Source organism: Amycolatopsis endophytica (assembly GCF_013410405.1).
Lineage (GTDB): Bacteria > Actinomycetota > Actinomycetes > Mycobacteriales > Pseudonocardiaceae > Amycolatopsis_E > Amycolatopsis_E endophytica.
In genome coordinates, this window is record NZ_JACCFK010000002.1 from 1 (window position 1) to 915,900 (window position 915,900).

Annotated in this window: 863 protein-coding genes, 6 tRNA genes, 3 rRNA genes, 13 pseudogenes and 2 riboswitches (1 of these 887 only partly in view); of the genes and pseudogenes, 384 read left to right on the forward strand and 501 right to left on the reverse strand. The window is 71.2% G+C overall.

Translation table 11 applies throughout. The annotated features are described in order from the left end of the window. The first annotated feature begins 100 nt into the window (after positions 1-100). From HNR02_RS25500 to HNR02_RS25530, 7 genes and pseudogenes are all read left to right on the forward strand, one after another. The gene (locus tag HNR02_RS25500; RefSeq protein WP_376772940.1) at positions 101-538 is read left to right on the forward strand and encodes a pilin; all 438 of its coding nucleotides are present in this window, start codon (positions 101-103) and stop codon (positions 536-538) included. A gap of 524 nt (positions 539-1,062) precedes the next feature. Further along, positions 1,063-1,847 (forward strand): annotated as a pseudogene (locus HNR02_RS37010) (TrbL/VirB6 family protein). An 826-nt stretch (positions 1,848-2,673) separates the two neighbouring features. After that, the gene (locus tag HNR02_RS25510; protein WP_179771176.1) at positions 2,674-3,837 is read left to right on the forward strand and encodes a PrgI family protein; all 1,164 of its coding nucleotides are present in this window, start codon (positions 2,674-2,676) and stop codon (positions 3,835-3,837) included. After that, complete coding sequence (locus tag HNR02_RS25515; RefSeq protein ID WP_179775624.1) at positions 3,837-5,702, forward strand: VirB4 family type IV secretion system protein; 1,866 nt, start codon at positions 3,837-3,839, stop codon at positions 5,700-5,702. Before HNR02_RS25510 ends, HNR02_RS25515 begins: the two co-directional genes overlap by 1 nt. A 19-nt stretch (positions 5,703-5,721) precedes the next feature. Beyond that, the gene (locus tag HNR02_RS25520) at positions 5,722-8,259 is read left to right on the forward strand and encodes a DUF8128 domain-containing protein (protein WP_179777846.1); all 2,538 of its coding nucleotides are present in this window, start codon (positions 5,722-5,724) and stop codon (positions 8,257-8,259) included. A 32-nt stretch (positions 8,260-8,291) separates the two neighbouring features. Then, the gene (locus HNR02_RS25525) at positions 8,292-9,293 is read left to right on the forward strand and encodes a replication-relaxation family protein (protein ID WP_179777847.1); all 1,002 of its coding nucleotides are present in this window, start codon (positions 8,292-8,294) and stop codon (positions 9,291-9,293) included. Between the two features lie 8 nt (positions 9,294-9,301). Beyond that, on the forward strand, positions 9,302-10,291 hold the full coding sequence (locus tag HNR02_RS25530) for a VldE C-terminal domain-containing protein (protein WP_179776129.1): 990 nt from the start codon (positions 9,302-9,304) through the stop codon (positions 10,289-10,291). A gap of 85 nt (positions 10,292-10,376) precedes the next feature. Here the strand turns inward: HNR02_RS25530 and HNR02_RS25535 are convergent, their stop codons facing one another. The 4 genes from HNR02_RS25535 to HNR02_RS25550 form a co-directional block, all read right to left on the reverse strand. Next, a complete protein-coding gene (locus tag HNR02_RS25535) occupies positions 10,377-11,096 on the reverse strand; it encodes a MarR family transcriptional regulator (protein WP_179776130.1) in 720 nt (239 codons plus the stop codon). A 199-nt stretch (positions 11,097-11,295) separates the two neighbouring features. After that, on the reverse strand, positions 11,296-12,078 hold the full coding sequence (locus HNR02_RS25540; protein WP_179776131.1) for a hypothetical protein: 783 nt from the start codon (positions 12,076-12,078) through the stop codon (positions 11,296-11,298). Beyond that, complete coding sequence (locus HNR02_RS35715; RefSeq protein WP_246339270.1) at positions 12,075-12,632, reverse strand: hypothetical protein; 558 nt, start codon at positions 12,630-12,632, stop codon at positions 12,075-12,077. Before HNR02_RS35715 ends, HNR02_RS25540 begins: the two co-directional genes overlap by 4 nt. Positions 12,633-12,651: 19 nt before the next feature. Then, the gene (locus HNR02_RS25550; protein ID WP_312861163.1) at positions 12,652-14,271 is read right to left on the reverse strand and encodes a vWA domain-containing protein; all 1,620 of its coding nucleotides are present in this window, start codon (positions 14,269-14,271) and stop codon (positions 12,652-12,654) included. Positions 14,272-14,351: 80 nt separating this feature from the next. Here HNR02_RS25550 and HNR02_RS25555 point away from each other — a divergent pair, with 80 nt between their 5' ends. Both HNR02_RS25555 and HNR02_RS25560 read left to right on the forward strand, forming a co-directional pair. Further along, positions 14,352-14,582, forward strand: coding sequence for a hypothetical protein (locus HNR02_RS25555; RefSeq protein WP_179776132.1), 231 nt, complete (start codon positions 14,352-14,354; stop codon positions 14,580-14,582). Between the two features lie 192 nt (positions 14,583-14,774). Then, complete coding sequence (locus HNR02_RS25560) at positions 14,775-14,951, forward strand: hypothetical protein (protein WP_179776133.1); 177 nt, start codon at positions 14,775-14,777, stop codon at positions 14,949-14,951. Between the two features lie 374 nt (positions 14,952-15,325). Here HNR02_RS25560 and HNR02_RS25565 read toward each other — a convergent pair whose 3' ends face one another. Next, a complete protein-coding gene (locus tag HNR02_RS25565) occupies positions 15,326-16,153 on the reverse strand; it encodes an enoyl-CoA hydratase/isomerase family protein (RefSeq protein ID WP_179776134.1) in 828 nt (275 codons plus the stop codon). Between the two features lie 724 nt (positions 16,154-16,877). Between HNR02_RS25565 and HNR02_RS25570 the strand changes: the two genes are divergently transcribed. Further along, positions 16,878-17,345: an Rrf2 family transcriptional regulator gene (locus tag HNR02_RS25570; protein WP_246339272.1), complete on the forward strand. Its 468-nt coding sequence runs from the start codon at positions 16,878-16,880 to the stop codon at positions 17,343-17,345. A 150-nt stretch (positions 17,346-17,495) separates the two neighbouring features. Here HNR02_RS25570 and HNR02_RS25575 read toward each other — a convergent pair whose 3' ends face one another. Together HNR02_RS25575 and HNR02_RS25580 are read right to left on the reverse strand one after the other, a co-directional pair. Then, positions 17,496-18,233, reverse strand: a complete 738-nt coding sequence (locus tag HNR02_RS25575) for an SDR family NAD(P)-dependent oxidoreductase (RefSeq protein WP_179776136.1) — start codon at positions 18,231-18,233, stop codon at positions 17,496-17,498. Positions 18,234-18,433: 200 nt separating this feature from the next. Continuing rightward, positions 18,434-19,237, reverse strand: a complete 804-nt coding sequence (locus HNR02_RS25580; protein WP_179776137.1) for an IclR family transcriptional regulator — start codon at positions 19,235-19,237, stop codon at positions 18,434-18,436. 252 nt (positions 19,238-19,489) lie between these two features. Between HNR02_RS25580 and HNR02_RS25585 the strand changes: the two genes are divergently transcribed. From HNR02_RS25585 to HNR02_RS25640, 12 genes are all read left to right on the forward strand, one after another. After that, on the forward strand, positions 19,490-20,476 hold the full coding sequence (locus tag HNR02_RS25585) for a MaoC family dehydratase (RefSeq protein WP_179776138.1): 987 nt from the start codon (positions 19,490-19,492) through the stop codon (positions 20,474-20,476). An 8-nt stretch (positions 20,477-20,484) separates the two neighbouring features. Then, entirely contained in the window at positions 20,485-21,444 is a 960-nt protein-coding gene (locus tag HNR02_RS25590; RefSeq protein WP_179776139.1) for an HpcH/HpaI aldolase/citrate lyase family protein, read from the forward strand. 43 nt (positions 21,445-21,487) lie between these two features. Continuing rightward, the gene (locus HNR02_RS25595; protein WP_179776140.1) at positions 21,488-22,906 is read left to right on the forward strand and encodes an aldehyde dehydrogenase family protein; all 1,419 of its coding nucleotides are present in this window, start codon (positions 21,488-21,490) and stop codon (positions 22,904-22,906) included. Positions 22,907-22,931: 25 nt separating this feature from the next. Beyond that, on the forward strand, positions 22,932-24,083 hold the full coding sequence (locus HNR02_RS25600) for an acyl-CoA dehydrogenase family protein (protein WP_179776141.1): 1,152 nt from the start codon (positions 22,932-22,934) through the stop codon (positions 24,081-24,083). A 27-nt stretch (positions 24,084-24,110) separates the two neighbouring features. Then, entirely contained in the window at positions 24,111-24,509 is a 399-nt protein-coding gene (locus tag HNR02_RS25605; RefSeq protein WP_179776142.1) for a hypothetical protein, read from the forward strand. After that, the gene (locus HNR02_RS25610) at positions 24,506-25,390 is read left to right on the forward strand and encodes an alpha/beta fold hydrolase (RefSeq protein ID WP_179776143.1); all 885 of its coding nucleotides are present in this window, start codon (positions 24,506-24,508) and stop codon (positions 25,388-25,390) included. Before HNR02_RS25605 ends, HNR02_RS25610 begins: the two co-directional genes overlap by 4 nt. Then, complete coding sequence (locus tag HNR02_RS25615; RefSeq protein WP_179776144.1) at positions 25,387-26,592, forward strand: CaiB/BaiF CoA transferase family protein; 1,206 nt, start codon at positions 25,387-25,389, stop codon at positions 26,590-26,592. Before HNR02_RS25610 ends, HNR02_RS25615 begins: the two co-directional genes overlap by 4 nt. Then, on the forward strand, positions 26,589-27,371 hold the full coding sequence (locus HNR02_RS25620; protein ID WP_179776145.1) for an enoyl-CoA hydratase/isomerase family protein: 783 nt from the start codon (positions 26,589-26,591) through the stop codon (positions 27,369-27,371). Before HNR02_RS25615 ends, HNR02_RS25620 begins: the two co-directional genes overlap by 4 nt. 105 nt (positions 27,372-27,476) lie before the next feature. After that, a complete protein-coding gene (locus tag HNR02_RS25625; RefSeq protein WP_179776146.1) occupies positions 27,477-27,866 on the forward strand; it encodes a hypothetical protein in 390 nt (129 codons plus the stop codon). Next, positions 27,863-28,738, forward strand: coding sequence for an alpha/beta fold hydrolase (locus tag HNR02_RS25630; protein WP_179776147.1), 876 nt, complete (start codon positions 27,863-27,865; stop codon positions 28,736-28,738). Before HNR02_RS25625 ends, HNR02_RS25630 begins: the two co-directional genes overlap by 4 nt. A gap of 113 nt (positions 28,739-28,851) precedes the next feature. Further along, positions 28,852-29,298, forward strand: a complete 447-nt coding sequence (locus tag HNR02_RS25635) for a Zn-ribbon domain-containing OB-fold protein (RefSeq protein ID WP_179776148.1) — start codon at positions 28,852-28,854, stop codon at positions 29,296-29,298. After that, positions 29,295-30,440 carry a thiolase family protein gene (locus HNR02_RS25640; protein WP_179776149.1) on the forward strand — a complete coding sequence of 382 codons (1,146 nt, stop codon included), beginning with the start codon at positions 29,295-29,297 and terminating at the stop codon, positions 30,438-30,440. The genes HNR02_RS25635 and HNR02_RS25640 overlap by 4 nt, the downstream gene beginning before the upstream one ends. A gap of 315 nt (positions 30,441-30,755) precedes the next feature. Here the strand turns inward: HNR02_RS25640 and HNR02_RS25645 are convergent, their stop codons facing one another. The 7 genes from HNR02_RS25645 to HNR02_RS25675 form a co-directional block, all read right to left on the reverse strand. Beyond that, positions 30,756-31,667, reverse strand: coding sequence for a TIGR03619 family F420-dependent LLM class oxidoreductase (locus HNR02_RS25645; RefSeq protein WP_179776150.1), 912 nt, complete (start codon positions 31,665-31,667; stop codon positions 30,756-30,758). A gap of 524 nt (positions 31,668-32,191) precedes the next feature. Continuing rightward, the gene (locus HNR02_RS25650; RefSeq protein WP_179776151.1) at positions 32,192-33,955 is read right to left on the reverse strand and encodes an enoyl-CoA hydratase-related protein; all 1,764 of its coding nucleotides are present in this window, start codon (positions 33,953-33,955) and stop codon (positions 32,192-32,194) included. A gap of 62 nt (positions 33,956-34,017) precedes the next feature. After that, positions 34,018-35,448 carry an aldehyde dehydrogenase family protein gene (locus HNR02_RS25655; RefSeq protein ID WP_179776152.1) on the reverse strand — a complete coding sequence of 477 codons (1,431 nt, stop codon included), beginning with the start codon at positions 35,446-35,448 and terminating at the stop codon, positions 34,018-34,020. Beyond that, the gene (locus HNR02_RS25660; protein WP_179776153.1) at positions 35,445-36,302 is read right to left on the reverse strand and encodes an alpha/beta fold hydrolase; all 858 of its coding nucleotides are present in this window, start codon (positions 36,300-36,302) and stop codon (positions 35,445-35,447) included. Before HNR02_RS25660 ends, HNR02_RS25655 begins: the two co-directional genes overlap by 4 nt. Then, positions 36,299-36,673, reverse strand: a complete 375-nt coding sequence (locus HNR02_RS25665) for an SCP2 sterol-binding domain-containing protein (protein ID WP_179776154.1) — start codon at positions 36,671-36,673, stop codon at positions 36,299-36,301. The genes HNR02_RS25660 and HNR02_RS25665 overlap by 4 nt, the downstream gene beginning before the upstream one ends. Next, on the reverse strand, positions 36,670-38,772 hold the full coding sequence (locus HNR02_RS25670; RefSeq protein ID WP_179776155.1) for an acetate--CoA ligase family protein: 2,103 nt from the start codon (positions 38,770-38,772) through the stop codon (positions 36,670-36,672). Before HNR02_RS25670 ends, HNR02_RS25665 begins: the two co-directional genes overlap by 4 nt. Then, positions 38,769-39,953: an acyl-CoA dehydrogenase family protein gene (locus HNR02_RS25675; protein WP_179776156.1), complete on the reverse strand. Its 1,185-nt coding sequence runs from the start codon at positions 39,951-39,953 to the stop codon at positions 38,769-38,771. Before HNR02_RS25675 ends, HNR02_RS25670 begins: the two co-directional genes overlap by 4 nt. Before the next feature lie 62 nt (positions 39,954-40,015). Between HNR02_RS25675 and HNR02_RS25680 the strand changes: the two genes are divergently transcribed. The 5 genes from HNR02_RS25680 to HNR02_RS25700 all read left to right on the forward strand — a co-directional run bounded on the left by HNR02_RS25680 (position 40,016) and on the right by HNR02_RS25700 (position 45,242). Continuing rightward, complete coding sequence (locus HNR02_RS25680) at positions 40,016-41,323, forward strand: MFS transporter (protein WP_218914264.1); 1,308 nt, start codon at positions 40,016-40,018, stop codon at positions 41,321-41,323. After that, a complete protein-coding gene (locus tag HNR02_RS25685; protein ID WP_246339366.1) occupies positions 41,310-42,023 on the forward strand; it encodes a GntR family transcriptional regulator in 714 nt (237 codons plus the stop codon). Before HNR02_RS25680 ends, HNR02_RS25685 begins: the two co-directional genes overlap by 14 nt. Before the next feature lie 158 nt (positions 42,024-42,181). Next, positions 42,182-43,243: an aldo/keto reductase gene (locus HNR02_RS25690; RefSeq protein WP_179776159.1), complete on the forward strand. Its 1,062-nt coding sequence runs from the start codon at positions 42,182-42,184 to the stop codon at positions 43,241-43,243. Positions 43,244-43,281: 38 nt separating this feature from the next. Beyond that, the gene (locus HNR02_RS25695; RefSeq protein ID WP_179776160.1) at positions 43,282-44,112 is read left to right on the forward strand and encodes a helix-turn-helix transcriptional regulator; all 831 of its coding nucleotides are present in this window, start codon (positions 43,282-43,284) and stop codon (positions 44,110-44,112) included. Positions 44,113-44,138: 26 nt separating this feature from the next. Beyond that, positions 44,139-45,242: a DNA alkylation repair protein gene (locus HNR02_RS25700; protein WP_179776161.1), complete on the forward strand. Its 1,104-nt coding sequence runs from the start codon at positions 44,139-44,141 to the stop codon at positions 45,240-45,242. A gap of 5 nt (positions 45,243-45,247) precedes the next feature. Here the strand turns inward: HNR02_RS25700 and HNR02_RS25705 are convergent, their stop codons facing one another. Then, on the reverse strand, positions 45,248-45,817 hold the full coding sequence (locus HNR02_RS25705) for a TetR/AcrR family transcriptional regulator (RefSeq protein WP_218914265.1): 570 nt from the start codon (positions 45,815-45,817) through the stop codon (positions 45,248-45,250). Between the two features lie 141 nt (positions 45,818-45,958). Between HNR02_RS25705 and HNR02_RS25710 the strand changes: the two genes are divergently transcribed. Both HNR02_RS25710 and HNR02_RS25715 read left to right on the forward strand, forming a co-directional pair. Further along, positions 45,959-46,789 (forward strand): alpha/beta fold hydrolase, encoded by an 831-nt coding sequence (locus HNR02_RS25710; protein WP_179776163.1) that lies wholly within the window; start codon positions 45,959-45,961, stop codon positions 46,787-46,789. A gap of 23 nt (positions 46,790-46,812) precedes the next feature. Further along, the gene (locus tag HNR02_RS25715) at positions 46,813-47,241 is read left to right on the forward strand and encodes an organic hydroperoxide resistance protein (protein WP_179776164.1); all 429 of its coding nucleotides are present in this window, start codon (positions 46,813-46,815) and stop codon (positions 47,239-47,241) included. On the opposite strand, the gene HNR02_RS25720 is transcribed toward HNR02_RS25715, so the two are convergent. The 3 genes from HNR02_RS25720 to HNR02_RS25730 form a co-directional block, all read right to left on the reverse strand. Beyond that, entirely contained in the window at positions 47,238-48,224 is a 987-nt protein-coding gene (locus HNR02_RS25720; protein ID WP_179776165.1) for a helix-turn-helix transcriptional regulator, read from the reverse strand. The two genes, HNR02_RS25715 and HNR02_RS25720, sit on opposite strands and share 4 nt — an antisense overlap. A gap of 12 nt (positions 48,225-48,236) precedes the next feature. Next, positions 48,237-48,599, reverse strand: coding sequence for a nuclear transport factor 2 family protein (locus HNR02_RS25725; protein ID WP_179776166.1), 363 nt, complete (start codon positions 48,597-48,599; stop codon positions 48,237-48,239). Between the two features lie 126 nt (positions 48,600-48,725). Then, a complete protein-coding gene (locus HNR02_RS25730) occupies positions 48,726-49,703 on the reverse strand; it encodes a saccharopine dehydrogenase family protein (RefSeq protein ID WP_179776167.1) in 978 nt (325 codons plus the stop codon). Between the two features lie 177 nt (positions 49,704-49,880). On the opposite strand from HNR02_RS25730, the gene HNR02_RS25735 reads away from it, so the two are divergent. Beyond that, positions 49,881-50,240, forward strand: a complete 360-nt coding sequence (locus HNR02_RS25735; RefSeq protein ID WP_179776168.1) for a nucleoside triphosphate pyrophosphohydrolase family protein — start codon at positions 49,881-49,883, stop codon at positions 50,238-50,240. A gap of 624 nt (positions 50,241-50,864) precedes the next feature. Here HNR02_RS25735 and HNR02_RS25740 read toward each other — a convergent pair. Together HNR02_RS25740 and HNR02_RS25745 are read right to left on the reverse strand one after the other, a co-directional pair. After that, positions 50,865-51,515 carry a GyrI-like domain-containing protein gene (locus HNR02_RS25740; RefSeq protein ID WP_179776169.1) on the reverse strand — a complete coding sequence of 217 codons (651 nt, stop codon included), beginning with the start codon at positions 51,513-51,515 and terminating at the stop codon, positions 50,865-50,867. Positions 51,516-51,531: 16 nt separating this feature from the next. Then, positions 51,532-52,512 carry a helix-turn-helix transcriptional regulator gene (locus tag HNR02_RS25745; protein ID WP_179776170.1) on the reverse strand — a complete coding sequence of 327 codons (981 nt, stop codon included), beginning with the start codon at positions 52,510-52,512 and terminating at the stop codon, positions 51,532-51,534. Between the two features lie 113 nt (positions 52,513-52,625). On the opposite strand from HNR02_RS25745, the gene HNR02_RS25750 reads away from it, so the two are divergent. The 10 genes from HNR02_RS25750 to HNR02_RS35720 all read left to right on the forward strand — a co-directional run bounded on the left by HNR02_RS25750 (position 52,626) and on the right by HNR02_RS35720 (position 63,695). After that, positions 52,626-53,381: an SDR family NAD(P)-dependent oxidoreductase gene (locus HNR02_RS25750; RefSeq protein WP_179776171.1), complete on the forward strand. Its 756-nt coding sequence runs from the start codon at positions 52,626-52,628 to the stop codon at positions 53,379-53,381. Positions 53,382-53,899: 518 nt separating this feature from the next. Further along, positions 53,900-54,820, forward strand: coding sequence for a LysR family transcriptional regulator (locus HNR02_RS25755; protein WP_179776172.1), 921 nt, complete (start codon positions 53,900-53,902; stop codon positions 54,818-54,820). Between the two features lie 153 nt (positions 54,821-54,973). Then, positions 54,974-55,861, forward strand: coding sequence for a VOC family protein (locus HNR02_RS25760; protein ID WP_218914266.1), 888 nt, complete (start codon positions 54,974-54,976; stop codon positions 55,859-55,861). A gap of 19 nt (positions 55,862-55,880) precedes the next feature. After that, complete coding sequence (locus HNR02_RS25765) at positions 55,881-56,999, forward strand: FAD-dependent oxidoreductase (RefSeq protein WP_179776174.1); 1,119 nt, start codon at positions 55,881-55,883, stop codon at positions 56,997-56,999. Positions 57,000-57,013: 14 nt separating this feature from the next. Continuing rightward, the gene (locus HNR02_RS25770) at positions 57,014-57,985 is read left to right on the forward strand and encodes a cyclase family protein (RefSeq protein WP_179776175.1); all 972 of its coding nucleotides are present in this window, start codon (positions 57,014-57,016) and stop codon (positions 57,983-57,985) included. Between the two features lie 17 nt (positions 57,986-58,002). After that, complete coding sequence (locus HNR02_RS25775) at positions 58,003-59,163, forward strand: alpha/beta hydrolase family protein (RefSeq protein ID WP_179776176.1); 1,161 nt, start codon at positions 58,003-58,005, stop codon at positions 59,161-59,163. Next, on the forward strand, positions 59,160-59,357 hold the full coding sequence (locus HNR02_RS25780) for a ferredoxin (protein ID WP_179776177.1): 198 nt from the start codon (positions 59,160-59,162) through the stop codon (positions 59,355-59,357). Before HNR02_RS25775 ends, HNR02_RS25780 begins: the two co-directional genes overlap by 4 nt. Beyond that, entirely contained in the window at positions 59,347-60,507 is a 1,161-nt protein-coding gene (locus tag HNR02_RS25785; RefSeq protein ID WP_179776178.1) for an NAD(P)/FAD-dependent oxidoreductase, read from the forward strand. The genes HNR02_RS25780 and HNR02_RS25785 overlap by 11 nt, the downstream gene beginning before the upstream one ends. A gap of 22 nt (positions 60,508-60,529) precedes the next feature. Next, positions 60,530-61,714, forward strand: a complete 1,185-nt coding sequence (locus tag HNR02_RS25790; protein ID WP_179776179.1) for a cytochrome P450 — start codon at positions 60,530-60,532, stop codon at positions 61,712-61,714. A gap of 16 nt (positions 61,715-61,730) precedes the next feature. After that, positions 61,731-63,695 (forward strand): acetoacetate--CoA ligase, encoded by a 1,965-nt coding sequence (locus HNR02_RS35720; RefSeq protein ID WP_312861164.1) that lies wholly within the window; start codon positions 61,731-61,733, stop codon positions 63,693-63,695. A gap of 94 nt (positions 63,696-63,789) precedes the next feature. On the opposite strand, the pseudogene HNR02_RS36985 reads toward HNR02_RS35720, so the two are convergent. From HNR02_RS36985 to HNR02_RS25810, 3 genes and pseudogenes are all read right to left on the reverse strand, one after another. Beyond that, positions 63,790-64,498: pseudogene (locus tag HNR02_RS36985) on the reverse strand (acyl-CoA dehydrogenase family protein); the annotation flags it as partial. Further along, a complete protein-coding gene (locus tag HNR02_RS35730; protein WP_312861165.1) occupies positions 64,495-65,235 on the reverse strand; it encodes a CoA transferase in 741 nt (246 codons plus the stop codon). The pseudogene HNR02_RS36985 and the gene HNR02_RS35730, both read right to left, overlap by 4 nt. Positions 65,236-65,515: 280 nt before the next feature. Then, positions 65,516-66,310: an alpha/beta fold hydrolase gene (locus HNR02_RS25810; protein ID WP_179776182.1), complete on the reverse strand. Its 795-nt coding sequence runs from the start codon at positions 66,308-66,310 to the stop codon at positions 65,516-65,518. A 117-nt stretch (positions 66,311-66,427) separates the two neighbouring features. On the opposite strand from HNR02_RS25810, the gene HNR02_RS36590 reads away from it, so the two are divergent. Both HNR02_RS36590 and HNR02_RS25820 read left to right on the forward strand, forming a co-directional pair. Next, positions 66,428-71,401, forward strand: a complete 4,974-nt coding sequence (locus HNR02_RS36590; RefSeq protein ID WP_179776183.1) for an RHS repeat domain-containing protein — start codon at positions 66,428-66,430, stop codon at positions 71,399-71,401. Continuing rightward, entirely contained in the window at positions 71,398-71,715 is a 318-nt protein-coding gene (locus HNR02_RS25820; protein WP_218914267.1) for a hypothetical protein, read from the forward strand. Before HNR02_RS36590 ends, HNR02_RS25820 begins: the two co-directional genes overlap by 4 nt. Positions 71,716-71,980: 265 nt before the next feature. Here HNR02_RS25820 and HNR02_RS25825 read toward each other — a convergent pair whose 3' ends face one another. The 3 genes from HNR02_RS25825 to HNR02_RS25835 all read right to left on the reverse strand — a co-directional run bounded on the left by HNR02_RS25825 (position 71,981) and on the right by HNR02_RS25835 (position 73,653). Further along, positions 71,981-72,994 carry a tyrosine-type recombinase/integrase gene (locus HNR02_RS25825; protein ID WP_179776184.1) on the reverse strand — a complete coding sequence of 338 codons (1,014 nt, stop codon included), beginning with the start codon at positions 72,992-72,994 and terminating at the stop codon, positions 71,981-71,983. Next, the gene (locus tag HNR02_RS25830) at positions 72,991-73,317 is read right to left on the reverse strand and encodes an AbrB/MazE/SpoVT family DNA-binding domain-containing protein (RefSeq protein WP_179776185.1); all 327 of its coding nucleotides are present in this window, start codon (positions 73,315-73,317) and stop codon (positions 72,991-72,993) included. Before HNR02_RS25830 ends, HNR02_RS25825 begins: the two co-directional genes overlap by 4 nt. Before the next feature lie 252 nt (positions 73,318-73,569). Then, positions 73,570-73,653 (reverse strand) — tRNA-Leu (locus HNR02_RS25835). Positions 73,654-73,867: 214 nt separating this feature from the next. Here HNR02_RS25835 and HNR02_RS25840 point away from each other — a divergent pair. From HNR02_RS25840 to HNR02_RS25850, 3 genes are read left to right on the forward strand one after another with little or no spacing between them, the layout of a single operon-like run. Further along, entirely contained in the window at positions 73,868-74,743 is an 876-nt protein-coding gene (locus tag HNR02_RS25840; RefSeq protein ID WP_179777849.1) for a DMT family transporter, read from the forward strand. A gap of 29 nt (positions 74,744-74,772) precedes the next feature. Next, positions 74,773-75,231 carry a hypothetical protein gene (locus tag HNR02_RS25845; RefSeq protein WP_179776186.1) on the forward strand — a complete coding sequence of 153 codons (459 nt, stop codon included), beginning with the start codon at positions 74,773-74,775 and terminating at the stop codon, positions 75,229-75,231. Further along, positions 75,232-75,720, forward strand: coding sequence for an MSMEG_6728 family protein (locus HNR02_RS25850; protein ID WP_179776187.1), 489 nt, complete (start codon positions 75,232-75,234; stop codon positions 75,718-75,720). A gap of 2 nt (positions 75,721-75,722) precedes the next feature. Here HNR02_RS25850 and HNR02_RS25855 read toward each other — a convergent pair whose 3' ends face one another. Genes HNR02_RS25855 through crtI form a run of 7 tightly spaced genes read right to left on the reverse strand, consistent with a single transcriptional unit; the run spans position 75,723 to position 82,056 of the window. Beyond that, positions 75,723-76,715 (reverse strand): Rieske (2Fe-2S) protein, encoded by a 993-nt coding sequence (locus HNR02_RS25855; RefSeq protein WP_179777850.1) that lies wholly within the window; start codon positions 76,713-76,715, stop codon positions 75,723-75,725. 2 nt (positions 76,716-76,717) lie between these two features. Next, positions 76,718-78,199 (reverse strand): FAD-dependent oxidoreductase, encoded by a 1,482-nt coding sequence (locus tag HNR02_RS25860; protein WP_179776188.1) that lies wholly within the window; start codon positions 78,197-78,199, stop codon positions 76,718-76,720. Continuing rightward, positions 78,196-78,930, reverse strand: coding sequence for a class I SAM-dependent methyltransferase (locus tag HNR02_RS25865; protein ID WP_179776189.1), 735 nt, complete (start codon positions 78,928-78,930; stop codon positions 78,196-78,198). Before HNR02_RS25865 ends, HNR02_RS25860 begins: the two co-directional genes overlap by 4 nt. After that, on the reverse strand, positions 78,927-79,250 hold the full coding sequence (locus HNR02_RS25870) for a lycopene cyclase domain-containing protein (protein WP_179776190.1): 324 nt from the start codon (positions 79,248-79,250) through the stop codon (positions 78,927-78,929). The genes HNR02_RS25865 and HNR02_RS25870 overlap by 4 nt, the downstream gene beginning before the upstream one ends. Next, positions 79,247-79,582: a lycopene cyclase domain-containing protein gene (locus HNR02_RS25875; RefSeq protein ID WP_179776191.1), complete on the reverse strand. Its 336-nt coding sequence runs from the start codon at positions 79,580-79,582 to the stop codon at positions 79,247-79,249. Before HNR02_RS25875 ends, HNR02_RS25870 begins: the two co-directional genes overlap by 4 nt. Before the next feature lie 33 nt (positions 79,583-79,615). Then, positions 79,616-80,578, reverse strand: coding sequence for a phytoene/squalene synthase family protein (locus tag HNR02_RS25880; protein WP_179776192.1), 963 nt, complete (start codon positions 80,576-80,578; stop codon positions 79,616-79,618). Then, the gene (gene crtI / locus HNR02_RS25885; RefSeq protein ID WP_179776193.1) at positions 80,575-82,056 is read right to left on the reverse strand and encodes a phytoene desaturase family protein; all 1,482 of its coding nucleotides are present in this window, start codon (positions 82,054-82,056) and stop codon (positions 80,575-80,577) included. Before crtI ends, HNR02_RS25880 begins: the two co-directional genes overlap by 4 nt. 154 nt (positions 82,057-82,210) lie before the next feature. Here crtI and HNR02_RS25890 point away from each other — a divergent pair, with 154 nt between their 5' ends. Next, the gene (locus HNR02_RS25890) at positions 82,211-83,113 is read left to right on the forward strand and encodes an isocitrate lyase/PEP mutase family protein (protein WP_179776194.1); all 903 of its coding nucleotides are present in this window, start codon (positions 82,211-82,213) and stop codon (positions 83,111-83,113) included. Here the strand turns inward: HNR02_RS25890 and HNR02_RS25895 are convergent. Beyond that, positions 83,110-84,114, reverse strand: coding sequence for a glycoside hydrolase family 43 protein (locus HNR02_RS25895; protein ID WP_179776195.1), 1,005 nt, complete (start codon positions 84,112-84,114; stop codon positions 83,110-83,112). The two genes, HNR02_RS25890 and HNR02_RS25895, sit on opposite strands and share 4 nt — an antisense overlap. Before the next feature lie 78 nt (positions 84,115-84,192). Between HNR02_RS25895 and HNR02_RS25900 the strand changes: the two genes are divergently transcribed. Both HNR02_RS25900 and HNR02_RS25905 read left to right on the forward strand, forming a co-directional pair. Further along, entirely contained in the window at positions 84,193-85,119 is a 927-nt protein-coding gene (locus tag HNR02_RS25900) for an NAD(+)/NADH kinase (RefSeq protein WP_312861166.1), read from the forward strand. Between the two features lie 128 nt (positions 85,120-85,247). Then, positions 85,248-85,844, forward strand: coding sequence for an HdeD family acid-resistance protein (locus HNR02_RS25905; RefSeq protein WP_179776196.1), 597 nt, complete (start codon positions 85,248-85,250; stop codon positions 85,842-85,844). Between the two features lies 1 nt (position 85,845). Here HNR02_RS25905 and HNR02_RS25910 read toward each other — a convergent pair whose 3' ends face one another. Continuing rightward, on the reverse strand, positions 85,846-86,241 hold the full coding sequence (locus tag HNR02_RS25910) for a DUF5313 family protein (protein WP_179776197.1): 396 nt from the start codon (positions 86,239-86,241) through the stop codon (positions 85,846-85,848). Positions 86,242-86,310: 69 nt separating this feature from the next. Between HNR02_RS25910 and HNR02_RS25915 the strand changes: the two genes are divergently transcribed. Then, positions 86,311-86,763, forward strand: a complete 453-nt coding sequence (locus tag HNR02_RS25915; RefSeq protein ID WP_179776198.1) for a MarR family winged helix-turn-helix transcriptional regulator — start codon at positions 86,311-86,313, stop codon at positions 86,761-86,763. On the opposite strand, the gene HNR02_RS25920 is transcribed toward HNR02_RS25915, so the two are convergent. Together HNR02_RS25920 and HNR02_RS25925 are read right to left on the reverse strand one after the other, a co-directional pair. Further along, complete coding sequence (locus HNR02_RS25920; protein WP_179776199.1) at positions 86,735-87,673, reverse strand: NAD-dependent epimerase/dehydratase family protein; 939 nt, start codon at positions 87,671-87,673, stop codon at positions 86,735-86,737. The two genes, HNR02_RS25915 and HNR02_RS25920, sit on opposite strands and share 29 nt — an antisense overlap. Before the next feature lie 76 nt (positions 87,674-87,749). Then, entirely contained in the window at positions 87,750-88,367 is a 618-nt protein-coding gene (locus tag HNR02_RS25925; RefSeq protein WP_179777852.1) for a TetR/AcrR family transcriptional regulator, read from the reverse strand. A 134-nt stretch (positions 88,368-88,501) separates the two neighbouring features. Here HNR02_RS25925 and HNR02_RS25930 point away from each other — a divergent pair, with 134 nt between their 5' ends. From HNR02_RS25930 to HNR02_RS35740, 3 genes and pseudogenes are all read left to right on the forward strand, one after another. After that, a complete protein-coding gene (locus tag HNR02_RS25930) occupies positions 88,502-89,131 on the forward strand; it encodes an MSMEG_1061 family FMN-dependent PPOX-type flavoprotein (RefSeq protein ID WP_179776200.1) in 630 nt (209 codons plus the stop codon). Positions 89,132-89,144: 13 nt separating this feature from the next. Then, the gene (locus tag HNR02_RS25935) at positions 89,145-90,053 is read left to right on the forward strand and encodes a PDR/VanB family oxidoreductase (RefSeq protein WP_179776201.1); all 909 of its coding nucleotides are present in this window, start codon (positions 89,145-89,147) and stop codon (positions 90,051-90,053) included. Between the two features lie 143 nt (positions 90,054-90,196). Beyond that, positions 90,197-90,289 (forward strand): annotated as a pseudogene (locus HNR02_RS35740) (siderophore-interacting protein); the annotation flags it as partial. A 33-nt stretch (positions 90,290-90,322) separates the two neighbouring features. On the opposite strand, the gene HNR02_RS25940 reads toward HNR02_RS35740, so the two are convergent. Together HNR02_RS25940 and HNR02_RS25945 are read right to left on the reverse strand one after the other, a co-directional pair. Then, the gene (locus tag HNR02_RS25940; RefSeq protein ID WP_179777853.1) at positions 90,323-91,798 is read right to left on the reverse strand and encodes a DEAD/DEAH box helicase; all 1,476 of its coding nucleotides are present in this window, start codon (positions 91,796-91,798) and stop codon (positions 90,323-90,325) included. A gap of 271 nt (positions 91,799-92,069) precedes the next feature. Further along, a complete protein-coding gene (locus HNR02_RS25945) occupies positions 92,070-93,035 on the reverse strand; it encodes an alpha/beta hydrolase (RefSeq protein ID WP_179776202.1) in 966 nt (321 codons plus the stop codon). A 166-nt stretch (positions 93,036-93,201) separates the two neighbouring features. Between HNR02_RS25945 and HNR02_RS25950 the strand changes: the two genes are divergently transcribed. Together HNR02_RS25950 and HNR02_RS25955 are read left to right on the forward strand one after the other, a co-directional pair. Beyond that, positions 93,202-93,660: a MarR family winged helix-turn-helix transcriptional regulator gene (locus tag HNR02_RS25950; RefSeq protein WP_179776203.1), complete on the forward strand. Its 459-nt coding sequence runs from the start codon at positions 93,202-93,204 to the stop codon at positions 93,658-93,660. A gap of 89 nt (positions 93,661-93,749) precedes the next feature. Beyond that, a complete protein-coding gene (locus tag HNR02_RS25955; protein ID WP_179776204.1) occupies positions 93,750-95,420 on the forward strand; it encodes an amidohydrolase in 1,671 nt (556 codons plus the stop codon). A gap of 24 nt (positions 95,421-95,444) precedes the next feature. Here HNR02_RS25955 and HNR02_RS25960 read toward each other — a convergent pair whose 3' ends face one another. Then, positions 95,445-96,242 (reverse strand): alpha/beta fold hydrolase, encoded by a 798-nt coding sequence (locus tag HNR02_RS25960; RefSeq protein WP_179776205.1) that lies wholly within the window; start codon positions 96,240-96,242, stop codon positions 95,445-95,447. A gap of 108 nt (positions 96,243-96,350) precedes the next feature. Further along, a complete protein-coding gene (locus tag HNR02_RS25965; RefSeq protein ID WP_179776206.1) occupies positions 96,351-97,421 on the reverse strand; it encodes an AraC family transcriptional regulator in 1,071 nt (356 codons plus the stop codon). Between the two features lie 137 nt (positions 97,422-97,558). Between HNR02_RS25965 and HNR02_RS25970 the strand changes: the two genes are divergently transcribed. The 5 genes from HNR02_RS25970 (at position 97,559) to HNR02_RS25990 (ending at position 103,022) form a co-directional block, all read left to right on the forward strand. After that, positions 97,559-99,043, forward strand: coding sequence for a flavin-containing monooxygenase (locus HNR02_RS25970; protein WP_179776207.1), 1,485 nt, complete (start codon positions 97,559-97,561; stop codon positions 99,041-99,043). Beyond that, a complete protein-coding gene (locus tag HNR02_RS25975; protein ID WP_179776208.1) occupies positions 99,040-100,743 on the forward strand; it encodes a GMC oxidoreductase in 1,704 nt (567 codons plus the stop codon). The genes HNR02_RS25970 and HNR02_RS25975 overlap by 4 nt, the downstream gene beginning before the upstream one ends. 9 nt (positions 100,744-100,752) lie before the next feature. Further along, positions 100,753-101,370, forward strand: a complete 618-nt coding sequence (locus HNR02_RS25980) for an acetoacetate decarboxylase family protein (RefSeq protein ID WP_179776209.1) — start codon at positions 100,753-100,755, stop codon at positions 101,368-101,370. 350 nt (positions 101,371-101,720) lie between these two features. Next, positions 101,721-102,026, forward strand: a complete 306-nt coding sequence (locus tag HNR02_RS25985; protein WP_179777854.1) for a hypothetical protein — start codon at positions 101,721-101,723, stop codon at positions 102,024-102,026. A 672-nt stretch (positions 102,027-102,698) separates the two neighbouring features. Next, positions 102,699-103,022 (forward strand): hypothetical protein, encoded by a 324-nt coding sequence (locus tag HNR02_RS25990; protein ID WP_246339277.1) that lies wholly within the window; start codon positions 102,699-102,701, stop codon positions 103,020-103,022. 116 nt (positions 103,023-103,138) lie between these two features. On the opposite strand, the gene HNR02_RS25995 is transcribed toward HNR02_RS25990, so the two are convergent. Then, a complete protein-coding gene (locus HNR02_RS25995) occupies positions 103,139-105,904 on the reverse strand; it encodes a hypothetical protein (protein ID WP_179776210.1) in 2,766 nt (921 codons plus the stop codon). A 141-nt stretch (positions 105,905-106,045) separates the two neighbouring features. On the opposite strand from HNR02_RS25995, the gene HNR02_RS26000 reads away from it, so the two are divergent. Next, complete coding sequence (locus HNR02_RS26000; RefSeq protein ID WP_179776211.1) at positions 106,046-109,180, forward strand: ATP-binding protein; 3,135 nt, start codon at positions 106,046-106,048, stop codon at positions 109,178-109,180. A 3-nt stretch (positions 109,181-109,183) separates the two neighbouring features. Here the strand turns inward: HNR02_RS26000 and HNR02_RS26005 are convergent, their stop codons facing one another. Genes HNR02_RS26005 through HNR02_RS26015 form a run of 3 tightly spaced genes read right to left on the reverse strand, consistent with a single transcriptional unit; the run spans position 109,184 to position 111,584 of the window. Beyond that, entirely contained in the window at positions 109,184-110,032 is an 849-nt protein-coding gene (locus HNR02_RS26005) for an ABC transporter permease (protein WP_179776212.1), read from the reverse strand. Beyond that, the gene (locus HNR02_RS26010) at positions 110,029-111,006 is read right to left on the reverse strand and encodes an ATP-binding cassette domain-containing protein (RefSeq protein WP_179776213.1); all 978 of its coding nucleotides are present in this window, start codon (positions 111,004-111,006) and stop codon (positions 110,029-110,031) included. The genes HNR02_RS26005 and HNR02_RS26010 overlap by 4 nt, the downstream gene beginning before the upstream one ends. 17 nt (positions 111,007-111,023) lie before the next feature. Continuing rightward, positions 111,024-111,584 carry an NADPH-dependent FMN reductase gene (locus tag HNR02_RS26015; RefSeq protein ID WP_179776214.1) on the reverse strand — a complete coding sequence of 187 codons (561 nt, stop codon included), beginning with the start codon at positions 111,582-111,584 and terminating at the stop codon, positions 111,024-111,026. An 861-nt stretch (positions 111,585-112,445) separates the two neighbouring features. On the opposite strand from HNR02_RS26015, the gene HNR02_RS26020 reads away from it, so the two are divergent. After that, a complete protein-coding gene (locus HNR02_RS26020) occupies positions 112,446-113,093 on the forward strand; it encodes a response regulator (RefSeq protein WP_179776215.1) in 648 nt (215 codons plus the stop codon). Between the two features lie 21 nt (positions 113,094-113,114). On the opposite strand, the gene HNR02_RS26025 is transcribed toward HNR02_RS26020, so the two are convergent. The 5 genes from HNR02_RS26025 to HNR02_RS26045 all read right to left on the reverse strand — a co-directional run bounded on the left by HNR02_RS26025 (position 113,115) and on the right by HNR02_RS26045 (position 117,114). Then, positions 113,115-113,948, reverse strand: a complete 834-nt coding sequence (locus tag HNR02_RS26025; protein ID WP_179776216.1) for an aldo/keto reductase — start codon at positions 113,946-113,948, stop codon at positions 113,115-113,117. A 161-nt stretch (positions 113,949-114,109) separates the two neighbouring features. After that, the gene (locus tag HNR02_RS26030) at positions 114,110-115,060 is read right to left on the reverse strand and encodes an SPFH domain-containing protein (RefSeq protein ID WP_179776217.1); all 951 of its coding nucleotides are present in this window, start codon (positions 115,058-115,060) and stop codon (positions 114,110-114,112) included. Further along, positions 115,039-115,494 carry an NfeD family protein gene (locus HNR02_RS26035; RefSeq protein ID WP_179776218.1) on the reverse strand — a complete coding sequence of 152 codons (456 nt, stop codon included), beginning with the start codon at positions 115,492-115,494 and terminating at the stop codon, positions 115,039-115,041. Before HNR02_RS26035 ends, HNR02_RS26030 begins: the two co-directional genes overlap by 22 nt. A gap of 13 nt (positions 115,495-115,507) precedes the next feature. Further along, positions 115,508-116,158 carry a response regulator gene (locus HNR02_RS26040; protein ID WP_179776219.1) on the reverse strand — a complete coding sequence of 217 codons (651 nt, stop codon included), beginning with the start codon at positions 116,156-116,158 and terminating at the stop codon, positions 115,508-115,510. Continuing rightward, complete coding sequence (locus HNR02_RS26045) at positions 116,155-117,114, reverse strand: HAMP domain-containing sensor histidine kinase (protein ID WP_179776220.1); 960 nt, start codon at positions 117,112-117,114, stop codon at positions 116,155-116,157. The genes HNR02_RS26040 and HNR02_RS26045 overlap by 4 nt, the downstream gene beginning before the upstream one ends. Positions 117,115-117,331: 217 nt before the next feature. Between HNR02_RS26045 and HNR02_RS26050 the strand changes: the two genes are divergently transcribed. The 4 genes from HNR02_RS26050 (at position 117,332) to HNR02_RS26065 (ending at position 120,629) form a co-directional block, all read left to right on the forward strand. Next, positions 117,332-117,880, forward strand: coding sequence for a CBS domain-containing protein (locus HNR02_RS26050; protein WP_218914271.1), 549 nt, complete (start codon positions 117,332-117,334; stop codon positions 117,878-117,880). 141 nt (positions 117,881-118,021) lie between these two features. Continuing rightward, the gene (locus HNR02_RS26055; protein WP_179776221.1) at positions 118,022-119,308 is read left to right on the forward strand and encodes an ArsB/NhaD family transporter; all 1,287 of its coding nucleotides are present in this window, start codon (positions 118,022-118,024) and stop codon (positions 119,306-119,308) included. A 364-nt stretch (positions 119,309-119,672) separates the two neighbouring features. Next, on the forward strand, positions 119,673-120,158 hold the full coding sequence (locus HNR02_RS26060) for an NUDIX domain-containing protein (RefSeq protein WP_179776222.1): 486 nt from the start codon (positions 119,673-119,675) through the stop codon (positions 120,156-120,158). Positions 120,159-120,221: 63 nt separating this feature from the next. Further along, positions 120,222-120,629, forward strand: coding sequence for a VOC family protein (locus HNR02_RS26065; RefSeq protein ID WP_179776223.1), 408 nt, complete (start codon positions 120,222-120,224; stop codon positions 120,627-120,629). A gap of 22 nt (positions 120,630-120,651) precedes the next feature. On the opposite strand, the gene HNR02_RS26070 is transcribed toward HNR02_RS26065, so the two are convergent. Further along, on the reverse strand, positions 120,652-121,287 hold the full coding sequence (locus HNR02_RS26070) for an FMN-dependent NADH-azoreductase (RefSeq protein WP_179776224.1): 636 nt from the start codon (positions 121,285-121,287) through the stop codon (positions 120,652-120,654). 71 nt (positions 121,288-121,358) lie between these two features. Between HNR02_RS26070 and HNR02_RS26075 the strand changes: the two genes are divergently transcribed. After that, positions 121,359-121,808, forward strand: a complete 450-nt coding sequence (locus HNR02_RS26075) for a winged helix-turn-helix transcriptional regulator (RefSeq protein WP_179776225.1) — start codon at positions 121,359-121,361, stop codon at positions 121,806-121,808. Positions 121,809-121,923: 115 nt separating this feature from the next. On the opposite strand, the gene HNR02_RS26080 is transcribed toward HNR02_RS26075, so the two are convergent. After that, positions 121,924-122,634 carry a haloacid dehalogenase type II gene (locus HNR02_RS26080; RefSeq protein WP_179776226.1) on the reverse strand — a complete coding sequence of 237 codons (711 nt, stop codon included), beginning with the start codon at positions 122,632-122,634 and terminating at the stop codon, positions 121,924-121,926. Continuing rightward, on the reverse strand, positions 122,631-123,239 hold the full coding sequence (locus tag HNR02_RS26085) for a helix-turn-helix domain-containing protein (RefSeq protein WP_179776227.1): 609 nt from the start codon (positions 123,237-123,239) through the stop codon (positions 122,631-122,633). The genes HNR02_RS26080 and HNR02_RS26085 overlap by 4 nt, the downstream gene beginning before the upstream one ends. Positions 123,240-123,363: 124 nt before the next feature. Between HNR02_RS26085 and glmS the strand changes: the two genes are divergently transcribed. The 5 genes from glmS (at position 123,364) to HNR02_RS26110 (ending at position 128,950) form a co-directional block, all read left to right on the forward strand. Further along, entirely contained in the window at positions 123,364-125,172 is a 1,809-nt protein-coding gene (gene glmS / locus HNR02_RS26090; protein ID WP_179776228.1) for a glutamine--fructose-6-phosphate transaminase (isomerizing), read from the forward strand. A gap of 16 nt (positions 125,173-125,188) precedes the next feature. Then, positions 125,189-125,728 (forward strand): PadR family transcriptional regulator, encoded by a 540-nt coding sequence (locus HNR02_RS26095; protein ID WP_179777857.1) that lies wholly within the window; start codon positions 125,189-125,191, stop codon positions 125,726-125,728. A gap of 2 nt (positions 125,729-125,730) precedes the next feature. Beyond that, positions 125,731-126,348, forward strand: coding sequence for a GyrI-like domain-containing protein (locus HNR02_RS26100; RefSeq protein WP_179776229.1), 618 nt, complete (start codon positions 125,731-125,733; stop codon positions 126,346-126,348). A gap of 115 nt (positions 126,349-126,463) precedes the next feature. After that, positions 126,464-127,390 (forward strand): universal stress protein, encoded by a 927-nt coding sequence (locus HNR02_RS26105; RefSeq protein WP_179776230.1) that lies wholly within the window; start codon positions 126,464-126,466, stop codon positions 127,388-127,390. A gap of 36 nt (positions 127,391-127,426) precedes the next feature. Next, entirely contained in the window at positions 127,427-128,950 is a 1,524-nt protein-coding gene (locus HNR02_RS26110) for an aldehyde dehydrogenase family protein (RefSeq protein ID WP_179776231.1), read from the forward strand. Here HNR02_RS26110 and HNR02_RS35745 read toward each other — a convergent pair. Together HNR02_RS35745 and HNR02_RS26120 are read right to left on the reverse strand one after the other, a co-directional pair. Then, positions 128,914-129,201 carry a DUF2268 domain-containing putative Zn-dependent protease gene (locus HNR02_RS35745; RefSeq protein WP_312861167.1) on the reverse strand — a complete coding sequence of 96 codons (288 nt, stop codon included), beginning with the start codon at positions 129,199-129,201 and terminating at the stop codon, positions 128,914-128,916. The two genes, HNR02_RS26110 and HNR02_RS35745, sit on opposite strands and share 37 nt — an antisense overlap. A gap of 195 nt (positions 129,202-129,396) precedes the next feature. After that, positions 129,397-131,070: a DUF885 domain-containing protein gene (locus tag HNR02_RS26120; protein ID WP_179776232.1), complete on the reverse strand. Its 1,674-nt coding sequence runs from the start codon at positions 131,068-131,070 to the stop codon at positions 129,397-129,399. 59 nt (positions 131,071-131,129) lie between these two features. Between HNR02_RS26120 and HNR02_RS26125 the strand changes: the two genes are divergently transcribed. Further along, complete coding sequence (locus HNR02_RS26125) at positions 131,130-133,193, forward strand: NAD(+) synthase (RefSeq protein ID WP_179776233.1); 2,064 nt, start codon at positions 131,130-131,132, stop codon at positions 133,191-133,193. Between the two features lies 1 nt (position 133,194). Here HNR02_RS26125 and HNR02_RS26130 read toward each other — a convergent pair whose 3' ends face one another. Beyond that, positions 133,195-133,464, reverse strand: a complete 270-nt coding sequence (locus tag HNR02_RS26130) for a dsRBD fold-containing protein (protein WP_179776234.1) — start codon at positions 133,462-133,464, stop codon at positions 133,195-133,197. 70 nt (positions 133,465-133,534) lie between these two features. Continuing rightward, a complete protein-coding gene (locus tag HNR02_RS26135) occupies positions 133,535-134,257 on the reverse strand; it encodes a CPBP family intramembrane glutamic endopeptidase (protein WP_179776235.1) in 723 nt (240 codons plus the stop codon). 199 nt (positions 134,258-134,456) lie between these two features. Between HNR02_RS26135 and HNR02_RS26140 the strand changes: the two genes are divergently transcribed. Next, positions 134,457-135,038 carry an Rv1733c family protein gene (locus tag HNR02_RS26140; RefSeq protein ID WP_179776236.1) on the forward strand — a complete coding sequence of 194 codons (582 nt, stop codon included), beginning with the start codon at positions 134,457-134,459 and terminating at the stop codon, positions 135,036-135,038. Next, entirely contained in the window at positions 135,035-135,214 is a 180-nt protein-coding gene (locus HNR02_RS26145) for a hypothetical protein (protein ID WP_179776237.1), read from the forward strand. Before HNR02_RS26140 ends, HNR02_RS26145 begins: the two co-directional genes overlap by 4 nt. Positions 135,215-135,243: 29 nt before the next feature. On the opposite strand, the gene HNR02_RS26150 is transcribed toward HNR02_RS26145, so the two are convergent. Both HNR02_RS26150 and HNR02_RS26155 read right to left on the reverse strand, forming a co-directional pair. Then, complete coding sequence (locus HNR02_RS26150) at positions 135,244-135,897, reverse strand: response regulator (RefSeq protein WP_179776238.1); 654 nt, start codon at positions 135,895-135,897, stop codon at positions 135,244-135,246. A gap of 112 nt (positions 135,898-136,009) precedes the next feature. Then, entirely contained in the window at positions 136,010-137,734 is a 1,725-nt protein-coding gene (locus HNR02_RS26155; RefSeq protein ID WP_179776239.1) for a GAF domain-containing sensor histidine kinase, read from the reverse strand. A gap of 179 nt (positions 137,735-137,913) precedes the next feature. On the opposite strand from HNR02_RS26155, the gene HNR02_RS26160 reads away from it, so the two are divergent. From HNR02_RS26160 to nrfD, 5 genes are read left to right on the forward strand one after another with little or no spacing between them, the layout of a single operon-like run. Continuing rightward, on the forward strand, positions 137,914-138,831 hold the full coding sequence (locus tag HNR02_RS26160) for an Acg family FMN-binding oxidoreductase (RefSeq protein WP_179776240.1): 918 nt from the start codon (positions 137,914-137,916) through the stop codon (positions 138,829-138,831). A gap of 29 nt (positions 138,832-138,860) precedes the next feature. Continuing rightward, the gene (locus tag HNR02_RS26165; protein ID WP_179777858.1) at positions 138,861-139,289 is read left to right on the forward strand and encodes a DUF6098 family protein; all 429 of its coding nucleotides are present in this window, start codon (positions 138,861-138,863) and stop codon (positions 139,287-139,289) included. Between the two features lie 54 nt (positions 139,290-139,343). Next, on the forward strand, positions 139,344-142,601 hold the full coding sequence (fdh, locus tag HNR02_RS26175; RefSeq protein ID WP_246339278.1) for a formate dehydrogenase: 3,258 nt from the start codon (positions 139,344-139,346) through the stop codon (positions 142,599-142,601). Then, complete coding sequence (locus HNR02_RS26180; protein WP_218914272.1) at positions 142,601-143,503, forward strand: 4Fe-4S dicluster domain-containing protein; 903 nt, start codon at positions 142,601-142,603, stop codon at positions 143,501-143,503. The genes fdh and HNR02_RS26180 overlap by 1 nt, the downstream gene beginning before the upstream one ends. Then, positions 143,503-144,429 (forward strand): NrfD/PsrC family molybdoenzyme membrane anchor subunit, encoded by a 927-nt coding sequence (gene nrfD / locus HNR02_RS26185; protein WP_179776243.1) that lies wholly within the window; start codon positions 143,503-143,505, stop codon positions 144,427-144,429. Before HNR02_RS26180 ends, nrfD begins: the two co-directional genes overlap by 1 nt. On the opposite strand, the gene HNR02_RS26190 is transcribed toward nrfD, so the two are convergent. Further along, entirely contained in the window at positions 144,416-145,225 is an 810-nt protein-coding gene (locus HNR02_RS26190) for an MBL fold metallo-hydrolase (RefSeq protein WP_179776244.1), read from the reverse strand. The genes nrfD and HNR02_RS26190 overlap by 14 nt on opposite strands. A 74-nt stretch (positions 145,226-145,299) precedes the next feature. Beyond that, the gene (locus HNR02_RS26195) at positions 145,300-146,049 is read right to left on the reverse strand and encodes a class I SAM-dependent methyltransferase (RefSeq protein WP_179777860.1); all 750 of its coding nucleotides are present in this window, start codon (positions 146,047-146,049) and stop codon (positions 145,300-145,302) included. Between the two features lie 83 nt (positions 146,050-146,132). On the opposite strand from HNR02_RS26195, the gene HNR02_RS26200 reads away from it, so the two are divergent. Then, a complete protein-coding gene (locus tag HNR02_RS26200; RefSeq protein WP_179776245.1) occupies positions 146,133-146,729 on the forward strand; it encodes a TetR/AcrR family transcriptional regulator in 597 nt (198 codons plus the stop codon). A 173-nt stretch (positions 146,730-146,902) separates the two neighbouring features. Here HNR02_RS26200 and HNR02_RS26205 read toward each other — a convergent pair whose 3' ends face one another. Both HNR02_RS26205 and HNR02_RS26210 read right to left on the reverse strand, forming a co-directional pair. Continuing rightward, on the reverse strand, positions 146,903-147,859 hold the full coding sequence (locus HNR02_RS26205; RefSeq protein ID WP_312861290.1) for a globin domain-containing protein: 957 nt from the start codon (positions 147,857-147,859) through the stop codon (positions 146,903-146,905). Positions 147,860-148,152: 293 nt separating this feature from the next. Further along, positions 148,153-150,006 carry a glycoside hydrolase family 3 protein gene (locus HNR02_RS26210; protein ID WP_179776247.1) on the reverse strand — a complete coding sequence of 618 codons (1,854 nt, stop codon included), beginning with the start codon at positions 150,004-150,006 and terminating at the stop codon, positions 148,153-148,155. Between the two features lie 129 nt (positions 150,007-150,135). Here HNR02_RS26210 and HNR02_RS26215 point away from each other — a divergent pair, with 129 nt between their 5' ends. After that, complete coding sequence (locus HNR02_RS26215) at positions 150,136-150,651, forward strand: hypothetical protein (protein ID WP_179776248.1); 516 nt, start codon at positions 150,136-150,138, stop codon at positions 150,649-150,651. Between the two features lies 1 nt (position 150,652). Here HNR02_RS26215 and HNR02_RS26220 read toward each other — a convergent pair whose 3' ends face one another. Then, positions 150,653-152,209, reverse strand: coding sequence for an FAD-dependent oxidoreductase (locus HNR02_RS26220; protein WP_179776249.1), 1,557 nt, complete (start codon positions 152,207-152,209; stop codon positions 150,653-150,655). A gap of 100 nt (positions 152,210-152,309) precedes the next feature. On the opposite strand from HNR02_RS26220, the gene HNR02_RS26225 reads away from it, so the two are divergent. Continuing rightward, the gene (locus HNR02_RS26225; protein ID WP_179776250.1) at positions 152,310-152,930 is read left to right on the forward strand and encodes a TetR/AcrR family transcriptional regulator; all 621 of its coding nucleotides are present in this window, start codon (positions 152,310-152,312) and stop codon (positions 152,928-152,930) included. A 63-nt stretch (positions 152,931-152,993) separates the two neighbouring features. Here the strand turns inward: HNR02_RS26225 and HNR02_RS26230 are convergent, their stop codons facing one another. Together HNR02_RS26230 and HNR02_RS26235 are read right to left on the reverse strand one after the other, a co-directional pair. Then, positions 152,994-153,416, reverse strand: coding sequence for a nitroreductase family deazaflavin-dependent oxidoreductase (locus HNR02_RS26230; protein ID WP_179776251.1), 423 nt, complete (start codon positions 153,414-153,416; stop codon positions 152,994-152,996). Between the two features lie 30 nt (positions 153,417-153,446). Then, positions 153,447-154,541: a CaiB/BaiF CoA transferase family protein gene (locus HNR02_RS26235; RefSeq protein ID WP_179777861.1), complete on the reverse strand. Its 1,095-nt coding sequence runs from the start codon at positions 154,539-154,541 to the stop codon at positions 153,447-153,449. Between the two features lie 160 nt (positions 154,542-154,701). Between HNR02_RS26235 and HNR02_RS26240 the strand changes: the two genes are divergently transcribed. Continuing rightward, the gene (locus HNR02_RS26240; protein WP_179776252.1) at positions 154,702-155,379 is read left to right on the forward strand and encodes a hypothetical protein; all 678 of its coding nucleotides are present in this window, start codon (positions 154,702-154,704) and stop codon (positions 155,377-155,379) included. 43 nt (positions 155,380-155,422) lie between these two features. Here the strand turns inward: HNR02_RS26240 and HNR02_RS26245 are convergent, their stop codons facing one another. From HNR02_RS26245 to HNR02_RS26255, 3 genes are read right to left on the reverse strand one after another with little or no spacing between them, the layout of a single operon-like run. Further along, complete coding sequence (locus HNR02_RS26245; RefSeq protein ID WP_179776253.1) at positions 155,423-155,821, reverse strand: ChaB family protein; 399 nt, start codon at positions 155,819-155,821, stop codon at positions 155,423-155,425. A 58-nt stretch (positions 155,822-155,879) separates the two neighbouring features. After that, complete coding sequence (locus tag HNR02_RS26250) at positions 155,880-156,155, reverse strand: hypothetical protein (protein ID WP_179776254.1); 276 nt, start codon at positions 156,153-156,155, stop codon at positions 155,880-155,882. Between the two features lie 11 nt (positions 156,156-156,166). After that, positions 156,167-157,012, reverse strand: coding sequence for an SDR family oxidoreductase (locus tag HNR02_RS26255; RefSeq protein ID WP_179776255.1), 846 nt, complete (start codon positions 157,010-157,012; stop codon positions 156,167-156,169). A gap of 95 nt (positions 157,013-157,107) precedes the next feature. Here HNR02_RS26255 and HNR02_RS26260 point away from each other — a divergent pair, with 95 nt between their 5' ends. The 3 genes from HNR02_RS26260 to HNR02_RS26270 are packed head-to-tail and all read left to right on the forward strand — an operon-like array spanning position 157,108 to position 160,008. Further along, the gene (locus tag HNR02_RS26260; RefSeq protein ID WP_179776256.1) at positions 157,108-158,160 is read left to right on the forward strand and encodes an NAD-dependent epimerase/dehydratase family protein; all 1,053 of its coding nucleotides are present in this window, start codon (positions 157,108-157,110) and stop codon (positions 158,158-158,160) included. A 34-nt stretch (positions 158,161-158,194) separates the two neighbouring features. After that, a complete protein-coding gene (locus HNR02_RS26265) occupies positions 158,195-159,505 on the forward strand; it encodes a M20/M25/M40 family metallo-hydrolase (protein WP_179776257.1) in 1,311 nt (436 codons plus the stop codon). Then, the gene (locus HNR02_RS26270; RefSeq protein WP_179776258.1) at positions 159,502-160,008 is read left to right on the forward strand and encodes a helix-hairpin-helix domain-containing protein; all 507 of its coding nucleotides are present in this window, start codon (positions 159,502-159,504) and stop codon (positions 160,006-160,008) included. Before HNR02_RS26265 ends, HNR02_RS26270 begins: the two co-directional genes overlap by 4 nt. A 248-nt stretch (positions 160,009-160,256) precedes the next feature. Here the strand turns inward: HNR02_RS26270 and HNR02_RS26275 are convergent, their stop codons facing one another. The 3 genes from HNR02_RS26275 to HNR02_RS26285 all read right to left on the reverse strand — a co-directional run bounded on the left by HNR02_RS26275 (position 160,257) and on the right by HNR02_RS26285 (position 162,528). Beyond that, positions 160,257-160,478: a DUF5703 family protein gene (locus tag HNR02_RS26275; RefSeq protein WP_179776259.1), complete on the reverse strand. Its 222-nt coding sequence runs from the start codon at positions 160,476-160,478 to the stop codon at positions 160,257-160,259. Beyond that, a complete protein-coding gene (locus HNR02_RS26280; protein ID WP_179776260.1) occupies positions 160,475-161,485 on the reverse strand; it encodes a YncE family protein in 1,011 nt (336 codons plus the stop codon). The genes HNR02_RS26275 and HNR02_RS26280 overlap by 4 nt, the downstream gene beginning before the upstream one ends. Before the next feature lie 80 nt (positions 161,486-161,565). Further along, positions 161,566-162,528, reverse strand: coding sequence for an aldo/keto reductase (locus HNR02_RS26285; protein ID WP_179776261.1), 963 nt, complete (start codon positions 162,526-162,528; stop codon positions 161,566-161,568). A gap of 335 nt (positions 162,529-162,863) precedes the next feature. Between HNR02_RS26285 and HNR02_RS26290 the strand changes: the two genes are divergently transcribed. The 4 genes from HNR02_RS26290 to HNR02_RS26305 are packed head-to-tail and all read left to right on the forward strand — an operon-like array spanning position 162,864 to position 167,175. Then, positions 162,864-163,700 carry an undecaprenyl-diphosphate phosphatase gene (locus HNR02_RS26290; protein WP_179776262.1) on the forward strand — a complete coding sequence of 279 codons (837 nt, stop codon included), beginning with the start codon at positions 162,864-162,866 and terminating at the stop codon, positions 163,698-163,700. 9 nt (positions 163,701-163,709) lie between these two features. Beyond that, positions 163,710-164,426: a histidine phosphatase family protein gene (locus tag HNR02_RS26295; protein ID WP_179776263.1), complete on the forward strand. Its 717-nt coding sequence runs from the start codon at positions 163,710-163,712 to the stop codon at positions 164,424-164,426. Next, the gene (locus tag HNR02_RS26300; RefSeq protein WP_179776264.1) at positions 164,423-166,471 is read left to right on the forward strand and encodes a M3 family metallopeptidase; all 2,049 of its coding nucleotides are present in this window, start codon (positions 164,423-164,425) and stop codon (positions 166,469-166,471) included. Before HNR02_RS26295 ends, HNR02_RS26300 begins: the two co-directional genes overlap by 4 nt. After that, entirely contained in the window at positions 166,471-167,175 is a 705-nt protein-coding gene (locus HNR02_RS26305) for a class I SAM-dependent methyltransferase (protein ID WP_179776265.1), read from the forward strand. Before HNR02_RS26300 ends, HNR02_RS26305 begins: the two co-directional genes overlap by 1 nt. 7 nt (positions 167,176-167,182) lie before the next feature. Here HNR02_RS26305 and HNR02_RS26310 read toward each other — a convergent pair whose 3' ends face one another. The 8 genes from HNR02_RS26310 to HNR02_RS26345 form a co-directional block, all read right to left on the reverse strand. After that, positions 167,183-167,509, reverse strand: coding sequence for a YciI family protein (locus HNR02_RS26310; protein WP_179776266.1), 327 nt, complete (start codon positions 167,507-167,509; stop codon positions 167,183-167,185). 178 nt (positions 167,510-167,687) lie between these two features. After that, a complete protein-coding gene (locus HNR02_RS26315) occupies positions 167,688-168,677 on the reverse strand; it encodes a malate dehydrogenase (protein WP_179776267.1) in 990 nt (329 codons plus the stop codon). Continuing rightward, the gene (locus HNR02_RS26320) at positions 168,674-170,839 is read right to left on the reverse strand and encodes an FUSC family protein (RefSeq protein ID WP_179776268.1); all 2,166 of its coding nucleotides are present in this window, start codon (positions 170,837-170,839) and stop codon (positions 168,674-168,676) included. The genes HNR02_RS26315 and HNR02_RS26320 overlap by 4 nt, the downstream gene beginning before the upstream one ends. Further along, positions 170,836-173,922 (reverse strand): GH92 family glycosyl hydrolase, encoded by a 3,087-nt coding sequence (locus tag HNR02_RS26325; RefSeq protein WP_179776269.1) that lies wholly within the window; start codon positions 173,920-173,922, stop codon positions 170,836-170,838. The genes HNR02_RS26320 and HNR02_RS26325 overlap by 4 nt, the downstream gene beginning before the upstream one ends. A gap of 27 nt (positions 173,923-173,949) precedes the next feature. Then, on the reverse strand, positions 173,950-177,783 hold the full coding sequence (locus tag HNR02_RS26330) for a GH92 family glycosyl hydrolase (RefSeq protein ID WP_179776270.1): 3,834 nt from the start codon (positions 177,781-177,783) through the stop codon (positions 173,950-173,952). Between the two features lie 130 nt (positions 177,784-177,913). Next, positions 177,914-178,468 carry a DUF3558 family protein gene (locus tag HNR02_RS26335; protein ID WP_179776271.1) on the reverse strand — a complete coding sequence of 185 codons (555 nt, stop codon included), beginning with the start codon at positions 178,466-178,468 and terminating at the stop codon, positions 177,914-177,916. A 65-nt stretch (positions 178,469-178,533) separates the two neighbouring features. Beyond that, positions 178,534-179,823 carry a M20/M25/M40 family metallo-hydrolase gene (locus tag HNR02_RS26340; RefSeq protein ID WP_179776272.1) on the reverse strand — a complete coding sequence of 430 codons (1,290 nt, stop codon included), beginning with the start codon at positions 179,821-179,823 and terminating at the stop codon, positions 178,534-178,536. Further along, complete coding sequence (locus tag HNR02_RS26345; RefSeq protein ID WP_179776273.1) at positions 179,816-180,643, reverse strand: M55 family metallopeptidase; 828 nt, start codon at positions 180,641-180,643, stop codon at positions 179,816-179,818. Before HNR02_RS26345 ends, HNR02_RS26340 begins: the two co-directional genes overlap by 8 nt. A 117-nt stretch (positions 180,644-180,760) precedes the next feature. On the opposite strand from HNR02_RS26345, the gene HNR02_RS26350 reads away from it, so the two are divergent. The 5 genes from HNR02_RS26350 to mptB all read left to right on the forward strand — a co-directional run bounded on the left by HNR02_RS26350 (position 180,761) and on the right by mptB (position 187,743). Then, positions 180,761-182,563, forward strand: a complete 1,803-nt coding sequence (locus HNR02_RS26350) for an ABC transporter substrate-binding protein (protein ID WP_179777862.1) — start codon at positions 180,761-180,763, stop codon at positions 182,561-182,563. Between the two features lie 3 nt (positions 182,564-182,566). Continuing rightward, a complete protein-coding gene (locus tag HNR02_RS26355) occupies positions 182,567-183,583 on the forward strand; it encodes an ABC transporter permease (protein ID WP_179776274.1) in 1,017 nt (338 codons plus the stop codon). Beyond that, positions 183,580-184,488 carry an ABC transporter permease gene (locus tag HNR02_RS26360; protein ID WP_179776275.1) on the forward strand — a complete coding sequence of 303 codons (909 nt, stop codon included), beginning with the start codon at positions 183,580-183,582 and terminating at the stop codon, positions 184,486-184,488. The genes HNR02_RS26355 and HNR02_RS26360 overlap by 4 nt, the downstream gene beginning before the upstream one ends. Beyond that, positions 184,485-186,104: a nickel ABC transporter ATP-binding protein NikE gene (nikE, locus tag HNR02_RS26365; protein ID WP_179776276.1), complete on the forward strand. Its 1,620-nt coding sequence runs from the start codon at positions 184,485-184,487 to the stop codon at positions 186,102-186,104. Before HNR02_RS26360 ends, nikE begins: the two co-directional genes overlap by 4 nt. A gap of 85 nt (positions 186,105-186,189) precedes the next feature. After that, complete coding sequence (gene mptB / locus HNR02_RS26370) at positions 186,190-187,743, forward strand: polyprenol phosphomannose-dependent alpha 1,6 mannosyltransferase MptB (RefSeq protein ID WP_179776277.1); 1,554 nt, start codon at positions 186,190-186,192, stop codon at positions 187,741-187,743. 87 nt (positions 187,744-187,830) lie between these two features. Here mptB and HNR02_RS26375 read toward each other — a convergent pair whose 3' ends face one another. The 6 genes from HNR02_RS26375 to HNR02_RS26400 form a co-directional block, all read right to left on the reverse strand. Further along, positions 187,831-188,136 carry a winged helix-turn-helix domain-containing protein gene (locus HNR02_RS26375; protein ID WP_179776278.1) on the reverse strand — a complete coding sequence of 102 codons (306 nt, stop codon included), beginning with the start codon at positions 188,134-188,136 and terminating at the stop codon, positions 187,831-187,833. Beyond that, entirely contained in the window at positions 188,133-188,594 is a 462-nt protein-coding gene (locus tag HNR02_RS26380) for a hypothetical protein (protein ID WP_179776279.1), read from the reverse strand. Before HNR02_RS26380 ends, HNR02_RS26375 begins: the two co-directional genes overlap by 4 nt. A 120-nt stretch (positions 188,595-188,714) precedes the next feature. Further along, positions 188,715-189,080 carry a C2 domain-containing protein gene (locus HNR02_RS26385; RefSeq protein WP_179776280.1) on the reverse strand — a complete coding sequence of 122 codons (366 nt, stop codon included), beginning with the start codon at positions 189,078-189,080 and terminating at the stop codon, positions 188,715-188,717. Between the two features lie 49 nt (positions 189,081-189,129). Further along, positions 189,130-189,534 (reverse strand): TIGR03668 family PPOX class F420-dependent oxidoreductase, encoded by a 405-nt coding sequence (locus HNR02_RS26390; protein ID WP_179776281.1) that lies wholly within the window; start codon positions 189,532-189,534, stop codon positions 189,130-189,132. Continuing rightward, the gene (locus tag HNR02_RS26395; RefSeq protein WP_179776282.1) at positions 189,524-190,381 is read right to left on the reverse strand and encodes a S66 peptidase family protein; all 858 of its coding nucleotides are present in this window, start codon (positions 190,379-190,381) and stop codon (positions 189,524-189,526) included. The genes HNR02_RS26390 and HNR02_RS26395 overlap by 11 nt, the downstream gene beginning before the upstream one ends. After that, on the reverse strand, positions 190,378-192,315 hold the full coding sequence (locus tag HNR02_RS26400) for a S9 family peptidase (protein WP_179776283.1): 1,938 nt from the start codon (positions 192,313-192,315) through the stop codon (positions 190,378-190,380). Before HNR02_RS26400 ends, HNR02_RS26395 begins: the two co-directional genes overlap by 4 nt. Positions 192,316-192,391: 76 nt before the next feature. Here HNR02_RS26400 and HNR02_RS26405 point away from each other — a divergent pair, with 76 nt between their 5' ends. The 3 genes from HNR02_RS26405 (at position 192,392) to HNR02_RS26415 (ending at position 194,277) form a co-directional block, all read left to right on the forward strand. Then, on the forward strand, positions 192,392-192,970 hold the full coding sequence (locus HNR02_RS26405; RefSeq protein WP_179776284.1) for an Rv2134c family protein: 579 nt from the start codon (positions 192,392-192,394) through the stop codon (positions 192,968-192,970). A gap of 4 nt (positions 192,971-192,974) precedes the next feature. After that, a complete protein-coding gene (locus HNR02_RS26410) occupies positions 192,975-193,778 on the forward strand; it encodes an Rv2133c family protein (RefSeq protein ID WP_376772945.1) in 804 nt (267 codons plus the stop codon). Positions 193,779-193,845: 67 nt separating this feature from the next. After that, positions 193,846-194,277 (forward strand): Asp23/Gls24 family envelope stress response protein, encoded by a 432-nt coding sequence (locus tag HNR02_RS26415; protein ID WP_246339279.1) that lies wholly within the window; start codon positions 193,846-193,848, stop codon positions 194,275-194,277. 17 nt (positions 194,278-194,294) lie between these two features. Here HNR02_RS26415 and HNR02_RS26420 read toward each other — a convergent pair whose 3' ends face one another. After that, positions 194,295-194,666, reverse strand: a complete 372-nt coding sequence (locus tag HNR02_RS26420) for a winged helix-turn-helix transcriptional regulator (protein ID WP_179776286.1) — start codon at positions 194,664-194,666, stop codon at positions 194,295-194,297. A 200-nt stretch (positions 194,667-194,866) separates the two neighbouring features. Between HNR02_RS26420 and HNR02_RS26425 the strand changes: the two genes are divergently transcribed. From HNR02_RS26425 to HNR02_RS26445, 5 genes are all read left to right on the forward strand, one after another. After that, complete coding sequence (locus tag HNR02_RS26425; RefSeq protein ID WP_179776287.1) at positions 194,867-196,324, forward strand: MFS transporter; 1,458 nt, start codon at positions 194,867-194,869, stop codon at positions 196,322-196,324. Further along, positions 196,305-197,114: a DUF3097 domain-containing protein gene (locus HNR02_RS26430; protein ID WP_179776288.1), complete on the forward strand. Its 810-nt coding sequence runs from the start codon at positions 196,305-196,307 to the stop codon at positions 197,112-197,114. The genes HNR02_RS26425 and HNR02_RS26430 overlap by 20 nt, the downstream gene beginning before the upstream one ends. A 75-nt stretch (positions 197,115-197,189) precedes the next feature. Continuing rightward, positions 197,190-197,621, forward strand: a complete 432-nt coding sequence (locus tag HNR02_RS26435) for an NfeD family protein (protein ID WP_179776289.1) — start codon at positions 197,190-197,192, stop codon at positions 197,619-197,621. 29 nt (positions 197,622-197,650) lie between these two features. Further along, on the forward strand, positions 197,651-199,045 hold the full coding sequence (locus HNR02_RS26440; protein WP_179776290.1) for an SPFH domain-containing protein: 1,395 nt from the start codon (positions 197,651-197,653) through the stop codon (positions 199,043-199,045). 171 nt (positions 199,046-199,216) lie between these two features. Then, on the forward strand, positions 199,217-199,423 hold the full coding sequence (locus HNR02_RS26445) for a hypothetical protein (protein WP_179776291.1): 207 nt from the start codon (positions 199,217-199,219) through the stop codon (positions 199,421-199,423). On the opposite strand, the gene HNR02_RS26450 is transcribed toward HNR02_RS26445, so the two are convergent. Continuing rightward, a complete protein-coding gene (locus tag HNR02_RS26450) occupies positions 199,395-200,738 on the reverse strand; it encodes an MFS transporter (RefSeq protein ID WP_179776292.1) in 1,344 nt (447 codons plus the stop codon). The genes HNR02_RS26445 and HNR02_RS26450 overlap by 29 nt on opposite strands. Before the next feature lie 138 nt (positions 200,739-200,876). Here HNR02_RS26450 and HNR02_RS26455 point away from each other — a divergent pair, with 138 nt between their 5' ends. Then, a complete protein-coding gene (locus tag HNR02_RS26455; RefSeq protein WP_179776293.1) occupies positions 200,877-201,440 on the forward strand; it encodes a TetR/AcrR family transcriptional regulator in 564 nt (187 codons plus the stop codon). Positions 201,441-201,444: 4 nt separating this feature from the next. On the opposite strand, the gene HNR02_RS26460 is transcribed toward HNR02_RS26455, so the two are convergent. Further along, complete coding sequence (locus HNR02_RS26460) at positions 201,445-202,044, reverse strand: TetR/AcrR family transcriptional regulator (protein WP_179776294.1); 600 nt, start codon at positions 202,042-202,044, stop codon at positions 201,445-201,447. An 89-nt stretch (positions 202,045-202,133) separates the two neighbouring features. Between HNR02_RS26460 and HNR02_RS26465 the strand changes: the two genes are divergently transcribed. Continuing rightward, the gene (locus tag HNR02_RS26465) at positions 202,134-202,916 is read left to right on the forward strand and encodes an SDR family oxidoreductase (RefSeq protein ID WP_179776295.1); all 783 of its coding nucleotides are present in this window, start codon (positions 202,134-202,136) and stop codon (positions 202,914-202,916) included. A gap of 1 nt (position 202,917) precedes the next feature. On the opposite strand, the gene HNR02_RS26470 is transcribed toward HNR02_RS26465, so the two are convergent. From HNR02_RS26470 to HNR02_RS26495, 6 genes are all read right to left on the reverse strand, one after another. Continuing rightward, positions 202,918-203,688, reverse strand: coding sequence for an SGNH/GDSL hydrolase family protein (locus tag HNR02_RS26470; RefSeq protein ID WP_179776296.1), 771 nt, complete (start codon positions 203,686-203,688; stop codon positions 202,918-202,920). Positions 203,689-203,708: 20 nt separating this feature from the next. Then, positions 203,709-204,608, reverse strand: coding sequence for an RNA polymerase sigma-70 factor (locus HNR02_RS26475; protein WP_179776297.1), 900 nt, complete (start codon positions 204,606-204,608; stop codon positions 203,709-203,711). Then, positions 204,605-205,768, reverse strand: a complete 1,164-nt coding sequence (locus tag HNR02_RS26480; protein ID WP_179776298.1) for an NAD(P)/FAD-dependent oxidoreductase — start codon at positions 205,766-205,768, stop codon at positions 204,605-204,607. The genes HNR02_RS26475 and HNR02_RS26480 overlap by 4 nt, the downstream gene beginning before the upstream one ends. Positions 205,769-205,861: 93 nt before the next feature. Beyond that, positions 205,862-206,785, reverse strand: coding sequence for an NADP-dependent oxidoreductase (locus HNR02_RS26485; protein WP_179776299.1), 924 nt, complete (start codon positions 206,783-206,785; stop codon positions 205,862-205,864). 106 nt (positions 206,786-206,891) lie between these two features. Further along, positions 206,892-207,281: a MerR family transcriptional regulator gene (locus tag HNR02_RS26490; protein ID WP_179776300.1), complete on the reverse strand. Its 390-nt coding sequence runs from the start codon at positions 207,279-207,281 to the stop codon at positions 206,892-206,894. 21 nt (positions 207,282-207,302) lie between these two features. After that, complete coding sequence (locus HNR02_RS26495; protein ID WP_179776301.1) at positions 207,303-207,833, reverse strand: CGNR zinc finger domain-containing protein; 531 nt, start codon at positions 207,831-207,833, stop codon at positions 207,303-207,305. Positions 207,834-207,858: 25 nt separating this feature from the next. Here HNR02_RS26495 and HNR02_RS26500 point away from each other — a divergent pair, with 25 nt between their 5' ends. Both HNR02_RS26500 and HNR02_RS26505 read left to right on the forward strand, forming a co-directional pair. After that, a complete protein-coding gene (locus HNR02_RS26500) occupies positions 207,859-208,035 on the forward strand; it encodes a hypothetical protein (protein WP_179776302.1) in 177 nt (58 codons plus the stop codon). Further along, positions 208,035-208,883 (forward strand): patatin-like phospholipase family protein, encoded by an 849-nt coding sequence (locus HNR02_RS26505; protein ID WP_179776303.1) that lies wholly within the window; start codon positions 208,035-208,037, stop codon positions 208,881-208,883. Before HNR02_RS26500 ends, HNR02_RS26505 begins: the two co-directional genes overlap by 1 nt. Positions 208,884-208,895: 12 nt before the next feature. Here HNR02_RS26505 and HNR02_RS26510 read toward each other — a convergent pair whose 3' ends face one another. After that, positions 208,896-210,332: an amidase gene (locus HNR02_RS26510; RefSeq protein WP_179776304.1), complete on the reverse strand. Its 1,437-nt coding sequence runs from the start codon at positions 210,330-210,332 to the stop codon at positions 208,896-208,898. Here HNR02_RS26510 and HNR02_RS26515 point away from each other — a divergent pair. From HNR02_RS26515 to HNR02_RS26525, 3 genes are all read left to right on the forward strand, one after another. Beyond that, the gene (locus HNR02_RS26515) at positions 210,331-210,972 is read left to right on the forward strand and encodes an alpha/beta fold hydrolase (RefSeq protein ID WP_179776305.1); all 642 of its coding nucleotides are present in this window, start codon (positions 210,331-210,333) and stop codon (positions 210,970-210,972) included. The two genes, HNR02_RS26510 and HNR02_RS26515, sit on opposite strands and share 2 nt — an antisense overlap. A gap of 131 nt (positions 210,973-211,103) precedes the next feature. Then, complete coding sequence (locus HNR02_RS26520; protein ID WP_179777864.1) at positions 211,104-211,790, forward strand: HEAT repeat domain-containing protein; 687 nt, start codon at positions 211,104-211,106, stop codon at positions 211,788-211,790. After that, positions 211,784-212,776: a HEAT repeat domain-containing protein gene (locus tag HNR02_RS26525; protein ID WP_179776306.1), complete on the forward strand. Its 993-nt coding sequence runs from the start codon at positions 211,784-211,786 to the stop codon at positions 212,774-212,776. Before HNR02_RS26520 ends, HNR02_RS26525 begins: the two co-directional genes overlap by 7 nt. Before the next feature lie 4 nt (positions 212,777-212,780). On the opposite strand, the gene HNR02_RS26530 is transcribed toward HNR02_RS26525, so the two are convergent. Both HNR02_RS26530 and HNR02_RS26535 read right to left on the reverse strand, forming a co-directional pair. Further along, complete coding sequence (locus HNR02_RS26530) at positions 212,781-213,665, reverse strand: SMP-30/gluconolactonase/LRE family protein (protein WP_179776307.1); 885 nt, start codon at positions 213,663-213,665, stop codon at positions 212,781-212,783. 59 nt (positions 213,666-213,724) lie between these two features. Beyond that, positions 213,725-214,849 carry a tyrosine-type recombinase/integrase gene (locus HNR02_RS26535; RefSeq protein ID WP_179776308.1) on the reverse strand — a complete coding sequence of 375 codons (1,125 nt, stop codon included), beginning with the start codon at positions 214,847-214,849 and terminating at the stop codon, positions 213,725-213,727. A gap of 91 nt (positions 214,850-214,940) precedes the next feature. Between HNR02_RS26535 and HNR02_RS26540 the strand changes: the two genes are divergently transcribed. Then, positions 214,941-215,990: a coiled-coil domain-containing protein gene (locus HNR02_RS26540; RefSeq protein ID WP_179776309.1), complete on the forward strand. Its 1,050-nt coding sequence runs from the start codon at positions 214,941-214,943 to the stop codon at positions 215,988-215,990. A 42-nt stretch (positions 215,991-216,032) separates the two neighbouring features. Here HNR02_RS26540 and HNR02_RS26545 read toward each other — a convergent pair whose 3' ends face one another. After that, positions 216,033-216,938 (reverse strand): aldo/keto reductase, encoded by a 906-nt coding sequence (locus tag HNR02_RS26545; protein ID WP_179776310.1) that lies wholly within the window; start codon positions 216,936-216,938, stop codon positions 216,033-216,035. 84 nt (positions 216,939-217,022) lie between these two features. Here HNR02_RS26545 and HNR02_RS26550 point away from each other — a divergent pair, with 84 nt between their 5' ends. Further along, positions 217,023-217,634, forward strand: a complete 612-nt coding sequence (locus HNR02_RS26550) for a TetR/AcrR family transcriptional regulator (protein ID WP_179776311.1) — start codon at positions 217,023-217,025, stop codon at positions 217,632-217,634. Between the two features lie 35 nt (positions 217,635-217,669). Here HNR02_RS26550 and HNR02_RS26555 read toward each other — a convergent pair whose 3' ends face one another. Both HNR02_RS26555 and HNR02_RS26560 read right to left on the reverse strand, forming a co-directional pair. Further along, complete coding sequence (locus tag HNR02_RS26555; protein WP_179776312.1) at positions 217,670-218,680, reverse strand: glycosyltransferase; 1,011 nt, start codon at positions 218,678-218,680, stop codon at positions 217,670-217,672. 1 nt (position 218,681) lies between these two features. Next, the gene (locus tag HNR02_RS26560; RefSeq protein WP_179776313.1) at positions 218,682-219,872 is read right to left on the reverse strand and encodes a cytochrome P450 family protein; all 1,191 of its coding nucleotides are present in this window, start codon (positions 219,870-219,872) and stop codon (positions 218,682-218,684) included. Between the two features lie 89 nt (positions 219,873-219,961). Between HNR02_RS26560 and HNR02_RS26565 the strand changes: the two genes are divergently transcribed. The 3 genes from HNR02_RS26565 to HNR02_RS26575 all read left to right on the forward strand — a co-directional run bounded on the left by HNR02_RS26565 (position 219,962) and on the right by HNR02_RS26575 (position 222,727). Then, entirely contained in the window at positions 219,962-221,032 is a 1,071-nt protein-coding gene (locus HNR02_RS26565; RefSeq protein WP_179776314.1) for a TetR/AcrR family transcriptional regulator, read from the forward strand. Positions 221,033-221,275: 243 nt separating this feature from the next. Then, a complete protein-coding gene (locus tag HNR02_RS26570) occupies positions 221,276-221,809 on the forward strand; it encodes a DUF1062 domain-containing protein (RefSeq protein ID WP_312861171.1) in 534 nt (177 codons plus the stop codon). Positions 221,810-221,836: 27 nt separating this feature from the next. After that, a complete protein-coding gene (locus HNR02_RS26575; RefSeq protein ID WP_179776316.1) occupies positions 221,837-222,727 on the forward strand; it encodes an aminoglycoside phosphotransferase family protein in 891 nt (296 codons plus the stop codon). A gap of 136 nt (positions 222,728-222,863) precedes the next feature. Here HNR02_RS26575 and HNR02_RS26580 read toward each other — a convergent pair. Together HNR02_RS26580 and HNR02_RS26585 are read right to left on the reverse strand one after the other, a co-directional pair. After that, positions 222,864-223,805: pseudogene (locus tag HNR02_RS26580) on the reverse strand (IS5 family transposase). Between the two features lie 82 nt (positions 223,806-223,887). Then, the gene (locus tag HNR02_RS26585) at positions 223,888-225,390 is read right to left on the reverse strand and encodes a nitroreductase/quinone reductase family protein (protein WP_218914278.1); all 1,503 of its coding nucleotides are present in this window, start codon (positions 225,388-225,390) and stop codon (positions 223,888-223,890) included. Between the two features lie 10 nt (positions 225,391-225,400). Here HNR02_RS26585 and HNR02_RS26590 point away from each other — a divergent pair, with 10 nt between their 5' ends. The 3 genes and pseudogenes from HNR02_RS26590 to HNR02_RS26595 all read left to right on the forward strand — a co-directional run. Next, positions 225,401-226,111, forward strand: a complete 711-nt coding sequence (locus HNR02_RS26590; protein WP_312861173.1) for a TetR family transcriptional regulator — start codon at positions 225,401-225,403, stop codon at positions 226,109-226,111. A 118-nt stretch (positions 226,112-226,229) separates the two neighbouring features. Then, positions 226,230-226,352, forward strand: a complete 123-nt coding sequence (locus HNR02_RS36235) for a hypothetical protein (RefSeq protein WP_281377427.1) — start codon at positions 226,230-226,232, stop codon at positions 226,350-226,352. 398 nt (positions 226,353-226,750) lie between these two features. Next, positions 226,751-227,494 (forward strand): annotated as a pseudogene (locus HNR02_RS26595) (LysR family transcriptional regulator); the annotation flags it as partial. A 105-nt stretch (positions 227,495-227,599) separates the two neighbouring features. Here HNR02_RS26595 and HNR02_RS26600 read toward each other — a convergent pair. Further along, positions 227,600-228,721 carry an FAD-dependent oxidoreductase gene (locus HNR02_RS26600; protein WP_179776317.1) on the reverse strand — a complete coding sequence of 374 codons (1,122 nt, stop codon included), beginning with the start codon at positions 228,719-228,721 and terminating at the stop codon, positions 227,600-227,602. A 71-nt stretch (positions 228,722-228,792) separates the two neighbouring features. On the opposite strand from HNR02_RS26600, the gene HNR02_RS26605 reads away from it, so the two are divergent. Continuing rightward, positions 228,793-229,503 carry a TetR/AcrR family transcriptional regulator gene (locus HNR02_RS26605; RefSeq protein ID WP_179776318.1) on the forward strand — a complete coding sequence of 237 codons (711 nt, stop codon included), beginning with the start codon at positions 228,793-228,795 and terminating at the stop codon, positions 229,501-229,503. Here HNR02_RS26605 and HNR02_RS26610 read toward each other — a convergent pair. Next, positions 229,491-230,510, reverse strand: coding sequence for a glycoside hydrolase family 113 protein (locus HNR02_RS26610; protein WP_179776319.1), 1,020 nt, complete (start codon positions 230,508-230,510; stop codon positions 229,491-229,493). The genes HNR02_RS26605 and HNR02_RS26610 overlap by 13 nt on opposite strands. A gap of 72 nt (positions 230,511-230,582) precedes the next feature. On the opposite strand from HNR02_RS26610, the gene HNR02_RS26615 reads away from it, so the two are divergent. Further along, positions 230,583-231,194 (forward strand): TetR/AcrR family transcriptional regulator, encoded by a 612-nt coding sequence (locus HNR02_RS26615; RefSeq protein WP_179776320.1) that lies wholly within the window; start codon positions 230,583-230,585, stop codon positions 231,192-231,194. On the opposite strand, the gene HNR02_RS26620 is transcribed toward HNR02_RS26615, so the two are convergent. Beyond that, positions 231,161-231,793 (reverse strand): TetR/AcrR family transcriptional regulator, encoded by a 633-nt coding sequence (locus HNR02_RS26620; RefSeq protein ID WP_179776321.1) that lies wholly within the window; start codon positions 231,791-231,793, stop codon positions 231,161-231,163. The genes HNR02_RS26615 and HNR02_RS26620 overlap by 34 nt on opposite strands. Positions 231,794-231,851: 58 nt before the next feature. On the opposite strand from HNR02_RS26620, the gene HNR02_RS26625 reads away from it, so the two are divergent. From HNR02_RS26625 to HNR02_RS26635, 3 genes are all read left to right on the forward strand, one after another. Beyond that, complete coding sequence (locus HNR02_RS26625) at positions 231,852-232,793, forward strand: NAD(P)-dependent alcohol dehydrogenase (protein ID WP_179777867.1); 942 nt, start codon at positions 231,852-231,854, stop codon at positions 232,791-232,793. A gap of 67 nt (positions 232,794-232,860) precedes the next feature. Next, the gene (locus tag HNR02_RS26630; RefSeq protein ID WP_376772947.1) at positions 232,861-234,009 is read left to right on the forward strand and encodes a molybdopterin-dependent oxidoreductase; all 1,149 of its coding nucleotides are present in this window, start codon (positions 232,861-232,863) and stop codon (positions 234,007-234,009) included. Beyond that, on the forward strand, positions 234,006-234,500 hold the full coding sequence (locus HNR02_RS26635; protein ID WP_179776322.1) for a hypothetical protein: 495 nt from the start codon (positions 234,006-234,008) through the stop codon (positions 234,498-234,500). The genes HNR02_RS26630 and HNR02_RS26635 overlap by 4 nt, the downstream gene beginning before the upstream one ends. Here the strand turns inward: HNR02_RS26635 and HNR02_RS26640 are convergent. After that, a pseudogene (locus HNR02_RS26640) lies at positions 234,391-235,253 on the reverse strand (LysR family transcriptional regulator). The gene HNR02_RS26635 and the pseudogene HNR02_RS26640 overlap by 110 nt on opposite strands. On the opposite strand from HNR02_RS26640, the gene HNR02_RS26645 reads away from it, so the two are divergent. From HNR02_RS26645 to HNR02_RS26655, 3 genes are all read left to right on the forward strand, one after another. Further along, positions 235,254-235,613, forward strand: coding sequence for a YybH family protein (locus HNR02_RS26645; RefSeq protein WP_179776323.1), 360 nt, complete (start codon positions 235,254-235,256; stop codon positions 235,611-235,613). Positions 235,614-235,798: 185 nt separating this feature from the next. Continuing rightward, positions 235,799-236,056 carry a hypothetical protein gene (locus HNR02_RS26650; protein ID WP_179776324.1) on the forward strand — a complete coding sequence of 86 codons (258 nt, stop codon included), beginning with the start codon at positions 235,799-235,801 and terminating at the stop codon, positions 236,054-236,056. 121 nt (positions 236,057-236,177) lie between these two features. Then, positions 236,178-236,981: a putative protein N(5)-glutamine methyltransferase gene (locus HNR02_RS26655; RefSeq protein ID WP_179776325.1), complete on the forward strand. Its 804-nt coding sequence runs from the start codon at positions 236,178-236,180 to the stop codon at positions 236,979-236,981. On the opposite strand, the gene HNR02_RS26660 is transcribed toward HNR02_RS26655, so the two are convergent. Next, a complete protein-coding gene (locus HNR02_RS26660; protein ID WP_179776326.1) occupies positions 236,978-237,658 on the reverse strand; it encodes a FadR/GntR family transcriptional regulator in 681 nt (226 codons plus the stop codon). The genes HNR02_RS26655 and HNR02_RS26660 overlap by 4 nt on opposite strands. Before the next feature lie 51 nt (positions 237,659-237,709). Beyond that, a complete protein-coding gene (locus HNR02_RS26665) occupies positions 237,710-238,048 on the reverse strand; it encodes a hypothetical protein (protein WP_179776327.1) in 339 nt (112 codons plus the stop codon). A 125-nt stretch (positions 238,049-238,173) separates the two neighbouring features. Between HNR02_RS26665 and HNR02_RS26670 the strand changes: the two genes are divergently transcribed. Next, positions 238,174-239,238: an LLM class flavin-dependent oxidoreductase gene (locus tag HNR02_RS26670; protein WP_179776328.1), complete on the forward strand. Its 1,065-nt coding sequence runs from the start codon at positions 238,174-238,176 to the stop codon at positions 239,236-239,238. Here the strand turns inward: HNR02_RS26670 and HNR02_RS26675 are convergent. Together HNR02_RS26675 and HNR02_RS26680 are read right to left on the reverse strand one after the other, a co-directional pair. Continuing rightward, the gene (locus HNR02_RS26675; protein WP_179777869.1) at positions 239,225-240,361 is read right to left on the reverse strand and encodes an RNA polymerase sigma factor; all 1,137 of its coding nucleotides are present in this window, start codon (positions 240,359-240,361) and stop codon (positions 239,225-239,227) included. The two genes, HNR02_RS26670 and HNR02_RS26675, sit on opposite strands and share 14 nt — an antisense overlap. 8 nt (positions 240,362-240,369) lie before the next feature. Continuing rightward, entirely contained in the window at positions 240,370-240,777 is a 408-nt protein-coding gene (locus tag HNR02_RS26680; protein WP_179776329.1) for a YciI family protein, read from the reverse strand. Between the two features lie 308 nt (positions 240,778-241,085). Between HNR02_RS26680 and HNR02_RS26685 the strand changes: the two genes are divergently transcribed. From HNR02_RS26685 to HNR02_RS26705, 5 genes are all read left to right on the forward strand, one after another. After that, positions 241,086-241,511, forward strand: a complete 426-nt coding sequence (locus tag HNR02_RS26685) for a DUF5684 domain-containing protein (protein ID WP_179776330.1) — start codon at positions 241,086-241,088, stop codon at positions 241,509-241,511. A gap of 25 nt (positions 241,512-241,536) precedes the next feature. Continuing rightward, positions 241,537-242,427 carry a LysR family transcriptional regulator gene (locus HNR02_RS26690; protein WP_179776331.1) on the forward strand — a complete coding sequence of 297 codons (891 nt, stop codon included), beginning with the start codon at positions 241,537-241,539 and terminating at the stop codon, positions 242,425-242,427. Between the two features lie 101 nt (positions 242,428-242,528). Continuing rightward, on the forward strand, positions 242,529-243,845 hold the full coding sequence (locus HNR02_RS35755; protein ID WP_312861174.1) for an MFS transporter: 1,317 nt from the start codon (positions 242,529-242,531) through the stop codon (positions 243,843-243,845). After that, positions 243,842-244,858, forward strand: a complete 1,017-nt coding sequence (locus HNR02_RS26700) for an amidohydrolase family protein (RefSeq protein WP_179776333.1) — start codon at positions 243,842-243,844, stop codon at positions 244,856-244,858. The genes HNR02_RS35755 and HNR02_RS26700 overlap by 4 nt, the downstream gene beginning before the upstream one ends. Before the next feature lie 11 nt (positions 244,859-244,869). Then, entirely contained in the window at positions 244,870-245,538 is a 669-nt protein-coding gene (locus HNR02_RS26705; protein ID WP_179776334.1) for an RraA family protein, read from the forward strand. A 3-nt stretch (positions 245,539-245,541) separates the two neighbouring features. On the opposite strand, the gene HNR02_RS26710 is transcribed toward HNR02_RS26705, so the two are convergent. Further along, entirely contained in the window at positions 245,542-245,907 is a 366-nt protein-coding gene (locus HNR02_RS26710; protein WP_179777870.1) for a hypothetical protein, read from the reverse strand. A gap of 79 nt (positions 245,908-245,986) precedes the next feature. On the opposite strand from HNR02_RS26710, the gene HNR02_RS26715 reads away from it, so the two are divergent. Next, a complete protein-coding gene (locus tag HNR02_RS26715) occupies positions 245,987-246,769 on the forward strand; it encodes a glycerophosphodiester phosphodiesterase family protein (RefSeq protein WP_179776335.1) in 783 nt (260 codons plus the stop codon). Here HNR02_RS26715 and HNR02_RS26720 read toward each other — a convergent pair. Beyond that, positions 246,766-247,434 (reverse strand): transglycosylase family protein, encoded by a 669-nt coding sequence (locus HNR02_RS26720; protein WP_179776336.1) that lies wholly within the window; start codon positions 247,432-247,434, stop codon positions 246,766-246,768. The two genes, HNR02_RS26715 and HNR02_RS26720, sit on opposite strands and share 4 nt — an antisense overlap. Positions 247,435-247,627: 193 nt before the next feature. Between HNR02_RS26720 and HNR02_RS26725 the strand changes: the two genes are divergently transcribed. Both HNR02_RS26725 and HNR02_RS26730 read left to right on the forward strand, forming a co-directional pair. Then, a complete protein-coding gene (locus HNR02_RS26725) occupies positions 247,628-248,383 on the forward strand; it encodes a thymidine kinase (protein ID WP_179776337.1) in 756 nt (251 codons plus the stop codon). A 228-nt stretch (positions 248,384-248,611) separates the two neighbouring features. Then, positions 248,612-248,959: an RNA polymerase-binding protein RbpA gene (locus HNR02_RS26730; protein ID WP_179776338.1), complete on the forward strand. Its 348-nt coding sequence runs from the start codon at positions 248,612-248,614 to the stop codon at positions 248,957-248,959. Between the two features lie 328 nt (positions 248,960-249,287). On the opposite strand, the gene HNR02_RS26735 is transcribed toward HNR02_RS26730, so the two are convergent. From HNR02_RS26735 to HNR02_RS26750, 5 genes are read right to left on the reverse strand one after another with little or no spacing between them, the layout of a single operon-like run. Continuing rightward, the gene (locus HNR02_RS26735) at positions 249,288-249,911 is read right to left on the reverse strand and encodes an alpha/beta fold hydrolase (RefSeq protein WP_312861175.1); all 624 of its coding nucleotides are present in this window, start codon (positions 249,909-249,911) and stop codon (positions 249,288-249,290) included. Between the two features lie 44 nt (positions 249,912-249,955). Continuing rightward, positions 249,956-250,174, reverse strand: coding sequence for an epoxide hydrolase N-terminal domain-containing protein (locus tag HNR02_RS35760; RefSeq protein WP_246339282.1), 219 nt, complete (start codon positions 250,172-250,174; stop codon positions 249,956-249,958). Then, positions 250,171-250,938 (reverse strand): polyprenol monophosphomannose synthase, encoded by a 768-nt coding sequence (locus tag HNR02_RS26740; protein ID WP_179776339.1) that lies wholly within the window; start codon positions 250,936-250,938, stop codon positions 250,171-250,173. The genes HNR02_RS35760 and HNR02_RS26740 overlap by 4 nt, the downstream gene beginning before the upstream one ends. 24 nt (positions 250,939-250,962) lie before the next feature. Next, positions 250,963-252,564 carry an apolipoprotein N-acyltransferase gene (gene lnt / locus HNR02_RS26745; protein ID WP_179776340.1) on the reverse strand — a complete coding sequence of 534 codons (1,602 nt, stop codon included), beginning with the start codon at positions 252,562-252,564 and terminating at the stop codon, positions 250,963-250,965. A gap of 10 nt (positions 252,565-252,574) precedes the next feature. Next, entirely contained in the window at positions 252,575-254,185 is a 1,611-nt protein-coding gene (locus HNR02_RS26750) for an amidohydrolase (protein ID WP_179776341.1), read from the reverse strand. A gap of 97 nt (positions 254,186-254,282) precedes the next feature. On the opposite strand from HNR02_RS26750, the gene HNR02_RS26755 reads away from it, so the two are divergent. Continuing rightward, positions 254,283-255,656, forward strand: coding sequence for a KamA family radical SAM protein (locus tag HNR02_RS26755; protein WP_179776342.1), 1,374 nt, complete (start codon positions 254,283-254,285; stop codon positions 255,654-255,656). A gap of 3 nt (positions 255,657-255,659) precedes the next feature. Here HNR02_RS26755 and HNR02_RS26760 read toward each other — a convergent pair whose 3' ends face one another. Then, positions 255,660-256,433, reverse strand: coding sequence for a sulfite exporter TauE/SafE family protein (locus HNR02_RS26760; protein ID WP_179776343.1), 774 nt, complete (start codon positions 256,431-256,433; stop codon positions 255,660-255,662). A 77-nt stretch (positions 256,434-256,510) separates the two neighbouring features. Here HNR02_RS26760 and HNR02_RS26765 point away from each other — a divergent pair, with 77 nt between their 5' ends. Further along, the gene (locus HNR02_RS26765; RefSeq protein ID WP_179776344.1) at positions 256,511-257,290 is read left to right on the forward strand and encodes an AraC family transcriptional regulator; all 780 of its coding nucleotides are present in this window, start codon (positions 256,511-256,513) and stop codon (positions 257,288-257,290) included. Positions 257,291-257,317: 27 nt separating this feature from the next. Here the strand turns inward: HNR02_RS26765 and HNR02_RS26770 are convergent, their stop codons facing one another. The 4 genes from HNR02_RS26770 to HNR02_RS26785 are packed head-to-tail and all read right to left on the reverse strand — an operon-like array spanning position 257,318 to position 259,948. Beyond that, on the reverse strand, positions 257,318-257,689 hold the full coding sequence (locus HNR02_RS26770; protein ID WP_179776345.1) for a hypothetical protein: 372 nt from the start codon (positions 257,687-257,689) through the stop codon (positions 257,318-257,320). After that, positions 257,686-257,919 carry a biotin/lipoyl-containing protein gene (locus tag HNR02_RS26775; protein ID WP_179776346.1) on the reverse strand — a complete coding sequence of 78 codons (234 nt, stop codon included), beginning with the start codon at positions 257,917-257,919 and terminating at the stop codon, positions 257,686-257,688. Before HNR02_RS26775 ends, HNR02_RS26770 begins: the two co-directional genes overlap by 4 nt. Before the next feature lie 23 nt (positions 257,920-257,942). Next, positions 257,943-259,064, reverse strand: a complete 1,122-nt coding sequence (locus HNR02_RS26780; protein ID WP_179776347.1) for an MGDG synthase family glycosyltransferase — start codon at positions 259,062-259,064, stop codon at positions 257,943-257,945. Then, positions 259,061-259,948 (reverse strand): DMT family transporter, encoded by an 888-nt coding sequence (locus HNR02_RS26785; protein ID WP_312861176.1) that lies wholly within the window; start codon positions 259,946-259,948, stop codon positions 259,061-259,063. Before HNR02_RS26785 ends, HNR02_RS26780 begins: the two co-directional genes overlap by 4 nt. Before the next feature lie 108 nt (positions 259,949-260,056). Here HNR02_RS26785 and HNR02_RS26790 point away from each other — a divergent pair, with 108 nt between their 5' ends. Next, positions 260,057-261,133, forward strand: coding sequence for a GDSL-type esterase/lipase family protein (locus tag HNR02_RS26790; protein ID WP_179776348.1), 1,077 nt, complete (start codon positions 260,057-260,059; stop codon positions 261,131-261,133). A gap of 306 nt (positions 261,134-261,439) precedes the next feature. On the opposite strand, the gene HNR02_RS26795 is transcribed toward HNR02_RS26790, so the two are convergent. The 4 genes from HNR02_RS26795 to HNR02_RS26810 are packed head-to-tail and all read right to left on the reverse strand — an operon-like array spanning position 261,440 to position 263,565. Then, the gene (locus tag HNR02_RS26795; RefSeq protein ID WP_179776349.1) at positions 261,440-261,739 is read right to left on the reverse strand and encodes a hypothetical protein; all 300 of its coding nucleotides are present in this window, start codon (positions 261,737-261,739) and stop codon (positions 261,440-261,442) included. Beyond that, entirely contained in the window at positions 261,726-261,956 is a 231-nt protein-coding gene (locus tag HNR02_RS26800; protein ID WP_179776350.1) for a hypothetical protein, read from the reverse strand. Before HNR02_RS26800 ends, HNR02_RS26795 begins: the two co-directional genes overlap by 14 nt. Before the next feature lie 17 nt (positions 261,957-261,973). Further along, on the reverse strand, positions 261,974-262,426 hold the full coding sequence (locus HNR02_RS26805) for an Lrp/AsnC family transcriptional regulator (protein WP_179776351.1): 453 nt from the start codon (positions 262,424-262,426) through the stop codon (positions 261,974-261,976). Continuing rightward, positions 262,423-263,565, reverse strand: coding sequence for a M24 family metallopeptidase (locus tag HNR02_RS26810; protein WP_179776352.1), 1,143 nt, complete (start codon positions 263,563-263,565; stop codon positions 262,423-262,425). The genes HNR02_RS26805 and HNR02_RS26810 overlap by 4 nt, the downstream gene beginning before the upstream one ends. Before the next feature lie 53 nt (positions 263,566-263,618). Here HNR02_RS26810 and HNR02_RS26815 point away from each other — a divergent pair, with 53 nt between their 5' ends. Then, the gene (locus HNR02_RS26815) at positions 263,619-264,554 is read left to right on the forward strand and encodes a 5'-3' exonuclease (protein WP_179776353.1); all 936 of its coding nucleotides are present in this window, start codon (positions 263,619-263,621) and stop codon (positions 264,552-264,554) included. Between the two features lie 18 nt (positions 264,555-264,572). On the opposite strand, the gene HNR02_RS26820 is transcribed toward HNR02_RS26815, so the two are convergent. From HNR02_RS26820 to HNR02_RS26830, 3 genes are read right to left on the reverse strand one after another with little or no spacing between them, the layout of a single operon-like run. Beyond that, a complete protein-coding gene (locus HNR02_RS26820) occupies positions 264,573-265,214 on the reverse strand; it encodes a GOLPH3/VPS74 family protein (protein ID WP_179776354.1) in 642 nt (213 codons plus the stop codon). Then, positions 265,201-265,416, reverse strand: a complete 216-nt coding sequence (locus HNR02_RS26825; RefSeq protein WP_179776355.1) for a type II toxin-antitoxin system antitoxin — start codon at positions 265,414-265,416, stop codon at positions 265,201-265,203. The genes HNR02_RS26820 and HNR02_RS26825 overlap by 14 nt, the downstream gene beginning before the upstream one ends. Beyond that, a complete protein-coding gene (locus tag HNR02_RS26830) occupies positions 265,417-266,310 on the reverse strand; it encodes an SPFH domain-containing protein (RefSeq protein WP_179776356.1) in 894 nt (297 codons plus the stop codon). 152 nt (positions 266,311-266,462) lie between these two features. On the opposite strand from HNR02_RS26830, the gene HNR02_RS26835 reads away from it, so the two are divergent. Both HNR02_RS26835 and HNR02_RS26840 read left to right on the forward strand, forming a co-directional pair. Then, positions 266,463-267,305 carry an ABC transporter ATP-binding protein gene (locus HNR02_RS26835; protein WP_246339402.1) on the forward strand — a complete coding sequence of 281 codons (843 nt, stop codon included), beginning with the start codon at positions 266,463-266,465 and terminating at the stop codon, positions 267,303-267,305. Positions 267,306-267,316: 11 nt separating this feature from the next. Then, positions 267,317-268,513 (forward strand): ABC transporter permease, encoded by a 1,197-nt coding sequence (locus tag HNR02_RS26840; protein WP_179777872.1) that lies wholly within the window; start codon positions 267,317-267,319, stop codon positions 268,511-268,513. A 92-nt stretch (positions 268,514-268,605) separates the two neighbouring features. Here HNR02_RS26840 and HNR02_RS26845 read toward each other — a convergent pair whose 3' ends face one another. Both HNR02_RS26845 and HNR02_RS26850 read right to left on the reverse strand, forming a co-directional pair. Then, on the reverse strand, positions 268,606-269,043 hold the full coding sequence (locus HNR02_RS26845; RefSeq protein WP_312861177.1) for an ABC transporter permease: 438 nt from the start codon (positions 269,041-269,043) through the stop codon (positions 268,606-268,608). A 168-nt stretch (positions 269,044-269,211) separates the two neighbouring features. After that, a pseudogene (locus HNR02_RS26850) lies at positions 269,212-270,034 on the reverse strand (ATP-binding cassette domain-containing protein); the annotation flags it as partial. A 2-nt stretch (positions 270,035-270,036) separates the two neighbouring features. Between HNR02_RS26850 and HNR02_RS26855 the strand changes: the two are divergent. Both HNR02_RS26855 and HNR02_RS26860 read left to right on the forward strand, forming a co-directional pair. Continuing rightward, the gene (locus HNR02_RS26855; protein ID WP_179776358.1) at positions 270,037-270,687 is read left to right on the forward strand and encodes a TetR/AcrR family transcriptional regulator; all 651 of its coding nucleotides are present in this window, start codon (positions 270,037-270,039) and stop codon (positions 270,685-270,687) included. A gap of 92 nt (positions 270,688-270,779) precedes the next feature. Further along, on the forward strand, positions 270,780-271,958 hold the full coding sequence (locus tag HNR02_RS26860) for a macrolide family glycosyltransferase (protein ID WP_246339284.1): 1,179 nt from the start codon (positions 270,780-270,782) through the stop codon (positions 271,956-271,958). A 10-nt stretch (positions 271,959-271,968) separates the two neighbouring features. On the opposite strand, the gene HNR02_RS35765 is transcribed toward HNR02_RS26860, so the two are convergent. The 15 genes from HNR02_RS35765 to pafA form a co-directional block, all read right to left on the reverse strand. Next, entirely contained in the window at positions 271,969-272,106 is a 138-nt protein-coding gene (locus tag HNR02_RS35765; protein WP_246339286.1) for a sterol carrier protein domain-containing protein, read from the reverse strand. 17 nt (positions 272,107-272,123) lie between these two features. Further along, on the reverse strand, positions 272,124-272,813 hold the full coding sequence (locus HNR02_RS26865; protein WP_246339288.1) for a putative GNAT family N-acetyltransferase: 690 nt from the start codon (positions 272,811-272,813) through the stop codon (positions 272,124-272,126). Beyond that, on the reverse strand, positions 272,810-273,175 hold the full coding sequence (locus tag HNR02_RS26870) for a DUF4333 domain-containing protein (protein WP_312861178.1): 366 nt from the start codon (positions 273,173-273,175) through the stop codon (positions 272,810-272,812). Before HNR02_RS26870 ends, HNR02_RS26865 begins: the two co-directional genes overlap by 4 nt. Before the next feature lie 28 nt (positions 273,176-273,203). Continuing rightward, positions 273,204-274,403 (reverse strand): GNAT family N-acetyltransferase, encoded by a 1,200-nt coding sequence (locus HNR02_RS26875; protein WP_179776359.1) that lies wholly within the window; start codon positions 274,401-274,403, stop codon positions 273,204-273,206. Positions 274,404-274,444: 41 nt separating this feature from the next. After that, entirely contained in the window at positions 274,445-274,975 is a 531-nt protein-coding gene (locus HNR02_RS26880) for a DUF4333 domain-containing protein (protein WP_179776360.1), read from the reverse strand. Between the two features lie 64 nt (positions 274,976-275,039). Beyond that, positions 275,040-277,790, reverse strand: coding sequence for a DEAD/DEAH box helicase (locus tag HNR02_RS26885; RefSeq protein WP_179776361.1), 2,751 nt, complete (start codon positions 277,788-277,790; stop codon positions 275,040-275,042). Positions 277,791-277,836: 46 nt separating this feature from the next. Next, positions 277,837-278,715: a diacylglycerol/lipid kinase family protein gene (locus tag HNR02_RS26890; RefSeq protein WP_179776362.1), complete on the reverse strand. Its 879-nt coding sequence runs from the start codon at positions 278,713-278,715 to the stop codon at positions 277,837-277,839. Between the two features lie 8 nt (positions 278,716-278,723). Further along, positions 278,724-279,671 carry a twin-arginine translocase subunit TatC gene (tatC, locus tag HNR02_RS26895; RefSeq protein WP_179776363.1) on the reverse strand — a complete coding sequence of 316 codons (948 nt, stop codon included), beginning with the start codon at positions 279,669-279,671 and terminating at the stop codon, positions 278,724-278,726. 19 nt (positions 279,672-279,690) lie between these two features. After that, positions 279,691-279,999 (reverse strand): Sec-independent protein translocase subunit TatA, encoded by a 309-nt coding sequence (gene tatA, locus HNR02_RS26900; protein WP_179776364.1) that lies wholly within the window; start codon positions 279,997-279,999, stop codon positions 279,691-279,693. Further along, positions 279,999-280,244, reverse strand: a complete 246-nt coding sequence (locus HNR02_RS26905; protein ID WP_179776365.1) for a bacteriophage holin — start codon at positions 280,242-280,244, stop codon at positions 279,999-280,001. The genes tatA and HNR02_RS26905 overlap by 1 nt, the downstream gene beginning before the upstream one ends. A 9-nt stretch (positions 280,245-280,253) precedes the next feature. Next, positions 280,254-281,234, reverse strand: a complete 981-nt coding sequence (locus HNR02_RS26910) for a helix-turn-helix transcriptional regulator (protein ID WP_179776366.1) — start codon at positions 281,232-281,234, stop codon at positions 280,254-280,256. Beyond that, entirely contained in the window at positions 281,231-282,211 is a 981-nt protein-coding gene (locus tag HNR02_RS26915) for a helix-turn-helix transcriptional regulator (protein WP_179776367.1), read from the reverse strand. The genes HNR02_RS26910 and HNR02_RS26915 overlap by 4 nt, the downstream gene beginning before the upstream one ends. Positions 282,212-282,329: 118 nt before the next feature. Then, positions 282,330-283,013 carry a TetR/AcrR family transcriptional regulator gene (locus tag HNR02_RS26920; RefSeq protein ID WP_179776368.1) on the reverse strand — a complete coding sequence of 228 codons (684 nt, stop codon included), beginning with the start codon at positions 283,011-283,013 and terminating at the stop codon, positions 282,330-282,332. Between the two features lie 139 nt (positions 283,014-283,152). After that, positions 283,153-283,923 (reverse strand): DUF1684 domain-containing protein, encoded by a 771-nt coding sequence (locus tag HNR02_RS26925; RefSeq protein WP_179776369.1) that lies wholly within the window; start codon positions 283,921-283,923, stop codon positions 283,153-283,155. Beyond that, entirely contained in the window at positions 283,920-285,278 is a 1,359-nt protein-coding gene (gene pafA, locus HNR02_RS26930; RefSeq protein WP_179776370.1) for a Pup--protein ligase, read from the reverse strand. Before pafA ends, HNR02_RS26925 begins: the two co-directional genes overlap by 4 nt. Before the next feature lie 182 nt (positions 285,279-285,460). Between pafA and HNR02_RS26935 the strand changes: the two genes are divergently transcribed. Continuing rightward, positions 285,461-286,258, forward strand: coding sequence for a pentapeptide repeat-containing protein (locus HNR02_RS26935; protein WP_179776371.1), 798 nt, complete (start codon positions 285,461-285,463; stop codon positions 286,256-286,258). Between the two features lie 59 nt (positions 286,259-286,317). Here the strand turns inward: HNR02_RS26935 and prcA are convergent, their stop codons facing one another. The 4 genes from prcA to dop all read right to left on the reverse strand — a co-directional run bounded on the left by prcA (position 286,318) and on the right by dop (position 289,880). Further along, positions 286,318-287,076: a proteasome subunit alpha gene (gene prcA / locus HNR02_RS26940; RefSeq protein WP_179776372.1), complete on the reverse strand. Its 759-nt coding sequence runs from the start codon at positions 287,074-287,076 to the stop codon at positions 286,318-286,320. A 59-nt stretch (positions 287,077-287,135) separates the two neighbouring features. Further along, the gene (gene prcB, locus HNR02_RS26945) at positions 287,136-287,996 is read right to left on the reverse strand and encodes a proteasome subunit beta (protein WP_179776373.1); all 861 of its coding nucleotides are present in this window, start codon (positions 287,994-287,996) and stop codon (positions 287,136-287,138) included. Positions 287,997-288,112: 116 nt separating this feature from the next. Beyond that, positions 288,113-288,307 (reverse strand): ubiquitin-like protein Pup, encoded by a 195-nt coding sequence (locus tag HNR02_RS26950; RefSeq protein ID WP_017982463.1) that lies wholly within the window; start codon positions 288,305-288,307, stop codon positions 288,113-288,115. Between the two features lie 70 nt (positions 288,308-288,377). After that, positions 288,378-289,880, reverse strand: a complete 1,503-nt coding sequence (dop, locus tag HNR02_RS26955; RefSeq protein WP_179776374.1) for a depupylase/deamidase Dop — start codon at positions 289,878-289,880, stop codon at positions 288,378-288,380. Positions 289,881-289,968: 88 nt separating this feature from the next. Between dop and HNR02_RS26960 the strand changes: the two genes are divergently transcribed. Further along, positions 289,969-290,484: an NUDIX hydrolase gene (locus tag HNR02_RS26960; RefSeq protein WP_246339289.1), complete on the forward strand. Its 516-nt coding sequence runs from the start codon at positions 289,969-289,971 to the stop codon at positions 290,482-290,484. Between the two features lie 25 nt (positions 290,485-290,509). On the opposite strand, the gene HNR02_RS26965 is transcribed toward HNR02_RS26960, so the two are convergent. The 4 genes from HNR02_RS26965 to arc all read right to left on the reverse strand — a co-directional run bounded on the left by HNR02_RS26965 (position 290,510) and on the right by arc (position 294,669). Beyond that, entirely contained in the window at positions 290,510-291,112 is a 603-nt protein-coding gene (locus HNR02_RS26965) for a hypothetical protein (RefSeq protein WP_179776375.1), read from the reverse strand. A 66-nt stretch (positions 291,113-291,178) separates the two neighbouring features. Beyond that, positions 291,179-292,009, reverse strand: coding sequence for an aldo/keto reductase (locus tag HNR02_RS26970; protein WP_246339405.1), 831 nt, complete (start codon positions 292,007-292,009; stop codon positions 291,179-291,181). A gap of 167 nt (positions 292,010-292,176) precedes the next feature. Next, a complete protein-coding gene (locus HNR02_RS26975; protein WP_179776377.1) occupies positions 292,177-292,518 on the reverse strand; it encodes a hypothetical protein in 342 nt (113 codons plus the stop codon). Positions 292,519-292,860: 342 nt separating this feature from the next. Next, positions 292,861-294,669 (reverse strand): proteasome ATPase, encoded by a 1,809-nt coding sequence (gene arc / locus HNR02_RS26980; RefSeq protein WP_179776378.1) that lies wholly within the window; start codon positions 294,667-294,669, stop codon positions 292,861-292,863. Positions 294,670-295,085: 416 nt separating this feature from the next. Here arc and HNR02_RS26985 point away from each other — a divergent pair, with 416 nt between their 5' ends. Together HNR02_RS26985 and HNR02_RS26990 are read left to right on the forward strand one after the other, a co-directional pair. After that, the gene (locus HNR02_RS26985) at positions 295,086-295,871 is read left to right on the forward strand and encodes a hypothetical protein (protein ID WP_218914284.1); all 786 of its coding nucleotides are present in this window, start codon (positions 295,086-295,088) and stop codon (positions 295,869-295,871) included. Between the two features lie 31 nt (positions 295,872-295,902). Continuing rightward, positions 295,903-296,679 carry a hypothetical protein gene (locus HNR02_RS26990; protein ID WP_179776379.1) on the forward strand — a complete coding sequence of 259 codons (777 nt, stop codon included), beginning with the start codon at positions 295,903-295,905 and terminating at the stop codon, positions 296,677-296,679. Between the two features lie 12 nt (positions 296,680-296,691). Here the strand turns inward: HNR02_RS26990 and HNR02_RS26995 are convergent, their stop codons facing one another. Continuing rightward, a complete protein-coding gene (locus tag HNR02_RS26995) occupies positions 296,692-297,516 on the reverse strand; it encodes a tRNA (adenine-N1)-methyltransferase (RefSeq protein ID WP_179776380.1) in 825 nt (274 codons plus the stop codon). Positions 297,517-297,573: 57 nt separating this feature from the next. After that, complete coding sequence (locus tag HNR02_RS27000) at positions 297,574-298,731, reverse strand: M50 family metallopeptidase (protein WP_179776381.1); 1,158 nt, start codon at positions 298,729-298,731, stop codon at positions 297,574-297,576. 96 nt (positions 298,732-298,827) lie between these two features. Here HNR02_RS27000 and HNR02_RS27005 point away from each other — a divergent pair, with 96 nt between their 5' ends. From HNR02_RS27005 to HNR02_RS27020, 4 genes are all read left to right on the forward strand, one after another. Beyond that, complete coding sequence (locus HNR02_RS27005) at positions 298,828-299,694, forward strand: RecB family exonuclease (RefSeq protein ID WP_179776382.1); 867 nt, start codon at positions 298,828-298,830, stop codon at positions 299,692-299,694. 40 nt (positions 299,695-299,734) lie between these two features. Then, a complete protein-coding gene (locus HNR02_RS27010) occupies positions 299,735-300,511 on the forward strand; it encodes a thioesterase family protein (RefSeq protein ID WP_179777877.1) in 777 nt (258 codons plus the stop codon). A 77-nt stretch (positions 300,512-300,588) separates the two neighbouring features. Then, positions 300,589-301,518: a ParA family protein gene (locus tag HNR02_RS27015; RefSeq protein WP_179776383.1), complete on the forward strand. Its 930-nt coding sequence runs from the start codon at positions 300,589-300,591 to the stop codon at positions 301,516-301,518. Between the two features lie 78 nt (positions 301,519-301,596). Then, the gene (locus HNR02_RS27020; RefSeq protein ID WP_281377481.1) at positions 301,597-302,055 is read left to right on the forward strand and encodes a phosphotransferase family protein; all 459 of its coding nucleotides are present in this window, start codon (positions 301,597-301,599) and stop codon (positions 302,053-302,055) included. Positions 302,056-302,076: 21 nt separating this feature from the next. On the opposite strand, the gene HNR02_RS27025 is transcribed toward HNR02_RS27020, so the two are convergent. Then, complete coding sequence (locus tag HNR02_RS27025) at positions 302,077-303,273, reverse strand: RNA polymerase sigma factor (protein WP_179776385.1); 1,197 nt, start codon at positions 303,271-303,273, stop codon at positions 302,077-302,079. Next, on the reverse strand, positions 303,270-303,641 hold the full coding sequence (locus tag HNR02_RS27030; RefSeq protein WP_179776386.1) for a YciI family protein: 372 nt from the start codon (positions 303,639-303,641) through the stop codon (positions 303,270-303,272). Before HNR02_RS27030 ends, HNR02_RS27025 begins: the two co-directional genes overlap by 4 nt. Positions 303,642-303,727: 86 nt before the next feature. Here HNR02_RS27030 and HNR02_RS27035 point away from each other — a divergent pair, with 86 nt between their 5' ends. Continuing rightward, positions 303,728-304,162, forward strand: coding sequence for a YybH family protein (locus tag HNR02_RS27035; protein ID WP_179776387.1), 435 nt, complete (start codon positions 303,728-303,730; stop codon positions 304,160-304,162). Here HNR02_RS27035 and HNR02_RS27040 read toward each other — a convergent pair. The 5 genes and pseudogenes from HNR02_RS27040 to HNR02_RS27060 form a co-directional block, all read right to left on the reverse strand. Beyond that, complete coding sequence (locus HNR02_RS27040; protein ID WP_179776388.1) at positions 304,159-305,097, reverse strand: AEC family transporter; 939 nt, start codon at positions 305,095-305,097, stop codon at positions 304,159-304,161. The two genes, HNR02_RS27035 and HNR02_RS27040, sit on opposite strands and share 4 nt — an antisense overlap. Further along, on the reverse strand, positions 305,094-305,939 hold the full coding sequence (hisG, locus tag HNR02_RS27045) for an ATP phosphoribosyltransferase (RefSeq protein ID WP_179776389.1): 846 nt from the start codon (positions 305,937-305,939) through the stop codon (positions 305,094-305,096). The genes HNR02_RS27040 and hisG overlap by 4 nt, the downstream gene beginning before the upstream one ends. Positions 305,940-305,969: 30 nt before the next feature. Next, entirely contained in the window at positions 305,970-306,233 is a 264-nt protein-coding gene (locus tag HNR02_RS27050; RefSeq protein ID WP_179776390.1) for a phosphoribosyl-ATP diphosphatase, read from the reverse strand. 65 nt (positions 306,234-306,298) lie between these two features. Further along, on the reverse strand, positions 306,299-306,973 hold the full coding sequence (locus HNR02_RS27055) for an HAD family hydrolase (RefSeq protein ID WP_281377432.1): 675 nt from the start codon (positions 306,971-306,973) through the stop codon (positions 306,299-306,301). A 15-nt stretch (positions 306,974-306,988) separates the two neighbouring features. Further along, positions 306,989-307,876, reverse strand: a pseudogene (locus tag HNR02_RS27060) (vitamin B12 dependent-methionine synthase activation domain-containing protein); the annotation flags it as partial. A 125-nt stretch (positions 307,877-308,001) separates the two neighbouring features. Here HNR02_RS27060 and HNR02_RS27065 point away from each other — a divergent pair. After that, the gene (locus tag HNR02_RS27065; RefSeq protein WP_179776392.1) at positions 308,002-308,916 is read left to right on the forward strand and encodes a PAC2 family protein; all 915 of its coding nucleotides are present in this window, start codon (positions 308,002-308,004) and stop codon (positions 308,914-308,916) included. Beyond that, complete coding sequence (locus HNR02_RS27070; RefSeq protein WP_179776393.1) at positions 308,913-310,037, forward strand: MFS transporter; 1,125 nt, start codon at positions 308,913-308,915, stop codon at positions 310,035-310,037. The genes HNR02_RS27065 and HNR02_RS27070 overlap by 4 nt, the downstream gene beginning before the upstream one ends. Here HNR02_RS27070 and HNR02_RS27075 read toward each other — a convergent pair. Continuing rightward, positions 310,020-310,844, reverse strand: a complete 825-nt coding sequence (locus HNR02_RS27075; RefSeq protein WP_179776394.1) for a metallophosphoesterase family protein — start codon at positions 310,842-310,844, stop codon at positions 310,020-310,022. The two genes, HNR02_RS27070 and HNR02_RS27075, sit on opposite strands and share 18 nt — an antisense overlap. Before the next feature lie 355 nt (positions 310,845-311,199). Here HNR02_RS27075 and HNR02_RS27080 point away from each other — a divergent pair, with 355 nt between their 5' ends. Beyond that, positions 311,200-311,424 (forward strand): hypothetical protein, encoded by a 225-nt coding sequence (locus HNR02_RS27080; protein ID WP_179776395.1) that lies wholly within the window; start codon positions 311,200-311,202, stop codon positions 311,422-311,424. A gap of 231 nt (positions 311,425-311,655) precedes the next feature. On the opposite strand, the gene mshC is transcribed toward HNR02_RS27080, so the two are convergent. The 3 genes from mshC to HNR02_RS27095 form a co-directional block, all read right to left on the reverse strand. Beyond that, on the reverse strand, positions 311,656-312,894 hold the full coding sequence (gene mshC / locus HNR02_RS27085) for a cysteine--1-D-myo-inosityl 2-amino-2-deoxy-alpha-D-glucopyranoside ligase (protein WP_179776396.1): 1,239 nt from the start codon (positions 312,892-312,894) through the stop codon (positions 311,656-311,658). A 57-nt stretch (positions 312,895-312,951) separates the two neighbouring features. Continuing rightward, entirely contained in the window at positions 312,952-313,671 is a 720-nt protein-coding gene (locus HNR02_RS27090) for a GH25 family lysozyme (RefSeq protein ID WP_312861179.1), read from the reverse strand. A gap of 62 nt (positions 313,672-313,733) precedes the next feature. Further along, complete coding sequence (locus tag HNR02_RS27095; RefSeq protein WP_179776397.1) at positions 313,734-314,321, reverse strand: TetR/AcrR family transcriptional regulator; 588 nt, start codon at positions 314,319-314,321, stop codon at positions 313,734-313,736. A gap of 74 nt (positions 314,322-314,395) precedes the next feature. Between HNR02_RS27095 and HNR02_RS27100 the strand changes: the two genes are divergently transcribed. Beyond that, the gene (locus HNR02_RS27100) at positions 314,396-315,718 is read left to right on the forward strand and encodes a cytochrome P450 (protein WP_179776398.1); all 1,323 of its coding nucleotides are present in this window, start codon (positions 314,396-314,398) and stop codon (positions 315,716-315,718) included. On the opposite strand, the gene HNR02_RS27105 is transcribed toward HNR02_RS27100, so the two are convergent. Then, complete coding sequence (locus HNR02_RS27105; RefSeq protein ID WP_218914747.1) at positions 315,702-315,899, reverse strand: hypothetical protein; 198 nt, start codon at positions 315,897-315,899, stop codon at positions 315,702-315,704. The genes HNR02_RS27100 and HNR02_RS27105 overlap by 17 nt on opposite strands. A 70-nt stretch (positions 315,900-315,969) precedes the next feature. Between HNR02_RS27105 and HNR02_RS27110 the strand changes: the two genes are divergently transcribed. After that, positions 315,970-316,323 (forward strand): cupin domain-containing protein, encoded by a 354-nt coding sequence (locus HNR02_RS27110; protein ID WP_179776399.1) that lies wholly within the window; start codon positions 315,970-315,972, stop codon positions 316,321-316,323. 14 nt (positions 316,324-316,337) lie between these two features. Here HNR02_RS27110 and HNR02_RS27115 read toward each other — a convergent pair whose 3' ends face one another. Together HNR02_RS27115 and HNR02_RS27120 are read right to left on the reverse strand one after the other, a co-directional pair. Beyond that, entirely contained in the window at positions 316,338-318,293 is a 1,956-nt protein-coding gene (locus HNR02_RS27115) for a VWA domain-containing protein (protein ID WP_179776400.1), read from the reverse strand. Further along, a complete protein-coding gene (locus HNR02_RS27120; protein ID WP_179776401.1) occupies positions 318,290-319,687 on the reverse strand; it encodes an ATP-binding protein in 1,398 nt (465 codons plus the stop codon). Before HNR02_RS27120 ends, HNR02_RS27115 begins: the two co-directional genes overlap by 4 nt. A gap of 79 nt (positions 319,688-319,766) precedes the next feature. Between HNR02_RS27120 and HNR02_RS27125 the strand changes: the two genes are divergently transcribed. Then, positions 319,767-320,564: an Rv1486c family protein gene (locus HNR02_RS27125; RefSeq protein ID WP_179776402.1), complete on the forward strand. Its 798-nt coding sequence runs from the start codon at positions 319,767-319,769 to the stop codon at positions 320,562-320,564. A gap of 68 nt (positions 320,565-320,632) precedes the next feature. Continuing rightward, a complete protein-coding gene (locus tag HNR02_RS27130) occupies positions 320,633-321,553 on the forward strand; it encodes a hypothetical protein (RefSeq protein WP_179776403.1) in 921 nt (306 codons plus the stop codon). Positions 321,554-321,555: 2 nt separating this feature from the next. Here the strand turns inward: HNR02_RS27130 and HNR02_RS27135 are convergent, their stop codons facing one another. The 3 genes from HNR02_RS27135 to fabG all read right to left on the reverse strand — a co-directional run bounded on the left by HNR02_RS27135 (position 321,556) and on the right by fabG (position 324,311). Continuing rightward, entirely contained in the window at positions 321,556-322,593 is a 1,038-nt protein-coding gene (locus tag HNR02_RS27135; protein ID WP_179776404.1) for a ferrochelatase, read from the reverse strand. Between the two features lie 214 nt (positions 322,594-322,807). Then, entirely contained in the window at positions 322,808-323,575 is a 768-nt protein-coding gene (gene fabI / locus HNR02_RS27140; RefSeq protein ID WP_179776405.1) for an enoyl-ACP reductase FabI, read from the reverse strand. A 31-nt stretch (positions 323,576-323,606) separates the two neighbouring features. Then, positions 323,607-324,311, reverse strand: coding sequence for a beta-ketoacyl-ACP reductase (gene fabG, locus HNR02_RS27145; protein WP_179776406.1), 705 nt, complete (start codon positions 324,309-324,311; stop codon positions 323,607-323,609). Between the two features lie 218 nt (positions 324,312-324,529). On the opposite strand from fabG, the gene HNR02_RS27150 reads away from it, so the two are divergent. The 6 genes from HNR02_RS27150 (at position 324,530) to HNR02_RS27175 (ending at position 330,118) form a co-directional block, all read left to right on the forward strand. Beyond that, on the forward strand, positions 324,530-325,840 hold the full coding sequence (locus HNR02_RS27150) for an MFS transporter (RefSeq protein ID WP_179776407.1): 1,311 nt from the start codon (positions 324,530-324,532) through the stop codon (positions 325,838-325,840). A gap of 3 nt (positions 325,841-325,843) precedes the next feature. After that, positions 325,844-326,506, forward strand: coding sequence for a response regulator transcription factor (locus HNR02_RS27155; RefSeq protein WP_179776408.1), 663 nt, complete (start codon positions 325,844-325,846; stop codon positions 326,504-326,506). After that, the gene (locus HNR02_RS27160; protein WP_179776409.1) at positions 326,507-327,895 is read left to right on the forward strand and encodes a sensor histidine kinase; all 1,389 of its coding nucleotides are present in this window, start codon (positions 326,507-326,509) and stop codon (positions 327,893-327,895) included. A gap of 187 nt (positions 327,896-328,082) precedes the next feature. Continuing rightward, positions 328,083-329,027: a TAXI family TRAP transporter solute-binding subunit gene (locus tag HNR02_RS27165; RefSeq protein WP_179776410.1), complete on the forward strand. Its 945-nt coding sequence runs from the start codon at positions 328,083-328,085 to the stop codon at positions 329,025-329,027. Between the two features lie 21 nt (positions 329,028-329,048). Then, on the forward strand, positions 329,049-329,465 hold the full coding sequence (locus HNR02_RS27170; protein ID WP_179776411.1) for an acyl-CoA thioesterase: 417 nt from the start codon (positions 329,049-329,051) through the stop codon (positions 329,463-329,465). Beyond that, positions 329,462-330,118, forward strand: a complete 657-nt coding sequence (locus HNR02_RS27175; RefSeq protein WP_179776412.1) for a class I SAM-dependent DNA methyltransferase — start codon at positions 329,462-329,464, stop codon at positions 330,116-330,118. The genes HNR02_RS27170 and HNR02_RS27175 overlap by 4 nt, the downstream gene beginning before the upstream one ends. Here HNR02_RS27175 and HNR02_RS27180 read toward each other — a convergent pair. Beyond that, positions 330,106-331,701, reverse strand: a complete 1,596-nt coding sequence (locus tag HNR02_RS27180; protein WP_179776413.1) for an alkaline phosphatase D family protein — start codon at positions 331,699-331,701, stop codon at positions 330,106-330,108. The two genes, HNR02_RS27175 and HNR02_RS27180, sit on opposite strands and share 13 nt — an antisense overlap. 108 nt (positions 331,702-331,809) lie before the next feature. On the opposite strand from HNR02_RS27180, the gene HNR02_RS27185 reads away from it, so the two are divergent. Next, the gene (locus tag HNR02_RS27185) at positions 331,810-332,274 is read left to right on the forward strand and encodes a tRNA (cytidine(34)-2'-O)-methyltransferase (RefSeq protein WP_179776414.1); all 465 of its coding nucleotides are present in this window, start codon (positions 331,810-331,812) and stop codon (positions 332,272-332,274) included. A 59-nt stretch (positions 332,275-332,333) separates the two neighbouring features. Here HNR02_RS27185 and HNR02_RS27190 read toward each other — a convergent pair whose 3' ends face one another. The 4 genes from HNR02_RS27190 to mobA all read right to left on the reverse strand — a co-directional run bounded on the left by HNR02_RS27190 (position 332,334) and on the right by mobA (position 335,988). Beyond that, complete coding sequence (locus tag HNR02_RS27190; protein WP_179776415.1) at positions 332,334-333,314, reverse strand: VWA domain-containing protein; 981 nt, start codon at positions 333,312-333,314, stop codon at positions 332,334-332,336. Beyond that, positions 333,311-334,267, reverse strand: coding sequence for a DUF58 domain-containing protein (locus HNR02_RS27195; RefSeq protein WP_179776416.1), 957 nt, complete (start codon positions 334,265-334,267; stop codon positions 333,311-333,313). The genes HNR02_RS27190 and HNR02_RS27195 overlap by 4 nt, the downstream gene beginning before the upstream one ends. Then, positions 334,267-335,337 (reverse strand): AAA family ATPase, encoded by a 1,071-nt coding sequence (locus HNR02_RS27200; protein ID WP_179776417.1) that lies wholly within the window; start codon positions 335,335-335,337, stop codon positions 334,267-334,269. The genes HNR02_RS27195 and HNR02_RS27200 overlap by 1 nt, the downstream gene beginning before the upstream one ends. Before the next feature lie 108 nt (positions 335,338-335,445). After that, complete coding sequence (gene mobA, locus HNR02_RS27205; protein ID WP_179776418.1) at positions 335,446-335,988, reverse strand: molybdenum cofactor guanylyltransferase; 543 nt, start codon at positions 335,986-335,988, stop codon at positions 335,446-335,448. 381 nt (positions 335,989-336,369) lie between these two features. Between mobA and HNR02_RS27210 the strand changes: the two genes are divergently transcribed. From HNR02_RS27210 to HNR02_RS27230, 5 genes are all read left to right on the forward strand, one after another. After that, positions 336,370-336,678: a hypothetical protein gene (locus tag HNR02_RS27210; RefSeq protein ID WP_179776419.1), complete on the forward strand. Its 309-nt coding sequence runs from the start codon at positions 336,370-336,372 to the stop codon at positions 336,676-336,678. A gap of 147 nt (positions 336,679-336,825) precedes the next feature. Then, positions 336,826-338,112 carry a PucR family transcriptional regulator gene (locus HNR02_RS27215; RefSeq protein ID WP_179776420.1) on the forward strand — a complete coding sequence of 429 codons (1,287 nt, stop codon included), beginning with the start codon at positions 336,826-336,828 and terminating at the stop codon, positions 338,110-338,112. A 66-nt stretch (positions 338,113-338,178) separates the two neighbouring features. Further along, positions 338,179-338,721, forward strand: a complete 543-nt coding sequence (locus HNR02_RS27220; protein ID WP_179776421.1) for a cupin domain-containing protein — start codon at positions 338,179-338,181, stop codon at positions 338,719-338,721. 56 nt (positions 338,722-338,777) lie between these two features. Further along, entirely contained in the window at positions 338,778-340,001 is a 1,224-nt protein-coding gene (locus HNR02_RS27225; protein WP_179776422.1) for a metal-dependent hydrolase family protein, read from the forward strand. A gap of 148 nt (positions 340,002-340,149) precedes the next feature. Beyond that, complete coding sequence (locus HNR02_RS27230) at positions 340,150-341,577, forward strand: FAD-binding oxidoreductase (RefSeq protein ID WP_179776423.1); 1,428 nt, start codon at positions 340,150-340,152, stop codon at positions 341,575-341,577. Positions 341,578-341,632: 55 nt separating this feature from the next. Here the strand turns inward: HNR02_RS27230 and HNR02_RS36595 are convergent. After that, positions 341,633-342,442, reverse strand: a pseudogene (locus HNR02_RS36595) (EamA family transporter); the annotation flags it as partial. A 68-nt stretch (positions 342,443-342,510) separates the two neighbouring features. Between HNR02_RS36595 and HNR02_RS27240 the strand changes: the two are divergent. Further along, entirely contained in the window at positions 342,511-343,371 is an 861-nt protein-coding gene (locus HNR02_RS27240) for a LysR family transcriptional regulator (protein ID WP_179776424.1), read from the forward strand. Between the two features lie 104 nt (positions 343,372-343,475). Here HNR02_RS27240 and HNR02_RS27245 read toward each other — a convergent pair whose 3' ends face one another. Then, positions 343,476-344,843 (reverse strand): NlpC/P60 family protein, encoded by a 1,368-nt coding sequence (locus tag HNR02_RS27245; RefSeq protein WP_179776425.1) that lies wholly within the window; start codon positions 344,841-344,843, stop codon positions 343,476-343,478. 121 nt (positions 344,844-344,964) lie between these two features. Here HNR02_RS27245 and HNR02_RS27250 point away from each other — a divergent pair, with 121 nt between their 5' ends. The 3 genes from HNR02_RS27250 to HNR02_RS27260 all read left to right on the forward strand — a co-directional run bounded on the left by HNR02_RS27250 (position 344,965) and on the right by HNR02_RS27260 (position 349,854). Next, the gene (locus HNR02_RS27250) at positions 344,965-345,405 is read left to right on the forward strand and encodes a hypothetical protein (RefSeq protein ID WP_179776426.1); all 441 of its coding nucleotides are present in this window, start codon (positions 344,965-344,967) and stop codon (positions 345,403-345,405) included. A gap of 2 nt (positions 345,406-345,407) precedes the next feature. After that, positions 345,408-346,796, forward strand: coding sequence for a flagellar basal body protein FliL (locus tag HNR02_RS27255; protein WP_218914449.1), 1,389 nt, complete (start codon positions 345,408-345,410; stop codon positions 346,794-346,796). A gap of 244 nt (positions 346,797-347,040) precedes the next feature. Continuing rightward, the gene (locus HNR02_RS27260; protein ID WP_179776428.1) at positions 347,041-349,854 is read left to right on the forward strand and encodes an aconitate hydratase; all 2,814 of its coding nucleotides are present in this window, start codon (positions 347,041-347,043) and stop codon (positions 349,852-349,854) included. Between the two features lie 351 nt (positions 349,855-350,205). On the opposite strand, the gene HNR02_RS27265 is transcribed toward HNR02_RS27260, so the two are convergent. From HNR02_RS27265 to egtA, 9 genes are all read right to left on the reverse strand, one after another. After that, entirely contained in the window at positions 350,206-351,330 is a 1,125-nt protein-coding gene (locus HNR02_RS27265) for a phospholipase C (RefSeq protein ID WP_446680335.1), read from the reverse strand. Next, positions 351,330-351,830 (reverse strand): alkaline phosphatase family protein, encoded by a 501-nt coding sequence (locus tag HNR02_RS36990; RefSeq protein ID WP_446680336.1) that lies wholly within the window; start codon positions 351,828-351,830, stop codon positions 351,330-351,332. The genes HNR02_RS27265 and HNR02_RS36990 overlap by 1 nt, the downstream gene beginning before the upstream one ends. Positions 351,831-351,857: 27 nt before the next feature. Beyond that, positions 351,858-353,054, reverse strand: a complete 1,197-nt coding sequence (gene efeB / locus HNR02_RS27270) for an iron uptake transporter deferrochelatase/peroxidase subunit (RefSeq protein WP_179776429.1) — start codon at positions 353,052-353,054, stop codon at positions 351,858-351,860. Then, positions 353,051-354,208 carry an EfeM/EfeO family lipoprotein gene (locus HNR02_RS35775; RefSeq protein WP_312861181.1) on the reverse strand — a complete coding sequence of 386 codons (1,158 nt, stop codon included), beginning with the start codon at positions 354,206-354,208 and terminating at the stop codon, positions 353,051-353,053. Before HNR02_RS35775 ends, efeB begins: the two co-directional genes overlap by 4 nt. 176 nt (positions 354,209-354,384) lie before the next feature. Then, on the reverse strand, positions 354,385-354,855 hold the full coding sequence (locus HNR02_RS27280; RefSeq protein WP_179776430.1) for a nitroreductase family deazaflavin-dependent oxidoreductase: 471 nt from the start codon (positions 354,853-354,855) through the stop codon (positions 354,385-354,387). An 82-nt stretch (positions 354,856-354,937) separates the two neighbouring features. After that, positions 354,938-355,912 carry an L-histidine N(alpha)-methyltransferase gene (egtD, locus tag HNR02_RS27285; RefSeq protein WP_179776431.1) on the reverse strand — a complete coding sequence of 325 codons (975 nt, stop codon included), beginning with the start codon at positions 355,910-355,912 and terminating at the stop codon, positions 354,938-354,940. Further along, positions 355,909-356,670 carry an ergothioneine biosynthesis protein EgtC gene (gene egtC, locus HNR02_RS27290; protein WP_179776432.1) on the reverse strand — a complete coding sequence of 254 codons (762 nt, stop codon included), beginning with the start codon at positions 356,668-356,670 and terminating at the stop codon, positions 355,909-355,911. The genes egtD and egtC overlap by 4 nt, the downstream gene beginning before the upstream one ends. Positions 356,671-356,672: 2 nt before the next feature. Continuing rightward, positions 356,673-358,037 (reverse strand): ergothioneine biosynthesis protein EgtB, encoded by a 1,365-nt coding sequence (egtB, locus tag HNR02_RS27295; protein ID WP_179776433.1) that lies wholly within the window; start codon positions 358,035-358,037, stop codon positions 356,673-356,675. Then, positions 358,034-359,287 (reverse strand): ergothioneine biosynthesis glutamate--cysteine ligase EgtA, encoded by a 1,254-nt coding sequence (gene egtA, locus HNR02_RS27300; protein ID WP_179777881.1) that lies wholly within the window; start codon positions 359,285-359,287, stop codon positions 358,034-358,036. The genes egtB and egtA overlap by 4 nt, the downstream gene beginning before the upstream one ends. 168 nt (positions 359,288-359,455) lie before the next feature. Between egtA and HNR02_RS27305 the strand changes: the two genes are divergently transcribed. From HNR02_RS27305 to HNR02_RS27330, 6 genes are all read left to right on the forward strand, one after another. Continuing rightward, a complete protein-coding gene (locus HNR02_RS27305) occupies positions 359,456-360,049 on the forward strand; it encodes a TetR/AcrR family transcriptional regulator (RefSeq protein ID WP_179776434.1) in 594 nt (197 codons plus the stop codon). Between the two features lie 192 nt (positions 360,050-360,241). Further along, positions 360,242-361,579: a hemolysin family protein gene (locus HNR02_RS27310; RefSeq protein WP_179776435.1), complete on the forward strand. Its 1,338-nt coding sequence runs from the start codon at positions 360,242-360,244 to the stop codon at positions 361,577-361,579. After that, positions 361,576-362,619 (forward strand): hemolysin family protein, encoded by a 1,044-nt coding sequence (locus tag HNR02_RS27315; protein ID WP_179776436.1) that lies wholly within the window; start codon positions 361,576-361,578, stop codon positions 362,617-362,619. Before HNR02_RS27310 ends, HNR02_RS27315 begins: the two co-directional genes overlap by 4 nt. After that, positions 362,619-363,479 carry a 3-methyladenine DNA glycosylase gene (locus HNR02_RS27320; RefSeq protein WP_179776437.1) on the forward strand — a complete coding sequence of 287 codons (861 nt, stop codon included), beginning with the start codon at positions 362,619-362,621 and terminating at the stop codon, positions 363,477-363,479. The genes HNR02_RS27315 and HNR02_RS27320 overlap by 1 nt, the downstream gene beginning before the upstream one ends. A 260-nt stretch (positions 363,480-363,739) precedes the next feature. Continuing rightward, positions 363,740-364,774, forward strand: a complete 1,035-nt coding sequence (locus tag HNR02_RS36240) for a substrate-binding domain-containing protein (protein ID WP_312861182.1) — start codon at positions 363,740-363,742, stop codon at positions 364,772-364,774. Positions 364,775-364,837: 63 nt separating this feature from the next. Continuing rightward, positions 364,838-365,428 (forward strand): signal peptidase II, encoded by a 591-nt coding sequence (locus HNR02_RS27330; protein WP_179776439.1) that lies wholly within the window; start codon positions 364,838-364,840, stop codon positions 365,426-365,428. On the opposite strand, the gene HNR02_RS27335 is transcribed toward HNR02_RS27330, so the two are convergent. Further along, positions 365,374-366,144, reverse strand: coding sequence for a helix-turn-helix transcriptional regulator (locus tag HNR02_RS27335; protein ID WP_179777882.1), 771 nt, complete (start codon positions 366,142-366,144; stop codon positions 365,374-365,376). The two genes, HNR02_RS27330 and HNR02_RS27335, sit on opposite strands and share 55 nt — an antisense overlap. Positions 366,145-366,269: 125 nt before the next feature. Here HNR02_RS27335 and HNR02_RS27340 point away from each other — a divergent pair, with 125 nt between their 5' ends. Next, positions 366,270-366,632 (forward strand): nuclear transport factor 2 family protein, encoded by a 363-nt coding sequence (locus HNR02_RS27340; RefSeq protein ID WP_179776440.1) that lies wholly within the window; start codon positions 366,270-366,272, stop codon positions 366,630-366,632. Between the two features lie 154 nt (positions 366,633-366,786). Beyond that, a riboswitch (glycine riboswitch) is annotated at positions 366,787-366,887 on the reverse strand. A 42-nt stretch (positions 366,888-366,929) separates the two neighbouring features. On the opposite strand, the gene HNR02_RS27345 is transcribed toward HNR02_RS27340, so the two are convergent. The 7 genes from HNR02_RS27345 to HNR02_RS27375 all read right to left on the reverse strand — a co-directional run bounded on the left by HNR02_RS27345 (position 366,930) and on the right by HNR02_RS27375 (position 371,233). Beyond that, positions 366,930-367,496, reverse strand: a complete 567-nt coding sequence (locus HNR02_RS27345; RefSeq protein ID WP_179776441.1) for a MerR family transcriptional regulator — start codon at positions 367,494-367,496, stop codon at positions 366,930-366,932. 368 nt (positions 367,497-367,864) lie between these two features. Continuing rightward, positions 367,865-368,338: a bifunctional nuclease family protein gene (locus HNR02_RS27350; protein ID WP_179776442.1), complete on the reverse strand. Its 474-nt coding sequence runs from the start codon at positions 368,336-368,338 to the stop codon at positions 367,865-367,867. 264 nt (positions 368,339-368,602) lie between these two features. Further along, positions 368,603-369,355: a transcriptional regulator FtsR gene (ftsR, locus tag HNR02_RS27355; RefSeq protein WP_179776443.1), complete on the reverse strand. Its 753-nt coding sequence runs from the start codon at positions 369,353-369,355 to the stop codon at positions 368,603-368,605. After that, positions 369,352-369,816, reverse strand: a complete 465-nt coding sequence (gene garA / locus HNR02_RS27360) for a glycogen accumulation regulator GarA (RefSeq protein WP_179776444.1) — start codon at positions 369,814-369,816, stop codon at positions 369,352-369,354. Before garA ends, ftsR begins: the two co-directional genes overlap by 4 nt. Before the next feature lie 103 nt (positions 369,817-369,919). Next, positions 369,920-370,303, reverse strand: a complete 384-nt coding sequence (gene gcvH, locus HNR02_RS27365) for a glycine cleavage system protein GcvH (RefSeq protein WP_179776445.1) — start codon at positions 370,301-370,303, stop codon at positions 369,920-369,922. A gap of 57 nt (positions 370,304-370,360) precedes the next feature. Further along, a complete protein-coding gene (clsA, locus tag HNR02_RS27370) occupies positions 370,361-370,972 on the reverse strand; it encodes a cardiolipin synthase ClsA (protein ID WP_179776446.1) in 612 nt (203 codons plus the stop codon). A gap of 57 nt (positions 370,973-371,029) precedes the next feature. Then, the gene (locus HNR02_RS27375; protein ID WP_179776447.1) at positions 371,030-371,233 is read right to left on the reverse strand and encodes a hypothetical protein; all 204 of its coding nucleotides are present in this window, start codon (positions 371,231-371,233) and stop codon (positions 371,030-371,032) included. Between the two features lie 141 nt (positions 371,234-371,374). Here HNR02_RS27375 and HNR02_RS35150 point away from each other — a divergent pair, with 141 nt between their 5' ends. Further along, entirely contained in the window at positions 371,375-371,821 is a 447-nt protein-coding gene (locus HNR02_RS35150; protein WP_218914288.1) for a hypothetical protein, read from the forward strand. Between the two features lie 32 nt (positions 371,822-371,853). On the opposite strand, the gene HNR02_RS27385 is transcribed toward HNR02_RS35150, so the two are convergent. Next, a complete protein-coding gene (locus HNR02_RS27385) occupies positions 371,854-373,566 on the reverse strand; it encodes an AMP-binding protein (protein ID WP_179776448.1) in 1,713 nt (570 codons plus the stop codon). Positions 373,567-373,577: 11 nt separating this feature from the next. Further along, entirely contained in the window at positions 373,578-374,420 is an 843-nt protein-coding gene (locus tag HNR02_RS27390) for a crotonase/enoyl-CoA hydratase family protein (RefSeq protein WP_179776449.1), read from the reverse strand. Positions 374,421-374,500: 80 nt separating this feature from the next. Between HNR02_RS27390 and HNR02_RS27395 the strand changes: the two genes are divergently transcribed. Beyond that, on the forward strand, positions 374,501-375,325 hold the full coding sequence (locus HNR02_RS27395) for an alpha/beta fold hydrolase (protein WP_179776450.1): 825 nt from the start codon (positions 374,501-374,503) through the stop codon (positions 375,323-375,325). 119 nt (positions 375,326-375,444) lie between these two features. Here the strand turns inward: HNR02_RS27395 and cobA are convergent, their stop codons facing one another. The 6 genes from cobA to rpmB are packed head-to-tail and all read right to left on the reverse strand — an operon-like array spanning position 375,445 to position 378,101. Beyond that, complete coding sequence (cobA, locus tag HNR02_RS27400) at positions 375,445-376,674, reverse strand: uroporphyrinogen-III C-methyltransferase (RefSeq protein WP_179776451.1); 1,230 nt, start codon at positions 376,672-376,674, stop codon at positions 375,445-375,447. 36 nt (positions 376,675-376,710) lie between these two features. Next, positions 376,711-377,097, reverse strand: coding sequence for an ankyrin repeat domain-containing protein (locus tag HNR02_RS27405; RefSeq protein WP_179776452.1), 387 nt, complete (start codon positions 377,095-377,097; stop codon positions 376,711-376,713). Between the two features lie 53 nt (positions 377,098-377,150). After that, a complete protein-coding gene (gene rpsR, locus HNR02_RS27410) occupies positions 377,151-377,399 on the reverse strand; it encodes a 30S ribosomal protein S18 (protein WP_179776453.1) in 249 nt (82 codons plus the stop codon). Further along, positions 377,396-377,701 carry a 30S ribosomal protein S14 gene (gene rpsN / locus HNR02_RS27415; RefSeq protein WP_179776454.1) on the reverse strand — a complete coding sequence of 102 codons (306 nt, stop codon included), beginning with the start codon at positions 377,699-377,701 and terminating at the stop codon, positions 377,396-377,398. Before rpsN ends, rpsR begins: the two co-directional genes overlap by 4 nt. Further along, positions 377,701-377,865, reverse strand: a complete 165-nt coding sequence (gene rpmG, locus HNR02_RS27420; protein ID WP_017988077.1) for a 50S ribosomal protein L33 — start codon at positions 377,863-377,865, stop codon at positions 377,701-377,703. The genes rpsN and rpmG overlap by 1 nt, the downstream gene beginning before the upstream one ends. Continuing rightward, positions 377,865-378,101, reverse strand: coding sequence for a 50S ribosomal protein L28 (rpmB, locus tag HNR02_RS27425; protein ID WP_179776455.1), 237 nt, complete (start codon positions 378,099-378,101; stop codon positions 377,865-377,867). Before rpmB ends, rpmG begins: the two co-directional genes overlap by 1 nt. 50 nt (positions 378,102-378,151) lie before the next feature. Between rpmB and mrf the strand changes: the two genes are divergently transcribed. Genes mrf through HNR02_RS27445 form a run of 4 tightly spaced genes read left to right on the forward strand, consistent with a single transcriptional unit; the run spans position 378,152 to position 380,842 of the window. After that, positions 378,152-379,378 carry a ribosome hibernation factor-recruiting GTPase MRF gene (gene mrf / locus HNR02_RS27430; protein ID WP_179776456.1) on the forward strand — a complete coding sequence of 409 codons (1,227 nt, stop codon included), beginning with the start codon at positions 378,152-378,154 and terminating at the stop codon, positions 379,376-379,378. Beyond that, positions 379,375-379,623, forward strand: a complete 249-nt coding sequence (locus HNR02_RS27435) for a type B 50S ribosomal protein L31 (protein ID WP_179776457.1) — start codon at positions 379,375-379,377, stop codon at positions 379,621-379,623. The genes mrf and HNR02_RS27435 overlap by 4 nt, the downstream gene beginning before the upstream one ends. Then, positions 379,623-379,781: a 50S ribosomal protein L32 gene (rpmF, locus tag HNR02_RS27440; protein WP_179776458.1), complete on the forward strand. Its 159-nt coding sequence runs from the start codon at positions 379,623-379,625 to the stop codon at positions 379,779-379,781. The genes HNR02_RS27435 and rpmF overlap by 1 nt, the downstream gene beginning before the upstream one ends. Continuing rightward, positions 379,778-380,842 carry a GTP-binding protein gene (locus HNR02_RS27445; RefSeq protein ID WP_179776459.1) on the forward strand — a complete coding sequence of 355 codons (1,065 nt, stop codon included), beginning with the start codon at positions 379,778-379,780 and terminating at the stop codon, positions 380,840-380,842. Before rpmF ends, HNR02_RS27445 begins: the two co-directional genes overlap by 4 nt. A gap of 49 nt (positions 380,843-380,891) precedes the next feature. Here HNR02_RS27445 and HNR02_RS27450 read toward each other — a convergent pair whose 3' ends face one another. The 8 genes from HNR02_RS27450 to HNR02_RS27485 form a co-directional block, all read right to left on the reverse strand. Further along, the gene (locus HNR02_RS27450) at positions 380,892-381,923 is read right to left on the reverse strand and encodes an ABC transporter permease (protein ID WP_179776460.1); all 1,032 of its coding nucleotides are present in this window, start codon (positions 381,921-381,923) and stop codon (positions 380,892-380,894) included. Beyond that, the gene (locus HNR02_RS27455) at positions 381,904-383,421 is read right to left on the reverse strand and encodes a sugar ABC transporter ATP-binding protein (protein WP_179776461.1); all 1,518 of its coding nucleotides are present in this window, start codon (positions 383,419-383,421) and stop codon (positions 381,904-381,906) included. Before HNR02_RS27455 ends, HNR02_RS27450 begins: the two co-directional genes overlap by 20 nt. After that, on the reverse strand, positions 383,418-384,455 hold the full coding sequence (locus HNR02_RS27460; RefSeq protein ID WP_179776462.1) for an ABC transporter substrate-binding protein: 1,038 nt from the start codon (positions 384,453-384,455) through the stop codon (positions 383,418-383,420). The genes HNR02_RS27455 and HNR02_RS27460 overlap by 4 nt, the downstream gene beginning before the upstream one ends. A 77-nt stretch (positions 384,456-384,532) precedes the next feature. Continuing rightward, positions 384,533-385,954 carry a pyridoxal phosphate-dependent decarboxylase family protein gene (locus HNR02_RS27465; protein ID WP_179776463.1) on the reverse strand — a complete coding sequence of 474 codons (1,422 nt, stop codon included), beginning with the start codon at positions 385,952-385,954 and terminating at the stop codon, positions 384,533-384,535. After that, a complete protein-coding gene (locus tag HNR02_RS27470; RefSeq protein ID WP_179776464.1) occupies positions 385,951-387,252 on the reverse strand; it encodes an MFS transporter in 1,302 nt (433 codons plus the stop codon). The genes HNR02_RS27465 and HNR02_RS27470 overlap by 4 nt, the downstream gene beginning before the upstream one ends. Before the next feature lie 78 nt (positions 387,253-387,330). Continuing rightward, positions 387,331-389,337 carry a neutral/alkaline ceramidase gene (locus tag HNR02_RS27475; RefSeq protein WP_179776465.1) on the reverse strand — a complete coding sequence of 669 codons (2,007 nt, stop codon included), beginning with the start codon at positions 389,335-389,337 and terminating at the stop codon, positions 387,331-387,333. Between the two features lie 602 nt (positions 389,338-389,939). Then, a complete protein-coding gene (locus HNR02_RS27480; protein WP_179776466.1) occupies positions 389,940-390,965 on the reverse strand; it encodes an LLM class F420-dependent oxidoreductase in 1,026 nt (341 codons plus the stop codon). Further along, positions 390,962-391,885: an oxygenase MpaB family protein gene (locus tag HNR02_RS27485; RefSeq protein ID WP_179776467.1), complete on the reverse strand. Its 924-nt coding sequence runs from the start codon at positions 391,883-391,885 to the stop codon at positions 390,962-390,964. The genes HNR02_RS27480 and HNR02_RS27485 overlap by 4 nt, the downstream gene beginning before the upstream one ends. A 48-nt stretch (positions 391,886-391,933) precedes the next feature. Here HNR02_RS27485 and HNR02_RS27490 point away from each other — a divergent pair, with 48 nt between their 5' ends. Beyond that, positions 391,934-392,524: a TetR/AcrR family transcriptional regulator gene (locus HNR02_RS27490; protein WP_179776468.1), complete on the forward strand. Its 591-nt coding sequence runs from the start codon at positions 391,934-391,936 to the stop codon at positions 392,522-392,524. Here the strand turns inward: HNR02_RS27490 and dmpG (HNR02_RS27495) are convergent. Together dmpG (HNR02_RS27495) and HNR02_RS27500 are read right to left on the reverse strand one after the other, a co-directional pair. After that, on the reverse strand, positions 392,521-393,543 hold the full coding sequence (dmpG, locus tag HNR02_RS27495; RefSeq protein ID WP_179776469.1) for a 4-hydroxy-2-oxovalerate aldolase: 1,023 nt from the start codon (positions 393,541-393,543) through the stop codon (positions 392,521-392,523). The two genes, HNR02_RS27490 and dmpG (HNR02_RS27495), sit on opposite strands and share 4 nt — an antisense overlap. Then, entirely contained in the window at positions 393,540-394,451 is a 912-nt protein-coding gene (locus HNR02_RS27500; protein ID WP_179776470.1) for an acetaldehyde dehydrogenase (acetylating), read from the reverse strand. The genes dmpG (HNR02_RS27495) and HNR02_RS27500 overlap by 4 nt, the downstream gene beginning before the upstream one ends. 84 nt (positions 394,452-394,535) lie before the next feature. On the opposite strand from HNR02_RS27500, the gene HNR02_RS27505 reads away from it, so the two are divergent. Both HNR02_RS27505 and HNR02_RS27510 read left to right on the forward strand, forming a co-directional pair. Continuing rightward, positions 394,536-395,255, forward strand: a complete 720-nt coding sequence (locus tag HNR02_RS27505) for an IclR family transcriptional regulator (protein ID WP_179777884.1) — start codon at positions 394,536-394,538, stop codon at positions 395,253-395,255. Between the two features lie 124 nt (positions 395,256-395,379). After that, the gene (locus tag HNR02_RS27510) at positions 395,380-395,844 is read left to right on the forward strand and encodes a hypothetical protein (protein ID WP_312861183.1); all 465 of its coding nucleotides are present in this window, start codon (positions 395,380-395,382) and stop codon (positions 395,842-395,844) included. 71 nt (positions 395,845-395,915) lie between these two features. On the opposite strand, the gene folP is transcribed toward HNR02_RS27510, so the two are convergent. Beyond that, entirely contained in the window at positions 395,916-396,728 is an 813-nt protein-coding gene (gene folP / locus HNR02_RS27515) for a dihydropteroate synthase (protein ID WP_179777885.1), read from the reverse strand. Between the two features lie 146 nt (positions 396,729-396,874). On the opposite strand from folP, the gene HNR02_RS27520 reads away from it, so the two are divergent. Together HNR02_RS27520 and HNR02_RS27525 are read left to right on the forward strand one after the other, a co-directional pair. Further along, a complete protein-coding gene (locus HNR02_RS27520; RefSeq protein WP_179776472.1) occupies positions 396,875-397,510 on the forward strand; it encodes a TetR/AcrR family transcriptional regulator in 636 nt (211 codons plus the stop codon). A gap of 76 nt (positions 397,511-397,586) precedes the next feature. Continuing rightward, positions 397,587-398,057 (forward strand): DUF1877 family protein, encoded by a 471-nt coding sequence (locus HNR02_RS27525; RefSeq protein ID WP_312861184.1) that lies wholly within the window; start codon positions 397,587-397,589, stop codon positions 398,055-398,057. A 95-nt stretch (positions 398,058-398,152) separates the two neighbouring features. On the opposite strand, the gene rpsA is transcribed toward HNR02_RS27525, so the two are convergent. Continuing rightward, on the reverse strand, positions 398,153-399,658 hold the full coding sequence (gene rpsA / locus HNR02_RS27530) for a 30S ribosomal protein S1 (RefSeq protein ID WP_179776474.1): 1,506 nt from the start codon (positions 399,656-399,658) through the stop codon (positions 398,153-398,155). A gap of 282 nt (positions 399,659-399,940) precedes the next feature. Between rpsA and HNR02_RS27535 the strand changes: the two genes are divergently transcribed. The 8 genes from HNR02_RS27535 (at position 399,941) to HNR02_RS27570 (ending at position 407,143) form a co-directional block, all read left to right on the forward strand. Further along, positions 399,941-400,789 carry a class I SAM-dependent methyltransferase gene (locus tag HNR02_RS27535; RefSeq protein ID WP_179777886.1) on the forward strand — a complete coding sequence of 283 codons (849 nt, stop codon included), beginning with the start codon at positions 399,941-399,943 and terminating at the stop codon, positions 400,787-400,789. Next, positions 400,780-401,703: a GNAT family N-acetyltransferase gene (locus HNR02_RS27540; protein ID WP_179776475.1), complete on the forward strand. Its 924-nt coding sequence runs from the start codon at positions 400,780-400,782 to the stop codon at positions 401,701-401,703. Before HNR02_RS27535 ends, HNR02_RS27540 begins: the two co-directional genes overlap by 10 nt. Positions 401,704-401,777: 74 nt before the next feature. Further along, positions 401,778-402,422, forward strand: coding sequence for an ATP-binding cassette domain-containing protein (locus tag HNR02_RS27545; RefSeq protein ID WP_179776476.1), 645 nt, complete (start codon positions 401,778-401,780; stop codon positions 402,420-402,422). Continuing rightward, positions 402,419-404,299, forward strand: coding sequence for a YhgE/Pip domain-containing protein (locus tag HNR02_RS27550; RefSeq protein WP_179776477.1), 1,881 nt, complete (start codon positions 402,419-402,421; stop codon positions 404,297-404,299). Before HNR02_RS27545 ends, HNR02_RS27550 begins: the two co-directional genes overlap by 4 nt. Then, a complete protein-coding gene (locus tag HNR02_RS27555) occupies positions 404,296-404,880 on the forward strand; it encodes a TetR/AcrR family transcriptional regulator (RefSeq protein WP_179776478.1) in 585 nt (194 codons plus the stop codon). Before HNR02_RS27550 ends, HNR02_RS27555 begins: the two co-directional genes overlap by 4 nt. An 85-nt stretch (positions 404,881-404,965) precedes the next feature. After that, positions 404,966-405,586: a dihydrofolate reductase family protein gene (locus HNR02_RS27560; protein ID WP_179776479.1), complete on the forward strand. Its 621-nt coding sequence runs from the start codon at positions 404,966-404,968 to the stop codon at positions 405,584-405,586. A 13-nt stretch (positions 405,587-405,599) separates the two neighbouring features. After that, the gene (locus HNR02_RS27565; protein WP_179776480.1) at positions 405,600-405,935 is read left to right on the forward strand and encodes a YciI family protein; all 336 of its coding nucleotides are present in this window, start codon (positions 405,600-405,602) and stop codon (positions 405,933-405,935) included. After that, entirely contained in the window at positions 405,932-407,143 is a 1,212-nt protein-coding gene (locus HNR02_RS27570; RefSeq protein WP_179776481.1) for an RNA polymerase sigma factor, read from the forward strand. The genes HNR02_RS27565 and HNR02_RS27570 overlap by 4 nt, the downstream gene beginning before the upstream one ends. A gap of 199 nt (positions 407,144-407,342) precedes the next feature. On the opposite strand, the gene HNR02_RS27575 is transcribed toward HNR02_RS27570, so the two are convergent. The 4 genes from HNR02_RS27575 to polA form a co-directional block, all read right to left on the reverse strand. Further along, positions 407,343-407,951, reverse strand: a complete 609-nt coding sequence (locus tag HNR02_RS27575; protein ID WP_246339293.1) for a Rossmann-fold NAD(P)-binding domain-containing protein — start codon at positions 407,949-407,951, stop codon at positions 407,343-407,345. A gap of 87 nt (positions 407,952-408,038) precedes the next feature. Then, the gene (locus tag HNR02_RS27580) at positions 408,039-408,470 is read right to left on the reverse strand and encodes a VOC family protein (protein WP_179776482.1); all 432 of its coding nucleotides are present in this window, start codon (positions 408,468-408,470) and stop codon (positions 408,039-408,041) included. Positions 408,471-408,501: 31 nt separating this feature from the next. Next, the gene (locus HNR02_RS27585; RefSeq protein WP_179776483.1) at positions 408,502-408,942 is read right to left on the reverse strand and encodes a helix-turn-helix domain-containing protein; all 441 of its coding nucleotides are present in this window, start codon (positions 408,940-408,942) and stop codon (positions 408,502-408,504) included. Between the two features lie 4 nt (positions 408,943-408,946). Beyond that, complete coding sequence (polA, locus tag HNR02_RS27590; RefSeq protein WP_179776484.1) at positions 408,947-411,682, reverse strand: DNA polymerase I; 2,736 nt, start codon at positions 411,680-411,682, stop codon at positions 408,947-408,949. Between the two features lie 85 nt (positions 411,683-411,767). On the opposite strand from polA, the gene HNR02_RS27595 reads away from it, so the two are divergent. Next, positions 411,768-412,211 (forward strand): hotdog fold thioesterase, encoded by a 444-nt coding sequence (locus tag HNR02_RS27595; protein ID WP_179776485.1) that lies wholly within the window; start codon positions 411,768-411,770, stop codon positions 412,209-412,211. 261 nt (positions 412,212-412,472) lie between these two features. Here HNR02_RS27595 and HNR02_RS27600 read toward each other — a convergent pair whose 3' ends face one another. From HNR02_RS27600 to HNR02_RS27625, 6 genes are all read right to left on the reverse strand, one after another. After that, on the reverse strand, positions 412,473-413,186 hold the full coding sequence (locus HNR02_RS27600) for an ABC transporter ATP-binding protein (protein ID WP_179776486.1): 714 nt from the start codon (positions 413,184-413,186) through the stop codon (positions 412,473-412,475). Next, positions 413,173-414,090 (reverse strand): ABC transporter ATP-binding protein, encoded by a 918-nt coding sequence (locus HNR02_RS27605; RefSeq protein WP_179776487.1) that lies wholly within the window; start codon positions 414,088-414,090, stop codon positions 413,173-413,175. The genes HNR02_RS27600 and HNR02_RS27605 overlap by 14 nt, the downstream gene beginning before the upstream one ends. Beyond that, positions 414,087-415,199, reverse strand: a complete 1,113-nt coding sequence (locus tag HNR02_RS27610; RefSeq protein ID WP_179776488.1) for a branched-chain amino acid ABC transporter permease — start codon at positions 415,197-415,199, stop codon at positions 414,087-414,089. The genes HNR02_RS27605 and HNR02_RS27610 overlap by 4 nt, the downstream gene beginning before the upstream one ends. Continuing rightward, positions 415,196-416,191, reverse strand: coding sequence for a branched-chain amino acid ABC transporter permease (locus HNR02_RS27615; protein WP_179776489.1), 996 nt, complete (start codon positions 416,189-416,191; stop codon positions 415,196-415,198). The genes HNR02_RS27610 and HNR02_RS27615 overlap by 4 nt, the downstream gene beginning before the upstream one ends. Before the next feature lie 90 nt (positions 416,192-416,281). After that, entirely contained in the window at positions 416,282-417,484 is a 1,203-nt protein-coding gene (locus tag HNR02_RS27620) for a branched-chain amino acid ABC transporter substrate-binding protein (protein ID WP_179776490.1), read from the reverse strand. A gap of 283 nt (positions 417,485-417,767) precedes the next feature. Beyond that, positions 417,768-418,388 (reverse strand): ANTAR domain-containing response regulator, encoded by a 621-nt coding sequence (locus HNR02_RS27625; protein WP_179776491.1) that lies wholly within the window; start codon positions 418,386-418,388, stop codon positions 417,768-417,770. A gap of 231 nt (positions 418,389-418,619) precedes the next feature. Between HNR02_RS27625 and HNR02_RS27630 the strand changes: the two genes are divergently transcribed. Next, a tRNA-Leu gene (locus HNR02_RS27630) sits at positions 418,620-418,693 on the forward strand. 113 nt (positions 418,694-418,806) lie between these two features. Here the strand turns inward: HNR02_RS27630 and HNR02_RS27635 are convergent. Both HNR02_RS27635 and HNR02_RS27640 read right to left on the reverse strand, forming a co-directional pair. Beyond that, entirely contained in the window at positions 418,807-418,965 is a 159-nt protein-coding gene (locus HNR02_RS27635) for a hypothetical protein (protein WP_376772953.1), read from the reverse strand. 403 nt (positions 418,966-419,368) lie between these two features. Further along, positions 419,369-419,986, reverse strand: a complete 618-nt coding sequence (locus HNR02_RS27640; RefSeq protein WP_179776492.1) for a TetR/AcrR family transcriptional regulator — start codon at positions 419,984-419,986, stop codon at positions 419,369-419,371. A gap of 100 nt (positions 419,987-420,086) precedes the next feature. On the opposite strand from HNR02_RS27640, the gene HNR02_RS27645 reads away from it, so the two are divergent. From HNR02_RS27645 to HNR02_RS27665, 5 genes are all read left to right on the forward strand, one after another. Continuing rightward, on the forward strand, positions 420,087-421,295 hold the full coding sequence (locus HNR02_RS27645) for a CaiB/BaiF CoA transferase family protein (protein ID WP_312861186.1): 1,209 nt from the start codon (positions 420,087-420,089) through the stop codon (positions 421,293-421,295). A gap of 45 nt (positions 421,296-421,340) precedes the next feature. After that, positions 421,341-422,705, forward strand: a complete 1,365-nt coding sequence (locus tag HNR02_RS27650; RefSeq protein ID WP_179776494.1) for an SLC13 family permease — start codon at positions 421,341-421,343, stop codon at positions 422,703-422,705. A gap of 26 nt (positions 422,706-422,731) precedes the next feature. Next, entirely contained in the window at positions 422,732-423,883 is a 1,152-nt protein-coding gene (locus HNR02_RS27655) for an acyl-CoA dehydrogenase family protein (RefSeq protein ID WP_179777888.1), read from the forward strand. A 591-nt stretch (positions 423,884-424,474) separates the two neighbouring features. Further along, positions 424,475-424,690 (forward strand): SDR family NAD(P)-dependent oxidoreductase, encoded by a 216-nt coding sequence (locus tag HNR02_RS36885; RefSeq protein WP_179777889.1) that lies wholly within the window; start codon positions 424,475-424,477, stop codon positions 424,688-424,690. Positions 424,691-425,197: 507 nt separating this feature from the next. After that, on the forward strand, positions 425,198-426,247 hold the full coding sequence (locus HNR02_RS27665; RefSeq protein WP_179776495.1) for an LLM class flavin-dependent oxidoreductase: 1,050 nt from the start codon (positions 425,198-425,200) through the stop codon (positions 426,245-426,247). A 79-nt stretch (positions 426,248-426,326) separates the two neighbouring features. On the opposite strand, the gene HNR02_RS27670 is transcribed toward HNR02_RS27665, so the two are convergent. The 7 genes from HNR02_RS27670 to HNR02_RS27700 all read right to left on the reverse strand — a co-directional run bounded on the left by HNR02_RS27670 (position 426,327) and on the right by HNR02_RS27700 (position 432,925). After that, positions 426,327-427,328, reverse strand: a complete 1,002-nt coding sequence (locus tag HNR02_RS27670; protein WP_312861187.1) for an AraC family transcriptional regulator — start codon at positions 427,326-427,328, stop codon at positions 426,327-426,329. A 231-nt stretch (positions 427,329-427,559) separates the two neighbouring features. Then, on the reverse strand, positions 427,560-428,603 hold the full coding sequence (locus HNR02_RS27675; RefSeq protein WP_218914293.1) for a 3,4-dihydroxy-2-butanone-4-phosphate synthase: 1,044 nt from the start codon (positions 428,601-428,603) through the stop codon (positions 427,560-427,562). Positions 428,604-428,653: 50 nt separating this feature from the next. Further along, positions 428,654-429,151: a flavin reductase family protein gene (locus HNR02_RS27680; protein WP_179776498.1), complete on the reverse strand. Its 498-nt coding sequence runs from the start codon at positions 429,149-429,151 to the stop codon at positions 428,654-428,656. Positions 429,152-429,283: 132 nt separating this feature from the next. Beyond that, the gene (locus HNR02_RS27685) at positions 429,284-430,093 is read right to left on the reverse strand and encodes an alpha/beta fold hydrolase (RefSeq protein WP_179776499.1); all 810 of its coding nucleotides are present in this window, start codon (positions 430,091-430,093) and stop codon (positions 429,284-429,286) included. Between the two features lie 32 nt (positions 430,094-430,125). Then, positions 430,126-430,875: a dienelactone hydrolase family protein gene (locus tag HNR02_RS27690; protein WP_312861293.1), complete on the reverse strand. Its 750-nt coding sequence runs from the start codon at positions 430,873-430,875 to the stop codon at positions 430,126-430,128. Positions 430,876-430,883: 8 nt separating this feature from the next. Further along, positions 430,884-431,837, reverse strand: coding sequence for a 3-carboxyethylcatechol 2,3-dioxygenase (locus HNR02_RS27695; RefSeq protein ID WP_179776500.1), 954 nt, complete (start codon positions 431,835-431,837; stop codon positions 430,884-430,886). Continuing rightward, complete coding sequence (locus tag HNR02_RS27700) at positions 431,834-432,925, reverse strand: LLM class flavin-dependent oxidoreductase (RefSeq protein ID WP_179776501.1); 1,092 nt, start codon at positions 432,923-432,925, stop codon at positions 431,834-431,836. The genes HNR02_RS27695 and HNR02_RS27700 overlap by 4 nt, the downstream gene beginning before the upstream one ends. 802 nt (positions 432,926-433,727) lie before the next feature. Here HNR02_RS27700 and HNR02_RS27705 point away from each other — a divergent pair. Together HNR02_RS27705 and HNR02_RS27710 are read left to right on the forward strand one after the other, a co-directional pair. Continuing rightward, positions 433,728-434,147 (forward strand): MarR family winged helix-turn-helix transcriptional regulator, encoded by a 420-nt coding sequence (locus tag HNR02_RS27705; RefSeq protein ID WP_179776502.1) that lies wholly within the window; start codon positions 433,728-433,730, stop codon positions 434,145-434,147. Between the two features lie 328 nt (positions 434,148-434,475). Beyond that, positions 434,476-435,399 carry an SDR family NAD(P)-dependent oxidoreductase gene (locus tag HNR02_RS27710; protein ID WP_218914294.1) on the forward strand — a complete coding sequence of 308 codons (924 nt, stop codon included), beginning with the start codon at positions 434,476-434,478 and terminating at the stop codon, positions 435,397-435,399. Positions 435,400-435,565: 166 nt separating this feature from the next. Here HNR02_RS27710 and HNR02_RS27715 read toward each other — a convergent pair whose 3' ends face one another. Further along, positions 435,566-436,357 (reverse strand): IclR family transcriptional regulator, encoded by a 792-nt coding sequence (locus tag HNR02_RS27715; protein ID WP_179776504.1) that lies wholly within the window; start codon positions 436,355-436,357, stop codon positions 435,566-435,568. Between the two features lie 112 nt (positions 436,358-436,469). Here HNR02_RS27715 and HNR02_RS27720 point away from each other — a divergent pair, with 112 nt between their 5' ends. The 5 genes from HNR02_RS27720 to HNR02_RS27740 all read left to right on the forward strand — a co-directional run bounded on the left by HNR02_RS27720 (position 436,470) and on the right by HNR02_RS27740 (position 440,189). Further along, complete coding sequence (locus HNR02_RS27720) at positions 436,470-437,219, forward strand: 2-keto-4-pentenoate hydratase (RefSeq protein WP_218914470.1); 750 nt, start codon at positions 436,470-436,472, stop codon at positions 437,217-437,219. Then, complete coding sequence (locus tag HNR02_RS27725) at positions 437,219-438,124, forward strand: acetaldehyde dehydrogenase (acetylating) (RefSeq protein ID WP_179776506.1); 906 nt, start codon at positions 437,219-437,221, stop codon at positions 438,122-438,124. Before HNR02_RS27720 ends, HNR02_RS27725 begins: the two co-directional genes overlap by 1 nt. Next, positions 438,121-439,137, forward strand: coding sequence for a 4-hydroxy-2-oxovalerate aldolase (gene dmpG / locus HNR02_RS27730; RefSeq protein ID WP_179776507.1), 1,017 nt, complete (start codon positions 438,121-438,123; stop codon positions 439,135-439,137). The genes HNR02_RS27725 and dmpG (HNR02_RS27730) overlap by 4 nt, the downstream gene beginning before the upstream one ends. Continuing rightward, positions 439,134-439,916: a 2-keto-4-pentenoate hydratase gene (locus HNR02_RS27735; protein ID WP_179776508.1), complete on the forward strand. Its 783-nt coding sequence runs from the start codon at positions 439,134-439,136 to the stop codon at positions 439,914-439,916. The genes dmpG (HNR02_RS27730) and HNR02_RS27735 overlap by 4 nt, the downstream gene beginning before the upstream one ends. A gap of 93 nt (positions 439,917-440,009) precedes the next feature. Then, positions 440,010-440,189, forward strand: a complete 180-nt coding sequence (locus tag HNR02_RS27740; protein ID WP_179776509.1) for a hypothetical protein — start codon at positions 440,010-440,012, stop codon at positions 440,187-440,189. 360 nt (positions 440,190-440,549) lie between these two features. On the opposite strand, the gene HNR02_RS36600 is transcribed toward HNR02_RS27740, so the two are convergent. From HNR02_RS36600 to HNR02_RS27785, 9 genes are all read right to left on the reverse strand, one after another. After that, positions 440,550-441,662 (reverse strand): acyl-CoA dehydrogenase family protein, encoded by a 1,113-nt coding sequence (locus HNR02_RS36600; protein ID WP_179776510.1) that lies wholly within the window; start codon positions 441,660-441,662, stop codon positions 440,550-440,552. Between the two features lie 491 nt (positions 441,663-442,153). Beyond that, complete coding sequence (locus HNR02_RS27750; RefSeq protein WP_179776511.1) at positions 442,154-443,227, reverse strand: phosphotransferase family protein; 1,074 nt, start codon at positions 443,225-443,227, stop codon at positions 442,154-442,156. Next, a complete protein-coding gene (locus tag HNR02_RS27755; RefSeq protein ID WP_179776512.1) occupies positions 443,220-444,530 on the reverse strand; it encodes an acyl-CoA dehydrogenase family protein in 1,311 nt (436 codons plus the stop codon). The genes HNR02_RS27750 and HNR02_RS27755 overlap by 8 nt, the downstream gene beginning before the upstream one ends. A 14-nt stretch (positions 444,531-444,544) precedes the next feature. After that, positions 444,545-445,690 (reverse strand): thiolase family protein, encoded by a 1,146-nt coding sequence (locus tag HNR02_RS27760; RefSeq protein ID WP_179776513.1) that lies wholly within the window; start codon positions 445,688-445,690, stop codon positions 444,545-444,547. Beyond that, entirely contained in the window at positions 445,683-446,087 is a 405-nt protein-coding gene (locus HNR02_RS27765) for a Zn-ribbon domain-containing OB-fold protein (RefSeq protein ID WP_312861188.1), read from the reverse strand. Before HNR02_RS27765 ends, HNR02_RS27760 begins: the two co-directional genes overlap by 8 nt. A 17-nt stretch (positions 446,088-446,104) precedes the next feature. Then, complete coding sequence (locus tag HNR02_RS27770; protein ID WP_179776514.1) at positions 446,105-446,923, reverse strand: SDR family NAD(P)-dependent oxidoreductase; 819 nt, start codon at positions 446,921-446,923, stop codon at positions 446,105-446,107. Further along, positions 446,920-448,152: an acyl-CoA dehydrogenase family protein gene (locus tag HNR02_RS27775; protein ID WP_246339295.1), complete on the reverse strand. Its 1,233-nt coding sequence runs from the start codon at positions 448,150-448,152 to the stop codon at positions 446,920-446,922. The genes HNR02_RS27770 and HNR02_RS27775 overlap by 4 nt, the downstream gene beginning before the upstream one ends. After that, a complete protein-coding gene (locus HNR02_RS27780) occupies positions 448,142-448,306 on the reverse strand; it encodes an SDR family oxidoreductase (RefSeq protein WP_312861189.1) in 165 nt (54 codons plus the stop codon). The genes HNR02_RS27775 and HNR02_RS27780 overlap by 11 nt, the downstream gene beginning before the upstream one ends. Positions 448,307-449,428: 1,122 nt before the next feature. Then, entirely contained in the window at positions 449,429-450,013 is a 585-nt protein-coding gene (locus HNR02_RS27785) for a TetR/AcrR family transcriptional regulator (protein ID WP_179776516.1), read from the reverse strand. A 140-nt stretch (positions 450,014-450,153) separates the two neighbouring features. On the opposite strand from HNR02_RS27785, the gene HNR02_RS27790 reads away from it, so the two are divergent. The 6 genes from HNR02_RS27790 to HNR02_RS27815 are packed head-to-tail and all read left to right on the forward strand — an operon-like array spanning position 450,154 to position 457,006. Continuing rightward, entirely contained in the window at positions 450,154-451,356 is a 1,203-nt protein-coding gene (locus HNR02_RS27790; protein ID WP_179776517.1) for a thiolase family protein, read from the forward strand. Next, on the forward strand, positions 451,353-452,153 hold the full coding sequence (locus HNR02_RS27795; RefSeq protein WP_179776518.1) for an enoyl-CoA hydratase/isomerase family protein: 801 nt from the start codon (positions 451,353-451,355) through the stop codon (positions 452,151-452,153). The genes HNR02_RS27790 and HNR02_RS27795 overlap by 4 nt, the downstream gene beginning before the upstream one ends. Further along, entirely contained in the window at positions 452,150-452,938 is a 789-nt protein-coding gene (locus HNR02_RS27800; protein ID WP_179776519.1) for an SDR family NAD(P)-dependent oxidoreductase, read from the forward strand. The genes HNR02_RS27795 and HNR02_RS27800 overlap by 4 nt, the downstream gene beginning before the upstream one ends. A 9-nt stretch (positions 452,939-452,947) precedes the next feature. Continuing rightward, a complete protein-coding gene (locus HNR02_RS27805) occupies positions 452,948-453,919 on the forward strand; it encodes a TIGR03617 family F420-dependent LLM class oxidoreductase (RefSeq protein ID WP_179776520.1) in 972 nt (323 codons plus the stop codon). Positions 453,920-453,942: 23 nt separating this feature from the next. Continuing rightward, on the forward strand, positions 453,943-455,493 hold the full coding sequence (locus HNR02_RS27810; protein WP_179776521.1) for an AMP-binding protein: 1,551 nt from the start codon (positions 453,943-453,945) through the stop codon (positions 455,491-455,493). Positions 455,494-455,533: 40 nt separating this feature from the next. Further along, the gene (locus HNR02_RS27815; RefSeq protein WP_179776522.1) at positions 455,534-457,006 is read left to right on the forward strand and encodes an alpha/beta hydrolase; all 1,473 of its coding nucleotides are present in this window, start codon (positions 455,534-455,536) and stop codon (positions 457,004-457,006) included. Positions 457,007-457,191: 185 nt separating this feature from the next. On the opposite strand, the gene HNR02_RS27820 is transcribed toward HNR02_RS27815, so the two are convergent. After that, on the reverse strand, positions 457,192-457,848 hold the full coding sequence (locus HNR02_RS27820; RefSeq protein ID WP_179776523.1) for a TetR/AcrR family transcriptional regulator: 657 nt from the start codon (positions 457,846-457,848) through the stop codon (positions 457,192-457,194). 113 nt (positions 457,849-457,961) lie between these two features. On the opposite strand from HNR02_RS27820, the gene HNR02_RS27825 reads away from it, so the two are divergent. Next, positions 457,962-458,126 (forward strand): hypothetical protein, encoded by a 165-nt coding sequence (locus HNR02_RS27825; protein WP_179776524.1) that lies wholly within the window; start codon positions 457,962-457,964, stop codon positions 458,124-458,126. Here the strand turns inward: HNR02_RS27825 and HNR02_RS27830 are convergent. The 14 genes from HNR02_RS27830 to HNR02_RS27895 all read right to left on the reverse strand — a co-directional run bounded on the left by HNR02_RS27830 (position 458,113) and on the right by HNR02_RS27895 (position 471,310). Then, positions 458,113-458,862, reverse strand: a complete 750-nt coding sequence (locus HNR02_RS27830; protein WP_179776525.1) for an enoyl-CoA hydratase/isomerase family protein — start codon at positions 458,860-458,862, stop codon at positions 458,113-458,115. The genes HNR02_RS27825 and HNR02_RS27830 overlap by 14 nt on opposite strands. After that, positions 458,859-460,040 carry a thiolase family protein gene (locus tag HNR02_RS27835; protein ID WP_179776526.1) on the reverse strand — a complete coding sequence of 394 codons (1,182 nt, stop codon included), beginning with the start codon at positions 460,038-460,040 and terminating at the stop codon, positions 458,859-458,861. Before HNR02_RS27835 ends, HNR02_RS27830 begins: the two co-directional genes overlap by 4 nt. 138 nt (positions 460,041-460,178) lie before the next feature. Next, positions 460,179-461,162 carry a zinc-binding dehydrogenase gene (locus HNR02_RS27840; RefSeq protein WP_179776527.1) on the reverse strand — a complete coding sequence of 328 codons (984 nt, stop codon included), beginning with the start codon at positions 461,160-461,162 and terminating at the stop codon, positions 460,179-460,181. A gap of 31 nt (positions 461,163-461,193) precedes the next feature. After that, positions 461,194-462,258, reverse strand: coding sequence for an MBL fold metallo-hydrolase (locus HNR02_RS27845; protein ID WP_312861190.1), 1,065 nt, complete (start codon positions 462,256-462,258; stop codon positions 461,194-461,196). Positions 462,259-462,382: 124 nt separating this feature from the next. Next, the gene (locus HNR02_RS36605; RefSeq protein ID WP_218914296.1) at positions 462,383-464,323 is read right to left on the reverse strand and encodes an oxidoreductase; all 1,941 of its coding nucleotides are present in this window, start codon (positions 464,321-464,323) and stop codon (positions 462,383-462,385) included. A 72-nt stretch (positions 464,324-464,395) separates the two neighbouring features. Continuing rightward, a complete protein-coding gene (locus tag HNR02_RS27855; RefSeq protein ID WP_179776528.1) occupies positions 464,396-465,895 on the reverse strand; it encodes a class I adenylate-forming enzyme family protein in 1,500 nt (499 codons plus the stop codon). Between the two features lie 9 nt (positions 465,896-465,904). Then, positions 465,905-466,225 carry an EthD domain-containing protein gene (locus tag HNR02_RS27860; protein ID WP_179776529.1) on the reverse strand — a complete coding sequence of 107 codons (321 nt, stop codon included), beginning with the start codon at positions 466,223-466,225 and terminating at the stop codon, positions 465,905-465,907. A 20-nt stretch (positions 466,226-466,245) separates the two neighbouring features. Next, complete coding sequence (locus tag HNR02_RS27865) at positions 466,246-466,614, reverse strand: hypothetical protein (protein ID WP_179776530.1); 369 nt, start codon at positions 466,612-466,614, stop codon at positions 466,246-466,248. Continuing rightward, positions 466,611-466,979 (reverse strand): nuclear transport factor 2 family protein, encoded by a 369-nt coding sequence (locus HNR02_RS27870; protein WP_179776531.1) that lies wholly within the window; start codon positions 466,977-466,979, stop codon positions 466,611-466,613. Before HNR02_RS27870 ends, HNR02_RS27865 begins: the two co-directional genes overlap by 4 nt. A 40-nt stretch (positions 466,980-467,019) precedes the next feature. Then, positions 467,020-467,658, reverse strand: coding sequence for a TetR/AcrR family transcriptional regulator (locus HNR02_RS27875; RefSeq protein ID WP_179776532.1), 639 nt, complete (start codon positions 467,656-467,658; stop codon positions 467,020-467,022). Between the two features lie 49 nt (positions 467,659-467,707). After that, positions 467,708-469,024 carry an FAD-dependent oxidoreductase gene (locus tag HNR02_RS27880; RefSeq protein ID WP_312861191.1) on the reverse strand — a complete coding sequence of 439 codons (1,317 nt, stop codon included), beginning with the start codon at positions 469,022-469,024 and terminating at the stop codon, positions 467,708-467,710. A 19-nt stretch (positions 469,025-469,043) separates the two neighbouring features. Beyond that, complete coding sequence (locus HNR02_RS27885; RefSeq protein WP_312861192.1) at positions 469,044-469,817, reverse strand: SDR family NAD(P)-dependent oxidoreductase; 774 nt, start codon at positions 469,815-469,817, stop codon at positions 469,044-469,046. Then, positions 469,802-470,590, reverse strand: coding sequence for an enoyl-CoA hydratase/isomerase family protein (locus HNR02_RS27890; RefSeq protein ID WP_179776533.1), 789 nt, complete (start codon positions 470,588-470,590; stop codon positions 469,802-469,804). Before HNR02_RS27890 ends, HNR02_RS27885 begins: the two co-directional genes overlap by 16 nt. A gap of 42 nt (positions 470,591-470,632) precedes the next feature. Continuing rightward, entirely contained in the window at positions 470,633-471,310 is a 678-nt protein-coding gene (locus HNR02_RS27895; protein WP_179776534.1) for a nitroreductase family protein, read from the reverse strand. Positions 471,311-471,385: 75 nt separating this feature from the next. Here HNR02_RS27895 and HNR02_RS27900 point away from each other — a divergent pair, with 75 nt between their 5' ends. Both HNR02_RS27900 and HNR02_RS27905 read left to right on the forward strand, forming a co-directional pair. Beyond that, positions 471,386-472,135, forward strand: coding sequence for an SDR family NAD(P)-dependent oxidoreductase (locus HNR02_RS27900; RefSeq protein ID WP_218914297.1), 750 nt, complete (start codon positions 471,386-471,388; stop codon positions 472,133-472,135). Positions 472,136-472,183: 48 nt separating this feature from the next. Further along, positions 472,184-473,209, forward strand: a complete 1,026-nt coding sequence (locus tag HNR02_RS27905; RefSeq protein WP_179776536.1) for an NAD(P)-dependent alcohol dehydrogenase — start codon at positions 472,184-472,186, stop codon at positions 473,207-473,209. Between the two features lie 59 nt (positions 473,210-473,268). Here HNR02_RS27905 and HNR02_RS27910 read toward each other — a convergent pair whose 3' ends face one another. The 11 genes from HNR02_RS27910 to HNR02_RS27960 all read right to left on the reverse strand — a co-directional run bounded on the left by HNR02_RS27910 (position 473,269) and on the right by HNR02_RS27960 (position 485,701). Next, positions 473,269-473,991 carry an SDR family NAD(P)-dependent oxidoreductase gene (locus HNR02_RS27910; RefSeq protein WP_179776537.1) on the reverse strand — a complete coding sequence of 241 codons (723 nt, stop codon included), beginning with the start codon at positions 473,989-473,991 and terminating at the stop codon, positions 473,269-473,271. Then, a complete protein-coding gene (locus tag HNR02_RS27915) occupies positions 473,988-475,310 on the reverse strand; it encodes an MFS transporter (RefSeq protein ID WP_179776538.1) in 1,323 nt (440 codons plus the stop codon). The genes HNR02_RS27910 and HNR02_RS27915 overlap by 4 nt, the downstream gene beginning before the upstream one ends. A gap of 1,550 nt (positions 475,311-476,860) precedes the next feature. Continuing rightward, entirely contained in the window at positions 476,861-477,436 is a 576-nt protein-coding gene (locus HNR02_RS27920) for a hypothetical protein (protein WP_179776539.1), read from the reverse strand. 19 nt (positions 477,437-477,455) lie between these two features. Further along, positions 477,456-477,971: a hypothetical protein gene (locus HNR02_RS27925; RefSeq protein WP_179776540.1), complete on the reverse strand. Its 516-nt coding sequence runs from the start codon at positions 477,969-477,971 to the stop codon at positions 477,456-477,458. 12 nt (positions 477,972-477,983) lie between these two features. Further along, positions 477,984-478,823: a hypothetical protein gene (locus tag HNR02_RS27930; protein ID WP_179776541.1), complete on the reverse strand. Its 840-nt coding sequence runs from the start codon at positions 478,821-478,823 to the stop codon at positions 477,984-477,986. A gap of 526 nt (positions 478,824-479,349) precedes the next feature. Next, positions 479,350-480,735: a GH1 family beta-glucosidase gene (locus HNR02_RS27935; RefSeq protein WP_179776542.1), complete on the reverse strand. Its 1,386-nt coding sequence runs from the start codon at positions 480,733-480,735 to the stop codon at positions 479,350-479,352. Between the two features lie 14 nt (positions 480,736-480,749). After that, positions 480,750-481,697 (reverse strand): aldo/keto reductase, encoded by a 948-nt coding sequence (locus HNR02_RS27940; protein ID WP_179776543.1) that lies wholly within the window; start codon positions 481,695-481,697, stop codon positions 480,750-480,752. After that, positions 481,697-482,503, reverse strand: a complete 807-nt coding sequence (locus HNR02_RS36610) for a VOC family protein (protein WP_179776544.1) — start codon at positions 482,501-482,503, stop codon at positions 481,697-481,699. Before HNR02_RS36610 ends, HNR02_RS27940 begins: the two co-directional genes overlap by 1 nt. Positions 482,504-482,524: 21 nt before the next feature. After that, positions 482,525-483,397, reverse strand: a complete 873-nt coding sequence (locus tag HNR02_RS27950) for a carbohydrate ABC transporter permease (protein ID WP_179776545.1) — start codon at positions 483,395-483,397, stop codon at positions 482,525-482,527. 2 nt (positions 483,398-483,399) lie between these two features. Next, entirely contained in the window at positions 483,400-484,335 is a 936-nt protein-coding gene (locus HNR02_RS27955) for a carbohydrate ABC transporter permease (RefSeq protein ID WP_179776546.1), read from the reverse strand. Positions 484,336-484,366: 31 nt separating this feature from the next. Further along, positions 484,367-485,701 carry an ABC transporter substrate-binding protein gene (locus HNR02_RS27960; protein WP_179776547.1) on the reverse strand — a complete coding sequence of 445 codons (1,335 nt, stop codon included), beginning with the start codon at positions 485,699-485,701 and terminating at the stop codon, positions 484,367-484,369. A gap of 185 nt (positions 485,702-485,886) precedes the next feature. Here HNR02_RS27960 and HNR02_RS27965 point away from each other — a divergent pair, with 185 nt between their 5' ends. Genes HNR02_RS27965 through HNR02_RS27990 form a run of 6 tightly spaced genes read left to right on the forward strand, consistent with a single transcriptional unit; the run spans position 485,887 to position 492,190 of the window. Beyond that, positions 485,887-486,936 (forward strand): alcohol dehydrogenase catalytic domain-containing protein, encoded by a 1,050-nt coding sequence (locus HNR02_RS27965; protein WP_179776548.1) that lies wholly within the window; start codon positions 485,887-485,889, stop codon positions 486,934-486,936. A gap of 23 nt (positions 486,937-486,959) precedes the next feature. Then, a complete protein-coding gene (locus HNR02_RS27970; protein ID WP_179776549.1) occupies positions 486,960-488,681 on the forward strand; it encodes an IlvD/Edd family dehydratase in 1,722 nt (573 codons plus the stop codon). A gap of 9 nt (positions 488,682-488,690) precedes the next feature. Further along, positions 488,691-489,899: a mandelate racemase/muconate lactonizing enzyme family protein gene (locus HNR02_RS27975; protein WP_179776550.1), complete on the forward strand. Its 1,209-nt coding sequence runs from the start codon at positions 488,691-488,693 to the stop codon at positions 489,897-489,899. 29 nt (positions 489,900-489,928) lie between these two features. Beyond that, positions 489,929-490,663 carry an SDR family NAD(P)-dependent oxidoreductase gene (locus HNR02_RS27980; RefSeq protein ID WP_218914298.1) on the forward strand — a complete coding sequence of 245 codons (735 nt, stop codon included), beginning with the start codon at positions 489,929-489,931 and terminating at the stop codon, positions 490,661-490,663. 15 nt (positions 490,664-490,678) lie between these two features. Continuing rightward, positions 490,679-491,176, forward strand: coding sequence for a 2,4'-dihydroxyacetophenone dioxygenase family protein (locus tag HNR02_RS27985; RefSeq protein ID WP_179776552.1), 498 nt, complete (start codon positions 490,679-490,681; stop codon positions 491,174-491,176). A gap of 48 nt (positions 491,177-491,224) precedes the next feature. Beyond that, positions 491,225-492,190: a LysR family transcriptional regulator gene (locus tag HNR02_RS27990; RefSeq protein ID WP_179776553.1), complete on the forward strand. Its 966-nt coding sequence runs from the start codon at positions 491,225-491,227 to the stop codon at positions 492,188-492,190. 247 nt (positions 492,191-492,437) lie between these two features. Here the strand turns inward: HNR02_RS27990 and HNR02_RS27995 are convergent, their stop codons facing one another. The 3 genes and pseudogenes from HNR02_RS27995 to HNR02_RS36890 all read right to left on the reverse strand — a co-directional run. After that, positions 492,438-492,722: a hypothetical protein gene (locus tag HNR02_RS27995; RefSeq protein WP_179776554.1), complete on the reverse strand. Its 285-nt coding sequence runs from the start codon at positions 492,720-492,722 to the stop codon at positions 492,438-492,440. 146 nt (positions 492,723-492,868) lie between these two features. Next, a complete protein-coding gene (locus tag HNR02_RS28000) occupies positions 492,869-493,669 on the reverse strand; it encodes an NAD-dependent epimerase/dehydratase family protein (protein ID WP_218914299.1) in 801 nt (266 codons plus the stop codon). Between the two features lie 73 nt (positions 493,670-493,742). Further along, positions 493,743-494,126: pseudogene (locus HNR02_RS36890) on the reverse strand (NmrA family NAD(P)-binding protein); the annotation flags it as partial. Between HNR02_RS36890 and HNR02_RS28005 the strand changes: the two are divergent. After that, positions 494,066-494,419 (forward strand): MarR family winged helix-turn-helix transcriptional regulator, encoded by a 354-nt coding sequence (locus HNR02_RS28005; protein WP_218914300.1) that lies wholly within the window; start codon positions 494,066-494,068, stop codon positions 494,417-494,419. The pseudogene HNR02_RS36890 and the gene HNR02_RS28005 sit on opposite strands and share 61 nt — an antisense overlap. A 347-nt stretch (positions 494,420-494,766) precedes the next feature. On the opposite strand, the gene HNR02_RS28010 is transcribed toward HNR02_RS28005, so the two are convergent. Next, complete coding sequence (locus tag HNR02_RS28010) at positions 494,767-495,732, reverse strand: NADP-dependent oxidoreductase (RefSeq protein ID WP_179776555.1); 966 nt, start codon at positions 495,730-495,732, stop codon at positions 494,767-494,769. 93 nt (positions 495,733-495,825) lie between these two features. On the opposite strand from HNR02_RS28010, the gene HNR02_RS28015 reads away from it, so the two are divergent. The 3 genes from HNR02_RS28015 to HNR02_RS28025 all read left to right on the forward strand — a co-directional run bounded on the left by HNR02_RS28015 (position 495,826) and on the right by HNR02_RS28025 (position 498,647). After that, complete coding sequence (locus HNR02_RS28015) at positions 495,826-496,425, forward strand: TetR/AcrR family transcriptional regulator (RefSeq protein WP_179776556.1); 600 nt, start codon at positions 495,826-495,828, stop codon at positions 496,423-496,425. 348 nt (positions 496,426-496,773) lie between these two features. After that, complete coding sequence (locus tag HNR02_RS28020; RefSeq protein WP_312861193.1) at positions 496,774-497,628, forward strand: helix-turn-helix domain-containing protein; 855 nt, start codon at positions 496,774-496,776, stop codon at positions 497,626-497,628. Then, positions 497,625-498,647 (forward strand): zinc-dependent alcohol dehydrogenase family protein, encoded by a 1,023-nt coding sequence (locus HNR02_RS28025; protein WP_218914301.1) that lies wholly within the window; start codon positions 497,625-497,627, stop codon positions 498,645-498,647. The genes HNR02_RS28020 and HNR02_RS28025 overlap by 4 nt, the downstream gene beginning before the upstream one ends. A gap of 105 nt (positions 498,648-498,752) precedes the next feature. Here the strand turns inward: HNR02_RS28025 and HNR02_RS28030 are convergent, their stop codons facing one another. Beyond that, positions 498,753-499,709, reverse strand: coding sequence for a quinone oxidoreductase family protein (locus HNR02_RS28030; RefSeq protein ID WP_179776557.1), 957 nt, complete (start codon positions 499,707-499,709; stop codon positions 498,753-498,755). Positions 499,710-499,759: 50 nt separating this feature from the next. Between HNR02_RS28030 and HNR02_RS28035 the strand changes: the two genes are divergently transcribed. Next, positions 499,760-500,341: a TetR/AcrR family transcriptional regulator gene (locus HNR02_RS28035; RefSeq protein WP_179776558.1), complete on the forward strand. Its 582-nt coding sequence runs from the start codon at positions 499,760-499,762 to the stop codon at positions 500,339-500,341. Between the two features lie 302 nt (positions 500,342-500,643). On the opposite strand, the gene HNR02_RS28040 is transcribed toward HNR02_RS28035, so the two are convergent. After that, positions 500,644-501,213: a TetR/AcrR family transcriptional regulator gene (locus tag HNR02_RS28040; RefSeq protein WP_179776559.1), complete on the reverse strand. Its 570-nt coding sequence runs from the start codon at positions 501,211-501,213 to the stop codon at positions 500,644-500,646. 85 nt (positions 501,214-501,298) lie between these two features. On the opposite strand from HNR02_RS28040, the gene HNR02_RS28045 reads away from it, so the two are divergent. Further along, positions 501,299-502,048 (forward strand): SDR family oxidoreductase, encoded by a 750-nt coding sequence (locus HNR02_RS28045; RefSeq protein ID WP_179776560.1) that lies wholly within the window; start codon positions 501,299-501,301, stop codon positions 502,046-502,048. 65 nt (positions 502,049-502,113) lie between these two features. On the opposite strand, the gene HNR02_RS28050 is transcribed toward HNR02_RS28045, so the two are convergent. Then, the gene (locus HNR02_RS28050; RefSeq protein ID WP_179776561.1) at positions 502,114-502,917 is read right to left on the reverse strand and encodes an SDR family NAD(P)-dependent oxidoreductase; all 804 of its coding nucleotides are present in this window, start codon (positions 502,915-502,917) and stop codon (positions 502,114-502,116) included. Between the two features lie 86 nt (positions 502,918-503,003). Here HNR02_RS28050 and HNR02_RS28055 point away from each other — a divergent pair, with 86 nt between their 5' ends. Further along, the gene (locus HNR02_RS28055) at positions 503,004-503,183 is read left to right on the forward strand and encodes a hypothetical protein (protein WP_179776562.1); all 180 of its coding nucleotides are present in this window, start codon (positions 503,004-503,006) and stop codon (positions 503,181-503,183) included. Positions 503,184-503,264: 81 nt separating this feature from the next. Here HNR02_RS28055 and HNR02_RS28060 read toward each other — a convergent pair whose 3' ends face one another. From HNR02_RS28060 to HNR02_RS28080, 6 genes are all read right to left on the reverse strand, one after another. After that, complete coding sequence (locus HNR02_RS28060; RefSeq protein ID WP_179776563.1) at positions 503,265-504,608, reverse strand: MFS transporter; 1,344 nt, start codon at positions 504,606-504,608, stop codon at positions 503,265-503,267. A gap of 414 nt (positions 504,609-505,022) precedes the next feature. After that, a complete protein-coding gene (locus HNR02_RS36275) occupies positions 505,023-505,151 on the reverse strand; it encodes a hypothetical protein (protein ID WP_281377435.1) in 129 nt (42 codons plus the stop codon). Next, positions 505,148-505,633: a VOC family protein gene (locus tag HNR02_RS28065; RefSeq protein ID WP_179776564.1), complete on the reverse strand. Its 486-nt coding sequence runs from the start codon at positions 505,631-505,633 to the stop codon at positions 505,148-505,150. Before HNR02_RS28065 ends, HNR02_RS36275 begins: the two co-directional genes overlap by 4 nt. Before the next feature lie 156 nt (positions 505,634-505,789). Next, positions 505,790-506,566, reverse strand: a complete 777-nt coding sequence (locus tag HNR02_RS28070; protein ID WP_179776565.1) for a TetR/AcrR family transcriptional regulator — start codon at positions 506,564-506,566, stop codon at positions 505,790-505,792. Positions 506,567-506,831: 265 nt separating this feature from the next. Further along, positions 506,832-508,505 carry a (2,3-dihydroxybenzoyl)adenylate synthase gene (locus tag HNR02_RS28075; protein WP_179776566.1) on the reverse strand — a complete coding sequence of 558 codons (1,674 nt, stop codon included), beginning with the start codon at positions 508,503-508,505 and terminating at the stop codon, positions 506,832-506,834. 4 nt (positions 508,506-508,509) lie between these two features. Continuing rightward, the gene (locus HNR02_RS28080) at positions 508,510-508,689 is read right to left on the reverse strand and encodes a hypothetical protein (RefSeq protein ID WP_179776567.1); all 180 of its coding nucleotides are present in this window, start codon (positions 508,687-508,689) and stop codon (positions 508,510-508,512) included. 359 nt (positions 508,690-509,048) lie between these two features. On the opposite strand from HNR02_RS28080, the gene HNR02_RS28085 reads away from it, so the two are divergent. After that, positions 509,049-510,080, forward strand: a complete 1,032-nt coding sequence (locus HNR02_RS28085; RefSeq protein WP_179776568.1) for an aldo/keto reductase — start codon at positions 509,049-509,051, stop codon at positions 510,078-510,080. A gap of 34 nt (positions 510,081-510,114) precedes the next feature. Here the strand turns inward: HNR02_RS28085 and HNR02_RS28090 are convergent, their stop codons facing one another. Together HNR02_RS28090 and HNR02_RS28095 are read right to left on the reverse strand one after the other, a co-directional pair. Then, the gene (locus tag HNR02_RS28090) at positions 510,115-510,705 is read right to left on the reverse strand and encodes a TetR/AcrR family transcriptional regulator (protein ID WP_218914302.1); all 591 of its coding nucleotides are present in this window, start codon (positions 510,703-510,705) and stop codon (positions 510,115-510,117) included. Between the two features lie 304 nt (positions 510,706-511,009). Further along, positions 511,010-511,771, reverse strand: a complete 762-nt coding sequence (locus tag HNR02_RS28095) for an SDR family oxidoreductase (RefSeq protein WP_179776570.1) — start codon at positions 511,769-511,771, stop codon at positions 511,010-511,012. An 85-nt stretch (positions 511,772-511,856) separates the two neighbouring features. Here HNR02_RS28095 and HNR02_RS36285 point away from each other — a divergent pair, with 85 nt between their 5' ends. Continuing rightward, complete coding sequence (locus tag HNR02_RS36285; protein ID WP_179776571.1) at positions 511,857-512,273, forward strand: MerR family transcriptional regulator; 417 nt, start codon at positions 511,857-511,859, stop codon at positions 512,271-512,273. Here the strand turns inward: HNR02_RS36285 and HNR02_RS28105 are convergent. Further along, positions 512,253-512,612, reverse strand: coding sequence for an SCP2 sterol-binding domain-containing protein (locus HNR02_RS28105; protein ID WP_179776572.1), 360 nt, complete (start codon positions 512,610-512,612; stop codon positions 512,253-512,255). The genes HNR02_RS36285 and HNR02_RS28105 overlap by 21 nt on opposite strands. Continuing rightward, the gene (locus HNR02_RS28110) at positions 512,609-513,211 is read right to left on the reverse strand and encodes a carboxymuconolactone decarboxylase family protein (RefSeq protein WP_179776573.1); all 603 of its coding nucleotides are present in this window, start codon (positions 513,209-513,211) and stop codon (positions 512,609-512,611) included. The genes HNR02_RS28105 and HNR02_RS28110 overlap by 4 nt, the downstream gene beginning before the upstream one ends. A gap of 70 nt (positions 513,212-513,281) precedes the next feature. Here HNR02_RS28110 and HNR02_RS28115 point away from each other — a divergent pair, with 70 nt between their 5' ends. Next, positions 513,282-513,992 carry a TetR family transcriptional regulator gene (locus HNR02_RS28115; protein ID WP_179776574.1) on the forward strand — a complete coding sequence of 237 codons (711 nt, stop codon included), beginning with the start codon at positions 513,282-513,284 and terminating at the stop codon, positions 513,990-513,992. Positions 513,993-514,072: 80 nt separating this feature from the next. On the opposite strand, the gene HNR02_RS28120 is transcribed toward HNR02_RS28115, so the two are convergent. Next, positions 514,073-515,161, reverse strand: a complete 1,089-nt coding sequence (locus HNR02_RS28120; protein WP_312861194.1) for an AraC family transcriptional regulator — start codon at positions 515,159-515,161, stop codon at positions 514,073-514,075. Between the two features lie 140 nt (positions 515,162-515,301). Then, a complete protein-coding gene (locus HNR02_RS28125; protein ID WP_312861195.1) occupies positions 515,302-515,988 on the reverse strand; it encodes a TetR/AcrR family transcriptional regulator in 687 nt (228 codons plus the stop codon). A 125-nt stretch (positions 515,989-516,113) separates the two neighbouring features. Between HNR02_RS28125 and HNR02_RS28130 the strand changes: the two genes are divergently transcribed. The 4 genes from HNR02_RS28130 to HNR02_RS28145 are packed head-to-tail and all read left to right on the forward strand — an operon-like array spanning position 516,114 to position 521,572. Beyond that, a complete protein-coding gene (locus HNR02_RS28130) occupies positions 516,114-517,232 on the forward strand; it encodes a VOC family protein (protein WP_179776575.1) in 1,119 nt (372 codons plus the stop codon). After that, positions 517,229-518,164, forward strand: coding sequence for a fumarylacetoacetate hydrolase family protein (locus HNR02_RS28135; RefSeq protein ID WP_179776576.1), 936 nt, complete (start codon positions 517,229-517,231; stop codon positions 518,162-518,164). Before HNR02_RS28130 ends, HNR02_RS28135 begins: the two co-directional genes overlap by 4 nt. Then, positions 518,161-519,747, forward strand: coding sequence for a bifunctional 3-(3-hydroxy-phenyl)propionate/3-hydroxycinnamic acid hydroxylase MhpA (gene mhpA / locus HNR02_RS28140; RefSeq protein WP_179776577.1), 1,587 nt, complete (start codon positions 518,161-518,163; stop codon positions 519,745-519,747). Before HNR02_RS28135 ends, mhpA (HNR02_RS28140) begins: the two co-directional genes overlap by 4 nt. Continuing rightward, positions 519,677-521,572, forward strand: a complete 1,896-nt coding sequence (locus HNR02_RS28145) for an acyl-CoA synthetase (RefSeq protein ID WP_179776578.1) — start codon at positions 519,677-519,679, stop codon at positions 521,570-521,572. The genes mhpA (HNR02_RS28140) and HNR02_RS28145 overlap by 71 nt, the downstream gene beginning before the upstream one ends. Positions 521,573-521,638: 66 nt before the next feature. Here the strand turns inward: HNR02_RS28145 and HNR02_RS28150 are convergent, their stop codons facing one another. Then, positions 521,639-522,691 carry an MBL fold metallo-hydrolase gene (locus tag HNR02_RS28150; protein ID WP_179776579.1) on the reverse strand — a complete coding sequence of 351 codons (1,053 nt, stop codon included), beginning with the start codon at positions 522,689-522,691 and terminating at the stop codon, positions 521,639-521,641. Beyond that, positions 522,688-523,443, reverse strand: a complete 756-nt coding sequence (locus HNR02_RS28155) for a DUF3159 domain-containing protein (RefSeq protein ID WP_179776580.1) — start codon at positions 523,441-523,443, stop codon at positions 522,688-522,690. Before HNR02_RS28155 ends, HNR02_RS28150 begins: the two co-directional genes overlap by 4 nt. 23 nt (positions 523,444-523,466) lie before the next feature. Between HNR02_RS28155 and HNR02_RS28160 the strand changes: the two genes are divergently transcribed. Beyond that, positions 523,467-524,789 (forward strand): alkyl sulfatase dimerization domain-containing protein, encoded by a 1,323-nt coding sequence (locus HNR02_RS28160; RefSeq protein WP_179776581.1) that lies wholly within the window; start codon positions 523,467-523,469, stop codon positions 524,787-524,789. Here HNR02_RS28160 and HNR02_RS28165 read toward each other — a convergent pair. From HNR02_RS28165 to mhpA (HNR02_RS28185), 5 genes are all read right to left on the reverse strand, one after another. After that, positions 524,784-525,431, reverse strand: a complete 648-nt coding sequence (locus HNR02_RS28165; RefSeq protein ID WP_218914303.1) for a TetR/AcrR family transcriptional regulator — start codon at positions 525,429-525,431, stop codon at positions 524,784-524,786. The two genes, HNR02_RS28160 and HNR02_RS28165, sit on opposite strands and share 6 nt — an antisense overlap. Positions 525,432-525,695: 264 nt before the next feature. Next, the gene (locus HNR02_RS28170; protein WP_179776582.1) at positions 525,696-526,664 is read right to left on the reverse strand and encodes an alpha/beta hydrolase; all 969 of its coding nucleotides are present in this window, start codon (positions 526,662-526,664) and stop codon (positions 525,696-525,698) included. A gap of 58 nt (positions 526,665-526,722) precedes the next feature. Next, a complete protein-coding gene (locus HNR02_RS28175) occupies positions 526,723-527,646 on the reverse strand; it encodes a VOC family protein (RefSeq protein ID WP_179776583.1) in 924 nt (307 codons plus the stop codon). Beyond that, the gene (locus tag HNR02_RS28180; RefSeq protein ID WP_179776584.1) at positions 527,643-528,557 is read right to left on the reverse strand and encodes a fumarylacetoacetate hydrolase family protein; all 915 of its coding nucleotides are present in this window, start codon (positions 528,555-528,557) and stop codon (positions 527,643-527,645) included. The genes HNR02_RS28175 and HNR02_RS28180 overlap by 4 nt, the downstream gene beginning before the upstream one ends. A 31-nt stretch (positions 528,558-528,588) precedes the next feature. Then, positions 528,589-530,196, reverse strand: a complete 1,608-nt coding sequence (mhpA, locus tag HNR02_RS28185; RefSeq protein ID WP_179776585.1) for a bifunctional 3-(3-hydroxy-phenyl)propionate/3-hydroxycinnamic acid hydroxylase MhpA — start codon at positions 530,194-530,196, stop codon at positions 528,589-528,591. A 111-nt stretch (positions 530,197-530,307) separates the two neighbouring features. Between mhpA (HNR02_RS28185) and HNR02_RS28190 the strand changes: the two genes are divergently transcribed. From HNR02_RS28190 to HNR02_RS28210, 5 genes are all read left to right on the forward strand, one after another. Next, positions 530,308-531,024, forward strand: coding sequence for a GntR family transcriptional regulator (locus HNR02_RS28190; protein WP_179776586.1), 717 nt, complete (start codon positions 530,308-530,310; stop codon positions 531,022-531,024). Continuing rightward, positions 531,021-531,971, forward strand: a complete 951-nt coding sequence (locus HNR02_RS28195; RefSeq protein ID WP_179776587.1) for an amidohydrolase family protein — start codon at positions 531,021-531,023, stop codon at positions 531,969-531,971. Before HNR02_RS28190 ends, HNR02_RS28195 begins: the two co-directional genes overlap by 4 nt. 190 nt (positions 531,972-532,161) lie before the next feature. Further along, on the forward strand, positions 532,162-532,512 hold the full coding sequence (locus HNR02_RS28200; RefSeq protein WP_179776588.1) for a DoxX family protein: 351 nt from the start codon (positions 532,162-532,164) through the stop codon (positions 532,510-532,512). A 56-nt stretch (positions 532,513-532,568) separates the two neighbouring features. Continuing rightward, positions 532,569-532,970, forward strand: a complete 402-nt coding sequence (locus HNR02_RS28205) for a YciI family protein (protein ID WP_179776589.1) — start codon at positions 532,569-532,571, stop codon at positions 532,968-532,970. A 102-nt stretch (positions 532,971-533,072) separates the two neighbouring features. After that, positions 533,073-533,861 (forward strand): SDR family NAD(P)-dependent oxidoreductase, encoded by a 789-nt coding sequence (locus HNR02_RS28210; protein ID WP_179776590.1) that lies wholly within the window; start codon positions 533,073-533,075, stop codon positions 533,859-533,861. Between the two features lie 18 nt (positions 533,862-533,879). Here the strand turns inward: HNR02_RS28210 and HNR02_RS28215 are convergent, their stop codons facing one another. Then, positions 533,880-534,725: a helix-turn-helix domain-containing protein gene (locus tag HNR02_RS28215; protein WP_179776591.1), complete on the reverse strand. Its 846-nt coding sequence runs from the start codon at positions 534,723-534,725 to the stop codon at positions 533,880-533,882. Between the two features lie 148 nt (positions 534,726-534,873). Between HNR02_RS28215 and HNR02_RS28220 the strand changes: the two genes are divergently transcribed. Beyond that, positions 534,874-535,929: an SDR family oxidoreductase gene (locus HNR02_RS28220; RefSeq protein ID WP_179776592.1), complete on the forward strand. Its 1,056-nt coding sequence runs from the start codon at positions 534,874-534,876 to the stop codon at positions 535,927-535,929. Positions 535,930-535,971: 42 nt separating this feature from the next. On the opposite strand, the gene HNR02_RS28225 is transcribed toward HNR02_RS28220, so the two are convergent. From HNR02_RS28225 to HNR02_RS28255, 7 genes are all read right to left on the reverse strand, one after another. Further along, positions 535,972-536,559: a TetR/AcrR family transcriptional regulator gene (locus HNR02_RS28225; protein ID WP_179776593.1), complete on the reverse strand. Its 588-nt coding sequence runs from the start codon at positions 536,557-536,559 to the stop codon at positions 535,972-535,974. A gap of 10 nt (positions 536,560-536,569) precedes the next feature. Further along, entirely contained in the window at positions 536,570-537,484 is a 915-nt protein-coding gene (locus tag HNR02_RS28230) for an SDR family NAD(P)-dependent oxidoreductase (protein ID WP_312861196.1), read from the reverse strand. 105 nt (positions 537,485-537,589) lie between these two features. Beyond that, complete coding sequence (locus tag HNR02_RS28235) at positions 537,590-538,087, reverse strand: cupin domain-containing protein (RefSeq protein WP_179776595.1); 498 nt, start codon at positions 538,085-538,087, stop codon at positions 537,590-537,592. Between the two features lie 2 nt (positions 538,088-538,089). Then, a complete protein-coding gene (locus HNR02_RS28240; protein WP_179776596.1) occupies positions 538,090-538,509 on the reverse strand; it encodes a lipocalin-like domain-containing protein in 420 nt (139 codons plus the stop codon). 64 nt (positions 538,510-538,573) lie between these two features. Further along, positions 538,574-539,512: a VOC family protein gene (locus tag HNR02_RS28245; RefSeq protein ID WP_179776597.1), complete on the reverse strand. Its 939-nt coding sequence runs from the start codon at positions 539,510-539,512 to the stop codon at positions 538,574-538,576. A 1-nt stretch (position 539,513) separates the two neighbouring features. After that, positions 539,514-540,674 carry an alpha/beta hydrolase family protein gene (locus tag HNR02_RS28250; protein ID WP_179776598.1) on the reverse strand — a complete coding sequence of 387 codons (1,161 nt, stop codon included), beginning with the start codon at positions 540,672-540,674 and terminating at the stop codon, positions 539,514-539,516. Then, positions 540,671-541,795: an FAD-dependent oxidoreductase gene (locus tag HNR02_RS28255; RefSeq protein WP_179776599.1), complete on the reverse strand. Its 1,125-nt coding sequence runs from the start codon at positions 541,793-541,795 to the stop codon at positions 540,671-540,673. The genes HNR02_RS28250 and HNR02_RS28255 overlap by 4 nt, the downstream gene beginning before the upstream one ends. A 191-nt stretch (positions 541,796-541,986) precedes the next feature. Between HNR02_RS28255 and mhpA (HNR02_RS28260) the strand changes: the two genes are divergently transcribed. Both mhpA (HNR02_RS28260) and HNR02_RS28265 read left to right on the forward strand, forming a co-directional pair. Next, positions 541,987-543,588 carry a bifunctional 3-(3-hydroxy-phenyl)propionate/3-hydroxycinnamic acid hydroxylase MhpA gene (gene mhpA / locus HNR02_RS28260; RefSeq protein WP_179776600.1) on the forward strand — a complete coding sequence of 534 codons (1,602 nt, stop codon included), beginning with the start codon at positions 541,987-541,989 and terminating at the stop codon, positions 543,586-543,588. Continuing rightward, a complete protein-coding gene (locus HNR02_RS28265; protein ID WP_179776601.1) occupies positions 543,585-544,694 on the forward strand; it encodes an alpha/beta hydrolase family protein in 1,110 nt (369 codons plus the stop codon). Before mhpA (HNR02_RS28260) ends, HNR02_RS28265 begins: the two co-directional genes overlap by 4 nt. 114 nt (positions 544,695-544,808) lie before the next feature. Here the strand turns inward: HNR02_RS28265 and HNR02_RS28270 are convergent, their stop codons facing one another. Then, positions 544,809-545,375 carry a TetR/AcrR family transcriptional regulator gene (locus tag HNR02_RS28270; RefSeq protein WP_179776602.1) on the reverse strand — a complete coding sequence of 189 codons (567 nt, stop codon included), beginning with the start codon at positions 545,373-545,375 and terminating at the stop codon, positions 544,809-544,811. A gap of 189 nt (positions 545,376-545,564) precedes the next feature. Here HNR02_RS28270 and HNR02_RS28275 point away from each other — a divergent pair, with 189 nt between their 5' ends. Beyond that, the gene (locus tag HNR02_RS28275; protein WP_179776603.1) at positions 545,565-546,617 is read left to right on the forward strand and encodes a ketopantoate reductase family protein; all 1,053 of its coding nucleotides are present in this window, start codon (positions 545,565-545,567) and stop codon (positions 546,615-546,617) included. Between the two features lie 56 nt (positions 546,618-546,673). On the opposite strand, the gene HNR02_RS28280 is transcribed toward HNR02_RS28275, so the two are convergent. Both HNR02_RS28280 and HNR02_RS28285 read right to left on the reverse strand, forming a co-directional pair. Continuing rightward, the gene (locus tag HNR02_RS28280; protein ID WP_179776604.1) at positions 546,674-547,687 is read right to left on the reverse strand and encodes an alpha/beta fold hydrolase; all 1,014 of its coding nucleotides are present in this window, start codon (positions 547,685-547,687) and stop codon (positions 546,674-546,676) included. Positions 547,688-547,798: 111 nt separating this feature from the next. After that, entirely contained in the window at positions 547,799-548,452 is a 654-nt protein-coding gene (locus HNR02_RS28285) for a GntR family transcriptional regulator (protein WP_179776605.1), read from the reverse strand. A 219-nt stretch (positions 548,453-548,671) separates the two neighbouring features. Here HNR02_RS28285 and HNR02_RS28290 point away from each other — a divergent pair, with 219 nt between their 5' ends. The 6 genes from HNR02_RS28290 to HNR02_RS28315 are packed head-to-tail and all read left to right on the forward strand — an operon-like array spanning position 548,672 to position 555,650. Then, positions 548,672-549,976 carry an MFS transporter gene (locus tag HNR02_RS28290; RefSeq protein WP_312861197.1) on the forward strand — a complete coding sequence of 435 codons (1,305 nt, stop codon included), beginning with the start codon at positions 548,672-548,674 and terminating at the stop codon, positions 549,974-549,976. Then, the gene (locus HNR02_RS28295) at positions 549,973-550,827 is read left to right on the forward strand and encodes a fumarylacetoacetate hydrolase family protein (RefSeq protein WP_179776607.1); all 855 of its coding nucleotides are present in this window, start codon (positions 549,973-549,975) and stop codon (positions 550,825-550,827) included. The genes HNR02_RS28290 and HNR02_RS28295 overlap by 4 nt, the downstream gene beginning before the upstream one ends. Before the next feature lie 49 nt (positions 550,828-550,876). Beyond that, positions 550,877-552,436 carry a bifunctional 3-(3-hydroxy-phenyl)propionate/3-hydroxycinnamic acid hydroxylase gene (locus tag HNR02_RS28300; RefSeq protein WP_179776608.1) on the forward strand — a complete coding sequence of 520 codons (1,560 nt, stop codon included), beginning with the start codon at positions 550,877-550,879 and terminating at the stop codon, positions 552,434-552,436. A 1-nt stretch (position 552,437) separates the two neighbouring features. Beyond that, on the forward strand, positions 552,438-553,367 hold the full coding sequence (locus HNR02_RS28305; RefSeq protein WP_179776609.1) for a VOC family protein: 930 nt from the start codon (positions 552,438-552,440) through the stop codon (positions 553,365-553,367). Continuing rightward, positions 553,364-554,446: an NAD(P)H-quinone oxidoreductase gene (locus HNR02_RS28310; RefSeq protein ID WP_179776610.1), complete on the forward strand. Its 1,083-nt coding sequence runs from the start codon at positions 553,364-553,366 to the stop codon at positions 554,444-554,446. Before HNR02_RS28305 ends, HNR02_RS28310 begins: the two co-directional genes overlap by 4 nt. Next, complete coding sequence (locus HNR02_RS28315) at positions 554,439-555,650, forward strand: cytochrome P450 (RefSeq protein ID WP_179776611.1); 1,212 nt, start codon at positions 554,439-554,441, stop codon at positions 555,648-555,650. Before HNR02_RS28310 ends, HNR02_RS28315 begins: the two co-directional genes overlap by 8 nt. A 48-nt stretch (positions 555,651-555,698) precedes the next feature. On the opposite strand, the gene HNR02_RS28320 is transcribed toward HNR02_RS28315, so the two are convergent. Beyond that, entirely contained in the window at positions 555,699-556,364 is a 666-nt protein-coding gene (locus HNR02_RS28320; RefSeq protein WP_179776612.1) for a TetR/AcrR family transcriptional regulator, read from the reverse strand. Positions 556,365-556,486: 122 nt separating this feature from the next. Here HNR02_RS28320 and HNR02_RS28325 point away from each other — a divergent pair, with 122 nt between their 5' ends. Together HNR02_RS28325 and HNR02_RS28330 are read left to right on the forward strand one after the other, a co-directional pair. Beyond that, the gene (locus HNR02_RS28325; RefSeq protein WP_179776613.1) at positions 556,487-559,147 is read left to right on the forward strand and encodes an MMPL family transporter; all 2,661 of its coding nucleotides are present in this window, start codon (positions 556,487-556,489) and stop codon (positions 559,145-559,147) included. Positions 559,148-559,149: 2 nt separating this feature from the next. Then, entirely contained in the window at positions 559,150-561,189 is a 2,040-nt protein-coding gene (locus HNR02_RS28330; protein ID WP_179776614.1) for a YhgE/Pip family protein, read from the forward strand. A 38-nt stretch (positions 561,190-561,227) separates the two neighbouring features. On the opposite strand, the pseudogene HNR02_RS28335 reads toward HNR02_RS28330, so the two are convergent. The 4 genes and pseudogenes from HNR02_RS28335 to HNR02_RS28350 all read right to left on the reverse strand — a co-directional run. After that, positions 561,228-561,577, reverse strand: a pseudogene (locus HNR02_RS28335) (hypothetical protein); the annotation flags it as partial. Positions 561,578-561,887: 310 nt separating this feature from the next. Next, the gene (locus HNR02_RS28340; RefSeq protein WP_179776618.1) at positions 561,888-562,667 is read right to left on the reverse strand and encodes a citryl-CoA lyase; all 780 of its coding nucleotides are present in this window, start codon (positions 562,665-562,667) and stop codon (positions 561,888-561,890) included. Positions 562,668-562,689: 22 nt separating this feature from the next. After that, positions 562,690-564,312: an AMP-binding protein gene (locus HNR02_RS28345; protein ID WP_179776620.1), complete on the reverse strand. Its 1,623-nt coding sequence runs from the start codon at positions 564,310-564,312 to the stop codon at positions 562,690-562,692. Positions 564,313-564,350: 38 nt separating this feature from the next. Continuing rightward, positions 564,351-564,941 carry a TetR/AcrR family transcriptional regulator gene (locus HNR02_RS28350; RefSeq protein ID WP_179776621.1) on the reverse strand — a complete coding sequence of 197 codons (591 nt, stop codon included), beginning with the start codon at positions 564,939-564,941 and terminating at the stop codon, positions 564,351-564,353. Positions 564,942-565,108: 167 nt separating this feature from the next. Here HNR02_RS28350 and HNR02_RS35795 point away from each other — a divergent pair, with 167 nt between their 5' ends. The 6 genes from HNR02_RS35795 to HNR02_RS28375 are packed head-to-tail and all read left to right on the forward strand — an operon-like array spanning position 565,109 to position 572,375. After that, on the forward strand, positions 565,109-565,960 hold the full coding sequence (locus tag HNR02_RS35795; protein WP_246339298.1) for a MaoC family dehydratase: 852 nt from the start codon (positions 565,109-565,111) through the stop codon (positions 565,958-565,960). Beyond that, positions 565,957-566,796: an alpha/beta fold hydrolase gene (locus tag HNR02_RS35800; RefSeq protein WP_312861198.1), complete on the forward strand. Its 840-nt coding sequence runs from the start codon at positions 565,957-565,959 to the stop codon at positions 566,794-566,796. Before HNR02_RS35795 ends, HNR02_RS35800 begins: the two co-directional genes overlap by 4 nt. A 59-nt stretch (positions 566,797-566,855) precedes the next feature. Then, complete coding sequence (locus tag HNR02_RS28360; protein ID WP_179776623.1) at positions 566,856-568,232, forward strand: MFS transporter; 1,377 nt, start codon at positions 566,856-566,858, stop codon at positions 568,230-568,232. Beyond that, positions 568,229-569,713 carry an aldehyde dehydrogenase gene (locus tag HNR02_RS28365; protein ID WP_179776625.1) on the forward strand — a complete coding sequence of 495 codons (1,485 nt, stop codon included), beginning with the start codon at positions 568,229-568,231 and terminating at the stop codon, positions 569,711-569,713. The genes HNR02_RS28360 and HNR02_RS28365 overlap by 4 nt, the downstream gene beginning before the upstream one ends. 20 nt (positions 569,714-569,733) lie before the next feature. Beyond that, complete coding sequence (gene tcuA / locus HNR02_RS28370) at positions 569,734-571,245, forward strand: FAD-dependent tricarballylate dehydrogenase TcuA (RefSeq protein ID WP_179776626.1); 1,512 nt, start codon at positions 569,734-569,736, stop codon at positions 571,243-571,245. Further along, complete coding sequence (locus HNR02_RS28375; protein WP_179776628.1) at positions 571,242-572,375, forward strand: alcohol dehydrogenase catalytic domain-containing protein; 1,134 nt, start codon at positions 571,242-571,244, stop codon at positions 572,373-572,375. The genes tcuA (HNR02_RS28370) and HNR02_RS28375 overlap by 4 nt, the downstream gene beginning before the upstream one ends. Positions 572,376-572,409: 34 nt before the next feature. Here the strand turns inward: HNR02_RS28375 and HNR02_RS35805 are convergent. Continuing rightward, a pseudogene (locus tag HNR02_RS35805) lies at positions 572,410-573,933 on the reverse strand (dihydrodipicolinate synthase family protein). A gap of 44 nt (positions 573,934-573,977) precedes the next feature. Here HNR02_RS35805 and HNR02_RS28390 point away from each other — a divergent pair. Continuing rightward, complete coding sequence (locus HNR02_RS28390; RefSeq protein ID WP_312861199.1) at positions 573,978-574,427, forward strand: cupin domain-containing protein; 450 nt, start codon at positions 573,978-573,980, stop codon at positions 574,425-574,427. A 30-nt stretch (positions 574,428-574,457) separates the two neighbouring features. Here the strand turns inward: HNR02_RS28390 and HNR02_RS28395 are convergent, their stop codons facing one another. Beyond that, positions 574,458-575,036, reverse strand: coding sequence for a TetR/AcrR family transcriptional regulator (locus tag HNR02_RS28395; protein ID WP_179776632.1), 579 nt, complete (start codon positions 575,034-575,036; stop codon positions 574,458-574,460). An 85-nt stretch (positions 575,037-575,121) separates the two neighbouring features. Between HNR02_RS28395 and HNR02_RS28400 the strand changes: the two genes are divergently transcribed. Next, entirely contained in the window at positions 575,122-576,003 is an 882-nt protein-coding gene (locus tag HNR02_RS28400) for an SDR family oxidoreductase (protein ID WP_179776633.1), read from the forward strand. A 513-nt stretch (positions 576,004-576,516) separates the two neighbouring features. Here HNR02_RS28400 and HNR02_RS35810 read toward each other — a convergent pair. The 3 genes from HNR02_RS35810 to HNR02_RS28420 are packed head-to-tail and all read right to left on the reverse strand — an operon-like array spanning position 576,517 to position 579,569. Beyond that, on the reverse strand, positions 576,517-577,317 hold the full coding sequence (locus HNR02_RS35810) for a FadR/GntR family transcriptional regulator (protein ID WP_179776634.1): 801 nt from the start codon (positions 577,315-577,317) through the stop codon (positions 576,517-576,519). A 9-nt stretch (positions 577,318-577,326) separates the two neighbouring features. After that, entirely contained in the window at positions 577,327-578,277 is a 951-nt protein-coding gene (locus HNR02_RS28415) for an alpha/beta hydrolase (RefSeq protein WP_179776636.1), read from the reverse strand. After that, the gene (locus HNR02_RS28420) at positions 578,274-579,569 is read right to left on the reverse strand and encodes an MFS transporter (RefSeq protein ID WP_179776638.1); all 1,296 of its coding nucleotides are present in this window, start codon (positions 579,567-579,569) and stop codon (positions 578,274-578,276) included. The genes HNR02_RS28415 and HNR02_RS28420 overlap by 4 nt, the downstream gene beginning before the upstream one ends. A 229-nt stretch (positions 579,570-579,798) precedes the next feature. Between HNR02_RS28420 and HNR02_RS28425 the strand changes: the two genes are divergently transcribed. The 4 genes from HNR02_RS28425 (at position 579,799) to HNR02_RS28440 (ending at position 583,352) form a co-directional block, all read left to right on the forward strand. After that, positions 579,799-580,575 (forward strand): SDR family oxidoreductase, encoded by a 777-nt coding sequence (locus HNR02_RS28425; RefSeq protein WP_179776639.1) that lies wholly within the window; start codon positions 579,799-579,801, stop codon positions 580,573-580,575. Continuing rightward, positions 580,572-581,402, forward strand: a complete 831-nt coding sequence (locus HNR02_RS28430; protein ID WP_179776640.1) for a helix-turn-helix transcriptional regulator — start codon at positions 580,572-580,574, stop codon at positions 581,400-581,402. Before HNR02_RS28425 ends, HNR02_RS28430 begins: the two co-directional genes overlap by 4 nt. Positions 581,403-581,549: 147 nt before the next feature. Next, the gene (locus tag HNR02_RS28435) at positions 581,550-582,485 is read left to right on the forward strand and encodes an NmrA family NAD(P)-binding protein (protein WP_179776642.1); all 936 of its coding nucleotides are present in this window, start codon (positions 581,550-581,552) and stop codon (positions 582,483-582,485) included. 3 nt (positions 582,486-582,488) lie between these two features. Next, positions 582,489-583,352: a PaaX family transcriptional regulator gene (locus HNR02_RS28440; protein ID WP_179776644.1), complete on the forward strand. Its 864-nt coding sequence runs from the start codon at positions 582,489-582,491 to the stop codon at positions 583,350-583,352. Between the two features lie 13 nt (positions 583,353-583,365). On the opposite strand, the gene HNR02_RS28445 is transcribed toward HNR02_RS28440, so the two are convergent. Both HNR02_RS28445 and HNR02_RS28450 read right to left on the reverse strand, forming a co-directional pair. Next, positions 583,366-584,403: an SAM-dependent methyltransferase gene (locus HNR02_RS28445; protein WP_179776645.1), complete on the reverse strand. Its 1,038-nt coding sequence runs from the start codon at positions 584,401-584,403 to the stop codon at positions 583,366-583,368. 508 nt (positions 584,404-584,911) lie between these two features. After that, on the reverse strand, positions 584,912-585,799 hold the full coding sequence (locus tag HNR02_RS28450) for a LysR family transcriptional regulator (RefSeq protein WP_179776647.1): 888 nt from the start codon (positions 585,797-585,799) through the stop codon (positions 584,912-584,914). 135 nt (positions 585,800-585,934) lie between these two features. Here HNR02_RS28450 and HNR02_RS28455 point away from each other — a divergent pair, with 135 nt between their 5' ends. The 6 genes from HNR02_RS28455 to HNR02_RS28480 all read left to right on the forward strand — a co-directional run bounded on the left by HNR02_RS28455 (position 585,935) and on the right by HNR02_RS28480 (position 591,521). Beyond that, positions 585,935-587,404, forward strand: a complete 1,470-nt coding sequence (locus tag HNR02_RS28455) for an amidohydrolase family protein (protein ID WP_179776649.1) — start codon at positions 585,935-585,937, stop codon at positions 587,402-587,404. Next, positions 587,401-588,342 carry a fumarylacetoacetate hydrolase family protein gene (locus HNR02_RS28460; protein WP_179776650.1) on the forward strand — a complete coding sequence of 314 codons (942 nt, stop codon included), beginning with the start codon at positions 587,401-587,403 and terminating at the stop codon, positions 588,340-588,342. Before HNR02_RS28455 ends, HNR02_RS28460 begins: the two co-directional genes overlap by 4 nt. A 60-nt stretch (positions 588,343-588,402) precedes the next feature. Further along, the gene (locus HNR02_RS28465) at positions 588,403-589,176 is read left to right on the forward strand and encodes a cyclase family protein (protein WP_179776652.1); all 774 of its coding nucleotides are present in this window, start codon (positions 588,403-588,405) and stop codon (positions 589,174-589,176) included. 121 nt (positions 589,177-589,297) lie between these two features. Beyond that, positions 589,298-589,567, forward strand: coding sequence for a hypothetical protein (locus tag HNR02_RS28470; protein WP_179776654.1), 270 nt, complete (start codon positions 589,298-589,300; stop codon positions 589,565-589,567). 65 nt (positions 589,568-589,632) lie between these two features. Further along, a complete protein-coding gene (locus HNR02_RS28475) occupies positions 589,633-590,259 on the forward strand; it encodes a GntR family transcriptional regulator (RefSeq protein ID WP_179776655.1) in 627 nt (208 codons plus the stop codon). 20 nt (positions 590,260-590,279) lie between these two features. Further along, positions 590,280-591,521, forward strand: a complete 1,242-nt coding sequence (locus HNR02_RS28480; protein ID WP_179776656.1) for an alpha-hydroxy acid oxidase — start codon at positions 590,280-590,282, stop codon at positions 591,519-591,521. 107 nt (positions 591,522-591,628) lie between these two features. Here the strand turns inward: HNR02_RS28480 and HNR02_RS28485 are convergent, their stop codons facing one another. Continuing rightward, the gene (locus HNR02_RS28485) at positions 591,629-592,726 is read right to left on the reverse strand and encodes an amidohydrolase family protein (protein WP_179776659.1); all 1,098 of its coding nucleotides are present in this window, start codon (positions 592,724-592,726) and stop codon (positions 591,629-591,631) included. A gap of 75 nt (positions 592,727-592,801) precedes the next feature. Here HNR02_RS28485 and HNR02_RS28490 point away from each other — a divergent pair, with 75 nt between their 5' ends. Continuing rightward, positions 592,802-593,251: a MarR family winged helix-turn-helix transcriptional regulator gene (locus HNR02_RS28490; RefSeq protein WP_179776661.1), complete on the forward strand. Its 450-nt coding sequence runs from the start codon at positions 592,802-592,804 to the stop codon at positions 593,249-593,251. A gap of 118 nt (positions 593,252-593,369) precedes the next feature. Here the strand turns inward: HNR02_RS28490 and HNR02_RS28495 are convergent, their stop codons facing one another. The 12 genes from HNR02_RS28495 to HNR02_RS28550 all read right to left on the reverse strand — a co-directional run bounded on the left by HNR02_RS28495 (position 593,370) and on the right by HNR02_RS28550 (position 606,618). Further along, positions 593,370-594,740, reverse strand: a complete 1,371-nt coding sequence (locus HNR02_RS28495) for a xylulokinase (protein ID WP_179776663.1) — start codon at positions 594,738-594,740, stop codon at positions 593,370-593,372. Further along, positions 594,737-595,450, reverse strand: coding sequence for a GntR family transcriptional regulator (locus tag HNR02_RS28500; protein WP_218914304.1), 714 nt, complete (start codon positions 595,448-595,450; stop codon positions 594,737-594,739). The genes HNR02_RS28495 and HNR02_RS28500 overlap by 4 nt, the downstream gene beginning before the upstream one ends. Beyond that, positions 595,450-596,634 (reverse strand): CaiB/BaiF CoA transferase family protein, encoded by a 1,185-nt coding sequence (locus tag HNR02_RS28505; protein ID WP_312861200.1) that lies wholly within the window; start codon positions 596,632-596,634, stop codon positions 595,450-595,452. The genes HNR02_RS28500 and HNR02_RS28505 overlap by 1 nt, the downstream gene beginning before the upstream one ends. Before the next feature lie 11 nt (positions 596,635-596,645). Beyond that, entirely contained in the window at positions 596,646-598,343 is a 1,698-nt protein-coding gene (locus tag HNR02_RS28510; RefSeq protein WP_246339300.1) for a thiamine pyrophosphate-binding protein, read from the reverse strand. Continuing rightward, positions 598,340-599,335, reverse strand: coding sequence for a MaoC family dehydratase (locus tag HNR02_RS28515; RefSeq protein WP_179776666.1), 996 nt, complete (start codon positions 599,333-599,335; stop codon positions 598,340-598,342). Before HNR02_RS28515 ends, HNR02_RS28510 begins: the two co-directional genes overlap by 4 nt. A gap of 1 nt (position 599,336) precedes the next feature. Beyond that, positions 599,337-600,692, reverse strand: coding sequence for an MFS transporter (locus tag HNR02_RS28520; RefSeq protein WP_179776668.1), 1,356 nt, complete (start codon positions 600,690-600,692; stop codon positions 599,337-599,339). Positions 600,693-600,784: 92 nt separating this feature from the next. After that, positions 600,785-601,768, reverse strand: a complete 984-nt coding sequence (locus HNR02_RS28525; protein ID WP_179776670.1) for a MaoC family dehydratase — start codon at positions 601,766-601,768, stop codon at positions 600,785-600,787. Between the two features lie 16 nt (positions 601,769-601,784). Further along, on the reverse strand, positions 601,785-602,969 hold the full coding sequence (locus HNR02_RS28530; RefSeq protein WP_179776671.1) for a CaiB/BaiF CoA transferase family protein: 1,185 nt from the start codon (positions 602,967-602,969) through the stop codon (positions 601,785-601,787). After that, the gene (locus HNR02_RS28535) at positions 602,966-603,724 is read right to left on the reverse strand and encodes an ATP-binding cassette domain-containing protein (protein ID WP_179776672.1); all 759 of its coding nucleotides are present in this window, start codon (positions 603,722-603,724) and stop codon (positions 602,966-602,968) included. The genes HNR02_RS28530 and HNR02_RS28535 overlap by 4 nt, the downstream gene beginning before the upstream one ends. Further along, positions 603,721-604,725, reverse strand: coding sequence for an ABC transporter permease (locus tag HNR02_RS28540; protein WP_179776674.1), 1,005 nt, complete (start codon positions 604,723-604,725; stop codon positions 603,721-603,723). Before HNR02_RS28540 ends, HNR02_RS28535 begins: the two co-directional genes overlap by 4 nt. A gap of 23 nt (positions 604,726-604,748) precedes the next feature. After that, positions 604,749-605,723 carry a sugar ABC transporter substrate-binding protein gene (locus tag HNR02_RS28545; protein WP_179776676.1) on the reverse strand — a complete coding sequence of 325 codons (975 nt, stop codon included), beginning with the start codon at positions 605,721-605,723 and terminating at the stop codon, positions 604,749-604,751. A 319-nt stretch (positions 605,724-606,042) separates the two neighbouring features. Then, positions 606,043-606,618, reverse strand: coding sequence for a CGNR zinc finger domain-containing protein (locus tag HNR02_RS28550; protein WP_179776677.1), 576 nt, complete (start codon positions 606,616-606,618; stop codon positions 606,043-606,045). Between the two features lie 80 nt (positions 606,619-606,698). Between HNR02_RS28550 and HNR02_RS28555 the strand changes: the two genes are divergently transcribed. Next, on the forward strand, positions 606,699-607,859 hold the full coding sequence (locus HNR02_RS28555) for an epoxide hydrolase family protein (RefSeq protein WP_179776679.1): 1,161 nt from the start codon (positions 606,699-606,701) through the stop codon (positions 607,857-607,859). Positions 607,860-608,210: 351 nt separating this feature from the next. Here HNR02_RS28555 and HNR02_RS28560 read toward each other — a convergent pair whose 3' ends face one another. Further along, entirely contained in the window at positions 608,211-608,834 is a 624-nt protein-coding gene (locus tag HNR02_RS28560) for a TetR/AcrR family transcriptional regulator C-terminal domain-containing protein (protein ID WP_312861201.1), read from the reverse strand. 69 nt (positions 608,835-608,903) lie between these two features. Here HNR02_RS28560 and HNR02_RS28565 point away from each other — a divergent pair, with 69 nt between their 5' ends. Next, positions 608,904-609,848, forward strand: coding sequence for a quinone oxidoreductase family protein (locus HNR02_RS28565; protein ID WP_218914305.1), 945 nt, complete (start codon positions 608,904-608,906; stop codon positions 609,846-609,848). A 108-nt stretch (positions 609,849-609,956) separates the two neighbouring features. Here the strand turns inward: HNR02_RS28565 and HNR02_RS28570 are convergent, their stop codons facing one another. From HNR02_RS28570 to HNR02_RS28585, 4 genes are all read right to left on the reverse strand, one after another. After that, positions 609,957-612,260: an FtsX-like permease family protein gene (locus HNR02_RS28570; protein WP_179776682.1), complete on the reverse strand. Its 2,304-nt coding sequence runs from the start codon at positions 612,258-612,260 to the stop codon at positions 609,957-609,959. Further along, positions 612,257-612,946, reverse strand: coding sequence for an ABC transporter ATP-binding protein (locus tag HNR02_RS28575; protein ID WP_179776683.1), 690 nt, complete (start codon positions 612,944-612,946; stop codon positions 612,257-612,259). The genes HNR02_RS28570 and HNR02_RS28575 overlap by 4 nt, the downstream gene beginning before the upstream one ends. Continuing rightward, entirely contained in the window at positions 612,946-613,467 is a 522-nt protein-coding gene (locus tag HNR02_RS28580) for a PadR family transcriptional regulator (RefSeq protein WP_179776684.1), read from the reverse strand. The genes HNR02_RS28575 and HNR02_RS28580 overlap by 1 nt, the downstream gene beginning before the upstream one ends. A 137-nt stretch (positions 613,468-613,604) precedes the next feature. Beyond that, positions 613,605-614,438, reverse strand: coding sequence for a helix-turn-helix transcriptional regulator (locus HNR02_RS28585; RefSeq protein WP_179777906.1), 834 nt, complete (start codon positions 614,436-614,438; stop codon positions 613,605-613,607). Positions 614,439-614,552: 114 nt separating this feature from the next. Here HNR02_RS28585 and HNR02_RS28590 point away from each other — a divergent pair, with 114 nt between their 5' ends. The 5 genes from HNR02_RS28590 (at position 614,553) to HNR02_RS28610 (ending at position 620,009) form a co-directional block, all read left to right on the forward strand. Then, on the forward strand, positions 614,553-615,611 hold the full coding sequence (locus HNR02_RS28590; RefSeq protein ID WP_179776686.1) for an aldo/keto reductase: 1,059 nt from the start codon (positions 614,553-614,555) through the stop codon (positions 615,609-615,611). A gap of 112 nt (positions 615,612-615,723) precedes the next feature. Then, a complete protein-coding gene (locus tag HNR02_RS28595; protein WP_179776688.1) occupies positions 615,724-617,067 on the forward strand; it encodes a GntP family permease in 1,344 nt (447 codons plus the stop codon). 22 nt (positions 617,068-617,089) lie between these two features. After that, positions 617,090-618,265, forward strand: a complete 1,176-nt coding sequence (locus HNR02_RS28600; RefSeq protein WP_179776690.1) for a CaiB/BaiF CoA transferase family protein — start codon at positions 617,090-617,092, stop codon at positions 618,263-618,265. Beyond that, positions 618,262-619,071 (forward strand): HpcH/HpaI aldolase/citrate lyase family protein, encoded by an 810-nt coding sequence (locus HNR02_RS28605; protein ID WP_312861202.1) that lies wholly within the window; start codon positions 618,262-618,264, stop codon positions 619,069-619,071. Before HNR02_RS28600 ends, HNR02_RS28605 begins: the two co-directional genes overlap by 4 nt. Beyond that, complete coding sequence (locus HNR02_RS28610) at positions 619,068-620,009, forward strand: LysR substrate-binding domain-containing protein (RefSeq protein ID WP_218914306.1); 942 nt, start codon at positions 619,068-619,070, stop codon at positions 620,007-620,009. Before HNR02_RS28605 ends, HNR02_RS28610 begins: the two co-directional genes overlap by 4 nt. 34 nt (positions 620,010-620,043) lie before the next feature. Here HNR02_RS28610 and HNR02_RS28615 read toward each other — a convergent pair whose 3' ends face one another. The 4 genes from HNR02_RS28615 to HNR02_RS28630 are packed head-to-tail and all read right to left on the reverse strand — an operon-like array spanning position 620,044 to position 625,419. Beyond that, positions 620,044-621,192, reverse strand: coding sequence for a pyridoxal phosphate-dependent aminotransferase (locus HNR02_RS28615; RefSeq protein WP_179776691.1), 1,149 nt, complete (start codon positions 621,190-621,192; stop codon positions 620,044-620,046). Next, positions 621,189-622,484, reverse strand: a complete 1,296-nt coding sequence (locus HNR02_RS28620; protein WP_179776693.1) for an MFS transporter — start codon at positions 622,482-622,484, stop codon at positions 621,189-621,191. Before HNR02_RS28620 ends, HNR02_RS28615 begins: the two co-directional genes overlap by 4 nt. Positions 622,485-622,502: 18 nt before the next feature. Beyond that, entirely contained in the window at positions 622,503-623,879 is a 1,377-nt protein-coding gene (gene tcuA / locus HNR02_RS28625) for an FAD-dependent tricarballylate dehydrogenase TcuA (RefSeq protein ID WP_179776695.1), read from the reverse strand. Positions 623,880-623,901: 22 nt separating this feature from the next. Then, positions 623,902-625,419, reverse strand: a complete 1,518-nt coding sequence (locus HNR02_RS28630) for an aldehyde dehydrogenase (RefSeq protein WP_179776696.1) — start codon at positions 625,417-625,419, stop codon at positions 623,902-623,904. 146 nt (positions 625,420-625,565) lie between these two features. Here HNR02_RS28630 and HNR02_RS28635 point away from each other — a divergent pair, with 146 nt between their 5' ends. The 3 genes from HNR02_RS28635 to HNR02_RS28645 all read left to right on the forward strand — a co-directional run bounded on the left by HNR02_RS28635 (position 625,566) and on the right by HNR02_RS28645 (position 628,013). Continuing rightward, a complete protein-coding gene (locus tag HNR02_RS28635) occupies positions 625,566-626,210 on the forward strand; it encodes a GntR family transcriptional regulator (RefSeq protein WP_179776698.1) in 645 nt (214 codons plus the stop codon). A 70-nt stretch (positions 626,211-626,280) separates the two neighbouring features. Further along, positions 626,281-626,796, forward strand: coding sequence for a PadR family transcriptional regulator (locus HNR02_RS28640; protein WP_179776699.1), 516 nt, complete (start codon positions 626,281-626,283; stop codon positions 626,794-626,796). Further along, complete coding sequence (locus HNR02_RS28645; protein ID WP_179776700.1) at positions 626,793-628,013, forward strand: cytochrome P450; 1,221 nt, start codon at positions 626,793-626,795, stop codon at positions 628,011-628,013. Before HNR02_RS28640 ends, HNR02_RS28645 begins: the two co-directional genes overlap by 4 nt. A gap of 297 nt (positions 628,014-628,310) precedes the next feature. On the opposite strand, the gene HNR02_RS28650 is transcribed toward HNR02_RS28645, so the two are convergent. Then, entirely contained in the window at positions 628,311-629,471 is a 1,161-nt protein-coding gene (locus tag HNR02_RS28650; protein ID WP_312861203.1) for an MFS transporter, read from the reverse strand. Positions 629,472-629,473: 2 nt separating this feature from the next. Further along, entirely contained in the window at positions 629,474-630,142 is a 669-nt protein-coding gene (locus tag HNR02_RS28655; RefSeq protein WP_312861204.1) for a GntR family transcriptional regulator, read from the reverse strand. Positions 630,143-630,340: 198 nt separating this feature from the next. Between HNR02_RS28655 and HNR02_RS28660 the strand changes: the two genes are divergently transcribed. From HNR02_RS28660 to HNR02_RS28675, 4 genes are all read left to right on the forward strand, one after another. Next, positions 630,341-631,867 carry an Nramp family divalent metal transporter gene (locus HNR02_RS28660; RefSeq protein ID WP_179776702.1) on the forward strand — a complete coding sequence of 509 codons (1,527 nt, stop codon included), beginning with the start codon at positions 630,341-630,343 and terminating at the stop codon, positions 631,865-631,867. Between the two features lie 55 nt (positions 631,868-631,922). Next, positions 631,923-632,471 (forward strand): SRPBCC domain-containing protein, encoded by a 549-nt coding sequence (locus tag HNR02_RS28665; RefSeq protein WP_246339301.1) that lies wholly within the window; start codon positions 631,923-631,925, stop codon positions 632,469-632,471. A gap of 114 nt (positions 632,472-632,585) precedes the next feature. After that, a complete protein-coding gene (locus tag HNR02_RS28670) occupies positions 632,586-633,134 on the forward strand; it encodes a L,D-transpeptidase (RefSeq protein WP_179776703.1) in 549 nt (182 codons plus the stop codon). A gap of 66 nt (positions 633,135-633,200) precedes the next feature. After that, on the forward strand, positions 633,201-633,566 hold the full coding sequence (locus HNR02_RS28675; protein ID WP_246339303.1) for an STAS domain-containing protein: 366 nt from the start codon (positions 633,201-633,203) through the stop codon (positions 633,564-633,566). Between the two features lie 4 nt (positions 633,567-633,570). On the opposite strand, the gene HNR02_RS28680 is transcribed toward HNR02_RS28675, so the two are convergent. Next, positions 633,571-634,542, reverse strand: coding sequence for a magnesium transporter CorA family protein (locus tag HNR02_RS28680; RefSeq protein ID WP_179776706.1), 972 nt, complete (start codon positions 634,540-634,542; stop codon positions 633,571-633,573). 61 nt (positions 634,543-634,603) lie between these two features. On the opposite strand from HNR02_RS28680, the gene HNR02_RS28685 reads away from it, so the two are divergent. After that, positions 634,604-635,587: a Gfo/Idh/MocA family protein gene (locus HNR02_RS28685; protein WP_179776708.1), complete on the forward strand. Its 984-nt coding sequence runs from the start codon at positions 634,604-634,606 to the stop codon at positions 635,585-635,587. Positions 635,588-635,794: 207 nt separating this feature from the next. Here the strand turns inward: HNR02_RS28685 and HNR02_RS28690 are convergent, their stop codons facing one another. Genes HNR02_RS28690 through HNR02_RS28700 form a run of 3 tightly spaced genes read right to left on the reverse strand, consistent with a single transcriptional unit; the run spans position 635,795 to position 637,853 of the window. After that, a complete protein-coding gene (locus HNR02_RS28690) occupies positions 635,795-637,087 on the reverse strand; it encodes a WXG100 family type VII secretion target (RefSeq protein WP_179776710.1) in 1,293 nt (430 codons plus the stop codon). Continuing rightward, positions 637,084-637,407 carry a hypothetical protein gene (locus HNR02_RS28695; RefSeq protein ID WP_179776712.1) on the reverse strand — a complete coding sequence of 108 codons (324 nt, stop codon included), beginning with the start codon at positions 637,405-637,407 and terminating at the stop codon, positions 637,084-637,086. Before HNR02_RS28695 ends, HNR02_RS28690 begins: the two co-directional genes overlap by 4 nt. After that, positions 637,401-637,853, reverse strand: a complete 453-nt coding sequence (locus HNR02_RS28700; RefSeq protein ID WP_179776713.1) for a YbaB/EbfC family nucleoid-associated protein — start codon at positions 637,851-637,853, stop codon at positions 637,401-637,403. Before HNR02_RS28700 ends, HNR02_RS28695 begins: the two co-directional genes overlap by 7 nt. 86 nt (positions 637,854-637,939) lie before the next feature. On the opposite strand from HNR02_RS28700, the gene HNR02_RS28705 reads away from it, so the two are divergent. Both HNR02_RS28705 and HNR02_RS28710 read left to right on the forward strand, forming a co-directional pair. Further along, the gene (locus HNR02_RS28705; RefSeq protein ID WP_179776715.1) at positions 637,940-638,653 is read left to right on the forward strand and encodes a GNAT family N-acetyltransferase; all 714 of its coding nucleotides are present in this window, start codon (positions 637,940-637,942) and stop codon (positions 638,651-638,653) included. Positions 638,654-638,736: 83 nt separating this feature from the next. Beyond that, positions 638,737-639,153 carry an STAS domain-containing protein gene (locus HNR02_RS28710; RefSeq protein ID WP_179776716.1) on the forward strand — a complete coding sequence of 139 codons (417 nt, stop codon included), beginning with the start codon at positions 638,737-638,739 and terminating at the stop codon, positions 639,151-639,153. Here the strand turns inward: HNR02_RS28710 and HNR02_RS28715 are convergent. Together HNR02_RS28715 and HNR02_RS28720 are read right to left on the reverse strand one after the other, a co-directional pair. Then, a complete protein-coding gene (locus HNR02_RS28715) occupies positions 639,140-639,505 on the reverse strand; it encodes a hypothetical protein (RefSeq protein WP_179776718.1) in 366 nt (121 codons plus the stop codon). The genes HNR02_RS28710 and HNR02_RS28715 overlap by 14 nt on opposite strands. Positions 639,506-639,673: 168 nt before the next feature. Next, on the reverse strand, positions 639,674-641,686 hold the full coding sequence (locus HNR02_RS28720; RefSeq protein ID WP_179776720.1) for an acyltransferase family protein: 2,013 nt from the start codon (positions 641,684-641,686) through the stop codon (positions 639,674-639,676). Between the two features lie 79 nt (positions 641,687-641,765). On the opposite strand from HNR02_RS28720, the gene HNR02_RS28725 reads away from it, so the two are divergent. Together HNR02_RS28725 and HNR02_RS28730 are read left to right on the forward strand one after the other, a co-directional pair. Further along, entirely contained in the window at positions 641,766-642,344 is a 579-nt protein-coding gene (locus HNR02_RS28725) for an NUDIX hydrolase (RefSeq protein WP_179776722.1), read from the forward strand. Between the two features lie 57 nt (positions 642,345-642,401). After that, positions 642,402-643,373 (forward strand): TIGR03557 family F420-dependent LLM class oxidoreductase, encoded by a 972-nt coding sequence (locus tag HNR02_RS28730; protein WP_179776724.1) that lies wholly within the window; start codon positions 642,402-642,404, stop codon positions 643,371-643,373. A gap of 44 nt (positions 643,374-643,417) precedes the next feature. Here HNR02_RS28730 and HNR02_RS28735 read toward each other — a convergent pair whose 3' ends face one another. Beyond that, positions 643,418-643,582 carry a hypothetical protein gene (locus HNR02_RS28735; protein WP_179776726.1) on the reverse strand — a complete coding sequence of 55 codons (165 nt, stop codon included), beginning with the start codon at positions 643,580-643,582 and terminating at the stop codon, positions 643,418-643,420. A 161-nt stretch (positions 643,583-643,743) separates the two neighbouring features. Between HNR02_RS28735 and HNR02_RS28740 the strand changes: the two genes are divergently transcribed. After that, positions 643,744-644,739, forward strand: a complete 996-nt coding sequence (locus tag HNR02_RS28740; protein WP_179776728.1) for an SDR family oxidoreductase — start codon at positions 643,744-643,746, stop codon at positions 644,737-644,739. 106 nt (positions 644,740-644,845) lie between these two features. Here the strand turns inward: HNR02_RS28740 and HNR02_RS28745 are convergent, their stop codons facing one another. After that, complete coding sequence (locus HNR02_RS28745) at positions 644,846-646,138, reverse strand: phosphoribosyltransferase family protein (RefSeq protein WP_179776730.1); 1,293 nt, start codon at positions 646,136-646,138, stop codon at positions 644,846-644,848. A 176-nt stretch (positions 646,139-646,314) separates the two neighbouring features. On the opposite strand from HNR02_RS28745, the gene HNR02_RS36290 reads away from it, so the two are divergent. Beyond that, complete coding sequence (locus HNR02_RS36290; RefSeq protein ID WP_179776731.1) at positions 646,315-647,646, forward strand: carboxylesterase/lipase family protein; 1,332 nt, start codon at positions 646,315-646,317, stop codon at positions 647,644-647,646. A 24-nt stretch (positions 647,647-647,670) separates the two neighbouring features. Here the strand turns inward: HNR02_RS36290 and HNR02_RS28755 are convergent, their stop codons facing one another. Beyond that, entirely contained in the window at positions 647,671-648,579 is a 909-nt protein-coding gene (locus tag HNR02_RS28755; protein WP_179776733.1) for a proteasome assembly chaperone family protein, read from the reverse strand. A 214-nt stretch (positions 648,580-648,793) separates the two neighbouring features. On the opposite strand from HNR02_RS28755, the gene HNR02_RS28760 reads away from it, so the two are divergent. Genes HNR02_RS28760 through HNR02_RS28770 form a run of 3 tightly spaced genes read left to right on the forward strand, consistent with a single transcriptional unit; the run spans position 648,794 to position 652,437 of the window. Continuing rightward, a complete protein-coding gene (locus HNR02_RS28760) occupies positions 648,794-650,329 on the forward strand; it encodes a prenyltransferase/squalene oxidase repeat-containing protein (protein WP_179776735.1) in 1,536 nt (511 codons plus the stop codon). Continuing rightward, positions 650,330-651,553 (forward strand): cytochrome P450, encoded by a 1,224-nt coding sequence (locus HNR02_RS28765; protein WP_179776737.1) that lies wholly within the window; start codon positions 650,330-650,332, stop codon positions 651,551-651,553. After that, the gene (locus tag HNR02_RS28770; RefSeq protein WP_179776739.1) at positions 651,541-652,437 is read left to right on the forward strand and encodes a UbiA family prenyltransferase; all 897 of its coding nucleotides are present in this window, start codon (positions 651,541-651,543) and stop codon (positions 652,435-652,437) included. Before HNR02_RS28765 ends, HNR02_RS28770 begins: the two co-directional genes overlap by 13 nt. Here the strand turns inward: HNR02_RS28770 and mmuM are convergent. Then, positions 652,403-653,272: a homocysteine S-methyltransferase gene (mmuM, locus tag HNR02_RS28775; RefSeq protein WP_179776741.1), complete on the reverse strand. Its 870-nt coding sequence runs from the start codon at positions 653,270-653,272 to the stop codon at positions 652,403-652,405. The two genes, HNR02_RS28770 and mmuM, sit on opposite strands and share 35 nt — an antisense overlap. Then, positions 653,269-653,895: a TetR/AcrR family transcriptional regulator gene (locus tag HNR02_RS28780; protein WP_179776742.1), complete on the reverse strand. Its 627-nt coding sequence runs from the start codon at positions 653,893-653,895 to the stop codon at positions 653,269-653,271. Before HNR02_RS28780 ends, mmuM begins: the two co-directional genes overlap by 4 nt. Positions 653,896-654,195: 300 nt before the next feature. On the opposite strand from HNR02_RS28780, the gene HNR02_RS28785 reads away from it, so the two are divergent. From HNR02_RS28785 to HNR02_RS28825, 9 genes and pseudogenes are all read left to right on the forward strand, one after another. Continuing rightward, positions 654,196-655,287, forward strand: a complete 1,092-nt coding sequence (locus HNR02_RS28785; RefSeq protein WP_179776744.1) for a helix-turn-helix domain-containing protein — start codon at positions 654,196-654,198, stop codon at positions 655,285-655,287. An 8-nt stretch (positions 655,288-655,295) separates the two neighbouring features. Continuing rightward, positions 655,296-655,949, forward strand: a complete 654-nt coding sequence (locus HNR02_RS28790; RefSeq protein WP_179776746.1) for a YdcF family protein — start codon at positions 655,296-655,298, stop codon at positions 655,947-655,949. A 13-nt stretch (positions 655,950-655,962) separates the two neighbouring features. After that, positions 655,963-656,679: a WbqC family protein gene (locus tag HNR02_RS28795; RefSeq protein ID WP_179776748.1), complete on the forward strand. Its 717-nt coding sequence runs from the start codon at positions 655,963-655,965 to the stop codon at positions 656,677-656,679. A gap of 78 nt (positions 656,680-656,757) precedes the next feature. Then, the gene (locus tag HNR02_RS28800) at positions 656,758-658,863 is read left to right on the forward strand and encodes a transglycosylase domain-containing protein (protein ID WP_179776749.1); all 2,106 of its coding nucleotides are present in this window, start codon (positions 656,758-656,760) and stop codon (positions 658,861-658,863) included. A 381-nt stretch (positions 658,864-659,244) separates the two neighbouring features. Further along, a complete protein-coding gene (locus HNR02_RS28805) occupies positions 659,245-661,071 on the forward strand; it encodes a serine/threonine protein kinase (protein WP_179776751.1) in 1,827 nt (608 codons plus the stop codon). Further along, on the forward strand, positions 661,068-662,153 hold the full coding sequence (locus HNR02_RS28810; RefSeq protein WP_179776753.1) for a GlnX family signal transduction membrane protein: 1,086 nt from the start codon (positions 661,068-661,070) through the stop codon (positions 662,151-662,153). The genes HNR02_RS28805 and HNR02_RS28810 overlap by 4 nt, the downstream gene beginning before the upstream one ends. Further along, positions 662,150-663,409 carry an ABC transporter substrate-binding protein gene (locus HNR02_RS28815; protein ID WP_179776754.1) on the forward strand — a complete coding sequence of 420 codons (1,260 nt, stop codon included), beginning with the start codon at positions 662,150-662,152 and terminating at the stop codon, positions 663,407-663,409. The genes HNR02_RS28810 and HNR02_RS28815 overlap by 4 nt, the downstream gene beginning before the upstream one ends. 27 nt (positions 663,410-663,436) lie before the next feature. Further along, the gene (locus HNR02_RS28820; protein ID WP_179776756.1) at positions 663,437-664,123 is read left to right on the forward strand and encodes a YoaK family protein; all 687 of its coding nucleotides are present in this window, start codon (positions 663,437-663,439) and stop codon (positions 664,121-664,123) included. A 108-nt stretch (positions 664,124-664,231) separates the two neighbouring features. Beyond that, positions 664,232-665,172: pseudogene (locus HNR02_RS28825) on the forward strand (IS481 family transposase); the annotation flags it as partial. Between the two features lie 34 nt (positions 665,173-665,206). Here the strand turns inward: HNR02_RS28825 and HNR02_RS28830 are convergent. Both HNR02_RS28830 and HNR02_RS28835 read right to left on the reverse strand, forming a co-directional pair. Beyond that, a complete protein-coding gene (locus HNR02_RS28830) occupies positions 665,207-666,388 on the reverse strand; it encodes a phosphodiester glycosidase family protein (RefSeq protein WP_179776758.1) in 1,182 nt (393 codons plus the stop codon). 55 nt (positions 666,389-666,443) lie between these two features. Then, a complete protein-coding gene (locus HNR02_RS28835) occupies positions 666,444-666,848 on the reverse strand; it encodes an SsgA family sporulation/cell division regulator (protein WP_179776760.1) in 405 nt (134 codons plus the stop codon). Between the two features lie 132 nt (positions 666,849-666,980). Between HNR02_RS28835 and HNR02_RS28840 the strand changes: the two genes are divergently transcribed. Next, positions 666,981-668,645 carry a YibE/F family protein gene (locus HNR02_RS28840; RefSeq protein WP_312861205.1) on the forward strand — a complete coding sequence of 555 codons (1,665 nt, stop codon included), beginning with the start codon at positions 666,981-666,983 and terminating at the stop codon, positions 668,643-668,645. An 87-nt stretch (positions 668,646-668,732) separates the two neighbouring features. Continuing rightward, positions 668,733-669,032, forward strand: a complete 300-nt coding sequence (locus tag HNR02_RS28845; protein WP_179776762.1) for a hypothetical protein — start codon at positions 668,733-668,735, stop codon at positions 669,030-669,032. On the opposite strand, the gene HNR02_RS28850 is transcribed toward HNR02_RS28845, so the two are convergent. Both HNR02_RS28850 and HNR02_RS28855 read right to left on the reverse strand, forming a co-directional pair. After that, positions 668,989-669,657 carry a hypothetical protein gene (locus HNR02_RS28850; protein WP_179776764.1) on the reverse strand — a complete coding sequence of 223 codons (669 nt, stop codon included), beginning with the start codon at positions 669,655-669,657 and terminating at the stop codon, positions 668,989-668,991. The two genes, HNR02_RS28845 and HNR02_RS28850, sit on opposite strands and share 44 nt — an antisense overlap. Continuing rightward, positions 669,657-670,262: an MBL fold metallo-hydrolase gene (locus tag HNR02_RS28855; RefSeq protein WP_179776766.1), complete on the reverse strand. Its 606-nt coding sequence runs from the start codon at positions 670,260-670,262 to the stop codon at positions 669,657-669,659. The genes HNR02_RS28850 and HNR02_RS28855 overlap by 1 nt, the downstream gene beginning before the upstream one ends. A 123-nt stretch (positions 670,263-670,385) precedes the next feature. Between HNR02_RS28855 and HNR02_RS28860 the strand changes: the two genes are divergently transcribed. After that, positions 670,386-671,234: a peptidylprolyl isomerase gene (locus HNR02_RS28860; protein ID WP_179776768.1), complete on the forward strand. Its 849-nt coding sequence runs from the start codon at positions 670,386-670,388 to the stop codon at positions 671,232-671,234. Positions 671,235-671,282: 48 nt separating this feature from the next. Here HNR02_RS28860 and HNR02_RS28865 read toward each other — a convergent pair whose 3' ends face one another. The 13 genes from HNR02_RS28865 to pdxS form a co-directional block, all read right to left on the reverse strand. Continuing rightward, positions 671,283-672,056 (reverse strand): enoyl-CoA hydratase-related protein, encoded by a 774-nt coding sequence (locus HNR02_RS28865; RefSeq protein ID WP_179776770.1) that lies wholly within the window; start codon positions 672,054-672,056, stop codon positions 671,283-671,285. 110 nt (positions 672,057-672,166) lie between these two features. Next, positions 672,167-674,500, reverse strand: coding sequence for a RelA/SpoT family protein (locus HNR02_RS28870; protein ID WP_179776771.1), 2,334 nt, complete (start codon positions 674,498-674,500; stop codon positions 672,167-672,169). Positions 674,501-674,606: 106 nt separating this feature from the next. Then, positions 674,607-675,125 carry an adenine phosphoribosyltransferase gene (locus tag HNR02_RS28875; protein WP_179776773.1) on the reverse strand — a complete coding sequence of 173 codons (519 nt, stop codon included), beginning with the start codon at positions 675,123-675,125 and terminating at the stop codon, positions 674,607-674,609. Positions 675,126-675,128: 3 nt separating this feature from the next. Continuing rightward, positions 675,129-676,358 carry a protein translocase subunit SecF gene (gene secF, locus HNR02_RS28880; RefSeq protein WP_179776775.1) on the reverse strand — a complete coding sequence of 410 codons (1,230 nt, stop codon included), beginning with the start codon at positions 676,356-676,358 and terminating at the stop codon, positions 675,129-675,131. Between the two features lies 1 nt (position 676,359). Next, a complete protein-coding gene (gene secD, locus HNR02_RS28885; protein WP_179776777.1) occupies positions 676,360-677,934 on the reverse strand; it encodes a protein translocase subunit SecD in 1,575 nt (524 codons plus the stop codon). 142 nt (positions 677,935-678,076) lie between these two features. After that, positions 678,077-678,484: a preprotein translocase subunit YajC gene (gene yajC, locus HNR02_RS28890; protein WP_179776779.1), complete on the reverse strand. Its 408-nt coding sequence runs from the start codon at positions 678,482-678,484 to the stop codon at positions 678,077-678,079. Between the two features lie 98 nt (positions 678,485-678,582). Further along, the gene (gene ruvB, locus HNR02_RS28895) at positions 678,583-679,641 is read right to left on the reverse strand and encodes a Holliday junction branch migration DNA helicase RuvB (protein ID WP_376772964.1); all 1,059 of its coding nucleotides are present in this window, start codon (positions 679,639-679,641) and stop codon (positions 678,583-678,585) included. A 12-nt stretch (positions 679,642-679,653) separates the two neighbouring features. Further along, positions 679,654-680,247: a Holliday junction branch migration protein RuvA gene (gene ruvA / locus HNR02_RS28900; RefSeq protein ID WP_179776782.1), complete on the reverse strand. Its 594-nt coding sequence runs from the start codon at positions 680,245-680,247 to the stop codon at positions 679,654-679,656. After that, positions 680,244-680,876 (reverse strand): crossover junction endodeoxyribonuclease RuvC, encoded by a 633-nt coding sequence (ruvC, locus tag HNR02_RS28905; protein WP_179776784.1) that lies wholly within the window; start codon positions 680,874-680,876, stop codon positions 680,244-680,246. Before ruvC ends, ruvA begins: the two co-directional genes overlap by 4 nt. A gap of 110 nt (positions 680,877-680,986) precedes the next feature. Next, positions 680,987-681,529 (reverse strand): DUF4262 domain-containing protein, encoded by a 543-nt coding sequence (locus tag HNR02_RS28910; protein ID WP_179776786.1) that lies wholly within the window; start codon positions 681,527-681,529, stop codon positions 680,987-680,989. Between the two features lie 112 nt (positions 681,530-681,641). Next, complete coding sequence (locus HNR02_RS28915; RefSeq protein ID WP_179776788.1) at positions 681,642-682,394, reverse strand: YebC/PmpR family DNA-binding transcriptional regulator; 753 nt, start codon at positions 682,392-682,394, stop codon at positions 681,642-681,644. Continuing rightward, positions 682,391-683,038 (reverse strand): pyridoxal 5'-phosphate synthase glutaminase subunit PdxT, encoded by a 648-nt coding sequence (gene pdxT / locus HNR02_RS28920; protein ID WP_179776790.1) that lies wholly within the window; start codon positions 683,036-683,038, stop codon positions 682,391-682,393. Before pdxT ends, HNR02_RS28915 begins: the two co-directional genes overlap by 4 nt. A gap of 441 nt (positions 683,039-683,479) precedes the next feature. Next, complete coding sequence (pdxS, locus tag HNR02_RS28925; protein ID WP_179776792.1) at positions 683,480-684,388, reverse strand: pyridoxal 5'-phosphate synthase lyase subunit PdxS; 909 nt, start codon at positions 684,386-684,388, stop codon at positions 683,480-683,482. 203 nt (positions 684,389-684,591) lie between these two features. Between pdxS and HNR02_RS28930 the strand changes: the two genes are divergently transcribed. Continuing rightward, entirely contained in the window at positions 684,592-686,715 is a 2,124-nt protein-coding gene (locus HNR02_RS28930) for an elongation factor G-like protein EF-G2 (RefSeq protein ID WP_179776800.1), read from the forward strand. A gap of 85 nt (positions 686,716-686,800) precedes the next feature. On the opposite strand, the gene HNR02_RS28935 is transcribed toward HNR02_RS28930, so the two are convergent. From HNR02_RS28935 to HNR02_RS28960, 6 genes are all read right to left on the reverse strand, one after another. Then, positions 686,801-687,307, reverse strand: a complete 507-nt coding sequence (locus HNR02_RS28935) for an XdhC family protein (protein ID WP_179776802.1) — start codon at positions 687,305-687,307, stop codon at positions 686,801-686,803. Positions 687,308-687,380: 73 nt separating this feature from the next. Next, positions 687,381-687,875 carry an NUDIX hydrolase gene (locus HNR02_RS28940; protein ID WP_179776804.1) on the reverse strand — a complete coding sequence of 165 codons (495 nt, stop codon included), beginning with the start codon at positions 687,873-687,875 and terminating at the stop codon, positions 687,381-687,383. Continuing rightward, entirely contained in the window at positions 687,872-689,011 is a 1,140-nt protein-coding gene (locus tag HNR02_RS28945; protein WP_179776806.1) for a glycosyltransferase family 4 protein, read from the reverse strand. The genes HNR02_RS28940 and HNR02_RS28945 overlap by 4 nt, the downstream gene beginning before the upstream one ends. Beyond that, positions 689,008-689,925: a phosphatidylinositol mannoside acyltransferase gene (locus HNR02_RS28950; protein ID WP_179776808.1), complete on the reverse strand. Its 918-nt coding sequence runs from the start codon at positions 689,923-689,925 to the stop codon at positions 689,008-689,010. Before HNR02_RS28950 ends, HNR02_RS28945 begins: the two co-directional genes overlap by 4 nt. Continuing rightward, positions 689,925-690,533, reverse strand: coding sequence for a phosphatidylinositol phosphate synthase (pgsA, locus tag HNR02_RS28955; RefSeq protein ID WP_179776810.1), 609 nt, complete (start codon positions 690,531-690,533; stop codon positions 689,925-689,927). The genes HNR02_RS28950 and pgsA overlap by 1 nt, the downstream gene beginning before the upstream one ends. A 143-nt stretch (positions 690,534-690,676) precedes the next feature. Beyond that, positions 690,677-691,183 (reverse strand): MarR family winged helix-turn-helix transcriptional regulator, encoded by a 507-nt coding sequence (locus tag HNR02_RS28960; RefSeq protein WP_179776812.1) that lies wholly within the window; start codon positions 691,181-691,183, stop codon positions 690,677-690,679. Positions 691,184-691,278: 95 nt separating this feature from the next. Between HNR02_RS28960 and HNR02_RS28965 the strand changes: the two genes are divergently transcribed. After that, positions 691,279-691,827 (forward strand): YceI family protein, encoded by a 549-nt coding sequence (locus tag HNR02_RS28965; protein WP_179776814.1) that lies wholly within the window; start codon positions 691,279-691,281, stop codon positions 691,825-691,827. Between the two features lie 310 nt (positions 691,828-692,137). Here the strand turns inward: HNR02_RS28965 and HNR02_RS28970 are convergent, their stop codons facing one another. The 5 genes from HNR02_RS28970 to HNR02_RS28990 form a co-directional block, all read right to left on the reverse strand. Continuing rightward, positions 692,138-692,686 (reverse strand): HIT family protein, encoded by a 549-nt coding sequence (locus HNR02_RS28970; protein WP_179776816.1) that lies wholly within the window; start codon positions 692,684-692,686, stop codon positions 692,138-692,140. After that, positions 692,683-694,719 (reverse strand): threonine--tRNA ligase, encoded by a 2,037-nt coding sequence (thrS, locus tag HNR02_RS28975; protein ID WP_179776818.1) that lies wholly within the window; start codon positions 694,717-694,719, stop codon positions 692,683-692,685. Before thrS ends, HNR02_RS28970 begins: the two co-directional genes overlap by 4 nt. Positions 694,720-694,793: 74 nt before the next feature. Then, positions 694,794-695,408, reverse strand: coding sequence for a malonic semialdehyde reductase (locus tag HNR02_RS28980; protein WP_179776819.1), 615 nt, complete (start codon positions 695,406-695,408; stop codon positions 694,794-694,796). A gap of 113 nt (positions 695,409-695,521) precedes the next feature. Further along, complete coding sequence (locus tag HNR02_RS28985) at positions 695,522-696,328, reverse strand: glycoside hydrolase family 16 protein (protein ID WP_179776821.1); 807 nt, start codon at positions 696,326-696,328, stop codon at positions 695,522-695,524. Between the two features lie 32 nt (positions 696,329-696,360). After that, entirely contained in the window at positions 696,361-697,197 is an 837-nt protein-coding gene (locus HNR02_RS28990; RefSeq protein ID WP_179776823.1) for a glycosyltransferase family 2 protein, read from the reverse strand. Positions 697,198-697,252: 55 nt separating this feature from the next. On the opposite strand from HNR02_RS28990, the gene HNR02_RS28995 reads away from it, so the two are divergent. Continuing rightward, a complete protein-coding gene (locus HNR02_RS28995; protein WP_179776825.1) occupies positions 697,253-698,638 on the forward strand; it encodes a hypothetical protein in 1,386 nt (461 codons plus the stop codon). Positions 698,639-698,643: 5 nt separating this feature from the next. On the opposite strand, the gene HNR02_RS29000 is transcribed toward HNR02_RS28995, so the two are convergent. The 15 genes from HNR02_RS29000 to HNR02_RS29070 form a co-directional block, all read right to left on the reverse strand. Further along, complete coding sequence (locus tag HNR02_RS29000; RefSeq protein ID WP_179776827.1) at positions 698,644-698,874, reverse strand: hypothetical protein; 231 nt, start codon at positions 698,872-698,874, stop codon at positions 698,644-698,646. Then, on the reverse strand, positions 698,871-699,434 hold the full coding sequence (locus tag HNR02_RS29005; protein ID WP_179776829.1) for an acyltransferase: 564 nt from the start codon (positions 699,432-699,434) through the stop codon (positions 698,871-698,873). The genes HNR02_RS29000 and HNR02_RS29005 overlap by 4 nt, the downstream gene beginning before the upstream one ends. Continuing rightward, positions 699,431-701,437 carry a hypothetical protein gene (locus tag HNR02_RS29010; RefSeq protein ID WP_179776831.1) on the reverse strand — a complete coding sequence of 669 codons (2,007 nt, stop codon included), beginning with the start codon at positions 701,435-701,437 and terminating at the stop codon, positions 699,431-699,433. Before HNR02_RS29010 ends, HNR02_RS29005 begins: the two co-directional genes overlap by 4 nt. Beyond that, complete coding sequence (locus tag HNR02_RS29015; protein ID WP_179776833.1) at positions 701,434-702,675, reverse strand: lipopolysaccharide biosynthesis protein; 1,242 nt, start codon at positions 702,673-702,675, stop codon at positions 701,434-701,436. The genes HNR02_RS29010 and HNR02_RS29015 overlap by 4 nt, the downstream gene beginning before the upstream one ends. Beyond that, entirely contained in the window at positions 702,672-703,031 is a 360-nt protein-coding gene (locus HNR02_RS29020) for a hypothetical protein (protein ID WP_179776835.1), read from the reverse strand. The genes HNR02_RS29015 and HNR02_RS29020 overlap by 4 nt, the downstream gene beginning before the upstream one ends. Positions 703,032-703,059: 28 nt before the next feature. Further along, positions 703,060-705,216 (reverse strand): glycosyltransferase family 2 protein, encoded by a 2,157-nt coding sequence (locus HNR02_RS29025; RefSeq protein WP_179776837.1) that lies wholly within the window; start codon positions 705,214-705,216, stop codon positions 703,060-703,062. Then, positions 705,213-706,139 (reverse strand): glycosyltransferase family 2 protein, encoded by a 927-nt coding sequence (locus HNR02_RS29030; RefSeq protein ID WP_179776839.1) that lies wholly within the window; start codon positions 706,137-706,139, stop codon positions 705,213-705,215. Before HNR02_RS29030 ends, HNR02_RS29025 begins: the two co-directional genes overlap by 4 nt. A 65-nt stretch (positions 706,140-706,204) precedes the next feature. Beyond that, a complete protein-coding gene (locus HNR02_RS29035; RefSeq protein ID WP_179776841.1) occupies positions 706,205-707,230 on the reverse strand; it encodes an NAD-dependent epimerase/dehydratase family protein in 1,026 nt (341 codons plus the stop codon). After that, on the reverse strand, positions 707,230-708,033 hold the full coding sequence (locus HNR02_RS29040; protein WP_179776842.1) for a glycosyltransferase family protein: 804 nt from the start codon (positions 708,031-708,033) through the stop codon (positions 707,230-707,232). Before HNR02_RS29040 ends, HNR02_RS29035 begins: the two co-directional genes overlap by 1 nt. Then, the gene (locus tag HNR02_RS29045) at positions 708,033-709,307 is read right to left on the reverse strand and encodes a class I SAM-dependent methyltransferase (protein ID WP_179776843.1); all 1,275 of its coding nucleotides are present in this window, start codon (positions 709,305-709,307) and stop codon (positions 708,033-708,035) included. The genes HNR02_RS29040 and HNR02_RS29045 overlap by 1 nt, the downstream gene beginning before the upstream one ends. A gap of 215 nt (positions 709,308-709,522) precedes the next feature. Further along, a complete protein-coding gene (locus HNR02_RS36615) occupies positions 709,523-710,593 on the reverse strand; it encodes a class I SAM-dependent methyltransferase (protein ID WP_179776844.1) in 1,071 nt (356 codons plus the stop codon). After that, positions 710,590-711,255: a PIG-L deacetylase family protein gene (locus HNR02_RS29055; protein WP_179777912.1), complete on the reverse strand. Its 666-nt coding sequence runs from the start codon at positions 711,253-711,255 to the stop codon at positions 710,590-710,592. The genes HNR02_RS36615 and HNR02_RS29055 overlap by 4 nt, the downstream gene beginning before the upstream one ends. Positions 711,256-711,271: 16 nt before the next feature. Further along, on the reverse strand, positions 711,272-712,795 hold the full coding sequence (locus tag HNR02_RS29060; protein ID WP_179776845.1) for a sugar transferase: 1,524 nt from the start codon (positions 712,793-712,795) through the stop codon (positions 711,272-711,274). A gap of 1,401 nt (positions 712,796-714,196) precedes the next feature. After that, the gene (locus HNR02_RS29065) at positions 714,197-714,916 is read right to left on the reverse strand and encodes an IclR family transcriptional regulator (RefSeq protein WP_312861206.1); all 720 of its coding nucleotides are present in this window, start codon (positions 714,914-714,916) and stop codon (positions 714,197-714,199) included. Between the two features lie 330 nt (positions 714,917-715,246). Beyond that, positions 715,247-715,318, reverse strand: a tRNA-Val gene (locus HNR02_RS29070). 385 nt (positions 715,319-715,703) lie between these two features. Here HNR02_RS29070 and HNR02_RS29075 point away from each other — a divergent pair. The 5 genes from HNR02_RS29075 to HNR02_RS29095 all read left to right on the forward strand — a co-directional run bounded on the left by HNR02_RS29075 (position 715,704) and on the right by HNR02_RS29095 (position 717,254). Next, entirely contained in the window at positions 715,704-716,129 is a 426-nt protein-coding gene (locus tag HNR02_RS29075) for an SsgA family sporulation/cell division regulator (protein ID WP_017987927.1), read from the forward strand. 109 nt (positions 716,130-716,238) lie between these two features. Beyond that, positions 716,239-716,311 (forward strand) — tRNA-Gly (locus HNR02_RS29080). Between the two features lie 24 nt (positions 716,312-716,335). After that, positions 716,336-716,406 (forward strand) — tRNA-Cys (locus HNR02_RS29085). A 1-nt stretch (position 716,407) separates the two neighbouring features. Continuing rightward, positions 716,408-716,482, forward strand: a tRNA-Val gene (locus tag HNR02_RS29090). A 253-nt stretch (positions 716,483-716,735) separates the two neighbouring features. Further along, the gene (locus HNR02_RS29095) at positions 716,736-717,254 is read left to right on the forward strand and encodes a hypothetical protein (protein WP_179776847.1); all 519 of its coding nucleotides are present in this window, start codon (positions 716,736-716,738) and stop codon (positions 717,252-717,254) included. Between the two features lie 55 nt (positions 717,255-717,309). Here the strand turns inward: HNR02_RS29095 and HNR02_RS29100 are convergent, their stop codons facing one another. Together HNR02_RS29100 and HNR02_RS29105 are read right to left on the reverse strand one after the other, a co-directional pair. Next, positions 717,310-718,326 carry a FecCD family ABC transporter permease gene (locus HNR02_RS29100; RefSeq protein ID WP_179776848.1) on the reverse strand — a complete coding sequence of 339 codons (1,017 nt, stop codon included), beginning with the start codon at positions 718,324-718,326 and terminating at the stop codon, positions 717,310-717,312. Then, positions 718,323-719,357 (reverse strand): FecCD family ABC transporter permease, encoded by a 1,035-nt coding sequence (locus HNR02_RS29105; protein WP_179776849.1) that lies wholly within the window; start codon positions 719,355-719,357, stop codon positions 718,323-718,325. The genes HNR02_RS29100 and HNR02_RS29105 overlap by 4 nt, the downstream gene beginning before the upstream one ends. A gap of 69 nt (positions 719,358-719,426) precedes the next feature. On the opposite strand from HNR02_RS29105, the gene HNR02_RS29110 reads away from it, so the two are divergent. The 3 genes from HNR02_RS29110 to entS are packed head-to-tail and all read left to right on the forward strand — an operon-like array spanning position 719,427 to position 722,551. Then, positions 719,427-720,485, forward strand: coding sequence for an ABC transporter substrate-binding protein (locus HNR02_RS29110; protein WP_179776850.1), 1,059 nt, complete (start codon positions 719,427-719,429; stop codon positions 720,483-720,485). Further along, positions 720,485-721,309 carry a siderophore-interacting protein gene (locus HNR02_RS29115; protein WP_179776851.1) on the forward strand — a complete coding sequence of 275 codons (825 nt, stop codon included), beginning with the start codon at positions 720,485-720,487 and terminating at the stop codon, positions 721,307-721,309. The genes HNR02_RS29110 and HNR02_RS29115 overlap by 1 nt, the downstream gene beginning before the upstream one ends. Then, positions 721,310-722,551, forward strand: coding sequence for an enterobactin transporter EntS (gene entS, locus HNR02_RS29120; RefSeq protein ID WP_179776852.1), 1,242 nt, complete (start codon positions 721,310-721,312; stop codon positions 722,549-722,551). Positions 722,552-722,597: 46 nt separating this feature from the next. Here entS and HNR02_RS29125 read toward each other — a convergent pair whose 3' ends face one another. The 8 genes from HNR02_RS29125 to HNR02_RS29160 are packed head-to-tail and all read right to left on the reverse strand — an operon-like array spanning position 722,598 to position 744,171. After that, entirely contained in the window at positions 722,598-737,780 is a 15,183-nt protein-coding gene (locus HNR02_RS29125; RefSeq protein ID WP_179776853.1) for a non-ribosomal peptide synthetase, read from the reverse strand. A gap of 22 nt (positions 737,781-737,802) precedes the next feature. Continuing rightward, the gene (gene panD / locus HNR02_RS29130) at positions 737,803-738,219 is read right to left on the reverse strand and encodes an aspartate 1-decarboxylase (protein ID WP_179776854.1); all 417 of its coding nucleotides are present in this window, start codon (positions 738,217-738,219) and stop codon (positions 737,803-737,805) included. Positions 738,220-738,229: 10 nt separating this feature from the next. Continuing rightward, positions 738,230-739,750 (reverse strand): FAD-dependent oxidoreductase, encoded by a 1,521-nt coding sequence (locus HNR02_RS29135; protein WP_179776855.1) that lies wholly within the window; start codon positions 739,748-739,750, stop codon positions 738,230-738,232. An 18-nt stretch (positions 739,751-739,768) separates the two neighbouring features. Then, entirely contained in the window at positions 739,769-740,005 is a 237-nt protein-coding gene (locus tag HNR02_RS29140; RefSeq protein ID WP_179776856.1) for a phosphopantetheine-binding protein, read from the reverse strand. Then, entirely contained in the window at positions 739,984-740,658 is a 675-nt protein-coding gene (locus HNR02_RS29145; protein WP_179776857.1) for an isochorismatase family protein, read from the reverse strand. The genes HNR02_RS29140 and HNR02_RS29145 overlap by 22 nt, the downstream gene beginning before the upstream one ends. 5 nt (positions 740,659-740,663) lie before the next feature. After that, positions 740,664-742,277: a (2,3-dihydroxybenzoyl)adenylate synthase gene (locus tag HNR02_RS29150; protein ID WP_179776858.1), complete on the reverse strand. Its 1,614-nt coding sequence runs from the start codon at positions 742,275-742,277 to the stop codon at positions 740,664-740,666. Next, positions 742,274-743,389: an isochorismate synthase gene (locus HNR02_RS29155; RefSeq protein WP_179776859.1), complete on the reverse strand. Its 1,116-nt coding sequence runs from the start codon at positions 743,387-743,389 to the stop codon at positions 742,274-742,276. Before HNR02_RS29155 ends, HNR02_RS29150 begins: the two co-directional genes overlap by 4 nt. Then, the gene (locus HNR02_RS29160) at positions 743,386-744,171 is read right to left on the reverse strand and encodes a 2,3-dihydro-2,3-dihydroxybenzoate dehydrogenase (protein WP_312861207.1); all 786 of its coding nucleotides are present in this window, start codon (positions 744,169-744,171) and stop codon (positions 743,386-743,388) included. The genes HNR02_RS29155 and HNR02_RS29160 overlap by 4 nt, the downstream gene beginning before the upstream one ends. A gap of 178 nt (positions 744,172-744,349) precedes the next feature. On the opposite strand from HNR02_RS29160, the gene HNR02_RS29165 reads away from it, so the two are divergent. Next, on the forward strand, positions 744,350-745,564 hold the full coding sequence (locus HNR02_RS29165) for a cation:proton antiporter (protein ID WP_179776861.1): 1,215 nt from the start codon (positions 744,350-744,352) through the stop codon (positions 745,562-745,564). Here the strand turns inward: HNR02_RS29165 and HNR02_RS29170 are convergent. Next, positions 745,518-747,128: an SLC13 family permease gene (locus HNR02_RS29170; protein WP_179776862.1), complete on the reverse strand. Its 1,611-nt coding sequence runs from the start codon at positions 747,126-747,128 to the stop codon at positions 745,518-745,520. The genes HNR02_RS29165 and HNR02_RS29170 overlap by 47 nt on opposite strands. 86 nt (positions 747,129-747,214) lie before the next feature. Between HNR02_RS29170 and HNR02_RS29175 the strand changes: the two genes are divergently transcribed. Next, the gene (locus HNR02_RS29175) at positions 747,215-747,763 is read left to right on the forward strand and encodes a GNAT family N-acetyltransferase (RefSeq protein ID WP_179776863.1); all 549 of its coding nucleotides are present in this window, start codon (positions 747,215-747,217) and stop codon (positions 747,761-747,763) included. Here HNR02_RS29175 and HNR02_RS29180 read toward each other — a convergent pair. Then, complete coding sequence (locus HNR02_RS29180) at positions 747,755-748,357, reverse strand: TetR/AcrR family transcriptional regulator (protein ID WP_312861208.1); 603 nt, start codon at positions 748,355-748,357, stop codon at positions 747,755-747,757. The genes HNR02_RS29175 and HNR02_RS29180 overlap by 9 nt on opposite strands. Before the next feature lie 98 nt (positions 748,358-748,455). Here HNR02_RS29180 and HNR02_RS29185 point away from each other — a divergent pair, with 98 nt between their 5' ends. Further along, positions 748,456-749,757, forward strand: coding sequence for a cytochrome P450 (locus HNR02_RS29185; protein ID WP_312861209.1), 1,302 nt, complete (start codon positions 748,456-748,458; stop codon positions 749,755-749,757). A gap of 140 nt (positions 749,758-749,897) precedes the next feature. On the opposite strand, the gene HNR02_RS29190 is transcribed toward HNR02_RS29185, so the two are convergent. Next, entirely contained in the window at positions 749,898-750,515 is a 618-nt protein-coding gene (locus HNR02_RS29190) for a class I SAM-dependent methyltransferase (RefSeq protein ID WP_179776864.1), read from the reverse strand. On the opposite strand from HNR02_RS29190, the gene HNR02_RS29195 reads away from it, so the two are divergent. Further along, positions 750,441-751,163 (forward strand): carboxylesterase family protein, encoded by a 723-nt coding sequence (locus HNR02_RS29195; RefSeq protein WP_246339307.1) that lies wholly within the window; start codon positions 750,441-750,443, stop codon positions 751,161-751,163. The genes HNR02_RS29190 and HNR02_RS29195 overlap by 75 nt on opposite strands. Before the next feature lie 566 nt (positions 751,164-751,729). Here HNR02_RS29195 and HNR02_RS29200 read toward each other — a convergent pair. Further along, complete coding sequence (locus tag HNR02_RS29200; RefSeq protein ID WP_179776865.1) at positions 751,730-752,545, reverse strand: sigma-70 family RNA polymerase sigma factor; 816 nt, start codon at positions 752,543-752,545, stop codon at positions 751,730-751,732. 60 nt (positions 752,546-752,605) lie between these two features. Here HNR02_RS29200 and HNR02_RS29205 point away from each other — a divergent pair, with 60 nt between their 5' ends. Then, positions 752,606-753,271, forward strand: a complete 666-nt coding sequence (locus HNR02_RS29205) for a nitroreductase (RefSeq protein WP_179776866.1) — start codon at positions 752,606-752,608, stop codon at positions 753,269-753,271. A 1-nt stretch (position 753,272) separates the two neighbouring features. On the opposite strand, the gene HNR02_RS29210 is transcribed toward HNR02_RS29205, so the two are convergent. Together HNR02_RS29210 and HNR02_RS29215 are read right to left on the reverse strand one after the other, a co-directional pair. Beyond that, a complete protein-coding gene (locus tag HNR02_RS29210) occupies positions 753,273-753,647 on the reverse strand; it encodes a hypothetical protein (RefSeq protein ID WP_179776867.1) in 375 nt (124 codons plus the stop codon). 109 nt (positions 753,648-753,756) lie between these two features. Further along, positions 753,757-754,488: a Type 1 glutamine amidotransferase-like domain-containing protein gene (locus HNR02_RS29215; RefSeq protein WP_179776868.1), complete on the reverse strand. Its 732-nt coding sequence runs from the start codon at positions 754,486-754,488 to the stop codon at positions 753,757-753,759. Positions 754,489-754,639: 151 nt separating this feature from the next. Between HNR02_RS29215 and HNR02_RS29220 the strand changes: the two genes are divergently transcribed. Further along, positions 754,640-755,626 (forward strand): NAD(P)-dependent alcohol dehydrogenase, encoded by a 987-nt coding sequence (locus tag HNR02_RS29220; RefSeq protein ID WP_179776869.1) that lies wholly within the window; start codon positions 754,640-754,642, stop codon positions 755,624-755,626. Between the two features lie 209 nt (positions 755,627-755,835). Here HNR02_RS29220 and HNR02_RS29225 read toward each other — a convergent pair whose 3' ends face one another. Genes HNR02_RS29225 through manD form a run of 4 tightly spaced genes read right to left on the reverse strand, consistent with a single transcriptional unit; the run spans position 755,836 to position 760,881 of the window. Then, positions 755,836-756,876 (reverse strand): L-idonate 5-dehydrogenase, encoded by a 1,041-nt coding sequence (locus HNR02_RS29225; RefSeq protein ID WP_179776870.1) that lies wholly within the window; start codon positions 756,874-756,876, stop codon positions 755,836-755,838. After that, the gene (locus tag HNR02_RS29230) at positions 756,873-758,240 is read right to left on the reverse strand and encodes an MFS transporter (protein ID WP_179776871.1); all 1,368 of its coding nucleotides are present in this window, start codon (positions 758,238-758,240) and stop codon (positions 756,873-756,875) included. Before HNR02_RS29230 ends, HNR02_RS29225 begins: the two co-directional genes overlap by 4 nt. Before the next feature lie 38 nt (positions 758,241-758,278). Further along, entirely contained in the window at positions 758,279-759,676 is a 1,398-nt protein-coding gene (locus HNR02_RS29235) for a mannitol dehydrogenase family protein (protein ID WP_179776872.1), read from the reverse strand. Beyond that, on the reverse strand, positions 759,673-760,881 hold the full coding sequence (gene manD / locus HNR02_RS29240; protein ID WP_179776873.1) for a D-mannonate dehydratase ManD: 1,209 nt from the start codon (positions 760,879-760,881) through the stop codon (positions 759,673-759,675). The genes HNR02_RS29235 and manD overlap by 4 nt, the downstream gene beginning before the upstream one ends. A 94-nt stretch (positions 760,882-760,975) precedes the next feature. On the opposite strand from manD, the gene HNR02_RS29245 reads away from it, so the two are divergent. Beyond that, positions 760,976-761,674 carry a GntR family transcriptional regulator gene (locus tag HNR02_RS29245; protein WP_312861210.1) on the forward strand — a complete coding sequence of 233 codons (699 nt, stop codon included), beginning with the start codon at positions 760,976-760,978 and terminating at the stop codon, positions 761,672-761,674. A gap of 110 nt (positions 761,675-761,784) precedes the next feature. On the opposite strand, the gene HNR02_RS29250 is transcribed toward HNR02_RS29245, so the two are convergent. Further along, on the reverse strand, positions 761,785-762,927 hold the full coding sequence (locus HNR02_RS29250) for an ROK family transcriptional regulator (RefSeq protein ID WP_179777916.1): 1,143 nt from the start codon (positions 762,925-762,927) through the stop codon (positions 761,785-761,787). 103 nt (positions 762,928-763,030) lie between these two features. On the opposite strand from HNR02_RS29250, the gene HNR02_RS29255 reads away from it, so the two are divergent. The 6 genes from HNR02_RS29255 (at position 763,031) to HNR02_RS29280 (ending at position 769,905) form a co-directional block, all read left to right on the forward strand. Continuing rightward, the gene (locus tag HNR02_RS29255) at positions 763,031-764,137 is read left to right on the forward strand and encodes an ABC transporter ATP-binding protein (RefSeq protein ID WP_179776875.1); all 1,107 of its coding nucleotides are present in this window, start codon (positions 763,031-763,033) and stop codon (positions 764,135-764,137) included. Positions 764,138-764,246: 109 nt separating this feature from the next. Then, the gene (gene xylA / locus HNR02_RS29260) at positions 764,247-765,425 is read left to right on the forward strand and encodes a xylose isomerase (RefSeq protein ID WP_179776876.1); all 1,179 of its coding nucleotides are present in this window, start codon (positions 764,247-764,249) and stop codon (positions 765,423-765,425) included. A gap of 48 nt (positions 765,426-765,473) precedes the next feature. Further along, a complete protein-coding gene (locus HNR02_RS29265; RefSeq protein ID WP_179776877.1) occupies positions 765,474-766,670 on the forward strand; it encodes an ROK family protein in 1,197 nt (398 codons plus the stop codon). A gap of 202 nt (positions 766,671-766,872) precedes the next feature. Continuing rightward, a complete protein-coding gene (locus tag HNR02_RS29270) occupies positions 766,873-768,498 on the forward strand; it encodes a SpoIIE family protein phosphatase (protein WP_179776878.1) in 1,626 nt (541 codons plus the stop codon). 7 nt (positions 768,499-768,505) lie between these two features. Next, entirely contained in the window at positions 768,506-769,579 is a 1,074-nt protein-coding gene (locus HNR02_RS29275) for a cobalamin B12-binding domain-containing protein (RefSeq protein ID WP_179776879.1), read from the forward strand. Further along, positions 769,579-769,905: an STAS domain-containing protein gene (locus tag HNR02_RS29280; RefSeq protein ID WP_179776880.1), complete on the forward strand. Its 327-nt coding sequence runs from the start codon at positions 769,579-769,581 to the stop codon at positions 769,903-769,905. The genes HNR02_RS29275 and HNR02_RS29280 overlap by 1 nt, the downstream gene beginning before the upstream one ends. A gap of 11 nt (positions 769,906-769,916) precedes the next feature. Here the strand turns inward: HNR02_RS29280 and HNR02_RS29285 are convergent, their stop codons facing one another. The 4 genes from HNR02_RS29285 to metH form a co-directional block, all read right to left on the reverse strand. Beyond that, complete coding sequence (locus tag HNR02_RS29285) at positions 769,917-771,056, reverse strand: sigma-70 family RNA polymerase sigma factor (RefSeq protein WP_179776881.1); 1,140 nt, start codon at positions 771,054-771,056, stop codon at positions 769,917-769,919. Positions 771,057-771,093: 37 nt separating this feature from the next. Beyond that, entirely contained in the window at positions 771,094-772,272 is a 1,179-nt protein-coding gene (locus tag HNR02_RS29290; protein ID WP_179776882.1) for a 4-hydroxybenzoate 3-monooxygenase, read from the reverse strand. Positions 772,273-772,403: 131 nt separating this feature from the next. Continuing rightward, complete coding sequence (locus HNR02_RS29295; RefSeq protein WP_179776883.1) at positions 772,404-772,871, reverse strand: DUF6292 family protein; 468 nt, start codon at positions 772,869-772,871, stop codon at positions 772,404-772,406. 115 nt (positions 772,872-772,986) lie between these two features. After that, positions 772,987-776,598: a methionine synthase gene (gene metH / locus HNR02_RS29300; protein ID WP_179776884.1), complete on the reverse strand. Its 3,612-nt coding sequence runs from the start codon at positions 776,596-776,598 to the stop codon at positions 772,987-772,989. Between the two features lie 16 nt (positions 776,599-776,614). After that, positions 776,615-776,695: riboswitch (S-adenosyl-L-homocysteine riboswitch) on the reverse strand. Between the two features lie 685 nt (positions 776,696-777,380). Between metH and HNR02_RS29305 the strand changes: the two genes are divergently transcribed. Next, positions 777,381-777,605: a hypothetical protein gene (locus HNR02_RS29305; RefSeq protein ID WP_179776885.1), complete on the forward strand. Its 225-nt coding sequence runs from the start codon at positions 777,381-777,383 to the stop codon at positions 777,603-777,605. Positions 777,606-777,672: 67 nt separating this feature from the next. Here HNR02_RS29305 and HNR02_RS29310 read toward each other — a convergent pair whose 3' ends face one another. The 3 genes from HNR02_RS29310 to HNR02_RS36310 form a co-directional block, all read right to left on the reverse strand. Next, positions 777,673-778,317, reverse strand: a complete 645-nt coding sequence (locus HNR02_RS29310) for a TetR/AcrR family transcriptional regulator (RefSeq protein WP_179776886.1) — start codon at positions 778,315-778,317, stop codon at positions 777,673-777,675. 102 nt (positions 778,318-778,419) lie between these two features. Next, entirely contained in the window at positions 778,420-778,629 is a 210-nt protein-coding gene (locus HNR02_RS29315; protein WP_179776887.1) for a hypothetical protein, read from the reverse strand. A gap of 74 nt (positions 778,630-778,703) precedes the next feature. After that, positions 778,704-778,832, reverse strand: coding sequence for a hypothetical protein (locus tag HNR02_RS36310; protein WP_281377440.1), 129 nt, complete (start codon positions 778,830-778,832; stop codon positions 778,704-778,706). Between the two features lie 209 nt (positions 778,833-779,041). Here HNR02_RS36310 and HNR02_RS29320 point away from each other — a divergent pair, with 209 nt between their 5' ends. Then, positions 779,042-779,875, forward strand: coding sequence for an aminotransferase class I/II-fold pyridoxal phosphate-dependent enzyme (locus tag HNR02_RS29320; RefSeq protein ID WP_246339308.1), 834 nt, complete (start codon positions 779,042-779,044; stop codon positions 779,873-779,875). Here HNR02_RS29320 and HNR02_RS29325 read toward each other — a convergent pair. Both HNR02_RS29325 and HNR02_RS29330 read right to left on the reverse strand, forming a co-directional pair. Beyond that, positions 779,796-780,443: a response regulator transcription factor gene (locus HNR02_RS29325; protein ID WP_179776888.1), complete on the reverse strand. Its 648-nt coding sequence runs from the start codon at positions 780,441-780,443 to the stop codon at positions 779,796-779,798. The two genes, HNR02_RS29320 and HNR02_RS29325, sit on opposite strands and share 80 nt — an antisense overlap. After that, positions 780,440-781,564: a sensor histidine kinase gene (locus tag HNR02_RS29330; protein ID WP_179776889.1), complete on the reverse strand. Its 1,125-nt coding sequence runs from the start codon at positions 781,562-781,564 to the stop codon at positions 780,440-780,442. Before HNR02_RS29330 ends, HNR02_RS29325 begins: the two co-directional genes overlap by 4 nt. A 107-nt stretch (positions 781,565-781,671) precedes the next feature. Here HNR02_RS29330 and HNR02_RS29335 point away from each other — a divergent pair, with 107 nt between their 5' ends. Both HNR02_RS29335 and HNR02_RS29340 read left to right on the forward strand, forming a co-directional pair. Continuing rightward, positions 781,672-782,199, forward strand: coding sequence for a YceI family protein (locus tag HNR02_RS29335; protein ID WP_179776890.1), 528 nt, complete (start codon positions 781,672-781,674; stop codon positions 782,197-782,199). A gap of 73 nt (positions 782,200-782,272) precedes the next feature. Further along, complete coding sequence (locus HNR02_RS29340) at positions 782,273-782,632, forward strand: peptidase inhibitor family I36 protein (RefSeq protein ID WP_179776891.1); 360 nt, start codon at positions 782,273-782,275, stop codon at positions 782,630-782,632. Between the two features lie 47 nt (positions 782,633-782,679). On the opposite strand, the gene HNR02_RS29345 is transcribed toward HNR02_RS29340, so the two are convergent. Genes HNR02_RS29345 through HNR02_RS29355 form a run of 3 tightly spaced genes read right to left on the reverse strand, consistent with a single transcriptional unit; the run spans position 782,680 to position 785,463 of the window. Beyond that, positions 782,680-783,702 carry an ABC transporter permease gene (locus HNR02_RS29345; protein ID WP_179776892.1) on the reverse strand — a complete coding sequence of 341 codons (1,023 nt, stop codon included), beginning with the start codon at positions 783,700-783,702 and terminating at the stop codon, positions 782,680-782,682. Next, positions 783,699-784,346 (reverse strand): ABC transporter ATP-binding protein, encoded by a 648-nt coding sequence (locus HNR02_RS29350; RefSeq protein WP_179776893.1) that lies wholly within the window; start codon positions 784,344-784,346, stop codon positions 783,699-783,701. The genes HNR02_RS29345 and HNR02_RS29350 overlap by 4 nt, the downstream gene beginning before the upstream one ends. A gap of 16 nt (positions 784,347-784,362) precedes the next feature. Next, positions 784,363-785,463, reverse strand: coding sequence for a polyprenyl synthetase family protein (locus HNR02_RS29355; RefSeq protein ID WP_179776894.1), 1,101 nt, complete (start codon positions 785,461-785,463; stop codon positions 784,363-784,365). A gap of 340 nt (positions 785,464-785,803) precedes the next feature. On the opposite strand from HNR02_RS29355, the gene ispH reads away from it, so the two are divergent. Genes ispH through HNR02_RS29370 form a run of 3 tightly spaced genes read left to right on the forward strand, consistent with a single transcriptional unit; the run spans position 785,804 to position 788,447 of the window. Beyond that, positions 785,804-787,084 carry a 4-hydroxy-3-methylbut-2-enyl diphosphate reductase gene (gene ispH, locus HNR02_RS29360; RefSeq protein WP_179776895.1) on the forward strand — a complete coding sequence of 427 codons (1,281 nt, stop codon included), beginning with the start codon at positions 785,804-785,806 and terminating at the stop codon, positions 787,082-787,084. Then, positions 787,081-788,127: a terpene synthase family protein gene (locus tag HNR02_RS29365; protein WP_179776896.1), complete on the forward strand. Its 1,047-nt coding sequence runs from the start codon at positions 787,081-787,083 to the stop codon at positions 788,125-788,127. The genes ispH and HNR02_RS29365 overlap by 4 nt, the downstream gene beginning before the upstream one ends. 32 nt (positions 788,128-788,159) lie before the next feature. Then, positions 788,160-788,447, forward strand: coding sequence for a hypothetical protein (locus HNR02_RS29370; protein WP_179776897.1), 288 nt, complete (start codon positions 788,160-788,162; stop codon positions 788,445-788,447). Positions 788,448-788,534: 87 nt separating this feature from the next. Here HNR02_RS29370 and HNR02_RS29375 read toward each other — a convergent pair whose 3' ends face one another. The 6 genes from HNR02_RS29375 to HNR02_RS29400 form a co-directional block, all read right to left on the reverse strand. Beyond that, positions 788,535-789,302, reverse strand: a complete 768-nt coding sequence (locus HNR02_RS29375; protein ID WP_179776898.1) for an adenylate/guanylate cyclase domain-containing protein — start codon at positions 789,300-789,302, stop codon at positions 788,535-788,537. An 87-nt stretch (positions 789,303-789,389) separates the two neighbouring features. Next, the gene (locus tag HNR02_RS29380) at positions 789,390-789,980 is read right to left on the reverse strand and encodes an energy-coupling factor transporter transmembrane component T family protein (protein ID WP_179776899.1); all 591 of its coding nucleotides are present in this window, start codon (positions 789,978-789,980) and stop codon (positions 789,390-789,392) included. Continuing rightward, positions 789,977-790,651, reverse strand: a complete 675-nt coding sequence (locus HNR02_RS29385; RefSeq protein WP_179776900.1) for an energy-coupling factor ABC transporter ATP-binding protein — start codon at positions 790,649-790,651, stop codon at positions 789,977-789,979. The genes HNR02_RS29380 and HNR02_RS29385 overlap by 4 nt, the downstream gene beginning before the upstream one ends. Beyond that, positions 790,648-791,754: a thiolase family protein gene (locus tag HNR02_RS29390; RefSeq protein WP_179776901.1), complete on the reverse strand. Its 1,107-nt coding sequence runs from the start codon at positions 791,752-791,754 to the stop codon at positions 790,648-790,650. The genes HNR02_RS29385 and HNR02_RS29390 overlap by 4 nt, the downstream gene beginning before the upstream one ends. Continuing rightward, entirely contained in the window at positions 791,751-792,995 is a 1,245-nt protein-coding gene (locus HNR02_RS29395; protein ID WP_179776902.1) for an AMP-binding protein, read from the reverse strand. The genes HNR02_RS29390 and HNR02_RS29395 overlap by 4 nt, the downstream gene beginning before the upstream one ends. Further along, positions 792,995-793,570: a biotin transporter BioY gene (locus HNR02_RS29400; protein ID WP_179776903.1), complete on the reverse strand. Its 576-nt coding sequence runs from the start codon at positions 793,568-793,570 to the stop codon at positions 792,995-792,997. The genes HNR02_RS29395 and HNR02_RS29400 overlap by 1 nt, the downstream gene beginning before the upstream one ends. Before the next feature lie 114 nt (positions 793,571-793,684). Here HNR02_RS29400 and HNR02_RS29405 point away from each other — a divergent pair, with 114 nt between their 5' ends. Both HNR02_RS29405 and HNR02_RS29410 read left to right on the forward strand, forming a co-directional pair. Then, positions 793,685-794,320 carry a GntR family transcriptional regulator gene (locus HNR02_RS29405; RefSeq protein WP_179776904.1) on the forward strand — a complete coding sequence of 212 codons (636 nt, stop codon included), beginning with the start codon at positions 793,685-793,687 and terminating at the stop codon, positions 794,318-794,320. A gap of 48 nt (positions 794,321-794,368) precedes the next feature. After that, entirely contained in the window at positions 794,369-795,373 is a 1,005-nt protein-coding gene (locus HNR02_RS29410; RefSeq protein ID WP_179776905.1) for a 1-aminocyclopropane-1-carboxylate deaminase, read from the forward strand. Between the two features lie 132 nt (positions 795,374-795,505). Here HNR02_RS29410 and HNR02_RS29415 read toward each other — a convergent pair whose 3' ends face one another. The 13 genes from HNR02_RS29415 to HNR02_RS29475 all read right to left on the reverse strand — a co-directional run bounded on the left by HNR02_RS29415 (position 795,506) and on the right by HNR02_RS29475 (position 810,666). After that, on the reverse strand, positions 795,506-796,510 hold the full coding sequence (locus tag HNR02_RS29415; protein ID WP_179776906.1) for a sugar phosphate isomerase/epimerase family protein: 1,005 nt from the start codon (positions 796,508-796,510) through the stop codon (positions 795,506-795,508). Beyond that, complete coding sequence (locus HNR02_RS29420) at positions 796,507-797,901, reverse strand: alkaline phosphatase family protein (protein WP_179776907.1); 1,395 nt, start codon at positions 797,899-797,901, stop codon at positions 796,507-796,509. Before HNR02_RS29420 ends, HNR02_RS29415 begins: the two co-directional genes overlap by 4 nt. Beyond that, positions 797,898-798,983, reverse strand: coding sequence for a metabolite traffic protein EboE (gene eboE, locus HNR02_RS29425; protein WP_179776908.1), 1,086 nt, complete (start codon positions 798,981-798,983; stop codon positions 797,898-797,900). Before eboE ends, HNR02_RS29420 begins: the two co-directional genes overlap by 4 nt. Continuing rightward, positions 798,980-799,849 (reverse strand): TatD family hydrolase, encoded by an 870-nt coding sequence (locus HNR02_RS29430; protein ID WP_179776909.1) that lies wholly within the window; start codon positions 799,847-799,849, stop codon positions 798,980-798,982. The genes eboE and HNR02_RS29430 overlap by 4 nt, the downstream gene beginning before the upstream one ends. Next, positions 799,849-801,261, reverse strand: a complete 1,413-nt coding sequence (locus HNR02_RS29435; protein WP_179776910.1) for an EboA domain-containing protein — start codon at positions 801,259-801,261, stop codon at positions 799,849-799,851. The genes HNR02_RS29430 and HNR02_RS29435 overlap by 1 nt, the downstream gene beginning before the upstream one ends. Beyond that, a complete protein-coding gene (locus tag HNR02_RS29440; RefSeq protein ID WP_179777917.1) occupies positions 801,258-802,112 on the reverse strand; it encodes an SCO3242 family prenyltransferase in 855 nt (284 codons plus the stop codon). The genes HNR02_RS29435 and HNR02_RS29440 overlap by 4 nt, the downstream gene beginning before the upstream one ends. Then, complete coding sequence (locus HNR02_RS29445; RefSeq protein ID WP_179776911.1) at positions 802,109-803,260, reverse strand: inositol-3-phosphate synthase; 1,152 nt, start codon at positions 803,258-803,260, stop codon at positions 802,109-802,111. Before HNR02_RS29445 ends, HNR02_RS29440 begins: the two co-directional genes overlap by 4 nt. After that, positions 803,253-804,455, reverse strand: coding sequence for a Gfo/Idh/MocA family protein (locus HNR02_RS29450; RefSeq protein WP_246339309.1), 1,203 nt, complete (start codon positions 804,453-804,455; stop codon positions 803,253-803,255). The genes HNR02_RS29445 and HNR02_RS29450 overlap by 8 nt, the downstream gene beginning before the upstream one ends. Next, a complete protein-coding gene (locus tag HNR02_RS29455; protein ID WP_179776912.1) occupies positions 804,430-805,485 on the reverse strand; it encodes a substrate-binding domain-containing protein in 1,056 nt (351 codons plus the stop codon). Before HNR02_RS29455 ends, HNR02_RS29450 begins: the two co-directional genes overlap by 26 nt. 48 nt (positions 805,486-805,533) lie before the next feature. Then, a complete protein-coding gene (locus tag HNR02_RS29460) occupies positions 805,534-806,574 on the reverse strand; it encodes an ABC transporter permease (protein WP_179776913.1) in 1,041 nt (346 codons plus the stop codon). Further along, a complete protein-coding gene (locus HNR02_RS29465; RefSeq protein ID WP_179776914.1) occupies positions 806,571-808,079 on the reverse strand; it encodes a sugar ABC transporter ATP-binding protein in 1,509 nt (502 codons plus the stop codon). The genes HNR02_RS29460 and HNR02_RS29465 overlap by 4 nt, the downstream gene beginning before the upstream one ends. Further along, positions 808,079-809,296 carry an ROK family protein gene (locus tag HNR02_RS29470; RefSeq protein ID WP_179776915.1) on the reverse strand — a complete coding sequence of 406 codons (1,218 nt, stop codon included), beginning with the start codon at positions 809,294-809,296 and terminating at the stop codon, positions 808,079-808,081. The genes HNR02_RS29465 and HNR02_RS29470 overlap by 1 nt, the downstream gene beginning before the upstream one ends. Before the next feature lie 173 nt (positions 809,297-809,469). Then, positions 809,470-810,666 (reverse strand): ROK family transcriptional regulator, encoded by a 1,197-nt coding sequence (locus tag HNR02_RS29475; RefSeq protein WP_179776916.1) that lies wholly within the window; start codon positions 810,664-810,666, stop codon positions 809,470-809,472. A 181-nt stretch (positions 810,667-810,847) separates the two neighbouring features. On the opposite strand from HNR02_RS29475, the gene HNR02_RS29480 reads away from it, so the two are divergent. The 3 genes from HNR02_RS29480 (at position 810,848) to HNR02_RS29490 (ending at position 816,333) form a co-directional block, all read left to right on the forward strand. Beyond that, complete coding sequence (locus HNR02_RS29480; protein WP_179776917.1) at positions 810,848-811,807, forward strand: sugar phosphate isomerase/epimerase family protein; 960 nt, start codon at positions 810,848-810,850, stop codon at positions 811,805-811,807. Positions 811,808-811,850: 43 nt separating this feature from the next. After that, complete coding sequence (locus HNR02_RS29485; RefSeq protein ID WP_179776918.1) at positions 811,851-815,138, forward strand: PQQ-dependent sugar dehydrogenase; 3,288 nt, start codon at positions 811,851-811,853, stop codon at positions 815,136-815,138. A gap of 88 nt (positions 815,139-815,226) precedes the next feature. Next, on the forward strand, positions 815,227-816,333 hold the full coding sequence (locus HNR02_RS29490) for a CapA family protein (RefSeq protein WP_179776919.1): 1,107 nt from the start codon (positions 815,227-815,229) through the stop codon (positions 816,331-816,333). A gap of 419 nt (positions 816,334-816,752) precedes the next feature. Here HNR02_RS29490 and HNR02_RS29495 read toward each other — a convergent pair whose 3' ends face one another. After that, positions 816,753-817,832 (reverse strand): T6SS phospholipase effector Tle1-like catalytic domain-containing protein, encoded by a 1,080-nt coding sequence (locus HNR02_RS29495; RefSeq protein ID WP_179776920.1) that lies wholly within the window; start codon positions 817,830-817,832, stop codon positions 816,753-816,755. Between the two features lie 148 nt (positions 817,833-817,980). Between HNR02_RS29495 and HNR02_RS29500 the strand changes: the two genes are divergently transcribed. Beyond that, entirely contained in the window at positions 817,981-819,129 is a 1,149-nt protein-coding gene (locus tag HNR02_RS29500) for a PucR family transcriptional regulator (RefSeq protein WP_179776921.1), read from the forward strand. Positions 819,130-819,339: 210 nt separating this feature from the next. Continuing rightward, positions 819,340-820,596, forward strand: coding sequence for a PucR family transcriptional regulator (locus HNR02_RS29505; RefSeq protein ID WP_179776922.1), 1,257 nt, complete (start codon positions 819,340-819,342; stop codon positions 820,594-820,596). Between the two features lie 4 nt (positions 820,597-820,600). Here the strand turns inward: HNR02_RS29505 and HNR02_RS29510 are convergent, their stop codons facing one another. Further along, positions 820,601-822,100 (reverse strand): AMP-binding protein, encoded by a 1,500-nt coding sequence (locus HNR02_RS29510; RefSeq protein WP_179776923.1) that lies wholly within the window; start codon positions 822,098-822,100, stop codon positions 820,601-820,603. Positions 822,101-822,369: 269 nt separating this feature from the next. On the opposite strand from HNR02_RS29510, the gene HNR02_RS29515 reads away from it, so the two are divergent. The 3 genes from HNR02_RS29515 (at position 822,370) to HNR02_RS29525 (ending at position 824,219) form a co-directional block, all read left to right on the forward strand. Beyond that, on the forward strand, positions 822,370-823,008 hold the full coding sequence (locus HNR02_RS29515) for a DUF6801 domain-containing protein (RefSeq protein ID WP_179776924.1): 639 nt from the start codon (positions 822,370-822,372) through the stop codon (positions 823,006-823,008). A gap of 94 nt (positions 823,009-823,102) precedes the next feature. After that, entirely contained in the window at positions 823,103-823,402 is a 300-nt protein-coding gene (locus HNR02_RS29520) for a hypothetical protein (RefSeq protein WP_179776925.1), read from the forward strand. 28 nt (positions 823,403-823,430) lie between these two features. Beyond that, the gene (locus HNR02_RS29525) at positions 823,431-824,219 is read left to right on the forward strand and encodes an SDR family NAD(P)-dependent oxidoreductase (RefSeq protein ID WP_179776926.1); all 789 of its coding nucleotides are present in this window, start codon (positions 823,431-823,433) and stop codon (positions 824,217-824,219) included. Here the strand turns inward: HNR02_RS29525 and HNR02_RS29530 are convergent. After that, entirely contained in the window at positions 824,213-825,466 is a 1,254-nt protein-coding gene (locus HNR02_RS29530; RefSeq protein WP_179776927.1) for an alpha-amylase family protein, read from the reverse strand. The two genes, HNR02_RS29525 and HNR02_RS29530, sit on opposite strands and share 7 nt — an antisense overlap. Before the next feature lie 57 nt (positions 825,467-825,523). On the opposite strand from HNR02_RS29530, the gene malQ reads away from it, so the two are divergent. From malQ to glgB, 9 genes are all read left to right on the forward strand, one after another. Beyond that, a complete protein-coding gene (gene malQ, locus HNR02_RS29535) occupies positions 825,524-827,464 on the forward strand; it encodes a 4-alpha-glucanotransferase (protein WP_179776928.1) in 1,941 nt (646 codons plus the stop codon). Positions 827,465-827,524: 60 nt separating this feature from the next. Next, entirely contained in the window at positions 827,525-829,642 is a 2,118-nt protein-coding gene (gene glgX, locus HNR02_RS29540; protein WP_179776929.1) for a glycogen debranching protein GlgX, read from the forward strand. Next, the gene (treY, locus tag HNR02_RS29545; protein ID WP_179776930.1) at positions 829,639-831,909 is read left to right on the forward strand and encodes a malto-oligosyltrehalose synthase; all 2,271 of its coding nucleotides are present in this window, start codon (positions 829,639-829,641) and stop codon (positions 831,907-831,909) included. Before glgX (HNR02_RS29540) ends, treY begins: the two co-directional genes overlap by 4 nt. Further along, positions 831,906-833,615 (forward strand): malto-oligosyltrehalose trehalohydrolase, encoded by a 1,710-nt coding sequence (treZ, locus tag HNR02_RS29550; protein ID WP_179776931.1) that lies wholly within the window; start codon positions 831,906-831,908, stop codon positions 833,613-833,615. Before treY ends, treZ begins: the two co-directional genes overlap by 4 nt. A gap of 34 nt (positions 833,616-833,649) precedes the next feature. Next, positions 833,650-835,785: a glycogen debranching protein GlgX gene (gene glgX / locus HNR02_RS29555; protein WP_179776932.1), complete on the forward strand. Its 2,136-nt coding sequence runs from the start codon at positions 833,650-833,652 to the stop codon at positions 835,783-835,785. 347 nt (positions 835,786-836,132) lie between these two features. Continuing rightward, positions 836,133-838,118 (forward strand): maltotransferase domain-containing protein, encoded by a 1,986-nt coding sequence (locus tag HNR02_RS29560; RefSeq protein WP_179776933.1) that lies wholly within the window; start codon positions 836,133-836,135, stop codon positions 838,116-838,118. 97 nt (positions 838,119-838,215) lie between these two features. Further along, positions 838,216-840,027: a maltose alpha-D-glucosyltransferase gene (gene treS, locus HNR02_RS29565; protein ID WP_179776934.1), complete on the forward strand. Its 1,812-nt coding sequence runs from the start codon at positions 838,216-838,218 to the stop codon at positions 840,025-840,027. A gap of 1 nt (position 840,028) precedes the next feature. Beyond that, the gene (locus HNR02_RS29570) at positions 840,029-841,417 is read left to right on the forward strand and encodes a maltokinase N-terminal cap-like domain-containing protein (RefSeq protein WP_179776935.1); all 1,389 of its coding nucleotides are present in this window, start codon (positions 840,029-840,031) and stop codon (positions 841,415-841,417) included. Further along, positions 841,414-843,600, forward strand: coding sequence for a 1,4-alpha-glucan branching protein GlgB (gene glgB, locus HNR02_RS29575; protein ID WP_179776936.1), 2,187 nt, complete (start codon positions 841,414-841,416; stop codon positions 843,598-843,600). Before HNR02_RS29570 ends, glgB begins: the two co-directional genes overlap by 4 nt. 156 nt (positions 843,601-843,756) lie before the next feature. Here glgB and HNR02_RS29580 read toward each other — a convergent pair whose 3' ends face one another. Beyond that, a complete protein-coding gene (locus HNR02_RS29580) occupies positions 843,757-844,506 on the reverse strand; it encodes a TetR family transcriptional regulator (protein ID WP_179776937.1) in 750 nt (249 codons plus the stop codon). A 121-nt stretch (positions 844,507-844,627) separates the two neighbouring features. Here HNR02_RS29580 and HNR02_RS29585 point away from each other — a divergent pair, with 121 nt between their 5' ends. Then, positions 844,628-845,080: a hypothetical protein gene (locus HNR02_RS29585; RefSeq protein ID WP_179776938.1), complete on the forward strand. Its 453-nt coding sequence runs from the start codon at positions 844,628-844,630 to the stop codon at positions 845,078-845,080. Between the two features lie 38 nt (positions 845,081-845,118). Here the strand turns inward: HNR02_RS29585 and HNR02_RS29590 are convergent, their stop codons facing one another. Continuing rightward, positions 845,119-846,684 carry a PucR family transcriptional regulator gene (locus HNR02_RS29590; protein WP_179776939.1) on the reverse strand — a complete coding sequence of 522 codons (1,566 nt, stop codon included), beginning with the start codon at positions 846,682-846,684 and terminating at the stop codon, positions 845,119-845,121. A gap of 98 nt (positions 846,685-846,782) precedes the next feature. On the opposite strand from HNR02_RS29590, the gene pruA reads away from it, so the two are divergent. Together pruA and HNR02_RS29600 are read left to right on the forward strand one after the other, a co-directional pair. Beyond that, entirely contained in the window at positions 846,783-848,408 is a 1,626-nt protein-coding gene (gene pruA, locus HNR02_RS29595) for an L-glutamate gamma-semialdehyde dehydrogenase (RefSeq protein WP_179776940.1), read from the forward strand. Between the two features lie 10 nt (positions 848,409-848,418). Further along, positions 848,419-849,327 (forward strand): proline dehydrogenase family protein, encoded by a 909-nt coding sequence (locus tag HNR02_RS29600; RefSeq protein ID WP_179776941.1) that lies wholly within the window; start codon positions 848,419-848,421, stop codon positions 849,325-849,327. On the opposite strand, the gene HNR02_RS29605 is transcribed toward HNR02_RS29600, so the two are convergent. From HNR02_RS29605 to HNR02_RS29640, 8 genes are all read right to left on the reverse strand, one after another. Then, a complete protein-coding gene (locus HNR02_RS29605) occupies positions 849,317-850,288 on the reverse strand; it encodes a serine hydrolase domain-containing protein (protein ID WP_312861212.1) in 972 nt (323 codons plus the stop codon). The two genes, HNR02_RS29600 and HNR02_RS29605, sit on opposite strands and share 11 nt — an antisense overlap. Positions 850,289-850,330: 42 nt before the next feature. Next, entirely contained in the window at positions 850,331-851,488 is a 1,158-nt protein-coding gene (locus HNR02_RS29610; protein ID WP_179776943.1) for an LLM class flavin-dependent oxidoreductase, read from the reverse strand. 2 nt (positions 851,489-851,490) lie between these two features. Beyond that, the gene (locus tag HNR02_RS29615) at positions 851,491-852,501 is read right to left on the reverse strand and encodes an ABC transporter substrate-binding protein (RefSeq protein WP_179776944.1); all 1,011 of its coding nucleotides are present in this window, start codon (positions 852,499-852,501) and stop codon (positions 851,491-851,493) included. Continuing rightward, a complete protein-coding gene (locus tag HNR02_RS29620; RefSeq protein WP_179776945.1) occupies positions 852,488-853,198 on the reverse strand; it encodes an ABC transporter ATP-binding protein in 711 nt (236 codons plus the stop codon). Before HNR02_RS29620 ends, HNR02_RS29615 begins: the two co-directional genes overlap by 14 nt. Then, on the reverse strand, positions 853,183-854,007 hold the full coding sequence (locus HNR02_RS29625; RefSeq protein WP_179776946.1) for an ABC transporter permease: 825 nt from the start codon (positions 854,005-854,007) through the stop codon (positions 853,183-853,185). The genes HNR02_RS29620 and HNR02_RS29625 overlap by 16 nt, the downstream gene beginning before the upstream one ends. 174 nt (positions 854,008-854,181) lie before the next feature. Beyond that, a complete protein-coding gene (locus HNR02_RS29630) occupies positions 854,182-856,041 on the reverse strand; it encodes an FtsX-like permease family protein (RefSeq protein ID WP_179776947.1) in 1,860 nt (619 codons plus the stop codon). Position 856,042: 1 nt separating this feature from the next. Continuing rightward, on the reverse strand, positions 856,043-856,807 hold the full coding sequence (locus HNR02_RS29635; RefSeq protein WP_179776948.1) for an ABC transporter ATP-binding protein: 765 nt from the start codon (positions 856,805-856,807) through the stop codon (positions 856,043-856,045). Positions 856,808-856,878: 71 nt separating this feature from the next. Continuing rightward, a complete protein-coding gene (locus HNR02_RS29640) occupies positions 856,879-857,733 on the reverse strand; it encodes a universal stress protein (RefSeq protein WP_179776949.1) in 855 nt (284 codons plus the stop codon). A gap of 57 nt (positions 857,734-857,790) precedes the next feature. Between HNR02_RS29640 and HNR02_RS29645 the strand changes: the two genes are divergently transcribed. Continuing rightward, the gene (locus HNR02_RS29645) at positions 857,791-858,732 is read left to right on the forward strand and encodes a zinc-binding dehydrogenase (protein ID WP_179776950.1); all 942 of its coding nucleotides are present in this window, start codon (positions 857,791-857,793) and stop codon (positions 858,730-858,732) included. 254 nt (positions 858,733-858,986) lie between these two features. Continuing rightward, entirely contained in the window at positions 858,987-859,277 is a 291-nt protein-coding gene (locus tag HNR02_RS29650; RefSeq protein ID WP_312861213.1) for a DUF2332 family protein, read from the forward strand. Here HNR02_RS29650 and HNR02_RS29655 read toward each other — a convergent pair. Continuing rightward, the gene (locus HNR02_RS29655; protein ID WP_179776951.1) at positions 859,274-860,308 is read right to left on the reverse strand and encodes a DNA polymerase IV; all 1,035 of its coding nucleotides are present in this window, start codon (positions 860,306-860,308) and stop codon (positions 859,274-859,276) included. The two genes, HNR02_RS29650 and HNR02_RS29655, sit on opposite strands and share 4 nt — an antisense overlap. A 185-nt stretch (positions 860,309-860,493) precedes the next feature. Here HNR02_RS29655 and HNR02_RS29660 point away from each other — a divergent pair, with 185 nt between their 5' ends. Continuing rightward, positions 860,494-861,423: a cobalamin-binding protein gene (locus HNR02_RS29660; RefSeq protein ID WP_179776952.1), complete on the forward strand. Its 930-nt coding sequence runs from the start codon at positions 860,494-860,496 to the stop codon at positions 861,421-861,423. Here the strand turns inward: HNR02_RS29660 and HNR02_RS29665 are convergent. Further along, positions 861,378-861,881, reverse strand: coding sequence for an OsmC family protein (locus HNR02_RS29665; protein ID WP_179776953.1), 504 nt, complete (start codon positions 861,879-861,881; stop codon positions 861,378-861,380). The genes HNR02_RS29660 and HNR02_RS29665 overlap by 46 nt on opposite strands. A gap of 157 nt (positions 861,882-862,038) precedes the next feature. Between HNR02_RS29665 and lysA the strand changes: the two genes are divergently transcribed. Continuing rightward, on the forward strand, positions 862,039-863,358 hold the full coding sequence (gene lysA / locus HNR02_RS29670) for a diaminopimelate decarboxylase (RefSeq protein WP_179776954.1): 1,320 nt from the start codon (positions 862,039-862,041) through the stop codon (positions 863,356-863,358). Positions 863,359-863,462: 104 nt separating this feature from the next. After that, a complete protein-coding gene (locus tag HNR02_RS29675; RefSeq protein WP_179776955.1) occupies positions 863,463-863,825 on the forward strand; it encodes a hypothetical protein in 363 nt (120 codons plus the stop codon). Here the strand turns inward: HNR02_RS29675 and HNR02_RS29680 are convergent. Beyond that, positions 863,817-864,704 carry a LysR family transcriptional regulator gene (locus tag HNR02_RS29680; RefSeq protein ID WP_179776956.1) on the reverse strand — a complete coding sequence of 296 codons (888 nt, stop codon included), beginning with the start codon at positions 864,702-864,704 and terminating at the stop codon, positions 863,817-863,819. The two genes, HNR02_RS29675 and HNR02_RS29680, sit on opposite strands and share 9 nt — an antisense overlap. 86 nt (positions 864,705-864,790) lie before the next feature. Between HNR02_RS29680 and HNR02_RS29685 the strand changes: the two genes are divergently transcribed. The 5 genes from HNR02_RS29685 (at position 864,791) to HNR02_RS29705 (ending at position 871,805) form a co-directional block, all read left to right on the forward strand. After that, on the forward strand, positions 864,791-866,578 hold the full coding sequence (locus HNR02_RS29685) for a gamma-glutamyltransferase family protein (RefSeq protein WP_179776957.1): 1,788 nt from the start codon (positions 864,791-864,793) through the stop codon (positions 866,576-866,578). 176 nt (positions 866,579-866,754) lie between these two features. Beyond that, positions 866,755-868,395, forward strand: a complete 1,641-nt coding sequence (locus HNR02_RS29690) for an ABC transporter substrate-binding protein (protein WP_179776958.1) — start codon at positions 866,755-866,757, stop codon at positions 868,393-868,395. Between the two features lie 4 nt (positions 868,396-868,399). Beyond that, positions 868,400-869,356: an ABC transporter permease gene (locus HNR02_RS29695; RefSeq protein WP_179776959.1), complete on the forward strand. Its 957-nt coding sequence runs from the start codon at positions 868,400-868,402 to the stop codon at positions 869,354-869,356. Then, the gene (locus HNR02_RS29700) at positions 869,353-870,225 is read left to right on the forward strand and encodes an ABC transporter permease (RefSeq protein ID WP_179776960.1); all 873 of its coding nucleotides are present in this window, start codon (positions 869,353-869,355) and stop codon (positions 870,223-870,225) included. Before HNR02_RS29695 ends, HNR02_RS29700 begins: the two co-directional genes overlap by 4 nt. Continuing rightward, on the forward strand, positions 870,222-871,805 hold the full coding sequence (locus HNR02_RS29705) for an ABC transporter ATP-binding protein (protein ID WP_179776961.1): 1,584 nt from the start codon (positions 870,222-870,224) through the stop codon (positions 871,803-871,805). The genes HNR02_RS29700 and HNR02_RS29705 overlap by 4 nt, the downstream gene beginning before the upstream one ends. Before the next feature lie 545 nt (positions 871,806-872,350). Here the strand turns inward: HNR02_RS29705 and HNR02_RS29710 are convergent. The 9 genes from HNR02_RS29710 to cmk all read right to left on the reverse strand — a co-directional run bounded on the left by HNR02_RS29710 (position 872,351) and on the right by cmk (position 885,204). After that, positions 872,351-873,526: an ROK family transcriptional regulator gene (locus tag HNR02_RS29710; protein ID WP_179776962.1), complete on the reverse strand. Its 1,176-nt coding sequence runs from the start codon at positions 873,524-873,526 to the stop codon at positions 872,351-872,353. A gap of 45 nt (positions 873,527-873,571) precedes the next feature. Then, on the reverse strand, positions 873,572-875,002 hold the full coding sequence (locus tag HNR02_RS29715; RefSeq protein WP_179776963.1) for a sugar ABC transporter permease: 1,431 nt from the start codon (positions 875,000-875,002) through the stop codon (positions 873,572-873,574). Positions 875,003-875,016: 14 nt separating this feature from the next. Next, positions 875,017-875,790, reverse strand: a complete 774-nt coding sequence (locus HNR02_RS29720) for an ATP-binding cassette domain-containing protein (RefSeq protein ID WP_179776964.1) — start codon at positions 875,788-875,790, stop codon at positions 875,017-875,019. A gap of 92 nt (positions 875,791-875,882) precedes the next feature. Then, the gene (locus HNR02_RS29725) at positions 875,883-877,001 is read right to left on the reverse strand and encodes a sugar ABC transporter substrate-binding protein (protein WP_179776965.1); all 1,119 of its coding nucleotides are present in this window, start codon (positions 876,999-877,001) and stop codon (positions 875,883-875,885) included. 169 nt (positions 877,002-877,170) lie between these two features. Next, positions 877,171-878,421, reverse strand: coding sequence for a M1 family metallopeptidase (locus tag HNR02_RS29730; protein WP_179776966.1), 1,251 nt, complete (start codon positions 878,419-878,421; stop codon positions 877,171-877,173). Beyond that, positions 878,409-882,269: a Pls/PosA family non-ribosomal peptide synthetase gene (locus HNR02_RS29735; protein ID WP_179776967.1), complete on the reverse strand. Its 3,861-nt coding sequence runs from the start codon at positions 882,267-882,269 to the stop codon at positions 878,409-878,411. Before HNR02_RS29735 ends, HNR02_RS29730 begins: the two co-directional genes overlap by 13 nt. 138 nt (positions 882,270-882,407) lie before the next feature. Next, positions 882,408-883,832, reverse strand: a complete 1,425-nt coding sequence (gene der / locus HNR02_RS29740; RefSeq protein WP_179776968.1) for a ribosome biogenesis GTPase Der — start codon at positions 883,830-883,832, stop codon at positions 882,408-882,410. Then, positions 883,829-884,506, reverse strand: coding sequence for a lysophospholipid acyltransferase family protein (locus HNR02_RS29745; protein ID WP_179776969.1), 678 nt, complete (start codon positions 884,504-884,506; stop codon positions 883,829-883,831). The genes der and HNR02_RS29745 overlap by 4 nt, the downstream gene beginning before the upstream one ends. After that, positions 884,503-885,204: a (d)CMP kinase gene (gene cmk, locus HNR02_RS29750; protein WP_179777920.1), complete on the reverse strand. Its 702-nt coding sequence runs from the start codon at positions 885,202-885,204 to the stop codon at positions 884,503-884,505. The genes HNR02_RS29745 and cmk overlap by 4 nt, the downstream gene beginning before the upstream one ends. A gap of 114 nt (positions 885,205-885,318) precedes the next feature. Between cmk and HNR02_RS29755 the strand changes: the two genes are divergently transcribed. Further along, positions 885,319-885,801, forward strand: coding sequence for a cation:proton antiporter regulatory subunit (locus tag HNR02_RS29755; RefSeq protein WP_179776970.1), 483 nt, complete (start codon positions 885,319-885,321; stop codon positions 885,799-885,801). A 4-nt stretch (positions 885,802-885,805) separates the two neighbouring features. Continuing rightward, positions 885,806-887,005, forward strand: coding sequence for a cation:proton antiporter (locus tag HNR02_RS29760; protein WP_179776971.1), 1,200 nt, complete (start codon positions 885,806-885,808; stop codon positions 887,003-887,005). A gap of 244 nt (positions 887,006-887,249) precedes the next feature. On the opposite strand, the gene HNR02_RS29765 is transcribed toward HNR02_RS29760, so the two are convergent. The 11 genes from HNR02_RS29765 to pyrG form a co-directional block, all read right to left on the reverse strand. After that, positions 887,250-887,432 carry a VOC family protein gene (locus HNR02_RS29765; RefSeq protein WP_218914320.1) on the reverse strand — a complete coding sequence of 61 codons (183 nt, stop codon included), beginning with the start codon at positions 887,430-887,432 and terminating at the stop codon, positions 887,250-887,252. A gap of 488 nt (positions 887,433-887,920) precedes the next feature. Then, positions 887,921-888,277, reverse strand: coding sequence for an ArsC/Spx/MgsR family protein (locus HNR02_RS29770; protein WP_179776972.1), 357 nt, complete (start codon positions 888,275-888,277; stop codon positions 887,921-887,923). Then, on the reverse strand, positions 888,277-890,118 hold the full coding sequence (gene recQ, locus HNR02_RS29775) for a DNA helicase RecQ (RefSeq protein ID WP_179776973.1): 1,842 nt from the start codon (positions 890,116-890,118) through the stop codon (positions 888,277-888,279). Before recQ ends, HNR02_RS29770 begins: the two co-directional genes overlap by 1 nt. A gap of 59 nt (positions 890,119-890,177) precedes the next feature. After that, entirely contained in the window at positions 890,178-890,921 is a 744-nt protein-coding gene (locus HNR02_RS29780) for a pseudouridine synthase (RefSeq protein ID WP_179776974.1), read from the reverse strand. Beyond that, a complete protein-coding gene (gene scpB, locus HNR02_RS35815) occupies positions 890,911-891,633 on the reverse strand; it encodes an SMC-Scp complex subunit ScpB (RefSeq protein WP_179776975.1) in 723 nt (240 codons plus the stop codon). Before scpB ends, HNR02_RS29780 begins: the two co-directional genes overlap by 11 nt. Next, positions 891,630-892,490: a segregation and condensation protein A gene (locus HNR02_RS29790; RefSeq protein WP_179776976.1), complete on the reverse strand. Its 861-nt coding sequence runs from the start codon at positions 892,488-892,490 to the stop codon at positions 891,630-891,632. The genes scpB and HNR02_RS29790 overlap by 4 nt, the downstream gene beginning before the upstream one ends. Continuing rightward, a complete protein-coding gene (locus HNR02_RS29795) occupies positions 892,487-892,912 on the reverse strand; it encodes a cobyrinic acid ac-diamide synthase (protein WP_179776977.1) in 426 nt (141 codons plus the stop codon). The genes HNR02_RS29790 and HNR02_RS29795 overlap by 4 nt, the downstream gene beginning before the upstream one ends. Continuing rightward, entirely contained in the window at positions 892,909-893,883 is a 975-nt protein-coding gene (locus tag HNR02_RS29800) for a ParA family protein (protein WP_179776978.1), read from the reverse strand. Before HNR02_RS29800 ends, HNR02_RS29795 begins: the two co-directional genes overlap by 4 nt. Positions 893,884-893,969: 86 nt before the next feature. Continuing rightward, positions 893,970-894,872, reverse strand: a complete 903-nt coding sequence (gene xerD / locus HNR02_RS29805) for a site-specific tyrosine recombinase XerD (RefSeq protein ID WP_179777922.1) — start codon at positions 894,870-894,872, stop codon at positions 893,970-893,972. Positions 894,873-894,918: 46 nt separating this feature from the next. Then, complete coding sequence (locus tag HNR02_RS29810; protein WP_179776979.1) at positions 894,919-895,545, reverse strand: NUDIX domain-containing protein; 627 nt, start codon at positions 895,543-895,545, stop codon at positions 894,919-894,921. Beyond that, positions 895,542-897,242, reverse strand: coding sequence for a CTP synthase (gene pyrG, locus HNR02_RS29815; protein WP_179776980.1), 1,701 nt, complete (start codon positions 897,240-897,242; stop codon positions 895,542-895,544). Before pyrG ends, HNR02_RS29810 begins: the two co-directional genes overlap by 4 nt. 98 nt (positions 897,243-897,340) lie before the next feature. On the opposite strand from pyrG, the gene aroA reads away from it, so the two are divergent. Next, on the forward strand, positions 897,341-898,627 hold the full coding sequence (gene aroA / locus HNR02_RS29820) for a 3-phosphoshikimate 1-carboxyvinyltransferase (protein WP_179776981.1): 1,287 nt from the start codon (positions 897,341-897,343) through the stop codon (positions 898,625-898,627). Here aroA and HNR02_RS29825 read toward each other — a convergent pair. Further along, the gene (locus HNR02_RS29825) at positions 898,620-899,465 is read right to left on the reverse strand and encodes an LLM class flavin-dependent oxidoreductase (protein WP_179776982.1); all 846 of its coding nucleotides are present in this window, start codon (positions 899,463-899,465) and stop codon (positions 898,620-898,622) included. The genes aroA and HNR02_RS29825 overlap by 8 nt on opposite strands. A 130-nt stretch (positions 899,466-899,595) precedes the next feature. Between HNR02_RS29825 and HNR02_RS29830 the strand changes: the two genes are divergently transcribed. Next, positions 899,596-900,444, forward strand: coding sequence for an LLM class flavin-dependent oxidoreductase (locus tag HNR02_RS29830; RefSeq protein WP_179776983.1), 849 nt, complete (start codon positions 899,596-899,598; stop codon positions 900,442-900,444). A gap of 50 nt (positions 900,445-900,494) precedes the next feature. Here the strand turns inward: HNR02_RS29830 and HNR02_RS29835 are convergent, their stop codons facing one another. The 12 genes from HNR02_RS29835 to tyrS form a co-directional block, all read right to left on the reverse strand. Continuing rightward, a complete protein-coding gene (locus HNR02_RS29835) occupies positions 900,495-901,442 on the reverse strand; it encodes a copper transporter (protein WP_179776984.1) in 948 nt (315 codons plus the stop codon). After that, positions 901,439-902,623 carry a putative cytokinetic ring protein SteA gene (gene steA, locus HNR02_RS29840; protein ID WP_179776985.1) on the reverse strand — a complete coding sequence of 395 codons (1,185 nt, stop codon included), beginning with the start codon at positions 902,621-902,623 and terminating at the stop codon, positions 901,439-901,441. Before steA ends, HNR02_RS29835 begins: the two co-directional genes overlap by 4 nt. A gap of 106 nt (positions 902,624-902,729) precedes the next feature. Next, positions 902,730-904,550 carry a DNA repair protein RecN gene (gene recN, locus HNR02_RS29845; RefSeq protein ID WP_218914322.1) on the reverse strand — a complete coding sequence of 607 codons (1,821 nt, stop codon included), beginning with the start codon at positions 904,548-904,550 and terminating at the stop codon, positions 902,730-902,732. A 17-nt stretch (positions 904,551-904,567) separates the two neighbouring features. Then, positions 904,568-905,479 (reverse strand): NAD kinase, encoded by a 912-nt coding sequence (locus tag HNR02_RS29850; RefSeq protein ID WP_179776986.1) that lies wholly within the window; start codon positions 905,477-905,479, stop codon positions 904,568-904,570. Then, the gene (locus HNR02_RS29855) at positions 905,476-906,282 is read right to left on the reverse strand and encodes a TlyA family RNA methyltransferase (protein ID WP_179776987.1); all 807 of its coding nucleotides are present in this window, start codon (positions 906,280-906,282) and stop codon (positions 905,476-905,478) included. The genes HNR02_RS29850 and HNR02_RS29855 overlap by 4 nt, the downstream gene beginning before the upstream one ends. Before the next feature lie 4 nt (positions 906,283-906,286). Next, positions 906,287-906,502, reverse strand: a complete 216-nt coding sequence (locus HNR02_RS29860; protein ID WP_179776988.1) for a hypothetical protein — start codon at positions 906,500-906,502, stop codon at positions 906,287-906,289. Position 906,503: 1 nt separating this feature from the next. Then, positions 906,504-907,514 (reverse strand): HAD-IIA family hydrolase, encoded by a 1,011-nt coding sequence (locus HNR02_RS29865; protein WP_179776989.1) that lies wholly within the window; start codon positions 907,512-907,514, stop codon positions 906,504-906,506. Then, positions 907,507-909,831, reverse strand: a complete 2,325-nt coding sequence (locus HNR02_RS35820) for a hypothetical protein (RefSeq protein ID WP_246339311.1) — start codon at positions 909,829-909,831, stop codon at positions 907,507-907,509. The genes HNR02_RS29865 and HNR02_RS35820 overlap by 8 nt, the downstream gene beginning before the upstream one ends. 99 nt (positions 909,832-909,930) lie before the next feature. Further along, positions 909,931-910,047, reverse strand: a 5S ribosomal RNA gene (rrf, locus tag HNR02_RS29875). A gap of 67 nt (positions 910,048-910,114) precedes the next feature. Further along, positions 910,115-913,238: ribosomal RNA gene (locus HNR02_RS29880) — 23S ribosomal RNA — on the reverse strand. Positions 913,239-913,525: 287 nt separating this feature from the next. After that, positions 913,526-915,045 (reverse strand): 16S ribosomal RNA (locus tag HNR02_RS29885). Together the 16S, 23S and 5S rRNA genes form the textbook arrangement of a ribosomal RNA operon. A gap of 369 nt (positions 915,046-915,414) precedes the next feature. Continuing rightward, a protein-coding gene (gene tyrS, locus HNR02_RS29890) for a tyrosine--tRNA ligase (protein WP_179776990.1) crosses the window boundary here: on the reverse strand, positions 915,415-915,900 show its final stretch. Its footprint extends 789 nt past the window's final position; 486 of the gene's 1,275 nt are visible here — the last part of the coding sequence; its start codon lies off the right edge, out of view; it ends in the stop codon at positions 915,415-915,417.

Consider the following 915,900-nt stretch of genomic DNA (forward strand, 5'->3'; position numbering starts at 1 on the left):
ACCACTCTGCGCGCGCGGGCGGGCAAGAAACCCAGCGCGCACGTGTCCCCACGGGGCGCGTCTTCCGGAGTTCAGGGGTGCGGGACGAGACCAGCCTCCCGTGCGAACACCACCCCTTCGCCCGAGCAGCCGCAGCGGCGGCCGGGCTCGACTCCGGGAGAGCCGCGATGCGCCTGACCCGAACCCTCGCCTGCCGCGCACGCACCACTGGCGCCGCCGGGCGCTGCTGCTGGCCGAACTCGTCGTGCTCGCCCTGCTGACCTCTGGTGCGAGCGCCCGCGGGGACACCGTGGTGCTCGCGCTCGCGGGCAGCGTCGAGGAAGTCCTCAACAACATCCGCAACTGGCTGATGGGCATCCTCGCCGGGCTGGCGACGGTGTTCCTCACCATCGGCGGTGTCCGGCGCGTGTTCGGCGGCGGCGACCCGGGGGAGCAGGAGAAGGCGAAGGAGGCGTTCAAGGCCGCCGGCATCGGCTACGTTCTGGCCGCGCTCGCCCCGCTGGTCGTCGAGGTGCTCAAAGGCATCGTGGGGGCTTGACGCGATGCGCCCCTCGAACACGCCGGACGGTCGAGCACTCACCGCTCCGCCATCACGCCGGAAGGTGCGGTTACCCAAGCTGACTCGTGGCCGGGCGCTGGTGGGGCTGGCGGTGAGCCTCGTCGTTCTGTTCGGTGGCACGCTTGCCGTCGCTGCGCTCAACCCGGCTCGTCGATGGCGCCGCCGGCTGCCGCGCAACCACTGCCGCTTCCGACTGTCGAGCCATGTGAGCCCGGATTGCCGCTGTGCTCGCGGCCTGCGCCGACCACAGCACCGTCGCTGCCCGAGGTGCCCCTGCCACTGCCGACGGGGGCGCCGACCTCGGTCACCTGTTTCCCCGGTTCACTGCAGGACGGGTGCCTCCGTCGCCGACTTCGACCGCTCCGCCGTGCACGGGTGAGGGCTGCATCCCGCAGCCCGGCACCAGCACACCGCCCACGGCGCCCGGTGCCGAACAGCCCGTTCCGGACGAGGAGACCGGCGACGACTGCGGCCTCACGAACATCGGCGCCTGCATCACCGACGTGATCGACCGGTTTCTTCCGCGCATCGTCGAGAGCGCGCTCAACCCGCTGCTCGAACTGCTGTCCAAGACGCTGCTGACCACCCCGACGCCGGACTCGCTGCCGCGGGTGGGTGAGCTGTGGGACAACTCCTGGCAGATCCTGCTCGTCTCCTACGCCCTGCTGATTCTCATCGCGGGTGTCATCGTGATGGGCTACAGACCGTCCAGACCCGGCACTCGGCCAAGGAGATCGCGCCGCGCCTCGTGGTGGGGTTCCTGGCCGGTTGCGTTGAGCCTGTGGGTGGCCACCAAGGGCATCCAGATCGCCACGCCCTCGTCGCCGCCATCATGGGCGGCGGGCTCGACGCGAGTGCCGCCGGCGTGGCTCTGCGCGACCTCGTCATGGGCTCACTCAAAGGCGGCATGTGGATCATCTTCATCGGACTCGTCCTGGCCGGTTTGCTCGTCGCGCTGCTGGTGACCTACGTCGTGCGAGTCGCGTTGACGATCATCCTCATCGTCGCCGCGCCGCTGGCGCTGATGTTCCACGCCCTGCCGCAGACCGAGGGCATCGCCTACTGGTGGTGGAAAGCCTACGGCGGCTGCCTCGCGATCCAGCTCGGCCAGAGCCTGACCCTGATCACCGCGTTGAAGGTGTTCTTCACCCCCGGCGGATTCACCGTGTTCGGGCCGACCGCCTCCGGGCTCATCAACCTGCTCGTCGCTCTCGCGCTGATGTACTCCTGCTCAAAATCCCGTTCTGGATCCTGGGCTCGATCCGCGGTGGAGGCGGCCGCAGCCTGATCGGATCGCTCGTCCGGGGCTTCCTCGCCTACAAGACGTTCGGGCTTCTGGGCGGGGCGGCGGAAAGCCCCGGAGGCCCCGAGCTACCGGCGGTGGCAACAGCCTTGGCAGCTCGTCCACGCGCTCAGCGGAGCCGAGGACCACCGCGGGCGGGCAGTACGTGTTGCCGCTGCCGGCCTGCGCCGGACCCGGCCCAAGCCCACACCGAAGAACACTCCGGAGCCGAAACCACCACCGCGCAATCCCGGTCGTCAACTGGCGCTGCCGCTGGGCGATGACTGGCCCGAAAACAAGCCGGTGCTCGGCCGCGACGGCAGTACCGCCTGCCCTTCGACGTTCCGCGCGCAGCGCCACCTTCAGCGGCCACGGGAGCTGCGGGAACGAGCGGTCGACGGGCGCCTCGCGGGCGCACCGGGAAACAACTCGAGCTGCCGTTCGACCCCTACCAGGGCAACCGGCCGCTCCGGTCCGGCCAGTACCCACTGCCGCTGGACGGACTGCGCAAGGTGCCTCGGCCGGCGAGCCCGCCACCGCCTCCCGCTCGTCGCGGAACCGGCCGGCGCGTGATCCAGCCGCCGCTGCCCTTTGACCCCTACGAGGGCAACCGACCGACCCGGTCCGGTCAGTACCCGCTGCCCCTGGACGGCCTGAAACACGTGCCGCCCAAGCCCGCGCCGCCACCACCGCCCAAGCCACGTGCACCGAAGGCCGGACGGCAGTTGCGACTCCCGCTCGACCTGCCCAAGCCCGCCAAGACGCCGCCCCCGCGCGTGACCCCGCCACCGCCGACGAACGTGCGACGGCGCAAGCCAGGAGGTAGCACGTCATGACCGAACCCGTTCGCATTCCCGCCGACGTCGACATGCACGACCGCGTGCTCGGCCCGCTCACCGCGCGCCAGCTGGGCATCCTCGCCGCGGCCGGAGCGGCGCTGTACCTGGTGTGGCTCGTCACGCGCGCGTTCCTGCCGATCCCGCTCTTCGCCGCCTTCGCGGTTCCGGTCGGCGCGGCGTCGGTGATGCTCGCCCTGGGCAAGCGCGACGGTGTCCCGCTGGACAAGCTCCTGATCGCCGCGATCCGCCAGCGGATCGCTCCGCGACACCGCGTCGCCGCGCCGGAAGGCGTCCGTCCGGCGCCCGCGTGGCTCACCGCGAACGCGGACCAGGGAGCCGGCCGCCGCGGGCCAGCGTCCGAGGCTGAACCCGTCTCCCCGACCGCGCTGCGCCTGCCGGCTGAGGCAGTCACGGAGACCGGCGTGGTGGACCTGGGCCCGGACGGGTTGACGGTCGTCGCCGTCGCGAGCACGGTGAACTTCGCGCTCCGGACACCGGCCGAGCAGGAGGCACTGGTCGCCTCGTTCGGGCGCTACCTGCACTCACTGACCGCCCCGGTCCAGGTGCTGGTGCGCACCGAGCGTCTCGACCTCTCCGCTCAGATCGCCGAGCTGCGCGAGCGCGCGGGTGGCCTGCCGCACCCGGCGTTGGAAGCGGCCGCGGTCGAGCACGCCGACTACCTGGTCCAGCTCGGGCAGGAGTCCGATCTGCTGCGACGGCAGGTGCTGCTCGTGCTGCGGGAACCGCTCGCCGCAGCCGACCCTCCTGACGGACTCGGCGGCCCTGGGGCGCTGGCCGCTCTGCAGGGCCGCCGCAACCGGACGCCCGGCCAGGCCGACGCCGCCGCACGACGAGCGGCCGAGTCACGCCTGGTGCGCCGCCTCACCGAAGCCGTGGAGCTGCTGTCCCCAGCCGGGATCACGGTGACCCCGCTCGACGCGGGGCAGGCCACCGCGGTCCTGGCCTCGGCGTGCAACCCCGACAGCCTCTTGCCCCCATCAGCCGGGCTCGCCGGCGCGGATGAGGTCATCACTACCGCTTCGGACCCGGCGGATGACGACGCCGCCCGGTGGCGTGCGGATGCACGTGCAGAGGACGAGCCCGCGTGGGGCGAGGACGACTGGGACTACGAGGACGAGCGAGAGGAGCAGTTCTGATGCGCCATCGCAGCCACCACCGTCGGCCTGGCCAACCGGCCTCCCCGGCCGCAGCCGCATTCACGCCGGACGCCCTGTCGGTGGGGGCGCGGCACCTGGAGGTCGGCGGCGAATGGGTCGCCAGCTTCGCGGTCATCGGCTACCCGCGCGAGGTGCACCCCGGCTGGCTGGCTCCGCTGCTGACCTACCCCGGCCGCTTGGACGTCTCCGTGCACGTCGAGCCGATCGACCCTGCCACCGCCGCCGCCCGGTTGAAGAAGCAGCTCGCCAAGCTCGAGGCCGGCCGACGCCACACCGCCGAGCACGGCCGGCTGTTCGACCCCCACGTCGAGGCCGCCACCGAAGACGCCTACGACCTGTCCTCCCGCGTCGCCCGAGGCGAGGGCAAGCTGTTCCGCGTCGGGCTGTACCTGACCATCCACGCCACCACCCAACGCGCTCTCGCCGAGGAAGTCGCGGCACTGCGGTCACTGTGCGCCAGCCTGCTGCTGGACGCCAAGCACACCACCTACCGCAGCCTCCAGGGGTGGGTGTCGACCTTGCCGCTGAGCCTGGACCTGATCGGCATGCGCCGCACCTTCGACACCGCAGCGTTGTCGGCCGCGTTCCCGTTCACCAGCCCGGACCTGCCCGCGCCTGATCCGACCTCGGTCGCGGCACCGGCCGGGGTGCTCTACGGGTACAACATCGGCTCCCAGGGGCTGGTCCACTGGGACCGCTTCGGCGAGGGCATGCACAACCACAACTCGGTCATCCTTGGCCGCTCGGGCGCGGGGAAGTCATACCTGGTCAAGTTGGAGCTGCTGCGTTCGCTGTACCGCGGGATCGAGGTCGCCGTTGTCGATCCGGAGGACGAGTATGCCCGGCTCGCGGCCGCCGTCGGGGGAACCAACGTCCACCTCGGCGTGCCCGGAGTTCGGCTCAACCCGTTCGATTTGCCCATCCACACGCGGCCGGACGGACGACGCACCGCACCGAAGGACGCGCTCGTTCGGCGCAGCCTGTTCCTGCACACCGCGATCGAAGTTCTTCTCGGCGGTGAACCGTCGGCAGCCGAGCGGGCCGCGCTGGACCGCGCGATCGCCGCGACCTACCAGAGCGTGGGCATCACCACCGATCCCCGCACCTGGACCCGACCCTCACCCGAGCTGCGCACACTGCGAGAAAAGCTCGCTAGCTCCGGTGACGGTGCCGGCCGCGAGCTCGCCGCGCGGTTGCATCCGTTCGTCGAGGGCGCGTTCAAGCAGCTCTTCGACGGGCCCAGCACCGTTCAACCCGAGGGACAGCTCGTGGTGTTCAGCCTCCGCGACCTGCCCGACGAGCTGAAAGCGATCGGCACGCTGCTCACGCTCGACGTCATCTGGCGGCGAGTGTCGAACCCCGCGATCCGCCGGCCGCGGATGGTGGCGGTGGACGAGGCATGGCTTTTGCTGCAAGACAAGGCCGGTGCCGAGTTCTTGTTCCGTTCGGCGAAAGCCTTCCGCAAGTACTGGGCCGGTCTGACAGTGGCGACCCAGGACGTCGACGACGTCCTCGGCACCGACCTCGGCAAAGCCGTCGTGGCCAACGCGGCCACCCAGATCCTGCTCCGGCAGGCCCCGCAAGCCATCGACGAGATCGCCCGCACCTTCACCCTCTCCGCCGGAGAACGCCAGTTCCTGCTCGCAGCCGACCGCGGCCAGGGACTGCTGTCGACCGGAACCCAGCGCGTGGCCTTCCAGAGCATGGCGTCGCCGACCGAGCACTACCTGATCACCAGCGATCCGGCCGAACTCGCCGAGCAAGACGACGACCAGGCTGCCGCGTTCGTCGACCTCGGTCCTCAGCCCGTCGAGGGCGAGGAAATCAGCCTCGATGCCCCTTGATCACTGGGAGACGCGTCCTATGTGGATACGTTCCGCTTCCGCCGATTGGCTAGAGAACTACCTGCGTGACCCTGCTGGTGCGTTGGTCGCGTTGCTGAGCCGACTCCGCGATCTCGCCGTGGATGAAGGCCCGATCGCCGTGCCGGTGCTCGCCGTGCTTATCGCGACGCTCTTCGCCGGGCGAAGGTGGTGGGCGCGACGGTGCCACGAGCGACTCGTCGCCGACGCACGTCAAGTCACCGTGCTCGCCCCTCCCACCGTCGATCCAGCCGGCGGCGCCGCGCTGTGGTCCAACCTCGTGGGCCTTCTGCGGCCCGGCTGGCGACGGGCGCTCACCGGACAACCGCACGTGGCCTGCGAGTACGTGTTCTCCGAGGCAGGGGTTGCGATCCGGTTGTGGGTGCCCGGCGCCATCCCACCCGGCCTCGTCGAGCGCGCCCTCGAGGCCACGTGGCCCGGCGCCCACACCCAGGTGCGGCCTGCTGAGCCGCCACTGCCAGCTCCCCGCGACGGCGAGCGGCGGCTCGTAGTCGGCGGCGAGCTGCGGCTCGCGCGGTCGGAGGCACTGCCTATTCGCACGGCCTTCGAGGCCGACCCGATCCGCGCGCTGATCGGCGCGCCGGTCGGACTGGGTCGCAACGAGCACGCCTGCGTGCAGGTCCTGGCCCGCCCGGTCACCGGCCGCCGCGTCCAACGAGCCCGCCGCGCCGCCCGGCAGGTCCACACCGGCAGTTCGGTGCGGCTGGTCGGCCGCCTGCTGGACGCGGTCACCCCTGGGATGTCACGAACCCGCCGCACGACGCTGCACCGCACGAAGACCGGTGCTCTGCATAGCGACCCGCAAACCTCGCTCGAGTACGCGGCACAAAACCGGGCCATCGTCGCCAAGCAGCGCGGCAGCCAGTTCGAGACCGTCGTCCGCTACGCCGTCGCCACCATCCTCCCCTCAAGTGCCGACGCCGACGCTGTCAGCGCAGCCCGAGAGGTCGCCCGCGGGCGCGCACACGCCCTCGCCGCATCGTTCGCCTCCTACACCGAGCACAACCACTACACGCGACACCGCCTTCGCCGCCCCGAGCAGGTGATCGGCTCCCGGCTTCTGGCGCGGGGCGACCTGCTGTCGGTGCCTGAGCTGGCCGCGATAGCCCACCTCCCGACCGACGAGGCCATCCCGGGGCTGCAGCGCGCCGGGGCCCGCGCCATTGCGCCTCCACCTGGCATCGCCGTCCCAGGGCCCGAAGCCAAACCGCTCGGCGTCACCGACACCGGCCACGAACGGCCCGTCGCCCTGCGAGTCCCCGACGCCCGACACCATCTGCACGTGCTAGGCGCGACCGGCTCCGGCAAATCGACCTTGCTGGGCACGATCGTCCTGGCCGACGCCGAGGCCGGCCGCGGAACCGTCCTGATCGATCCCAAAGGCGATCTCGTCACCGACGTCCTGTCCCGGCTACCCCGCTCCGCGGCCGACCGGGTCGTGCTCTTCGACGCCGACAGCAAGGTCCGCCCACCATGCCTCAACCCGCTGGACGGCGGCGAAACCGACCTGATGGTGGACAACCTCGTCTCCGTGTTCCGCCGGGTCTACTCAGCGTTCTGGGGCCCGCGCACCGACGACGTGATGCGCGCGGCCTGCCTGACCCTCCGGTCCCAGGAAGGCGTCGCCACCCTCGCGGACCTGCCGAAACTGCTGGCCGACGAAGCCTTCCGCAGCCGCGTCACCGCCGGCATCACCGATCCGGTCCTACGTGGCTTCTGGTCCTGGTATGAGGAGCTCACCGACTCGGCCCGCTCGCAGGTCATCAGCCCGTTGATGAACAAGCTCCGCGCCTTCCTGCTGCGCCCCTTCGTCCGCGCCGCCATCGCGGGAGGACACTCCACAGTCGACCTCGACCAAGTGCTCGATGGTGGCATCTGTTTGGTGCGAATCCCGAAGGGCTCGTTGGGGGAGGAGACCACCCGGTTGGTCGGGTCGCTGGTCGTGGCGCGCACCTGGCAGGCGATCACCGGCCGCGCGCGCATCCCTCAGCGTCGTCGCAGGGACGCGAGCCTGGTGATCGACGAGTGCCACAACTTCCTCAACCTGCCCTATCCGATCGAGGACATGCTCGCCGAGGCCCGCGGGTTCCGAACCTCGATGACGCTGGCGCACCAGCACCTCGGCCAGCTTCCCCGCGAACTCCGCGAAGGTATCTCGACCAACGCACGCAGCAAGATCTTCTTCAACGCCTCGCCCGAAGACGCACGTGAGCTGGCCCGCCACACCGCGCCACGGCTATCTGACCACGACCTGGCCCACCTCGGCGCCTACCACGCCGCCGCCCGACTCGTCCTGAACGGCGAAGAGGCACAGCCGTTCACCCTTCGCACCCTGCCGCTCCCGCCACCGGTTCCCGGTCGCGCACGCGCAATCCGCGCCGCCGCTCGTCGCGCCACGCCCGTCACCAGGCTCGGCACCACGAGGCTGAGCGGTAGGTCGCCGGGCAGCGCGGCACCCGCCAACCGCACCGAGCGAGTCACCGGCGCACACAGCGCTGATCCCCGGCGGCGCAGCTGAACCCATCCAACTTGACCTCGTTGGAGGCGACCTTGATCACCAACCCGACTCCCCAGCGAGCGCTGCGTGGACACAGGCCCGCTCGCCCGAGCCCGCGCGTCGCGAATTCGGCCGAGCACCAGGCTGCGCTGGCGGTGCGGCTGACGCCGCGGGACAAATGGATCGCCCGGATGCTGTGGGAGCACCGGGTCCTGACCTCGCACCAGGTCACCGCCCTCGCGTTTCCCAGCTTCAGGTCAGGACGCCAGCGGCTGCGCGAGCTCTACCTGTGGGGCGTGGTGGACCGCTTCCAGCCGTTCGTCACCGTCGGGACAGCGCCGATGCATTACGTGCTCGCCCCGGCCGGCGCCACGGTGCTCGCCGCTGAGGACGGCCGGGACGTCAAGGAGATGGGCTACCGGCACGACCGCGCCTTCGCCGTCGCACACAGCCTGCGGCTCGCACACACCGTCGGGGTGAACGAGTGGTTCACCACCCTCGTCGCCCGCGCACGCCACGAGCCGGGCGCCTTGACGGCCTGGTGGTCCGAGACACGGTGCAGCCGTCACTTCGGCGACCTCGTCCGGCCCGACGCCTACGGCCGGTGGCAGCAGGGGGACCGGCAGATCGAGTGGTTCCTGGAGTACGACTTCGGCACCGAGCCCCTGGCCAAGCTTGCCGGGAAACTGTCCGGCTACGCCGCCCTGGCGGAAGCCACCGGCATCACCACCCCAGTGCTGGTGTGGCTGCCGACCTCGCGCCGGGAGGTCAACGCCCGCCGGGTACTCGCCCGAGCTCAGGCTCAGCTGACCGAGCCGCACACCGTGCCCGTCGCGACCGCGGCGGCCGCCCTGCTCGACCCCGACGCCGCACACCCGAGCCCCGCCGACGAGGTCTGGCTTCCCCTCGACCCCCGAGGGCCGTTGCGCCGACGGACACTCGCCGGCCTCGCCGACGCCTGGCCCGGCCTCCCGCCACCGGTCGCCGCGGACGACACCGCGCCCGGCCCGGTGCCGCCTCCGCCCTCGCCGATGCCGCCCCCGCCACAGCGGTAGGCGCGCAGGTGTCCGCTTCAGTCAAGACGGCGGCGGTCGCGGCGGCCGTGGTGCTGCTCATTCCGGTTCTGATCGGCGCGGCCGCCGCCGGTGTGGTCGCCTCCCTGTTCACCAGCGGTGGCGGTGCTGACTGTGCTCCCGCCGGTGCCAGCCCCGCGACCGGAGTCGCGGGATATGACCCCGAACAGCTTGCCAACGCCGCCACCATCGTCGCCGTCGGCAAGCAGATGCGAGTGCCCGAGTACGGGTGGGTGATCGCCATCGCCGCGGCCATGCAGGAGTCCCGGCTGCACAACCTCGACTATGGGGACCGGGACAGCCTCGGCCTCTTCCAGCAACGGCCCTCGCAAGGCTGGGGCACCCCGGCGCAGATCCTCAACCCCAGCTACGCCGCCACCCAGTTCTACGAGCACCTGCTCGCCGTGCCGAACTGGCAACAGATGAGCGTCACCGGCGCCGCGCAGGCCGTGCAACGCTCCGCCTACCCCAACGCCTATGCCCAGCACGAGCACGTCGCCCGTCAGGTCGTGGGCGCTCTCAACGGTGTCAACTGCGCGGCCACCGCGGCCCCTGGACAGCTGCGTACCAGCTGGCCCTCCGAGCGGGCCACCGAGCCCGACCCCACCAGCCGTGGCCGCATCACGCCTCGCACGCTCGCTCTCGTCCGGGCCCTGCAGGCGGGCGGGATGACAGGCGACGGCCTCGGCTGCTACGAGGCGCGCCCGGCGAATCCGAGCTCCGATCATCCGCAGGGCCGCGCGTGCGACATCCTGCTCGATCCCGGCGATCCGCAGGCGGTGAGCGAGGGGTGGCGGATCACCGAGTGGCTGATCGCGCAGCAGCCCGTGCTCGGCGTGCGGTACCTGATCTGGCAGGGCCAGTACTGGTCGACCGGCAACCCCACGTGGCAGCCCTACCGATCCGACGCGTACGGCTGCCCGGACCCGGCCAACGTCACCGGCTGCCACTACGACCACATCCACGTCTCGATGTACTGAACGGGCACAAGCGCAAGTCGCCCCGACGGCGTCGGGGCGACCGGGGGCGGCACCGAGCGGCGTGCCACCCCCCATCCTGTGCGCGCTAGTTCGCCGTCGCGGGTGTCGGCTCCTGCTCGGACGGGGCGAGCCGGAAACGCCTTGGCTTGTCCTTGGTCCGGATGGCGGTGCCGTCGAGGACCAGCTTGTCCAGCGCGTTGCTCACCGCCCCGGAGGACTTCCCTCCCAGCGCCTTGGCGATTGCTGTGGGGCCGAACTCGTCGTCGGGGTGGTCGCGCAGGTAGTCCTCGACCATGCCGCGTAGCGCCCCAGGTGCCAGCCGTTCGGCTTTCTGCCCGTCGTCGGAGGCCGGGCTGGTGTCCGGCGCGGCCTCGTCGCCCGACGTGTGGGTGTCGGGCGGTGCGGCCTCGTGGTCGTCCGCCTCGTGGCTGCTCTCCGGGGCCTCGCGGGCCGGCGGGTGCGGCTCGTTACCTGCCGGTTCGGTGGTCGCCGCCGAGTCTGCGCTGGCGCTGACCTCACCGAGGGGCGCTTCGGTGATCGCCCACGAGTCGGGGACGCGTCGGCCTCCCTCGGCGATCCCCGGGGTACGGGTCACGCTGCCGTCGGCGGCCCATCGGGCGAGGATCTTCTGTGCGGTCGACCGTCCGATCTTGGCCAGGGTGGCCAGCTCAGTCGCGGCGCTGTGCGGGTGCGCGTGCAGGGCGGCCCACAGCCTGTCTTCGCTGTCGGTGCGGCCCGCCGGTGCATCCGCCTGGGCAGCGCGGTCGGTCCCGCGGGGCGGGCGGTTGCGGTTCTTGCTGGACATGACTTCCCTCGATTCACTCGGATGTGATCAGTGCGGTGGGTCATGCCCCGGCCGGGGCTGGTGTGTAGCCCCCGGTGCTCGGCCGGTGTGATCGGGCTACACGTCTATGGACGCTTCCTTCATCCCATGAAGTCAAGCGTGATATGGAAATCCCCTGAAAGTCTGCTGTGGACGATCGGTCCGACTACGTGTTCGGCGGTCATCCTCGGTGGGGCGGGGGCGCATAGATGGGGCCGCCCAAAGCGGCGGTGACGCGGCAGCCGAGGGAATCCGGGCCGTGCGCGTCCCAAAAGCCGCGGCAGATGGCTTGTGTGCCGATGGGTGCGCCGGTTGCGGGCAGGGTGTCGTGGCAGACGATCCAGCTTCCCCTCGCCAGCGCCTCGTGGACCATCCGGTCGCGGTAACCGTCCTCCAGGTGCATCGGGTTGCCCGGGCGGAAGATGCACGTGCGGCATTTGCTGGAGAGCACGCGGGGTAAGCCGGTTCGGGAATCGCGGACGTCCCCGCATGAATCTTCGATGCCAACCCGTTCTGTCCTGAGGAGTAGGTACGTGCCGGTGATCGGGTGCACGGACTCGCCGGGCTGATCGCTCTGCCAGACCAGTGGGCAGGGAAGGTCCTGGTGCTGTGGCGAATGCGGCTGCTCGAGGTTGTAGAACTGGCGGGCCGTCCAGTCGATGTTGAGTTCCCGCTGATCGGGCAGCATGATGCGCACCCACCAGTGGTCACCGCCCGCGCTGTGACGGGCGGACTCGTCGCCATAGGTCAGGAACACCTCGCCGTCGACCTGGTGCTCCAGCAATGTTCTGGCGAATGCTCGCGACACGGACTCGGGATCCCAGCCGGCCTCGAACGTGAGTCGCAGCTCGCCCTGGGTTACGTGCGGGAAGTCCCGCCAAATCCCGATCGCGAGCAGGGACTCGAACTTCTCGATGGCTGCGCGGACACTGCGGGGCAACCGCTGCAGCTCTACGCGTGTCATTGTCCCGCCCCTGCAGATCCGGCGGTGGTGAGCACGTACACCGCCTCGCCTTCGGAGCCGAGGCAGATCTGCTGGTTGCCGGGGACCACGATGCGCCAGTCGCGCTGCCAGACGCGGTCGGCGCAGTAGTAGCTGCCGACCAGCAGTCCGTCGCGGGTGACGGTGCCGTACAGGGTCTGTTGTGCGTCGGCGGGGTCGGCGATGACGGCGGTGATGCTGCAGCCGTTCTCGGTGAAGGTGCGAACGACGATCTCGGTGTCGGGTGTCTGGGTCATGGCATTGATCTCCTCTCCTAGGGTGAGCCGGTAGCTGGGGCAGCCGTCGCCCTGGGGGCGGCCCGGGGTCAAGGTGGTGACGTGGCGGCCGGTGAAGCGTTCGACGGCGGTGGTCACGGCCCGGGGGTGGGTCATGTCGGCGGTGGCCGGGAAGGTGCATTCCGCCCAGTGGCCTGGTGCGGTGGCGATCGAGACCAGGTAGCGGTCGCCGACGAGCTCGCTGAGCGCGCACCACGTCGCGCGGTCCGGATCGGGGAACGGATCGGGTGCGGTGTCCATGGGGCACCTCCTTGCGGTGTCAGTGGGCGGCGCGCAGGGCGGCGGTGGCGGCGCGTCCGATCGCCTGGGCGGTGGTGGCGGGGTCGGTGAGCAGGTGCACGCGTGCCCCGTCGAGCGGTGTGTCGCTCTTGTTGGTGGTCAGCCACAGCACCGCGCACCCGGCGGCGCGTAGCCGGTCGAGCCGCTTCTGGCCTTCGGCCCGGGGCTGGTCCCGAAACTGGCCGTCGGACACGATGACCAGTAGCCGGGCTGCGCCGGGGCTGGACAGGCAGAGCGCGCCGTCGAGGGCGGCGATGGCGGTGGGGATGTCTTCCCAGTTGTCGTCGGACTTGAACTCGGTCACCACGGCCGGGGTTCGGCCTGGGTGGGTCAGGGGCCGCACGTGGTTGCCGAAGATCACGGTGGCGGTGTCGGCGGGCACGCGGGTGTGGCGGGCGGCGGTGGCGAGGATCCAGGCGGCGGAGGCGACGTGATCGCGAGCCCAGCGCATGGTTCCGGACACGTCGCAGGCGATGCCGAGACCGAGCGGTGGAGTGGGGGTCGCGGCACGGGTGATGCGGGTGAACGGCTCGGCGGTGGGCACGGCCCCGGCCGCGCGCTGAGCGTCGGCGGCCAGCGCGCCGCGCATCCGCAACCGCCCCGGCGGGACCACCGAGGTCGTCTTGACCGCGCTCCGCTCGCGCGCCCCCGCGCTGTCCAGGGCACGGGCGAGCACGCGGGCGGCAGTGCGCTCCTCCTGGGTCGGTGGCCGGGTCCCGGCCAGTGCGGTGCGGCCGTCCCTGGGTCCGCCGGGCCGGAACGTCTTCCGGGCAGCGCGGTCGGCCTCCTGCTGGGCCGCCTTCTCGCGCTCCTGCGCGGCGGCCGCACGTGCGGCCGGGTCCTCTGGCGGTTGCTGCCGGGCGACGTTGGCGGCCACGTTGTCCAGCACGGTGGCGATCGCCTCCGCCATCGGCGACTTCGTGCCCGGGGCGGGTGATCCGGTGCCGTTCGGCGTCCCCGAGGTGCCGGGCGGAGTGGGCTGGTTGGGATCGGTGGCGAGGATCCCGCACCATTGACGCCCAAGGTCGAGCATGGTCTCGCCGTCGTCATCGGCCGTGTGCAGCGCTGCCTGCCACACCGCCCGCAGCTTTCCCAGTGTGTCCGGGCCGAGTACGTTCTCGATCACCCGGGCGAGCGGGGCGACCTCGACCTCGGTCAGCACAGCGCCATCGGCCCGCGCGAGCAACAGTGCGGCGGAGCGGGCGGCGTCGGCGGAGGTCATCTGTGGGGCGGTGGCCGGGTCGGCGAACAGGTGCAGGTCATCGGCGACGAGCTCCTTCACGCACGCGCGCAGCCAGTGCCGGTCATCCGGGCGGCGGCGGATCTGCGCGGCTTCCATGCGTGCTTCCTCCAGCAGCATCGCGGCCTCGACCACCCCGGCCGGTGCGTCCTCGGGTGGGTCCCAGGCGGTGTGTTTGGCGTGGCCGCATTCGTGGGTGAGTGCGCCCCAGGTGGCGGCGTAGCGGGTGCGGTCGCCGATCCGGGCATGGTCCCAGGTCAGGTGCGGCGCGGCCGCAGCGCACCGTCCTCCGGCTCCAGGAGGGTTGGAGGTCGGCCGCGCGGTGCAGGGCGTCGGCGGGATCGAGCCCGGACTGCCCACCGGCCCGGCCCGGCGCGCTCGTCAGTCCTCGGTAACGCCCCGGGTGGCTGCGTATAGTGCGAACCGTGCGGCGAGTCGGGGTGACGGATGAGGAATTGCTGGTGGAGGTCGCCCTGACGCGGCTGGACCATCCGGATCTCGACCTGGAGGAGATCGCCGAACTCGTCGTCCGCAAGGCTGGGCCCGACGCCGTCCTGGAGTTCGCGTCGCGCAACCTGGCCGAGCGGAGGGAACTGCGCGCCCCGATGTTCGCGGCGGCTGTCGAACACGTCCTCCGGGTCGTCCTGACCCTCCGCGGTCCCTCCGACTGACGGGATGGCGGGCAGGCGGCGCAGGTGAGGCCGCGTGCATCCCAGTGCCGAGCCGGTCTCCACATCGGACGGGGCGCAGCCGGTCGGACTCGACCTGCTCGCCGTGCACGCGGTTCGACCGCCGCAACAGTTGGTGTTCCGGCGGGTGACGACAACGCCACTGTCGTCGCCGTCGCCGAAAAGGCGCCGGCGTTGATCAGTGATTTCTGGGCGGTGGTGCAGGCCGGGGTGGACTGCGTGGACTCCCTGGCCTCCTGTGCGATCCGCGACCTCGAGGATCTGTTTCCACCTGGCGACCACCACATGCGCGGCGTCGATGCCCTGATCCAGGATCGGCGCGCCAGAAACCACTGCCTTGCCGGGTGGTGACCGAGGGCGCAGGTGGCGGGGTGGTGCGGCAGCGGGTTCCCACGCCTGCACATCGAGGTCGAGACCCAGTCGAGGTCGCATCGGCTGTCTCCTTCACCTCAACGGCGAATACCTGATCCTGTCGTGCGATCTCGTCGAACGCGACGTTCCGCACCGCCGGCCCGGTCAAGCGCGGATGGCGAGTCGGGGGAACGGGCCGTCATAGCCGGTGAGGCACCGGTCGAACAGCGGGGGAGTGCGGTCGGCGAGGCGGACAGAGCCAGTTCGATGTAGGGACCGCGCGGTCCGGCCACCGGGGTGGTGCCCGGGTTGACGAGCGCGGCGCCGGCGAACCGCGGTGCGTTTGATCGCCTTCACCGCCCGCGATCCACTCGTCATCGGGACGGGGTGTGCCAGTGTGGAGGCCGTTTCTCGGTCAAGGCGGTGCGCCCCTCGATGTGGTCCGGGTGTGTAGCGGCGGAGCCCTGGTGCCGGGCCTCCATCGCCAGCGATGCCTCGAAGGACATCTCGGTGACCGCGCGGAACTGCCGTTTGGTGAGTGCGAAGGCGTGCGCTGGGCCGGCGGCAAGCTGAGCGGCCACCTCGGCGGTGCGGCCGGCCAAGGCGGCGGCCGGGACGACCTCGTTGAGCAGGCCGAGCGAGAAAGCCTCGTCGGCGGGTAGGGGGCGGCCGCTGGTGGCGAGGGCGAAGGCGCGGGCGTAGCCGAGCTCGCGCACCAGGTACCAGGACACCGCGGTGTCGGGGACCAGACCGACCTTGCCGAAGGCGCACGAGAACGAGGCGCTATCGGCGGCAAGGCGTACGTCGCAGGCCAGTGCCAGGCCCATGCCGGCGCCGACGGCGGGGCCGTTGACGGAGGCGACGACGGGTTGGGGCAACGCGGCGATCGTCTGCACGAGCGGGTTGTAGGTAGCGGCAATGGTTTCGTCGGCGTGTGCGAGATCCTCCGCGGCGTCCAGGTCCTGCCCCACGCAGAAGGCGCGGCCGCTGCCGGTCAGCACGACTGCCCGTACCGCGTCGTCGGCCGCCAGTTCGCGAAAGGCAACGATGAGGGCCCTACGGGTGGACAGGTCGAGGGCGTTGAGACGAGCCGGGCGGTCGAGGACGACCGTGGCGACCGCACCGTCGCGCCGGACGGCGACGGTCGATCGCGGGTGCTCGGCGGAGACGGGCGTGGCCGGCCGCTGGTCGGTAGGGCTCATGAAGTGCCGCCCAGCGGCGACCTGTGTGGCCCGGCGATGTTCTCCTGGGGCGGCGAAGTCCGGACTTCCGGCAGCAGGCGGCGGGAACGTCCGGGATTCCTTACTGGGTGGCTCATCCATGACCCTTCACGCGGGATTACGGCGCATCACGCCGATGTCTGAAGTGACCTTCCCCGACGGGTGCCGGAGTGTCAAGGACACCCACGAATGACGAATCGCTTGAGCCCCCAAGGGAATCCGGCTCTCTGGCGCAAGTGGACGGCGGGCCGCTGACAGAGTCAGTCGGTCGGTGGGAGGCGACCGAGTCGGTCCGGGCCCGGCGAGAAGGTCGATCGAGATCGGTCTCGCGGTCGCGGGCAACCACGGTCCGCGGAACATCGCCGCGCCCCACCTGGAGAGCTTGCGGGACGTCGCGAACGAGACCGCCCACCCGCGGGTCCGGAATGGGAACGCGTCGCTGATCGTATTGCGGGAGAACGGCCGGGAACCATACCCGCGTCGAGGGCGGGTGTGAGCTCGAGACGGTGCGCGACCGCGGCCTGGTGAAGGTGACGGCACCGACATTGGTCACGCGGACCGCGCTGCTCGCAGAGATCGCTCGGGGACTCCGGACTTCGCCGCCCCGCGAGGACATCGCCGAGCTCCAGGTTATGTAGGAGAAGTTGTTACGATGATTACGTGAGGGCGTCTGCCGCGGAGGGGACCGATGAGTGCGAACAGCAGGATGAGCGTGGCCGTCCACGTGCTGACCTGGTTGGCCTTCGACCGTCGCGGGACTGACAAGGAGATCGGTACGTCGCAGCGGATCGCGACGAGCGTCAACACTCATCCCGTGGTGATCCGCCGTGCCCTTGGCGAGTTGCGCGAGGCCGGTCTGGTCGCCGCCAGTCGGGGGCGCGGGGGTGGCTGGGTCCTGACACGGGAGCCGGCCTCGATCACGCTCCGAGATGTGTATCTGGCGGTCGGCGGCGAGCCGGTGTTCGCCTTGCACGCTGCCTCGCCGGATGCCGAGTGCTACGTCGGTTACGGCATCCAGGCGGTGCTGGAGCGTGCCTACCGGGATGCGGAGGAGGCGCTGCGGTGCTCCCTGGAGCGCACCACCATCGCGGACGTCCTGCGGGATACCCTGACCGAGTTTCCCGGCGAGGTGGGAACGGCCGGGCCCGCGGGGGCGCTCACCCGGCCTGGATGATTGCCGCGGCGCCTCTGTCCGGGTCGCTCTGGAGAGCCGGTTCCGGGTACTTCGGTCCCGGGCGAAAACCACCCTGCGGGCGCCGGAGGGGCACCAGCGGACGGTGATCGTGGCTGTCGCGTCGCCGGGCCTTGCGGCGGGCCGCGAACCTCAGATCGTCGCGCCGCCGTCGAGGACCAGATCGGAGCCCGTCATGTAGGCCGTGTCCGGCGTGGCGAGGAACAGCGCGGCGGCGGCGATCTCGGTCGCGTCGCCGATGCGGCCGAGCGGCGGCAGGGTGCCGAGGTGTTCGGCACCGTCGCCGAGCTGATTCGTGAGCCTGGCCAGGCCGGGGGTGGCGACTTGGCCCGGGTTCAGCGCGTTGACCCGGATCCGGCGGGGAGCCAGCTCCGCGGCCCAGGAACGGGCGAAGTTCCGGACGGCGGCCTTGGTGGCGGCGTAGAGGCTCATGCCGGGCGAGCCGGTGATCCCGGAGATCGAGGCGACCAGGATGATCGACGCGCCGTCCGTGAGCAGCGGGAGCGCCTTCTGGACGGTGAACACCAGTCCCTTCACGTTCGATCCGAACGTCGAGTCGAACAGCTCCTCGGTGATCTCCGGCAGCGCGGTCAACGTGCCGCTACCCGCGTTCGCAACCAGGACGTCGAGCGTGCCGCTGCGCTCGGAGATGGTGGTGAAGACCCGGTCCAGTGCCGCGAGGTCGGAGACGTCCCCGCACAGCCCGACCGTGCTCCCGCCGATGCTCGCGACCGCCTCGTCGACCGCCTCCGGGCGTCGCCCGGTGAGATAGACCTGTGCTCCTTCGGCGGCGAACCGCCTGGCCATCTCCAGGCCGATGCCGGCGGTTCCGCCGGTCACCAGAGCAACCTTGCCGTCGAGCTGTCCCACTGTGTGTCCTTCCGTGACACCGATGATCCCCAAAATGTACCTGCTCTTGATACATTACCCGCAAAATGTAGCAAAGTTTGTGACATAACTCGCGGCGTGGCTGCCGCTCCGTGTTCCCGGACTCGGTGTCGCTGTCGACTCCGTCGGAACTTCGTTGCGGGTCAAGGGTCATCGGCCCCGGTCACGAAGTCCGGCTGGACTCAGTGGGCCAGGGCGTCGGTGATCGCGCGGGCGGTCTCACTCACCCAGGCGCCCCATTCCGGTACCCGTGCGGGGTCGAACCGGATGTCGGGCATCGAGATGGCGACGGCGGCGATGGGATGGCCGGAGCTGTCGGCGACAGCGGCTCCCACCGCGCACACGTTGGCTCGGTTCTCCGAGATGTTCACGGCGTAGCCGCGTTCCCGGGCCTCCAGGACCTGATGCATCAGATGCTGGGGATCGACACTGGTGTTGGGCATGACCTTTTCGAGTGGTCGCGCCAGGATTTCCTCGGCCTTGGCGGGTGGAAGCATTGCCAGCACCGCCTTTCCGCCGCAGCTGGTGTGCAGGGCGGTGGTGGCGCCGATGGCGTTGAACGTTCGCACCGGGTGGATGGAATCGACCCGGTCGATCAGTACCAGTTGGACGTCGCGGTCGAGGACCGAGAAATGAATGGTTTCACCGGTGCGCGCGGCGAGTGCCACCAGGTGGGGCTTTGCCACCTCGCGCAGGGACTTGGACAGGGTGTCGCGCCGGGCGAGGGTCAGCAGGCGTGGACTGAGCTGCCACCGGGTCACGGCACCGTTCGACGTCTGCGCCCAACCTTCCTGCTCGAGGGTCCGGAGTAGGCGCTGCACGGTCGACTTGGGCAGTTCGAGTATGCGGGAGAGTTCGCCGACGCCGATCGGCCGGTCCTGTGCGGTTAAGGCCTCAAGGACCCGGAGGCCCCGGATGAGGGTCTGGGTTCCGGGCTGGCCGGTTGGCTGCGGCGCCGGCTCGGCGGCGGGGTCGGTCGTGGTCATCGACGTCCTGGTGCTGAGGGTGCGGTCACGTGTCTGGCGGAGGTCCACCGTGGATCTGCTGTGCCAACCGTATCACTCTTCGGCACGAATGTGCTCCGCAGGTCGTTGCTATCGCGAAGACCGTAGCCAGGGCGTGGTTCTGGAAATCGAAAAGCCCGCGTCGAAGGGTTGACAGGGGCCAGTTCTGCGCGAAAACTGCCAGTACTGCAAGGTGGCATGAGCGTGCCACTCAATGACACGGGAGCGTCGTCGATGACATCCTCGGATCCAGCGTCCTGGCCGCTGATACCGCGCAACAACTCCTTCGAGGACCACTTCGTCGGGCGGGTGTTCGAGCATCACTGGGGTCGCACGGTCCACGGCTCGGACAACATCGCGTTCACGACGCAGACGCTGGCGTTCAACCCGGTGTATTTCAACCGGGACGCCGCGGTCGCAGATGGACACGCGGACGAGGTGGTCAACCCGCTCCTGGTCTTCGCGGTCGTCTTCGGCCTGAGCGTGGAGGACCTCAGTGAGGCGGGCGGCCCGTTCCTCGGTGCCCGCGACATCCGCTATCTGAGGGACGTGCACCCCGCCGAGACGCTCTACGCCTCGAGCACCGTGATCGAGGCACGCGAGTCGGACTCCCGGCCCGACATGGGAATCGTCACGTGGCGGACCGTCGGCCGGGTTGCGGCGGGCGATCCGGTCATCGAGTTCCGGCGGACCAATCTCGTCCGCAAGCGGATCGACGGGCGTGACCTCGCGAAGGTGCCCGACGGATACGCGGAGGACTTCCGGGTGGGCGACCGCTTCCGGCACGCCCGCTCCCGTACCGTGACCGACCTCGACCTCAACGGGCTGACCCTGCTGGTGATGAACACCGCCGTCGGGCACTTCAGTGAGCAGGAGATGGCGGACACGCCCTTCGGTGAACGGATCAACTTCGGCGGCCTGACCCTCTCGCTCACCGTCGGGCTCGCGACCCAGGACACCACCGGACGGGCGGTCCGCGAGGTCGGCCTCGACGACGTCGCTTTCCCCGTCCCCGTCCGGCGTGGTGACACCATCAGCGCCGCCACCGAGGTTCTGGCCGTCGAACCGGCCGGTGCCGACGCCGACGTGACGTTCCGCCACCACGGCATCAACCAGCGCGGCGACATCGTCTGCCTGGCCACTCGCACGGTTCGGGTGCGCACGCGAGCGGCACACGCCGCGTCGCTCACACTCGCCCCCACCGCACCGACCGGAAGGTGAACGACCTCGTGACCACGACCCGCCCGATCCGTCCCCGTCGCTCGTGCCTCGCCGTTCCCGGCAGCAGCGAGAAGATGCTGAAGAAGGCCCAGGGGCTACCGGCCGACCAGGTGTTCCTCGACCTGGAGGACGCCGTCGCCCCCATCGCGAAGCCCGCCGCGCGTGCCTCCGTGGTGGAGGCGCTCAACCACGGGGACTGGTCCGGCAAGACGCGCGTGGTGCGCGTCAACGACGCCGACACCGAATGGGCGCACGAGGACGTCCTGCAGGTGGTCCGGGGTGCCGGCGCCAACCTGGACTGCATCATGCTGCCGAAGGTCGAACGGGTTGCGCACATCCACTGGCTGGATCTCCTGCTCACCCAGGTGGAGCGGGAGCTGGGCCTACCGGAGGGCAAGATCGGCATCGAGGCGCAGATCGAGGGGCCTGCGGGGCTCAGCGAGATCGAGGCCATCGCGACCGCTACCGCGAGGACCGAGACCCTGATCTTCGGGCCTGGGGACTTCATGGCCGCGATGAAGATGCCCGCGCTGACCATCGGTGCGCCGGGCGCGTCTGGGTACGACCCCTTCGACACCGTGCTGATGACGATCGCGATGACCGCGCGCAAACACGGCCTGCAGGCTATCGACGGGCCGTTTGCGCTGATCAAGGACCTGGACGGGTACCGGGCGTCCGCGGAGCGCGCCGCCGCGTACGGCTACGACGGCAAGTGGGTGCTGCACCCGGGGCAGATCGACGCGGCCAACGGCGTGTTCGCACCCAGCCAGGCTGACTATGACAAGGCCGAGCTGATCATCGAGGCGTACGCGCATCACACGTCGAAGGATGGTGGCGCTCTGGGGGCGGTGATGCTCGGCGACGAAATGATCGACGAGGCCAGCCGCAAGCTCGCGCTTGTCACCGCCGAGCGCGGCCGTCTGCTGGAGATGGAACGGACCACCAAGTTCACCCCCGAGTCCGCGTGACCGACGACAACCGTCTCACCGGCGTTCGACGAGGAGCGAGGCAATGACAGTGAGGTTCGACCACTGGATCGGTGGCCAGAGCACACCCGCCGGTGGTGACGGGCGCCTGAAGACCCGCAGTCCCGCGGACGGGAGCGAGGTCGCCGACATCGCGCTGGGCACGAAGGACGACGTGGGTAAGGCCGTCGCCGCCGCCTCGGCTGCCGCGACGGGCTGGCGGCGCCGCAAGCCCATCGAGCGGGGCCGGCTCCTCCTGCGGCTCGCCGCGGCCATTCACGAGCACGCCGACGAGCTGGCTGTGCTGGAGTCGGGGGAGACCGGCAAGTCCATCGCCCAGGCGACCGCGGAGATGATGGGCTCGGCCGCCTACTTCGAGTTCTACGGCGGCCTGGTGAATTCGCTGCAGGGCGACACCATCGACGTCGGTCCGGGCTTCCACACCTACACGCTGAACGAGCCGTTCGGTGTCGTCGGTGTGATCACCCCGTGGAACGGACCCTTGAACCAGGCCTCGCGCGGCGTGGCTCCCGCCTTGGCAGCAGGGAACGTCGTGGTGCTGAAGCCGTCGGAGTTCACCTCGGCCACCAGCCTGGTGCTCGGCCGGCTGGCCACCGAGGTGGGCTTCCCGGACGGTGTCCTGAACGTGGTGACCGGCGACGCCCAGGGCGCCGGCGTCGCACTGGTCGAGCACCCCGATGTCCGGAAGATCGCCTTCACCGGCTCGGTCCGGGCCGGGCGTGAGATCGGCCGGATCGCCGCCGACCGGATCATCCCGCTGACGCTGGAGCTGGGTGGGAAGTCCGCGAACATCGTCTTCGCCGATGCCGACCTCGATCGGGCGGTCCAGGGCTCGCTGACCGCGTTCACGGCGAACGCCGGGCAGATCTGTTCGTCCGGTACGCGTCTGCTGGTGCAAGGCTCGATCCACGACGAGTTCGTCGAACGGCTCGTGAGCGCCAGCCGCTCGGTGCGGGTTGGCGACACCCTCGGTCCGATGACCACGAAGGCGCAGTACGAAAAGGTTCTCGAGTACTTCGACATCGCCGTGACGGACGGGGCGCGGGCCAGGACGGGCGGGCGGGCGCTGCCCGAGGCCGAACGCGGGAAGGGTTACTACGTGCCCGCGACGATCTACACCGGCGTCGACAACTCGATGCGGATCGCGCGGGAAGAGGTGTTCGGACCGGTCCTGGCGGTGATCCGGTTCGACGAGGAGGACGAAGCCGTCTCCATCGCCAACGACAGCGACTACGGCCTCGCCGCCGGGCTCTGGACTCAGGACGTCTCCCGGGCGCTGCGCGTGGCCGAACAGCTCGAGGCGGGTCAGGTCTACGTGAACACGTGGTCGGCCGGGATCGAGGCGCCGTTCGGCGGTTACAAGCAGAGCGGTTACGGCCGGGAGAAGGGCGTCCAGGCGTTGCACCACTACACGCAGACCAAGAGCGTGACGGTGGCGCTGTGAACGCGGACGGAACGAGGAAGGTGCGATGAGCCTGTTGACCCCCGGCCAGGAAAAGATCCGGGACGAGGCCCGCGAATTCACGACTGCGGAACTCCTGCCCGTCGCCAACGAGCTGGACCCGCGACGCGCGGACGTCCCGTGGTCGATCGTCGACCGGATGGGCGAGCTCGGCTACTTCGGGATCATGATCGACCGCGAGTACGGCGGTCTGGGCCTTGGCATGACCGAGTACTGCCTGGTCACCGAAGAGCTCTCGCGAGGCTGGATGAGCGCGGCGAGCATCATCGCCCGGGGCAACGGCACCGGAGCCGGTGTGTCCGACGCGGCCCGGCGTGCGGACATCCTGTGCCGTCAGGCCACCGGCCAGTGGATCTCGGCCGCCGCCTTCAGTGAGCCGGAAGCCGGTTCGGACGTCGCCGCCGTCTCTACTCGCGCCGAGCGACGAGGAGACGTGTACGTGCTCAACGGGGAGAAACGCTGGTGCGGCTGGGCATTGGCGGCGGACGCGATCCTGGTCCTCGCGCGGACCGCTCCCGGCCGCCGGGAAGGCCTCGACTTCTTCCTGGTGGAGAAGGAGCGCGGCAAGTTCCCCGACGGGATCACCGGTACCCCGATCCCGAAGATCGGCTACCACGGCATCACGTCGTGGCAGCTGACGATCACCGACCTCGAGGTGCCAGCCGGGAACATCGTGTCCGGTCCGGACGGTTCGGCGGGGGACGGCTTCGGGCAGTTCGCAGCCTTGCTCGACTGGGGCCGTCTGCACACCGCGGCCCGCGCTGTCGGCGCCGCTCGCGGCGCCCTCGAGGACGCCACGGCTTACGCCAAGCAGCGCGCGCAGTTCGGCAGGCCCATCTCCTCGTTCCAGGGCATCAAGTTCCGGCTCGCGGACATGGCGACCCAGGTCGCCGCGGCCCGCGCGCTCTACCTGGACGCCGCCGCCCGTTACGACGCGGGCCTCGATTGCCGCCAGGAATGCTCGATGGCGAAGCTGTTCGCCAGCGAGATGGCCGAGAAGGTGACCAGCTCGGCCATGCAGGTGCTGGGCGGCAACGGCTACACCACCGAGCACGCCGTCGAACGGCACTGGCGCGACGCGCGCCTCACCCAGATCTTCGAGGGCACCTCGGAGATCCAGCGCACCATCATCGCCCAGCACTTGTTGCGCGAGAAATAGTCCAGCCCACACCGGAAAGGAACGCCAATGACCGCCGTTTCTCTCAACCTCTCGTCGCTGCAGGGCGAACTCAGCCGAGATCCGGAGTTCCTGCTGCACATCCGCCATTTCACGGCCCGGATCAAGGTCGTTATCGGCGAGCGGCAGTCCTTCATGATCTCAGTTGTGGACGGGAGCCTCGTCGGCATCGACCCCGTCGTGACGCCGTTCGACTCATACGACATCCAGCTCGCGGGATCCGACGAGCTGTGGGATCTGCTGCTCACCCCACAACCACCGGCGTTCTACCACGACTTCTACCCGGCGATGGTCCACCACGGCTTCCGCATCGAGGGTGACATGGAGATGATTATGGCCTTCTACCCGGCGATCCGCAGGCTCGGCGACATCTTCCGCGCCGTGGCGGGGTCGGAGGTGCCGGCATGAGCGGGCCCACGAGCGCGCCGGAGGCGCGGCACAGCCGGCTGGCCGATATCACCGGCCGCTACCTCTACCTCGATGTCCTGGGCGTCGAGTACCGGGTCTACTTCGAGGAGGCGGGCCATGGCGTTCCCGTGGTCCTCCAGCACACCGCGGGCTGCGACGGACGGCAGTGGCGGCATCTCCTCGAGGATCCCGACTTCACCTCCCGCTACCGCCTGATCGCCGTCGACCTCCCGTTCCACGGCCGTTCGCTGCCCCCCGTGTCGCAGCAGTGGTGGACCGAGGAGTACAAACTCCGCCTCGACTTCCTCCTCGCGTTCTACGCCGCGCTGGTCGAGGCGCTCGAGCTCGACCGGCCGGTGTACGCCGGTGTCTCGCTGGGCGGCCACCTCGCTCCCGACCTCGCGCTGCACCACCCGGGGCTCTTCCGGGCGGCGATCGGCTTCGGGGCCGCGATCGCCACGCACGGCGCGGACCGCTTCGCTGCCTGGTTCCACCACCCGCGGATCTCCAACGACTCCAAGCCCGCGATGATGTACACCGGGTGCGCCCCGCAGAGCCCCGAGGCCTACAAGCGCGAGACCGCCTACATCTACAGCCAGGGCGCGCCTCCGGTGCTCCGTGGCGATGTGCACTACTACTTCAGTGAGCACGACCTCACCGAGACGGCGAAGACGATCGACACGTCGCGGACGGCCCTGCACGTCGTCAGCACCGAGTACGACTGGCCGTCCCCGCCGGCCGGCAGCGCGGCGCTCGCCGCCGAGGTCGAGGGTGCCACGTACACCCACATCGACGGCGTCGGTCACTTCTCGATGTCGGAGAACCCCGAGGTGTTCAAGAAGCACTTCCTGCCGATCCTGGAACAGGCGGCCGCGCTGTGACCGGCGGTCCGCTCGACGGCGTCCGCGTCGTCGATCTCACCCACGCCCTGGCCGGCCCCTACACCTGCATGCTGCTCGCTGATCTCGGTGCCGACGTCCTCAAGGTCGAACCGCCCGCAGGAGACATGGCCCGGCGCTCCGGACCATTTCCGGCGGGCGACACGATGTGCGCGTTCGGCGGGTACTTCCAGAGTGTCAACCGGGGAAAACGCAGTATCGTCCTCGACCTGAAAACACGCGAAGGTGTCGTCGCGCTCCGGCAGTTGGTGGCAGAAGCGGATGTGCTGGTCGAGAACTTCACCCACGGGGTGATGGAGCGTCTGGGGCTGTCCTACGAAACGCTCGCAGCGGACAATCCCCGGCTGGTTTACGCCGCGGTGCGTGGCTTCGGTGACGTGAGGTCTGGAAAGAGCCCGTACCTGGAGTGGCCGGCGTTCGACGTCGTCGTGCAGGCGATGGCCGGGCTCATGGGCATCACCGGAACCGAGGACGGGGACCCGATCAAGGTCGGCCCGGGGATCGGCGACATCTACCCCGGCACCATGCTCGCCCTGGGCGTCACCTCGGCGCTCTACGAGGCCCGTGGCACGGGCCTGGGCCAGTTCGTCGACGTGGCGATGTACGACGCGATCCTCGCCCTGTGCGAACGCATCATCTATCAGCACACCTACACCGGCGCCGTGCCCAGACCCGAAGGCAACCGCCATCCGCTGCTCAGTCCGTTCGATATCCTGCCCGCCCAGGACGGCTGGGTCGCGATCGCCGCACCCGGTGACAACCGATGGCGCACCCTCTGCGACCTGATAGACAGGCCCGACCTCGGTGCCGACCCCGGGCTGGCCACCAACGTCCTTCGCGTCGCCCGGCGGGACGAGGTGTTCGAAGCCCTGGCCGGGTGGACGGCCGGCCGCACCAAGGACGAGATCCTCGGCGTGCTCGGAGGCCAGGTGCCAGTGGGTGCCGTGCGGGACGCCGCGGAGATCACGGCCGATCCGCACGTCGCCGCTCGCGACATGGTGATCCAGTTGGAACACCCCGGTGTCAGCGGCACCCTCGGAGTGGCCGGTCAGCCGTTGAAGTTCTCTCGGACCCCGGCGAGGCCGGACACGCGTGCACCCCTGCTCGACGAGCACGGAGCCGATGTCCGTGACGGACTCGCGCGCGGGCGGTCCGCATTCGCCAGGAGCGGGGTCGCGTCGTGAACGCCAACCGTTCGCCGGTGCCCCGGGAGGCCGGCACCACGTCCGACGACGAGCTCGTACTGGTGGAGGACCACGGCGACTGGGCGCTGATCACCCTCAACCGGCCACACAAACGCAACGCCATGAACAGGGCGGCGCAACGCCGCCTCCGCGAGGCGTTGCGCGAAGTCCACGAGAAGAAAGTCGTGGTCCTGACCGGAGTGGGAACGAGCTTCTGTTCCGGCATCGACCTCACCGAGGCGCCACCGGCGGCACAGCCGGGACGCCGGGCCAGCGCGAGCATCGGGAGCTGGGCGGAGTGCAACGAGGAGATCCGCAGGCATCCGGCCCTCTTCATCGCCGCGGTCAACGGGTTCGCACTGGGCGGAGGCTCGACGCTCGTGCACAACTGTGAACTGGCGATCGCCGCTGAGGCCGCCTCAATCGGTACACCCGAGATGGCGTTCGGTGCCTGGACGGCGTTGTCCGGTCCCTCGCTGATCAACAGAGTCCTGCCGAAGCATGCCGCCGAACTCATCTTCCTGGCGAAGCGGGTGGACGCCCGGACAGCCCTGCGCATGGGAATGGTCAACGAGGTGGTGGCCGACGACCAGCTCCTGCCAAGGGCGTTCGAGCTCGCCGAGCGCATCGCGACGTTCGACGCGACCACGCTGGACTGGGGAAAGCGCGCGTTCCGCGCGATGGTGAACGCCTCCTGGGAGGAGTCGATGGAACTGAGTCGCCGCACGGGTTCTGCCATCGCGGCGAGTCGCTCGCACGAGGCGAGTCCGCTCGATTGACGTGACACGCAGCAGGCGTGCCGCGGCCGCACCGACCCGGACACGGCAACTCCGTGACGGGATGCGCGGCGCATCACCACTGTGAGCCGAGGAATCAGAGGAATCATGGAGATCAACGAAGATCGCCTGCGGGAAGCGCTGAACGCCGACCCCGAGTTCCGACTCCAGGCGCGGTTCTGGAACACCCAGTTCCGCGTCGTGACAGATACCCAGAACCTGCTCGTGCGGCTCGTCGACGGAGAGGTGGTCACCGTCGACACGGCAGCCACCCCCTTCGACACCTGGGACTTCCAGCTCGCCGGGACCGACGAGCATTGGGGCGCGCTCCTGGCGCCGGTGCCGCCGCCCTTCTACCAGGACTATTACGCCGCGATGCTGTACCACGGTTTCCGGATCGAGGGGAACATGAAGATGATCATGGCCTACTACCCCGCCATCCGGCGGACGCGCGAGGTTCTCGCGCAGGTCGTGGCCGGGCAGGAGGTCGCGATATGAACCGCTTCGCCGGCGTGACGGGACGCTACGTCTACCTGACCGTGCAGGGTGTCGAGTACCGCGTCTACTTCGAGGAGGCGGGGTCCGGCACACCCGTGGTCCTGCAGCACACGGCCGGATGCGACAACCGGCAGTGGCGCCACCTCATGGAGGACACTGAGCTCGCCGGCCAGTTCCGGCTGATCGCGGCCGACCTGCCCTACCACGGCAAGTCGCTTCCCCCGGCCGGCGAGCAGTGGTGGACGACCGAGTACACCCTGACCGAGGAGTTTCTCCTCGCGTTCCACGTGGCGCTGGCCGACGCTCTTGAGCTGGAGCGGCCCATCTACATGGGTTGCTCGATGGGCGGGCACCTCGCGGCCGACATCGCGCTGAACCATCCCGGACGTTATCGCGCGGTGGTGGGCATCGAGGCCGCGCTGCACTCACACGGGATGGAGCGCATCCTTCCCTGGCTGTACCACCCGGAGATCGGCAACGACACCAAGCCCGCGATCATGTTCACCCTGTGCTCCCCGGAGAGTCCCGAAAGGTTCGTGCGCGAGACGGCCTGGGTCTACAGTCAGGGCGCCCCGCCGGTGTTCAAGGGCGACCTCGAGTACTACATGGTCGGCCACGACCTCACCGACACCGCGCGCAACATCGACACCTCCGCGATCGGCGTGTGGATCCTCAGCGCCGAGTACGACTGGTCGGCACCGCCGACGGCCGGTGCGCAGCTGGCGGCCGAGGTCGAGGGCTCACACTTCCTGCCGATGCCGGGCATGGGGCACTTTCCGATGTCGGAGAATCCGGAGCGGTTCAGGGAGATCATCCTGCCCATCCTGCGTGAGGCCGCGCTGCTGGGGCAGGAGGCCGTGGTCAGCGGATGACGGCGCCCTCCGCACCCGTCGCCATCCACCACGTCCGCGGACGTGGTGGATGGCGACGTCCATTGCTTGGCCGGCCGGGGGTTCCCGGTCACCAGGCCCGAGAGGAGCGAGCTTTGACGACCCGTACAGAAACCACCTCCGCGGGTACGGACCGCAGGATCGTCGGAGCCGGCGGTATCCGCCCGGACGGCACGCCGATCCTCACCATCTCCGTGTGCCCGCGCTGCACGCGACGGTGGTTCCCGCAACGCCAGATCTGCGCCGCCTGCGCTCACGACGAGCTTGATCACGTCGAGGCGGGGAGGGGTGGCATCGCGTACGCCTCGACCGTGGTCCGCATCGGCGCGCCCGGGTTCGCCACGCCCTACGTGCTGTCATACGTTGATGTCGACGGGGTCCGGGTGCTGACCCACACCGACCCCGCCGACCCGTCGAAGCCCGAGGCGCTGACCCCCGGCACGCGGGTGACCTTCACCGTGGGGCCCATCGGGACCACCGGCGAGGTCGAGCTGTGGTCCTACCGCGTCCGCGCCGCGGATGCGCCGGGGATCGACCGATGAGGCCGGTCTACGTGGTCGCCGCCGCGGTTGCCCCGTTCGGCAAGCAGCCCGACCGTTCCGCACCGGAACTCGGCGGCAGCGCCGCGGGAAACCTGTTGCGCGGCATCGGACTGTCGCCGGACTCCGTCGAGGCGGGCTTCGTCGGCTCCGTCTACGGCGGGTCTCTCCTCGCCCAGCGGGTGCTGCAGCGGGCCGGCATCTCAGGCCCGCCGGTGTTCACCGTCGAGAACGCGTGCGCCAGCAGCGGGGCCGCGGCCCACCTCGCCTGGCAGGCGATCGCAGCCGGTGTGTACGACTGCGTGCTGGTTGCCGGGGCCGAGAACCTGACCGCTTTCGGCAGTGGCGCCCTGCCACTGACCAGCGCCGACGTGGAGGTCGACCAGGGGCAGGTGATGCCCGCCGCCTATGCCATGCGAGCGCAGCGGTATCTGCACGAAACCGGTGCGACCGTTGCCGACCTCACCAACGTCACGGTCAAGAACCGCGGAAACGGGGCCCGCAACCCGCGCGCGCACTTCCAGAAGGAGGTCACGGCCGCGGATGCCGGCGCGTCCCGTCTGGTCGCTGATCCCTTGCGGCTGATGCACTGCTGTCCCAACACCGACGGCGCGGCCGCGGTGCTGCTCACCAGCGAGGGGTTCGCCCGCGACCTCGGGACGCCCCGCACCCTCATCCGGGCCAGCGTCATCCGGTCCGGGAGGTTTCACACCTCATTCCGGGACATGACCTGGCCGGAGATCACCGAGCGCTCCGCCAAGGCCGCCTACGACATGGCCGGGCTGGGCCCGGCGGACCTGGACGTCGTCGAGCTGCACGACGCGTTCGCCATCGCCGAGCTCCTGCACGCCGAGGCCCTCGGTCTCGCCGACCGCGGGACCGCCCACCGGGCGGTGGCGGGCGGGGAGTTCCACCGCGACGGCCGGGTCGCGGTCAGTCCCAGCGGTGGGCTGCTGTCCCGCGGCCACCCGGTCGGCGCCACCGGTGCCAGCCAGCTCGCCGAGGCGTACTGGCAGCTCACCGGTGCCGCGGGCGCCCTGCAGGTGCCCGGTGCGCAGGTCGCCCTCGCGCACACGACCGGCGGCGGCATCTACGGTGTCGACAACGGGGCTTGCTCCATCCACATCCTGACCGCGCAGGACTGACGAGCACGAGCGGGAGCTCATGGGTGCGAAGCCGACGAAATCCCCGTGGTACTCGGCGCTGTCGTTCGCCGCGCGTTCGAGGTTGGTTCCGTGGCTCCATCTCCTCGGTTCCAGTCGATGCTCGCCCCGGTGGCGCGACGCAGGTTCCGTGTGGTGCCGCGGCGGTGCTGAGGGCGACGACCGGGTCGAGCAGCCGGTAGGGGTGCGCGCCGGTGACGACCAGGCCGTCGACACCACGCTTCGACCGCTACCGCCAGCGCGCCCCCCGCCGCCCTGGTCGCGCGGACGGAACGGACTGGCGGGGGCAGCCTTCGATCAGGCCGGCCCGAACCGATCGGCGAGGCCCTCGGCCACCGCGCGCAGCGCGTGTTCGGGAAGGGCGGGCAACAGCACACGCGCTACGCCCAGCTTCTCGAATCGTTCGGACAGTTCCGACAGATCGTCGAAGGCGTTCTGGAAACCGTCGGCAGCCGGGTCGAGCGCGGCGGGCTCACCGGCGTAGGAAACCGTGATCTCGATGGCGTCCGGGTCCCCGCCGGCCGCCTGGCTTTCGGTGCGGAGGATTTCGAGAAGCGGCGCCAGCTCGGCGGGTGTCTTCGCGGCGGGGAAGAACCCGTCGCCGAGCCGGGCCGCGCGCCGGGCCGCGCGCGGGGTGTTGCCCGAGACCACCACGGGCACGGAGCCGCCGGTGGGGTGGGGGAGGCTGATCGCGTTGTCGAAATCGACATGTCCGTTGTGGACGGTTGCCCGGGTGTCGCGCCAGAGTGCGCGCAGCGCCTCGACGTAGTCGTCGAGCCGGCGGCCGCGATCGGACCAGGGCACGCCGACTGCCTGGTACTCCTCTTCGAGCCAGCCGATGCCAACGCCGAGCAGCACGCGCCCGGCGCTGAGCGCGTCCAGGGACGCGACTTGCTTGGCCAGCACCACCGGGTTGCGCAACGGCGGGATCGCCACACCCGTGGCCAGCTTGATCCGCACGGTGACCGCAGCGGCGAAGGTGAGCCAGACGAGTGGGTCGGCGACGTCGAACTCCTCCTGTCCGCCCATGACCTTGCCGGACTCGTCGTAGGGATAGCCGGTCTCGTATCCCGAGGGCAGGACGATGCGGTCCACGGCCCAGAGTGATTCGAGGCCGAGTTCCTCGGCCAGAACCGCGATGTGGCGGGCACCGGCGGCGCCGGCTCCGGTGAATAGGTTGACACCGAACAGTCCGAACTGCACAGTCACGCTCCGATCTCGATGAGGACCTTGCTGAACTGGCGGTTTGACTCGGCGCAGGTGGGCCGTCCATGGCGTCGGGGCCGTCGAGCCCCGGTCGGTCCTGGGGTGGGGCCGACGGCGCGAGGACGACGTGATCACCTCCGTCAGGCCGCCGCTGAGCACAAGGCCGCCGTAGGCGCGAAGTAGGCGACCCATGCCGCCGCGGCTGTCTGGGCGTCCAGTCCCGGGCAGGCGGGCACGATCTCCAGCGCGTACTCGCGACGGCGCAGCACCTCGGGGTCGCCGGGCTCATCGAGCGCGTCAAGGGGATTCCTTCAGTGTGCGACCGCACTGATCACGGCCGATCCTCGGCGAGTGCCGAACGTCTTGTCGCGGACCCCTTCGGGGTTTCGAACAGGATCGCTTAGCTGCCACTGCCGGCGTTCGCGCCGAGCACGTCGAGTCAGCCGGCTTGGCGTTGCGGCCACAGTGGACGGATCTGCGTCCCGCCACCGCCGTGGCCGTGTCCGGCGAACGCCGGTGCACGCGGATCAGGCGCCGTCCGCCCGCTCTTGAGGACGGCCGCGATCCGCGCCAAGGGATCCGGCTCCCGGCGCGTCGGAGGGGTCTGTGGGTTTCTCCGTGGCCACGGCGGCCCAGAACGCCGGGCCGCCGTGGTGGCGCGGAAAGCCGTAGCCGAGGGTCATCAGCAGATCCACATCGGATGCGCGAGTGGCGATGCCCGCGTCCACCAGACGGGTAGCTTCGTTCGCCATCGCGAGGACGGCGCGGCGGACGATCTCCTCGTCGGTGAATGGCCGGCGGGCTCCGCCGTCGACGACCACGCCGTTGCCCTCGAACGGTCCCGTCGCCATGCCGAACGCGCGCAGTGCACGGTTGATCTGGTCTCCGGGCGCGCCCTCGGCCAGCATGTTGTCGCACTGGGTGCGGTAGGCGCGCCACACCCGGCCGCCGAGGGAGCCGGCCCCCGCGGCGCTTACCACCGGCACCTTTCCCATCGCCCGGATCAGGTCGACCGCCCGCGCGATCGTGGCCGGGCTGGTTCGAGCGCCGCGGACGACCTCGACGACTCCGGTTGCGTGGACGGGCGGGACGAAGTGCATGCCGACGACCCGGCTCGGCTCGGGCACCTCGCCCGCCAGTTCGTCGAGGCCGAGGTCGCACGGGTGGGACGCGATGACCGTGTGGGTCGGCAGGAGCTCTCCTAGATCGTGGAGGACCCGCTTCTTCACGGCGCCCAGGTCGTCCACGATCGAGTCGATCACGAGCCCGCAGTGCGAAGCGTCACCGAGCTCGGTGGTCGTGGTGATCGAACCGGTTCGCTGCCCGGCTTCTGGTGCGGTGGTACCCCGGTCCCGCCCTTCGCGGGAGGTGTCGACCAGAACGACCGAATGGCCCGTGCGGAGGAGGGTCCGCGCGATGCCCACGCCCTGGGCTCCGGCCCCGATCACGGCGATCGGCTGTGTGTGCCCGGTGGATGTCCGGTGCCACCGGTGTTCGCGCGTCGCGGAGCGCTCGGCGAAGAAAAGGTGGCGCAGGGCGCGGGCTTCCCCGCTCGTGCGCAGCCTGTCGAACTCGGCTCGCTCGTGCGCGAGTGCGATGCGGGCCGGGACCGCTCCGGACATGAGCACCGCCCCCGTCGCCGCCACCACCTGCGGTCGTCCCTCACCTGCCGCCAGAGCGCGACGCACCGCTTCTTCTACCGAGCCAGGCGGATCGGCGACCACGGGGCGGTCGAGAAGGTTGCGTTTCACCGCGGTGCGCGCGAACGCCATCGCCGCGCCCAGGAGGTCCTCCTCCGCCAGCGCATCCACGATACCGGCCTCCCGAGCCTGCCCGGCGGCCAACCGCTCACCGGAACACACGAGGTGCAGCGCCCGGGCCATCCCGACGAGCCGGGGCAGGCGCTGGGTGCCGCCGGCGCCGGGCAACATGCCGAGACCGACCTCGGGCAGGCCGACGCTCGTCGAGCGCGCGGCCACCCGGGCATCGCAGGCGAGGGCAAGTTCGAAGCCGCCGCCGAGGACCGGGCCGGCCATCGCGGCCACCACCGGCTTGGCGCAGACCTCGATCGCCGCGGTGACCTCGGGCAGCTGGGGCCGGGGAAGCGGACCGTCGAACTCGCGGAGATCCGATCCGGTCACGAACGTGTTCCCGGTGCCGATGAGGACGACCGAGGTGACCGCGTCATCGCGCGCCGCGGCACGGACCGCGCTCAGCAGTCCGGCCCGCACCGCGGCCGTGCTGGCGTTGACAGGAGGGTTGTCGATGCGGACCACGGCCACGCCATCCATCACCTGATAGCTGATCGGTCCTGATACGTCCCGTGACTCTGTCTTCAGCGCAGACTCCCTTGTCATCCTTGGTTGACGAACTTGATCCGCTGGAACGCCCGCAGGCCCTCGATCCCGCCCTCGGAGCCGAGACCGCTTTCGCCGACACCGCCGAACGGCGTCTCGGGAAGAGACGCCTGCCATCGGTTGACCGATACCGAACCGGCGTTCAGCGCGTCGGTGAGGCGGTGCACCGCGGCCAGGTCGTTCGACCAGACGTAAGCCGCCAAGCCGAACGGCAACCGGTTCGCCGAGTCGATGGCGGCGCCGAGGTCGGTGAACGGGGTGGCAGCCGCCATCGGACCGAAAGGCTCGGTGTTCGCGATCGCGGCGTCGTCCCCGGCGCCGGCCAGCAGCGTCGGACGCCAGAAGAAGCCGGGCCGGTCGACCGTGGTTCCCCCTGCGGCGACCCGCAGGCCACGGCGCGTGGCGTCCTCGGTGAGCCGCGCCATCGCCTCGATCCGGCCGGCTGTCGCGACCGGTCCCATGTCGACCTGCTCGTCGAAGGGGTCGCCGACCCGCATCGCCTCCGCCCGCTCGGCGAATCGTGCCACGAACTCCTCGTAGATCGTGTGGTGCACGTAGAACCGGCTGGGTGACGTGCAGACCTGACCGGAGTTGCGCATGGTCGCGATCACCGCCGTGTCGGCCACACCGGCTGGATCGGCGTCGGCGAGGACGAACACCGGCGCGTACCCGCCCAGCTCCATGATCATCTGGGTCACCGTGGACGCTCCCTGCGCCAGAAGTTGCTTGCCGACCGCGGTCGACCCGGTGAACGTGGAGCCCTTGATGACAGGGGAGTTCAGCAGCCTCCGGCTGACCTCCGCCGGCTCGCCGAACACGACGTTGAGCACGCCCGGGGGCAGCCCCGCGTCCTCGAACGCGTGCACCAGGTGAAGCGCTGGTGAGGGTGTCTCCTCAGCGGGTTTGAGCACGATGGTGCATCCGGCGGCGAGCGCTCCGCTGATCTTGCGCGCCGGCGTGATCACCGGTGCGTTCCAGGGGGCGAATCCGGCGATCGGACCGAGCGGCTCCAGGCGGGTGCTCAGCACCGCACCGGGTTCGCGGCCCGGGATGACCCGCCCGTAGGTCCGCCGCCCCTCCTCGGCGGCCCACTCGATGTGCTCGGCCGCAGTGCGCACCTCCACCCGTGCCTCGCGCAGGGGTTTGCCCAGTTCCAGGCTGATCGCCGCGGTGATCTCCGCCGACCGTTCACGCACCAGCGCGGCAGCCGTGCGCAGGATCTCGCCACGGCGCAGTGGTGAGGTGTTCCGCCAGCGCAGGGAGGCGTCGTGGGCGGCGTCGAGGGCGGCATCGAGATCCCGCCCGGCCAGCAGAGGCAGGTCACCGACAGCCTGCCCGGTCGCGGGATTGGTCACCGCCACCGATGTTGTGCCGGTGCCGTGGGTCCATGTCCCGCCGATGTAGGACGCCAGGTCGGGGGTGCTCATCGCCCCGCCACCGCGATCTCGTCGAGCACGGGCCCGAGATGCGTCATGAACGCGGTGTGGTCCTCGCTCATCGGGAAGTGCCCGAGGCCCTCCATGATCACTACGGTCGCCCCGGGAACCGCCTTGGCGACGGCGAGAGTGTCCTCGGGCAGGCACGAGTAGTCGTACTCGCCGGTCAAGAGGTAGAGGGGGCAGCGTCCGGTGTCGATCGCGGCGAGCTGGCCGGGGCTGTCCGCCTCGTCCTTGTAGAAGTGCAAGTCGCCCTTGAAGACCCCAGGTCCTCCCTGTGCGTAGTGCCAGAGCGTTTCGGCGCGGTCCTGTGGGGAAGCGGCAGGACCGACGAGGCCGGACACGACCGCGGCGCACACCTCGCCACCGTGGACGTCGGGGCGGTGCAGGTAGTCGCGGTCGTAGTAGGGCGCGACGGCCGCTCCTGACTGCAGGCCGATCGCCGCTCGAAAACGATCAGGGTGCTCGCGCGCCAGCCTGAGCACGATGCGGCCGCCGATCGAACAGCCCATCACCACGGGCCGGTCGAGACCGAGCGCGTCACTCACCCCGAGCACCATCGCGGTGTAGTCGTCGGAGGTGAGCTCGTACTCGACGTCGCGCCAGTCGGCGGGCACCGATGACCGGCCGTGCCAGGGCATGTCGAAGGCGATCACCCGGAACCGTGACGTGACCTGCGGATCGTTGAGCAGGTGGCGGTACTGCCTGCTGTCGGATCCCGCGGTGTGCAGGCACAGCAACGGAACGGGCCCGTCGCCGGCTTCCTCGACGTGGATCCGGAAGCGGCCGCCGGGAAGGTCCATGTGGACGTAGCGTCCGACGATCGGCTCCACGAACGCGGTCATGCGGCACTCCTCACGGCCGGCCTCGGCTTTTCCAGCAGATCCTTGAAATAGCGCAGGTGGGACATGAACAGATGCACGTCTCCTTCGACCCGCAGGGTGCGCCGCCTCAGCAGGGCCATCAGGTCGTGATGACCAGGCCGTGGCCGGGCTTCCCAGAACGCCGTCCACTCCGCCGCCGAGGCGGCGAAGCGCAGGCGCGTGGCGGGCATGACCAACGGCCCGTAGCGGGCGCTCTCCACCCGTCCTCGCGAGATGTCGAGGAACCACTGTTCATCGCCGACATCGATCCGCACCGCCCCGCTCACCAGGCGCCCCCGCCGCACGAGCGCGGGGTCGGCATTCACGAGCTCTTGCAGTCTCGCGGGCGTCATTGCCCCTCCTTCGATCCTCCGGTGCGCACGCGGACCACCGCGTCCACCGCCGTCACTCCGTCACCGGCCCGGGCGACCAGGACCGGGTTCAGTTCCGCTTCCAGGACATCCTCGCTGCCGGCCAGAGCGGACAACCGCACCACCAGGTCCACGAGAGCGTCGAGATCACCCTCCGGCGCGCCGCGGAACCCACGCAGCGCCTGCAGTGAGGTCACTTCGTCGAGCATTTCACGGGCGGTCGCCGGATCGACCGGTGCCATGCGCACCGCGCGATCACGGTGCAGTTCGGCCAGTACACCCCCGGCCGCGACGAGAACGAGCGGCCCGACCTGAGGATCCACCCGGTACCCGACGAGAACTTCGCCCAGTGCCGGGACCATGCGCTGCACCAGGACCCGGTCGAGCTCCACGCCGGTCAGCGCGACCGCGTCGCGGATCCGGGCGGCCGCGGCTGCGACCTCGTCCGGCCCGCTGACACCGAGTACGACTCCGCCGGCGTCGGACTTGTGGGGTAGGTCCGCGGACAGCGCCTTGACCGCCACCGGGTACCGCAGCCCGTCGGGCACCGGTCCGCGCACCGGCATCACCACGTACGGGGCGACCGGGACATCCAGGTCGGCCAGCCTGCGGTAGGAATTCGCCTCGTCCAGCAGGTGCGCCGGCGCGTGGTCCGGGCGCCCGGTGCGGGTCTGCCGGGGTGCCGGGCGGGACAGCGCCGCGGCGACGACGTCGGCGCACGACTCGGGAGTGCGGAAGGCCGGCACGTCGGCCGCGGCCAGCATGGACAGGGCCTGCGGAGCGCTGGGCACGACGAACGCGGCCAGCGGGACGCCAGGGGCGGCGCGTTCGACCAGCGGCGCGACCGCGAGTTCGGGCTGCGACCGGGCGGAGCTGCCGACCACCGTGACGAGAAGGTCGAACTCCGGCGCGCTGCCGAGAACGTCAACCGCCGTGCCCATGATCTCCGGCCGGGTTCCGGCCAGAGTCAGGTCCACAATGGCACCCGGCTCGGCCTCGACCCCGGCCGCGGCGAGGCGGCGCCGGGTGTCGTCCGAGGGAGCTGCGACCTCAACGCCCCGGAGGCCGAGCTGGTCGACCACCATGGCCGCGCCGCCGCCGGTGGTGGTCAGCACACCGACTCGGCGCGCGGGGGCACCCCGCTCCCGGGGCCGCACCCTGCGCAGCAGGGGGAGTACCTCCAGCAGTCCGTCCAGTGTGGAGACGCGGGCGATGCCGCAGTCGGCGAGGAAGGCATCCGCGACATCGTCCTCGCCGGCCAGAGCGCCGGTGTGCGACTGCGCGAGCTCGGCGGCGACCGCGGACCGGCCCAGTTTGTAGGCGACAACGGGCTTCCCGCGATCCGCGGCGGCCCGGGCGAACTGCCGTAACCGGCCGGCGTGTCGCAGCGATTCCAGGAACAGCAGGTAACCGGTCACTTCGTCGTCGCCGACCGTCGACTCGCAGACTTCGCCCAGTGACAGGTCGGTTTCCCCACCGGTGGAGACCATGCGGGCGAAACCCAGACCGCGGTCGCGACCCCGGGACAACAGCGCACCCAGCAGGCTGCCCGACTGCGACGCCACCATGATCCCGCCACGCGGTACGTCCGGTTCGCTGAACGCCGCGTTGGCCGTGAGGGCGAGGCGGGCATGCGGGTTGACGACACCGAGACTGTTCGGCCCGAGTACCCGCACCCCGTAGGCCAGTGCCACCTCTCGGAGCGCTCGTTCGCGAGCGGCCCCGTCCACGCCGCTTTCGGCGAAGCCGCCGGTGAGCACGGTGACGACGCGGACACCGGCACGGCCGCACTGCTCCACCGTGTCGACGACGGCCGCTGTGGGAGTCATCAGGAACGCGTGCTCGGGAACCTCGGGCAGCTCGTCGAGCGCCCGGTACACCGGCTCGCCGTTGATCATCCCGCCACGCCGGTTGACGGGGTAGACGGAGCCGGGGAACTCATCCCGGCGCAGGTAGCCCAAGGGGCGAGAGGAGGCCTTGACCGGATCCGAGCTGGCGCCGACGAGCGCGACACTGCGCGGCGCGAACAACGCCTGCGCGAGGGGGTGATCGGTCAGCGGAGCTCGTTCCACCGCCGTCATCGGCCGGACCGCTGACTGAACCGGCGCCCCAGAACTTCCTCGGCGATCCGGTTTTTCAGGATCTCGAGCGAGCCGCCGGCGATCATCCAACCGCGGGTGCGCCGCAGGCAGTACTCGACCAGGCTCTCCTTGCTGTAGCCCATGGCACCCATGAGCTGTACGGCCTCGTTCGCGGCGCGGAAACCGGCCTCGTTGGCGGCGAGTTTGGCGACCGCCGTGTCGTAGGCGGTCGGCAGCCCGCCCCCGGCGGGCTGTGCCGCACGGGCCAGGAGCATCTGCGCCGAGTCGAGGGCGACGGCCACTTCCGCGACCTTCCACTGCAGTCCTTGGAACTCGGCCAGAGGGCGGCCGAACTGGACACGTCCCAAAATGTGTTCCCTGGCCGTGTCGAAAGCGAGCCGACCGAGGGCCAGCGACCTGGCCGCGTTGCCGAGACGCTCCACGTTGAAGCCGCTGATCTGCTTCTTGAACCCGCCCGCGCCGAGCAGGACGTTGTCCTTCGGGATGCGGCAGCCGTCGAAGTACAGCTGCGCCCACCGTTCGCCGCTCATGTACTCCGATGGCTCGCCGTGGCTCAGGCCGGGGGTGCCCCGTTCCACGAGAACGGAACCGATGCCACCTACGCCCGGTCCGAACCGGACGTAGACGAGGAAGAGGTCGGCGTCGACGCTGTGGGTGGACCAGATTTTCGTCCCGTCGAGGACGTAGTGGTCCCCGTCCTCCCGCGCGGTCGTCGTCAGGTCGGTGACCGCGGATCCGGCCTCGGGCTCGCTCATGCCGAGTGCGATCAGCGCGCGGCCGGCCAGTAGGCCGGGTAGCCAGCGGCGCTTCTGGTCCGCGGTGGCGTATTCGGCGAAGGTCCGGAGTGGACCGAAGTTGCCCGCCTGGACGATGTCCGCGCTCTTGGGGCAGACCGCGCCGACCTCCTGGATGGCGATGATCGCGTCGATGAGGGACCCACCCTGGCCCCCGTCGGTTTCCGGGAGAGCGAGGCCGAGCAGTCCCTGGCCGGCCAACAGCTCGGCCACGTCCCAGGGGAACGCCGGATCGTGCGCTCTGGTCAGCGCGCCGTCCGCCAGATGCTTCCTGGCGAAGGCCCGCACGGACTGCGCGAAGTCCTGTTGCGCTTCGTCGAGCTCGGTGAACACACCTACTCCTCGGGTGGGGCTCTTGTATGTCATGCCATGCACCTGTATACAGGTTTCAGCTCTCCGGTTCAACGGTTCAAAGGACAACGATGCCCGTGATCCCCGCCTCAAGCCGACGCGTCGCCGTCGCCTCCCTGATCGGGTCCACTGTGGAGTGGTACGACTTCTTCATCTACGGCACCGCCGCGGCCCTGGTCTTCGATCAGCTGTTCTTCCCCGATTTCTCCCCGGTCGTCGGCACCTTGCTGAGCTTCGCGACCTTCGCCGTGGGCTGGCTGGCACGCCCGCTGGGCGGCATCATCGCCGGGCACTTCGGTGACCGGATCGGCCGCAAGCAGATGCTCGTGGTTTCGCTGCTCCTGATGGGCCTGTCGACGACACTCGTCGGCGCGCTGCCGACTTTCGCCGACATCGGGGTCGCCGCCCCGATCGCTCTGGTCACCCTGCGAGTCCTGCAGGGGTTCGCGGTGGGGGGTGAGTACGGCGGCGGCGTCGTGATGGCTTTCGAGCACAGCCCCGCCGGGCGTCGCGGGTTGTGGGCCTGCTGGCCGCAAATGGGAGTGCCGCTCGGCCTGATCGCCGGGGTGGTGGTCTTCCTCGCGATCGGCGGTCTGCCGGACGAGCAGTTCCTGAGCTGGGGCTGGAGGATTCCGTTCCTGGTGAGCATCGTGCTGGTGGTGGTGGGACTGTTCATCCGCCTCGGTGTCACCGAGAGCAAGGTCTTCACGGAGGCGAAGGCGGCGGGTGAGGTGGCCCGGACGCCACTGGCCGAGACCGTCCGGCGGCATCCCCGCCAGGTCGTTCTGCTGATCCTGGCGCACATGGGCCCGAACACCTTCTTCTACACCTTCGCCACCTTCGTCCTGTCGTACGCGACGGCGACCCTCGGCTTCGACCGCACCACCGTCCTCCTGGCGGTCGCGATCGGTGCCGCTGTCGAGGTGGTGGCCATGCCCGTGTTCGCGGCCCTGTCCGACCGGGTCGGACGGCGGCCGATCTACATCGGCGGCTTGCTGGCTCTGGCTGTCACGGCCGTGCCGTTCTTCTGGCTGCTCGACCAGCGCTCCGGGCTCCTGCTCACCGTTGCGATGGCGGTGTCCTTCGGTATCGCGCACGGCGCGGTTTACGGCACCCAGCCGAGTTTCTTTTCGGAACTGTTCCCGGCGCGGGTCCGTTACACCGGGCTGTCCCTCGGTGTCCAGGTCGCCGGGGCGCTCTTCGGTGGGCCGCTGCCGATGATCGCCACCGCGTTGGTGTCGGCTCAGTCCGGCCGCCCGTGGGCGTTCGCCGGGTACATGATCGCAACAGCTCTGATCAGTGCAATCGCCGCACGCTTCGCCCCGGACGCGGTGACCGCCGAGCGGAGGGAAGAGCGTCCGCGTGCAGTCGATGCGCACGCCTGAGCGGCACCTCGGCGGCGCTACACTCGCCGCGGAGGTGACGATGACAGCGAGTGAGCAGGCCGACGAGTCGAGGCGGCCCCTGCACGACAGGATCTGTGAGGATCTCCTGTCCGGCCGGCTCACTGCCGATGACCGGCTTTCCGAGCACGCGCTCAGTGCTCGCTACGGGGTCAGCCGGACCCCGGTTCGCGAAGCCCTGGTGCGTCTGGAACAGGATGGGCTGATCGAGCGCAATGGCACCACAGCGCGGTTGCGGACGAGGACTCCCGAGGAGATCAACGACATCTACCGCGCGCGGACCTGGCTCGAGCAGGCGATCGCCGAGGATGCCGCCGAGCGTCGTGGTGAGCTGGACCTGTTGCGGATGGAGCAGTTGCTCGAGGCCGAGGGGCGGCTCGACGCGGCCGTGGTGGAGCCCGGTGATCTGATGCGAGCGAACCGGGCGTTTCACGACGCGCTCGCCGTGGCCGCGCACAACGTCGCACTCGCCGACCTTCAAGCGCGGCTGACGATGCAGGTCGCGAGACTGCCCGCGACGACGCTCAGCGTTCCGGGCCGGTGGCAGGTCGCGCACGAACAGCACCTGGCGATCCTCGAGCACGTTCGCGCCGGCAACCGCACCGAAGCCGGCCTGATCGCCAGACAGCACATGTCCGATGCCCGCGACATCCGGCTGGCGCTGTCATTGCGCGACGGCTGAGTGCCGGCCCCGCGCGGGACCGTCGCGCGCTCCGAAGCCGGTGCCGGTTCCTAGGAGTGGCGCACCCAGGAAGCCGTGTCCTTCCACGGAACCGTCCGCCACGGGAGTCTCGAGGTACCGGCACACCGGCCGGGAGACTCACAGGGAGACGACCGCTCATGCAGCTCGACTCGTACCGCACCCTCGGCCGTTCCGGCCTTCGTGTCAGCCCGCTCGCGCTGGGTGCCATGACCTTCGACGACGGCAGCTGGGGTTCGGCGCCGGAGGAGTCGTTCACGATCCTGGACCGCTACCTCGACGCGGGCGGTAACTTCGTGGACACCGCGAACCAGTACAACGGTGGCGCGTCCGAGGAAACGCTGGGCGCCTACTTCACCCGCAACGCCGGCAAGCGGGACCGGATCGTGCTGGCGACCAAGTTCGGCGGCACCCTGTTCCCCGACGACCCGAACGCCGGTGGCGCGGGTCGCAAGGCGATCATGTCCCAGCTCGAGGGGTCGCTGCGCAGGCTGGGCACGGATTACGTCGACGTGTACTGGATGCACCAGTGGGACCGGCACACCCCGGTGGAGGAAACGCTGTCCACCCTGGACGGTCTCGTGCGAGCGGGCAAGGTTCGCGCGATCGGGCTGTCCAACACGCCGGCCTGGTGGATCGCGCAGGCGGTGACGACGGCTTCGCTGCGCGGCTGGGAGAACGTCGCGGCCTTGCAGGTCGAATATTCGCTGCTGGCCCGCACCGTGGAGGGTGACCAGTTCGGCGCTGCCCGCGCGTTCGGCCTCGGAATCACCCCGTGGAGCCCGCTGGCCAGCGGCGTGCTGTCGGGCAAGTACTCGCGGGAGACCACCCGTGTGGCCGACTCCGGCCGCTCCGGCTACGCCGCGCCGATGCTGACGGAGAAGACCTTCACCCTGCTCGACGCGCTGGCGAGGATCGCGGCTGAACTCGGCACCACGGTCGCGGCGGTGGCGCTGGCGTGGGTGCGGCAGCAGCGGGAGGTGACCTCGGTCCTGGTCGGAGCCCGAACGCTGCGCCAGCTCGAGGACAACCTCGCCTCGATCGAGGTCACGTTGTCGGCCGGGCACCTCGCCGAACTCGGTGCGCTCACCACACCCCAGCTGGACTACCCGTACCCCTTCCTCGACGCGGTCGGGGTCGGCTACCAGCAGGGCAGCACGACCATCAACGGCCTGTCCTCGAAGGAGTTCCAGCGGGCATGAACCGCACCGTGCCGGTGCCCGTGGCTACCATCACGGGTATGCCCGCAGCCTCGGCCGGTCCCCTCGGCGAATTCCTCCGCGCGCACCGCGCCCGGCTTGATCCCGCCGACGCGGGGCTCGCCGCCGCGGGCGGGAGCCGCCGGGTGGCGGGGTTGCGGCGGGAAGAGGTGGCGGTCCTGGCCGGCGTCAGCGCCGACTACTACGCCCGCCTCGAACAGGGCCGCGAGCGCAACCCCTCGGCGCAGGTCCTGGCCTCCATCGGCCAGGCCCTGCGCCTGAGCGCCGACGGCAGGGAACACCTGTTCCGGCTCGCCGGCCTGAACCCGCGGCTGGGGCCGGACGGCGGACGTGACCAGGTCCATCCGTCGCTGCTGCAACTGCTCGACGCGTTCCCGGCCTCGGCCGCCTACGTCCTGGGCCCCTCCTTCGACGTCCTGGCGGCCAACACCCTGGCCTCGGCGCTGCTGGCCCCGTTCGGCGAGATGCGCAACATGGTGCGGATCCTGTTCACCCACCCCGCGGCCAGGACCGTGTTCGTCGACTGGACCGTCGTCGTGCGGGCCACGGTTCACGCCCTGCGCCTCAGCGCCGGCCGGTTTCCCGGCGATCCCGAGATCGGCGACCTCGTGGACGAACTGCTGCAGGTCTCGCCGGAGTTCTCGCAGCTGTGGCACGACCAGTCGGTGGGCGCGCTGGAGCGGGCGGTCAAGGTGTTCACCCACCCCGACGCGGGGCGCGTGGAGCTGACCTACCAGACCTTCGATGTCCATGACGCACCCGGCCAGCAGTTGCTCGTCGGTACCGCCGAGCCCGGCAGCCGCAGCGCGGAGGCGCTGACCTACCTGGCTTCTCTGCACCCGGCGACCTGATCGCCGGCCCTCGACGGAGGCCCCTCATGCCCTTTGCCGACGAACTGATCGGCGCCCACACCGTCCGTGCCCTCGTCACGGCCCTGCGGACCGTCTCGCCCCGGGCGCGACTGTCCGCGCTCCGGGCGGCCGAAACCGCTCTGGCGCCGCTCGCGCTGCGGGAACGCAGCGACCTGATGCGGGACGCGCTGCTCGACGACCTGCCGGGGGACTACGCCTCGTTCGCGGCGACCATGCGTGCCGCGGCCGTCCAGGCGCGGTCCTTCACCGGCTGGCTGATCTGGCCGGTCACCAGCGCCGTCGCGGCCAAGGCCATCGAGCAGGGCGGCACGGAAGCGTTCGATGACGCTCTCGCGCTGCTGGCCGAACTGACCCCCCGGCTGTCCTCGGAGTTCGCGTTGCGCGCCCTGCTCAACCACGACCTCGAACGGGCGCTGGGTACGATCCGCACCTGGACCGGTTCGGACAGCGAGGACGTGCGCCGCCTCGCGTCCGAGGGCACCCGTCCACTGCTGCCGTGGGCGGTCCGGGTGCCGGGCATCCTGGCCGCACCCAAGTCCACCCTGCCGATCCTCGACGCGCTCTACCTGGACGACAGCGAGTACGTGCGGCGGTCGGTCGCCAACCACCTCAACGACATCAGCCGCCGGGAACCGGACCTCGTCGTGGCGACCGCGACCGAGTGGATGGCGGCCTCCGACGACAACACACCGCGTCTCGTGCGGCACGGCCTGCGCACGCTCGTCAAGCAGGGGCACCCCGGTGCGCTGGCGTTGCAGGGTTTCGCCCCGGCACGCCTGGAGGTGGCCGGCCCGCTGCTCACCGCGGACACCGTGGTGATCGGGGAGACCCTGACCTTCACGGCGGTGGTGCGCAACCTCGAACCCGCGCCCGCACGCCTGGCGATCGACTACGTCGTGCACCACCGCAAGGCCAACGGCAGCCTGACCGGCAAGACCTTCAAGCTGACCACCCGGACGCTGGAGCCCGGCGAGACCTGCGAAATCCGCCGGGAGCACTCGTTCAAGGTGCTGACCACCCGGCGCTACCACCCGGGGCAGCACGCCCTGGAACTGCAGATCAACGGGGTGCGCTCCGGCCGGGCCGAGTTCGTCCTGCTGGCCGCCTGATCGCCTCAGCGCCGGGCCGCGTCGATCACCGCGCGCCCGGCGCCGATCAGCGTCTCGGCGCGCGGGGCCGACGAAGAGCCGAGGTAACCGCCGACCATCGCGCCGTCGCGCAGCATGAGGAGCCGGTCGACGACCTGGGGTGAATCCACGACCCCGAGTTCGGCGATCAGGTCGGTCAGAACTCCGGCGAACCAGTCACGGTGGGCGACGATGGCGCGCCGGACGGGATGGCCGGGGTCGGCGTACTCGGCGGCGGCGTTGATGAACGGGCAGCCGCGGAACCCGGACGCGCAGCTGGTGTCCGCGACCGCCTGCGCGATGGCGACGAGTGCCGCGCAGGCGTCATCCGCGTGCGTGGACCGCAGGTGCTCGACCACACCGCGCTCGACCGCCGACCGGCCGTCGAGGTAGGCGAGCACCAGGTCGTCCTTCGTGGGGAAGTGGCGGTAGAAGGTGACTTTGCTGACCTCGGCCGCCGCGATGATCCGGTCGGCGCTGACCGCGCGGATGCCCTCCGCGTAGAAGAACTCGTCGGCCGCGGCCAGAATCCGCTCCCGCACCGGTGAGGGGCGCACTGTCGCCTCCCGTGTCGCCGCCCGCGCCATCGCACTCCCTTTCTCGCCCGTTTCCGTCCCGAGGTTAGCGCCCGCCGCCAAGGAGGAGATCGTGCTACGTTGTAGACGTACTAGTTAGTCTACCTGTTGGAGGTGACACCGGTGAAGTTCGGACATCGACTCAGGCCGGTCGCGGCCACGGTCGCGCTCGGGGCGGCCGCCGTGCTCGCGCTCGGCGTCGTTCCGTCCTCGGCGACCGAGACCACGGAGGTCCAGGGACGCGACAGCGCCAAGCCCACGGTCGTGCTGGTGCACGGCGCCTTCGCCGACGCCGCCGGCTGGGACGGGGTGATCGGCGAGTTGCAGCGTGACGGCTATCCGGTGCTCGCCGTGGCGAACCCCTTGCGTGGTCTCGCCGCCGACTCGGCTTACCTGCGCAGCGTCCTCGACACCGTGCCGGGTCCGGTGGTCCTGGTCGGCCACTCCTACGGCGGCGCGGTCATCACCAACGCCGCGACCGGCTCGGCGAACGTCACAGCGCTCGTCTACACCGCCGCGTTCGCCCCGGACGCGGGCGAAAACCTCAACCAGTTCTCCGACCCCGCGCGGTACCCGGGAAGTGAGCTCACCCCGGACGCGCTGGTCATCCGCCCGTACCCCGGCGGGATCGACGCCACCATCGATCCGGCTCGGTTCCGCGACATCTTCGCCGCCGATCTGCCGCGGCCGGAGGTCGTGAAGATGGCCGCGCGGCAGCGCCCGGTGTCCGTGGCCGCGCTCGGGGAGCCCTCCGGTGCTCCGGCCTGGAAGACCATCCCCAGCTGGTATCTGGTGTCCACACAGGACAAGGCGATCTCGCCGGTGGCGCAGCGGTTCTTCGCCCAGCGCGCCGGGGCGCACACCGTGGAGATCAGGGCCTCCCACGTCGGATACATCTCGCACCCGGACATCACGTCCCGGCTGATCGAATCCGCCGCCCGTTCCGCCCGCTGAAACCGACCGTACAAGGAGAAAACATGTCCGACACCCTCTACACCGGAATCGCGACCTCGACCGGCGACGGCAGGGCGGGAGGACGGGCCCGGACCAACGACGGGCTTCTCGACCTCTCGCTGGCGATCCCCAAGGAGATGGGCGGCCCCGGCGGCGCGACCAACCCCGAGCAGTTGTTCGCGGCAGGCTGGGCCTCGTGCTTCCACTCCGCGCTGAAGGCGGTTGCCGCGCAGCGGAAGGTGCGCGTTGCCGACTCCGCCGTGGTCGCCGAAGTCCGGGTGCATCCGACACCGCAGGGCGGCTTCAGCCTCAGTGCCGCTCTGCACGTCGAGCTGTCCGGAGTGGACCAGAGCACGGCGGACCAGCTCGTCGAAGCGGCCCACGCGGTGTGTCCCTACTCCAACGCCACTCGCGGCAACATCCCGGTCACGGTCGACGCCACCGTCGCCTAGCGATCCGGCCGGGGCGGCGAATCCGCCGCCCCGGCCACGGTGTTGCTGTCCGCCAGCGCGAGGGCACGGCGCCGGACCTCTTCCCGGACGGAGCCGGGCGCGAGCACGGTCAGCGGGGTGCCCAACCGCACCAGGTAGATTGCCAGGGACTCCGTGTCCTGGCCGCCGACCTCCACGATCGTGGAGTCCGGTCCGTCCACCCGGTGCACGCCGGCGGTGGGTGGAACCAGGCGCATCGCGTCGGCCAGGGGCAGCGGCAGGCGCACCGTGGCGTAGAGGGGGTAATCGCTGGTGAGCATCTCGGCGACGAACCGCGCCGCGTCCGGCGGATCGTCGAAGCTCACCGCGCGACCGGTCGGGCGGGCCTCGACCACCCGGTCCGCGCGGAAGGTCCGCCACGTGTCCCTGGCGACGTCGCGGGCCACCAGGTACCACCGGTTGCCGGTGAACACCAGGCGGTACGGGTCGACCTCGCGCACGCTGTCGACGCCCCGCATGTTCCGGTAGGCGAGTTCGATCCGCTCGCAGCGGCGGCAGACCCGCGCCAGCCCGGCCAGCATGCCCGGGGAGAGGGGCTGACCGCAGACCCGCGTGGTGTGCTCGAAGACGTCGTCCATGGCGCCGAGCCGGGAGGCCACGCGCGCGGGCAGCAGCTGGCGCAGTTTCAGGAATGCGGACAGTGCGGCCTGGTCGTCCCCGATCACCCCGGTCTGCGCCGCCTCGCGCAAGGCCACGCTGACCGCGAGCGACTCCTCGTCGTCGAGCACCAGCGGTACCTGCTTGCCGCCGTCGGACAGCCGGTAGCCGCCCCAGCGGCCCGGGTCGGACGTCACGTCGTACCCGAGCTCCCGCAGCCGCGCGATGTCGCGGCGAACGGTTCGCTCCGTGATGCTCATCCGCCGCGCGAGCTCGCCAGCGGTCCAGCTGGGACGCGACGACAACAGCGACAGCAGGTGCAGCAGCCGCGAGGAAGTACTGATCACACCTGGTCGAACTCAGTCCGGCGCGGCGTTGTTCCACCTGCGGAACACGTCGCCCCGGCCGTCCGGGGCGAAGGTCAGGGTCCACAGGTTGCCGAACACGCCGAACTCCGGGTAGGTGCCGAGACCGCGAACCGCCGCGGTGCCTCCGGTGATCATCAGGACGTCCCAGGCGAACGTCCAGCCGTTGCACTGCCAGTCAGCGCGGTCCTGCCGGCCTTCGATGATGTCGTCCCGGCCGATCCAGTGTGTCTCGTACGGCCATTCGTGGTACTCGGCGCCGCTGGTGAACAACGCTGCGAGGTCGTTCCGGTCGCTCGTCGTCCAGGCGTGGACGCAGCGCTCGATCCAGCTGTCGACGTCTGCGCGGCTCGGCATCACGTCGTCTCCTTTCACCCCGCGCCGGAGTGGCGCGGTTCCACGGATCGATCCTCGTGGCCGCCGTCCGCGCCGGGAAGGCACGCGCTTCCCGGGAGTGCCACACCCAGGAAGCGCGCCTCCGGCTCAGAGGTCGACGATCCTGGTGTCGGCGATGCCGGCCGCCAGGCCCGCGCCGTAGACCGAGGCCGGGCTCTGGAAGCCGACGGCGAAGTGCCCGCCGAGGACCCGCCGGGCGATCTCCACGGAACTCAACTGGGTGAACGTGTAGCCGGTCGGCGTGTCGATCAACGACCGCGCCACCTGCCCGCCGCGCCCGGTCACCTCGGCCAGCGCCAGGTAGCGGCCCCGGGCGCGTTCCTCGGCGGTGGGGCCCGCGACGGAGTCGTCCACGTCCGGGAAGCCTCCATCCGTGCCGAGGAAGACCTCGATGTTCCCGATGCCCGTCGACCTGGCGCCGGTGATCAGGTCCCCCATCGGGGCGGGCACGCAGTTCTCCGGGCCGTTGCCGAAGTCGAACGCCCTGGTTTCGGCCGCATCGAGCTGCGTGAGTTCGCCGTTCCGGCGCACCAGGGCACCCAGTTCTTCGATTCCGGCCGAGCTCGCGAGTGAGCCACGGGAGAACCCGCCGGTCACGCGCAGCGCGACGGTGAGCTTCTCGGCACCGGGAACCCGGCGGGCGGTGTGCAGGGCGAGGCAGTCGCTGGGAACCACGTCCCAGCCGACACCCGACATCACCATGACGCTCGCGCGTGCCGCTGCGTCCCCTTTGGACTCGGCCAGGGCGAAGGTGGTGAACTCGGCGGTCGTGTCGAGGTAGTGCACGCCGGATTCGATGGACGCGTCCATCAGATGACGAGCGGTGTGCCGGAACGGACCGGCGACGTTGAGCAGGCAGTCGGCGTCCGTCAACGCATCGCGCGCGGCGGGAGCGTCGTCGACTTCGAACGCCCGGCCGTCGACGCCCAGGGCGCCCGCCAGCGCGCCCACCCGCCCTGGATCGCGGCCGCCCACGACGACATCGAGGCCGATTTCCACGGCTCGCGCCACGACGAGCCGGCCGGTGTACCCGGTCGCGCCGTAGATGAGGAGTCGTCCGCTCATGGTGGGTTTCCCTTCTTCCCGGATGTCGCCGCCACCGTAGGAGGGGACCAGGTCAGGTCCGGTCCGGGAACGGGCGCCTGCGTTGTGATCCGGCGGACATCCGATCGTGGGTTACCAGGACCGGAACCGACCGGGTTCGCGGCTAGCGTCGCGGGCGAACCCGAGAGGAGCTTCACCATGGCTGATCACGAAGTCCGCGACGACGCCGGGCTCGGCGAGGCGAACACCCGCGCGCTGCAGGTGCGCGGTCTGTACGAGCAGATCGAACAGCGTCTGCTGGGCAGGACGTGGACCCTGCCCGAGCTCGCCGTGGGGTTCACCAACGACGCCGCCTACGTCGGCCGCCTGGTGCTCGCGGCCGAGCGCACGTGGGACATCGACGGCGACGTGGACGCCGAGCTGCGGCACAAGCTGGCCGAGTGCCTGTGGTGGGTGTTCGTGCTCGCCGACCGCCTCGGCGTGGACATGCCGGAGGCCTACGAGGCCACCATGGAACGCATTCGGGGTGGCCTGGAACGAAGCATCCGCAACGCCTGATCTGAGAACCCGCTGGGCGGCACCACCGGACCGGGCGGACCTGTGAGCTGCTGGAGTGGATGGTCTCCGGTCGCCTGGGCGACCCGGTTGATCGTGGCGCCGGGTCCGGGCAGTTCGAGCCCGTGCCACCGGGCTCGCCGCACGAGGTGTGGATGCGCCCGGCACGGGCGGAAGACGGCGGGCGCGTACTTTTCCTGGTTGAGCCGGATGGCGTCGTTTCTGATCACGAGACCGAGGCTGCCCGCGAGCTCATCTGCCGTAGCGGGGGCGCCGTAGGTCAGCACCTCGGCCTTGGCGCATTGCCGTCCCCGTCCGGCCCGGTCACACGCGCGAGATGAGTCGTCAGTGCCGCGAAACTCGAGCAGGGCCGGATCGGGCCGGTTCCCGAGGAGTTGCTCAGCGCCGTCGCGAAATGCGTCGCGGTTCGACGATCTGGAACGGTGGCCCGGAGACCGGTGCACGGAGCACCAGGAAGTCCTCGGGGAGTACGACGGACAACTCCAGAGCAGCAAGGAAAACAGCCGGCGATCCGGCGCGCGCCGCGGACGTGATCACGCGGCACGGATGTCGCAGCCGCCGGAGCGCCTCAGCACTGCGACCGATGTTCCGCCCTGCCCCGGACCCTCAGCCGGCGGGTGCGACTGCCACCCAGTCACGCAGGATGGTGCGGAGTCCTTCCTGCGGGCTGCCCTCCGAGAACGGGTCGAGGTGGATCTCGTGGTGCGGTCCGCTGCGCTTGAGACCGTTGCGGTCCGCGAACTCACCCAGCCGGCGGAGCGTGTCGTACTCCTCGGCGAACGGTCCGTGGTGCGTGACCTGGACCACGGTGCCCCCTGCCGTGCTCCACAGTTCCGGTTCGGTTCCGGCGGTCCGCGCCGGCACATCCAGGTTCCGGCGCGCGGTGGCGAGGTCGTCGCTGGTTACGTCGTCGGGCACCTGGACCAGCACGCGGAAGTGCAGGTGTTCGAGGGGGGCGGCGGAGTAGAAGTCGGCGATGCCGACGTGCCCGTGGATCTCCTCGTCGTACCAGTACGCGATCTCCGTGCTGTCCTCGGGCATCCACGCGGCGTCCGGCCGGACCCGGCGGAGCTCCCGGGCCGCGCCTTCGGCGAGGGATTTGCGGGCGTAGAAAGCGCCGGTGCCGGGACGACCGTCGCCGCGCACGGAGAGGTACCGCGACGCCTCGATCCGTGCGATCTCCGGTTCGTCGGAGGCTGTGAAGTGATCGGTGGGCTGGTTCATGTCGTGCTTCCCTTCGTCATCGGTTGACGACATCGACGTTAGGCTGGGTTCAGGACAGATCCCGCCCGGAATCGTCGTGGAGCGTGAGCACGGTGCGCGCGTGCTCGACGACCGCGTGCCGGACTTCCTGCGGGCCGATGACCCGGAGTGGGACGCCGAGCCGGATGAGGTAGGCGGACAGCCAGGGCGCGCTGGGGCCGCCGATCCGGGAGATCGTCAGCCGCTCGCCCGCGGCGTGGTGCTCGGCGACGGTGGCCGGCACGATCGCTTGCACCTCCTCCAGCGGGAGCGGGAACTCGACTTCGGCGTGGACCTCGTAGGGCGTACTCGTGATGGCGGCGTCGACGAGCGCGGCCGCGTCGGCGACCCGCCGGTCCGGCGCGGCGCGGCCGGTGACGGCGATGTCGCGGGCACGATCCACGCGGAAGGTGCGCCAGTCGTTCCGGTCGCGGTCCCAGGCGACGAGGTACCAGCGGTGCGCGCTGCGAACCAGCCGCTGAGGCTCCACGTCGCGCAGGGTTTCGACATCGCGGCGGTCCAGGTAGGACAGCCGTACCCGGGCACCTTCGCGGCAGGCGTTGGCCAGGCCCAGCAGTACCTGCGGATCAGCGTGCCCCCAGCGCGCCGGCCCGCGCTGCCCGGCGTGCTCGACCGTAGCGTCCAATGCGCGCAGCCGGTCGCCGACCCGGCGGGGCAATGATTGCTGAAGCTTGATCAGCGCCGTCAGCGCCGGTTCTCCCGCACTGGCGGGACCCTCCCACGCCGCTTGCCGCAGCGCGATGGCGACCGCCAGCGCCTCCTCGTCATCGAGGCTCAGCGGTGGCATCCGCGAACCTGCGCCCAGCCGGTACCCGCCGAAGGGCCCCGGAGCGGATTCGATGCCGTAGCCGAGTTCGCGCAGTTTGGCGATGTCGCGGCGCACCGTGCGTTCGTGCACGTCCAGACGGTGGGCGAGCTCGTCGCTCGTCCACTCCGGACGGGTCGACAACACCGACAGCAGGCGCAGCAGTCGGGCGGAGGCGCTGATCACAGGAACCAGCCTACGGCCGATTCCGGGCCGGGCCTGTCCGGAACCGGCCCTAACGTCGTCCCCAGGATCACGGACACGGCGCCGCCGGTGCCGTAAGACGGGGAGGAACGATCATGGGACAACTGGACGGCAGGACGGCCGTGGTCACGGGCGGCAGCGCCGGAATCGGACTGGCAGCGGCCAAACGGTTCGCCGCCGAAGGCGCGCACGTGTACGTGACCGGGCGGCGCGCGCCGGCGCTGGCGTCCGCCGTCGGGGAGATCGGGCCGCGCGCCACCGCGTTCCAAGGTGACGTGTCGGAGATCGCCGACCTCGACCGGCTGGCCGCGACGATCTCGGCGACGGGGGAGCGGATCGACGTGTTGCTGGCCAACGCGGGCGGTGGCTCCTTCCGCACGCTGGAGAACGTCACCGAGGAGCACTTCGACGAGATCTTCCGGACGAACGTGCGCGGTCTGGTGTTCACCGTGCAGAAACTGCTGCCCCTGCTGGTGGACGGCGCTTCGGTGATCCTCACCGGTTCCACGGCGGCGTTCACCGGAACCCCTTCCTTCGGTGTGTACGGGGCGTCCAAGGGCGCGGTGCACGCCATCGCCCGCGTGTGGGCGAACGAACTCAGCGACCGCCGCATCCGGGTCAACACCCTGGTGCCCGGATACATCGAGACCCCGGGGATCCTCGCCGGCGCGGGTGAGGACCAAGCCGCGAAGGACGAGGCGCGCCGCCAGTTGAGCGCGGGTGTGCCGCTCGGGAGACTCGGCAGTGCCGATGAGGCCGCCGACGCAGCGCTGTTCCTGGCCGGCGACCAGAGCACCTTCATGACGGGTGCGGAACTCGTCGTGGACGGAGGGGAAAGCCGGCGCCGCTGACGAACCGCGATCACCGGCGCTCGGCTGGTGGACGTGATGGTGGTGGCCGGTACCAGCCCGCGGACTGGACATCGCAGGGCTGGGATCCGGGAGCCCCCGCGCGGGCGGTCCTGGTCAAGGCCCGGGCCGAAGGGCAGGCCACCGGCCGCCGCTACCCCGGCGACGCGACGATGGCCTGTCCGGCACCCATCCACCGAGGGCGGGTAGCCGCACGCGGCCCACCACGGCACGCTCCACACCGTGGAGCTTCTCGTGGGATCCACACACAGCGCAAGGTGGCTGACGGCTTCCGTGCCGGGTCAGCTCATGCACGCGGGAAAGTAACCCCGGTGGTCGCGTAACAAATGGCGTCTTGTGGGAGTAATGCGGTGGCTCCGGTTCGTCAGCTGTCGCCGTCTGGCAAACCGCCATTGCGTTGTGGTGATGACTGCCGGTGTCGCGCATCGGCCGCGTTGATGGTCACCGGCCCCTGGGGTTAGGGTGGCGCGACCGCAGGAGCTGGCCGGGACGGTGACATCGTGGATCGTGAGCAGCTGTATCGGCTCGACCTCAACCTGCTGCTGGCGTTCGACGCGTTGATGGCCGAGTGCAGTGTCACGAGGGCGGCCGAGCGGATGTCGGTCGGGCAGCCGGCGATGAGCGCGTCGTTGTCCCGGCTGCGGCGGTTCTTCGACGACCCGCTCCTGGTCCGGGAGGACAGGTCGCTCGTGCCGACCACCCGGGCGCTGCAGCTGATCGAGCCTCTCCGTGACGCGCTGGACTTGGTCGAGTCGACGATCCGGTCCGGTCGGCGGTTCGATCCTGGGGCCGATCACCGCCAGTTCACGCTGATGGCCAGCGACTACGTCTTGTTGATCCTGCTCGGACCGCTGCTGGCCGAGCTCGAGGTCGAGGCGCCGAACCTGCGCTTCACCGTCCGCCCGATCGCGGCGGATTTCGGCGAGCAGGTCAGCCGCTCGCAGCTGGATCTGCTGATCTTTCCCGACGAACTGGTGCCTGAGGACCTTCAGGCGAGCTCGGAGAAGCTGTTCACCGATCGGCTGGTGTGCGCTGTCGACCGCGACCATCCGGAGATCGGGGAACGGATCACCGAGGAGCAGTTCCGGACATTGCCCTACGTGTCCTTCGCCGGGACCTCGTTGCGCACGATCAGCGAACTGCGGTTCCGCGAGCTGGGCATCGATCGTCCGATCGAGATCGGCACGCAGAGTTTCGTGATCCAGCCGTTCATGCTCCGCGGCACCCGGCTCATGGCGCTGCTGCACGAGCGGCTCGGCCGGTACTTTGCCGAGCGGGCCGGGATCCGGTTGCTCGATCCGCCGTTCACGATCGGCACGATGACCGAGTCGATGTTCTGGTCGCCGCGCGCCGAGACGGACCCTGCCCACCGGTGGCTGCGCAACCGAGTCGCACGGGCGGCCGCCGCGTTGCAGCCCTGAGCCATCCATCGATGTCAATGATGATTCACATCGATATCCATCGCTATCAGTGCGGCGGTTGGCGCGGTTAGCGTGTGCGGAGGCTGACCGCACAACGAAGTGAGAACATCAATGGCTCAGGCAGCGAAGTCACCGCTGACCCACGTTCGCCACGTGGGTCTCGGTGTCCCGGATTTCCGGGAAGCAGTCGAATTCTACCGTTCCGCATGGGGCCTGCAGGTCGTCGACGAGGACTCCGATGTGGTGTTCTTCGGTACCCCTGCCAATCCCGAGGCCTACATCGTGCGCGTCCGCAAGGACCCCGCGAAGCGTGTGGACCTGATCGCGTTCGCCGCGGAGAGCGCGTCGGCGGTGGACGAGCTGGCGCAGCGGCTGGGGTCGGCCGGCATCACCCTGGTGCGGGAGCCCGACAAGCTCGGCACGCCCGGTGGCGGTTACGGGTTCCGGTTCTTCGACCCGGACGGCCGTCTCATCGAGGTCTCCAGTGACGTCGCACCACGTCCGTGGCGGGCGCTGGAGCCGCGGGAATCGGTTCCGCAGAAGCTCAGTCACGTGGTCGTCAACTCGCCCGATGTCGTGGCGACCAAGCGGTTCTACGAGACGCATCTGGGTTTCCGCTTGTCGGACTGGCTGGAAGACAAGATGTGTTTCATGCGCGTCCGGTCCGATCACCACATTCTCGCGATCGCTCAGGGCCCGCACACCTCGTTGAACCATGTGTCCTTCGAGATGCGCGGTCTCGACGAGTTCATGCGCGGGACAGGGCGGCTCATCCGGCAGGGCCGCGATCCCGTGTGGGGGCCGGGCCGGCACAGTGCGGGAGACAACACCTTCTCCTATTTCACCGACCCCGTCGGCAATGTCGTGGAATACACCACCGAGCTCGAACGAATCGACGACGACGAGGCCTGGGAACCACGCACGTTCTCCGCGGCCCCGGAAGTCGCCGACCAGTGGGGCACCGGCGGCCCCTTCGAACCGATGATCCCGGCCATGCACAACTCCCCTGACCAGGGGCTGTGGACCCCTGCACCGCTGTGAACAGGAACGGATGACTGTCATGACGAAAGCTCTCATCGTCGGCGGTGGAATCAGCGGGCTGGCTACGGCAATGGTGTTGTCGCGCCAGGGCATCGAGGTCGATCTGGTCGAACGGCAGCCCCAGGTCGAAGCGCTCGGCAGCGGTATCACGTTGATCGCACCCGCGCTGCGCGCACTCGACCGGCTCGGTGTGTACGCGGACTGCGTCGGCCAGGGGTACGGCGTCACCGACTTCGAGATCTACGAGGTCGACGGCACCTTGGCCGAACGGTTCCCGCTGCCGTCGCCGGTCGGCACCGACCAGCCGGGGTTGCTGGGCATGATGCGCCCGACCCTGCACACGATCCTGCTCGACCACGCGACGAACGAAGGCACAGTCGTGCGCACCGGCGTCGCGCCGGTCCACATCGAACAGCGCCCGAGCGCGGCCGACGTCACCTTCAACAACGGAGAGCACGGCCACTACGATCTGGTCATCGGCGCCGACGGCATCAGGTCCACCGTCCGCGAGCTGCTCTTCGAGCCGCTGACCCCGCGACCCCTGGGGCAAGGCATCTTCCGGGTGGTGCTGCCCCGGCCGGCCGAGGTGACCGCGGAAGTGCAGTTCCACCCAGCCGGCGATGTCACGGTGGGATTCACGCCCACCGCGCCGGACCGGATGTACATGTACTGCCTGTTCCCGATCGACGACGGCTACCGGCCGGAGAAGGAGGAGCTGGTCGATCTCGTCCGGGCACGGATCGCACCGTTCGGCGGCGTGGTGGCGGAAATCCGGGACGCCGTCAAGGACGTGGACCAGATCCACTACACCAGGTTCGAGACCGTCCTCGCGCCGGACCCGTGGTTCCGGGGCCGGACGGTCCTCCTCGGCGATGCGGCGCACTGCACCACACCGCACCTGGCCGCGGGAGCGGCGATGTGCCTGGAGGACGCGGTCGTGCTCGGTGAGGAACTGGCCGCCGCGGCGACGGTCGACGACGCTTTGCGCGCCTACTGCACGCGCCGCTTCGACCGCTGCAAGTACGTGGTCGAGACCGCGTCCCTGCTGAGCCACTGGCAGACCCACCCCGACACGCCAGGGGCCGACCACTCGCGCGTCATGGGCGAGGCGTTCGAGCGACTGGCCGGCCCGTTCTGATCGAAGGAATTCCGATGGGTACCGAATATGTCGACGATGACACACGCCTGTTGCACCAGTACATCGACAAGTGCTCGAACTGGGGTCGCTGGGGACCCGATGATCAGCTCGGTGCGCTCAACCTGGTCGGCCCGGAGGAGGTCCGCCGCGCCGCCGCGCTGGTGCGCAAAGGGATTCCGATCTCGCTGACCCTGCCCTACGACCAGGCCGGGCCACAACCCGGCGGTTTCCGCGACAACCCACAGCTGCTGGTCACCGCTTCCGGTACCGATCATGTGTCCGGGGCGCAGGATCAGCTGCCGGGCGGGTTCGGCCCGGCGAGGGGCTTCGGGTTCTCCGACGACGTGCTCGTCATGCCGACGCAGTGCGGCACGCAATGGGACTCGCTGTCGCACATCTTCTGGGAAGGCAAGATGTGGAACGGGCGCTCGGCCGGACAGGTCACCAGCGGCGGCGCCGCGGCCAACGGCATCGAGAACTACACCGGCCGCGTCGTGATGCGCGGGGTGCTGGTGGATCTGCCGGCCCACCGGGGAGTCGAATCGCTGGAGCCGGGCGAGCCGATCACACCCGATGCGATCGAGGAGGTGCTCGCGGCGCACGACGTCACCGTGCGCCCGGGAGACGCCCTCCTCGTGCGTACCGGGTTCATGGCCGCGCGCCGGGGTCACTGGGGTGACTACGCCGGTGGCCCGGCGCCAGGGCTGTCACTGCACACGGCGCCATGGCTGCGTGAGCACGACATCGCGGCCGTCGCCACCGACACCTGGGGCGTGGAGGTACGGCCCAACGAGATCGGATACTTCCAACCCCTGCACATCGTCTCGCTCGTGCACGGCGGCATCGCTTTCGGGGAGATGTTCGACCTCGACGCGCTCGCCGCGGACTGCGCCGCGGACGGCGTGCACGAGTTCATGTTCGTGGCCTCGCCCTTGCCGATCACCGGTGGCTCCGGTGCCCCGGTGAGCGCGGTGGCGATCAAGTAACAGACGAAAGGCACGCAGTGTACGAACCGTTCCCGGACAAGTACGTGTGGAACCTCTCCGTCGGGATCGCTCTGGCCGTCGGCGGTCTGATCGGTGAGGTGGACCGCGCCTGCCGCCCGCTGCACGACCTGGCCACTGACGACGACGACGAGGCGACACAGGCGTTCTTCCGTTCCTGGTCCGCTGTGGCCGACAACCTCGTGGAACTGGCCGAAGAGGATGAAAAACGCGGCCGGCGGCGCAGTGCCGGACAGAAGTACGGACGCGCCGCCGTGTACTACCAGACCGCCGAACGCATGCAGGCTCATTCCTTCGAGCCCCGCAAAGTCGCCTACCGCAACGCATTGGACTCCTTCGCCCGCTACCTGGAACTGACCGACCAGCCGGCCGAACGGGTCGAGATCCCCTACGGTGGCGCCAGCCTGCCGGGCATCCTGGTCCGCCCGGACACCCCGGACCCGGTTCCGTGCGTGCTGTTCTTCAACGGTCTGGACAGCACGAAGGAGCAGCTGTACGGCAGCGGCACGGCGGAGGAACTGCGTCGCCGTGGCATCGCCACCCTCATGGTCGACACGCCCGGCGCCGGCGAGGCGTTGCGCCTGCGCGGCCTGACGGCCGTTCCGGAGACCGAGCAGTGGGCGGCGGCGTGCATCGATTATCTCGCCACCCGGCCGGATGTCGACGAGGACATGGTCGGCATGCTCGCCTGGTCGCTCGGGGGCTACTACGGCCCCCGAGCGACCGCGTTCGAACCGCGCATCCGGTTCGGTGTCGCGTGGGGATCCAACTACGACTGGGGCCAGGTGCAGCTGCGGCGACTGGAGAACCAGGGCGACCGGCCGGTCCCGCACTACTGGGAACACGTGAAGTGGGTGTGGGGCTGTCACGACCTGGACGAGTTTCTCGCCCTGGCACCGAAGATCACGCTGCGCGGCATCATGGACCGGGTCACCGTGCCCTTCCTCGTCGTCCACGGCGAAAACGACCGGCAGATCCCGGTCCACTACGCCAACGACCTCTTCCACGACCTCGTCAACTCTCCCAAGCGCGAGCTGAAGATCTTCACCGACCGTGAGGGAGGCGTCGAGCACTGCAGCATCGACAACCTGCCCGTGGTCCGGGATTACATCTGCGACTGGATCGGCGAGACGGTGACGGAACTGAAAGGGCAACGATGAAGATCAGCGTGGATCGGCAACGCTGTGAAGGTTACGGCATCTGCGCCGAAACGGCGCCGCATCTGATGCACCTCGACGACGAAGGAGAACTCGTCCTCGATATCGAAGAGCTACGGCCGGAGCACGCGCCGGATGCCTCCTCCGCCGCACGTGTCTGCCCCGTCGCCGCGCTCAGGATCCGCGATGACAGCTAGTGCGACCAGGCTGCGCCACATCGCGGTCGTCGGTGCGTCGCTGGCCGGCACGCTCGTCGCCGACACCCTGCGCAGGAACGGGTACGACGGGCGAATTACCCTGCTCGGGGCCGAGCCGCATGCCGCATACAGCCGTCCCGCGTTGTCGAAAGGCGTTCTCGCGGGCACCGAGGAACCCGGCGACATCGCGCTGCAACCGCTGGGCGGCGACATCGACCAGCGCCTGAACACCCGGGTGGTCGCCACGGACCTCGAAGCGCGCCGGCTCGTGCTCGACGACGGCGACGACCTCGCGTTCGACGGGCTCGCGATCACGACCGGCGCTCGCCCTCGGCGGCTCGCCGATCTCGGTGCCGCCGAACCCGGCGCCCGGGAAACGACCTTCCGCGACCTCGATGACGCGCTGTGGCTGGCCCGCGAGCTGCGGGGACGCTGCCGGGTCGTGATCGTCGGCGCGGGCATACTCGGCATGGAGCTCGCGTCCGCGTGCGTCGATCACGGCGCCGAGGTGACGGTCATCGACCGGCAGCCGCCACTGCTCGGACAGCTGGGCGAGTACCTCGCCAACCTCGTCGCGGCGGCCGCCCGGCGAGCCGGCGTCCGGTTCGTGTGTCACCCCTCGGTCCGGCTCCGGGGCGAAACCTCACCGATCGTCGAACTCGGCGACGGGCGTCAGTTCGAAGGCGACATCGTCCTCAGCGCTGTCGGCTGCACACCGAACGTCGAGTGGCTCGCCGCTACCGGCCTCCCCGCCGGAGGTGGTGTTCAGGTGGATACGCGGGGACGTGTCCGCGAGAACATCGTCGCCGCGGGTGATGTCGCCGCTTTCCCCGCCGATGGTGGACACCGGCGCACTCCACTGTGGAACAGTGCCCTCGAACAAGCGCGTACCGCGGCCGCCGCCCTCCTGCGCGGAGACGCGGCTCCGCCGTTGACCCCCGCGGGATACTTCTGGACCGAACAGTTCGGTTTGACCATCAAGGTCTGCGGAAAGCTACCGGCGGCGGGCACCCCGGCCATTCTCGACGGCACATCCGGCACTTCGGAGCTGCTCCTGCAGTGGCGGGACGAGCGCTCCGCCACAACGGCCGCCGCGGTGAACACCCGAGTCCCCATCGGCAAACTTCGGGCACTGGCCCGCGAGTCCTGACCATTCCACCTTGGAGAGACCAATGACGATCGCTCCCGCCCCGCACACCGATATCGATCTGTTCTCGGACACGGTCCTCACGGATCCCTACCCCGCCTACGCCGCGTTGCGTGCCTCGGGCGCCGCCGTGTACCTGGACAAGACCGACGCGTGGGCATTGCCGCGGTACGAACACATCCGCGCCGCCCTGCACGACTGGGAAACGTTCTCCTCGGACGCCGGCGTCGGGCTGAACGACGTGGTGAACGGCTTCCTCGTCGGCACGGTGCTCGGTACCGACCCGCCGCAGCACGACACGCTCCGCTCCGTGCTCTCCGAGCAGCTGGCACCCCGCGCCCTGCGGAAGGTCAAGGACGACATCGAAGCGAGCGCCGACAAACTCGTGGACGCACTGGTCACGCGTGGCGAGTTCGACGCCGTGACCGACCTCGCGGCGGCGTTGCCGCTGTCGGTGGTGTTCGACCTCATCGGCCTGCCCGAGCACGCGCGTGAGGACATGCTCCGCTGGGCAGACGGCACATTCACGGTCTTCGGTCCCATGAACGAGCGCACCGAGAAGGGCCTCGGGGTCATCCAGGAGATGTTCGCGTGGCTCGGCACGTTGCGCGCCGAGGACCTGAAACCCGGCAGCATGGGCCGTGCGATCTTCGACGCGGCCGCCGCCGGAAAGATCGGCCAGGACTCGTGCGTTCCGTTGCTCGCCGCATACACCACCGCCGGCATGGACACCACGATCAACGCCATCGCCAATTCGATACAGCTCTTCGCGACCCACCCGGATCAATGGGATGCCCTCCGTGCGAATCCCGACTTCATTCCCAGTGCGTTCAACGAAGTCCTTCGTTATGACGCACCCGTCCAAGCGTTCGCCCGGAAGCTCACGCGGGACGTGACCATCGACGACACGCACATCCCGTCCGGCGCCCAGGTCGTCCTGCTCTACGGATCCGGTAACCGCGATGAACGCCAGTACCCGGACCCCGACAGTTTCGACATCCAGCGCAATCCGGTCGACCACCTGACGTTCGGCTACGGCACGCACACCTGTGCGGGACAGGCGCTCGCGAAGATCGAAGCACACGCGATACTGCGTGCCCTCATCGCGCGGGTACGACGCATCCATGTCGGCGAGCCGGCACGGCACCTGAACAACGTGATTCGTGGCCTGGAATCACTGCCCGTGGTTCACCTCGACATCGATGGCTAGAAGGAGCAAGGCGTCAGTGGCGATCAAGAAACCCGGCTGGGTCCCGACCACGACCGGAGCCGAGAAGGCGCGCATCACCGCGTTCGCGCGGGCGGCCGGCTCACGGACCGGTCTGCCGCTCGACGAGGACTACCGGAGCCTGTGGAAGTGGTCAGTGGACGACCCACAGGAGTTCTGGGCGCTCGTGTGGGACTACTTCGGACTGCCGGAGCGGCCTGCCGGCGGACCGGTACTCGTCGGGGATCGCATGCCGGACGTCGCCTGGTTCCCGGGCGCGGAGCTCAATTTCGCGGCCGAGGTTCTCCAGCGGCGACAGGCGGATGCGGTCGCGGTGGTGACCATCGACGAGCGGTTCGTTCCCGTCGAGCTGACGTGGGGAGAGCTGAGGCGGCAGGTGGCGTCGGTCGCCGCGACGCTGCGGGAGCTCGGCGTCACCCGTGGCGACCGGGTGGTGGGGTATCTGCCCAACGGCGTGGAGGCGGTCGTCGCTCTGCTGGCGACCGCCAGCCTCGGCGCTGTGTGGAGCCTGTGCGGTCTCGACTACGCCGCCGACGCGGCCGTGGCCCGGCTGAGTCAGCTCGATCCGGCTGTGCTGATCGCGGGCGCGACATATGTGAACGCGGGCCGGTTGATCGACCGCGGTGCCGACGTCGAAAAGCTGCGTGCCTCGTTGCCATCGCTGCGGGCGACGATCACGCTCGACGGGCAGGCGGGCACGCTCGCGTGGGACTCCGCTGCCGGAACGGCGGACGCGCCCTTCGAACCCGTCCCCGTGTCGTTCGACCATCCGCTGTGGGTGCTGTTCTCGTCCGGGACGACCGGGCGCCCCAAGGGGATCGTCCACGGCCACGGCGGGGTGACCCTCGAGTCGCGCAAGATCGGTGGCCTGCACCTGAACCTGCGTGCGGGGGACCGGGTCTTCTGGCACACCACGCCGAGCTGGATGATGTGGAACTTCCTCGTCGGCACGCTGCTGCTCGGCACGACCATCGTGTGTTTCGAAGGCAATCCCGGCCACCCGGACACCGGGACGCTGTGGCGGCTGGCCGAACAACTCGACCTCACCCTGCTCGGCACCAGCCCCGCGTACCTGGCCGCCTGCCGGAAGAACGACACCGGCCCGGCCGGCCGGCGGTTCGGTTCGCTCACCACGGTCGGCGTCACTGGCTCGACGTTCCCCGCGGACCTGCAGAGCTGGCTGTCCTGCCAGTTGGGGCCGCACGTGCAGGTTGCCTCGATGAGCGGGGGAACCGATGTGTGCACGGCCTTCGCCGGCCCCGCCCCCAACGTCCAAGCGCGGGCAGGCGAGCTTTCCGCGCCATGTCTGGGCGTGGCGCTCGACTGCTACGACGACCGGGGCCGGCCGGTCCGGGACGAGGTCGGCGAGCTCGTGGTGCGTGCTCCGATGCCGTCGATGCCGCTCGGTTTCTGGGACGACCACGGCAAGCGCCGTTTTCGCGCCGCCTATTTCGAGCACTTCCCGGGAGTCTGGCGGCACGGTGACTGGGTGACGATCACCGGCCGCGGTTCTGTCGTGATCCACGGGCGGTCGGACGCGACGCTCAACCGTCACGGCATCCGCATGGGCAGCGCGGACATCACGGATCCGGTCGAGTCCCTTCCGCAGGTGGCCGAGGCGCTCGTCATCGGGGTCGAGGAGGGCAACGGTGGTTACTACATGCCGATGTTCGTCCGACTCGCCGAGGGTTACCAGCTCGACCAGCAGCTGATCGACGAGATCCGGGCCACCATCCGCACCCGGACCTCGCCGCGCCACGTCCCGGACGAGATCATCGCTGTTCCAGGCATCCCGCACACGCGAACGGGGAAGAAGCTGGAAGTTCCGCTCAAGCGGCTGTTCCGGGGAGAGGACGCGGAATCCGTTCTGGACCCGGCCAGTGTCGACGACCCCGGGCTTGTCGCCTGGTACTCCCGGTTCGCCAGCGGGCGTAGAGCACACGTGGACGGGATCCACGAGTAACGGTCGCGCGATTCGCGGGCGTCGGGTATCCGGCAAACGAGGGAAGGTGCGTCGTGCCGTTCAAGGCCGAGGGCCAGTATGGACGGCCTCGGGTGGCGCAGTAAACCGCGCCGGCCACCAGCCCGGTCCGCCCCTTCATCGCGGGGCAGCACGGGCGCGTTCCACCCGGGTTGAAGGCCGAAGCGCACCGGCGTCCTTGCTCGCTGGTTCCCGACGCCCGCGGGGACAGCTTGTGCCTGTTCGCCAGGGCGGCGAAACCGGGCGGGTCCGTGGGCGCCACGAACCCGCGCCCCCCACGGACCCGTTCTTGATCCACATCTTGCGGCCGTCGATCACCCAGTCCGAGCCGTCGCGCCGGACGCGGGTGCGCATGTTGCCGGGATCGCAGCCGTGGTCGGGTTCGGTCAGGCCGAAGCCGTCGATGGCCTCGCCCGCCGCCATCGACGGCAGCCACCGCTGCTGCTGCTCCACTGAGCCCCACCGCCAGATCGCGAACATCGCCAGCGCGACACGAGCGAGCGCAGCCCGGAGTCCGACGCCTCCAGTTCCAGGCACGCGAGGCCGTATCCGGTCGCGGACATGCCGGCGCAGCCGTAGCCCTCCAGGTGCATGCCGAGCACGCCGAGGCTGCCGCGGATGTCGGCGATCTCTCCGCGCTCGAACCAGCCAGCGACGAACGGGTCCACCCGCTCCTCGCACAGGCGGCGCACCGAACCTGCGACGGTCTTCTCGTCGGCCGTGAGCAGGTCCGCAAGACCGCCGGGGTCGCGCGGGTCCAGGGGCGGCTGGGTGGTCGTGCTCACCGTGTCGTCTCCTCTGCCAGCCGGCGGCGGATCTCGTCGGTGTGCTGCCCCAGGTGGGGCGGCGCTGTGTAGCGGGTGACCGGGGTGGCCGAACAGATCATGGGGTGCCGGATCTGCGGCGGGGCGCAGCTGTCCACCGCGACGGTCGGCTCCAGGCCGGGGGGAAGCGGCCAGAGCGAGGCCGCAGGCGAGGTCGCCGACCTGTCCGCCGGCACGCCCGCTTCGGCGAGCCGCGCGCTCCACGTGTCCACGGTGTCCCGGGCCGGCCGCTCCTCGAGGGCGTGCCGCAGCGCGTGCCTGTTCCGCACCCGTGCCTCGTTCGTAGCGAAACGGGAGTCCCGCGGCTCCCAGCGTCCTGAGTGCCGCTGGCGTCGTGTTCGGTGAAGCGCGCCGGGTGCCCGGAAGGGTGGACCGGGCCCGATCAGGCCCGGTCCACGGCTGTGTCGAGCTCCGCGGGGCCGCCGGGTCAAGAGCGGAGATCGCGGCAGCGGTGTCTCGAACCCCCGTCGCGGACGATCATGTCCTCGATGACCAGGCTTGGCCGCGTCGATCGGCGCCGAAGGGTCTGCGAGCCCCACAGTCATCGCCGCCGGCCTCGAGACCGTCGTACCGCCCACCCCCACGGCAACGACTCGGCCTCGTGGACGACACAGCCGTCGGCGACATGCCGGCGGACTGTCTTCTCGATGGCATCGGGGCCGGTCGAACCGAAGGCGGCGTATACCTGACGCACCCATTCTGCTCCGGACGTTGGCACTTCCAGCATGGCGTCCGATGTCGTCATGACTCCTCCTGCGGTTGACCAGACTGGCACGCGGCGAGCCCGGAGTGAGGCTGTGGACCAGCCGAACACGGCGTCCGGGTTTCCCCGAGCGAGCAGCGTTCGTGACAGCCGAACCTCGCTGCCGTCGACCGCGGGCGGAAGGTTCACCGCAGCAACGTCCTGTGCCGCAACGAGAATCCGCTCGGTGTGCCCGTCCCGCCCGGATGCGGCGCGGTACGTGGCCGCATCCGACCTCAGCCGGCGTGCTCCGCCGTGACGTGCAGGGACGTCGGGATGAGCGGTCCTACCGGCTTGGTCTTCGTCGCCTCGACCAGGAGGGCGGCGAACTCCGCCGGTTTGCTCAGCCACGGCGAGTGGCCCGTGTCGATCTCCAGCGGGACGACTCCCAGGCGCTTCGCTTGCAGGTGCGCGAGTGCGGGGAAGCAGGTCGTGTCACGCGAGCCCATGATGAAGCTCCGGGAGAGATCTTCCTGCTTCCAGAAGTTCGGGACGAAGACCGGAACGGACAAGGGGGCCAACGGTTCCGGGGTGAGCTTCGAGTAGGCCCAGTCGACCTGCTCCTCCGAGCAGTCGTTGAAGAAGGCCATCACCGCGCCCGGCCGCTCGAAGTAGAACGCCTCGTTGCCTTCGGTCAGCTTGAGGTAAGTGTCCAAAGGTGACTCTGCGGCCACGGGTGACTCCGAGCTGGCGCCGAGGCTCGTCGACGTGGTCTCGTAAGGGAGAGGCTTGCCCTCGACCGGGAGGATCCCCGCCACATAACAGATGTGCGAGACGAGGTCGGGCCGCTCGTTAGCGGCGATGGTGGCGACCACGCACCCGGAAGAATGCCCGACGAGCACGTCGCCAGGCTGCATGAGCTCGATGACGGCGTCACGGTAGCCATCAAGTGTTGCCACTTCGTTGAGCCGGGCACCGTGGCCGGGGAGCTCCACGGCCACGAACTCGTGACCCAGCTTCGCCATCTCCGGCTTGACGAGGTCCCAGGTCCATGCTCCGTGGCAACCGCCATGAACAGCGAGGAAGCGCATGAGAACACCTTTCGACTGAAGCTTCAGGCTCCCGGTGAGGAGCGTCATGGAGTTTGTGCGGGCAGTCAGGAGACTTCCTGCTGCTCCAGTGGGTCGTTGCCGTCCCGGCGTTGCACGGTGAAGGTGGCCGGCGGGTCGAACGGCGAGTCGCCGGAGGTGACGAACTACTACAACACCGAAACCAACCACTACGGCGCCAACAACGGCACCACGGGCGTCGCCTACACCCGCGGCGGCACGCTCGACCACATCGACTACGGCCTGCGCAACGAGAACGGCACCATCTACGCCAACCCCGCGTCCGATCAGGTCCGATTCGCCACCGCCGAGCGCTGCATCCCTTCCGGCGCCATCACCTGCGATCCGGCACAGTTCACCACGGACAACGCGAAGTCCTGGCCGGACACCCCCCAGGACCAGCAATGTCTACCCGGCGCGGTCTGCAACAACCACGCCCCGACGTTCTGGTCGACCAAGCGACTGACCAACATCACCACGCAGTACTACAACGGCTCCGGCTACACGAAGGTCGACTCCTACGACCTGGCACAGCAGTTCTCCGAATCCGGTGACCCCGCACTGTGGCTCAACTCCATCACCCGCACCGGATACACCGCGACCGGCAGCTCGATCGCCCTGCCGCCGGTCACCTTCGCGGGACAGATGATGGACAACCGGGTCGCCGGGTACAACAACCAGCCGCCCATGATCCGCTGGCGGCTCACGAACATCACCGCGGAAACCGGCCAAGCCATCCAGGTGGCATACAGCCAGCCGGAGTGCACGCCCACCAACGTCCCACCCGATCCGGCGCAGAACACCAAAAGGTGCTTCCCGGTCTACTGGACCTTCCCCTATCAGACCGACCCCACCCTCGACTACTTCCACAAGTACCTCACCACCAGCGTCCAAGTGCAGGAACCACACGCACTGTCTCCCACTCAGCGCACCAGCTACACCTACGTCGGCACCCCGGCTTGGCACTTCGACGACAACGAGGTCGTCAAGCCCGCCAACCGCACCTACGGCCAGTTTCGCGGCTACGGCCAGGTCGACGTCAGCACCGGCAGCTCGGCCAACAACACCAACGGCCGCGCCGACGTCCTCACCCTGACCAGGACGACCTACTTCCGCGGTATGAACGGCGACACGCTGCCTAACGGCACCCGGGTCGCCTCTGTCACCAACTCACTCGGCGAGTCAATCCCGGACGACAACGCGTTCGCGAGCATGACTCGGGAAGTGCAAACCTTCAACGGCATCAACGGCCCGCGGCTCTCGAGCACGATCACCGACCCGGTCAAGATCGGAACGACCGCTACTCGCGGGCGTGCGGGCCTCAACGCGCTGACCGCCACGCTCGTGGGAGTGAGCAAGACTCGCTCGTTGACCGATCTCGCGGCCGGCGGAGTGCGAACCGCCAGCACGACCTACCAGTTCGACAGCGCCGGACGCGAGATCAGGAAGACCGACTCCGGAGACGGCGTCCCGGACGTCTGCACCAGCACCAGATACGCCGACAACACCACTTCCTGGATCCGCACTCGCGTCGCCGAGACCATCACCTCGCAGCAGGTGTGCCCACCCCCTGGCGCGACACCCGCTCCGATCCTCTCCGACGTCCGAACGTTCTACGACAACGCCGCCACACTCGGGACCCTGACCGGCCCAGGCGACCCCACCCGACTCGACACGGCGACCGTGAACAACAACGGTGCGCTGACCTTCGCCACCACCGGCACCGGAACGTTCGACAGCTCGGGCCGTCCCCTCACCACGACCGACGGCCTCAATCGCACCACCAAACTCACCTACACGCCCACGAGCGGAGGAGTGCTCACCCAAACCGCAAGCACCAATGCACTCAACCAGACCAGCACCACGACGATCGACCCAGGCCGTGGAGTCACCACGGCGACCGTCGACATCGCGAACCACCGCACGGACGCGACCTACGACGCCCTCGGCCGATTGACCGCGGTGTGGCTTCCAGGCCACTCGAAGGCCGCCAACGCCCCGGCCTCCTCCAGCTACGCCTACCAGCTGGCGCCGAACGCACCGCTTGCGGTGACCACCAATACCCTCATCTTCAACGGCACGACCCACAACTACCTGACCTCGATCGGCATCTACGACGCGATCGGGCAACTTCGACAGGTGCAAACCGCGGCCGAAGGCGGCGGGCGCACCGTCACCGACACCTTCTACGACTCCCACGGCTGGACCGTCACCACCAACGACCGCTACTACACCGATGGGGCCCCGTCGACCACACTGATCTCGGTTGCTGACTCTGCCGTGAACAGCCGCACGATCAACAGCTACGACGGTGCGGGACGGGTCGTCGACATGGCGGCGTACAACGGCCTCAACGCGACGTGGCACACCAGGTCGGTCTACGGCGGAGACCGCACCACCATGTTCCCACCGCCAGGCGGCGTCACTACTGCAACGCTCACAGACGTCCGAGGCAACACGGTCGAAACGCGCCAGTACACGGCACCGCCGACGGTGAACGGAAGCGTTGTATCCGGTGGGGCGTATCAGTCGACGCTGCACGCCTACACGCCACTGGGACAGCTCGCAAAGATCACCGATCCCGGTGGCAACGTCTGGACCACCAGCTACGACCTCCTCGGCAACAAGATCCAAGCCACCGATCCGGCCACCGGCACCACGAAGTACACCTACGACATCGCCAACCAGGTGACAACCACGACCGACAGTCGTGGCCAGACGCTCGCGTTCACCTACGACAATGTCGGCCGGAAGACTGCCGAGTACTCGGGGTCTCTGGCCGGCACCAAGCTCTCCTCCTGGGTCTATGACACGGTGCAGAAGGGCAAGCTCACTTACTCCACGCGGTACACCCCGCAGGGCAACTACCTCGTCGGTTACGGCGGATACGACGGGCAAGGCAACCCGACGAGTATGAGCGTCCAGGTTCCCGCCTCCGAGACAGGGCTGGCTGGCACCTACACGACCCGCTTCGAGTGGAACGACCCAGGCAAACTCGCCTCGATGCTGCCCGCCCCCGGAGGCGGACTGCCCGGCGAGTGGATCGGCACCGCCTACGACTCCCTCGGCAAGCCCAGCTCGAGCATCGGCTACAACAGCTACGTCGAATCCGCCGCCTACACACCGTATGGCGAGCCACTTCGCTACAACCTCGGCCTGTTCAGCAGCAGTAGTGCCCTCACCTACGACTACGACCCGCAAACCCGGCGCCTGACCCACGCCAACTTCTCGGCCCAGCTCGCCACGCCGCAACTCGACGACGTCCAGTACTTCTATGACCCGTTCGGAAACCCGACTCGCTCGGTCAACGTCCAGGGGGGCGCCGGATCACCGGCGAGGACCCAGTGCTACGGATACGACAGCCTCGACCGGCTGAACCAGGCATGGACGGCCACTGACAACTGCGCCGCCGCGCCGAACGCCAGCAACGTCGGAGGAGCCAACCCCTACTGGCTGTCCTGGACCTTCGACCCGACCGGGTTGCGCACTACGCAGGTCAAGCACGCCGTACCAGGAACCACGGGTGACACCACAACCACCTACAACTATCCAGGCCCGGATGCAGCGCAGCGCTCCTCGCTGACCTCGACAGCAACGACCGGACCCGACGCCGCTAGTTCCACGAGCTACACCTACGACTCGGCCGGCAACACGCTGACCAGAGCTCTGCCAAACGGGAACCAGACGCTCACCTGGAGCGAGGAGAACCGCCTCGCCACCGTCACCACCCCTGCCGGCAATACCTCCTACGTCTACGACGCGGACGGCAACGAACTCATCCGCCGGGACCCCGGCTCCACGACACTGTTCCTCCCAGGCCAGGAACTGACCTATAAAGCAGCCACCGGAACCGTCACCGGCACCCGGTACTACACCTTCAACGGCCAAATCGTCGCCATGCGCGTCGGAGGTGCCGACCCCGTGTACCTGGCGGGCGATCCGCACGGCACCGTGCAGGTCGTCTACACCCCCAGCACAGGAACCGTCACCAGGCGGGCTCAGGACCCGTACGGCAACCCGCTCGGCCCAGTCACCACCACAACCAGCGCCGGAACCACGGCGCCCGGAACCTGGCCGGACAACCACGGCTTCCTCGGCAAGTCAGAATCTGCTGCAACCGGCCTCACCGATGTCGGCGCTCGAGCGTACGACCCCACAATTGGGCGATTCATCTCCGTCGATCCCCTGCTGACCTTAAGCGAGTCGCAAGCGGTCAACGGCTACACCTACGCCGCCGGAAATCCCACTCTGAAGAGCGACCCCACGGGCCTCGAACCCCTTGTCCTTCCTCCTGGGATGAAGGGCGGCGAGTGCGACCTCCAGTGCCGTAATGGAGGCTACGGGGCTTCCCCGGGCGACAGCGCCAAGTGGCCGGACTATGTGCAGGAGAAGGCTAACGAAGACGCGCGAAACAAGTGGATTGATCACCATGCTCCGCCCGGGTCGGACGAGACGACGTTGGAGGCTGATCTTCAATCGGTACTTGAGAACACCTCTGCCGATTGGTGGGAGCCCCACTACATCCAGGGTAAGGATGGTGATTGGATAGACTATTGCTTCGGTCGTGCCGGATGTGAAGAGGCTCTGGAGTACCTTCGAGATTCGCACGATGTGGCAGGGGCCAAGTATATCGCCGCAACCTACTGTGCCTTTAATATGGAAATATGTGAGCGCAAATCGCAAATTGCGATCGTCGGCGAGCAGTTGCTCAGCATGGTTCCCTCGTTATTCTCAGGTGGTGCCGCTTTTGCTTCGGCAGGAGGGAAGGCGGCCGCCGCCGGTCGGTCAACTAATCTTGCCGAGGATGTCGGTGGTCCGCCTGGGATCGCCAAACTTCCCCCAGAGCAGCAGCGATCAGTACGATCTCTTCAGCGCCAAGTCGACGAGCATCGACAAAAACTGGACGACTACCGGGCTGACCCCGACGCCTTCGACAATCTCGGCTTCTTGAAGAACGCCCCTAGTCCCGAAATTCGAAATCGGATCATCAATGGTAGAATTAATCACCTGGAGACCGAGATTAGAGGTTTTCAAAGGCAAATCGACGACCTTCTGGGGGGGGGAACTAGTTGAACGAGGCGAACCAGTTGTTTATTTCGGTGCTTGAACTTCGCGCTTTGTGTGATCGCTTGCTGAAGCATTTGTCCGAACTTGAGGGTGAAGGTGTACAGGTCGAACGTGATTACTTTTGGTCGATTCCCGACGAAGATCTGTACGATGTGTACTCCGAACCGGAAACGTTCACGGTCGGACAGGTTTCGGAGTCAATCGGTCATCTGAGGGCTCTGCTTGCGGATGAGTCCATTCAGCCGACTAGGCATATCGTTTGGTTGGCCGACGTTCTTCGTGCGATCGGAACTCCTGCGGCCAGGCGTGCAATCGAATGAAGTTGTTGCGGAGTCAGAACGGTGATCAACCTCCAGTTGGCTTAATGTGTCAAGCGAGCCGGTTCGAATCCCGGATTCGCTCGCGGGATTCGCCTTGGGGAGCACGGTGGGGGAGCAAGTCGGGAGCAGCATCGCGCGCCGAGCGAGCCGGAACTGGCCTCACCCGACCTGAACCACGGTGCTGGCCTGGCGAAGTCGTATTTCTGCTAGTCGGCTCGGTATCGCTCTACATAGTTCACACCCAGGAGGTCACGAGGCCCGTGAGCTAGGCGAGTGGGTGTGGTTCTCCGGTGAGGGCAGCGAGTGCGGCGGCGACCTCGTGGATGCTGGCTCGGATGTACGTGGTTGTGGTTCCGGCGTCGTCGTGTTGGTTGATGTGTCCGGCGTAGGCGCGGGCGATGGCGTAGCCGAAGTTGCGTTCGACCCAGGTGAGTGTGGTGTGGCGGAGCCAGTGGGTGGAGATTTGCTGGGTGGCGACCCAGGGGAGGTGTTTGCCGATTCGGGTCCAGAGGTGGTCGTAGCGTCTGGTGGTGATGGGCCGGCCGTCGGTGTAGCGGAGGAGTTGCCCGTCGCGTGGGGCGTGGCGTTGGTTGGCGTGGTGCCGAAGGTGGGTCATCAGGGTTGGTGACACCGGTTGCCAGCGGACGGTTTCACCTTTCTCGCGCAGGAAGATGAGGCATTGGTCGGGGTCGAGGTCTTGGGGGCGGAGGGCGAGTGCGCCGCCGCGGCGGCAGGCGGTTTCGGTGTGCAGGCGCAGGATCAGGCTGTCGAGTGCGGGGTCGTTGCCGGTGGTGGCGGCGACGTGGTTGATCTCGGCGAGGCGGGTGTCGGCGACGGCGCGGCGGGTGGAGGGCAGGCGGCGGGGCTTGGCGACCTTGCTGGCCGGGTTGTCGGCCGGATCGATCAGCCGGTCGTCTTCGGCGTGGCGGTAGAGGCAGCGCAGCGCGGCGATGAGGTGTTCGCCGGCGCTGCGTCCGCCGCGGGCATTGCGCCGCGGGACTACGTTGATCTTGACGTGTTCGACGAGTTGCTTGATCTCTGATGGAGTGGGTTCGTCGAGACGGCGGTGTCCCCAGTGGGCGTCGATGCGGTTCCAGTAGGAGCCGTAGACGCGGCGGGTGCCATCGGTGACGGCGGCTGAGACGATCGGGATGTACTCGGCGAATGTGGGCACGGGTGGCCGGGCGGCGGGCGCTGCGAGGAGGTCCTCGGGGGACAGGCCCATGCGGGTCAGCAGCAGGCGCGCGGCGTCCAGGTCGGCTGAGGAGGGTGTCGTCATGCGGGATCACCGCCCAGTGCTTCGTTGTGGCGCTGGGTGAGTAGGTCGTCGAGCGCTGCGGGCGGGTGGACGATGAGCAGGTCCTGCTCGGGGTCGGCCGCGAGGAGGACTCGGTCACCGGGGCCCAGGCGGCAGCGGTGCCGGAGGGTGGCGGGCAGGCGGAGGTTCCCCTGCCTGGTCACGCTGAACACACCATGGTCGTCACGGCGGATGAGGAGGAGGCCGCGCGCTTCGCGGATGTCCAGGCGGGTGCCCGGCGTCCACGAGAGTGCGGTCAGCACGGTCCGGTCGGCCACGCGGCCGCGGCAGTCCACGGCCGCCATCCCGTAGACGACGCTGCTCGTGCGAGGCGCCGCGATCGCCGGAAGTGGCAGCGTTCGACGGGCGGTCCTGATGCCGACAGCGGTATGACCATCGCGCGGAGAAGGAGTAGCCGGTATGACCGGCTTGATCACGGCGCCGGTCACGAGGACCGCCGCCGGGAGACACACAGACGCGGCCTACACGCCGCAGTCAGGTGTTGGAGTGCGCTCTGGCACTGGTACGTCAGATGTGGCAGATCTGCCACGAAACTGTGTCCGAGGGGGGACTTGAACCCCCACGCCCGTTAAGGGCACTAGCACCTCAAGCTAGCGCGTCTGCCATTCCGCCACTCGGACCTGCTCTTCTGTTGTGGGGACAAGAGTAGCCCATCCTCGCGCGCTCATGGATGGGGGGTGGGTTACTGGCGGTGACGGGGTGTGCGCTATATGGGCCGGATGTGACCCTGGGTGAGGACGACATGGTGGTCAGCGTGGCGGCGGAAATTCGCCGGACGACGAACCGTTGAGTGGTTAGCTTGCGCGAGTGGATTCTGGAACGGACAGGCGGGCGATGCTCGCCGCGGGGACGGCCGTCGTGTTGTGGGCGTCGGCGTTTGTGGCGATTCGGGCGGCGGGGGAGTACTTCGCGCCGGGGGCTCTGGCGTTGGGCAGGCTTGCCTCGGGGGCGGTGGCCTTGCTCGTCGTGTTGGTCGTGCGGGGGGAAGGGGTGCCGAAGAGGGGGGCGTGGCCGGGGATCGTCGTCTCGGGGGTGTTGTGGTTCGGGGCCTACATGGTGGCGCTGAACTGGGGTGAACAGCTCGTGGACGCGGGGACGGCGGCGATGGTGGTGAACGTCGGGCCCATCCTCATCGCCCTGCTCGGCGGGTGGGTGCTGCGCGAGGGGTTTCCGCGGCGGCTGCTGGCGGGGCTCGGCGTGTCGTTCGCCGGGGCCGTCGTCGTCGGGGTGTCGATGTCCGGGAAGGGGCAGGCGCCCGTGCTGGGCGTCCTGCTCTGCCTGCTGGCGGCGGTCACCTACGCGGGCGGTGTAGTGAGCCAGAAGCCGGCGCTGAAGCACGCCTCGGCGTTGCAGGTCACCACTTTCGGGTGCCTCGTCGGGGCGGTCGCGTGCCTGCCGTTCACCGGGCAGCTCGTCAGCGACCTGCGCGACGCGCCTGCCTCGGCCACATTGAGCATGCTCTACCTCGGCCTGTTCCCGACCGCGCTGGCGTTCACCACCTGGGCCTACGCGCTGGCGCGCACGACCGCGGGGAAGATGGGCTCGACGACCTACGCGGTGCCGGCGATCGTGGTGCTGATGTCGTGGGCCGTGCTCGGCGAGGTGCCGGCCTGGTTGTCGCTGGTGGGCGGGGTGTTGTGCCTGGCCGGGGTCGCTGTTTCCCGGACCCGCCGGAAACGGGCCCCGGAGCACGAGCGGCAACGGTTGTGAAACGGTTCGGGGTGGGTATCCCGTTCGGTATGACGGACGTTTCGGACCGCGACACCCGCCTCGACGACGACCACCCGACGGCCCGGAACTACGACCGGGCCACGGTCGAGGCGGTCGGCAAGCTGACCGAGGCACTGGAGACCCTGGAGGTGGCGCGCGGGCACCTCTACCAGTTCCACCGCATGACGGGCACCACCGACTTCGCGGTGGGCGAAGCCGTCGACCTGCTGCGGGAGGCCGGGCACGACGACCTGGCCGACCGCATCGCGCGCGAACTGGTGGGACGCAACGTCCTGCCGGGACGGTGGACGTTCCAGGTGGTCGAGGACTTCGACGACACCTACTACCAGCCCTTCCGCGCGTTCGAGCGGCAGGCGCGCGAGCTGACGGGCGGCGAGCGGCACCTGCTGGAGGCGGAGCTCAAACGCGAACGACGGTCGCGGGGGGTGGCCGGGCACGAGGCGACGCCGGACGAGCAGGTGCGGTGAATGCAGACGTTCCTGCCCTACCCGGGGTTCGCCGAGACCGCGCACGTGCTCGACACGCGGCGCCTGGGCAAGCAGCGGGTCGAGACGCTGCAGGTGCTGCGGGCGCTCACGGTGCCGGGCTACGGATGGCGGCACCACCCCGCGGCGAAGATGTGGACCGGGTACGAGGAGGCGCTGACCCGCTACGGCCTGGAGGTGTGCCGGGTGTGGTGCGAGGCCGGGCGGAGCGACACGTGCGCGGTGAAACTGACCGGTGAGCTCGGGGCGGCGGTGGGCGTGGAGGAGCCGCGCGACGAGGCAGCGCTTCGGGAGGCGGGGGAATTGCCGCCGTGGCTGGGGGACCCGGACTTCCACCGCAGCCACCAGTCGGCGTTGCTGCGCAAGGATCCGGCGTTCTACGGGCGCTGGTTCTCAGGCGTGCCGGACGACCTGCCCTACGTGTGGCCCGCGTCGGACCGGCCCTCGCGGGTGCGGTCCGGGCAGCGTTGAACCTACCTCCGCGGCCATCCCTCGCTGCGCAGCCGGTAGCGCCGCTCCGCGTAGGCGAGGTCGTCCTTCCACAGGCGGGCGGCGGTATGGCGCATCAGGGGGCGGAGCACTGGAGCGGCGGCGCGTGCCACGGCGAAACCGGGACGCGAGGACGCGGCCACCACTGCTTCGATCACCGCGGTCCGGGGGCGGCCGTCGCGGCCGGGGCCCAGCGGCGTGGCGTGGGTTTCCACGACGCTGCCGACGCCCTCGCCGTCGGTGATGCGCATGACGATCGTGCGCGGATCAGGGCAGGTGAACTCCGCTTCGACGGGCACGCCCAGGGAGGGGGCGACCCGGAAGGTCACCGACACCAGGAAACGGTCGTCCTCCTCGGCGACATCGACCTCGTCCGGGGCGGAGAGCACCGTGAGCCGGGTGAAGGAGTACGGGTGGAACCACGAGCCGTGCCACGGATCGAGGCGGTTCGCGATGATGTCGCGTGGTTCGCAGACGCCGTCGAGACGCGCCACCGAGTCCACCCCTCCAGTGGGCCGCGCGGGGACGACTGGTTCCGGCAGCGGTTCCTCGCCACCGAGGCGGTCCAGGCGCACCCACGCCAGCACGCCGTCGTCGAAGGCGGGGTGGCAGGCACGGCCGTCGACGCGCAGCCCGTGCCACCGGCACAGCAGCCCGTCGCCGTCGACGGAACCGAGTGCCATCGGGGCGCCCAGGTGCGGGCACGCGCCCGGGGCGACCAGCAGCGAGCCCGCGGGGTCCCGCCAGGCGACCAGTTCCACACCGGCGACCGAGAACCCGTAGGGCCGGTCGGCGCGCACGTCGCGGCTCGCGGTGAAGACGAACCAGTTTCCCGACGGCCTGGCTTCGGCGCGTTTCAACGCGGCTTCGATCAGCGAAGGCTTGGCGTCGCGATAGGTCGGTTCCTGGCGCGCCCACGGCAGGCGCGGGACCGGCTGCAACGGCCAGGTCCTCGGCCAGCGGTCACGCAACGGCATCGTCACCCTCCCAGCGAAGCCAGTGCCCGCAGCGGCGCGAACCGCCCGCGAACGGGCACGGTGGTCAGTTCGTGTCCGGCCAGGCCCCAGCGCGCGAGCAGGCAGTTCGCGGCGTGCCAGCCGGTCGCGGCCGCGCGTTCCATCAGCGCGACCGGCAGATCGATGCGGATGCCGTCTCCGGCGAGCACCAGACCGTCGAACGGGGTGCGCACGCGGGGGCGGCGGGCGAAGTCGCCGACGCCGAACAGCGGGCAGTCCTGCCGCCACTGCGACAGCGAGCCGACGATCCGGGCCGAGGCGGTCTCCGGGTAGAGCTGGTGCAGGCGGTCCACGAGCTGCGTGCGCACCACCGGTTCCTCGTCGGCCGCGGCGTAGGCGTGCAGTTCCACGACGGAGCCCGGCCAGGAGGCGGCCTCGCGTTCGTAGCGGTCCAGGACACTGACGTTGTCCAGCGGGCCGAGCCCGCCGGTGGCCAGGAACGCCGGGCGCCCGGACGCGACGGGGCGGTCCAGCCACAGCCGGTGCACCAGGAACGGTGGCGCGGTCCGCAGTCCGAGCACGCGGGAGCGCCAGTCCGCGTCGTCCAGGCCCGGGGAGTCGCGCACGATGGCTTGCAGCCCCGCCACATCGGGCGCGAGGACGACGCCGTCGGCGACCAGATCGTCCACCACCCACCGTGAGCCGTCGCGGTCCACCCGCTCCACCGGGGTCCCGGTCCGGAACCGCACCCCGAGCCGCACCAGGTAGTCACGCAGCGGCTCCCACAGCGCGGTGTCGTAGGCCGAGTCGGGCACGTCGAACACGAGCCCTTCGGACGAGCCGAGGAAGTAGAGGTGGAACATCGTGGCGAGCTCGGCGGCCGACATGTCCGAGGGCGGCGCGAAGAAGCTGCGGGAGAACACCTCGAAGGCCAGATGCCGCGCGGCGGGAGGGAAGTTGATGCGTTCCAGGAACGCCTGCGCGTCCACCTGGTCGAGCAGCTCGTAGGTGCGCGGGACGGACACCGCGGCGAGGGGAGCGGCGGCGCGGGCGTTGAGGCGGAGCAGGTCGGTGACCCGGAACGTGGGGCTGCGCAACGCGAACAGCAGCGCGTTCCACGGCGGAGCGGAAGGCAGTCCGCGGAAGGTGTCCCGGCGGCCCTCGGCGTCGATGAGCGGGTAGTCCTCGACCGGCGTGAGCCGCCGCAGGTCCGGGTCGGCGCGCCGCAGCAGGGCGCGCAGGTTGTAGTACTGCCGGAAGAACGCGTGGAAGCCGCGGCTCATCGACACGGTGCTGCCGTCGGCCAGCTCGTCGGTCCAGGCCGCGACCCGTCCGCCCAGCACGTCGCAGCTTTCCACCACGGTCACCGCAACGCCGCGCTCGGCCAGTCCGGTGGCCGCGGTGAGGCCCGCGATCCCGCCGCCCACGACGACGACCGAACGGGGAACCTGGGGGGACAGCCCGCCGGAGGGGGCTCGGTGGCGGACGGCGCGGCGGTCGGTCACGCGGTCTCCCCGGGGTTGGTGGCGAGGAAGGTGTGCACGACGCCGCGCTGCCAGCCGGTCATGGTTTCGCTGTGAACGGCGGTGAACCCGGCTTCGGTGAGGCGGTGGCGGAAGCGGGTGGCGCCGTCGAAGGTCGTGACGCTGCGCCACAGGTGCCGGTAGAGGGTGGCGTCCCCGGTGGTGACGCGGCCGGCGGGGATGATGATGCTCCAGCACACCGCGGTCCACACCAGACGGGCCGTCACCGAATCACGGACCGAGTACTCGTGTGCCGCGAACGTCCCGCCCGGTTTCAGCAGCGCCCGCAGGGCACGCAGCTGGGCGTCGGGATCGGCGAGGTTGCGGATCAGGTAGGCGGCGAAGATCCCGTCGAACGGACCCGAAACACCGGACGCCGCAAGGTCTTCGACGGTGGTGTGGACGAAGTGGACGGTCGGCGGCCAGGACTTGCGCCGGGCCTGGGCGAGCATCGCGGCGGAGGCGTCGAAGGCGACGATCTCGGCGTGCGGGGCGGCCGCGAGCAGGGCGGCGGTGGAGGCGCCGGTGCCGCATCCGGCGTCGAGCAGGCGCAGGCCGCGGCCCTCGCCCGGCAACCGCATCCGGCGGGCCGAGAGCCGCAGGTGCTCGTGGTAGCCGGGGTTGGCGCCGACGAGCCGGTCGTAGGCGGCGGCGCCGGTGTCGAAGGCGCCGGGCACGGCCGCGCGGGCCAGGCCGGTGCGGTGCAGAGTCATGCGGCGTCCTTCCGCACGCGGGTGTGCCGCTCCCACCGCAGCAGCACGGCGGTGACCAGCGCGAACCCGAACAGGAAGTCCTCGACCGGGATGTCCCACGGGAAGCGGAGACCGCTGGTGTGCTCGGGCGCGTAGAGCACGATGGGCGCGCTGAGCTTGGTGAGCCAGCCATCGACCGGGATCTGGAAGCCGACGACGATCGCCATCGAGATCCAGTACGCGGGTTTGCGGAACAGCCCGGTACGCAGGATCGCCAGCTCCCACACGCAGACGGCGACGACCGCGAGCACCGCGGGCAGCGTGTACCCCAGCCCGGTCACCGGCGCACCTTCCGCAGCGCCGTCAGTCGCCCGAGCATCGCCTGCACGCATCCATAGGTCAGCACCCCGCACACCGGGATGACCAGGAAGAACAGCAGTTCCTCCAGCGGGATCGCGAACGGCAGCCGGACCCCGGTGACGAACCGCGGCTCGTACCACCAGACGTGGCCGGCGATGGCGATCGCGTCCCACACCAGGAACACCAGCGCCACCGGCAGCACCGCGCGCGCCAGCGCCACCGGCCGCCGGTACACGCGGGCGCCGAGGAACTCCAGCGGCAGGGTGATCAGCAGGCACCCCGCCAGCACGAACAGGTACTGGAAGTGGTCCATCACGCCGCCCTCTCCATCACGCCGCCCTCTCCATCACGCCCACCTCTCCGTCGCGGCCGGGGCCAGGCCGTCCGCGCGCCTGCCCCGTCTGGCCCACATCGCCCTCGCCAGCCCGGACGCCGCCAGCTGCGCGCGGCGGGCCCGGCCGACCCTGGCCCGGTGGCTGAACACGGCGAACCCGGCGGCCTCGATCCGGTCCAGGATCTCCGAGTACAGCACCAGCGCGGTCGCGATGCACGGCCGCGACGCCGGGTGCAGCCGGTCGATGCCGTCGCGGGCGTAGGCGTAGATGCGGCGGGTGGTGGCGTGCTGCGCGGCGAGCGCGGACCGGACGCGGGTGTCGGTGTGCCGGTTGCGATGGCACCACAGCAGCAGGTCGCGGTCGACGCCGAACGCCGCCAGCTCGTCGGCGGGCAGGTAGACGCGGCCGCGGTCGAGGTCTTCGCCGATGTCGCGCAGGAAGTTGGTCAGCTGGAAGGCCTTGCCCAGCGCGGCCGCGTAGGGCGCGGCCTCGCCCGGTTCGCCGACCGTGCCCAGCACGGGCAGCATCTGCAGTCCGATGACCTCGGCCGAGCCGTGGACGTAGGTCTCCAGTGCCTCCCGGTCCGGGTACTCCGAGACCGTGAGGTCCATCCGCATCGAGTCGAGGAACGCGGTGAACAGGTCGCGCCGGATGCCGTAGCGCCCGGCGGTGTCGACGACCGCGGCGAGGACCGGATCGTCGCTGTGGCCGCTGTCCAGGCCGGCGAACAGCTTCGCGGACAGCGCTTCCAGGCGTGCCGCCGGGTCGCTGCCCGGGGGAGCGGAATCCACGATGTCGTCGGCGAAGCGGGCGAACCCGTAGAGCGCGTGCACGGCCGGGCGCTGCGCCTTGGTCAGCAGCCGCGTGGCCAGGTAGTAGGTGCGGCCGTGCTCGGCGTTGAGGCGGCGGCAGCGGACGTAGGCCTCACGCAGGCGCGGTTCGGTGATGCCCGCGGCGTCGAGTGCACCGGTCATCGCGCCGCCACCGTGCCGGTGATGCGGTCGGCGGCCAGGCGCCCGGAGATCAGCGCGGTCGGCACACCGACACCGGGTGTGGTGCTGCCTCCGGCCAGCACCGCGTTCTCGGTGCCACGCACCAGATTGCGTGGCCGGAACGGCCCGGTCTGCGCGACGGTGTGGGCCAGCGCGAACGGGGTGCCGGCGAACAGGCCCTGGCGGGCCCAGTCGGCGGGAGTCACGACGTGACGGGCCTCGATCGCACTGTCGAGCCCGGGCAGCAGCCGCTTCGTGACGTGCTCGACGATCTCGTCGGCGTAGGCGCCGCCGAGGCGATCCCAGTCGAGGGGGCCGCGCGCGAGGTTCGGCGCGGGCGCCAGGACGTAGAGGAGTTCGCGCCCGTCCGGGGCGAGCGCGGGATCGGTGGCCGTCGGCCGGGTCACCAGCAGTGAGGGGTCGCTCATCAGCCGTCCTTCGCGGATCAGCTCGCGGAACGTCCGCCGCCACTCCGCGCCGAAGGAAATGGTGTGGTGCGCCGTGTCGAGCTCGCCCCGGACGCCGAGGTGCAGGACGACGGCCGAGGGCGCGGGCCGCAACGGCACCGGCCGTCGTGGGGCGCGGCCGAGGAGGTCGTAGGCCGCGGGCAGCTCGGTGGTGAGCACGACGGCGTCCGCGCGCAGGCTGCCGCCGGTGGTGCGCACTCTCCTGATGCGCGCGCCGGACCGCTCCAGCTCGGTGACCTCCTCGCCGTAGCGGAACTCCACTCCGGCATCGGCCGCCGCCGAGGCCAGCGCGTCGGGCAGCGCGCGCATCCCGCCGCGAGGGAAGAACACGCCCGCGACGGTGTCCATGTAGGCGATGATCGCGTAGACCGCCAGCGCGCGCTGCGGTGACTGCCCCGCGTAGAGGGACTGGAAGGAGAACACGCGGCGCAGGCGCTCGTCGCGCAGGAACCGGCCGATCCTGCGGTCCAGCGGCCCGAACGCGCCCATCGCCACGAGCCGGGCGAGGTGGGGGGTGACCAGTGCCAGTGGCGAGTCGAAGTTGGCGCCGACGAACCGGTCGAACTCGGTGCGGTAGAGGCCGGTGAGCCAGGCCCGCAGCCGCCGGTATCCCTCCGCTTCGGACGGTCCGGCGAAGGCGCGGACGGCCTCGGTCATGGCTTCGGGGTCGCTGTGCACGTCGAGGGCGCTGCCGTCGGCGAAGCGTGCCCGGTAGGCGGGGGCGAGCGGGACGAGGTCCAGCCGGTTCGCCACGCTGTCGCCGACCGCGGCGAGGGTTTCGTCGACCAGATCGGGCATGGTCAGCACGGTCGGGCCGGTGTCGAACCGGTAGCCGTCGAGGTCGAGTCGTCCGGCGCGGCCGCCGGGCACCGGTTCGCGTTCGACGACCGTCACCCGCCTGCCCCGTCCGGCCAGGTGCAGGGCCGCGGCCAGCCCGGAGAGCCCCGCCCCGACGACGACGATCTCCTCCGCCGGGCCTGTCACGGTCCGCATCCCGCCACCCCTCACTCGACCGGTCCCGGATAACCACTTCGGGTCCGGTTAAAACGTTGCATGAGCGTTGCGTAGTTGTCTACCCGGCGGGCCTGGCCGCCCGCGGACTAGCGTAGGCGAGGACGGGCGTACGGACCGGGACGAGGAGGACGCGGTGGCAGACCTGCTGGGCGGAGCACGGGACCCGCGGAAACGGCTGCGCGAGCTGATCGCGGCGCCGGGACCGCTGGTGGCGCCCGGGGCCTACGACGCGCTCACGGCCCGCCTGATCGAGCAGGCCGGGTTCGACGTGGTCTACATGACCGGCTTCGGTGCCACCGCCTCGCTCATCGGGCGGCCGGATGTCGGCCTGCTGACCGGCACCGAAATGATCGACAACGCGCGCCGCATCGTGTCCGCGGTGGACGTCCCGGTGATCGCCGACGCCGACACCGGGTACGGCAACGCCCTCAACGTGGTGCGCACGGTGCGGGCCTACGAGCAGGCCGGCGTGGCGGGCGTCCACCTGGAGGACCAGGTCAGCCCCAAGAAGTGCGGGCACCTCAGCGGCAAGGCGGTCATCCCGCGCGAGGAGATGGTGGGCAAGCTGGAGGCGGCGGTGGCCGCCCGTCGCGATCCGGACTTCGTGCTCATCGCCCGCACCGACGCGGCGGCCGTGCACGGGCTGGACGACGCGATCGAACGCGCCCGCGCCTACGCCGGGGCCGGTGCCGACGTGCTGTTCGTCGAGGCGCCCACCAGCGAGGAGGACATCGCCACGGTCGCCTCCGCGCTGTCGGGTGTGGCGCCGCTGGTGTTCAACTGGGCCGAGGGCGGCCGCACCCCGCCGCTGTCCCTCGACCGCATCGGCGAGCTGGGGTTCTCGGTCGTGGTCTACCCGATCGGCGCGCTGCTCGCCGCGACCGCGGGCGTCCGCGCCCTGCTGGAGACCGTGCGCAGGGACGGGACGCCCGCGGCCGCGCTGCCGGGGCTGCCTTCGTTCGGCGAGTTCACCGACCTCATCGGACTGCCCGAGATCACCACGCTGGAGCGGCGGTTCTCCGGGGAGTCCGGTTAGGACACCTGCGGGACGCCGTCCGAGAACTCCAGGTTCAGGCCGAACAGGCCGCGCTGGGTGCGCTGGCCGTCGAGCCAGCCGTGGAAGTAGATGCGCCCGCCCACGACATCGGCGCCACCGGGGCCTTCGGTCGCCCCGCTCAGCGACTCCGTGGTCATCAGCGGCTGGTCGGCCTTGGTGTAGGGGCCGGTGAGCGAGGACGCCGTGGCGTAACGCGTCTGGTAGGTGGCGTTGCGGAAGTCGTCGGCGGAGTAGAACAGCACGAACCGGTCGCCGCGCTGGCTGATCACCGGCGCCTCGACGATGCCGTTCTCCTCGGGCCGGTCCGCGCGCAGGATCTCGGTGCGCGCGCCGTCGGTGGCGGTGCCGTCCTGCGTCATCTTCTGCGCGAAGATCGCCGACGCGCCGCCGCCCGGGTGCTCGCCCTTGTAGAGCAGGTACCGGGTGCCGTCGTGGGTCTGGAAGGTCTGCGCGTCGATGTTGCCCTGGTCCCCGGGGGCGCAGATCAGTGGCCCGTCGCCGGCGGGCTGGTAGGGGCCGGCGATCGAGGAGGCGACGGCGGTGCCGATGCAACGGTGGCGGTCCGCTTTGGACACCGCCGCGTAGTACATCAGGTAGGTGCCGTCCGCGCGCCGGGTCACGTCCGGTGCCCAGTAGCCGCCCGCGGTGTCCACCCAGGACGGGTCCGCGGCGAGCGCGTCGCCGGTGACCTGCCACGGGCCGTCCGCGTCGTTGGCGGCGGCCACCGGCACCCGGCCGGACCCGCTGGAGGTGGAGAACGCGTGGTAGCCGGTGCCGGTCCTGAGGACATCGGGGTCGGGGAAGTCCTGGTCGAGCAGTGCGCGCGGCGCGGGCGCGCCCTGCGCGACGGCGCCCGGCAGCAGGGCCGAGGAGAGCAGGATTCCCAGACAGGTCAACGCTCTCGCCGTCCTGGCGCGTCGCGGGGCGGGGGCCGGGTCGTCGGGTCCGTGGGCTCCGGTGATCTTGCCTGCCGTACTCACGGCGCAGGGGTAGCCCGGGGCGCGCGGCACTAATCTCCTTCCTTCGTGCCGCGCCGGAATGCGGTTACAGTGCTCTGTGTGGTGATCACGGGGGAGTCGCGGACACTGGGCCTGGTGATCCATCCGACCAGGTCGGTGGACTCGTCGGTGCGGACAGTCACCGAGTACGCGCGGGAGCACGGTGTCGAGGTGATCGTGCGCACCGCCGACGCCGCGCGCGTGCCCGAGGTGACGGCGGTGTCCGAAGCGGACTTCGTCGCCCGCGTCGGCGCCGTGCTCAGCCTCGGCGGCGACGGCACGATGCTCGGCGCGATGCGGCTGGTGACGCAGCGGCCGGTGCCGGTGCTCGGGGTCAACCACGGGCACCTCGGCTTCCTCGTGGAGATCGCGCCCCCGCAGCTGCCGGACGCGCTGGACCGGCTCGTCCGCGGCGAGTACACGATCGAACCGCACAGCTGCTTGGTGGCCACTGTGGACCGGGCGCCGCTGGCGACCGGAGCCGGGTTCAACGACGTGGTGCTGGCGCGGATGGGCCGCTCCGGCGCGGTGTCGGTGGACCTCGTGGTCAACGGGCGGCAGTACGGCTACTACCGCTGCGACGCGCTGATCGTCGCCACGCCGACCGGGTCGACGGCCTACAACTACGCGGCGGGCGGGCCGGTGCTGTCGCCGTCCGCGCCGGCGATCGCGGTCACTCCGGTCGCGCCGATGGCGGGCATCGGCCGCAGCATCGTGCTCGGACCGCAGGACGAGGTCCGGCTGCACGTGGCGGACGACAGCGTGCCGGTCGGCGTCGAGGTCGACGGGACGGCCGCGGGCGCGCTCGGACCGGACGGGGTGCTGACCACCGCGTTGCGCCCGGACGCGGCGCAGGTGGTGCGGCTGGCGGCGGGGGAGCACGCCAGCCGCAGCCGGGTGAAGCTGAGCCTGCTCGACCTGCCGCTGCGCCCCGGCCAGCTGATCGAGCTGATCCCGGAGAACCTGCGGCGCCGCCTCGACCCCTGACGGGAACGCGGGACTCGCGGGCGGGAGCGGGGGACTCGCGTGGCTGAATGTGCGGGTGGAGGCTGGCGGCCACGCGCCGGACCGGCTTACCGTGGCTTCCCGGGGGCGCGGGAAAGGGGAGCACGGGTATGGCCGTCCACCAGCCCTCCGGGGCGTTCCGGATCAGCTTCGGCCAGGGCATGGCCGGTGAGCTGCGGCGGGTGACCGGGCGGTGGTGGCTGGTCGCCGCGCTCGGCGTGGCCACCACGGTTCTCGGGGTATTGCTGCTGGCCAACCTGGCCGCCGCGGTCGGGACTCTCGCGGTGCTCGTCGCGATCGCGTTGTTCGTGGAGGGCATCGACGAGATCGCGACGGCCGAGCGGCACCGCACCCGCTGGCCGTCCTACCTGCTGGGCGCGGTGTGGATCGTCGTCGGGGTGATCGCGCTCGCCTGGCCCGGCATCACACTGCTGACACTGGCCGTGGTGGTCGGCATCGGATTCGTCGTCGCCGGGATCGGGCAGATCGGGGCGACGGTCACCTGGCGGCGGAACCTGCCGGTGTGGGGACTGTGGCTCGCGATGGGCGTGGTGACATTGGCGATCGGGGTGCTCGCCCTGGTCTGGCCCGGCATCACCATCCTGACCCTGGCCCTCTGGCTGGGCGTGGCGCTGGTGGTCCGCGGCGTCGGCGCGCTGTGGTTCGGGCTCCAGCTGCGGCGCGCGCACCGCGCCGTCGAAGCCTGACTCACTCGACCTGCCGGTAGCGCGCGATGTAGCGCTCCCGCACGTCCCGCTCGGCCTCCTCCTTCGCCGCGCGGCGCACCGCGCGGCCGGTGCCGTACGGGTAGCCGTGCTTGCGGAGCTTGTTCTCGCAGCTCTCCTCGCTGTAGACCAGCGAGTAGAAGAACCCGACGAGACCGGCCATCAGCACCAGGCTCAGCCGCAGCGTGAGCGGGCCGGGCAGCAGCAGCCACACCAGCATCAACGGCAGGAGCAGCACGGACGCCCGCCCGGCGTGCCGCCAGATCCAGGTGCGGGCGGTCACGTCGTGCAGGACCCACGAGCGGTGCGCCTCCGGCAGGCGCCCGCCGAGGGCGTACCAGAGCCACTGAATCGGATTGGGGCGTCGGCGATCGGTCACGGGTCCAGCGTACGCTAATGATTAGTGCACGAAATATCAGCACGGCAACCACGGGAGTAGGCTCACCGCATGACCGGGATCGACCTGGGTGAAGACCCGCTGGCGCTGGACCGGCAGGTGTGCTTCGCCCTGTCCGTGGCCTCCCGCAGCGTCATCGGCATCTACCGGCCGCTGCTCAAGCCCTACGGGCTCACGCACCCGCAGTACCTGGTGCTGCTCGCCCTGTGGGACCGCGCGCCCCGCTCGGTGAAGGATCTGTCCGAGACGCTGCGCGCGGAACCCGCCACCCTGTCCCCGCTGCTCAAGCGGCTGGAGGCGCTGGGCTACCTGACCCGGGCGCGCAACCGCTCCGACGAGCGCGCCCTGATGGTCGACCTGACCGGCTCGGGCCGCGCGCTGCGCGCCCAGGCCGAGAAGATCCCCTACCAGGTGGTGGAGACGCTCGGCATGGACCTGGCCGAGCTGGAGCAGTTGCACGCCGCGCTCGGCCGCGTCATCGAGGCGACCGGCAAGCTCGGCTGAGCGCCGCGCGGAACCACCCGACCGTCGTCTCCAGTGCGGTCTCCAACGGCGTGTGCCGGACGCCGAAGGTCTGCTCGAACAGCCGCGAATCGACCACCTGGTCCTCGGTGTGCTGGTAGAACAGTTCGGCGAACTCGGCCATGAAGACCTCATCGAACGGCCCGAACGGCCTGGCCTCGGTCAGCACGCGCACCCTCGGCTCCTGGCCGGTGATCTTGGCCAGCAGCTCGTGGATGTGCCGGGTGGTGACCGCGGGCGCGACCGGCAGGTGCCAGACGCGACCGTCGGCGTCCGGGTGCTCGCCCAGCGTGGCCAGGCCGGCCGCTACGTCACCGATGAACGAGTAGCTGTGCAGCCGGTCGACGTCGCCGATCCCGATCACCTCGCCGCCCGCCAGCAGGGCGGGGAAGGCGGTCGCGCCGAGCGAGGAGTTGAACACCCCGGGCCCGAAGAAGTCGGCGGCGCGCCCCAGCGACACGCGTGCACGGCCGGAGCGATGCGCCTCGAGGTAGTTCGCGTCCAGTTCGGCGCGCATCCTGCCCTTGCGGTTCGTCGCCGCCCACGGGGTCTCCTCGGTCATCACGGCACCGCCGGTCGGGCCGTAGGGGTAGAGGGTGTCGAGCACGACGAGCCGCCCGCCGGCCGCGTCGAGGATGGCGTCCTGGATGCGCGGCATCAGCTCCACCTGCTGGTGGTAGGCGACGTTGACGCAGTGGTAGACCACGTCCGCGCCGCCGGTGACGGCCGCGAGCCGGTCGCGGTCGAGCACGTCGACGGCGACTCTGTCCACTCCGGGCAGTGCGGGGCCTTCGCCGGAGCGGTTGGCCAGGCGCACCTCGTGGCCGCGGCCGGCCAGCTCCGTGGCCAGTGCCGTCCCGGCCGGTCCCGATCCCAGAACCACCTGAGCCATGACGTCCTCCTGCTTCACGTGTGAGTTACATCCTCTAACAAAAGAGACACTAGCTCACTAAAGCGGGAAGGTAAAGTTATCCGCGCAGGTAGCGGGTCAGCATCCCGACCAGCTCGTTTTCCAGCCGCCCGGTGTCGATCGGCTCCGGGGCGGCGACGAGCTGGTGGACGACGAGTTCGACCGTGGAGACGGCGAGCTTGGCCGCGGTGTCGGTGTCGGCGACCCGGACCTCGGGGTGCGCGTCCAGCAGTTCCCGGATGAACTCGACCCGTTCCTGGTAATTCCGCCGGATCTGGTCCAGCAGCTGCGGTGCCCGCGGCCCCTGTTCGGCCATCACGCGCAACAGGTGCGGATCCTCGACGTGGTTGCCGATCGCCGTGTGCACCATGACGCGGATCATCTCCTCGAGTGCGCCGGGCAGGCCCTCGCGCCGGAACCGGTCGGTCGCGGCCATGCCGCCGTCGAGGTGCCGCGTCAGCAGTTCGAGCAGGATCGCGTCCTTGTTCGGGAAGTACTGGTACAGCGAGCCGATGGAGATCCGGGCCCGCTCGGCGATCCGGTTGGTGGTGCCCGCGGCGTACCCGTGCTCGGTGAAAACGTGAGCAGCGGCGGTGAGGATGCGCTCCCGCGTGAGCTCGGCGCGGACCTGCCGTGGTTGTTTGCGCGGGTGGAGCCGACGTTCGTCCGATGTCAGGAGGGCCTCCGGGGAACGGGCGCGAAAGCGAGTAGCGCGCGAAGCGAATAATTGCTCATAATTGTGTCACGACCTGCGGTGATGCGATCGGCGGGGATCGCCCGCACCCGATATCGAACGAACAGGAGCGCCTCATGACGCATGCCCGCACGCGCCCGCGGAGGCTCGCCTTCGAGGAGGTCCGTGCCCGGCTCGGGGAGCCCGACGCCCTCGTCCGCGGCAAGGTCGGCGACCGCCTCGCCTCCTACCACCACCGCTTCATCGCCCATTCCCCGTTCCTGACGATGGCCACCGCCGACGCGGCGGGCCGCGTCGACTGCACGCCCCGGGGCGACTACCCGGGGTTCGCGAAGGTGCTGGACGAGCGCACGCTCGCGATCCCCGACCGTCCCGGCAACAAGCTCGCCGACTCCTTCTCGAACCTGGCGGAGAACGACGGGATCGGCCTGCTGTTCCTCGTCCCGGGGCACCGGGAGACGTTGCGGGTCAACGGCCGCGCCTATCCCACCGACGAACCCGACGTGCTGGCCCGGATGCAGACCGAGGCGCGGGAGGCGGAACTGGCGCTGGTGGTGGAGGTCGAGGAGGTGTACTTCCACTGTGGACGCGCGCTCATCCGGTCGCGGCTGTGGGATCCGGCGAGCCAGGCACTGGCCGCCGAGCTGCCGTCCGCGGGCGAGATCGCGGCCGCGCAGATGGGCGGCGGTATCGATCCGGCCGCACTGGAAGGCGCTCTCGAAGCCGGCTACCGCCAGCTGTACTGAAACCGGGGAATCCATGCAACCGACCATTCTCGACCACGTGGACCGGGTCGCGCGGGACGTGGTCTCCCTCGTCCTGCGCGCCGAGCGCGGTCCGCTGGCGCCCTGGGAACCCGGGGCGCACATCGACCTCATCCTGCCGAACTGGCTGACCCGGCAGTACTCGCTGTGCGGGGAGCCGGACGATCGCGAGCGCTACCGCATCGCGGTGCGCCACGAGCGGCTCAGCCGGGGCGGCTCGGACTACATCCACCGGTTCCTGCGCCGGGGCCACCCGATCGAGGTCTCCGCGCCCCGCAACAACTTCCCGCTCCGGCCCGCGCCGGAGTTCCTGTTCCTCGCCGGAGGCATCGGGATCACGCCGATCCTGCCGATGCTGCGGGCCGCGATCGCGGCGGGTGCGGTGGCGACGCTGGTCTACGTGGGACGCTCGCTCGCCACCATGCCCTTCACCGCGCAGCTGCGGGCCACGTATGGGGGCCGGGTGCGACTGGTCGCCACCGAGCACGAGGGCAGGCCCGATTTCACCGCGCTGGCCGCGGAACTGCCTCCGCGGGCGCTGGTCTACTGTTGCGGGCCGTCCGCGATGCTCGACGCGGCGGAGGCCGTCTTTCCCGCCGGGCGCGTGCACGTGGAGCGTTTCCGCCCGCCGGTGAAGGACTTCGGACCGCCCAGGGCGTTCGAGGCCGTCTGTGCCCGAAGTGGACGGACGATTCAGGTTCCGCCCGGGGAGACCCTGCTGGGTGCCCTCGGGCACGCCGGAATCGCGGTGCCCTCCGGCTGCCGGGAAGGGGTATGCGGCAGTTGCGAAATCACCGTCGTCGAGGGAGAACCCGAGCACCGGGACCACCTCGGTGCGCCGCCCGGCCGGATGTACTCGTGCGTGTCCCGCGCGTGCTCGCCCCGCCTCGTCCTGGACCTGTGAAAGCGGAGAAGCGATGCTGCCCAAGGTCATGCTGCTGCCGACATCGCGAAGTCCGTGGGCGCGCGACCACACGATCCGGTGGGGAGCTTCGACATGGGCACGAGCTACCTGCCGCCCCCGGCACGAGGTGTTCCCCCACCTGGGTGGTGGGGGAGTCGAAGCTCGTCACCGGGCTGCGGCGGCACCGGGTGAACGACCGTGGCGTGCCGAATCGGGACATCACGTTCACCGGGTACTGGCGGCAGGGCAGGTCGAGCCCCGGCCGAGGTTCAGCGGCCGCCGCGGCGCCGTCCGGCCCGGGAACCGGCCGAGAACGCGGCAGCGCCGGAGCGGCGCTGGGGCGCGCCGGCGCCCTGCTGCGGTTCGGTGCCGCGCTGCGGCTGGCGTGGGGAGTCGGTGCGGCTCTGCCGGTTCGCGGACTGACCGGCGGCCCGGCTGCGTTGCCGTGAGGGCTGGGAGGTGTCCGTGCCGCGGCGCTGCTGCCGTTGCGGTTCGGAGCGGCGCGCGCCGGTTCCGGGCTTCTGCTGCCGCTGCGCGCCGCCGCGGCCCCCGTTCCCGCCGCCGCGGGCGGGCGGGGTCACGAACGTGCGCTCGCCCGGGGCGAGCTCGGTGAGCAGGGGGTGGCCGGGCGCCAGCCGGGTGGTGATCGGGCTGATCCCGGCCTTGCGGGTGAGGTCGCGGACGTCGGCGACCTGCTCGTCGGTCATCAGGGTGATCACGGTGCCCTCCGCACCGGCCCGCGCGGTGCGGCCCGAGCGGTGCAGGTAGGCCTTGTGCTCGACCGGCGGGTCGGCGTGGATCACGCGCGCGACGTCGTCGACGTGGATGCCGCGTGCCGCGATGTCGGTGGCCACCAGCGTGGTGGCACTGCCGTCGGAGAACGCGGCCAGGTTGCGGGTGCGCGCGGTCTGCCCGAGGTTGCCGTGCAGCTCGACCGCGGGGACGCCGGACGCGACGAGCTGACGGGTCAGCGCCTTGGCCCGGTGCTTGGTGCGCGTGAACACGACGGTGCGGCCCGGCGCGGCGACCAGCTCCACCAGCACGCCCAGCCGGGTCTCGCGCTCGACGTGCAGCACGTGGTGCTCCATCGTCGCGACGGGGGACTGCGCCGAGTCGACGCTGTGCGTGACCGGATCGGTGAGAAAGCGCTTCACGAGCACGTCCACGCCCGCGTCGAGCGTGGCCGAGAACAACAGCCGCTGCCCGCCGCGCGGGGTGCGGTCGAGCAGCCGCCGCACCACCGGCAGGAACCCGAGGTCGGCCATGTGATCGGCCTCGTCGAGCACCGTGATCTCCACGGCGTCGAGGTGCACGTGACCACTCGCGAGGTGGTCGGCGAGCCTGCCCGGGCACGCGACCAGCACGTCGACACCCGCGCGCAGCCCGGTGATCTGCGGGTTGGGGCTGACGCCGCCGAACACCGTCATGGTGCGCAGCGACAACGCCTTGGCCAGCGGCGCCATCGCGGCGTCGATCTGGGCCGCCAGTTCCCGCGTCGGCGCGAGGATCAGCGCGCGGGGACGGCCGGGACGGCGGCTCCCGCCCGCCGCGGCGAGCCGGGTCAGCACCGGGAGCACGAACGCGTAGGTCTTGCCGGATCCGGTGCGGCCCCGGCCGAGCACGTCCCGCCCGGCCAGGGAGTGCGGCAGTGTCGCGGCCTGGATCGGGAACGGCGCCTCGATGCCGCGGGCGGCGAGGGCGGTGGTGAGTGCCCGCGGAACGCCGAGCTCGGCGAACGAGGGCAGGGTGGGAACAGTCAAGAACACTCTCTCTCAAAGGTCACGAGGTCGTCCTGCCCGGCGCTGACCGTTGCGCGGTCGCGGCACGTGGTGGCCGACACGAAAACGCGGCCCGAGGCAGAACAGTGCGGACCGCGATCTTCACTGTACCCGACGGCGGGCCTCTCAGCCCAGCGCGGCGGTGAGATCGAAGGCCGCGATGCGGTACAACCCACGCGCGGAGTGAGGGGTCGCGGCGCTCCGGCGTCACCGCAGCGCCGCGCCACCCTGAGGATGCTCAGCGGGCCTGGAGTGCCTTCTTCAGCACCGCGACGGCCTGGTTGATCGCGGCGTCGGCGGCGTTGGTGCCCCGCAGCGCGTTGAGCATCACGAAGTCGTGGATGACGCCCTGGTAGCGCACCGCGGTGACCGCGACACCGGCCTGGCGCAGCTTGTTCGCGTACGCCTCGCCCTCGTCGCGCAGGACGTCGGCCTCGGCGGTGATGACGAGCGCGGGCGGCAGCCCGGCCAGGTCGTCCAGGCTCGCGCGCAGCGGCGACGCGGTGATCTCCGCGCGCTGCGCCGGGTCGGTCGTGTACTGGTCCCAGAACCACTTCATGCCGTCGAGGGCGAGGAAGTAGCCGGTGGCGAACTGCCGGTAGGAGCCGGTGTCGAAGTTCGCGTCGGTCACCGGGTAGAACAGCACCTGCTGCCGGAAGGTGACGTCGCCGCGCTGCTTGGCCAGCAGCGTGAGCGCCGCGGTCAGGTTCCCACCGACCGAGTCACCGGCGACGGCGAGGCGGCTCGCGTCCAGGTTGTGCTCGGCGCCGTGCGTCACGATCCACCGCGCCGCCGCGTAGCTCTGCTCCAGCGCGACCGGGTAACGGGCCTCGGGGGAGCGGTCGTAGTCGGGGAAGACGACGGCCGCGCCGGCGCCGGTGGCGATCTCGCGGATCAGGCGGTCGTGGGTGTGGGCGTTGCCGAAGACCCAGCCCGCGCCGTGGATGTACAGGACGACCGGCAGCGTGCCGGTGGCGCCCGCGGGGCGGACGATGCGCAGGCGCACCTGCCCGGTCGGGCCGCCCTCGATGGTGAGGTCTTCGAGGTCGGCGTCCGGCTTGGCGATCTCGGACGACTGGACCTCGTCGACCGCCTTGCGTCCCTCCTCGGGCGGCAGCTGGAACAGGTACGGCGGGTTGTCCGTGGCTTCGGCGAAAGCCTGCGCGGCGGGCTCCAGAGCCAGATTGTGCGGGTTGGCGGTCATGACGTGTGCTCCTGCGAGTTCCGGTGGACCGGATCGGCCCGTTCGATTGCATCCAACCAAATTGTGCACAACTTAATTGCTTGTTATGGGATGTGTCACGTCCGGATGGTGTGGCAACCATCCGTGCGAGACGATGGAGTGTCATCCAGGTGCCGGAGGAGGACCCATGGCCGACACGGCCGCGCCGCGGCTCGATGATCAGGTGTGCTTCGCGCTCTACGCCGCCTCCCGGGCGGTGACCTCGCTGTACCGGCCGATGCTGGACGAGCTCGGGCTGACCTATCCGCAGTACCTGGTGATGCTGGCGTTGTGGGAGCACGGTGAGCTGTCGGTCAAGGACCTCGGGCAGGCGCTGTCGCTGGACTCGGGAACGCTCTCGCCGCTGCTGAAGCGGCTGGAAAAGCTCGAACTGGTGCGCCGCGAGCGCCGTGCGGACGACGAGCGGTCGGTGTGCATCCGGCTGACGAGCAAGGGTGACGAGCTGCGCGTGAAGGCCGTTCCGCTGCCCGGCGTGATCGGTGACGCGATGGGCCTGCCCGTTCGCGAGCTGGAGGAGCTGCGGGTCACGCTGCGGGGGCTGACCGAGTCGGTGAACGCCTACCGCGCATCCCATCCCGGCGTATAACGACCTATACGGCGCGGCGCGGGCGCGTGCGCCCCGGTGGTCCCGGCCCCTAATCTGCGGGGGAAGGCTCCGACGGGAAGGATTCTCACGTGCTCGACCTCCTGGTGCGCAACGTCCGTGCGCTGACCGTGTCCGACGACCGTCCCCGCGCACACACCGTGGGGGTGCTGCACGGGCGCATCGTCGGCGTCGACGAGGAGGTCGACGGCCTGTCCGCGCGGACGGTGGTCGACGGCGACGGCGCGGTGCTGACGCCCGGATTCGCCGACGCGCACAACCACATGGTCTGGTACGGCCTCTCGCTCGCCGAGACGGACCTGTCGGGGTGCGCCAGCCTGGACGAGCTGTACGACACGGTCGCCGCGCGCGCCGCCGAGCTGCCCTCGGACGGGTGGGTGATCGGCTCGAAGTACGACGACTTCGTGCTCGGCGGCCACCCGGACCGGGCCGCGCTGGACCGTGCGGGCGGCGGGCGGCCGGTGTGGCTCAAGCACCGCTCGGCCCACATGTGCACGGTCAGCTCGGAGATCCTGCGGCAGGCCGGGGTGCTCGACGGGTCGGCGAAGGTGCCCGAGGGCGGTGTCGTGTCCCGTGACGACGACGGCGCGCCGACCGGGCTGCTGGCCGAGCAGGCGCAGCAGCTGGTGGACGCGCTCGTGAAGCCCTACCCGGTGGAGCAGCTGGCGGAGGCGATCGAGCGGGCCGCGAAGGTCTACGTCTCGGAAGGGCTGACGTCGGTGACCGAGGCCGGGATCGGCGGCGGCTGGATCGGGCACAGCCCGGCCGAGGCGACGGCCTACCACCTGGCGCGGGCTCGCGGCGTGCTGCCGGTGCGGGTCGAGCTGATGCCGGCCAGCGAGGTGCTGCACCCGCTCGGCGGCAATCCCGCCGACACCGGGTCGATCGGCGTCGATCTGGGGCTGCGCAGCGGTTTCGGTGACGAGTTCCTGCGCCTGGGCCCGATGAAGATCTTCACCGACGGTGCGCTGAGCAGCCGCACCGCCGCGCTCACCGAGCCGTTCTGCTCGCACGGCGGCCTCGGCGTGCTGCAGGACGATCCGAAGGTGCTGCGGGACACGATCGTCGCCGCGCACCGCAGTGGATGGCGGGTGGCCGCGCACGCGATCGGCGACCGCGCGATCGACCTGACGCTGGACGCGTTCGAGGAGGCGCAGCGCCAGCTGCCGCGGCCGGACGCGCGGCACCGCATCGAGCACGCCGCGATGGTCCGGCCCGACCAGATGGCGCGCCTGGTGGCGCTGAACGTGATCCCGGTGCCGCAGGCGCGGTTCCTGTACGAGATCGGGGACACGATGGCCGAGGCGCTGGGCGAGGCGCGGGTGCCGTGGCTGTACCGGCAGAAGTCCTTTGTGGACGCCGGACTGCGGGTGCCGGGGAGCTCGGACCGTCCGTGCGTGGGGGTCGGCGCGCCACTGGCGGGGCTGCGGTCGATGGTCGAGCGGACCACCAGCGCGGGCGTGGTGCTCAGCCCGGACGAGCGGGTGGACGCCGGGGAAGCGCTGCGGGCCTGTACGGTGCACCCGGCGTGGGCGTCGCACCAGGAGAACGAACGCGGACGACTGGCCGCCGGACTGTGGGCGGACATGGTGCTCCTCGACGACGATCCGACCACCGTGCCCAGTGAGCGCATCAGCGAGATCGGCGTGCTGGCGACCTTCGTCGGCGGCCGGTGCGTGCACGGGGCCGAAAACCTGAACGCGACCGGCCCGGTACCGGTTCCCCCAACGCCACGTCCGTAGCGTTGAACGCCACCAATGCCGGGATCAGCATGCCTGCGGCAGCTGCCCGTTCTCCTCGGCTCGCGCCCAGTTCGCCAGGCGCGGTGCCGCGGCCGCGTAGAAGTCGGGGTCCAGACCCATCCCGGTGTGCGTGCTGTGGACTTCGACGCACTCCGCCCACGGGTCCAGGCACAGCTCCCACGGCGCGATCGAGTCCTCGCGCGAATACACCGCCAGCGCAGGGACATCCGCGGGTAGCGGCGCGGCGAGCGCCTCGATGTTCTCGTGGTAGCAGGAACCGGTGAAGCAGTCGAGGTCCATCAGGCCGGGAACGCCCAAAGTGGACAGACGGGCGAGAAGGCGGGCCACGCGCACGACCTTCGGATGCGCGCCCAGCGGGTCGAGCACCGGGCTGCCCAGCATCACCAGGCCACGCACCAGGTCCGGGCGGCGCAGCGCGGTGAGCCGGGCCAGCCACCCGCCGCGGCTCTGCCCGACGAGGACGACGCGGCGGCCGGTGTCTTCGGCGTGCCGCTCCAGGCGCACGACGATCCGGTCGACCAGTTCGGTGGTGCACCCGACGTTGAGGCCGATGCGTGCCCCGGTCGGGCGGTAGCCGCGCGCCCGGAGCCACGCGCCGGCCAGTGTCAGGCTGCGGTCACCGAAACCGAATCCCGGGATCAGCAGGACGCCCTGCCCGGCGCCCTCCTCCGGATCCCCGGCTCGCCACACCGGATGGCGGAGCAGGCGCGGGATGTCCAGCATCGCGAAGAGCAGGTGTTCGCGCGTGGCCGTGCGGATCGTTTCGCCCACTTCGCGAGCGGGCTGGAGCAGCGTCATCATGTGCGGCCTCCTCGCTGGTGAAGAGACCTGTGATCTACCCGGAAACCGCCGGGTCTAATCGGGAGGTGCGCTCAACCGGGCCGGTGGCGGAGGTCGCCGGGGGCGAACTCACTCCGGTGGTCCAGTCCACGGGGTGGAGTCGCGTGCCGCGCCCGAGCGCAGGTACCGGGCCGGGGTGGTGCCCGTCCACCGGCGGAACGCGTAGATGAAGCTCGACGCCTCCGCATACCCCAGCCGCAGCGCCACGTCCTCCACCGACAGCGCGCCGGTCGCCAGCATCTCCTCGGCCAGCGCCTGACGGACCTCGTCGAGCAGCCCGCGGAAACTCGTGCCGGCGTCCTCCAGCCTGCGCCGCAGCGTGCGGGTGCTGACGTTGAGTTCCCGTGCGACGTCGGCCATCTCGGCCGCGCCGCCGACGCGGATCAGTTTGTCCCGCACCTGGTGCGCGATGCCGGAGCGGGCACGGCGGCGGCTGACCAGGTCGCGGCACTGCGCCTCGCACAACGCCACCGTGTGTTCGCTGGCCTGGGGAAGCGGTTGCCGCAGCGACGCCGGGTCGATCGAGGCGAAGTGGCCGGATGCGCCGAAACGCGGGCGTACCCCGAAGATCCCGGTGTAGCGGTCCGCGTCGCGGGGCTCGGGGAAGGGGAAGTCCAGGCGCCGCACGGTCAGTCCGCCCGGCAGCAGGTCGGTCATCACCGTCTGGATGGCGCTGACGTCGCGTTCCAGCAGGAACCGGCGCACGTCGTGGGGCAGGCGGTCGTCGCGCAGCTCGAACCGCAGCTCCTCGTGACTCAGTTCGACGACGGGCAGGCAGAAAATGAAGCTGAGGTCGAGGTAGCGCAACGCGAACGTGATCGCGTCGCGCAGGGTCGGGCTGCTGATGCAGGCGAACCCGAACACGCCGAACGTGGTCACGCGGTAGCGGACACCGGCGTCCAGGCCCAGGCCCGGCGGGTCGCCGAGCTCCCGGACGAGGTTGCGCGCGACGGTGAGTTCCTGGTGCGCGTCCACCTGGGCCGACGGGTCGTCGAGGCGGGCGGGCGGCAGCCCGGTGCCGCGCAGCAGTGCGTCCCGGCCGACCCCGCGTTCGGCGCCGAAGCGCACGAGGAGCGCGATGCTGGCGACGCCGCGGGGGAAGTCCCAGTCGCGGACGGCGACCGGCAGCTGCTGGGTCATGGCCGGAAGTATGGATTCCGCCGGCCGGGAACTCGCACGCGGGTGGCCGGAAATCTCGATTTCCTGGCCGGTGCTCTCTGTGTCCGGGTGACCGCCAGCACTTACCGTGGAGTAGGCACCACTCACCGAGGAGCAGCATGGCACCCACCACCGAGCGCCGAAGGCCGGCCGTCGTGATCATCGGCGCCGGCTTCGGTGGCCTGGCCGTCGCGACCGAGCTCGTCCGGGCCGGTTTCCACGACTTCACGATCCTGGAACGCGCCGGGGAGATCGGCGGGGTGTGGCGGGAGAACACCTATCCCGGCGCGGGCTGCGACATCCCGTCGCCGCTGTACTCGTTTTCGCACCGGCCCAACCCGGACTGGCCCATGCGGTTCTCGCTGCAGGCCGACATCAAGACCTACCTGGAGGAGGTGGCCCGCGAGTACGGGCTGACCGGGCGGATCCGGTTCGGCACCGGCGTCGCCTCGGCCGACTTCGACGAGTCCTCCTGCCGCTGGCGGGTGCGGACCGAGGCGGGCGAGGTGATCGAGGCCGACGTCCTGGTCCCCGCCGTCGGGCAGCTGTCCCGGCCCGCCCTGCCCGACATCCCCGGCCGCGAGTCCTTCCGCGGCCCCGCGTTCCATTCGGCGAGCTGGGACCACGACGTGGAGCTGGCGGGCAAGCGGGTCGCGGTCATCGGCACCGGGGCGAGCGCCATCCAGTTCGTGCCCGAGTTGCAGCGCGTCGCGAAGCACGTGACGGTTTTCCAGCGCTCCGCGCCGTGGATCGTGCCCAAGAACGACGTGGCCTACCGGCCGTGGCACCGCCGCCTGTTCCGGTGGTTGCCGGTCACGCAGAAGATCGAGCGGTTCCGCATCTGGCTGGTCTGCGAGTTCCTCTCGCTCGGGCTCGTCGACCTCCCGATCGTGCGCGCCTACCTCGGACGGCTGGGGCGCAGGCACCTGGAAAGGCAGGTGCCGGACCGGGAACTGCGGGCCAAGCTCACCCCCGGCTACGCGCCCGGCTGCAAGCGCGCCCTGTTCTCCAACGAGTACTACCCGGCCCTGACCCGGCCCAACGTGACCCTGGAGACCGAGAAGATCGTCGAGATCCTGCCCGAGGGCGTGCGCACGGCCGACGGCGTGGTGCACGAGGCCGACGTGCTGGTCTATGGCACCGGGTTCCAGGCCAGCGACTTCCTGGTCCCGATGACGGTGCGCGGCCGCGACGGGACCGGGCTGGCGGAGACCTGGCGGGACGGTGCCTGGGCCTACCTCGGCATCACGGTGCCGCGGTTTCCCAACCTGTTCCTCGTCTACGGGCCCAACACCAACCTCGGCGGCAACTCGATCGTCCACATGCTCGAATCGCAGGCCCGCTACATCGTGGGGGCGGTGCGGACGCTGGCGGGCAGGCCGGGCGTGGCCCTGGACGTGAAGCCGGAGGTGGCCGCCCGTTTCGACACGGTGCTGCAGCGGCGCCTCGGCCGTTCGGTGTGGACGCGGTGTTCGAGCTGGTACCGCAACGAGGCCGGCCGCATCGTGAACAACTGGCCGGGCACGGTCACCCAGTACCGCCTGCGGACCCGTGCCCTGGAACTCGGCGACTACCGCGCGATCGCGGGGGAGGACGGCGCATGAGCGGCGAGCTGGACTACGACGTCGTGGTGATCGGCTCCGGATTCGGGGGCAGCGTGAGCGCGCTGCGCCTGACCGAGAAGGGCTACCGGGTCGGCGTGCTGGAGGCGGGGCGGCGGTTCGCCGACGACGAGTTCGCCAGGACCTCGTGGCGTCTGCGCCGGTACCTGTGGGCGCCGCTGCTGGGCTGCTTCGGCATCCAGCGGCTGACGCTGCTGCGCAACACCTTCATCCTCAGCGGCAGCGGCGTCGGCGGTGGTTCGCTGGTCTACGCCAACACGTTGTACGAGCCACCGCAGCCGTTCTACGACGACCCGCAGTGGGCGCACATCACCGACTGGCGCGACGAGCTGGCCCCGTACTACGACCAGGCCAAGCGGATGCTCGGTGTCACCGGCTACCCGGGCACCTCGAAGGCCGACCGGGTGCTGCGCGCGGTCGCCGAGGACATGGGCATCGCCCACACCTTCCGCCCCACCCCGGTCGGCGTGCTGTTCGCGACCGGCGACCAGGAGCCCGGCCAGGAGGTGCCCGACCCGTTCTTCGGCGGCGCCGGGCCGCGGCGGCGGACGTGCACGCACTGCGGCTCGTGCATGACCGGATGCCGGCACAACGCCAAGAACACGCTGGTCAAGAACTACCTCTACCTCGCGGAGCGGGCGGGTGCGCGGGTGCATCCGCTGACCACCGTGGTCGACGTCCGGCCCCGCGCGGGTGGCGGTTACCGCGTCACCACGGTCCGGACGGGCGCGTGGGCACGCAGACGGCGGCAGACGTTCACGTGCGAGCAGGTGGTGTTCTCCGCGTCCGCGCTGGGCACGCAGCGGCTGCTGCACCGCCTGCGCGACCGCGGTTCGCTACCCGGACTGTCGGAACGGCTGGGCTACCTCTCGCGCACCAACTCCGAGTCGGTCCTGGCGGTGCGCTCGCGCCGCCGCGACGCCGACTACACCGACGGCGTCGCGATCACCTCCTCGGTCCACCCGGACGCGGTCACCCACATCGAACCGGTCCGCTACGGCAGGGGCAGCGGCCTGATGGGCCTGCTCGCCACCGTGCTGGTCGACGGCAAGGACGGGCACCGCCGCTGGGTCCTGGGGCTGCGCGAGCTGGCGCGGCACTGGCGTGAGCTGCTGTGGCTGCACAACCCGCGCCGGTGGTCACGGCAGATGATCGGTCTGCTGGTGATGCAGACACTGGACAACTCCGTCACCACCTACACCCGGCGCGGTGTGCTGGGCCGCCGCATGACCACGCGTCAGGGCGAGGGGGCGCCGAACCCGACGTGGATCCCGCCGGGACACGAGGTCGCGCGGCGGATGGCGGACAAGATCGACGGGGTGGCGCAGGGTGCCTGGACGGATCTGGCGAACATTCCGCTGACCGGGCACTTCATCGGCGGCTGCGCCATCGGCGACTCGCCGGAGACCGGCGTGGTCGACCCCTACCAGCGGCTGTGGGGCCACCCCGGGCTGCACGTCGTCGACGGGTCGGCGATCTCGGCGAACCTCGGCGTGAACCCGTCGTTGACCATCACCGCCCAGGCCGAGCGCGCGCTGGCGCTGTGGCCGAACAAGGGTGAGGCCGACCGGCGCCCGCCGCTGGGCGCCCCGTACGCCCGGCTGCGCCCGGTGGCGCCGAAGAACCCCGTCGTCCCGGAGGCGGCGCCCGGCGCGCTCCGCCTCCCTGTCACCCCGATCTGAGGACCGCCGATGTCCGGAGCCGGCTATCCGCCCGAACCGTGGGACCTGCGCGGCCAGATGCACGCCACCGCGTGGATCGTGCCCGCACGCGACCTGCCGGAGCTGCCGCCGGGCGTGCGGCCGCTGACCTTCGCGGGCCGGGCGCTCGTGGTCGCCGCGTGGGTCGACTACCGGCCGCCGGGCGTGCTGTCCTACCGCGAGCTGATGGTGACCGTGGTGCTGCGGGGCGGGCCGGCGGTGTCCATCCCGCACATCTGGGTCGACAGTCCCGCCTCGCTCGCCGGGGGCCGGGCGCTGTGGCACATCCCCAAGGAGCTCGCCGAGTTCACGATGTCCGACGAGCCGGACTTCGCCGCCGAAGCTCGCGAGGACGGGAACCTGCTGGCCGGGGCGGAGTTCCGGCACCGGCGGGCACTGCCCGTCCGGCTGCCGCTGGCCTTCTCGATCCTGCAGCGCGGCCCGAAGCGCAGCGGTGTGCGGGTGGCCGCGCGGCTCGGGGTGGCCCGATCGGCGTGGCGGGCCGGGGACGGCGGCCCGCTGGCGTTCCTCGGCGGCCGCCGTCCCCTCGTCAGCCTGGTCGCGCGCGACTTCCGGATGCGCTTCGGAGGACGGCCGGAGCGCGAATGACACGCCGGTGAGTCACACGGCCGGGCTAATTGCCCGATCTATCTCGGTCACGAGGGGTGTCTGCTTCTCTACCCGGTCAGGTGGTTTAGACGCCGTACAACCGGTCCGGGCTCGACCCGATCACCGGGAGTGAAAGCTTGTGTGCCGGAAACGAACGGATAATCGCAGCACATGCCGCACCGGGCGGCGAAAAGGTTGTTCGGATCAGATGAAACGTCGTTCGTCCGGGTGATGAGCGCACGGTCGCGCATTCGGACCCGGCCGCCCTTGCCGACTGCTAACGTCTGCCGTGCTCGCGACGGAAGTCTCGTCGCGGCAGAACTGTTTCCGAGTCGATGGGGAATGAAAAGGTGCTCAAGAAGTCCGCAATTGTTGCCGCCGCGGCGGCCGGTTTCATGATGATCGGTTCCCCGGCCTTCGCCGCTCAGGGTTCGTGGGACGAGGGTGGCGACACCGGCCAGCTGGGTCTGGTCAACGTCGATGACGTCCTCAACGACAACAACGTGGGGGTCTGCGACAACAACGTGAACGTCCTCGGTGTCCAGGTCGCCGACGCCCTCAACGGTGTCGGTCTGACGGTGCCGATCCTGACCGGCGCCTCCGAGGCCGACTCGGGTTCCGCTCCGGACACCTGCATCGCCGAAGCCGACAACTGATACCGGACCCGCACAGGGGTCCCGCACCGGAACGGCTCCGGCTCGGCCATCTGTCCCGTGCGGTCTGACTGCACTCCGGACGGTCCGGGACGGTTTTCTGGGTGAGAACTGGCCGATGCCGGCTGAAACGGGTGCGGACGGGAGTTACTGGTACTAACTCCCGTCCGCGCCCGGTGTTCTTCGGGTAGAACAACGACGAACACCCGTATTCGCTTGCGAATGCGGGTGTTTTGTCGTGTCCGGGATCCTACCGGCGGGCCGGGTATGGCGCGAGCCCGCGCGCCACGCCGTGTGCCTGCCTGGCGGCTGTTCCGCAAGGCCCAGGGCCGGAATCGCACGCTCGTAAGTCACTCGGCTGGGCTAAAGTTGGCCACGACCTTCCTCACCTTTCGTGTTCGGGGTTCTACCCGGTCAGGGTGTTTAGGCCGTGCGCCGCAGCGGCGAGGGAGAAGTGATCACCCTGGGTGAGAATCGCGCCGAGGGAAACAACCGGATAATCGCAGCGCATGCCACCCGTGGGTTCTCCGGAGGGATTTCGCTCGAACGAACCGTCGTTCGTCCGGGTGATGACGCGGCAGGTGTGGATGTGCTTTCGAGCAAACCGGCCTGCTGCTAATGTCTGGCGTGTTCGCGACGGAAGTTTTCGTCGCGGCGGAACTGTAAATCGAGTCGATGGGGAATACCAAGGTGCTCAAGAAGTCTGCAATTGTTGCCGCTGCGGCGGCCGGTTTCATGATGATCGGTTCCCCGGCGTTCGCTTCGCAGGGCGGTTCCTGGGACGACGGTGGCGACACCGGCCAGCTGGGCCTGATCAACGTCGACGACGTGCTGAACGACAACAACGTCGGTGTGTGCGACAACAACGTCAACGTGCTCGGTGTCCAGGTCGCCGACGCCCTCAACGGCCTCGGCGTGACGGTTCCGATCCTGACCGGCGCCTCGGACGCCGAGTCGGGTGCCGCTGCCGACACCTGCATCGCCGACGTCGACAACTGAGGTTCGGCGCCCGGGCCGGGTGCGGTACGGAATCACTGGTACTGATTCCGGTCCGCATCCGGGCTTCCCGGCCTGACACCCGCATCCGCCCCGGATGCGGGTGTTTTTTCTGCTCGTCAGGCGGGCTGGGGTGCGAGCCCGTCCGGTGCCCCGGCACCCTCGGTGACCGCTTCCGGCTCGGGTGCCTCGTGGGCGAGCACGTGCTTCCCGAGCTGGCGGCCCAGCTCGGCGTAGGCCGTGAACTTGCCGTCGTCGAAGAACTGGTCGCTCGTACCGTCGCGCGGGAACTCGGGATGGTGCGCGGCATAGGAAAGCAGTTCATACGGCAGGTCCCGCCAGAGCAGCGCCTTCGCCACGACCAGCCGCCCCGCACCGGCCTGTCCGCTTTCCGCCGGGTAATGGATGGTGCCGGTGATCAGCGGACTGTCCGACAACCGGCTGTTCAGGGCGCGGAGCGGGTGCTCGGGTTCGAGCGGTTCGGCGCCGCCCGGTTCGGCGCGCCACGGGTCGTCGAGTGTCACGCGCACCCCGAGTTCCTGCGCCGCCAACGCGAGTGCCGCGGCCAGTCCGCTCGCCGACGGTGGCTCGTCCGCGCCCGCGTCGATGCAGTAGATCGTCGTGCAGCGGCGGCGGAACAGCTCGACCAGGCCGAGGTTGTCGTAGTGCCCGCCGTCGGTGACGTGCAGCAGCCGGTCGGCGTGCGAGTGGATGCCGACTACCTCGCGCAGCAGGTAGGGCAGGCGGCGGGCGTGCGGCAGCGCCGGATACGCCCAGGCGGCCGGGTCCGCGCGGGGCGGGCGGCGCAGCAGGATGTCCGGGTTGGGCAGCCAGGTGCCCAGCCGTGCACCGGAGAGCGCGAGCAGGATCTGGTACCAGCGTGAGGCGCGGCCCATCGCGGAGGCGAACGCGGCGCCGCTGATCGCGACCGCGCCCTGCACCGTGAGGTCGCGCTGGAACCGTCCCGGCACCTCGGCCTGCAGCCTGCCGGTCTCGATCCAGCCGACATCCGGTCCACCGACCCAGCCGCTGCTCATCGTGTAGGACACGGCATTGAGGCCGGGGGAGGTGCGGCCTTCGCCGGTGAGGTTGGCGGCGGCGGCGAACACGACGCGCGGGAAGCCGTCGGCGCGGCCGTAGGTCGCCAGCGAACTGCGCTCGGTGCTCGGGTACGGCGCCGCGACGACCTGACCATCGGTGCGGCGCACGGCCCGCACGGCGAAGGTGCACGCCAGCCGTTCGCGGTAGAAGGGGTGCAGGCTCAGCGACGTCTCGTCGATCAGGCCGCCGAGAACCACCAGCACCACGACCAGGCCGAGCGCGGCCCACAGCAGGTCCGGCTCGCCGAGCGGGGTGATCGCCGCGGCGAACAGCAGCAGCCAGAACAGGGCGAGGATCGTGATCGTGATGATCACCAGCAGCCGTTGCAGGAGGCTGCTCGGCAGCGCGGCGGTGAGCGCGTCGAGGGAGTCCCTGGCCTTGAGGACCACCTTGCGGTTGCGCCAGCCGACGGTGGCGAGGGTGGACACGTAGGTCAGCAGCAGCGCGGCGAACGGGCTGCCCAGCGCGATCGTCGGCGGCGTCAGGGTGAGCAGGCGACCGGCCAGCCAGGCCAGTGCGGGAACCCCGAGCGTCAGCATCGCGATCAGGGCCGCGAGCAGCGCCAGCCTGCTGGAGGTCCGTCGGGCGATCTGGCGGAACAGCACGCGCGCGGGCGGGATCCAGCGTCCCACCAGCGACACCACGGCGGCGAACACCACGGTCAGGCCGAGCGAGATCAGCGCGCCGGTGCGGGGCGCCGGGTACCCGTCGGCGGGGAACACGGTGAGCGGGATGTGCCGGTACAGCCATCCGGTCGCCACGCCGAGCACGACCGCCGGGGCGAACACCAGGAACAGCGACAGCAGCAGCCCGCGCGCGAGCACGCCCAGCGCGGTGAGCAGCTCGGCCGGGGTGGTGGCCAGGTAGCTGACGTGCCTGCGGACGTGGTCCTCCTCGACACTGCCCGGTCCCAGCGCGGACTCAGGTGTCGAGACGGAGTCGCCGGGTGGCGGTTGGTTCGGGTCGCAGGCCGGGGTCAGCGCCTGGATCAGGGCGCCCGCGGTGTAGCCGCCGCCGGAGACCGAGACCAGGTACTGGGCGCCGAGCAGCTTCTCGCGCAGTGGCTGCAACGCGCCGAGCGCGACGCTCGCCGACCGGATCCCGCCGCCGGACAGGCAGAACCCGGTGCCGCCGACCGGTTCGCCCCCCGGCAGCCGGTACCCTTTGCGCCAGCGCGCGCCGGCGGGCTGTTCCCCGGCGCCTGCCGTGGTCACGGGGTCCACCGGCGCGAGTGCGGCCGAGCAGAGACCGTCCGGCGCGTCGCGCCGCACCGGCCGCGCGCACCGGATGAGCGTGAGGATCACCCCGTACGCCGCGAGCAGCGTGGCGGGCAGCAGGCCGGCGAACTTCGTGACCGCCGCCGCGGAGGCGAACTCCAGCACCACCGCGTCCGGATCCCGGGTGGCGGCCAGCAGCAGCACGTTCTCCAGGACATCGGAAACGACCGTGACCAGACCGGCGACCCGCGCGAAGCGGGCGATCTCGTGCATTGCGGTGCGCGGTTGCGACACCCACAACGCGGCCGTGGTCCCCAGCAGCACCGCGGTCCCGTATCCCGCGATCGCGGCGAAGTCCCAGCCGAGCGCGGCCGCGGTTCCCGGCGGGAACGGCACCGGCTGGTCGCCGCCGCCCAGTTCGATCGCCGGTACGCCGATCTCCGGCGCGAACGCCCGGTACAGCCCGATGCCCAGCCCGGCCAGCAGGACTGCGGCGACGGCGGTCAGCGCCGCCGTGCCCCGCCCCGGTGTTTCGCCTGCCCCGGGCAGCAGCTCACGCCAGCGCACCCTCGCCTCCCCAGCGGATCCGCACAGTACTGCGTGGAGTGTGGTGGTGACGTCGCGGTCTGTAAAGGCCGGCCGGGTGAACACCCCGCAACCGTTATCAGGCGGACAATCCGGACCCCGAGGAGATAGCGTCAGCAAGCGATGGACACCCACACCGAACCGGCCCTGATCGGCCGGGAGCACGCCAGCGGCCTGCTGCGCGCCGAGATCGGCCGCGCCGTGGACAGCCACGGCGGCCTGGTGCTGGTCACCGGTGAGCCCGGGATCGGCAAGACCACGCTGATCACCGGCGCGGCGGACGAAGCCCGCAGGCTCGGTGCGGTGGTGCTGGGCGGCGCGTGCTGGGACTCCGACACCGCGCCGGGCTACTGGCCTTGGGTGCAGGTGCTGCGCGGGCTGCGGCGCTCCGCGACGCCGGAGGAATGGGCCGTGATCGAGCGGGAAGCCGGGGGCGCGCTGGCGGTGCTGCTGGGTGAGGCGGACACGCGCGACGCCCCGGACGGGTTCCGCCTCTACGACGCCGTCACCAGCGCACTGGTCACCGCCTCGCACCGCAGGCCGGTCGTGGTGCTGCTGGACGACCTGCACTGGGCCGACACCGCGTCACTGAAACTGCTGGAGTTCGCGGCCGGGCACACCTGGTTCGAGCGGCTGCTGCTGGTCGGCACCTACCGCGACGCCGAGGTCGAGGTCGCCGACCACCCGCTGCGGCCGTTGCTGTCCTCGCTGGTGGCCAAGGCGCGGGCGGTCACGCTCACCGGCCTGGACCCGGACGAGGTCGGGCGGCTCATCGCGCGCACGGTCGGCGAGGCGCCGGGCGCGGACGTGATCGCCGAGATCCACCGGCGCACCGGCGGCAACCCGTTCTTCGTCGAGCAGGCCGCCCGGCTGTGGCGCGGCGGCGGCTCGGTCACCGCGATCGCGCCCGGGGTGCGGGACGCCGTGCGGCGACGGTTGTCGCTGCTGCCCGAGGCCGTGGCCGGTCTGCTGACCACGGCGGCGGTGCTGGGCCAGCAGTTCCACCGGCAGGTGCTCGCGGCGGTCGCGGCGATCCCGGTCGCCCAGGCCGATCGCCTGCTCGACCAGGCCGTGGCCGGGCGGCTGGTCACCGTGCGCGGCGGTGGCCGGTTCGCCTTCGCGCACGACCTGGTCCGCGAGACGCTGTACGACTCGCTGGGGGAGGCCGAGACCCGGCAGCGGCACGCCGCGGTGGTCGCCGCGCTCGACGCTCCGGCGCTGGCCGACCGGATCCTGCCCGCCGAAGCCGCGCGCCACGCTTACCAGGCCGGTCCGCTGGTGCCCGCCACCCGCGCGACGGACCTCATCCTCGCGGCGGGACGGGCCGCGTCCGGGCGCTTGGCGATCGAGGAGGCGATCGGTCACTTCCGGCGCGCGGCGGCCGTGGCCGAGGACCCGCGGCGGCGCGTGCTCGCTCTGCTGGAGCTGGGCAGCGAGGTGCACCATTCCGGTGATCCGGGCGAGGGCTGGGCGGTGTTCGACGAGGCGACGGAGCTGGCCAGGAACCTCGGCGAACCCGAACTGCTGGCCCGCGTGGCACTGACGGCCTACCGGTGGGGCGACGACGCGGAGCGCGCCGATCTGAAGGCCGGGCTCATCACCGAAGCGCACCGGGCGCTGATCGGCCCGGGGGAGGACCGCCCGGTGGAGGAGCGGGCCCGCGAGGTGATCGTCCAGCTGGGCATGCTCGCCCGCGAGGGTGGTGACGACGAGGCGCTCGGGTTCAGCCTGTCCACTTTGCACAACTCGATCTGGGGGCTGGGCACCGCCGCCGAGCGGGATGCGCTGATGGCGGAGCTGGCCGAGGTCGCCCACCGCAGCGGCGACACCGAGACCGAGCAGTACGCCACGTCCCTGCGCTGGGTCGCCCTGCTGGAGCTGGGCGATCCGCGTTACTTCGATCAGATGCTGCGCTTCGTCGCGATGACCGAGCACGGCGGGATGCGCCGGATGCAGTTCGGCGCGACGATCGACCAGAGCATCCTCGCGGCCTTCCGCGGCCGGTTCGCCGAGGCGACGGCACTGTTCGAGGAGGTGCTGAACTCGCCGGAACAGGAGCGGCACGCCCATTTCCGGCCGATGCTCAACCACCACCGGTGGTCGCTGCTGCTGCAACAGGGCCGGTTCGACGAGCTGGCGGAGCTGCACGCCTCGCTCGGCCCCGCCGACTACGCCTACGCCGGTCTGCTGGAAGCCCTCACCGCGATCGAGCGCGGCGACCCGGCCGCGGCGGCCCGGTACCTGGACAGCCTGGGGGAGTGCCCGCTGATCCCGCGCTCCTACCTGCCGATGGTGCTGCGGTTGCAGGCACAGACCGCGGCGGCCACCGGGGACCGCGCGCTGGCCGGGCGGACACGGGAGGCCCTGCTGCCCTACGACGGGCAGTGGCTGGTGGGGGTGTTCGGGTTCGAGATCGCCGGACCGGTCACGTTGTGGCTCGGCACACTGGCCGCGGCGGAACGGCACTGGGACGAGGCGCTGCAGCGCTACCTCGACGCCGAACGCTCCGCCGAGTCGCTGCGCGCGCGTCCGTGGGTGGTGCGGGCGCGGCTGGCGCGCGCCGCCGCCCTGCTGGACCGCGCCGCGCCCGGGGACGAGACCACCGCCTCCCGCCTGCTGGACGCGATCACGGCGGAGGCCGCCGAGCTGGACCTGCGGCAGGTGCCCGAACGGGTGCGCCGCCTGCGGTCGCGCGCCGAGGCGCCCGCGCTGTCCGGGGAGTTCCGGTTCACCGGCACGACGTGGGCGCTCGGTTTGGACGGCCGGACCGTGCACCTGCCCGACGCGAAAGGTCTGCGGGACCTGCACTTCCTGCTCGGCCACCCGGGCACCGACGTGCCCGCGGTCCGGCTGCTCGACCCGGCCGGCGGCGAGGTCGTGGTGGCCGCGCGGCGCCTCGGCGGTGACGACGTCCTCGACGAGACGGCGAAGACCGCCTACCGCCGCCGCCTCGCCGTGCTGGACGACGAGATCGACGGGGCGGCCGCCCGCGGCGACGACGAGAAGGCCGCCCGGCTCGACGCGGAGCGGGCGGCCCTGCTGGACGAACTGCGTGCCGCGGCCGGGCTGGGCGGGCGCACCCGGCGGCTCGGCGACGAGGCCGAGCGCGCCCGCAAGACGGTGACCGCCCGGATCCGCGACACGCTGCGCCGGCTCGACGATCGCCACCCCCAGCTCGCCGAGCACCTGCGGGCGACCGTCTCCACCGGCGCCGCCTGCCGCTACGCCCCCTGCAACGGCGTCACCTGGCGGCTCTGAGGATCACTTGCGGTTGTAGAGCCGCATCGTCCAGGTGCCGAACACGGTCAGCAGCGCGGCGCTGGCGATGAAGGTCCACAGGATGTCCGTGCCGTCCGGCACGCCCATCATGAGGCTGCGCACCGCGTCGGACAGGATCGTGATCGGGTTGACGTTCACGAACGCCCGCAGCCAGCCCGGCATGGTGACCGGGTCGACGAACACGCTGCTCAGGAACGTCAGCGGGAACAGCACCATCATGCTCACGCTCATCACCGACTTCTCGGTGCGCAGCATCAGCCCGAACATCGTCCAGATCCAGGAGAACGCGAACGAGAACACGATCAGCAACCCGACCCCGGCCAGTACACCGCCGACCCCGCCCGCCGGGCGGAACCCGAGGATGAGCCCGACCGCCAGGATGACCACCGAGGCCATGCTGTAGCGGACCACGTCGCCCAGCAGCGCGCCCACCAGCGCCGACGGCCGCCAGATCGGCAGCGTGCGGAAGCGGTCGAACACGCCCTTCTCGATGTCGATGTTGACACCCAGCCCGGTGTACATGGTGATCATCACGACGCTCATCACGAGGATGCCGGGCAGCAGGAACTGCAGGTACTGCGTGGTGGACCCGGCCAGCGCGCCGCCGAAGAGGTAGGTGAACATCAGCGTCATCATGATCGGGAACGCGGTGACGTCGAACAGCTGCTCGGGCACGTGCTTGATCTTGAGCATGGCCCGCCAGCCGAACGTCAGCGACGCCGACAGGGCGCTGGGCCGCCGCGGTTGCTCACCGGCGTCGAGCACGGCGTGCAGGCTTTCCGCCGCCGGGGTGTAGGTGGCGGTGGTCGGGTCGGTCGTGGTGGCGGTCATGCCACTGCCTCCTGTTCGGCCGGGTGGTCGGTCAGGGCCAGGAACACCTCGTCGAGGCTGGGCTGGCCGAGGGAGAAGTCGTCGACGGTGATGCCCGCCCGCGCGAGGTCGGCCAGCGCGCGGGCGGCGTGCTCGGCCGCGCTCAGGCCGGATTCGGCGCCGCCGATGCGCGCGGTCAGCGACACCGGATCGCCGCCGAGCTCCACAGTGGACGTCAGCGCGCGGGCCATGACCTGCTGTGCCTGTGCCCGCTGGGAGCCCTCCCGCAGGCGGACGTGGATCGAGCCCGCGCCCACCGACGCCTTGAGCTGGCCCGGTGTGCCTTCGGCGATGACCTTGCCGTGGTCGATCACCGCGATGCGGTCGGCCAGGTGGTCGGCCTCGTCGAGGTACTGGGTGGTTAGCAGCACGGTGGTGCCCTGGGCGACGATGATGCGCACGATGTCCCACACCTGGTTGCGGCTGCGCGGGTCGAGCCCGGTGGTCGGCTCGTCCAGGAACAACACGTCCGGGGTGCGCAGGATGCTCGCCGCGATGTCGATGCGACGGCGCATGCCGCCCGAGTAGTTCTTGACCTGCCTGCCGCCGGCGTCGGTCAGCCCGAACGCCTCCAGCAGCTGGCCGGCGCGCCCGCGCGCGGCGGGTTTGCGGTGGCCGAGCAGACGGCCCAGCAGCACCAGGTTCTCGATGCCGGTCAGGTCCTCGTCGATCGAGGCGTACTGGCCGGTGAGGCTGACCCGCTGCCGCACCGCGTCCGGTTCGCGCAGCACGTCGTGGCCGAACACCCTGGCCTCGCCGCCGTCGGGCCGCAGCAGGGTGGCCAGCACCCGCACCGCGGTGGTCTTGCCCGCGCCGTTGGGCCCGAGCACGCCGTAGACGGTGCCGGCCGGGACGGCGAGATCGACGCCGTCCACGGCCCGCGTCTTGCCGAACACCTTGACCAGCCCGGACGTCTCGATCGCCAGATCGGACATGATTCTTCCTTTCCTTGTCACGCCACGTAGGGACGGGCCCGGCGGGCGGCGCGCAGCGCGTGGCCCCACCAGACGAGCTGGTCGAGCATGGGGCCGACCGACTGCCGGGCGGCCTCGTCGCGCGGCCCGCCGTCGGGCCCGGTGTCGAAGAGGTTGAAGCTGACGGTGTTGCGCAGGGTCACGGTGTGCAGCTCGGTGAAGACCACCCGCAGCTGCTCGACCGCGTACAGCCCCGCGCACCGGCACCCGTAGGACACGAACGCCACCGGCTTGGCCTGCCACTCGTCGTAGGCGAAGTCGATCGCCTGCTTGAGTGAAGCCGGGAAGCTACGGTTGTACTCGGGCGTGACGACGACGAACGCGTCCGCCCGGTCGATCTCGCTGGTGAAGGCCGTCATCCCAGGAGTCGCGCGAGCCGGGTAGCGGGCCGGGAACTCGAAGTCGGCCAGATCGGCGACCGCGAGCTCCAGGTCGTCCCGTTCGCGCGCCTGCTTGGCGAACCACTGGCCGACCTGACGGCCCGCCCGGCCTTCCCGGGTGCTCCCGATCAGGGCCAGTACCTTCAGGACCTCGTCCATGGCCGCCCTCCTCTCTCGCGCTCGACCGGAAGGCGCGAGATCGCCCGCTGGACCGGATCTAGCGGGCGGCCCCGTGGAACTCGCGCGCACGTTCGGCGAGTCCCACGCTCCGCCGGGCGGGTCCCACCTTCCCGACGCCGAGTCCCACACTCGCACGCCACGCCCACGCGAAACCGCCACCCGGCGACGCACCGCGCCCCACCCCCGGACCACACCTCTCCCGAACCCGATCCCCAGCTACTTCGGTTGCCGAGCCATCGGGTCAAGCCACGCTTTCCCGGCTTGACGCGATGTCTGGGCAACCGAACACTGCAAGATCGGGTTCGGGAGGCCCCAATCCGCCGGGCGCGCCAGCGCCCACGGCCCGAGGCGTAGCGAAGCGAAGCCCGGCGCCGTAGATACCCGCGTAGCGCAAACCCACCCACCCCGGAAAGCAGAACTCGCGCGCGGGAGCGTGGGACTCGCGGGTGGCTACCGACCGGGACGTTCGGTCCTGCGGGGCTTCAAGGCACCCGGACGGGTGGTGTTCGGCCCGCTGTCGAAGACCCCGACGGGCAAGATCCGGAAGTACGTGCTGCTTGACCAGGCATGGTCCGGGCGGGACCGACGTATCCAATGAGTAACGGTGGGGGTTGGCGGTTCACGCGCCGGGGTAGCCGGTGACGGAACGGATCCGAAGCGGTGGGTGGGACACCGCGACGGGCGAACGCTAGGGCAGGGGTGGGCCGTCATGCTGTGGTTGATGTTGCTGGTTCCGATCGTGATCCTCGTGTTCACGGTGAGCCTGCAGAAGTTCGAGGCCGTGATGCTGGGCACCGACCCGTGGCGTGATCGCCGCCGCTATCGCTGAGGACATGACGGATGACCACGGTCTTCCTGGTCGACGACCACGAGGTGGTCCGGCGGGGCGTCGCCGAGCTGGTGGAGGCGGACCCGGAGATGACCGTGGTGGGGGAGGCCGCGACGGCCGCCGGGGCACTGACCCGGATCCCGGTGGTGCGGCCGGACGTGGCGGTGCTCGACCTGCGGCTGCCCGATGGCAGCGGTGTGGAGTTGTGCCGCGAGCTGCGGTCGCGGATGCCGGGCCTGCACTGCCTGGTTCTGACGTCCTACACCGACGAGCAGGCGATGCTGGACGCGATCCTCGCCGGCGCCGGTGGCTACGTCGTGAAGGACGTGCGGGGGATGGAACTCGTGTCGGCGGTGCGCCAGGTCGGGGCCGGGAAGTCCTTGCTGGACAACAGGGCGGCCTCGGCGTTGATGGCGCGGCTGCGCGCGGACGCCTCGCCCGCGGGGGAGGTCGCCCGGTTGACGGAACAGGAACGCAAGCTTCTCGACCTGATCGGGGAGGGCTTGACCAACCGCGAGATCGCCGACCGGATGTTCCTCGCGGAGAAGACCGTCAAGAACTACGTGTCGCGGCTGCTGCACAAGCTCGGCATGCAGCGCCGCACGCAGGCCGCGGTGCTGGCCACCAGCCTGCGCCGGGAGCGGCCGGGCCGCCGCTGAGACGCCCCGGCCGCCGCACGCTCAGCGCGCGTTGAACGTGTCCGGGTCCGGCCCGGTCCGCAGGCCCTTCTCCAGCTTCGCCAGCTCGGCCAGGTCGCTGCCGGCCAGCTCGAACCCGAACAGGTCCAGGTTCTCCTTGACCCGCGAGGGCGTCACCGACTTCGGGATGACGACGTTGCCCAGCTGCAGGTGCCAGCGCAGCACGATCTGGGCCGGAGTGCGGCCGTGCTTGTCGGCCAGCGCCTTGACCGACGGCTCGGCCAGCAGGTCGCCACCCTTGGCCAGCGGACTCCACGCCTCGGTGACGATGCCGTGCTCGGCGTGGTAGGCGCGCACCTCCTCCTGCTGCAGATAGGGGTGCAGTTCGACCTGGTTGACCGCGGGCACGATGTTGCTCTCCCGCGCCAGCCGGTCGAGGTGGTGCGGCTGGAAGTTGGACACGCCGATCGCGCGGACGCGGCTGTCGTCGTAGACCGTCTCCAGTGCCCGCCAGGTGTCGGCGTAGCGGTCGGCCTCCGGGACCGGCCAGTGGATCAGGTACAGGTCCAGGTACTCCAGGCCCAGTTCGGACAGGCTCTTGTCGAACCCGCGCAGCGTCTCGTCGTACCCCTGGTCGGAGTTCCACAGCTTGGTGGTGACGAAGAGTTCGTCGCGCGCGAGGCCGGAGTCCGCGATCGCGCGGCCCACGGCGGCTTCGTTGCCGTAGACGGTGGCGGTGTCGATGCTGCGGTAGCCGGCCTCCAGCGCGGTGGTGACGGCCCGGGTGGTCTCGTCCTCCGGGACCTGGAAGACCCCGAAGCCCACCTGCGGCATGTGCACGCCGTTGTTGAGCTCGACGGTGGGAATGGTGGTCATCGATTTCCTTTCGTTCGTCGGTCGGCGGCCCTGCTTCCTCAGCGGGTTGCCCACGACCGGACCCCCGCCAAACGGAACGAGGAGCCAGGTCACCGCGCCGGGGTAGACCCTACGACGAAGGAGCTCCGGACTGCTCGGAGACTGCGGCACTTCTACCGGCATCACCCCGGACTCAGCCCCGCGGGCGTCTCCGAGCCCGGGTGAACGGCGGTGTCCTCGCTCCCGTGCGCGGCGGGGGCGTTCCCGGCGAATGCCTCGGACACGCCCCGCAACGCGCTGGTGACCTCGCTGGGGATCACGAAGAACGTGTTGTTCGGCCCGTCGGCGAGTCGGGGCAGTGTCTGGAGGTACTGGTAGGCCAGCACCGCCGGATCGGGGTGGTTGCGGTGCACGGCCTGGAAGACGCGGTCGATCGCGTGCGCCTGACCCTCGGCGGCGAGGATCTGCGCACTCCGGTCGCCCTCGGCTCGCAGGACCGCGGCCTGCTTGTCACCTTCGGCGGTGAGGATCTGGGCCTGGCGCTTGCCTTCGGCGCCCAGGATGGCCGCGCGCTTGTCCCGTTCGGCGCGCATCTGCTTCTCCATCGCGTCCTTGATCGTCTCCGGCGGGTCGATGGCCTTGATCTCGACCCGGTTGACCCGCAGGCCCCACTTCCCGGTGGCGTCGTCGAGCACGCCACGGAGCTGGCTGTTGATCGCGTCGCGGGACGTGAGGGTCTTTTCCAGGTCCATCGAGCCGACCACGTTGCGCAGGGTGGTGACGCTGAGCTGCTCGACGGCCTGGAGGTACCCGGCGATCTCGTAGGCGGCCGCGCGCGGATCGGTGACCTGGAAGTACAGCACGATGTCGATCTCGACGACGAGGTTGTCCTCGGTGATCACCGGCTGGGGCGGGAAGGACACGACCTGTTCGCGCAGGTCGATCGCGCGGTGGACGCGGTCGACGTAGGGCAGCACGAAGTTGAGCCCGGGCCGCAGCGTCCGGTGGTAGCGGCCGAGCCGTTCGACGTTGCGGGCGCGTGCCTGCGGGACGATGCGCACCGCGCGGAACACGGTGAACACCGCCAGCAGGGCGACGAGCAGGGTGGCGATCAGAGCGGCGGTGATGTCCACGGTTCCTCCCTGGGGTGCACGAGGGCGGTGGTGCCCTGGATGCCGAGCACGTCGACGATCGTCCCGGCGCGGATCACGAGGGTGTCGTCGTAGGCGCGGGCCGACCACTCCTCACCGCCGATGCGGACCGTGCCGCCGACGGCGCTGATCTCGCCGGTGACCGCGGCCGGGCTGCCGATCAACGCGTCCACCCCGAACCGGGATGCCGGTGCCGCCCGCAGGTGACGCCGGGCCACGGGCGCGATCGCGGCCAGGCCCGCGGTGGCGGCCGCGACGAACACGACGAGCTGGAACGGCAGGGACAACCCGGCGGCGGCGGATCCCGCGGTGACCAGCGCGGCGCCGCCGAGCACACCGAGCGCCGCGGTCAGGCTGAAGATCTCGGCGATCCCCAGCGCGCAGGCGAAGACCAGCCAGGCGAGCCAGGCGTCCACGGTCAGCCCCCTTTCACGGTTCGATGAGACCGGCGCGGATGGCGTAGCGGGTGAGTTCGAGCCGGTCCTTGAGCCCGAGCTTGTGCAGCAGGTTGGCGCGGTGCCGTTCGACGGTCTTGACGCTGATGACGAGCAGGTCGGCGATCTGCCGGGAGGAGTGGCCCTCGGCGACGAGCTTGAGGATCTCCTCCTCCCGGTCGGTGATGGCCTTGGTGGGCAGTCCGTCACCGTCGCGGACGCGGGCGAGGTAGTCGCGGATGAGCGCGGTGACGGCGCCGGGGTAGAGGAACGGTTCACCACGCATCGCCGCCCGGCATGCTTCCAGGAGGTCCCGGTCGGCCACGGACTTGAGCACGTAACCGGAGGCGCCGACCTTGAGCGCCTCGAAGAAGAACTGCTCGTTGTCATACATCGTCAGGATGAGGATGCGCAGCTCCGGTTGCAGGCGGGACAGCTCACGGGCCGCCTGGAGGCCGGTCAGCCGGGGCATGGCGATGTCCAGGATGGCCAGATCGGGCCGTTCGCTGCGGGCCTTGTCGATGGCTTCGGAGCCGTCGCCCGCCTCGGCGACCACGGTCAGGTCCGGTTCGTTGTCCAGGATCAGCCGGACTCCCCGGCGCACCAGGACGTGGTCGTCGGCGAGCAGCACGCGGGTCGTCCTCATGCCGCGGCGCCCCGGAGGCGGGCGGGCACGCTCAGCAGCACCTCGGTGCCGCCCGACGGGGCGGGGCCGACGGCGAAGTCGGCACCGATGAGCAGGGCGCGTTCGCGCATACCGAGGATGCCGGCGCCTTCCGTCGTCCCGTCGAAGCCCCTGCCGTCGTCGCGGATGCGCAGCTCCACCCCGGAGGACGTGCGCTCGAGCGCGATCTCCAGGTGCCGCGCGCGGGCGTGCCGGGCGGTGTTGGTGATGGCCTCCTGCGCGACGCGGTAGAGGACCAGTTCGGCCTCCTCGCCGAGATCGGGCAGGTCGGTGTCGAACCGGCGGCGCACCGACAGCCCGCTGCGGTCGGGGATCTCGGTGACCAGCGCGGTGAGGGCACTGATCAGCCCCAGTTCCTCCAGGACCCCGGGACGCAACCGCCGGGCGATCCGCCGGATCTCGTCGAGGCTGCCGCGCGTGGTTTCCTGCACCTGGCGGAGGTCGTCGCGCACTCCCGGCGGCGCGTGGCCGGCGACCCGCTTGAGGTCGAGCAGGACCGCGGTGAGGGTCTGCCCGACCTCGTCGTGCAGCTCCTGCGCGATCCGGCGGCGTTCGTCCTCCTGCGCCGACAGGGCGCGGGCGGCGCTGCGGCCCCGCTCGGCTTCGAGGCGATCGAGCATGCTGTTGAACGTCGCGATCAGCTCGGCTATCCCGTCGTTGCCCGCGACGGCGGGACGGGGGCCGGGGCGCAGCAGGTCGGTGGTGGTCATCGCGCGCGTCAGCCGGTCCAGCGGGGCGAGCCCGACCCGCAGCAGGGCGGCGTTGGCGATGAGCATCGCGGCGAGCCCGCCGCCGAGGATCAGCGCTTCGGTGAACAACACCGGCGTGGAGACCGTGACCGGCCCGAGCAGCAGCAACATCGTCGCGGCGAGCAGCACCACCGCGTTGAGCAGGAAGATCCGCCAGAACAGGGACATGGCAGCCGGCCTCCTCCGGTGTCCGCCCGTGGTGCGGGCGTCCGCAGGTCTCCAGGCTGCCCGGTACCACGGGCGGCGTCCATCGGGGCGCGCACCCATTTCCGTCTGCATGGTCTTCCCCCGCGCGGATGGGTGTCGGACCCGATGGTGCCGCCGGGGTCCGCGGCCGAGACTCGGGACCACGTCGAGGACGGCCGAGGGGAACGAGGTGAGGGCCATGGTGGTCGATCCGCAGATGTGCGCCCCGCCGAGGAGCGGCGCCGGTGCCGGGACGGTCGGGCAACGGGGCCTGGAACGGGTTGGTGCCATGCGGGCGGGTGACATCGCGATCAGCGTGCCGACGGTGACCCTCGGCGATTCGGTGACGAAGGCGATCCAGGTGCTGGCGGTGAGCCGCCTGCCGGGTCTCGTCGTCGTCGACGACCGGTTGCGCCCGGAGATGGTGCTGCCGGGGACCCAGGTGCTGCGGCTCGCCGTTCCCGGGTCCTATCAGGACGATCCCGGTCTGACCCGCGCGGTGGACGAGGACCACGCCGACCGGTTCTGGCTGGAGCTGGCGCACCTGACCGTGCGGGACTGCGCCCCGCCCCGTCCGGCGAAACCCGTCACGGTGTCCGCGGACGCCACGTTGCTGGAGATCGCCGCGCTGATGGCCCGCCAGCACAGCCCGCTCGTCGCGGTCACCGGCCGCCGGGGAGTCCTGCTCGGCGCGGTGACCCTGGAGCGGTTGATCACCGGACTGGCGGTGTTCGGCACCGGCGGCTGAGCGGCTGCACCCCGCGGCCGCCGGCGTCCCGTGCGCCGCGGTTCATTCCTGCCCGGAGGTTGATGACGTGCGCCCGACCGCAGCACCACCCGCCGACCGCCGCGCCGTCACCGGCCGGTGCGGACCGCCGGGGAGCGGCCGGTGACCGCCGGTCTCGCCCTCGCGATCTTCGTCACCGCCTTCTTCTTCATCGCCACGGAGAGGGCCGACAAGGTCAAGGTGGTCCTCGTCGCCTCGGCACTGATGGCGGTGCTGCAACTGGTGCCGGGCAACGAGGTGTTCTTCTCCGAGCACGCGGGCATCGACTGGAACGTGATCTTCCTGCTGTTCGGGATGATGATCATCGTCGGCATCGTCAAGCAGACCGGGATCTTCGACTTCCTCGCGATCTGGGCGGCCAAGAAGGCCAGGGGAAAACCCTACCGGCTGATGGTGATGCTGATGGTCATCACCGCCATCGCCTCGCCGTTCCTGGACAACGTCACGACGATCATGCTGGTGGCCCCGGTGACGATCGTGGTGTGCAACCGGCTGGGCATCCCGGCCCAGCCCTATCTGATCGCCGAGGTGCTGGCGTCCAACATCGGCGGCGCGGCCACGCTGATCGGCGATCCGCCCAACATCATCATCGGCAGTCGCGCCGGCCTGACCTTCACCGATTTCCTGGTGCACATGACCCCCGTCGTCGTGGTCGTGTTCGTGGTGTTCGTGTTCCTGACCCGGGTCCTGTTCCGCGGGATGTTCCAGTACCACCCGGAGCAGGTCGCGAAGGTGATGGCGCTGCAGGAACGCCGCGCCGTCACCGATCCGGCGATGCTGCGCCGGTGCCTGGCCGTGTTCGCGCTGGTGATCGCGGGATTCAGCCTGCACACCGTGGTGCACCTGGACCCCGCGATCGTCGCCATGGTGGGGGCGGGGCTGATGCTCCTGGTCACCCGGGCCGACGTCGGTGAGGTGCTTCGCGAGGTCGAGTGGCGCACGCTGGTGTTCTTCATGGGACTGTTCGTGATGGTCGCCGGTCTCGTGCACACCGGGGTGATCGAGCGGGCGGGCAGCTGGGCGGTGCAGGGCTTCGGCGACAACTACTTCCTGGCGGCCACCGCGCTGCTGTTCGGGTCCAGTGTGCTGGGTGCCTTCTTCGACAACATCCCTTACGTGGCCACAATGAGCCCGGTGGTGGAGGGCATGGTGGCCGAGGTACCCGACGCGGCGACCGGGCAGGCACTGTGGTGGTCCTTCGCCCTCGGCGCGGATTTCGGCGGCAACGGCACCGCGGTGGCGGCCAGCGCGAACGTCGTGGCCCTGGGCATCGCGGCCCGCTCCGGCCACCGGATCTCCTTCTGGCAGTTCACCCGGTACGGGATCGTGGTCACGCTGCTCACCACCACCATGGCGTGGGCCTACGTCTGGTTGCGCTACTTCACCTGATCGCGCCACCGCCAACTCGCGCGCCACGCCCGCCCACCGCCACCCGGCGACGCACCGCGCCCCACCCCTGAACCAGCCCTCTCCCGCAACCCGATCCCCAGCCTCATCGGTTGCCGAGCCATCGGGTCAAGCCACGCTTTCCCGGCTTGACGCGATGTCTCGGCAACCGAACACTGAAAGATCGGGTTCGGGAGGGCACAATCCGCCGGGCGCGCCAGCGCCCAGGCGCCGGGGCGTAGCGAAGCGAAGCCGGCGCCTGCAGCCGCGCGCAGCGCAGAACCCGCGTAGCGAGACTTCGCCCCCCGAAAGCAGAACTCGCGCGCGGGAACGGGGAACTCGCGTACGAACCGGCTAGCATGATCGGATGAAGGTGCGGCACGCGGTGCGGGCGATCATGCTGGACGACGATGACCGGATCCTGTTGTGCCGCATGGCTCTCGGCCCGCCGGGTGCGTGCCTGTGGATCACGCCGGGCGGTGGCATCGAGGACGGCGAGTCGAAGTCGGAGGCGTTGCGCCGGGAGTTGCTGGAGGAGACCGGGTTCGTGCTCGGCAGTCTCATCCCGCCGCACGTGTGGCGACGTGAGGCTCCCGCGCCGCCGGGGATGATCGGTTACGACGCCACCGTCAGCGACTTCTTCCTCGTCCGGACGCAGGCTTTCACCCCACGCGGTGCACTGTCCGACGACGCGCTGGCCGCCGAGAACATCACCGGCTTCCGCTGGTGGCCGCCCGCCGAGATCGCGGCTTACGACGGTCCGGACGTGTTCTCGCCGCGCGATCTCGCGACGCCGCTGGCCGCGTTGCTCGCCGCGGGCGTGCCGGACACTCCGCTGCTGCTCGCGTCGTAACGGCGCGGCAGGAGCGCAAAATCGGAGAAGCGCCGGAGGCGACCGGGACTCTAGAGTTCGGACATGACGAACCAGATGATCTTCGTGAACCTGCCCGTCTCCGACCTCGACCGGGCCAAGAAGTTCTGGACCGAACTGGGGTATGAGTTCAACCCGCAGTTCACCGACGAGAACGCGGCCTGCCTGGTGTTCAGCGACACGATCTTCGCGATGCTGCTGAGAAACGAGTTCTTCACGACCTTCACCGACAAGCAGATCACCGACAGCGCGAAGACCGCCGAGGTGCTGCTGGGCCTGTCCGCGGACAGCCGCGAGGCCGTCGACGCGCTGGTGGACAAGGCGGTCGCCGCCGGGGGACGGGAGAGCCGCGACCCGATGGACCACGGGTTCATGTACCAGCGGTCGTTCGAGGACCCGGACGGCCACAACTGGGAGATCATGTGGATGGACCCCGCCAACGTCGAGGGCTGACCACACAGGCAAGCCGGGAAGTTCAGGCGGCGGTCGCGGTGGCGATCGTCGCCGCGAGTTCGCGGACACGGTCGCGGGCGGTGGCCATGGACGCCTCGTGCTTCGGGAGAAGCTCCGCCATGGACGGTGTGTGCGGGGCCATGGTCAGTTCGGGGATCACGGTGGTGACGTCGAGGCCCAGCTGACCCTCGTGTCCGAGCACCGCCTCCGTGGTGGGCACGACGTAGTCGAGGCCGTGGTTGGGCGCGCCGGGACCGTAGCTGCCGCCCCGGGCGGAGACCAGCACCGCCGGCCGCCCGGCAGCCGGGGATGGCTTGAAGGTGCGCCCGAAGACCATGATCTGGTCGAGCCAGGCCTTGAACACCGAGGGCATCGACAGGTTGTACATCGGCACCGTGAACAGGTACGCGGCGGCGCCGAGGAACTCCTCGATGAGCTCGTCCTGCACGGCAGCCGCGGCACGTTGCTCGTCGGTGTGCTCGGCGGGATCCGTGACCCGGGCCGTGATTCCGGCGGCACTGAGATGGGGCACGGGTGCCGCGGCGAGGTCGCGGTGGACGACCTTGCCGTCCCAGCCCGCGAGGAAGGACTGGGCGACCTGGCGCGAGACGGAGGCTTCGCCGAGCGCGGAGGAATCGATGTGCAGCAGATACGACATGGAGGGGTGATTCCTTTTCGGTAGGCTACATACTGGTAATGCGGTTGCAGACCGGTTGAGAGGCGGACGGGATGGCGTCAGCGCGGCAGATCGGTGGTCCGTGCCAGGCATGGCCGGAGGACGGCGCCTTCATCCGCGAGGTGCTCGATCGCATCGGTGACAAGTGGACCGTGTTGGTCGTCGGCACCCTGAGCTCCGGTTCGCTGCGCTACTCCGAACTGCAGGCGAGCATCCCGGGCATCTCGCAGCGGATGCTCACCCAGACTCTCAAGCACCTGGAGCGCGACGGGCTGATCACGCGGACCGCGCACGCCGAGGTTCCGCCGCGTGTGGAGTACGAGCTGACGGGTCTGGGGCGGTCCCTGCTGGACGCGGCGAGGGCGATGGCTGCTTGGGCGGCCGCCCATCACCGGGAGATCGCCACCAACCGGGCTGCCAGCGAGGTGACCGGAGTCGGCAGGCGCAGGGCCGCGGATGTGCCGAACGTGCTTGCGCTCAATCACGGTTCCCCACCTCACTGATGGTGCGTAACCCCATCATGGGTGAGTAGAGGAGACCTTACAAAAGGCACTGTGAAGTGCGTCAGCACCACCAGCACGCCCAGTGGGCGTATAACGTCATATACGGCACGGCGTACTACGTCAGCGCATCAGCCAGTTCACCGAAGCTCGTCACCGAAAGATCGGCTTCGACGTCGCGGTCGGCTTCCTGGTGCGGCCCCTTTTCCCGTGGCCGTTCCAGGAACGCGGTGCGCAGCCCGGCGGCGCGGGCGCCGTTGAGGTCCCAGCCGTGCGCGGCGACCATCAGCACCTCGTGCGGCGCCACGTCCAGCAGACCGGCCGCGGTGCGGTAGACCTCCGCGGCCGGCTTGTACGTGCGGGCCAGCTCGGCCGAGAGCACGCAGTCGAACGGCAGCGACGCGGCTTTGATCAGGTTCGTCATCAGGGCGAACCCGCCGTTGGACAGCGCCGCCACGACGTAGCGCGACCGCAGCCGCGCCAGGCCCTCGGCCGAGTCGGGCCAGGCGGGCAGCCGGTGCCAGGCGCGGACCAGCCGGGTCCGGGCGTCCTCGTCGAGGGACACGCCGTGTTCGCCGAGCAGGGCGTCCAGCGACTCGCGGTGCAGCGTGTCCAGGTAGGCCCAGTCCCGTTCACCGGTCTGGACCCGCCGCATCGACGGCAGGTACCGGCCGCGCCACGCGGAGGCGAACTCGCCCGCGTCCAGCGTTACGCCGTGTTCGCCGAACACGTCCGCCACCTGATCGCGCACCCCGCTGTACCAGTCCACAGTGGTGCCGAAGACGTCGCACGCGATCACCCTGATGCCTTCGCCGCTGAAGTCGCTCATGATCCCGATTCTGCCCCGCCTGCCCGCGGTCGCGCACGCACGTGCACCCGCTCGCCCTGCGGGCCGAACAGGCTGAGGATCTCCGCGGTCTCCGGGCCGGGGTTGCCGAACCAGTGCGGGGTGTGGGTGTCGAACTCGGCCGCCTCACCGGGGGTGAGGACGACGTCGTGCTCGCCGAGCACCAGCCGCAGGCGCCCGTTGAGGACGTAGAGCCATTCGTAGCCGTCGTGGATCTGCTGGTCGGGCTCCCGCGAGGGCCTGCCGGGCGGGTAGATCATCTTGTACGCCTGCAGCCCGCCGGGTCGCCGGGTCAGCGGCAGGATCGTGACGCCGCCGCGCACGATCGGGCGAGCGTGCACCCGCGGATCGCCGGTGGCCGGGGCGCCGACCAGCTCGTCGAGTGTGACCTGGTGGACCTTCGCCAGCGGCAGCAGCAGTTCCAGCGTCGGCCGCCTGCCGCCGGACTCCAGCCGGGACAGTGTGCTCACCGAGATCCCGGTGGCGGCGGCCAGCTGGGACAGCGTCACCCGCCGCTGCCGTCGCAGCGCCCGCAGCCGCGGCCCGACGGCGGCGAGCACTTCCGCCGGGATCTCCTCGTCGCTCATCCCGTCATCCTGCCGCAGCGGAAAACGGACCCGGTCACGACGCGTCAGCAGCGGGAACCCGTAACGGCGACCGGCGGCCGGGCGACTTCGACAGCATTCGCCCCCGGGGAAGGGATGGCGTGCCATGTGCGGAATCGTGGGGTACGTGGGACGGCGCCCTGCACTGCCGGTCCTGCTGGAGGGCCTGCGCAGGCTGGAGTACCGCGGCTACGACTCGGCGGGCGTCGCCCTCGCCCGCGACGGCAGGCTGCTGGTGCGCAAGGCCGCGGTGCGCGTCGCGGAGCTGACCCGGCTGACGGCGAACCTCGCGGGCAGCACCACCGGCATCGCGCACACCCGGTGGGCCACGCACGGTCCGGCCACGGCGGCCAACGCCCACCCGCACACCGACTCCGGGCGCCGGATCGCCGTGGTGCACAACGGGATCGTCGAGAACGCGACCGCCCTGCGCGCCCAGCTCGCGGCCTCCGGTGTCCGGCTGGTGTCCGACACCGACAGCGAGGTGCTCGCCCACTTGATCGCCGCCGCGGCCGATCGCGGCGGGACGCTCACCGAAGCCGTCGGTACCGGGCTGGCCGAGGTCGAGGGCACCTACGGGCTGCTGGTCCTGGACGCCGAACGCCCGGACGTGCTGGTCGCGGCGCGTCATGGCAGCCCGCTGGTGCTGGGACTGGGCGATCACGAGATGTTCGTGGCCTCCGACGTCGCCGCGCTCGTGCGGCACACCCAGCAGGTGATCTACCTCGAGGACGGTGAGCTGGCCACGATCCGCGCCGACGGGTACGAGACCGGCGGCGCCGATCGCGAACCGGTCGTCGTGGACGACCTGCCCGGCGACTACGAGCTGGGCGGGTACTGCGACTACATGGCGAAGGAGATCGCCGAGCAGCCCGAAGCGGCGCAGCGGGTGCTGCGCGGGCGCCTCGACGAACGCCTGGGCACCGCGAGGCTGGACGGTCTCCGGTTCACGGCGCGGGAACTGCGGGCCATCCGGCGGGTGAAGTTCCTGGGCTGCGGGTCGGCCTACTACGCCGGGCAGGTCGGCGCGGAACTGGTCGAGACGCTGGCGCGGGTCCCGGCGGACGCCGAACCGGCCGCCGAGTTCCGCTACCGCAACCCGGTGGTGGACCCGCACTGTCTCTACGTCGCCGTCAGCCAGTCCGGCGAAACCGCGGACACGCTGGCCACGGTGGAGGAGCTGCGGCGCAAGGGCGGGCGCGTGGTCGGCGCGGTGAACGTGGTCGGCTCGGCGATCGCCCGCGAGTGTGACAGCGGGGTGTTCCTGCACGCCGGTCCGGAGATTTCGGTGGCTTCGACGAAGGCGTTCACGAACATGACGTTGTCGTTCGCGTTGCTGGCCCTGACCCTGGGCCGGGTGCGGGACCTGTCGCTGGGGGAGGGCAGGCGGATCGCGGCGGCCCTGGCGGCGCTGCCCGGGCTGATCGGCCAGGTGCTGGACGGCGAGGACCGGATCGCGACGCTGGCCGGGCGGTTCGCCGACGCCGAGCACGTGTTCTTCCTGGGGCGGGTCCGGGGCTGGCCGGTCGCGCGCGAAGGGGCGCAGAAGCTCAAGGAGATCTCCTACGTGCACGCCGAGGCCTACCAGTCCTCGGAGCTCAAGCACGGGCCACTGGCGCTGGTCGACGCGGCGATGCCCAGCGTGGTGCTGGTGCCCGGCGACGAACTGACCGCCAAGAACACCGGCACGATCGAGCAGATCAAGGCACGCGGCGGGCCGGTCGTCGCCGTCACCACGACGGATCTGGTGCTGCCGCGCGCCGACGAGGTGGTCCGGATCCCGTCGGCGGGACCGGAACTGGACCCGATCCTGCTCACCATTCCGCTGCAGCTGCTGGCCTACCACGTGGCGTGCAAGCTCGGCCGCGACATCGACAAGCCGCGCAACCTCGCCAAGAGCGTCACCGTCGAATAGTTATCCTAGTGCTAGGATAACCAGCGTGACGCCCGCCGAGCTGACCCTGCTCGGCCTGCTCGTGGAACGGCCACGGCACGGCTACGAGCTGGAGGAGGTCATCACCGCTCGCGGCATGCGCGAGTGGACCGAGATCGGGTTCAGCTCCATCTACTACCTGCTGGGCCGGCTCCGCGACCGGGGCCTCATCGCCGAGGTGGACACCCCGCGGGCCGGGCGGGCCAGGGCACGCAAGGTGTTCGGGCCCACCGAGGAGGGGCGGCGGGTGTGCGCGGCCGAGGCCGAGGCGGCCGTCGCGGAGCTGCGGCCGGTGTTCCCGCCCGTCCTGGTCGGACTGGCCAGTCAGCCCGTCATCCCGCCGGAGCGCCTCCGCGCCGCACTGTCCGAACGCGCCTCGGCGCTGGAGGAGCGCGCCGACGCCGTGCGCCGCGCCGCGGAACAACCGGGCGCTCCCGCGTTCGTGCGCGCCATCTTCGACTTTTCCCTGCACCAGCTGGACGCCGAACGGCGGTGGCTGGCCGGCTACCGCTCCACACTGGACGAAGGAGACGCCTGACCGTGCGCCCCTACGACGTCAAACGCGAGCTGAACGCGCTCTACGCGCCGAAGAACACCGAGTGGGCGCTGGTCGAGGTGCCGGAGCAGCAGTTCCTCGCGATCGACGGCCATGGCGACCCCAACACCTCTCCCGACTACGCCCGCGCCGTGGAAGCGCTCTACGCGGTGGCCTACACGCTGAAGTTCGCGGTCAAACGTGGCGGCGGCCGGGAGTTCGTCGTGGCGCCACTGGAAGGGCTGTGGTGGGCCGACGACTACGCCGCCTTCACCCGGCGTGACAAGGACTCGTGGCACTGGACGATGCTGATCAGCCAGCCGCCATGGGTGGGCGCGGATCTCGTCGACGCAGCACGGGACACCGCGCTGGAGAAGAAAAAACTTCCCGCGATCGGTGGAATTCGCCTCCGCGCCCTGCGTGAAGGACGCAGCGCCCAGGTTCTGCACGTCGGCTCCTACGACGACGAAGGGCCGGTGCTGGCCGGGCTCGGTGCCTTTTTCGCCGGTCACGGCCTTCGCCACGGCGGTCTGCACCACGAGATCTACCTCAGCGATCCCCGCCGGACCGAGGCCGCGAGGCTGAAGACGGTGCTGCGTCAGCCCGCCGAACCGGCCTCCTGACCGCCGCGGGAGCATCGGCCTCGCCCACCGAGGACCAAGTGCTCTTCGCCGGGCCCCTCCCGGCCGCGATGCTGGTGGGGCGGCGACCGGCCCGCCCGGCTTGAGGAGAGCAGACATGAGGTTCGCGCACACCGGTGACACCGTGGTGGTGGGCGTCGACGGATCACCCGGCTCGCGGCGGGCCGTGGCGTGGGGTGCGGGCGAGGCGGCCCGGATGGCGCTGCGGCTGGTCCTGGCGCACGGCTTCGGGATTCCCGACGCGTTCGGGGAGGAGCTGCCCGGCGACCTGCTGTCCGCGCACCAGGCGCACGCGGACCGGGTACTGGCCGACGCGGGCCGGCTCGCGCGCCGCGCCGGCCCGCGGACCTCGATCACCGTGGAATCGAGCCCGGACGGCCCGATCCCGTTGCTGGTCAAGAAATCCGACACGGCGCGGATGCTGGTGCTGGGGTCGGCCGGGCGCAGCGCGTTGCGGGACCTGGCGATCGGGTCGACCGCGCTGGCGCTGGCCATGCACGGGCACTCACCGATCACCGTCGTCCGCGGGCCCGAACCCGCCGCCGGGACGCCGGTGGTGGTCGGGGTCGACGGGTACGCGCCCGCCGAGCCCGCGATCGAGCTGGCGTTCGAGGAGGCCGCCGCCCGCGCCGTCCCGCTCGTGGCGGTGCACGTGTGGAACGACTACGACCTGGCCGAGACATTCGGGTTCGCGCGCGACCCGTTCGGCACCGCGCCGCGCCAGGACGCCGAACGTGCGGTGCTGGACCGGTCGCTGGCGCCGTGGCGGGTCAAGTACCCCGAGGTCGCCGTGCGCCCGGTCGTCGGGCGGGACCAGCCCCGTGCCCGGCTGCTGGACTGGAGCGCCAGGGCGCAGCTGATGGTGGCGGGCAGCCGCGGCCGCGGCGGATTCCGCGGAATGCTGCTCGGGTCGACCACGCAGGCGCTGATCGACCACGCCCGCTGTCCCGTGCTGATCGCCCGTTCGCCACTGGATGAAGGACTTTCGCCCCCTTTACCCGGTGACGGTGCTCGCGTTCCCTGAGGAGGGCGCCTTTCTGCGCGGCGAGGAGTTTCGGAAATGAGATACGTTCCCCCCGGGCAGCCCGGCAGCGTGGTCGCGGTGCAGTCCTGCTACGACAATTTCGCCGGGGGGAAATGGCTGGCGCCGACCGAGGGCGGGTACCGGGAGGTGGTGGCCGCCGCGACCGGCCGACCGCTGTGCCGGGTCGCCGACTCCACCGCCGCCGACCTGGAACCGGCGCTGGACGCCGCGCACGCCGTGCATGCGGTCTGGAGCGAGAGTCCGCCTTCGTCCCGGGCGAAGGTGCTGGCCGCCGCGGCCGACGCGATCGAGGACAATGCCGAGATACTGGCGGTCGCCGAAAGCTGGGAGACCGGGCGCCCGATCCGGGAGGCGCTCGGGGTGGACATTCCGCTCGCCGCCGGCCACTTCCGGTATTTCGCGGAGGTGATCGGTGCGGAGGAAAGGACCGTTCCCGGAATCGGCGACGTCCTCGCCTACCAGTTCCGGGAACCGCTCGGCGTCGTCGCGCAGTTCCTGCCCGTGCGGTTTCCCGTGCTGCTGGCGGCCTGGAACCTGGCGCCCGCGCTGGCGGCGGGAAACTGCTCGGTCGTCAAGCCCGCCTCGGCCTCGTCCTGGTCGGTGCTGAAACTGGCCGAGGTGATCGGGGAAGTGCTGCCTCCGGGTGTGGTCAACGTCGTGACCGGGCGCGGCGAGGGCGTCGGGCGGGACCTGGCACGCAGCAGGCGGATCGCGAAGGTGGTGTTCAGCGGGGAAACCGGGACGGGGCAACGGATTCCGCGCTACGCCGCCCGCAGCCTCGTGCCGGTGGCGCTGGAGGTCGGGTCCCGCTCGCCCAGTGTGTTCTTCGACGACGTGCTCGCCGACGAGGACGACTTCCTCGACCAGGCCGTGGACGGGATCGTGGTGGCCGCCTCCGGCGAGGGCCTGGTGTGCAGGTGCCCGTCGCGGGCGCTGGTCCACGAGTCGGTGTGCGACGAGCTGGTCGGCCGCGCGCTGGAACGCATCGCCGAACTGGTCGTGGACGATCCGCTGGACACCGCGACGCGGGTGGGCCCGTGTGGCGGTGCCGAGCAACTGGCCAAAGTGGAGTCCTGTGTGGACCGTGGTCGCCAAGAGGGCGCCGGTGTCCTGATCGGTGGGCACCGGGTGGACGTCGGCGACGAATTCAGCGGCGGGTTCTTCTACGCGCCCACGGTGCTGCGCGGCCACCACCGGATGCGGGTCTTCCACGACGACCTGTGCGGACCGGTGCTGGCGGTGACGACCTTCACCGATGAGGAGGACGCGGTCGCTCTCGCCAACACCACACCCAACGGACCGGGCGCGGGCGTGTGGTCCCGCGACGGCGACCGCGCCTGCCGCGTCGGCCGCGCGGTGAAGGCCGGACGCGTCTGGACCAACTGCTGCCACCAGTATCCGGCCGGGACACGGCACGGCTGCACTCCGTCGACAGTGGTGGGCCGCGACGCCCACCGCCGGGTGCTGGACCAGTACAGCCGGATGAAGAGCCTGGTGGTCGGTCACCCCCGCACCGGCCCGCGCCCGCTGGCCGGATGAGGGACCGCCGGAGACGCCCGGGGCGCGGTCTCGATCACGTCGCGGCTGTCGGCCAGCGACGCTTCCGGCGCGGTGCGGCCGGTCGCCTCGAGGTAGGCGTCGACGAGCCGGTTGCCCACCGCGTATCCCGCTCCGGCAGGCAGCCCCACCGGGGTGCCGCCGTAACGGGCGGCGGTCCCGTCGCCGTGGATCCAGGCGGCGAAGTTCTCCATGCCGGTGACGTCGAGGCCGGAGACGACCCTTCGCGGCACCGCTGTTCGTCCCGGTCGAGTGGAAAACCGGAGCCCATCCGGTGCATTGCGCGGCGGGCTCCACCATGGACCGCAGCAGCCCGGGACGCTCCACCGGCGCGGCCGTCAGGATCTTCCGCATCGCGGGGCAGGTGTCCAGAACGGTGATCGTCATGGGGGGGACGGTAAAGTCTCCAGTGGCGGTCGACTCAAGGGTCACAGTGACGCGAGTTCCGGCTCCAGGTCGTCCAGTCCCAGCGTGCCGACCGACAACGCGGCCATGTGCCAGCTCTTGAGTTCGAAGTTGGGGTTGCGGGTGCGTGCCGCCGCGCGGCCGGCGAGCCAGGCGCGCTCGCCGAGCTTGTAGCTGATCGCCTGACCGGGTACGCCCAGGTAGCGCACGATCTCGCTGTCCAGGAAGGCCGACTCACGGGTGGTGTGGGCGCCGAAGAACGCCCGGCCGGTCTCGGCGTTCCAGTGCAGGCCGGGGCCCAGTCCGGCCTCCTCGGGGACGGGCAGCCGCAGGTGCATGCCGATGTCCACGATCAGCCGGATCACCCGCATCATCTGCGAGTCCAGGTAGCCCAGCCGGGCGCCCGGGTCGTCGAGGTAGCCCAGCTCGTCCATCAGCCGCTCGGCGTAGAGCGCCCACCCCTCGGTGGTCGCGCTCACCGAACCCGCGCTGGTCTGGAACAACGAAAGCCGGTCCGCGAGCGTCGCCCAGTGGGCGAACTGCAGGTGGTGGCCGGGCACGGACTCGTGGTACCAGGTGCTGACCAGCGTCCACAGCGGGAACCTCTCGCGTCCCAGCGTCGGCAGCCAGGTGCGGCCGGGCCGGGAGAAGTCCCGCGACGGGCGTGTGTAGTAGGGCGCGGCGGCGCTGCCGGGCGGGGCCAGGTGCGTCTCCAGCACCCGCACCGGGGGCGCGAGGTCGAAGTGCGTGCCGTCGAGATCGCTCATCGCCCGGTCGGTCAGGTCCTGCAGCCGGCGCCGGATCTGCTCCGCGCCGTCCACGGCGGGGCCCTCGCGGTCGAGGTGCGCCATGGCCTCCAGCACGGGCGCGCCGGGCAGCACCCGGCCGGCCTGCTCGCGGATCTGGGCCGCCAGCGTCCGGTACTCCTCCCAAGCCCAGGCCGTGGTGGCTTCGAGGTCGAGGTCGGCGCCGGTCCACTGGCGGGCCAGCAGCAGGTAGCGCTCCTCGCCGACGCCGTCGGGCGTGCCGTCGGCGCGCGGCAGGTACTCGCCGGTCAGGAACGCCGTCAGCGCGGTGAGCGCTTCCTGCGCGGCGGTCGTCGCCCGGTTCAGGTCCGCGCGCAGGGCGAGAGGCACGTCGGCCGCGGAGGCGAAGTCGGCGAACCAGCCCCGGCCGTCGCCCACGGCTGTCCACGCGCGCAGTTGCGCGGCCGCGGTTTCCACCTGGCGCGGCGCCGCGAAGAGCCCGCGCCGCACGCCCTCGCGCAGCGATTCGGTGTACCCGGCCAGCGCCTCCGGCACCCGCGCCGCGCGGCGGGCGACCGCCGCCCAGTCCTCGTCGGAGGCCGTGGGCATCATCTGGAACGTGCTCCGCAGGCCCTGCAGGGGGCCGAGGATGTTGCGCACCGGCCGCAGGTGCTCACCGGCTTCGCTGACCGCCAGCTGGGTTTCCAGGCGCTCGCGCAGCAGCCGCGCGCACCGGCGCTCGTCGTCTCCGTCGGGGTGCAGACCGTTCAGCCCGGCCAGGGTCGCCGTCGCCAGCTCGTCGCGGGCCTGCTGTCCGGCGGGGGAGAGGTCGGTGAGCCGGTCCTCGCCGGGGCTGATGCCGAGCGTGGTGCCCAGCTGCGGATCGAGGACGCAGAGGCGGGAAACATGGGAGTCCGCGAGATCACGAACGGCGGTGGTGGTGTCCGGCACGGCCGGAGTCTAGATCTAGGCTCGACGGTGCACGGCACGCACGCGGAACGGGGACAGGTGTGACAGCAGCTCAGGGCCACGACTTCACGTCGCTCTACCGGCACGGGTTCGTGCGGGTGGCCTCCGCCGTCCCGCGGGTCAGGGTCGCCGACCCGGAGTTCAACGCCGATGCCACGCTCGCGCTCGCCCGGCGGGCGGCCGCGGACGGGGTGGCGATCACGGTGTTCCCCGAACTGGGTTTCTCCGCCTACACCGCCGACGACCTGTTCCACCAGGACGCGCTGCAGGGCGCGGTGGACGACGCCGTGGCGCGTTTCGTGGCGGAGTCCGCGGACCTGCCGGGCGTGTTCGCGATCGGCGCGCCGCAGCGGATCGACGGGCGGCTGTTCAACTGCGGCATCGTGGTCCACCGCGGGCAGGTGCTGGGCGCGGTGCCCAAGAGCTACCTGCCGAGTTACCGCGAGTTCTACGAGAAGCGCCAGTTCGTCGCGGGCCGCGACGCGGTGTCGGAGCGGGTGCGCGTCGCCGGGCAGGACGTGCCCTTCGGCAGCGACCTGCTCTTCGCCGCGCCGAACGTGCCCGGCCTGGTGTTCCACGTGGAGATCTGCGAGGACGGCTGGGTGCCGCTCGCGCCCAGCGGGTTCGGCGCGCTGGCCGGGGCGACGGTGCTGCTGAACCTGTCGGCGAGCAACATCGTCATCGGCAAGGCCGGTTACCGGCGCACGCTGTGCACGAGCCATTCGGCACGCAACCTCGCCGCCTACGTGTACTCGGCCGCCGGGCCGGGGGAGTCCACCACGGACATGGCGTGGGACGGCCAGGTCGTGATCGCGGAGAACGGTTCGCTGCTGGCCGAGGGCGAGCGGTTCACCTCCGACCAGCTGGTGACCGCGGACATCGACCTGGAGCGGCTGGCCGCGGACCGGTTGCGCACCACCAGTTTCAGCGACAATGCCCACGACCACCGGGAGCGCCTCAAACGGTTCCGGCGCGTCGACTTCGAGCTGGAGCTGCCGCCGGGGCCGGTGGAGCTGCGCCGGGAGATCCAGCGCTTCCCGTACGTGCCGGCGAACGCGGCCGACCGCAACGAGCGCTGCGCCGAGGTGCACCACATCCAGGTGCAGGGCCTGACCCAGCGCCTGGCGGCCACCGGGATCGAGAAGGTCGTCATCGGCGTGTCCGGCGGGCTGGACTCGACGCAGGCGCTGATCGTGGCCGCGCAGAGCATGGACCGGCTCGGCCTGCCGCGGGAGAACGTGCTGGCCTACACGATGCCCGGGTTCGCCACCACGAACCACACGCTGACCAACGCGCACAAGCTGATGCAGGCGCTGGGCACGTCCGCGCACGAGATCGACATCCGGCCCTCGGCGAAGCAGATGCTGGCCGATCTCGGGCACCCGGCCGCCGACGGCTCACCGGTGTATGACGTGACGTTCGAGAACGTGCAGGCGGGGGAGCGGACCTCGCACCTGTTCCGGCTGGCCAACCATCACGGCGCGCTGGTGGTGGGCACCGGTGACCTCAGTGAGCAGGCGCTGGGCTGGGCCACCTACGGCGTGGGCGACCAGATGTCGCACTACAACGTCAACGCCTCGGTGCCCAAGACGCTGATCCGCTACCTGATCGCGTGGGAGGTGGCGACCGGGCAGCTGGGCGAGGGCGCCGACGAGGTGCTGCGGTCCATCCTGGCCACCGAGATCTCACCGGAGCTGGTGCCGGGGGACGGCCCGGATTCGGGCCCGTCGCAGAGTTCCGAGGCGAAGGTCGGGCCCTACGAGCTCCAGGATTTCCACCTGTACTACCTGCTGCGTTTCGGGTACCGGCCCAGCCGGATCGCCTACCTGGCGCGGCACGCCTGGGGTGACGTGGCCGCCGGGCGCTGGCCGGACCTGGTCCCGGAGGACGAGCGCACCAGCTACGACCTGCCGACGATCAAGAAGTGGCTGCGGGAGTTCCTGTGGCGGTTCATCCAGACCAGCCAGTTCAAGCGCTCCGCGATGCCCAACGCGCCGAAGGTCGGCTCGGGCGGCTCACTCTCGCCCCGCGGCGACTGGCGCGCGCCCAGCGACGCCAGCGCCCGCGCCTGGCTCGACGAACTGGAGACCAACGTCCCGGGCTGAGTCAGTTGGCCAGTGGTCCCGAGAACGTGAACTGGGTGTCGATGTCGGAGGCGACGGCTTCGAGCAGTTCCTCGGTGAGGTCGCTCAGTGCCCGCGCGAGGGCCAGCTCGGCCGCGATGTCGGGCAGGTGCTGCCCGCGCGGCCCGTTCCGGACCAGGCCGATCCCGGTGAAGCGGGTGCCGTCGGCTCCGCCGAGCCGGATTTCGGCGCGCGTGACACCCCCGATCTCGTCCAGGCCGATGTCCATCTTCCACTGGCACGCTTGCCGCATCAACGCTCCTCGTTCGCCACTGGCCTCACTGTCCCCGTTGGCGTGGCCGCGACTCAAGGGCCGGAAGTCCCTAACCGGAGCGCTGGACGGCCCACGCCAGTACCAGACCACCCGAGTTGAGCACGAGGTGCACCAGCGCCGGGGCCAGGACTCCCCGTCCGGCGTAGCGCAGGGCGCACAAGGCGACCCCGGCCGCGCCGGCGGCCACCATCGCCGCCACGGACAGCACCGGGAGCGGGATCCCGCCCGCGGCCGCGTCGACGGCGGCGTTGCGGCGCAACGCGAGTGAGGGCAGCAGGTGCCACAGCCCGAACAACGCGGACGCGCCGAGGACGGGCCGCCAGCGCCACCGTTGGCCGCCGCCGAGGAGCGCGGGCAGGACACCGCGGAAGGCGATCTCCTCGACGAGCACCGTGCCCAGCGGGATGCGGACCAGCGCCAGCCACAGCAGGTCGCCGGGCGCGGGCTGCCCGACCCGGCCGTCCTGGAACAGCGTCCGCAGCCCGGGCACGGCCAGCGCGACCGCGAACCCGGTCGCGACCACGAGGCAGACGATCCCGCCCGTGCGCGCGGACCGGCGCCAGTGCCGCGCGGACAGTCCCATCTCGGCGGCCGCGAGCCCGGCGGCGCGGGCGAGTCCGATGAGCACAGCCGAGGTCACCACCCCGCACACCGGGTAGGCCCAGCCGGGCAGGACCCGGTTGGCGAGCGTGGTGGCGGCGGCGAGCACCGCCACGGAGCCGACGACGGCGGCACGGCCGGGCAGCCGGGGAGCGGTGCTGGTCTCACGCATCGTCACCAGTGTGCCCGTTGTCCGCGCGGCACAGGGACCAACGGCCCTTCACCGCAGGCCCGGCGGCGTGCACGCTGGAACCGGGGCCGACCGGGGAAGGTGCGGACATGGCTGGCGGAGCAGGCCCGGTGGTCGTGGGTGCCGGGTGCGAGCCGGACCCGGTCCACCGCGGGCTCGGGCCGGAACGGGCGGGCTGACGATGTCCGGCTCAGGGCTGCGCCGGTTCTGGCGGTTGCTCCGCCCGGAGGGCCCGCTGGCGCGCCCGTGGGACCGGTGGGAGGCCCGGCTGTTCCTGGTCGCGATCCTGCTGGCGCTGGTCGCGGTGCCGGTGTCCGTGCTGGTGGTGTCGCAGGTCTACGGCACACAGGCCTCGATCGCGCGGGCGCAGCAAACCGACCGGTCCCCGGTGATGGCGCTGGTGCTGGCCGAAGCCGGGACGTTCGTGGCGGGCGGACCGGTCTCGCAGGTGCAGGAGGTGCCCGCGCTGTGGGTCCTGCCGGACGGCACCGAGCGCACGGGCCCGATCGCCGTCGCGGCGGGCACGGACCGGGGTGCGCGGCTGCCGATCTGGGTGGACGGGGAGGGCGAGCCGGTCCCGCCGCCGCTGTCGATGTTCAACGCGCTGGGCATCGCGCTCAGTGTCGGATTGCTGCTGTGGCTCGGTGTGGTGCTGGTACTGGCGCTCGTCGTGCTCGGGGTGCACTGCGCGCTGGACCGCGCCCGTGCGGCGGCCTGGGCGCGGGAGTGGGAGAGGCTCGGTCAGGGAAGGAGCGGACGATGAGCGAGCTGGAAAACCGGAAGGCGGCCAGGGAGGCGCGGGTGACGGCGGCGTCCCGCACGGACCGGCACAGCACCGCGGAACTGGCCGAATCGGCGATGCGGAGGTACTTCGCCGAGGAGGCATACCGTGAACGGGACGACCGGGAGCGGCACGCGCGCGAACACCAAGATGTATAACGCCCTATACGGCCAGGCTTTGAAGGCGTTCAACACCTGTCCCGCAGGTCCCTGCCCTTCCGCAACTTCGTGGCAAGGACGGCCGCCTGCGTCCGCCGTTCCAGGCCGAGCTTGGTAAGCAGGCGGGACACGTAGTTCTTCACGGTCTTCTCCGCCAGGAACATCCGCTCGGCGATCTGGCGGTTGGTGAGGCCCTCGCCGATGAGGTCGAGCAGGTCTCGCTCGCGTTCGCTCAACGCGGCCAGCGGCCCGGTCTCGACCGCGTCGGCGCGCAGCTTCGCCATCAGCGTGGCCGCCGCGCGGGTGTCCAGCAGCGACCGGCCCGTCCCGATCTCGCGCACGGCGGAGACGAGCTGCAGCCCCTGGATGTCCTTGATGACGTACCCGCCCGCCCCGGCGAGGATGGCGTTGAGCATGGCCTCCTCGTCGGTGTAGGAGGTCAGGATCAGCACGTTCAGCTCGGGCAGGCGGGAGCGCAGCTCGCGGCACAGCTCGATGCCGTTGCCGTCGGGCAGGCGCACGTCCAGCACCGCGACGTCCGGCCGCAGCGCGAGAACGCGGGTCAGCGCCTGCGCGGCGGTCGACGCCTCACCGACCACCGTCAGGGCGGGATCGGCTTCGAGCAGGTCCGCGACGCCGCGCCGCACGACCTCGTGGTCGTCGACGAGGAACACCTTGATCACGCCGCCACCCCTTCCCGGACGGGACCCTCCCAGGCTACGGGCGGCCGGGCGTGCGCGACCGGGCCTTGGTCCCGAAAGCCGGGGACCGAGGTCACCGGTCCGGATCGTTCGGTCAGCCCAGCGGCGCCGACCAGGTCAGCCGGGTGCCTCCGGTTTCCAGCGCGGTCACCGTGCACTCGCCGCCTGCCTGGTGGGCGCGCTGGGCGAGGTTGTGCAGCCCGCTGCGGGCCACCGTGCCCGGGATGCCGCCGCCGTTGTCGAGTACTTCGATGACCAGGTCGTCGTCGACCGAGACGGTGATCGTCAGCGTGGTCGCGCGGGCGTGGCGGACCGCGTTGGACAGGGCCTCCCGCAGTACCGCTTCGGCATGCTCGGACAGGTCGCCGCCGACGACGCCGATCGGGCCGGACATGCGGACGGTGGTGCGCAGGCCGGTGTCGCCGGTGACCTCGGCGATGATTTCGTTGAGCCGCTTCCGCAGTTGCGTGGTGCCCTGCAGCCCGCCGTGCAGGTCGAAGATCGCGGTGCGGATCTCGGCGACGATGCTCTGCACGTCGTCGATCATGTCCGCCAGGCGCCGCTGGATCTCCGGATTGCGGCTGCGCATGTGGGTGCTCTGCAGCGCCAGGCCGTGGGCGAAGAGCCGCTGAATGACGTGGTCGTGCAGGTCGCGGGCGATGCGGTCGCGGTCGGAGACCACTTTCAGCTCGCTGATCGAGCGCTGGTCCTCTGCCAGCTGCAACGCCAGCGCGGCCTGGTCGGCGAACGCCGCGGCCAGGGGCAGCTGGGTGCTGTCGAACGGGTCCTGCCCGGTCCTGCGCAGCGTCACCAGCACCCCGGAGACGTCATCCCCGGACGCGCGCAGCGGGAGGACCAGCGCGGCGCCGAACTCGGACGACAGGTCGTAGGCCAGGTTCTCGACGAGCCGTGGCTGCGCGTCGGCGTAGGCGGCGCCGCAGCTGGAGCCCTCGACGGGGATTCCGCGGCCGATGAGCGGGTCGGCGTCGAGCCCGGCGCACACCGTGATGGTCAGGTGGGTGACGTCGGCGGGGGCGAGGTCCGGGTCGTCGGGCTGGGCGATGAAGGCGTAGTCGGCTCCGGCGAGGGCGAGCGCGCGGTTGGCGATCAGGTAGAGGACGTCGGTGGGGTCGGCGGCGGCGAGCAGTTCGGCGCGGATCTCGCTGGTGGCCTCCTGCCACTGCTGGCGGAGCTGGGCCTCTTCGTAGAGGCGGGCGTTTTCCACCGCGATACCGGCGGCCGCGGCCAGTGCCTGCACGACCACCTCGTCGTCTTCGGTGAAGGGCTGCCCGCCTTTCTTCTCGGTGAGGTACAGATTTCCGAATACCTCGTTGCGCACCCGGACCGGAACTCCGAGAAATGAGCGCATCGGGGGATGGTGTTCGGGAAATCCGGACGAGGCCATGTGCCGGGAAAGATCGTCGAGGCGAATCGGTTTCGGTTGCTGGATGAGCAGTCCGAGCAGTCCGTGTCCGGTGGGCAGTCTGCCGATGGCGCGGCGCGCCTGCTCGTCGATGCCTTCGTAGACGAACGACGAGAGCCCTTCGCGGTCCTGGTTGAGCACGCCGAGTGCGCCGTAGCGGCAGTCGACCAGGTTGATCGCGGCGTGCACGACGCGGCGCAGTGTCGCGTCCAGTTCGAGGCCGCCGGCGACGGCGAGCATCGCTTCGAGCAGTCCGTCCATCTGGTCGCGGGACTGGACCAATTGTTCGATGCGGTCCTGCACCTCGCGCAACAGTTCCCGCAATCGGAGCTGGGACAGCGTTTTCCGCAACCCCGTGACGGGATCGACGGAGTCGGAATCGCTGTTTCCCGGCATTCAGTCAGAGTGGCATGTCACCTGCCCGAACACCAGTGAAAAGCCCGTGCGCCGTGGGGCGATTTTCACCGCGGATAGGGCACAAAGGCCCCGTGCCCGGTGACGGCGTGCCCTCGTGTGGGGGAAGGCGCGGGAGAACAGTGGAGCGATCCCGGACCCGTCGTGGCAGGGGGCGCCCGATGTCTTTCGCGAGCCAGGACCCGGTGGGGGCCGCGCTCGGTGCCGCGATCCGCGCGCCGTCACCGCACAACACCCAGCCGTGGCGGTTCGAGGTGGACGGTGACCGGATCGAGGTGTTTCTCGATCAGGACCGCGTGCTGAAGGTGGCCGATCCCGAGGGCCGGGAGGCGCGGTTGGCGTGTGGCGCGGCGCTGTTGAACATGCGTCTCGCCGTGCGGGCGGTGGGCCGGACGCCGGTGGTGGGGCTGGTGCCGCGGGCGAACGAGCCTGCGCATCTGGCGACGGTGCGGGTGCGGGGCCGACGGAGGCCGAACCCCGACGACGTGGCGATGGCGCGGGCGATCGTCTACCGGCGGAGCAACCGGCGCGCGTTCACGGCCCGTGAGGTGCCGGTGTGGGTGCTGGAGGCGCTCGTGCGGGCGGCCGCGGAGGAGGGTGGTGCCCTGGTGCCCTTGACCGGCGGTGCGCGGCTGGCGGAGTTCGGGGGGTTACTGCGGGAGGCGGAGCGGGTGCAGCGCGACGATCCCGCGTACCAGGAGGAGCTGGCGCGGTGGACGGCGCTGGAGGGGGCACGGAAGGACGGGCTGCCTGCCGCGGCGGCGGTGATGGGGCCGGAGTGGCCGTTCGATCGCCGTCCGCTGGTGGCGGTGCTGTTGTCGGACACCGACGGCAGGGCGGCGCAGGTGCGGGCGGGTCAGGCGTTGCAGCGGGTGCTGTTGCGGGCGACGACGGCCGGGGTGAGCGTGTCGTTTCTCGCGCAGCCGGTGGAGGTGCCCGCGTTACGGGGCGAGGTGGCGCGGCTGGTCGCGGCGCCGGGGTGTCCGCAGGTGGTGCTGCGGTTCGGGTACGGGTTCGCGGCACCGGCGACGCGGCGGCGGCCGGTGGCGGCGGTGACGCATTACACCGGCGGTGGTTAGGCAGGGCCGCGGTGGGGCATCTGTGCGGCATGGCCCGCGAAGACTCCCTTCCGACGTTGCGCAGCCTCGCGGATCTGGCGCAGCTGCTGATTCCCGGCGCGGTCGTCTATGTGCGGTACTCACCGGGCCCGGAGTCCGACGTGGGGCATCCGAGCACCGATCACGAGAGCGGGCTGCGGATGCCGGGGGTGTCGGTGAACCCGCTGAACCCACCGGGCTGGTGGTCGCTGCCGGTGGAGGACTGGCTGGCGCGCCGGATCTGCCAGTACCTGCACCAGCAGCGGGAGGGGGCGCGCCCGTGGGTGCTGGGCGGGACGGAGGTGGATTTCGGGCCGGACAACGAGCCGTTGCTGGTGGATGTCGAGCCGATCGCGTGGATCGCGGACGAGCTGGTGACCGAGGCCCGCGAGCGCTACCACTCCCGGCTGGACGCGGGGGCTTCGACGCACGAGGATTGATCTCGCGGGTTTGCCCGCCGCGGTGGCGGGGAAAGCGGGCGGCAGGAGGTGGCGATGGGCGTGGGCGACTGGGTGCGGTCGTGGCCGGTGCTGCGGCAGTTGAGCGGTGCCGACCCGCTGGGCCGGGGCAGTGCGGCGCAGTCCGCGCGGTCGAAGTCCCTGGAGCCCCGCACCGCCTCGGCGGACCGGGTGGTGCATTCGGTGTGCCCGTACTGCGCGGTCGGGTGTTCGCAGAAGGTGTTCGTGAAGGACGAGCAGGTCGTCCAGATCGAGGGCAACCCGGATTCGCCGATCTCGCGGGGGCGGTTGTGCCCGAAGGGGTCGGCGAGCAAGCAGCTGGTGACCGGGCCGCAGCGGCAGGAGAAGGTGCTCTACCGCGCCCCGTACGGCACGCAGTGGCAGGAGCTGGACCTGTCGGCGGCGATGGACATGGTCGCCGACCGGGTGCTGGACGCGCGGCGCAGGGGCTGGCAGGACACCGACGAGCACGGTCATCCGCTGCGCCGGACCATGGGGCTGGCGAGCCTGGGCGGGGCGACGCTGGACAACGAAGAGAACTACCTGATCAAGAAGCTGTTCACGGCGATGGGTGCGATCCAGATCGAGAACCAGGCCCGTATTTGACACTCCGCCACGGTTCCCGGTCTGGGAGCCTCCTTCGGTCGCGGTGGCGCGACGGACTACCAGCAGGACCTGATCAACGCCGACTGCGTGATCATCATGGGCTCGAACATGGCCGAGGCCCATCCGGTGGGTTTCCAGTGGGTCGTGGAAGCCAAGGCGCGGGGCGCCAAGGTGTTCCACATCGATCCGCGGTTCACGCGGACGAGCGCGATGGCCGACCGGCACGTGCCGTTGCGGGCGGGGACGGACATCGCGTTCCTGGGCGGGGTGATCAACCACATCCTGTCCAACGGGCTGGAGTTCCGGGAGTACGTGCAGGCTTACACGAACGCGCCGTTCCTGGTGCGGGAGGATTTCGCCGACACCGAGGACCTGGACGGGTTGTTCAGCGGGTACGACCCGGAGTCGGCGTCCTACGATCCGGGGAGCTGGCACTACGAGAGCGTGCCGCCGCGGGAGGGCCGGGGCGAGCGGGCGAAGGAGCAGTCGGCGCCGGACCAGCACGGCTCGGGTGGGCCGCCGCTGGAGGGCGGGGCCGACGAGATCGCCGCTGATCCGTCGCTGGAGCATCCGCGGTGCGTGTTCCAGATCCTCAAGCGGCATTTCGCGCGGTACACGCCGGAGATGGTGGAGCGGGTGTGTGGTGTGCCGCGGGAGCTGTTCGACGAGGTGTGCCGGGCGTGGACGGCGAACTCTGGGCGGGAGCGGACGGCGGCGCTGGTGTACAGCGTGGGGTGGACGCAGCATTCGATGGGTGCCCAGTACATCCGGGCCGGGTCGATCATCCAGTTGCTGCTGGGCAACATCGGCCGTCCGGGTGGCGGGGTGTTCGCGTTGCGGGGGCACGCCTCGATCCAGGGGTCGACGGACATCCCGACGTTGTTCAACCTGCTGCCCGGGTACCTGCCGATGGCGGACACCTCGCACGAGGGCATCGGCGGCTATCTGGACCTGGTGCGGGGTGACCGGCAGAAGGGGTTCTGGCGCAACGCCGACGCCTATCTGGTGTCGCTGCTCAAGGAGTACTGGGGCGAGCACGCCACGGCCGAGAACGACTGGTGTTTCGACTACCTGCCGCGGATCAACGGCGATCACGGCACCTACCGCACGGTCATGGACATGATCGACGGGAAGGTGTTCGGGTACTTCCTGCTGGGGCAGAACCCGGCGGTGGGGTCGGCGAACGGGCGGTTGCAGCGGCTGGGGATGGCGAACCTGGACTGGCTGGTGGTGCGCGACCTGGCGATGATCGAGAGCGCGACGTTCTGGAAGGACTCGCCGGAGATCGAGACCGGGGAGATCGCGCCGGAGCGGTGCCGCACGGAGGTGTTCTTCTTCCCGGCGGCCTCGCACGTGGAGAAGTCGGGCACGTTCACGCAGACGCAGCGGATGTTGCAGTGGCGGGACAAGGCGGTGGAGCCCAAGGGGGACCAGCGCAGCGAGCTGTGGTTCTTCTACCACCTGGGCCGGATCCTGAAGGAGAAGCTGGCCGGTTCGGCCGATGAGCGGGATCGTCCGCTGCTGGACCTGTGGTGGGACTACCGGATGGAGCACGGTGACGAGCCCTCGGGTGCGGACGTGCTGCGCCGGATCAGCGGGGTGGACCTGGGCGAGGACCGGGCGCTGAACGGGTACCTGGAGCTCAAGGCCGATGGCAGCACGGCGTGCGGGTGCTGGATCTACAGCGGGGTGTACGCCGATGAGGTGAACCAGGCGGCGCGCCGCAAGCCGCACGACGAGCAGGGGCCGTATGAGTCGGAGTGGGGCTGGACGTGGCCGCTGAACCGGCGGGTGCTCTACAACCGGGCCTCGGCCGATCCGTGGGGGCGGCCGTGGAGTGAGCGCAAGAAGCTGGTGTGGTGGGACGCGGAGAAGGGTGAGTGGACCGGGTACGACGTGCCGGACTTCGAGAAGAACAAACCGCCGGACTTCGTGCCGGAGCCGGGCGCGGTCGGGCCGGACGCGTTGCACGGCGACGACCCGTTCATCATGCAGGCGGACGGCAAGGGCTGGCTGTTCGCGCCGAACGGGGTGCTGGACGGGCCGTTGCCGACGCACTACGAGCCGCACGAGTCGCCGGTGCGCAACGCCCTGTACGGGCAGCAGGGCAATCCGGCGCGCAAGGTGTACGCGCGGGTGGACAACCCGTCGAACCCGTCGCCGCCGGAGGCGCACGGTGAGGTGTTCCCGTTCGTGTTCACCGCGTCGCGGCTGACCGAGCACCACACGGCGGGCGGGATGAGCCGTCAGCTGCCGTATCTGGCGGAGTTGCAGCCGGCGTTGTTCGTGGAGGTGTCGCCGGAGCTGGCGGCCGAGCGGGATCTGGTGCACCTGGACTGGGCGCATGTGGTGACGAGCCGGTCGGCGGTGGACGCGCGGGTGTTCGTGACCGAGCGGATGCGGCCGCTGCGGATCTCCGACCGGGTGGTGCACCAGGTGTGGATGCCTTATCACTGGGGGCACACCGGGCTGGTGGACGGTGACGTGGTCAACGATCTGCTCGGGGTGGTGGCCGATCCGAACGTGTTCATCCAGGAGAGCAAGGTGGCGACCTGCGATGTGCGACCGGGGCGGCGGCCGCGTGGCCCGGCGCTGCTGGCTTACCTGGAGGAGTACCGGGGGCGAGCGGGGATCACGGTGGAGACCGGGACGCGGATCGACACGGCCGACGGTGCGGAGGAGCGGTGATGGCGAACAGCTTCTACGGTCCGCTCGACGATCCCGCCGGTGAGGCGGGTTACCGGGAGCATCCACCGCGGGTGGGGTTTTTCACCGACACGTCGGTGTGCATCGGGTGCAAGGCGTGCGAGGTGGCGTGCAAGGAGTGGAACGGGGTTCCCGACGACGGGTTCGATCTGCTGGGGATGTCGTTCGACAACACCGGTGAGCTGGGCGCGAACTCGTGGCGGCACGTGGCGTTCGTGGAGCAGGAGCGGCCGGGGGCGGACTCGCCGGAGCCGGTGGATCTGGGGCTGCCCGCGTTCGACCTGCCCGGCGCGGACGGGGACGCGGGGACGCGCACCGATTTCCGGTGGTTGATGAGTTCGGACGTGTGCAAGCACTGCACGCACGCCGGATGCCTGGACGTGTGTCCGACGGGGGCGTTGTTCCGCACCGAGTTCGGGTCGGTGGTGGTGCAGCCGGACATCTGCAACGGGTGCGGCTACTGCGTGTCCGGCTGCCCGTACGGGGTGATCCAGCGGCGCGAGGACGACGGCCGCGCCTGGAAGTGCACGCTGTGTTACGACCGGCTGCGGGACGGGCAGGAGCCGGCGTGCGCGAAGGCGTGCCCGACCGACTCGATCCAGTTCGGGCCGCTGGACGAGCTGCGGGACAGGGCGGCGCGGCGGGTGGACGCCCTGCACGGGGCGGGCGTGACCGAGGCGCGGCTCTACGGTGAGAACCCTGATGACGGGGTGGGCGGTGACGGGGCGTTCTTCCTGTTGCTGGACGAGCCCGAGGTGTACGGTCTGCCGCCGGATCCGGTGGTGCCGACGCGGCACGCGGGGTCGATGTGGAAGTACGCGGGCATGGCCGCGTCGGCGTTCGCGGCCGCCGCGGTGTCGGTCTTCTTCGGACGGGGCAGGTGATGAAGGAACAGCTCGCGGTGCCGCAGGCGGAGTTCCGGTCCTACTACGGGCGGCCGGTGCTCAAGCCGCCGGTGTGGGAGTGGAAGATCGCGGCTTACCTGTTCACCGGCGGGTTGTCGGCCGGGTCGGCGATGCTGGGTGCCGGGGCCGATCTGACCGGGCGCCCGGCGCTGCGGCGGGTGGGCCGGGCCGGGGCGCTGGGCGCGCTGGGGGCGAGCCTGTACCTGCTGGTAGCCGATCTCGGGCGGCCGGAACGGTTCCTGCACATGTTGCGGGTGGCCAAGCCGAGTTCGCCGATGAGCGTCGGCACCTGGATCCTGGTCGCCTACGGGCCGGGTGCGGGTGTGGCCGGGGTGGCGGAGATGGTGCCATCACGGTGGTGGGCGGGGCGGTTGCTGCGCCGGCTGGCCCGGCCGGGTGGGCTGGCGGCGGCGGCGATCGCGCCCGCGGTGGCCTCCTACACGTCGGTGTTGTTGTCGCAGACGGCGGTTCCGGCGTGGCAGGACGCGCACCGGCAGCTGCCGTTCGTGTTCACCGGGTCGGCCGCGGCCAGCGGCGCCGGGCTGGGACTGGTGTTCGCGCCGGTCGGGGAGGCCGGGCCCGCCCGGCGGCTGGCGGTCATCGGGGCGGCGGCCGAGGTGGCCGGGTCGAAGGTGATCGACCAGCGGCTGGGGCTGACCTCGCAGGCCTACACCACGGGCAAGGCGCACCGGCTGCGGAAGTGGTCGGAGTACCTGACGCTGGGCGGCGCCGCGGGCGCGCTGCTCGCCGCCCCACGCGGCCGTGCCGCGGCGGTGGTTTCCGGGCTGGCGCTGCTGGCGGGCAGCGTGCTGCAGCGGTTCGGGGTGTTCGAGGCCGGGGTGGCGTCCACGAAGGACCCGAAGTACGTGGTGGTGCCGCAGCGGGAACGGGTCAGCCGGGGCTGAGCATCGGGCCGAGTGCGAGGCTGTCGCCGCGGGCCAGCAGGCGCACGTCGGTCGCCGGGTGATGGCGCGCCTCGTGCAGGAAGTTCGACACCGGTGAGGTGAACTTGCCGTAGTCGTCGAAGTGGACGGGCACCACGTGGCCGGGCCTGATCAGGTCCAGCATCCGCCCGCCCTGGCGGTCGTCCATGGTGACGAGGACGCCGAGCACGCGGGTGCCGCCCAGGTGGAGCACCGCCAGGTCGATCTCGGGGTAGCGGCGGCGGATCTCGGCGAGCTCGTCGTGCATGATCGTGTCGCCGCTGACGTAGATCCGCAGCGTCGCCGCGCCGGGATGGGCGCTGAATTCCCAGATGCTGCCCATCACCGGCGGCAGGATCCGGTTCAACGGGCCGCGGGAGTGCCGGGCCGGGACCGCGGTGACGGTGAGCTTCGCCGCGCCGTCGGTGAAGGTTTCGCTGTGCCAGGTGTCCAGGGCGACGGTGGACCGGAAGCCGTGTTTGGACAGCCGGGTCGCGGCGTGACCGGTGGTCAGGATCGGCACGTCCGCGGGCAGGTCCCGGCGGGCGACGCGGTCGAAGTGGTCGCCGTGCAGGTGGGACAGCACCACCCCGTCCAGCGGGGGCAGGTCGGCGACCTGGGCGGCCGGTTCGGTTCGGCGGCGGGAGACCAGGCCCTGACCGAAGTAGGACCACTGGCCGCGGTGCAGGAAGTTCGGGTCGGTCAGGAGGGTGAACGGTCCGAGCCGGACGAGGGTGGTGGCGGTGCCGATGAAGGTGAGCGAGTCGGCGGGGAACATCGACGGTCCTTCGGCTGGGCGATCCGGTCCCTGCCCGGGCTACCCACCGCTGCCCCGATGATGCGCGGAACCGGTCAGCCCGCGGTGCGGAGCGCGGTGACGGCCAGTGTCGTCAGTGGCACCGTGAACCCGCCGCCGATCGCGTCGATCGCCGCGCCGACGCCGGTCAGCACCTCGGCCCGCTGCTGCGGCGGGAGCGGGGTCAGTCCACCGGTGGTGGACATCTGGTCGAGCCATTCGTCGCGGGAATAGGTTCGCTCGGCGTCGAAGCGCCACTGCTCCGGCTCGGCGAACGCGCCGGATTCGCGGATCTGTCCGGCGACCGTGGCGAGGCCGGCGCGGTAGGTCTCCACCGGGTCGGTGTGCGCGCCGGGGTTCACCGGGGAGCCGGGTACCACGCGCCGGATCGCCGCGCCGAGGGCTTCCATCACCTCGGGTGGCGCCTGGAAGGCGTGGGCGAACACCGCGAACCGGCCGCCGGGGCGCAGCACCCGCGCGACCTTGGCCAGGCCGGCGACCGGATCCACCCAGTGCCAGGACTGCGCGGCGATGACCGCGTCGAACGTCCGTCCGGTGGGGTCCCAGTCCTCGAACGTCGCGACCTCGGTCTCGACGCCGCTGCCGCGGGCGAACCCGGCCATGCGGGCGTCGGGTTCGACGCCGAGCACCCTGGCGCCCGCGGTCTGGAACTGGCGGGCGGCGATGCCGGTGCCGCACCCGACGTCGAGCACGTCGGTACCGGTGACGCGGTCGATCAGGGCTTGCGGGTACGGGGGCCGGGCGCGGTCGTAGAGGGCGGCGTCGGTTCCGAAGGACTCGGCCATCCGGCGGGCCTCATGCGGTAAAATGGGCATGCGCCCACGCTAATGGGCATGCGCCCACTACGTCAACGCACGGAGGTGACCGAGTGCCCACGGGGGTGCACATCCGCGACGCCCGCCGCCAGTTGTTCGACGCCGCGGAGCGGATCCTGCTGCGGGAGGGCCCGGCCGCGCTGACCAGCCGCGCGGTCACGGCCGAGGCCGGTTGCGCCAAGGGAGTGCTGCACCGGCACTTCGCCGACTTCGACGACTTCCTCGCCGAACTGGTGCGCGAACGCGTCGCACGGCTCGAAGACCAGGCCGCCGCGCTGCACGGAACGGCAGGCACCGGCAGTGTGATCGCCAACCTCACCGACGCGCTGATCGAGTTGTTCGACCCGGTCGCGGTGGGCGTCGTCGGGCTGGTCATCTTCCGGGACGAGCTGCGCGCGCGGCTGCGCCAGGCGTGGCCGGGCATCCCGGTCCTGACCGAAGCGGCCGCCATGATCGCCGCCTACCTGACCGACGAATGCGAACTGGGCCGCCTCGCCGCCGACACCGACGCCGGTTCCCTGGCCCTCGCCCTGATCGGGTCCGGTCACCTCCTCTTCGCCGACCGCGCCAGCGGGCCGCCCGGCTTCGCGGCGGTCGAGCAGGTGGTGAGCGCGGTGCTCGCGGACGTCGTGGGACGCCGGCTGTTGTGAGAGTGCCGCGACGCGGGTTCTGCGCTGCGCGCGGCTGAGGGCGCCGGCTTCGCTTCGCTACACCCCGGCGCTGGTGGTGGGCCGCGTTGCCGGGTGTGGCGTTGGTGCGTAGGGCTGCTTGCGGTGGATGGTCGACTCGCGGTCCGAAACGTGGGACTCGCCGAAGGTGCGCGTCAGCCGATCTCGCGTAGGTGGTGCTGGAAAGCGGTGTCGGCCGCCCGCAACGGCATGCCGAGTGCATGGCTGTAGGTGCGTGCCCAGGCCAGCCGCCGCTGCAGTTCCTCGCCGTCGGGCGTGTAGCGGGCGCCGGCGGCGGCGCGGTAGGTCGTCGCGGCCTGCTCGGCGGCGGTTTCGGCCTGGCGGTGGGCCTGCGCGGCCAGCCTGCGGCGGTGCTTGTCGGCGGCGGTGAGGGTTTCCTCGGCCAGCAACTGCGCCTGCGACAGCAGGGAAACGGCCAGCTCGTCGACGACCGCAGCGCCCTCCGTGGGCTCGCGCGGGCTGCGGGCCCGCAGTCGCGCCACTTCCGCACGCAGGCGCGTCGCCTCGCGGTCGCGCGCGGTGATCTCCTCGGCGACGCGACGCTGGAACGCGCGCACGTCCTCGCGGTCGAAACCGCGCCGGTACCGCCGCGCACGGCGGAACAGGCGGCCCCGCACCCGGTCGGCGGTCAGCTCGGCCCGCGGACCGGAATCCCCGTCGCCCAAGGGAAGCCGCACGCTCTGCCGACCGCGGCCGCGCACCTCGGCGTTGGTCATCACCTCGGCGACCACGGCGTAGGCGCCGGTCCAGTCCGCCGCCAGCTCCGGGGTCCACTCGTCACCCAGGAACCGTTCCAGCGTGGCCAGCAGCGCCTGGCCGACCAGCGGGTAGAACTCCGGCAGCACGCCGGACTCGCGGTGCGCCCGCCCGAGCCGCCGCAGGGAGGGGACCGCGGCGTCGAGGTCGTCCACCCGCGACACGATGTCGCCCAGCGCCGCGACGAACCGGCCCCGCTGCTCGGTCAGCGACACCTCGAACAACTCCCGCAGCGCCGGGCGCAGCAGGAACAACGTGGCGTAGAACGACAGCGCGAACTCGTCGCCGCGCTCGGCGACCGTGGACCAGCTCGCCCGGAGACGCGCGACGTCCACGGCGGTCAACGCGCCTGCCCGGTCGTGACCGGGCTTTCCCGGTCGGTGCAGGTCATCGCGCCCGTCCTTCCCTCGCCGAATGGCAGGAGCCAGGGCATGGGTCGAAGTGACGTGCGTGGCGGTGCGGGTAGCGGAGCCAGCGCACGGCCCACGGCAAGCGGCTCCGCCACTTCGACACAGACCCTAGGACGGGCCACCGGCCCAGGGAAGTGTTTTCCAGAGTGGAAAAAAGGTTTCGGAAACCACGGGAGGGCCGGTGCCGGATCGCGGGGACCCGGCACCGGCGGCGCAGGTCAGCGGCCCCGGTACCGCAGGCCGTACCCGTAGGGGAACAGCGGGTCCTGACCGTCGCCGACGTTGATCGGCTGCTGCCCGGCACTCCGCATCCACGTCACCGGCAGCTTCCCGGTCGGGTTGTAGTCACCGAAGAGCACGTCGGCCACGCCGCCGCCCTCGGTGCCCGGCAGCCACGACGCCAGCAGCGCGTCCCAGCCCGGCAGTTCCGTGGCGATGTCCAGCGGGCGGCCGGACACCAGCACGACCACGACCGGCACCCCGGAGTCCTTGAGGCGCTGCAGGGTCGCCAGATCCTCGGCGTCCAGCCCCATCCCCGCCGGCCGGTCGCCCATGAACTCGGCGTAGGGCGTCTCGCCGACCACCGCGACCGCGACGTCGTAGTTCCCGTCGATGCCGGTGCCGTCCCGGCTGTAGGTCACCGCGCTGGAGCGCGCCTTGTCGCGGATCCCTTGCAGGATCGTGGTTCCGGGCGTGATCGGGCCACTGGAACCCTGCCAGCTGATCGTCCAGCCGCCGCTCTGGTTGCCGATGTCGTCGGCGTTCTTGCCCGCCACGAAGATCTTCTGGCCGCGCTTGTCCAGTGGCAGCACGCCGCCGTCGTTCTTGAGCAGCACCTGCGATTCACGCACCGCCTGCCGGGCCAGCGCCCGGTGTGCCTGGCTGCCGACCGTGCCGGTGAGCCGCCGGTCGGTGAAGGGCCGCTCGAACAGGCCGAGCTGGAACTTCTTGGTCAGGATGCGGCGGTTGGCGTCGTCGATCCGGCTCATCGGGATACCGCCGGATTCGACCTCGGCGCGCAGGATGCCGAGGAACTTCACGTAGTCGTAGGGCACCATCACCATGTCCACGCCCGCGTTGATCGAGGCGCGCACTTCCTCGGCGGTGAATCCGTCCTGCCCGTCGATCTTGTCGATGCCCTGCCAGTCCGAGATCACGAAGCCGGAGAAGCCCAGTTCCTTCTTGAGCACGTCGGTGATCAGGTATCCGTTGGCGTGCATCTTCACGCCGTTCCAGCTGCTGAAAGAAATCATCACCGACCCGACACCGCGTCGCACCGCGGCCTGGAACGGCGCCAGGTGGAGGGCGCGCAGCTGCGCCTCGGTGAGTTCGGTGTCGCCCTGGTCGACACCACCGGTGGTGCCGCCGTCGCCGACGTAGTGCTTGGCCGTGGCGAGCACGGATCCCTTGCTGGACAACGACCTGCCCTGCAGGCCGTCGATGATCGTGGACATCGACGAGACCAGCTCCGGGGTTTCGCCGAAGGACTCGTAGGTGCGGCCCCAGCGGTCGTTGCGCGCCACGCACAGACAGGGCGCGAAGTCCCAGTCGACGCCGGTCCCGGCGACCTCTTCGGCGACCGCGTCACCGATCCGTTCGACCAGACGCGGATCACGGGTGGCGCCCAGTCCGATGTTGTGCGGGAAGATCGTGGCGCCGTGGACGTTGTTGTGGCCGTGCACCGCGTCCACGCCGTAGATGATCGGGATGTGCAGGGGAGAGGTCAGCGCGGCGCGCTGGAACCCGTCGTACATGTCGGCCCAGGACCGGGCCGTGTTCGGGGTGGGGACGGAACCACCGCCGGAGAGCAGCGACCCGAGCCGGTAGGTGGCGATGTCGGCGGGGTCGGTGATGGCGGCGCGTTCGGCCTGCGTCATCTGGCCGAGCTTGTCGTCGAGGCTCATGCGGGACATCAGGTCGTGCACCCGCACGGCGACCGGCTGGGACGCGTCGAGGTAGGCGGGCCCGTGGTGGGCGGGAGCGGCCGCCACGGAGGTCGCGCCGGACACGAGCGCGACGGTGGCGGTGAGTGCGGCGAAAAGGGATCTCCGGCGAACTGGTCGGGGTCTCATCCGTGGTCCTCCTTGACACATCGGATTTGTTGCCGCGAGCAACTTAAACCGGGTGTAACGTAGCCCACACCTCTCCTGGAGGTCCAGACCTCTGTTCGGCCCACGACGTTCGTCGGTAGGTTGGCGGACATGGCAAGGCCGAACAGCACCGTCGTCGTGCTCGCCGGTGCCGGAGCGGGGGAGATCCTGGCCCGGCTCGACGGGCTGGCGAACGTGCGTGTGGCGCGGTCCGGGGACCCGGCCGTCCTGGCCGGGCAGGGGCCCTATGTCCTGCACGGGCACGACCCACTGGCGGCGGTCGGCGAGGCGTGGGCGGGGTTCTTCGACCGGCAGGCCGAGCCGGGCGCGCTCGAGGTGGCGATCGAAACCACGCTGACGGGCCTGCGCGGGGGAAGCGCGCTGCTGCCCGACTACTACCTGGTGCTCGACCCGGAATCCCTGTCCGCGACCGCAAAACACTGGTGGCTGGGTGTTCTCGCGGGCGCGGCGCCCAGCCGCGTGGTGCCGGTCGCCCCGAGCGCCGCGGCGGTGCGGGAAGCGCTGTCCCGGCTCCCCGCCGGCCGGTGGTGGCCCGACGACCTCGACACGTGGTTGCGCGACCTGGTCCGGACGGTGCCCGACCAGGTCGCGCTGCCGCGCGCCTGAGTCAGGCGCGAGCCGCCACCGCGGGACGGAACCAGCTCCGGAGCGCCGTGCGGAGTTCCTCCCGGTCCTCATCGCCCGGCCGGGGCCGGTCGCTGGCCCAGGCGAGGTAGCCGTCCGGGCGGATCAGCAGGGCCGTGAGCGGCGTGGTCCGGGAGCGTCCTCGGACGACCTCGACCTGCCCGTCCCAGCCGGACAGCGCATCCGCCAGCGCGCCGTCCTCGGTCAAGTCCAGCAGCAGCGGCCGGGCCGTTCTGGTCAGCTCCGCCAGCCGGACGGTCCCGGCGCCGGTGTCCACCTCGACCGCGGGCGCGAACCGGCCCACCAGCGGGTGCGCTTCGCCCAGCTCGTAGCGGACGTCTGCACCCGCGGTGAGCGCCGCGAGGCGCCGCACGGTGTCCGGGTCGCCGAGCAGCTCGCCGAACACCGCGCGCAGCCCGGTGACGTCGCCGCCGGGAGCGATCAGGGCCGATTGGGCCTGGGCGTTGAGCACCATGCGGGAGGCGGCGGCCCGGCGCTCGGTCTCGTAGGTCTCCAGCAGACCGGGCGCGGCCCTGCCGCCGAGCTCGGCGGCGAGCTTCCAGCCGAGGTTGACCGCGTCCTGCAGGCCCAGGTTGAGGCCGGGCCCGCCGCCGGTGGCCGAATACACGTGGGCGGCGTCGCCGATCAGGAACACCCGCCGGTCGGCGAACCGGTCGGCGACCCGGGTGTTGCCGCCGCTGAGCCTGCGCAGCGCGTGTGGTCCCGCACCGTCGGGCGGCCCGAACGGCACATCGGTGCCGAGCACACGACGCACGCTCTCCCGCAACTCCGCGAGACTCATCGGCTCGCTCGCGGGCGGCTGGTCCCATTCCGTGGTGGTGACCAGCGGCGGATGCCCCGGCATCGGCGCGTAGGAGAACCCGCCCTGCTCGGTGCGGTGCGGCAGGAACGGCGCGACGGTGCCGTAGCCGGGCACGGTGAGCGCGCCGGTACCGGGGTCGACCCAGTCCGCCGGCAGGGCCACATGCGCCGTGCGTACGGTCATCCGGTCGTAGGTGACACCGGGAAAACCGATGCCGGCCAGCTTGCGCGTGACGCTGTGCGCCCCGTCCGCGCCGACGAGGTAGCGGGCCCGCAACCGGTAGGTCCCGTCCGGGCCGTCGATGTCGACGGTCACCGCGTCCGCGTCCTGCGCCAGAGCGGTGACTTCGTGACCGCGCCGGACCTCGACGCCGAGCTCGGCGGCACGTTCGTCCAGGACCTGCACGATCCGGTGCTGCGGCACCGGCAGGGTGTAGAGCGGGCTGTCCTCCAGGAGGCCCAGGTTCAGGCCCAGTGCGCCGAACATGAAGTAGCCGGAGTTCGGCTGGGGCGGTTCGGCGCTGCCGCTGAGCCGCTCGTGCAGGCCCCGCTGGTCGAGCACCCGCACGACCTGGCCGAGCAGTCCGTTCGCCTTCGGCTCCGCGCTCGGCTCGGGCAGTCTTTCCAGCACGATCGGCCGCACACCGGCCAGGGCCAGTTCGCAGGCCAGCATCAGCCCGTTCGGGCCGCCGCCGACGATGACGACATCGGTGAGCATGGGATCTCCTCGGTTCGCAGGGGAAGGTAGCGCCACGCTAGCCAGAAAAGTGCGTGCACGCAAATTTGCGTGAACGCAGGAAAGCTGGGACGCTGGACCGGTGACGACACGACGCACCGGACTGCGTGAAGAGAAGAAGCAGGCCACGCGGCAGGCCCTGCGCGAGGCGGCGTTGCGGCTGGCGCTGGGATCGGGACCGGACGACGTGCGCGTCGACGACATCGCCGAGGCGGCCGGTGTCTCCCCGCGGACCTACAACAACTACTTCTCCAGCCGGGAAGAAGCCATCGTCGCCGCGGTCACCGGCGAACGGGAGGCGCGGGTCGCGGCCGCGGTGATCGCCCGCCCGGACAGCGTCCGCCTCGCCGACGCGGTCATCGAGGCGGTCGTCGAGCAGTACACCAGCGCCGGTGACCCCGGCCGCGACGCGATGACGCTGATCACGACCCATCCGGCGCTGCGCGAGGCGTTCGTCCGCACCACCACCGCGATCGAGCACCCGCTGGCCGACGCGATCACCCAGCGCGGCATCGACCCGGACACCGCGGGCGTGCTCGCCGCGGGCGTGACCGCCGCTGTCCGGGTGGCGCTCGAACGGTGGCTGCGACCGGCACCCGCCGCCCACGGCCTCGTCGTACCGGCCGGTGCGCTGCCGGACCTGCTGCGCGGCGCGCTGGAAACACTGGCACCCGCGCTCGAAGCCGCGGAAGCCCGGACGTGAACCCGGGCGGCGACACGACAACGGGCGGCCCGGATCACCGGACCGCCCGCTCGGGACAAGGATTCAACCCTTGCGCTCCAGCACGACCACCGGGATCTCCCGCGGGGTCTTCTTCTGGTACTCGTCGTAGTCCGGCCACACCTCGGTCATCTTCGCCCACATCGCGGGCTTCTCCCCGGCCGTGGCGACGCGCGCGGTGGCCGGGAAACGGTCGCCCTTGATCTGCACCTCGACGTTCGGGTCGGCCTGCAGGTTGACGAACCACGCCGGTGGCGCGTCCGCGCCGCCCTTGGACGCCACCACCAGGTAGTCACCCTCGTGTTCGCGGAAGATCAGGGCGTGCGTCCGCTGCTGCCCGGACTTGCGGCCCTTGGTGAACAGGATCAGGATCGTGGTCCCGTTGCGCCAGGTGTAGCCGTCCTCGCCGTTGGTTTCGAGGTAACGCTCGACGTGCGGATCGCCGTGCAGATCGGTAGCAGAACTCATGCCCCGACGGTACCCGCGGACAGGCGCGCCCTAACCGCACCAGTCGCGGATCACCTCATCGGTGTCCGCACCCGGCGTCGCGGGCGGTTTCGGCTCCGCGACGGCCGTGCGGGAGAACCGAGGCGCGGGCGCGGCCTGGACCGCGCCGTTGATCTCACGCAGCGAACCGCGCGCGGCCAGGTGCTCGTCACGGGACGCCTCGGCCAGCGACAGCACCGGCGTCACGCACGCGTCGGTCCCGTCGAACACCTCCGCCCACTCGTCGCGGGTGCGTGCGGCGATGACCTCGGTGAACCGCTCGCGCAGCTTCGGCCAGCCGTCCCGGTCGCCCTGCGCGGGCAGGTGCTCACCGTCCAGGCCCAGGCCTTTGAGCAGTTCGGCGTAGAACTGCGGCTCCAGCGCACCCAGCGCGATGTACCCGCCGTCGGCGCAGCGGTAGGTGTCGTAGTAGGGGCAGCCGGTGTCGAGGAGGTTGGTGCCGGGCTCGTCGGCCCACGCGCCCTGCGCGCGCATCGCCCACACCATCTGCATCAGCACGCTCGCGCCGTCGACCATCGCCGCGTCGACCACCTGGCCCCGGCCCGAACCGGCCCGCTCCACCAGCGCCGCCAGCACCCCGGTGACCAGGAACATCGAGCCGCCACCGAAGTCGCCCACCAGGTTCAGCGGCGGCACCGGCTTGCCCGCCGCGTCCCGCACCGCGTGCAGGGCACCGGTGAGGGAGATGTAGTTGATGTCGTGCCCCGCGCGCGAGGCCCGCGGACCGTCCTGGCCCCAGCCGGTCATCCGCCCGTACACCAGGCGCGGGTTGCGGGCGAGACAGTCCTCCGGGCCGACGCCCAGCCGTTCGGCCACCCCGGGGCGGAACCCCTCCAGCAGCACGTCGGCCTTGTCCACCAGCCGCCCGACCAGCTCCCGGCCCTCGGCGGTCTTCAGATCGGCCGCCACCGAACGGCGGCCGCGCAACAGGTGATCCCGCGCCCGCGCGGGCAGCACCTGCAACCCGCCGGAGGGCCGCTCGACGCGCACCACGTCCGCCCCGAGGTCGGCCAGCACCATCGCGGCATGCGGCCCCGGTCCGATTCCCGCCAGCTCCAGCACCCTGATCCCGGCCAGCGGCCCCATCGGCACTCCCTCGTCCTCGTCGTGCAGGTGCCCCGGATTCTGCCAGCCCGCGGCGCCGCGCGGCTGTGGCCCGACACATACCGGGACCGTGCGCGAAACCAGGCGCATCATGGAGTCAGGGCACCCGGCCGGGGCGCCCGCCGTGGGTGAGGGAGCCGCCATGCCCTACCAAGACCTCGGAGCCTTCGTCTGGCCCATCCTGGTGCTGATCTGGGTCCTGGCCGCGTCCTACTCCCGCGCCGCCATGCACCGCCGCTGGCACGCCCGCACGCATCCCGCGCCGCACCGCCCGCCCTCCCGGCCCGTCGACGCGCCGGAAGCGGCCGAATCGCTGCGTGCCCTGTGGGACAAGGCCCGCGCCCGCTACGACCGGGTCGCGGGGGAGTACGGCCGCTACGAGTCCGATCCGGGACAGGTGCTGCGGCGGCCCGCGCTGGCCGATCCCGCCGTGCCCTCGACCAGCCGGTTCATCGACGCCTTCCACGAGGCGATGGCCCTGCACACCGAGACCTACCCGCCTGCCGACCTGGCCAAGTCCTACGTCAGGGCCACCGAAAACGCCGAACAGACCTGGCGGGCGGCCTGTGAGGCGGCCGACAAACTGCGCGCGTCCCGCTTCACCGCCGACGAACGCGCCCTGATCAACCAGGGCATCAAACTCCTCGAACTCGCCGAGGGCGCCACCACCACGGCCGAGCAGGAAGCCGCACTCGCCGCCGCCCGGCAGGTGCTCGGCAGGCTCGAACGCAGCACCGGCACCCGGCTGGACTGGCGGGTGCCGCCTCCGGCCCGGCAGGCGATCGACCGGCACGGCACACCGGAACTGCCCCCGGCATGACGAACGGGGCCCGGCGCGTGCCGGGCCCCGTGTCCGCCGCTGCCTACTTGCGTGCCTGAGCCGACTTGCGGTTGTTGGCCTTCTGGATGGCCTTGACCAGGTCGTCCTTCTTCATCGAGGACCGGCCCTTGATGTCGAGCTTGCGGGCCACGTCCATCAGGTGCTGCTTGCTGGCCTTCGCGTCCACGCCGCCGGCCGTCTTCGTCGCCTTGCGGCCCGCGCCGCGACTCGCCTGCTTGTCCGAAGGGCCCTTCTTGCCCTTCTCCTCCCAGTGGTCGCCGACCTTCTCGAACGAGTGCTTCAGCGACGCGTACGCCGTCTGGTGCGCGCGGCGGCCCTCGCCGTAGGTCTCCACGGCCGAATCGTGGGTCTCGACCCACGTGTCCTGCGCCTTCTTCGACGACCGTTTCAGCGTGTCCGGCAGAACCTCACGTCCAGGCATCAGAGCACCTCCTGTCGTGTCTTGTGCCCGTGGAAGGGCTTCCCGTGACGGTTCGCGGTCAAACTTCTCCGTCCTCGACCCGCATCGCCTGCCCTTCGGCGCCGGTGGCGGGCCGCTGACGGCCACGGGCCTCGCCGATCTCGGTCGCCTCGGCATCGACCAGCTCGTTGGCGCGGTCCGGGGCGGCGAACTGGTCGCCCGGCGCCTCCGAGTCCGGTTCGACCGCCCGGTCCGGATCGGTGACCCGCCAGCTCACCGGGTCCTCCAGCGGCTTGCGCTCGACGTCCAGCTCCAGGTTCTCGTCCTGTTCGGAGCGCGGTCGGTCCTCCGGCATGGTTTCCCTCCTCAGCCCGGCATCGTCTCGCCGCCGAGCGCGGCGAGCACTTCACCGGTGTAGTAGGACGACAGCTGGTTCGCGGCGAAGAACACGTAGGACGGAGCCAGCTCGTCCGGCTGCGCCGCCCGCCCCATCGGCACCTGCTGCCCGAACTTCTCGACGTGACCGGCCGACAACGTCGCCGGGATCAGTGGTGTCCACACCGGACCCGGTGCCACCGCGTTGATCCGCACCCCGCGGTCGGCCAGCGCCTGCGCCATGGCGTAGGTCCAGGCGATCACCGCGCCCTTGGTCGCCGAGTAGTCGATGAGGGACTTGTTGCCCCGCAACCCGTTCACCGACGCGGTGTTCACGATGGAGGACCCATCGCCCAGGTGCGGCAGCGCCGCGTGCGTGACCCGGAAATAGCTGTGGATGTTGACGTCGAACGTGCGCATCCACTGCTCGTCGGTCAGGTCCTCGGGCGAGTCCAGTTCCTGCTGCGTGGCCACGTTGTTCACCAGCACGTCCAGACCGCCGAACGCGCGCACGGTCTCGTCCACGACCTTGCGGCACTGCTCCCGCGCGGCCAGGTCACCGGCCAGCAGCAGGCACTGGCGGCCCTCCTTGCGCACCAGGTCCGCGGTTTCCTCGGCGTCATCGTGTTCCTCCAGGTAGGCGACCGCGACGTCGGCGCCCTCCTTGGCGAACGCGATCGCCACGGCCCGGCCGATACCGGAGTCCCCGCCGGTCACCAGCGTGCGCCTGTCGCGCATCAGCCCGCGCCCGGTGTAGTCCTCCATCCGGTCCCGCGGCCGCGGGACCATGTCGCCCGTCACACCCGGCGGTTCCTGCTGCTGCGGTGGCTGTCCCATGCGCACGCTCCTTCCTCACCTGCCCGGGGTGTCCCCGCTGGCGTCCGCGCCAAACGCGACGGTTGGCGCCACGGGCCGCCGGGTACCGCAGTCCCATGAGCCTGCGCGTGGTCGTCACCGGAGCCAGTGGCAACGTCGGCACCAGCACCGTTCAGGCACTGAGCCGCGATCCCGGCGTGGCCTCGATCCTCGGCCTGGTCCGCCGCGAACCGGAATGGACCGCGCCGAAGCTGCAGTGGCGCGCCACCGACCTCGCCGAGGACCAGATCCGCCACCTCGTCCGCGGCGCCGACGTGGTGATCCATCTCGCCTGGCTGTTCCAGCCCACCCACGACCCCGCGGTCACCTGGCGGTCCAACGTGCTCGGCGCGATCCGCGTGTTCGAGGCCGCGGCCGGCGAACAGGTGCCCGCGCTGGTCTACTCGTCCTCGGTCGGGACCTACTCACCCGGCCCGAAGGACCGCCCCGTCACGGAAAGCTGGCCCACGCACGGCTGGCCCGGCGCCGCCTACCCCCGTGAGAAGGCGTACCTGGAGCGCTACCTCGACGGCTTCGAACAGGCCAACCCGGACCTGCGCGTGGTGCGCCTGCGACCGGGATTCGTCTTCAAACGGGAGGCCGCCTCCTCCCAGCGGCGCCTGTTCGGCGGCCCGTTCATCCCCGGCAGCCTCGCCCGGCCCTCCCGCATCCCGCTCATCCCGGACGTGCCGGGCCTGCGGCTGCAAACCGTGCATTCCGCCGACATCGGCGAGGCATTCCGGCTCGCCGCGCTCACCGACGTCCACGGTGCGTTCAACGTCGCCGCCGACCCGGTCATCGACCCGACCGCACTGGCCCGGCTGCTGCGCGCCCGCACCGTGCCCGTCCCGGCGTGGGCGCTGCGCGCCGCGGTCGCCGCGGGCTGGTACACCCACCTCGTGCCCGCCTCACCCGGCCTGCTCGACACGGTGCTGCGCCTGCCGATCATGGACACCACCCGCGCCCGCGACGAACTGGGCTGGATCCCGCGGCACACCGGCCTCGACGCGATCGCCGAGTTCCTCGCCGGGCTGCGCGAGGGCGCCGGCCTGCCCACCCCGCCGCTGGCACCGGATTCCGCCGCCACCCGCATCCAGGAGGTGGGCACCGGAATCGGCTCCCGGCCGTGAGCCGCGGGCGCGCCGTGATGGTAGGAATGGCGGCGTGAGCATCGAGACCGCGGCCGACGAAGCCGTCACGCTGACCAGCGAGCTGATCCGCATCGACACCACCAACACCGGCGACCCGGAGACGCTGGTGGGGGAGAAGGCGGCGGCGGAGTTCGTCGCGGAGAAGCTCACCGAGGTCGGCTACGACATCACCTACGTCGAATCCGGCGGCCGCGACCGCCACAACGTGTTCGCCCGCCTCGCCGGCGCCGACTCCAGCCGCGGCGCGCTGCTCGTGCACGGCCACCTCGACGTCGTGCCCGCCGACCCGTCGGAATGGTCGGTGCACCCGTTCTCCGGCGCGGTACAGGACGGCTACGTGTGGGGCCGCGGCGCGGTGGACATGAAGGACATGCTCGGCATCATGCTGGCGCTGGCGCGGCACTACAAGCGCGAGAACGTCGTCCCGCCGCGCGACATCATCTTCGCCTTCCTCGCCGACGAGGAAGCGGGCGGCAAGTACGGCGCCCAGTGGCTCGTGGAGAACCGGCGCGACCTGTTCGAGGGCGCCACCGAGGCCGTCAGCGAGGTCGGCGGCTTCTCCATCAACCTCTCCGACGACGCCCGCACCTACGTCGTGGAGACCGCGGAGAAGGGCATCCGGTGGATGAAGCTGCGCGTGCGCGGCACCGCCGGCCACGGCTCGATGATCCACCGCGACAACGCCGTCACCAAGCTCTCCGCCGCCGTTGCCCGCCTGGGCCAGCACCGGTTCCCGCTCGTGCTCACCGATTCGGTGCGCGAGTTCCTGGCCGGGGTCACCGAGATCACCGGGTGGGACTTTCCCGAGGACGACATCGACGGCGCGGTCGCCAAGCTGGGCAACATCTCCCGCATGATCGGCGCCACCCTGCGCGACACCGCCAACCCGACCATGCTCACCGCCGGGTACAAGTCCAACGTCATCCCCTCGGTCGCCGAGGCCGCCGTGGACTGCCGCATCCTGCCCGGCCGCATGGAGGCGTTCGACCGCGAACTCGACGAAATCCTCGGCCCGGACATCGAGAAGGAGTGGATGGAGCTGCCCCCGGTCGAAACGACCTTCGATGGCGCACTCGTCGACGCGATGACCGCCTCGATCGTCGCCGAGGACCCGGGCGCGAAGGTGCTGCCCTACATGCTCTCCGGCGGCACCGACGCCAAATCGTTCCAGACCCTGGGAATCCGCAACTTCGGGTTCGTCCCGCTCCAGCTTCCCGCCGACCTCGACTTCTCCGGCCTGTTCCACGGCGTCGACGAACGCGTCCCGGTGGAGGCCCTCAAGTTCGGCACCCGCGTGCTGGACCGGTTCTTCCGCGCCTCATGACCAGCGCGGCCCACTTCCGCACGGCGTCGCGCTCGCTGCCGGAGGCGGTGGAGGAAGGCGGCGCCTTCTCGGTGGGCGGAGCGGTGTTCGCCGCGCTCGAGGACCAGCACGTCCACCTGCGGCTGCCCACGGCGGAGGTGGACGAGGTCCTGTCGGGCCACCCGTCGGCGATCCGAACCCGCCACGGCGTGCGTGTGCCGTTGGACGGCATCAACGGGCAGCAGCTCAACCACTGGCTGCGACGCGCATGGCTCGCCCACGCCCCGGAGCCACTGGCCACACGGGAACGGGCCGCCCACTGCGCCGAGCCCGGTGACCTGCCCCGAACCATCGGCCGCCCCGCCACGCGCGCGCTGGCGAGCGCCGGCATCACCACGCTGGACGAGATCGCCGCCCTGACCGAGGCTGAGCTGCTGGCACTGCATGGCGTGGGCCCGAAAGCCGTGCGCATCCTCCGCGAGACCCTCGCCGAGACGGGCCGCTCCCTGGACGGTCAGAGGTAGTGCCGGAGGCCGGGGCGATCGATCCGCCCCGCCGCCCGGCAACGCAAGCCGACCGACTACCGGCCGCCCAAGCAACCAGCGGTCACCCCGCCGCGCGACAGCGCGGCTTCAAAGATCAAGGGATAGTCCTCGCCGGACAGGCAGACTCCGGGATGACCAGGGCTCCCGCAGTCCGTCTCACCTCGGGTGCATGGTTCGCTGGGTGCAGAGCACGGCGCTGGCGCGCCGCCGACCGAGTTCCTCGGGCGTCAGACCAGGACTTCGGGCAGGCCGGTGAGCGGCTGGCGCTTGCGGCGCAGCCACACCCGCCGCGTGCCGTCGGAGTAGAGCCGGACCGTCGACAGCTCCCACCCGCCGTACTCGGCGTTGATGGACAGCTGCGTGGCCGCGGCCCGCCGGGAAACGCCGGGTGGCAGCTGCAACCGGCGGTACTCCCAGTCCTCGTCGACCACCGCCTCCGGATGGTTCATGGCTGGATCACCTGGACCCCTTCTCCCGCCGCGGAGCCGACGAACACGCGCCCGCTCCGCTCCTCGACGGTAACCGAGTTCGGTTGCCGGACCGTCGGGAAACGGTACTTCTCGACCGGTTCGCCGCCGCGCACGTCGAACCCGACGACCTCGTTGCGCTCGGTGAGCGTCACCCACGCCAGCGCGCGCCGCGGGTCGTAGGCGAGGCCGTACGCCCCGCCGGGCACCGGGTACCGCTGCCGCAGCAACAGCGGACCGGTGGAAAACGCCAGAAGGGCACCCGCGCGTGTGTCGACGACGAGGACCCGGCCGAAGGAGTCGGCGACCGCGTTGGTCGCGCCGTCCCCGGCACGCAGACCCTCCGCCATCGTGCCGCCGTCCACGTCCACCGAGAACAACGCCGTGCGCAGCTCGTCCAGCACGACGGCGCTGCCGCCCGCCTCCAGCACGTCGTCGGCGCTGTAGAGCTGCCCCTGGATGGTCTTGGTGAACTGCCCGCCGGTGAACACGTCCACGGCCTTGCGGTCCCGCACCGCCACCAGCGTCCGCTCACCCTCGACGACCGCGCCCGCGGGCTGCCCGTCGACGGTGAGCGTGCTGACCTCGCCACCCGGCAACGTGATCCGCGCGACCTGCCCCGCCGTCGGCACCGTGGCCAGCAGCACCCCGCCGGACACCCGCAGCTGCGCGGCCCGCCCGGCCAGCGGCACCCGCACGGGCGCGGCCGCCAGGTCGTCGGCAGGGTAGAGCAGCACGGCGTCCGGTACGGCGACGGCGAGCGTCCCGGTAGCCGGATCGGCGGCGACGGCGGTGACCTCGCCCTGCGTGCCGACCACGGTGCCCGCCGGAGCGGCGGAGGGCCGCGGCGACACCGGCGCGGTCGCGGCGACCGGATCGGCGACCACCTGCAGCGTGTCGGTCGACTCGCCCGAACCGGACGAACACCCGCCGAGCACCAGCGCGCAGGCCAGCACCGCACCGGTGCCCACTGTGGCGGACCTGCGCACTAGACCTCCGGATCGCATGCCTACGTTGCCTCCAGCATCCCCTGAAAACCCCGCCGCGTCACGTGGCATCCACCTCACCGTCACTTCGTGCCCCGCTCGGGGTAACCGAACTCGATACCGCTGACATCGGCCAGCGCCGAGGAGATCGCGATCGGCAGCGAGATCTCCTCCGCCGCCAGCGAACCGGTCAGCTGACCGGTGTCGCGCGCCCCCACCACCGGCGCGACCACACCCGGCCGGTCCCGCACCCACGCCAGCGCCACCACCAACGGAGACACGCCCAGGCCGTCGGCCGCGGTGGCCACCGCCTCGACGATCCGCGCCGCCCGCTCCGTGCGGTGCTGCTCGACGTACCCGGCGTACTCCGCCGACGCGCCCCGCGAATCAGCGGGCGTGCCGTGGCGGTACTTGCCGGTCAGGACACCGCGGCCGAGCGGCGCCCACGGCAGCACGCCCAGTCCGTGGTAGCGGGCGGCCGGGACCAGCTCCCGCTCCACCCCGCGCTCCACCAGCGAGTACTCGGCCTGCGTGGCGACGAGGGTGTTCGGCGCGCTCGCCGCCGCCGACGCCAGCTGCCAGCCGGCGTAGTTGCAGACCCCGGTGTAGCGGACCTTGCCCGAGGTCACCGCGTGCTCCAGCGCCGAGAGCGTCTCCTCCAGCGGCACCGTCTCGTCCCACGCGTGCAGCTGCCACAGGTCCAGGTGGTCGACCCCGAGCCGGCGCAGCGACCCCTCCAGCGCGGACAGCAGCGCACCGCGGGAGGCGCCGCCGCCGAACGGGCCGTCCGTGCGGCGCGCCACGGCCTTGGTGGCGACCACGATCTCGTCGCGCGGCACCAGGTCACCCAGCAGACCGCCGACGATGCGCTCGGCCTCACCATCCGCGTAGATGTCGGCGGTGTCGACCAGCGTCCCGCCCGCCTCGACGAACGCGACGAGCTGGCTGGCGGCCTCGTCGGCATCGGTCTCGGTGCCCCAGGACATCGTGCCGAGCGCCATCCGGGAGACCCGCAACCCCGACCTGCCGAGCTGTCGCTTCTGCATGCACGAAGAGTAACTGCGGCGGGGAGCGCCACCGTTGAGGGTGGTGGTGGGCGACGGCGGGAGTAGCTGCGGCGCGCAGCGCCACCGTTGAGGGTGGTGGTGGGCGACGGCGGGAGTAGCTGCGGCGCGCAGCGCCACCGTTGAGGGTGGTGGTGGGCGACGGCGGGAGTAGCTGCGGCGCGCAGCGCCACCGTTGAGGGTGGTGGTGGGCGACGGGCGGGGGTAGCGAAAGTTGTGTCAAGGGCTTGACGAAGGCGGCTCATCGAGTGATGTGGACCGCCGATAGCCTTCCCGCCGTGCGAACGCGACTGACTTCCTCGAAGGCCCGGTAGAGCATGGGCTGGTTCGAATCACTCGTCCTCGGCCTGGTCCAGGGCCTGACCGAGTTCCTGCCGATCTCCTCCAGCGCCCACCTGCGCATCACCGCCGCGCTCGCCGGCTGGGACGATCCGGGCGCGGCGTTCACCGCCGTCACCCAGATCGGCACCGAGCTGGCGGTGATCCTGTACTTCTCGAAGAAGATCGGCCGCATCCTGGCCGCCTGGTGGCGTTCGATCTTCGACCGGGAAGCCCGCCACGATCCGGACGCGCGGCTGGGCTGGCTGATCATCGTCGGGTCGCTGCCGATCGTGGTGCTGGGACTGCTGTTCCAGGACGCCATCGACCACGCCTTCCGTGACCTGCGGCTGACCGCCACGATGCTGATCGGGTTCGGCATCCTGCTGCTCATCGCCGACCGCGTCGGCCGCCAGTACCGCACGCTGGACCACCTCACCGTCCCGCACGGCCTGGGCTACGGCTTCGCTCAGGCGCTCGCGCTCATCCCGGGTGTGTCCCGCTCCGGCGGCACCGTCACCGCGGGCCTGCTGCTCGGCTACACCCGCGCCGAGGCCACCGAGTACGCGTTCCTGCTGGCCCTGCCCGCGGTGTTCGGTTCCGGCCTGTACAAGCTCACCGACATCGGCGGCGCGGACAGCCCGGAGTGGGGGCCGACGATCCTGGCCACCCTGGTCGCCTTCGGCGTCGGCTACGCCGTGATCGCGTGGCTGATGAACTTCATCAAGACCAAGAGCTACGTGCCGTTCGTGATCTACCGGATCGTGCTCGGCGCGCTGCTCATCGTGCTGGTCACCACCGGTGTCCTTGATCCGAACGCCGGTCCCGCCATGTAGGTTGGCGGCGTGGCTACCGTGATCCTGCTCCGGCACGGCCGCTCGACCGCGAACGGTTCGGGCGTGCTGGCCGGACGGACCCCCAAGGTCGGTCTCGACGACACCGGCCGCGCACAGGCCAAGGCGCTGGTCGACCGGCTGGCCGGGGTGCCGCTGGCCGAGGTCGTGGTCTCGCCGCTGCTGCGGTGCAAGAACACGGTGGCCCCGCTCGTCGCCGAGCGGGGCCTGACCCGCACCGTCGAACCCCGCCTGTCCGAAGTGGACTATGGCGAGTGGACGGGCCGCGAGTTGAAGAGCCTGGTCAAGGAACCGCTGTGGCGGGTCGTGCAGGCCCACCCGTCGGCCGCGGTGTTCCCCGGTGGCGAGGGGCTGGCCGGCATGCAGGCCCGCGCGGTGACCGCCGTGCGCGAGCACGACGCCCGCATCACCGCCGAGCACGGCGACCACGCCGTCTGGTTGCTGTGCAGCCACGGCGACGTGCTCAAGTCCATTCTCGCCGATGCGCTGGGCCAGCACCTGGACTCGTTCCAGCGGATCGTGGTCGACCCGGCGTCGGTGTCGGTCGTCCGCTACACCGAGGTGCGCCCGTTCGTGGTGCGGGTCAACGACCACAGCTCCGACCTGACCGGGGTGGTGCCGCCCGCGCCGAAGCGCGGTAGGAAGAAGAAGACGTCCTCCGACGCCGAGATCGGGGGGTCGACAGGACAGAAGGGCCGCGCTGGATGACACCGGACAACCCGTTCTCGCAGGCGAGCGACCTGCCCCACGGTCTGCCGCCGTTCGACCGGATCGCCGACGAGCACTTCGCGCCGGCGTTCGAGGCCGGTCTGGCCGAGCACGCGGCCGAGATCGAGGGCATCGCGTCCAGCCCGGAGCAGGCGACCTTCGACAACACCATCGTGGCGATGGACACCGCCGGCCGCCTGCTGCAGCGGGTGTCGTCGGTGTTTTTCAACCTGACCTCCTCCGACACCAACCCGGTGCGGCAGGAGCTGCAGGCCGAGATCGCGCCGAAGCTGGCCGCGCACTCCGACGCCATCCACCTGAACCCGGCCCTGTTCGCCCGCGTCCGCGACCTCTACGAGCGCCGCGACCAGCTCGGGCTGGACGAGGAGTCGGCATGGCTGCTGGAACGCACCTACACCGACTTCCAGCGCGCCGGGGCCGGTCTCGACGCCGCCCAGCAGGACAAGCTGCGCGCGCTCAACGAGGAACTGTCCACGCTGAGCACCCGGTTCCAGGAGAACCTGCTGCGCGACACCAACGATCTCGCGGTGCTCGTCGGCGACGCGAACGAGCTGACCGGGCTGTCCGGCGGGACCATCGCCGCCGCGCGCGAGGCAGCCGCCGCGCGCGGCGCGGAGGGCCAGTACCTGCTCACCCTGAACCTGCCCACCTCACAGCCGCTGCTGTCCTCGCTGGACAACCGTGAGCTGCGGGAGCGGCTGTTCACCGCGTCGATCTCGCGTGGCAACCGGGGCAACGACAACGACAACACCGCCGTGCTCGCGCGCACCGTCCAGCTGCGCGCCGAGCGGGCCGCGCTGCTGGGCCACCCCAACCACGCGGCGTACGTGATCTCCGACGAGACCGCCCGCACCGCCGAGGCCGCGGTCGGCCTGCTGGAGCGGCTGGCGCCGGTGGCGGTCGCCAACGCGCGCCACGACGCCGAAGAGCTGCAGGCCTACCTGGAGCAGGACCACCCGGGTGCCCGGCTGGAGCCGTGGGACTGGGCCTTCTACGCCGAGCGCGTCCGCAAGGCCAAGTTCGACCTCGACGACGCCACCCTGCGGCCCTACTTCGAACTGGACCGCGTGGTGCGCGACGGTGTCCTGTTCGCCGCGAGCCAGTTGTACGGGCTGAGCTTCACCGAACGGCACGACCTGCCCGTCTACCACCCCGACGTGCGGGTGTTCGAGGTCTTCGACGCCGACGGCACCGCGCTGGGCCTGTTCCTGGGCGACTACTACACCCGCGACTCCAAGCGCGGCGGCGCGTGGATGAACACCTTCGCCGACCAGTCCGGGCTGCTGGGCGAGACCCCGGTGGTCGTCAACAACCTCAACATCGCCAAGCCGCCGGCCGGAGAGCCGACGCTGTGCACCTTCGACGAGGTGGCCACGCTGTTCCACGAGTTCGGGCACGCGCTGCACGCGCTGGTCTCCGACGTGAAGTACCCGAAGTTCTCCGGCACCCAGGTGCCGCGCGACTTCGTGGAGTACCCGTCGCAGGTCAACGAGATGTGGATGCTGTGGCCGGAGGTGCTGGCCAACTACGCCAAGCACCACGAGACCGGTGAGCCGCTGCCGCGGCGCCTGGTGGAGAAGCTGGAGGAGTCCGCCCAGTACGGCCAGCCCTTCGCCACCACCGAGTACCTGGCGGCGTCGCTGCTGGACCAGGCATGGCACGGGCTGGGCACCGAGGACTCGATCGGCGATGTCGCCACATTCGAGGCCGCGGCGCTGGAGAAGGCCGGGGTCGCGGTTCCGTCGATCCCGCCGCGCTACCGCAGTACCTACTTCGCGCACGTGTTCAGCGGCGGCTACTCGGCCGGGTACTACTCCTACATCTGGAGCGAAGTGCTCGACGCCGACACCGTCGAGTGGTTCAAGGAGAACGGCGGGCTCAAGCGCGAGAACGGCGACCACTTCCGGCGCACCCTGCTCTCCCGCGGCGGCAGCGGCGACCCGATGGCGTTCTTCCGCACCTTCCGCGGCCGCGACCCCGAGATCGCGCCACTGCTGGCGCGGCGCGGTCTCACCGGCGCCTGATGGAGGTCGGCCCGGAACCGCAGTACGACGTCTTCGCCGACGAGTTCCTCGACCACGCGCGCGACGGGTTCTACAACGCCTACCTCGACCGGCCTGCCTGCCTGGACCTCCTGGGCGACGTGGCCGGCCGCCGGGTGCTGGACGCCGCCTGCGGTCCCGGGCTGTACGCGGCGGAGCTGGCCGCCCGCGGCGCGGACGTGACCGGCCTGGACATCAGTCCGCGCATGATCGAACTGGCCCGGGAACGCGTCCCCGGCGGCGAGTTCCGGGTCCACGACCTGGACTCGCCGCTGGACTGGCTGCCGGACGCGTCGGCGGACCTGGTGCTGTTCGCGCTCGCGCTGGAATACCTCGACGACCGGGTTTCGGCGCTGCGGGAGCTGCGGCGCGTGCTGCGGCCGGCCGGGGCGCTGGTGCTGTCGCGGCAGCACCCGACCGGTGACTGGCTGCGCCACGGCGGCAACTACTTCCAGCCGCGCGTGGTGGAGGAGGTCTGGAGCCGCGGCTGGCACCTCCGCTTCTGGCTGACCCCGCTGGAACAGACCTGCGACGAGCTTCGGACCGCCGGCTTCCTCATCGAGCGCCTGACCGAACCCCGCCCGGTCCCCGAAGCCGCCGCGCAGGACCCGGCCCGCTACGGACGACTGTCCACCGAACCGACGGGTTTCCTGGCGATCCGCGCGGTGCCCGATCCGCGGGGCTGACCGCGCCTCACTCCCGCAGCGGCCACACCTCGACCACGCCCTGGGCCACCGCGCACGGCGTGCCCGCCGCCATGCGGACGGCCTCGTCCAGGGAGTCCGCCTCGAAGATCCCGAACCCGGCGATGGGCAGGTCCGCACGCAGGAACGGGCCCGGCGTCACCTGAACGTCGGCGCCGTCGTGGTTGCGGACCTGCACCGGGGCGCCCGCGATGCCCACGACCGCGCCGCGCGCCCTCAGCTCCGCGTCGTGGTCGTGGGCCGCGTCGCGGACCGCCTGGTCGGTGCGCTCGTAGCCGGAGCTGTCGCCGTAGCCGATCGTGATGAACTTCGCCATCCGGGCAAGCTAGCCCCGTCAGCCGTTGTTGACGAGGTAACGGTTGCTGACGGCCCGGCATCATCGTTCGCGACTTTCGCCATGGTGCCGATCATGCCCTTGTCCGGCGACGGAGTTTCGCCTCCGGACACGACGGAGGGCCGGCTCCCGACAGGGGAACCGGCCCTCCACGGGAAACTCAGATCAGGCCGAGCTTCTTCACGGCCTCGCGCTCCTCGGCCAGCTCGCCGACCGACGCGTCGATGCGGCCGCGGGAGAACTCGGAGATCTCCAGGCCCTGCACGATCTCGTACTTGCCGCCCTTGCAGACGACCGGGAACGAGGAGATCAAGCCCTCCGGCACACCGTAGGAGCCGTCCGACGGGATCGCCATCGAGGTCCAGTCGCCCTCGGCGGTGCCCAGCACCCAGTCGTGGACGTGGTCGATGGCGGCGTTGGCGGCCGAGGCGGCCGAGGACGCGCCACGGGCCTCGATGATCTCGGCGCCGCGCTTGGCCACGCGCGGGATGAACTCCTCGGCCAGCCACTTCTCGTCGTTGACGGCCTCGGCGGCGTTGCGGCCCGCGACCTCGGCGTGGAAGATGTCCGGGTACTGGCTGGCCGAGTGGTTGCCCCAGATCGTCAGCTTCCTGACCTCGCCGACCGGCGCGTCCAGCTTCTTCGCCAGCTGGGCGACGGCGCGGTTGTGGTCCAGCCGGGTCATCGCGGTGAACCGCTCGGCCGGGACGTCGGGCGCGTGCGACTGCGCGATCAGCGCGTTGGTGTTGGCCGGGTTGCCCACCACCAGCACGCGGATGTCGTCGGCGGCACCGGCGTTGATCGCCTCACCCTGCGGCTTGAAAATGCCGCCGTTGGCCTCCAGCAGGTCCGCACGCTCCATGCCCTTGGTGCGCGGGCGCGCACCCACCAGCAGCGCGACGTTGGCACCGGCGAACGCCTGCTTCGCGTCGTCGAAGATGTCGATGCCCGCCAGCTGCGGGAACGCGCCGTCCTCCAGTTCGAGCGCGGTGCCCTCGGCCGCCTTGACCGCCTGCGGGATCTCCAGCAGCCGCAGCTTCACCGGCGTGTCCGGGCCGAGCAGCTGACCGGACGCGATGCGGAACAGCAGCGCGTAGCCGATCTGGCCGGCGGCGCCGGTGACGGTGACGTTGACGGGGGCTTGGGTCATTGCGTACTCCTGCGGACGGAATCTTGGCTTGTGCTGGTGACCCTATCGCCCTCTGCCTGCGCCGACGTGGTGCGTCGCCTCACGTTCTGCTGAACCGATCGAGTCGAATCCTGCACCGGCACCTCGAACGCCCTGCCCAGCGCGATGATCCCGGCCTCCATCCGGCCCAGGCTGGTGAGCACGGAGCGTGCCGTCGCATCGTCGTCCTCCCGGGTCTCCGGGGCACCGGTGTTGCGGATCAGCTTGCCCTTTTCGTCACCGTCGAGCGTGTCGCGCAGGACATCGATGTTGCGGCTGATCCGCTCGACCACCCCGGCCAGCCGGTCGTCGGCGGGCAGCAGGCCCGGTTCCGCGCGGGCGGCGATCTGGCGCGCCCGGAACCCGATCCGTTCCAGCGCGGAGAGCACGTACCAGCCGTAGTCGCGGCGGCTGGCGAGGCTGATCGGGTGCGTCAGCGGCTCGATCGTCCTGCGGACCTGCTCCACCTGCCGGTCCAGCTCCCGCGAGAGTTCGATCACGTTCACGTTCTCCCGCCCGGACAGCAGCGCCTCGGCTCCGTCCAGGAACTCGCACAGGTCGACCAGCGCCTCGTCGATGTCGGACACCATGACCGTGCGGGTGCGCACCGGCACGACGACGATCGCGGCCAGCAGCCCGGCCACGGCGCCGATCGCGGTCTCGGCGACCCGCAGCCACAGCACCTCGAAGCTGAACGTGCCGAGCAGGCTGTAGAGCAGGCCCAACATGCAGGTGATGAAGAACGCCATCAGCAGCTGCGACACCCGCGCCACGTACACCAGGCAGAACACGCACACCAGGATCAGCACGACGGTGGCCACGGTGTTGCCGGTGACCAGCAGCGCCAGCAGCATCCCGCCGAAGATCCCGCCCAGCGTGCCGGTGACCCGCCGGAACCCCTTCACGAACGTGGCGCCGGCGGTGCTGGTGTTGAGGAAGACGACGAACACCGTCAGCACCGCCCAGTACCAGCGGGCGTCGGAGATCAGCTCGCCGCCGAGCACCGCGAGCCCGCCGCCGACCATCGCCTGGATCGCGCTGCGGGTGCGGTTGTCGTAGGTGAAGACGTCCTGGTGCTCGCCGGACTCCCCGTGCTGCTCGGGCAGTTCGGTTTCGGCGGAGTAGTCCTTCTCGGCGACGCGCTGGGCGTTGACGTCGGCCAGGGCCAGCTCCGCGATCGCGCGCCGCACCTCGTCGCCGGGTTCGGCGCGGTCCTTGAGGCGGCTGCCGGCGACCAGCATCCGGCTGAACTCCTCGGTTTCGCTGATCACCGGCAGTTCCCGCACGTCGCTTTCGATCAGCGAGTCCAGCCGCAGCATGCTCGCCACCAGATCGTCGCGGACCTCGCCGGGCAGGTCGGCCTCCTCGATCGCGCGGCGCACGGTGATCGCGAGCCACTGGCAGGCCAGCTCGACCGCGAGCAGGCGGCGGCGCAGCAGCTGCATGCCGGTTTCGTCGAACTGGTCGCCGATGGTGTCCTCGATCATCAGGACGGCCTCGTGCAGGCGGGTGTCGGCCTTGCGCAGCTGGGTGATCCGCCATTCGCTGCCACCGCTGGCCAGTGACGCGGCCGCGGCCCGCACCACCGCCGAGATGCGGGCGCGAAAGGCGCGGCGGGCGCGCAGCAGCTCACCCTCGGGCCGCCGCCGCAGCACCACGAACCGCATCACCGCGTTGGCCGCCAGACCGACCGCCAGCGCCAGGATGTACTCCGGCAGCTGGGCGGGGCGGATCGCCAGGAACATGGCGAAGAAGAACATGAAGAACGACAGCGCCCCCATCGCGGTGCCGCGCGGCGCGAACCGCTGCGCGTAGACCGCGACGAAGATCAGCAGCACGAACAGGATGCTGTCCAGCGGGGGAGCGGTGGACCCGTACGCGGCGACGGTGAGCGCGGCCGCCCCGCACACCATCACCAGGACCAGCGTGATCGCCTGGTCCTTCGTGGTCTTGTCGTTGATGTTGAACGCGGCGTTCATGGCCGCGATCGAGGCCACCATGATCGTCGGGATCGGCCGCCCCAGCAGGAGCAGCACGACCATCGACAGCAGGATCCCGCCCACCGCGATCCCGGCCAGCCGCAACCGCACCAGCCCGGGGTCGGCGGCCACCAGCCGCTCCTGTGCCACTTTGACGAGCCTCATGCGTGGTTCCCCAGTAGTTCCCATTCGGTCAGCGCGGTGCGCCGCCCGGTCGCGGCGGTGATCCGCAGCCGGTAGGCGCGGTAGGTGCCGGGTTCGGCGATCGTGAACGGCCGGGTCTGCCGCCGCCACCGGAACCGCTCGCCGCGCCGTTCGTCCAGCCGCACCCACGTCTGGCCGTCGAGGCCCTCCAGCACCCAGTCACTCGGATCTCCGCCACGAGCGGCCGAGGTCAGGGTGTACATCTCGGCGCGCGCGCTCACCGGGCACTCGATCACGGGGGTGCGGGAGCGGAAGACGACCTGCGTGGCAGTGGTGTTCGCGAACAACTCGGCGACGTCGGTGCCGTCGTCGCTGGTGCCGGATGCGGTGACGTCGGTCAGCGGTGCCGCGTTCGGCGACGGTGGCGGGTCACCCCAGTCGGTGGGGGTGTCGCTGCCCTCGAACTCCAGGCGTGCGGCGCCGAACAGCTCCTCGTGCGACAGCCACGTCGAGCCGTGGGCCCTGCCGTCGATGGTCAGGCCGCGCACGTAGGGCTTGGCGCCGGGCGCGCTGATCACCACCGTCCGCCCGCCCTCCAGGTGCAGGGTGGCCTTCTCGAACAACGGCGCGGTCAGCACGTAACCCGGGTTGCCGACCGCCAGCGGGTAGAGACCGAGCGCGGCGAAGACGTACCACGCGGACATCTCACCGTTGTCCTCGTCACCGGGGTAGCCCTGGCCGATCTCGCTGCCGAGGTAGCAGCGGGTCAGCACCTCGCGCACGACCGCCTGCGTCTTCGCGGCCGCCCCGGCGTGGCAGTACATCCACGGGATGTGGTGGCTGGGCTGGTTGGAGTGCCCGTACTGGCCGAGCCGCACGTCGCGGGCCTCGGTCATCTCGTGGATGACCCCGCCGTAGGACCCCGGGGCACGCCCGGTCTCCGGCGTCGCGAAGAAAGTGTCCAGTGTGGACTCCAGTGCCGCGCGGCCGCCGAGCAGCCGTGCCAGTCCCGCGCCGTCGTGCGGCACCGAGAACGCGGTGTTCCAGCCGTTGGTCTCGGTGTAGTCGAAACCCCACAGCGCCGGGTCGTACTGCCCGGGCTCCCACCGCCACCGGCCGTCACGGTGACGGCCCTGGAAGAAACCCGTACGCGCGTCGAAGTGGTTCGCGTAGTGCGCCGCGCGCTGACGGAAGTAACGCGCGTTGTCGTGGTGCCCCAGCGCCTGCGCGAGCCCGGCGAGACCGAAGTCGTTGACGCAGCCCTCCAGCGCCCAGGACAGCCCTTCGGGTGTGGTCAGCGGCGTGAACCCGAGGAAGATCGACTCGCGCAGCCCCTGCCGCCCCACGCTGCGGCCGGGCGGGGTGACGGTGGCGTTGCGCAGGGCGGCTTCGTAGGCGGCGTGCACGTCGAAACCGCGCACCCCGCGCAGCCAGGCGTCGGCGAAGGCGACGTCGGAGCTGGTGCCGGTCATCAGGTTGGCGTAGCCGGGGGAGGACCAGCGCGAGATCCAGCCACCCTCCCGGAACTGCTGCACGAACCCCTCGATCAGCTCACCGCAGCGTCGCGGCGCGAGCAGCGCCAGCGCGGGCCACACCGTGCGGTAGGTGTCCCAGAACCCGTGGTTGACCGACATCGGCCCGTCGAGCACCTTGGCGCCGGTCCGGGTGCGGGTGCTCGGCCAGAAGCGCCGCCGCACCGGGCTGGCGTGCCGCACCCCGCGTGGCGTGTGTTCGTGCGCCGAGTTCGGGTAGAGGAACAGCCGGTACAGGCTGGAATAGAAGGTGGTCAGCTGATCCGGCGTCGCGCGCTCGATCTCGACCCGTCCGAGCAGGTCCTGCCACTGGGCCCGCGCCTGGTCACGTACCTCCTCGAAGGTGGTGCCCGCCGGGATTTCCTGGTCGAGGTTGCGCCGTGCCTGGGCCAGGCTGATCAGCGAGGTGGCGATCCGGAGGTGGACCACGGGCGCGTCGAACGACAGGTAGCCGGTGTTGGGCCACTTCAGGCGGCGCCCGCGGGTGGCCGGCCGGTCGAAGGTGCCGTAGACGAACATCCGTCGCGCGCCCACGGACAGGCGGCTGCGCGCCCAGGTGTGCCCGGTGACGACGCCGCGGGCCGGGTCGAGCCGGAGGCCGCCGCGCCGGTTGACGTTGTCGAAGAGAACCCAGCCGCCCTCGCCGGGGAAGGCGAACCGGACCAGCGCGGCGTGGTCGGCAGGCGCGAGGTCGACGGTGATGCCGTTGTCGCAGCGCACGCCGTAGTGGTGCGGCCGGTCGGTCTCGTTGTCGTGCGAGAACGCCAGCGCCCTCGCCTTGCGCCCGGTCCGAACTGGGCCGATTCCGGGCAGGAAGTGGAAGGGGTGCCGGTCGCCCATCCACGGGCTCGGCTGGTGGCTCACCGCGAGAGCCTGCAGCTCCGGCCGGTTGTCCGCGTTGTTGCGCCGGTGGTACTCGTAGATCCAGTTGGTGACCGAGGCGTCGGTGACCGGGGTCCAGAAGTTGAACCCGTGCGGCACGGCGGTGGCAGGGAAGGTGTTGCCGCGGGAGAACTCGTTGCTGGAGTGGGTGCCACGGGTGGTGCGAATCCAGTCGACCGCGTCACGTGGCCCGTGCGGCGGCAGGTCGGCGATCCGGAGGTCGTCGAGCCAGCCGGCGACCGGCTCACCCGGCGACGGCTCGACGGACAGCACGATCGACCGCGCCGTGCGCCCGGCGGCCTTCCCGAGTGAATGCCGGACCAGGTTCCACTGGTCGAGATACAACGTCTTCGACTCACCGGCGGAGACGGCCGAGCCGCCGATCACGGTGCCGTCGTCGAGCTCGACCGCCAGCGCCACGAACGTGCTCCGCCAGCTCGGGCCGGCGTCGGACTCCGGGAACACCACATAGGACAGTGCGGTGTCCGGGCCGATCGGGAAGTCCACTTCGAACAGCACGTGACGTGCGGGTTCGCTCGCCGTGTAGCGGGCGGCACGCAGGCCGGTGAACCCGGCTCGGGCCTTGGCCGCCGGCGCACGGTCCGGGCCCGCGCCGACGGCGACGACCGCACCGGCGCGGGGCCGCGGATCACCGTCCTCGAACGAGGAGAAGAAGTGGGTCCGGGTCACGTCGCCTACCGTAACCGGCCGCCCGGCTCACTTCCCGCCGAGCAGCTCCACCTCGGACAAACCGGGCGCGCCTCCCGCGCTGTCGGTGATCCGCAGCCGGTAGTGGGCGTACGCGCCGGGGGTGGCGATCTTGAATGCGCGGGTCTGCTGCCGCCACGGGAACGTCTGCCCGGACCGGGTGTCCAGCGTCGTCCAGGTCTGCCCGTCGGCCGAGCCCTCCAGCACCCAGCCCCGCGGATCACCGGCCTCCTTGGCGGAGGTGAGCGTGTAGAAGGTGGCGGTCACCGGGCCGGGCACCGGGCAGTCGACCGTGGTCAGCGGGCGGGCCTGGGTGGCGGAGGTGTCGTCGAACAATGGCGACGCGCCGGGCGTGGTGAGGTCAGCGGAGGGCTCCGGCACCTCGTCGCCCCGCGTGAGCGAGGGCGGTACGTCGGCGGCACCGGTGCCCCAGCGCGACGGGTCCGGGCCCATCGCGAAGTCCAGCGTGCCGCCCTTGGCCAGCACATCGTGCGGCAGCGACGTCGACGTCCACGGCTTGCCGTTGACCCGCAGCCCCTGCACGTAGACGTTGCGGGCATTGTTTCCCGGTGCGTTGATCACCAGGTCACGGCCGTTGCCCAGGTGCACGGTCGCCCTGGTGAACAGCGGCGACCCGACCGCGTACTCCGGGCTGCCCATCCGCAGCGGGTAGAACCCGAGCGCGCCGAAGACGTACCACGCCGACATTTCGCCGTTGTCCTCGTCCCCGGCGTAGCCCTGGCCCAGCTCACTGCCCACGTACAGCCGCGACAGCGCCTCCCGCACCCCGGCCTGCGTCTTCCACGGCTGCCCGGCGTAGTCGTACATGTAGAGGATGTGGTGGCTGGGCTGGTTGGAGTGCCCGTACTGGCCCATCCGCACGTCACGGGCCTCGCGCATCTCGTGGATCTGCCCGCCGTAGGAACCCGGGAAACCGGCGGTCTCCGGGGTGGCGAAGAACTGGTCCAGCTTGGCGCCCAGGGCCTCCCGCCCGCCGTAGAGGTTGGCCAGCCCCTGCCCGTCCTGCGGCACCGTGAAGGCCATGTTCCACCCGTTGGTCTCGGTGTAGTCATAGCCCCACACCCGCGGGTCGTAGCGGTCGGCCGGGACACGGAACGCGCCCGCCTCGTCGCGGCCCTGGAAGAACCCGGCGGCCGGGTCGAACAGGTGCACGTAGTTCTGCGCGCGGTTGCGGAAGTACTCGGCGTTCTCGGCGTATTCGCGGCGCCGCGGGTCGTCCGGCGCGGCTTCGTCGGCGAGCTTCCGGGCCAGGGTGGAGATGCCGAAGTCGTTGAGGTACCCCTCGATCGCCCAGGACATGCCCTCACCGGTCGAGGCCGGGGTGTAGCCGAGGAAGATCGACCGCTCCAGGCCCTTGCGGCCGACGCTCTCGTTGGGCGGCGCCACGGTGGCGTTCTTGATCGCCGCGTCGTAGGCGGCCTGGACGTCGAAGTTGCGGACGCCCTTGAGATAGGCGTCGGCGAAGGCCACGTCGGAGCTGGTGCCGGTCATCAGATTCGCGTAGCCGGGGGAGGACCAGCGCGCCACCCAGCCGCCGTCGCGGTACTGCTGCACGAACCCGTCGATCATCTTGCCCGCCATGTCCGGTGACAACAGCGAGTAGGCAGGCCAGGTGGTGCGGTAGGTGTCCCAGAACCCGTTGTTGACGTAGATCTCGCCGTCGACGATCTTCGAACCGGTCTGAGCCGGGGTGTCCGGGCCGGTCCTGGCCGCGACCGGGCTGGCGTAGGCGTGCCGCGGGCTGCGGGTGGTGCCGACGTTCTCGAACCCGGAGTTGGGGTAGAGGAACAGCCGGTACAGGTTCGAGTAGAGCGTGGTCAGCTGGTCCCGGCTCGCGCCATCCACCTCGATCACGCCCAGCGCGCGGTCCCAGGCGGCCCGCGCGGCATCCCGGACGGTGTCGAACGCGGTGCCCGCGGGGATTTCCTGGTCCAGGTTGCGTTTCGCCTGGTCGACGCTGATCAGCGAGGTCGCGATCCGCATCGTCACCGTCTTCGAGCGGGCCGGGTCGAACTTGAGGTAGCCGCGCACGTGGTCGCGGCCCTCGCCGGGCAGCAGGTCGCCCCCGGTGACCGGGCGGTCGAAGGTGGCGTGGACGAACATGCGGCCCGCGCCGGCGGAATTGCCGCTGCGCACGTCGGTGAAACCGGACAGCGTGCCGTTCTCCTGATCGAGCGTCAGGCCCCCGGCGTCGGTAATGTTGTCGAAGATCAGGTTCGCGTCGGACCCGGGGAAGGTGAACCGGAACAGCGCCGCGTGGTCGGTCGGGGTCAGTTCGGCGCGGACGCCGTTGTCGAAGTTCACGCCGTAGTAGTAGGGCTTCGCGGTCTCGTTCTCGTGCCGGAACGGCAGCGCCCGAGCCGCCCGGTTCCCATCCGGCACGCCGCCCGCGGCCGAGGGCATCACCTGGAAGGTCTGCCGGTCACCCATCCACGGGCTCGGCTCGTGGGACAGCGCCAGCGCCTGCATCGTCGGCACGTTCCGCGCGTTGTTGCCCTCCTGGTAGCGGTAGAGCCAGCTCATCGAGCCGGCGTCGGTGACCGGGGTCCAGAAGTTGAAGCCGTGCGGCACCGCGGTGGCGGGGAAGTTGTTGCCACGCGAGAACGTGCTGTTGGCGTTGGTGCCGCGGGTGGTCAGTACGTGATCGGACAGGTGCCCGGCGCGGGCCCGCGGGGCGGCCGGGCCGAGGGTGATGTCGTCGAACCAGCCGTTGAACCCGCCCGGCCCGTCCGGGTTGTCGTAGGCGACGAGGATCCGCGCGACGGTCTTGCCCCGGGCCACCTGGCCCAGGGCGCTGCGCACCAGGTTCCACTGGTTGGCGTAGAGCGACTTCGCCGCGCCCTGCCCGCGCGGGGTCACCGGGAAGCCGTACTGGTCGAGCGCGCCCAGGTCGGAGAGGTAGGTGCCGTCGGTGAAGGCCAGGTCCACCGCGACGTTGGTGCTGGGATATTTCAGATCCTCCCCGGTCAGCTCGGGGAAGACCTTGTAGGACAGCTCGGTGTCGGGCCGCACCGGGATGCGGACGTCGAACACCTTGTTCCACGAGTAGCCGTGCCGCGCGGTCTGGGTGCCGCCGTAGTGGAAGGCCCGCAGACCGGTGAACCCGGCGCGCGGCTTGCTGGTGTAGCCGCCGGGCGGGCCACTGTCCGGATAGGACCGCATGGTCGGCAGCGGCGGCGGGGCGGGCTGGTCGTCGGCCAGCAGCAACTCGGCCAGCTGCACGATGTCGGCACCGTGGTTGGCGGTGACGTCGAGCCGGTAGAAGCGGTGGGTGGCGGGGGAGCCGAGCCGGAACTCCCTGGCCTGGAGCCGGTCGTCGAACGCCTGCCCGGTCCGCGTGTCGAGTGTGGTCCAGGTGCTGCCGTCGTCGGAGCCCTGCAGGGTCCAGTCCCGCGGATCGCGTTCCGGGGCGTCGTCGGCCGAGGTCAGGCCGTAGCGGGTGATCGTGACCGGTTCGGCGAACTCGGCCTGCACCCAGCCGCTGGAAGCGAAGGCGAGCCATTTCGACTCCGGCCGCCCGTCGAGCACGTTCACCGCGACCTCCCCGCCCGCGGTGTTCTCGGCACTGGCGGTGGCGCCGGTGGCCTTGCCGCGCACGTCACCGGGGATGGCCGAGCCGTTGGCGCCGTTGACCCCCGACGCGCGCGGCCGCCCGTCCGGACCGGTCTCGACCGTGTCGGTCCAGTCCGGCTCGGGCTGACCGGCCTCGAACGACGAGGCGAACCCCGCCGGGGCCTGCGCGCCCGCCGTCGGCACGGTGATCATCCCCGTGATCAGCAGAGCAGCGGCCAGCGGAGCCCACGCGCGAATGGTTCGGACCATGACTCGCAGCGAAGCCCGCGGCTCCACCACCCGTCAAGGAGCCACGCCAAGCCTGACGCCAACCGGACAAGGAAGGGTGAACCTCCGTGCGCGATCAGCCGCCGGGGTTTAAGCGGCCACGGGGCCGGAGTCACTCCAGGTGGGTCAGGGCCGCGGCGGCGACCGACGCGCCTGCGGGACACGCCCCCTCCTGGGCGGCGCCCGGCTCCGGGATCGCGGTGGCACCGACCAGCTGGCCGACATCGTCCACCGCGACGAACGTGAAGCAGATGCGCTGGAACTCGGCCTGCACGGCGCTGTGCTGCCCGACCGGCACCTGCGACGTGCGCCCACCGCGGGTCATCGTCTGCGCGTAGGACAGCGGGACCGCCAGCCGCAGGCTCACGTTCTGGTCCCCGACCAGCCACCGGCACGAGGGCCCGTCCTCACCCGCCTCCTCCCGGCCCGGACCGGTGATACCGAGCGCGGCCAGGTCACGGTCGTCGAGCGCGCGACACGGTTGCTGCGCCAGTTCGGCCATGGGGTACTTGCTCAGCTGCGGCGAGGCCGAGGTCACCGGCGGCGGCTGCGGTGTCGTCGGTGTCGTCGGTGTTGGCGGTGTCGCCGGATCGTTCGAGCATCCGGCGAGCAGGACCGCAGCGCCGACGAGAGCGAGCGAGCACCGGTGGACATCGAGCCTCGGCATGCGGTCACGGTAGAGGCCCGGCGGCCGGATCCGCGTCGCGACGGCAGGTTGCGGCCACCGACGGCTCAGCAGTGCGTCAGGAAGTGCTCCAGCACCCGCTTGCCGAACCGCAGCCCCTCCAGCGGCACCCGCTCGTCCACGCCGTGCGCCATCGCCCGGTACGGGAAGCCCTCGGGCAGCCACAGCGGAGCGAAGCCGTAGCAGGCGATGCCCAGCGGACTGAACGCCTTGGCGTCGGTGCCACCGCCCATGCAGTAGGGCACCACCACCGCGTCCGGGTCCTGCGAGCGCAGCGCGGCGGCCATCGCCTCGAACCACGGCGAGTCCACGGGCGCCTGCACGGCGGGCTGGTGCGCCACGAACTCGCGGGTGACGTCCGGGCCGAGCAGGTCGTCCATCGTGGCCAGCAGCCCGTCCTCGGTGCCCGGCAGCGTGCGCGTGTCCACCTGGGCCTGCGCCAGGCTCGGGATCACGTTCACCTTGTACCCGGCGTCCAGCATCGTCGGCGTGGTGCTGTTGCGGATGGTCGGTTCCACGATCGAGGCCGCGGGCCCCAGCCGGGCCATCGTGCCCTCCACATCGGACAGATCGACCTCGACGCCGAGCGCCTCGCCGGTGCGCACCAGGAACGCCTCCACCGTCGGCGTCAGCGCCACCGGCCACTCGTGCGACGCGATCCGCTGCAGCGCCCCGATCAGCCGCACCACGGCGTTCTCGCGGTTGGGGCGCGAGCCGTGCCCGGCGCGGCCCCGCGCCGTGAGTCGCATGTGGGCGGTGCCGCGCTCGGCGGTCCCCACCGGGTAGAGGCGCTTGACCGAGCCGTCCGCCGCGGGAACGTGGTAGGTGTAGCCGCCGGACTCGCTGATCGCCGCCACGCAGCCGTCGAACAGCTCCCGGTGCTCCGAGACCAGCCAGTGCGCCCCGTACTCGCCGCGGTCCTCCTCGTCGGCCACGAACGCCAGCACCAGATCGCGGCGCGGCCGCAACCCGTCGGCCAGCGCGCACAGCACCATCGCGACGAAGTCCTTCATGTCCACCGCGCCCCGGCCCCACAGGAACCCGTCGCGGGCCTCGCCCGCGAACGGCGGCACCGTCCAGTCCGCGGCGTCGGCCGGCACCACGTCCAGGTGCCCCTGCACCAGCAACGCGGGCAGCGACGGGTCGGTACCCGGCACGTGTGCGACCACGTTGGTGCGCCGCGGCGCGGACTCCAGGATCAGCGGCTCGATCCCCGCCCCGGCGAGCACCCCCGCGACGAACTCCGCCGCGTCCCGCTCACCCTCGGCGTCGCCGTGGCCGCGATTGGTGGTGTCGAACCGCAGCAGCTGCGCGCACAGACTTTCGACGTTAGCCATACTTCCCCTGCACCGCGCCCGCGGCGATCGCCGTGACCACCTTGAACGCCTTCATCGCCTCGGTCATCGTGGCCGCGTCGAAGCCGACCCGGCGCACGCCGGCCTGCCCGACCGTCGGCACCACCGCGGCGGCCTGCGCCAGGTGGCTCGCGTCGAACTCGACCTCGATGCGGTGCGCGGCGGCCGTGCCCGGTGTCCGCACCGCACGGTCCATGCTCGCCCGTGCCGCCGTGCGCAGCATCTCGGCGGTCCTGGACGGGGGAAGGCAGATCGCGGCGTAGCGGCTCACGCACTCCTTCACCGCGACCAGTTCGGCGCCGGGCGCGTAGTCCGCCGCGTCCTCGCACGCCTTGTCGTCACCGGACACCAGCAGCACCGGCACCCCGTACTCGGCGGCCAGCGCGGCGTTGAGCCTGCCCTCGCTGGCAGGCACCCCGTCCAGCCACACCCCGGTGATCTGGTTCTCCAGGTAGGTGTGCGACAGGACCCCGTCGGCACCGGCACCGGCGTGGTAGCCGAGGAACACCACACCGTCCACACCCGAATCGATGCCCTGCATCATCGACAGCGGCTTGTGCCGCCCGGTCAGCATGCGGGCGCGCTCGTCGAGGTCTTCCAGCAGCAGGTTGCGCTGCGACGAGTGCGCCTCGTTGACCAGCACGTCCGTGGCGCCGCCCTCGTGCAGCCCGCGGATGACCGCGTTCACGTCGCCGGTGAACAGGCGGCGGAAGCGCTGCCACTGCTCGGTGCCCGGGACGACGTCGTCGGTCCAGGTGACACCGGTGGCGCCCTCCATGTCCGCCGAAACCATGATCCGCATGGTCCAGACCTTACGTCACGGGTCGGCAACACCCCCGGTGAGTCGTTGACTCCGTGTGCTTGGAAGTGGTTACTTTCCGGGATCCGAGAACCAGCCAGAGAGGTGGGACCTGTGGGGATGCGTTTCCCGAGACGAGGCCGCGCGGCGGTCGCGGTGGGCGTCGCGGCGCTCGTGGCGGGCCCGTTCGTGCCCGTCGCGCAGGCGCAGGAGCAGGGCCCGGTGCTGCGCGTGGCGCTGGTGCAGGAGATCGACCACCTGAACCCGTTCCTCGCCTCGTTCGCCTCCAGCACCATGGTCGGCCGGATGACCTGGGAGTTCCTGACCCTGCCCTCGGCCGAGGACAACACCCCCGCGCCCGGCCTGGCCGAATCCTGGACCACCTCACCGGACAAACTGACCTGGACCTACCAGATCCGCGACGGCGTGAAGTGGTCCGACGGGCAGCCGGTCACCGCCAAGGACGCGGCCTACACGTTCACCCGGATCATGACCGACGAGAACGCCCAGGAGGCCAACGGCACCTACGTCGAGAACTTCGAGTCGGTCACCGCCCCCGACGACCACACCCTGGTCATCAGGACCAAGACACCGCAGGCCAGCATGACCGCGCTGGACGTGCCGATCGTGCCCGAGCACATCTGGGCGAACCAGCCGGACATGGACAACCCGGCCACCGACGAGGTCCCGGTCGTCGGCGTCGGCGACGGCCCGTTCCTGATCACCGAGTACCGGCCGAACGAACTGGTGCGGCTCAAGGCCAACCCGGACTACTGGCGCGGGAAGTCGCAGGTCGGTGAGCTGCAGTTCATCACCTACAAGAGCGCCGAAGCCGCGGTCCACGCGCTGCAGAACAACGAGGTCGACTTCGTCAACCGGCTCACCTCGACCCAGTTCGACACCCTCAAGAACGCCGACGGCATCACCACCAACCAGGCCACCGGCCGCCGCTACCGCGAACTGATCCTCAACCACGGCGCCCAGACCCTGTCCCGCCAGCCCATCGGCGACGGCAACCCGGTGCTCAAGGACGTCCGCGTGCGGCAGGCCATCGCCCGTGCGCTGGACCCGCAGACCCTGGTGGACAAGGTGCTCGGCGGCTACGGCCAGACCGGCGGCGGCATCGTGCCCGCCTCGTTCCCCACCTACCACTGGGAACCGGCGGCGAACGAGCGCTACACGTTCGACACCGCGGCCGCCAACGCCCAGCTGGACCAGGCGGGCTATCCGCGCGGTGCCGAGGGCACCCGCATCGGCCCGGACGGCAAGCCGATCGAACTGCGGCTGCTGGGCCGCGCCAGCGAGGACTTCGCCCTGCGTGCCTCCGACTACGTGGTCAGCTGGCTCGGCGACATCGGCATCAAGGTGACCAAGCAGCTGGTCTCCGACAACGAGGTCGACGAACGCACCAACAACGGCGACTACGACCTCGCGTTCTCCGGCTGGGGCACCAACCCCGACCCGGACTACATCCTGTCCAAGCAGACCTGCGCCGCGCTGCCCGCCGTGCCGGGCAGCAGCAGTAGCACCGCGTTCTTCTGCGACCCCGAGTTCGACCGCCTCTACGCCGCGCAGAGCACCGAGTTCGACCAGGCCACGCGTGCCGACCTGGTCAAGCAGGCCCAGGCCCGCTACTACACGCAGGTGCCCAGCATCGTGCTGGACTACGACAACGTGCTGGAGGCCTACCGCTCCGACACCTTCGCGAACTTCCCGAAGCAGCCCGCGAACACCGGTCAGATCATGGAGCAGAGCGGTTACTGGGGCTTCTACGGCGCCACCCCGGCGCAGGGCGGTTCCGGTGGTGGCGGCGGCCTGTCCACCGGGGCGTGGATCGGCATCGGCGCCGGGATCGTGGTCGTCCTCGCCATCGCGGGCACCGCGGCCGGGCGGCGCCGCAAGTCCTCCGAGGACACGGAGTAGAGGTTGACGAACGCTGTTTCCACGGCCGCGGCGGAGCTCGACGAGCCCCGCCGCGGCACCGGCACCGCCCGGTTCCTGCTCGGCAAGACCGGGGAGGCGATCGCCAGCCTGCTGCTGGTGGTCGCCCTCGGGTTCCTGCTGTTCCGGATGATCCCCGGCGATCCGGTCACCACCCTGACCCGCGACCGGCCGACCAGTCCCGACCAGCTCGCGCTGCTGCGCGAACGCCTCGGCGTGGACAAGCCGCTGTACCAGCAGTTCTTCGACTACCTCGGCGGCCTGTTCCGCGGCGACCTGGGCAGCTCCTACGGCTACAACCGGCCGGTCGCGACGCTCATCGGCGAACGGATCGGGCCGACGCTGCTGCTGGTGGGCACGGCCACCGTGCTGGCCGTCGCGCTCGGGCTGTGGCTCGGCGTGCGGGCCGCGTGGCGGCGGGGCAGCGCCTTCGACCGCACCCAGACCGGACTCGCGCTGACCCTGTGGTCGATGCCCCAGTTCTGGCTGGGCCTGCTGCTGCTCGTCGCGACACAGGGCGTGTTCCCCAGTGGCGGTATGCGCTCCCCGGACACCCCGCCGGAGTTCTTCCCGCAACTGCTCGACGTCGCCCACCACCTCGCGCTGCCGTGCCTCACGCTGCTCGCCGTGATCTACGCCCAGTACATGCTGGTGATGCGCTCGTCGCTGCTGGGCGAGATGAACGCCGAATACCTGACCACCGCCCGCGCGAAGGGCCTGCGTGAGGACCTGGTGCGCCGCCGCCACGCGGTGCCCAACGCGCTGCTGCCCACCGTGACGCTGGTGTTCCTGCAGTTCGGCCTGGTGGTGTCCGGCACCGTCACGGTCGAGACCGTGTTCTCCTGGCCCGGGCTGGGCCTGCTCACCTACGAAGCGCTGCGGGTGCCGGACCTCCCGCTGCTGCAAGGAGTGTTCGTGGTCATGGCCGGGTCGGTCATCGTGATGAACCTGATCGCCGAGGTGCTCTACCGCGTCCTCGACCCGCGGGTGCGCGCCCAGTGACCGGCCCCGTCACCGCGCCCGCCGCGATCGTCTGGCAACGCCGCCGCGCCGCGGCCGCCGCCGTGTGGCGCGAGTTCGCCACCGACCGCGGCGGCCTGGCCGGTCTCGGCGTGCTCGTGCTCGTGGTGCTGCTGGCCGTGCTCGCCCCCGTGATCACCGACCCGGCCGGTCTCGACGTCGTCAACGCGCCAGGGAGACCCTTGCAGCCGCCCAGCGGCGAGTTCCCGCTCGGCACCGACATCGACGGCCGGTCGGTCCTGCTGCTCACCCTGTGGGGCGCGCGGGTGTCACTGCTGGTCGGGTTCGCCGCCACGATCCTGTCGGTGTTCATCGGCACCCTCGTCGGGATCCTCGCCGCGCACTTCGGCGGCTGGGTCTCCGGCCTGCTGATGCGGTTCACCGACTTCTTCCTCGTGCTGCCCTCGCTGGTGCTGGCGATCGCGCTGTCCACCGTCCTGCCGCACGGCGTGCCGACGATCATCGTCGCCGTCGGCGTCACCTCGTGGCCGACCACGGCACGGCTGGTGCGGGCACAGACGCTGACCATCGAGTCCCGCCCCTACATCGAACGCGCCCGCGCGCTGGGCGGCGGGCACGGCCACGTCATCGGCAAACACGTGCTGCCCGGCGTGCTGCCGCTGGTCCTGGCCAACACCACGCTCGTGGTGGGCAACTCGATCATCGCCGAGTCCACGCTGTCCTTCCTCGGGCTCGGCGATCCGACCGCGCCGTCGTGGGGCCAGATGCTGCAGCGTGCCCTGCAGTCCGGCGCGGTCACCGGGGGAGCGTGGTGGTACCTGGTGCCGCCCGGCCTGGCGATCGTGGTGATCGTGCTGTCGTTCACCCTCGCCGGCCGCGCGCTGGAGACCGTGCTCAACCCGCGGCTGAAAGGGGAGCACGCGTGAGCCCGCTGCTGGAACTGAAGGACCTCTCCGTTTCCTACGGCGACGTCGACGCCGTGCGCGGCGTCGACCTGACCGTGCGGGCGGGGGAGACGCTGGGCATCGCGGGGGAATCCGGATCGGGCAAGTCCACGGTCGCGATGAGCGTGCTGCGGCTGCTGCCCAAGTCGGCGAAGGTGACCGGTGAGATCCTGCTCGACGGCGAGGACGTCACCACGATGCGGTGGGGCCGCCTGCGCGCGGTGCGGTGGGCCGAGGCGTCGGTGGTGTTCCAGGGCGCGATGCACGCGCTCAACCCGGTCCGCACCATCGGCGACCAGATCGCCGAACCGATCCGCCTGCACGACTCCTCCACCGGGGACGTCGGCGAGCGGGTCGCCGAGCTGCTCGAATCGGTGGACCTCCCGGCCGCGCGCGCCGGGGCCTACCCGCACGAACTGTCCGGCGGGCAGAAGCAGCGCGTGATGATCGCGATGGCACTGGCCTGCCGCCCGCGGCTGATCATCGCCGACGAACCCACCACCGCGCTCGACGTGATCGTGCAGGCCCAGGTGCTGGACCTGCTCAGCCGCCTGGTCGCCGAACGCGGCCTCGGGCTGATCATGATCAGCCACGACCTGTCCGTGCTGGCCGCGACCTGCTCCCGCGTCGCCGTCATGTACCAGGGTGAAATCGTGGAGGAAGGCCCGTCCGGGAACGTGATGGGCGCGCCGGAGCACGAGCACACCCGGGCGCTGGCCGCCGCGTTCCCGACCGTCGGCGACCCGGCCGCCCGGTTCGCGCCCGCCACCACCGCGCCACTGCCCCCGGAACCCGACACCCCGCGCGAGCAGGACGTGCTGCTGGCCGCCGAAGACCTGCACGTCACCTTCCGCGACCGCCGCGGCGCCCGGATCGCCGCGGTCGGCGGCGTGGACCTGCAGGTGCGGCGCAACGAAATCGTCGCGCTCGTCGGCCAGTCCGGCTCCGGCAAGACGACCCTGGCCCGCACACTGCTGGGCCTGCAGAAACCGACCTCGGGCGTGGTCCGGTACGACGGCTCCCCGGTACCGGCTTCCGGCGCCGCGCTCAAGGCCTACCGCCGCCACGTCCAGCTCGTCCTGCAGGACCCGGCCAGCGCGCTCAATCCGCGCCACACCGTCTACGAGGCGGTCGCCGAGGGGCCCCGCATCCACCGCCTGCCCGGCGACGAACGCCAGATCGTGGTCGAGGCGCTGGAGGCCGCCGAACTCCGTCCGGCCGAGCAGTTCCTGCACCGGCTGCCGCACGAGCTCTCCGGCGGGCAGCGGCAGCGCGTCGTGATCGCCGGTGCGCTCGCCCTGCACCCCGGCGTGCTGGTGGCCGACGAACCGGTCGCCTCCCTGGACGCGTCCGTGCGCGGCGAGATCCTCGGCCTGCTGCTGCGCCTGCGGCGCGAACTCGGCCTTGCCGGGCTGGTCATCACCCATGACCTCGGGCTGGCCTGGAACATCGCCGACCGCGTCGCCGTGATGTACCGAGGTGAACTGGTCGAGGTCGGTACCGTCGAAGAGGTCCTGCTGCACCCGGAACACGACTACACGCGGTCCCTGCTCGCCGCACTGCCGGGCGGCACGTCGCGCCACGCTTTACCGTCGTGATCGGCCGGAAGTCAAGTGAAGATCAGGGAAAAGGCGGCGCCGCCGGGAACCCGGACGGGAACGGTGTGTAATCTCCGTGGACGAAATGGCGACCACGACTGACCCCGCTCCCGGGGCGCCCGCGCAGGCGCACCCGGCCGCGCGCGTGCGCGTGCCCTCGCGGTTCCCGTACCGCACCATCGCGATGGGCACGCTCGGCAGCACCCTGCTCCTGCTCGGCGCGCTCGGTGCGGGCGGCATCCTCATCCGCGACCCCGTCCTCGGGCACGGCCCGCTGTCCTGGGTCCGCTACGGCCACGGCCGGATGCTCGCCAACGCCGTGCTCTACGGCGGGTTCGCGCTCGTGGTGTGGGCGTGGGTCCGGCTGGGCCGCTACATGCTCGCCGGGCGCATCGGCAGCCGCCCGATCCTGGTCGCCGCCGCGTGCTGGATGGCGCCGCTGCTGATCTCGCCTCCGCTGTTCACCCGCGACGTGTTCTCCTACCTCGGCCAGGGTGCCCAGCTGCTGCACGGGCTCGACCCGTACGCGCACGGCCCCGCCGAGCTGGACGTGCTGCCGAACGTGGTGCAGAACGTGCACCCGGTGTGGCAGACCACCCCCGCCCCGTACGGGCCGTTGTTCCTGCTGATCGCCAAGGGCACCGTCGCGCTGACCGGCGACAACGTGATCGCCGGTGTCATCGTCACGCGCCTGGTGCTGCTGATCGGCCTGGTGATGATGCTGTGGGCGCTGCCGCGGCTGGTGCGCAGGCTCGGCGGGAAGCTGCCGATCACGGTGTGGCTCGCGGTCGCCAGCCCGATGACGGTCATCCACCTCGTCGGCGGCCCGCACAACGACCTGCTGATGCTCGGCTTCCTCACCATCGGCGTGGTCGCCGCGCTGGAACGCCACCACGCGGTCGCGGTCGTGCTGGTCACCATCGGCATGCTGATCAAGCCCACGGCGGCGGTCGCGCTGCCGTTCCTGGTGTGGGTGTGGGCCAACCACCTGCCCCACCCCGGCAAGGTCCGCAACTTCTTCCAGGCGGGCGCGATCTCGGTGGGCCTGTTCGGGGTCGTGTTCGTGCTCGGCACCTGGGTTTCGCTCGGATCGTTCAACCTGGGCTGGGTCACCGGCCTGCAAGCGCCGACGCTGGTGACGAACTGGCTCAACTTCCCGACCGGCATCGGGCAACTGGCCCACACGCTGGTCAACATCGTGATCACCGTGCCGGAGTCGCCGTTCGTCACGGTCGCCCGCGCGCTGGCGATGCTCACCCTGGCCGCGTTCATGGTGCGGCAGTGGTGGAAGGCGCGAAACGGCGGCAACGAGGCGATCTTCCGGATGGCGATGGCCCTGCTGGCCACGGCCATCCTCGCCCCGCCCACCCTGCCGTGGTACCTGACCTGGGGCTTCGTGATCGCCTCGGCCTTCCCGTGGCGGCGCAGGCACCTGGCCGTCGTGGTCGCCGTGGCGTCGTTCCTGGTGCTGGCCTACTACCCGACCGGCGAGCAGGCGCTCTACGACTGGTGGTTCGTCGTGGTGGTCCTGGCACTGTCGGTCTACGCGGCGGCGTCCCTGCTGCGGCCCGACCCGCTCGGACTGGTGGGCGCGTGGCGCAGGCAGCGCGAGGTGCCCGACTTCGTCGGCAAGGACTGACCCCGGGTCGCGCCACCGCCGAGTCGAACCCGACCGGTCCGGCGTGCACACCCGCCGATCGGTCAACGCGGCGGCCGCGGAGCGATCTCAGGTCCGGTCCAGGGCGTGGCGCAGCTGGGAGAGCCAGTCCAGGTGACCGCGGATCGCGGCGTGACCGTCCGGTGTCAGCCGGAACCAGGTCCGTGGCCGTCTGCCCACCGAACCCTTGCGCACTTCGAGGTAGCCCGCCTCCTCCAGCGTGCGGCTGTGTTTGGAGACCGCGGAATCACTCACGCCAAGCATGCTCCTGGCCGTGGCGAAGTCGACCCATTCCGCGCCCTGCAGCAACGCACACAGCGCCAGCCGGGGCCCGGCCTCGAAGATCGGGTCCCGGCCGGGACCGGGATTCGTCACGGCCTGACCCGGCCGGCTTCGATGTCCCGTCGCATTGCCGAACGGGTCTTGACCTCACTGACGAACACGGCGATCGCCACGAGCGGGAGCACCGCGAGCGCGATCCCACGCTGTCCGGCGTGGACGAGCGCGTAGATGCCGAAGAACCCGACCGTCGCGACGGAGACCGAGGTCAGCCAGATCGGCCAGGCGCTGGGGTAGGCGCTGATCCGCTTGCGGAGGTGGACCCCCGACCGGCGGCGCCGGCTACAGGAGTAGACCGCCGAGGCAATGGCCAGTGCCGCGAGCGCCCACGGCACGTACGGGGAATCACCCAGCCAAGTCGTCCAGATCGGGAGCCCGGCCAACACCACCAGGCCGACCCCGAAGAACACCCAGTAGGCGACGGGGAACTGGGCGTGGACCGCGAGACGGCGCCGCGCGTCGGCGACCTGGTCGAGTTCGGGTGTGTCGGACATCAAGTGACCTCCCATCCGCAAGAACTTTCTATACGGAAAGTGTATGCGAATCGAGAAGTGGATGCCAGCCGAGAGGGAGATGCCAGTTGCTCGCGGACACGCCGTGGAGTGACCGCGCCGTCAGTCGCCGCGTAGCTCGCCGCTCAGGGACATCGTGCCGCCGCCGTCGGAGCCTGCGCTCGCGCCGCTGGTCAGCGGACTGCCGTTCACCTCGATCGACGCCTGCAGCTCGTGTTCGCCCGCCGGCCGGATCAGCAGTTGCAGCTTCTGCGTGCCCTCGGCGGGCAGGGTGAACGTCTTCGTCCACGGCGGGGTCAGGTTGCTCTCCTGCAGCTCGGTGCTGCCGTCGGTGATGAACTTGATCCACGCGATCGGCCCGGAGCCGGTGACCTCATACACCACGGTGTTCGGGGTCGCCGGCTCGCCCGAGCAGGCCGCCGCCAGCACGAACACCGGGACGATCGCGGCCACACGCCAGGATGTCATGCACCGATCGTAGTGATCGCGTCACCGCCGGAGGTCGCGTTCGTCCGGTTCAGGCCACCCCGGCCCAGCCGCTCCACCGGGTCACGCGGGTGCGCACCACCGGACCCTCCGGCGGTCGCTCCGCGTACTGCGCGTACTTCGCGACCAGCGCATCCACCGGCCCTGGCTCCTCGATCGACGCGACACCGTCGGCCCGGACCCACCACAGCCGGGTCCAGTCCTCGTCATAGATGTCAGCCAGGAAGCTCACGGCCGGGTTGGCCGCGATGTTGGCCAGCCGCCGCAGGGCGTGCGTCGACTTCGGTTTGTGGTCGATCGCGAACACGATCCCGTCCCCGGACACCGCGAACGTCACCGGCACCAGATGCGGCTGCCCGTCCGCGGACACCGTCGCCAGCCGCGCCACCCGCGCCGCGGCGAACCGCGACCGGGCCTCCTCCCCGTCAAGGCGCATCGGCCACCACCCGCAGCTGCGCCGTGTCCAGCGCCGCCGCCACCCCCAGCGGCACCGTCAGGGACCCCGTCACGTGTCCGAACGGCACCCCGCCCAGCACCGGAACGCCCAGCGGCGCCAGCCGGTCCAGCATCAGCGCCCGCACCTCCGCCGGATCACCACACCGGGTCCACGTGCCCAGCACCACCCCGGCGACGCCGTCGAACCAGCCGGACCGCAGAAGCTGCGTCAGCATCCGGTCCAGCCGGTACACCGGTTCCGTCACATCCTCCAGCACCACGAGCGCACCGCGCGCGCTGCCCTGCTCGGGTGTGCCGACGCTGGAGGCCAGCAAGCTCAGGTTCCCGCCGAGGAGCCGTCCGCGGGCCGTTCCCGGGACCAGCGCGTCGGTGCCCGTCAGCGTGACCGGCCCCGGTTCGACCAGGGCCCGGCGCAACCCTGCACCGCCGGCGTCGTCCCAGAAGTCCCCGGCGGGCATGGGGGAGAACAACGTCGGCAGGCCCAGGTGCGCGTGGATCGCCGCGTGCAGGGCGGTCACGTCGCTGGACCCGGCGAACACCTTCGGGCCCGCGCCGCGCAACGCGGGCCAGTCCAGCACATCGAGCATCCGCTGCGTGCCGTAGCCGCCGCGCGCCGCGATCACGATACTCACGTCGGGGTCGAGCCACGCCTCGGTGAACAGCTTCGCCCGCACCGCGTCGGTGTCGGCGAGGTAGGGCGCGGCCCGCGAGCCCGGTGTCACCAGGTTCTTCACCCGCAGGCCCCAGCCATCGAGCGCCGCCAGCGCCCGGTCCAGCCGCTCCGGTGGCACCGGCCCGGCCGGTGCCACCAGGGCCACGGTGGTCACGACCGCAGCTCCAGCTTCGGCACCTCCGGCGTCGCGAACCCGAAGATCTGCCCGTAGAAGGACAACTCCGCCTCCAGTGCGGCGATCATCGTCTCCGCCCGCCGGAACCCGTGCTGCTCGCCCGCGAACGTCAGGTAGGCGTGCGGAATCCCGCTGCCAGCCAGCGAGCGCACGAACCGGTCGGCCTGGTCGGGCGGGCAGATCTGGTCGTCCAGGCCCTGCAACAGCAGCACCGGCCCGGCCAGGTCCCCGGCGTGCCGCAGCGGCGAGCGCTCCACGTACCGGTCCCGGGTTTCCGGCAGTGGTCCGACGAGCCCGAACACGTACTGGGACTCGAAATCGTGGGTCTCGCCGCCGTCGCCGGTCCACTCGGCCAGGTCGAGGATCGGGTACTTGATCGTCGCCGCGCGGTAGGTCGTCACGCTCGTCATCGAGGCGGCCGAGGTGTAGCCGCCCGCGCTCCCGCCGCGGATCCCGAGCCGCGCCGGGTCGGCGGTGCCCTCGGCCGCCAGCGCCTCGGCGACGGTGACGCAGTCCCGCACGTCGACCACGCCCCACTCCTCGCGCAGCCGCTCCCGGTAGCCACGGCCGTAACCGACCGAACCGCCGTAGTTGACCGCGACGATCCCGATCCCACGGCTGGTGAAATAGGCGAAGTCCAGGTCCAGGTCACCGAAGACGCGCCCGGTCGGCCCGCCGTGGACGTGCACCAGGTACGGCGGGCGCTCGCCCTCGGGCGCGGTGAAGCCGGGATTGGTCGGTGGGTAGACGAAGGCCGGGATCTCGACGCCGTCCCGGCCGGGGAACATCCGCTCCTGGGGCACCGGCAGGTAGTCGGCGGGCGGCAGCGGGTGTGTGGCCGTGGTCAGTTCGGTGATCGCGCCACTGGTCAGGTCGACGTGCACCACGGTGCTCTCGTGCCGGGGCCCGGACGCGATGCCGGCGACACCGTTGCCGAGCGGGGCCAGCGCGGGTGCCCAGCTGGTCAGGTGTTCCGCGACGGGCGTGACCGAGCCGGTGTTCTCGTCCAGCACGGCGAGGCGGCCGGAGTCCAGCACCGCGTGCCTGCCCGATCCCAGCGGCACGAACCAGTTCGAGCCGATCTTCCACAGCGGCCCGCCCAGTTCCCGTTCGGCCGGGGCGAGCGCGGTGCTCGTCCCGTCGAGGGAGATGCGGTGCAGGTTCCACCAGCCGTCCGGGTCCAGCAGCGCGAGCAGCGTGTCCGCGTCCTCCCACTCCAGCTGGCAGACCGACACGCCGTGACCTCCGGCGAGCACCTGGTGCGGGCCGAAACCGCCGTCCGGCCGCACTTCGGCGACGCACAGCTCGGTCTCGTCCCACGGCATGTGCGGGTGCTCCCAGCCCAGCCACGCGGCGTGCCGTCCGTCCGGGGAAAGCTGTGGCGCGGTGAGGAAGTGGTGGCTCGCGGCGAGCGAGACGACCTCACCGCCGCTCAGCGACACCAGATCGCGGCGGATGTCGGTGCGCGCCGGCCCGGTGCTCGTCTCGCGGACCGCCCACACTGCACCGTCCGGACCCTGCCGCAGGTCCCCGAACCGGACGCCCTGCGGCACAGCGGGTTCAGCTGTGAGCGGAACCACCTCGCCGCTGTCCAGGTGGCGGGCGTAGACGCGCTGGTCGTCCCAGTGGGTGAAGACCACCGTGTCCGCGGCGTCGCCGGTGACCAGCCAGGGGCGGCCGCCGTACTCGTGCACCCGGTTCCTGGCGTTCCACGGGGCGGGCAGCATCTCCTCGACCGCGCCGTCCTGACCTGCACGAACGAGGGCGAGCCTGCCGCCCTCGGCGGGGCGCGCCTCGGCCCACCAGACGGTGCCGCCGACGACGTCGAGCCACTGCGCGCCACCGCCCGCGGCGGCGACGTCGGCGGCGGAGACGGGTGAGGTCCAGGTGCCGTACGGCGCGGTTTCAGCCACCGACGCACTCTAACCAAGGAGCAAGCGGGGGCGGCGGATGCCGATCATGAAACTGTGGCATAGGGTCGGGGGTGCCATGGCTCGTGTAATCCACGTCTTCCGCCAGCCCGACCGGTTCGTCGCAGGGACCGTCGGGGAACCGGGCGACCGTACTTTCTATCTGCAGGCCACCCAGGACGTCCGCACGGTCAGCGTGACGATCGAGAAGCAGCAGGTGCAGGTGCTCGCCGAGCGCCTGTCCTCGCTGCTGGAGGAGATCGTCGCGCGCTTCGACGCCGAGGTGCCCGAAACCGTGCCGGACGACTTCGTCGACGTCGACCCGCTGGACGTTCCGGTGGAGGAGGAGTTCCGCGTCGGCACGATGGGCCTGGGCTGGGACGCCGAGACCAGCGCCGTCGTGATCGAGCTGCTCGCGATCACCGAGGGCGAGGTCGACGAGACGGTCGTGCTCGACGACACCGAGGAGGGCCCGGACGCGGTGCGCGTGTTCCTCAGCCCGGTCGCGGCACGCGCGTTCGCCGAGCGCGCGGACCGCGTGGTGCGTGCCGGCCGCAAACCGTGCCCGCTGTGCGGGGAGCCGCTCGACCCGGAGGGTCACATCTGCCCGCGGCAGAACGGGTACCGGCGCAACTCCGACCTCACCGACGAGAGCTGAGACCGTGGCCCCATCGGTCGGCCCGGCCGATCCCGGCGCCAGGGAGCTGCTGACCCGTGGCCGCCTGACCGTGGAAGGCCGTCTGGTCGACGCCTCGAACGTGACGCTGTTCTGCTCGATCGAGCTCGACGGATTGTCGGCGGAGGCGGTCTACAAGCCGGTGTCCGGGGAACGGCCGCTGTGGGACTTCCCGGACGGCACCCTCGCCGGGCGCGAGGTCGCCACCGCCGTGCTGGCCGAGTCCTCCGGGCTGGGCCGGGTGCCGCCGACCGTGCTGCGCGACGGCCCCTTCGGCGAGGGCATGGTCCAGTTGTGGGTGGAGACCACCGACGACGACCTGATCGACGTGCGGGCCCCGAAGGACGTGCCCGGCGACTGGCGGATCGTGCTGCACGCCCACGACCGGCTCGGTGAGCCCGCGGTGCTCGCGCACGCCGACCACCCGGGCATGCGGGACCTGGCCGTGCTGGACATCATCGCCAACAACACCGACCGCAAGGGCGGGCACATCCTGCCCGGTGCCGACGGCGCGGTGTACGGCGTCGACCACGGCATCTGCCTGCACGCCGAACCGAAGCTGCGCACCGTGCTGTGGGGCTGGGTGGGTGATCCGCTGCCGGAGGAGACGCTGGACAAGCTGCGTGCCCTGCCCGGCCGGATCGAGGGTGACCTGGGCGAGCGCCTGGCCCCGCACCTGACCAAACTGGAGATCAGCGCGGTCGCGGAGCGCGCCGAGATGCTCGTGGCCACCGGCGTGTTCCCGGAACCGGGCGACGACTGGCGGGCCATTCCCTGGCCGCTGTTCTGACCTTCCCCGCGCCTCTTGCGTAGCGTTGGGTGGTGGTTGCGCAGGCATGCCGGAAAGGGGAACAACGATGACCGAAGCGAACACCAGCGCCGCGGGTCCGTTGGTGACCAGCCAGGGAACCACCACGATCGCGAGCACGGTGGTGCAGAAGATCGCGGGTCTGGCCGCCCGCGAGATCCCTGGCGTGTACGACCTGGGAGGTGGTGCGGCGCGGGCGTTCGGCGTGCTGCGCGAGCGCATCCCGGGCGCCAGCGGCAGTGCCGGCCAGGGGGTGTCGGTCGAGGTCGGGGAGAAGCAGGCGGCCGTGGACCTGCAGCTCGTCGTCGAGTACGGCGTGTCCATCGCCGACCTGGCGCGGGCGGTGCGGGCCAATACGATCACCGCGATCGAGCAGATGACCGCGCTCGAAGTGGTCGAGGTCGACATCACCGTCAACGACGTGCACCTGCCGGGCGAGGACGAGGCGCCCGCCGAGGAGCAGCCCGCCCGGGTGGAGTGACCCCAGCGCGCGGGCGGTCAGGGCGTCGCGGAGTGGCGGTCGTAGGAACGGCGGGCCTCGGCGATCGTGCCGCGGTGCTTCTCCGCCCATGAGGTCAGTCCGACGAGCGTCTGGTGCAGCTCGCGGGCGATGTCGGTCAGCGTGTACTCCACGCGCGGCGGCACCGTCGGGTACACGGTGCGGACCAGCAGGCCGTCGCGTTCCAGTTTGCGCAGGGTCAGCGTCAGCATGCGGCGGCTGATGCCCTCGACCTCGCGCTCCAGTGCGGTGAAGCGGACCGGGCCGTGCGCGGCGGCGACCAGGATCCCGATCGCCCATTTGCCCGCGACGTGGTCGAGCACCTCGACGATCGGGCACGCCTCGGTGACCGGGGAAGCGGTGTCAGCCATGCCGCCATGGTTCCATGCGCGCCCCTCTGTTACCAGTCGTTCCCCATGGCGCCCGGTGGCGTGTCTCACAGGACCACAGCCGGGACCTGGAGAGGCACACCGGTGTTCCTCTGTGACAGGAAACTGCCTTCTTCCGGGCACGATCGTGGGCCCACATCATGGCCCCAGTTACATTTCGTGCCCCTATGGAGGTCAACGCCATGTCGCTCGATCAGCCGGCCGGACGGTCGCGGTGGATCGCGCTCGCCGTGCTGTCCGCGCAGACCCTGATGATCGTGCTCGACCAGACGATCGTGAACGTCGCCCTGCCCGCGATCCGCGACGACCTGGGTTTCACGCAGACGAACCTGTCCTGGGTCGTCAACGCCTACGCGATCCCGTTCGGCGGGCTGCTGCTGCTCGCCGGGCGCCTGGGCGACCTCGCCGGGCGACGGCGCGTCTTCCTCGCCGGGATGGGGGTGTTCACCCTGGCCTCATTGCTCGCCGGGCTGGCCTGGAACCCGGAAACCCTGCTGGCGGCGCGGTTCCTGCAGGGCGCCGGTGGCGCGGCATCGACCGCGGTCGCGCTGGGCATGGTGGTCCGGCTGTTCCCGGAACCGGCCGGGCGGGCCAGGGCGCTGGGCACGTTCAGCTTCGTGCAGGCCGCGGGCGGCTCGATCGGCAGCATGGCCGGCGGGGTGCTCACGCAGGCGCTGAGCTGGCACTGGATCTTCCTGATCAACCTGCCGATCGGCCTCCTCGCCGGGGTGGTCGCGCTGCGGGTGCTGGAGAACGACCGCGGCCTCGGCTTCCGCGCGGGCGCGGACTGGCTGGGCGCGGTGCTGGTGACCGCGGCGCTGATGCTCGGCGTGTACACGATCGTCGGCGTCGAGTCCCACGGTCTCGGGCAGACGCTCGGGACCGGCGCGGTGTCGCTGGTGCTGCTGGCCGCCTTCCTCGTCCGCCAGTCCCGGGCGCGCGACCCGCTGCTGCCGCTGCGGATCTTCGCCTCGCGCGGCCTGTCCGGCGCGAACCTGACGATGGCGCTGCTGGTGGCGGCGATGTTCGCGTTCCAGTTCCTCGTCGTGCTCTACCTGCGGCAGGTCCTGAACCTGAGCGCGCAGGCGACCGGGCTGGCGATGGTGCCGATCGCCGCGATGATCGCGCTGGTCTCGCTGGCCGTGTCGCCGCGGGTGAGCACGCGCTTCGGTGACTTCCGCGTCCTGCTGGCCGGGCTGGTCTCCATCGGCGGCGGGCTGGCCTGGCTGACCCGGGTGCCTGCCGATGGTTCCTACGCGGCCGACGTGCTCGCCCCGACCCTGGCCATGGGCCTCGGGTTCGGCCTGGCGATGCCCGCGCTGATGGGCCTGGGCATGCGGGACGCGCGGCCCGAGGACACCGGGCTCGCGTCCGGGCTGTTCAACACGACACAGCAGGTCGCGGGCGCGCTGGGCCTGTCGGTGCTGGCCGTGCTCGCCGCCACCCGCACCGGATCGCTCACCGGCGTGCCCGCCGCGGAGGCGCTCACCTCCGGCTACCGCCTCGCGTTCTGGGTGGGCACCGGGCTGGTCGCGGCGGCCTTCGTGGTCGCCGCGGTGATGCTGCGGCCCGGCGTGGCGGCGCGACGAACGGGTGAACCCGGCGCTACCGTGCCGGATCGTGCGCTCCCACAGCTATGACGACATCCTCGCCGGCCCGCGCAGACGCAAGATCCCCGAGGTCGTGGCGGAGCGCGGGTTGGTGGTCGAGGAACCGGGAAGCGGTTTCTGCGGCGCGGTGGTCCGGTTCGAGCGCGAGCTTGTCGTGCTCGAGGACCGCCACGGCAGGCACCGTGTCTTCCCGCTGGAGCCGGCCGGGTTCCTGATCGACGGCAAGCCGGTGACGCTGGTGCGGCCCCAAGCCGCCCCGCCGTCACCGGCTTCGGCGCGTTCGGCGTCGGGATCGGTGAAGGTGCAGGGGCTCCGGGCCCGTACCGCGCGCGATTCGCGGATCTGGGTCGAGGGCAAGCACGACGCCGAACTGGTCGAACGCGTGTGGGGCCACGACCTGCGGGTCGAGGGCGTCGTGGTGGAACCGCTCGACGGCGTCGACGTGCTGGCCGGGGCCATCGAGGACTTCGGCACCGGACCGGGGCGCCGGCTGGGCGTGCTGGTCGACCACCTGGTGCCGGGCAGCAAGGAGTCCCGCCTCGTGGAGGCCATCGGCGACGAGCACGTGCTGGTCACCGGCCACCCCTACGTCGACGTGTGGCAGGCGGTGAAACCGGCCGCGGTGGGGATCCGCGCGTGGCCCGTCGTGCCGCGTGGGACGCCGTGGAAGGAAGGCATTTGTGCCGCGCTCGGCTGGGGCGAGCCGTGGGAGGGGTGGCAGCGGGTGCTGGCCGGGGTGAGCAGCTTCCGTGGCCTGGAGACGCCGCTGATCGGGGCCGTCGAGCGGCTGATCGACTTCGTGACCGACACGGATGGCTGAACCCGGCAGGTCACACGAGGATCACTTCGGGTCGTCCGCTGGTCGCGAGTGGTCACTTTCTGCCACGATGGGTGCATGACACCGGCGCTCGTCTGGCTGATCGTCGCCATCGTGCTGATGGCAGCCGAAGTGCTGTCCGGCGACTTCTTCCTGCTGATGCTCGGCCTCGGCGCGCTCTTCGGCGCGGGCGCGGCTCTGATCACCGGGAACATCATCGTCGACGCGGTCGTCTTCGCCGTGGCCTCCGGCGCGCTGATCTTCCTGGCCAGGCCCGCGCTCAAGCGCCGGTTCCTGGCCGGGGCGGGACACCGCACCAACACGGAGGCGTTGATCGGGGCCAGGGCCGTGGTCGTGTCCGTTGTGGACGACCACGCCGGGCGTGTCAAACTGGCCGGCGACGTGTGGTCGGCACGATCGGTCGCCGACGGTCAGCGAATCGAACCCGGCACGACCGTGACCGTGGTAGAGATAGCGGGCGCCACGGCCGTGGTGGCGCCCGAGCCGTAACCACAACCTGAATACCGGGGAGAGCGACTTTGGGAACCGCAGCGATCATTGTTGTCGCGGTCATCGCCCTGTTCGTGATCGTGACGATCGCGAAGGCGATCATGGTGGTCCCGCAGGCCCAGGCCGCGGTGATCGAGCGGCTGGGCAGATTCAAGTCGGTCGCCTCGCCCGGCCTGAACTTCCTGGTGCCGTTTTTGGACAAGGTGCGGGCGCGCATCGACCTGCGCGAGCAGGTGGTGTCGTTCCCGCCGCAGCCGGTGATCACCGAGGACAACCTGACGGTGTCGATCGACACCGTCGTCTACTTCCAGGTCACCGACGCCCGCGCCGCGGTGTACGAGATCTCCAACTACATCGTCGGTGTCGAGCAGCTGACCACCACGACCCTGCGCAACGTGGTCGGCGGCATGACGCTGGAGTCGGCGCTGACCTCGCGCGACCAGATCAACAACCAGCTGCGCGGCGTGCTCGACGACGCCACCGGCCGGTGGGGCATCCGGGTGGCACGGGTCGAGCTCAAGGCGATCGACCCGCCGCCCTCCATCCAGGACTCGATGGAGAAGCAGATGCGCGCCGACCGGGAGAAGCGCGCGATGATCCTCAACGCCGAAGGTCAGCGGGAAGCGCAGATCAAGACGGCCGAGGGCCAGAAGCAGTCGCAGATCCTCGCGGCGGAGGGGTCCAAGCAGGCCACCATCATGGCGGCCGAGGCGGAGCGGCAGTCGCGGATCCTGCGGGCGCAGGGTGAACGGGCCGCCCGTTACCTGCAGGCGCAGGGGCAGGCGAAGGCGATCGAGAAGGTGTTCGCCGCGGTGAAGGCGGGCAAGCCGACGCCGGAGGTGCTGGCCTACCAGTACCTGCAGACGCTGCCGCAGATGGCGCAGGGCGACGCGAACAAGGTGTGGCTGGTGCCCAGCGACTACGGCAACGCGCTGCAGCAGTTCGCCCGCGCGTTCGCCAAGCAGGACGACGACGGCGTGTTCCGGTACGAGCCCGCCCCGGCCGACGGCGAGCCGCCCACCCTGGACGACGACGAGGTCGCCAGCTGGTTCGACACCTCCACCGACCCGCGCATCGCCGAGGCGGTGCGCGAGGCCGAAGCGGTGGCCCGCAAGGAGGTGCCCGGGCCGATGTCGCACTCGTCGCAGCCCCCGGTCCCGCCCGCGGCCAGCGCGCTGCGCGGCAACCCCGCCACCCCGGCGCCCGAGGAGGCGCAGGAGGCACCCGCCGCCGAACCGCCCGCACCGCAGGCGCAGCCGGAGCCGCCGGCGATCCAGGCCCCGGGGCCGACCCAGCAGTTCCCGCCCCCGGCCGGCGGACAGCAGGGCCAGCTGCCGACGCGCAATCCGGGCCAGCACTACGGCAATCCGCCGCGCGGCCAGTACCCGCCGCAGCAGCCGCCCTCGGCGCCGCCACAGCAGTAGGACCTGATGGAGGGGCCGCACCGGACCGGGTGCGGCCCCTCCGCCGTTTCGGCCCGAACGCGGAGCTCGCCGTCCTGAATGTTCAACCCGCGCGCCGGAAGGCGGGACTCGCGGGCTCGGCGAGTTCCACGTTCGTGCACGTGAGTTCCGCGCTCGTGACAGGCTGGGGGCATGAGTGGAGAGCGTGCCGGGCAGCGCCGCCGCATGGTGTGGGGGTCGGTGCTCGCGACGGTGCTGGCGCTGGCGATCCTCGTGCCGGGCTCGGTGGGGGTGCTGGGCGCGCAGGGGAACTGGCTGCCCTATGGCATCGCGGCCGCGGTGCTCGCCGGGATCGGCTGGTTCACCCTCCTCAGCGGCGATAGACCGCGTCGTCGGTGATGTCGGCGCGTGAGCGGTCCTTGAGCAGTGCCACGCAGATGATCGTGACCACCGACGAGAACACCACGTACGCCGAGATCGAGTACGGCGTGCCGGTCGCGTGCAGCAGCCACGTCGCCAGTAGCGGCGCGGGCCCGCCGGCGAACACCGACGCGAGCTGGTAGCCCAGTCCGGCGCCGCCGTAGCGCAGGTGGGTCGGGAAGCTTTCGCCGATCAGCGCCGCCTGCGGCCCGTACTGCATGGCGTGCGGGATCATCGACACGACGATCGCGACGAAGATGAGCACCGCGCCGCCGTTTTTGAGGATCGCGAAGTACGGGAACGCCAGCAGCCCGGTCAGGATCGAGCCGGTCAGGTAGATCCGCTTGCGTCCCAGCCGGTCCGACAGTTGCGAGAACCACAGGATCAGCGCCAGCTCCATCGCCGCGCCGAGCAGCACCGCGTTGAGCACGAAGGTCTTCGAGTAGTCGTGCTCGGCCACCACATAGACCAGGACGTAGCTGGTGTAGAGGTAGAAAGGCATCTGCTCGCTGAAGCGCAGCCCGGCCGAGAGCAGGATCTCCCGCCAGTGGTGCTTCACCGCGTCGGTCACGGGACTGCGCGACGTGCGCCGCTGCGACACGATCTTGGCGAACATGGGTGTTTCCAGGATCCGCAGCCGGATCACAAGTCCGACCGCGACGAGCAGCAGGCTCGCCAGGAACGGCAGCCGCCAGCCCCACGAGTCGAACGCCGCGTCGGAGAGCACCGCCGAGAGCAGGGTCATGCCGCCGGTGCCGAGCACCAGCCCGACCGGCACGCCGATCTGCGCGAAACTGCCCAGCAGGCCGCGTTTGCGCTGATCACCCCATTCCATCGCGAGCAGCACCGAGCCGCTCCACTCGCCGCCGATCGCGATGCCCTGGATCAGCCGCAGGGTCACCAGGATGATCGGCGCCGCGATCCCGATCGTGGCGGCGCCGGGCAGTACACCGACGACGCCGGAGGCGATGCCCATCATCAGCAGCGTCACCACGAGCGTGACCTTGCGGCCGATCCGGTCACCCCAGTACCCGAAGATCGCCGCGCCGATGGGGCGCGCGGCGAACCCGACGGCGTAGGTGGCGAAGGACTGCATCGCCCCGGCGTAGCTGGAGGAGGCGGGGAAGAACAGCTGCGGGAAGATCAGCGCCGCGGCCGTGTTGTAGAGGAAGAAGTCGTACCACTCGATGGTGGTGCCGATCGCGCTGGCGAACGCCGCGCGCCGCACCTGCGTGGACTTCTGGCTGGTCTGTGCCTGGAGAACGGTGTCCGCTTCGTTGCGTCCGAGAACCATGCCGCGAAAGCCCTTCTGTGACTGGCCTCACTTCGGGAGAACGATCCCTCAACCGAGTGACGATGTCCAGGGTCCGGCGGCGAATCACCGCCCGCGACCGCGTCCCGGAGATGCCCCACGGCGTTCTACGATGCGCCGGTGACCGAACCGAAGCCGCTGCGCGCCGACGCCCGTCGCAACCGGGCACGCGTGCTGGCCGCGGCCGAGACGGTGTTCGCGGCGAAGGGCACCGGCGCGCCGACCGAGGAGGTCGCGCGGGAGGCGGGCGTGGGCATCGGGACCGTGTTCCGGCACTTCCCGACCAAGGAGGCACTGCTGGAGGCGGTGCTGATGGAGCGGATGCGCCGGTTCGCCGAAGAGGCCCAGTCCTTCGCCGCGGCCGATGATCCGGAGAGCGCTTTCTTCGCGTTCCTCGGGCGGTGGGCGGAGATGGCGGCGGTGAAGAACGCCTACACCGACGCGCTGTCCGCCGCGGGCACCGAGGTGCCCCGCCTCGGCGAGGTCGGCGTGAAGGCACGAGACGCGCTGGGAGCGTTGCTGTCCAGGGCCCAGCGGACCGGCGCGGTGCGGGAGGACGTCGGGGTCGGCGAGCTGATCGCACTGATGGTCGGCGCGTCCCGGGCCGCCGAGCACCTCGGTGACGACGCCGCACTGCGCACCCGCACCCTGGCGATCGTCTTCGACGGGCTGCGCACCCGCTGACTCCTCACGCCCGCAGCGACTCGATCGCGGTGTCGATCGCGGCCACTGCCGCGGTCCGGTCGAGGCCTGCCCTCGACACGAGCGAGAGCCCTTGGACGATGTAGAGCAGCAACTGGGCTTGGGCCTCGGGCCGGGCGTTGCCGGTGACTTCCCCGGTGGCCTGTCCACGGCGGAGCGCGTCGGTGACGATCTCGGTGAACCGGCGGTAGGAGCGGGTGACGACTTCGGTGGCTTCGCTGTCGTGGGGGACGAGTTCGGCGGTGGTGTTGCCGACCAGGCAGCCGTGCGGGACGCCCACGTCGGAGATGAACTCCTCCAGGCGTGCCGGGTGGGTCAGGATCTCGCGCAACGCCGGGAGCAGCGGGGAGGTGTCCATCGCGGCGATCAGGTGACGCTCGTACACGTCCCAGTAGAGCCGGACGGCGTCGAGGTAGAAGCGGCGCTTGTCGCCGAAGGTCCTGTAGAGGCTGCCGCGCTCGACGCCCAGCGCGTCGACCAGGTCCTGGATGGATGTCGTCCCGTAGCCACGGGACCAGAACAGCTCGAGTGCGCGCGTCAGCGTCTGGTCCTTGTCGAACTCGCGGGGGCGTCCGGTGCGTGCCACGTATCCGACACTACGACTTCTTGACGATGCGTTCAAGAAGTCGTAGCTTCGATCACGTGACTTTTAGAACGCCTGCACAGAATTCAGCGATGGCCGCCGACCGCGATCTGAGGAGCGCAGTCAGGGGACGCCTCGCCGGAAAGCACGCACTGATCACCGGCGGAACGAGCGGCATCGGCCTCGCGACCGCCCGCGAGTTCCTCGCCGAAGGAGCCACTGTCGCGATCACCGGCCGCTCACCGGACAAACTGGCTGAGGCCGCCCGGCAACTGGAGGGTCCCCTGCTGCCCATCCTCAGCGATGCCGGCGACGTGCCCGGCCAGGCGGCGCTCGCGGCGCGGCTGCGGGCGGAGTGGCCCAAGCTCGACATCCTGATGAGCAACGCCGCCGACGTCACCCACCTCCCGATCGAGGAGTGGACCGAGGAGGCGTTCGACAGGCTGCTCGCGACCAACCTGAAGTCGCCGTTCTTCCTGATCAAACACCTGTTGCCGCTCTTCTCGCGGCGGGCCTCGGTCGTACTCGTCGGCTCGGTTTCCGCCTTCGTCGGGCACGAAGGCGCGACGGTCTACGGCGCGGCCAAGGCGGGCCTGCTGTCCTACGCCCGTGGGCTGACCTACGAGTTGACCGACCGGGGCATCCGGGTCAACGGACTGAGCCCGGGGCCGACGGTCACCAACGCGCTCTCCGCGCTCGGTGCCGAGCGCCAGGCCGCCGTCTACGAGGAGCTTCGGCGCACCGTGCCCCTCCACCGCTTGGGCTCGGCGACCGAGCTGGCGAAGGCAGCGGTCTACCTCGCCTCGGACGAGTCCGCCTACACCGCCGGCACGGTGCTGCGCGTGGACGGCGGCATCGGGGAACTCGCGTACTGAGCTATGACCGCACGCTGTCCAGGGGCGAGAGCTCGGGCCGTTTCGGGCTCAGCGTGTCGCCCGAGGACTCGCCGCGCAGCCGACGACCGATCCAGGGCAGGACGTGCTCGCGTCCCCACTGCAGGTTTTGCGCGCGCTGCCGCCGCGGGTCGATCACCTCGCGCGGGCCGAGCGCGGCGGGGGTGAGCCCGTGCTCCCGGCCGAGGACGTCCAGCACCGCGATCGCGACCTCGGTGTGGCCGAGCGCGTTGAGGTGCAGCCGGTCGGCCGACCACAGGCGCCGGTCCCGCAACTGCCGCATCGCCCACATGTCCACGACGCGGGCGCCGTGCCGGGCCGCGATGACCCTGGTGTGCTCGTTGTAGATCGCGGTGCGGCCGCGCAGCTTGCGGAACACCGGGTCCTCGACGCCGTCCACCCCGGTGAACAGCAGCACCGTCGCGCCGGTTTCGGCGAGCCGGCCGACCGCGGCGGCGAACCGGTCGGCCAGCGCGTCGATGCCGGCCTTCGGGCGGAGCAGATCGTTGCCCCCGGCGTAGATCGACACCAGGTCCGGGCGCAGCGCGAGCGCGGGTTCGAGCTGCTCGGCGAGCACCTGGTCGAGCAGCCGTCCCCGGATCGCGAGGTTGGCGTAGGTGAACTCGGGGTCGGCGGCGGCCAGCTGCTCGGCCACGCGGTCGGCCCAGCCGCGCACGCCGTTCGGGCGGGCGGGATCGTCGTCGCCGACGCCTTCGGTGAAGGAATCGCCGAGGGCCACGAAACGCTTGTACATGCCAAGCACTTTATGCAGTGTCACGGCGCGCCGAGGTGGCGGGTGCCGCCCTCGGCGATGGCGCGGAGTTTGTCCGGATTGGCCACGTTGTGGATGGTCCGGATGCGGCTCTTGGCGTCGAAGTCGAACGTGAGAGTGGCGATGACCCGGTCCGGCGCGCGGAAGACGAGACCCGGCGCGCCGTTGATCTCGGCGATCTCGGCGCGCATGTCGGCGGGATCGACGCCCTCGTAGGTGACGGTGCCGAGGGCGGCGAACCAGGCGGCCACCTTCGCCACGCCGACGACCGGTTTGAGGGCCTGGCGCACCTTGCCGCCGCCGTCGGTCCACACGGTGACGTCCGGCGACAGCAGTTCCATCAGCGCGTTGACGTCGCCACCGGTCGCGGCCGCGAAGAACCGCTCGGTGACCTCGCGCCGTTTCGCGGTGTCGGTGGTGAACCGGGGACGGCGGGCGGCCACGTGCTCGCGGGCGCGGTGCGCGGCCTGGCGCACGGCGGCTTCCGAGCGGCCCACCGCGTCGGCGATTTCGGCGTGGGTGAAGGCGAAGACCTCCTTGAGCACGAACACCGCGCGTTCCAGCGGGCTGAGCGTCTCCAGCACCACCAGCATCGCCATCGACACCGATTCGGCACCGGTGACGGCGTCGGCGGTGTCGCCGCTGGTGAGGACGGGCTCCGGCAGCCACGGGCCCACGTAGGTCTCTCGCTGGTGGCGGGTGGAACGCAGCCGCTCCAGCGCCAGATTGGTCACGATCCGCGCCAGGTACGCCTTCGGATCGGCCACCTGGGAACGGTCGTCGGCCGACCATTTGATCCAGGCGTCCTGCACGGCGTCCTCGGCGTCGGCCGCGCTGCCCAGGACGCGGTAGGCGACCGAGAACAGCAGGTTCCGGTGCTGGTGGAAGATCTCCTCGCTCATCGCGCCACCCGGGTGAAGCGGCCGCCGCGGGGCCAGAACGCACCCGAGGCGGGCATCTTCTTCATGCGGCCGTAGGTCGGCCACGGCGAGGCGGTCACCACTTCCTTGTACCGGACCGCGATGCGGCCGGTGAGGTGGATCCGACGGGGGCGGTCGTCGGGGTGGGTGAACTGCACGACGGCGTCGTGACGGCCCAGGCTCACCGGCGTGTGGTAGTAGCCGAAGCGAAACTCCTTGGGTCGCTTGCCTTTCCGGGCACGCAGGATCGACAGCGCCGCGTGCACGCCGGCCGGCATCCCGCTCTGGCAGGTGCCGTGCAGGGTGCCGTACCCCTGGCGGATCGCGGCCGCGTCACCCACGGCGTAGACGTCCGGATGCGACACCGACCGCAGCGTGGCGTCGGTGACGACACGGCCGCGTTCGTCCACCATCAGCCCCGCGGCCGCCGCCAGCGGTGCCACCCGCGTCCCGCTGGTCCACAGGACCACGTCGGCCGCCACGGTGCCGCCACCGGCCAGCTCGACCGCGTCCGGCAGGACCTTCACCACCTCGGCCCGGCGCACCTCGACGCCCAGCCGCTCCAGCGCCGCGTGCACATACGCCCTGGCCTTCGGGTTCATCGCCGCACCGGGTTCGCCGCGGCCCAGCAGCACGACGTGCAGCCCGGGGTGCCGCTCGGCGATCTCGGCAGCCGATTCGACACCGGTCAGCCCGGTACCGGCGACCACGACCGTGCCGTGGCGCAGACCCGCGAGCCGGGTGGCCAGCAGTTCGGCGTCCTGCGCGCTGTCGAGTGTGCGGGCGTGGGCGTCCGCGCCGGGCACGGTCGTGTCGGCCACGGCACCCAGGCCGTAGACGAGGGTGTCGTAGGGCAGGGTGGTCTCGTGGTCGATGCGCACCGTCTTCCCGTCCGGGTCGAGGGCGGTGACCCGACCGCGCACGAAGTGTGCGCCGGTGCCGTCCAGCAGGTCCGGGATGGTCAGCTCGGCGAGCTGCCGGCCGGTCGCCGCCATCGGCAGGCGCAGCCGCTCGGTGAACCGCTCCCGCGCGTTCACCACGGTCACCTCGATGTCGTCGCGGCGGGTGGTCCGGGCCGCCAGTTGCACCGCCGCCGCCATGCCCGCGTAACCCGCGCCCAGGACCAGAATCCGGTGAGTCATCGTGTCGCCTCCTCGTTCGGCTGTTGACGACCACGAGATGGACGGCGCGGGCTCGTTCGTGACATCGGGTGACGGGCGACACAGGCCGGCGTCTCAGGTCACCTTGAGGACGATCTTGCCCGGAGCGTGACCGTTCTCGACGGCGGCCAGCGCGGCCGGGGCTTCGGCGAGCGGATACACGGCGGTGATCACCGGCGTGAGGGCCCCGTCGAGTGCCAGCCGGGCGGCGCGCTCCAGGTTCCCACGGTCGAGGCGGCGCTCGACGAAACGACCGCCGATGTCCGGCACGGACTGATCACCGACGGCGATCACGGTGCGGATGTCCCGCGCCAGCGGAGCGACCGTCCGCAGCGAGGTACCGCCGACCAGGTCGACGATCCCGTCGAAGCCGTCCGGAACGACCTCGCGGGCGACGGCGACGACATCCTCGTCGGTGTAGTCGACGAACCGCGCCCCGACGGTCTCGGCGTACTCGCGCTTGGTGGTGCTCCCGGTCCCGATCACCCGAAGTCCGCGCTCGACGGCCAGCCGGGCGACGGCGAGGCCGACCCCGCCTCCGACGCCGTTGACCAGGAGCGTGGCACCGGCCGGGAGGTCGAGTTGGTCGAGCGCGTCCACCGCGGTCGTCCCGGCCACCGGCAGCGTCGCCGCCACGGTCGCGGACAGGCCCGCCGGGATGCGCGCGGAGTGTGGCGCGGACAGCACCGTCGTCTCGGCGTAGGTTCCGCCACCGGTGAGCGCGAAACCGAAAACCGCGTCACCCACCTCGATCCCGTCGACGTCCTCGCCCAGGGCCAGAACGGTTCCTGCCGCCTCCATACCCAGCACACGGGGAAACGGGCGGCCGCCGTCGAGTCCGGGGACCACACCCTCGCGCAGCAGGTGATCGAGCGGATTGACCCCGGCGACGGCGACCCGGATCAGCACCTCCCCGCGACCGGGGGCGGGATCGGGACGATCGAGGAGCTCCTGCACCTCGGCCCCGCCATACCTGTGGAAACTCCATGCCTGCGCCATCTTCAGCTGCCTCCTGGGTGACCGGCCCGGTTGTTCGGGCCTCTCCGGCCACCGTCCCCGCTCACACCGGTGTCAGGGGCAACCGGTTGAGGTGCGGGTCACAGCGTCAGGCGCGCGTCGGCACCGGGCCGGCCGTCAGTGTCGTCTGATGCCTGCTGTTGGCCCTGATGAGCGAGTCGAGCGCATCGCGGGTCTCGATCAGGTGCGCGATGTCGGCGTCGATCCGGTCGCGCTCGCGCGTCATCGCCGCGAAGGCCAGCTCGACGACGTTGCGGTCGCCGGGGGTCTCCACGCACGGCAGTACGGTCGCGATCACCCGGCTGGACAGGCCCGCGTCGAACAGCTGCTGGATGAGCGACACGCGCTCGACCTCGGCGTCGGAATAGTGACGCTGCCCGGTCTCGGAGCGGGAGCTGGTCAGCAGGCCCTGTTCTTCGTAGTACCGCAGTGAGCGCGGACTCACGCCCGTGCGCCGGGACAGTTCACCGATCCGCATTCCTGCGAGCCTACGCCCTTCTCACCCCTCCCCGCCGTCTCCGGACGCGCGGGCGCGGTGCCGCGCCACGTGCACACGCGTGGCGCAGCGGGTGGAGCAGAAGCGCCGCCGCCCGTTGCGGGAGGTGTCGACGAACACGGTGTCGCAGTCCGCGCTGGCACACACCCCCATCCTGCCGCCGTCCTCGCACAGCAGGTGGGCCAGTCCGCCCGCGGTGTAGGCGCGGACCCGGCGGCCCCGGTCATCCTCCTCGTAGGCGTAGTGCAGGTGCGCCGGGAGGCCGTCGTGGCGGGAGATGAACGGGCGGCACGCGGACTCCGCCAGCAGGGCGTTGACCAGGTCGATCCGGCGGTCCGGGTCGGGCTCGGCGAAGACCTCCCGCAGGCGGTGCCCCCACTCCCGCGTCCCGGCGGCCTCGGCGGCGCTGAGCCGGGTCAGTGACATGCCCGCGGCCCGCATCATCCGCACCAGATCGGCGGCGGACGCGCCGGGCATGTTGGCCAGACCGGCGGCGGCCTGGGCGCCGGCGCCGCCGTAAGGGTTGAAATGCACAAAGCCATTACAGCACGCTGGGGTCATGGACGACGAACGCTGCCCGAGATGTCAGTGGCCCCTGACCGAACTGCAGCGGAGCGGTTCGAGTCATCCGGCGTCGGCGGGCCGCGTGGACTACCGCCGGTGCGTGTGCGGAACGTGGCTGCTGGTCGTCAACGGCACGCTCACCGGGGCGACGCGGGGGCCTAAGATCGGGTGATGACGCGTGCGGTGGTGCTCGGCGGTGGCGGTGTGGCCGGAATAGCGTGGGAAACCGGTCTGCTGCACGGTTTGTCGGAGTCCGGAGTGGACGTTCTCGCCGCGGACCGGTTCGTCGGCACCTCGGCGGGCTCCACGGTGGCCGCGCAGATCACCAGCGGGACCGCGCTGGCCGACCTGTTCCGGCGGCAGGTCGACCCGGCGCTGCAGGCCCCGGAGATCCCCGCCGAGGTGGACGCCGACGTGCTGGCGGAACTGTTCGGCGAGAACGTGCCCGCCGCCGCCGACCCCGCTGCCGCGCGACGCCGGATCGGTGAGCTGGCGCTGTCGGCGCGCACGGTCACCGAGGCCGAGCGGATCAAGGTGATCGAGGCGCGCCTGCCGGTCCACGACTGGCCCGCGGCCGGTCTGCACATCGTCGCGGTGGACGCGGTCTCCGGCGCGGAACGGGTGTTCACGGCGGAGTCCGGGGTGTCGCTGGTGGACGCGGTCGCGGCGAGCTGCGCGGTGCCGGGCACCTGGCCGCCGGTGACGATCCACGATGCCCGCTACATCGACGGCGGGGTGCGCTCGGCGGAGAACGCCGACCTGGCCGCGGGTTTCGACCGGGTGCTGGTGCTGCAGGCGATGGAGGTTCCCGGCAACACCGACCTCGCCGTCCAGGTCGCCGAGCTGCGCGAGGACGGTGCGCACGTCCTGGTGGTCAAACCGGACGCGGCGGCGATCGAGGCGATCGGGCCGAACCCGCTGGACCCGGCGGTGCGCGAAGCAGCGGCACACGCCGGTCACGGCCAGGGCGCCCGCGCCGCTGCCGAGGTCGCCGTGCTGTGGGGTCACGGGGACCGGTAGCGGCGGCGCGGTCTACCTCGGTGCCCGGAAGCCGCCGATCTTCTCCTCCAGCAGTTCGGCCAGTCGCAGCGGGGTGCGGTCCTCGAACGCCGGACCGATGAGCTGCACTCCGACCGGCAGGCCCTCGGGGGACCGGCCGGCCGGGATGGCGGTGGCGGGCAGGCCGGGCATGGTGGCCAGACCGGCCCAGACGAGCTGGTCGAAGTACGGGTATTCGGCGCCGTCGATGTCGATGCCACGTTCCAGCGGGTTGGGGTGGTGGTCGTGCGGGAACGCGGGGGTCGGCGTGATCGGGCACACCACGGCGTCGAACCCGGCGAACAGCTGCCGCCAGCCGTGGCGGTGGAGTTCGCGACGGTGGTTCGCCTCGAGCCAGTCGCGGTGGCTGAACGCCGTGGCGCGCCGCCGCACGGCGTCGAGGCTCTCCTCGTCCGCGCTCAGGCCGGCGGCGCGATCCGGTCCGGTGGGAAAGCGCGCGACCGCCCCCGAAATCAGCAGCTGCATGAAGAGCGTCGCCGCGTCGGCGAGGTCGGGCAGCAGCGGAGTGTGCCGTTCGACGCGGGCGCCGCCGTCGGCAAGCGCGTCGGCCACCCGGTTCACGCCGGCCCGCACGGCGGCCCCGGTCGGGATGAGTGGATGCTGGTCGAGGAGAAGGACCCGGAAGTCGCTGAGCCGCTGGTGGCGCGCGGGCGGCAACCTCACGTGGTGCGCCTTGCCGGATGTCAGCGGGTCCGGTCCGGCCATGACGTCGAGCAGGAGCGTGAGGTCGCGGGCGGTGCGGGCCATCGGACCGACGACGGCGAGGTCGTGCTCGACCGGAAGTGCCGGCCCTGGCGGCGCGACCATGCCGCGGCTCGCCGCCAGACCGAGTGTCGGCTTGTGCGCGTAGATGCCGCAGAAATGCGCGGGAGTGCGCAGTGAGCCGGAGAGGTCGGAGCCGAGGGACAGTGCGCCGAATCCGGCCACCAGGGCCGCCGCTGATCCGCCGGAGGAGCCGCCCGCCGTGCGATCGGGATCCCACGGATTGGTGGTGGTGCCGTGGATTTCGTTGAAGGTCTGGATGTCCTGCAGGCCCAAGGGCACGTTCGTCTTGCCCAGCACCACCGCGCCGGCGGCCTTGATCCGCGACACCTGTACCGCGTCCTCGGACGGCACATGGTCGCGGTGCCACGGCATGCCCCAGGTCGTGGGCAGCCCAGCGATGTCGTAGGACTCCTTGACCGTCACCGGAACCCCGAGCAGCGGCCGGTCCTCGCCGCGGGCGCGTGCCTGGTCGGCCCGCCGCGCCGCGGCCCGGGCCCGGTCGAAGTCCGGCACGCAGATCGCGTTGATCACCTTGTCGTCCCGCTCGATACGGGCGATCGCCTCGTCGGTCAGCTCCACCGACGTCACCGCACCGGCATTCAAGGCGGCCACGAGTTCTTCGGCCGCCAGCACAGTCCATTCCATGAAATCGACCGTATCCGCGCCGGGACGAGGCCATAAAATGCCGGTTTGCACAACGGACAAAAGCCAGGCCGTGCTCGCCGCCGTGGACTCGGCGTCGGGGAAGCCCGTGGTAGTCGGGCACTCGGCGGCGTGCAGCCTGGCGTGGCTGGCCGCCGACGCGCGTCCGGGCAAGATCGCGAAAGCGGTTTTCGTCGGCGGGTTCCCGGCCGTCGACGGCAGGCCCTACGCCGATTTCTTCGAGCTGCGGGACGGCGTGATGCCCTTTCCCGGCTGGGGCCCGTTCCAGGGGCCGGACTCGGCCGGCCTCGACGAGCAGGCCCGCGACGCGATCGCCGCGGCCGCGGTGCCCGTGCCCGGCGGTGTCGCCACGGGTGTGGTGCGGCTGAGGGACGAGCGGCGCTTCGACGTGCCGGTCGTGGTCGTGTGCCCCGAGTTCAGCCCGGCCGAGGCACGGGAGTGGGTCAGCGCCGGTGACGTGCCCGAGCTCGCGAAGTGCCGCCACCTCGACTACGCCGACCTCGATTCCGGTCACTGGCCCATGTTCACCAGGCCGGCCGAACTCGCCGGCCTGCTCGCCGGCCTGCTCGCCGCGGCGGCCGAGGGGGTCAGCCCGGGAGGTGACGCCGCAACCACGCCGTGAGGCCGCGGATGGCGCCGTTGACGTACGCCCCGGCGGCGACTGCCGCGCTCGGCGAGGGCCACTACTGCACGGCCGGGTGATCTCGCGCTTGACCTTGACACTGTGACAAGGTCTTGACTGGGGCGCAGGAGGTGGTTCCCTTGAACGCGACACACCGGAACCCACAGGACACCAGGCTGCTCGACGCCCTGCGAGCCGGGAACTCCTCGACACGGCTGCAGGCCGCGCTGGCGGCGGGCACATGCCCCGACCCGGGCTTCGCCGAGGTGCTCGTGGCACGGTGCGCGGTCGAGCCGGACTTCTTCGTGCGCGACATGCTGACCTGGGCGCTGACCCGCCTCCCGCCGGAGGTCACGGTGCCCAGGCTCCGCGCGCAGCTGCGGTCGGCGACTGCCCAGGCGCGTAGTCAGGCCCTGCACACGTTGTCGAAGATCGGGGACCGGAGCGTGTGGCCCGCGATCACCCGGTCACTGCTGCACGACGCCGACGACGAGGTCGCGCGGAGTGCGTGGCGGGCCGCCGTCGTCCTCGTTCCCGCCGGACAGCGGGACGGGCTGGCCGCCGACCTGGCCGCCCAGCTCGGCCGCGGCGACCGGGACGTGCAGCTGAGCCTGTCCCGCGCGCTCGTCGCGCTCGGGGACGTGATCGAGCCTGCCGTGCGGTCCGGAGGGGCCAGTGCCGACCCGGCGGTGCGGGTGCATGCCCGTGCCACGCAGCGGCTTCTGCACGACCCGGAAGCCGGGTTCGACGCGGCGGTCGAGGAGGCGAAGCGCATCGCCGCGCTCGGTCCGGAACGGGTCGGGGGAGCGGCGTGCTGATCGGCGAGGTGGCCCGCCGCTCGGGCGTGAGCACGCGGATGCTGCGGCATTACGACACCCTCGGACTGGTGCGGCCCACCGGCCGCACCGTCGGCGGTTACCGCGAGTACTCCGACGAGGACATCCGCCGGATCTTCCACGTGGAGAGCCTGCGGTCGCTGGGGTTGTCGCTGCGGCAGATCGGGCGGGCGCTGGAGGACCCGGCTTTCGCGCCGCCCGTGCTGGTCGCCGACCTCATCCGGCGGAGCGAGGACAGGCTGCGGCGGGAGCAGGAGCTCCTCGATCGGCTGCGCACCGTGGACGCGTCGGAGCCCTCGGGCTGGCCGGACGTCCTGCGCATCGTCGAGCTGCTGCACGGGCTGAACTCGCCCAGCCCGGCCCACCGGCAGCGGGCCGTCCTGGCCCCGGCCGAGGACGTGCCGGTCCCCGCCGAGGTGCTGGCCGCGGCCGTCCTCGCCGAATCCGATCCGAACGTCGCGGGCGCCCTGCGGTGGGCGCTCGCGCGGGCGGGCGGCGACGGTGCGGCGAGCCTGGCCGCCGGGCTGCGGTCGGACGACCCCGACGTCCGGCGGCGCGCGGTCCTGGCCGTCGGCGAGATGCCCGGCGACGAGGCGACCACGATGCTCGCCGACGCGCTCGGCGACCCGGATCTCACGGTCCGGCGGCACGCCGCGCTGGCCTCGGGCAGGCGTGGCGTCGCCGCGGCCGTGCCGGTACTCGTCACCATGGTGGTCGAGGGCGCCAACGACGTCGAGGCGGCCGAGGTCCTGGGCGCGCTGTCCCTGGGCCCCGGTCGCGCCGCGGAGATCGTGAGCGCGCTGGGCGGTGAACTCGCCGCGGACTCCGCGGTGCGGATCCGCCTGGCCCAGGCGCTCGCCGAACTGCCGGACGCGCTCGGCGCGGACCTGCTGATGCAGCTGACCCGCGACGGCGACCCGGCGGTCGCCCTCATCGCCCGCGCGCTCGAACCGCGGGCCGAGGACTGAGCGGTCAGGGGCGGCCCGCGTGGGGCACGTCGACCCGGAAGGCGAGCAGGCTGGCTTCGCGCACGTTCTTGCGGGCGTGCTCGTTGAAGTCCGGCGCCGCGCACGCGTACAGGGTGCGGCCGTCGGCGCCGCCCAGCATGCACGCGAACACCCCGGTGCCGGGCCGGATCTCGTCGACGATTTCGCCGCCCTCCCGGACCCGCACGAGACGTCCGCCGATGCCGTCGGCGATCCACAGCGCGCCCTCGGCGTCGAGGCAGCAGCCGTCGGGGGCGATCACGAGCTGCGGCAGCGCCTTGTCCATGTCCCGCTCGGTGGGCGGCTCGCCGAACGCCGCCCACACGCGCCGGTTGGTCAGCGAGCCATCGGCGGCGAGGTCGAAGGCGGTGACCCGGTTGGCGAAGGTTTCGTCGACCAGCAGCACGCCGTCGTCGGTGATCACGCTGCCGTTGGGGAACAGCAGGTCCTCCGCGACCCGGGTGACCGTGCCGTCGGGATCGGCGCGCACGAGAGCGGCCGGGGCGACCGGGGCGTTGTGCATGAGGTCGAACCCGAAGTTGCCGACGTAGGCGCGGCCCTGGGCGTCGACGACCATGTCGTTGGCGTGGCCGGTCAGGTGCGCCGACAGGTCGGCGTGGGTGACGAGCGTGCCCTCGGGTTCGCGGCGCAGTAGCAGCCCGTCGCGCATCGACACGATCAGCAGACGCCCGTCGGGCAGCCAGCCGAGCCCGGACGGCTGCTGCGGCACCTCCGCCTCGACGCGCAGATCGGAACCGTCCTCGGTGCAGGAGTGCACGAGGTGGGTATAGAAGTCGGAAAAGAAGATCCGTCCCTCGTGCCAGCGCGGGCATTCGAGGTAGGAAAAGCCGTCCAGAACCGTTGTCGTCACCGTGCCTCCGCTCCCTGGCCCGTGGTGAGTCGACCGTAGCCAAAGCCGCCCGTGCGGTGTCAAGGAAGGCGGTGGCGGGCATCGGCGAGCAGCTGCGCCAGGGTGTGCACCGGGGAGGTTTCCAGCTTGTGCCGGTGCGCGTCGTAGTGGTCGCGGGTGGTGCGGATGTCCGCGTGTCCCAGCAGGTCCTGCACCTTCTGCACCGGCACGTCGTGGGCGAGCAGGAGCGTGCCGGTGGTGCGCCGGGCGGTGTGCGGGCTGATCGTGGCCGCGGCGGCGAGGCCCGCGGCTTCGGCCCGTTCCCGCAGCAGGTGCCAGACGTGGCGCTGGGAGAGCGCTTTCCCACCCGGTTTGGCGGGATCGTGCGGATGTGGGGTGGTCGCGACGAGTGGCCCCCGCAAGCGGTCCAGACCGGTGCCGGTGCGCGCGGCCCGCAGTTCGAGGTAGCGGCGCAGCGGGTGCAGGGCGGCCGGCACGAGGGGCACGAAGTCGCGGTGGCCGCCCTTGCCGGTGTAGCGCAGGATCGTGTGCCCGGCGTCGCTGTCGAGGTCGCCGATCTGCGCCGTGGTGACGGCCGAGACCCGGACGCCGGTGTAGAAGAGCAGCGCGACCACGGCCGCGTCCCGCCACGAGGCTTCGGTGCCGTTGCGCTGGGCGCGGTCTTCGACGTGGTTGAGCAGTGCGGCGGCGGAGTCGCGGTCGAGCGCGGGCAGCGGTGGCCGCTTGCCGGTTTTCGGGCGGTTGACGGCGGCGACCGGGTTGCGCTCGGTGAGGTCGTTGGACTGGAGATAGCGGTACCAGCTCGACACTCCGGCCAAGGTGCGCCCGACGGTCGAGGCTGAGGCGGGCCGCACGGTGCCGTCCCGCGCGGTGACCGTGAGGCCGTTCTTCCACGCGTCCACGTCCGCCCGGCGCGCGTGCAGGGGGTCGAGTCCGGTGCGGTCGCACCAGGACAGCCAGGCGGCGAGGTCCGCGTAGTAGGCGCGGCGGGTGTGCTCGGTCTTGTCCGTCTCCAGCCACAGCACCGTCACGTGACGAATCGCGTAGCGGTCCAGGGGGTCGGCCGGAGGGAGTGCCGGCAGCAGGTCCACGGCGCTCGCGAGCGTCTCCCGGAGGGTCGCCGGGGAGTCCGCGCGGACGGTCAGGGCTCGCGTCGTCGCCTCCAGGGCGGCGGGGTCGGTCATAACTGGCATTATCACCGATCCGCATAACGACACTGTTGAGCAGTTTCGCGTGTCGCTTATCTACTTTCGCTTCCGCGTACGCGATACTCAGATGGTGACGGATGACCTGGTGGAGGGCGCGATCTGCGCTCTGGACGGCTGCGAGAACCCTTTGCCGGCTCCAGCGGTGGACGAGAACGGGCGGCGCAAGGGCGGCCGGCCCTCGTCGTACTGCTCGAAGACGCACGCGGACGCGGCCTCCCGTGCGCGGCGGGCGCTGCAGACGGCGGCGACCGTGGAGCCGTTGACGGAGTTGCGGCGGGTGACCGAAGCGCTGGAGCCGGTGGTGGCGCCGCTTCTGGAGGCGTTGACGGCCATGCGATCCCGGCTCGCGGCAGCGGAGGAGGGCGCGCTGGCGCAGGTCAGGCAGGCCGAAGACGACGCGCGCGCAGCGCGGGCCGAGGCGGAGGAGTCCGCCCGGCGGGCGGATCAGGCCGTGCGGGAACGGGATCGGGCGCTGGTGCAGTCGCGAGAGGACCAGGCGGCGCGCGCCGCGGCGGAGAAGGCCGCCGAGAAGGCGGCGGCCGAATCGGAGCGGGTGCGGCGCGAGGCGTGGGCGACAGTGGCCGACCACGAGCGGGCCAAGGGCGCGGCGGAGTCGGCCCGGACCGCGGCGGTGCAGTCACGTGACGAAATGGCCGGCATGGTGCGGGCCGCGCAGACGCAACTCGATCAGTTACGGGAGGACCGCGAAAACCTCCGCCACGAGCTGGACGGAACCCGTGCTCAGCTGCGCGAAAGCACCACCGAGCTGGCTGTCCTGGCGGAACGTCTCGCCGCGGCGCGCACGCAGCTCACCGCGGCGGACCGCTCGGCCGAGCACGCCAAGCACGAGGCATCGGCGGCCCGCGAGACGGCTGAGCAGCACCGCTCCGAACGCGACGAGGCCCACCGGCGCCTGGCAGAGGAACAGACCGCGCGGCAGGTCGCCCAGGCGCGGGCCGAGGCCGCCGAAGGGAACGTCACGGCCGTCCGGGGCGAGCTGACCCAGACGCAGGCACGCCTGGAACACGTGCTGGCCACGCGCCCGGCGCCGCCCGCCGAGCAGCCGCAACCATCGGCCGCACCGGCGCAAGGCTCGGCCGGTGAGGGTGCCGAGTAGTCGCAACCGGGTGGTCAGGAGCCGCCCGGCAGGTCCCGGCGTTTAGCCGAGCGGGATTTCCTGTGCCCTGGTCGGCACGGCGTCCAGGGAGGCGAGGGTGGCTTCGTCGAGCACGAGCGAGCCCGCGGCGATGTTGGCCTCCAGGTGGTCGATGCTCGCGGTGCCGGGGATGAGGTGCACGTTCGGGGAGTGGTGCAGCAGCCACGCGAGACCGACCTGCGCGGGGGTGGCGTCCAGGGCCTTCGCGGCGTCGATCACGGCGGGCTCGTCGGCCACCTTCGGCATACCGGGGAAGGCGCCGCCCAGCGGGAAGAAGGGCACCCAGGCGATACCTTCGGCCGCGCACAGCCGCACCATGTCCTCGTTGTCGCGGGCCACGAGGCTGTAGGAGTTCTGCACGCAGGCGATCCCGGCCGGGAGCGCGTGACGCAGCCCGTCGAGGGTGACGGCGCTGAGCCCGATCGCGCCGATCTTGCCTTCGTCGCGCAGGGCGGTCATCACCGCGAGCTGGTCGTCGAGGTCGACCACCTGGTCGCCTTCGGCCCGCACGCCGGGGCCGACGTCGAGGCGACGCAGGTTGACCACGGGAATCCGGTCGAGGCCGAGGCTGGCCAGGTTGTCCTCGACGCTCGCGCGCAGCTGCTCGGGCCGTTGCGCGGCGCGCAGCGGGACGGCACCGCCGGGGTTGGACTCGGCGCCGACCTTGCTGACGACGAGGACGTCGTCTTCGGGCCGCAGCGCCTCGCCGAGGACGGAGTTGACGAAGCCGTTGTCGTAGAACTGGGCGGTGTCGACGTGGTCGACGCCGAGTTCGACCGCGCGGCGCAGGAGTGCGATGGCGGCGGCGCGGTCGTCGTGCAGGCGTTCGAGCTGCATGGCGCCGAATCCGACCCGGGAGACGGTGTGGCCGGCGAGCGGACCGGTGCCGCCGGGGCGAGTCTGAGTCATGGAAGTCCTGTCCTCGTGAGATGATGAAAGAAACGGAGGACCCTCCGTTAGACTCACCGTAGCACAACCGGAGGTGCCTCCGCTTTGAGTTCGCCCCGTCCGGGCCGCGCCGACGCCCGGCGCAACCGGGAAAAGCTCCTCAGCGTCGCGCGGGACGTGTTCACCTCCGCCGAGGGACCGGTCTCGCTGGAAGCCATCGCCCGCGCGGCCGGGGTCGGGATCGGCACGCTCTACCGCCATTTCCCGACGCGCGAGGCACTGGTGGAGGCCGTCTACGCCGCCGAACTCGACGAAGTGACCGCCCTCGCCGAGTCGCTGCTGCGCGAACAGCCACCGGAAGCCGCGCTGCGGGCGTGGATGGCGCGCTACGCGGCGTTCGTCGCGACCAAGCGCGGAATGCTCGACACGTTGCGCGCCGGGTGGGCCTCGGGTGCCATCTCGACGACCACCACCCGGGAGCGCATCACCACGGCGATCGGCGCGATCCTGGCCGAGGGGGCGCGCACGGGGGAGTTCCGCGACGACGTCGAGGCCCTCGACGTCACCACGCTGCTGCTCGGCACGCTGCTCGTCACGACGGCCGACAGCCCGCCGAACCAGGTCGGCAGGCTGTTCGACCTGATCGTCGACGCGCTGCGACCGGCGGTGACGCCTTCGAGATCACCTTCGACGGACGACTGCCCGCCGAAAACCTGACAGACCCGGTGAGCCCGCCCATCCGGATCGGCGATTCATCCATCCGCCCATTTCGGCAGGTGGTGGGCGATCTCGTCCGGCGAGGGCATGCCGGCGATCTCCTCGGCGATCGCGCGGGCCGCGTCGCGGTGCCCGGTGTTTCCGTGGTGTGGCAACAGCTTCCGGGCGTGTTCGGTGATGGCTTCCGTGCTCACCTCATCCGGCAGGAGGCGCAGTGCGGCGCCCGCGTCGCTGAGCGCTTCGGCGTTGGCGAACTGGTCGGCTCCCTGGGGCAGGATCAGCTGCGGGGCGCCGACGGTCAGCGCGCCGAGGGCGGTACCGCTGCCGCCGTGATGCACGATCACATCGGCGTGCGGCAGCAGGTCCGCTTGCGGCACCCAGGGCCGGACCGTGACGTTGTCCGGCACAGTGCCGAGCTGATCCGGGGGCACCCGGCCGGTGGCGACCACGACGTGCGCGTCGAGTGCCGTCAGGCCGTGGATGGCCGTGGTCAGCACCTCTGGGGTGCCGAATGCGGTGCCGAGCGTCAGGTAGATCAGTGGTCGCGAAGCACGATCGACGGGCCACGCGGGCAGTGCCGGTTCGGAATAGGGAACGGGACGCAGTTCGATGCGTTCGGCCGTCGCGAGAAAGTCCTTGTCCTGCAAGGACGGTGGGCAGATGTCGAGGTGTGGCCGATCGGGGGCTCCGGTGGCCGACGTGGGTGGCTGGAGTCCGATTCCTTCGGGAATCATGCGGCCGAACCCGTGCCAGAGGCCGGGAATCCCGGCGCGGTGCGCGGCGAGGGCGGCCCCCGGTAGTCCCCATTCATGCACGACGAGGTCGGGCCGTAACCGTGCCAGTTCCGGTTCGAGATCCTCGGCGTAGATCTCGTAGAACGAATCCGCGGGACGAAAGGGCCGGAGTTCATTCCTGAGCAGCGGTGCGTGGACGTTCTCGCCGGCGGCGAAATGCACCTCGTGCCCGGCATCCCGGACGGCGATCGCGAGCGGGATCAGCGGGTAGGTATGGCCGACCGAGGCCAGGCTGGCGAAGAGTACGCGCATGTCAAACGGTCACGACCAGTGCGGTGAGGCGCCAGGTTCCGGGGTCCGGGGCGCGCTGGGCGCCACCGTCGGCGAGCGCGAGGGCGGGGAAGCGGCGCAGCAGTGCGGTGAGTGCGGCCTCGGTCTGGACGCGTGCCAGCGCGGCGCCGAGGCAGAAGTGTGGCCCGTGGGCGTATCCCAGGTGTGTCGGCCGGCCTGCTGGGCGGCGCAGGTCGAGGTGGTCGGCGTTGGTGAAGACGCGGGGGTCGCGGTTGGCGGCGGCAAGCGCGGCGGTGACGGGTTCTCCCTTGCCGATGGGCGTTCCGGCGATGTCGGTGTCCTCGCGGGCGTAGCGGGGCAGGCTCAGTAGTTGAGGTCCGCACCAGCGGGTCAGTTCCTCGACGGCCCCGGGCATGAGGCTTTCGTCGGTGCGCAGTGCGGCGAGTTGGCCGGGGTGAGCGAGCAGGGTCTCGACAGCGTTGGCGACGAGGTTGGTCGGGGTCCCTCCGGCGAGGACGAGGTGCCAGACGAGGGTGACCAGTTCGGTCTCGCTGAGCCGGTCCTCGTCGTCGGCGTGGATGCCGATCAGTTCGGAGAGCAGGTCCGCGCCGGGCTCGCGCGTGCGGCGAGCGACGGCTGCCACCGCGTCGCGCATGATGGCGGGGATGGCCTGCGCGAACGCGGGCCCGTGTCCGGCGGCGACGGCGGCGCCGTGGGTGCGCCAGGTGTCCCGGTGCTCGGGCGGGATGCCCACGAGTTCGCAGATCACGTCGATGGGCAGCGGCCGGGCGAAGTGTGCCAGCAGATCCACCGTGCCCTCGTCGGCTTCCTGGACCAGTTCGTCGAGGAGGGCCTCGACGATGCGCGTGATGCGCGGCCGGAATTCCGCGGCGCGCCGGGCGGTGAACGATGGCGAGACCAGCCGCCGCAACCGGGCGTGCTCGGGCCCGTCCATTTCCTGCATGGTCCGCATGTACTTCAGGCAGTGCGCGGGCACATCCGGTCGCTGGGCGTAGCTGCCTGCGTTGAGCTCGAACCGAGGGTCGGTCAGCACCGCCTTCGCGTCCTCGTACCGGGTGACCGCCCACATCGCGCCGAACCCCGGTGTGACCAGGCGCGCCAGCGGGCCACGTTCGCGCGCCCGTCCGTACGCGGTGAAAGGGTCCCGCAGGACGGCGGGATCGGAGAGGTCGATTTCGGGGATCTCCACCACGTCAACTCCACATGATGTTGTCAGATGTTGAAAATATCTGAATGGGGACAGTATCCTACTTCCGGAAGGCAGGGCAACGGAGGGGCGCGATGGTCCGGCTCAGCAGGGCACAGATGCAGGAACACAACCGAGCCAAGGTGCTGGCCGCCGCCCGCGATGAACTCGCCGAGCGGGGCTTCCGTGACGCCAAGATCGACCAGATCGCCGAACGGGCCGAGCTGACCCGTGGCGCCGTCTACTCCAACTTCCCGAGCAAGCGGGCCCTCTACTTCGCCGTCCTGGCGCAGGAAGCCGCGCGGACATCCGGTTCGCGCTACCCGCCGACCGCCAGGACCGCCACCGACGCACTCGGAGACTTCGCACGTGCCTGGATGGCCCGGCTCCCACTGGCCGGCGAAGACCGGCGCAGCGCGAGCAGGCTGGGCCGGGACCTCCTTCCCGAGATCGTGTCCGACGAACGAGTCAACCAACCGTTCTCGCAGTTGACGTGCCTCAGCGCGATCCTGCTCGGACTGTGCCTGGAACAGTTGCCATCCTCGAAACGAACCGCGTCCCGCATGGTCCAGGTGGCCGAGATCGCCTTGACGACCCTGCACGGAGCCGGCCAGCTCGCCGCGGCCGCGCCCGGATTCGGCGAGCCCTTCGCCGTCGTCCGCGCCTGCGAACAACTCGCCGAACTCGACCTCGACGACACGTGGCAGCCCGCCCACCTGCCGCACATTTCTCCCGCGCGCCCCACCGACCAGCCATGGACGCCGCCGGCCTTGACCGACGCACTACGCGACGAGCCGGCCCACCTGGACGACGATGGTGTCCTCGCCGTGCTCGGTCTGCATCGGCTGGCCGCCATCGAAGAAGCGCTGCGCGCCGCTCCGCCCACCGCCGCGGTAACCGCGGTCCTGGTCACCAGCAACCCCGGCGAACTCGGCCCCCTCGTTCGCCTGATCGTCACCGACCTGCGCAACTCGCTCAGGGCCGCCGTCGCGCCATCAGCCTGGCCCCGCCTCCAGATCATCCACGACGAATCCGGAGACCTCGCCGCAGCCGCGGGAGTGCCCGCGGTCAGCGACGCCACCGAAACCGCTGTCCGCATTCACGACGGCCGGATCACCGCTCGTGCCGACGGCTACGGCGCCTGCCACGCCGCCGCGTCCGCATAGTCCGTGGGGTGGGTCTCGCCCCGTGGCCGGTGACGTTCGGCCGACTCCGGAAAACCGGTGGAGCGGCGTCCCGCCGGGCCGGTAACGTGCCGCAGAACCGAGTCGTCTGGTCGAGGACGTGCCCTTGTACCTCCGGTGAGATCTCCCGAGCGCTGAACTGTCGCGCGCCGCGCCTTCGGGCCGCGCCGCGCATCCTCGCGGTCTTCTCACAGGAACCGGTGTATCGCTGTGCTCTGCCACTGGGTGGTCACGCCTGTCTGCCTGCCGGTCGTTCTCCGCCGTTGCCACTCGTGCGCGGCCGGACGATTCCGGGCGGACGGCACATTCCGTGTCAACGCCCACCACAAACGTCTCGACGCCTGGCTTCTCGCGCGCTGCACCGGCTGCGGGGCGACGACGAAGCTCACGATCCTGGAGCGGGTGGCCGTGCGCACCGTGCGGCCAGGGCTGCTGCGCCGGCTGCACGACAACGATCCTGACCTGGCGGCGTCGCTGCTGCGGGACCCGTTTGTGCGGCGCCGCAACCACATCGCCCTCGACTGGGAGGGCGCCTGGCGACTCGACACGGGCGGCCCGGACCACCTGGACCACGAGGTGATCGACGTCGATGTCCGTTTCGCGGCGCCGGTCCCCGTCCGTCCGCTGCGGCTGATCGCCGAGGGCTGCAACCTTTCCCGCGCGGAGGTGGACAGGCTCCTCGCGGCGGGGAGGCTCGTCTCGGCGATCCGCCTGAGCGGGAAGCGCTCCGGCGATTTCACCTTCACTCTCAAGCGCTGACGCCCGCGCCCGGTACCGTTCCTCCGCATGACCGACGCCGAGATCACCGCGGCTCTGGTCCGTGACCTGCTGGCTGAGCAGCACCCGGACCTCGCGGGCCTGCCGATCCGTGAAGTGGCGGGCGGCTGGGGCAACCAGCAGTGGCGCCTCGGGGACGAGCTGGCGGTGCGGATGCCGCGAGCCGAAAACGCGCCGGATCTCCTGCGCAAGGAGCACCGGTGGCTGCCCGTCCTGGCCCCGCGCCTGCCGCTGCCGGTGCCGGTTCCCGTGCGGATCGGCGCGCCGTCCGCGCGCTTTCCGAAGCCATGGACCGTCATGACGTGGGTGCCCGGCCTGCCGCTCGACTTGGCCTCCCTCAGCCGGGGCGAGCACTCGGCCGACACGCTCGCGGGTTTCCTCAGGGCGCTGCACGTGGAGGCCCCCTCCGACGCGCCGGTGAGCGCGGATCGCGGCGGCCACCCGAAGGAGTGCGCGGACGGTTTCGAGCAGTTCCTGCACGCCGTCGCGCTTCGCGATCCCGGGGAGGTCCGGGCCGTGTGGGAGGACGCCGTCGCGGCGCCCGCCTGGGAGGGCCCGCCACTGTGGGTGCACGGCGACCTTCATCCCGCCAATGTCGTCGTCTCGGACGGGACGCTGTCGGGAGTGATCGACTTCGGTGACCTGTTCGCAGGCGATCCGGCCTGGGACCTCGCGGCCGCGTGGGTGATCCTCCCCGACGGAGCCGCCGCACGGTTCTTCGAGCGGTATGCCCTCGCGGACCGGGCGACGATCCGGCGCGCTCGCGGGCTGGCTGTGCTCAAGAGCCTGTTCCTCCTGCTCATGGGCCTGAACGGGGACCGGGGCCTGCCTGGTGGCAAGCCGCACTGGGGTTTGCTGGGCCGGGCCGCGCTCGGTCGTGCCGTGCGGGAGGCCGGATGAACCCCGGTCGCGCGGCGCTCCGGTTTCGGCGGCCACCAGTACGAGCAGCAGCCGGATCGGGGCCTCCCAGCCGCCGGGTGAGAGTGTGCAGGGGGTCCGCCGGGATACGCGCGACAGGGGCGATCAAGCACACTGCCTAGGGTGCGTCTCCTAATTCCGGGCAGCGGTGCGGGAGATCATGATTGCTCCTGCCAGGAGGACGCCGCCGAGGAAGGTCAGGGCGTACTTGTCGTAGCGGGTGGCCACCCCGCGCCACTGCTTCACACGGCCGAATGCCCGCTCGATGGTGTTGCGCTGCTTGTAGATCTCCTCGTCGAACGCCGGTGGTCGGCCGCCGGCGGAGCCTTTGGCCTTCCGGGTGGCGAGCTGGTCACGGCGTTCAGGGATCGTGTGCTTGACCCGGCGTCGGCGCAGTTCTTGGCGGGTCGAGGGGTGAGAGTAGGCCTTGTCGGCCAACAGCCGGACATCGCGCGGCCCGGCGTCGGTGAACGCGGAGGCGAGGTAGTCATCCAGCAGGGGCAGCAACTGGGGGTTGTCTCCGGCTTGTCCGGCGGTCAGTCGCACCGCGACCAGGTCACAAGCCGCGCCGGCCAGCGCGTGGATCTTGGTGGTCAGTCCACCCCGGGAGCGGCCCAGCGCGTGATCGTCGGGCTCGTAGGCCGGATTCGTGTCATTCGAGGCTGCCCCCTGTGTGGTCGGTGGCTGCGGCCAGGGCTCGGCCCGGGATGGTCGGCGCTCCCGCGGCGTGCTGGTGTGCCCGCACGACTGAGGAATCGATCGACAGTAACTCGGCGAGATCGTCGTTCGCGTCGATGCCGCACCTTGACCGCACCACATCGAACATCCGCTGGTAGGTGCCGTCGATGGAGAACCTGTGGTGCCGTTTCCAAACCGTCTGCCATGGCCCGAATTCCTCCGGCAGGTCCCGCCACGGCGACCCCGTCCGGAATCGCCAGGCAATCCCTTCCAGTATCCGGCGGTGATCGGACAGTGGCCGGCCACGCAGGCCCTCCCGCGAAGGCATCAGCGGCGCTACCAACGCCCACAACTCATCCGAGATCACCCCAGCACGAACCACCGGCCGATCATCACCTACAACCAGAACAAACTTTTGGAGACACGCCCTAGGACCCCGACAACCCCGGCCCGGCGACACCTGCTCACTCGACGTGGTCGCGAACGATCTCCACGACCACCTTCCCGACTGTCCGGCCGTTCTTGCTGTGCTCCAACGCGGCAACGACCTCGTCACGGGAGAACCCGTAGGTCCGGTCGATCTCGACGCGGATCCGGCCGGCCTCCACCATCCGGTCCACGCGGTCGAGGAGGTCGCGGGAAGCGTCGAGGAAGACCGGGATGTACGCGATCTTCCTGCCCACCAGGGACTTCGCCCGCCGGGTCAGGATCGTCGTCCCCAGACGCAGCGCGGCCCCGACCGTGACCCGGTCGTCCTCGTCGCGGGAGATCGTGACGAATCGGCCCCCGTCCACCAGGACGTTCCGTGCGGCCAGCCACTGCTCGCGGCCGCCGACGAAGTCGAGCACGGCGTTGACGGAGGTGGCGGGCACGACGCCGTCGAAGCGTCCTGTGGTGTAGTCGACGACGTCGTCGGCGCCGAGATCGCGGACGAACGCTTCGTTGCGGCCACTGCTGACCGCGGTGACGTGTGCGCCCAGGACCTTCGCGATCTGGACGGCGTAGGTGCCGACGCCACCCGAGGCGCCGATCACGACCACGCGGCTGCCGACGCCGATCCGCGCCTTGTCCAAAGCCAGCAGCGCGGTCTGGGCGGCCAACGGCACCGCCGCGGCCTCGGCGAAGCCGAGCGCCCCGGGGATCACGCTGACCAAGTCCTGCTCCACGTTCACGTGTTCACCAGCGCCGCCACCGTGGAGCTTGTTGTCGGCGTGCACGCGGTCGCCGACCTTGAGCCGGGTGACCTCGCTGCCGACGGCGGTCACGACGCCGGCGAGATCGAACAGCGGGACGAAGGGGAACCTGCGCTTCGTGATCAGACGGCGGTGACCTTCGATCATCTGCCAGTCGATGGGGTTGACCGATGCGGCATGCACGCGGATGCGGACCTGGGTCGGGGATGGTTCCTCAACCGGGTGCGTGGTCGACCAGGCCAACGTCATGTCGGCGACGCCGTAGTCGCGCTGCACGACAGCGCGCTGGGTCGGGTGGTCGACGGGCTCGAGGACGACCACCGGGATCTCCCTTCCGGTGTAGCCGGCGTAGTCGTCATAGGACGGGAAGACCTCGACGAGGCGCGACCACAGGGCCGCGCGCTCGGCGCCAACGGCCACGCGCGGACGAACCCGGCGACGGATCCCCCCGCGCAGTTCCACTTCGGTGACCGGCATGGCCATCAGGTTGTGGAACCAGGCGGGATGCATGTCGGACCCGCCTTTGGACGCGGCCACGACCAGGTCGGGTTCGTCGTCGAGGTAGATCAGCGGGTTTGTGCGGAACTCGCCACTGCGCCGCCCGACGTGGTCGAGCAAGAGCACGGGAGCGCCGCGAAACGTGGCACCCAGCCTGCCCTTGGTGGAGCGGAAAAGAACCTTCTGCAGGCGCGCACCCCGCTTGTGGAGGTTCCAGAACGAGGTGGAGTTGCGCGTGATCTCACTCATGGGGCCAATAGTGTCTGAGTCTGACACTTGTCGCAAAGTGACGAAGGTCGCGAGGTGTCACGATCGTGCGCGCTTCGGTAAGGTTGCGTGCATGAGCACCCCGGGACTGCGTGAGCGCAAGAAGGTCCGCACCCGTCAAGCGCTGGTCGATGCGGCGTACGAGCTCTTCGCGCGACAGGGATTCGCCGCCACGACCGTCGACCAGATCGCCGAGGCGGTCGAGGTGTCCGCGCGGACCTTCCACCGTTACTTCACCTCGAAGGAAGACGCAGCCCTCTCCGTGCTGAGGGAGCAACACGATGCCGTGGTCGAGGCTTTGCGATCCCGTCCAGCCGGGGAGCCGGTCATGACCGCGGTGCGCAACGCGGTCGTCGGGGTGCTGACCACATACGAGGCCGATGAGAATTGCGACGCCTTCCGGTTCCACCAGTTGCAAGGCCTGATCGCGAGCAGCCCCACTTTGCGGGCCGCGGCGTCCGAGCATGGCATCGCGCGGGTGACCGAAGTGGCGGAGCTGATCGCCGAGCGGATGGGCGTCGAGCCCGTGGCTGACCCGCGCCCCGGTCTCGTCGCCGCCGTCGCTCTGTGCGCTGCTCCCGCAGCCGTCGACGCCCGGCGCGAGCACGAATCGTCGCGGCCGGCTTCGGAGCTGTACGGGCAGGTGTTCGATCTCCTCGGTGCCGGAATGGACTACCCGGCGGCGATCGCCGCACGACCGGCTGGACCTGATCGTGGATCGTCCGCGTGACCCGGCAGAAGCAGCGGGGCGCTGCCGCGGCCGTCGTGAACGGCGATCTTCGGAACGCCCGTCTTCTCGCACCCATGATCCACAGTGGTGGGCGACCACCGCTGAAAGGTCCGTCCGGATGCTGTTCGGGTTCTTCGCCGCGATGGCCGAAACCGACCGCGAGGCCATCCGCGAACTCGACGCTGGAAGGGCAGAATTGCCGCTCCCCGAAAGGGAAACCACGACGGCCGTCCGCCAGTGATCACCGACGGCATGCTCCACACCGTGCTCCGCCGCCGCGCAGGCGGGGTGTCCCCGTGACCTCTCCATCCGGACCGGCACGCGCGCAGGGAAAAACCCGGGCCTGGCCAGCATCCACCGCGCCCGTTGCCGAACCCGAGCGGGATGCCGATCACCGCTGACTGAGTTCGTCGCCAGCCCGGTCAGCGCTCCCACGCGGTGCGGGAACACGCCCTTGACGACCACGGCCCCGGCCTCGAACCCGGTGAGCCCGAACTCGCCCAGGACGGGCGGAACGCCGGTGATGGCCGACCGCAGGTTCAGCGTCAGCAGCACTACGCCGAGCAGGGGCCAGCCGGACTTCACCGGGAGGACCAGCGGGCCAGAGCGGCGGCGATCGCCGTCACGACAAGGGTTTCGGTGAGCAGCGAGAGCCACACCGCGGTCATCGGGCACCTCCTGGGTCGATTTCCCGTCCAGGTTGGCGCGCCCGTTCTGCACTTCACGCCCTCGGCGGCGTCGCAGCAGATCCGCCAGCTCGGCAGGGAACTCGGGGTGGCGCTGCTCGAACCGCGGGGCCGCCGGGTGCGGCTCACCCCCGCGACGGCTCCTGGCGCATGCCGACGGCATCCACGCCCGCTGGGAACTGGCCGAGCGGACCTGCGCGCCGACGGTGACGAGCCGTCCGGGCTCCTGCGGCTGGCCGGTTTCCCGGTGGCGGTGTCCGCACTGCCCGCCCCGGCCGCCGCGGCGCTCGTCGCGCGCCATCCCCGGCGCACGCCGCGGATCACCGAAGCCGAGGCGGGCGACTGCTTCGATCTGCTCTTCGACGGGGATGCCGAGCTGGTTGTGGTGGAGGCCAAGCCGGACGAGCCACCCCGCGACCGCTCGCGGTTCGACCAGCGGCCGTTGCTGGACGACCCGTTCGACCTGGTCGTGCCCGCCGGTCACCGCCTCGCCGGGCGGGATCGGGTGGACCTGGCCGAGGCCGCCGACGAGCCGTGGATCGTGCCGGGCGCGACGTGCACGTGCCGCACGCACGTCCTGTCGGCCTGCGGCGCGGCGGGCTTCACACCCCGGGTCGCGCACGCTTCGCTGAACTGGAACGCCACCACCGCGCTGGTCGCGCACGGGCTCGGGGTGGCGCTGGTGCCGCGGCTGGCGCAGGTGCCGTCCGGGCCCTGCGTGGTGCGGATCCCGTGCGCGGGCGAGCCGATCCCGCGGTCGCGGCCGCGATCGAGGAGCTGCAGCGGCTGGTTCCGGCTCTGCTCAGTGGTCCTGACCTGCCTGGTTGAGGAAGCCGACCAGGCCGTGCGGCGCGGTGTCGTCGAGGAAGCGCCCGAGAATGTCGTCGGCGGCGGCTTCGGCGCTGCGGGGGAACAGGGCGCGCTCGTACCCGGTCAGCGCGGCTTCCACGTCGTCGGGGGAGGCGGCCAGCGCCCTGCCGAGTTCGGCGCCGTCGAGCATGGCCAGGTTGGCGCCTTCGCCGTTGGGGACCATGAGGTGACCGGCGTCGCCGACCAGCGTCACTCCCGGCACCCGCTCCCACCGGTGTCCGGCAGGCAGGGCGTGGATGGGGCGCAGCACCGGCGCCGTGTCGCCGTCGGTGATCAGCGCGGTCAGTTCCGGCGCCCAGCCGGCGAACTCCCGGGCGATCCGCGCGGTGGCCGCGGCGGGATCGGTGAAGTCGATGGCCGCGAACCACTCCTGGGGCCGGACGAGCTGCACGTAGGTGTGCAGGTTCCCGCCGGCTTCGCGGTGCGCGGTGATCGCCTTTCCCGGCGCGGGGACGAACATCGACCCGGCGCCGACCGCTTTCGCCGTGGCGGGGTGGCGGGTGTCGGCGTCGAACAGAAAGGTCTCGACGAACGAGATGCCGGCGTAGGCCGGTGTCGCGGAGGACAGCAGCGGCCGCACGCGTGACCAGGCGCCGTCCGCGCCGACCAGCAGGTTCGTGGTGACGGTGGTGCCGTCGGCGAAGGTGACCTCGTGGCGGCCTTCGCCCACGGCACGGACGCCGCTGACCTTGTGTCCCCAGTGGACGGTGCCGTCGGGGAGCGAGTCGAGCAGTATTCGCCGCAGGTCGCCGCGCTGCACCTCGGGACGCCCGGCCGTGCCCTCGGCCGGGTCGTCGAACAGGACCGTCCCGTCGCCGTCGAGGACGCGGGCGGCCTCGCGGCCCTCCAGGATGAGGCCGCGGAACTCGTCCGTCAGGCCGGCCGCCTCGATCGCCCACTGGCCGTCGTGCTCGTGGATGTCGAGCATCCCGCCCTGTGTCCGGGCGGCCGGGGAGGGTTCGGCTTCGTGGACCGTGGCCGGGATGCCGCGGACGTGCAGGACGCGGGCGAGCACGAGGCCGCCGAGCCCGGCACCGATGATCGTGACGTGCATGATGACCCCTCCTCTGGAATGCCGTTCCAGATCAGTTTGGAACGATGCTCCAGACATGTCAAGATGGGGGCATGACGACGCGGACACGCCGGTCCTCGCGGCGCTCGGAGGCGCTCTCCCGGGAGCGCATCATCGAAGCCGCCATCGAACTGCTCGACGCGGACGGGGAGGCCGGTCTGACCTTCCGCGTGCTGACGGCGCGTCTGTCCACCGGTCCCGGGGCGATCTACTGGCATGTGGCGAACAAGGGCGAGCTGCTCGACGCGGCGACCGAATCCGTCGTCGCCGCCGCGGTGCCCCTCGATCCCGCCGGGTCGGCCCGCTCACCGCGGGAGGAGATCCGCGCCGTCGCGCTCGGCCTGTTCGAGGCGATCGACGGGCACCCGTGGCTGGCCACGCAGCTGGCGACGCAGCTCTCCCGCAGCCCCTGGGGGTCGGTGACGCCGCGGATCTTCGAGGGCATCGGGCGGCAGGTCCGCGCGCTGGGGGTGCCCGAGAGCGGCTGGTTCACCTCGACCTCCGCGCTGGTGCACTACATCCTCGGCGCGGCGGGCCAGAACGCGGTGAACGGACGGACCGCCCAGCCGGGCGTGGATCGCGGGGAGTTCCTCGACGCGGTGTCGACGGCGTGGGAAGAGCTCGACCCCGACGACTACTCGTTCACCAGGGCGGTGGCGGGCCAGCTGCGCGACCACGACGACCGTGAACAGTTCCTCGCCGGAATCGATCTCGTTCTCGCGGGCGTCACCGCGATCCACCCGCCGGATGGTCAGCGCCGGTAGCACTCCGCGACGGCGGCGAAGGACTCCTTGGGTTCCCAGGGCAGGCCGGGGTAGGTCGTGCCGGTGCGGTCCTCGAAGACCTTGACGATGCCGTAGCTGGCGCGGTCCAGATCGTCACGCGGGTCGCCGTCGGGCCGGTGCACGTGGTCGCCGAGGGCGAAGGTGAACACGAACGTGCTGTCGACGCCGCCCGCGTCGAAAGCTTCCAGCAGCTCGCGCACGTAGGTGGCCTGGCCGGTTTCGTCGCGGTCGTACTCGCCGGTGAGCCGGACGGGTCCGCGGTGCTGGTCGTACTCGACGATGTCCAGGCCCTCCGCACCCCGGTCGCCGGCGCCGGCGTAGGTGGCGGAGCCGAACTCGGTGATCGCGACCGGTTTGCCCTGCGCGACGAGGTTCCGGATGCCGTCGGCGAACTGCCCGGCGACCGCGGCCGAGCGGTACAGGTCGACGGAGAGGATGTCGAAGAGCGCCCAGTCGACGCGTTCCAGCGGCACGGAGGCGTAGGTGACCTTGCCGCCGAACCGTTCGCGGATCACGGTGACGGCGTTGCCGAGGAACTGGCCGACCCGGGCCGACAGCGGGCCGAGGTGCTCGCGCATGCGGCCGGGGTCCTTGAGCACGGCGACGCGTTCGTCGGTGCTGTCGCCGGGCAGGAATCCCTTGTTCATCAGGCTGTGCTCGGCGCCCGCGACGAACACGACCTCGGCGCCGCGCTGCCGGAGGCGTTCCGCGCGCCCGGCGCACTCGGCGAACAGTTCCAGCATCTCGCCGGTGGTCAGTTCGAGGGGGTAGGGCGAGAACCAGACCTCGAGGCCGAGGTCGGCGGCGAGTCCCGCGGCGATCTCGATGCGGTCGGGGTCGCCGCCCATGACGCGGACGGCGTTGCAGTGCAGGTCGTCGCGGATGATGCGCAGCTCGCGCCCGACGACCTCCGGGTCGAAGTGGCGGCGCGAGTTGGTTCCGTGCAGGACGAAGCCGGTGTCGTAGCTGATGCCTCTGGCGCGCACGAGGACGCTCCCTTCGCTTAGGTACGGTACGTACCGTACCCTACTGACGGGAATTCGGTACGATCAGTGCCCATGACGGACGGGACGCGGCGGCGGGGAGCGGTGCTGGAGGAGGCGATCCTCGGCGCGGCGGTCGCGGAGCTGACCGGATCCGGGTTCGCCGGGCTGACCATGGACAAGGTCGCGGCCCGTGCCGGCACCAACAAGAACGCGATCTACCGCCGCTGGCCGAACCGCCTCGCGCTGGGCATCGCGGCCTACCGGCAGATGACGAAGGCGGTGCCGCCCCCGGACACCGGTACCCTGCGCGGCGACGTGCTGGAACTGCTGCGTGGCGCGAACCGGCACTGGAGTTCCCCGCTGGGCGCGATCCTGCGTGAGCTGATGGCCGCGGCGGGCGGTGCGTCGGAACTGCTGGGGCAGCTGCGGGACCAGACCGGCGACGCGGCCGCCGCGCCGTGGCTGACCGTGCTGGGCCGGGCGGTGGCCCGCGGCGAGGCGGCGCCCGAAGCGCTGCACCCGAGGGTCGCCACCGTGGCGATCGTGTTGCTGCGCAACGAGTTCGTGGTGCGCGGCGTCCCCACCGCCCCGGACGACGTGCTGGTCGAGATCACCGATGAGGTGTACCTGCCGCTGGTCCGGCGACGAGGTCATCGGGCACGGGGATCTTCCGGGACGCAGTAGAGGCCGAGCGGTGCGGGTGGCGGCAGCGGCTGATCGGACTGGAAGGACTGCAGCAGGAACCCGACGTGCCTGCGGGCCGCGGCGATCTCGGCTTCCGGTGTGGGGGCGGTGATGCCGGCGCTGGTCATCATCAGCAGCGTCAGGTCGGCGCGGGTGAAGTCGGGGCGCAGGTGCCCGCTCGCCTTCGCCCGTCGCGTCAGTTCGGCGAAGTCGCGTTCGGCCCTCGCGCGGCGGCGTTCGAAGTCCGGGGTGCCGCCGAACTGGGTGAACATTCCTTCGGTCCTGCCATGCCCGGTCGCCTGCGCCGCGGCCAGGTTCTCCACGACCGTGCGGAACCCGCGCCACGGATCGGGATCGGCCAGGCCCTCGTCGATGACCGACAGGCATTCGGCGAGCTGGCCTTCGAACACCGCGGTCACCAGCGCCTGCCGGGCCGGGAAGTGCCGGTACAGGGTGGCGACCCCGACGTCGGCGCGGCGCGCGATGGTGGCCATCGGCACCTCCAAGCCGCGCGCGGTGAAGACCTCGCGCGCCGCCTCCAGGATCCGGCGGCGGTTGTCGCGGGCGTCGGCGCGCATCCGAGAGGAATCGACGGACATGTTTCCCACATTAGCCCTGGTGGCCCATGCACGACCTAGCGTCGTGGTCGTGAACGACATGCGTGCCGCGCTCTTCGACTCCTACGGTCCGCCGGATGTGCTCTACGTCGGCCGGGTTCCGGTGCCCGAGCCGCGGCCCGGGCAGGTGCTCGTTCGGGTCCACGCCGTCAGCGTCAACGGCGGGGAGCTGCACGGCCGCGCGGGCCGGCTGCGGCTGGTCACCGGCAGGCGGTTTCCCCAGCGCACCGGCATCGACTTCGCCGGAGAGGTCGCCGCCGATGCCGCGGGGTTCCGGACGGGTGCACCCGTGTGGGGGGCGCTGTCGCGGACCTTCGGCGCCGCGGCCGAGTTCGTCGCCGTGGACGCGGACCGGCTCGCACCGGCGCCGGCCGGGACGGACCTGATCGAGGCCGCGGCCCTGCCCGCGGTCGGCACCACCGCGATCACCGCCCTGCGCGACAAGGCCCGGCTCCGGCCCGGCGAACGGCTCCTGGTGCGCGGCGCGGGCGGCGGCGCCGGCAGCGCGGTCGTCCAACTGGGACACTCGATGGGCGCGCACGTCACCGCGCTGGCTTCGGCGAAGACGTGTGAGTTCGTGCGGGGTCTCGGCGCGGACGAGGCGTTCGACTACGCCACGACCCGCCCGGCCGATCTGGGGCGCCGATTCGACGTCGTGCTGGACACCGTCGGCACCGACCTGCCCGCCTGGCGCGGGCTGCTCGCCCCGGGCGGGCGCATGGTGGGGATTACGTTCGACACCCGCCACGTGCTGACGTCGTTGGCTTCCGTGGCCGCCTCCGCCGTGCACGGCCGGGGACGCATCCGCTTCTTCAGTGGCAACCCGCGCCGCGAGCTGCTCGCGGACCTGGCCCGCCGGACCACCTCGGGCGCGATCCGGCCGGTGGTGCACGAGGTGTTCCCGCTGGAGCGCATCGCCGACGCGCACCGGGCGCTGGAGACCGGGGGAGTGCGGGGCAAAATCGTGGTGGCGGTGCGCTGAGGGCGTCACACTTCGGTAAGCGCGCGAGCACTTCTGCCCGCCGCCGCGCGGCCCTAGCGTTCCAGGGGTGAAAGAGGAACGCACCACGGTGGACGGCCGACGCCCGCGACCGCCGCGCGAGGACGACTTCACCGCGCCCGCGCACCACCGGTCGGTCACCGCCCGGATCGGGCTGTGGCTGGGAGTGGCGTTCGCGGTCTGCTTCGTGACGGGGCTGCTCAGCCACCTCATCCAGCACCCGCCGTCGTGGTTCTTCTGGCCCAGCCGCCCTGCCGGGCTCTACCGTGTCACCCAGGGCGTGCACGTGATCTCCGGGATCGCCGCGATCCCGCTGCTGCTGGCGAAACTGTGGAGCGTCTACCCGAAACTGTTCGGCCGCCCGGTGCTGCGCTCGCCGGTGCACGCGATCGAGCGCGCCTCGATCCTGCTGCTGTCCGCGTCGGCCTTCTTCCAGCTCGTCACCGGGCTGTTCAACATCTTCCAGAACTACCCGTGGCCCTTCTACTTCCCGTCCGTCCACTTCGCACTCGCCTGGATCTCGATCGGGTCGATCGTGGTGCACGTCGCCGTGAAGATCCCGGTGATCCGTGCCGGGCTCGGTGAGGAACCGGAGGGTGCCGCCGGGCGCAACGGCTTGTCCCGCCGCGGTTTCCTGCGGGCCACCTGGGCCGGGGCGGGGGTCGCGACGCTGGTGACCGCGGGCAGCACGGTCCCGTTCCTGCGCGGGATCTCGGTGCTGGCGACCCGCTCGTCGAACGGGGTGCCGGTCAACCGGACCGCCGGGCACGCGGGAGTGCTCACCGCGGCGACCGATCCGGCCTGGCAGCTGGACGTGCTCGCGCCCTTGGGCCCGCGCCGGTTCACCCTCGCCGATCTGCGTCGGATGCCACAGACGACGGCCGAGTTGCCGATCGCGTGCGTGGAAGGGTGGAGCGCGTCGGCGACCTGGACGGGCGTGGCGGTCGCCGACCTGCTGCGCGCCGTCGGCGCGGCGCCCGGTGTGCCGGTGCGGGTGGAATCGCTGGAACGCGGCTCGCTGTACTCGGTGAGCACCCTGCCCGGCGAGCACACCCGCGACCCGCTGACCCTGCTGGCGCTGGAGATGAACGGCGCGCCGCTGGAACCCGACCACGGCTACCCGTGCCGGGTGATCGCCCCGAACCGGCCCGGCGTGCTGCAGACCAAATGGGTCGCCCGGATCGAGGTGCTCGCGTGATCGGCCGTGTCCTGATCGCCCTGCCGGGCCTGGCCGCGCTCGGCTGGGGCGCCTACCTGTTCGTCCAGTTCGCTCTCACCTCGGCGGACCAGACGCTCTCGGCGCTGCTGTTCCTCGCCGGGGGGCCGGTGCTGCACGACGCCGTGCTCGCCCCGGTGGCCGCGCTCGCCGGACTGGTCCTCACCCGCGTCCTGCCCGGGCCGTGGCGCACCCCGGTGCGGATCGGCGCCGCGTTCTCCCTGCTGCTGGCGCTGCTCGCGGTGCCGGCGCTGTGGCGGGCCCACGCGGCGCTGCCGAACCCGGGGCTGGTCGACCGTGACTACGGCACCGGCCTGCTGGTCGCGCTGGGTGCCGTGTGGCTGGTGGTGCTGTCCTGGGGGGTCATCGCAGCGTGGCGCGGGCGCGGTCGAGGAACACCCGCGCCGCCGGGCTCACCGGCCCCTCCGCCCGCCAGGCCAGGGCCAGACAGCCCCGCAGCGGCGGATCGATGATCGCCAGCGGGTGCAGGTCGGCGCGCGCGGCGGGCACCGATTCGGGCAGGATCGCGACCCCCAGCCCGCGCGCGGCGAGATCGGCGAGCACCGCCGGGTGCCCGGCCTCGAACCCGATCCGTGGCGTGAGCCCGCGCGCGGCGAACGCCTCGTCCAGGCGGGCGCGCAGCCCGGTGCCCTCGGGCAGGCTGATCAGCGGGCGTGTCCACAGCGACTCCAGCGCGACCTCGGCGCGCCCGGCCCACTCGTCGGCCAGACCGACCGCCGCGACGATCGCCTGGTCGGTGAGCACGAGGACGTCCAGGCCCTCCGGTCGAGCACCGGTGGCGAGGCTGACGATCGCCGCGTCCAGCCGCCCGGTGCGGACGTCGTCGGTCAGCCGGCCGGACCGGTCCTCGGTCAGGGTGATCTCCACGCCGGGGTAGTCGTCGTGGAAGCCGGCGAGCAGGCCGGGGACATCGACGTCGTGTGAGGTCACCATCCCCGCGCCACCCGCCCGCGCACCAGTCCGCGGAACTCGTCGGCGACCAGCCGCGCGCCCGCCACGGCGGCGAGCGCCGCCCGCGCGTAGGGCAGGACCGCCGCACCCACCTCGGTCATGCGGACCCTGCGCCCGGACCGGTCGAGCAGTTCGTGCCCCAGCTCCCGTTCCAGCCGTCTGATCTGCGCGGACACTCCCGGCTGGGCCACGTGCACCCGCTGGGCGGCGCGCGTGAAGTTGCCAGACTGGGTGCCGGACGAAAGGAGCTGCACATGAAGGACGAGGCCACCACGCCGGAAGACCTCGCGGTGATGTTCGTGGAACGCGCGAACGCCCGGGACGCCAAGGCGCTGTCGGAGCTCTACGCCGAGGACGCGGTGCTGGCGTTCCCGCCCGGTTCGCAGACCACCGGCCGCGACGCGATCCGCGGGGTGCTGGAGCAGATGCTGGCGCACACCGGTGAGGAGTTCCGGGTCGAGGAGCCGATGCCGACCGTCCGCCACGGCGACCTCGCGCTGACCTCCACGCGGCCCGCCGACAACACCGGCGGACGGGTGCAGGTGGCGCGACGCCAGCCGGACGGCACCTGGCTGCGGATCATCGACCGGCCGGAGATCCGCCGTCCGGAGTGAGGTCTTCCGCAGGATCGCCAGAGCGAGCGCCCGGCCGGGCGGCCAGAGCCTCAGATCTGCGCCAGGCCGTCGTCGACGAGGAACTCGGCGCCGTTGACGAAACTGGACTGGCCGGAAGCCAGGAAAACGGCGGCGTCGGCCCCGGGCTCAGCAGGTTGACCCGGACCCCACTGGCGCCTCGTTCGATGATCCAGGTTCGCGCCAGGTTGCGGACCGCCGCCTTGGTCGCCGATCCGGCCCTTGCGCTGCTGAACCCTCCGCGGCACGGCGACATCGACCCGGACGCCGACCCGCGCGCACTGGCCCGGCTGGAACTGGCGGTCCTGCGGGGGATCGAGGCACTGGGCAAGGCCGGCCAGCGCGAGGCGTCATTGCGCAGCATCGCCGACATCGCGCCGGCCGTTCTCCCGCGCCCGCCGTCGGCAGCCGACGGCGCACGATAAGGTGATCGACGATACCGACCGGAGGAGGTGAGACCCGTTTCCGTCCACGTAACCCGGGTGCTCCCTCCCGGCCATCAGGACCGGTGAGCTACGAGCGCCCGTTCCCCGGAAAGGCGCTCCCATGTCGATCGACACCGACACACCCCTCGTCCGCCGTCTGCGCGCGGCCGGATGCGTGTTCGCCGAGGACGAAGCCCGTCTCCTGCTCGAAGCCGCCACCACGCCCGCAGCGTTGGACACCCTCGTCGCGCGCCGGGTCGCCGGAGAACCGCTCGAACAGGTCCTCGGCTGGGCGGAGTTCCGCGGCCTGCGCATCCACCTCGACCCGGGCGTGTTCGTACCCCGCCGCCGCACCCAGCTGCTCGTCGACCAGGCCGTGCGCCTCGCCCCGCACGGCGCCGTGGCCGTCGACCTGTGCTGCGGTTCGGGCGCGGTCGGCGCCGCGCTGGCCGCCGAACTCGACCTCGCCGAACTGCACGCCGCCGACCTCGACCCGGCCGCGGTGCGCTGCGCCCGTCGCAACCTTCCCGGCCACGTCCACGAAGGCGACCTCTACGACGCGCTACCCCAGCAACTGCGCGGGCGCGTGGACATCCTCGTCGCGAACGTCCCGTACGTCCCTACCGGCGCCGTCGGACTGATGCCGCCGGAAGCACGCCTGCACGAGCCGCGGCTCGCCCTCGACGGCGGTACCGACGGCCTCCACATCGCCCGCTGCTTCGTCACCGGCGCACCCGCCTGGCTCGCGCCCGACGGGCACCTGTTGGTGGAAACCAGCGAGCGCCAGGCCCCGCATCTGCTGCGAACCGCGACGGACGCCGGACTCACGGCCCGCGTGGTCACCTCCGACGACCTCGACGCGACCGCGATCGTGGCCAGCCGCGGCGGACCGGGTCGAACACCACCGCGCTGTGCGAGTGGCTAGGACACCGCTGAACGGACGCCGCACAACACGGGTTCGAGGTTGGCCACCGTGGCCGCCACCGCCGCCTCCGCGTCACCCCGCTCCAGTGCGTCGAGCAGGTCGGCGTGCGCGACCGAGGAGTCCGGCAGGTGCTTCTCGTGGCGGACCATCTCGGTCAGGATCTCCCGCAGCACCGGCTCGGCCGCCGTGAACAGGCTGAGCAGGAGCGCGTTGCCGGACAGTTCCACGACCGCGCGGTGGAAGGCCAGGTCCGCGTCGACGAACACCGCCGGGTCGCCGTCGCGCCGGTCCTGCCGCTCCCGCAGGCCCGCGCGCAGCGCTTCGACATCCTCGGGCCGGACCCGCCGCGCGGCCAGGCGCGCGGCCTCGACCTCCAGCGCCCGCCGCACCTCGTAGACCTCCAGCACCCGTGCCCGCCGCACCAGCTGCCGCACGTCGCCGGTATCCGGATCCGCCGCCGCGACGAAGGTGCCGGAACCGTGCCGGACATCGAGCAACCCGTCCTGCACCAGCAACCGCACCGCCTCCCGCACCGACGAGCGCCCGACCCCGAACTCGGCGGCGAGCTGGACCTCGTTGGGCAGCCGGTCACCGGGGGAGAACCCGCCGTGCCGCAGGCGCTCTCGCAGCAGGCTTGCCACCTGGGGCACCACCGGTCCACGCCGCAGCTCCGTCATGGCCGGAACCGTAGCACCGCAGACGTCTGAGGACTCGCCGTCCCGGCGGCGTCAGTCGTGGGGGAGATGCGTGCTGTGCGCGTCGAACGCCCGCTGGAGCTCCCAGTCGGTGAGCAGGTAGAGGAACGAACGGCCGGCGCAGCGCGGGCACACCGTCGCGCACGCCGCGGCGTAGCCGTCCGGCCCGCTGAACACCGAGGTGACCACACGCAACTCGTCGGCGGCGCCGCAGCCCTGGCATGACGGCCCCACCGGACAGTCCCGCGCCCCCGCCAGCTCCGCACGGGGCGGGTCGAAGGCGAGGTTGTCCAGATCGTCGGCGTCCTGCCACACCGGGCACGGACGGTACTGCCGGAGACGCCGCCACCGGGTCCGCAGTTTCGTGGCCATCACACCCTCCATGCTTGGACAGCGCACCGCGGGGCGCCCGGCGGAACCGGGGGAATGACCTGGTCGTGTGGTCACCACCGCCGCGGCACCGGGAATTTCGGGCGCCCGGCACCGTTTGGTGAGGCATGGAACCGGAATTCGGGCTGGACACCTTCGGCGACGTCACCGCGGACGCCGACGGCCACCGTCTGCCCTACGCGCAGGTGATCCGCAACGTCGTGGAGCAGGCCGCGCTCGCCGACTCGCTCGGGGTGGACGCCTTCGGGCTGGGGGAGCACCACCGGGAGGACTTCGCCGTCTCCGCGCCGGAGGTCGTGCTCGCCGCGATCGCCGCCCGCACCGAGCGGATCCGGCTCGGCACCGCCGTCACCGTGCTCAGCTCCGACGACCCGGTGCGCGTGTTCGAGAGGTTCGCGACGCTGGACGCGGTGTCGCACGGGCGCGCCGAGATCACCCTCGGCCGCGGATCGTTCACCGAGTCGTTCCCGCTGTTCGGCTACGACCTCGCCGACTACGAACGGCTCTTCGAGGAGAAGGTCGACCTGATGGCGCACCTGCTCACCGAAAAGGCCGTCACCTGGGAAGGGACCGTGCGGGCGGCGCTGGCGAACCAGCAGGTGTACCCGAAGACCGAGTCCGGGCGGCTGCGAACCTGGGTCGGCGTCGGCGGCAGCCCCGAGTCCGTCGTGCGCGCGGCCAGCTACGGCTTCCCCCTGGTGCTGGCCATCATCGGCGGCGCCCCGGCCCGCTTCGCGCCTTACGTCGAGCTCTACCACAAGGCCCTGGACCAGATCGGGCTCGAACGGCTTCCGGTCGCCGTGCACGCACCAGGGTTCGTCGCCGCAACCGACGCCGAAGCCGCGGACATCCTGTGGCCGCACGCGCGCGTGATGACCAACCGCATCGGCGCCGAACGGGGCTGGCCGCCCCTGACCAGGGACCGGTTCGAGGCCGACATCGCCGAAGGCGCCCAGCACACCGGCTCACCGGAAACCGTCGCCCGCAAGATCGCCGGAACCGTGCGCGCGCTGGGCATCCAGCGGTTCGACCTCAAGTACTCCAACGGCACCCTGCCGCACGAGCACCTGATGAAAAGCATCGAGCTCTACGGTTCCGTCGTGATCCCGCGTGTGAAGGAACTGCTCGCCGCGGAATCCGCTGCACCGGGGCGTAGCGTCACCGGGAGTTGAGCCGGGCGGCCTGCTTCACGAGGTGGTCGCGCTCCGGAAGGTTCGGTGCCTGGCGGGCGGCTTCGGCGTAGAGCTCGGCCGCCTTCGCCAGGTCGCCGTTGCGCTCATGGAGGTAGGCGGCCACTGCGGTGTGGCGCGGCAGGGAAGGGTCGAGTTCCGCGAGGGCCACCAGACCGGCCGCGGCACCCTCGGCCTCGCCGACGGCCACCGCGCGGTTGAGGCGCACCACCGGGCTGCCGGTCAGGCCGGTGAGCTCGTCGTACCACTCGACGATCTGCGGCCAGTCCGTCTCCTCGGCGGTGGGCGCGTCGGCGTGCAGGGCCGCGATCGCGGCCTGGGCCTGGAACTCGCCCAGCCGGTCGCGGGCGAGGGCCGCCTGCAGGATCCCGATGCCTTCGCCGATCAGGCGGGTGTCCCACCGGCCGCGGTCCTGCTCGGCGAGCGGCACCAGGCTCCCGTCGGGCGCGGTTCGGGCGACGCGGCGGGCGTGGTGCAGCAACATGAGCGCGAGCAGACCCGCGACCTCGGGGTGGTCGATCACGGCCGCGAGCTGCCGGGTGAGGCGGATGGCCTCGGCGGAGAGGTCGACCTCACCGGAGTAGCCCTCGTTGAAGACCAGGTAGAGGACGCGGAGGACGGTGGCGACGTCGCCCGGCTGGTCGAACCGCGCACCCGACACGGTGCGCTTGGCCCGGCTGATGCGTTGCGCCATGGTCGCCTCGGGCACCAGGTACGCCTGCGCGATCTGCCGGGTCGTGAGCCCGCCGACGGCGCGCAAGGTGAGCGCGACCGCGGACGACGGGGTCAGCGACGGGTGGGCGCACAGGAAGTACAGCCGCAACGTGTCGTCCACAGTGGACGCGGGACCCGGTTCGGGTTCGGCGTCGGCGAGGTCTTCACGCCGCCGCCGGGACGTCTCGGCCCGCGTCGCGTCGAGGAACTTGCGCCAGGCCGCGGTGACCAGCCATGCCCGGGGGTCGCGCGGGGGAGCGGACGGCCACACGCGCAGCGCCTCGACGAGCGCGTCCTGTACGGCGTCCTCTGCCGCCGCGAAGTCGGCTCCGCGGCGGCAGAGAATTCCGAGCACCTTCGGTGTGAGGGTCCGGAGCAGCGCTTCGTCCACTTCGGAGGTCACTCCGTGGTGCCGGAGGATTCGTCCAGGAGCGGGCGCAGTTCGAGCCACTCGTGGATCGGTTTGCCGCCCGCGCCGGGGGCGGCGGACAGTTCGGCGGCCAGTTCGAGAGCACGGTCGTAGCTGTCGACGTCGATGATCATCCAGCCGGCGATGACGTCCTTGGTCTCGGCGAACGGGCCGTCGGTGACCGGCGGCCGCCCCTCACCGTCGTACCGGACGAACGTCCCGCCGGGGGCGAGCGCCCGGCTGTCGACGAACTCGCCGGTCTCCTCGAGGCGGCTCGCGAAGTCGTTCATGTACTGGATGTGGGCCGAGACCTCCTCGGGCGCCCACTGGTCCATCGGCACGTCGTTGACGGCGGCCGGGGCGCCGCAGTAGTGCTTGAGCAGCAGGTACTTGGCCATGGTGTTGCCTCCTCGATGCGGTACGGCTTGGTTGTTCACCGCTGGGACGGAGCCGTCCGCGGGTTCTCGACATCCTGGCGCCCGGGATTTCACCGGAGTGTAGGGCCGGGCGCGGTGGAGAGCCCCTCTCCGGCATTACTTGACATAATGTGCATTATCGGCGCACAGGAACCCACGGTGACAGGGCCTGTTGTGGCGACCGTCGGAGGAACGGTGGGCGACTTGCCGGTGCCGGGCTCATCCACTCGCTACGGTGACCGCGTCGTCGGCACGGGTGGAAGGACTTCGACGTTGAGGTCAGCTACCAAGTGAGCGGCCAGCTCAGTGCCGGTGCCGGCATCGGGTTCTCGTTCGTCGGCCTGGCCCTCGCGGTGCTGATGATCGCCGCGATGTGGCGGGTCTTCGGCAAGGCCGGGCAGCCCGGGTGGGCGGCGATCATCCCGATCTACAACACCGTCGTGTTGCTGCGGATCGTGGGCAGGCCCTGGTGGTGGATCCTGCTGATGCTGATCCCGCTGGGCAACATCGTGCTGGTGGTCATCGTCTACCTCGACCTGGCCAAATCCTTCAGCAAGGGCACCGGGTTCGGTGTGCTCACGATCTTCTTCTCGTACGTGTGCATCCCGATCCTCGGTTTCGGCGGCGCGCGTTACGTCGGCCCGGCCGGCGCGGGTGGCGGCCGGCCCCCGTACCCGGGTCAGCCCTATCCCGGTCAGCAATACCCGCCGCGGTGACCGGACACCGGTAACTTCACCACGCGTGAACCTTCGCGCTCTGCAGTACTTCGTCGTGCTCGCCGAGGAGCTCAACTTCAGCCGGGCCGCCCAGCGCCTGCACGTCGCCCAGCCGGCGCTGAGCCAGCAGATCCGGCGGCTCGAACGGGATCTCGGCGCCGAACTGGTCGACCGCGGCCACCGCCCGCTGCGGCTCACCGAGGCGGGCAGTTACCTGCTGACCGAGGCCCGCCAGATCCTGGCCTCGTGCGAGCAGGCCGCGCTCGGCACCCGCGAAATCGGCCTGGGAATGAAGGGGTGGCTTTCGATCGGGTTCACCCGGTCCGCGATGTACAGCATCCTGCCGCCCGCGTTGAAGGTGTTCCACCGGACGCACCCGGATATCGAACTGAAACTGTTCGAAATGGTGACCGAAGAACAGGCGGACGCGCTGCACGACGGACGGATCCACCTCGGAATCGGCAGGCAGCCCGCCCCGGTCGACGGCTGCACGACGCGCCCGCTGCTGCGGGAGCGCGTGATGGCCGTCCTCACCCCCGACTCCCCCGCGGCCGGGAACGACGAGATCGAGATCGCCGACATCGCCGGCACTCCCCTGATCCTCTACCCCCGGCACACCGGCGCGCAGTTCTCCGGGCTGGTCGAATCGCTGTACCGGGACGCCGGTTTCGTCCCGCCGGTCCGGTATCGCACGTTCGAGATCCAGACCGCGATCGCCCTGGTCGCGGCAGGTCTGGGAGTGACGTTCGTGGGTGAGTCGGTGGCGCGGCACGGGCGCTCGGACGTCACCTACCGGCATCTCACCGCGCCCGCGTCGGCGAAGTCGTCCACGCTCGCGGCGACGTTCCAGGCCGGCGACACGTCGCCGCACCTGCATGCGTTCCTCGACTGCCTGCCACGGGCGGACGCACTATAAGCAGGCGCCTATACAAGAATAAGAAAGCGGTCTTGGACACCTTCTCCCCGTGATTCCTATGCTGATCCGATCAGAAATCCGGAACAGCGATGGAGTCAATGGTGACCGATCCCGATGGGGCGAAAATCGTCCGCAAAGTCTCGTTACGCCTGGTTCCGTTGCTGTTCCTCATGTTGTTCTTCAACTATCTCGACCGCATCAACATCGGGTTCGCGGAACTGGACATGGGCACCGACCTCGGGTTCAGCGCCTCGGTGTTCGGGCTGGCCGGCAGCGTGTTCTTCCTCGGCTACATGCTGCTGGAGGTGCCGAGCAACCTGATCATGCGGCGGGTGGGCGCTCGGCGGTGGATCGCCCGGATCCTGCTGACCTGGGGCGCCATCGCGGCGCTGACCGGGTTCGTCGTCGACGACACCAGCTTCTACGTGATGCGGTTCCTGCTGGGCGTGATGGAGGCCGGGTTCCTGCCCGGTGTCGCGGTGTACGTGACGCACTGGTTCCCGGAGCGCTACCGGGCGCGGGCGGTGGGCGGCTACATCATCGGCAGTTCGGTCGCGGCGGTGCTCGGCGGTCCCCTGTCGACGGCGATCATGACGTTCGCCGAGGACTGGCTGGGCCTGCACGGGTGGCAGTGGATGTTCCTGCTCGAAGGCGGTGCGGCGATGGTGCTCGGTGTGGTCGCGCTGCGCTTCCTCACCGAACGTCCCGTGGACGCGAAGTGGCTGACGCGGCGGGAGAAGGACTGGCTGGAATCCGAACTCGCGGCGGAGCGGGAGGCGCTGGGCGGTGACCGTCACGTGCCGCTGTGGCGGGTGGCGCGGGACTCGCGTGTGTGGAGCCTGGCGATCCTGTTCGGCTGCGCCCTGGTGGGGATCTACGGGCTGCTGCTGTGGCTGCCGCAGATCATCAAGGCATTCGGCGGGCTCAGCAACCTGGAAGTGGGGTTCCTGTCCGCGGTGCCGCCGCTGCTGGGTGTGCTGGGCACGTTCCTCGTCAGCCGCAGCTCCGACCGCACCGGTGATCGCAAGAAGCACCTGGCGCTGGTCTACGGGCTGAGCGCGGTGGCGATCGCGGGCAGCGCGTGGGCACCCGGCCCGGTCCTCGCCTACGTCCTGCTGTGCGTGACCGGCTTGTGCATCTACGCGGGCAATCCGTTGTTCTGGAGTCTCGCGGCGTCGTTCCGCACCGGCGCGGCGGGCGCGGCCACGGTCGCCCTGATCAACACGATCGCGCAGTTCGGCGGGCTCGTCGGCCCGTGGAGCATCGGGCTGGTCCGCGACGCGACCGGCAGTTTCACCCTGGCGCTGCTGACGATCGCCGGGTTCCTGGTCGTCGCCGCGGTCATCGCGCTGGTGATGCGCGTCCGCCCGCGCGACGAGCCGCTCGTCCACCACGTCCCCCGGGAGAAGACCGCGTGATCATCGACTGCCACGGCCACTACACCACTGCCCCGCCGGCGCACGCCGCGTGGCGGGAGCAGCAGATCCGGACAGGCACCCCGGCCCCGGCGCGACCGGTGATCGGCGACGACGAGATCCGCGAGACGATCGAGGCGAACCAGCTGCGGGTCCAGCGGGCGCGGGGTGTGGACGTCACCCTGTTCTCGCCGCGGGCGGCGAGCATGGGCCACCACCTGGGCTCGTTCGAGGCGAACGAGCGGTGGGCGCGGGAGTGCAACGATCTGATCCACCGCGTGTGCCGTCTGTTCCCGCGCCACTTCGTCGGTGTTTGCCAGCTGCCGCAGGCGCCGGGTGTGGCGCCGGCGTCCGCGGTCGCGGAGCTGCGCCGGTGCGTCGAGGAGCTGGGGTTCGTGGGCTGCAACCTGAACCCGGACCCCTCCGGCGGCCGGTGGAGCGGTCCCCCGCTCACCGACCGGTCCTGGTATCCGCTCTACGAGGCGATGGTCGAGCTGGACGTGCCGGCGATGGTGCACGTGTCCTCGTCGGGCAACGCGAACTTCCACACGACCGGGGCGCACTACCTCAACGCCGACACGTCGGTGTTCATGCAGCTGCTGACCGGGGACCTGTTCCTCGACTTCCCCGCGCTGCGCCTGGTGATCCCGCACGGCGGCGGGGCGGTCCCCTACCACTGGGGCCGCTACCGGGGGCTGGCGCGCGGCCTGCGGCGCCCGCCGCTCGGAGACCACCTGCTGAAGAACGTCTTCTTCGACACCTGCGTCTACCACCAGCCCGGTGTGGAGCTGCTGACCAGGGTGGTGCCGGTGGACAATCTCCTGTTCGCCTCGGAGACGGTCGGCGCGGTCGACGGGGTGGATCCGGAGACCGGCCACGACTTCGACGACACGCGCCGCTACCTCGACGCCGTCCCGTGGTTCGGCGAGGCGGAGCGCCACCGCGTCTACGAAGGCAACGCCCGCGCGGTGTACGGGCGGTTGCCGCGTCAGCTCGACCTGCAGCTCACCTGGTGAAAGGACTCCTCATGACCGTGATCGGATGGCGGCGGCACCCCTCGGTCCCGCCCGCCGGGCCGGAGATCGTCAAGGTGCTACGGGATCTGCCGGTGTCGTTGCTGGGCGACAACATGGCGCGGGCGAGTGGAGCGCTGGGCCTGCGGGCGTGGCACCGTGCGGCGCCGATGGCGGGCACGGCCGTGACGGTGCGGACGCGACCGGGCGACAACCTCGCGATCTACCGGGCGTTTTCCAGCTGCCGTCCCGGTCACGTCCTCGTGGTCGACGGTGGCGGCGAGACGAGCCAGGCGGTGATGGGCGACATCATGTGCAGCTATGCCGAGCACCTCGGTCTGGCCGGGGTCGTCGTCGACGGCGCGATCCGGGATGTGGCCGCGATCCGGAGCCGCTCGTTCCCGGTACACGCGCTGGCGGTGACGCACCGCGGCCCGTACAAGAACGGGCCGGGTGAGATCAACGTGCCGGTGTCGGTCGGCGGCATGGTGGTGCACCCGGGTGATCTGGTCGTGGGTGACGAGGACGGGGTGCTGGCGATCGCGCCGTCCGACGTCGAGGAGGTGGTGCGCGGGGCGCGGGCCCAGGCGCTGCGGGAGGCGGCCGCACTCGCCGCGATCGCCGACGGCACCTACGACCTGTCGTGGGTGTCCGGGCACGAGCGCCGCATGCGGGAGGGCTGAGTCTCAGCGCAGACGTTCGAGGTCGCGGGCGGTCTCGGCGAGTTCGAGTGCCATGCGGCGCAGCTCGCCGGGTCCGGCGCCGTCGTCGGCGGCGGTCACCACGTCCTCGGCGGCGCAGCGCAACTGGAACAGGCGGTCCTGCAGCGCGGTCAGCTCGGTGTCGGACAGCACGACGGCGTCCTCGGGCAGGCCGCTGCGCTGCACGGCGACCCGCCGTTCGTAGGCGCGCTGGCGGCAGGACTGGCCGCAGTACCGGCGTCGCCGGCCGGTGCTCCCCTGCTCCAGGCGCCGCCCGCACCACCCGCAGTGCACCACCGTGCCGCGCCGCCTCGCCGCGTCGGCATCCGGTGGCGCTTCCAGCTCGTCCACTCCTCCGCTCACGCACCAGACCCTAACCGGCCACCCGAAGCTCATGACGCGGCCACGCCGATGCTGGAGACTGGCAGGTGTGCAGAGCAACCACCCGTACCTGAGCGGCTCCCGGCCGCGCGCGTTCGCCCACCGCGGATGGCATCTGGACGACCTCGACGGGCTGGAGAACTCGCTGCCCGCGTTCCGGCGGGCGGTCGAGGAGGGCTATAGCTACGTCGAGACCGACGTGCACGCCACCGCGGACGGAGTGGTCGTCGTCCACCACGACGCGCTGCTGGACCGCACCACCGACGGTCACGGCCCGATCGCGAGGCAGACGTGGTCGGCCGTGTCGCACGCCAAGATCGGGGGCCGCACGCCGGTGCCGCGGCTGGAGGACGTGCTGGAAGAGCTGCCCCAGACCCGGTTCAACATCGACATCAAGAGCAGCCGCGCGGTCGTGCCGTTCGTCCGGACGATCGAGCGGATGGGCGCGGTCGACCGGGTCGCGGCCGCGTCGTTCTCCGACAACCGGCTGGCCACGATCCGCAAGCTCGCCGGGCCGAAGCTGATCACGTCGATGGGGCCGCGGTCGGTGGCGTCGCTGTGGGCGGGCGGCTGGTTGTCGTGGGCGCGGCTGAGCTTTCCGTGCCGCGGTGAGATGGCGCAGGTGCCGGCGCGCCAGGGTGCGCTGACGGTGATCGACCGCGGTTTCGTGCGCAGCGCGGAACGGGCCGGCGCCGAGGTGCACGCCTGGACGATCGACGACCGCGAGCAGATGCACCGCCTGCTGGACCTGGGCGTGCACGGCATCGTCACCGACCGCCCGGACGTGCTGCGCGAGGTGCTCACCGAGCGCGGCGCCTGGCCGCCCGCCTAGCGCGGGGGCTTGCCCTCCCAGGCGGCTTTCCAGGTCTTGGGGCCGAGGCGGCCGGAGTCGTTGATGCCGTTGGCGCGCTGCAGGTCGAGCACGGCCTGGCGGGTCTTGTCGTAGTAGCAGCCGGTGCCGGTGAAGCCGTAGCCGAAGGCGTTCATCCGCAGCTGGAAGGTCTTGAGGGCCTCGGCGCAGTCGCCGTAGGCGTAGACGACGCCGGGCCAGGCGGGTTTGCCGACGGGCACCGGGGCCGGGACGCGGCCGCCGATGTAGGCGCTGTCGGCGTAGCCGGGGACGCGTTTGCTGCGTCCGTCGGAGTCGTTGCGCAGCCCGAGCATGCCTGCGCACTCCCAGGGCTGCCAACCGCGCATCCGGTAGAGGTAGAGCGCGCGGTAGTCCTGCTCGGCCGGGGTGGCGAGGTCGGGCCTGCCCTGGCCGCCGACGCTGCGCCAGGTGGGCAGGTCGAACTGGTAGGCGCCGTAGTAGCCGTTCCCGGTGTTGACGGTATAGCGGTTGCTGGACTCGCACATGCGCAGCTTGAGCCAGGTCGCCGCACTCGGGTCCGCCGACGCGGACGGCGCGGCGACCAGCTGGACCCCCAGCGCCAGCAGCGCGGCGAGCGCCAGGCCGGCGAGCGCGCGTGCCGAGGGTCTCCAGCGGTGTCTGATCATGCGGTCACGGTAAGTTCGTGCACCACCGATCACAACTGTCACATGCGTCTCTTCGGCATCACGAGGCCCGCCGTGACGGGAGCGAACCTGCCGGAAAAACCGGACAAAGCTCAGGGTCTTCGCCCCGCGCCCAGGGGCGGGAGTTTCACCCGATCAAGGGAGCCGCGCGCGGGGCTGGATAGGGTCGTCGGTCGTGACCACCTCTGGCGACTCCGATCCGGACCCGACCGACGCGCTGTCCCCGCTGCCCTCGCGCAACGGGTCCGGCACGCCGTCGCGGGGCAGGTTGCGGTTCTGCTATGGCCCGATGGACTGCGGGAAGTCCACGCTCGCGCTGCAGATCGACCACAACCACGCGCGGCAGGGGCGCCGCGGGATGCTGCTGGTGCGGCACGACCGGTCGGGTGAGCCGCGGATCAGCAGCCGCATCGGGATCACCCGGGAGGCGACCGAGGTGGGTGCGGACACGGACCTGCGGCAGCTGGTGCGCCGCGAGTGGGTCGCCGGGCGGCACCTGGACTACCTGATCGTGGACGAGGCGCAGTTCCTGTCCGCCGAGCAGGTCGAGCAGCTGGCGGAGCTGGCCGACGAGGTGTCCCTGGACGTGTACTGCTTCGGCATCGCCACCGACTTCCGCAGCAGGCTCTTCCCCGGCGCGCGGCGGCTGTTCGAACTGGCCGACGAGCTGCAGCCGGTGCAGGTCGAGGTGCTGTGCTGGTGTGGCGCGCCGGGCCGGTTCAACGCCAGGGTCGCCGACGGCGAGGTCCTCCGCGAGGGTGACACGGTCGTCGTGGCGGACACCGGTCCGGGGGTAGTTGAAAAGGCAAGTTCACCACACCGGCAGACCGACCCGGCTACGTTGCGTTATCAAGTACTATGTCGCCGCCATTTCCGCCTCGGCGACCTGGGGCCGGCCGCACCCCGGCATGGTCAGCTGCGACTGACCTGAACGGATTAGAGGCTCCCCCGCACGGGGGAATATGCCGGGAAGAGCGAGACATCCGCGTCACGTCGTGCACCGAATCGACTCTCTGGAGAGGAAGCTGTTGCCGAGGGGTGAGCCAGTTCATCGTGAGTAAGGACATGGTGCTGTGGGAATTCACAGTTGCCAGTATCCGTTGCATAGGGTGAGCATCACCCTGGCTCTAGACCCGGAGCCGACTGAAAGGACGTCATCATGGCCGACCGTGTTCTCCGTGGAAGCCGGCTGGGAGCGGTCAGCTACGAGACCGACCGCAATCACGATCTGGCCCCGCGCCGTACGGTGCGTTACGCGTGTCCCAAGAACCACGAGTTCGAGGTGCCCTTCTCCGACGACGCCGAGATCCCGTCGGTGTGGGAGTGCCGCCTGCACGGCAGCGAGTCCGAGATCGTCGATGGCGCGCAGCCCGAGCAGAAGAAGGTCAAGCCGCCGCGCACGCACTGGGACATGCTCCTGGAGCGGCGCAGCATCCCCGAGCTCGAGGAACTGCTGAACGAGCGTCTCGCTGAGCTGAAGGGACGGCGCACGTCCAAGACGGCGTAGTCCCTGCCCCTCCCACCACAGTCGACGGCCCCCGTGACCTCCCGCCACGGGGGCCGTCGTGCTGTCCGGGGTGGCGAGTGCGTCAGCGCTCGTTCGTGGACCGGGCGACGGGGTGCACGTAGAGGTTCTTGGGCCGTCGGTGCACGATCCGCCAGCCTTCGTCTCGTGGGTGTGCAGGTGGGGTGACACGGCGGTGGCCCGGTCCCCGCCGATCGTCACGGTGACCGTGCCCTTCGACGTGCTGCCACACGGGGTCCCTTGGTCTCCTGGGCAGAGGCCGTCGCGCCGGGCGAGCAGCGGGGCGCGCACCGGCAGCGTCGCCGCTCGGTCAGGGCCGCAGCCCGCGGAACGTCCGCCGCAGGTCGCTCACCCACGCCTGCGGGTTCTCCCACGGGATGAAGTGGCCGCCGCGCTCGTGGGCGGCTACGTTGACGTGGTTGAACCACTCCCCCTGTGGCCCGGTCTCGAACGCCCGGACCCGCTCGTCACCACCGTCGATGCCCGGCGGGTTCTCGCACGTCACGAGGGTGAGGCCGACCGGCGCCTGCACCACCGGGGTGCGGTCGTGGGCGGGCGTCCAGGGGTGGCGGTTGGCGTTGGCGTAGTACCGCATCGAGGTGGCGATGGAGTTGTTCACCCAGTAGATCGTGGCGTGGGTGAGCAGCTCGTCCCCGGTGAACACACTTTCCACGTACAACGAATCGGCGTACTTGTGGCCGAGCTGGCTGGATACGATGCCGCCGATGTCGCAGCCCCCGGCGGCGTACTTGCCGTACCCCAGGGTCTCGGTCATCAGGGTGTGCCAGAGGTCGGCGACCTTCCAGAAGTTGACGTCCGGGAACCCGGTGAGGGGCCCGGGGAACCCGAAGCCGGGCAGGGACGGCACGATCACGTCGAACGCGTCGGCCGGGTCACCGCCGGAGGCGGCCGGATCGGCCAGCGGGTCGATCACCTTCGACCAGTGCCAGAACGTCCACGGCCAGCCGTGGGTGAGGATCAGCGGGATCGGCCGGGGACCGCGGCCTCGGCCGTGCGCCAGTCGTAACCGTCCCGCCAGTAATCCACCAGCTCGCCGAGGTAGCGGGCCGGAACCCCGTAGGACCAGTCCTCGTTGCCCTCGTCCAGCGGCGCGCGGGTGAGCGCGAGCCGGGTCCGCAGGTCGTCCAGTGCCTCGTCGGGCACGTGGATCGGGGCCGGTTCCAGCGGGAAGGTCATGCCCGCCTCAGCAGGCCGCGCACCTGCTCGTACCGGTGGCGCGCTCCCCACAGCCCGACCCGCAGCAGGGCTTCGCGGATGATCGCGCCGCTCATCTTGGACTGGCCGATCTCGCGTTCGGTGAAGGTGATCGGCACCTCGACGACCTCGAAGCCGGTGCGCACCGTCCGCCACGCGAGGTCGATCTGGAAGCAGTAGCCGCGCGAGGCGATCTCCTCCAGCGGCAGTTTTTCCAGCACCTCGCGCCGGTACGCGCGGAAGCCGGCGGTCACGTCCTTGATCCGCACGCCCAGCGCCAGCCGCGCGTACAGGTTGGCCAGGCGCGAGAGCACCTCGCGGTGTTTCGGCCAGTTCACCAGGCTCCCGCCGGGCACGTAGCGGGAGCCGAGCACGAGGTCGGCGTCGCCGAGCGCGTCGAGCATCCGGGGCAGGTCCTCGGGGGCGTGGGAACCGTCGGCGTCCATCTCGATGACGGTCAGGTAGTCGCGCTCCAGGCCCCACCGGAACCCGGCCACATACGCGGCGCCGAGGCCGGCCTTCTCGGTGCGGTGCAGCACGAACACGCGCTCGTCCCCGGCGGCGATCTTGTCCGCCAGGTCCCCGGTGCCGTCCGGGCTGCCGTCGTCGACCACCAGCGCGTGCACCTCCGGCAGCGCCCGGTGCAGCCGGTCCAGGATGAGCGGCAGGTTCTCGCGCTCGTTGTAGGTCGGGATCACCACCAGCACCGGATCGATCGGCCGGGCCGCCCGTGGCGCGTGCGCCATCCCCATGTCCTCCCCCGCGGAGAGCTACTCCGCCCTGGTCGCCGTCGTGCTCGCGCCCCGGTTGCGCGAACGGAGCACGAGCCCGGCCAGCACCGCGACGAGCGCGGCACCGACCAGCCCGTACTCCGTCCAGGCACCGAGACGATCCGACAGCGTAGTCTGCGTCCGCAGTGGCACGCTCCCGACCAGGGATTCGGCGGTGAACTGGCTGGTCGAGACGGTCACGGTGCCGTCCGGTTCGATCAGTGCGCTGACCCCGCTGGTCGAGGACACCACGACCGCGCGGCCGTGCTCGACGGCCCGCAGCCGCGCCATCGCCAGCTGCTGGTAGGTCATCTCGCTGTGCCCGTACCAGGCGTTGTTGGTGGGCAGCACGATCAGCTGCGCGCCGTCGTTGACCGCGTCGCGGGAGACGTAGTCGTAGGCGATCTCGTAGCAGATGGGCACCGCCACGCGGGTGCCGGCGATGTCGAGGACGGCGGGCGCGGAGCCGGGCCGCATGTCGCCGGTGTCGTCGAGGAACGGCGTGAACCAGCGTGCGATGGCCCGCATCGGCACGAACTCGGCGAAGGGCACCAGCTGCTGTTTGCTGTAGCTCTGCCCGCGGCCGGTGGCCGGGTCCCACACGAATTCGGTGTTCTGCGTTGTGGACCCGGGTTCGCGGTAGCGCGCGCCGATGAGGGTGGGCACGCCGAGGTCGCGCACCACCTGATCGAGGACGGGGTCGGTGGTGGTGAGGTCGGTCGCGGTCTCCGGCCACACGATCAGGTCCGGGCGCGGCACCGCGCCGGAGCGGATCTGCCCTGCCAGCACCTCGCTCTGCGCGAGGTGGTTCGCCCGCAGCGTCGCCGACTCGTACATCAGGTCCAGGCCCACGTCGGGCGCGTTGCCCTGGACGGCGGCGACGGTGCGGGTGCCTGCCTGCGCGCCGGTGCCGATCGTGGGCCACAGGGCCAGTCCCGCGACGACCGGCACCACCGCGGCGACCACGGGCAGCCGCACCGCGCGCCAGTCTCGCCTGCCGGCGTGCACGAGCAGTGCGGTCAGGCCGAAACCGGTGACCACGACGGCGAATCCGAGCAGCGGCGCTCCGCCGACGGAAGCCAGCGGCGTGAACGCACCTTCGGGCTGGCTGAACGCGACCCTGCCCCACGGGAACCCGCCACCGGGCCACCAGGTGCGCGGGGTTTCGCTGGCGATGATCACCATCGCCATCCACACCGGCGCGCCGGGCAGCCGGGCCACCACGGTGCACAACGCGGCGGCCAGGCCGAGGTAGGCGGCGAGCGCGGCGGACAACGCCAGCCACGGCGCGGATCCGAAGCTGCGGCCGAGGAAGTCCTGCAGCCAGAACAGCAGCGGCAGGTAAAGGCCGAGCCCGAACACGAAGCCGTAGCCCAGCCCGCCCCACAACCGCCGTCCGCGCAGCACGAAGCCGAACCCGGCGAAGGCGAGCGGGGCGAGCCACCACAGGTCGCGCGGCGCGAAGCTGAGGTAGAAGACGAATCCCGACGCCGCGGCGAGCGCGAGGCGCAGCAGCCACGCCCGCCAGTTCCGCTTCGTCCGGGCGGGACGGGAAGCAGGGACGCCGGTCGGCTCGACGGTGCCTGCGGAGGGTGCTGCCACGCGATGAACCTTATTCCGCGGAGGTGAACGCGTCGTAGAGAACCTCGCCCCCGCGCACGGTCCGCAGGCAGACCGGGAGTGGCGCGCCGTCCTCGAGCGGCGGCAGGGCGGGCACCCGGGAGCGCGGGTCGGTGGACCAGCGCTGGACGCGGGAGTCGGGGGCGGCGACGACCAGGTCGGCGGCGTCCCAGATCGCGTAGTGCGCGGGTGCGCCGGGCACCAGGCTGCCGGTGACGCCGTCGTGGACACCGGCGGCGCGGTGGCCGCCGCGGGTGTGGGCGGTGAAGGCGGCGCGGGCGGACAGACCGGAACCGGGCGTGCGGTGGTGGATCGCGGCGCGCACGCTCTCCCACGGTTGCAGCGGCGTGACCGGGCAGTCGGAGCCGAACGCGAGCAGGACTCCTTCGGCGGCGAGCATGGCGAACGGGTTCATCGGCTCCGACCGTTCGCGGCCCAGCCGCTGCGCGTACATGCCGTCCGGCCCGCCCCACAGCGCGTCGAACTGGGGCTGCACGGAGCCGGTGACGCCCCAGCCCGCGAGGGCCTTCGCCTGCTCGGTGTCGATCATTTCGAGGTGTTCGAGCCGGTGGTGGCGGCCGGCGAGGGCGCGTTGCCCGACGGTTTTCTCGGCGAGCTGGAAGCCGCGCACGACCTCGGCCACGCCCGCGTCGCCGATGACGTGGAACCCGGCTTGCAGACCGGCTTCGGTGCAGGCGACGAGGTGGGCGGCGATGGTGTCGGCGTCGAGGTAGCGGGCGCCGGTGGAGCCGGGTTCGTCGAGGTAGGGCTGGTGCAGGGCGGCGGTGCGGGAGCCCAGCGCGCCGTCGACGAAGAGGTCGCCGGCCAGGCCGGGCAGGTCGTGGCGGTGGGCGACGTCGACGGCTTCGAGTTCGCCCCAGTAGCCGACGACCTGCGGGTAGCCGGGTTCGGCGGCCAGCGCGAGCAGCTCGGCGAGGTCGTCTTCGCCGGAGATATCGGGGCCGGCGCACTCGTGGACGCTGACGATGCCGCGCGCGGCGGCCAGGCGCAGGAACGCGTCCTGGGCGCGGCGGCGCTGCTCGCGGGTGAGCGCGGCGCGGACGGCGCCGCGCACGTGGTGATGGGCGTCGCGGGTGAGCGGCCCCTCGGGTGACCAGCCCGCGGCGCCGCGGGCGGCCGGGGCGAGATCGACCAGCGCGGTGGACACGAGCGCGGAGTGCACGTCGACGCGGCCGAGGTAGACCGGCGCCCCACCCGCGGCCTCGTCGATCTCGGCGCGGCTGGGCAGCCGGTCGCCGGTCCAGGTGGTCTCGTCCCAGCCGTGGGCGATGAGGACCTCGCCGGGGCGCGCGGCGGCGCGGACGGCGGCCAGCAGACCGGCGGCGTCGGCGATCCCGCCGAGGTCCAGCCCGGCCAGGTGCAGGCCGGTCGCGGTGGCGTGCACGTGCGCGTCGACGAAGCCGGGGGCGACGAACGCGCCGTCGAGGTCGTGGACGCGGGCGCCGGGGTGGAGGGCGCGGCCGGGGCCGTCCTGGCCGACCCAGACGATCGTGCCGCCGCTGATGGCCATCGCGGTCGCGTCGGGGTTGCTGGGCGAATGGATCCGCCCGCCCAGCAGGAGCGTGGTGCTGTCGTCCGTCACGTGTCGAGTGTGCACGATGGGTCGCGACGAAAGTTTTTACGCACTATTATCGGTTACACCGTAGATTTTGACGCCATACCGCCGACGAGGAGCAGAGTTGACTGCGATCCAGGAAGTCTCCCCCGCCGACACCCTCGATGTCGCCGCCCAGCCCTACGCCTACCGCCGCACCGAACTGACCGAACCGGACTGGCGCCGCTTCCCCGGCTGGCGGGAGGTGACCGAGGCCCAGTGGCGGGACGCGCAGTGGCAGCGGGTGCACTGCGTGCGGAACATCAAGCAGCTGCGCGCCGTGCTGGGCGACCTGGTCGAGGAGCGGTTCTACGACGACCTGGCCGCCGACCAGCGCGAGCTGGCGACCATGTCGATGCTGGTGCCGCCGCAGATGCTCAACACCATGGCGGTGGACTCCACCGACGCCCTCTACGCCGATCCCGTGCGCCGCTACATGCTGCCGGTGCGCAGCGACCGCGATCCGGACTGGCCCAGCCACCCCCATTCCGAGCGCGACTCGCTGCACGAGGCGGAGATGTGGGTGGTGGAGGGCCTGACCCACCGCTACCCCACCAAGGTGCTGGCCGAGCTGCTCTCCACCTGCCCCCAGTACTGCGGGCACTGCACGCGGATGGACCTGGTGGGCAACTCCACCGAGCAGATCGCCAAGCACAAGCTCGGGCTCAAACCGGTGGACCGCCAGGACGCCATGATCGACTACCTGCGCCGCACGCCCGGCGTGCGGGACGTGGTGGTCTCCGGCGGCGATGTGGCGAACGTGCCGTGGCACCAGCTGGAGTCGTTCCTGATGCGGCTGCTGGACATCGAGACGGTGCGCGACATCCGGCTGGCGACCAAGGCGCTGGCCGGGCTGCCGCAGCACTGGCTGCAGCCCAAGATCGTCGAGGGCCTGGAACGCGTCGCGGGCACCGCGCGGCGGCGCGGCGTGAACCTGGCGATCCACACCCACGTCAACCACGTCCAGTCGGTGACGCCGCTGGTGGCCGAGGCGGCACGCACGGCGCTGGAGGTCGGGGTGCGGGACGTGCGCAACCAGGGTGTGCTGATGCGCGGGGTCAACGCGTCCCCGGCGGCGCTGCTGGACCTGTGTTTCGCGTTGCAGGGCGAGGCGAACATCCTGCCCTACTACTTCTACCTGTGCGACATGATCCCCAACGCCGAGCACTGGCGGCTGGCGGTGTGGGAGGCGCAGGAGCTGCAGCACGCCATCATGGGCTACCTCCCGGGCTACGCCACCCCGCGCATCGTGTGCGACGTGCCGTATGTCGGCAAGCGGTGGGTGCACCAGCTGGCCGACTACGACCGCGAGCGCGGCATCTCCTACTGGACGAAGAACTACCGCACCGGGATCGAACACGCCGACCCCGAGGCGCTGCGCCGCCGCTACCCGTTCTACGACCCGATCTCCACGCTGCCCGAGGAGGGGCGCGCCTGGTGGGCCGAGCAGCGCGGGTGATGCTCAGGGCGTGACGATCATCGCGATCGTCACGCCCGCCAGCATCGCCAGGTAGGCGATCGCGTGGACGCGGTCCGGGATGCGGGCGGTGAGGCGGCGGGTCAGCGCGATGGCCGGGATCGACCCGCACAGCAGCGCGGCCGCGGCGATCAGGTCGACGTAGCCGGCACGGCCCGCGCTCCCGGTGCCGGCGAAGGCGTAGATGGCCGTGCCGATCAGCGCGACCGGGGCGCTGAGCGGGTTGGCCATCGCGGTCGCCTCCGTCATCGGCAGGCCGCTGCGGCGCAGCAGCGGCACGGTCATCACGCTGCCGCCGACACCGAGCGCGCTGGCGACCGCGCCGATGCCGACGCCGCCCGCGGTCCGGGTGACCGGGCCGAGCTTCCGGGGCGTCTCGAGTGGACGGTGGAGGAAACCGTTGCGCGCCAGGCAGTCCACGATGGTGATCACGAGGTAGGCGATGAACGCGACGTGCAGGACGCGCTCGGGCAACCGGGTCGCGGCCAGCGAGCCGAACGCGGCGCCGAGCGCGATGAAGGCGATCAGCGGCCACACGTAGCTGCGGCGGATCCGGCCCGCCCGCGCCTGGGCGACGGTGGCGGCGAGCGAGTTGACCACCATCACGGCGGTCGAGGTCGCCACCGCGACGTGCATGTCACCGGTCACGGCGACCACGACCGGCACGGTGAGGAACCCGCCGCCGAAGCCGAACAGCACCGTGGTCACCCCGGTGAGGCAGCCGAACGCGAGCAGGACGAGGAAGGTCACTTCCGGCACGGTATGCGCCGGTCCGGGTGGCGGGCATCCGACAACGCGCCAGATTCCATCGCGTACTCGCCACTACACTGGCGCCGGTGCGCAACGTCCCCCTCGCCGACGTCGACCATTTGGACCGCGACGTGCTGGCGATCGGTACCGACTACCCGCCCGGGCACGTGCTCGCCTTCCACGAGCACCGCCGCGCGCAGTTCCTCTACGGCGCGACGGGCACCATGCAGGTCGACACGGGCGACGGCAGCTGGACGGTGCCCACCGACCGGGCGGTGCTGATCCCGCCCCGCACCGGTCACCAGGTGGTGATGCGCGGGGTCAGCACCCGCAGCCTCTACCTGGAACCGGCCGCCGTACCGTGGTTCCCCGCCCGCTGCCGAGTCGTGGCGGTCTCCCCGCTGCTGCGCGAACTGCTGCTCGCGGCCGTGGACATCACCCCGGAGTACCCGGCACGCGGACGTGACGGGGCGGTGATGGAGCTGATCCTGCACGAGATCCAGGCACTCACGCCGCTGCCGTTCGACCTGCCCCTGCCCCGCCACCCCCGGCTGCGGGCACTGTGCAAACGCTTCCAGCACGAGCCCGGCATCCACGTCCCGCTGGCCGACTGGGCCGCGCGATCACACCTGAGCGAACGCACCCTCAACCGCCTCTTCCCCGCCGAAACCGGGCTGACCTACCAGCGATGGCGGCAACGGGCCTGCGTCCTGCACGCGATCACCCTGCTGGCCACCGGCACCCCGGTCACGGCCGTCGCGGCCACCCTCGGCTACGACACACCAGCCGCGTTCACGGCCATGTTCCGCCGGGAGACCGGGATGGCGCCGAGCACGTTCCGAGCCCGCGGACCACGGAGGTCGTGACGACGGATGGCACCGGCAGCCTGACGGTCAGGCGTGGCGCAGCGCCTGGTTGAGCAGCGTGCCCCCGCGGTCGAGGCAGTCGTCGCAGATGGTGGCGTTCGTTTGGGGGCAGCGCATGCGCGGCAGGGTGCGGTGGAAGCCGAAGAAGGTGCGGCGGTCGGTGCGGTCGCAGAACTCGCACGGTGTTCCTGGGGACCGCAGCCGCTCCAGGTCGGTGCCGCCACGGCTGGTGCGGGCGCGACCGTCGCGGACCACGCCGAGGCCGGCCTCCACGCATCGCGCGCAGATGGGGCCGGACGGGCCCGGTATCCGGCGTTCCCCGGCCGCGGGCGGGGTGTCGCAGAACCGGCAGCGCATCGTCCCGGCTTCCCGGCGAGGTGGGGCGGGAAACCCGGTCATTCGACCCGCGCTATCAACGCGCCCTGGACGAGCGCGTCGCCCTCCTTGGCCAGCAACCGCACCACCCCGGGAGCGGGTGCGGAGATTTCGACGTCGACCTTGTCCAGCGCGACCTCCGCCAGCAGGTCACCCTCGTCGACCCGTTCGCCGTCGTGGACGAACCAGGTCGCCACCACACCCTCGGCGTCCGGATCGTTGTCCGACAGCAGCGGGAACAGCACCTCGGTCACGCCGACCACCTCCCGAACCAGCATCACCCCGCCGTGGCGCGGTGACAAGCGGCCTGGCGAAGCAGCGCCGACAGCGCCACGTCGAGATCACCGGCGGACTCCAGATGCCGGGCGGCCGCTTCGGCCAGTGACTTCCACGCCCCGGGCGTCTCGACCAGGTGCCCGACGGCGCGGGTGAGTTCGCCGTCGGCCTCGCACACCACGGCCAGCCCGGCCTCCGCCATCAGCCGGGCGTTGGCGCGGCCGTGCGCCGCGATGGGCCGGTGCATCAGAACCGGCCTGCCGCAGGCGAGCGCTTCCAGCCCGGTCGCGCCACCCGCGTTGGTCACCACCACATCGGCGGCGACGGTGTAGGCGGGCATCTCGTCGGTCCAGCCCAGCACCCGCAACCGCGCATCGGTCAGCCGCCGCAGGGCCCGCGCGAGCCGCTCGTTGCGCCCGCACACCACCACCGGCACCACCGAGGGATGGGCCGCCAGCAGTTCCCGCGCCGCGGCTTCCACCTGCCCGAACCCGAGCGAACCACACGACACCAGCGCGACGAACGCCGCCGGTGGCAGACCCAGCCGGCGGCGGACCGCGGCGGAGTCGCCGGGCCGGAACACCGCGCGCACCGGCGGCGCGGACACGGCCACCGGCGCGCCGGGCACGCACCGCACGGCGGGCGGGATCGCCACCGGGTGCATGACGAGGTTGAGGTCGACGCGGCCGTAGACCCAGAACGGGTGCGGCGCGAAGTCGGAGATCCACGCGCCGACCGGGGCGGGCAGGCGGCCGTGGCGGCGCAGCCACTCCAGCCCGGCCGTGCCCAGCGGATAGGTGGACAGCACCAGGTCGGGCTGCCCGACGATGCGCGCCAGACGCCGTCCGCACCATGCGCCGGTGAACCGTTTGCACGCCGCGGCGAACCATCGGGAGCGCCACAGCAGCGAGTAGAACAACTCATACAGCCACGGGGTGCGCCGCACGTTGGTGACATAGATCTGCCGGAACAGCGGTCCCACACCGGGGCCCATCACGTCGAGCGCGTCCAGCCAGCGGATCTCCGCCTCCGGCCACCGCCGGTGCACGGCCTCGGCGAGGGCACGACCGGTGGCGTTGTGCCCTTCCCCCATGGTCGCCGACAGCACCAGAACCTGTTTCACCGCACCACCTCACGAGTCAGGCGCGCGGCCCGCGCCGCCAGCACGACGATTCCGGCGACGACGACCACGCCCGCCACCGCGGCGCCGGTGACCGCGCCCGGGTCGGTGTTCACGGTCTCGCCCAGCCACCACACGCCGATCGCGACGCCCGCGAGCGGGTCGAGCGCGGTGATCACGGCCAGCGCCGGGGTGAGGTATTCGCCGCGCTGGAAGGTGTTCTGGCTCAACAGGAACCCGAGCGGGCCCACCACGCACACCACGTACAGCACGGGATGCGTGAACGGTGCCGCGAGGTTTTCCCGCGCCTGCCCGGCGACGACCTTCATCAGGCCCGCGGTCACGCCGTAGAGGACTCCCGTCGCGACCGCGAGACCCAGCACCCCCAGCGCGCCGCGGGAGAGCACCGACACCGCGAGCCCGAACACGGTCAGCGCGGCCAGGGTCAGGGCCAGCACGACGGGCGCGGGACCGGACACGAACGTCGTGCCGTGCTCACCGGGCCGGGCCAGCACCATGAACACCGCCAGCCCGGCCACGCACAGCAGCGAACCCGCGGCGAGGACGGCGTCGGGCGGGCGGTGTTCCAGCCGTGCGGTGAAGAACCCGGCGAACACCAGCGAGGTCACCAGCAGCGGCTGCACCACCAGCAGCGGCGCGTACGCGAGCGCGACCAGTTGCAGTACCAGCCCGGCGACGGTGGCCACGATCCCGGCCAGCCACAGCGGCCGCCGCACGAGACGGGTCAGCAGCGCCGGGTCGAGGGTGCGGGCGGCGTCGACCTGCTTGGTGGCGCGCGCCTGCGCGGCGCTGGCCAAGCCCATCAGTGCCGCGCCTGCCACGGCGGCCGGCACGGCCACTCCCAGCGCGCTCGCTCCCGCCGGCACCCTGCCCCCTCGGGAATGATCGGTGTTCACCCCGACCGTAGCGGGAGTGGTGATCATCGGGACCGGGGTTCACCAGGGCTTGGCGATCTCTTCTCTAAACTGCCACCGGTGCGACGCTATCGGTGGTGGATCGGCGGGGGCGTTCTGCTCTTCGTCCTGGTGCTCGTGGGGATCTTCGCGTTCAGCGGGCCCGGCACACCACCCGGTCCCCTCGACCGTCCCGGCCCGCCGGGCACGGGCCCGCTGACGATCGTGTCGATGGGCGACAGCACCCTGTCCGGTGAGGGCGCGGGCGACTACACCGCCGACACCAACGGCACCGGCGGCAACTGGTGCCACCGCTCCCCCAACGCCACGGTCGAGAAGACGGACGTGCCGGGCATCGCCGAGAAGGTCAACCTGGCGTGCTCCGGCGCACCGGCCGCGCAGGTCGGGCTGGGCGACACCCGGCAGTGGACCGAGCCGTCGCAGGCCGGGCAGCTCGCGGACCTGGTGAAGACGCACCGGGTGTCGGCGATCGTCGTCGCGGTCGGCGCCAACGACGATCCGCACTTCTCCCAGCTGATCTCCGAGTGCTTCCAGGCGTGGTTCATCTCCGGCAACGCCCCGTGCCGCACCGCGATCGCGCCCACGTGGCAGCAGCGGATCGACGCGATGGTGCCGAAGGTGGTCAGTGCGCTGTCCGACATCAAGACGGTCCTCGCCCGCGCCGGATACGAGCCCGGGGACTACCAGCTGGTGCTGCAGTCCTACGCCGCCCCGATCGGCCCCGGCATCCCGGCGAACCTGCAGAACCTCAATGGCTGCCCGTTCCGCACCGAGGACCTGGAATGGGTCGTTCAGCAGGGCGTGCCGGTGCTCTCCCGTGGACTCGCCACCGCCGCCGCGCAGGCCGGTGCGCGATTCCTGGACCTCTCCCGTGCCGGTCTGGGCCACGAAGCGTGCAGCGGCGGCAACGATGCCTCCAAGGAATGGTTCAGCAGGCTCACCCTGCAACTCAACGACCTCACCGACGCCGACCGGGCCGGCCATGCCATTCAGGAATCGTTCCACCCCAACGCCAACGGACACGCCCAGTTCGGCCGGTGCCTGACCGAGTTCCTGGCCACCGACGGTGCCGCGGCGGCGTGCCTGTCGGGAACGGACGGAAACCTGCACCCGGCGGCGATGATGACGGCCGGTTGAGCGTGCCTGGAACCGCCACCCGGCAACACGAGCCGCACCGCCACCTCACCGCCCATGCCCTGAACCGGCGGCCTGGCACCGAAAAAAACCACCACCTCACCCACACCTCCCCCACCCCCGATACACAGCCGCCCGTTAGACGATCAGGCGTCGGGGGAAAGCCCAGGTCAGGGCGCGTAGCGCCGCTCTTTTCGCCTGCCGAAGGCGGCGCGGCTTCAAAGATCAAAAGAGTCCTCGCCGGACGGGCCGGCTCCGGGATGACCACCCAGCTTCTTTTAGGGCAGGGCAGCTCGCTGGCGCTCGCCCCTACAGGTCGAGCGCCGCGCGCAGGGCGATGTCCACCTGTTCCAGTGTTACCTGGTCGATCTCGGAGATCTGCTCGATGAGCCATCCGCGGTAGAGGCGGGTCAAAAACAGCGTCGAGACCCAGAACCGGCTGTCCAGCGCGACGCCGAGGATGTCCTGCGGGTCCTGTTCGAGCAGTTCGGTGCCGATGAGCCAGGGGCGGTCGGATTCGTTGACGCCATCGGAGGACAGCAGCAGCACCGTGCGTTCCCTGGCCTGGTGGGTGGGCGGTTTGTACGCCCAGATTTCACCCTTCCGCACGCAGGTCCTTCTCCGCCGCGGCCAGTTCCGCCTCGTCGGCGGCGGCCAGGCGCTCGGCCCCCACGCGGGCGGGGGCGCGGTAACCGGTGCGCACGGCTTCGCGCCGGGCGGCGCGGGAGAGCCACGCCGACAGTGAGATGCCGTGGGCTTTCGCGGCGCGTTCGGCGTACTCGATCGCCGCGGTGTCCAGCGAGAGCGTGACCTTACGAGTTGCCATACCTTTTATCGTACTCCTCACACCGTCGGCGGGCGGCCCTCGAACGGCGTGGACAGCACGACCGTGGTGCGGGTGGACACCTTCGCGGCCTCCCGGATCCGGCGCAGCAGCTCCTCCAGGTCACGCGGCGAGGCCACCCGCACGAGCAGGATGTAGGACTCGTCGCCCGCCACCGAATAACACGACTCGATCTCGCGGATGTGCTCGATGCGCTGCGGGTAGTCGTCCGGCGCGGCCGGGTCGTTGGGGGTCAGCGAGATCAGTGCGGTCAGCGGCAGGCCGATCTGCTCGCTGTCCAGGCGCGCCACGTAGCCCTGGATCACGCCGCGCTGCTCCAGGCGCCGCACCCGCTGGTGCACCGCCGAGACCGACAGCCCGACCCGCTCGGCCAGGTCGGTGAAGCTGCACCGGCCGTCGCCGGCCAGTTCCCGCGAGATGGCCTGGTCCAGCGGCTCCAGCGGGCCGCTCACGAGTCGAGCACGACGAGCTCGTGCGGGCGTCGGTTGAGCGGTTCGACCCCGTCTTCGGTGACGACCACGATGTCCTCGATGCGGGCGCCCCACCGGCCGGGCTGGTAGATGCCCGGCTCGACCGAGAACGCCATGCCCGGCTCCAGCACCAGGTCGTTGCCCTCCACGATGTAGGGCTCCTCGTGCACGTCGAGCCCGATGCCGTGGCCGGTGCGGTGGATGAAGAACTGCCCGTAGCCCGCGTCGGCGATGATCTTCCGCGCTGCCGCGTCGACCGACTCCGCGGTGACGCCCGGTCGCACGGACTCGACCGAGGCCCGTTGGGCGCGCTGCAGCACGGCGTAGGTCTCGGCGACGTCGCCGTCGCGGGGTTCGCCGACCGCGTAGGTGCGGGTGGAGTCGGAGTTGTAGCCCTCGGGGACCGGGCCGCCGATGTCGACCACGACCACGTCGCCGCGCTCGATCACGCGGCCGGACACGTCGTGGTGCGGGCTGGCGCCGTTGGGGCCGGAGCCGACGATGACGAAGTCGGCGTGCAGGTGACCCTCCTCGACGATCGCCGCGGCGATGTCGGCACCGACCTCGGCCTCGGTGCGGCCCGGCCGCAGCCATTCGGCGACACGGGCGTGCACGCGGTCGATCGCGGCGCCCGCCGTGCGCAGCGCGTCGATCTCGGCGGCGTCCTTGCGCATCCGCAGCTCGCGGATCACCGGACCGGCCAGCGTCTGCTCGGCCGCGCCCAGCGCGGCCCGGAAGGCGAGCACGTGCAACGCGATCAGGCCGTCGCTGACGGCGACCCGGCCGGGCTTGCCGAGCCGGTCGGCGACCATGCGGTAGGGGTCCTCGCCGTCGACCCAGGTGACGACCTCGACGCCCAGCTCGCCGGTCGGGACCGCGGCGTAGCCGGGGGCCTCCAGCTTCGGCACCACCAGCGCCGGGGTGCCCTCGGCGGGCACCACGAGCGTCGTCAGCCGCTCGAACGAGCCACCGGCTTCGCCGATCAGGTACCGCAGGTCCGAACCCGGGGCGATGAGCAGGGCGTCGGTACCGGCGTCGGCGGTGGCGGCACGGGCCCGGTCGAGCCGGGCGCGCAGGGTTTCCGGGGCGAGCGCGGGGGTCGCGGATGAGCGGGAGGACATGGCTGGCAGCGTATCTGGCCCGGGCCGGTGGCGCGTCTGGCAGGCTGTGTGCCGTGACACTTGCCCTGCTGGACTCCGCGAGCCTGTACTTCCGCTCGTTCTACGCGCTGCCCGACTCGATGACCGCGCCGGACGGCACGCCGGTCAACGCGGTGCGCGGGTTCACCGACACGCTGGCCCGTATCGTCACCGACCGGCGGCCCAGCAGGCTGGTCGCGTGCCTGGACGCCGACTGGCGCCCGAAGTTCCGCACCGATCTGCTGCCCAGCTACAAGGCGCACCGCGTCGCCGACGCCGAGGCGAACGCCGAGGAGGTGCCGGACACGCTGACCCCGCAGGTGCCGGTGATCCTGGAACTGCTGGAGGCGTTCGGGTTCGCCACCGCGGAGGCCGCCGGGTACGAGGCCGACGACGTCATCGGCGCGCTCACCGCGCGGGAGAAAACCGATCCGGTCGAAGTGATCACCGGGGACCGGGACCTGTTCCAGCTGGTGCGCACCGAACCGACCCCGGCGTCGGTGATCTACGTCGGCAAGGGCTGGGCCAAGGCCGAGGTGCTGGGCCCGCCGGAGATCGCCGAGCGCTACGGCGTGCCGGTGCGGGGCGCGGGCACCGCCTACGCCGAGATGGCGATGCTGCGCGGCGACCCGTCCGACGGGCTGCCCGGGGTGGCCGGGATCGGGGAGAAGACCGCGGCGAAGCTGATCACCCGGTTCGGGTCGCTGGGCGGGCTGATCGCGGCCGCCGCCGAGGGCCACAAGGACGTGCCGCCCAAGACTCGGGTGAAGCTGGCCGAGGCCGCCGAGTACCTGCGGGTGGCGCCGACGGTGGTGCTCACCGCCGCCGACGCGCCGGTCTCGATGTCCGGTCCGGACACGGTTCCCGCCTCCCCCGCGGATCCGGACCGGGTACTGGAGCTGGCGCAGCGGTGGAACCTGGGCAACTCGGTGACCCGGCTGGTCAAGGCCCTCACCGCCGCGGCCCGGTGAACGTAGAACTCGCGCGGGTCAGCCGCCGCCGGAGGCCGCGGCGGCGCGCTGGGCCTGGATCGCCTTGCGCAGCGCGGTGATGACGGGCTCGACCGGGCGGCCCAGCTCGGCCAGCCGGGTCTTGTACTGGCGGCGTTCCGCGCGGCTCAGCACCGTCCGCAGTTCCGCCGCGCCTGCCAGGGCGCACAGCGCGCCGAGCCGGGCCTCCACGCGGAACGTGGGCTGCCCGCCGCGCACCACCCGCCGCACCTCCTCGGAAACCCGCCGGACCTCGTGGGGGTGGCGCAGGGTGACGCGGTGGACCGGGAACAGGCCCAGCACCCGGCTGGACTCGACCCGGATCACCCGGTCGGCGGCCAGTTGCTCCCGCACGGCGGGCACCATCGTGTGCCGGTGGCGGCCCACCCAGCGTTTCCAGGACCGGGGCGAGGTGCCGCCGATCTCGGCGAGGATCTCCTCCAGCACCGGGTCCAGCGCGGGCGCCGGACCGGCCGGGGCCGCCTTGCCGCGCTCGTCGACGAGGTAGCCGCCGAGCACCAGGTCGGCCAGCGCCGCGGCCCGCAGGGCGTAGCCCAGTTCGGACCGCGACACCAGACGTTGCTTCTTCGTGTCGTAGGCGAGCAGGAACAGCTGCCCGGCGAGCGAGTCAGTCCGGTCCATCTTCGTCCTCTTTCCTGGGGCGCCCCCGCGGGCGCATCCGGCCCACCTCGCGGGGCAGCCGTCCGGCGTCCGCGAGTGCCTTGCGCAGCAGGAACTCGATCTGCGCGTTGGTGCTGCGCAGCTCTTCCCCGGCCCAGCGCGCCAGCGCATCGTGCACGGCCGGGTCGAGCCGCAGCAGGATCTTCTTCCGTTCCGGCGGCATCTACTGGTACAGGGTCCCGGTGTTGACCACCGGCTGGGCGTCCCGGTCGCCGACGAGGACGACGAGCAGGTTGCTCACCATCGTCGCCTTGCGTTCCTCGTCCAGCTCGACGACGTCGTGCTGCGCGAGCCGGTCCAGCGCCATCTCCACCATGCCGACCGCGCCTTCCACGATGCGCTGGCGCGCGGCCACCACGGCCCCGGCCTGCTGGCGCCGCAGCATCGCCTGCGCGATCTCCGGGGCGTAGGCAAGGTGCGTGATCCGGGATTCGATGATCTTCACCCCGGCGGAGGCCACCCGGGTGGCGATCTCCGCGGAGAGCTTCTCGGTGATCTCCTCGGCGTTGTCCCGCAACGACATCCGGTTGTCGTCCGGGGTGTCGTAGGGGTAGGCGTTGGCGATGTGGCGGACCGCCGTTTCGCTCTGGATGGCGACGAACTCGACGAAGTCGTCCACCTCGAACGTGGCCTGCGCGGTGTCGGCGACCTGCCACACGACCACCGCGGCGATCTCGATGGGGTTGCCGTCGGCCTCGTTGACCTTCGCGACACCGGTCTCGTGGTTGCGGATGCGGGTGGAGATCTTGCGCCGCTGGGTGAACGGGTTGACCCACTGCAGCCCGGCGGTGCGCAGGGTGCCGACGTAGCGGCCGAGCAGCTGAACCACGCGCGCCTCGCCGGGCGCGACCGGCGTCAGCCCGCGCAGCGACACGATCCCGGCCAGCGCGAGGATCACGCCGAGCACCACGAGCGCGGCCGCTCCCCCGCTGATGGCGAGCAGGACGACTCCGGCCACCACCAGCACGAGCGCCACGCCCAGCATGACGAATCCGTTGACGGCGCGCACCAGGCGTTCCCGCGTGCTCGGCGCCGGCATGTCCACGACGGTTTCCATGGGGACTCCCCTCGCTCCGTTGCTTTGATGGCTCGAATGTAGCATAGTGATATCAGTTTTTCCACAACGGGAAGGGGGACGAGGTGGCGGACAGGCAACTGCGGATCGACGGTCTGACCAAGCGCTACGGACAGCGGCTCGCGCTGTCGGACATGACGTTCGACGTGCGGGCGGGCGAGCTGTTCGGGTTCGTCGGCAGCAACGGAGCCGGCAAGACCACGACGATGCGGATCGTGCTGGGGGTGCTCTCGGCCGACGACGGCGAGGTGCGCTGGGACGGCACCCCGGTGACGCTGGAAACGCGGCGCCACATCGGGTACATGCCCGAGGAACGCGGGCTGTACCCGAAGATGAAGGTCGGTGAGCAGCTGGTCTACCTGGCCCGGCTGCACGGCATGACGGCGGCCACCGCGCGCCGGTCGGTGGCGACCTGGACCGAGCGGCTCGGGGTGGCCGCGCGCCGGGACGACGAGGTGCAGAAGCTCAGCCTGGGCAACCAGCAGCGTGTGCAGCTGGCCGCGGCGCTGGTGCACGATCCGGCGATCCTGGTGCTGGACGAGCCGTTCTCCGGGCTGGACCCGGTCGCGGTGGACGTGATGAGCCAGGTGCTGCGGGAGAAGGCCGCCGAGGGTGTGCCGGTGGTGTTCTCCAGCCACCAGCTCGATCTGGTGGAGCGGTTGTGCGACCGGATCGGCATCGTGCGCGACGGCCGGATGGTCGCCTGCGGCACGGTCGGTGAGCTGCAGGCCGGCTCGGTGGTGCGGCTGCTGGTCCACGCGCCGGATGCCGCGCCGGGGTGGGCCTCCGGGCTGCCCGGTGTGACCGTGCTGCGGCACGAGGACGGCCACACCGAACTGGAGCTGGCCGAGGACGCCGACGACCAGGTGGTGCTGCGCGCCGCGCTGGAGAGCGGGCCCGTGCACGAGTTCGCGCGACGGCGGCAGTCGCTGACCGATCTGTTCCGGCACGTGGTGACCGAGGAGGTGGCGGCATGACCATGCCCCGGATGGACCAGGGCGGCTGGGCGGGCGTGTCGCTCATCGCCTCCCGCGAGATCGGCATCCGGCTCAGGTCGAGGGCCTACCGGCTGAGCACGCTGGCGCTGCTGGTGGTGATCGTCGGGTTCACCGTGGTGATGCGGCTGATCAGCGGCGGTGACGGCGCGGACGCGACGGTCGGCGTGACCGGGCCGACCGCGCCCATGGCGGCGCCGCTGCAGGCCGCCGGGCAGACCGTCGGCGAAACGCTGGACGTGCGGACCGTGCCCGACGAGGCGGCGGGCCGGGCGCAGGTGAGTGACGGCGGCCTGGACGCGCTGCTGGTCGGCGACGGTTCCCGCGTGCAGGTCGTGGTGAAGCAGGACCTCGACGACAACCTGCGCACGGCGCTGAACGTGCTGGCCAGCCAGCTCGCGCTCAACCAGCAGATCACCGGCCTCGGCGGCGATCCCGCGCAGGTCAACGCCGCGGTCGCGAGCGCAGGGGTGGACGTGCAGCCGATCGAGCCGCCCTACCCCTACAACTCGCAGCAGCTGGTGCTCGGGATCATCGCCGGGGTGCTGATCTACCTGTCGCTGATGATCAACGGGCAGTCGGTCGCGCAGGGTGTGGTCGAGGAGAAGACCAGCCGGGTGGTGGAGCTGCTGCTGGCCACGGTGCGGCCGTGGCAGCTGATGACCGGGAAGGTGCTGGGCATCGGCGCGGTCGGGCTGATGCAGATGGTGCTGATCGGGGTGGTCGGGATCGCCTCCGGGCTGGCCACCGGGGTGCTGACGATCTCGGTGTCGGCCGCGGCGGGCACCGTGGTGTGGCTGATCGTGTGGTACCTGCTGGGGTTCCTGATGTACTCGATCGTCTTCGCCGGGCTGGGGGCGCTGGTGTCGCGGCAGGAGGACGTGGGCGGCGCGGTCACCCCGGCGCTGTTCTTCGTCATCGCCGGGTACGTGGTGGGGATTTCGGTGCTGCCCTCCGATCCGGGCAGCAGCCTGGTCGCGGTGCTGTCGATCATCCCGGTGTTCGCGCCGACGCTGATGCCGATGCGGCTGGCGATGGGCGGGGTGGCGCCGTGGGAGGCGATCGTGTCGGTCGGGCTGGTCGTGGTGCTGATCCCGGTGCTGGTGTGGTTGTCCGCGCGGATCTACCGCAACGCCGTCCTGCGCACCGGCGCGAAGGTCGGGTTCCGGGAGGCGCTGCGCGCGGCGTGAGGTGAGCAAGATCGGAGAAGACCGGCGTACCGGGTTCTCCTGGGGTCGGTGCGGAGCCGGCCTCGCCTGGGGGCGGGGCCGGCCCGGTCAGTTCACCGGCTGAGCCTGCGGTAGCGGCGCACCGACAGCGGCAGGAACACCGCGATGCCCACCGTCGGCCACAGCACCGCCAGCAGCAGCGCGTTGTCGTCGAACCAGCTGCCGGTGTGCCAGCCGGGGTTGCCGAGCAGATCGCGCACCGCGGCCGCCGTCGCCGAGAGCGGGTTGGCGTCCGCGATCGTGCCGAGCCAGCCGGGCATGGTGCCGGGCGAGACGAACACGTTGGACAGGAAACCCAGCGGCCACACCAGGATCTGCAGGGCCACCACGCTTTCCGGGCCCTTGGCGACGAGTCCGAGGCAGAGGCCCAGCCACAGCAGCGCGAACCGCAGCAGCACGAGCAGCCCGCACCCGGCGAGGACGACCAGGCCCGCGACCGAGTTGAGCAGATCGGCGACCGCCCGGCCCGCCACGGGGGCGGCCGAGGCCATCGGCAGTGAGCGGAACCGGTCGGTGGAGCCACGTGCGACGTCGGTGGCGATCCCGGTGAAGGTGGTCTCGATGCCGACCGACGATCACCGCGGCCGGCCGGCGCGTCCAGTGCACCAGTTCGCGGCGGGTCATCGTCCAGCAGTCGGTGATGGTCCAGCGCAGGGCAGTCATACCGGCACCTCTCGTGCGGTCAGCTCCAGGAACACCTCGTGGAGCGTGGGGCGGCGCGGGGTGAGGTCGGCGATGCCGATCCCGGCCCCGTCGAAGGCCGCCGCGAGCCCGGCCAGCACCCGGACCCGGTCGTGCGCCGGGACACTGAAACCGTTGTCGCCCCGCTCGGCCTCGGCGCCGGTGACCCGGGTGGCGAGCGCGGCCGCGGCGGGCAGGTCCGCGGCGTCGTGCAGGACCACTTCGACGCGGTCGCCGCCGATGCGGGACTTCAGCTCCGCCGGGGAGCCCTCGGCGACGAGCGCGCCGTGGTCGAGCACCGCGATCCGGCCCGCGAGCTGGTCGGCCTCGTCGAGGTACTGGGTGGTGAGCAGCACCGTGGTGCCCTCGGCGACGAGTTCCCGCACCGCGGCCCACACCTCGCTGCGGCCGCGCGGGTCCAGCCCCGTGGTGGGCTCGTCCAGGAACAGCACCTCCGGTGAGCAGCAGCCCGGCGGCCAGGTCGAGGCGGCGGCGCATCCCGCCGGAGTACTGCTTGACCGGTTTCTCCCCCGCCTCCGCCAGGCCCATCCGCTCCAGCAGTTCCGCCGCCCGCTGCCGCGCCCGGCGCGCGCCGAGGTGGTAGAGCCTGCCGAACATCTCCAGGTTCTGCCGCCCGCCCAGCACCGCGTCGACCGCGGCGTGCTCGCCGACCAGCCCGATGCGGTAGCGGACCCGCGCGGCGTCCCGGACAACGTCGAGACCCGCCACGCTCACACGGCCGGCGTCGGGCCGCAGCAGGGTGGCGAGGATGCGCACACAGGTGGTCTTGCCCGCGCCGTCAGATGACCGAGTACAGCGCGAGCGGCGACCCGAAACGCAGTTTCGAGCTCCTCTGGGGGTTGCACGAGGCACCGTCCCGGGGTCCGAAGGCCCGCTTCACCGTCGAGGAGGTCACCCGCGTCGCGATCCGCCTCGCCGACGCCGCGGGCCTGACCGCCGTGTCGATGCGGCGGGTCGCCGAGGAGCTGGGCGCCAGCACGATGTCGCTCTACACCTACGTGCCGGGCAAGGCCGAGCTGCTGGACCTGATGATCGACACGGTCGTCGGCGAGACCGCACGCCCGGACGACGTGCCCGGCGGATGGCGGGGCGGGCTGGAACACCTCGCCAGGGAGAACGCCGCGCTGACGCTGGTGCTGGGCTACGTGCAGTCCGCGATGCGTGGCGTGGTCGAGGCCGGGCAGGCGGCGCGGCGCAGCGGCCGGAGCGACGTGCAGTGGTGGGAGTCCTACGCGCCACTGCTGGAGAAGGTGTTCGACCCGGACCGGTTCCCGCTGGCGGCGCGGGTCGGCGCGTCCGCCGGGGAGGCATACCAGGCACCGTCCGATCCGCACGCCTTCGAGTTCGGGCTGGCCCGCATCCTCGACGGCATCGAGGCACTGATCAACGGGCGCGACGGAAAACCCGGTGCGCCACGTCCCACCGCGGGTTAGGGTCGTGATCATGCGCTTCCCTCAGATCTACGGCTGACCCGAGCTGGTCGTGTCCCCTGTGCCGTCCGAGATCTCCCGAGAAGTGGTGTCCCATGTCTTCCCTGTCCCGTCGTCGCGCGCACATCGCGATGGTCGGCGTTCCCGCCGTCAGCCACGTCCTGCCGAGCCTCGAGGTCATCCGTGAGCTGGTGGCCCGCGGCCATCGCGTGACCTACGCCAACGACCCCGCGGTGCGTGACCTGGTCGCGGGCACCGGCGCCGAGCCGGTCACCTGCACCTCGACGCTGCCGGTGGCCGACAACGACTGGCCCGACGACCCGATCGCCGCGATGGAGCTGTTCCTCGACGACGCCATCCAGGCGCTGCCACAGCTGCACGCCGTCTACGACGCCGATCCCGCCGACCTCTACCTCTACGACATCGGCGCCTACGCCGCGCGCGCCCTCGCCGAGTCGCAGGGCCGGCCGGTCCTGCAGTTGTCCCCGACGTTCGTGGCGTGGAAGGGCTACGAGGAGGAGGTCTCGGCGCAGCTGTGGCAGCTGCCCGGAGCCGAGGGCTACCGGGCGAAGTTCGCGCGGTGGCTGTCGGGCAATGGGGCCACCACGACCGACGTCGACGCCTTCTCCGGCCGTCCCGCGCGGGCACTGGCCCTGATCCCGCGGGCGATGCAGCCGCACGCCGATCAGGTCGACACCGGGGCGGTCACGTTCGTCGGCCCGTGCCTCGGTGAGCGTGCGGGTTCCTGGACGCGTCCCTCCGATGCGGACAACGTGCTGCTGGTCTCCCTCGGTTCCGCCTACACGCGTCAGCCGGAGTTCTACCGGCAGTGCCTGGCGGCCTTCGGGGACCGGCCCGGCTGGCACGTCGTGCTGCAGATCGGCAAGTACGTCGACCCGGCCGAACTGGGCGAGATCCCGCGCAACGTCGAGGTGCACTCGTGGGTGCCACAGGTCGCCGTCCTGGAGAAGGCCGACGCGTTCGTCACTCACGCCGGCATGGGCGGCAGCAGCGAAGGACTCTCCGCCGGGGTGCCGATGATCGCCGTCCCGCAGGCCGCGGAACAGTTCCAGAACGCCGACCGGCTCGTCGAACTGGGCGTGGCGCGCCGCATCGACACCGCCGAGGCCACCGCCGAAACCCTGTGGGCGGCGCTGACGGAACTCGTCACCGATCCCGGGGTCGCGCGCCGTTCGGCTCAGTTGCGCGCGGACGCGCGAGCCGAGGGCGGGACGCGGCGGGCCGCGGACCTCATCGAGGACATGCTCGGCTGACCCGGCTGGTTCAGAACGGCGTGCCGCACCACGGCGGGACGGCGGTGTGGAAGAGGGCGTCCGCGTGCGGCAGTGCCGCCGGGCGCGGCACCTCCAGCCGCCCGGCGGCGGCGAGCGCGCTGGGCCGCCGGTCGCCGAGGTAGAGCATCGCGAGGGTGTCCGCGGTCAGCCGCAGGTCCGGTTCCGCACCGGCCCGTAGGCGCGGGCGGCGAGCGCGGCGGGCACGTCGACCAGCCGCAGCCAGGTGTGGTCGGTCAGGCCGGTGACGGCGCAGGCGCGCGGGTCGGTGAGCAGGAGGGGCAGCGGATCGTCCAGCGGACGGCCCGGCGCGCGGACCTCGGCGACGAGGTCGATGCGCAGCAGGAACCGCCACAACCCGGCCAGCGCCGCGGTGTCGCGGGCGTGCAGGTCCCGCACCAGCAGCGCCGCCCCGAGGTCCGGCTGGTCGAACGAGCGCTGCTCGTCGGCGCGGTAGAGGACGAACCCGTCGTCCCCGCGCGGTCCGGTGTGGACGGCGACCTGGTGTTCCCCGATCAGACGTTCCCGCGCCTCGTCGCCGAGTATCCGACGCTGCCGCTGTCCGGGGCGTCGGAGCGGAACACGGCGCGGGCGATGCGCAGCGCCTGGCCACGGGAAGCGTTTTCCCGCCCGGCACGGCGAGCGGGTGGCGAAGGATCCCGCAACCCCCACGGTGTCCGGTCCGGCGAAGGCGCCGAAGCGTCGTTCGGCCGGGAACGATGCGGCCCGCCGCGACCAGAACTCGTCGGTGACGACGGCGTGCAGGGACCGGCCGAGCACCTCGAAGGCGGCCCGCTCCTCCCCCGCGGCCAGCGGCCGGATCACGAACCCGCTCATGGCTCCGGTTGGGAGACCTCGTAGCCGCCGTCGGCGTCGCGCACCGTGATCGTCACCTTCTTCTTCTCCCCCGCGATGTCCACAGTGCACTCGAAGATCCGTCCGGCGACGACATCTTCACCGCCGGGGCAGGACACCTCGCCGACAGCGGTGATCAGGTACGACTCGGTGAGCACCCGCCACACCCCGTCCTGGACGTGCGCGGGGTCGAACACCCGCCGCGCGGGCGTCAGGCTCGCCGTGGTGCCCGCGGCGGAGGTGGCGGTCACCGGATGCGAGGTGGGAACCGGCGGTGCGGGTGCCTCACTGTCGCAACCGGACACCAGCAACGCCGCGATGGCGAGCAGGACAACGGCCCTCACCAGCCGGATCACCCCCGAGAGAAGCTTCTCAGAAGTGTGTACCACACCAGGCCGGTGCGGGTGTGGCGAAGAGGCGGTCGGCTCGCGCCGTCGCCGTGGGGTCGGCGGGCTGGATCCGCCCGGCGGAGGCGAGCTGCGAGGGCCGCCACGTGCCGAAGTAGAGCATCGCCAGCGCGTCCGCCCCGAGCCGCAGGTCCGGCGCGGAGCCGGTGCGGCTCATCCCAGCGGGCGAGACGCGGTAGCGCCCGGAGTTGCCCTCCACCACCGGATCGACGACCTCCAGCACGACCGGATCGCCCTCGTACTCGCGGGCGCCCAGCGCGGCGGGCACGTCGACCAGCCGCAGCCACAGTTCGTCCCCGCCGCCGGTTTCGCGGACCGCGCGGATTTTGGTGAACAACAGTTCCGGCACCTCGTCCACGGGCCGTTCGTCGGCGCGGATGGTGTCGACGAGGTCGACACTGAGCAGGTAGCGCCACAGCCCGTCGAACGCCTCGCCGCCCGCGGTGTGCAGGCTCAGGATCTCCAGCACGGCGGGTTCGTTCCAGTGCTTGCGGTCGACGGTGTAGACCACGTACCCGTCGGGTCCCTGCGGTCCCTGGTGCACGGCGGTGACCACCGGGCCGGACACCTCGCGCGCGTGCCGCTCCCAGGCGGGCCACCAGTACGGCGGACGGCTCATCGTGCCGGGGCGCGCCTGCGGGAGCGCGGCGTACAACTCGGGCAGCCGCTCCAGCGCGGTGTCCAGCGGCCACAGCTCGATCTGGCCGCCGGCAGGGACGTCCGGCCGGAACGTGGCACGCCGCCGGTCGATCTCGTAACTGCGGCTGCGGGTGGCGACGCCGTAGCCGTAGCGGTTGTAGATGACGCCTTCGCTGGCGCGCAGCGCCGCGAACGGCAGGCCGCGGGAGGCGATGTCGGCGAGCTGGGCGCGCATCAGCTCGGTGAGGATGCCGCGACGGGTGCGGTCGGACCGGACGCCGACACCGGTGACGGCGGCGACACCGGCGCGGGCCCCGCCGGGCACGGTCAGCTCGGCGTCGAACGATCGCGCGGTGCCGACCAGTTCGGTGTCGAACGCGCCGAGCGTGCGCCCGGGCTGCAGCATGCGGTCGGAGAGCTGCCACGTCTCGTCGGTGGTGGGCGCGACGTGGAGGGTGGCCCGGAACAGGTCGGCGGCGGCGCGGTGCTCGTCGGGTCGCAACGTCCGCACGGTGTAGTCACTCACGGACGCGATCGTTCCCGACGGGCTCGCCGCGCGCCAGCCAATTACCGGGGGTAGCCGACCTCGTAGTTGGCGGCGTCGTCCTTGATCGTGACGGTGACGGTCTTGCCCGCGCCGTCGACCGTGGTGGTGCAGTCGAAGGTCGCTCCGGCGGCGACCTCCTCGTCGGCGGGGCAGATCACGGCGCCGACGGAGGGCAGCCCGAAGTTGTCGGTGAGGATCTGCTTGACGCCATCCTGCACCGCGCTCTGGCTCAGCACGGTGGTCTTGAGGAATCCGGGCGCCAGGAACGCGGTGACGCAGAACGCGGCCACCACGACGACCAGCGCGCCGAGCCCGATCAGCAGCCCCCTGGCGCTCTTCTTCGGCGGCTGCTGCCCGTAGGCCGGGCCGGGCGCGTACTGCGGCGGCGCCTGCCCCGGGTACTGCTGCCCGTGCTGGGGCTGGGCGTACTGCGGCTGCCCGTACTGGGGTTGCGCCGCGCCGGGCTGCTGCCCGTACTGCGGCTGCCGCGGCGGATAGCCGGGCTGCCCGCTCCACTGCTGGGGGTCGTTGCCGCCGTAGGGGGTGCTCATGGTGTGCGCCTCCGCTGTCGTCCCTCGCTCAGCGCGATCCAACCACAACGCTGGGTGGGGCGCGCTACCCGGCGCCCGCGGCGACCACCCCGCGCCGCAGCGCCTTGACCGCCTGGGCGGCCGCGTCGCCGACCGGATCGGCCCGCCCGAGCACCGTCTTGATCTGGTCGAGCAGGTCCACCACCTGCCGTGACCAGCGCACGAAGTCGCCCGCGGACAGTTCCTGCCCGTTGGCCTCCGCCGCGGTGAGGACCTTCTCCAGTGACTCGCCACGCGCCCACCGGTACACCGGCCAGGCGAACCCGGCGTCCGGTTCGCGGGTGCGGTCGAGGCGGTGGCGCCGTTCGTCCTCGGCCAGGTCGGTCCAGATCTTCGCGGTCTCCTGCCACGCCTTGGGCACCGCGCCCGCGGGCAGCCGCGGTTCGCCGGGCGAGTCGCGACGGGCCTCGAACACCAGGGTCGACACGACCGCGGCCAGCTCCGGCGGGGTCAGGCCCTCCCACACACCGTTGCGGATGCACTCCGCGGCCAGCAGGTCGGACTCGCTGTAGAGGCGGGCCAGGCGGGCGCCGTGCTCGGTGACCCGGTCCTCCCCCTCGGTCAGGTAGCCGCGCTCGTCCAGCAGGGCGCGGATGCGGTCGAACGCGCGCGCCAGGGAATGGGTGGTGGCGGCGACGCGGCGTTCCAGCTGTTCGGTCTCCCCGGCCAGGCGGTGGTAGCGCTCGACCCAGCGGATGTTGGCTTCGCGTTCGGCCAGCCCGTGGCAGGGGTGGGCACGCAGGGCGCGGCGCAGCGCGGCCAGCTCACCGTCCTCGTTGGTCCCGGACCGCCGCCGCTGACGGCCCGGCAGGGAGATCCCGGAGTCGCGCAGGTGGGAGGCGATGTCTCGGCGGGTCTTGGGCGAGCGCAGCTCGACGTGCTTGGGCAGCTTGATCCGCCCCAGCGGCTCCACCGGGGCGGAGAAGTCCGACAGCGACAGCGGCCCGGACCAGCGGTCCTCGGTGACCACGACCGGGCGGGGTTCACGCACCGGGCCCAGTCCGGGGTCGATCACCACGGCCAGTCCGGCGCGGCGCCCGGCGGGCACGGCGATCACGTCGCCCTTGCGCAGCTTCTCCAGCGACACGGCGGTGTCGGCGCGGCGGGCGGCGGTGTTCTGCCGGGCCAGGGCCTTCTCCCGGTCGGAGATCTTCTTGCGCAGCTCGACATACTCCAGCATCGCGTCGAAGTCGCCGGTGACGGCCTCGGCGTAGCCGCCCAGCGCCGCCTTGTTCTTCTCGATGCGGCGGGACAGCCCGACGACGGAACGGTCGGCCTGGAACTGGGCGAAGGACTGTTCCAGCAGCTCGCGGGCCTGTTCGTGGCCGAGCTGGGCGACCAGGTTGATGGCCATGTTGTAGCCGGGCCGAAACGACGAGCGCAGCGGGTAGGTACGGGTGGAGGCCAGACCGGCGACCGCCTTGGGGTCCACCCCCGGCTGCCACACCACGACCGCGTGGCCTTCGACGTCGATGCCGCGGCGCCCGGCGCGCCCGGTGAGCTGGGTGTACTCGCCGGGAGTGAGGTCGACGTGGGCCTCGCCGTTGTACTTGACCAGCCGTTCGAGCACCACGGTGCGGGCGGGCATGTTGATGCCCAGCGCCAGGGTTTCGGTGGCGAACACGACCTTGACCAGGCCGCGGACGAACAGTTCCTCGACGGTTTCCTTGAACGCGGGCAGCAGCCCGGCGTGGTGCGCGGCGACGCCGTTCTCCAGCGCCTCACGCCATTCCCAGTAGCCGAGCACGCCGAGGTCGCCCTCGGGCAGGTCCTTGGTGCGGGTGTCGACGATGCGGCGCACCTCGGCCGCTTCCTCGGTCGTGTTCAGGCGCAGCCCGGAGCGGATGACCTGGCCGACGGCGGCGTCGCAGCCGGCGCGGGAGAAGATGAACACGATCGCCGGCAGCAGCCCGGCGGCGTCCATGCGGGTGATCATGTCGGTGCGCGCGGGCGGCCGGAACCGCGGTCCGCGGGAGTACTGGCGCCCGCCCCGGCCGCGGCGCAGCGCGGCGGGCGCGTGCATGCGGCCGACTTCTTCGACGCGCCGCAGCAGGCCGGGGTTCATGCGCAGCTCACCGTTCGAGCCGTCGTCGGCGAACAGGTCGAGCAGCCGGTTGCCGACCATCATGTGCTGCCACAGCGGCACCGGCCGGTGCTCGTCGACCACCACGGTGGTGTCACCGCGAACGGTGACCAGCCATTCGCCGAACTCCTCGGCGTTGGACACCGTCGCCGACAGGCCCACCACCCGCACGTACTCGGGCAGGTGCAGGATGACCTCTTCCCACACCGCGCCGCGGAACCGGTCGGCGAGGTAGTGGATCTCGTCCATCACCACGTAGCCGAGGTCGTTGATGGTGGAAGAGCCCGCGTAGAGCATGTTGCGCAGCACCTCGGTGGTCATCACGACGATCTGGGCGTTGCCGTTGATCGCGGTGTCACCGGTGAGCAGGCCGACGGCGTCGGCGCCGTAGCGGGCGACCAGGTCGCCGTACTTCTGGTTGGACAGCGCCTTGATCGGGGTGGTGTAGAAGCACTTGCGGCCCTCGGCGAGCGCGAGGTGGACGGCGAACTCGCCGACCACGGTCTTGCCCGCACCGGTCGGGGCGCACACCAGCACGCCGTGGCCGTCCTCCAGTGCCCGGCACCCGCGGATCTGGAAGTCGTCGAACCCGAAGGCGGCCTCGTCGGCGAACCGGGTCAGCTGGGGGTACTGGGCGCGGCGCTTCGAAGCCTGGTAGGCCTCGGCCGGCGACACGGAAGGGCGAGGGGCCACCTCATCAGGGTGTCACATCCCGTGTCCGCGGTGCATGCGGTGGGTGTCACCCCAGCACGGTCAGCGCGGCGGGCACGCAACGCGCGGTGACGGCGCGGCTGTGGAGCATCTCGCCGTCGGCGCACAGCGGCCAGCCGCTGGCCTCGATGCGCACTTCGCGGGCGCGCAGGGTACGCACGGCCGGGTGGGTGAGGTGGCGGCCGTGGCGCAAGCCGGGCAGGAGCCGCAGCAAGTCGGCGCGGGTGGCGCGGCCGACGAGCGTGACGTCGAAGAGCCCGTCGGCCGGGTCGGCGTGCGGGCAGATCTTCATGCCGGCGCCGTAGAAGGGAGTGTTGCCGATCGCGACGAGGGTGGCGTCGGTGTGGAGGCGTTCGCGGTCGGTGGTGATCGTGACGGGGCGCGCCCGGAACGCGGCCAGTTCGGCGAGGACGGCGACGTCGTAGCGGTGCGGGCCGGGCGGCCAGCGCAGGCGCCCGGCGCGGTCGTTGACGGCGGCGTCGAAGCCGGTGCACAGCACGGTGGCGAACCAGGTTCCGTTCACGAAACCCAGGTCGACGGGGCGGTGGTGGCGTTCGCGCAGCGCGGTGACCACGGCGTCGGCCGCGGCCAGCGGGTCGAGTGGGACGCCGAGACCTCGGGCCAGGTCGTTGCCGGTGCCCGCCGGGATGAGGCCGAGCGGGGTGCTGGTGGCCGCGCAGAACTGGACGGCGTGGTGCACGGCGCCGTCGCCGCCCAGCACCACCAGCGCGTCCAGGTCGCCGGGCAGCGCGTCCGGGTCGCCGGGCAGCGCGTCCGGGTCGGCGGTGCCGAGCAGATACAGACGGTCCACCCCGGCACGCAGCCGCGCGGCCACGGTGCCGGCGATCCTGGCCGCCGCACCGCGACCGGTGTCGGGGTGGACGGCCAGCGCCGCGCGTACGCCCATCGAGCGGCCTAGGTCACGTCCTCGGTTTTGGGCTTGGACGGACCGTCGTCGATGCTGCTGGGCGTGTAGTCGAACGGCGCGGCCTCGTCGTCGGCCAGATCGTCCCAGCCCTCGTCCCGGCGGGTGCGGTCCTTGCGCTTGTCGTGCACGCGGGCGATCTGGATCGCCAGCTCGCACAGCAGGGTGAGGGCACCGGCCAGCGCCAGCATCGAGAACGGGTCCGAGCCGGGCGTGGCGAACGCGGCGAACACGAACAACGCCATCACCAGACCGCGGCGCCACTTCTTGAGCTGCTGGTACTTGACCACGCCGACGAAGTTGAGCATGACCACCAGCAGCGGCAGCTCGAAGCTGACCCCGAAGATGATCAGCAGCGACAGCACGAACGAGATGTACTTGTCACCGGTGAGGCCGGTGATGAAGAAGTCGTCGCCGAAGCCGGTGAGCAGCTGCAGGGCGTGCGGGATGAGCAGGTAGGCGATCACCGCGCCGCCGGCGAACAGCACGCTCGCGAAGCCGACGAAGGTGAGCGCGTACTTGCGCTCCTTGGAGTACAGGCCGGGCGCGATGAACGCCCACAACTGGTACAGCCACAGCGGTGAGGTCAGCACCGCGCCACCGGCCAAGCCGACCTTCAGCTGGATCATGAAGGCCTCGAACGGCACGGTCTGCAACAGGTAGCAGCCCTGTCCATTACCACTGCCCAGCCGTCGTTCCGGCGGGATGGCGCAGTACGGATCGTTGATGATCGACCCGAGCGAGGGCACCGGCCCGAGCCTGGTCTGGAACCAGATGAACCCGAAGATCCCGCCGGCGAGCACGGCGAGCAGGGCCCAGCCGAGCCGCCGCCGGAACTCGTAGATGTGCTCGATGAGCGTCATCGTGCCGTCGGGGTTCAGCCGGCGGCTTCGCTTGCGCCGTTTCGCCCGGCGGCCGGTGGGGGCGGAGTCCGCCACGACAGGCTCCGTCCTTGTCTCAGCTGGCGTGCTTGTGCGCCTGGTCGGACTGACCCTGCTGCTTCTTCAGCTCGTCCAGCTGCTTCTGCAGCTGCGCGACCTGGTCGTCGGCGGTCTCGACCTTGACCTCGGAGGCCGTGATCTGCTTCGACTCGGGCTCGGCGGCCTTGTCCTTGTCCCCGTCGCGAAGGTCGTTGGTCTCGGCCTTGAAGATCTTCATGGACTTGCCGATGGAGCGCGCGGCGTCGGGCAGGCGCTTCGCGCCGAACAGCAGGACCACGACGAGCACCAGAATGATCAAGTGCCACGGCTGCAACCCGTTCAGCATCAGTGGCCTCCTTCCTTGCTTGTGACCAATGCTACTTGCTCGGGGGCGGGACGCCGCCGTCGATCGATCGCGACGCGCAGACCGGCCGACCGGGCCTTCACCAGCCCGGCGCGGTCGGACACGCTCGCCGTCACCATGCTCGACTCCCGTTTGAACCGGCGCAAGACCCCGAATGTCCGGATGAGGACAACAATGAGAGCGAGCAGGCCCGCGGCGGCGAGCACGATGCTCGGCAGGTACGACACGCGTTCACCCTACTGGCCCAAGGTGACCGGCAGGTGACGCGCCCTTTCCAGCGCGGCGGCGGCCCGGCTGCGAACGGCCTCCGCGAGTCCGGGTGGGTTCTCCACCCGCGCGTCGCCACCGAGGCCCATCACCAGCCGCACCATCCACGACTCGTCGCCGTAGCGCATCCGCACCCGCAGCCGGCCGCCATCGAGTTCGTCCAGCTCCTGGCACGGGTAGTACTCGGCGACCCAGCGCGCGTCCGGTTCGAGCACCAGCTCGGCCTCCGCCTGGCCGGGACGGGCCCGGAACACGCCATCGGAGATGTCGGTGGGCCGGGCCGCGGGCGGCGGCGCAGCCGGTTCGCCGAGGACTTCGACCTCGTCGATGCGGTCCAGCCGGAACAGCCGCACCCCCTCGGCGCGGCGGCACCACGCCTCCAGATAGCCCACCGCCTGCACGATCAGCAGCCGCATCGGGTCGACGGTGCGCTCGGTGATCTGGTCGCGGGAGGCGGTGTAGTAGCGGATCCGCAGCGCCCGCCCGGCCCGCAGCGCGTTCTGCACGACACGGCGGGTGGCGGCGGTGCGCTCGCCCTCGCGCACGGCCAGCCCGACGACCACGCCGGAGGGCTGGGCCTGGCCCGCGGCGGCCTCGATCTTGGCGATGGCGCGGTGGACCGCCTCGGTGTCGACCACCCCCGGCGTCTCGGCCACCGCGCGCAGCGCCACCAGCAGCGCCGTCGCCTCACCACCGGTGAGCCGCAGCGGCCGGTTCATGCCCGCGTCGAAGGTGACCGTGACGGTGTCACCCTCGAAGGACAGGTCGATCAGGTCACCGGGGCCGTAGCCGGGCAGCCCGCACATCCACAGCAGTTCCAGGTCCCGGCGCAGCTGACGGGCGGTGACGCCGAAGTCACGCGCGGCGTCCTCGATGCGGACGCCGGGGCGGGCCAGCAGGTAGGGCACGAGCGCGAGCAGGCGCGGCATGCGGCCGGTGGCGGCGCTCATCGGCGCACCTCGTGATGCAGGACCGACTCCAGCCGCCCGCGCACGGCCTTGGCCAGCACGTCCGGTTCCAGCACCAGCACGTCCGGCCCGTGCCCGGCGATCCAGTCGGCGGCGCTCTCCGGGAAGTGCAGATCGATCTCGGCCAGATCACCCGCCACGCCGTCGACCGTCATCCGCCCGGTCAGCCGGGCCCGGCGGCGCACCCCGGCCGCGCGCTGGTCGGCGATCCACAGCTTCGCCGTCGTGGGCGGGGCCGGATCCGGATCGCCGGTGCCGGCGATCAGCTCCAGCAGGTTGACGTTGTCCGGCCGCTCCACCTCGCCCGGCGGGCCCGCCGGGCCCACGTCGCCGACGATGCGCGACAGCCGGAAACACCGCGGCGCGCCGCGGTCGCGATCGTGGCCCACCACGTACCAGCGGGCGCGCCAGGACACCACCCCCCACGGTTCGAGCGTGCGGGTCAGCCGCTCCGCCGATCCGGAGCGGCGGTAGGAGAACCGCACCGCCTGGCGGGCCTGCACGGCGGCGACCAGCGGGGTGAACGCCGGCTCGGCGCGGACGCGGGACTCCACGACCGGCGGTTCGCCATGGTCGACCTCGACCCCGGCGGCCCGCAGCTTGACCAGCGCGCCCTGGGCCTGGCCGGTCATCTCCGGCGAGTCCCACAACCGGACGGCGAGCCCGACGGCGGCGGCCTCGTCCGGGGCCAGCTCGATCTCGCCGAGCTCGTAGTCGCGGCGCGCGATGCGGTAGCCCTCGGCGGGGTCGAAGGCCGAGTTGCGGCCGGTCTCCAGCGGGATGCCCAGCTCACGCAGCTCGGTCTTGTCCCGCTCGAACATGCGGGAGAACGCGTCGTCGCTGGCCGCGTCGGTGTATCCGGGCACGATTCCGCGGATCCGGTCGGCGGTCAGGTACTGCCGGGTCGACAGGAGAGCGAGCACCAGATTGACCAGGCGTTCGGCGCGGGCGGTGGACACCAGGACACAGTAGCTCGCACTGGTGATCGAATTCCCGAGGACCGGCCCCGGCGCGTCCGGTTCTTCACGAGATACCCAGTCGCGGCGTGGCGGGAAGCGGGGCTTCCGGCGGGGGACGCTATCCGCCGCGGGCGACGCGCCGCAACCTCGCCCGGGCCGGACCGGGCAGCGCGGGCCCGCCCATCCCCTCGGACAGGATTTCCACCGTGCGCTCCAGCGCGAGGTCGCGCGCCTCGTCCGGCAGGGTGGACAGCGGGCCGTCGAGGTGGAGCATCGCCAGCCCGTGCACCGCGGCCCATGCGGTGAACTCGGCCATCGGCCGGCGCCCCTCGGACAGGTACCCGGCGTCGACGAGGTCGTCGACCGCGCCGATCAGGGTGCGAAACGCGCTGGACTCCTCGATGTCGGCCATCGGCGGCAGGGGCCCGGTCCGGCCGGTGAAGGCGGTGCGGAACAGGCCCGGTTCGGCGAGGGCGAACGTGAAGTATCCGCGCCCGATGGCGGCCAGGCGGCACAACGCGCGTTCGACCGGGTCCTCGGCCGGCTCCAGCCGGTCCAGGGCGGCTTTCATCGACGCGCTCAGCAGGTCCACGGCGTGCTGCCGGGCCGCCTCCAGCAGCTCCTCGTGCCCGGCGAAGTGCCGGTAGGCCGCGGTCGGTGTCACCCCGGCGGCGCGGGCGGCGGCGCGGATGGTCACCGACGAGGGCCCGCCCGCCTGCGCGAGTTCCGCGGCGGCGCGGATCAGGGCGTTGCGGAGGTCGCCGTGGTGGTAGGTGGTTCGAACAGGCGCCGAGGAGCTCACAGGGTGATGTTGACGACCGTACACATCGGTGGCAAGGTGACGGCCGCCTCCGAAGGCGCGGTTCGAGGACCTGTTCTCCACCCTTCGCCGACTCGCCTGGCCGGATGGGTGATCTGGCGCTTGTCGATCACGCTCAACGCTACCGGCGCTCGTAGGGGATCCGCTCCCCCGCCTCGACCGGGAACGGCAACCGGTTCTCCGGTGGGGGCAGCGGGCACGTCGCCAGGTCGATGAACGCGCACGGCAGGTTCACCGCCCGGTTGAAGTCCAGCTCCACCTCGCCCCGCGCGTCCGGCGCGGCGACCGACAGGCTGCGGTTCGCCGCGTAGGTCGTCACACCCGACGTCGCGTCGGTGAACAGCACCGAGAACGCCGCTCCGCCCTTGCCGTTGAACGCGGTCAGCGCGAACTCCCCGCCACCGTGGGCGAACCGCAACACGCCGGGCGAGGAGTACACATGGGACAGTCCTTCCACGACCGCCCCGACGGTCACCGCCCGCGGCTCGCCGAACGGCTCGAACCGGCCGGACAGCACCCACCCCGGATCCGGCTCGAAGGCAGGCACCCCCCGGAAGGCCCGCCGCACCGGCGCCGCCGGATCCCGCAACCGCAGCAGGTACCCGCCCCGGCGCGCGACCTCCACGACCCGCTCACCGGCCTGCACCATCTCGCCCGGCCCGCTGTTCACCAGTTCGAACCGGTGCGTGCCGGACACCTCGAACTCCTCGCCCGGCCCCACCGACACGACCGCCGCGCCACCCTCCTCGTGCCAGGTGCCCGGAATGCCGTCGAAGCGCCGCGGCTCCGCCGTCAGCCAGTGCCGCGCCGTGATGCTCAACCAGCCGTGCGGCTCCGCGAGCACCTCTTCACGCATCGCGCGCCACGCACGCCAGTCCTCCGCGAACGTCATAGCGAACTGATCAGCCGTTCCACGCGCTCGTCCACCGCGCGGAAGGGGTCCTTGCACAGCACGGTCCGCTGCGCCTGATCGTTCAGCTTGAGGTGCACCCAGTCGACCGTGAAGTCGCGCCCGGCGGCCTGCGCGGCGGCGATGAAGTCGCCCCGCAGCTTCGCCCGCGTCGTCTGCGGCGGGGTGTCCTTGGCCACCTCGATCTCGCCGTCGTCGGTGATCCGCCGCACCAGCCCCTTGCGCTGCAACAGGTCGAACAGACCCCGCCCGCGCCGGATGTCGTGGTAGGCCAGGTCCAGCTGCGCCACCCGCGGGCTGGACAGGTCCAGATTGTGCTTGGCCCGGTACTTCTCCACCAGCCGGTGCTTGATCGCCCAGTCGATCTCGGTGTCGATCATGCTGAAGTCCTGCTGCTCCACCGCGTCCAGCGCCCGGCCCCACAGCTCCACCACCCGCTGCGCCGTCGGGCCCGAGTCGTTGGCCTGCACGTGCTGCACCGCGCGGCTGTAGTACTCGCGCTGGATGTCCAGCGCCGACGCCTCCCGGCCGCCCGCCAGCCGCACCGGGCGCCGCCCGGTCAGGTCGTGGCTGATCTCCCGGATCGCCCGGATCGGGTTGTCCAGCGTGAAGTCCCGGAACTGCACGCCCTGCTCGATCATCTCCAGCACCAGGTTCGCCGTGCCGATCTTGAGCAGCGTCGTCGGCTCGGCCATGTTCGAATCGCCCACGATCACGTGCAGCCTGCGGTACCGCTCCGCGTCCGCGTGCGGCTCGTCGCGCGTGTTGATGATCGGCCGCGACCGCGTGGTCGCGCTGGACACGCCCTCCCAGATGTGCTCGGCCCGCTGCGACAGGCAGTACACCGCACCCCGCGGCGTCTGCAGCACCTTGCCCGCACCGCAGATCAGCTGACGGGTGACCAGGAACGGCAGCAGCACGTCCGCGATCCGCGAGAACTCACCCGCACGAGTCACCAGGTAGTTCTCGTGACACCCGTAGGAGTTGCCCGCCGAGTCGGTGTTGTTCTTGAACAGAAAGATGTCGCCACCGATGCCCTCGTCCGCCAGCCGCCGCTCCGCGTCGACCAGCAGATCCTCGAGGATCCGCTCACCGGCCTTGTCGTGCGTCACGAGCTGCACCAGGTCGTCACACTCCGCCGTCGCGTACTCGGGGTGCGAACCCACGTCCAGGTAGAGCCGGGAGCCGTTGGACAGGAAGACGTTGGACGAGCGCCCCCACGACACGACCCGCCGGAACAGGTACCGCGCCACCTCATCGGGCGAGAGCCGGCGCTGCCCGTGGAACGTGCAGGTGACGCCGAACTCGGTCTCGATGCCAAAAATCCGCCGCTGCATCTCTCAATGCTAGGCGCTTTCGGTCCCGTCGCGGTGCGCCGTTCGGGCGGCGACACGCCGCGCCGTTGACGCACCCGCACCCGCTCCCACCTCCGCGAGCCCCGTCACCTGGGGTTTCCCACTCTGTGGTGCGGGCCACCCGATAGAGTGTGAACAGGACTTTCGCGAGGGGAACCCGAACCGTGACCGGCCACGCTCTGCAAGCCGACTGCAGCAACTGCTTCGGCCTGTGCTGCGTCGCCCTGCCTTTCACCGCCTCCGCCGACTTCGCCACCGACAAGGACGCCGGCACCCCCTGCACCAACCTCCTCGACGACTTCCGCTGCGGCATCCACACCCAGCTGCGCGACAAGGGCTTCGCGGGCTGCACGGTCTACGACTGCTTCGGCGCCGGGCAACGGCTCTCCCAGCACACCTTCGGCGGTCACGACTGGCGCCGGGCACCGGAGACCGCCCAGCCCATGTTCGCCGCCTTCCCGGTGCTGCGCCAGCTGCACGAACTCCTCTTCCACCTCACCGCGGCCCTCGCCCTGCCCGCCGCCCGGCCCGTGCACGACGAACTCCGCCAGGCGCGCGACGAAACCGACCACCTCGCCGAGGGCGATCCCGCCACCCTCGCCGCACTCGACGTGCACCCCCACCGCGACCAGGTCAGCGCCCTCCTGCTGCGCGCCAGCGAACTCGTCCGCGGCCCACGTGGCAAGAACCGCCACGGAGCCGACCTCATCGGCAAGAAGCTGCGCCGCGCGGACCTGAGGGCCGCGAACCTGCGCGGCGCCTACCTCATCGGAGCCGACCTCACCGGCGCCGACCTGCGCACCGCGGACCTGATCGGAGCCGACCTCCGCGGCGCGAACCTCACCGGAGCCGACCTCACCGGCGCCCTGTTCCTCACCCAGTCCCAGCTCAACGCCGCCCGCGGCTCCGCCACCACCCGCGTCCCCGCCGGACTCACCCACCCGGCCCACTGGCGCGCCTGAACCCGGACACGCGAAAGGGCCCCCGGAATTCCCAGTCCGAGGGCCCTCACGAACACCGATCAGCTGGCCGGCGGCGTTTCGTCCTCGTCGGCCTTCTCCGCCGGCTCCTCGCCCGACTCGGCGGCGCTCTCGACCTCCGGCAGCAACGCATCCAGCGCCGCACCCTCGATCCGCCGGAACTTGCGGCCAGGACGCTCCCGGTCCAGCACCGCCACCTCCAGCTTCAACGGCGCGCTGTCCCCATTGTTGCTGACCGCCCGCAACGCCTCCAGCGCCACCTGCAACGCCGCTCGTAGCTCCAGGCCGTCCTCGTAGGTCTCCTTCAGCTTGTTCGCCACCGGCTCCGTCTGCCCACCGGTCACCACGTACCGCGGCTCGTCGAAGATCGACCCGTCGTAGGTCAGCCGGAACAACTGGTCCTCCTCCGGCGCCGACCCGACCTCCGCGACACACAGCTCCACCTCGTACGGCTTGAGCTGCTCGGTGAAGATGCTGCCCAGCGTCGCCGCATACGCGTTGGCCAGCGCACGCGCCGTCACATCCCGGCGGTCGTACTGGTAACCCTTCAGATCCGCGTGCCGGATACCCGCGACCCGCAGGTTCTCGTACTCGCTGTACCGGCCGACCGCGGCGAACCCGATCCGGTCATAGATCTCCGAAATCTTGTGCAACGTGGTCGACGGGTTCTCGGCCACGAACAGCACACCACTGCGGTACTTCAACACGACCACACTGCGGCCGCGCGCGATGCCCTTGCGGGCGAGCTCCGAGCGCTCGCGCATCAACTGCTCGGGAGAGGCGTACAGCGGCATCGTCACGGTGGCGCTCCAAGAATGATCGGGGGAAGGGAACTGCGGCTACAGGGACGGCCCGGACGTCACGTCCGGCCGCGGGTGGCCTGCTCGGCCCGGCCCGCGACGACCGCCTCCGCCACCGCCGCGGCCTGCTCGTCCGGCAGCCGCACCGCACCACGCTCGGCGGTGATCGTCACCATCGTCGGAAAGATCCGGCGCACCAGGTCCGGCCCACCGGTCGCACTGTCGTCATCGGCCGCGTCGTACAGCGACTCGACCGCCGTGCGCACCGCGCTCTCCTCGTCCGCCTCCGGGTCGTACAGCTTCTTCAGCGACGACTTCGCGAACAACGACCCCGACCCGATCGCGTGGTAACCCGAGCGCTCCTCGTACCGGCCACCGGTCACGTCGTAGGACACGATCCGCCCGGCGCGCTTCGGATCGTCGGACTCGATGTCGTAACCGACGAACAGCGGCAACGCCGCCAGACCCGCCATCGCCACGTCCAGGTTGCCCTTCACCATCGTGGCGAGCTTGTTCGTCTTGCCGTCCAGCGACAGCGGAACGCCCTCGATCTTCTCGTAGTGCGCCAGCTCGACCGCGTACAACCGCACCAGCTCCAGCGCGATACCGGCGCTGCCCGCGATCCCCACCGCCGAATAACCGTCGGCGACATGGACCTTCTCCATGTCCCGCGACGCGATCAGGTTGCCCGACGTCGCCCGCCGGTCACCGGCGATCAGCACACCACCGGCGAACGACACGGCCACGATCGTCGTGCCGTGCGGCGCGTCCAGCTCGGACGCGCCCGAGTTCGGCAGCTGACGGCGGCCCGGCAGCAGATCAGGCGCCTGCACGCGCAGGAACTCGGCGAACGACGACGTCGTGCTCGAGAAGAAGGCAGCGGGCAACGCGGAGCCCGTGGGGCCCGAGGTGTGTTCCATACGTGCTCGTGGTTCCCATCGACGAAGTGTGGCGCTCCCACGGAACCCGCGGGAGCACGACAACCGGCACTACAAGCTACTCGGTGCGACCACCCTAGTGGCCGCGGGTGAGCGGACTACTCGCCGCCCTTTTGCACGTAGGCACGCACGAAGTCCTCGGCGTTCTCCTCGAGCACGTCGTCGATCTCGTCCAGGATCGTGTCGACGTCCTCGCCCAGCTTCTCGCGGCGTTCCTGGCCGGCCGGGGCACCACCCTCGACCTCGTCGTCGGAGCCGCCGCCACCGTGCTTCTCGATCTTCTCCTGAGCCATCTCGCCTCCCGGTGAGTCCTGTCCCTAGCCTACCCAGAGACCCCGACAATCGGTGGTTTTCCTGCTCCGGTCAGTCCGAACCCGTCAACGCCTCGACAAGTTCCTCCGCCGTCGACGACTCGTCCAGCAACCGCCCGACGTGCGCCTTCGTGCCCCGCAACGGCTCCAGCGTCGGGATCCGGACCAGCGACTCCTTGCCCACATCGAAAATCACCGAATCCCACGAAGCGGCCGCGATCGACGTCGCGTACTTCTCCAGCGCCCGCCCTCGGAAGTAGGCCCGTGTGTCCTCCGGCGGGCTCGTGATCGCCGCCTGGACCTCCTCCTCGCCGACCATCCGCTTCATCGAACCCCGCGCCACCAGCCGGTTGTACAGGCCCTTGCCGAGCCGGACGTCCGAATACTGCAGGTCCACCAGGTGCAACCGCGACGCCGCCCAGCCCAGGTTGTCCCGCTGCCGGTACCCCTCCAGCAACCGCAACTTCGCAGGCCAGTCCAGCCGGTCCGCGCACTCCGCCGGGTCACGCGCCAGCGCGTCCAGGATCTCGCCCCAGACCCGCAGCACCTCCTTCGACGCCGCGTCCCCGCCCGTGCGCTCCAGGTGCGCCGCCGCCAGCTCGTGGTAGGCGAACTGCAGGTCCAGCCCCGTGTACTTGCGCCCGTTGGCCAGCGGGACCTTCACCTTCAACGTCGGATCGTGGCTGATCTGGTGCACCGCGCGCACCGGCTCGTCCAGCTTCAGATCGTCGAACCGCTGCCCGGCCTCGATCATGTCCAGCACCAGCGCCGTCGTGCCCAGTTTCAGGTACGTCGAGTACTCGGCCATGTTCGCGTCACCGATGATGACGTGCAGCCGCCGGTACTTGTCCGCATCCGCGTGCGGCTCGTCGCGGGTGTTGATGATCCCCCGCTTCAACGTCGTCTCCAGGCCCACCTCGACCTCGATGTAGTCCGAGCGCTGGGACAGCTGGAAACCGGCCTCCTCGCCCTGCGGGCCGATGCCCACCCGGCCGGACCCGGTCATCACCTGGCGGGAGGCGAAGAACGGTGTCAGGCCGGCGATGACCGAGGTGAACGGCGTCGACCGCGACATCAGGTAGTTCTCGTGCGTGCCGTAGCTGGCGCCCTTGCCGTCCACGTTGTTCTTGTACAGCTGCAGCGCAGGCTGCCCGGGCACGGTGGCCGCCCGCAGAGCGGCCTCCTCCATCACCCGCTCGCCCGCCTTGTCCCAGATGACCCCGTCCCGCGGGTTCGTCACCTCCGGCGCCGAGTACTCCGGGTGCGCGTGGTCGACGTAGAGCCGGGCGCCGTTGGTCAGGATGACGTTGGCCGCGCCGAGGTCCTCCACGTCCGGGTCGTGCCCGGGCCCGCCGGGACCGGCCAGGTCGAAGCCCCGGGCGTCCCGCAGCGGCGACTCGACCTCGTAGTCCCACCGCGCGCGGCGCGCCCGCGGGATGTCGGCCGCCGCCGCGTAGGCCAGCACGACCTGCGTCGACGTCAGTACCGGGTTCGCCGTCGCGTCACCCGGCACGGCGATGCCGTACTCGACTTCGGTTCCCATGATCCGCCGCATGTCCCAAGCCTACGGGGCGGGCGCGGCAACGGTGAGTGGGCCACTGGTTGCGACCAGGTAAAGCAGCGGTTCTGGAATGCTGGCCCGAATGGTGAGCAGTGCCGGGGAAATGATCGCCCATTACGACGCGTCGGGAGCCGTCGTGGGCAGGGTCCGCCGCGCCGACATGCGCGAGCAGGGGCTCTGGCACGCCGCGACGCTCGTCCTGGTGCTTTCCGGCGACGGTTCCCACGCCTACGTGCACCGCCGCTCACCGGACAAGGACGTCTACCCCGGCCTGCACGACTGCTGGGCGGGCGGCGTGGTCGCCGCGGACGAGACCCCGCCCGAGGGCGCCGTACGCGAGCTGGCGGAAGAACTCGGGGTGCGCGGCGTGCCGCTGCGGCCGCTGTTCACCTTCACCTTCGAGCAACCACCTGTGCGCTGCCACTACTTCGCCTACGAGACCCGCTGGGACGGCCCGGTCGTGCACCAGCCGGAGGAAATCACCTCGGGCCGGTGGATGTCCCTGGACGAGCTGCGCGCCTGGGCTCAGGACCCGGAAAGCCCTTTCGTTCCCGACGGCAGGCACGCGATCCGGGAGTGGTTTCACCGCATCGGGTGAGCGGGGAAGCCCTTTCCGGCCGGGATCAGCTCTGCGGCAGCTTGTCCGCGGCCAGCTCCGCCAGCCCCTTCACCGCATCCGCGGCCCGCGACGCCGTGCTCGCGGTGACCTGCAGGCCGGACAACACATGCCCGCCCGCGAGCAACAACGTGCACGTCGTGTCGTCGCACCAGGCACGCGCGGCCTCGGCCCCATCCGGACGCGGCACCGACAACGTCTGACCCCCGCAATCCACCGAGGCCAGCACGTCGGCGGCGGTACGGTCGAGATAGCCGGTGACCTGCTGCGTCAGCGACGAACCGCTGTTGTAGAGCCAGGTCGATCCGCGCGGGTCGCCCGCGGGCACCGCGTCGAAGCAGGACCCGTTGGCGGCGCGGGCGGCGGCCTCGCGCACCCCCTCGTTCACCAGGTCCGACTTGGTGAGCACGGCGGCTTCCACGGCCTCGGCGACGTGGTCGACCGGGGCGTTCGCGGCCGCCTGCTCGACCGGGACATCCGAAGATGGCGCAGACGGCGCGGAAGTCGGCGTTCCCGTGCCCCCGGACGTGTCGTAGTAGGTCTCGAGATCGTTGGGGCGATCCGCGCAGCCGGTCAGCCCGGTCAGCACGACCGCGGCCAGGACCACCATCCCTCCATGACGCACGGTGTCGTTCCCTTCAGTCTGCGTGTCGGGCGCTGAGGTTAGTGCAAGCCCTCACTGCCACTGCAGCGAGGATCTCCTTGCCCAGTACCGTTCCGGCGGTTCGGCCAGCGAGGCGAGCGCCGCGACCTCACCGCGCGGCACGTCGACGGTGGCCGCGGCGAGGTTCGCCGTCAGCTGGTGCGTACTCGACGGGCCGACGAGCACGGTGTCCGCCCACGGCTGGGCCAGCACGGCCGCGACGGCGATGGCGTCCGCGCCGACCCCGCAGCGTTGCGCCAACCGGGTGATGGCCGTGGGCGGGTTCACCACCAGCCTGCCATTGGCGAGGGTTTCCTTGACCAGCACCACGTTCCCGGCCGCGTGCGCCTCCGCCAGTGCCGGGCCCGCCGACGGTTCCAGGAGGTTCCAAGTGGACTGCACGGACGAGAACACCGGCCGCCCGGCCACTTCCAGGTCGAACGCCCGCCGGATCGTGTCGCCCTGCGCGGGACCGGAGGTGGAGAACCCGACCCGCACCCCGTCGTCACTCAGGGCCGCGAGCGCCCGCTGCAGCGCTTCGTCGGTGAACAGCGGGCTGTCCGGCGTCAGCGAATGCACCTGGTAGAGGGTGATCGCCGACCCCAGCAGCGACCGGCTTTCGGTCCACTGCCGGGAGAACACGCCCGCGGAGTGTTCCTTCACCTCGTGCATCGTGGCGTCCATCCGCCACCCGCCGACGTAGGTGTAGCCCCACTTGCTGGACACCGTCAGGTCGTCGTGACCACGCTCGGCCATCCAGCCGGCGAGGAACTCCTCCGCACGACCGTAGGACCGCGCCACGTCGACCCAGCGGACCCCGGCCGCGTACGCGGCGTCGAGCACCGCGTGCGTCGCCTCCCGCATCGTCCGCACGTCACGCCGGACCGGCAGCTCACCGCTGCGCCCCAGGTTGATGTAGGCGGGCCGCCCCAAGGCCGCCAGACCGAGTCCGATTCGCAGGGGACTTTCCTTTCTGTGCGGGTTTTTCACGACGCGATGGTCTATTGCGACATGCGACGCCGTATAGGCCGTTATACGCCTGATGTCCTCTGGCGGAGAATGTCCAGCCACTGATCCGAGTTCAGCGCCTGACGGTGAAGCTTCTCCAGGCGCGCCGCCGGGGCCCGGACGTAGCCTTTGCCGAAGACCGGGGCGATCTGGCGGAGGCTGGCGCCCTCCTCTCTCGCGGCGAGCAAGAGCCAGTCGGATGCGTCGGCGCAGGCCGCCGACGCGCGCCGCAACTCCCCCAGCAGACGGATCAGGTCGTCCGGCGGGATTTCGTGGGCGCGGACCGCGGCGGCGGTGGATTCGAGCCAGGCCAGGACGTCGGACTCCGTGATCGGTGCTCGGGTCTCTGACGATGGCTCGGTCATGCGGTTGAGTATAGGGCGTTATACGGCGCTCGGGTTGTCGGGCGCTACGCGCTTATCTAGGGCGCCGAGCTTCGCAAGCTACGCCCGGCGCCTGGGCGCTGGCGCGCCCGGCGGATTGGCCCTGCCGAACCCGATCTTTCAGTGTCTTGGCGGCCGAAGCAGGCGGGGGATCGGGTTGCGGGAGAGGAGTGGTTCGGAGGTTGGTGCGGTGCGTTGCCGGGTGGCGGTTGGCCGTGGTGCGTCGGCGCGCAGGAGCGTGCGTGAACTCGGCGGGTCGCGGGGCGCGAGAAAAAAACGGAGGCCGCCGACCCGCGTGGGGGTGGGCGGCCTCCGGGGTGGCGCTTACAGGTACTGGCCGGTGTTCGTGGCCGTGTCGATGACGCGGCCGGACTCCTGGTTCTTTCCGGTGACCAGGGTGCGGATGTAGACGATCCGCTCGCCCTTCTTGCCCGAGATCCGGGCCCAGTCGTCCGGGTTGGTGGTGTTGGGCAGGTCCTCGTTCTCCGCGAACTCGTCGACGATCGCATCCAGCAGGTGCTGCACGCGCAGGCCGGGCTGCTTGGTCTCCAGCACCGACTTGATCGCCGCCTTCTTCGCCCGGTCCACGATGTTCTGGATCATCGCGCCCGAGTTGAAGTCACGGAAGTACAGGACCTCCTTGTCACCGTTGGCGTAGGTGACCTCGAGGAACCGGTTCTCGTCCGTCTCCTCGTACATGCGCTCGACGGTGTTCTGGATCATCGCCTCGATCGTGGCCTCGGTGTCCCCGCCGAACTCGGCGAGGTCGTCGGCGTGGATCGGCAGGCCGTCGGTCAGGTACTTGGAGAAGATGTCCTTCGCACCCTCCGCGTCCGGACGCTCGATCTTGATCTTCACGTCCAGCCGGCCCGGGCGCAGGATCGCCGGGTCGATCATGTCCTCACGGTTGGAGGCGCCGATGACGATGACGTTCTCCAGGCCCTCGACACCGTCGATCTCGGCCAGCAGCTGCGGCACGATCGTGGTCTCCACATCCGAGGAGACACCGCTGCCGCGGGTGCGGAAGATCGACTCCATCTCGTCGAAGAACACGATCACGGGTGTGCCGTCGGATGCCTTCTCCCGGGCCCGCTGGAAGATCAGGCGGATGCTCCGCTCGGTCTCCCCGACGAACTTGTTCAGCAGCTCCGGGCCCTTGATGTTGAGGAAGTACGACTTGGCGTCGCTCGAATCACCGTCACCGCGGGCCTCGGCCACCTTCTTGGCCAGCGAGTTGGCGACCGCCTTCGCGATCAGCGTCTTGCCGCAACCGGGCGGACCGTAGAGCAGGACGCCCTTGGGCGGGCGCAGCTCGTACTCGCGGTAGAGGTCGGCGTGCAGGAACGGCAGTTCCACCGCGTCGCGGATCTGCTCGATCTGCCGCATCAGGCCACCGATGTCCTCGTACCGGACATCCGGGACCTCCTCCAGCACGAGGTCCTCGACCTCGGCCTTCGGAACGCGCTCGTAGGCGTAGCCGGCCTTCGAATCGACCAGTAGCGAGTCGCCCGGCTTGAGGGCCTGCTCGGCCAGCGGATCGGACAGCCAGACCACCCGCTCCTCGTCGGCGTGACCGACGACGAGCGCGCGGGCGCTGCCCCCCTCCGTGGCCGGGGTCAGGACCTCACGCAACGCGCAGACCTCGCCGGTGAGCTCGAAGTCGCCCGCCTCGACCACGGTCAGGGCCTCGTTCAACCGCAGGGCCTGACCGCGCTGGAGGGAGTCCACCTCCACCGCCGGGGACACCGAAACCCGCATCTTGCGGCCGGCCGTGAACACGTCCACGGTGTTGTCCTCGTACGCGGTGACGAACACGCCGTAACCGCTGGGCGGCTGCGCGAGCCGGTCGACCTCCTCGCGGAGCGCGAGGAGCTGACCACGCGCCTCGCGGAGGGTCTCCACGAGCTTGTTGTTCCGCTCGGTCAGCTGTGCCACGCGCTCGGACGCCTCGGCGAGACGCTGCTCCAGCACGCGGTTCTGGCGTGGCGATTCGGTTAGTTTCCGCCGCAGCAGGGCCACTTCCTCTTCCAGGAAGCGGACCTGCCGCGCCGTTTCGTCCGGCGTCGTTCCAGCTCCACTGATCTCTGAAGGGTCGGCGTCCTCGTGCCGACCTCCGGGAAGGTCGTGTTGCATGTCGGCACCTCCTCGGAGTGCTTTTAACCCACGGTACCGGCGATCACCGACATGAAAAGCCCTATCCGCATCACAGGATCGGCGCGTCGCATCACGAACCCGGCCGGAACCGATACGCGGGAGTTCCGTCGGGCGGTCGGCGAACCGCTCAGATGACTACGGACAGTAGCTACCCGGCCACTACCAGCGGCCATCCGGGCGGTGAGCGATTCACTCATGTCACGACCACCCAACCAAGGCTTTACAGGACGTTCACGAGGCGTCTTCCCCTTCTCCTCCTTCTTCAAACCCAAGCGCTTTTCGCGTCCCGCACCGGAAGCGCGACCGGCGCGCCGGACCGCCAAGATCGAGATGTCCGATATCGGCGCTACGATCGCCCGCGTCCCCGGCCCGGGTTCGGGCCGGGGAGAAACCGGATGCCGCTTCCGTGCGTCGAAGACCGGCAGACACCCGACGTGAACGAGGAGACGTCCGTGACCTACCCGCCGCACGGCCAGGGACAGCCGGGTCCCCACGGGCCGCAGGGCCGGCCCGGCCCCTTCGGGCAGCCCGGCCCGTACGGACAGCAGCCCGGCTACCCGCAGGGTGCGCCGCAGACCCCGCCGCCCGGGTTCCCCGGCGCCCCGCAGCAGTTCGGCCAGCCCGGTGGCTTCGGCGGGCCGCCGCCCCAGCCACCGAAGAAGAAGACCGGCCTGATCGTCGGCGCCGCGATCGCCGCGGTCGTCGTCATCGGCGGGGCCCTCACCGCGGTCCTGCTGCTCACCGGCGGTGACGACGACTCGGCCGAAACCGCCGCCGCCGCGGGGCCCACGAGCGCGAGCCCGACCGCGAAGGCGGAGGGCTCCACCGCGGGCACCTCGTCGAAGCGCTCGACCACCAGCTCCAGCACGAGCGGCGGCAACGGCGGTGGCACGGCGGGCGGTCCGGACACCGTCGCCCAGGCGGTCGTCGCGGCCATGAACGCACGCAGTGCCAGCCAGTACGCGGCGCTGACCTGCGGCGGGGCGAGCGAGACCGAGATCGCGAGCCTGCAGTCCGAATGGGATTCGGCCAGCCAGCTCCAGGCGAGCGTGTCCGGGCCCGCCGAGGTCACCGGCGACACCGCGAAGGTGCCTGTCGATCTGCGGTACAACGGCGAAACCCAGAGTGCGAAGATGCCCCTGAAACGGCAGGGTTCGAACTGGTGCGTCGACGAGTCCTGAGCAATCCGACCTATGAGGGGGTAACCCGATCATGACCTATCCGCCGCAACCGCCCGGCCAGCCCGGCCAGCCAGGGCCGTACGGCCAGCAGGGCCCATACGGCCCGCAGGGCCAGCCGGGTCCCTACGGGCAGCAGCCGGGCGGCTATCCCCAGGGCGGGCCGCAGCAGCCCGGTCCGCAGGGCGGCCAGCCCGGCTACCCGCAGACCCCGCCGCCCGGGTTCCCCGGCGCCCCGCAGTTCGGCCAGGACCCGTACGCGACGCAGCAGTTCCCCGGCGGGCCGCAGGGCGGGCCGCCGAAGAAGAAGACCGGTCTGATCGTGGGCATCGCGGTGGCCGCGGTCCTCGTCATCGGCGGTGCCGTCGCGGCGATCCTGCTGCTCACCGGGGGCGACGACGACAACGCCAACGCCGCGGGGCCCACCACGAGCGCCGCACCGCCCGCCGCGTCCTCCAGCGAGAAGCCGACCAGCAGCTCGCGCAAGCCGACGTCCAGTTCGAAGGCGCCCAGCGGGACGGCCGCCCCCGGCGCGAAGTCGACGCCCGAGGAGACCGCGAACGCGATCGCCACGGCCTACAGCACCGGGGACAAGGAGACCATCCAGTCGATGGTCTGCGCGAGCCGTCCGCAGCAGGTGCCGGACATCCCGTCGGGCATCACGGTCACGGTCACCGGCAGCCCGGACATCACCGGCGACACCGCGCTGGTTCCGGTGCACGCCGTCGGCCCGAGCGGCACCAACGACTTCCAGCTCGGCCTCGCCAACGAGGGCGGCTCGTGGTGCTACCTCGGGGACAAGACGTCCTGACGCGGCCCCGCCTCAGCCGCGGCTCGGCCTGCGCTGCGGCCGCGGCGGGGTCACCCCGTCGGCCAGCCTGCGCGTGGTGAGCAGGAAGGCGGTGTGCCCCACCATCCGGTGCTCGGGGCGCACCGCCAGGCCCACCACGTGCCAGGGCCGCACCAGACTTTCCCACGACTCCGGCTCGGTCCAGCACTGCTGCTCGCGCAGCGCCTCGGTCACCCGGGACAGCTGCGTCACGGTGGCCACGTAGACCACCAGCACGCCACCGGGCACGAGGCTGGCGTAGACGGTGTCGAGCACCTCCCACGGCGCCAGCATGTCCAGGATGACCCGGTCGACCTCGCCGGTGTGGCTCTTGAGGTCGTCGACCTTCAGCGTCCAGTTCGCCGGGCGCTCCCGGAAGAACCGCTCCACGTTCTTGACCGCGTGCTCGGCATGGTCCTCACGCACCTCGTAGGACAGCACACTGCCCTCCGGTCCGACCGCCCGCAGCAGCGAGCAGGTCAGCGCGCCGGACCCGGCGCCTGCTTCGAGGACCCGGGCGCCGGGGAAGATGTCGCCCCACATCACGATCTGCGCCGCGTCCTTGGGGTAGATCACCTGCGCGCCGCGCGGCATCGACAACGTGTAGTCCGCCAGCCGCGGCCGCAGCGCCAGGTAGGCGGTGCCGCCGACGGAGGTGATCACCGAACCCTCGGGCCTGCCGATCAGGTCGTCGTGCTTCAACGCGCCGCGATGCGTGTGGTACTCCTCGCCCTCGGCGAGCACCAGCGTGTAGTTCCGCCCCTTCGGATCGGTCAGACGCACCCTGTCACCCGGGCGGAACGGCCCGCTCACCTGCACTTCACTGGCTCCTCGAAATCGCGCGATCGCAGCGCTCGATCTTCCCAGACGCGGCCGTCAGCGCACGCGGCGGGCCGACAGCGCCGACCGCAGGTCCTCGCGGCGCAGCACCCCGGCCGGGCGGCCCTCGTCGTCGACCACCAGGAACTGCCATGCGGGGGTCTCGCGAACGCGTTCGGCGATCTCCTCCCCCGGTTCGGAGGCGAGCAGCACCGTCTCGGCGCGGATCGGTTCCGCGGCCAGCTCCGCGGGCGCCTGCGGCGAGGCCCCGGCCAGGCGCTCGGCGGCTCCTTCGTCGAGCAGCCCGGCGGCGACACCGTCCGCGCGCACGAGCACCACTCCCCGTCCGGCCGCGGCGGCGAGCGCGTCCGACACCGGGCTTTCCGCGGGCAGCTGCAGCACCGGGCGGGTCAGCTCGGTGACCGCCAGGCCCTCCGGCCAGCCGCGCTGGGATTCGGCGGCCATCTCCGATCCGGCGCCGACCGCGACGAACCACGCGGTGACCACACACACCCCGAGGCGCAGCCAGCGGTCTTCGCTACCGGAGGCCATGCCGACCAGCGCCCACACCAGCAGCCCCGCCGCCACGACCCCGCCACCCACGACGGCCGCGCGGGTCCCGCTGGCGCGGCGCCCGGTCAGCGCCCACACGCCGGCGCGCAGCATGCGCCCGCCGTCCAGGGGCAGTCCGGGGAGCAGGTTGAACACGCCGACCGCGAGGTTGGCGACCGCGCACTCGGCGACCAGCAACCACACCGCGCCCTCCGGCGGCACCGCGAACATCAGCGCACCGCAGAACGCGGCGAGCAGCACCGACACGACCGGCCCCGCGGCGGCGATCAGGCCCTCCTGACCGGGCCGCCGCGGCGTGCGGGCCACTTCGGACAGTCCGCCGAGCAGGAACAGCCGCAGCCGCCGCACCGGGATCCCCATGCGCAGCGCGACCACGCAGTGCCCCAGCTCGTGCGCCAGCACGGACAGCCCGAGCAGCACGGCGAACGCGGCGGCCAGCGACCACGACATCCCGGTGCCCGCGCCGGGCAGCAGACGGTGGACGAGCGGCTGGTAGAGGACGATCACCACCAGCGAGCCGATCCACCACGACGGCGCGAGCAGCACCGGCACGCCGGAGACCCGGAACAGCAGCAGACCACCGTCGGCGGTGGTCAGCACCCGCCTCGGCTGGTTTCGTCCGTGCTCGCCGGTCGCGGCCATGCCGGACAGGGTAGAACGCGGTGTGTCAGGCGGGGGTGACCCGCGCCCGCGCGCGGCGCGGCGATCTTGTCGTACCCCTGCTCTAGGGTGCGGGGTATGGCTCAGACGGCGACCACGGAACCCCAGATCGGCGTTCGCCGCCCCGCGCTGTCCCCTTCGCGGGCCAGCGACTTCAAACAGTGCCCGTTGCTCTACCGCTTCCGCGCGGTGGACCGGCTGCCCGAGGTGCCCACCAAGGCACAGCTGCGCGGCACGCTCGTGCACTCGGTGATGGAGCGGCTGTTCGCCCTCCCGAAGGCCGATCGCGAACCCGCACGTGCCCGCGACCTGCTCTCCCCCACCTGGAGCGAACTGTCCGCGGACAACCCGGAATGGGCCGCGCTGTTCGAGGGCGAGGACGTGGCGGGCTGGCTGCGGACCGCCACGAAACTGCTGGACAGCTACTTCGAGCTGGAGGACCCGCGCCGGTTCGACCCCGAGGCGTGCGAGCTGCACGTCGAGCTCGAACTCGAGTCCGGGGTGCGGCTGCGCGGGTACGTCGACCGGATCGACGTCGCCCCGACCGGTGAGATCCGGGTGGTGGACTACAAGACCGGCGCGGCGCCGCGGCAGATCGGCGAGGCCAAGGCGCTGTTCCAGATGAAGTTCTACGCGGTGGTGCTGTGGCGCCTGCGGGGCGTCGTGCCGCGCCAGCTCAAGCTGATGTACCTGACCGACGGCCAGTCACTGGCCTACGCGCCCGACGAGGCCGAGCTGCGCCGCTTCGAGCGCACCCTCGAAGCGATTTGGCAGGCGATCCTCAAGGCGGGCAGGACCGGTGATTTCCGGCCCAGCCCGAGCAAACTGTGCGACTGGTGCGCCCACCAGTCACTGTGCCCGTCCTTCGGCGGCACGCCCCCGGAGTATCCGGGGTGGCCGGAGCCGGATCCGGGTGTGGAGACCGCGCTGGACCGCGCCGACTGAGATGACCGGGGTGACCGAAATGACAGAGATGCCTGAGACGATGGACAACGCCTTCTACCTGCCACTGGGCGGCGACCGCTACCAGCCCACGGCCCATACGGCCGGGCCGTGGACGCCCGACGCGCAGCACTTCGGCCCGCCCTCCGCCCTGCTGGCCCGCGCGCTGGAAGGGCTTTCCGGCGACCGGCCGGGCCTGCTCGCGCGCGTCACGGTGGAGATACTGGGGCCCGCTCCGCTGACCGAGTTGTCCGTGCGGTCCTGGGTCGAGCGGCCGGGGCGCTCGGTCGAGCTGCTCGGCGCCGAGCTGCACGACGGCTCCCGCGCCGTGGCGCGTGCCTCGGCGTGGCGCATCAGCGAGTCCGACACCACCGCCGTCGCCACGGAGGATCCGGTCCCGCCCGCGCCCGAGGACTGCGCTCCGGCCTCGTTCCCGGCGAGCTGGCGGCGGGGCGGCTACCTCGGCGCCATGGAGTGGCGGCTGATCAAGGGCTCACCGGCCGAGCCGGGCGCGGCCTGGGTGTGGGGGCGGCAGCGGGTCGAGCTGGTCGCGGGTGAGAAGCCGACGCCCCTGCAGCGGCTGTTCGCGGTGGCCGACACCGGCAACGGCGCGTCAAACTTCCTCGACCCGGCGAAGTGGTGGTTCATCAACTCCGAACTGACCGTGCACCTGCGGCGTGCCCCGGTCGGCGAGTGGATCGCCCTCGACGCCCGCACCAGGGTCGGGCCGTCCGGGGTGGGCACGGCCGACAGCACGTTGTCCGATGTGCGGGGTGCGCTGGGCCAGGGCGCGCAGGCTCTGATGGTGCGGACACGCTGACGGGCGCGCCCGTCCCCCGCAGGCCGCACGAGATCCACTACTCTGCGGCGAGGACCGACTGACCTGGGAGCGCACGAGTGCAGATCACCTCGGTGGTCAACCAGAAGGGCGGCGTCGGCAAGACGGCGCTGAGCGTCGGTGCCGCCGCGGCATTGGCCGAGCGCGGCCGGCGGGTGCTGCTCATCGACCTCGACCCGCAGGGCCACGCGACCACGGAGATGCTGGGGCTGGACGAGGTCCCGGCGCAGGCTCCGAGCCTGGCCAAGGCGCTGACCAAGATGTGGAAGGGCCCGGTCGAGGAGCTGATCGTGCCGCACCGACGCAGCACGCTCGGGCCGGGTGGCGCGTTCGACGTCATCCCGACCTCGCCCGGCATGTTCGACCTGGTGCGCAGGCTCGACCAGTTCCGGGTGCCGGGGTGGCAGCTGGCGCGGGTCGTGCAGTTCGCGAACTACGACCACGTCATCATCGACTGCCCGCCCGCGCTGGACGTGCTGACGAACAACGCGCTGGCCGCGACGCACGGCATCCTGGTGCCGGTGCAGCCCGACCGCACCAGCATCCGGGCGCTGCGCCTGCTCAACGACCAGCTCTACTACGTGCAGTCGGCGCTGGGCCGCCAGCCGATCCCCTACTTCGGGGTGGTGCCGGGGCTGTACCGGCGGCCGATGTCGGGGTATGCGGTGACGGCGCTGGAGGAGCTCAAGCAGTTCGGGTACCCGCTGCTGGCGCACGTGCCGCTCGGCGTGGTCATGAACGAGGCGGCCGCGCACGGCATGCCGGTCACGACGTTCGCGCCGGAGACCACGCAGGCGGTGGCGTTCCGGGAGATCGCGATGGTGCTGGACGCGCACCGGGAACGGCAGCAGCCCTCCGCCCCGGTCCCGGACGAGGACGACTTCGTGTTCGAGGACTTCATCACGCAGGTGGCCCACGCCCGCAACGAGAACGACAACGGGGCGCGCAAGAAACTCTACGACCTGATGCCCAAACGCCCCCGCGACTAGTGAGCGCCCGTGACGAAGCGGTCTCCGTAGCGGAACTTCAGCAGCCCTGGCCCTAGATTCGTCTCCTCACGAATGCGAATGCGCAACGAGCACGCCGCCCCAGACTATCCACAGTGGACCGGCTTGCACCGTGCCCAGCGCGGGCTGACCAGCACCGCGCCCGCGATCGCCGAGCGGCACCGGGACGTTCTCGACGACATCACCGAGCCGCGACTCCTGCACGGCGACCTGTGGACCCCGAACGTGCTCCTCTCCCCCGGCGCACCGGACCCGGTGATCAGCGGCGTGCTGGATCACGACCGGGCATCCTGGGGCGACCCGGCCGCCGACTGGGGCCCCTACCTGGCCACCCGGCGGCCCGCGTTCTGGGAGGGCTACGGCGCGCCCGCGGACACACCGCGATCCCGGTGGCGCGCGCTGATTTACCGCGCCCGGCACCTGGGCGCGCTCCGGCTCGAACGCCACCGGCTCGGCAAGGCCGACCGTGTCGCGGCGAGCTACTCCGAGATGTGTGCCGTGCTGGGCGCGCTGGCCTGAGAAGCCGTGCCGTATAGGTCGTTATACGGATAGGTCGCGGCAGCGCTCCTCCAAATACCGCCGTTCCGGTTCACTCAGCGTCGCCCGTGCCGCGCGACGGTAGTGCTCCGCCGCGGCGAACGGGTCACCGGCGCGGTCCAGCAGGTGCGCCCGCACCGCGTCCACCCGGTAGTGCTCCCCCAATGCGGCCTCCACCTCGGCCAGCTCTCGCAGACCGGCCTCGGGTCCGTCCACCTCGGCGATCGCCACCACACGGTTGAGCGTGACCATCGGGCCGGGCGCGATCACGGCCAGCAGGTCGTACAGTCCCGCGATCTCGCGCCAGTCGGTCTCCCCAGCACAGGCAGCCTGGTCGTGCACGGCGGCGATCGCGGCCTGCAGCTGGTACGAGCCGGGCGGCGTGGTGGTCAGCGCCCGGGTGACCAGCTCCGTTCCTTCGGCGATGGCCTCGCGGTCCCACAGCGACCGGTCCTGCTCGGCGAGCGGGACCAGAGCGCCGTCCGGTCCGATCCGGGCGGGGCGGCGAGCGTCGGTCAGGAGCATCAGGGCGAGCAGGCCCGCCACCTCACCCTCGTCGGGCAGGGCCGCGTGCAGCTGCCGGGCCAGGCGGATCGCTTCGGCGGTCAGGTCGACCCGCTGCAGGTCCGGTCCCGCGCTCGCGGTGTGGCCTTCGGTGAAGACCAGGTACAGCACGGTGAGCACGGCCGCCAGCCGCGGCCCGTACTCGTCCGGCGCGGGCGGGCGGAACCGGGCACCCGCGGCCCTGATGCGCTGCTTCGCGCGGCTGATGCGTTGCGCGACGGTCGGTTCCGGCGACAGGTAGGCCCGCGCGATCTCCGCGGTGGTGAGCCCGCCGACCGCGCGCAACGCCAGTGCCACCTGCGACCGCGGGGTCAGCGACGGGTGGCAGCACAGCATCAGCAGCGTGAGGGTGTCGTCGACGGCGGGCGCCGGCGCGGGTGCCGGTGGCGCGAGCATCGCGACGGTCTCCTCGCGGCGCCGTCGAGCCGTCTCCGCGCGCCACAGCTCGATCCGGCGCCGGGACGCGGTGGTGATCAGCCAGCCCTTCGGGTTGGCGGGCGTCCCCTCGGCGGGCCACTGCGTCGCGGCCGCCAGCAACGCCTCCTGCACCGCGTCCTCGCAGGTGTCGAAGTCGCCGTACCGACGGACCAGCGCGGTCAGCACCTGCGGGGCCAGCTCGCGCAGCAGCGTGTTCACGGCAGGAAAACGCTCAGGTCCTGCGTCGGGCGCACCTCGACCAGCCCGGCCGATGCTTCCGGGATGCGCGCGGCGCACTCCACGGCCCGCTCGACGCTGTCGCACTCCAGCACGTAGAACCCGGCCAGCTGCTCCTTGACCTCCGCGAACGGCCCGTCGCCCGCGACCACCTGGCCCTCGCGCACCAGCACCCGCTTGCCGGTTTCCGGCGGCGCCAGCGACGAGGAGGCCACCAGCTCCCCCGACTCGGCCAGGTCCCGGTTGAGCGCCTCGTAGGCGCGCAGCCCCGCCCGCTTCTCGTCGTCGGCCATCCGCTCCCAGATTTCGTGGGACGCGGCGTTGCGGTAGATCAGCACCAGAAATTTCATCGGCCCTCCCTTGCCCGGGATGTCGAGACGAGCCTTACGGCTTCGACGTTCCGGGTGAAGTCTGCACCCAAGTGGGAGGAACGACCATGTCACACCAGAACGAGATCCACACCCTGATCGAGAACCGGGCCGCCGGGATGCGAGCCGGGGACGTCGACACGGTGATCGCCCAGTACACCCCGGACGTCCTCGCGTTCACTCTCGCGCCGCCGCTGGCGCACCACGCCGACGAGATGCGGGACCCGGCGTCCCTGCGCCGGTGGTTCGCAAGTTTCGCGGGCCCGGTCGACTACGAGGTGCGCGACCTGCGCGTCACGGTGAGCGGCGACCTCGCCTTCGCCCACAGCCTGAACCGGATGTCGGCGGTGCCCGCCGGGCAGTCGGAGGCGTTCACACTGTGGTTCCGCTCGACGGTCTGCCTGCGCCGGGACGACGGCCGGTGGCTGATCGCGCACCTGCACGACTCCACGCCGTTCTACATGGACGGCACCTTCGCCGCGGCCCTCGATCTCGAACCCTAGACGAACTCCGTGACCAGCCAGGACACCAGTGACAGCGAGCCCATCGACACCAGCGTCGAGACGAGCACGCAGTCGCGCACGAAACGGCTGTCCAGGGAGTACTGGCTGGTCGCGATGAAGATGTTCTGGGCGGTGGGCAGCGCGGCGCACACGACGGCGGCCATCAGCGCCTGGTGCGGCAGGCCGAGCAGCAGGCCGATCCCGAGCGTGATCGCGGGCTGGGCGAACAGCTTCAGCCCGACCACGGTCACCAGCTCGGTGCGCCGCGTGCCCGCCCCCTCCCGCGGTCCGCCCGCGGTCAGCGACATCCCCAGCACCAGCAGCGCGGTCCCGACCCCGGCCGAGGCGAGCAGGTGCAGTGGCTGCGCGACCGGCTGCGGCAGGTGCAGCCCGCTCGCCCGGAACAGCACTCCCAGCAGCGACGCGGCGATCACCGGGGTGCGGACCGGCAACAGCACCAGCGTCTTCCAGCGTGCGCGTCCCGGCTCCCTGGCGTCGTTCTCCAGCAGGGCCAGCAGCGACGGCATCAGCACCAGCGTCTGCACCAGCAGCAGGACGACGATGAATGCCGAATCACCCAGCACCTGCATCGACACCGGAATGCCGAGGTTGCCCGCGTTGGCGTAGCAGGACGCCATGCCGCTGACCGCCCACTCCGACAGCTTGCGCCGGAACACCCACTTGCCCAGCGCGAACCCGGTGGCGCCCACCACGATCGTGCCGGTCAGGAACGCGATCACACCCGGGTTCGCGAGCGCGGTCAGCGGCGTGTCCTGCATCGTGGTGAACAGGACCGCGGGCATGGCGACGAGGAAGACGAACTTCGTCAGGGCCTCGTTGCCGTGCTCGCCGAGCAGCCGGAACCGGCCGAGCAGCCAGCCCAGCCCGGTCAGTGCCCAGATCGGCGCGAACGCCGGCAGGACACCGCCGGTCAAAGCCGGCAGGAACGGATGTCGGAGGCCAGCACCGCCTTCGCCCCCACCTCGGCGAGCTCGTCCATGATCAGGTTGACCTTCTTGCGCGGCACCATCGCCCGTACCGCGACCCAGTCCGGGTCGGCCAGCGGCGCGACCGTCGGCGACTCCAGGCCCGGCGTGATCGCGACCGCCTTCTCCAGCAGCGTCCGCGGGCAGTCGTAGTCGAGCATCATGTACTGCTGCGCGAACACCACGCCCTGCAGCCGCGCGGTCAGCTGCGACTTCGCCTTCGCGGAGTCGCTGCCGGCGCGCTGCACCAGCACCGCCTCGGAGACGCAGATCGAGTCGCCGAACGCGACCAGGTTGTGCTGGCGCAGCGTCCGGCCGGAACTGACCACGTCGGCGATCGCGTCGGCCACGCCGAGCTGGATCGAGATCTCCACCGCGCCGTCGAGCCGGATGACCTCCGCGTCGACGCCCTGGCGCGCGAGGTCGTCGCGCACCAGGCGCGGGTAGGACGTGGCCACCCGCTTGCCGTGCAGGTCGGCGGGCTTCCAGTCGGGCCCGGCCGGGGCGGCGTAGCGGAAGGTGGAACCGCCGAAGCCCAGCGCGAGCACCTCCTCGACCGGCGCGCCGGAATCCAGGGCCAGATCCCGGCCGGTGATGCCGAGGTCCAGCTCGCCGGAGCCGACGTAGATCGGGATGTCCTTGGGGCGCAGGAAGAAGAACTCGACCTCGTTGGCCGGGTCGAGCACGGTCAGGTCGCGCTGCTCATGCCGCTGGCGGTATCCGGCCTCACCGAGCATCTCCGACGCCGGCCCGGCCAGCGCTCCCTTGTTCGGCACCGCAACGCGCAGCATGCGCTCACTCCTCGTTCGTTCTCCGGTCCGCTACAGGTAGCGGTACACGTCCTCGGTGGTCACTCCGCGCCCGAGCATCAGCACCTGAACCCGGTACAGCAGCTGGGAGATCTCCTCGGCCAGCCGGTCGTCGGATTCGTGCTCGGCGGCGATCCACACCTCACCGGCCTCTTCGAGCACCTTCTTGCCCTGCGCGTGCACGCCGGCGTCCAGCGCCTCGACGGTGCCCGACCCCGCGGGTCGGGTCCGGGCCCGGTCGGTGAGCTCGGTGAACAGCTCGTCGAAGGTCTTCACGGTCTGTAGATCCTTCCATCCGGTCGGCGACGACGGGGATCCGGGCCACGCGGGTGACGCCGACGTCACACCCCGCCTTCCACCAACGACCGGAAGGTGTCCGCGTCGACGCCGGTGAGCGAGGTGCGGAAGACCCGCCGCGGCCCCCGTTCGACCGCCACGTCGTTGGGTACCACCAGGACCACGCAGCCCGCCGCCGCGGCGGACGCGGTGCCCGGCGGCGAGTCCTCGACGGCCACGCACCGTGACGGATCGGCGCCGAGCAGGCGCGTCGCCCGCAGGTACGGCTCGGGGTGCGGCTTGTTGTGGCCGCCGACCTCGTCGCCGCACACGGTCACGTCGAAGAACTCCCGCCCGATCGTGCCGAGCGCCAGTTCGGTCAGCGCCCGTTCGGTGGAGGTGACCAGGGCCGAGGGCACCCCGGCGTCGCGCACCGAGCCGAGCGCCTCGCGCGCGCCGGGCCGCCACGGCAGCTCGTCGGCGAAGAGGTTCGCGGTGCGCTGCCTGATCCAGGACCCGGTGTCCGCGATCGCCGCCGGGGTGGCGTCGTGCCCGGTCACGGTCAGCAGGTAGCTCGCGGTGGCGTCCATGTTGGACCCGACGAGCGTGAGCCGCTGCTCGGTGGTGAGCGTGCCGCCCAGCCACTCCGCGCACCCGTACAGCGCGACGTCCCACAGCTTCTCGGAGTCGACGAGCGTGCCGTCCATGTCCCAGAGCACGGCGGCCAGGCCGTCCGTCAAGTGACTCTCCCTCGGTCAGATGGTGAAGTGCGCGGCTTCGGGGTGGTGGCAGATCAGCGCGTCGGCGGAGGGCTCCGGGGTCAGCTCGCAGTCCGCGGTCACCTTCACACCGATGCGCTCGGCCCCCAGCAGCTCCACGACGGTCGCGCGGTCCGCAAGGTTCGGGCAGGCGCTGTAGCCCAGCGGGAACCGCGCCCCGCGACGGTCATCGGCGACCGCGTGCCCGCTGGTGAAGTGCAGTTCCCGGCGGACGCGCCGGTGCCAGTGCTCGGCCAGCGCCTCGGTGAGCTGCACGCCGAGGCCGTGGACCTCGAGGTAGTCGCGGTAGGCGTCCCCGGCGAACAGGTCGTCGGCGTAGTCGGCGATGGGCGTGCCCAGGGTGACCAGGGTCAGCGGCAGCACGTCGACCTCACCGGTCTCGCGCGGCCGGTAAAAGTCGGCCAGGCACAGGAACCGGTCGCGCGCCTGGCGGGGGAAGCTGAACCGGGCCCGCTCGGGCGCGTCGGCGTGCACCCCGGTGAGCACGACCAGGTCGTCGCCCTCCGCCACGACCGGCAAGTACCCGTAGACCACCGCGGCGTGCCGCAGGATCCCGCCGGCCGCCAGGCGGTCCAGCCAGTACCGCAGGCGCGCACGGCCCTCGGTCTCCACGACCTGGTCGCGGCGGGCTCCGCGCAGGCCCCACTGACCGAAGTAGGTGGCGCGCTCGTCGAGCAGGGTGACGTACTCGGCGACCGGCACACCGGTGATCACGCGGGTGCCCCAGAACGGTGGCACGGGCACGGGCACGTCGGTCGCGACATCGGAACGGGCGGGAATGCGGGCCTCCGGCGGTTGCGGGATGGTGCGGGCGTCGGTGGTGCGCGCGGCCTGGTCACCGCGCCCGGTTCTGCCCGTCCGCTCCCGTTCGCCGCCCTGGAGCACCCGGCCCGGCCCGGCCGCCGAAGCACCGCGCGCCTGGAGAGCCGTACCCGTCATGAGTCCAGGCTACGGTCTCGCGCCCGCCCGGGGAGTCGTAGGCTGGGCAGGTGAGTGATCCAGCCGACGCGATTTCGCAGCCCGAGCACCCCGTCCCCGAGGGCACCACGTCCAGGGAACGGATCATGATCTTGGCTTTTGAAGGCTGGAATGACGCGGGCGACGCGGCGAGCACCGCCCTGGAGCACCTCCAGCTGAGCTGGGACGCGAAGCCGCTGGCCGAGCTCGAGCCCGACGACTACTACGACTTCCAGGTCAGCCGTCCCACCGTGCGGATGGTCGACGGGGTCACCCGGCGGGTGGAATGGCCGACCACGCGGCTGGCGATCTGTCACCCGCCCGGCTACGACCAGGACCTCGTGCTGGTGACCGGCCCGGAGCCGAACATGCGGTGGCGGGCGTTCTGCGACGAGATGCTCGCCCACATCGAGGAGCTGGGCGTGTCGACGGTGGTCACGCTCGGTGCGCTGCTGGCCGACACCGCCCACACGCGCCCGGTCCCGGTCACCGGCACCGCTTACGACGCGGAGGCCGCCGCGCGGTTCGGGCTGGAGCGCAGCCGCTACCAGGGCCCGACCGGGATCGTCGGCATCCTGCAGGACGCCTGCGTGCAGGTCGGCATTCCGGCGATCTCCATCTGGGCCGCGGTGCCGCACTATGTGTCCCATCCGCCCTCACCGAAGGCGACGCTGGCACTGCTGCACAAACTCGAGGACGTGCTCGACGTGGAGGTGCCGCTGGGCGCGCTGCCCGAGCAGGCCGAGGAGTGGCAGCAGACGGTCAGCGAAATGGCCGAGGAGGACGAGGAGATCGCCGAGTACGTGCGCTCGCTGGAGGAGCGCGGCGACGCGGAGATCGCGAACTCGCTGGAGGAGTCCAGCGGCGAGAAGATCGCCGCCGAGTTCGAGCGTTACCTGCGCCGTCGCCGGCCGGGCGCGGAGGGACCGGGACCGGCGGGCAAGTGAGCGGGCGGCCCGCCAGGGCCGCGCTGTACGTCGGTGGTCTGCTGGGCCCGTTCGGGGCCGGTGTGGTGTCGTCGATGCTGCCCGAGCTGTCCGCGAGCTTCGGCGTGTCCACCGGCACCGCGGCGTCGTCGCTGACCGCCTACCTGCTGCCGTTCGCGCTGGTCATGCTCGTCTCCGGCACCTACGGCGCGCGGTGGGGCCAGGTCCGCACGATCCGGATCGCCTACGCGGGCTACGTGCTGACCGCCGCGCTGGCCGCGCTCGCGCCCTGGTTCTGGCTGTTCCAGGTCACCCGCGGGCTGCAGGGTGTGGCCAACGCCTTCACCACTCCCCTGCTGCTGGCGAAGCTGGCGGCGATCACTCCGCGGGCCCGGCTCGGCCGGGCGCTGGGCACGCTCGGCGCGATGCAGGCGCTCGGGCAGACCTCGGCGCCGCTGATCGGCGGGCTGGCCGCGGAAAGCGACTGGCGGTGGGCTTTCGCCGGTATCGCGGTGGTCGCGCTGGTGCTCGCGGCGAGCCCGCTGCCGCCGGATGTCCCCACGCCGGGACCGGAGCCGAGGCTGCGGGACGCGTGGCACCCGGTCGTGCTGTGGGCCGGGGCGGTGGTGTTCCTGGCCTGGGCGTGCCTGGCCGGGCTGCCGTTCCTGGTCGCCTTCCGCGTCGACGACCTGTTCGCCCTCACCTCCGGGGTGCGGGGCCTGGTGCTGACCGCCTACGGGATCGCCGGGTTCCTCGCCGCGCGACTGGTGGGCGCGGCCTCGGACCGGTTCGGGCCGCGGGTGGCGGTGGCCGCCGGGTTGCTGGCCGGTGCGGCGGCCATCGCCGCGATCGGGCTGTTCCCGTCGCTGGCCGTGGTGGCGATCGCGTGGGCGGCGGCCGGGGTCTGCGGGCAGCTGGTGCTGGTCGGGATCAACGCGACCGTGCTCGGCGGCCGGGGAAACGGGGGCGGCGCGATCTCCGTGGTGACCGCGCTGCGCTTCCTCGGGATGTCCGCCTCGCCCGCGGTGTTCACCGGCCTCTACCACTCCGGCCCGGCGCTGAGCTTCCTCGTCGCGGCCGGGGTACTGGCGCTGACGGTGCCGCTGGTGGCGCTGCGGCCGCGGTCACAGGATCCGGCGTAGCGGGACCGGGCCGCGCTTGCGCTTGCGCCATTCGCGCGGGTAGCCGAGCGAGACCTCCTCGAACCGGACGCCGTCGGCCCAGGTGGTGCGCGGGATGTGCAGGTGCCCGAACACGGCGACCTCGGCGCGGTAGCGCAGGTGCCAGTCCTCGGTGCGGGTCGTGCCGCACCACAGCGCGAACTCGGGCCAGTGCAGCGGGTCGGTGGGGTGGCGGTGCAGCGGCCAGTGCGACATCAGCACGGTGCCGTGGTCGGCGGGGATGGCGTCCAGGCGCTGCTCGGTGGTCTTGAGGCGGTGGGCGCACCAGTCCTGGCGGCTGGGGAACGGCTCCGGGTGCAGGTAGAACTCGTCGGTGCACACGACGCCGGCCTCGCGGGCCTGGTCGAGCGCCTCCTCCAGCGACACGTCCTCGGCCTGGGGCGTGCGCCAGCTGTAGTCGTAGAGCAGGAACAGCGGAGCGATCGTGAGCGGGCGGTCCGCGTGTGGCCAGACCAGGTACTCGTCCTCGGGGGTGTGCACGCCGATCTCGCGGCAGCGCTCGACGAGGTGCCGGTAGCGGGCCTCGCCACGCAGCTCGTTCCCGTCGCGCGGGACCGTCCACAGCTCGTGGTTGCCGGGCACCCACACGACTTCGGCGAAGCGTTCCTTGAGCGTGGTCAGCGTGGCGATCACCGCGTCGGTCCTCTCGGCGACGTCGCCCGCCACGAGCAGCCAGTCCTCCGGCGAGCCGGGCCGGATCTCGTCGATCAGCGGCGCGTTGCCGGTGTGCGTGACGTGGAGGTCGCTGGTGGCGTGGAGGTGCGGCACGGGTCTACCGTGCCACGCTGACCCACTCTGGCCCGCACCGGGCTCGCGGTGTACACCGAGCCGTCCACAACGGTTCGCGAACAGCGATCAACGCGGGGCAACACCGGACGCGGCCGGCGCGATAGATCAGCCGGCCCCCAAGGCTCCGGCGACGAACGAGCGCGGGTACATTCCGAAAGTACTCGGCCAGGAGGCGGGGCTCGTCGGGGCGACGCCCGCGGGGGACAGCACGTTCACGATCGACAGGGTCAACCGTGATCCCCAGTGCTCCCGGTACGGGTGGAAGCCCCAGTCGGGACACACGCTGCTGCTCGACATCCGTGTCGCGACCGGCAATGACTCCGAAGTCGCGCCGATGCTCGCCAGCCTGCTGAACCCGTACTCGTTCACTGAGATCGGCGACGACGGAGTCACGCGGCAGTCGCACACAGGGAATTGCACGGACTACAAGAAGGCCCTGGCCACGAGGTTCGGGGTGAATCAAAAGTACGTTGGCACCATCGAGATCGTCGTCGACCGGGCCAACGGTTCGCTGGTGCTGGTAAACCCGAGCGGGGGCGGCTGGGAGTGGCGCTACTGAGTGTCCCGGCCTGATCAGCGACGAGTCGGCGCCCGGCGACGGAATGCCCTGGTCACAGGACCAGGGATTACATACGCGTCCCCCGCCGGAACCGGACAGTCCTGCCGCGTCCGATGCTCGTGCCAAGGGCGCGTTTCGCGGGAACGCGTGGGTGCAGTCGCGGCAAGGTCCGTCAACGACAACGGCGCGGCTCTGGACTCCAGAGCCGCGCCGTATAGGTCGTTATACGCTCTACAGTTCCACGCCGAGCAGCGCGTCGACGGCGACACGCACGAGACCGGGAGCGCCGGAATCCCGGCCGCCCTGCCGCAACGCCTCGTCGGCCCACGCGTCGACCGCCCGCATCGCGTTGACGGTGTCGAGATCGTCGGCGAGGTGCTCGCGCAGCCGGGCGATCGTGTCGTCGGCCTCCGGGCCGGACGGCAGCGCCACCGCTTCCCGCCACCGGGCCAGCCGCGCCCGGGCGGTGGTGAGCAGGTCCTGAGTCCACGAGCGGTCGCTACGGTAGTGGCCGTCGAACAGGGCGAGCCGGATCGCGTTCGAGTCGACCCCGTCGGCGCGCAGCCGCGACACGAACACCAGGTTCCCCCGCGACTTCGACATCTTCTCGCCGTCCAGGCCGATCATCCCGGCGTGCACGTAGTGCCGGGCGAACGGGTGATCAGCGGAGAGCGCCTCGGCGTGCGCGGCGCTGTACTCGTGGTGCGGGAAGATCAGGTCGGACCCGCCGCCCTGCACGTCGAAGCCCATGCCGAGCCGGTTGACGGCGATCGCGCTGCACTCGATGTGCCAGCCCGGACGGCCCGTGCCCAGCTCCGACTCCCACGACGGCTCACCCGGCCGCGCGCACCGCCACAGCAGCGCGTCCAGCGGGTCCCGCTTGCCCGGCCGGTCCGGGTCTCCCCCGCGCTCGGCGAAGAACTTCGCCATCGTCTCCGCGTCGTAGTTCGACTCGTACCCGAACCGGCCGGTCGCGTTCCGGTCGAAGTAGACGTCCGGATACTCCGGGTCGTCCGCCCGGTAGGCCGCCCCGGACGCCAGCAGCTTCGCGATGACCTCGACGATCTCCGGCACACTCTCCACGGCGCCGACGAACTGCTTCGGCGGCAGCACCCGCAGCGCCTCCATGTCCTCGCGGAACAGGGCGGTCTCCCGCAGGCCGAGCACGACCCAGTCGTCCTGGTCCCGCTGCGCGCGCTCCAGCAGCGGATCGTCCACGTCGGTCACGTTCTGCACGTAGTGCACCGTGTGACCACTGTCCCGCCACACCCGGTTGACCAGGTCGAACGCGAGGTAGGTCGCCGCGTGCCCGAGGTGCGTGGCGTCGTAGGGCGTGATGCCGCAGACATACATGCGCGCCGTCTTGCCCGGCGCGGTCGGCCGCACCTGCCCGGTGGAGGTGTCGAACAACCGCAAAGCACGGGGCGTGCCCGGCACGTACGGCAGCGGCACCGAGGACCAAGTCTTCATACCCCAACCCTAGAGACCGCCCACGTGAACCGTCCCGCCCGGTGGGAACGGTTCACCTCACGAAGCAGTCAAAGCCCGCAGGTCGTCGAGCGTGCCGAAGAACGTGTCCTGGTTGCCGGGCAGCGGGCCGGTGATCGCGGACTGCCAGAACTTCGCCGTCCAGCCGCCGGGCACCTCCCCCATCGCCGTGTTGTAGCGGGCCATCCAGAGCACGTGGTCGGCGGCGAAGGCGGTGCTGTTCTGAGTGCAGGTCCGCCACCACAGGTTCGTCGTGTAGATGATCGGGGTGTGCCCGGTGCGCCGTGTGAGCTCGGCGCTGAAATCGGCGATCCAGGCGACCAGGTCGGCCGGGGGCATGGCGTAGCAGGGTGGCACGTTCGGCGTGTCCTCCAGGTCCAGCGCGGGCGGCAGCGTCATACCGTCGGCGAACCACTTGCCGTCGTGCGTGTGCAGGTAGGCGGCCTGCTCGGCACCGGTGGACTTGTCCGGGCGCGCGTAGTGGTAGGCCGAGCGGTACAGGCCGGCGGCCTTGGCGCCGCGGAACTGGGCGAGGTAGTTCGGGTTGACGTATCCGACGCCGGCGGTGTCCTTCACGAACACGAACCCCGCGCCCGCCGCCCTGGCCGCCCCGAAGTCGGGCACCCCCTGCGAGGCGCTGATGTCGAACCCGGCGACCTGCGCCGCGGACTGGGCGGACGCCGCCGCCGGAGCGAGCCCGGCCGCGGCGGCGAGCGCGGTCAGGAGCGTCGCCATCCGGAAGATCAGTTTCCTTGCCACGCCCGGACCGTAGATCCACTTCTCGTCACCCGCCCGGTGGGTGACCGGATCGGGTGACGCGGTCAGGGGCGCGGGAACGAGGCCGCCCACATCGCTTCCAGCCCGGCCGTCAGCTGGTCCGAGGTGGGTGCGCCGTCGGGATCGAGCAGCCACTGCACGGCCAGCCCGTCGCAGACCGAGATCACGAAGCCGGCCACGGCCTGGCAGCGCGGGTCGCCGGGCTCGGTGCCGTCGTCCAGCGACCGCGCGACCAGTTCGGCCACCTTTTCCCGGCACCGGCGGTAGTGCGCGGCGAACTGCTCACGCAGCGACTCGGTCCGCTCGGCCTGCGCCAGCGCCTCCACGTAGGACAGCAGCAGGGCCCGGCTGGCCGGCAGGCTGTCCAGCATCGCGGCCCAGGCACGGCGGCCGCGTTCGATGGGCGTCACCGCGGGCTCGGACATCGCGATCGCCGCGAGCTTGTCGGTCCACTCCTCGAACACCTCGCCGATCGCCGCGTTGAGCAGCCCGGCCTTGGACCCGAAGTGGTACCCGATCGAGTGCAGGTTGGTGTCCGATGCGGCGACCAGGTCGCGCGCGGTGATGTGCGCGTACCCCTTCTCCTCCAGCAGCCGCCGCGCCGCCGCCAGCAGCGATTCCCGATGACCCACGCCCCGAACCCTAGCTGGACACCGGTCTTACACGCCCGTATAAAAGAGGTGCCGGTCACGTCGAGGAGGTCGCGATGAGCATCGATGCCCCGCCGCAGCAGTCCACGGCACCGCTCCCCCCGGGCCCGAAGCTGCCCGCGGGCGTGCAGACGGTGCTGTTCGGCAACTTCCGGCACGTCCTGATGCCCCTGCTGCGCCGCCACTACGGCGACGTGATCCGGCTGGACCTCTACCCCGAACGACACGTGGTGCAGCTGGCGAACCTCGACCACATCCGGGAGGTTTTCAGCGGTCCCGCCGACGTCTTCCACGCCGGTGAGGGCAACATCATCCTCAAGCCGCTGATGGGCCCGCATTCGGTGCTGCTCACCGACGAGGACGTGCACCTGCGGGCCCGCAAGCTGCTGATGCCCGCGTTCCACGGCGCCGCGCTGCGCGGCTACCGTGACATGATCACCGAACTGGCCGAGGCCGAGGTGGCGAGCTGGCCGCCGGGCCGGGTGTTCTCCTCGCACCAGCGCATGCAGGCACTCACGCTGGAGATCATCCTGCGCGTGGTGTTCGGCGTGGCCGAGGGCGCGCGCCTGGACGAGCTGCGCGCACTGCTGACCCGCATCGTCGACATCGGTGTGCTCGAACTGTTCGGCTGGCACAACGCGAAGCTGCGCAAGGTCGGCCCGTGGCGGCGCTACAGCGTGGCCCAGGACCGGGTCGACGAGCTGCTCTACGCCGAGATCGCCGACCGGCGCGGGGCCGACGACCTCCAGGGCCGCGGCGATGTCCTGTCCCGGTTGCTGACGGTTCCGCCCGAGGACGACCGCCTCTCCGACGCGGAGCTGCGCGACCAGCTGGTCACGCTGCTGCTGGCCGGTCACGAGACCACGGCGACCGCACTGGCCTGGTCGTTCCACGAACTGGCGCGTGACCCGGTCCGGCAGCGGCGCGCGATCGAGGCCGCCGACGCCGGGGACGAGAAGTACCTGGAGGCGGTGGCCAAGGAGTCGATGCGGCAGCACCCGGTCATCTCGGAGGTCGCGCGGCGGCTGACGAAGGACATCGAGATCGGCGGCTACCGCATCCCGAAGGGGCACACCGTGATGCCCTCGATCGCCCTCGTGCAGGGCGACGAGCGGCACCACGAGGATCCGGCCGCGTTCCGCCCCGAACGGTTCCTCGACGGCGGCCCGGCCGGCGGCACCTGGTTCCCGTTCGGCGGCGGTGTGCGGCGCTGCCTGGGCGCCGGGTTCTCCCTGCTGGAGGCCACGATCGTGCTCAAAGCCGTGCTGAGCCGGTTCGCACTGAGGCCGGACCGCGAGCGCGGCGAGTACGCCAAGCCGCGGCACATCACCATGGTCCCGGGCCGGGGCGCCCGGATCGCGGTCACGCCCCGGCGGTGAGCGCGAGCACGGCCAGCACGACCTCGGCCCGGTTGAGGGCGCGGAAGACGATCCGGCCGATGCCCGGGCCGGTCGGCACGGTCACGCCGGGCGCGCGGAACTTCAACGGTGCCTCCAGGAACGAGATCCCGAGCACCATGCCCAGCCACAGGCAGGTGAGCCCGGCGGCGAGTTCGGTCACGCGCCACCTCCGCAGCCGCTCCGTATGCTGACGAGGCGAACCTGACCGAGGCAGACGAAGAGGGCTACGAGTGGGCACACCCGGCGAAACCGTTCCGGCCGACCTCCGCGAGCTGGCCGCCGCGGGCGGCTCGGGCATCCTGTGGCGGCTGCGGGAAGACGGCCGCCAGCTCGACGCGAACCTCGTGCAGTTGCGTCCCGGCGAGACGATCGGCACGCACGCCGAGCCCGACCTCGACGTGCTGCTGGTGGTCGTGACCGGCGCCGGCACCCTCACCACCGGGGACGGCGCCGTCGAGGCGGGCCCGGGCACGCTCGTGTGGCTCGCGCACGGGCGGGCCCGCTCGGTGGAGGCCGGCCCGGACGGCCTGACCTACCTCACGGTGCACCGCCGCAGGCCGGGCATGACCATCGGCCGCCGCTGACCCCTCGCCCAGGGTTAACGGCGGCGGGTGCGGAGGTAGTCGCTGATCACGGCGGCGCCGAGGCCGTCCACCTCCGGTGCCACGACCCGCCCGCCGGAGCGGCGGGCGATCAGGTCCACGAACTCGGCCAGCCGCGGGTCGTCACCGAGGCGGAACACCGACACCGACGCGCCCATCTTCGCCAGCCGGTCCACTTCGGACAGTGTCTTGACCAGCGTGCGGGGCTGGGGCGGGTAGTCGAACTCCGCCGTGCCGTCCGGTTCCAGGTGGGCGGTCGGCTCGCCGTCGGTGACCATCAGCACCACCGGCTGCGCGTTCGGATGCCGCCGCAGGTGCCGTCCCGCCAGCAGCAGCGCGTGGTGGGCGTTGGTGCCCTGCTCCCACACGCCCTCCAGCCCCACCAGCTCGGGCAGTTCGACCGAGGTGGCGTACCGGCCGAAGGTGATGAGCTGCAGCGCGTCGTTGCGGAACCGCGTGCTGATCAGCTGGTGCAGCGCCAGCGCGGTGCGCTTCATCGGCAGCCACCGCCCCTCCGACACCATCGACCACGACGTGTCCACGCACAACGCGACCGCGGCCCGCGACCGCAGCTCGGTCTCCACGACCTCCACGTCGGACACGTCCAGCCGCACCGCGCCGCCACCCGTGGAAGCCGTGCGCAGCACCGCGTTGCGCACCGTGCGGGAAACCTCCCACGGTTCCCGGTCGCCGAACTGCCAGTGCCTGCTCGCCCCGGTCGGCTCGCCCGCCGCGCCCGCCGATTCGGTCTGCCGCTCGCCGGTCTTGCCGCGCAGCGAGTGCACGATGTCCGACAACGCGGTCTCCCCCAGGCGCCGCAACGCCTTCGGGGTCAGCCGCAGCGTGCCGTCCGGCGCGCGTTCGAACAGGCCCTGCGACCGCAGCTCACGCTCCAGTTCGGACAGTCGCCGCGCGTCGACACCCGCGTCCGGGCCGATCTGGCGTTCCAGCGCTTCGAGGTCGATGTCCTCCAGGCGGGCACCCGGGTAGGACTGGGCGAGCTGTTCGGCCAGGGCGTCCAGCTCGGCCAGGTCCTGCATCGCCTGCGCGCCCTCGCCGAGCCCGAGCGGGTCCTGGCCGCGGAACCGGCCCGAGGAGGTCCAGTCCTCCCCTGGCCGCATCGCCTGCAGCCGTGCGTCCAGGCCCGCCAGCTGCTGCCCGATGCGCGGGTCGCCGAACGCCTGCTGCGCCAGCCCGGCCAGTTCCGCGCGCTGCTCGGCCGACATCGAGTTCATCATCCGCTGCGCCGCCGCGGCCCGCGCCGCCAGCGCGTCGATCAGCTCGTCGACGTCACGCGGGTTCTCCGGGAAGAACTCGCCGTGGCGGCGCATGAACTCGTCGAACCGTTCGCCGATGTCGTCCACGCCGCGGGCGTGGGCGTCGAGCAGCGCGTTGAGGTCGGCCAGCATCTGGTGGACGCGCTCGACGTCCTCCGGGCTCGTGCTCTGCAACGCCTCCTTCATGCCCTCGAAGCGCGCGTCGAGCATCTCGCGGCCCAGCAGGTCCCGGATCTGCTCGTACTTGTCCCGTCCCTCCTCGGACCGCCACGGGTACTCGGACAGCTCGCGCACCGCGGCGGCCGTGCCCGCCGGCAGGGCGTCGAGCTGCGCCTCGGCGAAGCGGGCGTCGTCGGAGGGGTCCGGGAACAGCGCGCGCTTCTCGGCCTCCAGCGCCTGGTCGAGCAGGCGCCGCACCTCCTGCAGGGTGCCGTCGAGGCGGTGCCGCCGCTGGATCTCGGCGCGGCGCTGCCACACCCGGCGCGTCAGGTCGTCCAGCCCACGCGTGGTTCGGGTACCGCGGCGCAGCAGCTCCTCCATCGCCGACCGCGGAGACCCGCCGTCCATGACGTCACGGCCGATCTCGTCGAGCGCCTCACGCAGGTCGATCGGCGGCGCGAGCGGGTCCGGTCCCTCATGCCACGGGCCGTAGGACCAGCCGTCGGAGGTGGTCATGGCCCGTACACCGTGGTCGCGTCGTCGGAGTCCTTCGCCAGCTGGCGCGCCAGGTAGAGCGATTCCAGTGCCAGCTCGACGGCCGCCGCGATGCGTCCCGGCTCGTCCTGCGCGGACGCCCCGGCACGCTGCGCGACCTCGTGCAGCACCGGCAGTTCGGGCAGCGCGGCCAGCAGGTCGGCGCCCGGAACCCGCTCACCGGTCGCGACGAGGTGCCCGCCCGACACCGCCTCGACCAGCGGCCGCAGGTTCAGGCCACCGAAGCGCTCGCGGGCGGTCTCGGCGACCGCGCGGCGCAGCAGGTGCACGAGGTGCTCGGTCTCGCGGCCCTCCTCACCCGGCTCGAACTCGATCTTGCCGCGCAGCACGGCGGGCACGGCCTCCAGATCGACCGGACGGGCCACCGCGGGGTGCTCGCCGGTCAGCGCGGCCCGGCGCAGCGCCGCCGCGGCCACCGTCTCGGCCGCCGCCACCGCGAACCGGGCGGACACGCCGGAACGCTGGTCGACCACCGCCGACTCGCGCAGATTGCGCACGAATCGGGCCAGCACCTCCAGCAGGGGCTCGCCGACCTCGGCGACCAGGTTCGCCTCCTGGCGCACCACATCGACCTCGGCCTCCACCGTCAACGGGTAGTGGGTGCGGATCTCGGCGCCGAAGCGGTCCTTGAGCGGGGTGATGATGCGCCCGCGGTTGGTGTAGTCCTCCGGGTTGGCGGTGGCGACGAGCAGCACGTCCAGCGGCAGCCGCAGGGTGTACCCGCGGATCTGGATGTCGCGTTCCTCCATCACGTTGAGCAGCGCCACCTGGATGCGCTCGGCGAGGTCGGGCAGCTCGTTGATCGCCACGATGCCGCGGTGCGCCCGCGGCACCAGTCCGAAGTGGATGGTCTCGGGATCGCCCAGGCTGCGGCCCTCGGCGACCTTCACCGGGTCCACGTCGCCGATCAGGTCACCGACGGAGGTGTCCGGGGTGGCCAGCTTCTCGGTGTAGCGCTGGTCGCGGTGCAGCCAGGTGACCGGCAGGTCGTCGCCCAGCTCGGCGGCACGGCGGCGGGAGGCCGGGGTGATCGGCTCCAGCGGATGCTCGGCCAGCTCGGAGCCCTCGATCACCGGGGTCCACTCGTCGAGCAGCCCCGCCAGGGTGCGCAGCAGGCGGGTCTTGCCCTGACCGCGCTCGCCGAGCAGCACCACGTCGTGGCCGGCCAGCAGGGCGCGTTCGAACTGGGGCAGCACGGTCCGGTCGAACCCGACGATGCCCGGCCACGGGTCCCGGCCCTCGCGCAGCGCGGTGAGCAGATTGTCGTGGATCTCGGTCTTGATGCCGCGGGATGTGTACCCGGCGGCACGCAGCTCCCCGGCCGTGCGGGGAAGGTTCTCGGGTACGGGTGTCACGCTGACGACGCTACTGACGTCCGGCGGTGTCGTCGACGTGGAGCAACTCCAGCGTCCGGGTGCCGTACTCTGGTTCGCCGTGTGCTGTCCCAGTGCGACCCTCACCGTGTGGGCCTCGGCGTGGCTGTCCGGTGCCGCCGCGTCCGACGACGTCCTCGACGCCCTGCTGGCGTGGGGCGAGGCGCACGAGGTGGTCGCGGCCGACGCCGAGGCCGCGGTGACCCTCGACCTCCCGCTCGCCGGTGACTTCCCCGCCACCCCCGTCCAGCTGCTCGCCGCGCTGCGCTCCCACGGCGCCGGTCCCGCCCGGCTCGTGCTGCCCGCGCCCGGTGACGCGCGCGGGCTCGGCGGGGGCGGCCCGTTCACCGAGGCGGCGCTGAAGGCCGGTGAGGCCGTGCTGCTGCCGGATCTCGGGTTCGGCCTGGTGCCGGTGCCGATCGCGGAGGGGCTCGTGCGGTGGTCGGTGTTCAAGACCACCGTGCCGTCGGGACCGGACCACGTCGGCCTGGCCGAGGCCGAGCACGGGCTGACGGACGCGATCCGCGATTCGGCGGGTGCCCTGCAGGCGCTGGACGTCGCCCGTGACCGTCCGGGGGTGCGGGCCGAGCTGGCGGCGAAGCTGCGGGCGCGGCCGGATCTGCAGTGGCCCGCCGGAACGCCTGGCCGTGCGCTGCGGGTGCTGCAGCGCGCGGACGAGGTCGGCGCGATCCTCGCGATCGCCGAGATCGACGAACCGGGCGGCGCCCTGTCCTCGTCGGCCGCGGTGCGCCGCGCCGACGCCCTGCGCCCGATCAGCACCGCCGTGCGCACCGCCCGCTACGCGGCGGTCAACGAGGCCGTCCGCCAGCTCACCGAACAGGGTGACCGGCAGCCCTGATCGGCGGCTTGACAAGTCGCGGTTTGCTTGTCCCCACACGGTTCGTCGGCTCGGCAGGAGAGTTCTTCGTGGACTACCGGGACCCCACCCGCAACCTCATCGCGTTCACGCTCGGTTCGGCGGAGGAGTCCTTCACCGGGGCCGCCGACGCCCGCGACGAGGACGGGTTCCGGCTGGCGTGGGAGCGCGTCGCGGCCGCCCATGGTGTCGAGGCGGGGCAGGTCACCCAGGTGGCCGCCTACTGGGAGCCCTCGGCCACCGACCGGCGCTACCTCGACGACACCTTCGGCGAGGCCGGTCTGCGCTACCTGTTCGAGCGCCCGGAGCCCCGCGGCTGGGACGACGCGCTGGACAAGGCCCGGCGGGCTCTCGACGAGGCATTCCGCGGGCAGGGAGCCGAGGAGCTGGAGGCGGAAGCCCGGCGCGTCAGGGAACAGACCTCCCGAGGCGAGCTGCTTCCCGTGCTGCGCAGCGGTTCACTCGGCGGCAGCGACGCCATCCGGGACACGATGCCGTGGCTGCCGATCGCGGGCCGCGACCTGTTCGCGACCTTCGCCTACACGGCGCTGACCCCGCGGGGCACCGTCGGAATGCGGCACGTGCTGAGCTCCCAGGTCGGCGACCCCGCGCAGTTCACCGGGATCGTCTCAGCGGCGCTGGCCTCGGTCCAGAACGGCCTGGTCGTGGAGGAGGTCGGGACCGCCACCGGCCGCCTGGTCCGGATGCACCGCCCGGACGGGTTCGGCGCCGCCGCGGCGATCATGCTGCCCGACTTCCACGAGCGGATCTCGGGCATCCACGACTGGCCGGGGTTGACGGTCGCGATCCTCTGCCCCGACGACCTCTGGATCGCCGACCACGGCACGCCCGACGCCGAACGACTGGCCCAGGAAGTGGCCGCTGCCGGGCAACAGGCACCCGAACTGCGCCCCACCCTGCTGAGGGTCACCGCGACGACGATCGAGCTCCTCGCCGAGGGCCGCGGCTGAGTTCAGGCGCGGACAGGCCGCCTGACCGGCTCGCAGCAGCCGATCGCGCACGGCACCCCGTTCACCGTGCACCCGCCGGAGGTGAAATCCGACAGCTTCCGCACCCGCGCGCCGGCCACGTGCTCGCGCACCAGTTCCACCACCAGCTCCGCGAACCGCGGGTCGCCATTGGGGGTGGCGGCGCGGGCGAAACCCATGCCGTGCTCGGCGGCGCGCTCGGCCGCCTCGTTGTCCAGGTCCCAGATCACCTCGAGGTGGTCGGACACGAACCCGACCGGGCACACCACCACGCCCGTGACTCCCTGGGCGTGCAGGGCGTCGAGGTGGTCGACGATGTCCGGCTCCAGCCACGGCACCTGCGGCGGGCCGGACCGCGACTGCCACACCACGTCGAACTCGGCGACCCCGGCCTGCTCCGCGACCAGGCGGGCGGCCTCGTGGATCTGACGCGAGTACCGGCGACCGCCCTCCTCCGGCGGTCCGGCGGCCTTGTCCGCGCTCTCCGGGATCGAGTGCGCGGTGAACACGACCCGCGCGCCGGGCACCTGCTCCAGCGCGACCAGCAGCGCGTCGGCGAAGGCGCCGACGAACAGCGGGTGGTCGAAGAAGTGCCGCAGCTTGACCAGCTCCGGCGCACCCTGCCCGACCGCGGCGCGGGCCCGCTCGATGTCCTCGTCGTACTGGCGGCAGGCCGAATACCCGCCGTAGGCGCTCGTCGGGAACACCAGCGCGCGAGCCACCCCGTCGGCCGTCATGCGGGCGACGGTGTCCTCCACCATCGGCTCCCAGTTGCGGTTGCCGAAGTACACCGGCAGATCCAGCCCCTGCGCGGCCAGCTCCTTCTCCACCGCGGCGATCGCCTCACGGTTGAGCCGGTTGATCGGCGACACACCACCGAAATGCTGGTAGTGCTCGGCGACCTCGGCCAGGCGTTCCCGCGGCACCCCCCGCCCCCGCGTCACGTTCTCCAGGAACGGCATGACGTCGTTTGGTCCCTCGGGACCGCCGAAGGACAGCCACAGCAGCGCGTCGTAACTCACGGTGTCGATTCTGCCGCTGTGGCCGCCCCCACGCTCGCCCAGGGTGTCACTGCCCACCCGCCAGCCCACCACCACCCTCAACGGACACGCTGACGCGTGGCGTCACTGCCCACCCGCCAGCCCACCACCACCCTCAACGGACACGCTGACGCGTGGCATCACTGCCCACCCGCCGGCCCGCCACCACCCTCAACGGACACGCTGACGCGTGGCGTCATTGTCCGAGGGCGTGCACTCCGCCGTCGACCATGATCATCGAGCCCGTGGTGGCCGGCAGCCAGTCCGACAGCACGGCGCACACCGACTTCGCCACCGGTGTCGGGTCTTCGGCGTTCCAGCCCAGCGGGGCGCGGTCGCCCCAGGTGCCCTCCAGCTCGCCGAAGCCCGGGATGGACTTGGCGGCCATCGTCTTGACCGGCCCGGCCGAGACCAGGTTCACCCGGATGCCCTGCGGCCCCAGATCCCGCGCGAGGTAGCGGTTGACCGATTCCAGGGCCGCCTTCGCCACACCCATCCAGTTGTAGGCAGGCCACGCCACCCGGGCGTCGAAGTCCATGCCCACCACCGAGGAACCACGCGAGAGCAGCGGCAGCAGCGCCTTGGTCAGCGACATGAACGAGTACGCCGACACCTCGACCGCGACCGAGACATCCTCCTTCGGCGCGTCCAGGAACGGCGCGCCCAGGCACGACTGGGGCGCGAAACCGATGGAGTGCAGCACCCCGTCCAGGCCGTCGACGTGCTCGCGCACCCGGTCGGCGAGGGTGTCCAGGTGCTCGGTGTTCTGCACGTCGAGCTCGATCACCGGCGCCTCCTCCGGCAGGCGCTTGGCGATGCGCTCCACCAGCGAGAGCCTGCCGAAACCGGTGAGCACGACCTGCGCGCCCTGTTCCTGCGCGACCTTCGCCGCGTGGAACGCCATCGAGGCGTCCGTGATCACGCCGGTGATCAGCAGACGCTTACCTTCCAGAAGTCCGGCCACGCCAGTCCTTTCGATGTTTCCGCGGAAATTGTCAGTGACCCATGCCGAGGCCGCCGTCGACCGGCAGCACGGCACCGTTGACGTAGCCCGCCTCGTCGGAGGCCAGGAAGCGCACCGCCGCGGCGATCTCCGCGGCCTCGCCGTAGCGGCTCGCCGGGATCTGCGCGAGCGTCGCCGACCGCTGGTCCTCGGTGAGCGCGTTGGTCATGTCGGTGACGATGAACCCGGGCGCGACGACGTTGGCGGTGATGTTGCGCGAGCCCAGCTCGCGGGCCAGCGACCGCGCCATGCCGACCAGGCCGGCCTTGCTCGCCGCGTAGTTCACCTGGCCCGCGCTGCCGGACAGGCCGACGACGGAGGAGATGAAGATGAACCGGCCCCACTTGCCGCGCAGCATGCCGCGTGAGGCGCGCTTGGCGACCCGGTAGGCGCCGGTCAGGTTGGCGTCGACGACCTTGGTGAACTGCTCCTCGCTCATCCGCATCAGGAGCGTGTCGTCGTTCATGCCCGCGTTCGACACGACCACCTCGACCGGGCCCTGGTGTTCCTCGACCTGCTTGAACGCGGCGTCGAGCTGCTCGCTGTCGGTGACGTCGGCCTGTACCCCGAACAGCCCCTCGGGAGCGCCGGACCCGCGGTGCGTCACCGCCACCTGGTGCCCGTGCCCGGCGAGGTCCCGGGCGATGGCCAGGCCGATGCCGCGGTTGCCGCCGGTGACCAGTACGGACCGTCCCACGTGACACTCCTCGTCGTGATTCCTCAGAAGTTGCCCGGTGAGGTTATCCGGCGGCGCGGACACCGGTCAGCACCCCCGGCCGACTACCTGGAAGTAACCCGGTGAGTCCGGTCACGGGCGCCTTCGCCTTAAGGGACTGTTAGCTCTGGCCGCACGCCCTTGTCCGGAGCGGCCCGCGCGCCCGACCGTGATCAGCGGTCACGGACAAGGGAGTTGGGATGACGACACGGATCGACACCGGGCAGGACCGGAGCACCGGCCGCCGCGTGGTGAGCAACATCCTGCGCGGCTCGGTCGGCAACCTGATCGAGTGGTACGACTGGTACGCCTACACCGCGTTCAGCGTGTACTTCGCCGCCACGTTCTTCCCGACGGGCGACTCGACGGCGCAGCTGCTCAACACCGCGGGTGTGTTCGCCGTCGGGTTCCTGATGCGGCCGCTGGGCGGCTGGCTGCTCGGCCGCTACGCCGACCGGTTCGGGCGGCGCTCGGCGCTCACGCTGTCGGTCAGCCTGATGGCGGCCGGCTCGCTGCTGATCGCCCTGACGCCGGGGTACGGCTCGATCGGGATCGCGGCGCCGCTGCTGCTGGTACTGGCGCGGCTGCTGCAGGGCATCTCGGTCGGCGGCGAGTACTCGACCTCGGCGACCTACATGTCGGAGGTCGCCACGCGCGGCAAGCGCGGCTACTACTCCAGCTTCCAGTACGTCACGCTCATCGCCGGGCAGCTGGTCGCGCTCGCGGTGCAGATCCTGCTGCAGCAGGTGCTGACCACCGATCAGCTGCACAGCTGGGGCTGGCGGATCGCGTTCGGCATCGGCGCGATCGGCGCGCTGATCGTGTTCTGGCTGCGGCGCGGCATGGACGAGTCGGCCGACTTCGAGGCGTCCAGGGCGAAGCGGGACGGCGCCGCGCACGGCACGCTCAAGGCACTGGCCCAGCACCCGAAGGAGGTCGCGCTCGTCGTCGGCCTGACCATGGGCGGCACGCTGTTCTTCTACACCTACACGACCTACCTGCAGAAGTTCATGGTCAACACCAGCGGCATCAGCAAGCCCAACGCGGCGTGGATCAACTTCCTCGCGCTGGTGGTGTTCGTGGTGCTGCAGCCGCTCTACGGGGCGCTGTCGGACCGGGTGGGGCGCCGTCCGCTGCTCATCGGGTTCGGCGTGCTGGGCACGCTGGTGACCGTGCCGTCGCTGACGCTGCTCTCGCACACGCGCAACCCGGTGTTCGCGTTCGTGCTGATGGTGGTGCCGCTGGCGGTCAGCGCGCTGTACACGTCGATCAGCGCCGTGGTGAAGGCCGAGCTGTTCCCCACCAACATCCGCGCGCTCGGCGTCGGGCTGCCCTACTCGGTCGCGGTGGCCGTGTTCGGTGGCACGGCCGAGTACATCGCGCTGTGGTGCAAGCAGGCCGGGCACGAATCGCTGTTCTTCTGGTACGTGACGGTGGTCGTGTTCCTCTCGCTGGTCATCTACGTGCGGATGCGGGACACCGGGAAGAATTCGGCGATCGACGCCTCTTAGGGTATGGCCGTGCGTGTCTTGCTGGTGGAGGACGACGACGGTGTCGCCGACGCCCTCGTCGACTCCCTGGGCGCGCACGGCCACGAGCCGACCCGCGTCAAGCGCGGCGAGGACGCCCTGCTGGCGCACCGTGAGGCCGATCTGGCGCTGCTCGACCTCGGCCTGCCGGACCTGGACGGGCTCGAAGTGCTGCGCAAGCTGCGCGCGGTGAGCACGCTGCCGGTGATCGTGCTGACCGCGCGCGGCGACGAGCGTTCGGTGGTGCGCGGGCTGCGCCTCGGGGCGGACGACTACCTCGTCAAACCGGTGCGGTTGAGCGAGCTGCTCGCCCGCATCGAGGCCGTCACCCGGCGCGCGGCCGCCGCCCGGCCGGGCCCGCGGATGGTCGTGGTGGGCGACATCGAGGTGGACCTGGACGCCCGGCGGGTCGAAGTGGGCGGCGCGCGGGTCGAGCTGACCGCGAAGGAGTTCGCGGTGCTGGCGGCGCTGGCCCGCCGGGCGGGCACGGCGGTGAGCAGGCAGCAGCTGATGGACGAGGTGTGGGGCGACGCGTACGTGGCGGTGTCGCGGTCGCTGGACGTGCACCTGACGCAGCTGCGGGCGAAGCTGCGGCGGCCGGAGCTGCTGACCACGATCCGCGGGTTCGGTTACCGGCTGGGCGCGTAGGTGCGCACCCGGGTCCTTGCCGTGCTGCTGGCCTTCGTCGTGCTCGCGACCGCCGGGTTCGCGTTGCCGCTGTTGAGCGTGACCGCCACCGAACGGACGCAGCAGCTGCTCATCGCGCGCACCGCGGACCTGGACCGGTTCGCGGCGCTGGCCGACCAGGCGATGGCCGCGGACGACCCGTCGGCGCTGCTGGCGGAGGTGACGCGCTACACCGAGCTGTACGGCGAAGGGATCGTCGTGGTCACCGTGCGCCGGACGCCGGTGGCCGAAACCGGCGGGCTGCGCGCGGCCGATCCGGAGGTCGCCGCGCTGGTCGACGCCGCGCTGCGCAACCAGCCGAGCAGGCCGGCCGCGACGGTGCGGCCGTGGTCGCGTGATCCGGTGCTGCTGGCGCGCCCGGCGGGGACCGGCACGAAGGTTTCCGGCGCCGTGGTGCTGCGCGCCTCGGTGACGGCGGCCGCGGACGACGTGCGGCGCAGCTGGTTCGCGGTGCTGGCCGGGGCGGCGGTGGTGACGCTGGCCGGCGCGGGCCTCGCACTGGGGGCGACGCGGTGGGTGCTCGGCCCCATGCGGCGCCTGGACCGGGCGGTCGGCGACCTCACCGCCGGGTTGCGGCCGCGGCACGCCGACCTGGCGGGACCGCCCGAGCTGCGGCAGCTCACGGCGGGGTTCAACCGGATGTCCGACACGGTCACGGAGGCGCTGGAGGCGCAGCGGCGCCTGGTCGCGGACACCTCGCACCAGATGCGCAATCCGATGACCGCGCTGCGCCTGCGGGTGGACGCGCTGGGCCCGGCACTGCCCCCGTCCGCGTCGCGGACCTACGAGGGTGCGGTCGGCGAACTGGACCGGCTGGAGGCGCTGCTGGACGATCTGCTGACCCTCGCCACGGCCGAGCACCGGGCGGGTGAACTGTCGGTCACCGGCGAGCACGCCCGCTGCGACGCGGGGGCGGTCGCGGCCGCGCAGGTGCACCTGTGGCAGCCGGTGGCGGAGCAGGTTGGAGGTGTCGTGCGCTACGAGGGCGAACCGGTAACGGTGGCCGCGGCGGAGGCGGAGATCGCGCAGGTGCTGGACGTGCTGCTGGACAACGCGCTCAAGTACGCGCCGGGCGCGGAGGTGACGGTGGCCTGCCGGAGGGAAGGCGGCCCCTGGGCGGTGCTGTCCGTGCGCGATACGGGTCCGGGCCTGGCGCCCGAAGAGCTGGCGCAGGCGCAGTCCCGGTTCTGGCGCGCCGAGCGGCACCGAGCCCTGCCCGGCACCGGACTCGGTCTGGCGATCGCCGAACGCCTCACCGCGGGCCGTCGCGGACGGATCGAGCTGCGCGCCGCCGTCCCGCACGGTCTCGACGTGCGAGTGCTGCTGCCGCGAGCGGAGGAGGTTTCGTGACCACCCGCCGCCCCTTGGGCCGGAAGTGCTCCCGGGGCCACCGGCCCGCGCCGCCTCCCAGTGCGAGCGCTGCCCCGCCGCAAGGAGGCACCGTGACCACCCGCCACACCACCCCACGCCCCAGGCCCGCGCCCACCAACCCGACCAACGTCCAAGCCCTGGCTCTCCCCCGCGCCGGGGAGGCACCGTGACCACCCGCCGCACGGCGCTGCGCGCCGCGCTCGCCCTGGTGGTCACCGGCGCCGCCCTCAGCGCCGGTGCGCCGCCGCGCGATGCCGGGCCCGTGGGGCGCGTGCGGATCGCCACCGGCGAGGAGTCCGGGTTCTACCACGCGTTCGGGCGGTTGCTGGCCGCCGGGATCGCCATGTCCGCGCCGGGTCTCGACACTGTCGCGGTGCCCACCGAGGCCAGCGTCGCCAACCTCCGGATGCTCGCCGAGGGCACCGCGGAACTCGCCCTCACCCACCTCGACATCGCGGTCGCGGCGCGGCACGGCTCGGCGCCGTTCGACCGTCCCGTCGAGCTGTGCGCGCTCGGCCGGGTCTACGAGAACTACCTGCAGCTCGCGGTCCGCGCGGACTCCCCCGCCACGTCGGTCGCGGATCTGGCCGGGCGCACCCTCTCCCTCAGCGCGCCCGGTTCGGGAGCGGCCGTCGCGGGCGAGCGGATCCTCGCCGCGGCCGGGATCACCACCACGAACCGGCACCTGCCGATGCTCGACGCCGGCGAGGCCCTGGAGACCGGCGAGATCGACGCGATGCTCGTCGCCGGTGGCGTGCCGCTGCCGGTGCTGTCCACTCTGGACAACGAGGTCGGCATCCGGCTGCTGCCGCTGGCACCCTACCTGCCCGCCTTCCGCGGCGACGGCTACGAAACCGTCCGGGTGCCCGCCGGCGCCTACCGCTCCCCCGAGGTCGACACCATCGGCGTCGCCAGCCTGCTCGTCTGCCGCCCCGGTCTGCCCGCCGACATCGCCGCCGCGGTCACCCGCGTGCTCGTCCAGCGGGCCGCGCACCTCGTGCCCACGCAGACCGTGGCGACGCAGTTCCTCGATGTCCGGTCGCTGATCGGAACCGGTAGCGTTCCCCTGCACCCCGGAGCCGTGGAGACCTATCGCGCGCTGCACGGCTGAACGAAGAAAGGAGCCGTGCCCGTGACGCAGTCCAGCCCGCCGGTGGTGGCGATGCCGCTGCGCGTCCGCTACCACGAGTGCGATCCGCAGGGCATCGTCTTCAACGCCCACTACCTGGCCTACTTCGACATGGCCTCGTTCGAGTTCTTCAAGGCCGTCTTCGGCTCCTACGACACCCTCCGCGAACGCGGCGTGGACTGCGTGGTGGCGGAGTCGAACCTGCGGTTCCGCGCGCCCAGCCGCTACGACGACGAACTGACCGTCGAGGTCGCGATCGACCACCTCGGGACGACCTCGCTGATCCTGGCGTTCACGATCCGCCGCGGCGAGGACATCGTCGCCGAGGGCACCAACCGCTACGTGTTCGTCGACGCGACCGCGCTGGCCAAGGCCGCGCCACCGGACGACGTGCGCGCCAAGCTGCTGGCGCACACGTGAGCGAAGCGCCGTTCGAACGCGTCACCCGCGAGTCCTATGACGTCCTCGCCGCGGACTACGCCGCCTGGATCCGGGACGAGCTGGCGGTCAAACCCCTGGACCGCGCGGTGCTCGCCGCGTTCGCCGAACTCGTGGACGGACCGGTGGCCGACGTCGGCTGCGGACCCGGCCGGATCACCGCGCACCTGGCCGGTCTCGGGGTGGACGTGTCCGGCATCGACCTGTCCCCCGCGATGGTGGAGACCGCCCGGTGCGCCCATCCCGGTCTCCGGTTCGAGGTGGGCTCGATGACCGCGCTCGGCCTGCCCGAGGGCGGCCTCGGCGGGCTGATCGCCTGGTATTCGATCATCCACGTCCCGGACGACACCCTGCCCGCGGTGCTCGCCGGGTTCCGCCGGGTGCTCGCCCCGGGCGGGTACCTGCAGCTGGCGTTCCAGGTCGGCGACGACCCGGTCCACCGCGGCGAGGCGGGCGGGCACGAGGTGAACCTCCACGTCCACCCACGGCGCGTGGACCGGGTCGCCGATCTGCTCGGCGACGCCGGGCTGGAGGTGCGCGCCCGGCTCGAACGCGCACCCGACCGCGAAGGACCGTTCCCGGAAGCGGAACCTCAGGCCTTCGTCCTGGCCCGGCGGCCCGCTCAGGCCCGCTGAACGCCCGGTTTGCCGTCCTCGACGACGAAACTGGCCCGGGTGCTGACCGGTGCGCCCGGCGTCGTCACGTACGGCACGACGCGGAAGTCGCTGCGCCAGCGCTGCCGGTTGACGTTGACGCGCACGTACCCGCGCTGGGCGTTGAAGAACTTCAGGTGCGGGTTGGCCGCCAGGAAGTTCTCGCCCTCGGTGTTCATGTCCGCGCCGTCGGCACCACTGGTGATCGACGTGCCGACGAACTCGCTGCCGACCGTCGGCGAGCCCGCGTCGGCATAGTCGCGCTTGAGGTCCCACGCGTAGTTCTGGTGCCGGTCACCGGTGACGACCACGAGGTTGCGCACGTCGCGGTCCTGCGCCGCGGCCAGCACCTTGTTGCGCTCGGCGACGTAGCCGTCCCAGGGGTCCAGGAACACGTCCACCGGGTCGCCGGGGTCGCGGTCGGTCTGCCCCATCGGCGCCTGGTTGCCCAGCACCTGCCAGCGTGCCCGCGAGCGCGAGAAGCCGTCGATGAGCCAGTCCCGCTGCGACGGGCCCAGCAGGGTGCGCTCCGGGTCGAGCCGTTCGGTGCAGGTGGCCGACGCGCCGTCGCCGCAGGGCTGGTCGTCGCGGTACTGGCGGGTGTCCAGCATGGTGATCTCGGCCAGCTGCCCGTAGGACAGGCGCCGGTGCAGCCGCACGTTCGGTCCCGAGGGCATCTGCGAATGCCGGTAGGGCAGGTTCTCGTAGTTGGCCTGGAACGCCTGCGCGCGGCGCTGCCGGAACACCGCCGGGTCCTGGTCGGGTTCGGTGTCGGCCTGCGAGAGGTCGCCGGCCCAGTTGTTCTCGACCTCGTGGTCGTCGATGGTGTGGATCCAGGCGAACCGGGCGTGCGCGGCCTGCAGCGGCGCCTCGGACTTGTACAGCGCGTACTGCAGGCGGTAGCGGGCCAGGTCGAACGTCTCGGTCGTGAACCTGTCGTCGACCGTGACGCCGCGCTTGTTGGTGCCCACCCCGGACTCGTAGATGTAGTCGCCCAGGTGCACCACGAAGTCCAGGTCCTCGGCGGCGATGTGCTCGTAGGCGGTGAAGTAGCCGTCCTGCCAGGCCTGACAGGAGGCGAAAGCGAAGTTCAGCTCACGCGGCGAAGACCACCACAGCGGGGCGGTGCGGGTGCGGCCGGTCATGGAGACCGCACCGCCGACGCGGAACCGGTAGAAGTACTCGTGGTCGGGTGCCAGGCCGGAGACCTCCGGGTGCACCGAATGTCCCAGCTCGGGCGTGGCGATCGCGCTGCCCCGGCGGACCACGGCGCGGAATCGCTCGTCGTGGGCGACCTCGTACTCGACGCGCACCGGGGTGGCGGGCATGCCACCCGCGCCGTCCTCGGCGAAGGGGTCCGGCGCCAGCCTCGTCCACAGCACCACGCCGTCCGCGACCGGGTCACCGGAGGCGACGCCCAGGGTGAACGGGTTCGCGCCCTTCACGGGGCTCGCGTAGGCGCCGGACGCGGTCCAGGCGCCCGTGCCGAGCAGCACCGCCGCGGCGCCCGCTCCGCCGAATCCGAGAAACCTGCGCCGGGAGAGGTCATTCGGGCGCGCGACCATGGGTGAGTCCTCCTGTGGTGGGATGGGAGCACCAGAATGCTCCGGTTCCCACATGTCCGGCAGTGACCGGAAGGGCGAACCACAGGTGAACGGAAACGATCAGGACCGATGTTCCGGATTCTCTTCTACCAACCGGAAATACCGCCCAACACGGGCAACGCGATCCGGCTCGCGGCCAACACCGGCTGCCAGCTGCACCTCGTCGAACCGCTGGGATTCGCCTTCGAGGACAAGCACCTGCGCCGGGCCGGACTGGACTACCACGACCTCGCCGACGTGCACGTCCACCCCGATCTGACCGCGGCGTGGAAGGCACTCCTGCCGGCCAGGGTCTTCGCGTTCAGCGCCAACGCCACCCGGTGGTACACCGGCGTGACGTACCGGCCGGGCGACGTGCTGCTGTTCGGCCCCGAATCGGCGGGCCTGCCCGCCGAAGTGCGGGACGCCCCGGAGATCACCGACCGCCTCCGGGTACCGATGCGTCCCGGCGTGCGCTCCCTCAACCTGGCCAACACCGCGGCCGTCGCCGTGTTCGAGGCCTGGCGCCAGCAGGGCTTCGCCGACGGCGTCTAGCGATGCCCCGCCTTCCTCACTAGGGCATTGGGGCGGCCCGCATACCCGGCAGCGATCGCTCAGGGCAGGCGCTGCCCCACGAACAGCGACGTGCCCGCGGCCGCCACGAGGGCGAGGGTGCCGAGCAGCACCCAGGGGCGGCTGGCGTCGGCTTCCTTCATCTCGTAGCCGATCTGCTCGCCGAGGTCGGCGTAGACCTCCTTGAGTTGTTCGGCCGAGCCCGCCTGGTAGAACTGCCCGTCGGACAGGCGCGCGACCTCCTGGAGCGAACCGTCGTCGACGTCGACCGGGACCTCGCGGCCGTCGATCTCGACGGTGCCGTGGCTGGTGCCGAAGGAGATCGTGGAGATCGGCACCTGCTGGTTGCGCGCCTCCTGCGCGGCGGTGAACGCCCCGCGCGGCGCGTACAGGTCGTCCGGCACCGTCTGCTTGCCGTCGCTCATCAGCACGATCCGCGCGGGCGGCGGGCCGTCCGCGCCGCCGACCACCGCGGAGAACCCCTGGATCGACTGCAGCGCCGCGTAGATGCCTTCACCGGTCGCGGTCGACTGGGCCAGTTTCAGGTTGTCGATCGCGGTGACCACGCTCTGCCGCTGCGTCGTCGGCGCCACCAGCACGGTCGCGGTGCCCGCGAAGGACACCAGCCCCAGGTTGATGCCGGGCGTGAGGCCCTCCGCGAACTGGTTGGCCGCCTCCTGCGCCGCCTTGATGCGCGACGGTTTGACGTCGGTCGCCTCCATCGACAGCGACACGTCCACCACCAGCATCACGGTGGCGCGGTTGCGCGGCACCTTCTGCTCGGCGGTGGGCCCGGCCAGGCCGACGGTCAGCAGCAGCAGCGACACGATGATCAGCGCCGCCGGCACGTGCCGGGGCCAGCCCTGCGACCGGGGCGCGATGCGGTCGAGCAGCTCCAGGTTGGAAAACCGCATGGTGCGGCGCCGCCGGGCCCGCTGCGCCAGCACGTAACCGGCCGCGACCGCGGCGACCACGAGCAACAGCAGGAACCACCACGGCGCGGCGAATCCGGACAGGCTCACGCGGCACCCCCGGACCACCGCCGCTTGCGGGCGACCACGAACCGCACGGTGTCGGCGATCCAGTCGGCGTCGGTGCGCAGCACCAGGTGCGCGGCACCGGCCTGGCGCAGCGCCCGCGCCACCTGGTCGCGGTGCGCCTGCGCGGCGGCCGCGAACTCGCGCCGCAGCAACGCCGAGGCCCGCACCTCGCGCTGTTTGCCGGTCTCCGGATCGGCCAGCACGATGGTGCCGACCTCCGGCAAATCGATGTCGCGCGGGTCGATGACCTCGATGGCGATGAGCTCGTGCCGCGCGGACAACGCCCGCAGCGGCCGCTGCCACGCGGTGCCGCCGAGGAAGTCCGACACCACCACGACCAGTCCGCGGCGGCGGGGCGGGCGGCGCAGCTGCTCGATCATCGCGGCCAGGTCGCCACGGGTGCCCTCGGGCGCGCGGGGCGTTTCGGCGATCTTGCGCAGCAGGTTCCGGGCGTGCGCGCGGCCACCGCGGGCCGGGACGCGTTCGGTCACCGCACCGTTGGACATCACCGCGCCGAGCCGGTTGCCGCCCCCGCCGGTCAGGTGCGCGATCGCGGCGACCGCGCACACCACGAGGTCGCGCTTCTCCGACAACGCGGTGCCGAAGTCCAGGCTCGCCGACAGGTCGGCGGCCACCCAGGTCTCCAGCTCGCGGTCGGCGACCGTCTCGCGGATGTGCGGTTCCGTCGTGCGGGCGGTGACGGCCCAGTCCATGCGGCGCACGTCGTCGCCCGGCTGGTAGGGCCGCGCCTCCCCCGGCTCCGAGCCGGGTCCCGGCACCAGGCCGAGGTGGTTGCCCTGCAGGAGACCGTCCAGCCGGCGGCGCACCTCGAGTTCGAGCATGCGCAGGCCGGCGTCGAGACGCTCACCACGCAGCACGGGCGGCGCCCACGCGGGCCGGGCGCTGTTCTCGCCGGTGTTTCCCGACCTGCCCACTACCGCCCCGGGGTCCCGCTCGGCAGCGGCTGGCCCGGGCCGCTCTGCGGCCGGGCGGAGACCTGCGGCAGCGGCACGGTCTGCAGCACGCGGGTGATGATGTGGTCCAGTGGCACGGCGTCGGCCAGCGCGTCGTAGGACAGCACGAGCCGGTGACGCAGCACGTCCGGCACGACGTCGACCACGTCCTGCGGCAGCACGTAGTCGCGCCCGCGCACCAGGGCGAGGGCCCGTGCCGCGGCGATGATGCCGAGGCTGGCGCGCGGGGACGCGCCGTAGGACACCCAGCTCGCCACATCGGTCAGCCCGTGCTCGGCCGGGGTGCGGGTGGCCAGGACGAGGCGCACCACGTAGTCGACCAGCGAGTGGTGCACGAACACCTTCGCCGCGACGTCCTGGAGCCGGACCAGCTCGGCCGGGCTGAGGACCTCGTGCGGTTCCGGCGGCGCGACGCCCATCCGGTAGATGATCTCGCGCTCCTCCTCGGCGGAGGGGTAGTCGACGATGATCTTGAACAGGAACCGGTCACGCTGCGCTTCGGGCAGCGGGTAGACGCCCTCGTTCTCGATCGGGTTCTGCGTGGCCAGCACGAGGAACGGATCGGGCATCGGGAAGGTCTTGCCGCCGATGGACACGTGCCGCTCGGCCATCACCTCCAGCATCGCCGACTGCACCTTGGCCGGCGCGCGGTTGATCTCGTCGGCGAGGACGAAGTTGGCGACCACCGGGCCGAGTTCGACATCGAACTTCTCGGCGCCCTGCCGGTAGATGCGGGTGCCGAGGATGTCGGCCGGCACCAGGTCGGGGGTGAACTGCACGCGCGAGAACGAGCCGCCCACCACGCGGGCCAGTGTCTCCACGGCGAGGGTCTTGGCCACACCGGGAACGCCTTCGAGCAGGAGGTGTCCCTTCGCGAGCAGGCCCACCATGAGCCGCTCGACCAGCCGGTCCTGTCCGACGATCACCCGCTTGACCTCGAACACGGTCCGTTCGAGCAGCTGGGCGTCCCGCGCGGGGGTCGCGGACGGCTGCTGCCCGTTCGCGCCCTCGGAGTAGCGGGGCTCGCTCACGGTTCCCTCCTCGTTCACGTTCACCTTGCGTTGCGACCGTACTAGCCGTCCGCGCACGGAAGGCCGCCACGGTAGTCAACTCGCTCACCGGTGTGACGGCTGTGAGCTTCAGCGCAGGCGGTCGAGGTCTTCGGGGGTGTCGACGTCGGCGGCCTCGCCCGGCCCGGCTGCCACGTCGGTGATGGCCAGCCGCCCGAGCACTGTCCGGAGCGCGGCGTGGTGTGGTTCGGCCGGGATCGCCGCGCGCAGGCTCGCGGTGCGCCAGACGCCGATGAGCCACTGCCGGTGCCCCTGCTCGTCGACGAGCACCGCGCCGTCACCGTCGAGTGCGGCACCCAAACGCTCCACAGTGGAATTCGTGATCCCGGCGAGGTCCCCCGCCAGCACGGCGACCCGGGGCGTGGTGACCTGGCCGAGCCCCGCGGCGAGCGCCGCCACCGGCCCGCCACCGGGCGGATCCTCCCGCGCCCACCGCACCGCCTCGATCCCGTCCCGCTCCGGCCCGACGACGATGACCGGGTCGGCTCCGCGGACGGCGGCGAGGACTCGGCGCAGCAGCGGCACTCCACCGACCTCGAGGAGGGGCTTGTCCACACCGGACAGCCTGCGCGCGGCCCCGCCCGCGAGCACGATGGCCGCCAGTTCGCTCACTCCGCCAGACTAACCCCGCGGACATCACGGCACGAGGAGGACATCCCGGTCCGGCGGCCTCAGCGTGCCGCACCGGTCATCCGGTCAAGGGGCTGGACGGGACGGGTTCGCGCTGGCGAGTGAGCGGCGAGTTCGATCGTCCGTCCGGTGTGGACACCTCGCCCCTGACCGCACCACCACGGGCGGTTCTCGGCATGGCTGCGGGGTTTGGGCTGCTTTGCCGCGTACCGTCCCCGTCGTGGCGTCGTGTAGGGTCCCGCTCGTGCGCAGGATCATCATTCGCCGGCGCGTCGGCTGAGCCAGGTCGCCGGCGCGCAGTTCCGTGCGCCTTTCGGAACCTGGTCCGGATCATTCCCCGAATGTCACTCCAGGAGATCCGTGATGACCTACGCCGTTCCGTCCATGGGGGATTCGTCCCAGCCGACGCCATCCTGCCCGGCTGACTCGGGCCACTTTCGCGTGCACCGCTCGTTCGACGCCTTCGTCACGAACGGGCTTGCGGGTGTAGTGCGTGTGCTGATGTTGTTGCACAGTCGGCGCTACGCGGTGACCAATCTTCGCATCGACGTACGCGAAGGCGTGGTGGAGAGCCGCGTGAGCTGCTCGGTCAGCGTGACACCCGCGCAGAACGCCCTGCTGCTCGAGCAGCTGAGGCGGATCCCCGTCGTCGTTTCGGCGTACAACGTGTGACCGTTCCAGGCGGACACCGTTCTCGTCCCCACATGGACGACAGATGTCGCCTGGGCGCTGTTCAGCGTCCGTCATCTGTCGCTCGCCACCTGGCGTGACGTGGGTGCATAGTTTGCCGAACGGCCGGCTCATGGAGGAGCGCGCACGATGGTTGACGACCTGCAGGACATCGTCGACGACCTGGCCGAACGGCTGCGGCGTTCCGTGGCGATCGACGATCCGCGGCTTCGGCTGCTCGCCGCGAGCCGCCACTTCGACGACGAGGACGCCACGCGCGTCGCGTCGGTACTCAACCGTTCGATCGATCCCCGGCTCTGCGAGGAGATCCTCGCGCAGGGCATCGCGCGGTGGACGGCCCCCGGCCGCGTTGTCGTGCCGCTGGCGGGCGCCAGCCGGCGGATCTGCGTCCCGATCCGCTGCAACGGGTTACTGCTGGGCTACCTGTGGCTCATCGACTCCGGACCCACCCGCCCCCAGCACGAAGACGTGGCACGGGAGGCCGCCGAGCGAGCCGGCGCGGTCCTCTACCGGGCACTCCTGGTGCACGAACGCGCCCGTGCCCGGCACGAGGCGATCCTGTGGGAGCTCGTCGCCACCGATCACGCCGTCCGTTCCCAAGCGGTGGACGACCTGCGAGCCGAGCAGTTGTTCCCGGACACCGCCCTGTGTTTGCAGGTGCTGGGCATCCAGCACCAGAACCCTGATCGTCTTGCCGCCCCGCAGGCCGTCGCGCTGGAAGCCGCGGTCGAAGACACCCAGAGCTGGATGTCCCACGGCCAGGGCGGCGCGGTCGTTCGGGGTCACGCCCTGATGGCCGCCGACAAGTCCCGCATGTGGCTGCTGCTCGCCGTGCCTGAGCCCCTGTCCCACCGTGAGCTGGACGCGGTCCATGCCCGGTTGACGACGCGATTCGAGCAGCTTCTCCGGCGCGGGGGGCAGATCGTGCTGGGCATCGGTGGCGTCGTCCACCGGATCGAAGACGTCATCGACTCCTACCGGGAAGCCTTCCTCGCGGTCCGCGCGGCGCAGCTCGTACCGTCCATCGGGCCGCTCGCCCGCTGGGGCGAACTCGGCCCGTACGAGCTGCTGCTCAAGATGCCCGCCGACGACTTGTTCGCCGCGGCCCAGGTGCCCGCGCTCGTCGCGTTGCACAGGGCGGACGGGAATCGTGGGCTCGTCGCCACACTGGAAACGTTCCTGGACAGCGCGGGCGACGCCGCCCGGACCGCGCGCCGCCTCGAAGTGCACCGGGCCACCCTGTACCACCGGCTCAAACGGATCGAGCAGCTCACGGGCTGCGAGCTCAGTCGCGGCGAGGACCGGCTGACCCTGCACCTCGGACTGAAACTGCAGGCGCTGGCTGCCGCGTACCGAAACGAGACGGCGTCGCTCGCGGTCGAGGAGAAACCGGCCCCAATGCGGTCGGTGTCCTGACCCACGCGTCATACGACAATACGGAATTGGCCCCGAGAGGCGGTCACGGAATCTCCAGGAGGGAATATGCTACGCAGGGTCGTTACCGGCACGGACAGCGAGGGCGCGGCGTTCTTCGCTGACGATTCGACTCTCACGGCGCGCTCGGCGTCCGCGCTGCCGGGTGTCGAAATGCATTACATCTGGGGCGCCGATCAGCGGCGCCTGCCCTCGGATGGCTCGGAGCCTTCCTGGCACAGCCATTTCCCGCCGGAAAGCGGGCTGCGCTTCGTTCTCCTCACCCTGCAGCCGGGCCAGGCCGCGGCGCCCGTCGACTCCCCGACCGAGGCCCAGCTGAACGAACTCCAGGAGTCCTTTCCTGGCTTGCTGGGCACTATCGAACCGGACACCGAGGGCATGCACACTTCCGCGACGGTCGATTTCGCCGTGGTGCTGTCCGGACCGATCACGCTGGAACTGAGTGACACCCTCGCCAAGGAACTCCAGGCCGGCGACGTGGTCGTCCAAGCCGGAAACGTCCATCGATGGGTGAACCGTGGAAGTGAACCCGCCGTGGTTGCTGCCGTCGTTGTCGGCGCCACCTACGAAGGAGGCACCGCGCCAAGCTGATCCCGTTTCCGGCGGGTTGCTTCCGATCCAGGACGTCGAAGGAGATCACGGACATCATGTGGCTGACAGGCGCGACCGTCATTGACGGTACTGGCGGAGATCCGGTCGATTCCCGCACCATTCAGGTGGACGACGGCCGGATCACGGCAGTGGCCGGGAATCCGTCGGCGAACGGGGAAACCGTCGATTGCACCGGTCTGACGATCGTCCCTGGTCTGATTGATGCGCACGTCCATCTGGGCCTGTCCAGTCACATCGATGACGCCGTGGCCTACCGGATTTCGGTCGCGGAGCAGGCGGCCGACATGTTCGAGAACTGCCGGCGGACACGTGATGCCGGATTCACCACGGTACGCGACACCGGCGGGATCGACGGCGGCCTGGCCGGTGTGGTGGCCAGCGGCAAGGTGCCGGGTCCTCGTATTCTCCAGTGCGGTCCAGTCCTCTGTCAGACGGCCGGGCATGGGTACCACGGTGCCGACTGGGAACCGACGGCGTGGTGGCATCAACACGAGATTCTCGGGTTGAGGTCCACCTCCCTGCCCGGCGACGGGCCGGACGAGGTGCGCAAGAACGCGCGAGAAGCGTTCGGGCGAGGAGCCGACTTCTTGAAGCTGTGCGTCACGGGCGGCGTCGTGTCGCGCCACGACAACCTCAGCGACACGCAGTTCACCGTCGAGGAGATTGCCGCCGCGGTTTCGGAGGCGAGTGCACGCGGGACCTACGTCACCGTCCACGCCCACAACAATGCCGGCATCCGGAACGCGGTGGCGGCCGGCGTTCGGTGCATCGAGCACGGTTCGCTTGTCGACGACGACACCGCGGATCTCCTCGCCAGGCACGACATTGCTCTCGTGCCCACGCTGTCCGTCGTGCACATACTTGCTCGGGACACCACCCGAGCCGGGCTGCCCGAGTCGATGCGGGACAGAATCGGCCGGATGTACGACGAGATGGTCAAGGCGATTCACGCCGCGCGCCGGGCCGGTGTCCGAGTGGGGCTCGGGACCGATTTGATCGGTCCCGGCCAAGACCGGCGTGGACTGGAACTCATGCTGCGCTCCGAGGTGGAGACACCCGCGGCCGCGCTCGAGGCGGCGACGAGAATCAACGCGGACATTCTTGGCATCGGCGACGAAGTGGGGACGATTGAACCGGGAAAGCGCGCCGATCTCGTCGCCTTCGCCGGCAATCCGCTGGAAGACCCCCGGTTGTTCGAAGATCCCGATGCCGTGGTGCTGGTCGTTCAGGAGGGGCGCATCGTGAAGGACCTCCGCTGACTCAGCCGAAACCGCGTCGAGTACGTAGTGATCGTGCGGATCGGCGGACGCCCGGTCCCGAAGGAGTGGTGATGACCGCTGCCCCGGCCCCGGGCTCCTGGCCGAGCTGGGACTCCCCGGCAAGCACATCCTGCGGGACCCGGACGTCATGGTTTCGCTCGCGCGCGACGAAGCCGAGTGGGCGCCCGCCGGGACCCCGCTGGCCGTGGTGCGTGCGACGAGCCCGGCCGAGGTGCGGTCAGTCGTCGCGGCCTGCTATCGGCACCGGGTGCCGGTCGTGGCACGTGGCGCGGGGACCGGCCTGTCCGGCGGGGCGAACGCCGTCGACGGCCGCATCGTGCTTGCGCTGGACCGGATGGACCGGGTGGTGGAGATCGATCCGCTCGAGCGGATCGCCGTGGTCGAGCCCGGCGTGCTCAAAGACGACCTGCGCGCGGCGGCGGCGAAGCAGGGACTCTGGTATCCGCCGGACCCGGCGAGCGCGCCGTGGTCCACGATCGGTGGCAATGTCGCGACCAACGCGGGCGGGTTGTGCTGCGTCAAGTACGGCGTGACCCGGGACTACGTGCTCGGCCTGCAGATGGTCACCGGCACCGGCGAGCTCGTCCGGCTCGGCCGACGCACCGCCAAGGGCGTGGCCGGCTATGACCTGACCGGGCTGGTCATCGGCTCCGAGGGCACCCTCGGGATCGTCACCGAGGTGACCGTGCGGCTGCGGGCGCTGCCCCCGCCCGCGATCACGGTGGCCGGGTACTTCTCCTCGGTCGTCGACGCCGGGCGAGCCGTGGCGGCGAGCGCCGCGGCCGGGCTCACCCCGGCCGCGCTCGAACTCGTCGACAGACACTGCCTCGCGGCCGTCGACGACTGGAAGAACATGGGGCTCTCGATCGAGGCCGACGTGGTGCTGCTGGCCAGGTTCGACGAGCCCGGCACGGCGGGCGATGCCGCGGCCGAACGCATGGTCGCCTGCTTCGAGGGCGCCGGTGCGACCTACGCCGTCCGGTCCACGGACGAGGAGGAGGCCGAGGCGCTGTTCGCCGCGCGGCGGCTCGCCTACCCGGCGCTGGAGCGCCTGGGCGCCGTGCTCACCGAGGACGTCTGCGTACCGACGGCGCAAGTTCCGGAGATGCTGGCGCGTATCGAGCGGAGCGCCCGCAAGCACGCGATCACCATCGCCAACATCGCGCACGCCGGCGATGGCAACCTGCACCCGCTGCTGATCACCGACCACGGCGACGACGACGCCCGCCGGCGCGCCCAGTCCGCCTTCGACGACATCGTGGCTGACGCCCTCGCGCTCGGCGGCACCGTGACCGGCGAGCACGGCGTGGGACTGCTCAAGAAACCAGGGCTGCGGGCAGAACTCAGCTCCGCCGTGCTGGACCTGCATCGCGGCGTCAAGCGCGCGCTCGATCCCCGGGGAATCCTCAATCCCGGCAAGGTCATCCGAGCCGGCCCACTCGACCGCGCCGCGGTGATCGCCCGCTCCACGAGCCGTGATGCGGGACGGGGCGACGCTGCCCCAGCGGGTTCGGTGAACGTGCGAGCCCCCTGGCGGAGACGGCGAGGTTGGTGACGACGATGAGCGTGATGCCTATCCACTCGTTGAGCTGCAGCGCCTGCTCGAGCAGGAGCCATCCGGCCACGGCGGCCCAGACGGGGTTGATGCTGGTGAAGGTGCCGAACACCCGCGCCGGTACCCGGCGCAGGGCGAGCAGGTCGACCACGTAGGGCACGATCGAGGACAGCACCCCGCAGGCGGCGGCCAGGCCAAGGGCCGTGCCGGCCGGAGGGCGCAGGAAGAACCACACCACGGCGATGGGGGTCCAGGCGACGGCCGTGACGACGCTGGCGACGGCGGTGCCCTGGATGCCGGGCAGGCGTTGCCCGAGGGTGCGGTTCAACAGGATGTAGCAGGCCCAGGCGGTGGCCGCGACCAGCGCCAGAGCGACGCCCACGACATCGGTGGCCGGGCCCGGGTTGGTCAGCACCACGACGCCGACGCCGGCCGAACCGGCGCAGGCGAAGTCGAACGCGCGGCGCGAGCTGCCGATGGCCACGGCCAGCGGGCCGAGGAACTCGAGGGTGACGGCGAGCCCGAGCCCGATGCGGTCGATCGCGAGGTAGAGGCTGAGGTTCATCACGCTGAACACAGCGGTCAGGCCGAGGATGGGCCACCAGTCCTTGCCGAGCCCGCGGAACCGGGGCCGCACGATCGGTGCCAGGACGAGTGCGGTGACGAACTGGCGGACCGCGACGACGCCGACCGGGCCGATGGCGGGGAAGGCGGTGGCGCCGACGGCGGCGCCGGTCTGGTTGGCAGCCGAGCTCGCGAGCATCATGGCGACGCCCGCGCCTCGCTGGCGCGCGGTCGCCGTGGTGGCGGACAGCCCGACGGCAGATCCGGTCCTGTTGCGTCCAGGGGTTTCCACGGTCGCCATACCGGCACCGTATGGGCCGCTCGACGGATGATCCAGTGCAAGTTTTGAGCAAGCTATACGCTTGGGTCATGGAGTGGAACCTGCGTGAGCTGCGGTTCTTCGTGGCAGCGGCCGAAGCCGGATCGTTCACCAGCGCCGCGGCCGAGTTGTATGTTTCCCAGGCTGCGGTCTCCCGCACGATCGCGGGCCTGGAGGCCGCCGCCGGCGAGAAGCTGCTTCGCCGCGTTCCGCGCGGGTGCGAGCTGACCAGCACCGGGCAGCAGGTGTTGCCGCATGCCCGCCGAGTGCTGGCCGAAGCCGAACGATTCACCGAGTTCCTGCGCTCTCGTCATGGCGTGTTGCGGCTGGGCTACGCCTGGGCGGCGATCGGGCGGCACACCGCACGGCTGCAACGGACGTGGTCGCAGCGGCATCAGGCGACCGCACTGGAGCTGATCCGGCACAACTCCCCCACCGCCGGCCTGAGCGAAGGTCTGTGCGACGTGGCGGTGGTGCGGCGGGCAGTCGATGACCGGCGCTTCGACTCCGTCGTCGTCGGTCTGGAACGCCGGCTGGTGGCGTTCGCGTCGGACGATCCGCAGTGGGCGCGCAGGCGTCAGGTGCGCATGGCCGAGATCGCCGAACGGACGGTGATCATCGACCAGCGGGTCGGGACGACGAGTGGCGAGCTGTGGCACGGAGCCGACCGCACGCCCCAGTTCGTGGAGTCCACCGATGTGGACAGCTGGCTGGATGCCATCGTCGCCGGCCGTGGTGTCGGAACGACCGCGGAGGCCACCGCGTATCACCACCCGCGACCCGGGGTCAGCTACCGGCCGATCAAGGACGGTCCCCGCATCCCGGTAACGCTGGCGTGGTGGCGCGACGAGCGGCCCCACGGCCTCAGCGACCTCGTCGACGCCATCACCGAGCTTTACGCAACCGCCTAGTCTTTCCGCGTCTGCAGTGCGCTACGGCTCGGCCTGCTCACCCTGGAAAACCGGACCCTCGCCCGCCACACCTCATCTCGTGACCGGAACACCGGCGCCGCACACTAGCCCACCAGACGCGTCGCGAAGGGCATGATGTCGCCGTAGCGCACGCGGGTCACCCGGACGACCATCCCGGACTGCGGTGCCTCGATCATCATCCCGTTGCCCAGGTACAGCGCGACGTGGTGGATGCCGCTGCGGCCCCAGAACAGCATGTCGCCGCGGCGCATCTGCGCCAGTGGCACCCGGCGGCCGGAGGTGTACTGGTAGCCGCTGTAGTGCGGCAGCGACTTGACCCCGGCGAAGGCGTAGATCATCAGCCCGGAGCAGTCGAACCCGATCTTGCGGTAGTCGCCGTAGGAGTCGGCGACCCCGCCGTCGCGGATGCCGCGCGTCGGACCGGAGGCGTTGCCGCCGCCCCACGCGTAGGGCATCCCGAGCTGCGACATGGCCCGCGCGACCACCCGTTCGACGGTCGAGGACGACGATCCCGACGTGGCGGGCGCGGACGGGCGGCTGTTCCCCCCGCCGCCGGACGACGACGAGTTCGACGACGCCAGCGCGGCCTGCTGCGCCTGCAGCTCGTCCTCACGCTGCTTCTGCGCGACCCAGTCCTCGTAGCGCTGCCGCTGGCCCTGCAGCCCGCTGACCCGCTGCTGCGCCTCGTACAGCTGCTGTTCGACGGTGGTCTTGTCCGCCTGGAGCTGTGCGGTCTGGGCGGCCTGGCTCTGCTGGGCCGAAACCGCGGCGGCCCGCGCGCCGTCCGCGGCCACCTTCGCCTGCGTGGCCTGGTCCTGCGCCTGCTGGGCCAGTTGCAGGGCCTGCCGCGCGGCGGCGTCCTTGTTGGACTTGTCGGTCTGCGCCTGCTGCATCATCTCCAGCGCGTTGAGCTGGCTGCCGCTGACGGCTTCGAGCAGCTGCGCTCGGGAGAGCAGGTCCTTCGGGCTGGTCGCGCCCAGGTAGGCCGACAGCGACCCCATGGTGCTGCCCTGCTGGTAGCTGCTGGAGATGAACTGGTCCAGGTTGGCGCGGGCGGTGTCGATCTGGGCCTGCGCGGCGTCGGCCTCGCGCGCGGCCGCGTCGGCGTCGCGCTGCGCCTGGTCGGCGGCGTCCTGCGCGGTCTGCAGGTCGACCAGCGCCTTGTTGGCCTCCTCCATCCGCAGTTCGACGGTGCTCTGCAGTTCGTCGAGGCGGGACTCGGCCTCGGCCAGCCGGTTGGTCAGCTGGCCGACCTCACCGGCCTTGGAGTCCGCGTCCTGACGGCTGGAGCTGATCTCGGAGTCACTCGGATTGGGCGGTGGCGGTGGCACGGCGGCGGCGGGCCCGGCGGCCAGCGACACCACGACGAGCGCCAGCGCGCCGATCACCGGCCACCGGCGGGCCTTCCACCCCAGGTCACCCACGCCGCTCGACTCCCTCCAGGCACACATCCCCACTGCATCGCGCACTGTGCCACCTGAGTCACTGCCTGACCAGGTGTCACACGCGACACAGGGGCAACATTCACCCCAACCGGGGATCCGCGAGCCCCTTCCGCGCGTCTACCGGGGTATGCGCGGACCCCGGATCGGCCCCGCCGTCGCGACGCTGGGCCTGGCTCTCGTCGTGCTCGGTACGTTCCTGCCCTGGTTCTCCTCGGGATCGGTGAGCCGGAGCAGCTACGCCGCGGCCGGGCTGGCCGACCGGCTGGCGCTGCTCGAAGATCCGGTCGCGGGCACCGCTCTGCGGGCCTGGATCGCGGTTCCGGCACTGACGGCGGTGTGCGTGGTGCTCTTCGTCTGTGGCCTGGCCCGCACGGCCGCAACGTTGACGGCACTTCTCGCGATTACCGGGGGAACCATCGCGCTGCTCGCCACCGTCCAAGCGGGCGAATCCTCCAGCGTGGTCGCCGTGTCCGCCAGCGGACCGGTGACCACCCTGTGCGGCTCCGCCCTCGCGCTGGCCGGCGCGCTCGGCACCTTCGTCACGGCGAGAGCAGGGAGGACACGGTGAGCATGCCACCCCAGGGCGGTCACTGGCCGCAACAGCAGAATCCGCAGTACCCCCAGCAGCCCTACGGGCAACCGCAGGACGGGCAGCAGCCCTACGGCCAGCCCCAGTACGGGCAGCAGCCGTGGGAGTACCCGCAGACGCAGCCGCAGGGGTTCCAGCAGCTGCCACCTCAGCCGCCGCGCACGAAGCGTCGTGGCCTGATCATCGGGCTGGTCGTCGCCCTGGTCGTGGTGCTCGGCGGCGGCGGGACCTGGTTCGCGCTGTCGCAGCGTGACTCGGTGGCTTCCGGCGCGGCCACCCCGACCGAGGCGGCGCAGAACCTGGCGACCGCACTCGGCGGCAACGACGTGGTCGGCGTGGTCAGCGCGCTCGCACCGGCCGAGGCGAAGCTGCTCACCGAGCCGATCGGCCAGACCACCGACGAGCTGAAGCGACTGGGCATCCTGGACTCCGCCGCGGATCCGGAGGCACTGACCGGACTGCAGGTCAAGGCCGAGAACCTGGTGTTCGACGAGGCCGCGGCCGAGCAGGTCAACGACCACCTCACGATCACCAAGCTCACCGGCGGCACCCTCACCGTCACCGCCGACCCGTCGAAACTGCCGCTGGCGCAGAAGCTGCGCGACCTGATGCCCTCCGGCCAGGGCCCGCAGACCGAGACGATCGACATCGCCGAGGAGGTGCGGGACCAGGGTGAGCCGATCCGCATCGCGACGGTGCAGGTCGACGGCGAGTGGTATCCGAGCCTGCTCTACACGATCGCCGACTACGCGCTGCGGGACGAGAACGAGCCCTGGCCCACCACGTCGATCCCGGCGCGCGGCGCGAACAGCTCCACCGACGCGGTCAAGCAGCTCGTGCAGGCCGCGCTCGACGAGGATCTGACCCGGGTCATCGAGCTGTTGCCGCCGGACGAGATGGCCGTCCTGCACGACGCGGGCCCGGCGCTGGTGGCGGCCGCGGACGAGGACAGCGAACCCAGTGGGGCGAAGCTGCTCGACCTGCGTGCCGACACCTCGGCGGTGCCCGGCGGCACCCGTAACACGATCACCTACGTCGAGTTCGAGGATCCCTCCGGCGAGAAGTACACGGTCACCAAGGACGGCGACTGCTACGAGGCCACCGGCGAGGGGCAGACCCGGCGGCTGTGCGGCGACTTCGTCGTGGAGAGCCTGGAGGACGAGGTCGGCTCTGGCGCGCCCGAGGAGGTCGTGCGCGTGCTGGAGAACCTCTCCCGCGGCGTGCTCGAGCAGGGGCTGGGCGTCATCACGACCGAGTCTGGTGGCCTGCACTACGTCAGCCCGCTGCGTACGTTCAACGAGCTGGGCCTGACCGTCCTGCGCAGCCTGAACCCCGAGGACATCACCACGCTGCTGCGCTTCGCCGAGTAGCGCACCGGCCGGTGCCGGCGCCCGCGACCCCGGCCGGTCGCGGGCGCTGTTCGTCACGCGGCAGGACCCACGTCACACCTGCCCTCGGCGGGTCCCGTTGAAGTCAAAAAAGGACAAGCGTACTGTTTGACGTGCGAGAGCCTGCGCTCATCCCCGCGTCTGCGGACGCGAACCGCGTGCGCCAGACTCGCGATGGACAACCCGAACCGAACTGACGGCGACGACCCTGCCCAGGGAGTTAGACGTGACCGCACCAGCCAGCAAGGACAGCTTCGGCGCCCGCGACACCTTGAAGGTCGGTGACGCCTCGTACGAGGTGTTCCGCCTGGACAAGGTCTCCGGCTCCGAGAAGCTGCCCTACAGCCTGAAAATCCTGCTCGAGAACCTCCTGCGCACGGAGGACGGCGCGAACATCACCGCCGACCACATCCGCGCGCTGGGCAACTGGGAGCCGAACGCCGATCCCTCGATCGAGATCCAGTTCACCCCGGCCCGCGTGATCATGCAGGACTTCACCGGTGTCCCCTGTGTGGTCGACCTGGCCACCATGCGCGAGGCCGTCACCGACCTCGGCGGCGACCCGGACAAGGTGAACCCGCTCGCCCCGGCCGAGCTGGTCATCGACCACTCGGTGATCATCGACGTGTTCGGCCGCGCCGACGCCTTCGAGCGCAACGTCGAGATCGAGTACGAGCGCAACCGCGAGCGCTACCAGTTCCTGCGCTGGGGCCAGGGTGCCTTCGACGAGTTCAAGGTCGTCCCGCCGGGCACCGGCATCGTGCACCAGGTCAACATCGAGCACCTGGCCCGCACGGTCATGTCCCGTAACGGCCAGGCTTACCCGGACAGCTGCGTGGGCACCGACTCGCACACCACCATGGTCAACGGCCTGGGCGTGCTGGGCTGGGGTGTCGGCGGTATCGAGGCCGAGGCCGCGATGCTGGGCCAGCCGGTGTCGATGCTGATCCCGCGCGTGGTCGGCTTCAAGCTGACCGGCGAGATCCCGGCCGGCGTGACCGCCACCGACGTGGTGCTGACGATCACCGAGATGCTGCGCCGCCACGGCGTGGTCGGTAAGTTCGTCGAGTTCTACGGCGAATCCGTCGCGCAGGTGCCGCTGGCCAACCGCGCCACCATCGGCAACATGAGCCCCGAGTTCGGCTCGACCGCGGCGATCTTCCCGATCGACGACGAGACGATCCGCTACCTCAAGCTGACCGGCCGCTCGGCCGAGCAGGTCGCGCTGGTCGAGGCCTACGCCAAGGAGCAGGGCCTGTGGCACGACCCGAGCCGCGAGGCGTCCTACTCCGAGTACCTGGAGCTGGACCTGTCGACGGTGGTGCCCTCGATCGCCGGCCCGAAGCGCCCGCAGGACCGCATCGAGCTGACCGACGCGAAGTCCTCGTTCCGCAAGTCGGTGCACGACTACGTCGAGGAGCAGCACCCGACGCCGCACACCAAGGTCGACGAGAAGGTCGAGGAGTCGTTCCCGGCCAGTGACGCGCCGAGTCTGTCCTTCGCCGACGAAGACGCCGAGCCGGCGCTGGCCTCCGCCGCCAACGGCGCGTCGGGCCGCCCGTCGAAGCCGGTCACGGTGCGCTCCGAGGACCGCGGCGAGTTCGTGCTCGACCACGGCGCCGTCGTGATCGCCTCGATCACCTCGTGCACCAACACCTCCAACCCCTCGGTCATGCTGGGCGCCGCCCTGCTGGCCCGCAACGCGGTGGAGAAGGGCCTGTCGGTCAAGCCGTGGGTCAAGACGTCGATGGCGCCGGGCTCGCAGGTCGTCACCGACTACTACGAGAAGGCCGGCCTGTGGCCGTACCTGGAGAAGCTGGGCTACCACCTGGTCGGCTACGGCTGCACCACCTGCATCGGCAACTCCGGCCCGCTGCCCGAGGAGATCTCGGCCGCGGTGCAGGAGAACGACCTGACGGTCGTGTCCGTGCTGTCCGGTAACCGCAACTTCGAGGGCCGGATCAACCCGGACGTCAAGATGAACTACCTGGCGTCGCCGCCGCTGGTCATCGCCTACGCGCTGGCCGGCACGATGGACTTCGACTTCGACGAGCAGCCCCTCGGGCAGGACACGGATGGCAACGACGTGTTCCTGCGCGACATCTGGCCGTCGCCGCAGGAGATCCAGCAGACCATCGACTCGGCGATCACGCAGGAGATGTTCTCCAAGGACTACGCCGACGTGTTCGACGGTGGCGAGCGCTGGAAGTCGCTGCCGACACCGGAGGGCAAGACCTTCGAGTGGGACGCGCAGTCGACCTACGTGCGCAAGCCCCCGTACTTCGAGGGTATGCAGGCCGACCCGGCGCCGGTCACCGACATCCAGGGCGCGCGGGTGCTGGCGAAGCTGGGCGATTCGGTCACCACCGACCACATCTCCCCCGCGGGCGCCATCAAGGCCGACACCCCGGCGGGCCAGTACCTGTCGGAGCACGGGGTGGACCGTAAGGACTTCAACTCCTACGGCTCCCGGCGCGGGAACCACGAGGTGATGATCCGCGGCACCTTCGCCAACATCCGGCTGCGGAACCAGCTGCTGGACGACGTGCAGGGCGGCTACACGCGCGACTTCACGGTCGACGGCGCGCCGCAGGCGTTCATCTACGACGCGGCGCAGAACTACGCCGAGGCCGGTATCCCGCTGGTCGTGCTGGGCGGCAAGGAGTACGGCTCGGGTTCCTCGCGGGACTGGGCGGCCAAGGGCACCCGGCTGCTCGGGGTGCGTGCCGTGATCGCCGAGTCGTTCGAGCGGATCCACCGGTCGAACCTGATCGGCATGGGCGTCATCCCGCTGCAGTTCCCGGAGGGCGAGTCGGCGTCGTCGCTGCACCTGGACGGCACCGAGACGTTCGACTTCGAGGGCATCACCAAGCTCAACGACGGTGAGACCCCGCGGACGGTCAAGGTGACCGCGAAGAAGGAGAACGGCGACACGGTCGAGTTCGACGCGGTCGTGCGGATCGACACCCCCGGCGAGGCGGACTACTACCGCAACGGCGGCATCCTGCAGTACGTGCTGCGCAAGATGACCCGCGCCTGAGGCGTTTCTTGTTCACGGCGAGCGCCGCGAGCCCCAGTGGTTCGCGGCGCTTTCCCGTCCCCACCCCGGAACGCAGAACTCACGGCCGGGAACGGGGAACTCAGCACGCCGAACCCCACGCTCGCCGACCGCCACCCGGCAACGAAACGCGGCCCACCACCCGAACCACCCCTCTCCCGCAACCCGATCCCCAGCTACCGAACACTGAAAGATCGGGTTCGGGAGGGGACAAACCGCCGGGCGCGCCAGCGCCCACGGCCCGAGGCGTAGCGAAGCGAAGCCCGGCGCCGTAGATACGCGCGTAGCGCAAACCCGCGCCGTATAGATCGTTATACGCCGCGTCTCCGCGGTTCAGTGCTCCTTCACGACCGCACCCGTCCCCGGATCCAGCGTCACCGCCTTCGCCTTCGGGCCACGAAACTCGAACATGCCCTGCAGCGACCCGGCCCGAACGTCGTAAGACCCGCCGCCGATACGACCCGCGGACCAGTTGTCCTCGATGAACTTGAGGACCGAGGTCTGGTCGGTGCGGGTGTGGTCGACGTAGTTCTCCTTGGCATACGGCGAGATCACCAGCAGCGGCAGGCGCGGGCCGTACCCGCAGCGGTCGGCGCCGCCGAGCGTGTTGCGGGCGCCGGTGCAGACCGGCGAGTCCTGCGCGGCGTCGGACGAGCCGTTGACCACCGCGCTCACGTGGTCGTACCAGCCGTCGGAGTCGTCGTAGGCGAGCACGATCGCCGTGGACGACCACTCCTTCGACTGCTGGATCTTGGTGATCTCCTCGACCACGAACCGCTGTTCGTCGAGCGGATCGGAGTTGGCCGCGTGCGCGTCCTGGTAGGCAGGGGCTTTCAGGAAGCTCACGGCGGGCATGCTCCCGGCCCGCAGCGCGGTGTCGAAGTCGGTGATGTCGTACTGGTGGTTGGCCTGGTCGGTCTGCCCGATCGCGGCGGGCGAGCTGGGCGGCAGGTGCTTCTCGTTGGCCGTGGACTCGTAGTACTGGAACGGCTCGTGGTGCGGGCTGTAGTCGGTGACGGTGACGCCGCCGATGTTCTGGTGCGTCTGCCCGCAGACCGCGTACCCGTTCTCCTCGCCGGTGGGCCGGAAGCCGCCCTGGAACCAGCCCCACGTGACGCCGCGCGCGTTGAGCAGGTCGCCGATGTTGGTGCCCTGCGCCTTCGCCAGGTTGGAGGTCGCGGTGTGGTTGTTGTCCGAGCAGTCGTCGAAGGCGGGATCGGGGTCGGCGATCACGGTGCCCCGGCCCGCGGAGTCGGGCGACACCGCGACGGAAGTGTCGGTGACCGGTTCGTGCGTCACCGAGGTGACCGGTTGCACGCCGCGGGTCTGGCCGGAGATCAGGTTGATCGCGCCGGGAGTGGAGGGGCCGAACGTGGTGTTGAACGAGTTGTCGCTCATCGCGTAGTGCTGGGCGTAGTTCCACATCGCGGTGACCGTGTTGCCGTCGTAGTAGTCCATCACCAGCCCGGCTCACCGAACAGGATCGGCTGCCCGGTGCAGGTGTCCTTGCCGGTGTACTCGACGAACTTGTCCATCTTCCCGTTGTCGAAGGCTTTCTGCTCGGCGCCGTAGCCGTGGTTCTGGTCGCAGGTCAGCGCTTCGTCGTGGGTGAGCCGGTTCGGGTCGTAGGCGTTGGGGTTGTCGGTCAGCAACTGCTGCGACAGGCCGTTGACGCGTGGCGTGTTCCGCGCGGCCTCGAAGTGCGTGCCGTCGGTGTTGGCGGCCCGCGGGTAGGTGCCGAAGTAGTGATCGAACGAGATGTTCTCGCCGAAGATCACGACGACGTGCTTGATGGGTGTCGCGGTGTGCATCGCGCCTGCCGGCTTGAGATGCAGCGGTTGCGCCTGCGCGCCGCCGACCGCGGTGCTGACGGCGATCGCCACGCCCGCCGCGGTCACCAGCGCGCCCGCGCCGAGCAGCAGCGGTGCGCGCCGCCGCCGGACGAAACTCGTGTCCACTGTGTCCTCCCGTGTGGTGGAAACGGATCAGGCCAGCAGGGCCCGTCCGAAGTGGTCGTCCGGCCCGGTGATCCCGGGCAGGGCGAAGAAGTAGCCGCCGCCGAACGGCGAGATGTAGTCGACCAGCGGTTCGTCGATCAGCCGGGTCTGCACGGCCTCGAACTGGCGCAGCGGGTCCTGCTGGTAACAGGTGAAGACCAGTCCCATGTCCAGGTTGCCGTTGCCGTCGATGCCGCGGTCGTAGTTGTAGGCGCGGCGCAGGATCCGGCTGCCGGCGGTGGCGGCCGTGCGCGGGTTCGCCAGCCGGATGTGGCTGGTCAGCGGGATGGCGGCGCCCGCGGGATCGAGCGCGTAACCGGGTTCGTCGTCCTCGTGGGACCCGTCCAGTGGCGCGCCGGAGTCGCGGCGGCGGCCGAACATGTTCTCCTGCTCGCTGAGCGACACGCGGTCCCAGAACTCGACGAGCATCCGGATCAGCCTGATCACCTGGTAGCTGCCGCCCGCGGTCCACGATGGCTCCCCCGCACCGGCCCAGACGAGGTCGGCCATCTCGGTGGCATCGCGCGCGTCGGGGTTGGCGGTGCCGTCCTTGAAGCCCATCAGGTTGCGGGGGGTGCCTGCCGGGCGCGGCGGTGAGGTGAAGCCGGAGATCCGCCAGCGCGGCTGCATCCCGCCGCGGGTGGCGCGGGCGAGATCCCGCAGCCCGTGCAGGACGGTGTCGGCGTCGTCCGCGGTCAGGACCACGCTCAGGTCGCCGTGGCACTGCGCCGGGTCGAGGTCGTCGTTGGGGAACATCCGCATCGGCGTGAGGTGCGCGGGTTTTCGGTCGGCGAGGCCGTAGCGGTCGTCGAACAGCGACGCGCCGACGCCGACCGTGACGGTGAGCCGTCCGGCCGGGACGACGGGCCCGAGCACGCCGGAGTCCGACGGCGGGCCGGTGATGCCCACGGTGTCCGGGGTGCCGCCCGCGGTCAGGAACCGCGCCCGGTCGGTGATCGCCTGGAACAACCCGGCCAGCTCGGCGCGGGTTTCGGCGATGACGTCGAAGGAGACGACGAGCGCCTGCCGCGCGACGGGGAGCAGGACACCGGCCTGGTGCTCACCGTGGAACGGGACCGGTGCGTCGTCGTCGGCCGCGCTGCTCGCGGTGAACCCCGCGGTGGCCGCGGCGGCCCCGGCTCCGGCGATCGCGCCGCGGAGGAAGGAGCGGCGGCCGACGGTCACGAGGTCCTCCGCGGTGCGGTGATGGCCGCGATCGGGGCGAGCCGCTCGGTCAGCTCGGCGACGGCGCCGTTGACCCGTTCCCGCTGCGCGGTGCTCAGCTGCGCCACCGGGATCCAGGAGCCGTCCGGACGCCGCGCGGTCCGCAGCACGGCGCGGGTGCGGGCGATCTGGTTGTCCACATCGGGCAGCGCGGGCATCCTCGTGGTCAACAGCGGGCGGAGGACGTCCACAACCGCGACAGTGCCGTCAAGATTGGCCAGCGTGGTCGCCAGACCGGTGCCGCTGCCGTAGTCGTCGTGGCCGGTCAGTTCGGACTGCAGGGCGTTCTCCATGATTTCGTGGGCGCGCAGGCCCAGGTCGAGCTGGTCGATCTGGGCGTCGGGAAAGGACTCGCGCAGCTCCTGGACGGCGTCGTCGAGTTGCTGGGCCTCGGCGGCGAGGGCGGCGGTGGGAGCGCCGTGCCAGAGGTCGTGTTCGAGGCGGTGGAAGCCGGTGAAGTCCACGTCGGCGGTGCCGCCGGGCAGGCCGTCCGCGGTGCCGTCGATGGCGGAGTCGGCGTCGCCGAACGCGCCGTAGGCCGCGCCGAGGCGTTCGTAGGTGAGGTGGGCGGTCAGCCACGCGGCGCGGGTGGAGTCGAGGTTTCCGGTCCTGGCGGCGGAGGCGAGCGCGCCGGTCTGGGTGACCAGCGTGTCGAGACCGGTGATCGTGACGTCTTGGTACGCCTTCGCTGGGGCGATGAGGTCGGCGTAGGTGACCGGGACGACGGCCGGTGCCTCGCGCACGGTGCCGCCGGTGACGTGGACGGTCGCGCCGGTGACCGCGTCGGCGTCGTCGGGCAGGCAGCGCAGCGCGTAGTCGCCGGCGTCGAGGGTGACGTCGAGCGCGCGGGTCGCGTTCGCACCGAGACCTTCGACCTCACCGAACACCGCACCGGTGGCCGGGTCGACGACCTCGGCCTCGGCGGTGACCGCGCCGGTGTTGTGCAGTACCAGGGTCTGCGGCCCCGCCTGCGGCCGGTCCCATCCGAGCCCGCAGGCGGACGCGGACACCTCGATGACGGTGTCCGATGTGGACGTCGGTTTCCCCCAGAGCCGCCAGCCCACGCCACCCAGCACCACCACGGCGACCACCCCCGCCACAACCCAGCGCGACACTCGGCCCCCTGCTCGAACGGATCTTTGCCGAGCGGAGCCTAAGCAGCCGGGCGCGCGGAGCCGGTCCGTTTTGCCCCGTCGCGCAAAGCGTTCACCCACTGTTCGGGCAACGTTTCGCCCAGAAGCACGAAAATCGGATATAGGGAGCCTTCGCGCCGGGACCCGGCGAACGGGAGCTACCGGCGGGCGAGCAGGAAGATCGGCAGCTCGCGGCCCGCCGCGAGGCGTTCCATCTCGTAACCGGGCCAGAAGTCCAGCAGCCGCCGCCACAGCTGGTCGTAGTCCTCACCCTTGACCTGCTTCGCCGTGACCGGCACTTCGCGGCCGCGGATGGCCACGCACGCCTCGGGATGATCACGCAGGTTGTAGGTCCAGCCGGGATCGCGCGGACGGCCCCAGTTGGAGCCGACCAGCACGAACCCGTCCTCGTGCGGGAAGTACAGCAGGTTCGTGCTGCGCGGCAGCCCGCTCTTGCGGCCGACCGTGGTCAGCCGCAGCGACGGCAGGCCCGCGATCCCCACCAGGCTCACCCGCCCGCCGAACGCACGGTGCAACCGCTTGTCGGACCAGATGATGACCTTGGCCAGCCGCATCAGCCACGGACGGGTGCCGAGTCTGCGGGCCAGGAGCGGGAGCGGGTTCTTCACGCCCCCTATTGGACCACTGGCCCGCTTCCGCCCCTTCCTCACCTGAACGCGATGCCGCTCACCCGCGTCGGGCGAACCGGCGTCAGCTCACGGCGCGGGCCAGTGACACTCCGAACCGGGCCGCCGCGTCGGCCCACCAGTGCTCCACCGCCAGCCCGGCCTCTGCCAGTTCCGCCACGACGCCCTCGCGGCGGAACTTCGCCGAGATCTCGGTCCGGATGTACTCCCCGGCCTCGAAGGACACCTCCAGGCCCGCGCCCGGAATCGCCACCCGCACCGCCTCCGGGGTGCGCAGCCGCATCTCGATCCACTCGTGCTCGGCGTCCCAGTGGGCCACGTGCTCCCACGCGCCGGGGTCGAAGTCCGCGCCGAGCACGTCGTTGACCACCCGCAGCACGTTGCGGTTGAACGCGGCCGTCACGCCGGCCGCGTCGTCGTAGGCGCGCACCAGCGTGCCGGCGTCCTTGACCAGGTCGGTGCCGAGCAGGAACCACTCGCCCTCGGCCAGCACGTCCCGCACCGCGTGCAGGAACTTGGCGCGGTCGGCGGGCAGGAAGTTGCCGATCGTGCCACCGAGGAACACCACCAGCCGCGGCGGCTCGCCCGGCAGCAGGTCCAGGTGCTCGGTGAAGTCGCCGACCACACCCCGCACGTCCAGCCCGGGATACCCGGCCTGGATCGCCCCGACCGCCTCCGCCAGCGCCGACTCCGACACGTCCAGCGGCACGAACGTGCGCAGGCTGCCGTGCTCGCGCAGCCCGTCGAGCAGCAGGCGCGTCTTCTCGCTCGACCCCGAGCCGAGCTCGACCAGCGTGTGGGCGCCGGTGATCCGCGCGATCTCGCCCGCCTCCCGCGCCAGCACCTCCCGCTCGGAGCGGGTCGGGTAGTACTCGGGCAGCGCGGTGATGTCCTCGAACAGCCTGCTGCCCGCCGCGTCGTAGAACCACTTGGACGGCAGCCACTTCCGCCGCGCCGACAGTCCCTCCCGCACGTCCGTGCGCAGCGCTTCGGCGATCTCGGCCTCGCCGCGGTGGATGTCCAGCTCGGACTCGGTCATGACGGGACACTCCGATCAGTGGTGAGAGGAAGGAGTTCGACGGCGCCGTGCCGGGCCACGACGAGGTGCCGCTGCGGCACCTCCGACCAGCCCGGCGCATCGTCCAGGGGTTCGGACGCGAAGAGCACGGCCTCGCCCTCGACCCGCACCGACAGAGCGTGGGTCCAGGCGGTGCCGACGAGGACGGTGCCGTCGGTGAGCAGGAAGTTCAGCCGCGACCCCGGCGCCGCCCGCTCGACCTGGCCGACCAGGTCGGCGACGGCACCGGCCGGGTCCTCGCCCGCGTCGAGCCGCTCACGCAGCAACGCCCACAGCACGGCCGAGTCGGTCGGCGCCTGCAGGGTCATCAGATCGGTGACCGGCAGCTTGCCCGCGAGCGCGGCCAGGCTGTCCGGCCAGCCGCGTACCAGGCCGTTGTGGCTGAACAACCACCGGCCACCGGTGAAGGGCGCGCACGCGCCCTCCCCCGACGGCATCCCGGTGGTGCCGTTGCGCACCGCGGCGACGAACGCTCCACTGCGGACCGACCGCGCCAGCCGCGGCAGGTCGTGGTCACTCCACAGCGGAACGGGCCGCCGGTAGCGCACCGGCTCCGGCCCGTCGCCGTACCAGCCGAGGCCGAACCCGTCGGCGTTCACCGCGCCGCCGCCGCGCATGTCCCGCGGCGCGTAGGTCTGGCGCAGCAGCGAATGCGGCGCGTCGAACACCGCTTCCGCCGGTGAGCAGGGCGGGCCCAGGTAACCCAGATGGCGGCACATCCTCAGGCCCGCTCGCCTGGCGAGGCGTCCCGCGCGCACCGGAAGCCGGAGAAGATCTGCCTGCGGATCGGGTAGTCCCAGTTGCGGAAGGTGCCGCGTACGGCCGCCGCGTCGGTGCCGAACGAGCCGCCGCGCAGCACCTTGTACTCCGGTCCGAAGAAGACCTCCGAGTACTCGCGGTAGGGGAAGGCGCGGAAACCCGGGTACCCGGCGAAGTCCGTGCTCGTCCACTCCCACACGTCGCCGATGAGCTGGTGCGCGCCGACGGCCGAAGCGCCCTTCGGGTAGGCGCCCGCCGCAGCGGGCGAGAGGTGCCGCTGCCCCAGGTTCGCGTGCTCCGGCGTCGGCTCCTCGTTGCCCCACGGATAGCGCCGCGACTCCCCCGTCGCCGGGTCGAACCGGGCCGCTTTCTCCCACTCCGCCTCGGTCGGCAGCCGCTTGCCCGCCCACTTCGCGTACGCCTCGGCCTCGAAGTAGGACACGTGCACGACCGGCTGACCGGCGGGAACCGGTTCGTGCACCCCGAACCGCACCCGCCACCAGCCCTCCGGTTCGCGGCGCCAGAACCGCGGCGCCGTGATGTCGTGTTCGCGCAGGTAATCCCAGCCCGCTTCGCTCCAGAACTCCCGCCGCGCATAGCCGCCCGCGTCCAGGAACTCCACGTACGCGCCGTTGGTCACCGGCAGCGTGTCCAGGAAGAAGGCGTCCACCTCGACCGCGTGCGCGGGACGCTCGTTGTCCAGCGCCCACGGTTCCAGCGACGTGCCCATGACGAACGCGCCCGCCGGGACGAACACCTCGTCCGGCAGCGGTCCGCTCCGGCGCGGTGGCGGTTGCGGCGCGTGCAGCACCGGATCGCCCCTGCGGAGCTGGTGCGTGGCCAGCATGGTCTCGTCGTGCTGCTGCTCGTGCTGGGTGATCATGCCGAAGGCGAACCCGGCCTCGGTGAGCGGCCGCCCCGCCATCGGCGCGTGGTCGAGCACGTCGAACGCCTTGGCCCGCACCTCGGCGACGTAGGCCCGTGCCTGCGCCGGACCCAGCAGCGGCAGCGACGGCCTGCTGGCCCGCGAGTGCTGGAAGGCGTCGTAGAGATCGTCGATGTCGGGCCGCAGCGGCTCCCGGCCGCCCACGTCCCGCACCAGCCACAGCTCCTCCTGGCTGCCGATGTGCGCGAGGTCCCAGACCAGCGGCGACATCAGCTTCGAGTGCTGGCGCACCAGGTCGCCGTCGTCGACGGCATCGGTCAGCGCCGTGCTGCGCGCCCGCGCCCGCTCCAGCGCTTCGGCCGCCCGGGCGCGCAGGCCCTCGACGGGCAGGTCACGCACCGGGTTCGGCGCCTCGGTGAGCGCCGGTGACACGTCGGTCATCTCATCCCCTCCCCGGCGTGCGCCAGCCGCTGCACGCCTTCACTGATCTCGTTGACGGTCTCCTCGGTCAGGTCGGTGCCCGACAGTGCGGCGCACCCGAGGTCGGCGACCTCGCGAGCCACCGCTGCCAGGCGCGGATCGGCGACCCCGGCACGCGCGGCGAGCTCCCACTCGTCCGCCACCGGAGCACAGACCTCCAGCACCTTGTCCACTGTGGACGGCTGATCGAGCAGGGCGCTCAGCAGCGCCACCGGATGCAGCCAACGCTGCCCCGGCTGGGCGTCGAGGTAGCGGACCTCCAGGTAGCCGTGCGGCCGCACGGGGGTGAACATCGTGGTGAGGTGGTAGTCCAGATCGGCCAGTGCCGGCCGGTGCAGGACCTGCCCGGCATGGCGGCCCGCCACCCACTCGGCGAACGTCAGGTCCTCCGGCGCGTCCCACGGGCCCTCGTCCCGCCGCACCACCATCAGCGGGGTGTCCATGATCCGCTCCGCCCAGCTCGCCACCGGATCGCCGCCGGACGGTCCCGCGAACGTGCGGCACCGCTCGGTCTCCATCACCGCGAGCCACCGCGCCGAGGCCAGCCCGGTGTCCCGGCCCGCGTGCCACCGGGAGTTGGCGAACAGCGCCAGCAGCGGCGGGCCGAGCGCGTGCACCGCCGCCCAGCGCGCGGCGAACGTGTCCGGCTCCCCCGCGTCGACGCACACCTGCAGGCCCGCGGTGCTGCACATCATCGTGATCCCGCCAGTGCCCATCGGGGCGAACCGGCGTTCCATCGCCGCGTAACGGGGCGTATCGAGCAACCGGACGGGCACGCGGTGGGCGTCGATGCCGTCGTCGCGCAGGACGAACCCGTGACGGGCGAGAAGATCGGAGAGATGGGCGAGATCCGCGGAGACCACGGCGGCGAGCTCGCGGAGCGAAGCCTGCGGCAGAGCGGAGATCTCCACCTGGCCGCCGGGTTCGAGAGTCAGGGGTGAGCCCGCCGGCAACGGCACGGCCGGGCTGTCGGGACGGAGGGTGCGCGGTGTGTGGGGCCCCAGCGCACGGGCGAGGTGATCGGCTTCGAGTGGTCTTCGGAGGTCGTCGGCGTAGTGCACGGTGAACTCGAGCTCCACGCCGAGCAGCCGCGGTGGGCCGTGCTTGAAGCACACGGACGCCACGTACGCCTCGCCCTCGGCGCGGTCGGAGACCACCTTCGCCGCCACCGCCCCGCCAGGGGCGGGTGAAACAGGCCGGACCGCTGTCATCATCGTGTCCCATCGTCTGAGGAGGACTCGGTTTCGGACGCTACACGCGGGCACCGACACTTTTCAGCGTACGAACGGGGCGCGCCAGGTCTCCGGAAGAGATCCGTAAGGATTGCAGTAAGTACGTACGGTTTGCGAAAGCCCGGTCCCCGGTGTCAGGATCTAGCCATGCCCCGGGTGAGCCAGGACCACCTCGAAGCGCGCAGGCGCCAGATCCTCGACGGGTCCCGCGTCTGTTTCGCCCGGTACGGCTACGAGGGTGCCACGGTCCGGCGGCTGGAGGAAGCCACCGGGCTTTCCCGCGGCGCGATCTTCCACCACTTCCGCGACAAGGAGTCGCTCTTCCTCGCGCTCGCCGAGGAAGACGCCGCGCGGATGGCCGACGTCGTCGCCCAGCAGGGCCTCGTGCAGGTGATGCGCGATCTTCTCACCGAGGACAGCGGCCACCCCGCGGACTGGCTCGGCACCCGGCTGGAGGTGTCCCGGCGGCTGCGCACCGACCCGGAGTTCCGCGGCCGCTGGGCCGAACGCTCCCACCAGCTCACCGCCGCCACCCGGCAGCGCCTGCTGTGGCAGCGCCAGGCCGGCAACCTGCGCGACGACGTGGACGTCGACGTCCTGACCGCCTACCTGGAGCTGGTCCTGGAGGGCCTGGTCTCCCACCTGGCGATGGGCCTGCCCGCGGACGACCTCGGACCGGTGCTCGACCTCGTGGAGGAGAGCGTGCGGCGCCACCGCGCCCGCGGCGCCACCGAGTCGTGACGCGCTCACCTGGGCGGATTGTCCACCTCCGCGCGCGCGGACGGGTATCATGGCGCTCACCGTTTCCGCGACCTCCCAAGGAGTGACTCTTTTCGTGCGCGACGCGCAGTCACCTGGTGACAGTACGAAGCCGGGTGGCGCACCCGGCTTGCCCGAGCACCCCGCCGGCCCGGCCCAGGACCGTGATGGCCGATGACCGAAGTGCTCCTCTCCGTTCTCGGGGTTTTCTTCTTCGTCCTCCTCACCGTCGGCACCGGTCTCGCGGTGGCCGCCGAGTTCTCCCTGACCGCGCTGGAGCGCAGCACCGTCGAGGCGCACGTCCGCCAGGTCGGCGACCGGCGGGCGCGCACCGTCCGCAAGGCGCACTCCACGCTGTCCTTCCAGCTTTCCGGCGCGCAGGTCGCGATCACCCTGACCACCCTGGTCACCGGGTACGTCGCCGAGCCGCTGATCGGGAACCTGGTCCGCCCGCTGCTGACGGCCACCGGCCTGTCCGAGGGCGCCGCCGCCACCGGGTCGATCGTGATCGCCCTGCTGCTGGCCACCATCCTGTCGATGGTGCTCGGCGAGATGGCGCCCAAGAACCTCGCCGTGGCCAAGCCGCTGGAAACCGCGCGTGCCGTGATGGGCTACCACTCGCGGTTCTCGGCGCTGTTCCGCTGGCTGATCACACTGATGAACAACAGCGCGAACTTCCTGGTCCGCAAGTTCGGCATCGAACCACAGGAGGAGCTGCGCTCGGCACGCTCGCCGCAGGAGCTCGGCTCGATCGTGCGCACCAGCGCCGAAAGCGGCACGCTGGACACCTCCACCGCGCAGCTGCTGGACAAGTCGCTGCGCTTCGGTGACCGCACCGCCGAGGAGCTGATGACGCCCCGCGTGCAGATCGAGTCGCTGACGGTCGGCGACACGATCGACGATCTGGTCGAGCTGTCCCGGCGCACCGGGTTCTCCCGTTTCCCCGTCTACACCGAGGACCTGGACGACGTGCAGGGCGCGGTGCACGTGAAGCAGGCATTCGCGGTGCGCGCGAGCGAACGCGGCAACACCAGGATCGGTTCGGTGATGCGCCCGGTGCCCACCGTGCCGGAGTCGCTGCCGGGCGACGCGCTGCTGTCCCGGCTGCGGGATTCGCGCTTCCAGCTGGCGATGGTCGTCGACGAGTACGGCGGCACGGCCGGCCTGGTGACGCTGGAGGACGTGGTCGAGGAGATCATCGGCGATGTCCGCGACGAGCACGACACCGCCGAGGCACCGTCCTCGCAGCGGGTCGGCGCCGACACCTGGCTGGTCTCCGGTCAGCTTCGTGCCGACGAGGTCACCGACATCACCGGCTTTCGCATGCCCGACGGTGACTACGAAACCATCGCCGGACTGGTGCTGGAGCGGCTCGGCCGCATCCCCGAACCGGGTGATGCCACCGAAGTCGACGGGTGGCGGCTCACGGTGTCCGAAATGGACCGGCACCGCATCGCCGAGGTGAACCTGGAACCGCTCGGCGAGACCAGCGCCGGGGAGGTGGCCCGGTGAACGACTGGCTCGCCATCTTCCTGATCGTCGTCCTGCTGCTGCTCAACGCGTTCTTCGTGGGTGCGGAGTTCACCTTGATCTCCTCGCGCCGCGACCGTCTGGAAGCACTGCTGGAGCAGGGCAAGTCGCGGGCGAAGATCGTGATCAACGCCAGCAGGCACGTCTCGCAGATGCTCGCCGGCGCCCAGCTGGGCATCACGATCTCCTCGCTGCTGCTGGGCCGCCTGGGTGAACCGGCGGTGGCGCACCAGCTGGAGGGGCTGTTCGAGCTGATCGGCCTGCCCGAGGTGGTGCTGCACGCGGTGTCGTTCGCGATCGCGCTGGCGTTCATCACGATCCTGCACGTGCTGATCGGCGAGATGGTGCCGAAGAACCTCGCGATCGCCGAGCCGGAGCGGCTGGCCCTGTGGCTGGTGCCGATCCACGTCGCGTGGGTCAAGGTCGCCAACCCGTTCATCTGGCTGCTCAACGCGATGGCCAACGCGCTGCTGCGCCTGGTCCGCGTCCAGCCCAAGGACGAGCTGGAGACCGCCTACACCTCCGACGAGCTGGCCGAGCTGCTGTCCGAGTCGCGCCGCGAGGGCCTGCTGGAGCAGTCGGAGCACGAGCGGCTGAGCCAGACGCTGTCGTCGGTGGAGAAGACCGTCGCCGACGTGCTGGTGCCCGCCGCCGACCTGACCACCCTGCCCAGCGACCCGACGATGGGCGACGTCGAGGAGGCGGTCTCCTCGACCGGGTTCTCGCGCTTCCCGCTGCGCTGCGACGACGGCAGGCTGATCGGGTACCTGCACGTCAAGGACGTGCTCGACCAGATCGGTGACGATCCGGCGAGCACGGTGCCCGCGGACAAGACGCGGGCGCTGACCGACGTCCCGGTGCACGCCCGCCTGGACGAGGCCCTGTCCGCGATGCGGCGCGAGGGGAGCCACCTGGCCCGCGCGCTGGGCGACGACGGCACCGTCATCGGGGTCGTCGCACTGGAAGACCTGGTCGAGGAGTACGTCGGCACGGTGCGCGACGGGACGCACGTGACGGCGTGATGGTGGTTCTGACCGAGATCCAGTGGCGGGCCCGGGAACGCGAGCACATCGCGCGGGTCCGCCGCTGGACCAGGCCGTACCAGGAGCGCCGCTCGCGGGGCGAAAAGCATCCGGTGGAGGACTTTCTCTTCCAGTACTACCCGCACCGCCCCGCGCACCTGGAGCGCTGGAGCCCCGGCCCCGGCGTGGTGCTCACCGGGGCAGGTGAGTTCCTGCGGCGGCCGGATTTCCGGTCGGCGCCCGAGGGGGTGGTACTCGGGGAACTTCCGGACAAGCGCGTACGGACGGTTTCGGCGCTGCTGGCGTTGCTGGAGGCCACCGCGTCACGCGCGCCGCGGCTGAACTGTTTCGGACTGCACGAGTGGGCGATGGTGTACCGGCAGCCGCCCGGGCAGGTGCGGCACGACCAGCTGTCGTTGCGGCTGGGCCCGTCCGGCACCGACACCGTCGTCGAGTCACTGGAGCTGCGCTGCGGGCACTTCGACGCCTTCCGGTTCTTCACCGAGCCCGCGCGGCCGCGCAACACACTCCAGCCGACGCGGGACGCGCAGATTTCGCTGGAGCAGCCGGGCTGTCTGCACGCGAACATGGATCTCTACCGCGCCGCCTACAAGCTGGACCCGTTCGTGCCCTCGGAGCTGGTCGCGGACTGTTTCGAGCTGGCGGCGGGGATCCGGGAACTCGACATGCGAGCGAGCCCGTACGATTTGTCGGGGCTGGGCTACGAGCCGGTGCCGATCGAGACCGCGCGAGGACGCGCGGAGTACGCGAAAGCCCAGGCCGGTTTCGCGCGGCGGGCGGAACCGTTGCGCGCTCGCCTGATCGAACAGTGCCGGATGCTCCTCGCGCGGGCCCAGTAACGCGGAGTCCTGCAATTTTAGGGGTTCATCACGTTTCGCTAACGTCGGACCGCTGTTAGGGTGAACGCGTTTGTTCATGAACTTACGGAGAGTTGAGGAAAGTACCCATGGGACGACACAACAGGGGCGACGAGTTCGCCGCTCCCGGCCGTCCTGAGTCGGAGGAACACGGCGCGTCGCCGAGACCAGACGCCGGTGCCGGGGGTGGCACTGGTTTCGCGGCGGGCCCGAGGCCGGGCGAAGCCGTCGGAGCCTTCCCGGTGAGCGGCCCGCAGGGTGCTGCCGGTCGTGGTGTTCCCCGAGCATCCCGCTCCGCGACGAGCCGACGGGTTCCCGTCGGCGAAACCTCCAGCTTCCGCCGTGCCCAAGCGTCCGAGAGTTCCGGCAGCTTCCGCACCCAGCCCGCCGAGCACTCCGGCAGCTTCCGCACCCAGCCCGCCGAAGGCTCTGGCAGCTTCCGCGCCCAGGGCCCGGTCGAATCGACCGGCGGCCGTCGTGTGCCGACCCAGGCAACCACCGGCGCCCGCCGCCGCGCCGCATCCACCGAAGCTACCGGCTCCCGCCGCGCCCGGAGCGGGGCGTCGACCAGCCCCCGCCGTCCCGGCGAAACCACCGGCAGCCGCCGTGCGGTCGAGTCCACCGGTTCCCACCGCACCACCCCGGGCGAGGCGACCGGATCCCACCGCGTCGCCCCGGGCGAGGCGACCGGATCGCACCGGGTGCTGGGTGAGACCAAGCGCGGCATCGCCAAGTGGCCCATCGTCGCCGGGGTGTTCGTCGTTCTCGTCGCGCTGGGCGTGCTCGGCTGGGGGTGGGCCGACAACATCCTCGCCAACCGCGCGGAGGCTCAGGCCAGCGCGTGCGCCGAAGGAGACTCGAACCTCAGCGTGGTCGCCGCGCCGTCGATCGCCCCGGCCGTCACCGCCGCCGCCGACCGGTGGAACCAGGCCAGGACCGTCGTCCACTCGCACTGCGTCCACGTGAACGTTCAGGCGATCGACGACGACCGGGTGCTGCTCGCCCTCACCGGGCGCGGCAACCTCGACTCGATCGGCGGGCAGCCCGCGGTCTGGATCCCGGCGACCACCGCCACGATCACCGACCTCACCACGGCCCGCCCCACCCTGCTGTCCTCCGCCGCCGAACCGCTGACCGGCGGCGAGTACCCGTGCGCGGTCCTCACCGCCGACGCCGTCGACGAGGTCCAGCAGCGCGCCTCCCAGGTGTTCCGCAACTACCTGCAGGAACCGGCCCAGCAGGCCGACTTCGGCCGCGTCGCCGCTCCCGGCGCCTGACGCGTTCACAGGCCGCGCACAGCGCACGCACGGCCGGGCGCACAGGAGGTTCACGTTCACTCAATGCCGTCCGGCCATCCGGACGACGGGAACCCATGGGCGGCAGAAGTCCGCGCATCGTGCTGGCGGTCCTCGCGGCCGTCGTCGCACTCGACCAGGCCACCACATGGTGGGCCCGGCGGCACGTCGAGGCGGCCCAGATCAACAGCGGCGGCAGCTACCTCCTCGACAGCGCGCTCGGCGAACTGGTCCCGCGACCCGCTCGCCGGTGCCGTACTGGACGTCCCGGGCGCCGCGGGACTGGCGATCGCCGTCGTCGCCCTGGTCCGGCGGCCCCGGCCCGCCGTGGCGCTCGTGCCCGTCGCACTGGCCGTCGCGGGCTGGGCGAGCAACCTGCTGGACCGCCTGGGCCTGCACTTCTGGACCCCGCCCGGCAGCGTCCGTGGCGCGGTCGACTTCATCGAGATCGGCAACTCCGTCTTCGACGTCGCGGACTTCGTCATCACCGCCGGAACCGTGCTGCTGGTGGCGGTCGCGGGTCACCGGCTCGCGCGGCGCGGACTCCCCCGACCCGGACGTGACCAGCGCGAACGCTCCCGTCACGTCGGTGTCGGACGGGTGAGGACCGCCCGGGTGGCGGCGTCGGCCGGATAGAACGACTCGATCACCAGCTCGGCGAGGGTGACGTCCAGCGGCGTGCCGAACGTGGCGACCGTCGTCATCAACCGCAGCTCGCCGTCACCGTGCCGGAGCCGCAACGGCACGAACACCGAGCCGGGTGGCATCTCGGTCTCCGGCTGGTCGCACGGGTAGCCGCGCACCTCGGTCAGCAGGTCCGCCAGGTCCGCGTCCGCGGTGATCTCCACCTGCCGCCGCAGCCTGCCCAGCAGTTCGGCACGCCACTGGCCCAGGTTCAGCACGTGCGGTGCCAGGCCACGCGGGTGCAGCGCGACGCGCAGGACGTTCACCGGCGGTTCCAGCAGCTCCGGGTCGACCCGTGCGGTCAGCAGCGCGAGGCCGCTGTTGGCCTCGACGAGGTCCCAGCCGCGGTCGACCACCACCGCCGGGTACGGCTCGTGCCCGGCGAGGAGATGACGGATGGCTTCGAGCGCGGCGCCCAGGTCGGTCAGCGCGTGCTCCGGGTACACCGGGGCGAAGCCGGCGGCCAGCAGCATCCGGTTGCGCTCACGCAACGGCACGTCCAGCCGCTCCCCCAGGCGCAGCACCATGTCGCGGCTGGGGTGGGAGCGGCCGTTCTCCAGGAAGCTCAGGTGCCGGGCGGAGATCTCCGCGGCGAGGGCGAGGTCGAGCTGGCTGAGCCGCCGCCGTTCCCGCCACTGCCGCAGCTGCTCGCCCACAGGGCGCTGCATGGTCGTCACACCGCCGACGCTACGGGCCGCGGGTGCGGGGCCGCCATTACCTCCCGGGTAATCGACGGGCCACCTGATGCGGGTGATCGTGATGTGGTCACACCGGAACTCACCAGGAGGAAACGATGCCGGACTACACCACGATCGCCCAGCGCTACATCGACGTGTGGAACGAGACGGATCCGGTCAAGCGCCGGGCGCTCATCGAGGAGGTCTTCACCCCGGAGGCCACCTACACCGATCCACTGGGCGCCGTACGCGGCGCCGACGGGGTCGACGGGTTCATCGCGGGCGCGCAGCAGCAGTTCGCCGGGCTGGAGTTCCGGCTCGCGGGCACTGCCGACGGCCACCACGACCAGGCCCGCTTCACCTGGCACCTGGAGGCACCGGGCGCAACGGAGCCGCTGGCGATCGGCTTCGACGTGGTGACGATCGCGGACGGCCGCATCGAGCAGGTGCTGGGTTTTCTGGACAAGATGCCCGGCTGACCGGCGACCGGCCCGGACCCCTGGGTCCGGGCCCTCCCCACTCTGTCTGTGCCCCGTGAGGGCGCCTGAGAGGTTCACCCGAGAAGTGAGCCGGGTTTGCACCTTCGGCGGGGCCGGACGCAGTTGTGCCCGTCGGCCCGCTTTCCAGAGGCGTCTCGTCCGCGCGGTCCAGGGTGCCTGAGAGGTTCCGGGGAGGATTTGCTCCTTCGGCGCCGGGCGCTGTGGTGGTGGCCCGGTCTCTCCCGCGCGGCTTCGGCGATCGCGGTGATCACCCTACTCCCCGGTTCGCGGGGTCCGTCAGCCGGTCCGGCGGGCGTTCCGGCGCTGGGTGAGTTCGTCCGGGACGACCGTGTCGATCTCGCCGCCGTCGGCGCGTTCGGCCGGGAACTCGTGGATCGTGCCGCTGATCTCCTGCATCGGGACCTTCACGGCGATGCCGAACACACCCTGCCCGCCCTGGAGCAGGTCCACGATCTCTTCCGGCGAGGTGCACTCGTACACCGTGGTGCCGTCGGACACGAGCGTGACCTTCGCCAGGTCGCGTGCCCCGCGCTTGCGCAGGTGCTCGATGGCCACTCTGATGTTCTGCAGCGAGACGCCCGTGTCGAGTAAACGCTTGACGATTTTCAGGGCGAGGATGTCCTTGAACGAGTACAGCCGCTGCGAGCCCGACCCGTGTGCGGTGCGGATGCTCGGCGCCACGAGCCCGGTGCGCGCCCAGTAGTCCAGCTGCCGGTACGTGATGCCGGCGATCTGGCAGGCCGCGGGGCCCCGGTATCCGACCAGCTCGTCAGGCAGCGACGCGTCCGGGAAGAGTTCACCCTGCTCTCCCGGCACGACCTGAACCGGCCTCTCGTCCACCACGCATGCCTCCCCTCGCCCGGCCGCGGTGGCCGGTCGAAACAAGCATCCGGGATCCTGGAAGTAGGACCACGGCAGTGGTAAACCGCCGGCGTGCCCCAGTGACCGCGCCGCGGCGGAATCACACCGAAGCGATTTACCGCCATCGACGGTATGCGCGCACTCCCGCCCGGTCAACGCGACGCGCGGCCCGCCTCGAGGCTGTCTTGAGAGTTACTCGTGACAGAGGCACTGACCTGGGTTACCCGGTCGGGTAATTTCTGTCTCGATGCGGTCTCGAAACCTTCCGGATACGCCGAAGGGGCCTTCCCGGCTGGTGCTCGAGCCGGGAAGACCCCTTCGGCGCCGCCGGAGTGGCGGACGGGAAACGCTCAGGTGTCCGCGCCGCGGAAGTCCTCCGGCGAGACGGACTCGAGGAACTCGCGGAACTTCTCGACCTCGTCCTCCTGCTCGTCCGGGATGATCAGACCGGCCTCGTCGAGCACCGCGTCCACGGCGTGGATCGGCACGCCGACGCGCAGCGCCAGCGCCACCGAGTCGCTCGGCCGCGCGGAGACCCGGACGTCGCCGTCGAAGACCAGCTCGGCGAAGAACGTGCCCTCGCGCAGATCGGTGATCACGACCTGCTCCAGCTCGCGGCCCAGCGCGCCGATGACCTCCTTGAGAAGGTCGTGGGTCAGTGGGCGGGCGGGGCGGACGCCCTGCTGCTCGAGTGCGATCGCGGTGGCCTCCACCGATCCGATCCAGATCGGGAGGTACCGCTCACCCTGCGCCTCCCGCAGCAACAAGATCGGCTGGTTCGCGGGCAACTCGACCCGCACGCCGACGACGCGCATTTCGCTCATCGGGCTTCGCCTCCCTCTCGTGTGCGCGGGCCGCAGCGCTGGTCCGAGGGCCCCGCATCGACATCTCCGACGCTACCCGCCATCCCGGCGCCGTGCTCGCTCTGAGAACTCCGCTCGCTCCGGGAACTGTGTGGCGGTCGCTTGGACCGTTCCGGCAAATCCATCACCAACGGTACGGCATCCGCGGCCCGGAACGGAGACCCGAAACCATGTCATTACCGTCGCGACCCGTGACCAGCGGAGATCGAGACCGCTCCGGCGACCTCACCTGCCCGTCACGTCCCGGATGCCCGCTTTGACCAGCAGCGTGTGCAACGTCACCGACAGCGCCGCGAACTGGCGGGCCAGCTCGTCGGCACGGGCCTGGGCGTCGGCGTCGCGGTGCCGGGACACCGGCGTGACGATCTGCTGCAGCAGCCCGACCTCGCGGTCCGCCGAGGCCCGGAACGCCCGCAGGTGCCGGGGCTCGATGCCGAACTCGGTCATCGCGCGGACCGTGCGGGCCACCAGGACGGCGTCCGGATCGTAGAACCCGGCCGCACCGGGGCGGATCAGCCCGTACTGCTCGAGCTCGGCGAGCAGTACGGCGTCGATACCGGTCTCGGCGAGCAGGTCCTCCTGAGTCAGGCGGACGTCACGGCCGGGCGCGAAGTCGTCCGGCCGGGGCAGTCCGTCACCCGCGGCGGGATTCGCCGGGAGCGGGACGAGCCTGCGCGGCAGCCGCCCGCCCGCGACGGATACGTCGGTCAGGCCGCGGTCGGCGGCGTCGAGCTGCTCCTTGATGACCTTGAGCGGGAGGTAGTGGTCCCGCTGCGCGGCCAGCACGAACCGCAGCCGCTCGACGTCCGCCGCGGAGAACTGCCGGTATCCGGACGCCGTCCGGCCCGGGCGGACCAGCCCCTCCGATTCGAGGAACCTGATCTTGGAGATGGTGACATCGGGGAAGTCCGGGCGCAGTTGCGCCAGCACCGCCCCGATGCTCAGCCCATCACGCTGTGGCCGCCCGGCAGCCGTCACCGCGCCCCCTGGCCCCCGTGCCCCGGGCCGGTCAGGAAGACCAGGCGGAACTTGCCGATCTGCACCTCGTCACCGCCCGCGAGCACCGCCTGGTCGACCGGCTCGCGGTTGACGTAGGTGCCGTTGAGGCTGCCCACGTCGATGACGACGAACTCCCCGCCTTCGCGCCGGAACTCGGCGTGGCGGCGGGACACGGTGACGTCGTCGAGGAAGATGTCACTGTCCGGATGACGCCCGGCGCTCGTGGTGTCGCGGTCCAGCAGAAAGCGCGAACCCGCGTTGGGGCCCCGCTTGACCACCAGCAACGCCGTGCCGGCGGGCAGCGCGTCGACACCGGCGACCGAAGGCTCCGGCGTGGGCGCCTCCTGACCCTCCGCCTCCGCCAGGAAGTCGGCCCGGAAGACCGAGGTCCGCTCCGGAGACTGCTCCGGGGGAACGCCGGGCCCGTCGTTGGTGCTCACCTGAGCTCTCCTCACCACTGATATGTCGCTGGCTGAAAACCTGTGGCTGTCAACGTACCGTGCCTGATCGATTCGGCCCCCGCCGCTCCCCCCAAAACGAGCCCTAGCCTGCGGTCAGCCGGTTGTAGGCGTCGGCGTCGAGCAGTCCGGAGACCGCCTCGGCGTCGGCGACGCGGATCTCGACCAGCCAGCCCTCGCCGTAGGGGTCACTGTTGATCAGCTCGGGCGCGCCGTCCACCGCGTCGTTGACCGCGACGATCTCGCCGTCGAGCGGGGCGAACAGCTCGGACACGCTCTTGGTGGACTCGACCTCGCCGAACGGCTCCCCCGCGGTCACCGCCTTGCCCGTTTCGGGCAGGTCGACGAACACCACGTCGCCCAGCTGGTCCTGCGCGTACTCGGTGATCCCGACGCGTACCACGTCCGCGGCACGGGTGGCCACCCACTCGTGCTCCTCGGTGTAGCGCAACTCTTCCGGCGCGGCCACTCCACGTCCCCTTTCCTGCCCCGGCTCGCGGATCTGTCGCGATGCTCGCGGGCAGTCTTACATTCCCGCGCCCTGCCCGGCACGCCGGACCGCCCGGAAGGTCTGCAGGAGGTACAGCGCGCCGGACCACACGTAGAGCACGGCGCCCCAGGCGGTGAAGGAGTAGGCGATGGGCCGGGCGATGTCGGCGGCGGCCGAGGTGCCCTGGGTGAGCAGCAGGAACGGGAACGCATACATCAGCACGAAGGTCGCGGCCTTGCCGATGTAGGTGACCTCGGGTGGCGCGTAGTCGTTGCGGCGCAGCACCAGCAGCGCGACGCCGACGAGCAGTTCACGCCCGACGAGCACCGCGACGAGCCACCAGGGCACGATCCCGCGGACCAGGAACGCGACGAGGGTGGCGACGATGTAGAGCCGGTCGGCGGCCGGGTCGAGCAGCTGCCCGAGGCGGCTCATCTGGTTGAGCCAGCGGGCCAGTTTCCCGTCGAGCCAGTCGGAGAGGCCGCTGAACACCAGCAGCGCGAGGGCCCAGCCGTCGGCCCGGGGGCCGAGGAGGAGCCACAGGAACACCGGGACACCCGCCAGCCGCAGCAGGGACAGCAGGTTCGGCACGGTCCAGGCCTGCCGCAACAGGCTGGGCTCGGCCGGCTCGGTGCGGGGTTCGATCACCCTGTCACCCTATGTGGTGCCGACCGGCGGGAACCGGTCGGCTCGGACGGGCGGACCTCAGTTCGCGCGGCGGAAGGACCAGCCGCGGTCACGCAGGTCGGCGCAGGAGAGAACGAGCGGACGCCCGAGGTGGTCGGTACCGACCCAGCGCAGCGATCCGGAGGCGGGTTCGAGGACGTAGGGGCGGCCCTGGCTCCAGACGACGGAGCAGGGGGCGGTCGGGAGGGGGTCCGCCTCGGGCGCGGTTTCGGTGCTCAACACAACCGTGATGTCGCGCGACGGGAACGAAGTGTTAGCCGCCCGCCAACTGTTCACCCTTGCGGTGGATATCCGTCCACAATGGAACTTCGCCGGGCGCGTCCTGCCAGCGATTTCGCTGCCGTGGCGGTAGTTTCCCGCCATATGACCGCACCACGCCGCGCCCTCGCGCTGCTGTCCCTGACCGCCGCCGCGCTGGCGGGCTGTACCGATTCACCGGCCACCACGCCGAGCCCCGGCACCCCACCACCACCGGCGACGACCGCGACCACCACCACGACCACCACCCCGCCGTCGACGACGACCGCTGCGGCGCGGTCGGACGAGTGCGGCACGGTGACGGCCGCGAGCGGGCTGACACTGCGGGTCATGGACACCACCACCAGCGCACTGGACTGCGGCGCGGCGACGGACCTGGTGACCCGGTTCCAGCAGGCCATCACCGGGCGGCAGCCGGCGGACTCGGCGCGGCCGGTCAGCGAGACCGTCGACGGATGGCTGTGCGTGTCGGGCCCGCCCGCGTCACAGGGCGGCACCAGCTGCAGCCGCGGCGAGGACACCGTGTTCGCCCAGGTCGTGCAGCCGGAGTAGCCGCCCCCGGCGAACCGGGGGCGGCAGGTGGCTCAGCCCTTGAGACCGGGGAAGTCGTCCTCGCGGAACTCGCCCGCGGGGCGGGACTCCGGCGTGGCCTGCTCCTTGCCGCGCAGCTCGACGCGGCGGATCTTGCCCGAGATCGTCTTCGGCAGGTCGGCGAACTCCAGGCGCCGGATCCGCTTGTACGGCGCGAGGTGGTCGCGGCAGAACGCCAGGATGCTCTCCGCGGTGGCCGCGTCCGGCTGGTGACCGGCGGCGAGCACGACGAACGCCTTGGGCACCGCGAGCCGGATCGGGTCCGGGGCAGGCACCACCGCCGCCTCCGCGACCGCCTCGTGTTCGAGCAGCACGCTTTCCAGCTCGAACGGCGAGATGCGGTAGTCGGACGCCTTGAAGACGTCATCGGTGCGGCCGACGTAGGTGATGTAGCCCTTCTCGTCGACCGACCCGACGTCGCCGGTGTGGTAGTAGCCGCCCCGGAACGCCTCCGCGGTGCGTTCGTCGTCGTCGGCGTAGCCGACCATCAGGCCCACCGGCCGCCGCGTCAGGTCCAGGCAGATCTCGCCCTCCTCGGCCCGCTGCCCGGTCACGGGGTCGACGAGCACGACGTCGAACCCGGGCACCGGCCGTCCCATCGAGCCGGACTTGACCTCCTGCCCGGGCGTGTTGGCGATCTGCACGCTGGTCTCGGTCTGGCCGAAGCCGTCCCGGATCGTCACGCCCCACGCCTTGCGGACCTGGTCGATCACCTCCGGGTTGAGCGGCTCGCCCGCGCCGACGACCTTCGAGGGCGGGGTTTCCAGCGCGCCGAGGTCGGCCTGGATCAGCATCCGCCACACCGTCGGCGGCGCGCAGAAGCTGGTGATGCCGCATCGCTGCATCTGCCCCATCAGCGCGACGGCGTCGAAGCGGGTGTAGTTGAACAGGAACACCGTGGCCTCGGCGTTCCACGGCGCGAACACGTTGCTCCACGCGTGTTTCGCCCAGCCGGGCGAGGAGATGTTGAGGTGCACGTCGCCCGGCTCCAGGCCGACCCAGTACATCGTGGACAGGTGCCCGACCGGGTAGGACACCTGCGTGTGCTGCACCAGTTTCGGCTTGGCCGTGGTGCCGGAGGTGAAGTACAGCAGCAGCGGGTCGGACGCGGCGGTCGGACCGTCCGGGGTGAACGATTCCACCGCGGCATAGGCGTCGGCGAAGTGCTGCCAGCCCTCCGCCGGATCCCCCACCGCGATGCGCGTGTAGTCCCCGGCGACGTCGGCGAACTTCTCCGCGTCCGCCGAGCGCACGACGACGTGCCTGGCGTTGCCGCGCTCGACCCGGTCACGCAGGTCGGCCGCGCCGAGCAGGGTCGACGCCGGGATGATGACCGCGCCGAGCTTGATCGCGGCGAGGATGGTCTCCCACAGCTCGACCTGGTTGCCCAGCATCAGGATGAGCCGGTCGCCGCGGCCGACGCCGAGGCCGCGCAGCCAGTTCGCGACCTGGTTGGAGCGGCGGGACATCTCGGGGTAGGTCCAGCGGCCCTCGCTACCGTCCTCCTCCACAATCCACAGCGCGTATTTCTCCGCGTTGGCCTCGTCGGCGGCGACCACGTCGAACCAGTCCAGCGCCCAGTTGAACTCGTCGAGCTCGGGCCAGCGGAAGTCGCGTCGGGCGGTGTCGTAGTCCTCGCGGTGCGCGACCAGGAAGTCGCGTGCCTCGCGGAAGCGCTCGTGAGCGGCTGGATGGACACTGCTCATGTTCGTTCTCCTCATTCGCCCGTGAACTCCGGTGCCCGGCGCTCGAGGAACGCCTGCACCGCTTCCTGGAGGTCCTTGCTGGGCAGGAACGCCGCGTTCCAGGTGGAGACGTAGCGCAGCCCGTCGGTGACCTGCCGCTCGGTGGTCAGCGACAGCACCTCCTTGACCCCCTGCACGACCAGCGGCGGGTTGCCCGCGATCTCGTTCGCCATCTCCTCGGCGGCGGCCAGCACCGCCTCCTGGTCGTCGTGGATGTCGTTGACCAGGCCGATCTTCTCCGCGCGGGCGGCGTCGATGTCCTTGCCGGTCAGCGCGAGCTCCCGCAGGTGGCCCTCGCCGATGATCCCGCTCAGGCGCTGCAGACTGCCCAGGTCGGCCACGATCGCGACCTTCGCCTCCCGCACGCTGAACTTCGCGTCCGCGCTCGCCAACCGCACGTCGGCGGCCGCGATCACGTCGACGCCGCCGCCGATGCACCATCCGGACACCGCGGCGATCACCGGCGTGCGGCACTCCGCGACGGCGGTGACGGACTCCTGCAGCACCCGGATCTCGCGGAGGAACTCGGTGCGCGGACCTGCCAGCGCGTCCCCGGCCAGCAGCGGCGCCCACGCGCCCATCATCGCGGGCAGGTCCAGGCCGTAGGAGAAGTTCTTCCCGCTGCCGGTGAGCACGATCGCCCGGACGGCCGGGTCGGCGTCCAGCGCGCGGAACACGATCGGCAGCTCACGCCAGAAGTCGGGCCCCATGGCGTTGCCCTTGCCGGGGCCGAGCAGGGTCACCCTGGCGATCGGACCGGTGCGCTCGACGGCGAGCGACACCAGGTCCGGCAGCTTGTCGGCGGTGTCAGTCATGGCTGCCATCTTGGCTCATCCGGACGCTTTCGCGCGTCAGGCCCTGCGCGGGGGCGGACCGGGATGGTTTCCTGATCGTCATGCTGACCCGTCCACTGGAGACCACCGGACTGGCCGCCGCGTTCCCGTTCGAGGGTCACCGGCTCTGCTACACCGAGTTCGGCACCGGTGACCGCGTCGTCGTGCTCGCGCACGGCCTCATGTTCACCCGGCGCATGCACGCCCCGCTGGCGCGGCGGCTGGCCGCCGACGGGTTCCGGGTGATCACCCTGGACCTGCTCGGGCACGGCGATTCGGACCGGCCGCACCAGTCATGGCACTACTCCATCCCGGCGTTCGGGGACCAGGTGGTGGCGCTGCTGGACCACCTCGACGTCGATCGCGCGGTGGTCGGCGGGACGTCGCTGGGTGCGAACGTGGCGCTGGAGGTCGCGGTCAAGGCGCCGGAGCGGCTGCGCGGGATCGTGGTCGAGATGCCGGTGCTGGACAACGCGATCGTCGCCGGGCTGCTGGCGTTCACCCCGCTGTTGTTCGCCGCGCGGTTCGTGCCGTTCGGGGTGCAGACGGTGGCGAAGGTGGCCGGGCTGGTGCCGCAGGGCAGCCAGTGGGTCGACGTCGTGACCGACACGCTGGACCAGCGCCCGGCCGCGATGGCGGCGCTGCTGCACGGCGTGTTCTTCGGCCGGATCGCGCCGCCGCGGTCGGTGCGGCGCACCATCGAGGTGCCCGCGCTGGTCATCGGCCACCAGCGCGACCCGATCCACCCCTTCGGCGACGCCGACACCCTGGCCGCCGACCTGCCCGCGGCGGAGTTCGTGCAGGCCCGCAGCCCGGTCGAGCTGCGCTTCGACCCGCAGCGCCTGACCGGCGCGATCCTGGCCTTCACCCACCGCTGCCACACCTGAGCCCAACCCGGCCGCCGTGTTGGCCGCTCCCGGCACCGTGTTGGCCGCTCCCGGCACCGTGTTGGCCGTTCCGGGCGCCGTGTTGGCCGCTCCGGGCGCCGTGTCTGGCGTTGCGGGCATCAGCGGAGATCGTCGGGGAGCAGACCGGCCACCGGGCCGATCACGATCACCGCCGGGGGGCGCACTCCGGCGGCCTTGGCGGACTCCGCCGCGGTTGCCAGCGTGAAGCGGTGCACGCGCTGCGCGGCCATCGTGCCGTTCTCCACGATCGCGACGGGCGTGTCGCCGGGGCGGCCGCCGTCGAGCAGGGCGGCGGCGAACAGGCCGAGCCGTTCGACGCCCATCATCAGCACGATCGTCCCGCGCAGCTTCGCCAGGGCCGGCCAGTCGGTCAGGGAACTCTCGTGGTCCGGCGCGACGTGCCCGGACACGACGACCACCTCGTGCGCCACCCCGCGGTGCGTCACCGGCACCCCGGCGACCGCGGGACCGGCGATCGAGCTGGTGATGCCCGGCACCACCGTCACCGGCACGCCCGCCTCCGCACACGCGAGCAGCTCCTCGAACCCGCGGCCGAACACGTACGGGTCACCGCCCTTGAGGCGCACCACGAACCGGCCCGCCTTGGCGTGTTCGACGAGTGTGGCGTTGATGAACTCCTGGCTCGCGGCCCGGCCGTAGGGGATCTTGGCCGCGTCGACGACCTCGACGTCGGGCGGCAGCTCGTCCAGCAGCTCGCGCGGCGCGAGCCGGTCGGCCACCACCACGTCGGCCCGCGCGAGGAGGCGACGGCCCTTGACCGTGATCAGCTCCGGGTCACCGGGGCCGCCGCCGACGAGCGCGACACCGGGCAGCTCGGTGGCGTCGGGCGGCGTCAGGTCGTCGGCGATCGCGCCGGTGTGCAGTGCTTCGACGATGTTGTCCCGTACCGCGGCCGAACGCAGCGGCTGACCGCCGGACAGCACGCCCAGGACAAGGCCCTCGTGGCGGCCGGCCGCGGCGGTGACGGCAGTGCCCTCGATACCGGCGTCGGCACGCACGCAGAAGATCCGTCGGCGCTCGGCCTCCGCGCAGATCGCGGCGTTGACCTCGGCATCGTCGGTGCAGGCCAGCGCGTACCAGGCGCCGTCGAGGTCGCCTTCGGCGTAGCGGCGCTGGTGCCAGACCACCTCGCCCGCGTCGACCATGCCGCCCACGGCGGGGGTGGTCGACGGCGAGATCAGCTCGACCGCGGCACCGGCGCTGATCAGGCGCGGCAGCCGGCGCTGGGCGACGGTGCCGCCGCCGACGAGCACCACGCGCCGTCCGGCGAGGTCGAGGCCGACGAGGTAGTGCTGGTCTTCAGGCATGGGCCAAGCATGCCTGCCGTTTCCCGCGCGGACACCTCAGGGTTGCAGGAGTGTGAGCAACTCCGTATTGCCGAACATGCGCGCGGCCTCCACGGCCGACGGGGTGCCCGCCGCCGGGTCCGCTCCCCCGTCGAGCAGTGCCTTGACCACGCCGGGCTCGTTCTTGAACACGGCTCCGGCGAGCGGGCTCTGGCCCTTGTCGTTGAGCCGGTTGGGGTCGGCGCCGCGCTCCAGCAGGGCCTTCACCGTGTCCGCGTGCCCGTGGTAGGCCGCGAGCATCACCAGCGTGTCGCCGCGGTCGTTGGTGAGGTTGGCCGCGATCCCGGCGTCCACGTAGGCCGCCAGTGTCTCCGTCCGTCCCTCGCGGGCCATCCCGAAGACCCGGCTCCACAGCTCGATCATTTCCTCGGACGGCTCGCTCATGACGGCCAGCGTAACGCCGTGCGGGCCACCCGGCCGGATGGCCCGCACGGCGTTCAACGCGCCGACGAGGGATACGGCAGCAGTGCCATCTCCCGGGCGTTCTTGATGGCTGTGGCCACCTGTTTCTGCTGCGTGGGCGTCAGACCGGTGACCCGGCGGGCGCGGATCTTGCCCCGGTCGGAGATGAACTTGCGCAGCAGGTCCACGTCCTTGTAGTCCACGACGGACACCTTCTCGGCGGCGAGCAGGTTGCGGCGCCGCCGCCCCGGCCGGTCCTTGGCGTACTTGGGCACGGCGCTCACCAGCTCGACTTCGACACGCCGGGCAGCTCCCCGCGGTGGGCCATCTCGCGCAGCCGCACCCGGGACAGCCCGAACTTGCGGAAGTAGCCGCGCGGGCGCCCGTCGGCGGTGTCGCGGTTGCGCAGCCGGGTCGGGCTCGCGTCGCGCGGCAGCTTCTGCAGTGCCGACACCGCCGCCGCCCGCTCCTCCGGTGTGGAGCGCACGGACGAGACGACGGCTTTCAGCTCGGCCCGGCGCTCGGCGTAGCGGGCCACGATCACGCGCCGCTGCTCGTCGCGGGCGATCTTCGACTTCTTCGCCATCAGCGCTCCTCCCGGAACTCGACGTGGCGGCGCACCACCGGATCGAACTTGCGCAGCACCATCCGGTCCGGGTCGTTGCGCCGGTTCTTCCTGGTCACGTACGTGTACCCGGTGCCAGCGGTCGAGCGGAGCTTGATGATCGGGCGGACGTCGTTGCGGGCCACTACAGCTTCACCCCCTTCGCGCGCAGCTCGGCCACGACCGCCTCGATGCCGCGCTTGTCGATCGTCTTGATGCCCTTCGCCGACACCCGCAACGTGACCCAGCGCCCTTCGGACGGGATCCAGTAGCGCCGCCGCTGGACGTTCGGGTCCCAGCGCCGCGAGGTGCGCCGGTGCGAATGGGACACCTGCTTGCCGAAGCCCGGCTTGCGGCCGGTGACCTGGCAGACCGCCGACATCCACCCTCCCTAGTTGGTAGCGATTTTCATTACCAACTACTCTACAACGCGTGGATCCCGAAACGACCGGCACCACCCGGGTGCCCCTCACCCTGATCAGCGGCCTCGTCCCGGCGGCGACCGCGGAACTGGCCGACCAGGCCCGCGTGGCCCGGCCCGGCACCGCGGTCGTCCACCACGACCTGCGCGAGATCGACGGCGGGATCGTCCGGCGACGGCTCCAGATGGGTGCGCACGACGAGACGACCGTCCTCGAACTCGCCCACGGCTGCGTGTCCTGCACGCTGCGGGAGGACCTGCTCCCCCTGCTGCGGCGCCTGGCGGGCACGCCCGGCGTGCGGCACATCGTGGTGCGGCTGGACGAGGCGATGGAGCCCGAACCGGTCTGCTGGGCCATCGCCCACGTCCTGGTCGGCGACCGGCCGGTGAGCGACTTCGTGACGATCGAGGGCGTGCACACCGTGCTCGACCGCGGCAGCTGGCTGGCCGACGCGACCGGCGACGACACCCTCGACGAGCGGAACCTGCGGGCCAGCCAGGACGACGAGCGCACGGTCGCGCAGGTCGCGTTGTCGCAGGCCGAGTTCGCCGATGTGCTCGTGCTGACCGGTACGGCCGACGCCTGGACCGACGCGAAGACCGCCGCCGTGCTCGACCGGGTCGCGCCGTCCGCGCTGCGCACCTCGCACCTCGCCGAGGTGCCCACCGGTGCGCGCCGCGGCGCGGTGACCGACATGCACGGCGCGCTCGTGCACGGCGAGCCCCCGCTGCACGCCGACTGCGGTGTCGCGACCCTGTTGTTCACCGCGCAGCGCCCGTTCCACCCGGAGCGGCTGCACGACGCGCTCGACGTCCTGCTCGACGGTGTGGTGCGCACGCGGGGCCGGGTGTGGGTCGCGACGCAGCCGGACATGGCGCTGTGGCTGGAGTCGGCGGGCGGCGGTCTGGGCATCGGGCACGCCGGGCCGTGGCTGGACGCCGCGGACGGTCCCGCGTGGACGGACGTCACGCCCGAACGGCGGACCCTGGCCTCGTTGCGCTGGCACCCGGTGTTCGGCGACCGGGCACAGGAGGTCTTCGTCGTCACCGATCAGGCCACACCGGACGAGATCGAGGAAGCGCTGTCCGCGGCGCTGCTCACCGACGCCGAACTGGCCGCCGGGCAGCAGGAGTGGCGCACCTACGACGACCCGTTCGGCGACTGGCACGAAGAACCGTGCGAAGACACCGAAGAGACGCAGGACGTGAACGTCACGTCCGGAACGGAGAAGCAGTGAAACCGGGTATTCACCCCGACTACCACCCGGTGGTGTTCCAGGACAGCGCCACCGGGGACGCGTTCCTGACGCGGTCGACCATCACCTCGGAGAAGACGATCGAGTGGAGCGACGGGAACACCTACCCGCTCGTGCTGGTCGACGTCAGCTCGTGGTCGCACCCGTTCTGGACCGGCAACCGGCGGATCATGGACACGGCGGGCCAGGTGGAGAAGTTCCACCGCCGCTACGGAAGGCGGAAGTGATGGCGGTTCCCAAGCGCAAGATGTCGCGCAGCAACACCCGCCACCGCCGCGCACAGTGGAAGGCCGTCAAGCCGGACCTGGTGCCGGTGGTGATCGACGGCAAGGAGCAGCTCGTGCCGCGCAATCTGCTCGGCCACTTCCACCGGCTGGCGCGGTGAGGGTCACCGTCCTGTCCGGGTTCCTCGGTGCGGGCAAGACGACGCTGCTCAACCACGTCCTGGGCAACACCGAGGGGATGCGGGTCGCGGTGATCGTCAACGACATGAGCGAGGTCAACATCGACGCCGCGCTCGTCCGCACCGAGGAACGCCTGGTGGAGATGACGAACGGCTGCATCTGCTGCACGCTGCGCGACGATCTCCTGGAGGAGGTCGGTCGGCTCGCCGACGAGGGCCGGTTCGACCACGTGCTGATCGAGTCCAGCGGCATCTCCGAGCCGATGCCGGTCGCCGCGACCTTCACGTTCCTGCCCCGTGCGCGCCTGGACACGATGGTCACGGTGGTGGACGCGGCGAACTTCACCCGCGAGCTGGACAGCGGCGACGACCTGGTCGCGCGGGCGCTCGACCAGTACGAGGGCGACGAGCGCACGGTCAGTGACCTGCTGATCGACCAGGTCGAGTTCGCCGACGTGCTGCTGCTGAACAAGACCGACCTCGTGGGCGAGGCCGGCCTGGCCCGGCTGGAGGCGGTGCTGCGGCGCCTGAACCCGGCGGCGGAGGTGGTCCGGACCAGCTTCGGGCGCGTGCCGGTGTCCGCGGTGGTCGGCACCGGCCGGTACGACCCGCAGCGCGCGAGCGAGGCGCCGGGATGGGTGGCCGAGCTCAACGGCGACCACGTGCCGGAAACCGATGAGTACGGCATCTCCAGCGTCGTGTTCCGCGCGGAACGGCCCTTCGACGCGGACCGGCTGTGGGAGTTCGTGGCGCACGACCTGGACTCCGGCCGGTTCGGGAAGGTGTTGCGCTCCAAGGGTTTCTTCGCGCTCGCCTCTCGTCCGGGTGTGGTGGGACTGTGGTCGCAGGCCGGCGCGGTGGCGCGGTTCGAGCCGCAGGGCGCCGGGCCCGCGCGGCAGGAACTGGTGTTCATCGGCACCGAGCTGGACCACGGGGCGCTCACCGCGGCGCTGGAGGACTGTCTCAGCGTGGCGGAGGCGGCTCCGGCGGCGGATCCGTTCCCGGCGTGGGACCTTCACGCTCACGCGGGGCACGCGCACTGAGCCACCCGCGCGCGAGTCCCACGCTCCCGTGCGCGAGTCCCGCGCTCGGTCAGCGAGGAGGTGGGTCGGGCTCCGGTGCCGCGGTTGTGCCGCGCGCGCTGAGCCGTCCCTGGAGCTGGTCGAACGCGACCGCCAGCAGGATCAGCACCCCGATCGCGATGCGCAGGTAGAAGGAATTGATCCCGAGCAGGTTGCCGCCGTTGTTCAGGGTGGAGGTGATCAGCGCACCGGCCGCCGCGCCGAGTGCGCTGCCCTTCGCCCCGAACAGGCTCGCCCCGCCGATCACACACGCCGCGATCGCGTCCAGTTCGTAGGTCTCGCCCATCGTCGGCACGCCCGCGTCGAGCCGGGAGGCCAGCAGGATCCCGCCGATCCCGGCCAGCAGCCCGGACAGCGCGTACACGGTGACCAGCACGCGCGGCACCGGCACCCCCGCCAGCCGCGCCGACTCCGCGTTCGACCCGGCCGCGTACACGTAGCGGCCGAACACCGTGCGGCGCAACAGGAAACCGGCCAGCAGGATCATCACGACCGTGATCAGGAACAGGTTCGGGATGCCCCAGACGGTGTCGTTCGCGATCGAGGCGAACCCGTCGGGCAGCGGCTGGATCGTGTTGGCGTTCGTGATCACCAGCACCAGCCCGCGGGCCGCGCCCATCATGCCGAGCGTGACGATGAACGGCGGCAGCTTCGCATACGCCACCAGCACCCCGTTGACCACGCCGACGACCGCACCGGCCGCGGCCGCGCACAGCACCGCGAGCGGGATCGGGAACCCGGCCACCAGCAGCTGCGCCGCCACCGCCCCGGACAACCCGACCACGGAGCCGACGGACAGGTCGATGCCCTTGGTGAGGATCACCAGCAGCTCGCCGATCGCGATGATCCCGAACACCGCCCACTGCCGCGACAGGTTCGCCAGGTTGCCGCTGGTCAGAAAGCTGTCCGTGGCCAGCGCCAGCGCGCCGAACAGGATCACCAGGACGACCAGGCCGCCGCCCTCGCGCCCGACCGCCTCGCGCCAGCCGACGATCCGCGGCGGCGGCTCGCCGAGGTCGCGTTCACGAACGACCAGTGCCATCCGACCTCCCTGTGCTCGCGAGCGTCAGCAAGCTCTCCTCGGTCGCCTCGGCGGCAGGCACGTCCCCGACCACCGCTCCCCGCCGCAGGACGACGATCCGGTCGACCAGGCCGAGCAGTTCCGGCAGGTACGACGACACCACGACGATCGCGAACCCACGGGAGGCCAGGTCACCGATCAGCGTGTACAGCTCGGCCTTCGCGCCCACGTCGACGCCCTTGGTCGGCTCGTCGAACAGCAGCACCCGCACGTCGGTGACCAGCCACCGCGCCAGCAGCACCTTCTGCTGGTTGCCACCGGACAATGTGGACACCGGCTGGTCGTAGGAACCGGCCCGCAACCGCAGCCCGTCGAGCACCTCGTCGACCCGTTCGGACTCGCGGCGCCGCGACAGCAGTCCGCGGGAGGCGATCGCGGGCAGGCTCGCCACCGACACGTTCTCCCGGACCGACAGCTCGGGCAGGAGCCCCAGTTCCTTGCGGTCCTCCGACAGCAGGCCGATGCCGGACCGCACCGCCTCGCGCGGGCGGCCCGAGGGCACCCGTTTGCCGTCCACCTCGACCGTGCCCGACACCGGCGGATCGGCACCGAAGATGGCGCGCAGCAGCTCGCTGCGGCCCGCGCCGAGCAGCCCCGCGACACCGACGATCTCGCCCGCGCGCACGTCCAGGTCCACGGTGTGCGCGCTGCCCCGTGGCCGCAGCCCGCGCACCCGCAGCAACGGCGCGGTCCGCTCGGACCGTCCCGCGGCCGCGGGATACAGCTCCTCGACGTCCCGGCCGACCATGGCCGCGATCAGGCTGTCCTCGGTGAACTCGCGCAGCGCGCCCGCCCGCGTCACCGTGCCGTCGCGCAGCACCGTGACGCGGTCGCCGATCTCGAACATCTCCTCCAGCCGGTGGCTGACGTAGAGCACGGCGACGCCCTCCTCGCGCAGCGCGGTGATGCGGCGCAGCAGGGCCTTCGCCTCCGCTCCCGACAGCGCGGTCGTCGGCTCGTCGAAGATCACCACGCGCGGATCGTCGCCGAGCACGCGCGCGATCTCGACCAGCTGACGGGTGGCGGCGGACAGTTCCGCCACCGGCGTCAGCGGGTTCAGGTCGAGGCCGACCCGCTCCAGCTTGCGGGCCGCCTCGGTCCGCATCCGGCGCCGGTCGACCACTCCCGCGCGGGCGGGCAGGCCACCGATGAGCAGGTTCTCCGCGACGGAGAGGTCCGGCAGCAGGCTCAGTTCCTGGTACACCGCGCCGATCCCGGCAGCACGCGCGGCGGCCGGGCCGACCGCCATGGGCATCGGCCGTCCGTCCACCCGGTACTCCCCCGCGTCCCGGCGGAGCGCGCCGGTGAGCACCCGGATCAGCGTCGACTTCCCGGCGCCGTTCTCCCCGGCCAGGCAGTGCACCTCACCGGCGTGCAGGTCGAGCGAGACGTCGTGCAGCGCCACCGTGCCACCGAAGGTCTTGCGCAGCCCGGACAGACGGATCCGTGGCGTGGTCACCGGCTCGCCTGGGCAGTCGGCGGGTTGAGCAGATCGCGGACCTCCGGCGAGTTCATGTTGCCCTGGTCGGCGATCACCGCGCCCGGGTCGAGCGAGCGCGGCAGCTTCGCGCCGGTCGACGCCGCGATCGCCTCGACCACGCCCTGGTAGCCGAAAAAGTACGGGTTCTGCACCACGAGCGCGTCGATCGACCCGTCGGCCAGTGCCGCGTTCTCCTGCGGGTCGGAGTCGAACGCCACCACCGGCAGCGTGGCCGCGCGGCCGGTGTCCTTGACCGCGCGGGCCGCGCCGTTGCCGGACATGTTGTTCGCCGCGAACACGCCCGCCAGGTCGGGCACCGCGCCGAGCGCGTCGTTGACCTGGTTGGCCGCGGTGCTGATGTCGTTGTTGTTGAACCGTTCTTCCCAGACGGTGATCTCCGGGCAGTTCCCGGCCAGTCCCTGCCGGAAGCCGCGCGCCCTGTCACCCAGCGCCTGCACACCGGCGACGGCGTTCTCCAGCAGCACCTGCCCGCTGGTGCGGCCCTGGGCGCGGATCAGCTCGCACAGCCGCTGCCCGGCCTGCTCACCGGCACGCAGGTTGTCGGTGCCGATGAACGCCTCGGTCTCGGTGGTGACGGTGCCGTCGACGGTGATCACCTTGATACCGGCCTGCCGCGCCCGCTCGATCACCTTGTCCAGGGCGCTCTCCGAGTTCGCCGCCAGCACGATCGCGTCCACGCCACGCGAGATCGAGTTCTCCACCAGCTGGACCTGCTCGTTGACGTCAGTCTCCGAGGTCGGCCCGAACCGGCCTACGTCGACCCCGAGGTCGGCGCCCGCCTGCTGGGCCCCGGCGAACATGCTCTGCCAGAAGGCGGAGTCGGTGGCCTTCACGATGACATCGACGCGCAGCCCGGACGCCGCGCCGGGACCCGCCTGGCCGGTCGAGCCGCCGCCCCCGCTCGCCCGCCCGGCCACGAGGCCGATCACCAGGGCGAGCACCGCGGCCGCCACGAGCAACGGTGTCGAGAACAGCACCCGGTTCCGCGCCATCGCCCACGCCTCCCAGTGCCTCGTCGCGCAGTGGCCCGCGGCGGAAGGTAGCACAGCGGAGCTGGGCAAGTAAACGATTACTCGGAGCGGTAGAGCATTCCGAGGAACTCACGTAGCAGCCGTTCCCGCAACGCCGGGCTCGCGGCGCCCAGGAGCGCGTTGATCTCGGCCATGCGGTCCGGCAGCCGGGCACCCCCACCCATCCCGGCGGCGGTGAGCAGGCCCGCGAACTGTTCAGCGGTCAGGGTCTCCGGGTCGAGCGCGGCGACGAACGCGGCCACGTCCTCGTCCACCGTGACCGGACCGGCCGCGCGCGCGGCAGCGACCGAGGCCGCCAGGTCCGAGGCGAGCTCCGCCTCACTCCCCCGGTTCGCGGCCGTCACCGTGAGGTGCAGGTTCACCGGCGAGGACGCGTGGGCGAACTGCGGCTGCACGTACCAGCCGCGCACGCGCATCTCGTCGGCGACGGTGAACAGGTCGAAGCCCTCGTCCGTGGCGGTGAGGGCGAGCAGGGTCGAGTCCGGCTCCGCGAGCAGCCGCAGACCGTCGATCGCCTCGATGCCGTGCGCGAGTCCGGTGACGGCGGCGAGTGTCCGCCGTGCCAGTTCGAGATAGCCGTCGTCGCCGAGGTGCCGTACCACCGCCCAGGCTGCGGCGAGCGGACCACCGGAGCGGGTGGACTGGATCGTGCTGTTCAGCATCGTGTAGCCGGGCCAGTCGGCGCTGGCGAAATAGTGACCGCGCCGCAGGTCCGCGTTCGCGTGCAGCAGCACCGACACGCCTTTCGCGCAATAGGCGTATTTGTGCAGGTCGACCGAGATGCTGGTCACGCCCTCGACGCCGAACCCGAAGTCGGGCACGGGACGGCCCAGACGGCGGAAGTAGGGCAGGATCCAGCCGCCGATGCACGCGTCGACGTGCATCCGGACCCCGCGCGCGGCGGCCGCGGCGGCGATCTCCGCGATGGGGTCGAGCACGCCGTGTGCGTAGGAGGGAGCGCCGGCGACCACGAGGACGGTGGTGTCGTCGATCGCGGCGGCCATCGCGCCGGGGTCGGCGCGGAAGGTTCCCGGGTCGGCCGGCACGACGACCGGGCGGACCCGGAACAGGTGCGCGGCCTTGTGGAACGCGGCGTGCGCGGTCGAGGGCAGGACCATGCTCGGCGCGGTCACGTCCGGCCGTCCCTCGCGCGCGGCGAGCACGGCGAGCAGGCACGATTCGGTGCCACCGGAAGTCACCGCGCCGACCGTCTCCTCGGTGCCACCGAGGAGCCCCGCGGCCGTCGCGACGAGGTCGTTTTCCAGGCGCCGCAGGCTCGGGAACGCGGTCGGGTCGAGGCCGTTGGCGGAGGAGGCGAGCGCATGGGCCTGCGCCGCCAGGTCGTCCACACCGGACAGCCCGCTGTCGTAGACGTAGGCCAGGGTGCGGCCACCGTGCGTCGGCAGGTCACCGGCGCGCAGCTCGCGCAGCTGCTCCAGGACCTCGCGCGCGGGCCTCAACGGACTTCCAGCACCGAACGGCGCAGCAGCGGCAGGCCCGCCAGCACGAGAATGCCGGGCAGCAGCGAGAAGCCGAGCAGGATCGCGGTCACCGCGCTGTCCGGCTGCGCCGCGTTGGCATCCACACTGGACACATAGCCGCCCGCGGAGAGCACGAGCCCGAACAGGCCCGGCCCCAGAGCCAGTCCCAGTGTCTCCGACGCCGTCCACACCCCGGCCGTGATGCCGGCGCGGGTGGCGCCGGTGCGCTCCTCCTCGGCGCTGATCAGATCGGGCAGGATCGCCAGCGGGAACACCTGGATACCGGCGTAGCCGACCCCGGCCAGCGCCACGAACACGAACGACACCGCGGTCGGCAGCACCAACGCCGCGCACAGGCCGGCGCTGCCCGCACCGAAGGCGAGACAGGCGAACCGGAAACCCCACAGCTTGCCCCAGCGGGCGCCGATGCGCGGCCACAGCGGCATCGTCAGCAGCGCGGGCAGCACGAACCCGACGAACAGGAACGTCTGCAGGTCCGCGTCGCCGAACACGTGTCGCGACGCGTAGTTCACGCCAGCCAGGAGGGTGGCCAGGCCGAGTGACTGGACGAAGTAGACGCCCAGCAGCCAGCGGAACGGGCGCCACTGCCGCATCGTCGCCCACAGCTCGCGCCATCCCGGCGTCGGCGGCCGCAGGTTCCCGACGGGCGCGCCGCGCGTGCCCAGGTACACCGCGATCGTGCCGAGGATCATGATCACGCCCATGGCGATGCCCATGACGCGGTAGCCGGTGACGCCACCGACCTGGTTGGTGATCTCGGGCGCGCCGCCACCGGCGACGAGGATCGCGATCGCGAGCAGGCCGATGCGCCAGCTGGTGAGGCGGGTGCGCTCGTCGTAGCTGTCGGTCAGCTCCGCGGGCAGCGCGTTGTAGGGCACCTGGAAGAACGCGAACGCGGTGGCGCAGAGGAAGAACGCGAGCACCACATACCCCGCGTCCAGGGGTGTGCTGCCGAACCCGGGATGGGCGAAGATCGCCGCGAACAGCACCGCCACCCCGAGCCCGCCGAACAGCAGGAACGGTCGGCGGCTGCCGCGCCTGGCCAGGCTCGCGTCCGACAGCCGCCCGGCGACCGGGTTGAACACGACGTCCCATGCCTTGGGCACGAGCACGATCGCACCCGCGACCGCGCCCGGCACCGCCATCGTGTCGGTGAGGTAGGGCAGCAGCAACAGGCCGGGCACCGTGCCGAACGCGCCGGTGACGAACGACCCGGCGGAGTAGCCGAGCCTGGTCTTGGCCGGTAGGGCGACCATGGTCCTCCGATCGACACCCGATGATCGCCCGCATCGTTGCACCGCTGCCGCCCCCGCGAGCCGCCGGGGCGCGAATCGTTACGAGACGACGAACGCGCGGGAGGTGCCGGTGAACGCGGTGGTGCCGGTCAGCGACTTGGCGTCGCCGGTGTGCACGATGCGGTACTTGCCGATCGGGGTGCCTGCCGGGATGTCCCAGGTGATCGCCGCCTTCGATTCGGCCAGGAACGTGCGGGTCCAGCGGTACTTCGTGGCCCAGTCGCCGTCGTCGGCGTGGCGCACCCACCGTTCGCCGTCCAGGCGCTGGACCTCCAGGAACGTGCCGTTCCGGTGCAGGTCGTTCTTCGGGTGGCCGGTCACGAACTCGACCAGCACCTGCTCGCCGCGCCGGTAACTGCCACGGGCCTCGGTGAGCACGTCGCCGAACCGCTTGAGCAGTGGCGGGGAATCCACCACCACACCGGGCTGGAAGGTGAGCTGGTCGTCGGACAGGTCGCGGGGCACCGGGCCGTGCGGAACGCTCGCGCCGGTGCGCATCGCGGCCGCCAGCCGGGCGAACTCCTGCTGGTAGGCCGGGAGCGTGTACCGGCCGAAGAGGGTGGAGGCGCCCTCGTACTGCTGCGAGTCGTATTCCTCCGGGGTCGTCACGTACTGGCTGTAGGCGTTGGCGTAGCCCTGCATGATCACGTTCTCCAGCGGCGCACCCAGCTCGGCCGCGACCGCGCGGCGGATCCGCAGCCCGGCGACGATCGTGTACTCCGCCGGCCCGCCCACCAGGTACAGCTGGCCCAGCCGCAGGATCTGCAGCGGCAGCACATCCGGCGCCCACGGGTACGGCTTCATCGCCCCGAACGGCACCGCCACCACCTTCGGCGCCTGCGCGTCGGCCAGTGCCCGCGGGATGGGCGCGTCCATCCCGCCGAGCGCGTCGAGGAACGGGTTGCGAACCCCTTCGGGCAGGGGCAGACCGGGGCCGTCCTCGGTGCTGCCCGCGAGCATCGACACACCGATCGCCGCGGTGGCCGTGGTGTGCTGTTTCCCGTCCGGGGTGAAGCGGCCGTCGACGGTCACCTTCGACATGTCCACGTAGCAGAACCGGAAGTCCAGCGGCCCCTCCACCGGGGTGGCCGCGTTGTCGTAGGCGGTTCTGGCGGCGGTGAACTGGCGCTCGCCGATGATGCGGGTGTTCTCGAACTCGTCCTCGGTGGGTCCCGAGCCAGGTTTCAGGTTCAGGTTCGGGGACATGTCGCCGGAGTTGGTCTGCGGGAAGCACGCCACGAACGCCGGTTCGCCGTCCAGGTAACGGGTGCCCCGGCCGTGCTCCCAGGCGTAGGCCGCGTAGCCCTTGTTGTCGCCGCTGATCAGCTTGTTACCGTTGGTCATGGACGTGCCGTGGGTGGCGAACCAGGCGATCGCGCCGACGTCCCGCCCGCCCTGGGTGAACCGCAGCACGGTGACCGCGGGATCGATCGACAGCGGAAAATGGTCCTTGTCCGCCTGCGGATTCAGTTCGAACGCCGTGCAGGACCGGTTGACACTCGCGTCGGTCAGCTCACCACGGCCGAGCGTGATCGTGCCCGGCGCGAGGTTGTCGTGGGCCTGCTCGATCGCCTCCGCGATCCCCGCCACCTGCGCGTCGTAAGTCTGCTGCTGAAATCCGAGGATCGACAGGTTGTAGGCCGCGTACCAGGAGGATCCACCACAGCCGGCGTGCGTGTGGGTAGCGTTGAGCAGCACGTTCCGCTCGGTGTAGAGGTCGCCGTATTTCTCCGCGAGCCGGGCCAGCACCCCTTGGTGCACGGCTTGGAAGAGCGCCCCGAGGTCCGCGTTGACATACACGATCCGCGCGGTGCTCGTGGCGACGATGTAGGCCCTGGCCCGGGTCCGCTGGTGAATGCCCGCTGTCTGCTGTTGCGGCATCGAATAGCCCATCATCCCGCACTCGGCGGCAGGCCCTGTCACGTCAGAGAGTCCGACGCCGACCTGGAAGCCCTCCTGAGCAGCGGCTGTGGTCGAGCCGAGCAAGGTCGCCGCGAGCGGCGTCGCGGCCGCCCCGGCCAGAAGGCTCCTGCGGCTCACGAGCATCGTTGCCTCCGTCAGACGTGAAGTGTTTTCAGGTTTGACGGAGCTTAGGCGAGTGGACGCAGCGGCGCCAACCCTCGGACGGGTGGTTCGGAATTCCGTAACCGCTACGCGGCGCGCTACGCGAGTACCCAGGGCGCCGAGCTCGCAAGCTCGCAGCCGATCGCCCCTCCCGGCCCGGAGGGCCAACACAGTGCCCGAAACGGCAAACACGCCGCCCGGAGCGGCAAACACAGCGCCCGGAGCGGCAAACACGGTGCGGCGCGCGGCGTGTTTGCCGCTCCCGCTGGCGTGTTGGCCCTTCCGGGCAGCGTGTTTGCTCTTCCGGGCAGCGTGTTTGCTCTTCCGGGACACCAGCCACCCACCAAACCGGAACCCGGCAGCGCGACCCGGTCACCAGGACGCCCAGTCCTCCCCCCGCACCCCGATCCGAAGCCCAGTTCTGCGGCCGATCAGGCGGGGGCAAGGCAGTCTTTCCCGCTTGGCCCCGCCTGCTCGGCCGCAGAAACAGGGAAAAATCGGGGCGGCCACAATCGGGGCGTAGCGAAGCGAAGCCGGCGCTTTCGGCCGCGCGCAGCGCGAAACCCGCGTAGCGGCCGCGAAACTCACGCCAAAGCGTCCGCGATCCGCCGCAAACCTTCAGCATCCCCGCGCAACAACAACGTCGTCACCACCGTCTGATCCCACGCCGCCAGTTCCGCCCGGATCTTCTCCGGCGGCCCGATCAGCGACGTGTCCTCCACCAGCGACGTAGGAATAGCCGCAACCGCCTCTTCCTTACGACCCGCGAGATAAAGCTCTTGAACCTTCTCCGCCACATCCGCATATCCCAAGCGGGCGAACACGTCCTTGTGGAAATTCACCTGCTTGGCTCCCATGCCCCCGATATACAGAGCCAGCGACGGCTTGATGAAACCCGCCGCCGTCTCGACATCGTCGTGCACGATGACCGGCACCGACGCCGCCACTTCGAACGTCTCCTGCGTCTGCCGGGCGCCAGGGCGGGCGAAGCCTTCCGCGAGTGCCGCACGATAGAAATCATCGCTCTTCGGGGAGAAGAACAACGGCAGCCAGCCATCACAGATTTCCGCCGCCAGCGCGACGTTCTTCGGCCCCTCGGCGGCGAGGTGGATCGGGATCTCCGGGCGCAGCGGGTGGACCGTGGACTTCAGCGGCTTCCCCAGACCGGTCCCGCCCCGCAACGGCAACTGGTACTGGTCACCGTCGAAGGTGACCGGCTCGCCCCGCGCCACCACGCGGCGCACGATCTCCACGTACTCGCGCGTCCGCGCCAGCGGCCGAGGGTAGGGCTGCCCGTACCAGCCCTCCACGACCTGCGGCCCCGAAGCGCCCAGTCCCAGGATGAACCGGCCACCCGACAGATGATCCAGCGTCATCGCGGCCATCGCCGTCGCGGTCGGGGTGCGAGCCGACATCTGGATGATGTTCGTCCCCAGTTTGACCCGCGAGGTCGCCGCGCCCCACCAGGCCAGCGGCGTCAGCGCGTCCGAGCCGTACCCTTCGGCCGTCCACACCGAGTCGAACCCGAGCTCCTCCGCCGTCCGGATCGCCTCCAGCGCACCCTCCGGCGGGCCGGCGGACCAGTAACCGATGTGATAGCCGAGCTTCACGACACCTCCCGGGGAACATAATGAGTCGAACTGTCCCGTTCGGACAGTGGCGGCAGGTTGCGCGCCGGGGTTTCCACGAGCGGCACGTCCGCGGGCACGTCACCGCGGACCCGCTGCCATCCGGCACGGGCACGCGGGTGGAACCGCCGGTCGTGCGGCACGAACCGGAACGCGAACCCGATCGCCCGCCCGGTCAGCCGGTGCAGCGCCTCGTCGCGCCGCGACCAGCGGTAGCCCAGCCGCTCCCGCACCGCCGGGTGGTACATGCCGACCGTGAACCACACGAACTGCTTCGCGATCAGGACCCGCAACGGCCGCCACAGCGGATCCGGCAGCCACGCCGCGAACGGCGGCTTGTCCAGGCCCCGCAGGTCGAGCACGTCCCGCGTGGCCTTGTTGTCCTCCAGGACCTCGGTGCACATGTGCTCCCAGTATTCACCGAACTCCTCCCACGACCCGGGCACCGGCCGCATGCTCATGCCGTAGAGCGCGTACCACTGGACGTGTTCGTCGAACAGGCGCCGCTTCTGCTCCTCGCTCAGCCCGCCCATCATCCGCTCCGCGGCGATCACGGTGAGCATGAAGAACGTCGAGTGCGCCCAGTAGAACGTGCCCGGGTTCAGGGCGTGGTAGCGGCGGCCGCGGGAGTCCACGCCCTGGATGGTGTCGTGGTAGCCGCGCACCGTCCGCGCCGTCTCCGCCGCGCGCGGGCCGTCGTAGACGACGCCACCGATCGGGTAGAGGGACCGGAACAGGCGCTGCCACCGTTCGGCGAAGAACCGCGAGTGCTCCTCGACGCCCGCGCCGAGCTCGGGGTGCATGTTCTGCATCGAGCCCGCCCACAGCGCCATGAGCAGCGTCCGCCAGTCGCCGAAGTACTTCCACGTCAGCGAATCGGGGCCGAGAGGCTGCGGTGCCATGATCCGAACGCTACAATTGACAACACTCGTAGTCAATTGTGAGGGCGGATGACCGAGAAAACCTGGGCGGGCACCACGCTCAGCGACCGCCGCGCCGCCCGGCGGGCCCAGCTGCTCGACGCGGGACTGGACCTGCTGGGCACGACGGGCAGCGCGGCAGTGACGGTGCGCGCGGTGTGCCGGCACGCGAAGCTCACCGAGCGCTACTTCTACGAGAACTTCGCCGACCGTGAGGAACTCGTGGTCGCGGTCTACGAGCAGGTCGCCACGCAAGCCCACCAGGCGCTCGTCGACGCGGTGCCGGACACCGGCAGGGACCCGGCGCAGCGCGCCGAGGCGGCGGTGTCCGCGTTCGTCGAGCTGATACTGGACGATCCCCGCAAGGGCCGGGTCCTGCTGCTGGCGCCGGTCACCGAACCGGCCCTGTCCGCCCGCGGCGTGGCGCTGCTGCCCGCGTTCGCCGGGCTCGTCCGCGAACAGCTGCCCGAGCGCATGGACGCCCTGGAGAAGCAGCTGACCGCGATCGGCCTGGTCGGCGCGCTGACCCACCTGTTCACCGCCTCTCTGTCCGGGACACCGGAACTGCCGCGCGAGCGCCTGGTCGCGCACTGCGTGGGACTGCTCGTGCGATCGTCCTAAGCGGACTCCCGCTCCGTGGCGAGCTGGAGCGCGATGTCGATGATCATGTCCTCCTGACCGCCGACGTAGCGGTTTTCCCCCACCCGGTACAGGATTTCGTGCGCCGGCACCTGGTAGCGTTCCGCGGCGCGCTCGGCGTGCAGCAGGAAGCTGGAGTACACCCCGGCGAAACCCTGCACGATCGACGACCGGTCCATCACCGGCAGCCGCGTGATGAACGGCTTCACGACGTTCTCCGCCGCGTCCATCAGCACATCCTTGTCCACCCCGGTGCGCACACCGAGCCGCTCGAACACCGCGGCCAGCACCTCGGTCGGCGAGTTCCCCGCACCGGCGCCGAGCGCGACGAGGGAACCGTCGATCTGCCGGGCCCCGGCCCGGTGGGCGAGCACCGAGTTCGCGACGCCGAAGCTGAGGTTCTGGTGCCCGTGGTAGCCCACCTGCGCGTCCTCGCCGAACTCGGCGACCAGCGCGGCGACCCGGTCGGCGGCCTCCTCCAGGATCAGCGCCCCCGCGGAGTCCACCACGTACACGCACTGGCACCCGGCGTCGACCATGATCCGGCCCTGCTCGGCCAGCTTCTCCGGGGTGGCCATATGGGACAGCATCAGGAACCCGACGGTCTCCAGCCCGAGCCTGCGTGCCTCGGTGAAATGCTGGACCGACACGTCCGCCTCGGTGCAGTGCGTCGCGATCCGCACCGCGCCCGCACCCAGGTCCGCGGCCGCTTCGAGGTCGGTGACCGTGCCCAGGCCGGGCAGCAGCAGCACCGCGATCTTGGCCTGCTTCGCCTCCTCGACCGCCACCGCGATCAGCTCGCGCTCGTCCACCAGCGAGAACCCGTAGTTGAACGTCGATCCGCCCAGCCCGTCGCCGTGGGTCACCTCGATCAGCGAGATGCCCGCCTGATCCAGCGCGCGCACCGTGTCGCGGACGTTGTCCACGGTGAACTGGTGCGCCATGGCGTGACTGCCGTCGCGCAGGCTCGTGTCGACGAGCCGCACCTCCCGCTCGCTCACGCCGGCACCTCCTGCGCGCGGTTCACGGCCAGCAGCTCGCCCACGCGGGCGGCCGCGGCGGTCATGATGTCCAGGTTCCCGGCATACGGCGGCAGGTAGTCGCCGTTGCCTGCCACCTCCAGGAACACCGCCACCCGCGCCCGGCCCTGCCAGCCCGGACGCGGATCGTCGAACTGCGGCGCGGCCTTGAGCGTGTAGCCGGGCACGTAGACCTGCACGTCGGCGACCATCCGCTCGATGGAGGCGGTGATCGCGTCCCGGTCGGCGTCCGGCGAGATCGCGCAGAACACCGTGTCGCGCATGATCAGCGGCGGTTCGACCGGGTTGATGATGATGATCGCCTTGCCCTTCGCCGCACCGCCGACGATCTCCAGGCCGCGCGCGGTGGTCTCGGTGAACTCGTCGATGTTGGCCCGGGTGCCGGGACCGGCCGACCGCGACGACACCGACGCCACGATCTCGGCGTAGGGCACCTCGGTGACCCGCGAGACGGCGTGCACGATCGGGATGGTCGCCTGCCCGCCGCAGGTGATCAGGTTGAAGTTCGCCGCGCCGAGCTTGTCCGGTGCCGTGACCGCGGGGCACGTGAACGGGCCGACCGCGGCCGGGGTGAGGTCGACGGCCTGAATGCCGGCTTCGGCGTAGCGCGGCGCGTTCGCCAGATGGGCCTTGGCCGAGGTCGCCTCGAACACGATCTCCGGCAGCTCGTCCCGGGACAGCAGCCAGTCCACGCCGCCCGCCGAGGTTTCCACGCCCAGCTCGGCGGCGCGCCTCAGGCCGTCGGAGGCCGGGTCGACGCCGACCATGGAGGTCACCTCGACGTGCTCGCTGCGGCGCAGCTTCGCGAGCAGGTCGGTGCCGATGTTGCCGGGCCCGACGATGGCGGCCCGTACCTTGCGGGTGCTCATGCGCTCTCCTCTCGGGGTCGACTCACCGTCCACCCCGTCGTGCGGCACACTCAACGCATGTGTGCCGCTGAGCGGGACGACGGGATGACCGCGGCCCGGATCGCCGCGCTGTTCGGCGCGTTCGGCCCTGGCGACCACGTGCTGGGCGCCTCCGAGCTGGCGCGCCGCACCGGGCTGCCCAAGTCGTCGGTGCACCGGCTCACCGGGCACCTCGTCACACACGGTCTGCTGGAACGTGACGGCACCGGCGTGCGGCTGGGGCTGCGCCTGTTCGAGATCGGGCAGCTGGCCGGCCGGGAACGCGGGCTCACCGAAGCGGCCCGCCCCTACCTCGCCGACCTGCGCGAAGCCACCCGCAACACGGTCCACCTGGCCGTTTTGGAGGGCATCGAAGTGGTCTACCTCGACATCGTGCGCGGCCCCGACGCGCCCGCCCTGCCGTCGCGGATCGGCGGCCGGTTCCCCGCCCACGCGACGGCCGTGGGCAAGGCCATCCTGGCGCACTCACCCGCATCCGTGCTAGACACCGTGCTAGCGGCGGGACTGACCCGCATCGGACCGCGCACGATCACCGCGCCGGGGCTGCTGCGACGGCAGCTGGCGAGGATCCGCGACGAGGGCGTCGCCTACGAGCGAGAGGAATCGGGGGTGGGCGTAACCTGTGCAGCCAGTCCGCTGCTCGACGCGACCGGTCGGGCACGGGCCGCGATTTCGATCTCGGGCTGGAGCAACCGGGTCCGGGTCGAGCGCGTCTCTCCAGCGGTGCGCACGGCGGCTCTCGCCTTGTCGAGGGCCTTGCCGTAGGGTCTGCGCACCACCGGGGAAGATCGACACGTACGGGCCTCGCGGCCGAAGTGCACCAGCCGCGGGATGTTAGGGAGGATTGGGCGTGACCACCGGGACCACCCAGGTTGACGACCTTCGGCTCGTGGCTGCACCGAGCGCCGTCAACTGCGCCGAGATGTTCGTCCGCTTCGGTCTGCTGGAGTGGAAGCTCCGGCCACTGGCCGACGACGGCGCGAAAATCGTCCGGCACCTGGTGACTTCCTCGGTGGAAGGCGCCGACAAACGATCGCCCCGCTTCCTGACCGTGCGGTTGCGGCTGCACCGCGACGTCGTGGTGGTCGAACTCGACGACGACCGCGCCGGTGAACCACCCGAGCTGCCCGGGTGGACGATCAACACCGTCGCCCTGCCCGGCGGGCACCGGACCGCCTGGTGTGAACTTCCCCTGCCCACCGGTCTCACCGGCGCCCTCCCGACCCGCGCACCGCACCGCATGCCCAGCCCCGCCACGGAGTACCCGCCCGAGGAGCCGTTGCCCGAGCCCGACTTCCTGGACTCGCAGATCCTCCAGCGCGTGCTGCACGGCCTCAACGGCTCCTCCCGCTGAGAGCGCTTTCCGGGCGACCAGGCCGCGCCTGGCCGCCCGGCGTGACGTGAGGTCCGGGTCCTCCGGTGGCCTCAGGCCAGTCCGCGCACCGCCTGGGCCGGCGGCCGCTCCCCGGTGATCGCCGCGACCATCTCCAGCACCCGGCGCGTCTGCTGCACCTCGTGCACACGGAACACCTGCGCCCCGTCGCGCGCCGCCAGCGCGGTCGCGGCGAGGGTGCCGTCGAGGCGTTCGGTGATGCCCGCCCCCAGCGTCTCGCCCACGAAGTCCTTGTTGGACAGTGCCATGAGGACCGGCCAGCCGGTCGCGGTCAGCTCGTCGGCGTGCCGCAGCAGAGCCAGGCTGTGCCAGGTGTTCTTGCCGAAGTCGTGCGTCGGGTCGATCAGGACGCCGCCACGCGGCACACCGAGCGCCACGACCTCCTCGGCCCGCCTCGTCAGCTCCCCGACCACCTCACCGGCGATGTCTTCGTAGCGAACGCGGAACGGGCGCGTGCGCGGCGCCGCTCCCCCGGTGTGGGAGCAGACGTACCCGGCGCCGAACTCGGCCGCCACCTCCGCCAGCGCCGGGTCCGCGCCCGCCCACGTGTCATTGAGCAGATCCGCGCCCGCCTCGCAGGCGAGCCTGCCGACCTCGTGCCGCCAGGTGTCCACGCTGATCACCAGCTCCGGGTGCCGCCGCCGGATCTCCTCGACGAACGGCACCACCCGCCGGGTCTCCTCGGCCACCCCGACGTCACTGCCCGGCCCGGCCTTGACACCGCCGATGTCCACGATGTCCGCGCCCTCGGCGACCGCCCGGTCGACGGCCGCCAGCGCGTCCGGGTCGGCGAAGGCCGCGCCCCGGTCGTAGAAGGAGTCGGGTGTGCGGTTCACGATCGCCATCACCAGCGCGCGGTCGGACACGAGGTGCCGTCCGCGGAAGACCAAATCCACTGCCACGACTTCATCATGCCTGCCGCGCCGGGGGCGCGATAACGCGCGTTATGGCCTAAGTTGCTTCCAGGGAGTGGAGAAGGGGGTGCGCGCCGATGGCCACCCGACACGGCCCGGCGGGGCCTGCCGACAGCCACAGCAGGGAAAGATTCCTGCAGGCCGCGCTGGCAGTACTCCTCAAACAGGGCGTGTCCGGCCTGACCGTGCGCAGCGTCGCCGAGGCCGCCGGCACCTCCACCATCGGCGTCTACACGCGCTTCGGCGGCCGCACCGGCATCCTGGATGCCTTGTACGAGCGCACTTTCGAGATGCTGGGCGAGGAGTTCGTCGCCGTGCCACGGGTTCCCGGTGATCCGGTCGCCGGGATCCTCGGCCTGACCCGCGCCTACCGCCGGTTCGCGCTGGAGGGCCCCGCCCGCTACGCGTTCATGTTCGAGCAGGCGGTGCCCGGGTTCGACCCGGACCCCGACCTGCGGGCCTACGCGCAGCGCGCCACCTTCGCGCTCATGGTCGACCGGATCGAGCCGATGACCCCGCCCGGCGGGGACGCCACCACCACCGGTTACCTGGTCTGGACGACCATGCACGGGCTGGTCAGTGTCGAGCTGACGCAACGCGCGCGCACCGCACCGCCCAAGTGGTTCATCGGGGCCTCCGACGACGTCTACGACGACCTCTTCGACTCGGGCATCCGCGCGATGCTCACCGGGCTCGGCCTCCGCGCGCGCTGAGCGCGCCATCGTCCAAGTCGGTGGCGTCGGGGAGAGGAATGTGGTTTTCTCTGGCGATGGTCTTGGACGGCAACCGGTGAGTGTACTGGGCGATATCGCCAGGGTGAGTCCCGTCGAGCTTGAGAGGTTGCGTACCGTCTCCGATGCCTACGGCTACCTGTCCGACCAGGTGCCCACGTGCGACCTCGACCGGTACTGGGACGGCCTGCGCTTCGCGATGGACGCCGCGGGCTTCCCGATCAACCCGATCGGCGGCGAGCCGTATCCCGACGAGGGGTCCACCTGGGGCGAGGGCGGTCCGCACACCAACTCGTGTGCGCTCACCTCCGACCAGGTACGGCAGGTGGCGTCGCTGCTGGCCGCGACACCGTTCACGGCACTGACGAAGCATCTGACCGCGGGCGGCACCGCGGGCCTGTACCCCGCCAACCGGAACTGGGCCTCTCCCGTCGTCCATTCGTGTGCCGCAGGCTATTACCGCGGGCTCGTGGAGTTCTTCCAGGAGGCGGCGGCAGCCGGGCAGTGCACCGTCTTCTGGGCTGCCTGACCCTCATTCCCGTCGCCGCCGTCCGACAACGACATGGCCCCCGGTCTCCGCGGAGACCGGGGGCCACATCGAATCATTCAGTCAGCCTCGAGGGCTCACGCGCCGCCCGAAAGCTTCTCGCGCAGGGCCGCGAGCTGCTCGTCGCTGGCGAGCGTGCCGCCGCTGCGCTGCTCCGAGCTGCCGCCGCCGGTCGAGCTGTACTCCTGCGGAGCACCCCCGCCGACCGGACCGCCGGTGGCCTCCTCGGCCGCCGCCTGGGCGCTGGCCTCGGCCGCCTTGGCGATCTGCTTCATGTGGGCCTCGTAACGCTCGTGCGCCTCGGCGTACTGACGCTCCCACTCCTCACGCTGCTTGTCGTAGCCTTCCTGCCACTCCTGCGTGTCGGGGTCGAAGCCCTCGGGGTAGATGTAGTTGCCCTGCTCGTCGTACTCGGCGGCCATGCCGTACTGCGTCGGGTCGAACTCGCTGTCGGTGGTGAAGCCCTCGTTCGCCTGCTTCAGCGACAGCGAGATCCGGCGGCGCTCCAGGTCGATGTCGATGACCTTGACCATGACCTCGGTGCCGACCTGCACGACCTGCTCCGGGATCTCCACGTGGCGCTCGGCCAGCTCGGAGATGTGCACCAGGCCCTCGATGCCCTCCTCGACGCGGACGAACGCGCCGAAGGGAACGAGCTTGGTGACCTTGCCCGGCACGATCTGGCCGATCGCGTGGGTGCGGGCGAACTGACGCCACGGGTCTTCCTGGGTCGCCTTGAGCGACAGCGACACGCGCTCGCGGTCCATGTCGACGTCGAGGACCTCGACGGTGACCTCCTGGCCGACCTCGACGACCTCGCTCGGGTGGTCGATGTGCTTCCAGGACAGCTCCGAGACGTGCACCAGACCGTCGACGCCGCCGAGGTCGACGAACGCGCCGAAGTTGACGATCGAGGACACGACACCCTTGCGGACCTGACCCTTGGCCAGCGCGTTGAGGAACTCGCTGCGGACCTCGGACTGGGTCTGCTCCAGGTAGGCGCGGCGGGACAGGACCACGTTGTTGCGGTTCTTGTCCAGCTCGATGATCTTGGCTTCGAGCTCGCGGCCGACGTAGGGCTGCAGGTCGCGGACCCGGCGCATCTCCACCAGCGAGGCGGGGAGGAAGCCGCGCAGGCCGATGTCGAGAATGAGGCCACCCTTGACGACCTCGATGACGGTGCCCTTGACGGGCTCGTCCTTCTCCTTGAGCTCCTCGATCGTGCCCCAGGCGCGCTCGTACTGCGCGCGCTTCTTGGACAGGATCAGCCGGCCTTCCTTGTCCTCCTTCTGGAGGACGAGGGCCTCGACCTCGTCACCGACGCTGACGACCTCGCCGGGATCGACATCGTGCTTGATGGACAGCTCACGCGAGGGGATCACGCCCTCGGTCTTGTAACCGATGTCGAGCAGCACCTCGTCGCGGTCGACCTTGACGATGGTGCCCTCAACGATGTCGCCGTCGTTGAAGTACTTGATCGTCTTGTCGATCGCGGCGAGGAAGTCTTCCTCCGACCCGATGTCGTTGATGGCGACCTGGTTGACGGCGCCAGACGTCGGGGCAGTGGTGGTGTCGGTGGTCATTAGGTGGGTAGCTCCGGTTGGTTTACGGCTCGAGTGGTTTGCAGTGTGCGTGCGCGGCGAGCGTGCGACGGCAACAATCGAGCAAACGTTCACAACGGAACGGCCGCGGAGCATCACCGCCGACGGTGCGCGACCCGGAACCCGGCCCAGCTCTGCCGAGTGGAAGGTAGCGCGAACCCACTGCGCTAGAGATATCGTACGCGGCCGCCCTCGTACCGCACAAACAGGGTCGCCCGCCCGGACGCGCGCCAATCCAGCGGTGAGAATACCGGGGTGACGACGGTGGACCGCGACGACGAACAGGACCGGCACACGAGGGCGGAGCAACGGCTGGGCACGGTCGGCGTCGCCCACCGCAGCGTCGGCGCGCGCGAGGCCACGCGGGCGAATCTGGCCTGGTGGGACGCCGACGCCGACGACTACCAGGCCGCCCACGGCGAGTTCCTCGGCGACGCGGACTTCGTGTGGTGCCCGGAGGGCGTGCGGGAGGCCGACGCGCGCCTGCTCGGGGACGTCCGCGGGCGGCGCGTGGCCGAGATCGGCTGCGGTCAGGCGGCCTGCTCGCGCTGGCTCGCGGCGGCGGGCGCGCGGCCGGTCGGCCTCGACCTGTCCGCCGGGATGCTCCGGCACGCGCGCGCGGGCGCGGCCCGCACCGGCATCGACGTTCCGCTGCTCCAGGCCACGGCCGACGCGCTCCCGCTCGCCGACGGGAGCATGGACGCCGCGTGTTCGGCGTTCGGCGCGCTGCCGTTCGTCGCCTCGGTCGAGGCGGTGTTCGCCGAGGTGCGCCGCGTGCTGCGGCCCGGCGCGCCCTGGGTGTTCGCCGTGACCCACCCGATGCGGTGGATCTTCCCCGACGATCCGGGACCCGCCGGACTGACGGCGAGCCAGCCCTACTTCGACCGGACGCCCTACGTCGAGGTCGACGCCGACGGCCGCGCCACCTACGTGGAGTACCACCGCACCGTGGGCGACTACGTGCGGGCGCTGGCGGCGACCGGCTTCGCCCTGGAGGACCTGCTGGAGCCGGAGTGGCCGGCCGGGCACACCCGCGTGTGGGGGCAGTGGAGCCCGGTGCGCGGCAAGCTCTTCCCCGGCACCGCGATCTTCCGGGCACGAGCGTGTCCGTGAGCGCCGCGCTGCTGTCCGCGCAGCGCGCCCGCTTCGCCGCGCTGGACCCGCTGCTGCCGCCGGCCGCGCCGCCACCGGAGGGCGAGGTGCTCGACGCGGCCACCGCGGATGGCACCAGGGTCACCGCGGTGCTCCAGGTCGAGCGGCACGTGCTGGGCGCGTTCGACCTGCTCTGGTCCGCCGTCCACACCTGGCAGTTGTTCCCCTGCACGGGCGGCACCGGCACGGCGGGCATGGATGCGCTGCTGCGGGCGTGGCGTCACCGCATGGACCGCGAATCGCCGGGCCCGGATTCGGCGTGCACGGTGACCTGGCCGAGCCGCGACGCCGAGGCGGTCCGCGCGTTCCTCGACCACGGTCTGGTGCCGCTGTCCGTGCTCGCGGTGCGCACGAGCCCGCCGGAGGATCATCCGCCACCGCCCGGCGTCACCATCCGCCGGGCGGGGCCGGAGGACCTGGAGGAGGTGATGGCCCTGTCGCTGGCCACGTTCCGCTACTCGGCCCTGGTCGCCGGGCCGTGGCGGCCGGGCACGGAGGCGCTGATCGCCCCGCGCCTGGAGCGCGCTCTCGCGGCGGAGGCGCCGATCTGGCTCGCCGAACGGGACGGGGTCGCGGTCGCGCTGGCCGACTGCGGCTGGATCGAATCGGCACCCGGGTCCTGGGCGGCCGAGTTGCTGCCGGTGGGCCAGTGGGGCTACGTCAACAACGTCGCCACCGGTGAGCACGCACGGGGTGAGGGCATCGGGCGGGCGCTGATGTCGCGGGTGCACCGCGAGTTCCACGAACGCGGCGCTCGCGCGACCTACCTCTACTTCAACCCGGCCAATCCGCTGTCCTCGGTGTTCTGGCCGCGCCAGGGCTACCGGCCGCTGTGGTCGTACTGGGAGGTGCGGCCCGCCTCGGCACTGCGGTGACCCCTCGAGTTGCCGCTCCCGACGGACAGTCGTATCTTTTGAACTGACTAGTCAGTTCAAAAGAGGAGGGCCCCGTGCGCGTGCACGCCGACCGGGTCACCGTCGATGGGCCGCACGGCACCGTGCTGCCGCCGACGTCGCTCACCGTCGACGAGGGCGAGCTGGCCTTCGTGCACGGCGAACCCGGTGCCGGGATCACCGCGTTCGGCCTCGCGCTCACCGGGCGGATGAAGCCCGCCACCGGCCTCGTGACCGTCGACGGCAAGACCGGTGCCGCGAAGCTGCGCGCCGTGAGCGCCGTGGTGGACGCGCCGGGGATCACCGCGCCCGAAGAGTCGCTGCCGGTGCGGATGGTGGTCGCCGAGGAGTGCTCGATCGGGAAACTGCCCGCGGGCAAGGACGCCGTCGCGCGGTGGCTGGATGACCACGACCTGGCCGGCCGCGCCGGGGTCCGGTTCGAGCACCTGTCCCCCGCCGAGCGCACCCGCCTGCTCACCGCGCTCGCCGCGGCCCGCCCGGGGGTAGGGCTGCTCGTGCTCGACACCCCCGACCGGCACACCAGCGACGTGGACAGCTGGGCCGGTCTCGCCAAGGAGTACGCGGGCCGCGGGTTCGCCGTCGTCGTGCTGACCGCCACCGCGCCGCCCGAGGTGCTGCCCGCTCCCCCGGTGCGCATCGGGCAACCCGAAACCGTTGTCCCGGAAGGAGATCCGCAGTGACCGGCTTGCGCCTGGCCGCCGGCGAGCTGCGCCGCCTGACCTCCGGCAGGCTGCCCAGGCTCGCCGTGGCGGCACTCGTCCTCGTCCCGCTGCTCTACGCCTCGTTCTACCTCTACGCCAACTTCGACCCCTACGGACGGCTCGGCAAACTGCCCGCGGCGATCGTCAACGAGGACACCGGCACCGCCGACCGCAACGTGGGCGACGAGGTCACCTCCTCGGTCGTCGGCTCGGGCACCTTCCAATGGCACGAGGTCTCCGCCGCCGAAGCCGGCGCCGGGGTGCGCGACGACCGCTACTCCTTCACCATCACCATCCCGCGCGACTTCTCCGCGGCGCTGCTGTCCAGCGGCAACCTCGATCCGCAACGGGCGACGATCCGGCTGACCACCAACGACGCGAACAACTACCTCTCCCACACCATCGCCAACCAGGTGGCCGAGCAGATCCGCGGCACGATCGCGGAAAAGGTCGGCAGCGAGGCCGCGAACCGGTTCCTGATGGGCTTTTCCACGATCTACCAGCAGACCCAGCAGGCCGTGGACGGCGCCACCCGGCTCGCCGACGGATCCGGCCGCCTGCTCACCGGGCAGCGCCAACTCGCCGACGGCGCCCAGCAGCTGGCCGCCGGCAGCGCCCAGCTCTCCGGCGGTCTGTCCACGCTGAAGTCGAGCACCGCGACGCTGCCGCAGAGCACGCGGCAACTGGCCGACGGCGCACAGCAGGTGGCCGACGGCAACAGCCGGATCGCCGCGGCCGGGTCCGTCGTGGCCTCCGGTGCGGCGGATCTGGTCAGTAGCCTGGATGACGTGAACGGGCAGCTCACCGACCGGCTGCGCTCGGCCGGGCTGTCCGAGGCCGACATCCAGCGCGTCCAGGGTGTGCTCGGCGACCTTCGGGCGCCGGTCGACCAGGCCAACGCCGAGATCCAGCAGACGTCCGGGCAGCTGAACCAGCTCGCCGACGGCGCCAGCCAGGTCGCCGCGGGCGCGAACACGCTCGCGAACTCGGCACCGGCACTGGCAGGCGGGATCGCCCAGGCCGCCGACGGCGCGAACACACTGTCCACCGGCGCGTCCCAGCTCGACGACGGCGAGAAGACCGCGCTGTCGGGCACCCAGGAACTGGCGGACGGCGCCGCTCAGCTGCGCGACGGCCTGAACGACGGGCTGCGGCAGATCCCCAACCCCGACGATCCGACCCGCACCGCGACGGCCGACACCATCGCCGACCCGGTCACCGTGAACTCGGTCGGCGTCGCCTCGGCCGGGACCTACGGCGCCGGACTCGCCCCGTTCTTCCTCGCACTGGCCACGTGGATCGGCGCGTTCGTGTTGTTCCTGCTGATCCGGCCGCTGTCGTCGCGGGCGATCGCGGCGGGCACCGCGCCGCTGCGGATCGCGCTCGGCGGGTGGCTGCCCTCGGCGCTGCTCGGGATCGCGCAGGTCGTGGTGCTGTTCGCCGCGGTCACCTGGTTCGTCGGCATCCACGTCGCGCATCCGCTGGGGGCGCTGGCGTTCACGGTGCTGGCGTCGCTGACGTTCACCGCGATCGTGCACGCGCTCAACGCGTTCTTCGGCGCGGTCGGCAAGTTCCTCGGGCTGGTCCTGCTGGTGCTGCAACTCGTCAGCGCGGGCGGCACGTTCCCGTGGCAGACGCTGCCCGACGCGCTGTACCCGCTGCACGTCGTGCTGCCGATGGGCTACGTCGTCGACGGGCTGCGCCACCTCCTCTACACCGGGGCTTCCCTGCAGAACCTGCTCGACGTCGGTGTCCTCGTCGCCTACCTGGTGGGGGCGCTCGCGTTGTCGGCGCTGGCCGCGCGCAGGCAACGCGTGTGGACGGTGTCGAAGCTGCAACCGGAGCTGAGCCTGTGAGCCCGCGCGGGGAGAACACCAAGCAGAAGCTCTTCGAAGCCACGCTCCGGCTCGCGACGGCGAAGGGCCTGGCCGGGCTCACGGTCGACGAGATCGCGGCCGAGGCCGGGGTCGCCAAGGGCACGGTCTACTACAACTTCGGCAGCAAGGACGGGCTGATCGACGCGCTGCTGCGCTACGGCGTCGGCCAGCTCGCCGGGCGGCTGCGCGAGCACACCGGCGAGCCCGACCCGGTGACAGCGCTGGAGTCGCTGGTGGACACCGGGCTGGCGTTCATCGCCGAGTACCGCGGCTTTTCGCAGATCCTGGTCAGCGAGCTGTGGCGGACGCCGGGCCAGTGGCAGGAAACCCTGTCGCTACTACGCGAGGACATCATCTCGATCGTCAAGGAGCAGCTGCAACGGGTCGCCGACGCCGGGCGCCTGCCCGAGGGTGTGGAGGTGCCCACGGCCGCGGCCGGCCTGTTCGGCACCCTGCTGGTGGTCGCGCTGGACTGGCAGGTGTTCCAGCCGCAGCGCACGCGCGCCGAAGTGCGCGACGGCATCATGCTCCTCGTCCGCGGGGTCGCGCGCGGAAACTGAGGCGCGCCGGTTGTCGATTCCGCTTCCGCCCGTTCGCCGTAGGGGCGTGGGTGCCGGCGCGGCACCCGGAACGGAGGGAAGCGACATGCGGAAACTGGTGGTCACGGCGTTCATCTCGGCCGATGGCGTCATGCAGGCGCCCGGCGGGCCCGACGAGGACCGCGACGGCGGTTTCGGCCACGGCGGCTGGGCGGTGCCGTTCGTCGGCGAGCGGGTCCTGGAGGTGATGTCCGAGTTCACCCGCGGGGCAGGCGCGCTGCTGCTCGGGCGCCGGACCTACGAGGAGTTCGCGGCGACCTGGCCGCTGGCCGACGACCCGCACGGCGACCTGATGAACGGCCTGCCCAAGTACGTGGCCTCGCGGACGCTGGGGGCCGTCGGGTGGCGGAACACCACACTGCTGCGGGGCAAGGCCGCCGAAACCGTCGCGGAGCTCAAGCGTGGCGACGGCGGCGACATCCAGGTCCACGGCAGCAGCGGGCTGATCCAGACGCTGCTCGCCCACGATCTGGCCGACGAGTTCCAGCTGCTGGTGTTCCCGGTGCTGACCGGGCCCGGCAAGCGGCTGTTCGGCGACGGGACGGCCGCGGGCGGGCTGGAGCTGACCCACACCGAGCGGCTGCCGCGCGGCGGGCTGCTGCACCGGTACACCCGCGCGGGCAAGCTCGAATATGGTGCGATGGGCCCGGAAACGGGCAACTGGTGAGCGGGAGACGCTGATGCCGCAGTACGCGATCCTGATCTATGAGAAGGAAACCCCGAACGGGCCGGCCGACATCCCGCCGGAGGTCATGGAGGCCAACCTCGCCGTCGGCCCGAAGATCGAGGCCATGGGCGCGCGGGTGGTGCACGAGCAGGGGCTGCAGCCGGTGGCCCAGGCCCGCACGATCCATCAGGGCGGCGCGGTCACCGACGGTCCCTTCCTGGAGAGCAAGGAGGTGATCGCCGGGTTCTTCGTGGTCGAGACGACCGGGCTGGAGCAGGCGGTCGAGATCGGGAAGCTGCTGCCGATCATGGACGGCGCGGTCGAGGTGCGGCCGCTGCTCGAGATGTGACCACGGTCCGGCAGGCGATCGACGACGCGCACCGGCACGAGTGGGCCAGGGTGCTCGCCGCGACGGTGCGCGTCACGCGCGATCTCGATCTGGCGGAGGAATGCGTCCAGGACGCCTACGCCGCCGCGCTCGCCGCCTGGGGCCGCGACGGAATCCCGGACCGTCCGGCCGCGTGGCTCACCACGGCGGCGCGGCACAACGCGCTGGACGTCCTGCGGCGCGCGGCCACCCTGCGGGCGAAGCTGCCGCTGCTCATCGAGCCCGCGCCCGGCCCCGTGCCGCCCGAAGACCCGCTGCGGCTGGTGTTCCTGTGCTGCCACCCCGCGCTGTCGCCGGAAGCGCAGGTCGCGCTGACATTGCGGGTCGTGGGCGGGGTGCCGACACCGGATGTGGCGGCGGCGTTCCTGGTCACCGAACCGACGATGGCCGCGCGGATCACGCGGGCGAAAAAGAAGATCAGCGCCGCGGGGATCCCGTTCCGGATGCCCTCGCCCGCCGAACTGCCCGCCCGGCTCGACGCCGTCCTGACGACGATCCACCTGCTGTTCACGACGGGTCACACCGCGCCGTCCGGGACCGCGTTGACGCGGGTTTCGTGCGCGGAGCGGGCGATCGAGCTGGCGCGGTTGCTGGTCACGCTGCTGCCGGGCGAACGCGAGGCACGGGGGCTGCTGGCGCTGATGCTGGCCGGACATGCCCGCCGCGCGACCCGCACGGACGAGGCCGGGCGGCTGCTGCTCCTGTCCGAACAGGACCGTTCCCGGTGGGACGCGGAGTCGATCGCCGAGGCGGACTCACTGGTGGTGTCCGCACTGCGGGGCGGCCGTCCCGGACGGTTCACGCTGCAGGCGGCGATCGCGATGCTCCACGCGAGCGCACCCGCGTACGAGGAGACGGACTGGCCGCAGATCCTGCTGCTCTACGACGAGCTGGCGAAGGTGTGGCCGTCGCCGGTGGTCGCGCTGAACCGGGCGGTCGCGGTGGCGATGGTGGACGGCCCGGCCACCGCGCTGACCGCGGTGACGGCCCTGGAAGACGACCCGCGCCTGTCCGGGTACCGCTACCTGCCCGCCATCAAGGCCGATCTGCTGCGACGACTGGAACGCTTCGCCGAGGCCGCGACCGCCTACGAGGAAGCGCTGCGGTTGACGGACAACGAGGCCGAGCGCACGTTCCTCACCGGCCGTCTCACCGAGGTACGTCGGTAGCGCCGAGTGCAGCGGCGGCTACCGGCCCCCAGCATGGCGTCCTCCGTCGGGGCCGCGGCGAGCGCAGCGCCCCTATCGCACCCAGGGCCGCCGCTGTCCGCTCCGGCAGGGCGCGAGGCGGGGGTCCCTTCCGCCGCGGCGGACCGCCCCACGACTCGCCTGCCGGTTCAACGGTCGCGGCTGCCCGACCGTGGCGTGTCTACCGGACCAGCGGCCGCAGCTGTCCCACCTGATGCGTGGACGTCGGATGCCCCTCGATCGCCCGGCGCACCGCGTCCGACACCCCCTCGCCGATCTCGGCCTGGGCCAGGCAACGGTGCGCATCGTGGGCCGACACCGTGCCCAGTTGCACCACCTGCGTCGGGTGCGACGGCAGCAGCGGGTCCGGCAGGTCGACGCCGCCGAAGGCGTTGCGCACCTCCACCACCGGCGCCCCGTGGGCGAGCAGCCCTTCGACCGCACCCATCACCGAGCGCCGGTACTCCTCGTGGATCCACGCCACCAGCAGGTCCGCCTGCCCGCGCAGCGCCGCCTCCGCCTTCGCCGCCAGTTCCCGCGGCCGGTCCCAGTGCGCCTCGACCCAGGTCGCCTTCCCGTCCGGCCGCGCGCGGCCGGGGCCCCCGCGGTAGGGCCGGTGCCCGGGCCGCCGCAGCGAGCGCAATGCCGCCGCGCCCGGCCGCACCTCGGTGTCCAGCGGGTGGTACCGGCGGCACGGCAGCACCACGTGCCAGCCCTCCCGCGTCAGGTTCTCCGCGATCCCGGCCAGCATTCCCGTACCCGCCAGGATCAGTGCCTTCCTGCCAGCCATGACCTCACGCTACCTGCCGGTTCCGGGCACGGCAGTGCTCTCAACGTGTCCTTTTCGCCCGGATCGGCCCACCGGAGCCGGGAACCGTCACGCCCAGTCCTTACCGGGGTCGAACTCGTGACGCTGCGTGAGGCTGAACCAGTTCCCCGAATCGTCGCGGAACACCGCCTCCACCCCGTACGGCCGCTCGGCAGGCTCCTGCAGGAAGGTGACGCCGCGCGCGGACAGTTCGGCGTGTGCCTCGCGACAGTCGCGGGTCTGCCACACGCCCCCGCCGAGCGCGCCCTTGGCCACCAGCTCCCGGATCTGCTTCTCGGTCTCCGCGTCGTGCTGCGGCGGCCCCGGCTTCATGAGGATGAAGTCGAGGCCGGGCTGCCCGGGCGGGCCCACGGTGAGCCAGCGGAAGTCACCCAGCCGCAGATCCTGCCGCAGCTCGAAACCCAGCTTCTCGGTGTAGAACGCCTTCGCCGAATCCTGGTCCAGCACGTAGACGCTGGAGTGGGACAGTCCCGTGATCATCGCGAACCTCCTGTGGTCGATGGCCGGGACGCTACGGGCCGGCGGCGTCCCCCGGCTTCTCCGATCGTGCGGTTTCCGGCGAGGGCCGCGTCCACATCATCAGGTAGCAGCCCGGCACCGGCGGTGGGCCTTCGGAACGCATCCGCGCGCGGTAGCGGCTGGGTGACTCGCCGGTGATCTCGGCGAAGCGGCGGCTGAACGTGCCCAGGCTGGTAAACCCGACGGCCAGGCACACCTCGGTGACCGTCAGGTTCGCCGAGCGCAGCAGGTCCTGCGCCCGCTCGATGCGCCGCCGCGTCAGGTATGCCTTCGGGCTCTCCCCGTACGCGGCGGCGAACGAGCGGGTGAAGTGGTAGCGCGAACAGCAGGCGACGGCGGCGAGCGCGTCCACGTCGAGCGGCTCGGCGTAGTGCGCGTCCATCCAGTCCTTGGCGCGGCGGACCTGCGCCACCACCGCCGCCCTGTCGCTCATGGTGTCAGTGCGCCGCCTCGTTCCAGGAGCGCCCGAACCCGACGGAGACCTCCAGCGGCACCGCCAGCTCGTAGGCCGCGCCCATTTCGCGCCGCACCAGCGCCTCGACCTGGTCCCGCTCCCCCTCGCTCACCTCGAGGACCAGTTCGTCGTGCACCTGCAGCAGCACCCGCGACGACAGCCCGGACTCCGCGAGCGCCCGGTACACGCCGATCATGGCGACCTTGATGATGTCAGCGGCACTGCCCTGGATGGGCGCGTTGAGCGCCATCCGCTCGGCCATCTCGCGGCGCTGCCGGTTGTCGCTGTTGAGGTCGGGCAGGTAGCGGCGCCTGCCGAAGATCGTCTCGGTGTAGCCGACCTTCCCGGCCTCGATCACGACGCTCTGCAGGTAGTCGCGCACGCCGCCGAACCGGGCGAAGTACTCGTCCATCAGCCCGCGCGCCTCCTCGGTGGAGATCCGCAGCTGCTGCGACAGACCGTAGGCCGACAGCCCGTAGGCGAGGCCGTAGTTCATCGCCTTGATCTTCGCCCGCTGCGGCGGCGTGACGTCGGCCGGATCGACGGAGAACACCCGCGCCGCGGTGGCGGCGTGGAAGTCGAAACCGGACTGGAACGCCTCGATCAGCGCGGCGTCCTCCGACAGGTGCGCCATGATCCGCATCTCGATCTGGCTGTAGTCCGCGGTGAGCAGCTCCGCGTACCCGTCGCCGACGACGAAGGCGTCGCGGATGCGGCGGCCCTCCTCGGTGCGGATCGGGATGTTCTGCAGGTTCGGGTCCACAGAGGACAGACGGCCGGTGGCCGCGATCGTCTGGTGCAGCGTGGTGTGGATCCGGCCGTCGTCGGCGACCGACTTGAGCAGGCCCTCGACCGTGCTCTTGAGCCGGGTGGCGTCCCGGTGCTCCAGCAGGTGCTGCAGAAACGGGTGCTCGGTCTTCTCGAACAGCGTCTGCAGCGCCTCGGCGTCGGTGGTGTAGCCGGTCTTCGTGCGCTTGGTTTTCGGCATGCCCAGCTCGTCGAACAGCACGACCTGCAGCTGTTTGGGCGAACCGAGGTTGACCTGCTTGCCGATGACGCCGTAGGCGGCTTCGGCGGCCTGCTTGACACGGGCGCCGTAGTGCGCCTCCAGCGCGGTGAGCTGCTCGATGTCGACCGCCACGCCCGCGGCCTCGACCTCGGCGATGACCTGCAGCAACGGCAGCTCGATCTCGCCGAGGAGCGTGGTGCCGCTGATCTTGTCCAGCTCCTCGCCCAGCGCCCCGGCGAGCTCGGCCACCGCGCTGGCGCGCACCAGCTCGCCCTGCACCAGCTTCTCGTCGCCGTTGTCGCCGTCGAGCAGGGACAGCTGCCCGTCGTCGGCGTCGTTGTCGTTGCGCAGCTCGCGCTGCAGGTACCGCAGCACCAGATCATCCAGCTCGAACGATCGCTGCCCCGGCCGCACCAGGTAGGCGGCCAGCTCGGTGTCCAGGCGCAGCCCCGCCAGCGTCCAGCCACGCGCCCGCAACGCGTGCAGCGGCACTTTCAGCGCGTGGCCCGCCTTGCCGATCTCCGGATCGGCCAGCCACGCCGTCAGCGCCTGCTCGTCCGCCTCGTCCAAGGTGGTCACGTCGACGTACCCGGCCTCGCCGCCCGGGGCGGCCATCGTGATCGACTGGATGTCCGACCGCACCGAGGACCCGGTGGTGCGAAACGCCAGGCCGACCGTCTGTCCCGCCTTGGCGTGCCGCGACAGCCACGCCGCGAGGCCACCGGCAGGCACCGCGGCACCCCGGACCTCGAACCCGGACTCGGCCTCGGGCTCCGCGCTGGACAGCGTGGCGAACAGCCGGTCGCGCAGGACCCGGAACTCCAGATCGTCGAAGAGGCGGTGCACCGCGTCGCGGTCCCACGGCTTGAGCGCGAGGTCGTCCGGCACCGCCTCCAGCGGCACGTCCCGCACCAGCTCGGTGAGCTGCCGGTTGAGCATCACCGAATCCAGGTGGGCCCGCAGCGCGTCACCGACCTTGCCCTTGACCTCGTCGACGCGGTCGATCAGCTCGTTCAGCGATCCGAACTGCTGGATCCACTTGGTCGCGGTCTTCTCCCCCACGCCCGGGATGCCGGGCAGGTTGTCCGACGGGTCGCCGCGCAGCGCCGCGAAGTCCGGGTACTGCGACGGGGTGAGCCCGTATTTGTCCGACACACCCGCCGGGTCGTACCGAACCAGGTCGGACACGCCCTTGCGCGGGTAGAGCACCGTCACCGCGTCGGACACCAGCTGCAGCGCGTCCCGGTCGCCGGTGCAGATCAGGACCTGGTATTCCCCCGCCGTCGCCTGCGTGGTGAGCGTGGCGATGATGTCGTCGGCCTCGTAGTTGTCCTTGGTCAGCACCGGGATGCCGAGCACCCCGAGCACGTCCTTGACCAGGTCGACCTGGCCCTTGAACTCGTCCGGCGTGGTGGTGCGCGTGGCCTTGTAGTCGGCGAAGGTCTCCGAGCGGAACGTCTTGCGTGACACGTCGAACGCCACCGCGAGGTGGGTGGGCTGCTCGTCGCGCAGCAGGTTGATCAGCATCGAGGTGAACCCGAACACCGCGTTGGTGACCTGGCCGGTCGAGGTCTTGAACCGGTCCGCCGGGACGGCGAAGAAGGCGCGGTAGGCCATCGAATGACCGTCGATCAGCAACAGCCGCGGCCGTCCTTCGGCGGGCGCGGTGGCTGTGGCGTTGGCTACTGGCTGGTTCTGACTGGGGCTCACGGGTGCGAGTCTAGGGTGGGCCACCGACAGAACCGCGCGAGCGGTCGACCCGCCCCGCCGCCGTCTCACCGAGGAGTCACCCGCGTTGTCCGAGAACCTCACCGAAGCCATCCGCGAGCAGCTCGCGGGCATCGACCCGCGCGTCGCGGAGCAGCAGCTCAACGCCAAGCTGGGCATCGAGTTCGTCGAACTCACGGCGGAGCGGGTGGTCGGGACGATGCCGGTCGAGGGCAACCTGCAGCCCTACGGCCTGCTGCACGGCGGCGCCAACGCGGTGCTGGCCGAGGCGCTGGGCTCCACGGTGGCCGCGCTCAACGCCGGCGCGGACAAGGCCGCGCTCGGGTTCGAACTGTCCTGCACCCACCACCGCGCGGCGCGAGAGGGCCTGGTCACGGGCGTGGCGACGCCGCTGCACGTGGGACGCGGCACCATCACCGCCGAAATCGTGCTGACCGACGCCCAGGGCCGCCGGACCTGCACCGCGCGCCTGAGCTGCCTGGTCCGCGACGCCGCCCCCGGCGCCCGCTGACCCCACGCGAAAAGGGCCTCGGCGCGACCGAAGTGATCGCGCCGGGGCCCTGTCCGTTCCAGGTCCTGCACCGAAGTCGCGGAACGGGGATGCCGGCCGGGTTGCCGCTACGCGGGGCTGCTTGCGGCGAAACCTCCGGCGGGTCCCACGTTCTCGTGCGTGAGTTCTGCGCTCCGGTCGCCGAGTTCCACGCCCGGCGAGTGCGGCCGGGCCGACGCCGCGTCCCGAGCAACTTCGAACCCACGACCACAGTCCACCCGATCAGGCGACGCCCAGGTATGCCTCCTTGATCGCGTCGTCGGCGAGCAGTTCGCGGCCGGTCCCGGATTTGGTGATCCGGCCCGTCTCCAGCACATAGGCGCGGTGGGCGCGGGAGAGCGCCTGCTGCGCGTTCTGCTCCACCAGCAGCACCGTCGTGCCCTGGTTGTTGATCTCGGTGACGATCCGGAAGATCTGCTGGATGAACTGCGGCGCGAGCCCCATCGAAGGTTCGTCGAGCAGCAGCAGCCGCGGCTTGGCCATCAGCGCCCGCCCCATCGCCAGCATCTGCTGCTCGCCACCGGAGAGGGTGCCACCGGCCTGCGTGCGCCGCTCCGCCAGCCGCGGGAACAGGTCGAACACCCGGTCCAGGTCGGGCCCCAGGTTCTTGCGGTCCTTGCGGGCGTAGGCACCCATGTCCAGGTTCTCGGCCACCGTCATGCCCGGGAACACCCCGCGCCCCTCGGGCACCTGCGAAATCCCCCGGACCACCCGCAGGTCGGCCCGCAGCTTCGTGATGTCCTCACCGGCGAAGGCGATCCGGCCGGCCGACAGCGGGCGGATGCCGGAGATCGCCCGCATCGTGGTGCTCTTGCCCGCCCCGTTGGCGCCGATGAGGGCGACGATCTCGCCCTCCTCGACGGTCAGCGACAGCTCCGAGACCGCCTGGATCCGTCCGTAGTGGACGGAGACTGCGTCGAGCTCAAGCAGCGTCATCGTCGGGCACCCCCAGGTAGGCGGCGATCACAGCGGGGTTCTCCCTGATCTCGGACGGCAGTCCGTCGGCGATCTTCTTGCCGAACTCCAGTACGACGATCCGGTCGGTCACGCCCATGACCAGCTTCATGTCGTGCTCGATCAGCAAGACCGTGTAGCCGTCGTCGCGGATCTTGCGGATCAGCCCCATGAGCTCGTCCTTCTCCGCCGGGTTGAACCCGGCGGCCGGCTCGTCCAGGCACAGCAGCTTCGGCTCGGTGGCCATCGCCCGCGCGATCTCCAGGCGCCGCTGGTAGCCGTACGGGAGGTTCTTGGCCTTGTCCGCCGCGCGGTCGGCGATACCGACGAACTCCAGCAGCGCCATCGCCCGCTCCACCGCCGTCTTCTCCTCGCGGTGGTGCCGCGGCAGCCGCAGCAGCGCACCGACGACGCTGGTCCGGTGACGGGCGTCGGTGCCCACGACCACGTTCTCCAGCGCGGTCATCTCCCCGAAGAGCCGGATGTTCTGGAAGGTACGGGCGATGCCGCGCTGCGTGATCTGGTGCCGGGACGCCTTGCCCAGCGGGCGGTCCTCCAGCAGCACCTGTCCCGACGTCGGCCGGTAGACGCCCGTCATCGCGTTGAAGCACGTCGTCTTGCCCGCGCCGTTCGGCCCGATCAGGCCGAGGATCTCGCCGCGGCGGATGCCGAAGGACACCGAGTCCAGCGCGGTCAGGCCGCCGAACTTCAACGTCACGTCCCTCAGTTCCAGCAGGGTCTGGCCGACCTCGACGTCGATGTCCCGGTCGACCGTGACGGCCTCGGCGACCTCGGCCTCGTGCTCGGCGCGCTCCGCCGCGCTCATCCGCGCGACCTCGGCGACCAGACCGCCCTCGACCGGCGCCTCCTCGTGGGGATGGCTCATCGGGGACCTCCGTTCGGGTGAGTCTCCAGCGCGCTCTCCCCGCTGATCTGCTCGCCGCGGCCCAGCAGGCGCCGGTAGGCCTGGCGGCCGCGGGCCAGCAGCCGCTGACGCGCGCCGAGCAGGCCCTGCGGGCGGAAGATCATCAGCACGATCAGCGCGATGCCGAAGATGAGGTAGTTGTACTCGGCCAGCTGCACGAACCGCAGCGGCAGATACGCCACCACGGCCGCGCCGAGCAGCACGCCCACCTTGTTGCCCGCGCCGCCGAGCACCACCGCCGCCAGGAACAGCATCGAGGTGACGACGTCGAAGGACTGGTTGTTCACGAACCCGAGCTTGCCCGCGTAGAGCGCACCGGACAGGCCACCGATGGCGGCGCCGATGACGAACGCCCAGATCTTGAACCGGAACACGGGCACGCCCATGATCTCGGCGACGTCCTCGTCCTCGCGGATCGACACCCACGCCCGGCCGACCCGGCTGCGTTCCAGGTTCCCGACCAGCAGCAGGATCGCGATGATGATCGTGACCGTCAGCCAGTACCAGGCGGTGGCGTTGGCGAAGAACGGCGTGCCGTTCGCGTCGGTCCCGACGCGCTCGAAACCGGACTGGCCGCGCAACGGCCCGACGTTGTCCGCGACGAGCCGGATGATCTCGCCGAACCCGAGCGTGACGATGGCCAGGTAGTCGCCGCGCAGGCGCAGGGTCGGGGTACCGAGGATGACCCCGAAGATCATCGTCACCGCCATCGCCAACGGCAGCGTCCACAGGTAGGGCAGGTGGTGCAGGCTGGAGTTCGGACTGGTGAACAGGGCCGCGACGTAGGCACCGACGGCGAAGAAGCCGACGTAGCCCAGGTCCAGGAGGCCCGCCTGGCCGACCACCACGTTGAGGCCGATGGCCACCAGCGCGTAGCGCGCCACATCGAACATCGCGGTCGGGAAGTCGGTGCCGGTGGTGGCGATCAGCGGCGGGTTGAGCACCGGCAGGAAGTAGATCAGCACGACGAGCGGGACGAGGATCCCCCACTGCGCCGGCCGGGACAGGTTGTTCCACTGCTCGCGGACGGAGCGCCGCTTCGGCGGCGCGCTCACGGTCTGGGTCGTCATACCCGCGCCTTCCCGAGCGACTCGCCGAGGATGCCGGTCGGCCGGAACATCAGGACGACGATCAGCACGACGAACGCCACGATGTCCTTCCACTCGCCACCGAACAGCGACTGCCCGTAGTTCTCCACGAGCCCCAGCAGGAACCCGCCGACCAGCGCGCCGCGCAGGTTGCCGATCCCGCCGAGCACGGCGGCCGTGAACGCCTTGATGCCGAGCAGGAATCCGCCGTTGTAGATGGCGCCCTGCGGGATGCGCATCATGTAGAACAACGCGGCGGCGCCGGCGAGCAGCCCGCCGACGAGGAACGTGATGACGATGACCCGTTCCTTGTTCACCCCCATCAGCGTCGCGGTGTCCGGGTCCTGGGCCACCGCGCGGATGCCGCGCCCCAGGCGCGTCCGGTTGATGAAGTAGTCGGCGATGAACCACAGCAGCACCGCCGCCACGAACAGGATGACGTGGATGTTGGTGACGGTGGCGTTGAAGATCCGGAACAGCGGTTCCGGCTGCAGCAGGCGGATCTGGGGCTGCTGGTTGAGCCCGAACACCAGGCGCAGGCCCTGCTGGATGGCGAACGAGGCGCCGATCGCGGTGATCAGGAAGACCAGGCGGGGGGCATTTCGCTTTCTCAACGGCCGGTAGGCCACGCGTTCCAGCAGCACAGCGGTGCCACCGGAGACCGCCATCGCCGCGACACACGCGATGGCGAGGAAAAGGATGATCTCGGCGACCGACAGGACGGGCGTGGCGCCCGCGCGGAAACCGAGACCGTAGAACGTCAGCCAGGTCGCGAACGCGCCGACGACGAACACCTCGGAGTGGGCGAAGTTGATGAGCTTGAGCACGCCGTAGACGAGCGTGTAGCCCAGGGCCACGAGGGCGTAGATACCGCCGAGCGCGAGGCCGTCGACGGTGTTGTTCCAGAACTGCTCCGCCAGGCCGGCCACATCGAAGGAGATCCAGGGCTCGGACTGCGCGAGGAATGGGGTCATCGCGGGGTACAAGGATTCACTCTATTCCCGGGTATGGATCGGGCATGCACGCGACGGTCGGCCGCGTGCATGCCCGATTGCTCGCCTGCGTCAGCTGATCTGGCCGTTGTTGACGATCTTGCCGTTTTCGACGCGGTAGCTCCACACCGGAGTGTCCGAGAGCTCGCCCTTGTCGTTCCACTTGAACTTCTTGGTCAGGCCCTGACCGTCGTAGTTCTTGACGAAGTCCAGCAGGCCCGCGCGGTCCTTGACCCCGCTGTCGATGCCCTTGAGCAGGATGGTGGTGACGTCGTAGCCCTCGGGCGAGTACGTGCCCGGGTCGGCACCCTCGACCTGCTTGAACGCGGCGGTGAAGTCCTTGAAGTTGTCCTCCGGGACGCACGGGCAGGTGAAGTAGGCGTTGTCCGCGCCCGCACCGGCACCCTTGAGGAACTCGTTGTCCTTCACACCGTCCGGTCCGACGAACTTGGCGGTGACGGCCTTGTCGTTGAGCTGCTGCGCGAACGGTCCCGCCTCGGGGTAGTAACCCGCGTAGAAGACGACGTCCGGCGCCTCGGTCGAAATCTTGTTGACCACTGCGGAGAAGTCGGTTTGACCGGTCTTCACCTTGTCCGCGCAGGAGGCCTTCGAGCCCAGCGCGTCCCTGACCTGCGTGGCGAGGCCGGTGCCGTACTCGGTGTCGTCCTCGATGACGCAGACCTTGTTGGCCTTGAGGGTGTCGGTCATGAACTTCGCCGCCGCCGGGCCCTGGGCGGAATCGTTGCCCATGCCGCGGAAGAAGGTCTTCCACCCGTTGTCGGCCAGCGCCGGGTTGGTCGCCGACGGGCTGATGGTCACCAGGCCGGCCTGGTTGAACAGGTTGCCCGCGGCCTTGGACTCACCGGAGAACGGCAGGCCCACGACACCGAGGATGTCGGCCTCGTTGATGACCTGGGTGACGACGCCGGGCGCCTTGTCCGGCTTGCCCTCGGTGTCGAACTGCTTCAGGGTGACCTGGCAGTTCGGGTTGGCCTCGTTGTGCTGCTTGACCGCCAGATCGGCACCACGCAGGATGTTCTGCCCGAGCGCCGCGCTGGTGCCGTTGATGGTGCCCGCGTACGCGAGGGAAACACCCGAGCACACCGCCTGGCCGTCGCCACGCGGGTTCGCCGCGTCGGCGGCCTGTGAAGGCGCCGCCGCCGAGCCCGTGGTGTCGCCCGACGAACCACCCTCGTCACGCGCCGCGCACGCACCCAGCGCCAGCGTTGCAGCCGCCGCAAGGACGAGGACTCGCGTGAGTCGTGCTCCTGACACTCGTTCCTCCAATATCCAGCCGGCCGCCGACGACGGCCGTCCCTGGCAGGGACCTGATGGGCGCTGAACGTAACCGTCCAACGTGGCGGTGCACAGCGTTATGCGCTGTCTTGTTTCCACATCGTGACGGGGGTCACCATAGTTCATGCATGATTTACACCCGGTTGCTGGATTGCAACAACCGGGTGCTAACCATGGGTGACCTCACGCTCAGATGAGCAGCGACTTAGCCGCCCAGTGGAGTGGTGTCAGGATTCTGTTTCGCCTGCGCGACCGCGCAGGGTTACTGCTTCTGGCCGATGCTGTCCACGACCGCCTCGGCGACGGCCTTCATGGTGGTGCGCCGGTCCATGGCGGTGCGCTGGATCCACCGGAACGCGTCCGGCTCGGTCAGCCCCTGGTTGGTCATGAGCAGGCCCTTGGCCCTGTCGATGACCTTGCGCGTCTCGAGCCGGTCGGACAGGCTGGCGACCTCGGCCTCCAGCGCCTGCATCTCCGAGTACCGGCTGACGGCCAGCTCGATCGCGGGTACCAGGTCCCGCTTGTTGAACGGCTTCACCAGGTACGCCATCGTGCCCGCGTCACGGGCGCGCTCGACCAGCTCACGCTGGCTGAAGGCGGTCAGGATGACCACCGGGGCGATCCGGTCGTTGGTGATCTGGGACGCCGCTTCGATGCCGTCCAGCTTGGGCATCTTGACGTCCAGGATCACGAGGTCGGGCTTGAGCTCGGCTGCCAGCTTGATGGCCTCTTCGCCGTCGCCTGCCTCGCCGACCACCTGGTATCCCTCTTCGCGCAACATCTCGACGAGGTCAAGCCTGATGAGTGCTTCGTCTTCGGCGACGAGCACCCGACGCTGCGGAGCGGTGGCCACACCGCTGGCCTCGGTAGCCTCTTCGGTCACCGGGGTCCTCCTGCGTGCTCGACGGAATGGGAATCGCGGCTTCGACCGCAGGACGAGCCTACCCGGAACGATCCAGTTAATGGATGGCGTGGACCACGTGCGCAGCATGGTGTTCACCACGTCGGGTCACGGCGTGTCGGCTGGCTTGTCTTCCCCTGCGGTGACCACTGATCACACAGGGCTACCCCGGTGCTCAGCCCCAGGCCGGGGCGCGTAAAGTCTGGCTGCACTGCCCCCGTAGCCCAACTGGCAGAGGCAACGGATTCAAAACCCGTCCAGTGTGAGTTCGAATCTCACCGGGGGCACTCCCCCAGACCAGTCAGAATCGGCCCCTCACCTGCACGAACAGGACGAGGGGCCGATCTTGTACTGTCCGGCTGACTCCGGGTCTGTCCAGCCCTCGCCGGGCGTTCACGGTTTATTCGCGGTCCACGTCTTCGACTCCGAGAGCGCGCTCGATGCGCTGCCGGGCGCTCGCCTCCTGCCCGGCCACGATCTTGGCGTAGATCCGGTGCAGGACGGCGACCGAATGCCCGGCCCACTCGGCTACCTGCGTCGGAGGCGCGCCCGCGGCCATCACGCGGTCCTGGGGTGTCGACCGCTTCGGCGACGACCAGCAGGCCGCACGCAAGCGAGTCCGGGTCGCTACCGCGGGCGTCTTCACCTAGCCGGAGCACCCAGCCAACGGGGAGCGCGGCACAGGCCACGAAACCGTCCGGACGCACCAGCAAACCGCTCAGGCCACTGCCCTTCGCCTGCCCCACACCAACTCCCAGACGCGTTCATACGCCTTCGCCAGTTGGCCGAGCTTCTCGTTCCCAGCGAAGTCGGCCGGCAGAGCCTGTCCCCCGCGGGCGTGGTCGGCCAGCCGACGGCCGCTACTCCTCGCCCGAACACCGGGCTGTCTCGAACCCGAAGCAACGGCTCCACGTAACCCCTTGGGCGGTACGCGTCGAGGTGATTCCGGCTGGCCCGGCGTGCTACGCCTGGCCGGAGTCGCCCGCGAGCCGCTGGACCATTTGCTCGTATATGGCACCGGCTCGGGTGTCCAACTCGTTCACGTCGATGCCCAGCTCGCGGGCGATCGTCTCGCGGAAGATGCTGTAGCCCAGGTAGGTGACCGCCGTCATGGCATGGACAACCTCTCCGTCGGCGTCGGCGGGCAGGGTTCCGGCGGCCTGGTCCTTCTCCAGCGCTTCCCGCGTTCTCGCCAGCTCCGGGAACAGCGTGAGCTCCTCGTCGCCTTCGAGGGCGAGCAGGGCCTCGAGCTTCGGAATGTCGCTGTGCTGGAGCGCCCACTTCCACATCGCGATCCTGCGCCGCGCGAACGGCTGCGCCCAGTGAGCGGGGCGTTCGGCCATCGATTGGCGGAGCAGCCGGGCGATCGCCGCTCTCAGCAGGGCTTCCCGCGAACCGAAGTACTGGTAGATCTGCCCGTGGTTCACCCCGGCTTCCGCGGCGACGTCGCGAAGGGTGATTCCCTCAAGGAGACCGTCTCGGCGAAGGATGCGCATGGCGGCGTCAAGGAGATCGGACTCCGTCTCCTCCCGGGTACGGCGTCGGCGTCGTCGCGTGGCTGAACCCGCCTGCTCGGTCATCCATTCCCCATTCGGCGCTTGACGTTCCCTCGAAAGTCAGCCTAGCATACGATCCGTTATTAACGCTTCGTTATTAACAGTACGTACACGAGGAGTGTTCGTGGCTGATTCACGACTACCGCTCGCCGGCATCAAGGTGCTCGATCTGGCCACCGTGCTGGCGGCACCGGTCACGGCGACGATGCTGGGCGACTTCGGCGCCGAGGTGGTGAAGGTCGAGCAACCGGAAGTGGGCGACTTCACCCGCAACGGTCCCGGATCCTCCGCACCCGGGCGACGGTCGCTCCAGTGGGTGCAGGAGGGCCGCAACAAGAAGTCGGTCACGATCGATCTGCGCAGCGAGCGAGGGCAGCGGCTCGTGCGCGAGCTCGTTCCGCATTTCGACGTGGTAGTCATGAACTTCCGCCCGCCGACACTGGAGAAGTGGGAGCTGACTCCTGGATCCATGGCGGTGCTCAATCCCCAGGCCGTGATCGTCCAGATCACCGGCTATGGAATGTCCGGACCGTACAGCGAAAGGGGCGCCTTCGACCGGATCGCGAGCGCTTTCGCCGGACTCACCTACGTCAGCGGCGAGCCGGAGTCCGAACCAACCCGCACCGGCTACGCCGTGATCGATTATATGGCTGCGTATCTGGCGTCATTCGCCACGGTCACCGCGCTCTACGACCGCGACCACAACGGCGGCACCGGTCAGGTCATCGATCTCGGCCTCTATGAGGCGGGTTTTCGCGCGTCGGAGAACGCCTTGCAGACGCATGCGGTCTTCGGCGAGGTCCGCGAACGCCGAGGGAACCGCAATGACCAGATCGTTCCGGCGAGCGACTTCGCGACCGCCGACGGACGGCGAATCTCGATCCACGCCGGCACCGAAAGCCTGTTCCGCAAGCTGATGGGCGCCATGGATCGTCGCGAACTTGTCGCAGACGACCGGTTCAGCACACGCGAAGAACGCATCGAACATCAGGACGAGCTCTACGCCGCGATCGCGGACTGGGCCCGGACCCAGAACGCCGACGAGGCGGCCCACCGCCTCAACGACGCGGGGGTGCCCGCGTCACCGGTCATGAGCATCGCCGACATCGCCGAAGACCCGCACTACCGGGAGCGCGGCACCATTACGACCGTCTCCGACGCGGACTGGGGTCCACTGCCGATGGTCGCACCGTTGCCCAAGCTCAGCGCCACCCCGGGACGCATCCGCTCGCTCGGGCCCAGGCTCGGTGAGCACACCGACAGCGTGCTCACCGAAGTGCTCGGACTCGAGCCTCATGACGTCGACCAGCTCCGCGCCGACGGCGTGATCTGAAACCGTTCCAGCAAGGGCCCCGCAACGACGCAGAAGGTCTGACCCATGGACGCCGCAACCCTGTCAATACTGATACTCGCGCTGCTGTTTCTCGGCGCGTTCATTCCACGCTTCAGTCTCGCCGTGGCTGCTCTTCCCGCGGCCGCGCTCGTGGCGGTCGTCGCCGGCGTGAGCATCGATCAGCTTCTGGAATTCTTCCCCGCCGACTTCTTCGTCCTGATCGTCGGCATCACCGCCTTCTTCGCCGTGGCGAAGACAAGCGGAGCGACCGACTGGCTGCTGGCGGCCGCACTCCGCCCGATCGGCGACAGGACCATCCTCGTTCCCTTGCTGTTGTTCGCGGTCGGCGCACTCATCACCGCGATCGGCACCTTTCCGGCGGCGGGAATCGCCATCATGGCGCCGATCACCCTCGGTGTCGCAGCGCAACGCGGCCTGCCGCCGATCCTGCTGTGCCTGACCATGCTCAACGGAATCACCTGCGGTCTGTTCTCCCCGATCGCGGTATTCGGCTCGGCCGTCCCACGGATGCTGACGAAAGCCGGTATCGACATGCCGTCGGAAACCGGCCCGGCACTGTTCCTGGCCTCACTCGGCACCGGCCTCGTCCTGTGCCTGATCGTCATGGCGGCCGGGCGACGGTCCCTCCGCGCGGCCGCCACCAGCGCCGGGTCTGCCGGCCAGTCCGCGCCGAACCCGATACCCGCGTCCGGCGACGAGGTCCTGCCAGGCCACACCGTGACAAGCCCGGAAGGCGGCACACCCACCGCTGTACTGTCCCGCCCCCTCGCCGCGACCCAACCGGCGGCGCGGGCGCCGAAACCCAGCTCGCTCACCCTGGGCAGCGTCGCCATCGCCCTCATCGTCCTGGTGATCGGTGGCGCCGTCTTCCAGCTGAATCTGGGACTGCTCGGGCTGGCCCTCGCGCTCGCGCTTCAACTGCTGCTGCGGATCCAACCCTCGGTGATCATCGGGCACCTCCCGTGGGAGATCGTTCTTCTCATCGCGGGTCTGCTCACCTACATCGGCCTGATGCAGCATCTGGGGGCTTTCCAGCGCATCACCCGCGTGCTCACCATCGCCGGCTCCCCCACACTGTCCCTGCTCGCCGTCTGCCTCATCGTCGGCGTCACCTCGTTCTTCGCATCCTCACTGGCGGTGATCGCTACCGGAGTGCCGCTGATCGCTCCACTCGTCGCCGCTGGTGTCTCCCCCGTCAACGCGATCATCGCGGTCGGCTTGTCGGCCGTGCTGGTCGACGTCAATCCGCTCGGCATCACCGGTGGGCTGCTGCTCGGCGCCGCCGCCCCTGAACAGCGACAACGGCTTTTCCGCCACCTGCTCATCTATGGCATGTGCTCGATCGTGCTCGGCCCGCTCCTCGCCTGGGCCGCGTTCGGAACCTGGTAGCAACTCGTCCCGCTGGAGTCGCCGACGTGAAACGAACCTTGTTCGACGAAGACCACGAGGCCTTCCGGGCGATGGTCAGGTCCTTCGTCGCGAAGGAGATCGAACCGGGCCTGCCCGCCTGGGAGCGGACCGGGGTGGTGGATCGGGAACTGTACGCGAAGGCGGGTAAGGCGGGCATCCTCGGTATCGATGTCGCCGAGGAGTTCGGCGGCGGCGGCATTCATGACTTCCGGTTCAACCTGGTCGTCATCGAGGAACTCTGCCGCGCGGGCGCGGTGTCGCTGACCATGAACTTCAGCGGGTTCAACGACCTCGTCGCACCGTATCTGAACGAACTCGCCACCCCCGGGCAGAAGCGGCGCTGGCTCCCGGGACTGTGCACCGGCAAGACCGTCGCGGCGATCGCGATGACGGAACCGGAAGCGGGCAGCGACCTCAAGGCGATGCGCACCACCGCCGTGCGCGACGGGGACATCTACATCGTCAACGGGGCCAAAACCTTCATCAGTAACGGACTACTCGCCGACACCGTCATCACCGTGGTCTCCACTGATCCCGCCGCCGGCCGCGACGGACTGAGCCTGCTCGTTCTCGAACGAGGCATGCCGGGATTCGAGCGAGGGCGCAAGCTCGACAAGCTCGGCCTGCGAGCACAGGACACCGCCGAGCTGTCGTTCACCGATGTCCGTGTACCTGCCGGAAACCTTCTCGGGAAGGAGGGGCACGGGTTCGGCTACCTCATGCAGAACCTGCCACAAGAACGCCTCAGCGTCGCCGCCGCAGCGGTCGCGTGCATGGAACGGACCTTCTCCGGCACACTCGCCCACGTCCGTGAACGGGAAGCGTTCGGGCGCAAAGTCGCGGACTTCCAAGCGGTCCGGTTCGACCTTGCGGAACTGGCGACGGAAATCCAGGCTGCACGTGTCTTCCTGGATCGCTGCGTCGAGGAACTGGTCGCTGGCCGCCTCACCGGCGCCGACGCCGCCATGGTCAAACTCTGGACGACAGAACTGCAGCAAACCGTCGTGCAGCGCTGCCTCCAACTCCACGGCGGCTACGGCTACATCCGCGAATACGACGTGGCACGGGATTTCCTCGACGCGCGGGCGAGCACGATCTACGCCGGGACATCCCAGATCATGAAAGAGGTCATCGGCCGCTCGCTGTGGGGCAGATGAGTCACACCTGCGCCTCGGTCGAAGCGTTGGTCCAGATCGGGCAGTGCGGTCGTCGGCGGGTGCAGCGCGCGGAACACCGAGCCGCGCATGGCAAATGCCCGCTCGGGTGGCCTCGACGTCGAGCCCGATCGCGAGTCCTGCCTTCCGGCGCCGGGCGTCCCGAGCAGGATCACGTTCTCCGCATCGGCGACGAACGTCCGGAAGGTGAAAACACCGCTCGTCGATCACGTCGCGATCCTGATCCGCGTACGCCCCGTGCACCCGATCGAGAAACTCAGCCTGCGACTACGCCGCCCGTTCGGGCGGCGCACGCCGGTTTCGACTCGGGTGGACAGAGGCGGGTGCGGCTTCTGCCGAGCCGCACCCGCCCTTGCTCGTCGACGGCCTCGCGGTCAGCGACCCACTGTGCGCGCCCTCGGCCACGCCGGACTCGTGCGTGTCGCGCGGCCCGGCGCGAATGATGATCAGGGGTGTGAACCTCGGATCCGCGGGCAGCGCACGTCGTTTCGCGGACGTTGCGGTGCGGAAAATGGCTCAGGTGGATCGATCGTCTCGGCTAACGTGCTTCCTGGACACGGGCTCTTGCCACCCATGGCAACATTCTCCGGGAGGTCCCCGAATGCCCACTGTGCAGCAGCCATCGGGTCGAGGGCGCACGGTCGCTGCGCCATCCTGGTCGACAACGGCGGGATCTTCCCGTTCGTCGACATCTCAGAGCTCACCTACGACACCTGGCGCAGAGTGCTGTCGGTGAACCTCGACTCGCAGTTCCTCATGACGCAGGCTGTACTGCCTGTCCGCTTCTGAAGCCCAGTCAATACACAACGGAGTGTGTCGGATGGACAGCACGACGGGCGCGCAGCGCCCCCGAAACCGACTTCGATCACCACGACGCAAGCTTGAGCCGCGACGACGTGCTCGACGTGTGCACCTCGATGCGAGAGCAGTGCCCTGTCACACGCAGTTCCGCGCACGACGGTTACTTCAATGTCACGCGTTACGGGGGCGCCGAGCATGAGGCATGGCGGAAGGCCATGCAGGCTCCCCTTGTCCCGGTCACAAGCGGGCGGGGCTCGCGGTGAACGGCGGCGCCCTCGTCGACCGCTGCCCGCGCACGTCCGATCCGGACATCTTCGCGATGGTGACTGTGCGTCCTACCGGTACCGGAACCGGCGAGCCCGGCACGAATGCGTCGAAAACGCCGTCGGCCGGGCGCACGCCGTGGCCGGCACGCTGACCTCCGGCGAATCGCCACCTCACCGGCGGATGCCGGTCGGTTGCGGTTCTCAGGCTCAAGTGGAAGGAAACTAAGGAATGCGATTCGGGGTACTCTATGATCTCCGCAACCCCGCGAGGCCCGGCTGGCACCGCCCATGGTCCCAGTTCTACAGTGGCGCGTTCGAACACATGCAAGAGATGGAGAACGTCGGATTCGACGCGGTCAGCCTGAGTGAGCATCACGGCGACCCGGACGGATACAACCCGGGACTTCCGGTGACGCTGACCGCGGCCGCGCACCACACCAACAGGATACGCATCGGTACCAACATCATCCAGGTGCCGTTCTACCACCCGGTCCTCCTCGCCGAGCAACTCGCCGTGATCGACATCTTGTCCGGCGGCCGCCTCGATGTCGGCCTGGGTCAGGTCGGGCCGACCTTCAACATGGAATTCCCGATGCTGGGGGTGAATCCGAAGTTCCGGCCGAGTCTGCTTGACGAGGGCATTGACATCATGCTGAGGTGCTGGAGCTCGGACGAGCCCTTCAGCTATCACGGCAAGCGCTGGCATCTCGACGATGTGTGGATCAACCCGAAACCGATGCAAAATCCGTTGCCGGTATGGGTTGTCGCGGCGTTCTCCGCGGCGGCGATGGACCGGGTTGCGAAGCGGGGGCTGAATGTCGGTGGGCTCGGCGGGTTTTTCCAGGGGCTGACCGGTGGGCCGACGTGGCAGAAATGGCTGGCCGGCTGGCGGGAGGCGTGTGTCCGCAACGGAAGGCAGCCCAACTACGCGAAGATCCACACGTTCGGGACCTGCTACGTCACCGATGACCCGGAGCGGGCCTGGGCGAAGCACCGTGAAGGAATCTTCGAGCATTTCCATTACCGCCGGGGAGATGTGCACCCGTACAGCTCGTTACTGATGGACGCGCCGCCGACCAAACCCGAGGACATCCCGAACTGGGAGCGGATCTTCCAGACACCGGACCAGGCCATCGCGGAACTCCGCGCCACATACGAAGAGGGCGGGCCTGACGAACTTCATCTGATGGCCACCCGGCACGGGATGACCTGGGAGGAATCGGCCGGTTACCTGCGAAACTTCGCCGAGAAGGTCATTCCCGCCGTACGGGACATGTGAGGCTGCTCTCGGATCGCTCGTGGCTGCGCAGACATGCGCAGCCACGAGCGCTCGCCACGACACGACACAGCTGTGGCCCTCACCCAGGTCGGTTCTCGAACCAGGGCGGTCGCGACACCACGAATTCGAGTCCGCGCTTTCCCCGCCGCAGTGTGTGCGACGGCGGCTCCCCGTACCGCTCCTGATACGCGGCCCCGAACCGGCCGAGGTGGCCGAAACCCCAGCGGAGCGCCACCGCGGACACGGTGAGGACATCGGGGTCTCCGTTGATCAGGTCGTCCCGTGCGCGGGCGAGCTTGACCTGCCGAAGGTACGCCATCGGCGGTATGCCGAACTCCCGGACGAACGCCTTCTCGAGCGCTCGCAGGCTGAGACAGGCGATCCTCGCGATGTCAGCCGCGCTGCCGACCTGCATGGGGTCGTCTTCGATCACGTCGACGACCCGCTGGATCGCGGAGGGAAGGCACGAGCCCCGGTCTTCGTCGAGCTTGTCCGAATAGTTGTGCGGTTGCGACATGAGCAGCGCCGACCGGACCAGTCGTCCCAGGTGCGATGCCATGACCGGATGCTGCTGGGCGAGCTGGCTGGGCTGTCCGACGTCGTCTTGCAGGAGTCGCAGCACACGGGCGAAGTCGGCGCCTCGTCCCTTGGTGAGGTCCAGCTTGTCGCCGAACTCGATCGGCTCGACAACCCTTCTGCCGAGGATGGCGGACAGATCGTCCTCCAGATCGGCGCGGACGATCCGCATCGCCATCAACGTACTGTCGTCGGTCCAGCGTTCGAACCGCCACGGCGCGCTGGGCGACAGGACAGCAGCAGTGGTACGGGACACGGATGCGGACCGGCGGCCCGAAACGACGTCGACGGATCCCGATGGCGCATAGCAGAACACGTAGAACGACGGTGGCGGAACTTCCAGCCGGACGTCGGACTTGAAGTTGCTGTACCCGATCCTGAGCCGCTCGGCGTTCAGCACCCGCATGCTGAATCCGAGTCGGCCTCGTTCGACCGCCGTCAGGTGGTGGGGTGCGTACACGCTGGTGAGGAAATCGCGGGCCTCATCGAGGTCGTCGGTGCGCACGAGACCTCCCGAAGTGGCTCGTTGCCCCTTCGCGACCTGTTGTGCGAGCGCGTGGGCCTCGGACGCGTGCCTCGACGCCATCGTCGAGTACCTCCCACTCGGCTTCGGGTGGCACAGCAAGGATGGTCGGTGATCACCCTTCGGCAACATGGTAATGCTTCGCACTCCGGTCGACAGTCCGGAAAACGAACCGCATCAGCCGGAGTTCGACCGGGACCCCAGGCCGGCCGTTCAGGTCAGCGAGCTGACAGGTCGGTTCTGCACCGCGAGGACCGTGAGGTCGGGCCGGGCTAGCTGCAGCGCCGTCGCCGGCCCGGTGAGCAGCCGGACGGACCGGTACCCGAGGTCAGCGACGATCGCACCGGCAGCGCCGGCATCGGCGGTCGTCCAGGTGTGCCCGTCGAGCGCGTCGAGCACCCGCGCTCCCGGCCTGCGCAGGTAGACCAGCACACCACCCTCCTGGGCGATGACGGCCGCCGATTCAGCGATACGCCGAGCGCAGTCACAGTGCGTAGTCTTGACGATGTCGCCGGTGATGCACTCGGCGTGCACCGCCACGAGCGGCACACTCGTCCGCGGCCGTCCGACCAGCGCGATGTGCTCGGCGCCGGTGACCTCGTCGCGGTATCCGACCGCGTCGAGCTGCCCGTGCACGGTCGGCAACCGCGCGTTGGTGACCCGGGTGACACGTCCTCGTTCCCCGTCGCCGAAGCGCAGCCGGTGCTCGACCAGCTCCGGTATCTGAATGACGGGCAGGTCGTGCCGGGCCGCGAGCAGGGCCACGTCCTCGTCGCCGGCCGTCCCCACGCCCTCGCCGACCAGCCGGGCGGTCAGCGCCACTGGCGGAAACCCAGCGAGGCGGCACAGGTCCACGCCTGCCTCGGCGTGCTCGGGCCGTCCGACGACACCATCGGCATGGACCGTCAGCGGCAGCAGATGACCGGGCCGTATGAGATCGGCGGGGCCGCTGGCCGGATCGGCGAGCACCCGCGCGGTGCGCGCGCGGTCAGTCGCGCTGATACCGGTGGTGACGCCGTGTGCCGCGTCAACCGAGACGGTATAACGAGGACTTCGTGGATCCTGGTTGTCATGGACCATCGGGGGCAGGCCGAGTGCGCCGGCGCGCTCGGCCCGAAGGGGTGCGCAGAGGACCCCCGACGTGTGGCGGACCGTCCATGCGGTCCACCGCGGCTCGGCGAGTGCCGCGGGGAGGACGACGTCGTACTCGGTGCCGCCACCCACGAGAACCGGGCGTCCGGCACGCAATGCGGCCACGGCGTCAGCTACGCGGTCGTCCGTGACAAGGGGGACGGGCTCGGCGGACATCAGGACGCCAACGCGGACAGCGCGTGCAGCCCACTGCCGTGGAAGACCAACGGGGCGACCTTTTCGTGTGGCTGCATGGCCTCGACTCGGAGCAGCACCAGGTCGTGGTCCCCCGCGCTGGCGACCGTGTCGATCGAACAGTCCAGCCACGCGGCCGCGCCGTGCAGGAGCACCGCACCTTCGCCGGTCGCGGTGTAGCCGATGCCGGCGAACCGGTCCCCCGTCTTCGAGGCGATCTGCCGGCAGGCCCGGTCGTGCGTCGTCCCGAGCACCGACAGCCCGAGCCGGGGCCGGTCGGCGAGAAGCGGCCAGGTCGTGGAGGTGTGCTGCACGCATACCGACACCAGCGGCGGGTTCATCGAGACCGCGACGAACGAACTCGCGACGATGCCGACCGGAGCGGCGTCGCGCAGCGCGCACACGGCCACCACCCCGCTCGGATAGGCGCCGTAGACCTGCCGCAGCGGGCCAGTCTCGTCCGGATCGGGAACGATCATCGCGGGCCTCCTGTCACGGCCGCGGGGTTCAGTCTCAGGAGTGACCGTGGCACGGCACTGTGCACCGACGGTCTCGACCGATGGCATTGTTTTCTCCTCGTCAGCGGTTCAGCAGGTTCGGCGTTCCCCGGCCTACGCCGCTGCCAGAAACTCACGGATCAGGCCACCGAGCCGGGCCGGCACCTCGAACTGGAGCAGGTGCCCGCAATCCGCGAACAGGTGCAGGTCCGCGTGTGGAAGGTGCTCGGCCAGGAAGAGCCCCGCGGCGGGCGAGATCGTCCCGTCGTCCTTCCCGTGCACCGCCAGGACCGCGTGCGGTATGCCGGCGAGCACCGACTCGTCGTAGACCGGTGCGGGCTCGCCGGTCGCCATGGCGGCCTCGAACGACCGCCGCACCTCCGGCCTGATCGCGACTGCGAAACGCTCCCTCACGTAGTCGTCGATGCCGCCGCCTCGGGACAGCTGGGCGGTCACGAGCGCGTGCATCGCCTCCTCGCTCGGGCTCTCGTAGAACGCGGTGAGCGTCCCCAGCTTGGCCTTGACCGGGGTTCCGCCCGCGCCCATCAGGACGATCCGCCCGAGCCGCTCGGGTGCGTGCACGGCCAGTTCGAGCGCCACGCGGGCGCCGTAGGAGTGTCCGGCCACGTGAACCCGATCCAGTCCGAGCTCGTCCAGCAGCCGGAGCACCGCGTCGACGCGCCGCCGGAACCACGGCCCCGGGCCCGGAGGCAGCGTGTCCGGATGACTGCTGCCTCCGAATCCCACCAGATCGGGCATGATGCACCGGTACGTCGCGATGCCGGGCAGGATCGGCCGGAAGCTCAGCGCTCCCGTCGCGCCCGGTCCGGTCCCGTGCAGGAGCAGCAGCGGTTCGCCGCCGGGATCTCCCGCCATCGCGACGTGCGTCGTGTCCGGGCCGGTGGCCCGGTCCTCCGTCCGCACGGGAGCAAGCTCCGCAGAGGGCATGATCGGTGCTACCTCTTCCCCAGGGTTCGGTGGAACAACTCGAGCGTGCGGTCCCACGAAACGGACGCCGCGTGCTGGTGATAGGCAGGCAGCTGCGGGAACATGAAGCCGTGATCGGCGCCGTCGAAGATCTCGACAGTCGCTTTCACCGGGGGCCTGCCCAGCTCGTCCCGGAGCGGCTTGTTCAGCTCGAGCGGGGAGAGCCTGTCGGCCGCGCCGAGTCCGACGAACAGCTCGGCGGGGATCTTCCCGACGCTCCGATGGGGCGAGTCCGGATCATCCGTGACGCAGTTCGACGGGTGCAGCGCCGAGCCTGCCGCGAATCCTGCGGGGTCGGAGGCGAGCAACCGCAGGGTGAAGCGCGCACCCATGCAGAACCCCATGGCGGCTTTGGCGTTCATGTCGGCGGCGGGGTCCTTCGCGGTGACCTCCAGCATCGCGGCCGTGTCGGCAAGCACCATGTCGTCGCCGAGCGAGGTGACCGCCGCCATCAGCCGATCGAATTCCGGTGATCCCGGCCCTTGGCCGATCCCGGCCAGGTCGAAGGAAATCTGATGACCGAGCCGGTGGTAGAGATCCGGCAGAACGGCGTAATATCCGGCACCCGCCAGTTTGCGGCTGACGTCGTGGATGTCCTCGCGCAGCCCCGGCCCGTCGTGGTAAACGATGACCACCGGAAACGGGCCACTACCGTCGGGATGGCGAACCGTGACCGCCATCGGCCCGTCATCGGTCAGTACGACTTCTTCTTTCTCCACCAATTCTCTCACCTGGTCGTTTCTCGTGGTCGCGCCGTGGTCACCGCGAAGCCGATGATCCACTCGGGGACCGGCTGGTAGAACGAAGACCCGGTCCGGTAAGGCCCTGCGGTCTGCAGCGCGGCGTGGGCCGCGATCCACGAACGGACTTCGTGGATCGAACTGCCGCCCTGTTTGCCGAGCCACTCGACGTTCATCGCGTCGAACCAGGGCAGGTCGCCCTTCGCGAACTGCTGAAGAATCTGCTCGTCGAGATCAGGGTTCACTGGCAGCAGCGAGGACTCACCGCGCGCGAAGGCCTGGCCGGCCTGAAACACCGCCTCCTCGCGTGCCTCCTGCTCAGCCGGCGTTCGGCGTTTGTCCACGATGTACGCGACATCTTCCGGTGGCGACTGGCGCAGCCGCGGGACCGGCACATCGTGTGACAAGCCGCCCGAGCCGACCAGCAGGACCTTCTGATCCAGCTTCCGGACGAACTCGCCCACCGCCGTGCCGAGGCGCCTGATGCGGCGCAACGGACCCAGCGGCTCGGCGACCGAGTTGATGAAGACAGGGATCACGGGTTTGGCCGCGCTCGAGCCCAACAGATTTTCCAGCGGCTGGGAGATGCCGTGATCGACGACCATCTTCTCCGACATGGCGACGTCGAGATCCGCCGCCAGCAGGTGGACGACCAGATCGTCGGCGAGTGCTTGTGGCACGTCGAGCTCACCGGGACTGGTGTTGTAGTCACCGATGGCCGTAGCCGACAACCCGACACAGAACGGTGGCATGAGTTCATATCGGAAGCCCTGGTAGTGGTCAGGGCCGAAGATGACGATGAGGTCCGGGTCGAAAGCTTCCACGAACTGCCTCGCGTCGCGGAGAGCGCCGTCGACCCGCTGCACGACCGACTCGCCCGGGTCGCCCGACCCCAGCAACGGCGTGTGCGACATGCAGCACAAGGCCAGCTCGGACGTCACGACTTCACCTTCAGAGAGCGCAAAGCCGGCACCACGTGCTCGCCGAACAACTGGTAGGAGCGCATCGTCTGCTCCTTGGTGAGGGTGCCGAACGACCCCCAGTTGAGGAAGTTCCCGCAGCCGATGTGCTCGATCTGGCTCACGATCTGGTCGCGGACGGTCTCCGGCCTCCCCACGCAGATCGCCCCGATGTCGATGAGAGCGTCGAACGACACGTCCTCCCCGGCGAAGGGGCGGAAGAAGGACTGGTAGTGCTCGTAGCCGGAGGGCACGTTGTCGAGATCGTGGAACACAGCCGCTTCCTTGAACGCCGCGAACAGCGCGTCGAAGGCGGGCTCGGCGAGATCGCGCGCCTCCTGTTCGGAGTCCGCGATGAACACGTTGCGGCACACGCCCATGTCAGTGGGTTCGGCTTCACGACCGGCTTCCGCGGCCGCCTTCTTGTACTGCTCGAAAACCGCCCGCATGTTGTCGGTCGGCGAGAAGACCGAAGTGAACCGGAAATTCTGCCGGGCCGCCCAGCTCACTGTCTGCGGGCTCAGCGCCGTGACCCAGATCGGCAGATCGGGCCGCAAGGGCCGAGGCCAGAGACTCACGTTGTCGTAGTTGTAGAACTCGCCCTTGAAGGTGAAGGCTTGTTCCTTCCAAGCAGACTGGATGAGCGCGACGGACTCCTCGAACCGGGCGCGCGTCTCCTCCATCTTGACGCCTTCGCGAATGAACTCGGGCTCGTCCACTCCACGTCCCAAGCCGACCTCGAGTCGGCCGCCGGTGAGGTAGTCGAGCATCGCGCCCTCTTCGGCAAGCCGGCGCGGGTTGTGGAACGCGGTGATGTTCGCCATCACCCCGATGTTCATCCGGCTGGTCCGCTGGGCCAGCGTCGCCACGAGCAGATTGGGCGAGGGGCTGATGCTGTACGGCGTGAAGTGGTGCTCGGAGAAGAAGACCCCATCGAATCCCAGGTCCTCGGCGGCGACCCACGATTCCAGCTTCCAGTCGTAGAGATCCTTGCACAACTGCGGGTCGAACTTCGCAGGGTCGGGATCGTACGGGTAGCTGAAAATCTCGAAGAGCCAAGACTTGACCACTTAATTCTCCGTCCACTCTGACATTCGGCCGATTTCCGCGTCACGGTTCACGACCGGATCCGGTGCCGATCACGTTAGGGCGGACTGCCACGGTCCGACGAGCCGTTCTTCGTTCGAGGCTGTCCACTTTTCGCACCGGTCGCGGGCACATCAGAGGCGTGCGGATGAGCTGGACGAACCTTGGCCACGGCCGGCGGTGCCGCGCTGTCCGTCGCCGGTTGCGGCGGTGGCGACATCGAATCAGCGGCGCCGGCACCCCACCGGTACCGTCGTCGGGAGAAACCCGCCTCACTGACAGCGCGGACCGCCGTCACCCGGTCAGGCGGGGTCGAAGTAGTCGCTCGCGCGGGTGCCCTCCGCGGCGCGAAACCAGGGCACGAGCAGCTCATGCACCGTCTCAAGTTCACCCGCCCACACCCTGACTTCAGAGGTCGCCCTCGTTGTCGACGGGGCTGCCCGGGCGCCGGGGCGGCACTGCTGCCCGTTAGTGAGCTCGAAGACCTTGTCGTAATCCCCGCGCCGCTCGGCATGGCGCTGGACCTTGACCTGGTCGAGCCCAGCCGAGCGTCTCGCGCGTGCTGCGGCTGGAGATCGGCCGGTCGCGACATCGGTCCAGCCGGGCAGGCAACGATGAACCCCTCGTCAATCAGCTCGACAGCGGCTCGTCCGGCGGGATCCAGATCACTTTCGCTATAGCTTTACGAAAAGCTATAACAAAAGCTACGGTGGTGTCGTGACCAAGCGCGGAGAACACGGCTCTGCACGGAGCCGACCGAGCGTGTACGTAGGTTTCGCTCGCCACGTGGGCAGGTTCCACACGCTCCTCGATCGCGAAGTTGTGACAGCAGTGGGGAAACTGGGGCTGTCCCGATCCGAATTCGACGTGCTCACCGCGCTGCTGGCGACGGCGGAGGGAGAAGCACGCCCGGGAGACCTGTCCACGGGGCTTCTTCTCACCACAGGAGGCACGAGCAACATCCTGCGCCGCCTGGAACGTGAACGGCTCGTCGAACGAGCGGGCGACAGCTCGGACCGGCGAAGCTATCGCATTCGCCTCACCCCCGCTGGTGCTGCCCGCGCAGGAGAGGCGCTGTCACTGGTCGACGCGCGGCTCACCCGGTTGCTCGCGTCGATGGACATCGACGCCATCCGGTCAGGTACCGAGATCCTGCACGAACTGCTGACACAGCTGGGCGAGGACGGTCCCGTCCACCAGTTCTGACTCCGCAGGCACGCCCCGCTGCTCGATCGCGCCGTCCCTCGCAGTCGGTTCGGGTTGCGCGTTCGTCGTCGCGGCTGCTGCCATCCTTCCCGAAACAACTGTCCGAACAGGATGACACATGCCCAGAATCCAGCTCCGCACCTACCACCTGTCGTCGCCCGAGGCGGCCAGCGACTACCTGCCTCGATGGGAGGCACACGTCGCGAGCCTTCGGGAGTTCGGCGTCGAAACCCTCGGATTCGCCAGACTTCCCGGCGACCCCTCCGTCGTTGTCGCCGTTGTCAGTTACCCGGACGGGGCCGATCCGGAGGCGGTCATCCGGGAGTACATGGGCAGCGAAGGGTTCGCCGGAGATATGGCCGGGTTCGACATGCGCCAGATCGAACAGGTGGAGACGGTGCTGCTGGGAACGACCGAGCCGAGCGACGCCCCGGTGCGGGGCTCCGTCCGTCCGCTCTCCGCGCCGCGTGGCGCTGGAAGGCTGCGGGGCAAAGTGGCTGTCATCACCGGTGGCGCGCGGGGTCAAGGAGAGGCAGAGGCCCGGCTCTTCGCACGAGAGGGTGCACGCGTCTACCTGTGTGACATCCTCGACGAGCGAGGTGAAGCGGTCGCCGCGGAGATCCGGGAAGCAGGTGGGTGGGCCCGGTTCGCGCACCTGGACATCACCCGGGCCGAGGAGTGGCGGCGCCTCGTCGGTCAGCTCGAAGCGGAGGCCGGACGCCTCGACATCCTGATCAACAACGCCGGCGTCAATGTCCGTCATGACCTGACCGGCACGTCGGAAGACGACTGGGACAGGATCCTGAATGTCAACCTGACCGGGCAGTACCTCGGCATGAAGGAGTGCGCGGCGCTGATGAAGCGCAGCGGCGCAGGCAGCATCGTCAACCTCGGCTCCACCGCGGGGATCATGGGGCATCCGGTCGCCGCGTACTCGTCGTCCAAATGGGGTGTCCGCGGACTCACGAAGGCGGCGGCAACCGAGTTCTCACCGGCCGGTATCCGAGTGAATGCCCTCCACCCCGGGGTCGTCGCGACACCGATGATGGACGCGGGCAGCGCTCTCTTCGCGGAGTTGGTGCGGCTCACTCCTCTGGGACGTGCCGCCGATCCGGACGAACTGGCGGCCGCGGCATTGTTCCTCGCCAGCGACGATGCCGCCTTCGTGACAGGAATCGACCTTCCCGTCGATGGCGGTTTCAGTGATCTCGCCGCCTACAACCACGTGTGGCACACCATCAACCCGACGTAGGAATCCGGCTTGCGAGCGGCATCCCGGTCCCGCAGCCATCGCCGGCAGGCCATTCCCGCCCCGGACTCAGGGCGCGGCTGCGGGACACGTCGGCGAGACCAACGTGCTCCCCCAGCTCACGCCGAGACCGCCCTCTCCCGGGAACCCCGCTACCAGCGGGGCTGGGTCAGCCCAGTTCCGTCCAGGCCGCGCCGGACAACGCGGGCATGCGGGCCGCCTGCCTGCCGAGCGCGAGGGCGGCGGTCCGGACCGCGGGTCCGAGCGTCGCGGTGTCGACCTCGCCCCGCCGTGTGCTGATCGACAGGCCCGCGATCGGCCTGCCCTCGCGGGCCGTGACGGGTGCCGCCACGCACACCACGTCGGGGCCGGATTCCTCGGTTTCATAGGCGATCCCGGCCTCCCGGATCGCCGCCAGCTCGTCCCGCAGCCGTGTGCCGTCGGTGATCGTACCCGGCCCCAGGCGCGGCAGCCCCGCCTCGATCACGCGGTCCACCACACCGGGGCCGGCGAAGGCGAGCAGCGCTTTGCCGACGCCGGTGGCGTGCGCCGGCATCCGGCCGCCGACGCGCGAACCGAGTGGTGGCGCGGTCCGGCTGCGCAGCTTGATCACGTAGACGACCTCGGTGCCGTCGAGCACGGCCAGGTGCACGGTCTGGCGAGTGGCGCTGCGCAGGTCGGACATGTTCGCCATCGCCATCTGCCGCAGCTGGTGCGGGCGCGCGGCCTGCTCACCCAGTTCGAAGAACCGCAGCCCGATCCGGAACCCGCGCCCGGCCGGCTCCAGGAACCGGTGCTCGACCAGCTCGCGAACGATCCTGGACACGGTCGAGGACGCCAGCCCCGTCCGGCGCGCGATCTCGCGCACCCCGAGCGCATCGTCGGGGGGCCGGAAGGACTCGAACACCCGCGACACCCGGGCGATCATCGACGCCGGAGTGTCCCGCTCACTGGAGCACATGTTAGGAGCGTGCAGGTCAGCGGCGGACGATGTCAACCAACCGCGTTTCCTCTCACAGGGAGTGTTTTTCGTGAGCCCACAGCCCCGCGTCGCAGAGGCGGCCCGCCTGCTGATGCAGGCCTACGACAGCGGTGTCCCCATCCCGCCGTTCACCGGCCTGACCGTCGAGGACGCCTACGACGTCCAGCTGCGCCAGGTCGCGGAGTGGACGGCGGCGGGCCGCATCGTCAAGGGGCACAAGGTCGGCCTGACCTCGGCCGCGATCCAGCGGCAGCTCGGCGTGGACTCCCCGGACTACGGTCACCTCTTCGCCGACATGTTCTTCGTGGACGGTCAGCCCATCCCGGCGGACGCCTACCTCAGCCCGCGCGTCGAACCGGAGATCGGATTCGTGTTGCGCAAGCCGCTGGCCGGGCCGGGCGTCACCGTCGCCGACGCGCTCGACGCGATCGCCCACGCCGTGGCCGCGCTGGAGATCATCGACTCGCGCATCGAGGACTGGAAGATCGACCTGCCCAACACGATCGCCGACAACGCCTCCTCCGGCGGCCTGGTCCTCGGCTCGACGCCGCTGCCGCTCGACGCCTTCGACCCGCGCACCACCGGAGTCGTGCTGCGCCGCAACGGCCGGACCGTGCAGACCGGCGCCGGCGCGGCCGTGCTCGGCTCCCCGGTCAACGCGCTGGTATGGCTGGCCAACACGGTCGGCCCGCTCGGAATCACGCTCGATTCCGGCGCGGTCGTCCTGCCCGGTGCGCTCACCGCGGCAGTGGGCGCCGCGGCCGGAGACACCGTCACCGCCACCTTCGCCCACCTCGGCAGCGTCACCGCGACGTTCGCCGGCACCCCCGAGGAGAAGTGATGCCCCGCCCCACCGCCGCCATCGTCGGTCCCGGCAACATCGGCACCGACCTGCTGGTCAAGCTGCAGCGCCGGGATGTCTTCGACGTGCGCTACATGATCGGGGTCGACCCGTCCTCCGACGGCCTGGCCCGCGCCCGCGAGCTCGGCGTCGAGGCCAGCGCGGAAGGCGTGGACTGGCTGCTGGCCCAGCCGGAGCTCCCCGACTTCGTCTTCGAGGCCACCGCCGCGAAACCACACTTGGCCAACGCCCCTCGCTACGCCGAGGCCGGGATCCGGGCGATCGACCTGACGCCGGCCGCCGTCGGCCCGTTCGTGTGCCCCGCGGTCAACCTGGGCGCGCACGCCGAGGCGCCGAACATCAACATGATCACCTGCGGCGGACAGGCGACGATCCCGATCGTGCACGCGGTCTCGCGCGTCACCGAGGTGCCCTACGCCGAGATCGTCGCGTCGATCTCCTCGCGCTCGGCCGGCCCGGGCACGCGGGCGAACATCGACGAGTTCACCGAGACCACCTCGCACGCGATCGAATCCGTGGGCGGCGCCGCGCGGGGCAAGGCCATCATCATCCTGAACCCGGTCGAGCCACCACTGATCATGCGGGACACGGTGTTCTGCGCGATCCCGGGCGACGCCGACACCGGTGCGATCGCCGAGTCGATCCACCGTGTCGTGGCCGAGGTGCAGACCTACGTGCCCGGCTACCGCCTCAAGTCCGACCCCCAGTTCGACCGCCCGAGCGAGCTGTGGGACGGGCACGCGCGGGTCGCGGTGTTCCTCGAGGTCGAGGGGAACGGCGACTACCTGCCACCGTGGGCCGGGAACCTGGACATCATGACCGCCGCGGCGGTGCGCGCCGGAGAGCTGCTCGCCGCCGAATCGAAGGAGACGACCGCGCGATGACGAACGCCGTGCGCATCACCGACACCACGCTGCGGGACGGCAGCCACGCCGTGCGCCACCAGTTCACCGCGGACCAGGTTCGCGCGGTGGCCGCGGCACTGGACCGGGCCGGGGTCGAGGTCATCGAGGTCACCCACGGCGATGGGCTGGCCGGCTCGTCGTTCAACTACGGCTTCTCCAAGGTCCGGGACATCGAACTCGTCGCCGCCGCGGTCGGCGAGGTGCGCCGGGCGAAGATCGCCGTGCTGCTGCTTCCTGGTCTGGGTACGGTCGCGGATCTTCGCGAGGCCGCGGACGCCGGTGCCCGCGTCGCCAGGATCGCGACGCACTGCACCGAAGCCGACGTGAGCGTCCAGCACTTCGGCGGGGCCCGCGATCTGGGCCTGGAAACCGTCGGGTTCCTGATGCTCTCGCACATGAACTCGCCGGAGGGCCTGGCGAAACAGGCGCGAATCATGGCCGACGCGGGATGCGAGTGCGTCTACGTCGTCGACTCCGCGGGCGCGTTGCTGCCCGGCGGCGTGACCGACCGCGTCACCGCACTGGTCCAGGAGCTGGGCGAGGACGCCCAGGTCGGGTTCCACGGCCACCAGAACCTGTCCCTCGGGGTCGCGAACTCGCTCGCCGCGCAGCAAGCGGGCGCCCGCCAGATCGACGGCACGTTGCGCGCTCTCGGTGCGGGCGCGGGCAACTCCCCCACCGAAATTCTCGTCCCGGCGTTCGACGCACTGGGCGTGGAAACCGGAGTGGACAGTGAACTGATCCTCGCCGCGGCCGAAGAGGTCCTGGCCCCGATGGTGCCCCGGATGCCGGTCGCCGACCGGGCCGCGATCGTGCAGGGCCGCTACGGTGTCTACAACTCGTTCCTGCTGCACGCCGAAACCGCCGCCCAGCGGTACGGCGTGCCCGCCTACCGGATCCTGAAGCGAGTCGGCGAACTGCGGTACGTCGGCGGCCAGGAAGACATGATCATCGATGTGGCGATCGGCTTGGCCGAGAAGGAGAACGCATGACGACGTGGAGCGTCGACACCGCGGCGGACGTGCTGCTGGCCGCCGAGGCGAAGCGGCGGGACCGCGGGCCGATCACCGAGGAGTGGCCGGAGCTCGACCTGCCGACCGCCTACCGGGTGCAGAAGCGGCTGATCGAGCGGAAGGTCGAGGCGGGCGAGACGGTCGTCGGCGTCAAGCTGGGACTGACCTCGCGGGCCAAGCAGGAGCGGATGGGCATCGACTCGCCACTGACCGCGGTGCTGACCGACGGCTACGTGCTGGCCGCCGATGAGCCCGTTCCGCTGGACCAGCTGATCCACCCGCGAGTCGAGCCGGAGATCGTGTTCGTCATGGGCAAACGCCTCGCGGGCCCGGGCATCACGGCGGCGACCGCGCTGGACGCGGTGGAGAGTGTCCACGCCGGACTCGAGATCATCGACTCGCGCTACACCGACTTCAAGTTCACGCTGCCCGACGTGGTGGCGGACAACGCCTCCTCAGCCCGGTTCGTGGTGGGTGGGAAGGCGGTATCGCCGAAGAGCCTGGACCTGGCACTGGAAGCGTGTGTGCTCACGGTCAACGGCGCGGTGACCGACACCGCGACCGGTGCCGCCGTGCAGGGCCACCCAGCCGAGGCGCTGGCACTGGCCGCCAACGCACTCGCCGCGCGCGGCGAGGCCCTCGAGGCCGGGCAGATCGTGCTGACCGGGGGCATGACCGACGCGGTGTTCGTGCGCGCCGGCGACCAGATCGGTGCCGAGTTCACCTCCCTCGGCTCGGTATTCGTCACCGCGGCCTGACCGTGACGAAGAAGTTCCGATGCCCCGCTGAGTCGGCCGAGGCTCCCGCAGGGCTGCCCGGCGACGGAGAGCGAGACCGCCGCCACGACCGGGATGGCCACTCTGGAGGACCGTCGCCCGACCACGGTGATCGTCACCCTGCTCTTACTCGGCACTGGGAGGAAGATCGACCTGTGGACGCTTCCCCGTGAGTCGCGCCTGCCACTGCGGCGCACCCTCGAACGCGTCACGGATCCGGGCGGCTGGTTCGAGGTCGCCCTCACCCACGGCTGATCCCGACCCAGCAGGCGCGGCGATGCGGTGACGCCTTGCGTCACGCGCACGACCGTTCGCGTGACGCGGTCTCGACTGCCGGCGCGCGTTCGTCGCGGGTCGAGTTCCGGCGCGAGAAAACCCGACGCCAGCTTCAAGATCTCGTCAGCCTGCTTGAGCTCCCGGTTCTCCCTGCGCAACCTGTCCGACACGGCCCGCTCGGCCGCCCCCAGCGCCCGGCCCGCCGTGGAGGACTCGCGGTACGCATGGCACCGTCGCGCGAGCAGATCGAGTCGGGCCCGCCCCCGCTGGGGCAGGCACGCGCACCCCTGGAGCGCGTCGCCGCGCGACGTCGTCCTGGGTCGAAGACCGCGGGCGCGGTCATGGCACGCGGACCGCCGCCGCGGCACCGGCCCTGGTCGGCTGTGACTCACACGAGCCACTCCTTCCTGTCTCCGGCAGTCCCAGGGACGCGAGCAGATCCTCCTGGTGCCGCAGCCGGTCGCCGAACAACACCGCGCTCGTCGTGGCGCGGCGCAGGTGCAGGTGCGCGGGGTGCTCCCAGGTGAAGCCCATTCCCCCGTGCACCTGGATGTTCTCGGCCGCCACCCACGAATATGCCTCGCCGCAGGTCAGCGCGGCCACCGCCGCGGCCTGTGCGGCTTCGGTGGCACCGTCGGCCACGGCCGCGGCCGCCCACAGCGACGCCGACCGCGCCGCCTCCACGCGCACGGCCATGTCCGCGCAGCGGTGCTTGATCGCCTGGAACGTCGCGATCGGACGTCCGAACTGGACCCGCTGGGCGGCGTGGGCGCAGGCCATCTCCAGCGCCACGGTCGCGCCACCGGCCTGTTCGCAGGCGAGCGCGGCGACCGCCCGGTTCCGCACGCTCGCCGTCACCGGTTCCGCCTCGGCCTCGACCAGGGTCGCCGGCGCGTCGCGGAACCGGATCGTGGCCAGCTCCCGGTTCGGGTCCAGGGCGCGCAGCGGTTCCCGATCGAGCCCCGCCCCGTCGACGGCGAACAGACCCGTCCCCTCGCCGGTGCGTGCGGTCACGAGCAGCACGTCCGCGCTCGCCCCGTCCACGACGAGGGTCTTGGACCCGCTGACCCGCCAGCCCGCTCCGGCGGCAACCGCCACGGTGTCCTCGGAGTCGTCCACGAAGGCCACGGTCGCGGTGCACGAGCCGGAGGCCAGCCGGGCCAGCAGCTCGTCCCGCGCGCTGCCGCGGCCGGCCAGCAGCGCGCCGACGGCCAGCACGGAGGTGCCGAACCAGGGCAGCCGCGCCAGCGAGCGTCCCAGTTCCTCGGCGACCACGCAGACCTCGCGGAACGTCGCGCCGGCGCCGCCCAGCCGCTCCGGTACGTCGAGCGCCACGGCACCCAGCTCGGTGGCGAGCCGCGTCCACGCGGCCGGATCACCGGCCTGACGCTCCAGGAAGTCCCGGACGACCTCCCGCAGCTCCTCGGCCTCGGGGGTGTGACTGATACGCACTGGTCCTCCTCCACGATCGTGCTGAGCTGGGCGCGCGGTACGCGCCGCAGGGCCTTACCGGTGCCGGTGCGCGGAAGCCGGTCCCGCACGTGCGCGGCGGGACGGGCGAGCAGCGACAGGTACTCCCCCGGCACCGCGGGTGGGACCGGGTGCCCGCCCGCGCCCCGGATTTCGAGGATGCGGCCCGGCATGACCGTCGCGTCGGAGGTCAGGTCGGCCGGGCGCAGCGCTTCGCGGGAGAGGCGGTTGGGTCAGCTCACCCACGGCCCGCCGGCCGGGCCCCGCACCGGCAACCATCTCCAGCAGCAGAGAACGGTGCACGCTCGCCCGGCTCAGCCGTCGGCCGGCAGCGCGCGGGCCGCGGCGCTCTGGACCGGGTGGTCGTCCGCGGCGAGCGGGACGCCGTCACCGGTGAGCGTGACCTCCGCGGGCACGCGGATCACCACGATCCGGGCTTCATGCTCATGCCGGTCCTTCCTTCCGTGATCAGTTCAGGCGTCGCCGGCAAGCCGGGTCAAACCGCGCCGGACGAGCACCGGGATGTGCTCGCCCCGGGCCGCCATCCGCTCGTCGGTGGTCTCCCCGCGCAGGTAGCGCGCGTAGAGCTGCTGCAGGATCACCGCGGTCTTGAAGCACCCGTATGCCTCGTACCAGTCGATCCGGCCGACGTCGATGCCCGACCGGGCGGCGTAGCGCTCCACCAGTTCCTCCCGCGAGGGCAGGCCGAGTTTCGACAATCGCAGCGAGGCCAGGGCGCCGGCGTCGCCGAACTCCGGGTCGGGCCAGTAGTTGAGCAGGGTGCCGAGGTCGACCAGCGGGTCGCCGAGTGTGGCCATGTCCCAGTCGAACACCGACACGACCTCGTCGGGGTCCCCGGGTGCGAACTGGCAGTTGTCGATCTTGAAATCGTTGTGGACGATCGCGGCCGCGCCGGAGGCCGGCAGCGTCTGGGCCAGCCGCTCGCCCAGGGTCGCCGCCAGCGGATCGCCGCCCTCGGCCGCCGCCAGTTCCCACCGCTTGCGCCAGCCGCGGACCTGCCGCTCCAGGAATCCCACGGGCCGGCCCAGGTCCGCGAGCCCGCACTCCACCGGGTCCACGCGGTGCAGGTCCGCCAGCGCGTCGATCACCGCCAGCCCGACCCGGCGCCCGGCGGCCGGAAGCGCGGACATCGAGGCCGGGACCGAGTCCCACACCACGACACCGGACCGGTACTCCACGACGAGGAAGTCCGCGCCCGCGACCGCGTGGTCGGTGCACAGCAGCTGTGCCTTCGGCGCCCGCGGGTAGGCCTTCCACAGCCGGGACAGCACCTTGTACTCGCGGCCCATGTCGTGCGCGCCCGGCGCGATCCGGCCGAACGGCGGCCGCCGCAGCACCAGCGCGGTGTCGCCGAAGCGGATCTGGTAGGTCAGATTGGCCGACCCGTTCGGGAACTGCAGCACCGCGAACTCGCCGGACAACTCGGGCAGGCGCTCCCGCAGGTAGGCCTCGACACGGGGCCAGTCCAGGTCCTCCCCCGGCCGCACCGGGGCGGTGTCGGTCTCCCGGGTGGTGGGTTCACCCACGGTGGTCCTCCCCGTCGTCGCAGGCTTCGGCCAGGATCCGGGCGTAGCGTTGCCGCGCCTCCGCCTTCCGCGTCGGCAGGAGGTAGGGCGGGAACAACCCGTCGTCCGGTTCCGTGCCACGCAACAGCGCCTGGGCGAGGTTGACCTTGTGCACCTCGGTGGCGCCATCGGCCAGTCCCATGTGGAACGACTCGAGAACCCACCTGCCGAAGGGGAGCTCCTTCGAAATGCCCAGGGAACCGTGGATCTGGATGGCGCGGCCGGCGATGTCGGCGAGCACCTTGGGCATCGCGGCCTTCACCGCGGAGATGTCCGCGCGCACCTTGCGGTAGTCCCGGTACTTGTCGATCCGCCACGCCGTGCGCAGCACCAGCAGGCGGAACTGCTCCAGCTGGATCCAGGAGTCGGCGATCATCTCCTGCACGAGCTGCTTGTCGGCGAGGCGCTCACCCTTGGTGGTGCGGGACACCGCACGGCGTTTCATCATGTCGAACGCCGCCTGCACGAGCCCGACCGTCCGCATCGCATGGTGGATGCGCCCGCCGCCGAGCCGGGTCTGCGCGACCGCGAAGGCCCGGCCGCGCTCGCCGAGCAGGTTCTCCGCGGGCACGCGCACATCGGTGTAGCGCAGGTATTGGTGGGTGCCGACCGGCTCGTCGTGGCCCCACACGCTCACGTCCCGCACCCGTTCGATGCCGGGCGTGCCCGCGGGCACCACGAACATCGACATGCTCCGGTGCGGCGGCGCGTCCGGCTCGGTCACCGCCATCACGATGAGGAACTCGGCGAACAACGCGTGCGAGGAGAACCACTTCTCACCGTTGATGACCCATTCGTCACCGTCGAGCCTGGCCGTGGTGCGGAACCCGGTGGGGTCGGACCCGCCGTGCGGCTCGGTCATCGAGAAGCACGACACGATCTCACCCGCGATCAGCGGCTCGAGGTAAGTCTTCTTCAGATGCTCGGTGCCGTAGTGGGCGAGGATCTCGGCGTTGCCGGAATCGGGTGCCTGGCAACCGAACACGACCGGCCCGGAGTGGGTGCGGCCGAGCTTTTCGTTCAGCAGCGCCAGCCGTAGCTGCCCGTACCCCTTACCGCCGAGTTCCGGACCCAGGTGGCAGGCCCACAGGTTGTGCTCGCGCACCGTGTCCTGCAGCGGTTTGATCAGCGCGTTGCGCACCGGGTCCCGCGGGTTCCACGCGTGCTCGATCACCTGGTCGACCGGTTCGACCTCCTCGCGCACGAACTCCTCGACCCAGTCCAGCTCCCGCTGCACCTCGGGGCTCGTCTCGAAGCTCCACATGTTGAATCGTCCTTTCAGCGGGTGAGCACCGTGCAGGCGGAGACGCCGGGCGCACCGTAGACGTGCGTGAACCCGACCCGCGGCCGGTCCGGCACCTGGTGGGCGCCCGCGGCCCCACGCAGCTGGAGCACGTTCTCGTAGACCTGCCGCAGCCCGGACGCGCCGATCGGCTCGCCGTTGGCCAGGCAGCCACCGTCGGTGTTGACCGGCAGCGCTCCGCCGATCGCGGTCGCACCGTCGATGATCAGCTTCTCCTGCTCGCCGTGCGCGCACAGCCCGGTTTCGGCCAGGTGCATCAGCTCGGCACCGGACTCGGTGTCCTGAATCTGCGCGACGTCCACTTCGGACGGCGCGATCCCGGCCCGCGCGAACGCGTCGCGCGCCGCATCCACGGTCGGCGACTCGCCCCGCTCGGCGGCCAGCCACGGCCCGAACACCTCGAACGAGCCGTAACGCCGCGAACGCAGGCTCGCGCCGCGCAGGAACACCGGTTCGCCGGTGTGGTCACGGGCCCGGTCCGCGCGGCACAGCACCAGCGCCACCGCGCCCTCGCCCGGCGAGCAGTACATGTACTGGGTCAGCGGGTGGGAGATCATCGGCGCCGCCGCGATTTCGGCCGCGCTGAGCTCCCTGCGCCGCCACGCCATCGGGTTGAGCGCGCCGTTGCGGAACGCCTTCTCCGCGATCAGGGACAGCACGTCCGGGGCGATGCCGTGGTCGTGCAGGTACCGCTGGATCTTCATGCCGAAGAACTGCGTGGTGACCATCAGCCCGGTCTCGCCGTACCAGGAGCCGATGCCGTGCTCGGCCGGGTCGGTGTTGAACGCCCCGCGCTCGTGCTTGTCGAAACCGATGACGATCCCGACGTCGGCCCGGCCCGAACGGATCGCGGCCTCGGCGGCGATCAGCGCGGACCCGCCTGTGGCGCAGCCGTTGTAGACGTTGATGAACGGCAGCCCGGTCAGACCGAGTTCGGACACCAGCGTGTCCGCGTCACCGGCCGAGTGCGACCCGCCGAACGCGAACTGCATGTCGGAAAACCACAACCCGGCGTCACGCAGCGCCTCCCGGGCCGCGTGCGCGGCCTGCGCGCGCCCGGACACACCGTCCGTGCGGCCGAACCGGTGCATGCCGATCCCGACGATCGCGACCTCAGTCATGGGTGTCCTCCACGAACGCGAACGTGTGCACCGGCTCGCCCTGCTCGTCGTCGGCGAACGGCACGAGCTCCAGTCGCAACGGCATGCCGATCCGCAGCCGCGCCGGATCGGTCTCGGTCAGCCTGGTCTCCACCAGCAGTTCACCGGGAAGCTCGGCGTACCCGACGCCGTAGGGCTCGTAGGCCGCGGTGCCGGTGTAGGGGGGCTTGGGGCGGAACCCCTGCACGGTCCAGGTCCACAGCGTCCCGGTGCGCGACAGCGGCACGTCCACCATCGCCGAACCGGTGCAGCGCGGGCAACCGCCCTGGCGAGGGAACGTGTACGCGCCGCAGTCGTCGCAGCGGCTGCCCACCAGCGCCACCCCGTCCGCGGTCTCGGTGAACAACGAGTCGTCCACGGTGCGCTTCCCGGCGATCACGGCGCGGCCAGCCGTCCGCCGTCGACCGCGAGCAGCGACCCCGTGGTGAAGGTCGACGCCGGGCCGCAAAGGTACAGCGCGGCACCCACGATCTCGCTGGGATCGGCGCCGCGTCCCAGCGGCCAGTCCCCGGCCATCTCGTCGAAGACCGCCATGTCCCAGTCCCTGCTGATGTCGGTGAAGAACGGCCCGGCGAGGATCGTGTTGACCCGCACTCGCGGCCCGTAGGCCTGGGCGAACCCGGCGGTGAGGGTGTTCAGCGCCGCCTTGGCCGCCGCGTAGGGCAGGTCGGCGGCGGTGGGACGCTGCGAGGCCATCGACGAGATGTTGAGGATCACCCCGCCGTCCCGGCCGGCCATCCGCTTGCCCGCGGCGGCCATGAGCCGGAACGGGCCCTTGACGTTGACCGCGACCACCTTGTCGAACAGCGTCTCGGTCACCTCGTCGAGACTCGGGTAGACCGGGGCGATGCCGGCGTTGTTGACCAGCACGTCCACTGGCCCCAGCGCGTCCTCCACCTCGTCGAGCAGCGGGCCGAGCCGGTCCCAGTCGCCGACGTGCGCGGCGTGCGCGCTGGTGCGCCTGCCGGTCTCGGCGGCGATCTGCTCGGCGAGCGCCTCGCAGCTGTCCTTCTTCCGCGACACCACGGCCACGTCCGCGCCGGCGGCGGCGAACGCGATCGCGATCTCCCGGCCCAGCCCGCGGGACCCGCCCGTGACCAGAGCCGTGCGGCCCGCGAGCGGCAGGTCCGTCAGCGCGGTCGCGCGTGCCGCGCTGACCGACCGCGCGACCGGCCTCTCCCCCGATGTGCTCATCTCGGTATGTCCTTCCATGTCACGTTGCGGTCGGCGCGTGGTTCGGGCGGCAGGCCCAGCAGCCGTTCGGCGATCACCGTGCGCTGCACCTCGTCGGTGCCGCCGGCGATCCGGTACCCGGGCGCACCCAGGAAGTGCTCGGTCCAGCGGTAGGTGCCGTCACCGGCGTCGGCCACCAGACGCGGGCCGAGCACCACGGCGGCGGCATCGGAGACCAGCTTGAGCCGGTGCGCCCAGGCCAGCTTGCGCACTGAGCTGAGCGCCCCGGGCTCGCCGCCGGACAGGCGGGTCTCGCGGTCCCGCTGGGCGGAGACCGCGGCGACCTTCTCCGCCGCCCAGACTTCGGCGAGCATCCGCCGCACGTCCGGGTCGCCGGTGCGCCCCAGCCGGCGGGCGTCCTCGGCCAGCTGCGCATAGCCGCCGCCGAGGTCGGCGTTGGCGCCGGAGTGACCCCGTTCGAACCCGAGGGTCGCGAGCGTGACACCCCAGCCGCCGCCGACCTCGCCCAGCCGCAGCGAATCGGGAATGCGGACGTCGTCGAGGAACACCTCGCAGAACGACGAGCCGCCCGACATCTGCCGCAACGGGCGCACCTGCACACCGGGGGTGTCCATCGGCAACAGGAAAGCGGTGAGCCCCTTGTGCTTGGGCACGTCCGGGTCGGTCCGGGTGATCAGTTCGCCCCAGCCGGCGAACTGCGCGCCCGAGCTCCACACCTTCTGGCCGTTGACGACCCAGTCGTCGCCGTCACGCACCGCGCGGGTGGCCAGCCCCGCCAGATCGGAGCCGGCCGAGGGCTCCGAGAACAACTGGCAGGCCAGTTCGTCGCCGCGCAGCAGCGGCCGGACCAGGCGCCGCTTCTGCCCGGGCGTGCCGAACATCTGGACGGTGGGCGCGATCAACGCGGTGCTGACCGAGGTCAGCTCGTGCTGGCCCGGGGTCTCGAACTCCCGCTCGGCCTCGGCGAACGCCTCCTCGTGCAGGGGCGTCAGCCCGGCGCCACCGTGCTCGGCCGGCCAGGACAGCGCCCCGTACCCGGCGTCGAACCTGATCCGCGTCCACTCCTGGATGCGCGCGATGAGAGCGCGTTCCTCGTCGAAGGGCAGATCGTGGAACACGGCGACGGAACGGCGCGCACCGTCCTGCCGGAGCGCCAGGTGCCGCGAGAGCCAGGCCCGCGCCGTCTCGGTGAACTCGGCCAGCCCGGCCCCGGTGACGTCAGCGGACATGGAACCCCGCATCCACCGGGAGCGCCACGCCGGTCACGTACCGCGCGGCGTCGGAGGCGGGCCACAGCACCGCGTCACTGATGTCGGACGGCTGCACCAGCTCGACCGGCAGCGCGTCGAACGCGGCGAGCTTGTCCTGTTCGGTCTCCGGCATGGCGTTCCTCCTCGAACGTCGGTCAGGCGGGGATCCACGGCGGGACGGTGGTGGCGTCCCGCTCCTCGGAGTGCATGCGCATCGGCTGGCCGGTTCCGGGCAGGTGCCCGGAACCGGACCGGCGTGGGGGCGCGGCGGCGGTGCCCTGCGTGGGTCCACGACCTGCAGATCCGAGTAGACGCCCGGCAACCCGACCTCCTCCGGTCACGCTCGCGGCCCCTTCGACGCCGATGGACCGAACCCTACGACGACTCGACGTCGACTTCAAGTTCGAATTGAAGTCGCCGTCAACTTCGTGTCTGATCCACGTGAACGACAACGACAACACCGACTCCGCGGAGCAGTGCATCGACGAGAAGGCCGACGCGGTGTGGACGCGCATGATCGGAGAAGAGGAGCCGGGACGAGGACCAGGCGACCTACCAGCGCCTGCGCCGGGAGCCGGGAAAAGGTCCCAACTACCAATCGAGGGCCTGCCGCGGGTCGCGCTGGGCATCTTCCGCCGGGACGGACAAGCTGCACCGCATGATCGATGACAGGTGTTCCGGCGTGACCGAGGGCCTCCACCAAGGGGATGGAGGGGATGGTGTCCTCAGCCCGCGTGGCCGGCGAACCGGTCGAGCACCGGTCCCGGCCGACGCCGGAACTCCAAGTAACCGTCCCAGCGGGGACGTCGAGTCCTCGATCCAGCTCAGACCCTCGTCGGTGGCCGGGATGTCGTCGTAGATCGCCTGCGCATCCTCGGGCACGGTGAGGACCTCATCGCCGGTGGCCGGCCGGACGCGCCGCTCGAGCTCGTCGGAACCTTCGCGTACGCCCGCCACGCCGAGCACCCGCCTCAGGACGACCTTCTCGGTGACCGGTTGCCGTCCGGCCCAGCAACGGACGTTCGCGAAGGCCCCGTACAGCGTCACGATGAAGCACAGGCATCAGCTGAACAATGCCTCCTGCGGGACCCCGTCCGCGGACGGGAACGACGACGTCCTCGAGCCGGCCGGCCGGGCGCTGGCGCCGGTGCGCGAGCAAGTGGTGATCGCCACCAAGTTCCGGCACTCACTGCCTCGAGACCCTCAAGCTCGGCTTCCGATGGTCGCTGTCGGCGGCCATTGTGGTGGATCTCGTTTACTCGCGCGTAATGAGTCCGCCGAGATACTTGCCGACCTCCGCGACGATCTGATCGGAATTGACCCGGTCTCCGGGGCGGTACCAGCGAGCGATCGACGTGAGCGTGCTGTTGAGCAGGTTGACGACGACCGGGACGTCGATGTCGTCGCGGACCACTCCCTCGCGTTGCCCCTGTTCGAGCAGTCCGGCGGCCGAGCGGTTCACGCTCCGCGCCCAGGACTGGTAGCGGCGCAACGCCTGGGGTGACAGCTGGTGCTGGTCGGACGTGAGGACCGCGTAGTAAGGCTTGTACCGGATGGCGGAGAGAACATGCAGCTCGATGTAGGCGTCGAGTTTGTCCGCCGCCGACCACTCGCTCGCCGCGATCTTGTCGATGCCGTCCCGCAAGGGGTAGACGGCCTGTTCGACGATGGTCTCCAGTAGTTCCTGTTTGGACTTCACGTACTGGTAAACCGTGGGCTTGCTGATCCCCGCTTCGGCGGCGATGTCGGCCAGCGTGGCGTCCGTGTAGCCCTTGCGTTCGAACACCCGGGCGGCCGCATCGACCAGCTCCTGAACGTCGAGCGCGCGCCGACGCCCCATCCGGCGCCTCCTCTCTCGTCCTGACCATGTTACTGAACTGCTGGGTAGCCCTACAGGACATTAGCAGAACTTGACAACGGTAGTTGCGTCCTGAATATTTCTTGTCTACCCGGTTAAGTTATGAGTCGAGAGGAGCCAGGATGCCGCGGGAAGTCGACATCGTGGGAGCGGGGATCACCCCCTTCGGCAAGCGGCGGGACATGTCGCTGCGGTCGCTGGCAGCCGATGCCATGACCTCGGCGATCGATGACGCCGGCCTCACACCCGCCGACATCGGCCTGTTGGTGTTCGGGAACGCGATGGCAGGCGTGCTCACCGGGCAGGAGATGATCCGAGGCCAGGTTGCCGCGACGGAGGCCGGGCTCGCCGCGATCCCCGTGCTCAACGTGGAAAACGCATGCACGTCGTCGTCGAGCGCGGTCCATGTCGCGCTGGCCGCGATCCGGTCCGGGATGTACGACACGGTGCTCGTGTGCGGCGCCGAGAAGATGACCGGGCTGCCGACGCGGACCGTGCTGGACGCGATGACCAGCGGCGCGGACATCGAACGCATCCCGGAGGTCACGCGCGAACTGACCGGTGGCGCGGACAAGGTCGAGTCGTTCTTCATGGCGGTCTACTCGCAGATGACCCGCGCCTACCAGGCCCGATCCGGGGCGACCGCGGACGACCTGGCGGACGTGGCGGTGAAGAACTCCGCCCATGGCGCGCTGAACCCCAACGCCCAGTACCGGCGCGCGCTCAGCCGGGAGGAGGTGCTGGGCAGCAGGCCGGTAGCGCCCCCGCTGACGACACTGATGTGCTCGCCGATCGCTGACGGCGCTGCCGCGCTGGTGTTGCGCGCTGCCGATCTCGACAACTCCGAGCGCGCTCCGGTTCGCGTCCGTGCCTGCGTGCTCGGGTCGGGTGTGCCTGGGGCCGATTCGCCCGCGATTCCGCTGGAACGCCGCACAGCGCAGGCCGCCTACGCGCAGGCCGGTGTCGGTCCGGAGGATCTCGACGTCGTGGAGGTGCACGACGCGGCCTCGCCCAACGAACTGATCATGTACGAAGAACTCGGGCTGTGCGGAGTTGGCGAGGGCCCGAAGCTGCTCGCTTCGGGCGCGACAGCGCTGGGCGGCCGGGTGCCGGTGAATCCTGACGGTGGCCTTGTCTCGCGTGGGCATCCGGTCGGCGCCACCGGCTGTGCCCAGCTCGTCGAACTGGTCACGCAGCTGCGCGGCCGGGCAGGTGGGCGTCAGGTGCCCGGTGCCCGGATCGGCCTGGCCGAGAATGCCGGCGGCTACCTGCATCCCGACCCGGCCGCGTGCACGGTGACGATCCTGGAGAGGTCAGGCGCATGACCGACGAGGTGCTGACCGAACGGCGGGGCGCCACGCTCTGGCTTCGACTGAACCGCCCGCACGCGCTCAACAGCCTGACCGACGGCCTTCTCGACGCGCTCAGTCGCGGGCTCGACATCGCGGCGTCCGACAAGGACATCCGTGTGGTCGTAGTCGCCGGTGAGGGCAGGGCATTCTGCGCCGGCGCGGATCTTCTGGCGTTTCCCGAACCCGATGCGGTGCGAGACTTCCTGCATCGAGTCGGCATGGTCTTCGACCGGATCGAGAGCTTCCCCAAGCCGGTCATCGCGGCTGTGCACGGTATCGCGGCCGGTGGAGGACTGGAGCTGCTGCTGTGCGCCGATCTGGTGGTGGCCTCGCGTTCGGCGCGGTTCGCCGACGCGCACGCGAACTACGGGCTCCTCCCGGGCGCGGGCGGCTCTGTGCGGTTGCCACGCCGTATCGGGCCCGCGCGGGCGAAGCACCTGATGTTCACCGGTGCCGCGCTGCCCGCGGAGGAATTCGCGAACACCGACCTCGTCACGATTTTCACCGAAAACGAGCGACTCGTCGAAGAGACCGACGCGCTGGCCGAGTCGATGGCCGGAAAGAGCCCGCTGGGGCTGGCCGCGATGAAGCAGCTCGTTGCCGAAGGACTCGAGATCGATGCGGCCGAAGCCCTTCGCCGCGAACGCGACCGCCTGATCGCGCATGCCCGCTCATCCGACTTCGCCGAAGGTATCCGCGCGTTCAGTGAAAAACGCACCCCCGTCTTCACCGGCCACACGCCGCAAACACCGAGGAGTGACCACCCGTGACCGACCTACTTCGACTCGATGGCCGGACCGTCCTGGTGACCGGTGCCGGGCAGGGCGTCGGCCGCCAGGTCGCCCTGCAGTGCGCCGCACAAGGCGCTGCCGTCGCTGTCAACGACTACTACCCGGATCGGGCCGAGTCGGTCGCCGGCGAGGTCCAGGCGGCCGGCGGGCGCGCCGTCGGACTGGGTGGCGACGTGACGGACTTCGACGACGTCATGCGTCTGGTCGGGACCGTCGAGCAGCAGCTCGGGCCAGTCGACGTCCTGGTCAACAATGCCGGAAACGCGGGCCCGGCGCAGGATCCGATGCGCCCCGCGCCGCCGTTCTGGGAGACCGGGCCGAAGGAATGGGAGCCGTGGCTCGGCACCAACCTCTACGGCGTGCTGAACTGCGCCCGGGCCACCGTGCCCGGCATGGTGGAGCGCGGGTACGGCCGCATCGTGACGGTCATCTCCGACGCCGGGCGTGTCGGCGAGCCGCATCTCGTCGTCTACAGCGGGGCGAAGGCGGGCGCGGCAGGTTTCACCCGCGGGCTGGCGAAGTCCGTCGGGCGTCACGGCATCACGGCCAACTGCGTCTCGCTCGGTCCGATCCGGACTCCCGGAGTCGCGTCGGCCATCGAGGATTCCGCTCAGGTCAAGGCGATGCTCCGCAGCTACGTGGTGCGGCGACTCGGTGAGCCAGCGGACGCGGCGAACCTCATCCTGTTCCTGGCCTCGGAAGAGGCGTCCTGGATCACCGGGCAGACGTACCCGGTCAACGGTGGCTACTCCTTCGCGGTCTGAGAGGGTGTCATGAAGGTCGATCTCTACCTCTACCGTGCCCGTCTCGACGAGATGGCGGCGCGGGCACGCCAGGCCGATGCCGGCTTCGACGGGCTGTTCGTGGCCGAATCGGTCGGCGATCCTTTCCAGGCGCTCGCGATCGCTTCACAGCATCTGCACCGTGGTGTACTCGGCACCTCGATCGCGCTGGCGTTTCCGCGCAGTCCGATGCTGACCGCGGTGTCGGCCTGGGACCTGCAGCGCGCCAGCAGGGGCCGGTTCGTGCTCGGACTCGGGTCGCAGGTTCGCAAGCACATCGAACGGCGATTTTCCAGCGCCTTCACCCCTCCCATGCCGCGTCTGCGCGAGTACGTCCGTACGGTTCGGCACATCTGGGGCGCGTTCGCCGGTGAGCACCCGCTCGACTTCCACGGCGAGTACTACACGCTCGACTACCTGCCTCCCGGGATGAACCCCGGTCCGCTGGAGTTCCCGAAACCGCAGGTGTATCTGGCCGCGCTCGGGCCGGCGATGTTCGAGGCCGCCGGTGACGTCGCCGACGGCGCGTTCATCCACCCGATCCACACGCACACCTACCTTCGGGAGGTCGCCGAACCCGCGATCGCGCGCGGGCTCGCGAAAACGGGCCGGGACCGCGCCGATTTCGCCCTTTCCGTCACCACACTGTGCATTGTGGACGAAGACACCGGGGATGCCGAACGCGAAGCGGTCCGCCGCCAGTTCGCTTTCTACGCGTCGACTCCCGCCTACCGGCCTGTCCTCGACCTGCACGGCTGGGGCGCACTCGGCGAAAGCCTGCGGCAGAAGGTCCGCCAGGGCGAGCACGACACGATGGCACAGCTGGTTCCCGACGAGATCCTCGACGCCTTCTGCGTTGTCGCGCCCACCTGGCAAGGCGCGATCAAAGTCGCACGGGAGAAGTACGCCGGGGTGGCAGACCGAGTCATGTTCCAGAGCACGCCCCCACTTGCCACCGCCTGACCAGCGAACTCGAGGAGAACACCGTGGTTCACCCCTCTTCCCCCGAATTGACCTTCCCCGATCTGATCATCGAGGCGCTGGACCGGTTCCCCGAGCGCGACGCGTTCGTCCTCGGCGAGCGGCGAGTCAGCTATGCCGAGTCCGCCTCCCTGATCAGCCGGATCGGACAGGTGCTGGCCGCACGGGGTATCGGGCACGGCAGTGCGGTCGGCGCGCTCAGCCCGAACATTCCCGAGGTCTGGCTCGCCCAGGCGGCCACCTACCTGCTTGGCGGCACCTACACCGGCCTGCACCCACTCGGTTCCGTCGACGACCACAGCATCGCCTGCCTCGACGCCGGCATCGAGGTCCTCCTCGTCCACCCGAAGTTCGCGGACACGGCGGCCGCGATCGCGCAGCGCTGTCCCGGCATCAAGCACCTGCTCACCTTCGGTCCCACGGAGCTCGCGCCGGATCTGCTCGCACTCGGCGCCGAACTCTCCCCGCGACCACTCCCCCGCGGGCCCGCGAGGGAAGAGGACACCGCCTGGCTGCAGTACACCGGGGGAACCACGGGACGCCCCAAGGGAGTCCTCGTTCCGCACCGCGCTCTGGTGGCGATGTCCCGGATTCTGACCGCTTCGTGGGGACTGCCGGAACGCCCGCGGTTCCTGCTCTCGGCACCGATCACGCATGCGGGATCGTTGCCGATCCTGCCGACGTTGTGTCGTGGCGGTACGGTGGTACTTCACCAGTCGTTCGACCCTGAAGCCTGGCTCGCAACCGTTGCCGAGGAACGGATCAACTACGCGTTCACGGTGCCTACCATGGTCTACTCGCTGCTGGACCACGGCGGGATCGACCGGCACGACACCTCGTCGCTGGAAACCGTGCTCTACGGCTCGGCACCGATGACCCCGGAACGCATCGCCGAAGCCTGGCACGCGTTCGGACCGGTGATGCAGCAGGGATACGGCCAGACCGAATGTCTCGGCATGTGCACCAGCCTGCGCAAGGACGAGCACGACCCGGCGCACCGGCCGGAACTGCTGGCGACCTGCGGACGTCCCGCCACGGAAACACGGCTCGCGATCCTCGGCGAGGACGGGGAACCGGTGCCGCGCGGCGAGATCGGCGAGCTGTGCCTGCGCTCGCCCGCGGTCATGACCGGTTACCACAACCAGCCCGAGCAGACCGAAATCGCACTGCAGGACGGCTGGTTGCACACCGGCGATCTCGCGGTGCGCGACGAAGAAGGCTACTACTCCATTGTGGACCGGAAGAAGGACATGATCATATCCGGCGGGTTCAACGTCTACCCGCGGGAGATCGAGGACGTCATCGCCACTGTTCCCGGCGTCTCCTCCAGCGCGGTGATCGGCCTGCCCGACGACAAGTGGGGCGAGGCGGTGACGGCCTTCGTGGTCCCGCGCCGCGGGCAGCCGGTGGACCCGGAAGGGCTGCTGGCGACGGTCCGGGAGAGGAAGGGCCCCCACCAGGTCCCCAAGGCGGTGCACATCGTGGACGAACTCCCGCTGACCGCCGCCGGGAAGATCGACAAGAAGGTGTTGCAGGCGCGTTACCAGGCGAGCTGACACCGTCACGACACTCAATGACGAGTAAGGGAAAACTTTCATGTGGCAAAAGACCCTCCGGCGGCTCGCTGTGCTCGCAGCCGCCATCGCGATGGTGTTCGGTTCGGTGCCGGCGTCCGCGGCGCCCGCGCCGTTTTCCGGGTGGAACGTGCGGGTCTCTCCTGTCGACGGCAACGACCAGGTGCTGCACTTGACCTTCGACAGTCCGCTCCTGCAGCGACGCATCACCAACACGGTCTATCTTCCGGACAGTTATCGTGACACCGGCACGAAGCTGCCGGTGATGTACGTCCTCCATGGCACCGTCTTGTCTCCTTTGGACAACTGCGCGCTCAATGCGGTCACCTCGCAGGAGACGTTGGTGCGGATGATCGGATGCGGTGGCGGGTACCTGCAGAACAACCTGTACGACATCCCGTCACAGCTGAGCCGGATGAGTTTCGTCGCCGTCGCACCGGATACCGACCCCGCCGGGTCGGTCTGCCAGACCTGCATGTGGGTCGACGGCCGCTCCGACCTGCTTCCGAACATCCAGCCGCTGACGGCGCGCGACCTGCCCGCGGACTCGTTCCTGCACCAGGAGCTGTACCCTCTGGTGGAGAGCATCTTCAACGTGCGGGGCGACCGCGGTGGCCGCGGTGTCATGGGCTTCTCCATGGGCGGCTGGGCCGCCGCGCTGCAGGGCATGATCCACCCCGACGCGTACTCCTACATCGGCTACGTCAGCGGCGGCTACGACATCAAGGAACCGGAACTGCAGACCACGATCATCGAGCCTGTCGGCTACTTCCGGGATCAGGGTTACACCACGAGTCTCACGGATCCGGTCTGGTGGGCCCAGTTCAATCCGCGTGACATCGCCACCAACATCAAAGGAACCGATATCGCGTTCCTCCTCAGTAGCGGCGATGCCTGCCTGAATCCGCTGGAATTACTGAACGCCCCGGAATGCCAAGGCGATTTCTCGCCGGTACGCTCGCCATCGGGAACCCTGCTGGAACAGGAGCTCAGCCTCAATCGCACCATCGCCGTCGATGACCTCACAGCAAAGGGAATCCCGTTCCGGACCGTCCAGACCCCGGGTACGCACGGAGCGAACAACGCCAGGATCTTTGCCAGCGAGGTAGTTCCCGGCGCCAACGCGAAGTTCGCGACGCCCACTGCCACACCCCAGACGTTCTCCTACCGGACCGCGATCCCGCGATTTTCGATCTGGGACTACCAAGTCCGGGTGGCTCGCGGCACTGACGGTTTCCTCGATCTCACCGGCGCCCGCACAGACGGCCGTGCGCTGACGATCACCGGTGCGGGCAACGTCGACATCGCCACGCCCGCCGCGTTCACGCCCGGCCAGACCTACACGATCCATGCCACGCACCAGGCGGTCACGACCACCCGGGAGGCCACCGCCGACCCGGGGGGCCGGCTGCACTTCGCACTCGATGCCGGCACGGGCGAATTCGGGACCACCAGGGCAGCGGCACCCGGCACGACGACACTCACCATCACCTGACGAACGCGCCGCCCCGCCACGGGCTCCGCACCGTGATGTCCGGCGGACGACGTTCCACACACCGGCGCGAGACCCACGGGGCGCCCAGCGGGCGTCGAGGACGAGCTGACCGACCGCTCCTCGGCGATCGAGAGCTTGACACGTGATCGGGGCCAGGCACGGGAGCCTGGCCCCGATCCGTCCTGTCAGACGCGGTGTTCCGGCACCCGCACGCCCAGCGCGTTCGCCCACAACAGGGACAGCTGCCGCGCCGAGGACTCCAGGTCGAACTTCCCTCGACGGGCGGACAGGCGGTACACGAAGTTGCTGACCATGCCGGTGAGGGCGACCGCCGCGCAGGCCGCGTCCAGAGCCGGGTCCGCGACCCCCGTCCCCTGCCAGTGCCGCACCGCCGCCTCGATCCTGGCCGCGAAGCGATCGCTCGCCGCGCGGCGCAGATCCTCGACCTCCGCGTTGAGGGTGGCGACCTGCTCCCACACGATCATGATCTCGCGGTTGCGGTGGTAGGCGTCGAGGTAGACCGTGTTCGCGCGCAGGATCGACTCGTACGGCTCGTGCTGCTTGCCGTGCTCGTCAGCGGTGCCGGCGGCGCCGGGACTGCGCAGCTCGTCCTCCAGCTCACGCAGCAACGCCACGAAAACCTCCTCCTTGGAGGAGAAGTAGGTGTAGAACGAACCGTGCGCGACCTTGGCGGTGTCGGCGATGTCGGTGATGCGCGCTTCGGCGAAGCCATCCCGCGCGAAGACGACCTTTGCGGCGTCCAGCAGCGCCTGCCGGCTGCGCCGCCCCCGAGCGGTCACCGGCAGCTGCTTCGGCGTGACCTCGTCGATGGCCCCAGTCATGGCAACTCCCTCGGCCCCAGCAGAATCCGCAGTTGACGTCGGATTCAGCCTACCGGGGATCGTTCTCCCACGCGAACAGTCGTGCTCATCGGGCGCGTTCACCTGACCGCACGATGCGCGAGCGCGCCGGTGCCCCGGACCGTGCCGGTGGCGCCACGCAGGTCGGTGACCAGTACACCGGTGTCCGACCCGGAACGCTGCCGCGTCTCGCTCGGACCCACGGGTACGGCAAGGCCCGGCCGGACGTCCAGCGGAATCAGCTGATCATCGCGCCGTGAACCGCTGGATCAGCCGCTGGGCCTCGCCGGTGGTGACGGCCGCGGCGATGGTGGCGGCCTCATCGGCCGCGCTGCGTTCGCGGGAGACATCGAAGGACGAGCGGATCAGGCGTTTGGTCTGTCCGAGCGCGGCGGCCGGACCACCGGCCAGTGTCTCCGCCAGCTCGCTCACCCGGTCCGCCAGCGCCTCGTCGTCGGCCACCTCGGTCACCAGGCTCCAGTCCCGCGCCTGCTCGGCGGTCAGCGTGCGCCCGGTCAGGGCCAGTTCGAGCGCGCGCTGGGTACCGACCGCACGGGGAAGTAGGTAGGACACCCCGCAGTCCGGGGTGAGCCCGATACCGGAATAGGCCATCCGGAACTTGGTCGACCGCGCGGCGACCACGACGTCGGCGTTGAGCACGAACGCCAGTCCCGCCCCGGCGACCGCGCCCTGCACCCCGGCCACCACCGGTTTCGGCAGCGCGGAGAGGCGCCGCAGCGCGGCTTCCGCCTCCGATGCCAGTCCGTGCAAGTACTCCGACGGTTCCGGCGCGGCCAGGAACGAACGCACGTCCCCGCCGGCGCAGAAGCGGGCGCCCGCGCCGGTCAGCACCACGACACGGACATCATCGGCCTCGGCGGCGGTGACGGCAGCGGCCAGCTCCCGGACCGTGGGCAGGTCGATCGCGTTCGACACCTCGGGCCGGTCCAGCGTGATCCGGCCGACTCCCCCGGTGACCTCCCAGCGCACGCTCACGCGACCCTCCGCAACAGCGCCGCCAACGCCTGTCCGCCGCCGATGCACATCGTCACCACAGCGAGCTCCTGGTCGTGCCGCACGAGGTGCTTGGCCGCCCGCACCGTGAGGATGGCCCCGGTCGCGCCGACCGGGTGCCCCAGCGCGATGGCGCCACCATAGGGGTTGGTCTTGTCCGGGTCGAGCCCGGCGTCGCGGATCACTGCCACGGCCTGGGACGCGAACGCCTCGTTCAGTTCGACCACGTCGATGTCGGCCGGCGTGATTCCGGTCTGCTCGAACAGCCGCCGCAGCGCTGGAACCGGCGCGTAGCCCATCAGCTCCGGTTCCATCGCCGCGGTCGCCACCGCCTCCAGGGTCACCAAGCCGGTCAGCCCACGCTCGGCCACGACGGACTCGCGCGCCAGCACCACGGCCGCCGCACCGTCGTTGATGCCCGAGGCGTTGCCCGCGGTGACCGTGCCGTCCTTCTCGAACGCCGGACGCAGCTTTCCCAGCGCCTCCAGCGTGGTCCCGGGCTTCGGGTGCTCGTCCTCGGTCACGGTCACCGGCCGCCGCCCGCCGACCTCGACCGGCACGATCTCCCCGGCGAACGCCTCCTTGGCCGCGACCGAGGCGGCCCGCCGCTGCGACTCCAGCGCGAACTCGTCCTGCTCCCGTCGGGACACGCCGAACTTGCGCGCGACGTTCTCCGCGGTTACTCCCATGTGGATGTCGTGGAACGGGTCGGTCAGCATCATCACCGTGCCGTCCACCAGCGTGCGGTCCCCCAGCCGGTATCCGGAGCGGGCGCCGAAGTCGTAGAACGGCATCCGGCTCATCGACTCGTCTCCACCGGCGAGCGCGAAGTCCACGCCGCCCCAGCGCATCTGCATCGCCGCGGACCAGATCGCCTGCAGACCCGACCCGCACAGCCGGTTCACCGTGTAGGCGGGCGTCGTCACGGGCAACCCGGCGGCCAGCGCCACCCGGCGCGCGTTGTAGGCGTCCGGGCCTGCCTGCCCGATGCAGCCCATCACGACCTCGCCGAGATCCGCCGGCTCCACCCCGGCCCGCTCGATCGCGGCCCTCGCCGCGGTCGCGCCCAGCTCGAACCCCGGCACATCCTTGAACGCGCCGCCGAAGCTGCCCACCGGCGTCCGCGCCCCCTCCAGCAGCACGATCCTGTCCTGGCTCATCCGCACCTCATTCACGCCCGACGATCTCGGGCAAAGAGTAGGTCGTCCGACTATTTCGTGGGTGATATATGCATCACAGGCGGGCAGATCACCACACTTCACCGACCGGACGGGCCCTACGGTCACCGCCGCTCACCGTTAGTTTTCGGGCACCTCGGGCATCATGACGACCAGCCGTCCGGTGACACGACCTTCCCGAAGCCGCTCGATGCCCTCCGGCACTTGCTCGAATCCCAGGTGTTCCACCGCCGGGGTCACCGCGCCGGAGGCGAGGTGTTCGAGCACCGCCCGGATGTCCTCCCGGGTCCCGCCGGAAGACCCCACGATCCGCGCCTTTCGGTGGATCACGTCGGCGGTGACCAGGCTGGTGCGTTCGGCCCCGAGCCCCAGCATGACGACGGTGCCACCCGTGCGGATCGCGCGGACAGCCGAGTCGGTGGTCGCCCCGAAGCCGGCGAAGTCGATCACCGTGTCGAGGTCACGCCCCTCCAGGGCGGCCGCCGAGTGGACGACGTCCGCCACGTCCAGACCACGCCCCAGCTCGACAGCCTCCGGGCGCACATCCGCTGCGTGCACCTCGGCGCCGTGCAGCACTGCGAGGCGTGCCCCGATCTGGCCGAGTCCACCGAGTCCGATGATGCCGACCCGGCTGCCTGGACCGACGCCGGCCACCTTCACCACCGCGTGGTGCGACGTCATACCCGCGTCGGTGGCAAGGGCCGCGAGGGCGTAGGACAGCCCGGACGGCAGCCGGAGCAGGTCCAGGGCAGGGGCCACGACGTACGCGGCGTAACCCCCGTCCCGCCCGTATCCGGGCACCGTGGCGCCCATCGGGAAAACAGCGACTCGGTCTCCCGGCGCGAATGCGGTCACCAGGGCGCCGGTCTCGGCCACCTCGCCGGCGATCTCGTGCCCCAGGGTGATCGGATTCTTGTGGATGTTCTCGGCCCACGACGGCTCGTCCAGTTCACCGACGTCGGAGTGACACATGCCGGCCGCACGAACCGCGACGAGGACCTCGCCCCGCCCCGGCCGGGGAACCGGAACCACGCACCTGCTCAGCGGCCGGCCGGTTCCGGTCCACTGCCACGCTTCCATCATCGCCGGGGACGGTGTGGACATCAGCTCCTCCGCAAACCGTCGCACGGATCGTTCACGCGGCCGAAAAGAGGTCGACGCCGCCGCGAGCGGTCACCTGCAGGGCCTCGCGGGCGACGAGCACGTCGAGGTGCGCCATCGTCTCGCAGACCGCGATCATCTGGTTGAAGGGATCGAGAACGTCGAACGGCCGCTCCCGCCGTGTCCAGGTCAGCCGCGACGCCACGGTGATCCCGTCCACGGCGTCGCCGGCGCCCGCGGCGACCGGATCTCCGGCAACCGCCGCGCGGGTGGCGGCGAAGCGCCGCTCGTGGTGGGCCAACAGCTCGCGCACGCGAGCATGCACGCTGCCGCCCGGCATACCGTGGGCCGGCAGCAGGGTGGCGTCGGGCCGGCGATCCAGCACCTCCAGGGAGGCGAGGTACTGCCCGAGCGGCAACTCCCAGTCCCCCAGCTCGAAACCGATCGACGGAGTGATCGTGGGCAGGACGTGGTCACCGGCGAACAGCAGGCCCGCGGCCCGGTCGTGGAAGACCAGGTGCCCCTTCGTGTGGCCGGGGACGGCCACGGCCTCCATCGGTCGGCCGGCCACGGTCACCGGGCCGGCATCGAGCCAGACGTCGGGGTCCTCCCAGTCCCGCGCGGTCCAGGATTCCTCCGCCGTCAGGCCGGCCACGCGCGCCGCAAGGTCCTCCGCGCCTGCCCGGGCCAGCTCACGCAGCGACGAGACCGGTTGGTTGTTGCCCAGTTCCCGGATCAGCCGGACGCCCGTGCGCTCGCCGGCGCCGAGGTGAATCCGGGCGCCGACCTTGCGGCGCAGCTCGGGTGCGAGCGTGTAGTGGTCGCGATGCACATGCGTGACGAACACGTCACGGATGTCGCCGACAGCGTGGCCGATCCGGTTCAGACCGTCGTCGAGCAGTTCCAAATTGCCCGGCACCCGCCAGCCCGCGTCGATGAGTGTGAGCCCGTCCACGCCGGCGAGGACATAGACGTTGACCGCTTTGAGCCCGTCCTGCGGCATCGGCAGCACGATCCGGTGGACCCCGTCGGCCACCGGGTGGGCTCCGGGCGCGGTCCACTCGCCGGTGCTTGCGGCGGCGCCGCCCGGGCCGGTCACCGGTGCCCGGCCAGCGTCGCCCCGTCAGGCGCCAGTGCGATGCGCCCGCCGCGCATCGCGGCGAGAACGACGATTTCGTCCATGAGGTTCTCCTTCAGCTCGGGTCACCACCGGGTGACCGGCGTCAGATCCGCGCGCCCGCCTGGTACCCCTCGGCGATCGCGTGACTGATCCGCCGAGGCGTGCGGCAGTCCCCGATCACGGTCACCGGCGCACCCTCGGGCACCTCCCGCACCAGGGCGTCCACCGGGACCCGCGGGCTGTGCCACACCGTGAGCACGTCCTCCAGGCGCCGCTGGGTGCCGCCGCCGAACGCCGGGCGCAGCAGCACCGGCTCCGACGCGTCGCCGGGCACGACTGCTTCGTGCCCCACCAGGAGTTCGACTCCGCCCGCGCCGAGCCGCCGCAACAGCGGGCCCGCGCTTTCCGCCGGGACACGCGTCGCCAGTCCGGTGAGCGGTGTCGCGAAGGTGACCTGCCAACCGTCGCGCAGCAAGGATTCCGCGGCGCTGTAGGCCGGCCAGAACCCGTCGCCCTCGTCGTAGACCAGCGCGCGCCGCCCCGGTACCTCCGGCACCTTGCCCAGCAGCACGTCGTCGATCGTCGCGGAGGCACGTGCGGCGAGGCCGGGCCGGATGCCCGCCGACTTCGAACCGGTCGCCAGCACCACGTGGTCGGCCAGCGAGAGGATTTCGGCGAAGTCGTCCGCCTCGATCCCCGCCGCCAGGTTCACCTCCACCCTGAGCCGCTTCATCTCGTTCCCGAGGTAGTCGACGATGTCGATGATCGTGGCCCGGTGCGGGGACTCGGCCGCCACCCGCACGGTCCCGCCCAGCCGGGTCGACCGCTCGAAGACCGTCACCCGGTGGCCACGCCCGGCCGCCACCCGCGCCGCCTCCAGCCCGGCCGGTCCGCCGCCGATGACGTACACCTCCTTGGAGCGCGGCGCAGGCACTCCCAGGTTCGGATGGCGGCCACGCCCGACCTCCGCGTTGACCGCGCAGTGCAGGTGCGGATCGAAGGCCCGGCAATCCTGGTTGATGCCCAGGCAGCCGCGCACCTCGGCAAGGCGCCCGGTCCGCGACTTCTCCGGCAGGTCGGGGTCGGCGATCAGCGCGCGGGCCATGCCGACCAGGTCCGCGTGACCCGATTTCACGATGTGCTCGGCCGTCGCGGCGTCGCGAATCCGCTGGCCCACCAGAGTCGGCAGTCCGGTCGCCGCGCGCACCCGCGCCGCCGACGGCACCGCGACCGCGTCCGGGTTGCCGGCGTCCTTGACGTAGTTGCCCCGGGTACCGTGTGTGATCGAGAAGTAGTCGGCGCCGAGGCAGGCCAGATCCTCGGCGATCCGCACGCAGTCGTCGATCCCCATGCCCCCGGGGATCTCCTCCTCACCACTGAGCCGCACGCCGATCACGAACCCCTCGGGCACCACCGAACGCATCGCCGCGAGCACCATCCGGGTGAAACGCATCCGGTTGCCGAAACTGCCACCGAACGAGTCGGTGCGCCGGTTGGTCAGCGGCGAGAGGAACTGCGCGGGCAGGTAACCGTGCGCGGCATGGATTTCGGCACCGTCCGCGCCCGCTTGCACCAGGTTCTCCGTGGAGATCCGCCAGCCCTCGACGATGTCCTCGATCTCGCGCACGGTCAGCTCGTGCGGCGGGTACGCGTCCCGCGCCGTCTTGATCGGCGAGGGCGCCACCGGCGGGGAATCCGACTCGCCACCGATGAATTCACGGCCGAGGTGGCACAGCTGCCCGATGAACTTCGCGCCGTGCCGGTGCACCACCCGGGCCTTCGCGGCCGCCGCCGGCACGAACTCGTCGACATAGGCTTCGACGAGCTTGCGCGAGCGCAAGGTCGAGCTGCGGTGCACGACGGTGGCCCCGCCGATGATCATCCCCACGCCACCGGCGGCGAGCCGCCCGAAGTGCTCGGTGTCGCCGTGGGTCGGCACGCCCTGCTCGGCCATGCTCGTACCGGCCGGTAACGCCACCAGCCTGTTGCGCAACGTCAACGGGCCCAGCCGGAACGGCGAGAACGCGTGCTCGAAAGTCTCCACCCATGCATCCCTTCCGTCGGCGAACCGGGAACATCCCCAGCGGAGCCCGGCGCGGTCGGTGCGTCCCGTCGCTCAACCGGAGCCGGCTGTGGCCTCACGCAGCCGCACGGCGAGGTCCGTGGCGTCCCGGCGGGACAGCTTGCCGACCCGGTTCTGGGGAAGGGCCTCGACCTGGAACACGTACTCCGGCCACTTGCCCTTCATGAGGCCCTCACGGCCGAGGTGATCCTGAATCGCGGGAAGATCGAGGTTTCCGGACGAACTGACGACCAGCGCGGCCACGCGTTCACCGAGCACCTCGTCCGGCACGGCGACCACGCACACCTGATCGACCTGCTGGTGGCGGGCGACCGCGCCCTCCACCTCCGCGATGTCGATGTTGCGGCCGCCGCGGATGATGATGTCCTTTTCCCTGCCCCTGACCGAAACCCGCCCATCGGGGCGGACCTCGATGAGATCACCGGTCGGCAGGAAGCCGTCCCCGGTCAGCTCCGGTGCGGTGACGGCACCACCGCGCGCGTAGCCGGTGAACAGGGACGGCCCGTTCACCTGCGCCCTGCCGGTTTCACCGGGCGGCAGCACGTTCCCGGTCTCGTCGACGGCGCGCAAGACGGTGCCGGGAAACGGGGTCCCGTCGGTGCCGAGGCGGATTTCCTCCGGGTCGTCCGGCGAGGATGTCGTGTGACCCAGGCATTCCGACATGCCGAACACGCGCAGGAAACTCGTGCCGAGGCGGCGTTCGGCGCGGCTCAGCGCACCGGCGTCCATCGGCCCGCCGCCGACGGTCATCGCCACCATCGACGCGAGCAGTCCCTCGCCCGTAGCGGCGGCGCCCATTTGCAGCGCCATCGTCGGCACGCACATCGTCCAGCGTGCCTCGTGCTCGGCCAGCATCCGCACCGCTTCGGCGGGATCCCACTTGTCCAGCACCACCATCCGGCCCCCAAGCAGCAGCGGGAGGTAGGCGCCGAAGCAGATCGCCGCCGCGGACGACAACGGCACCATGGCGCCGATGGCGTCACCGGGCCGGAGCCCGACTGCCTCGATCGTCGACCGGCAGGCGTACCGCAACGCCCGTTCCGACTGGACGACGCCCTTCGCCCGCCCGGTCGATCCCGAGGTCAGGCCGATCACGGCACCGTCTCGCCAGCGGCCGGAAGGCAGCCCCCTCTCGCCCGCGAGCCGCCACCCGTCGAGCACGTCGGTATCGCTCGGCGGCCGGAAGCCGTCCGCGCCCCACGCGTCGAACAACTCGGGTGCCGCGACGACCGCGTCCGGCGCGATGTCCTCGCACGCGGCCGCGAACTCCTGGCGCGTGCTGTGCCGGCTGATCAACGCCAGCGTGCCGCCCGTGCAGCCGGCCGCGACCACGCCGACCACCGTCCGCCACGTGTTGTCGGCCTGCAGCAGGAGCGTCGAGCCGGAGCCGGCGACGCTTTCCAGTTGCGCGGCAAGAGCTTCGCCGGCCGAGAGAATGCCGGCCAGGGTGTGCACGCCGTCCTTGTCGACCACGATCTCCGCGTCCGGGGTATCCGAGACGCGCTTGCGCAGGTCGGCGACGAGTTCCCGCATCGCTCCCCCTCAGGCCCGGAACATCTCGCGCTCGTCGCCGAGCAACGCGATCCGCTTGCCGCGCATCGTGCCGACGTGGGCGATCGCGTCCGCCCATTCCTTGCTGGCGAGCGCGGCACGGAGGGCTTCCTCGCTGTCGAAGCTCAGCACGGACAGCCCGTCCCAGCCCTCGGAGCGGGGTTCGAGCGCGCTCGACACCGCCGTGTGGCGCCAGGCCCGCAGGCCCGGCAGCGGATAGGTGACCTCGGCGTGCTCACCACGCCACCAGTCGATGAACTGCTCATGCGTCCACTCCGGCGGGCGTGCGGCGAGCAGTGCGAGGTTGAACATCGATGTCTCCTCTCGGGGATTCAGCGGGCTTCGACGTCGAGTTCCGGCGACCGTCCGATGATGAGCCGGGACACCTTCCCGTCACCGTCCAGCCGCGCGCACGCGACGAACGAGGACTCGAACGCGCCGCCGCGGCGAGCCTGACCCAGGACCAGCTCGTCGGAGCCGACGGTGGACGCGGTCAGCACGTGATGCGTCAGCACGCCCTTTTCACGCTGCGCGAGGTAACCCTCCATGGCCGGACGGCCGCCGTTGAAGTCGGTGGCCGCGGCGCTGCCGGTGCCGAACACGATCGAAAAAGTGAAGTCCGGGGCGATCATGCCGAGGATGTCCTCGGGCCGATCGGAATCGATCGTGGCGAACCACCTGGTCAGTACGGGCGCGCTCATGCGTTGTTTCCCTCGGGGAGCGCGAACATGTGGAACGTCGTGTGGAAGAACGCCTGGTACCGCGCGATCTTCTGGTCCGGCGACAGCAGCGCCACCGCGGAGAAGGAACCGGTGCCCTTACCGTTGCCCTCGGTGACGTAACCGTAGACCATTTCCAGGTCGCCGTCCGAGCAGGCGCTGATCACGTTGTGCTTGCGGCCGACCGGCGGCCGCCCTTCGAGGTAGTCACGAAGCGCGTCCTGGCCGTTACCGGTGGTGTCATCACCGCGCACGGCGATGAGGAACTCGACACCGGGCTCCACGAGGTTCAGCCCGGTCAGCGGCTCCGGGCCGTCGATCCGCGCGTAGTAATCGGTAATGACCATCGGCACTTCCTTTCCATTGTGACCGCTCATCAGCGGCGGTTCACCGGGGATCTCCCCCGGTCGCGATCAGCACGCACGACGTTTCGACGGAATCGGCGATGGCCTCCAGCGTGAGCCGGCCGCCCGGCCGGTACCACCGCCACACTCCGACGATGAGCCCCAGCAGGATGCGTGCCACCAGCGCCGGATCCTGCCGGACGAAATCACCGCCGCGCATTCCTTCCTCGAGCAGCTGTGACCAGTTCCGCTCGATCTGCGCCACCAGTTCCCGGCATCGCTGACGCTCGTGTTCCTCGCGCGCCGAGCTGCGCGGGTTGGCGATGACGGACATGTTCGCCTGCAGAATCCGGTTCTGCAGCACTTCGCCCGGCGTCAGGGAATACGCGGCCCGCACGGCTGCCCGCAACGCCGGTACCGTTCCCTCGGCATCTGCCACGGCCCGCGCGAAGGCCGCTTCGGAATTGCGCAACGCCAGCCGCATGATGGTCAGCAGGCAGTGCGCCTTCGACTCGAAGTAGTGATACAGGGCGGTCTGGCCGATGCCGACCCGATCGGCCACTTCCGACCATTTGATGGCCTCGTATCCGACCTCCCCGAACCCTTCCATCGCCGCGGCGAGAATGGCGGGCCGCTTCGAACGCGGGCCGTCCGCGGCTTCGGTCAGTGCTTCGATGCTCATGTCGTTCCTCCTCGGTCACGCTGTGAGCACAACCATAGCCGAACTGACTTCAGCTCAGCGTCGAAACGACATCGTCGGTCCCGGCAAGTGCGAGCACCACCGCCGGGGCCAGGCCGCCGGCGTAGGCACCGACGTACAGCCCGCCGATGTCGGAACCGGCGGCGTAGAGCCCGGGCACGACGTCCCCGGCCTTCGACAACACGTGCGCCTTCTCGTCGACGCGCACGCCCGCGAACGGGAAAGTGATGGCCGGGACGGTTTCCACGACGTAATACGGAAGTTCGGCCAGCGGCCGCGGATCGAACTCACGGGCGGGGCTCGGCGCCTCTCCCGCGGCGAGCCGTGCCACCTCTTCGGCGATCTTGACTCCGTGGTAACCCCACTCCGGCGGCATCGCGGCGAAGTCCTCCGCGTCGTCGGCGATCACGCATCGACCGCCGCGGCGCCTGGCCAGCGCGAACTTGTCGGTGAAGGGCGCGCCCTCCACGTAAGCGGCGTTGACGAACTCGCGGTACCCGCGCGCGTCGGTGATCAACAGCGCGCGTGCTTCCCGCTGCGCGAGCAGCGCATTGGCGTTGTGATGGTCACCGACCGTCTCGTCGACGAAGCGCTCGCCGTCGAGGTTGAACATCAGCGCGTGCTCGCTGTAATACAGCGCCAGGTCCACGAACAACTCGGGCTCGAGGGTGATCTGCGAGGGCACGAGATGGCCGTAGAAGCCGCCGTGCCGGTTGGCCGCCACACCCCCGGCGCCCTGGGCGAGCCGCAGGCCGTCGCCACGACTGTACGGGTTGGAACGCAACGGGATTTCGCCTGCCGCGGCGTGCACGTATTCGGCCCTTAGCTCGGCGTCGGCCTGGAACCCCCCGGTGGCGAGCATCGTCGCACGCGCTGTCACGGCGCGGGTCTGGCCGCCGGGCAGCGTCAGTTCCGCGCCGACCACGGTCCCGGCGTCGTCGACGCGGAGTCTCCCGGTGGTCGTCGAGGTGAGGATCTCACCCGCGCCGGCGACGATCTTGCGGCAGGTCTCGACATACAGCGCGGTGTCGAACTGGTGGCCTCGGCCGAAACGCAGGATCGGCACCGCGGGGCCGACCGGAACGCCGAGCCCGCGCAGGAAGTCCACCGCGCCGGGAAAACCGTTCACGACGGCCGCCTTGAGCGCCGGATCGCCGTCCGGGTTGGCCTCGTCCATCGCCTCGATCGTCGGCGCCGTCCACAGGTAGCCGGCGTAGAGCGCCGAGCCGCCCAGGTTCGGTGCCCGCTCCACCAGCAGGACCCGCAGCCCACGCTGAACCGCGCGGGTCGCCGCGGTCAGCCCGGCCATACCGCCGCCGACTACGAGCAGGTCGACGTTGTCCGTCACGCGTTGCCTCCGTTGATGGTCACCGGGCAGTCCAGCCGCCGTCGACGGTGAGCACCTGACCGGTCAGGTAACTCGACGCCGGCGAGGCGAGGAACAGCAGGGCGGTGTCCAGTTCGGACGCCTGCCCTGGCCGGCCCAGCATCGTGTTCCGGTTCACCCACTTCGCCGAGCGTTCGTCGGCGAACAGTTCCTCGTTCATCTCGGTCCGGAACCAGCCCGGGGCGAGCGCGTTGACGCGCACCCCGCGCCGGCCCCAGTGCCCGGCCAGCTCGCGGGTCAGTCCCAGCAGCCCGGCTTTGCTCGCGGCGTAGCCGGCACTGCCCAGCGGAGCGGCCGAGACCAGGCCCAGGATGGAGCTGACGTTGATCACGGACAGCTCTCCCCCCAGCTCCGTCGCGAGCTGGGCGAGGTGGAACGGTCCGACCAGGTTGGTGCCGAGGACCCCGGCGAACTGCTCCGGGGTTTCCGCATCCGGCTTCGCACCGTTGTCCGCGCCCGCGTTGTTGACCAGGACGTCCAATGTGGCGCCCGCCGCACGAATCGCCTCGATCAGCGCGGCCCGGTCGTCCGCGTCGGAGACGTCGGCGCGGAACGGCCGGAAGGCCGGATTCCGCTCCGCCAGCCGTTCCAGCCGTTCCGCGCGCCGTGCGGTGATCCACACGGTGGCCCCGGCCGCGGCGAGCACTTCGGCAAAGCGCACGCCGAGTCCGGACGAGGCACCGGTGACCAGAGCTGTCCGGCCGGTCAGGCCGAACAGCTCCGCGGGCGTGCGGACGCTCAGCGTCCCGTCCACTTCGGCTCACGCTTCTCGAGGAACGCCGACACACCCTCGGCCGCGTCGTCGGAGTTCAGCGTGACACCCACCGCGAGGTGCTCGAGCACCATGAGCGAGGCGATGTCGGCGTCCAGACCACGGTCGATCGCCATCTTGGTGAGCTTCATCTGGAACGGGCTCTTGTTGAGCAGCTGGGCGATGAACTCGTCCACCGTCGCGTCGAGCTCGTCCGCCGGGGCGCTCGCGTTGATCAGGTCGAATTCGTCGGCTTCCTTCCCCGACAACAGCTTCCCGGTGAGCATCAGTTCCTTGGTCTTGCGGATGCCCAGCATGCGCGGGAGGCGGTAGATCGGGCCGGCGCCGCCGAAGAGCGCGCGACGGATGTGGAAGTCGCCGATCTTGGCGTTCTCGTCCGCGATCGCGAAGTCACAGGAGATCGAGACCTCGAAGCCACCGGCGGTCACGTAGCCCTCGAGCACCGCGACGGAGGGCTTGGACATGTTGTAGAGCCGGTCGCAGACCTTGGCCGAAACCACGGCGACGTCCATCGCGGTACTGGTGCCGATGAAGTCTTCCTTCAGGCTGTCCAGGTCGAAGCCCGACGAGAAGGTGTTCTCACGACCGCGGATCACCACGACGCGCAGCTCCGGGTCCGCCTCGATCTCGGTGATGAGCTGATCGAGCCGGTGCAGCATCGGCACCGTGATGCAGTTCTTCTTGTGCGGGCGGTTCAGCCAGATCCGCGCGATGTGGCCATCGCGCTCGAACTGCAGGTCGTCCTCGACTGCCATGATTCCTCCGATTTGTTTCTTCTTACGGGGCAAGGCTTTTGCTCAGGATGATGACGGAAGCGCGATTCCGGTCACCGGTGGCGCGGCGAGTTTGCCGGTGTCCCAGCGGTCCCAGTGGATGACCTCGTCGGGCGCGGGCCGTTTGGCCGGACTGAACTTCTCGCCCACGGTGTAGGCCAGCGGTGTCAGGCATACCTGCTGCACCGTGTCGAACGGGATGCCCAGGATCTCCGCGACCTCACGTTCGCGGGCCAGGTGCATCGTCGTCCAAGCCGTGCCCAGACCGCGGGCGCGGGCCGCGAGCATGAAGCTCCACGTCGCCGGAAGCACGCCACCGAGCATCGACGCGCTCGCGAGCGCCGGGGTGCCGTCCAGCCGCAGGCCGTCCAGGCAGGCGATCACGATCGTGCCGACCTCGTGCAGCGCACGCTCCAGCGCGTCCGCCGAGCGTGCGGTCTTCTGCTGGGTGTCCGGGTCCTTCGCCTCCACCCGGCCGAGGTAACCGGCCGATTCACGGTAGGAGCCGAGATAGACCTCGGAATAGATCCCCGCCACCGCGGCGCGAAGTTCGGGGTCGCGTACGACCACGAACCTCGTCCGCGGCACGTTGGAGCCGGCCGGCGCCTGCAGAGCCAGGCGAACGCACTCCCGGATGAGGCTCTCCGGGACCTCACGGGTGGGGTCCAATCGCCTCCGAACCGCACGCGTCGTTGTCAGCATCTCGTCAGCGTCCACAAATTGAACTAAGCTCAGTTTGGTTTGAATGTCAAGCGTCCGCGTACCGGGAGGATGAGCATGCGAGGTCGGCTGGCAGGGAAGAAGGTCCTTCTGACCGGCGCAACCGGCGGTCTCGGCACCGCCGTCGCCACGCGTCTGATCGAGGAGGGCGCATCCGTGGCGCTGACCGACGTCGACGCCGGGGCCTGCGCCGCCCTCGCCGGGCAGCTCGACGGTCCCACGGTGGTGTACGAGTTGGACGTCCGCGACGAAGACGCGTGGCAGCGCACGGTCGAGGGCGTCGTGCGGGAGTGGGGTGATCTGCACGTCCTGGTCAACAACGCGGGCATCGGCAGCAGCGCCACCGTCGAGGATGAGACACAGCGGCGCTGGGATGACGTCATCGCGATCGACCAGGCCGGCACCTGGCTCGGGATGAAGCACGGCGGCCCGGCCATCGAGCGTGCCGGCGGCGGCGCGATCGTGAATCTCGCGTCGATCCTGGGTGCCACCGGCGGGCTGGCCAACAGCTTTTCCTACGCCGCCGCGAAGGGTGCCGTGCGCTCGATGACGATGAACGCGGCCCTGCACTGGGCCACCCGGGGCGTGCGCGTCAACGCGGTGGTCCCGGCCTTCATCGGCACCGAACAGCTCTACAGCCGGTTCCGCGGCACCGAACGCCACCGGGCAATGCTCGCGAACACGCCGATGGGCAGGCTCGGACGACCGGAGGAGGTCGCCGCGGCCGTAGCCTTCCTCGCCAGCGAGGATTCGGGCTACACCACCGGTTCCGAGCTGTACGTGGACGGCGGCTGGAGCGCCCGATGAGGCCGGAAGATCCGGTCCGCGGGGACACAACGACTGGAAAGGTGGCCGATGCGCGCATTTCGTCTGAGCAGCCCAGGCAAAGCCGAGGTTGACGACATTCCGGTCCCCGAGCCGGGCCCGGGCCAGGTACGCCTCGCGGTCGCCGCGGCGGGGGTGTGCCATTCGGATCTGCACGTGATCCACGACGGTGCGGGCGACCAGTGGGCGATGCCGTTCACCCTGGGGCACGAGATCTGCGGTGTCGTCGACGAAACCGGCGACGGCGTCAGCGGACTGGAGCCGGGCAGCCAGGTCGTGGTGCACGCCCCGGTGGGTTGCGGCCGGTGTGCGCGATGCCACGCGGGCAGGACGAACTACTGCGATCGCCGCCGGACGCTTCCCGCGGCGGGCATCGGTCTCGGCGTGGACGGCGGGATGGCCGAGTACGTCGTGATCGACGCACGGGCCGCGGTAGGAGCCCCCGGTCTCGATCCGCGCCTGGCCGCGACGCTCACCGACGCCGGGCTGACGTCGTACCACGCTCTGACTTCCGTGCAGGGACTGGAACAAGGCGCGTTGATCGTCGTGATCGGCATCGGCGGTCTGGGTCACCTCGCGCTGCAGATGGCGCGGGCGCTCTACGACGCACGGGTCGTGGCCGTCGACACCCGGCCGGAACCACTCGCCCTCGCCGAAAAGCTCGGCGCCGCCGCGGTGGCCCGCGACGGGACGGAAGCATCCGCCGCGGTGCGACAGCTGTCCAGTGGCTGGGGCGCGGATGCCGTGCTCGATTTCGCCGGCGTAGCCGCGACCACGGCGTTCAGCCCCGATCTGCTGCGCACCGCGGGCACGCTCGTCCTCGTCGGCACCGGCGGCGGCTCCTACCAGATCACCAAGACCGGCAACCTGCCGCAGGGCCTGCGGGTCTCGGTTCCCTTCTGGGGCTCGCGGACCGAGCTGGAAGAGGTCGTCGCGCTGGCCGGTCGTGGTGTCCTGCACACGGAGACGACCGCCTCGCCACTGGACGAGGCAGCCGACGTGATGGAGCGAGTGCACCACGGCGAAGTACTCGGCCGTGCCGTGCTGCTCCCCTGACCCGGGGATGCCCGCGTGGCGCCAGCGTCTCGAGCTGGGTCACGCGGGTCACTTCCGGCTCACACCGCGGTGTAGCCACCATCGACCGGAACGCTCGCACCGGTCATGAAGGATGCCCGGCCGGACAGCAGGAACCCGACGACGGAGGCGATCTCCCCTGGGGCGGCCGCGCGCGACAGCGGTGCCCTGACCCGGCCGGCGATGGCCGTGCGCGGCACCGAGTTCAGCCCGTCACCCGCGCTGTTGTCGGCCAGGTTCGTCGCCACATGACCGGGGCAGACACAGTTCACGCGCAAGCCCCGGTCCGCGTACTCCGCGGCGAGACTGCGGGTCAGCGCGAGCACCCCGCCCTTCGTCGCGTCGTAAGCGGCCGAACGGCCCGCGGCCGCCACCGCTCCTACCGAACCGATCGTGACGATCGACCCCGACCGCGAACGCAGCAGCTCGGGCAATGCGGCCTGGATGCACAGGAAAGTGCCGGTGAGGTTCACACCGATCAGGCGCTGCCACGTCCCCAGCGGCATCTCGTCGGATGGCGTCCCGTCGGTCACGCCCGCACAGGTCACCAGCCCGTCGACGCCGCCCAGCGACGACGCGGCCGCGCCGAACGCGGCCTCGACGGAGCCGGCGTCGGCCACATCGCACTGCAGCGACAACACCCCGGAACCGAAATCCGGCGTGCGCAGGTCCAGCGCAGCGACCCGCTCCCCCGCGGCGACGAGCTGTTCGGTGACGGCTCGGCCGATGCCGCTTCCCGCGCCGGTGACGACAACCCTGCTCACGCGACTTCCACCTCCACGGGGCGCGCCGTCCGATCCAAGTCCTCACCCGATGTCTCGCGCATGGTGGCCACCACGATGAGTCCCACGACCGCACCGAAAATCACGTAGAACGCGGGGGAAATGGTGACCCCGGTCGCCGAGACCAGCCAGGTCGCCACCATCGAGACGGTGCCCGAGCCGATCACGCCGCCGATGTTGAACCCGATCGACAGGCCGGTGTACCGGATTCGCGTCGGGAACAGCTCCGAGTACATCGAGTAGACCACGCCCTGCTGCATGGCGAACGGGATGTTCAGGATCAGCGCGGCCACGATCGCCAGCGTCAGCGAACCCTGCTGCATCAGCAGGAAGCACGGCACCGCCAGCACCACGAACGCCACCATCGAGATGGAGATCATCCGGCGACGGCCGAAGCGGTCGGACAGCGATCCGGTCCACGGGATCACCGCCAGCGGCAGCAGCACGATCAGCACGACCAGCCACAGCGACCAGGTCAGCGAGTACTTCAGCACCGCGGACAGGTGCACCAGAATGTAGACCGAGGCGATGCCGCCGGTGGTCATCGTCGAGTAGGCCAGGCCCACCACGCGGAAGACCGAAGCCTTGTGCGTGCGGAACACCTGGGTGACCGGCGCCTTGATCGGCTCATTCTCCCTGACCATCTGCAGGAACAGCGGCGAGTCCTCGACCCGCATCCGGAACAGCGTCGCCACGACCAGCAGCGGTGCCGCGATCAGGAACGGAATCCGCCACCCCCAGCTGTGCATCTGCTCCGAGGTGGTGAACGCGCTGACCGTGCCCACCGACGCAGCGGCCAGCGCCATCCCCACGGAGATACCGATCGAGGTCGCGGAGCCGAACAGTCCGCGGCGGCGGGAAGGCGCCGACTCCGTCGACAACGAAGTCGCACCGCCGATCTCGCCACCGGCCGAGATTCCCTGCACGATCCGCAGCACCGTCAACAGCATCGGCGCGGCCACGCCGATCGAGCCGTGGGTCGGCAGCAGACCCGTCAGTGTGGTCGCGAGACCCATGCAGGTGACGGTGGCCATCAGCACCACCTTGCGGCCGCGCCGGTCACCGATCCGGCCGAAGATCAGCCCGCCGATCGGCCGGGCGAGGAAGCCTGCCGCCACCACGCCGAGGGTGCCGAGCAGCCCGACCAGGCCCTCCTTCGCGGGAAAGAACAGCGGCGCGAGCACTGTGGCGAGATAGCCGTAGATGGCGAAGTCGTAGTACTCGATGGCCGTGCCCACCGCGGCGGCGATTCCGGCCCTGCGAGCCACACGGTCACGGTCCGGCAGCGATTGTGTCGTCATTGGCACTCCTTCGCGTCAGGCAGCACGACTCCGTCAGCCGTACTTCCCGGGTCACCTGAACCCGATACTGAAGTGATCTCAGTTCAAATTTTCGGCCAAGCGCTTCTCGTCGTTGTGCACGAGACCGGCACCGACCACGAGGCTCGTGACTTCAGCGAGCAGGTGCGCCGTGACCACCCGTCTGGTGAGCTGTCGGGATCCGGTGCGACCTCGCGCCACGTCACGGTGGGTCGTGCGCGAGCAACTGCCGCACTTCGGCGCGACGGGAGCTTGATGCGAGCCATTTCCGGGCCACGTCGGTGCACTCGGTCACCTCGGCTTCGGTGACCGCACGGGACTCGGACGACAGGGAACCCCGCATCCTCCCCCGTCGCCGGTGTCGGCCGGACCGATCACCCCGGTACCCGCGTCGGCAAGCCGGACCGAGTGCGCGCGGCCTCGCCCGCGAGCCGCGCCGGTCATGAGCGCGACCTTGCCGGCCAATGTTGCCACGGCAGGTCCTTCCTGGATCCAGGCTCGGCCGGGGTAGCCGATCCGTGGATCCGCCCGCCACGGATCCCCGAGAGCGTCATCGCGGGAAACGTCCGCCATCCCGGTACCGGTTCCCGCAACACGACGTCATCGACGCCCGCGCCGCGTTCGGTTATGGCGATCGCGCGACCACCTTGCCTGAGATCCACGACGCGAAGCTTCGAACACACGCCCCGTCCCGGCACACCGACCTCCTCCGGTCACGTCCCGCGACCATCCTGCACGGTGAACCGAGGCTACTTCGATTTGACATCGGGTTCAAGTCTTGTCGAAGTCGCAGTCAAGTTCGTATTCGTCCCGCGGTGCGCAGGATGCCGGGGTGGCACGTGTGCGCCCGGCAGTGGAACCACGGGATGGTCACCGCCCGGAGCCACGCCGTCCCGGCTGCCGAGATCCCCTCGATGGGTTCGCGCGAGGTGTATGTGCACGCCGTGGATCTGGGCGCCGGTGTCACTGTCGCAGACCTGCCCGGTGACTTCCTCGCCTCTCCAGTCGACGACATCGTCGCCAAGCGCGGCCTGGCCATTGGCCGGCTCCCCGTCGTCGACTCGCCCTCGTTGTCATCATGCCGTGAAGCCGCAGGCCGCCCACGTCCTCGACCGCGCACTGGTACAAGCCGCGCTGGGGGGAACGCTCACCAGTGCTCGGCTTTGCGAGGTCGCCGGGCTGCTCGATCGGCTCGCGGTGCGGCTGCATGTCCGTGCAGGGCGAGCTCGACGGCACCCTCGCCGGACAACCGGTGACTCGCCCGCACCCCGACCGGGCTCGACGCGCCCGTAGCGGTGACGACCGCCGTGGACTGCTCAGCGTAAGTCGAGTGGCGTAGCGACGGCGGCACTGTCGAACAGCCTTGCCAGGTTCTCTGGCTTTCGGATGCCAGATCGACGGCATCGGGCCGCGTGTTCCGGGTCCCCGGCCCGCGAGGAGCGCCTGCCCGGCGAGTGCGCCGGGCAGGCTCGTTGCCGGTCGTCCCGAGGAACCCGAGCGAGGCGATCCCGTGCCCGGTTCCCCGAAGTTCATCAGTGCGCGGCCCCGCCCTCGCTGCTCAGCGGTTTCCCGGCAGCATCGGTAGGCGCTCGATCGTCGGAGGCTGCATTCGTCCACCACACGAACAGGCAGAGTGCGGCGATGCCAGCGAGGATGACCGGCACCCACACGCCCCCGAAGCCGACGAACGTCCCGAAGGCACCAGCCTCGCCGTCGTTCACAGCCGGCCAGCCGGTGGCGAGCCACGCGAAGCCCGCCGCGGCACCGGTGAGACCGCATCCCAGCGCGTATGCGACCGCCTCCGGATCGCGGATCCTGCGCCGGGAGACAGTGGTCGCCGCGAAGGCGACGATCACGCCGATGAAACCCACGACGTAGAGCACGACCAGCACACCGCGGGAGAGGCCGTGCGGAAGGGGGTCGTCCGTGCTGCTGGTGATCTCCCCGGTGTAGCCGAGGCGGTTCGCGAGCGCGTTGTCGAGAACGCCGACCCGGAAGACGTCGTAGATGGACGCCAGCCAGAACCCCACGAACGCACCGCAGACCAGCACCAGCACGGTGGCGGTCACCGTGCCGCCCGTGTGGATCTTCCGGACAGGGTTGGCCATCCCGTCGAGTCTCCGTCCGTCAACGAAGGGAGTCGTGAATGGTGATCGTCACCCACCCGGCTGCGGCGAGTGTGAGCGCAAGTGACGTCCACAGCAGTGACAGGAAGGCCCGGGTTCCGTGCCGTGAGCGCGGGACCGACCAGAGCAAGCTAATGCCTACCCCGAGACTGGTCGCGGCGATCCCGAGCGCGACCGCCGGGTTGATGAGCAGGCCCGTGCCCACGAACGCGGCGACCACGGGCGCGATGAGCGCCCATCCCGTGCGGATCCAATGCCGTAAGGGGTCGGCGCTGCGCTCCAGGACCGACTCGAAGATGGTGAATCCGATGCAGGAGGCGACCAGTCCCACCATCACGGTCACGCCATAGAACGCCGGGGCGAAGGCCACCGCCTGTTCGTCATTCGGTACGGCATCGGTGGCTATGGCCAGGGCGAAGAGGCCGAGGAACAGGAGGGCGAGCAGGATGAGCAGGGCTGCGCCGGAGACGGACGCGCGTTCCCGCACGATCGCGGTGGGCTTGTTCCGCGCCGTCATGACCGCCCCCTCTCACGACCCGCCTCCGCTCGTGTCCGACTCGTACGGGCGGTTGTCGGGATGATATTCGACCGGATGGTCCGAGTCGAGCTCGACGAGCAGATCGTCGCCGTCGGTGAACACGATCACGGGCGTGCCGGGCACGGGGATCTCGTGTGCGTAGGTGTTGAGCCGCACCCGGATGGTGCGCTCCCCGCCGCTGTCGTCCTGATAGCGGATCGGCACGTCCCCGCCATGGTTCCAGGTGGCTGGGTCCGGGAGCGCAATGATGATGCCCGGGCGGGGCCCGCCGGTGGCGCGCAGGCGCAGGATGCGGGCCACGTCCCGCCTCGCACGTCGCGCTCCCCGCACCGCAATGAGCGCGAGGACCAGGCATCCGATCGCCGCGGCCGCCGATCCGGCACCGCAGATCAGCCCCTGCTGGATCAGTTCCCGGTTCCACCCCGGATAGTCGATCAGTTCCGGATGCAGCACGATGTCGCTGCCGCGCCAGAACCACCAGATCGACAGGGCGCCGAGCCCCGGGACTGTCCCGCCAAGCAGTGCGGCGGCGATGATCAGGTTGCGCGGGTTCTCGCGCATGATCAGCTCGGTGCCGGTGACGTACACGCCTGCGAGCAGGAAGATCGTGAGAGCGGTAGCCGGGACCCCCAGGGCGAGCCACCACCACGACGCAGGGCCGAAGCCCTCCGCGAGGCTCACGAACACGAGCCCGATACCCGCGATCACGGCACCGGCGGCGAGGGCGAGGCCGGCGACGAGGAGCACGAAGCCGCCGCGCATCGGCTGCAGGGCGACACCTGGCGGCACGCGGGTGACGTTCCCGCCCTTCTCGCCGCGCGTCGTGAACACCGGCCCCTCGTCGAGCCACGCCCATTTCTCCGTCGGCCCGGTCACCGCGTCCGGCCCTGCCCGGCAGCGACGACTTCCCCGTCGGGCTCGAAGGCACTCCCATCGAGACCGCTGATCTTCTTCCGCGTGATGCCGCACGAACGACCGGCCGGGGCGTCCGGTATCCCGAGATACCGGTGGCGCGCGTCCTTGGCCTCTCCGAACGCCGGAAACCCGGTGAAGAACATCCGCAGCGGCCACTTACCTTCAAGCTTGCGTCGTCGGTTCCGCACGTCTCATCGTCTCAACAGTCGATCGCTCCGCGCCGTCGCCACGCCAGCAGCCCGCTTCGTGACGACGGCGGCGGAACTCGGGGCCTTCACCATCACCTTGATGGTCTTCACGTCGTCCCAGCGGGTCCGGGGTTTCGAGTCCCTGATGGCGCACGGCTACCCGGTCCCACAGGGTCTGGGAGGTTCATCGATGTCATGGCGCTCCGGCGGGCCCGGCCGGTGCCGCTCCCCCGTGTCCGGCCGGGCCCGCCGCCTCACGGAAGCGAGTTGGTGCGCGCCACCTCGGCGAAGTAGCGTGCACTGTCTTTCGGGATGCGCTGCTGCGTCTCGTAGTCGACGTAGATCAGGCCGAACCGCCTGCTGAAGCCCCACGCCCACTCGAAGTTGTCGGTCAGTGTCCACACGAAGTAGCCACGCAGGTCGACGCCCTGTTCGATCAGGCTGTGCGCGGCCCGGAAGTGGCTGTCCAGATAGGCCACCCGCTCCGGGTCGGCCACCGCACCGTCCGCTCCGGGCGCGTCGGCACAGGCGATGCCGTTCTCGGTCACGAACAGCGGGATCGGGTCGTACTCCTGGTGCAGGCGCACCAGTACGTCCCGCAGGCCACGCGGGTCGATCTCCCACCCCATCTCCGTGGTGGGCAGGCCCCGCGACACCTTCTCCACGTCGGCACTGGCCACGAACGCCGAGGGTTTGCCGTCCGGGCCGGGGACGCGCGGCCCGCTGCCCGCCCGCACCACGTGCCGCGTGTAGTAGTTCACCCCCAGCACATCCAACGGCGCGGCGATGGTCGCCTCGTCACCGTCACGCACGTAGGACGCGTCGGTGACCACGGAGACGTCGTCCAGCAGGTCCGTCGGGTAGTGACCCCGCAGGATCGGGTCCAGGAAGATCCGGTTCTGCAACGCGTCGACCCGCCGGGCGGCGTCCAGATCGGCCGGGTCGTCGGTCGCGGCGTCCACCGGGTACAGGTTGAGCGTCACGCCGAACTGCCCGTCGGGCCCCTGCTCACGCATCGCCCGCACGGCCTTGCCGTGACCCAGCATCAGATGGTGGGCGGCCCGCAACGCGGCCTCGGGCTCGGTGCGGCCCGGCGCGTGCCTGCCCTCGGCGTATCCGATGAACGCCGAGCAGTACGGCTCGTTCAGGGTGGTCCAGAACCGCACTCGGTCGCGGAAGCGCTCATGCACCCGCACCGCGTAGTCGGCGAACCGGTCGGCGGTGTCCCGCTCCGGCCAGCCCCCACGATCCTCCAGCACCTGCGGCAGGTCCCAGTGGTATAGCGTCACCCACGGCTGCACACCCGCGTCGAGAAGGCTGTCGATCAACCGGTCGTAGAAGGCCACGCCCGCGGGGTGCAGCTGTCCCTCACCCCGCGGCTGCAGGCGCGGCCACGCGAACGAGAACCGGTAATGCGTGGAGCCCAGATCGGCGATGAGCTTCACATCTTCGGCGTAGCGGTGGTAATGGTCGCAGGCCACGTCACCGTTGCTGCCGTCGGCGATCCGGCCCGGCGTGTGGCTGAAGGTGTCCCAGATCGACGGTCCACGACCGTCCTCGGTGGCCGCACCCTCGATCTGGTAACTGGCGGTCGCGGTGCCCCAGAAAAAGCCTTCCGGGAAACGGGCGGGCTGACTCATGCTTCGAGGTCCTTTCACCACTGCCACAGCGACGAGGGCGCCGCGGCGTTGTCGAGTGTTTCCCACAACTGCTCGGGGATGTCCCAGGTCGCGTACTCCGCGGTTTCGGCGACCCGCTCGGGCCGTGAGATCCCCACGACGGTCGAGGAGACGCGCGGATCCCGCATCGAGAACTGCAACGCGGCCGCGGCCAGCGGGACACCGTGCTCCGCACACGCCGTCTCGATGTGCCGCACCAGCGCCAGGATCTTCTCGTCGGCCGACCGGTAGGCGTACTTCGGCTGCGCCGCCGCGCCTTTGGCGAGGATCCCGCCCCCGAACGGCGCGCCGTTGACCACCCCGATGCCCCGCCCGTGCGCGTACCCGATCAGGTCGTCCGCGGACCGGTCGATCAGCGTCCACCGGTTGTGCGTGAGCAGCACCTCGAACGCGCCGGTGTCGAGGTACCGGCGCAGCAGTCCGACCGGACCACCGGCGACCCCGAGGTGCTCGGCGACGCCCTCACCCCGTAGCCGCACCAGCGCTTCGACCGGCCCGCCCGGCGCGACCCCGTCCTCGAACGGGATGTGCTCGGGATCGTGCAGGAACAACAGCGGGACCCGGTCCAGCCCCAGCCGGTCCAGGCTTTCCGAGATCGACCGGCGCACCTGGTCGCCGTCGAACGTGCCGTCCGCCGCGCGATCGACCTTGGTGGACAGCACGAACCCGTCGGGCAGGCCGCCGTTGCGCCGGATCGCCTCCCCGATCCGGCGTTCGCTCTCCCCGCCCGAATAGTTGTTGGAGGTGTCCAGGAAGGTGAACGGGCCCTCGAACGCCCGCAGCACCGTGCGCACGCCCTGCTCGGCGGGAACGTCGTAGCCGAAGTTGCGCGGCATGCTGCCCAGCGGTCCGCCACCCACGCACACCGGAGTCACCTCCAGCCCGGTCCGGCCCAGGGGCCGCTTCGCCAGCCGTGTGCTCATCACGGCACCAGCTCCAGCGCGACCCGGTCGCGGTCGGTCACCAGGTCACCGGACAGGACGTGTCCGCCGGCGGCGGCGACCCGTTCGGCCGGCGCGCCCCCGACGGCCACCCGGTTGATGCCGCGCACCCGGCGGCCGGGCCGCCACGGGCTCGGCTCGGTGTCCGCCCCGGTGAAGGCGAACACCTCCAGCACCGCGGGGCCCGCCTGCAGGTAGGTGATCTCGAACCCGCGCCGGTCCCGCGGGTTGCGCAGCTGCCCGATCACCGGGTAGCCGAACGCCTCCCGGTAGAACGCGATCGTGGTCTCGGTGTCCTCAACCGTGACGGCGACGTGGTCGAAGCTCGGGCCGGCTTCCGGCGGGCGGGCGGCGTGCGCGGCGCGCTCCCGTTCGGCCAGCTCCGGTGACCACGTCTGGTCGTAGTCCAGGTGCCCCTCGACGAACTCCAGCACCGTCCCGTCCGGGTCCTGGAAGAAGCACAGCCGCACACCACCGTAGGCCTGCTTGGGTTCCACGGTGAACGTGACACCGGCGCGGGCGATCCGCTCGGCCTGCCGGTCGACGCTGCCGACCTTGAGCCCGATGTGGCGGAACCCGCGTTGCAGGTCGTCATAGCGCCAGCCGCCCTCGTCACCGTCGGTGCGCACCAGGCGCAGCAGCGCGGGGCCGGCGTCCAGCCAGCGCTCGTCCGGTCCGCCCGCCCGCTGCAGTGGCCGCAACCCGAGCAGGTCCCGGTAGAACTCGACGGAAGCCGCCAGGTCACGGCAGCCGATCTCGACGTGCCGGAGTCCGGAGTGGTCGGTCACAGTGGTCCTTTCCCTGAGGTGTCAGTCCTTCACGGCACCGAGCGTCAGCCCGGCGACGAACTGTCGTTGCATGCGCACGTACACCACGACGATCGGAACGATCGTCATCACCAGTGACGCGGCGAGGATGGTCCAGTCGGTCGAGTACTCGCCGACCAGGCTGTAGAGCACCGGCTGCAGCGGGTGCCGGGAGGGCGTCTGCAGCAGGGTCTGCGCGAAGAGGAACTCGTTCCAGGTGTGCATGAACTGGAAGATCACCACCGTGGCGATCCCCGGTCGTGCCAGCGGCAGCATGATGCGCCAGAAGATGGCGAACTCGCCGCAACCGTCCACCCGTGCCGCCTGGATGAGTTCGTCGGGCAGCGTTTCGAAGAACGCCCGCATGAGGAACATGGCGAACGGCAGCGAGGTGCCGATGTAGACCAGGATGAGGCCCTGCCGTGTGTTGAGCAGCTCCAGCGAGCGCAGCTCCAGGAACAGCGGGACGACGATCGCGGTGGCCGGCAGCATCAGCGTGACCAGCAGGACCACGTAGATCGGCTCCTTGAACGGGAACTCCAGCTTCGCGAAGCTGTAGCCACCCAGCGCCGCCAGCGCCACCACACCCAGCACGGTCAGCAGGGTGATCCCCAGGCTGTTCAGGAAGTGACCGGGATAGTCCAGCTGGGTCCACGCCCGCACGTAGGCGTCGAACGAGATCTCGCGCGGGAGCAGGCCCGCACCGAAGACGTCGTCGGCGGGCCGCAGCGAGGTCAGGACCAGCCACAGCAGCGGGAAGACCATCGCCGCGGTCAGGGCGATCAGGAACAGGTACCCCAAAACCCGGCCAGGCCGGAGCAGCCGCCGCGGAGCGGACACCGCGAGGCGGGGCGCGAGGCTCGTGTCGGCGGTCATCGTCACCCTCTCTTGGACAGTCGCAATTGGACGACGGTGCCGACCATGCAGAGCACGAGCACCACCATGCTGATCGCCGTGGCGTACCCCAGCGCGGGGGTTGCTCCGGCGCCGGAGCCGAAGGCCAGGCCGTACAGGTAGGTGCCCAGCACCTCGGACCCGTGGTTGGGCCCGCCCCCGGTCATCACGAAGATCAGGTCGAACGTCTTGAGCCCGTTCATCATGTTCAGCACGAGCACGACCGAGGTCACCCTGCGCAGCATCGGCACGGTGATGTGGAAGAACTGCTGCCGTCCCCCGGCACCGTCGATCCGGGCCGCCTCGTAGAGCGTCGGGTCGATGCCCTGCAGCCCGGCCAGGAAAATCACCAGATACAGACCGAGGGTCTGCCACACCGACACCAGGATCAGTGCTGGTATCACGGTCACCGGGTCGGCGAGCCAGTCGTGCGCCAGCCCGCCGAGGCCGAACGCGCGCAGGACTCCGTTGAGCGCGCCGAACTTGGAGTCGTACATCAGCTGCCACAGCACGCCGGTCACCACCAGCGAGATGACCGCGGGGACGAACAGCAGCGTGCGGAACACCACGCTGCCCTTCCAGCCGCGGTGCAGGAACACCGCGAGCAGCATCGGCAACGCAGTCTGCAGGATCATCGTCGACGCCGTGAAGATCAGCGTCGTGCGCAGGGCCTGCCAGAACACCGGATCGCCGAGGAGCTGGCTGAAGTTGAGCAGCCCGACGAACTTCGGCCTGCCGTAGCCCGACCACTGCGTCAGGCTCAGGTAGAGCGAGCGCACCAGCGGGTAGCCCACGAAGAATGCGAAGAACACCACGATCGGCAGGATGAACAGGTATCCCGCGGTGCGTCGTCGCGCGGCGGGCCCGCGGCGGGCGGGCGGGGCCTGCTCACGCTGGGCCGGTGCGGTCAGAACCGCCATCACCTGGCTCCTTCCGGTTGTCGGGGCCGCCTCACCGGCGGGCCGCCGCTTCGACACGGGACTGGATGGTCTCCGCGGCGGACTCCGGTGACAGCTGGCCGCCGACGACGCCCGCGAACGCGTTCGACGCGGCGGCCGAGGACCCCTTGCCGAACAGGATGTGCGGCGCACCGTCCCCGTCGAGCAGCCACTGCGTCATCTCCCGCATGACCGGGTCCTGCACGAGCTGTCCCGCGCTCTTGGTGGAGGGCATGCTGCGCGAGTCGTTCATGGTGCGGGCGTAGCGGTCGCGCTGGTAGATGAACCGGAGGAACTCCAGCGCCGCTTCCTTGTTGCGGCTGACATCGCTGACCGCCAGCCCGGCACCGGCCTGGTTGGCCGTCCAGTGCCGTTGCCCCGCCGCCCAGGCAGGGGTTTTCATGACCCGGTAGCGCCGCACGAATTCCGGCGGTGCGGACTGGGCGAAGTCCTGCGGGATCCAGGATCCGGAGTACAGCATCGCGGCCTCCCCGGCGTAGAGCAGCCGCTCGTCCTGGGGCTGGGCGATACCGTTGGGGCCGGGGCTGATCGTGCCCCCCTCGATCATCCCGCGCACGTGCCGCATCGCCTCCACCACCGCCGGGTGGGTCCATTTCGCCCCGCCCCGCTGGTGGTCGATGTCGATCATCAGCTTCGGGTCACCGGTGATCTGGGTGACCAGCGGGAGCAGGAAGTCCAGCCCCGCCGTGCCCGGGATGTTGCGCACCACGCAGCCTTCGAGCCGCGTCGCCGTCCGGATGCGCCGCACCGCCTCGATCAGATCGTCCCAGGTCTCCGGGACGTCGACCGACGCGCGGCGGAACACCTCGGGGTCGTAGAAGATCCCGAACATCTGCGCCATCCAGCCGACCGCGTACTGCTTGTCGCCGTCGGAGTAGGCGTCGTTGGTGGACTGCACGAAGTCGGCGAGGAAGTCCGCCCCCAGTTCCTTGCGCAGATCGGCGGAGATGCCGGCCTGCCCGTAGGTGACCGCCAGCACGTGCGGCCCGAAGACGTCCGGCGGGTCGCCGGCCGAGACCGCGGCCTGCAGGGCGGGCAGGTAGGCGTTGGTGTTGCCGAAGAGCCGGTTCTCCACCTCGATGGTCGGGTGGGCCTGCTGGAACTCGTCGACGAGCCGCGGCCATTCGTCACGCTGCTGCGTGTACCACGTCCACACGCGGATCTTGGCCCGGCCGTTCGAGCCGGAGGTGTACATGCTGTCGCACGCGCCCGCCATCGACAGGGCGCCGAGGGCCGCCGCGCCGGTCAGCCCTTTCTTCATCAGTTCGCGGCGGCCGAACGCGCGTGGCCGGCGCGACGGGGTGGTCTCCGTTGACCTGGAAGACATCTGGATCTCCTGTGATCGCGAACCCGGCGGTTCGGGGATGGCGGTCAGCGTGAACGCGATCGGGGGATGTGGTCAACGGCGCATTTCCGGAACGGATCGGGGCTATCCGGGTTGTCCGCGGGGTCTGGGCCGGCCGCCTTCGCCGTGGTTAGCGTGAGGCGTCCCCGGGGCGAGGAGGTCTTGCGGTGAACCAGACGACGATGTCCGCGGTGCGCTGGCACGGACGCGGTGATGTGCGGTACGAAACCGTACCGCGGGCCTCGTCGCCAGGGCCGGGCGAGATCCGCGTCCACGTCGCCTGGTGCGGTCTGTGCGGTTCGGACGTGCACGAGTACCTGCACGGCCCGTTCCAGGTTCCGGTGCAGCCACACCCGACCACGAAGCAGAGCGCGCCGATCACTCTGGGACACGAAATTTCCGGCTGGGTCGACGCCATCGGCCCGCGGGTATCCGGGTTGCGCCACGGTGACCTGGTCGTGCTCAACGCGTTGCTGCCGTGTGAGCGGTGTGCGCCATGCGGTCGCGGGGAGGTGCACCTGTGCACCGCGCTCGGCCACCTGGGTATGTCCGCCGACGGCGGGCTCGCCGGGTTCGTCACCGTGCCCGCCGCGATGGCCGTGCCGGTGCCATCGCACGTGCCCTCCGAGGTCGCGGCACTGGCTGAGCCGTTCGCCGTGGCCGTGCACATGGTGCGGCAGGCAGCTGCGGCGCGCGGGCCACGTGCGGTGGTGGTGGGCGCCGGTGCCATCGGGCTGGCGACCGCGCTGCTGCTGCGGGCCGAGGGCACCGAGGTGCGCCTGGTCGACGTAGCCGGACTGCGTCTGGCGCACGCCCGCGAACTCGGGTTCGCCGCTGGGAAACCCGAGGACGACCACGGCAGCTGGCCCCTGGTGTTCGAGTGCTCGGGTGCGGAGGGGGGCCTCAGCCTCGCGGTCGGGCTGGGCGAACCGGGCGGCTTGCTCGTGCTCGCCGGGCTACCTGCCGCTCCTGCCCGGGTCGACGCGGCCGCGATCGTGTTGCGCGAACTGCGGCTGGTGGGCAGCATGTCGCATCTCGTCGAGCCCGATCTGCGGCCCGCCGTGGACTTCCTCGCCGCGCATCCCGGCGAGGCCGCGCGGCTGATCACCGGCCGCGTCCCGCTCGCCGACGCCGTGTCCGGCGGGCTGGACGTTCTCGCCGGCCCGGACCGGGGCCGCCACGCCAAGGTTCTCGTCCGCGTCGGCGCACGGGACTGACCACTCCCCGAAAGGAACACTGAATGTCCACATCAGACCGGCGCAGCGCGGACTGGTTCGGCGCCGAAGGCCGCAACGGCTTCATCCACCGGTCCTGGATGCGCAACCAGGGCTTCGGCCCGGAGGTCTTCGACGGGCGGCCGGTGATCGGGATCGCGAACAGCTGGTCCGAGCTGACCCCGTGCAACGCCCATCTGCGCGATGTCGCCGAAGCGGTCAAACGCGGCGTGTGGGAGGCGGGTGGCCTGCCGCTGGAGTTCCCGACCATGTCGCTCGGCGAACCGCTGATGCGGCCGACGACCATGCTGTTCCGCAATCTGATGGCGATGGAGGTCGAAGAGACCATCCGCGCCAACCCGCTGGACGGGGTGGTTCTGCTGTCGGGCTGCGACAAAACGACGCCGGCGCAGCTGATGGGCGCCGCGAGCGTGGACCTCCCGGCGATCATGGTCACCGGCGGGCCGATGCTCAACGGCAAGTTCCGTGGCCGTGACATCGGTTCCGGCACCGACGTGTGGCGCTTGCACGAGGAACATCGGGCGGGCAAGCTCAGCGCGGCCGACCTCACCGAGGCCGAAGGCTGCATGTCCCGCAGTCGCGGGCACTGCATGACAATGGGCACGGCCTCGACCATGGCCTGCCTCGCCGAGGCGTTGGGCATGCAGCTGCCGGGATCGGCGGCGATCCCGGCGGTCGACTCGCGCCGGTACGCACTCGCCCAGGCGGCCGGCCGCCGTGCCGTCGAGCTGGTCGAGGAGGACCTGCGGCCATCGCGGATGCTGACCCGCGCGGCGTTCGAGAACGCGGTCATGGTCAACGCCGCGCTCGGCGGATCCACCAACGCCGTCGTGCACCTGCTCGCACTGGCCGGCCGCGTCGGCGTGGCACTCACCCTGGACGACTTCGAACGGCTCACCCGCGACATCCCGGTGCTGGTGGACCTCATGCCCTCGGGCCGGTTCCTGATGGAGGACTTCTACTACGCCGGCGGACTGCCCGTGGTGCTCGGCGAGCTGGCGGACCACCTCGACCTCGGCCAGATGACGGTCACCGGCGCGACCTGGAAGGACGTCCTCGACGGCGTTCAGTGCTGGAACCGGGAGGTGATCCGGACGGTCGACGAGCCGGTCCAGGAGGCCGGCGCCGGCACCGCGGTGCTGCGGGGCAGCCTGTGCCCGGACGGCGCGGTGCTCAAGGTGTCGGCCGCCTCACCCGGGCTGCTCGAACACCGCGGGCGGGCACTGGTCTTCGACCGCGTCGAGGACTACACGGCGGTGTGCGACGACCCGGACCTGCCGGTGGACCCGTCGACCGTGCTGGTGATCCGCAATGCCGGCCCGCGCGGTTACCCCGGCTTCCCGGAGGTCGGCAACGTGCCGATGCCGAGGGTTCTGCTGGAAGCGGGCGTCGAGGACATGGTGCGCGTTTCCGATGCCCGCATGAGCGGCACCGGCTATGGCACGTGCGTGCTGCACGTGGCACCCGAGTCCGCCGCCGGCGGTCCGCTGGCCCTGGTGCGCACCGGGGACGAGATCGAACTCAGCGTGGCCGGGCGCAAACTCGACCTGCTCGTGGCCCCCGAGGAGCTGGAACGCAGGCGTGCCGCGTGGCAGCCGCCCGAACGTCCCGGTGAGCGCGGCTGGCAACGGCTCTACGTCGAGCACGTCCTGCAGGCCGACCGCGGCGCGGACCTGGACTTCCTGACCGGCAGCAGCGGGCACGGCACCCCGCGGCACTCGCACTGAGGACATCCCGTGCAGATCACCAATCTCAAGTGCGCGGTGCTGGGCGACAGCCCGATCGTGCGCGTCGTGACCGACGAGGGCGTCGACGGCTTCGGCGAGATCGAGTCCGCCAAGCCCTACCTCGGCCCGGTCGTGGAGATGTACCGGCCGTTCCTGCTCGGTGAGGACCCCACGGACATCGAACGGTGCATGCTCAAGATCCGCCGGTTCGCCGGGTTCAAGCCGTGGGGCAGCGCGGTGAGCGCGATCGAGATCGCGCTGTGGGACCTGCTCGGCAAGGTCAGCGGCTTGCCGGTGCACAAGCTGCTCGGCGGCAAGGTCCGTGACCGGGTGCGGGTCTACAACGGCGGCGTGCGCCCCGAACTGCGCGGGCACACACCGGAGGACTACGCCGCGGCGATGCGGGAGATGAAGGCCGCACCGGAAGGCTTCACCATCATCAAGGAAGGCGTGGGCTTCCACGGCTTCATGGCGCCCAACGTGCCGGACTTCTTCTACGGCGACCTGCGCACCGGGCCACGGCACCCCAACCGCGGCACCCTCACCGAACGCGGGCTCAACCACGTCGTGGACACCGTCGCGGCCATGAAGGAGGTGCTCGGCGACGAGGTCGGGCTGGCGCTGGACATGGGCCCGGGGTGGACGGTCGCGGACGCGATCCGGGTCGGGCGGGCGCTCGAGCCCCATCAGGTGATGTGGATGGAGGACCTGCTCACCGGGGACTACGTGCCGTGGGTGCACGCGGACCAGTTCCGTGAGGTCACCAGGTCGACCAGCACCCCCACGCACACCGGCGAGCAGATCTACCTGCGCCACAACTTTCGCGAGCTGATCGAGACGAACGCCGTGCGGGTGATCGGCCCCGACCCCTGCGATGTGGGCGGCCTGGCGGAGCTGAAGTGGGTGGCCGAGTACGCGGACCTGCACGGCATCGGCATCGCCCCGCACGGAGTGCTCGACGGCGTGCTGGGCCTGGCCGCGCTGGTGCAGGTGTGCGCCACGCTGCCGGACAACTTCATCGCGTTCGAATATCCGGTCGCGCGCCCGGACTGGTGGTACGAGATCGTCCACGGGCTGCCCGATCCGATCGTTCGCGACGGGTTCGTCGAGGTCGGCGACGCGCCGGGACTCGGCGTGACGATCGACCCGCAGGCGGCCCGGCCCCACCTGCGCCCCGCGGAGGAGGACTTCTTCTCCTGGGACCAGGCCGACCAGTGACCATTCCGTCCTCCTTGGGGGAAACCATGATGGCAGCCGCACCGGAGTCGCGGCACGGGCTCAGTGGACGCCGTGTCGCCGTGATCGGTGGCACCAGCGGGATCGGCGCCGCTGTCGGCGCCCGCTTCGCCGAACTCGGCGCGCGGGTGACGCTCGGCGGGCTCGACACCGCGGCCGTGCCGGCCGGCCTCGCCGACACGGCCGAGGTCGTCGAACTCGACGTCACCTCGCCGGAGGACGTGACCCGGTTCTTCGAGCGGTTCGACCAGCTGGCCGTGCTCGTCAACGCAGCCGGGGTGATCCGCCGGGGCGAGGAGTACGACCTGCCGGTCTTCGGGGCCGTTCTGGACGTCAACCTCGTGGGCAGCATGCGCAGCTGCGTCGCCGCGCACGGCGCGCTGACGCGCGCGGGCGGGTGCGTCGTGAACGTCGCGTCGATGCTGAGCTTCACCGGCGGACCGCTCGTGCCCGCCTACAGCGCCAGCAAGGGCGGCGTCGTCTCGCTCACGCGGTCGCTCGCGGTGGCCTGGGCACCCGACGGCGTCCGGGTCAACGCGGTCGCCCCCGGCTGGATCACCACCGGCCTCACCGCCGACCTGCGCGCCGACCCCGACCGCGACCGGAGGATCCTCGACCGCACCCCGATGGGCCGCTGGGGCACACCGTCCGAAGTGGCCGGAGCGGTGACGTTCCTCGCCGGCCCGGACGCCACGTTCATCACCGGCGCCGTGCTGCCGGTGGATGGCGGATACCTCGCCGCCTGAGCAGAAAGGACAGTCATGACCGAAGCACCTTCCATTACCGCGACCCTGGACCTGCCGCCGGAGATCGCCATCGCCGCGATGCCGGAGGACGACCGGGTGTGGGTGCCACAGGCACCGAACGTGTGGTTCCGCCCATTGCTGTTCAACACCGTCACCGGCCAGTGGTGCAACCTGCTGCGCGTCACCGCATCGGGCATCGTGTCCCGGCACCGTCACCCTGGCGCGGTGTTCGGCTACGTCGTGAAGGGACGGTGGCATTACCACGAGCACCCGTGGATCGCCGAGCAGGGCCACTTCGTGTACGAGCCGCCGGGCGAGATCCACACTCTCGCCGTGCCGGAGGACTGCACGGAAATGATCACGTTCTTCAACATCACCGGCGCGATGGTCTACGTGGACGCGGACAACCGCCAGACCGGGTACGAGGACGTGTTCACCAAGATCCAGATGTGCCGCGACCACTACGAGGGCAACGGGCTGGGCGCCGACTTCGTGCGCGAGTTCATCCGCTGAGCCGGAGGTACACTTTCCCGGCCACGGACCGAGGACGGGAGGGACGCGATGCCGCCGCGATTCGTCTCCGGATACCGTCTGGAGTGGCTGGCCAGCTTCGTCGCGGTGGCCGAGTACGGCGGGTTCTCGGCCGCTGCCAAGCACCTCTACCGGTCGCAGAGCCGGATCAGCACCCACGTGGCCGAGCTGGAACAGCTCATCGGAACGAAACTGTTCGACCGCACCACGCAGCCGCCCCGGCTCTCCCCCGAGGGCCGGGCGCTGCTGCCGCACGCCACCGCGCTCCTGGAACACCTGGACCTGCTCGCCGAGGTCGCCACCGGTACGGGCGAGCGGGTGCACGGCGTGGTGCGACTCGGCATGTACCCGAGTGTCGCGGCCTACCTGCTGCCGCTGGCGATGCTGGCTCTGCGCAAGCAGTACCCGGGGGTGCAGCTGGTGCTGTGGGAGGGCGAGACGCTCGCGCTGAGCGAGCGGCTGAGCCGTGGCGAGATCGACCTCGCGGTGCGGCCCGTGCTGCCGCCCGTGAGTGACGACCGGCTGGTGCACACCCAACTGTGGCGCGAGCCGCTGGTGGCGGTGCTCAACCGCGCGCACCCGCTGGCCGGTCGTGGCGCCGTCCGGCTGGAACAGCTCGGCGATCAGCAGCTCGTCACGATCGGCGACAGCAGCGACGGGGCGGGCCGCCAGTTCGAGACCAACCTGGCCTTCGCCAACGCCGGCCTCAATCCCAGGATCGCGTTCCAGACCAATCAGCCGCAGACGCTGATCTCGCTGGTGCGGCACGGCTTGGGCGTCGGCGTCACCAACTCGCTCGCCATGACGACCGCCAACACCGACGGCGTCGTGCTGTCGCCCATCGCCGGTGCCACCCAGTCCGAGCGGCTGGTCGCGCTGTGGTGCCGCGGCGATCAGCCCGCCTCCCGCGCGTTGCACGCGGTTGAGTCGGTGGTCACCGCGCTTCCACCGCCCCGGTTCACGCTCACCAACCGGCGCGGCCCCAGCACCGGCTGAGCCCCTGCGCGGCCCGCGGCCCGATCACCTCCGTAGCCCCGGTCACCGGAATGGTGGCTCCGGGAGGGAGTGGATCTGGGTGCGTCTCCGGCGCTTTCCGGCCCAGCGGACCGGCGAAGGGCTCCCCCGGAGTCTCCCGCGCCGCCGCGCGATCGACGTCCGTGCCTCGGCGATCGTCCGCCACACGTGCCGCGGCAAGGGGTGAACACAACCTGGCCCCTCTCGCCACGCCGGACAGTCCACGCGGTCAGTGGTTCATGGTGAGTCGTCGTGCCGCGCAGTGGAGGGCGAAGGCGAGTTGCCCGGTCTGGAACGCGGCACCGACGCGGTGGTAGTCGATCGCATGCCCGGCCGCGGGGAAGAACGCGGCGTCGACCGTCGGGGACGAGGTGAGGGCGGCGGCGAACTCGGCGAACTGCTCGTCGTCGGCGATCCAGAGTTCGTCGAGCTCGCCCACGCGCAGGTGGACCGGTACGGAGATGTTCGGCGCCAGGTCCCGGAAAAGGCTGTGCCAGCTCGAGGAACTCTCCACCAGTTCGGCCTTGAGCAAAGACGTGGAAAAGCGCTTCCCCGGTCTCCTCGATGCCGTACTCGGCCACGAGCACGACCTGGACGTGACAGGGACGATCGTCTAGAGACCGTGGCGGAAGTGGCGTGCCTGACGCCGCGACGCGATCGTCACCGCGACTGCCGTGCAGACGGGCGAAGGCTTGCCCGGCATCCCGGAATCCGGTGCGGGACAGGGGACGTCCGGCCGGTCATTGGTGAACCGGGAACGGAAACGTGGTGCATCCAACGGAATGCACGCTGTCCGCCGCCTCCTGATCCGGCGGTGAGCGCGGTGGCGGTGTCGAGGATGGTCTGTTCGACGGGGCGGGGACGCCAGCCCAGCTGGGTACGTGCCTTGCTGCTGTCGACCAGCCTGGTGCGGCCGAGTTCGGGACGCAGCATCGCCATCTGTGGGTTACGCCGGGCGAGCAGCTTGACGACGACGTCCGGCATGGTGCGCACGGGCACCTTCGCGGCTTCGTCCGGCAGCTGTTCCCGCAGGAGACGAGCGATCTGCCGGTACCACAGGAAGCTGCCCGAACCGAGGAAGCGCTGGCCCGCGGCGGCCGGACTGGTCATGGCGAGGATGTGCAGTTCGGCGATGTCGCGCACGTCGACGACGTTCCACCCGATGTTCGGCAGCGCGGGGATCCCGCCCTCGATCACGCGGCGGATGACCTCGAACGTTCCCGACCTGTCCGGGGTGCCCAGCATCGGGCCCTGCATGAACGTGGGGAGGACGGCGGTCAGGTCGAGCCCGGTCGCGTCGGCGAGCTCCCACGCGTCGCGCTCGGCGAGGATCTTGGAATCGGGATAGGCGCGGACCGGGGTGCCGGACGGCTCGGTCCAGGTCGCCTCGGTCCAGGTCGCCTCGGTCGCGGGCGTGTCCGAGTCGAGGGTGTCGGCCGCGACACCGGACGCGGTGAGCACGACACGTCTGACGCGCGCGGGCTGCGGCACCCAGGACGCGGCGGGTGCCCTCCCGCGCGGTGCCGATGTGCTCCGCGCCCGAGCTGAAAGGCGTCGGCGAGGCGGTGTGCAGCACGTAGTCGACGCCCGCGACCGCCTCCTCCCAGCCATCGTCGCCGAGAAGATCAGCGGCCACGAACTCGATGGCCCCATCCGCCGCGTCGCGCACCTGCCGCGCTTTGTCGAGGCTGCGCACGGTCGTGCGCACCCGATAGCCGCGGTGGAACAGGCCCGCGATCACCCAGCCGGCCAGGTAGCCGGTTCCGCCTGTGACGAGCACTGTCCCGCCCGCGCGTCGAGCGGAAGGCCGAGATCGTCCGTGTTCTCGTCGAGGTCGGCAACGCCGCGGACGCGGTCGTGGCCCAGGTGCTCGGCGAGTTCGGGGTCCCGGCCTCCGTCGCGGGCACGCTGTGGGCACTGGCCCCGGGCACCGAGCCGCCGACGATGCGGGACATGGCGGCCCGCCTGCGCTGCGACCCGTCCACAGTGAGCCTCGCCGCCGACAAACTCCAGGCCATGGGGATCGTCGCCCGTCAGCCCCATCCCGCCGACGGCCGTAAGCGCACCCTGGTCCTCACCGAACACGGGCACGAACTGTGGGAGGCGCTCCGGAAGCGGCTGCACGCCTCCGGGCTGTTCGCCGGTCTCGACGTGCGAGAACAGGACACCCTGCTCACGCTGCTGACGAAGATGCGCAACCCGCCGAGCTGACCGGGCCGAGCCCGGGCACTCCGGCGCCCGACGACGAGTGCAGTCACGCGCGGAGTTGAACGAACCGAAGGTGGGTGCACCCGCGGCCGACCCCCATCAAGGGGTCTCGCCAAGAGAGGGCGGCTCGAACGCGGGCCCGGCCAGAAGACCGAGCAGGCCAAGGGGCTGAACACACTCCCCTGACGTTGTCGCCTCGTGCGGACGGCCTCCGACGCTCCACCGGCACCCGCGCTTCCAGGGCGAGCCGCTCCCCCAGCGCCGCGGACCGCGATCCGGCGGTGCCGCGCGGGGCAGCAGCCCCGAAACCGGTGCGCATCCGGGTGTTCGCCCCCATCCACCCACCCGATTCACATCGTCACGACGACCTTCCCCAGGTTGTGCTCGCGGACGTAGGCCACAGTGGCTTGCACGACGTCCTCGAACCGGAAGCGGCGGGCGATCCGGACCGACAGCGCGCCGCGATCCGCCGCCTCGGCGACCTCGCGCATCCCGCCGAGTTCGCCGTCCGCGTCCAGGAAGTAACGCAAGTCGACGTCGTCCCGGCCGAGGAGTTCCTTCGCCGGTTCGGGGTAGATGATCGTCACCAGCCGTCCGCCGGGGCGCAGCGCGGCCGCCGCCGCGAACAGGCGGTCGTGCGGCAGCACCAGGTCGAAGACGGCGTCGACCCCAGCGGGGTAGTTCGCCGCGTCGTACCCGACGACCTCGTCGGCTCCGAGTTCCCGCAGGACCGGGTGATCGGTGGCGGCGCCGGTCGCGACGACCCGGGCCCCGGCGGCGGCCAGGAGCGGAAGCAGTGCGGTGCCCACCCCGCCGCTGGCACCGATGACGAGGGCGGTTTCCCCTGGCCGGATCGCGGCGAGGGTCATCACTCCCAGCGCGGTCATGCCCGCGATCGGCAGCGCGGCGGCCTGCTCGACGGGGACGGTGGCCGGGCGGTGCGCCAGCAGTGGGGTGTCGGCTTCGAACACCGCGTACTCGGCCAGCGCGCCCGTGCTCGCCGACGGACGGCGGGCGGGCAGGAGGCGCAGCTGCCGGGGCAGTGCCTGCCCGAAGATCTCATCGCCCACCCGGTAGGCCGTCACCCCGGCCCCGACTTCGGTGACAGTCCCGGCGAACTCGTTGCCGGGCACGTAGGGGAACTCCAGCTCGACGGCCTCGCGGTAGTCGCCCGCGACCACTCTGATGTCGGTGGGGTTGATCGCGGACGCGGCGATCTTCACCTGGATCTGCCCCCGGCCGGGGCGGGGTACCTCGAGGTCGGCGATCGAAAGCTGCTCGGGCTCGCCGTACGCGGTCGCGACAAGGGCTTTCACGGGGTTCCTCCAATAAGCGGACCGATTGGTCAGGTTAACTGCCGCCACGGTACACAGAAGCGGACCGTGCGGTCAACTTGCTAGCATCGGCCCGTGACCCCACCCGCCCGGACCTTGCGTGCCGACGCCGCCCGCAACCGCGAACTGCTTCTGGCCGCGGCGGAGGCCGAGTTCGCCGAGCGGGGCCTCGATGCCTCGGTCGCCGACATCGCCCGCCGGGCCGGAGTCGGCAAGGGCACCGTGTTCCGCCACTTCGCCACCAAGGACGACCTGATCGCCGCGATCGTGCGTACCCACGTCGGCGCCCTCGACGAGGCCGGGCAACGACTGCTCACGGCCGAGGATCCCGGCGCGGCGTTGCTGGAGTTCCTCACCGTGGCCGGCGGACAGCGGGAGCAGCGTGACGTGTCGTTCCTGTTGAACGCCAACGACGCGGGCCCGGAGGTGGTCGCGCTCCGCGAGCGGCTGTACCGCACGGTGTGCCTGCTGGTCGACCGCGCGCGTGAGGCCGGCGCGGTCCGGGGCGACGTCACCGGCAACGACGTCGTGCTCCTGATGTGCGCGCCGAACCACGTCGTCAGCTTCGTGAAGGACCCGTCACCCGACCTGTGGCGGCGTTACCTGGCGATCATCTTCGACGGGCTGCGTCCCGAGGGAGCGCACCCCCTGGCACCGGCGGCACCGGCGCTCTAGACGTTCAGTACAGCGGACCGCCCCGACCTCGATCAGGCCACCACACGCGTTCGGGTACCGCGGCGCCGACGGCGGTCGACGACACCGCCCGCACTCCCCTGCGCACCGCCTCCAGTACCCGTGCCGCCTGTCAACCAGCACCGTGTAGCGATATCAGCAAGCCGGTCTCGTACCGCGTTCGTACAAACTGCCGCGCGGCTACGAGTTCACGAGTGAGCCCGTGCGGGACGAGGCAGGAAAGCCGCGCCGTGCACTACACACGCAGCGCCTCACTCGCGACCGGGGCGGGAACCCGGCCGAGCGCAGGCCAGCGAACTACGTCGCCCTCGCAGGGTGTGCCAGGGCGCGGTGCGGCTGTCTACCGTGGACGAGGTGATCGACGCCGGAAATTCCCTGGGTGAGTTCCTGCGGGCCAGGAGGGCACTGCTGGACCCGGCCGAGTTCGGCCTGCCCGGCCAAGGGCAACGACGCGTGGCCGGGTTGCGGCGCGAAGAGCTGGCGTTCCTGGCCGGGGTCAGCCCGCACTACTACGCACGGCTGGAGCAGGGCCGCGACCGCAACCCGTCGCCGGCCGTGCTGGACGCGATCGCGCAGGCGCTCCAGCTGGACGAAGCGGGAGCCGCTCACCTGCACCAGCTCGCCTCGGCACCGCCGCCGCGCCGGCGGGCGTACCGGCCGGAGGAGGTGCGGCCAGGGCTCGCGCGGCTGGTCGAGAGCTGGACGGCCAATCCGGCCGTCGTGATCGGCCGGTACCGGGATGTGCTGGCCGCCAACGAACTCGCCGTCCTGCTCAACGAGGGCTTCACGCCCGGACGCAACCTGCTGCGTGACGTGTTCCTCGAACCGGTCGCGCGCGAGATCTACCCGGACTGGAACGCGATCGCGCACAGCGTGGTGGCCAGCGTCCGCTCCACCGCCGGCACCGACCTCGACCACCCGCGCCTGACCGAGCTGATCGGCGAACTGTCCTTGAAGAGCGCGGAGTTCCGCGCGATCTGGGCTCGGCACGACGTGCACGAACGGACCGACGGCACGAAGCGGTACCGCAACCCCTTCGTCGGCGAGATCGTCGTCCACTACGAATCCTTCGCCGTGATCGGCGAGACCGGGCAGACACTGTACCTGTACTACGGCGAACCCGGCTCGGCCGCCGCGCCATCGCTGGCCCTGCTCGCCGGCATGACCCGACAGGAGAACCGATGACCGGCACCATGCGCCGCTGGGAGATGGACGCCATCGGCCGCGACCACCTGGAGCTGCGCGAGGTTCCGGTCCCGGTACCGCAACCCGGTGAGGTGCTGGTCCGGGTGGCGGCGGTCGCGCTCAACCACCGCGACAAAATGGTCACCGAGAGCGGCCGGGGCCTGCCGCTCGTCTTCCCGTTCACCCCGGGGTCCGACCTCGCGGGCACGGTCGAGGCGCTCGGCGCCGACGTCACCCGCTTCGACGTCGGCGACCGGGTGATCTCCACGTTCACCCCGGACTGGATCGACGGCCTGCGCCCCGGCGACGCCCGCACTCCGGCCTACCGCACCCTCGGCGGCTACTACCCGGGCGTCCTCGCCGACTACGTCACCTTCCCGGCCGGGTGGTTCGTCCGCGCACCGGAAACCCTCGACCCAGCCGGAGCCGCCACCCTGCCCTGCGCCGGGCTGACCGCCTGGTTCGCGCTCGCCGAACGCGGCTCGGTGCGCGCCGGCGACACGGTGCTCGTCGAAGGCACCGGCGGGGTGTCGCTGTTCGGGATCCAGATCGCGAAAGCACTGGGCGCCGAGGTCATCGTGTCCGGCAGCGCGCGCAACCTGCCCCGCGCCACCGAACTCGGCGCCGATCACCGCGTCGACCGCACCCGCGAGGACTGGATCGACGCCATCCTCGGCATCACGAACGACCGCGGCGCGGACCACATCCTGGAGATCGTCGGCGGGTCACATCTCGGCAAGGCCGTCCAGGTCGCCGCCGTGGGCGGGACGATCTCCCAGATCGGCGCCCTGGACGGCTTCGAGGCGTCGGCTCCCGTCATGCCCCTGATGCTCAAGGACATCACCGTCCAGGGCATCGGCACCGGCCACCGCCGCGCACTGGAGGACCTCGTCCGCGCAGTCGACCGGACCGGGCTGAAGCCGGTGATCGACCGGCGCTACCCGATCGCCGACCTGCCCACCGCACTCGATCACCTCGACCACGGGCCCTTCGGCAAGGTCGTCGTCGAAACGAGCTGACATCCAGTCCTGGGCGAGAGGAACACGTGTAGTGGCGGTGCGTGCTCGATCCGGCGATCCGCTCCCCGGCCGCTCTCGTACCGCAAGAACATCAGGGACAACCGGTCAGGGGATCAGCAGCAGTTTCCCGGTCGTCGTACGCGACTCGATGTCGGCGTGCGCTCTGGCCGCCTCGGCCAGCGGGTAGCGGCCGCCGATCCGCACGACCAGCTCGCCCTTCTCGACCAGCCCGAACAGCTCGGCCGCGTGGGTGACGAGCTCCTCGTGGGTGCGGATGTGGTCGGGAAGCGTGCCGTAGGTGAGGCGGGTGCTGCGCGGGATTTCGTTCATCGCGATGGTCGGCACCTCACCGATCAGCGGCCCGTAATACACCATCGTGCCGTGCGTGCGCAGCACCTGCAGTGACGCGGCGAACGCCGGCCCGCCCACACCGTCGAACACCGCGTGCACCCCCTCACCCCCGGTCAGTTCCAGGACCCGCTCGGCGAACGCCGCACCCGTGGAGACCACGACGTGATCAGCGCCCGCGGCAGCGGCGATCTCGACCTTCTCCGGCCGCGACACGACGCCGATCACGGTGCCGCCACGAGCCTTGATCAGCTGCGTCAGCAACAGCCCGACCCCGCCGGCGGCAGCATGCACGAGCGTGATGTCCCCGGGCTGTACCGGATGGCAGACGGTGCAGTGATGCTGTGCGGTCAGGCCCTGCAACAGCACGGCCGCGGCCGTCTCGTCATCGATGGCGTCCGGCACCGCCACGACAGTGGCGGCGGGGAGCACGATCTGCTCCGCGTAACTGCCCTGAGTTCCGCTCGTCACCCAGGCGACCCGGTCCCCCGGGGCGAACTCGCCGACCCCCTCGCCCACCGCCGCCACCACACCGGCGCCTTCCACGCCGGGCACCTCGGCCACCTTCGCGCGGCGGGTGCCCACGTCGAAGAAGTTCACGCCCGCCACCCGGACATCCACCAGTACTTCCCCCGGCCCCGGACGAGGTGCCGGCCGCTCCCGCAGCCGCAGCACTCCCGGTCCGCCTGCTTCACTGACAACGATCGCTTTCATACGGCCGAAACTAAGCACCAAAAAATGTACCTGCAAGTACACTTCTCGTCGTGACCACGAAGAAGGGCGCGGCAACCCGCCTGCGCATCGTCGAAGCCGCCGCCGCCGAGATCCGAGAACGCGGCCTCAACGCCACCACCCTCGACGACGTGGGCCGGCGCAGCGGCACCGGGAAGGGCCAGATGTTCCACTATTTCCCGGAAGGCCGCGAAGAGCTTCTGCTGGCGGTGGCCGAACACGAAGCCGACCGCGTGTTCGAGGGCCAGCAGCCGTATCTCGACGAACTCACCTCGCGCGCGGCCTGGGAAGCGTGGCGCGACCTCATCGTCACCCAGTACCGCGACCAAGGGCTGTACTGCCCGCTCGGGGTGCTGATCTCCGACATCGGCCGCCACAGCCCGGCATCGCAAGCCGTGGCGGCGCAACTGGTGAAACGGTGGCAGCAGTGCGTCCGGACCGGCATCGAGGCCACCCAGGCGGCCGGCGAGGCCGACCCGGGACTCGACCCCGACCGCACCGCGGCAGCCGTGATCGGCACCATCCAGGGCGGGGTCACCGTTCTGCTCTCCACCGGCTCCACGGAACATCTGGAAGCCGGGCTGAACCTCTGCCTCGACCGCCTGCTGGTGTGAATGCGGGCTCGCCGAGGGCCGGCAACCGCGGCGTCCCGGCAGACGTGGCCGACCCGGCGGTCGCGCCCACCACCTCAGCCCGGTTCCGCACAGGTGACCATCACCGAAGGTGAGCACGCCCCGGGCGGTGCCGCCGCCGGGAAGACGGCCACCGGCACCGGTCAGCGGCCGGATCCGGCGGGCGTGCCGGCCGGCCCAGGTGACCGTGACGGGGCGGCAAGTGCATCGGCCCCGGCGCGCTCTCGACGCCCCGGCCCACGTCCGGCCACGCGCCTTGGCGATGACACCGCCGGAGAACGCCTTCAGTTCTGCCGGAAGAGCCCGTTCAGGACGACGTCCAGCATTGTCGCAACGCGCTTGTCCCGGTTGGCGTCGACTTCCACACGCCAGAGAAATCCCACGAGCAGCAGGAGTTCCTCCGCGGTGATGTCATCGCGAACGGTGCCGTCCGCGGTGCCGGCCGCGAGAAGAGCGCCGATCGCACCAACGACCGGCTGATATCCCTCTTCGGCGAGCTGGGCGTGGGTTGCGGCGTAGAAGGCGCCGGACAGGCCGTGTTTGATGCGCCCGTAGCGCGCGAGCATCTCCAGCCACTTGCGCAGTGCGACCACCGGTGGGTGCTCGGTCAACAGCTCGGGGGCCGCGCGGACCAGCGCCGCGACGTCTTCCCGGTGCACCGCCAAGACCAGCGTTTCGCGGGTAGGAAAGTGCCGGTACAGCGTTCCCTGACCGATTCCGGCGGCTTTGGCGATCGCGTGCATGCTGACGTCGCCATCGGCGGCCAGGGCGGCGCGCGCGGTGTCGATGATGCGCTGGCGGTTGCGCACCGAGTCCCGCCGAGTGCGGGAGCTCGTCGAGGCTTGGCTGGTCACGATCGTCCTCCGGCGTCGATTGCAAAGCGGACAACTGTCCGTTAGAGTTCAGGACAGTTGTCCGCTTCACGCTACAGGGGATCAGATGGGTGACGAAACAGCCGCCGACACCGGGACAGGCATCGCCGGCAAGGTCGTTGCGGTGACGGGTGCGAGCGGCGGGATCGGAGCCGCGATAGCGGAACGCCTCGCGGCCAGCGGTGCGACGCTGGTGCTCGGCGCCCGGCGCGCGCACAAGCTCGACGAGGTCGTCGAGCGGATCCGCTCCACTGGAGGCAGCGCGAGCGCTGTCGAAATCGACGTCCGCCGCCGGGAGGACCTCATCCGCCTCGTCACCGCCGCTCAGGAGCAGCACGGGCGGCTGGACGTCCTGGTCGCCAACGCCGGCTCCATGGCGACTTCGAGGTTCGACGAACTCAAACAGGACGACTGGGACGAGGTGGTCGCCACCAACCTGACCGGCGTGCTCAACGGCATTGCCGCCGCCCTGCCGGTGTTCCGGGAGCAGGGATTCGGTCAGTTCGTCAACATGGCCTCCACGTCCGCGCACACCATCGTCCCCACCCAGGGCGTGTATGCCGCGACCAAAACCGCGATCCGCGTCCTCTCCGAAGCGCTGCGGCAAGAGGCCGGGCCCGCGTTGCGGGTCACCGTGGTCTCACCCGGCCTGACCCGCACCGAGGGAACCCTGTCCGGCGACGAGAAGATGACCGCCTGGGTCGACGCCGTCGCCCAGCCCGCCGACGCAGTCGCCCAGGCGGTCGCCTTCGCCATCGCACAACCCGACGGCGTCGACATCGGCGAGATCATCGTCCGGCCCACAGCACAGGACTGACTCAGCAGGCGAACACGAAGCAGCCCGGCGACCAGGTACGAGCCGCCGGGGCAGCAGACCCGCGGTCAGCCGTCGAGCCCGGTCAGCCGCCTGGCCACGGCGTCGAGCCGCCCGCGCGTCTCGCGGTCGTAGGCCTGCCGGTGGGCACGGGACTTGTGCCTGACGTTGAAGTACTGCCCGGTGACACCGTTCACGGTCGCGAGCGCGACGACCGCGGCTCCCCCGCTGTCCGCCGAGCCCGCCGGGCTGATGCCGGCCGCACGCACCATCGCGGTGTCGAGGTGAGTGCCCGGATGCAGACAGTTCGCGACGACCTCCGTCGGGTCGTACTCCTCGGCGAGGTCGAGGGTCAGCATCACCTGGGCGAGCTTGCTCTGGCCGTACGCGCGATAGCCGGAGTAGCCGTGTTCGAGCATCAGGTCGTCGAAGTCGAGCGGGTCCTGCGCCGCGGAGACGACGTTGACCACCCGCGTCGGGCCCTGCGCACCGAGCAGCGGGCCCAACAACCGGGTCAGCAGAAACGACGCGAGGTAGTTGATCGCGAAGTGGCTCTCGTAGCCGTCCACCGTCAGCCTGCGCGGCGCGCTCGGCTTCGAGATGCCGGCGTTGTTGACCAGCACGTCCAGGTGCGAGCACTCCTCCCGCACCGCACGCGCCAGCCCGCGAACCTCCGCCAGTGAGGCCAGGTCCGCCTCGAGGAACGTCGCCGTGGCTCCCGCGCGTTCGACGGCCGCGACCACGGCCTTGCCCCGACCGGCGTCCCTGCCGTGCACGAGCAGATGGGCACCGGGCGACGCGAGCCGTTCGACGGTCCGCCTGCCGACCCCGTCGGTCGACCCGGTCACGAGGATGGTGCGAGTTGTGGACATGAGCTTGCTCCAACCGGTCGTGGCAAAACGTAGAAACCCTACGTTTAAATCTACGTAGGGACACTACGTTTAGCAAGGGGACAGCCATGCCGGACGGAGCCGCCCGCAAACCGATGCGTCGCCCCCGCGCCGACGGCGAGCGGAACCGGGCACGGTTGGTCGAGGCGACGAAGCACGCCATCGCCGAACGAGGAACCGCCGTCAGCCTCGAACGGATCGCGCGCGGCGCGGGCGTCAGCATCGCCACGAGTCGTCAGCGCGCCTGAGCTCGGCGGTCGACGCGCTCAGGGGACGGGCGACCGAGGCCGGCGCGCTCCGTGACGACGTCGAGCCACTGGACCTCCTGCTCACCGGCTCGCGCGCCCAGCGGCCGGGTCAACCGCGCTCGTCGCGGTCCGCGACTGCCCACGCGGTACGAGCGCGACAAGCAGCGCCCCGGCGAGCGCCGGCGCGGCGAACCCGTAGAACAACCACGCCGTCGGCAACTCCGCCGACAGCAGCGCACCACCGTAGAGCGGGCCGAGGATCGCACCCAGCCTGCCCACCGACAACGCCGCCCCGATCGCGGTCGCCCGGACCCGCACCGGGTACCGGCTCGCCACGAACACGTTGAGGAGGATCTGCGTTCCCACCGTCCCGATGCCGGCGAGCACCACCGCGACGTAGAGCAGCACCAGCGGAAGCCCCGTGCTGAGCACGACGATGCCCACGACGGCGAGCAGGAAGGCCACGACCAGCACCGGTTTCGGCCCGGTCCGATCGGCGAGCCAGGCCAGCAGGGGCGATCCGACGGCGGTACCCAGGTTGAGCACGAGCAGGAAGGTCAGGGCGGAACCGGTCTCGTAACCGACCGAACGCATCAGCTGCGGCAGCCAGGTGTAGATCCCGAACAGCACCAGGAGGGACGCGAAAGCAACCAGACAGAACAGCGCCGTCGTCACGGCGTAGCGCCGGGAGAACACCGTTGTCAGCCGGCCGCGGCCACCGTCGTCGTCCGGTTCGGACGATGCCGCCGCCGCGAGCGCGGGGTCCAGCCGCAACCGGGCGATCCACCGCCGCGCCTGCGATTCCCTGCCCACGGCCCGGAGGTAGACCAGTGACTCGGGAAGCCATCGCAGCGCGGCGGGCAGCACGAGCAACGCGGCGAGCCCGCCGACCAGGAACTCGGCCCGAAACCCCGCGACGGGAACGACCGTCGCCGCCACCACGGCGGCCAGCGCGCCGCCGATGCTCACGCCGGCGAACGACAGGGCCACATTGAGACTGCGCCGGTGCGGTGCCGAGAACTCGAAAACCAGCGCCGCCACGGACGGAAGCACACCACCGACGCCAAGGCCCACAAGTACGCGTCCTACCGCGAACACCGCGACACCCGGGGAGAGCCCGGAGGCCAGCATCGCCGTGGAGAACAACGCGACACTGGCGAGGATCAGGTTGCGGCGCCCGATGCGATCGGTCAGCACACCCGCACCGATCGCGCCGACGAGCATGCCGACGGGGGTCAGGCTGCCGAGCAGACTCGCCTGGGCGACGGTGACGTGCCATGACGGATCGGCGAGCAAGTACGGCAACGCCGCCCCATAGGAGACGACGTCGTAGCCCTCCAGCGTCAGGCAGGCGAGGCCGAGCAGGACGACGCCGATCGGCGTTCGCCCGGAGGGTGTCGGGGAAGGCGACCGTAATGAGGACATGGCGACGCTGCCTTTCGGGTGTCCGGTGGTGGGCGGGGTTCACGCCGCACCGGCGCGCGCCGGTGCGGCAGGGGTTCGTCGAGGAGGCGAGCTCGTTGTCGGCTGGCTCGCCGTCGCTGAGGGGACCGCCGAAGCGCAGGCCGCGCGCGGTGGTCGTGCTGAGGTCCTGAGCACCGAGTGCCGCGATCACCCGGCGCGAGCCGGCGCCCGGATCGAGCGACAGGTTCACGGTCCGGGGATCGGCGCCGATGCGGGCCACCCGGTCACGCCGGGCCGCCCGGTACCGCACTCCCGGCTCGCCGGAGCAACGGGACGAACGGGGGGTGGGTGACATCCTGGCGCATCAGGCTCGCGCGGTACGAGCGCCGGGAACGGTGGACGGCGCACCACGAACCGGCACACCGTCCACAGTGGTCAGATCGTGCACGGAGGTGACCGTCTCCGCATGCCCCCGGCCGATCCGGCCGAGACCGCCGGGTCCTGCGAGGCAGGCGCGGGCACGGTGGCGTTCTCCGGGACGTCGAGTACGTGCAGCGTGGTCATGCGTAGCTGCCGTGCGGCTGCGCGGCCTCCCACGCGGCGGCACGTTCGACGATCAGTTCCGCCTTGCGCGCCAACAGCTTCGCGAACGTCGGCTCGGCACCCGCGACCACGTCGAGCAGCGCGTCGATGGTCACGATGGCGTCGAGGTCCTCCCGCGGGGTGACCGGCCGCATGGCCCGCGTCAGCTCGGCCATGCGGCCGTTCGGGTCATGGGTGTCGATCGACTCGATGGTCTCGTGCTGCACCTGCATTTCCACCGGCCACTGACTGCTGGAGAAGAACGCGATCCGGTCGTCGTTGCCGATGTCGAAGAAGAAGTGGAGGAAATCCGGGTGATCCTCAGGCCCCCACCCGGCCGCGCAGATGGAATGCACCACCGGAGACCCGAGGACGTCGCGGTAGAAGCGCACGGTCGCCGCGGGGTCGAAGGACGGAAATGCGGCGTGATCGACACCCTGCACCCGGTGATCGAGCTCAGTCATCAGGAACCTCCCGCGATGGGACGACTCGGCTTCCGAACCTCGACGCTAGCCACGTTCAACTTCTTCGTCAATAGTTCTACACATACGACAGCACGGTGGAGCCGGCGCACGACAACGGCCCTGGACCGTGGGTCCAGGGCCGTTGTGCGTCCGCGCTCAGCCGCCGATGATCCGTTCCAGGAACTCGAGATCCTCGCGCAGCAACGCGATCGCCGCTGTCGGCCCCGCCTCCTCCGGGACGCGGTGCCCCTGACGGGCCACCGCGGCGACGGCCATGTCGGCGAGCTGCTCCGCGACGGACTCGGGGGTCTGCCGGGCGTCCGCGTGGAACCACCAGGCGACCCAGTTGAACATGCCGATCACGCCGAGCGCGGCGACCCGCGCGTCGAGGGGCCGGAACTGCCCCGAGCGTATGCCTTCGTCGACGACCTTCGTCAGCTCGTCGAGCACGGCCCGCCTACCGCGCTCGTGGGCACGCGAGAGCTCAGCAGGCAGTTCGGCCTCGGAACGGATGATCAACCGGAACCGCGCGGGGTGGCTCGTCTGGCGGGCCACGAGCGCACGGGCGATGGCCCTGAGCTTGCCCTTGGCGTCGAGATCGCCTCGCGCGTTGATGTCCCGCAGCTGCGCGGCCGGGGCCGCGGTGATCTCCGTGACCAGCTTGGCCAGCAGCTCGTCCTTGCTCTTGACGTAGTAGTACAGCGCGGGCCGGGTCAGGCCGACCGCCTCGGCGATGTCCTGCAGGTTCGTACCGGCGAAGCCCCGTTCGGCGAACAGCTGCGTCGCATGTTCGTAGATCTCGTTCTCCACCAGCTCCCGGCGGGTGGACGCGCGGGCGTTGCCACCCGAGGCCTGGTCGCCGGAACGCCGCCGGCGGCTGCTGCGCGGCGGGGTGTCATCCGTGGCGCCCTTGCGGGACGATGCGGAGCTCATGGCCGCCGATCGTAATGTGCGACGACTCCGGTGCGGCAGGCGCGACACCACCAGGGACACGAACGGTTCATCCCGGCTTCCTCGCGGCGGCCGCACGCGTGCGGCGTCCGCCCGCCGGGCCGGAACGGCGCGCAACGCCCCGACGAGCGCATCCGGCCGGCGTGGAAGGAGAACTCCGCTGCGGGGTGCCGCGCGAGCAATGCGGGCAGCTCGGTCTCGACGGTGGCGTTCGAACCGGGAACGACCAGCGCGATCCGGTTGTGGCTCACCCGGCCTCCTCGTGGTGCTCGGCGTGGAGCTTCGCGGCGACGTCCGAGCGCAACTGTTTCTTGTTGATCTTTCCCACCAGTGTCGTCGGGAGTTCGTCGAGCCATTCCAGGCGTTCGGGCCACTTGAACTTCGCGACGCCGAGCCGGATGAGGTGCTGCCGCACGTCGTCCAGCGTCATCCGCTCGCCGTCGGCGACAAGGTAGGCACAGGTGCGCTCGCCGAGTCTGCCGTCGGGCATGGCGACGACCGCCGCGGCCGCGATCGCGGGGTGTTTCAGCAGCAGAAGCTCGACCTCTTCGGCGTTGATCTTCTCGCCGCCGCGGTTGATCACATCCTTGATCCGCCCCTCGATGGACAGGTAACGCCCGCCCTCGATGAGCGTGATGCTGGCGAGATCACCCGTGCGGTACAGCCCGTCCGCGGTGAACGCCGTGGCGTTGTGGTCGGCGGCGTCGAAGTAGCCGCGCAGCGTGTAGGGACCAGTGCAGCACAACTCGCCGACGGAGCCGTCGGGCAGTTCCCGTTCCGTGCCCGGCTCCAGGATCCGGACCTCGTCCAACGGCGACAGCGCGGTGCCCACCGTGCTGAGGCGTGCCTCGCGGGGTGTGCCGGGCCGGGTCACGGCGAAGAGCCCCTCGCCCATACCGAACAGCTGTCCCGACCACAGGCCGAGGTCCTCGAGCTTCTGGAACAGCGACGGCGGCACCTTCGCCCCCGAGAGCACGACGGTGCGCAACGACGACGCCAGCGTGGCGAAGGCCGGCTCCTCGACGGCCCGGTAGTGGCCGTGGCCGAGCAGGATGTCGGTGACCTTCTCCTCGGCCAGCAGCGGCAGCGCCTCGGTGAGATCGGGATTGGTCAGCACCAGTGCCCCGCCGACGCTGTGCGGACCGTGGACACCACAGACGACGCCCGCGTTGTGGATGATCGGAACGAGATGCGCGTTGCGGGTCGTGTGATCCCAGCCCCACGCGCGGGCGTAGGCGACAGCGTTGTACCAGTACTCGGCGTGCAGCCGCGGGATGATCTTCGGGACTCCGGTGGTGCCGCCGGAGAGCTGGAACACCGCGATGGCGTCGGGGTCGATGTCACGCTGGATCCGCTCCACCGTCTCGCGTGCCAGAGCGGGATCGACACCGTCGCCGAGGTCGTCGATCCGGGGAGCCTCCGCCGAACCCTCGCCACCGAGTACCAGCACCTGCCGCAGGCTCGGATGCCCCCGGGCCTGGTCGTGTGCGAACCCGACGAGGTCGAATTTGGTACCGGCGTCGACCAGATGCGCCACCGCCTGGGCCCTGCGACTGATCCCGCCGATCTCGTGGGCGCGATGGGAGGCCAACGTGCACACCGGGACGAGCCCGGCCTTGAGCACGCCGTACCACGCGAGCACGCTCTCGAGCCGGTTGGTGATCTGGAACAGCACCGGATCGCCAGCGACGAGGCCGAGCCCGGCCAAGCCCGCGGCGATCTGGTCGCTGCGCACGTCGAGCTCGCGATAGGTCAGCCTGCCCTCGGCGGTGACGACGGCGTCCCGCTGCGGATGTTGCTCGGCGACGGCGTGGAACTCCTGCGCGATGGTGCGCCTGCCCCACATCCCGGCCGCCCGGTAGCGGGCGGCGTCCTCCGGCGCGTACGGCACGGCATGCCGTGCCCGGTCGATCGTCGTCATGCGGTCAGCTCCTCGTCGTAGGCGATTCGATCGGTGCGGCCCGGTTGCCGATCAGCCGGTGCCCCTGGTGGAGTCCGCTGCCCTGCTCGGTGACTTCGCGGCACGGGTCGGCGAGTTCGAGCAGCCGGGCGGCGCAGAGGCTGCCCGGCCCGCCTCCCAGCACGGCGATGCGGACGACGCTCATCGGGTGGTGCCTGCCAGGTCCAGTCGCCCCGGCTCCGCGATGTGGCCGGGATGCCCCGCGGGCACGACCGCCGGGTGCACCGGCGCGCCGGCGCCATCCGCTCGTCCTCACCCATGAAGTAGGCCATGGCTCCCTCTCCGCACCGGGAACTCCGCGCTGCCTGACATGCCCCGCGCCGCGGTTTAACGATCATGTTTATTGTTCGACACCTAAGACGAGGAGTCAACCCATGGGCCGCGACACCCCGGGTTTGCATACCGGAAAGCCTTTCCGTATATTAGCGGAAGAGCTTTCCGCTTATTCGGCGCGTCGCGACAGGGCGGCGCGCGTCCCGCGCATCCTCCACCTCGGGAGCACCCATGCAGTACCGGAACCTCGGTCGGACCGGGATCAAGGTCAGCCCCTACGGGCTCGGCGCGCTCATGTTCGCCACGCAGATGGGCAATGATCCGCAGGACTCGATCCGGATCATCCACCGGGCACTGGACGCCGGTATCAACCTCGTCGACACCGCCGACGTGTACGCGGACTCGGAGGAGGTCGTCGCCAAGGCACTGGCCGGACGCCGCGACAACGTCGTGCTGACCACGAAGTTCGGGCTTCCCGATCGCGGCGGCGTCGACGGGCCGAACCAGCAGGGCGCGTCCCGGCGGTGGATCATGACAGCGGTCGAGAACTCGCTCCGCCGCCTCGGCACCGACTACATCGACGTGTACCAGCTCCAGCGGCCCGACCCGGACACCGATGTCGAGGAGACGTTGTCAGCGCTGACCGACCTGGTTCGCGCCGGCAAGATCCGCGCGTTCGGCACATCGACCATGCCCGCCTCCGACCTCGTCGAGGCACACGCGGTGGCCGAACAGCGTGGCCTGCAACGGTTCCGCACCGAACAGCCGCCGTACTCGATCCTCACTCGCGGCATCGAGCGCGAGGTGCTGCCCGTCGCCCAGCGCTATGGCATGGGCGTGCTCGTCTGGGGACCGCTCGCCCAGGGCATGCTCACCGGGCGGGTCCGCCGTGGTCAGGACACCGACGTCATCCGCGCACGGTTCCTCACCAGGGCTTTCGGCGACGAGCAGCGCCTCGACGCCGTCGAGAACCTGATCACCCTCGCCGACGAAGCCGGACTTTCGATGCCTCACCTCGCGATGGCCTTCGCCATCTCGCATCCGGGGGTGACCAGCGCACTGCTCGGCCCCCGCACCATGCAGCACCTCGACGATCTGCTCGCAGGCTTGGAGACCACGCTGCCGGACGACGTCCTCGACCGCATCGACGAGATCGTCCCGCCCGGCACCGATATCGGTGTGCTCGACCAGGCATACCTGCCTCCGGCCATCACGACGACCGCACTGCGCCGACGCCCGCCGGCCGAACGCTCCGCCGTCTGATGCAGACACACCCGGCCGTGTCGTGCCGGGCACGTCAGGACACCTCGGCAGTCGCGTCGGGACCACGCAAGCCGGCCAGGAACACCGAGACCGCGCGCCGGTTGAACTCCTCGTCGGCATCCGGCACGCGTTGGCAGAGCAGCGCGACAGCGTAAAGCAGCTCGCGGGCGGTGAGCTCAGCGCGGAGCTCACCTGCCGCGCGCGCGTCCGCGAGCAGACCGGCGACGCATGGCTCGAGCCGGTCCGTCACGTGGTCGCGGATCCCCGCGACGGCCTCGTCTTCGGACCGCAGCGCCTCCGCCATCCCCCGTTTGGTCGCGACGAGATCCACATATCCCTGCACCCAGAGCCGCAGCGCGTCACCCGGGCCGCGGGAGGACGAACGCAACCGCGAAGCCTCGTCCGCGCACGCCTCGATCTCCTGCTGCAGCACGGCCAGCACCAGGTCGGACCGGCGCGGGAAATGACGGTACAACGTTCCGACCCCGAGTCCGGCGGCGTCGGTGATGTCCTTCGCCGGAGCATCCACTCCCGACGTGACGAGTACCGACCTGGCCGCGGTCAGCAGGGCGTTGAGATTCCGCTCCGCATCCGCCCTCCGGCGCCGGACGCTCCCGCTTCCCACCACACGCACCCCTCTCACAGGTCGATCGCACGAACCCAGGGCCACCGTTCAACGGCGACACCGCACGCAGCTCGCTTGTCCCACTATAACGGAAAGGCATTCCGATTCTGCTGCCGCGGACAGGAAGGTGCCGGGGGTGGAGTCGACGGCTGGAGAGGCTGCTGTCCTGGTCGCGGCCGACGCCGTCGGCCGCGGCGCCGCGCTCGTGTCCCCTCCAGGAGATCGCGCTCGACCACGTCCTCGCCGAGCCCGCTGAACGGCCGAGGTCACGGCGATCCGGCGACCCCGGCCGAGCACGGACCGATCAGATGACGCCGCCGCGGATCTCCTCGTACAGCCGGGTGGGGTCCTCGGCCAGCGACTTCTTCACGTGCACGCTCCAGTCGTCGGCGAGCACCTCGGCGGCGCCCGCCTCGATCCCGTCGAGACCGGCACCGGCGACCTCGGCCGGGTCACCCTTCGGCCCGTCGTAACCGGCGCTGAAGTCGGTGTCGACGGCCCCCAGGTGCAGTGCGGTCACCAGTGTGCCCGCGCCGGCGAGCTCCGTGCGCACGCCGTTGGTCAGCGCCCACTGCGCGGCCTTCGCGGCGTGGTAGCCGTTCGTGCCCGGGTAGGGGTGCCAGGACTGCGCGGACAGCACGTTGAGGATCGCCCCGCCACCGCCCGCCGCGAGCACCGGCGCGAACGCGCGCACCACGGCGAGCGTGCCCCAGTAGTTCGTCTCCATCTCCGCGCGGATCTCCGCGAGGTCGGAGGTGACGAGGTCGGTGAACCTGCTGATGCCGGCGTTGTTCACCACCAGCGTCACGTCACCCGCGGTCGCGGCCGCCTCCCGGACCGCATCGTCGTCGGTGACATCGAGTCGCAACGGGACGGCGCCGGGCACGTCGACGCTCTCGGGGTGCCGGGCCGTCGCGTACACCCTGGCGGCGCCGCGTGCCAGCAGCTGCCGTACGAAGTGCCTGCCCAGCCCCCGGTTCGCTCCGGTGACGAGCGCCACCGCACCCTCGATCGGGCGGCCGGAGGTCGGGACAGGCGGGTTCACATCGGTGTTCGGAGTGCTCATATCGCCTACGCTAAAACCTACCGTTGACGTGAGATGCAAGTCCCGCGCTCCAGTTCGACGAGAACCCGGCGAGAAACGAGGCCCTGTGCGCATCGGCGAGATCGCGCGGCGCTCCGGCGTGAGTGTCCGCGCACTGCGCTACTACGAGGAGCAGGAACTGATCGTGCCCGGCCGCGGACCCGGTGGACAACGCGAGTACACCGAAGACGCCATCCACCGGGTGCGTGTCATCCAGCAGCTCTACGCCGCCGGCCTGCCCAGCCGCCGCATCGCCGAGCTGCTCCCCTGCCTCGACACCGACACCACAACCGACCACCAGCGCGCCATGCTCCACGCCGAGCGCGACCGCATCAGCGCGAAGATCGAGCAGCTCACCGCCGCGCTCGGCAGGCTCGACGCCGTCATCAAGGCAGCCGACGAGCGCCGAACCGCAGCACACCCGACCGCGGGGCCGAGGGCCGCCGAGCACGGCGGTGCCCGGTCAGACGGCGGGACCCAGTAGCTTGTCGAGCTTGATCGCCAGCTCGAGCTTGCCCTTGACCTTCACCTTGCCGGTCATGAAAAGGCGGCGAGCACTGGCACGTCCCTCCACGATGGACAGAAACCGCTCTTCGTCGGTGACGACCTTCGCGTCGTAGCCGCCGGCCTCGCCCGCGATCACGGAGGACCCACCGGCGGAGATGGTGACCGTCCAGGTTCCGGCGCCGGCGATCTCGAAGCAGACGACGCCGGTGGTGCCACCGATCCGTTCGGCGGTGACCTCCTCGTCCACCACGGCGAAGAAGTCCCGCGCCGTGGTGAACCTGGCCTCGCCCTTGCCGCTCGTGCTCTGGCCGCTCATGCCTTCGTCTCCACGTGCCTGCCGATCTCCCAGCCGCCCTTTTCCACGAGGTGCTGCTCGGCGTACTCGCGGGGAGCGTCCTCCAGCGTCGTGGCCATCGTGTCGTTCCACCGGTTCATGTGGCCGAAGAAGGCGATGACCGCAACGATCTCGATGCACTGCTCCTCGGTGAAATGTTTGCGCAGCTCGGCGAACTCGGCGTCGGTCACCTGATTCGGGTTCATCCCGCTGTGCCAGGCCACCCGCAACGCGGCCCGCTCCGCGTCCGAGAACAGCGGCGAGGTCTCGAACTCGTAGGCAGCCTCGATCTTCGCGTCGTCCACCTCGAAGACCTTCGCGTGATTGGCCGTGTGCGCCTGGCAGTAGCGGCACCCCTGCGCCGCCGAGGCGAGCATCGCGATCAGTTGCTTGAGGCCGCCGTCGACCTCGTCGGGCCGGAGCACCACGAACGACCATTCCATGAATGCCTCGTACAGCTCCGGCTTCCTGGCCATCGTCAGCAGTGAGTTCGGCAGGACACCCATGAACTCGGTCGTGGCCTCGAACAGCTCCTCGTACTGCGGCAGCATCTCCCGTGGCATCGGGTCGATACGTCCCATGTCGGCTCCTCTCGTGATTTCGCAAGTGTTGCACTGCTACTGCATAAACCGCAAGAGGGATAATCGGACGATGAGCCGTGCCGCATCGATATCCGCCGCCCAGCGCCGGGAGGCGGTGGCGCGCGCTTTCGGCCCCGATGGTGAGGGCGCGGCACGCGTCGCACGCGAGCTCGGGGTGGCACCCTCGACCCTCTACCGGTGGGCCCAGAAGGGCGACGACCAGCAAGACAGCTCCGAACGGCTGATCGCCGCATGCCAGCAGCTCGCCCACTCGGCCGGCTACGACGAGCTGACGATCGAGCGCGTGGCGAGCGCGGCGGGGGTCGCCGTGCGAACGGCGTTCAACTGCTTCCCGACGAAGAAGAGCCTCTTCGCCGCAGCCGTCCACGACGCCGGCATGCGGATGGTCGCGGCGATGTCACGCGAGGTCTCCCCGTCACACGACCCGCTCGACGATCTCCGGCGCCTGCTCGTAGCCGGACTCCGCGCCGCCAGACAGCAGCCATCGGCGTACCTGTTGTTCGCCGACCTCGGCGTACCGCCGGGCGACGATCAGGCACCACCATGGCACGAGGCGATGGTGGGCTCGTGCGAGGCGCTCATCACCGCGGCCGTGGCAGCAGGCGCGCTGCCCCGCACGGAGGATCCCACCGTCCAGGCACGCATGCTCGTGGCGGCGGCACGGGCGCTCAACGCCATGGTCGTCACCGGAACGCCGTGGGAGACGGTCGAGCCGCTGATGGCGCGACTGCCGCTACTGCTCTCGCCGCCGGAAACCTGACTCTCACTCGTGTCCACGACCACGACGCCGGCCGTCGAGCCGTCACCGGACCTGCGACGGTTCGCCGGAAGCAAGCGGGCTCACCGCAAGCGCCCACCGCGACGAGGAGTCGCGATCGACGCACCGCGGCGCCTCGTCTCTGAGGGTGACTCGCCGAAGCGGAGCCGGTACTGGCGCGCGAACCGGCCGAGGTGTCCGATGCCCCAGCGGTAGGCGATCTCGCCGACCGTGTCGTCACTGCGTGCGAGCTCGTCGCGGATCCGGTCGAGTCGCTCGTTGCGGACGTAGGCCATCGGTGAGACACCGACATGATGCTGGAAGCAGGTGCCGACGGTGCGCGCACTGCAGTCCGCCGCTCGCGCGATGTCCCCTAACGTGATCGGCTCGGCGAGATGCTCCTGGATGTAGGCCATCGCCTTGCGAAGCGTGCGCGGCCGGGGCGGGGAACCACCCTGCGTGAGTTCACCGCTGAAGGTGTTCGGCTGCGCGAGCAGCAGGGCCGTGACGATCGAGCGCAATTGTCCACGCTGGACTTCGACGTGCTGGAAGACCGGGTCCCCGGAGTCCAGCTGGTCGAGCAACGAGCCGACGAGCATGGCGACCGCCCTGCCACCGGCATCGCGGAGATCGAGCGCGAGGTCGAAGCCGACGGGCGCGTCGACGTCGTGGCCGAGCAACGCGGCGAGTTCGGAATGCACGAACGACGGGCTCAGCCGCAGCGCCAACGCCGCGGCGCTGGGGCCCTCCGGCTGGAACTCCTGGCCGTCGCCGGGGCCGAACAGGGCCCCGGTGCCGGTCCGCAGCACGGTCGCCTCGCCACGGCGGCGTGTGTACATCCGTCCGGTGACACCGATGTTGAGAAAGTACGCGCCGGGCGCCGTGCGGACACCGGCCTCGGACTCGATGTAGCCGACGGAGAAGTCGCGATGCTCGACGCCACGGACTTCGTGCACGCCGCCGCGCCACGCCCCGACGGACGAGAGCTCGACATGGAAGAGCCGCGCGGCGCAAGCGAGCAGCTCGGCCGCGTCCGAGGTCCGGGTTCGCGTGAACTCGCGGAGCGCACCGGCGCGGATGACGGTTTCCATCTCGACGTCGACTGTGCCACCACCGGCCGGTTCTCTCAACGGGTTGCGTGATCCGGACAACCCGGTTCCGATCTCGGACACGCATGGCTCGCGGGGTCTTCCAGCATGGGAGACGCCTCGAACACCGAAGGAGTCCCGCGGATGGTCGCCCTGAGCAGGCGTGCCACGCCGCGAGGGCCGAGGTCATCTGATCCCGTTCCGCCGCGGAGCCATCCGTTCGGCTACCCCTGCGCCTCCGGTGGCAGCTCCGTGGGCGACCAGTCCGGCAGGGCCTTGCGGGCGCTGGCACGGGCCGATCGGCGTGGCATGCCGAAGGCGCGCAGGAGCTGTTCGGCGAACTCCTCGGGCGCGTCGTCATCGAGCAACCCGGGACGTTCGAGTCGCATGTGGACGATACCGAGCAACGAGCCACCCGTCGTGGCCAGCGCCAGATGCGGGTTGGTGAGCTGGAACTGGCCGCTGTCGATCGCACGCCGGATGTCGCGCAGGGCCCGTGGCGCGAGGCCGCGGTCGGAGTCGAGATAACGCAGGCCGGTGCGGACGAGGATCCTCGCGATCTGCGGGTGACTGTCCGCCAGCCGAGCGGTCGCCCGCAGGCTGGCCGCGAAGACCGCGGCCGGATCGTCGAGGTGTGCCGTCTGGACGTCGAGCAGCTGGCCGTGTTCTTCCAGCGTGTCCTCGATCGCCGCGCGCAGCAGCTCGTCCTTGCTCGGGAAATGGTTGTAGAAGGACCCGAAGCCCACCTCGGCGGCCTCGGTGATGTCCTGGATGCTCATGTCCAGGTTTCCCTGCCGGGCAACGAACTCGCGCGCGGCATCGATCAACGCCTGACGCGTGCGCGCCTTACGCCGATCCCGGCGTGTCGGCGCGACCGACGTCTCCCCCGCCACGGACTCCGGCTGACTCACGCTGTCATGGTAGCCGATGCCAAAGTTGATGACGTCATCAGTTTTCACCGGCCTTTGCGATCACCTCCGAGTTGTGCCATCGTAGTTGATGAATTCATCAGTTACAGAGACGGCGGGAGGTGGCGATGGCCGATCACGCTCATGCCGAGCTGCACAGTGAGCAGGGCGCGCTGCGTCACGAGCACAGTGGTCGCAGCATCGACCCGGTGATCAAGGTGACCGATCTGGCCTGGCTCGAGTTCGAGAAGCCCGACCTCGCCCGAGCCGAGGCGTTCGCCACGGACTTCGGGTTCCAGGTGGCTTCCCGCGATGCGGACACACTTCGCCTGCGGGGAACCTTCGCGGGCCCACCATGCCTGGTGATCCGGCGCGGCCCGATGTCCCGCTTCGTCGGGCCCTCGTTCTTCGCGGCCGAACGCGGCGACCTCACCAGGCTCGCCTCCGCCACGGGAGCCGCCGTGCGACGGCTCGACCGCGACGAACCCGGCGAGGTGGTCGCGCTACGCGATCCGAGCGGGTTCGCCGTCCGCGTCGTGCACGGCGTGCCCGAGCTCCCGGCACTGCCGGAACAACGGCCGCTGACCTTGAACACCGGCGCCACGGCACGACGGCGCAACGAGCCGCAGCGACCGCCGCGCGAACCGTCGCGGGTGCAACGACTCGGCCACGTCGTACTGGAGACCACCGTGTTCCGTCGCGCGCTGGACTGGTACCTGGACACGCTCGGGATGATCACCAGCGATTTCCTGTTCCTGCCGGGCCATCGCGACAGGGGCCCGACCATGGCGTTCCTGCGGTGCGACCGCGGCGGCGTCCCCGCCGACCATCACACCGTCGCGATGCACCTGGGACCGTCGGTGCAGTACGTCCACTCCGCATACCAGGTCACCGACCTCGACGCGATCGCGGCGGGCGGGGAGTACCTCGAGGAGCGGGGCTACCACCGCACCTGGGGCATCGGACGGCACATCCAGGGCAGTCAGCTCTTCGACTACTGGCACGACCCCGACCGGCTGATGGTCGAGCACTTCGCCGACGGCGACCTGTTCGACAGCTCCGTCGAACCCGGCTGGGCTCCGATGTCGGCCAGCGGCCTCGCGCAGTGGGGCCCGCCCGTCACCAAGGAGTTCCTCGGCACCCAGCCCTCGCCGAAACTGCTTCGCGAGGTCTTCCACGCCCTCCGCGACGACAACGAGCTCGACCCCGGCCGCCTGCTGGGCCTGATGAAAGCGATGAACTCATGAGCATCAACGTTGTGCGTACCGAGGGCTCCTGGTGGGTCGAGCGGCCGGACGGGACGGCCGTCGAGGTCGCCACGACCGCGACCACGACCCGCGAGCTTCTCGGCGACGTCGCCGCCGTCGAGAAGGCGGCCGAGAGCGGCGGTGCGGGCGTCGCGGTCGGCGAGCTGGCACTGATCTCGCCGGTGACCGCGCCGTGCCGGGTGGCCGCGCAGATGGTCAACTACCGATCGCACGCGCGGGACTCCGGTTTCGATCCGGACACCGTGCAGCCCACGTTCTTCCGCAAGGCCTCCGGCTCGATCACGGGCCCCCACGGCACCATCCGCAAGCCCGCGCACGTCCGGCTGCTCGACTACGAGGTCGAGCTCGGACTCGTGATGGGAGCCGAACTGCCCGTCGGCACCCGGGTCACCGAACCGGAACTGTCCCGCTACATCGCGGGCCTCGTCGTGACCAACGACGTCTCGGCACGCGACGTGCAGCTGAGCAAGGGGCAGTTCTACGAGAGCAAGTCGTACCCGACCTTCACCCCCGTCGGGCCCCGGCTCACACTGCTCGGCGCCGACGAGTTCACCCACCTGCTGAACCTGCGGCTGCGGCTGTCGGTCAACAAGGTGCTGCGCCAGGACCGCACGGTGGCCGACATGATCGTCCGCCCCGCCGAGGCGTTGACCGCGCTCGCGGGCTTCCAGGCCCTCTCCCCCGGCGACCTCGTGCTGACCGGCACCCCGGGTGGGACCGCGCTCACCGCGCCGCCCAAGCTCGTCGAGAAGATCGGCGCGTTGCTGCCGCCCGAGGTCAAGTGGAAGACGTTCTTCGCCCGCCAGGCCAGGAACCCGGCGTACCTCCGGCCGGGCGACGTGGTGGAGGCCGACATCGCCACCCCGGACGGCACACTCGACCTCGGGACGCAACGGTGCACGGTCGCATGAGCGAACAGGTCGTCGTCGTCGGCGCGGGACCGGTGGGGCTGACCTCCGCGATCCTGCTGGCACAGCGGGGAGTGCGCACGGTGATCCTCGAGCGGCACCACGACGTGTACCCGCTGCCCCGCGCCGCGCACCTCGACGACGAGATCATGCGCATCCTGCAACAGGTCGGGATCGTCGAGGAGTTCGCGCGCCGAAGCCGTCCCGGTTCGGGGCTGCGCCTCGTCGACGGGTCGCTGGAGACGATCATCGAGTTTCGCCGTGACCGCGCGCTCGGCAACCACGGCTGGCCCGAGGCCAACTTCCTCGAGCAGCCGGCGCTCGAACGGCTGCTCCGTGAGGCGGCCGCCGGCTACCCGGAGATCGAGCTTCGCTCGGGACAGGCGGTGGAACGGCTCGAGTTCCCGCGCGACGGGGACCGCGGCGTTCGCGCGCTGGTGCGTGACGTGACCACCGGCGAGGCCGGTCACGTGGACGCGCACGTGCTGCTCGGTTGCGACGGCGCGAACAGCCTGACCAGGGAGGCCATCGGCGCCACGATGCGTGACCTGAGGTTCGAGGAGCGCTGGCTGGTCATCGACGTCGACTGCCCGACGCAGCTGGACGTGTGGGACGGCGTCTACCAGATCTGCGATCCGCACCGTGCCGGCACGTTCATGCAGGTCGCCGACACCCGGTACCGGTGGGAGTTCCAGCTGCGGGAGGGCGAGACGCTCGAGCACATCGACTTCGAGTCCCTGCTGTGGCCGTGGACGAAGGGAGCGGCGTTCGAGCTGATCCGCAAGGCGGAATACACCTTCCGCGCCACCGTGGCCGACCGCTGGCGCAAGGGACGCGTCTTCCTGCTCGGCGACGCCGCCCACCTGACGCCGCCGTTCATCGGCCAGGGCATGGGCTCCGGCTTCCGGGACGCGATGAACCTGGCATGGAAGCTGGCGCTGGTTCTCAACGAGGGCGCCGACGAACGCCTCCTCGACACCTACGAGACCGAGCGCAAACCGCACGTCGAGGCGATGATCCGCAACGCCGTCGCGGTGGGCTGGGCGATGACCGGCGGCAACGATCTCACCGCCGCACTGCGGCGGCGCGCGATCACCACGGCGGGCAAGCTGCCCGGTTTCGCCGACCTGGTACTCAAGACGTCGTCGCCGCGCGTGGGCAGGAGCCCGCTCGTCCTCCGCACGCCCGGCGACAGGCTGGCAGGCACGTCGTGCCCGCAGCCCTGGCTCACTACGCCCTCGGGACGCCGGCGGCTCGACGATGTGCTCGGCGGCTCGTTCGGTGTCGTGCACACCGGCGAGCTGGACGCCGACGCCGCACTGGCCGCGAAGCGGCTCGACGCCGTCGTCATCGACGCCCGCGCCAGCACCGAGCTCGTGAACTGGCTCGGTGACGCCACCGCCGCCGTGATCCGTCCCGACCGTGTCGTGCTCACGACCTATCCGCGGCGGCGCGCCACCGGCTGGCTCACCTTGCTGCCATCCCACCGAACGCACCCTGCGAAGGAGCATTGCGATGACCCTGTCACGTCAGAGCAGTCCACTGTGGCCCAGTTACGAGGGGCCGGACGATCTCACCGCGGTTGAGGCGGTTCCGCTCGCCGAGCGCGGACTGCCCGTCAGCACCTACGAGCTGCTGGTACGCACGGAGTCACTCTCGCCGGAGCGCCCGGCGCTGACCGTGCTGGCCTCCGCGGAGCAGTGGGAGTCGCCGCAACACTGGACGTATGCGGAGTTGGCGGCCACCGTTCGCCGCTATGCCAACGCGTTCACCGATCACGGCATCCGCCGCGGCGATCCGGTCGCGGTGCTCTCCCCCAACACCGCCACGCTGCCGGCGGTGTTGCTCGGGGCGGAGGCGGCCGGGATCGTCAGCCCGCTCAATCCCGCGTTGGACGAAGGTGTGCTGGAGTCGCTGCTCCGCCTCTCGCGCGCGAAGATCCTCGTCGCGGCCGGACCGGAGCTCGATCCGGAGGTGTGGCACAGGGCGCTGGCACTGGCGTCGAGACTGGAACTGACGGCGGTGTTCGCGCTGCGGCCGACGGCGGCGCAGGGCGAGCCGCCCGCGCTGGCGGACGCCGGGAACACCACGGTCCGGTACCTCGACGAAGTCGCCGCACGGCAGCCGTCCGGCACCCTGCTCGCCGCACCGCCGGCGGGCACGGACATCGCGGCCTACTTTCACACCGGTGGCACCACGGGCGCGCCCAAGCTCGCCGCCCACACGCATACCAACCAGGTGGTGATGGCATGGTCGCTGGCCGCCCACGGCATGCCGGAGGACGACCTGACGATCTTCGCCGCGCTGCCGCTCTTCCACGTCAACGCCCTGCAGGTCACGATGCTCGCGCCCGTCTTCCGGGGCAGGCACGTCGTGTGGGCGGGTCCGCTCGGCTACCGGGACCCCCAGCTCTACGGCGTTTTCTGGCGTATCGTCGAGCGCTACCGCGTGGCCAGTCTCTCGGCGGTGCCGATGGTGTACGCGGTGCTGGCGCAGGTGCCCGTCGACGCCGACATCTCGACGCTGCGCTTCGGCGCGGTCGGCGCCGCTCCGCTGCCGGAGGCGACGCGAACGGCCTTCGAGACCAACGTCGGCGTTCCGCTGATCGAGGGCTACGGCCTGACCGAGGCGACGTGCGCGAGCACGCGTAACCATCCCGGGGCTCCCCGGCATGGCTCGGTCGGCCAACGCCTGCCGTACCAGCGCATCAAGGCCGTCGAGATCGACCAGGAGACCGGCGCGGTCCGTGACCTGCCGACCGGGACCACGGGCGTGCTGGCGATCTCCGGACCGACGGTGTTCGCCGGCTACGTCCGGCCCGACGGCGGACTGGACGACGGCGGCAAGGTCGTCGACGGGTGGCTCGACACCGGCGACCGTGGCTACGTCACCGCCGACGGTTACGTCTACCTCCGGGGCCGGGAGAAGGACCTGATCATCAGGGGCGGCCACAACATCGATCCCCGGGGGATCGAGGACGCGCTGCTGGCACATCCCGCCGTGCGGGACGCCGCGGCCGTCGGACGCCCGGACCGGCGCTCCGGTGAGGTACCGATCGCCTTCGTCACGCTGTCGCACGAGGTCTCCGTCGACGAGCTCCGCGAGTGGGCGGCCGCCAGGGCGCCGGAGGCCGCCGCCGCGCCCAAGGAGATCATCGTGCTGGACGAGTTGCCCATGACCTCCGTGGGCAAGCAGTACAAGCCGGCGCTGCGGCTGGAGGCCCTTCGCCGCGTCGTGGCCGACGAGCTGGCGGCACTGGACCTGCCGGAGACGGGCGTGGAGGTCGTGGCGGAGCAGGGGACACCGACGGTACGGGTGCCCAGGCCCGCGGCGGCCGCGACGGCCCGCGCGCTGGCGGATGCCCTGGGACACTACGAGTTCAGCTGGTCCTTCACCGACACCCGGTACTGAAGCCGTGGACGCGTGAAGCCCCGTGCCCCCGATCACGGGTGGGCGGCACGGGGCTTCGCCGAGCGGTCAGGCGCCGACACCAAGCTGGTCCAGGTCCATGCCCACGACGAGCCGTCCGGAGTAGCCTCGCTGCGCCTGTTCCCAGCGCTGCACCGGGCCGGTCGCCGGAACGAGGTGGTTGAGCACGAGCGTCGGCACGCCCGCGCGCTCGGCGATCGGGCCGACGTCCTCGATGAGCGTGTGCTTGCCGACGAGGTGCCGGTAGATCGCCTCGTCGACCGGTCCGCGCGGTGACGGGAAGTCCGCGGCGACCCAGTCGCCATCGATCACCTCGTGCACGAGGATGTCGGCACCGCAGGCGAGCTCGACGAGATTGTCGCTCGGCCCGGTGTCGCCGGAGAAGACGATCGAGCCGTCGTCGGTGTCGAACCGGAACGCCAGCGCGGGAAAGATCGGCGCATGCTGCACGAGCGTCGCCGAGACGCGGACGCGGTCGTCCTCGTAGAACGGCACGGGGCTCATCCGCGGATGGGGATCGCCGTTGGGATCGGCGAGATAGCGTTGCGGGATCGGCACATCCCTGCCGGTGATGAAGCCGTCGGTGCCCTCGATGCCCTGCTCGAACAGGCGGTCGTTGTAATCGGTCGCGAACGTCCGCAGCAGCGACTCGACCATCTCGCTCGTGCCGGGCGTCGGACTGTCCGGCGCCACCGCGCTCGGGGAGCTGCCGGGGCGCGCGGGCGGCAGCTGCCCCCGATCGCCGGGCCCCCACACGGTGACGGGACCGCCGAGCCCGAGCCCGTTCGCCAGTCCGTTGCCGAGCAAGTTGTTCAGATCGCAGACGTGATCGGAATGCAGATGGGTCACGAAGATCGCGCGCAGCCCGTCGAGCGGACCCCACAGCCGCGACTTCCAGTTGCCGAGCCGAGCCCGGCGAAGCTGTGGACCGACGCCCGCGCCCGCGTCGACCACGTAGTAGCGATCGCCGACGACGACGGCCGAGGAGATCCCGCACCGGGTGTCGTCCAGCCACCAGTTCGGACCACCCGCCGTGCCGAGCAGAACGAGCCGCGTGCGCGCGTCGGAGACGAGCGGGGCACGCGAGGCGCTGATAGTCATGATGTCGGTTCGTCCTTTCCGGATTCGGCTCTGGCTTCGCCTGCGGCCGGGCCGCGCAGGATGCGCCACGACCAGATGCCCAGCAGGAGAATCGCGGGCGGCCCCAGCACGAACTTGGCGACCCCGAGCGCGACGACGAGGTCCGCGGAGTACAGCGGCAGGCCCACCGCCAGGTGCAGCGCGCACAACGCCGTCCACAGCGCGGTGACCTTCCTGTGCTTCGGCGCATCGCGCGACAGCGCCGCCGAGCGGGCCAGCCGCGCCGAGATCGGTCTCCCGAGCGCCAGCGAGCCGGCCAGCGCGAGTGTCAGGCCGGTGTTGAACAGCAGCCACGGCAGGAAGTAGTCCCTGCCGTCACCGGTGGCCACGACCGTGCCCGCGTGCAGCAGTACGACACCGAACGCCGCGAACACCATCGTGAGCTTCTGCTTGTTCAGCAACCGGACGACGACGAGGACGAGTCCCGCCGCGACCGCGGCGATCACACCCGCCGTCACGCTGACGGTCTCGTACGCGACGAGGAAGGCCACGTTCGGCACCACGGCGTCCGCCACGTGACGGCGCGCTTCGCGACCCGGCGAGCGCGTCGTGTCGGGAACTTCCGGCATTGCGGGCATGAGTGCACGATACTCGCCGGTATCGAATTCTTGCAAGTACTCGATACTCGTCGGTATTCTCAACCCGTGCACCCCGACGCGCTCGCCGGCCTGTCCCTCCACCGTGGAGAGTCCGGCGACCTCGTTGTGCTTCACCAGTTCCCATCAGAGGAGTCACCGTGTCCGCGCTACTGGACCTCTCCGCGCGCATCATCGACAGCGGAGATCACACCGAACCCGTCAACCGCATCACCCAGGAGCTCTCCGAGCTCACCGACGACGTCGCGGTTGTCGAATCGTTCTCGCACTGCATCGCCTTCCGCACCGGCGAGGGTCTGGTGCTCTTCGACGCCAGCCACGCCGCCACCGGAACCCAGGTCGTCGCCGCGCTACGCGGCTGGAGCGACGCGCCCGTGCACACACTCGTCTACACCCACGGCCACCTCGACCACGTCGGCGGCGGCGCCGCGGTGCTCGCCGACGCGCGGCGGCGAGGTGACCCGGCGCCACGCGTCGTGGCCCACGAGAACGTGCCGCGGCGTTTCGACCGCTATGCCGACACCGACGGCTACAACGTCCTCATCAACCAGCGGCAGTTCGGCTGGCTCGCGGACAAATCCGCCAAGCCCGAGAACGGCGCCGGCGAGCTGAGCGAGACCGTGGGCTCCGTCGACCGCGGCTGGCTGCCCGCGGACCTCGTCCGGCCGGACACCCTCGTCCGGCAGTCACTCGAACTGTCCGTCGGCGGGCTCGACATCGAGCTCAACCACGCGAAGGGCGAGACCGACGACCACCTGTGGGCGTGGCTTCCGGGCAAGCGGGCCGTCTGCACCGGCGACCTGCTCATCTGGCACTTCCCCAACGTCGGCAATCCCCAGAAGGTCCAGCGCTACCCGCACGAATGGGCCCAGGCCCTGCGCGCGATCCTCGCGAAGGAGCCCGAGCTGCTGCTCCCCGCGCACGGCCTGCCCATCGCAGGTCGCGCGCGCATCGCGACCGTGCTCACCGAGGTCGCCGACGTACTGGACCACGTCGTGCGCGAGACCGTGGCGCTGATGAACGAGGGCGCACCACTGAACACGATCCTGCACACGGTGTCCGTGCCCGAGACCGCACTGGCCAAGCCGTACCTGCGGCCGCTTTACGACGAGCCCGAGTTCGCGGTCCGCAACATCTGGCGGCTCTACGGCGGGTGGTACGACGGCAATCCCGCCCGCCTCAAACCGCCTGCCGACACCGCGGTCGCCACCGAACTGGCCGCGCTGACCGGCGGCGTGACAACGCTCGTGCGCCGCGCCGAGGAGCTCGCCTCGGCCGGCGACTTCCGGCTCGCGTGTCAGCTCCTCGAATGGGCGGCCGACGCCGAACCCGCCGACACCGATGTCCACCGGGCACGGGCCGCCGTCTACAGTGCCCGCAGCGAGGCCGAGACGTCCCTGATGGCCAAGGGCATCTTCACCTACGAAGCTCGGCGTTCCGAGCGGGTTTCGGCTGAATCATGAGGACGCGCGGCGACGGAACAGGCCGCGCAGCGTGGTCGCGAAGACAGCGACGACCGTATCGTGGTCGACCTGTTCCGGGTCCGTGCCGTGCTCGAGCGCCAGTCCCAGCCGCAGCGACTGCAGGGTGAGCGCGAGCTGCTCGGCGGGCACGAGCAGCTCCGCGCCGAGCTGCTCGCACGCGGTAGTGAGCGTGGTGGCCAGCTCGTCGCGCAAAGCTCTGCGGACCCCGACGTACGCCTCGCGCACGTCGGGGTCGTGGCTCGCCTGCTGGGCGATCTCCACGAGCAGCCGCGTCCAGGTGCCCTCCTCGACGATCCCCCGTGCGTAGGCGCGCGCGGTGTCCTCCAGCACCCCCTCGGCCCGGTGCTCGGCGTCGAGCTCGATCGAGGTCACCGCGATCTGGTGCCGGACGTGCTGCCCGATCAGTTCGGCGAGCAGCGCGTGCTTGCTCGCGAAGTTGGAGTACACCGCGCCTTTGGTGAACCCCGCGACGCGGGCGATTTCGTCCAGCCGCGCCGCCTGATAGCCACGCTCGGCGAACACCTCGGCCGCCGCGTCGAGCAACCGGCGACGCACCTCCTCACGCCGCACGCGCGGAACCGGCCCGCTCACCGCGTTCTCCTCACGGGACCCAGCAGTCATGCCCCACACGATACCGCCGGTATCGAACATCGCCGTCACCGGCGCGCCGACCCGGCCCGAAACGCGGGACCGGGCTACGGCAGCGGCCCTTGTGGACACGCTGGGCCGGCCGGACCGGTCGCGATGGAGAAGGGCACCAGCGATCTCACACTACCGGCGCGGTCCTGCCACCGAACCGGTCGGCCATGACGGCGGTGACCGACGACAACCACCCCGGTCCGACCGTGGGTCAGGCCCAGTTCCGGTCCGGGAACAGGCCCGCGATCACGGGAGGCTGTCCACCCAGTCGATGACGGTGCGCGCGTAGAGCTCCGGGTCCGCGCCGTGCATCGAATGCGGCATCTCGGGAAACGACCGGTAGGTGAAGGGCTGGCCGGCGGCTTCGATGATGCTGCGAACCCTGGCGACCTGGAGATCGGAGATCGCGCCGAGCAGATGTCCTGTCGTGGGGTCGATGTCACGGTAGTGGTGGGTGAACAGCACCGGCACCCGGACGCCTCCCAGCATGGTCGCGTGGTCGCAGCCCGCCGTGACCGTGCCGGACACGAAGGAGCGCGCCCACTCGGGGTCGTACTCGAGGAGGTTCTGCGCCGGCCGGTCGTCGGTGTCGGCCTCCTCCTCGGACGCCGCCATGGCGCTGAGGCTGTCCACCAACGCGGCCGGAAGCTCGTCAGGCAACGCCTTCTGCATGCCGCGCCAGTCGCCGATCGACCACTGGTCACCGAGCCATTTGTGCCGCGACTCCAGTACCGGCCCCATGGCCTGCCGGATGGACGGGCCGCAGGCGGGACGGGTCTCGGAGGCGAACAGCGGCGGATCCTCGTAGACGGCCCCACGGATCTGGCCCGGCTTGGCGAACGCGGACAGCCACGCCGACAGCACGCCGCCCGAGGACAACCCGGCAACCAGCGTCGGACGGCCGATGACGAGGTCGATGAACCGCACCAGGTCGTTGCCGAGGATGTCCAGGGTGTAGCGGCCCGGCGTCCACGTCGACCGTCCCTGGCCGCGCAGGTCCACCGCGTACGCCTGGAACTTCTCCCCCAGCAGCGTCAGCGCGCGTTCGTAGCCCCACCACGACTCGCTCTGCCCCGGGATCAGCAACAGCGCGGGAAGCGCGGCGTCCCCGGCGACCGCGTAGTTCATCCGGATTTCGCCGAGATCCACGGTGTGCTCACCGAATGCGTGGGGCACGAAGATGTCGGCCCTGTCGGCGGCTTCGGTTTTCGTCATGTTCGCTCCGTTTCCGGTTCGGCTGGAATCGCTGTGCCGGTGGGGACCGGCGGCCGGGTCATCCGGCCGAGTGTGCGCCCGTCATCAGCGCGGCGAGATCGTCGGGTTCGAGGAACGACGGCGGTGGCGGCGGTCCCCACGCATAGAGCCCGGCGAGGCCGTGCAGTACCTCGGGACTCCACAGTTCGTCCTCGGGAACGGTGTCCATGTCGGAGTAGTACTCGGAGAAGTTCCCCGCGGGATCCTTGAGATACCAGAAGAAGTTGGCTCCGGCGTGATGGCGTCCGAGGCCCCAGATGTGGCGCTCGGGATTGCCCTGGAGCATGCCGTACGCGCCACGGCCGACCTCGTCCACGTCGTCGACCTGCCAGCTGGTGTGGTGCAGGAAGTTCACCGGGGCGGCCATGACCAACACGTTGTGGTGCTCGACCGAGCACCGCAGGAACGCCGCCCGCTCACCCATGTAGTCGCTGACCTTGAAGCCGAGCCCGTCGGTGAAGAACATCGTCGTCGTGGCGAGGTCGGTGCTGCCCAGCACGGCGTGGCCGAGCTTGCGTGGCCGCACCGCCTCCGTACGGGACAAGAACGGCGCCCGCCCCCACCTGTCGATGCGGCCGGGCCCGTTGTACGGCGTCGCCTCCGGCACCGGGTCGACGGCGACCCGTGGCCGCACCGCGACGCGTACGGTTGTGCCGGTGACGGGCTCGACCGCGCGCAGCGCGCTCGCTTCCCGCTCCAGCGGTACGCCGAGCGTGCCGAGTCTGCTCGCGATCGCGGCGATGTCGTCCTCGTCGTCAGCGGCGACGGTCAGCTCGATCAGCCGTCGCGTCGGCGCGTGCGCGATCTCGAGTTGCTCGCCACCGTCGCGGGTGGCGAACACGCCCTCGCCCCGATGTTCGAGGCCGAAATCGGTGTAGTAGCCGATCGTCTCCTCGACGTTGGGCACGCCGATGGTGACCTTGCCCAGTCCGTGCAATGTCATGACAGCGTGCCTTTCTCGTCGGATACGGCAGCGTGCGCGCCGGGTGGGTCGACGAAGGTCTGGTGCAGCTCGCCGATCCCCTCGATCCAGCTGTCGAGCCGTTCACCGGCGCGCAGGAACCGTCGAGGGTCGCGTCCCATGCCGACTCCGGCCGGGGTACCGGTGAAGATCACGTCGCCGGGATACAGAGTGACGGTGCGCGAGAGCGCCGCGACCAGCTTCGGCAACGGGAAGAGGAGATCCCTCGTCCGCCCCTTCTGCATCTCCTCGCCGTCGATGGCGCAACCCAGCTCGACGTCATCGCGGTCGGGCAGCTCGTCCGGGGTCACCAGCCACGGACCCTGCGGCGAGAAGCCGGCGAAGGACTTGCCGAGGCCGAACTGCGGTGCGGGCCCTGCCAGCTGCGAGACCCGTTCCGAGAGGTCCTGCCCTGCGGTCAGTCCCGCGATGTGGTCCCAGGCCGACTCGTCGTCGATGTCGCGGGCCTCCCGGCCGATCACGGCGACCAGCTCGATCTCCCAGTCCACGTCGCCGCCGGGCGGCAGCACCACCTCTGTGTCGGGCCCCGCGAAGCTGGAGACGTACTTGGTGAACACCGGCGGCAGCTGCGTCGGCACGTCGAAACCGGACTCCGCGGCGTGAGTCCGGTAGTTCAGTCCGACGGCGAACACCTGACGCGGCGCCGGGGACGGCGCTGCCAGACGCGCGCGGTCGATGACGACCGCGCCCTCGGCTGAGCGCTCGACGTCGGCCTCGGCCGCCCACGCGGCGAAGGATTCCCATCGGTCGTACAGCGACGGCAGGTCGGGGCCGAAGCGCCCGCCGGACGCGACGGCGACGTCGACACCGGTCTCGGTGCCCGCGTCCCCGTGCACCAGCACGGCGCGCTCGTTCAGGTTGGCAATCCGCATCAGTCTTCGTTCTCCTCGCCAGATCGGGATGTCACGCCGAAGTCGCCGGACTCCGGTGGTCCACCGTCGGGTTCGCGGGAGGGCTCCCGCCATCGACGGCGGCGCGGTACCGCGCCAGCAGCGCGGGGATCGTGCCGTGCTCGGTCACCGCACCGGTGATGTAGTGGTCGGGGCGCACCAGGACGGCGGCGATGCCGTGGGTGCCGAACCAATGACTCCATTCGCCGCTCTCGTCGACCAGGTCCGGTGTGCCCGTCCCGACGGTCAGCATGGGCACGCGCGCCTGCTCGCACGCCTGATGCGCGGCGGGATCCAGTTCCGCGGCCGCCCGATCGCCGGTGGCGAGCAGCAGCGGTCCGTAGCCGGTGAGCTCGTCGAGTGGTCCGCGACGAGCGGCCCGCCGCACTGGGTACTGCGGCGCGAGAGTGCCACGCAGGGCGGGCACCCCGATGTCCTCGGCGGTGACGCCGGGCCCCAGGATCGGCTGCTCGCTCACCGGCAGGACCCGAGCCGGGTCGGCGCCCCCGTCGATCATGCGCGCGTCCCGCGCGGCGGCCTGGTCCTCGTCGAGTACGCAGATGACCTTGCCGAGCGCGATCGACATCGCGATCGCATGCTGCACGTGGACGCGACGCTCGGCGGTGTAGGTGTCGAGCAGGCCGATGCCGGATCGCCCGCGCAGCACGCGATCCAGCTTCCACGACAGGTTGGCCACGTCCCGCAGCCCCGAGCACATGCCCTGCCCGGCGAAGGGCGGCATCTGATGCGCGGCGTCACCGGCGATGACCAGCCGGCCACGGTTCCAGCGTTCGGCCCACCGCGCGGCGAAGGTGTAGACCGCGTGGCGTTCCAGCCTCGTGTTGTCCGGCGTACGATCCCAGGCCTTCAGCAGTTCCCACGCTTTTTCCTCGGTGTCGAGTTCCTCGCGGGTCTCCTCCGGCCTGCGCATGAACTCCCACCTCCTCCTGCCCGGCCCGCCGGAGACGACGGTGGTGGGTCTTGCCGGATCGCACAGCTGCCAGTTCATCGGTGACCACTCGCGTTCGTCGAGCGGAATCGTGTCCACGATCAGCCAGTCGTAGAAGAAGCCGTGATCCGGCATCGTCGTGCCGAGACGCTCCCGCACGAAGCTGTTGGCACCGTCGCAGCCGACCACGAACCGCCCGTGTACGCGCTGCCGCTTCGCGAGCGCGCCGGTGAAGCTCACCTCCACGACATCCCCGGTGTCGACGACGTCGACCACCTCGGCACCGCGAAGGAGGGTCACGTTGTCCATGCCCTCCACCGCGTCGGAGAGCACGTTCTCCAGTTCGGGCTGGCAGAAGAAGTTCGCGGTCGGCCAGCCGGACGGTCCCGTCCCCGACCAGTCGATGCGCACCAGCGCCTGCCCGGCGGCATTACGCCACTCGTAGTGGTCCGGCACCGGCTGCGACACCGCCCGGATCTCCTCGGCGAGGCCCATGTTCTGGAAGATCCGGCCGATTTCGTCGTCGAAGTGCACCGCGCGCGGCAACGGATACGCCTCGGGCCACCGTTCGAGCAGCAGCACCTCGTGGCCGCGTAAGCCGAGCATCCGTCCCAACGCGAGCCCCACCGGCCCGGCACCCACGATCACCACGTCGTGAACTGTGTCCCGCATGTCCGCCTCTCCCGCTGCCTCGCACTGCCCCCTGTCTACACCCTCATATTCGAATTGGTCAATCTACTTTCGAATATTCGAGTCGCACTCGACAGCTGCTAGCGTGTTCGCATGGCAAGTTCGGAGCGACCGACCCGTAGCGCCGGTATCTACGCACGCATGCGCGCGGACATCCTCGGCGGACGACTCGAACCAGGGCAGCGGCTGAAGTTCCCCGAGCTGTCCGAGCGCTACGCCACGAGCGTCGGCTCGGCCAGGGAGGCGCTGACCCAGCTCGTGGGCGACGGGCTGGTGCAGAGCCAGCCGCGACAGGGCTACCGGGTGGTACCGCTGTCGCACGAGGATCTCGCCGACCTCACCGTCGCCAGGGTCGAGCTGGAATCGCGGGTGCTGTGGCTGTCGGTCGCGAACGGCGACATGGCATGGGAGTCCCAGGCCGTCGCCGCGCATCACGTCCTCGCCCGCACACCGTTGTTCAGCGACGAGGACGCCGACCATCCCAGCGACGCGTGGTCGGCCGCGCACGCCGCTTTCCACCAGGCACTGCTGGCGGGGTGCCCGAACCGGCGCCTGCTGACCGCCGCCAGAGCCCTGCGCGAGGAGGCCGAGCTGTACCTGCAATGGTCGGTGTCCTTCGGCACCGAACCCGACCGCGACCTGCCCGCCGAGCACGCCGGACTGCTCGACGCCGCGACGGCCCGCGACGCCGATCGCGCCTGCGAGCTGCTGCGCGACCACATCGCGCACACCGCGCAGCTGGTCATCCGGGGCGCCCCCGACGAACCCAACACGGCGGCCGGCTCCGCCACCACCGGGGGCCGGTCATGACCGCCGGAGGCGAGCTCGTCGACGTCCACAGTCACTTCGTCACCGACCACTACCGCACCGAAGCCCAGCAGGCGGGCCACGCTCTCCCGGACGGCATGCCCGCGTGGCCGGAATGGAGCGCTGACCGACAGCTGGAGCTGATGGACACGCACGGCATCCGTACCGCCGTGCTGTCGACGTCGTCGCCCGGCGTGCACTTCGGCGACGACCGCGCGGCTGCGAGGCTGGCACGTCACGTCAACGACACCGCCGCCGAGCTCGAACGTGACCATCCCGGCCGTTTCCGGCAGTTCGCTTCGCTGCCGTTGCCCGACGTGCCCGCCGCGCTGGCGGAAGCCGAGCGGGCACTGGAGGAGCTCGGCGCCGCCGGATTCACCGTCGAGTCGAACATCGCCGGCACCTATCTCGGCGACCCGCGCTTCGAGCCGCTGCTGACGCAGCTCAACGACCGCGGCGCGGCGGTGTTCATCCATCCGACGTCCCCGCCGTGCTGGGAAGCGGTCTCGCCCGACCGGCCGCGGCCGATGCTGGAGTTCCCGTTCGACACCACCCGCGCCGTCGCCGATCTGCTGCTGCGCGGAACCCTCGTACGATACCCCGGCATCCGGTTCGTCATCCCGCACTGCGGCGGCACCCTGCCGCTGCTCGCCGACCGCATCGAACTGTTCCGGACGGCGTTCATGTCCACAACGGACCAGCCATCGACCAGGGAACAGCTGTCCCGCCTCTGGTACGACCTCGCCGGCACACCGTTCCCCGCACAGGCACCGGCACTCGTCGAGCTGGTCGGCACCGACCGGCTGCTCTACGGCAGCGACTTCTGCTTCACGCCTCCCCCAGCCGTCGCCGGACAGGTCGCGTCGCTGGACGCCGCGGCGAACCCGGAGCCCGGCATCGGTTGGCGGGAGCTGACGACACGCAACGCCGAGGAGCTCCTGAAACCGTGACACCCGGCGCAACGGTGAGGACCGGCCACGCGACAGTGACGTCGTCGAGGACCACATACGCAGGACTCCGACGCTCCTTTTGACGATATGGTCATAGATGATGATATCATCAGAATAGGCTGGTGAGCGGTCCTCGGGTGGACCGCGTGCCGATCGGCCCGGCGAACCTCGAACGATCCCCGGAGTCCTCATGACCGGCGTGACGATGTTGTCCATACCGCTTGCCGTCATCTTCGCCACGCTCGGCATGGCCAAGATCCTGGCGATCGCGCCGATGCGCCAACTCGCCGCCGACGTCGGCTTCTCCGTCGCGGCCTACCGGCGAATCGGCGTACTCGAGCTGCTCGGGGCCGCGGGCGTGCTCGTCGGGCTGGCGGTGCCGTTCGTCGGTGTCGTCACGAGCGCGGGCCTGGCGGCCCTGTTGGCCGGTGCCGTGATCACGCACGTCCGCAACCGCGATCGGGTGCGGAAGCTCGTCCCGTCGCTGATCTGCGGGCTGCTGGTCGCCGGCCACTTGACCGCCTTGGCGCTGTCCCCGTGAGCGCACGGTTCACAGTCATCGGCACGGGCAGCTATCAGCAGAACCGGAGGCACGTCATGACATCGAGCATCGAAGCACTCGCACGTACGCGGCAGCGGCTCGCGACACTCGAGACCTTCGCCATCTTCATGCGGCCGACCGACGAGTTCCGCAGCAGCGACTCCGAGGAAGGCGCCGCGATGCTGGTGAAGCATCTGGAGTACCTGTTCGACCTCGAGGATCGCGGACTCCTGCTCGCGTCCGGACCGCTCGACTTCGACAGGGAACGGATCGAGGGGATGTGCATGGTAGCGGTGGCGTCGCGATCCGAGGCCGAACGGATCGCGACCCGGGAACCGTTCCATCAGGCGGGCTGGCGGGTCAATGAGGTCCGCAGCTGGCGCGTGAACGAGGGGACCCTCATCGCGCCGATGTCGGCGGCCATCGCGGGAGGACTACGCGACGAGCACCGCCGGTGAATCTCCGCTCGACGTGCCGGCCACGGGCTTCGGCAGCGGACATTCCGCCGTCACGGCAGGAAACACAGTCAGCTTCGACCGACTTCGAACAGGAGAGCGCAGATGGATCTCGCGCTTGAGGGCAAGCGCGTCCTCGTCACAGGAGCGAGCAAGGGCATCGGCCTCGCGATCGTCCAGGCGTTTCGCGCCGAGGGAGCCGAGGTCGTCGGCGTGTCCCGGAGGAGCACACCCGAGCTCGAGGCGACCGGTGCCACGTTCGTGCCTGCCGACCTCACCGAGCCCGACGCCCCGCGACGAACGGTCGAGCGCGTGCTCGAGTCGGATCCGCGGCTGGACGTCCTCGTCAACAACGCCGGCGGAGGCGACTCTTCCGGCGACGTACTCACCGATCCCTTCGGCGGCCCACCCGAGGCCTGGGCGCACTTCTTCGCCTTGAACCTCGGCGCCGCCGTGGAGGCGACCCGTGCTGCGCTGCCCGCGCTGACAGCGGCGCGCGGTGCGGTCGTGAACATCAGCTCGCAGGCCGCCCGTGACCCGCGAGGGGCACCGCTTCCCTACTCGGCGGCCAAGGCCGCGCTCAACGCCTTCTCCCGCGGACTGGCCGAGCTGGTCGCGGAATCGGGCGTCCGGGTCAACGTCGTCACCCCTGCCGGCACGCGAACCCCGTTGATGACGGGCGACGAGGGTTTCGGGGCCAGCCTGGCCGCGAGCAGGGGCATCGACCTCGATGCCCTGCTGACGAAGCTGCCTCGGCAGTCCGGAATGGTGACCGGCTCCTTGATCGACCCGGCCGAGATCGCGCGCGCGGTGCTGCTGCTGGCCTCGCCGACGATGGCGAGCGCGATCGGCTCCAACTGGCTGGTGGACGGCGGTGCGCTCAAGGCCCCGTGACACCCACCGCTGCCGTGCCTACGGGTCGGTGGGTGTCCGTGCGCAGTCGCGCACCGTCGACGCCATCGACGCGAGGAGCGCGAGCTTGTCGGCGTCGCCCGTGTGCGGTTCCGCGTGGTAGACGACGAGCATCATGCCGTCGTGTCCGTTGACAGTGAGTTTCTCGCGGTCGAGCCGGATTGGACCGACCTGCGGATGGTCGAAGGTGAGGGTGGCGCCGGCGCGCGGTCCGATGTCATGGCGGGCCCAGAGCCGTCGGAAGTCGCGGCTGGCGATGGAGAGTTCCCCGACGAGCTCGGTGACGCGGGGATCGTCGGTCGCGGTTCCGACGGTGCGCCGGAACCCCGCGACGAGCGCCGCGGCAGCGCCCTCCCACTGCGGGAACAACGCCCGCTCCTCGGGGTCGAGGAAGACGTCGCGGAGCCGGTTACCGCCGAGCCGCAGCCGCGGCGAGATCGCCGTCGCGAGCCGGTTGGCGGCCAGCACGTCCAGGTAGCGGCCCTCGACGAACGCGGGAAACGGAAGCTGCGCGACGAACCGGGCCGTGCTCGACGGCAGGTGCTCGCGGCGAGGCGTCGCCCGTCGGCGAGGCCCTTCGACGGCGAGGCTCAGCAGGTACGAGTCGTCCTCGAGCTGCAGCACCCGCGCGATCGATTCGAGTACCTGCGCCGACGGGTTGCGGTCACGCCCCTGCTCCAGCCGGAGGTAGTACTCGGCGCTGATCCCCGCGAGCATCGCGACCTCTTCACGACGCAGGCCGGGCACGCGCCGCTTCCCGAGTACGGGGATCCCGACCTGGTCGGGAGTGACGAGCTCGCGGCGAGCCCGCAGGTACTCGCCCAAAACGTTCGACCGGTCGGGCATACCCACACCGTAACCACCGACGACGCGTGCGCGGGTAGGTCCTGGCACTACCAGTGTCGCGAGGGATCTCGCTGACACCGACGGCTCCGGGGAGGCTCGGCTCCAGGTCGGACATCGCGACCGACACGAACCGAAAGGAACACCTCCCATGCCCCGAACGCTCGTCCTCGTCACCGGCGGCTCCGGCTTCGTCGCGGGACACTGCATCCTGCGGCTGCTCGAACACGGCTACACCGTGCGCACGACGGTCCGCTCACGGTCCCGCGAAGCCGACGTCCGCGCCGCGCTCGAAGCGGCCGGGATGCATCGTGGCGACGCACTCTCCTTCGTCGAAGCCGATCTCACGCGCGACGACGGCTGGGGCGCCGCGATGCGGGGCGCCGACTTCGTGCTGCACGTCGCGTCACCGGTCCACACCGACGCGGTCGCGGACGAGCACGCGATCATCGGCCCCGCGCGTGAGGGCACCCTGCGGGTGCTGCGCGCCGCCACAGCCGCCGGGGTCAAGCGCGTGGTCCTCACCTCCGCGTTCCACGCGGTGGGCTACGGCCACGGACACGTCGATCGCGTGTTCACCGAGGATGACTGGTCGCCCGTCGACGGACCCGGTGTCGACGCCTACGGCAGGAGCAAGATCCTCGCCGAGCGCGCGGCGTGGGATTTCGTCCGTGACGCGGGAAACGGGATGGAGCTCACCACGATCCTCCCGATCGCCGTCATGGGCCCGGTGCTCGGCCGGGACGTCCGCGGCGCGAACCAGATCATCCAGCGCAGCCTGAACGGCCAACTGCCGGGCTACCCGAACATGTACGTACCCATCGTCGACGTCCGCGACGTCGCGGCCGCACACGTCGCCGCCATGACGGCGCCCGACGCCGCGGGGCAACGCTTCCTCGTGGGCAGCGGAGAGCCGGCCGTCGCCATGAAGCAGATCGGCGCGACGCTGCGACACCACCTCTGCGACGCCGCGAAGCACGTCCCGACGCGAACCGTCCCGAACGTCGTCGTCCGGCTCACGGCGCTGTTCAAGGCGGAGTTCAAACCCGTCGCCGCCGACCTCGGCTACGTCAAGCGCGTCTCGAACGAGAAGTCCCGCCGCGTGCTCGGACTCAACCCACGGAAGGCCTCCGAGGCCATCCTCGGGGCGGCCCGGAGCATGCTCACCGACCCCGCGGTCCACACCGGACGCTCACGACGACACTGAAGCCCCGCTGACCACGCGAACCGGCACCAGTGGGGCACCTGATCACGAGAGTTCAGCCGGCCCCGCCTCTGCCACGGCGTCGAACGCCGCATCTGCCTCCCGCGCCAGCGCGTCGGCGTCGTCACCGGCGAGGCGCCACGCCGTGCGGTAGCAGGCCAACGCGATCTGTGAAGCGAGGACCGCCGCGGAGCGCGGTGTGCCGCGCGCGAGCAGATGCTGCTCCAGGCGGTCGCCATAGCGCCGAAGTTTTCGCGCATGACGGTCCGCGAGCTCGGGATGCTTGTCCACCAGCCTGGCGTAGGCCGCGTGACGCGCCTCGGCGCACAGCGCCACCACCAGCCGTCGCGATTCGGCAAGCGCCGCCGCGAGATCCGGCAGTGCCGGGCCGTCACCGGACTCCAGCTCCCGCAGCGTGTCGCTTTCCTGGGCGAACACCACCTCTTCCTTGTCACCGAAGTACCGGAAGAACGTCGTGCGACCCACCTCGGCCAGTGCCGCGATGTCGTCGACGGTCACCTCGCCGAAGCCGCGTTCGTCGAACAACGTGAACGCGGCCTCGGCGATCCGTTCCCGGGTCTGCCGGCGTTTACGATCGCGCAGCGATTCCCCTGTGGCGGTGTCGGCGTTCATCACGGCAAGGTTAGCCGCAGAGGCGCGCGCCTTCACGCCAGAGTTCCTCCTCGCGGCCTTCGTCGTAGGACTCCGGCGACGACGGGACCGCGCGCCCCCTGTCGACGTAGCCGCCGGAGGGGCCGGGCATTCCGGCGAGAATCGTCTCTGCCAGCCTGCGCCCGGCCCGCTCCGCCGTCATGCCTCGTCCGAGCGCCAGCTGCAGCCGGAAGAACCCCTGCATGACGGCGCGCAACGGTTGCGGTGCCGCGCGGAAGAAATCGGTGCCCGCGACCAGCGCCGGGTTGTACGAGTGGGCACCGACGCCGGGCGGCAGCCTGCGAGCCAGCGCGTGGGTCAGATAGATGGTTCCGAGCTTGCTGGTCGCGTACGCGCGGCCCGCGGCCTGCGGCCCGCCGTGGCGCGGTGTCGCCAGCTCGGCCGGCGCCGCCCAGCGGGGCGGTGGCGTCGCGCCGAGTGTGTAGCGGAACTGCCCGAAGTGGCTGTCGCTCGTGGTCAGCACGACCCAGGCCGGTGCGACGAAACGAGGCATGAGCAGCCGGATGAGCAGCTGGTGGGCGAGCACATTGATGGCGAAGGTCGCCTCGTAGCCGTCGGCGGTACGCGTGTCCGTGGTCAGGAAAACCACCCCGGCGTTCCCGAGAAAGCCGCCGAGCGGTGGCAGCCGCCCGGCGTCGACACCTGCCGTGACCATGCCGGCCGCCCGGTTGACGTCGGCGAGCGACCCGAGGTCGCAGCTGACGCCGACGACCCGGTCGGCACCGGTCGCCTGGCCCAGGGTCTCGGCGGCACGCGCGGCATCACCCCGTGCCAGCACGACGTAGTGATCATGTGGCCTCCGGGCCATGAGCACCTTCGCGGCCTCATGACCGAGGCCACGGCTGACGCCGGTCAACACGATGGTCCGGGGATTCGCAGGGTGCACAGGTCGTCCAATCTGATACTTAGTACTGTTCGGTACTTAGTACCAGTTTGCCCGACCGTGTGCGGAACCGCAACTCCCTCGCGCAGGCATCGCCGCGACCGGACCTCAGGGCGACGTGGCAGCTGGCCCCGTTCCCATTCCGTCCTCAGCGGGGTCGAGTGGCTCGGCGTCCAGCAACGCGAAGAGGACGACGCAGGCAACCTCGGAGCGGTTGTCCCACGCGTGGTTCGTGCCCCGCTGGATCAGCACGTCGCCGGCGCGCAGCAGGGTCTCGCCGCTGTCGAAGACGCTGTGGACCTCGCCGTCGATGACGTAGGCGTAGTCGAGCGACTCGGTGCGGTGGACGTAGGGCGCCGTGCCCGGCCGGCGTGGCGGGAACTCGACCACGCGCAGCACGCTGCCCCGCGCCGGGGGCGCCAGCGGCACCCCCGGCCCGACCGGATCGTGGTAACCGTCGGCGTTGTCGGGGCGTCCCTCGTGGAGCCAGAGATTCACCACCGTGGCGTCAGCGGTGATCTCCACGTGCGGACAGTCGCCATCCTCGACGATGGCGGAGCGCCCGTCGCGGTCATGGCCGGTGACGATTCGTCGGAATGCCCGCATGATCAGGTCTCCGCTCCGTTCCGTTGCCAGAGGATGTAGCTCTCGAGCCATTCGCCACCGATCTTCATCGGCGGAGTGTCGAGCTTCAGCATGTCCGCACCCTCGAAGACACACGTCCTGAGAAGGTCGGTACCGACGAAGTGCGGGACCGTCGCGATCCGGACGTGATGCACGACCCTCGCCGACGGCTCGTCCACGTCGTAGGTACCGGCGTAGGAAATGATCGAGCGGTACGCCTCGGCCCGTTCCTCCTGGGTGCCACCGTCGAGCGAGCCGTCGGCGAAGGGTGCCCGCTCGGCGAGCGAGAGGCTGGCGCTCATCGCCCCGTCCTCGGTGTAGATGAGCAGCCCGACACAGTCCTCGGCAGGACCGAGTGGCGGATCGATCACGTCCTCGCCCCGGAAGACCTTCCAGTCGATCATCCGCCAGCTCCCCCGAAGGCGGGCACGTACCGATGTCGTCGGTTCCTTCATCGCGTCCCGCCGCTCACATCGGCGGCGCGACGAAAAGGCCGCGGTCGACGTCGTTGCGCGAGCACGCGGCGATGGACTCGGTCATCGGGTTCGCGGTGCCCCATTGGTCGGAGTTCTCGGGTTCGCTCAGGTCGTAGATGTGCGGGTGCCAGGTGTCCTCATCCACGACCTCGAGCTCGGTCGAGTATTCGACGGTATTGCCTGCCTGGTCGAGGAAGTAGCTGAACGTGTTGTCCCCCGCGCGGTGCCGCCCCGGTCCCCAGAACCGCTCGAAGCCGAGGCGGTGCAGGCGCCCGGTGCCCCGCATGAACTCGTCGATGCCGCGCATCTCGAACGAGGCGTGGTTGAAGGCGGCGTGCGGCCCACGGACGATACCGAAGCTGTGGTGGAAGTCGTTGCACCGCAGGAACCACATGATCTCGCGGTCACCGATGCGCATCGTGTCGGACAGCCGGAACCCCAAGTGGTCGATGTACCACCGGACCGTCACTTCCGGTGTCGGCGAGTTCATCAGCACGTGCGAGAGCTTCACCGGAATGGGCTCGCGCTCCTCGATCTTGCGGTGCGCCCGCACGGCGACATCAGCGGACACCTCGACGACTCGCCCTTCGTTGTCGAAGAACCGGACGCCGTAACCGCCTCCTGGCGTGTCCAGTTCGCGGGGCTCGTGCACGAGCGTCACACGTCGGGCGATCAGCTGCTCGGTCAGGGTGTCCACATCGGCCGGGCTCGCGCAGCCGAACGCGACGAGGTCCATGCGCTTCTCACTGTCCTTGCGCAGCCGGACGGTGTAGAGCTCCGGGGAGCCCTCGGCGGCGAGAAAGGACACCCCCGAGTCGTTGACCGTCTCGGTCAGGCCCCACGTCTCCCGGTAGAACGCGCGCTGTTCGTCGAAGTTCGGCATCGCGATGGCGAAGTACCGAAGATGGGTGAGCACGCTGGTGGTGTTCATATCAGTTCCCTTCTTTCGTCAGCGGGGCGAGTCGATCGGTCAGCCAGTCGATGATGGTGGGCAGGACGGGGCCGGAGCCCATGTGTCCGCCGGGAAACATCCGGGCGGTCTTCGGGTCACCGTGCTCGAGAGCGAGGTGGATGTCGGCGGAGGCGTTCTGCAGGTCTTCCTTTCCGTTGACCAGCAGCAGCGGGCACGACTTCAGGTCCAGGATTCCCTGGTCCAGCAAGGACAGTTCCGGGCAGCGCGCGACGTAGTCGGCGAAGGTGGTGCCACCGAAGATGCGCGCACGGGCGGGCATCAGGTCCATCAGGTAGGACGAGGCGTTGCGGGACTTCTCCTGCCATTCGGGCTGGAACGTCAGATGTATGCCACCGCCCCAGTTGACCGCGGCGGTGAGCTGTTCTCGATGCGTATGCGCCAGTTTCGTCGCCCAGTACCCGCCGAAGGAAAGCCCGAACGCGGCGACGCGATCCGCGTCGAGGTCGTTTCTGCTCCGCAACCAGTCGAACACCGGATCCCACTGACGTTCGGCGTCCACACCGGCCAGTACCGGGGACTGCCCGACGCCTGGCTTGTCGATGTGCACCGTGGCGAAGCCGCGCTCGCGCAGCAGCCGGCCACGCGCGTAGCTCTCCTCTTTCCACACGTCGATTCCGCCCCACATCAGCACGACCGGTGGCCTGGCCGCGCCGGGGACGGATGGCCGCGCGACCAGCAACGAGACGGTGTCGCCTTCACCCTCGCGACCGTCGAACGGGACGCTGACCCGCTCGACGGGAGTGGCTTCGAGTTCGCAGACACGGGCGAAGTAGGTGCGGGCCAGGTCATAGGCGGCCAGCTTGGCGGGATGGATCGGCGACGGGTACCGCCCGAGGAACGCGAACTGGTAAGCCTGCCACCAGTTCTCCAGGGCGGTGCCGCGGTCGCCGTCCACCTCGGCCTTCTCGGCCGCCGCCGCGAACTCTGCCGCGCCATCGAGCCAGTGCTCCGCCCACCGGACCGGGTCGACGCCGGGCAGCGTCTCGATGTGCCGGGAAGCCGCCGCTTCGTCGATGGCGTTGAACGGGTTGCGCCGCTGCGCGAGATGCGCACGCAACCACGACTTGGCCTCGGGAAGGGACGGGGCATCCACTTCGGACAACGGAACCTCCTGTGTCATGCCGGTTGCGCCATCCGCAGATGGCAGGTCTCGATGAGCGAGTACGAATCGCGGTGCCGGTGCTCCTGTTCGAGGCGGGCGATCGCCACCGAGGTCTTCACCAGGACCGAGCACCGTTCCCGGCGACGGTCGGTGAACGATTCGAGAGCCTTGCGGACGTCGTCGTAGCGGTCCAGTTCCTCGGCCAGGACCAGGCCGTCCTCGATGGCGAGCGCGGCGCCGCTGGCCATCTGCGGCGAGGGCGCATGCGCGGCGTCGCCGACGAGGACGCTGGTCCCGTCGGACCACGACGTGTCGACGAACACGGTCTGCACCGGCCGTCGAATCACCGCATCGGAGCGTGCGACCTGCGGGCGCGCCTCGGCGATCAGGCCGGTGAACGGTGCGAGCAGCTCTTCCATGCGCGAAGCGAGCTCGGCCTCCGGAAGCACGTCCCGCTGTACCCCGTTCTCGGTAAGGAAGACGTAGGCCAGGCTCGGGGAGATCGGCACGATCCCCGCCTGCTGACCGGTGCCGGCGAAGGTGTGAATACTGGTGGCCCAGCCGGGACGCGGCACGAGCGCCCGCCACGCCATCTGGCCGTGATAGCGGACCGGCGCAGGGCGGCCGATGAGGTCGCGAACGACCGAGCGAATGCCGTCGGCGCCCACGAGCAGGTCGACGGTCCGCGCGGATCCGTCGCTCAGTTCGGCGTGCGTTCGGCCGTCCCGATGCTCCAGCAGGCGTACGCTGAGCCCATAGTGGATCGGCACAGCGAGACGCGACGCCTCGCCGCGCAGGATCCGATGCAGCTCCGGGCGAGCGATCCCCGCCATGGCGGGGCGCCGATCATCGAGCAGACGCGGAAGCTCGATCCGGCTCGCCACGCCGTTCGCGTCGACGTTGGTGATCACGCTCATGCCGTATCCGGCGGCAAGGCACTGATCGGCCAGCCCCAATCCGTCGAGCGCGCGAAGCGAAGGGCCGGTCAGGTTCAGCCCCCACCCGGCAGGGACCCCCTCGTCACCCTTTTCTACGACCTCGACCCGCCATCCGCGCCGTGCCAGGGCGCTCGCCGTCGTCAGTCCCGCGATTCCGGCACCGACGATCAGCGCCGACCGCGCGTCGTCACTGTTGTCCATGGACCCTCCTTGGCGCTGCACTCGGTTCAAGTTAGGCCGGTGGCACCGGACGTCCGATCCGATTCAGGCGGACGTTGTCCGATTCCGGCAACGGTTCCGGAATCGGATACCGGTCGCGGGAACCGGACAACGAGCTCGCGTCCGCCTGCCTAGCGTGTCCGCACCACCGAGAGCCGACACCGGAGGCGACGATGCCCGACACCCCCGATCCGACCGCGCAGCACGGCGACGACGTCACTTACGACGTCGTGCTGATCGGATACGGCCCGGTCGGCCAGACCCTGGCCGCGCTGCTCGGGCGGGCCGGCCACCGCGTCGCGGTCTTCGAGCGCTGGCCGCGGCTGTACGGCCGGGCGCGCGCCGGGCATGTCGATCACGAGGTCATGCGGATCTTCCAGTCCCTCGGTATCGCCGAGCAGCTCGTGCAGGACATGTTCCGCGCCACCAAGTACGTCTTCCGCAATGCCGCGGGCGAGACCCTGCTGACCTTCGACTGGGACGCCGACGGCATCTCCGGCTGGCCGTCGGACTACTTCATGTACCAGCCGTCCATCGAGGACGCACTCGACGCGGCGGCGCGGGCGCAGCCGACCGTCTCGGTGTACCAGGGCTGGGAGGCCGTCGCGCTCATCCCGCACGAGGACCACGTCGACGTCACGGTGCGCGAAAGCCCCGAATCCCGCGCGGGAAAGGAGATCCCCGGCGCACGCACGGTCCGCGGCCGCTACGTCGTGGGCACCGACGGCGCGAACAGCTTCGTCCGATCCCGGCTCGGTACGACGCAGACCGACTTCGGGTTCGAGGAAACCTGGTTCGTCTGCGACCTCGAGCCGAAGGCGCCGTTGGACATCGGGTTCGACAACGGTCAAGTGTGCGATCCGGCTCGCCCGCACTGCCTGTTCCAGCTCGGCACGCGGCACCGCCGGTTCGAGTTCGCGCTACTGCCCGGCGAGGATCCCGAGCGAGTCGACGACCCACGGACGGTCTGGGAGCTCGTCGCGCCCTACGGCGTCACGCCGGAGCGCGCCGACCTCGTCCGGCACGCGGTCTACACCTTCCAGGCCAAGCTCGCCGATACGTGGCGCCGCGACCGGATCCTGCTGGCCGGCGACGCCGCACACGTCATGCCACCGTTCATGGGACAGGGAATGTGCTCGGGGATTCGCGACGCGAAGGCGTTGTCCTGGCGCCTCGACCTCGTGCTTCGTGATCTCGCGGCGGATACCCTGCTCGACGGTTACCAGATCGAGCGGGCCCCGCACGTCGAGACGTTGATCCGGCTTTCCGTCGAGGCGGGCCGGGTGTCCTGCACCTTCGATCCCGAAGTCGCCGCGGCCAGGGACGCGGCCTTCCGGCGGGGGGACGTGCCGCCCCCGCCGGAGTTTCCCCACCTGCTGGACGGACTGCTCGACGCCGACGCCGAGGGGAAGGCGGCCGAGGTCGTCGGCAGGCTGGCGCCGCAGGGGCGGGTGCGCGCCGGCGGCCGGACCGGACGGCTGGACGACGTGATCGGCCAGGGCTGGACCCTCGTGCTCGCCCCCGGCACGGCCTGCGACCTCACCTCCGCACAGGAAGCCGTGCTCGACCGGCTCGACGCCCACGTCGTCGCGCTCGGCGAGGATCCCGCCGACGTCGACGGCTACTACGCCGGGTACTTCGCCAGAACCGGCGTCGCGATGATCCTCTACCGCCCGGACTTCTACGTCTTCGGCGCCGCCGAGGACGGTGCCGCGGTGGGCAGGGTCGTCGAGGCACTCGGCCGGGCGCTCGACGGAGTGGCGGTGGCGTCGTGACGGAGGCACCGGGTTGGAAGGCCACGGCGGAGGCGCACAAGCGGGCGATGCCGGTGCAGCGCCTCGTCGGCAACGGCATGGACTTCGCCGACGTCGACGAACTCCACCGGCTCGCCGACACCGGACGGCCGTGGGACGAGATCGCCGAGGAGCTGGGCGAGCGCAACCTGGCCCGCGCGGACGCCGCACTCGCCGACGGGCACACCACGACCGCCCGCAGCTGGTACCTCTTCGCCTCGGCATGCTTCCGGACCGGGCAGGTTCCGCTCACCGACACCGAACCACGCAAGCGGGAGCTGTACCGGAAGCTGATCGCCGCCTTCCGCGCGGCGGGCGCGTTGAGCGAGCCGGCCGCCGAGCACCTCACCGTGGACACCCCTGCCGGGGTCGTGTCGGGCTGGCTGCTGCGTCCGGCCGGCGTCGAGCACCCGCCGACGGTGGTGATCGTCGGCGGCTTCGACGGCTGGCGGGAGGAATACCACCTCGGAGCCACGTACCTGCTCGACCGCGGCGTCGCCGCCTTCCTCGCCGACGGTCCCGGCCAGGGGGAAAGCCGGCTGTTCCACGACAGCCGGCTGACCCAGGACGTGGACAAGGCGTTCGAGACGGTCGCGAAGACCCTGCGTGCGGACCATCGTCTCGGTCACCGGGTCGGGATCTGGGGCAACAGCATGGGCGGTTTCCTCGCCGGGCTGGCCGCGAGCGCCGGCGACAGCTTCTCGGCCTGTTGCGTGACCGGTGGCACCGTCCGTCCCGCGGAGATCCTCGACCGTTACCCGCGATTCCTCGCCAAGGTAGGGCCGCTACTGGGGATCGACGACCCCGAACAGGCCAGAGCGGCGCTGGAACGTCACCGGCTCACGCCGGAGCGCCTGGCCCGCCTCCGGGTTCCCTTGCTGGTCGTGCACGGCAGGCCGGACCGGGTGTTCCTGATCGAGAACGCCCGCGCCCTGTTCGACGCCGCGGGCTCGCCCGACAAGCGCTGGGCCGAGTGGCCGGACGGCGACCATTGCGTCTACAACCATTCGCACGAGAAGCACGTTCTCGTCGCGGACTGGTTCGCGGACCGGCTCTCGGTCGCGAGAGCCCACGACGGCGCTCGGTGAGCCGATCGAAGAAGCGCCGTTCGGCGAGTTTCCGGCGGTCACCGCCGCGCGGGGAGCCACCGCCGCGGCGGTGCCGGTAGCCCGGGGCGCGATGGTCAGGGAGCGCGGCGCGGATCACGCCTGAGTGAGCAGGGGCAGCAGTACGCGGTCGACGATGGCTTCGAAGTCGGTGCTGGCCAGCGGCCGGTTTTGCGACGCGGGCAGGTAGTTCAGGAGCGCGACGACACTGGCGGCGGCCATCGTGTCGGCTGCTGCGTGGAACCGGGTTTCACCGCGCCGGCGGGCACGGGCGACGGCCGCGGCAACGGCCCGGTCGACAGCGGCGGTGAGGCGGGCGGCCAGGGAGTTGGCGAGCTCGGGGTGGTGCGTGGCCGCCATGGCGGCGACGACGACCAGGCGGTGGCGCTCGGGATCGAGGCATCCGGTGACCCGGATGAGCGTCTGGACCAGGTCGTCGCGGAACGAGGTGAGCTCGCCGGCCGCCTCGGCGACGGTGGGGTCCGCGAACCCGACGGTCTCCAGTGCGTCAGCGACCAGGTCGGCACGCGAGGCCCACCGGCGATAGACGGTGGCTTTTCCCACCCCGGCCACGGTGGCGGCCTTTTCCATGGTCACGGCTTCATAGCCGCCCTCGGCCAGCAGCGTGAGGGCGGCGTCGGTGAGGCGCCTGTCCCGGACCACGTCACGAGAAGGGCCCGAGCTGCCCGCCGGGCGCTGGCGTGCAAACCGGGGAGACTGTGCGCACATACTGGGACTGTACCGTATCGAGTCGCGACCGTTCCGGGTTATGCTCGGGCCGTCAGCCGACCGCTCCTGATCCGCAGCCCCGCGCAGGCGGTCCTGCGCGCACTTCCCCTATTGGAGTTGCCAATGCCCCAGCCAGATACCGCTTCCGTGTGCATCGTCGGCGCCGGTTCGGTGGGCGTCCTACTGGGACACGACCTGGACCGCGCGGGCGTTGCCGTCACGTTCCTGGTGCGGCCACACCGCCGGGCACAGCTGTCCGGGCCGCAGGCGCTCTACTCCTACGACGACGGCAGCCTGACGAGGTACTCCGGCTACGACCTCATCACCGATCCCGCGGCACTGGCGGGACGCTCCTTCGATTTCGTGGTCATCACGCTCGACGGGGCCGCCCTCCGCGCGGACGCCGGCGAACGACTGGTCGACGAGCTCGCACGCGCGTTCCGCGGCACACCGACGGGAGTGATCCTCTGCTCCATCGGTGTCGGGCTCCGGTCCTGGTTCATCGAACGCTCCGGGCTCACCGACGCGCAGGTCACCGGAGGCGGCACCGGCCTGCATGTCCACGAAGCGCAGCGCGCGACCCTGCCACGGCACCCCGGTGTCGACGAGCCTCTGCTCGCCGAGGCCGATTACGCATATCGCCGCCCCCTGCCACACAGCTTCGTCGTCACGGACAGCGCACCGCAGGTGGCACACGACTTCGCCGCGCTGTGGGACGGCGGCGACAACGGCACGACGTGCCAGATCATCCCGGCGGATACCTACGAACTGGGCATCGCACCGCTGTTCGCGACCTTCATCGCGTGCGAACTGCTCGGCTGGCCATCAGCCGCGGACATCGACCCCACCGACGCGACATGGCAGCTCGGCATCGAGGCCCGGCGCGAGATCCAGCGCCTGCCGATGTACGGCCACGCGGGTCGCGCCGCCAGCGAACAGATCACGGCCGAAGGGGTCCGGGAGAATTTCCGTCAATGGGAGCAGGACATGCTCCCGCTCGATCTTCCGGAATTCAACAGGTATCACCACGGTGGCAAGGTGAACCGACAAGATCGTCTCCTGATCCGCGACATAGTGAAGTACGGGGAAGCGGAAGGCAGCGAGATGCCCGCACTGCGCGCACTGATCGCACGACTGCCCACCGGCACGGCACGAGACGGCGAGCCCGATCCGTAGGACCCCGCGAAACCCCGGCAGCGATCACCGGAAGCCGGCCGGAACCGGCTGCTTCCTCAGGACGCCGGTGTCCCGGTGATGAACTCGCGGACGACGCGGCTGTACTCGTCCGGAACCTCTTGCGCCCAGAAATGACCACCGTCAAGCAGATGTACGCGACTGCCCGGCGGCAGCTGAGCTTCGACGCCCTCGTAGAACTCGGATGGCTGCCGGAAGTCGTGCTTACCCTGAAGCACGAGCACCGGAGCCCGCCACGCTTCAATGAGCCGGGTGCGGCGTTCGATCCATTCCAGCCGGAAGGACGAGGAGTTGAAGTAGCGAGGAACCGCCTCGGGGATACCCGGATAGGAAAACTCCTGAATCGCGCGACGCAACTCGGCGTCATCGATCGGATGGCGCGTGCCGTAGGTGTAGGACTCGGCGACCTTGAGACCCGGGTTCGCGAGTATCCGGCTTCGAACGGGATCGGCGAACCGGTGCTCCTGCGGCGAGAGCTCCGGATTGTAATGGAAGAGATGCTGCTCTCCCCGGACGTACCTGATCACCCGGTACGGATCGTTGGCCGCGAGATAATCAGCCTGTACGGTGCCCCTGTCGTGCGTGACGAGGTTGATCCTGCCCAGCCCGAGCACATCGAGCAGGGACGCCAGCTGCCCCGCGACACCCTCATGACGGTAGTCACCGCGTCGTTTGTCCGACTGCCCATATCCCTTGAGGTCGATCGCGATGACATGGTGCGTCGCCGACAGATCGGCCATGGATTTGTGCCACATGTACCACGAGTCCGGGATACCGTGCAGGTACACGACAGGCTCGCCCGCACCCGCCTCGACCAGGTGCCAGGAAAGCAGTTCCGCATCACCCGGTGCCTCGACGAACCGATGCGTCATCGGCACTCCGTCGACGACCTCGATCTCGCCGTCGTGATTTCCCTTGGGAGGATCGATGGCGCCGAGGGAATCCAGCCGTTCCTGCGCCAGCGAACTGTCCCCGCTTTTCTCGGGCAGCTCCGCGAGAACCTTCCGCACTCTCTCGGGTATCGACGTGTAGCTCAATTCGTCGTGAAGCATCGGAAACCTCCTTGTGTTCGTCGGTGATCCGACGGGGCAAGGCACGGACCGCGTGCCGGTCGCGGCCATCTCTTCCCCGCCGGTGACAGCTGCACGTCAGCCGACCGCTGGTTACCTCGCCGCTTCGCTCTGTACGAAACCGCCCTGCAGCAGGATTTCCACGGTCTTTTCGTAGTGCGCACGAAGCCGCGAGGTGGCAGCGTCCACGTCCCGCGCCAAGGCCGCTTCGAGGAGCGCGGCATGTTCGCTTTCCACATCACGGGAAGACGGGCCGACCCTGGGGGCCGACCATCGCCGGTACAGCTCCGTGGCGTCGGACAGATCGGCGCACATTTCGAGCAGCGTCGGAACCCCGCAGCCTTCGACCAGCTTGTAGTGAAAAGACCGGTGCGCGGCCGACCATTCCTCGCTCGTCTCCGCGGGCGCCCCCGGCAGCCGGCGGGGCATCCTGGCCAGCCGATGGTGAGCCGCGATCAGTTCGGACTCCCAAGTCACGTCGCCGCGCTCCAACGCCAGTCCGAGCGCGAGCGATTCCATATGACAGCGGACGAGCGTGAGATCCCGCAACTCGTCCTCGCGGAGCCGGGGAACGGAGAAGCCGCGATTCGGTTCGAGCTTGACGAACTTCTGCCCGACCAGCCGAGTCAGTGCCTCCCGGATGACCGTGGTGCTGGCTCCGTACTCCGCGGTCAGCGCCGCCGGCTGCAGCCGGTCGCCGGGCGCCCAGCGTCCGCGCAGGATGTCGGACCGGATCCGGTCGTGCACACCTGCGCCCAGGCTGTCGTTGCCACTCCGCCTCGCCATGACGAGGACTATAGCATCCACACGAGAATATATTAATGGTTGACTTGTATTTTCTTCGGTCCTACCGTCAGCGCAGTAAACGCGGGCCGCGACGACGCGGCTTTCCCTTTGGAGTGGCCAATGCAGCCTCCCGCACCTCGACCCACCGGCGATGCCGCACAGCGCAGGGAGATCCGGCGCGTGCTGACGTCGAGCTACCTCGGTACCTCGATCGAGTACTACGACTTCCTGATCTACGGGACCTCCGCGGCGCTGGTCTTCAACCATGTCTTCTTCGCGAACCTGCCGGCGTTCGCGGCGAGCCTCGTCTCGCTCGCCACGCTGGCCGCGGGATACGTCGTGCGCCCACTCGGCGGCGTGATCTTCGGACACTTCGGTGACCGCGTCGGACGCAAGTCGATGCTGGTGCTGTCGATGTCGATGATGGGCGCGGCCAGCATGATGATCGGGCTGGTCCCCGGACGCGATCAGATCGGTGTCGCGGCTCCGATCTTGCTTGTCGTGCTCCGGCTCGTGCAGGGCATCGCGGTCGGCGGTGAATGGGGCGGGGCGTCGCTGATGGCCGTCGAGCACGCCGGTCACGGTCGTCGCGGGATCGCGGCGGCCGTCGCGAACGCGGGCGGACCCACCGGGGCAGTATTGGCCGCGCTCGTCCTCGGCCTGTCCTCGCTCATGCCCCACGAAGCGTTCCTCGCGTGGGGCTGGCGGGTGCCCTTCCTCTTCAGCGGAGTACTGCTGGCGATCGGGTTGTGGGTGCGCCTGCGGGTCGCCGAATCGCCGGTGTTCCTCGCCGCACTGCGACAGCGGCAGGCCGGCGGGCGCGCGAAGCCACCGATCCTCACCGTGCTCCGGCGTCCCGGGCTGCTCCTCACGGCCGGCGGCAGCGTGCTCGCGGCGATGGTCTACCAGTCCCTGCTGGCGACGACCGTCCTCCAGCTCGCGGTCGCCGACGGGATCGAGCAGTCCACCGTCCTGCTGCTGCAGGCACTGGCCTCGCTGGTCAACATCGGGTCCGTCGTCGGATTCGGCGCGCTGTCCGACCGGATCGGACGCCGACCCGTGCTGATCGCCGGAGCACTCGCGGGCGGCGTCCTGATCTACCCCGTCCTCCTGCTGGCGACCAGCGGCTCGGCGGCACTGGTCCTCGTCGGTTTCCTGCTCGGTTACGGCCTCGTCGTCGGCTCGCTGTTCGGCGCCGCGTCCTCGTTCGTCACCGAGCAGTTCGGCACCGAACACCGTTACACCGGCGCATCCCTGGGCTATCAGCTGTCGGCGACGCTCGGCGCCGGGTTCACGCCGATGGTCGCCGGCGCACTGCTGGGCGGCGGGACCGCGCCGATCGCGTGGTTCGTCGGCGGCGTCTGCCTGCTGAGCCTGATCGCGGTCGTGCGGGCCAGCGAGTCGTACCGGGCACCCATCGCCGCCGACGATCACACGCACCACGTCACCGTCACCGTCACCGAAACCGGAGGAGCAACCCCGTGAGAATCGCGAGTTTCCGCGCTGAGGGCAAAGAGTCGTTCGGCGTGCTCGACGGCGAGAAGGTCATCGACTGCGGCCGCCTGCTGGCCGGCCGGTATCGAGGCATCCGCGACGTTCTCCGGCACGATGCGCTGGACGAACTCCGCGCCGCCACCGATGGCGCGTCCGCGGACTATGCGCTGACCGACGTCGAGCTCCTGCCGACGGTGCCGGACCCAGGCAAGATCATCTGTATCGGCGTGAACTATCACGACCATCGTGAGGAGGCCGCGCGCAAGACCGCCGACCACCCGACCGCCTTCCCCCGCTACGCCGACTCGCAAGTCGGCCATGGGAGTCCCCTCGTCAAGCCGCGGGAGACCGACAAGTTCGACTACGAGGGCGAACTCGCCGTGGTCATCGGGCGGCCGGGACGCCGCATCGACGCCGCCGCCGCGTTCGGGCACATCGCCGGGTACTCGTGCTACAACGACGGCAGCGTCCGGGACTGGCAGCGCCACACCGGCCAGTGGCTGCCGGGCAAGACCTTCCCCGGCACCGGCGCGTTCGGGCCCGCGCTGGTCACCGCGGACGAGGTGCCCGACGTCGGCGCCCTGCGACTGACCACGCGGGTCAACGGCCAGCTCCGCCAGTCCGCCGAGGTGGCCGACCTCGTGTTCGACATCCCCGCGGTGATCGCCTACGTCTCCACCTTCACCCGGCTCGACCCCGGCGACGTGATCGTCACCGGCACTCCGGGCGGTGTCGGCCTGTTCCGCGACCCGCCGGTCTTCCTGCAGGCCGGGGACACCGTCTCCGTGGAGATCAGCGGTATCGGCACCCTCGTCAACCCAGTCACCGACGAGGCGTGCTGACGGTGTGCCCCGACGGTGCCGGGCCCTGTCCCGCCAAGGAGGTGCCGACGTGAGGGAGGTCGTGGTCGTCGGGGCGGGTCCGACCGGCTTGACGCTGGCCAACCTGCTCGCGCAGCAAGGCGTGTCCGTGACCGTCCTCGAACGCGCCGGATCCGCGTGCTCCGAGCCTCGCGCGGTGGCGCTGGCCGACGAATCGCTGCGCACACTTCATCTGCTCGGGCTGGTCCCCGCGCTGGCACCGAACCTGGTCTGGGACTCGGCAGCGCACTACTTCGGGCTCGGCGGGCGACGCCTCGCCACGACCCGTCCCGGCCATGGCCGCCTCGGATTTCCGAGGAAGAATCTCTTCGACCAACCGGACCTGGTGGAGGTGCTGGTCAAAGGCGCGCTCGACCGGGGCGTGGAAATCCGTCACGGTGCGCACGTCACGGGCCTCCGGCAGGACCGCGACGGCGTCACCGTTCTCACGGAGGGCGGAGCCGAATGGCGGTGCCGCTACCTCGTGGCGTGCGACGGCGGCACCAGCACGGTCCGCGACCGGCTCGGCATCGGCATGTCCGGATCGTCCCAGGCCGAGCGCTGGATCGTCCTCGACATGATCCACGATCCCCACGACGAGCGGGCATCGCTGTTCTACTGCGATCCCGGACGCCCCGCCGTCGTCGTGCCCGGAGTCCGCGGCCGCTGCCGGTACGAATTCATGCTGCTGCCGGGCGAGAACGACGAGGAGGTGCTCACCGACGCGTTCCTCACCGGACTTCTCGCCCGGTTCCGCCCGTTCGATCCGGCCCATGTCCGGCGGAGGGCGGTCTATGCGGCGCACCGCCTGGTCGCTCGACAATGGCGGCGGGAACGGGTGTTCCTCGCCGGGGACGCCGCGCACATGATGCCCCCGTTCGCCGGGCAGGGCCTCAACTCGGGGATCCGGGACGCGCGCAACCTCGCGTGGAAGCTCGCGGCCGCGACCGGCGGGCGGGCGAACGCCGCTCTGCTGGACAGCTACGAACGAGAACGCCGCCCGCACAGCGAGCAGATGGTGCGGCTGTCCGCCGCGCTCGGCCGCATCGTCATGACGACCAGCCGGCGCCGGGCGCTCGCCCGCGACCTCGCCTTCGGGTTGCTCCACCTGGTTCCCCCGATACGCAGCTACGTCACCGGGATGCGGTTCTTCCCCGAGCCGCAGGTGTCCGGCGGGTGCGTCGTCGGAACCGGCGCTCCGGTCGGGCAGCAGCTTCCCGCGCCCACGGTGACCGACGCCGCGGGCACCGGTCACCGCCTCGACGAACTGCTCGGGATCGGCTGGGCCGTCGTAGCCCTGGAACCACGGCACGACCCCGCGACGTTCACCGCGCTCGACCGGTCGGCCCTGGCCCCGCTCGCCGCCAGCCGGGTCTCGGTCCTCCCGCGCGACCGGATTCCCCGGGACTGCCCGGCGACGAGGGTCTTCGCCGATACCGACGCGATGCTGCCGTTCCCCGCGAACGGCGAGCCGCTGCTGCTCCTCGTCCGGCCGGACCGCTACATCTGTGCCGCGTTCCGGCCCGGAGACGCCGATCGAGTGGCAGGCCGGCTGACCCACTACCTACCCATTTCGGATCAAGGAGAATGACATGGGCCTGCACACCTTGCGCCATATCACGCTCGGCGCGCCCGATGTCGGGCAGACGGCGGGGTTCTACCGGGATTTCGGGCTCACACCCGTGGGCGAAGGGCGATTCGCCACCCGCGACGGCGGCGAGCAGCTCCGGCTCGTCACCCGGCCGACCCGGCGGCTGGTCGACATGACCATCGGCGTCGACGACCACGACGACCTGCTACGAGCACAGTCCACTTTGCATACCCACGGCTTCGCGGCCCGGCTCGAAGCCGACACGCTGGCCGCCATCGAACCGGTCACCGGCGTCCTCGTCAGGTTGGCGGTCCAACCACCGATCTTCCAGACCGGCGAGTTCGAACCGCCGAGCTACAACAGCCCGGGTAAGCCCGTGCGAGTCAACACCCGTGCCGAACCGCTGCAACGCACGGAACCGGTACGCCCGCGCAAACTCGGCCACGTGGTACTCGGCTCCGTCGACCTGGACACGACGATGCGCTTCTTCCAGCACGGCATCGGGTTCAAGATCAGTGATCAGATCAAGGACCGCGGGTCGTTCATGCGGTGCTCCACCGATCACCACAACCTGCTGGTGCAGAACACGCCGGTGAATTTCGTGCACCACAGTTCCTGGCAGGTCGAGGATGTGGACGAGGTCGGCCGGGGCGCCTCCACGATGCTCGAAGCGGACCCGGCGCGGCACGTGTGGGGACTGGGCCGACACCACGTCGGCTCGAACTTCTTCTGGTACCTCCGTGACCCGTCCGGCACCTTCGCCGAGTACTACAGCGACCTCGACACCATTCTGGAAGACCAGCTATGGCAACCAGAAGTGTTCGAGGGCAAGCACGCCCGGTACAACTGGGGTCCGCCACCGCCGCCGTCCTTCCTGCGCCCCGACGACCTCGCCGAGCTCATGACCGGCGCGCACTCCCCCGCCCGGTGAAAGCGATCCGGCAGCGGGAACACGGCGGTCCCGACGTGCTCCACTGGGCCGAGACACCGGCACCACGGGCGGAACCCGACGAGGTGATCGTCACCGTGGCGGCGTCGGCCGTGAATCGTGCCGACCTCAGCCAACGGCAGGGACGCTACCCCGTCCCCCCGGGGACAGTGGACATCCTGGGACTGGAATGCTCGGGCACCATCTCCAGCGTCGGCGGCGAGGTGACCGGGTGGCGCATCGGCGACCCCGTGTGCGCGCTGCTCACCGGCGGCGGGTACGCGCAACAGGTCGCAGTACCGGCCGATCAGCTGCTGCCCATCCCACCCGGAGTCAGCCTGCTCGATGCCGCCGCACTACCGGAAGCAGCGTGCACGGTGTATTCGAACCTCGTCCACGACGCCGGTCTCGATACCGGCGACACGGTCCTCGTCCACGGCGGCGGCTCCGGCATCGGGACCATGGCCATTCAGGTGATCACCGCGATGGGCGCGCAGGCGGTCGTCACCTGCGGCTCCGACGAACGCGCCCGGCGCTGTCTCGAGCTGGGCGCCACGGCAGCGATCAACTACCGCACCACCGACTTCACCGACGCGGTCCTCGACCTCACCGACGGCCGCGGTGCCGACATCGCACTCGACTGCGTCGGCGGGCCCTATCTCAACCGCAACATCGACGCACTGGCCGTCGACGGGACTCTGCTGGTCATCGGACTGCAGGGAGGCAACCGAACCGGCATCGACCTGGAGCCGGTCATGCGACGCCGCCTCACCATCCGCGGCTCGACACTGCGTGCGCGGCCCCGCCACGACAAAGCACACATCGTCGCCGGTACCGAAGCACACCTGTGGCCCCTGATCGCAGCAGGCAAGATCCAGCCCCTGATCGACTCCGTCGTGCCCATGCCCCATGCCGCACGGGCACATCGACGAATGGAAGCAGGCCGCCAGTTCGGGAAAATCCTGCTGGCGGCCCCCACCGACGACAAGCACCGAGATCGCGAAGACGAGAAGACCGAGGCGCACCACGCGGCAGTACGCGAGTTCATCCCAGGAGACCGAGGAGAACGTGACGATGCCTGAATCCGAAGTCGACGACGGAGACGCCACCGGCATGGCGGATCTTGATCCGCGCGCGTTCGAGAGCACCGGTGAGCTGTACGAAGCCTATGAGAAGGCAAGCTCTCGGTGTCCGGTAGCCAGGGGAACCGCCTACGGTGGCTACTACATGCTGATGGGTTTCGAGGCGGTGAAGGAGGCGGCGAACGACTGGAGGCGGTTCTCCTCCGCTGAGGGAATCCTGCTGCCACAGCCGCCGCGGCCGAAAGCGCCGCCGATCGAGTTCGACCCTCCCGAACACACCGAGTGGCGCTCGGTCTTTCGGACGCTGCTGTCCCCGCGGACACGCAAGGCGTTGCAGGAACAGGTGCAGGCCGAGGCCGAGGCGTTGATCGACCAGTTCTGCGAGGTCGGCACGGCGGAACTCGTCGAGGCTTATACGGAACCGATCCCGATCCTTGCGGTGGCCTCGCTGATCGGGCTGGACCCGGAGCTGGCGCCGACGATGCGCCGGCTGGGACTCGACGTGTCGAACAACCACAACAGCCCTGCGTATGGGGAAGTGATCGCCGAGTTCAGCCGGTTCGCCCTTGGCGAGGTCGAGGCGCGCCGGGCTGCTCCCCGTGAGGACTTCCTGACCGAGCTGGGGACCGCCGAGTTCAACGGGCACCGGCTGAGTGACGAGGAGATCGTGGGCACGCTGGTGTCGTTGATGGTCGCGGGTCATCACAGCACCGTCTCGGCGATGTCGAGCCTGCTGCAGTGGGTGATCACGCGGCGCGATCTCGGTCGCACCATCCTCGGGGACCGCGCCCTCCTGGACCGCGCCATCGAGGAGACCGTTCGGCTGAACACGCCACTACACCAGTTCCGGCGTGTTGCCACCGGCGATCTCGACGTGGACGGGGTGAGTATTCCGCGGGGTTCGAACGTCTTGTTGAACTACGCGGCGGCCAATCGCGATCCCCGGCAGTTCGCCGACCCCGATGAGTTCGACCTTGCCCGTCCCTCGCCGGCACACCTGGGGTTCGGCTTCGGGGTCCATACCTGTGTCGGTGCCCCGCTGGCTAGGGCCGAGATGCGGATCGCCGCGACGACCCTGCTGCGACGACTTCCCGACATCGCGCTGGACGGCGACACCTCGCACGTATTCCACGGGCAGGCATCGTTGCTGGATCGTCTTCCCGTCACATTCTCACCGGCGGGCAAGACGGGACCGCGCTCATGAAGGTTGTTGCTGCGGAGCCCTCCACCGGACAGGCGCGGCGGGCACGGCTCAGGGCGCTGGCGTTTCTCCGGCGGGTGCGATCAACCCGCTCAGCGCTCGGGGCAGGATGTCGGTGACGTAGCGGTTGTCCTCCGGCCTGGCGATGCCCTCGAACAAGGCTCGTTCCAGGGCGGTCTGGTAGAGCGAGACGATCACCTGGACCGCGTCGCGGGCGTCGACGAGCAATCGCATGCCGAGGCGGGCGAGCGCGTCGTCGAGGATCCGGGCGAGGTCGTCGTGGAAGCGGCCCTGGGCGGCGTCGGCGGATTCACGCAGGTCGACTCGCCGGAGGGCTTCGGCGAAGAACTCGGCGTTGAGCAGGTACCAATCCTCGTCGGCGACGAGGTTGTCCATGAACAGCACCGCGATTCGCGCCAGCAACGGTGGCACGTCGGCCACCCGATCAGGTGGTTCCACCGCAAGAATGTCCTCGATCGCCTTCGCCAACCGGTCGCGCCGGGCGTCCATTTCCTGCTCGTAGACGGCCAGGAACAGGTCTTCCTTGCTGGCGAAGTTGGAGTAGAACGCGCCACGGGTGTAGCCGGCCCGATCGCAGATCTGCTCGATGCGAGCTGCGCGGATGCCGTTCTCGGTGAACACTGCGTAGGCCGCGTCGATCAGTCGCTCGCGCGTTTCGCGGCGACGCCGGGTCATCCGCCGGTTGTCGATCTGCATGCCTCTGATCGTCCTCACCTCCCCGCTCACCCGTCGAGGGACCCCGGTAGCCAAATGGGATACGCCGTGTATCTTGATACACGGCGTATCAAACAATGTCACCCCGGACGGAAGCAGAGCTCATGTCGTCGTTCCTCTACCGGCTCGGGCGGGCCGCCGCGCAGGCGCGCGTGCTGGTGCTGGCGGTTTGGCTGGTCGCGCTCGCCGCGGCGGGCGGCGGCGCGCTGCTCTTCAGCCAGGGCACCGACGACACCTTCGAAATCCCCGGCTCGGAATCGCAGGACGCGCTGGACTACCTGAGCCGGGTGTTCCCGGAGGTCAGTGGCACGTCCGCGCAGCTGGTCCTCGTGACGCCGGACGGCACGCCGGTGGACACCCCGGCGACCAGGGCGGCGGTGGCCGACGCCGTCAAGGCCACCGGGCAGGTCGAGCAGGTCGCGACGGTGATCGACCCGTTCGGGGAGAACGTCGACGGCGCGGTGTCCGGTGACGGCCGGGCCGCCTTGATCGCCGTCCCCCTGAAGGTGCAGCTCGCCGACGTCAGCCCGGAAACGAAGGCGGACCTGACGGCCGTCGCGCACGAGCTGAGCGCGCGCACCGGCGCCGAGGTCTACACGGGCGGTGACGCGTTTTCCGATCGGGTGCCCAAGCTGAGCCCGACCGAGGGAGTCGGGCTGGTCATCGCGTTCCTGGTGCTGCTGGTCATGTTCCGGTCGTTCGTCGCGGCCGGGATGCCGCTGCTGACCGCGGTGCTCGGGGTGGGGATATCGTCGGCGCTGATCTACGCCGCCACCGCGGTGGTCCCGGTCTCGTCGACCGCGCCGATGCTGGCGGTGATGCTCGGGCTGGCGGTCGGCATCGACTACGCCTTGTTCCTGTTGTCCCGGCACCGCGATCAGCTCGCCGAGGGCCTGGATGTGACCGAGTCGGTCGCCCGCGCGACCGCCACCGCCGGATCGGCCGTGATCTTCGCCGGACTGACGGTGGTGATCGCCCTGCTCGGCCTCGCCGTCGCCGGCATCCCGTTCCTGACCACGATGGGCGTCGCCGCCGCGGTCGGGGTGGCGATCGCTGTGTGCGTGGCGGTCACCTTGATCCCAGCGTTGCTGTCCTTCGCCGGGCACCGGTTGCGGCCCAGGGCTCCGCGCCGCCGCAAGCGAGCACCGCGCGCCGGTCTGGCCACGCGGTGGGTGCGGCTGGTGACGAAGGTGCCCGTGCTGACGGTGGTGATCATCGTGGCCGGGCTCGCGGTGTCCGCGCTGCCGGCCACCAGCCTCCGCCTCGCGCTTCCCGACAACGGCACCGAGGAGCACGGCAGCCCGGCTCGCGACACCTACGACGTGGTCAGCGAACACTTCGGCCCCGGCTACAACGGGCCACTGATCGTCACCGTCGACGTGCTCGCCAGCACCGACCCGGTCGGGGTCACGAACAAGATCGCCGACGAGATCCGCGCTGTGCCCGGTGTCGCCTCCGTGCCACTGGCCACGCCGAACCCCAAGGGCGACACCGCGATCATCCAGGTCATCCCCACGACCGCGCCCGACTCCGCCGACACCGACGAACTGGTGCACCGGCTCCGCGACCAGGAGCCGCACTTCCAGGACACCTACGGAGTGGCTACCGCGGTCACCGGGATCACCGCGGTCGGCATCGACGTCTCCGCCCAGCTCGGCGGCGCGCTGCTGCCGTTCGGCATCCTCGTCGTCGGGTTGTCGCTGATCCTGCTCGCGATGGTGTTCCGCTCGATCTGGGTGCCCATCAAGGCCACCGTCGGGTACTTGCTCTCCGTGGGAGCCGCGTTCGGCGCGACGGCGTTCGTCTTCGGCCAGGGGCACTTCGCCGATCTCCTGGCCGTGACCCACACCGGCAGCGTCATCAGTTTCCTGCCGATCATCCTCATGGGTGTCCTCTTCGGACTCGCGATGGACTACGAGGTCTTCCTCGTCTCCCGCATCCGCGAGGACTACGTGCACCACGGCGACCCGCGCCACGCCATCGAATCCGGTTTCGTGTCCGCCTCCCGCGTCGTGGTCGCCGCCGCGGTGATCATGTTCGCGGTGTTCGCCGCGTTCGTCCCCGAGGGCAGCGCGACCATCAAACCGATCGCGTTCAGCCTCGCCGTCGGCGTCTTCGTCGACGCCTTCCTGATCCGGATGACCCTGGTGCCCGCGATCCTGGCGTTGCTCGGCCACCGCGCCTGGGGCCTGCCACCGGCCCTGGACCGGGCACTGCCGGTGTTCGACGCGGAAGGTGACGCCCTCGTCCACGAACTCCGCCTCGCGGACTGGCCCGGCACCGACGAGGTGATCAGCGCCCGGAACCTCGCCCTGGACGATGACCGCGGCCGCCCGGTCTTCCGCGATGTCGAAATCCACCAGCGGCCCGGTGAGATCCTGGTCCTGCACGGTGTTCTCGGCAAGAGCGCGCTGCTGTTCACCCTCGCCGGGCGGGTGACCAAGGTGCGCGGCGATCTCAAGGTGCTCGGCCGGGTGCTCCCCCAGCACACCCACGCCCTGCGTGGCGAGGTCGCCCTCATCGCCTGCCGCGAGGCGCCCGATCCCGCCGAGGAGATCACCGCGGCGCTCGACGACGGCGTGGAACTGCTCCTGGTCGACGACGCCGACCTGCTGGTCCGCGGCGATGCTCGCGAAGCGCTGCGCCGGGCGGTGACCACCACCAGCGTCGTGCTCACCTGCCAGGATCCCGACCGGCTCGCGGACGTCCTGCCCGCGGACCGGACCACCCTGCTCACCCCGACCCGCCACTTCGCCGAGGTCTGACGATGCTCAAGCCTTTTGCCAACTCCGCCCGTGCCGCCGCCTCCGGCCCGCTGACCTGGCGCACCTGGGCCGGGCTCATCGCCGTCCCGCTGCTGGTCGCCGGACTGCTCACCTGGGCCTTCTGGTCCACAACGGACAACCACGGCACCGCCAAAGCCGCCGTGGTCAACAACGACGAACCCGTCACCGTCAACGGGCAACTCCTCCCCCTGGGACGGCAACTCGCCGCCGACCTCACCCACAGCGCGGACTCCGCCTACACCTGGGAACTCACCGACGCCGCCGGCGCGCGGGAAGGGCTCGACGACGGGAGTTACGCCGCCGTGGTGACGATCCCGCGGGACTTCTCAGCACGCGCCACCTCGCCCGCCACCGCCGCTCCGCTGGAGGCCACGCAGGCCGAACTGCGCATCGACACCTCACACGCCACCGGACTGGCCGACCCGGCCGCGAGCACCGCGGTCGCCGAAGCCACCCGGCGCACCCTCGACCAGCAAATCGTCACCACCTACCTGGACAACATCTACCTCGCCTTCGGCACCATCCACGACCAGATCAACGCCGCCGCCGACGGCGCACGCCAACTCGCCGACGGCACCGCCCAACTGGTGCCCGGCGCCACCCAGGCCGCCGACGGCGCCGCCCAGCTGAACACCGCGGCCGGACAGCTGTCCACCGGGGCATCCCAGCTCGCCGCGGGCACGGGAGAGCTGGCCGACGGATCCGGGCAGCTGGCGTCCGGACTGAGCCAGGCCGAACGGGACACCGCCCAGCTGCCCGCCCTGACCCGGCAACTCGCCGACGGAGCCCGCCAGGTCGCCGACGGCAACGAACAGATCGCCGACGTCGTCGTCCCGCTCGCGAACCGGATCATCGCCGCGATCGACGCCACCCCGAGCGCTCAGGATGCTGCCCGGCAGTTCCGGCAGCTCGCCACGGACTGCGAAGGCAGCGCGGACTTCTGCCGTCAGCTCCGGCAGGCCGCCGACCAGTTCACCGAGGAGGCGGGCAAGATCGACGGCGCTCGCGAGACCATCCGGCAAGCCGCGGTCGAAACCCGCGACAATGTCCGGGCACTCGCGACGGGCGCCCGCCAGGTCGCCGACGGCAACGCCCAGCTCGCCGCCAGCTCCGGCGAACTCGCCTCCGGGATCGCCGACGCCGCCGCCGGTGCCCGGCAACTCGACACCGGCGTCCAGGAGGTCAACGGCGGCGCACAGCAGCTCGCATCCGGCGCCGGGCAGCTCGCCACCGGCGCCGGCCAGCTGTCCACCGGCACCGCCCAACTCCGCGATGGCACGGTGCGGGTCGACGACGGCGCCCGGCAACTGGCCACGCAGCTCGACCAAGGCCGCAACCAGGTCCCGACATACAGCGACGCCGAACGCGCGAACCTCAAGACCGTCGCCGCCAACCCCTCCTTCGCCGGCATCACCAGTCCCGACCTCGGCGACGCCGCTGCCGCGCTGTTCGTCGCGCTGGCACTGTGGGCGTGCGCGCTGGGCACCTACATCCTGACCCGTGCCGTGCCCGCGGCCGTGCAAACCTCCCGCGAACCGACCTGGCGCATCATCGCCCGCGCCGCGATGCCGGGCACCACCATCGCCGTTCTCGCGGCACTCGTGCTCAGTGTCGCCCTGGCCCCGGTGCTCGACCTCGGGTTCGGCCGATGGCTCGCCTTCCTCGCCGTCACCCTGCTCGCCGCCCTCGCGTTCGTCGCGCTCAACCAGGCCGCGACCGCGATCTTCAAACGCCCCGGCCGCATCGCCTCACTCGCGGTACTGGTGCTGACCGTGGCCACCGGGGTGATCTCGACGATCCCCGGACCGCTGCACACCCTCGGCGGGTACCTGCCCACCCACGGCGCCGTCCTGGCCCTGCGTGCCGTCATCGCCGGTTCCGGGGATCTCGTCACCGGAGTGGTCGAACTGGTGGCCTGGCTGGCCGTCGGCGCGCTCGCCACCGTCGTCGTCACCGACCGCCGCCGCTACCTCAGCGGCAAACAGGTGCGCCACGGCGCCTGGCTGCCCGCCGCCACCTGATCCGCCGGGCCGGGACGGTTGAGCTGCCTCTCGGCCGGTCAGCGCACGGTCCGGACCGGCAGTGCCCCCTCGGCATACAGGCCGCGCGGGCGCTTCTTGTCGAACTTTTGCCGACCCCGGTTTTCGGCACCTCGGCGAGAAAAGCCCAGTGCGCGGGCAGCTGCCGGTCCACGAGCGCGAGGAAACCGTCCGGGGAGATCCTGCCGATGTCCCCGGTGCGCAACCAACCGTCGCGGAACTCCCCTGGCTCGACGATCCCGCCCTGGGGCGAATAGTAGGAACGGGCCACCCACGGGCCACGGACCTCCAGCTCGCCGACCCACCCACCATCGTCGGGCAGCACGCTGCCGTCCTCGGCCACGATCCGCGCCCGGGCACCCGCGTCGAACCCGGCGGCGAGGGTGATCGAGCCGCCGTATGCTCGTTCGTCATCGAGCAGGAACACCGGGCGATCCTCGTCGCGATCAGCGCCAGGGACGCCGACCTCGCCGACCCGCGCGGCAGGCACCACCTCGAACACGCACGAGACCGTCTGCTGGCACGCCCGGCCGGAGACCGCCTCCCGGCGGATGCCCCGGCCCGCCTGATCGGACCACCGCTCGGCGAAGACCCGGCCGGACGCGAAGGAGTCCTAGCTCCAGCGATTCGCGCGATTGCGCTCGCCCCGGTCGGTCACGGTTCGCCCCGGTCCCGGCCCGTCACCTGCGGGTGGCGCGCTCCTCGGCTTCCCGCCAGATGTGGCCCGCGACGGGCTGGTTCCCCTCCTCCACGAGATGGCCGACCAGCCCGATGGCGCGAGCCATCACGCCGAGGCCGCGCACGACGTGCAGCGGGACCTCCATGGCTGTGGCGACGGCGCCGATCGCGCCGGTGACGTTGACCGGCAGCACCTTGCCGGTGCGGGCCTCGGCGGCGACGCGCACCGCCCGCACGAGCCGTTCGTTGGCCGGGTCGATGCCGTGCCCGCGGGCGATGGCGAACAGCTTTTCGGCGCGCGGGTCGAGTGGTTTGTGCACGGGGTGCCCGATTCCCGGCACCGCGGCCCGGCGGTCCAGGAAGGACGCCACGATCCCGTCCGCGACCTTCTCCAGCGCGGCGTCGTCGGTACGCCAGGCAGTGTCGGTCGCGGCGGCCTCGGCGCAGTACCGCGCGGCGCCTTCCATGGTGCCGACGAACGTGGTGCCCAGTCCCAGCAGTCCGGCGGCGACGGCGCCCTGGAGGGATTCGGGCGCCCCGAGGTGGGTCAGCCGCGTGACGAGAGCGCTGGGGGTAAGGCCGTGTTCGACGAGGGCGACCACGAGGGCGTTGAACACGACCGACTGGTCCGGGTCGGGCAGCCGGCCGAACAGTTCGAGGTAGGCGAAGTCACCGAGGTTGACGGTACCGAGGACCTCCTCGCACAGGTTCTTGCCGTGCACCACCACGGTGTCGGCGGAGGACCAGGCGATGTCGGAGCGGACGGGGTCGCTGGCGGGCATGGGGTTCTCCATTCGGGGCGGATCAGGCGCCGGTGAGCAGGCGCGCGGCGGTGTCGCGCAGGAGGTCCTTGCGGATCTTGTCGCCGTTGGCGCTGGGCGTGGTCGGGAACTCGTCGAGGATGTGGATGCGGTAGGGCACCTTGAACCCGGCCAGGCCGGCCCGGCAGTGGTCGCGCAGTTCGGCTTCGGTGGTGGTGCGCCCGGGCCGCAGGGTCACGAACGCGACCGGTTGGTCGTCGCCGGTGCGGTCGTCGCGGACACCGACGAGCTGGGCCAGGTGAACGGCGGGGTGGCCGGTCAGGTGGGTTTCGACGTCGGCGGGGTTGACCAGGTAGCCCTTGAGGCGCATGGCGTCGCCGAGGCGGGAGTGGTAGCGGAACCCTCCGCCGGGCAGCAGGCTGCCCCGGTCGCCGGTGCGGTACCAGCCGTCGGCGGTGTGGGCGCGGGCAGTGGCCTCGGCGTCGGCGAGGTACCCGGTGAACAGGGTGGAACCGCTGAATTGCAGCTCACCTTCGGCTCCGGGGCCGAGCACCGCGCCAGTGTCCACATCGGATACCCGAACGCGCAGTCCGGGAGCGGTGGGGCGGCCGCCGGGGACGGCCCGCTGGGCGGCGTCGGCGGACACGGGCCAGGTCGCGGCGAAGGCGAAGATCTCCGACGACCCGTACACGTTGGTCGCGGTGATACCGGCGGCCGCCGCATCGCGGACGATGTCGTCGATGGCGACGCCCGCGGTCACCACGTGCCGCAGCGCGGGTGCGGCCGCGGTCAGCCGCGCATCGGCGAGCAGGTCGCGCAGGGGCCCCTCGGCGCAGGCGAGGAAGGTGATGCCGTGCCGCCGCAGCGCGTCCAGGACGCGCCCGGTCCGGTAGACGGGCAGCAGGGTCTGGGTGACGCCGCGGGTGAGCCCGGCGAGGAACGGGACGAACCCGAAAGTCCCGTTGAGGGGCAGGACCGACAGGGCGACCGCGGTGTCGTCGAGTGCGGCGGCATCGGCCGCGGCCGGCACGTGGCGGCTGACGGTGCGCTGCGTGTGGATCGCCAGTTTGGGCGCGGAGGTGGTACCGGAGGTGCCGAAGACGATCAGCGCGTCGTCCGGCTCCCCGGTCTCGGCGGGCGGATGCGCACCGCGTTCGGACAGCCGTGCGAACGGGACGCGTTCGAGGTGCGCGGGCGCGCCGGGCACGTCCTGGGCGTGCACGGGCACGAGGAGGCGCAGCGCGAGGTCCCCGCTGTGCCGCCACGCTTCGGTAAGTCGCGCGGCGAGCTCCACCGACTCGAATTCGGGGGCGACGACGAGCGCCTTGGCCTGGCTCGTGCGGAGCAGGTGGTGCAGTTCGGCACCGCGGTAACGCGTGTTCAACGGGACGACGAGCAGCCCCAGCCGGGCCGCGGCGAGGAACGCGATGACCCACTCGGTGCAGGTGGGCAGCAAGAACGCGATGGCGTCGCCGCGCCGGAGCCCGGCCGCGTGCAGGCCCGCGGCCACCCTGGCGCTGTCGTCGTCGAGCTCGGCGTAGGTCCTGGTGCGGCCGGCGTGGTAGGCCGACTCGTCGACGAGGGCCGGATGGCCGGGCCGGCCCCGGGCGGCCCGGGTGAACAGTTCGTGCACGGTGGCCGGTTGGTCGTCACGGTGACGTGGCAAGTCTGAACCTCCTGCTGGGCGTCATCGCCTTGTCGTGCTCAGCAGGCGCCGACGACCCCGAGTGCGTAGTCGGCGTACTGAGCGGCGATCTCGTCGCGGGTGAGGGGCCCGTCGCTGCGGTACCACTGCGCGACGCCAGAGCACATGGTCAGCACTGCTCGCGTCGCGCCGTGTCCGTGGGGTGTGGTGAACGCCCCGGTGCGAACGCCCTCGTCGACGATGTTCTCGAAGATGGATTCCAATCGGTCGCGGGCGACGACGAGCCGCTTGCGGTCGTCCTCGCCCAGATAGCGGAGTTCGGAGTGAGCGACCAGCGCTTCCAGCGGATGGTCGACGATGTAGCCGACGTAGGCGCCGACCGCGGTGTGCAGCCGCTCCGCGGGTGCGGTTCCCGCGGCCGACAGAGCCCACTCCACCGCGTTGAGGTGGTCGTAGTTGGCCTTCTTGAGCAGCTCCACGAGTAAGTCCGATTTGGACTGCGAGTAGTGGTAGACGTTGGAGGACACGACGCCGGCGCGCTTGGCGATGTCGCGCATCGACGCCCCGTGGAAGCCGCGTTCGGCGAAGGCTGCCAGGGTGGCGGCGAAGACGAGGTCCCGCGTATCCCGTGAGTTAGAACGATCGTTCATGTGCAGATACTCGGCACTTCTTCGCGATCTGTCAAGATCTCCCGCCAGAATCCCGATCAGTGTTGACGGCGGCGACAGTCTGCATCTAACTTCTGGGCACCTTGATTTGAACGACCGATCTAACCGCTTCCGCGGTGCGGCACGAGGCACCGCAGAGAGGGGGAACGGTGGCGGACGACCGCTTCCTCGAGGACTTCTCGCTCGGCGAGCAGACCCGAAGCCCCGAGTTCACGCTGGGGCCCGACGACCTGGACGCGTTCGCGGCGGTGTCCGGCGACCGGCACCCGATGCACCTGGCCGGCGGCGCGGACGAGCCCGTGGGACACGGCCCGCTCGGACTCGCCCGCTACTTCGGGACCGTCTACGACGAGGGCTCGATCGCCGCATCGGTCATCGCCCTGCTGGACACCCGCTGGAGCTACCGGGCGCCACTCCGCCTGGGCGTGCCCCTGCACTACACGACGACGATCACCCAGGTCCGGCGGACCAGCGCCGGCGACCGCGGAGTCGTCAACCGCTGGGTGGAGCTGCGCGACGACGCCGGTACCGTGGTCCAGGAGGGCAGCAGCGCGGTCCTGCTCCGCGCCCGCCACCACCGCGCTCCGGACACCGACGCCGTCTCCCACACTCCCCTCTCGGTGCGCTGGGCGCGGGCCGTGGCCAGCCGTGTCGAGAACGACGAGGTGTTCGCGGCCTCGACCGGGTTATTCGACGGCGCGATCGGCGTGGCCTCGGAGAACGACGCCGTCGTGCTGCGGGTCTACAAGGGACGCGTGATCGACGTCGGGACCCGCGTCCCGGCCGGCCCCACCTTCACGTTGCGGGGCACCGAGGTCGCCTGGGCTCGGCTGCTCACCGCGCCGGAGAACGACCTGCTCGTGCGCACGCACCGCGGCGAGTTCTGGGGCACCGGCAACACCTATGTCTACCTGCAGCTGACCGCCGCGCTGCACGCCATCGTCGACGCCGCCCGGAGCCTGCGGACCGGTCAGGCCGACCCCGAGGGGAGGTCTCGGTGACCACAGCCCCCGAGACAGCTGCTGCGCGCACATTGGCGACCGGCACCGCCCGGTACCTGGAGATCGACGGCCGCGTGGCCTACGTGGAGACCTACGGTTCCGGCACGCCGGTGTTGTGCGTGCACTCCGCGGGACAGAGCGGCGTGCAGTGGCGGGACACGGTCGGTGGGCTCGCCGAACGGGGCTGGCAGGCGGTCGTCGTCGACCTGCCCGGTCACGGCCGGTCGGAGCTGCCCGCGGCGGGACCCGTCACCGACCTCGGGGTGTACGCGCGATGGTGCGTCGACGTCGTTCACGCCCTCGAGCTGCGCCGCCCCCGCGTCGTTGGGTGTTCCATCGGCGGCAAGATCGCCCTCGACGTCGCCGCCCGCCTCGGCGCGGAGGCGTCCGGTCTGGTGGCCATGGCCGCCGACGCCCGAAACCGCGGCCAGAACGAACGCGCCCTGCGCCGCTCGCTCGCCGACGCGGTCTCCCCCAGCCGCTCCGACCGCACTTACCTCGGCACCATCGCCGCCTGCGGCTCCGCGGTGCCGATGGCCCGCCGCCGCCTCATCGCCGAGATGCACCGGCGGGAGGACCCGCAGGTCTCGCTCAGCGACCTCATCGGCTGGGCGCGGCACGACCTGCGCGACCGCCTGTCCGCGATCACTTGCCCCGCCCGGCTGGTCATCGGCGCCGACGACTTCTGGCTCGCCGACTCCACCGCCGAGGCCACGGCCGCGGCGATCCCGGACTGCGCGCTGACGGTGCTGGAGGGGATCGGGCACTACCCGATGGAGGAGATCCCCGGTTTCGCCGCCGTACTCGACGCCTGGCTGCGCGCCCAGAACACCTGACACCCCCGTCCGGCCGGGCCCGGCCGGGCCGGACGCACCGATGGCCAACGGAGGCCGACATGCCCGGTACCCCACTCGACCGCCCCTCCGCCCGTGACGCGCGAGGAGGCGTGCACGACCACTCGGACCGGCGCGGATTCCGCGCCACCCGCGGCGCCGCGATCGGCTTCGCGATCGACTGCTACGACATCTACCTGCCGGTGATCACCGTCGCGCCCGCTCTCGGTTTCTTCCTCGCGCAGGACGATGCCTCCCCCGCCACGATGGGGCTGATGAGCGGTCTCATCTTCGCCGCGACCCTGATCGGACGTCCGGTCGGCGCGGTGATCTTCGGTTCGGTGGCCGACACCCTCGGCCGCCGCCGCGCGACGCTGATCGCGATGTACGGTTGCGCGATCGGCACCGCCGTGCTGACCGTGCTGCCCGGCTACGACCACATCGGACTGGCCTCGGTGCTGCTGCTGGTATTGCTGCGCCTGGTCACCGGGGTGTTCCTCGGCGGCCAGTACACCGGTGCGGTGCCGTTGGCGATGGAAAGCAGCCCGGCCCGCAAACGCGGCCTCTACGGCGGCCTGATCACGATGGGCTTCCCGCTGGCCTTCTGCGTGGTCTCCGCGCTGACCTACCTCGTGATGAGCCTCGGCGGCGGCGCCGCCGGCAGCTTCTACCAGGTGTGGGGCTGGCGCATCCCGGTCGCGATCGGGGCGTTGCTGACCTTCGGGTTCGCCGTCTACTACGGGCGCACGGTCGACGAGTCACCCGTCTTCCGCGAAGCGCGCCAGGCGGTGCCGGGCCGCAAGCCGCGGCACCCCGCTCTGCAGCTGCTCAGCGGACAGGGCGCGAAGAGCCTGCGCCAGGTGTTCCTGATGATGACCGGCGTCTGGATCGTCTCCAACGCCACCTCCGCGTCCTTCCCCGTCACGCTGCGGGCACTGCCCGGAATCAGCAGCCAGCAGGGCACGCTCGTGATGGTCGTCGCGGAGCTCTCGCTGATCCTGGCCTATCCGCTGACCGGGGCGCTGAGCCAGCGCGTCGGCCGCCGCCCGGTGCTCATCGTGTGCGGGGTGCTCGCCGCGACGGCCGCTCCGCTGCTCTACCTCGCGATCGTGAGCTACACCGGTTCCTCGGTGCCGCTGCTGATCGTGCTGACGATGGCGCTGATGCTGACCTCGATCTGCTGTTTCGGGTGCACCGCGGCGTACCTGTCCGAGCGGTTCCCGACCCGGATGCGCGCCACCGGCTACGGCGTCGGCTACAGCGTCGCCGTGATCATCCCCTCGTTCTACGGCTTCTACGAATCCGGCCTGTCCGCCTTCATGACCGCCTCCCACACCACCACGGTCCTGTACGTCGTCGGCGGGATCCTGCTCGCCGTGGGCGCGGCACTGGGACCGGAGACCCGCAACGTCGATCTCGGCCCGGAGGCGCACCGATGAACCCACACCCCTTCGTGCGGGAGGACCGCTTCTTCGCCGGTGGCGAATGGCTGGCCCCGGCCTCCGGCGCGCACCTCGAGTCGATCGACCCCTCCACCGAGGAAGTCTGGGCCACCGTTCCCGACGGCGACGCCACCGACGTCGGCACCGCGGTCACCGCCGCGCGGTCCGCATTGGACGGACCGTGGTCGCGGCTGGCGCCCACCCGCCGCGGGCGGTTGCTGACCGACCTCGCGGCACTGGTCGAGCGCGACGCGGCGCGGCTCGGCGAACTGGAAAGCCGGGACAACGGGAAACCCCTGCGTGACACGGTGGGCGAGGTCAAGCGGGCGGCCGAATGGCTGCGGTACTACGGCGGTGCCGCGGACAAGATCCAGGGTGACGTGATCCCGTTCCGCGATCAGGCCCACGCCTACACCCGGCTGGAACCGGTCGGCGTGGTCGGGGCGATCACCCCGTGGAACTCCCCCATCAGCCTCTACTCGTGGAAGCTCGGGCCCGCGCTGGCGACCGGCAACACCGTCGTGCTCAAACCGGCCGAGTCGACCTCGGTGTCCGCGCTCGCGCTCGCCCGGCTGGTCGAGGAGGCCGGGATTCCCGCCGGGGTGGTCAACGTCGTGCCGGGGCGGGGCGCGACCGCGGGTGATGCGCTGACCGCGCATCCCGGCGTGGACAAGGTCTCCTTCACCGGCAGCTACGGCACCGCCCAGCGCATCATGCGCAACGCCGCCAACGGGCTCAAGCACGTCTCGTTCGAGTGCGGCGGGAAGTCCCCGCACCTGGTGTTCGCCGACGCCGATCTCGACCGGGCCGTCGCGGTCGCCACGCACAGCGCTTTCCGCTCCACCGGGCAGTCCTGTTCGTGCGGATCCCGCCTGCTCGTGCAGCGGACCGTCTACGACGAGGTGCTCGCGGCACTGGTCGCGCGGACATCCCGCATCCGGGTCGGTCCCGCTCTTGATCCCGCCACCCACATCGGGCCGCACACCTCGGCCGGGCAGCTGGCGAAGACACGAGCCTACATACAGCTGGGCCTCGACGAAGGCGGCCGCGTCGTCACCGGCGGCGGGCGCCCGGCCGGACTGGAACGCGGCTTCTACATCGAGCCGACGATCTTCGAGGGACTGGGCAACGGCTCCCGCCTGGCCCAGGAAGAGGTCTTCGGGCCGGTGCTCACCGTCATCCCGTTCGACACCGAGGACGAGGCCGTGGCGATCGCCAACGACACCACCTACGGCCTGGTCGGCGGGTTGTGGACCAGCGACATCGGCCGCGCCCACCGGGTCAGCGCCCGGATGCAGGCCGGGCTGGTCTCGGTCAACACCTTCCGCCCCACGCACTGGATGCTGCCCTACGGCGGTTACAAGCAGAGCGGCCTCGGCCGCGAGAACGGTTTCGACGCGCTGCGCGAGTACGTCGAGGTCAAGACCGTCGTCGTGGACTACGCCGACGAGGAACCCACCGACCCCTTCGCGCACTGACCGTCCGGAAAGGACCCGACATGACCGACACTCCCACGACCGTGGAGACCGACGTCCTGGTGGTAGGTGGGGGCAACGCCGGCTTCAGCGCCGCCCACAGCGCCCGGGAACGCGGGGTGCGGGTGCTGCTGCTGGAACGCGCCCCCGAAAACGAGGCGGGAGGCAATTCCTTCTACACCGCCGGCGCTTACCGGCTCGCGCACGCCGGCACCGACGACCTCGCCACGATCATCGCCGAAGGTGACCCCGCGCGGCTGAGCCGCACCGTCGTCCCGCCCTACCCGGCCGAGGCGTTCACCGCCGACATGGAACGCGTCACCGAGGGCCGTAATGACGACGCCCTGACCGAGGTGCTGGTGCGGGACAGCGCCGACGCCGCGCGGTGGCTGGCGGGCAAGGGCATCCGGTGGCGCCTGATGTACGAACGGCAGGCCTACGAGGACTCGGGCATCTACACCTTTTTCGGTGGTCTCGCGCTCGGGACCGTCGGTGGTGGCAAGGGCCTGATCGCCCAGCACACCGAAGCCGCCCGCGCGAGCGGAATCGAGGTCCGCTACGCCTCACAGGTCACCGCGCTGCACCGCGCCGACGATGGCGCCGTCACCGCGGTGACCGTGGCCGGGCCGCACGGCGAGTACCGGATCAACGCCGGCGCGATCGTGCTCGCCGCGGGCGGGTTCGAAGCCAACCCGCGGCTGCGTGCCCGTCACCTCGGTCCCGAGTGGGAGCAGGCGATGGTGCGCGGCACCCCGACCAACGACGGCCAGATCCTCGAACTGGCGCTCGGCATCGGCGCCGCGCCGCACGGGGACTACGGCACCTGTCACAGCGTCGCATGGGACGTCGGCGCCCCGCCCCGGGGCGGCGACCGGCACCTGACCAACCAGTACACGAGGCAGAGCTACCCGCTCGGCATCGTGGTCGACCGCGGCGGACGGCGGTTCGTCGACGAGGGCGCCGACTACCGCAACTACACCTACGCCAAGTACGGCCGCGAGATCCTGCGCCGCCCGGGCGGGATCGCGTGGCAGCTCTTCGACGCCACCACCCGCCCGATGCTGCGCACCGAGGAGTACGACAGCGAGCCGATCACCACCGCCACCGCCGACACCGTCGAGGATCTCGCCGCGAAACTCGGCATCGACCCCGACGGACTGCGCCGCACCGTCGAGGAGTTCAACGCCGCCATCGATCCGCGACCGTTCAACGCCGCGGTCAAGGACGAGCGCCGCGCCCGGGTCGATCCGCCCAAGTCGAACTGGGCGCTGGCGCTGGACACCCCGCCGTTCCACGGTTACGCGGTCAGCTGCGGCATCACGTTCACCTTCGGCGGCCTGCACATCACCACCGGCGCGCAGGTCCTGGACACCGCGGGCACACCGATCCCGGGCCTGTTCGCTGCGGGCGAGCTCGTCGGCGGGTTGTTCTCCGGAAACTACCCCGGCGGCACCGGCCTGACCTCCGGCACGGTCTTCGGGCGGCTCGCCGGAGCCGGGGCCACCGAGCGCGCGACGGTGGTGAGCGTCCGATGACGGGCACGGACTGGCTGCCGACGCAGGCGATGGTCTTCACCGGTGTCGGCGAGGACCTCGAACTCGCCGACGTGGAGGTGTCCGCACCGCAGCCGGGAGAGGTCCTGTTGTCGGTGGCAGCCTGCGGTGCCTGCCACAGCGACGTCCACAAGCTGCAGGGACATGGGCTGGTCCCGCCGCCGTGCGTGTTCGGGCACGAGCTCTCGGGCACCGTCGAACGGGTCGGCAGCGCCGTGCGGCACCTGCGCCCCGGCGACCGAGTGGTGTGCTCGTTCCTGGTGCCCTGCGGGGAATGCGTCGCCTGCCGCGACGGCGCCACCGACGAATGCGGTCCCTTCCGCGCCACCATGCAGCGCACGGGAGTGCGGTTCGACGGAACCCACCGCTACCGCCGGCGCACGGGCGACCCGCTGGGCGCCTCGGGGGTGGGTGGCCTGGCGCGGCGCGTCGCGCTTCCCGCCACGGCGGTCTTTCCCCTCCCCCACGACTGGCCCAGCCGGATCTCGCTGACCGATGCCGCCGTGCTCGGCTGCGCCGGCCTGACCGCATACGGCGCCGTGCACCGGGCCGCCGGGCTGGCCGAAGGCGAGCGGGCCGTGGTCATCGGCGCGGGCGGGGTCGGCCTGTGCGTGACCGCGCTCGCCGTGCACGCCGGCGCGGCAGCGGTCGTTGCCACCGACCTCAAACCCGAGGCTCGCGAGGCCGCCATCGGCTTCGGCGCCGCCGCGGCCCTCGACGGCGGCGCCTCCGATCTCGCCGGCCGGGCGCTCGCCGCACTCGGCGGCCCACCGCAGGTCGTGTTCGACACGATCGGCACACCCGGGACCCTCGACCAGGCTCAGCAGCTCGTCGGCGTGGGCGGCCGGATCGTGGTGACCGGGCTCGGCGGCACCTCCGGCCCCGGCCGCATCCCCGACCTCACGGTGTTCGTGCGGCGCAAGATCGCGCTCATCGGCTCCTACGCCGGTGTCCCGCGGGAGGACATGCCACACCTGCTGGCGGCCGTGGGCCGGGGAGCGCTGGACCCCGCGGCGCTCGTCTCGGCTCGCTTCCCGTTCCAGCGGGCCTCCGACGCCTACGCCGCCGTGGCCGGGCACGAGATCGTCGGGAGGGCGCTGATCGAGTACTAGCCGGGCGGGGTTTCCTCGGCGGGAGGTGAGCCGCTCAGAGCACGGATTCGGGGGTCTGCTCGAGCGGCTGCAGCCGGGTGATGGTGCCCAGCGCGGCGTAGGCGGGCCCGGCGAGGCGGGCGATCGGTGCCAGCCGCTCGGTCTCGATCTTGCCCTCGACCGCGAGACCGTCACGGATGTGAAAGAGGAGTACCTCCCCCACCAGGAACTCCGCGCCGGTGCGGCCGTATCGGGTGGCGGAGTGCAGGCGGCATTCGAGTGCGATCGCGGGGGCGAGCCGTGGTACGCGGATCCGTTCCGAGGCCAGGGTGGCCAGGCCCAGCACGGCGGTTCGCAACGACGTGCCGGCACGGACCTCGGCTCCGATGAACTCTTCCAGGCGTTCCTGCGTGTCCCCGCCTTCGGCGACGTCGTCGGCCAGTGCGCGCGGGATGACGATGACCCCGTCGTCGTCACCGACGAGGACGTCGCCGGGGAACACCGCGACGGAGCCACAGCCGACGGGTACGTCCTGGTCCACGACGCGCAGGAACGCGCGGCTGACGTTCGCGGTCGCCCCGGCCGAGTAGCACGGCAGGTCCACCGCGGACACCGCGGCGAGATCACGGATGCCGGCGTCGGTGACCAGTCACCGCGCCCCGCGCGCCCGCAGGCGTTCGACGAGGATGTCGCCGCCGGTGGTGGTCCGGGTCTCGCCGCGGCCATCGATCACCAGCACGCCCCCGGCGGGCGTCGATTCGATCACGTCGAACAGCGACAGGCCCGGCACCGGGCGCGAACCGGGCCACAGACCGTCGAGGTCTTCGCGCGAGGGGATGGTGCGCGCCGTCCACGCCGCCCCCACCATCCGGCGGCCGGGGGCGACCGGGGCGACGCCGGTGATGAACTGGTCACGCAATCCGCGGGAGAGCAGCCGGCTGGCGATCGTCGCGGTACTGACCGAACCGAGCAGGTCCGCGGTCCGGTCGGCAACGGGTTCCCAGTCGCTCATCGGGCCGCCTCCAGCAGCCCCCGGGACGAGGCCGCCGCCGGCATCCGCTGCTGCCCGGCGGACGAGAGCGGCACCCGCGGGGCACGCAGGCCGCCCGATGAGACCGGCCTGCGACATCAGCCATTTGACCGCCGTCGGGTTGGTCTCGGTGAGCACGACGTCGTTGGGGTCGAGCAACCGGTAGCGCAGGTCGCGCGCTTCGTCCCAGTCGCCCTCGGTGAACGCGTCGTCCAGGTGCGCGATCTCGGCCGGCACCAGGTTCGCGGTGACGCTGATGAACCCGGCACCCCCGATGGCGAGCAGGGGGAAACACAGGGCCTCGAGTCCGGAGTAGAGCAGGAATTCCGGCCCGGATTCGCGGAGGACGAAGTTGGCCTGCGCGAAGTCCGGGCTGGCTTCCTTCATCCCGATGATGGTGGGGATCTCACGCCAGAGCCGCCCGACGGTGGCGGGCGCCAGCTCCACTCCCGTCCGGGACGGAATGTCGGCTCCCCGCGGTCGTACCGGTTCGCACCCTACGACGGCGCGGGCTTCCACGGGGTCCTGCGGGATTCGGACTGGCCGCACATGGGCACGGGCGGGACCCCGTTCAGCTCGGCCCCGGCGACGCGGTGCTCCCGCCCGCCCGCGTCGGTGACCACGACCGCCTCCGCGCGGCGCTCGATCTCCTCGCCGCCGAGACGACGACGGAACGCCCCGGCCGGGACGCGGCGGTCTCCGGTCTGCTCGATCTGCTGCTCGTCCACCTGATCCGCGCCCGGCTCGACGACCACGGACACCCGGGCTGGTCCCCGTCCTGCGGGATTCGGCCGCGGAGTCCGGCCTCTCCCGCACCACGCTCATCCGGAAGTTCACGGGTCTGGCCGGTGAGGCCCCATGACCTACCTGACGCAGTGGCGGATGACGCTCGCCGCCCGGCTGCAGCGCGAGAGCAACCTCGGGCTGGAAGCCGTCGCGCGGCGCCGTTCGCGTTCTCGCACGCGTTCAAGCGCGAGTTCGGCGTCGCACCCGGCCGGTATCGCGAGGACCGTGCCGTCGCGGCATCGGGGACAGTCCACTGAGGTCACCCGTGCGGGATGGGCCCACGCCGGTCATTCGAGCGAAGCCGTGGCCGTGCGCAGTTCCCGCAGGGCGGCCAGCGCGTGGGGCGCGAGCCCTTCTTCGTCGTCGCGGTCGGCTTCGGACCACTGGGCGTAGCCCCGTTTGAACGCGAGGACGCCCAGTTCGGCCGCGAGGTGCGCGACGGGGTCGGGGACGCCGCGGGCGGCGAGGGCGGCGGTCATGGCCGCCGCCAGGCCGACATTCTTGAGGGCGTCGCGTTCCTGGAGCTCGGTACTGGCGGCCACGGCCGCTTTCAGGCGGGGCCCGAGTTCGCGGTTCGCCGGCCCCATGGTGGCGGAGGCGCGTTCGAGACCGGCGGCGACCGCGTCGAGCGGCGTGGCGTTCGCGGGTGCCTCGGTGATCCCCTCGGCGAGCAACCGGCTCAAGGTCTCCTGACCGGCGACCAGCAGTTCACGCTTGTCGGCGAAGTGCCGGAAGAACGTGCTCTTGGTGACGCCGGCGCGATCGGCGATCTGCGCCACGGTGGTCGCGTCGTAGCCCTGTTCGGTGAACAGGTCGACGGCCGCGACGACGAGCCGCTGCGTGGTCTCCGGTTGCCATCTGGCCATGCGTCGATGATAAGTGATGAGACAAAGGTCCCGTCGGTGTGTATGGTGATGGGACAAAGGTCCCGTCACTGGAAGGAGAACTCTCGTGCACGTTTTCGTCACCGGCGGTACCGGCACCATCGGCTCCGCGGTCGTCGCCGAGCTGATCGAGACCGGTCACACCGTGCTCGCACTGGCCCGCTCGGACAAGTCCGCCCAGGCCCTCACCGACGCCGGTGCCGAGGTGCTGCGCGGACAGCTGGCCGACCTCGACGTCCTGCGGACCGGCGCCGCGCGGTCCGACGGCGTGATCAGCCTGGCGTTCGGCAGCGACTACAGCACCGAGGACGCTCTCGCCCGGTCGATCGTGGAAGAGAGCGCCGCGATGACGGCGCTGGGTGAGGAACTGGCCGGCAGCGACCGCCCGATCGTCACCGTCTCGGGCACGCCGTGGGTGCCGGGCCGGACCGCGACCGAAGCCGATCCGCTGCCCGTCGAGGGGCCCGTGGGCGGCCGCGGCCGCTCGGTCAACGCGCTGCTGGCGCTGGCCTCGCGCGGGGTCCGCGCGACCGCTGTCCGGATGCCGCGCACGGTCCACAACGAGGGCACCGGCGGGTTCGCCGGCCTGCTGACGATTCAGGCGCGCCGGGCCGGTGTGGCCGGCTACCCCGGCGACGGCACCCAGCGCTGGCCCGCGGTGCACGCCCGCGACGCTGCGGTGCTGTTCCGGCTGGCCCTGGAGTCGGCACCGGCCGGAACGGCCTGGCACGCGGTGGCCGACGAGGGCGACGCGGTCCGCGACATCGCCGCCGTGATCGGCAGGCGCCTCGGCCTGCCGGTCGAGCCGGTGCCACAGGAGAACTTCGGCCCGTTCGGCCCGATCTTCGCCCTGGACCAGCCCGCCTCCAGCGCCCACACCCGCGAGGCCCTGGGCTGGCGGCCCACCCGCCCCAGCCTTCTCCAGGACCTGGAAAACATCCAGCCGTGAGCGCCCGCCGCACCACCGGAGCCGCCCGGTGACCGCCGGCCTCGATCCCGAACTCGCCACCGCGCTGGCCGCCGTTCCCCGTCAGCCCAACGGATCCCTGCTGGATCTGACCGACATTCCCGCGCTGCGCAAGGTTCTCGACGACGCGGCCGCGCACCACGCGGGCCCCCAGCCGGATCCGCGGGTCGCGGTGACCACGCGCACCGTGACCCGGCCCGACACCACCCACGCTCGACATCGTCGTGTTCCGCCCACGGAACGCGCCGGGCGGCGGGGCATCGATCCGGCCCGGATCGGCATCGCCGGGGCCAGCGGCGGCGGAGCGCCCGCCGCCCGCTACGACGTCTTCCGCGACGAGGACATCGCCTTCGCCGCACGGCTCATGGCCGCCGACGTCCCCGTCGAACTGCACGTCTACCCGCATGCCTTCCACGCCCGGGACCGCTTCGCACCCGGCGCCTGCACGGCGGGAAAAGTGGATGAGCACCCGGCGCAGGCGGGGCGCTTTCGCGGTCAGGGGCGGGTGGTGGCGATCAACCCGGTGAGCAGCGGCGACCACCGGGGGTCGGAGAGCCGGACATGCCGCAGCGCGGGATGCTCGGCGATGATCGCGGCGGAGCGCGCGTGGTACTCCGACGTGGCCGCGAGCAGCGCACTGGCGTCGCGGCGGCGCAGGGCGGTGATCATCGCCGCGCGAACGCCGGCCAGCCCGGCGGTCTGCGACGCGAGATCGCCGGGCTCGTCCACCGCGATCTGCGTGGTCACGGCCACCACGATGTGGTCGAGTGTGGCGCTGAGCGCGGACAGCAGCGGGTCGTGGGCGCAGGCGACGAATGCCTGCAGGAAGGACTCCACGGCGGCGCCCAGCTGCACCCACCGTCCCCCGCCCTGCGCCGAGATCGCCGTCACCGCATCGTCGAAGGCGTCGATGTCGGTCTCGTCGGCGGTGTCCACCGCCCTGGTGGCCGCGTACTGGTGCAGCACGCCGGAGAGCCGGACCACGTCGGCGAGCCCGGTGCGCTCGAAGCGCAGCAGGCGCCCGACCGACTGACCGACGAGCCCGGAGGTCGAGGCCGTCACGAACGCGCCGCTGCCGTGCCGGACCTCGACCATGCCCATCAGGCTCAGCGCCCGCACCGACTCGCGCACCGTGTTGACGCTGACGCCGTAGGCCGCCGCGAGTTCACGCTCGGTGGGAAGCCGTTCCCCCCGGGCGAACTCACCGAGGAGGATGCGGTCCTGCAGGTCGGCGAAGATCTGCTCGGACGCCCTCGGCCGGGACAGGTGAGCGCCCTGGGGCGAGGCTGGGGTCACGCTCCGAACCTAATGCTCCGCCCGCTGCGGATGCCACCCGGCCCGCTCACCCGGCGGTACGCCGTCGCGCAGTGCGCCCGCCACCAGTTCGTAGAGCTGGGTCGCCTCGGCCTCGAACAGCCCGGCGAGATTGCCGAAACCATGTGGCATGCCGGGAAACTCCACCAGCCGCACGGACGTGCCGCCCGCCTGGAACCGCGTCGCGAGCCGTCGCGCCTGCGGGGCGAAGGGATCCAGTTGCGACGTGACCACCAGCGCGGGCGGGCCGGCGAGCCGCTCCGCGCGCAGCGGGCTCAGCCGGGGATCGGCGGGATCCGCGGAGCCGGCGTAGAGGCGGGCTATCCAGGACAGTCTCTCGTTGTCGGCGGTCACGTCGACGACGTCGGCGACGTCCGGCTCCACCGCGGCGAGGTCGTCGACGAGGTCGAAAACACCGCCGAGGAGCAGCTGTGCCCGCAGCGGAACGCTCGTGCCACCGGCGACGACCGCGGCGATGTTCGCCCCCGCGCTGTCGCCACCGATGCTGACGGAGCCGGGGTCGCCACCGTGCGCCGCGGCTCCTGACGCGGCAACCCATTCCAGTGCGGTCACGGCGTCCTCGACCGCGGCCGGGAACGGGTGCTCGGGCGCGAGCCGGTAGTCCACCGACACCACGACGGCGGGTGCTCGCGCGGCGATCTCACGGCAGGCGACGTCGGCGGTCTCGAGGTCGCCCCGCAGGAACGCACCGCCGTGCAGATACACCAGCACCGGATGGCCCGCCGACCGGTCCGGCCGGTAGATCCGCACGGCGCCGCCGTCGATCCGCAGGTCGCGGACCTCGGCGAGGGGGCGCCGGGGTCCCGCGTTGCGGAGGTGCCCGGCCATCGCCGACCGGAAGCGCGGCAGGTCGCCGTCGAGTTGCGGATGGGCCTGTGCGGCAGCGAGGAACCGGACCACTCGCTCGTCGATGTCGATCATGCGCTCACCGGGACGGAGACGGTGTGGGTCTCGGGACGCAGGCGCAGGCGGGTGGCGGCGACCAGTCCGAGGGCGCACGCGGCGGCGATGTAGACCGAGACGGCCAGTGGCCCGCCCGTCCGGATCACCAGCACCTGGGCCACGAACGGGGCCGCGCCACCCCCGAGCACGCTCCCGATGTTGAACGCCAGCGAACTGCCGGTGAACCGCCACGCAGGGGCGAAGCGCGGTCCGGTCAGCGCGGGCTCGACCGCGAACATCGCCACCACCACGGCGGTGCTCACCACGACCGCGAGGAACATCGCCACCGGCGGACCGGCGTCGAGCAGCGGGAAGTAGGCGAACCCGAACACCGCGGTGAGCACCGCGCCGGCCTGCCACACCCGGGCCGGGCCGACGCGGTCGGCGAGCAGCCCGTAGAGCGGCGTGGTGATGACGGCGACGAGCGCACCCGCGGAGACGGCCACCGTCACCAGCAGCGGTGGGTGCGCGCCGCCGGCGGTCGCGTAGGCCGTGACGAACGAGGTGAACACGAACAGCGGCACCCCGGATCCGGCCTTGAGCAGGATCGTGAGACCCAGCGTGCCGCGTTGGTGGCGCAGCACCGCCCGCAGCGGGTTCTTCTCCACCGCACCGGCCGCCCGCAGCTCCTCGAAGGCTGGGGTTTCCGCGACCCGGGTCCGCACCCAGAACCCGACCGCGATGAGCACCCCGCTGGCCAGGAACGGGATGCGCCAGCCCCAGGCCAGGAAGTCCGCCCGCGGCAGCAGTGTGAGCAGCGCCAGCGCGGACAGATTGGCGAGCAGGAATCCCAGATGCGCGGCGGCCTGCGGGAAACTGCCGCGGAACGCGGTGCGACGGCGGCCGCCGGACTCCATCGCCAGGAGCACGGCCCCGCCCCATTCGCCGCCGAAGCCGAACCCCTGGACCGCCCGCAGCAGCACGAGCAGGACCGGGGCCGCCACGCCGAGCGTGTCGTAACCGGGCAGGAAGCCGCAGCCCACGGTGCCGATGGTCACCAGTACCAGCGTGAGCAGCATCGTCTTCTTGCGGCCGATCCGGTCGCCGAGGTGGCCGAAGACGATCCCGCCGACGGGGCGGGCGACGAATCCGGCGAAATAGGTTCCGAAGGCGGCCAGCACCGCGAGGTCACCGGCCTGCGCGGAGAAGAACACCGTGGGGAACACCAGAACACCGAAGATCGCGTAGAGCAGCAGGTCGTATCCCTCGACGATGGCGCCGGCCGTGCTACCGGCGACCGCCCTGCGCGCTGTTCCGCTCCGTGCCTCCATGGCAACGCCTTCCGCTCGGCACTGAGACAATGAGTGACTCAGTGAATTTAGGGAGCGCGATCGTGCGATGTCAAGATGCCGGTGCCGCACGCGTCTTCCCGGTCGCGTCCGCGGACTCCGGTTCCGTGAGCGGAATCGACCTCCCCGTCGACGCGGTGGCGGGGGTCCGGTCTTCCGGGGTCCTCGCAGGGCCTCCTGAGACCGGGAGCAACCGCCCTACCGTCGAGGCATGGACATCACCTCCCGCACCGTCTTCATCGCCGGCGCCACCTCGGGCATCGGCCTCGAGCTGGCCCGCCGGTTCCGCGCCGCCGGCAGCACCGTGATCGTCGGCGGCCGTCGCACCGGCCTGCTGGCAGACCTCGCAGGCGAAGGACTCACCACCGTCGAGATCGACGTCGCCGACGCCACGTCGGTGACCCAGGCACGGGACGAGGTCCTGCGAGCCCATCCCGGCGTCGATACCGTGATCACCATGGCGGGCACCGGGGCGGAGGAGGACCTGCACGACCCCGCCCACTTCGGCACGGCCGAAACGATCATCGCGGTCAACGTCCTGGGCACCATCCGGGTGATCGACGCGTTCACGCCGCACCTGCTCACGCGTGGGAGCGGCACGATCGTCACGGTCAGCTCCGGGATCGGCTTCCTCCCCTTCCCGCTCATGCCCACATACGGAGCGTCCAAGGCCGCGGTGCACGCCTACACCGAGTCGCTGCGAGCACAGCTGTCCGGCACCGGTGTCGAGGTCGCCGAGCTCGTCCCGCCTGCGGTCGCGACCACCATCGGCGGCAGCAACCCGCACGCTCTCGCCCTCGACGCCTACGGTGCCGAGGTGATGGACCTGCTCGCGCAGGACCCGACGCCGCGCGAAGTCCTCGTGCAGGGGGTGCTCATGCACCGGTGGGCGGAACGCGACGGAACCTACGATGAACTGGTGGCGCAACGCTCGCGGGCACTGTCGACCCTGCCCGGCCGCTCCTCCCGGGCCGACGCCCTGACATGACCGGGAACGAGGACGGGAACCGGCTCGGCGCCTACCTGCGTGCCCGCCGCGGTCTCGTCACGCCCGAGCAGGCCGGCATCCCGGCGGGCGGAACCCGCCGGGTGCCCGGCCTGCGCCGCGAGGAACTCGCGATGCTCGCCGGGATCAGTGCCGACTACTACCTGCGCCTCGAACGCGGCCGCGACACCCGTCCCTCGCCGCAGGTGCTCGACGCGCTCGCCCGCGTGCTGCGCCTCGACGAGGTCGAACGCGACTACCTGCACAGCCTGGCCGCGCCTCGTGCGCGCAGCCGCCGGCCCCGGACGGCCGAGCACGTGCCGGCCCGCCTGCACCACCTGCTCGCGGCGGTCGGGGTGCCGGCGTTCGTGGAAGGCCGGGCCTTCGACGTCCTCGCGGCCAACGAACGGGCGACCGCGTTCTCGCCGCGCCTGCGCCCGGGCGAGAACCGCCTGCGCTCGCTGCTGCTGGACCCGGAGGAGCAGGCGTTCCACCAGGACTGGGCGGCGGCCGCGTCGGGGTTCGTCGCCGCGTTGCGGGATTCGATCGGCGCCGACGTCGATCACCCCAGGTTCGTGGAGCTCGTCGGCGAACTGTCGCTGACCAGCGGGCGGTTCCGGGAGCTGTGGGCCCGGCACGACGTCCGGGCGCTCACGGGCGGCACCACGACCGTCGACCATCCCGTCCTGGGCCGGCTGCACCTGCATCGCGACAAACTGCCCGTGGACGGGCTCCTGCTCGTGCTCTACTACGCCGACGCGGGCAGCGACAGCGCCGACAAGCTCGCCCTGCTGGCTTCGCTGATCGAACCCGGCACCGCGAACGGCTGACGTCCGGAACGCTCTCCGCGGCCACTCCCCCATCACCCTCCGGGCCCGCCCGTGAGGACGAACGCCGCCGGAAATGCATCAACTGCGTGACGATCGTTGCGATAGGCTTATATCTGCGCTGGGCAGCCCACGGAAAGGACATCGGCGATGTCGACCACGACCGGCCGGATACTGGTGACCGGAGCGACCGGACAGCAAGGAGGCGCGGTGACGCGGGCGCTGACCGCCGCGGGCGTCCCGGTGCGGGCGCTGGTGCGCGATCCCGGCTCGGACCGCGCACGCGCACTGGCCGCGAACGACGTCGAACTCGTCCGAGGTGATCTGCTCGATCCGGCGACGGTGTCGGCGGCCCTCGGCGGCGACGTCCGCGGCGTCTTTTCGGTACAGACGCCGGACATGCGCGATCCCTCCGGCGACGCGGAACTCGTGCAGGGCAGGAATCTCATCGAGGCCGCCCGCGCCGCCGGGATCAGGCAGTTCGTGCACACCTCGGTGGGCGGAGCCGACCAGCACCGGGACGCCCCCGGCTGGGCCGAGGGCCGCTGGAAGATCCTGGAGCACTACTACGAAACCAAGTCCGCGCTGCAGCACCTGGTGCGCACAGCCGGTTTCGAGCGCTGGACGCTGCTCAAACCGGGCTTTTTCATGGAGAACTTCCTGCCGCCCTCGTTCCTGCTGCCGCAGGGTCTCGACGGCGGCCTGATCACCGTCATCCGGCCGGACACGGAGCTCGCGATGGTGGCGGTGGCAGACATCGGCGCCGCCGGTGCCGCGGCGTTCCTGGCACCGGAGGCGTTCCACCAGGTGGAGCTGGAACTGGCCGGCGAACGGGTCACGGTGGCCCGGGCCGCGAAGGTCCTGTCCGAATCGCTCGGGGTGGAGCTCACCGCGCCGGAGATGTCCTTCGACGAGGCCGTGGCCGCGGGAATGCCGGAGTTCGCCGGCATGCACGAATGGCACAACACCGTCAGCCAGCCCGCGCGGCCGGAAACCGCCCGGGCGCTGGGCATCCCCGTGACCTCGTTCCGTGCCTGGGTCGACGCCCACCGGGACCAGCTCCGCGCCGCCTCGTCGGGAGTGTGATGCATGGCCGCGCGACCCGAGGACGAAACGGGGGCCCAGGTCACCGCCGCGTATCCGGCCAGGCTGCTCGTCGATTTCCTCGGCACGTTCGTGCGCGGGCACGAGGGCTGGGCTCCGGTCTCGGCGATCGTCGCGCTGATGGTCGAGGTCGGTCTGGACGGGCCCAGCGTCCGCGCCCACATCTCACGGCTGAAGTCGCGCGGCTGGCTGCTGCCCGACAAGCGGGGCACCGTACGGGGATACCGGCTCAGCGCGTCGGCGTCGGCCGAACTCGCCGAGGGAGACGACCTCATCTGGGGCCCGCGCGCGGAAGCCTCGCGCACCGCGGGGTGGGCGCTGGTCACCTTCTCGGTGCCGGAATCCGCCAGGGAAAAGCGGCATCTGCTCCGGTCTCGCCTGGCGGCGCTGGGGTTCGGCGCCATCGGCCCCGGCACCCTGATCGCCCCCGCCCGGATGCTCGGCGCCGCCCGCTCGGTGGTGGACTCGCTCGGGCTGGCTTCCCACGCCGACCTGTTCGTCGCGCGGATCGCCTACGCCGAAGACGTGCACGACATCATCGAACGCGGGTGGAACCTGGCGGACCTCAACGCCGGGTACGCCCGGTTCCTCCGCGAGTACGCCCCGGTCGAACGTCGCTGGGCCCAGCGGGGCACCCGGAGAAGCGCCGAACTCGACGCCGAGGCGTTCCGCGACTTCCTCTTCGCCCTGAACCACTGGCGTGTCCTGCCCGCGAAGGATCCGGGCCTGCCCCTCGACACACTCGGCCCCGGCTGGCACGGCCGGGAAGCCGGGGAGCTCTTCGTCCGGCTGGTGAAGCTGCTCGAGACACGGGCCCGCCGTCACGCCGCGACCTACTGGCCGCCCTGACGCGCGCCGTCGCTCAGGCGGCTGGTTTGCGGGCCACGACCAGCCTGCCCACCGGGCTGTCGATCACACGCAGGTCCCCGAACCCGGCTGCCTCTGCTTCGGCGAGCAGATCTTCCGCGGCAAGTCCGAACGCGATGTTCTGCCTGCGGTGGACGAGCCGGTCGAGCGCGACGCGCGTGGTGGCACCGTCCTGGGCCGTCGTGGGCGGAAACGTCTCCTGCATCAACAGCAGCCCATCGGGCCGCAGTGCGCGCAGCACCGCCTCGAGCACGTCGGCTCGTGTGCCGTCCGGGAAGAAGCCCTGCGCCCAATAGCAGACGGCGAACGCCGACTCGTCTTCGAGAAGGCGCGCGTCCACGGCCCGGACCTCGACGCGGGAGTCAACTCCCACCGCCTTCGCCCGCCTGCGGGTTTCGGCGGCCACCTCGGGGACGATCTCGGCACCCACCGCACGGAGTTCGGGAAACAGCGCCAGCGTGGTGAGCAGCGCACCACCGACACCGGACCCCACATCGAGCAGCGGGCCGCCTTCGGCGAGCCTGTCCCGGTACTCCGGCACTGCCTCGTACACCAGCCCGTACAGCTGCCGGGCGCCCGCACCGGCCTGCACTCCCCAGTCCCGCGCCAGTGCCAGTGCCCCCGCGCCGTCGAGTCCGTGGCCGTGGGCAGCCGCCGCGGTCGCCTCAGCGACGGCGGCGCGTGCAAGGTCGTCCCCATCCAGCACCGTCGGAAGGTCGACGCCGGAAACTCCCGTGACGAGAGCATCGAACGTACCGCTCAACCGGAACGAAGCCCCCGCACTGTCGACCACACCGGCCGAAGCGAGCACCTCGAGCACGTCCGAGACCTGTTCGATCGGCGCGCCGGTTCCGGATGCCAGCTCCTCCACCGTCGTCTCGTGGTGCATTCGTCCGAACCAGCCGGCGTCGTGGACGGCGCGGATCAAGGCGATGAGCTGCGCGCCCACGGCCCAGTCCTTGATCATGGACCGGGCTGTCAAGGCGGCTTGCAGCCGGTCGAGACCCCCGTCGCGATCGCTGGTGTCAGTCATGTTCCCGATCTCCCTGTTCCGAAGGTGTCAGCACGACCGCGTTGACCCGCGCTGCCGGGCGTGGTCTACCACGGCCGCTACCTCAGCGGTTCGACACCACCCGGGTCGTGATGGACCTCACCCCGAGCGAGACACTGGCCGCCTACCCGCGCACCCGCTGGATCGCACCGCTCGCGCTCGAACCGGCCCCGGCGGCGTCGTCTCCTACGCCGGGCGTCCCACCGCAGCCGCACCCGCTCCAGGATGTCGAGCACCACCATCGAAGCGGATGCCGTGGCGGTCGGCGAAGCGAATGAGGCCCTCCCGCAGCGCGCCGACGTTGCGCCCGGTGCCGTGCACCGCGGCCAGTACGGTGAGCTGACGGCGCCCGGGGTGCGCGGGCCCGCGGTACCACCTCGACGGGCTCCACGCGCGCGCCCTGCGGGGCGCGACCGGGGAACTGTGCGGCTGAACCGGTCCGGTTCCGCCGTCGGCGACGCGGCTGGCCGCTGAGCGAAGCAGTGCCGTCTCAGCGCTCAGCTGTCGTGCCCTCGTGCCGCAGACGCTCCAGCCCGGTGCTCGCCCGTACCGCGCTGCGGAACGCCGCGACGGTGTCCCGGTGCTCCCGCCGGCGGGAGGCGATGGCCACTGTGGAGTGCGGCCCGTCCAGTGGCAGGTACCGCACTCCGGGGTGCGGGAAGAAGCGTGTCGCCGGTTCCCCGTGCAGGCCGAGGAAACCGGTGGCCGCCACGGCGAGCGGGATCGTGGTGGGTGAGCGCACCTCGACGGGTTTCCGGGTTCCGCAGCCGCCGGTCCAGTCCACGAGTCCGGGCTGGCCGACCGGCACGAGCCACGGGCGGTCGGCGGCGTCGTGCTCGCTGAGGCGGTCGGCGTCGGCCAGTTCCGAATCCGCGGGGACGACCGCGTAGCGGCCGGTGTCCATGACCGTCTCGACGACGAGGTCGTCGGCACCGCCCACGTTGTGCACGATCGCGACGTCGACCTCGCCGGTGCGGACCGCGTCGTACTGGTTGGACCAGTCCAGTTCGACGTAGGTGAGGTCCACGTCGGGACGGCACCCGGCCATCAGTGAGCGCGTCGCGGGCCAGCGGTCGGCCAGCCCGAAGCCCAGCACCCCCACCCGGAGGACCGGTTCGCCGTGATCTCCCTCGGCGATCTCCATGAGCGCGTCCAGCTGACGCAGGACCCGGCGGGCGCGGGGCACGAAACGCTCGCCCGCATCGGTGAGCCGGACGCGGCGGCTGGTGCGCTCGAACAGCTTCGCGCCCAGTTCACGCTCCAGCTGCTGGATCCGGCGGCCGAACGGCTGGGCGGCGATGAAGTGGGCCCGCGCGGCCCGGCCGAAGTGCAGTTCCTCGGCCAGGGTGAGGGCGTAGCGCACCGACCGGACGTCCATGTCCCATCACCTCTTCCCGCACGGCGGCCGGATTGTAACGTCGCGGGACGCGGTGATCGCAACTTTTCCGGCTCATGATCGCGCCCCCCGTTCCGGGTGATGCTGGCCGCAGCGACGACGCTACGGAGGTCAATGATGAGCCCGCACCGCACCCTGGTCCGAGGCGGCCATGTTCTGACGATGGACCCCGGTCTCGGGGACCTGCCTGCCGGCGACGTCCTCATCGAGGACGGGGTGATCACCGCCGTGGGACCGGACCTGCCGGTCACCGATGCCGAGATCCTCGACGCGACCGGGCACCTCGTGCTGCCCGGCATGGTCGACACCCACCGGCACACCTGGCAGTCCCTGGTCCGCGGGATCTGCGCGGACTGGACGCTGGCCGACTACTACTTCGGCATCCGGCTGGGGATCTCGCCGGCCTACACCCCCGACGACGTCCGGCTCGGCAACTTCTACGGGGCCGTGGACGCGCTCAACTCGGGGGTGACCACGATCCTGGACTTCTCCCACTGCAACAACACCCCCGACCATTCCGACGCCGCGGTGCGCGGTCTGCAGGAGGCCGGGATCCGGGCCGCGTTCTGCTACGGCTTCTTCGAAAGCTCGCCCGGGCAGTCCCGTTTCGGCGCCCACGCCGCCCGGCTCGCGGACTTCCACCGCATCGCCGACACCCATTTCGGCTCCGACGGCCTGCTCACCCTCGGGGTGTCGCTGTCGGAGCTGTTCGGCCTGCCCTGGGAGGACACGGTCGCCGAACTGGCCGCCGCCCGCGAGCGCAACGCCCTGCTCGCCAACCACGCCGGATGCGTGTTCGGCAGCGTGTTGTGCACCGGGATCACCGAGATGGACGCGCTGGGCCTGCTCGGCCCGGACATGGTGCACGTGCACTGCAACGCGTTCGACGAAGCCGAGTGGACCGCCGTCGCGCGCAGCGGGGGCAAGGTGTCGATCTCGGTGGAGACCGAGCTGAACATGGGCTTCGGGCGCCCGGCCTTCGACGGCTGCCGCAGGCACGGGATCGATCCCACCCTGTCGGTCGACGTGATCTCGCTCAACAGCGGTGACCTGTTCCACGAGATGCGCTTCGGTCTCGCCTGCGCTCGCGAGGACGTCCTGGGACCGGTCAACCGGGCCGGGGCGATGCCCGACAGCGTCGGGATCCCGGCCCGCGAGGCACTGGAGTGGAGCACGATCAACGGCGCGCGGGCACTCGGGCTCGGTGACCGGATCGGCTCGCTGACCCCCGGCAAGCGCGCCGACCTCCTGCTCGTCGGCGGCCCCGCGGTCGAACAGCACCCCGTGGTCGACCCCTACGCCACCCTCGTGTTCCAGACGACGGCGGCCGACGTCCGGACGGTGCTCGTCGACGGACGGATCGTCAAGCGCGACGGTGTCCCGGCCACCGACCTGACCGCGCTCACCGCCGAGGCCGACGCCGCCGCGAGCCGCATCCTCGGCCGGGTGCGCGACGCGGGCCGCGCGCTGCCCGGCACCCCGCCTGGGGCCTGGGCCGCGATCGAGCCGATGGCGCGGGAGTTCCACCAGCAGGCCGTGCGGGCCGGGGACGCGGCAGGCCGCGCCATCGAAGGAGCACGCTCGTGAAATGGGTGACCTACGAGTCCGGGTCCGGGCGGCACACGGGGATCCTCGACGGGGACACCGTGCGCGGCCTCCGATCCGGCGTCACGTTGTTGTCCTTGATCGAGGCAGGCGACCACGCGCTCGCCGAGGCCGGTGACACCGCCCGCCGCGCGCCGGAGGAGGTCCGTTCACTCGAGGAGGTGCGGCTGCTCGCCCCGCTGCCGCGCCCGCCCTCGGTCCGGGACGGCCTGTGTTTCCTCGACCACCTGCGCGGCTCCAACCGAGCGCTCGGCCGTAGCGAGGAACTCCACCCGGTCTGGTCCCAGATCCCGGCGTTCTACTTCACCAACGCCGGATCCGTCGCCGGCCCCCACGATGACGTGCCGGTCGCTCCCGGCAGCCGGATGTTCGACCTGGAACTGGAGGTCGGCGCGGTGATCGGGCGCGGCGGGAGGGACCTCTCCCCCGCCACCGCCGAGCGGCACATCGTCGGCTACACCCTGTTCAACGACTGGACCGCACGGGACCACCAGCTCCGCGATCTAGCGCTGGGCCTCGGCATGGGCAAGAGCAAGGACAGCGCGCTGACGCTGGGCCCGGCGCTCGTCACGGTGGACGAACTCGAAGACCACCGCCGGGACGGACGGCTCGCTCTCGACCTGTCCGCCTCGGTCAACGGCGACGAACTCACCCGCGGCTGCCTCGACCGGATGGACTGGACGTTCGGCGAGCTCCTCGCCTTCGTCTCGCGCGGCGTGGACCTCTCGCCGGGGGACGTGATCGGATCCGGCACCGTTCCCGGCGGTTGCCTGCTCGAACACGTGCGCACTCCCGACTTGGCGCAGGCGCGCTGGCTCGTCCCCGGCGACGTCGTCACCCTCCGCGGTCAGGGACTCGGGCAGACCCGGCAGACCGTCGTCGCCGGGGCCGACGTCCAGCCGCTCTCCTCGGGGTTCTGACCGCACGCGCGCAGGGCCGGGCGCCCGCACCGGTCCAGCTGATCACGAAGGAGTACACCGATGCGCACACTCGTCGACATTTCCGTCCCGTTGAAGGCGGGGATCGCCTCGGACCCGCCCGGGGCGCGACCGGAGATCGACTACTACACCCATGAGCAGACCGTCGCGGATCTGCTGGCCTTCTTCCCGGGCGCCACGGTGGAGGACCTGCCGGACGGGGAGGGGTGGGCGCACGAGCGGGTGCGCATCACCACCCACAACGGCACGCACCTCGACGCGCCCTACCACTACTCCGCCACGATGGACGGCGGCGCCCGTGCGATCACCATCGACGAGGTGCCGCTGGAGTGGTGCCTGCAACCGGCCGTGAAGCTCGATTTCCGCCACTTCCCCGACGGTTACGTCGCGACCGCGGACGACGTCCGCGCCGAACTCGACCGCATCGGTCACGACCTCTCACCGCTGGAGATCGTCGTCGTCAACACGGCGGCGGGCGCTCGTTACGGCGAGGAGGACTACGTGACCTCCGGGTGCGGCGTGGGGCGGGAAGCGACCCTCTTCCTGCTCGACCAGGGCGTGCGCGTGACCGGCACCGACGCCTGGAGCTGGGACGCGCCGTTCGTCCACACCGCCGCCCGGTACGCCGTCGAGCGCGACGCCTCGATCATCTGGGAGGGCCACCGGGCCGGCCGGGAAATCGGCTACTGCCACCTGGAGAAGCTGCACGGCCTGGACCGGCTCCCCGACAGGGGCTTCCAGATCGCCTGCTTCCCGGTCAAGGTGCACGCCGCCTCCGCGGGCTGGACCCGCGCCGTCGCGATCCTCGACAGCTGAGGTGGGCGCGGCGAGATCCGGGGACCGCCCGAGACGTCCGTCGCGGATCAGCTGGTCCAGCAGCTGCTGACGTTGCGCCGTCGCACCGGTGGACGAGGCGCCGGCGCCCTACGATGGCCGGATGGCAGGAGCGGGTTTCGTGTTCTTGGCCGTCATCTTCTTCGTCTCGGTCGCGGGGGCGCTGTGGCCGGTCAGGAACCCGCGCACGCTGGCGGCCGTGCTCCTGCTCCACCTCGCCGCCTCGATCACCGGATTCGTCCTGCTCGCTGTCGAGCGATCCGCCACCCCGCGAACGGTGGTCCTGCTGGTGACCTTCGTTCCGGGTTTCCTGATCGCGCTGTTCCGGTTACTGCTGAACACGACCGAATGGGGTGAGCGTTTCCGCTCCTGACGAGCGCGACAGATTGGTTGACAATCTGCTACTTTGTCAACCAATCAGCGAGGGACGGAGGCGCTATGACGGCGGCGCGGCACGCGAACGTGCTTCCCGAGGCGATCTATGCGGACCTGCGGTCGAGCATCATCGCGCAGGAGATCGCGCCCGGCGCGACCGTGACCGAGTCCACCGTCGCCGCGCGGTTCGGCGTCGCGCGCCAGACCGCGAAGGCCGCGATCGGGCGCCTCGTCGTCGAGGGGCTCCTGCGCCGCGAGACGCACAAGGCCGCGCGCGTGCCCGCGCTCACCGCGGCCGAGATCGCCGACGTCTACGACAGCCGCGCGGTCGTCGAGTCGGCGGCGGTCGCGCGGCTCGAAGGCATCCCCGCCGCCGCGCTCGCCGCCCATCGCGCCCTGATCGAGGCCGGGGCCGACTTCGCGCACCAGGACATCGCGTTCCACCGCGCGCTGGTCGCGGGCCAGCCCAGTTCGCGGCTCGCGCGCATGCACGCGCTCATCATGGGCGAGGTCGAACTCTGCATCGGACAGGTGCAGGCCGCGCACCTGCTCAGCGCCGACGACGTGGTGGCACAGCACCAGGGCATCCTCGACGCCGTGCTCGCCGGTGATCCCGGGCGCGCGGCCCGCCTCACGGCCGAGCACATCGCGGTCAGCCGCGACCGCCTCCTCGCGCACGTCGACTCCTGACTCCGACCGAAAGGCACACCATGGTGACCCGTCAGGTTCCGAAGCCGGGCGAGCTGCTCGAGTTGATGAAGTTCAAGAAGCCGGAGTTCAACGCCAGGAAACGCAGGCTGGACGCCGCGCTCACGATCCACGATCTGCGCGCGATCGCGAAGCGACGCACCCCCAGGGCCGCGTTCGACTACACGGACGGTTCGGCCGAGGAGGAGATCTCGCTGGCCCGCGCCCGCCAGGCGTTCCTCGACGTCGAGTTCAGCCCCTCGATCCTGCGCGGCCTGCCCGACGCGGTCGACACCTCGACGCAGATCTTCGGCGGCCCGTCTGCCCTGCCGTTCGCGATCGCCCCGACCGGCTTCACCCGCCTCATGCACACCGAGGGCGAGATCGCCGGCGCGTCGGCCGCCGCTGCCGCCGGGATCCCCTTCACGCTCTCCACGCTCGGCACGACATCGATCGAGCACGTCAGGCAGGCGAACCCGGACGGTCGCAACTGGTTCCAGCTCTACGTCATGCGTGACCGGGAGATCTCCTACGACCTCACCCGGCGCGCCGTCGCGGCCGGTTTCGACACGTTGTTCTTCACCGTCGACACCCCCGTCGCGGGGGCGCGCCTGCGCGACAAGCGCAACGGTTTCTCCATCCCGCCGCAGCTGACCCCCCGCACGATCGCCAACGCGATCCCGCGGCCCTGGTGGTGGTGGGACTTCCTGACCACGCCCAAGCTCGAATTCGCGTCGCTGAGCTCGACCGGTGGCACGGTGGGCGAATTGCTCAACGCCGCCATGGACCCGTCGATCTCGTTCGACGATCTCGCGGTCATCCGCGACCTGTTCCCCGGCAAGATCGTCATCAAGGGCGTGCAGAACGTCGCCGACGCGGCGAAGCTGGTCGACCTCGGCGTCGACGGTCTCGTGCTCTCCAACCACGGCGGCCGCCAGCTCGACCGCGCGCCGATCCCGTTCCACCTGCTGCCCGACGTCGTGCGGGAGGTCGGCAGGCACACCGAGATCGCGATCGACACCGGCATCATGTCCGGTGCCGACATCGTCGCCTCGCTCGCGCTCGGCGCGAAGTTCACGCTCGTGGGCCGCGCCTACCTGTACGGGCTCATGGCCGGCGGCCGCGACGGCGTCGACCGGATGATCCACATCCTGCGCGAGGAGATCGAGCGGACGATGAAACTGCTCGGCGTCGCGGCGCTGGAGGAGCTGACCCCCGAGCACGTGACCCAGTTGCAGAGGCTCGCCCCGCGGCCGAAACCCTGAGGCGAACCGCGTCCCTGGGTGAAGACTCGCCGGCTCGCGCATCCCCGGCCCCGTGGGTACTGCCGGGCCGAGGCTGCCCCCGGAAACCGCCGCGTCGTTGCCGGCCGTCACAGCTTCCTGTTCGTGCTGGGCACCGCGATCTTCTGACCGCCGATCCACACCTGCCGGATCCGGGTGGTCGCCTCGATCTCCACGGTGGGGTCACCGTCGACGAGCACGAGGTCCGCCCGTCGCCCGGCGGCCACGACACCACGATCGGCCAGGCCGAAGGCTTCGGCCGCCGCGCTGGTGGCCGCGCGGAGCGCCGCCGCCGGCGACAGGTCCGCGTCGACCAGGAGCCGGAGTTCCTCGTGCAGCGACTCGCCGTGCGGGGGCGAGAACGGCGCGGAGGATTCGGCGTTGGCGTCGCTGCCGGCCACGATGGTCACCCCGGCCGCGTCGAGGGCGCGGACCGAGTCGCGCGCGTTGTCGTAGGCCAAGCCCAGCGCGGGGTTGCTCCCGATGGTCGTGCAGACCCCCCGCATCATGGTCAGCGTCGGGGACGCGACGGCGACCTGTGCCGCCAGGTCCGCGGTGACGGCGGCGTTCATCGGGACGTGCGTGACGACGTCCACGGCCGCCTCCACCGCCAGCCGGTAGGCGCCGAGAGTGGTGGCGTGCGCGACGACCCGCAAACCGTGGTCGTGCGCGGCACGCACGAGGGCCGCCACCGTTTCCGGAGCCAGCGCCTTCGCACCGGGCAGGCCCGGGTCCTCGACGAGGATCTTCAGGTAGTCCACCCCGTCGCGAACCCTGCGCGCCACGAACGCCTCCGCGCTGCCCGGCCCGCACACGGCGATCTCCCCGGGATATCCCAGGGCCGCGATGGGCCCGGAGTCCGGCGCGACCGCGGGAAAACCGGCGCTGAACAGGTCGGTCACCCCGTCGAGGTGACGCAACGGCAGGGTCGCGCCGGGATCCGGTGCCGCCATGTCGAGCGCGGTGGTGACTCCCCACCGGGCGCACGCCGCCAGCTCCGCGCGCCTGCCCACGTGCACGTGCGTGTCGATCAGGCCCGGCAACAGGGCACCCCCGCCGCCGTCGGCCGTCCGGGCACCCGGCACCGCCTCCGCGACGATGCGGTCGCCATGGAGGTGCACGGAACCGGGTGGCGTCAGGCCGGTGCCGTCGAAGATCCGTACGTTCTCGATCGTGATGGCTTCCACCGCGGCTCGCCTCCATGAGAAACTGGACCACTTACCAGTCTTGTTGGAACAGTAGCTTGTCTAGTTGGAGTTGCGATGCCGACCCCTCTGCCCCTCTTGCTGGCCATGGCGTTCCGGCTGCTCACCGACCGGCTGCACCAGCGCCTGGCGGACGAAGGAGAGCAGGTGCGCCCGGTGCACGGTTTCGCGCTCAGCCATCTGATGAGCACCGGCGGAGCGACGGCGGTGGAGCTGGGCGCCTACCTCGGCGTGACCAAACAGGGCGCCGCCCACGTCGTCGGTGAACTGGAGCGCGCCGGGTACGTCGAGCGCGTCGGCCATCCCACGGACGGGCGCAGCCGTCTGATCGTGACCACGCAGCGGGGACGAGCACTGGTGTCCCGTGCCGCGCAGATCTGGGCCGAAGAGGAAGCGGACTGGGCCGGACTCGCCGGTGCCGACCGCGTCCGGGACCTGCGCGCGACCCTGGAGATCCTCCTGGCCACCGGCGAGGATGGGAATTCGCCCCTGCGGCCGATCTGGTAGCCGCGAGCGACCTCGCTCAGCTCGGCGATGGTCGCGTCCAGCACGGCCTGGCCGTCTCGCCCGCGCTGCCCTCGGTGTCCACCGTCCCACGATAGGCGACCTCCGTGGCGGGACGGCGTCACCGTGCGGGGAGCCGGGCGAGCCACTCCTGGAACAGCTCCCCGTACCGCGCCGCCCGGACCGGGTCCGGTTCGAGGGTCCGGAACTCGCAACCCAGCCGGGCGCGGGCGTCGTCCAGGCCGGGGGCCAGCCCGGAGCCGACGAGGGCGAGCGCCGCCGCGCCGAGGAGGGTCACGTCGGGCTCGGTGCAGACCTTCGTGACCCGCCCGGTGACATCGGCGCGGAGCTGGGCGGTCAGCGGCGACCGGGCGGTGCCGCCGGCGAGGGTGACCGGCAGGGCGCCCGCCGGGTCGAGCAGGTCCAGCCCCTCGCGCACGGTGAAGGCCGCGCCTTCCTGCGCGGCCCGCAGCAGGTGCGCCGCCGTGTGCTCGGGACGCTGGCCGAGCACCCCGCCACGATCGGAGGCGCACCAGCGCGGGAAACGGGACCCCGTCAAGGACGGCAGCACGACCAGACCGGACGCGCCGGGCGCGACGGCGGCCAGCTCCGCCTCCTCGACCGCGCCCACCAGTGAGCGCCAGTGCGCCACGGCACCGCCGGTCATGCCGGTCGCCCCGCCCGCGATCCAGTGCCCGCCCGCCAGCGCCGGGTTGATCATCGCCGCGGCGGGCGCCGCCGCCGGGTCGGTCACCGGCATCCCCACGACGTCCGTGGTCCCGGCGACGTCCGCGATCCCGGACGAGCCGAGCAGCAGGCCGATCCCGACCGATCCGTCCGGGCCGCCCGCCACGACCGGCGTTCCGGCGGGCAGTCCGCACGCCACGGTCAGTTCACCGGCCACCGCCGTCGGTTCGAGCTGCGGCGGGAACATCGCCGCATCCAGTCCCAGCGCCGAGAGCGCCGCGGTGTTCCAGCGGCGCCGCCGCACGTCCGACACCAGCGTGTAGGCCGCGTCCACGGTGTCGGTCGCCACCGTCCCCGTCAGCCGGGCGACCAGGAAGTCCTTGGGCGACAACAGGTACCGCGCCTTCGCCGAGCCCGACAGCGCGTAGGCCAGCGCCCCGCCGGTCAGCGCGGGCCGCCCGCCCGCGGACAGCAACGACTCCCGCACCGGGCCCGGGACCGACGCCAGTTCCGGCAGCCCGCGCGGATCCGACCACCCGCCCGCCTTGTCCACCACCCGGAGGGATTCGCCGACCGGCACCGTCCCGATGTGCGCCGAGATGGCCAGCGCCCGCGGCCGCGCGTCCAGACCGGACAGCGCCGTGGTGACCTCGTGCAGCAGCGTTTCGGCGTCGAAGAACTCGCCGCCGCCCGCCGCCCGCGCGACTCGCACGGAGGCCGTCACGTCGCCGGACGCGGACACCACGGCGGCCCGGACGGCGGAGGTGCCGACGTCGACGGCGACCACCTCGTCGGCGACCGTCATTCCGCGTCGATCCGCAGCAGCAGCGGGAAACCGGGCAGCGTCCACCCGTAGGTGAACTCCACGACCCCGGACGCGGAATGCGTGAGCCGCTGTCCCGCCAGCACCGGGGAACCGGCCTCGGACTCCAACAGCCCGGCCTGTTCGGCGTCGAGGATGGCCGCGGTCAGCGCCTGGTCCGCGTACTGCAGTTCCACGCCGTACCGCTCGGTCAGGGTCCGGTACAGCGAGCCCTCGATCAGCGGCTCGCGCACCAGCCCTGGCGCGACGGCGTAGGGGATCCACGCGTCCTGCAGCGCGGCCGGCTTCTCCCCGACGGTCCGCACCCGGGTCAGCCGGTTGGTCGGGTCGCCTTCGGTGATCCCGAGGCGCTCGGCCACCTCGGCCGTCGCTTCGGCGACCTCGCTGCGGATCACCCTGCTGCCGACCGGCTCGTCGGCGCCGGCCAGCTCCGCGGCGAACGAGCGCAGCCGGTTGAAGCGGCGGCCGTGGCGGGCGAGGTCGCTGACGAAGGTGCCGCTGCCCTGCTTGCGGACCACGAACTCGTCCGATCCGAGCACGTCGAGCGCCTGCCGGACGGTCATCCGGCTCACCCCGTACTGCCGCGCGAGATCGTGCTCGCCCGGCAGCTGGGCGTGCGGGGCGAGCGCTCCCGACCGGATCTGGCCGACGATGTCGTCGTAGATCACCCGGTACATCGGACCGCGTTTCATCAGATCGCCCCGTCTTCGCCCAGCTCGCGCACCTGCTCCGGCGTCATTCCCAGGATTGTGCCGTACACGTGGTCGTTGTCCTCGCCGACCAGCGGTGGCGCCTTGCGCACCGTCGGCGGCGACCTGTCCATCTTGACCGGGTTGCCCGGCATCCGGATGGTGCCCAGCGCCGGATGCTCGGACTCCACGACCATGTCCCGCGCGGCGATCTGCGGTGAGGCGGCCACCTCGGGCACGGTGGCGACCTTGGCGAACGGGATGCCCGCCTCCTCCAGCACGGCCGCCACCTGCTCGCAGGTCAGCGGCCGCGCCCAGTCGGCGACCGCCTTCTCCAGCAGCTCCGCGTTCGCCATCCGGCCGGGCACCGTGGCGTACTCGGCGGTCTCCAGCAGGTCCGCGCGCCCGATCGCGCGGCACAGCTTGGGGAACAGCGAATTGGTACCGGCCTGGATGTAGGTGTCGCCGTCGGCGCACTCGTAGACGTTGACCGGCGCGGTCAGCAGGTCCCGCGATCCGCTGCGGGGCAGGTCCGCGCCGAGCATGAGCCACGAGATCAGCCGGGTGCCCAGTGTGGCGAACATCGAGTCCAGCGACGCGACGTCCACCCGCTGCCCCTCGCCGGTACGCATCTTGTGCATCAGGGCGGCGAAGGTGCCGATGGCGGCCTGGTAGCCGGTCACGTAGTCGGCGATGTAAGTGCCGGTCAGCGTCGGGCTGCCGGTCTCCTCACCGGTGACCGACATCAGTCCCGAGGACGCCTGCGCGATCGCGTCGAACAACGCCCGCTTCGCCAGCGGGCCGGTCTGCCCGAACCCGGAGATCGACACCATGATGATGCCGGGTTTGAGTTCGGTGAGCCGCTCGTAGCCCAGGCCCATCTTGTCCATGGTGCCCGGCCGGTAGTTCTCCACGACCACGTCGGCCCACCGCACGAGGCTCTCCAGGACCGGCAGCGCCTTCGGGTGCCGCGTGTCGAGCGTGGCGCCGTACTTGTTGCGGTTGTACAGCATCGTGTACACGCTCTCGCCCTCGTAGAAGGGCTCGTGGTGCCGCGCGTCCTCGCCGCCGGGCCGCTCGATCTTGACGACCTCGGCGCCGAAGTCGGCGAGCACCTGGGCACAGCTCGGCCCCGCGATGAAGCGGGACAGGTCGAGCACCTTGACTCCGTGCAGCGGACCTTCCACCGATGGCCTCCTCAGTTCTGGTGCGGCACGAACGCCGGGTAGGTCCAGGCGCTGGGTTCGCGGTCGAGCACGACGTCCACCACGTACGGTTTCCCGCTGGCGAAGGCGAGCCGGACGGTCTCGACCAGGTCCACCACGTCGGTGACGCGCTTGCCGGGCAGCCCCATCCCCTTGGCCACCTGGGCGAAGTCGACGTCGCCGAAGTCGACCCCGGTGGTGCGGCCGTCGAAGTGCAGCACCTGCTCCTGCCGGATGTTGCCGTAGCTGGAGTCGTTGAGCACCACGAGGCACACCGGCCCCCCGGCGCGGGCCAGGGTTTCCAGTTCGCCGAGGCTCATGCCGAGCGAGCCGTCGCCGATCAGGGCGAGCACCGGGCGCTGGGGGTCGGCCGCGACCGAGGCGATGGCGCCGGGCAGCGCGAAGCCCATGTTGCCGAACCCGACCGGTTTGATGTAGCGGTTCGGTTTGGTCATCTGCCACAGGAACGACCACACACCCGGGTTGCCGGCGTCCGGGATGAGCACCGCGTCCTCCGGGGTGGCGTCGCGCAATGCGCGCACCACGACGGCCGGGGAGACCACGCCGCGGTTGGCCGGTTCGAGTGAGGCGGACAGTTCCCACCACTGCTTTTCGGCGTGCTGCAGGGATTCGATCCACTCGCTGCGTGATGCCCGCGCGTCGGTGGCGCGCTCCGCGGTGGCGGTGACGAGGTCCGTGGCGAACGCTTTCAGGTCGCCGACGACACCAGTGGTGACCTCGCCGTAGTAGCGGCCGATCATCGCCGGGTCGACATCGACGTGGATGATCTCGGGCAGCTCGAGCCGCCAGCGGCCGGTGGACACCGCGTTGAGGCTGTTGCCCAGCGCCAGCACCAGATCCGCCTCGGCGATCACGCGGCTGGTCAGGTTCGTGCCCATCCGTGACAGCGCGCCGAACACCAGCGGGTGCGTCGTGGGCACCGCGCCGATGCCGTTGAACGTGGTCACCACCGGGATGGCGAGCGCGTCGGCGAGCGCGAGCACCTCGTCGGCGGCCCGCGCCCGGTTACCGCCGTTGCCGAGCCAGATCACCGGCTTCTTCGCGGCCAGCACCCGTTCGGCGACCGCGGCGATCTGCTCACGGGAGGCGACCGGCCGGGTGCCGACCCACGCGCGTGCCGGGTGCACCGCAGGCACCTCGGGCGGATTGTCGACCACCTTTTCGATGGTGTCGCGGGCGAAGTCCAGGTGCACCGGGCCGGGGTTGCCGGTCATGGCATTGACATAGGCTTCCTCCATCGCCTGTTTGATCGAGGAGGCGTGCGCCACGAGCCGCGCGTACTTGGTGAACGGCGCGAAGATCTGCACGTGGTCGGCGTTCTGGGCGTCGTCCTTGTGGATGTTCTCGCCGTTGTTGTTGCAGGTGACGATGATCGACGGGCTGGAGTCCCGGTAGGCGCCGCCGACGCCGGTGAGCAGGTTGGTCGCGCCGGGCCCAGTGGTGGCGATGGCGACCGCGGGCCGCCCGGTCAGGCGCCCGAACGCGTCGGCCATCACGGCCGCCGCACCCTCGTGCCGGGTGTGCACGAACTCGATCGACGGGGTGTCGATGAGCGCGTCCGTGATCGCGAGCGTCTGCCCCCCGACGACACCGAAGACGTGGGTGATCCCCAGCGACTCCAGCATCTTCACGACCAGCCGGCCACCGGTCATCTGTTCCGACATTCTCATCCCTCTCGTTGGTTTTCCGGCAGCGGAGCCGACGCCCACCCGGCGGCGGACAGGCCACCGTCGGCCCGGCGCACCCACACTTCGAGTTCGGCGCGCCCGTACCGCACCCCGGTGACGACGGCGTGCGCCTCGATCGGCTCGAACACGTCGACGGTCTTCAGGAACTTCACGCGCAGCCACCCGCCGGTGAAGAACGCGGTACCGAAGAAGTGGCTGAGCAGCTCGGCGAGCACGGCGAACTGTTGCTGCCCCTGCACGATCGGCACGCGCAGCCCGCCGGCGCGGGCGGTGGCGAGGTCGTTGTGGATGTTGCGCACGTATTCACCGGCGCGGGAGAACACCGCGGCCTGCTCGGCGGTGATGACCTTGTCCAGCGTGGGCAGGACTCCGCCGACGCCGACCCCCTCGACGGCCGTCGTCCCGAGCGGGTACGCGCCTTCCGGCAGTTCGCCGGTGACGCGCTTGTCCGGGTGGGAACTGCCGCGGCCGGCGATGGCGCCGGGCTGCGTGCGCAGGATCTCCACGCCACGGTGGCGGACGACACTGCGCCCGTCCTCGGTGGTCGCGGACGCCTCCATCACGACATAGCCCTGGCCACGGCGCTCGTAGGCTTCGACGTACTCACCCTGCAACGTCACGATGTCGTCCAGGAAGGCGGGCGAGTCGAACCACATCTGCTCCTCGGTGTGCAGACCGACCACTCGGGACGCCGCGTACACGGTGGTGAACAGCTGCACGAGGTCGTTGCCCAGCAACGCGGCGTGCGCGACGCGGCGGCCGTCGAAGGGGCTCGCGGCGGTGTGCCACTCGTGGTGGTCGCCCTGGGTGAAGGCGAACCGGCGGATCTTGTGGTCGTCGATCCGCACGGTGACGGGCCCGAGTTTCTCCGGGATCTCCAGGTTCCCGAACTCGGGTTCCTTGAGCCCGGCCTCCACGTCGTCCACGGTGGCCGCGCGGCGCGGGTCGGTGAGGTCACGCCACACCTCGGTCATGTCACGCCTCCTCGGTCGTCGCGTGCGCGACGATGTCCTTGCGGTTGGTCTCCGGTGCGGCCAGCGCTGCCCAGATGCCCAGTGCCAGCACGACGACCGTGATCAGCACGACCGGCCACGGGTTGCCGCCGGTGGCGATCAGCAGCGCGGTGGCGGCGTAGGGCCAGGCGCCGACGAGGATGCTGGGGATCTGCGCGGCCAGCGAGACGCCGGTGTAGCGGGTGGTGGTGGCGAACAGCTCGGAGAACATGCTCGGTTCGACCGCGTACATCGCGCCGACGCCGAGTGCGTAGGTCACCGTCACCGCCAGGATCACCAGCGGCACCGAGTTCGTGTCGAGGATCCAGAACAGCGGGAACGCGGTCACGATCCCGATCCCGGCACCGAGGATGTACACCGGGCGGCGGCCGATCCGGTCGGACAGCCTGCCCAGCAGGTAGAAGGTGACGATGCCGACCGCGGCGGCGATGGTGCTCGCGAGGAGCATGTCGCCCTTGGCGATCCCGGTGTAGTTGGTGGCGTAGGTGAGCACGAAGGTCAGCAGGATGTAGCCGAAGATGCCCTCGCCCAGCCGCAGCGCCATGGTGATCAGCAGCGGCCTGCGTTCCTGCTTGAGCACGGTGGCCAGCGGCGTCTTCTCCTCGCTGGTCTCCTTGTCCTCCAGCAGCTTCCGCGCGGCCACGAACGCCGGCGTCTCGGTGAGCTTGACCCGGATGAACAGGCCCAGCAGCACCAGCACGATGCTGGACAGGAACGGCAGCCGCCAGCCCCACGCCAGCATCTGCTCCTCCGGCAGCAGCGAGACGAGGGCGAAGGCGCCGGTGGAGATCACCAGCCCGACCGCGTTGCCGACCTGCGGGAAGCTGCCGTAGGCGCCGCGTTTGCCTTCCGGCGCGTACTCGACCGCGACCAGTGACGCGCCGCCCCATTCGCCGCCGACGCCGAAGCCCTGCACGATCCGCAGCAGCACCAGCAGGATCGGCGCGAGCACCCCGATCTGCGCGGTGGTGGGCAGCACGCCCATCAGGAACGTCGCGCCGCCCATCAGCAGCAGCGTGGTGATCAGCGCGCCCTTGCGGCCCAGGCGGTCACCGATGTGCCCGAAGACGATGCCGCCGATCGGGCGCGCCACGAAGCCCACCCCGAACACGGCGAACGCCGAGAGCGTGCCGGAGATCGCACTCTGCGCGGGGAAGAACAGCTCGCCGAACACCAGCGCCGAAGCCGTGCCGAAGATGAAGTAGTCGTACCACTCGACGGCGGTGCCGACGAGGCTCGCGATCGCCGCCCGCCGGGCCAGCTTCGCCCGCCCTTCCGGGGTTTCCGGCGGCGCGGCCGCCACGGTTGCTTCACGCATGGGGACTCCGTTGTCATGAGGTGCGCGGGAGGTGAGGTCTAGATGACTAGACATTTTTATCTCCTCCCGCGCACCGCTGTCAATGGGGACGGTCAGCCGAGCAGCGGCGACGGTCCCGCGGTCACGCCGTCGAGGGCCGCCGAGGCCCAGCCGAGCGCGGTGCGCGTGCCGTCGTCCTTGGTCGTCCACACCTCCAGTTCGAGGCGGCCGTCGCGCTCACCCAGGACCGCGCCGTGCACCGTGAGCGCCTCACCGACGAACGTGGGGTTCACGAACCGCAGGTCCAGGTCGCCGCTGGTGAACCAGCTCGCGCCGAAGAAGCGCACCATCGTCTCGACGATCAGGCCGGTCTGCTGCTGCGCCTGCACGATGGTCCTGTCCAGCCCGGACCTCGCGGCCTTTTCCATACTGGTGTGGACGTTGGAGTAGCCCTGACCGGCCCACGAGAAGACGTCCATCTGGTCCTGGGTGAACGCCCGGCGCGGCCCGTACACCGGGGTGCCCTCCGCGAGCCCGGCCGCCGCCCGCTCCGCCGCGGGCAGGTCCTCGCGCGCCTGCGCACGGACCCGGCGGCCGTCACCGTCCCCGGCGCTCTTGCGGCCCACCACCTCACCGGCGACGGTGCGCATGATCTCGCGCCCGACGTGCGTCACCAGCAGGCGTCCGTCCTCGCCGCGGGCCTCGGCTTCCAGCACCACGTAGCCCTGGCCGCGCCGCTCGTACTTCTCGGTGTAGCCACCGGTGACGCGTACCCGCTCCCCCACCTTCACCGGCGCGTGGAAGGTCAGGTGCTCGTGGGTGTGCAGGCCCTGCGCGGTGTTGCCGTCGTAGCCGTCGTAGAACAGGAACAGCAGATCGTTGGCGAGCACCAGCGCGTGCCCGACCGGACCGCCGAACGGCGACGCCCCGAAGTACCACGACCCGTAGTCGCCCTGCGCGAACGCGTAGGCCCGCACCTTGTCCTCGTCGACGACGAGGTCCACCGGGCCGAACGGCTCCGGGATCGTCACCAGCTCGTAGCGGGCCTCCTTCTTGCCCGCGCCCGGCTGGACGTATCGCTGCCGCGTGCTCGTCATACCTTCTCCTCCCACTTCAGATGACCCCGCCCGCGCGCATCCGCTCGATGTCCGCTGTGGACAGTCCGAGCACGCGGCGGTAGACCTCGTCGTTGTCCTCGCCCGCCACCGGCGGGGGTTTGCGCACCTCGCCAGGGGTGTCGCTGAGCTTGATCGGGATTCCGGGCAGGCTGACCGTGCCCACCTCGGGATGCGTGACGTCGAGCATCATCTCCCGCGCCTTGACCTGCGGTGAGTCCACGACTTCCGGCACGGTGGCGACCTCGGAGAACGGCACACCTGCCGCGGTGAGCCGCTCGGCCAGTTCGGCGCGGGTGAGTTTCGCCGTCCACGCGCCGACGATCGCGTCGATCTCCCGGACGTTCGCCAGCCGCCTGGTCGAATCCGAGAACCGCTCGTCCAGCGCCAGCTCCGGCTGCTCCATCGCCCGCGCCAGGCGCGGGAACATCGGGTTCGTGCCCGCATGCAGGTACACGTGCCCGTCGGCGGCCGGGTAGACATTGGCGGGCACGGTGATCTGGTCGCACGACCCGGTGCGCTCGGGGACCTTGCCGAGCATCGCGTACGCGCTGGGGTGCGTGCCCATGCAGGCGAACAACGCGTCGACGCAGCTGATGTCCACGTGCTGACCGCGGCCAGTGCGTTCCCGGCCCTGCAGCGCGAGCAGCGTGCCCATCACGCCGTGGAAGGCGGAGATGTAGTCGGCGACGAACGTGCCCGCCATCACCGGCGCGCCCTCCGGTTCGCCGGTGACCGACATGAGCCCGGACGCGGCCTGCGCGATGGCGTCGAACAGCGCGCGCTGCGTGTTCGGCCCGGTCTGGCCGAACCCGGAGATCGAGGTCAGGACCACGCGGGGGTTGATCCCGGCCATCCGCTCGTAGGGCAGGCCCATCGCCGCCATCGTGCCGGGCCGGTAGTTCTCCACCACCACATCGGATTCGGCGACGAGCTTTTCCAGCACCGTCAGCGCTTCCGGGTTGCGCGTGTCGAGGGTGATGCCGTGCTTGTTGCGGTTGTAGACCATCGTGTAGATGGAGTGTCCGTTGTGGAACGGCAGGAATTTGCGGGCGTCCTCACCGCCCGGCCGCTCCACCTTGATCACCTCGGCGCCCATGTCCCCGAGGATCTGGCAGCACAGTGGCCCGGCGATGAACCTCGACAGGTCCAGCACCCGCACCCCGTCCAGTGGCCCGCTCATGCGATCTCCTTCCGTGCCGCGGCGCCCGTGATCGACGCGACGACGTCGTGCTCGCCGACGTCCTCGGTGGCCACGTCGGCCGCCTTGGTCCCCTTGCGCAGCACCACGATCCGGTCGGTCAGCTCCATCACCATCGGGATGTCGTGGCTGATCAGCACGATCGCCGCGCCTGCCGCGGACAGCTCCCGGATGGTGTCCACCACCCGCGCACTCTCCTGGACGCCCAGCGCCGCTGTCGGCTCGTCGAGCAGCACCAGCCGTCGGCGCCACAGCTTGCACCGCGACAGGGCCACGGCCTGGCGCTGACCACCGGAGAGTGCCGTGACCTGCGCGCCCGGCTCGGGCATGTTGATCGACAGGGTGCTCAGCACCTCGCGCACCTCGGTGCCCATCCGGCGCCGGTCGACCCGCCGCCACGGGCCCCAGCCGCGGGTGGGTTCACGCCCGAGGTAGATGTTCTCCGCGACCGTCAGGTTGTCGCAGAGACCCAGATCCTGGTAGACGGTCTCGATCCCGGCGTCGCGCGCCTGCTGCGGTGTGCCGAGCCGGACGGGTTTCCCGTCGATCTCGAAGGTGCCCGACGTGGGCTGCACCGCGCCGGCGAGCGACTTGACGAACGTGCTCTTGCCCGCCCCGTTGTCGCCGACCAGTCCGACCAGCTCACCCGGCCGGATCTCGAAGTCCACTCCGGCCAGCGCGCGAACGGCGCCGTAGTGCTTGGTGATGCCGCGGGCGCGCAGCAGCGGCTCGCTCATCGGGTGTCCCCCTTCCGGCGCTGCTGCACGGCAGCGAAGACCACGGCCGCGATCACCACGAGTCCCTGCGCGATGAGGTAGAGGTAGGAGGAGACGCCGAGCAGGGTCAGCCCGTTGGCCAGCGTCTCGATGAACAGGACACCGATGATCGTGCCGATCAGCCTGCCGCGCCCGCCGAACAACGCGACACCGCCGACCACGACACCCGCGATGACGTCGAGTTCCAGCTGGTCGCCCACGGTGGCGTTGCCCGAGTTGAGCTGCGCGGCGTAGAGGATGCCGCCGAGCACGGCGAGGCACTGCACGACGACGAACGTGCTGACGCGCAGCGCGTTGACCTTGAGACCGTACCGGCGCGCCGCTTCGGTGTTGCCGCCGATCGCGTAGAGGTGACGGCCGTAGCGGGTCTGGCGCAGCACCCACATCCCGGCCACGACCACCACGAGCGTGAGCCACACCGGCGCCGGGATGCCGAGCAGCCGCCCGTCCCACAGTGGCGACAGCGCGTCCGGCAGCGGCGAGATCGTGACGCCGCCGCTGAGCGTGAAGGCCAGCCCCTGCAACGCGGTCAGCAGTCCGAGCGTGATGATGAACGACGGGATGTTCCACACCACGCGCAGCGCGCCGGTGAACAGGCCGATCAGCGCGCCCATCGCGAACACGGTCACGATCGCGACCGGCAGCGGCACGTGGGCCTCGACGGTGAGCAGCGCGAGCACCACCGTCGTGAGCCCGATCGTGGAACCGACGGACAGGTCGATCTCACCGGTGAGGATCACGAACGTCTGCCCCACCGCGACGATCATCAGCACGGAGGTCTGCTGCAGCAGGATGGACAGGTTGGTGGCGCTGGCGAAGTTCGGGGCGAACACCGTCCACAGCACGGCCAGCAGCACGAGCCCGCCACCGATGCCGAGCTCGGCGCGCCACGCGGCCAGGCGGGGTGTCCGTGTCGCGTCCGGTGGTTTCCCGGTCGGCGGGGCCGCGGCCTGGATGGTCATCACACCACTCCTTTGTGGACGGATCAGCGGTTGTCGAGTTCGGAGTAGAAGGTGTCGAGCGCCTGCCGGTCGCCGTTGCGGTAGATGACCGGGTCCACACTGGAGGTCGGCGGCACCGGTTGCGAGCGGGCGAGGGCGACGCCGGTCCGCAGCGTCTGGTACCCGACCTGGTAGGCGTCCTGGTCGGCGACGGCGAGCACCGGCGAGTCCGGGCGGGCCAGCAGATCGGCGAGCCGGCGGGACATGTCGACGCCGACGATCTTCACCGGCGAGTGCATCCGGGCGGCCGCCGTGGCCGCTCCCTGCAGTGCCGCGCCGTTCCAGGCGAACACGAGCTGGGTTTCGGGGTGGCTCTGCAGCACGGTCGCGAACGCTTCGGCGCCCTTCTCCGGTGAGCCGACGGCCTCGGCGGTGGTGACCACCTCGGCACCGGTCGCCTGGGCCAGGAACGCCTCCCGGCGGGGCGGACCGTGCGATTCGGTCTCGCCGGTGAGCAGGGCGACCTTGGCGTGCCCGCCGAACATGCTGTCGAGGTAGCTCTGCGCGACCCGGCCGACGGCTTCGCCGAGCGCTTTCTGGTCCACGCCGACGAAGTAGCCGAAGGAGGCGTCCCGCACGCGTTCGTCGTACTGCACGATCGTCTGTCCCCGTGCCCGCGCCCGGCGGAGCGCGGCGGCGGAGGCTTCCCCGTCGTAGGGCGCGACGAGCAGCACGTTGTCGCCGCGCGCGTACATCGTGTCCAGGACCTGGCTCTCGTTCTGCAGTTTGCGGTCGGAGACGTCGACGTGCAGCGGCACACCGGCCTCGGCGGCCGCCTGGCGCATGCCGGCCTCCACGAGTTGCCAGAACTCCAGGTCCCGGGCGTACATCAGCGCGCCGACGCGGACCTCATCGGTCTGGGTCGTGTTGTCGGGCCTGGTCTCCAGGCCGGTCGAGCAGCCCGCCAGTGCGAGCAGGAGCACCACGAACAGGGCCGTGGAGCGTCGAGCGGTGGTCACGGATACTCCCCAGACGTCGTCGGCCAGGTCTCCAATACGTCTAGACATCTAGCCATGACGCTCTCGGGGTTGTCAACCCTGGCCTGGGCGGTGAAGCCGAGGAAGTCGGTGGGACCCGGTGCGGCCGGGCAAGGTCGCGCCAGACGGGCGGAGCAGCTCTACCGGGCCGCCGCCCGTGGCGGGAGCCCGCGCCACGGGCGACCCTCGCCATCACCGGCACGATCACGCTGTTCGCCCGGCACCCCGGCCAGTGGAACCTGCCGCGCGCGGACCGCCGCGGCGTCCGCGAGTCCCGGCCGCCGATCCACCACGGGTTCGCTCACTCCGACGACGCGGATTCCTTGCGCTGCTTGGCGTTGAAGCGCGCCTTCTTCTGACGATTCCCGCACGTGTTCATCTCGCACCATCGACGGGTGCGGCTCTGGCTGGTGTCGAAGAAGGCAGCCTGGCACGTCGGCGACGCGCACAGGGCGAGTCTCCCGTCTCGTTCGCCCGCGATGATGCTGATCGCGTCGGCGGCGATGACGCCGAGCGCGTCTTCCACCCGCGATGGCGAACTGAGCCGCCACCGTCGCGCGCCTTCGGGGGTCAGGGCTGCCGATGCCCGGCCCCGGGCGCTGCAGTCGTTGATGATGTCGACAGCGGCGGACGGCAGCGCATTCCGCAACGCGGCCGCCGTCGCGGCGGCATGGATCGACTCCCTCAGTTCCCGCGCGCGGTCGAACTGGGCCGGGGTGCAGGAGTCCACATCGAGACCGCTCACCACCAGCCAGTCGACGAGTCGCCGTGGCGTGGGAATGCGCTCCACGGGTTCGCCGCGGCGCTCCGTCAACGTCGCCGTGAAGCTGGTCGCCAGCACGCTACCGAGGCGGAACTCGGGGAACTCGGCACTCATGGAACCACCTTAGCCGGTTGCGTGACGTCCTGTCGTGCTGCTAGAACCGTCTTAGCCGGTTCCGTGACCGAGGAGGTCCGATGCTCCGTTCGACCAGCGACGTGCGGGCTTTCCAAGCCCACGCACCCGACGCCGACCTCGACGATCTGAGCGCGCGGCTGGCCGCGGCGCGGCTGCCGGAGGCCGAGACGGTTCCCGCCGCTCGCCGGTGGGACCAGGGCGTTCCGCTCGCCGACCTCGTCGATCTCGTGCACTACTGGCGCACCGCCTACGACTGGCGGTCGTTCGAAGAGCGCCTCGACCGGATCGGCCGGTTCCGCACGACCATCGACGGGCTGGGGATCCATTTCCTGCACCGCAGATCCGCGCGCGCGGACGCCACTCCGCTGATCCTGACCCACGGCTGGCCGGGCAGCATCGCCGAATTCGTCGACGTGGTCGACGAGCTGGCGGATCCGGAAGACACGCGTGCGCCCGCGTTCCACGTCGTGGTTCCCTCGCTGCCGGGGTTCGGGTACAGCGGCAAACCGGCCACCACCGGGTGGGGAACCGAGAAGATCGCGGCCGCCTGGGTGGAACTCATGGGGCGGCTCGGCTACCGCGAGTTCGTCGCGCACGGCGGTGACTGGGGAGGCAACATCACCACGGTGCTCGGCGGCCGGTTCCCGGCACACGTTCTCGGCATCCACACCACGTTCGCGGAAGCACCGCCCGGTTTGACGACGGACGGGCTGACCGCGGCCGAGCGCCGCTGGACCGAGGAAACGCACCATTTCTGGCGCCACCACGCGGCGTATGCGAAACAGCAGGCGACGCGGCCCCAGACCATCGGCTACTCGCTCGTCGACTCACCGGTCGGGCTGCTCGCCTGGATCCTCGACAAGTTCGCCGAGTGGTCCGACACCGCAGACAGCCCGTTCGAGAGGATTTCCCGGGACCGCATTCTCGACGACGTCACCCTGTACTGGCTGACCCGGACCGGCGCGTCGGCGGCCCGCATCTACTACGAAAGCCACAACTCGCTCGACCCCGAGCTCCGCGTCGACATCCCCTCCGCCATCACCATCTATCCCCGCGACATCGAAAAGTACCCACGCCCCTGGGCACGCGAGCGGTACCGGCAGATCGTCCGGTGGCGCTCCCCCGAAGCCGGAGGGCACTTCCCCTCACTGGAGGTTCGCGAGTACTTCGTCCAAGACCTGCGGGAGGGCCTCGCGGCGGTGCTGGCGGCCGACCGGTGAACCCGTCGCGCATGATCGGGGTGCGCACCGTCGAGACTTCCGCGACAACAGCCGGTTCACCACCTCCTTGCCGCGCCTGCCCACAGCGTCCTTCTCGGCCCACATCGACCAACCGGCCCCAGCGGATGCTTTTCGGCAGGAACTTGGGATACTCCCGCTCACCGTGCTCGTCCTGGTGGCCGACCGAGGCGACGAGCTGGATATCGTGGTCGGCGAGACGGCGGTCGTGATGCCCCCGCCGAGAAGCGCGCCGGCTACGACGAAGCCGATACCGGTAGGCAATGGCATCCGTTGGCCGGGAACGAACACCTCATCCGGCTCACGCGCGGAAGCAGCGGGAACCTGCCGACGTCAGCTCAGCCGGGCCCCCAGCCCGTCGAGCACGATGCCGAGTTGCCGGTCGAACCTGCGGTCGCCGTCGTCGCGGAGGTGGCCGGCGGCTTTGACCAGATCGGCACCGTCACCCAGCCACGCGTCGCGCTCGTCGGGCGCGTACCGGTCCGCCGAGTGGCCGCGCTCCTGCTCCTCGATGACGAAGCCGACGACGACGGCGGTGATCAGGTCGACGGCGTCGTCCGCCCCGGCCAGTGAGAACCCGGCATCGGTCAAGCGCGCGAGCCAGGACTCCTTGGCCTTCACCACGTCGGGATCGGAGAAGCGCGTGCCGCTGAAAATGCGCGCGCCGTCCCGGTGCCGCAGGTATTGCGAGCGCAGCACCCGGCCGTAGGTGAGGAGATCGTCCCGCCAGCCGGCGCCGGACGGAACCGACGACAGCGCGTCGGTGACACGGCGCATGACAGTCGTGCTCATTTCGTCGAGCAGCTCCTGCTTGTTGCGGACGTGCCAGTACAACGCGGGGGCCGCGACCCCGAGCCGGGACGCCAGCGCACGGACGGTGAGAGCGTCCATGCCCTTCTCGTCGAGCAGGTCGAGTGCCGCCGCCACGATTCGTTCCCGCGTGATGCCCTTCGCCACGGTTGACACCTTAACAAAGTTCAGGCACGGTGGGCACATCCCCGACTGAACTTAGTTAAGGAGCTGGAGATGCGAGCCGCGGTCATGAACACCCCGGAAGCGCCGCCGGTCTGCGCGGACTTCCCGGAACCCGAACACCAGCCGGACCGGGCGCCGTTGCAGCTGGTCGGCGCCGGTCTGCACCACGTCGTGCGCGGGCTGGCCACCGGCCGCCACTACGGCAGCCGCCAGAGGTATCCACTCGTGCCGGGCATCGACGCCGTGGCGCGGACCAGTGACGGGCGCCTGGTGTACACCGGCCTCCCCCGGTCGCCGTGGGGCACGATGGCCGAGCGGCTGGTCACCCCGTTCGAGGTCGAGGTGCCCGCCGGAGCCGATCCGCTGGCCGTCGCCGCCGGCATAAACCCCGCCTCGGCGGGCTGGATGCCGCTGGCCGCCCGGATGGAGGAGGTGGGCGAGCTGGGCACGGTGCTGGTGCTCGGCGCGACCGGCGCTTCGGGCAGCCTGGCCGTGCGGGCGGCGCTGGCACTCGGCGCGAAACAGGTCGTCGCGGCCGGGCGCGACCGCGAGGCACTGGAGCGGCTGGAGGACGCCGGTGCCGTCACCGTGCCGCTCGCCCGGGCCGATACCTGGGCAGGCGCTCTCGGTGCTGCCGTGGACGCGGCGCAGCCCGCGCTCGTGCTCGATTTCGTGTGGGGTCCCGTCGCCGAGGCCGCCTTCGCCGCACTGGGCGGGACCGGCGCCGAAGACCCCGTCGACTACGTGCAGATCGGCTCGCTCGCCGGAACCGAGGCGGCGCTGCCCGCGGCGTTGCTGCGCAGCAGGCGGATCCGGATCACCGGCAGTGGCGCGGGCTCGGTCTCGAAGGCGCGGATGATCACGGCGTTCCCGGACATGCTCGCCCGGTTCGCCGACGGAACCTTCGACGTGCCCTACACCGTGTACCCGCTCAGCCGTGTCGGCGAGGCATGGGCGCACGAGGGGCGCACGCGCGCGGTCGTCGTGCCGGGCTGACCGGGCTTGTCGCCCGTGCGTGCCACGGGCGACAAGCCCGGTCAGCCCGGCACGGCCGGCGGCCACCCCCCGCGCCGCCGGCCATGGCGATGCCGTGGACGGCCCGGCTCATTCCGAGCGCAGGGTGTCCAATCGGGTCACTTGCCGCAGCAACGGCATGGTCAGCCCGGTCACCAGCAGGACCGCCGCCACCGTCGCGGCGGCCAGCACGAACAGCACCGGAACGTCGATGACCATCGGCCGGTCGGCCAGCCGCAGCATCGGCGCGGTCAGCCCGAGTCCCGCGGCGACCGCCAGCACCACGCCGATCACCACCGGGATTCCGGTCTGCCACAGCGCTCCGCGAGCCAGCACCCCGATCGGCACCCCGGCCGCGGACAGTGCCGCGAGCGGTCGTCGTCGTTCGCTGATCTGCTCGATGGACAACATCAGCAGGCTCATCGCGGCCACCGCGAGCACGAACAGCGACGCGGTGATCAGCACCGACCGGAAACTCTCGACCAGCTGCTGTTCGCGATCGCGGTAGTCGCCGAGGTAGTCGCTCTTGCTGACCGTGGCGTTCCACGCGAGCGGCTTGACGGCCGTCGCGACGGCGTCGGTCAGTGCCTGCGGATCACCGGTGCCCGATACGTAGACGAGAACCGTCGAGCCCGGGACCGTGAGCCCATCGAGGGCACCCGGCGTGACCATCAGGTCACCCTCGACACCATAGGTCGTGTCGTCCGGCTGCACGATCTTGACGTTGCCCGGAACCGTCCACTGCGGACCGTCCACCTCAGTGGTGCGGGAATAGCCCTGCAGCCGCACGGTGCCGGACGGGACCGTCCCGGACTGGGCGGTGGCGCCCGGCGACGACGCGACGTAGAAGACGTCCCCGTCGGCGCAGTCGCCGATGTTCGCCTGCACCCGCAGCCCCACGCAGTCGCCGACCGTGCCGTAGATCCGCTCCTCGCCGGACCGGAAGGTGATGTTCCGGACGGGATGCGTTCCGGTCACCCCGGCCGCCGATCCCGCCAGCTCGGCGACCTCGGCCTCGTGTTCGGCGGTCGTCAGCACCCGCACCGGAGCCGCGGCCACCCCGTCCGGCGCCGTCCGCTCACTGGCACTGGCGCTGAGCGAGGTGATCACTCCCTGGGCCATGATCGTGCCGGCCAGCACGACGACCAGGCCGGACACCACGCGGCTGGCCGTGCCGCTGTCCAGCTGCAGCCGCCGGATCGCGAGCTGCCACGACGGCGGGCCACCGCGCAGCCGCTCCACCAGCCGTTCGACCAGCCACGGAAGCAGGGCCGTAACGCCGATCAGCAGGAACACACTGCCGGCCGCGAGCGCCAGCGCGGCGGCGTCGTTACCACCGTCGAGGGCCAGGGTCGCGGCCAGGAGCAGCACGCCGATCGCGGTGAGTGTCCAGCGCCACCACATCCGCCGCCGCACCGGTTTGCCCTGACGGACCACACCGAGCGGCTCCACGATCGTGCGGCGCAGCCCGAACATCGCCGAGCCGACCGCGAGCGCGGGCACCAGCAGCACGATCACCACGACCAGCGGCCAGGGCGGCACGAAATCCTCCGGGAAGATCCGCAGGCCGAACGGCAGGATGTCCGCGACGAACGTGCGCAGCACGGCGAAGAACCCGAAGCCGGCCGCGAGCCCGATCACCGCGCCCACCAGCGACTCCGCCGCGGCGACCCGTTTGACCTGCCGCGAATCGAGCCCGATCAGCCGCAGGGCGGCGAGCCGGCGTTCGCGCTGCGCCGCCCCCATCCGCGACGCGGTGGTCACGAAGATCAGCAACGGCAGCAGCAGCACCGCCGCCACCGGCACGATGACGGCCAGCATCGCCGCCGACAGCCCGAGCCCGGTGTAGGGCTTGCCGAACGCGTAGACCCTGCCGGCTTCGTCGCCTTCGGCCTCGATCTGCGCGGCGGGCACCCCGTAGTAGGCGGTCAGGTCACCCGCGCCGGAAACGCCCTCCATGGACAGCTGTCCGGCGACGTGCCCGGGCAACTGGGCTTGCAACGAGGCTCCGTCGGCCGAGGCCAGCTTCGCGGCGAGCTCCGGCGAGACGATCAGCTCGCCCGGCGCAGGCACCCGGTCGGTGCCCGGCGGCACCGGCGAGTCCGGCCCGGTGGCCGCGACCGCGGTGACTTCGACGAAATCGTCGCCGACCGACGGATACCAGTTGTAGGTCAGCAACGGGGCGACACCCGCGCGCGGCTCGGTGACCGGCGCGATCGCCGCCGCCCGTTCCGCCTGTGCGCCGACCAGGTGGTGAAACGCCGCCGCGGGCAGCAGCACGGCGACCGCGAGCGCGATCCCGAACGCGGTCATCGCGAGGCGCAGCAGCGCCGCGCCGGACATCCGGCCGCCCCCGACGGCCAGCCGGAGCCCCAGCGCCAGGTCCCGCATCATGCGACCAGCTCCCGGTCGACCGTGCGCCCGTCCCGCACCATGATCTCCCGGTCCGCGTACGCCGCGACCCGTGGTTCGTGGGTCACCAGCACCACCGCGGCGTGTGTGTCCCGCGCCGCCTGGGTGAGCATCTGCATGACCCGTTCGCCGTTGAGCGAGTCGAGCGCGCCGGTCGGCTCGTCCGCGAAGACCACCTTCGGCCCGGTCACCAGTGCACGCGCCACCGCGACCCGCTGCGCCTGCCCACCGGACACGTCGCCGGGGCGGCGCTTGGCCAGTCCGTCGACCTCCAGCCGGGCGAGCCATTCGGTCGCCTTGGCCTCGGCCTGCTTGCGCCTGGTCCCGGTCAGCCGCAGTGGGAGCGCGACGTTTTCCAGGCAGGACAACTCGGGCACGAGCTGGCCGAACTGGAACACGAAGCCGAATTCGGTGCGCCGCAACGCACTCCGCGCCTTGTCGTCCATCGCGATGAGATCGGCGCCGCCGTAGGTGATGGTGCCCGAGTCCGGCCGCACGATGCCGGCAAGACAGTGCAGCAGCGTCGATTTGCCCGATCCGGATGAGCCCATGATCGCGAGCACGTCGCCCGCCGCGACGGACAGCGCCGCCCCGTCGAGCGCCCGCGTCGGGCCGAACGACTTGTGCAATCCGCTGCCGGCGAGCAACGGGGTTTCCGGCGTGGTCATCAGCGCACCGCCTTCTCGAGTTCACCGAGGCGCGCGGCGGTGAGCTCCAGCCACCGCAGGTCCGCCTCGAGGTGGAAGAGCGCGTGATCGCAGATCAGCTGATCGGCGAGGTCGCCCCCGTTCTTGCGCCGGGTGAGCGAGCGCATCATCTTCAGGTGCTCGCCGCGCTGGACGTCGAGCACGTCGGAGGCGCTGCGCCCGGACAGCAGCGCGAGCACCACCTTCGTGTAGAGCGTGTTCTGCAGGTACGGCTGCGGGCTTTCCGGAGTGCTCAGCCACGTCTCGACGTCGGTGATCCCCGCGTCGGTGATCGTGTACCGCTTGCGCTCGGGCCCCTCGCCGCTCTCGATACCCGCCACTTCGACCATGCCGTTGCGCAGCAGCCGCGACAGCGTCGAATAGACCTGGCCGTAGGCGAGCGGCCGGTCCTGCCCGAACTGCTCGTCGTAGGCCCGTTTCAGGTCGTAGCCATGCCGCGGGCCCGGTTCGAGCAACGCGAGCAAGGTATGCGAAACCGACATTCCCCTGTTTCCCTCCTCGACCCCGGCATCCCGGGCGTGACGGCGACTATACCGGACGGGTATACCTGCCGTGTATACCCCCGTGGTTTAGTCCATCGTTCGAGGTCAGCGAGTGAAGTTTCGTCAGGCTCCGCGCGTCACCGTGCGCCCAGCCGGTCCAGTGCCGACTGGCTCTCCTCGTCCGCGGCGCGGTAGATCACCAGCCGCTGGTCCGGGTCCTGCTGCGGGGTGAGTGTTTCGAACTCGACGGTGAGCAGGCCGGCGTCGGGATGGCGCAGCACCTTGCGTCCCCGGCCGTTGACCCGGACCGCCCGCTCGCCCCACAACCGCGCGAACTCCTCGTCGCGGGTGAGGCATTCGGTGATGAGGGCGGCCAGCACCGGGTCCTCCGCGTGCGCGGCCCACGCGGCGCGCAGGTGGGCGACTCCCTCCCGCAGGACGCGGTCGCGGTCGACGTAGAACTCGCGCATCTCCGGCCGCAGCAGGCACAACCACATCGCGTTGCGCTGCGGCGGCGGCAGGGCGTCGAAGTCCAGGAGCAGCCGCGCCAGTTCCACGTTCCAGGCGAGGATGTCGAAGCGGTGGTTCATCAGCATGGCCGGCCGCGGTGACAGATCGGCGACCAGGCGGGCCAGCGAGGGTTCCGCGGTGGTCGCGGGTTTGCCGGTCTCGCGGGGACGGTGCCGGGCCAGGTCGAAGAGGTAGGCGCGTTCGTCCGGGACCAGGCGCAGCGCACTGGCCAGCGCCTCCACGACCTCCGCCGAGGGCCGCAGCCCACGGGCCTGTTCCAGCCGCACCACGTAGTCGACGCTGATCCCGGCCAGTTCGGCGACCTCTTCGCGGCGCAGTCCCGGGGTGCGCCGCGACCGCCGTCCCGCGGGGATGCCCGCGTCCCGCGGGTCCAGTCGTTCGCGCCGGGTCCGCAGGAACGCGGCCAGCTCCTGCGTCGCGTCCACGGTGCCGGTGATCACGGCCGGTGCAACCACCGGAGGTGGGACTGCTATTCCCAGGAAGTTCCTTCCCTTACCCCGGGCCCGTAGGGGTCGCAGGCTGGTGCCCGACGATCACGAGCACAGGAGGACACGATGCCGCTCACCCTCGACACCTACCGGCTGCTGGGCCGCTCCGGGCTGCGGGTCTCACCACTGGCCCTGGGCACGGCGACCTTCGGCACCGAGTGGGGCTGGGGCACCGGGCAGGACGGCGCACGCGAACTGTTCGACACCTACCTCGAGCGCGGCGGGAACTTCATCGACACCGCGGGCACCTACACCGACGGCAGCTCCGAGCGCATGCTGGGGGACTTCGTCCGCGACCGCCGCGAGAGCCTGGTGCTGGCGACCAAGTACACGACGCTGGGGCGGCCCGGCGACCCGAACTCCGGCGGCGCCCACCGCAAGAGCCTGTTCGCCTCGGTGGAGGCCAGCCTGCGCCGGTTGCGCACGGACTACCTCGACCTGCTCTTCCTGCACGTGTGGGACTTCAAGACACCGGTCGAGGAGATCCTGCGCGGCCTGGACGACGTGGTGCGGCAGGGCAAGGTCCTCTACGTGGCGATGTCCAACGTGCCGGCCTGGGAGATCTCGCGCATGCAGGCGATCGCCGATCTGCGCGGCTGGTCGCCGCTGGTCGCGCTGCAGATCGAGTACAGCCTCATCAACCGGGGCGGGGAACGGGACCTGATCCCGATGGCGCGGGCGATGGGGCTGGGGGTGACGCCGTATTCGCCGCTGGGCGGCGGTGTGCTCTCCGGCAAGTACAGCCGCGCGGACCTGACCGCGACGAACGCCGGCGCGGGCGGCCGCCGGAGCTTCAACGCGGGCCTGGGCATGGTCACCGAACGCACCCTGGCCATCGCCGACGTCGTCCGGGAGGTCGCCGCGGAGGTGGGACACACACCGGCCCAGGTGGCGCTGGCGTGGACCCTGCGGAACCCGGGCGTGACGGCACCGGTCATCGGCGCCCGCACGCCGGAGCAGCTGGCGGGAAACCTGGGCGCGCTGGAGGTCGATCTCACCGCCGCTCAGCTGGCCCGCCTGGACGAGGTGAGCGCGATCGACCTCGGCTATCCGCACGACATGCTCGCCAGTGACCACATCCGGGCGGTGACCACGGGCGGGATGACCATCGAGTCCCGCCGCTGAGGCCCAGCTCCTGGCCTATAAGCCGGTCTTATACCGGTCTTGTCGATCACCGTCTACCGCGCTCCGGCGGGTCGTGTTTGGATCGTGCGGCCCGTCGGAGAGGACTTGACACATGGTCGTGTTGCATGCGGCGATCGCGATCGCCGTGGTGATCGTGCTGATCCTGGTGGTACGGGTGGATCCGGTGATCTCGCTGGTGGCAGGCTCGGTCTACCTGGGACTCGCCGCCGGGCTCGGCTTCGAGAAGACCATCACCACGATCGCCGAGGGCTTCGGCGACATCATGACCGAGGTCGGACTGCTCATCGGGTTCGGCGTGCTCCTGGGCTCACTGCTGCACGCGATGGGCGCGCTGTCCAAAGTGGTCGAGAAACTGCTGAACGCACTCGGCCCCGGCAAACTGCCCTACGCGCTCGCGGTCGCGCTGAGCACCATCTTCCCGTCGATCTACGTGGACGTCCAGCTCGTGCTCGCCGCGCCGCTGGCCCGGTCGGCGGCCCCGCACCTGGGACGAGGCGGCCTGGCGATGATGGGCGGCGCGCTCACCACCGGCATCCTGGTCGGCTACGTGTTCGTGGTGCCGGGCCTGGGCACCGTGGCGATCGCCGGGCTGCTGCACGTGCCGCTGGGCACGATCCTGCTGTACGGCTTCGTCCTCGGCCCGCTGACCGCCCTGCTCACCATGTTCGTCTACAGCCGCCTGCTCAGGCGCGGGTTCTGGAACGCGGACAAGGACGAAACCTCCGCGGTCGCCGAAACCCCCGCGGACGCGGAGCAGGAGCCGCGGGCGAAGCGCCCGCTGCCGCCGTTGCCGGTGTCACTGCTGCCGATCGTGGTGCCGCTGCTGCTGATCGCGTTCGGGGCCATCACCGAGGCGGCGGGCGTGCAGTCCGACGTGATCGCCTTCCTCGGCGATCCGGTGTTCGCGTTGTTCGCCGGTCTCGTCGGCGCCTACGCCCTGGCCCGCCGGACGTTGGGCCGTGATGGGCTGGCCGGCACGATGTCGAAGGGGTTCGGCTCCACCGGCCAGATCCTGCTGGTCACCGGTGTCGGTGGCTCGCTCGGCGCGGTCATCGGCGAAACCGACCTGGACGACGTGCTGTCCGGGCTGTTCTCCGCCGACGCCGGGGTGCACGCCGTGCTGACGGTCCTGCTCGTGTGGCTGGTCGCGGCCGTCCTGCACTTCGCGATCGGCTCGATCGCGGTGGCAGGCATCGCGGCGGCGGGCATCCTCGCCCCGATCATGGGCGGGCTCGGCATCCCGCCCGAGGTGCTCGCGCTCGCGATCGGCTCCGGCGCGCTGTTCGCGTTGCAGCTCAACAGCAACTTCTTCTGGATGTTCCAGACGCTGCTCGGGGTGACCACCCGGGGAGCGCTGAAAGCACTCACGTTCGTGACCTCCCTGGCGTCGCTGGTGTCGCTGGTTCTGGTCATGGGCCTGAGTTTCGTGGTGTGACACCGGTACCGGGAGAGTGGACATGCAACCGCTGCGTGGAGTGACCGTCGTTTCCCTGGAGCAGGCCATCGCCGCCCCCTACGCCAGCAGGCACCTCGCCGATCTGGGGGCGCGGGTGATCAAAGTGGAGCGGCCCGGCACCGGGGACTTCGCCCGCGCCTACGACTCCCGCGTGCACGGCCTGTCGTCGCACTTCGTGTGGGTCAACCGCAACAAGGAATCGCTCACGCTCGACATCAAGGACCCGCGCGGCAGGGCGGTGCTGCGGCAGCTGATCGACGGCGCGGACGTGTTCATCCAGAACCTGGCGCCCGGGGCGGCGGCTCGCGCGGGGCTCGGCGCCGAAGCGTTGCGGGAGAACGATCCCCGCCTGATCGTGTGCGACATCTCCGGCTACGGCTCCCCCGGTCCCTACGAAACCAGGAAAGCCTACGACCTCATGGTGCAGAGCGAAGCCGGGCTGCTCTCGGTCACCGGCACGCCCGCCGACGTCGCCAAGGTCGGCATCTCGGTGTCCGACATCGCCGCGGGCATGTACGCCTACAGCTGCATCCTGGCCGCGCTCCTGGAGCGCGGACGGACCGGCACCGGCACGCACATCGACGTGTCCATGCTGGAGGCCACGGTGGAATGGATGGGTTTCCCGATGTACTACGCCTACGACGGCGGGCAGCCGCCGCCGCGCGCGGGCGCGGCGCATGCCACGATCTACCCGTACGGGCCGTTCACCGCGGGCGACGGGAAGGTCGTCATGATGGCCATCCAGAACGAGCGCGAATGGCGCCTGTTCTGCGAACGGTTCCTGGGCAGGCCCGAGGTGGCCGATCACCCCGACTACGCCACCAACTCCGACCGCAACGCCCACCGGGAGGCGCTGGGCTCGATCATCGCGCGGCGTCTCGCCGAGCTGACCAGCAGCGAAGCCCTCGACCTGCTCACCGCGGTGCCGGTCGCCAACGCCAGGGTCAACTCCGTCGGCGAGGTCTGGGACCACCCGCAGCTGGCCGCGCGCGGACGCTGGCACCAGGTGGACACCCCGGCCGGGCCGGTGCGCTCGCCGGCGTTGCCCGGCCTGTCCCCCGGGGACGCGCGGATGGACGCCGTGCCCGGCGTCGGCCAGCACACGCGGGCGATCCTGGCCGGGCTCGGGATGAGCGACGCCGAGATCGACGCGCTCGTGGCGGAGGGCGTGGCGTGAACCTGCTGCCGACGGCGGTGAGCTGGCTGTTCGTCCCGGCCTCCCGCCCGGAACGCTTCGCGAAGGCGGCGGCCAGCGGCGCCGACGTCGTCGTGATCGATCTCGAAGACGCCGTGGCCGCGGGCGACAAGGCCGCAGCCAGGGCCAACCTGTCGCGGCACTGGCCGGGCTCGGCCGGGGTCCCGGTCGTGGTCCGTGTCAACGGTCTGCGGAGCACGGAGAGCGCGGCGGACCTCGCCGCCTGCCGTGAGCTGGGCCCGGCCGCCGTCGTGCTGCCCAAGACCGAAACCGCCGACGACGTGCGGGCTGCCGCCGAGGCGAGCGGCGCACCGGTGCTCGCGCTGGTCGAGACGGCCCGCGGCCTGGTCGGCCTGCCCGACCTCACCACCGCGGACGGCGTGGTGCGGTTGCTGTTCGGCAGCATCGACCTCGCCCTCGACCTCGGAACCAGCGACGACGCGGCGCTGGACACCGCCCGCGCTGACCTGGTCCGCTGGTCGGCGGCCCGTGGACTGCCGCAGCCGGTGGACGGCGTCACCACCGCCGTCCGGGACCCCGGCACCGTCACGCGGGACGCGCGCCGGGCCAGTGCCTGGGGTTTCGGGGGCAAACTATGCATTCATCCCGCACAGGTCCCGCTGGTCCATGCGGCGTTCGCCCCCACGGCCGACGAGCTGGCCTGGGCACGGCGGGTACTGGCCGTGACCGCCGATGGCGCGGCGCTGGCGGACGGTGAGATGATCGACCGTCCGGTCACCGAACGCGCCCGCCGGATCGTCCGGGAGGCCGACCGCGCGGCACGATGAGAGAGGCGGGCGTCGTGGACATCGCCCACCTGCGGGATTTCATCGCCGTCGTCGACGCGGGCAGCCTGTCCCGCGCCGCGGGCGGGCTGCACGTGTCGCAGCCGGCGCTGAGCCAGCGCATGGCGCAGCTGGAAACCCAGCTCGGGGTGCAGCTGCTGGTGCGTGGCCCGCGCGGGGTGCTGCCCACCCCCGCCGGCACCACGCTCTACCGCGACGCGCAGCAGCTCGTGCGGCAGTTCGACCGGCTTTCGCGTGATGTCGCCGAGGGCGGGAACCGCCTGCGCGGCCCGGTCGCCGTCGGGTTGCCGACCACGGTGGCCGCGCCGCTCGCCCCGGCCCTGTTCTCCTGGACGAAGGCCCGGCACCCGGGCATCCACCTGCAGCTGTTCGAGTCGATGAGCGGCTACATCCACGAACTGCTGCTGGCGGGCAGGCTGGACCTGGCCGCGGTGTTCCGGGAGGACGACGCGCCACGGGCGGCCGAGGTGCCGCTCTACTCCGAAGAGCTGTACCTGGTCGGCCAGCCCGATCCACGTCCGGACTCCGCGGAGGAGGTGCCGCTTCCGTGGCTGCGCGCGGTCCCCCTGGTCACCCCGGGCGCGCGCAGCAATCTGCGCACCCTGGTCGACCGCGCGTTCGCCGCCCACGGCCTCGTGCCCACGATCGTCGCCGATGTCGAGTCGCTGGGCACGATGATCCGCATCGCCGCCCGCGGCGAGGCGTGCACGATCCTGCCGCTGTCGGTCGTGCGGGAACACGGGAACCCGCACGAGCTGGGCGTGCGCCGGATCGTGGGACCGGTGCTGCGCCGTCACGTCGCGATCCGCACCGCGACCGAGGTCTACGAACCACGTGAAGCCGTGGCCGCGGTGCGGGACGGGATCGTCGAAGTCACCCGGCGCCTCGCGGGCGAGGGCCGGTGGCCGGGCATCAGCTGAGGCCCAGCCCGGTCGATGACGGCCCCCGCGTCCGTCATCCGGACGCGAAGGCCGCCAGGCGGTCGAGCGCGGTCTCCAGCACGGGCAGGTCCACGGCGTAGCTGAGCCGGATGTGGCTGGGCGCGCCGAAGCCGGTGCCCGGCACCAGTCCGACGCCGGTTTCGGCGAGCAGGCGGGCGCAGAACTCGTCCGCGGTGCGTCCGCCGAGCACGGTGGAGACGTCGGGGAAGAGGTAGAACGCTCCCGTCGGCCGCTCGCACCGGATGCCGTCGATCGCGGTGAGGCGTTCGTGGGCGACGTCGCGGCGGTCACGGTAGGACTTGATCGCCTCCCACGGCACGTCGTCCATCGCGCCGATCGCCGCGTACTGGGCGACGACCGACACGTTCGACGTCGCCTGGCCCTGCAGCCGCCGGATCAGCTGGGCGATCTCCGGTGGCGCGGCCGCGTAGCCGATGCGCCACCCCGTCATCGCGCAGCTCTTGGACACGCCGTTGACGACGACGGTACGGTCCTTCAGCTCCGGTCCGAGCGCGGCGATGCTGGGGACCGCGCCGTCGTCGTAGTGGAAGTACTCGTAGATCAGGTCTTCCACGACGTAGAGGTCGTGCCGCAGGACGACGTCGGCGAGTGCGTCCAGTTCCGGCCGCGTGTAGGTGGCGCCGGTCGGGTTGCCCGGACTGTTGAGCACCACCACCTTCGTCCGCGGGGTCACCGCCGCCTCCAGCTGCCGCGCGGTGAGCTTCGACGCGGTGGGCACGATGACCGGCTCGGCGCCGGTGAGCCGCACCTGTTCGGGGTAGGTCACCCAGTACGGGGCGGGGATCACGACCTCGTCGCCGTCCTCGCACAGCGCCAGGAACGCGTTGTACAGCGCGTGCTTGGCACCGTTGGCCACGACGATGTCGCCCGGCGCGTACTCCAGTCCGTTGTCCTCGGCGAGCTTGCGCCGGACCCGTTCGCGCAGTTCGGGAATCCCCGCGACATCGGTGTAGCGGTTGTGCCCGTCCGCGATGGCCTTGAGCGCGTACTCGCGTGCGAGCCCGGGCATCGGGAAATCGGGTTCGCCGACGGAGAGGTTGAGCACCTCCTCCCCCGCGGCACGCCGGGCGGTGAGCTGGGCATTGAGCGACAGCGTCGGCGACGGGCGGATCGAGGCCGCCCGGCTCGACAGCGGTTTCACGTCAGGGGCCTGCCCTTCGTCTCGGGGGTGAGCAGGGTGGTGATCAGGCCGATCGCGACCAGCACCACCAGGTAGCAGGAGAACAGCCAGTCCAGCTGGTGCGCGTGCAGCCAGGTCAGGACGTAGGGCGCGGTGCCGCCGAAGATCGCGACCATCACCGAGTAGGGCACGCCGACGCCGGAGGCGCGGACCTCGGTGGGGAACAGCTCGGCGAAGTAGGCGGGCATGATGCCGACGAACGCGCCGAGGAAGAACAACGCGACGCCCATGAGGAGCCCGAGCCGGAGCGCCGAATCGTTGATCAGGGCCATCAGCGGGAACGACAGCACCAGGAACGCCACCCCGTAGGCGATGAAGACCGGTTTGCGCCCGAAGCGGTCGGACAGCTTGCCCCACAGCGGCAGCGTGATCATGAAGAACACGTTGGCCGCGACGGTGGCCCACAATCCGGCGGTCGCGTCGACGCCGTGCGCGTCGATGGCGAACCCGGAGATGCCGACCGCCCAGATGTAGTACACGACGGTGACGCCCGCGGTGAGCCCGAGGATCCGGGCGAGGCTCTTCTTGTTGCGGGCCAGGGCACGCAGCAACTCGCGGGTGCTGCGCGGAGTCGCGGCTTCGGAGTAGGCCTCGGTCTCCTGAAGCGTGCGCCGCAGGTAGAGACCGACGAGCCCGAGGACACCGCCGATGAGGAACGGCACGCGCCAGGCCCAGTCGCGCAGGGCCTGTTCACCGAACAGGCTGGAGCCGGCCGCGCCGATCAGCGAGGCGAGCACGATACCCGCGGTGACCGAGATGTAGAGACTGGTCGACCACAGCCCGCGGCGCGCGGTCGGGGCGATCTCGGCGACGTAGGTGTAGGACGCGGCGATCTCCCCGCCGTGGGCCAGGCCCTGCAGCAACCGGGCCAGCAGCAGGATCACCGCCGCGCCGACGCCGACCGTGTCGTGGGTGGGCGCGACCCCGATGATGAGACTGCCCGCGGCCATGGTGACCATCGAGGTGGTCAGGGAGAACCTTCGCCCGCGGCGGTCGGCGAGCCAGCCGAAGAAGAACCCGCCCAGCGGTCGCATCAGGAAGCCGACCGCGAACACGGCCAATGTGGACAGCAGCGCGCTGGTGGCGTTGCCGCCGACGAAGAACTGCTTGGCGAAGAAGGGCGCGAAGATGGCGTAGACGCTCCAGTCGTACCACTCGAGCGTGTTGCCGATTCCCGCGCCGAACAACGTGCGGAACTTGCCGGGCGCCTTGCCGGCCGGTGCCTTCGCCGGCACCGAGATGGGAGCCGTCATGGATCCTCCAGGAAGAGCTCAGGCGGTGGCGGCGGTCTGGCCCGCCACCCGCCCGAACACCATGCCGCGCAGCACGGACGTGCCGCCGGGATACTTGTCGTGGTAGATGCCGGTGCATTCCCCCGCCGCGTACAGGCCGGGGATCGGCGCGCCCTGCTCGTCGACCACACGGGCGTCCGCGTCGGTCTCCAGGCCACCGAAGGTGAACACGATCGCGCAAGCCACCGGGTAGGCCAGCAGCGGCGCCTCGTCGACCGGGAGCGCCCAGTTGCTCTTGGGCGGGGTGAGCCCCTCGGTGTGCTTGCCGTCGGGGCGGCGCCAGTCGAACTCACCGTCCACAACGGAGGAGTTGTAGGCGGCGACGGTGTCGGCGAGCCGCTGCGCGGGCAGGCCCAGTGCCGCGGCGAGTTCGTCGAGGCTGTCGGCGGTGACCGGTTTGCGGCCGGTCAGCAGTCCGCGTTCGCGGTCACCGACCTGCTCGAACCTGCGGTCGGTGATGAAGTAGGCGATACCGTCGGGTTGCGCCCACACCGCGCGCGCGGTGCTCTCGTAGGTCTCGTCGACCGTGCCGCGCCCCTCGTCGAGGAACCGCTCCCCCAGCTTGTTGACCAGGATGCCGTAGGGGAAGACCATCACCAGCGCCTCGGGGTTGTCCGCGCGCGGGTCCACCGGTTCGGCGTGGAAGCCGTCCCACTGGCCGCCGCGCCGGGCGCCCGCGTCGAGCGCCATGCGGATGCCCTCGCCCTTGTTGAACTCCACGCCGGGGGCGATCGGGACGAGCGTGCTGACGTCGCCGGGGAGTTCCTTGCCCAGCGCGGTCGGGTCGCCCTCGAATCCGCCCGAGGCGATGATCACCGCGCGGGCCGCCACGACGTCTTCACCGCCGGGTCCGCTCACCCGCAGCCCGGTGACCCGGCCGTCCGCCGCGGTCACCAGGCTCTGTGCCGTGGTGTGGTAGCGGAACTCGACTCCGAGCTTCTCCGCCACCGGGCGCAGCGCGGTGAGCAGGGCTTCGCCACCGCCGTGTGGTTGCAGCCGCGGCCGGTTGCTGTTGATGAAGTAGGTCGGGAACCGCCGGAAGCGGGCGCCGTGGCCCTGGATCCACTCCATGGTCTCGGGCAGGCGCTCGACCAGCGCCTCGACGTACCAGGACGGGGTGCGGCCGCCGGAGAAGGCGACCACTTCGTCCACGAAGGACTCGTTGGGTTCGTAGACGTCGTCCAGGCGGAAGTAGGCCGAGGTCCACTTCGTGTTGCCGCCGGCCTCCAGCGGCCCGGCGCGGTCCACCACGATGACCGGCGCGCCCTCCTCGGCCGCCGAGACGGCGGCCGACAGGCCCGCAATACCCGCCCCGATCACCACGACCGGGTCCGGCGACGATGCCGATGTCGTCATGTTCTTCTCCTCACGGGGGGTGTCAGGCGCGGGGGTTGAAGGGGTCCTTGACACCCTGCCCGGTGTCCACCCAGACGCTTTTTTCCTCGGTGTACTCGCGCAGCGCGTCGGCGCCGTTCTCACGTCCGAGCCCGCTCTGCTTGTAGCCGCCGAAGGGGGTGGCGTAGGAGGTCTTGCGGTAGTTGTTGATCCACACCGTGCCCGCGCGCAGGCGGCCCGCGACGCGGTGCGCGCGCTGCACGTTGCCGGTCCACACGCCGGCGGCGAGGCCGAACTCCGTGTCGTTGGCGATGCGCACGGCGTCCTCCTCGTCGGAGAACCGGAGGACCGAGGCGATCGGGCCGAACACCTCCTCCCGCGCGATCCGCATGTCGTTGGTGACGTCGGCGAACACGGTAGGCCGGACGAACAGCCCGTCGGGGAAGCCGTCGACCCGGGCGGTCGTTCCGCCCGCGGCGAGCCGCGCGCCGTCGGCCTTGGCGACCTCGATGTAGGAGAGCACCTTGTCGTACTGCGCGCGGGAGGCGATGGTGCCCATTTCGCTGGCCGGGTCCTGCGGGTCGCCGACCTTGATCGCCTCGGCGCGGCGCACGAGCTCCTCGACCACCTGGTCGTAGATGGTGTCCTGCACCAGGATCCGGGAGCCCGCCATGCAGGTCTGACCGCTGGCGCCGAAGATCCCCGCGACCAGGCCGTTGACCGCGCTGGTGAGGTCGGCGTCGTCGAACACGATGTTGGGCGACTTGCCGCCCAGTTCCAGCGACACCCGCTTGAGCGATTTGCCCGCCTGGGAGGCGATGGCCTGCCCGGTGGCGGTGGAGCCGGTGAACGCGACCTTGTCCACACCCGGGTGCCCCGTCAGCGCCGTGCCCGACGGGTGGCCCAGGCCGGTCACGACGTTGAACACGCCTGCCGGGAGACCGGCCTCGGCGGCGAGTTCGGCGAAGCGGATCGCCGAGACCGGGGTGACCTCGGACGGCTTGGCGATCACCGTGTTGCCCGCGGCCAGCGCCGGACCGAGCTTCCACACCAGCAGCAGCAGCGGGGAGTTCCACGGGGTGATCGCGGCGACCACGCCGAGCGGCTCGCGCACCGTGTAGTTGACCATCTGCTGCACGTGCAGCGGGTTCGTGCTGCCGGTCGGCATCTGCGCCAGGCCCGCGTAGTAGTTGAAGTACTCGGGCATCAGCTTGGCCTGGCCGACCATTTCGCGGATCAGCTTGCCGTTCTCGCCGACCTGCAGCTGGGCGATTTCGTCGGCGTTGTCGGCGATCGCCTGACCGAAGCGGATCAGGAACTTGGCGCGGTCCGCCGCGCGGTAACCGGGCCAGTCGCCCTCTTCGAACGCGCGGCGGGCACTGTCCACCGCCGCGTCGACGTCCTTGGCCGAGGCGTTGGGCACCTGGGCCCACACGCGGCCGGTGGCCGGGTTGACGACGTCGAGGTACTCGCCCTCGATCGGGGCGATCTGCTGGTTGCCGATGAAGAGGCCGTAGCGGGTGACACCTTCGGCCGAGGTGTCCGGCAACGACTGGGACATGGATGCGCCTTTCTGGTCTTCGGTGACGCCGACGACGCTAGACGATTGTCCCACAATCGGTCAACTGAACGCACCTGAGCTGCGTTAATAGCGCTCTCGTCCGGATTTGGTTTGACCCACAATCGGACAATGAATACGCTGGGTACGTGAAGGTGATCCACGCTGCGGCGCCGGTCCGCACCCAGGCGGTCGAGGCCATCCGCGCCGAGATCGTCAGCGGCGTGCTCAAGCCCGGACAGCGGCTCGTCGAGCGCGAACTGTGCGAGCGGCTCGACGTCTCGCGCAACACCATCCGTGAAGCCTGCCGCCAGCTGGAGGCGGAAGGGTTCCTCGTCATCCCCCCGCACAAGGGCCCCACGGTGGCCCAGCTCAGCGACGACGAGGCCAGGGCGATCTACGAGGTTCGCGAAGCGCTGGAGTGCTTCGCGGTCCGGTTGTTCGTCGAGCGGGCCTCCGACGAGGTGCTGACCCGGCTCGAAGACGCCTTGGCCAAGCTCAAGGCGGCACACGAATCCGGCCGCGTGAGCCGTATGCTCAGCACCAAGAACAAGTTCTACGACGTGCTGTACTCGGGCGCGGGCAACGACGTGCTGCACTCCCAGGCCCGGCTCCTGCATGGCAGGCTCGCGCAGCTGCGCGCCCGGTCACTGGGCCACCGCGGCAGGCCGCAGTCGAGCATCACCGAGATCGAACAGGTCGTGGAGCGCATCGCCGCCCGTGACGCGGACGCCGCCAGCGCGCTGTGGCGTGACCACATTCGCAACGCCGCGGCCACCGCGCTCGCGTCCTGACGCCAGGTTTCCACCGGTTCTGACCGCTGGTGGTTGCGTGGTCACGAAACCCTAGGTTACGGTGACCTAGGTGTGGATCGAGATCTTCCTCCTCTCGCGGCTCGCCAGGGAACCCCTGCACGGCTACGAGCTGCGGAAGGCGGTCGAAGCCTCGACCGGGCACACGCTGTCGAACAACTCGCTGTACCCGGCGTTGCGGCGGTTCGTCGAGGCCGGCGCTGTGCTGCGGAGCCCGGAGGAGCAGGAGGCCAAGCCGCCGCGCCACGTCTACACGATCACGGACGTGGGCCGGGAGCTGTTGCACGATCTGCTCGCCGACTTCCCGGAGGAACTGGCGCTCAACGAGGAGGAATTCCTCGCCAGGGTCGGCAACTTCAGCAGGCTGGACGGCCGGGAACGCGCCGCGGTGCTCGGCACGCGGGAACGCGCGGTCGCCGCCGAGCGCGACCGGCTCGCCGCGCTCGCCGCCGCGCAGGCCGATCCGTGGAGCCGCGCCGTCCTGGACGAGGTCAGCAGGCGGCTCACCGAGGAACTCGCCTGGCTGGCCAGGCTGCGATCAACCGCGAAACCCGAGGAAGGCGCATGACGACCACCGAGCACGAAGCACCCCAGTTGCCGTTTTCCCGGAGCAACGCGCTGGAGATCCCGCCGCTCTACGCGAAGTTGCGCAGCCGCGCACCGCTCACGCGAGTGGTGACTCCGGCGGGTGACCCGGCGTGGCTGGTCACCTCCTACGAGCACGTGCGGGAAGTGTTCCGGGACCGCCGGTTCGGGCGCTCGCACCCGGCGCCGGAGCAGGCGGCACGCATCTCGCACGCGGCGCTGCAGGCGGGCCCCACCGGGAACTACGAAACCGAGGAACACGACCACAAGCGGATGCGGCGCATGCTCGCACCCGCGTTCTCGGCCCCGCGGATGCGGGCGCTCGGCGAGCACATCCACGACCTCACCCAGCGCTGCCTCGACGACATGGCCTCGGCGCACGAAGCCGCCCCCGGTGAGCCGGTGGACCTGACCGAGCTGCTCGCCTTTCCACTGCCGGTCCTGGTGATCTGCGAACTGCTCGGAGTGCCCTTCGCCGACCGTGGCCACTTCCGGCAGCTGTCCGAGCGCATCGCCGTGCTCGACGGCAGGGCCGACGGGCAGGAGGCGATGCGGGAGTTCATGGCCTACACCGCGGAGCTTGCCGCGATCAAGCGCGCCGATCCGCAGCCCGACGTCATCTCCGACATGGTGGCCGTGCAGGCCGAGGACCCGACGTTCACCGACGAGGATCTGGCCCGCCAGGCCGCCGGGCTGCTGTTCGCCGGGCACGAAACCACCTCGACGCGGATCGCGCTGGGCACGCTGTTCCTGCTCACCGATCTCGGGCGCCGGGACACCTTCGCCGCCGACCCGGACGGGCAGGTGCAGCAGACGGTGGAGGAGATCCTGCGGCTGTCGGCGACGAGCAGCACCGGTGGTCTGCTGCGGTACGCGCACGAGGACGTCGAGATCGCGGGCGTGCGCATCGCCCGTGGCGACGCGGTCCTGGTGTCCGTGGACGCCGCCAACCGCGACGAGACCGCGTTCCCGGAGCCGGACGAGTTCGACCCCGGCCGCTCCCCCAACGTGCACGTCGCCTTCGGGCACGGCGCGCACGTGTGCATCGGAGCCAACCTCGCCCGCGTCGAGCTGCGCACCGTCTTTCCCGCCCTGTTCCGCCGCTTCCCGACGATGCGACTGGCGGTGGACGTCGACGACATCGGCGTGCGGACCAACCGGATCGCCGGTGGCGTGGAGAGCGTGCCCGTCCTGCTGTGAGCGGCGAGCGCCGCGAGCTGCCGTAAACCCGGAGCCGGGCGGGGTGACCGCTGGTCACTCTGGTGGCCGTAGTCAGTCGCCTTGGGTGCCGACCGCCCCCGCCCCTCCTCCCAGGCCGCCTTGGGAGGAGGGGCGGGGGCGGTCTGGGCGGTCGGTGCTCGGCTTGCGTTGCCGGATGGCCGTTTCGGTGGGGCGATACGGCTCAGCCGGGCCCGGAACGGCCAACATGGTGCCGCGAGTGGCAAACACAGTGCCGGGAACGGCAAACACGGTGCCCGGAGCGGCAAACACGGCGACTCACCGTGGCGGGCGGTCGATCGCCAGTTTTCGGGCGCTCACACCGGCCCACGCCAGGCCGAAGGCCGTCACCGACAGCACTCCGGCCGCGCCGAGGCCCGAGGCGACCAGGCCGATCGCGCCGGGCACGATCACCTGGCCCGCCCGGTTTCCGGTGAGGCGCAGGGACATCGCGCGCCCGCGCGCGCCCGGCGGCGTGGATTCGGCGAGCCAGGACATCGTCAGCGGCTGGCCGACGCCGAGGCCCAGGCCGGCGACCACGATGACGAGCGCGAGCAGCCAGACCGGCATCGGCACGGCCGCCGCACCGAGACCCACCGCCGCGGCGGCGATGCTCAGGATCAGCAGCCTGCGCCGCCCGAGCACCTTCGTCGCGCGTCCCAGCAGCAGGCGGGACACCATGGACGCCGTCGCGCGCAGGCCGAGCAGCACCCCGATGACACCGGAGGCGATGCCCCGTTCCGCGCCGAGCGCGGGCAGGTACACCAGCGAGATGTCCACCGCGGCGAGCACCACGCAGCTGATCATCAGCGCGCGGAACAGCCCGGGCAGCCGCAGCAGGGCCGTCACCGTGATCGGCCCGGCGGCCTTCTCCGCCATGGTGGAGGGACGGGTCCGCACCGCGAGCGAGCACGCCAGCAGGGCCACCGCGATGACCGTGGCGCCGCGGAAGATCGGTGTGGTGTGGGGAATGGCCTGGCTTCCCCCGAAGGCGACGATCAGCAGCGGCCCGAACGCCTGACCGAGCGAGGCGGCGAAGGTGTAGTAGCCGAAGGCCGAGTCCATCCGCGCCGACGCCGTCGTGTTCGCCACCATCGCCTGCTGGCCGACCACGGCACACAGGTGCCCGGCGCCCAGCAGCACGCTGCTGGCGATCAGGCCGGGCACCGAACCCCCGAGCGTCAGGAACGCCGCTCCGGCGGCGGTCATCAGCAGCGCGCCGGTCACCATCAGGCGCCGTTCCCCCACCCGGTCGACCAGGTGTCCCGCCGGCAACGCGAGCACCAGCGGCACCAGCGCGAAACTGCCGGACAGCACACCGAGCCAGCCCGGCGGGACGTCCAGTTCGAGCGCGCGGTACGAGGTCGCGGGCCGCAGGACGAACGTCACCGCCTGCGTCAGCACGGAATGGGCGAGCAGGACCCAGAGTTGTCGCCGCACGGCTACGACTCGCGCAGCCGCCAGGCTGCCTGCGCCCCGAGACTGGTGTCGATGTGCTCGCGCATCACCGCCGCGGCCCCGTCACCGTCGCCCGCCGCGACGCACTCCATCAGCATCCGGTGCTCCTCGGACGTCCTGGCCCGCGCCCCGGGGGTGCGCTCGGCCTCCAGCGCGAGCCGCCGGTAGCGGTCGGCCTTGTCCCACAACCCTTCGAGCGCGTCGATGAGCAGGTCGTTGTGGGACGCGCGGTAGATCGCCCGGTGGAAGCGGCGGTGCCGCAGCAGGTGCTCGTAGCCGGGATTGCCGGGCAGCGGTTCGAGCCCGGCGAGCGCGTCGCGGATCTCGGCGATGTCGGACCTGCTGCGCCGTTCGGCGGCCAGCGAGGCGGCCAGCGGGTCGAGCGAGCGCCGCATCTCCAACAGGTCGCGCGCCTCCTCCGCCCTGAGTTCGGCGACGTGCGCGTCGCGGTGCGCGTCGAGCTCGACCAGCCCTTCGGCCTTGAGCCGCCGCAGCGCCTCGCGCAGCGGGGTGGTGCTGATGCCGATGGCGCGGGCCAGTGTCGCCTGGTTGATCACCGAGCCCGGCGGGAACTCGCCGGAGAGGATCTTCTCGCGCACGCTGTCGTAGGCCATCTCGCTCTTCGTGACCAGCTGGGCCACCGGTTCACCCACGCCCGCGCTCCCTCCACTGCCTATAACCTGGCGCAGCACATTCTTCCGGCAGGGTAACCGACTGAGCGCGCTGAATCGGCAAAGGTGACAGCGGTTATAACCGGAACCCGGCCACGCTGTCACTGGACCCTTGACCACCTACCGCTTTGGGTGCTTACTGCCTCCGATGTCCGTTTTCGGACCTCCTGGGAGGTGGTCATGGTCGACCCGTCCGGAGCGCCGGTGTCCCCGCCGGCCGCGAGTGAGTACCAGATCGGCGTCAGCAGGCCCCCGCTCGCGGTGGACGACCTGCCGGAGCCGGAGGAGGTGTTCCGGGTTCGCAGGCTGGGCCCGGTGCAGATCGTCCGGTTCGTGATCGGGCCGAGCCTCATCGCCCTGGGGATCTCGATCGGCAGCGGTGAGTGGCTGCTCGGCCCGCAGGCGGTGGGCACGTTCGGTTTCGTCGGTGTCGGCTGGGTGATCACGGTGTCGGCTCTGCTGCAGACCTTCTACAACGTCGAGGTGTCCCGTTACGTGATGGCCACCGGCGAGGTGCCGATCGTCGGGTTCGGGCGGGTGCCGCCGGGCGCCAAGGTGTGGATCCCGTTCTCCCTGCTGGTGCTCTACTTCGCCTTCATCTTCGGCGGCTGGGCCGCCGGTGCCGGTCAGGGGTTGTTCGCGCTGATCGCGGGGCGCCCCAACAACTCCGGCGAGCTGGAGTACGTGCGACTGCTCGGGATCGGGCTGCTGCTGGTGGTCTTCGTGATCACCGTGCTGGCCCGCAAGATCTCCCGCGCGCTGGAGCTGGCGAACTGGGTGCTGGTCGGGGCCGTGATCCTGGTCCTGCTGGTCGTCACGATCGCGATCGTGCCGGGATCGGTGTGGTGGGACGGGATCCGCGGGCTCGTCACGCCCGCCGCTCCCCCGGAGGGCATCACCGCGACGCAGCTCGGCGGGCTGGCGGGGTTCACCGCGCTGGCGTCCGGTCTGAACTGGTATGTGATGAACCACTACCGGGACAAGGGTTACGGCATGGGCTACCGCGTCGGGTTCATCTCCGGTCTGCGCGGGGCGGGCTCGAAGGTGAAACCGGTGGGCGTCACCTTCCCCGACGACGCGGCGAACGCGGGCCGGTGGAAGCGCTGGTACCGGCTGCTGCTCACCGATCTGTGGGGCGTGTTCTTCGTCGGCGCGATGGTCGGCATGCTGTTGCCGACCGTGCTGATGTCGCACGTGGTGGCGACCAGCGGGCAGCGGCCGTCGTCGTCGAACGTCCCGACGTTCACCGCGACGCAGCTCGGCGCGGAGTACGGCCAGTGGATGTTCTCCGTGATGCTGGCCGTCGGGGTGCTCATCCTGTTCTCCACCCAGCTGGGCATCTTCGAGGCGCTGGTGCGCAACTTCACCGACGCCTCGCACGCCAGCAGCCCACGCCTGCGACGCCTGATCGAGGGCGATCCGCGGCGGTTCTACTTCCCGTTCATGCTGGTGGTGCTGGCGGTCATCGCGGGCGCGATGCACCTGGCGCTGCCCACGGACCTGGTCCAGACCTCGGCGAACATGTCGAACCTGGGCGCGCTGATCTTCCCGTTCGCGCTGATGTACCTGAACTCGCGCCTGCCGAAGGCGGCCCGTCCCCGGACGTGGCACTACCTGATCCTGGTGCTGAACTTCCTGTTCTTCGGGTTCTTCTTCGTCAACTTCGTCTACGAGCTGGTCACCGGAGGCGCGTTGGTCAGGTTCTAGCACGGAGGTGGACCACCGTGATCAATCCGCGGGCAGCCGGGCAGCCGTGGCCTCGATGACCTGGGCCTGCCACGCTCGCGGCCACCTCGCGAACCACCTCAAGGCGATCGGCCGTGAGGTCCGCCGGACCACGGCGACCAGCGGCGAAACCGTCTCCGTCCTGGTGCGACGGAGGTACGACGCGACGGCGGCCGACGTGTGGGACGCCGTCACCGATCCGGTACGGGTGCGCCGATGGTTCCTGCCACTGACCGGAGATCTTCGCGAAGGCGGCACGTTCCAGCTGGAGGGCAACGCCGGCGGGGACATCCTGACCTGCGACGCGCCCCGGCTGCTGAAGGTGACCTTCGGCGGGCCCACGAGCATCGTCGAAGTCCGCCTGACCGCCGACGGCGAGTCCACCGACCTCGGACTGGAACACACGGTGCCGATCGAGATCGCCCAGAGCGACGCGGGCGCCCTGTTCGTCGGGCCGGCTGGGACGGCGCGTTGCTGGCGCTGGCGTTGTCCTTCGCGGGCGAGATCGCCGAGGACCCCGTGGCGGCCGCGAATTCGCGCGAGAGCCAGGAGTTCAGCGCCGGTCCGGCGATGGTCACTGCCCTGACGGACGCCGGGCCGGGCCGGTGACGAGCCCCGGAATTCACCCGAACTCGTGGTTTGACGGGCCGTTGCCCCCGCTCCGGCCCCCAGAACGGCTCACCCTCGCTACGGTGCCGCCGTGGCTTCCCCGCTGCGCATCACCTCGTCCCGTCTCCAGCGCCAGACCTGCTGGGCGGCGATCGCCGCGCTCGCCCTGCTCTCCGGCTGGGTGCTGCTCGACTCCCGGGCACCCGAACCGGCCGCCGCGCCCGCTCCCCGGCCCGTCCCGCCGCCGGCACCGGTCAGCACGGCCCCGCCCGCGCCGCGCACCGCGCTGTGCCCGGACTCCGCGCGGGCGTGCGTCGACGAGGAGCGGCGCCTGAGCTGGCTGCAGCACCACGGCGAGATCACCTACGGCCCGGTCCGGGTCATGCCGGGCACCGACGCCGCCCCGGACTCCGTCGCCACGCCGCGCGGGCTCTTCCGGGTCGAGTGGAAGGACGCCGACCACGTCAGCGGCGAGTTCGGCGACCCGATGAACCACTCGGTGTTCTTCGCCCCCGGCGGGATCGCCTTCCACGAGGGCAGCCTGGATGCGCCCTCCCATGGCTGCGTCCACCTGTCGGCCGTCGACGCGGCGCTGTTCTTCGACGCGCTCCCGGTCGGCTCCGAGGTCGCCGTCTTCTGACACCGGCGGAGATCACTGTCCGGTTCGGCATCGATTTTCCCGTTCCGGCGTGTCACCATGAACCGGATGGAGTCCGGTGAACGGCCACTGCCGAGCGCTCCGTTCGCCGTCACCGTGGACGAGCGGCAGGCGGCGCTGGTCGTGCGGGCGGCGGGCGAACTCGACGGCTCGACCGTGCCGCGCCTGCGCGCGATCATGCTCGGTGTCCTGGGCCGTCCGCCCGCGCTGGTGGTCGTCGACCTGTCCGGCGTGACGTTCCTCGGATCGTGCGCCCTGCACCTGCTGCTCGAGGTCCAGGAGCTGGCGGGCATGGCCACCGAGGTCCGGTTCGTGGCGCACGCGCCCGGCACCGTCAAACCGTTGCGCATCACCGGGACCATCGCCGCGCTCGACCTCTACCCCACCCTGTCCCAGGCCCTCCGGCTGACCTGAGCGCTCACAGCCAGTCGCGTCGTTTGAACATCACGTAGAGGGCCGCGGACAGCACCACGATCACCGCCGTGGACAGCCAGAACCCCCACGGCTGCTCGAATCCCGGGTAGGGGACGTTCTGGCCGTAGAACCCGGTGATCGCCGTCGGCACCGCGATGATCGCCGCCCAGCTGGTCACCTTCTTCATGATCATGTTGAGCCGGTTGCCCTGCAGGCTCAGCTGTGTCTCGCGGATCGTGGTGACCAGGTCCCGCAACGATTCCGTCCACTCCGACGCGCGCAGCACGTGGTCGTAGACGTCCTGGTAGTAGGGCGTCAGCGTCTCGTCGACGAGGTGGTGGTCCCGGCGCATCAGCGAGTTCACCACCTCCCGCATCGGCAGCACGACGCGCCGCAGGGCAACGAGGCTCTTGCGCAGCCGCAGCGAGCGGCGCTGCATGCCGGTGTGGTCGACGTGCTCGGCGAACACCCCGTCCTCCAGCGCCTCGATCTCGTCGTCCATCGCCTGCACCGCCTCGAAGTGCGTGTCGACGATGTAGTCCAGCAGCCCGTGCACGAGGTAGCCGACACCACCCTTGGCGAGGTCGGCGGAGTCGTCCCAGCGCCGCACGACGGCCTCGATGTCGAAGTGCCCGTCCTTGCGCACCGTCACCAGGGCCCGGTCGGTGAGGAAGGCGGCGAGTTCGCTGTCGGTGAGGGTCCCGGTGCCGGCGTCCAGCCGGACGGCGTAGGCGGTGAGGAACGAGTGCGTCTCGTAGCGGTCGAGCTTGGGCCGCTGGTGCTCGTGCACCGCGTCCTCGACGGCCAGCCGGTGCAGGCCCAGCTCCTCGCTGATCGTGGCGAGATCGTCCTCGGCCGGAGTGGCGAGGTCGAGCCACACCACCGCCGCCGGATCCTGGAGGTGATCGGACAGTTCGGCGGCGGGAAAGTTTTCGGCCTCGAGAACCCCGTGGCGGTAGACGCGCGTGCGGACCATGTGCCCACGCTAAGGTGTGCGACGGCCTTGTGCGCACTCGAAGAGCTGGGGGCATTTCGCGGTGGAACCACTTCGCATCGGCATCCTCGGTGCCGCCCGCATCGCCGCGACGGCGATCGTCGCGCCCGCCCACGACACCGGGCACCGGCTCGTCGCGATCGCCGCGCGGGACCGTGGCCGGGCCGAGGCGTTCGCCGCCCAGCACGGCGTCGAGCGGGTCGCCGCCTCCTACGCGGACCTGCTCGCCGACGACGAGATCGACGTCGTCTACAACCCGCTGCCCAACGGGCTGCACGGGCGCTGGAACCTGGCCGCGGTGCGGGCGGGCAAGCACGTCCTGACCGAGAAACCGTTCGCCGCCAACGCCGCCGAAGCCCGCGAGGTCACCGCCGCGGCGGCCGCGGCGGGGGTGCGGGTAGTGGAGGCGTTCCACTACCACTACCACCCGGTCCTGCTGCGCCTGCACGAACTCCTGGACTCGGGCGAGCTGGGCGAGCTGCGCTCGGCGAAGGCCGAGCTGCTCATCCCGGCACCCGCCGAAACGGACCCGCGCTGGTCGTTCGACCTGGCCGGTGGCGCACTGATGGACGTCGGCTGTTACGGACTGCACGCGGTGCGGGGCCTGGCGCCGTGGGCAGGCGGTGCGCCGGTCCTGGAATCGGCGAGCGGGACCGTGCGGGCCGGGCATCCGGGCGTGGACGAGACGATGGACGCGCGGCTGACGTTCCCCGGCGGGGCCACGGCCACGATGCGCTGCGACATGGCAGCCGCCGAGGTGCGCTTCGCCCTGCGGTTGACCGGAACGCGGGGCGAGGCGACGGCCGTCAACTTCGTCCGCCCGGACACCGACGACCGGCTCCTCGTGGGCGACCGGGTCGAGCACCCCGGACGGCGGCCGTCCTACTCCTACCAGCTGGCGGCCTTCGCCGCGCACCTGCGCGAAGGCGCTCCGCCGCGGGACGACCCCGCGGACACGGTGGCGACGATGACGCTCATCGACGACTGCTACCGCGCCGCGGGGTTCCCGCTCCGCCCGCGCGCTTGAGGCGCCAGCACGGAGGAACGGACTCCGGGCGCCGGGCGCGCTGAACCGTGTTTCGTCAGTGGCGGAGCCGCTTGCAGTGGGCCGTGCGCTGGCACCGCCGCGGGGTGATTCAGTGGGGTCGCGCGGAGCGCGTCCGTTGAGGGCGGTGGCGGGCAGACGGGAGGGGCCGCTACCCGCACCGCCACGCACACCACTCCGAAACAGTCCCTAAGCCTGCTGCTCCTGTTGCTCCGCCGTCCAGGAAGCCTCCGCCGACTTCTGGATGTCGAGCAGCTGCCGGACGGAGTCCTGGGTGGCCTTGATCGGCCAGGCCCAGTACTCCTTCGCGTTGTCGGAGTCCGCGATCCACTGCTTGAAGACCTTGAACGACTCCGGGTGGTTGTCCCTCAGTTCGTTCTCGATCTTCTTGTACTTGCTCCACGCGTCGGGCATCTTGGTCTTCAACCACTCTTCGTGGGTCTTGGTCCACGGGCCCTTCGGCGGGGGCGCGATGTCGTCGGCCGCGGTGTGGTACGAGCTGCTCGATCCACTGTGGACGCTCGCACCGTCGTCGGCCGTGTGGTACGAGCTGGTGGTTGTTCCACTGTGGACGCTCGCGCCGTCGTCGGCGGTGTGGTAGGTGCTGCTGGACGGGGCGGGGCTGGCCGGACGGCTCGTGGGCGGCCGCTCCGGCAGCTCGATCGGCCGGTTCTGCAGCGTCTGGCGGGTCTTGAGGAGGTTGACCAGCTGCTGCGTCCGGGCGCCCGAGCGCGTGGCCTGCGCGACGACGGCCGCGAGCTTGCTGGCCAGCGACGTGGCCGTGAGCGTGGCCTGCGTGACGCTGTAGGTGACGGCGGCGACGATCGAGGCCCCGAACGTGATGACGGCGGTGGCCATCGCGATCAGCACGGCCGAGATGATGTCGCCGAGCACGGTGGTGATCAGGTCGCGGAACAGCCCGCGCACCGCGGAGATGATCGCCATGTTCGTGTGGATCACGTACCCGACGATGTCCGTGCCGTGGGCCTTGCTCTCCAGGTCCGCGGCGAGTTCCTTCATCCGGTTGTTGAAGGCGTCCGCGCCGGAGCCGGTCCACGAGCTGACCGCGCCCTCCAGCGATTTGGTCTGGTCCTCGCCGATCTTGCGGATCGACTCGGCGATCTTGTGCACCTCCTCCCCCAGCTTCTGGATCTCGTCCGGGTCACCCATGAGCATGTCCAGCGGTTCCCGCAGGAAGCTCACGTGCTCGATCAGCCAGCCCAGCCCGGCCGAGATGAGGCTGCCCAGCGGGTTGATGGCCAGCTTGACCGTGTCGACGGCCGAGGCGATGACGCCGAGCCCGATCGCGGCACCGAGCGCGGCCTTGTCGGAGTCGTCGGCGGTTTTGATGTCGTTGCAGCTGCGGATGAGGAAGGTGTAGGAGTCCAGGAATCCCGCGCCGGAGAACTGGTTGGTGCTGGTGATCACGACCCCCGCGCCGAAGTCCGGCGCGGCGTTCGGATCGAAGCCGGTCGTCGTCACAGGTCGCCCTCCGTTTTCAGGGTGTCGGCGTGGGCGGCGTCGGTCCCGCGGTAGGCCTCCGCCGCGGACCGCACGTTCTTGGCCTCGCTGGTGCACGCCTCGGCCGCGGACCTGACCTGGTCGGCGAGCACGCCCAGCGCGATGCGGGTCGGAATGCCGAGCACCTGGCCGACCGCGACGCCGAACGCGTTGATGTCACCGCCGTTGACGTGCCGGACCTGGTCGGCCTCGGCGCTCACGCGGCTCGCGCGGTCGTCGAGCCCGCCGGCGTAGGTGTCCAGGACCTCCGGATCGACCTCGTAGCCGCCACCGCTCACCACGGTCGACCGTCCTCTTCGTCCTCTTCGGCCGTTTCGCCCGTGCGGGAGGCCGGCGGTTCCGCGGCCGGCGCCTCCGGCTCGTCCTCGGTTTCCTCGTCGTCGCCCTCCGGTGCCGGGGGCAGGAACGACCGCACGACGTCCATCATTTCGGTGCCGCCCGCCAGCGGTTCCAGCGCGCCCGCGACCTCGTGCGCGACCTTGGCCTGTGCCTTGCCGAAGGTCTGCATGATCGTCTCGGTGAGCTTCGACGCGGTGCCGGACATCGCTTTCTCGTCGATGTGCAGAGCCTGCAGCGCGCCGCTCGGGCCCGCCGTCACCTGGACCAGTCCGTCCGGGGAGGAGGCCGTGCCGGAAGCCTCGGTCAGCTGTTCCTGCAACCGCGCGCTTTTGCCGCGCAGATCGTCGACGCGGCGCTGGAAGTCCGCGAGCCACTGTTCGGTGTCCACCGGGCCACGGTAGTGATCTTGAAGCACAACGGGACGAGCCTCACGTGAACGGCCGGTGGCGTGCGGATGACCGGTAGTTTCGTGGTGTGACTGGTGTTCTGGACAATCCCGCATACGCGGCGCTGACCGGGCCGCACTCCCGCTTCGCCCGCTCGCACGGGCAAGCCGTCCGGTACGACCCGGACGTCTCACCGTGGGCGGCGCTTCCCGGCGACGCGGACGAAACCACGTGGAAGGACATGGCCGGACTGGCCGGGCCGGGCGGACTGGTGTCGCTGCCGGGTCCGGTGCTGCCGCCGCCCCCGGACTGGCCGGTGGAGTTCACGGTGACGGGCGTGCAGATGGTGGCGGAGAGCGTCGAGACGGCGCCGGACGCGGAAGCGGTGCGGCTGACCGAAGCCGACGTGCCCGACATGCTCGCGCTCGCCGCGCGGACACGGCCGGGCCCGTTCCTGCCGCGCACCGTCGAACTCGGGACCTACCTCGGCTTCCGCCGCGACGGGCAGCTGATCGCGATGGCCGGGGAACGCATGCGCCCGCCCGGGTGGACCGAGATCAGCGCCGTCTGCACGGACGCGCAGTTCCGCGGGCAGGGCCTGGGCACGCGACTGGTGCTCGCGGTGGCGCACGGCATCGCCGAACGCGGCGAGACACCGTTCCTGCACGCGGCCGCCGCGAACACGAGCGCCGTCCGGCTCTACGCCGCGCTGGGGTTCCGGACACGACGGCCGATCGACTTCGTCGGGGTGCGCGTGCCGGAGGACGTCGGGCCGGGGACGACTTTTCCCCCAGCCGCGTGACCGCCTCTGAACTGGTGCTTTCCGTGTGAGATTGATTACCCTCGGAAGGAGAGCAGGCCAGAAGGGCTGACGGGAGGAGAGTCATGAGCCATCCGGCGCGCAACTCCACCGGTGCCGTGAGCACGGCCGCCCATCGCGGCGGACCGCGCGTGCCCGCGCCACGAGCCGCGCCGACGGCCCTGCGCCTGCAGGTCTTCTGGCCCGTTCCCGGGGTCGCCGTCCTCAAGGTCGCCGGCGACGTGGACGTCGCGACCGCCACCCCGCTCAACCGGGCGCTGGACGAGCTGACCACGCACCGGCCGCGGGTGGCGGTCGTCGACCTGACGGGCGTGGGGTTCCTGGGCTCGGCCGGGCTGGCCGCGCTGGCGGTGGCGAGCGAACGCACCGACGTCCGGGTCGTGGCGCCGACCCGCCAGACCGCCCGGCCGCTGTCGGTCACCGGTCTGGACCAGCGGATGCCGGTCTACCCCAGCCGCGCGGACGCGCTCAGGTCCTGCTGAGGTCCCGTTCCGCCCAGAGCACGCCGGGCGCGGTGCCCCAGCGCGTGCTCACGGAGTCGAGCACCCTGGTCCCGATGCCGAGATCCGCCCCGGCGGGCACGGTCGTGACCGCCACCCGCAGCACACCGGTGACGTCACGGGCCAGCCGCACCTCGAACGGCGGCGTCCCGTGCTCGCACGCCGCTCCCGCGAGCCCGTCGACCAGCAGGACCACGTCGACCACCACCGCCGGAGGGCAGTCGGCGAGCAGCGCGCGCACCCGCTGCCGCAGGGACGCCAGCCCTTCCGGCCCGTCGAGCCGCACCCGCGTCTCCGGCGCAGTCGCATCGAGTGAGTCGGACAAGGACCGCACACCTCCGCTGTGTGTTCAACGGCGTCGCATCGGAACGACCTCGATCAAACCTTGGAACAAATCCAATCACGCGTGCGGGGCGGCCGCAGCACACGAACGGGCGCAGTGCACCACCCGGATGGCGGAGAGCGGCCGCGTCCGGCCCGCGTGAGGTGCCACGGAGGGAGATCAGGCGGGAGCGGGTGGCTCCGGATCGGGCAGGCCGAGCGCGGCGTCGATCGCCTGCTCGACGATCGTGTCCATGGTGCTCAGATAGGTCGCGCCGACGTGGTTGTCGTCGAGGTAGACCAGCACGTTCCCGATCACCGGCGGGCAGACGGCTTCGTCGCAGTAGTAGTCGCTGAAATCCAGGAACGACACGTTCGGCGGGACGTCGTCGAGGAAATCGTACGGCGGCTCGTCGGGGTAGAAGTCCGCGCGCGAGGGGTTGCACTCCGGCGCGTCCGCGCCGCGCAGCTCCGCGCATTCCGACGGGGCGTAGTCGTAGCGGGGGTTGTCCCGCACCGCGAGCACCGGAATGCCCGCCGAGTCGATCTTCCGCCACTGCTCCACGTACCCGGGCGGAGTGCGCTCGGTCAGCCCCACGCGGACGTCGCGGGTGGCCGCGGTGAACACGGCGTCCGGGCGCAGGTCGAGGATCTCGTCGGCGGCGGCGGCGTTCCAGTCGCGGCAGGCCTGGTCGTCCGGGTCGATCTCGGATTCGGTGGAGAACGGGCAGCTGCCGCGCGACATGATCACCAGCTGCCAGTCGCGGCGGTGGGCCACCGGTTCCAGCGCCGCGATGAACTGCGTCGGATGCGAGTCGCCGACGATGACGAGGGTCTTCTCCGGCGGGCCGTCCGGCGTCGTGGTGCACACCTGCAGTTCGGCCCCGCGCGGCGACTCGGCGCAGTTGTCGATCCAGGCCCAGTCGTCGGGCAGCGCGACCGGCGACGGCACCGGGGCGACGTCGGCCGCGCCCTGGTAGACGAACCCCGGTGTGCGGGCCAGCGCGCCGGGGTGGTCCCTGCCGCCCGCGACGGTGGCGGTGGAGCGCGCGAGACCGGCCACCTGCCACGTTCCCGCGGCGACGAGCACCGGGATCATGGCGAGCACGGCGAACCGGTAGGCGCTCCAGCGGGTGCGCACCGCGATGCGCGACCGGCGCACGGGGTTCTCGATCAGGTGGTAGGTCGCGATCGACAGCGCCACGGCGACGGCGATGACCACCGCACCGCCGAGCAGACCGACCTCGGTGCGCCCCCGGTACACGAGGTAGAGCACCAGCACCGGCCAGTGCCACAGGTAGAGCGAGAAGCTGAGCTTGCCGACGTAGGCCAGCGGCCGCGTGGTCAGCAGCCGGTCGGCCGCGACCGGGCTGCCGGTGGTGCCCCCCAGCAGCACCAGCGCGGCCGAGACGACCGGCCACAGCGCGACGTAGCCGGGGAACACCGTGCCGACCTGCAGGACGAGCCCGCACGCGACGAGCCCGGCCACCCCGACCCAGCCGAACACGACGCGCAGCACGCGCGGCAGGGTGAGCGTGTCGATCGTGAGGGCGAGCAGGCCGCCGAGCGCGAACTCCCAGATGCGGGTGAGCGCGGTGAAGTAGGCCAGCGGCTGGTTCTCCGCGGTGAGCCACACCGAGTAGGCCAGTGAGCCCGCGGCCAGCACCGCCAGTGTGCCGGCCAGGGCGAGGCGCAGCCGCTTGCGCGCGGCGACCGCGACCGCCGCGACCAGCAGCGGCCACACGAGGTAGAACTGGCCCTGGATGGACAGCGACCAGAAGTGCTGTACCAGGCTGGCGTCGCTGTGCTGGGCGAAGTAGTCGGTCGCGTTGGCGGCCAGCTGCCAGTTCTCCAGGTACAGCGCCGCGGCGAAGACCTCGCGGACGGTGCCGAACCAGCGGGCCTGCGGCAGCACCAGCGCGCCAGCCACGACCACCACCAGCAGCACCGTGAGGGTCGCCGGGAACAGGCGGGTGATCATCCGCGCCCAGAACGTCCGGAACTCGATGCGCCCGCGCAGGCCGGCGCGGAAGAGCTGGCCGGTGATGAGGAAGCCGGTGAGGAAGAAGAACACGTCGACGCCACCGGAGATGCGGCCCAGCCACACGTGGTAGACGACGACCAGGACGCAGGCGAGGGCCCGCAGACCTTCGATCTCCGGGCGGAACCGGGTAGGCGGTGGCGTGGAGGTCATCGTCACCTTTCCCGATCGGCGTTCCCGGCGGGATCGAGATTACCCAAGGGCTTTCCGGCCTCCGGCTAGGGTCGGCGGGATGGAGATCGATCTCGGGGAGTTCGAGCGGATCGCCGTCCCGCTCGACGGGCGCCGCGCGGCCGCCGTCGCCATCGTGGTCTCCGGTGCCGCCGCGGAGCCGGTGATCTGGCTCACCCGCCGCGCGGCCGGGATGCGGGCCCATCCGGGGCAGTTCGCGTTGCCGGGCGGGCGGGCTGATCCCGGCGAGGACGCGGTCGCGGCCGCGGTGCGGGAGCTGGCGGAAGAGCTGGGCGTCGTGGCGTCGCGCGCGGACTGCGCCGGCCTGCTCGACGACTACCCGACCCGCTCCGGCTACGTGATCACGCCCGTCGTGCTGCGGCTCGGCGCGACGCCGCAGCCGCGGCCCAATCCCGCCGAAGTCGCGCACGTGCACACGATCCCGGTGCGGGATCTCGCGGTGGAGCCGCGGTTCCTGACGATCCCCGAGTCGGACCGGCCGGTGATCCAGCTGCCGCTGGCCGGGCATCTGGTGCACGCGCCGACGGCGGCCGTGCTCTACCAGTTCCGCGAAATCGCGCTGTACGGCCGGACGACGCGCGTCGCCCACCTCGAGCAACCGGTGTTCGCGTGGCGGTGACCCCTCGTTTCGCCGTGGCGGCCACGGGTACGCCGCGGGTGACGGAGGGAGCACGACGTGCGCATCGGGTACAAACTGGCCGCGGAGGCGTTCGGGCCGAAGGAGCTGGTCCGGCAGACGGTGGCGGCCGAGCAGGCGGGGTTCGACTTCGTCGAGATCAGCGATCACTTCCACCCCTGGCTGGACAACCAGGGCCACTCACCGTTCGCGTGGACCGTGCTCGGCACGATCGCCGCGAAGACGGAGCGGATCGGGCTGGCGACCGGGGTCACCTGCCCGTCGGTGCGCTACCACCCGGCGATCATCGCGCAGGCCGCGGCCACGCTCGCGCTGGTCTCCGACGGCCGGTTCACGCTCGGCGTCGGCGCGGGCGAGCGGTTGAACGAGCACGTGGTGGGCCCGGGGTTTCCGGAGACCGTGACCGGGCGGCACGAGCGGCTGCGGGAAGCGCTGGAGATCATCCGCCTGCTGTGGCAGGGCGGGTACCAGTCCTACGAGGGCAAGCACCTCACGCTCGCCGACGCGCGGGTGTTCGACCTGCCGGACGAGCTGCCGCCGATCGCGGTCGCGGCAAGTGGCAAGCGGTCCGCGGAGCTGGCGGGCGAACTGGGCGACGGGCTGTTCGCGACCGAGCCGAAGGGGCACGTGGTCGAGCACTACACCGCGGCGGGCGGGTCCGGCCCGCGGTACGTGGAGGTGCCGATGGCGTGGGCGAAGGACGAGCACGAGGCCGCGCGGGCGGCGCTGGAAACCTCGCGGTGGGCGCTGACCGGCTGGAAGGTCATGAGCGAGCTGCCCAATCCGGTGAACTTCGAGGCCGCGTCGGCGACGGTGCGCGAAGAGGACGTGCTGGGCAAGTTCGCGTGCGGTCCGGACCCCGACCGCTACGCCGAGGTGGCGCAGCCGTTCGTGGACGCCGGGTTCGACCACCTGGTGATGCAGAACGCCGGACCGGACCCGGACGGTTTCCTGGACTTCTTCGAGCGGGACCTGGGCAAGCGGATCCGCTCGCTGACGCCCGCGCGATGAGGCGGCGGCCGGGCGGACCTCGCGGGCCGCCCGGCGCGCTGTGCTCAGCCCTGGCGGGTGGGCTCCGCCGTGGCCGGCTGGGCTCCGGCTTCGCGGACGCGCCACTTGTCCAGTCCGCCGCCGAGCCGGTCGGCGTAGTGCTCGGCCGCCGCCTGGGTCGGGAACCGGATCTCCTGGTCGCGTGACACGTGCGTGATCTTGAAGGCCATCGGCGCTCCCCTGCCCCTGTCGTGGTTTCCGGCCCGTCACTCCCCGACCGGCCGCGCCGAACACTAGAACACCTGTTCGAGTGGACGCAAGCCGACACGCCGCGCCGGGCGGGGGATTTTTCGCGTCTGTCCACAGTGGATGATCAAGGAGGGTTGTGGTCATGGGTGTCGTGGTGGTGACGGGAGCCAGCGGTGGAGTCGGACGGGCGAGCGCACGGGCGTTCGCCGCGCGCGGCGACCGGGTCGCGCTGCTCGCGCGCGGGGAAGCGGGACTGCGATCGGCGTCACGGGAGGTCGAGCAGGCCGGCGGACGTGCGCTGCCGCTCGAAGTCGACGTGGCCGATTTCGCGGCGGTGGATCGCGCCGCGAGCCGCGTGGAAGCCGAGCTGGGGCCGGTCGAGGTGTGGGTGAACACGGCGTTCAGCGGGGTGTTCGCCCCGTTCGACGAGGTGTCGCCGGAGGAGTACCGGCGCGTCACCGAGGTGACCTACCTGGGTTTCGTGCACGGCACCCGTGCCGCGCTGGACCGGATGAAGCCGCGCGACCGGGGCGTGATCGTGCAGGCCGGGTCGGCGCTGGCGTACCGGGGCATCCCGCTGCAGTCGGCGTACTGCGGCTCCAAGCACGCGATCCAGGGGTTCACCGAGTCGCTGCGCTGCGAGCTGCTGCACGACTCCTCGGGGGTGCGGGTGACGATGGTGCAGTTGCCGGGGATGAACACGCCCCAGTTCGACTGGGTGCTGTCCCGGCTGCCGCGGCGCGCCCGGCCGGTGGCGCCGATCTACCAGCCGGAGGTCGCGGCGCGGGCGATCGTGCACGCGGCGGGCCATCCCCGGCGGCGCGAGTACTGGGTCGGCGGTTCGACGGTGGCCACGCTGCTGGGCGACAAGGTCGCGCCAGGGCTGCTGGACCGCTATCTGGCCCGCACGGGATACCGCTCGCAACAGGGCGAGCGGCGGCGCGACCCGGACCGGCCCGCGAACCTGTGGTCTCCCGCCGACGAGCACCGGGACTTCGGCGCGCACGGCCGCTTCGACCGCACCGCCACCCGGCGCGCGGTGCAGCCGTGGGCGTCCCGGCACCACGGCCTGCTCGGGGCCGTGGGCGCGGTGGGTGCCGGACTGCTCGGCGCGGCACTCGCCCGGGCGCGCCACTGAGCCGTGCGTGTCCTCGGCGGCGCTCGCCGTCCCGGCACCACGACCTGCCCGGCGCGGCACTCGCCCGGGGTGTGCCACTGAACCGGCACCCCACCGCGGCGGGCCCTCAGGTGCCCTCGACGCGCACCGGCGCCAGGTGTGTCCGGAACCAGTCCCTGGCCAGACCGGCGGCCGCGTCCAGGGCACCCGGCTCCTCGAACAGGCCCGTCGCGCCGGGGACCACCGCCAGGTGCGTCTCACCGCGCAGTTGGGCGTGCGCCGCGCGGTTGAGGTCCAGCACCGCGGTGTCGAGGGCGCCCGCGATGAGCATCGTCGGGGCGCGCACCCACCCCAGTCGCTTCGCCGCGAGGTCGGGGCGTCCGCCGCGCGCGACGATGGCCGCCACCTCCACCCGGTAGTCCGTCGCCGCGAGCAGGGCCGCCGCGACGCCCGTTCCGGTGCCGAAGTAGCCGACCGGCAGCCCGGTCCGCCGCCGCACCCACCGGGTCACCTCCACCAGTCTGCTGGCCAGCAGCTCGACCGCGAACACCCGCGCGCGATCGGCCTCCTCGCTCGGCGTCAGCAGGTCCACCAGCAGCGTCGCCAACCCCGCCCGGTGCAGCACCTCCGCTGCCCACCTGGCCCGCGGGCTGTGACGCCCGCTGCCGCCGCCGTGCGCGAACACCACGATCCCGGCGGCACGCTCCGGCACTGTCAGCCTGCCTGCCAGCGGGACCGCCCCGGCGAACACGGTGACCTCCTCGTCACCCGCGGCCGGGTCCGGTTCCACGGCCTCACCGGAGAGCAGCCGCGCCACCTCCTCGTCCGGGGTCTGCACGAAGTCGGCGTACCACTGCCCGACCGCGGTGAACGGGGCCGGGCACTCCAGGCACACCACGTCGTCGGCGTCCTCCGCCAGCGACTCCACCGCCTTGCCGGACCCGACCGGAACCGCCACCACGACCCGCGCCGCGCCCGCCGCCCGCGCGGCCGCCACCGCGACGCGCGCGCTCGCCCCGGTCGCCACGCCGTCGTCGACGATCACCGCGACCCGCCCGGACAGCGGCAGCCGCGACCGTCCCGTCCGGAACCGTGCCGCGCGACGGTCCAGTTCGGACCGTTCCGCGGACTCGACCGCAGCCAGCTCCGGAGCGCGGATCCCGAAGCGCCGCAACGAATCCGGGTCCACCACACGCAGCCCGCCCTCGCCGAGCGCGCCCAGACCCAGCTCCGGCTGGTAGGGCACCCCGAGCTTGCGCACCAGGATCACGTCGAGCGGCGCGCCCAGCGCGCGGGCCACCTCGTAGGCGACCGGCACACCCCCGCGCGGCAGCCCGAGCACGACCACATCCCTGCCTCGCCACCGGTCCAGTCGCGCCGCGAGGCGGCGACCGGCATGCCTCCGGTCGGTGAACGGCATCGGAGTACCTCCTGGCGCGAAGTTCTCCGGCGACGTTATCGGCGCCGCCGCCACGCGGCGAGGGTCCTTCGGCCTCACTGGGCCGAACGGCCGTACGAGGACCGCCGGGCACACAGCGTCACGATGGTGAAACGCGCTCCGCGATCATGTCCGCGCGTGGCCGTTAAAGTGGTGGTGTGGACACGGTGGTGGCCGCCGGCGGCGGCAAGATTCGCGGATTCGTCACCGGCGACGGCCTGGCGGAGTTCCGTGGCATCCCGTTCGCCCGCGCGTCCCGGTTCGCCCCGCCCGAACCCGTCGAGCCGTGGACCGGTGTCCGCGACGCCACCCGTCACGGCCCGGTCAGCCCGCAGCCGCCGGTGCGCCCGGACGGCGTGATGGGCGTGCCGCGGGACGTGCCCGGCCAGGACGAGGACTGCCTCAACCTGACGGTGCTGACCCCGGCCGCCGACGACCGGCGCCGCCCGGTCCTGGTGTGGCTGCACGGCGGCGCGTACGTCACCGGCGCCAACTCGTTCGGGTTCTACGGCGGGCACCGGCTGGTCACCGAGGGCGATGTCGTGTTCGTGGCGCCCAACTACCGCCTCGGCGCGCTCGGCTACCTGCGCCTGCCCGGGGTGGCACCGGGCAACCTCGGTCTGCTCGACCAGCTCGCCGCGCTGCGGTGGGTGCGGGACAACGCCGCCGCGTTCGGCGGTGATCCGGACGACGTCACCGTGGTCGGGCAGTCGGCGGGTGCCCACTCGATCGCCTGCCTGATGGCGCTGCCCGAGGCGCGCGGACTGTTCCACCGGGCGGTCCTGCAGAGCGCGCCGCTGGGGCTCAAGCTCGCCGGAGCACGCGCCGCGGCCCGCACGGCCCGGCTGTTCACCGCCGCGCTCGGACGGGACCCGCGGACCGCGCCGGTCGAGGAGATCCTGCGGGCCCAGGAGGAGACCATCGTGAAGGCGGCCGGGCCGGGCGGGCTGTACTCGGTGCCGCCGTTCAGTCCCGCCGCCGACGCCGCGCCGCTGCCGGGGGTCACGCAGTGGCTGTCGCAGCGCGCCCGGTTCGCGCCGGAGGTGGACGTGCTCATCGGCACGACGGCGGCCGAGATGAACTCGTTCCTCACCGGGAAGCCCGGAATCGTCCAGCTGGAACGGTTCCCCGGCACCGCGCACGCGGTGGCCGCGGTCAAGGCCGGGATCACGCGGTGGATGTTCGGCGGGCCGTCCCGCGCGTTCGCCGACCAGCTCGCCGCGCGCGGCGGGCGCGTGTACAGCTACGTCTTCGACTGGGGCGCCCCGGACTCGCCCTACGGCGCCGGGCACTGTGTGGACCTGCCGTTCCTGCTCGGCGACGAGGTGTCCTGGCGGGACGCGCCGATGCTGGCCGGCGCCGAATGGGCGTCGCTGACCGAGCTGGGCCGCGAGCTGCGGTCGGCATGGCTGTCGTTCGCCCGCACCGGTGCCCCGTCACCCGGCTGGCCGCGGCACGCGCCGAAGCGCGCACCGCACCATCTCCCCTGACCCTCCCGCGAGTCTCGCGCGGGGTCAGTCGCGGCGGTCCTGTTCGGCGAGGAAGCGTTCGAACTCGGCGCCGAGTTCCTCGGCCGTGGGCATCGCGTCCTCGTCCGCCAGCAGGGTCTTCTTCCCGTCCATCGCCTCGACGAACAGGTCGTACTGCCGTTCCAGGGCGTGCACGACCTCGGCCACCTCGTCGGAATCGGCCACCTGGCGGGCGATCTCGGCGTCGGTGCGCCGGGAGGACTCGACCAGCACGTCGTCCGGCAGGGACAGCCCCGCCAGCCGCGTGATCGAGCCCAGCACGGTCAGCGCCGCGGCTGGGTACCGCGACTGCGCCAGGTAGTGCGGGACGTGCGCGGCGAACCCCGCCGCGTCGTGCCCGGCCTGCCCGAGCCGGAACTCGGTCAGGTTGAGCGCGCTTCCCGGAACCTCCAGCCGGTTCAGCACCGGTTCGTAGTCGCCGATCAGCTCGCGTCGCGTCGCGTGCGCGGTCACCCCGAGCGGGCGGGTGTGCGGCGCGCCCATCGGGATCCCGTGGAACGACACGGTCATCCGCACGTCCCAGCGCTCGATCAGCGACTGCACCGCGGCCGCGTAGCCCTCCCACTGCGTGTCCGGTTCCGGCCCGCTCAGCAACAAGAACGGCGTGCCGCTCTCGTCGTGGAACAGCCGCACCGCCAGCTCGGGTGTGTCGAAGCTCTCCCACCGGTCGGTGGCGAACGTCATCACCGGCCTGCGTGCCCGGTAGTCGATCAGCCGGTCCACATCGAACCGCGCCACCACCCGGTTGTCCCAGTTCTCCTTGAGGTGCTCACTGACGAGCGCGCCGGCCTGCCCGGCGTCCATGAAGCCGTCGAGCTGGTGCAACAGCACCGCCCCGCTCAACTCCGGGAGCTCCGAGTCCACCTCGTAGAGTTCCGTCGGATCGAACACCACAGCCTCCTGCCACTCTGGCCACGTCTCTCCTCGACACTCAACGTAGCGAGGGCGGCGATCCATCCCGCCGACAGGCTTACTTCCACCGGATTACTCCGCCAGACGGGCGAAACGGGTCCAGAACGGTGTTCAGCGGTGTTAGGTTCATCCACAACGTCACGGCCGGTGCACCGAGCGTGATCACCGTGGCCGATGCACCAACGAGGAACCGCCCATGACCACCGACCTGGCCGAGCCCGCGCGCCACCTGGTGCACGCCATGGCCACCGATCCGTACGGGGACTACTCCCCCTCGGTGTACGAGACCGCCCGGCTCGTCACACTCGCCCCGGACCTGACCGGGCACGCGAACCGCGTCGCGTTCCTGCTGGGCGAGCAGGCGCCCGACGGCGGCTGGGGTGGCCCGGAGGGCTACGGGCTGCTGCCCACGCTGAGCGCCACGGAGGCGCTGCTGTCGGAGTTCCATCGCACGGGCTCGCCGGCGGTCGCGGCGGCGGCCGGGCGGGGTCTGGAAGCGCTCTCCACGCGGTGGGGCCGGGATCTGCGGGCCGACCTGCCGGACACGGTGGCGGTCGAGATCCTGGTGCCGGCCCTGGTGTCCGCGGTCAACGCGCACCTGGAGCGGCTGGACACCGCCGGGGTCGCGCTCGCGCGGCGGCATCACCGCCTGCCGGACCCGGACGGGACCCACCCCGCGATCCTGCACGGACTGCGCCGGTTGGCGGAGGACGGCGCGGCACTGCCGGACAAGATCCTGCATTCGCTGGAGGCGCTGGGATCCGCCGCGCGCGGGGTCGCCTTCGCGCGCCCCGGAGCGGACGGTCTCGGCTGCTCCCCCGCCGCGACGGCCGCGTGGTTCGGTGGTGACGGCACGGCCGCGCACCCGGGACGGCGGTACCTGGAGGACACCCAGGCCCGCCACGGCGGCCCGGTGCCGGTCGCCGCGCCGCTGGCCGTGTTCGAACGGTCCTGGGTGCTGTCGGCCTTCGCGGACGCGGGCGTGCCGGTCCCGGTGCCCGACGGCGTGCTCGACGGGCTGGCGGCCGGGCTCGGGCCGGACGGGATCTCCGGCGGGCCGGGACTGCCGCCGGACGCCGACGACACCTCGGCCACGCTGTACGCACTCGCCTCGCACGGACGGCCGCATCCGCTCGGCTGCCTGCACGAGTACCGTGTGGACGGTCACTTCTGCACCTATCCGGACGAGCGCACACCGTCGGTCACCACGAACGCCCATGTACTGCAGGCCCTGCGCACGAGCGGGCCGTCCGAAGTGGCCACCGCGACCGCCGCGTGGATCGCCGGCAGGCAGCACGCCGACGGCAGCTGGACCGACAAGTGGCACGCGTCCCCGTACTACGCCACCGCACGGTGCGTGCTGGCGCTGGCGGCGGGCGGCTACGGCACGACGGCTCGCGGCCGCGCGCTGCGGTGGCTGCTCGACACGCAGCGGCCGGACGGTTCGTGGGGCCGGTGGGGCGGCACCTTCGAGGAGACCGCCTACGCCGTGCAGGTCCTGGTCCGCGCCCGTGATCCGCGCGCCGACGAGGCCGCCGCGCGCGGGTGCGTGTTCCTGCTGTCCTGGCGGGGCACTCGCCATCCGCCGCTGTGGCACGACAAGGACCTGTACACGCCGGGCCGGATCGTGCGCGCGGAGGGTATCGCCGCGCTGCACCTGGCCCGTACCCGTCCCTCGGTCGCGGCGCTGCTGACGCGTCTGAGACCCGGGATCGCCGTCCGGACCGCGTGAATGAACCGCATCGAACTCGCCCTCGCCGTGGCGCCCCTGCGCTTCCTGCACGCGCACGCCGACGATCCGGCCGCGATGCTGGACCTCCGCACCGGCGCGGTACCGAAAATCCTCGTGTGGCACCACGAAGCGCTGGCCGAGGTCTTCCGGCAGGACCCGCACCTGCGGCATCCGGGCAGCCGCTCGCTCTCCCCGCTGCTCGGCCCGCGTTCGGTGCTGTGGACCGACGGCGAGCGCCACACCGCCTATCGTGCGGCGTTCGGGGCGCCGTTGCGCGGGCGCCGTCTCACCGCCTACCACGGGCTGATCGCCGAGTCCGCCGCCGAGGCGATCGACGCGCTGCGGCCGGGCACGGTGTTCCGGCTCGCGGAGTGGACCAGGGAACTCGCCCTCACCATCGTCGCGCGGATCGTCCTGGGGGAAGCCGATCCCGTGCTGCTGCGTGAGGTCACCACTTGGCTGGAGCACGCGCTGGGCTCGCGCCGCCGCCTTCTCTACCACCGGTTCGCGGGCAGGAGCCTGCCGCCGTCCGGGCCCGCGCTCGACGCCCGGCTCGTCGCCGCCGCGACGGCGGGCGGGGGCCTGATGTCGCCGCTGGTGAGCGGTGAGGGTCCGCTCGGGCCGGTGCCGGACGGTGAGCTGCGCGACCAGATCGTGTCGCTGTTGTTCGCCGGGCACGAGACATCCGCTTCGGCGACCGCGTGGACGGTGTACTGGCTCACCCGCCGACCGGACCTCCGCGACGCCGTGCTGTCCGAAGTGGAGGTCCATGACGGCGCCGATCCAGCCGCGGTTCCCATGCTGCAGGCCGTGATCTCCGAGGCGCTGCGCCTGCGGCCACCGGTGGAGGTCGCCGGGAACCGCGCGCTGACCCGGCCGGTGGAGCTGCTCGGCCGGAGGCTGCCCGCCGGGGCCGTGCTGACGCCCGGGATCTACCTCGCCCACCACCGCGCCGAATACTTCCCGTCGCCGCACACGTTCGATCCCGGCCGGTTCCTGGGCCGCCGTGGCACACCGGAGGGGTACCTGCCCTTCGGCGGCGGCAGCCGGTTCTGCCTGGGCAGCCAGCTCGGGCTGCTGGAGATCCGGATGGCCACCGCCGCCCTGCTCCGCCGCCGGGTTCTGCGGTGCGTGAACCCGCGGGCCGGTGTGACGCGGCTGCGGGGGCACGCGATGGCGCCGTCGGCGCGGCTGTGTCTGGAAGTCGTGTCGTGCCGGGACTGACGAGGTGGCGCGATGTCGTCCTCGTCCACCGCCTGCACTTCCCCCTTCCCCTGAGCTACCTCGCCTACGCGTGCTGGGGCGCGGCCTTCGCCACCGCCGATCCACGGCACCTGTTCAGCGGACCGGTCGTGGTCACCGTCGTGGCGACCCTGCTGGCGCTGCTGGCGGGGCTGGCCCTCAACACCGCCGCCGATCTGCACACCGACGCCCACGACCGGGACAAGGCCGCGCTGGCGGGCGCCACCCGGCGTTTCGGCAGCAGGCGCATCTTCGGCTGGGCCGCCGCCGAAGCCTGCACCGCGTTGGTGCTGGCGGTCGCGGTCGCGCTGTGCCTGGGACGGTGGGCGGCGGTGCTGGTGGTGGCCACCGCGCTCGGCGCGCACGTGCTCTACAACCTGGAACCGGTGCGGTTGAAGCGGCGCGGGTTCGCGGGACCCGCGGTGTTCGGGGCGGGGTTCCTCGCGGTGCCGGGCCTGGCGTCGTACTTCGCGGTCCGGCCGTCACTGGAGCGATCGATGGTGCCGGTGCTGGCCGGGTTGTGCGTGCTCGCGTTCGGCCGGACGACGTGGTTTTCGGTGCCGGACCACGAGGCCGACTCGCGGACGGGCGTCCGCACCCCTGGCGCGCGGTACGGTCCACGGCGAACGCTGGTGATCTCCTGCGTGCTCGTGGCGACGGGTCTCGCGTTGCTGGGCGCCGGGCTGTGGTGGCGTTACGGACCGGGGTGGGCGCTGGCCGGGATGGTCGCGGAAGGCGCTTTCCTGGGCGGGATGGCCGCGCTGGCCGGGCCACGCCGGTCCCTGTCGCGGATGCGGCGGCTCGCCACCCCGGTCGTGCTGGTCGGCGACCTCACCCTGGTCGCGATCCCGTTGCTGGCGGTGTGATCGCGGCGGCGAGCGCGGCGATGTCGTCGGGCCCGACCCGGCAGCACCCGCCCGCGTACGCCACTCCCGCGGGCAGCCAGTCCCGCCCGAACCGGGACTCCCCCGTCCAGCGGCGCGCGCGGGCGTCCCAGTGCTCACCACTGTTCGGGTAGGCGATCACGGGTTTCCCGCTCGCCTCGCGCGCGATCCCGGCCGCTACGGCGACGTCGCGGGGATCGCAGCAGTTCACTCCGACCGCGACGATCTGGTCGTTGCCGCGGGCCACCGCGAACGCCTCGGTGAGCGGCTGCCCGCCGCGCGTGCTCTCGCCTTCGATGGTGTAGGACAGCCACGCGGGGACGCCGAGATCCTCGATGGCGAGCAGCATCGCCTCGGCTTCGTCCACATCGGGCACGGTCTCGCAGGCCAGCAGGTCCGGGCCAGCGGAGGCGAGGATCTCGGCACGGGGGCGGTGGAACGCGGTCAGGTCCGCCACGGACAAACCGTAGTGGCCACGATATTCCGATCCGTCCGCGCGGGTCGCGCCGAACGGGCCGATCGACGCGGCCACCAGCTGGCCGTCACTGGTGCGGGCCTCCCGCGCGAGCTCGACGCTCAGGCGCAGCAGCCGGACGCCCTCCTCCCGGTCGAGCCCCGCCTCGGCGAAGCCGGCGAGGCTCGCCTGGTAGCTGGCCGTGGTCGCGATCCGCGCCCCGGCGCGGAAGAACGCTCGGTGCGCCGCGACGATCTCGTCGGGGTCGTCGGCCAGCAGCCGGGCCGACCACAGCGCGTCGGACAGATCGTGGCCGCGCGCTTCGAGTTCGGTGGCGAGACCGCCGTCGAGGAGGACGGTCACGGGCCGGTGCGCAGGAACGTCAGCTCGCGCCACCACACGTCGGCGAGCACGTCCAGCACGAGCTCCCGGTCGTGGCCGACGCCGCGGATCAGCCAGTGGTAGCAGGCCTGTTCCAGTTGCAGCACCAGCAACAGCGCGCGCGTGAGCCCGGCCTGCTCGTGCTCACCGGTCCACAGTGCCAGGTAGGGCGCCAGCTCGCGTGCCGCGTCCACCCCCCACTGGTAGTGCCGCGCCGCGACGCGCGGATCGTCGGCGACGGCCTGGGTGAGGACGTCGATCTCCACGGCGTAGCGCGTCCAGAACGCCAGCACGTCCTCGTCCAGCCAGGCACGCACGCGATCGCGCGTCAGCTCCGGGAACCGCGCCGGCATCCGGTACAGCGCCGCGGTGTCGGCGAGGATCCGCTCGAACAACGCGGCCGCGATGTCGGCCTTGTCGCGGAAGTGCGCGTAGAACGTGGCCCGGCTGCCGCTGGCGGCCGCCACGACGTCGGCGACGGTGGCGGCGTGGTACCCGAGGCGGGCGAAGACCTCCCTGGCGCACTCGAGGTAGCGGTCGTGCGCTTCCCGCCACTGCTGCTCGCGGAACGTGTTCCGGGCAGGGGTGGAGATGCTGCCGGTCATCAGCCCATCGTAGTGCGCCACGGGGACGACGACATCTCGCTGCACCGGTTTCCCGTGCGGCAGAAGGACCACCGCGCCGGAGTCCGGGTGGCGCGCGTTCCGCGGGCGGAGGAGCGCGCGCCACCCGGCGCGGTGGGAGGGATGGAGCGGCACCCGGCGCCGGGGATCGGCCCGGGACAAAGGAGTCATCCCGGCGACGAGTGCCTCGCTCTAGACTGAACGAGCGAACTCGTGACGGAAACGAACCACCGTTGCACTTTCGGTGTACTTGCCCCGCCTCGATGTGGTTAACCTGATGGGGTGGCCGCCGGGAAGCATTCTCCGGGAGCCGCGACCGCCCAGCAGTGGACGGGGCGGGAGGCGCGGCTGTTGCGGCACGCCCTCCGGCTGTCGGTGCGGGGGTTCGCGGCCTACCTCGGTGTCGCGGCACGCACGGTCGCGAAATGGGAGAGCGGCGGGTCCGCCACCGTGCCGCGCCCGGACACGCAGGCCATCCTCGACACCGCGCTGGCCAGGGCCGACACCGGTGCGCGCGGCCGGTTCGAGGTGCTGGTCACCGAGGCGCGCGAGGCGGACCGCGCCTCGGTCCCCGCTCCCCGCTACGACTACGAAGCCTGGACCGACGATCTGGACCGCACCGTGGCGTGCCTGGGACGGCAGGAGTTCCGCCTCGCCCGCACCCTGCTGGACCGGTGGCTGGGCCGGTTCGAGCCGAACAGCTCCGACCGCCAGGGCATGTACCTCTACGGCCGTTCGCTGCGGCTGCTCGGCGAGGTGCGGCAGGACCAGGGCGCGCTGCGCGGTCCGCTGTCCGCCGAGCACGTCTACCGCCAGGCGCTGCGGGTGTTCACCGAGCTGGAGTCGCCGCGCCGGGTGGCGCAGCTGGAACTGCAGCTGGTCGTCATCGACGAGATGTCCGGGCAGCTGGAGTCCGCGGCGCAGCGGTACGAGAGCCTGACGGCCGACGAACGGCTGTCCGCGCACGACCGGACCCGCGCCCGGCTCTGGGTGGGCACGGCGCTGAGCAAGCGCGGGCTGCACGAGTCGGCGGCCACGCACATCGTCCCCGCCATCCGGGAGTTCGAGGCGCTCGAAGAACCGGCGGACTGGTCGATCGCGCATCAGAAACTGGCGCTGGCACACCGCGGCACGGGTGACCTGGCGGCGGCCGGGCGCGCGATCGACGTGGCGCTGTCCAACCGGGTGGACGACACCCCGCTGCAACAGGTGCGGCTGGGCACCGCGCACGCGCACATCCTCCTGTCCGACCGGGCCACCGCCGATTCCGGGCTCGCCATTCTCGACCGGACCGCGGGCATTTCCACCCGCTACGGGCTCATGCACCAATTGCGCAGCATCGACCGCATTCGTCACGGTTTCGAGTGCCGGTAAGAACGCCCATGCGGAAAGTACTGCTCGACCGGGTGTGGGCTGACGCCGAACTCGTCTGGGAGTTCCACCGCCTGCGCCACCTGCCCAAACCGTGCTCGGCCGCGGTGGCGCTGGGGTGCAACGACCTCGGTGTCGCCGCGCACGCCGCGGAACTGTACCACCGGGGCCTGTTCCCGCTCGTGGTGTTCTCCGGCGGCAACAGCCGCGAAACCGCCGGCCGGTTCCCGCGCGGTGAAGGCGTCCACTACCGGGAGCGGGCGCTCGAACTCGGAGTGCCGGACGAGGCGATCCTGGTGGAGCCGAAGGCGACCAACACCGGCGAGAACATCGCGTTCTCGCGCGAGATCCTGGACACGGCGGGGGTTTCCGTGTCGTCGCTGATGCTGGTCTCGATGCCCTACATGGAGCGGCGTGCGTTCGCCACCACCCGCAAGGTGTGGCCGGAGATCGAACCGGTGTGCGCGTCGGCTCCGGTGTCGCTGACCGAGTACGCGTTGCGCACCCAGCACGGCACCGATCTGATCGACATGATCGTGGGCGATTTCCAACGTCTCATCGAGTATCCGCGAAAGGGATTCGCAATACCGCAGAAAATTCCCCCGATCGTGTATTCAGCTTATCGCCGGCTGGTGGCCGCCGGATTCTCCAGCCGCATGCTGTGATTCCATACGGGCCGTGCCCGAGACGCTTTCCTGCGCCGTTCATCAACCGAATCTCTTCCCCCGACTGTCCACACTGGCCAAGCTGTTCCGCGCCGACGTCTGGGTCGTGCTCGACGACGTCCAGTTCAACGCCCGCGACTACCAGCACCGCGCCCGGCTCGCGGCGCCCCGCGACCCGCAGGCGCAGCGCTGGCTGACCGTGCCGGTGCACCGGCCGCGCGGCCGGGACAGCCGCATCGCCGAGCTGCGCCTGGCCGACCCGGCGGCCGCGCACGTCGTGATGTCCCGCCTGGTGCGGCAGTACTACGGCCGCTGCGCCCACTGGGACACCACTGGCGAGATCGTCGGCCAGGTACTGGCCGCGCTCGCGCTGAACGAGCGCCTCGCGGTGGTCGCCGAAGTGTCGGTGCGCGCGATGCTGCACCGCCTCGGCTGGCGCGGCCACGTGGTGCGCAGCAGCGATCTGCCCTCGCGCTCGGGCCGGTCCGAGCGCCTGGCCGACCTCACCGCCGCCGTCGGCGCCGGAACCTACCTGTGCGGCCGGGGCGGGGCGAAGTACCTGACCGAGCACCCGTTCGCCGAACGCGATCTGCGGGTGGACTACCCGGCGCCGCCGCCGGTGTGCCACCAGACCGGGCTGCGCACGGCGAGCGCGCTGTGGGCGTTCGCGAAGCTGGGCCCGGACGGCGTGCGCGACGCGTTCGCCCCGGAGTGCGTGCCGGTGCACTGACCCCAAGACCGGTTCTACACCAGGTAAAGACGATTCCGGCAACCCGGCCTTCACCCCGGCGCGGTTATCCTCCACCGAGTGCGTCTGCCTCGTGGTGTTCCTCGGTTCCTCGGTTGCTGCGTGGTCGCGGGAGTGCTCGCCGCCGGGGTGGCCGCACCCGCCGCGCTCGGCGCGGGCGTGCTGTCCAACCAGGTCGCCGACGCGGTCGACGGGATCTCGGCGACGCTCGCCTCCAGCGAGCAGCCCTTGGTCACCACCGTGACCGACCGCGAGGGCACCCCGATCGCGACCCTGTTCGACCAGTACCGCCTCCCGGTCACCGCCGACGAGATCTCGCCCGCGATGAAGGCCGCCATCGTGTCCATCGAGGACAGGCGCTTCTACGACGAGGGCGGTGTCGACGTCAAGGGCATGGTCCGCGCGGCGCTGCACGATTCCTCCGGCGGCAGCACGCAGGGCGGGTCGACGATCACGCAGCAGTACGTCAAGAACTACCTGATCAACGTCGTTGACCGGAACAACCGGGCGGCGCAGCTGTCCGACCAGGCCGACACCATCGCGCGCAAGCTGCGCGAGGCGAAGATCGCCGTCCAGCTCGGACAGACGAAGTCCAAGGAGGACATCCTCACCGGCTACCTCGACGTGGTCGAGTTCACCGGCAACATCTACGGCGTCGGCGCGGCCGCGCACGCGTATTTCGGGACCACCCCGGACGAACTGACCGTGCCGCAGGCCGCGCTGCTCGCCGGGATGGTCAACAACCCCGCCGTCTACAACCCCTACAAGTACCCGGACCGGGCGCTGCAGCGGCGCAACCTGGTGATCGACGCGATGGTCAGCACCGGGACCCTCGCCGCGGCCGACGCCGCCACCGCGAAGGCCGCGCCACTGGAGGTGCTGCCCGGCGGACCGGACGTGCCCTCCAGTACGTGCCTGGGCGCCGCGCCCGACGCCGGGTTCTTCTGCCAGTACGCGGAGAGTTACCTGATCCGGGCCGGGTTCACCGCGGACCAGCTGGAAACCGGTGGCTACACCGTCCGCACCACGCTGGATCCGCGGGTGAGCAGCATCGCGAAGCAGGCCGTGGACGCCAACGTGCCGACCGCCCAGAACGGGGTCGCGAACACCTTCGCGGTCATCCGGCCGGGACAGGACACGCACGAGGTGCTGGCCATGGTCGCCAACCGCAACTACGGTACCGATCCCGCGGCGGGCGAGACGTCGACGAACCTGCTGTCGAGCGCGAGCAACGTGTTCGGGGCCGGTTCGTCCTTCAAGATCTTCACCTCGGCCGCGGCGCTGGAGAGCGGGAAGGCGGGCCTGGACACTCCGCTGCCCAACCGGGCCGGCCAGTGTTTCACCCAGCCCGGCGCGAACGAGTACACACAGCCGTACTGCGTGCAGAACGACGGGGTGAACTATCCCGATCCGATCTCGCTGCGGAACGGCCTCGCCACGTCGCCGAACGTCGCCTTCGTCAATCTGGAGCAGCAGGTCGGGATGCCCGCGGTACTGGACATGGCGCGGCGCCTGGGCCTGCGCACCACCTTGACCACCAACGACGCGGGCGCCAAGCCGGATCCGTCGTCGGACAACACGCAGTACAGCCAGCCGCAGTCGCAGTACTTTCAGGACAAGCTGTCCTTCACGCTCGGCAACAGCCCGGTGAGCCCGCTGGAGATGGCCAACGTGTCGGCGACGCTGATGAGCGGCGGCACGTGGTGCCCGCCGAACCCGGTGCTGTCGGTGACCGACCGGTACGGCCAGGACGTGCCGGTCCGGCAGCAGGCGTGCGAACAGGCCGTGCCCGCCGGGCTGGCGAACTCGCTGCTGGCAGGATTGAGCCAGGACACGGTGTCGGGCACGTCGGCGTCGGCGGCCGCCGCGGCGGGATGGCACCACGCGGACTTCGGCAAGACCGGCACCACACAGCAGAGCGAGTCCGTCGCGTTCGTCGGGGGCGTCGACGACTACGCGGTGTCGTCCATGGTCTTCGCCGACGGCCCTCACCCGAAGGAAATCTGCCCCGGCAACCCGGTGCACCTGGGCGACTGCGGACACGGCGCGTTCGGCGGCACGGTCGCGGCACCACCCTACTTCGAGGCGATGAACCAGATCCTGGGCAACAGACCGGACGTACCCATCCCGGCCGCCGACCCGGCCTACTTGCGGGCACGGTCCTAAGTCACCCAGGCCCGCGCAAACCGGCCCGGCAACGCAAGGCAACACTCGACCGGTCCAGGACCTCCCCCACCCCTCGCCCCAAGCCCGCTTCGGTCACCGATCAGACGTGTCAAGGTACTCTTTCCCGCCTTGACGCGTCTGCTCGGCGACCGAAACCATCCGCGAGGAGGGTCGGGGGCGGTCTGTGGTGACCGACTACTGCACGGCAGCGCGCCCAGCGGCCGCTTGCCCCACGCGCAGGATCAAAGATCAAGGGACAGTCCTCGCCGGACGGGCCGGCGACGGGATGACCACCCAGCTCCGATTTGGAGCAGGCTCGCTGCAGCTCGCCGTTGAACCGTGTCTAGCCACGGACAGGTGACGTGTCGTAACCTCCGGTGAGTGGGCTTCGGAGAAGAGCCCCCGGGTTCCGTCGGCGGGCTCGGGCCTGGTGAGCTGGTCGCCGGGCAGTACGAGGTCTCCACGTGCTTCGCGCGGGGCGCCTTCGGCTATGTCTATCTGGCCCGTGACCGCAACCTCGACGGCAAGCAGGTCGTGCTCAAGGGGCTGACCCGCCCGCACGACACGGCCGCGATCAAGCTGGCCGAGCACGAAAGCCGGGTACTCACCGCGCTCGAGCACCCGAACATCGTGCGCATCTTCAACGTCGTCTCGCACGACCGGCAGCGGTACCTGGTGATGGACCACGTCGACGGGCCGTCCCTGCGCACGGTGCGTGAAGCCGGTGGCCTGCCGATCGCCGACGCGCTCGCCTGCGCCGTGCAGATCCTGGGCGCGCTGGACTACCTGCACCGGCAGGGCCTGCTGTACTGCGACATGAAGCCGGACAACGTGATCCGCACCGGCGACACGGTCAAGCTGATCGACTTCGGCGCGATCCGGCGGGCGGGCGACCGGGAGAGCATGGTGCTGGGCACCCCGCCCTACCTGGTCGGGCACACCGAGATCCGTGAGCACGGGCTGACCGAACGCGCCGACATCCACGGGGTCGGGGTGATGCTCGACGAGCTCGTCGAATGCGGTGCGGACGATCCCGGTGGGGAGTCGTTCCGCCGTCTCGTGGCGCGCGCGACCACCGACTACGACCGGCGGTTCGCCGACGTGCCGGAGATGCTGCGGCAGGTCCGCGGCGTGCTGCGGGAGGTGCGGTGCCTGGCCGACGGGCGGCCCCGGCCGGTGCGCTCGGAGGTGTTCGCCGAATCGGCGGTGCTGCTGGACGAATCGCTGAGCCTGGCGCCGCCGCTGACCGCGTGGACGCTGGGCGGGTCCGCGGCACTGCCCGACGGGCGGCCCTCCCCGGCGGCGGTCGCGACCGGTCTGCCGGTGCCGGTCCCCGATCCGGCCGACCCGCGGACGCCGCTCCTGCGCACCGTCCGCGCCCCGGACCCGGCACGGCTGCTGACCAAGCTCGCCGCGCTGCCGGGGTCGGTCGAGGTGGACTTCCACCAGGCCCGCGCGCACCTGGAGGCCGGGGACGGGCACGCCGCCGCCCACCGGCTCGCCTCCGCGGAACGGCACCTGGGCTGGCGGGCGCACCACGACTGGCGTGCCGCCTGGCACCGCGGTCTGCTGGCGCTGGCCGAGCACCGGGTCAGCGAAGCCGTGGACCTGTTCGACGACGTGTACCGCTCCAAGGCCGGTGAGCTGGCGCCGAAACTGGCACTGGGGTTCTGCGCCGAACACCTGGAGCGGCCCGCCACCGCGGCGCGCTTCTACCAGGCGGTGTGGGTGTGTGACCGCCTCTACGTGAGCGCCGCGTTCGGGCTGGCGCGCATCCGGCTGCGTGCGGGCGAGCGGGCCGCCGCGGTGGCGATCCTGGACGAGGTCCCGGACATCTCACTGCACCGCCACGCCGCGGCGGTGGCCGCGGTGCGGATCCTCGCCGGTCACCTGCCCGGCGGCGGGTACCCCTCCGCCGAGGACATCGCGGCGGCCGCCGAGCGGTTGCAGGTCCTGACGCTGGACAGCGAGGAGACGTGGCAACGTCTGGCGGCGGCGGTCCAGGAGAGCGCTTTCACCCACGTCCTCGACCACGGTGACGGTGCGGTGCCGCCAGGCCCGCTGCTCGGGGACCCGGTGTCGGAGAGGGGACTCCGTGACCGTCTCGAGGAGTCCTACCGCGTCCTGGCGCGTCAGGCGCGCACCGCGGACGAGCACGACGTGCTGATCGACCGGGCCAACGCGGTGCGGGTGAGGTCGCTGTGGTGACCTCCACGACCCGCGCGGTCCTCGTCCGGTCGCGGCTGGCGCTGCTGGTGACGACGGTGGCCGTGCTCGCCACCTCGTTCGCCACGGTGCGGGGCGTGCAGGTGACGGCGGAGACCGTGCGGGACCGGACCGTGCAGGCCGTCATCGAGGTGGCGGCGGCGAAATCCGCGCTGATCCGTGCCGACCGCGCGGCGGTGCGCAGCTTCTCCTCCGGCGAGGTCCGGCTGGCGGGCGCGGGCACCGAGTACGCGACCCAGACCGCGCTGGCCAGCCAGAGCCTGACCCGTGTCGCCGAGCTGAACGAGTCCGGCGAGTCCGGTAGCCAGCTCCTGCGGCTGGTCGAGGGCCTGCTCGCGGCCTACCGGGCGGCGATCGCGCAGGCCGACGCGCACTACCGCCAGGGCGGCGGCGAGGTCGTCGGCACGGCCGACCTGTGGGACGCCTCGTCGCAGCTGCTGCACTCCCCCGACGGTGTGCTCGACCAGCTCGACGAGCTGCGGTCGGTGCAGGAGCAGGCACTGGCCCGGCAACTGGACACCGGCTGGCTGCACCCGGCCACGCCCGCGCTGTGGGCGGTGCCGCTGGCGCTGCTGCTGGCCCTGCTGTGCGTGACGCAGCTCTACCTCGGAAAGCGCTTCCAGCGCCTGGTCAACCCGCAGCTGGCCGCCGCCACCCTGCTGTTGCTCGGGCTGTGCGCGAGCATGATGTTCACGCTGGTCGCGGCGCACCGGCTGGAAACCGCGCGGGAGCGGCTCACCACGGTCCTCGCGGGCTGGGACCGGCGGATGGCCTTCACCGACACCGACGGGCAGGACAAACTGATCCGGCTGGTCACCGCGCACTGCCGCGGTGACTGCGGGCCGACCGTGGGCGCGGCGGGCCCGGCACCGACGAGCGTGCCCGGCACGATCCCGGACGAGGCGACCACCGCCGCGGGCACCCGGGAGGTCAACGAGCGGCTGCAGGCGGCCGCGGCGAGCACCGATCTGCCGTTGGTGGTGCCCTCCGTGACGCTCGCGATCGCCCTCCTCGCCGGCTGGGGCCTGCACCGCCGGCTCGACGAATACCGGTTCCGCCCATGAGAAACCTGTTCGGCGCCCTGATCCTGCTCGCCGCGTGCCTGGCCGGGTGCGGCCCCACCTCCGGTGCGGGCACCATCACCGTGCTCGCGTCGTGGACCGGCGCGGAGGGCGCGGCGTTCGAACAGGTGCTGGCCGGGTTCACCGCGCAGACCGGGGTGCGCGTGCACTACCAGGGCACGCGCGCGGTGTCGCAGGTGCTCGCCTCGGACGTGCAGAACGGCAACCCGCCCGACATCGCGGTGGTGCCCAACCCGGGCGAGCTGGTCACCTACGTGCGCTCGCACAACCTGTACTCGCTGGACGACGTGCTCGGCGCGCCGCCCGCCCAGATCTACGGTCCACAGTGGCTCCAGCTGCAGGTGGCCGGGCAGGCGCATCTGTACGGCGTCGCGGTGAAGGTGGACCTCAAGAGCATCGTGTGGTTCAACCCGCTGCTGCACGGCCTCACCCAGCCCGGCACGTGGGACGAGTTCACCACCGCCACCGCCGGGCAGCCGTGGTGCCTGGGCCTGAGCGCGCCGCCGGTGTCCGGGTGGCCGGGCACCGACTGGGTCGAGGACATCCTGCTGCACCAGGTGGGGACCAACGTCTACCGGCAGTGGGCGGCCGGGCAGCTGGCCTGGACCTCACCGGCGGTGCGGCGGGCGTGGGAGACGTGGGGCGCGATGATGGCGCGCACCGTCGGGGACAACCCGGCACGCCTGCTGCTGACCGACTTCCGCGACGCGCACCAGGGAATGGTGGACGACCCGCAACGCTGCGCGTACGAGCACAACGGCTCGTTCATGCTGGCTCAGTATCCCGAGGCCGGGCGGAAGCTGGACTTCGTCGCCGTCCCGCCCGCCGGGCCCGACGTCGCGCCCGGGACGTACGAGGTGTCGGCGGACCTGGCCGGGATGTTCACCGACACCCCGGCCTCGCGCGCGTTGATCCGGTACCTGGCGAGCCCGGCGGCGCAGGAGATCTGGCCGAGAGCCAGCGGAGGAGGCGCCTTCTCCGCGACGCGTGCGGTGGACCTGCGCGTGTACGACGGCAACCCGACGGCCCGCAAGGTCGCCGAAACGCTGCGCTCGGGCAGTACCCTGTGTTTCGACGCCTCCGATCTGATGCCGGCCACGATGACGAACGCGTTCTACCGTGCGGCGCTGGAGTACCTCGACGACCCCGATCACCTGACGACGCTGCTGGAGCAACTGGACATGATCCGGCTCGGGGTGCCGCCGCAGGAGTGGCTGAGCGTCCCCTGTGGACGCTGACGATCGCGGCGCGGAACGGGAGAACGCATGGCGGGCAAGCTGATCGAACGGCCGCCGCTGCCGGTGGCGCTCGGGGCGCTCACCGTCCTGAGCGGGCTGATCGACGCGGTCAGCTTCCTCGCGCTCGGGCAGGTCTTCACCGCCAACATGACCGGCAACCTGGTGCTGCTCGGTTTCGCCGCGACCGGGGAGCCGGGGTTCGACATCGCCGCCTCGCTGACCGCGCTGGGCGCGTTCCTCGCCGGGGTGGCGATCGCGGCGAGGATGGCGGCCGCACTCGCCGAGCGGGTCCCGCACCGGTGGTTCGTCAGCGCCCTGTCGGCCGAGGCCGCCCTGACGGCGCTGGCGGCCCTCGCCACCTTCGCCGATGCCCGGTATCCCGCGGTGGCCGGGCTGGCGCTGGGAATGGGCATCCGCAACGCCACGGTGAACCGCCTGGCCGTTCCGGACATGACGACCACGGTGCTCACCCGCACGGTCACCGCGCTGGCGGCGGACCTGGCCAGCCGCTCCCCCACTGACCGCGGCACCACCGCCCGTCGCGTGGTGTCGGTGGCCGGGCTCGTCGCGGGAGCGGTCGCCGGAGCGTTCCTCGTGCGTCACCTCGGGGCCGAGTGGGTACTGGTGATCGTCACCGGCGCGCAGATCCTCGTCGCGGCGGGCCATCACGGGCACGTCGTGCTCCGCAGGCGCGCCGCCCTGCCCGACGCCTAGTTGTCGTGACTCGTGAGGTTGTGGACGGCGTGTTGGGTTGATCGTGGGGAGGACCTCCGGGCGGAGTGGGTGTTGCGATGCATCCACTACCAGTCCTGGAGGTCCTCGATGGGTCACGCTAACGCACGCACCACGGTGTATGCCCGGCATTGATTGTGCAGCGTTATCAGGCGGGGTGGCCGCCGGCGCGGATTGCTGAGCAGCTCGGGGTGGCGCGATCCACGGTCTACAAGTGGCTGGCGCGGCACCGGGAGGAGGGCGAGGCCGGGTTGGTCGATCGTTCCTCCCGCCCGCATCACAGCCCCACCCGCCTGCCCGTGGAGACCGAAGCCGCGATCCTGGCGTTGCGGCAGCAGTGCCATCGGGGTGCGGTGTTCATTGCCGGGCAGCTCGGGCTAGTGGCCTCCACCGTCGGTCGTGTCCTGCGTCGTCGGGACGTACCACCGTTGTCGGCGATCGACCCGATCACCGGGATGCCGGTGCGGCGGCGGCATTCGGGCATCCGCTACGAACGCCGCGCCCCGGGCGAGCTGCTGCACATCGACGTCAAGAAACTCGGCCGAGTGCCTGACGGCGGCGGTTGGCGGGTGCACGGCCGCAGCGAGCAGGTCCGCGGCCGCGGTATCGGCTACGACTACCTGCACGTCGCCATCGACGACCACACCCGCCTGGCCTACGTCGAAGCCCTGCCCGACGAACGCGACACCACCGCCGCCGCCTTCCTGCACCGCGCCGTGGCCTGGTTCCGCCACCACGGCATCACCGTGCTGCGAATCCTGACCGACAACGCCCTGGTCTACCCCCGCGGCACCTGCTGGGCCGCGGTCTGCACCGCCCTCGGGCTGCGCCGCCGCTACATCAAACCCGGCTGCCCCTGGACCAACGGCAAAGCCGAACGCTTCAACCACACCCTGCTCACCGAATTCGCCTACGCCCAGCCCTGGACCTCCAACACCCACCGCCTGACAGCCTTGCCCACCTGGGCCCAGCACTACAACACCGAACACCCACACTCCGCCCGACAAGGCCACCCACCCATCAGCCGACTGCCCCGACCCTCCACAACGTCTCAGGTCACGACACCTACCGGACGAAGACGCCCACTCCGTTGGCCACCGCACGCTCGGCACCGTCCGAAGGCGTGTTGCGCACCGTCACCGGGCCACCGCGCCCGGCCGTCACCAGCGTCGTCGAACCGCCGCCGTCCAGGTTGACCGCTTCGCTCGCACCGTAGGAGGCCAGCAGGGCCGCGACCTCGCCGACGCCCATCCCGGTGCTGGCGGCGCTGCGGCCGTCGACGGCGAGCAGGTACAGCGTCCGGCCGTCCGCGCTCGTCCCGGCCGCCGTGCGCGGCGCCAGCGAAGCGTCCAGCTCGGACAGTGGGACGCCGTCGTCCAGGATCGGGAAGCCGCCCACCGCGAATTCGAACGGCGGCACACCCCGCGCCACCATGCGGTCGGTCACCAGCACGCGGTCGCCCACGCGCAACCCGGCCAGCTCCGTCGCCCCGCGCTCACGGCCGAGCAGCACCACCGAACCCGGTTCGATCGGGCCCGCACCCGGCGCGGCGGACTCGGCGGTCACCACCCCGTGCCGCACGACGATCTCCTCGACCCGGGTGGTGCACGGCGCCGACCGGTCGGTGTCCGTGCCGCACGCCGCCCGCGCCCGCGACATCGGGCCCCACTCCGGGGTGTAGACGCCGATGCCGTCGACCGGCAGCGCGTACTGGTTCAGCCCCTCCAGGTCGAACGAGCCGCGTCCGGTGTGCAGCGTGCCCGCGAACCGCAGCCGCGCGGTGCGCAACCGGTGGTCGGCGCCGAGCCCGAACACGTCACTCGTGGTGACCCCGGCCGGCATCGCGGGACCGAACCGCTGCCCGTCCGGCACCGCGTACTTGAGGGCGTCCCGGTCGGCGATCTCCGGTCCGACCGACGATCCGGTCGGGGTGATCCCGGCGTGGGTCTCGCTGATGTTGAAGAAGTCGCCGTTGATGCCCGCCACCGCGTGCTGCGCGGAGGCCAGCGCGGAGACCGTCGCGCGCTCGGCGACGGAGGCGGGGTGCAGGAGGTCGACGTCCACGCGCGGGTCGCTCAGGTCGGCGGTCACCAGGTGGGCGACGACGGGCCCGTGCGCGGTGGACAGGGTCAGCGTCCGGTAGCCGACGCCGCGGGCGAGGCCGCCCTCGGCGGACGCCGCCGGGGCGGACAGCACGAGGAGCAGGAGCGCGGCCACCGCCGCGGTGGCACGCTGGAGCAGGCTCATCCGCGCAGCTGATCACGACGGGGTGAACGCCGTCCGCCGCGGCGGGGAACGGCGTTCAGACCTTGGTGATCTCCGCGATGAACCCGTCGACGTCGACCAGCGCGCTCTCCTCGCCCAGCGGGACGAGAGCGTGGGTGGAGGCGACGAACCGCGCCGCGGCTTCCCGGCCGAACTCGACCACCGCGTACCCGTCGGGCGATTCCAGCTCCATCAGCAGCTGGTCCGGATCGTCCGAGACACTCGGCCGGATCCGCACGTCGCCGTGTCCGGACGGCCCGTTCAGCCCGGCGACCAGCAGGTCCCGCGCGAAGCACCACTCCACCCACTGCCCGCGGTCGGCGCGGAAGGACAGGGTGACGGCGTAGGGGTCGGCGGTGGTGTAGCTCCACCGCGAGAAGACCGGGATCTCGTACCCGCCCAGGCTGACGAACTGGTGCTCCTCGACCATTTCCGCGTGCACGATCGGCCTCCTCGACATCCCGCGGCTCTTCGCCAGTAGGACGTCGGAGCACGGCGGCTGTTACGCGGTTCCGGCGGGAAATTCTCCGACCCACCCGAAGGAGTGAGCGGGCCGGGCGGGACGATGGGTCCCGTGCGGCACGACGACGACAACGCCGAGGCGGACACCGGTCCGATTCCCCGCGTCCCCGGGCCGCCGCCTGCTGCCCCCTCCGACCGCGGGCAGCGGCGTGCGCGGCGCACCCGCGGCTACGCCGGCCCTGGCGGCTCCCCGGACCGGCCCTCCGCGGCCGACGCGCGGCAGGTGGGCACCGGCCGCCACGGCCGGCGTCAGTCCACCGGGGAGCACCCGCCCGCCCGGCGGGCCGATCCCGCCGGGGTGCGCCGCGCGGCGGCGGAGCCCGCCGAAGCGACGGGCCACCGCGCCGCCGAGGTTCCGACGCGGGCTGCCGGAACGGGCGCCGGGGGCGCGTCCCGGCGGACCCACTCCGCGAAACCCGTGGCACCCGGCACTCCCGACCGCCCAGGTGGCGCCGCGCGCCGTCGCCGGTCCACCACCCCGGCCGAGCCGGACCGCGAAACGGGTCACGGCCACGGGCACGGCCCCGCCGCCCCGGCCTCCCGCCGCGTCAAGCTGCTGCTCGCCTGGATCCTCGGTCCCCTCGCGCTGATCACCGTCGCCGCCGCGCTGGTGCTCTACCCGTGGGGCCAGGACGAACCGACGTCGGCGATCTCGTCCGGCACACCGGTGCACGGCACCATCACCACCGCCACCTCCGGACCGTGCCTGGCCGCCGGGCAGGTGCAGGTCGGCGTCCAGCCCGATCCGGACGCCAAGCCGTGCCTCACCGTGCAGGTGACCCTCGAAGACGGTCCGGCCGGTGGCCGCGGCATCGAACTGACCGTGCCGGTCGAGCCCAGCACGCCCCGCTTTTCCGCCGGTGACGACGTCGTACTGGCCTACAACGGCGGGGACGCCGCCGACCCCGCCTCCTACCAGCTGATCGACTTCCAGCGCGGTCTGCCGCTCGTGGTGCTGGCGGCGTTGTTCGCGGTGGCCGTCGTCGTGCTCGGGCGCTGGCACGGTCTGGCCGCGCTCGGCGCGCTGGTGCTCAGTTTCGTCGTGCTGGTGGCGTTCGTGCTGCCCGCGATCCTGGCCGGGCAGAACCCGCTGCTGGTGGCGATCATCGCCGCGGGACTGATCATGTTCATCGCGCTGTACCTGACGCACGGCCTGTCCGCGCGCACCTCGGTGGCGGTGCTGGGCACCCTGGTCAGCCTCGCGCTGATCGGCGCGCTGTCGGCGCTCTTCTCCGCGGCGGCCTCGCTGACCGGGCTGGACGACAGCACCTCGACGCTGATCGCGTCGCTGGGGCACGGCATCGACGCGCGCGGGCTGCTGCTGGCCGGGATCGTCATCGGCGCACTCGGCGTGCTCGACGACGTCACCGTCACCCAGACCAGCGCCGTGTGGGAGCTACGCCGCGCGAACCCGGCGCTGACCTGGCGCGAGCTGTACTCCGCCGGGCTGCGCATCGGCCGCGATCACGTCGGTTCGGCGGTGAACACCCTGGTCATGGCTTATGCGGGTGCGGCGCTGCCGGTGATGCTGTACTCGTCGATCTCCGGCGTCGGGCTCGGCTCGATCCTCGGTTCGCAGGACGTCGCGCAGGAGATCGTGCGAACCCTGGCGGGCAGTGTCGGCATCGTCGCCGCGGTCCCGGTGACGACGGTGCTGGCCGCGTTGATCGCCAGCCGGGAACCCATCAGTCACATCAGTCCCACCAGCGATCACTAGCCCCAGGACGGCACCCCGGCCTGGTTTCACCCGCCGCAGTGGGGTACGAAAGCCGGGCATACGGTTCCCATCCCCGAGGGAGGGGTCTTGGTCGTCCACGCACTGCCGCGGCGCCTGTCGCTCGGCGTGGCGCGCACCGCCCGCGCCGGCTACCGGACACTGGCGAGCCTGCCGCGGATCGCCACCGCGCTCACGGAACTGCGCGACGCCGCCAAGCACCTGGAACGGCTCGCGACCTTCGCCGCCGAGGAGCTGCCCGAGATCGTCTACCAGCTGGAGGGCATCCGGGAGCAGCTGGCCGCGATCGAGAACCGGCTCGGCGGCCGCAACGGCCAGGAACCGGTCACCCCAGCCGCGCGACGAAGCGGCTCACGGCCTCCATCGTGAACCGCTGCGCGATCTTGCCCGACGGCGCCGCGGAGGCGAGCTGGTACAGCGGCCGCTCGGACACGCCCGCACCCCGCGCTTCGGCCCGCAGCTGCGCCACCAGCAGCTCGGAGAACACCAGGCCGTTGGCTTCGATGTTGTTCGCCAGCGCGTCGGCCAGCCGCCGCAGCGTGAGGATCGGCATCTCGCGCCCACCGGTACCGCTGTAGACGGCGACGTCGATCTTGACGACCTGCCCGCGCTGCCCGGAGTTGAACAGCAGGCTCACCGTGCGCGCGCCCCGCACGTCGGTGACCAGCAGGTCGATCCGCTTCGCCGCGGCCAGGTCCACCCGGCGGGTGCGCCACGTCCGCACCAGCACCGCGGTGCCCTCGAGCCAGAGCTTGCGCCGCACGTTCCACAGCACCACGTAGAGCAGCGGCAGCCCGATCACCAGCGCGGCGACCAGGCCCGCGATCCGGCCGCCGATCAGCCCGGCGATACCGCCGAACGCCGCGGCCATGATCAGCACGCCGACCAGGCCGGAGACCAGCCGCTTGCGCGCCTGCCCCCGATCTTCCTGGTGCAGGGCCAGCCGCTGCGGTTCGGCCTGCTTCCCCGGCTCCTCGGTCACACCTTCCCCCATCACGGCACCGGGACGACGCTGCGCGCCCCGCTCAGGAACGGATTGCCTGCCCGCTCGCGGCCGATCGTCGTGGCCGGGCCGTGCCCGGGCAGCACCACGGTGTCGCCGGGCAGCGGCAGCAGCGTGTCACGCAGGGACTCGCCGAGGCGCCGCTGGTCACCCCGTCCGATCGAACCCGCGAAGAGCGTGTCACCGGTCAGCGCGAGCCGTCCGCCCTCGGGCGTCGCGACGCGGAACACCACGGACCCGTCGGTGTGACCGGGCACCAGGTCGACGGCGATCACCAGCCCGGCCAGCTCCAGCGGCGCGCCGGACAGCTCACGGACGTCGGCGGGCATGGTGTGGTGCAGGCCGCGGTCGGCGGGGTGGATCCACAGCGGAACGTCGTGGGCCGTGGTCAACACCGCGGCATCGGCGACGTGGTCCGGGTGGCCGTGGGTGGCCAGCACCGCGGCCGGGATCAGGCGGTGCTCGGCGAGTTCGCCCGCGATGCGCTCCGCCGCGCCCTCCCCGGGGTCGACGATCACGCACGGAGCGTCCGGACCGGGCGCGAGCAGATAGCAGTTGGCCTGCAGCGCGCCGGTTGCGAACCCGACGACGAGCACGAGAATCCACCTCCGCGATGTCCGGCACCCCACCCTAACCGGGGCTGTACAGGGTCCTCACAGGCTGTGCCCATAGACTGCCGCCACCCGATCGGTGACGTCGAGTGGAATTCTGGAGGGCAGGTGGCGACCAACCAGCAGCGCCGTGAGGCCGCGAAGCGCAAGCTCGAGCGGCAGATGGCCCGCCGGGCGGAGCAGGCGAAACGCCGGAAGATCGTCGGCGTCGGCGCGACCGTCGGCGCGGTGGTGGTGGTCGCCGGGCTGGTGGTGTTCTTCGCGACCCAGGGCGGCGATGACGGCGATGCCGCCGCTTCCCCGACCACGGCGCCCAGCTCGGAACTGAACATCCCGACGCAGCGCGCCGCGGTCCCGCAGCGCACGACGCCGCTGGCGAACCCGGTGCAGTGCGAGTACCCGGCGACGCCGGACCAGCCCGCGGCCAAGCCGAACAACCCGCCGCAGGGCAAGGACATCTCGTCTGCCGGCACGGTGAACGTGACGCTCAAGACCACCGCCGGGGACATCCCGCTGACGCTGGACCGCGCGCTCGCGCCGTGCACGGTGAACAGCTTCCTCAGCCTGGCGCGGCAGGGTTTCTACACCGACACCGCGTGCGCCCGCCTGGGCACCGACGCGAGCCTGATGATGCTGCAGTGCGGTGACCCGACCGGCACCGGCAGCGGTGGCCCCGGCTACTCGTTCGCCGACGAGACGTTCCCCGAGCTGACCTACGGCCGCGGTCTGCTGGCGATGGCCAACGCCGGTGCGAACACCAACGGCAGCCAGTTCTTCATGGTCTACGGCCCCGCCGAGCTGAGCCCGGACTACACGGTGTTCGGCTCCATCTCCGACGCCGGTCTCGACGTGCTCGACAAGGTCGCCAAGGCCGGGCACGACGGCAGTTTCGACCCCAGCCCGGGCGGCGGCAAGCCCAACATGGAAGTCAAGTTCACGGCGGTGGAGGTCAGCTGATCTCGCCGCGGTGGCCTCCGTCCGCTTCGGACGGAGGCCACTTCCGCGTCAGGAGGCCGTGAACTCCGGTGGGCGGCGCGACAGGAACGCGGCCACTCCCTCGGCGTAGTCCTCGCCGTGGATGGCGGCCGACCGGATCGTTTCGATCTCCTCGTCGGTCTCGGCGGCGCCGTCGAGGATCTTGCCGATGATCCGGTTCATCCCGCGGATCGAGGCCTGCGATCGTTCGCACAGCGTCGCCACGAACGCGGACACCTCGCCCTCCAGATCGGCGAACACGTCGTTGACCAGCCCGATCTCCCGGGCCCGTGTGGCGTCGATCAGCCGTCCCGACAGCAGGAAGAACCGCGCGTGCGCCGGGCCGATCAGCGACACCAGCTGGCGGGTGGAGCGGAAGTCGTAGACGATGCCCAGTTTCGCCGGGGTGATGCCGAACCGGGCGCCGCGCTCGGCGAAGCGGAAGTCGCACGCGACCGAAATCTGGCAGCCACCGCCGATGCAGTTGCCGCGGATCACCGCGACGGTCGGTTTGGTCAGGCCGGCCAGCGCCGTCACCGCGCCCTCGACCACCTTGTCGTAGGCGGCGGCACCCTCCGCGGTGGAGCGCAGGCTGCCGAACTCGCTGATGTCCGCGCCCGCGGAGAAATCCGCGCCCGCCCCGGTCAACCGCAGCACCTTGAGCGCCGGATCGGCCTCGACCTCGGCCACCACGTCCGGGATCGCCGCCCACATGTCGCGGGAGATCGCGTTCTTCTTCTCCGGCCGCGCGAACGTCAGCGTGGCCACTTCCCCATCCCGCGTGAACTCCAGTCCTGGCGCCATGCGCCGACAGTAGAGGCCCGGCGCGGTGGCGCGCCGTGAGGCACGCCACCACCCACCCACCGGCTGTAGTTCTTCCCCAGCGGCCTGCCGGGAACCTGCCCGACGATGAGCTACGAAGCCGACGTCACCCGGTACACGTCGTAGACGCCCTCGACGCCCCGCACCACCTTCAGCACGTGCCCCAGGTGCTTCGGGTCCCCCATCTCGAAGGTGAACCGGCTGACCGCGACCCGGTCCCGCGACGTCTGCACCGAGGCGGCGAGGATGTTGACCTTCTCGTCGGCCAGCACCTTCGTCACGTCGGAGAGCAGGCGGTGCCGGTCGAGCGCCTCGACCTGGATCGACACCAGGAACACCGAGTTGGCCGAGGGCGCCCATTCGACTTCGAGGAGCCGCTCCGGCTGCGCGCGCAGGTCCTCGGCGTTGGTGCAGTCGGTGCGGTGCACGCTGACGCCACCGCCGCGGGTGACGAACCCGAGGATCTCGTCGCCGGGCACCGGCGTGCAGCAGCGCGCGAGCTTCGTCCACACGTCGGTGGCGTCCTTGACCACCACGCCGACGTCGTTGGACGCGCGGCGCCGCGTGACCGTCGACGGCGTCGACCGCGCCGCGAGTTCGTCCTCGGCCTCCTCGACCCCGCCGATCAGCGCCACGAGCCGCTGCACGACGTGTTTGGCGCTGACGTGCCCCTCGCCGACCGCGGCGTAGAGCGAGCTGATGTCGGAGTGGTGCAGCTCGGCCGCCAGCGCGCCCATCGCCTCGGCGGAGATCAGGCGCTGCATCGGAAGCCCGACCTTGCGGACCTCCTTGGTGATCGCGTCCTTGCCCGCGTCGATGGCCTCGTCGCGGCGTTCCTTGGCGAACCACTGGCGGATCTTCGCGCGCGCCTTGGGCGATTTTGCGAAGGTCAGCCAGTCCCGCGTCGGCCCGGAGTTCTCCGCCTTGGAGGTAAAGATCTCGACGACGTCGCCGTTTTCCAGCTTCCGTTCCAGCGCGACGAGACGGCCGTTGACGCGGGCGCCGATGCAGCGGTGCCCGACCTCGGTGTGCACGGCGTAGGCGAAGTCCACCGGCGTGCCACCGACCGGCAGCGTGACGACGTCCCCCTTGGGCGTGAACACGAAGATCTCGCGCGCGGCCAGCTCGTAGCGCAGCGAGTCGAGGAACTCGCCGGGGTCCGCGGCCTCCCGCTGCCAGTCGAGCAGTTGCCGCATCCACGCCATCTCGTCGATGTCGACGGACTGGCCGTGATGGGTGCCCTTGGTCTCCTTGTAGCGCCAGTGCGCGGCGATGCCGTACTCGGCCGTGTGGTGCATCTCGTAGGTGCGGATCTGCACCTCCAGGGGCTTGCCGTCCGGTCCGATCACCGTGGTGTGCAGCGACTGGTACACGCCGAAGCGCGGCTGGGCGATGTAGTCCTTGAACCGGCCGGGCATCGGCTGCCACAGCGCGTGCACGACACCCATCGCCGCGTAGCAGTCGCGCACGTCCTCGACCAGGATGCGCACGCCCACCAGATCGTGGATGTCATCCAGGTCGCGGCCGCGGACGATCATCTTCTGGTGGATCGAGTAGTAGTGCTTCGGCCTGCCCTCGACCTTCGCGGTGAGGCGGGAGCCGCCGAGCGCGCCGGTCAGCTCGTCGATCACCTTGCGCAGGTAGATGTCGCGCGACGGGGCGCGGTCGGCGACCAGGCGGACGATCTCGTCGTACTTCTTGGGCTGCAGGATCGCGAACGCGAGGTCCTCCAGCTCCCACTTGACCGTGGCCATGCCCAGCCGGTGCGCCAGCGGGGCCAGCACCTCCAGGGTCTCCTTGGCCTTGCGGACCTGCTTCTCCGGCGGCAGGAAGCGCATGGTGCGCATGTTGTGCAGCCGGTCGGCGAGCTTGATGACCAGCACGCGCGGGTCGCGGGCCATCGCGATGACCATTTTGCGAATGGTCTCGGCCTCGGCCGCGGTGCCCAGCTTGACCTTGTCCAGCTTGGTGACGCCGTCGACGAGCTGGGCGACCTTGTCGCCGAAGTCGGCGGTCAGCTGCTCCACCGCGTAGCCGGTGTCCTCCACCGTGTCGTGCAGCAGCGCCGCGACGAGGGTGGTGGTGTCCATGCCCAGCTCGGCGAGGATGGTCGCCACCGCGAGCGGGTGCGTGATGTAGGGGTCGCCGGACTTGCGCCGCTGGTGGCGGTGCAGCTCCTCGGCGACGTCGTAGGCGCGCTGCAGCAGGCTCAGGTCCGCGTTCGGGTGCAGGTCGCGGTGGATCGCGGCGAGGGGTTCGAGGACCTGCTTGACCGGGGCGGCGCGCTGCGCGGTGATGCGGCGGGCGAGCCGGGCGCGGACACGCCGCGTGGCGGACGGGGCCCGGGTGACCCCCTGCGGCGGCTGCGCGCCGCGGTTGTCGGCGGTCTCCCGGGCGGGCGCCGGGCTTTCGAGCTCCTGGCTCAAGCCCACCTCCTGCTGATCGCGCGGCTCCTAGACCACCAAGCGTAACTCCCTCGGCGGGCGGGCTTGTTCCCCGCCGCGCCGAGCGCCCGCCGGGCGCGCCGAGCGGTCAGACCTTCAGCAGCGACGAGACGGTGCGCCCGGTCAGCGCCGACCGCCCGTCGAGCGCGCTCAGCTCCATCACGACCGATACGCCGGAGACCGTGGCACCGGCCTTCTCCAGCAGCTCACAGGCCGCCGCGACGGTGCCTCCGGTGGCCAGCACGTCGTCGACCACCACCGCGCGCTGACCGGACGTGACCACGCCGGAGGGCAGCTCCAGCGCCGCCGTGCCGTACTCCAGCGCGTAGTCCACCCGCCCGGCCACGCTCGGCAGCTTGCCGGGCTTGCGCACCAGCACCACGCCGAGCCCGCGGGCGTAGCCGACGGCCGCGGCGAGCAGGAACCCCCGCGCCTCGACCGCGGCCAGCAGGTCCGTCCCCGGATCGACCGTGTCACCCAGCGCGTCGACCACCGCGCGGAACCCGGCGGCGTCGGCGAACAGCGGCGACAGATCGCGGAACAGGACACCGGGCTCGGGGAAGTCCGGCACCTCGGCGATCAGGCCGAGCGCACGCTCCAGGTCCACCGCTCAGCGCTTCCGCTTGCCCGAGGGGCGGCCCCGCCGCGGCTGCTGCTTCTGCGTCCGCGCCGGGACGCTCGCCGCCGCCGCGTACGCCTTCTCCTTGCGCAGCTCGGCGTCCAGCGACTCGTCGTCGGCCGGGTCGAAGTCGGCGTCGCGCTCGGCGGCCTTGCGGGCCTGGCTCGCGCGGCGGTTGCGCACCCGCTCGGCCTGCTGCTTGTACTTGGGGTCGCGCATCTTGAAGTCCACCAGCATCGGCGTCGCCAGCAGCACCGACGACAGCACACCGGCGAGCATGCCGGCCAGCTGCACCAGCGCGAGATCCTGCAGCGTGCCCGAGCCGAGCAGGATGTACCCGACGACCAGCAGGCCCAGCACCGGCAGCAGTGCGATGACCGCGGTGTTGATCGAGCGCATCAGCGTCTGGTTCAGCGCGAGGTTCGCCGCCTCGGCGTAGGTGCGCCGGGTCAGGCCGAGGATTCCGCGGGTGTTCTCCTTGACCTTGTCGAACACCACCACCGTGTCGTACAGGGAGAACCCGAGGATCGTCAGCAGGCCGATCACCGTCGCCGGGGTCACCTCGAAGCCGACGAGCGAGTAGACGCCCGCGGTGACGAGAATGTCGTGGATCAGCGCGATCAGCGCGGTGACGGCCATCCACTTCTCGAAGTAGATCGCCAGGAACACCGTCACCAGGACCATGAACACGGCGAGAGCGATCAGCGCCTGCTGGGAGATCTCCTGCCCCCAGGACGCGCTCACCGCGCTGTCGCTGATGGCCTGGGCGCTGGGCTGACCGTTCGCGCCCAGTGGCTGCAGCTCGTCGAACAGCGTCTGCTTGACCTGCGCGACCTGGTCCGCGTCCAGCGTGTCCGACCGCACCTCGATCGTCGCCGCGTCGCCGACACCGACCGTCTGGGCCGAGTCCGGCTGCTCGCCGAGCGCGTCGGCGAACGCGTCCTTGACGGCGTCGGCGGTGATCTCGCCGCTCACCCCGCGAGCGGGCATCTGGATCTGGGTGCCGCCCTCGAACTCGATGCCGAGGTTGAACCCCTTGATGCCGATCGAGGCGATGCACACCAGCACCAGCACCGCGAAGAAGAGGTACCAGCGCTTGCGCTTGCCGACGATGTCGAACGCGCCCGTGCCGACGTAGAGCCGGTGGAACACGCCCTCCTTCTTCGCCGGCTTCGCGGCCGGCGTGGCGCCCGAGGTCTCGGTGGTCGTCTCGTCAGCCACGTCAGGACTCCTTCGCGCCCGCGCCGGCGGGCTCCTTGCGCGCGGACCGGCGCTGCGCGGCCAGCGTCTGCACGCCGCCGAGACCGGTGAGTTTCGGCTGGGACAGGAACTTCGACCGCGAGGCGAGCGCGACCAGCGGGTGCGTCACGAGGAACACCACGATCAGGTCGAGCACCGTCGACATGCCCAGGGTGAAGGCGAAGCCCTGGACGTCGCCGACGGCGATCGCGTAGAGCACCGCGGAGGCCAGGAACATGACCGCGTCCGAGGCGAGGATCGTGCGCCGCGCGCGCACCCAGCCGCGGGGCACCGCGGAGCGGAAACTGCGCCCGCCCTCGCGGATCTCGTCCTTGAGCCGCTCGAAGAACACCACGAACGAGTCCGCGGTGACGCCGATGGCGATGATCAGGCCCGCGACGCCGGCGAGGTCCAGCGTGTAGTTGATCCAGCGCCCGATCAGCACCAGCACCGCGTAGACGATCGCGCCGGACAGCGCGAGCGAGACGATCGTCAGCACCCCGAGCAGGCGGTAGTAGACCAGGCAGTAGACGAACACGAGCGCCAGGCCGATGGCGCCGGCGATCAGACCGGCCTCGAGGGAGGCCAGGCCGAGCGTCGCCGACACGGTGGTGGCGTCGGACGAGGTGAACGACAGCGGCAGCGAGCCGTATTTCAGGATGTCCGCGAGATCCTTGCTCGACTGCTGGTCGAAGCTGCCCTGGATCTGCGTCTGCCCGTCGAGGATGGCGCTCTGGATCGTCGGCGCCGACACGACCTGGGTGTCGAGCACGAACGCCGCGTTCTGGCCGACGTTCTTGGTGGTGAAGTCCGCCCAGACCTGGCGGCCCTCGGACTTGAAGGTGAGGTCCACCGTCCACTGCGGCTTGTTCTGAGCGGGCGGCGACGCGGCGGCGGAGTCGATCTCGGTGCCCTTGAGGAACACCGGGCCGAGCAGGTACTTCGCGGTGCCGGTCTGGTCGCAGGCAATCAGCGGCAGGTTCGGGTCGTCGTTGCCGCGCAACGGGTCCTGGGTCGAGCACTGGAACGCCGTCAGCGCCTGGGAGGCCGTGGCACCCGCGGCGAGGGTGTCGCCGCTGCCGGTGACCAGGTCCGCGGCCTGCCGGGTGTCCTTGGCCTGCTGGATCACGGCCGGGTCCTCGGCCTGCCCGGCCGGCGGCGTCACCGGCGGGGTGGTCGCCTGCTGCAGGTCGAGGACCTTGCGGAAGCCCAGCTGCGCGGTCTGGCCCAGCTTCTTGGCCTGGTCGCCCTGCTCGCCCGGCACCGTGATCACGATGTTGTTGCCGTCGAGGACCACCTCGGTGCCGCTGACACCGATGCCGTTCACGCGGGTCTCGATGATCTGACGGGCCTGGTTGAGCGACTCGCGAGAGGGCTCCGAACCGTCCGGCGTGCGCGCGCTCAACGTCACCCGGGTGCCGCCCTGCAGGTCGATGCCCAGCTTCGGCGTGGGCTTCCCGCCGCCGGTGAAGAACACCAGGGCGTAGAGCACGACCACGATCAGGACGAAGAAGCCGAGATAGCGTCCCGGGCGGATCCGCCCGGCCGGTGGTGCCACGGTGGTGGTTCTCCTCGACGGTCAACTACGCGGACTGCCGCCGGTCACTCAGCGGCGGTACGCAGACACTACTCGCCGCGCTGTGAACGCGGCGTTGACCCCGGCGTCTCCGCCGGACGCCGGGGTTGCCCGCACAGTGGGCCTACTTCTTCTCGTGCTCCAGCGGCGGCGCGATCTGCGGGCCGGGCTTCTCGTCGGCCTCGGCCTTGGGGGTCTCGACCGGCTCGGCCACGGTCTCGGTGTCGACCGTGTCGTCGTCGGAGTCGTTGTCGATCTCGTCGGCGACCTCCGGCGCGACCTTCTCACGCACCGCCTGGCGCAGCCAGGTCGTCACGACGCCGGGCGCGATCTCGATGTCGATCGTGGTGTCGCTGGTCGTGTCGGCCACCGTGCCGTACAGACCGGAGGTCGTCATCACCCGGTCACCCTCGGACAGGCTGCTCTGCAGCTTCTGCTGCTCCTGCGCGGCCCGCTTCTGCTTCCGGGTGCCCATCACCAGCGGGATCGCCACGACGAGCATGAGCAGCAACGGCAGGAAAAGCTGTTCCATGATTCTCCATTCGGCGCCACGGCCGCGAGCCGCCGCACCTATTTGTCCGGATGTCTCATTCGAGTGTGCCAGGCGCCACTGCCCCGGCGAGCACCCGGTCAGTCGAACAGCGTAGGCCCTGGCTGGTCTCCACGGGCGGGCGGGCGGAGTCCCAGGTGCTCCCAGGCACCCGCTGTCGCCACCCGGCCACGGGGGGTGCGCGCGAGCATACCGGCGCGCACCAGGTAGGGCTCGCACACCTCCTCGACCGTCGTCGGTTCCTCACCGACGGCGACCGCCAGCGTCGACACCCCGACCGGGCCGCCGCCGAAGGAGTGCACCAGCGCCGAGAGCACGGCGCGGTCGAGCCGGTCCAGGCCCAGCTCGTCAACGTCGTAGACCTTCAGCGCGGCACGGGCCACGCCGAGCGTGACGTGGCCGTCCTCGCGCACCTCGGCGTAATCGCGGACGCGGCGCAGCAGCCGGTTGGCGATCCGCGGCGTGCCGCGCGAGCGGCGGGCGATCTCGGCGCTGCCGTCGTCGTCGACGGTGATGTCGAGGATCTTCGCCGAGCGCTTGACGACCTGGTCGAGCTCGTCGTCGGCGTAGAACTCCATCTGGCCGGTGAACCCGAAGCGGTCGCGCAGCGGCCCGGTCAGCGCGCCCGACCGGGTGGTGGCGCCGACCAGGGTGAACGGGGCGATCTCCAGCGGGATGCTGGTGGCGCCGGGTCCCTTGCCGACGACGACGTCGACGCGGAAGTCCTCCATCGCGAGGTAGAGCATCTCCTCGGCGGGACGGGCGATGCGGTGGATCTCGTCGATGAACAGCACGTCACCCTCGGCCAGGTTGGACAGCATCGCGGCGAGGTCACCGGCGCGTTCCAGCGCCGGACCGGACGTGATGCGGATCGAGGCGTCCAGTTCGGCGGCGACGATCATCGCCAGGCTCGTCTTGCCCAGGCCGGGCGGTCCGGACAGCAGCACGTGATCCGGCGGGACACCGCGACGCCGGGCACTTTCCAGCACCAGTTCCAGCTGTTCACGCACCCGCGGCTGGCCGATGAACTCGGTGAGCCTGCTCGGCCGCAGCGTCGTCTCCACCTCGCGCTCACCCTGCTGGGGCAGCGCGGAGAGGGTCTCGTCGGCCGGGTGCTCGGTCACGTCCTCATCGTGCACGCTGGACCGGCCTCACTTGCGCCCGAGGGTGGTCAGCGCGGCCCGCAGCACGGCCGGGGTGCCCTCCGCCGTGCCCGCGGCCAGCACCTTCTCCACGGCCTGCTCGGCCTGCTTGGCCGGGAACCCGAGACCGGTCAGCGCCTCGACGACTTCGGCCCGCACCGCGCCCGCGGCCGGGGCGGCCGCGGACTCGGCGGTGCCACCGACCGCGGCGACCTTGTCGCGCAGTTCGAGGGTGAGCCGTTCGGCGCCCTTGCGCCCGATGCCGGGGACCTGGGTGAGCACGGTGATGTTGCCCTCGGCGAGCGCGGTGCGCAGCTTGTCCGGGTCGAGCACCGCGAGCGCGGCCAGCGCCAGGCGCGGCCCGATGCCCGAGACGGTCTGCAACAGCCCGAACAGCTCGCGGGCCTCGGCGTCGGCGAACCCGAACAGGGTCAGCGAGTCCTCGCGCACCACCAGCGCCGTGTGCAGCCGGGTCTGCTCGCCGCGGCGCAGCGTGGCCAGCGTCGCCGGGGTGGCCTGCACCGCGAGCCCGACCCCGCCGACCTCCACCACCACGTGGTCGAGCCCGACCGAAAGGACCTCGCCCCGCACCGAGGAGATCATCCCCGCACTCCCTTCCCGGGCGTCCGCGTGTTCGCGCGCCGCGTCACCGTCGTCCGCGACACGGTATTGGCCGTCTTCGCCGCCGCCGCCAGGCGGGCCTTGTGGGCGCGGGCCAGCTCGGCCGCACGCGCCTCGGCCTCGGCGAGCCGGTCGCGCATCGGCTGGCGCCACAGGTGGCAGATCGCCAGCGCGAGCGCGTCGGCGGCGTCCGCGGGCCGCGGCGCCCGCGCGAGCCCGAGCAGCCGGGTGACCATGCCGGTGACCTGCGCCTTGTCCGCGCGCCCGCTACCGGTGACGGCCGCTTTGACCTCGCTCGGGGTGTGGAACACCACCGGCAGGCCGCGCCGGGCGGCCGACAGCGCCACCACTCCCCCGGCCTGGGCGGTGCCCATCGCGGTGCGCACGTTGTGCTGGCTGAACACGCGCTCGACGGCGACGGCTTCCGGCCGGTAGGTGTCCAGCCAGTGCTCGACGGCGTCGGCGACCGCGAGCAGGCGCCGCTCCAGCGTGTCGTCGACCGGGGTGCGCACGACGTCCACCGCCACGCAGCTGACGGAACGCCCGGTGCCCCCGTCCACCACGCCGAGCCCGCACCGGGTCAGCCCGGGGTCCACGCCGAGCACTCGCACCGATCACCCTCCCGCACCAGTTTCGCCGCGCCGAACACGCGTTCGAGGAGAGGTTACCGCGCGGTGCGGTGTGGTTCCGGCAGGACGCGCCGGAGCGAGTTGATCGTCCTTTATGGACCGTCGAGGCCGGGGGTCCAGCTCTCCGGGTCGCCGCTCTCGGTCAGCACCGGCTGCCACTGCGCGAACCCCTCCGGCGCGCCGTCGCTCCACGGCCACTGCCCGTCCGGGGTGGCGACGATGAGCTGGATCGCCGGGAAGTCGCCGTCGGGGTAGACGAGGAAAGCGCTTCCGAAGTACTCGGGGTAGTGACCTTTCGCGACGTGCTCGACGGTGACCGGCACACCCTGGAAGAAGTCGTCGTAGATCGCGCCGGGCTCGAACTCCTCGCCGTTGGCCGCGCGGTCGACGTAGGCGTCGAGCAGGACCGGGGCCATCTGCTCGGGGATACCGACGACGACGGCCTCGGGGACCTGGTGCAGCGCCCACACGCACGCGGTGAACGAGTAACCGGCTCCGGTGTCGTCGCCGGGCACCGAGATCACCGCGTTGCCGCGGCTTTCGGCCTGGCTGACGATCCATTCGAGGAGTTCGGATTCCTCGGGCGCGAGGGGCTCGGTCGCGGTGTCGGTCGCGGTCTCGGTCACGGCGGGCATTCTGCCGTACGGTGCCGCGTCCGGCACAGCCCCCGCGCGTGGAAAATTTCCCGTTGCACGGCAAGAGCCCTCCGGCGGGACGCGCCGGAGGGCTCTTGTGGGTGAAGCTTTCCTACGCGTCGACCTCTTCGAGAACCTCGTCGGGGACGTCGAAGTTGGCATACACGTTCTGCACGTCGTCGCAGTCCTCGAGCGCGTCGATCAGCCGGAAGACCTTCTTGGCGCCCTCGGCGTCGAGCGGGACGCTGACCGAGGGCAGGAACGTCGGGTCGGCCGACTCGTAGTCGTAGCCCGCCTCCTGCAGCGCCTTGCGCACACCGAGCAGGTCGGTGGCCTCGGAGACGATCTCGAAGTTGTCGCCGAGGTCGTTGACCTCCTCGGCGCCCGCGTCGAGGACCGCCATCAGGACGTCGTCCTCGGACAGCTCGTTCTTGGGCATGATCACGACGCCCTTGCGGTTGAACAGGTACGCCACCGAGCCCGGGTCGGCGAGCGAGCCGCCGTTGCGGGTCAGGGCCGTGCGGACCTCGCCCGCCGCGCGGTTGCGGTTGTCGGTGAGGCACTCGATCAGCACGGCGACGCCGTTGGGGCCATAGCCCTCGTAGTTGATCGTCTGCCAGTCGGCGCCGCCGGCTTCCTCACCGGCGCCGCGCTTGCGAGCGCGCTCGATGTTGTCCTGCGGGACCGAGTTCTTCTTCGCCTTCTGGATGGCGTCGTAGAGCGTCGGGTTGCCCTCGGGATCGCCCCCGCCGGTCCGCGCGGCGACCTCGATGTTCTTGATCAGTCTCGCGAACAGCTTGCCACGCTTGGCGTCGAGGGCGGCCTTCTTGTGCTTCGTGGTGGCCCACTTGGAGTGGCCGCTCATCTCTCCTCCGTCTCGCTCGTCGTCGCCGCGTCCCGCACCATTCCCACGAACAGGCGATGGACCCGATCGTCCCCGGTCAGCTCCGGGTGGAAGGCCGTGGCGAGCACCGGCCCCTGCCGGACCGCGACGATCCTAGCGCCAGCCCCACCGGTGGCCGGTGACTCGGGCACCCTGGCCAGGACCTCGACCCCGTCGCCGGCCTTTTCGACCCAGGGCGCGCGGATGAACACGGCGTGCAGCGGTTGCCCCGAGGTGAGGGTTTCGAACTGCAGATCCGCCTCGAACGAGTCCACCTGCCGCCCGAACGCGTTGCGCCGCACGATGACGTCCAGCGCGCCGAGTTGCTGCTGGTCGGGGCGCCCGTCCAGGGCCTGCCTGGCGAGCAGGATCATGCCCGCGCACGACCCGAACGCCGGCATCCCGCCCGCGAGCCGCTCGCGAAGCGGGCCGAGCAGCCCGAAGGTCTCCAGCAGGCGCGACATCGTCGTCGACTCGCCACCGGGCAGGACGAGCCCGTCGACGGACGCCAGCTCCGACTCACGCCGGACGGCGACGGCCCGCCCCCCGGCGCGCTCGATCATGGCGGCGTGCTCCCGCACGTCCCCCTGGAGCGCCAGCACGCCGATCACCGGTTGCGCGGACACTGCTACCTCCTTCGATTCTTACTGTATGCCGGGTGGCGGGACTGCTGTCCGGTGCGCGCCGGGCGGTGGGACCTGGCGTTCGAGTGAATTCCGGTGGGTGGGGCCGGACCGTCCGATGCCGGCCGTGCGTCTCGGCGGTCGTCGCCCTGTTGTGGTCGCCCGCTCCGACGATTGATCGCCGCGCAGCTCGGCGGTGGCCGCACGCTTCGGAGTTCTGGTGCATGCCCCAATTGCACGATCGGGTGATGGCTGCTGCGGCGCGGGCGCACGAGGTTCTCCTTCGCACACCAGCCAGCGGCAATCACACGAAGGCCCCTCTCGCACGGGTTCCGGTGATGCCCACACGCGAGGGCCGGCACCCGGACAGCCACCGGCTCACACACAGCCCTCGATGGCCGGCCGATCAGCAGCCGAGCACCACCAGCCACCGCCTCGGCCGGACTACCAGCCGCGCTCGGCGAGCCGGTGCGGTTCGGGCACGTCGTCGACGTTGATGCCGACCATGGCCTCGCCCAGGCCGCGCGACACCTTCGCGATCACGTCGGGGTCGTCGTGGAACGTCGTGGCCTTCACGATCGCCTCGGCGCGCTTCGCGGGGTCACCGGATTTGAAGATGCCCGATCCGACGAACACGCCCTCGGCGCCGAGCTGCATCATCATCGCCGCGTCGGCCGGGGTGGCGATCCCGCCCGCGGTGAACAGCACGACCGGCAGCTTGCCGTTGGCCGCCACCTCCCGCACCAGCTCGTACGGCGCCTGCATCTCCTTCGCCGCGACGTACAGCTCGTCTTCGGGCAGCGAAGTCAGCCTCCGGATCTCCGCTCGGATCTTCCGCATGTGGGTGGTCGCGTTCGACACGTCGCCGGTGCCGGCTTCGCCCTTCGAGCGGATCATCGCGGCGCCCTCGGTGATCCGGCGCAGCGCCTCGCCAAGGTTCGTCGCCCCGCACACGAACGGCACGGTGAACGCCCACTTGTCGATGTGGTTGGCGTAGTCGGCCGGGGTGAGCACCTCGGACTCGTCGACGTAGTCCACGCCCAGCGACTGCAGCACTCGCGCCTCGACGAAATGACCGATGCGCGCCTTGGCCATCACCGGGATCGACACCGTCGACACGATGCCCTCGATCAGGTCCGGGTCACTCATCCGGGCCACGCCGCCCTGCGCGCGGATGTCGGCGGGCACCCGCTCCAGCGCCATGACCGCGACCGCGCCGGCGTCTTCGGCGATCTTCGCCTGCTCGGGAGTGACGACGTCCATGATCACGCCGCCCTTGAGCATTTCGGCCATGCCGCGCTTGACACGCGCGGTGCCCCGCTCGGCGGAACTGGAGGACTCAACTTCGGACACGACTCGGCGCCTTTCCGGGAAACGGGGGGTGACGAACTCCAGTCTAGGTACTGGTGGACCGCTCCAAGGTGCCAGTCAGAACCTATCTCGGCAGTCCACTTTCGCCCCGTGGGCGCAACTCGTCCCGCCGGGGTTGCCCGACCATGCTCACCGGGTGTGTGATCGAGGACACACCTTTTGCCGTCGTTCCCGGGGAGCGCGCCATGGCCGACAAACAAGCCCGCACCGTCGATGCCGGAGCCGCGGTCGCTGTGGACGACCCGGTCAAGGTCCGCAACGTGGTCCTGGTCGGCCCCTCCGGCTCCGGCAAGACCACCCTCACCGAGGCCCTGCTCGCGGTGTCCGGCACCGTGACCAGGGCCGGTTCCGTTGTGGAGGGCACCACGGTCTGCGACCACGACCCGGCCGCGGTGCGCCAGCAGCGATCGGTCGGACTGTCGGTGGCGCCGGTGATGCACAACGGCTGCAAGATCAACCTGATCGACACCCCTGGCTATGCCGACTTCGTGGGCGAGCTGCGGGCCGGGCTGCGCGCCGCCGACGCCGCGCTGTTCGTCGTCTGCTCCGCCGAGGGCGTGGATCCCGCGACGGTGGCCATCTGGGAGGAGTGCGCCGCGGTCGGCATGCCGCGCGCGGTGATCGTCTCCCGGCTCGACCACCACCGGGCCGACCCCGACGGCGAGATCGCCGCGTGCCAGGACGCCTTCGGCGCGGGCGTGCTCCCCCTCTACCTACCCGCAGGCGGGTCCGGTGCCGGGCTGATCGGCCTGATCACGCGGCGATTCTTCGACTACTCCGAAGGCTTCCCGCCCCGCGTCGGCGAACCGTCGCCCGAGGACCTGGAGCGGCTGACCGACGCGCGCAACGAACTGATCGAGGGCGTCATCGCCGAAAGCGAGGACGAGACGCTGATGGACCGCTACCTCGCGGGTGAGGAAATCAGCGAGGACACCCTGATCGCCGACCTGGAGACCGCGGTCGCCCGCGGCTCGTTCCACCCGGTCATCCCCGTGTGCGCGACCACCGGCGTGGGCATGGCCGAGGTGCTGGACGGCATCGTGCGTGCCTTCCCGTCGCCACTGGAGCACGAGCTGCCGCCCGTCACCACACCCGACGGCGCCGCCCACCCCGGGCTGAGCACCGACCCGCACGGGCCGTTGGCCGCCGAGGTGGTGCGCACCGCGGTCGACTCCTACGTCGGCCGTGTGTCGCTGGTCCGGGTGTTTTCCGGGACGCTGCGGCCGGAACGTCCGGTGCACGTGTCCGGGCACGGCATGGCCGAGCGCGGGCACGAGGACCACGACACCGACGAGCGCGTCGCCCACCTGTACTCACCGCTCGGCGCGACGCTGCGCGAGGTGCCCTACTGCGTGGCCGGTGACCTGTGCGCGCTGACGAAGGTCGGGTCCGCCGAGACCGGCGACACTGTCTCCTCCCCCGACCACCCCCTGGTGATGCGGCCGTGGCCGATGCCCGAGCCGCTGCTGCCGGTGGCCGTCGTGGCACGCAACCGCAGCGATGAGGACGCGTTGGCGCGCAACCTTTCCCGTCTCGTGGCGGGTGACCCGACGCTGCGCCTGGAGCGCAATGCCGAGACCTCCCAGCTGGTCCTGTGGTGCATGGGCGAGGCGCACGCGGACGTGGTCCTGTCCCGGCTGCGGGCCGGTGGCGCCGAGGTGGACACCGAGCCGGTGAAGACGAGCCTGCGCGAAACGTTCGGTGGCCCGGCCAAGGGGCACGGGCGGCACGTCAAGCAGTCCGGCGGGCACGGCCAGTACGCGGTGTGCGACATCGAGGTCGAGCCGCTGGAACGTGGCGCGGGGTTCGAGTTCGTCGACCGGATCGTCGGCGGCGCGGTGCCGCACCAGTTCATCCCCAGCGTGGAGAAAGGGGTGCGGGCGCAGCTGCGGCGCGGCCTGGTCACCGGGTACCCGGTGGTCGACGTGCGGGTCACCCTGGTCGACGGCAAGGCGCACAGCGTGGACTCCTCCGACGCCGCGTTCCAGACCGCCGGGTCGATGGCGCTGAAGGACGCGGCCGCGAACGGGCGGGTCGTGCTGCTCGAACCGCTCGACGAGGTGGCTGTCCAGCTGCCCGACGAGTACCTGGGCACGGTGCTCGGGGACCTGTCGTCACGGCGGGGCCGGGTACTGGGCACGGAGGCCGCGGAGGGCGGCCGCAGCGTGATCCGCGCCGAGGTGCCCGCGACGGAACTGCTGCGCTACACCACGGAACTGCGTTCGCTCAGCTCCGGCACGGCGACGTTCACCCGGCGCCACGCCCGCTACGACCCGCTGCCGGACAACCTCGTCACGGCACACGCCTGAGCGGGAAGCCGAGCACGAGGGCGCGCTTCCGGCGGCCGGGGCACGGCCGGAAAGTGGAACTCGCGCGCGGGACTCGCGCGGTGGGTCAGTGGCCGAAGAAGCCGCCGGGGCGGCCGTTGCGGTCGGCGAGCAGACCGGCCAGCGTGGCGATCGCGATCTCGGCCGGGCGGCGGGAACCGATGTCGAGGCCGATCGGGCGGTGCACGCGGTCGATGTCCGGCTGGGCCACGCCCAGCGAGCGCAGCGCCTCGACGTGCGGGCCTTCGTGACGCGGGTTGCCCATCACGCCGGTCCAGCGCACCGGCCGCGCCAGCACGTCCCGCAGCACGGTGCCCAGCTCGTCGCGGTGGTGATCGGTCACGACGACGTCGGTGTCGCCGTCCAGGTCCGGCAGCACCGAGACCGCCTCCACGCCCGCGACGCGGGCCGGGTCCGGGTCGAACAGCACCGGCCGGTAGCCGAGGTCCTGGCCGTAGCGCAGCAGGAACTCCGCGACGGGCGAGGCGAACACCGCCACCAGCGTGCGTGTCTCGCCACCCGGCTCACCTTCGCCGTGCGCGACCGCGCACGCGGAAACTGTCTCCGAAGCCATGGGCCAATCCTGCCACTTCCGGCGGGCAACGGACCGCGCCCGACTCCGATCACGGCCGGCGAACGCCGCCCGGCTAGGCTCCGGGCACGGGGGGCTCCGCGATCTCGAAGTACTCGGGTTGCCGCGCGGTGCCGGCGAGTTTGAAGTACCGCACCTTGCGCCGCCGCCGCAACGCCAGCGCGTCGCGCACCGCGTCGTTGTGCACGCGGCGCGCGATGACGACCCGGTGTTCGGCGTCGCCGAGTTCGCCCGCCAGTTCGCCGGGCAGGCGGGCGCGGTCGATGGACCCCAGCAGTCGCGTCAACTCGTTCTCCGCGACCTCCCGCTCGGCCCGCGGCGCCTTCTCGGCGAGGTCCGCGGCCTCGCGCAGGCCCGGCGCCGCGCCGTCGACCGCGGCCACCGCGCGCGCCACCACCGCGCGCCGGGCCAGTGCCGCGTCCAGCGCGGCCCATCCGGCGTCGAGGCGGACGTGCAGGCGGTCCAGCCGGTTGGCCGTCGCCACCAGGAACAGCCCGCCGAGCACGACCACCGCGGCGGCGATCGACACGACCAGGACGAAGGCGCTCACTGCGGCACTTCCTCCGCGCTGACCCGCCGCGGATCGGCGGCGATCGCCGTCTCGTAGACGCGCAGCACCTGCGTCACCACCACCGGCCAGTCGTAGATCGCGACCCGCTCCCCCGCCGCCGCGGCCAGCGACGTGCGCCGCGCCGGATCGCCCAGCAGCTCACGCAGGCAGGCCGCCAGCGAAGCCGGATCACCGGTCGTGAACAGCGCGCCCGCGCGGCCGTCGTCGAGCACGCGGCGGAAGGAGTCCAGATTGGACGCCGCGACCGCGGTGCCCGCCGCCATCGCCTCGGTCAGGATCATCCCGAAGCTCTCCCCGCCGGTGTTGGGCGCGCAGTAGACGTCCACGCTGCGCAGCGCCCGCGCCTTCTCGGCGTCGGAGACCTGGCCGAGCAACTCCAGGTGCGGCGCCAGCTCCGGGCCCGCCATCCGGCGCAGCGCCTCGGGCTCGCCGCGCCCCACGACCAGCAGCCGCAGCTCGGGGAAGTCCGGCACCAGGCGGCGCGCGGCGCCGAGCAGGATCTCCATTCCCTTGCGTGGCTCGGTGAACCGCCCGACGAACCCGATCGTGCCACCGGCCCGCGGGTAGCCCTCCAGCGGCCGCGCGCGGGAGAAGAACTCGACGTCCACTCCGTTCGGGATCTCGACCGCGTCGCCGCCGGCGTGCTCGACCTGCACGCGCCGCGCCAGCGCGGACACGGCGATGCGCGCGGTGATCTTCTCCAGCAGCGGCCGCAGTACCGGCTGGAACGCCGACAGCGTCCGCGACCGCGGGGTGGAGGTGTGGAAGGTGGCCACGATCGGCCCGTCGGCGACCTTCAACGCCAGCAGCGACAGGCTCGGCGCGGCCGGCTCGTGCAGGTGCAGCACGTCGAACGCACCCTCCCGCAGCCACCGCCGCACGCGGGCGTAGGACACCGGCCCGAACTGCAGCCGGGCCACCGACCCGTTGTACGGGATGCCGAGAGCCTTGCCCGCGGGGTGCACGAAGTCCGGCAGATCGGCGTCCTCGTCGGCGGGCGCGAGCACCGACACCTGGTGCCCGCGGTCGAGGAGTGCCCGCGCGAGATCCGTGACGTGCCCCTGGACACCACCGGGCACGTCGAAGGAGTACGGGCAGACGATCCCGACCTTCACGCCGCTTCCTCCCGCGCGGAGACGCCGTCCTCCTCGAAATCGGCGGTCCACAGCTTCTGCATCATGTGCCAGTCCGCCGGGTGCGCCGCGATGTCCCCGGCGAAGATGTCGGCCAGCGCCTGGGTGGCGGCGGGCACCTCGGTGCGGTGCGTGACCCGGATCCGCGGGTGGATCCGGATACCCCAGCCGTCCTCGGTGAACCAGCTGCCGACCGGCAGCAGCGCCGCACCCGTGCTGGCGGCCAGCCTCGCCGGGCCCGCGGGCATGCTCGTCTTCTCGCCGAGGAACGACACCGGGAGGCCGCCGCCGGTCAGGTCGCGGTCGGCGATCAGGCAGACCACGCGGTTGTCCCGCAATCGCTGCAGCAGCAACCGGAACGAGCCGGTGCCGCCGTCGGCGGAGAGGATCTCGAAACCGAGCGACTCCCGGTAGGCCACGAAGCGCCGGAACAGCGACTCCGGCTTGAGCCGCTCGACGACCGTGGTGAACGGGCCGTAGCGTCCGACAGCCCAGACGCCCGGCACGTCCCAGTTCCCGCTGTGCGGCAGGGCGACCACGGCCCCGTTGCCCTCGGCGAGGGCCGCGTCGAGGTTCTCCACCCCGCTGATCGTGGCGTTCACGCTGGCGCGAATGGCTTCGGGATCCATGCTGGGCAGGCGGAAGGCTTCGTGCCAGTACCGCGCGTAGGACCGCACCGCCTGCCTGGTCAGCTCGTCCAGCTCGGCCTCGCCGGCCTGCGGCACGACCCGGGCGAGGTTGCTGCGCAACTGCCGGACACCGGGCCCCCTGCGCCGGGCGGCGAAGTCCGCGGCCAGCCCGAAGCCGGCCTTGGCCAGCGGCACCGGCAGCCTGCGCACCAGGTTCCAGCCCGCCGCGTAGCCGAGATCCGCCATCCGCTCGCCGAACCGGCCCATCAGCCCGCCTCCCGCGCGGAGGCGGCCACGGCCAGCATCCGCTGGACCGTGGTGATCACCGAGCCGAGCGCGAGCAGCCACAGCGTGCCCTCGACGGCGAACGGGACACCGAGGCCCTCCAGACCGGTGCCGACGAGCGCGATGATCAGCCGCTCGGCGCGCTCGACCAGACCGCCGTCGGCCTTGAGGCCCTCGGCTTCGGCCCGCGCCTTGATGTAGGAGATCACCTGCGCCAGCACGAGGCAGACCAGGCAGGCCGCCGCTGCGCGCAGGTTGTGCTCGACCGCGAAGCACCACCAGGCGATACCGGCGAACAGGGCGCCGTCGGCGAGCCGGTCGCAGGTCGCGTCCAGGGTCGCGCCGAACGGGGTGCCGTACCCGCGGGCGCGGGCCATCGCGCCGTCGAGCAGGTCGAGCATCGCGAAGCCCCACACGGTGAACGTGCCTGCCAGCAGCATCCCGTTCGGGAAGAACACCAGGGCGCAGACGATCGCGCCCGCCGTGCCGAACAGGGTCATCGCGTTCGGGGTGAGTCCGGCCCGCATCAGCGCGTGACCTAGCGGATCCAGGGCTCGCGAGACGGACGCTCGCGCGAAGATGTTCAGCATCGGATCGGGGAGGGGGCGGTATCGGCGGGCATGTCCATCGCTGTCGGCGTCCACCTGGGCTGCGGGGTCGGTTTGCTGACCGCAGCCTATCCACCCGCTACGACGATCCGGTGAGGCGGCGCGCCATTGCCGCCGCGTGCCGCTCAGGCGAGCTGGTCGAGCCGGTCCTCCTCGGCGGCGACCGCGGCGGCGCACTGGGGCCGCAGCCGGTCGCGGACGGCGTCGGCGATCTCGCCCAGCGCCCGCACCTGATCCGGTGTCAGCGCATCGAAAAGGGCCTCCCGCACCGCTTCGACGTGCCCGGGAGCCGCCTCTTCGAGCGCGGCGAAACCCCGGTCGGTCAGCCGCGCGAACGACCCGCGCTTGTCGGTTCCGCAGCTGTCGCGGCGCACCCAGCCGTTGGCCTCCATGCGGGCGACGGCGTGCGACAGCCTGCTGCGTGACGAATGGCACTTCTCCGCCAGCTCGCTCATCCGCAGCGTCCGGCCGGGCACCTCGGACAGCACTACCAGCACCTCGTAGTAGGTGTGCGGCATCCCGGCCTCACGCTGGAGCTGGGAATCCACGTGGCCGCGCAGCATGGTGACGGCGACCGAGAACGCCCGCCACACACGTTGTTCGTCTTCGCTGAGCCATCGCGGTTCGGACATGTCGTACATGCTACCCCTAGTTGAGCGCTCAACCAGTGTTCGGTAGTGTCGTTGTTGAGGGCTCAATCAAGCACGTTCCGCAAGGAGATCACAGCATGACCGCTTCGACGACCGAGATCCCCGGCTACATCGCCGGCACCTGGACCATCGACTCGACCCACTCCGACGTCGACTTCGTCGTGCGCCACCTGGGCGTGTCCAAGGTGCGCGGCCGCTTCGCCGAGGTCGAGGGCGAGATCGTCACCGGCGCCGACCTCGCGGACTCGAAGGTTTCCGCGACCATCAAGGCCGCCAGCATCGACACGAAGAACGGCGACCGCGACGCGCACGTCAAGGGCGGCGACTTCCTCGACGTCGAGCAGTTCCCCACCCTGACCTTCGTCTCCACCGGCGTCCGCGCCGAGGACGGCGAGTACTTCATCGACGGTGACCTGACCGTGCACGGCGTCACCAAGGCCGTCACGCTGGACGCCGAGATCGGTGGCTTCGCCGACGGCATGGCCGAGGGCACCAAGGTGTTCGGCATCTCCGCCACCACCGAGATCAAGCGCAGCGACTTCGGCGTCGGCACGTCCATCCCTACGGCCGTCCTGGCCGACAAGGTCAAGATCGAGCTGAACATCGAGGCCGGCCTGCAGTCCTGAGCCAACACGGAAAGGCCCGGACGCACGACGTCCGGGCCTTTTCCGGGCCGCTCGCCCACCGACAATCCGTCGCCCGGCAACGCAAGCCAAACCAAGACCTACCCGAACCTCCCCCGCCCCGATCCCCAGCCCGCTTCGGTCGCTGATCAGCGACTGGAACGATCCGCGAGGAGGGGCGGGGGAGGTCGTGAGGTGACCGACTACTGCACGGCGGCGCGCCCAGCGGTCACCTCGCCTGCCGCGAGTCCGGTTCAAAGGTCAAGGGATAGCCCTCGCCGGACGGGCCGGCTCCGGGTTTACGGCGCGGGCGCTAGACCCGTTCCCACGCCTCCGACAGCAGCTCGCGCGTCTCGCCCAGCAGCTGCGGCAGCACTTTCGTCTGGCCGATCACCGGCATGAAGTTCGCGTCGCCGCCCCAGCGTGGGACCAGGTGCTGGTGCAGGTGCGCGGCGATCCCGGCGCCCGCGATGACACCCTGGTTCATCCCGATGTTGAACCCGTGCGCCCCGGACACCGACCGCACGACCTTCATCGCGTGCTGGGTGAACTCCGCCAGCTCACGGGTCTCGTCCGCGGTCAGGTCCGGGTAGTCGGCGACGTGCCGGTACGGCAGGACCATCAGGTGCCCCGGGTTGTACGGGTAGAGGTTCAGCACCGCCCACACGTGCTCGCCGCGAGCCAGGATCAGCGCGTCGGCGTCGTCCAGGCCCAGCAGGCGGCAGAACGGGCAGCCCTCGGCCTCGTCGCCGTCCGGCTTGTCCTGGCCCTGCACGTAGGCCAGCCGGTGCGGGGTCCACAGCCGCTGCAACGCGTCCGGGACCCCCACGCCGTCCTGGCCCACCAGTTCCGGGTCGGTCAAGGCAGAACCGCCTTGAGCGCCTCCGCCGTCGGCGAGCTGTTCTCCCTCCGCGCGACCCAGCTGTCGATGGCCTGCACCGCGTCCGCCACCGGCACGCCGTTGATCTGGCTGCCGTCGCGGAAGCGGAACGACACGGCACCCGCTTCGACGTCCTTGCCGCCCGCCAGCACCATGAACGGCACCTTCTGGGTGGTGTGGTTACGGATCTTCTTCTGCATCCGCTCGTCGCTGGCGTCGACCTCGACCCGGATCCCGTTGGCGCGCAACGCCTTCTCCACCCCGCGCAGGTGCTCGACGTGCTCGTCGGCGATCGGGATGCCCACCACCTGCACCGGCGCCAGCCACGCCGGGAACGCGCCCGCGTAGTGCTCGGTGAGCACGCCGAAGAACCGCTCGATCGACCCGAACAGCGCGCGGTGGATCACCACCGGCTGCTTGCGGGTGCCGTCCTCCGCGGTGTAGCGCAGCTCGAACCGCTTGGGGTGGTTGAAGTCCAGCTGGATGGTCGACATCTGCCAGGACCGGCCGATGGCGTCCTTGGCCTGCACCGAGATCTTCGGCCCGTAGTAGGCCGCGCCGCCCGGGTCCGGCACCAGCTCCAGGCCGGAGTCGACGGCGGCCTGCCGCAGCGTCTCGGTGGCCTCCTCCCACTCCTCGTCCGAACCGATGAACTTGTCCGAGTCGCCCCGCGTGGACAGTTCGAGGTAGAAGTCGGACAGGCCGTAGTCGGCGAGCAGGTCGAGCACGAACCGCAGCAGCGACCGCAACTCGCCCGGCATCTGCTCCTGCGTGCAGTAGATGTGCGAGTCGTCCATGGTCAGGCCGCGCACGCGGGTCAGACCGTGCACCACACCGGACTTCTCGTACCGGTACACCGTGCCGAACTCGAACAGCCGCAGCGGCAGCTCCCGGTAGGACCGCCCGCGCGATTTGAAGATCAGGTGGTGCATCGGGCAGTTCATCGCCTTGAGGTAGTACTCCTCGCCCTCCAGGGGCAGCGGCGGGAACATGGTGTCGGCGTAGTAGGGCAGGTGGCCGGAGGTGTAGAACAACCCGCTCTTGGTGATGTGCGGGGTGTTCACGAACTCGTACCCGGACTCCTCGTGGCGCCGCCGCGAGTAGTTCTCCAGCTCGCGGCGGATGATGCCGCCCTTGGGGTGAAACACCGGCAGGCCCGAGCCGATCTCCTCGGGGAAGGAGAACAGGTCCAGCTCCGCGCCCAGGCGGCGGTGGTCACGCCGCTCGGCCTCGGCCAGGCGCTCCAGGTAGGCGTCCTGCGCCTCGGCCGACTCCCACGCGGTGCCGTAGATGCGCTGCAGCTGCGGGTTCTTCTCACTGCCGCGCCAGTACGCGGCGGCGACACGGGTCAGCTTGAACGCCGGGATGAACTTCGTGGTGGGCACGTGCGGACCGCGGCACAGGTCGCTCCACACGCGCTCCTTGCTGCGCGGGTCGAGGTTGTCGTAGATGGTCAGCTCGCCGCCACCCACCTCCATCACCTCGGAGGTGTCCACTGTGTCCTCAACGGACTTCAAGTCGATCAATTCGAGCTTGAACGGCTCGTCGGCCAGTTCCTCGCGGGCGGCGTCGATCGAGTCGACGCGGCGGCGGGAGAACTGCTGCGCGCCCTTGACGATCTGCTTCATGCGCTTTTCCAGCGCCTGCAGGTCCTCGGGGGTGAACGGCCGCTCGACGAGGAAGTCGTAGTAGAAACCGTCCTTGACGGGCGGGCCGATACCGAGCTTGGCCTCGGGGAACTGCTGCTGCACGGCCTGCGCGAGCACGTGCGCGGCGGAGTGCCGGATGACGCTGCGGCCGTCGTCGGTGTTCGCCGCGACCGCCTCGACGGGGGTGTTCGCCTCGGGCGCCCACGCCAGGTCGCGCAGGCGGCCGTCGGCGTCCCGGACGACGACGATCGCGTCGGCGCCCTTGGTCGGCAATCCCGCCTCGCGTACCGCGGCCCCGGCCGTAGTCCCGGCCGGCACCACCACGCTGGCGGCGGGTGCGGCTGCGGCGGACGACGGCTGGTTCACGATGGGCTCCTTCGAACGAAGTGGTGACCCACCGATGCTATCCGCCGCCCGCCAGCAGGTTTGCGCGAGGGACGTCAGACGGTTTCGACGACCTCGTCGTAGTCGAGGCGGGGCAGGCGGTCGAACCACGGGTTGTCGCCGGGCTTGCCGACGTTGATCACCACGAGGGACTTCCACTTCCGGTCGGCGAAGAACTCGGCGTCGATCCCGGCACCGTCGAAGCCGGTCATCGGGCCCGCGGCCAGCCCGGCGGCCCGGACGCCGATGATGAAGTAGCCGACCTGCAGCAGCGAGTTGAGCCGCGCGAAGCCTTCCCGGCCGGTCTCGTCGGCGAAGAGGTCCTTGGCGTCGGGCTTGTGCGGGAACGTCTTGGGCAGGTTCTCGTGGAAGTCGGTGTCGGCGGCCAGCACCACGGTGACCGGCGCACTGGCGGTCTTGGCGCGGTTGCCCTCGGACATGTGCGGCAGCAGACGCTCCTTGCCCTCCTCGGTGCGGATCACGAGCGCACGCAGCGGCTGGGTGTTCATCGAGGTCGGCGCCCACTTGACCAGGTCGTAGATCGCCTGGATCTGCTCGTCGCTGACCGGCTCGTCGGAGAACGAGTTCGCGGTGCGGGCCTCGCGGAACAGCAGGTTCTGGATGTCCTGCGGTACTTCGAGGGTGTCGGCGAGGCTGGTGGTCGCGGTCATGGGTACTCCCGTCGTGCTGATGATGTCTTCCCGCGTTCCAACCTAGTTGAGCGCTTGACTATTTCGGGTGTGCGGGTGGTCACTCCTTCCCCCGTGCCGCCTTCGCGGTCGCCCTACTCGTAGAGGCGCACCCAGTCGATTTCGGCGGTCGAGCGAATCGGCGCCTCGGCCTTGTGCCGGTTGTGGTTCTGCTGGATGACCAGGTGCATCGGCTGGTCGGGGATGGTGCCGGGCGTACCGTAGGTCGCCCAGGCGACACCGTCGAGGTAGCAGGTGACGTGGTCGGGCTGCCATTCGACGGCGTAGTTGTGCCACTGGGTGATGTCGACCGGGTCCTTCTTGGTGTGCCCGGCGTCGATGTTGCCCGGGCCGTGCAGCCAGCTCTCCACGAACTGGCGGGCCGGGTCGTAGATCTCGGCGAAGTCGATCTCGCCGTCTTGGTTGGTGTCGCTTTCCGGCCACAGCAGCAGCACCGGGTTGAAGTCGTGGTCGGCGGGCGCCGGGAACCGCGCGCGGACCTCCCAGCGGCCGTAGGTCTGGTCCTCGCGCCATGCGATACCGCAGGTGGCGGCCGTGTCGTCGCCGTTGCCGACCAGCGTGAGGGTCCCGCCGCGGACCACGCACTGGTCCTCGCTCAGCGTTTCGCCGGAGGTCTCGTTGTACCCGTGGTAGACGTTCCACCGGGACTTGTCGACGCGACGGCCGTCGAAATCGTCGGAGTCAGTGAGCTGCCAGCCGTAGTTGGCCGCGGCCTCGTCGGACCGGTCGGGGGTGACCACCGCCGTGCTCGGGGCCTGGGTGGCCACCGTCGGCGCGTCCTCGCCCGAGTCGTCGAACCGGTCCGACGTCACGCGGACGGCGATGATCGCGACCCCCACCAGGATGGCGCAGGCGACCAGGATGACTACGCGACGTGTCACGGGCGCCACAGTAACGTCCCCCGGAAGAGCTACTAGTTCCGCTCCCCCTGGCGCTTCGCGACCAGGAACAGAGCCTGACGGCGCAGCCGGGCACCGGGTGCCATCGCCGCTCCCACCAGCCGGTCGAGCGGCCGCACGTGCCATCCGGGATCGGTCGCCAGCCCCTCCGAGAGCGCGCGCTGCTCGGCGTACTCGGCACGCTGCGCCCGCGCCGACAGCGAGTCACGCCCGATGCGGAACGCCGCCAGTGACTCGCGCTGCCCGAAGAAGTCGCCGTGGCCCAGCAGCCCGATCCACAGCGCGAGGTCCATCGGGAACTTCCAGCGCGGGTCGAACCCGCCCACCGCGTCGAACTGCGCGCGGCGGAACAGGCCGCCGCCCGGTTCGCCGAGCGGGTTGCCGCCGTGCCGGACGACCTTGCGGATCACCGTGCCCGCCTCGTGGCGGCCGATGAGGCCGCGCAGCCCGCGGTTCGGCGCCATCACCTCACCCGTTTCGTTGATCATGTCGCGGCGCGCGCACACCAGTGCGATCGACGGGTCGGTGGCCAGCACCTCGTACTGGCGCCGCAGGCAGTCCGGGTGCAGCAGGTCGTCGGCGCACACCACCTTGACGAACCGGCCCGTGGACGAGGCGACGGCGCGGTTCCAGTTGTCGGCGATCGGCAGGACGGCCTCGTTGCGCAGCACGCGCAGCCGCGGGTCGTCGAAGGCCGCCAGGATGTCCGGGGTCTCGTCGGTCGAGGCGTTGTCGAGCACGACGAGCTCGAAGTCGCCGAAGGTCTGGCCAAGCACGCTCCGCACGGTGTCGGCGAGGTGACGGCCCGCCTGGTAAGCCGGGATGCACACGGAGACCGTGGGCGCGCTCACGGCTTTCCCCCTTCCGGGTGTAGCACTGAACAGGCAAAACGGTGGTCGGTCGCGCATGCTGGCACGCGTGGGCATCTTCGCGGTGGTCGCCCTGCTCGTGGCGGGGCTCTTCGGCTGGGCTCCGGGGGAACGGGACGATCCTCCGGCACCACCGGCGGTGACGCTGCTGCCGGGAACGGACAATGGACTCGTACTGGGCGTGACGCACGCACAGTACAGCCTCGACTCGTGGCTCACACCCGGGCAGCGGGAGAGCGGGGAGCAGATCCTCGGAGCCACCCCGATGCTGCAGAACCAGCACATCATGGGCTTCGGCGTGGGCAATCCGGAGGAGGTGCCCGGGCGCTACGACTGGTCCCGTCTGGACGAACGGATGGACCTGATCGGACGTACCGGCGGCACCCCGGTGATCACCTTGTGCTGCGCGCCGGACTGGATGAAGGGCGGCGCGGTCGGCACCACGAACTGGGACGATCTGGCCGCCGCCCCGCTGCGCTCGCACTTCGCCGACTACGCGCGCCTGTCCGCCGAGGTCGCCCAGCGCTATCCGCAGGTCCGCCACTTCCAGGTGTGGAACGAACTCAAGGGGTTCTGGGACGACGAGACCGGGACGTGGGACGCGGCCGCCTACACCGACCTCTACAACCAGGTCTACGACGCGGTGAAGGAGGTGCGCCCGGACGCGCTGATCGGCGGCCCGTACGTGGTGCTGACCAGCTGGTCCTCCGCCGGGGCGACCGACCACCCGTCCGATCTGCGCGGACCGTACGGGGTGGTCGACCAGCGCTCGCTGGACGTCGTGGAGTACTGGAACGAGCACAAGCACGGCGCCGACTTCGTCGCGCTGGACGCCTCCACCGGCACCCGCGACAAGGGCCTGATCACCACACCCGATCAGGCGAGCCGGATCTACGCCGACGCCACCCGGTGGGCGCACACGCTCACCGGGCTGCCGGTGTGGTGGTCGGAGTTCTACCCGGAGACCGCTCCCCCGGCGAGCGAGACCACGCAGGATCCGGACACTCTGGAACCAGTCGAGAACACCCGCGGCACCGAAACCACCGACGGCGCCGCCCCGGACGATCAGGCGCGCGCGGTCGCCACATTGGACGCCGTGGCCAGGGCGGCCGACGCGGGGGCGGCGGCGATGCTGCTCTGGCAGCCGGAGGCCAGCGACGACCTGCCCTACGCCGCGCTGTGGTCGGAAGCGCAGAAGGGCACCGACGTGCTGCACCCGACCAGCCTGACCGCGGCGTGGACCTGGCTCGCGCCACGGCTGCGCGGCGGCCTGGTCGACGTGCAGCGCGACCCGTCCGAGATCCTGCAGTTCAGCACCCCGCGCGGGGATTTGACGGTGAACCCGCGGCCGGTGACCGGTCAGCTGAGAACGGCCTGGCGCAGCCTGTCCCTGCCGCCGCTGGCGATCCGGCTGCCGGGCTGAGGCCCTCACAGGGTCAGCCCCACCACGATCCGCCAGATCGCGCCGACCGCCGTCAGCACCGTCAGCCCGACCGCGACGAGGTCCAGCGTGCGGATGCGGTCGGTGCGCGCCGACGCGGTGTCGGTCGAGCGCCGCCCCACGGCCTGTTCCTTGAGCACGGTCCGCCACACCAGCACGACGAGCAGTGCCACCCCGAACAGCGCCGTGACCAGGGTGAGGAAGTCGGCCTGGCTCACGCCGGCTCCGCCACGACGGACGTCTCCCTGATCAGGCGGGCCGGCACCCCGGCGTAGACCCCGGCCACCGGGCAGTCGCGTGCGACGACGGCACCGGCGGCGATGACCGCGTCGTCGGCGATCGTCACGCCGGGCAGGATCTGCGCGCGGGCGCCGACCCACACGCGGTCACCGATCACGACCGGACGCGCCTGCGCCACGCGCGAGACCGTGCCGTCGGGCAAGCGCGGGTGGTGCGAGGTGATGATCATGACCTGCGGGCCGAACTGGCACGCCTCGCCGATCGTGATCGGTCCGACGGCCTCCAGGTAGCACTCGGCGTTGAGGAACGTGCGGCGGCCGATCTCGATGTTGCGCATCGCGCCGTAGATCCGCAGCCCGGGGAAGACGTTGCCGGAGTGGAACCGGCCGCCGAGCGCGCGGTAGCCCAGCAGCCGCAGCGGGCGCGGCACCAGCGCGCTGCCGAGCACGCCGTTGACGACGGCACCGACCGTCATGGCCCACAGCTCGATGTGCACCTGGTCTCGCAACCGCCGCACCAGGGACCGGGTCTCGCTCACGTGTTGTCTCCCCCACTGCCCTGTACGAACTTGTCGGCGGGTGTCGTCCGGCCGAGCACGAGCGACCCGCGGTCGTCGAACACCACGTGGTACACCCCGGTCGCCTCGAGTTCACGCACGAGGTCGGCGCCGTAGGTGTCTCCGACATTGTCGAAGATCTTCATGTAGGCCCACTGCGGCTCGGTCAGCACAAGATAGTCCGGGCCCTTGAGCCGGAGACAGGCGACCAGCGCGGGAACGTCGTCCATCTCGTCCTCGCAGTACCCGTCGACCTCGTACTGCGACACCTCACCCACGCGCGCGAAGGACAGCGGCACCGAGTTGACCAGCGAGTCCACCCGGTCGCCCGGCTGCGCCTCGTGCACGGCCCAGCTGGCCGCGGCGATGTCGCTTTCGTGGAAGCTGATGTAGGCGTCGTTGCCGCCGCGCGCGGTCAGGGTCGAGGCGAGCAGCCCGGTGAGCACGACCCACGGCACGGCGGCCGTCAGGACCGTGCGCCACGGCCGGTTGCGCCACCGCAGCCGCCGCGCGGAGGTGACCGCCCGCTCCAGCGCGAGCGAGGCGGGCAGCGCCATCACCGGCAGCGAGAACAGGAAGCAGCGCATGAAGACCTCGCCACCGTAGGGCTGGGCCACGGCGAGGCCGAACGGCGCCACGCACAGCGCCGGGAGCAGCCACGATTTCAGCGCGTCGCGCCACATCAGCCAGATGCCGTAGGCGGCCATCGCGGCGACGAACAGCGTGATCCCGATGCGCACGGTCAGCACGACGAGCCGCCCCGGGCTGCCGGCGAACCGGGCCAGGATGCCCTCGTCCACCGACGATCCGACGTCGCCGAGCGGGCTGAGGATCATCTGGACCAGCTGGCCGCTCCAGAACTCCGAGGCGCCGAGTGAGAACCACACGATGGCGCCGCCGAGGATCACGAACGGCACCCACGCCGGCCACAGCCGCCCGAACACCAGCAGCAGCAGGAGCAGCGCGCCCAGCACGAACGGCGTCAGCTGGTGGGTCGGCGCGAGCGCGAGCCCGATGAGCACCACCGCGCCCTGCGCCACCAGGCGCGCCTTCGGGCTGGACCGCGGCGCGAGCCGGGCCCGCAGGCGCGCCTTGACCGGTTCGGTCAGGCGGGGCCGCACCAGGTGCCGGAAGGTCAGGGTGAGGGCGGCGAGCAGCAGGATCATCGCCGTGCCCTGCGGGGAGAAGTAGTCCTGCTCGGTCCAGTTCGCGACGAGGTAGAGCCACGGCGCGATCCACGCGGCACGCCGGTTGCCCAGTGCCGACACGGCCAGCGCGCGCACGCCGAGCACCGCGAGACCGGAGAGCAGGACCGGGGACCAGTTCAGGAACGGGATCGCATCCTGCATCCCGGCCGCGCGGGTGATCATCGCGACCAACGAGAAGAACCCGGCCCAGGAGAAGCGCGCGTCGTAGTCGTGCAGGATGTCGCCGTGTGTGGCGATGTACTCGGCGAACCCGGCGTGCAGCCAGGCCACCGGCAGCCGCGCGACCTCCTCGACCGCGGGCTGCAGTCCGTAGACGCCGAGCACGCCGACGAGGGTGTAGAGCGAGAGCAGCCAGGTGCGGGGCCGGTAGCGCAGCAGTTCCAGCACCACGGCGGCGACCAGCAGCGGGTAGGACAGCAGCGTGGGGACCGACAGTTCGGCGACGAGCCCGAGCCCGCCGATCTCCTCCGGCGCGACCGGGTGCAGCCCGATGATCCACAGCACCACCGCGACCCCGGCAAGACCGGGGCCGAAGAACGGGTCGGCGAGGAACGCGGGCCGTCCGGCGCCGGTGCCCAGCCGCGGCCGGGACGAGACCGCGCGGGACGGTTCTTCCGGCGCGGGCGGCGCGAGCCTGCCGGAGGCCGGGATGTAGCGCGTGGGTGTCCCGGCCGGGGGCGGCTGGGTGAACCGCATCGGCTCGCGCGGCCGGGAGGTGGGACGGACGGGCCGGTTCGGGCGGATCGGGCGCAGGAACCGGGTGGGCGGTTCGGTCACGGACGTGCCCCGAAGACGCGTCGCCGCAGGTCGGCCAGCACGGCCGCGGCGAGAACAGCCTGGGCGACGAGCATGCCGACGCCGAACCCGAACTCGGTGGGCACGAGCAGCGCGAGCACCACGGCGGAGGCGGCGGTCGCGGCCTGCAGCAGCGCCACCCCGGCGCCGCGCCCGGCGGCCAGGTGCACCGCGACACCGAGCACGACGACCAGCCGCGGCACCTGCGCGGCCAGCAGGACCCGCAGCAGGTCGGTGCCCTGCGTGTAGTCGGCGCCGAAGATCGCCAGCATCACCCAGGCCAGCGCGGCGCCTGCCGCGAGCAGCGGGACGAAGACCAGCAGCAGCCGCTTGCCCGCGTCGGTGACCAGCGACCGGATGTGACCCGGTTCGGCGGACAGGCGCACCACGAGCGGGTTGACGAACGCCGTCGCGGCCACGTCGAGCGCGTTGATCGCGGTCCACACCACGAAGAACACGGCGTTGGCCTCGGCCCCGAACCGGTGCAGCACGATCAGCGGCACCAGGTTGTACAGCACGACCACGCACACCATGGCCGGGTAGGACGGCGCCAGCAGGCGCACGATCTCGCGGCGGTCGGGCAGCACGCCCGGCTCCCGCGCCGGGGCGCTGCGCCGGGCCGCGCGGAAGATCAGGACCGTCACGACCACGACGCCGATCAGCGTCGGCACGGCCCAGGACAGCACCAGCCCGAGCGCGCCCGCGACCGGGCCGAGCCCGGCGAGCAGGCCCAGCCGCGCGACGCTGAACGAGGTGTTCTCCACCGGCACCCAGCGGGCGAGGCCGAGCCCGGTCAGCACCTCGTCCTGGAACTGGAACAGGGTCCAGCCGATGCCGGCGACGAGGAACCACGCCACCCCGGCAGGCACGCGGTGCACGACCTCGGCACCGGCGGGCACGAGCACGAACGCGACCGAACCGACCACGCCCCCGGCCAGCACCACCAGGTAGGTGCGCAGGAGCAGCTTCGGCTGCCGGGACCCGGCGCGGGGCAGCCAGCGCAACACCGCGGGACCCAGGCCCAGCTCCGCGATCCCGGCGATGAGCAGGAACCCGGACACGAACGCGGAGGTGTCGCCGACCTCGGCGGCGGGCAGCAGCCGCGCGGCCAGCACCCAGCCGATCATCCCGGCCAGCGCGGTGATCGCGGCCGAGGCGGACAGCGCGAGACCGTCGGCCACCATGCCCCTGCCGGGCGCGGACTCCTCCTCGACCGTCATCGCACCTCGCCGGGGCGGCTGCGCACCACGTGGTGCGCGAGCGGGATCGCGGTGACGAACGCGAGCACCACGATCGCCACCTCCGGGTACCAGGTGTGGGTGAGCACCAGGACCTGCGCCACGATCAGCGTGACCGACAGCGAGATGCCCACCGCGCTGACCCAGGTGACCGACAGGTGGCGCACGTTGACGTAGGAGATCAGGGCCCAGCCGGGGGCGGTGAGGACGAACAGCAGGACCGCGAGCGGGCGCAGCGCGAAGTCCACGCCGGACCACACGAGCACGATCGTCATCAGGCAGACAGCGAGCAGCCCGTAGGCGGTGTACCGCCGGATCCTCAGCTGCTGCTCGACCACCCGTGCCCCTCCCCGTCGACCACCATCTTCACCGGCGGCCGGAACCGCCTTCGCCCCGGGCCCGCATCAGGGCCTGCGCCCCGCCCAGCAGACCCAGGCGCTCGTCGCGGCGCAGCTGCCGCAGACGGGACCGCGCGGCGCGGTCGGACAGCGGCAGTTCCGGCGTGCGGGACGCCAGCCGGGCGGCGCCGCGGGGCACGCGGCGCAAGATGGAGAACGCGGTGACCGGGCGGCGCCGCACGGACAGCATCAGCATCGCGGCCAGCCCGACGCCGTAGCCGCGCATCCGTTCCCGCAGCTCCAGCCAGTCGGCGCGGTGGATGTGCCGCGCGACGGCGTGCGGGGTGTGCACCACCGCGCCACCGGCGTAGGCCAGGCGCACGAACAGGTCCAGGTCCTCCCCCGCCATCGTCGGGGTGCCCGCGCCGAGCAGCGGGTCGAAGCCACCGAGGTCGTCGAACACCTCCCGTCGCCACATGGCGCAGCTGCCGGGACCGTAGCGCGCCATCGACAGCGGGTACAGCGGGTCCTCGCGGGCGGTGCCGCGGTCGATCCGCTGCCACCGCACGGTGTTGCCGTAGCCCTTGAGCCGTTCGAACAGCACCTCGGCGTCGGTTTCCAGGCTGGCCGGCAGCACCAGGGAGGTCACGCAGCCGACCGCGGGGTCGGCGGCGAACTCCTCGGTCACGGCGTCGAACCAGCCCGGTTCGACCGCGATGTTCTCGTCGACGAACGCGATCAGGCCGTGGGTCGCGGCGCGGGCACCGGTGTTGCGCGCGGCGCTGACGCCCTTGCGGCGCTCGACCACGTAGCGCGCGCCCAGCGCCTCGACCTCGCCACGCAACCACGCGTCGCCCTCGGGCAGCCGCGGCAGGTTGTCGACCACGATCACTTCGAGCCCGGGGTACCCGGCTTCGAGCACGGCACGAGCGCTCGCCACCGCCTGGTGCTTGCGGTACGCGGTGGGGATGACCACGCTGACCGGCGGCCGCGTGCACTCGGGGCGCCGCCGCGGGGCGGGCGGGGCGGCGAAGTCCGGCAGCCGCACCACGCCGCGCTCGACCGGCAGCAGCAGCACGTCGACGGTGCGGTCGCCGTCACGGACCAGCACCTGCGCGGCGCGGTAGTGCCCCACCGGGCGGTGCGGGACGGGCAGCACCTCCGGCGCGGTGCGCGCGTCGACGGTGGCGATGTGGATGGGGCCGTGCACCAGCGCCGCGGAACCGAGGGGCCGCGGCGCGCGGGTCCGCAGCTTGCCGCGCAGGTACCCGGCCGCGGTCGAGGACACCACGGTCACCACGCCGAGCACGCCCGCAGCCCCGGCCGTGCGGCCGAGCGCGAGCCGCCCGAACTCGCGCACCACCGCGGCCGGAATGGTCCGGCTCAGGTAGTCGCGCTCGGTGGACAGCGCCGCCTCGCTGCCGACCAGGCGCGACACGTAGGCCTTGGACAGCCCCTCGCCCCAGCCGCGGTGGCGCAGGTAGCCCCAGGTGATGCGATCCTCGGTGACGCGGTGGTGCACCACGGCCTCCGGCCGGAACACGATCCGCGCGTCCGGCGCGGCCTGCCGCAGCCGGATGCACAGTTCGGTTTCCTCGCAGCCCAGCGGCGTGCGCCCGATGCGGCCCAGATCCTCGGAGAACGCGCCGGCGAGCGCGAACGCCTCGCGGCGGAAGGACATGTTGCAGCCCATCAGGTTGCGCACCGGCGCCTCGGCGGCGGGCTGCCCGGTGTAGGTGCAGCCGACGACCCAGTCCAGCTCGCCGGTGCCCGACCGTCGGCCCGCCGGGAGCTTCGCCGGCCGCTGCCCGCCGGGCCAGCGCGGCCGCGCGGAGCCGCCGACGGCCATCACGTTCCGGTCGCGGTACCCGGCCAGCAGCTGCTCCAGCCAGTCCGGCGCGGCTTCGGCGTCGTCGTCGAGGAAGGCGATCACGTCGCCCTTGGCGAGGCCGAGCGCCGTGTTGCGGGCACCGGACAGGCCGCGCCGCCCGGCGTTGGGCACCACCGTCACGCCGACGAACTCCGCGGCTGCCCTGCGCTCCAGCTCCGGGTTGTGGTCGATGACGACGACGACCTCGCGCGGCGGCGCCGTCTGCTCGCGGACCGAAGCGACCGCCGCCGCCAGGTCGTCCCAGCGGCGTTCGGTGTAGGCGCAGATCACCACGGTGGTGTCGGGCTGGGTCATGCTTCGGGAACTCCGGTGTCCAGCGCGAGCGGCGCCGGGACGTCCGCTACGGGCTCGGGGGTGAACAGGCCGAACCGGCGGCTGCGACGCTGACGGCCGACGCGCTGCCACTCGGCCACCAGCGTGCGCAGCACCCGCCCGCCGTCGGAGAAGGTACGCAGGTTCGTCTCGCCGTGCAGCCGGGCCCGCTCGACGCTGGGCACCTCGGTGATCCACAGGCCCAGCGCGGCCATCCGGCAGTTGATGACGGTCTCGATCTCGAACCCGTCACCCCACAGCATCTCCTCGCCGGCGGGTGCGAACACCGGCGGCAGGTTCAGCAGGGGAACCAGGTCCCGCCAGAACGCGTTGTAGCCGTAGCAGAGGTCGGTGAAGCCGGCACTGAAAAAGGTGTTGGACAGCTTGTTGAGCCCGGAGTTGCCCGCGGCGCGGAGGTGCGTGATGTCGTGGCTGCCGCCGCCCGGCGCGAACCGGGTGCCCTTGGCGAAGTCGGCGCCGCCGGTGAGCGCGTCCACGAACCGTTCGATCTCCGCCGGGTCGGCCGAGCCGTCGGCGTCGAACATGACGATCACGTCGCCGGAGGCGGCGAGGAAGCCACAGGCCAGCGCGTTGCCCTTGCCGCGGCGGGTCTGCCGGATCACCCGCGCGCCGGGACGGGCGGCGCGCACCACCTCGGGCGTGCCGTCGCCGGAGTCGGCGTCGACCACCAGCACCTCGTGCACCGGCGGCAGCTCGGGCAGCACCTCACGCAGGTTCGCCGCCTCGTTCTTGGCCGGGACCACGATCGTGACGCGCGGATCGGCGCCGCGCCGGGGTGGGTGCGCGGCGGCGAAGGCGAACGCGTCGCCCAGGCTCTCGTAGTCGGTGACGGGACTGGGGGAATCCATGATCGTCAACGCCGTGCTGTCCTTGCTGGTGGGCACACCGGAAGCGGCGCGCGGGGGTCGGGGGCGGGGCTTGCTGCAACGTGTGACGCGTGGCCCTGCGGTCAGGTTCGGTGTCTTCGCAGATCGGCCGCCAGCGCACCGGCGGCCTGTTCGGACTTGAGCCAGGCCAGGCGCGTGTAGCGCTGGGTGAAGGCGTCCATGGTCAGGCCGTGGCGGGTGTAGTGCGCGGCCAGTTCCCTCGCACCGGCTTCGACGGTCCAGACCGCGTCGTAGCCGGGAAGCGCTTCCCGGATGCGGGAGAAGTCCACCCGGTAGGAGCGGGGGTCCGGGCCTGCCTCGCCGGTGATCAGCAGCTCCGAGCCCGGTACGGCGGTGACCACCGACTCGGCGATCTGGCGCACGGTCAGGTTGTTGGCCTCGGTGCCGACGTTGAAGGCCCGGTCGTGGACGGCTGCGGCGGGCGCGGTCAGCGCCGCCGCGAAGGCCGTCGCGATGTCGTGCGCGTGGACCAGCGGCCGCCACGGCGTGCCGTCGGAGAGCACCCGCACCTGTCCGGTCAGCACGGCGTGGCCGACCAGGTTGTTGAGCACGATGTCGGCGCGCAGTCGCGGCGAGAAACCGAAGGCGGTGGCGTTGCGCAGGTACACCGGGCTGAACCCGTCGCCCGCGAGGTCGTGCAGATCGTCCTCGACCCGGACCTTCGACTCCGCGTACGGGGTGACCGGCCGCAGCGGCGCGTCCTCGGTCACCAGGTCCTCCCCCGCCGCGCCGTAGACCGAGCAGGTGGAGGCGTAGAGGAACCGCGACACCCCGGCGTCCTTGGCGAGCTTGGCCAGCTGCACCGACGCGGTGTGGTTGATCTCGTAGGTCAGCTCCGGGGCGAGCGCGCCCAGCGGGTCGTTGGACAGCGCGGCCAGGTGGACCACCGCGTCCACTCCGGACAGCCGGTCCGCGGTGACGTCGCGCAGGTCGCCCGGTGCGCCCGGCGGGTCGTCCGGGTCCGGCCCGAGCACGCACGCCGCGAACAGGCCGGAGTCCAGGCCGAGCACCTCGTGCCCGGCCTCGCGCAGCACGGGTGCCATCACCGAGCCGAGGTAGCCCTGGTGGCCGGTCAGCAGGACGCGCATCATCGCACCCCCGCCGGAAGCGTGGACGGGTGTTCCCACAGCATCCAGGGCCGCGCTCCGCTTTCGTAGGCCGCGTCGAGCGCGGCCCGTTCCTTGAACGTGTCGGCCGGCTGCCAGAACCCGCGGTAGGGGTGGGCGATCAGCCGGTCCTTCTCGGCCAGCGCGCCGCACCCGTCCTCGACCAGATCGCCGTTCTCCGGGATGTGGTCGAAGATTTCCTGCCGCAGCACGAAGTACCCGGCGTTCTCCCACAGCGGCAGGCGGGCGGCCGACCTGATCCCGGAGACCCGGTTGGTGCCGTCGCGGAACTCGACGCAGTGGAACGAGGACTGCGGCGGCACCACCATCATCGACGCCCCGGCGTCGGAGGCGGCCAGGTTGTCGACCATGACGTCGAGCGGGGCGTCGGTGAGCACGTCGGCGTAGTTGGCGAGGAACATCTCCTCCCCCTCGACGTGCTCGCGGACCCGGCGCAGCCGCTCACCGATCGGCGATTCGATGCCGGTGTGCACGAAGGTGATCGACCAGTCGCTGATGTCGGTGGACAGCAGCTCCACCTCACCGCCGCGCAGCACGAAGTCGTTGGACGCCGTTTCGGTGTAGGACAGGAAGAAGTCCTTGATGTGCCGCGCGCCGTAGCCCAGGCACAGGACGAACTCGGTGTGCCCGAAGTGGGCGTAGTAGCGCATCACGTGCCACAGCAGCGGACGCGGTCCGACCAGCTGCATCGGCTTGGGGACGTCGTCGGCGGGGCCGTTGCGCATGCGCATCCCGTAGCCGCCGCAGAAGAGCACGACCTTCATCAGTTCACCTCGACAGCTTGCAGCGCGGGCGTTGGCGGGCAGACGACCTCCAGCTCCGGGATCGCGAACACGAGCCGGCCGCCCCAGTCCGCGATGTAGCTCAGCTGTTCGGCCAGCTCGGCGCGCAGGTTCCACGGCAGCACCAGCACGTAGTCCGGCCGGTCGCGTGCGATCCGTTCGGGCGCCAGGACCGGGATGCGGGTGCCGGGGGTGAACCGGCCGTGCTTGTACGGGTTTCGGTCCACTGTGTACTCCAGCAGGTCGGGCCGGATGCCGCAGTGGTTGAGCAGGGTGTTGCCCTTGCCCGGAGCACCGTAACCGACCACGCGCTCGCCGCGGCGCTTCGCCTGGATCAGGAACTCCAGCAGCGCCAGCCGGACCCCCTCGACGCGCTGGGCGAAACCGGCGTAGCCGGACAGCTCGTGCAGCCCGGCCGCGCGCTCCCGCTCCAGCACCGCCGCGACGCGCGGCGACGGCTCACCCGCGACGCCCTCGGGCCGCGCCCACACGCGGATCGAGCCGCCGTGCGTGCCGAGCAGCTCGACGTCGGTGACCGTCAGCCCCGCGGTCGCCAGGGCGCGGCGCGCCGAAAGGAGCGTGTAGTACTGGAAATGCTCGTGGTAGATCGTGTCGTACTGGGTCAGTTCGACGAGGCTGAGCAGGTGCTGCACCTCGATCGAGATCCAGCCGTCGTCGGCGACGAGCGCGCGCAGCCCCTTCGTGAAACCCAGCAAGTCCGGGATGTGGGCGTAGACGTTGTTGGCCACCACCAGATCCGCCGGGCCGTGCTCGGCGCGGACCGCGGCGCCGGTCTCCGCGGTCAGGAACTCGGTCAGCGTCGGCACCCCGGCCTCGCGCGCCGCGGCGCCCACGTTGACCGACGGCTCGATGCCCAGGCAGCGCACGCCGCGCGCGACGACATTGCGCAGCAGGTAGCCGTCGTTGCTGGCGACCTCGACCACGAAGGAGCCCGCGCCAAGGCCCAGGCGCTCCGCCACGGTGTCCACGTAGTCCTCCGCGTGCGCGAGCCACGAGGAGGAGAACGACGAGAAGTAGGCGTACTCGGTGAACGTGCGCGCCGGGTCGATCAGGGGCGGCAGCTGGGCCAGCAGGCACTCCGGGCAGACCCGCAGGTGCAGCGGGTAGGCCGGTTCCGGCGCGTCGAGCTCGTCCGGCGCGAGGAACGACTCGCACGGCGGGCTCGCGCCGAGGTCGACGACGCTCCGCAGGTCCGGCGAACCGCACAGGCGGCAGGACAGCGGATCGGCTGGCATGTGGCGGTTGCTCCCCTGTGATTGAACCACCCCGTCCCGTAACGGGGCTCCCATCACCGTGACTATAGGGATGGCGCTGACCAGCGTTACGCGTAACCGGGTGATCAGAGCGGCCCAATCGGGTGATCAATCACACTCTCTGTAGTTGCGGACATCACGAAAAGTCACTAGTAAGAGATCATCTTCATGTTCTGACCGGTTTAAGAGGTTCAGACCTATCCCGTGATCCACTCGCAGTGTTCCCCGTCGAGCTGGGGGAAGGCAGCCCGCACTTCGGTCTCCAGATCGGGAACGAACAGCAGGACAGCGCGCGGGATCGGGTGGGTGAGGGCCTCCGGACCGACCACCGGTATCCGGGTACCGGGCATACGCCGACCGCGTTTCGCCGGGGAGATGTCGACGATCTCGGGCAACAGATCGATATCGATCCCGGCACGGCGCAGTAATACAACGGCGCGCGAGGCCGCACCGTAGCCGACGACCCGCTCTCCGGCGTGCTCACGCAGGCGCGCTCGCACCCGGTCGCACCCCGCCTCGACCAGCCGGCCCAGTCCGGCGACGACCGGGATCGAACCGGCTCCCGCGCTCCGCTCGGCGGCGGCGAGTTCGGTCGTCGCCCCGTCCGCACTCAGCTCGCGCCCGAGTTCGAGCAGCACCGTGCCGCCGTAGAGGTCGAAGGTCCAGCTGCGCCCGGGACGCAGCCCGGCCGACGCCGCGAGCGTGATCGCCGCCGGGGTCGAGTAATAGGCGAAATGCCCGTGCCGCAAGGCGTTCCACTGTCCCTGCCGGACGATCGAGGCCAGCGAGTGGAACTGCATCAGCAGCACGCCGCCGGGCGCCAGGCGGTCCGCGCGCCGGGCCATCGCCGCGCGCTGGTCCGCCTCGTGCATCAGGCCGAAGCTGTCGATCACGACGTCGGCCGGCGCGTCCCCGGCGTCGCGCATCCCGGCGGCGCGCAGCAGCGGCAGCCACGATCCGCCGTGCGGGCTACCGAACTCGGCCACCGTCGCGCCCGCACGCACGATCCCGGCGCGGGCCAACCGGGCCACCGCGTCCGCCGCCTGGTCGGTCAGCGCCTTCGGCTCGACCCCGGCCGGTTCCTCGACGGTGCCCGGATCCTCGGCCAGCTGCGCCAGCGCGCACCGCGCGCACATCCACATCCGCAGGGGCCACACCGGGTCCGGACCCGGATCGGCGGCGGGCGGGAAGAGATCACAGGGCGGCTGGTCCCCCAGATCGAGCACGATCTCGCCGTCGGCCCCGCCGCACGCCCGGCACGTGATCACCGCGCCCCCTCGGCGAGCGTGAGCGCGAGCTTGTCGACGTAGAAGCCCTCGGCGTAGCGGGTGTGCTGCTGCACGCCGCGCAGCCGGGCCAGGCCGAGGAACGCGTCACGGGTGTACCAGTCCCGGCCGTGCTGCGACGGGTAGTGCTTGGCCAGCAGGTCGGCCTTGGCCTCGGCGACCTCGTCGGTCAGCGGCTGGTACACCGTGGGCTGCCCGAGGTCGCCGTCCCACTTGAGGATTTCGTAGCCGAGGACCGGCTGGTCACGGAACACGGTGGGGGCGATCTCGGCGAGCAGCCGGTGGTCCTGGTGGCGGTCGCCGGGCTGCGGGGCGAACACCAGGTCCGGCACGATCCGGCCGCGCAGCGCGGTGACGGCGTCCTTGACCGCGTCCCAGTGCGCGGGCAGGCGCCCGTCGGGCAGGTCCAGCACGGTCAGCTCCACGTGGGCCGGGGCGCAGAACTCCGCCAGCGCGGCCCGTTCCTCGTCGGCGCGCTCCGTGCCGCCGCCGGAGAGGACGAGCGCGTGCACCGCGAGACCGGGCCGCCCCGCACACAGCGTGAGCAGCGCGCCGCCGGCACCGATGGCGAGATCGTCGCAGTGGGCGCCGAGCAACGCGACGGCGGTGAGGTCGGGAAAGGAGACAGCCTGCACGCCGGGCAGCGTGCCAGAGACCGCGTCAGTACGCTCCGCGGCCTCCGGCGACGGCGCGGAAGGTCTTCCACAGGATGGCCATGTCCAGTGCCAGCGACCAGTCCTCGACGTAGCGCAGGTCGAGCCGGACGCTCTCCTCCCAGGACAGGTCGCTGCGGCCGCTGACCTGCCACAGGCCGGTCATGCCGGGTTTGACGAGCAGTTTGCGGCGGGCGGCGCGCTCGTAGTTCTCGGTTTCGGCGGGCAGCGGCGGGCGCGGCCCGACGAGCGACATGGTGCCGCTCAGGACGTTGAACAGCTGCGGCAGCTCGTCGAGCGAGTAGCGGCGCAGCACCGCGCCGACGCGGGTGACGCGCGGATCGCGGCGGATCTTGAACAGCGGCCCCGAGCCCTCGTTGTCACCGAGGAGGCCGCCGCGCATCCGGTCCGCGTCGACGACCATGGTGCGGAACTTGACCATGGTGAACGTGCGGCCGTCGCGGCCAACGCGCGGTTGCCGGAAGAAGACCGGCCCCCGGTCGTTGAGCTTGATCAGCGCGGCGATCGCGAGCAGCACCGGCGCCCCCAGGGCGAGCATGGCGGCCGCGCCGAGGCGGTCGACGATGTCCTTGACCACGCGGCGCCCGCCGGTGAACGTCGGCGCCGACACGCGCAGCAGCGGCATGCCCAGGACTCCGGAGACGTTGAGCCGTGGCCCGGCGATGTCCATCAGGACCGGTGCGACGACGAGTTCGGCGCCGGTGCCTTCGAGGTCCCAGGCGAGCCGCTGCAGCCGCCCGGGTGTCCAATGCGGATCGGAGGTGACGGCGACGACGCGGTAGCCGCCGCGGCGGACCTGCTCGGCGAGCTCGTCGAGTCGCCCGGCCACCGCGATGCCGCCGATCTCCCCGGTGCCGCGCTCCCCCTGGCCGGTGGCCGTGCAGACGGCCGACACCTGCCAGCCGACGTGCGATTCGGAACGGGTGCGCTGGATCAGGTCCCGAAGGGTGCGGGGCGATCCGGCGGCGATCACGGAATGCATGCACTCGCCGGCGCGCCGCTGGCGGTGCAGCACCTGCCGCAGCGCGTACCGCAGCGGGAACGTGATCAGCGCGACGCACGGTACGGCGTAGAAGACCCACGGCTGCACGTCGAGCGCGCCGAAGAGCAGTCCCGCGAGCGCGACGACCACCGCGGCCGCCACCAGGCTGCGGCCGAGGCGGCGGAATTCTTCGGTCCCCTCGCCGAGGACGTGCTGGCTCCACGCGCGGTTCACTGGCAGCGAGGCGAGGATCGCGAACGCCGTGCCCGAGGCGTGCAGGAAGTAGGGCCGCCCGGTGAGGTCGAGGACCAGCAGTGCGCCGCTCACGATCACCACCAGTGTGGCGATCACGTCCGCCAGGATCACGTACCCGCGGTACCGGGATTCCCACGGCTGGGCGGCGGCGCGTGGGGTCGCCTTCTCCCCCGGGCCGACGGCGTGCAGCCGGGCGTGGCCGGACGGGCCTCGCGTCTCGGAGCCCAGCACCGGCTCCCCCACCGGGACAGGCTTGCGCACCGGCTCTTCCATCCGACCTCCCGCGACGACGTCCGGCTTGGTGCCGACGCGCCCCGAACACGCCGACGATTACTGTACGTAACCGTGCTCCCGTGGCCACCACGCCCGCCAGGGGTGGCGCCTGCCCTGGAATCGGTGTCGTCCGAAGCGGTGTTACAAGCCACTTCCCGGAAAACACCGCGTCGGCCGAACCTCCCGCGGCCACGGTTCGATCACAACGAGGTGACGGATTGCACTCGTTGCTCAGCCCCAAACAACTACTACGGGTAGCCAGTGAATTGACCACTTCAGCCCACGTTTTACTCAGTGAAATGCCAAAGCTAAATTTGCCCCGTTCGGGGCATTGCCGAGCCGCCACCCGGCCCGCGAGGATTGCTCCCGCCGCACGGGTTTCGTTTCCTTCCCCGCGCGGCAGCCAGCTGTAGGAGCACAGCCATTGACACGGCCGCGGCTGGCCCCAGGGAACCTCGGCGCACTTTTTTCAGTAGCCCCTCCCCGGTGCGCCGAGGTTCCCTCCCCGCGCCTCTCTCCCTGCACTGACGAGACTTCGCGCACGAGAACGCAGAACTCGCGCACACGTTCGGCGAGTCCCACACTCCGGCGGGCAGTTCCACACTCAGCACACCGAACCCCGCGCTCGCCAACCGCGCCCGGCAACGCAACGCGACCAGCGCCGAACCACACCCCTCCCGCAACCCGATCCCCAGCTACATCGGTTGCCGAGCCATCGGGTCAAGCCACGCTTTCCCGGCTTGACACGATGTCTGGGCAACCGAACACTGAAAGATCGGGTTCGGGAGGCCCAAAACGCCGGGCGCGCCAGCGCCCAGGCGCCAGGGCGTAGCGAAGCGAAGCCCGGCGCCCTCAGCCGCGCGCAGCGCCAAAGCGCGCGCAGCGCAGAACCCGCGTAACGAGAGCGGCACTCGTGACCGCAGACTTCGCACCCGCAACCGCAGACTTCGCGCACGAGAACGCAGAACTCGCGCACACGTTCGGCGAGTCCCCCTTCCGGACACCGAGTCCCACACTCGCACGCCACGCACGCGCGAAACCGCCACCCGGCAACGAAACACGCCCAGCCTCCCGAACCACCCCTCTCCCGCAACCCGATCCCCAGCCAACTCGGTTGCCGGGCCATCGAGTCAAGCCACGCTTTCCCGGCTTGACGCGATGTCTGGGCAACCGAACACTGAAAGATCGGGTTCGGGAGGACCCAACGCCGGGGCGCGCCAGCGCCCACGGCCCGGGGCGTAGCGAAGCGAAGCCGGTGCCCTGGATACGCGCGTAGCGCAGAACCCCAGCCACGCAGCGCAAACCCGCGCAGCACCAACCCCCGCAGAGAACCCGCGTAGAGAAACCTCAGCCAGAGAACCCGCGCGGAAGAACCCCACGCGCCACCCCAGCAGCGACGGCTCACAAACCCCCGGCAGGCTTCGTGGCCAGCTCCTCCGCGATCCGCCGCAGCGCTTTGGCCGCCGCCCCGACATCCCGATGCGGAAACCGCGCCATAGGAGCACTCAAACTGATCGCCGCAGGCAGATTCGTCCCCACCAGTGGAACGGCAACACACCGCCCGTCCGCCTCGTTCTCCCCATCATCCAACGCATAACCAACAGTCCGGATCTTGTCCAGCTCGGTCAAATAGTCCTCGACGGTCACGATCGTGTGCTCCGTACGCGGTGGCATCCCGGACCGGTCCAGGAGTTCGCGCACGCGCCGTTCGGGCAGGTGCGCCGCGATCGCCTTGCCCAGTGCGGTGGAGTGCAGCGGGTCACGGTCGCCACGGGAAGCGGCCAGGCGCACGCCGCGACGGCTCTCGATGATGTCGATGTAGATGATGTGATCGCTGTCGAGCAGCCCGAGGTTGGCTGTCTCGCCGAACTCGTCGCGGACGCTTTCCAGCCACGGCCGCACCCGTTCGCGCAGCAACTCCAGGTGCCGGGACTGCATGCCGAGGAACCCGAGCCCGAGCCGGCACAGGCCGGTTTCCTCGTCACGTTCGACATAGCGGTGGGCTTCCAGCGTCCAGAGGTAGCGGTAGGCCGACGATTTCGGCATTCCCGTGGCTTCGACCACCTCGTTGAGCGTGATCCCGTCCACGGACTCCTGCAGGAGGTCGAGGATGGCGCACACGCGGTCGACGGCGCGCAGTGAGTAGTCGCGATCTTCGGTGGGTGTCCCATCCGGGGGAGGTTCGTCGGAGTTCCGGTGCGGCGACAGCGAACTCACCTCGTTTCAGCAGCAGGAGTGAGCGTTTCATGTTACCGCGAACACGCTGCTTTTCGCACTGAACCCACGGGACCAGGCGGCTGACGAGGAAGGGGTGACGGCCGTCTCCCGCGTCGGAGTGACGTGGGCCCATGACCGGAATGAAACGACAAGACCCCAGGTTGGAAGCCGTGGGACTGGTTGAAAGTCCTGGCTCGTGCCTGGGGCCGGTTCCGCGGTGGCGGAGACAATCGGTGGGCGATACTGGGATCGAACCAGTGACCTCTTCGGTGTGAACGAAGCGCTCTCCCGCTGAGCTAATCGCCCCCGTCCGTACGAGGAAGAACTCTAGCGGACGGCCCGCCGGGGACTGCAAATGGGTGGTCTTTGGGCCGCACGCTGCGGATACGACCCGATACGCTGCGGAGAAGCCCGAGGTGATCGTGCCCGCACCCGGCGGGGACGCGATCCAGGTCACGTGCCAGGCTGCGAAGCCGAACTGTCCTGCCGACGTTGTACCGAGCAGTATGTGTGGGTAGACGATCAGCGAGGCCGGTCCCGCACGCCGGTACCGCGCGAGCAACGGGTGAGAGTTTTTCGCGACCCGTCCGGGTGAAGCCGGGCGGAACCGCGAATCGAGACGGCGGGTTCGTGCGTCTCACACCCGGACGCTCGGCCGAGCGGGCCGTGAAGGGAGACGAAAGGTAAGACGATGCGTAACGACCACGTGACGCTCCGCTCCACAGCGGTGTTCGACCTCCTCGCGCCGCGTGCTCCGGCCGTGCCCGTGAAGGTCGAGCTGCGCTATGACACCCGCGATCCCTACGCCGTCGTCGCGGCGTTCCGCACCGGCCGCGCGGGCTGGGTCGAGTGGGTCTACGCCCGCGACCTGCTCGCCGACGGGCTGCTCGCCGAGGCAGGGGACGGCGACGTCCGCATCCGCCCGTCGGTCGAGGACCCCGAGTCGGTGATGATCGAACTGAACTCGCCGTCCGGGCACGCGGTGTTCGAGGCGTCGGCGCAGGAACTCGCCGACTTCCTGGACCGCACCTACGACGTGGTGCTGCCGGGCAACGAGCATCTGTGGATCGACATGGACGATGCCCTGACCCACCTGATCCCCAACGACCTTGGATAGCACCCGCACGGGGGGTGCGGAACAGCCACCCCCCTGCGCCCGGACGTGACGGGGTCGGATATTGTTTTCACACACCACGGCGACGGGGTCACACCCGGAGTCACGGTAGGCGGACGTAGCGCAGCTGGTAGCGCATCACCTTGCCAAGGTGAGGGTCGCGGGTTCGAATCCCGTCGTCCGCTCGGAGGAGCCCACTCGGGCCCGTCGGTGGAGTGGCCGAGAGGCGAGGCAACGGCCTGCAAAGCCGTGTACACGGGTTCGAATCCCGTCTCCACCTCGCGCGATTAGCTCAGCGGGAGAGCGCTACCTTGACACGGTAGAGGTCACTGGTTCAATCCCAGTATCGCGCACCATCTTCTTCCAGCACCACACCCAGCCCGGTTCTCGGTCACGAGAGCCGGGCTTTCGTGACTACGAGGGACCTCCGCCGGCAAGCCGGGCAGCCGAGGCGCCTCCTCGCCTCCCGCTCACGGCGACCTTCCTGTGGCCGTCCCGGCGTGAGGGGCGTCATGAGCGCTGTGACGTGGGGCAAAACGCGGCCGATGGGGGCGGTGCGGGCTGTTAGCGTCCGGGGACTGTCCTTGTTGTCCCGGAAGGTGCACGCTCGTGTCCGCCGACCTGTCGTCCGTCATCGCGGCCACCGCGCAGTGGCTGTTGCGCGCCTATCCGCCGGAGCGGGGTCCGCTGAGCGGCGCCCTCGCCGAGGCGCAGTGCCGCCAGGCCGCGACGGTCGCCGCGTGGCTGCGGTACCCGACCGAGCTGGACGCCGGACTGCTGGACGTCGTCGGTCCCGGCGGCTCGGGGCGTCTGGACTGGCTGACGGGCGTCGACGTGGCACCGGATGAGGACGCGGCGTGGCGGACCTGGGTCGACGAGGTGGTGGCCAGCTGGGCCGCGTGCCTGCTCGCCGACCGGGCCCTGGCGGTGACGGCGACCGCGACGGTCACCGGCTCGGTCCACGCGGGTGGCCTGGCGCCCGACTTCCGCCGCCTCACCGACCCCGACGGGCGCGACCACCGCGCCGCCGTCCTGCTGCGCCACCCCGATCTGCTGGCCCCGGTCGCCGACCTGCACCGGGCCGACCTGCTGACCCGGCTGGGCACCCCGAGGGCCGAAGCCGCCTGACCCGCCCGGCCGGGCGATCGTCGGTGTGGACTTCCGGCGGGGCACGGGCGGGCGGTCATTGTTTGAGCGGCGCGCGCCGTCCCACCAGCCAGGCCAGGTAGATCCCGCCGAGGAGGCCGGTCACCACGCCCACTGGCAGCAGGTGACCGGTCGCGCGGGCGGCGGCGATGTCGGACGCCTGCAACAGCACCGCGCCGACCAGCGCCGAGGGCACCAGCGGCCGGGTTCCGGAGCGGCAGAGGATCTTCGCCAGATGCGGAGCCGCCAGCGAGACGAACGCGACCGGGCCCGCGGCGGTCACGGCGGTGCTGATCAGCGCGATGCCCAGCGCCAGCAGGACGAATCGTTCGCCCTCGACGCGCAGGCCCAGTCCGCGGGCGCGTTCGTCGCCCATTTCGATCATCCGCAGTGCCGGGCCGCGGCTGATCGTGAGCGGCACCAGCACCGCCACGGCGACCGCCACCGGCACGACGTGGCTCCACCCGCGGCCGTCCAGGCTGCCGATCAGCCAGTTCGCCGCGGACTTGGCGTCGTAGAAGTCGGCGCGGGAGATCATCAGCGAGTTCACCGCGAGCAGGATCGCGTTGACGCCGATGCCGACCAGGATCAGGCGGCTGGGCCGCAGGCCGTGGTTGTAGGACACGGCGTAGATGACCGCCGCCGAGATCACGCCCCCGGCGAGCGCGCCGAACCAGGTGGGCAGCGCGAGCGGGCCGAGCACGGTCAGCGACAGCAGGGCGCCGGTGGCCGACCCGGTGGTGAAGCCGAGGATCTCGGGACTGCCCAGCGGATTGCGGGTCAGGCTCTGGAAGACCGCGCCCGCGGTGCCCAGCGCCATCCCGACGCCGATCGCGGTCAGCGCGCGGGGCATCTGCCAGTCGTAGACGATCGCCTCGTCGCTGATGCTGCCCTGCCCGGCCAGTGTGTTCAGCACCGCGCCCGGCGTCATCACGTGGTTGCCCGGCCACAGCGCGACCAGCCACAACCCGATCACCAACAGCGCCAGCACCACGCCGACGACCGTCGACCGCCGCTCGACGCGGACGGACCACTCCCGCACCCGAACCGTCACAGCTCCGTCAGTCTCCTCCGCCGCGCGATCAGGACGAACACCGGACCGCCGAGCACCGCGCACATGATCGCCACCTGGATCTCCCCGCCGGGCAGCAGCACCCGGCCGATGATGTCGGCGACCAGCACCAGTGTCGGCGCGAACACGATCGAGTAAGGCAGCAGCAGCCGGTGGTCCGGTCCGGTGAAGGCGCGGATCAGGTGCGGCACGGTGAGGCCGACGAACGCGATCGGCCCGGCGGCCGCCGTGGTCGCCCCGCACAGCACGGCCACGACCACCACGCCGAGGACCCGCGTGCGGCCCACCTTCGACCCCAGGGCGGTGCCCGCGTCCTCCCCCAGCGCCAGCGCGTTGAGCGGCGCCGCCAGCAGCAGCGCGCCGAGCAGCCCCGCGATGGCGAATGGCAGGACCTGCCAGACGACGGTGGCGTTCGGGACGTTGAGCGACCCGACGATCCAGGACCGGTACTGCGCGAACGACGCGGAATCGAAGTAGACGAACGCGTTGGTGAAGGCGGTCAGCGCGGCACTCACCGCCGTGCCGGCCAGCGCGAGCCGCAGTGGCGCCGTTCCGGTGCCCGCGCGGGCGCCGAGCACGAACGTCACCGCGGAGGCGACCGCGGCGCCGAGGAGGCCGAACCAGACGTAGCCGGTGAAGGCGTCCAGCCCGAACAGGCTGACGACCGCGACCACGCACGCCGCGGCACCGGCGTTGACGCCGAAGATGCCCGGATCGGCCAGCGGGTTGCGGGTCAGCGTCTGCATGACGACACCGGCCACGGCCAGTGAAGCCCCGGCGATCACGCCCAGGATGGTGCGGGGCACGCGCATCGAGTGCACGACGGTCGAGTCGTACCCGCCGTCGCCCGACCACAGCAGGTGCCACGCTCCCGCGAAGCTCAGGTCGCCGGAACCGGTGCCGATGCTCAGCACCACGACGGCGAGCAGCAGGACGAGCCCGGCCGCGAGGACGAGCACGTGACGCCCCGCCCGGAACCGGATCCGGGCCGTGGCCTCCGCCACGTCGGTCATCGCCCCCTCCCCTTCCCACGCGATCAGGTGAAGGTTAGCCTTCCCTAATACCGGGGCACTGTAAACCCCGTGGACGACAGCGAGGAGAACGGGACCATGTCGCTTGGCCTTCCGCCCATCACCCGGCGCAGAGCACTTCTCGGCGCGGCCGGAGTGGCCGCCACCGCCGTGCTCGCCGGATGCACGAACAGCGCCAACGACACCGCCCAGCAGACCGCGTCCACCGCAGGCGGCCCCTTCGACTTCACCGACGACCGCGGCCAGGCCGTCCACCTCGACGGCAAGCCGACCCGGATCGTCGCATACGCGGGTTCGGCCGCGGCGCTGTGGGAGTACGGAATCCGCCCGGTCGGCGTGTTCGGGCCGCAGAAGCTCGCCGACGGCAGCCCCGATCCGCAGGTGGGCCGCGTCGACCTGAGCGCGGTCACCTCGCTCGGCAACGCGTTCAACGAGTTCGACGTGCCGGCCTACATCAAGCTGGCGCCGGAACTGCTGATCTCCATGGTGGTCAACGCGAACGGGCTGTGGTACGTCCCGCAGGACTCCGCTGACGAGATCACCGGCAAGGCGCCCACCGTCGGCATCCGGATGGTGCGGGAAAGCGCCACCAAGGTCATCGAGCGGTACGAGGCGCTCGCCAAGGCGCTCGGCGCGGACACCGAGACCGACGCGATCAAGCAGGCCCGTTCGGAGTTCCAGACCGCGACCACGCGCCTGACCGACGTGGCGAAATCCAAGGGCGGTCTGCGGGTGCTCGCGGTGTACGGGTCGAAGGACAAGCCCTACATCGGCAACCCGCTGGCGCACGCGAGCCTGCGTTACCTCTACGAGGCGGGCGTGCCGATCACGAACGTGGGCGACCAGGCCGACACCGTGACCTGGGCACCGGACCTGAGCTGGGAGCAGATCAACCGCTACCCGGCCGACCTGATCCTCTACGACGTGCGGACCCAGGCGCTGACGCTGGACCAGCTCAAGCAGATCGACGTGTTCAACCAGCTGCCCGCGGTCAAGGCGGGCGCGCTCGTACCGTGGCGCACCGAGAACCCCTACACCTACTACTCCTACACGCAGATCGCGAACGAGGTCGCGGACGCGGTCGCGAAGGCCACCCCGGGACTCGTCTGATGGCGCGGCGCGAACGGCGGTGGTTCCCGATCGTGCTGCGGGAGCTGGAGGTGCTGCGCGCCTACGACCTCACGCCCCGCATGCGGCGCGTGGTGCTCGGGGGCGCCGAGCTGGGAGCCTTCCGCCGCTACGGGTTCGACCTCACGCCCTTCCACACCGAGGCGCCCGACGATCACGTCAAGCTGTTCTTCCCGGAGCCCGCCACCGGTGTGCTGACGCTGCCGGAGCAGGACGACGGGCATCTGGACTGGCCGGACGAGCCGCGCCCGATCGGCCGTGACTACACGCCGCGCCGGTTCGACGCCGAGGCCGGTGAGCTGGAGCTGGACTTCGTCGTGCACGCGGGCGGGATCGCTTCGGGCTGGGCCGCCTCGGCCCGTCCCGGCGACCGGATCTTCGTGGCCGGGCCGAAGATGGCGACGGTGGTGCCGGTGACCCCGGCCTGGTATCTGCTCACCGGCGACGAGACGGCGCTGCCCGCGATCGGCCGCTGGATCGAGGAGCTGGCGCCGGGCACGCCGGTGAAGGTCGTGGCCGAGGTGCCGGGGCCGGACGACGAGCTGAAGCTGGGCCCGGATGCCGAGGTGACGTGGCTGCACCGCGGCGACGCCGCGCCGGGGAGCGTGGATCTGCTGGCCCCGGCGCTGCGGGCGCTGGACTGGCCCTCCGACGACGTGTACGCGTGGGCGGCGGGCGAGACCGGCGTGATGCGTGGCGTGCGGGACCACCTTCGCAAGGAGCGCGGCCTGCCCGCCGAACGGGTGAACGTGACCGGCTACTGGAAGCGCGGTGAGTCCGCGTTCCCGTCGGAGCCGGGCGAATAGATGACGAAGCTGTTCATCGACCTCACGCCCGTGCGTGAGAGCCGTGGCTTCCGCGTGGTGTTCGTGGCCCGGACGGTGTCGCTGTTCGGGCTCGGGCTGTCGCAGGTGGCGCTGCCGGTGCAGGTGTTCGGCCTGACCGGATCGTCGGCGCAGGTCGGACTGGTGAGCCTGGCGATGGCGCTCGCGCTGCTGTGCGGGACGCTGCTGGGCGGAATCCTCGCCGACCGCGGTGACCGGCGCACGCTGATCGTGCGGGCGCGGACGCTGGCGATCCTGGCCGGGGTGGTGCTGCTGGTCAACGCGGCGCTGCCGTCGCCGTCGCTGTGGGCGCTGTACCTGGCCGACGTCGTCAACGGCTTCTCCGGCGGTCTCAGCTCGACGGTGCTGATGGCGGTGTCGCCCGCGCTGGTCGGGCGGGCGCAGCTGCCCGCCGCGGGCGCGCTGATGACGCTGACCACGCAGGTGGGGCTCATCGTCAGCCCGTCGATCGGCGGTCTGCTGATCGCGGGGCCCGGGCTGGCCTGGACGTACGGGATCGCCGTGGCGGCGGCGGTGTGCACGGCGGTCACGCTGCGGGGCCTGCCGAAGCTGCCGCCGGCGGCGACCGGGGAGGAACAGCGGCATCCGCTGCACGCGATGGCGGAGGGGCTGCGGTACGTGGTGCGGACGCCGGTGGTGTTCGGGCTGATGGTGATCGACCTGTTCCCGATGCTGCTGGCGATGCCGAACGCGCTGTTCCCGGCGGTGGCGGCGGAACGCTTCGGCGGTGACCCCGCGGTGACCGGCCTGTTCTACACCGCGCCCGCGATCGGCGCGATGGTCGCGGCGCTGACGAGCGGCTGGACGGGTTCGCTGCGGCGCCCCGGCTGGGTCCTGTGCGGGGCGATCGCCCTGTGGGGGCTGGGGGTCGCCGGGTTCGGGCTGTCGTCGGCCGTGTGGCTGGCCGTGGTGCTGCTGGCGGTCGCCGGGTTCGGCGACAGCGTGTCGGAAATCCTGCGGCGGGCCCTGATCCAGGCCCACACTCCGGATGCGTTGCAGGGCCGGGTGTCCAGCCTGTGGCTCTCCCAGGCGACGGTCGGTTCCGCGGCGGGCAACACGGTGTCCGGCTTCGCGGGCCGTTTCCTGGGCACCGGGGTGACCCTCGTCGGCGGCGGAGTGCTGTGCGTGGCCGGTGCGCTCGGGACGACGCTGTCGGTACGCGGACTGCGCACGGTGCGCACCGACGTCCCTGCCGAGAAGTAGCCGCTCACCCGACGGAGGGCCCGGCTGGCGGCCGGGCCCTCCGTCGTCACTGCGCGGTGAGGGCGGCGACGGTGCGGGCCTCGAACAGTTGCCGGGGCGTCAGCTCCAGACCGGCTTCCCGGGCGGCGGCGACCAGGCGCATGGCGAGCATGCTGTCGCCCCCGAGGTCGAAGAAGTCGTCGTCCGGGCTGACCGCGGGCAGGTCCAGCACTTCCGCGACCAGTGCGCACCACCGGCGTTCCGCGTCGGTTGCCGGGGGACGGCCCGAGGTGAGCGCGGCGAAGTCCGGTTCCGGCAGCGCCGCCACGTCCAGTTTGTTGTTCACCGTGTAGGGCAGCGCGTCCAGCGGCACCACCAGGGACGGCACCGCGTGCGCGGGCAGCACCCCGGCCAGGTGCGCGCGCAGCCCGGCGGGATCGGGAGCGGCCCCGAACACCACGTAGGCCACCAGGCGCTTGACCCCGCCGCGTTCGGACGGGACCACCGCGGCCGCGCGCACGCCGGGGGCAGCCATCACCGCGGCCTCCACCTCGCCCGGTTCGATCCGGAAGCCCCGGATCTTCACCTGGTCGTCGGCGCGGCCGAGGTACTCCAGCGCCCCGGACGGGGTCCACCGCACGATGTCGCCGGTCCGGTACATGCGCCCCCCGGGTGCGGCCACGAACCGGGACGCCGTCAATGAAGGCCGACCGTGGTAGCCCCGCGCGATCCCCGCCCCGGACAGGTACAGCTCCCCCGCCACGCCGGGCGGCACCGGCCGCAGCTCGTGGTCCAGGACCCGCGCCACGGCGCCCCGCACGGGACGTCCGATGACCGGCCGCTCGCTGTCGGCGGCCCAGGCGAACGTCGCGTCCACCGTGCCCTCCGTCGGCCCGTACAGGTTCACCGCCGCGCGGTCCCGCAGGCGCTGCCACGCCGCGTCGGGGATCGCCTCGCCGCCGACGCCCAGCGTCAGCAACGGCAACTCGATCCCGGTGGCCGCGATCTCGGCGAACACCGACGGCGCGACCTCGATGAAGTCGATCGCGTCGTCGGCCAGCCGTCGCGCCATCGCCGCCGGATCACGCTGCAGCTCCTCGTCGAACAGGTGCACCGCGTGCCCGTGGTACATCCACAGCAGCGGCTGCCACGAGGCGTCGAACGAGAACGACCACGCGTGCGCCACCCGCAGCCGCCGCCCGCCTGCCCGCTCGACCGTGGGCTCGTACAGCTCACGACGGTGGCTGTGGAACAGGTTGACGATGTTGCGCTGCTCCACCACCACACCCTTCGGGGTGCCGGTGGACCCGGAGGTGTAGATCAGGTACGCGGCGTCCTCGCCCCGCAGCGGTGCACCCCGTTCGGCGTCGGTGACCGGACCGTCCGGCAAGCCGCCGATACCGTCCAGTGTGGACAGCACGACCGCGGGGCGGGCGTCGTCCAGCATGAACCGGATCCGCTCCGCCGGGTAGGCGGGGTCGATCGGCAGGTACGCCGCGCCCAGCCGGTGCACGGCCAGCAGCGCCACGACGAACTCCGGCACGCGCGGGAACTCCAGCGCCACCACCGATCCCGGTTGCACACCCCGCGCCAGCAACGCCCGCGCCAGACGGTTCGCGGTCGAGTCCAGCTCGCCGAACGTCCAGCTCCGCCGTCCGACGAGCGCCACCGCGTCCGGGTCCCGCTCCACCTGCGCCCGGAACAGCCCGTCCAGAGTGGAGGGGCCGGACACGTCCGCGGCGGCGCCGTGTGACCACGATTCCAGCAGCTCCCGTTCCGCCGTGGGCAGTGCCTCGACGGACGCGGCGGGCCGGTCCGGATCCGCGGTCAGCGACCGCAGCACCGTGTCCAGCCGCGCGGCCATGCGCTCGACCTCGTCGCGGGCGAACACGTCCGGCCGGAATTCCAGGACGATCCGGAACTCCTCCTGCGGGTACACCGCGACCGTCAGCGGGTAGTGCGTCACCGACCGCCCGCCGACCCGGTCCACCTCCAGCCCGCAGCCGCGTGCCTCGGCCTTCACCAGATCGGCCTCGACCGGGAAGTTCTCCACCACCAGTAGCGTGTCGAACAGCGGTCCGGTGACGGCCTGGAGGTCGGCCAGCCCGGTGTGCTCGTATTCGACCAGTGCCGACTGCTGCGCCCACAACCGGCGGATACCCTCCGCGGCGCTGCCCGCGCCGCCGCTGCGCACCCGCACCGGCACGGTGTTGATGAACAGCCCCGGCACCGATCCGGCACCGGGCAGCTCCGCGGGCCGCCCGGACACGGTCGTGCCGAACACGACATCGGACCGCCCGGTGAGCCGACCCAGCACCGTGCCCCAGGCGTACTGCAGGACCGTGTTGACGGTGACGCCCAGCTTCCGCGCCAGTGCGCCGACGGCCGTGACGAGCGACCGATCGACATCGAGCACGACGTCCTCGCTGTCGGACACCGTCGCCTCGGCACCGGCCGGCGCCAGGTACGTCGGCTCGGTGATTCCCTCCAGCGCCCGGGTGTAGGCGCGGACCCCGGCCCCGGCGTCCTTGCCGCCCAGCAGGTTCAGGAAGTCCTGATAGGACGGCCCGGCCGGCTCCGCCCAGGTTCCGGCGTAACGGGCGAACAGCTCCCGCGCGAGAAGCGGCAGCGACCAGCCGTCCAGGATCAGGTGGTGGTTGGTGACCACGAGCCGGTGCTCCCCCGGCGCGATCCGGGCGAGCAGGAACCGCAGCAGCGGCGGGCGGTCCAGGGCGAACCGGCGTTCCCGCTGCTCACGCTCCATGCGCGGCAGGTCCTCCTCGGTCGCGTCGACCACCTCGAACTCCGCTGCGGTCTCCTCGCCGACGAAGGCACCGGCGCTGGTGAACCCGGCACGCAGGTTCGGCCTGGCCCGCAGCAGATCCGCTGCCGCGTCCCGCAATCGCGGAACGTCGAGGTCGCCGGAGACCCGCAGCACCAGCTGCATCGTGTAGACGTCCGGGCCGTCACCGTCGAAAGTGGACAGGAAGAACAGGCCGCGCTGCAACGGGGTCAGCGTCGGCGCCTCCCCGGTGACGACGGCCGCCGGTTCGGCCATGGCGGCCCGCTCCGCGAGACCGGCGACCGTCGGGTGGTCGAAGACGGTGCGGACATCGAGGTCCAGCCCGGCCTCACGGGCGGCGCTGACGACCCGCATCGCGGCGATCGAGTCACCGCCCAGGCCGAAGAAGTCGTCCCGCCGTCCGACGGCGTCCAGACCGAGCACTCCGCACACGATCGAGGCGATCGCGCGCTCGGACTCGCCCCGCGGCTCGTCGCCCTCGCCGACCACCGGCCCCTCCGGCGCGGGCAACGCGCGGCGGTCGATCTTGCCGGTGCCGGTGAGGGGCAGGGCATCCAGCGGCACCAGCACGTTCGGCACCATCGCGCCGGGCAGCAGTCCCGCCACGTGCTCGCGCACCTCGGCCGGGTCCGCGCCGGACACCAGGTAGCCGACGAGCCCGCCGTCGTGCACCGCGGCGGCCGCGGCGGACACGCCGGGGTGGCTCGCCAGTGCCGCCTCGACCTCGCCCAGCTCGATCCGGACGCCCCGGATCTTGACCTGGTCGTCGGCGCGGCCCAGCAACGCGATGCCGCCGTTCCGGCGGACACCCAGGTCGCCCGTGCGGTAGAGCCGTTGCCCGTCCGGGGCAGCGACGAACCGCGTGGCGGTCAGCTCCGGCGATCCGAGGTAACCGCGTGCGAGACCGGCCCCCGACAGGTACACCTCACCCGGCACGCCGTCCGGAACCGGGCGCAGCGCGGCGTCGAGCAAGTGGCACGCGGTGTTGTCGATCGGCGTGCCCACACCCGAACCGGGTTCGGCGGTCAGGCAGGCCAGGCTGTCGCCGCTGGCCTCGGAGCTGCCGTAGAAGTTGGCCAGCCGCGCGCCGGGCAGTGTCTTCGCGAAACGCTCGGCCAGCGCGTCGGCCAGTGGCTCACCGCTGCAGATCCACTCCCGCACCGAGGTCAGGGATCCGGCCTCGTCGAGCAGGGCCGACAGCAGGCTCGGCACCAGCGTGACGCGCCGGACCTGATGGCGGGCGATCAGGCGCGCCAGCGCCCGGTGGTCCCGGACGGCGTCGTCCCCGGCCAGGACCACGCGCGCTCCGGCCAGCAGGGCCGAAAGCAGTTCGGTGGAGGCGTCGACGAAGCTGATCGACGATTTCGCGATCACCGTGTCGCCGGGCGCGAGCGGCTGCACCCGCTGCTGCCAGGCCAGCCGGTTCGCCAGCCCGCCCTGGGTGCCCACGACGGCCTTCGGGGTGCCCGAGGAGCCGGAGGTGAACAGCACCGACACCGGCTGGTCCGGCCGCACCGTCACCGGGCGGACCGGCCGCAGCGGAACCTGCTCCAGGTCCACGATTTCGGCATCGGTGTCCGGCAGCCGGACTTCCGGGGTGGTCAGGATCCAGCCGGGCCGGGCGGCGCCGAGCATCGCGGCCAGGCGCGCCCGTGGGTGCCCCGGATCGAGCGGCAGGTACGCGGCGCCGCCGCGGAGCACGCCGAGCAGGCCGATCACCAGGTGCGCGGTGCGCGGAACCGCCAGTCCCACCACGGTTTCCGGCCCGGCGCCGCGGGCGCGCAGGTCGGCGGCGACGCGGTCGGCCGCGGTGAGCAGCCCGGCGTAGGTCCACTCCCCCTCGTCGGTGACCAGCGCGACCGCGTCGGGCGTCCGCGCGGCCTGCGCGGCGAAGCGGTCGGCGACCGAGCCGTCCACGGCGATTTCCGTGCCGTGCGACGCTTCCCCGGACGAGGGCAGCGGGTCGAACCGGCCCATCCGCCGGTCCGGATCGTCCGCGAACTCGCCCAAAAGCCCGGCCAGCATCCCCGGTACCCGCGCGGCGAGCTCGCCGGACAGCAGGTCCGGCCGGTAGGACAGGCGCAGCCGCAACCGGTCGTCGATCGGGTCGATGAGCAGCATCGCCGGGTAGTGGCTGCTGTCGGTCGGCTCGACCTCGCCGATGGTGAGCCCGGCGCGGCGCTGGATCTCGCTCAGCCGTCCGGAGTCGATCGGGTAGCTCTCGAACACGACGACGGTGTCGAACAGTTCGGGCAGGTCCGCGGCGCGCTGGATCTCGCCGAGGCTGACGTGCTGGTGGGCGACCAGCCCGGCCTGCTCGCCCTGGTGGCGGCGCAGGAATTCGCGCACCGCCTCACCGGGACGCAACCGCGCCCGAACCGGCACCGCGTTGATGAACAGGCCGACCATGCGCTCGACGTCGGGCAGTTCGGCGGGCCGCCCGGCGACGGTCATGCCGAACAGCACGTCGTCGCGGCCCGTGAGCCTGCCGAGCACGATCGCCCACGCGGCCTGCACGAGCGTGTTGAGCGTGACCCGCTCGGCCCGCGCCAGGTCACGCAGGCGTGCGGTGAGATCCGGGTCGAGCAGGTGCGCGGTGGTCCGGGGCGTGGACTCTGCGGCGGGCCGCGGCGCACCGATCAGGGTCGGCTCGGTGACCCCGGCCAGCGCGTCGCGCCAGGCGGCACGGGCGTCGCCGGCGTCCTGGCGGGCGAGCCAGGCCAGGTAGTCCCGGTAGTCGGCGGCGGGCGGCAGCGCGGCCGTCGATCCGCCGTCGGCGTAGGCGGTGAGCACCTCGCCGATCAGCAGCGGGCTGGACCAGCCGTCCATCAGGACGTGGTGGCTGTGCAGCACGAACCGGTAGTCGCGCGGGCCGAGGCGGCCCAGGATGATCCGCACCAGCGGCGGACGGGACAGGTCGAACGGCTCCGCGGTGAGTTCCGCCAGGCGCCGCGCGAACTCGGCCTCCGAGGCGGCGTCGACCTCGTGCCACGGGATGTCCACGTGGTCGGCGATGACCTGCACGGGCTCGCGCAGACCGTCCGAGTAGATCGCCGCGCGCAGGTTCGGGTACCGCGCGAAGACCGCGTCCACCGACCGGCGCAGCAGCGCGGCGTCCAGGCCGCCGGTCAGCTCCAGCGACAGGGTCACGGTGTAGAAGTCGGCGCCGAGCGCGGACTGGACGTAGAACCCCTGCGCCAGCGGCGACAGCGGGAGGATCGCCTCCAGCCCGGCGGTCTGCTCGCGGGCCCAGCGGGCCTCGATCAAGTCGCGTTCGCCCGCATCCGGCCCGAGATCGATGTCCGCAAGGGACCCGCCAGAGACGGGCCGGGCCACGCTTGCCAGCCCGCCGATCGTCGGATGCTCGAACACCGCGCGCGGCTCGAACTCCCAGCCCGCCGCGCGCGCCCGCGCGAGCAGCTGGATCGAGGCGATCGAGTCGCCCCCGGCGGCGAAGAAGTTGTCCGCCGTGCCGACCCGGTCCACGCCGAGGAGTTCGGCGGTCAGCCCGCACAGGACGCGTTCGGCCTCGGTGACCGGTTCGACGTGCTCGCTCACGGCGAACTCGGGGGCAGGCAGCGCACGCAGGTCGAGTTTGTTGTTGGGGGTCAACGGGAACTCATCGAGCACCACCACGGCCGCGGGCACCATGTAGTCCGGCAGCGACGCCGCCGCCGTGGCACGAAGTTCAGCGGTGTCCACCGCCGCATCGGCGGTCAGGTAGGCGACCAGGCGGTCGTCGACCACGGACACCACGCACTGGCGGACACCGGGCTGCGCGGCGAAGGCGTGCTCGACCTCGCCCAGTTCGATCCGCAGACCGCGGATCTTGACCTGGTTGTCGGCGCGGCCGTGGTAGAGCAGTTCGCCCTCCGGCGTCCACGAGCACACGTCACCGCTGCGGTAGAGCCGGTCGCCGGGCGCGCCGAACGGATCGGCGACGAACCGTTCGGCGGTCAGGGCCGGGCGGCCGAGGTAGCCGTAGGCGATGCCGTCGCCGCCGAGGTACAGCTCACCGCGCACGCCGACGCCGACCGGGCGCAGGAACTCGTCGAGCACATAGCAGGTCTTGTTGACGTCCGGCTTGCCGATCGGGATGACCGTGCCCGCGCGGGCCGGATCGGTGTCCCACATGGTCGAGTTGACCGTGGCCTCGGTCGGGCCGTAGGCGTTGACCATCCGGTGCACGCTGGCCCATTCGGCGACCAGCTTCGCCGACATGGCCTCGGTGCCGACGGTCAGCGTGCAGCCCGCGGGCAGGCAGCCGGGACCGGGCAGCGAGTTCACCACCGACGGCGGGATGACCGCGTGGGTCAGCCCGGCGGCGCGCGCGAACTCCGCGAACGCCTCACCGGCGCGCGCGTGCTCGGGTGCGATCACGAGCGTGCCGCCGGAGAACAGCGTGTGCGACAGCTCGGCGAAGGTGACGTCGAACCCGGGCGTGGCGAACTGGCTGCACACGCACCCGTCCAGCGGGCCGGTGCTGCGCTCGAAGGTCGCCACGAGCGCGGCCAGTCCCGAGTTCGGCACGACCACGCCCTTGGGCAGACCGGTCGAGCCGGAGGTGAAGATCGCGTACGCCGGGTCGAGCACGGTCGTCGTGGCCTCGCTCGGCAGCGGCTCGTCGCTCAGCGCGGCGAGGCGCCGGTCGTCCGGATGGACCACCGTCGCGTCGCCGGTGTCGATCTTCGCGGCCACCTCGGGGGTGGTCACGACGAGGCGCGCCTCCGCGGTCTCCAGGATGTGCGCGATCCGGGCCGGCGGGTAGTTCGGGTCGACCGGCACGTACACCGCGCCGAGCGCTCCGGCGGCGAGCATGCTGATCCACACGTGCGGGGTGCGCGGCAGCAGCACGACGACGTGGTCGCCGCGCCCGGCGCCGCGCTCGGCGAAGAGCCGCGCCAGTTTCCGGGCCCGGGAGGCGGTTTCGGCGTAGCTGTATTCGACGTCGTCACCGATCAGGGCCGGGCGGTCGGGGACGCGTTCGGCGTGGCGGTGGAACAGCTGCCACAGCGTCCGCCGTTCCAGGTCCTGCGCGGTGTCGTTGAAGCGGTGCACAACCAGTTCGCGCTCGGGGTCGTCGGTCACCGGCGCCTGGCTCAGCCGCCGCGCGGGGTCGGCGAGCAGGTGTTCCAGCAGGCGCACCAGCTTGTCGAGCAGGCCGTTCGCGGTGGAGCGGTCGAACAACGCGGTCGCATACGACAGGGACAGCGTCCAGGCCGTGTCCCAGCCGGAGTCCCATTCGGTGAGGTCGAAGGCCAGGTCGTACTTGGCGACCGCGTAGCCGGGCCGGAGGCGTTGCGCGGCCAGTCCGGCGAAGTCCGGCGTCCGGCGCGAGCGCCGGTTGTGCGCCACCGACACCTGGAACAGCGGGTGCCGGGACAGCGACCGTTCCGGGTTGAGCAGCTCCACGACCCGCTCGAACGGCAGGTCCTGGTGCGCGAACGCCTCGGCGTCGGCCTGCCGGACGCGGTCCAGCAGTTCGGTGAAGGCCGGGTCACCGCTGACGTCGGTGCGCAGCACGACGGTGTTGACGAACAGGCCGACCAGATCTTCGGTGCCCGCCGGGCGGCCGGACACCGGCACGCCGAGCGGGATGTCGGTGCCCGCGCCGAGCGTGCGGAGCAGCACTGCGACCGCGGCCTGCAGCACCATGAACGGGGTGGCCCCCTGCCGGGCCGCGACCTGCCCGATCCGCTCGGTCAACGCCGCGGGCAGCGTGGTTTCGGCCAGCGCTCCGGCGTAGTCGGCCCGCGCCGGGCGGGGCCGGTCGGCGGGCAGCACGGTCTCTTCCGGCAGCCCGTCCAGCGTGGCGGTCCAGAACTTTTCCGCGTCCCCAGTGGACTGCTCGCGCTGCCAGACGGCGTAGTCGGCGTAGGTGACCGGCAGCGGCTCGAACCGCGGCGCCGATCCGGTGGTGCGGGCGCGATAGGCCGCGGCGAGGTCGGTCAGCAGCGGGGTCACCGACAGCTCGTCGGCCGCGTGGTGGTGGACCAGCAGCAGCACGACGGGATCGCCGCCGTCGCGGCCGACGATGATCCGCCACGGCTGCTCGGTGTCCAGCACGAACGGGTGGTGCAGGTCGGCTTCGGTGAGCGGGCCCTCGCGGACCTCGACGACGGGAACAGCCGGGACGAGGTGCTGCCGCGCGACGCCGTCGGTCTCCACCAGCAGGGTGCGCAGCGGCTCGTGCCGCTCGGCCACGTCGGTGCACGCGGCCCGGAACGCGTCGAGGTCGAGTGCGCCGCCGAAGCGGAGCAGGAACGGGATGTTGTAGTTCGAGGCCGGGCCGTCCAGCCGGTAGAGGAACCAGAGTCGTTGCTGCGCGGGGGAAAGCGGGGCGGGTCCGTCGTGATCGCGTCGCATCGGTCCGGATGCCCCGGCCGATCCGCCGGAGAGCCGGGCCGCGAGCCCGGCGACCGTGGGCGCGGTGAACACGTCGGTGACGGTCGCGGAATCGGAGATCGTCGCCCGGATCCGCGCCAGCAACCGGGTGGCGAGCAGGGAATGCCCGCCCAGTGCGAAGAAACTGTCGTGCACGCCGACCTCGTCCACCCCGAGGACGTCGGCGAACAGCTCCGCCAGTGTGCGCTCCTCGGGCGTGCGCGGCGCGGTCCGCTCCGGTGCCGCCGCGGCGGCCGGTTCGGGCAGGCGGGCCCGGTCGACCTTGCCGCTGGGCGAGAGCGGCAGGTCCGTCATCGGCACGAACACCGACGGGACCAGGTAGTCCGGCAGGACCTCCGACGCGTGCCGCCGCAGCTCGGCCTCGTCGGCCTCGCCCACGACGTAGGCGACGAGCTGCTCGCCCCGCGCGACGACGACCGACGTCGTCACCGCGGAGTGTTCGCCGAGCACGGCCTCCACCTCGCCCGGTTCGATCCGGAACCCGCGCACCTTCACCTGGAGGTCGGCGCGGCCCAGCACCTCCAGCTCACCGTCGGCACGCCAGCGCGCCAGGTCGCCGGTGCGGTACCGGCGCCGCCCGTCCGGCGCGGCGACGAACCGCGACGCGGTCAGCCCCGGCCGGTTCCAGTAACCGAAGGCCAGCCCGTCCCCGCCCAGGTACAGCTCACCCATGACGCCGGGCGGCACCGGCGCGAGGTCGGCGTCCAGGACGTGCACGGTGGTGTTCGCGATCGGCGCGCCGATCACCGGGCGCCGCGCCAGCTTTTCGTCGAGCACGGCGGCCGTGGACCAGATGGTGGTCTCGGTCGGTCCGTACAGGTTGGACACCGACCGCGCGCCCTCCACCAGCCGCGTGGCCAGCGACGGCGGCAGCGCCTCGCCTCCGACGAGGACACGCAGGCCGGACAGATCGGGGTAGCCCTCCACGATGGACCGCCAGAGCGAGGGCGTGGCCTGCATGACCGTGGCGCCGGTCGCGGTCAGCACCCGGCCGAGCTCCCGCGGGTCGTGCACCAGCTCCGGTGACCCGATCACCACGGCCGCCCCGCTGATCAGCGGCAGGTACAGCTCCAGCGCGGCGATGTCGAACCCGACGGTGGTGACCGCGACGAGCCGGTCGTCCGTACCGAGCGTGAACCGCGCGGCCATGTCCTGCAGGAAGTTCGCCAGCGCGCGGTGCCCGACGAGCACCCCCTTGGGCCGCCCGGTCGAGCCGGAGGTGAAGATCAGGTACGCCGGATCGGCCGGGCGCGGGCCGTCGGTCACCGGCTCGGCGGCGTCCGGCACGTCCGTCAGGTCCGCCTCGGTGAGGACGAACAGGGGCCGGGCGTCGGCGTAGAAGGCCGCGATCCGGGCCTCCGGCAACGACGGGTCGACCGGCAGGTAGGCGGCGCCGGTGGCGAGGGTCGCGAGCAGCCCGGCCACCAGGTTCGCGCCACGCGGCAGGGCCACCGCGACGACCTCGCCGCGCCGCGCGCCCCGCGAGCGCAGGAACGCGGCGAGGCGGAGCACGTCGTCGGCGAGCTGCCGGTAGGTCCGCTGCTCACCGCCGGGCACGATCACGGCGGTCGCGTCCGGGGTGGCCTCGGCCTGGGCCAGGAACAGCTCGACGAGGGTGCGGTCGCCGTACGGGCGCGCGGTGTCGTTGACGGTCTCCAGCAGGTGCCGGGTCTCCGCGGCGGTGAGCAGCGCGACCTCGTGCAGACGGCGGCTGGGCGCCTCGGCGAGCGTGTGCAGCATCGCCCGGTACCGCTCGGCGAGGCCGCGGACGGTGTCGGGCTCGAACAGATCGGTGCGGAATTCGAGGAACCCGGCGAGCCCGTCACCGCGCTCGGTCAGGTTCACGGTGAGGTCGAACTTCGCCGTGCCCGTGGACACCAGGCGTTGCCCCAGCGGGTGCGGACCGAGGTGGTCGGCGCCGCTGAGCGGGGCGTGGTAGGCGAACAGCACCTGGAACAGCGGGTGCGTGGCCAGTGACCGTTCCGGGTTGAGGTGCTCGACCAGCAGCTGGAAAGGCACGTCCTGGTGGTCGAAGGCGGACAGATCGGCCTCGCGCACGCGCCCGATCAGCTCGCGGAACGTCGGGTCGCCGCCGGTGTCGGTGCGCAGCACGACCGAGTTGACGAAGAACCCGGCGAGGTCGTCGAGCGCGGAGTCGGTGCGCCCGGCCACCGGCGTGCCCAGCACGATGTCGGTGCCCGCGCCCATGCGCGTCAGCAGCGCGGCGAAGCCCGCGTGCAGCACCATGAACAGCGAGGCACCGGCGTCGTCGGCCAGCGCGCGCAACCGGCCCGTCAGATCCGCGTCGAGCGTGAACTCGACGGTGGCACCGGCGGCCGAGGCGACCGCGGGGCGCGGCCGGTCCGTGGGCAGGCGCAGCTCCGCCGCGTCCGCCAGTGTCCCGGTCCAGAAGTCCAGTTGCCGCTTCGCGAGATCGCTGAGGCTGCCCGGGCGGCCGATGAGCTTGCGCTGCCAGCGGGCGAAGTCGCCGTAGCCGACGGGCAGCGGCGCGAACTCCGGCTCCGCTCCACGCAGCCGCGCCGCGTACGCGGTGGCGAGGTCGTCGGCCAGCGGCCGCAGCGACCACTCGTCGCCCGCGATGTGGTGCACCACCAGCAGCAGCGCCGATTCGGTGCCGGTCTCGGCCAGGCACGCCCACAGCGGCGGCTCGGTGGTCAGGTCGAACGGGTGCCGGGCGGCCTCGGCGACCGCCTCGTCGAGGTCCACGACCACGCGGTGCACCAGTTCGACCGCGTCCGCGGGCACCAGGCGCGCGACCGGCTCGTCCGGAACCGAGGCGTCCACCACCGAGCGCAGCACCTCGTGCCGGGTCACCAGGTCCTGCAGCGCGGCGCGCAGCACGGCGACGTCCGGTCGGCCGTCGATGCGCAGTTCGAGGGGGATGTTGTAGGCCGGTCCGGCCTCGTCCAGCTGGTGCAGGAACCACAGCTGTCGCTGGCCGTAGGACAGCGGGGTCTCGCCCGGCGTCCGCTCCAGCACCGGCCGTCCACTGTGCACGGCCAGCCGCGTCGCGGCCTGTGCCGGGGTGGGCGCGTCGAACAGGTCCCGCACCGCGAGCTCGGCCCCGAGCCGTTCCCGCACGAGCACCGACAGGCGCACCGCGAGCAGCGAATGCCCGCCGAGAGTGAAGAAGTCGTCATCCACCCCGGCCTCGACGCCGAGCAGCTCCGTGAACAGCCCACAGAGCGCCTGTTCTTCGGCGTTGGCGGGCGGGCGCGAGGACATCGAGCCGGAGGCGGAGACCTCGGGCAGCCGGTTGCGGTCCACCTTGCCGTTGGGGGTCAACGGGAACTCGTCGACGGCGACGACCAGCGACGGGACCATGTAGGCGGGCAGCACCTCGGCCGCGGTGTCGGCCACCCCGGTGGTGTCGTCGGCGGCCACGTAGGCGACCAGGCGGGTGTCCCCGGCGCCGAACTCACGGGCCACCACCACGGCCTGGCGGACGCGGTCGTCGCGTTCCAGTGCCGCCTCGATCTCGCCCAGCTCGATGCGGAACCCGCGGATCTTGACCTGGTGGTCGGTGCGGCCGAGCACGGTGAGCACGCCGTCGTCCCAGCGCGCCAGGTCCCCGGTGCGGTACATGCGGCCGGGCCCGAACGGGTCCGCGACGAACCGGGACGCGGTCAGCGCCGGCCGGGCGTGGTAGCCCTGCGCGACACCGGTTCCGGCGAGGTACAGCTCCCCCACCGCACCGTCGGGCACCGGGCGCAGCGCGCCGTCCAGCACATAGGCGCGGGTGTTGTCGATCGGTGTGCCCACCGGCGGCAGACCGGGTCCGGTCAGGTCCGTCGACGCCGACCAGATGGTGGTCTCGGTCGGCCCGTACACATTGGACACCGAGCAGCCGCGGTCGCGCAGCGCGCCGACCAGTTCCTCCGGCACGGCCTCGCCGCCGACGAGAGCCCGCAGGCCGTCCAGCCGGGCGCCGGTTTCGATGAGCCCGCGCCACAGCGACGGCGTGGCCTGCATGACCGTGACCCGCCGGTCCTCGATCTCGCGGGCGAGCAGGAACGGATCGCGGACGGTGTCGGCGTCGGCCAGCACGATCGTCGCGCCGGTGATCAGCGGCAGGTAGAACTCCAGCGCGAAGATGTCGAACCCGACGGTGGTGACCGCGAGCAGGACGTCGTCGCCGGTGAGCGGGAACCGGGACGCCATCGCGTGCAGGAAGTTCACCAGCGCCCGGCGCGGGATCACCACGCCCTTGGGACGGCCGGTCGAACCGGAGGTGTAGATCGTGTAGACCGGGGCGAGCGGTGAAGCGGTGTGCAGCGGTACCGGCGCCTCCTCGCCCCACGGGACGTCGATCTCGAAGCGCGGCACGGCGTCCACCTCGGGCAGAGTGCCCGAAGTGGTCACCAGCAGCGCGGGCGCGGCGTCGGCGAGCATGAACTCCACGCGGTCACGCGGATAGCCGGGATCGACCGGCAGGTAGGCCGCGCCCAGCTTCTGGATCGCCAGCAGCGCCGAAACCACCACGGCGGTGCGCGGCAGGGCGACCGCGACGAGGTCACCCGGCCGGACCCCGCGGGCCGCCAGCGCTCCGGCCAGCCGGTCGGACTCCTCGTCCAGTTCGCGGTAGGTCAGGGTGCGCGACGCGGTGATCACGGCGGGCCGGTCCGGATCGTCGGCGGCGCGGGCGGCGAACAGCACGGGCACGGTTTCCCGCTCGTCGAACTCCCGCGCGGTGTCGTTGCGGCCGTCCACGATCTCGCGGCGTTCGGCGTCACCGAGCAGGTCCAGCCGCGACAGCGCGGTCTCCGGGGAAACCGCCCACCGCGCGAGCAGGCCCAGGAAACGCTCGCGGTGCCCGGACAACGCGTCCTCGCTGTACAGCGCGGGGTTCGCGTCGAACGTCAGGCCGATCCGGTCGGTGTCGCCGACGGTCACGGTCACCGACAGGTCGTCGACCGGGCCCGGCGACAGCGGCACGCTGCGGCCGGGGCAGCCGCCGAAGTCCTCGGCCGTGTCGAAGGGCTTGACGTTGACCCAGGGGCCGAGCAGCCGCCGGCGCCCGCCGAGCAGCCTCAGATCGCGCCGCAGTTCCTCGGACCGGTACTTCTCGTGCTTGCGGACCTCCCGCACGCGCGCCGAGACCTGGCCGATCAGGTCACCGGCGCTCGCTCCCGGCGCGACCGACAGCCGCAGCGGCACCACGTTCACCGTCGTGCTCGGGATCCGCCGCGCCACCGAGCCGAACCGGCCCATGAACGGCATGCCCAGCACCACGTCCGGCGCGCCGGTCGCCAGGTGCACGTACAGCGCGAACGCCGCCGTGACGACCTCGCCGACGGTCACGCCGGTGTCCCGCGCCAGCTCCGTCAGCCGCGCCGAGACCTCCGCGCCCGCGTCACTCTCCTGCCGCCGGAAGCCCGCCGACGGCAGCGCGGTCCCCGGCGCCAGCGCCGCCGGTTCGATGCCGTCGGCGAACTCCTCGGCCCAGAACTCGCGGTCGGCCTTCTGCCGCTCCGAGCCCTGGTACTCCTGGTCCTCCGCCACGAGGTCGGCCAGCGGCCGGAACCTCGCGGGCGGAGGCGTCTCCTGCCGGACCGCGGCCGAGTAGCGCTGGGCCACCCGGCGCACGATCAGGCTGAACCCGTAGGCGTCGGCGAGGATGTGGTGGATCCGCTGGTACCACAGCACCCGCTGCTCGCCCACCACGAAGACCACTTCACGCACCAGCCGCGCGCCGGCGAGATCGCCGGGCGTGGTCAGGTCCGCCGCCATCGCCTCCCGCGCCGCCGCCACCGGGTCGGGCTCCGCGCGCAGGTCGGCAATCTCCACGCGGTCCCGTTCCGCATTCGGCGGCAGGATCTCCTGCTCGCCCTCGGCGGTCAGCCGCACCCGCAGCACGTCGACGTCCGCGATGGTCGCGGTGATCGCCGCCGCGAACGCCGCGACGTCGAGGTCGCCCTCGATGTCCAGGTAACGCGCGGTGTGGTAGGCCGGGCTGCCCGGATCGACCTGCTGGGCGGCCCAGATCGCCTGCTGGGCAAGGGTGAGCGGAAGCTGCGACAAGGGATCTCCGTGGTTCGTTCTGCTACGCCGTGGACCGGCCGCTGATCAGCTCCGGATCGCCGGGCACGGGCTCGGCGGGGTCGGTGCCGACCTTGATCTGGCGGTTGTCACCGTCCACGTGCACCACCGACGGCTTGTGCCGCGCGACCTCGCTCTCCTCGAACACCGCGTAGCTCATGACGATGACGAGGTCGCCCGGGTGCACCAGGTGGGCGGCCGCGCCGTTGACGCCGATGACGCCGCTGCCCGCGGGCCCGGTGATCGCGTAGGTCTCCAGCCGCGCGCCGTTGGTGATGTCGACGACCTGGACCTGCTCGCCCTCCACGATGTTCGCCGAGGCCATCAGGTCCGCGTCGATCGTCAGCGACCCCACGTAGTGCAGGTCGGCCTGCGTGACCGTGGCGCGGTGGATCTTGCCGTTCATCAGAATGCGCTGCATGCCACCCTCCTCACGGCGCCGCGGTCAGATCGGTCGCGGGCTCCTGCCAGTGCAGACCGTCCGGAGTGGACACGAGGCCGCCCTCGCGCACCGGGTTCACCGCGTTCTCGCCGTAGGCACCGCGGGCCTGCACCTCGTTCATGCCGTCCATCACGTCGCGCACGACCTTGGTGCCGAACAGGGCGAACATCCGCTCGCCGCTCTCGGTCTGCATGGTGCCGGTGCGCTCGACCGCGTCCTCCAGCGCCGTGCTCGACCCGCGGAAGCGCCGCACCACGGACTCGGCGTCGGTCAGCGCCTCCTCGTCGGAGGCGACACCGCCGACCAGCGTCACGAACGCCTCGATGTCGGTCGCGGAGAAGTTCGTGACCTTGCGGGCCTTCCAGAAGTAGGAGTCCTCATTGGCCTGCATATCGTAGAACGAGGACAGGAACTCGTAGAACACCCCGAACTCGTGGCGGTAGCGCGCCTCGAACTCGGCCATCGCCCGGTCCTCGGCGATCGTGCCGGCCAGCACGCTGTTGATCGAGCGCGCGGCGAGCAGACCCGAGTAGGTGGCCAGGTGCACGCCGGTGGAGAACACCGGGTCGATGAAGCACGCCGCGTCCCCGGCGAGCACGATGCCCGGCGCGGAGAACGAGTCGTTGGTGTAGGAGTAGTCCTTGCGCGTCCGGATCTCGCCGTAGGTGCCCTCGGTGACCCGCTTGGCCCCGGCGAGCATGTCGCGCACGATGTCGCAGCGGTCGATGAAGCCCATCAGGGACTTCTCGCGCTCCTCCTGCGTGCCGCGCACCTTGTCGGCCTGGTCGCGGTGCACGACCGCGCCGACGCTGGTGAGGTTGTCCGACAGCGGGATGTACCAGATCCAGCCCTCGTCGAAGGCGGCGCACAGGATGTTGCCCGAGTCGGGTGCGGGCAGGCGGCCGCCGCCCTCGAAGTAGCCGAACAGCGCCAGGTTCTTGAAGAAGTCGGAGTAGATCCGTTTGCCCTGGGCGTACTTCGACAGCCGGGTGCTGTTGCCCGAGGAGTCCACGACGAAGCGGGCCTCGATGGTGCGCGACTGCCCGCTCTCATCGGTGTAGGTGACGCCGGTGACCCGGCCGCCGGTCTGCACGGCGTCGGTGACAGCGCAGCCCTCGCGGACGTCGACGCCGAGCTTCTGCGCGTTGCGCAACAGGATCTCGTCGAACTTCATGCGCTCCACCTGGAACGCGGTCGAGTTCGCCGCGGACAGCTTGGGCGACAACGCGAACAGGAAGTTCCACGGCTGCGGGTTGACACCCCAGCGGAAGCTGCCGCCACGCTTGACGGTGAACCCGGCCTTCTCGATCTCCTCGGTGACGCCGAGCATACGGCAGACGCCGTGGATCGTCGCGGGCAGCAGCGACTCGCCGATCTGGTAGCGCGGGAAGTGCTCCTTCTCCAGCAACACCACCCGGTGCCCCGCCATCGCGATCAGGGACGCCGTGGTCGACCCCGCGGGACCGCCACCCACGACCACCACATCGGCGCGGTCATCAACGTTCGACATGTGCGTTCTCTCCTCGCGTCATCCGGCGCCCAGCAGCCGGTACCAGCCGGTGATGGTGGGGTCCTCGGCGAGCCGGACCAGGTCGACGTCCGCACCGGCCGCCCGCCACTTCGCGACCAGGTGCATCACCCTGATCGAGTCCATGCCGACGTCGATCAGGTCCTCGTCGTCGGTGACCTCCTCGCCATCGAGTTCGAGCACCTCCACGACGTCGGCGCGGATCTCTTCCAGCGTCAGCGCGCCGCTTGCGCCCACTGCTGCCTCCTGTTCGGTTCGGACAACTTCGCCACGAGGGCGTCGGTAGTGGTCACCACGGCGCAGCGCGAGGCCGCGTACCGCACCGCGAGCCGGTGGTCGTCGGCCGAGAAGTCCGCGACCGCGTCGGCGACGAAGAAGGGCTGCACGTCCTGCATGAACGCCTCGGCGGCGGTGAGCAGGCACCCCAGATGCGCGTAGACGCCGGTCACCACGAGCTGGTCGCGTCCCCAGCCGCGCATCCGGTCCCGCAGGTCGGTGCGCTGGAACGCGCTGTAGCGCCACTTGGTCAGCAGCACGTCGTCGGCGCCGGGGGTGAGTTCGGTGATGATGTTCTCCTGCTCCGGCACCGCGCGCAGGCCAGGGCCCCACAGGTCGGTCAGCAGCCTGCGGTCATCCGGTGCCTGGTCCCCGGGCTGGGCGGAGAACACCACCGGAATGCCCAGTGCGCGCGCCTCCGCGCACAGCCGCGCGATGTTGGGCACCACGGTCGCCAGCGGTTCCGCGTCGCGTTCGTAGGCGGCGATGAAGTACCGCTGCATGTCGTGCACGAGCAGCACGGCGCGCTCCGGATCGGCCGTCCAGGCGGCTTTGCTCTCCGGCAGCTCGTCGCCGCCGGGCACCGCGTACGGCGCGATCGTGGGTAGTGACACCGGTTTCAGCTCTCCTCTCCGCGCAAGGCACGGGCGATCGCCTGGCGGAGGGCGGCCTTGCTCACCTTGCCGACAGGGGTGTGCGGGAACTCCGCGACGATGCGGATCCGGTCGGGCAGCTTGAACTCGGCCAGACCGCGCTCGCGCAGGAACCGCTTGAACTCGGCCGGGCGGGGCGCCTGCGCCGGGTCCTGGGGGATGACGAACGCGCAGGTGCGCTCGCCGAGGTAGGTGTCGGGCATCGGCACGACCGCCGCGTCGTGCACCGCGGGGTGGGCCAGCAGCTGGTTCTCGACCTCTTCGGCGGCGACCTTCTCGCCGCCGCGGTTGATCTGGTCCTTGGCGCGGCCCTCGACCACGAGGTAGCCCTCCGGCGTGCGGCGCACGACGTCGCCGGTGCGGTAGAAGCCGTCCGCGGTGAAGGCGACCGCGTTGTGCTCGGGCGCCCGGTAGTAGCCGCGGATGGTGTACGGGCCGCGGGTGAGCAGGTGCCCGGTCGCGCCCTCGGGGACGTCCTCGTCCTGGTCGTCGACGATGCGGACCTCGTCGTCCGGCGAGATGGGCCTGCCCTGCGTCGCGGTGATCAGGTCCTCGGGGTCGTCCAGGCGGGTGTAGTTGACCAGCCCCTCGGCCATCCCGAACACCTGCTGCAGCGTGCAGCCGAGTTCGGGCCGGACGCGGCGGGCGGCCTCCTCGCTGAACTTCGCGCCGCCGACCTGCAGTACCTCCAGCGACGACAGGTCCTCCGTCGCGGCACCGGCGGCGCGCAGCCAGGCCAGCGCCAGCGGCGGCACGACGGCCGTGATCGTCACCCGCTCGGACTCGATGAGCGGGAAGACCACCTCCGGCGCGGGCGAAGGCGCGAGCACGACGGTGCCGCCCGCGTGGAACACACCCAGCGAACCCGGTGAACTCATCGGGAAGTTGTGCGCCGCGGGCAAGGCGACCAGGTACACCGAGTCCTGCGTGAGACCGCAGATGTCGGCGCTTTCCCGCACGCTGTAGAGGTAGTCGTCGTGCGTGCGCGGGATGAGCTTCGGCGTGCCGGTGCTGCCTCCCGACAGCTGCAGGAACGCCACCTCGTCCGGCGCCGGTGCGTGTGCCTCGCGCTCCGGGTGCTCGCGGAGGCTGTCGAAGGAGGTGTACCGGCCGGTCTCACCGACGACCACCACGTGCTTGAGCCCGGGCACGGCGGCGGTGACCTGGTCGGCCAGCCCGGTGTAGTCGAACCCGTCGTGGCGGGCCGGGATGACGTAGGCGACCGCTTCCGCGTGCTCGCAGAAGTAGCCGATGTCGGCGAAGCGGTGCGCGGGCAGCGAGAACACCGGCAGCGCGCCGAGGTGGAACAACGCGAAGACCGTCTCGAAGTACTCGGCGGTGTTCGGCAGCTGGACCACCACCCGGTCGCCCGCGCGCACCCCCAGCGCGTGCAGGCCCGCGGCCACCCGTGCCGCCCGCGACGCGAGCTCGGAGTAGGTCCAGCGGCGCTCGCCGTCGACCACCGCGACGCGGTCGCCGTGCGTGCGCGCGGCTCCGGCCAGCAGGTCCGGGAACGTCTGCCCGGTCCAGTACCCGGCCTCGCGGTAGCGGCGGGCGAACTCCTCGGGGAACGGGCTCATCCGGCCATCTCCAATCCCATGGCACGCAACAGGGTCTGGAACTTCGCCGACGTCTCGTCCAGCTCGGCCGCCGGATCGGACCCGGCGACGATGCCGCCGCCCGCGTAGAGCCGCATCGCCTGCCCGGCGACCTCGGCGCAGCGGATCGCGACCGCCCACGCGCCGTCCCCGGTCGCGTCGACCCAGCCCGCCATTCCGGCGTAGAAGCCGCGGTCGAACGGCTCCAGGTCGCCGATAGCCTCCCGTGCGGCCACCGACGGCGTCCCGCACACGGCGGGGGTCGGGTGCAGCGCGGCGGCCAGCCGCAGCGAGGAGACCTCGCGGTCGTGCAGCGTGCCGCGGACCTGGGTGCCCAGATGCCACATCGTCGGCGTCGCGACCAGTTCCGGTTCCGCGGGCACGGTCAGCTCCCGGCAGAACGGCCGCAGCCCGTCCGCGACCGCCTCGACCACCAGCGCGTGCTCGGCGCGGTTCTTCGCCGAGGCGGCGAGCCGGGCAGCGTTTTCCTTGTCCCGCACCGGATCCGGCGAGCGTCGCGCGGATCCGGCCAGCGGGTGCGACCGCACTTCGCCGCCGGACTTGGACACCAGCAGCTCGGGGCTGGCCCCGGCGAGTACCGCGTGGTGCGGCAGCGGCACCGCGAACGAGTACGCGGCCGGGTTACCCGCCACCAGGTTGCGCAGCACCGCGCCGACGTCGACCGGTTCGCGGCATTCGAGGTCCAGCACGCGGGCGAGCACCGCCTTGTCCAGGCGCCCGTCCTCGATCCGGGCGGTGAGGTCGGCGACCGCCGCGAGGTGCTTCTCCGGCTCCGGAACGGGGTTGAAGTGGATCACCTCACCGGTGTCGACCGGGCCCGAGGGCCGCGGCCGCGTACCGGTGCGCACCGTCTCCGGGATGGTGAGCGCGGCGGCGGCGCCGGTGTCGAACGGGAAGGCGCCCAGCGCGATGGCCGGGCCCGCTTCCGCGAGCGCCTGGGCCACCTCGTCGGCGAGGGCGTCCGGGGAGCCGGTGGTCCACGTGCGGACCGCGCCGGAACCGAGGATCGCGCGTTCGGAGTCGGCGAAGAACACGTCCGTCGGCCGGTAGGCGGCCAGCGGATCGGCCGTCATGCCTTGCCTCCCAGTGTGGCGCCGCCGTCGACGTAGAGCTCCTGCAGCGTCACGTGGCCCGCCGCCGGTGAGGCCAGGTACAGCACGGCGTCCGCCACGTCGGCCGGCCGCGCGACCTTGTTCAGCGGGATGCCGACCTTGTAGGTGGCCGGGGACCCGGCGATCAGGTCGGCCTCGGACACCCCCATGCCCGCGAGCATCGGGGTCGCGGTCGACCCGGGCGCCACGACGTTGCACCGGATCCCGTGCCGCGCCAGCTCCAGGCCGAGCGATTTGGTGAACATGGTGGCCGCGGCCTTGGACGCCGCGTACGCGGCCATCCCCACCCTCGGCACCCCGCCCGCGTTCGAGCTGATCGTCACGATCGAACCCGCCCCGCGCGGGACCATGCGCCGGGCCACCGCCCTGCTGACCAGGAAGACCCCGGTGGTGTTGACCGCGAACACGTCCTGCCAGTCCGCGTCCGGCATCGCGGTCACCTCGCCGGTGCGCAGCACTCCCGCCCCGTTGACCAGCACCGAAACCGGTCCGTGCCGACTCTCTACTTCGGACACCGCGGTCTCCACCGCCGCGGCGTCGGTGACGTCCACGGCGCACGCGCGGACATCGAGCCCGCCGGCCGCGCACTTCGCCACCTCGCCCTCCAGGGTTTCCTCCCGCACGTCGGCGGCCACGACCCGCCTGCCCGTCTCCGCGAACGCCCTCACCACCGCGGCGCCGATACCCTGGGCCGCGCCGGTCACCAGGACCACGCCTTCGTCCGCCGATCCCTGCTTCGTCACGGGGCTCATCAAACCTTAGGCAAGGCTTACTTAACAAGCCTATGGGTAGCCTTACTTAAGGTGATCCTTCACATGTTCCGCGGTAGTGACAAGAAGCCCTCACCCGATCAGCCCAGTGCACGCTTGCCCGGACCGACCCGACCATGTTAGGTAACCCTATCCTTATTGTGGGGGTTCGATGAGTACCGAGCAAGTCGTGTTCCTGGTCGCCGATCTGGCTCTGATCATCGTGGTGGCGCGGTTGTTCGGGATGCTGGCACGGCGCTTCGGCCAGCCCGCCGTGATCGGCGAGGTGCTCGCCGGCATCTGCCTCGGCCCGACGCTGCTCGGCGGACTGTCCGGCACCCTGTTCCCCGCCGACGTGCGTCCGCTGCTCAGTGCGCTGGCCCAGGTCGGGGTCGCGCTGTTCATGTTCACCGTCGGACTCGACGTGGACCGGAAGCTGTTGCGGGGCCAGGGAAAGATCGCGGTGGCCACCTCGGTCTGCTCGATCCTGCTGCCACTCGCGCTCGGCGCCGGGGCCGGTCTGCTTCTCGCGGGTTCCCACCCCGGTCCCGACCGGCTGGGGTTCGTGTCGTTCGTGGCCGTGGCGATGTCGATCACCGCGTTCCCCGTGCTGGCCCGGATACTGGCCGACCGCGGACTGCGCGACACGCGCCTCGGTGGGCTCGCGATCGCGTGTGCCGCCATCGGCGACGTGGTGGCCTGGGCGCTGCTCGGTGTCGTGGTGTTCGTGGTGAGCGGCAGCGGCGGCGATTCCTGGCGGCTCCTCCTGTTCGTCCCCTACGCGGCCGTGATGCTGCTGCTCGTCCGACCCGTGCTGCGCCGCCTGCTCGACCGCCGCGGGCCCGGCACCGGCGGATACGCGGTCGTGCTGGCGGGCCTGCTGGCCTCCGGCGCGCTGACCGAGTGGATGGGCCTGCACCTGATCTTCGGCGCGTTCCTGTTCGGCGCAGTGGTGCCGCATGAGGTCACCTGGGTGCGCACCGAGCTGCAGAGCCACCTGGGCAAGCTCAACGACGTGCTCCTGCTGCCGGTGTTCTTCCTGATCGCGGGCCTGCAGGTGGATCTGGCGGTGATCGGGTGGGACGGGCTCGGCGAGCTGGCACTGGTGCTGGCGGCGGCGATCACCGGCAAGTTCGGCGGCGCCTACCTCGGCGCCCGCGGGTCCGGTCTGCCGTCACCGGACTCCGCGCGGCTGGGCATCCTGCTCAACACGCGTGGCCTGACCGAACTCGTCGTCCTGGGTGTCGGCCTGAGCCTGGGCGTCCTGGACGGCGAGCTCTACTCGGTCATGGTCGTGATGGCGGTGCTGACCACGGCGATGGCCGGGCCGCTGCTGCGGTTCACGAGAAGCCGATCACCGACACCATCAGCGGTATCAGCAGCATGATCAGGACGGCGCCGAGCACGTCGAACACCGCGCCGGAGCGGATCATCTTCGTGATCGGCACCGCTCCGGAGCCGTAGACGATCGCGTTCTGCGGCGTCGACACCGGCAGCATGAACCCGAAGGACGCGGCGAAGGTCGCGGCCAGCGCGGGCGTGAACGGATCGACCCCGGCGCCGAGGGCGATCGGGATGACGATCGGCACCACCACCGCGGCCGAGGCGGTGTTGGAGGTCGTCTCCGACACCAGGATCGACAGCAGCACCGCGAAGACCGTCAGCGCGACGCCGGTGGTGAGCCCGAGGGCGCCGGCCAGCCCGTTGCCCACCCGTTCGGCCAGCTCCGTGCCGGCCAGCAGGGATCCGAAGATGATGCCGGTGCCGAACAGCAGGATCGTGCCCCAGTCGATGCGCACGGCCTCCGACCAGGTGAGCGTGAACGTGCGTCGTTTCCAGTCGGTGGGCAGCAGGAACAGCAGCGCCGCGCCCGCGACGGCGACGATGCCCTCGTCCAGGCGGTTGCTCACGGTGTCGTAGGCCGCGGAGTCGTTGCCCGCCACCAGCGCCACGATGCCCGGCGTCACCCACAGCACGACGGTGATCGCGAAGGCGATGAGGGTGTTGCGCTCGGCCCGGGACAGCGGCCCCAGCTTCGCGCGCTCCCCGGCGACGTACTCCTCCACCCCGGTCAGCTTCGTGATCTCCGGGCGGTTGAGCAGGATCAGCACCACGATCAGGACCACGAACATCGCCACGCACGCGGGCAGCGCCATCGTCGTCCACTGCAGGAACGAGATCCGCTCGCCGGTCGCCTCCTCGATCAGGCCGCGCCCGATCAGGTTCGGCGGCGAGCCGATCGGGGTGAGCAGGCCGCCGACGCTGGCGCCGTAGGCGAGCACGAGCATCAGCGCGATGCCCACCCGCAGGCGCAGCGGGTCGAAGCGCTGGTTCTCGCCCAGCTGCCCGCGGATCAGCTCGGCGATGACGGTCAGCAGCCCGACGGCGGTCGGCAGCAGCATCGCCACGGTCGCGGTGTTGGAGATGAACGCCGACAGGACGCAGGTGACGAAGCCGAGCGCGGCGATCACGCGCCACGTGCTCTTCCCGACACCCGGCATGGACAGGATGAAGAACGCGAAGCGCCGCGCCAGCCCGTGCCGCAGCATCGCCTGCGCCAGGATGAACGCGCCGATGAACACGAACACGGTCGACGAGCCGAACGGCTCCAGCACGTCGTCGGCGGGCAGCACCCCGAGCACCACGATGGCGGCGACGCCGATCAGCCCGCCGACCGGGATCGGCACCGGCTCGCACACCCACAGCACCACCACGCCCAGCAGCACCGCCGCCAGCGTCTGCTGATCGGACTCCAGCGCGGTGGGCACGACCAGGAACACGATGGTCACGAGCGGGGCGAGCACGAACCCGACGGTCCGCCGGGCCCGCTCGAACCGCTCCTCCGCCGGGGACAGCTTCTGCTCCGCCAGGCCCCGGTAGGTGCCGCCGGTCAGCAGGGCCGAGGTCACGCTCTCCGTACGCTCACTGGTGCGTTCCTCACTGGTCGACATGACAGGGACGATAGCCTCGTAAGTGATCTGCGTCACTAGCGAAAACCCGCTTTACAGGAAGATCGTCGCCTGCCCATAGTTTCCCGATGTTCACGATCCCACTGGGCGAGGACGCGCGGCTCGAACCGCTCGAACCGTGGCGGGCCGCGGAGTTCCTGGAGCACATGAACCGCGGGCGGGAGTTCATCGGGCAGCACCTGACCATGCCGGACGCGGTGACCGACCTGGAGTCGAGCCGGGAGTACCTGGCGGACTACGCGCGCAAGGCCGCGGCCGACACCGGGCGGATCTACGGCATCCGGCTGGCGGACCGGCTGGTCGGCGGCGTGCTGTTCCGCACCATGGACGTCGAACGCGGCCACGCCGAGGCGGGATGCTGGCTGGAGCCCGCCGCGGCCGGCCGCAGCCTGGCGACGCGGGCCGCGCGCGTGATCATCGGCTGGGCCATCGAGCAGCGCGGCATCCACCGCGTGGAGTGGCGGGTGGCCGCCCGGAACGAACCGAGCATCGCCGTCGCACGGCGGCTCGGCATGACGCGCGAGGGCGTACTGCGCGAGCTCTACCCGCACCAGGGCCAACGGCTCGACGTCGAGATCTGGTCGGTCCTGGCGCACGAATGGACAGCGTCACGCTGAGCCGCTGCCACCCGGCGGCCGGGGCCCGAGGAGCATCATCACGACCTCGGTCGCCACGTCGGCGATCCCGGCCAGGTCGCCGCCCTCCTCCAGGGTGATCGCGATCAGCTCCCGCAGCCCGCCGAACAGGGTGATCGCCAGCGGGCGCGACGGCGGGATCACCCCGGCGGCCTTGAGTTCGGGCGTGTCGGCCAGCGTGCGCATCAGAGCCACGAACGAATCCATCGTCTCGCGCGACAAGGCGCGTCCCGCCTCGCCGAGTGACGGGGCGGCGCGCATCCAGCTCAGGCACAGCGCCGGATCGCTTTCCATCGACGCGATCAGCGCCTCGACCGCCTGTCTGGCCTGCACCTGCCAGGGCGCGCCGCGCTGCACGGTGTCCGCGACCTGGCGCACCATCCGCGCGTTGGTCTCGCGCAGCAGCTCCACGAAGCAGTCCTGCTTGCTCGCGAACTGCTCGTAGAAGGTGCGCTTCGAGGTGCGGGCGTGGTTGACCACGTCGGCGATGGTGACCTCGTGGTACTCCCGCTCGCGGACGGCCGCGGCCATGCCCTGCAGGAGCCGGTCGCGGAACCCGGTGTCGGCGGCGGTCACAGCCGTTCACCTTACCCACCGGCTCGCCGCTTGACCGGACCGCGACTTCCCCTCTACCGTTCGTGGTACCCGGCAGTACCACGACGGAGGTGGTGGGCGTGCTCGTCCAGGACGGCGTGAAACCGGTCGTGCGGTGGGGCATCGGCCACGCCCTGCCCCGCACCGCGCTGCGCGCCGCCGCCCGGCGCGGGGACCTGCAGGCCCGGCTGGTCGCCGAGGCCGCGGTCTCCCCCACCGCCGCGCTGCACGGCCTGTTCGACGAGATCCGCGGTCACGGCGCGCTGTACAAGGGCGCGTTCGCCTACGTGACCACCAGCCACGCCGCCGTGCGGGAAGTGCTGACCAGCAACGACTTCCGCACCGGTGTCGGCGGGGCGGCCGACGGGGTGCTGGCCCGGCTGTCCGAGTGGTCGGCCACCGACGTCCTGCACCCGATCGCGCCGCCGTCGCTGCTGGCGACCGAACCGCCGGACCACACCCGCTACCGCAAGCTCGTGACGCGCGTGTTCACCGTGCGTGCCGTGGAGAAGCTGCGCGAGCGCACCGAGGAGATCGCCCGCGACCTGCTGGACCGCCTCGACCCGTCCGGTCCGGTCGACCTCGTCGAGACCTACTGCAGCCTGCTGCCGGTCACGGTGATCGCCGAGATCCTCGGAGTCCCGCCCGCGCAGCGCGCCCGCGTGCTGGAGCTGGGCACGGCGGCCGCGCCGAGCCTGGACCTGGGGCTGCCGTGGCGGCAGTTCCGCGCGGTGGAGTCGGCCCTGGCCGCGTTCGACGCCTGGCTCGGCGAGCACCTGGACCACCTGCGCGCCAACCCCGGCGACAACCTGCTCAGTCAGCTGGCCGCCGCCCGCGAGGACGGGGTCGGGCTCACCGATCTCGAACTGCGCGCCACCGCCGGGCTGGTGCTGGCCGCCGGGTTCGAGACGACGGTGAACCTGCTCGGCAACGGCATCGCGCTGCTGCACGACCACCCGGAGCAGCTCGCCGCGCTGCGGTCCGACGAGTCGCTGTGGCCGAACGCGGTCGACGAGATCCTCCGCGTCGACCCGCCCGTCCTGCTCACCGGGCGGACTTCTCAGCGCGACACCGAAATCGGCGGCGTGCGGGTCCGCGAAGGGTCGGTGGTCGCCACCGTCCTGGCCGGAGCCAACCGCGATCCGGCGGTGTTCGACGAACCGGCGCGGTTCGACGTGCGGCGCGAGAACGCGCGCGAGCACATCTCGTTCTCCGCGGGCCGCCACTACTGCCTGGGCGCGTCACTGGCACGGATGGAGGGCGAGGTCGGGCTGCGCGCGCTGTTCGACCGCTTCCCGGACCTGCGCCTGACCCCCGGCGCGACACTGCGCGACACCCGTATCCTGCGCGGTTTCGAGCGACTGCCGGCGCGGTTGCGCTGAACGAGAAGCCGGGAAAGCGTGGCTTGACCCGACGGCTCGACAACCGAGGTGGGCTGGGGATCGGGGCCTGGGGAGGTGAGGTCGACCTGGTGGTCGGGTTGCGTTGCCAGGTGCGGCGACAACGCGAACCGGCGGCCGTCCTAAGCGGACACCGCGACGCCGATCGACTCCGCGGAGAACGCCTTCGGCGCGCCCGGTTCGTAGAAGGAGTCCAGCTCCCGCAACTCGAACCCGGCGGTGATCAGCAGCTCGGCGATCGGGCGGGTCAGGTGACAGCCGCCGAAGACGCGTTGCTGCAGCGGGTCGAACCGGTGCTGCCAGCGGCGCACCTTTTCGTCCGGGGCGAGCCCGTGGTCGACGAAGTGCAGCGTCCCGCCGGGCATCAACACGCGACGGATCTCCCGCAGCGCGGCCTCCACGTCCGGGATCGTGCACAGCGTGAACGTCGACAGTGCCGTGTTGCACGAGGCGTCCGGCAGCGGCAGCGAACGCCCGTCCAGCCCGGACCGGGAGATCGGCACCCTCGACGCGGTCAGCCGCGGACCGGCCAGTTTCCACGCCACCTCGGAGGGTTCGATCGCCTCCACCAACGTGACCGCGGGCGGGTAGAACGGGATGTTGTGGCCGGAGCCGAACCCGACCTCCAGCACCCGCCCGTGCAGCCCGGCGCACACCCGCGCGCGATGCGGGTGCGCCGAGGCCGCGCCGCAGGTGGCGTTGACGATCCGCGGCACGATGTGCCGACCGTAGATGCCCATCACGCATACCCCCTGTCGACTCCGACGATACCGCCTCGGCAGCCGTTTCCGTGGCACCCCATCGGGCCATCGGCCACGCGGAACGGAGCCGTCGCGGGCACGGGTGGGCGCGAAGCGGTTCGCGCCACCGGAACCGCCGTCCGGACGGGCGAGTTCGACGCCCGCGAGCCCGGCCCCACCGCACCCCAGGGCGGCACGGAGGTGCCCGAAATGCCCGATCTGACCGCGATCGTGGGCACCGGCTGGGTGCACGGCGCCGACTACCTCAACCTCGACGTGTGGACACCCGACCCGCGCTCGGACCGCCTGCCGGTCATGGTGTTCGTCCACGGCGGCGCCTTCACCGGCGGGTCCGGCGGCACCCCCGGCTGCGACGGGACCCGGTTCGCCGAGGACGGTGTCGTGCTGGTGACCGTCAACTGCCGGGTCGGCGTGGCCGGATTCCCGCGGATGCCCGGCGCCCCGGACATCCGCGGGCTGCTCGACCGGATCGAGGCGCTGCGCCGGGTGCAGGAGCACATCGCGGCGTTCGGCGGCGACCCCGGCAACGTCACCGTGTTCGGCGAGCCCGCAAGGGCGCTCAGCCTCGGCGCCCCGCTCGCGGCGGCGCCTCGCACGAGCTCATCACGGATCAAGCCGACCTCGTGACCACCGCCATCGCCGGTCGCCTCGGGGCGCCCGCCACCGTGGAGGCGTTCGCGGAGATCGACCTGCTCGTGGGCAGCAACACCGACGAGATGAACCTCTACCTGGTCGCCCTGCCCGCGCCGCCGGTGAGCGAGCCCGCGCTGCACGCCGCGGTGTCGGCGCTGCACCCGGACCCGGCGAAGCTCGTCGAGACCTACCGCCGCGAGCGCGGCCTGGACGATCCCGGTGAGCTGCTGTCCGCGGTCGGCACCGACTACATGTTCGCCGTCCCCACCGCGCGGCTGGCGCAGGCACTCCCCGTGCTCCGCCGGGACCTGGCGCTGCGAGTTCACCTGGCGCTCCCCCGCCTTCGACGGGCGGCTCGGCGCCTGCCACGGCCTGGGTGGCGTTCGCGCGCGGCGGCGATCCGGGCTGGCCGCGCCACACGACGGATGAACCCGCGGTGCGGATCGGTCCGGAGTGGACGACCACCGCCGCCGCCGACGGCCCGGAAAGAACGCTGTGGCAGGACGCCCACGTCGCACCGCCGGGGACGGCCGGGCAGATCCGCGCAACCCGCGTGGCGGCTACGGGAGGTCCGGCGGAACCAGCGCCAGCTGCAACCCCCGCAACCGGCCGGGTTCACTGATCAGCTCGTAGCCGCCGATCAGATCACCGTCGACAGTGAACCGGATGACCGACCGGAGACACCCGCGCGGCGCGATCACCAACCCCAGCCCCCCATCGACGAGAACGAGCTCGGCAACCGGGGCATCCCGCCCGAACACGACGATCTCCTCCGCCACCGACCGCGCCCCGCGCATCTCGGGCCGCCCGTCCGCGCGACGCGCCACATCCGGATGCAGCACCGCGAGAATCGTCTCCACGTCACCGACCCGCGCGGCCGCCAGAAACGCCTCGATCACCCGCCGGTGCCGCACCACATCGACCGGTTCCGCCGGCACGCCCCGGACCTTCGCCCGCGCCCGGCTGGCCAGCTTCTTCGTCGTCGCCGTGGAACGATCCACCACCGGGGCGATCTCGCCGAACGGGACGGCGAACACGTCGTGCAGCACGAACGCCACCCGCTCGTCCGGGCTCAGCCGGTCCAGGACCACGAGCAGCGCGCGGCCCACGTCCTCGGCGAGGAGGAACTCCTCGTCCGCACCCGGCAACGGATCCGGGTCCGGCACAGGCTCCGCGCGGGAGCGCTGGCGCAGCATGTCGAGGCACACCCGCGACAGCACCGTCCGCAGCCACCCGCCCGGGTTGCGCACGTCGGTGGTGTCCGCGCGGGCCATCCGCAGCCAGGTTTCCTGCACCGCGTCTTCGGCGTCGGCCAGGGAGCCCAGCATCCGGTACGCCACGCCGCGCAGCTGGTCCCGATGCGCCTCGAAATCCACCGGTCACCTTTCGCCGTCCGCCGTCGTCACCACAGTAGGACCCCGACGAGAAGGGACACTGTGGACGTCTACGAAGCCGTGGCCACGCGCCGAGCGGTGCGCGCCTTCACGAACACCCCGATTCCGGATGAAACGCTCGAACGCGTGCTGCATGCGGCGGCGCGGGCCCCGTCCGGTGCGAACCTGCAACCGTGGCATATCTACGTGGTGACCGGCGCCCCGCTGGCCGAGGTGAAGAAACGCATCGCCGAACGAGTGGCGTCGGGCGACCCCGGCGACGCGCGGGAGTACTCGATGTACCCGCCCGGACTGCGCTCCCCGTACCGAGACCGCCGGTCCGCGGCGGCCGGACAGCGGTACCGCGCACTGGGTATCGCCCGCGACGACGAACAGTCCCGGCACGCGGAGGTGGCCCGCAACTGGGACGGCTTCGGCGCCCCCGCACTGCTGCTGTGCTACCTCGACCGCGCCATGGGCCCGGCCCAGTGGGCGGACGCCGGAATGTACCTGCAGACGGTCATGCTGCTGCTGCGCGCCGAAGGCTTGCACAGCTGCCCGCAGATGGCGTGGTCGGTGTACCGCACGAGCGTGGCGCAGGTGGTGTCCCCATCGGAGCGGCTCGTGCTGTTCTGCGGGCTGTCGATCGGCTTCGCGGATCCTACCGCCGCATACGAACGCATCGCCCGTGCACCGCTGTCCGAGACGGTCACCTTCGTCGGCGGATGAGTCAGAAGCAGGTCGAGTGACCGGGATGCTCGCGCGCGTACCGCTCGACGGCGGCGCACTCGCCGACGTACTCGTGGTAGTCCCCGAAACCGCCGATCGAGCCGCCCCGTGGTGTTTCCGCGTAGACGCCGGGCGCGAGCATCGCCACCGGATCACCGGAGAGGTGCGCGGCGTAACGCGGGTCGATCGTGCTCTTCATCGCGAACCGCGGGTACCCGGAGTCCGGGGCACGCAGGATGGAGTAGCCCGAAAGCGTCCCGCCGCCCTCCGGCGTGTCCCGTCCCAGGGTGATCAGCCCGATCGTGCCGCCGACGAGGATGCCGGCCGCCACCAGCGCCACCCCACAGCCCACCTTCTCCCGCCTGCCCCAGCTCATGACCCGTATGTCGCCGTCACGCGATCGCCGTTACGGCCCGCCCGCAGTTCGTTCCCGCAGCAGGCCGCGGTCTCCGTGGAGAGGCCCTCGGCGGAGGACCACGAGCCGGTCAGCCGACCCGCCGCACGTCGAGCCGCTCCTCGGTGGCGGTGCCGTCCGGGCCGCGCGCCACGCGGTAGGCCCCGGCGCCGGCGCGTTCGGCGAGCGCCCCGGCCATTGCGGTGCCGCGGTAGAGCAGCCCCGCGCCGTCGTCGGTCGCATAGCCCGTGGGCAGTGTGCCGTCCGCGATCAGCGACTGGAACAGCGGCCGCCGCGCGGGTTCGCTGTCGTAGTGGACTCCGTTGGACCACGGCAGCAGCGCCAGGCCGTTGGTGACCGGCCGCAGTTCGGGTCCGAACGAGTCCGTCGTGCCGCCCGCGTGCCAGCAGATCGACCCCGCCGACACGCCGGTGAGCACGACCCCCGCCTGCCACGCCTCGCGCATCACGGTGTCCAGCCCGTGCAGCCGCCACAGGGCCAGCAACCCGGCGACGCTGCCGCCCCACACCCAGATCACGTCCTGCGACAGCAGGTGCTCCCGGACGTCCTCGACGTTCGGCATCGGCAGCACGGCCAGGTGTGAGCCCGTCCAGCCTTCGCGCCAGGCGTTGTCGAAGAACGTGGCCGCCAGGCGGCGGTCGTCACCGCAGGCGGTGCCGAGGAAGCACACGCGTGGCGCCCGGCCGGTGACCCCGGCGAGGTCGACGGCGTGACGGGTCAGGGGCCCGACCTCCCAGTCGAGCCGGGCCGAGGCACGCAGACCGCCGGAGGTCGCGAGGATCGTGGGTTCGTCCGCTGCCACGCCCGCGATCCTAACCGGGACACGTCCTGCCTGCTTCGTGCCGACAACGAACGGCTGCATCCGGGCAACCACCACCTCAGGTTTGTTCCGGATACCGCTCTCGCCCGCTTCGTCCTACGGTCGCTGCAATGCCGCGGATCCGGAGGTTCCGATGAAGGCGATCGTCCAGGACACCTACGGCTCCCCCGAAACCCTCTCGCTGCGGGAAACCCCGCAGCCGTCCCCCTCCGCGCGCGAAGTGCTCGTCCGGGTGCGCGCGGCCGCGGTCAACGCCTACGACTGGCACATGATGCGCGGCGACCCGTGGGTCATGCGGCTGGCGCACCGCTCCACGCGCGAGCCCCGCGCCCGCATCCGCGGCCGGGACCTCGCCGGAATCGTCGAATCCGTCGACGACGAAGTCACCACGCTGCGTCCTGGCGACGAGGTGTACGGCGACACCGGTGAAGAAGACGGCGCGTTCGCCGAATACGTGTGCGTGGCGGAAAACAAGCTCGCTCCCAAGCCCGGCAAGCTCACGTTCGAGCAGGCCGCCGCGGTTCCGCTGGCGGGCACCACCGCGCTCGTCGGGTTGCGCGACGCGGGGAAGCTCCAGTCCGGGCAGCATGTCCTGATCAACGGCGCGTCCGGCGGCGTCGGCACGTTCGCCGTGCAGATCGCGAAGGCGCTCGGCGCGACCGTGACCGCGGTGTGCCGCACGCGCAACGCCGAACTGGTCGCCGAACTCGGCGCCGACCACGTCGTGGACTACACGCGTGAGGACTTCACCCGCGGCGAGGCGCGTCACGAGCTGGTGCTCGACCTCGTCGGCAACCGGTCACTGGCGGAGTTCCGCCGGGTCCTCACCCCGGACGGCACGCTCCTGCTCTCCGGCGGCGGAGTTTCCCGTGGCGGCACCCTTTTCGGCCCGATGGCGCTGATCGTCCGGGGCCGCCTCACGTCCCGGTTCGTCAAGCACCGGATCGGCGAATTCTCCGGATCGTCGAACCGGGACCTGCTCACGTCGCTGACCGAATTCATCGAGTCCGGGCAGGTCGAGCCGGTGATCGACCGCAGCTACCCGCTGGAGAGGACCGCGGAAGCGATCCGCTACCTGGAGACCGAGCACGCCAGGGCGAAGGTCGTGCTCACCGTCTGACCGCCGCCACGCGCAGGGTCATCGCGGCGTCGGGTGGACGAGGTGAAGCTCTTCCCTCCCGTGGTCCCGGTCCGAGCGCGGCCGTGATCCCGGTCAGGTGCAGCACGTCCGCCCGATGGCCACAGTGGACTCCGCTCCCCCGATGCCCACCGGCAGCACGGATCCGCCGGTGGCGCGGCCCCAGGCCGGGGTGGACAGCGGCGCCGGCGTCACGACCGTCGTGATCCACCCAGCTTCAGCAGGACCTTGCTGCTGCCGCTGCCCCGGTCGGCGGCGACCGCGAGCGCCTCGCCCGCGTCGTCCAGGTCGAAGGTGTGCGTGATGATCGGCGAGACGTCCAGGCCCTCGCCCAGCGCCCGCACCGCGTCGGTGATCTCGTCGACGAACCGGTAGGAGCCGGTCCAGCTGATCTCGCGGGTGACCAGGTCACCGAGCACGGACGGCGCCGGTTCCCCCGGCAGGTTGCCGACCTGCACGAGCGTGCCGCCCCGCGCGGTCGCCCGCAGCGCACCGCCGAGCGCGGCGGGTGCGCCGGAGGCTTCGAAAACCAGCTCGACATCCTCCGGCAGCGCGGCACCCGATCCAAGGTCGACGGTGTGATCGGCGCCCAGCCGCCGGGCGATTCCCAGTGCCGAGGGGGCGAGGTCCGCGGCGATCACGGTGGCCGCACCGGCGAACTTCGCCGCCGCCACCACGAGGCATCCGATCGGCCCGGCACCGTTGACCAGCACCGTCCGGCCGGTCACGTCACCGGCACGGTGCACCGCGTGCATCGCCACGGCCAGGGGTTCGGCCAGCGCACCCTGCCGCGTGCTCACACCGTCGGGCAGCGGCCGCAGCTGACCTGCCCGCACCACCCGCAGTTCGCTGAACCCGCCGTCGGTGTGCGGGTGGAAGGCCGCCGAGCCGAAGTACCGCACGCGGGGCAGCAGGTTGGTGCGCCCGGCGATCCGCTCCGGCAGCGCGGCGTCCCCGACCGGCTGTGCCGGGTGGACGGTCACCGCCGTGCCGATGTCCACGGTGGTCACCCCAGGGCCGAGACCGGCGACGCGCCCGGCGACCTCGTGGCCGAGCACCAGCGGGTCCTTGAGCACGGCCGTCCCGGAGGCGCCGTGGCGCCAGTAGGCGACGTCGGAACCGCAGATGCCGCCCCACTCCATCGCGACGAGGACCTCGCCGGCACCGGGCACCGGATCGGCCAGGGTGTCGACCCGGACGTCACCGGGGCCGTGCACGACGACCGCTTTCATGCCGCGTCCTCCAGCCGGACCAGGTCACGGTCGCGGGTCTCCGGCGCGAGGAAGGCCGACACGAACGTGATGAGCGAATAGACGATCAGCATCGCCGCGATGGGCCACCAGTGCCCGGTCCAGGCGGTCAGTGACGCGGCCAGCACCGGCCCGATCGCGGTGGCGAGGATGCCGCCGATCTCCTTGGCCACGGCCAGCTGGGTGAACCGCGTGCGGGAGCCGAACAGCTCGGCCATCGTCACGCTCTCCAGCGAGAACAGGCCGAGCACGCCGATGTTGAGCCCGACGATCATCGCGATCGTCAGCCCGGCCGTGCCGCCGGAGGCGATGGTCAGCATCATCGGCACCGCGATCAGCACGGTCAGCAGCGACAGACCCAGGTAGACCGGGCGGCGGCCGTACTGGTCGCCCAGCAGGCCCACCACCGGGATGGTGACGAACCCGAGCAGCGAGCCGTACACGATCGCCGCGGTCGGCACGGACTTGTTCACCATCAGCTCGGTCGCGATGTAGCCGACCAGGAACGTCTGCACCAGACCGGAGTTGCCCGCCTGCCCGAACCGCAGCCCGAGCGCCAGCAGGAACGCCTTGCCCTTGCGTTGTTTGAGGCCCGCCTCGATGGTGCTCTCGCCGGACTCCTCGATCTCCTTGCGGGACAACGCGACGCCGTTCACGACGTCCGGCCGCTCCTCGAAGACCGGGCTTTCCTTGAGGTTGGCACGGACCCACACGCCGAACAGCAGCATCACGAAGCTCAGCAGGAACGGCAGTCGCCAGCCCCAGCTCAGCAACTGCTCGTCGGACAGGACCGCGAGCAGCACCGCCCACAGACCGGACGCCGCGAGCGTGCCGGAGTTCGTGCCCAGCGACACCAGCGACGAGATCAGGCCGCGGCGCTGGGCCGGTGCGTACTCGGTCAGCATCACGGTCGCACCGGCGATCTCCGCGCCCGCGCCGAAACCCTGCACCAGGCGCAGCGCGACGAGCAGGATCGGCGCGGCGATGCCGATGGTCGCGTACGGCGGCAGCACACCGATCAGCGTGGTCGACACACCCATCAGCGCGATCGTGACGAACAGGACCTTCTTGCGGCCGATCCGGTCGCCCATCCGTCCGAAGTAGACCGCCCCGGCCAGTCGCGCGACGTAGCCGACACCGTAGGTCGCCATCGCCGCGATCAGGCCGATCGCCGGGCTGACGTTGGGGAAGAAGATCTTGTTGAACACGATCGCGGCGGCCAGCGAGTACAGCTGGAAGTCCATGAACTCCATGGCCGTGCCGAGCCAGCCGGACACGGCGGCCCGGCTGAGGTCCCGCGTCGTCCTGGTCACGGCCCCCTCCGCCGTCTCGGTGCTGTCGGTCATCGTGCGCTCCTTCGCTTCACGGGGCAGGGCGGGGGTCGTCAGAGGGTGACGCGCCCGGCGCGGACGGCGGGCAGGTTGTCCGCGATCGCGGCCACGACTGCGGGGTCTTCGGCCAGGTCCGCGCCGCCGACCGTGGTCAGCAACCGCGCGAGGGCAGTCCGGTCCCCTGGCGCGTCCCAGCAGGCGGCCAGCTCGGCCGCCGCCGGGTCGGTGGTGCCGTGTGGCCGGCGGGTCGCGTGCGCCCACGCCGCCAGCGCCAGGGCCAGCACCGGGCCGGTGCCGCCCCGTTCGCGCAGGACGGGCAGCCAGCGCTCGGCGATCTTCAACGAGCCGTCCGAACCGATCTGCCGCAGCTCGTGGCCGATCGCCGGGTTGGCGAACCGCTCGACCAGTGCGTTCACGTAGGCGGGCACGTCCAGATCCGAGTCCGGCAGGGTCGGGGCGACCTCCGCGGTGAAGCCCCGGACCAGTGCCTCACCCCAGCCGGTGGCCAGGACGTCGGCGACGGTCCGGCATCCCGCGGCGAGGCCGAGGTAGGCCATCGCGGAGTGCGCGCCGTTGAGCAGGCGCAGCTTCATCAGCTGGTGCGGCGCGACATCCGGGACGAGCAGCGCGCCGTCGGCCTCCCAGCGCGGGCGCGACGCCGCGAAGGAGTCCTCGATCACCCACTGCCGGTACGGCTCGCCCGCGACCGTCATCTCGTCCCGCACCCCGAGCGCGGTCGCGGCGGCCTCGCGGTCGGCTCCGGTGACGGCGGGCACGATCCGGTCGACGACCGTGGACGGGAACGCGACCGACTCGTCGAGCCAGCGCAGGAAGGCTTCCGGCCGGCGCGCCGCGGCGGCGAACCCGGTGAGCACGGTCTTGAGCGCGGCGCCGTTCCCGGCCGCGTTGTCGCAGGACACGACGTTGACCGGGGCACCGGAGGTCCGGAACCGGCTTTCGAGTGACGTGGTCAGCCTGCCGATGACGGTGCGCGGCGGCGCTCCGGCGAGGTCGGCCGCGATCGCCGGGTCGGTGGTGTCGAGGCGGCCGGTGCGGGGGTCGCGGAAGTAGCCCTTTTCGGTGACGGTCAGGGTCACGACGGTCACCTCGGGGCTGGTGAGCAGGGCGTCCACGCGGCCGGCGTCGGGCACCATCTCCAGGGCTTCGACGATCGAGCCGACGACCCGGATGCCCCCGGCGGGCCCGCGGTCGGCGACCGAGAACAGGCAGTCCTGGGCACGCAGCGCCTCGACCGGCCACGGTGACCGCGGTGCCACGGCGGCGATCCCCCACGGCTGGCCGGCGGCCTCGGTGTAGACGGCCTGGTGCGCGCGGTGGAAGGCGCCCAGTCCGAAGTGGACCACCTTGGCTTCGAGGTCGCGCGGATCGGCGAGCGGGCGGTGCTCCGGTGCCAGTGTGTCCAGTGTGGACCGGGACAGGGTCGTGCTCACCAGTCGTGCACCGAACCGTCGAGACGGCGCGCCACCGGCAGGTAACGCGGCTCGTAGGGGAACTTCTCGGCCGCCTTCTCGTCGTACTCCACGCCCAGGCCCGGCTCCTCCGACGGGTGCAGCATCCCGTTCGCGAAGGACACCCCGCCCCGGAACACTTCCAGCGTTTCCGGCACGTGCGGCATGTACTCCTGGATGCCGAAGTTGGGGACCGCGAGGTCGACGTGCACGGCCGCCGCGAGGGTGACCGGCGACAGGTCGGTCGCGCCGTGCGAGCCGGTGCGGACCTGGTAGAGCGCGGCGAGGTCGAAGATGCGGCGCAGGTGCGTGATGCCGCCCGCGTGCACCACGGTGGTGCGGACGTAATCGATCAGCTGCTCGGTGATCAGGTGCTGGACGTCCCAGATGGACGACAGGTTCTCACCGACCGCCACCGGTGTCGTGGTGTGCTGCCGGATCAGGCGGAACGCCTCCTGGTTCTCCGCCGGGGTCGGGTCCTCCATCCAGAACAGGCGGCAGTCCTCGACACGCTTGCCGAAGCGGGCGGCCTCGATCGGGGTGAGCCGGTGGTGGACATCGTGCAGGAGGTGGAAACCGAACCCGTGTGCCGCACGCACGGCCTCCAGATAGGACGGTGCGAAGTCCAGGTAGTCCTCGGTGGACCAGGGCTGTTCGTCGGGCAGGGAGGTGGCGGCCGGTTCGTAGACCACGCCCTTGCGCACACCGTAGGTGCCGCCGACGCCGGGCACGGCCGCCTGCGCGCGGATCGCGCGGTAGCCCTGCTCGCGGAAGCGGGCGACGTCGTCGAGCAGTTCGGGCACGTCGGCGCCGCTGGCGTGGGAGTAGACCAGGACGCCGTCGCGGGAGCGGCCGCCGAGCAGCTGGTAGACCGGCAGGCCGGCGACCTTGCCCTTGATGTCCCACAGCGCGGTGTCGACGGCGGCGATCGCGGTCATCGTCACCGGGCCGCGGCGCCAGTACGCGCCACGGTAGAGGTACTGCCAGATGTCCTCGATGCGTGCCGGATCGCGGCCGGTGAGCAGCGGGACGACGTGGTCCCGCAGGTAGCTCGCCACGGCCAGTTCACGGCCGTTGAGGGTCGCGTCGCCCAGGCCGGTCACGCCGTCGGACGTGGTCAGGCGCAGGGTGACGAAGTTGCGGCCCGGCGAGGCCACGAACACCTCGGCGCGCTCGATCGTGCTCACGGAAGCTCCTTCGGTGTGGCAGTACTTGTATACAAGCACCCGTCGTACAGTGCGTCAACTAGTGCGGCAGCCGTTGTCGGCTAGTGTCGGCGTGGTGACGGAACGAGGGCGCACGAACCGCAGGCTCGTCTACGAGAAGCTGCGGCGGAAGGTGCTGACGCTGGAGCTGCCGCCGGGGGCCGCGCTGTCCGAGAACGAACTGGCGGCTAGTCTCGGCGTGAGCCGCACCCCGGTGCGGGAAAGCCTGATCCTGCTCGCCGAGGAGGGACTGGTGCAGGTGTTCCCGCAGGTCGGCTCGTTCGTGTCGCGGGTGGACCCGCGGCGGGTGGCGGACGCGCAGTTCCTGCGGGAGGCGGTCGAACTGGCGGCGCTGGAGGACCTGCCGGAGTCGCCGGACGTGGCCGAGCTGGAGGAGAACCTGGCGCGCCAGCAGGAGCCGGGCATCGACCTGGAGGAGTTCTTCGCGCTCGACGAGGAGTTCCACCGGGGCCTGCTCGAGCTCAGCGGGCACGACCCGGCCTGGCCGACGGTCGTCTCGGCGAAGGGCCACCTCGACCGCGCCCGTCGGCTCGGCCTGCACGAGGCCAACACGCCCGAGGTGTTCGCCCGGCAGCACGGCGAAATCCTCCGCGCCGTGGCGGCGCACGACATCCCGCTCGCCCGCGAAACGATGCGCACCCACCTGCGCGAGGTCTTCGCCGACATCGAACGCATCCGGGAACGCAAGCCCGACCTGTTCGCCTCCAACACCGGCACCACCCCCGTCCGCCGCAACGTGGTCGTCTGGGAATAGCCAACACACCGCCCCCGCCGGCCAACACGCCAGCGGGAACGGCCAACACGCCGACGCCCCCGCCGTGTTGGCCGCTCCGGGCGGCGTGTTTGCTGGTGCGGGGCGTGGGGTCAGCCTTCGATCCAGGTCAGGGGGTCGGCGATCACCCGGGCGATCACGTGGCCCGCCGCGCCGCGCAGGGCCGCGTCGGGGCCCAGCTTCGAAGCCCGCACGGTCAGCCCCGGCGCCAGGCGCTCGACCACCCGGCGCCGGAAGTCCGCGCCGAACGCCGCCAGGCGACCGCCGAGCACGATGGTCTCCGGATCGAGCAGCGCCCGCACCGAGACCAGCGCCTCGGCCAGGGCCTCGCCCGCCCGGTCCAGCGCCCGCACCGCCGCCGGATCGCCGCGCCGCGCCCGCTCGGCCAGCGGCTCCGCCCCGCCCAGCAGCCGGGCGGTCCCGGGATCGGCCACACCGGCCGCCGACGCCATCGCGGCCCGGCCCGCGTAGAGGTCCAGGCAACCACGCCCCCCACAAGGACACGCGTCACCGCGACGACGGACCGGGACATGCCCGAGGTCGCCGGCGAGCGTGACCGCCGGGTCCAGCGGCGCGAGCCCGATCACCTCCTCACCGCCCAGGTACAGCCAGTCCCGCGCCGCCCCGGCCTGGTACTCCGCCAGCGCCGCGCACGCCACCTCCCCGGCCACCACCACGTCCAGCCCGTGCAGGTCCAGTGCCCGCAACTCGCCCGCGACCAGCGCCCGCGCGTCGACCTCCCGCCAGCCCAGCGGCAACGCCGACACCAACCCGGACCGCACCGTCCCGCCGATCGCCACGCCGACGCCCGCCACCAGCCGCCCGGCGGTCGTGGCCTCGTCGAACAAGCGCCGCAGCACCGGGCGCGCCGCGCGCACGCCCTCCTCGGCGCCCGCACCGGCCACGTCGAACCGCCGGATCTGCCGCGCGAGCGGACGCCCGGACAGGTCCAGGATCACGCCCGCGATGTGCCCGGCGCCGAACTGCAGGCCCAGCGCGACCGGCCCGTAGGGGTCCAGCACCAGCCGCCCCGCCGGACGGCCCGGCACGCGCCCCGGCTCCGGCCCCAGGTCCCGCACCAGCTCCGCCCCGGTCAGTTCGGTGACCAGGCTCGACACCGTCGCCTTCGTCAGCCCGGTCCGCTGCGCCAGCTCGACCCGCGACACCGGAGCGTCCCGCGCGATCAGCTCCATGACCAGCGCGGCGTTGTGCCGCCGCATCGCCTGCGCGCCCATCGCTTCCACGTTCGTCAGTTTAGTGAATTGACGAACCCTGGCGAGAGTGACCGCCGTCGGCGTAGACAGACGGCAACGACGACGTGACGAAGGAGCGGTCCCCATGGCTGAGGTCAGCTACCGGCAGGCGTCGCGGCTCTACCCCGGCTCGCCGCCGGTCCGGGCCGTGGACAGCCTCGATCTCGACATCACCGACGGCGAGTTCCTCGTGCTGGTGGGGCCGTCGGGCTCGGGCAAGTCGACCGCGCTGCGCATGCTCGCCGGGCTGGAGGACGTCGACGAGGGCGCCATCTACATCGACGGCAAGGACGTCACAGCCACCCCGCCCAAGGACCGCGACATCGCGATGGTGTTCCAGTCCTACGCGCTCTACCCGCACATGACGGTCGCCGAGAACATGGGCTTCGCGCTCAAGCTCAAGCGCGTGTCCAAGGCCAAGATCGCCGAGCGCGTCCGCGAGGCGGCCGCGCTGCTCGACCTGACGCCCTATCTCGACCGCAAGCCGAAAGCGCTTTCCGGTGGTCAGCGCCAGCGCGTCGCGATGGGCCGCGCGATCGTGCGCGAGCCCGCGGTGTTCCTGATGGACGAGCCACTGTCCAACCTGGACGCCAAGTTGCGCGTGGAGACCCGCGCCAACATCGCCGCGCTGCAGAAGCGCCTGGGCACCACCACCATCTACGTCACGCACGACCAGGTCGAGGCCATGACGATGGGTCACCGGGTCGCGGTGCTCAAGGACGGCAAGCTCCAGCAGTGCGACACCCCGCGCAACCTGTACGAGCGCCCGCGCAACGCGTTCGTGGCCGGGTTCATCGGCTCGCCCGCGATGAACCTCAAGACCGTCGCCCTGACGGCCGATGGCGCGCAGCTCGACGGGCTGACCGTCCCGCTCCCCCGCGCGACGCTGGCCGCCGCGCATCAGGCCGGGGTCGAGTCGGTGACGCTCGGTCTGCGGCCGGAGTCGCTGCGCCTGGCCGGTGCCGGCGAGCAGGCCGCGAAGCTGACCGTCGAGCTGGTCGAGGAGCTGGGCGCCGACGCCTACATCCACGGCGGCGTGAAGATCGGCGACCGCGTCGAGCGGTTCGTGGTCCGCGCCGAGGGCCGCCGTCCGCCGCAGCTGGGCGAGACCGTCCAGATCGCCGTCGGCGAGTCCGAAGAGGTGCACGCCTTCAACCCGGAGACCGGCGAGCGCCTGCCCTCCGAAGACTGAGCGGACCGATCGAACAGTGGGGCCGGGTGGCGATGCGCCGCCCGGCCTTGACTGCGTGTGCGCCCCCGAATTAAGTTACTCCGGAAAACAAAAGCCTGGAGGAGCTGCGATGGTGCGCCAACCGACAGTCGAGGACAAGTTCTCGTTCGGCCTGTGGACCGTGGGCTGGACCGGCACGGACCCCTTCGGCGGGCCGAGCCGTCCCGCGCTGGACCCGTGGGAGTACTCCGACAAGCTCGCCGAACTGGGCGTCTGGGGCATCACCTTCCACGACAACGACGTCTTCCCCTTCGACGCCGACCTCGCCACGAAACAGCGCCGCACCCGGCGGCTCAAGGAAGCCGCCGACGCGGCCGGCCTGGTGATCGAGATGGTCACCACCAACACCTTCAGCCATCCCGTCTTCAAGGACGGCGGCCTGACCTCGAACGACCGCGGGGTGCGCCGCTTCGGGCTGCGCAAGGTGCTGCAGGCCGTCGACATCGCCGCCGAGATGGGCGCGACGACGTTCGTGATGTGGGGCGGGCGCGAAGGCTCCGAGTACGACGGCTCGAAGGACGTCTACGCCGCCTTCGAGCGCTACAAGGAGGGCCTGGACACCGTCGCCGGCTACATCAAGTCGCAGGGCTACGACCTGCGGATCGGCCTGGAGCCCAAGCCGAACGAGCCGCGCGGCGACATCTTCCTGCCCACCGTGGGCCACGCGCTCGCGCTGATCGCGCAGCTGGAGCACGGCGACATCGTCGGTCTCAACCCCGAGACCGGCCACGAGCAGATGGCCGGACTCAACTACACGCACGCGCTGGGCCAGGCGCTGTGGAGCGGCAAGCTGTTCCACCTCGATCTCAACGGCCAGCGCGGCCTCAAGTACGACCAGGACCTCGCGTTCGGCCACGGCGACCTGATCTCCGCGTTCTTCACCGTCGACCTGCTGGAGAACGGCTTCCCCGGCTACCCGGACGCGCCCCGCTACACCGGTCCGCGGCACTTCGACTACAAGCCCTCGCGCACGGAGTACCTCGACGGCATCTGGGATTCCGCGCGTGCCTGCATGTCGACCTACCTGATGCTCGCGGACAAGGCGGCGGCGTTCCGGGCCGATCCGCGGGTGCGCGAGGCGATGGACCGTGCGGGGATCCTCGACCTGGCCGAGCCCACGCTGGGCGCGGGCGAGTCGGTCGCCGACTTCCTCGCCGCCGACGACGGCTTCGACCCGGAGAAGGCGGCGCAGCGCGACTTCGGGTTCGTCCAGCTCCAGCAGCTCGCGCTCGAACACCTCATCGGCTGATTTTGTTCACCCACTGAACAGAAGATCGCCTTCGTGAGGATCCCGCCCGTGACGGCTCTCGATTCGCGCACCAGTGCGCGCCAGTCCAGTCTCCGGGCGAGCAATCTGGCACTGGTGGCGCGCACGGTGTGCGCGTCGGCGCGGCCGCTGTCCCGCGCGGACGTGGCCGCGGCGACGTCCATGACGCGCGCCACCGCGACCAGACTGGCCGACGAGCTGGTGGCGGGCGGGGTCCTCGCCGAGATCGAACCGGACACCGGCGGCAGGCGCGGCAGGCCGGCCACTCCCCTGGTGCCCGGATCACGGCTGGCGGCGGCCGGGCTGCAGGTCAACGCCGGGTTCCTGGCGGTGCGGGTGGTCGACCTGCGGGGCCGGGTGGTCGCCGAGTCGCTGGAGTACGCGGATCTGGTCGGCAGTGATCCGGCGGAGACGCTGGAGCGGCTGGGCGCGTTGTCGGCGCGGGTGCTGGGCGGGCTGCCCGGCCTCCGGCTGGTCGGCGCGGGACTGGCGCTGCCCGGGATCGTGGCCGCCGCGACCGGGACGCTGTTGCGCGCGCCGAACCTGGGCTGGTCCGGGGTGCTCCCGGCGGAGCTGCTGGATCCGGCGGCCATCGCGGGACTGCCGCTGCGCGTGGGCAACGAGGCCAGCCTCGCGGCACGGACCTTCGCCGAGGTCGCGCCGGGACGGCCCGGCCCGTTCCCCGATTTCGTGTACCTGTCGGGTGAGATCGGCATCGGCGGCGCGGCCGTCGTGGGCGGCGAGGTGATGGCCGGACGGCACGGGTGGGCCGGCGAGATCGGGCACGTGTGCGTCGACCCGGCGGGTCCGGCGTGCCGGTGCGGTTCGACGGGCTGCCTGGAGACCTACGCCGGCCGCGACGCGCTTCTCGCCGCGGCCGGGCTGACACCCGCGTCGACGCCCGCGCACCTGGCCGAACTGGCCGGTTCCGGCGATCCGCGGGCGCGGGAAGCGGTGACGGCGGCCGCTCGGGCGCTCGCGGTGGCGCTGGCCGGGGTGATCAACGTGCTGGACATCCCGACGGTCGTGCTCGGCGGGCACCTCGCGCAGATCGCCGACCTGCTGCACCCCGAACTGGAGGCGCGGCTGCGGGAGCGCGTGCTGTCCGCGGAGTGGACGCCACCGGCCATCCAGGCGGCGAAGAACAACCCCGCCCCCGGCGCGACGGGCGCCGCCTACCGCGAACTGACGGCCGTCCTGGCCGACCCGGCCCGCTGGCTCCCCTGACCCCTCCCCGCGAGTCCCACGCTCCCGCACGCGAGTTCCACGTTCCGGCACGGGAACTCCGCACTCGCCACCGCGGTGCCATCCAGTGCCACCGCGGCGGCGATCACCGGGCACCCCCGGTTTGCCCCTGCCCGATCCGGTGGGGGAAGCTGACCGGGACGTCTCGCGCTCGGCTGGGAAGGGAGAGGGCGACGGCGCCCGCATGGTGACTGAATCGAACCGTCTCGTGTCCGCGTCGCCCGCCGGACTCGATGCCGGCTGGGACGGCGCCCCGCACCCCGCGTTGCTGGCCGACGCGGACGGCACCGTCCGGGCGGCGAACCAGCACGCCTGCCTCCTGTTCCCCGCGCTGCGTCCCGGCCGCCCGCTCGGCGAGTGCGCCGCCGCCTGGCTGCGCGAAGCGCACCGCGAGTTCAGCGCCTCCACCGCCGAGAAGACCGTGGCCTGCGGCGAGGTCGGCGACCGGAGTTTCGAGGCGCACCCGGTGCGCCATCCCGGCGGCGAGGTCACGTGGTGGCTGCTGGAGACCACCCAACTCCGCCGCGCCCAGGACGCCCTGCGCACCGAACGGGAGCGGGCCGCCTTCCTCAGCGACGCCTCGAACGCGCTGCTCGGCTCCCTCAACGTGCCACGCAGCATGGAGGTGGCCGCCGAGCTGGCCGCCGCGCACCTGGCCGACGCCGCCTGGATCGTGGCGCCCGGTCTGCGCCGCCGCCACCCCGCCGTCGTCTGCGCGCGCGGCGGCCGTCCCCGCTCGCTCACGCTGGACATCGATCCGGACGCGCTGCCCGGGCTCGCCGAGGCACTGCAGGGGTTCCCGCCGGTGCCGTCCCGCTGGATCGACCCCGCCCAGGCCCCGTCGTGGCTCCTGCCGGAGGGGTTCGGCGAGGCGGGCTCGATCGTGGTGACCCCGCTGCCCGGTCACGGCGTGCCTGCCGGGGCGCTGATCCTGGTGCGCCACGCCGGGCACCATGCCTTCACCGAGGACGAAGAGATCTTCGCGCGGCTGTTCGCGGCGCGCTCGGGCGCGGCGATGTCGGCGGCCCGGCTCTTCGAGCAGCAGAGCTCGATCACCGACATCCTCACCGAGGAACTGCTGCCGCCGGTCCTGCAGCAGGTCGACGGGATCGAGTTCGCCGGCGGCTACCGGCCGGCCCAGGACGGCGACCGCATCGGCGGCGACTTCTACGATGTCCACCCGGTCCGGGCCGGCGAATCGCTGGCGCTGCTCGGCGACGTGTGCGGCAAGGGGCTGGAGGCGGCCGTCCTCACCGGCAAGATCCGCAACACGCTGCAGGCGCTGCTGCCGATGGCCGGCGACCACGCCCGCATGCTCCGCCTGCTCAACTCCTCGCTGCTCAGCTCGCACCACACCCGGTTCGCGACGCTGGCGCTGGCTTCGGTCTCCCGGCAGGGGATGACGATCCGGCTGCGCCTCACCTGCGCCGGTCACCTGCCGCCACTGATCGTGCGCACCGACGGCAGGGTCGAGGAGGTGTCCTGCCCCGGCAGCCTCATCGGGGTGCTGCCGGAGATCGAGGTGTCCAGCGAGGAGGTCGTGCTCGCCCCGGGCGAGACGTGCCTGCTCTACACCGACGGCATCACCGAGGCGCGCGGCGGCCCGCTCGGCGGCGAGATGTTCGGTGAGGAGCGCCTGCGCCGCGCACTCGCCGAATGCGCCGGGATGCCCGCGGAGGCGGTCGTCGAGCGCGTGCAGATGCTCGCCACCGAATGGGTCGGCAGCGCCCAGCACGACGACATGGCCCTGCTCGCGATCACCGCCCCACGCGGGCGGCACCTGACCGCCGTGAACGGTCCCGGAAGGTAGGACCCGCATGAACAACGCCCTCACCGACCCCGTGACCGGCGCCGCGCACCACGCCGGCCTGCTGTGGAACGCCGTCCTGGACGGTGACGAGTACACCGCGACCGGGATCGTGCTCGCCGCGCTCGGTGACGGCGTGGACGCGGAGACCGTCCTGCTGGACGTCATCGGCGCCGTGCAGCGCCGCGTGGGCCGGGAGTGGGCCGCCAACCGCATCAGCGTCGCCCAGGAGCACGCCGCCACCGCCATCAACGAACGCGTCATCGGCGGCCTGGTGCGTGAGCTGCCGCGGCCGCGGGCGCACCGGGGCCGGATCACGGTGTCCTGTGTGGACGGTGAATGGCACGCGCTGCCCGCGCGCCTGCTGTCCGAGGTGCTCAAGCTGCGCGGGTTCGGTGTCGACTACCTGGGCGCGCAGGTGCCGGCACCGCATCTGATCACGCACCTGCACCGCACCGGCCCGGAGGCCGTCGCGCTGTCCGGTTCGCTGCCGACCCGCCTGCCGACGGCGCACGCCACGATCAGCGCGTGCCAGGCGGCCGGGGTGCCGGTGATCGCGGGCGGCGCGGCCTTCGGCGCCGACGGCCGGTGGGCCCGTCTGCTCGGCGCCGAGGCGTGGGCCCCCGACGCGCGGGCGGCAGCGGACCGGCTCACCACCGATCCGCTGCCCCGCCCGCGCGCGGCGCACCAGCCCCTCGACGACCTGCCGCACCTGGCCGACCAGGAGTACACGCTGGTCACCCGCAGCTCGCCGCAGCTGGTGCGGGCGGTCTACGCCGGGCTGGAGGACCGGGTGCCGGGCATGCGGGACTACACCGAGCTGCAGCGCCAGTACACCGCCGAGGATCTGGCGCACATCGTCGAGTTCCTGGCCACCGCCCTCTACACCGACGACGGTTCCCTGTTCACCGCGTTTCTCACCTGGACCGCGGACATCCTCGCGGCGCGCGGCGTGCCGCCCGGCTCGCTGCTGCCCGCGCTGGACCTGCTCGCCGGTGAGCTGCGTGAGTTCCCGCGCGCCACCGCGCTGCTCACCGAAGCCCGCGCCGGGCTGGCGCGCGGCACGGATTCCGGCGGGCCCTGATGACTGCCCTGCGCGCGATCTGGACGACGCCCGACCCCCGCACCCTGCGCGGCGCGCTGAGCGGCGATCTGGACCAGGTCACCGGGGACGACCTGCTCACCGAGCTCACCGCGCAGTTGACGCCCGGGCTGGACGACGTGCGGCTCGACTGCGGCACCCTCGGCCACTGCGACTCCTACGGACTGTCCATCCTGCTGATGATCGCGCGGCGAGTCCGCGCCTCGGGTGCCAACCTGCACCTGGACGAGCGTCCCCCGGAGCTGGAGCGGCTGCTGCACCAGACCCGGACGTTGGACTTCCTCACCGCGCGCGCACCCGCCGAGTAGCCCGGCGTCCCTCACCCTCCGGAGGAACCCTTGTCCGGCTTGGGTTTCTTGGGCGCCTTCGCCGGTTTGGGCGCCTTGGACTTCTCCGGTTTCGCGGTCTTCCCGGCCTTGGGCCCGCCGGATTTCCCGGCCTTGGGTTTCTTCGGTTCCTTGGCGGGTTTGGCGTCCTTGCCCTTCGCCTTCCCCGGATGGTCCTTCGCGTGGCTGCTCGGCGGGCCGGGGTTGTCCGGCCACTGCGACGGAACGCGCGGCGGGGTGTGGTGCGGCGTCTGCTCCACCGCCGCCGGAGCGGCGGGCGGCGCCGCCAGGACCGGCGGGGTGTGCTGGGGAAGTGGCGCGGTCGCGATCGCGGCCAGCGTCACGACGGCCACCGTCTTCGACACCGCCGTCGCACCGGCCGCCGGTGCCCCGCCCAGGAGCCGGCCGAGCAGCGGGAGCAGGCCCAGCGCGGGCAGTCCGTTGTTGAGAGTGCCGAGCACCGCGGCGACGCGACGGCACGCCGGGCACCCGTCCAGGTGCGCCTCGACGGCCTCGCGCTGCCGGGTGGTCACCTTGCCGCGCGTCCACGCGCCCAGCCTGCGGCGGGTGTTGCGGCATCCGTCGTCGCGCGCGGTGGGGACGTGGGCCTGCAGGAACGCCTGCCGCAGCCCCTCACGGGCCCGCAGCGCGAGCGCCGCGACTCCGTTGGGTGTCATGCCGAGTTCGCGGGCCAGCCTGCCGGGGCGGGTGCCCGCCAGTTCGGTGTGCCACAGGACGTAGCGCCAGCGTTCGGGCAGGGTCCGGAACGCGGCGAGCGCGACCTCGCCGGTCAGGCGGTCCACGACGATCTCCTCGACACCGGGCGTGCCGTCTTCGCGCAGCCTCCAGGCCTCCCGCCGGTCGCGGCGGCGCGCCCACTCCACGGCGAGGTTGCGCAGCGTCACCAGCAGGTAGGGGCGGAACCGTTCGGCCGGTCCGCCGCCGTCGCGGATCGCCGCCAGCACCCGCGCGAACGACTCGGCCACGAGGTCGTCCACCTCGGCGTGGTCGCGCCACAGCATCGACGCCACCCGCCGCGCCACCGGCTGGTGCCGCCGGAAGAGGTGGTCGTAGGCGAGGGAATCGCCGGCGCGGACAGCCTCGATCAGGATGGTGTCGGTGTCGCCCGCCATGCTCGTTCTCCCTGCGGTCGGGTGTGGCCGGTCCACTCTAGAAGTCGGCGGCCTTGCCGATGTAGATCTCGGAGAAGGAGGCCGCCGCGGCGGGCGAGCCGAGCAGGCGCCGCAGGCGGGCCTGGGCGAGCCGGGCACGGAACGGGTCGGCGGGCGGGTCGAGGGTGGAGCTGTGGAAGATGTCCGACAGCCACTGCGAGAACTCCTGGTATTGCCACACGCGGGCCAGGCAGGTGTCGGAGTAGCGCGTCAGCGGGCCGTCGTCGCCGCCGTAGTGCGCCTCGATCGCTTCGGCGAGATGGAACGCGTCGTGCAGGGCGAGGTTGAGGCCCTTCGCCGCGATCGGCGCGACCAGGTGCGCCGATTCGCCCGCCAGGAACAGGCGGCCGCGGGCCATCGGCTCGACGACGTAGTTGTGCATGTCCAGCACGCGTTTCTCGATCAGCTCGCCCTCGATGAGCGGCCCGTCCGGCACGCCGAGGCGCTGGTGCAGCTCGGACCAGACGCGCTCGTGCGGCCAGTTGTCCTCCGAGTCGCCGGGCGGGCACTGCAGGTAGAAGCGGGTGACGGTGTCGGTGCGGGCCATATGGGCGGCGAACCCGCGCGCGTGGATGCCGAACAGCACACCGTCCGCGCTCGGCGGGGCCTGCGCGAGCAGCGCGAGCCAGCCGATGCCGTAATCGTGGGTGAGGAGGTTGCCGTCGAGGTGGTGGCGGCTGACGCCCTGGGCGCCGTCGCAGCCGGCGACGAAGTCGCAGTCCAGGCGCTTCGCGGTGCCGTCGGCGGCGGTGAAGGTGACCGCCGGTGCCGTCGAGTCGACGTCGTGCAGGACGACGTCACGCACCCCGAACTCGATGGCGCCCCCCGTGTCGGCGTAGCGCCCGACGAGGTCGGTGACGAGGAGCTGCTGCGGGTAGACGAAATGCCGTTGTCCCGCCCACTGTTCGTAGGAGAAAGGGTGGCGGCCGTTCTCGAAGCGGAACTCGAACCGGCCCTGGCTGGGCGCCTTGTCCAGCAGACCGCTCGCCAAGCCGCGCTCGTCCAGCGCGCGGACGGCCCACTCCTCGATGAACCCGGCACGCGGGCGCGCCTCGATGAACGCGCGGGTCTGCTCCTCGATCACCACGCAGGAGATGCCCTTGTCCCGCAGCACGTTGGCGAGGGCCAGCCCAGCGGGCCCGGCCCCGACGACGACAACCCCGCTCCGCGCGCCCACGACGCCTCCCCAGGTGGTGCGATTGCGGCATTTTGCCGGAACCGCCCAGCGATGGCAACGCCCTCACGCGCCCCCGATGCCACTTGCGTGCCACCAATGCGGCATTGAGGGCTTCCGGCGAGGGCCAGGGGTCAGCGGGTGGGGCGGCGGCGGACCTGCTCGACGGGCCGCCCGGGCCGGTGCGCGACCGTGCCCTGGTACGGGATCGCGTAGGTGGCCAGGTGACGGCGGAGCCTGGCGCCGTCCGTGGTGCCGACGGGGCCGCCGTCGAAGCGCTGCCCGGCGAACACCTCGCCCACGAACTTCGCCACCGCCTCGGGCGGCGGCAGCAGCTCACCGCCCAGGTGGCACACCACGCTCAGCTCGTGGCCGGTCAGCGACTCGGTCACCACGCCCCAGCCGTCGTACTCGTTCCACACCAGCGCCGTGTCCTGGCCGGGGTGGTCGGGCAGCCGGTCGTCGAGCGCGAGATAGGCGTAGGCCGGCGGCGGGTCCAGGTGGGCGTAGTAGGCCTCGCCGCTGCACCCCAGCTCCTCGGCGACCGTGCCGACGTACCGGCGCAGCCCGGTGGCCGCCGCGTGCTCGAATTCCGGATACATCTCACGCCCCGTCGTGTGAGTGGTGCCTGTCCCAGGGGCTACCACCTGACCGGGTGAGGGAAACGTCAGGTGAAGACGCCGAGTCCGGTGTGGTTCCGCAGCTCCTCGAAGATCGTCACTCCGCGGGATCGTAGTCCAGGTTCGGCCGCAACCACTTCTCGATTTCCGCCTGCGGCAGACCGCGGCGGGCGGCGTAGTCGGTGACCTGGTCACGTCCGAGGCGGCCCACCGTGAAGTACCGGGAATCCGGGTGGGCGAAGATCAGGCCACTGACGCTCGCGGCGGGGGTCATCGCGAAGGATTCCGTCAGGGCGAGGCCCAGGTCCGAGGCCCGCAGCAGCTCGAACAGCTCCCGCTTCTGGCTGTGGTCGGGGCTGGCCGGGTATCCGAGCGCGGGGCGGATGCCGCGGAAGCGTTCGGCGTGCAGGTCCTCCAGCGCGGGCTTCGCGTCCGGCTCGAACCACTCGCGCCGCGCCTGGAGGTGGATGTACTCGGCGAACGCCTCCGCCAGGCGGTCGGCCAGCGCCTTCACCATGATCGCCCGGTAGTCGTCCTGCTGGGCCTCGTAGTGGCGCGCCAGGTCCTCCGCCCCGTGCACGGTCACCGCGAAACCGCCCAGGTGATCGCCTGCCGGTGCGATGTAGTCCGCGAGGCAGCGGTTCGCACGACCGTCCGGTTTGGACGTCTGCTGGCGCAGCATCGGGAACCGCACACCGTTGTCCAGCAGGATGTCGTCGCCCTCGCTGTGCGCGGGCCAGAAACCGTAGGCGCCACGGGCCTCCAGCAGGCCCTGGTCCACGATCTCGTCCAGCAGCGCGTTGGCGTCCTCGAACAGTTCGCGCGCCACCGGCTGGTCCAGGATCGCCGGGTACTTGCCCTTGAGTTCCCAGGCCAGGAACAGGAACTGCCAGTCGATCATCTCGCGCAACGCGGGCAGCCCTGGCGAGACCGCGCGCACCCCGGTGAACGAGGGGACCGGCAGCTCGTCGAACGACACGCGCTCCGGGTTGGCCCGTGCCTTCTCCAGCGTGAGCATCGGGCGGCGCTGCTTGTTCGCGTGCTGCTCGCGCAGCCGCTCCTGCTCGGCACGGTTGGTCTCGTCCAGCACCATCGCCCGGTCGGTGTCCAGCAGGTCCGACACCACCCCGACGACCCGGGACGCGTCGAGCACGTGCACCGTCGTCGTGTCGTAGGCGGGCGCGATCCGTACCGCGGTGTGCTGCCGGGACGTGGTCGCCCCGCCGATCAGCAGCGGGATCTTCAGGCCACGGCGCTGCATCTCGGCGGCCACCGAGACCATCTCGTCCAGCGACGGCGTGATCAGGCCGGACAGCCCGACCGCGTCGGCGTTCTCGGCGACCGCCGTGTCCAGGATCTGGGCCGCGGGCACCATCACGCCGAGGTCGATCACCTCGTAGTTGTTGCAGCCCAGCACGACGCCGACGATGTTCTTGCCGATGTCGTGCACGTCGCCCTTGACGGTGGCCAGCACGATCTTGCCGTTGCCGCGCTCGGTCTGCATGCGCCCGGCCAGCCGCGCCTCCTCCTTCTCCCGCTCCATGAACGGTTCCAGGTAGGCGACCGACCGCTTCATCACGCGCGCGCTCTTGACCACCTGCGGCAGGAACATCTTGCCCGAGCCGAACAGGTCGCCGACGGTCTTCATGCCGTCCATCAGCGGGCCTTCGATGACCTCCAGCGGCCGCGGGAAGTCCTGCCGCGCTTCTTCGGTGTCCTCTTCGATGTAGTCGACGATGCCGTGCACCAGCGCGTGCCGCAGCCGCTCCGCCACCGGCGCCTCGCGCCAGGACAGGTCCACGACGCGCTTGCGGCCCTGGCCACGGACGGTCTCGGCGAACTCGACCAGCCGGTCGGTGGCGTCGGCGCGGCGGTCGAACAGCACGTCCTCGACCAGTTCGAGCAGCTCGGCCGGGATGTCCTCGTAGACGGCGAGCTGACCGGCGTTGACGATGCCCATGTCCAGTCCCGCGCGCACCGCGTGGAACAGGAACGCCGAGTGCATCGCCTCACGCACGACGTCGTTGCCGCGGAAGGAGAACGACAGGTTGGAGATACCGCCGCTGGTGCGGGCGCCCGGGCAGCGTTCCTTGATCAGCGGCAGCGCCTCGATGAACGCCTTGGCGTAGCCGTTGTGCTCGGAGATGCCGGTGGCGACGGCGAGCACGTTGGGGTCGAAGACGATGTCCTCGGGCGGGAACCCGGCCTCACGGGTGAGCAGGTCGTAGGCGCGGGCGCAGATCTCCACCTTGCGCTGCGTGGTGTCGGCCTGGCCCTTCTCGTCGAAGGCCATCACGACCACACCGGCGCCGTAGTCGCGGACGCGGCGGGCCTGGCGCAGGAACTGCTCCTCACCCTCCTTGAGGCTGATCGAGTTGACCACGCCCTTGCCCTGCACGCACTTGAGCCCGGCCTCCAGCACGCTCCAGCGCGAACTGTCGACCATCACCGGGATGCGCGCGACCTCGGGCTCGGTGGCGATCAGGTTGAGGAACGTCGTCATCGCCTGCTCGGAGTCGAGCAGATCGGCGTCCATGTTGACGTCGAGCAGGTTCGCGCCGCCGCGCACCTGGTCCAGCGCGACGTCGACGGCGGCCTGGTAATCGCCGGACTCGATGAGGCGGCGGAACTTCGCCGAGCCGGTGACGTTGGTGCGCTCGCCGATCATCACGAACCCGGTGTCCGCGCCGAGGTCGAACGGCTCCAGCCCGCTGAACCGGGTGTGCGTGCGCGGCGGCGGCACCACGCGCGGGGCGGCACCGGCGACGGCCTGGGCGATCTTCGCGATGTGGTCCGGGCCGGTACCGCAGCAGCCGCCGACGATGTTGACCATGCCGCTGCCCGCGAATTCACCGAGCATGGCGGCGGTTTCGTCCGGGGTCTGGTCGTAGCCGCCGAAGGCGTTGGGCAGGCCGGCGTTGGGGTGGCAGGCGACGTAGGTGCCCGCCAGGCGGGACAGCTGCTCGACGTGCGGACGCATCTCCTCCGCGCCCAGCGAGCAGTTGACGCCCACGACGAGCGGGCGCGCGTGCTCGATCGCGCTCCAGAACGCCTCGACGGTCTGCCCGGACAGGGTGCGGCCGGACAGGTCGACGATCGTCACCGAGATCCACAACGGCAGGTGCGGGGCGACCTCGCGCGCGGCGGCGATGGCGGCCTTGCAGTTGAGGGTGTCGAAGATCGTCTCGATCAGCAGCAGGTCGACACCGCCCTCGGCGAGCCCGGCGATCTGCTCGGCGTAGGCCTGGCGGACCTCGTCGAAGGTCACCGCGCGGTAGGCGGGCTCGTCGACCTTCGGCGACAGCGACAGCGTGACGTTGAGCGGGCCGATCGAGCCGGCGACGAGCTTCCCGCCTGCTTCGTCGGCGGCCTGCCGCGCCAGCCGCGCACCGCGCACGTTCATCTCGTGCACGAGGTGCTGCAGCCCGTAGTCGGCCTGGCCGATGCTCGTCGCGGTGAAGGTGTTGGTGGTGGTGATGTCCGCGCCCGCGGTGAGGTACTGGCGGTGGACGTCGAGGATGACGTCGGGGCGGGTGAGGTTGAGCAGGTCCGGGTCGCCGGTGACGTCCTTGGGGTGCTCGTCGGTGATCAGCTCGCCGCGGTAGTCGGCCGGGGTGAGACCGGCTCCCTGCAGCATCGTGCCCCAGGCACCGTCGAGCACGGCCACCCGCTGGTCGAGGATCTCGCGCAGAGCCGTCGTCGTGTCCACCGGCACCCTCCCATCAGTTTGGGAGGCGCCCTTGTTGCGGATTCACGGGGAGCCGAGCGTGGCGGACCCGAGGTCCGTTGCAGCGCCTCTCGGCCTCCGGCCAGGGTACTGGACGGCGCGCGGGCGCATCAAACGCCCGTTCCGCGATGTGGGCGTCGGCTGGTGGCGAAGCAGGCGGGGCCGGCCGGCACCGGTTCCGGCCGCCCGTCGTTCCGGCTGGCCGCCGCGTTCGGCACGGACGGCAGAACGGCGGGCCGGCTTCCCCAAGCCGGCCCGCCGTCGGAGACCGTCTGCCCTCGCGGCCCCGACCGGCCGGGCATCGACCTCCCGCGGGCGCCATCCCCCGACGGAACCCGCTTCCCCGCCGTGCGGTGCCCCGAGCACCCGCACGTGCTCCACCAGTATGCGCCGCGCAGACCCGTTCAGCGCAAGGCCGAAGTCCCCAAAGAAGGGACTTTGTGCCCATTGCCGTCCACAGTGGATCTTCCCGGACCGGCTGGGGACACACGATCTTTCGCGGTCACGGCGGCGGCTGGGGCATGAGTGGCACGGGAGGGTGAGACCCGGCGAGGGCGCGCACGCAAAGTGGTGGTGGCGGTCGGGCGCCGTCGGTCACGGCGTCGATCTGGCCCCACTGGAGCGCCACCCCGGTGCTCAACGGCCGCCCCGGCAGCGCGGGCCACAACGCGCGCCACCGGCCCGTGCGACGCGGGATGCTCACCGTTCCCCCGGCGCCGGAGCAGGCCCATACCGTTCTCCGGCAGCCGGAACACCGTGCCCGGATGCGCGACCACCCGGCCCGCGAACGCCGCCAGCTCGATCCCGGCCCCGGCGCACGCGCCGTGCACTCGCAGCACCTGCACGAGCACGGCCTGCCGCAGCACGATCGCCTCGGCAGCCGGGTCCGCGCTCACCGCGACCTGCGGGCCGCACGCGCCGCCGCTCCGGCCATCCCGGCAGGCACGTCCTCGTCGAGATCGACGGCGAGCAGCGGTCGCGGCACCTGACCGGCGTCGTCGGTGAGCGGCCCGTGCGCCACGCCGGCGGCGAGCGCGGAAATCCCCCGTGGCCCGGTCATGCCGTGCGCGCCCGGCTCCCGCCCGCGCCGGGACGCTCGCGGACGCCGACGGTCATCAGCGCGATGTCGACGTAGCGCTCGGCGAGTTCGTCCGGCGAGAGCGGACCGCCGTCCGGGTGATACCAGCGGCCGATCGACTGAAGCATGCCCAGCAGGGCCCGCGCCGTCTCGGCCGGCCGCTTCGCGACGAACACACCCTCGGCCACGCCGTCCTCGACGATGCGGCCGACGAGAACCTCGATCTCCTTGCGCCGCGCGGCATAGCGCTTGCGGCTCTCGGCGGAGACGTGCCGCAGCTCGAAGTCCAGCGCCGCGAGCCGGGTGCGGTGGGCCAGGTGCAGCACGATCGCCTCGACGACGTTGACCAGCCGCCGCTCCGGCCGGTCACCGGCCTCGTCGGCGGCCTGGCGCACGCGCCAGGCGAGATCGCTGGTGGCCTCGTCGACGAGCGCGGTGAACACGCCCTCCTTGTTCTCGTGGTGGTAGTACAGCGCGGGCACGGTCTGGCCGACCCGGCGGGCGATGTCACGCACCGGGGTGCCGTGGAAGCCCTGCTCGTGGAACGCCTCCAGCGCGGCCGCCAGGATCGGCGTCAGCTCGAGCGGCCCGTACTCCCGCCACGCGCCCTCGGGTCGCGTCATGTCCTGCCCATCGAAGAGGTCACCGGGAAACGATAACCGGGGCAGCGCGGCGCGGCGTCGAACGCACCCCATGCCGGATGGGGGGCGTCGGCGGGGCGGTCGCTAGCCGATCTGCTGGCCGGACCAGCGGGTGCGGATGCGGCGCCAGGCGAGCGCGTAGGGCTCAGCCGGGTCACCCGGCCGCACCACGCCGTGCGCGACGTCGGAGCGGGAGCGCGCAAGCTCCCGCTCGGCGAGCGAACGCGGTACCTGCAGCACCTCGACGATCTGCCAGAAGAGCTCTCCCGGTCCGGCTTCTGTCCCGTCCGCCATGCTCGCAGGATGGCGGGTTCCGCCGCCCGCCGCCACCGCAACGCCGGATTCCACGCGATCGGAACCCGGCCGGGTCACGACAGCGCCTCCTCGGCGGTACTGACCACCTCGGCGGCCTGGGCCTCCTCACCACCCTGCAGTTCGGCCCAGTCCAGGCCGATCGCGGCGACCACATCGTCGAAGATCGGGGTCCGGTCGCTCATGACGCGCCCCGCAGGACCGGCTCGGCACACATACGTTCCCCTCCAGCGTCGTGTACAGCCTCGCGAAGCCGGAAATTAACACGCGGCCAGCAGGCCGCGCCACGCGGAATCCCATGAACGGGGGACACCGCCGGGGGTGGCGGTCCACTGAGGAGTTTGCGTTGACCCACCCTGGGGTACTCCGGCTTGTGGACCATGCGCAGGCGCCGGTGATCGAAACGGTCCGGGCCTACCGCGAACGCGGTCACCTCGGTTTCCTCCCGCCCGGCCACAAGCAGGGCCGGGGCCTCGACCCGCGGCTGGCCGAGGAGCTGCTGGTGTCCCGCAACGCGCACGGCGATCCGCGGGCGCCGGCCTCGCGCGCGGACCTGCTGGGCACGACGAGCCCGAGTTCGCTGATCTTCGCCGGGCTGGACGGCTGGCGACGGCATAGGGTGCAGCACGGGGAGGAACTGCTCGGGAGGGCACTGGAACTGTGCCGGTCGGTGCGCACGGAACTGGCCGCGCTGCCCGGGATCCGGGTGCCGGAACGGGACGACCTGGTCGGGCCGGGGCCGGCCGACGACCACGACCCGCTGAAGACCCTGCTGGACCTGGAAGAGCTGGGCCGTTCCGGTACGACGCGAGCGAATGGCCGCGCGAGCACCACCGGATCGACGTGGGCCTGTCCGACCACCGCCGGATGGCCGCCCAGATCACGGTCGCCGACGACGAGGAGACCACCCGCCGCCGCGCGACGCGTACTTCGGGCCCGCCGAGGACGTTCCGGCGGCGGAGGCGGCCGGCCGGATCTGCGCCGAGACGATCAGCCCGTACCGCCGGGCATGCCCGCGGTGGCGCCCGGCGAGGTGATCACGCGGCCGGTGGTGGACGACCTGCGCGGCGGGCCCGGCGCCGGCATGTACCTGCCCGGTCCCGCCGATCCGGCCCTGGACACCATCCGCGTGGTGCGGGACTGGCCCGTCAGCAGAAGCCGGCGTCGTGGGCCAGCAGGGCGATCTGCGTCCGGTTCCCCAGATCCATTTTGGACAGCACACGCGTGATGTGCGCTTTCACGGTCGCCACGCTGAGGTACAGCTCGGCCGCGATCTCGGCGTTGGTCAGTCCGCGGCCGACGCCCAGTGCCACTTCGTGCTCGCGCGGGCTCAGCACCCCGAAGGCCGCACGCGCCCGCTCGTAGGAGCCCGCTTCGACCGCGACCCGCTCCATCAGGCGGCGCGTGATGCGCGGCGCCAGGATCGGGTCGCCCGCCGCGACCCGGCGGATGGCATCGGCGATCTCGGCTGGCGGCGCGTCCTTGAGCAGGAACCCGCTCGCCCCGGCCCGCAGCGCACGCAGGACGTTCTCGTCGGTGTCGAACGTGGTCAGCACGATCACCTCCGGCGGGTTCGGCCGGGCACGGGCGCGCTGGGTGGCGAGTATCCCGTTCAGGCGTGGCATCCGGATGTCCATCAGCACGACGTCGGCGGGGTGCGCGTCGAGTGCGGCGGGCACCTCGTCGCCGTCGCCTGCCTGGCCCACGACCGCGATCTCCGGGGCGCCGTCGAGCATCATCGTCAGCCCGGCGCGGACGAGGGCGTCGTCGTCCACGAGCAGCACGCGCACGGTCATGCCGGCCACGGTAGCTCGGCGGACAACCGGAACTCCCCCGCGGCGGCCTCGTGGTCGAGCCTGCCCCCGGCCAGCCGCACGCGTTCGGTCAGGCCGGCCAGACCGGTCCCGGTGCCCGGCCCGGCGGCGCCACCGCCGACCGGATTGGTCACCTCGATCCGCAGCCGCGCACCGGGTTCGCCGCCGAGTTCGATGCGGACCGGGCTGCCGGGCGCGTGCTTGCGGGCGTTGGTCAGGGCCTCCTGCAGCACCCGGTAGGCGGCGCGGCCGGTCGGGCCCGGCACGGCGGCCGGATCGCCGAGCCCGTCACGCAACTCGACCGCCGTGCCGACCGCCCGGGACTCCTCGACCAGCTCGGACAGTTCCGTCAACGTCGGCAGCGGGCCCTCCGGATCCTCATCAGTACCCCGCAGCAACGTGATCACGGTGCGCAGCTCGTTGAGGGCCTGGTGCACGGTCGCGCGGATGACGCCGGCCGCGTGCGCGATCCGCTCCGGCGAGCTGTCCGGCCGGTACTCCAGCGCACCGGCGTAGGTGGCCAGCAGCGACAGCCGGTGCGCGAGCACGTCGTGCATCTCACGGGCGATCCGGGTGCGCTCGGCCGCCCGCGCCTCGGCCACCCGGCGGCCCTGTTCGGCCTCGGCGCGGCGGGCCCGTTCGGTGAGCGAGACGATCAGTGCACGGCGAGCCTCCGCGAGCGCGCCACCGCCGACGAGCGCGGCGTGCCCGAGCACCACCAGCACTGCCCACCACTCGTAGGGCAGGCCCGGTACCGGGCGCCAGATCCCGCGCACGAGGTGCCCGCTGACCCCGGCCGCGGCGACCCCCACCGCCACGCCCAGCGGGCCGCGCCGGGCGACCTGGATGACGCCGATGCTCGCCGGCGGGGTCGCCGTCGCGCCGAACGCGGTCAGCACCATCAGCGCGAGCGCGCTCGTCACCGGCCACCGGAACAGCAGCGGCACCAGCGCGCACCCGAGTACGCCGAGCACGATGTCGGCAGCCAGCGGCACGCCCCGTACTCCCGAGGCGATCTCCCCCGCCGCTGTCGCGGCGAACCCGGCGGCGGCGGCGACCGTCAGGCCGGTCCTCCCCCGTTCGCAGAACAGCTCGCCGTGCACGAACCGAGACTACGGTGGGGCACCGGGCACGACCAGCGACCAAAGTCGACATCGCTCGCGACCCTCGGCCGACGCGCGCGCCGCGGATCTTCGGCACACTGGCCGCCATGACCGACACCACATCCGGCACCGTCGAGGTTCCCGCCGCGGGCACCTACCGCCTCGACGCGTCCCGCTCCGCCCTGTCCTTCACCACCCGCCATTTCTTCGGCCTCGGCCCGGTGCGCGGGACGTTCCGGATCCGCGAGGGCCGGCTGACCGTCGCCGACCCGGTCGCCTCCTCCAGCGTCCTGGCCACCATCGACGCGGCCAGCATCGACACCGGCAACAGCGCCCGCGACCGGACCGTGCGCTCCGGTCAGTACCTGGAGACCGACCGGCACGCCGACATCACGTTCGCCTCGACCGGCCTGGAGCAGTCCGGCGGGCAGTGGGTCCTGCACGGCACGCTCACCGTGCGCGGCACCAGCGGCCCCCTCGACGTCCAGGTCGAATCGGCGGAGGTGCAGGGGCCGCGGCTGCGGCTGCGCGCGACGAGCCGCGTCGACCGCTACGCCTTCGGTGTCACCGCGATGAAGGGTATGACCGGGCGGTACCTGGACCTGCGGCTGGAGGTGGTCGCGGAGCGCGTGTGACCGGCCGGGCAGCACCCGGCGCGAGACGAGGAATCCGGAGAAGAACGAAAACCTGGGGGATACGATGAAGAAAATGCTCTCGACCGGGATCGCCGGCGCCGCGGCGCTCGCCGCGATCACGCTGACCACGACGCCGGCACAGGCGGCCGACGGCTACTACCGCTGTCCGCCCTCGCACCTGTGCCTGTTCACCGGCCCGGACGGCACCGGCGCCATCGCGACGTTCCAGGTCGGCTCCCCGGACCTGCGGCAGCAGGGAGTGGACGCCAACGTGGCCTCGGTCATGAACCTGACCGCCAAGGGGGTGTGCGGGTGGAGCGAGCCCGGCTACACGGGCGAGACGCTGATCGCCTGGCCGGGAACCCACGGCCAGGGCACCAACCTCGGCGACTACGCCCGGTACCGGCTGAGCTCGGTCAAGGTCGGCTGCTGACCTGCCCGCGTCGCCGGGGAAGCCGTGGCGGTTCCCCGGCGACGCCGCTACGCGCCCGGCGCGGGGCTCGCCGAGCCGAGCGGCTTGTCGGTCAGTGGGAGCCATCCCGGCATCCGCAACGGCGGGGCCGCCGCTTCGGTGCACACCATCACCGGGCCCCGCCGCGATGCCACCTCCAGCGTCCCGTCCTGGCGCAGCCGGACGGTGACCACCGCGGCCTCCGGCTCCCCGGAACCGGAGGCCGCGTGCCGCGAATGGTCCTTCGTGCGCAGGGCGAACGCGACGAACCCGAACGCGGCGAACACGACCAGCCACGCGGGACCGAGCATCAGGTACCCGAACGACCCGCCGTCGGTGAAGGTCGCCGCGACCCCGCTCTGCATCGGGCCGTAGGTGGGCAGGAACCGCAGCACCGCCTGGTCCTTGCCCGGGTTGATCACCGGGTTCTGCACCATCACGTCGACGAGACTGACCATGATGATCACGAACATCCCGGCCAGCTCGGTCGGCACCGCGACACCCAGCGCCACACCGAGGCCGCCGTAGGTCAGGCCCGCCGAGAGCAGGCTCAGGAACAGCAACCCGCTCGACCGCGGATCGGTGTAGAAGGTCATGACGACCGTCGCGTACCCCGACACCAGGATCGCCACCAGCACCAGCCCGGTCAGCTTCGCCAGCAGCAGCACCGGCCGCGGGTAGCCGGCCAGCACGAGACGCTGGTCGAACTCCCGCGACCGCCGCACCGAGGCGAACAGCATGAACCCGATGATCAGGGTGAGCGCGTTGAGCGCACCCGAGATCAGGGCCAGCTCGCTCGCGTCCACGGTCACCGGGGACGGCGCGATCCGCGACTGGTACTCGACCGGACGGGACGGGATCACCGTCCGCACGATCGCCAGCCAGCACGGGATGAAGAACAGCACGAGCAACAGAGCCAGCCGGTTGCGGGCGTGCTGCGTGACCTCGAAGGCGACCGCCTTGAGCAGCGCGGCCTGCCACGTCGTCGAATCCGCGATACCCGCGTGCCAGCGGCGCGCCCGCTGGAGGAGTTCCGGCACGCTCGCGGTCATGACGCGGGCTCCAGCTCGGCGCCCGCCATCGCGTCGGCAGGCTCGACCTGCCCGCCGGACAGGCGCAGCAACCGGTCGAACCGGTCGGTGTCGTGTGCCAGGTGCGAGATGACCAGCACCGAGCGGCCCCGCGCGCGCAGCTGGTCGGTCAGGGTCCAGAACGTCAGGTAGTTCTCCCAGTCGAAACCCTGGTACGGCTCGTCCATCAGCACCACCTCCGGGTCGTGCATCAGCGCGATCGTCAGGTTGAGCTTCTGCCGGGTCCCGCCGGAGAGCAGGCCGGCCCGCGTGTGCCGGAACGGGGCCAGCCCGAGCTGTTCGGCGAGCATCTCGGCGACCGCGAGGTCGTCGAGATGGTAGGCGCTCTGGAAGTACCGCAAGTGCTGGCCGACGGTCAGCTCGTCGTTGACGACGATGCGCTGCGGACAGTAGCCGAGCCGCCCGCGGTGCACGACCTCGCCGCGGTCCGCGCGCAGGACGCCGGACAGGACCCGCAGCAGCGTGGTCTTGCCGGCACCGTTCTCGCCGAGGACGCCGAGCAGTTCACCGGGCCGCAGCCCGAACTCGACACCCCGCAGGACGTGGCGGGGCCCGAACGACTTGTGCAGGTTCACCGCCTGCAACACACAGTCCGAACTGGACACAGGATCTCCTCGTGGGTCAGCGGGTGCGGCGGATGGCCTGGTGGACGAGTTCCGCGAACGCGCGGCGCGCCACCGCGGGCAGTCCGGCGGAGTCGAGCGCCCCGCGGGCTTCGCGTGCCCGCGCCTCGATCAGCTCACCGACGACGTCCTCGGCGCCGGTGGCGGTGATGACGTCCCGCAGCCGCGCCGCGCCGTCCTCGTCGAGGCCGGGGGCGCCGTGCAGCTCCCGGATCACCGCGCGCTGCCGGGGGCCGGCGCGCCGCCAGGTCAGGGCCATCAGCACGGTCTGCTTGCCCTCGCGCAGGTCGTCGAGCACGGACTTGCCGGTGGTGCCGGGCTCGCCGAACACGCCGAGCAGGTCGTCCCGCAGCTGGAACGCCTCGCCGAGCGGACGGCCGTAGGCGCTGCACCAGCGCAGCAGGGCGGGGGTGCCACCGGCGAGCGCGGCCCCGATCTGCAGCGGCCGTTCCACCGTGTACCCGGCGGTTTTCAGGCGCAGGGCGCGCCAGCTGCGGTCGAGCACGTCCTCGGTCCACTCGCCTGCCAGGTCGAGGTACTGGCCGGCCATGACCTCGCTGCGCATCGCGTGCAGCACCGGCGAAGCCCGCCGCAGGTCGTCCTCGCCGAGACCGGCCGTCAGCAGCATCTCGTCGGCCCAGGCCAGGCACAGGTCACCGAGCAGGATGGCCGCGTTGACGCCGAACCGGGCGGCCGACGGCTCGTCGTCGCCCTGGTAGCGGGCCGCCAGCTGCCGGTGGACGGTGGGGCGGCCGCGGCGGGTGTCCGAGGAGTCCATGACGTCGTCGTGGATGAGCGCGAAGGAGTGGAACAGCTCCAGCGCGGCGCCTGCGCGCGCGACCGGGCCGCCGGACGGGTCGCCACCGGCGGCGAGCCACCCGCAGTAGCAGAACAGGGGCCGCAGCCGCTTGCCGCCGCGGACGAATTCACGCAGCACGCCGACCAGTGGCGGCAGGCACCGGTCGGCGGGATCGCGGGCCTGGGCGTCGAGGAACTCGCCGAGGGCGGCGTCGACCTCCTGCCGCACCCGGCCGAAGTCCGCTTCCGCCGGCGGCCGTGGTCGCGGGGGTGCGGTCACATCGGCGAGCCGAGTCGACATGAATTCTCCTCACAGGACGGGAAAAGACGCGATCGGAGAAGTAGCACCGGGCCATGCGGCCGAAACCGCGGAACGCGGTCACCACACTTCCGGGACGGTGAGCCGACCCTGTGAGCGAGCATTCGGGTTTTCCCATCGCCGAGCGTGAACACCTTGCGCCACAAGGGAAAGCGCAACTCGTTCGAATGAAGCTGCGAACGGGTCTTGAATCCCGGCACGCTCATCCGGCAACGTGGAGCGGGCCGGTGCTCGCCGGAGAACACGAATTCCCTTGTACGGCAGGCTTTTCCCGCCGTGCCCGCACCTCCGCCCGGCGACGGGTGCGAACAGGAGGATCCGCATGACCGTCCCGATCCGCACCGGGAAAGTGGTCCCGCTCTTCCCCGTGGGCGGCGCCGAAGTGCTGGTGCCGCGCGAGATCCGCTGGCCCGGCGGCACCGAGCCGTGCCCGGCCGCTCCCCTGCTGGCCGCCGGGCTGCGCCGCCGCGGGCTGCGGGTCGCCGACGGGATCGTCCTGGCCGGGTCCGGGCCACCACGGCACCTGCCACCGCACGAGCGGGCGGCGCTGGCGCCCGGCTGGGCAGGCGCGCCCCTCGGCGTGCCCGGTCCGGCGCTGGCGGTCGGGCACCTGTGCAAGGGCCACGGCGAGGCGATGCGCGCGGAGTTGTCGGCGGCGGCGCGGGCGCTGCGGCCGCGCAGGGTGCTGCTGACCGCGCCCCGCTCGTTCTGCGCCGGTGTCGAACGTGCGATCCGCGCGGTGGAGCGGGCGCTGGCCGAGCACGGGCCACCGGTCCACGTGCGCAAGCAGATCGTGCACAACACCCACGTGATCGAGGATCTGGCCGGCCGCGGCGCGGTGTTCGTGGACGAGCTGGACGACGTCCCCGAGGGCGGGCTGGTGATCTTCTCGGCGCACGGCGTGCCGCCGTCGGTCCGCGCGCGGGCGCGGGAACGGTCGCTGCGGGTGGTCGACGCGACCTGCCCGCTGGTCTCGAAGGTGCACGCGGAGGCACGGCGGTTCGCCGGACGGGGTGACACCGTCGTGCTGATCGGGCGCCGCGACCACGAGGAGGTGATCGGCACCGCGGGCGAGGCGGCCGCGGCGACGGTGATCGTGGAGGACGCCGGCGACGTGGCGAGCCTGCGGGTGCCCGATCCGCGGCGCGTGTCCTACCTGACCCAGACCACGCTGGCGGTCGACGAGACCGCCGACGTAATCGACGCGCTGCGGAAACGGTTCCCGGCGCTGCGCGGGCCCCGCTCGGACGACATCTGCTATGCCGCGACCAACCGGCAGGCCGCGGTGCGCGCGGTGCTGCCGGACGCCGACCTGCTGCTCGTGGCGGGCTCGCCGAACTCGGCCAACTCACGGCATCTGGTGGAGCTGGCGCACCGGCTGGGCACGCCCGCGCACCTGGTGGACCGGTGCGAGGACATCCGGTTCTCCTGGCTGCGCGACGCCGCGACGGTCGCGCTGACCGCCGGGGCGTCGGCCCCGCCCGGACTGGTGGAACGCCTGGCCGGGGTGCTCGGCGGGCTCGGGCCGGTCACCGTCACCGAACGGGTCACGGCGGTGGAGACCCTGCGCTTCGGCGACCCGGCGACGGCGGGGCTGTCGTGACGACCGTCGAGCTGCGCCCGTTCTACTGCCCGGTGGAGTCGAAGATCCACCCGGACGTCGAGGTCATCGAGGAACGCGCGATCGCCTGGATCGACCGGGTCCGCTTCTACCGCGACGACACCGAGCGGAGGCGCGTGATCGGCACCAACAGCGCCGAGTTCTACGCCCGCTTCGCCCCGGGCGGGGTCACCGGCCACGTGCAGGCCGCCGCGCACTGGGTGTACTGGGGCTTCGCGTTCGACGACGCCCGGTGCGACTCCGGCGAGTTCGCGGGGTCACCGCAGGAATTCCTGGCCATGGCCGGTCCCCTGCAGCGGGCACTGGAAAACCCGTGGCACCCGGTTGCCGGCGACGACCCGTTCACCGCCGCCCTGCAGGACATCGGCCGGGGGTTCGCGGCGTGCGCGACGCCCACCCAGGTGCGCCGGTTCTGCGACGCCCACCGCGCATGGCTGTTCGGGGTGGCGTGGCAGATCGCGTGCCAGGCCCGCGGCCGCATGCCGGACCTGGCCGACTACGCGCCGATGCGGCTCAACAGCTCGGGCGGCCCGCCGACGCTGGCGATGCTGGAGATCGCGGCGGGCCAGGAGGTCCCGGCCGCGGAGATGGACTCACCGGCGGCGCGGGCGCTGACCGAGATGGCCATGCTCGTCGCCGCGTGGGACAACGACCTGCACTCCTACCGGAAGGAGGAAGACGAAGAACACACCGCGATCAACCTGATCAACGTCCTGCGTGTCCGCGGCGGGCTCGGCGACGAGGAGTCCGTGGTGCGGGCGTACGCGTTGCGGGACAGGGTGATGTGCCGGTTCCTGCGGCTGCGCTCGCAGGTCCTGGCCGGGCCGGTCAGCGGTGCGCTGCGGACCTACCTGGACAACCTGGGCCGGGCGATCCGCGGCAACACCGACTGGGCGCTGCGGGTGCCCCGCTACAACGGCTACTCGGGGCCCGGTTCGGACCCGCGCTGGGCCGACGAGCCCTCGGACCCCTGCCCCGACCCGGTGCCCATCCCGGCGATCGCCCGGTGGTGGGACTCGTTCTGATCTCTGCCGATTCGATTCCCGGAGGAAACGTCATGAAGCGTCACGTCATCCGGAGCCTGGTCGCCGCCGCCACCGCGGGGTCGGCGCTGGTGCTCACCCAGGTGTCCGCGTCCGCCCAGACCCCGGCGCCCGCGCAGGAAGCGGGGTGGGCGCCGGTGCAGGACCTGGGCAGCGCCTACCTCTGCCAGGCCGCGGGCATGGCCGGGCAGACCTTCGGGCGCTGGCAACCCGGCCAGTGGCAGTGCGTCGGCCCGGTGCTGTGGGTCAGCAACGACCCGCTCCTGAGCCCCGGCACAGCCCCCGGGGGTGCTCCCGCCTGACGCGGCGGGCCGCTCGCGTTGGACGGCCGTTCGGGGTGGCGTCGCAGGTGCCGGGGCCCTGCGGCGTCCGGCCCGCCCCGGTGCGGATCAGACCGGTTCCACCACGAAGATCTCCAGGTCGCGGGGCGTGCCCTTGGCGCGGAACCACCGTTTGCGCCGCACCGGGAAGCGCGCCGGGTCGAGGGTGTCGCGTACCGGGGCCGAGATCAGCACCTGGCCACCTCCGGCGGCGTCGGCGACCCGGGCCGCGACGTTGACGTCCACGCCCAGGTAGTCGCGGCCGAGCCGGCGCGGTGTTCCGGCGTGCAGGCCCGCCCGCAGGCTCGGGCGGTGCCCGGAGATCTCCAGCTCCCCGACCCGCGCGCACGCCTCCAGCGCGGCCTCGACACCGGCTTCGGCGTCGGCGAACACCGCCATCAGCCCGTCGCCGAGTCGTTTGACCACGCGGCCACCCCGGCGGGTGATCTCGGGCTCGCTCACGCGCCCGACCTCGCGCAGCAACCGCAGCGCGTCGTCGTCGCCGGCCTCCAGCGCCCAGCTCGAAAAGCCGACCAGATCGGTGAACAGGATGGTGATCTCGGCGGTCTCGCCCTCCCGCCGCGATTCGGTGAACGCCTGCCACACCTGCACGGCCGTCAGGCCCAGCTCACGCAGCACGCTCGGCTCGGGATTGTCCGCCAACGCCCGCGCCAGCCGGTGGGACGGCAACCGTCCGGCGGTCGAGAGCGGGTCGCCCATCTCGCTGTCCCCCGGCGCGAGCCGCCGCACGAACCGCGCCGTGCGGAGCAGGCTGTCGCGCCGGTCCACCTCACGCAGCGCCTGGCCGAGCCTGCTGCGGCGGCTCTCGTCGGTCACCACGCCAGGATAGTGGGCGACGATCATTCCCCGCGACGCCTCGGCGACCGCCGAACTCGCCCGCCGGAACGCGGGACTCGCGCGGGGTCAGCGGTCGCCTTCGCCGCGGGCGGCCAGCGCCTCGCCCAGTTCGTCGGCGTGCCGCACCGTGCGGACCAGGAACGGGACCGTGAACGCGACCGGCGACCGCTCCGCACCGCGTGCCTTCGCCGCTTCCCGGACCTCGCCCGCGATCCCGGTCAGCGTCGCCACCGCCTGCAGCGTCAGGCCGATCAGCAACCCGAGCCGCCCCGCGGGCAGCCCGAACCGGCCCAGCGTCCCCTCGATGGCGTCCACCAGGTCGTCGATGCGGGTCGTGATCGTCACCAGGTTCGCCGCGGCCAGCGCGGCGACGATCCGCAGGCACACCACCACCGCGGGCTCCAGCCCCAGCAGCCACCACTGCAGCGCGAACACCACCACCACGAGCAGCCCCAGCGACCGCAACAGGCGCAGGCAGCGCCCCCACGACACCCGCGCCACCGCGTACCCCAGCACCGCCAGGACGCACACCGCGCCCAGCCACGCCGGCGACCGCAGCACGAGCACCACCACCGCGAGCACCAGCAGTGCCAGGAACTTCACCCCCGCCGGGGTGCGGTGCACGAGGCTGGTGCCCGGCTCGTACCAGGCGTTCACGCGATCAGCTTCCGGTAGTGGGCCAGCGCCGGCTCCGGTGCGTCGTCGGCCACGACACGTCCGGCGTCCAGCACCACGATCCGGTCGAAGTCGCCCAGCAGGTCCAGATCGTGCGTCACCAGCACCACCTGCTGCGGCAGTCCCGCCAGGGTCTCCGCGAAACGCCGCTTGTTGCGCAGGTCCAGCAGCGTCGTCGGCTCATCGCAGACCAGGATGTCCGGTTCCAGCACGAGCATCGCGCACAACGCCAGCAACTGCTTCTGCCCACCGGAGAGCTGGTGCGCGGGATGGTCGGCGTACCCGGCGAGACCGTACTGCTCCAGCGTCTCCGCCGCGCGCCGCGCACGTTCCGCCTTGGACAGTCCACTTCGGCGCAGCGAGAACGCGACGTCCTCACCGGCGGTGGGCATCACGATCTGACTGTCCGGATTGGTGAACAGGAACCCGACCCGCCTGCGCACGGCCCGGCCCTCGCGCGCCGGGTCCAGTCCGTCGACCACCACCCGACCGGAGGTCGGCGTCACCAGCCCGTTGACCATCCGCGCCAGGGTCGACTTGCCGGATCCGTTGGCGCCCACGAACGCCACCCGCCGCTCCGGCAGCCGGAGGTCCACATCGGACAGCACGACCCGCTCACCGTAGCGGTGCCCGATGCCCTCGAACTCGATCATGCGGTCTCCCACGTCGTCGCCACACCCACGCCGCCCCCGGCCGACAGCGCGGCGAGGCCGCGGGCGGCCGCCCGGTGCCGCACCAGTGTGCCGAACAGCCGCACCACCAGCACGGCGCCCGAGGCACCCCACGGGTGACCGAGCGCGATCGCGCCACCGTCCGGGCTCACGATCCGCTCGTCGATACCCGCCGTGTCCAGGCACGCCAGCGCCTGACCGGCGAACGCCTCAGTGAACTCCACGACGTCCGGCGCGTGGTCCAGCACCCGCCGCATCGCGGGCACGGCCCCCAGCCCGAGCCGGTTCGGGTCCACCGCCGACGTCGCCGACGCCACCAGCCGCAGCCCCGGCACCCCGAGCCGCCGCCGCACCCGCTCGCTCACGATGAGCACGGCCGCCGCACCGTCGTTGATCCCGCACGAGTTCGCCGCCGTCGCGGTACCGTCCGGGGTGAACGCGGGCCGGAACCGGGCCAGCCGCGCCTCGGTGAAGCCGTCGCGCGGGCGTTCGTCCCGCACGACCCCGCGCACCGGGACGATTTCGGCGTCGAACCGCCCCTCTCGTTGCGCTACGACGGCACGGGCGTGACTGCGCGCGGCGAAGGCGTCCTGGCGTTGCCGGGAAATCCCCGCCTCCGCCGCGACCAGGTCCGCCGCCGGGCCCATGTCCGGGTCGCCGATCTCCGCGGGCGCGAACGGCGCGCGCGTGTAGAACCGGCCCGGCTCGCTGCTGCCGTCCTCGCGCCACGCGCGAAACGGCGCGGTCGAGGCGCTCTCCACTCCGCCCGCGATGAACGCCTCGCCCTCCCCGGCCCGGATCATCGCCGTCGCCAGGGTGATCGCGGCGAGCCCGCTCGCGCACTGCCGGTCGACCGTCACTCCGGGGACCCCGAGCCCGGCCCGCAGCGCGGCGACGCGCGCGGGGTTGCCGCCCGGACCGAAAACGTTGCCCAGCACCACATCGTCGACGGTGTCCAGGCCGGTGTCGTCGAGCAGGGCACGCAGCACCGGCGCGGCCAGCTCGTCCACCCCGATCCCCCGTAGCGCCCCGTGCGCGTTGCCGATCGCGGTCCGCCGGGCGGCGATGACCACAGGTGCGCTCATGTCAGCGGTTCCGCGGCCAGGGTGCCCGCCGCGAGCTGGGCGGCGGCCGCGGCACGGGCCGGTTTGCCCGAGGAGGTACGCGGCAGCTCCTTGGTGACCAGCCAGCGGCGCGGGCGGTCGGCGGGCGCGAGCCCGGCCCGGGCGGCCGCACGCAGCTCACGCAGGGTCGGCTCGCCTTCGACGATCGCCGTGACCAGTTCGCCGAGACGCGGATGCGGCGTGCCGGTCACGAGGACGTCGTCGACACCGGGCGCGCTTCGCAACACGGCCTCGACCTCCTCGGCAGGCACCAGCTTGCCCCCGCTGGACACCACGGAACCGGCGCGGCCGCGCACCACGAGCGCGCCCGCCGACCAGGAGACCAGGTCGCCGACCGTGGACCAGCCGGTGGCGGGCACCAGCCGCCCGTCCCGCAACCGCCCGCTGTGGGCCAGGGGCGAGCGCACCCACAGCACGCCGTCACGCACATCCAGATCCACCCCCGGCACCGGTCGCAAACCCGTGCCGTCGCGGCGGATCGCGATCAGCGAATGCTCGGCGGAACCGTAGTACTCGATCAGTTCGGCGTCCGGGAGCACGCGCGCGAACCGCGCACGGACATCGTCACCGAGGTGCGCGCCGCCGCACACCACGGTCCGCAGCGCGCACGGGCCGCCCCGCCGCTCCAGCACCGACAGCAACGCCGACAACATCGCCGGGACCAGGTGGACCGTGGCCGCCTCGGCGCGCGCCGCGACCTCCGGATCCCAGCGCGGCAACGACACGATGTCCCGGCCGCACCACAAGCCGTGCAGCGCGCCGAACAGGAACAACGACGAGCTGAGCGGGCCGGGGATCAGGACCGGCCCGGGCAGCGGCCCCAGTGCGTCGAAGCTGCGCAGCCACGAGTCCCGCGTGCGGACGAGCACCTTGGGACTGCCACTGCTGCCCGAGGTCGTCGGCAGGTAGAAGAAGGTTTCGCCGCCCACCGGCTCGACGGGGTCGCCGGGCGGTGCCGTCACTCCGGTCACGACCAGGTCGGGCGCCGCGTCGGCGAGCACGGCCGCGCGTTCGCGGGACGTCCAGGACGGTTCGATCACCAGGGTCGCGGCGCCCAGCAGGTCGGCGCCGAGGAACCACGGCAGGACGTCCGGCACGTCGAGCGCCACCCGCGAACCCGCGCGGATCCCGCGGCCCGCCAGCCACCGGGCCGCGCCGTGGGCACGCGCGCACGGCGGCGCACCGCCGGTGATCGGGGCCATCATTCGCTCCGCGACGCCGATCCCACCAGCTTGCCGGGCAGCGCGCGGTGCACCACGGCCCCGATCAGGGCGACGGCGACGATCTTGGCCGCGTCGCCGGGCAGGAACACCAGCGACTGCACGGCCGCGGTACCGAGGTCGCCGGTGTAGACGCCGAGGAAGGTGATGCCGAAGACGTAGTCGACGAGGATCCCGGCGACTCCGGCGAGCAGCAGCACCGGCACGTTCGCGCGGTTGATCCGGGCCACCACCAGCCCCACGACCAGCGCGGAAAAGATCCAGCCGATCAGGAAGCCACCGCTGGGCCCGATGAACGGCGCGATCCCGCCGCGGCCACCGGACAGCAGCGGCAGGCCGATCGCGGTCAGCGCCAGGAACAGCACGACCGACGCGGTGCCGCGACGCGCACCCAGCACGCAGCCGGCGAGCAGCGGGCCGGCGTTCTGCAGGATGACCGGCACGCCCGAGCCGCCGACGTAGAGGCCGGGGAAGAGCCCGAGCACCGCGATGAACGCGGCGAACACGACCGTGCGGGCGAGGTCGGCCGCGGGGAGGGTGGCACGTGGTCCTGGCACGCCGGAGACCGTAACGCGCGGCTCCCCGCGACGGGAAAGACGCAGGTCACATTCCGCCGTGATCCATTCCGTGGAACAGCACGCCCCTGGTGTCCACCCCGATTGACATCTAACATGTCAGTTGTGGAACGAGTCCGGCGCACGTTGCTGCGCGAAACGGCCCACGCCGTCATCCGGGACGCGATCGTGCGCGGCGATCTCGCCCCGGGCAGCGTGGTGCGCGACGCCGACCTGGCCGAAGAGCTGGGGCTGTCCCGCTCACCGGTGCGGGACGCGCTCGCCCGGCTCGCCGACGAGGGTCTGATCGGGACCAAGCCGCAGAGCCACACGCGGGTCACTCCACTGGCGTCCCGCGAGGTGCGCGACGCGACGGCCGTGGTGCGGGCGATGCACGAACTGGCCGCGCGCACCGCGGTCCCGCTGCTGCGCGACGAGGACTGCGAAGCGATGGCCGCCGCGAACGACCGCTTCGCCGCCGCTGCCGGGACGGGCGACGTGGACGAGGCCCTGCGGGCGGACGACGAACTCCACGACGTCCTGGTGCGGGTGTGCGGGAACCGCGCGGTGGCGGCGACCATCGAGCGTTATACGCCGCTGATCCGGCGCCTGGAACGGATCCGGTTCAGCGACGGTCACCGGTCGGCCGAGCTGCACACGCGGTTGATCGCCGCCTGCCGCGCCCGCGACACGGACGCGGCCACCGAAGTGACCACCGAGATCTGGCGCGAGCTGGAAGACCTCGCCGACTGACCCCGCGCGCGAGTCCCACGCTGAAGCCCCGACCGGAACGGAGTTCCCATGTCCCTGGAATCCTTCGAGCGTTATCCCCTGCTGTTCGGGCCCTCGCCGGTGCACCGGCTGGAGCGGCTGAGCGCCCATCTCGGCGGCGCGGACGTCTGGGCCAAGCGCGAGGACTGCAACTCGGGCATCGCGTTCGGCGGGAACAAGACCCGCAAGCTGGAGTACCTCGTCGCGGACGCGCTCGCCCAGGGATGCGACACGCTGGTGTCCATCGGCGGCGTGCAGTCCAACCACACGCGGCAGGTCGCGGCCGTCGCCGCGCGGGCCGGGCTGCGGTGCGTACTGGTGCAGGAAAGCTGGGTCGACTGGCCGGACGCCGTCTACGACAAGGTCGGCAACATCCTGATCAGCCGCCTCGCCGGGGCCGACGTGCGCCTGGTGAAGGCGCGCTTCGGGATCGGGTTCAAGGAGAGCTGGGAACAGGCGCTGGACGAGATCCGCGCGCGGGGCGGCAAGCCGTACGCGATCCCGGCCGGTGCGTCGGACCACCGCCTGGGCGGGCTCGGCTTCGCGCGGTGGGCCGCCGAGGTCGCCCAGCAGGAACGGGAGCTGGGCGTGCACTTCGACACCATCGTCGTCTGCTCGGTCACCGGATCGACGCAGGCCGGGATGATCGCCGGATTCGCCGCGCTCGACGAGAACCGGCCGCGCCGGGTGCTGGGCATCGACGGCTCCGCCAAGCCGGAGGAGACCCGCGACCAGATCGCCCGCATCGCTCGGAACACGGCGGGGTTGCTGGGGGTTTCGCGGAAGCTGGAGGTCGAATTGGACGAGCGCTACCACGCCGGGACCTACGGCATCCCCGACGAGCAGACCCTCGACGCGATGCGCCTGGCCGCGCGGACGGAAGGCATGATCACCGACCCGGTGTACGAGGGCAAATCGATGGCCGGACTCATCGATCTGGTGTCCCGCGGGGAAATCCCAGCGGAGGAGACGGTGCTCTACGCCCACCTCGGCGGCCAGCCCGCCCTCAACGGCTACAGCGCGCTGTTCATCTGAGCACCACCGCCCCCGAACCAGCCAACACACCGCCCGGAACGGCAAACACGCCGGAGCTTCGCCGTGTTTGCCGCTCGCGGCAGCGTGTTGGCCCGTGCGGGCGGCGTGTTGGCCGCCGGCGGGCGCTGTGGGTCAGTGGTCGGTGCTGAAGGCGGCGTCGAAGGCCGCTTCGGGCTTGTCCCACAGCAGGTTGCGGATGAAGCCGACCGCCTCCTCCGCGCCGCGCAACCGGTCCATGCCGGCGTCCTCCCACTCGACCGAGACCGGGCCGCGGTAGCCGATCGCGTTGAGCGCGCGGAAGCATTCCTCCCAGGGCACGTCGCCGTGGCCGGTGGACACGAAGTCCCAGCCCCGCCGGGCATCCGCCCAGGCCAGGTGTGAACCGAGCCGCCCGTTGCGGCCGTCGAACCGCTTCTTCGTGTCCTTGCAGTCCACGTGGTAGATCTTCTCGGCGAAGTCCAGGATGAACCCGACCGGATCGAGGTCCTGCCATACGAAGTGCGACGGGTCCCAGTTCAGCCCGAACGCCGACCGGTTGCCCACGGCTTCCAGGGCGCGCCGGGTCGTCCAGTAGTCGTAGGCGATCTCCGACGGGTGCACCTCGTGCGCGAACCGCACCCCGGCCTCGTCGAACACGTCCAGGATCGGGTTCCACCGGCGGGCGAAATCCGCGTACCCGTCGTCGATCACCTCCTGCGACACCGGCGGGAACATCGCCACGTACTTCCAGATCTTCGACCCGGTGAAGCCGATGACGGTGTCCACGCCGAGTTTCGCCGCGGCGCGTGCGGTGTCGGCCATCTCCGCGGCGGCCCGCTGCCGCACGCCTTCCGGCTCACCGTCGCCCCAGATCCGCGCGGGCAGGATGTTGCGGTGCCGCTCGTCGATCGGGTCGTCGCACACCGCCTGCCCGACGAGGTGGTTCGAGATCGCCCACACCTTGAGCCCGTGCGCGGCCAGGATCTTGTGCCGCCCCGCCACGTAGTCGTCCTCGGCGAGCGCGCGGTCGACCTCGAAGTGATCGCCGCTGCACGCGATCTCCAGCCCGTCGTAGCCCCACCGCGAGGCGAGACGGCACACCTCCTCGAACGGCAGATCGGCCCACTGGCCAGTGAACAACGTGACCGGACGGCTCATCGCCGGCTCCCTTCTGTCGCTTTCAGCCCTTGCACACTCAGCAGCAGGTCGCGCACCTCGGTCGCGGCGAGCCGGGCCCGCTCCGGCACGTCCGGGTCGCCGCACAGCAGCACCGGCCCGTCCGCCGGGGAGTCCGGCAACCGCCCGTGCGAGCCGCGCACCGGCGCCGGGTCCAGCGGCACCGTCTTCATCGCGTACCGCAGGCCGATCTGCTTGCGCACCAGGTTCATCCCGGCCTTGACCTTGACCAGCGGGTCGGCCGGATCGAAGAACAGCTCCGCCGGGTCGTAGCCGGGTTTGCGGTGGATCTCCACGCCACGCGCGAAGTCCGGGGCGCGGTCGTCGTCGAGCCAGTAGTAGTAGGTGAACCACGCGTCGGGCTCGGCGGTCACCACCAACTCGCCCGCCCGCGGATGGTCGATCCCGTAGCGCGCCTGGGCTTCCCGGTCCAGCACCTCATCCACACCGGACAGTTCCGCCAGCAGGTCGCGCACCCGTGGCAGGTCGGCCGGATCGGTGACGTAGACGTGCGCGACCTGGTGGTCGGCCACGGCGAAGGCCCGCGACGTCCACGGGTCCAGGTACTCCATGCCGTCCTGCGTGTAGACCTCCAGCAGCCCTTCCCGCCGCAGCGACCGGTTCACGTCGACCGGCCGGTGGGCGTCGGTGATGCCGTACTCGCTCAGCGCCACGACCCGCACGCCGTCGGCCCGCGCCTGTTCCAGCAACGGCGCGACGGACACGTCGACCGCCCGTGCCGCGGCGATCGCCTGCGGGGAGTCGGGGCCGTAGCGCTGCAGGTCGTAGTCCAGGTGCGGCAGGTAGGCCAGGGTGAGGTCCGGACGGTCCTCACGGAGGAGCTCCGCGGTCGCCCCGACGATCCAGTCGGTCGAGGCGATCGACGCGGTCGGGCCCCAGTACTGGAACAGCGGGAACTCGCCCAGCCGCGAGGTGAGCCGGTCGTGCAGCCGCGGCGGGCGGACGTAGCAGTCCGGCGCCTTCTTGCCGTCGGCGTAGTAGATCGGACGGGGCGTGACGGTGAAGTCCGTGGTGGCCCCCATCGCATACCACCAGCACACGTTCGCCGCGCGGTAGCCGGGGCTCGCCGCGCGCGCGGTCTCCCACAGCTTCTCGCCCTCGACGAGCTTGTTGTGCTGGCGCCACAGGAACACCTCACCCAGCTCGCGGAAGTACCAGCCGTTGCCGACGATGCCGTGTTCGTTCGGCATCCGCCCGGTCAGGAAGGTCGACTGGGCACTGCAGGTGACCGCGGGCAGCACCGTGTCCAGCTGCGCCTGCCAGCCCTGCTGCCCCAGCCGCCTGAGGTTCGGCATGTGGTCGAGCAGCCGCGGGGTCATGCCCACGACGTCGAGCACCAGGAGCGGGTTCATGCCTTCGCCACCAATCCCGCGGCGAAGTCCAGTTCCGCCGCGATACCGCCGATGAGGTCCTGCCGGTGCGCTTCGGGCAGCACCGTCCAGGTGTAGGTCTCCACTTCCAGGTGCGCCGGCTTCGGTGGCAGCGCGGCGAGGGCCTGTGACAGCACCTCGGTGGTCGAGGACAGCGGCGCCGCCGGGGTCGCGTGCAGCGGCACGTGGAAATGCACGCGCCACGGCCCCTCCCCCGGCAGATCGGCGAACGCCCCGCCCAGATCGTCGGCCTTGCGGACACCCGCGCCGGACGCCTCACGCGTCTGGTGCAGGTACCGCGGCTCGTCGAACGCCGCCAGGGCCGCGCGCGCCGCCGGATCGCGCGGGTCCGGCACGTGCAGGGCCGCCGACATCTGGACCTTGACCACGTCCAGCCCGGCCGCGGTGATCTCCGCGACCGCCCCGGCCGGGTCGGCGAAGGACACCGCGAGGTGGCAGGTGTCCAGGCACAGTCCGACGTACTCCGGATCGACCCGTCCGGTCAGCCAGGAGACCGCGTCGTGCACGGTGTCGAGGATGCAGCCCGGTTCCGGTTCGACGGCGAGCCGGATGGTCCGCTCCTGCCGCCGCAGCCCGGCGGTCACCTCGTCGAGCTGTCGCGCCGCGGCCGTGTCGTCGGACGCGGTCCACGGTTCGCGCCAGCCCAGTGGCAGGGTGGAGATGCTGCCGAACTCCGCGTCGTCGGGCAGCAGCCCGGCGAGCACGATCGCGCAGTCGAGCGTGTAGTCCGCCCGCGCGCGGTTCGTCCACCGCGGACGGTAGACCTTGTGCTTGACCACCGGATCGTGGAAACCCCGGTACGGGAACGCGTTGAGCGTCACCACTTCCAGGCCGCGCGCGTCCAGCTCGGCGCGCAGCCGCTTGATCTCGATACGGTCGGCCGCCAGTGCCGACGCCACGTCGGCGGCCAGCCACAGCCCGAGCCCGAGCCGGTCGGTGCCGAGCCGTTCCCGCACCGGCAGCGCGTAGGAGTCGAGCTGGCCGAGGACCCCTGGGAGATCCTCGGCCGGGTGGACGTTGGTGCAGTAGGACAGGGGTGTCACGCTTCGTCCCGCCCGCCCCGCAGCACGGAGTTGCCTTCGAAGGTTTCCTTGGCCGCGCTGAACCCGGGCAGCTCGTCGAGCACCAGGCGCCCGCTCTGACCGTAGAAGGCGACCGGGTTGTCCCACAAGACGGTGTCCACATCGGACTCGGGGAACCCGCCGTCCAGCATCGCCAGCCCGGTCTTGTGCACCTTCAACGGGTCCGAGCGGCCCCAGTCGGCCGCGGAGTTGACCAGTACCTTCTCCGTGCCGTACTCCCGCAGGATCGCGACCATGCGCTGCTCGTCCATCTTGGTGTCCGGGTAGATGGAAAAGCCCATCCACGCCCCGGACTCCTTGACCAGGCCGACGGTGACCTCGTTGAGGTGGTCGACCACCACCCGTTCCGGGGCGATGCCGGACTCGGTCACCACGGCGAGGGTGCGCTTGGTGCCCTCCAGCTTGTCGCGGTGCGGGGTGTGCACCAGCACCGGCAGTTCGTGCTCCTTCGCCATCTCCAGCTGGCGGGCGAAGACGTCGTCCTCGGCCGGGGTCATCGAGTCGTAGCCGACCTCGCCGACCGCGACCACGCCGTCCTTGGCGAGGTACCGCGGCAGCACGTCGAGCACCGCGGTGCAGCGCGGGTCGTTGGCTTCCTTGGGGTTGAGCGCGATCGTGCAGTGGTGGCGAATGCCGAACTGGGCCGCGCGGAAACGTTCCCAGCCGATCAGGCCGTCGAAGTAGTCGGTGAACGACGCCACGCCGGTGCGCGGCTGGCCGAGCCAGAACGCGGGCTCGACCAGTGCCCGCACGCCCGCGGCGTACATGGCCCCGTAATCGTCGGTGGTGCGGGAGGTCATGTGGATGTGGGGATCGAACAGGCGCATCAGGACTTCACTTCCAGGAGGCGGAGGGCGTCGGCGGGAACCGGGCGGCCGGCGGCCCGGCGCTCCCCCGCGTAGTCGGTGATCATGCGGAGCAGTTCGTCGTCGGCCCGCCGGTCCAGCTCGGCGACCGCGGCCAGCGGGATGCCCACGAACAGGCATTTGAGCACGCCGTGGCGCCAGCCGTGCTGGTCGAGGTGCCGGGCGGCGAACGGGCCGAGCGCCGCGGCGACCAGCCCGGTGTCGTTGGTGCGCAGGGCGTCCTCGACGAGCATCAGTCCGGTGGGAACGGCCCGGTCGCCGACCGAGGCCAGCGCCCGCAGCACGCCCCGCCGCTCGGCGCCGTCGCCGTAGCGGTAGAGGTCGGCCAGTTCCGCCGCGAACTCCCCGGCCGGGAGCGCGGCGGCGAGCGTGGTCAGCAGCCGGGTGCGGGCGAGGTCGTCGGCCGTGCCGTGCACGACGCCGTCCGGATCGGTGTCCGGGTGCAACGGTCCGCGGCCGACGTGCCGTCCGGCCGCCGGGAACAGCGTCCGGATCGACGACGGCTCGCCGGTGATCCGCCGCTGCGCCTGCCCGAGCCAGGACTGGTCCAACCGCGCGGCTCGTAGTGCGGTCAGCGCCGCCCGCGCGACCTGCGGCGCGGCGTGGCTGTGCCGGGGCAGCTCGACGGCGGCCACGCCGGTGTAGCCGGTCTCGTCCAGCGCGGCCAGCGTGGCAGGCAGGTCGAGCTGTCCGTCGCCGAACTCCAGGTGCTCGTGCACGCCCGGCAGCATGTCGTCGAGCTGCACGTTGACCAGCAGCCCCTTGGCCTGCCGGATGCAGTCGGCGGCATCGGAGGGCTCCACCGCGACGCAGTGACCGACGTCGAGGGTGATCCCGAGCGCTTCCGGATCGCCCAGCTCGGATCGCAGCCGCAGCGCGCCGGACAACGTTTCGACGAGCATGCCGGGTTCCGGTTCGAGGCCGAGGCGGACACCGCGCCGGTCCGCCTCGGCCAGCACCACCGGCATCCTCGACCGCAGCCGCTCCCACGCCGTCTCGGAGTCCACAGTGGAGACTCCGGACCAGAACGACACGCAGTCGGCGCCCAGGCCCTCGGCGACACGGATCGCCCGCCCCAGAAAATCCAGCCGCTTTTCCGCGTTCTCGCTGACCAGGGTCGGTTCGTGCTTGTGCCACGGGTCGAGCAGGAACCGTGCGCCGGTTTCGACCACGCAGCGCAGACCCAGCCCGGACAGCCGGGCCGCCACCCGGTCCACACGCGCGGCCAGGTCGTCCGCGTACGGGTCGAGGTGCTGGTGGTCCAGGGTCAGCGCGACCGAGGTGTAGCCGAGGCCGGCGATGATGCCCAGCGCGTCGTCGAGCCGGTGGCCCGCGAACCCGTTGGTGCCGTAACCGAGGTGGTAGCCGCTCATGTCGGGCTCACCTTCCGGCCGAGCCGCTTCGCCAGTGGCAGCGCCAGCGCGACCAGGCCCGCCCCGAGCACGCCGCCGCGCCGGGCCGCCAGCGCGGCCTGCAACGGGACCATGCCGTGGATCCCGGCGGCCGTCGCCGTCCGGACGACCGCCGCGGTCGGCTTGCGCACGGCCGCGTACTGCTTCGACCCGACGCTCACGCCGTACCCGGCGGCCGCGGCCAGCGCGGCGACCCGGTGCGCCGGCGCACCGCCGCGCCCGGACACCGCCGCCGCGGCCGACGCCGAGGTCAGTGCCAGCGCCCCGGCCGCCCGCGCCGGAGAAGCACCGTGCACCTCCCCGGCCGACAACGCGGTCACACCCAGCGTGTGCCCGCCGAGCACCGCCGCGGGGACCAGCGCCTTCGCCGCGCCCGAACGCCCCGCGCCGAGCAGGACGTCCAGCGACCGGCACACCGCCATCGCGGCCGGGGCGAGCGGGGTCTTCTTCACGACGACGTCGTACGCCCACACCGCCGCCGCGAGGGGCGCGGCGACCTTGAGCGCGTCCCGGCCCCCGGCGACCGCGGCGAGCCCGAGGCCCGCGCCGGTCAGCCCGGCCGCGACGCCGAGCGCCCGCGGTGCACTGATCCGCCCGGACGGGATCGGGCGTTCCGGGCGCTCGACCGCGTCCAGCTCGCGGTCGGCCCAGTCGTTGAGCGCCATGCCGGACCAGTAGATCGCCACGGAGGCGAGCGGGAGCGCGAGTCGCCTGCCCCGCAACGGACGACCGGCCGCGGCGGCGCCCGTAACGGTGTCGCCGAGGACGCTCAACGCGGCCGGTGCCCGCACGAGCTGCACGTACGGGTTCACTCCTGCCGTCCCAGCGACGCCGCCCATTCGGTGAGGTTCCGCGCCTGCTCGGCGAAGCGGTGCTCGCCGGTACCCACCGGGTCCTTGAAGAAGAACGCCAATGCGCCCAGCGGACCGGTCTCACCCGCGCGGAACGCGGCCGCGGTCAGCCGCGCCAGGTCCAGTACCAGCGGTGCCGCGAGCGCCGAGTCATAGCCGGTCCAGGTGAACTGCAACGTCATGCGCGCGCCGAGGAATCCCTCGAACGACACGTGGTCCCACGCCGTCTTCTGCTCGCCCAGGTCCGGCACGTGGTCGATGTGCAGCGGCGCCGTCACGTCGTCGCCGAGCAGCGCGGCCAGGCCGCGGGCCTTGGACTCCAGCTTCCCGGCGGCCTTGACGGGGTCGGCCAGTGTCGCGCCGTCACCGCCGCCGAGCAGGTTGGTGCCCGCCCACGAGCGCACTTTGAGCGCCCGCGCCGCGAACATCGGCGCCAGCACCGTGCGCAGCAGCGTTTCGCCGGTCTTACCGTCCGATCCGGCGTAGGGCAGGCCCTGCCGCCGGGCGAATTCGGTCAGCGCGGGCAACCGGATGCCTGTCGACGGCGTGAAGTCGACGAACGGGCACCCCGCCGACACCGCCGCGTAGGCGGCCAGGGAACTGCCGGGCAGGACCTCACGGCCCGGCTCGTCCAGCGCCGCCACCAGCGCGTCGAGGTCGTGGTGTTCCGGCGTGTCCGCGGTCGGGGGTTCCGTGGACGCGACGTTGACCACGACGACGGCGGACAGGCCGTGCCGGGTGCGGAACTCGCGCAGGTCGTCGGCCATGCGGGCCGCGGTCTCGGCCTGTGTGCGCCCCGTCGGCACCGGGCGCAGGCCGCCCTCGACGGCACGCAGGCCGTCGCGGATCGCGTCCAGCAGTCCCGCCGGGAGCAGCCCGCCGTGGGTCAGTTGCTCGGCCTTCTTCTCCAGCGGCGTCTCCACCAGGTCGTGCCCGCCGACGACGAGCTCGTCCCAGCCGGGCAGCACACCCGGCGCCACCTCCAGCCGCTCGGTCACGCAGCCGTCCGGTCCCACCAGGCCGGACCGCATCGCGAGCAGGCCGCTGATCGCCGTGGTGGCCACCGAGCCACGCGCGCCGATCAACCACAATCCAGTCTTCTCAGGCATCGATCACCCTTTCGGTCGACCCTGATACGCCGGTCCACGAGGTTCCGTTGCCCGCGCTGTCCTGCACCGCCTGCAGCACCCGCTGGACCTGCAGGCCGTCGGCGAAGCCGGGCTCGGGGTCACGCTGCTCGCCGATGGCGGTGAGCAGATCGGCGATCTCGTGGGTGAACGTGTGCTCGTAGCCGAGCAGGTGACCGGGCGGCCACCACGCCCCGACGTAGGGGTGCGAGGGCTCGGTCACCAGGATCCGGCGGAATCCCGCCTCCGCCGGATCGGTGTCCCCGTCGTAGAACGACAGCTCGTTCATCGACTCGAAGTCGAAGGCGAGACTGCCCCGCGAGCCGTTGACCTCGACGCGCAGCGCGTTCTTGCGGCCCAGCGCGAACCGGGTCGCCTCGAAGGTGGCGACCGCGCCGCCGGTGAAGCGGGCGAGGAACACCGCGCAGTCGTCGACGTCGACCTCGCCCAGCGCGCTGCCGGGTTCGCCGGACAGCGGCCGCTCGCGCACGAACGTCTCGGTCATCGCCGACACCCCGGCGATCCGGTCACCGAGGATGAACTGGGCGGTGTCCACGGCGTGCGCGGCGATGTCGCCCAGCGCCCCGGATCCGGCCTTGTCCCGTCGCAGCCGCCACGTCATCGGCGCCGCCGGATCGGCCAGCCAGTCCTGCAGGTAGGCGGCCCGGACCTGCCGGATCTCGCCCAGCCTGCCGTCGGCGACCAGCTTGCGCGCCAGCGCGATCGCCGGTACCCGCCGGTAGTTGAACCCGACCATGGCGCGCTGCCCGTTCGCCGCCGCGCGCTCGGCCGCCGCCGCCATCTCCTCCGCCTCGGCGACCGAGTTGGCCAGCGGCTTCTCACACAGCACGTGCTTGCCCGCGGCGAGCGCGGCCAGCGCGATCTCCGCGTGCGAATCGCCCGGCGTGCAGATGTCGACGATGCCGACGTCCTCCCGCGCGACCAGGGTGGCCCAGTCGGTCTCGACGTCCGGCCAGCCCTGCCGGGCGGCCGCGGCCTTCGTGCGCTCCGGGTCGCGGCCGCCCAGCACGGCCAGCCGCGGCACCAGCGGGACGTCGAAGAACCGGTGGACCGAGCGCCAGGCGTGGGAGTGGACCGCGCCCATGAAGGCGTGTCCCACCATGCCCACGCCGATCACGGCGCCCGGCTGGTCAGGAGTCGAAGGCGACATCGGCATAGGAATCGACGTTCTCCTTGGTCACCACGGCCGAGTAGGTCGTGACGTTCGCGGGGATCTCGTGCTCGGCGAGGTCGCCGATGCCCTTGTTCTGGCCGAGCAGCCGGGCCAGCGCGATCGCCGAGGACGCCATCGACGGGCTGTAGAGCACCGTCGCCTTCATCACGCCGCTGTCGGCCTTGATGAGGTCCATCATGTTGCGCGATCCCGCGCCGCCGACCATGAAGAACTCGCTGCGGCTCGCGTTGTCGATCGCCGCGAGGACACCGATGCCCTGGTCGTCGTCGTGGTTCCACAGCGCGTCGAGCTTGGGCGCCGACTGCAGCAGGTTCGAGGTCATCTGCTCACCGCTTTCCGGCGTGAACTGCGCCGACACCCGCGGGCCCACGGCGAAGCCGTTCTTGGCCAGCGCGTCGCGGAAACCCTGGCTGCGTTCCTGGGTCAGCGGCAGCGAGTCGATGCCCGCGACCTCGCCGATCACCGGGCTGGCCACACCCTTCTTCTTCAGCTCCGAAGCGATGTAGTTGCCCGCGTTGACACCCATGCGGTAGTTGTCGCCGCCGATCCAGGTGCGGTAGGCCAGCGGCGTGTCGAACACGCGGTCCACGTTGACGACCGGGATGCCGGCGTCCATGGCCGTCTGACCGACCGCGGTGAGCGCCGCGCCGTCGAAGGGCAGGATCACCAGCACGCCGACCTTCTGGTTGATCAGCGTCTCGACCTGCGCGATCTGCTGGTTGACGTCGTTGGTGCCCTCGGTGGCGGTGAAGGTGACGTCGGAGAACTGCCCGGCCTGCGCGCGGGCGTTCTTCGTCATCGCCGCCATCCAGCCGTGGTCCGCGGCGGGCGCGGAGAAGCCGATGGTGACGTGCGCGCCCGGCTGGGCGTTGTCGCCCTGGTTGCCCGCCACCGCCTGCGGTGTGGACTGCGGTGACTCGTTGGAGGTGCAGGCGGCCAGCAGGGCGCCGGCACCGACGGCGGCGCCCCCGGTGAGGAACCGGCGTCGCGCGAGGGAGGTTGGTCCGGACATGGCGAGCTCCAGTGGTCGTCGGTGTTCGGGGATCGGGGTTGGTCGTTCCTAAGTGGACTTACGACTACGGTTGGTGCGGAACTGCAGGAGGACGGCGAGCACGATGATGGCGCCCTTGGCGATGTTCTGGATGTCGGTGTCGAGGTTGTTGAGCGTGAAGATGTTGCCCAGCACCGTGAAGATCAGGACACCGATGAGCGTGCCGATCAGGGTGCCGCGGCCGCCGGAGAGCAGCGTGCCGCCGATGACCACCGCCGCGATGGCGTCCAGCTCGTAGTAGAGGCCGTTGGTCGAGGCGCCCGAGGTGGTGCGCGCGACGACCATGAGGGCCGCGATCCCGCAGCACAGCCCGGCCACGCCGTAGACGAGGGCGGTGTGCCGCTTGACGTTGATGCCGGCCAGCCGCGCGGCCTCGGTGTTGCCGCCCACCGCGAACGTGCGGCGGCCGAAGGTGGTGCGGTTGAGCAGGATCCAGCCCACGACGAACACCAGCGCGAACATCCAGATCAGCACCGGGATGCCGAGGAAGTCACCACGGAAGAAGTCCAGGAACCCGGCCTCCCGCACGACCTGGGTGTTACGGCCGCTGATCCGTTCGGCCAGTCCGCGCGCCGAGGCGTACATCGCGAGCGTGGCGATGAAGGGCACCACCCGGCCGTAGGAGACGAGCACGCCGTTGACCAGCCCGCAGCCGAGGCCGACGCCGAGCGCGCACAGCACCATCACCACCGGGCCGTAGGACTGCGTCGCCAGCGTCGTCGCCCACACGCTGGACAACGCGACGATCGAGCCGACGGACAGGTCGATGCCGCCACTGATGATCACGAACGTCATGCCGACGCTGACCACCCCGATCGCCGCGGCCAGCCGCAGGATGGTCGACAGGTTGCCCTCGGTGAAGAACGCGTCCGGCCGGGTCAGGAAACCGACCAGGCACAGCAGCACGAACACGGCCAGCAGCCCGGCCAGCCGCACGTCCACCGGGAACCGCCCGCGCGGGGCCTTCGCCGACGGCGGCGCGGTCCGCGGCGGCGGCGCCTCCGATGAGGAACCGGCTTCGGGCAACACCGACGAGGGGTCCTTCGTCATGCCGCACTTCCCTCCATCACCAGGTTCAGGACGTCTGCTTCGGTCAGCTCGGACGCGGGCGCCTCGCGGACCACGTGGCCCTCGCGCAGCACGAGTACGCGGTCGGCGAGCCCGAGCACCTCGGGCATCTCGCTGGAGACCAGCACCAGCCCGACCCCGGACGCGGCCAGTTCGCGGATCAGCCGGTACAGCTCGGCCCGCGCGCCGACGTCCACGCCGCGGGTCGGCTCGTCGAGCAGCAGGATCGAGCAGCCGCGCACGAGCCAGCGCGCCACGACCGCCTTCTGCTGGTTGCCGCCGGACAGGGTGCCCACGGCGCGACGCGGGTCGGCCGGGCGCAGGTCGAGCTGTTCGAGCCGCTGCGCCGAATCGCCGAGTTCGCGCGCCCGCTCGGTGAACCCGAAGCGGCTGTAGGCGGGCAGGCTGGCCAATGTGACGTTGTGCGCCACGGACATCTCCAGCAGCAGCGCCTGGCTCTTGCGCTCCTCGGGAGCGAGCCCGATCCCGGCCCGCACCGCGGCGGGTACGTCACCGGGGCGGAGGCGCTTGCCCTCGACGAAGACCCGGCCGCCGTCCGGTTTGCGCGCACCGAAGATCGTTTCCAGCAGTTCGCTGCGCCCGGCGCCGACCAGACCGGCCAGGCCGAGGATCTCACCGCGGCGCAGCGTGAAGCTGACGTTCTCGAACTCGCCGCGCCGGGTCAGGTTCTCCACGCGCAACAGTTCGGTTCCGGTGTCGAGCGTGGATTCCAGGCGCTCCGGGTAGACCGTTTCGACCCGGCGGCCGGACATCAGCGACACCAGGTGGTCGGTGGACACGTCGGCGACTTCGAGCCCGGCGGCGACGGTGGCGCCGTCCTTGAGCACCGTGACGCGGTGGCCGATGCGGCGGATCTCCTCCAGCCGATGCGAGATGTAGACGACGGCGACTCCGTCCGCCGTCAGCTCGCCGACGATGCGGAACAGGTTGTCCACCTCGTCGGAGGCCAGCGCGGCGGTGGGTTCGTCCATGACGATCAGGCGCGCGTCGTGGACCAGCGCGCGGGCCATCGAGACCAGCTGCTGCCCGGCGGCGGAGAGGTCGGCGACCTCGCGGTCCGGGTGGATCTCCGGGTGTCCCAGGCGGGCCAGGAGTTCGGTGGCTTTCGCGCGGGCCTGCCGGTCACGGGTGAAGCCGCCCTGCGACGGTTCGTGGCCGAGGAAGATGTTGTCGGCCACCGACAGCGCGGGGATCAGGTCCAGTTCCTGGTACATGGTCGCGATCCCGCGGCGCAGCGCCGCGACCGGCGAGGACAGGGTGACTCCTTCGCCGCGCCAGCGGATCTCGCCCGCGTCCGGCTGGTGCGCTCCGGCGAGCACCTTGATCAGGGTCGACTTGCCCGCGCCGTTCTGGCCGAGCAGGCAGTGCACCTCCCCCGCCCGCACCGACAGCTCGACACCGTCCAGCGCCCGGACACCCGGGAACGTCTTGACAATGCCGCGCATGGTCAGCAGGTCTTCGGTCATCACGCCTCCACGCTCACCGGGGTTCCGGCCGGGGCCGGGGTCGGATCGTCCAGCAGGGGCCGGATCGCGGCCTGCGCCGCGCCGGTGCCGACGGCGCTGAAGCCCAGCCGGGACGCGACGATGCGCGGGCCACCCGCCTCGGCGGTCACCGACCGGGCGGCCAGCTCGATCCGGACCGGTTCGGTCAGCCACTCCCGCAGCGCCGCGAAGTAGCCGCCGAGCACGACCATCCGCGGGCCGAGCAGGTCGGCGAACACCGCGATGCCGTGCCCGAGTGCGGCACCGAGCCGGGCGAGCGCGCCGAGGACGCGGCGATCGCCCTGCTGGGCGCGCTGGCGCACGACGGCGGTCCGCTGGGCCAGGTCGAGCGCCGGGTCGCAGACCAGGTCGCCGGGTGTGGCGAACGAGCGCAGGAACGCGTCGATGCCGACGGCGGTCTGCCAGCAGCCGCGGCGACCGCAGACGCACGGGTGGCCGGCCGGTTCGAGGGAGACGTGCCCGGCCTCCGCGCCGCGGAGCAGGGCGCCCCCGCTGATCAGGCCCGCGCCGACGCCGGGGCCGCCCAGCAGGAACACCACGTCCGGGCAGCCGCGGGCGGCACCGGTGTCGGTCTCGGCGAGCGCGGCGAGGCCGGCGTTGTGCCCGGCGGTGATGCGGTCGAGCGGGAAGCCGGTGCGGGCGGCGAGCCCGGCGGCGACGTCGACGTCCCGCCAGCGCAGCGAGGGCGCGGCGCGGACGGTGGCGTCGTCGGTCAGCCCCGGAACGGCGACCGCGATGCCGGCCACGGTGCTGTCCACTGCGGACATCGCGGCGTCGGCGAGTGCGGCCAGTTCGTCGAGGGTGCGCTCCGGGCCGAGCGCGCGGACGTCCAGCGCGGTGCGGCGCCGGGTGGCCGCCGTGCCGGAGAGGTCCAGGACGGTGCTGCCTACGTGGCCGGTGTCCACTTCCAGGCCGATGCCCCAGGCGGTGCGCGGTTTCAGCTCGACCAGCTGGCCCGGACGGCCGTGACCGCCCTCGTGCCGCCCGCCGGCGCGGACGAGATCGCGGCTTTCCAGCTCGGCGACCAGGTTGGAGACGGTGGCCTTGCCGAGCCCGGCGCGCACCGCGAGCTGGGCGCGCGACTGCGCGCCGTGCCGGCGCAGCAGCCGGACGAGCAGGGCGAGGTTCGCCCGCCGGACACCGGCACGATCCGTCGGCCGGTCGAGAGTGTGCGGCACCGCGGAAGCTCCACTTCGCTGGGAAACTGGCCGGATCTCAGTGCTCTGGGTACCGGCCTACTCTGACTGGCGGGGTACTTCTGCCACAATCCGGCAAAAGGAGTAACAATCGAATCGTTACTTTCGAACGAACCTGCCGAAAGTGCTACCACCAGGATGCAGAACGTGACCGGTCAGCCGGCGACGCTGAACGCGTGATCGGAGGCGAGCCAGGCGGCGCCGATCACCGCCGCCTGATCCCCCAGCTCGGAGAGCACGATGGGCAGGTTCCCGGTCGCCAGCGGCAGGGACCGCCGGTAGACGGAGCTGCGCACCTCGGCCAGCAGCGTGTGCCCCAGATGCGCCACGCCGCCGCCGATGACGACCATGCCGGGGTTCAGGAAGCTCACCAGCGAGGCGACGACCTGCCCCAGCCTGCGCCCACCCTCGCGCACGAGCGTCACCGCCGCGAAGTCCCCCGCCTGCGCGGCCTCGGCAACGTCACGAGCGGTCAACGCCTCCCGCGCCTCCAGCAACCCCGCCAGATATGGTGACCGCCCGCTGCGGGCCAGCGTCAGCGCGTCCCGGGCCAGTGCCGCGCCGCCGAAGTAAGCCTCCAGGCACCCGACCTCGCCGCAGGCACACGCCGGGCCGTAGTCGTCCAGCTTGATGTGCCCGATGTCGCCCGCCGTACCCGCCACCCCCCGGTAGACCCGGCCCCCGACGACGATCCCGCCCCCGATCCCGGTGCCGACCTTCACGAAGATCAGGTCGTCGAGCGAGCGCGCGACCCCGGCGTGCCGCTCCCCCAGCGCCATCACGTTCACGTCGTTGTCCACCGTCACCGCGCAACCCCAGTGACCCGCCAGCCGGTCGCGCACGGGGAAGCGGTCCCAGCCGGGCATGATCGGCGGCGCCACCGGAAACCCTTCGCGGAAACTCACCGGGCCGGGCAGCCCGATCCCCGCGCCCGCCAGGCGGCCCGGCGCGTCCTGCAGGACCTTCGCCGCCAGCTGCTCCACCCGGTCCAGCACCGGCACCGGCCCGCGCCGCACGTCGCAGTCCTCCACCGCGTGCGCCAGCACCTCGCACCGCCCGTCCGTCACGGCCACGCCCACCGACGTCGCCCCGACGTCCACGCCCAGGAAACGCACGTGGCCCGCGAGGCGGACCATCGTCGAGCGGCGGCCACCGCGACTGGCCGCCGGACCACCCGCCGACACCAGCCCGCCTTCGGCCAGCCGGGTGATCTCGGCGGCGAGCCGGGCCCGCGGCACGCCCAGGCGTTCGCCGAGTTCGACCCGCGCCAGCGGACCCTCGTCCCGCAGCAGAGCGAGCAGTCCGGCCTGCTCGCGGGTCTCGGCCGACGGGGGAAAACCGCTGGTGGTCACGGGGCACCAGCCTCCTCGCTGCTCGCGCGTCCACCGACGATAGCCGGGCGGACCCGCCTTCTGGGCGGATCCGGCGGAACTTTGTTCGCAGAAGTCCGAAACCCTGGACACTTCCGGCGAAAGGCTCCTACGTTGACCGGCGCACGTGGCAGGGGGTCGGTACTGACCGAAGGAGAAACCCGTGTCCCACTCGTCGTTCGACCGCCGCGGATTCCTGCGCACCGCGGCGGGGGCGACCGTCGCGGTCAGCGCCGCGGCACTCGCCGGATCACTGCCCGCGGCCGCGAGCCAGGGCGGCGGCCGTCTCGTTCCGCAGAACCAGATCGGCATCCAGCTCTACAGCGTCCGCGACAAGGTCTCGCAACTCGGCTTCCGCACGGTGTTCGAGGAACTGTCCCGCATCGGCTACCGCGAGATCGAGTTCGCGGGCTACACCCAGAACACCGACATCCTCGGGCGGCAGATCACCGTGCCCGAGATCGCCCAGCTGCTGTGCGACTTCGGGCTCAAGGCCGTCGGCAGCCACGTCGGTCTCCCCAACTTCCGCGCCAATCTGGAAGGCGAACTGGACAACGCCGAAATCCTCGGCCTGAGGCACATCGGCACCGCCAACGCACCCACGAACGTGACCACTGTGGACGGTTACCGCGCGGCGGCCGACGAGTTCAACACCTTCGGCGCCGCCGCGCGCCGCCGCGGCATGAAGTTCTACCAGCACAACCACGCCGGTGAGTTCGCCTTCGCCACCGACCGGCCCGACGTCCGCCTCTACGACGTCTTCTTCCGCCACACCGATCCGCGCCTGGTGTACCTGGAGATGGACGTCTACTGGGCCTACGTCGGACAGCACCTCTACCCCGGCTTCGAACCGGCCGACTACATCACCCGCGCTCCGCACCGCTACCCGTTGCTGCACCTCAAGGACGGCGACGAGAACCCCGACAACCCCAACGGCTACGACATCGTCGAATTCGGCGCGGGCGACCTGCCCTACCGGAAGTTCCTGCGGCGCGTCAACGGCCGCGGCCGCTACCACGGCATCTGGGAACAGGACACCGCACCGAACACGCTGCCCAACCCGCCCGGCTCGTTCGCCGCGGCCCTGCGCAGCTTCCGCGCACTCAAGGACCTCCGCGGCTGACCCCGCAAACCCCCACCCGAAACCCCACCGGAGTGATGTCGCGATGCACCCTGCCCTGAGACGGCTGCTCACCGCCGTGGCGGTGACGGCCCTGCCGGTGCTCGGCCTCGCCGTGCCCGCCGCACCCGCCATGGCCCAGGCGGAGGATCCCGCGCTGGACTGGAACAACTACGAGAAGATCACGCTCACCAAGAACGTCGGCGAGCCCATCGACCTGGCCGTGCTGCCCGACAACCGCGTCCTGCACACCGCGCGCAGCGGCGAGGTGCGGCTGACCGACCCGAAGACCGGCGTCACCAAGGTCGTCAACACCATCCCCGTCTACCAGAACTCCGAGATGGGCCTGCAGACGGTGACGCTGGACCCGGATTTCGCCGCGAACCAGTGGGTCTACCTGTACTACTCCCCCACGCTCGACACCCCGGCCGGCTCCGCGCCCAACACCCTGCCCGAAGGCGCGGACGACTCCTACTGGCGGCAGTGGGAGGGCTACGACGTGCTGAGCCGGTTCAAGTGGACCGGCGACTCGCTCGATCCGAGCACCGAACAGGAGATCATCCGCGTCACCACCAATCGCGGCCAGTGCTGCCACGTCGCCGGTGACGTCGACTTCGACGCCCATGGCAACCTGTACCTCTCCACCGGCGGCAACACCCCCGCCTCCGGCCCGAACGTCAACGGCTACACCCCGATCAACGACGCGCCCGGCTACAACCCCGGCCTCGACGAGCGGCGCGGCTCGGGCAACACCAACGACCTGCGCGGCAAGATCCTGCGCATCCACGTCAACGACGACGGCAGCTACACGGTCCCCGAGGGCAACCTGTTCGCGCCCGGCACCCCGCAGACCCGTCCGGAGATCTTCGTGATGGGCCTGCGCAACCCGTACCGCATGACGGTGGACAAGGCCACCGGTGCGGTGATGTGGGGCGACTACGGCCCCGACGCCGGCACCGCCGACCCGGACCGCGGCCCGATGGGCTACGTCGAATGGCAGACCACCACGAAGGCGATGAACTCGGGCTGGCCCTTCTGCACGGCCGACAACACCCAGCCCTACCGGGACTTCGACTTCGCCACCCTCACCCCGGGCCCGGCGTTCGACTGCGCCGCACCGGTCAACGACTCGCGCTGGAACACCGGCCTCACCACGCTGCCGCCCGCCACCCCGGCCACGCTGTGGTACGGCGACGAGGACGACGACCAGCCGTGGCCCGAGCTGACCGCGTTTCGCTCCAGCACCGGACAGGCCCCGATGGGCGGCCCGGTCTACCACTACGACGCGGACAACCCGTCGGCCACGAAGTTCCCGCAGTACTGGGACGGCAAGGCGTTCTTCGGTGAGTTCTCGCAGGACTACGTCGCCGCGTTCACGCTGTCCGGCCCCGACGGCCCGGTGACGAAGCTGGAGAACTTCCTGCCCAACGCGGATCTGTCCACACTGGGCCAGCCGATCTGGGACAACCCGATGGACCTGGAGTTCGGCCCGGACGGCTCGCTCTACGTGCTGGACTACGGTGACGGCTTCTTCCGGCAGAACCCCGACGCCGGCCTCTACCGGATCGACTGGGCGCAGGGCGACAAGACGCCCACCGCGCGGATGACCGCGACCCCGTCCTCCGGGCAGGCGCCCCTGACCGTGGCGTTCGACGGCAGCACCTCCAGCGACCCCGAGGGCTCCGCGCTGACCTACGAGTGGGACTTCGACGGTGACGGCACGTTCGACGCCACCGGCGCGCGGGCTTCCCACACCTACACCGAAAACGGCCAGGCCGAGGCCCGGCTGCGGGTCACCGACGACGCCGGCAAGCACGGCCTGACCTCGAAGCAGGTCACGATCGGCAACACGGCGCCGACCGTCGGGCTCACCGCACCGGCGCACGGCGGGTTCTTCGACTGGGGCGACTCGGTTCCCTACTCGGTGACCGTGAACGACCCCGAGGACGGCACGACACCGGACTGCGACCGCGTGGCGTGGGCGTTCGGGCTGGGCCACAACCAGCACGGTCACCCGGTCGACAGCGGCACCGGCTGCAGCGGCGCGGTGGTGACCCCGACCGACGCGGGCCACGGTGAGACGGAGAACGTCTTCGGCGTGCTCAACGTGACCTACACCGACAACGGCGCGAACGGTGTGCCCGCCGCGACCGGTGAGGCGCAGGCGATCCTGAACCCGAAGCTGATGCAGGGCGAGCACGCCGACACCAGCAGCGGCGTGACGATCACCGACGACACCTCGGCCTCCGGGCTGCGCTCGGTCACCGGGTTCGACGCCGGTGACTGGCTGGCCTACGACCCGGTGAACTTCACCGGCATCACCGGCGTGCAGACCCGGGCACACGGTGCCGGACAACTGCAGCTGCGGTGGAACGCGGCCGACGCGGCGCCGTTCGCGACGGTCGACGTGCCCGCCGGGGACGGCTGGCAGACGGTCGAGACGGCGTTGGGCGGTCTGCCCGCCGGCGCCGGTCAGCTGTTCGTCACTTCGAGTGGCGGGGTCGATGTCGACGCTTTCACCTTCCAGGGCCCCGGTGTCGCCGACGGCACCGCGCCCGTCGTCACGGCGGAGCTGACGCCGTCGGCACCGACCGGCGCGAACGGCTGGTACACCGGGGACGTCACGCTCGCCGTCTCGGCGACCGACGACGGCACCGTGTCGAGCAGGCAGTACTCGGTGGACAACGGCGCCACCTGGGCCGACGCGGCGAACCCGGTGACGCTCTCGGCCGAGGGCGCGACCACGGTGCTGTACCGGGCGACCGACGGCAGCGGCACCGTGTCCGAGCCCGGCACGGTGACGGTCCAGATCGACAAGACCGCGCCCGAGGTAACCGTCGCCGGGGTGACCGAGGGCCAGAACCCGGGTGACTCGGCCACGCTGACACCGGTGCTCACGGCCACCGACGCGACGTCGGGGCCGGGCGCGGTCACCGCCACCCTCGACGGGCAGCCGGTCACCTCCGGCCAGGCGGTCGAGCTGTGGCGGCTGCCGCTCGGGGCGCACCAGCTGTCGGTGACGGCAGCCGACCAGGCCGGGCTCACCACGACGCGGACGGTGTCGTTCACGACCGGCACGTCCTACACCGACGTGCGGACGCTGATCGACCGGTTCCGGGACGCGGGCTGGGTGACGAAGGCGGGCGCGGTGCAGCTGCGCGTCACGCTCGACCTCGCCGAGTGGCATGCGGATGGCGGCCGGGTCCGGCCCGCGCAGGAGGCGCTGCGGCTGTTCGACGCCATGGCCGGCCGGCGGTGGAACGTGCCGGACCGGCTCGCGTCGGACACTCTCCGTCGTGACGCCGCCGCACTATCCGGTGCGATGAAGCCCTGATCGGACGTTCCCCGGGCCACCCTCGGTGCGTGAGGCGCACTGAGGGTGGCCCTGCTCGTGTTCGCGGCGGCTGGCAGGATCGGGCGCCATGCGCATCCGCTCGGTTCTCGCGGCCCTCGCGGCGGGCTCGCTGCTCGTCGCCTGCTCCACCCCGGACGACGATCCGGTCATCACCGGCCCCGGATCGGTCACCCCGCGCGCGGACACCGGGTTCACCGTCGCGGCCACGGGTGACGTGCTGATCCACCCGGCCCTGACCGACCAGGCCACGGTCGACGGCGGCGGCACGCGCGACTACCGGCCGCTGCTGGCCGGGATCGCCGACGACGTCAGCGGCGCCGACCTGGGCATCTGTCATCTGGAGACACCGCTGGCTCCCGAGGAGGGCCCGTTCGAGGGCTACCCGGAGTTCAGCGCGCCACCGGAGATCGCGGACGCGCTGGCCGCGACCGGGTACGACGACTGCTCCACGGCGTCGAACCATACGATCGACCAGGGCACCGACGGCGTGGACCGGACGCTCGACGAGCTGGACGAGGCCGGGATCAAGCACACCGGATCGGCGCGCACCGAGCAGGAGGCGGACACGCCGCTGGTCCTCGACGTGCACGGGGTGAAGGTCGGGCACGTGTCCTACACGTTCGGGTTCAACGGCAAGAAGCTGCCCAGCGGCAAGCAGTGGGTGTCGAACACGCTCGACGCGGACGCCGTGCTGGAGGAAGCCAGGGCGGCCCGCGCCGCGGGCGCGGAGGTCGTGATCGCGAGCCTGCACTGGGGCACCGAGTACCAGCACGAGCCCACGTCCTCGCAGCGCGGGATCGCGGAGCAGGTACTGTCCGATCCGGCGGTCGACCTGATCATCGGCCACCACGCGCACGTCGTGCAGCCGATGGAGAAAATCGGCGGCAAGTGGGTCGCCTACGGGCTCGGCAACTCGATCGCGCGGCACGAGGAACCCCGCGGCATCACCGAAGAGGGTCTGCTCGGACGGTTCCACTTCACGCGTTCGGGGCAGGGCTGGACGGTCGACCGGGCGGAGTACGTGCCGACCGTGATCGACCTGGGCCCGCCGATCCGCCTGCGCACCGCCGACGACCCGGGACTGGATCCTGAGCGCGCCGCGGAGGCGGTGGCGCGGACGGACGAGGTGGTGCTCAGCCTCGGCGCTGGTGGCGCTGGCCTCGCCCGCGGCTGACCCGCGCGAGTCCCACGCTCCGTCGGGCGAGTCCCACGTTCCCGGGCGCGAGTTCCACCTTTCCGGGCGCGAGTTGCGCGGTCGTGGGCGCTACGCGGGTTGTTGGCGCTGCGCGCGGCTGAGGGCACCGGGTTCGCCCCGCCCCGCCCCGCCCCGGGCCGCAGGCGCTGGCGCGCCCCGGCTTGGGGTCCTCCCGAACCCGATCTTTCAGTGTTCGGTTGCCGAGGGGGCTGGGGATCGGATTGCGGGAGAGGAGTGGTTCGGGTGGTGGGGCGCGTTGCGTTGCCGGGTAGCGGTTTCGCGCGTGCGTGGTGTGCGAGTGTGGGACTCGGCGTCGGGAAGGTGGGACTCGCCGAGAGGGCCCGCGAGTTCTGCGTTCCCGTGCGCGAAGTCCGCGTTCGCGCGCGGGAAAGGTGCGGTCAGGCGGGGTCGGGGGCCGGGCTGAATGCCTGGAAGCGCTCGCCCTCGTCGCTGCGCACGGGCAGGACCGCGCCGCCGTCGGTGAGGTACCTGGCGAGGTTCGGGGCGTACCCGCCGACCATCGCGTGTCGTTCGACGGCGCTGGATGCCGCGTACTCGCGCCCGCCCGGCGCGGCTCCCAGCGGGCGCACGTGGCGCGGCAGCAGCTTGTAGAACCCGGTGCGCGAGGTGTGGACGGGGCCCAACGGGTCCAGGTCCGCGGCCGCGAACGCACCCGGTTCGAACGCCAGCCCGTTCGCCCGCGCGCGCTCGACCATCCACAACAGACTGATGTCGGCCAGCGCGCGGTCCGGGTAACCACCGCCGACGTCGGAATGCACACCGGAGAACCACACCTGCTCCACGCGCTGCCCGAGCGTGCCCGGACGCGGGTGCCACAACGCCGGCTTGAACGGCGGGCGCTGCTCGTCGATGGCGAGCGCCTGGTAGGCCGCGTCGACGCTCGAACTCAGTTCGGTGTCGTGGAACTGCCACCGCCGGTTGATCAGGTTCACCAGCCGCATCCCGGACAACGGGATGCCGAGCGACCCGACGGTGTCCCACACGCCGAGGAACCGGATGCGCGTTTCGCGGGCGAAGGACCGGCGGAACAGCTGCGCCGACACCTCGCGTGGATGTGTCCTGTCCCGGCGGCTGCGGTAGAGCGCGTACGCCTCGCCGATCCGGTCTTCGTGCTGGTGCCGCAGGATGCCGCAGTTGCGCACCAGCCCGGCGAGGCTGCGCGCGGTGTAGGCGCCCCGGCTGAACCCGAACAGGAACAGCTCGTCGCCCGGTTCGAAGGTGCGGACCAGGAACCGGTAGGCCTCGCGCACGTTGCGGGACAGCCCGAACCCGAACGCGCCACCCCACAGGCGTTCACCGGGCCGCGTGCCGACCCCCGCGTGGTAGTACATCCGCTGCTCGCACCCGGTCCCGTCGGCGGGCGCGATCGCCAGCGCGACCCGCGAGACGTTGGTCGGCGCCGGCTGGTCCGGCGTGTTCCAGGTCCCGTCGCAGCAGATCACCACGCGCTTGGCCATCGTGCCCACTCCCCTCGACGTCCGGTCTGTCGTCGCCAGGGCGGCCGGGGTTACTCCCGCGAAAGGCTACTTGGCGGTAGCATCGTCCGGCTGACGCACTGACCAGCGTAAACGCGAGTCGAATTCAGGTTTTACGAGGGGGCCAGCAGTGCCGGACTATCGCAGCGCGAAGGCGCTCGCGGCCACGCCGAGAGGCTTCGCCGCGGCCTTGAAACCGCACGCCCGCCCGCTCGCCGAGGCGATCGTGCGGGAGGTCCGGGGTTCGGTGCCGGAGTACTCGGGACCGAACGAGGGCCCGTTCGCCCGCGCGCTGGCCGAGGGGGTGGAGATCGCGGTCCGGCACTGCATCCGCTGCGTCGGCAACCCGCGCCCCGACCACGGGGAATGGGTGAGCCAGTTCCGCCAGCGCGGACGGCGGGAGTTCACCGAGGGCCGCACCCTCGACGCGTTCCAGGCCGCGGTCCGGATCGGCGGGCGGGTCGCCTGGCAGTACCTCACGCCGGTGCTGCGCGATCTCGGCGCGACCCCGCAAACGCTCACCGCCGCGGCGGAGGCGATCTTCGCCTTCGTCGACGAGCTGTCCGCGACCGCGCTGGAGGGATTCCAGGAGGCGCAGCGCCCCGCCGATGTCACCCGGCACGAGCACCGCCTGCGCCTGCTCGCACTCGTGCTGGCCGAACCCCAGCCCGATCTCACCGGAGCCGCCGCGGCCGCGGAATGGCCGTTGCCGGAGACGGTCAGCGTCATCGCGTTGTCCCACAGCGTGGACATTCCGGTGCACGAACTCGGCGACGACGTCCTCGCCGACCACCTCCGCGTGGTCTGGCCCGGTTCCGCACCGGACCTGGAAGCGCTGTCCGGCAACTGTGAACGCGTGTCCGTGTCGCCACCGGTCCCGCTCGCGCAGGCCGCCGCCGCGCACCGCCTGGCCCGCCGCGGGCTGGAACTGCCCGGCGGGGTCGTGCACTGCGCCGATCACCTCGACCAGCTCTGGCTGCGCTCGCAGGACTTCCTCGCCGACCGCCTGGGCGGGAAGTACCTGCGCCCGCTGGATTCCGTCAGCGGGAAGCAGCGGGCGCGGCTGGGCGAAACCCTGCTGGCCTGGCTGGAAACCCGGGGTGGCGCACCGGAGATCGCGCGGAAGCTGCACGTGCACCCGCAGACCGTGCGGGCCCGGCTGCACCAGTTGCGCGAGCTGTTCGGGGACCGCCTCGACGACGCCGACACGCGGTTCGGAATCCACCTGGTGCTACGCAGGCAGCTCGCAGGCACTGACCTCGCGGAAAGGAGTTTGTGACGAACAGGCGAACCGCCACCCGTCCGAATGTCACCCCTCTCGACACTCGTCACCCGAACGGGTGGAACAGGAATTCGGAGTGTGTCAACGGTTCTTGCCAACGTCATCCGTCGATGCCATGTTGGCTTCGCGAGCGGATCACGAGCAGTGCCCCGCTGGCGAAAATCTTCGTCCACCGCACCGCCGCGGATTTCCCGAGCAGGGGTTGACATGACGATCGAAGCCGAGGTCCGGCCGAGCCGCACCGCGCCGCCGCGAGCGCCCCAGCCCCGCCGTCCCCGCGGCGAGGGGGCGGGGTCCGGCCGCGCCACCGCGCTGTGGGCATCGCTGCCCGCCGATCTGGCGCCGGTCTTCCGCCCGCACACCGACGCGCTCACCCGGGTCATCCTCACCGAGATCCAGCGGCAGGTGCCGGAGTACGCGCGGCCACTGGAGGGCCCGTTCGGCCAGGTCATCGTGCGCGGCGTGCGGGAGGCCATCGGGCAGTGCCTGGACAACCTGGGCAACCCGGCGGTGTCACAGGAGAACTGGATCGGGGTGTTCCGGCACCTGGGCCGCATCGAGTACAGCGAAGGCAGGCCGCTGGACCAGATCCAGACCGCCTACCGCGTCGGCGGGCTCGCCGCCTGGCGGTTCATCGCGAAGCTCGGCCAGTCGCTGGGACTCCCGGCGGACCTGCTGTGCGTCGGCGCGGAAGCCGTTCTGGCCTATGTGGACGAAATTTCGGCGTTGTCGGTGCAGGGATACCGCGCCGCGCAGGCCCGCGCGGCGGGCACGCGCGCCCGGCAGCGGCGGCAGCTGCTCGGCCTGGTCCTGTCCGAGCCGGCGCCCGCGCCGCAGGCCGTCCAAGGACTGGCCGGGGCGGCGGGGTGGCGGGTGCCGGAGGAGGTCGTGGCGATGGCGCTGGAGCCGCGGCGCGACCAGCACCGGTTGACCCCGCCCGCACTGCCCGCGGACGTGCTGGCCGACCTGGAGAGCCCGCAGCCGTGCCTGCTCGCGGCCGCGCCACCGGAGGGCCTGGCGGCGCTGCTGCGCGGGTGGCGGGTCGCGGTCGGGCCACGGGTGCCGCTGGCGCAGGCGGCGATGTCGCTGCGCTGGGCGCGCCGCACGATGGATCTGAGCGTGCGCGGTATCCTCGCGCCGGAGCCGGTCCTGCACGCCGACGACCACCTGACCACGCTGTGGATGCTGGCGGACGAGTTCCTGATCAGCCAGCTGCGGGACACCTGCCTGGCCCCGCTGCACGGCCTGACCGACAAGCAGCGTTCGCGGCTCGGGCAGACCCTGCTGGCGTGGCTGCAGTCCAGCGGGAGCGCACCGGAGATGGCCGACCGGCTGGGCGTGCACCCGCAGACGGTGCGCTACCGGATGCGCCGCATCGAGGAACTGTTCGGCGACCGGCTGGGCGACCCGGACCACCGCCTGCGCCTGGAAATCGCGCTCCGGGCCGCCGAGTTGCTGACGTGAGGCCTCAGGTGGCGGGCGCGGCCGTCAGGTAGGCCTCGCGGCAGGCGGTCCGCGCCAGTTTTCCCGCCACCGTCCGTGGCAGTGTGCCCGGCGCCTCCACGTGCACGGCGCGCACGCGTGGTTCGTCCCCCACCGCCCGTTCGACCGCGGCGGCGTCCACCGGCTCCAGTGACTCCGCGAGCACCACGACCGTTCCGTCGACGGCCGGGAGGACCACCGCGGAACCCGGCACCAACCCGGGCACGGCCTGCTCGATCGCCGCCTCCACGGATTCGGCCTGCCATTCCCGGCCACCGGCCCGGAAGCGGTTCTCCAGGCGCCCCAGCACGGTCAGTTCACCACCGGAAAGCAAGCCCACGTCGCCGGTGCGCAGCCACCAGCCGGGCTCCCCCGCGTCCACCTCGTCCCGCAGCAGCGCGCAGAACGTCTCGGCCGAGGCGGTGGGACGGCGCCAGTACCCGCGCGCGACGGTCGGGCCGGTCACCCAGATCTCGCCCGCCACGCCCGCGGGCAGCGACCGGCGGCTCCGCGGATCGACCACCGCCACCGTCCGGCCCGGCCGCCCCGACGAGCCCGGACCATCCCCTGTGGACGCTGCGGACACCAGCCCGCTCGCCTCCAGCAGACCGTAGGCGGCGCGGTGCGCGTCCGCCCGGAGACCGGGCAGGACCGCGCGGGACCGGGCCGTCTCCCCCACGTCGACCACCGCCCGGACCCCGCTGAGGTCGATACCCTCCGGTGCCGGACACCGTGCCAGGAACGTGTTCGTCGCGGCTGCCACCGCATCCGGGTGCTCGGCGAGCGCGCGCAGCCACGTCTCCGGCCGCTCCCGGACAAGCGCGGCGGGCAGGTGCACCGTCGGGCAACCGGCTAACAGCGGCGCGGCCACCGCGAACGTGAGGTTCGCGCCGTGCAGCGGGAATCCGTTCACGACGACGGCCGCGCGGTCGCCGAGGGCCAGCGCCTGCGCCGTACGGGCGGCGGAGTCGACGAGGTTGGCGTGGGTGAGCACGACCCCGACCGCATCGGAGGTGTAGCACAGGCACGCGAGATCCGTGGCGTCCGGCTCGGGCACGTCGAAGAGGTCTCCGGGCACGGAGTCGACCGCGACGATCCGCCACACGGCCACCCCGGCGGCGTCCAGCAGCGCACGCACGTCGAGCAGCCTCTCGCTGGTGGTCAGCACGATCTCCGGGGCGGCGTCGACGAGCGTGGCGCCGAGCCAGGCGTCGTCGCGGCCCGGCGCGAATCCGGGCACCGCGACCAGCCCGGCCCGCAGGGTCGCGAGGAACCCGACGACCCACTCGGTGCCCTCGTCGGCGAGGATCGCGGCCCGGACACCGTCGAAGCTGAACCGGCGCAGCCACGCGGCCACCGCCGACACTCGGCGGTCCAGCTCGTCCCAGGTGAGCGAGCGGCCGGGATCGGTCACCGCGACGGCGTCGGGCGACCGGCGCGCCCAGGTCGCCAGAAAACGCGGCAAGGACGCAGGAGAAATGGTCACGGCGAAAACCGTAGTGATCTTGCGAAGAGGGTGTCAAAACTTGTGACCATGATGCCAGCGCAGTGGCCGGATAGTTGTCAGGCGGGTGAGCACGGAACAGGAAGAACCGGGTGAGCTGGGTTTTCTACCCGCGTGCCAACTTCCCCGCGGAAACCACTGCAACTGGTGACAAGTTTTCCAAGGCGGACCGCGAGCGCTTGATACGCCATTTTCCGGTCATTACCTTACTCATTGGTAACCCGTTTCCCGGAAATCAATGGAGATTACCCATGAATCGTAGGAGCATTGCCGGCGCGATCGTCTCCGGGTCCGTTCTGGCCGTCTCGGCCGCGGCCGGCCTGCTCGCCGGAGCCGGCACCAGCGCCGCCGACCCGGCCACCCTCACGCTGACCTACACCTGCCCGTTCCCGCTGATCGGCAACCAGCAGATCAGTGTGGCGATCAACGCGGACGTGCCCGCCACGGCGACCGTCGGCGAGCCCACCCCCGAGTTCGCGATCGAGGCCGTCGCCACCGTGCCCGAGACCGCCACCGCCGGCCTGAACCTCGTCGGCGCCAAGACGGTCGAGGGCACCGCCCAGGCCAGCGCCGCCGTCGACGCTCCCGAGGCGAGCCTGCCGGTCACCGTCCCGACGACCATCGCGCCCACCGAGATCCCCGCCTCCGGCGCGTTCGACGTCACCGCGACCGGCACCACGCCGTCGCTGACCTTCACCCAGGCCGGCGAGGCCACGGTGACCGTCGGGGACCTCCTGCTGACCCTGCACCCGAAGACCGCCGACGGCTCCGACACCGGCCTCGGCACCTTCGACTCGCAGTGCACGCAGGACGCGGGCCAGGACAACACGCTGGCGACCGTGCAGATCAACGAGGCGGCGCAGTCCGCCACGGAGCAGCGCGTCCGCTGACCGTTCACCGGTGGGGCGTCCGGGTCTTCCGGGCGCCCCACCGGTGGCTTCCCGCGCAAGTGTGAAGATCGGTGGCACCGGGTACGCCACGCGCGTGACACCGCGTGACGACGAACCACTCGACCTGGGCGCGACGGAACTGTCCGGCGCCGAGGAGGACCGCATCCGCGACGAGCACGACCTCGACCGTCCGGACGTGTTCGACGAACGCAACGCGGTGGACGACCGCGCCGGGACGCGCTCGAACCTGCTGCCCGAAGAGGAACACGCCGGCAGCGCCGACCCGGAGGCGCAGGCCCGCGAGGTGCTGCGCGATTCGGACCTGCGCACCGAGGTACCGGAATCGGCGCCGGACACCATGATCGAGCGGCGCCGTCCGGAAGAGACCACCTGAGCGGTGCCCGCGCTGGTTCACTGGGGGAATGGATCTTCACCTGAGTGGTAAGCGCGCCATCGTGACGGGCGGCAGCCGCGGGATCGGGTTCGCCGTGGCGCGGGCCCTGACCGCGGAGGGAACCGACGTCGCGCTCGTCGCCCGCGATGCGAAGGCACTCGAACAAGCCCGCGCGCGGATCGGCGGCAACACCCTGGCGGTTGCCGCGGACGCCACCGACGACGACGCCGTGCGTGCGGCCGTGGCGCGGACCGTCGCGGAGTTCGGCGGCGTCGACATCCTGGTCAACGCCGCCGCACAGCCCGCCGACCCGACGAAGCCCACCGAGCTGGCGAAGCTGGACGACGACGACCTGCGCGCCGAGATCGAGACGAAGGTGCTCGGCTACCTCCGCTTCGCCCGCGCCGTCGCGCCGTACCTGATCGAGCGCGGCTGGGGCCGGATCGTCAACATCTCCGGGCTCAACGCGCGCCGCACGGGCAGCCCGTTCGGCTCGATCCGCAACGCCGGGGTGTCCGCGCTGACCAAGAACCTCGCCGACGAACTGGGCCCGCACGGCATCAACGTCACGGTCGTGCACCCGGGTCTCACGGTCACCGAACGCACCCCGGCGATGATCGACGCCGTCGCCGCGGCGCGCGGGGCCACCTCCGCGGAAGCCGCGGACCTGCTCAGCCGCGGCTCCTCGCTCGGCCGGATGATCACCGCGGCGGAGGTCGCGGACGTGGTCACGTTCCTCGCGTCCCCGCGCAGCGTGGCCGTGACCGGCGACGCCATTCCGGCCGGCGGCGGCACGCCGGGGCCGATCTTCTACTGACCGAGCACCGCCCACCCGTGCGGCGGCACCGTGGGCCACGGGGCCTTCCCGTCGGGCGAGGAGGAGTCCAGCACGCGCAGCCCGTCGATGCCCACCGGGAACCGGTACGGGTCGTCGCTGGTGTTGAGCAGTGTCAGGATCTCCTGGTCGCCGTCGCGGGAACGCAGGGCCATCGCCCGGTTGGCCAGGTGCTCGACCTCCGTGCGGGCGCGCACCAGCCACGGATTGCGCCGCCGCAGGCCGATCAACCGCTGGTGCAGCCGGTACACCGGCCAGCCGTACGGGGCGAGCCCGGCGGAGTCGGACGGGAACTCGGGGCGGATCTCGTCGTCACCGCTCTCGCGCTCCTCCTTCACGCCGCGGAACGCCTGCTCGTCGCCGTAGTACACGCTCGGGACGCCACCCACGGTGAACAACACGGCCAGCGCGTGCGCCAGGTGCCGCTCGTCGGGCAGCTGGCTCGCCAGCCTGGTCACATCGTGGTTGCCGGCGAAGGTCTGCGGGACGAAGGAGCCCATCAGCTCGTCATGCCGTTTGAGCGCCCAGGACAGCTCGAAGAAGTTCCCGTCGCGCAGTGAACTCCAGATCGCCTTCCACAGCTCGTACTGGGTGACCGTGTCGAGGCCGCTGCGGGCGACGTAGGCGGTGTAGTCGCCGTGCAGCACCTCGCCGACGAACCACGCCTCCGGGTTCCGCCGCCGCACACCGGGCAGCACGCGGGCCCAGAACTCCGGCCGCACCGCGTAGGCCGCGTCCAGGCGCCACCCGGACACGCCGCGCGCGAGCCAGTGGTTCATCACCCGCCCGACGTAGTCCACGACGGCGGGCTGCTCGTGGTCGAGCGCGACGAGGTGCCGGTGGCCCTCGAACACCGCCACGTCGCCGGCCTCGCGCCGGAACCACTCCGGGTGCGCGAAGCTCCGCGCGACGTGGTTGAACACCCCGTCCAGCACGATCCGCAGACCACGCCCGCGCGCCGCGGCGACCAGGCGGTCGAAGTCGGCGTCGTCGCCAAGCCGCGGGTCGATCCGGAAGTGGTCGATCGTGTCGTAGCCGTGCGTCTCCGACGCGAACACCGGTCCCAGCAGCAGGCCGGAACAGCCCAGCTCGATCGCGTAGTCGAGCCATGCCTCCAGCCGTCTCAACCGGTGCGCGGGCTCACCACCCGCTGTCAGCGCCCGCGGCGCACCGGTGAAGCCCAGCGGGTAGACGTGCCACCAGATCGCGTGGTCGGCCCAGCGCGCCATGCGTACTCCTCGTCTCGTCGTGTGGCGGCACCCGTCCCGCACCGGGATCCTGGACGGGTGGATGCCGACCTCGCCGCCCTCGCGCACGCCTACGGAGTGGCCACCCGGTACGAAAACGCCGAGCAACGCGAGGTCGAGGTCGAGCCGGACGTCGTCGCCTCCGTTCTCGCGCAGTTCGGCGTGGACGCGTCCGGGCCGGACGCGGTCCGCCGCGAACTGGCCGCGGTCCGCGAGCGACGGGCAGCAACGGCGCTGCCCCCGACCCTCGTGCTGCGTGAAGGTACCGAACACGACGCGGGCGGACCTGCTGTCCTGCATTTGGAGGACGGCACCCGGCGGGAGACCGGCCGCATGATTCCCGCCGATCTGCCGCTGGGCTGGCATCGCGTGGAGACCGCCGACCAGAACGTCGTGCTCGCCGTGGTGCCGCACCGCCTGCCGGAAGTGCCGCCGGCCTGGGGCTGGATGCTGCAGCTGTACTCGCTGCGCTCGCACGACTCGTGGGGTGCCGGGGACTTCGGCGACCTCGCCGTGTTCGCCCGCCGCTCGGCCGCCGAGCTGGGCGCCGGGGTGGTGCTGGTCAACCCGGTGCAGGCGATCAGCCCGGTTCACCCGGTCGAGCGCTCGCCGTACTCGCCGTCCAGCCGCCGCTACGCCAACCCGCTCTACCTGCGGGTGAGCGACACCGCGGAGTTCGCCCGCGCGGACGAGGACCTGCGCGCGCGGGTGCTCGCGCTGCGCCCGGACAACCCGGACCTGATCGACTACGACGCGATCTGGAGCGCCAAGCTCACCGCGCTGGAGCTGCTGTGGCCGCTGCACGAGCCCGTCCAGGTGGACGACGACATGCGCGACTTCGCCACCTTCGGCGCGCTCGCCGAACGGCACGGCCCGGACTGGCGCGAATGGCCCGGGCCGCTGCGCGACCCGCACAGCGCCGAGGTCGGCAAGGCCCGCGACGAGCTGGCCGACCGGATCGCCTTCCACGCCTGGCTGCAGCGGCTGTGCGAGGACCAGCTGGGCCGTGCCCGCGAGGCGGCGGGCGCGATGCCCGTCGGGATCGTGCACGACCTGCCGGTGGGCGTGCACCCCGGCGGCGCGGACACCTGGGCGCTGGGCGACGCGTTCGCGCCGGAGGTGACCGTCGGCGCGCCGCCGGACGCTTTCAGCCAGCAGGGCCAGGACTGGAACCTGCCGCCGTGGCGGCCCGACCGGCTGGCCGAGCTGGGCTACGCGCCCTTCCGCGACGTGCTGCGCGGTGTGCTGCGGCACGCCGACGGCATCCGCGTCGATCACGTGGCCGGGCTGTGGCGGCTGTGGTGGATCCCGCCGGGCGAGCCGCCCTCGCGCGGCACCTACGTGCACTACGACGCCGAGGCGATGCTGGGCATCCTCGCGCTGGAGGCGCACCGCGCGGGCGCGGTCGTCGTCGGCGAGGACCTGGGCACGGTCGAGGCCGCGGTCACCAAGACGCTGCACGAGCGCGGCGTCCTCAGCTCCGCGGTGCTGTGGTTCCAGCGCGACTACGACGCGCCGGGCCACCCGTTCCTCGCGCCGGAGGAGTGGGACCCGGACGCGATGGCCAGCATCACCACGCACGACCTGCCGACCGTCGCGGGCTGGCTCGCGGGCGAGCACGTGCGCGTGCGGGCCGAACTGGGGCTCCTCGACGGACCGCCGGAGGAGGAACACGCCGCGGCCGAGGCGGAGCGGGCGGACCTGCTGGCGTTCGCCGCCGCGCGGGGCGTCCCGGCCGGCGATCCGGTGACGGCGCTGCACACGCTGCTCGCCTCCGCCGCCTCGCGGCTGCTGCTGACCGCACCGGCCGACGTGGTCGGCGAGCGGCGGCAGCCCAATCTGCCCGGCACCACCGACGAGTACCCGAACTGGCGCATTCCCTTGCCCGTCACCGTCGAAACGTTTTTCGCGGACGCACGACTGCGCCACTTCGTGAACGCTTTGCGCGTGGCGCGCCCGTTGACCGGACGGAACGCGTGACGCCCCGCTAGATTGGGCACACATCCGTACCGACGGCCCGCGACCGCAAGAGGAGAACCTGTGCCGCCCTGGCCCGGAACGCCCTACCCGCTCGGCGCCACCTACGACGGCGTGGGCACCAACTTCGCCCTCTTCTCGGAGGCGGCGGAGTACGTCGAGCTGTGCCTGATCGGCGAGGACGGCACCGAGGAGCGTCACCGCCTCACCGAGGTCGACGGGTTCGTCCACCACGGGTACCTGCTCGGCGTCGGCCCCGGTCAGCGCTACGGCTACCGCGTGCACGGTGACTACGCCCCCTCCCGCGGCCCGCGCTGCAACCCGAACAAGCTCCTGATCGACCCCTACGCCAAGGCGATCGCCGGTCACGTCGACTGGGACGAGGCGCTGTTCGCCTACCCGTTCGGCTCGCCGGACGAGCGCAACGACGCCGACTCCGCGGGGCACGTACCGCACGCGGTGGTGGTCACGCCGTTCTTCGACTGGGGCGACGACAGGCCGCCGCGCACGCCGTACAACGAGACGGTGATCTACGAGGCGCACGTCCGCGGCCTCACCATGAACCACCCCGAGGTGCCGTCCCGGTTGCGCGGCACCTACGCCGGGCTGGCGCACCCCGCGGTGATCGACCACCTGACGAGGCTGGGCGTCACGGCCATCGAGCTGATGCCGGTGCACCAGTTCATCACCGACCACGGCCTGGCCGACAAGGGCCTGCGCAACTACTGGGGGTACAACACGATCGGGTTCTTCGCGCCGCACGAGGGCTACGCGGCGCTGCCCGAGCAGGCAGGCCAGGTGCAGGAGTTCAAGGGCATGGTCAAGGCCCTGCACGAGGCGGGCATCGAGGTCATCCTCGACGTGGTCTACAACCACACCGCCGAGGGCAACCACCTCGGCCCGACGCTGTCCATGCGCGGCATCGACAACCAGGCCTACTACCGGCTGGTCGAGGACGAGCCGCAGTACTACATGGACTACACCGGCACCGGCAACTCGCTGAACGTGCGCAACCCGCACACCCTGCAGCTGATCATGGACTCGCTGCGGTACTGGGTCACCGAGATGCACGTCGACGGCTTCCGCTTCGATCTCGCCGCCACGCTGGCCCGCGAGTTCTACGACGTCGACCGGCTGTCCACGTTCTTCGACCTGGTGCAGCAGGATCCGACGGTGAGCAGGGTCAAGCTGATCGCCGAGCCGTGGGACGTCGGGCCCGGCGGCTACCAGGTCGGCAACTTCCCTCCACTATGGACGGAGTGGAACGGGCAGTTCCGGGACACCGTGCGGGACTTCTGGCGCGGCGAGCCGTCCACGCTGGGTGAGTTCGCCTCACGCATCACCGGATCGTCGGATCTCTACCAGGACGACGGCCGCCGCCCCTACGCCTCGATCAACTTCGTCACCGCGCACGACGGTTTCACGCTGCAGGACCTGGTGTCCTACAACCGCAAGCACAACGACGCCAACGGTGAGGACGGCCGTGACGGGGCCGATGACAACCGGTCGTGGAACTGCGGTGTCGAGGGCCCGACCGACAAGGCCGAGGTACTCGAACTGCGGGGCAAGCAGCGCCGCAACATGCTCGCCACGCTGCTGCTGTCGCAGGGCGTGCCGATGCTGCTGCACGGCGACGAGATGGGCCGCACCCAGCAGGGCAACAACAACGTCTACTGCCAGGACAACGAGACCGCGTGGATGGACTGGTCGCTGGCCAAGACCAACGCCGACCAGGTCTCCTTCGCCTCGGCGCTGGCCGCGTTCCGCAAGAAGCACCCGGTGTTCCGGCGCCGCCGCTTCTTCGCGGGCAAGCCCATCGGCAAGGGCGAGGAGCTGCGTGACATCGCCTGGTTCACGCCGTCCGGCGAGGAGATGAAGGAACAGAACTGGGACGACGGCTTCGGCAAGGCCATCGTCGCGTTCCTCAACGGCGAGGGCATCAACGACCTCGACCCGCGCGGCATCAAGGTCGTCGACGACTCGTTCCTGATGGCGTTCAACGCGCACTACGAGGACATCGAGCTGACCCTGCCCAACGCCGACTACGGCGAGGGCTGGGCCGTGGTGGTGGACACCGAAACGGGCACGGTCGCCGACGAGCCGGGTGAGGCGATCCCGGCCGCGGGCACGCTGAACCTGCCCGCCCGCTCGCTGGTGGTGCTGCAGCGGGTCGGCGCATGAGACCGTCGTCGACCTACCGGGTGCAGCTGCGGCCGGAGTTCACCTTCACCGACGCGGCGGCACAGATCGGTTACCTGCGCGCGCTCGGCGCCGGTGCGCTGTACGCCTCGCCGGTGCTCGACGCGACGCCAGGGTCCACGCACGGCTACGACGTGGTCGATCCGACGCGGGCGCGGCCCGAGCTGGGCGGCGAGCAGGCCCGCAAGGAGCTGGCCGCGCGGCTGCGCGAGGCCGGGCTCGGGTTCGTCGTCGACATCGTGCCCAACCACATGGCGGTCGAGGTCGCGAAGGCCAACCCGTGGTGGTGGGACGTGCTGCGCCACGGCCCCGGTTCGGCGCACTCCGGCTTCTTCGACATCGACTGGCGCCGCGGGAAGCTGCTGCTGCCCGTCCTCGGTGACGACGCCGACGTCGCGAAGCTGGAGGTCGACGGCGATGAGCTGGTCTACTACGAGCACCGCTTCCCCCTCGCCCCGGGCACCGGCGAGGGCACGCCGCGGGAGGTGCACGCGCGGCAGCACTACGAGCTGATCGGCTGGCGCCGCGGCAACGCGGAGCTGAACTACCGACGTTTCTTCGACATCACCACGCTCGCCGCGGTGCGGGTGGAACTGCCCGACGTCTTCCACGCCACGCACGGCGAGGTGCTGCGCTGGGTCGCCGAAGGGGACGTCACCGGGCTGCGTGTGGACCACCCGGACGGCCTGGCCGACCCCGGTTCCTATGTGCGGATGCTGCGCGCGGGCGCGCCGGGGGCGTGGCTGGTCGTGGAGAAGATCCTGCACCCGGGCGAGGACCTGCCGCAGAGCTGGCCGGTGGACGGCACCACCGGCTACGACGCCCTGCGTGAGATCACCGGGCTGTTCGTCGACCCGGCGGGCGAGGCGCCGCTGACGGAGCTGGCCCGGTCGCTGGGCCAGCCGGTCGGCTACGCCGAGGTCGAGGACACCGCCCGGCGCCTGGTCACCGACGGCATCCTGGTGTCCGAGGTGCGCCGGATCGCCGCGCTGGTGCGCGGGGTCGAGCCCGAGGCGGCGCGGGGCGCGGTGGCCGAGACGATGATCGCGTTCCCGGTCTACCGGTCCTACCTGCCCGAGGGCGAGGCGCACTGGGCGGCGGCCATCGCGACGGCCCGCGCGGCGCGGCCGGACCTCGCCGAAGCGGTCGACGCGCTGGACTTCCAGGTGCGTGAGGACCCGCACGGCGAGCTGGCGACCCGCATCCAGCAGACCTCCGGCATGGTCGTCGCCAAGGGCACCGAGGACACCACCTTCTACCGCTACACCCGCTTCGCCGCGCTCAACGAGGTCGGCGGCTCGCCGGACGACTTCGGTGCGGACGTGGACGACTTCCACGCGATGGCCGCCGCCCGCGAAGCCGGGTGGCCCGCGGCGATGACCACGCTGACCACCCATGACACGAAACGGTCCGAGGACGTGCGAGCCCGCATGGCCGTGCTGTCGGAAGTGCCGGACGAGTTCGCCGGCGCGGTCCGCCGGTGGACCGAGCGGCGCGGCATCGACGAGCCGTCGCTGAACCTGCTGGCGTGGCAGACCCTCGTCGGCGCCTGGCCGATCACGCCGGAGCGGCTGCGCGGGTACCTGGACAAGGCGGCGAAGGAGAGCAAGCTCCGCACCACGTGGACCGACCACGACGAGGAGTTCGAGAAAACCGTCGCCGCGTGGCCGGAACAGGTCCTCGGTGACGCGGAGCTGTCCGCTGAGGTCGAGGCGTTCGTCGGGCGGGTCCGCGGTCCCGGCTGGTCGAATTCGCTGAGTCAGAAGCTGGTCCAGCTCACCGCGCCCGGCGTGCCGGACGTCTACCAGGGCACCGAGCTGTGGGACCTCTCGCTGGTCGACCCGGACAACCGGCGGCCGGTGGATTACGCCCTGCGTGCCGCGCTGCTGGAGGAGATCCGGGGCGGGTGGCTGCCCGAGATCGACGAGTCGGGGGCGGCGAAGCTGCTCGTCGTGCACCGCGCGCTGACCCTGCGCCGGGACTCCCCCGGTCTGTTCACCGGCTATCGGCGCCTGCGTGCCGAGGGCCCGGCGGTCGCGCACGCACTCGCCTACGAGCGCAGCGGGCTGATCGTGGTGGCCACGCGGCTTCCGGTCGGCCTGGCCGCCTCGGGAGGCTGGCGCGACACCGTCCTGCCACTGCCCGCGGGCGAGTGGAGGGACGTGATCACCGGAACGAACGTCACCGGCGAGCTGTCCGCGATGCTGGCCCGCTACCCGGTCGCCCTGCTGGTGCGAGGAGACTCATGACCTTCCGCGTCTGGGCCCCGGCCGCCTCGCGCGTGCACGTGCGCACCGGCGGTGCCGATCACGAGATGACCGCGGGCGGCGAGGGCTGGTGGTTCTCCGACGTCCCGGCGCCACCGGGCACCGACTACGCGTTCGTGCTCGGCGACGACGAGAAAGCGCTGCCCGATCCGCGTTCGGCGTGGCAGCCCGACGGCGTGCACGGCCCGTCCCGGATCTACGACCACACCGCCTTCGACTGGACCGACCAGGGCTGGACGGGGCGGGCGCTGCCCGGCGGCGTGATCTATGAGCTGCACATCGGCACGTTCACCCCCGAAGGCACCTTCGACGCGGCGATCGGCCGGCTCGGGCACCTCGTCGACCTCGGTGTCACCTTCGTCGAGGTGCTGCCGGTCAACTCGTTCGACGGCACCGACGGATGGGGCTACGACGGCGTCCTGTGGGGCGCGGCGCACGAGCACTACGGCGGGCCGGACGGGTTCAAGCGCTTCGTCGACGCCTGCCACGCGCGCGGTCTGGCCGTGGTGCTCGACGTCGTCTACAACCACCTCGGCCCCTCCGGCGCCTACCTGGACCGGTTCGGCCCCTACTTCGCCGGGCAGAACGACTGGGGCCCCGGGCTCAACCTCGACGGCGAAGGCTCCGACGAGGTCCGCCGTTACGTGCTGGACAACGCGCTGGGCTGGTTGCGCGACTTCCACGTCGACGCGCTGCGGCTGGACGCCGTGCACGCGCTGAACGACCGGCGTGCCACCCACCTGCTGGAGGAGCTGGCGATCGAGGTGGAGGCGCTGTCCGCGGCGGTGCGGCGGCCGCTGACGCTGATCGCCGAGTCCGACCTCAACGACCCGAAGCTGGTCACCGCGCGCGAGGGCGGCGGGTACGGGCTGCAGGCGCAGTGGTGCGACGATCTGCACCACGCTCTGCACGTCACGCTCACCGGCGAGACCAGCGGCTACTACGGCGATTTCGCGGCGGCCGGCGCGCTGGAGCGGACGCTTGAGCGCGCCTTCTTCCACGCGGGCACCTGGTCGTCGTTTCGCGAGCGCACCCACGGCCGCCCGGTCGACACCCGTACGCTGCCCGGCCACCGGTTCCTGATCTACCTGCAGAACCACGACCAGATCGGCAACCGCGCCACCGGCGACCGCCTGTCCGCCTCCGTCTCCCCCGGCAGGCTGGCCTGCGGCGCGGCGATCGTGTTCTGCTCGCCCTACACGCCGATGGTGTTCATGGGCGAGGAGTGGGCCGCGAGCACACCGTGGCAGTTCTTCGCCTCGTTCCCCGATCCGGAGCTGGCCGAGGCGGTGCGCGCGGGGCGGCGGCGCGAGTTCGCGCGGCACGGCTGGGGCGAGGCGGAGGTACCGGACCCGGTCGATCCGGCGACCGTCGAACGGTCCCGGCTGGACTGGTCGGAGCTCGCCGAGGAGGGGCATCGCGAGATGCTCGATCTCTACCGGTCGCTGATCGCGCTGCGCCGGACGCATCCCGCGCTGACCGACCCCCGGCTGGACCGCTTCGGGGTGCGCGCGCAGGGGTCGCTCCTGGTGATCGACCGCGGCCCGCTGCGGCTGGTGTGCAACTTCGGACCGGACGCCGCCGACCTGGGCGAACAGGCCGGCGAGGTGCTGTTGGGGTGGGGTCCGGCCACGGCGAGTCACCTCCCGCCGGACACCTTCGCGATCATCGACACCGATCGGCGGTGACGGAACTGCCGGGGGGTGCTGGGACAATCGGCGGATGGCCACCCGACCTGCCACCGACACCCTCGTCCTCGCCGGGCGCCCCTTCCCGCTGGGCGCGCACCCCGAGGGCGGGGGCGTCCGGTTCGCCGTGACCTCGACCGTCGCCGACGCCGTGGAGGTCTGCCTGATCAGTGAGGACGGCACCGAACGCCGCGTCGAACTGACCGAGCGGACCTTCGGCGTGTGGCACGGCCTGGTGCCGGGGGTGACCTCCGGCCAGAAGTACGGCTACCGGGTGCACGGCCCCTACGACCCCGCACGCGGCCTGCGCTGCAATCCGAACAAGATCCTCGTCGACCCCTACGCCACCCGGATCTCCGGCGGGCTGACCGACCTCAGGGCCGCGCTGGGCTACGCGGGCGACCCGATGCACGCGCGCCGGTCGAAGGTCGACTCGCTGGGCAGCGTGCCACTGTCGGTGGTCACCTCGCACGGCGGCCCGGACACCGGCGTGAAGCCGGAGGTGCCGTTCGAGGAGTCGGTGATCTACGAGCTGCACGTCAAGGGCTTCACGCAGCGCAACCCGGAGATCCCGGCGAACCTGCGCGGCACCTACCTGGGCCTGGCGCATCCGGCGGCGATCGAGCACCTCGTGCGGCTCGGGGTCACGGCGGTGGAGCTGCTGCCGGTGCACTGGTTCACCGAGGAGCCGTACCTGGTGCGCACCGGGCGGCGCAACTTCTGGGGCTACTCACCGCTGGGCTACTTCGCCCCGCACGCGGGGTACGCGAGCGAGCCGGGCCGTGAGGTGGCCGAGTTCCGCACCATGGTCGCGGCGCTGCACGCGTCCAACATCGAGGTGATCCTCGACGTGGTCTTCAACCACACGTGCGAAGGCGGCCTGGACGGGCCGACGCTGTCCTTCCGCGGGCTGGACGCGCCCTCGTACTACATGCACGCCGGGCGCGGGAACGTCGTCGACCTGACCGGCTGCGGCAACACGCTGGAGCCACGCTCCCCCACGGTCATCCGGATGGTCACCGACTCGCTGCGGTACTGGGCCACCGAGATGGGCGTCGACGGTTTCCGGTTCGACCTCGCCAGCACACTGGGCCGCCCCGGCGGCGGCGCGTTCGACCGCGATTCGGCGATGCTGACCGCGATCACGGCCGATCCGGTGCTGTCCCGGTGCAAACTGATCGCCGAGCCGTGGGACGTCACCGGGCACGGATACCGCGTCGGCGACTTCGGGGCGCAGTGGGCGGAGTGGAACGGCCGCTACCGCGACACGGTGCGTGACTTCTGGCGTGGGCAGGTGAGCGTGGACGACCTGGCGTTCCGCCTGTCCGGCTCGTCGGACCTCTACGACCACAACCTGCGGCGGCCCTGGCAGTCGGTCAACTTCGTGACCGCGCACGACGGCTTCACGCTGCGGGACCTGGTGTCCTACAACGGCAAGCACAACGAGGCCAACGGCGAGGACAACCGCGACGGCACCGACGACAACCGGTCGTGGAACCACGGCGCCGAGGGCGAGACCGGCGATCCGGAGATCCGCGAGCTGCGGGCGCGCCAGGCCCGCAACATGCTCGCCACGCTGCTGCTGTCGACGGGGACCCCGATGCTCGTGGCGGGCGACGAGCTGTGGCGCACCCAGGGCGGCAACAACAACGCTTACTGCCTGGACGACGAGACGTCGTGGCTGGACTGGTCCGGCGATCCGGACGCCACGGCGATGCTGGCCTTCACCCGCCGCCTGGTCCACCTCCGGGCGGCCAGTCCCGCGCTGCGGCAGCCGGAGTTCTTCGAGGGCCGCACCACGCCCACCGGACGGCCCGACCTGATCTGGTTCCGCCCCGACGGCGAGGAGATGACGGAGGAGGACTGGTTCGACGGCGGCCGCCGCACGCTGATGATGTGGGTCGACGGCTCGAACTCGCAGTCGCGCACCCGCGAGGGCGAACTGATCGCCGACCACTCGTGGCTGCTGATCCTGCACGCGGGCGATGACAGGGTGAAGGTGGTCCTGCCCGGCCCCGAATTCGGGGCGACCCTGAAACCGACGCTGGACACCACCACCCCCGACGGGAGTCCCGCCACACCGGGCGCGCTGACGGCGGGCAGCCGGATCACGCTGCCCGCGCGATCACTGCTGCTGCTCCGGGCGCCGCGCGACATCGCGGAACGGTAGCGGAGGAAGGCAGCGCTCCGGTTACCCGCCGGTACCCCACCGTCGCGGAAACCCCGGAGCCGCAAGCCCTTTCCCGCCTACGCCCGTTGGGGTTAACCGAGTTGCCCGAACACCGTGGAAGGGCTGACAGTTCACCCGGGAGGCGCCGGAAACGGACCAGGCCGTGACGTCCGGGTTACCAGTGGATGACCACACTGGACACACCTGACCCCCTGTCGGAAAGTGGCACCGAACGCGGTAGTTTGCGCACGTCCGCAGCCGGGTACCTCCTTTCGAAGACCTGTACGTCCCCACTGGGTCGGCGGGTGCAGGCTGCACTACCAACAAGGGTGAGAGGGGCTCTGCCGATGACCGGCCGGCTCGGCATCGACGACGTGACGCCCGCGGTCAGCTGCGGCCACCACCCGGCGAAAGCCGTGGTGGGAGAACACGTTCCGATCTCGGCGACGGTCTGGCGGGAGGGTCACGACGCGGTCGCCGCCACCGTCTCCTGGCGTGGCCCGAACGACCGGATCTCGCGCCGCACGCGCATGACCGAGCAGGGCACTGGTCTGGACCACTTCGGGGCTACGATCGTTCCGGACGCCGAGGGACTGTGGACCTTCCGCGTCGACGCGTGGAGCGACCCGTGGTCCACCTGGAAGCACGCGGTCCGGGTCAAGGTGGCCGCGGGTCAGGACGCGCACGAACTGGCCAACGACCTGGAGGCGGGCGCCCGCCTGCTGGACCGCGTCTCGCGCCGCCCCGACCGCCGCCGCGAACGGGCTCTGCTCGCCAGCGCCGCGAACAGCCTGCGCGACACCGGACGGCACCTGTCCGAGCGCGTAGGCCCGGCGCTGTCGGACGACGTCGAGCGGATCATGCACGAGTACCCGGTGCGCGAACTGGTCACCAAGGGCAGGCCGATGCGCATCTGGGTCGACCGCGAGCGCGCCGCGTTCGGGTCGTGGTACGAGTTCTTCCCCCGCTCCACCGGCGGCCTCGACGCGCAGGGCCGTCCGGTGCACGGCACCTTCGCCACCGCCGCGGCCGCGCTCGACCGCATCGCGCGCATGGGTTTCGACGTCGTCTACCTCCCGCCGGTTCACCCGATCGGCCGCGTGAACCGCAAGGGCCGCAACAACACGCTCACCCCGGACGAGCACGACGTCGGCTCGCCGTGGGCCATCGGCGCCGACGAGGGCGGCCACGACGCGATCCACCCGGACCTGGGCACGATCGACGATTTCGACGACTTCGTCGCCCGCGCGACCGAGCTGGGCCTGGAGGTCGCCCTCGACCTCGCCCTGCAGGCCGCCCCCGACCACCCGTGGGTGCTCAAGAACCCGGAGTTCTTCACGACGCGGCCGGACGGCACGATCGCCTACGCGGAGAACCCGCCGAAGAAGTACCAGGACATCTACCCGGTCAACTTCGACAACGACCCCGAGGGCATCTACGCCGAGGTGCTGCGCGTGGTGCTGCACTGGGTCGGGCACGGGGTGCGCATCTTCCGGGTCGACAACCCGCACACCAAACCGCCGGACTTCTGGGCCTGGCTGATCAAGACGGTGAAGGACGCGCATCCGGACGTGCTGTTCCTGTCCGAGGCATTCACCCGTCCGGCGCGGCTGTGGGGCCTGGCCAAGCTCGGCTTCACCCAGTCCTACACCTACTTCACCTGGCGCACGAGCAAGGAGGAGCTGACCGAGTTCGGTGTCGACCTGGTCCGGCACTGGGACATGGGCCGCCCGAACCTGTTCGTCAACACCCCGGACATCCTCCACGAGTCGCTGCAGAAGGGCGGCCCCGGCATGTTCGCGCTGCGGGCGGCGCTCGCCGCGACGCTGTCGCCGGCGTGGGGGGTGTACTCCGGCTACGAACTGTACGAGAACCAGCCTGCCCGCGAGGGCAGCGAAGAGTACCTGCACTCGGAGAAGTACGAGCTGCGCCCGCGTGACTTCGCGGCGGCGCTGGAGGAGGGCCGCTCGCTGGAGCCGTGGCTGACCAAGCTCAACGCGGTCCGCCGCGCCCACCCGGCGCTGCAGCAGATGCGCACCCTGCGCTTCCACCACGTGGACAACGACGGCCTTCTGGCCTATTCGAAGCAGGACCCGGCCACCGGCGACACCGTCGTCGTGGTCGTGACCCTGGATCCGCACCAGGCCCAGGACGGCACGCTCTGGCTCGACCTGCCCGCGCTCGGTTTCGACTGGCACGAGCGGCTGATCGCGCACGACGAGGTCACCGGCGAGACCTGGGACTGGGGCCAGGCGAACTACGTGCGACTCGAACCGTGGCGTTCGGTCGCGCACATCGTGGGCATCCAGCGACGGCTGGCCGGACGCGACTGAACCGGCCGGACACAACACGGTTTCCGCAGCACCCCGCGCACCGACCGGCGCCGGGGCAGTCGAACGCACCCGGATGAGGTGGGGAGAGGTGGAGTTCATGGACGAAGACGCCCGGCCCGACGCGGCGCTCGGTCTGGAGGGCATCCCGCACACCGGTGAGGCGATGACCCCGGACGGGATGCTCGTCGAGCCGCAGGCCGACGATTTCAGGTCCGCGAAGCAGGCCCCGGACAACCCGCACTGGTACAAGGGCGCGGTGTTCTACGAGGTGCTGGTCCGCGCGTTCACCGATTCCGACGGCGACGGCACCGGCGATCTGCGCGGCCTGGCGCGGCGCCTGGACTACCTCGAGTGGCTCGGCGTCGACTGTCTCTGGCTGCCGCCGTTCTACGCCTCTCCCCTGCGCGACGGCGGCTACGACATCAGCGACTTCCGCGCGGTGCTGCCGGAGTTCGGCACCGTCGAGGACTTCGTCCACCTCCTCGACGAGGCGCACAAACGCGGCATCCGCGTGATCACCGACCTCGTCCTCAACCACACCTCGGACTCGCACCCGTGGTTCCAGCAGTCGCGATCCGACCCCGACGGGCCCTACGGCGACTACTACGTGTGGAGCGACGACGACTCGCGCTACGCCGACGCGCGCATCATCTTCGTCGACACCGAAAGCTCCAACTGGACCTACGATCCGGTCCGCGGCCAGTTCTACTGGCACCGCTTCTTCACCCACCAGCCCGACCTCAACTACGAGAACCCCGACGTCGCCGAGGCGATGCTCGACGTCCTGCGGTTCTGGCTGGACCTGGGCATCGACGGGTTCCGCCTGGACGCGGTCCCCTACCTGTTCGAGCAGGAGGGCACCAACTGCGAGAACCTGCCGCGCACCCACGAGTTCCTCAAGCGCTGCCGCAAGGTCGTCGACGACGAGTACCCGGGCCGGGTCCTGCTGGCCGAGGCCAACCAGTGGCCCTCCGACGTGGTCGAGTACTTCGGCGACCCGGCCACCGGCGGCGACGAGTGCCATATGGCGTTCCACTTCCCGCTGATGCCGCGCATCTTCATGGCGGTGCGCCGCGAGTCCCGCTTCCCGATCTCGGAGATCCTGGCGCAGACGCCGAAGATCCCCGACAACGCCCAGTGGGGCATTTTCCTGCGCAACCACGACGAGCTGACCCTGGAGATGGTCAGCGACGAAGAACGCGACTACATGTACGCCGAGTACGCCAAGGATCCGCGGATGAAGGCGAACATCGGCATCCGCCGCCGCCTCGCGCCGCTGCTGGACAACGACCGCAACCAGCTCGAGTTGTTCACGGCCATGCTCCTTTCGCTGCCCGGGTCACCCGTTCTGTACTACGGTGACGAGATCGGAATGGGCGACAACATCTGGCTGGGTGACCGCGACGCGGTGCGTACACCCATGCAGTGGACCCCCGATCGGAACGCGGGGTTCTCGATGTGCGATCCGGGCCGGATCTACCTGCCCGTCATCATGGACCCGGTCTACGGCTTCCAGGCGATCAACGTCGAGGCCCAGCGGGACAGCGCCTCGTCGCTGCTCAACTGGACTCGGCGGATGATCGAGGTGCGCAAGCAGCACCACGCGTTCGCCGAGGGCGACTTCGTCGAGCTCGGCGGGTCGAACCCGAGCGTGCTGGCGTACAAGCGGACCTGGATCCGGCCCGACGGGCGTCTCGACGTCGTCCTGTGTGTGAACAATCTGTCGCGGTTCCCGCAACCGGTCGAGCTGGACCTGTCGGAGCACCACGGCTCCACGCCACTGGAACTCACCGGCGGCGTCCAGTTCCCCGACGTCGGGGAACTGCCCTACCTGCTGACGCTGCCGGGGCACGGCTTCTACTGGTTCCAGCTGCTGGACGCGGACGCGAAGGCGAGGCGAGGTGAGTGATGTGACCGATCCCCGTGAGCTGGTCGGCGCGCTGGTGGCCGAACTCCCGGACTGGCTGCCGTCGCAGCGGTGGTTCGCCGGGAAGGACCGGGCGATCACGGCGGTGCGGCCGCTGGGCACGACCGTCCTGATGACGGGCGACCCGCTGCTGCTCCACCTCGTCGTGGAGGTGGAGCAGGACGACCGGCGCGACCCCTACCAGCTGCTGATCGGCAGCCAGGCGCACCTGCCGGAGTACCTGGGGTCGAGCTGGATCGGCACCGAGAAGGGCCTGCCCTGCTACGAGGCCACCGGCGACGCCGACCTCACCGGCAGGCTGCTCGACCTCATCGTCGAGCAGGACCGGATCGGATCGCTGCGGTTCGACCGCGAGCCCGGCGCCGAGGTGCGCGGCGGCCTGCGGGCCCGGCCGGTGGGCGCCGAGCAGAGCAACACCTCGCTCGTCTTCGGCCACCACTCCATCCTCAAGCTGTTCCGCAAGCTCACCCCGGGCGAGAACCCGGACCTGCGCCTGCACCGGGCGCTGCACGGCGTGGGCAGCAGGCACGTCGCCGACCTGCTCGGCTCGATCACCGGCGAGCTGCACGGCGAGCCGGTGACGATCGGGATGCTGCAGAAGTTCATCCCCGACGCGGTGGACGGCTGGGCCATGGCCACCACCAGCGTGCGCGATCTGATGGCCGATCCCGGGCTGCCCCCCGACGAGGTGGGCGGCGATTTCGCCGGGGAGGCGCAGCGGCTCGGCCAGGCTGTCGCCTCCGTGCACTCCGACCTGCGGCGGGCCCTCGGCGACGAAATCGCCGACGAGGGCGAGTTCGACCGCACGGTCAAGGCGATGCGGGACCGGCTGGACACCGTGAGCCGCGCGGTGCCCGAACTGGCCGGGCACACCACCGCGCTGCGCGCCGCGTTCGACAAGGTGCGCGAGGCCAGCGGGCCGGTGGCCATGCAGTACATCCACGGTGACCTGCACCTGGGCCAGGTGCTGCGGACCGTCACCGGCTGGCTGCTGATCGACTTCGAGGGCGAGCCCGCCGCGCCGGCGGCCGAACGGGTGGCGCTGCGCTCACCACTGCGCGACGTCGCCGGGATGCTGCGCTCGTTCGACTACGCCGCGCACCAGATGCTCATCGGCGCGGACGATGACCCGAAGCTGGCCGAACGTGCGCTGGAGTGGGCGCGGCGCAACCGGTCGGCGTTCTGCGACGGCTACGCCAAGGCCGCGCCGGGCACGATCGGCGACCCGCGCGACCACGCGGACCTGCTGCGCGCGTTCGAGCTCGACAAGGCCGTCTACGAAGTGGCCTACGAACACGCCAACCGGCCGGAGTGGCTCTCCGTGCCGCTGACGTCCATCGCCCGGATCACCTCAGGAGGCGACCAACCGTGAACGGCGTCCCCGCCGAACTGCCGGAGGCGGCACCGCCGCCCGCCGACATCGACCGGCTGCTGGCCGGCTCGCACCACGACCCGCATTCGGTCCTCGGCGTGCACACCGAGGGCGGCGCGGTGGTGGTGCGCGCGCTGCGGCCCGGCGCGCGCCGGGTCAGCGTGGTCGCCGCGGACGCGAAGGTCGATCTCGGCCGGGTCGTCGACGGCCTGTTCGCCGGGCCGGTGCCGGAACACCCCGGCGACTACCGGCTGGAGGTCGACTACGACGGCCACGTGTGCACGATCGACGATCCGTACCGCTGGCTGCCCACGGTCGGCGAGCTGGACCAGCACCTGATCGGCGAGGGCAGGCACGAGCGGCTGTGGGACGTGCTCGGCGCGCACCCGCGCTCGTACGAGACGCCGAACGGGGTCGTCACCGGCACGTCGTTCGCCGTGTGGGCGCCCACCGCCCGCGGTGTGCGGGTGATCGGCGACTTCAACGGGTGGGACGGGCGTTCGCACCCGATGCGCTCGCTCGGCGGGTCCGGGGTGTGGGAGGTGTTCATCCCTGGCGTGGAGATCGGGGCGCACTACAAGTTCCGCATCCTCGGCGCCGACGGTCACTGGCACGAGAAGGCCGACCCGATGGCGTTCGCGACGGAGAAGCCGCCCGCGACGGCGTCGGTGGTCACCGCGTCGGCCTACGAGTGGGCCGATGACGCGTGGCTGGCCCGCCGCGACGCGACGAACTGGGCGAACGCGCCGATGAGCGTGTACGAGGTGCACCTCGGATCGTGGCGGCCCGGACTGGGCTACCGCGAGCTGGCCGACGCGCTGGCCGGCTACGTCGAGGACATGGGGTTCACCCACGTCGAGCTGCTGCCGGTGGCCGAGCACCCGTTCGGCGGGTCGTGGGGCTACCAGGTGACGTCGTACTACGCGCCGACCGCGCGGTTCGGGCATCCGGACGATTTCCGGTTCTTCGTCGACCGGCTGCACCAGCGCGGCATCGGCGTGATCGTGGACTGGGTGCCCGCCCACTTTCCCAAGGACAACTGGGCGCTGGCCCGCTTCGACGGCACACCGCTGTACGAGCACGCCGACCCGCGCCGTGGTGAGCAGCCGGACTGGGGCACCTACGTGTTCGACTTCGGCCGCAACGAGGTGCGCAACTTCCTGGTCGCCAACGCGCTGTTCTGGCTGGAGGAGTACCACCTGGACGGGCTGCGGGTGGATGCGGTCGCCTCGATGCTGTACCTGGACTACTCGCGGCCGGAAGGGCAGTGGGTACCCAACTCCTACGGCGGGCGGGAGAACCTGGACGCGGTGCGGTTCCTGCAGGAGCTGAACGCGACCGTCTACAAGCGACACCCCGGTGTGGCCATGATCGCCGAGGAGTCCACGGCGTGGCCGGGCGTCACGCGGCCGACCCACCTGGGCGGGCTCGGGTTCGGGTTCAAGTGGAACATGGGCTGGATGCACGACACGCTGCACTACCTGGCGCACGATCCGGTGCACCGGTCCTACCACCACAACGAGATGACGTTCTCGCTGGTGTACGCCTGGAGCGAGAACTTCGTGCTGCCGCTCTCGCACGACGAAGTGGTGCACGGCAAGGGTTCGCTGTGGGGCCGCATGCCCGGCGACGACTGGAACAAGGCCGCCGGGGTGCGGGCGCTGCTGGCGTTCATGTGGGCGCATCCGGGCAAGCAGCTGCTGTTCATGGGCGGCGAGTTCGGGCAGGAGCAGGAGTGGTCGGAGGAGCGCTCGCTGGACTGGCACCTGCTGGAGCGGCCGCTGCACGGCGGGATCCAGAAGCTGCTGCGTGACCTCAACGGCGTGTACCGGTCGACGCCCGCGTTGTTCAGCGCCGACACCACGCCGGAGGGTTTCGCGTGGATCGACGCGAACGACTCGGGCGGCAACGTGCTGAGCTTCCTGCGCCTCGGCGAGGACGGTTCGCGCCTGGCCTGCGTGGCGAACTTCGCCGGCATGCCGCACCACGACTACCGCGTGGGCCTGCCCGCGGCGGGTCGCTGGCGCGAGCTGGTCAACACCGACGCCGGCATCTACGGCGGGTCGGGGGTGGGCAACTTCGGCGCGGTCGAGGCGGAGCTGGAGCCCTGGCACGGGCAGCCGGCATCAGCGGTACTGCAACTGCCGCCGAACGGCGTGCTCTGGCTGACGCCCGAAGAATGACGCGCTCGGCGCGGGTCTCACGCGCGGGAAGGCAGAACTCCCACACGCGGGTCCCACGCTCGCGTGCGCGAGTTCCGCATTCGGCCGTGGGACCTGCGGTAATGGCACGGGGTGCCACTCTCGCTGGAGTGGCACCCCGTGCCATTCCAGCGAGAGTCAGCTGCCCGCGCGCAGAGCCTGGCTGATCTGGCGGACCACTTCGGACAGTGGCGCCGAGGCCCTGAGCACGGCGACCACCGAATCGTCGTCGCCGTCGGCGCCCTCGGGGCGGGACGGGGTCGCGTCGGCGAAGGCTTCGATCACCAGGGCGAACGCTTCCTTGGCGTGGGCGTGTGCGTCCTCGGCGCCGCCGCTGCGCAACCACCGCCGCAGGACGTGGTTGTGCGCCGCCGCGACGGCCGCGGCCGCCACCGAACCGCGCAGGTCCCACAGCGGGTCGCCGGCCGCCTGGAACCGTCCCCGCAGGTAGGTCGCCAGCACGCGCTGGTAGCGGTCGACGCTCGCGACCTCCTTGTCCCGCAACGACGGCACGGTGCGGGTGAGGGCGAAGCGCTTGACCGAGACGTCGGGGTCGGCGAGGTAGGAGTCGAGCACCAGGCCGACCCCGGCGCACGCCACCTCCAGGGGGTTCTGCGCCTGGTCCGCGGTGGCGAAGAGCTGCTCGATGCGGACGAGCACCTCCTCGTGGTTCGGGAAGATCGCGTCCTCCTTCGACCGGAAGTACCGGAAGAAGGTGCGCCGCCCGACCCCGGCGGCCGAGGCGATCTCGTCGACCGTCGTGGCGTCGTACCCCTGCCGGGAGAACTTCTCGATCGCGGCGACGGTGAGGGCGTGGCGCAGGCGTCTGCGTCCCGCGGTGGTCCTGCCCACCCGCGGTCGCGGCGCGGGCCGGGACTCGTCGGACATGCACCGAACCTAACAGGCCGACTTGCTAAGGGCACGCAGTGCCATTAGCATCACATCATCCACCACACGATCCGGGCACTGCCGCTCCAGGTGCCCCGCCTCACCGGGAAGGGGGCCTGTCATGAGCGTCGACCACGACCTGGGCACCAAGCGTCCGGCCAGCACGCCCGTGGACTACCGCCGCACGTTCGGCTGGCCGGTCCACTGGCAGAACGGCAGCCTGAACTTCGTGATCGGAGCGGGCATCGGCGCGGTCGCCGTGCCGCGGGCCCGTGCCGAGCAGGTGCTGGAGAACCTGGCGCGCCAGGGCTGCCGCGGCCCCGCGCTGAGCGTGCCCACCAAGCACGGTTCGGTGGTGATCTTCCTGGTCGAGGCCGACATCCTGGGCAGTGACGCGGAGTTCCTGCCGCGCGACGTCCGGGTGCTCACGGCCGGCACGTCGGTGCCGCTGCCCGGCACTCACGGCCCCGCCGACCTGGCGCGCTGGCTCGTCGCACCGAACCCCCAGCAGCGCTGGCTGCCGAGCCTGACCGCGGTACTGGCGGCGATCCGCTCCGCCGGCCGCTACCGCTGACCCCCTCTGGCACTTCCCCGCTGTGACACGGGGGAACGTCAGGCGTCGGGGGGCAGGCGCAGCTGGAGTGCGGCGAACAGGCGCACCAGCGGGTCGTCCAGGTCGATTCCGGCGACCGCCGCCGCGCGGCGCACCCGGTACCGCAGCGTGTTCGGGTGGACGTGCAGGCGCGCGGCGGCCGACCGGACGTCGCCGAGTGCGTCCAGGTAGGCCAGCAGTGAGGTCGCCAGGTCGGGGTTATCCGAACGCAGCGAAGTCAGCCGCGGGTCGCGGAGCCGGGGCTGGTCGGCCAGCACCGCCAGCGTCTCGCTGACCAGGACCTGCGACCGCACGTCCGCCAGGGTCGCCACCCGCAGACCGAGGCCGCGGCCCATCGCGTCGAGCACCCGGTCGGCCTCCTGCCTCGACCCGCCCACCTCGTCCATGGTGGACACGATCCGGCCGACCGCGGCCTGCACGTGCTCCCCCGCCGCGGCCACCATCTCGCGTGTCAGGTCCAGCAGCGTCGCGTCCGCGGGCAGGTCGGGCAGGAACGCGTACGTCCGGTCGCCCAGCTGGGTCACCAGCGCGCTGCGCCGGTAGGCCGCCGCGTGCACCGCGATCACCGCCGCCAGCGCGGACCGGCGCAGCTCCAGTTCGGTCCGGTCCACCGGCTCGGCCTCCCGCGACGCGAACGCCACGACCGCGGCCGGTTTGGCCGGGTCGGCGCCGATCTGCCGCGCCACCGACACCGGATCGCTGCGCCCGTCGAGCATCCCGGCCAGGAGGTTCTCCCGGAACCGGGCGCTGCTGCCCGCCGCACTGCGCCGCTGGACCAGGTGCAGCGCCGCGACCCGCGCGGCACCGACCAGCGCCTGCTCCGCGCCGTCGGCGAAGGGCGCCGTGCCCTCCTGCACCCAGATCGACCCCAGCGGACGGCCACCGGCGTGGACACCGACCGCGATGCGCGTCCGGATGCCCAGGTCCGGCCGCTCCTCGATGCGCACCACCTCCTCGGTGGCCCGTAACCGCTGGTAGACGCCCCATTCGCGGAGCATCGCGAGGTAGGGCGCGGGCCCCTGCCTGCCCAGGATCGACAACCGCCGCAGCTCGTCGACCTCGTCGTCGGAGCGCGAGTAGGCCAGCACCCGGCTCGCGGTGTCCTCGATGCTCACGCTGCCGCCGGTCAGCGCCGCGATCGTCTGGGCCAGCGAGAACAGGTCACCCAGTGTCTCGCCGGTGTCCTCGTCGTCCGAGCCGCGCGCCGCCTCCAGCACCCCGCGCACCAGCGCGGCCAGCTGCTCCCACCGCACGTCGGGCGCGACGGCGAGCAGCGCGATCCCGGCGTCGGTCGCCGCGTTGCGCAGCAGGGGCAGCGCCGAATCCGATTCCACCTTCACCGCCGCCGCGGCCGCGCCCCGGCGTCCCGCGGCCCGGATCAACGGCACCGCGGCCCGCCCGCGCGCGCCGATGACCAGTGCCAGGTCACCCGGCCGCAGGTCGGGGGTCTCGTCGGGTTCGACCACGACGACGTCGGTGATCTCGCCCGCCAGTCCGTCCGGCGCGACCTCCACCTCGACCAGCGGATCGCCGAGCGCGATCAGCACCTGCCGCAGTTGTGCCATGGGACAAACAGTAGCCGCAGAATTGGCCGAAGAGACAAAACCCGGCGGCCGCCGTCTCCCTAGCGTTGAGACATCCAGCCTCGACCCAGGGAGCAGCCGTGGACGCCGTGACCACCGTCCCCACCCCGGCCAACGAGCCGGTTCTGCAGTACGCGCCGGGCAGCCCGGAACGCGCCGAGGTGCAGGCGGCGCTCGCGGAGCTGGTCAAGGAGCCGGTCGAGCTGACCGCGACGATCGGCGGCGAGCGGCGGATGGGCGCCGGGGAGCGGGTCGACGTCGTCCAGCCGCACAACCACCGCGCCGTGCTGGGCACCTTCGGCTCCGCCACTGCGCGGGACACCCGCGACGCGCTGGCCGCCGCCCGCGAGGCCGCACCGGCGTGGCGGGCGCTGTCGTTCGACGACCGCGCCGCGATCCTGCTGCGCGCCGCGGACCTGCTGACCGGCCCGTGGCGGGCGAAACTCAACGCCGCCACGATGCTCGGCCAGTCCAAGACCGTGTTCCAGGCCGAGATCGACTCCGCGTGCGAGCTGGCCGACTTCTGGCGCTTCAACGTCTCCTTCGCCCGCCGCCTCCTCGCCGAACAACCGGCCAGCTCGCCGGGTGTGTGGAACCGGACCGACCACCGGCCGCTGGAGGGGTTCGTCTACGCGATCACCCCGTTCAACTTCACCGCGATCGCCGGGAACCTGCCGACCGCGCCCGCGCTGATGGGCAACGTCGTGCTGTGGAAACCCTCCCCCACGCAGACCTTCGCCGCGCACCTCACGCTGCGGCTGCTGGAGGAGGCCGGGCTGCCGCCGGGCGTGATCAACCTGCTGCCCGGTGACGGCCTGGCCGTGTCCGAGGTCGCGCTCACCGACCCGGACCTGGCCGGTATCCACTTCACCGGCTCGACCCGCACGTTCCAGCACCTGTGGTCGCAGGTCGGCGCGAACATCGCGAACTACCGCACCTATCCGCGGATCGTCGGCGAGACCGGCGGCAAGGACTTCGTGCTGGCCCACCCGTCGGCCGATGCCGACGTGCTGCGCACCGCGCTGGTCCGCGGCGCTTTCGAGTACCAGGGCCAGAAATGCTCGGCCGCCTCCCGCGCCTACGTGCCGCGGTCGGTGTGGTCGCGGATGAAGGGCGACTTCCTCGCCGAGGTCGAGTCGTTGACCGTCGGCGACGTGACGGATCTGAGCAACTTCATGGGCGCGGTGATCGACCGCCGCTCGTTCGACAAGCTGTCCGGCGTGCTGGACCGGGCCCGCACCGACGACCGGCTGGAGATCCTCGCGGGCGGCACGGCCGACGACAGCGACGGCTACTTCGTGCGCCCGACCGTGCTCGCCTCGGACCACCCGGACCACGAGGTGTTCGCAGACGAGTACTTCGGGCCGGTGCTGGCCGTGCACGTCTACGACGACGCCTCCTACGACTCGGTGCTGCGGCAGATGGAAAGCGCCGCCCCGTACGGCCTGACCGGGTCGATCATCGCGAACGATCGCGCCGCGATCGCCCACGCGGCCGAGGAACTGCGGTTCGCGGCCGGCAACTTCTACGTCAACGACAAGCCGACCGGCGCGGTCGTCGGCCAGCAGCCCTTCGGCGGCGGACGGGCGTCGGGCACCAACGACAAGGCCGGGTCGATCCACAACCTGCTCCGCTGGGTCAGCCCGCGCTCGATCAAGGAGAGCTTCGTCCCGCCGACCACGGTCGGCTACCCCCACCAGGGCTGAGGAGGACGTCATGCTGCGCACCGCACTGCTCGCCGCGGCCGGGTCACCGGGTTGCCGCTCGCTCGTCGAGCGCTCCCCGCTGACCCGCCCGGTGGTCCACCGGTTCGTCGCGGGGTCCGGAGTGGACGAAGCCGTGGCGGCGACCGCGGACCTGGTCCACAGTGGCCGGTCGGTCACGCTCGACCACCTCGGTGAGGACACCACGGACGCGTCGATGGCCGCGGCGACCGTCAAGGCCTACGTCGAACTGCTGGCGCTCTTGGCCGGCCACGGGCTGGCGGCCAACGCGGACGTGTCGGTCAAACTGTCCGCGGTCGGGCAGAAACTGCCGGACGGCGATCGCATCGCACTGGACAACGCGCGCCGCATCTGTGAAGCCGCGGCCGAAGTGGGCACGACGGTCACGCTGGACGCGGAGGATCACACGACAACGGACGCCACTCTGGGGACGCTGCGGGAACTTCGCGTGGACTTCCCGTGGGCAGGCGCCGTGCTGCAGGCCTACCTGCGGCGCACCGAGCAGGACTGCGCCGACCTCGCGTACGCCGGGTCGCGGGTCCGGCTCTGCAAGGGCGCCTACGCCGAACCGGCGTCGGTGGCGTTCCCGGACCGGTCCGAAGTGGACCGTTCCTACGTCCGGTGCCTGCGGGTGCTGATGGCGGGTGCGGGGCACCCGATGGTGGCGACCCACGATCCACGGATGATCGCGATCGCCGAAGAGCTGGGCCGGGACCGAGCGGACTGGGAGTTCCAGATGCTGTACGGCATCCGGGACGCCGAGCAGCGGCGGCTGGCGCGGGACCACACGATGCGCGTGTACGTGCCCTACGGGGACGAGTGGTACGGCTACTTCATGCGACGGCTGGCCGAGCGCCCGGCGAACCTGGCGTTCTTCCTGCGGGCGCTGCTCACGCGGTGAGCTCGGCGAGACGGCGCGCGATCGGCCAGGCGCCCTCGGAGGTGTTGGACAGGACCGTGTACGTGAGGTCCCCGCGGCACACGGTCCGGCAGGACACCCCGGCGTCGTAGCCCTCCAGCAGGACCGCGTCGCCGTCGAGCCGGAAACCGAGGCCGTAGCGCATGTTCTCCTCGGGCACGTCGTTGCGCGCCGCGGTCATTTCGCGGACCCACGCGAGCGGGACGATCCGCCCGGCGAACAAGGCGGCCCAGAAGGCGTGCAGGTCGGCGGCGGTGGAGCAGGCGCCGCCGTCCCCGCTGCCCACGACGGGCAGGTGGAAGACGTTGGTGCGTCGCTCGTCGAGGTAACCGAGCGCGACTCCGCCCGTGGGTTCGTCGGAGCGCGGGAACCCGGTGTCCGTCATGCCGGCGGGCACGCAAACGAGATCGTGCACCAGGCCGGCGAACGAACGCCGGGCGGCGCGTTCGGCGATCAGGGCCAGCACGACGTACCCGCTGTTGCAGTAGGAGAACCGCTGCCCTGGCGGGAACTTCGGCGGGTGGTCGCCGAGCACCGTCAGGTAGTCCTCGGTGGACGTCAGCTCGTGCACCGGCACCGGGAGGACGTGGTCGGTGACCGGCCGGTCGACGTCCTCGTCGCAGTAGTCGCCGATGCCGGAGGTGTGGGCCAGGAGGTGCTCGACGGTGACCTCGTCGCCGATCAGGGGCAGGTCGTCGCGCAGCAGCTCGCGGGCGGGGGTGCCCAGGGCGAGTGTGCCGCGTTCGATCAGCGCGGCGACCGTCAGCGCGGTGAACCCCTTGGTGACGCTGGCCAGGGCGAACCGGGTGCCGACGGTGTTGGGGACGCGCCACGCGCGGTCGGCGTGGCCGTAGGCCCTGGCCACGGTCCGGCCAGGGCGATCGACGCGGACGACGCCGGAGAACCCGGTCTCGGCCGCGAGCGCGTCGAGGATCCCTTCCACCCGGACCATCCTGCCGGGTGGAAGGGACCGGCGCACCCGGTTCTACTGGGCGGCCACGTGGCGCTCCTCCGGCAGCTGCGCGCGCTGGTCACGCGTACCGCGCAGCAGGCCGCGGTGCGCCAGTTCGGGCAACACCCCCTCGCCGAACCAGTACGCCTCCTCCAGGTGCGGGTAGCCGGACAGCACGAACTCGTCGACTCCCAGCGCGTGGTACTCCTCCACCAGGTCGGCGACCTCGCTGTGGCTGCCCACCATCGCCGTCCCGGCGCCGCCGCGGACCAGGCCGATCCCGGCCCACAGGCCGGGGTGGATCTCCAGCCCGCGCACGCCCCGGTCGAGGCCGCCGCCGTGCAGGGCGACCATCCGGCGCTGTCCCTCCGACTCGCTGGCGGCCAGCTGGGCCTGGGCCTTCGCGACCTGTTCCGGGCTCAGCGCGTCGAGCAGTTTGCCCGCCTCGGCCCACGCCTCGGCGGAGGTGTCGCGCGAGATCGTGTGCAGCCGGATGCCGAAGCGGATCGTGCGGCCCCGCGCCTCCGCCAGTTCACGCACCCGGCCGATCTTGGCGGCGACCTGCTCGGGCGGCTCGCCCCAGGTCAGGTAGACGTCGGCGTGCTTGGCCGCGACCGGCAGCGCCGCCGGGGACGACCCGCCGAAGTACAGCGGCGGCACCGGATCCGGCGGCGCCAGCACCGTCGCACCCTCCACCGACAGGTGCTCGCCGGTGAAGTCGAACGGCGTCCCGCTCCACACGCCACGCGCGATGGTCAGGAACTCGTCGGTGCGGGCGTAACGCTGGTCGTGGTCGTGCCAGTCGCCGAAGCGCTTCTGCTCGATCGAATCGCCACCGGTGACGATGTTGAGCAGCAGCCGCCCGCCGGAGATCCGCTGGTAGGTCGCCGCCATCTGCGCGGCCAGGGTCGGCGAGATGACACCCGGGCGGAACGCGACCAGGTACTTGAGCCGCTTCGTCTCGCCGATCAGGGCCGCGGTGGTCAGCCAGGCGTCTTCGCACCACGTTCCGGTCGGTGTCAGCACGCCTTCGAAGCCGAGCTGTTCGGCGGCGCGCGCGACCTGAGCGAGGTAGTCGATGCCGGCGTCGCGCTGCGCGACCGGGCCGAGGGACCGGTTGGCGTGGAAGCGTTCCACGATCGTGCGGCCGTCGCCGGACGTGGGCAGGAACCAGTGCGGTGTGATGGTCATCGTCATCCCCTCGCTGAGGCCAGATCGGCGGCGTACCGGGTATCGGTGAACTCGGCGAAGTCCACCTTGCCGGGCAGGACCTTCTCGTCGGTGAACGCGTCGGCCAGCTCCTGCTCGGAGGCGATCACCGCGTCGTCGAGCGCGACCGGGACGTCCGGTCCGTTGCGGGCGGCGGCCAGCGCGACCTCGGGGGCCAGCCCGGTGTCGGCCGCCCACGCCAGGCCCCAGTCGTCGCGGTGGGTGTCGGCCCACCGCTGCGCCTTCGCGATGCGGGTGACGAAATCGCGGATCGCGGCGTTCTTCCCGGCGTCGGACAACGCGGAGTGGCCGGCGACCTGGAAGGTGTAGCCGTTGGCGATGCCGGTGCCGTCCACGAGCGTGCGGGCGCCAGCCTCCAGTTTGGCCTGCGCGGTGTAGGGGTCCCACACCGCCCACGCGTCGATCCGGTGCTGGGTGAACGCGCCGTAGGCATCGGCGGGCTGCAGGAACGACAGCTCGACGTCCTTCGTGGACAGTCCCACCTTGCGCAGGTTCAGCAGGATCTGGCCGTGCGCGGAACTGCCCTTGGCGACGCCGATGGTCTTGCCCTTGAGGTCGTTGATCGTCTGGGCGGTGGAGTCCGGCGGCACCAGCAACGCGTCGCCGCGGACGTCACCCCGGGCGGCGCTGACGATCGAGATCTTCGCCTTCGCGGCGGCGGAGAAGATCGGCGGCGTGTTGCCGACTCCGCCGATGTCGATCGCGCCGGCCGAGGCGGCCTCCAGCAGCGGCGGACCGGAGGTGAACGTGGACCACTCGATCCGGTAGGGCACGTCGTCGAGCAGTCCGGCGGCCTTGAGCAGGGCCTGCGAGCCGCCCTTCTGGTCGCCGACCTTGAGCGTCACCTTCGCCAGGTCGGCCGCGCTGACCGGACCCGGAACGGACGGGGCCGACGATCCGGTCGTCGCACCACCGCACGCGGTGAGGCTCAGGGCGAGCGCCGTGACGGCGGCGAGGACTCTAGGCAATCGCATGATCGGTCACTCCCAGGTCGGCCAGCACCTTCGCGCGGATGTCGAGGTGGTCGGACAGGGTGCGGGGCCGTGGTGTGGCGAGGACGTGCTCGGCGATGATGTGCCCCTCCCCGAGGACGAGGACGCGGTCGGCCAGCAGCAGCGCCTCGTCCACGTCGTGGGTCACCAGCAGCACGCCGGGCCGGTGTTCGGTCCACAGGTCCTCGACGAGTCGGTGCATCGCCAGGCGGGTCAGCGCGTCCAGGGCACCGAACGGCTCGTCGAGCAGCAGCAGACCGGGTTCGCGGACCAGCGCACGCGCCAGCGAAACCCGTTGTGCCTCACCGCCGGACAGCGTGCGCGGCCAGGCGTCGGCGTGGCCTTCCAGCCGGACCTCGGTCAGGGCGCGTCCGGCCAGCTCCCGGTCGCGGCCATGGCCGGGCAGGCCGAGGACGACGTTGCGCCACACCTTCCGCCACGGCAGCAGCCGTGGTTGCTGGAACGCGACCGAAACCGTGCCGTTCACCCGTGCTTCGCCGTCGACGTCGGAGTCCAGCCCGGCGAGAATCCGCAGCAGGGTCGACTTGCCCGAGCCGCTGCGGCCGAGCAGGGCGACGAACTCGCCGCGCCCGATCTCGGCGTCCACATCGGACAGCACGGTGCGGTCCCCGAAGCGTTTGGTCAGGTTCCGCACTTCCGCGATCAGTTCGCGCGCCATCGCAGCGCCCTCCGTTCGATCAGCCGGACCAGGGCGTCGGTGACCAGGCCGAGCACGGCGTAGACGATCAGGCCGACGACGATCACGTCGGTGCGCAGGAACTCCCGCGCGTTGGTGATGAGGTAGCCGAGGCCGGCGTCGGCGTTGACCGTCTCGCCGACGATCAGCGCCAGCCACGCGACCCCGAGCGCCTGCCGCAGCCCGACGAGCGTCTGCGGTACCGCAGCCGGGAGCACCACGTGCACCAGCCGCTCCCAGCGCGTGAACCCGAGCGCCGTGGTGGCCTCGACCAGGTGGTCGTCGACGTTGCGGATGCCCGAAAAGATGTTGAGGTACAGGGGGAACGCCACACCGAGCGCGACCAGGACGATCTTCGGTTCCTCGCCGATGCCGAACCACAGGATGAACAACGGGATCAGCCCGAGGAACGGCAGGGTGCGCAGCATCTGCACGGGCGGGTCGATCAGGACACCGCCCCAGCGGGACAACCCCGCCACCACGCCCAGCACCAGCGCGACGAGCGCGCCGAAGACGAACCCGAGGCCCACGCGCACGATCGAGACCGCGAACGCCTCCCCCAGCTCACCCGACCGCGCGGTTTCGACACCCGCCTGCAGTACCGTCCACGGTGAACTGAGCTTGTCCGGCGACAGCACGCCGGTGGCACTGGCGATCTGCCACAGGACGAGGAGGGCGAGCGGGCTGATCCAGCGCCGCAGATCCGGCAGGCGACGTCTCCGGACCGGACGCGGCGGCGACCCGGTTGCCTCCTCCGGGTGCGCGAGAACGTCCGTAGCGGACAGCGACACGACAATCTCCCAAGTTTGCGGGGGTTACGCCAGGAAATGCTTCCTTTCCCGAACGGGTGAAGCAATGTCGTCCCGCATCCCGGACTCGGGTTCGTTGAGCTGCGGCGAGTTTGTTGCTCCGTGACTCCTAATGGCGCGGCCGTCTCGAGAGCCGCCACACGATGCGGACGTGCCTCACTCCGCCGCGCCGGTGAGCGACACCGGGTTCGGCCGGGTCGCGGACAGCGCCGTCCACGTGCTCGTCGCGCCGACCACGGCGAACGCGCCGAGCACGATCACCGCGACCAGCCCCCACGGCACCACCAGCACCGCCTGCCCGGTGATGCGGCCGGTCGCCGACGAGATGCCGATCAGCGTCACCGAGGCGGCGAGCCCGCCCAGCACCAGCCCGATCGCGGTGACCGCGCCGGACTCCAGCACCGCCGACCGCACCACCTGGCCACGGGTCAGGCCGGTCACGCGCGCCACCGCGAACTCACGGCGGCGGTCGGTGGCCGCGATGACCACGGCATTGATCACGGCGATCAGGGCGTAGAGCCCGGCCAGGCCCATGATCACGGTCATGATGCCGGTGCTGGTCTCCTGCTGCTCGGCTCCGGCACGGTCGAGCCATTCGTCCACTGTGGTCACTTCACCATGGGCGGCGAGCGCGGCCGGCTCGGCCCCGGGGCCGAGCCGCACGATCGACTCGGTCGGCGCGGACGCCAGCAGTCCGGCGGGGACGATGTCGCGAGGGAGCAGGAACTCGGCGCCGCCGCCGAGGGTTTCCGGCAGCACGGCCACGATCCGCAGGTCCAGTTCACGGTCGCCGATCCGCGCGGTGACGGTACTGCCGACGGGCCGGAACCCGGGCCCGACGGCGATCGTGGCTCCGGTCAGGTCCGCCAGCGAGCCGCTTTGCGGACCGCGGACGTGGGCTCCGGCGTAGGCCGCGGGGTCGACCACGGTCGCGACGCCCTGCTCGGTTTCGGTGTCGACCTCGCCGTCGCCCTCATCGGTGCGGGTGGTGATCGCGATCGGGAGCCGGGTCTGCGCCGACACCGAGACGACGCCGGGAACGTCCAGATCGGCCGGTCCGGTGGTGGTGACCACGAGGTCCCCGCGGAGGTCTGCCTGCTGCTCGTTCCGGGCTCCGGCGGCGATCGTGGCGAGCGCCCCTGCCTGCGCGACCAGCAGCGCGACCAGCACGATCAGCGGCGCGGCGGTGGAGGCGCTGCGACGGACGCCGTCGCGCAGGTTCGCTTCGGCGAGGCGTCCCAGCGGGCCGCGCAGGACGAGCCCGGCGAGGCGCCCGGCGAGCGGGACGACCATCGGGCTCAGCGCGGTCAGGGCGACCGCCGCGGCGAGCGCGGTGTTGATGGCCAGCGCGATCGCGCCGTCGGCCGGGACGAACGCGGACACGATCGCCATCGCGGTCGCCCCGGCGAGAAACAGCGCGCCGAAGAACCAGCGCGTCCCGGTCATCACGCGGGTCGCCTCGCCCGTTTCCCGCAGGGCTTCCAGCGGCCGGACCTTCGCGGCCCGGCGGGACGCGGCGAGCACGCCCGCGACCGCGACGGCGAGCCCGATGCCCGCGGACACGCCGAGAATCCAGTCCTGCCAGCGCGGTGTGAACTCACCGGGCACGAAGCCGAGGGTCCGCAGCAGCCAAGCCTGCGAGCGCATCACCAGCAGGCCGAGCGGGACGCCGGTGACCGTGCCGATCACGCCCAGCAACAGGGCCTCCGACAGCAGCAGGCGGCGCACCTGGCCACGTCCGCCGCCGACGAGGCGCAGCAGCGCGAGGTCACGGCGGCGCTGGGCGACGGTGAAGGCGAAGGTCGAGCTGACGATGAACACCGCGAGGAACGCGGAGATGCCCAGCGTCAGCGCGAGCAGCGTGACGGCTTCGGCCACTTCCCCGCCCGCGGTGGCCGCGGACACGAGGATCAGCAGGGACGACTGGACGAGCGCGACCCCGAGGCACACGGTGAGGACCGCGCCGAGGAACAGGGGCCAGCGGTCGGTGAAGGTGTTCCAGGACAGGCGCAGCACGTCAGGCCTCCAGCCGTGCCAGGCGGTCGGCGACCTCGCGGGCGTCCGGGGAGACGGCGTGGTCGACGATCCGGCCGTCCCGCAGGAACACCACCGCGTCGGCGCTCGCGGCGGCGGCCGGGTCGTGGGTGACCATCACGATGCTCTGACCGGCGGCGACCAGATCGCGCAGCAGGCCGAGGACCGTGCGGGCGGCGCCGGAGTCGAGCGCGCCGGTGGGCTCGTCGGCGAAGAGCACGCGCGGCCGGGTGACCATGGCGCGGGCGATCGCGACGCGCTGCTGCTGGCCGCCGGACAGCTCCCGCGGGCGGTGCTTGCGGCGGTCGTCCAGTCCCACGGCCGTGAGCACGGCCCGGACGTCCTTCGTGGACACCCGGCGGCCCGCGAGCCGCAGCGGCAGAGCGACGTTCTGCTCCGCCGTGAGCGAGCCGATGAGGTTGAAGCTCTGGAAGACGAATCCGATGTCGCTGCGGCGCAGCGCGGTCAGCTCACCGTCCCCGGCGGAGGTGATGTCCGCGCCGCCGAGCAGGACCTGCCCGGCGGTGACCCGTTCCAGACCGGCGGCGCAGTGCAGCAGCGTCGACTTGCCGGAGCCGGACGGCCCCATGACGGCGGTCCAGGAGCCGGTGGGGAAGGCGACGCTGACGCCGTCCAGCGCGCGGACGCTGTGCTGGCCCGTCGCGTAGGTCCGGGTGACGCCGCGCAACTCGACGGCGGGCTGGTGGCCCGTCGACATGGTGCGGGCCGTTGGCAGGGACGTTGTCATGCCTCGAATCCCACCGCGGATCGTCTGCCGGGTCATCGGTGCCGGCCACCGGATCCGTGGTGGGGCTGGCCCTACCCCTGTTCCGGGCGCACGACCAGCACCGGGCATTCGGCGTGGTGGATCAGTGCCTGGCTCGTCGACCCCAGCACCAGCCCCCGGAACCCGCCCCGGCCCCGGCTGCCCACCACCACCAGCTGCGCCCGCGCGCTGCGGGCCAGCAGCTCGTCCCGGGGCCGGTCGCGCACCACCACGCGCTCCACGCGCACGTCCGGGTAGCGCTCCCGCCATCCGGCGAGTCGTTCGGACAGCAGCCGTTGCTGTTCGCGCTCGATCGTGGACCAGTCGAGGTCCGGGACCGGCAGCGGGACACCGTAGTCGGCGTCGCTCCAGGCGTGGACCGCCACCAGCGGCACCTCGCGCCACGCGGCCTCGTCGAAGGCCACCGCCAGTGCCTGCTCGCTGGTCGGGCTGCCGTCGATCCCGGCCACCACCGGACCGGTCGCGCCGGGCCGTCCGCGCACCACCGCGACCGGGCAGTGCGCGTGCGCGCTCACCGACACCGCGGTCGATCCGGCGAGCATGCCGGTGAACCCGCCCCGCCCGGACGAGCCCAGCACGATCATCCGCGCCGTGCGGGACTGGTCGAGCAACAGCGAGACCGCCGGTTCGAGCGGCATCTCGGTGGTCACCGTCGCCTCACCCGCCGCGCGGGCCGCCTCGGCCAGCAGCTGCTGCCCCGCGCGCTCCAGTTCGTCGAAGAAGGTCTGCGGCACCGGCAGCCCGCCGTCGAAGCGGCCCCCGGTGACGTCGGCCGCGTACACCAGCCGCAACGGCAGCTTCCGCAGCGCCGCCTCGCCCGCCGCCCACCGGACGGCGTCCAAGGCCGCCGCCGATCCGTCCACCCCGACCACGATCTCGTCCGCCATGTCTCCCACGCTACTCACGCTTGACCTCCAGCGCGGTGGAGGTTGCAGCCTGGGTCCATGCGAGTGATCGTGGCGGAACGGTTCGGTGGCCCCGAGGTGCTGCGGGTGAAGCGGGTGCCCGACGCGCATCCCGGGCCGGGGCAGGTCGTGGTCGAGGTGAAGGTCGCGGGGGTGCTGTCGCTCGACGCGGCGATCCGGCGCGGCGAGGCGGGCGAGCGGTTCCCGGTGTCACCGCCGTACGTGCCGGGGGCCGGGGCGGCCGGGCAGGTCACCGAGATCGGCGACGGCGTGGACGGGTCGTGGTGCGGCGAGTGGGTGCTGGCCGACGTCGACGGCGGCGGCTACGCCGAACAGGTGCTCGCGACGCCGGACCAGCTGATCCGCGTTCCCCCCGGGGTGGGGCTGCGCGAGGCGATGGCGCTGCTGCACGACGGCGGCACGGCGCTGGCGGTGTTCGAGCGCGTGGCGGTCACGCGCGGCGACCGGGTGCTGGTCCAGCCCGCGGGGGGTGGGCTGGGCAGCCTCTTGGTGCAGCTGGCGCACGCGGCGGGCGCGCGGGTGACCGGCGCGGCGCGCGGTGCGGAGAAGCTGGAGACGGTACGCGGCCTGGGCGCGGACGCGGTGGTGGACTACAGCGAGCCCGGCTGGGCGGACCGGGTGGGGCCGGTGGACGTGGCGTTCGACGGCGTCGGCGGCACCCTCGGCCGCGAGGCGGCCCGGCTGGTGGTCCCGGGCGGCCGGTACTCGAACTACGGCTGGGCCGGTGGCGCGCCGGTCCCGCCCGAGGAAGTGAATCCGGAGGTGACCGCCTACGGGATGGAGCAGCTGTCCGAGTACGCCCCGGGCCGTCGCGACCGGGCCCGGCGCATGCTCGACCTCGCCGCGCGGGGTGCGGTGCACACGGTGATCGGACAGACCTTCCCGCTGGCCCGCGCCGCGGAAGCCCACCGCGCGCTGGAAGCCCGCACCGCCACGGGAAAGACCCTGCTGGTGATCTGACCGGCGCTCGCCCTGGCCTAAGGTCACGGGGTGACGTCCAACGGGCACGCGCGTGGCTAGGGCCGGCGGTCTCGGAGAGGTGTACCGGCGTTTCGCCGAGGCGAGCGGGACCTCGCCGCTGTACGAGCGCGTCGCCGCCGCGGTGAGCGAATCCGCCGGGGCGTTGCGGGCGCTCCAGGCGCTGCCCGCGCGCAAGCGGAAATCCCACGACGGTCCTCGCCTCGCTGCACGACCTCGCCCTCGCCCGGCTCCCCGTGGACGCCCTGCCAGTGGTCACCACGACCTGGGCCCTGTCCCGGATCACGCACGAGAACCGCCTGCGCTTCCTGCGCCTCCTCGACGAAGCCGCGACCGGCCGGGCGGTGGCGTGGGTGTCCGCGGAGGGCGTCGGCGTGGCGCCGGCGATCCCGACGATGGGCGATCGCCGCGCGTCCGGGCACAGCATCCTCGGCGTCGCGGTGTTCGAGCACGCGGAAACCCGCACCTGGGCGCTCGGCCGCTGCTGGTCGAAGGGCCGCCTCCTGTCCTGGCCGTCGGACGCCTAGTCCGCGCGCTCGAACTCCGCCCGCACCCCCAGCAACCGCACCGGGCGGGTCCATTCGAAACGGTCCAAAAGCGACTGTGCGGCCCCGTCGATGTCCGCACGCTCACTCGTCGGGGCGGCAAGTGTCAGGCTCCGGGTGTAGGTGAGGAACGGCTTGAACCGCACCTTGACGCCGATCCGCACCGCGGGACGGCCCTCGGCGAGGACGTCGTCGGCGACGCGGGCCGCCAGCACCGACACCTGCTCGCCGATCTCGGCGCGGTCGGTCAGGTCGGTCTGGAACGTCGTCTCCCTGCTCCTCGACCGCGCGACATACGGCGTCGCCGTCACTTCGGTGTCGCCCGCGCCCTGGGCGAGCAGCCGGTACCACGGGCCCATCGTCGGCCCGAACCGCCGCGCCAGCTCGTCCGGATCGGCCAGGCCGAGTTCGCGGACGGTGGTGAGCCCGGCGGCCGCCAGTTTCTTCGCGGTCTTGCGGCCGATCCCCCACAACGCGTCCGTGGGCCGCTCCGCCATCACCTCGACCCAGTTGGCCCGCGTCAGCCGGTAGACGCCGGCGGGTTTGGCGAAGCCGGTGGCGATCTTGGCCCGCACCTTGTTGTCGCCGATCCCGACCGAGCACGACATGCCGGTGTCCGCGCCCACGCGGCGCTGGATGTCCGCCGCCAGTGCCTCCGGGTCACCAGCGCGGGCGCCGAGGAACGCCTCGTCCCACCCGAGCACCTCGACGACCACCGGGAAGCTCCGCAGCGTCGCCATCACCCGTTCGGACACCTCCTCGTAGGCATCCTTGTCGACCGGCAGGAACACCGCGTCCGGGCACCGCTTGGCCGCCAGCCGCAGCGGCGTCCCCGACTGGATCCCGAACTCCCGCGCCTCGTACGACGCCGTGGCCACCACCGCGCGCTCGGCGGGGTCCCCGGACCCGCCGACGACCACCGGTTTCCCGCGCAGCTCCGGATGACGGGCGACCTCGACCGCCGCGATGAACTGGTCCAGGTCGACGTGCAGGACCCAGTTGCCCTCCGACACGCGCTCCAATCTAGCCGTGGCCGCACCGCTCCGCTGGTGTGCGAACGGGTGGCGGTGGCGCTGCTCGTCCCGGTGGCACCGATGGCGAAGACCGCCCATTCCCCCGCGGGCTACCTCCGCCGCGTCACACGGGAACGAGATCGCAGGTCGTGCACCCGTTCAGCCGGACGCCTACCCTCGGGACCGTGCGGATCGTGTCGCTGCTGCCCGCCGCCACGGACATCGTGGCGGAGCTGGGCCTTGCCGGGCATCTGGTCGGGCGAACGCACGAGTGCGACTGGCCGCCAGGGATCGAATCGGTGCCGGTCGTGACCGCGAGCGAGATCACCACCGGAATGAGCAGCCGCGAGATCTCCACGGCCGTCGGCGGGGCGCACGAAGGCTCCGCGCTGTACGCCCTCGACGCGGAGAGGCTCGCCGCCCTGGAACCGGACATCGTTCTCACCCAGGACCTGTGCGACGTCTGCGCGGTGTCCTACCACCGCGTCTCCGAGGCCGTCCGGCTGATAAACACCGGCCCGCGCGTGCTCAGCCTCGAACCACGCACCCTGGCCGGCATCCTCGACTGCCTTCGCCGCGTCGGCGACCTCCTCGGCGTACCCGGCGTCGCCGCCGAGCGCGTCGCCGCGATCCAAGCGCGGTGGACCGCCCTCGAACAGCGGACCCGCGACGAGGCACGGCCACGCGCCGCCGCGATCGAGTGGCTCGATCCGGTCTGGCCCGCCGGGCACTGGGTGCCCGAACAGATCACCGCGGCCGGCGGGATGCCACTGCTCGCGGAACCGGGCGAGCACACCACGGCGGTCGAGTGGTCCCGGGTCGTCGAAGCGCGGCCGGACGTTCTGCTCCTGCTCCCCTGCGGCCTGCCGCCCGACCGGACCGAAGCCGAACTCGACGTGCTGACCGCACGCGCCGGCTGGACGGACCTGCCCGCCGTGCGCGACGGGCAGGTCTGGATCCTCGACGGCCCGGCCCACTTCAACCGGCCGGGCCCGCGCGTCGTGCGCGGCGCCGAGGTCCTCGCCCACGTCCTGCACGGCATCGGCGACGTCGAGCCCGGCGAAGCCCGTCAGGCGAGCCGCACCTCGATCTCCGGCGGCGTCCGCAGGGTCTGATACACCACGCAGTACCGCTCGGTCAGTTTGCGCAGCGTCGCGAGCTGCTCTTCGGAGGCGTCGGTGTCCAGGTCGAACGACAGCCGGATCGAGGCGAACCCGACCGGCGCCGACTTGTCGACGCCGAGCGTGCCGCGGAAGTCCAGGTCACCCTCGGCCCGCACGGTCCCGCCGCGGATCTCCAAGCCCAGCGACGTGGCGACCGCCCGCAGCGTGACCCCGGAACACGCCACCAGCGCCTCCAGCAGCATGTCCCCGGAACAGGCGAGGCTGCCGTCGCCGCCGGTCGCCGGGTGCAGGCCGGCCTCGACCATCGCCCGCCCGGTCTCCACCTTGCACGAGATACCCAGGCCGTCGAGTTCCGCGTTGGCGTGCAACGTGATCAGCGCGTCCTCCGGGGAGTCGCGGTAACGCTCCTTGAGCGGGCCCTGCAGTTCCTTCAGTTCGGTCGCGTCCATGCCGACAGTGTATGGCCGCGTGAAGGGGCTCACGCCGGCGTCAACGCGGGGTCAAGACTGCCGCGGCACGCGTCACCAGCGCGTCAGCGAGCCACCCGCGCACCGCCGCGCGGACCTTTCCTCGGTGCGGAGAGATCACCACCGAAGGAGGAGGACCATGACACTCGCCGAGGTGCTGCCCAGCGTCGGGCTCGCGGGAGAACCACCGCTGGACCCCGGACTCTGGCCGGTCACCACCCGCATCGCCGACGGGGGCGATCTGACCTGCGGCGGTGTGAGCCTGGTCCGGCTCGCCGCGCGGTTCGGCACCCCGGTGCAGGTGTTCGACGAGGCCGAGATCCGCCGCCGCGCCGCGCTGCTGCGCACGGCGTTCCCGGACGCCGAGATCGCCTTCGCCACCAAGGCGCTGCCCGTGCGCGGGATCCTCCGGCGACTGGACGGGTTCAGCGCCGACGTCTGCTCCGCCGGGGAGATCGCCCTCGCCCGCTCGGCGGGAGTGCCGGGCGAGCGGATCCTGGTGCACGGCAACGTCAAGACGCCGGAAGACCTCAAGGCCGCGTTCGCCGCGCACGCGGGCCGGATCGTGGCCGATTCGGCCGACGAGATCGACCAGCTCGCCGCGCTGGCACCGGCCGGGCAACGGGTCCTCGTCCGCGTCACGCCGGGCGTCGACGCGCACACCCACCACGCGCTCGCGACCGCGGTCGAGGGCCAGAAGTTCGGGCTCTCCCTCGCCTCCGGCGCGGCGCTCGACGCGGTCGGCCACCTGCTTGCCCAGCCCGGCCTGCGTGCCGCCGGGCTGCACTGCCATCTCGGCTCGCAGGTGCGCGGCACGAGTGCCTACGAGGAGGCCGCGCGCCGCATGGTGGGCCTGCTCGCCCAGGTCCGCGATCGGCACGGCGTCACGCTGGACCAGCTCGACCTCGGCGGCGGGTTCACCGTCCCCTACCGGCCCGGTGAGGGCGCCTTCGACCTGACCGGCGCCGCCCGCCGCGTCCTCGGCACGCTGCGGCGGGAGTGCGACCGGCACCGGCTACCGGTCCCGCGCCTGGTGCTCGAACCGGGGCGCTGGCTGGTCGCGACGGCCGGGATCACGCTGTACCGGGTCGCCGCCGTCAAGGGCGGTTTCGTCGCCGTCGACGGCGGCATGAGCGACAATCCGCGCCCGGCGCTGTACGGCGCGCGCTACACCGCCCGCCTCGTCGGACGGCACACCAAGGCACCGCGGCGGCCGGTGACGATCGCGGGACGGCATTGCGAGGCGGGCGATCTGCTGGCCGAGGACGTCCCGCTGCCCGCCGACGTGCGGGCCGGTGACCTGCTCGCCGTCCCGGTCAGCGGGGCCTACCACCACGCACTGGCGTCGAACTACAACCTCGTCGGCCGCCCGCCCCTGATCGCGGTCGCCGACGGCGCGGCGCGCGTGCTGGTGCGCCGCGAGACGGAAGAGGACCTGCTGCGCCGCGACCTGGGATAGGAGTGGGTCTGGCCCCACCCCGCCGTGGGTCCGGACCGGTACTCCGCCGTCCCCGTGGTGCCTAGCGTCGAGGACGCAGGATTCCACAAGGGACGGAGATGAACATGGACAAGTTCGGCACGGTCAGGAAATCGCTCGCGGTCTACGGCGCGTTCGGGGTCGCGGTGCTCGTCGTGGTCGTCGCGCTCGCGGTGGCGGGACAGGAGGTGAGCGGGTTCATGTGGGGCCGGGCGTGCGGGATGGTCGCCAGCGCCGCGGTGACCTGGTGGCTGGCGGGCCTCGCCGGGCGGGGCTCGCGATCCGCGCTCGTGCGGGTGCGCATCATCTCGGTCGTGGTGCCGGTCGCGATCGTCGTCATCGACGGCATCCCGGGCGCCCTGCCGCTGTGGTTCGCCGCGGCGCAGATCGCCGGCGCGCTGGCCCTGGTGCCGGCCGCGGTGATGGTCAACCGGCCCGTGTCACGCTGAGTCGCGCGCGGCGAGCGTCGTGTCGATGAACGCCCGCGTCGCCGCCGTGACCGGGCCCTGCCGGTGCACCAGCCACTGCGGCAGCCGCTCGGCCGGGTCGAACCGGTAGACGTCCGCGCCCGCCCGCCGGGCCAGGTCCGACCAGCCGTCGGGCATCAGTCCGGCCCCGATGCCCCGGAGCACCATCGGCAGCACCACGCTCCGGTCGCCGACCTCGGCCGCGATCGTCATCTCCCCGACGGTCGCGGCCAGCCGATCGAACAGCGCCCGCACCGCCGTCGCCGGCTTGGTGACCACGAACCGCATACCGCGCAGGAACTCCGGGGCGACCACGTCGCCGCGCACGTCCAGCGTGCCGGGGGAGGCGACCAGCAGGAACTCCTCGTCCCGCAGGTGGTGCGTCACCAGGCCCCGCCCGGACGGGCGCTCCGCGCTGCCGCACACCCCGACCTCGCACCGGCCCTGCAGCACCATCGCGACCACCTCGATCGCGGACAGCGCGGACGACGTGCTGACCGTGACGCCCGGATGCCGCCGCGCCAGCTCGGCGACGATGCTGGTGACCGGCTCCAGCCCGGACGACGAGGTCGCGGCCACGTCCACCCGCCCGGCCGCGCCGTCACCGATCGCGCCCGCCGCGGCCCGGAGCGCGTCGAGGTCACGCAGCACCAGGCGTGCCCGGTCGGCCAGCGCCTCCCCCGCCGTGCTGAGCACGGCATTCCGCCCGACCCGGTGGAACAGCGTGACCCCCAGCTCGTGTTCCAGCTTGCCGATCGCGCGGGACAGCGACGGCTGCGCGACGTGCAGCGCCCTGGCTGCCGAGGTGAAGCCGCCCTGTTCGACGATCGCGACGAAATACTCCAGCTGGCGGCGTTCCATCGCGCTCCCATCCATAGCGAACGGCTATCCGAATGGTGTCACACATGTCTTGGACGTCACCCGGTCGGAGGGTGTCTACTCGACCCGTGTTCACCACCCGTCCCACGCTGCAGGGCACCCACGGCATGGTGTCGTCCACCCACTGGCTCGCCTCGGCGACGGCGATGGCGGTGCTGGAGGACGACGGCAACGCCTTCGACGCGGCCGTGGCCGCCGGGTTCGTGCTGCACGTCGTCGAGCCGCACCTCAACGGCCCGGCCGGCGAGGTGCCGATCATCCTCGCGCCCGCGGGCCAGGCGCCGCGCGTGCTGTGCGGGCAGGGACCGGCACCCGCGGGGGCGACGGTGGCGCACTACACCTCGCTCGGCCTGGACCTGGTGCCCGGCACCGGCCCGCTGGCCGCCGCCGTGCCCGGCGCCTTCGACGCGTGGATGCTCCTGCTGCGCGACCACGGCAGCAAGACGCTGGCCGAGGTGCTCAAGTACGCGATCTCCTATGCCGAGAACGGCCACCCCGCGGTCGAGCGCATCGGGTCGACGATCGCGAGCGTGCGGGAGCTGTTCGAGCGGGAGTGGACCACCTCCGCGGAGGTCTACCTGCCCGGCGGCCGTCCGCCCGCGCCCGGCGAACTGCTGCGCAATCCCGCGCTCGGCTCGACCTGGCGGCGCCTGATCATCGAAGCCGAGGCCGCCGGTCCCGGCCGGGAGAAGCAGATCGACGCCGCCCGGCGAATCTGGCGCGAGGGCTTCATCGCCGAGGCGATCGCCGAAGCCGCCGCGCATCCGGCCATGGACACCTCCGGCGAACGGCACTCCGGCACGCTGACCGCCGACGACCTCGCCGCCTTCGAAGCGGGCTACGAAGATCCGGTCACCTACGACTGGAACGGCTGGACCGTCGCCAAGTGCGGGATGTGGAGCCAGGGCCCGGCGTTCCTGCAGCAGCTCGCCCTGCTCCCCGGCGAGCTGGAGTACGGCACGCCGGAGTACGTGCACACGCTCATCGAGGGCACCAAACTCGCGATGGCCGACCGCGAAGCCTTCTACGGCGACAGCGCCGACGTGCCGCTGGAGTCGCTGCTTTCCCGCGAGTACAACGATTCCCGCCGCGCCCTGATCGGTGAGCGGGCCTCGCACGAAGTGCGGCCGGGCTCGCCGGACGGGCGGCAGCCCCGGCTGAGCAAGCAGGCGCGGCTCGCCATCGGCGGCGCCGTGCCGCCCCCGCCCGCGGCCGGAGCCGGGGAGCCGACCGTGGCCAAGGACGGCACGACCCGTGGCGACACCTGCCACCTCGACATCGCCGACCGCTGGGGCAACATGATCGCGGCCACCCCGAGCGGCGGCTGGCTGCAGTCCAATCCGGTCATCCCGTCGCTGGGTTTCCCGCTGGGCACCCGGCTGCAGATGTGCTGGCTCGACGAGGGCCTGCCCAACTCGCTGGTGCCGGGCCGCCGCCCGCGCACTACCCTCTCCCCGTCGATGGCGCTGCGCGACGGTGTGCCGGTGCTCGCGTTCGGCACGCCCGGCGGAGACCAGCAGGACCAGTGGAGCGTGCACTTCTTCCTCGCCGTCGCGTTGCGGGAAAAGGTGCGCGGCAGCCTCGACCTGCAGGGCGCGATCGACGCCCCGAACTGGCATACGGACAGTTTCCCGAGTTCGTTCTACCCGCGGGCGATGAAACCGGGAAGTGTCACCGTCGAATCCCGCATCGGCGATTCCACCATTGCCGGACTGCGCCGCCGCGGACACGACGTGGAAGTCGGCGGACCGTGGTCCGAGGGGCGGCTCTGCGCCGTCGCCCGCGACCCGGAAACCGGTGTCCTGTCAGCAGGTTCGAACCCCCGCGGCATGCAGGGCTACGCCGCCGGACGCTAGTCCGCGGCATTTCCGAAAAAGGAGCGACAGCGGTCCGACCATCCCCCGGTCCGCTGTTTTCTCCTGCCCGCGCATCCGCCGGCGATCGTTACCCGAATTAACCCCGCGGAAATCGATGACAAACTCCGGGAAACTACCGTAAGCTGCGCACACATTCGACGCGCTGGAGTTTCCCCATGGCCCACAACAATTCACGGTGGCGCGTTCTCGCCTCCGTCGCGGCGGTCACCGTGGCGTTGTCCGCGTGCGTGCCGGTGCAGCACGTGGCGAGTACCGCCGAGCACACCGACGACTACGGGACGCCGGTCGGCGCCCAGGCCGTCCAGGCCGGGGGCGAGCTGGTGATGGGGCTGTCGTCCGAGCCGGACCGGCTCGACCCGACCACGTCCAGCTCGCTCTACACCCGCTACGTGATGAGCTCGATCTGCGAGAAGCTCTACGATCTCGACGCGCACGGGCAGGTCGTGCCACAGCTGGCCACCGCACTGCCGACCACCTCGCCGGACGGCCGCGTGGTGACCATTCCCGTGCGCACCGGGATCACCTTCGCCGACGGCACTCCGTTCGACGCCGCGGCCGTCCGCACCAGCCTGCAACGCCACCTCACGCTCAAGGGTTCCCAGCGCACCAGCGAAATGGGCCCGGTGGACAGCGTCGAGGCGCCGGACGCCGAGCACGTCGTGCTGACCTTCGAGCAGCCGTTCGCGCCGATCACCGCCGCGCTCGCCGACCGCGCCGGGATGATCCTGTCCCCGACGGCAGTGGCCGAGCAGGGCACGAACTTCGGCGACCACCCGGTGTGCGTGGGGCCGTTCAAGTTCGTCAAGCGCGTACCGCAGACCTCGATCGAGGTCGAACGCGATCCGCTGTACTACGACGCGGCGCAGGTCCACCTCGACCGCATCCTGTACCGGATCATGCCGGACGCCAACATCCGCGCGGCCAACCTGCGCTCCGGCGACATCGAAGTGGCCGACACCATCTCGCCGCAGGACGTCGACGCGCTGGCGAAGGACCCGGACCTGAAGGTGCTGCAGTCGCCGTCGCTGGGATACCAGGGCGTCACGATCAACACCGGCAACGTCGACGGCGCCGGAACCCCGGCGAAACCGATCGACACCCCGATCGCCCGCGACCCACGAGTGCGGGAGGCGTTCGCGTCCAGTGTGGACCGTCAGACGCTGGTCGACACCGTCTTCAACAACTGGTTCGACGTGGCCTGCTCCCCCATCGCACCGCAGACCCCGTACGCCACACCGGCGAGTGACGCCTGCCCGGCCTACGATCCGGCACGCTCGCGGCGGCTGCTCGCCGAAGCCGGGGTACCCACGCCGTACACCGTGACCCTGCAGGTCTCCAACAGCCAGGACTACCTGCGCTACGCCCAGGCCCTGCAGGCCAGCGTCGCCGAGGGCGGGTTCGACCTCAAGATCGTGCCGGTGGAGTACTCGACGCTGCTCGACGTGCAGAAACGCGGCGACTTCGAGCTGCTGCAGCTGGGCTGGTCCGGCCGCATCGACCCGGACGGCAACACCGCCCGGTTCCTGTCCACCGGCTCCGGCGGCAACTACGGCGGATTCACCTCCGCCGAACTGGACGGGCTGCTGGACCGTGCCGCCCGGACCACCGGCACCGCCGAGCGGGCGGACCTCTACGGGCAGGCCACCCGGGTGATCCAGCGGGAGAACCCGATCGTCTACACCTACCGGCTGCGCAATCTGACCGTCCATTCGGCACGGATCGCCGGTGTGGAGGTCTACTCCGACGGCGTGGTCCGGCTCGGCAGGGCCGCGTTCCGCGCGGACCAGGAGGACTGAAACCATGCTGCGCTACCTGTTCCACCGGCTGTGGCAGTCCGCGGTGACGCTGGTGCTCGCCTCGATCGTGGTGTTCGCCGGGGTGCGCACGCTGCCCGGCGATCCGGCGCTGGCGATGGCGGGCGAGGAGGCCGATCCGGAGACGCTGGCCGCGGTGCGCGCCCAGCTGGGCCTGGACGATCCGCTGCCGCTGCAGTACCTCAAGTTCCTCGGCCACGCGCTCACCGGCGACTTCGGCCGCTCGACCCGCACCGGCACCCCGGTGTCGGAGATGATCGGCACGACCCTGCCGGTCACCGTGCAGCTCGCGGTGTACGCGATGCTGATCGCGGTGCTGGCCGGGCTGCTGCTCGGCGTGGTCGCGGCGGTGTTCCGCGGGCGGTGGCCGGAGTGGACGGCCAACGGGTTCTCGCTGTTCGCCCTGTCGGTGCCGACGTTCTGGCTCGGCATCCTCGCCGTGGTCTACCTGTCCGTCCAACTGGGATGGTTCCCGGCCTCGGGGTATGTGTCCCCGCTGAAGGATCCGCTGCGCGGCCTGTACTACCTGACATTGCCCGCGGTGATCCTCGGTCTGTCCCACGCGGCCGTGGTGCAGCGGCAGACCCGCGCGTCGATGGTCGGCACGCTGACCGCCGACTTCGTGCGCACCGCCCGCGCGAAGGGTCTCGGGCGCGGATCGGTGATCTTCCGCTACGGACTGCGCAACAGCCTGATCGTGGTCACCACGATCGTCGGGCTGCAGCTCGGCGGGCTGATCGCCGGCGCCGTGGTCACCGAGCGGATCTTCAGCCTGCCGGGCATCGGCAAGCTCACGCTGGACTCGGTGTTCAGCCGCGACTACCCGGTGATCCAGGCCGTCGTGCTGGTGATCACCTTCGCCTACATCGTCATCAACCTGCTGGTCGACGTCCTCTACACGGTCATCGACCCGCGGGTCCGCGTCTCCGGGAGGGCCGCATGACCGCGATCACCGAAGCCCCGGTCGCGCCGGGCCGGGTCCGCGGGCGGGTGTGGAAGAACCTGCTGCACAACCCGATGGGCGTGACCGGCGGCGTGCTGCTGCTGATCGTGCTCGTCGCCGGGATCTTCGCGCCGTGGCTGGCGCCCTACGCACCGTCCGAAGTGCACTTCACGACGCCGTTCCAGCAGCCCGCCACCGTCGGGTTCGCACTCGGCACCGACGACCTGGGCCGCGACGTGCTCTCCCGCGTGCTGTACGGCACCCGCACCTCGCTGGAGGTCGGGTTGCTGTCAGTGCTGCTGGCGGTCGTCGTCGGTGTCCCGCTGGGACTGCTGTCCGGGTACTGGCGGTGGCTGGACGCGATCGTGTCCCGGCTGACCGACCTGATGCTCGCGTTCCCGTTCCTGCTGCTCGCGGTCGGGCTGGCCGCGATCAACGGCGGCGGGCTCGGCAACGCGGCGATCGCGCTGGGCATCACCAACATCCCGGCGATGATCCGCGTGGTCCGGGCTGAGACGCTGCGGATGAAGGACAGCGACTTCGTGCTCGCCGCGCACACCATGCACGCCGGGCCGTGGCGGATCCTCGGTCAGCACGTGCTGCCCAACGCGGCGTCGGCGATCATCGTGCAGGCCACGGTGATCATGCCGGCGGCGGTGCTCGGCGAGGCGATCCTGTCGTTCCTCGGCCTGGGCATCCAGCCACCCGAGCCGAGCCTGGGCATCATGCTCTCCGACGCGCAGCAGTACCTGTTCCGCACCGTATGGCCGGGAGTGTTCCCCGGCATCGCGCTGGCCCTGATCTGCCTGGGGTTCAACCTGTTCGGCGACGCGCTGCGCGACGCACTCGACCCGAGGAGTTCTCGATGACGGAACCGTTGCTGCGGGTCGAGGACCTGCGAGTGTCCTTCGGCGACACCGAGGTGGTCCACGGGGCGGACCTGACGATCATGCCCGGTGAGCGGGTCGCCGTGGTCGGCGAGTCGGGATCGGGCAAGTCCACGACCGCGCACGCCGTGCTCGGCCTGCTGCCCGGCGCCGGGCGGATCACCGGCGGGCGGATCGTGGTGCGCGGCGAGGACGTCACCCACGCCGGGGAAAAACGGATGCGACGGCTGCGCGGCCGCGAGATCGGCCTGGTGCCGCAGGATCCGATGACGAACCTGAACCCGGTGGCGCGGGTCGGGCGCCAGGTCGCGGAAACGCTGGTGACGCACGGGCTGGCGAACCGCCGGGAGGCGATGGCGCGAGCGGTGGAGATCCTCGGCGAAGCCGGGCTGCCCGACCCGGCGCGGCGCGCGCGGCAGTACCCGCACGAGTTCTCCGGCGGCATGCGGCAGCGGGTGCTGATCGCGATCGGCCTGGCCTGCCGCCCGGACCTGCTGATCGCCGACGAGCCGACGTCCGCGTTGGACGTCACCGTGCAGCGGCAGATCCTCGACCACCTGGACGGGCTGACGCGCGAGCTGGGCACGGCGATGCTGCTGGTGACCCACGACCTCGGGCTGGCCGCCGACCGGGCGGACCGTGTGGTGGTGATGTCGCAGGGCCGGGTCGTCGAGTCCGGGCCCGCGCACCAGGTGCTGACGGCGCCGGAACACGAGTACACGCGGCGGCTGATCGCGGCCGCGCCGTCGCTCAAGGAACCGCTGCCCACGGCCGAACCGGCGCCGCCGGTGCTGGAGGTTTCCGGGGTCTCGAAGGAGTTCCGCATCCGCGGCGGCGGTGGCGTGTTCAAGGCGGTGGACGACGTGTCGTTCACCGTGGAGCGGGGCCGCACCACCGCGATCGTCGGCGAGTCCGGGTCCGGCAAGACGACCACGGCACGCATGGTGCTCGGGCTGGTCCCGGTGTCCGGCGGCACGATCCGCCTCGACGGCGAGGACGTGCTGGGCCTGCGCGGCGCCCGGCTCAAGGCGGCGCGCCGGGCGATGCAGCCGGTGTTCCAGGACCCCTACGCCTCGCTCGACCCGCTGTTCACGGTGGAGCGCCTGATCACCGAGCCGTTGCGGATCTTCCGCGTCGGCGACAAGACCAGCCGCCGCTCGAAGGCCCTCGAACTGCTGGACCAGGTCGCCCTGCCCGCCTCGGCCGCGCACCGCTACCCGAACGAGCTGTCCGGCGGACAGCGCCAGCGGGTCGCGATCGCCCGCGCACTGGCACTCGGCCCGCGGCTGGTGGTGTGCGACGAGGCGGTGTCGGCGCTGGATGTCCTGGTGCAGGACCAGATCCTGACCCTGCTGCGCGGCCTGCAGGACGAGCTGGGCCTGAGCTACCTGTTCATCTCGCACGATCTGGCCGTGGTGAAGGCCATCGCACACGACGTGGTGGTGATGCGCGCCGGACGGGTCGTGGAACAGGGCCCGGTCACGAAGGTGCTCGAAGCGCCCGAGGAGACCTACACGCAGCAGTTGCTGGAGGCCATCCCCGGAGCGGGCGTGTTCGCCTGACATCAGCGCGCGCCAGCGCCGTGCCCTGAACAACAGAAGCTGGGTGGTCATCCCGTCGCCTGACACCGGACGATCACCTTGAGCCAGGGCCGCAACCCTGGCTCTGTCCGGCGGCCGAGTACGCAACCTTGCGGCCCTGGCTCAAGGTGATAGGCACAAACCGGAAGGCGACGGGATGACCACACAGCGACCACCCTGCCAAGGTGAGCCGAGCGCCCTCCCCGTCATCCCGGAGCCAGCCCGTCCGGCGAGGACTATCCCTTGATCTTTGAACCGGGCTTCCGGCAGGCGAGGTGACCGCTGGGCACGTCGCCGTCGAGTAGTCGGTCACTACAGACCGCCCCCGCCCCTCCTTGCGGAGGGTTCCAGTCGCCGAGCAGACGCGTCAAGGCGGGAAAGAGTACCTTGACCCGTCTGATCGGCGACCGAAGCGGGCTGGGGATGAGGGGCGGGGGAGGTCTGGGCCGGTCGCTGTCGGCTTCCGTTGCCGGGCGGCGGGCCCGTGCGGGGCGGAGCAGCTGCCGTTGCCGACCGACGACCGCGGCTCACCAGTCGGCGAGCACCGTTTCGAAGGCGAGTTCCGCGGCGCCCAGCAGTTTCGCGTCCGTGCCGAGTGCCGAGGTCGCCACGCGGGTGCCGGTCAGGGCGCGGCTCATCAGGCTCCGCTCGCGCACCACCGCCTCCAGGTGCTCGACCACCGCCGGCGGCAGGGCGGTGAACAGGTCGCCCAGCACGACGAGCTGCGGGCACAGCAGGTTGACCACGTTGGTCAGCCCGAGCGCGAGCCAGTCGCCGAACTCGGTGAGCTTGTCCGGGATCTCGCCGTCGGCCGCGAGCAGGCGCAGTTCGTGCACGATGGCGCCGACCGGGCTGTCCTCGTCCAGGCCCAGCGCGCGGGACAGCGCCCGCTCCCCCACCTCGGTCTCCCAACAGCCGTGCGCCCCGCAATAGCACTGCCGCCCCTGCGGGCGCACGACCATGTGCCCGACCTCGCCCACGTGGTGGCCGCCCGCGCCGCGCAACGACACGCCGTTGGAGATCACGCCACCGCCGACACCGACCTCGGCGCTGATGTAGACGAGGTCGTCGTACCCGCGCGCGGTGCCCCGCAGGTGTTCGGCGACCGCGCCCAGCTCGGCGTCGTTGCCCATGTGCACCGGCAGCTGCAACGCGCGGGACAGCCACGCGCCGAGCGGGATGTCGGTCCAGTGCAGGTTCGGTGCCTCGTGCACGAACCCGTCGGCGTGCCGCACCACACCGGGCACCGACACACCCGCCGCCACCGGCTGCACGCCCAGCTCGTCGATCAGCGGCCCGGCCGTGTCGACGATCTTGGTGAACACCTCCCGCGGGTCGTTGGTGGTGGAGCGGATGTTCCACCCGCCCCGCCCGAGGATCTCCCCGCCGATGCCGACCAGGGCCATCCCGGCCCGTTCCACCCGGATGTCGATCGCGAGCACCACCGCGGCCTGCGGCTGCGGCAGCACCAGCAGCGACGGGCGGCCCGCCCCGCTGCGCTGCGCGGGCACCCGCTCCTCGACGAGCCCGTCCTCGGCCAGACCGTCCACCAGCGCCTTGATCGTGCTGCGGTTGAGCCCGAGGTCGGTGGCCAGCGTGGCCCGTGTGGACGGTCCGTGGACGTGCAGCCGGCGCAACAGGGCGGCCCTGTTGTGCCGGCGCACGTCGTCCGGGCGCGTGCCCGCGGTGGATGTGGTCGTCACCTGCGCTTCCCTGCTGGCCGGTGGTCGGCTGTCCTCACCCGCGCCTCAGCGCGCCACCGCGGCACGCTTGCGGGAAAGCGCGTCGACGGCGGCCGCCACCAGGAGGACCAGGCAGGTGATGATGTTAACCGTAGCCGCCTGGAATCCGAGCAGGCCGAGGCCGTTCTGGACGGTCGCCAGCACGAGACCACCGATCACCGCGTCCCGCAGCCGCCCGCGGCCACCGAACAGCGACGTGCCACCGATCACCGCCGCGCCGACGGCGAACAGCAGCGTGTTGCCGCCACCGGAGTTGCCGTCCACCGCGCCGACCTTGGAGCTGTAGACGATGCCACCGATCGCGGCCACCGCCGAGCAGATCACGAACACGCTCATCCGGATCTTGTCGACCTTGATACCGGCGCGCCGCGCGGCCTCCTTGTTGCCGCCGACGGCGTAGATGTGCCGTCCGTAGCGGGTGCGGTCCAGTACGAACGTGCCGACCACCAGCAGCACCAGCACGATCGGGACGACGTAGGGCACACCGGCGATCGTGGTCACGTCCGGGTTGGGCGACCGGTTGGTGTTGAGCAGGTAGGTCGCCACCGCGCCGAGCACCAGCACCGCACCGGCCTTGAGGACCACGATCGTCGTCGGCGAGGCGACCAGCCCGCGCCGCAACCGTCCGAAGTGGCGGGTCAGGACGACCGCGGCGTACCCGCCCGCGGCGAGCACGAACAGGATCCAGCCGCCGAGGATCGACAGGTTGCCGTTGGCGACCTCGTAGAGCACCTCGCTCTGCCGGATGGAGATCGTGCCGCCCTCGCCGACCAGCTGCAGCAGCAGGCCGTACCAGCCGATGAACAGCGCCAGCGTCACCACGAACGACGGAATCCCGATCTTGGACACGATCGTGCCGGTCAGCGCGCCGATGACGACGCCGACGCAGATCGCCAGCACGATTTCGATCCACGGGTTCGCGGCGAAGCCGAGCAGCATGAACACCGGCACCACGAGTGAGAGCACCGCGCCGATCCAGACCCGCAGCCACACGCACAGCGCGGCCGCGACGATCGAGCCGACGATGAACCCGTAGAACACGGTGGACCCGAAGTTGCCGAGCAGGTTGCCGTCGTTGGTGAAGTGCAGCGCCATCACCGACGCCGCGAGCCCGGAGGCGGTACCGGCGGACAGATCGATCTCGCCGAGCAGCAGCACCGGCACGATGCCCATCGCGATGATGGTCTGGCCGGCGCCCTGCGCGAACAGGTTCGCGATGTTGTTCAGGGACAGGAAGATGTCGGACAGCCCGGCGAACACCAGCACCAGCACCAGCAGGCCGAGCAGGGCGGGCAGCGCGCCGAGTTCGCCGCCCTTGAGGCGTCCGAAGTAGTCGCCGATCGCCTCGCGGGTGGACCGCGACGTGGTGTCGATCCCGAAGTCGGAGATCGCGGCCGGGGGCTGGCCCGAGTCGGGCTTCGTGGGGGTTTCAGTCATCGTCACTTCTCCGCTCACACGGCCGCGGTCTCGGGGCGGGCCAGGCCGAGGTCACCGGACCGGCCCGCGGTGATCAGTTCGACGACCTGGCTGTTGGTGACGTCCTTGGTGGCGACGTCGGCGGCCAGCCGTCCGAGGTAGAGGGTCGCGATCCGGTCGGCCACCTCGAACACATCGTTCATGTTGTGGCTGATCAGGACGACGCCGAGGCCCTGTTCGGCCAGGCGCCGCACCAGGTCGAGGACCTGGCGGGTCTGCGCCACGCCGAGTGCGGCGGTCGGCTCGTCCAGCAGCACGACCTTGCTGTTCCACAGCACGGCCTTGGCGATGGCCACGGTCTGCCGCTGCCCGCCGGACAGGGACGCCACCGGCGTGCGGACCGATTTGACCGTGCGCACCGACAGGGACGCCAGCGTCTTGCGCGCGGCCATCTCCATCGACGCCTCGTCCAGCAGGCCGGTTTTGCTGCGCTCACGGCCGAGGAACATGTTCTGGACGATGTCGAGGTTGTCGCACAGGGCGAGGTCCTGGTAGACGACCTCGATGCCGAGCGCGGCCGCGTCGCGCGGGTTGTGGATGTGCACCGGGTTGCCCTCGAAGAGGACTTCGCCGCTGTCGTACGGGTGGATGCCCGCGATGCACTTGACCAGCGTCGACTTCCCGGCGCCGTTGTCGCCGACGAGCGCGGTCACCTCCCCCGCGCGCACCTCGAAGTCCACGTCGTGCAGGACGTGCACCGGCCCGAAGCTCTTGTTGACGCCTCGCAGCGCGAGGACGGGCTCGTTCATGGAAGAACCTCCGCTATCGGTGGAGCGACACGCCGCCGGGGGCGTGCGGACCGGGATCGCCGGTCCGCACGCCCCCACGGCGATCCGTGTCGTCAGGAGATGCCCAGCTGCTGGCAGACGGCGGCGGTGTCGCCACCGCAGATCTCACTGGCCTTGACGTAGCCCTGCTCGACCGGGACCTTGACGTTGTCCTTGGTGATGGACTGCGGTTCGAGCAGCACCGACTTCACCTGGCGGTTGCCGGTCGGGTCGGTGGAGGTCTGCTTGGCGATCGCGTCGGCGGCCGCGGTGTCGCCCTTGACGAGCGCGGCGGCCAGCTGCGCGGTGGCCTCGGCCTCTTCCTTGATCGGCTTGAACACCGTCGAGTACTGCTGGCCCTGGAGGATCGACTTGAGGCCGGCGGCGCTGGCGTCCTGGCCGGTGACCGGGACGCTGCCGGCGAGGCCGTTCTTCTGCAGGACGGTGATCACGGCGCCCGCCATGCCGTCGTTGGCCGCGAGGACGCCGTCGACCTTGCCGCCGTTGGCGGACAGGAACTGCTCGAAGGTCGAGCCGCCGACCGCGTTGTCCCACTTGTCGATGCGCTGGCTGGCGACCTTCTTCAACGCGCCCGAGTTGTAAAGGGGGCCGACGATCTCCTGCTGGCCCTGGTAGAACAGGGTCGCGTTGTTGTCCGTCGGCGAGCCCTCGATCTCGATGACCTGGGCGCCCGGCTTGTCCTTCAACGCGTCGGCCATGGCCTGGCCCTGCAGGCGGCCGACCTGCACGTTGTCGAAGCTGACGTAGTAGTCGGCGCTGCCGCCGAGGTTGAGCCGGTCGTAGTTGATGACCGGCACGCCCTGCTGCTTGGCCTTCTGCTCGACGGTGGCGCCGACGTCACCGCTGGGCGCGGCGATGATCAGCACCTTGACGCCCTGGCTGAGCATGCTGTCGGCCTGCTGCGTGAACCGCTGGTTGTCGCCCTGGGCGTTCTCGATGATCGGGCTGAGCCCGGCGCTGGTGAGCGCGTCCTGGAGCATGGGCTGGTCGAACCCGGCCCAGCGGGCGGAGGTCGCGGTCTCCGGCAGGATCACGCCGACCTTCGGGCCGCCGTTGTCGGACCCGCCGCCCCCACCGCTCTCGTTGTTGGCACTGTTCGCACCGCACGCGGTCAGCGCCAGGACGAGCCCGGTGCCCGCGGCGGCCAGCGCGAGGGTCTTTCTCCGCTTCATTGCGTCCCCTTGGCAGGAATGTTGTGAGCCACAACATTTGAAAGTTGTGGCCGACAACATACGTCCCATCACACAGGTGAGGGAAGCCCGTGCCGACACGTTCCGGTAACAAAAGGGCCGCGATCCTCAAGTCGGCACCGGGATCCCCGACGGGGCATGGGGGGAAGCGTCAGCCGAGCCAGGTGGCGAAGGCGTCGCGGAGCGAGACGCCCGCCGCGCGTTCGGCGTGCGCGATGAAGTCCTCGGTGGTCACCGTGCCGTGCGCGTGCTGATGAGCCCACGACCGCAGCATCGGGAAGAACACCGCGTCCCCGACGCGGCCGCGCAGGGCGTGCAGCGTCAGCGCGCCGCGTTTGTAGACCTGCTCGTCGAACAGGTGCGCCACGCTGGGGTCGCCGAGCGTCACGTCGGTGCCCACCCGGGAGCGCCAGACGCGGGCGTGCTCGTCCGCCGGGGCGCCGCCGGAAATTTCCGACCACAGCCACTCGGCGTAGGTCGCGAAGCCCTCGTTGAGCCAGATGTGCCGCCAGTCCGCCACCGTGAGACTGTTGCCGAACCACTGGTGCGCCAGTTCGTGCACCACGAGCCGCTCGAAGGTGCGCCGTCCGTCGACGTGGTTGGCGCCGAAAATGGCCATGCCCTGCGCCTCGATCGGGTCGTCCAAGGCGTCGTCGGTGACCACCACGACGTACTCGCCGAACGGGTACGGCCCGAACCACTCCCCCAGCGCCGCCATCATCCGCGGCTGACGGCCGAAATCGTGCGCCGCCGCGTCCCGCAGCCGCCGGGGTACCGCGATCCGTTGCCCACGCGCGAGTTCCAGCTCGTCGTACCGTCCGATCTGGACACTCATCAGGTACGACGCCGTCGGCTCACGCCGCTCGAACACCCACGTCGTCGCGCTGCCGCCGGCGCGCCGCGCGACCAGATCGCCGGTCACCAGCACCGTGTAGGCCGACGCCGTGGTCAGCGAGATCCGGTAGGTGGCCTTGTCGCCGGGACGGTCGTTGCACGGGAACCAGGACGGCGCGCCGGTCGGCTGGCTCGCCACCAGCGCGCCGTCGGTCAGCTCGTCCCAGCCGATCTCGCCCCACCGGCTCGCGACCGGCCGCGGGTTGCCCGAGTACCGCACCTCCACCGAGAACGCCCCGCGCACCGGACGGACCGGCCGCACGACCAGGTGCTCGCCGCGGTGCGTGAACTTCGCCGCCCGGCCGTCCACCCGCACGCCCTTGACCGTGAACCCGGCCAGGTCGAGCGGGATCCGGCCCAGCTCCTCGTCCGCGACCGCGTCCAGCCGCGCGCGGGCCGTCAACCGGTTGGGGCCGAGTTTGTAGTCCAGGTCGAGGTCGTAGTGCGTGACCCGGTAGGAAGTGCTGCCGTGGCCGAGCGTGTAGTCCGCGCGCCTCACGCCCGCCACGCCGCGATCGGGTTGCCCAGCCAGCGGCTGTCGGCCGGGACGGCGTCGCCACGGGTCACCAGCGAACCAGGGCCGACGGTGGTGCGGGCACCGATGCTCGCCCCGGGCAGGACGATGCCCTGCGGCCCGACGGTCGCGCCCTCGGCCACGGTCACCTCACTCATGCGCATGATCCGGTCGTGGAACAGGTGCGTCTGCACGACGCAGCCGCGGTTCACGGTCGCGCCGTCACCCAGCCGCACCAGGTCGGTCTCGGGCAGCCAGTAAGTCTCCAACCAGACGCCCTTGCCGATCTTCGCACCCATCGTCCGCAGCCAGCAAGACAACAGCGGGGTCCCGGTGGCCAGCGACACCAGCCACGGCACGGCGAGCGTCTCGACGAAGGTGTCGGCCAGCTCGGTGCGCCACACGAAGGAACTCCACAGCGGATGGTCCACCGCCCGGAACCGCCCGGTCAGCAGCCACTTCACGGCGGTCGTCAGTGCACCGGCCACCAGCCCGGCGGCCACCAGCACCACCGGCGCGGCCAGCGCCGCCACCACGAGTCCCGCCGCCGACCACACCGCCGCCAGCGCGGCCAGCACCAGCACCGCGAGCGCCACCGCGCACATCACCGGCACGATCCGGCACAGCTCGACCGCGGTCCGCGCGGCCTTGAGCCGCACCGGAGGCGCGAACGTGCGGCTCGCGTCCGCGGTCTCCACCGCCCGCCGCAGCGGCATCGGCGGCATGCCCAGGTAGGACGAGCCCTTCTTCGCCTTGCGCGGCGCCGAGGACAGCACCCCGACCAGACCGCGTTTGGGCACCGCGCGCCCGGCCGCCGCCATCCCGGAGTTGCCGAGGAACGCCTGCTTGCCGATGCGGGTCGGCGCGACGTGCAGCCAGCCGTGGCCCAGTTCGTAGGTGGCGACCATCGTGTCGTCGGCCAGGAACGCGCCGTCGTCGACCTGCGTCATCCGCGGGATCGCGAGCACCGTGGAGATCTCCGCGCCGCGGCCGACCCGCGCGCCCAGCAACCGCAGCCACACCGGCGTGAACAGGCTCGCGTAGAGCGGGAACAGCACCTGACGCGCCAGGTCCATCAGCCGCTCGGTCGCCCACACCTGCCACGCGATCCGGCTGTGCACCGGGTGATAGCCCTCGTGCAGGCCCAGCCCCAGCAGCCGCACCGACACGAGCACCAGCAGCGCGTAGGTGCCGAACGCGGCGAGCGTCGCCACCGGCACCGCGAGCAGCGCGGCACCCAGCGCGGCGCCGACCGTCGTGGCACCCGCGACCGCGGACCCCAGCACGAGCAGCCCTGGCACGGCCGCCAGCAGCGGAAACAGGCCGAGCACGAACGACGCGGCCCCGTAGGCGAAGGCCCACGAGCGCGAACGCGGTGGGCGGCTGGAGGGCCAGCGCAGCGCGCCCTTGCCGTCGCGCCGGGCGGGCGAACCGGCCCAGCGCTGCCCGGCGGGCACCGCGCCCACCACGGTCGACCCGGCCACGATCTCCGCACCCTTGCCGATCCGCGCGCCCGGCATCAGCACGCTGCGCGCGCCGACCCGTGCGCCGGCGCCGACGCGGATCTTGCCGACGTGCACGACGTCGCCGTCCACCCAGTGCCCGGTCAGGTCCACCTCGGGCTCGATCGCCGCCCCGCGGCCCAGTTTGAGCAGACCGGTGACCGGCGGCGGGGTGTGCAGGTCGACATCCTTGCCCACCTTCGCGCCGAGCGCGCGGGCATAGAGCGTCATCCAGCTCGCACCGGAGATCCCCGCCGCACCCGCGGCCTCGGCGAGCTTCTCCGCCGCCCACAGTCGCAAGTGGACCCGCCCGCCGCGCGGGTACCTGCCGGGACGGACCCGGCCCCGCAGCAGCCGGACACCGGACGCGGCGAGAGCGATCCGCCCCGGCGGGCTGAACAGCACCAGCCAGGCCGCCACCAGCGACCACCACGGCACCGACGGGGCCCACACGGCACCGGCGAGGGAGAGCACAGTGGACAGTGCCGCGAACGCGGTCAGCCACCGCAGACCGGTCAGCGCGAGTGCGGGCACGCCCAGCACGGCCTGGATTGCACCCGCGCGCCGCGGCACCGGGCGGACGTCCCGCCGCTTCGCGGTCTCGCCGTCGAGACCGTCCAGCAACGCGGCGAGCGCGCCCAGCTCCGGGTGGCGGTAGAGGTCGGCGACCGACACCTGCGGGTGCCGGGTGCGGATGCGGGCCACCAGCTGCGCGGCGGTCAGGCTGCCGCCACCGTGGGTGAAGAAGTCGGCCCCGGGGTCGGTCACCGGGACCCCGAGGATCTCGGCCCAGCCCTCGGCGAGCCAGGATTCGGTGGGCGTCAGTGGGGCCGCACTGTCCACAGTGGCCAGTGGCCAGGGCAGCGCGGCGCGGTCGACCTTGCCCGAGGTGCGCGTCGGCAGATCGTCGACCACGGCGAGCAGCGGCACCAGCGCGGCGGGCAGCTTGTCCCGCAGCAGCGCCGAGGCCGCGTCGGTGTCCAGTTCACCTTGCGGCACCACGTACCCGACCAGGACCTGGTTGCCCGCCTTGGTGGTGCGGATCGCCGCGGCGGCCCCGGCCACGTCCGGCAGCGCCTGCAGCGCGGCGTCGACCTCGCCCAGCTCGATGCGGCGTCCGCCCAGTTTGACCTGCTCGTCGGCGCGGCCCAGGAAGATCAGGCCCTCCGCCTCGGCCCGCACCAGGTCACCGCTGCGGTAGGCGCGCGCCCAGCCGAGCGCGGGCAGCGGCGCGAACTTCTCGGTGTCCTTGGCCGCGTCGAGGTAGCGGGCCAGGCCGGCGCCCCCGATCACCAGCTCACCGGAGCCGCCCATCGCGACCGGCTCACCGTGCTCGTCGACCACCGCGAGATCCCAGCCCCGCAACGGAAGCCCGATCCGTACCGGGCCCTCGCCGGTCAGCGGCGCCGCGCAGGCGACCACGGTGGCCTCGGTCGGGCCATAGGTGTTCCACACCTCGCGTCCCTCGACCGCGACCCGCTCGGCCAGCTCCGGCGGGCACGCCTCGCCGCCGAAGATGAGCAGCCGCACGTCCTCCAGCGCCTCCGCGGGCCACAGCGCGGCCAGCGTCGGCACGGTGGACACGATCGTGATGCGCTGCGCGACCAGCCACGGCCCCAGGTCCACGCCGGTGCGCACGAGCGTGCGCGGCGCGGGCACCAGGCACGCGCCGTGCCGCCACGCCAGCCACATCTCCTCGCACGAGGCGTCGAAGGCGACCGACAGCCCCGCCAGCACGCGATCGCCGGGGCCGATCGGCTCGTCGGTGAGGAACAGCCCGGCCTCGGCGTCCACGAACGCCGCCGCGGAAGCGTGCGAAACCGCCACGCCTTTCGGCTTGCCGGTGGAACCGGAGGTGAAAATGATCCACGCGTCGTCGCCCGGGGCGGGGATCCCCGTGCGGCGGCCGGGTTCGGCGAGCATCGTCAGCCCGTCGTCCATCAGCACCGCGCACACCCCGGCCTCGCCGAACACCAGCTCGGCGCGCTCGTCCGGGTCGTCCGCGTCGACCGGCACGTAAGCCGCGCCCGCGGCCAGCACACCGAGGATCGCGACGTAGAGGTCCACGGTGCCGGAGGAGATCCGGACGCCGACGCGGTCGCCGCGGCCGACGCCCTCGGCGGCCAGTCGCCGTCCCAGCGCCTGCACCTGTTCGGACAGCCGCCGGTAACTCAGGACCTGGTCGCCGTCGTCGAGGGCGGGCGCGTTGGGGTGCCGTGCCGCGGTTTCGGCCAGCACGTCGAGCAGCGTCCGCACCGGCGCGGCGGCCCCGCCGGGAAACAGGGCCTGCTCGGGGACCAGAACCCCGGGCAGCATCGGATCGAGAACGGGCGCACCCATCGACTTCACCTTCCGCCAGCGTTCGGGCCGGAACTCTCGAGGTGGGAGGCGCCCGCGCGGGACGATCACTCTACCCGAGGTGAACGGCAGGTGTCCGGTCGGTCTCGGCCGGGTGTCGCCGCCGTCACAATCCCGGTGTCACTGGGACTTCTTGCCGGGTTTCGGCTTCTTTTCCCGCACCCGCACGTTGATCCGCACCGGGCTGCCCTCGAAACCGAAGCGCTCACGGAACTTCCGCTCGATGAACCGCCGGTACCCCGCCTCCAGGAAGCCGGTGGTGAACAGCACGAGCGTCGGCGGCCGGATCCCGGCCTGCGTGGCGAACAACACCTTCGGCTGCTTCCCGCCACGCACCGGCGGTGGGGTGGCCGCGATCAGCTCGGACAGCCACGAGTTGAGCTGCCCCGTCGGCACCCGCTGGTCCCACGAGGACAGTGCGGTCCGCAGCGACGGTGCCAGCTTGCGCACCGCACGCCCGGTGAGCGCCGAGATGTTGACCCGCTCGGCCCACGTCACGCGCACCAGGCCGCGGTCCAGCTCCTTCTCCAGCTGGTAGCGGCGGTCCTCATCGACGAGGTCCCACTTGTTCAGCGCCAGCACACACGCCCGGCCCGACTCCACCACCGACGTCAGCACCCGCAGGTCCTGTTCGGACAGCGGTTCGCTGGCGTCCAGCAGGACGATGACGACCTCGGAGGAGTCGATCGCCGCCTTCGTGCGCAGCGACGCGTAGTACTCGGCGCCGCTGGCGGTATGCACCCGCTTGCGCAGGCCCGCGGTGTCGACGAACCGCCACACCTGGCCGTCCAGCTCGACCAGCGAGTCGACCGGGTCCACCGTGGTGCCCGCCACCGAGTCCACCACCGACCGCTGCTCGCCGGTGAGCTTGTTGAGCAGGCTGGACTTGCCGACGTTCGGCTTGCCGACCAGCGCCACCCGGCGCGGCCCTGCCACGACCGCACCCTCGCGCGGGGCCTCCGGCAGCGCGTTGACGATCGCGTCGAGCAAGTCGCCCGAGCTCCGTCCGTGCAGGGCGCTCACCGGGTACGGCTCGCCGAGGCCCAGCGACCACAGCGACGCGACGTCGGACATCAGCCGCTCGTCGTCGACCTTGTTCGCCGCCAGCAGCACCGGCCGCTTCGACCGGCGCAGCACCTTCGCCACGGCCTCGTCGGTCGCGGTCGCGCCCACCGAGGCGTCCACCACGACGAGCACCGCGTCGGCGGTCTTCATCGCCAGCTCGGCCTGCGCCGCCACCGACGCCTGCAGACCGGTGGCGCTCGGCTCCCAGCCACCCGTGTCGACCAGCGTGAACCGGCGCCCGGCCCACTGCGCGTCGTAGGCCACCCTGTCCCTGGTCACGCCCGGGGTGTCCTGCACGACCGCCTCGCGGCGGCCGAGGATCCGGTTGACCAGGGTGGATTTGCCCACGTTCGGGCGCCCGACGACGGCCAGCACGGGCTGGCTCAGCTCGGCTTCCTCCTCGCCGGCACCGTCGTCGGCCTGGTTGTCGAGCGCGGTGAACTCCGCCTCGTCCGCCCAGGTCCCGTCAATCTCCGTCATAGCTCCGCTTCCTTCACGCGCACGGGCTCGCCCTGCGCTGCACGCCATTCGTCGAGGGTGCGGACCAGGCCGGCGAGCGCGTCCCGCAGCCGTTCGGTCGCGGTGTCCAGCCCGGTACGGCCGCGGCCGACGTCGAGCGTGAACGGTTCACCCACCAGGATGTCGACCCGGGGCCGGAACCGCCTGCCGCTGCCCTCGGGGCGCCGTGTCCCGCGCGCCGCGACCGGCACGACCACCGCGCCCGAGGCCCGGACCAGCCACGCCGCGCCACGCTCGGCGTTGTCCACGTCGCCCGCGCCGCGCGTCCCCTCCGGGAACACCGCGACCAGTCCACCGCCCTTGAGTACGTTCGCCAAGGTCAGCAGGGGTGCCCGGTCGGGTTCGCCCCGGCGCACCGGCACCTGGCCGATGCGCCGGAGGAACCACCCCACGGCCCCCGTGAACATCTCCTCCTTGACGAGGAACACCGGACGCCGCGGCAACATTCCGAAGATGATCTGCGGTTCCACCATCGAGCTGTGGTTGGCCACCACCAGCACCGGGCCACTCTTCGGCACGCGCTCGACGCCGCGGATCCGCAGTCGGAACGCGGGCCGGAACAGATACTTCCCGATGATCCGGCCGGCGTCGTGCAGGCGGGGCGACGCGCCGTCGGGGAGACCGGCAGCGCTCACCGCGTGACCTGCGCGCACGTGCCCAGCAGACCGCGCTGGCCGGCCAGCTCGGACAGGGCGGTCAGCACCTGGTCGACGGACAGTTCGCTGGTGTCCAGGTGCACCGCGTCGTCGGCGGGCTTGAGCGGCGAGGTGGCGCGCGTGGAGTCGAGGCGGTCGCGGCGGCCGACCGAGGCCAGCGCCTCCGCCTCGCTGCTCTGGCGCCCGGCCGCGGTGTCCTGCGCGCTGCGGCGCGCGGCCCGTACCGCCGGATCGGCGGTCAGGTAGACCTTCAGCGGCGAACCGGGCACCACGACCGTGCCGATGTCGCGTCCCTCGACGACGATGCCGCCGACCTCGGCCAGTACCGCGGCGATGATCTCGCGCTGCCGGGCGACCAGCAGTTCCCGCACCTGCGGCACCGCCGACACCGGCGACACCGCGTGGTTGACCTCGGCGCCGCGGATCTCGGCCGCGACGTCCTCACCGGCCAGGCGCACGCTCGGCGCGGACGGGTCGGTGCCGAGCGTGAACTCCGCCGCGCGGGCCAGCGCGGCGACGGCCTCGGCGTCCTGCGGGTCGGCGCCCGCGCGCAGCACGGCCAGCGTCACCACCCGGTACATCGCACCGGTGTCGAGGTAGCCGGCCGAGAGCAGGCCGGCGAGCTTGCGCGCCACCGTCGTCTTCCCGGTTCCCGACGGTCCGTCCAGTGCGACCACGCCGCGTAGGGCTCCCGCCACCAGTGCTCTCCTCGCCGTCTCGTCGGGTCGTACCTGCGGTGTTCCATTGTGCCTGGCACTCGCGCGCGCGGGCGCACCGGTACCGTGGCGATCGTGAACGTGGAAGTAACGCCCCTTCCGGGCATCGGCGTGCGGAAGGACTTCGCGACCCGCAACGGCCGCCGCATCGGTGTGGTCACCCACCGGGACGGCCAGATCGAGCTGATCGTGTCGAAGTCCGACGATCCCGACGCGTGCCTGGCGTCCCTGCCCCTGACCGCCGACGAAGCCGGCGCTCTCGCCAACCTCCTCGGCGCACCCCAGCTGGTCGCGCAGCTCACCGAGGAGCATCGCGAGGTTCCCGGCATCAACACCAAGCAACTGCCCATCAAGTCGAACTCCCCGTTCGACGGCCGCACCCTCGGCGACACCGCGATGCGTACCCGGACCGGCGTGTCCGTGGTCGCGGTCATGCGCGCCGGCCAGGTGCACCCGTCCCCCACCCCGGACTTCACGTTCACCGCCGGTGACGTGCTGGTCGCGGTCGGCACGTCGGAAGGCCTGGAGGGCGCCCTCAAGATCCTCAAGAACGGCTGAGCCCTTGGACCACACTGCACTGTCCCTGATCGAACTCGGTGCCGTTTTCTTCGGTCTGGGCGTCCTCGGGCGCCTGGCGGGCAAGATCGGCCTGTCCCCCATCCCGCTCTACCTGCTCGGCGGCCTGGCCTTCGGGCAGGGCGGGCTCATCCCGCTCGGCGACATCGGCAGCTTCACCCATCTGGCCAGCGAAATCGGCGTCGTGCTGCTGCTGTTGCTGCTGGGCCTGGAGTACTCGGCCGCCGAACTGTTCACCGGGCTGAAACGGTCCTGGTCGGCCGGTCTGCTGGACATCGTGCTCAACGCCGCGCCCGGCGTGGCCGTCGCCCTGTTGCTGGGGTGGGGCATGATCGGCGCGATCGTGATGGGCGGCGTCACCTACATCTCCTCCTCCGGGATCATCGCGAAGGTGCTCGGCGACCTGGGCAGGCTCGGTAACCGGGAGACGCCGGTCATCCTGTCGATCCTGGTCTTCGAGGACCTGGCGATGGCCCTCTACCTGCCGATCCTCACCGCGCTGCTGGGCGGGGTCAGCTTCCTCGGCGGGCTCGAAGCGGTGGGCATCTCGCTGCTGGTGATCACCGTCGTGCTGGTGATCGCGCTGCGCTACGGCCGGTACGTGTCGGCGATCGTCGATTCCGACGATCGTGAGGTGTTCCTGCTCAAGGTGCTCGGCGCCGCGCTGCTGGTGGCCGGGCTCGCCTCGGCGATGCAGGTGTCGGCCGCGGTCGGCGCGTTCCTGCTCGGCATCGCGATCTCCGGTTCGACCGCGCACAACGCCACGCGCCTGCTGGAGCCGTTGCGGGACCTGTTCGCCGCCGTGTTCTTCGTGGTGTTCGGGTTGAACACCAACCCGGCGGCCATCCCGCCGGTGCTCGGCTGGGCCGTGCTGCTCGCCGTGCTGACCACGCTGACGAAGATCGCCACCGGCTGGTGGGCAGCCCGACGGCAGTCCGTCGGCAAACTGGGCCGCGCCCGGGCCGGCGCGGCACTGGTGGCGCGAGGCGAGTTCTCCATCGTCATCGCGGGCTTGGCGGTGTCGGCCGGTGCGGTCGTCGACGAGCTCGCCGCACTGGCCACCGCGTACGTGCTGCTGATGGCCATCCTCGGCCCGATCGCCGCCCGTGTCGTGGAGCCGTTGGCCCGGGGCTTTCAGCGGCGGCGCGGACACGGGCACGAGCCCGCGACGTCCAGCGCTGGGTGACCTCGGCCGGCGACAGTGTCGTCGCTGGCTTTTCCCCCGCTGGACCGGTGTCGAGGACGCGCCGCCTGGAAACCGCTGCCCGGCAACGCAAGCCGAAAGCGACCGCCCCGGACCTCCCCCGCCCCTCATCCCAAGCCCGTTTCGGTCGCCGACCAGCCGGGGCAAGGTACTCTTTCCCACTTTGACGCGCCTGCTCGGCGACCGAAAACAATCCGCAAGGAGGGGCGCGGGCGGTCGGAACCTACTAGTCGGTGGCAAGTTTCTTGGCGAAGCACCACAGGTTTCCGTCGATGTCGCGGACACCGAACTCGCGCCGCCCGTACGGCATGTCCATCGGTTCGTATTCGACCTTCGCGTCCGCGGCCTTGGCCTTTTCGAAGACGGAATCGACGTCGTCGAGGTAGACCATGACCAGCGAGTGCAGCACGTTGACGTGCCGTGCGGCTTCCTCGGTCAGGCCGAACGCCTCGACGGGGAACTTCCGGCTGATAGCCGGGCCGTCGGCGAATAGGAAGGTGCTGATGCTCGGCGTCCTATTGCGTGACTACGGTCACGATGCAATATCTCGGGGGTGAACGCCGGCCAGATGAACTGGACTGAACATTTCCTCGGCGCGTCTCCGGCCCGGCCTGATCAGCGACCCGGCTGCCCGGCATATTCACAGATCGATATCGCTGGGCGCTGTTATGAGATGTTCGCCCGGAAACCGCTCGGTTGGACATTGGCGCGGATTTTTGAGGCGGAGCCCCACTACTGGACGGCGACGTGCTCAGCGGTCACCTCGTCTGCGTGAGCCCGGGTCCAAAGATCAAGAGGTAGTCCTCGCCGAACGGGCTGACTCCGGGATGACCACCCAGCTCCGAGTTTCAAGCAGGCTCGCTGGCGCTCGCCCTGAGGCACGGCGCTGGCGCGCCGCTACGGCAGCACGCTGCGGACCGCGTCCTCGGTGCGGCCCACGACCGTCGTGCCGTCGTCTGCGGTGATGATGGGGCGCTGGATGAGCTTCGGGGTCTCCGCGAGTGCGCTCAGCCAGCGGTGCCGGCTCGCCTCGTCGCGGGGCCAGGTCTTCAAGCCCAGCTCGCCGGCCTCGGGTTCCTGCAGGCGGGCGATGTCCCACGGGTCCAGGCCCAGGCGCCGCAGGACGGCGTCCAGTTCGGCAACCGTCGGGGGGTCCTCCAGGTAGCGGCGGACTTCGTAGGACACACCTGCCTCGTCCAGCACGGAGAGCGCCGAACGGCACTTCGAGCAGCGAGGGTTGACCCAGATTTCCACTATTCTCCCTCCGCCAGCACGGCCAGGACCTTCTCACCGTACTTCGCGAGCTTGCTTTCCCCGACGCCGTTGACCCCGGCAAGCTGGTCCAGTGTGGACGGTCGCTCCGTGGCGATCTGCTTCAACGTCGCGTCCGCGAAGACGATGTAGGCCGGCATGCCCTGGTTCTTCGCCTCTTCGGTCCGCCAGGCCCGCAACCGCTCGAACACCGGCTGCGCCTCGGGCGGCATCTCGGTCACCTGCTTGCGCTTCGCGGCGGCCGTGGCGGCACGGGAACCACGCTCCCGCTTGGGTTCGCGCCGCATCCGCACCTCGCGCTTGCGCCCGAGCACCTCACCGCTGGCCTCGGTCAGCAACAACGTCCCGTAATCGCCCTCGACGGCGAGCAAACCCTGTGCCAGCAGCTGTCGCACCACGCCCCGCCACTCGGTCCCCGACAGCTCCGTACCGACGCCGAACACGGTCAGCTGATCGTGGCGGTTCTGCGTCACCTTCGGCGTCTGCTTGCCCAGCAGGATGTCGATGACCTGCCCGGCACCGAACTTCTGACCCCGCTCGTGCTGCAACCGGTACACCGCCGACAACAACTTCTGCGCGGCGATCGTGCCGTCCCACGACTCCGGCGGCGTCAGGCACGTATCGCAGTTCCCGCACGGCGACCCGGACTGGCCGAAGTAGTTCAACAGCTGCACCCGGCGGCACTCGACCGTCTCGCACAGCGCCAGCATCGCGTCCAGGTGCTGCGAGAGGCGACGGCGGTGCGCGTCGTCGCCTTCGGAGGTCTGGATCATCCGCCGCTGCTGCACCACGTCCTGCAGCCCGTAGGCCAGCCACGCTGTCGAGGGCAGCCCGTCCCGGCCGGCGCGGCCCGTTTCCTGGTAGTAGCCCTCGACCGACTTCGGCAGGTCCAGGTGCGCCACGAACCGCACGTCGGGCTTGTCGATACCCATGCCGAACGCGATGGTCGCGACCACGACCAGCCCCTCCTCGCGCAGGAACCGTGACTGGTTGCGCGCGCGGGTGCGGGTGTCGAGTCCCGCGTGGTAGGGCACCGCGCTGATCCCGTTGGCCACCAGGAACTCGGCGGTCTTCTCCACCGAGTTGCGGGACAGGCAGTACACAATGCCGGCGTCGCCGGGATGCTCGGTGCGGATCAGGTCCAGCAGCTGCTTCTTCGGCTCGGCCTTCGGCGCGATGCGGTACTGGATGTTGGGCCGGTCGAAGCTCGCGACGAACTGGCCCGCCTCGCGCAGGTTCAGGCGCGACACGATCTCCGCGTGCGTCGCCTTCGTCGCGGTGGCGGTCAGCGCGATGCGCGGCACGTCCGGCCAGCGCTCGTGCAGCTCCGACAGCCCCAGGTAATCCGGCCGGAAATCGTGACCCCACTGGGAAACGCAGTGCGCCTCGTCGATCGCGAACAACGCGACCTTGCCCCGGTCGAGCAGCGACCGCGTCGACTCCATCGACAACCGTTCCGGCGCCAGGTACAGCAGGTCCAGCTCACCGGCGACGAACGCGGCCTCGACCTCGCGCCGCTGCTCGAAATCCTGGGTGGAGTTCAGGAACCCCGCGCGCACGCCGACCGCGAGCAGCGCGTCGACCTGATCCTGCATCAACGCGATCAGCGGCGAGACCACCACGCCGGTGCCCTCGCGCACCAGCGACGGAACCTGATAGCACAGCGACTTCCCGCCGCCGGTGGGCATCAGCACGACCGCGTCGCCGCCGCCGATCACGTGCTCGACGATCGCTTCCTGCTCACCGCGGAAGGAGTCGTACCCGAAAACGCGCCGCAGGGTCTGCAGTGCGTCACTCACCGGAATCGTCTCTGCGGATGCCACGCCGAGATCCTAGGGGCTGGGCGGTGACGCCGGGCGGCGCCACACGAGATGCCCAGCCGCTACAGGCCGACCCGCCGGTAGAGGCCGCCGACCTCGTCCCGGTTGAGCCGCCGCAGCGTGCCCGGCTTGCCGTTGCCCAGCTGGACGTCGCCGACCGCGGTGCGCACCAGCTTGCGGACCGGGAACCCGACCTCGGCGAGCAGGCGGCGCACGATGTGCTTGCGGCCTTCGTGCAGCACGATCTCCAGCAGCGTGCGGCCGCCCTGGCTGTCCTTGACGCGGAACTCGTCGACCCGCACCGGGCCGTCCTCCAGCTCGATCCCGGCTTTCAGCTCCTTGCCCAGCCCACGCGGAACCTTGCCGTCGACTTCGGCCAGGTAGGTCTTGGGCACGTGGTAGGAGGGGTGCATGAGCCGGTGCGCGAGATCGCCGTCATTCGTGAGCAGCAGCAGGCCCTCGGTCTCGGCGTCCAGGCGGCCGACGTGGAACAGCCGTTCGCTGCGGTGGTTGACGTAGTCGCCGACGCAGGGACGGCCCTGGTCGTCGTACATCGTGGTGTGCACGCCGCGAGGCTTGTTGAGCGCGAGGTGCACCAGGTCGTCGCGCAGGATCACGCGCGTGCCGTCGACGTGGATCACGGCCTCGTCGGGGTCGACCCGCGTGCCGAGCTCGCGGACCACCCTTCCGTCGACGCTCACCCGGCCCTGCGTGATCAGGTCTTCGGCGGCGCGGCGCGAGGCCACGCCCGCCTTGGCGAGCACCTTCTGCAGGCGCACGCCCTCGGTTTCGGGGTCAGATGTCATCGATGGAGTCCACTTCCGGCAACAGGGGGGCGATCGGGGGCAGGTCGGTCAGCGACGACAGGCCCAGCCGCTCGAGGAACAGTTCGGTCGTCACATACAGGGTGCCACCCGTCTCCGGGTCGGCGCCGTTCTCCTCGATGAGACCGCGCGCGAGCAGGGTGCGGATCACGCCGTCGACGTTCACCCCGCGCACCGCCGCGACCCGCGACCGCGTGACCGGCTGCCGGTAGGCGATGACGGCGAGGGTCTCCAGCGCGGCACGGGTCAGCTTGGAGCGCTGCCCGTCGAGCAGAAGTTTCTCGACGTAGGGGGCGTAGGTGTCGCGGGTGTAGAGCCGCCACCCCTCGCCGACGCGCCGCAGGTCGATGCCACTGGCCCGCTCGGTCAGCTCCGCCGACATGATCTGGAGCGTCTGCGTCACTCGGTCCTCGGGCTGGTTCAGCGCCGTGGCCAGCCCCTCTTCGCTGACCGGCGAATCGACGACGAGCAGCAGCGCTTCGAGCGCCGCGGCCAGCGCGGCGTGCTCGGCGAGGTCCGGCAGCCCGTCCCCCACCGCGACCAGGTCCTCCTCGTCGGGCTCGGGCTCGGGGAGGTCCTCCGGCTCCGCGGACACGGCGGCCTCGCTGGGCGGCGCCGCTTCCGCCGCCTCCTCGGGAGCCGTCTCCACCACTTCGTCCGGCGCAGCCGCCTCGGGCTCCTCTTCGGGGCTCACCCGTACTCCTCTTCCTCGACGCGGGCCCGGTCCTGTTCGGCGGCGGCCGCCGCCTCCGAGACGGACCCGCCGGTCCACCGCACCCGCAGCATGGTCAGCGGCTCGTCCTGGTCGAACTGCACGCTCGACTCGCGGTAGAGCTCCAGCAGCGCCAGGAAGCGGGCCACGACCTCGACCGTGTGCTCGCAGTCCTCGACCAGCTCGGTGAACGTCGCGTCGCCGCGCTCGGCCAGCTTCAGCCGCAGCAACGCGGCATGTTCCCGCACCGACACCTGGTGCGCGTGGATGTGGTCCAGCGATACCGTCGGCGGCGGCTTGGGCCGGAACACCGCCAGTGCGATCTCCGCGAACTTCGCCGGGTCGACCCCGAGCATCACCTCGGGCAGCAGCCCGAGGTAGCGCTCCTCCAGCGACACCGACCGCGGGTACCGGCGCAGCGCCCCGGCCTCCAGCTCGCCGAACAACGCCGCGACCTGCTTGTACGCCCGGTACTGCAGCACCCGTGCGAACAGCAGGTCCCGCGCCTCCAGCAGGGCCAGGTCGTCCTCGTCCTCGACGTCGGCCGCGGGCAGCAGCCGGGCCGCCTTGAGGTCGAGCAGCGTCGCGGCGATGACGAGGAACTCGGTGACCTCGTCCAGGTCCCACTCCGGCCCCAGCGCCTGCGTGTAGGCGATGAAGTCGTCGGTGACCTGGTGCAGCGCCACCTCGGTGACGTCGAGCTGGTGCTGCGAAATCAGCTGCAGCAACAGGTCGAACGGGCCCTCGAAGTTGTCCAGCCGGACCTTGAACCTCGGCGCCGTCGCGTCGTCCTCGGCGACGGGCTGGGCCCCGTCGACCGGAGCCCCGTTCTCGCTCACGGCCCGGCGGCTTCCTCGGAGTCGAGGCCGCCCGCACGCAGCCGCCGTACCAGGACCGATTCGTCGCCGTGCTCGTCGAAGTCCGCCAGCAGCACCGCGACCGCCTCGCGCACGAGCCGTCCGCGGTCGATGGCCAGCCCGTGCTCGGCCCGCAACGTCAGGCGCGCCTGCTCCATCGCGACCAGCTCGTCGCCGGAGACGTACACGGTGATCTTCGAGTCGTGCTTCTGCCGTCCGCTGCCGCGGCGCGCGGTGGCGCTGCGTTCCAGCTGCTCGCGGTTGCCCGGAGCGTGCCCGTGTCCCGGTCGCTGCGCTTCCGGCCGCTGCGGTGCGGGTTTCGGGGGCGCGGGGACATCGAGGGCTGGGCTGCTGGTCAGGCGGAAGAGTTCCGAAGCCCCGGGGAGGGAGGCTCGCCTGCTCACCGAGCGATCACCTCGCGGGCGAGCGCGCGATAGGCGTGCGCACCGGCCGACTTGGGGGCCCAGCGGGTGATGGGCTCACCGGCCACAGTGGTCTCCGGGAACCGCACGGTGCGGTTGATGACCGTGTCGAACACGGTGTCGCCGAAGGCCTCCACGACCCGCGCCATGACCTCTCTGGAGTGCAGGGTCCGCGGATCGAACATGGTGGCCAGGATGCCGGTGATATCCAGTTTGGGGTTCAAGCGTTCGCGTACCTTCTCGATCGTGTCGATCAACAAAGCCACGCCACGCAGGCTGAAGAATTCACACTCCAGCGGGATGATCACGCCGTCGGCGGCCGTGAGCGCGTTCACCGTGAGCAACCCGAGCGATGGCTGGCAGTCGACCAGAACATAGTCGTAGTCCCGGATGAGGGGTTGCACGACCCGCAGCAACGTGTGCTCGCGGCCGACCTCGGCGACGAGCTGCACCTCCGCGGCGGACAGGTCGATGTTGCTCGGCAGCAGGTCCATGCCCTCGACACTGGTGTGCCGCAGGATGTCCGGCGCGGTCACCGACCGCTCCATGATCGCGTTGTAGACCGTCTGGTCCAGTTCGTGCGGCTGGACGCCGAGCCCCACGGACAGGGCGCCCTGCGGGTCGAAGTCCACCAGCAGCACCCGTCGCCCGTACTCGGCCAGCGCCGCGCCGAGGTTGATCGTCGACGTGGTCTTGCCGACGCCGCCCTTCTGGTTGCACATGGCCAGAACCGTCGCCGGTCCGTGCTTGTCCAGCAGCGGCGGCTCAGGGATCTCACGGAACGGTCTGCCGGTCGGGCCGAGCTTGGGCTTGCCGTTCACGGTGTCGGCGCCCACGGCCACGACAGAGTCCACGGTGTCGAGCTCCCCCTCGGTCGCGATGGTCAGGTGGTCGAGGTTCGCGGCGGCCGAGCGGGCCGTAGCCGATCTGGGCGAGGGCTGCGGTGTCGACATGGCGCGGAACTCCTCGTTCGACGGGTAGCCCGCAGCCTATTCGGCGAGCCGTTTGTCGCCAAAGCAACTCGCCGGAGGCGGTCGGGTCAACCCAGCGCCCGAGGATGGGCCGTAGCATATACCTCACGGAGAGTGTTCATGGTGACCAGGGTGTAGACCTGCGTCGTGGTCACCGAAGCATGGCCTAGCAGCTCTTGGACCACCCGGACGTCCGCTCCGCCCTCCAGCAGGTGGGTCGCGAAACTGTGACGCAGCGTGTGCGGTGACACGCCGGCGGAGATGCCTGCCCGTTCGGCGTTGGTCTTGAGGACCTGCCACGCGCTCTGCCGGGACAGCCTGCTGCCGCGCGCGTTGAGGAACAGCGCCGCGGTGCCGCGCCCGCGCCGGGCCAGCACCGGGCGGGACCGCACCAGGTATGCCTCCAGCGCCTCGACGGCGGGGCGGCCGACCGGCACCAGCCGCTGCTTGCCGCCCTTGCCGTCGAGCAGCACGGTGCGGTCCTCGCGGTCGATGTCGTCGAGGTCGAGCCCGACCGCCTCGGAGATCCGCGCGCCAGTGGAGTACAGCAGCTCCAGCAGCGCCCGGTCGCGCAGCGGCCGCTCCCCCTCGGCGGGCGGCATGGCCAGCAACCGCAGCACCTCGTCCACCGGCAGCGCCTTGGGCAGGCGCTTGGCCGCCGCCGGGGGCCGGACCTCGCGGGCCGGATCGTCCTCGGTCAGCCCGTCGAGGTGCGCGAAACGGTGCAGGCCGCGCACGGCGACCAGCGCCCGCGCCGCCGAGGACGCCGCCAGCGGCGGGTGCACCTGGTCGCCCTCGCGCAGCGCGGCGCCGAACCCGGTCACGTCGGACTCGGTGATGCGCCGGAAGTCCGTGACGCCGGCCTGCTCCAGGTACCCGAGGTACCGGCGCAGGTCACGGGCGTAGCTGTCCAGGGTGTTGCGTGCCGTCCCGCGCTCCACGGCGAGATGATCGAGATAGGCCGTGACCACTTCGGACACGGGGAGAACAGGCACGCCGACACCCTAGAGGGTGCACTCAGGAAATGCGATCCGCGAACGTCGTCGGCCGGTCCCGCCACTCCGCGTCCGCCGGGCGCGAGGGTGCCCCGTCGTGGACCACGGCGTGCGCGGCCAGGATCCCGCCCACGGTGGCGCCGTTGACGATCTCCCCGGACAGCGCTTTCCGCACCGCGTCCGCCAGCGGCACCCGGTGCACGACCAGATCGGCCTCCTCGTCGCCGAGCACCTCCCGGTCCACCGGCGACAGGTCACGGGCCAGGAACACCCGCACCACCTCGTCGGTGAACCCGGGCGAGGCCGCGACGTCGACCAGCGTCTCCCACCGCCGCGCCGCGAGCCCGGCCTCCTCGGCCAGCTCGCGGCGCGCGGCCTCCACCGGGTCCTCCCCGGCGTGGTCGAGCAGCCCGGCGGGCAGCTCCCAGATCCGCCGTCCCAGCGGATGCCGGTACTGGTGGATCAGGGTCACGCTGCCGTCGTCGTCCACGGCCGCGATCGCCACCGCGCCGAGGTGCTCGACCACCTCGCGCTTGGCGGTACCGCCGCCGGGCATCGCGACCTCGTCCACGCGCAGGCCCACCACGCGTCCGATGTGGACGTCGGTGCTGGAGACGACCCGGAACTCGTGCTCGCCGGGGGCGCTCAATGCGCGCTCACGGTCGGCTCGGGCAGTTCCACCGGCAGCCGGTCGGCGGTGCGGTACTTCACGACCGCCTTGATGAACGCGTCGAACAGCGGGTGCGGGCGGGTCGGGCGGCTCTTGAGCTCCGGGTGCGCCTGGGTGCCGACGAAGAACGGGTGCACATCGGCCGGCAACTCGACGAACTCGACCAGCCGCTCGTCCGGCGAGGTGCCGGAGAAGACCAGCCCGGCGTCGGAGAGCCGCTTGCGGTAGGTGTTGTTGACCTCGTAGCGGTGCCGGTGCCGCTCGGAGACCTCGGTACCGCCGTAGGCCTTGGCGACCTGCGAACCGGGCGTCAGCTTCGCCGGGTAGGCGCCCAGCCGCATGGTGCCGCCCATGTCGCGCTCGCCCGCCACGACGTCCTTCTGGTCGGCCATCGTGGAGATCACCGGGTGCTCGGTGGCCTCGTCGAACTCGGCCGAGTTCGCGCCCTCGATGCCGGCCAGGTTGCGGGCCGCCTCGATGACCATGCACTGCAGGCCCAGGCACAGGCCGAGCACCGGGATGCCGCGGGTGCGGGCGTAGTTGATGGCGCCGAGCTTGCCCTCGATGCCGCGCACGCCGAAGCCGCCGGGCACCAGGACACCGTCGACATCCCCGAGCGCGGCCGCCGCACCGGCGGGGGTGGTCGCGCGGTCCGAGGCGACCCAGACGATCTCGACCTTCGCGCGGTGGGCGAACCCGCCGGCGCGCAGGGCCTCGGTGACCGACAGGTAGGCGTCGGGCAGGTCGATGTACTTGCCGACCAGCGCGACCCGCACCGTCTCCGACGGGTTGTGCACGCGGTCGAGCAGGTCGCCCCACACCGTCCAGTCGACGTCGCGGAACGGCAGGCCCAGGCGGCGCACCACGTAGGCGTCGAGCGCCTCGCGGTGCAGCACCTTGGGGATGTCGTAGATCGACGGGGCGTCCGGGCAGGCGATGACCGCCTCGGTGTCCACGTCGCACATCAGCCCGATCTTGCGCTTGAGGTCCTCGGGCAGGTCGCGGTCGGCCCGGCACACCAGCGCGTCGGGCTGGATGCCGATGTTGCGCAGCGCGGCGACCGAATGCTGGGTCGGCTTGGTCTTCAGCTCACCCGACGGCGCGAGGTAGGGCACCAGTGACACGTGCAGGAAGAAGCAGTTGTCCCGGCCGATCTCGTGCCGCACCTGGCGGCAGGCCTCCAGGAACGGCAGCGATTCGATGTCGCCGACCGTGCCGCCGACCTCGGTGATGACCACGTCGGGCTGCCGGTCCGTGCCGTCGGATTCGGCGACCGCCATGATGCGGCGCTTGATCTCGTCGGTGATGTGCGGGATGACCTGCACGGTGTCGCCCAGGTACTCGCCGCGGCGCTCCTTGGCGATCACCTCGGAGTAGACCTGGCCGGTCGTCACGTTCGCCGAGCCGGTCAGATCCCGGTCGAGGAAGCGCTCGTAGTGGCCGATGTCCAGGTCGGTCTCGGCGCCGTCCTCGGTGACGAAGACCTCGCCGTGCTGGAACGGGTTCATCGTGCCCGGATCCACGTTGAGGTAGGGGTCCAGCTTCTGCATCGTGACCCGCAGGCCGCGAGAGGTGAGGAGCTGGCCCAGGCTGGAGGCGGTCAGGCCCTTGCCCAGAGAGGAGGCGACGCCCCCGGTGACGAAAACGTACTTGGCTGTCCGCGGCTGAAGTCCCACGGGCTTCCACCTTATCGCACCCGGCCCCGGACGCTCGTCCGCCGCGCCCACGTAGTTCGATGGGTCACGTCAGCCCGTCCACGCGTGAAGGAGCCGCCGTGCCCGAGCCCACCGCTTCCCAGCCCACCTGGACCGTCCCGGTCGCTCCCGGGCGGCTCGACGCGACGGTGCGGGTGCCCGGCTCCAAGTCGATCACCAACCGCGCGTTCGTGCTGGCCGCGCTGGCTTCGGAACCGACGCTGGTGCGCGCGCCGCTGGACTCGCGGGACGCGCGGCTGATGCTCGGCGCGCTGGAGGCGCTCGGCGGCGGCTGGGAGCGGCGCGACAACGACGTACTGGTGCGGCCCCTGGTGCACGGCTCCGCCGAGCCCGCTTCGGTGGTGCTGGGCAACGCGGGCACGGTCGCCCGGTTCACCCCCGCGCTGGCCGGACTGGGTTCGGCACACGTGCTGTTCGACGGTGACGAGGCGATCCGCCGGCGCCCGATCGCTCCGCTGCTGGCCGCGTTGCGCGAGGCCGGTGCGGACATCGACGACGCGGGCCGCGGCGCTCCCCCGTTCACCGTGATCGGGCACGGCGGTCTGCCCGGCGGGAAGGTCGACCTGGATTCGAGCGCGTCCAGCCAGTTCCTGTCGGCGCTGCTGCTGGCGGGCCCGGCGTTCGACGCGGGCGTGACCGTGCGCCTGCTGGGCGGAACTCCGCCGAGCGAGCCGCACATCGCGATGACCCTGGACATGCTGCGCCGCTTCGGCGCTTCCCCGGAACGGGACGGCCAGGAGTTCCACGTCGGCCCGGCGGAGCTGTCCTGCCCGGACTTCACGGTCGAGCCGGACCTGTCGACGGCGGCGCCGTTCGTGGTGGCCGCGGCGGCCGCGGGCGGCACCGTGCGCATCCCGGGCTGGCCCGGATACTCCACCCAGCCGGGTGACTGGCTGCGCAGCCTGCTCGTGGAGCTGGGCCAGCGGGTGGAGCTGACTCCCGACGGACTCACTGTCACCGGTTCGGGCGACATCCCGGGTGCACGGCTCGACCTGCACGAGGTCGGCGAGCTGACCCCGGTGATCGCCGCACTGCTGTGCTTCGCCGACGGCCCGTCGGTCATCTCCGGGGTGGCGCACCTGCGCGGGCACGAGACCGACCGGCTGGCCGCGCTGGCCACCGAACTCTCCGCGCTGGGCGCCGGGGTGACCGAGACCGCGGACGGCCTGGCGATCGCCCCGGCTCCGCTGCACGGCGGGGTCTTCCACACCTATGACGACCACCGGCTGGTCATGGCCGGTGCCGTGCTGGGCCTGCGCGTGCCCGGGGTGGCGGTGGAGAACCCGGCGACGGTCGGCAAGACCTTCCCCGGGTTCGTCGACGCGTGGGGCGGGATGCTCAGCTGACGACGTCGGCCAGGCGGTCGGCCTGGTCCGGGTCGGTGCCCCAGCAGTAGAAGATCAGCTCGTCGGCGCCGAGGTCCGCGAACTGCTTGGCCGCTTCGCGGACCTGCTCCGGCGTGGTGAGCATGCGCTCGGCGGTGTTGCGGGCCCAGTCGCCGGTGAAGCCGTAGTAGTCCAGGATCGCCGACCGTGCCTCGTCCACACTGGACCCGAGCGCGACGTTGACCTGCGCGACCATGCGGGGACGGCCGTCATGGCCCTCCTCCGCCCAGAACCGCTCCACCTTCGCGAACAGCTCCCCCACCCACTGCGGCGGGGCCGCGCAGAGGAAACCGTCGCCGTGGCGGGCGACGCGGCGCAGGGCGGGGTCGGCGAAGGCACCGAAGAGGACTTCGGGCCCGCCTGGCGTGGCGGGCGCGGGTCCGATTCCTTCGGCACTCGACCAGATCCGCCGCATCCGCGCCATCTGCTCGTCGAGCACGCGGCCGCGGTGGCGGGGGTCGGTGCCGGTGGCGTGGTGGTCGTCCTCTCGGCCGCCGACGCCCAGTCCGAGAGTGAAGCGGCCGCCGGAGAGGCGGTCGAGAGTGGCGGCCTGCTTGGCCAGCAGGGCCGGTTCACGCAGCGGGGCGAGCAGGACCTCGGTCTGCAGGCGGACGCGCGTGGTGGCGCCGGCGAGCACGGCGAGGGTGACCAGCGGCTCGGGGTTGTCGTAGACGATCCGGTCGAGCAGACCGAGCGTGCGGAAGGGTCCGTCATCGGCGCGGCGGGCCCAGTCGGTCAGGTTTTCGGGGCGGCCGATGGGCAGGCCGATTCCGTAGTGCATGCGATTCCTCCAAGGCATGACGGATGAACTTGCCGCCCGCTCCGGACCCGGTGGTGCTGCCTCTGCGGCTGTACTTCGATGGCAGGCACGGCCCTGTGGAGTACTTTCGATCTTAGCGCAAGATCATCTGGGGAAGGGAACGCTTTTCATGACCGATCACCGGTTCCGGTTCGGGCTCGTCAGCGGTGCGTCCGGCTCCGCGCGTCACTGGACCGACCTCGCCCGCCGCGTCGAGAACCTCGGCTTCGACACCCTGCTCGTGCCCGACACGGCCAGGGTGCAGGCGTCGATGCCCGCGCTGGCCACCGTGGCCGCGGCGACCGAGCGGCTGCGGATGGGCACCTTCGTGCTGGCCGCGCCGATGCACGCGCCCGGGCGGATCGCCTGGGAGACAGCGACGCTGGACCAGCTGTCGCAGGGCCGGTTCGAGCTGGGGATCGGCGCGGGCCACCCGGACGCGATCGGTATCGCGGAGCTGCTGGACAGGCCCTTCGGCAGCGCCGGCGAGCGCGTCCGCCAGGTGGGCGAAGCGATCCGGGCGGTGCGGAAGTTGTTCGGGGACGGCACCTACACTCCCGTTCAACAGCCCGCGCCGCCGATCATGGTCGCCGGCGGCGGCGTGAAGCTGCTGCGCCTGGCCGCCGAGGAAGCCGACATCATCGCGGTGCACGGGGGCGGCGGCAACACCGAGGAGGGCCTGCGTGAGCGGCTGCCGGTGCTCAAGGAGGCGGCAGGCGCCCGCTTCGACGCGCTCGAACTGAGCGTGAACATCTTCGCGATCGGCGACGGGCCCGTTCCGGACTGGCTGCGGCACTTCGGGGTCGAGCCGGCGGCGACGCGCAACAACGCGAACCTCGCCGTGCTGACCGGCGACACCGCCACGGCCATCGACACCCTGCGCCGCCGCCGGGACGAGTTCGGCCTGTCCTACATCACCATCAACGCCTACGCGCTGGAAGAGGCCATCCCGGTCGTCGAAGCCCTCGCGGGCACCTGAGGGTCCGGGCGACGGGGCCGGGCCGTATAGGTCGTTATACGGCCCGGTTGTCAGCTGCCGGGTTGCGCGACGCCGGGCGCGGGTGACTGGGCGTTGCCCGCGATGCCGTAGCGGCCGGTGCCGCCGTCGAGCTGCTCCTTGAGCGCCAGTACCGTGCTGACCCGCCCGGCCGCCGTGTTCGCGTTGTCCACCGTGGACAGAATCGAGGTGGCGGAGGTGTCGGCCCGCACGAAACCGATCGCGCCGGTCCCCTCGGCCGAAGCCGGATCGCCCGCGAGCACCGTGCCCGCGCCGGAGCGGTCGAGCTGCGTGGTGAACCGGGCGAGCGTCGCGGCCCGGTCGCCCGCGCCGTCGCCCGTCGCCTGCCCGCCGGTCAGCACCAGCGCGAGCTGTCCCGGTCCGATGCCAGGGCTGGCGTTGGCGAACCCGCCGTCCTGCAGACCCGCGATCGCCGCGGACATCTCGTCCGTGGTGGACTGCGGCTGCGCGGTGTCCTTGTTCAGCAGCAACACCGATCCCACGAGCGCCCCGGCCAGCGTGCCCGGGTCACCGGCCGTGGGGAACGTCGAACCGGCGGGCTGCAGCCGCGTCACGATCTGGCGCAGCTGGTCGGCCTTGGCCGGGTCGGTGAACGAGTCGGTCAGCTGCAGCTCCCCCGACACCCGCGCGCCGGACTGCTCGATGAGCTGCCGCAGCGCGTCCCGGTCCGCCGGGTTCGCGTCCTGCGTCGTCACCAGTACGACCGAACGCCGGTCCAGCGCGCCCGCGACGACCTTCGGCCCCAGCGAACCGGCGAAGGCGTCCGCGTCGGCCAGCCGCGCGTTCAGCTCGTTGCGCTGGGCCTCCAGATCGGACACCTGGGTGGCGAGCTTGCCCTTCTCGTCGGACAGCCCGGACAGCAGCGCCCCGTTGAGCGCCGTGGAGCCGAGCACGACACCGACGGCCAGCGCCAGGAACACCGCCGCGATCGAGACGATGTGGTACCGCAGAGAAATCACGTGAAGAGCCCCTTGACCCAGCTAGCGAACGAATCCCAGGTGGACCGCGCCCAGTCCAGGTATGCCCCGCCGACGTCGGACATGAGCAGCGCGACCGCGACCGCGACGAGCGCGGCGACCACGAGCAGCACCACCGCGCCCATCGACACGCGGGAGCGGTGCAGTGCGGCGACGGCCTTGCCGTCGACCAGCCTCGTGCCGAGTTTGAGCCGGGTGAGGAACGTCGACGGGTTCGACCCGGACCGGCCGTGGTCGAGGAACTCCCGCAGCGTCGCCTGGAACCCGACGGTGACGACCAGCCCGGCCTCGTGCGCCTCGGCGATCAGCAGCGCGAGGTCCTCCGGGTTGCCCGACGCGGGGAAGGTGACCGCGCCGATGCCGAGGTCCTGGATGCGCGCCACACCGGGCGCGTGCCCGTCCGGCTGCGCCGGGACGACGACCTCCGCACCCGACTTGAGCGTCTCGGCGTCGATGCCGAACGGATCGCCGACGATGACGTCCGGCTGGTAACCCTGCGCGCGCAGCGTGTCCGCGCCACCGTCCACACCGATCAGTGCCGGCCGGTGCTCGGCGATGTACTTCTTGAGCGCCTTGAGGTCCTCGGCGTGTCCCTTGCCCGCGGCGACGACGAGAACGTGCCGGTCGCGCAGCGGCACCCGCACCTCGGGCACGCCGACTCCGTCGAGGATGAGCGTCCGCTCGCGGCGCAGGAACTCGATGGTGTTGGCGGAGAAGGCTTCGAGCTGGGTGGACATCCCGGCCTTGGCCTCGATCATCTGGTCGGCGACGCTGTCCCGCGTCTGCTCGGTACCGGAGGCCACCTGCCGGTCTCCGGCGTAGACGGCCCCCTCGTGGAGCCGGATCCGGCTGCCGTCCTTGATGCGGCGCAGGACCTCGCCGCCGACGTTGTCCAGCAGCGGGATCCCGGCGTTGACGAGGATCTCCGGCCCGAGGTTGGGGAACCGGCCGGAGATCGAGGGCGAGGCGTTGACGACGGCGGCGACCTCGGCCTCGACGAGCGCGTCGGCCGTGGACCGGTCGAGGTCGATCTGGTCCAGCACGACGATGTCGCCGGGGCTGACGCGACGGAGCAGATCGCGCGTTCGCCGGTCCACCCTGGCGACGCCGACGATGCCGGGGAGGGCCTCGGTGTTGCGCGAGAGCAGACCGGGAAGCTTCATGTGCCCGATGGTGACAAACACCGGGCGCCTGTCGCCTCGCAACACGCCGTACACGATGCGGTTTCCCCGGGTGATCTTTTTCGCGGAGACCGGCGCGTGTGGACGGTCAGCCCTTGGCGCGCCTGCTCTTCTTCCTGCGGGGCTTCACCGCCGCCTGCTTGTCCGCGTCGGCCACCGCGAGCAGTTCCTCCGCGTGCGCGCGCCCGGTCTCGGTGCTCTCCATGCCCGCCAGCATCCGCGCCAGCTCGACCACCCGCTGCGATTTCTCCAGCGTCTTCACGTCGCTGCGCGTGACCCCCTCGGCGGTGCCCTTGTCGACCACCAGGTGGCGGTCGGCGAACGCGGCCACCTGCGGCAGGTGCGTCACCACGAGCACCTGGTGGGTGCGCGCGAGCCGCGCCAGCCTGCGCCCGATCTCGATCGCCGCGCGGCCACCGACGCCGGCGTCGACCTCGTCGAACACCAGCGTCTGCACCGTGTCGGCGTCGGCGAGCACGACCTCGATCGCGAGCATCACGCGCGAGAGCTCACCACCGGATGCCGCCTTGTGCACCGGCATCGACGGAGCCGCCGGGTGCGCCTTGAGCATCAGCTCCACGTCGTCGATGCCGGACCCGCCCGCGTGCACCAGTTCGCCGTCGACGCGCAGCGCCTGCGGATCGGCGGAGTCCGTGGCGCGGCGCTTGACCGTCACCTCGATCTGGGCCGCGCCCATCGCCAGCCCGGACAGCTCCTCGGTGACCGCGCCGGCCAGCTCCTCGGCCGCCACCGACCGGGCCCGCGACACGACCGCGGCGTGTTCGGCCAGCTTCCCGGCCAGCTCGTCCCGGCGCGCGGCCAGCGCGGCGAGCGCCTCTTCGGAGGTGTCCATCGACTCCAGGCGCTGCTGGGCGTCCTCCGCCCAGGCCAGCACCCCGTCGACGTCGGCGGCGTACTTGCGGGTCAGGGTCTTGAGCTCGGCCTGGCGCGCGAGCACCTGTTCGAGCCGTCCCGGATCGGCCTCCAGGCCGTCGAGGTACCCGCCCAGCTCGCCGCCAACGTCGTTGAGCAGCATCTCGGCCTCGGCCAGCCGCGGTTCGAGGTCACGCAGCGCCGAATCGTCCGCCGTCGCCAGCCGTCGCCGCGCCTCGCCGATCAGGCCGAGCGCGCCCGGCTGGTCCGGGTCACCGTCGGCGGCACCGGAGACGGCGGCCTGGGCGCCGTCCGCCGCCGCGCGCAGCTCCTCGGTCGCGGTGAGGCGCTTGACCTGCTCGGCCAGCTCCGCGTCCTCACCCGCCTGCGGGCTCACCGCGGCGATCTCGTCCAGCCCGTGCCGGAGGAGGTCGGCCTGCTGCGCCATCTCACGGGAGCGGCTGGTCCGCTCCGCCAGCTCCGTGACCACCGCCTGCCATTCGTCGCGGACCGCGCGGTACTCCCCCAGCGGCGCCGCGACGTCGTCCCCGGCGAACCGGTCGAGCACCTCGCGTTGCTCGGCGGGCCGCAGCAGCCGCAGCTGGTCGTTCTGCCCGTGCACGGCCAGCAGGCGGTCGGCCAGATCGGACAGCACGCTCACCGGCACCGAGCGGCCGCCCAGGTGGGCCCGCGAGCGCCCGTCGGTGCCCACCGACCGCAGGGTGATCAGGCTGCCGTCCTCGTCGGTCGAGCCGCCCGCGTCGGACACGATCCGCGCGACGTGTTCGGCGAACACGCCCTCGAACCGTCCCTCGACGCTCGCCCGGCCGGAGCCGTTGCGGACCTTGGAGGCTTCCGACCGCCCTCCGGACAGCAGGTGCAGCCCGGTGACGACCATGGTCTTGCCCGCGCCGGTCTCGCCGGTGACCACGGTGAATCCCGGGTGCAGTTCGAGCAGGGCGTCCTCGATCACTCCGAGGCCCTGGATGCGCATCTCGGCCAGCACGGACACCACCGTAGCGGTCCGCTCCGACATTCCGTGGCGGACTCGCCTCAGCGCGCGTGCCGCTCCCGCCAGCTCTTGACGGGCAGGGAGAACTTGTGGACGAGGCGGTCGGTGAACGGGCCCGGGTGCAGCCGGACCAGCCGCACCGGGACCTCGCCCGCCACCACCTCGACGCGCGCGCCACGCGGCAGCGCGATGTGACGCAGCCCGTCGCAGGTCAGGACCGCGGGCGAGCCGTGCGGGTCGACACCGACGGTGATCACCGAATCCCGCGAGACGACCAGCGGGCGGGAGAACATCGCGTGCGCGTTGGAGGGCACGACGAGCAGCGCTTCGACGTCCGGCCAGATGACCGGTCCGCCCGCGGAGAAGGCGTAGGCGGTCGAACCGGTCGGCGTGGCGCACAGCACACCGTCGCAGCCGAAGGCCGACACCGGGCGGCCGTCGACCTCGATGAGGGCGTCCAGGATGCGTTCGCGGGTGCTCTTCTCGACGCTGGCCTCGTTCAGCGCCCAGGTGCGCGCCACGACGCGGCCTTCGACGGTGACCGTGACGTCGACCGTCATGCGCTCCTCGACGGTGTACTCGCGCGTCACCACGCGGCCCACCGTGTCGGTGAGCGCGTCGGAGTCGGCCTCGGTGAGGAACCCGACGCGGCCGAGGTTGACGCCCAGCACCGGCACCCGCGCGGGACGGGCCAGCTCGGCCGCGCGCAGCAGGGTGCCGTCACCGCCCAGCACCAGGACCAGCTCGGCGCCCGCCGCGGGGTCGTCGTGCGGCGCGACCAGGGTGCACAGCTCACCGAGGGAGTCCTGCTCGATGAGTTCCTTGACCTCGTCGTCGATGACGCGCAGACCGATCCCGGCCGCGGCGAACCGGGTCGCGACCTCACGGGCGGCGTCCTTGGTCGTCTCGCGGTCGGGGTGCATGACCAGCAGCACCTCGCGGGTTTCGCTCACTGGGGACCCTTCCCGACCGCTTCGCGGACCAGTTCCGCGGGATCGCCGGGCGCCGGATCGCGGCGCAGCCAGGCGAAGTACTCGACGTTGCCGGAGGGTCCGGGCAGCGGGCTGGCAACCACACCGTGCGGGTGCAGGCCCAGCTCGCGCGCCGTGGCCAGGACGTCGAGGACGGCCTGGGCACGCAACCGCGGGTCGCGGACCACACCGCCGCTGCCGAGGCGTTCCTTGCCGACCTCGAACTGCGGTTTGACCATCGGCACCAGGTCGGCGTCGTCGTGCGCGCACGCGAGCAGCGCTGGCAGCACCAGGCGCAGGGAGATGAACGACAGGTCGCCGACGACGAGGTCGACGGGGCCGCCGGTCTGCTCCGGCGTGAGCGTGCGGACGTTGGTCTTGTCGAGCACCACGACGCGGTCATCGGTCCGCAGCCGCCAGTCGAGCAGGCCGCGGCCGACGTCGGCGGCGATCACCTCGCGGGCGCCACGGCGCAGGAGGACATCGGTGAAGCCGCCGGTGGAGGCGCCGGCGTCGAGGCAGCGCTTGCCGTCGGCGGACAGCCCGGCCGGTTGGAAGGCTTCGAAGGCGCCGAGCAGCTTGTGCGCGCCGCGGGAGGCCCAGTTCGGGTCGTCCCCGGCCCTGACCACGATCGGCGCGCCGGTGTCGACGCCGGTGGCGGGTTTGCCGGCGACCATGCCGTTGACGGTCACCTTGCCCTCGCTGATCAGCGTGCTGGCGTGTTCGCGGGACCGGGCGAGGCCCCGTCGCACCAGTTCGGCGTCGAGGCGGGCCCTGCGGGGCATCGCGTCACACCTTGTCGATGCTGGACAGGGCGGTGGTCAGCTCGGAGTGCACGGCGTCGAACCGTTCGACGTGCTCGGCGAGGGGGACCTGCTCCAGGTCGTCGAGCGCGGCCATGGCCCGGTCGATCCCGTCGCGGGGGTCGGACTGCGGGGCGGCACCCGGCGGCGGCCCGGGTACCGGACGCGGCTGCGGAGTCGGTTGGTGCTGCACGGTCACCACGCTAACGGATCGGCTCGCCGCCGGTCGGGAGCCCCAGCTCGGTGAAGGCGGCCGTGGCGCGCTCGCCGCCGGGCCGCAGCGCCGTGACGCCGGTGTCCCACGCGACCGCGCAGAGGGTGCGTAGCAACGCGAGGCTGTCGCCGTCGCCCGTCGCGACGAGCGTGCCACCGTCCTGGCGGACCTGCCAGCCGGGTTGCGGTGCGATGCGCAGCTCGTCGGCGGGTGTGGCCAGGGCGCCGAGGTCGGCGCCCAGGTACTGGGCCCGCTCGGCGGGGATCGCCGTGACGAGGGTGGCGGGGGTGGCGACGCCGGTGAGCACGACGAGGGCGTCGACCCCGGCGTTGACCGCGCCCGCGATGTCGGTGTCCAGCCGGTCCCCGATGGCGAGCGGCCTGCTCGCACCGGCGGATCGCGCGGCGGTGACGAACAGCGGCGCCTCGGGCTTGCCCGCCACCTCGGGTTCGGCGCCGGTGGCCGTGCGCAGTGCGGCGACCATCGAGCCGTTGCCGGGCAGGAGGCCGCGTTCGGTGGGCAGGGTGGTGTCGACGTTGGAGGCGACCCAGAGGGCACCCGCGCGGATCGCGACGCACGCCTCGGCCAGGTCGGCCCATCCGGTGGCCGGGTTGTGGCCCTGCACCACGGCGGCGACGTCGTCACCGGCCTCGCGCACGGGTTTGAGGCCGGCGGCGGTGATCTCGTCCTCGAGCGCCGCGGCGCCGACGACGAGCACCGTCGCCCCGGCTGGCAGCCGCTCGCCGAGCAGCTTGGCGGCGGCCTGGGCGCTGGTGCTGACCTCGTCCGCGGTGGCGTCGATGTCGAGGCCACGGAGGTGCCCGGCGACGTCTCCGGGTGCCTTGGAGGCGTTGTTGGTCACGAAGCGCACCGGGGAGTTCTGCTCGCGCAGCTGCCGGATGGCCTCCGCGGCTCCCGGGATGGGCCGGGAGCCGTGGTAGACCGTGCCGTCGAGGTCGAGGAGGAACGCGTCGTAGGCGTCGCGGAGGGCGTCAGCCATTGGCGAGCTCCGCGGCGCGCTCGGCGGCGTCGGTCTCGTCGTCGAGGTCGGCTTCGGAAGCGTGCAGGAACCAGCGGATCGCTTCGTCGCGGCGGCCGGCCGCTTCAAGGTTGTCGGCGTAGGCGTAGAACAGGCGGGCGCTCCACGGGTCCCGCTTGCGCGGGTCGAGGTCGTCGCCCTGCAGGGAGACGACGGCGGCGTCGACCTGGCCGAGGTCGCGCCGCGCCCCGGCGGCGACGATCTTCAGCTCGATCTCGACCTCGCGCGGCAGCTTCTGGCCCTGCATCTCCTTGGCCAGGTCGAGTGCGCGTTCCGGCCGCCCGAGAGCGCGCTCGGCGTCGGCGATGACGGCGATGTGCTGGTCGGTGCGGGTCATCCGGCGGACGGCCCGCAGTTCCGCGAGCGCTTCCGACCAGCGTCCGGCGTGGTAGGAGACCAGGCCGAGCGCCTCACGGACGATCGCCACGCGGGACGCGCGGGTTTTGGCGTACTTGGCGTGGGCCAGTGCCGCCTCCGGATCGGTGTCGATCAGGTTCCCCGCGGCGACAAGGTGCTTGCCGACGGTCTCCGCGAGCGATTTCGGCAGCGTCCGCAGCTCGCGGCGGGCTTCCGCGTCGAGGTCGCCGAACTCGATGTCCTCGGGCAGCTCCGGCGCTTCGAGGAGTTCACGGGCCAGTGCGGCGTCGTCCAGGTCCCGCGGCGCCCGGCGGCCGTTGTCGGGCCGCCCGCGCTCGTCACGCCGCGCGGACCGGAACTCCGCGTCGGCGATCTCGACGTGCTCTTCCCGCGAGACGGGATTCGCGGCGCGTTCGATGCTTGCCGCGTCGGTTTCGGCGGGCTCGGTCACGTCCTGGGTGTCCGCTTCTTCGGCGTCGCCGACGGCCTTGTCGGTGTCGGCTTCACGCGTGTCCGCGTCGTCGACGGTGTCGGGGGTTGCCCCGGTTTCCCGGACGGGTCGGCCCGTGTCCGCGGCCACGGCCGCACCGTCGGCGAGGTCGTCGGTCGCTGTCTCGTCGACAGCCTTGCCCGCACGCGCCTCGACCTGGTCCTCGTACCGGCGCCCGGAGCGGTCACGACCGCCACCACCGCGCCGATCGTCGTAGCGGCCACCTCCGCGACGGTCGTCGAAGGAGCGGCTGCCCCGGTCGCCCGTCGGACGGTCACCGCGGTCGAAGTTCGACCGCCCGCCCCGCTCGCCGGACCCCGGCCGCCCGCCACGCCGGTCCTCGAACGAACGATTGCCGCGATCACCCTGGCCGGAACGGCCACCCCGGCTGTCGAAGGAACGGCTGCCGCCCCGCTCGCCGCCGGGCCCGGAACGCTCACCGCGCCGGTCGTCGTGAGAACGGCTGCCGCGGTCGTCAGACCCCGGCCGCCCGCCGCGACGGTCGTCATAACGGGCGCCACGGTCGCCGTACCCCGAACGGCCACCGCGCCGGTCGTCGTACCGGTTACCGCGCTCGCCGGAGCCGGAACGCTCACCGCGCCGGTCGTCGTACCGGTTGCCACGCTCGCCGGAGCCCGGACGATCACTGCCCCGGTTGCCGTAGGAGCGGTTTCCGCGGTCAGCGGAGCCCGAACGGTTGTCGTACGCCCCGCCGCCACGGCCACCGGAACCGGTGCGGTCGCCGTACGAGCGCTTGCCGCGCTCGCCGGATCCGGGGCGCTCGCCGCCGCGGTTGCCGTACGAGCGGTCGCCGGAGCCGGATCGGTCCCCGTACGAGCGCTTGCCGCGCTCTCCGGACCCTGACCGGTCGCCACCCCGGTTGTCATAGGAGCGCTCACCGCGCCCACCGGATCCGAACCGATCGCCACCCCGATTGTCATACGAGCGCCCGGAGCGCTCACCGGACCCGAACCGGTGACCACCGCGGTCACCATTGAAGCGGCCACCGCGTTCGCCGGACCCCGACCGCTCGCCGCCTCGGTTGTCGTAGGAACGCCCGCCGCCGCGCCCACCGGACTCGAAGCGGTCGCCACCGCGACTCCCCGAGGAGCGGTTGCCCCGCTCGCCGCGGTCGTTGCCGCGGTTGTCGTGGGAACGGTTGCCGCGCTGGTCGTCCCGGCCGCCGCCGCGGCGGTCGTCGAAGTCGCGCCGGCCGCCGTCCCGGCCCGTCCGGTCTCCGCGACGGTCGTCGAAGTCGCGTCCGCGGGAACGGTTGCCGTCCTGCCGGTCGCCCGACCGGCCACCCTGCCCCGCCTTCCCACGCGGGGTGCCTCGCTGCGCTCCCGATCGTCCTGCGCCGGGAGCCGAATCGCGGCGCCGGGGGCGATCGGACGCGGCGCCGTCGAAGTCGCGCCGCCCGAAGTCCGCCACCTGGGCCTCCTCTGTTCTGGGTTCGTGAAGATCAGTAAACACGCCAAGGGCCCGTCAGGCGAGCCAATCGGCTATCCTAACGGGCCCTTGGGAAAGGGTGTTCGGCGGTGTCCTACTCTCCCACACCCGCGGGGGTGCAGTACCATCGGCGCTGGCAGGCTTAGCTTCCGGGTTCGGAATGGGACCGGGCGTTTCCCTGCCGCCATGACCACCGAAACTCTATGAAACAACCACAATCATGGTGTGGTGTTTCAGAGTTGCAGAGCGGATGCGTAGCAGCTTTGTGGGCAAGTCCTCGGCCTATTAGTACCAGTCCACTCAAAAACACATTACTGTGCGTCCATGTCTGGCCTATCAACCCAATCGTCTCTTGGGGGCCTTAACCCACAAAGGGGTGGGAGACCTCATCTAGGAACAGGCTTCCCGCTTAGATGCCTTCAGCGGTTATCCCTTCCGAACGTAGCCAACCAGCCATGCCACTGGCGTGACAACTGGCATACCAGAGGTTCGTCCGTCCCGGTCCTCTCGTACTAGGGACAGCCTTCCTCAAGTCTCCTACGCGCGCGGCGGATAGGGACCGAACTGTCTCACGACGTTCTAAACCCAGCTCGCGTGCCGCTTTAATGGGCGAACAGCCCAACCCTTGGGACCTACTCCGGCCCCAGGATGCGACGAGCCGACATCGAGGTGCCAAACCATGCCGTCGATATGGACTCTTGGGCAAGATCAGCCTGTTATCCCCGGGGTACCTTTTATCCGTTGAGCGACATCCCTTCCACCAGGAGATGCCGGATCACTAGTCCCTACTTTCGTACCTGCTCGACCTGTCAGTCTCACAGTCAAGCTCCCTTGTGCACTTACACTCAACACCTGATTGCCAACCAGGCTGAGGGAACCTTTGGGCGCCTCCGTTACTCTTTGGGAGGCAACCGCCCCAGTTAAACTACCCACCAGGCACTGTCCCTGAACCCGATCAGGGTCCTAAGTTAGATTCCCAATCCGACCAGAGTGGTATTTCAACAACGACTCCACCAACACTAGCGTGCCAGCTTCACAGTCTCCCACCTATCCTACACAAGCCGAACCGAAAACCAATACCAAGCTATAGTAAAGGTCCCGGGGTCTTTCCGTCCTGCCGCGCGTAACGAGCATCTTTACTCGTAGTGCAATTTCACCGGGCCTGTGGTTGAGACAGCCGGAAAGTCGTTACGCCATTCGTGCAGGTCGGAACTTACCCGACAAGGAATTTCGCTACCTTAGGATGGTTATAGTTACCACCGCCGTTTACTGGCGCTTAAATTCTCAGCTTCGCCCCACAAGGGAGCTAACCGGTCCTCTTAACGTTCCAGCACCGGGCAGGCGTCAGTCCATATACCTCGTCTTACGACTTCGCATGGACCTGTGTTTTTAGTAAACAGTCGCTTTCCGCTGGTCTCTGCGGCCAACTCACCCTAGCCCGCACGGGGCTTCAAGTGCTTTGGCCCCCCTTCTCCCGAAGTTACGGGGGCATTTTGCCGAGTTCCTTAACCACAGTTCACCCGACCGCCTTAGTATTCTCTACCTGACCACCTGTGTCGGTTTGGGGTACGGGCCGCACATGTTCTCGCTAGAGGCTTTTCTCGGCAGCAGAGGATCACCCTACTTCGCCTCAACGGCTACGCATCACGTCTCAGACTCCATGAGTGACGGATTTACCTACCACTCGTCCTACACGCTTACACCAGTACAACCACTCACTGGCGGAGCTACCTTCCTGCGTCACCCCATCGCTTGACTACTACTGGTTCAGGCTCCACGCTCACCGCCCTTGGCCCGAAGGCCGCCGACAGCTCGGGTGGTTAGTATCACCAGCCTCGTCATGGGCGAACATACGCGGGTACGGGAATATCAACCCGTTGTCCATCGACTACGCCTGTCGGCCTCGCCTTAGGTCCCGACTTACCCTGGGCAGATTAACTTGACCCAGGAACCCTTGGTCATCCGGCGGCAGAGTTTCCCACTCTGCATTCGCTACTCATGCCTGCATTCTCACTCCCACACCCTCCACGACTCGCTTCCACGGCCGCTTCCCTGGATGCAGGACGCTCCCCTACCCAACAACACCACTACACACCACTCCCGAAGAGTGATGCGGATGTATCTGTGTCATTGACACGGCTTCGGCGGTGTACTTCAGCCCCGCTACATTATCGGCGCAGGACCACTTGACCAGTGAGCTATTACGCACTCTTTCAAGGATGGCTGCTTCTAAGCCAACCTCCTGGTTGTCTCGGCGACCCCACATCCTTTCCCACTAAGCACACACTTAGGGGCCTTAGCCGGTGTTCTGGGCTGTTTCCCTCTCGACGACGAAGCTTATCCCCCGCCGTCTCACTGCCGCACTCTCACGTGATGGTATTCGGAGTTTGGTTGACTTCGGTAACCCGGTAAGGCCCCTAGGCCATCCAGTAGCTCTACCCCCACCACGAAACATGCGACGCTGCACCTAAATGCATTTCGGGGAGAACCAGCTATCACGGAGTTTGATTGGCCTTTCACCCCTACCCACAACTCATCCCCCAGGTTTTCAACCCTGGTGGGTTCGGCCCTCCACACCGTCTTACCGGCGCTTCAGCCTGGCCATGGGTAGATCACTCCGCTTCGGGTCTAGACCACGCGACTCCATCGCCCTCTTCAGACTCGCTTTCGCTACGGCTACCCCACACGGGTTAACCTCGCCACGCAGCACTAACTCGCAGGCTCATTCTTCAAAAGGCACGCCATCACAAAACATAATGTTTGCTCTGACGGCTTGTAGGCACACGGTTTCAGGTACTCTTTCACTCCCCTCCCGGGGTACTTTTCATCTTTCCCTCACGGTACTCGTCCGCTATCGGTCACCAGGAAGTATTTAGGCTTACCGAGTGGTCCCGGCAGATTCACAGCAAATTCCACGAGCTCGCTGCTACTCGGGAACACCACCACACCACACCAACACAGCTTTCGCGTACGGGACTCTCACCCACTCCGGTCCACCATCCCAGGTGATTCCACTAGCCATGCAGTAACTGATGCCAGAAGTGTCAGCTTCTGGAAGGCAGGTCCCACAACCCCGCACACACAACCCCTGACAGGTATCACATGCGCACGGTTTAGCCTCCTCCGCTTTCGCTCGCCACTACTCACGGAATCACTAAAGTGTTTTCTCTTCCTACGGGTACTGAGATGTTTCACTTCCCCGCGTTCCCTCCACACCAGCTATATATTCACTGGCGGGTAACACCTCATAACAGGTGCTGGGTTTCCCCATTCGGACACCCTCGGATCACAGCTCGGTTGACAGCTCCCCGAGGCTTATCGCAGCCTCCCACGTCCTTCATCGGCTCCTGATGCCAAGACATCCACCATGTGCCCTTAACAACTTGACCACAAAGATGCTCGCATCCACTCTGCAATTCTCAAACACCACACCCAGAAACAACACACCGTGTTGCCTCAGGACCCAACAGCGTATCGATGAACACCCATCACTCCGACCACCAACCCCCGTTCCACGCCGACAAGCAGCAGTACTAGACAGATCAATGATCATCGCGATGAGCATCAAGCCAGTCGTCCACAATTCCTTGAGCAACCAGACAGCGCCACAGTCGGGCACTGAGCCTGGCCACTCCACGTCCCACCGAAGCGAGCGTGGATGTGTTGTGCTCCTTAGAAAGGAGGTGATCCAGCCGCACCTTCCGGTACGGCTACCTTGTTACGACTTCGTCCCAATCGCCAGTCCCACCTTCGACCACTCCCTCCCACAAGGGGTTGGGCCATGGGCTTCGGGTGTTACCGACTTTCATGACGTGACGGGCGGTGTGTACAAGGCCCGGGAACGTATTCACCGCAGCGTTGCTGATCTGCGATTACTAGCGACTCCGACTTCACGCAGTCGAGTTGCAGACTGCGATCCGAACTGAGACCGGCTTTAAGGGATTCGCTCCACCTCACGGTATCGCAGCCCTCTGTACCAGCCATTGTAGCATGTGTGAAGCCCTGGACATAAGGGGCATGATGACTTGACGTCATCCCCACCTTCCTCCGAGTTGACCCCGGCAGTCTCCCGCGAGTCCCCGCCATTACGCGCTGGCAACACAGGACAAGGGTTGCGCTCGTTGCGGGACTTAACCCAACATCTCACGACACGAGCTGACGACAGCCATGCACCACCTGCACACCGGCCACAAGGGGGCCGACATCTCTGCCGGTTTCCAATGCATGTCAAGCCCAGGTAAGGTTCTTCGCGTTGCATCGAATTAATCCACATGCTCCGCCGCTTGTGCGGGCCCCCGTCAATTCCTTTGAGTTTTAGCCTTGCGGCCGTACTCCCCAGGCGGGGCGCTTAATGCGTTAGCTACGGCACGGACAACGTGGAAGTCGCCCACACCTAGCGCCCAACGTTTACAGCGTGGACTACCAGGGTATCTAATCCTGTTCGCTCCCCACGCTTTCGCTCCTCAGCGTCAGTATCGGCCCAGAGACCCGCCTTCGCCACCGGTGTTCCTCCTGATATCTGCGCATTTCACCGCTACACCAGGAATTCCAGTCTCCCCTACCGAACTCAAGCCTGCCCGTATCCACTGCAGGTCCGGAGTTAAGCCCCGGATTTTCACAGCAGACGCGACAAGCCGCCTACGAGCTCTTTACGCCCAATAATTCCGGACAACGCTTGCACCCTACGTATTACCGCGGCTGCTGGCACGTAGTTAGCCGGTGCTTCTTCTCCAGGTACCGTCACTCGCGCTTCGTCCCTGGCGAAAGAGGTTTACAACCCGAAGGCCGTCATCCCTCACGCGGCGTCGCTGCATCAGGCTTCCGCCCATTGTGCAATATTCCCCACTGCTGCCTCCCGTAGGAGTCTGGGCCGTGTCTCAGTCCCAGTGTGGCCGGACACCCTCTCAGGCCGGCTACCCGTCGTCGCCTTGGTAGGCCATCACCCCACCAACAAGCTGATAGGCCGCGGGCCCATCCCGTACCGCCGAAACTTTCCACCCCACGAGATGCCTCGAAGAGTCATATTCGGTATTAGACCCCGTTTCCAGGGCTTATCCCAAAGTACAGGGTAGGTTACCCACGTGTTACTCACCCGTTCGCCACTCATCCACACCCGAAGATGCTTCAGCGTTCGACTTGCATGTGTTAAGCACGCCGCCAGCGTTCGTCCTGAGCCAGGATCAAACTCTCCAACAATGTCAGAAAATCAAACCCAGCTATACTTGATAGCCTCAAAGGAACCCACAAAGGGTTCTAACTCATCAACTGGCTTTTAGCTCATCAATACACTGTTGAGTTCTCAAACAACACGTTTTGTTGTGTCACCCGACGACCCAGCCAGCAAGCGTGAAGTCTCGCAACTTCCATCTCACTGTGGTTTCGTCCGGCGGCGGTCACCCACTCTACCAGCCTCGCTGGGAGCTTGGTTCGTGACCCCCCGCCCGGTTTCCCGGTCCCTTGAGGCTTTTCGGCCCCGCCGGCCCGGTCTCCCTGGCGACGAAGAGAAGATTACATGCCCCGGAACCCCCCTCGAACAGGGGGGTCCCTTAACGGCGAAACCCCTGGTCAGGCCAGCAAACGAATACCTGCCGTGTTCCGCTTGCCCCGGCGCACCACGAGCCAGGTCCCGTGCAGTGCGTCCGTGCGGTCCGGCCGCCACTCCTCGTCGGCGATCTTCGCGTTGTTCACGTACGCGCCGCCCTCCTTCACCGTCCGCCGCGCCGCGCCCTTGCTGTCGGCGAGACCTGCGGCGACGAGAAGGTCGACGATGGTGGGCCCGTCCGCGAGCCGCACTTCACCGTTGGGTACTTCGTGCATCACCGCATCGAGGGTTCGCGCGTCCAGCTCCGCCAGCTCACCCCGCCCGAACAGGGCCTGACTGGCATTGGTCACCTGGCGCGTCTGCTCCTCACCGTGCACCAGGGTCGTCAGCTCCTCCGCGAGCCGGCGCTGACCGGCTCGCAGATGGGGCTTCTCCGCGGTGAGCTGCGCGATCTCGTCGATCTCCTCGCGCGGAACGAAGGTCAGCATGCGCAGGTAGGGCACGACCTC

Coding starts and splice junctions, on each gene's coding strand:
- HNR02_RS25510 (WP_179771176.1), top strand. CDS start 2,674: ATGACCGAACCCGTTCGCATTCCCGCCGACGTCGACATGCACGACCGC.
- HNR02_RS25515 (WP_179775624.1), top strand. CDS start 3,837: ATGCGCCATCGCAGCCACCACCGTCGGCCTGGCCAACCGGCCTCCCCG.
- HNR02_RS25520 (WP_179777846.1), top strand. CDS start 5,722: ATGTGGATACGTTCCGCTTCCGCCGATTGGCTAGAGAACTACCTGCGT.
- HNR02_RS25535 (WP_179776130.1), bottom strand. CDS start 11,096: ATGTCCAGCAAGAACCGCAACCGCCCGCCCCGCGGGACCGACCGCGCT.
- HNR02_RS25540 (WP_179776131.1), bottom strand. CDS start 12,078: ATGACACGCGTAGAGCTGCAGCGGTTGCCCCGCAGTGTCCGCGCAGCC.
- HNR02_RS35715 (WP_246339270.1), bottom strand. CDS start 12,632: ATGGACACCGCACCCGATCCGTTCCCCGATCCGGACCGCGCGACGTGG.
- HNR02_RS25565 (WP_179776134.1), bottom strand. CDS start 16,153: ATGAGCCCTACCGACCAGCGGCCGGCCACGCCCGTCTCCGCCGAGCAC.
- HNR02_RS25570 (WP_246339272.1), top strand. CDS start 16,878: ATGAGCGTGGCCGTCCACGTGCTGACCTGGTTGGCCTTCGACCGTCGC.
- HNR02_RS25580 (WP_179776137.1), bottom strand. CDS start 19,237: ATGACCACGACCGACCCCGCCGCCGAGCCGGCGCCGCAGCCAACCGGC.
- HNR02_RS25585 (WP_179776138.1), top strand. CDS start 19,490: ATGACATCCTCGGATCCAGCGTCCTGGCCGCTGATACCGCGCAACAAC.
- HNR02_RS25595 (WP_179776140.1), top strand. CDS start 21,488: ATGACAGTGAGGTTCGACCACTGGATCGGTGGCCAGAGCACACCCGCC.
- HNR02_RS25600 (WP_179776141.1), top strand. CDS start 22,932: ATGAGCCTGTTGACCCCCGGCCAGGAAAAGATCCGGGACGAGGCCCGC.
- HNR02_RS25605 (WP_179776142.1), top strand. CDS start 24,111: ATGACCGCCGTTTCTCTCAACCTCTCGTCGCTGCAGGGCGAACTCAGC.
- HNR02_RS25610 (WP_179776143.1), top strand. CDS start 24,506: ATGAGCGGGCCCACGAGCGCGCCGGAGGCGCGGCACAGCCGGCTGGCC.
- HNR02_RS25625 (WP_179776146.1), top strand. CDS start 27,477: ATGGAGATCAACGAAGATCGCCTGCGGGAAGCGCTGAACGCCGACCCC.
- HNR02_RS25630 (WP_179776147.1), top strand. CDS start 27,863: ATGAACCGCTTCGCCGGCGTGACGGGACGCTACGTCTACCTGACCGTG.
- HNR02_RS25640 (WP_179776149.1), top strand. CDS start 29,295: ATGAGGCCGGTCTACGTGGTCGCCGCCGCGGTTGCCCCGTTCGGCAAG.
- HNR02_RS25650 (WP_179776151.1), bottom strand. CDS start 33,955: ATGGATGGCGTGGCCGTGGTCCGCATCGACAACCCTCCTGTCAACGCC.
- HNR02_RS25655 (WP_179776152.1), bottom strand. CDS start 35,448: ATGAGCACCCCCGACCTGGCGTCCTACATCGGCGGGACATGGACCCAC.
- HNR02_RS25660 (WP_179776153.1), bottom strand. CDS start 36,302: ATGACCGCGTTCGTGGAGCCGATCGTCGGACGCTACGTCCACATGGAC.
- HNR02_RS25665 (WP_179776154.1), bottom strand. CDS start 36,673: ATGACGCCCGCGAGACTGCAAGAGCTCGTGAATGCCGACCCCGCGCTC.
- HNR02_RS25670 (WP_179776155.1), bottom strand. CDS start 38,772: ATGACGGCGGTGGAACGAGCTCCGCTGACCGATCACCCCCTCGCGCAG.
- HNR02_RS25675 (WP_179776156.1), bottom strand. CDS start 39,953: ATGACATACAAGAGCCCCACCCGAGGAGTAGGTGTGTTCACCGAGCTC.
- HNR02_RS25685 (WP_246339366.1), top strand. CDS start 41,310: ATGCGCACGCCTGAGCGGCACCTCGGCGGCGCTACACTCGCCGCGGAG.
- HNR02_RS25690 (WP_179776159.1), top strand. CDS start 42,182: ATGCAGCTCGACTCGTACCGCACCCTCGGCCGTTCCGGCCTTCGTGTC.
- HNR02_RS25695 (WP_179776160.1), top strand. CDS start 43,282: ATGCCCGCAGCCTCGGCCGGTCCCCTCGGCGAATTCCTCCGCGCGCAC.
- HNR02_RS25700 (WP_179776161.1), top strand. CDS start 44,139: ATGCCCTTTGCCGACGAACTGATCGGCGCCCACACCGTCCGTGCCCTC.
- HNR02_RS25715 (WP_179776164.1), top strand. CDS start 46,813: ATGTCCGACACCCTCTACACCGGAATCGCGACCTCGACCGGCGACGGC.
- HNR02_RS25725 (WP_179776166.1), bottom strand. CDS start 48,599: ATGCCGAGCCGCGCAGACGTCGACAGCTGGATCGAGCGCTGCGTCCAC.
- HNR02_RS25730 (WP_179776167.1), bottom strand. CDS start 49,703: ATGAGCGGACGACTCCTCATCTACGGCGCGACCGGGTACACCGGCCGG.
- HNR02_RS25735 (WP_179776168.1), top strand. CDS start 49,881: ATGGCTGATCACGAAGTCCGCGACGACGCCGGGCTCGGCGAGGCGAAC.
- HNR02_RS25740 (WP_179776169.1), bottom strand. CDS start 51,515: ATGTCGTCAACCGATGACGAAGGGAAGCACGACATGAACCAGCCCACC.
- HNR02_RS25750 (WP_179776171.1), top strand. CDS start 52,626: ATGGGACAACTGGACGGCAGGACGGCCGTGGTCACGGGCGGCAGCGCC.
- HNR02_RS25765 (WP_179776174.1), top strand. CDS start 55,881: ATGACGAAAGCTCTCATCGTCGGCGGTGGAATCAGCGGGCTGGCTACG.
- HNR02_RS25770 (WP_179776175.1), top strand. CDS start 57,014: ATGGGTACCGAATATGTCGACGATGACACACGCCTGTTGCACCAGTAC.
- HNR02_RS25780 (WP_179776177.1), top strand. CDS start 59,160: ATGAAGATCAGCGTGGATCGGCAACGCTGTGAAGGTTACGGCATCTGC.
- HNR02_RS25785 (WP_179776178.1), top strand. CDS start 59,347: ATGACAGCTAGTGCGACCAGGCTGCGCCACATCGCGGTCGTCGGTGCG.
- HNR02_RS25790 (WP_179776179.1), top strand. CDS start 60,530: ATGACGATCGCTCCCGCCCCGCACACCGATATCGATCTGTTCTCGGAC.
- HNR02_RS35730 (WP_312861165.1), bottom strand. CDS start 65,235: ATGGGTGCGTCAGGTATACGCCGCCTTCGGTTCGACCGGCCCCGATGC.
- HNR02_RS25810 (WP_179776182.1), bottom strand. CDS start 66,310: ATGCGCTTCCTCGCTGTTCATGGCGGTTGCCACGGAGCATGGACCTGG.
- HNR02_RS25825 (WP_179776184.1), bottom strand. CDS start 72,994: ATGACGACACCCTCCTCAGCCGACCTGGACGCCGCGCGCCTGCTGCTG.
- HNR02_RS25830 (WP_179776185.1), bottom strand. CDS start 73,317: ATGGCGGCCGTGGACTGCCGCGGCCGCGTGGCCGACCGGACCGTGCTG.
- HNR02_RS25840 (WP_179777849.1), top strand. CDS start 73,868: ATGCTCGCCGCGGGGACGGCCGTCGTGTTGTGGGCGTCGGCGTTTGTG.
- HNR02_RS25845 (WP_179776186.1), top strand. CDS start 74,773: ATGACGGACGTTTCGGACCGCGACACCCGCCTCGACGACGACCACCCG.
- HNR02_RS25850 (WP_179776187.1), top strand. CDS start 75,232: ATGCAGACGTTCCTGCCCTACCCGGGGTTCGCCGAGACCGCGCACGTG.
- HNR02_RS25855 (WP_179777850.1), bottom strand. CDS start 76,715: ATGCCGTTGCGTGACCGCTGGCCGAGGACCTGGCCGTTGCAGCCGGTC.
- HNR02_RS25865 (WP_179776189.1), bottom strand. CDS start 78,930: ATGACTCTGCACCGCACCGGCCTGGCCCGCGCGGCCGTGCCCGGCGCC.
- HNR02_RS25875 (WP_179776191.1), bottom strand. CDS start 79,582: ATGGACCACTTCCAGTACCTGTTCGTGCTGGCGGGGTGCCTGCTGATC.
- HNR02_RS25880 (WP_179776192.1), bottom strand. CDS start 80,578: ATGACCGGTGCACTCGACGCCGCGGGCATCACCGAACCGCGCCTGCGT.
- crtI (WP_179776193.1), bottom strand. CDS start 82,056: ATGCGGACCGTGACAGGCCCGGCGGAGGAGATCGTCGTCGTCGGGGCG.
- HNR02_RS25905 (WP_179776196.1), top strand. CDS start 85,248: ATGGCCGTCCACCAGCCCTCCGGGGCGTTCCGGATCAGCTTCGGCCAG.
- HNR02_RS25915 (WP_179776198.1), top strand. CDS start 86,311: ATGACCGGGATCGACCTGGGTGAAGACCCGCTGGCGCTGGACCGGCAG.
- HNR02_RS25920 (WP_179776199.1), bottom strand. CDS start 87,673: ATGGCTCAGGTGGTTCTGGGATCGGGACCGGCCGGGACGGCACTGGCC.
- HNR02_RS25930 (WP_179776200.1), top strand. CDS start 88,502: ATGACGCATGCCCGCACGCGCCCGCGGAGGCTCGCCTTCGAGGAGGTC.
- HNR02_RS25935 (WP_179776201.1), top strand. CDS start 89,145: ATGCAACCGACCATTCTCGACCACGTGGACCGGGTCGCGCGGGACGTG.
- HNR02_RS25945 (WP_179776202.1), bottom strand. CDS start 93,035: ATGACCGCCAACCCGCACAATCTGGCTCTGGAGCCCGCCGCGCAGGCT.
- HNR02_RS25950 (WP_179776203.1), top strand. CDS start 93,202: ATGGCCGACACGGCCGCGCCGCGGCTCGATGATCAGGTGTGCTTCGCG.
- HNR02_RS25960 (WP_179776205.1), bottom strand. CDS start 96,242: ATGATGACGCTGCTCCAGCCCGCTCGCGAAGTGGGCGAAACGATCCGC.
- HNR02_RS25965 (WP_179776206.1), bottom strand. CDS start 97,421: ATGACCCAGCAGCTGCCGGTCGCCGTCCGCGACTGGGACTTCCCCCGC.
- HNR02_RS25970 (WP_179776207.1), top strand. CDS start 97,559: ATGGCACCCACCACCGAGCGCCGAAGGCCGGCCGTCGTGATCATCGGC.
- HNR02_RS25975 (WP_179776208.1), top strand. CDS start 99,040: ATGAGCGGCGAGCTGGACTACGACGTCGTGGTGATCGGCTCCGGATTC.
- HNR02_RS25980 (WP_179776209.1), top strand. CDS start 100,753: ATGTCCGGAGCCGGCTATCCGCCCGAACCGTGGGACCTGCGCGGCCAG.
- HNR02_RS25990 (WP_246339277.1), top strand. CDS start 102,699: ATGGGGAATACCAAGGTGCTCAAGAAGTCTGCAATTGTTGCCGCTGCG.
- HNR02_RS26000 (WP_179776211.1), top strand. CDS start 106,046: ATGGACACCCACACCGAACCGGCCCTGATCGGCCGGGAGCACGCCAGC.
- HNR02_RS26005 (WP_179776212.1), bottom strand. CDS start 110,032: ATGACCGCCACCACGACCGACCCGACCACCGCCACCTACACCCCGGCG.
- HNR02_RS26010 (WP_179776213.1), bottom strand. CDS start 111,006: ATGTCCGATCTGGCGATCGAGACGTCCGGGCTGGTCAAGGTGTTCGGC.
- HNR02_RS26015 (WP_179776214.1), bottom strand. CDS start 111,584: ATGGACGAGGTCCTGAAGGTACTGGCCCTGATCGGGAGCACCCGGGAA.
- HNR02_RS26020 (WP_179776215.1), top strand. CDS start 112,446: ATGACCACGGTCTTCCTGGTCGACGACCACGAGGTGGTCCGGCGGGGC.
- HNR02_RS26025 (WP_179776216.1), bottom strand. CDS start 113,948: ATGACCACCATTCCCACCGTCGAGCTCAACAACGGCGTGCACATGCCG.
- HNR02_RS26040 (WP_179776219.1), bottom strand. CDS start 116,158: ATGAGGACGACCCGCGTGCTGCTCGCCGACGACCACGTCCTGGTGCGC.
- HNR02_RS26045 (WP_179776220.1), bottom strand. CDS start 117,114: ATGTCCCTGTTCTGGCGGATCTTCCTGCTCAACGCGGTGGTGCTGCTC.
- HNR02_RS26050 (WP_218914271.1), top strand. CDS start 117,332: ATGGTGGTCGATCCGCAGATGTGCGCCCCGCCGAGGAGCGGCGCCGGT.
- HNR02_RS26060 (WP_179776222.1), top strand. CDS start 119,673: ATGAAGGTGCGGCACGCGGTGCGGGCGATCATGCTGGACGACGATGAC.
- HNR02_RS26065 (WP_179776223.1), top strand. CDS start 120,222: ATGACGAACCAGATGATCTTCGTGAACCTGCCCGTCTCCGACCTCGAC.
- HNR02_RS26070 (WP_179776224.1), bottom strand. CDS start 121,287: ATGTCGTATCTGCTGCACATCGATTCCTCCGCGCTCGGCGAAGCCTCC.
- HNR02_RS26075 (WP_179776225.1), top strand. CDS start 121,359: ATGGCGTCAGCGCGGCAGATCGGTGGTCCGTGCCAGGCATGGCCGGAG.
- HNR02_RS26080 (WP_179776226.1), bottom strand. CDS start 122,634: ATGAGCGACTTCAGCGGCGAAGGCATCAGGGTGATCGCGTGCGACGTC.
- HNR02_RS26085 (WP_179776227.1), bottom strand. CDS start 123,239: ATGAGCGACGAGGAGATCCCGGCGGAAGTGCTCGCCGCCGTCGGGCCG.
- glmS (WP_179776228.1), top strand. CDS start 123,364: ATGTGCGGAATCGTGGGGTACGTGGGACGGCGCCCTGCACTGCCGGTC.
- HNR02_RS26105 (WP_179776230.1), top strand. CDS start 126,464: ATGAGGTTCGCGCACACCGGTGACACCGTGGTGGTGGGCGTCGACGGA.
- HNR02_RS26110 (WP_179776231.1), top strand. CDS start 127,427: ATGAGATACGTTCCCCCCGGGCAGCCCGGCAGCGTGGTCGCGGTGCAG.
- HNR02_RS26130 (WP_179776234.1), bottom strand. CDS start 133,464: ATGCGGCAAGCGTGCCAGTGGAAGATGGACATCGGCCTGGACGAGATC.
- HNR02_RS26135 (WP_179776235.1), bottom strand. CDS start 134,257: ATGCGTGAGACCAGCACCGCTCCCCGGCTGCCCGGCCGTGCCGCCGTC.
- HNR02_RS26140 (WP_179776236.1), top strand. CDS start 134,457: ATGTCCGGCTCAGGGCTGCGCCGGTTCTGGCGGTTGCTCCGCCCGGAG.
- HNR02_RS26145 (WP_179776237.1), top strand. CDS start 135,035: ATGAGCGAGCTGGAAAACCGGAAGGCGGCCAGGGAGGCGCGGGTGACG.
- HNR02_RS26155 (WP_179776239.1), bottom strand. CDS start 137,734: ATGCCGGGAAACAGCGATTCCGACTCCGTCGATCCCGTCACGGGGTTG.
- HNR02_RS26160 (WP_179776240.1), top strand. CDS start 137,914: ATGTCTTTCGCGAGCCAGGACCCGGTGGGGGCCGCGCTCGGTGCCGCG.
- HNR02_RS26165 (WP_179777858.1), top strand. CDS start 138,861: ATGGCCCGCGAAGACTCCCTTCCGACGTTGCGCAGCCTCGCGGATCTG.
- HNR02_RS26180 (WP_218914272.1), top strand. CDS start 142,601: ATGGCGAACAGCTTCTACGGTCCGCTCGACGATCCCGCCGGTGAGGCG.
- nrfD (WP_179776243.1), top strand. CDS start 143,503: ATGAAGGAACAGCTCGCGGTGCCGCAGGCGGAGTTCCGGTCCTACTAC.
- HNR02_RS26190 (WP_179776244.1), bottom strand. CDS start 145,225: ATGTTCCCCGCCGACTCGCTCACCTTCATCGGCACCGCCACCACCCTC.
- HNR02_RS26195 (WP_179777860.1), bottom strand. CDS start 146,049: ATGGCCGAGTCCTTCGGAACCGACGCCGCCCTCTACGACCGCGCCCGG.
- HNR02_RS26210 (WP_179776247.1), bottom strand. CDS start 150,006: ATGAGACCCCGACCAGTTCGCCGGAGATCCCTTTTCGCCGCACTCACC.
- HNR02_RS26215 (WP_179776248.1), top strand. CDS start 150,136: ATGGCAAGGCCGAACAGCACCGTCGTCGTGCTCGCCGGTGCCGGAGCG.
- HNR02_RS26220 (WP_179776249.1), bottom strand. CDS start 152,209: ATGCTCACCGATGTCGTCATCGTCGGCGGCGGCCCGAACGGGCTGATG.
- HNR02_RS26230 (WP_179776251.1), bottom strand. CDS start 153,416: ATGAGTTCTGCTACCGATCTGCACGGCGATCCGCACGTCGAGCGTTAC.
- HNR02_RS26235 (WP_179777861.1), bottom strand. CDS start 154,541: ATGGGGCCGCTGGCCGGGATCAGGGTGCTGGAGCTGGCGGGAATCGGA.
- HNR02_RS26240 (WP_179776252.1), top strand. CDS start 154,702: ATGCCCTACCAAGACCTCGGAGCCTTCGTCTGGCCCATCCTGGTGCTG.
- HNR02_RS26245 (WP_179776253.1), bottom strand. CDS start 155,821: ATGCCTGGACGTGAGGTTCTGCCGGACACGCTGAAACGGTCGTCGAAG.
- HNR02_RS26250 (WP_179776254.1), bottom strand. CDS start 156,155: ATGCCGGAGGACCGACCGCGCTCCGAACAGGACGAGAACCTGGAGCTG.
- HNR02_RS26255 (WP_179776255.1), bottom strand. CDS start 157,012: ATGGGACAGCCACCGCAGCAGCAGGAACCGCCGGGTGTGACGGGCGAC.
- HNR02_RS26260 (WP_179776256.1), top strand. CDS start 157,108: ATGAGCCTGCGCGTGGTCGTCACCGGAGCCAGTGGCAACGTCGGCACC.
- HNR02_RS26270 (WP_179776258.1), top strand. CDS start 159,502: ATGACCAGCGCGGCCCACTTCCGCACGGCGTCGCGCTCGCTGCCGGAG.
- HNR02_RS26275 (WP_179776259.1), bottom strand. CDS start 160,478: ATGAACCATCCGGAGGCGGTGGTCGACGAGGACTGGGAGTACCGCCGG.
- HNR02_RS26285 (WP_179776261.1), bottom strand. CDS start 162,528: ATGCAGAAGCGACAGCTCGGCAGGTCGGGGTTGCGGGTCTCCCGGATG.
- HNR02_RS26290 (WP_179776262.1), top strand. CDS start 162,864: ATGGGCTGGTTCGAATCACTCGTCCTCGGCCTGGTCCAGGGCCTGACC.
- HNR02_RS26300 (WP_179776264.1), top strand. CDS start 164,423: ATGACACCGGACAACCCGTTCTCGCAGGCGAGCGACCTGCCCCACGGT.
- HNR02_RS26305 (WP_179776265.1), top strand. CDS start 166,471: ATGGAGGTCGGCCCGGAACCGCAGTACGACGTCTTCGCCGACGAGTTC.
- HNR02_RS26310 (WP_179776266.1), bottom strand. CDS start 167,509: ATGGCGAAGTTCATCACGATCGGCTACGGCGACAGCTCCGGCTACGAG.
- HNR02_RS26315 (WP_179776267.1), bottom strand. CDS start 168,677: ATGACCCAAGCCCCCGTCAACGTCACCGTCACCGGCGCCGCCGGCCAG.
- HNR02_RS26320 (WP_179776268.1), bottom strand. CDS start 170,839: ATGAGGCTCGTCAAAGTGGCACAGGAGCGGCTGGTGGCCGCCGACCCC.
- HNR02_RS26330 (WP_179776270.1), bottom strand. CDS start 177,783: ATGGTCCGAACCATTCGCGCGTGGGCTCCGCTGGCCGCTGCTCTGCTG.
- HNR02_RS26335 (WP_179776271.1), bottom strand. CDS start 178,468: ATGCCGAGGCTCGATGTCCACCGGTGCTCGCTCGCTCTCGTCGGCGCT.
- HNR02_RS26340 (WP_179776272.1), bottom strand. CDS start 179,823: ATGGCTAACGTCGAAAGTCTGTGCGCGCAGCTGCTGCGGTTCGACACC.
- HNR02_RS26345 (WP_179776273.1), bottom strand. CDS start 180,643: ATGCGGATCATGGTTTCGGCGGACATGGAGGGCGCCACCGGTGTCACC.
- HNR02_RS26350 (WP_179777862.1), top strand. CDS start 180,761: ATGCGTTTCCCGAGACGAGGCCGCGCGGCGGTCGCGGTGGGCGTCGCG.
- mptB (WP_179776277.1), top strand. CDS start 186,190: ATGGCGACCACGACTGACCCCGCTCCCGGGGCGCCCGCGCAGGCGCAC.
- HNR02_RS26380 (WP_179776279.1), bottom strand. CDS start 188,594: ATGTCCGACACACCCGAACTCGACCAGGTCGCCGACGCGCGGCGCCGT.
- HNR02_RS26385 (WP_179776280.1), bottom strand. CDS start 189,080: ATGACATCCTGGCGTGTGGCCGCGATCGTCCCGGTGTTCGTGCTGGCG.
- HNR02_RS26390 (WP_179776281.1), bottom strand. CDS start 189,534: ATGCGCCTTGACGGGGAGGAGGCCCGGTCGCGGTTCGCCGCGGCGCGG.
- HNR02_RS26405 (WP_179776284.1), top strand. CDS start 192,392: ATGGCTCGTGTAATCCACGTCTTCCGCCAGCCCGACCGGTTCGTCGCA.
- HNR02_RS26415 (WP_246339279.1), top strand. CDS start 193,846: ATGACCGAAGCGAACACCAGCGCCGCGGGTCCGTTGGTGACCAGCCAG.
- HNR02_RS26420 (WP_179776286.1), bottom strand. CDS start 194,666: ATGGCTGACACCGCTTCCCCGGTCACCGAGGCGTGCCCGATCGTCGAG.
- HNR02_RS26425 (WP_179776287.1), top strand. CDS start 194,867: ATGTCGCTCGATCAGCCGGCCGGACGGTCGCGGTGGATCGCGCTCGCC.
- HNR02_RS26435 (WP_179776289.1), top strand. CDS start 197,190: ATGACACCGGCGCTCGTCTGGCTGATCGTCGCCATCGTGCTGATGGCA.
- HNR02_RS26445 (WP_179776291.1), top strand. CDS start 199,217: ATGAGTGGAGAGCGTGCCGGGCAGCGCCGCCGCATGGTGTGGGGGTCG.
- HNR02_RS26450 (WP_179776292.1), bottom strand. CDS start 200,738: ATGGTTCTCGGACGCAACGAAGCGGACACCGTTCTCCAGGCACAGACC.
- HNR02_RS26465 (WP_179776295.1), top strand. CDS start 202,134: ATGGCCGCCGACCGCGATCTGAGGAGCGCAGTCAGGGGACGCCTCGCC.
- HNR02_RS26470 (WP_179776296.1), bottom strand. CDS start 203,688: ATGTACAAGCGTTTCGTGGCCCTCGGCGATTCCTTCACCGAAGGCGTC.
- HNR02_RS26475 (WP_179776297.1), bottom strand. CDS start 204,608: ATGAGCGAGGAGATCTTCCACCAGCACCGGAACCTGCTGTTCTCGGTC.
- HNR02_RS26480 (WP_179776298.1), bottom strand. CDS start 205,768: ATGACTCACCGGATTCTGGTCCTGGGCGCGGGTTACGCGGGCATGGCG.
- HNR02_RS26485 (WP_179776299.1), bottom strand. CDS start 206,785: ATGGCGCAGGCATGGAGTTTCCACAGGTATGGCGGGGCCGAGGTGCAG.
- HNR02_RS26490 (WP_179776300.1), bottom strand. CDS start 207,281: ATGCGGATCGGTGAACTGTCCCGGCGCACGGGCGTGAGTCCGCGCTCA.
- HNR02_RS26500 (WP_179776302.1), top strand. CDS start 207,859: ATGGACGACGAACGCTGCCCGAGATGTCAGTGGCCCCTGACCGAACTG.
- HNR02_RS26505 (WP_179776303.1), top strand. CDS start 208,035: ATGACGCGTGCGGTGGTGCTCGGCGGTGGCGGTGTGGCCGGAATAGCG.
- HNR02_RS26515 (WP_179776305.1), top strand. CDS start 210,331: ATGAAATCGACCGTATCCGCGCCGGGACGAGGCCATAAAATGCCGGTT.
- HNR02_RS26510 (WP_179776304.1), bottom strand. CDS start 210,332: ATGGAATGGACTGTGCTGGCGGCCGAAGAACTCGTGGCCGCCTTGAAT.
- HNR02_RS26535 (WP_179776308.1), bottom strand. CDS start 214,849: ATGACCGACCCCGCCGCCCTGGAGGCGACGACGCGAGCCCTGACCGTC.
- HNR02_RS26540 (WP_179776309.1), top strand. CDS start 214,941: ATGGTGACGGATGACCTGGTGGAGGGCGCGATCTGCGCTCTGGACGGC.
- HNR02_RS26545 (WP_179776310.1), bottom strand. CDS start 216,938: ATGACTCAGACTCGCCCCGGCGGCACCGGTCCGCTCGCCGGCCACACC.
- HNR02_RS26555 (WP_179776312.1), bottom strand. CDS start 218,680: ATGCGCGTACTCTTCGCCAGCCTGGCCTCGGTCGGCCATACCTACCCG.
- HNR02_RS26565 (WP_179776314.1), top strand. CDS start 219,962: ATGGTCCGGCTCAGCAGGGCACAGATGCAGGAACACAACCGAGCCAAG.
- HNR02_RS26575 (WP_179776316.1), top strand. CDS start 221,837: ATGACCGACGCCGAGATCACCGCGGCTCTGGTCCGTGACCTGCTGGCT.
- HNR02_RS36235 (WP_281377427.1), top strand. CDS start 226,230: ATGCTGTTCGGGTTCTTCGCCGCGATGGCCGAAACCGACCGCGAGGCC.
- HNR02_RS26600 (WP_179776317.1), bottom strand. CDS start 228,721: ATGCACGTCACGATCATCGGTGCCGGGCTCGGCGGCCTCGTGCTCGCC.
- HNR02_RS26605 (WP_179776318.1), top strand. CDS start 228,793: ATGACGACGCGGACACGCCGGTCCTCGCGGCGCTCGGAGGCGCTCTCC.
- HNR02_RS26615 (WP_179776320.1), top strand. CDS start 230,583: ATGACGGACGGGACGCGGCGGCGGGGAGCGGTGCTGGAGGAGGCGATC.
- HNR02_RS26620 (WP_179776321.1), bottom strand. CDS start 231,793: ATGTCCGTCGATTCCTCTCGGATGCGCGCCGACGCCCGCGACAACCGC.
- HNR02_RS26625 (WP_179777867.1), top strand. CDS start 231,852: ATGCGTGCCGCGCTCTTCGACTCCTACGGTCCGCCGGATGTGCTCTAC.
- HNR02_RS26645 (WP_179776323.1), top strand. CDS start 235,254: ATGAAGGACGAGGCCACCACGCCGGAAGACCTCGCGGTGATGTTCGTG.
- HNR02_RS26650 (WP_179776324.1), top strand. CDS start 235,799: ATGATCCAGGTTCGCGCCAGGTTGCGGACCGCCGCCTTGGTCGCCGAT.
- HNR02_RS26655 (WP_179776325.1), top strand. CDS start 236,178: ATGTCGATCGACACCGACACACCCCTCGTCCGCCGTCTGCGCGCGGCC.
- HNR02_RS26660 (WP_179776326.1), bottom strand. CDS start 237,658: ATGACGGAGCTGCGGCGTGGACCGGTGGTGCCCCAGGTGGCAAGCCTG.
- HNR02_RS26665 (WP_179776327.1), bottom strand. CDS start 238,048: ATGGCCACGAAACTGCGGACCCGGTGGCGGCGTCTCCGGCAGTACCGT.
- HNR02_RS26670 (WP_179776328.1), top strand. CDS start 238,174: ATGGAACCGGAATTCGGGCTGGACACCTTCGGCGACGTCACCGCGGAC.
- HNR02_RS26680 (WP_179776329.1), bottom strand. CDS start 240,777: ATGGCCAAGTACCTGCTGCTCAAGCACTACTGCGGCGCCCCGGCCGCC.
- HNR02_RS26705 (WP_179776334.1), top strand. CDS start 244,870: ATGACCGTGATCGGATGGCGGCGGCACCCCTCGGTCCCGCCCGCCGGG.
- HNR02_RS26720 (WP_179776336.1), bottom strand. CDS start 247,434: ATGATCAGACACCGCTGGAGACCCTCGGCACGCGCGCTCGCCGGCCTG.
- HNR02_RS26730 (WP_179776338.1), top strand. CDS start 248,612: ATGGCCGACCGTGTTCTCCGTGGAAGCCGGCTGGGAGCGGTCAGCTAC.
- HNR02_RS35760 (WP_246339282.1), bottom strand. CDS start 250,174: ATGACCTTCCCGCTGGAACCGGCCCCGATCCACGTGCCCGACGAGGCA.
- HNR02_RS26740 (WP_179776339.1), bottom strand. CDS start 250,938: ATGGCGCACGCGCCACGGGCGGCCCGGCCGATCGATCCGGTGCTGGTG.
- HNR02_RS26770 (WP_179776345.1), bottom strand. CDS start 257,689: ATGACCGGGTTTCCCGCCCCACCTCGCCGGGAAGCCGGGACGATGCGC.
- HNR02_RS26800 (WP_179776350.1), bottom strand. CDS start 261,956: ATGGCAACTCGTAAGGTCACGCTCTCGCTGGACACCGCGGCGATCGAG.
- HNR02_RS26810 (WP_179776352.1), bottom strand. CDS start 263,565: ATGTCCTCCCGCTCATCCGCGACCCCCGCGCTCGCCCCGGAAACCCTG.
- HNR02_RS26820 (WP_179776354.1), bottom strand. CDS start 265,214: ATGGACCGGACTGACTCGCTCGCCGGGCAGCTGTTCCTGCTCGCCTAC.
- HNR02_RS26825 (WP_179776355.1), bottom strand. CDS start 265,416: ATGCCGCCGGAACGGAAGAAGATCCTGCTGCGGCTCGACCCGGCCGTG.
- HNR02_RS26830 (WP_179776356.1), bottom strand. CDS start 266,310: ATGGAAACCGTCGTGGACATGCCGGCGCCGAGCACGCGGGAACGCCTG.
- HNR02_RS26835 (WP_246339402.1), top strand. CDS start 266,463: ATGACGTTCGACGTGCGGGCGGGCGAGCTGTTCGGGTTCGTCGGCAGC.
- HNR02_RS26840 (WP_179777872.1), top strand. CDS start 267,317: ATGGACCAGGGCGGCTGGGCGGGCGTGTCGCTCATCGCCTCCCGCGAG.
- HNR02_RS26845 (WP_312861177.1), bottom strand. CDS start 269,043: ATGGCCTCGGCCGCCCCCGTGGCGGGCCGGGCGGTCGCCGATCTGCTC.
- HNR02_RS26855 (WP_179776358.1), top strand. CDS start 270,037: ATGACCGAGTACAGCGCGAGCGGCGACCCGAAACGCAGTTTCGAGCTC.
- HNR02_RS26860 (WP_246339284.1), top strand. CDS start 270,780: ATGTCTTCCCTGTCCCGTCGTCGCGCGCACATCGCGATGGTCGGCGTT.
- HNR02_RS35765 (WP_246339286.1), bottom strand. CDS start 272,106: ATGCTCTACCTCGGCGACCGGCGGCCCAGCGCGCTCGCCGCCGCCGGG.
- HNR02_RS26865 (WP_246339288.1), bottom strand. CDS start 272,813: ATGAGCGGGTTCGTGATCCGGCCGCTGGCCGCGGGGGAGGAGCGGGCC.
- HNR02_RS26880 (WP_179776360.1), bottom strand. CDS start 274,975: ATGAGCACCCCCTACGGCGGCAACGACCCCCAGCAGTGGAGCGGGCAG.
- HNR02_RS26890 (WP_179776362.1), bottom strand. CDS start 278,715: ATGGGCGTACGCGCGGCGCTGGCCGTCCACCCCGACACCGGTCGCGGT.
- tatA (WP_179776364.1), bottom strand. CDS start 279,999: ATGCTGAACGGGTTGCAGCCGTGGCACTTGATCATTCTGGTGCTCGTC.
- HNR02_RS26910 (WP_179776366.1), bottom strand. CDS start 281,234: ATGAGCGCCGCCACCGGCCGCATGCCGCGCCTGCTCGCGCTCGTGCCC.
- HNR02_RS26925 (WP_179776369.1), bottom strand. CDS start 283,923: ATGACGTTCGCGGAGGACTGGCGTGCGTGGCGCGCGATGCGTGAAGAG.
- pafA (WP_179776370.1), bottom strand. CDS start 285,278: ATGCAGCGGCGGATTTTTGGCATCGAGACCGAGTTCGGCGTCACCTGC.
- prcB (WP_179776373.1), bottom strand. CDS start 287,996: ATGGAACACACCTCGGGCCCCACGGGCTCCGCGTTGCCCGCTGCCTTC.
- HNR02_RS26950 (WP_017982463.1), bottom strand. CDS start 288,307: ATGGCTCAGGAGAAGATCGAGAAGCACGGTGGCGGCGGCTCCGACGAC.
- dop (WP_179776374.1), bottom strand. CDS start 289,880: ATGCGGCGGATCATGGGAACCGAAGTCGAGTACGGCATCGCCGTGCCG.
- HNR02_RS26960 (WP_246339289.1), top strand. CDS start 289,969: ATGGTGAGCAGTGCCGGGGAAATGATCGCCCATTACGACGCGTCGGGA.
- HNR02_RS26965 (WP_179776375.1), bottom strand. CDS start 291,112: ATGGTGGTCCTGGCCGCGGTCGTGCTGACCGGGCTGACCGGCTGCGCG.
- HNR02_RS26970 (WP_246339405.1), bottom strand. CDS start 292,009: ATGCGGGAGGCGACGCACGCGGTGCTCGACGCCGCGTACGCGGCCGGG.
- HNR02_RS26975 (WP_179776377.1), bottom strand. CDS start 292,518: ATGACCGAGCCATCGTCAGAGACCCGAGCACCGATCACGGAGTCCGAC.
- arc (WP_179776378.1), bottom strand. CDS start 294,669: ATGCAACACGACCTTCCCGGAGGTCGGCACGAGGACGCCGACCCTTCA.
- HNR02_RS26985 (WP_218914284.1), top strand. CDS start 295,086: ATGCCGCTTCCGTGCGTCGAAGACCGGCAGACACCCGACGTGAACGAG.
- HNR02_RS26990 (WP_179776379.1), top strand. CDS start 295,903: ATGACCTATCCGCCGCAACCGCCCGGCCAGCCCGGCCAGCCAGGGCCG.
- HNR02_RS27000 (WP_179776381.1), bottom strand. CDS start 298,731: ATGGCCGCGACCGGCGAGCACGGACGAAACCAGCCGAGGCGGGTGCTG.
- HNR02_RS27005 (WP_179776382.1), top strand. CDS start 298,828: ATGGCTCAGACGGCGACCACGGAACCCCAGATCGGCGTTCGCCGCCCC.
- HNR02_RS27010 (WP_179777877.1), top strand. CDS start 299,735: ATGGACAACGCCTTCTACCTGCCACTGGGCGGCGACCGCTACCAGCCC.
- HNR02_RS27020 (WP_281377481.1), top strand. CDS start 301,597: ATGCGCAACGAGCACGCCGCCCCAGACTATCCACAGTGGACCGGCTTG.
- HNR02_RS27030 (WP_179776386.1), bottom strand. CDS start 303,641: ATGAAATTTCTGGTGCTGATCTACCGCAACGCCGCGTCCCACGAAATC.
- HNR02_RS27035 (WP_179776387.1), top strand. CDS start 303,728: ATGTCACACCAGAACGAGATCCACACCCTGATCGAGAACCGGGCCGCC.
- hisG (WP_179776389.1), bottom strand. CDS start 305,939: ATGCTGCGCGTTGCGGTGCCGAACAAGGGAGCGCTGGCCGGGCCGGCG.
- HNR02_RS27080 (WP_179776395.1), top strand. CDS start 311,200: ATGCTCGCCAGCCTGCTGAACCCGTACTCGTTCACTGAGATCGGCGAC.
- mshC (WP_179776396.1), bottom strand. CDS start 312,894: ATGAAGACTTGGTCCTCGGTGCCGCTGCCGTACGTGCCGGGCACGCCC.
- HNR02_RS27100 (WP_179776398.1), top strand. CDS start 314,396: ATGAGCATCGATGCCCCGCCGCAGCAGTCCACGGCACCGCTCCCCCCG.
- HNR02_RS27115 (WP_179776400.1), bottom strand. CDS start 318,293: ATGACCACCTCCGACGGCTGGTCCTACGGCCCGTGGCATGAGGGACCG.
- HNR02_RS27150 (WP_179776407.1), top strand. CDS start 324,530: ATGACGACACGGATCGACACCGGGCAGGACCGGAGCACCGGCCGCCGC.
- HNR02_RS27155 (WP_179776408.1), top strand. CDS start 325,844: ATGGCCGTGCGTGTCTTGCTGGTGGAGGACGACGACGGTGTCGCCGAC.
- HNR02_RS27180 (WP_179776413.1), bottom strand. CDS start 331,701: ATGGTCGCGCGCCCGAATGACCTCTCCCGGCGCAGGTTTCTCGGATTC.
- HNR02_RS27185 (WP_179776414.1), top strand. CDS start 331,810: ATGTTCCGGATTCTCTTCTACCAACCGGAAATACCGCCCAACACGGGC.
- HNR02_RS27210 (WP_179776419.1), top strand. CDS start 336,370: ATGACCTACGCCGTTCCGTCCATGGGGGATTCGTCCCAGCCGACGCCA.
- HNR02_RS27215 (WP_179776420.1), top strand. CDS start 336,826: ATGGTTGACGACCTGCAGGACATCGTCGACGACCTGGCCGAACGGCTG.
- HNR02_RS27220 (WP_179776421.1), top strand. CDS start 338,179: ATGCTACGCAGGGTCGTTACCGGCACGGACAGCGAGGGCGCGGCGTTC.
- HNR02_RS27225 (WP_179776422.1), top strand. CDS start 338,778: ATGTGGCTGACAGGCGCGACCGTCATTGACGGTACTGGCGGAGATCCG.
- HNR02_RS27230 (WP_179776423.1), top strand. CDS start 340,150: ATGGTTTCGCTCGCGCGCGACGAAGCCGAGTGGGCGCCCGCCGGGACC.
- HNR02_RS27240 (WP_179776424.1), top strand. CDS start 342,511: ATGGAGTGGAACCTGCGTGAGCTGCGGTTCTTCGTGGCAGCGGCCGAA.
- HNR02_RS27245 (WP_179776425.1), bottom strand. CDS start 344,843: ATGTGTGCCTGGAGGGAGTCGAGCGGCGTGGGTGACCTGGGGTGGAAG.
- HNR02_RS27250 (WP_179776426.1), top strand. CDS start 344,965: ATGCGCGGACCCCGGATCGGCCCCGCCGTCGCGACGCTGGGCCTGGCT.
- HNR02_RS27255 (WP_218914449.1), top strand. CDS start 345,408: ATGCCACCCCAGGGCGGTCACTGGCCGCAACAGCAGAATCCGCAGTAC.
- HNR02_RS27265 (WP_446680335.1), bottom strand. CDS start 351,330: ATGGACTACTACGACGGCAACACGGTCACCGCGATGTGGAACTACGCC.
- egtD (WP_179776431.1), bottom strand. CDS start 355,912: ATGACCGAGTCCGAGCTGGACATCCACCGCGGCGAGGCCGAGATCGCC.
- egtC (WP_179776432.1), bottom strand. CDS start 356,670: ATGTGCCGCCATCTGGGTTACCTGGGCCCGCCCTGCTCACCGGCGGAA.
- egtB (WP_179776433.1), bottom strand. CDS start 358,037: ATGACCGACGTGTCACCGGCGCTCACCGAGGCGCCGAACCCGGTGCGT.
- egtA (WP_179777881.1), bottom strand. CDS start 359,287: ATGACAGCGGTCCGGCCTGTTTCACCCGCCCCTGGCGGGGCGGTGGCG.
- HNR02_RS27305 (WP_179776434.1), top strand. CDS start 359,456: ATGCCCCGGGTGAGCCAGGACCACCTCGAAGCGCGCAGGCGCCAGATC.
- HNR02_RS27310 (WP_179776435.1), top strand. CDS start 360,242: ATGACCGAAGTGCTCCTCTCCGTTCTCGGGGTTTTCTTCTTCGTCCTC.
- HNR02_RS27320 (WP_179776437.1), top strand. CDS start 362,619: ATGGTGGTTCTGACCGAGATCCAGTGGCGGGCCCGGGAACGCGAGCAC.
- HNR02_RS27330 (WP_179776439.1), top strand. CDS start 364,838: ATGCCGTCCGGCCATCCGGACGACGGGAACCCATGGGCGGCAGAAGTC.
- HNR02_RS27335 (WP_179777882.1), bottom strand. CDS start 366,144: ATGCAGCGCCCTGTGGGCGAGCAGCTGCGGCAGTGGCGGGAACGGCGG.
- HNR02_RS27340 (WP_179776440.1), top strand. CDS start 366,270: ATGCCGGACTACACCACGATCGCCCAGCGCTACATCGACGTGTGGAAC.
- HNR02_RS27350 (WP_179776442.1), bottom strand. CDS start 368,338: ATGAGCGAAATGCGCGTCGTCGGCGTGCGGGTCGAGTTGCCCGCGAAC.
- HNR02_RS35150 (WP_218914288.1), top strand. CDS start 371,375: ATGACCGCACCACGCCGCGCCCTCGCGCTGCTGTCCCTGACCGCCGCC.
- HNR02_RS27385 (WP_179776448.1), bottom strand. CDS start 373,566: ATGAGCAGTGTCCATCCAGCCGCTCACGAGCGCTTCCGCGAGGCACGC.
- HNR02_RS27390 (WP_179776449.1), bottom strand. CDS start 374,420: ATGACTGACACCGCCGACAAGCTGCCGGACCTGGTGTCGCTCGCCGTC.
- HNR02_RS27395 (WP_179776450.1), top strand. CDS start 374,501: ATGCTGACCCGTCCACTGGAGACCACCGGACTGGCCGCCGCGTTCCCG.
- cobA (WP_179776451.1), bottom strand. CDS start 376,674: ATGCCTGAAGACCAGCACTACCTCGTCGGCCTCGACCTCGCCGGACGG.
- HNR02_RS27405 (WP_179776452.1), bottom strand. CDS start 377,097: ATGAGCGAGCCGTCCGAGGAAATGATCGAGCTGTGGAGCCGGGTCTTC.
- rpsN (WP_179776454.1), bottom strand. CDS start 377,701: ATGGCGAAGAAGTCGAAGATCGCCCGCGACGAGCAGCGGCGCGTGATC.
- rpmB (WP_179776455.1), bottom strand. CDS start 378,101: ATGTCGGCGGTCTGCCAGGTCACCGGCCGCAAGCCGGGCTTCGGCAAG.
- rpmF (WP_179776458.1), top strand. CDS start 379,623: ATGGCGGTTCCCAAGCGCAAGATGTCGCGCAGCAACACCCGCCACCGC.
- HNR02_RS27450 (WP_179776460.1), bottom strand. CDS start 381,923: ATGGCACTGGTCGTTCGTGAACGCGACCTCGGCGAGCCGCCGCCGCGG.
- HNR02_RS27460 (WP_179776462.1), bottom strand. CDS start 384,455: ATGGCGCGGAACCGGGTGCTGTTCTCGACACCGTTGCTCGTGGCGGCC.
- HNR02_RS27470 (WP_179776464.1), bottom strand. CDS start 387,252: ATGGTCGCCCTACCGGCCAAGACCAGGCTCGGCTACTCCGCCGGGTCG.
- HNR02_RS27475 (WP_179776465.1), bottom strand. CDS start 389,337: ATGCTCGTGAGCCGCAGGAGCCTTCTGGCCGGGGCGGCCGCGACGCCG.
- HNR02_RS27485 (WP_179776467.1), bottom strand. CDS start 391,885: ATGGCACCGCAGCCTCTCGGCCCCGATTCGCTGACGTGGAAGTACTTC.
- HNR02_RS27490 (WP_179776468.1), top strand. CDS start 391,934: ATGACCGAGAAAACCTGGGCGGGCACCACGCTCAGCGACCGCCGCGCC.
- HNR02_RS27500 (WP_179776470.1), bottom strand. CDS start 394,451: ATGAGCACCCGCAAGGTACGGGCCGCCATCGTCGGGCCCGGCAACATC.
- HNR02_RS27505 (WP_179777884.1), top strand. CDS start 394,536: ATGACCGCGGCCCGGATCGCCGCGCTGTTCGGCGCGTTCGGCCCTGGC.
- folP (WP_179777885.1), bottom strand. CDS start 396,728: ATGGCGATCGTGAACCGCACACCCGACTCCTTCTACGACCGGGGCGCG.
- HNR02_RS27520 (WP_179776472.1), top strand. CDS start 396,875: ATGGCCACCCGACACGGCCCGGCGGGGCCTGCCGACAGCCACAGCAGG.
- rpsA (WP_179776474.1), bottom strand. CDS start 399,658: ATGACCACCGACACCACCACTGCCCCGACGTCTGGCGCCGTCAACCAG.
- HNR02_RS27560 (WP_179776479.1), top strand. CDS start 404,966: ATGCGGAAACTGGTGGTCACGGCGTTCATCTCGGCCGATGGCGTCATG.
- HNR02_RS27565 (WP_179776480.1), top strand. CDS start 405,600: ATGCCGCAGTACGCGATCCTGATCTATGAGAAGGAAACCCCGAACGGG.
- HNR02_RS27575 (WP_246339293.1), bottom strand. CDS start 407,951: ATGGCTGGCAGGAAGGCACTGATCCTGGCGGGTACGGGAATGCTGGCC.
- HNR02_RS27580 (WP_179776482.1), bottom strand. CDS start 408,470: ATGATCACGGGACTGTCCCACTCCAGCGTCTACGTGCTGGACCAGGAT.
- HNR02_RS27585 (WP_179776483.1), bottom strand. CDS start 408,942: ATGAGCGACAGGGCGGCGGTGGTGGCGCAGGTCCGCCGCGCCAAGGAC.
- HNR02_RS27600 (WP_179776486.1), bottom strand. CDS start 413,186: ATGACGCTGCTTGAGCTCGACGCAGTCTCCGTCCACTACGGACGGATC.
- HNR02_RS27605 (WP_179776487.1), bottom strand. CDS start 414,090: ATGAGCCATCCCCACGAGGAGGCGCCGGTCGAGGGCGGTCTGGTCGCC.
- HNR02_RS27610 (WP_179776488.1), bottom strand. CDS start 415,199: ATGACGACCCAGACCGTGAGCGCGCCGCCGAAGCGGCGCTCCGTCCGC.
- HNR02_RS27615 (WP_179776489.1), bottom strand. CDS start 416,191: ATGACCCCATTCCTCGCGCAGTCCGAGCCCTGGATCTCCTTCGATGTG.
- HNR02_RS27635 (WP_376772953.1), bottom strand. CDS start 418,965: ATGGCCGCGGGCGCGCCTCCGACGCAGGTAGCCGAGTGGGCCGGGCAT.
- HNR02_RS27640 (WP_179776492.1), bottom strand. CDS start 419,986: ATGACCGAGCAGGCGGGTTCAGCCACGCGACGACGCCGACGCCGTACC.
- HNR02_RS27650 (WP_179776494.1), top strand. CDS start 421,341: ATGGACGCCGCAACCCTGTCAATACTGATACTCGCGCTGCTGTTTCTC.
- HNR02_RS36885 (WP_179777889.1), top strand. CDS start 424,475: ATGGCAACATTCTCCGGGAGGTCCCCGAATGCCCACTGTGCAGCAGCC.
- HNR02_RS27665 (WP_179776495.1), top strand. CDS start 425,198: ATGCGATTCGGGGTACTCTATGATCTCCGCAACCCCGCGAGGCCCGGC.
- HNR02_RS27680 (WP_179776498.1), bottom strand. CDS start 429,151: ATGATCGTTCCCGATCCGGACGAGACTGGCCCGCTGCGGCAGGTCTAC.
- HNR02_RS27710 (WP_218914294.1), top strand. CDS start 434,476: ATGGGCAGCGAAGGGTTCGCCGGAGATATGGCCGGGTTCGACATGCGC.
- HNR02_RS27715 (WP_179776504.1), bottom strand. CDS start 436,357: ATGTGCTCCAGTGAGCGGGACACTCCGGCGTCGATGATCGCCCGGGTG.
- HNR02_RS27720 (WP_218914470.1), top strand. CDS start 436,470: ATGCAGGCCTACGACAGCGGTGTCCCCATCCCGCCGTTCACCGGCCTG.
- HNR02_RS27725 (WP_179776506.1), top strand. CDS start 437,219: ATGCCCCGCCCCACCGCCGCCATCGTCGGTCCCGGCAACATCGGCACC.
- dmpG (WP_179776507.1), top strand. CDS start 438,121: ATGACGAACGCCGTGCGCATCACCGACACCACGCTGCGGGACGGCAGC.
- HNR02_RS27735 (WP_179776508.1), top strand. CDS start 439,134: ATGACGACGTGGAGCGTCGACACCGCGGCGGACGTGCTGCTGGCCGCC.
- HNR02_RS27740 (WP_179776509.1), top strand. CDS start 440,010: ATGGCCACTCTGGAGGACCGTCGCCCGACCACGGTGATCGTCACCCTG.
- HNR02_RS27755 (WP_179776512.1), bottom strand. CDS start 444,530: ATGTGGAGCTTCGAGACGAGCCCCGAGGTGCAGCGGGAGCTGGACTGG.
- HNR02_RS27760 (WP_179776513.1), bottom strand. CDS start 445,690: ATGACTGAGGTCGCGATCGTCGGGATCGGCATGCACCGGTTCGGCCGC.
- HNR02_RS27770 (WP_179776514.1), bottom strand. CDS start 446,923: ATGAGCACATCGGGGGAGAGGCCGGTCGCGCGGTCGGTCAGCGCGGCA.
- HNR02_RS27775 (WP_246339295.1), bottom strand. CDS start 448,152: ATGTCCGCTGACGTCACCGGGGCCGGGCTGGCCGAGTTCACCGAGACG.
- HNR02_RS27780 (WP_312861189.1), bottom strand. CDS start 448,306: ATGCCGGAGACCGAACAGGACAAGCTCGCCGCGTTCGACGCGCTGCCG.
- HNR02_RS27785 (WP_179776516.1), bottom strand. CDS start 450,013: ATGGGGCGTCGGCGCGCGCTCGACGTTCAGGAGCTGGTCGATGCGGCC.
- HNR02_RS27790 (WP_179776517.1), top strand. CDS start 450,154: ATGCCGCGGGAAGTCGACATCGTGGGAGCGGGGATCACCCCCTTCGGC.
- HNR02_RS27795 (WP_179776518.1), top strand. CDS start 451,353: ATGACCGACGAGGTGCTGACCGAACGGCGGGGCGCCACGCTCTGGCTT.
- HNR02_RS27805 (WP_179776520.1), top strand. CDS start 452,948: ATGAAGGTCGATCTCTACCTCTACCGTGCCCGTCTCGACGAGATGGCG.
- HNR02_RS27815 (WP_179776522.1), top strand. CDS start 455,534: ATGTGGCAAAAGACCCTCCGGCGGCTCGCTGTGCTCGCAGCCGCCATC.
- HNR02_RS27820 (WP_179776523.1), bottom strand. CDS start 457,848: ATGACTGGGGCCATCGACGAGGTCACGCCGAAGCAGCTGCCGGTGACC.
- HNR02_RS27825 (WP_179776524.1), top strand. CDS start 457,962: ATGCGCGAGCGCGCCGGTGCCCCGGACCGTGCCGGTGGCGCCACGCAG.
- HNR02_RS27835 (WP_179776526.1), bottom strand. CDS start 460,040: ATGAGCCAGGACAGGATCGTGCTGCTGGAGGGGGCGCGGACGCCGGTG.
- HNR02_RS27840 (WP_179776527.1), bottom strand. CDS start 461,162: ATGTCCACACCGTCCCCGGCGATGATGGAAGCGTGGCAGTGGACCGGA.
- HNR02_RS27855 (WP_179776528.1), bottom strand. CDS start 465,895: ATGCGGGAACTCGTCGCCGACCTGCGCAAGCGCGTCTCGGATACCCCG.
- HNR02_RS27860 (WP_179776529.1), bottom strand. CDS start 466,225: ATGTTCAACCTCGCACTGCTCGCCGCACGCCCGCCGGAGTGGACGCAT.
- HNR02_RS27865 (WP_179776530.1), bottom strand. CDS start 466,614: ATGAGCGCGCCCGTACTGACCAGGTGGTTCGCCACGATCGATTCCGAT.
- HNR02_RS27870 (WP_179776531.1), bottom strand. CDS start 466,979: ATGGTCATTACCGATTACTACGCGCGGATCGACGGCCCGGAGCCGCTG.
- HNR02_RS27875 (WP_179776532.1), bottom strand. CDS start 467,658: ATGAGCATCGAAGCACTGACCGAAGCCGCGGACGGCCCGCGTTCGAAG.
- HNR02_RS27890 (WP_179776533.1), bottom strand. CDS start 470,590: ATGGCAGTCGAGGACGACCTGCAGTTCGAGCGCGATGGCCACATCGCG.
- HNR02_RS27895 (WP_179776534.1), bottom strand. CDS start 471,310: ATGCTGACAACGACGCGTGCGGTTCGGAGGCGATTGGACCCCACCCGT.
- HNR02_RS27900 (WP_218914297.1), top strand. CDS start 471,386: ATGCGAGGTCGGCTGGCAGGGAAGAAGGTCCTTCTGACCGGCGCAACC.
- HNR02_RS27905 (WP_179776536.1), top strand. CDS start 472,184: ATGCGCGCATTTCGTCTGAGCAGCCCAGGCAAAGCCGAGGTTGACGAC.
- HNR02_RS27915 (WP_179776538.1), bottom strand. CDS start 475,310: ATGACGACACAATCGCTGCCGGACCGTGACCGTGTGGCTCGCAGGGCC.
- HNR02_RS27920 (WP_179776539.1), bottom strand. CDS start 477,436: ATGGCCAACCCTGTCCGGAAGATCCACACGGGCGGCACGGTGACCGCC.
- HNR02_RS27925 (WP_179776540.1), bottom strand. CDS start 477,971: ATGACGGCGCGGAACAAGCCCACCGCGATCGTGCGGGAACGCGCGTCC.
- HNR02_RS27935 (WP_179776542.1), bottom strand. CDS start 480,735: ATGAGTCAGCCCGCCCGTTTCCCGGAAGGCTTTTTCTGGGGCACCGCG.
- HNR02_RS27940 (WP_179776543.1), bottom strand. CDS start 481,697: ATGAGCACACGGCTGGCGAAGCGGCCCCTGGGCCGGACCGGGCTGGAG.
- HNR02_RS27950 (WP_179776545.1), bottom strand. CDS start 483,397: ATGACCGCCGACACGAGCCTCGCGCCCCGCCTCGCGGTGTCCGCTCCG.
- HNR02_RS27955 (WP_179776546.1), bottom strand. CDS start 484,335: ATGGCGGTTCTGACCGCACCGGCCCAGCGTGAGCAGGCCCCGCCCGCC.
- HNR02_RS27960 (WP_179776547.1), bottom strand. CDS start 485,701: ATGTCTTCCAGGTCAACGGAGACCACCCCGTCGCGCCGGCCACGCGCG.
- HNR02_RS27970 (WP_179776549.1), top strand. CDS start 486,960: ATGTCCACATCAGACCGGCGCAGCGCGGACTGGTTCGGCGCCGAAGGC.
- HNR02_RS27980 (WP_218914298.1), top strand. CDS start 489,929: ATGGCAGCCGCACCGGAGTCGCGGCACGGGCTCAGTGGACGCCGTGTC.
- HNR02_RS27985 (WP_179776552.1), top strand. CDS start 490,679: ATGACCGAAGCACCTTCCATTACCGCGACCCTGGACCTGCCGCCGGAG.
- HNR02_RS27990 (WP_179776553.1), top strand. CDS start 491,225: ATGCCGCCGCGATTCGTCTCCGGATACCGTCTGGAGTGGCTGGCCAGC.
- HNR02_RS28025 (WP_218914301.1), top strand. CDS start 497,625: ATGACCGGCACCATGCGCCGCTGGGAGATGGACGCCATCGGCCGCGAC.
- HNR02_RS28030 (WP_179776557.1), bottom strand. CDS start 499,709: ATGAAAGCGATCGTTGTCAGTGAAGCAGGCGGACCGGGAGTGCTGCGG.
- HNR02_RS28045 (WP_179776560.1), top strand. CDS start 501,299: ATGGGTGACGAAACAGCCGCCGACACCGGGACAGGCATCGCCGGCAAG.
- HNR02_RS28050 (WP_179776561.1), bottom strand. CDS start 502,917: ATGTCCACAACTCGCACCATCCTCGTGACCGGGTCGACCGACGGGGTC.
- HNR02_RS28055 (WP_179776562.1), top strand. CDS start 503,004: ATGCCGGACGGAGCCGCCCGCAAACCGATGCGTCGCCCCCGCGCCGAC.
- HNR02_RS28060 (WP_179776563.1), bottom strand. CDS start 504,608: ATGTCCTCATTACGGTCGCCTTCCCCGACACCCTCCGGGCGAACGCCG.
- HNR02_RS36275 (WP_281377435.1), bottom strand. CDS start 505,151: ATGACCACGCTGCACGTACTCGACGTCCCGGAGAACGCCACCGTGCCC.
- HNR02_RS28065 (WP_179776564.1), bottom strand. CDS start 505,633: ATGACTGAGCTCGATCACCGGGTGCAGGGTGTCGATCACGCCGCATTT.
- HNR02_RS28070 (WP_179776565.1), bottom strand. CDS start 506,566: ATGAGCTCCGCATCGTCCCGCAAGGGCGCCACGGATGACACCCCGCCG.
- HNR02_RS28075 (WP_179776566.1), bottom strand. CDS start 508,505: ATGACGACGATCGACCGGGCACGGCATGCCGTGCCGTACGCGCCGGAG.
- HNR02_RS28080 (WP_179776567.1), bottom strand. CDS start 508,689: ATGAGCGTCGTCCGCATCGCCGTGCTGGGAGGCGGGCCGGGCAGCCTC.
- HNR02_RS28085 (WP_179776568.1), top strand. CDS start 509,049: ATGCAGTACCGGAACCTCGGTCGGACCGGGATCAAGGTCAGCCCCTAC.
- HNR02_RS28095 (WP_179776570.1), bottom strand. CDS start 511,771: ATGAGCACTCCGAACACCGATGTGAACCCGCCTGTCCCGACCTCCGGC.
- HNR02_RS28105 (WP_179776572.1), bottom strand. CDS start 512,612: ATGAGCGGCCAGAGCACGAGCGGCAAGGGCGAGGCCAGGTTCACCACG.
- HNR02_RS28110 (WP_179776573.1), bottom strand. CDS start 513,211: ATGGGACGTATCGACCCGATGCCACGGGAGATGCTGCCGCAGTACGAG.
- HNR02_RS28115 (WP_179776574.1), top strand. CDS start 513,282: ATGAGCCGTGCCGCATCGATATCCGCCGCCCAGCGCCGGGAGGCGGTG.
- HNR02_RS28130 (WP_179776575.1), top strand. CDS start 516,114: ATGGCCGATCACGCTCATGCCGAGCTGCACAGTGAGCAGGGCGCGCTG.
- HNR02_RS28135 (WP_179776576.1), top strand. CDS start 517,229: ATGAGCATCAACGTTGTGCGTACCGAGGGCTCCTGGTGGGTCGAGCGG.
- mhpA (WP_179776577.1), top strand. CDS start 518,161: ATGAGCGAACAGGTCGTCGTCGTCGGCGCGGGACCGGTGGGGCTGACC.
- HNR02_RS28145 (WP_179776578.1), top strand. CDS start 519,677: ATGACCCTGTCACGTCAGAGCAGTCCACTGTGGCCCAGTTACGAGGGG.
- HNR02_RS28150 (WP_179776579.1), bottom strand. CDS start 522,691: ATGACTATCAGCGCCTCGCGTGCCCCGCTCGTCTCCGACGCGCGCACG.
- HNR02_RS28165 (WP_218914303.1), bottom strand. CDS start 525,431: ATGACTGCTGGGTCCCGTGAGGAGAACGCGGTGAGCGGGCCGGTTCCG.
- HNR02_RS28170 (WP_179776582.1), bottom strand. CDS start 526,664: ATGACGAAAACCGAAGCCGCCGACAGGGCCGACATCTTCGTGCCCCAC.
- HNR02_RS28175 (WP_179776583.1), bottom strand. CDS start 527,646: ATGACATTGCACGGACTGGGCAAGGTCACCATCGGCGTGCCCAACGTC.
- HNR02_RS28180 (WP_179776584.1), bottom strand. CDS start 528,557: ATGCGGATTGCCAACCTGAACGAGCGCGCCGTGCTGGTGCACGGGGAC.
- mhpA (WP_179776585.1), bottom strand. CDS start 530,196: ATGCGGGACACAGTTCACGACGTGGTGATCGTGGGTGCCGGGCCGGTG.
- HNR02_RS28190 (WP_179776586.1), top strand. CDS start 530,308: ATGGCAAGTTCGGAGCGACCGACCCGTAGCGCCGGTATCTACGCACGC.
- HNR02_RS28195 (WP_179776587.1), top strand. CDS start 531,021: ATGACCGCCGGAGGCGAGCTCGTCGACGTCCACAGTCACTTCGTCACC.
- HNR02_RS28200 (WP_179776588.1), top strand. CDS start 532,162: ATGACCGGCGTGACGATGTTGTCCATACCGCTTGCCGTCATCTTCGCC.
- HNR02_RS28205 (WP_179776589.1), top strand. CDS start 532,569: ATGACATCGAGCATCGAAGCACTCGCACGTACGCGGCAGCGGCTCGCG.
- HNR02_RS28210 (WP_179776590.1), top strand. CDS start 533,073: ATGGATCTCGCGCTTGAGGGCAAGCGCGTCCTCGTCACAGGAGCGAGC.
- HNR02_RS28215 (WP_179776591.1), bottom strand. CDS start 534,725: ATGCCCGACCGGTCGAACGTTTTGGGCGAGTACCTGCGGGCTCGCCGC.
- HNR02_RS28220 (WP_179776592.1), top strand. CDS start 534,874: ATGCCCCGAACGCTCGTCCTCGTCACCGGCGGCTCCGGCTTCGTCGCG.
- HNR02_RS28225 (WP_179776593.1), bottom strand. CDS start 536,559: ATGAACGCCGACACCGCCACAGGGGAATCGCTGCGCGATCGTAAACGC.
- HNR02_RS28235 (WP_179776595.1), bottom strand. CDS start 538,087: ATGCGGGCATTCCGACGAATCGTCACCGGCCATGACCGCGACGGGCGC.
- HNR02_RS28240 (WP_179776596.1), bottom strand. CDS start 538,509: ATGATCGACTGGAAGGTCTTCCGGGGCGAGGACGTGATCGATCCGCCA.
- HNR02_RS28245 (WP_179776597.1), bottom strand. CDS start 539,512: ATGAACACCACCAGCGTGCTCACCCATCTTCGGTACTTCGCCATCGCG.
- HNR02_RS28250 (WP_179776598.1), bottom strand. CDS start 540,674: ATGACACAGGAGGTTCCGTTGTCCGAAGTGGATGCCCCGTCCCTTCCC.
- HNR02_RS28255 (WP_179776599.1), bottom strand. CDS start 541,795: ATGGACAACAGTGACGACGCGCGGTCGGCGCTGATCGTCGGTGCCGGA.
- mhpA (WP_179776600.1), top strand. CDS start 541,987: ATGCCCGACACCCCCGATCCGACCGCGCAGCACGGCGACGACGTCACT.
- HNR02_RS28275 (WP_179776603.1), top strand. CDS start 545,565: ATGCCCCAGCCAGATACCGCTTCCGTGTGCATCGTCGGCGCCGGTTCG.
- HNR02_RS28280 (WP_179776604.1), bottom strand. CDS start 547,687: ATGCTTCACGACGAATTGAGCTACACGTCGATACCCGAGAGAGTGCGG.
- HNR02_RS28305 (WP_179776609.1), top strand. CDS start 552,438: ATGGGCCTGCACACCTTGCGCCATATCACGCTCGGCGCGCCCGATGTC.
- HNR02_RS28315 (WP_179776611.1), top strand. CDS start 554,439: ATGCCTGAATCCGAAGTCGACGACGGAGACGCCACCGGCATGGCGGAT.
- HNR02_RS28320 (WP_179776612.1), bottom strand. CDS start 556,364: ATGCAGATCGACAACCGGCGGATGACCCGGCGTCGCCGCGAAACGCGC.
- HNR02_RS28325 (WP_179776613.1), top strand. CDS start 556,487: ATGTCGTCGTTCCTCTACCGGCTCGGGCGGGCCGCCGCGCAGGCGCGC.
- HNR02_RS28330 (WP_179776614.1), top strand. CDS start 559,150: ATGCTCAAGCCTTTTGCCAACTCCGCCCGTGCCGCCGCCTCCGGCCCG.
- HNR02_RS28340 (WP_179776618.1), bottom strand. CDS start 562,667: ATGCCCGCCAGCGACCCCGTCCGCTCCGACATCGCCTGGTCCTCCGCC.
- HNR02_RS28350 (WP_179776621.1), bottom strand. CDS start 564,941: ATGAACGATCGTTCTAACTCACGGGATACGCGGGACCTCGTCTTCGCC.
- HNR02_RS28360 (WP_179776623.1), top strand. CDS start 566,856: ATGCCCGGTACCCCACTCGACCGCCCCTCCGCCCGTGACGCGCGAGGA.
- HNR02_RS28365 (WP_179776625.1), top strand. CDS start 568,229: ATGAACCCACACCCCTTCGTGCGGGAGGACCGCTTCTTCGCCGGTGGC.
- tcuA (WP_179776626.1), top strand. CDS start 569,734: ATGACCGACACTCCCACGACCGTGGAGACCGACGTCCTGGTGGTAGGT.
- HNR02_RS28375 (WP_179776628.1), top strand. CDS start 571,242: ATGACGGGCACGGACTGGCTGCCGACGCAGGCGATGGTCTTCACCGGT.
- HNR02_RS28395 (WP_179776632.1), bottom strand. CDS start 575,036: ATGGCCAGATGGCAACCGGAGACCACGCAGCGGCTCGTCGTCGCGGCC.
- HNR02_RS28415 (WP_179776636.1), bottom strand. CDS start 578,277: ATGATCGACATCGACGAGCGAGTGGTCCGGTTCCTCGCTGCCGCACAG.
- HNR02_RS28420 (WP_179776638.1), bottom strand. CDS start 579,569: ATGGAGGCACGGAGCGGAACAGCGCGCAGGGCGGTCGCCGGTAGCACG.
- HNR02_RS28425 (WP_179776639.1), top strand. CDS start 579,799: ATGGACATCACCTCCCGCACCGTCTTCATCGCCGGCGCCACCTCGGGC.
- HNR02_RS28430 (WP_179776640.1), top strand. CDS start 580,572: ATGACCGGGAACGAGGACGGGAACCGGCTCGGCGCCTACCTGCGTGCC.
- HNR02_RS28435 (WP_179776642.1), top strand. CDS start 581,550: ATGTCGACCACGACCGGCCGGATACTGGTGACCGGAGCGACCGGACAG.
- HNR02_RS28440 (WP_179776644.1), top strand. CDS start 582,489: ATGGCCGCGCGACCCGAGGACGAAACGGGGGCCCAGGTCACCGCCGCG.
- HNR02_RS28445 (WP_179776645.1), bottom strand. CDS start 584,403: ATGACTGACACCAGCGATCGCGACGGGGGTCTCGACCGGCTGCAAGCC.
- HNR02_RS28450 (WP_179776647.1), bottom strand. CDS start 585,799: ATGGACGTCCGGTCGGTGCGCTACGCCCTCACCCTGGCCGAGGAACTG.
- HNR02_RS28455 (WP_179776649.1), top strand. CDS start 585,935: ATGAGCCCGCACCGCACCCTGGTCCGAGGCGGCCATGTTCTGACGATG.
- HNR02_RS28465 (WP_179776652.1), top strand. CDS start 588,403: ATGCGCACACTCGTCGACATTTCCGTCCCGTTGAAGGCGGGGATCGCC.
- HNR02_RS28470 (WP_179776654.1), top strand. CDS start 589,298: ATGGCAGGAGCGGGTTTCGTGTTCTTGGCCGTCATCTTCTTCGTCTCG.
- HNR02_RS28475 (WP_179776655.1), top strand. CDS start 589,633: ATGACGGCGGCGCGGCACGCGAACGTGCTTCCCGAGGCGATCTATGCG.
- HNR02_RS28480 (WP_179776656.1), top strand. CDS start 590,280: ATGGTGACCCGTCAGGTTCCGAAGCCGGGCGAGCTGCTCGAGTTGATG.
- HNR02_RS28490 (WP_179776661.1), top strand. CDS start 592,802: ATGCCGACCCCTCTGCCCCTCTTGCTGGCCATGGCGTTCCGGCTGCTC.
- HNR02_RS28495 (WP_179776663.1), bottom strand. CDS start 594,740: ATGACGGTCGCCGACGAGGTGGTCGCCGTCGACGTCGGCACCTCCGCC.
- HNR02_RS28500 (WP_218914304.1), bottom strand. CDS start 595,450: ATGAAACGCGGTCCGATGTACCGGGTGATCTACGACGACATCGTCGGC.
- HNR02_RS28510 (WP_246339300.1), bottom strand. CDS start 598,343: ATGAGAATGTCGGAACAGATGACCGGTGGCCGGCTGGTCGTGAAGATG.
- HNR02_RS28515 (WP_179776666.1), bottom strand. CDS start 599,335: ATGACCGAGGTGTGGCGTGACCTCACCGACCCGCGCCGCGCGGCCACC.
- HNR02_RS28520 (WP_179776668.1), bottom strand. CDS start 600,692: ATGCGTGAAGCAACCGTGGCGGCCGCGCCGCCGGAAACCCCGGAAGGG.
- HNR02_RS28525 (WP_179776670.1), bottom strand. CDS start 601,768: ATGACGAGCACGCGGCAGCGATACGTCCAGCCGGGCGCGGGCAAGAAG.
- HNR02_RS28530 (WP_179776671.1), bottom strand. CDS start 602,969: ATGAGCGGGCCACTGGACGGGGTGCGGGTGCTGGACCTGTCGAGGTTC.
- HNR02_RS28535 (WP_179776672.1), bottom strand. CDS start 603,724: ATGAGCGAGCCGCTGCTGCGCGCCCGCGGCATCACCAAGCACTACGGC.
- HNR02_RS28540 (WP_179776674.1), bottom strand. CDS start 604,725: ATGACCATCCAGGCCGCGGCCCCGCCGACCGGGAAACCACCGGACGCG.
- HNR02_RS28550 (WP_179776677.1), bottom strand. CDS start 606,618: ATGAGTGCCGAGTTCCCCGAGTTCCGCCTCGGTAGCGTGCTGGCGACC.
- HNR02_RS28555 (WP_179776679.1), top strand. CDS start 606,699: ATGCTCCGTTCGACCAGCGACGTGCGGGCTTTCCAAGCCCACGCACCC.
- HNR02_RS28565 (WP_218914305.1), top strand. CDS start 608,904: ATGCGAGCCGCGGTCATGAACACCCCGGAAGCGCCGCCGGTCTGCGCG.
- HNR02_RS28570 (WP_179776682.1), bottom strand. CDS start 612,260: ATGATGCGGGACCTGGCGCTGGGGCTCCGGCTGGCCGTCGGGGGCGGC.
- HNR02_RS28575 (WP_179776683.1), bottom strand. CDS start 612,946: ATGACCACGCCGGAAACCCCGTTGCTCGCCGGCAGCGGATTGCACAAG.
- HNR02_RS28580 (WP_179776684.1), bottom strand. CDS start 613,467: ATGTCGGTTTCGCATACCTTGCTCGCGTTGCTCGAACCGGGCCCGCGG.
- HNR02_RS28590 (WP_179776686.1), top strand. CDS start 614,553: ATGCCGCTCACCCTCGACACCTACCGGCTGCTGGGCCGCTCCGGGCTG.
- HNR02_RS28595 (WP_179776688.1), top strand. CDS start 615,724: ATGGTCGTGTTGCATGCGGCGATCGCGATCGCCGTGGTGATCGTGCTG.
- HNR02_RS28600 (WP_179776690.1), top strand. CDS start 617,090: ATGCAACCGCTGCGTGGAGTGACCGTCGTTTCCCTGGAGCAGGCCATC.
- HNR02_RS28610 (WP_218914306.1), top strand. CDS start 619,068: ATGAGAGAGGCGGGCGTCGTGGACATCGCCCACCTGCGGGATTTCATC.
- HNR02_RS28620 (WP_179776693.1), bottom strand. CDS start 622,484: ATGACGGCTCCCATCTCGGTGCCGGCGAAGGCACCGGCCGGCAAGGCG.
- tcuA (WP_179776695.1), bottom strand. CDS start 623,879: ATGACGACATCGGCATCGTCGCCGGACCCGGTCGTGGTGATCGGGGCG.
- HNR02_RS28630 (WP_179776696.1), bottom strand. CDS start 625,419: ATGTCCCAGTCGTTGCCGGACACCTCGGCCGAAGGTGTCACCCGCTAC.
- HNR02_RS28645 (WP_179776700.1), top strand. CDS start 626,793: ATGACGACCACCGAGCACGAAGCACCCCAGTTGCCGTTTTCCCGGAGC.
- HNR02_RS28660 (WP_179776702.1), top strand. CDS start 630,341: ATGGTCGACCCGTCCGGAGCGCCGGTGTCCCCGCCGGCCGCGAGTGAG.
- HNR02_RS28665 (WP_246339301.1), top strand. CDS start 631,923: ATGACCTGGGCCTGCCACGCTCGCGGCCACCTCGCGAACCACCTCAAG.
- HNR02_RS28675 (WP_246339303.1), top strand. CDS start 633,201: ATGGAGTCCGGTGAACGGCCACTGCCGAGCGCTCCGTTCGCCGTCACC.
- HNR02_RS28680 (WP_179776706.1), bottom strand. CDS start 634,542: ATGGTCCGCACGCGCGTCTACCGCCACGGGGTTCTCGAGGCCGAAAAC.
- HNR02_RS28710 (WP_179776716.1), top strand. CDS start 638,737: ATGAGCCATCCGGCGCGCAACTCCACCGGTGCCGTGAGCACGGCCGCC.
- HNR02_RS28720 (WP_179776720.1), bottom strand. CDS start 641,686: ATGACCTCCACGCCACCGCCTACCCGGTTCCGCCCGGAGATCGAAGGT.
- HNR02_RS28725 (WP_179776722.1), top strand. CDS start 641,766: ATGGAGATCGATCTCGGGGAGTTCGAGCGGATCGCCGTCCCGCTCGAC.
- HNR02_RS28735 (WP_179776726.1), bottom strand. CDS start 643,582: ATGGCCTTCAAGATCACGCACGTGTCACGCGACCAGGAGATCCGGTTC.
- HNR02_RS28740 (WP_179776728.1), top strand. CDS start 643,744: ATGGGTGTCGTGGTGGTGACGGGAGCCAGCGGTGGAGTCGGACGGGCG.
- HNR02_RS28745 (WP_179776730.1), bottom strand. CDS start 646,138: ATGCCGTTCACCGACCGGAGGCATGCCGGTCGCCGCCTCGCGGCGCGA.
- HNR02_RS28760 (WP_179776735.1), top strand. CDS start 648,794: ATGACCACCGACCTGGCCGAGCCCGCGCGCCACCTGGTGCACGCCATG.
- HNR02_RS28765 (WP_179776737.1), top strand. CDS start 650,330: ATGAACCGCATCGAACTCGCCCTCGCCGTGGCGCCCCTGCGCTTCCTG.
- HNR02_RS28780 (WP_179776742.1), bottom strand. CDS start 653,895: ATGACCGGCAGCATCTCCACCCCTGCCCGGAACACGTTCCGCGAGCAG.
- HNR02_RS28790 (WP_179776746.1), top strand. CDS start 655,296: ATGCGGAAAGTACTGCTCGACCGGGTGTGGGCTGACGCCGAACTCGTC.
- HNR02_RS28815 (WP_179776754.1), top strand. CDS start 662,150: ATGAGAAACCTGTTCGGCGCCCTGATCCTGCTCGCCGCGTGCCTGGCC.
- HNR02_RS28820 (WP_179776756.1), top strand. CDS start 663,437: ATGGCGGGCAAGCTGATCGAACGGCCGCCGCTGCCGGTGGCGCTCGGG.
- HNR02_RS28830 (WP_179776758.1), bottom strand. CDS start 666,388: ATGAGCCTGCTCCAGCGTGCCACCGCGGCGGTGGCCGCGCTCCTGCTC.
- HNR02_RS28850 (WP_179776764.1), bottom strand. CDS start 669,657: ATGGGGGAAGGTGTGACCGAGGAGCCGGGGAAGCAGGCCGAACCGCAG.
- HNR02_RS28865 (WP_179776770.1), bottom strand. CDS start 672,056: ATGGCGCCAGGACTGGAGTTCACGCGGGATGGGGAAGTGGCCACGCTG.
- yajC (WP_179776779.1), bottom strand. CDS start 678,484: ATGGAACAGCTTTTCCTGCCGTTGCTGCTCATGCTCGTCGTGGCGATC.
- ruvA (WP_179776782.1), bottom strand. CDS start 680,247: ATGATCTCCTCGGTGCGGGGCGAGGTCCTTTCGGTCGGGCTCGACCAC.
- HNR02_RS28910 (WP_179776786.1), bottom strand. CDS start 681,529: ATGCCCGCCGTGACCGAGACCGCGACCGACACCGCGACCGAGCCCCTC.
- HNR02_RS28915 (WP_179776788.1), bottom strand. CDS start 682,394: ATGAGCGGCCACTCCAAGTGGGCCACCACGAAGCACAAGAAGGCCGCC.
- HNR02_RS28930 (WP_179776800.1), top strand. CDS start 684,592: ATGGCCGACAAACAAGCCCGCACCGTCGATGCCGGAGCCGCGGTCGCT.
- HNR02_RS28935 (WP_179776802.1), bottom strand. CDS start 687,307: ATGGCTTCGGAGACAGTTTCCGCGTGCGCGGTCGCGCACGGCGAAGGT.
- HNR02_RS28950 (WP_179776808.1), bottom strand. CDS start 689,925: ATGGGCCGGTTCGGCGAGCGGATGGCGGATCTCGGCTACGCGGCGGGC.
- pgsA (WP_179776810.1), bottom strand. CDS start 690,533: ATGCTGAACATCTTCGCGCGAGCGTCCGTCTCGCGAGCCCTGGATCCG.
- HNR02_RS28960 (WP_179776812.1), bottom strand. CDS start 691,183: ATGTCCGAACCGCGATGGCTCAGCGAAGACGAACAACGTGTGTGGCGG.
- HNR02_RS28965 (WP_179776814.1), top strand. CDS start 691,279: ATGACCGCTTCGACGACCGAGATCCCCGGCTACATCGCCGGCACCTGG.
- HNR02_RS28980 (WP_179776819.1), bottom strand. CDS start 695,408: ATGACCGCGACCACCAGCCTCGCCGACACCCTCGAAGTACCGCAGGAC.
- HNR02_RS28995 (WP_179776825.1), top strand. CDS start 697,253: ATGCTGGCACGCGTGGGCATCTTCGCGGTGGTCGCCCTGCTCGTGGCG.
- HNR02_RS29015 (WP_179776833.1), bottom strand. CDS start 702,675: ATGACGGTCGAGGAGGAGTCCGCGCCCGGCAGGGGCATGGTGGCCGAC.
- HNR02_RS29025 (WP_179776837.1), bottom strand. CDS start 705,216: ATGACCCAGCCCGACACCACCGTGGTGATCTGCGCCTACACCGAACGC.
- HNR02_RS29035 (WP_179776841.1), bottom strand. CDS start 707,230: ATGCGCGTCCTGCTGACCGGCCACCAGGGCTACCTCGGCTCGGTGATG.
- HNR02_RS29040 (WP_179776842.1), bottom strand. CDS start 708,033: ATGAAGGTCGTGCTCTTCTGCGGCGGCTACGGGATGCGCATGCGCAAC.
- HNR02_RS29045 (WP_179776843.1), bottom strand. CDS start 709,307: ATGCCAGCCGATCCGCTGTCCTGCCGCCTGTGCGGTTCGCCGGACCTG.
- HNR02_RS29060 (WP_179776845.1), bottom strand. CDS start 712,795: ATGGAAGAGCCGGTGCGCAAGCCTGTCCCGGTGGGGGAGCCGGTGCTG.
- HNR02_RS29075 (WP_017987927.1), top strand. CDS start 715,704: ATGCGTAACGACCACGTGACGCTCCGCTCCACAGCGGTGTTCGACCTC.
- HNR02_RS29105 (WP_179776849.1), bottom strand. CDS start 719,357: ATGACCGACGTGGCGGAGGCCACGGCCCGGATCCGGTTCCGGGCGGGG.
- HNR02_RS29115 (WP_179776851.1), top strand. CDS start 720,485: ATGGCGCGGCGCGAACGGCGGTGGTTCCCGATCGTGCTGCGGGAGCTG.
- entS (WP_179776852.1), top strand. CDS start 721,310: ATGACGAAGCTGTTCATCGACCTCACGCCCGTGCGTGAGAGCCGTGGC.
- panD (WP_179776854.1), bottom strand. CDS start 738,219: ATGCAGCGCATTCTGATGAACGGCAAGATCCACCGCGCCACGGTCACG.
- HNR02_RS29135 (WP_179776855.1), bottom strand. CDS start 739,750: ATGTCGAACGTTGATGACCGCGCCGATGTGGTGGTCGTGGGTGGCGGT.
- HNR02_RS29150 (WP_179776858.1), bottom strand. CDS start 742,277: ATGAGCCCGTTCCCCGAGGAGTTCGCCCGCCGCTACCGCGAGGCCGGG.
- HNR02_RS29155 (WP_179776859.1), bottom strand. CDS start 743,389: ATGACGGCCGATCCGCTGGCCGCCTACCGGCCGACGGACGTGTTCTTC.
- HNR02_RS29165 (WP_179776861.1), top strand. CDS start 744,350: ATGAGTACCGAGCAAGTCGTGTTCCTGGTCGCCGATCTGGCTCTGATC.
- HNR02_RS29170 (WP_179776862.1), bottom strand. CDS start 747,128: ATGTCGACCAGTGAGGAACGCACCAGTGAGCGTACGGAGAGCGTGACC.
- HNR02_RS29175 (WP_179776863.1), top strand. CDS start 747,215: ATGTTCACGATCCCACTGGGCGAGGACGCGCGGCTCGAACCGCTCGAA.
- HNR02_RS29195 (WP_246339307.1), top strand. CDS start 750,441: ATGCGGGTGCGCCGAGGCCGCGCCGCAGGTGGCGTTGACGATCCGCGG.
- HNR02_RS29190 (WP_179776864.1), bottom strand. CDS start 750,515: ATGGGCATCTACGGTCGGCACATCGTGCCGCGGATCGTCAACGCCACC.
- HNR02_RS29210 (WP_179776867.1), bottom strand. CDS start 753,647: ATGAGCTGGGGCAGGCGGGAGAAGGTGGGCTGTGGGGTGGCGCTGGTG.
- HNR02_RS29220 (WP_179776869.1), top strand. CDS start 754,640: ATGAAGGCGATCGTCCAGGACACCTACGGCTCCCCCGAAACCCTCTCG.
- HNR02_RS29225 (WP_179776870.1), bottom strand. CDS start 756,876: ATGAAAGCGGTCGTCGTGCACGGCCCCGGTGACGTCCGGGTCGACACC.
- HNR02_RS29230 (WP_179776871.1), bottom strand. CDS start 758,240: ATGACCGACAGCACCGAGACGGCGGAGGGGGCCGTGACCAGGACGACG.
- HNR02_RS29250 (WP_179777916.1), bottom strand. CDS start 762,927: ATGGGCGCGCAGGCGATGCGGCGGCACAACGCCGCGCTGGTCATGGAG.
- HNR02_RS29255 (WP_179776875.1), top strand. CDS start 763,031: ATGGCTGAGGTCAGCTACCGGCAGGCGTCGCGGCTCTACCCCGGCTCG.
- xylA (WP_179776876.1), top strand. CDS start 764,247: ATGGTGCGCCAACCGACAGTCGAGGACAAGTTCTCGTTCGGCCTGTGG.
- HNR02_RS29270 (WP_179776878.1), top strand. CDS start 766,873: ATGGTGACTGAATCGAACCGTCTCGTGTCCGCGTCGCCCGCCGGACTC.
- HNR02_RS29275 (WP_179776879.1), top strand. CDS start 768,506: ATGAACAACGCCCTCACCGACCCCGTGACCGGCGCCGCGCACCACGCC.
- HNR02_RS29280 (WP_179776880.1), top strand. CDS start 769,579: ATGACTGCCCTGCGCGCGATCTGGACGACGCCCGACCCCCGCACCCTG.
- HNR02_RS29285 (WP_179776881.1), bottom strand. CDS start 771,056: ATGGCGGGCGACACCGACACCATCCTGATCGAGGCTGTCCGCGCCGGC.
- HNR02_RS29295 (WP_179776883.1), bottom strand. CDS start 772,871: ATGTATCCGGAATTCGAGCACGCGGCGGCCACCGGGCTGCGCCGGTAC.
- HNR02_RS29305 (WP_179776885.1), top strand. CDS start 777,381: ATGCGCGACCACCCGGCCCGCGAACGCCGCCAGCTCGATCCCGGCCCC.
- HNR02_RS29310 (WP_179776886.1), bottom strand. CDS start 778,317: ATGACGCGACCCGAGGGCGCGTGGCGGGAGTACGGGCCGCTCGAGCTG.
- HNR02_RS29315 (WP_179776887.1), bottom strand. CDS start 778,629: ATGGCGGACGGGACAGAAGCCGGACCGGGAGAGCTCTTCTGGCAGATC.
- HNR02_RS36310 (WP_281377440.1), bottom strand. CDS start 778,832: ATGAGCGACCGGACCCCGATCTTCGACGATGTGGTCGCCGCGATCGGC.
- HNR02_RS29325 (WP_179776888.1), bottom strand. CDS start 780,443: ATGACCGTGCGCGTGCTGCTCGTGGACGACGACGCCCTCGTCCGCGCC.
- HNR02_RS29335 (WP_179776890.1), top strand. CDS start 781,672: ATGACCGACACCACATCCGGCACCGTCGAGGTTCCCGCCGCGGGCACC.
- HNR02_RS29340 (WP_179776891.1), top strand. CDS start 782,273: ATGCTCTCGACCGGGATCGCCGGCGCCGCGGCGCTCGCCGCGATCACG.
- HNR02_RS29345 (WP_179776892.1), bottom strand. CDS start 783,702: ATGACCGCGAGCGTGCCGGAACTCCTCCAGCGGGCGCGCCGCTGGCAC.
- HNR02_RS29355 (WP_179776894.1), bottom strand. CDS start 785,463: ATGTCGACTCGGCTCGCCGATGTGACCGCACCCCCGCGACCACGGCCG.
- ispH (WP_179776895.1), top strand. CDS start 785,804: ATGACCGTCCCGATCCGCACCGGGAAAGTGGTCCCGCTCTTCCCCGTG.
- HNR02_RS29370 (WP_179776897.1), top strand. CDS start 788,160: ATGAAGCGTCACGTCATCCGGAGCCTGGTCGCCGCCGCCACCGCGGGG.
- HNR02_RS29385 (WP_179776900.1), bottom strand. CDS start 790,651: ATGATCGAGTTCGAGGGCATCGGGCACCGCTACGGTGAGCGGGTCGTG.
- HNR02_RS29390 (WP_179776901.1), bottom strand. CDS start 791,754: ATGAGCGCACCTGTGGTCATCGCCGCCCGGCGGACCGCGATCGGCAAC.
- HNR02_RS29395 (WP_179776902.1), bottom strand. CDS start 792,995: ATGGCCCCGATCACCGGCGGTGCGCCGCCGTGCGCGCGTGCCCACGGC.
- HNR02_RS29405 (WP_179776904.1), top strand. CDS start 793,685: ATGTCAGTTGTGGAACGAGTCCGGCGCACGTTGCTGCGCGAAACGGCC.
- HNR02_RS29410 (WP_179776905.1), top strand. CDS start 794,369: ATGTCCCTGGAATCCTTCGAGCGTTATCCCCTGCTGTTCGGGCCCTCG.
- HNR02_RS29415 (WP_179776906.1), bottom strand. CDS start 796,510: ATGAGCCGTCCGGTCACGTTGTTCACTGGCCAGTGGGCCGATCTGCCG.
- HNR02_RS29420 (WP_179776907.1), bottom strand. CDS start 797,901: ATGAACCCGCTCCTGGTGCTCGACGTCGTGGGCATGACCCCGCGGCTG.
- HNR02_RS29430 (WP_179776909.1), bottom strand. CDS start 799,849: ATGCGCCTGTTCGATCCCCACATCCACATGACCTCCCGCACCACCGAC.
- HNR02_RS29435 (WP_179776910.1), bottom strand. CDS start 801,261: ATGAGCGGCTACCACCTCGGTTACGGCACCAACGGGTTCGCGGGCCAC.
- HNR02_RS29445 (WP_179776911.1), bottom strand. CDS start 803,260: ATGCCTGAGAAGACTGGATTGTGGTTGATCGGCGCGCGTGGCTCGGTG.
- HNR02_RS29450 (WP_246339309.1), bottom strand. CDS start 804,455: ATGCCGATGTCGCCTTCGACTCCTGACCAGCCGGGCGCCGTGATCGGC.
- HNR02_RS29455 (WP_179776912.1), bottom strand. CDS start 805,485: ATGTCCGGACCAACCTCCCTCGCGCGACGCCGGTTCCTCACCGGGGGC.
- HNR02_RS29460 (WP_179776913.1), bottom strand. CDS start 806,574: ATGACGAAGGACCCCTCGTCGGTGTTGCCCGAAGCCGGTTCCTCATCG.
- HNR02_RS29465 (WP_179776914.1), bottom strand. CDS start 808,079: ATGACCGAAGACCTGCTGACCATGCGCGGCATTGTCAAGACGTTCCCG.
- HNR02_RS29485 (WP_179776918.1), top strand. CDS start 811,851: ATGCACCCTGCCCTGAGACGGCTGCTCACCGCCGTGGCGGTGACGGCC.
- HNR02_RS29490 (WP_179776919.1), top strand. CDS start 815,227: ATGCGCATCCGCTCGGTTCTCGCGGCCCTCGCGGCGGGCTCGCTGCTC.
- HNR02_RS29495 (WP_179776920.1), bottom strand. CDS start 817,832: ATGGCCAAGCGCGTGGTGATCTGCTGCGACGGGACCTGGAACACGCCG.
- HNR02_RS29505 (WP_179776922.1), top strand. CDS start 819,340: ATGACGATCGAAGCCGAGGTCCGGCCGAGCCGCACCGCGCCGCCGCGA.
- HNR02_RS29515 (WP_179776924.1), top strand. CDS start 822,370: ATGAATCGTAGGAGCATTGCCGGCGCGATCGTCTCCGGGTCCGTTCTG.
- HNR02_RS29525 (WP_179776926.1), top strand. CDS start 823,431: ATGGATCTTCACCTGAGTGGTAAGCGCGCCATCGTGACGGGCGGCAGC.
- HNR02_RS29530 (WP_179776927.1), bottom strand. CDS start 825,466: ATGGCGCGCTGGGCCGACCACGCGATCTGGTGGCACGTCTACCCGCTG.
- treY (WP_179776930.1), top strand. CDS start 829,639: ATGAGACCGTCGTCGACCTACCGGGTGCAGCTGCGGCCGGAGTTCACC.
- treZ (WP_179776931.1), top strand. CDS start 831,906: ATGACCTTCCGCGTCTGGGCCCCGGCCGCCTCGCGCGTGCACGTGCGC.
- glgX (WP_179776932.1), top strand. CDS start 833,650: ATGGCCACCCGACCTGCCACCGACACCCTCGTCCTCGCCGGGCGCCCC.
- HNR02_RS29560 (WP_179776933.1), top strand. CDS start 836,133: ATGACCGGCCGGCTCGGCATCGACGACGTGACGCCCGCGGTCAGCTGC.
- treS (WP_179776934.1), top strand. CDS start 838,216: ATGGACGAAGACGCCCGGCCCGACGCGGCGCTCGGTCTGGAGGGCATC.
- HNR02_RS29580 (WP_179776937.1), bottom strand. CDS start 844,506: ATGTCCGACGAGTCCCGGCCCGCGCCGCGACCGCGGGTGGGCAGGACC.
- HNR02_RS29585 (WP_179776938.1), top strand. CDS start 844,628: ATGAGCGTCGACCACGACCTGGGCACCAAGCGTCCGGCCAGCACGCCC.
- HNR02_RS29590 (WP_179776939.1), bottom strand. CDS start 846,684: ATGGCACAACTGCGGCAGGTGCTGATCGCGCTCGGCGATCCGCTGGTC.
- HNR02_RS29600 (WP_179776941.1), top strand. CDS start 848,419: ATGCTGCGCACCGCACTGCTCGCCGCGGCCGGGTCACCGGGTTGCCGC.
- HNR02_RS29610 (WP_179776943.1), bottom strand. CDS start 851,488: ATGACCATCACACCGCACTGGTTCCTGCCCACGTCCGGCGACGGCCGC.
- HNR02_RS29615 (WP_179776944.1), bottom strand. CDS start 852,501: ATGCGATTGCCTAGAGTCCTCGCCGCCGTCACGGCGCTCGCCCTGAGC.
- HNR02_RS29620 (WP_179776945.1), bottom strand. CDS start 853,198: ATGGCGCGCGAACTGATCGCGGAAGTGCGGAACCTGACCAAACGCTTC.
- HNR02_RS29635 (WP_179776948.1), bottom strand. CDS start 856,807: ATGACAACGTCCCTGCCAACGGCCCGCACCATGTCGACGGGCCACCAG.
- HNR02_RS29640 (WP_179776949.1), bottom strand. CDS start 857,733: ATGGCGGACGAGATCGTGGTCGGGGTGGACGGATCGGCGGCGGCCTTG.
- HNR02_RS29645 (WP_179776950.1), top strand. CDS start 857,791: ATGCGAGTGATCGTGGCGGAACGGTTCGGTGGCCCCGAGGTGCTGCGG.
- HNR02_RS29665 (WP_179776953.1), bottom strand. CDS start 861,881: ATGGACGCGACCGAACTGAAGGAACTGCAGGGCCCGCTCAAGGAGCGT.
- lysA (WP_179776954.1), top strand. CDS start 862,039: ATGACACTCGCCGAGGTGCTGCCCAGCGTCGGGCTCGCGGGAGAACCA.
- HNR02_RS29675 (WP_179776955.1), top strand. CDS start 863,463: ATGGACAAGTTCGGCACGGTCAGGAAATCGCTCGCGGTCTACGGCGCG.
- HNR02_RS29680 (WP_179776956.1), bottom strand. CDS start 864,704: ATGGAACGCCGCCAGCTGGAGTATTTCGTCGCGATCGTCGAACAGGGC.
- HNR02_RS29690 (WP_179776958.1), top strand. CDS start 866,755: ATGGCCCACAACAATTCACGGTGGCGCGTTCTCGCCTCCGTCGCGGCG.
- HNR02_RS29695 (WP_179776959.1), top strand. CDS start 868,400: ATGCTGCGCTACCTGTTCCACCGGCTGTGGCAGTCCGCGGTGACGCTG.
- HNR02_RS29700 (WP_179776960.1), top strand. CDS start 869,353: ATGACCGCGATCACCGAAGCCCCGGTCGCGCCGGGCCGGGTCCGCGGG.
- HNR02_RS29705 (WP_179776961.1), top strand. CDS start 870,222: ATGACGGAACCGTTGCTGCGGGTCGAGGACCTGCGAGTGTCCTTCGGC.
- HNR02_RS29715 (WP_179776963.1), bottom strand. CDS start 875,002: ATGACTGAAACCCCCACGAAGCCCGACTCGGGCCAGCCCCCGGCCGCG.
- HNR02_RS29720 (WP_179776964.1), bottom strand. CDS start 875,790: ATGAACGAGCCCGTCCTCGCGCTGCGAGGCGTCAACAAGAGCTTCGGG.
- HNR02_RS29725 (WP_179776965.1), bottom strand. CDS start 877,001: ATGAAGCGGAGAAAGACCCTCGCGCTGGCCGCCGCGGGCACCGGGCTC.
- HNR02_RS29735 (WP_179776967.1), bottom strand. CDS start 882,269: ATGGGTGCGCCCGTTCTCGATCCGATGCTGCCCGGGGTTCTGGTCCCC.
- der (WP_179776968.1), bottom strand. CDS start 883,832: ATGACGGAGATTGACGGGACCTGGGCGGACGAGGCGGAGTTCACCGCG.
- HNR02_RS29780 (WP_179776974.1), bottom strand. CDS start 890,921: ATGACATCTGACCCCGAAACCGAGGGCGTGCGCCTGCAGAAGGTGCTC.
- HNR02_RS29800 (WP_179776978.1), bottom strand. CDS start 893,883: ATGTCGACACCGCAGCCCTCGCCCAGATCGGCTACGGCCCGCTCGGCC.
- HNR02_RS29825 (WP_179776982.1), bottom strand. CDS start 899,465: ATGCCTTGGAGGAATCGCATGCACTACGGAATCGGCCTGCCCATCGGC.
- HNR02_RS29830 (WP_179776983.1), top strand. CDS start 899,596: ATGACCGATCACCGGTTCCGGTTCGGGCTCGTCAGCGGTGCGTCCGGC.
- steA (WP_179776985.1), bottom strand. CDS start 902,623: ATGAAGCTTCCCGGTCTGCTCTCGCGCAACACCGAGGCCCTCCCCGGC.
- recN (WP_218914322.1), bottom strand. CDS start 904,550: ATGTCGGAGCGGACCGCTACGGTGGTGTCCGTGCTGGCCGAGATGCGC.
- HNR02_RS29855 (WP_179776987.1), bottom strand. CDS start 906,282: ATGCCCCGCAGGGCCCGCCTCGACGCCGAACTGGTGCGACGGGGCCTC.
- HNR02_RS29865 (WP_179776989.1), bottom strand. CDS start 907,514: ATGGCTGACGCCCTCCGCGACGCCTACGACGCGTTCCTCCTCGACCTC.